The sequence below is a fragment of the Micromonospora sagamiensis genome (assembly GCF_014680085.1).
Classification (GTDB): Bacteria; Actinomycetota; Actinomycetes; order Mycobacteriales; family Micromonosporaceae; genus Micromonospora; species Micromonospora inyonensis.
Genome location: NZ_AP023438.1, coordinates 2,348,969 through 3,269,761, shown reverse-complemented (window position 1 = coordinate 3,269,761; position 920,793 = coordinate 2,348,969). Strand labels below are relative to the sequence as shown.

General features: G+C 71.6%; 832 protein-coding genes, 32 tRNA genes, 3 rRNA genes, 1 other RNA gene, 17 pseudogenes and 3 riboswitches (2 of these 888 only partly in view). Of the genes and pseudogenes, 438 read left to right on the top strand and 447 right to left on the bottom strand.

The annotated features are described in order from the left end of the window. Positions 1–218: the 3' end of a hypothetical protein gene (locus IGA62_RS14345; RefSeq protein WP_145820889.1), read on the top strand. 817 nt of this gene lie to the left of the window's left edge; only the last 218 of its 1,035 coding nucleotides appear in the window; the start codon falls outside the window, past its left edge; it ends in the stop codon at positions 216–218. 121 nt (positions 219–339) lie between these two features. On the opposite strand, the gene IGA62_RS14340 is transcribed toward IGA62_RS14345, so the two are convergent. Further along, positions 340–2,775 (bottom strand): glycoside hydrolase family 65 protein, encoded by a 2,436-nt coding sequence (locus IGA62_RS14340; RefSeq protein ID WP_232625076.1) that lies wholly within the window; start codon positions 2,773–2,775, stop codon positions 340–342. A gap of 243 nt (positions 2,776–3,018) precedes the next feature. Here IGA62_RS14340 and IGA62_RS14335 point away from each other — a divergent pair, with 243 nt between their 5' ends. After that, positions 3,019–3,654 carry a phosphatase PAP2 family protein gene (locus IGA62_RS14335; RefSeq protein ID WP_145820893.1) on the top strand — a complete coding sequence of 212 codons (636 nt, stop codon included), beginning with the start codon at positions 3,019–3,021 and terminating at the stop codon, positions 3,652–3,654. A 31-nt stretch (positions 3,655–3,685) separates the two neighbouring features. On the opposite strand, the gene IGA62_RS14330 is transcribed toward IGA62_RS14335, so the two are convergent. Continuing rightward, positions 3,686–4,462 (bottom strand): prepilin peptidase, encoded by a 777-nt coding sequence (locus IGA62_RS14330; protein ID WP_377465491.1) that lies wholly within the window; start codon positions 4,460–4,462, stop codon positions 3,686–3,688. A gap of 549 nt (positions 4,463–5,011) precedes the next feature. Here IGA62_RS14330 and IGA62_RS14325 point away from each other — a divergent pair. The 12 genes from IGA62_RS14325 (at position 5,012) to IGA62_RS14270 (ending at position 14,218) form a co-directional block, all read left to right on the top strand. Beyond that, on the top strand, positions 5,012–5,578 hold the full coding sequence (locus IGA62_RS14325; RefSeq protein ID WP_145822229.1) for a hypothetical protein: 567 nt from the start codon (positions 5,012–5,014) through the stop codon (positions 5,576–5,578). Positions 5,579–5,640: 62 nt separating this feature from the next. Continuing rightward, positions 5,641–6,561 (top strand): hypothetical protein, encoded by a 921-nt coding sequence (locus tag IGA62_RS14320; protein WP_145822230.1) that lies wholly within the window; start codon positions 5,641–5,643, stop codon positions 6,559–6,561. Continuing rightward, entirely contained in the window at positions 6,558–7,217 is a 660-nt protein-coding gene (locus tag IGA62_RS14315) for an SAF domain-containing protein (RefSeq protein ID WP_377465471.1), read from the top strand. Before IGA62_RS14320 ends, IGA62_RS14315 begins: the two co-directional genes overlap by 4 nt. 2 nt (positions 7,218–7,219) lie before the next feature. After that, positions 7,220–8,020, top strand: a complete 801-nt coding sequence (locus IGA62_RS14310; RefSeq protein WP_145820897.1) for a P-loop NTPase family protein — start codon at positions 7,220–7,222, stop codon at positions 8,018–8,020. Continuing rightward, the gene (locus IGA62_RS14305) at positions 8,010–9,608 is read left to right on the top strand and encodes a CpaF/VirB11 family protein (RefSeq protein WP_145820900.1); all 1,599 of its coding nucleotides are present in this window, start codon (positions 8,010–8,012) and stop codon (positions 9,606–9,608) included. The genes IGA62_RS14310 and IGA62_RS14305 overlap by 11 nt, the downstream gene beginning before the upstream one ends. A 76-nt stretch (positions 9,609–9,684) precedes the next feature. Further along, positions 9,685–10,560: a type II secretion system F family protein gene (locus IGA62_RS14300; protein ID WP_145822232.1), complete on the top strand. Its 876-nt coding sequence runs from the start codon at positions 9,685–9,687 to the stop codon at positions 10,558–10,560. Further along, positions 10,560–11,432: a type II secretion system F family protein gene (locus tag IGA62_RS14295; RefSeq protein WP_145822233.1), complete on the top strand. Its 873-nt coding sequence runs from the start codon at positions 10,560–10,562 to the stop codon at positions 11,430–11,432. Before IGA62_RS14300 ends, IGA62_RS14295 begins: the two co-directional genes overlap by 1 nt. A 26-nt stretch (positions 11,433–11,458) precedes the next feature. Beyond that, on the top strand, positions 11,459–11,659 hold the full coding sequence (locus tag IGA62_RS14290; protein ID WP_145820902.1) for a hypothetical protein: 201 nt from the start codon (positions 11,459–11,461) through the stop codon (positions 11,657–11,659). Positions 11,660–11,682: 23 nt separating this feature from the next. Beyond that, the gene (locus IGA62_RS14285) at positions 11,683–12,105 is read left to right on the top strand and encodes a TadE family protein (RefSeq protein WP_377465474.1); all 423 of its coding nucleotides are present in this window, start codon (positions 11,683–11,685) and stop codon (positions 12,103–12,105) included. Continuing rightward, on the top strand, positions 12,102–12,614 hold the full coding sequence (locus tag IGA62_RS14280; RefSeq protein ID WP_145820907.1) for a TadE/TadG family type IV pilus assembly protein: 513 nt from the start codon (positions 12,102–12,104) through the stop codon (positions 12,612–12,614). The genes IGA62_RS14285 and IGA62_RS14280 overlap by 4 nt, the downstream gene beginning before the upstream one ends. A gap of 143 nt (positions 12,615–12,757) precedes the next feature. Continuing rightward, positions 12,758–13,126, top strand: a complete 369-nt coding sequence (locus tag IGA62_RS14275) for a translin family protein (RefSeq protein ID WP_145822234.1) — start codon at positions 12,758–12,760, stop codon at positions 13,124–13,126. Positions 13,127–13,141: 15 nt separating this feature from the next. Next, positions 13,142–14,218 carry a LysM peptidoglycan-binding domain-containing protein gene (locus IGA62_RS14270; protein WP_145820910.1) on the top strand — a complete coding sequence of 359 codons (1,077 nt, stop codon included), beginning with the start codon at positions 13,142–13,144 and terminating at the stop codon, positions 14,216–14,218. Positions 14,219–14,265: 47 nt separating this feature from the next. Here the strand turns inward: IGA62_RS14270 and IGA62_RS14265 are convergent, their stop codons facing one another. Both IGA62_RS14265 and bluB read right to left on the bottom strand, forming a co-directional pair. After that, positions 14,266–15,120 (bottom strand): Rieske 2Fe-2S domain-containing protein, encoded by an 855-nt coding sequence (locus tag IGA62_RS14265; RefSeq protein ID WP_145820912.1) that lies wholly within the window; start codon positions 15,118–15,120, stop codon positions 14,266–14,268. A 123-nt stretch (positions 15,121–15,243) separates the two neighbouring features. After that, positions 15,244–15,870 carry a 5,6-dimethylbenzimidazole synthase gene (bluB, locus tag IGA62_RS14260; RefSeq protein WP_145820915.1) on the bottom strand — a complete coding sequence of 209 codons (627 nt, stop codon included), beginning with the start codon at positions 15,868–15,870 and terminating at the stop codon, positions 15,244–15,246. Positions 15,871–15,921: 51 nt separating this feature from the next. Next, a riboswitch (cobalamin riboswitch) is annotated at positions 15,922–16,091 on the bottom strand. Between the two features lie 82 nt (positions 16,092–16,173). Between bluB and IGA62_RS14255 the strand changes: the two genes are divergently transcribed. From IGA62_RS14255 to IGA62_RS14245, 3 genes are all read left to right on the top strand, one after another. Further along, the gene (locus tag IGA62_RS14255; RefSeq protein WP_145820917.1) at positions 16,174–17,085 is read left to right on the top strand and encodes an EamA family transporter; all 912 of its coding nucleotides are present in this window, start codon (positions 16,174–16,176) and stop codon (positions 17,083–17,085) included. Between the two features lie 107 nt (positions 17,086–17,192). Then, on the top strand, positions 17,193–17,969 hold the full coding sequence (locus tag IGA62_RS14250) for a crotonase/enoyl-CoA hydratase family protein (protein WP_145820919.1): 777 nt from the start codon (positions 17,193–17,195) through the stop codon (positions 17,967–17,969). A 10-nt stretch (positions 17,970–17,979) separates the two neighbouring features. Continuing rightward, a complete protein-coding gene (locus IGA62_RS14245) occupies positions 17,980–18,921 on the top strand; it encodes a hypothetical protein (protein ID WP_232625011.1) in 942 nt (313 codons plus the stop codon). A gap of 34 nt (positions 18,922–18,955) precedes the next feature. On the opposite strand, the gene IGA62_RS14240 is transcribed toward IGA62_RS14245, so the two are convergent. From IGA62_RS14240 to IGA62_RS14215, 6 genes are all read right to left on the bottom strand, one after another. Then, positions 18,956–20,002: a C40 family peptidase gene (locus tag IGA62_RS14240; protein ID WP_145820921.1), complete on the bottom strand. Its 1,047-nt coding sequence runs from the start codon at positions 20,000–20,002 to the stop codon at positions 18,956–18,958. A 22-nt stretch (positions 20,003–20,024) separates the two neighbouring features. After that, complete coding sequence (locus IGA62_RS14235; RefSeq protein WP_145820923.1) at positions 20,025–20,510, bottom strand: poly-gamma-glutamate biosynthesis protein PgsC/CapC; 486 nt, start codon at positions 20,508–20,510, stop codon at positions 20,025–20,027. Continuing rightward, complete coding sequence (gene pgsB / locus IGA62_RS14230; protein WP_145820925.1) at positions 20,507–21,784, bottom strand: poly-gamma-glutamate synthase PgsB; 1,278 nt, start codon at positions 21,782–21,784, stop codon at positions 20,507–20,509. Before pgsB ends, IGA62_RS14235 begins: the two co-directional genes overlap by 4 nt. A gap of 1 nt (position 21,785) precedes the next feature. Continuing rightward, entirely contained in the window at positions 21,786–23,921 is a 2,136-nt protein-coding gene (locus IGA62_RS14225; protein ID WP_232625010.1) for a HAMP domain-containing protein, read from the bottom strand. 217 nt (positions 23,922–24,138) lie between these two features. Continuing rightward, positions 24,139–25,176, bottom strand: coding sequence for a CapA family protein (locus tag IGA62_RS14220; protein ID WP_232625009.1), 1,038 nt, complete (start codon positions 25,174–25,176; stop codon positions 24,139–24,141). A gap of 224 nt (positions 25,177–25,400) precedes the next feature. Next, positions 25,401–26,876, bottom strand: coding sequence for a dihydrolipoyl dehydrogenase family protein (locus IGA62_RS14215; RefSeq protein ID WP_145820929.1), 1,476 nt, complete (start codon positions 26,874–26,876; stop codon positions 25,401–25,403). Positions 26,877–27,002: 126 nt separating this feature from the next. Here IGA62_RS14215 and IGA62_RS14210 point away from each other — a divergent pair, with 126 nt between their 5' ends. Both IGA62_RS14210 and IGA62_RS14205 read left to right on the top strand, forming a co-directional pair. Further along, a complete protein-coding gene (locus IGA62_RS14210) occupies positions 27,003–27,497 on the top strand; it encodes a GNAT family N-acetyltransferase (protein ID WP_145820931.1) in 495 nt (164 codons plus the stop codon). A gap of 57 nt (positions 27,498–27,554) precedes the next feature. Next, positions 27,555–28,667, top strand: a complete 1,113-nt coding sequence (locus IGA62_RS14205) for a serine hydrolase domain-containing protein (protein ID WP_145820933.1) — start codon at positions 27,555–27,557, stop codon at positions 28,665–28,667. Positions 28,668–28,802: 135 nt separating this feature from the next. Here the strand turns inward: IGA62_RS14205 and IGA62_RS14200 are convergent, their stop codons facing one another. After that, positions 28,803–29,726, bottom strand: coding sequence for a phytoene/squalene synthase family protein (locus tag IGA62_RS14200; RefSeq protein ID WP_145820935.1), 924 nt, complete (start codon positions 29,724–29,726; stop codon positions 28,803–28,805). Between the two features lie 65 nt (positions 29,727–29,791). Here IGA62_RS14200 and IGA62_RS14195 point away from each other — a divergent pair, with 65 nt between their 5' ends. The 8 genes from IGA62_RS14195 (at position 29,792) to IGA62_RS14160 (ending at position 35,363) form a co-directional block, all read left to right on the top strand. Further along, positions 29,792–30,946 (top strand): polyprenyl synthetase family protein, encoded by a 1,155-nt coding sequence (locus tag IGA62_RS14195; protein WP_145820938.1) that lies wholly within the window; start codon positions 29,792–29,794, stop codon positions 30,944–30,946. 33 nt (positions 30,947–30,979) lie between these two features. Next, complete coding sequence (crtI, locus tag IGA62_RS14190; RefSeq protein ID WP_145820940.1) at positions 30,980–32,473, top strand: phytoene desaturase family protein; 1,494 nt, start codon at positions 30,980–30,982, stop codon at positions 32,471–32,473. Then, positions 32,460–33,071 (top strand): isopentenyl-diphosphate Delta-isomerase, encoded by a 612-nt coding sequence (idi, locus tag IGA62_RS14185; RefSeq protein ID WP_145820942.1) that lies wholly within the window; start codon positions 32,460–32,462, stop codon positions 33,069–33,071. Before crtI ends, idi begins: the two co-directional genes overlap by 14 nt. After that, positions 33,061–33,996 carry a MerR family transcriptional regulator gene (locus IGA62_RS14180; RefSeq protein ID WP_145820944.1) on the top strand — a complete coding sequence of 312 codons (936 nt, stop codon included), beginning with the start codon at positions 33,061–33,063 and terminating at the stop codon, positions 33,994–33,996. Before idi ends, IGA62_RS14180 begins: the two co-directional genes overlap by 11 nt. Positions 33,997–34,075: 79 nt before the next feature. Then, positions 34,076–34,891, top strand: coding sequence for a polysaccharide deacetylase family protein (locus IGA62_RS14175; RefSeq protein ID WP_145820946.1), 816 nt, complete (start codon positions 34,076–34,078; stop codon positions 34,889–34,891). 153 nt (positions 34,892–35,044) lie between these two features. Next, a tRNA-Glu gene (locus tag IGA62_RS14170) sits at positions 35,045–35,117 on the top strand. 32 nt (positions 35,118–35,149) lie between these two features. After that, positions 35,150–35,226 (top strand) — tRNA-Asp (locus IGA62_RS14165). 63 nt (positions 35,227–35,289) lie between these two features. Next, positions 35,290–35,363: transfer RNA gene (locus IGA62_RS14160), tRNA-Phe, on the top strand. Positions 35,364–35,580: 217 nt separating this feature from the next. Here the strand turns inward: IGA62_RS14160 and IGA62_RS14155 are convergent. After that, the gene (locus IGA62_RS14155) at positions 35,581–35,907 is read right to left on the bottom strand and encodes a hypothetical protein (protein WP_145820948.1); all 327 of its coding nucleotides are present in this window, start codon (positions 35,905–35,907) and stop codon (positions 35,581–35,583) included. Positions 35,908–35,989: 82 nt separating this feature from the next. Here IGA62_RS14155 and IGA62_RS14150 point away from each other — a divergent pair, with 82 nt between their 5' ends. Both IGA62_RS14150 and IGA62_RS14145 read left to right on the top strand, forming a co-directional pair. After that, positions 35,990–36,349 carry an ArsR/SmtB family transcription factor gene (locus tag IGA62_RS14150; protein WP_145820950.1) on the top strand — a complete coding sequence of 120 codons (360 nt, stop codon included), beginning with the start codon at positions 35,990–35,992 and terminating at the stop codon, positions 36,347–36,349. Beyond that, positions 36,346–37,044: a cation diffusion facilitator family transporter gene (locus tag IGA62_RS14145; RefSeq protein WP_145820952.1), complete on the top strand. Its 699-nt coding sequence runs from the start codon at positions 36,346–36,348 to the stop codon at positions 37,042–37,044. The genes IGA62_RS14150 and IGA62_RS14145 overlap by 4 nt, the downstream gene beginning before the upstream one ends. A gap of 137 nt (positions 37,045–37,181) precedes the next feature. On the opposite strand, the gene IGA62_RS14140 is transcribed toward IGA62_RS14145, so the two are convergent. Further along, a complete protein-coding gene (locus tag IGA62_RS14140) occupies positions 37,182–37,640 on the bottom strand; it encodes an ArsI/CadI family heavy metal resistance metalloenzyme (protein ID WP_145820954.1) in 459 nt (152 codons plus the stop codon). A gap of 181 nt (positions 37,641–37,821) precedes the next feature. Here IGA62_RS14140 and IGA62_RS14135 point away from each other — a divergent pair, with 181 nt between their 5' ends. The 3 genes from IGA62_RS14135 to IGA62_RS14125 all read left to right on the top strand — a co-directional run bounded on the left by IGA62_RS14135 (position 37,822) and on the right by IGA62_RS14125 (position 39,406). Further along, positions 37,822–38,193, top strand: a complete 372-nt coding sequence (locus tag IGA62_RS14135; protein WP_145820956.1) for an ArsR/SmtB family transcription factor — start codon at positions 37,822–37,824, stop codon at positions 38,191–38,193. Between the two features lie 44 nt (positions 38,194–38,237). Next, entirely contained in the window at positions 38,238–38,711 is a 474-nt protein-coding gene (locus IGA62_RS14130; RefSeq protein WP_145822237.1) for a GNAT family N-acetyltransferase, read from the top strand. Positions 38,712–38,887: 176 nt separating this feature from the next. Further along, entirely contained in the window at positions 38,888–39,406 is a 519-nt protein-coding gene (locus IGA62_RS14125) for an SRPBCC family protein (RefSeq protein ID WP_145820959.1), read from the top strand. 14 nt (positions 39,407–39,420) lie between these two features. Here the strand turns inward: IGA62_RS14125 and IGA62_RS14120 are convergent, their stop codons facing one another. Next, positions 39,421–40,131, bottom strand: coding sequence for a DUF2786 domain-containing protein (locus IGA62_RS14120; protein ID WP_145820961.1), 711 nt, complete (start codon positions 40,129–40,131; stop codon positions 39,421–39,423). 200 nt (positions 40,132–40,331) lie between these two features. Here IGA62_RS14120 and IGA62_RS14115 point away from each other — a divergent pair, with 200 nt between their 5' ends. After that, complete coding sequence (locus IGA62_RS14115; RefSeq protein WP_145820964.1) at positions 40,332–40,763, top strand: hypothetical protein; 432 nt, start codon at positions 40,332–40,334, stop codon at positions 40,761–40,763. On the opposite strand, the gene IGA62_RS14110 is transcribed toward IGA62_RS14115, so the two are convergent. Then, a complete protein-coding gene (locus tag IGA62_RS14110; RefSeq protein ID WP_145820966.1) occupies positions 40,757–41,161 on the bottom strand; it encodes a hypothetical protein in 405 nt (134 codons plus the stop codon). The two genes, IGA62_RS14115 and IGA62_RS14110, sit on opposite strands and share 7 nt — an antisense overlap. A gap of 171 nt (positions 41,162–41,332) precedes the next feature. On the opposite strand from IGA62_RS14110, the gene IGA62_RS14105 reads away from it, so the two are divergent. Then, entirely contained in the window at positions 41,333–42,673 is a 1,341-nt protein-coding gene (locus IGA62_RS14105; RefSeq protein ID WP_145820968.1) for an ABC transporter substrate-binding protein, read from the top strand. A gap of 33 nt (positions 42,674–42,706) precedes the next feature. Here IGA62_RS14105 and IGA62_RS14100 read toward each other — a convergent pair whose 3' ends face one another. Then, positions 42,707–43,447 (bottom strand): enoyl-CoA hydratase/isomerase family protein, encoded by a 741-nt coding sequence (locus IGA62_RS14100; protein WP_145820971.1) that lies wholly within the window; start codon positions 43,445–43,447, stop codon positions 42,707–42,709. Then, on the bottom strand, positions 43,444–44,301 hold the full coding sequence (locus IGA62_RS14095) for a 3-hydroxyacyl-CoA dehydrogenase family protein (protein ID WP_145820973.1): 858 nt from the start codon (positions 44,299–44,301) through the stop codon (positions 43,444–43,446). The genes IGA62_RS14100 and IGA62_RS14095 overlap by 4 nt, the downstream gene beginning before the upstream one ends. 91 nt (positions 44,302–44,392) lie before the next feature. On the opposite strand from IGA62_RS14095, the gene IGA62_RS14090 reads away from it, so the two are divergent. Next, the gene (locus IGA62_RS14090) at positions 44,393–44,674 is read left to right on the top strand and encodes a hypothetical protein (RefSeq protein ID WP_145820975.1); all 282 of its coding nucleotides are present in this window, start codon (positions 44,393–44,395) and stop codon (positions 44,672–44,674) included. Between the two features lie 73 nt (positions 44,675–44,747). On the opposite strand, the gene IGA62_RS14085 is transcribed toward IGA62_RS14090, so the two are convergent. Then, entirely contained in the window at positions 44,748–45,527 is a 780-nt protein-coding gene (locus IGA62_RS14085; RefSeq protein ID WP_145820977.1) for a class I SAM-dependent methyltransferase, read from the bottom strand. A gap of 54 nt (positions 45,528–45,581) precedes the next feature. Between IGA62_RS14085 and IGA62_RS14080 the strand changes: the two genes are divergently transcribed. Continuing rightward, positions 45,582–45,959 carry a PPOX class F420-dependent oxidoreductase gene (locus IGA62_RS14080; protein WP_145820979.1) on the top strand — a complete coding sequence of 126 codons (378 nt, stop codon included), beginning with the start codon at positions 45,582–45,584 and terminating at the stop codon, positions 45,957–45,959. 130 nt (positions 45,960–46,089) lie between these two features. Here IGA62_RS14080 and IGA62_RS14075 read toward each other — a convergent pair whose 3' ends face one another. Together IGA62_RS14075 and IGA62_RS14070 are read right to left on the bottom strand one after the other, a co-directional pair. Further along, the gene (locus IGA62_RS14075) at positions 46,090–46,299 is read right to left on the bottom strand and encodes a BldC family transcriptional regulator (protein WP_007073996.1); all 210 of its coding nucleotides are present in this window, start codon (positions 46,297–46,299) and stop codon (positions 46,090–46,092) included. A gap of 251 nt (positions 46,300–46,550) precedes the next feature. Then, entirely contained in the window at positions 46,551–47,390 is an 840-nt protein-coding gene (locus IGA62_RS14070) for a hypothetical protein (RefSeq protein ID WP_145820981.1), read from the bottom strand. Between the two features lie 175 nt (positions 47,391–47,565). Between IGA62_RS14070 and IGA62_RS14065 the strand changes: the two genes are divergently transcribed. Next, positions 47,566–48,645: a Glu/Leu/Phe/Val family dehydrogenase gene (locus tag IGA62_RS14065; RefSeq protein ID WP_145820983.1), complete on the top strand. Its 1,080-nt coding sequence runs from the start codon at positions 47,566–47,568 to the stop codon at positions 48,643–48,645. 359 nt (positions 48,646–49,004) lie between these two features. Then, a complete protein-coding gene (locus tag IGA62_RS14060; protein WP_091454623.1) occupies positions 49,005–49,220 on the top strand; it encodes a DUF3073 domain-containing protein in 216 nt (71 codons plus the stop codon). Between the two features lie 144 nt (positions 49,221–49,364). Here IGA62_RS14060 and amcA read toward each other — a convergent pair whose 3' ends face one another. From amcA to IGA62_RS14035, 5 genes are all read right to left on the bottom strand, one after another. Continuing rightward, on the bottom strand, positions 49,365–49,601 hold the full coding sequence (amcA, locus tag IGA62_RS14055) for a multiple cyclophane-containing RiPP AmcA (protein ID WP_186500070.1): 237 nt from the start codon (positions 49,599–49,601) through the stop codon (positions 49,365–49,367). After that, positions 49,570–50,673, bottom strand: coding sequence for a cyclophane-forming radical SAM peptide maturase AmcB (gene amcB / locus IGA62_RS14050; RefSeq protein ID WP_332838470.1), 1,104 nt, complete (start codon positions 50,671–50,673; stop codon positions 49,570–49,572). Before amcB ends, amcA begins: the two co-directional genes overlap by 32 nt. Before the next feature lie 133 nt (positions 50,674–50,806). Beyond that, positions 50,807–51,964, bottom strand: a complete 1,158-nt coding sequence (purM, locus tag IGA62_RS14045; protein ID WP_145820988.1) for a phosphoribosylformylglycinamidine cyclo-ligase — start codon at positions 51,962–51,964, stop codon at positions 50,807–50,809. A 92-nt stretch (positions 51,965–52,056) separates the two neighbouring features. Further along, on the bottom strand, positions 52,057–53,622 hold the full coding sequence (gene purF / locus IGA62_RS14040; RefSeq protein WP_145820991.1) for an amidophosphoribosyltransferase: 1,566 nt from the start codon (positions 53,620–53,622) through the stop codon (positions 52,057–52,059). 153 nt (positions 53,623–53,775) lie between these two features. Then, positions 53,776–54,138, bottom strand: a complete 363-nt coding sequence (locus IGA62_RS14035; protein WP_145820993.1) for a sterol carrier family protein — start codon at positions 54,136–54,138, stop codon at positions 53,776–53,778. A 201-nt stretch (positions 54,139–54,339) separates the two neighbouring features. On the opposite strand from IGA62_RS14035, the gene IGA62_RS14030 reads away from it, so the two are divergent. Then, a complete protein-coding gene (locus IGA62_RS14030; protein ID WP_232625008.1) occupies positions 54,340–56,307 on the top strand; it encodes a carboxypeptidase regulatory-like domain-containing protein in 1,968 nt (655 codons plus the stop codon). A gap of 262 nt (positions 56,308–56,569) precedes the next feature. Here IGA62_RS14030 and IGA62_RS14025 read toward each other — a convergent pair whose 3' ends face one another. The 4 genes from IGA62_RS14025 to purS all read right to left on the bottom strand — a co-directional run bounded on the left by IGA62_RS14025 (position 56,570) and on the right by purS (position 61,061). After that, positions 56,570–57,325: a 2-phosphosulfolactate phosphatase gene (locus tag IGA62_RS14025; protein ID WP_145820997.1), complete on the bottom strand. Its 756-nt coding sequence runs from the start codon at positions 57,323–57,325 to the stop codon at positions 56,570–56,572. Positions 57,326–57,329: 4 nt separating this feature from the next. Further along, a complete protein-coding gene (purL, locus tag IGA62_RS14020) occupies positions 57,330–60,044 on the bottom strand; it encodes a phosphoribosylformylglycinamidine synthase subunit PurL (RefSeq protein ID WP_145820999.1) in 2,715 nt (904 codons plus the stop codon). A 73-nt stretch (positions 60,045–60,117) separates the two neighbouring features. Continuing rightward, on the bottom strand, positions 60,118–60,801 hold the full coding sequence (purQ, locus tag IGA62_RS14015) for a phosphoribosylformylglycinamidine synthase subunit PurQ (protein ID WP_145821001.1): 684 nt from the start codon (positions 60,799–60,801) through the stop codon (positions 60,118–60,120). Then, the gene (gene purS, locus IGA62_RS14010) at positions 60,798–61,061 is read right to left on the bottom strand and encodes a phosphoribosylformylglycinamidine synthase subunit PurS (protein WP_088981227.1); all 264 of its coding nucleotides are present in this window, start codon (positions 61,059–61,061) and stop codon (positions 60,798–60,800) included. Before purS ends, purQ begins: the two co-directional genes overlap by 4 nt. 378 nt (positions 61,062–61,439) lie before the next feature. Between purS and IGA62_RS14005 the strand changes: the two genes are divergently transcribed. Both IGA62_RS14005 and IGA62_RS14000 read left to right on the top strand, forming a co-directional pair. Next, positions 61,440–62,126, top strand: coding sequence for a S1 family peptidase (locus tag IGA62_RS14005; RefSeq protein ID WP_145821003.1), 687 nt, complete (start codon positions 61,440–61,442; stop codon positions 62,124–62,126). A gap of 149 nt (positions 62,127–62,275) precedes the next feature. Then, positions 62,276–62,737, top strand: a complete 462-nt coding sequence (locus tag IGA62_RS14000) for a YbjQ family protein (RefSeq protein WP_190289285.1) — start codon at positions 62,276–62,278, stop codon at positions 62,735–62,737. A gap of 32 nt (positions 62,738–62,769) precedes the next feature. On the opposite strand, the gene purB is transcribed toward IGA62_RS14000, so the two are convergent. Further along, positions 62,770–64,194: an adenylosuccinate lyase gene (gene purB, locus IGA62_RS13995; protein WP_145821007.1), complete on the bottom strand. Its 1,425-nt coding sequence runs from the start codon at positions 64,192–64,194 to the stop codon at positions 62,770–62,772. 349 nt (positions 64,195–64,543) lie between these two features. Here purB and IGA62_RS13990 point away from each other — a divergent pair, with 349 nt between their 5' ends. From IGA62_RS13990 to IGA62_RS13980, 3 genes are read left to right on the top strand one after another with little or no spacing between them, the layout of a single operon-like run. Beyond that, positions 64,544–65,008 (top strand): helix-turn-helix domain-containing protein, encoded by a 465-nt coding sequence (locus IGA62_RS13990; RefSeq protein WP_145821009.1) that lies wholly within the window; start codon positions 64,544–64,546, stop codon positions 65,006–65,008. Further along, complete coding sequence (locus IGA62_RS13985; RefSeq protein WP_145821010.1) at positions 65,005–65,520, top strand: ImmA/IrrE family metallo-endopeptidase; 516 nt, start codon at positions 65,005–65,007, stop codon at positions 65,518–65,520. Before IGA62_RS13990 ends, IGA62_RS13985 begins: the two co-directional genes overlap by 4 nt. Positions 65,521–65,523: 3 nt before the next feature. Continuing rightward, positions 65,524–66,708 carry an MAB_1171c family putative transporter gene (locus IGA62_RS13980; RefSeq protein ID WP_145821011.1) on the top strand — a complete coding sequence of 395 codons (1,185 nt, stop codon included), beginning with the start codon at positions 65,524–65,526 and terminating at the stop codon, positions 66,706–66,708. Positions 66,709–66,882: 174 nt separating this feature from the next. Here the strand turns inward: IGA62_RS13980 and IGA62_RS13975 are convergent, their stop codons facing one another. After that, positions 66,883–67,347, bottom strand: coding sequence for a GNAT family N-acetyltransferase (locus IGA62_RS13975; RefSeq protein WP_145821013.1), 465 nt, complete (start codon positions 67,345–67,347; stop codon positions 66,883–66,885). A gap of 284 nt (positions 67,348–67,631) precedes the next feature. On the opposite strand from IGA62_RS13975, the gene IGA62_RS13970 reads away from it, so the two are divergent. Next, the gene (locus IGA62_RS13970) at positions 67,632–68,501 is read left to right on the top strand and encodes an AraC family transcriptional regulator (RefSeq protein WP_145821015.1); all 870 of its coding nucleotides are present in this window, start codon (positions 67,632–67,634) and stop codon (positions 68,499–68,501) included. A gap of 131 nt (positions 68,502–68,632) precedes the next feature. Here the strand turns inward: IGA62_RS13970 and IGA62_RS13965 are convergent, their stop codons facing one another. After that, complete coding sequence (locus tag IGA62_RS13965) at positions 68,633–69,526, bottom strand: NAD(P)H-binding protein (protein ID WP_145821017.1); 894 nt, start codon at positions 69,524–69,526, stop codon at positions 68,633–68,635. A 144-nt stretch (positions 69,527–69,670) separates the two neighbouring features. Here IGA62_RS13965 and IGA62_RS13960 point away from each other — a divergent pair, with 144 nt between their 5' ends. Next, the gene (locus tag IGA62_RS13960) at positions 69,671–70,627 is read left to right on the top strand and encodes an AraC family transcriptional regulator (RefSeq protein WP_145821019.1); all 957 of its coding nucleotides are present in this window, start codon (positions 69,671–69,673) and stop codon (positions 70,625–70,627) included. Positions 70,628–70,799: 172 nt separating this feature from the next. Here the strand turns inward: IGA62_RS13960 and IGA62_RS13955 are convergent, their stop codons facing one another. The 3 genes from IGA62_RS13955 to IGA62_RS13945 form a co-directional block, all read right to left on the bottom strand. Next, a complete protein-coding gene (locus IGA62_RS13955; RefSeq protein ID WP_186500075.1) occupies positions 70,800–70,949 on the bottom strand; it encodes a hypothetical protein in 150 nt (49 codons plus the stop codon). Positions 70,950–71,022: 73 nt separating this feature from the next. Continuing rightward, on the bottom strand, positions 71,023–71,703 hold the full coding sequence (locus IGA62_RS13950; RefSeq protein ID WP_377464709.1) for a GntR family transcriptional regulator: 681 nt from the start codon (positions 71,701–71,703) through the stop codon (positions 71,023–71,025). 50 nt (positions 71,704–71,753) lie between these two features. Continuing rightward, positions 71,754–72,287, bottom strand: a complete 534-nt coding sequence (locus IGA62_RS13945; RefSeq protein ID WP_145821023.1) for a UTRA domain-containing protein — start codon at positions 72,285–72,287, stop codon at positions 71,754–71,756. Between the two features lie 425 nt (positions 72,288–72,712). On the opposite strand from IGA62_RS13945, the gene IGA62_RS30955 reads away from it, so the two are divergent. Continuing rightward, positions 72,713–73,195, top strand: coding sequence for a hypothetical protein (locus IGA62_RS30955; protein WP_377464580.1), 483 nt, complete (start codon positions 72,713–72,715; stop codon positions 73,193–73,195). 50 nt (positions 73,196–73,245) lie between these two features. Here the strand turns inward: IGA62_RS30955 and IGA62_RS13935 are convergent, their stop codons facing one another. The 5 genes from IGA62_RS13935 to IGA62_RS13915 all read right to left on the bottom strand — a co-directional run bounded on the left by IGA62_RS13935 (position 73,246) and on the right by IGA62_RS13915 (position 77,769). After that, positions 73,246–74,463: a hypothetical protein gene (locus IGA62_RS13935; RefSeq protein WP_145821025.1), complete on the bottom strand. Its 1,218-nt coding sequence runs from the start codon at positions 74,461–74,463 to the stop codon at positions 73,246–73,248. Further along, complete coding sequence (locus IGA62_RS13930; protein ID WP_145821027.1) at positions 74,460–74,978, bottom strand: SigE family RNA polymerase sigma factor; 519 nt, start codon at positions 74,976–74,978, stop codon at positions 74,460–74,462. Before IGA62_RS13930 ends, IGA62_RS13935 begins: the two co-directional genes overlap by 4 nt. A gap of 129 nt (positions 74,979–75,107) precedes the next feature. Then, a complete protein-coding gene (locus IGA62_RS13925; protein ID WP_145821030.1) occupies positions 75,108–75,359 on the bottom strand; it encodes a hypothetical protein in 252 nt (83 codons plus the stop codon). Between the two features lie 62 nt (positions 75,360–75,421). After that, a complete protein-coding gene (locus tag IGA62_RS13920; RefSeq protein ID WP_145821032.1) occupies positions 75,422–76,267 on the bottom strand; it encodes a TNT domain-containing protein in 846 nt (281 codons plus the stop codon). Positions 76,268–76,476: 209 nt separating this feature from the next. After that, the gene (locus IGA62_RS13915) at positions 76,477–77,769 is read right to left on the bottom strand and encodes an acetyl-CoA C-acetyltransferase (RefSeq protein WP_145821034.1); all 1,293 of its coding nucleotides are present in this window, start codon (positions 77,767–77,769) and stop codon (positions 76,477–76,479) included. A 55-nt stretch (positions 77,770–77,824) separates the two neighbouring features. On the opposite strand from IGA62_RS13915, the gene IGA62_RS13910 reads away from it, so the two are divergent. The 6 genes from IGA62_RS13910 to IGA62_RS13885 all read left to right on the top strand — a co-directional run bounded on the left by IGA62_RS13910 (position 77,825) and on the right by IGA62_RS13885 (position 84,424). Beyond that, positions 77,825–79,204, top strand: coding sequence for a 3-oxoacyl-ACP reductase (locus IGA62_RS13910; protein ID WP_145821036.1), 1,380 nt, complete (start codon positions 77,825–77,827; stop codon positions 79,202–79,204). After that, positions 79,204–80,274, top strand: coding sequence for a MaoC/PaaZ C-terminal domain-containing protein (locus tag IGA62_RS13905; protein WP_145822239.1), 1,071 nt, complete (start codon positions 79,204–79,206; stop codon positions 80,272–80,274). The genes IGA62_RS13910 and IGA62_RS13905 overlap by 1 nt, the downstream gene beginning before the upstream one ends. Positions 80,275–80,411: 137 nt before the next feature. Beyond that, positions 80,412–81,164, top strand: coding sequence for an NUDIX hydrolase (locus tag IGA62_RS13900; RefSeq protein ID WP_145821038.1), 753 nt, complete (start codon positions 80,412–80,414; stop codon positions 81,162–81,164). After that, on the top strand, positions 81,161–82,144 hold the full coding sequence (locus IGA62_RS13895; protein ID WP_145821040.1) for a serine/threonine-protein kinase: 984 nt from the start codon (positions 81,161–81,163) through the stop codon (positions 82,142–82,144). The genes IGA62_RS13900 and IGA62_RS13895 overlap by 4 nt, the downstream gene beginning before the upstream one ends. Before the next feature lie 10 nt (positions 82,145–82,154). Then, positions 82,155–83,162, top strand: coding sequence for a hypothetical protein (locus IGA62_RS13890; protein WP_145821041.1), 1,008 nt, complete (start codon positions 82,155–82,157; stop codon positions 83,160–83,162). Continuing rightward, entirely contained in the window at positions 83,159–84,424 is a 1,266-nt protein-coding gene (locus tag IGA62_RS13885) for an adenylosuccinate synthetase (protein WP_145821042.1), read from the top strand. Before IGA62_RS13890 ends, IGA62_RS13885 begins: the two co-directional genes overlap by 4 nt. Before the next feature lie 40 nt (positions 84,425–84,464). On the opposite strand, the gene IGA62_RS13880 is transcribed toward IGA62_RS13885, so the two are convergent. Beyond that, positions 84,465–85,103: a TetR/AcrR family transcriptional regulator gene (locus IGA62_RS13880; protein ID WP_145821043.1), complete on the bottom strand. Its 639-nt coding sequence runs from the start codon at positions 85,101–85,103 to the stop codon at positions 84,465–84,467. A 121-nt stretch (positions 85,104–85,224) separates the two neighbouring features. Between IGA62_RS13880 and IGA62_RS13875 the strand changes: the two genes are divergently transcribed. The 4 genes from IGA62_RS13875 (at position 85,225) to IGA62_RS13860 (ending at position 90,286) form a co-directional block, all read left to right on the top strand. Further along, a complete protein-coding gene (locus IGA62_RS13875; protein WP_145821044.1) occupies positions 85,225–85,677 on the top strand; it encodes an SCP2 sterol-binding domain-containing protein in 453 nt (150 codons plus the stop codon). A gap of 1 nt (position 85,678) precedes the next feature. Further along, positions 85,679–86,893, top strand: coding sequence for an acyl-CoA dehydrogenase family protein (locus IGA62_RS13870; RefSeq protein WP_145821046.1), 1,215 nt, complete (start codon positions 85,679–85,681; stop codon positions 86,891–86,893). A gap of 217 nt (positions 86,894–87,110) precedes the next feature. Then, the gene (locus IGA62_RS13865) at positions 87,111–88,673 is read left to right on the top strand and encodes an AMP-binding protein (RefSeq protein WP_145821048.1); all 1,563 of its coding nucleotides are present in this window, start codon (positions 87,111–87,113) and stop codon (positions 88,671–88,673) included. A 74-nt stretch (positions 88,674–88,747) separates the two neighbouring features. Next, positions 88,748–90,286, top strand: a complete 1,539-nt coding sequence (locus IGA62_RS13860; RefSeq protein WP_145821050.1) for a N,N-dimethylformamidase beta subunit family domain-containing protein — start codon at positions 88,748–88,750, stop codon at positions 90,284–90,286. 52 nt (positions 90,287–90,338) lie between these two features. On the opposite strand, the gene purD is transcribed toward IGA62_RS13860, so the two are convergent. Next, the gene (gene purD, locus IGA62_RS13855) at positions 90,339–91,589 is read right to left on the bottom strand and encodes a phosphoribosylamine--glycine ligase (protein WP_145821052.1); all 1,251 of its coding nucleotides are present in this window, start codon (positions 91,587–91,589) and stop codon (positions 90,339–90,341) included. Between the two features lie 212 nt (positions 91,590–91,801). Continuing rightward, entirely contained in the window at positions 91,802–93,091 is a 1,290-nt protein-coding gene (locus IGA62_RS13850) for an adenylosuccinate synthase (protein WP_091458801.1), read from the bottom strand. A gap of 125 nt (positions 93,092–93,216) precedes the next feature. Between IGA62_RS13850 and IGA62_RS13845 the strand changes: the two genes are divergently transcribed. Continuing rightward, positions 93,217–94,233, top strand: a complete 1,017-nt coding sequence (locus IGA62_RS13845; protein WP_145821054.1) for a diacylglycerol kinase family protein — start codon at positions 93,217–93,219, stop codon at positions 94,231–94,233. A 54-nt stretch (positions 94,234–94,287) separates the two neighbouring features. Then, on the top strand, positions 94,288–96,555 hold the full coding sequence (locus IGA62_RS13840; protein ID WP_232625004.1) for a MinD/ParA family ATP-binding protein: 2,268 nt from the start codon (positions 94,288–94,290) through the stop codon (positions 96,553–96,555). Positions 96,556–96,638: 83 nt separating this feature from the next. Here the strand turns inward: IGA62_RS13840 and IGA62_RS13835 are convergent, their stop codons facing one another. Further along, entirely contained in the window at positions 96,639–97,067 is a 429-nt protein-coding gene (locus IGA62_RS13835; RefSeq protein WP_145821056.1) for a DUF3151 domain-containing protein, read from the bottom strand. 250 nt (positions 97,068–97,317) lie between these two features. On the opposite strand from IGA62_RS13835, the gene IGA62_RS13830 reads away from it, so the two are divergent. Further along, positions 97,318–98,535: an LOG family protein gene (locus tag IGA62_RS13830; RefSeq protein WP_186500076.1), complete on the top strand. Its 1,218-nt coding sequence runs from the start codon at positions 97,318–97,320 to the stop codon at positions 98,533–98,535. Between the two features lie 73 nt (positions 98,536–98,608). Here the strand turns inward: IGA62_RS13830 and fbaA are convergent, their stop codons facing one another. After that, positions 98,609–99,634, bottom strand: a complete 1,026-nt coding sequence (gene fbaA, locus IGA62_RS13825; RefSeq protein ID WP_145821058.1) for a class II fructose-bisphosphate aldolase — start codon at positions 99,632–99,634, stop codon at positions 98,609–98,611. A 636-nt stretch (positions 99,635–100,270) separates the two neighbouring features. On the opposite strand from fbaA, the gene IGA62_RS13820 reads away from it, so the two are divergent. The 3 genes and pseudogenes from IGA62_RS13820 to IGA62_RS13810 form a co-directional block, all read left to right on the top strand. Continuing rightward, positions 100,271–100,483: a hypothetical protein gene (locus tag IGA62_RS13820; RefSeq protein WP_091454499.1), complete on the top strand. Its 213-nt coding sequence runs from the start codon at positions 100,271–100,273 to the stop codon at positions 100,481–100,483. A 227-nt stretch (positions 100,484–100,710) separates the two neighbouring features. After that, positions 100,711–102,267, top strand: a complete 1,557-nt coding sequence (locus tag IGA62_RS13815; protein WP_145821060.1) for an LPXTG cell wall anchor domain-containing protein — start codon at positions 100,711–100,713, stop codon at positions 102,265–102,267. Between the two features lie 201 nt (positions 102,268–102,468). Beyond that, positions 102,469–103,170 (top strand): annotated as a pseudogene (locus IGA62_RS13810) (DedA family protein); the annotation flags it as partial. 812 nt (positions 103,171–103,982) lie between these two features. Here the strand turns inward: IGA62_RS13810 and IGA62_RS13805 are convergent. The 15 genes from IGA62_RS13805 to IGA62_RS13735 all read right to left on the bottom strand — a co-directional run bounded on the left by IGA62_RS13805 (position 103,983) and on the right by IGA62_RS13735 (position 117,268). Next, positions 103,983–104,360, bottom strand: coding sequence for an ArsR/SmtB family transcription factor (locus tag IGA62_RS13805; RefSeq protein ID WP_076468717.1), 378 nt, complete (start codon positions 104,358–104,360; stop codon positions 103,983–103,985). Between the two features lie 56 nt (positions 104,361–104,416). Next, complete coding sequence (pyrE, locus tag IGA62_RS13800; protein WP_145821062.1) at positions 104,417–104,956, bottom strand: orotate phosphoribosyltransferase; 540 nt, start codon at positions 104,954–104,956, stop codon at positions 104,417–104,419. A gap of 166 nt (positions 104,957–105,122) precedes the next feature. Continuing rightward, the gene (locus tag IGA62_RS13795) at positions 105,123–105,947 is read right to left on the bottom strand and encodes an SDR family NAD(P)-dependent oxidoreductase (protein WP_232625003.1); all 825 of its coding nucleotides are present in this window, start codon (positions 105,945–105,947) and stop codon (positions 105,123–105,125) included. A gap of 10 nt (positions 105,948–105,957) precedes the next feature. Continuing rightward, positions 105,958–106,569, bottom strand: coding sequence for a hypothetical protein (locus IGA62_RS13790; protein ID WP_145821066.1), 612 nt, complete (start codon positions 106,567–106,569; stop codon positions 105,958–105,960). A 74-nt stretch (positions 106,570–106,643) separates the two neighbouring features. Next, positions 106,644–107,501, bottom strand: coding sequence for a hypothetical protein (locus IGA62_RS13785; RefSeq protein ID WP_145821068.1), 858 nt, complete (start codon positions 107,499–107,501; stop codon positions 106,644–106,646). A gap of 130 nt (positions 107,502–107,631) precedes the next feature. Further along, a complete protein-coding gene (locus tag IGA62_RS13780; protein WP_145821070.1) occupies positions 107,632–109,200 on the bottom strand; it encodes a polyamine aminopropyltransferase in 1,569 nt (522 codons plus the stop codon). Then, entirely contained in the window at positions 109,197–109,961 is a 765-nt protein-coding gene (locus IGA62_RS13775; RefSeq protein WP_145821072.1) for a hypothetical protein, read from the bottom strand. Before IGA62_RS13775 ends, IGA62_RS13780 begins: the two co-directional genes overlap by 4 nt. Beyond that, positions 109,961–110,383 (bottom strand): DUF350 domain-containing protein, encoded by a 423-nt coding sequence (locus tag IGA62_RS13770; protein WP_145821074.1) that lies wholly within the window; start codon positions 110,381–110,383, stop codon positions 109,961–109,963. Before IGA62_RS13770 ends, IGA62_RS13775 begins: the two co-directional genes overlap by 1 nt. 50 nt (positions 110,384–110,433) lie before the next feature. Then, positions 110,434–110,859 carry a DUF4247 domain-containing protein gene (locus IGA62_RS13765; protein WP_145821076.1) on the bottom strand — a complete coding sequence of 142 codons (426 nt, stop codon included), beginning with the start codon at positions 110,857–110,859 and terminating at the stop codon, positions 110,434–110,436. Next, positions 110,856–111,380 (bottom strand): DUF2617 family protein, encoded by a 525-nt coding sequence (locus IGA62_RS13760; RefSeq protein ID WP_145821078.1) that lies wholly within the window; start codon positions 111,378–111,380, stop codon positions 110,856–110,858. Before IGA62_RS13760 ends, IGA62_RS13765 begins: the two co-directional genes overlap by 4 nt. A 1-nt stretch (position 111,381) precedes the next feature. Continuing rightward, on the bottom strand, positions 111,382–112,020 hold the full coding sequence (locus IGA62_RS13755) for a DUF4178 domain-containing protein (RefSeq protein ID WP_145821080.1): 639 nt from the start codon (positions 112,018–112,020) through the stop codon (positions 111,382–111,384). Between the two features lie 83 nt (positions 112,021–112,103). After that, entirely contained in the window at positions 112,104–112,931 is an 828-nt protein-coding gene (locus IGA62_RS13750; RefSeq protein WP_145821082.1) for a hypothetical protein, read from the bottom strand. Between the two features lie 70 nt (positions 112,932–113,001). Continuing rightward, positions 113,002–113,373: a hypothetical protein gene (locus IGA62_RS13745; protein WP_145821084.1), complete on the bottom strand. Its 372-nt coding sequence runs from the start codon at positions 113,371–113,373 to the stop codon at positions 113,002–113,004. A gap of 106 nt (positions 113,374–113,479) precedes the next feature. Then, positions 113,480–116,071, bottom strand: coding sequence for an ATP-dependent chaperone ClpB (gene clpB, locus IGA62_RS13740; RefSeq protein ID WP_145821086.1), 2,592 nt, complete (start codon positions 116,069–116,071; stop codon positions 113,480–113,482). A 99-nt stretch (positions 116,072–116,170) separates the two neighbouring features. After that, positions 116,171–117,268, bottom strand: a complete 1,098-nt coding sequence (locus IGA62_RS13735; RefSeq protein WP_145821088.1) for a beta propeller repeat protein — start codon at positions 117,266–117,268, stop codon at positions 116,171–116,173. A 36-nt stretch (positions 117,269–117,304) separates the two neighbouring features. Between IGA62_RS13735 and IGA62_RS13730 the strand changes: the two genes are divergently transcribed. From IGA62_RS13730 to IGA62_RS13720, 3 genes are all read left to right on the top strand, one after another. Then, positions 117,305–117,805: a cation:proton antiporter regulatory subunit gene (locus tag IGA62_RS13730; RefSeq protein ID WP_091458796.1), complete on the top strand. Its 501-nt coding sequence runs from the start codon at positions 117,305–117,307 to the stop codon at positions 117,803–117,805. Between the two features lie 7 nt (positions 117,806–117,812). Beyond that, entirely contained in the window at positions 117,813–119,018 is a 1,206-nt protein-coding gene (locus IGA62_RS13725; protein WP_145821089.1) for a cation:proton antiporter, read from the top strand. Positions 119,019–119,198: 180 nt separating this feature from the next. Further along, entirely contained in the window at positions 119,199–119,624 is a 426-nt protein-coding gene (locus tag IGA62_RS13720) for a hypothetical protein (protein ID WP_145821092.1), read from the top strand. 41 nt (positions 119,625–119,665) lie between these two features. On the opposite strand, the gene IGA62_RS13715 is transcribed toward IGA62_RS13720, so the two are convergent. From IGA62_RS13715 to dnaK, 5 genes are all read right to left on the bottom strand, one after another. Then, positions 119,666–119,896, bottom strand: a complete 231-nt coding sequence (locus IGA62_RS13715) for a hypothetical protein (RefSeq protein WP_145821094.1) — start codon at positions 119,894–119,896, stop codon at positions 119,666–119,668. A gap of 214 nt (positions 119,897–120,110) precedes the next feature. Next, positions 120,111–120,551 carry a heat shock protein transcriptional repressor HspR gene (locus IGA62_RS13710; RefSeq protein ID WP_190289284.1) on the bottom strand — a complete coding sequence of 147 codons (441 nt, stop codon included), beginning with the start codon at positions 120,549–120,551 and terminating at the stop codon, positions 120,111–120,113. 50 nt (positions 120,552–120,601) lie between these two features. Further along, positions 120,602–121,774 (bottom strand): molecular chaperone DnaJ, encoded by a 1,173-nt coding sequence (gene dnaJ, locus IGA62_RS13705; protein ID WP_145821096.1) that lies wholly within the window; start codon positions 121,772–121,774, stop codon positions 120,602–120,604. 86 nt (positions 121,775–121,860) lie between these two features. After that, on the bottom strand, positions 121,861–122,532 hold the full coding sequence (gene grpE, locus IGA62_RS13700) for a nucleotide exchange factor GrpE (RefSeq protein WP_145821098.1): 672 nt from the start codon (positions 122,530–122,532) through the stop codon (positions 121,861–121,863). 47 nt (positions 122,533–122,579) lie between these two features. Beyond that, the gene (gene dnaK / locus IGA62_RS13695) at positions 122,580–124,436 is read right to left on the bottom strand and encodes a molecular chaperone DnaK (protein WP_145821100.1); all 1,857 of its coding nucleotides are present in this window, start codon (positions 124,434–124,436) and stop codon (positions 122,580–122,582) included. Between the two features lie 196 nt (positions 124,437–124,632). On the opposite strand from dnaK, the gene IGA62_RS13690 reads away from it, so the two are divergent. From IGA62_RS13690 to IGA62_RS13680, 3 genes are read left to right on the top strand one after another with little or no spacing between them, the layout of a single operon-like run. Further along, positions 124,633–126,435, top strand: coding sequence for a GTPase domain-containing protein (locus IGA62_RS13690; RefSeq protein WP_145821102.1), 1,803 nt, complete (start codon positions 124,633–124,635; stop codon positions 126,433–126,435). A gap of 17 nt (positions 126,436–126,452) precedes the next feature. Continuing rightward, positions 126,453–128,120, top strand: a complete 1,668-nt coding sequence (locus IGA62_RS13685; RefSeq protein WP_145822241.1) for a GTPase — start codon at positions 126,453–126,455, stop codon at positions 128,118–128,120. A gap of 46 nt (positions 128,121–128,166) precedes the next feature. Continuing rightward, positions 128,167–129,378 carry a hypothetical protein gene (locus tag IGA62_RS13680; RefSeq protein WP_145821104.1) on the top strand — a complete coding sequence of 404 codons (1,212 nt, stop codon included), beginning with the start codon at positions 128,167–128,169 and terminating at the stop codon, positions 129,376–129,378. Between the two features lie 18 nt (positions 129,379–129,396). Here IGA62_RS13680 and IGA62_RS13675 read toward each other — a convergent pair whose 3' ends face one another. Then, on the bottom strand, positions 129,397–130,314 hold the full coding sequence (locus IGA62_RS13675; protein ID WP_145821106.1) for an NAD(+)/NADH kinase: 918 nt from the start codon (positions 130,312–130,314) through the stop codon (positions 129,397–129,399). Continuing rightward, positions 130,311–131,372, bottom strand: coding sequence for an SPFH domain-containing protein (locus IGA62_RS13670; protein ID WP_145821108.1), 1,062 nt, complete (start codon positions 131,370–131,372; stop codon positions 130,311–130,313). The genes IGA62_RS13675 and IGA62_RS13670 overlap by 4 nt, the downstream gene beginning before the upstream one ends. A gap of 73 nt (positions 131,373–131,445) precedes the next feature. Here IGA62_RS13670 and IGA62_RS13665 point away from each other — a divergent pair, with 73 nt between their 5' ends. After that, complete coding sequence (locus tag IGA62_RS13665; protein ID WP_186500077.1) at positions 131,446–132,138, top strand: NUDIX hydrolase; 693 nt, start codon at positions 131,446–131,448, stop codon at positions 132,136–132,138. Positions 132,139–132,141: 3 nt separating this feature from the next. Here IGA62_RS13665 and IGA62_RS13660 read toward each other — a convergent pair whose 3' ends face one another. Then, complete coding sequence (locus IGA62_RS13660; RefSeq protein ID WP_232625002.1) at positions 132,142–132,705, bottom strand: phosphatase PAP2 family protein; 564 nt, start codon at positions 132,703–132,705, stop codon at positions 132,142–132,144. Between IGA62_RS13660 and IGA62_RS13655 the strand changes: the two genes are divergently transcribed. The 6 genes from IGA62_RS13655 to IGA62_RS13630 all read left to right on the top strand — a co-directional run bounded on the left by IGA62_RS13655 (position 132,698) and on the right by IGA62_RS13630 (position 140,934). Continuing rightward, positions 132,698–133,330, top strand: coding sequence for a hypothetical protein (locus IGA62_RS13655; protein WP_145821114.1), 633 nt, complete (start codon positions 132,698–132,700; stop codon positions 133,328–133,330). The two genes, IGA62_RS13660 and IGA62_RS13655, sit on opposite strands and share 8 nt — an antisense overlap. 600 nt (positions 133,331–133,930) lie before the next feature. Next, complete coding sequence (gene pdhA / locus IGA62_RS13650) at positions 133,931–135,112, top strand: pyruvate dehydrogenase (acetyl-transferring) E1 component subunit alpha (RefSeq protein ID WP_145821116.1); 1,182 nt, start codon at positions 133,931–133,933, stop codon at positions 135,110–135,112. Continuing rightward, the gene (locus IGA62_RS13645) at positions 135,112–136,101 is read left to right on the top strand and encodes an alpha-ketoacid dehydrogenase subunit beta (RefSeq protein WP_145821118.1); all 990 of its coding nucleotides are present in this window, start codon (positions 135,112–135,114) and stop codon (positions 136,099–136,101) included. The genes pdhA and IGA62_RS13645 overlap by 1 nt, the downstream gene beginning before the upstream one ends. A gap of 5 nt (positions 136,102–136,106) precedes the next feature. After that, positions 136,107–137,555 (top strand): dihydrolipoamide acetyltransferase family protein, encoded by a 1,449-nt coding sequence (locus IGA62_RS13640; protein WP_145822242.1) that lies wholly within the window; start codon positions 136,107–136,109, stop codon positions 137,553–137,555. Between the two features lie 215 nt (positions 137,556–137,770). Continuing rightward, positions 137,771–137,914, top strand: coding sequence for a hypothetical protein (locus IGA62_RS13635; RefSeq protein ID WP_186500078.1), 144 nt, complete (start codon positions 137,771–137,773; stop codon positions 137,912–137,914). A 344-nt stretch (positions 137,915–138,258) separates the two neighbouring features. After that, positions 138,259–140,934 (top strand): LppU/SCO3897 family protein, encoded by a 2,676-nt coding sequence (locus IGA62_RS13630; RefSeq protein ID WP_145821120.1) that lies wholly within the window; start codon positions 138,259–138,261, stop codon positions 140,932–140,934. Between the two features lie 447 nt (positions 140,935–141,381). Here IGA62_RS13630 and IGA62_RS13625 read toward each other — a convergent pair whose 3' ends face one another. The 3 genes from IGA62_RS13625 to IGA62_RS13615 all read right to left on the bottom strand — a co-directional run bounded on the left by IGA62_RS13625 (position 141,382) and on the right by IGA62_RS13615 (position 142,940). Continuing rightward, positions 141,382–141,552, bottom strand: a complete 171-nt coding sequence (locus IGA62_RS13625; protein WP_145821122.1) for a tetratricopeptide repeat protein — start codon at positions 141,550–141,552, stop codon at positions 141,382–141,384. Between the two features lie 138 nt (positions 141,553–141,690). After that, positions 141,691–141,921, bottom strand: coding sequence for a hypothetical protein (locus tag IGA62_RS13620; RefSeq protein ID WP_145821124.1), 231 nt, complete (start codon positions 141,919–141,921; stop codon positions 141,691–141,693). A gap of 596 nt (positions 141,922–142,517) precedes the next feature. Beyond that, positions 142,518–142,940 carry a hypothetical protein gene (locus IGA62_RS13615; protein WP_145821126.1) on the bottom strand — a complete coding sequence of 141 codons (423 nt, stop codon included), beginning with the start codon at positions 142,938–142,940 and terminating at the stop codon, positions 142,518–142,520. Between the two features lie 922 nt (positions 142,941–143,862). Here IGA62_RS13615 and IGA62_RS13610 point away from each other — a divergent pair. Continuing rightward, the gene (locus tag IGA62_RS13610; protein ID WP_186500079.1) at positions 143,863–144,678 is read left to right on the top strand and encodes a pentapeptide repeat-containing protein; all 816 of its coding nucleotides are present in this window, start codon (positions 143,863–143,865) and stop codon (positions 144,676–144,678) included. 175 nt (positions 144,679–144,853) lie between these two features. Here IGA62_RS13610 and IGA62_RS13605 read toward each other — a convergent pair whose 3' ends face one another. The 3 genes from IGA62_RS13605 to IGA62_RS13595 all read right to left on the bottom strand — a co-directional run bounded on the left by IGA62_RS13605 (position 144,854) and on the right by IGA62_RS13595 (position 146,316). Then, on the bottom strand, positions 144,854–145,045 hold the full coding sequence (locus IGA62_RS13605; RefSeq protein WP_145821130.1) for a DUF397 domain-containing protein: 192 nt from the start codon (positions 145,043–145,045) through the stop codon (positions 144,854–144,856). Further along, positions 145,032–145,838, bottom strand: coding sequence for a helix-turn-helix domain-containing protein (locus IGA62_RS13600; protein WP_145821132.1), 807 nt, complete (start codon positions 145,836–145,838; stop codon positions 145,032–145,034). Before IGA62_RS13600 ends, IGA62_RS13605 begins: the two co-directional genes overlap by 14 nt. 295 nt (positions 145,839–146,133) lie before the next feature. After that, on the bottom strand, positions 146,134–146,316 hold the full coding sequence (locus IGA62_RS13595; protein ID WP_186500080.1) for a hypothetical protein: 183 nt from the start codon (positions 146,314–146,316) through the stop codon (positions 146,134–146,136). Between the two features lie 39 nt (positions 146,317–146,355). Here IGA62_RS13595 and IGA62_RS13590 point away from each other — a divergent pair, with 39 nt between their 5' ends. The 3 genes from IGA62_RS13590 (at position 146,356) to IGA62_RS13580 (ending at position 149,119) form a co-directional block, all read left to right on the top strand. Next, positions 146,356–146,679 carry a hypothetical protein gene (locus tag IGA62_RS13590; RefSeq protein WP_186500081.1) on the top strand — a complete coding sequence of 108 codons (324 nt, stop codon included), beginning with the start codon at positions 146,356–146,358 and terminating at the stop codon, positions 146,677–146,679. Next, positions 146,654–146,908, top strand: coding sequence for a flavin reductase (locus tag IGA62_RS13585; protein WP_145821136.1), 255 nt, complete (start codon positions 146,654–146,656; stop codon positions 146,906–146,908). Before IGA62_RS13590 ends, IGA62_RS13585 begins: the two co-directional genes overlap by 26 nt. A gap of 372 nt (positions 146,909–147,280) precedes the next feature. Then, positions 147,281–149,119 (top strand): NHL domain-containing thioredoxin family protein, encoded by a 1,839-nt coding sequence (locus IGA62_RS13580; protein WP_145821138.1) that lies wholly within the window; start codon positions 147,281–147,283, stop codon positions 149,117–149,119. A gap of 28 nt (positions 149,120–149,147) precedes the next feature. Here IGA62_RS13580 and IGA62_RS13575 read toward each other — a convergent pair whose 3' ends face one another. Further along, complete coding sequence (locus IGA62_RS13575; protein WP_145821139.1) at positions 149,148–150,107, bottom strand: helix-turn-helix transcriptional regulator; 960 nt, start codon at positions 150,105–150,107, stop codon at positions 149,148–149,150. Positions 150,108–150,168: 61 nt separating this feature from the next. On the opposite strand from IGA62_RS13575, the gene IGA62_RS13570 reads away from it, so the two are divergent. Then, a complete protein-coding gene (locus tag IGA62_RS13570; RefSeq protein ID WP_145821141.1) occupies positions 150,169–150,753 on the top strand; it encodes a DinB family protein in 585 nt (194 codons plus the stop codon). A gap of 1 nt (position 150,754) precedes the next feature. Next, positions 150,755–151,192, top strand: coding sequence for a VOC family protein (locus tag IGA62_RS13565; RefSeq protein ID WP_145821143.1), 438 nt, complete (start codon positions 150,755–150,757; stop codon positions 151,190–151,192). A 58-nt stretch (positions 151,193–151,250) separates the two neighbouring features. Here IGA62_RS13565 and IGA62_RS13560 read toward each other — a convergent pair whose 3' ends face one another. From IGA62_RS13560 to IGA62_RS13550, 3 genes are read right to left on the bottom strand one after another with little or no spacing between them, the layout of a single operon-like run. Next, positions 151,251–152,006, bottom strand: a complete 756-nt coding sequence (locus IGA62_RS13560) for a LamB/YcsF family protein (protein WP_145821145.1) — start codon at positions 152,004–152,006, stop codon at positions 151,251–151,253. After that, a complete protein-coding gene (locus IGA62_RS13555) occupies positions 151,990–152,838 on the bottom strand; it encodes a 5-oxoprolinase subunit C family protein (RefSeq protein ID WP_145821147.1) in 849 nt (282 codons plus the stop codon). Before IGA62_RS13555 ends, IGA62_RS13560 begins: the two co-directional genes overlap by 17 nt. After that, positions 152,835–153,551 (bottom strand): 5-oxoprolinase subunit B family protein, encoded by a 717-nt coding sequence (locus IGA62_RS13550; RefSeq protein WP_145821149.1) that lies wholly within the window; start codon positions 153,549–153,551, stop codon positions 152,835–152,837. The genes IGA62_RS13555 and IGA62_RS13550 overlap by 4 nt, the downstream gene beginning before the upstream one ends. A gap of 149 nt (positions 153,552–153,700) precedes the next feature. On the opposite strand from IGA62_RS13550, the gene trhA reads away from it, so the two are divergent. Further along, complete coding sequence (gene trhA, locus IGA62_RS13545; RefSeq protein ID WP_145822243.1) at positions 153,701–154,324, top strand: PAQR family membrane homeostasis protein TrhA; 624 nt, start codon at positions 153,701–153,703, stop codon at positions 154,322–154,324. An 85-nt stretch (positions 154,325–154,409) separates the two neighbouring features. Here the strand turns inward: trhA and IGA62_RS13540 are convergent, their stop codons facing one another. Beyond that, a complete protein-coding gene (locus IGA62_RS13540) occupies positions 154,410–154,691 on the bottom strand; it encodes a DUF6458 family protein (RefSeq protein WP_145822244.1) in 282 nt (93 codons plus the stop codon). A 118-nt stretch (positions 154,692–154,809) separates the two neighbouring features. Here IGA62_RS13540 and IGA62_RS13535 point away from each other — a divergent pair, with 118 nt between their 5' ends. Continuing rightward, positions 154,810–155,367, top strand: a complete 558-nt coding sequence (locus IGA62_RS13535) for a SixA phosphatase family protein (protein WP_145821151.1) — start codon at positions 154,810–154,812, stop codon at positions 155,365–155,367. 38 nt (positions 155,368–155,405) lie between these two features. Here the strand turns inward: IGA62_RS13535 and IGA62_RS13530 are convergent, their stop codons facing one another. The 4 genes from IGA62_RS13530 to IGA62_RS13515 form a co-directional block, all read right to left on the bottom strand. Next, positions 155,406–155,675: a DUF6458 family protein gene (locus tag IGA62_RS13530; protein ID WP_091454299.1), complete on the bottom strand. Its 270-nt coding sequence runs from the start codon at positions 155,673–155,675 to the stop codon at positions 155,406–155,408. Between the two features lie 185 nt (positions 155,676–155,860). Continuing rightward, positions 155,861–157,717 carry an acyl-CoA dehydrogenase gene (locus IGA62_RS13525; protein WP_145821153.1) on the bottom strand — a complete coding sequence of 619 codons (1,857 nt, stop codon included), beginning with the start codon at positions 157,715–157,717 and terminating at the stop codon, positions 155,861–155,863. A gap of 115 nt (positions 157,718–157,832) precedes the next feature. Continuing rightward, on the bottom strand, positions 157,833–158,960 hold the full coding sequence (locus tag IGA62_RS13520) for a PP2C family protein-serine/threonine phosphatase (protein ID WP_145821155.1): 1,128 nt from the start codon (positions 158,958–158,960) through the stop codon (positions 157,833–157,835). A gap of 95 nt (positions 158,961–159,055) precedes the next feature. Continuing rightward, a complete protein-coding gene (locus IGA62_RS13515) occupies positions 159,056–159,709 on the bottom strand; it encodes a septal ring lytic transglycosylase RlpA family protein (RefSeq protein WP_145821157.1) in 654 nt (217 codons plus the stop codon). A gap of 171 nt (positions 159,710–159,880) precedes the next feature. Here IGA62_RS13515 and IGA62_RS13510 point away from each other — a divergent pair, with 171 nt between their 5' ends. After that, positions 159,881–160,432 (top strand): phosphoribosyltransferase family protein, encoded by a 552-nt coding sequence (locus IGA62_RS13510; RefSeq protein ID WP_145821159.1) that lies wholly within the window; start codon positions 159,881–159,883, stop codon positions 160,430–160,432. Positions 160,433–160,540: 108 nt separating this feature from the next. Beyond that, positions 160,541–160,972: an ASCH domain-containing protein gene (locus IGA62_RS13505; protein WP_145821161.1), complete on the top strand. Its 432-nt coding sequence runs from the start codon at positions 160,541–160,543 to the stop codon at positions 160,970–160,972. Positions 160,973–160,984: 12 nt separating this feature from the next. On the opposite strand, the gene IGA62_RS13500 is transcribed toward IGA62_RS13505, so the two are convergent. Further along, entirely contained in the window at positions 160,985–161,869 is an 885-nt protein-coding gene (locus IGA62_RS13500; RefSeq protein WP_186500083.1) for an LLM class flavin-dependent oxidoreductase, read from the bottom strand. A 247-nt stretch (positions 161,870–162,116) separates the two neighbouring features. Beyond that, positions 162,117–162,470, bottom strand: coding sequence for a hypothetical protein (locus IGA62_RS13495; protein WP_145822245.1), 354 nt, complete (start codon positions 162,468–162,470; stop codon positions 162,117–162,119). A gap of 411 nt (positions 162,471–162,881) precedes the next feature. Between IGA62_RS13495 and IGA62_RS13490 the strand changes: the two genes are divergently transcribed. Continuing rightward, the gene (locus IGA62_RS13490; RefSeq protein WP_145821165.1) at positions 162,882–163,286 is read left to right on the top strand and encodes a hypothetical protein; all 405 of its coding nucleotides are present in this window, start codon (positions 162,882–162,884) and stop codon (positions 163,284–163,286) included. 147 nt (positions 163,287–163,433) lie between these two features. Here IGA62_RS13490 and IGA62_RS13485 read toward each other — a convergent pair. After that, a tRNA-Gly gene (locus tag IGA62_RS13485) sits at positions 163,434–163,507 on the bottom strand. A 289-nt stretch (positions 163,508–163,796) separates the two neighbouring features. On the opposite strand from IGA62_RS13485, the gene IGA62_RS13480 reads away from it, so the two are divergent. Beyond that, positions 163,797–164,780: a zinc metalloprotease gene (locus IGA62_RS13480; RefSeq protein WP_145821167.1), complete on the top strand. Its 984-nt coding sequence runs from the start codon at positions 163,797–163,799 to the stop codon at positions 164,778–164,780. 67 nt (positions 164,781–164,847) lie between these two features. Here IGA62_RS13480 and IGA62_RS13475 read toward each other — a convergent pair whose 3' ends face one another. Then, entirely contained in the window at positions 164,848–165,402 is a 555-nt protein-coding gene (locus IGA62_RS13475; RefSeq protein ID WP_145821170.1) for a pyridoxamine 5'-phosphate oxidase family protein, read from the bottom strand. A gap of 95 nt (positions 165,403–165,497) precedes the next feature. Here IGA62_RS13475 and dcd point away from each other — a divergent pair, with 95 nt between their 5' ends. Further along, on the top strand, positions 165,498–166,076 hold the full coding sequence (gene dcd, locus IGA62_RS13470) for a dCTP deaminase (protein ID WP_145821172.1): 579 nt from the start codon (positions 165,498–165,500) through the stop codon (positions 166,074–166,076). A gap of 122 nt (positions 166,077–166,198) precedes the next feature. Here the strand turns inward: dcd and IGA62_RS13465 are convergent, their stop codons facing one another. From IGA62_RS13465 to IGA62_RS13440, 6 genes are all read right to left on the bottom strand, one after another. Continuing rightward, positions 166,199–167,239 carry a C40 family peptidase gene (locus tag IGA62_RS13465; protein ID WP_145821175.1) on the bottom strand — a complete coding sequence of 347 codons (1,041 nt, stop codon included), beginning with the start codon at positions 167,237–167,239 and terminating at the stop codon, positions 166,199–166,201. 13 nt (positions 167,240–167,252) lie between these two features. Next, positions 167,253–167,384, bottom strand: a riboswitch (cyclic di-AMP (ydaO/yuaA leader). A gap of 241 nt (positions 167,385–167,625) precedes the next feature. Next, a complete protein-coding gene (locus IGA62_RS13460; RefSeq protein WP_145821177.1) occupies positions 167,626–168,642 on the bottom strand; it encodes a C40 family peptidase in 1,017 nt (338 codons plus the stop codon). A gap of 128 nt (positions 168,643–168,770) precedes the next feature. After that, positions 168,771–169,811 carry a hemolysin family protein gene (locus IGA62_RS13455; RefSeq protein WP_145821179.1) on the bottom strand — a complete coding sequence of 347 codons (1,041 nt, stop codon included), beginning with the start codon at positions 169,809–169,811 and terminating at the stop codon, positions 168,771–168,773. Further along, a complete protein-coding gene (locus tag IGA62_RS13450) occupies positions 169,796–171,175 on the bottom strand; it encodes a hemolysin family protein (protein WP_186500085.1) in 1,380 nt (459 codons plus the stop codon). The genes IGA62_RS13455 and IGA62_RS13450 overlap by 16 nt, the downstream gene beginning before the upstream one ends. A gap of 319 nt (positions 171,176–171,494) precedes the next feature. Then, positions 171,495–173,690, bottom strand: coding sequence for a (Fe-S)-binding protein (locus tag IGA62_RS13445; RefSeq protein WP_145822247.1), 2,196 nt, complete (start codon positions 173,688–173,690; stop codon positions 171,495–171,497). A 371-nt stretch (positions 173,691–174,061) separates the two neighbouring features. Further along, the gene (locus IGA62_RS13440) at positions 174,062–174,325 is read right to left on the bottom strand and encodes a cell division protein CrgA (protein ID WP_145821182.1); all 264 of its coding nucleotides are present in this window, start codon (positions 174,323–174,325) and stop codon (positions 174,062–174,064) included. A gap of 213 nt (positions 174,326–174,538) precedes the next feature. On the opposite strand from IGA62_RS13440, the gene IGA62_RS13435 reads away from it, so the two are divergent. From IGA62_RS13435 to IGA62_RS13420, 4 genes and pseudogenes are all read left to right on the top strand, one after another. Further along, positions 174,539–175,339, top strand: coding sequence for a DUF881 domain-containing protein (locus tag IGA62_RS13435; protein WP_091454270.1), 801 nt, complete (start codon positions 174,539–174,541; stop codon positions 175,337–175,339). Positions 175,340–175,443: 104 nt separating this feature from the next. Further along, positions 175,444–176,847, top strand: a pseudogene (locus IGA62_RS13430) (class E sortase); the annotation flags it as partial. Positions 176,848–176,851: 4 nt separating this feature from the next. After that, complete coding sequence (locus IGA62_RS13425; protein ID WP_091454268.1) at positions 176,852–177,139, top strand: hypothetical protein; 288 nt, start codon at positions 176,852–176,854, stop codon at positions 177,137–177,139. Positions 177,140–177,143: 4 nt separating this feature from the next. Then, positions 177,144–177,794: an aminodeoxychorismate/anthranilate synthase component II gene (locus tag IGA62_RS13420; RefSeq protein WP_145821187.1), complete on the top strand. Its 651-nt coding sequence runs from the start codon at positions 177,144–177,146 to the stop codon at positions 177,792–177,794. A 71-nt stretch (positions 177,795–177,865) separates the two neighbouring features. Here the strand turns inward: IGA62_RS13420 and pknB are convergent, their stop codons facing one another. Genes pknB through IGA62_RS13385 form a run of 7 tightly spaced genes read right to left on the bottom strand, consistent with a single transcriptional unit; the run spans position 177,866 to position 186,872 of the window. Continuing rightward, on the bottom strand, positions 177,866–179,686 hold the full coding sequence (gene pknB / locus IGA62_RS13415; protein ID WP_145821189.1) for a Stk1 family PASTA domain-containing Ser/Thr kinase: 1,821 nt from the start codon (positions 179,684–179,686) through the stop codon (positions 177,866–177,868). Beyond that, a complete protein-coding gene (locus tag IGA62_RS13410; RefSeq protein ID WP_145821191.1) occupies positions 179,683–181,158 on the bottom strand; it encodes a serine/threonine-protein kinase in 1,476 nt (491 codons plus the stop codon). Before IGA62_RS13410 ends, pknB begins: the two co-directional genes overlap by 4 nt. A gap of 3 nt (positions 181,159–181,161) precedes the next feature. Next, positions 181,162–182,673 carry a peptidoglycan D,D-transpeptidase FtsI family protein gene (locus IGA62_RS13405; RefSeq protein WP_145821193.1) on the bottom strand — a complete coding sequence of 504 codons (1,512 nt, stop codon included), beginning with the start codon at positions 182,671–182,673 and terminating at the stop codon, positions 181,162–181,164. Next, on the bottom strand, positions 182,670–184,157 hold the full coding sequence (locus tag IGA62_RS13400) for an FtsW/RodA/SpoVE family cell cycle protein (RefSeq protein WP_145821195.1): 1,488 nt from the start codon (positions 184,155–184,157) through the stop codon (positions 182,670–182,672). Before IGA62_RS13400 ends, IGA62_RS13405 begins: the two co-directional genes overlap by 4 nt. Before the next feature lie 28 nt (positions 184,158–184,185). After that, positions 184,186–185,592: a BofC C-terminal domain-containing protein gene (locus IGA62_RS13395; RefSeq protein ID WP_145821197.1), complete on the bottom strand. Its 1,407-nt coding sequence runs from the start codon at positions 185,590–185,592 to the stop codon at positions 184,186–184,188. Then, positions 185,589–186,077, bottom strand: coding sequence for an FHA domain-containing protein FhaB/FipA (locus tag IGA62_RS13390; RefSeq protein ID WP_091454250.1), 489 nt, complete (start codon positions 186,075–186,077; stop codon positions 185,589–185,591). The genes IGA62_RS13395 and IGA62_RS13390 overlap by 4 nt, the downstream gene beginning before the upstream one ends. A gap of 6 nt (positions 186,078–186,083) precedes the next feature. After that, entirely contained in the window at positions 186,084–186,872 is a 789-nt protein-coding gene (locus IGA62_RS13385) for an FhaA domain-containing protein (RefSeq protein WP_088981323.1), read from the bottom strand. A 211-nt stretch (positions 186,873–187,083) separates the two neighbouring features. On the opposite strand from IGA62_RS13385, the gene IGA62_RS13380 reads away from it, so the two are divergent. From IGA62_RS13380 to IGA62_RS13370, 3 genes are all read left to right on the top strand, one after another. Next, positions 187,084–187,169, top strand: a tRNA-Leu gene (locus IGA62_RS13380). Between the two features lie 113 nt (positions 187,170–187,282). Then, the gene (locus IGA62_RS13375) at positions 187,283–188,356 is read left to right on the top strand and encodes an NAD-dependent epimerase/dehydratase family protein (RefSeq protein ID WP_091454243.1); all 1,074 of its coding nucleotides are present in this window, start codon (positions 187,283–187,285) and stop codon (positions 188,354–188,356) included. After that, entirely contained in the window at positions 188,353–189,156 is an 804-nt protein-coding gene (locus IGA62_RS13370) for a WecB/TagA/CpsF family glycosyltransferase (protein ID WP_145821199.1), read from the top strand. Before IGA62_RS13375 ends, IGA62_RS13370 begins: the two co-directional genes overlap by 4 nt. Before the next feature lie 147 nt (positions 189,157–189,303). Here IGA62_RS13370 and IGA62_RS13365 read toward each other — a convergent pair whose 3' ends face one another. From IGA62_RS13365 to IGA62_RS13350, 4 genes are all read right to left on the bottom strand, one after another. Continuing rightward, on the bottom strand, positions 189,304–191,157 hold the full coding sequence (locus IGA62_RS13365) for a S8 family peptidase (protein WP_145821201.1): 1,854 nt from the start codon (positions 191,155–191,157) through the stop codon (positions 189,304–189,306). Positions 191,158–191,311: 154 nt separating this feature from the next. Next, positions 191,312–191,719, bottom strand: coding sequence for a hypothetical protein (locus IGA62_RS13360; RefSeq protein ID WP_145821203.1), 408 nt, complete (start codon positions 191,717–191,719; stop codon positions 191,312–191,314). Positions 191,720–191,991: 272 nt separating this feature from the next. Beyond that, complete coding sequence (locus IGA62_RS13355; protein ID WP_091454227.1) at positions 191,992–192,213, bottom strand: DUF397 domain-containing protein; 222 nt, start codon at positions 192,211–192,213, stop codon at positions 191,992–191,994. Further along, positions 192,183–193,064: a helix-turn-helix domain-containing protein gene (locus IGA62_RS13350; RefSeq protein ID WP_145821205.1), complete on the bottom strand. Its 882-nt coding sequence runs from the start codon at positions 193,062–193,064 to the stop codon at positions 192,183–192,185. Before IGA62_RS13350 ends, IGA62_RS13355 begins: the two co-directional genes overlap by 31 nt. A gap of 695 nt (positions 193,065–193,759) precedes the next feature. Here IGA62_RS13350 and IGA62_RS13345 point away from each other — a divergent pair. Continuing rightward, positions 193,760–194,047, top strand: a complete 288-nt coding sequence (locus IGA62_RS13345; RefSeq protein ID WP_145821207.1) for a hypothetical protein — start codon at positions 193,760–193,762, stop codon at positions 194,045–194,047. Between the two features lie 98 nt (positions 194,048–194,145). After that, the gene (locus tag IGA62_RS13340) at positions 194,146–194,574 is read left to right on the top strand and encodes a hypothetical protein (RefSeq protein WP_232625001.1); all 429 of its coding nucleotides are present in this window, start codon (positions 194,146–194,148) and stop codon (positions 194,572–194,574) included. A gap of 4 nt (positions 194,575–194,578) precedes the next feature. Here IGA62_RS13340 and IGA62_RS13335 read toward each other — a convergent pair whose 3' ends face one another. After that, on the bottom strand, positions 194,579–195,202 hold the full coding sequence (locus tag IGA62_RS13335; protein ID WP_186500087.1) for a Stk1 family PASTA domain-containing Ser/Thr kinase: 624 nt from the start codon (positions 195,200–195,202) through the stop codon (positions 194,579–194,581). A gap of 351 nt (positions 195,203–195,553) precedes the next feature. Between IGA62_RS13335 and IGA62_RS13330 the strand changes: the two genes are divergently transcribed. Then, complete coding sequence (locus IGA62_RS13330; RefSeq protein ID WP_186500088.1) at positions 195,554–196,957, top strand: hypothetical protein; 1,404 nt, start codon at positions 195,554–195,556, stop codon at positions 196,955–196,957. A 9-nt stretch (positions 196,958–196,966) separates the two neighbouring features. Here IGA62_RS13330 and IGA62_RS13325 read toward each other — a convergent pair whose 3' ends face one another. Next, positions 196,967–198,445, bottom strand: coding sequence for a glutamate--cysteine ligase family protein (locus IGA62_RS13325; protein ID WP_145821213.1), 1,479 nt, complete (start codon positions 198,443–198,445; stop codon positions 196,967–196,969). 521 nt (positions 198,446–198,966) lie between these two features. Here IGA62_RS13325 and IGA62_RS13320 point away from each other — a divergent pair. Beyond that, positions 198,967–199,506: a MarR family winged helix-turn-helix transcriptional regulator gene (locus tag IGA62_RS13320; RefSeq protein ID WP_145821215.1), complete on the top strand. Its 540-nt coding sequence runs from the start codon at positions 198,967–198,969 to the stop codon at positions 199,504–199,506. A gap of 341 nt (positions 199,507–199,847) precedes the next feature. On the opposite strand, the gene IGA62_RS13315 is transcribed toward IGA62_RS13320, so the two are convergent. From IGA62_RS13315 to IGA62_RS13295, 5 genes are all read right to left on the bottom strand, one after another. After that, on the bottom strand, positions 199,848–202,430 hold the full coding sequence (locus IGA62_RS13315) for an ATP-binding protein (RefSeq protein WP_145821217.1): 2,583 nt from the start codon (positions 202,428–202,430) through the stop codon (positions 199,848–199,850). Positions 202,431–202,774: 344 nt separating this feature from the next. Further along, a complete protein-coding gene (locus IGA62_RS13310; RefSeq protein WP_145821220.1) occupies positions 202,775–203,929 on the bottom strand; it encodes an acyl-CoA dehydrogenase family protein in 1,155 nt (384 codons plus the stop codon). Positions 203,930–204,005: 76 nt separating this feature from the next. Further along, complete coding sequence (locus IGA62_RS13305; protein ID WP_145821223.1) at positions 204,006–205,538, bottom strand: acyl-CoA carboxylase subunit beta; 1,533 nt, start codon at positions 205,536–205,538, stop codon at positions 204,006–204,008. A 161-nt stretch (positions 205,539–205,699) separates the two neighbouring features. Then, a complete protein-coding gene (locus IGA62_RS13300; RefSeq protein WP_145821225.1) occupies positions 205,700–206,614 on the bottom strand; it encodes a hydroxymethylglutaryl-CoA lyase in 915 nt (304 codons plus the stop codon). Positions 206,615–206,796: 182 nt separating this feature from the next. Beyond that, a complete protein-coding gene (locus tag IGA62_RS13295; protein WP_190289283.1) occupies positions 206,797–206,952 on the bottom strand; it encodes a hypothetical protein in 156 nt (51 codons plus the stop codon). 413 nt (positions 206,953–207,365) lie between these two features. On the opposite strand from IGA62_RS13295, the gene IGA62_RS13290 reads away from it, so the two are divergent. Further along, on the top strand, positions 207,366–208,286 hold the full coding sequence (locus IGA62_RS13290) for a hypothetical protein (RefSeq protein ID WP_145821227.1): 921 nt from the start codon (positions 207,366–207,368) through the stop codon (positions 208,284–208,286). 26 nt (positions 208,287–208,312) lie between these two features. Here IGA62_RS13290 and IGA62_RS13285 read toward each other — a convergent pair whose 3' ends face one another. The 5 genes from IGA62_RS13285 to IGA62_RS13265 form a co-directional block, all read right to left on the bottom strand. After that, positions 208,313–209,650: an acetyl-CoA carboxylase biotin carboxylase subunit gene (locus tag IGA62_RS13285; protein WP_145821229.1), complete on the bottom strand. Its 1,338-nt coding sequence runs from the start codon at positions 209,648–209,650 to the stop codon at positions 208,313–208,315. A 59-nt stretch (positions 209,651–209,709) separates the two neighbouring features. Next, positions 209,710–210,336, bottom strand: coding sequence for a TetR/AcrR family transcriptional regulator (locus tag IGA62_RS13280; RefSeq protein WP_186500090.1), 627 nt, complete (start codon positions 210,334–210,336; stop codon positions 209,710–209,712). A 97-nt stretch (positions 210,337–210,433) separates the two neighbouring features. Continuing rightward, positions 210,434–211,336 (bottom strand): sulfurtransferase, encoded by a 903-nt coding sequence (locus tag IGA62_RS13275; protein ID WP_145821231.1) that lies wholly within the window; start codon positions 211,334–211,336, stop codon positions 210,434–210,436. Positions 211,337–211,405: 69 nt separating this feature from the next. Beyond that, positions 211,406–211,855 carry an imidazolonepropionase-like domain-containing protein gene (locus tag IGA62_RS13270; protein WP_145821233.1) on the bottom strand — a complete coding sequence of 150 codons (450 nt, stop codon included), beginning with the start codon at positions 211,853–211,855 and terminating at the stop codon, positions 211,406–211,408. Between the two features lie 4 nt (positions 211,856–211,859). Beyond that, positions 211,860–212,627 (bottom strand): SGNH/GDSL hydrolase family protein, encoded by a 768-nt coding sequence (locus IGA62_RS13265; protein WP_145821235.1) that lies wholly within the window; start codon positions 212,625–212,627, stop codon positions 211,860–211,862. A gap of 149 nt (positions 212,628–212,776) precedes the next feature. On the opposite strand from IGA62_RS13265, the gene IGA62_RS13260 reads away from it, so the two are divergent. From IGA62_RS13260 to IGA62_RS13245, 4 genes are all read left to right on the top strand, one after another. Continuing rightward, positions 212,777–214,543, top strand: coding sequence for a proline--tRNA ligase (locus IGA62_RS13260; protein ID WP_145821237.1), 1,767 nt, complete (start codon positions 212,777–212,779; stop codon positions 214,541–214,543). A gap of 60 nt (positions 214,544–214,603) precedes the next feature. Beyond that, a complete protein-coding gene (locus IGA62_RS13255; RefSeq protein WP_145821239.1) occupies positions 214,604–215,029 on the top strand; it encodes a CBS domain-containing protein in 426 nt (141 codons plus the stop codon). Between the two features lie 76 nt (positions 215,030–215,105). Then, the gene (locus IGA62_RS13250) at positions 215,106–215,534 is read left to right on the top strand and encodes a SufE family protein (RefSeq protein ID WP_145821241.1); all 429 of its coding nucleotides are present in this window, start codon (positions 215,106–215,108) and stop codon (positions 215,532–215,534) included. A 75-nt stretch (positions 215,535–215,609) separates the two neighbouring features. Next, positions 215,610–216,245 (top strand): DsbA family oxidoreductase, encoded by a 636-nt coding sequence (locus IGA62_RS13245; protein WP_145821243.1) that lies wholly within the window; start codon positions 215,610–215,612, stop codon positions 216,243–216,245. A 135-nt stretch (positions 216,246–216,380) separates the two neighbouring features. Here IGA62_RS13245 and IGA62_RS13240 read toward each other — a convergent pair whose 3' ends face one another. Together IGA62_RS13240 and IGA62_RS13235 are read right to left on the bottom strand one after the other, a co-directional pair. Then, complete coding sequence (locus IGA62_RS13240) at positions 216,381–216,563, bottom strand: hypothetical protein (protein ID WP_145821245.1); 183 nt, start codon at positions 216,561–216,563, stop codon at positions 216,381–216,383. Between the two features lie 66 nt (positions 216,564–216,629). Further along, entirely contained in the window at positions 216,630–218,000 is a 1,371-nt protein-coding gene (locus IGA62_RS13235) for an MFS transporter (RefSeq protein ID WP_145821247.1), read from the bottom strand. Positions 218,001–218,312: 312 nt separating this feature from the next. On the opposite strand from IGA62_RS13235, the gene IGA62_RS13230 reads away from it, so the two are divergent. Beyond that, positions 218,313–222,728, top strand: a complete 4,416-nt coding sequence (locus IGA62_RS13230; protein ID WP_145821249.1) for a cation-translocating P-type ATPase — start codon at positions 218,313–218,315, stop codon at positions 222,726–222,728. 98 nt (positions 222,729–222,826) lie between these two features. On the opposite strand, the gene IGA62_RS13225 is transcribed toward IGA62_RS13230, so the two are convergent. Then, positions 222,827–223,246 carry a CBS domain-containing protein gene (locus IGA62_RS13225; RefSeq protein WP_145821251.1) on the bottom strand — a complete coding sequence of 140 codons (420 nt, stop codon included), beginning with the start codon at positions 223,244–223,246 and terminating at the stop codon, positions 222,827–222,829. A 135-nt stretch (positions 223,247–223,381) separates the two neighbouring features. On the opposite strand from IGA62_RS13225, the gene IGA62_RS13220 reads away from it, so the two are divergent. Further along, positions 223,382–224,443 carry a phosphotransferase gene (locus IGA62_RS13220; RefSeq protein ID WP_145821253.1) on the top strand — a complete coding sequence of 354 codons (1,062 nt, stop codon included), beginning with the start codon at positions 223,382–223,384 and terminating at the stop codon, positions 224,441–224,443. Between the two features lie 30 nt (positions 224,444–224,473). On the opposite strand, the gene IGA62_RS13215 is transcribed toward IGA62_RS13220, so the two are convergent. Continuing rightward, on the bottom strand, positions 224,474–224,809 hold the full coding sequence (locus tag IGA62_RS13215) for a hypothetical protein (RefSeq protein WP_186500091.1): 336 nt from the start codon (positions 224,807–224,809) through the stop codon (positions 224,474–224,476). Between the two features lie 182 nt (positions 224,810–224,991). Between IGA62_RS13215 and IGA62_RS30115 the strand changes: the two genes are divergently transcribed. Next, positions 224,992–225,450 (top strand): hypothetical protein, encoded by a 459-nt coding sequence (locus tag IGA62_RS30115; RefSeq protein ID WP_186500384.1) that lies wholly within the window; start codon positions 224,992–224,994, stop codon positions 225,448–225,450. 126 nt (positions 225,451–225,576) lie between these two features. On the opposite strand, the pseudogene IGA62_RS30110 reads toward IGA62_RS30115, so the two are convergent. Then, positions 225,577–225,861, bottom strand: a pseudogene (locus IGA62_RS30110) (GNAT family N-acetyltransferase); the annotation flags it as partial. Positions 225,862–226,020: 159 nt separating this feature from the next. On the opposite strand from IGA62_RS30110, the gene IGA62_RS30105 reads away from it, so the two are divergent. After that, positions 226,021–226,380, top strand: coding sequence for a hypothetical protein (locus tag IGA62_RS30105; RefSeq protein ID WP_232625169.1), 360 nt, complete (start codon positions 226,021–226,023; stop codon positions 226,378–226,380). Next, positions 226,313–226,726 carry a hypothetical protein gene (locus IGA62_RS13200; protein WP_145821255.1) on the top strand — a complete coding sequence of 138 codons (414 nt, stop codon included), beginning with the start codon at positions 226,313–226,315 and terminating at the stop codon, positions 226,724–226,726. Before IGA62_RS30105 ends, IGA62_RS13200 begins: the two co-directional genes overlap by 68 nt. Positions 226,727–226,820: 94 nt before the next feature. On the opposite strand, the gene IGA62_RS13195 is transcribed toward IGA62_RS13200, so the two are convergent. Both IGA62_RS13195 and IGA62_RS13190 read right to left on the bottom strand, forming a co-directional pair. Then, positions 226,821–227,246 (bottom strand): PPOX class F420-dependent oxidoreductase, encoded by a 426-nt coding sequence (locus IGA62_RS13195; RefSeq protein WP_198501232.1) that lies wholly within the window; start codon positions 227,244–227,246, stop codon positions 226,821–226,823. Between the two features lie 792 nt (positions 227,247–228,038). Further along, the gene (locus IGA62_RS13190; protein WP_145821258.1) at positions 228,039–228,482 is read right to left on the bottom strand and encodes a hypothetical protein; all 444 of its coding nucleotides are present in this window, start codon (positions 228,480–228,482) and stop codon (positions 228,039–228,041) included. A gap of 254 nt (positions 228,483–228,736) precedes the next feature. Here IGA62_RS13190 and IGA62_RS30100 point away from each other — a divergent pair. Beyond that, positions 228,737–228,876, top strand: a pseudogene (locus IGA62_RS30100) (IS481 family transposase); the annotation flags it as partial. Here the strand turns inward: IGA62_RS30100 and IGA62_RS30950 are convergent. Further along, positions 228,873–229,121: a hypothetical protein gene (locus IGA62_RS30950; protein ID WP_408632878.1), complete on the bottom strand. Its 249-nt coding sequence runs from the start codon at positions 229,119–229,121 to the stop codon at positions 228,873–228,875. The pseudogene IGA62_RS30100 and the gene IGA62_RS30950 overlap by 4 nt on opposite strands. 20 nt (positions 229,122–229,141) lie before the next feature. After that, positions 229,142–229,348 (bottom strand): hypothetical protein, encoded by a 207-nt coding sequence (locus tag IGA62_RS30945; RefSeq protein WP_198501231.1) that lies wholly within the window; start codon positions 229,346–229,348, stop codon positions 229,142–229,144. 581 nt (positions 229,349–229,929) lie between these two features. On the opposite strand from IGA62_RS30945, the gene IGA62_RS30090 reads away from it, so the two are divergent. Then, the gene (locus IGA62_RS30090; RefSeq protein ID WP_232625000.1) at positions 229,930–230,700 is read left to right on the top strand and encodes a site-specific integrase; all 771 of its coding nucleotides are present in this window, start codon (positions 229,930–229,932) and stop codon (positions 230,698–230,700) included. 17 nt (positions 230,701–230,717) lie between these two features. Here IGA62_RS30090 and IGA62_RS13175 read toward each other — a convergent pair. The 6 genes from IGA62_RS13175 to gyrB all read right to left on the bottom strand — a co-directional run bounded on the left by IGA62_RS13175 (position 230,718) and on the right by gyrB (position 237,955). Continuing rightward, positions 230,718–230,790 (bottom strand) — tRNA-Ala (locus IGA62_RS13175). Between the two features lie 34 nt (positions 230,791–230,824). Next, entirely contained in the window at positions 230,825–230,953 is a 129-nt protein-coding gene (locus tag IGA62_RS30085; protein WP_211296303.1) for a DLW-39 family protein, read from the bottom strand. Between the two features lie 40 nt (positions 230,954–230,993). Further along, positions 230,994–231,067, bottom strand: a tRNA-Ile gene (locus IGA62_RS13170). A 151-nt stretch (positions 231,068–231,218) separates the two neighbouring features. Next, entirely contained in the window at positions 231,219–232,097 is an 879-nt protein-coding gene (locus IGA62_RS13165; RefSeq protein WP_145821260.1) for a DUF3566 domain-containing protein, read from the bottom strand. Positions 232,098–232,100: 3 nt separating this feature from the next. Continuing rightward, on the bottom strand, positions 232,101–235,748 hold the full coding sequence (gyrA, locus tag IGA62_RS13160) for an intein-containing DNA gyrase subunit A (RefSeq protein ID WP_408632877.1): 3,648 nt from the start codon (positions 235,746–235,748) through the stop codon (positions 232,101–232,103). 260 nt (positions 235,749–236,008) lie between these two features. Next, on the bottom strand, positions 236,009–237,955 hold the full coding sequence (gene gyrB, locus IGA62_RS13155) for a DNA topoisomerase (ATP-hydrolyzing) subunit B (protein ID WP_145821265.1): 1,947 nt from the start codon (positions 237,953–237,955) through the stop codon (positions 236,009–236,011). 540 nt (positions 237,956–238,495) lie between these two features. Between gyrB and IGA62_RS13150 the strand changes: the two genes are divergently transcribed. Further along, entirely contained in the window at positions 238,496–239,050 is a 555-nt protein-coding gene (locus IGA62_RS13150; RefSeq protein ID WP_145821267.1) for a hypothetical protein, read from the top strand. An 88-nt stretch (positions 239,051–239,138) separates the two neighbouring features. Here the strand turns inward: IGA62_RS13150 and IGA62_RS13145 are convergent, their stop codons facing one another. The 5 genes from IGA62_RS13145 to dnaA form a co-directional block, all read right to left on the bottom strand. Then, positions 239,139–239,657 (bottom strand): DUF721 domain-containing protein, encoded by a 519-nt coding sequence (locus tag IGA62_RS13145; protein ID WP_145821269.1) that lies wholly within the window; start codon positions 239,655–239,657, stop codon positions 239,139–239,141. 196 nt (positions 239,658–239,853) lie between these two features. Continuing rightward, a complete protein-coding gene (gene recF / locus IGA62_RS13140) occupies positions 239,854–240,987 on the bottom strand; it encodes a DNA replication/repair protein RecF (protein ID WP_145821271.1) in 1,134 nt (377 codons plus the stop codon). A gap of 17 nt (positions 240,988–241,004) precedes the next feature. Continuing rightward, entirely contained in the window at positions 241,005–241,877 is an 873-nt protein-coding gene (gene gnd / locus IGA62_RS13135; RefSeq protein ID WP_145821273.1) for a phosphogluconate dehydrogenase (NAD(+)-dependent, decarboxylating), read from the bottom strand. Between the two features lie 43 nt (positions 241,878–241,920). Then, positions 241,921–243,054, bottom strand: a complete 1,134-nt coding sequence (dnaN, locus tag IGA62_RS13130) for a DNA polymerase III subunit beta (protein ID WP_145821275.1) — start codon at positions 243,052–243,054, stop codon at positions 241,921–241,923. Between the two features lie 851 nt (positions 243,055–243,905). After that, on the bottom strand, positions 243,906–245,678 hold the full coding sequence (dnaA, locus tag IGA62_RS13125; protein WP_232625073.1) for a chromosomal replication initiator protein DnaA: 1,773 nt from the start codon (positions 245,676–245,678) through the stop codon (positions 243,906–243,908). A 693-nt stretch (positions 245,679–246,371) separates the two neighbouring features. On the opposite strand from dnaA, the gene rpmH reads away from it, so the two are divergent. The 9 genes from rpmH (at position 246,372) to IGA62_RS13080 (ending at position 253,973) form a co-directional block, all read left to right on the top strand. Further along, the gene (rpmH, locus tag IGA62_RS13120; RefSeq protein ID WP_091454096.1) at positions 246,372–246,509 is read left to right on the top strand and encodes a 50S ribosomal protein L34; all 138 of its coding nucleotides are present in this window, start codon (positions 246,372–246,374) and stop codon (positions 246,507–246,509) included. 35 nt (positions 246,510–246,544) lie between these two features. Further along, positions 246,545–246,961: a ribonuclease P protein component gene (gene rnpA, locus IGA62_RS13115; protein ID WP_145821280.1), complete on the top strand. Its 417-nt coding sequence runs from the start codon at positions 246,545–246,547 to the stop codon at positions 246,959–246,961. 44 nt (positions 246,962–247,005) lie between these two features. After that, the gene (yidD, locus tag IGA62_RS13110; protein ID WP_218105646.1) at positions 247,006–247,242 is read left to right on the top strand and encodes a membrane protein insertion efficiency factor YidD; all 237 of its coding nucleotides are present in this window, start codon (positions 247,006–247,008) and stop codon (positions 247,240–247,242) included. A 3-nt stretch (positions 247,243–247,245) separates the two neighbouring features. Beyond that, complete coding sequence (yidC, locus tag IGA62_RS13105; RefSeq protein WP_145821284.1) at positions 247,246–248,232, top strand: membrane protein insertase YidC; 987 nt, start codon at positions 247,246–247,248, stop codon at positions 248,230–248,232. 212 nt (positions 248,233–248,444) lie between these two features. Then, positions 248,445–249,023 (top strand): Jag family protein, encoded by a 579-nt coding sequence (locus IGA62_RS13100; protein ID WP_145821286.1) that lies wholly within the window; start codon positions 248,445–248,447, stop codon positions 249,021–249,023. Positions 249,024–249,141: 118 nt separating this feature from the next. Further along, positions 249,142–249,840 (top strand): 16S rRNA (guanine(527)-N(7))-methyltransferase RsmG, encoded by a 699-nt coding sequence (gene rsmG, locus IGA62_RS13095; RefSeq protein ID WP_232624999.1) that lies wholly within the window; start codon positions 249,142–249,144, stop codon positions 249,838–249,840. Between the two features lie 319 nt (positions 249,841–250,159). Beyond that, positions 250,160–251,530, top strand: coding sequence for an AAA family ATPase (locus IGA62_RS13090; protein ID WP_269780483.1), 1,371 nt, complete (start codon positions 250,160–250,162; stop codon positions 251,528–251,530). 27 nt (positions 251,531–251,557) lie between these two features. Then, entirely contained in the window at positions 251,558–252,586 is a 1,029-nt protein-coding gene (locus tag IGA62_RS13085) for a ParB/RepB/Spo0J family partition protein (protein ID WP_145821290.1), read from the top strand. A 616-nt stretch (positions 252,587–253,202) separates the two neighbouring features. Then, positions 253,203–253,973: a hypothetical protein gene (locus IGA62_RS13080; protein ID WP_232624998.1), complete on the top strand. Its 771-nt coding sequence runs from the start codon at positions 253,203–253,205 to the stop codon at positions 253,971–253,973. A 78-nt stretch (positions 253,974–254,051) separates the two neighbouring features. Here IGA62_RS13080 and IGA62_RS13075 read toward each other — a convergent pair whose 3' ends face one another. Together IGA62_RS13075 and IGA62_RS13070 are read right to left on the bottom strand one after the other, a co-directional pair. Continuing rightward, a complete protein-coding gene (locus IGA62_RS13075) occupies positions 254,052–255,062 on the bottom strand; it encodes a D-alanine--D-alanine ligase family protein (protein ID WP_145821293.1) in 1,011 nt (336 codons plus the stop codon). Positions 255,063–255,069: 7 nt separating this feature from the next. Further along, complete coding sequence (locus IGA62_RS13070; protein ID WP_145821295.1) at positions 255,070–256,380, bottom strand: aminotransferase-like domain-containing protein; 1,311 nt, start codon at positions 256,378–256,380, stop codon at positions 255,070–255,072. A 318-nt stretch (positions 256,381–256,698) separates the two neighbouring features. Between IGA62_RS13070 and IGA62_RS13065 the strand changes: the two genes are divergently transcribed. Continuing rightward, positions 256,699–257,364: a GNAT family N-acetyltransferase gene (locus IGA62_RS13065; RefSeq protein ID WP_145821298.1), complete on the top strand. Its 666-nt coding sequence runs from the start codon at positions 256,699–256,701 to the stop codon at positions 257,362–257,364. Between the two features lie 78 nt (positions 257,365–257,442). Here the strand turns inward: IGA62_RS13065 and IGA62_RS13060 are convergent, their stop codons facing one another. From IGA62_RS13060 to murJ, 7 genes are all read right to left on the bottom strand, one after another. Then, positions 257,443–258,612: an N-acetylmuramoyl-L-alanine amidase gene (locus IGA62_RS13060; RefSeq protein WP_145821300.1), complete on the bottom strand. Its 1,170-nt coding sequence runs from the start codon at positions 258,610–258,612 to the stop codon at positions 257,443–257,445. Positions 258,613–258,832: 220 nt separating this feature from the next. Then, a complete protein-coding gene (trxA, locus tag IGA62_RS13055; protein WP_091454056.1) occupies positions 258,833–259,156 on the bottom strand; it encodes a thioredoxin in 324 nt (107 codons plus the stop codon). Positions 259,157–259,189: 33 nt separating this feature from the next. Beyond that, on the bottom strand, positions 259,190–260,140 hold the full coding sequence (gene trxB, locus IGA62_RS13050; protein WP_145821302.1) for a thioredoxin-disulfide reductase: 951 nt from the start codon (positions 260,138–260,140) through the stop codon (positions 259,190–259,192). 180 nt (positions 260,141–260,320) lie between these two features. Further along, positions 260,321–261,268 (bottom strand): hypothetical protein, encoded by a 948-nt coding sequence (locus IGA62_RS13045; protein WP_145821304.1) that lies wholly within the window; start codon positions 261,266–261,268, stop codon positions 260,321–260,323. Further along, the gene (sigM, locus tag IGA62_RS13040) at positions 261,265–262,038 is read right to left on the bottom strand and encodes an RNA polymerase sigma factor SigM (RefSeq protein ID WP_145821306.1); all 774 of its coding nucleotides are present in this window, start codon (positions 262,036–262,038) and stop codon (positions 261,265–261,267) included. Before sigM ends, IGA62_RS13045 begins: the two co-directional genes overlap by 4 nt. A 46-nt stretch (positions 262,039–262,084) precedes the next feature. Then, positions 262,085–263,692 (bottom strand): protein kinase family protein, encoded by a 1,608-nt coding sequence (locus IGA62_RS13035; protein ID WP_145821309.1) that lies wholly within the window; start codon positions 263,690–263,692, stop codon positions 262,085–262,087. Between the two features lie 428 nt (positions 263,693–264,120). Then, complete coding sequence (murJ, locus tag IGA62_RS13030) at positions 264,121–265,863, bottom strand: murein biosynthesis integral membrane protein MurJ (RefSeq protein WP_145821311.1); 1,743 nt, start codon at positions 265,861–265,863, stop codon at positions 264,121–264,123. A 126-nt stretch (positions 265,864–265,989) separates the two neighbouring features. Here murJ and IGA62_RS13025 point away from each other — a divergent pair, with 126 nt between their 5' ends. Further along, entirely contained in the window at positions 265,990–267,450 is a 1,461-nt protein-coding gene (locus IGA62_RS13025) for a CCA tRNA nucleotidyltransferase (RefSeq protein WP_145821313.1), read from the top strand. Further along, complete coding sequence (locus tag IGA62_RS13020) at positions 267,450–268,292, top strand: alpha/beta hydrolase (RefSeq protein ID WP_145821315.1); 843 nt, start codon at positions 267,450–267,452, stop codon at positions 268,290–268,292. Before IGA62_RS13025 ends, IGA62_RS13020 begins: the two co-directional genes overlap by 1 nt. A gap of 488 nt (positions 268,293–268,780) precedes the next feature. On the opposite strand, the gene IGA62_RS13015 is transcribed toward IGA62_RS13020, so the two are convergent. The 5 genes from IGA62_RS13015 to IGA62_RS12995 form a co-directional block, all read right to left on the bottom strand. Continuing rightward, entirely contained in the window at positions 268,781–269,203 is a 423-nt protein-coding gene (locus IGA62_RS13015; RefSeq protein ID WP_145821317.1) for a VOC family protein, read from the bottom strand. A 76-nt stretch (positions 269,204–269,279) separates the two neighbouring features. After that, entirely contained in the window at positions 269,280–270,791 is a 1,512-nt protein-coding gene (locus tag IGA62_RS13010; RefSeq protein ID WP_145821319.1) for a flotillin family protein, read from the bottom strand. A gap of 28 nt (positions 270,792–270,819) precedes the next feature. After that, the gene (locus tag IGA62_RS13005) at positions 270,820–271,341 is read right to left on the bottom strand and encodes a hypothetical protein (RefSeq protein WP_232625071.1); all 522 of its coding nucleotides are present in this window, start codon (positions 271,339–271,341) and stop codon (positions 270,820–270,822) included. A gap of 28 nt (positions 271,342–271,369) precedes the next feature. Then, positions 271,370–271,576 (bottom strand): hypothetical protein, encoded by a 207-nt coding sequence (locus IGA62_RS13000; protein ID WP_145821322.1) that lies wholly within the window; start codon positions 271,574–271,576, stop codon positions 271,370–271,372. 131 nt (positions 271,577–271,707) lie between these two features. After that, complete coding sequence (locus IGA62_RS12995) at positions 271,708–272,190, bottom strand: sigma factor (RefSeq protein ID WP_145821324.1); 483 nt, start codon at positions 272,188–272,190, stop codon at positions 271,708–271,710. A gap of 70 nt (positions 272,191–272,260) precedes the next feature. On the opposite strand from IGA62_RS12995, the gene IGA62_RS12990 reads away from it, so the two are divergent. The 5 genes from IGA62_RS12990 to IGA62_RS12970 all read left to right on the top strand — a co-directional run bounded on the left by IGA62_RS12990 (position 272,261) and on the right by IGA62_RS12970 (position 277,442). Beyond that, positions 272,261–272,737, top strand: coding sequence for a methylated-DNA--[protein]-cysteine S-methyltransferase (locus IGA62_RS12990; RefSeq protein ID WP_145821326.1), 477 nt, complete (start codon positions 272,261–272,263; stop codon positions 272,735–272,737). A 67-nt stretch (positions 272,738–272,804) separates the two neighbouring features. Further along, entirely contained in the window at positions 272,805–273,176 is a 372-nt protein-coding gene (locus IGA62_RS12985; RefSeq protein ID WP_145821328.1) for a VOC family protein, read from the top strand. Between the two features lie 36 nt (positions 273,177–273,212). Further along, positions 273,213–274,232, top strand: coding sequence for a helix-turn-helix transcriptional regulator (locus IGA62_RS12980; protein ID WP_145821330.1), 1,020 nt, complete (start codon positions 273,213–273,215; stop codon positions 274,230–274,232). A 135-nt stretch (positions 274,233–274,367) separates the two neighbouring features. Then, on the top strand, positions 274,368–276,767 hold the full coding sequence (locus IGA62_RS12975) for a PEP/pyruvate-binding domain-containing protein (protein ID WP_145821332.1): 2,400 nt from the start codon (positions 274,368–274,370) through the stop codon (positions 276,765–276,767). A 93-nt stretch (positions 276,768–276,860) separates the two neighbouring features. After that, positions 276,861–277,442 carry a TetR/AcrR family transcriptional regulator gene (locus tag IGA62_RS12970; protein ID WP_145821335.1) on the top strand — a complete coding sequence of 194 codons (582 nt, stop codon included), beginning with the start codon at positions 276,861–276,863 and terminating at the stop codon, positions 277,440–277,442. Between the two features lie 141 nt (positions 277,443–277,583). On the opposite strand, the gene IGA62_RS12965 is transcribed toward IGA62_RS12970, so the two are convergent. Together IGA62_RS12965 and IGA62_RS12960 are read right to left on the bottom strand one after the other, a co-directional pair. Further along, positions 277,584–278,663, bottom strand: a complete 1,080-nt coding sequence (locus tag IGA62_RS12965; RefSeq protein ID WP_091454004.1) for an inositol-3-phosphate synthase — start codon at positions 278,661–278,663, stop codon at positions 277,584–277,586. Between the two features lie 23 nt (positions 278,664–278,686). Then, positions 278,687–279,325 carry a PadR family transcriptional regulator gene (locus IGA62_RS12960; protein ID WP_091454001.1) on the bottom strand — a complete coding sequence of 213 codons (639 nt, stop codon included), beginning with the start codon at positions 279,323–279,325 and terminating at the stop codon, positions 278,687–278,689. A gap of 174 nt (positions 279,326–279,499) precedes the next feature. On the opposite strand from IGA62_RS12960, the gene IGA62_RS12955 reads away from it, so the two are divergent. Further along, positions 279,500–279,946, top strand: coding sequence for a DUF5318 domain-containing protein (locus IGA62_RS12955; RefSeq protein ID WP_145821338.1), 447 nt, complete (start codon positions 279,500–279,502; stop codon positions 279,944–279,946). Positions 279,947–280,082: 136 nt separating this feature from the next. On the opposite strand, the gene IGA62_RS30940 is transcribed toward IGA62_RS12955, so the two are convergent. Next, on the bottom strand, positions 280,083–280,835 hold the full coding sequence (locus IGA62_RS30940) for a hypothetical protein (protein ID WP_377464648.1): 753 nt from the start codon (positions 280,833–280,835) through the stop codon (positions 280,083–280,085). Here IGA62_RS30940 and IGA62_RS12950 point away from each other — a divergent pair. Both IGA62_RS12950 and IGA62_RS12945 read left to right on the top strand, forming a co-directional pair. Further along, positions 280,828–283,086, top strand: a complete 2,259-nt coding sequence (locus tag IGA62_RS12950) for a transglycosylase domain-containing protein (protein ID WP_377464650.1) — start codon at positions 280,828–280,830, stop codon at positions 283,084–283,086. The two genes, IGA62_RS30940 and IGA62_RS12950, sit on opposite strands and share 8 nt — an antisense overlap. A gap of 111 nt (positions 283,087–283,197) precedes the next feature. Beyond that, a complete protein-coding gene (locus IGA62_RS12945) occupies positions 283,198–284,709 on the top strand; it encodes a glycosyltransferase family 87 protein (RefSeq protein WP_145821340.1) in 1,512 nt (503 codons plus the stop codon). Between the two features lie 96 nt (positions 284,710–284,805). Here the strand turns inward: IGA62_RS12945 and IGA62_RS12940 are convergent, their stop codons facing one another. Continuing rightward, positions 284,806–286,992, bottom strand: coding sequence for a hypothetical protein (locus tag IGA62_RS12940; RefSeq protein ID WP_232624997.1), 2,187 nt, complete (start codon positions 286,990–286,992; stop codon positions 284,806–284,808). Further along, positions 286,989–287,774, bottom strand: coding sequence for a deoxyribonuclease IV (locus IGA62_RS12935; protein WP_145821342.1), 786 nt, complete (start codon positions 287,772–287,774; stop codon positions 286,989–286,991). Before IGA62_RS12935 ends, IGA62_RS12940 begins: the two co-directional genes overlap by 4 nt. Before the next feature lie 622 nt (positions 287,775–288,396). Between IGA62_RS12935 and rpsF the strand changes: the two genes are divergently transcribed. From rpsF to rplI, 4 genes are all read left to right on the top strand, one after another. Next, on the top strand, positions 288,397–288,687 hold the full coding sequence (gene rpsF, locus IGA62_RS12930; protein ID WP_091453967.1) for a 30S ribosomal protein S6: 291 nt from the start codon (positions 288,397–288,399) through the stop codon (positions 288,685–288,687). 79 nt (positions 288,688–288,766) lie between these two features. After that, complete coding sequence (locus tag IGA62_RS12925) at positions 288,767–289,297, top strand: single-stranded DNA-binding protein (protein WP_186500092.1); 531 nt, start codon at positions 288,767–288,769, stop codon at positions 289,295–289,297. A 41-nt stretch (positions 289,298–289,338) separates the two neighbouring features. Next, positions 289,339–289,578, top strand: a complete 240-nt coding sequence (gene rpsR / locus IGA62_RS12920; RefSeq protein ID WP_013289355.1) for a 30S ribosomal protein S18 — start codon at positions 289,339–289,341, stop codon at positions 289,576–289,578. A 14-nt stretch (positions 289,579–289,592) separates the two neighbouring features. After that, positions 289,593–290,042 (top strand): 50S ribosomal protein L9, encoded by a 450-nt coding sequence (gene rplI, locus IGA62_RS12915; RefSeq protein ID WP_091453959.1) that lies wholly within the window; start codon positions 289,593–289,595, stop codon positions 290,040–290,042. A gap of 114 nt (positions 290,043–290,156) precedes the next feature. On the opposite strand, the gene IGA62_RS12910 is transcribed toward rplI, so the two are convergent. Then, positions 290,157–290,549, bottom strand: a complete 393-nt coding sequence (locus IGA62_RS12910; protein ID WP_145821347.1) for a hypothetical protein — start codon at positions 290,547–290,549, stop codon at positions 290,157–290,159. A gap of 1,559 nt (positions 290,550–292,108) precedes the next feature. On the opposite strand from IGA62_RS12910, the gene IGA62_RS12905 reads away from it, so the two are divergent. After that, on the top strand, positions 292,109–294,775 hold the full coding sequence (locus tag IGA62_RS12905) for a replicative DNA helicase (protein ID WP_145822253.1): 2,667 nt from the start codon (positions 292,109–292,111) through the stop codon (positions 294,773–294,775). A gap of 27 nt (positions 294,776–294,802) precedes the next feature. Here IGA62_RS12905 and IGA62_RS12900 read toward each other — a convergent pair whose 3' ends face one another. The 5 genes from IGA62_RS12900 to IGA62_RS12880 form a co-directional block, all read right to left on the bottom strand. Then, positions 294,803–295,579: a bifunctional 5,10-methylenetetrahydrofolate dehydrogenase/5,10-methenyltetrahydrofolate cyclohydrolase gene (locus IGA62_RS12900; protein ID WP_145821349.1), complete on the bottom strand. Its 777-nt coding sequence runs from the start codon at positions 295,577–295,579 to the stop codon at positions 294,803–294,805. Positions 295,580–295,862: 283 nt separating this feature from the next. Further along, positions 295,863–296,291 carry a TFIIB-type zinc ribbon-containing protein gene (locus tag IGA62_RS12895; RefSeq protein WP_145821351.1) on the bottom strand — a complete coding sequence of 143 codons (429 nt, stop codon included), beginning with the start codon at positions 296,289–296,291 and terminating at the stop codon, positions 295,863–295,865. Positions 296,292–296,314: 23 nt separating this feature from the next. Further along, the gene (locus IGA62_RS12890; RefSeq protein WP_145821353.1) at positions 296,315–296,947 is read right to left on the bottom strand and encodes a phosphoribosyltransferase; all 633 of its coding nucleotides are present in this window, start codon (positions 296,945–296,947) and stop codon (positions 296,315–296,317) included. 9 nt (positions 296,948–296,956) lie between these two features. After that, positions 296,957–298,354, bottom strand: a complete 1,398-nt coding sequence (locus IGA62_RS12885; RefSeq protein WP_377464654.1) for a glycosyltransferase 87 family protein — start codon at positions 298,352–298,354, stop codon at positions 296,957–296,959. Next, complete coding sequence (locus IGA62_RS12880; RefSeq protein WP_145821355.1) at positions 298,351–300,855, bottom strand: putative bifunctional diguanylate cyclase/phosphodiesterase; 2,505 nt, start codon at positions 300,853–300,855, stop codon at positions 298,351–298,353. Before IGA62_RS12880 ends, IGA62_RS12885 begins: the two co-directional genes overlap by 4 nt. 681 nt (positions 300,856–301,536) lie before the next feature. Between IGA62_RS12880 and moaC the strand changes: the two genes are divergently transcribed. Genes moaC through IGA62_RS12860 form a run of 4 tightly spaced genes read left to right on the top strand, consistent with a single transcriptional unit; the run spans position 301,537 to position 304,261 of the window. Further along, positions 301,537–302,028, top strand: coding sequence for a cyclic pyranopterin monophosphate synthase MoaC (gene moaC, locus IGA62_RS12875; RefSeq protein ID WP_145821357.1), 492 nt, complete (start codon positions 301,537–301,539; stop codon positions 302,026–302,028). Next, positions 302,025–302,495 carry a MogA/MoaB family molybdenum cofactor biosynthesis protein gene (locus tag IGA62_RS12870; protein WP_145821359.1) on the top strand — a complete coding sequence of 157 codons (471 nt, stop codon included), beginning with the start codon at positions 302,025–302,027 and terminating at the stop codon, positions 302,493–302,495. The genes moaC and IGA62_RS12870 overlap by 4 nt, the downstream gene beginning before the upstream one ends. Before the next feature lie 60 nt (positions 302,496–302,555). Further along, the gene (locus tag IGA62_RS12865; RefSeq protein ID WP_145822255.1) at positions 302,556–303,824 is read left to right on the top strand and encodes a molybdopterin molybdotransferase MoeA; all 1,269 of its coding nucleotides are present in this window, start codon (positions 302,556–302,558) and stop codon (positions 303,822–303,824) included. Then, positions 303,821–304,261, top strand: coding sequence for a molybdenum cofactor biosynthesis protein MoaE (locus tag IGA62_RS12860; RefSeq protein WP_145821361.1), 441 nt, complete (start codon positions 303,821–303,823; stop codon positions 304,259–304,261). Before IGA62_RS12865 ends, IGA62_RS12860 begins: the two co-directional genes overlap by 4 nt. Before the next feature lie 37 nt (positions 304,262–304,298). Here IGA62_RS12860 and IGA62_RS12855 read toward each other — a convergent pair whose 3' ends face one another. Further along, a complete protein-coding gene (locus IGA62_RS12855) occupies positions 304,299–305,741 on the bottom strand; it encodes a glycosyltransferase 87 family protein (RefSeq protein ID WP_145821363.1) in 1,443 nt (480 codons plus the stop codon). 263 nt (positions 305,742–306,004) lie between these two features. Continuing rightward, positions 306,005–306,550, bottom strand: a complete 546-nt coding sequence (locus tag IGA62_RS12850; RefSeq protein ID WP_145821365.1) for a DoxX family protein — start codon at positions 306,548–306,550, stop codon at positions 306,005–306,007. Positions 306,551–306,721: 171 nt separating this feature from the next. Between IGA62_RS12850 and IGA62_RS12845 the strand changes: the two genes are divergently transcribed. Beyond that, positions 306,722–307,261, top strand: a complete 540-nt coding sequence (locus IGA62_RS12845) for a GNAT family N-acetyltransferase (RefSeq protein WP_145821367.1) — start codon at positions 306,722–306,724, stop codon at positions 307,259–307,261. Positions 307,262–307,274: 13 nt separating this feature from the next. Here the strand turns inward: IGA62_RS12845 and IGA62_RS12840 are convergent, their stop codons facing one another. From IGA62_RS12840 to IGA62_RS12810, 7 genes are all read right to left on the bottom strand, one after another. Then, complete coding sequence (locus tag IGA62_RS12840) at positions 307,275–308,522, bottom strand: ATP-binding protein (protein WP_145821369.1); 1,248 nt, start codon at positions 308,520–308,522, stop codon at positions 307,275–307,277. 190 nt (positions 308,523–308,712) lie between these two features. Then, entirely contained in the window at positions 308,713–309,531 is an 819-nt protein-coding gene (locus IGA62_RS30080) for an LppU/SCO3897 family protein (protein ID WP_232624995.1), read from the bottom strand. 176 nt (positions 309,532–309,707) lie between these two features. Further along, a complete protein-coding gene (locus tag IGA62_RS12830; protein WP_145821371.1) occupies positions 309,708–312,905 on the bottom strand; it encodes a UvrD-helicase domain-containing protein in 3,198 nt (1,065 codons plus the stop codon). Between the two features lie 108 nt (positions 312,906–313,013). Then, entirely contained in the window at positions 313,014–314,261 is a 1,248-nt protein-coding gene (locus IGA62_RS12825) for a metallophosphoesterase (RefSeq protein ID WP_145821374.1), read from the bottom strand. Between the two features lie 12 nt (positions 314,262–314,273). After that, on the bottom strand, positions 314,274–314,519 hold the full coding sequence (locus IGA62_RS12820; RefSeq protein WP_145821376.1) for a MoaD/ThiS family protein: 246 nt from the start codon (positions 314,517–314,519) through the stop codon (positions 314,274–314,276). Between the two features lies 1 nt (position 314,520). Continuing rightward, a complete protein-coding gene (moaA, locus tag IGA62_RS12815; protein ID WP_145821378.1) occupies positions 314,521–315,534 on the bottom strand; it encodes a GTP 3',8-cyclase MoaA in 1,014 nt (337 codons plus the stop codon). Then, entirely contained in the window at positions 315,531–316,448 is a 918-nt protein-coding gene (locus IGA62_RS12810; protein ID WP_145822256.1) for a fructosamine kinase family protein, read from the bottom strand. Before IGA62_RS12810 ends, moaA begins: the two co-directional genes overlap by 4 nt. Before the next feature lie 239 nt (positions 316,449–316,687). Here IGA62_RS12810 and IGA62_RS12805 point away from each other — a divergent pair, with 239 nt between their 5' ends. After that, positions 316,688–317,731 carry a DUF4192 domain-containing protein gene (locus IGA62_RS12805; protein ID WP_145821380.1) on the top strand — a complete coding sequence of 348 codons (1,044 nt, stop codon included), beginning with the start codon at positions 316,688–316,690 and terminating at the stop codon, positions 317,729–317,731. A 26-nt stretch (positions 317,732–317,757) separates the two neighbouring features. Here IGA62_RS12805 and fdhD read toward each other — a convergent pair whose 3' ends face one another. After that, on the bottom strand, positions 317,758–318,603 hold the full coding sequence (gene fdhD / locus IGA62_RS12800) for a formate dehydrogenase accessory sulfurtransferase FdhD (protein WP_145821382.1): 846 nt from the start codon (positions 318,601–318,603) through the stop codon (positions 317,758–317,760). A 151-nt stretch (positions 318,604–318,754) separates the two neighbouring features. On the opposite strand from fdhD, the gene mobA reads away from it, so the two are divergent. From mobA to IGA62_RS12790, 3 genes are read left to right on the top strand one after another with little or no spacing between them, the layout of a single operon-like run. Continuing rightward, a complete protein-coding gene (mobA, locus tag IGA62_RS12795) occupies positions 318,755–319,360 on the top strand; it encodes a molybdenum cofactor guanylyltransferase (protein WP_377464662.1) in 606 nt (201 codons plus the stop codon). Beyond that, the gene (locus tag IGA62_RS29625; protein ID WP_198501229.1) at positions 319,357–319,614 is read left to right on the top strand and encodes a DUF6457 domain-containing protein; all 258 of its coding nucleotides are present in this window, start codon (positions 319,357–319,359) and stop codon (positions 319,612–319,614) included. Before mobA ends, IGA62_RS29625 begins: the two co-directional genes overlap by 4 nt. Positions 319,615–319,665: 51 nt before the next feature. After that, positions 319,666–320,769: a T3SS (YopN, CesT) and YbjN peptide-binding chaperone 1 gene (locus tag IGA62_RS12790; RefSeq protein ID WP_145821384.1), complete on the top strand. Its 1,104-nt coding sequence runs from the start codon at positions 319,666–319,668 to the stop codon at positions 320,767–320,769. Positions 320,770–320,833: 64 nt separating this feature from the next. Here the strand turns inward: IGA62_RS12790 and IGA62_RS12785 are convergent, their stop codons facing one another. Continuing rightward, positions 320,834–322,729 (bottom strand): beta-propeller domain-containing protein, encoded by a 1,896-nt coding sequence (locus IGA62_RS12785; protein WP_145821386.1) that lies wholly within the window; start codon positions 322,727–322,729, stop codon positions 320,834–320,836. A gap of 128 nt (positions 322,730–322,857) precedes the next feature. Further along, positions 322,858–323,316 (bottom strand): Lrp/AsnC family transcriptional regulator, encoded by a 459-nt coding sequence (locus IGA62_RS12780; RefSeq protein WP_145821388.1) that lies wholly within the window; start codon positions 323,314–323,316, stop codon positions 322,858–322,860. Positions 323,317–323,375: 59 nt separating this feature from the next. On the opposite strand from IGA62_RS12780, the gene ddaH reads away from it, so the two are divergent. After that, positions 323,376–324,209 (top strand): dimethylargininase, encoded by an 834-nt coding sequence (ddaH, locus tag IGA62_RS12775; RefSeq protein ID WP_342353918.1) that lies wholly within the window; start codon positions 323,376–323,378, stop codon positions 324,207–324,209. A gap of 58 nt (positions 324,210–324,267) precedes the next feature. On the opposite strand, the gene IGA62_RS12770 is transcribed toward ddaH, so the two are convergent. Beyond that, entirely contained in the window at positions 324,268–325,455 is a 1,188-nt protein-coding gene (locus tag IGA62_RS12770) for an ABC transporter substrate-binding protein (protein ID WP_145821390.1), read from the bottom strand. A gap of 89 nt (positions 325,456–325,544) precedes the next feature. Further along, positions 325,545–326,342 (bottom strand): alpha/beta hydrolase family protein, encoded by a 798-nt coding sequence (locus IGA62_RS12765; protein ID WP_145821392.1) that lies wholly within the window; start codon positions 326,340–326,342, stop codon positions 325,545–325,547. Between the two features lie 77 nt (positions 326,343–326,419). Between IGA62_RS12765 and IGA62_RS12760 the strand changes: the two genes are divergently transcribed. Next, positions 326,420–327,382, top strand: a complete 963-nt coding sequence (locus tag IGA62_RS12760) for a GNAT family N-acetyltransferase (protein ID WP_232624993.1) — start codon at positions 326,420–326,422, stop codon at positions 327,380–327,382. A gap of 52 nt (positions 327,383–327,434) precedes the next feature. Beyond that, complete coding sequence (locus IGA62_RS12755; protein ID WP_145821394.1) at positions 327,435–328,040, top strand: bacterial proteasome activator family protein; 606 nt, start codon at positions 327,435–327,437, stop codon at positions 328,038–328,040. 15 nt (positions 328,041–328,055) lie between these two features. On the opposite strand, the gene IGA62_RS12750 is transcribed toward IGA62_RS12755, so the two are convergent. From IGA62_RS12750 to IGA62_RS12740, 3 genes are all read right to left on the bottom strand, one after another. After that, positions 328,056–328,895, bottom strand: coding sequence for an HAD family hydrolase (locus IGA62_RS12750; RefSeq protein ID WP_232624992.1), 840 nt, complete (start codon positions 328,893–328,895; stop codon positions 328,056–328,058). After that, positions 328,895–329,716: an HAD family hydrolase gene (locus tag IGA62_RS12745; protein WP_145821396.1), complete on the bottom strand. Its 822-nt coding sequence runs from the start codon at positions 329,714–329,716 to the stop codon at positions 328,895–328,897. Before IGA62_RS12745 ends, IGA62_RS12750 begins: the two co-directional genes overlap by 1 nt. Positions 329,717–329,891: 175 nt before the next feature. Beyond that, entirely contained in the window at positions 329,892–330,749 is an 858-nt protein-coding gene (locus IGA62_RS12740) for a hypothetical protein (RefSeq protein ID WP_145821398.1), read from the bottom strand. A gap of 222 nt (positions 330,750–330,971) precedes the next feature. On the opposite strand from IGA62_RS12740, the gene IGA62_RS12735 reads away from it, so the two are divergent. The 3 genes from IGA62_RS12735 (at position 330,972) to IGA62_RS12725 (ending at position 332,675) form a co-directional block, all read left to right on the top strand. Further along, on the top strand, positions 330,972–331,403 hold the full coding sequence (locus tag IGA62_RS12735; RefSeq protein WP_091453849.1) for an OsmC family protein: 432 nt from the start codon (positions 330,972–330,974) through the stop codon (positions 331,401–331,403). A gap of 94 nt (positions 331,404–331,497) precedes the next feature. Beyond that, positions 331,498–331,860 (top strand): metallopeptidase family protein, encoded by a 363-nt coding sequence (locus IGA62_RS12730; protein ID WP_176737798.1) that lies wholly within the window; start codon positions 331,498–331,500, stop codon positions 331,858–331,860. Positions 331,861–331,955: 95 nt separating this feature from the next. Then, positions 331,956–332,675 carry an AIM24 family protein gene (locus IGA62_RS12725; protein WP_145821401.1) on the top strand — a complete coding sequence of 240 codons (720 nt, stop codon included), beginning with the start codon at positions 331,956–331,958 and terminating at the stop codon, positions 332,673–332,675. 106 nt (positions 332,676–332,781) lie between these two features. On the opposite strand, the gene pheA is transcribed toward IGA62_RS12725, so the two are convergent. The 5 genes from pheA to IGA62_RS12700 form a co-directional block, all read right to left on the bottom strand. Then, complete coding sequence (gene pheA, locus IGA62_RS12720) at positions 332,782–333,738, bottom strand: prephenate dehydratase (protein WP_145821403.1); 957 nt, start codon at positions 333,736–333,738, stop codon at positions 332,782–332,784. Positions 333,739–333,748: 10 nt separating this feature from the next. Then, positions 333,749–334,255 carry a hypothetical protein gene (locus IGA62_RS12715; RefSeq protein WP_186500369.1) on the bottom strand — a complete coding sequence of 169 codons (507 nt, stop codon included), beginning with the start codon at positions 334,253–334,255 and terminating at the stop codon, positions 333,749–333,751. A 99-nt stretch (positions 334,256–334,354) separates the two neighbouring features. Then, positions 334,355–334,744 carry an ACT domain-containing protein gene (locus tag IGA62_RS12710; RefSeq protein WP_145821405.1) on the bottom strand — a complete coding sequence of 130 codons (390 nt, stop codon included), beginning with the start codon at positions 334,742–334,744 and terminating at the stop codon, positions 334,355–334,357. A 61-nt stretch (positions 334,745–334,805) separates the two neighbouring features. Further along, positions 334,806–335,264: a hypothetical protein gene (locus IGA62_RS12705; RefSeq protein ID WP_145821407.1), complete on the bottom strand. Its 459-nt coding sequence runs from the start codon at positions 335,262–335,264 to the stop codon at positions 334,806–334,808. A gap of 167 nt (positions 335,265–335,431) precedes the next feature. Further along, positions 335,432–336,172, bottom strand: coding sequence for a hypothetical protein (locus IGA62_RS12700; RefSeq protein WP_145821409.1), 741 nt, complete (start codon positions 336,170–336,172; stop codon positions 335,432–335,434). Between the two features lie 163 nt (positions 336,173–336,335). Here IGA62_RS12700 and IGA62_RS12695 point away from each other — a divergent pair, with 163 nt between their 5' ends. Further along, entirely contained in the window at positions 336,336–337,544 is a 1,209-nt protein-coding gene (locus IGA62_RS12695; protein WP_145821410.1) for an arginine deiminase, read from the top strand. Positions 337,545–337,672: 128 nt separating this feature from the next. Here IGA62_RS12695 and IGA62_RS12690 read toward each other — a convergent pair whose 3' ends face one another. From IGA62_RS12690 to IGA62_RS12630, 13 genes are all read right to left on the bottom strand, one after another. After that, complete coding sequence (locus IGA62_RS12690; protein WP_145821412.1) at positions 337,673–338,557, bottom strand: DUF5926 family protein; 885 nt, start codon at positions 338,555–338,557, stop codon at positions 337,673–337,675. Positions 338,558–338,645: 88 nt separating this feature from the next. Next, on the bottom strand, positions 338,646–339,062 hold the full coding sequence (locus tag IGA62_RS12685) for an ATP-binding protein (protein WP_186500370.1): 417 nt from the start codon (positions 339,060–339,062) through the stop codon (positions 338,646–338,648). Positions 339,063–339,135: 73 nt separating this feature from the next. Continuing rightward, positions 339,136–340,593: a sensor histidine kinase gene (locus IGA62_RS12680; protein ID WP_145821416.1), complete on the bottom strand. Its 1,458-nt coding sequence runs from the start codon at positions 340,591–340,593 to the stop codon at positions 339,136–339,138. Between the two features lie 121 nt (positions 340,594–340,714). Continuing rightward, positions 340,715–341,500, bottom strand: a complete 786-nt coding sequence (locus IGA62_RS12675; RefSeq protein ID WP_145821418.1) for a glycerophosphodiester phosphodiesterase — start codon at positions 341,498–341,500, stop codon at positions 340,715–340,717. A gap of 10 nt (positions 341,501–341,510) precedes the next feature. After that, positions 341,511–341,846 carry a rhodanese-like domain-containing protein gene (locus IGA62_RS12670; protein WP_145821420.1) on the bottom strand — a complete coding sequence of 112 codons (336 nt, stop codon included), beginning with the start codon at positions 341,844–341,846 and terminating at the stop codon, positions 341,511–341,513. A gap of 29 nt (positions 341,847–341,875) precedes the next feature. After that, positions 341,876–342,874 (bottom strand): LCP family protein, encoded by a 999-nt coding sequence (locus IGA62_RS12665; protein ID WP_377464671.1) that lies wholly within the window; start codon positions 342,872–342,874, stop codon positions 341,876–341,878. Positions 342,875–343,029: 155 nt separating this feature from the next. Then, positions 343,030–344,082 carry an LCP family protein gene (locus tag IGA62_RS12660; protein ID WP_456299364.1) on the bottom strand — a complete coding sequence of 351 codons (1,053 nt, stop codon included), beginning with the start codon at positions 344,080–344,082 and terminating at the stop codon, positions 343,030–343,032. Positions 344,083–344,449: 367 nt separating this feature from the next. Beyond that, positions 344,450–345,706 carry an LCP family protein gene (locus IGA62_RS12655; protein WP_145821424.1) on the bottom strand — a complete coding sequence of 419 codons (1,257 nt, stop codon included), beginning with the start codon at positions 345,704–345,706 and terminating at the stop codon, positions 344,450–344,452. A 77-nt stretch (positions 345,707–345,783) separates the two neighbouring features. Continuing rightward, positions 345,784–346,761, bottom strand: coding sequence for an NAD-dependent epimerase/dehydratase family protein (locus tag IGA62_RS12650; protein ID WP_091453815.1), 978 nt, complete (start codon positions 346,759–346,761; stop codon positions 345,784–345,786). Positions 346,762–346,903: 142 nt separating this feature from the next. Then, positions 346,904–348,577 (bottom strand): solute symporter family protein, encoded by a 1,674-nt coding sequence (locus IGA62_RS12645; protein ID WP_145821426.1) that lies wholly within the window; start codon positions 348,575–348,577, stop codon positions 346,904–346,906. Continuing rightward, positions 348,555–348,923: a DUF485 domain-containing protein gene (locus tag IGA62_RS12640; RefSeq protein ID WP_145821428.1), complete on the bottom strand. Its 369-nt coding sequence runs from the start codon at positions 348,921–348,923 to the stop codon at positions 348,555–348,557. The genes IGA62_RS12645 and IGA62_RS12640 overlap by 23 nt, the downstream gene beginning before the upstream one ends. 165 nt (positions 348,924–349,088) lie before the next feature. Next, positions 349,089–349,664 carry a flavin reductase family protein gene (locus IGA62_RS12635; RefSeq protein ID WP_377464674.1) on the bottom strand — a complete coding sequence of 192 codons (576 nt, stop codon included), beginning with the start codon at positions 349,662–349,664 and terminating at the stop codon, positions 349,089–349,091. Then, the gene (locus tag IGA62_RS12630) at positions 349,651–350,142 is read right to left on the bottom strand and encodes a type II toxin-antitoxin system RatA family toxin (protein ID WP_145821432.1); all 492 of its coding nucleotides are present in this window, start codon (positions 350,140–350,142) and stop codon (positions 349,651–349,653) included. The genes IGA62_RS12635 and IGA62_RS12630 overlap by 14 nt, the downstream gene beginning before the upstream one ends. A gap of 92 nt (positions 350,143–350,234) precedes the next feature. On the opposite strand from IGA62_RS12630, the gene IGA62_RS12625 reads away from it, so the two are divergent. After that, on the top strand, positions 350,235–350,489 hold the full coding sequence (locus IGA62_RS12625; protein WP_145821434.1) for a hypothetical protein: 255 nt from the start codon (positions 350,235–350,237) through the stop codon (positions 350,487–350,489). Between the two features lie 26 nt (positions 350,490–350,515). Here the strand turns inward: IGA62_RS12625 and IGA62_RS12620 are convergent, their stop codons facing one another. The 9 genes from IGA62_RS12620 to IGA62_RS12580 all read right to left on the bottom strand — a co-directional run bounded on the left by IGA62_RS12620 (position 350,516) and on the right by IGA62_RS12580 (position 362,281). Continuing rightward, positions 350,516–352,204 (bottom strand): ABC transporter permease, encoded by a 1,689-nt coding sequence (locus tag IGA62_RS12620; protein ID WP_145821436.1) that lies wholly within the window; start codon positions 352,202–352,204, stop codon positions 350,516–350,518. Further along, complete coding sequence (locus IGA62_RS12615; protein ID WP_145821438.1) at positions 352,189–352,953, bottom strand: ABC transporter ATP-binding protein; 765 nt, start codon at positions 352,951–352,953, stop codon at positions 352,189–352,191. Before IGA62_RS12615 ends, IGA62_RS12620 begins: the two co-directional genes overlap by 16 nt. Before the next feature lie 158 nt (positions 352,954–353,111). Then, on the bottom strand, positions 353,112–354,752 hold the full coding sequence (locus IGA62_RS12610) for a sodium/solute symporter (protein WP_145821440.1): 1,641 nt from the start codon (positions 354,750–354,752) through the stop codon (positions 353,112–353,114). Position 354,753: 1 nt separating this feature from the next. Next, positions 354,754–355,161, bottom strand: a complete 408-nt coding sequence (locus IGA62_RS12605) for a hypothetical protein (RefSeq protein ID WP_091453781.1) — start codon at positions 355,159–355,161, stop codon at positions 354,754–354,756. A 105-nt stretch (positions 355,162–355,266) separates the two neighbouring features. Continuing rightward, positions 355,267–357,354, bottom strand: a complete 2,088-nt coding sequence (locus IGA62_RS12600; protein ID WP_145821442.1) for a carboxypeptidase-like regulatory domain-containing protein — start codon at positions 357,352–357,354, stop codon at positions 355,267–355,269. Between the two features lie 176 nt (positions 357,355–357,530). Further along, positions 357,531–358,289, bottom strand: a complete 759-nt coding sequence (locus IGA62_RS12595; protein WP_145821444.1) for a LytR/AlgR family response regulator transcription factor — start codon at positions 358,287–358,289, stop codon at positions 357,531–357,533. Further along, complete coding sequence (locus tag IGA62_RS12590; protein ID WP_145821446.1) at positions 358,286–359,530, bottom strand: sensor histidine kinase; 1,245 nt, start codon at positions 359,528–359,530, stop codon at positions 358,286–358,288. The genes IGA62_RS12595 and IGA62_RS12590 overlap by 4 nt, the downstream gene beginning before the upstream one ends. A gap of 57 nt (positions 359,531–359,587) precedes the next feature. Then, positions 359,588–361,099 (bottom strand): sugar transferase, encoded by a 1,512-nt coding sequence (locus IGA62_RS12585; protein WP_232624991.1) that lies wholly within the window; start codon positions 361,097–361,099, stop codon positions 359,588–359,590. A 321-nt stretch (positions 361,100–361,420) separates the two neighbouring features. Next, on the bottom strand, positions 361,421–362,281 hold the full coding sequence (locus tag IGA62_RS12580; RefSeq protein WP_145821450.1) for an Fpg/Nei family DNA glycosylase: 861 nt from the start codon (positions 362,279–362,281) through the stop codon (positions 361,421–361,423). A gap of 24 nt (positions 362,282–362,305) precedes the next feature. Between IGA62_RS12580 and IGA62_RS12575 the strand changes: the two genes are divergently transcribed. After that, entirely contained in the window at positions 362,306–363,487 is a 1,182-nt protein-coding gene (locus IGA62_RS12575; RefSeq protein ID WP_145821452.1) for a glycosyltransferase family 4 protein, read from the top strand. Positions 363,488–363,544: 57 nt separating this feature from the next. On the opposite strand, the gene IGA62_RS12570 is transcribed toward IGA62_RS12575, so the two are convergent. The 4 genes from IGA62_RS12570 to IGA62_RS12555 form a co-directional block, all read right to left on the bottom strand. Next, on the bottom strand, positions 363,545–364,195 hold the full coding sequence (locus IGA62_RS12570) for a nucleotidyl transferase AbiEii/AbiGii toxin family protein (protein ID WP_145821454.1): 651 nt from the start codon (positions 364,193–364,195) through the stop codon (positions 363,545–363,547). A gap of 5 nt (positions 364,196–364,200) precedes the next feature. Then, the gene (locus IGA62_RS12565; RefSeq protein WP_145821456.1) at positions 364,201–364,767 is read right to left on the bottom strand and encodes a hypothetical protein; all 567 of its coding nucleotides are present in this window, start codon (positions 364,765–364,767) and stop codon (positions 364,201–364,203) included. A 131-nt stretch (positions 364,768–364,898) separates the two neighbouring features. Next, positions 364,899–365,885, bottom strand: coding sequence for a type I restriction-modification enzyme R subunit C-terminal domain-containing protein (locus IGA62_RS12560; protein ID WP_145821458.1), 987 nt, complete (start codon positions 365,883–365,885; stop codon positions 364,899–364,901). 300 nt (positions 365,886–366,185) lie between these two features. Beyond that, positions 366,186–366,431: a hypothetical protein gene (locus tag IGA62_RS12555; protein WP_145821460.1), complete on the bottom strand. Its 246-nt coding sequence runs from the start codon at positions 366,429–366,431 to the stop codon at positions 366,186–366,188. Positions 366,432–366,842: 411 nt separating this feature from the next. Between IGA62_RS12555 and IGA62_RS12550 the strand changes: the two genes are divergently transcribed. Further along, positions 366,843–367,730 (top strand): helix-turn-helix domain-containing protein, encoded by an 888-nt coding sequence (locus IGA62_RS12550; RefSeq protein ID WP_145821462.1) that lies wholly within the window; start codon positions 366,843–366,845, stop codon positions 367,728–367,730. Next, positions 367,727–367,918, top strand: coding sequence for a DUF397 domain-containing protein (locus tag IGA62_RS12545; protein WP_145821464.1), 192 nt, complete (start codon positions 367,727–367,729; stop codon positions 367,916–367,918). Before IGA62_RS12550 ends, IGA62_RS12545 begins: the two co-directional genes overlap by 4 nt. Positions 367,919–368,214: 296 nt before the next feature. On the opposite strand, the gene IGA62_RS12540 is transcribed toward IGA62_RS12545, so the two are convergent. From IGA62_RS12540 to IGA62_RS12520, 5 genes are read right to left on the bottom strand one after another with little or no spacing between them, the layout of a single operon-like run. Then, on the bottom strand, positions 368,215–368,937 hold the full coding sequence (locus IGA62_RS12540; RefSeq protein WP_145821465.1) for a CDP-alcohol phosphatidyltransferase family protein: 723 nt from the start codon (positions 368,935–368,937) through the stop codon (positions 368,215–368,217). Further along, positions 368,912–369,979, bottom strand: a complete 1,068-nt coding sequence (locus tag IGA62_RS12535; RefSeq protein ID WP_145821467.1) for an iron-containing alcohol dehydrogenase family protein — start codon at positions 369,977–369,979, stop codon at positions 368,912–368,914. Before IGA62_RS12535 ends, IGA62_RS12540 begins: the two co-directional genes overlap by 26 nt. Further along, the gene (locus tag IGA62_RS12530) at positions 369,967–370,698 is read right to left on the bottom strand and encodes a phosphocholine cytidylyltransferase family protein (RefSeq protein ID WP_145821470.1); all 732 of its coding nucleotides are present in this window, start codon (positions 370,696–370,698) and stop codon (positions 369,967–369,969) included. Before IGA62_RS12530 ends, IGA62_RS12535 begins: the two co-directional genes overlap by 13 nt. A gap of 59 nt (positions 370,699–370,757) precedes the next feature. After that, complete coding sequence (locus tag IGA62_RS12525) at positions 370,758–371,531, bottom strand: helix-turn-helix domain-containing protein (RefSeq protein ID WP_145821472.1); 774 nt, start codon at positions 371,529–371,531, stop codon at positions 370,758–370,760. Beyond that, complete coding sequence (locus tag IGA62_RS12520) at positions 371,528–371,977, bottom strand: NUDIX domain-containing protein (RefSeq protein WP_145821474.1); 450 nt, start codon at positions 371,975–371,977, stop codon at positions 371,528–371,530. Before IGA62_RS12520 ends, IGA62_RS12525 begins: the two co-directional genes overlap by 4 nt. A 141-nt stretch (positions 371,978–372,118) precedes the next feature. Between IGA62_RS12520 and IGA62_RS12515 the strand changes: the two genes are divergently transcribed. The 3 genes from IGA62_RS12515 to corA all read left to right on the top strand — a co-directional run bounded on the left by IGA62_RS12515 (position 372,119) and on the right by corA (position 375,265). Then, entirely contained in the window at positions 372,119–372,559 is a 441-nt protein-coding gene (locus IGA62_RS12515; protein WP_145821476.1) for an ester cyclase, read from the top strand. A gap of 97 nt (positions 372,560–372,656) precedes the next feature. Next, positions 372,657–373,751, top strand: a complete 1,095-nt coding sequence (locus tag IGA62_RS12510) for an aminotransferase-like domain-containing protein (protein WP_145821478.1) — start codon at positions 372,657–372,659, stop codon at positions 373,749–373,751. Positions 373,752–374,116: 365 nt separating this feature from the next. After that, the gene (gene corA / locus IGA62_RS12505; RefSeq protein WP_145821480.1) at positions 374,117–375,265 is read left to right on the top strand and encodes a magnesium/cobalt transporter CorA; all 1,149 of its coding nucleotides are present in this window, start codon (positions 374,117–374,119) and stop codon (positions 375,263–375,265) included. 96 nt (positions 375,266–375,361) lie between these two features. On the opposite strand, the gene IGA62_RS12500 is transcribed toward corA, so the two are convergent. Continuing rightward, positions 375,362–376,114, bottom strand: coding sequence for a hypothetical protein (locus IGA62_RS12500; RefSeq protein ID WP_145821482.1), 753 nt, complete (start codon positions 376,112–376,114; stop codon positions 375,362–375,364). 84 nt (positions 376,115–376,198) lie between these two features. Here IGA62_RS12500 and IGA62_RS12495 point away from each other — a divergent pair, with 84 nt between their 5' ends. Together IGA62_RS12495 and IGA62_RS12490 are read left to right on the top strand one after the other, a co-directional pair. Next, positions 376,199–376,729 (top strand): peptidylprolyl isomerase, encoded by a 531-nt coding sequence (locus IGA62_RS12495; RefSeq protein ID WP_145821484.1) that lies wholly within the window; start codon positions 376,199–376,201, stop codon positions 376,727–376,729. Between the two features lie 68 nt (positions 376,730–376,797). After that, the gene (locus tag IGA62_RS12490) at positions 376,798–377,709 is read left to right on the top strand and encodes a rhomboid family intramembrane serine protease (RefSeq protein WP_145821486.1); all 912 of its coding nucleotides are present in this window, start codon (positions 376,798–376,800) and stop codon (positions 377,707–377,709) included. Here the strand turns inward: IGA62_RS12490 and IGA62_RS12485 are convergent. Continuing rightward, a complete protein-coding gene (locus IGA62_RS12485; protein WP_145821488.1) occupies positions 377,706–378,158 on the bottom strand; it encodes a PH domain-containing protein in 453 nt (150 codons plus the stop codon). The genes IGA62_RS12490 and IGA62_RS12485 overlap by 4 nt on opposite strands. 171 nt (positions 378,159–378,329) lie before the next feature. Here IGA62_RS12485 and IGA62_RS12480 point away from each other — a divergent pair, with 171 nt between their 5' ends. From IGA62_RS12480 to IGA62_RS12460, 5 genes are all read left to right on the top strand, one after another. Further along, positions 378,330–379,502 carry a thiolase family protein gene (locus tag IGA62_RS12480; RefSeq protein ID WP_145821490.1) on the top strand — a complete coding sequence of 391 codons (1,173 nt, stop codon included), beginning with the start codon at positions 378,330–378,332 and terminating at the stop codon, positions 379,500–379,502. A 113-nt stretch (positions 379,503–379,615) separates the two neighbouring features. After that, positions 379,616–380,155 (top strand): hypothetical protein, encoded by a 540-nt coding sequence (locus IGA62_RS12475; protein ID WP_145821492.1) that lies wholly within the window; start codon positions 379,616–379,618, stop codon positions 380,153–380,155. 81 nt (positions 380,156–380,236) lie between these two features. Next, on the top strand, positions 380,237–380,932 hold the full coding sequence (locus tag IGA62_RS12470; protein WP_145821494.1) for a response regulator transcription factor: 696 nt from the start codon (positions 380,237–380,239) through the stop codon (positions 380,930–380,932). Further along, positions 380,925–382,391, top strand: a complete 1,467-nt coding sequence (locus tag IGA62_RS12465) for a sensor histidine kinase (RefSeq protein ID WP_145821496.1) — start codon at positions 380,925–380,927, stop codon at positions 382,389–382,391. The genes IGA62_RS12470 and IGA62_RS12465 overlap by 8 nt, the downstream gene beginning before the upstream one ends. A gap of 114 nt (positions 382,392–382,505) precedes the next feature. Further along, a complete protein-coding gene (locus tag IGA62_RS12460; protein WP_145822261.1) occupies positions 382,506–383,201 on the top strand; it encodes a glycosyltransferase family 2 protein in 696 nt (231 codons plus the stop codon). 22 nt (positions 383,202–383,223) lie between these two features. Here the strand turns inward: IGA62_RS12460 and IGA62_RS12455 are convergent, their stop codons facing one another. Together IGA62_RS12455 and IGA62_RS12450 are read right to left on the bottom strand one after the other, a co-directional pair. Beyond that, positions 383,224–384,102 carry a transketolase family protein gene (locus tag IGA62_RS12455; protein WP_145822262.1) on the bottom strand — a complete coding sequence of 293 codons (879 nt, stop codon included), beginning with the start codon at positions 384,100–384,102 and terminating at the stop codon, positions 383,224–383,226. A 64-nt stretch (positions 384,103–384,166) separates the two neighbouring features. Then, entirely contained in the window at positions 384,167–384,874 is a 708-nt protein-coding gene (locus tag IGA62_RS12450) for a transketolase (protein WP_145821498.1), read from the bottom strand. A gap of 47 nt (positions 384,875–384,921) precedes the next feature. Between IGA62_RS12450 and soxR the strand changes: the two genes are divergently transcribed. Continuing rightward, the gene (gene soxR, locus IGA62_RS12445; RefSeq protein WP_145821500.1) at positions 384,922–385,362 is read left to right on the top strand and encodes a redox-sensitive transcriptional activator SoxR; all 441 of its coding nucleotides are present in this window, start codon (positions 384,922–384,924) and stop codon (positions 385,360–385,362) included. Between the two features lie 114 nt (positions 385,363–385,476). Here soxR and IGA62_RS12440 read toward each other — a convergent pair whose 3' ends face one another. Further along, on the bottom strand, positions 385,477–386,454 hold the full coding sequence (locus IGA62_RS12440) for an NAD(P)H-quinone oxidoreductase (protein WP_145821502.1): 978 nt from the start codon (positions 386,452–386,454) through the stop codon (positions 385,477–385,479). A 9-nt stretch (positions 386,455–386,463) separates the two neighbouring features. Then, entirely contained in the window at positions 386,464–387,003 is a 540-nt protein-coding gene (locus IGA62_RS12435; protein ID WP_145821504.1) for an AAA family ATPase, read from the bottom strand. Positions 387,004–387,098: 95 nt separating this feature from the next. On the opposite strand from IGA62_RS12435, the gene IGA62_RS12430 reads away from it, so the two are divergent. The 10 genes from IGA62_RS12430 to IGA62_RS12385 all read left to right on the top strand — a co-directional run bounded on the left by IGA62_RS12430 (position 387,099) and on the right by IGA62_RS12385 (position 399,274). After that, positions 387,099–387,185 (top strand) — tRNA-Ser (locus IGA62_RS12430). Between the two features lie 654 nt (positions 387,186–387,839). Next, complete coding sequence (locus IGA62_RS12425; RefSeq protein WP_186500094.1) at positions 387,840–387,992, top strand: hypothetical protein; 153 nt, start codon at positions 387,840–387,842, stop codon at positions 387,990–387,992. Between the two features lie 102 nt (positions 387,993–388,094). Next, entirely contained in the window at positions 388,095–390,005 is a 1,911-nt protein-coding gene (locus IGA62_RS12420; RefSeq protein ID WP_186500100.1) for a B12-binding domain-containing radical SAM protein, read from the top strand. After that, the gene (locus IGA62_RS12415) at positions 390,002–391,186 is read left to right on the top strand and encodes a radical SAM protein (protein WP_145821508.1); all 1,185 of its coding nucleotides are present in this window, start codon (positions 390,002–390,004) and stop codon (positions 391,184–391,186) included. The genes IGA62_RS12420 and IGA62_RS12415 overlap by 4 nt, the downstream gene beginning before the upstream one ends. Then, entirely contained in the window at positions 391,183–393,021 is a 1,839-nt protein-coding gene (locus IGA62_RS12410; RefSeq protein ID WP_186500101.1) for a YcaO-like family protein, read from the top strand. The genes IGA62_RS12415 and IGA62_RS12410 overlap by 4 nt, the downstream gene beginning before the upstream one ends. A 15-nt stretch (positions 393,022–393,036) precedes the next feature. Continuing rightward, positions 393,037–393,705: a nitroreductase family protein gene (locus tag IGA62_RS12405; protein ID WP_145821513.1), complete on the top strand. Its 669-nt coding sequence runs from the start codon at positions 393,037–393,039 to the stop codon at positions 393,703–393,705. A gap of 31 nt (positions 393,706–393,736) precedes the next feature. Next, complete coding sequence (locus tag IGA62_RS12400) at positions 393,737–394,897, top strand: peptidase M16 family protein (protein ID WP_190289281.1); 1,161 nt, start codon at positions 393,737–393,739, stop codon at positions 394,895–394,897. After that, complete coding sequence (locus IGA62_RS12395; RefSeq protein ID WP_145821517.1) at positions 394,894–396,231, top strand: MFS transporter; 1,338 nt, start codon at positions 394,894–394,896, stop codon at positions 396,229–396,231. Before IGA62_RS12400 ends, IGA62_RS12395 begins: the two co-directional genes overlap by 4 nt. 147 nt (positions 396,232–396,378) lie before the next feature. After that, the gene (locus IGA62_RS12390) at positions 396,379–398,640 is read left to right on the top strand and encodes a catalase (RefSeq protein ID WP_145821519.1); all 2,262 of its coding nucleotides are present in this window, start codon (positions 396,379–396,381) and stop codon (positions 398,638–398,640) included. A gap of 100 nt (positions 398,641–398,740) precedes the next feature. After that, complete coding sequence (locus IGA62_RS12385; RefSeq protein WP_145821520.1) at positions 398,741–399,274, top strand: YbhB/YbcL family Raf kinase inhibitor-like protein; 534 nt, start codon at positions 398,741–398,743, stop codon at positions 399,272–399,274. A 90-nt stretch (positions 399,275–399,364) separates the two neighbouring features. Here the strand turns inward: IGA62_RS12385 and IGA62_RS12380 are convergent, their stop codons facing one another. Further along, positions 399,365–400,078: a class I SAM-dependent methyltransferase gene (locus IGA62_RS12380; protein WP_145821522.1), complete on the bottom strand. Its 714-nt coding sequence runs from the start codon at positions 400,076–400,078 to the stop codon at positions 399,365–399,367. A gap of 214 nt (positions 400,079–400,292) precedes the next feature. Here IGA62_RS12380 and IGA62_RS12375 point away from each other — a divergent pair, with 214 nt between their 5' ends. Further along, positions 400,293–402,143 carry a hypothetical protein gene (locus tag IGA62_RS12375; RefSeq protein ID WP_377464694.1) on the top strand — a complete coding sequence of 617 codons (1,851 nt, stop codon included), beginning with the start codon at positions 400,293–400,295 and terminating at the stop codon, positions 402,141–402,143. Between the two features lie 55 nt (positions 402,144–402,198). On the opposite strand, the gene IGA62_RS12370 is transcribed toward IGA62_RS12375, so the two are convergent. Next, positions 402,199–402,918 (bottom strand): IucA/IucC family C-terminal-domain containing protein, encoded by a 720-nt coding sequence (locus IGA62_RS12370; protein ID WP_145822263.1) that lies wholly within the window; start codon positions 402,916–402,918, stop codon positions 402,199–402,201. Between the two features lie 344 nt (positions 402,919–403,262). On the opposite strand from IGA62_RS12370, the gene IGA62_RS12365 reads away from it, so the two are divergent. Then, on the top strand, positions 403,263–404,795 hold the full coding sequence (locus tag IGA62_RS12365; protein ID WP_145822265.1) for a peptide deformylase: 1,533 nt from the start codon (positions 403,263–403,265) through the stop codon (positions 404,793–404,795). 77 nt (positions 404,796–404,872) lie between these two features. Here IGA62_RS12365 and IGA62_RS12360 read toward each other — a convergent pair whose 3' ends face one another. Further along, a complete protein-coding gene (locus tag IGA62_RS12360; RefSeq protein ID WP_145821524.1) occupies positions 404,873–405,988 on the bottom strand; it encodes a globin domain-containing protein in 1,116 nt (371 codons plus the stop codon). A gap of 155 nt (positions 405,989–406,143) precedes the next feature. On the opposite strand from IGA62_RS12360, the gene IGA62_RS12355 reads away from it, so the two are divergent. After that, a complete protein-coding gene (locus tag IGA62_RS12355) occupies positions 406,144–406,914 on the top strand; it encodes a CPBP family intramembrane glutamic endopeptidase (RefSeq protein WP_145821526.1) in 771 nt (256 codons plus the stop codon). On the opposite strand, the gene IGA62_RS12350 is transcribed toward IGA62_RS12355, so the two are convergent. Continuing rightward, on the bottom strand, positions 406,875–407,789 hold the full coding sequence (locus IGA62_RS12350; RefSeq protein ID WP_145821528.1) for a hypothetical protein: 915 nt from the start codon (positions 407,787–407,789) through the stop codon (positions 406,875–406,877). The two genes, IGA62_RS12355 and IGA62_RS12350, sit on opposite strands and share 40 nt — an antisense overlap. Positions 407,790–408,292: 503 nt before the next feature. On the opposite strand from IGA62_RS12350, the gene IGA62_RS12345 reads away from it, so the two are divergent. The 3 genes from IGA62_RS12345 to fxlM (IGA62_RS12335) all read left to right on the top strand — a co-directional run bounded on the left by IGA62_RS12345 (position 408,293) and on the right by fxlM (IGA62_RS12335) (position 410,352). Continuing rightward, positions 408,293–408,383: transfer RNA gene (locus IGA62_RS12345), tRNA-Ser, on the top strand. Positions 408,384–408,418: 35 nt separating this feature from the next. After that, positions 408,419–408,491: transfer RNA gene (locus tag IGA62_RS12340), tRNA-Arg, on the top strand. Between the two features lie 685 nt (positions 408,492–409,176). After that, entirely contained in the window at positions 409,177–410,352 is a 1,176-nt protein-coding gene (fxlM, locus tag IGA62_RS12335; protein ID WP_198501228.1) for a methyltransferase, FxLD system, read from the top strand. 103 nt (positions 410,353–410,455) lie between these two features. Here fxlM (IGA62_RS12335) and IGA62_RS12330 read toward each other — a convergent pair whose 3' ends face one another. The 10 genes from IGA62_RS12330 to IGA62_RS30070 form a co-directional block, all read right to left on the bottom strand. After that, complete coding sequence (locus IGA62_RS12330; protein WP_145821532.1) at positions 410,456–410,914, bottom strand: PPC domain-containing DNA-binding protein; 459 nt, start codon at positions 410,912–410,914, stop codon at positions 410,456–410,458. Beyond that, a complete protein-coding gene (locus tag IGA62_RS12325) occupies positions 410,907–411,998 on the bottom strand; it encodes an asparaginase (protein ID WP_280526192.1) in 1,092 nt (363 codons plus the stop codon). The genes IGA62_RS12330 and IGA62_RS12325 overlap by 8 nt, the downstream gene beginning before the upstream one ends. Positions 411,999–412,040: 42 nt before the next feature. Continuing rightward, positions 412,041–413,597, bottom strand: a complete 1,557-nt coding sequence (locus IGA62_RS30075; protein ID WP_232624989.1) for a helix-turn-helix domain-containing protein — start codon at positions 413,595–413,597, stop codon at positions 412,041–412,043. Further along, entirely contained in the window at positions 413,594–414,367 is a 774-nt protein-coding gene (locus IGA62_RS12315; RefSeq protein WP_145822267.1) for a thiopeptide-type bacteriocin biosynthesis protein, read from the bottom strand. Before IGA62_RS12315 ends, IGA62_RS30075 begins: the two co-directional genes overlap by 4 nt. A 14-nt stretch (positions 414,368–414,381) precedes the next feature. Next, on the bottom strand, positions 414,382–415,458 hold the full coding sequence (locus IGA62_RS12310) for a lanthionine synthetase C family protein (RefSeq protein ID WP_145821534.1): 1,077 nt from the start codon (positions 415,456–415,458) through the stop codon (positions 414,382–414,384). Continuing rightward, positions 415,455–418,193: a lantibiotic dehydratase gene (locus IGA62_RS12305; RefSeq protein ID WP_145821536.1), complete on the bottom strand. Its 2,739-nt coding sequence runs from the start codon at positions 418,191–418,193 to the stop codon at positions 415,455–415,457. The genes IGA62_RS12310 and IGA62_RS12305 overlap by 4 nt, the downstream gene beginning before the upstream one ends. 64 nt (positions 418,194–418,257) lie before the next feature. Further along, positions 418,258–418,398 (bottom strand): FxLD family lanthipeptide, encoded by a 141-nt coding sequence (locus tag IGA62_RS12300; RefSeq protein WP_145821538.1) that lies wholly within the window; start codon positions 418,396–418,398, stop codon positions 418,258–418,260. A gap of 14 nt (positions 418,399–418,412) precedes the next feature. Next, the gene (gene fxlM, locus IGA62_RS12295) at positions 418,413–419,648 is read right to left on the bottom strand and encodes a methyltransferase, FxLD system (RefSeq protein ID WP_145821540.1); all 1,236 of its coding nucleotides are present in this window, start codon (positions 419,646–419,648) and stop codon (positions 418,413–418,415) included. Between the two features lie 397 nt (positions 419,649–420,045). Next, positions 420,046–420,969, bottom strand: coding sequence for a phosphotransferase enzyme family protein (locus tag IGA62_RS12290; protein WP_232624988.1), 924 nt, complete (start codon positions 420,967–420,969; stop codon positions 420,046–420,048). Further along, on the bottom strand, positions 420,966–422,417 hold the full coding sequence (locus IGA62_RS30070) for a helix-turn-helix transcriptional regulator (protein WP_232625069.1): 1,452 nt from the start codon (positions 422,415–422,417) through the stop codon (positions 420,966–420,968). The genes IGA62_RS12290 and IGA62_RS30070 overlap by 4 nt, the downstream gene beginning before the upstream one ends. A 410-nt stretch (positions 422,418–422,827) precedes the next feature. Between IGA62_RS30070 and fxlM (IGA62_RS12280) the strand changes: the two genes are divergently transcribed. The 7 genes and pseudogenes from fxlM (IGA62_RS12280) (at position 422,828) to IGA62_RS12250 (ending at position 433,697) form a co-directional block, all read left to right on the top strand. After that, positions 422,828–424,078: a methyltransferase, FxLD system gene (gene fxlM, locus IGA62_RS12280; protein ID WP_232624987.1), complete on the top strand. Its 1,251-nt coding sequence runs from the start codon at positions 422,828–422,830 to the stop codon at positions 424,076–424,078. Further along, positions 424,075–424,611 (top strand): annotated as a pseudogene (locus tag IGA62_RS30935) (AAA family ATPase); the annotation flags it as partial. The gene fxlM (IGA62_RS12280) and the pseudogene IGA62_RS30935, both read left to right, overlap by 4 nt. A 78-nt stretch (positions 424,612–424,689) precedes the next feature. After that, positions 424,690–425,115: a GFA family protein gene (locus tag IGA62_RS30930; RefSeq protein WP_145822270.1), complete on the top strand. Its 426-nt coding sequence runs from the start codon at positions 424,690–424,692 to the stop codon at positions 425,113–425,115. Between the two features lie 189 nt (positions 425,116–425,304). After that, the gene (locus tag IGA62_RS12265; protein WP_145821542.1) at positions 425,305–427,176 is read left to right on the top strand and encodes an Hsp70 family protein; all 1,872 of its coding nucleotides are present in this window, start codon (positions 425,305–425,307) and stop codon (positions 427,174–427,176) included. A 38-nt stretch (positions 427,177–427,214) separates the two neighbouring features. Beyond that, a complete protein-coding gene (locus IGA62_RS12260; RefSeq protein ID WP_145821544.1) occupies positions 427,215–429,266 on the top strand; it encodes a hypothetical protein in 2,052 nt (683 codons plus the stop codon). Between the two features lie 262 nt (positions 429,267–429,528). Continuing rightward, the gene (locus IGA62_RS30575) at positions 429,529–432,288 is read left to right on the top strand and encodes a BTAD domain-containing putative transcriptional regulator (protein WP_269780482.1); all 2,760 of its coding nucleotides are present in this window, start codon (positions 429,529–429,531) and stop codon (positions 432,286–432,288) included. Between the two features lie 149 nt (positions 432,289–432,437). Beyond that, complete coding sequence (locus IGA62_RS12250) at positions 432,438–433,697, top strand: hypothetical protein (RefSeq protein WP_145821546.1); 1,260 nt, start codon at positions 432,438–432,440, stop codon at positions 433,695–433,697. Positions 433,698–433,737: 40 nt separating this feature from the next. On the opposite strand, the gene IGA62_RS12245 is transcribed toward IGA62_RS12250, so the two are convergent. The 3 genes and pseudogenes from IGA62_RS12245 to IGA62_RS30925 form a co-directional block, all read right to left on the bottom strand. Beyond that, positions 433,738–434,175, bottom strand: a complete 438-nt coding sequence (locus IGA62_RS12245) for a hypothetical protein (RefSeq protein ID WP_145821548.1) — start codon at positions 434,173–434,175, stop codon at positions 433,738–433,740. Positions 434,176–434,335: 160 nt separating this feature from the next. Then, positions 434,336–434,680, bottom strand: a complete 345-nt coding sequence (locus tag IGA62_RS30570; protein WP_280526211.1) for a hypothetical protein — start codon at positions 434,678–434,680, stop codon at positions 434,336–434,338. Between the two features lie 83 nt (positions 434,681–434,763). Continuing rightward, positions 434,764–434,970: pseudogene (locus tag IGA62_RS30925) on the bottom strand (AbiV family abortive infection protein); the annotation flags it as partial. On the opposite strand from IGA62_RS30925, the gene IGA62_RS29610 reads away from it, so the two are divergent. Continuing rightward, positions 434,879–435,103: a hypothetical protein gene (locus IGA62_RS29610; RefSeq protein ID WP_198501303.1), complete on the top strand. Its 225-nt coding sequence runs from the start codon at positions 434,879–434,881 to the stop codon at positions 435,101–435,103. The pseudogene IGA62_RS30925 and the gene IGA62_RS29610 sit on opposite strands and share 92 nt — an antisense overlap. A 35-nt stretch (positions 435,104–435,138) precedes the next feature. On the opposite strand, the gene IGA62_RS12235 is transcribed toward IGA62_RS29610, so the two are convergent. Further along, positions 435,139–435,516 carry a MerR family transcriptional regulator gene (locus tag IGA62_RS12235; RefSeq protein ID WP_232624985.1) on the bottom strand — a complete coding sequence of 126 codons (378 nt, stop codon included), beginning with the start codon at positions 435,514–435,516 and terminating at the stop codon, positions 435,139–435,141. A gap of 26 nt (positions 435,517–435,542) precedes the next feature. On the opposite strand from IGA62_RS12235, the gene IGA62_RS12230 reads away from it, so the two are divergent. Next, complete coding sequence (locus IGA62_RS12230; protein ID WP_145821550.1) at positions 435,543–436,346, top strand: aminotransferase class IV family protein; 804 nt, start codon at positions 435,543–435,545, stop codon at positions 436,344–436,346. Positions 436,347–436,410: 64 nt separating this feature from the next. On the opposite strand, the gene IGA62_RS12225 is transcribed toward IGA62_RS12230, so the two are convergent. Then, the gene (locus IGA62_RS12225) at positions 436,411–437,238 is read right to left on the bottom strand and encodes a pentapeptide repeat-containing protein (protein WP_186500102.1); all 828 of its coding nucleotides are present in this window, start codon (positions 437,236–437,238) and stop codon (positions 436,411–436,413) included. A gap of 129 nt (positions 437,239–437,367) precedes the next feature. Between IGA62_RS12225 and IGA62_RS12220 the strand changes: the two genes are divergently transcribed. Further along, on the top strand, positions 437,368–437,598 hold the full coding sequence (locus IGA62_RS12220) for a hypothetical protein (RefSeq protein ID WP_145821554.1): 231 nt from the start codon (positions 437,368–437,370) through the stop codon (positions 437,596–437,598). 1,928 nt (positions 437,599–439,526) lie between these two features. Here IGA62_RS12220 and IGA62_RS12215 read toward each other — a convergent pair. The 8 genes from IGA62_RS12215 to IGA62_RS30040 all read right to left on the bottom strand — a co-directional run bounded on the left by IGA62_RS12215 (position 439,527) and on the right by IGA62_RS30040 (position 446,518). Then, complete coding sequence (locus IGA62_RS12215) at positions 439,527–440,192, bottom strand: DUF7779 domain-containing protein (RefSeq protein ID WP_145821556.1); 666 nt, start codon at positions 440,190–440,192, stop codon at positions 439,527–439,529. Positions 440,193–440,210: 18 nt separating this feature from the next. Then, entirely contained in the window at positions 440,211–440,810 is a 600-nt protein-coding gene (locus tag IGA62_RS12210; RefSeq protein WP_145821558.1) for a hypothetical protein, read from the bottom strand. A 134-nt stretch (positions 440,811–440,944) separates the two neighbouring features. Further along, positions 440,945–441,481, bottom strand: coding sequence for a hypothetical protein (locus IGA62_RS12205; protein ID WP_232624984.1), 537 nt, complete (start codon positions 441,479–441,481; stop codon positions 440,945–440,947). Between the two features lie 174 nt (positions 441,482–441,655). Next, on the bottom strand, positions 441,656–443,377 hold the full coding sequence (locus tag IGA62_RS12200) for a VWA domain-containing protein (RefSeq protein ID WP_232624983.1): 1,722 nt from the start codon (positions 443,375–443,377) through the stop codon (positions 441,656–441,658). A gap of 100 nt (positions 443,378–443,477) precedes the next feature. Then, positions 443,478–444,755, bottom strand: a complete 1,278-nt coding sequence (locus IGA62_RS30045; protein WP_232624982.1) for an AAA family ATPase — start codon at positions 444,753–444,755, stop codon at positions 443,478–443,480. A 377-nt stretch (positions 444,756–445,132) separates the two neighbouring features. Further along, positions 445,133–445,399, bottom strand: a complete 267-nt coding sequence (locus tag IGA62_RS12190) for a hypothetical protein (RefSeq protein WP_145821562.1) — start codon at positions 445,397–445,399, stop codon at positions 445,133–445,135. Between the two features lie 102 nt (positions 445,400–445,501). After that, complete coding sequence (locus IGA62_RS12185) at positions 445,502–446,164, bottom strand: hypothetical protein (protein ID WP_186500386.1); 663 nt, start codon at positions 446,162–446,164, stop codon at positions 445,502–445,504. A gap of 216 nt (positions 446,165–446,380) precedes the next feature. Continuing rightward, positions 446,381–446,518 carry a hypothetical protein gene (locus IGA62_RS30040; protein ID WP_232624981.1) on the bottom strand — a complete coding sequence of 46 codons (138 nt, stop codon included), beginning with the start codon at positions 446,516–446,518 and terminating at the stop codon, positions 446,381–446,383. A 100-nt stretch (positions 446,519–446,618) separates the two neighbouring features. Here IGA62_RS30040 and IGA62_RS30035 point away from each other — a divergent pair, with 100 nt between their 5' ends. Further along, positions 446,619–446,855: a hypothetical protein gene (locus tag IGA62_RS30035; protein ID WP_232624980.1), complete on the top strand. Its 237-nt coding sequence runs from the start codon at positions 446,619–446,621 to the stop codon at positions 446,853–446,855. Between the two features lie 154 nt (positions 446,856–447,009). Here IGA62_RS30035 and IGA62_RS12175 read toward each other — a convergent pair whose 3' ends face one another. The 11 genes from IGA62_RS12175 to IGA62_RS12120 all read right to left on the bottom strand — a co-directional run bounded on the left by IGA62_RS12175 (position 447,010) and on the right by IGA62_RS12120 (position 454,663). Continuing rightward, a complete protein-coding gene (locus tag IGA62_RS12175; protein ID WP_145821564.1) occupies positions 447,010–447,465 on the bottom strand; it encodes a DUF4262 domain-containing protein in 456 nt (151 codons plus the stop codon). 22 nt (positions 447,466–447,487) lie between these two features. After that, the gene (locus tag IGA62_RS30030) at positions 447,488–448,516 is read right to left on the bottom strand and encodes a hypothetical protein (RefSeq protein ID WP_145821566.1); all 1,029 of its coding nucleotides are present in this window, start codon (positions 448,514–448,516) and stop codon (positions 447,488–447,490) included. A gap of 79 nt (positions 448,517–448,595) precedes the next feature. Beyond that, positions 448,596–448,961 (bottom strand): hypothetical protein, encoded by a 366-nt coding sequence (locus IGA62_RS12160; RefSeq protein ID WP_145821568.1) that lies wholly within the window; start codon positions 448,959–448,961, stop codon positions 448,596–448,598. A 382-nt stretch (positions 448,962–449,343) separates the two neighbouring features. Beyond that, entirely contained in the window at positions 449,344–449,733 is a 390-nt protein-coding gene (locus IGA62_RS12155) for a hypothetical protein (protein WP_145821569.1), read from the bottom strand. Between the two features lie 110 nt (positions 449,734–449,843). Then, complete coding sequence (locus IGA62_RS12150) at positions 449,844–450,446, bottom strand: DUF262 domain-containing protein (RefSeq protein WP_145821570.1); 603 nt, start codon at positions 450,444–450,446, stop codon at positions 449,844–449,846. 171 nt (positions 450,447–450,617) lie between these two features. Then, positions 450,618–450,833 (bottom strand): hypothetical protein, encoded by a 216-nt coding sequence (locus IGA62_RS12145; RefSeq protein ID WP_145821571.1) that lies wholly within the window; start codon positions 450,831–450,833, stop codon positions 450,618–450,620. 50 nt (positions 450,834–450,883) lie between these two features. Continuing rightward, positions 450,884–451,972, bottom strand: coding sequence for a M23 family metallopeptidase (locus IGA62_RS12140; protein ID WP_145821572.1), 1,089 nt, complete (start codon positions 451,970–451,972; stop codon positions 450,884–450,886). 115 nt (positions 451,973–452,087) lie between these two features. Further along, complete coding sequence (locus tag IGA62_RS12135; RefSeq protein WP_145821573.1) at positions 452,088–452,327, bottom strand: hypothetical protein; 240 nt, start codon at positions 452,325–452,327, stop codon at positions 452,088–452,090. Continuing rightward, complete coding sequence (locus IGA62_RS12130; RefSeq protein WP_145821574.1) at positions 452,327–452,719, bottom strand: hypothetical protein; 393 nt, start codon at positions 452,717–452,719, stop codon at positions 452,327–452,329. The genes IGA62_RS12135 and IGA62_RS12130 overlap by 1 nt, the downstream gene beginning before the upstream one ends. A gap of 154 nt (positions 452,720–452,873) precedes the next feature. Beyond that, positions 452,874–453,608, bottom strand: a complete 735-nt coding sequence (locus IGA62_RS12125; RefSeq protein ID WP_145821575.1) for a GGDEF domain-containing protein — start codon at positions 453,606–453,608, stop codon at positions 452,874–452,876. 98 nt (positions 453,609–453,706) lie between these two features. Continuing rightward, the gene (locus IGA62_RS12120) at positions 453,707–454,663 is read right to left on the bottom strand and encodes a MarR family winged helix-turn-helix transcriptional regulator (RefSeq protein WP_145821576.1); all 957 of its coding nucleotides are present in this window, start codon (positions 454,661–454,663) and stop codon (positions 453,707–453,709) included. Between the two features lie 235 nt (positions 454,664–454,898). Here IGA62_RS12120 and IGA62_RS12115 point away from each other — a divergent pair, with 235 nt between their 5' ends. Further along, on the top strand, positions 454,899–456,137 hold the full coding sequence (locus tag IGA62_RS12115) for an IS701 family transposase (protein WP_186500375.1): 1,239 nt from the start codon (positions 454,899–454,901) through the stop codon (positions 456,135–456,137). A gap of 128 nt (positions 456,138–456,265) precedes the next feature. On the opposite strand, the gene IGA62_RS12110 is transcribed toward IGA62_RS12115, so the two are convergent. The 8 genes from IGA62_RS12110 to IGA62_RS12075 all read right to left on the bottom strand — a co-directional run bounded on the left by IGA62_RS12110 (position 456,266) and on the right by IGA62_RS12075 (position 464,611). Next, positions 456,266–456,616, bottom strand: coding sequence for a histone-like nucleoid-structuring protein Lsr2 (locus IGA62_RS12110; protein ID WP_145821578.1), 351 nt, complete (start codon positions 456,614–456,616; stop codon positions 456,266–456,268). 133 nt (positions 456,617–456,749) lie between these two features. After that, positions 456,750–457,907 (bottom strand): FAD-dependent monooxygenase, encoded by a 1,158-nt coding sequence (locus tag IGA62_RS12105; RefSeq protein ID WP_145821579.1) that lies wholly within the window; start codon positions 457,905–457,907, stop codon positions 456,750–456,752. Positions 457,908–458,149: 242 nt separating this feature from the next. Beyond that, positions 458,150–458,383: a hypothetical protein gene (locus IGA62_RS12100; RefSeq protein ID WP_232624979.1), complete on the bottom strand. Its 234-nt coding sequence runs from the start codon at positions 458,381–458,383 to the stop codon at positions 458,150–458,152. Positions 458,384–458,508: 125 nt separating this feature from the next. Then, the gene (locus IGA62_RS12095) at positions 458,509–458,892 is read right to left on the bottom strand and encodes a hypothetical protein (protein ID WP_145821580.1); all 384 of its coding nucleotides are present in this window, start codon (positions 458,890–458,892) and stop codon (positions 458,509–458,511) included. A gap of 128 nt (positions 458,893–459,020) precedes the next feature. Next, positions 459,021–459,746 carry a hypothetical protein gene (locus IGA62_RS12090; RefSeq protein WP_145821581.1) on the bottom strand — a complete coding sequence of 242 codons (726 nt, stop codon included), beginning with the start codon at positions 459,744–459,746 and terminating at the stop codon, positions 459,021–459,023. A gap of 419 nt (positions 459,747–460,165) precedes the next feature. Beyond that, complete coding sequence (locus tag IGA62_RS12085; RefSeq protein WP_145821582.1) at positions 460,166–461,080, bottom strand: replication-relaxation family protein; 915 nt, start codon at positions 461,078–461,080, stop codon at positions 460,166–460,168. A gap of 211 nt (positions 461,081–461,291) precedes the next feature. Continuing rightward, positions 461,292–463,781, bottom strand: coding sequence for a type IV secretion system DNA-binding domain-containing protein (locus IGA62_RS12080; RefSeq protein WP_145821583.1), 2,490 nt, complete (start codon positions 463,779–463,781; stop codon positions 461,292–461,294). A 47-nt stretch (positions 463,782–463,828) separates the two neighbouring features. After that, positions 463,829–464,611 carry a transposase family protein gene (locus IGA62_RS12075; RefSeq protein ID WP_145821584.1) on the bottom strand — a complete coding sequence of 261 codons (783 nt, stop codon included), beginning with the start codon at positions 464,609–464,611 and terminating at the stop codon, positions 463,829–463,831. 324 nt (positions 464,612–464,935) lie between these two features. On the opposite strand from IGA62_RS12075, the gene IGA62_RS12070 reads away from it, so the two are divergent. Further along, entirely contained in the window at positions 464,936–465,796 is an 861-nt protein-coding gene (locus IGA62_RS12070) for a hypothetical protein (RefSeq protein WP_145821585.1), read from the top strand. On the opposite strand, the gene IGA62_RS12065 is transcribed toward IGA62_RS12070, so the two are convergent. The 5 genes from IGA62_RS12065 to IGA62_RS12045 form a co-directional block, all read right to left on the bottom strand. Beyond that, positions 465,793–467,592: a VirB4 family type IV secretion system protein gene (locus IGA62_RS12065; protein ID WP_232624978.1), complete on the bottom strand. Its 1,800-nt coding sequence runs from the start codon at positions 467,590–467,592 to the stop codon at positions 465,793–465,795. The two genes, IGA62_RS12070 and IGA62_RS12065, sit on opposite strands and share 4 nt — an antisense overlap. Positions 467,593–467,608: 16 nt before the next feature. Then, the gene (locus IGA62_RS12060) at positions 467,609–468,562 is read right to left on the bottom strand and encodes a PrgI family protein (RefSeq protein WP_232624977.1); all 954 of its coding nucleotides are present in this window, start codon (positions 468,560–468,562) and stop codon (positions 467,609–467,611) included. After that, positions 468,559–469,473, bottom strand: coding sequence for a conjugal transfer protein TrbL family protein (locus tag IGA62_RS12055; RefSeq protein WP_145822276.1), 915 nt, complete (start codon positions 469,471–469,473; stop codon positions 468,559–468,561). The genes IGA62_RS12060 and IGA62_RS12055 overlap by 4 nt, the downstream gene beginning before the upstream one ends. A gap of 14 nt (positions 469,474–469,487) precedes the next feature. Then, entirely contained in the window at positions 469,488–469,868 is a 381-nt protein-coding gene (locus tag IGA62_RS12050; RefSeq protein ID WP_145821586.1) for a pilin, read from the bottom strand. Positions 469,869–470,361: 493 nt separating this feature from the next. Beyond that, a complete protein-coding gene (locus IGA62_RS12045) occupies positions 470,362–471,249 on the bottom strand; it encodes a hypothetical protein (RefSeq protein WP_145821587.1) in 888 nt (295 codons plus the stop codon). Positions 471,250–472,166: 917 nt separating this feature from the next. Between IGA62_RS12045 and IGA62_RS12040 the strand changes: the two genes are divergently transcribed. The 8 genes from IGA62_RS12040 (at position 472,167) to IGA62_RS12010 (ending at position 478,543) form a co-directional block, all read left to right on the top strand. After that, positions 472,167–473,030: a hypothetical protein gene (locus IGA62_RS12040; protein ID WP_145821588.1), complete on the top strand. Its 864-nt coding sequence runs from the start codon at positions 472,167–472,169 to the stop codon at positions 473,028–473,030. Beyond that, a complete protein-coding gene (locus IGA62_RS12035; RefSeq protein WP_145821589.1) occupies positions 473,014–473,949 on the top strand; it encodes a TRM11 family SAM-dependent methyltransferase in 936 nt (311 codons plus the stop codon). Before IGA62_RS12040 ends, IGA62_RS12035 begins: the two co-directional genes overlap by 17 nt. Continuing rightward, entirely contained in the window at positions 473,946–474,071 is a 126-nt protein-coding gene (locus IGA62_RS30565; RefSeq protein WP_269780481.1) for a hypothetical protein, read from the top strand. Before IGA62_RS12035 ends, IGA62_RS30565 begins: the two co-directional genes overlap by 4 nt. Beyond that, a complete protein-coding gene (locus IGA62_RS12030) occupies positions 474,068–474,619 on the top strand; it encodes a DNA cytosine methyltransferase (RefSeq protein ID WP_145821590.1) in 552 nt (183 codons plus the stop codon). The genes IGA62_RS30565 and IGA62_RS12030 overlap by 4 nt, the downstream gene beginning before the upstream one ends. Then, positions 474,588–475,469 carry a hypothetical protein gene (locus IGA62_RS12025; RefSeq protein WP_145821591.1) on the top strand — a complete coding sequence of 294 codons (882 nt, stop codon included), beginning with the start codon at positions 474,588–474,590 and terminating at the stop codon, positions 475,467–475,469. Before IGA62_RS12030 ends, IGA62_RS12025 begins: the two co-directional genes overlap by 32 nt. Positions 475,470–475,744: 275 nt before the next feature. Beyond that, positions 475,745–476,020 (top strand): MerR family transcriptional regulator, encoded by a 276-nt coding sequence (locus tag IGA62_RS12020; protein WP_145821592.1) that lies wholly within the window; start codon positions 475,745–475,747, stop codon positions 476,018–476,020. Positions 476,021–476,115: 95 nt separating this feature from the next. Next, positions 476,116–477,585, top strand: coding sequence for a tyrosine-type recombinase/integrase (locus IGA62_RS12015; RefSeq protein WP_145821593.1), 1,470 nt, complete (start codon positions 476,116–476,118; stop codon positions 477,583–477,585). Positions 477,586–477,847: 262 nt separating this feature from the next. Next, a complete protein-coding gene (locus tag IGA62_RS12010) occupies positions 477,848–478,543 on the top strand; it encodes a hypothetical protein (protein WP_145821594.1) in 696 nt (231 codons plus the stop codon). A 210-nt stretch (positions 478,544–478,753) separates the two neighbouring features. Here IGA62_RS12010 and IGA62_RS12005 read toward each other — a convergent pair whose 3' ends face one another. The 8 genes from IGA62_RS12005 to IGA62_RS11970 all read right to left on the bottom strand — a co-directional run bounded on the left by IGA62_RS12005 (position 478,754) and on the right by IGA62_RS11970 (position 484,355). After that, positions 478,754–479,737: a methyltransferase domain-containing protein gene (locus IGA62_RS12005; protein ID WP_186500105.1), complete on the bottom strand. Its 984-nt coding sequence runs from the start codon at positions 479,735–479,737 to the stop codon at positions 478,754–478,756. Between the two features lie 259 nt (positions 479,738–479,996). Beyond that, positions 479,997–480,497 carry a hypothetical protein gene (locus IGA62_RS12000; RefSeq protein ID WP_145821596.1) on the bottom strand — a complete coding sequence of 167 codons (501 nt, stop codon included), beginning with the start codon at positions 480,495–480,497 and terminating at the stop codon, positions 479,997–479,999. Between the two features lie 206 nt (positions 480,498–480,703). Then, positions 480,704–480,913: an acyl-CoA dehydrogenase family protein gene (locus IGA62_RS11995; protein WP_232624975.1), complete on the bottom strand. Its 210-nt coding sequence runs from the start codon at positions 480,911–480,913 to the stop codon at positions 480,704–480,706. 205 nt (positions 480,914–481,118) lie between these two features. Then, positions 481,119–481,679, bottom strand: coding sequence for a GAF domain-containing protein (locus IGA62_RS11990; RefSeq protein WP_145821597.1), 561 nt, complete (start codon positions 481,677–481,679; stop codon positions 481,119–481,121). Then, positions 481,676–482,293, bottom strand: coding sequence for a GTP-binding protein (locus tag IGA62_RS11985; RefSeq protein WP_145821598.1), 618 nt, complete (start codon positions 482,291–482,293; stop codon positions 481,676–481,678). The genes IGA62_RS11990 and IGA62_RS11985 overlap by 4 nt, the downstream gene beginning before the upstream one ends. Beyond that, positions 482,268–482,645, bottom strand: coding sequence for a DUF742 domain-containing protein (locus IGA62_RS11980; protein ID WP_145821599.1), 378 nt, complete (start codon positions 482,643–482,645; stop codon positions 482,268–482,270). The genes IGA62_RS11985 and IGA62_RS11980 overlap by 26 nt, the downstream gene beginning before the upstream one ends. After that, the gene (locus IGA62_RS11975) at positions 482,642–483,061 is read right to left on the bottom strand and encodes a roadblock/LC7 domain-containing protein (protein ID WP_145821600.1); all 420 of its coding nucleotides are present in this window, start codon (positions 483,059–483,061) and stop codon (positions 482,642–482,644) included. Before IGA62_RS11975 ends, IGA62_RS11980 begins: the two co-directional genes overlap by 4 nt. A 37-nt stretch (positions 483,062–483,098) precedes the next feature. Then, positions 483,099–484,355, bottom strand: coding sequence for a sensor histidine kinase (locus tag IGA62_RS11970; RefSeq protein ID WP_232625067.1), 1,257 nt, complete (start codon positions 484,353–484,355; stop codon positions 483,099–483,101). 552 nt (positions 484,356–484,907) lie between these two features. Between IGA62_RS11970 and IGA62_RS30025 the strand changes: the two genes are divergently transcribed. From IGA62_RS30025 to IGA62_RS11955, 3 genes are read left to right on the top strand one after another with little or no spacing between them, the layout of a single operon-like run. Beyond that, positions 484,908–486,011 carry a radical SAM protein gene (locus tag IGA62_RS30025; RefSeq protein ID WP_145821601.1) on the top strand — a complete coding sequence of 368 codons (1,104 nt, stop codon included), beginning with the start codon at positions 484,908–484,910 and terminating at the stop codon, positions 486,009–486,011. Between the two features lie 6 nt (positions 486,012–486,017). Then, the gene (gene tmk, locus IGA62_RS11960) at positions 486,018–486,626 is read left to right on the top strand and encodes a dTMP kinase (protein WP_145821602.1); all 609 of its coding nucleotides are present in this window, start codon (positions 486,018–486,020) and stop codon (positions 486,624–486,626) included. A gap of 12 nt (positions 486,627–486,638) precedes the next feature. Further along, on the top strand, positions 486,639–487,442 hold the full coding sequence (locus IGA62_RS11955; protein ID WP_145821603.1) for an exodeoxyribonuclease III: 804 nt from the start codon (positions 486,639–486,641) through the stop codon (positions 487,440–487,442). Here IGA62_RS11955 and cyaB read toward each other — a convergent pair. Continuing rightward, positions 487,439–488,032, bottom strand: coding sequence for a class IV adenylate cyclase (gene cyaB / locus IGA62_RS11950; RefSeq protein ID WP_232624974.1), 594 nt, complete (start codon positions 488,030–488,032; stop codon positions 487,439–487,441). The genes IGA62_RS11955 and cyaB overlap by 4 nt on opposite strands. Positions 488,033–488,587: 555 nt before the next feature. On the opposite strand from cyaB, the gene IGA62_RS11945 reads away from it, so the two are divergent. The 3 genes from IGA62_RS11945 (at position 488,588) to IGA62_RS11935 (ending at position 492,026) form a co-directional block, all read left to right on the top strand. Beyond that, complete coding sequence (locus IGA62_RS11945; protein WP_145821604.1) at positions 488,588–488,776, top strand: hypothetical protein; 189 nt, start codon at positions 488,588–488,590, stop codon at positions 488,774–488,776. Beyond that, entirely contained in the window at positions 488,773–489,366 is a 594-nt protein-coding gene (locus IGA62_RS11940; protein WP_232624973.1) for a GTP-binding protein, read from the top strand. The genes IGA62_RS11945 and IGA62_RS11940 overlap by 4 nt, the downstream gene beginning before the upstream one ends. A gap of 161 nt (positions 489,367–489,527) precedes the next feature. Continuing rightward, positions 489,528–492,026: a DEAD/DEAH box helicase gene (locus IGA62_RS11935; protein WP_190289279.1), complete on the top strand. Its 2,499-nt coding sequence runs from the start codon at positions 489,528–489,530 to the stop codon at positions 492,024–492,026. Between the two features lie 59 nt (positions 492,027–492,085). Here IGA62_RS11935 and IGA62_RS11930 read toward each other — a convergent pair whose 3' ends face one another. Beyond that, on the bottom strand, positions 492,086–492,250 hold the full coding sequence (locus IGA62_RS11930; RefSeq protein ID WP_186500117.1) for a hypothetical protein: 165 nt from the start codon (positions 492,248–492,250) through the stop codon (positions 492,086–492,088). 19 nt (positions 492,251–492,269) lie between these two features. On the opposite strand from IGA62_RS11930, the pseudogene IGA62_RS30920 reads away from it, so the two are divergent. The 7 genes and pseudogenes from IGA62_RS30920 to IGA62_RS11900 all read left to right on the top strand — a co-directional run. After that, positions 492,270–492,434 (top strand): annotated as a pseudogene (locus tag IGA62_RS30920) (acyl-CoA dehydrogenase family protein); the annotation flags it as partial. Beyond that, positions 492,426–493,307, top strand: coding sequence for an acyl-CoA dehydrogenase family protein (locus tag IGA62_RS11925; protein ID WP_408632876.1), 882 nt, complete (start codon positions 492,426–492,428; stop codon positions 493,305–493,307). The pseudogene IGA62_RS30920 and the gene IGA62_RS11925, both read left to right, overlap by 9 nt. Next, on the top strand, positions 493,304–494,191 hold the full coding sequence (locus IGA62_RS11920; RefSeq protein ID WP_232624972.1) for an HAD family hydrolase: 888 nt from the start codon (positions 493,304–493,306) through the stop codon (positions 494,189–494,191). Before IGA62_RS11925 ends, IGA62_RS11920 begins: the two co-directional genes overlap by 4 nt. A gap of 72 nt (positions 494,192–494,263) precedes the next feature. Then, positions 494,264–495,184: a hypothetical protein gene (locus tag IGA62_RS11915; protein ID WP_186500119.1), complete on the top strand. Its 921-nt coding sequence runs from the start codon at positions 494,264–494,266 to the stop codon at positions 495,182–495,184. Next, positions 495,181–496,077, top strand: a complete 897-nt coding sequence (locus IGA62_RS11910) for a hypothetical protein (protein ID WP_145821608.1) — start codon at positions 495,181–495,183, stop codon at positions 496,075–496,077. The genes IGA62_RS11915 and IGA62_RS11910 overlap by 4 nt, the downstream gene beginning before the upstream one ends. A 131-nt stretch (positions 496,078–496,208) precedes the next feature. Further along, on the top strand, positions 496,209–497,027 hold the full coding sequence (locus IGA62_RS11905; RefSeq protein WP_145821609.1) for a hypothetical protein: 819 nt from the start codon (positions 496,209–496,211) through the stop codon (positions 497,025–497,027). Beyond that, complete coding sequence (locus tag IGA62_RS11900) at positions 497,024–498,235, top strand: helix-turn-helix domain-containing protein (RefSeq protein WP_145821610.1); 1,212 nt, start codon at positions 497,024–497,026, stop codon at positions 498,233–498,235. Before IGA62_RS11905 ends, IGA62_RS11900 begins: the two co-directional genes overlap by 4 nt. A 497-nt stretch (positions 498,236–498,732) precedes the next feature. Here IGA62_RS11900 and IGA62_RS30020 read toward each other — a convergent pair. Then, positions 498,733–498,914, bottom strand: a pseudogene (locus tag IGA62_RS30020) (LexA family protein); the annotation flags it as partial. A gap of 260 nt (positions 498,915–499,174) precedes the next feature. Between IGA62_RS30020 and IGA62_RS11895 the strand changes: the two are divergent. Both IGA62_RS11895 and IGA62_RS11890 read left to right on the top strand, forming a co-directional pair. Beyond that, positions 499,175–501,439 carry a DUF4365 domain-containing protein gene (locus IGA62_RS11895; protein ID WP_186500120.1) on the top strand — a complete coding sequence of 755 codons (2,265 nt, stop codon included), beginning with the start codon at positions 499,175–499,177 and terminating at the stop codon, positions 501,437–501,439. A gap of 270 nt (positions 501,440–501,709) precedes the next feature. Continuing rightward, positions 501,710–502,343, top strand: a pseudogene (locus IGA62_RS11890) (IS6 family transposase). Between the two features lie 195 nt (positions 502,344–502,538). Here IGA62_RS11890 and IGA62_RS11885 read toward each other — a convergent pair. Further along, the gene (locus IGA62_RS11885) at positions 502,539–503,780 is read right to left on the bottom strand and encodes an IS701 family transposase (protein ID WP_186500122.1); all 1,242 of its coding nucleotides are present in this window, start codon (positions 503,778–503,780) and stop codon (positions 502,539–502,541) included. 328 nt (positions 503,781–504,108) lie between these two features. On the opposite strand from IGA62_RS11885, the gene IGA62_RS11880 reads away from it, so the two are divergent. From IGA62_RS11880 to IGA62_RS11845, 8 genes are all read left to right on the top strand, one after another. Then, positions 504,109–505,482 carry a DNA cytosine methyltransferase gene (locus tag IGA62_RS11880; protein WP_145821613.1) on the top strand — a complete coding sequence of 458 codons (1,374 nt, stop codon included), beginning with the start codon at positions 504,109–504,111 and terminating at the stop codon, positions 505,480–505,482. After that, on the top strand, positions 505,442–506,587 hold the full coding sequence (locus IGA62_RS11875; RefSeq protein WP_198501226.1) for a hypothetical protein: 1,146 nt from the start codon (positions 505,442–505,444) through the stop codon (positions 506,585–506,587). Before IGA62_RS11880 ends, IGA62_RS11875 begins: the two co-directional genes overlap by 41 nt. Before the next feature lie 552 nt (positions 506,588–507,139). Continuing rightward, positions 507,140–507,331 (top strand): hypothetical protein, encoded by a 192-nt coding sequence (locus IGA62_RS11870; RefSeq protein ID WP_145821614.1) that lies wholly within the window; start codon positions 507,140–507,142, stop codon positions 507,329–507,331. A gap of 281 nt (positions 507,332–507,612) precedes the next feature. Beyond that, positions 507,613–509,547: an ATP-dependent nuclease gene (locus IGA62_RS11865; RefSeq protein ID WP_145821615.1), complete on the top strand. Its 1,935-nt coding sequence runs from the start codon at positions 507,613–507,615 to the stop codon at positions 509,545–509,547. A 6-nt stretch (positions 509,548–509,553) separates the two neighbouring features. After that, positions 509,554–511,314, top strand: coding sequence for an ATP-dependent helicase (locus IGA62_RS11860; protein ID WP_145821616.1), 1,761 nt, complete (start codon positions 509,554–509,556; stop codon positions 511,312–511,314). 700 nt (positions 511,315–512,014) lie between these two features. Then, on the top strand, positions 512,015–512,116 hold the full coding sequence (locus IGA62_RS30915; protein WP_198501268.1) for a TIGR02391 family protein: 102 nt from the start codon (positions 512,015–512,017) through the stop codon (positions 512,114–512,116). Positions 512,117–512,209: 93 nt separating this feature from the next. Beyond that, positions 512,210–512,842, top strand: a complete 633-nt coding sequence (locus IGA62_RS11850) for a TIGR02391 family protein (RefSeq protein WP_186500124.1) — start codon at positions 512,210–512,212, stop codon at positions 512,840–512,842. Positions 512,843–512,914: 72 nt separating this feature from the next. Further along, entirely contained in the window at positions 512,915–514,465 is a 1,551-nt protein-coding gene (locus tag IGA62_RS11845) for a serine/threonine-protein kinase (RefSeq protein ID WP_145821618.1), read from the top strand. 387 nt (positions 514,466–514,852) lie between these two features. On the opposite strand, the gene IGA62_RS11840 is transcribed toward IGA62_RS11845, so the two are convergent. Next, a complete protein-coding gene (locus IGA62_RS11840; RefSeq protein WP_145822283.1) occupies positions 514,853–516,319 on the bottom strand; it encodes a tyrosine-type recombinase/integrase in 1,467 nt (488 codons plus the stop codon). A 543-nt stretch (positions 516,320–516,862) separates the two neighbouring features. Between IGA62_RS11840 and IGA62_RS11835 the strand changes: the two genes are divergently transcribed. From IGA62_RS11835 to IGA62_RS11820, 4 genes are all read left to right on the top strand, one after another. After that, a complete protein-coding gene (locus IGA62_RS11835) occupies positions 516,863–519,934 on the top strand; it encodes a DNRLRE domain-containing protein (protein WP_377465285.1) in 3,072 nt (1,023 codons plus the stop codon). A gap of 44 nt (positions 519,935–519,978) precedes the next feature. After that, entirely contained in the window at positions 519,979–523,488 is a 3,510-nt protein-coding gene (locus IGA62_RS11830) for a LamG-like jellyroll fold domain-containing protein (RefSeq protein ID WP_145821620.1), read from the top strand. Positions 523,489–523,570: 82 nt separating this feature from the next. Then, on the top strand, positions 523,571–530,359 hold the full coding sequence (locus IGA62_RS11825; protein WP_145822284.1) for a polymorphic toxin-type HINT domain-containing protein: 6,789 nt from the start codon (positions 523,571–523,573) through the stop codon (positions 530,357–530,359). Between the two features lie 2 nt (positions 530,360–530,361). Next, positions 530,362–530,904 carry a hypothetical protein gene (locus IGA62_RS11820; protein WP_145821621.1) on the top strand — a complete coding sequence of 181 codons (543 nt, stop codon included), beginning with the start codon at positions 530,362–530,364 and terminating at the stop codon, positions 530,902–530,904. A gap of 78 nt (positions 530,905–530,982) precedes the next feature. Here the strand turns inward: IGA62_RS11820 and IGA62_RS11815 are convergent, their stop codons facing one another. From IGA62_RS11815 to IGA62_RS11800, 4 genes are all read right to left on the bottom strand, one after another. Continuing rightward, entirely contained in the window at positions 530,983–532,059 is a 1,077-nt protein-coding gene (locus IGA62_RS11815) for an integrase core domain-containing protein (protein WP_145821622.1), read from the bottom strand. Positions 532,060–532,142: 83 nt separating this feature from the next. Then, on the bottom strand, positions 532,143–536,561 hold the full coding sequence (locus tag IGA62_RS11810; protein ID WP_145821623.1) for an nSTAND1 domain-containing NTPase: 4,419 nt from the start codon (positions 536,559–536,561) through the stop codon (positions 532,143–532,145). Beyond that, positions 536,561–537,013 carry a CU044_2847 family protein gene (locus IGA62_RS11805; protein ID WP_145821624.1) on the bottom strand — a complete coding sequence of 151 codons (453 nt, stop codon included), beginning with the start codon at positions 537,011–537,013 and terminating at the stop codon, positions 536,561–536,563. Before IGA62_RS11805 ends, IGA62_RS11810 begins: the two co-directional genes overlap by 1 nt. 455 nt (positions 537,014–537,468) lie before the next feature. Next, positions 537,469–538,380, bottom strand: a complete 912-nt coding sequence (locus IGA62_RS11800) for a hypothetical protein (RefSeq protein ID WP_145821625.1) — start codon at positions 538,378–538,380, stop codon at positions 537,469–537,471. Positions 538,381–539,140: 760 nt separating this feature from the next. Here IGA62_RS11800 and IGA62_RS11795 point away from each other — a divergent pair. The 6 genes and pseudogenes from IGA62_RS11795 (at position 539,141) to IGA62_RS11770 (ending at position 546,409) form a co-directional block, all read left to right on the top strand. Next, a complete protein-coding gene (locus tag IGA62_RS11795; protein ID WP_145821626.1) occupies positions 539,141–540,196 on the top strand; it encodes a hypothetical protein in 1,056 nt (351 codons plus the stop codon). 363 nt (positions 540,197–540,559) lie between these two features. Then, a pseudogene (locus IGA62_RS11790) lies at positions 540,560–540,796 on the top strand (hypothetical protein); the annotation flags it as partial. A 189-nt stretch (positions 540,797–540,985) separates the two neighbouring features. Beyond that, a complete protein-coding gene (locus IGA62_RS11785; protein ID WP_232624968.1) occupies positions 540,986–543,529 on the top strand; it encodes a sensor histidine kinase in 2,544 nt (847 codons plus the stop codon). After that, on the top strand, positions 543,526–544,209 hold the full coding sequence (locus tag IGA62_RS11780) for a response regulator (RefSeq protein ID WP_145821628.1): 684 nt from the start codon (positions 543,526–543,528) through the stop codon (positions 544,207–544,209). The genes IGA62_RS11785 and IGA62_RS11780 overlap by 4 nt, the downstream gene beginning before the upstream one ends. Further along, the gene (locus tag IGA62_RS11775) at positions 544,206–544,355 is read left to right on the top strand and encodes a hypothetical protein (protein WP_186500133.1); all 150 of its coding nucleotides are present in this window, start codon (positions 544,206–544,208) and stop codon (positions 544,353–544,355) included. The genes IGA62_RS11780 and IGA62_RS11775 overlap by 4 nt, the downstream gene beginning before the upstream one ends. Next, the gene (locus tag IGA62_RS11770) at positions 544,352–546,409 is read left to right on the top strand and encodes an APC family permease (RefSeq protein WP_232624967.1); all 2,058 of its coding nucleotides are present in this window, start codon (positions 544,352–544,354) and stop codon (positions 546,407–546,409) included. The genes IGA62_RS11775 and IGA62_RS11770 overlap by 4 nt, the downstream gene beginning before the upstream one ends. Positions 546,410–546,596: 187 nt before the next feature. On the opposite strand, the gene IGA62_RS11765 is transcribed toward IGA62_RS11770, so the two are convergent. Next, entirely contained in the window at positions 546,597–547,772 is a 1,176-nt protein-coding gene (locus IGA62_RS11765; RefSeq protein WP_145821629.1) for a serine hydrolase domain-containing protein, read from the bottom strand. Between the two features lie 109 nt (positions 547,773–547,881). Here IGA62_RS11765 and IGA62_RS11760 point away from each other — a divergent pair, with 109 nt between their 5' ends. After that, positions 547,882–548,358, top strand: coding sequence for a hypothetical protein (locus tag IGA62_RS11760; protein WP_145821630.1), 477 nt, complete (start codon positions 547,882–547,884; stop codon positions 548,356–548,358). Between the two features lie 398 nt (positions 548,359–548,756). Here IGA62_RS11760 and IGA62_RS11755 read toward each other — a convergent pair whose 3' ends face one another. The 4 genes from IGA62_RS11755 to IGA62_RS11740 form a co-directional block, all read right to left on the bottom strand. Next, positions 548,757–549,320, bottom strand: a complete 564-nt coding sequence (locus IGA62_RS11755; RefSeq protein ID WP_145822286.1) for a DoxX family membrane protein — start codon at positions 549,318–549,320, stop codon at positions 548,757–548,759. Positions 549,321–549,564: 244 nt separating this feature from the next. Then, complete coding sequence (locus tag IGA62_RS11750) at positions 549,565–549,975, bottom strand: hypothetical protein (protein WP_145821631.1); 411 nt, start codon at positions 549,973–549,975, stop codon at positions 549,565–549,567. Positions 549,976–549,986: 11 nt separating this feature from the next. Beyond that, positions 549,987–552,656 carry a pyruvate, phosphate dikinase gene (gene ppdK, locus IGA62_RS11745; RefSeq protein ID WP_145821632.1) on the bottom strand — a complete coding sequence of 890 codons (2,670 nt, stop codon included), beginning with the start codon at positions 552,654–552,656 and terminating at the stop codon, positions 549,987–549,989. 166 nt (positions 552,657–552,822) lie between these two features. Continuing rightward, entirely contained in the window at positions 552,823–552,963 is a 141-nt protein-coding gene (locus tag IGA62_RS11740) for a YciI family protein (protein ID WP_377465257.1), read from the bottom strand. A gap of 270 nt (positions 552,964–553,233) precedes the next feature. Here IGA62_RS11740 and IGA62_RS11735 point away from each other — a divergent pair, with 270 nt between their 5' ends. Then, positions 553,234–554,082: a formate/nitrite transporter family protein gene (locus tag IGA62_RS11735; protein ID WP_145821633.1), complete on the top strand. Its 849-nt coding sequence runs from the start codon at positions 553,234–553,236 to the stop codon at positions 554,080–554,082. A 109-nt stretch (positions 554,083–554,191) separates the two neighbouring features. Here the strand turns inward: IGA62_RS11735 and IGA62_RS11730 are convergent, their stop codons facing one another. From IGA62_RS11730 to IGA62_RS11720, 3 genes are all read right to left on the bottom strand, one after another. Then, complete coding sequence (locus IGA62_RS11730; protein WP_145821634.1) at positions 554,192–557,674, bottom strand: AAA family ATPase; 3,483 nt, start codon at positions 557,672–557,674, stop codon at positions 554,192–554,194. A gap of 127 nt (positions 557,675–557,801) precedes the next feature. Further along, positions 557,802–558,485, bottom strand: coding sequence for an ABC transporter ATP-binding protein (locus IGA62_RS11725; protein WP_145821635.1), 684 nt, complete (start codon positions 558,483–558,485; stop codon positions 557,802–557,804). After that, positions 558,482–559,519 (bottom strand): ABC transporter permease, encoded by a 1,038-nt coding sequence (locus IGA62_RS11720; protein WP_232624966.1) that lies wholly within the window; start codon positions 559,517–559,519, stop codon positions 558,482–558,484. The genes IGA62_RS11725 and IGA62_RS11720 overlap by 4 nt, the downstream gene beginning before the upstream one ends. Positions 559,520–559,740: 221 nt before the next feature. Between IGA62_RS11720 and IGA62_RS11715 the strand changes: the two genes are divergently transcribed. Further along, positions 559,741–560,961: a sensor histidine kinase gene (locus tag IGA62_RS11715; RefSeq protein ID WP_145821637.1), complete on the top strand. Its 1,221-nt coding sequence runs from the start codon at positions 559,741–559,743 to the stop codon at positions 560,959–560,961. Further along, entirely contained in the window at positions 560,958–561,593 is a 636-nt protein-coding gene (locus IGA62_RS11710; RefSeq protein WP_145821638.1) for a response regulator, read from the top strand. Before IGA62_RS11715 ends, IGA62_RS11710 begins: the two co-directional genes overlap by 4 nt. 95 nt (positions 561,594–561,688) lie before the next feature. On the opposite strand, the gene IGA62_RS11705 is transcribed toward IGA62_RS11710, so the two are convergent. Continuing rightward, positions 561,689–561,943, bottom strand: a complete 255-nt coding sequence (locus IGA62_RS11705; RefSeq protein ID WP_145821639.1) for a hypothetical protein — start codon at positions 561,941–561,943, stop codon at positions 561,689–561,691. Between the two features lie 164 nt (positions 561,944–562,107). On the opposite strand from IGA62_RS11705, the gene rph reads away from it, so the two are divergent. Next, positions 562,108–564,705 carry a rifamycin-inactivating phosphotransferase gene (gene rph, locus IGA62_RS11700; RefSeq protein ID WP_145821640.1) on the top strand — a complete coding sequence of 866 codons (2,598 nt, stop codon included), beginning with the start codon at positions 562,108–562,110 and terminating at the stop codon, positions 564,703–564,705. Between the two features lie 8 nt (positions 564,706–564,713). Here rph and IGA62_RS11695 read toward each other — a convergent pair whose 3' ends face one another. Together IGA62_RS11695 and IGA62_RS11690 are read right to left on the bottom strand one after the other, a co-directional pair. Further along, positions 564,714–565,457, bottom strand: a complete 744-nt coding sequence (locus IGA62_RS11695; RefSeq protein ID WP_232624965.1) for a YwiC-like family protein — start codon at positions 565,455–565,457, stop codon at positions 564,714–564,716. A gap of 77 nt (positions 565,458–565,534) precedes the next feature. Next, positions 565,535–566,236 carry a helix-turn-helix transcriptional regulator gene (locus IGA62_RS11690; protein ID WP_145821641.1) on the bottom strand — a complete coding sequence of 234 codons (702 nt, stop codon included), beginning with the start codon at positions 566,234–566,236 and terminating at the stop codon, positions 565,535–565,537. Between the two features lie 49 nt (positions 566,237–566,285). Between IGA62_RS11690 and IGA62_RS11685 the strand changes: the two genes are divergently transcribed. The 10 genes and pseudogenes from IGA62_RS11685 (at position 566,286) to IGA62_RS11640 (ending at position 578,688) form a co-directional block, all read left to right on the top strand. Beyond that, positions 566,286–566,774, top strand: coding sequence for a hemerythrin domain-containing protein (locus IGA62_RS11685; RefSeq protein ID WP_145821642.1), 489 nt, complete (start codon positions 566,286–566,288; stop codon positions 566,772–566,774). Positions 566,775–566,962: 188 nt separating this feature from the next. Further along, the gene (locus IGA62_RS11680; RefSeq protein ID WP_145821643.1) at positions 566,963–570,631 is read left to right on the top strand and encodes a nitrate reductase subunit alpha; all 3,669 of its coding nucleotides are present in this window, start codon (positions 566,963–566,965) and stop codon (positions 570,629–570,631) included. After that, complete coding sequence (gene narH, locus IGA62_RS11675) at positions 570,631–572,313, top strand: nitrate reductase subunit beta (protein WP_145821644.1); 1,683 nt, start codon at positions 570,631–570,633, stop codon at positions 572,311–572,313. Before IGA62_RS11680 ends, narH begins: the two co-directional genes overlap by 1 nt. Then, on the top strand, positions 572,310–572,972 hold the full coding sequence (narJ, locus tag IGA62_RS11670) for a nitrate reductase molybdenum cofactor assembly chaperone (RefSeq protein WP_145821645.1): 663 nt from the start codon (positions 572,310–572,312) through the stop codon (positions 572,970–572,972). The genes narH and narJ overlap by 4 nt, the downstream gene beginning before the upstream one ends. Next, positions 572,969–573,730 (top strand): respiratory nitrate reductase subunit gamma, encoded by a 762-nt coding sequence (gene narI, locus IGA62_RS11665; RefSeq protein WP_145821646.1) that lies wholly within the window; start codon positions 572,969–572,971, stop codon positions 573,728–573,730. The genes narJ and narI overlap by 4 nt, the downstream gene beginning before the upstream one ends. Positions 573,731–573,773: 43 nt before the next feature. After that, a pseudogene (locus tag IGA62_RS11660) lies at positions 573,774–574,979 on the top strand (MFS transporter); the annotation flags it as partial. 492 nt (positions 574,980–575,471) lie between these two features. Then, entirely contained in the window at positions 575,472–575,993 is a 522-nt protein-coding gene (locus IGA62_RS11655; RefSeq protein WP_145821647.1) for a toxin-antitoxin system HicB family antitoxin, read from the top strand. A 23-nt stretch (positions 575,994–576,016) separates the two neighbouring features. Next, positions 576,017–576,862 (top strand): DUF4097 family beta strand repeat-containing protein, encoded by an 846-nt coding sequence (locus IGA62_RS11650; protein ID WP_145821648.1) that lies wholly within the window; start codon positions 576,017–576,019, stop codon positions 576,860–576,862. Positions 576,863–576,940: 78 nt separating this feature from the next. Beyond that, positions 576,941–577,909 (top strand): ATP-binding cassette domain-containing protein, encoded by a 969-nt coding sequence (locus IGA62_RS11645; protein ID WP_145821649.1) that lies wholly within the window; start codon positions 576,941–576,943, stop codon positions 577,907–577,909. Continuing rightward, positions 577,906–578,688 (top strand): ABC transporter permease, encoded by a 783-nt coding sequence (locus tag IGA62_RS11640; protein ID WP_145821650.1) that lies wholly within the window; start codon positions 577,906–577,908, stop codon positions 578,686–578,688. The genes IGA62_RS11645 and IGA62_RS11640 overlap by 4 nt, the downstream gene beginning before the upstream one ends. Before the next feature lie 261 nt (positions 578,689–578,949). On the opposite strand, the gene IGA62_RS11635 is transcribed toward IGA62_RS11640, so the two are convergent. From IGA62_RS11635 to IGA62_RS11625, 3 genes are all read right to left on the bottom strand, one after another. Beyond that, a complete protein-coding gene (locus IGA62_RS11635) occupies positions 578,950–579,099 on the bottom strand; it encodes a hypothetical protein (RefSeq protein WP_186499685.1) in 150 nt (49 codons plus the stop codon). A 73-nt stretch (positions 579,100–579,172) separates the two neighbouring features. Next, a complete protein-coding gene (locus IGA62_RS11630) occupies positions 579,173–579,355 on the bottom strand; it encodes a DUF397 domain-containing protein (protein ID WP_145821651.1) in 183 nt (60 codons plus the stop codon). A 21-nt stretch (positions 579,356–579,376) separates the two neighbouring features. Then, positions 579,377–580,255, bottom strand: a complete 879-nt coding sequence (locus IGA62_RS11625; RefSeq protein WP_232624964.1) for a helix-turn-helix domain-containing protein — start codon at positions 580,253–580,255, stop codon at positions 579,377–579,379. Between the two features lie 144 nt (positions 580,256–580,399). On the opposite strand from IGA62_RS11625, the gene IGA62_RS11620 reads away from it, so the two are divergent. Both IGA62_RS11620 and IGA62_RS11615 read left to right on the top strand, forming a co-directional pair. Further along, positions 580,400–580,627, top strand: a complete 228-nt coding sequence (locus IGA62_RS11620) for a hypothetical protein (RefSeq protein ID WP_145821652.1) — start codon at positions 580,400–580,402, stop codon at positions 580,625–580,627. Beyond that, on the top strand, positions 580,624–580,791 hold the full coding sequence (locus tag IGA62_RS11615) for a hypothetical protein (RefSeq protein WP_186500135.1): 168 nt from the start codon (positions 580,624–580,626) through the stop codon (positions 580,789–580,791). The genes IGA62_RS11620 and IGA62_RS11615 overlap by 4 nt, the downstream gene beginning before the upstream one ends. Positions 580,792–580,921: 130 nt before the next feature. Here IGA62_RS11615 and IGA62_RS11610 read toward each other — a convergent pair whose 3' ends face one another. Next, entirely contained in the window at positions 580,922–581,569 is a 648-nt protein-coding gene (locus IGA62_RS11610) for a dihydrofolate reductase family protein (protein ID WP_145821653.1), read from the bottom strand. Between the two features lie 74 nt (positions 581,570–581,643). On the opposite strand from IGA62_RS11610, the gene IGA62_RS11605 reads away from it, so the two are divergent. Then, complete coding sequence (locus IGA62_RS11605) at positions 581,644–582,165, top strand: winged helix-turn-helix transcriptional regulator (protein ID WP_145821654.1); 522 nt, start codon at positions 581,644–581,646, stop codon at positions 582,163–582,165. Between the two features lie 497 nt (positions 582,166–582,662). On the opposite strand, the gene IGA62_RS11600 is transcribed toward IGA62_RS11605, so the two are convergent. From IGA62_RS11600 to IGA62_RS30910, 3 genes are read right to left on the bottom strand one after another with little or no spacing between them, the layout of a single operon-like run. Further along, positions 582,663–583,895, bottom strand: a complete 1,233-nt coding sequence (locus tag IGA62_RS11600) for an NAD(P)/FAD-dependent oxidoreductase (protein WP_145821655.1) — start codon at positions 583,893–583,895, stop codon at positions 582,663–582,665. Then, on the bottom strand, positions 583,892–585,331 hold the full coding sequence (locus tag IGA62_RS11595; RefSeq protein WP_186500137.1) for an FAD/NAD(P)-dependent oxidoreductase: 1,440 nt from the start codon (positions 585,329–585,331) through the stop codon (positions 583,892–583,894). The genes IGA62_RS11600 and IGA62_RS11595 overlap by 4 nt, the downstream gene beginning before the upstream one ends. Beyond that, a complete protein-coding gene (locus IGA62_RS30910; RefSeq protein WP_145815062.1) occupies positions 585,328–585,600 on the bottom strand; it encodes a (2Fe-2S)-binding protein in 273 nt (90 codons plus the stop codon). Before IGA62_RS30910 ends, IGA62_RS11595 begins: the two co-directional genes overlap by 4 nt. A 585-nt stretch (positions 585,601–586,185) precedes the next feature. On the opposite strand from IGA62_RS30910, the gene IGA62_RS11585 reads away from it, so the two are divergent. From IGA62_RS11585 to IGA62_RS11575, 3 genes are all read left to right on the top strand, one after another. Beyond that, positions 586,186–587,424 (top strand): IS701 family transposase, encoded by a 1,239-nt coding sequence (locus tag IGA62_RS11585; protein ID WP_186500139.1) that lies wholly within the window; start codon positions 586,186–586,188, stop codon positions 587,422–587,424. 34 nt (positions 587,425–587,458) lie between these two features. Beyond that, on the top strand, positions 587,459–587,695 hold the full coding sequence (locus IGA62_RS11580; protein ID WP_145815064.1) for a helix-hairpin-helix domain-containing protein: 237 nt from the start codon (positions 587,459–587,461) through the stop codon (positions 587,693–587,695). A gap of 181 nt (positions 587,696–587,876) precedes the next feature. After that, positions 587,877–588,614, top strand: a complete 738-nt coding sequence (locus tag IGA62_RS11575; protein ID WP_145815065.1) for an SDR family oxidoreductase — start codon at positions 587,877–587,879, stop codon at positions 588,612–588,614. 150 nt (positions 588,615–588,764) lie between these two features. Here IGA62_RS11575 and IGA62_RS11570 read toward each other — a convergent pair whose 3' ends face one another. The 3 genes from IGA62_RS11570 to IGA62_RS11560 form a co-directional block, all read right to left on the bottom strand. Beyond that, positions 588,765–590,615, bottom strand: a complete 1,851-nt coding sequence (locus IGA62_RS11570) for a hypothetical protein (protein WP_145815066.1) — start codon at positions 590,613–590,615, stop codon at positions 588,765–588,767. Between the two features lie 250 nt (positions 590,616–590,865). Beyond that, positions 590,866–591,219 (bottom strand): glycosyltransferase, encoded by a 354-nt coding sequence (locus IGA62_RS11565; RefSeq protein ID WP_145815067.1) that lies wholly within the window; start codon positions 591,217–591,219, stop codon positions 590,866–590,868. A 132-nt stretch (positions 591,220–591,351) separates the two neighbouring features. Next, complete coding sequence (locus IGA62_RS11560) at positions 591,352–592,470, bottom strand: DUF4185 domain-containing protein (protein WP_145815068.1); 1,119 nt, start codon at positions 592,468–592,470, stop codon at positions 591,352–591,354. A 281-nt stretch (positions 592,471–592,751) separates the two neighbouring features. Here IGA62_RS11560 and IGA62_RS11555 point away from each other — a divergent pair, with 281 nt between their 5' ends. Next, positions 592,752–593,255, top strand: coding sequence for a hypothetical protein (locus tag IGA62_RS11555; RefSeq protein ID WP_145815069.1), 504 nt, complete (start codon positions 592,752–592,754; stop codon positions 593,253–593,255). A 93-nt stretch (positions 593,256–593,348) separates the two neighbouring features. On the opposite strand, the gene IGA62_RS11550 is transcribed toward IGA62_RS11555, so the two are convergent. Beyond that, positions 593,349–595,964 (bottom strand): CHAT domain-containing protein, encoded by a 2,616-nt coding sequence (locus IGA62_RS11550; RefSeq protein ID WP_145815070.1) that lies wholly within the window; start codon positions 595,962–595,964, stop codon positions 593,349–593,351. A 228-nt stretch (positions 595,965–596,192) separates the two neighbouring features. Between IGA62_RS11550 and IGA62_RS11545 the strand changes: the two genes are divergently transcribed. Genes IGA62_RS11545 through IGA62_RS11535 form a run of 3 tightly spaced genes read left to right on the top strand, consistent with a single transcriptional unit; the run spans position 596,193 to position 598,559 of the window. Further along, positions 596,193–597,449 (top strand): S8/S53 family peptidase, encoded by a 1,257-nt coding sequence (locus IGA62_RS11545; protein ID WP_232624963.1) that lies wholly within the window; start codon positions 596,193–596,195, stop codon positions 597,447–597,449. Then, complete coding sequence (locus tag IGA62_RS11540; protein WP_145815071.1) at positions 597,446–598,120, top strand: RNA polymerase sigma factor; 675 nt, start codon at positions 597,446–597,448, stop codon at positions 598,118–598,120. The genes IGA62_RS11545 and IGA62_RS11540 overlap by 4 nt, the downstream gene beginning before the upstream one ends. Continuing rightward, positions 598,095–598,559: a hypothetical protein gene (locus tag IGA62_RS11535; RefSeq protein WP_145815072.1), complete on the top strand. Its 465-nt coding sequence runs from the start codon at positions 598,095–598,097 to the stop codon at positions 598,557–598,559. Before IGA62_RS11540 ends, IGA62_RS11535 begins: the two co-directional genes overlap by 26 nt. A 50-nt stretch (positions 598,560–598,609) precedes the next feature. Here IGA62_RS11535 and IGA62_RS11530 read toward each other — a convergent pair whose 3' ends face one another. Further along, complete coding sequence (locus tag IGA62_RS11530) at positions 598,610–599,074, bottom strand: septum formation initiator (RefSeq protein ID WP_145815073.1); 465 nt, start codon at positions 599,072–599,074, stop codon at positions 598,610–598,612. A gap of 103 nt (positions 599,075–599,177) precedes the next feature. On the opposite strand from IGA62_RS11530, the gene IGA62_RS11525 reads away from it, so the two are divergent. From IGA62_RS11525 to IGA62_RS11515, 3 genes are all read left to right on the top strand, one after another. Beyond that, complete coding sequence (locus tag IGA62_RS11525) at positions 599,178–599,873, top strand: response regulator transcription factor (protein ID WP_091453487.1); 696 nt, start codon at positions 599,178–599,180, stop codon at positions 599,871–599,873. Then, the gene (locus tag IGA62_RS11520) at positions 599,870–601,237 is read left to right on the top strand and encodes a sensor histidine kinase (RefSeq protein WP_145815074.1); all 1,368 of its coding nucleotides are present in this window, start codon (positions 599,870–599,872) and stop codon (positions 601,235–601,237) included. Before IGA62_RS11525 ends, IGA62_RS11520 begins: the two co-directional genes overlap by 4 nt. 115 nt (positions 601,238–601,352) lie before the next feature. Further along, a complete protein-coding gene (locus IGA62_RS11515) occupies positions 601,353–601,904 on the top strand; it encodes a PepSY domain-containing protein (RefSeq protein WP_145815075.1) in 552 nt (183 codons plus the stop codon). A gap of 159 nt (positions 601,905–602,063) precedes the next feature. Here IGA62_RS11515 and IGA62_RS11510 read toward each other — a convergent pair whose 3' ends face one another. Together IGA62_RS11510 and IGA62_RS11505 are read right to left on the bottom strand one after the other, a co-directional pair. After that, positions 602,064–603,029 (bottom strand): methyltransferase, encoded by a 966-nt coding sequence (locus IGA62_RS11510; RefSeq protein WP_145815076.1) that lies wholly within the window; start codon positions 603,027–603,029, stop codon positions 602,064–602,066. Continuing rightward, entirely contained in the window at positions 603,026–603,787 is a 762-nt protein-coding gene (locus tag IGA62_RS11505; RefSeq protein ID WP_145815077.1) for a PIG-L deacetylase family protein, read from the bottom strand. Before IGA62_RS11505 ends, IGA62_RS11510 begins: the two co-directional genes overlap by 4 nt. 340 nt (positions 603,788–604,127) lie before the next feature. Between IGA62_RS11505 and rsmI the strand changes: the two genes are divergently transcribed. The 5 genes from rsmI (at position 604,128) to IGA62_RS11480 (ending at position 610,475) form a co-directional block, all read left to right on the top strand. Beyond that, complete coding sequence (rsmI, locus tag IGA62_RS11500) at positions 604,128–605,087, top strand: 16S rRNA (cytidine(1402)-2'-O)-methyltransferase (RefSeq protein WP_186499679.1); 960 nt, start codon at positions 604,128–604,130, stop codon at positions 605,085–605,087. Positions 605,088–605,587: 500 nt separating this feature from the next. Further along, positions 605,588–607,525 (top strand): FHA domain-containing protein, encoded by a 1,938-nt coding sequence (locus IGA62_RS11495; RefSeq protein WP_145815079.1) that lies wholly within the window; start codon positions 605,588–605,590, stop codon positions 607,523–607,525. Further along, on the top strand, positions 607,522–609,117 hold the full coding sequence (locus tag IGA62_RS11490; protein WP_232624962.1) for an MFS transporter: 1,596 nt from the start codon (positions 607,522–607,524) through the stop codon (positions 609,115–609,117). Before IGA62_RS11495 ends, IGA62_RS11490 begins: the two co-directional genes overlap by 4 nt. A gap of 2 nt (positions 609,118–609,119) precedes the next feature. Beyond that, entirely contained in the window at positions 609,120–610,091 is a 972-nt protein-coding gene (locus IGA62_RS11485; RefSeq protein WP_145815080.1) for a hypothetical protein, read from the top strand. A gap of 84 nt (positions 610,092–610,175) precedes the next feature. After that, positions 610,176–610,475 carry a hypothetical protein gene (locus tag IGA62_RS11480; RefSeq protein ID WP_145815081.1) on the top strand — a complete coding sequence of 100 codons (300 nt, stop codon included), beginning with the start codon at positions 610,176–610,178 and terminating at the stop codon, positions 610,473–610,475. Between the two features lie 74 nt (positions 610,476–610,549). Here IGA62_RS11480 and queD read toward each other — a convergent pair whose 3' ends face one another. From queD to IGA62_RS11460, 4 genes are all read right to left on the bottom strand, one after another. Then, positions 610,550–610,903 (bottom strand): 6-carboxytetrahydropterin synthase QueD, encoded by a 354-nt coding sequence (queD, locus tag IGA62_RS11475; protein ID WP_145815082.1) that lies wholly within the window; start codon positions 610,901–610,903, stop codon positions 610,550–610,552. Next, complete coding sequence (gene queE, locus IGA62_RS11470) at positions 610,903–611,541, bottom strand: 7-carboxy-7-deazaguanine synthase (RefSeq protein WP_145815083.1); 639 nt, start codon at positions 611,539–611,541, stop codon at positions 610,903–610,905. Before queE ends, queD begins: the two co-directional genes overlap by 1 nt. 6 nt (positions 611,542–611,547) lie before the next feature. Continuing rightward, entirely contained in the window at positions 611,548–612,261 is a 714-nt protein-coding gene (gene queC, locus IGA62_RS11465) for a 7-cyano-7-deazaguanine synthase QueC (protein ID WP_232624961.1), read from the bottom strand. Between the two features lie 145 nt (positions 612,262–612,406). Beyond that, positions 612,407–613,750, bottom strand: coding sequence for a cation:proton antiporter domain-containing protein (locus IGA62_RS11460; RefSeq protein ID WP_145815084.1), 1,344 nt, complete (start codon positions 613,748–613,750; stop codon positions 612,407–612,409). 622 nt (positions 613,751–614,372) lie between these two features. Here IGA62_RS11460 and IGA62_RS11455 point away from each other — a divergent pair. The 4 genes from IGA62_RS11455 to IGA62_RS11440 all read left to right on the top strand — a co-directional run bounded on the left by IGA62_RS11455 (position 614,373) and on the right by IGA62_RS11440 (position 618,761). Further along, positions 614,373–615,383, top strand: coding sequence for a zinc-dependent alcohol dehydrogenase (locus tag IGA62_RS11455; RefSeq protein WP_145815085.1), 1,011 nt, complete (start codon positions 614,373–614,375; stop codon positions 615,381–615,383). Between the two features lie 271 nt (positions 615,384–615,654). After that, entirely contained in the window at positions 615,655–617,061 is a 1,407-nt protein-coding gene (locus IGA62_RS11450) for an MFS transporter (RefSeq protein WP_145815086.1), read from the top strand. Positions 617,062–617,258: 197 nt separating this feature from the next. Then, positions 617,259–618,194, top strand: a complete 936-nt coding sequence (locus IGA62_RS11445) for a WD40 repeat domain-containing protein (RefSeq protein WP_190289278.1) — start codon at positions 617,259–617,261, stop codon at positions 618,192–618,194. A gap of 54 nt (positions 618,195–618,248) precedes the next feature. Next, positions 618,249–618,761 (top strand): DinB family protein, encoded by a 513-nt coding sequence (locus IGA62_RS11440; RefSeq protein ID WP_145815088.1) that lies wholly within the window; start codon positions 618,249–618,251, stop codon positions 618,759–618,761. A 147-nt stretch (positions 618,762–618,908) separates the two neighbouring features. Here the strand turns inward: IGA62_RS11440 and IGA62_RS11435 are convergent, their stop codons facing one another. Further along, entirely contained in the window at positions 618,909–620,153 is a 1,245-nt protein-coding gene (locus tag IGA62_RS11435; protein ID WP_145815089.1) for an aminotransferase class III-fold pyridoxal phosphate-dependent enzyme, read from the bottom strand. A gap of 291 nt (positions 620,154–620,444) precedes the next feature. Here IGA62_RS11435 and IGA62_RS11430 point away from each other — a divergent pair, with 291 nt between their 5' ends. The 4 genes from IGA62_RS11430 (at position 620,445) to IGA62_RS11415 (ending at position 626,485) form a co-directional block, all read left to right on the top strand. Beyond that, a complete protein-coding gene (locus tag IGA62_RS11430; protein WP_145815090.1) occupies positions 620,445–622,316 on the top strand; it encodes a B12-binding domain-containing radical SAM protein in 1,872 nt (623 codons plus the stop codon). A 572-nt stretch (positions 622,317–622,888) separates the two neighbouring features. Then, positions 622,889–624,241, top strand: a complete 1,353-nt coding sequence (locus tag IGA62_RS11425; RefSeq protein WP_145815091.1) for an aminotransferase class III-fold pyridoxal phosphate-dependent enzyme — start codon at positions 622,889–622,891, stop codon at positions 624,239–624,241. 33 nt (positions 624,242–624,274) lie between these two features. Then, on the top strand, positions 624,275–625,081 hold the full coding sequence (locus IGA62_RS11420) for an APH(3') family aminoglycoside O-phosphotransferase (RefSeq protein ID WP_145815092.1): 807 nt from the start codon (positions 624,275–624,277) through the stop codon (positions 625,079–625,081). Between the two features lie 66 nt (positions 625,082–625,147). Continuing rightward, positions 625,148–626,485, top strand: coding sequence for an aminotransferase class III-fold pyridoxal phosphate-dependent enzyme (locus IGA62_RS11415; RefSeq protein WP_145815093.1), 1,338 nt, complete (start codon positions 625,148–625,150; stop codon positions 626,483–626,485). 84 nt (positions 626,486–626,569) lie between these two features. On the opposite strand, the gene queF is transcribed toward IGA62_RS11415, so the two are convergent. From queF to IGA62_RS11380, 7 genes are all read right to left on the bottom strand, one after another. Next, positions 626,570–626,941, bottom strand: coding sequence for a preQ(1) synthase (gene queF / locus IGA62_RS11410; RefSeq protein ID WP_091453433.1), 372 nt, complete (start codon positions 626,939–626,941; stop codon positions 626,570–626,572). 7 nt (positions 626,942–626,948) lie between these two features. Beyond that, positions 626,949–628,205, bottom strand: coding sequence for a DegT/DnrJ/EryC1/StrS family aminotransferase (locus tag IGA62_RS11405; RefSeq protein ID WP_145815094.1), 1,257 nt, complete (start codon positions 628,203–628,205; stop codon positions 626,949–626,951). After that, the gene (locus tag IGA62_RS11400) at positions 628,205–630,184 is read right to left on the bottom strand and encodes a B12-binding domain-containing radical SAM protein (protein WP_145815095.1); all 1,980 of its coding nucleotides are present in this window, start codon (positions 630,182–630,184) and stop codon (positions 628,205–628,207) included. The genes IGA62_RS11405 and IGA62_RS11400 overlap by 1 nt, the downstream gene beginning before the upstream one ends. 1 nt (position 630,185) lies before the next feature. After that, a complete protein-coding gene (locus tag IGA62_RS11395) occupies positions 630,186–631,454 on the bottom strand; it encodes a glycosyltransferase family 4 protein (protein WP_145815096.1) in 1,269 nt (422 codons plus the stop codon). After that, complete coding sequence (locus tag IGA62_RS11390; protein WP_145815097.1) at positions 631,447–632,472, bottom strand: Gfo/Idh/MocA family protein; 1,026 nt, start codon at positions 632,470–632,472, stop codon at positions 631,447–631,449. The genes IGA62_RS11395 and IGA62_RS11390 overlap by 8 nt, the downstream gene beginning before the upstream one ends. Then, positions 632,465–633,649 (bottom strand): 2-deoxy-scyllo-inosose synthase, encoded by a 1,185-nt coding sequence (locus tag IGA62_RS11385; protein ID WP_145815098.1) that lies wholly within the window; start codon positions 633,647–633,649, stop codon positions 632,465–632,467. Before IGA62_RS11385 ends, IGA62_RS11390 begins: the two co-directional genes overlap by 8 nt. Positions 633,650–633,783: 134 nt before the next feature. Then, positions 633,784–635,046 (bottom strand): DegT/DnrJ/EryC1/StrS aminotransferase family protein, encoded by a 1,263-nt coding sequence (locus IGA62_RS11380; protein ID WP_232624960.1) that lies wholly within the window; start codon positions 635,044–635,046, stop codon positions 633,784–633,786. 293 nt (positions 635,047–635,339) lie between these two features. On the opposite strand from IGA62_RS11380, the gene IGA62_RS11375 reads away from it, so the two are divergent. The 6 genes and pseudogenes from IGA62_RS11375 to IGA62_RS11355 all read left to right on the top strand — a co-directional run bounded on the left by IGA62_RS11375 (position 635,340) and on the right by IGA62_RS11355 (position 641,236). Beyond that, positions 635,340–636,161: an Rmt family 16S rRNA (guanine(1405)-N(7))-methyltransferase gene (locus IGA62_RS11375; protein ID WP_145815100.1), complete on the top strand. Its 822-nt coding sequence runs from the start codon at positions 635,340–635,342 to the stop codon at positions 636,159–636,161. A gap of 36 nt (positions 636,162–636,197) precedes the next feature. Next, on the top strand, positions 636,198–637,445 hold the full coding sequence (locus IGA62_RS11370; RefSeq protein WP_186499683.1) for a glycosyltransferase family 4 protein: 1,248 nt from the start codon (positions 636,198–636,200) through the stop codon (positions 637,443–637,445). After that, positions 637,442–638,254, top strand: a complete 813-nt coding sequence (locus IGA62_RS11365; RefSeq protein WP_145815102.1) for an SDR family NAD(P)-dependent oxidoreductase — start codon at positions 637,442–637,444, stop codon at positions 638,252–638,254. The genes IGA62_RS11370 and IGA62_RS11365 overlap by 4 nt, the downstream gene beginning before the upstream one ends. Before the next feature lie 172 nt (positions 638,255–638,426). Next, a pseudogene (locus tag IGA62_RS30905) lies at positions 638,427–638,504 on the top strand (NAD(P)-binding protein); the annotation flags it as partial. Positions 638,505–638,528: 24 nt separating this feature from the next. After that, a complete protein-coding gene (locus tag IGA62_RS11360) occupies positions 638,529–639,968 on the top strand; it encodes a GMC oxidoreductase (protein WP_232624959.1) in 1,440 nt (479 codons plus the stop codon). A gap of 14 nt (positions 639,969–639,982) precedes the next feature. Next, positions 639,983–641,236, top strand: coding sequence for an aminotransferase class III-fold pyridoxal phosphate-dependent enzyme (locus tag IGA62_RS11355; RefSeq protein WP_145815104.1), 1,254 nt, complete (start codon positions 639,983–639,985; stop codon positions 641,234–641,236). Positions 641,237–641,251: 15 nt separating this feature from the next. Here the strand turns inward: IGA62_RS11355 and IGA62_RS11350 are convergent, their stop codons facing one another. From IGA62_RS11350 to trpS, 3 genes are all read right to left on the bottom strand, one after another. Then, complete coding sequence (locus IGA62_RS11350) at positions 641,252–642,058, bottom strand: class I SAM-dependent methyltransferase (RefSeq protein ID WP_145815105.1); 807 nt, start codon at positions 642,056–642,058, stop codon at positions 641,252–641,254. A gap of 7 nt (positions 642,059–642,065) precedes the next feature. Beyond that, positions 642,066–643,223 (bottom strand): tRNA-ribosyltransferase family protein, encoded by a 1,158-nt coding sequence (locus IGA62_RS11345; protein ID WP_091453379.1) that lies wholly within the window; start codon positions 643,221–643,223, stop codon positions 642,066–642,068. Between the two features lie 67 nt (positions 643,224–643,290). Next, complete coding sequence (gene trpS / locus IGA62_RS11340; RefSeq protein WP_145815106.1) at positions 643,291–644,370, bottom strand: tryptophan--tRNA ligase; 1,080 nt, start codon at positions 644,368–644,370, stop codon at positions 643,291–643,293. A gap of 366 nt (positions 644,371–644,736) precedes the next feature. Here trpS and IGA62_RS11335 point away from each other — a divergent pair, with 366 nt between their 5' ends. The 5 genes from IGA62_RS11335 to IGA62_RS11315 all read left to right on the top strand — a co-directional run bounded on the left by IGA62_RS11335 (position 644,737) and on the right by IGA62_RS11315 (position 651,594). Next, positions 644,737–645,018 carry an SCO4848 family membrane protein gene (locus IGA62_RS11335; RefSeq protein ID WP_145815108.1) on the top strand — a complete coding sequence of 94 codons (282 nt, stop codon included), beginning with the start codon at positions 644,737–644,739 and terminating at the stop codon, positions 645,016–645,018. A 644-nt stretch (positions 645,019–645,662) separates the two neighbouring features. Continuing rightward, a 16S ribosomal RNA gene (locus tag IGA62_RS11330) occupies positions 645,663–647,177 on the top strand. A 352-nt stretch (positions 647,178–647,529) separates the two neighbouring features. Next, positions 647,530–650,638, top strand: a 23S ribosomal RNA gene (locus tag IGA62_RS11325). A 78-nt stretch (positions 650,639–650,716) separates the two neighbouring features. Continuing rightward, positions 650,717–650,833 (top strand): 5S ribosomal RNA (gene rrf, locus IGA62_RS11320). The 16S, 23S and 5S rRNA genes sit together here, the layout of an rRNA operon. Before the next feature lie 44 nt (positions 650,834–650,877). Continuing rightward, positions 650,878–651,594: an NADPH-dependent F420 reductase gene (locus IGA62_RS11315; RefSeq protein ID WP_377465836.1), complete on the top strand. Its 717-nt coding sequence runs from the start codon at positions 650,878–650,880 to the stop codon at positions 651,592–651,594. A gap of 156 nt (positions 651,595–651,750) precedes the next feature. Here IGA62_RS11315 and IGA62_RS11310 read toward each other — a convergent pair whose 3' ends face one another. Then, positions 651,751–653,586, bottom strand: a complete 1,836-nt coding sequence (locus IGA62_RS11310; RefSeq protein WP_145821662.1) for a VanW family protein — start codon at positions 653,584–653,586, stop codon at positions 651,751–651,753. A gap of 160 nt (positions 653,587–653,746) precedes the next feature. Between IGA62_RS11310 and nudC the strand changes: the two genes are divergently transcribed. The 3 genes from nudC to IGA62_RS11295 all read left to right on the top strand — a co-directional run bounded on the left by nudC (position 653,747) and on the right by IGA62_RS11295 (position 657,333). Further along, positions 653,747–654,736 (top strand): NAD(+) diphosphatase, encoded by a 990-nt coding sequence (gene nudC / locus IGA62_RS11305; RefSeq protein WP_145815110.1) that lies wholly within the window; start codon positions 653,747–653,749, stop codon positions 654,734–654,736. A gap of 323 nt (positions 654,737–655,059) precedes the next feature. After that, positions 655,060–655,722, top strand: a complete 663-nt coding sequence (locus tag IGA62_RS11300) for a DUF6230 family protein (protein ID WP_222433293.1) — start codon at positions 655,060–655,062, stop codon at positions 655,720–655,722. Positions 655,723–655,809: 87 nt separating this feature from the next. Continuing rightward, a complete protein-coding gene (locus IGA62_RS11295; protein ID WP_145815112.1) occupies positions 655,810–657,333 on the top strand; it encodes a DUF6114 domain-containing protein in 1,524 nt (507 codons plus the stop codon). 54 nt (positions 657,334–657,387) lie between these two features. Here the strand turns inward: IGA62_RS11295 and IGA62_RS11290 are convergent, their stop codons facing one another. Beyond that, positions 657,388–659,058 carry a DUF885 domain-containing protein gene (locus tag IGA62_RS11290; RefSeq protein WP_145815113.1) on the bottom strand — a complete coding sequence of 557 codons (1,671 nt, stop codon included), beginning with the start codon at positions 659,056–659,058 and terminating at the stop codon, positions 657,388–657,390. Positions 659,059–659,143: 85 nt separating this feature from the next. Beyond that, positions 659,144–659,743 (bottom strand): Uma2 family endonuclease, encoded by a 600-nt coding sequence (locus IGA62_RS11285; RefSeq protein WP_145815114.1) that lies wholly within the window; start codon positions 659,741–659,743, stop codon positions 659,144–659,146. Between the two features lie 115 nt (positions 659,744–659,858). Between IGA62_RS11285 and IGA62_RS11280 the strand changes: the two genes are divergently transcribed. Beyond that, a complete protein-coding gene (locus IGA62_RS11280; protein WP_232624958.1) occupies positions 659,859–660,830 on the top strand; it encodes a DMT family transporter in 972 nt (323 codons plus the stop codon). 72 nt (positions 660,831–660,902) lie between these two features. Here IGA62_RS11280 and IGA62_RS11275 read toward each other — a convergent pair whose 3' ends face one another. The 3 genes from IGA62_RS11275 to IGA62_RS11265 form a co-directional block, all read right to left on the bottom strand. Continuing rightward, the gene (locus tag IGA62_RS11275) at positions 660,903–661,976 is read right to left on the bottom strand and encodes a PHP domain-containing protein (RefSeq protein ID WP_145815116.1); all 1,074 of its coding nucleotides are present in this window, start codon (positions 661,974–661,976) and stop codon (positions 660,903–660,905) included. Positions 661,977–662,110: 134 nt separating this feature from the next. Then, a complete protein-coding gene (locus IGA62_RS11270) occupies positions 662,111–665,011 on the bottom strand; it encodes a glycosyl hydrolase (RefSeq protein WP_145815117.1) in 2,901 nt (966 codons plus the stop codon). Positions 665,012–665,170: 159 nt separating this feature from the next. After that, complete coding sequence (locus tag IGA62_RS11265) at positions 665,171–665,908, bottom strand: M23 family metallopeptidase (protein ID WP_145815118.1); 738 nt, start codon at positions 665,906–665,908, stop codon at positions 665,171–665,173. 66 nt (positions 665,909–665,974) lie between these two features. On the opposite strand from IGA62_RS11265, the gene IGA62_RS11260 reads away from it, so the two are divergent. The 4 genes from IGA62_RS11260 to IGA62_RS11245 all read left to right on the top strand — a co-directional run bounded on the left by IGA62_RS11260 (position 665,975) and on the right by IGA62_RS11245 (position 668,088). Further along, positions 665,975–666,361, top strand: a complete 387-nt coding sequence (locus IGA62_RS11260) for a hypothetical protein (RefSeq protein ID WP_145815119.1) — start codon at positions 665,975–665,977, stop codon at positions 666,359–666,361. A gap of 92 nt (positions 666,362–666,453) precedes the next feature. After that, on the top strand, positions 666,454–666,621 hold the full coding sequence (locus IGA62_RS11255; protein ID WP_186499684.1) for a hypothetical protein: 168 nt from the start codon (positions 666,454–666,456) through the stop codon (positions 666,619–666,621). A 250-nt stretch (positions 666,622–666,871) separates the two neighbouring features. After that, entirely contained in the window at positions 666,872–667,393 is a 522-nt protein-coding gene (locus IGA62_RS11250; protein ID WP_145815120.1) for a tRNA adenosine deaminase-associated protein, read from the top strand. A 227-nt stretch (positions 667,394–667,620) separates the two neighbouring features. After that, entirely contained in the window at positions 667,621–668,088 is a 468-nt protein-coding gene (locus IGA62_RS11245) for a nucleoside deaminase (protein WP_186500142.1), read from the top strand. Positions 668,089–668,170: 82 nt separating this feature from the next. Here the strand turns inward: IGA62_RS11245 and deoD are convergent, their stop codons facing one another. Then, positions 668,171–668,878 carry a purine-nucleoside phosphorylase gene (gene deoD / locus IGA62_RS11240; RefSeq protein ID WP_145815121.1) on the bottom strand — a complete coding sequence of 236 codons (708 nt, stop codon included), beginning with the start codon at positions 668,876–668,878 and terminating at the stop codon, positions 668,171–668,173. A 75-nt stretch (positions 668,879–668,953) separates the two neighbouring features. Between deoD and IGA62_RS11235 the strand changes: the two genes are divergently transcribed. Further along, positions 668,954–669,040: transfer RNA gene (locus IGA62_RS11235), tRNA-Ser, on the top strand. Positions 669,041–669,221: 181 nt separating this feature from the next. Here IGA62_RS11235 and IGA62_RS11230 read toward each other — a convergent pair. The 3 genes from IGA62_RS11230 to IGA62_RS11220 all read right to left on the bottom strand — a co-directional run bounded on the left by IGA62_RS11230 (position 669,222) and on the right by IGA62_RS11220 (position 672,995). Then, the gene (locus tag IGA62_RS11230; RefSeq protein WP_232624957.1) at positions 669,222–669,578 is read right to left on the bottom strand and encodes a transcriptional regulator; all 357 of its coding nucleotides are present in this window, start codon (positions 669,576–669,578) and stop codon (positions 669,222–669,224) included. Then, a complete protein-coding gene (locus IGA62_RS11225; RefSeq protein WP_145815122.1) occupies positions 669,575–670,282 on the bottom strand; it encodes a hypothetical protein in 708 nt (235 codons plus the stop codon). The genes IGA62_RS11230 and IGA62_RS11225 overlap by 4 nt, the downstream gene beginning before the upstream one ends. Positions 670,283–670,457: 175 nt before the next feature. Then, positions 670,458–672,995, bottom strand: coding sequence for a hypothetical protein (locus tag IGA62_RS11220; RefSeq protein WP_145815123.1), 2,538 nt, complete (start codon positions 672,993–672,995; stop codon positions 670,458–670,460). 227 nt (positions 672,996–673,222) lie between these two features. Between IGA62_RS11220 and IGA62_RS11215 the strand changes: the two genes are divergently transcribed. Next, a complete protein-coding gene (locus IGA62_RS11215; protein ID WP_145815124.1) occupies positions 673,223–674,461 on the top strand; it encodes a cytochrome P450 in 1,239 nt (412 codons plus the stop codon). 13 nt (positions 674,462–674,474) lie between these two features. On the opposite strand, the gene IGA62_RS11210 is transcribed toward IGA62_RS11215, so the two are convergent. From IGA62_RS11210 to IGA62_RS11195, 4 genes are all read right to left on the bottom strand, one after another. Beyond that, positions 674,475–674,975, bottom strand: a complete 501-nt coding sequence (locus tag IGA62_RS11210; protein ID WP_377465834.1) for a hypothetical protein — start codon at positions 674,973–674,975, stop codon at positions 674,475–674,477. A 32-nt stretch (positions 674,976–675,007) separates the two neighbouring features. Further along, positions 675,008–675,622, bottom strand: coding sequence for a hypothetical protein (locus tag IGA62_RS11205; protein WP_145815126.1), 615 nt, complete (start codon positions 675,620–675,622; stop codon positions 675,008–675,010). Between the two features lie 190 nt (positions 675,623–675,812). Continuing rightward, positions 675,813–676,781, bottom strand: coding sequence for an NAD-dependent epimerase/dehydratase family protein (locus tag IGA62_RS11200; RefSeq protein ID WP_145815127.1), 969 nt, complete (start codon positions 676,779–676,781; stop codon positions 675,813–675,815). A 398-nt stretch (positions 676,782–677,179) separates the two neighbouring features. Next, positions 677,180–677,329, bottom strand: a complete 150-nt coding sequence (locus IGA62_RS11195) for a hypothetical protein (RefSeq protein WP_186499685.1) — start codon at positions 677,327–677,329, stop codon at positions 677,180–677,182. A 535-nt stretch (positions 677,330–677,864) separates the two neighbouring features. Between IGA62_RS11195 and IGA62_RS11190 the strand changes: the two genes are divergently transcribed. After that, positions 677,865–678,392 (top strand): GNAT family N-acetyltransferase, encoded by a 528-nt coding sequence (locus tag IGA62_RS11190; protein ID WP_145815128.1) that lies wholly within the window; start codon positions 677,865–677,867, stop codon positions 678,390–678,392. 422 nt (positions 678,393–678,814) lie between these two features. Here IGA62_RS11190 and IGA62_RS11185 read toward each other — a convergent pair whose 3' ends face one another. Together IGA62_RS11185 and IGA62_RS11180 are read right to left on the bottom strand one after the other, a co-directional pair. Beyond that, the gene (locus tag IGA62_RS11185; protein WP_232624956.1) at positions 678,815–679,048 is read right to left on the bottom strand and encodes a helix-turn-helix transcriptional regulator; all 234 of its coding nucleotides are present in this window, start codon (positions 679,046–679,048) and stop codon (positions 678,815–678,817) included. After that, the gene (locus tag IGA62_RS11180) at positions 679,029–679,247 is read right to left on the bottom strand and encodes a helix-turn-helix transcriptional regulator (protein ID WP_145815129.1); all 219 of its coding nucleotides are present in this window, start codon (positions 679,245–679,247) and stop codon (positions 679,029–679,031) included. The genes IGA62_RS11185 and IGA62_RS11180 overlap by 20 nt, the downstream gene beginning before the upstream one ends. A gap of 243 nt (positions 679,248–679,490) precedes the next feature. On the opposite strand from IGA62_RS11180, the gene IGA62_RS30010 reads away from it, so the two are divergent. The 3 genes from IGA62_RS30010 to IGA62_RS11165 all read left to right on the top strand — a co-directional run bounded on the left by IGA62_RS30010 (position 679,491) and on the right by IGA62_RS11165 (position 681,478). Next, positions 679,491–679,814: a DivIVA domain-containing protein gene (locus IGA62_RS30010; protein ID WP_232624955.1), complete on the top strand. Its 324-nt coding sequence runs from the start codon at positions 679,491–679,493 to the stop codon at positions 679,812–679,814. Between the two features lie 228 nt (positions 679,815–680,042). Beyond that, on the top strand, positions 680,043–681,227 hold the full coding sequence (locus IGA62_RS11170; protein WP_145815132.1) for a helix-turn-helix domain-containing protein: 1,185 nt from the start codon (positions 680,043–680,045) through the stop codon (positions 681,225–681,227). Next, entirely contained in the window at positions 681,227–681,478 is a 252-nt protein-coding gene (locus IGA62_RS11165) for a hypothetical protein (RefSeq protein ID WP_145815133.1), read from the top strand. The genes IGA62_RS11170 and IGA62_RS11165 overlap by 1 nt, the downstream gene beginning before the upstream one ends. An 86-nt stretch (positions 681,479–681,564) precedes the next feature. Here IGA62_RS11165 and IGA62_RS11160 read toward each other — a convergent pair whose 3' ends face one another. Beyond that, a complete protein-coding gene (locus IGA62_RS11160; RefSeq protein ID WP_198501225.1) occupies positions 681,565–682,308 on the bottom strand; it encodes a TetR/AcrR family transcriptional regulator in 744 nt (247 codons plus the stop codon). 108 nt (positions 682,309–682,416) lie between these two features. Between IGA62_RS11160 and IGA62_RS11155 the strand changes: the two genes are divergently transcribed. Continuing rightward, entirely contained in the window at positions 682,417–683,658 is a 1,242-nt protein-coding gene (locus tag IGA62_RS11155; protein ID WP_232624954.1) for a DUF418 domain-containing protein, read from the top strand. 115 nt (positions 683,659–683,773) lie between these two features. Here IGA62_RS11155 and IGA62_RS11150 read toward each other — a convergent pair. Further along, a tRNA-Ser gene (locus IGA62_RS11150) sits at positions 683,774–683,858 on the bottom strand. 81 nt (positions 683,859–683,939) lie between these two features. On the opposite strand from IGA62_RS11150, the gene ffs reads away from it, so the two are divergent. Both ffs and IGA62_RS11140 read left to right on the top strand, forming a co-directional pair. Beyond that, positions 683,940–684,030, top strand: an RNA gene (gene ffs / locus IGA62_RS11145) — signal recognition particle sRNA small type. Between the two features lie 112 nt (positions 684,031–684,142). Then, positions 684,143–686,674, top strand: coding sequence for a DNA polymerase III subunit gamma and tau (locus tag IGA62_RS11140; protein ID WP_145815134.1), 2,532 nt, complete (start codon positions 684,143–684,145; stop codon positions 686,672–686,674). Between the two features lie 10 nt (positions 686,675–686,684). On the opposite strand, the gene IGA62_RS11135 is transcribed toward IGA62_RS11140, so the two are convergent. After that, positions 686,685–687,746: a DUF2332 domain-containing protein gene (locus IGA62_RS11135; protein WP_145815135.1), complete on the bottom strand. Its 1,062-nt coding sequence runs from the start codon at positions 687,744–687,746 to the stop codon at positions 686,685–686,687. 162 nt (positions 687,747–687,908) lie between these two features. On the opposite strand from IGA62_RS11135, the gene IGA62_RS11130 reads away from it, so the two are divergent. The 7 genes from IGA62_RS11130 to IGA62_RS11100 all read left to right on the top strand — a co-directional run bounded on the left by IGA62_RS11130 (position 687,909) and on the right by IGA62_RS11100 (position 695,041). Then, positions 687,909–688,217: a YbaB/EbfC family nucleoid-associated protein gene (locus IGA62_RS11130; protein ID WP_218105696.1), complete on the top strand. Its 309-nt coding sequence runs from the start codon at positions 687,909–687,911 to the stop codon at positions 688,215–688,217. A 10-nt stretch (positions 688,218–688,227) separates the two neighbouring features. Next, a complete protein-coding gene (recR, locus tag IGA62_RS11125; protein ID WP_088981675.1) occupies positions 688,228–688,821 on the top strand; it encodes a recombination mediator RecR in 594 nt (197 codons plus the stop codon). A 319-nt stretch (positions 688,822–689,140) separates the two neighbouring features. After that, positions 689,141–690,805 (top strand): ABC transporter substrate-binding protein, encoded by a 1,665-nt coding sequence (locus tag IGA62_RS11120; protein ID WP_145815136.1) that lies wholly within the window; start codon positions 689,141–689,143, stop codon positions 690,803–690,805. Between the two features lie 74 nt (positions 690,806–690,879). Continuing rightward, positions 690,880–691,884 carry an ABC transporter permease gene (locus tag IGA62_RS11115; protein WP_145815137.1) on the top strand — a complete coding sequence of 335 codons (1,005 nt, stop codon included), beginning with the start codon at positions 690,880–690,882 and terminating at the stop codon, positions 691,882–691,884. After that, the gene (locus IGA62_RS11110; protein ID WP_145815138.1) at positions 691,881–692,852 is read left to right on the top strand and encodes an ABC transporter permease; all 972 of its coding nucleotides are present in this window, start codon (positions 691,881–691,883) and stop codon (positions 692,850–692,852) included. Before IGA62_RS11115 ends, IGA62_RS11110 begins: the two co-directional genes overlap by 4 nt. A 60-nt stretch (positions 692,853–692,912) precedes the next feature. Beyond that, entirely contained in the window at positions 692,913–693,941 is a 1,029-nt protein-coding gene (locus IGA62_RS11105; RefSeq protein ID WP_145815139.1) for an ABC transporter ATP-binding protein, read from the top strand. Next, complete coding sequence (locus tag IGA62_RS11100; protein ID WP_145815140.1) at positions 693,938–695,041, top strand: ABC transporter ATP-binding protein; 1,104 nt, start codon at positions 693,938–693,940, stop codon at positions 695,039–695,041. Before IGA62_RS11105 ends, IGA62_RS11100 begins: the two co-directional genes overlap by 4 nt. Before the next feature lie 129 nt (positions 695,042–695,170). Here IGA62_RS11100 and IGA62_RS30765 read toward each other — a convergent pair whose 3' ends face one another. Together IGA62_RS30765 and IGA62_RS11090 are read right to left on the bottom strand one after the other, a co-directional pair. After that, on the bottom strand, positions 695,171–695,596 hold the full coding sequence (locus tag IGA62_RS30765; RefSeq protein ID WP_332838463.1) for a hypothetical protein: 426 nt from the start codon (positions 695,594–695,596) through the stop codon (positions 695,171–695,173). Then, a complete protein-coding gene (locus IGA62_RS11090) occupies positions 695,593–696,246 on the bottom strand; it encodes an HNH endonuclease family protein (RefSeq protein WP_091453073.1) in 654 nt (217 codons plus the stop codon). Before IGA62_RS11090 ends, IGA62_RS30765 begins: the two co-directional genes overlap by 4 nt. A gap of 100 nt (positions 696,247–696,346) precedes the next feature. Here IGA62_RS11090 and IGA62_RS11085 point away from each other — a divergent pair, with 100 nt between their 5' ends. Next, positions 696,347–697,813, top strand: coding sequence for an MFS transporter (locus IGA62_RS11085; RefSeq protein WP_145815141.1), 1,467 nt, complete (start codon positions 696,347–696,349; stop codon positions 697,811–697,813). A gap of 121 nt (positions 697,814–697,934) precedes the next feature. Here the strand turns inward: IGA62_RS11085 and leuA are convergent, their stop codons facing one another. From leuA to IGA62_RS11070, 3 genes are all read right to left on the bottom strand, one after another. Further along, positions 697,935–699,626 (bottom strand): 2-isopropylmalate synthase, encoded by a 1,692-nt coding sequence (leuA, locus tag IGA62_RS11080; RefSeq protein ID WP_232625065.1) that lies wholly within the window; start codon positions 699,624–699,626, stop codon positions 697,935–697,937. A 383-nt stretch (positions 699,627–700,009) separates the two neighbouring features. Continuing rightward, positions 700,010–700,594, bottom strand: a complete 585-nt coding sequence (locus IGA62_RS11075) for a nitroreductase family protein (RefSeq protein WP_145815143.1) — start codon at positions 700,592–700,594, stop codon at positions 700,010–700,012. An 85-nt stretch (positions 700,595–700,679) separates the two neighbouring features. After that, on the bottom strand, positions 700,680–701,501 hold the full coding sequence (locus IGA62_RS11070) for a hypothetical protein (protein ID WP_186499686.1): 822 nt from the start codon (positions 701,499–701,501) through the stop codon (positions 700,680–700,682). Between the two features lie 230 nt (positions 701,502–701,731). On the opposite strand from IGA62_RS11070, the gene IGA62_RS11065 reads away from it, so the two are divergent. Beyond that, complete coding sequence (locus IGA62_RS11065; protein WP_145815144.1) at positions 701,732–702,997, top strand: aspartate kinase; 1,266 nt, start codon at positions 701,732–701,734, stop codon at positions 702,995–702,997. A 5-nt stretch (positions 702,998–703,002) separates the two neighbouring features. Beyond that, positions 703,003–704,064 (top strand): aspartate-semialdehyde dehydrogenase, encoded by a 1,062-nt coding sequence (locus tag IGA62_RS11060; RefSeq protein ID WP_145815145.1) that lies wholly within the window; start codon positions 703,003–703,005, stop codon positions 704,062–704,064. A gap of 131 nt (positions 704,065–704,195) precedes the next feature. Here IGA62_RS11060 and IGA62_RS11055 read toward each other — a convergent pair whose 3' ends face one another. Continuing rightward, on the bottom strand, positions 704,196–705,662 hold the full coding sequence (locus IGA62_RS11055) for a sensor domain-containing diguanylate cyclase (protein WP_145815146.1): 1,467 nt from the start codon (positions 705,660–705,662) through the stop codon (positions 704,196–704,198). 169 nt (positions 705,663–705,831) lie between these two features. On the opposite strand from IGA62_RS11055, the gene IGA62_RS11050 reads away from it, so the two are divergent. Next, positions 705,832–706,512 carry a histone deacetylase gene (locus tag IGA62_RS11050; protein WP_232624953.1) on the top strand — a complete coding sequence of 227 codons (681 nt, stop codon included), beginning with the start codon at positions 705,832–705,834 and terminating at the stop codon, positions 706,510–706,512. Positions 706,513–707,010: 498 nt separating this feature from the next. Beyond that, the gene (locus tag IGA62_RS11045) at positions 707,011–707,211 is read left to right on the top strand and encodes a hypothetical protein (RefSeq protein ID WP_145815147.1); all 201 of its coding nucleotides are present in this window, start codon (positions 707,011–707,013) and stop codon (positions 707,209–707,211) included. 93 nt (positions 707,212–707,304) lie between these two features. On the opposite strand, the gene IGA62_RS11040 is transcribed toward IGA62_RS11045, so the two are convergent. Then, positions 707,305–708,102 carry an alpha/beta fold hydrolase gene (locus tag IGA62_RS11040; RefSeq protein WP_198501224.1) on the bottom strand — a complete coding sequence of 266 codons (798 nt, stop codon included), beginning with the start codon at positions 708,100–708,102 and terminating at the stop codon, positions 707,305–707,307. A 334-nt stretch (positions 708,103–708,436) separates the two neighbouring features. Between IGA62_RS11040 and IGA62_RS11035 the strand changes: the two genes are divergently transcribed. Further along, the gene (locus IGA62_RS11035; protein WP_145815148.1) at positions 708,437–710,134 is read left to right on the top strand and encodes a bifunctional metallophosphatase/5'-nucleotidase; all 1,698 of its coding nucleotides are present in this window, start codon (positions 708,437–708,439) and stop codon (positions 710,132–710,134) included. 73 nt (positions 710,135–710,207) lie between these two features. Here IGA62_RS11035 and IGA62_RS11030 read toward each other — a convergent pair whose 3' ends face one another. Further along, positions 710,208–712,784, bottom strand: coding sequence for a PASTA domain-containing protein (locus IGA62_RS11030; protein ID WP_190289277.1), 2,577 nt, complete (start codon positions 712,782–712,784; stop codon positions 710,208–710,210). A 202-nt stretch (positions 712,785–712,986) separates the two neighbouring features. Here IGA62_RS11030 and IGA62_RS11025 point away from each other — a divergent pair, with 202 nt between their 5' ends. The 5 genes from IGA62_RS11025 (at position 712,987) to IGA62_RS11005 (ending at position 720,084) form a co-directional block, all read left to right on the top strand. Continuing rightward, positions 712,987–713,562 (top strand): hypothetical protein, encoded by a 576-nt coding sequence (locus tag IGA62_RS11025; protein ID WP_198501223.1) that lies wholly within the window; start codon positions 712,987–712,989, stop codon positions 713,560–713,562. 63 nt (positions 713,563–713,625) lie between these two features. After that, a complete protein-coding gene (locus tag IGA62_RS11020; RefSeq protein ID WP_145815151.1) occupies positions 713,626–715,851 on the top strand; it encodes a serine/threonine-protein kinase in 2,226 nt (741 codons plus the stop codon). A 35-nt stretch (positions 715,852–715,886) separates the two neighbouring features. After that, positions 715,887–716,867 carry an AAA family ATPase gene (locus tag IGA62_RS11015; RefSeq protein ID WP_232624952.1) on the top strand — a complete coding sequence of 327 codons (981 nt, stop codon included), beginning with the start codon at positions 715,887–715,889 and terminating at the stop codon, positions 716,865–716,867. After that, positions 716,864–718,018: a DUF58 domain-containing protein gene (locus IGA62_RS11010; RefSeq protein WP_198501221.1), complete on the top strand. Its 1,155-nt coding sequence runs from the start codon at positions 716,864–716,866 to the stop codon at positions 718,016–718,018. Before IGA62_RS11015 ends, IGA62_RS11010 begins: the two co-directional genes overlap by 4 nt. After that, the gene (locus tag IGA62_RS11005) at positions 718,015–720,084 is read left to right on the top strand and encodes a transglutaminase-like domain-containing protein (RefSeq protein WP_145815152.1); all 2,070 of its coding nucleotides are present in this window, start codon (positions 718,015–718,017) and stop codon (positions 720,082–720,084) included. The genes IGA62_RS11010 and IGA62_RS11005 overlap by 4 nt, the downstream gene beginning before the upstream one ends. A gap of 47 nt (positions 720,085–720,131) precedes the next feature. On the opposite strand, the gene IGA62_RS11000 is transcribed toward IGA62_RS11005, so the two are convergent. Genes IGA62_RS11000 through IGA62_RS10990 form a run of 3 tightly spaced genes read right to left on the bottom strand, consistent with a single transcriptional unit; the run spans position 720,132 to position 722,058 of the window. After that, entirely contained in the window at positions 720,132–720,875 is a 744-nt protein-coding gene (locus tag IGA62_RS11000) for a hypothetical protein (protein ID WP_145815153.1), read from the bottom strand. Then, positions 720,872–721,687 (bottom strand): hypothetical protein, encoded by an 816-nt coding sequence (locus IGA62_RS10995; protein ID WP_145815154.1) that lies wholly within the window; start codon positions 721,685–721,687, stop codon positions 720,872–720,874. The genes IGA62_RS11000 and IGA62_RS10995 overlap by 4 nt, the downstream gene beginning before the upstream one ends. A gap of 5 nt (positions 721,688–721,692) precedes the next feature. Next, on the bottom strand, positions 721,693–722,058 hold the full coding sequence (locus tag IGA62_RS10990) for a hypothetical protein (protein ID WP_145815155.1): 366 nt from the start codon (positions 722,056–722,058) through the stop codon (positions 721,693–721,695). Positions 722,059–722,227: 169 nt separating this feature from the next. On the opposite strand from IGA62_RS10990, the gene IGA62_RS10985 reads away from it, so the two are divergent. The 4 genes from IGA62_RS10985 to IGA62_RS10970 all read left to right on the top strand — a co-directional run bounded on the left by IGA62_RS10985 (position 722,228) and on the right by IGA62_RS10970 (position 728,252). Further along, on the top strand, positions 722,228–722,578 hold the full coding sequence (locus IGA62_RS10985) for a WXG100 family type VII secretion target (protein WP_145815156.1): 351 nt from the start codon (positions 722,228–722,230) through the stop codon (positions 722,576–722,578). 48 nt (positions 722,579–722,626) lie between these two features. Then, positions 722,627–726,982, top strand: coding sequence for an FtsK/SpoIIIE domain-containing protein (locus IGA62_RS10980; protein WP_145815157.1), 4,356 nt, complete (start codon positions 722,627–722,629; stop codon positions 726,980–726,982). Between the two features lie 128 nt (positions 726,983–727,110). Further along, positions 727,111–727,551, top strand: a complete 441-nt coding sequence (locus IGA62_RS10975; protein WP_145815158.1) for a hypothetical protein — start codon at positions 727,111–727,113, stop codon at positions 727,549–727,551. A gap of 254 nt (positions 727,552–727,805) precedes the next feature. After that, positions 727,806–728,252 carry a hypothetical protein gene (locus IGA62_RS10970; protein ID WP_232624951.1) on the top strand — a complete coding sequence of 149 codons (447 nt, stop codon included), beginning with the start codon at positions 727,806–727,808 and terminating at the stop codon, positions 728,250–728,252. 257 nt (positions 728,253–728,509) lie between these two features. On the opposite strand, the gene IGA62_RS10965 is transcribed toward IGA62_RS10970, so the two are convergent. Together IGA62_RS10965 and IGA62_RS10960 are read right to left on the bottom strand one after the other, a co-directional pair. Further along, the gene (locus IGA62_RS10965) at positions 728,510–728,749 is read right to left on the bottom strand and encodes a hypothetical protein (RefSeq protein ID WP_145815159.1); all 240 of its coding nucleotides are present in this window, start codon (positions 728,747–728,749) and stop codon (positions 728,510–728,512) included. A gap of 3 nt (positions 728,750–728,752) precedes the next feature. Beyond that, positions 728,753–729,955 (bottom strand): helix-turn-helix domain-containing protein, encoded by a 1,203-nt coding sequence (locus IGA62_RS10960; RefSeq protein ID WP_232624950.1) that lies wholly within the window; start codon positions 729,953–729,955, stop codon positions 728,753–728,755. On the opposite strand from IGA62_RS10960, the gene IGA62_RS10955 reads away from it, so the two are divergent. Beyond that, entirely contained in the window at positions 729,945–730,124 is a 180-nt protein-coding gene (locus IGA62_RS10955; RefSeq protein ID WP_186499689.1) for a hypothetical protein, read from the top strand. The two genes, IGA62_RS10960 and IGA62_RS10955, sit on opposite strands and share 11 nt — an antisense overlap. Before the next feature lie 175 nt (positions 730,125–730,299). On the opposite strand, the gene IGA62_RS10950 is transcribed toward IGA62_RS10955, so the two are convergent. The 3 genes from IGA62_RS10950 to IGA62_RS10940 all read right to left on the bottom strand — a co-directional run bounded on the left by IGA62_RS10950 (position 730,300) and on the right by IGA62_RS10940 (position 734,883). After that, positions 730,300–731,505 (bottom strand): helix-turn-helix domain-containing protein, encoded by a 1,206-nt coding sequence (locus IGA62_RS10950; RefSeq protein ID WP_145821673.1) that lies wholly within the window; start codon positions 731,503–731,505, stop codon positions 730,300–730,302. Between the two features lie 323 nt (positions 731,506–731,828). Next, positions 731,829–732,902 carry a restriction endonuclease subunit S gene (locus IGA62_RS10945; protein WP_190289276.1) on the bottom strand — a complete coding sequence of 358 codons (1,074 nt, stop codon included), beginning with the start codon at positions 732,900–732,902 and terminating at the stop codon, positions 731,829–731,831. Positions 732,903–733,020: 118 nt separating this feature from the next. Continuing rightward, positions 733,021–734,883, bottom strand: coding sequence for an HsdM family class I SAM-dependent methyltransferase (locus IGA62_RS10940; protein ID WP_145815161.1), 1,863 nt, complete (start codon positions 734,881–734,883; stop codon positions 733,021–733,023). Between the two features lie 850 nt (positions 734,884–735,733). Between IGA62_RS10940 and IGA62_RS10935 the strand changes: the two are divergent. Together IGA62_RS10935 and IGA62_RS30560 are read left to right on the top strand one after the other, a co-directional pair. Then, a pseudogene (locus IGA62_RS10935) lies at positions 735,734–737,336 on the top strand (IS481 family transposase); the annotation flags it as partial. A gap of 444 nt (positions 737,337–737,780) precedes the next feature. Then, positions 737,781–738,843: pseudogene (locus IGA62_RS30560) on the top strand (tyrosine-type recombinase/integrase); the annotation flags it as partial. 71 nt (positions 738,844–738,914) lie between these two features. Here IGA62_RS30560 and IGA62_RS10925 read toward each other — a convergent pair. Both IGA62_RS10925 and IGA62_RS10920 read right to left on the bottom strand, forming a co-directional pair. Then, positions 738,915–738,991: transfer RNA gene (locus tag IGA62_RS10925), tRNA-Pro, on the bottom strand. A 99-nt stretch (positions 738,992–739,090) separates the two neighbouring features. Then, complete coding sequence (locus tag IGA62_RS10920; protein ID WP_145815162.1) at positions 739,091–739,984, bottom strand: metallophosphoesterase; 894 nt, start codon at positions 739,982–739,984, stop codon at positions 739,091–739,093. A 25-nt stretch (positions 739,985–740,009) separates the two neighbouring features. Between IGA62_RS10920 and IGA62_RS10915 the strand changes: the two genes are divergently transcribed. Further along, on the top strand, positions 740,010–740,465 hold the full coding sequence (locus tag IGA62_RS10915; RefSeq protein WP_145815163.1) for a GatB/YqeY domain-containing protein: 456 nt from the start codon (positions 740,010–740,012) through the stop codon (positions 740,463–740,465). Positions 740,466–740,582: 117 nt separating this feature from the next. Here the strand turns inward: IGA62_RS10915 and IGA62_RS10910 are convergent, their stop codons facing one another. After that, on the bottom strand, positions 740,583–743,039 hold the full coding sequence (locus tag IGA62_RS10910; protein ID WP_145815164.1) for a penicillin-binding protein: 2,457 nt from the start codon (positions 743,037–743,039) through the stop codon (positions 740,583–740,585). A gap of 402 nt (positions 743,040–743,441) precedes the next feature. Between IGA62_RS10910 and IGA62_RS10905 the strand changes: the two genes are divergently transcribed. Further along, positions 743,442–743,759, top strand: a complete 318-nt coding sequence (locus IGA62_RS10905; protein ID WP_091453004.1) for a WhiB family transcriptional regulator — start codon at positions 743,442–743,444, stop codon at positions 743,757–743,759. A gap of 87 nt (positions 743,760–743,846) precedes the next feature. On the opposite strand, the gene IGA62_RS10900 is transcribed toward IGA62_RS10905, so the two are convergent. The 3 genes from IGA62_RS10900 to IGA62_RS10890 are packed head-to-tail and all read right to left on the bottom strand — an operon-like array spanning position 743,847 to position 746,698. Continuing rightward, positions 743,847–744,995, bottom strand: coding sequence for an ArsA family ATPase (locus tag IGA62_RS10900; protein WP_186499691.1), 1,149 nt, complete (start codon positions 744,993–744,995; stop codon positions 743,847–743,849). A 54-nt stretch (positions 744,996–745,049) separates the two neighbouring features. Then, the gene (locus IGA62_RS10895; RefSeq protein ID WP_145815166.1) at positions 745,050–746,027 is read right to left on the bottom strand and encodes an ArsA family ATPase; all 978 of its coding nucleotides are present in this window, start codon (positions 746,025–746,027) and stop codon (positions 745,050–745,052) included. Positions 746,028–746,053: 26 nt separating this feature from the next. Next, positions 746,054–746,698, bottom strand: a complete 645-nt coding sequence (locus tag IGA62_RS10890) for an Rv0361 family membrane protein (RefSeq protein ID WP_232625064.1) — start codon at positions 746,696–746,698, stop codon at positions 746,054–746,056. Between the two features lie 595 nt (positions 746,699–747,293). Between IGA62_RS10890 and IGA62_RS10885 the strand changes: the two genes are divergently transcribed. From IGA62_RS10885 to IGA62_RS10855, 7 genes and pseudogenes are all read left to right on the top strand, one after another. Further along, positions 747,294–747,770 carry a hypothetical protein gene (locus IGA62_RS10885; protein ID WP_145815167.1) on the top strand — a complete coding sequence of 159 codons (477 nt, stop codon included), beginning with the start codon at positions 747,294–747,296 and terminating at the stop codon, positions 747,768–747,770. A gap of 46 nt (positions 747,771–747,816) precedes the next feature. Further along, entirely contained in the window at positions 747,817–747,972 is a 156-nt protein-coding gene (locus IGA62_RS10880; RefSeq protein WP_091452994.1) for a DUF4177 domain-containing protein, read from the top strand. Then, positions 747,969–748,430 (top strand): RidA family protein, encoded by a 462-nt coding sequence (locus IGA62_RS10875; protein ID WP_145815168.1) that lies wholly within the window; start codon positions 747,969–747,971, stop codon positions 748,428–748,430. The genes IGA62_RS10880 and IGA62_RS10875 overlap by 4 nt, the downstream gene beginning before the upstream one ends. Before the next feature lie 125 nt (positions 748,431–748,555). Next, positions 748,556–749,392 (top strand): MBL fold metallo-hydrolase, encoded by an 837-nt coding sequence (locus tag IGA62_RS10870; protein WP_145815169.1) that lies wholly within the window; start codon positions 748,556–748,558, stop codon positions 749,390–749,392. Next, positions 749,389–752,973 (top strand): annotated as a pseudogene (locus tag IGA62_RS10865) (adenylate/guanylate cyclase domain-containing protein); the annotation flags it as partial. The gene IGA62_RS10870 and the pseudogene IGA62_RS10865, both read left to right, overlap by 4 nt. A 182-nt stretch (positions 752,974–753,155) precedes the next feature. Further along, positions 753,156–753,608 carry a hypothetical protein gene (locus tag IGA62_RS10860; protein ID WP_145815171.1) on the top strand — a complete coding sequence of 151 codons (453 nt, stop codon included), beginning with the start codon at positions 753,156–753,158 and terminating at the stop codon, positions 753,606–753,608. A gap of 30 nt (positions 753,609–753,638) precedes the next feature. Beyond that, on the top strand, positions 753,639–755,147 hold the full coding sequence (locus tag IGA62_RS10855) for a serine/threonine-protein kinase (RefSeq protein WP_145815172.1): 1,509 nt from the start codon (positions 753,639–753,641) through the stop codon (positions 755,145–755,147). A 24-nt stretch (positions 755,148–755,171) separates the two neighbouring features. On the opposite strand, the gene IGA62_RS10850 is transcribed toward IGA62_RS10855, so the two are convergent. Continuing rightward, the gene (locus tag IGA62_RS10850) at positions 755,172–755,495 is read right to left on the bottom strand and encodes a hypothetical protein (protein ID WP_145815173.1); all 324 of its coding nucleotides are present in this window, start codon (positions 755,493–755,495) and stop codon (positions 755,172–755,174) included. A 212-nt stretch (positions 755,496–755,707) separates the two neighbouring features. Between IGA62_RS10850 and IGA62_RS10845 the strand changes: the two genes are divergently transcribed. After that, a complete protein-coding gene (locus tag IGA62_RS10845) occupies positions 755,708–756,643 on the top strand; it encodes a transporter substrate-binding domain-containing protein (RefSeq protein WP_091452968.1) in 936 nt (311 codons plus the stop codon). Then, on the top strand, positions 756,640–757,743 hold the full coding sequence (locus tag IGA62_RS10840; protein ID WP_145815174.1) for a hypothetical protein: 1,104 nt from the start codon (positions 756,640–756,642) through the stop codon (positions 757,741–757,743). The genes IGA62_RS10845 and IGA62_RS10840 overlap by 4 nt, the downstream gene beginning before the upstream one ends. A 13-nt stretch (positions 757,744–757,756) precedes the next feature. Here the strand turns inward: IGA62_RS10840 and IGA62_RS10835 are convergent, their stop codons facing one another. The 7 genes from IGA62_RS10835 to IGA62_RS10805 all read right to left on the bottom strand — a co-directional run bounded on the left by IGA62_RS10835 (position 757,757) and on the right by IGA62_RS10805 (position 766,840). Beyond that, positions 757,757–758,920 (bottom strand): acyl-CoA dehydrogenase family protein, encoded by a 1,164-nt coding sequence (locus tag IGA62_RS10835; RefSeq protein WP_145815175.1) that lies wholly within the window; start codon positions 758,918–758,920, stop codon positions 757,757–757,759. Then, the gene (locus IGA62_RS10830) at positions 758,920–760,896 is read right to left on the bottom strand and encodes an acetyl/propionyl/methylcrotonyl-CoA carboxylase subunit alpha (protein WP_145815176.1); all 1,977 of its coding nucleotides are present in this window, start codon (positions 760,894–760,896) and stop codon (positions 758,920–758,922) included. The genes IGA62_RS10835 and IGA62_RS10830 overlap by 1 nt, the downstream gene beginning before the upstream one ends. A 71-nt stretch (positions 760,897–760,967) precedes the next feature. Next, positions 760,968–762,569 (bottom strand): acyl-CoA carboxylase subunit beta, encoded by a 1,602-nt coding sequence (locus IGA62_RS10825; RefSeq protein WP_145815177.1) that lies wholly within the window; start codon positions 762,567–762,569, stop codon positions 760,968–760,970. Further along, positions 762,566–764,290, bottom strand: a complete 1,725-nt coding sequence (locus IGA62_RS10820; RefSeq protein WP_145815178.1) for an acyclic terpene utilization AtuA family protein — start codon at positions 764,288–764,290, stop codon at positions 762,566–762,568. Before IGA62_RS10820 ends, IGA62_RS10825 begins: the two co-directional genes overlap by 4 nt. A gap of 59 nt (positions 764,291–764,349) precedes the next feature. Next, on the bottom strand, positions 764,350–764,973 hold the full coding sequence (locus IGA62_RS10815) for a TetR/AcrR family transcriptional regulator (RefSeq protein WP_145815179.1): 624 nt from the start codon (positions 764,971–764,973) through the stop codon (positions 764,350–764,352). 337 nt (positions 764,974–765,310) lie between these two features. Beyond that, positions 765,311–766,060, bottom strand: a complete 750-nt coding sequence (locus tag IGA62_RS10810) for a metallophosphoesterase family protein (protein ID WP_145815180.1) — start codon at positions 766,058–766,060, stop codon at positions 765,311–765,313. A gap of 102 nt (positions 766,061–766,162) precedes the next feature. Continuing rightward, complete coding sequence (locus IGA62_RS10805; protein WP_007073398.1) at positions 766,163–766,840, bottom strand: Crp/Fnr family transcriptional regulator; 678 nt, start codon at positions 766,838–766,840, stop codon at positions 766,163–766,165. A 216-nt stretch (positions 766,841–767,056) separates the two neighbouring features. Here IGA62_RS10805 and IGA62_RS10800 point away from each other — a divergent pair, with 216 nt between their 5' ends. The 6 genes from IGA62_RS10800 (at position 767,057) to IGA62_RS10775 (ending at position 772,392) form a co-directional block, all read left to right on the top strand. Continuing rightward, positions 767,057–767,782, top strand: a complete 726-nt coding sequence (locus IGA62_RS10800; protein ID WP_145815181.1) for an adenosylcobinamide amidohydrolase — start codon at positions 767,057–767,059, stop codon at positions 767,780–767,782. Positions 767,783–767,793: 11 nt separating this feature from the next. Next, positions 767,794–768,951: a CapA family protein gene (locus IGA62_RS10795; protein ID WP_145815182.1), complete on the top strand. Its 1,158-nt coding sequence runs from the start codon at positions 767,794–767,796 to the stop codon at positions 768,949–768,951. 41 nt (positions 768,952–768,992) lie between these two features. Further along, entirely contained in the window at positions 768,993–769,781 is a 789-nt protein-coding gene (nth, locus tag IGA62_RS10790; protein WP_145815183.1) for an endonuclease III, read from the top strand. Next, positions 769,778–770,461, top strand: coding sequence for a TlpA family protein disulfide reductase (locus IGA62_RS10785; protein WP_145815184.1), 684 nt, complete (start codon positions 769,778–769,780; stop codon positions 770,459–770,461). The genes nth and IGA62_RS10785 overlap by 4 nt, the downstream gene beginning before the upstream one ends. Continuing rightward, the gene (locus IGA62_RS10780) at positions 770,458–771,150 is read left to right on the top strand and encodes an NUDIX hydrolase (protein WP_145815185.1); all 693 of its coding nucleotides are present in this window, start codon (positions 770,458–770,460) and stop codon (positions 771,148–771,150) included. The genes IGA62_RS10785 and IGA62_RS10780 overlap by 4 nt, the downstream gene beginning before the upstream one ends. Positions 771,151–771,213: 63 nt before the next feature. After that, positions 771,214–772,392 carry a MarP family serine protease gene (locus tag IGA62_RS10775; protein ID WP_145815186.1) on the top strand — a complete coding sequence of 393 codons (1,179 nt, stop codon included), beginning with the start codon at positions 771,214–771,216 and terminating at the stop codon, positions 772,390–772,392. A 79-nt stretch (positions 772,393–772,471) separates the two neighbouring features. Here the strand turns inward: IGA62_RS10775 and IGA62_RS10770 are convergent, their stop codons facing one another. The 3 genes from IGA62_RS10770 to eccCa all read right to left on the bottom strand — a co-directional run bounded on the left by IGA62_RS10770 (position 772,472) and on the right by eccCa (position 779,065). Next, the gene (locus IGA62_RS10770) at positions 772,472–773,401 is read right to left on the bottom strand and encodes a hypothetical protein (RefSeq protein WP_145815187.1); all 930 of its coding nucleotides are present in this window, start codon (positions 773,399–773,401) and stop codon (positions 772,472–772,474) included. Between the two features lie 183 nt (positions 773,402–773,584). Next, positions 773,585–774,994, bottom strand: coding sequence for a type VII secretion-associated serine protease mycosin (gene mycP, locus IGA62_RS10765; RefSeq protein ID WP_145815188.1), 1,410 nt, complete (start codon positions 774,992–774,994; stop codon positions 773,585–773,587). Between the two features lie 99 nt (positions 774,995–775,093). Next, entirely contained in the window at positions 775,094–779,065 is a 3,972-nt protein-coding gene (gene eccCa / locus IGA62_RS10760) for a type VII secretion protein EccCa (RefSeq protein WP_145815189.1), read from the bottom strand. 94 nt (positions 779,066–779,159) lie between these two features. Between eccCa and eccD the strand changes: the two genes are divergently transcribed. Beyond that, positions 779,160–780,563 carry a type VII secretion integral membrane protein EccD gene (gene eccD, locus IGA62_RS10755; protein WP_145815190.1) on the top strand — a complete coding sequence of 468 codons (1,404 nt, stop codon included), beginning with the start codon at positions 779,160–779,162 and terminating at the stop codon, positions 780,561–780,563. A 42-nt stretch (positions 780,564–780,605) separates the two neighbouring features. Here the strand turns inward: eccD and IGA62_RS10750 are convergent, their stop codons facing one another. Then, positions 780,606–781,112: an inorganic diphosphatase gene (locus IGA62_RS10750; RefSeq protein WP_088981731.1), complete on the bottom strand. Its 507-nt coding sequence runs from the start codon at positions 781,110–781,112 to the stop codon at positions 780,606–780,608. A gap of 498 nt (positions 781,113–781,610) precedes the next feature. Here IGA62_RS10750 and dacB point away from each other — a divergent pair, with 498 nt between their 5' ends. From dacB to tilS, 3 genes are all read left to right on the top strand, one after another. Further along, complete coding sequence (dacB, locus tag IGA62_RS10745; protein ID WP_232625061.1) at positions 781,611–783,065, top strand: D-alanyl-D-alanine carboxypeptidase/D-alanyl-D-alanine endopeptidase; 1,455 nt, start codon at positions 781,611–781,613, stop codon at positions 783,063–783,065. Between the two features lie 126 nt (positions 783,066–783,191). Beyond that, positions 783,192–784,256: a zinc-dependent metalloprotease gene (locus IGA62_RS10740; protein ID WP_145815191.1), complete on the top strand. Its 1,065-nt coding sequence runs from the start codon at positions 783,192–783,194 to the stop codon at positions 784,254–784,256. Positions 784,257–784,267: 11 nt separating this feature from the next. Continuing rightward, the gene (gene tilS / locus IGA62_RS10735) at positions 784,268–785,332 is read left to right on the top strand and encodes a tRNA lysidine(34) synthetase TilS (protein ID WP_145815192.1); all 1,065 of its coding nucleotides are present in this window, start codon (positions 784,268–784,270) and stop codon (positions 785,330–785,332) included. 48 nt (positions 785,333–785,380) lie between these two features. Here tilS and IGA62_RS10730 read toward each other — a convergent pair. After that, a pseudogene (locus IGA62_RS10730) lies at positions 785,381–785,969 on the bottom strand (helix-turn-helix domain-containing protein); the annotation flags it as partial. Positions 785,970–786,123: 154 nt separating this feature from the next. On the opposite strand from IGA62_RS10730, the gene hpt reads away from it, so the two are divergent. The 3 genes from hpt (at position 786,124) to folE (ending at position 789,969) form a co-directional block, all read left to right on the top strand. After that, the gene (gene hpt, locus IGA62_RS10725) at positions 786,124–786,699 is read left to right on the top strand and encodes a hypoxanthine phosphoribosyltransferase (protein WP_088981737.1); all 576 of its coding nucleotides are present in this window, start codon (positions 786,124–786,126) and stop codon (positions 786,697–786,699) included. A 484-nt stretch (positions 786,700–787,183) separates the two neighbouring features. Then, the gene (ftsH, locus tag IGA62_RS10720; protein ID WP_232624946.1) at positions 787,184–789,265 is read left to right on the top strand and encodes an ATP-dependent zinc metalloprotease FtsH; all 2,082 of its coding nucleotides are present in this window, start codon (positions 787,184–787,186) and stop codon (positions 789,263–789,265) included. A 38-nt stretch (positions 789,266–789,303) separates the two neighbouring features. Beyond that, positions 789,304–789,969 (top strand): GTP cyclohydrolase I FolE, encoded by a 666-nt coding sequence (gene folE, locus IGA62_RS10715; RefSeq protein WP_091452896.1) that lies wholly within the window; start codon positions 789,304–789,306, stop codon positions 789,967–789,969. Between the two features lie 19 nt (positions 789,970–789,988). Here folE and IGA62_RS10710 read toward each other — a convergent pair whose 3' ends face one another. Further along, on the bottom strand, positions 789,989–790,714 hold the full coding sequence (locus IGA62_RS10710) for a hypothetical protein (RefSeq protein ID WP_145815193.1): 726 nt from the start codon (positions 790,712–790,714) through the stop codon (positions 789,989–789,991). Then, positions 790,711–793,791, bottom strand: coding sequence for an FtsK/SpoIIIE domain-containing protein (locus IGA62_RS10705; RefSeq protein WP_232624945.1), 3,081 nt, complete (start codon positions 793,789–793,791; stop codon positions 790,711–790,713). Before IGA62_RS10705 ends, IGA62_RS10710 begins: the two co-directional genes overlap by 4 nt. Before the next feature lie 213 nt (positions 793,792–794,004). Between IGA62_RS10705 and IGA62_RS10695 the strand changes: the two genes are divergently transcribed. Continuing rightward, on the top strand, positions 794,005–794,565 hold the full coding sequence (locus IGA62_RS10695; RefSeq protein WP_145821675.1) for a hypothetical protein: 561 nt from the start codon (positions 794,005–794,007) through the stop codon (positions 794,563–794,565). A gap of 5 nt (positions 794,566–794,570) precedes the next feature. On the opposite strand, the gene IGA62_RS10690 is transcribed toward IGA62_RS10695, so the two are convergent. Genes IGA62_RS10690 through IGA62_RS10660 form a run of 7 tightly spaced genes read right to left on the bottom strand, consistent with a single transcriptional unit; the run spans position 794,571 to position 802,920 of the window. Beyond that, a complete protein-coding gene (locus IGA62_RS10690; protein ID WP_145815195.1) occupies positions 794,571–795,170 on the bottom strand; it encodes a hypothetical protein in 600 nt (199 codons plus the stop codon). Positions 795,171–795,183: 13 nt separating this feature from the next. Then, complete coding sequence (locus IGA62_RS10685) at positions 795,184–796,359, bottom strand: M23 family metallopeptidase (RefSeq protein WP_145815196.1); 1,176 nt, start codon at positions 796,357–796,359, stop codon at positions 795,184–795,186. Next, complete coding sequence (locus IGA62_RS10680; RefSeq protein WP_145815197.1) at positions 796,356–796,904, bottom strand: hypothetical protein; 549 nt, start codon at positions 796,902–796,904, stop codon at positions 796,356–796,358. The genes IGA62_RS10685 and IGA62_RS10680 overlap by 4 nt, the downstream gene beginning before the upstream one ends. A gap of 4 nt (positions 796,905–796,908) precedes the next feature. After that, positions 796,909–798,879, bottom strand: coding sequence for an MFS transporter (locus IGA62_RS10675; RefSeq protein ID WP_145821676.1), 1,971 nt, complete (start codon positions 798,877–798,879; stop codon positions 796,909–796,911). Between the two features lie 4 nt (positions 798,880–798,883). Then, the gene (locus tag IGA62_RS10670) at positions 798,884–802,228 is read right to left on the bottom strand and encodes an ATP-binding protein (RefSeq protein ID WP_145815198.1); all 3,345 of its coding nucleotides are present in this window, start codon (positions 802,226–802,228) and stop codon (positions 798,884–798,886) included. A 49-nt stretch (positions 802,229–802,277) separates the two neighbouring features. Continuing rightward, a complete protein-coding gene (locus tag IGA62_RS10665) occupies positions 802,278–802,640 on the bottom strand; it encodes a hypothetical protein (protein ID WP_091452869.1) in 363 nt (120 codons plus the stop codon). A 13-nt stretch (positions 802,641–802,653) separates the two neighbouring features. Beyond that, positions 802,654–802,920, bottom strand: coding sequence for a hypothetical protein (locus IGA62_RS10660; protein ID WP_377464929.1), 267 nt, complete (start codon positions 802,918–802,920; stop codon positions 802,654–802,656). A 400-nt stretch (positions 802,921–803,320) separates the two neighbouring features. Here IGA62_RS10660 and folP point away from each other — a divergent pair, with 400 nt between their 5' ends. The 7 genes from folP to IGA62_RS10625 all read left to right on the top strand — a co-directional run bounded on the left by folP (position 803,321) and on the right by IGA62_RS10625 (position 807,933). Next, on the top strand, positions 803,321–804,223 hold the full coding sequence (gene folP, locus IGA62_RS10655; protein WP_145815199.1) for a dihydropteroate synthase: 903 nt from the start codon (positions 803,321–803,323) through the stop codon (positions 804,221–804,223). Further along, on the top strand, positions 804,220–804,585 hold the full coding sequence (gene folB, locus IGA62_RS10650) for a dihydroneopterin aldolase (RefSeq protein ID WP_145815200.1): 366 nt from the start codon (positions 804,220–804,222) through the stop codon (positions 804,583–804,585). Before folP ends, folB begins: the two co-directional genes overlap by 4 nt. Then, positions 804,582–805,109 carry a 2-amino-4-hydroxy-6-hydroxymethyldihydropteridine diphosphokinase gene (gene folK / locus IGA62_RS10645; RefSeq protein ID WP_091452857.1) on the top strand — a complete coding sequence of 176 codons (528 nt, stop codon included), beginning with the start codon at positions 804,582–804,584 and terminating at the stop codon, positions 805,107–805,109. Before folB ends, folK begins: the two co-directional genes overlap by 4 nt. A gap of 19 nt (positions 805,110–805,128) precedes the next feature. Continuing rightward, positions 805,129–805,662 (top strand): DUF3180 domain-containing protein, encoded by a 534-nt coding sequence (locus tag IGA62_RS10640; protein WP_145815201.1) that lies wholly within the window; start codon positions 805,129–805,131, stop codon positions 805,660–805,662. 130 nt (positions 805,663–805,792) lie between these two features. After that, positions 805,793–807,010 (top strand): ABC transporter permease, encoded by a 1,218-nt coding sequence (locus tag IGA62_RS10635; protein WP_145815202.1) that lies wholly within the window; start codon positions 805,793–805,795, stop codon positions 807,008–807,010. A gap of 46 nt (positions 807,011–807,056) precedes the next feature. Then, positions 807,057–807,362, top strand: coding sequence for a hypothetical protein (locus tag IGA62_RS10630; protein ID WP_091452847.1), 306 nt, complete (start codon positions 807,057–807,059; stop codon positions 807,360–807,362). 70 nt (positions 807,363–807,432) lie between these two features. Beyond that, positions 807,433–807,933, top strand: a complete 501-nt coding sequence (locus IGA62_RS10625; protein WP_145815203.1) for a hypothetical protein — start codon at positions 807,433–807,435, stop codon at positions 807,931–807,933. Between the two features lie 102 nt (positions 807,934–808,035). On the opposite strand, the gene IGA62_RS10620 is transcribed toward IGA62_RS10625, so the two are convergent. Continuing rightward, entirely contained in the window at positions 808,036–809,055 is a 1,020-nt protein-coding gene (locus IGA62_RS10620) for an ABC transporter ATP-binding protein (RefSeq protein ID WP_145815204.1), read from the bottom strand. 2 nt (positions 809,056–809,057) lie between these two features. On the opposite strand from IGA62_RS10620, the gene IGA62_RS10615 reads away from it, so the two are divergent. The 4 genes from IGA62_RS10615 (at position 809,058) to IGA62_RS10600 (ending at position 813,462) form a co-directional block, all read left to right on the top strand. Continuing rightward, positions 809,058–809,744 (top strand): ABC transporter permease, encoded by a 687-nt coding sequence (locus IGA62_RS10615; protein ID WP_145815205.1) that lies wholly within the window; start codon positions 809,058–809,060, stop codon positions 809,742–809,744. Next, positions 809,741–810,463, top strand: a complete 723-nt coding sequence (locus IGA62_RS10610) for an ABC transporter permease (RefSeq protein ID WP_145815206.1) — start codon at positions 809,741–809,743, stop codon at positions 810,461–810,463. Before IGA62_RS10615 ends, IGA62_RS10610 begins: the two co-directional genes overlap by 4 nt. A gap of 253 nt (positions 810,464–810,716) precedes the next feature. After that, the gene (locus IGA62_RS10605; RefSeq protein ID WP_232624944.1) at positions 810,717–811,724 is read left to right on the top strand and encodes a glycine betaine ABC transporter substrate-binding protein; all 1,008 of its coding nucleotides are present in this window, start codon (positions 810,717–810,719) and stop codon (positions 811,722–811,724) included. 115 nt (positions 811,725–811,839) lie between these two features. Further along, positions 811,840–813,462 carry a hypothetical protein gene (locus IGA62_RS10600; protein WP_145815207.1) on the top strand — a complete coding sequence of 541 codons (1,623 nt, stop codon included), beginning with the start codon at positions 811,840–811,842 and terminating at the stop codon, positions 813,460–813,462. A 92-nt stretch (positions 813,463–813,554) separates the two neighbouring features. On the opposite strand, the gene IGA62_RS10595 is transcribed toward IGA62_RS10600, so the two are convergent. Together IGA62_RS10595 and IGA62_RS10590 are read right to left on the bottom strand one after the other, a co-directional pair. Further along, positions 813,555–814,718, bottom strand: coding sequence for an NADH-quinone oxidoreductase subunit D (locus IGA62_RS10595; protein ID WP_186499692.1), 1,164 nt, complete (start codon positions 814,716–814,718; stop codon positions 813,555–813,557). 17 nt (positions 814,719–814,735) lie between these two features. Then, positions 814,736–815,842, bottom strand: coding sequence for an SAM-dependent methyltransferase (locus IGA62_RS10590; RefSeq protein ID WP_145815209.1), 1,107 nt, complete (start codon positions 815,840–815,842; stop codon positions 814,736–814,738). Positions 815,843–816,028: 186 nt separating this feature from the next. Between IGA62_RS10590 and IGA62_RS10585 the strand changes: the two genes are divergently transcribed. The 7 genes from IGA62_RS10585 (at position 816,029) to IGA62_RS10555 (ending at position 823,110) form a co-directional block, all read left to right on the top strand. After that, on the top strand, positions 816,029–816,988 hold the full coding sequence (locus tag IGA62_RS10585; RefSeq protein WP_145815210.1) for a Rossmann-like and DUF2520 domain-containing protein: 960 nt from the start codon (positions 816,029–816,031) through the stop codon (positions 816,986–816,988). Next, complete coding sequence (panC, locus tag IGA62_RS10580) at positions 816,985–817,827, top strand: pantoate--beta-alanine ligase (protein ID WP_145815211.1); 843 nt, start codon at positions 816,985–816,987, stop codon at positions 817,825–817,827. The genes IGA62_RS10585 and panC overlap by 4 nt, the downstream gene beginning before the upstream one ends. A 106-nt stretch (positions 817,828–817,933) precedes the next feature. Then, positions 817,934–818,359 (top strand): aspartate 1-decarboxylase, encoded by a 426-nt coding sequence (gene panD, locus IGA62_RS10575; protein WP_145821678.1) that lies wholly within the window; start codon positions 817,934–817,936, stop codon positions 818,357–818,359. Between the two features lie 135 nt (positions 818,360–818,494). After that, entirely contained in the window at positions 818,495–819,391 is an 897-nt protein-coding gene (locus IGA62_RS10570; protein WP_145815212.1) for a septum formation family protein, read from the top strand. A gap of 230 nt (positions 819,392–819,621) precedes the next feature. After that, complete coding sequence (locus IGA62_RS10565) at positions 819,622–821,316, top strand: L-aspartate oxidase (protein WP_145815213.1); 1,695 nt, start codon at positions 819,622–819,624, stop codon at positions 821,314–821,316. Between the two features lie 109 nt (positions 821,317–821,425). Further along, complete coding sequence (gene nadC, locus IGA62_RS10560; protein ID WP_145815214.1) at positions 821,426–822,322, top strand: carboxylating nicotinate-nucleotide diphosphorylase; 897 nt, start codon at positions 821,426–821,428, stop codon at positions 822,320–822,322. A 29-nt stretch (positions 822,323–822,351) separates the two neighbouring features. After that, positions 822,352–823,110: a type III pantothenate kinase gene (locus IGA62_RS10555; RefSeq protein WP_145815215.1), complete on the top strand. Its 759-nt coding sequence runs from the start codon at positions 822,352–822,354 to the stop codon at positions 823,108–823,110. 58 nt (positions 823,111–823,168) lie between these two features. Here IGA62_RS10555 and IGA62_RS10550 read toward each other — a convergent pair whose 3' ends face one another. Then, positions 823,169–823,909, bottom strand: a complete 741-nt coding sequence (locus IGA62_RS10550) for a class I SAM-dependent methyltransferase (RefSeq protein ID WP_145815216.1) — start codon at positions 823,907–823,909, stop codon at positions 823,169–823,171. A gap of 91 nt (positions 823,910–824,000) precedes the next feature. On the opposite strand from IGA62_RS10550, the gene lysS reads away from it, so the two are divergent. The 3 genes from lysS (at position 824,001) to IGA62_RS10535 (ending at position 828,971) form a co-directional block, all read left to right on the top strand. Further along, positions 824,001–825,509, top strand: a complete 1,509-nt coding sequence (lysS, locus tag IGA62_RS10545; RefSeq protein ID WP_145815217.1) for a lysine--tRNA ligase — start codon at positions 824,001–824,003, stop codon at positions 825,507–825,509. A 102-nt stretch (positions 825,510–825,611) separates the two neighbouring features. Continuing rightward, positions 825,612–825,962 carry a histone-like nucleoid-structuring protein Lsr2 gene (locus tag IGA62_RS10540; RefSeq protein ID WP_145815218.1) on the top strand — a complete coding sequence of 117 codons (351 nt, stop codon included), beginning with the start codon at positions 825,612–825,614 and terminating at the stop codon, positions 825,960–825,962. A 471-nt stretch (positions 825,963–826,433) separates the two neighbouring features. Beyond that, positions 826,434–828,971: an ATP-dependent Clp protease ATP-binding subunit gene (locus tag IGA62_RS10535; RefSeq protein ID WP_145821679.1), complete on the top strand. Its 2,538-nt coding sequence runs from the start codon at positions 826,434–826,436 to the stop codon at positions 828,969–828,971. Positions 828,972–829,209: 238 nt separating this feature from the next. Here the strand turns inward: IGA62_RS10535 and IGA62_RS10530 are convergent, their stop codons facing one another. Beyond that, complete coding sequence (locus IGA62_RS10530) at positions 829,210–830,118, bottom strand: HhH-GPD family protein (protein ID WP_145815219.1); 909 nt, start codon at positions 830,116–830,118, stop codon at positions 829,210–829,212. 96 nt (positions 830,119–830,214) lie between these two features. Here IGA62_RS10530 and IGA62_RS10525 point away from each other — a divergent pair, with 96 nt between their 5' ends. The 3 genes from IGA62_RS10525 to IGA62_RS10515 all read left to right on the top strand — a co-directional run bounded on the left by IGA62_RS10525 (position 830,215) and on the right by IGA62_RS10515 (position 832,112). Further along, complete coding sequence (locus tag IGA62_RS10525; protein WP_145815220.1) at positions 830,215–830,727, top strand: glycine cleavage system protein R; 513 nt, start codon at positions 830,215–830,217, stop codon at positions 830,725–830,727. Continuing rightward, entirely contained in the window at positions 830,724–831,284 is a 561-nt protein-coding gene (locus IGA62_RS10520) for a peptide deformylase (RefSeq protein ID WP_145815221.1), read from the top strand. Before IGA62_RS10525 ends, IGA62_RS10520 begins: the two co-directional genes overlap by 4 nt. A gap of 87 nt (positions 831,285–831,371) precedes the next feature. Continuing rightward, entirely contained in the window at positions 831,372–832,112 is a 741-nt protein-coding gene (locus IGA62_RS10515) for a hypothetical protein (protein ID WP_145815222.1), read from the top strand. Between the two features lie 120 nt (positions 832,113–832,232). Here the strand turns inward: IGA62_RS10515 and disA are convergent, their stop codons facing one another. The 4 genes from disA to IGA62_RS10495 form a co-directional block, all read right to left on the bottom strand. Continuing rightward, positions 832,233–833,423: a DNA integrity scanning diadenylate cyclase DisA gene (disA, locus tag IGA62_RS10510; protein WP_091452778.1), complete on the bottom strand. Its 1,191-nt coding sequence runs from the start codon at positions 833,421–833,423 to the stop codon at positions 832,233–832,235. A gap of 114 nt (positions 833,424–833,537) precedes the next feature. Next, the gene (gene radA / locus IGA62_RS10505) at positions 833,538–834,989 is read right to left on the bottom strand and encodes a DNA repair protein RadA (protein ID WP_145815223.1); all 1,452 of its coding nucleotides are present in this window, start codon (positions 834,987–834,989) and stop codon (positions 833,538–833,540) included. A gap of 89 nt (positions 834,990–835,078) precedes the next feature. Further along, positions 835,079–835,792, bottom strand: coding sequence for a hypothetical protein (locus tag IGA62_RS10500; RefSeq protein ID WP_145815224.1), 714 nt, complete (start codon positions 835,790–835,792; stop codon positions 835,079–835,081). Between the two features lie 139 nt (positions 835,793–835,931). Next, positions 835,932–836,771: a UbiA family prenyltransferase gene (locus IGA62_RS10495; RefSeq protein WP_145815225.1), complete on the bottom strand. Its 840-nt coding sequence runs from the start codon at positions 836,769–836,771 to the stop codon at positions 835,932–835,934. Between the two features lie 45 nt (positions 836,772–836,816). On the opposite strand from IGA62_RS10495, the gene IGA62_RS10490 reads away from it, so the two are divergent. The 3 genes from IGA62_RS10490 to IGA62_RS10480 all read left to right on the top strand — a co-directional run bounded on the left by IGA62_RS10490 (position 836,817) and on the right by IGA62_RS10480 (position 839,509). Continuing rightward, positions 836,817–837,587 carry a methyltransferase domain-containing protein gene (locus IGA62_RS10490; protein WP_145815226.1) on the top strand — a complete coding sequence of 257 codons (771 nt, stop codon included), beginning with the start codon at positions 836,817–836,819 and terminating at the stop codon, positions 837,585–837,587. A gap of 91 nt (positions 837,588–837,678) precedes the next feature. Beyond that, entirely contained in the window at positions 837,679–838,737 is a 1,059-nt protein-coding gene (locus IGA62_RS10485; protein ID WP_145815227.1) for a type III polyketide synthase, read from the top strand. A gap of 112 nt (positions 838,738–838,849) precedes the next feature. Beyond that, positions 838,850–839,509: a hypothetical protein gene (locus IGA62_RS10480; protein WP_145815228.1), complete on the top strand. Its 660-nt coding sequence runs from the start codon at positions 838,850–838,852 to the stop codon at positions 839,507–839,509. Positions 839,510–839,532: 23 nt separating this feature from the next. On the opposite strand, the gene IGA62_RS10475 is transcribed toward IGA62_RS10480, so the two are convergent. After that, the gene (locus IGA62_RS10475; RefSeq protein WP_145815229.1) at positions 839,533–840,234 is read right to left on the bottom strand and encodes a hypothetical protein; all 702 of its coding nucleotides are present in this window, start codon (positions 840,232–840,234) and stop codon (positions 839,533–839,535) included. Positions 840,235–840,588: 354 nt separating this feature from the next. Between IGA62_RS10475 and IGA62_RS10470 the strand changes: the two genes are divergently transcribed. The 4 genes from IGA62_RS10470 to IGA62_RS10455 are packed head-to-tail and all read left to right on the top strand — an operon-like array spanning position 840,589 to position 843,356. Further along, on the top strand, positions 840,589–841,074 hold the full coding sequence (locus IGA62_RS10470) for a CarD family transcriptional regulator (RefSeq protein ID WP_007073334.1): 486 nt from the start codon (positions 840,589–840,591) through the stop codon (positions 841,072–841,074). A 53-nt stretch (positions 841,075–841,127) separates the two neighbouring features. Then, on the top strand, positions 841,128–841,823 hold the full coding sequence (gene ispD, locus IGA62_RS10465; RefSeq protein WP_145815230.1) for a 2-C-methyl-D-erythritol 4-phosphate cytidylyltransferase: 696 nt from the start codon (positions 841,128–841,130) through the stop codon (positions 841,821–841,823). 16 nt (positions 841,824–841,839) lie between these two features. Next, entirely contained in the window at positions 841,840–842,346 is a 507-nt protein-coding gene (ispF, locus tag IGA62_RS10460; RefSeq protein ID WP_145815231.1) for a 2-C-methyl-D-erythritol 2,4-cyclodiphosphate synthase, read from the top strand. Then, positions 842,343–843,356, top strand: coding sequence for a tetratricopeptide repeat protein (locus IGA62_RS10455; RefSeq protein WP_145815232.1), 1,014 nt, complete (start codon positions 842,343–842,345; stop codon positions 843,354–843,356). The genes ispF and IGA62_RS10455 overlap by 4 nt, the downstream gene beginning before the upstream one ends. Positions 843,357–843,425: 69 nt before the next feature. On the opposite strand, the gene IGA62_RS10450 is transcribed toward IGA62_RS10455, so the two are convergent. After that, complete coding sequence (locus IGA62_RS10450; protein ID WP_145815233.1) at positions 843,426–844,592, bottom strand: homogentisate 1,2-dioxygenase; 1,167 nt, start codon at positions 844,590–844,592, stop codon at positions 843,426–843,428. Between the two features lie 94 nt (positions 844,593–844,686). Between IGA62_RS10450 and IGA62_RS10445 the strand changes: the two genes are divergently transcribed. The 7 genes from IGA62_RS10445 (at position 844,687) to IGA62_RS10415 (ending at position 850,818) form a co-directional block, all read left to right on the top strand. Next, on the top strand, positions 844,687–845,556 hold the full coding sequence (locus IGA62_RS10445) for a hypothetical protein (RefSeq protein ID WP_145815234.1): 870 nt from the start codon (positions 844,687–844,689) through the stop codon (positions 845,554–845,556). Next, the gene (fahA, locus tag IGA62_RS10440) at positions 845,556–846,752 is read left to right on the top strand and encodes a fumarylacetoacetase (protein WP_145815235.1); all 1,197 of its coding nucleotides are present in this window, start codon (positions 845,556–845,558) and stop codon (positions 846,750–846,752) included. Before IGA62_RS10445 ends, fahA begins: the two co-directional genes overlap by 1 nt. 128 nt (positions 846,753–846,880) lie before the next feature. Beyond that, positions 846,881–847,090 (top strand): DUF397 domain-containing protein, encoded by a 210-nt coding sequence (locus IGA62_RS10435; protein ID WP_145815236.1) that lies wholly within the window; start codon positions 846,881–846,883, stop codon positions 847,088–847,090. A gap of 220 nt (positions 847,091–847,310) precedes the next feature. After that, positions 847,311–848,618, top strand: a complete 1,308-nt coding sequence (locus IGA62_RS10430; protein WP_145815237.1) for an outer membrane protein assembly factor BamB family protein — start codon at positions 847,311–847,313, stop codon at positions 848,616–848,618. A gap of 31 nt (positions 848,619–848,649) precedes the next feature. Next, entirely contained in the window at positions 848,650–849,195 is a 546-nt protein-coding gene (locus IGA62_RS10425) for a hypothetical protein (RefSeq protein WP_145815238.1), read from the top strand. Between the two features lie 56 nt (positions 849,196–849,251). Next, positions 849,252–849,791 carry a hypothetical protein gene (locus tag IGA62_RS10420; protein ID WP_145815239.1) on the top strand — a complete coding sequence of 180 codons (540 nt, stop codon included), beginning with the start codon at positions 849,252–849,254 and terminating at the stop codon, positions 849,789–849,791. A 34-nt stretch (positions 849,792–849,825) separates the two neighbouring features. Further along, positions 849,826–850,818: a hypothetical protein gene (locus tag IGA62_RS10415; protein WP_145815240.1), complete on the top strand. Its 993-nt coding sequence runs from the start codon at positions 849,826–849,828 to the stop codon at positions 850,816–850,818. A gap of 40 nt (positions 850,819–850,858) precedes the next feature. On the opposite strand, the gene hisC is transcribed toward IGA62_RS10415, so the two are convergent. The 3 genes from hisC to hppD form a co-directional block, all read right to left on the bottom strand. Further along, positions 850,859–851,962 carry a histidinol-phosphate transaminase gene (gene hisC, locus IGA62_RS10410; protein WP_145815241.1) on the bottom strand — a complete coding sequence of 368 codons (1,104 nt, stop codon included), beginning with the start codon at positions 851,960–851,962 and terminating at the stop codon, positions 850,859–850,861. Continuing rightward, positions 851,959–852,963: an RDD family protein gene (locus tag IGA62_RS10405; RefSeq protein ID WP_145815242.1), complete on the bottom strand. Its 1,005-nt coding sequence runs from the start codon at positions 852,961–852,963 to the stop codon at positions 851,959–851,961. The genes hisC and IGA62_RS10405 overlap by 4 nt, the downstream gene beginning before the upstream one ends. 95 nt (positions 852,964–853,058) lie before the next feature. Continuing rightward, the gene (gene hppD / locus IGA62_RS10400) at positions 853,059–854,264 is read right to left on the bottom strand and encodes a 4-hydroxyphenylpyruvate dioxygenase (protein ID WP_145815243.1); all 1,206 of its coding nucleotides are present in this window, start codon (positions 854,262–854,264) and stop codon (positions 853,059–853,061) included. Positions 854,265–854,423: 159 nt separating this feature from the next. Here hppD and IGA62_RS10395 point away from each other — a divergent pair, with 159 nt between their 5' ends. Next, positions 854,424–854,918 (top strand): Lrp/AsnC family transcriptional regulator, encoded by a 495-nt coding sequence (locus IGA62_RS10395; RefSeq protein ID WP_091452706.1) that lies wholly within the window; start codon positions 854,424–854,426, stop codon positions 854,916–854,918. Here IGA62_RS10395 and IGA62_RS10390 read toward each other — a convergent pair. After that, positions 854,905–855,900, bottom strand: coding sequence for an ArsR/SmtB family transcription factor (locus IGA62_RS10390; protein ID WP_145815244.1), 996 nt, complete (start codon positions 855,898–855,900; stop codon positions 854,905–854,907). The genes IGA62_RS10395 and IGA62_RS10390 overlap by 14 nt on opposite strands. 70 nt (positions 855,901–855,970) lie before the next feature. On the opposite strand from IGA62_RS10390, the gene IGA62_RS10385 reads away from it, so the two are divergent. From IGA62_RS10385 to IGA62_RS10375, 3 genes are all read left to right on the top strand, one after another. Continuing rightward, positions 855,971–857,266 carry an MFS transporter gene (locus tag IGA62_RS10385; RefSeq protein ID WP_145815245.1) on the top strand — a complete coding sequence of 432 codons (1,296 nt, stop codon included), beginning with the start codon at positions 855,971–855,973 and terminating at the stop codon, positions 857,264–857,266. A gap of 97 nt (positions 857,267–857,363) precedes the next feature. Continuing rightward, positions 857,364–858,776 (top strand): outer membrane protein assembly factor BamB family protein, encoded by a 1,413-nt coding sequence (locus tag IGA62_RS10380; RefSeq protein ID WP_232624943.1) that lies wholly within the window; start codon positions 857,364–857,366, stop codon positions 858,774–858,776. Positions 858,777–858,866: 90 nt separating this feature from the next. Continuing rightward, the gene (locus IGA62_RS10375) at positions 858,867–860,534 is read left to right on the top strand and encodes a fumarate hydratase (protein ID WP_145815246.1); all 1,668 of its coding nucleotides are present in this window, start codon (positions 858,867–858,869) and stop codon (positions 860,532–860,534) included. 69 nt (positions 860,535–860,603) lie between these two features. On the opposite strand, the gene IGA62_RS10370 is transcribed toward IGA62_RS10375, so the two are convergent. The 20 genes from IGA62_RS10370 to IGA62_RS10275 form a co-directional block, all read right to left on the bottom strand. Beyond that, the gene (locus IGA62_RS10370; RefSeq protein ID WP_145815247.1) at positions 860,604–863,024 is read right to left on the bottom strand and encodes a hypothetical protein; all 2,421 of its coding nucleotides are present in this window, start codon (positions 863,022–863,024) and stop codon (positions 860,604–860,606) included. A 165-nt stretch (positions 863,025–863,189) separates the two neighbouring features. Beyond that, a tRNA-Asn gene (locus IGA62_RS10365) sits at positions 863,190–863,262 on the bottom strand. 5 nt (positions 863,263–863,267) lie between these two features. Beyond that, a tRNA-Glu gene (locus IGA62_RS10360) sits at positions 863,268–863,342 on the bottom strand. A 134-nt stretch (positions 863,343–863,476) separates the two neighbouring features. After that, a tRNA-Pro gene (locus IGA62_RS10355) sits at positions 863,477–863,550 on the bottom strand. Positions 863,551–863,555: 5 nt separating this feature from the next. Next, positions 863,556–863,629 (bottom strand) — tRNA-Pro (locus tag IGA62_RS10350). Positions 863,630–863,634: 5 nt separating this feature from the next. Next, positions 863,635–863,708 (bottom strand) — tRNA-Arg (locus IGA62_RS10345). Positions 863,709–863,723: 15 nt separating this feature from the next. After that, positions 863,724–863,793: transfer RNA gene (locus tag IGA62_RS10340), tRNA-Ile, on the bottom strand. Between the two features lie 7 nt (positions 863,794–863,800). Next, positions 863,801–863,887, bottom strand: a tRNA-Ser gene (locus IGA62_RS10335). A 5-nt stretch (positions 863,888–863,892) separates the two neighbouring features. Further along, positions 863,893–863,964, bottom strand: a tRNA-Asp gene (locus IGA62_RS10330). Positions 863,965–863,990: 26 nt separating this feature from the next. Then, a tRNA-Ala gene (locus IGA62_RS10325) sits at positions 863,991–864,063 on the bottom strand. A gap of 105 nt (positions 864,064–864,168) precedes the next feature. Then, positions 864,169–864,249 (bottom strand) — tRNA-Leu (locus IGA62_RS10320). A 1-nt stretch (position 864,250) separates the two neighbouring features. Next, a tRNA-Met gene (locus IGA62_RS10315) sits at positions 864,251–864,325 on the bottom strand. 5 nt (positions 864,326–864,330) lie between these two features. Continuing rightward, positions 864,331–864,407: transfer RNA gene (locus IGA62_RS10310), tRNA-Thr, on the bottom strand. Between the two features lies 1 nt (position 864,408). Then, positions 864,409–864,487 (bottom strand) — tRNA-Leu (locus tag IGA62_RS10305). 5 nt (positions 864,488–864,492) lie between these two features. Further along, positions 864,493–864,564, bottom strand: a tRNA-Gln gene (locus IGA62_RS10300). Between the two features lie 35 nt (positions 864,565–864,599). Next, positions 864,600–865,043: an HNH endonuclease gene (locus IGA62_RS10295; RefSeq protein WP_145815248.1), complete on the bottom strand. Its 444-nt coding sequence runs from the start codon at positions 865,041–865,043 to the stop codon at positions 864,600–864,602. 35 nt (positions 865,044–865,078) lie between these two features. Further along, positions 865,079–865,151: transfer RNA gene (locus IGA62_RS10290), tRNA-Gly, on the bottom strand. Positions 865,152–865,161: 10 nt separating this feature from the next. Beyond that, a tRNA-Glu gene (locus IGA62_RS10285) sits at positions 865,162–865,236 on the bottom strand. 1 nt (position 865,237) lies between these two features. Continuing rightward, positions 865,238–865,312 (bottom strand) — tRNA-Pro (locus IGA62_RS10280). A gap of 113 nt (positions 865,313–865,425) precedes the next feature. Further along, positions 865,426–865,498: transfer RNA gene (locus IGA62_RS10275), tRNA-Trp, on the bottom strand. 439 nt (positions 865,499–865,937) lie between these two features. Between IGA62_RS10275 and IGA62_RS10270 the strand changes: the two genes are divergently transcribed. The 4 genes from IGA62_RS10270 (at position 865,938) to IGA62_RS10255 (ending at position 870,575) form a co-directional block, all read left to right on the top strand. After that, positions 865,938–867,338 (top strand): class II fumarate hydratase, encoded by a 1,401-nt coding sequence (locus tag IGA62_RS10270; RefSeq protein ID WP_145815250.1) that lies wholly within the window; start codon positions 865,938–865,940, stop codon positions 867,336–867,338. A gap of 140 nt (positions 867,339–867,478) precedes the next feature. Continuing rightward, the gene (locus tag IGA62_RS10265) at positions 867,479–868,051 is read left to right on the top strand and encodes a GNAT family N-acetyltransferase (protein ID WP_145815251.1); all 573 of its coding nucleotides are present in this window, start codon (positions 867,479–867,481) and stop codon (positions 868,049–868,051) included. Between the two features lie 42 nt (positions 868,052–868,093). Beyond that, positions 868,094–868,810, top strand: coding sequence for an HAD family hydrolase (locus IGA62_RS10260; protein ID WP_145815252.1), 717 nt, complete (start codon positions 868,094–868,096; stop codon positions 868,808–868,810). Positions 868,811–868,895: 85 nt separating this feature from the next. Beyond that, on the top strand, positions 868,896–870,575 hold the full coding sequence (locus IGA62_RS10255) for a vanadium-dependent haloperoxidase (protein ID WP_198501220.1): 1,680 nt from the start codon (positions 868,896–868,898) through the stop codon (positions 870,573–870,575). Here the strand turns inward: IGA62_RS10255 and IGA62_RS30555 are convergent. Continuing rightward, on the bottom strand, positions 870,537–871,511 hold the full coding sequence (locus tag IGA62_RS30555) for an AfsR/SARP family transcriptional regulator (RefSeq protein WP_190289274.1): 975 nt from the start codon (positions 871,509–871,511) through the stop codon (positions 870,537–870,539). The genes IGA62_RS10255 and IGA62_RS30555 overlap by 39 nt on opposite strands. A 178-nt stretch (positions 871,512–871,689) precedes the next feature. Next, the gene (locus tag IGA62_RS10245; RefSeq protein ID WP_145815254.1) at positions 871,690–872,385 is read right to left on the bottom strand and encodes an IclR family transcriptional regulator; all 696 of its coding nucleotides are present in this window, start codon (positions 872,383–872,385) and stop codon (positions 871,690–871,692) included. Positions 872,386–872,448: 63 nt separating this feature from the next. Between IGA62_RS10245 and cysS the strand changes: the two genes are divergently transcribed. Together cysS and rlmB are read left to right on the top strand one after the other, a co-directional pair. Then, positions 872,449–873,864 (top strand): cysteine--tRNA ligase, encoded by a 1,416-nt coding sequence (cysS, locus tag IGA62_RS10240; RefSeq protein ID WP_145815255.1) that lies wholly within the window; start codon positions 872,449–872,451, stop codon positions 873,862–873,864. Then, the gene (gene rlmB, locus IGA62_RS10235; RefSeq protein WP_145815256.1) at positions 873,864–874,979 is read left to right on the top strand and encodes a 23S rRNA (guanosine(2251)-2'-O)-methyltransferase RlmB; all 1,116 of its coding nucleotides are present in this window, start codon (positions 873,864–873,866) and stop codon (positions 874,977–874,979) included. The genes cysS and rlmB overlap by 1 nt, the downstream gene beginning before the upstream one ends. A 61-nt stretch (positions 874,980–875,040) precedes the next feature. On the opposite strand, the gene IGA62_RS10230 is transcribed toward rlmB, so the two are convergent. After that, the gene (locus IGA62_RS10230) at positions 875,041–876,132 is read right to left on the bottom strand and encodes an ABC transporter ATP-binding protein (protein WP_145815257.1); all 1,092 of its coding nucleotides are present in this window, start codon (positions 876,130–876,132) and stop codon (positions 875,041–875,043) included. 375 nt (positions 876,133–876,507) lie between these two features. Between IGA62_RS10230 and IGA62_RS10225 the strand changes: the two genes are divergently transcribed. Beyond that, a tRNA-Thr gene (locus tag IGA62_RS10225) sits at positions 876,508–876,584 on the top strand. 86 nt (positions 876,585–876,670) lie between these two features. Here the strand turns inward: IGA62_RS10225 and IGA62_RS10220 are convergent. Next, positions 876,671–877,543: an alpha/beta fold hydrolase gene (locus IGA62_RS10220; RefSeq protein WP_145815258.1), complete on the bottom strand. Its 873-nt coding sequence runs from the start codon at positions 877,541–877,543 to the stop codon at positions 876,671–876,673. Positions 877,544–877,628: 85 nt separating this feature from the next. Between IGA62_RS10220 and IGA62_RS10215 the strand changes: the two genes are divergently transcribed. From IGA62_RS10215 to IGA62_RS10195, 5 genes are all read left to right on the top strand, one after another. After that, positions 877,629–878,030, top strand: a complete 402-nt coding sequence (locus IGA62_RS10215) for a helix-turn-helix domain-containing protein (RefSeq protein WP_145815259.1) — start codon at positions 877,629–877,631, stop codon at positions 878,028–878,030. Positions 878,031–878,064: 34 nt separating this feature from the next. After that, on the top strand, positions 878,065–878,475 hold the full coding sequence (locus IGA62_RS10210; RefSeq protein WP_091452676.1) for a VOC family protein: 411 nt from the start codon (positions 878,065–878,067) through the stop codon (positions 878,473–878,475). A gap of 106 nt (positions 878,476–878,581) precedes the next feature. Then, positions 878,582–879,349, top strand: coding sequence for an enoyl-CoA hydratase/isomerase family protein (locus IGA62_RS10205; RefSeq protein WP_145815260.1), 768 nt, complete (start codon positions 878,582–878,584; stop codon positions 879,347–879,349). A gap of 94 nt (positions 879,350–879,443) precedes the next feature. After that, entirely contained in the window at positions 879,444–879,794 is a 351-nt protein-coding gene (locus tag IGA62_RS10200) for a YciI family protein (protein WP_145815261.1), read from the top strand. Beyond that, the gene (locus IGA62_RS10195; protein ID WP_145815262.1) at positions 879,791–881,014 is read left to right on the top strand and encodes an RNA polymerase sigma factor; all 1,224 of its coding nucleotides are present in this window, start codon (positions 879,791–879,793) and stop codon (positions 881,012–881,014) included. The genes IGA62_RS10200 and IGA62_RS10195 overlap by 4 nt, the downstream gene beginning before the upstream one ends. Before the next feature lie 25 nt (positions 881,015–881,039). Here IGA62_RS10195 and IGA62_RS10190 read toward each other — a convergent pair whose 3' ends face one another. The 5 genes from IGA62_RS10190 to IGA62_RS10170 form a co-directional block, all read right to left on the bottom strand. After that, positions 881,040–882,317: an RNA polymerase sigma factor gene (locus IGA62_RS10190; RefSeq protein ID WP_145815263.1), complete on the bottom strand. Its 1,278-nt coding sequence runs from the start codon at positions 882,315–882,317 to the stop codon at positions 881,040–881,042. Next, the gene (locus tag IGA62_RS10185) at positions 882,314–882,718 is read right to left on the bottom strand and encodes a YciI family protein (RefSeq protein ID WP_145815264.1); all 405 of its coding nucleotides are present in this window, start codon (positions 882,716–882,718) and stop codon (positions 882,314–882,316) included. Before IGA62_RS10185 ends, IGA62_RS10190 begins: the two co-directional genes overlap by 4 nt. Beyond that, a complete protein-coding gene (locus IGA62_RS10180; protein WP_186499696.1) occupies positions 882,715–883,977 on the bottom strand; it encodes a hypothetical protein in 1,263 nt (420 codons plus the stop codon). The genes IGA62_RS10185 and IGA62_RS10180 overlap by 4 nt, the downstream gene beginning before the upstream one ends. A 69-nt stretch (positions 883,978–884,046) precedes the next feature. Further along, positions 884,047–885,612 (bottom strand): FAD-dependent oxidoreductase, encoded by a 1,566-nt coding sequence (locus IGA62_RS10175; protein ID WP_145815265.1) that lies wholly within the window; start codon positions 885,610–885,612, stop codon positions 884,047–884,049. Positions 885,613–885,776: 164 nt separating this feature from the next. Next, positions 885,777–886,262, bottom strand: coding sequence for an MSMEG_6728 family protein (locus tag IGA62_RS10170; protein ID WP_145815266.1), 486 nt, complete (start codon positions 886,260–886,262; stop codon positions 885,777–885,779). A 210-nt stretch (positions 886,263–886,472) separates the two neighbouring features. Here IGA62_RS10170 and IGA62_RS10165 point away from each other — a divergent pair. After that, positions 886,473–888,396: pseudogene (locus IGA62_RS10165) on the top strand (NAD-binding protein). 188 nt (positions 888,397–888,584) lie between these two features. Here IGA62_RS10165 and IGA62_RS10160 read toward each other — a convergent pair. From IGA62_RS10160 to IGA62_RS10150, 3 genes are all read right to left on the bottom strand, one after another. Beyond that, positions 888,585–889,832 (bottom strand): APC family permease, encoded by a 1,248-nt coding sequence (locus IGA62_RS10160; RefSeq protein WP_145815267.1) that lies wholly within the window; start codon positions 889,830–889,832, stop codon positions 888,585–888,587. 290 nt (positions 889,833–890,122) lie between these two features. Beyond that, positions 890,123–890,473 (bottom strand): hypothetical protein, encoded by a 351-nt coding sequence (locus tag IGA62_RS10155; protein ID WP_145815268.1) that lies wholly within the window; start codon positions 890,471–890,473, stop codon positions 890,123–890,125. A gap of 189 nt (positions 890,474–890,662) precedes the next feature. Then, on the bottom strand, positions 890,663–891,442 hold the full coding sequence (locus IGA62_RS10150) for a phosphatase PAP2 family protein (protein ID WP_186499697.1): 780 nt from the start codon (positions 891,440–891,442) through the stop codon (positions 890,663–890,665). 223 nt (positions 891,443–891,665) lie between these two features. On the opposite strand from IGA62_RS10150, the gene IGA62_RS10145 reads away from it, so the two are divergent. Then, positions 891,666–892,874, top strand: a complete 1,209-nt coding sequence (locus IGA62_RS10145) for a DUF4032 domain-containing protein (RefSeq protein ID WP_145815270.1) — start codon at positions 891,666–891,668, stop codon at positions 892,872–892,874. Positions 892,875–892,896: 22 nt separating this feature from the next. Here the strand turns inward: IGA62_RS10145 and nagA are convergent, their stop codons facing one another. From nagA to IGA62_RS10130, 3 genes are read right to left on the bottom strand one after another with little or no spacing between them, the layout of a single operon-like run. Further along, positions 892,897–894,006, bottom strand: coding sequence for an N-acetylglucosamine-6-phosphate deacetylase (gene nagA / locus IGA62_RS10140; protein ID WP_145815271.1), 1,110 nt, complete (start codon positions 894,004–894,006; stop codon positions 892,897–892,899). Beyond that, complete coding sequence (locus IGA62_RS10135; protein ID WP_280526133.1) at positions 894,006–894,956, bottom strand: ROK family protein; 951 nt, start codon at positions 894,954–894,956, stop codon at positions 894,006–894,008. Before IGA62_RS10135 ends, nagA begins: the two co-directional genes overlap by 1 nt. Next, the gene (locus tag IGA62_RS10130) at positions 894,953–895,882 is read right to left on the bottom strand and encodes an SIS domain-containing protein (RefSeq protein WP_145815272.1); all 930 of its coding nucleotides are present in this window, start codon (positions 895,880–895,882) and stop codon (positions 894,953–894,955) included. The genes IGA62_RS10135 and IGA62_RS10130 overlap by 4 nt, the downstream gene beginning before the upstream one ends. Before the next feature lie 195 nt (positions 895,883–896,077). On the opposite strand from IGA62_RS10130, the gene IGA62_RS10125 reads away from it, so the two are divergent. From IGA62_RS10125 to IGA62_RS10045, 17 genes are all read left to right on the top strand, one after another. Next, positions 896,078–896,863: a DeoR/GlpR family DNA-binding transcription regulator gene (locus IGA62_RS10125; protein ID WP_145821683.1), complete on the top strand. Its 786-nt coding sequence runs from the start codon at positions 896,078–896,080 to the stop codon at positions 896,861–896,863. A 191-nt stretch (positions 896,864–897,054) separates the two neighbouring features. After that, positions 897,055–897,963, top strand: a complete 909-nt coding sequence (locus IGA62_RS10120; RefSeq protein WP_186500154.1) for an ATP-binding cassette domain-containing protein — start codon at positions 897,055–897,057, stop codon at positions 897,961–897,963. Then, the gene (locus tag IGA62_RS10115; protein WP_145815274.1) at positions 897,960–898,976 is read left to right on the top strand and encodes an ABC transporter permease subunit; all 1,017 of its coding nucleotides are present in this window, start codon (positions 897,960–897,962) and stop codon (positions 898,974–898,976) included. Before IGA62_RS10120 ends, IGA62_RS10115 begins: the two co-directional genes overlap by 4 nt. Positions 898,977–899,202: 226 nt before the next feature. Next, positions 899,203–899,682 carry a DUF3263 domain-containing protein gene (locus IGA62_RS10110; RefSeq protein WP_145815275.1) on the top strand — a complete coding sequence of 160 codons (480 nt, stop codon included), beginning with the start codon at positions 899,203–899,205 and terminating at the stop codon, positions 899,680–899,682. A 140-nt stretch (positions 899,683–899,822) separates the two neighbouring features. After that, positions 899,823–900,260, top strand: coding sequence for a hypothetical protein (locus IGA62_RS10105; protein WP_145815276.1), 438 nt, complete (start codon positions 899,823–899,825; stop codon positions 900,258–900,260). A gap of 38 nt (positions 900,261–900,298) precedes the next feature. Next, positions 900,299–901,144: a hypothetical protein gene (locus IGA62_RS10100; RefSeq protein ID WP_145815277.1), complete on the top strand. Its 846-nt coding sequence runs from the start codon at positions 900,299–900,301 to the stop codon at positions 901,142–901,144. A gap of 105 nt (positions 901,145–901,249) precedes the next feature. Then, positions 901,250–901,759, top strand: coding sequence for a GNAT family N-acetyltransferase (locus IGA62_RS10095; RefSeq protein WP_145815278.1), 510 nt, complete (start codon positions 901,250–901,252; stop codon positions 901,757–901,759). A gap of 274 nt (positions 901,760–902,033) precedes the next feature. Then, the gene (locus IGA62_RS10090) at positions 902,034–902,540 is read left to right on the top strand and encodes a hypothetical protein (protein WP_186499698.1); all 507 of its coding nucleotides are present in this window, start codon (positions 902,034–902,036) and stop codon (positions 902,538–902,540) included. A gap of 2 nt (positions 902,541–902,542) precedes the next feature. Continuing rightward, positions 902,543–903,718 (top strand): SRPBCC family protein, encoded by a 1,176-nt coding sequence (locus IGA62_RS10085; RefSeq protein ID WP_145815279.1) that lies wholly within the window; start codon positions 902,543–902,545, stop codon positions 903,716–903,718. Further along, positions 903,715–904,128: a gas vesicle protein GvpJ gene (gvpJ, locus tag IGA62_RS31030; protein ID WP_186499699.1), complete on the top strand. Its 414-nt coding sequence runs from the start codon at positions 903,715–903,717 to the stop codon at positions 904,126–904,128. Before IGA62_RS10085 ends, gvpJ (IGA62_RS31030) begins: the two co-directional genes overlap by 4 nt. 1 nt (position 904,129) lies before the next feature. Continuing rightward, positions 904,130–904,885 carry a GvpL/GvpF family gas vesicle protein gene (locus IGA62_RS10075; protein ID WP_145815280.1) on the top strand — a complete coding sequence of 252 codons (756 nt, stop codon included), beginning with the start codon at positions 904,130–904,132 and terminating at the stop codon, positions 904,883–904,885. A 3-nt stretch (positions 904,886–904,888) separates the two neighbouring features. Continuing rightward, positions 904,889–905,149: a gas vesicle protein GvpG gene (locus tag IGA62_RS10070; protein ID WP_198501219.1), complete on the top strand. Its 261-nt coding sequence runs from the start codon at positions 904,889–904,891 to the stop codon at positions 905,147–905,149. Then, complete coding sequence (locus IGA62_RS10065; RefSeq protein ID WP_145815281.1) at positions 905,146–905,532, top strand: gas vesicle protein GvpO; 387 nt, start codon at positions 905,146–905,148, stop codon at positions 905,530–905,532. Before IGA62_RS10070 ends, IGA62_RS10065 begins: the two co-directional genes overlap by 4 nt. Position 905,533: 1 nt before the next feature. After that, on the top strand, positions 905,534–905,899 hold the full coding sequence (gene gvpJ / locus IGA62_RS31025) for a gas vesicle protein GvpJ (protein ID WP_145815282.1): 366 nt from the start codon (positions 905,534–905,536) through the stop codon (positions 905,897–905,899). Next, on the top strand, positions 905,889–906,725 hold the full coding sequence (locus tag IGA62_RS10055; RefSeq protein ID WP_145815283.1) for a GvpL/GvpF family gas vesicle protein: 837 nt from the start codon (positions 905,889–905,891) through the stop codon (positions 906,723–906,725). Before gvpJ (IGA62_RS31025) ends, IGA62_RS10055 begins: the two co-directional genes overlap by 11 nt. 1 nt (position 906,726) lies before the next feature. Next, entirely contained in the window at positions 906,727–906,951 is a 225-nt protein-coding gene (locus IGA62_RS10050; protein ID WP_145815284.1) for a gas vesicle protein, read from the top strand. Further along, positions 906,948–907,340 carry a gas vesicle protein K gene (locus IGA62_RS10045; RefSeq protein ID WP_222433295.1) on the top strand — a complete coding sequence of 131 codons (393 nt, stop codon included), beginning with the start codon at positions 906,948–906,950 and terminating at the stop codon, positions 907,338–907,340. The genes IGA62_RS10050 and IGA62_RS10045 overlap by 4 nt, the downstream gene beginning before the upstream one ends. 12 nt (positions 907,341–907,352) lie before the next feature. On the opposite strand, the gene IGA62_RS10040 is transcribed toward IGA62_RS10045, so the two are convergent. Further along, on the bottom strand, positions 907,353–909,641 hold the full coding sequence (locus tag IGA62_RS10040; RefSeq protein WP_145815285.1) for an AAA family ATPase: 2,289 nt from the start codon (positions 909,639–909,641) through the stop codon (positions 907,353–907,355). A 491-nt stretch (positions 909,642–910,132) separates the two neighbouring features. On the opposite strand from IGA62_RS10040, the gene IGA62_RS10035 reads away from it, so the two are divergent. Beyond that, positions 910,133–912,994, top strand: coding sequence for an alpha/beta fold hydrolase (locus IGA62_RS10035; protein ID WP_145815286.1), 2,862 nt, complete (start codon positions 910,133–910,135; stop codon positions 912,992–912,994). Further along, the gene (locus IGA62_RS10030) at positions 912,994–913,896 is read left to right on the top strand and encodes an ABC transporter permease (protein WP_145815287.1); all 903 of its coding nucleotides are present in this window, start codon (positions 912,994–912,996) and stop codon (positions 913,894–913,896) included. Before IGA62_RS10035 ends, IGA62_RS10030 begins: the two co-directional genes overlap by 1 nt. Positions 913,897–913,947: 51 nt before the next feature. Here IGA62_RS10030 and IGA62_RS10025 read toward each other — a convergent pair whose 3' ends face one another. Both IGA62_RS10025 and IGA62_RS10020 read right to left on the bottom strand, forming a co-directional pair. Beyond that, positions 913,948–914,217, bottom strand: coding sequence for a hypothetical protein (locus tag IGA62_RS10025; RefSeq protein ID WP_145815288.1), 270 nt, complete (start codon positions 914,215–914,217; stop codon positions 913,948–913,950). 5 nt (positions 914,218–914,222) lie between these two features. Continuing rightward, complete coding sequence (locus tag IGA62_RS10020) at positions 914,223–914,531, bottom strand: cell division protein DivIVA (RefSeq protein WP_232624941.1); 309 nt, start codon at positions 914,529–914,531, stop codon at positions 914,223–914,225. Between IGA62_RS10020 and IGA62_RS30890 the strand changes: the two genes are divergently transcribed. Then, complete coding sequence (locus IGA62_RS30890; protein WP_222433296.1) at positions 914,421–914,666, top strand: Scr1 family TA system antitoxin-like transcriptional regulator; 246 nt, start codon at positions 914,421–914,423, stop codon at positions 914,664–914,666. The two genes, IGA62_RS10020 and IGA62_RS30890, sit on opposite strands and share 111 nt — an antisense overlap. Beyond that, the gene (locus IGA62_RS10015) at positions 914,657–914,848 is read left to right on the top strand and encodes a DUF397 domain-containing protein (RefSeq protein ID WP_145815289.1); all 192 of its coding nucleotides are present in this window, start codon (positions 914,657–914,659) and stop codon (positions 914,846–914,848) included. Before IGA62_RS30890 ends, IGA62_RS10015 begins: the two co-directional genes overlap by 10 nt. A gap of 83 nt (positions 914,849–914,931) precedes the next feature. Here the strand turns inward: IGA62_RS10015 and IGA62_RS10010 are convergent, their stop codons facing one another. Continuing rightward, on the bottom strand, positions 914,932–916,299 hold the full coding sequence (locus IGA62_RS10010) for a CBM96 family carbohydrate-binding protein (RefSeq protein WP_145815290.1): 1,368 nt from the start codon (positions 916,297–916,299) through the stop codon (positions 914,932–914,934). A 142-nt stretch (positions 916,300–916,441) separates the two neighbouring features. Here IGA62_RS10010 and IGA62_RS10005 point away from each other — a divergent pair, with 142 nt between their 5' ends. Beyond that, positions 916,442–917,272 (top strand): peptidoglycan recognition protein family protein, encoded by an 831-nt coding sequence (locus IGA62_RS10005; RefSeq protein WP_145815291.1) that lies wholly within the window; start codon positions 916,442–916,444, stop codon positions 917,270–917,272. Between the two features lie 6 nt (positions 917,273–917,278). Here IGA62_RS10005 and IGA62_RS10000 read toward each other — a convergent pair whose 3' ends face one another. Continuing rightward, positions 917,279–917,956 carry a hypothetical protein gene (locus tag IGA62_RS10000; protein WP_145815292.1) on the bottom strand — a complete coding sequence of 226 codons (678 nt, stop codon included), beginning with the start codon at positions 917,954–917,956 and terminating at the stop codon, positions 917,279–917,281. A gap of 96 nt (positions 917,957–918,052) precedes the next feature. Then, positions 918,053–918,784, bottom strand: a complete 732-nt coding sequence (locus IGA62_RS09995; RefSeq protein WP_145815293.1) for an A24 family peptidase — start codon at positions 918,782–918,784, stop codon at positions 918,053–918,055. 133 nt (positions 918,785–918,917) lie between these two features. After that, positions 918,918–919,053: riboswitch (SAM riboswitch) on the top strand. A 10-nt stretch (positions 919,054–919,063) separates the two neighbouring features. On the opposite strand from IGA62_RS09995, the gene thrC reads away from it, so the two are divergent. Together thrC and IGA62_RS09985 are read left to right on the top strand one after the other, a co-directional pair. Further along, the gene (thrC, locus tag IGA62_RS09990) at positions 919,064–920,350 is read left to right on the top strand and encodes a threonine synthase (RefSeq protein ID WP_145815294.1); all 1,287 of its coding nucleotides are present in this window, start codon (positions 919,064–919,066) and stop codon (positions 920,348–920,350) included. Positions 920,351–920,639: 289 nt separating this feature from the next. Next, positions 920,640–920,793: the 5' portion of a GNAT family N-acetyltransferase gene (locus IGA62_RS09985; RefSeq protein WP_145815295.1), read on the top strand. The gene runs 866 nt beyond the window's last position; 154 of the gene's 1,020 nt are visible here — the first part of the coding sequence; it begins with the start codon at positions 920,640–920,642; the stop codon falls past the right edge of the window.

The following is a 920,793-nucleotide window of genomic DNA, read 5'->3' as shown; positions in this document are numbered from 1 at the left end:
CGGTGCTGATCGCCGAGTGGGGCGTCCGGAAGGCGGAGTTCCCGAACCAGGCGACGTGGATCGCCACCGTGCCGGACGCGATCCGGCGCCTCAACCGGGAGGGCGGTCCCCGGATCGCGCGGACGAACTACTTCAACTCGGGCTGGGGCACGCTGATCCCGAAGGACACCGGGCTGGCCGCCCTGCGAGCCGCCTACGCGACCAGCCCGTACGCCTGACCGCTGCGGTGCCTGCGGGCACGGGTGGGGTGGTTGCAGGGGTTTCGGTGGTTGCAGGGGTCCCCTGCTCGACAAAATGCGGTAGCAAGGGCCCCCTGCAACCACAAGAGCCGGGGCGAGCTCAGTCCGCCGATCGGCGGGCTGGGCGGCGGCCCGGGGGCGTTGGCGGCTCCGGGCCCGGGTCGGGTGCGGCGGGCAGGGGGCGGACGCAGGGCGCGTCGCCGGTCACCCGGACGCGTTCGCCGTCGTGCCAGAGGTCGATCCCGGTCCCCGGTCCGGCCTCGGGCAGGTCGTACCGGACCTCCTCGGGGGCGATGGCCACCCGCAGCCGTTGCCCGTGCCAGAGCAGGCTGAACGCCAGCCGGGTGAGCCGCCGGGGCAGCCGGGGCGAGAAGGAGAGTTCGCCCCGGTCGTCGCGTAGCCCACCGAACCCCTGCACCAGGGCGACCCAGGCTCCGGCGAGCGCCGCGAGGTGCAGCCCGTCGGCGGTCTTGTCGCCGAGGTCCTCCAGGTCCTGGAGGACCGACTCGGCGAAGTGGTCGTACGCCAGGTCGAGGTGCCCGACCTCGGCGGCGAGCACCGCCTGGCCGGGTGAGGAGAGCGACGAGTCGCGGACGGTGCGGGCCTCGTAGTACGCGAAGTTGCGGGCCTTCTCCTCGGCGGTGAAGTCCCCCGGGCTGCGCAGCATGGCGAGCACCACGTCGGCCTGCTTGACCACCTGCTTGCGGTACAGCTCGAGGTACGGGAAGTGCAGCAGCAACGGGTAGTCGTCCTCGCCGGTGCTCTCGAAGTCCCACTCGGGGAGTTCGGTGAAGCCGGCCGACTGCTGGTGCACCCCGCGCTTCGGGTCGTACGGCAGGTGCACGGCGTCGGCGGCGGCCCGCCAGGCGGCCACCTCGGCGGCGTCCACCCCGAACCGGGCGGCCACCTCCGGGTGGGCCTCGGCGGCGTCGGCGGCACCGCGCAGGTTCCGCCGGGCCATCAGGTTGGTGAAGACGTTGTCGTCGACCAGGGCGGTGTACTCGTCCGGGCCGGTCACCCCGCGCAGGTGGAACGAGCCGGTGTCCGACCAGTGCCCGAAGCCGTGCCAGAGCCGGGCGGTCTCCACCAGCATCTCCAGGCCGGCGTCGACCAGGAACTCCTCGTCGCCGGTGGCCGCGACGTAGCGCAGCACCGCGTCGGCGACGTCGGCGTTGACGTGCAGCCCGGCCGTGCCCGCCGGCCAGTAGCCGGAGCACTCCCGGCCGCCGATGGTCCGCCACGGGAAGCTCGCGCCGGGCAGCCGTAGCTCCGCCGCGCGTTCCCGTGCCTCGGGCAGGTGGGCGTACCGCCAGCGCAGCGCCGACCGGGCCATCGCCGGGGCGACGTAGGTGAGCACCGGCAGCACGTACCCCTCGGTGTCCCAGAGCACGTGGCCGTCGTAGCCGTTGCCGGTGAGACCCTTGGCGGGGATGGTCCGGTCGCCCTCGGCCCGTCCCGCCTGGATCAGGTGGAACAGGGCGAACCGGGTGGCCTGCTGGAGTTCCGGGTCGCCGTCGAGCACCACGTCGGCGGTGGTCCAGGCCGCGTCGAGCCAGGTCCGCTGCTCGGCGACGAGGGCGTCCCAGCCGACCGACCGGGCCTCGGTGGCGGCGCGCACCGCCCGGGTGGCCAGCTCAATCGGGCTCTCCGCCCCGGTTCCCCCCGGGTCGTCCGCCGGGCGCCCGGCCGTCCCCGCCGGCTCGTGGCCCGTTCGCGCGGCCAGCTCGCCGTCCGCCCGCGCCGGGTCGCCGACGACGTCGGCGCGGGTGCACTCGTACGCCGCGAACTTGGTCAGCCGGAGCCGCTGCCGGGGGCGGAGCGGGCCGCTGAGAGTGAGCCGGAACCGGTCGGCCTCGCACCCGGTGTCGGTGGCGGTGGTGCCGGGGGCCTCGACGAGGTGCGCCACGGCGACGGCGACCCGCTGCCCGCTCCGGCCGGTGCGGTGCACCAGCACCCCGTCCAGTTCCTCGGACCGGCGGTACTCGGCGACCAGGGGATCGTCCAGGACGGTGGCGGCGCGGGGGTCGTCGGAGCGCTCTGGGACTCGCTGGTTGGCGAGCAGGTCGGAGCAGACCCGGACCTCGACCGGCCCGTCCAGTGCCTCCACCTCCCAGCGGACGGCGGCCACCGGGCGGTGCGCGAGCGAGACCAGCCGGGTGCTGCGGACGCGTACCCCGCGCCCGCCCAGGGAGATCCACTCGGTGTGCCGCTCCACCAGACCGGCCCGCAGGTCCAGCACCCGCTCGTGCCGGCGCAGCGTGCCGGTCCGTACGTCGAACGGCTCGCCGTCGACCCAGAGGCGGATCAGCGCGGCGTTCGGCGCGCTGACCACGGTGTCGCTGAGCTGGGGGAAGGCGTACCCGTCCTCGGGGTAGGCGAGTTCCCGCCGCTCGTGGAAGCCGTTGAGGTAGCTGCCCGGCATGCCGTACGGCTCGCCCTCGTCGAGGTTGCCGCGCCAGCCCAGCCAACCGTTGCTCAGCGCGAAGATCGACTCGGTCTCGGCGAGGCGGTCGGCGTCCTTCTCGGTTCGCCGGATCCGCCAGCCGTCGTCCCCGGCCCGGCGGTCGCCCGGCTGGTGGCCGCTGCCGGGCTGGTGGCCGCTGACGGTCGTGTCGGGCACACGGCCTCCTGGTGCAGAGATGCGCGAGACCCCATTCCAGCACCTCCGTCTGTGCGGTGGCTGAGACGAAAGTCAGGGATGGATTCCCACCTTCGCACACTGTGCCGGACTCAGCCCATTTCTACCGTCCGAGGCGACTGGAGGAGGTATGAGCAGTTGATGACGTCACAGTTGGTCGACACCCCGGGGGACGTGCCCCGGTTCAGCACGGAGTGGTACCGGGACATCGTCGAGTTCGCCGACCGCACGCCGGAACCGGTGCAGTGGTTCGCCGCGCACTTCACCGAGGGCTCGGTCGTCCTGTTGGGCCTGCTGTTCCTGCTGGCAGCCGGGCGACGGTTCGGCGGGACGTCCCGCGACCGGGCGGCGGCGCTGGTCGCCCCGGTGCCGGTGGTCCTCGCCTACGGCCTCAGCGAATGGATCAAGACCCTCGTCGACCAGGAACGGCCCTGCCGGGCTCTGACCGACCTGACCATCGTGGCCGGGCACTGCCCACCGACAGGAGACTGGTCCTTCCCGAGCAACCACTCCACGATCGCCGGGGCGCTGGCCGCGACCATCCTCCTCCTCAGGCCCCGGCTGGGGCTGCTGGCCGTCCCGCTGGCCCTGCTGGCCGCGTTCTCCCGCACCTTCGTCGGGGTGCACTACCCGCACGACGTGGTCGGTGGGGTGCTGCTCGGCGGACTGGTCGGCGCGGCGCTGCTGGTGATGCTGACCGGCCCGCTCGCCCACCTGCTGGACCGCCGCCGCACCGGCCCGCCGACGGAGACCCGCACCCCCACCAGGGCCCGGTAGACGCGGCGGCCCACCCGGGGTCGGTCCCGGTTCAGCCGAACAGCGCCAGGGTGAGGGCGGTGCCGAGGATCAGGAACGGCCCGAACGGGAGGTGGCTGGTCCAGCGGACCCGCCGGGTGGCCAGCAGGATCCCGCCGACCAGAGCGGAGAGCAGAAAGGTCAGCATCAGCCCGAGCACCGGCGCGGTCCAGCCGTACCAGCCGAGCAGCGCGCCCGTGCCGAGTGCCAGCTTGGCGTCCCCCAGGCCGAAGCCGCGCCGGCCGAGCAGCAGCGTGGTGGTGGCGAAGCCGGCGGCCAGCGCCAGGCCGGAGAGGGTGGCCCGGACCCAGGGACCCGGCCCCGCGCCGGTCAGCGCGGCGGCTCCGAGCAGCAGCCAGGTGCCGGCGGCCGCCGGGTAGGTGAGCCGGTCGGGCAACCGGTGCACCGCTGCGTCCACCAGGGCCAACGGCACCGCCCAACCCAGCCACCAGCCGGCCGCGAGCAGGGCGAACGGGGGCAGGTCCAGCGTCACGAGCAGCGCCAGCGCGGCGAGCGCGGCCAGTTCGACGCTGCCGGGCGGCGGCCCGACCCGGGCCCGGCAGCGCAGGCACCGGGCCACCGGGGTGAGCGCCGGCACCGGCCGGTCCAGGCTGATCGGCACGGCGCAGGCGACGCAGCCGCTCCGGGGCGGCACCCCCGGCGGTACGGCGTGCCGCAGCGCGGCCAGCCGTAGGGGCGGGGTGAGGGCGAGGACGGTGGCGAGGCGTACCCAGGGCCGGGTGGCCCGGTGGGCGGCCGACGGCCGGGTCAGGGTCATGTCGATCTCCAGGCGCGGGCCGGGGCAGCCGGAACCGCGAATACGCAAAGTAGTTTCATCATCGCCGGAACGGCACCTCCGATGAGCTTCGTCACCCGGCACACCACCTGACAGCCGAGCCGGCCCGCCGACCGGCACCACCTGCCGCGAGGGCGTCCGGCGGGTGCCCCGGCGAGTGGATGCGTTGTCGCGTACCGGAATCCGTGGTGGCGCGGTCCGGCGACCGGTCTCCGCCTGGCCGGAGGGGCCGGCGCCGGGAACGCCCGGCCCGGTGACGGCGGCACCGCTGCGGCATCCCTACCACCCCTCGTCACGGAGAGTACTCACGTGAATTGCCTCTGTTGCATCGGCTGTCGTCAGCCTATGCTCGCCCCTTGGGTGGGACGCAACAGTCGACGGGGAACGCCGACTGACGGCCGGGCAAAGACCCGGCAGGAAATCGACATATATCCGCAACAGCAAATACAGATCAAAGATCGAATGATCCGGACCGGGGCATCCGGACGCGCTGCCGCATACCCGGAAACCGGCCGGACGGGCTCCGCATCGAGGAGGGTGGCGTTGCGAGCACGGCATCCCCGGCGCTGGACGGCCTGCCTCGTCGCGCTCGCGCTACTCGGCACCGGCACCGCCTGCGGGGCGGATCCCGAACGGCCCGGCCGGGCCACGGCGGAACGCGACCCCGTTGATCCGGAAGCCCGGAAAGCGGATGAGGCGGCGGCCGGAAAGGCGGCCCTGGCGGCGTACGCCGGCTACCTGAACGCTTCCCGGGCGGCCAGTGCACGCAGTGATCCACATCATCCCGACCTGGCCAAATACCTGGCAGATCCACTTCTGACCAGGGTACGGCTGGCAATTCGTGAGGCGAAGGAGCACGGTGCCATGCGTACCGGAAAGCTCGTTTCCGACCCGACCGTCACCGTGGTCAGCCTGGACACCGTCCCGGCCGCCGTGGAGATCCAGGACTGTCTCGACGCGACCGGCTACAAGCTGGTCTACGCGAAGACCCGCAAGGTCGTCCCCGGCACCGGGGCGGGACGCCACCTCGCCACGGCCACCGCGACCCGCTACCCGGACGGACGCTGGCTGATCAGCGCCGGGGTCGCCCACGAGGACCAGCCGTGCTGACCCGGGAGGTCACCGCACCCCGGGGCACCACCGGGGCAGGCCCCGCACCGACCCGGTCCCGCCTGTCCGGGGCACCGCACCGGCTGGTCGCCGCCCTGCTCGCCGCCCTCACCGGGCTGGCGCTGACGATCACCGCGCCCGCGCCCGCCGTCGCCGACCCGGGGGCCGAGTGCCCGGTGGGGCAGACCGACTGCAGCGTCTGGGACGACGAACCGGGCATCCCGGGTGGCGGTGGGGGCGACGGCGGAGGGGGTGACGGCGGCGGGGGCGACGGTGGCGGCGGCCCGGCCAAGTGCCAGTGGAACGGCCGGACGATTCCCTGCTACGACGACGTCCTCGGCTGGTTCAACAACAGCGACGGCTGCTACTACAAGCTCGCCGAGCCCCAGCCGGCGGACACGCCCGAGGGCAAGCAGGCGTACGTCCGCACCTGCAACGGCGGTGACCTGGGCTCGCAGGACACCGTCTTCCTGGACGCCCCGCCGCCCGGTTTCGGCGCACCGCCGGACCCGGAGGAGCTGGCGTTCCGGGCGCTCGCCTCGATCGACCTGCTCCCGCCGCGCATCTCGGTGGCCCCGCGCAAGAGCCAGGGTCCCGGCCTGGTCGGGCTCCCGGTCTGGCTGTGGGCCAGCCCCGGCCCGGCCTACTTCGGCCAGCTGACCGCCTCCGCCTCGGAGCGCGGCGTGACGGTGAGCATCACGGCCCGGGTGACCGAGGTCGTCTGGAACCTGGGCAACGGCGAGACGGTCACCTGCGACGGTCCGGGCACCCCCTACTCGACCTCCGGTCCGTTCGCCGGGCAGCCCTCCCCCGACTGCGGTTACGACACGGGTTACCAGAAGGCCGGCACGTACCGGATCAACGCCACCACCCACTGGACCGTCCAGTGGTCCGGCGGCGGGCAGAGCGGCACCATCCCGGTCACCCGGGCCAGCAACGGCGTACAGATCCAGATCAACGAACTTCAGGTGGTGACCGAGTGAGTCTGGTGACGCACAAAGGCCCGGGACCGGTGGACGCCCCGGTCGCCCCGCCCAAGGTGGTCCGGCAACGACGGATGCGGCCCGGCCTGCTCGGCCTGGCGGTGCTCCTGATCGCGCTGGGCGGCCTCGGCGCGGCCTTCGCGGTCACCTCGGTCCGCGCCACCGGCACGTACCTCGCCGTCGCCCGCCCGGTCGGGGTGGGCACGGTGCTCAGCGCGGACGACCTGATGTCCGTCCAGGTGGCCGGCGGCCAGGGCCTCAAACCGGTGCCGGCCGGCGACATCGACGACGTGATCGGCAAGCGGGCTGCGGTCACCCTCACCCCGGGCACCCTGGTCACCCAGGCACAGCTCACCGACAAGCCGCTGCTCGGCCCCGACCAGCAGCAGCTCGCGCTCGGCCTCAAGCCGAGCGAGGTGCCCGCCCGCGCCCTCCGCCCCGGCGACCGGGTGCTGCTGGTCAGCACCCCGGTGAAGAGCAGCGACGGCCGGACGACCACCTCGGCCACCCGGTTCACCGCGACCGTCATCGACAGCGACACCCCGGAGACCGGCACCGTCGTGGTCTACCTGGCGGTGTCCGTCCGGGACGTGCCGGCGGTGGTGGCGCTCAACGCCGAACGACGGATCGCGCTCGTGCTGACCGGGTCGGTCTGAGCATGGCGATCATCGCGCTGGTCTCGGCGAAGGGCTCGCCCGGGGTGACCACCTCGGCGCTGGCCTGCACGCTGAGCTGGCACCGCCGGCTGGTGCTGGCCGAGTGCGACCCGGCCGGCGGCTCGGTGCTCGCCGGCTACCTCGGCGGAGTGCTCGACGGCCCCCGGGGCCTCGGCGAACTGGCCGTCGGGGAACTGCGCGACGGCAACCTGGAGACGATGTTCTGGTCGCAGCTGGTCGACCTGGACGCGCCGAAGCGGGAACGCCTGCTCCTGCCCGGCGTGGTCGACCCCGTCCAGGCCGGTAGCGTCGCCCCGCTCTGGCAGCGCTTCGCGGACTTCTTCGGCACGCTGGAGAACGGCGTGCCCCCGTACGACGTGCTGGTCGACTGCGGCCGGTTGGCCGCCGTCGGCCCGCCCTGGCCGGTGCTGCGCGCTGCCGCGGTGGTCCTGGTGGTGACCCGGGCCACCCTGCCCGGCATCTCCGCGACCCGGTCGCTGGTCCGGACCATCGGGCGGGACTTCACCGAGCACCGGGTGGCCCCCGGCTCGCTGCGCCTGCTGGTGGTCGGCGACGGCCACGGCAACAGTGAGATCAGCAAGGCGCTCGGGCTGCCGGTGATCGCCCGGCTGCCGGACGACCCGCGTACCGCCGAGGTGCTCAGCCTCGGCGGAACGGTCCGGGCCGGACGGTCGCTGATGCGCGCGGCCGGCGCGCTGGAGGTGCCGGTCGGCGCGCTGCTGGACCGGCGGCGGGCCCGCCTGGGCTGGCCCACCGGCCAGGAGGTCCCGCATGCGGTTTGAACCGGTCCAGCACGACCCCCGGTCGGCCACTTCGGTCACCCCGCCGCTGGCCCCCGCCAACGGACACCGCCACCCGGCCGTGCCCAACGGGCACCCGCACCCACCCACGCCGAACGGATATCCGGCCGCGCCGAACGGCCGGCACCACGCCGCCGGTGCCGGAGTGGCCCTCGCGCCGCCGCCCGGACCGACCCCGTCGTCGCGCCCCCGGGTCGACTTCACCGTCGTCCGGGAGCTGCGCCGGGAGCTGAGCGAGCGGCTGACCGTCTGGCAGCGCGGCCGGGACTTCACCGTCGACGAGGAGGACGTCGAGCGGGCCCGGATCGCCGTCGACGTGGTCGCCGAGTACGCCGACGCGGTGCGCCGGGCCGGCACGCCGATGCCGGCCGACGAGGAACGGCACCTGCTCCACCAGGTGACCGCCGAACTGGTCGGGCTCGGCCGGCTCCAGACCCTGCTGATCGACCAGACGATCGAGGAGGTGCACATCCTCGGCTGCGACCAGGTGCGGATCACCCGGCACGGCGGCGGGGTGGACTGGGCCGACCCGATCGCCGACAGCGACGAGGAACTGGTGGAGATCCTCCAGGCCGCCGCCCGGCGGGCCGGCGCGACCGAGCGGTCGCTCTCCACCGCCAAGCCGACCCTGGACCTGCAACTGCCCGACGGGAGCCGGCTCGCCGCCGTCTACCTGGTCAGCAGCCGCCCGTACGCGGTGATCCGGAAGCACAACACGCTCGACGTGAGCCTGGACGACATCGCCGGGTTCCGTGCCGACCTGGACGAGATGGTCGACGTCCTGCTGCGGGACTTCCTCCGCGCGGCCATGCGCGCCGGGCTGAACATCATGGTCGCCGGGCTGGCCGGGGCGGGTAAGACCACGGTGGTCCGGGCGCTGATGGACGAGATCCCGCCGGACGAGCCCTTCGTGCTGCTGGAGGAGAGCCGGGAGCTGCTGCCGGCCCGCCGTCAGCTCCGGCACCGGGCGGTGATGAGCTTCGAGGCCCGGGAGGGGCACGGCGAGCGCGGCCTGGACGGCCGACCCGCCGGTGAGGTGACCATCGCCGACCTGATCCCGGTCTCGCTGCGGATGGGCGTGCTGCGGATCGTCGTCGGCGAGGTGCGGTCCCGGGAGATCGTGCCGATGCTCCAGGCGATGACCACCAGCCGGGGGTCGATGTGCACCATCCACGCCCGGACGCCCGCCGGGGTGACCGAACGGATCATCGAGCTGGCGCTCTCGCACGGGCGGGAGATGACCGTCGACCAGGCTCGCCGGATGGCCGGCAACGCGCTGGACCTGATCGTCTACGTCAACGTCGACGACGAGACCGCGATCGGTGGCCGCAAGCACCGCTTCGTCTCGCACGTGGAGGAGGTGATCGGGGCCGGCGAGGGTAGCCGGATCACCACCACCGAGGTCTTCGGCCCCGGACCGGACGGCCGGGCGGTGCCGAAGCACCTGCCCGAGCGGGTCCGTCAGCAGCTCCTCCGGGTCGGTTACGACGCCCGGTTGCTCAGCCCGTACATCGAGGCGGGCACCGGTGCGTGGCGGCGGCCCCTGCAGACCCGGCTGGGTCGGCGGTGATCCCGGTGGCCGGACCGGTCGGGCACCGGACGTGGACGGGAGCGAACCCGTGATCGCCGACGTCGAGCTGATCGCCATGGTCTCCGGGGCGGCCTGTGTGGCCGGGCTGGTGCTGGCGGTGGTCGCCCTGGTCGGCACCACCCGCCCGCCGGGCCCCGGACCGGGCGGCGGGACGGGGCTGCGCCGGCTCTGGCTCGGATCCGGCACCAGCCGCCGGGAACAGCAGCGCCACCAGGCCCTGCTGGTGGGGGCGGCGGTGGCCGGTGCGCTGGCGTTCCTGCTCACCGGACTGCCGGTGGTCGGGCTGCTGGTCGCCGTCGCGGTGCCCGGTACGCCGTGGCTCTTCTCGGTCGGCGGGGCCGAACAGCGGGCCATCGCCCGCATCGAGGCGGTGGGCGAGTGGACCCGCCGGCTCAAGGACATCTCCGCCACCGGCCAGGGGCTCCAGCAGGCCATCGTCGGCACCATCGCCACCGCGCCGCCGGAGATCGAGGAGGAGGTACGCCTGCTCGCGGCCCGGCTCCAGGCCGGCTGGCTGGCCCGTCCCGCCCTGCTCGCCTTCGCCGACGACATCGGCGACCCGGTCGCCGACCAGGTGGTGGCGGCGCTGATCCTGCACCTCACCGACCGGGGCGAGCGCCTCGGCGACGTGCTCGGGGCCATCGCCGGGGCGGCGGCTGCCGAGGTGGCGACCCGCCGGGAGATCGAGGCGAAACGCACCCAGCCCCGGTTCGCGGTCCGCTTCCTCACCGGGATGACCCTCGCCACCCTCGCGTACGGGCTGCTGAACACCGACTACATCCGCCCGTACGGCACCCCGACCGGGCAGGTGGTGATGGCGGTGCTCGGTGGCCTCTTCGTCGCCCTGCTGGCCTGGGTGCGCTCGATGAGCCAGCCTCCGCGTCCGGCGCGCTTCCTGCCCGCCCCCGACCCGGAGGACGCGCTCGCATGATCCTCAACTGGCATCTCACCCTCGCCGTCGTGGGCGGCGCGGCGGTCGGGCTCGGGGTGTTCCTGGTGGTCCGGGAGATGCTGCCGGCCACCCCGGCGCTGGGGCCGGCGTTGCGCCGGCTGCACCAGCCGCCGACCGCCGCCCGGACGATGACCGCGTCTGCCGACCGGAACCTGGAGTGGCTGACCGGGACGGCCCGCTGGCTGCGCCCCCCGCACCGGCAGCTCGCGCTGATCGGCCAGACCCCCGAGCAGTACGCCCTCTCGGTGCTCCTCTCCGCGCTGATCGGGCTCGCCACGCCGACCATGCTGACCATCGGGCTGTCGGGGTTCGGGCTGCGGCTGCCGTTCGTCGTACCGGTGCTGGGCAGCCTGGGGATGGCGTTCCTCGCCGCGCTGCTCGCCCACCGGGCGGTGCTGGAGAAGGCGGAGAAGGCGCGGGCGGAGTTCCGCCAGGCGGTCTGCACCTACCTGGACCTGGTCGCCCTGCAACTCTCCGCCGCGCACGGGCCGGTGCAGTCCCTGGAACGGGCGGCGGAGGTCTGCGACGGGTGGGTCTTCGACCGGATCCGCGAGGCGCTGCGGATCGCCCAGATGCAGATGCACTCCCCCTGGGACGAACTGCGCGATCTCGCCGACAGGATCGGCATCCCGGAGCTGGGGGACGTCGGCGCGATCATGCGCTCCTCGGGCAGTGAGGGCGCGCAGGTGCACGAGACCCTGCGCAGCCGCGCCGACGCCCTGCGCGACCAGATCCGCACCGACAACCTGGCCCACGCCGAGGGCATCACCAGTCGGCTCGACATCCCCGGCTCGCTGCTGGTGTTCGTGCTGCTCGGCTTCGTCGCCTACCCGTTCATCGCCCGGCTCTGATCCACCCCGACGACAAGGAGAACGTCATGGCCTTCTTCACCTACCTGCACGTCGCCGTCAGCACACGCCTGGCCGAGCTGCGCCGCGACGGCGAGCGCGGGGACAGCCCGGTTCCGACGGCGGTGATCATCTTCGGCCTGGTGGCCGCTGCGGCGGCCGTCACCGCGCTCGTCGCCAGCAAGGCCAGCGCCTGGATGAACGCCATCCCGGGCCCTTCGCAGCCCTGACGGACGTGCGTCGACGACTCCACGTGACCGCTCGCCGGGTAGCCGCTGCCGCCCGGCGTCGGGTCATGTCCGACGGAGGCGACCGGGGGGCCAGCCCGGTCGAGCTGGCCGTGGTCATGCCGGCGGTGCTGCTGCTCCTCTTCGGCTCGATCCAGGTCGCCGCCTGGTTCCTGGCCCGGAGCACGGCGATGCACGCCGCGCAGAGCGGGGTGAACGCGCAACGCGTCCACCAGGCACCCGCCGGGGCGGGCGTGGAGCGGGCCACCGCCTTCCTCGCCGCCGCCGGGGACTGGCTGGCCGACCCGAAGCTGACCTGCGCCACCACCGCCACCGAGGTCACCTGCACGGTGACCGGGACGTCGATCTCCGTGGTGCCCGGAGTGCACCTGACGGTGTCGCAGACCGCCCACGGCACGGTGGAACGGTGGACGGAGCCGGCCCGGTGAGCCGGCCGTCGGTCGGTCGCCGCCTCCTCGGCCGCCTTCGCAGCGGACGGGACGCCGAGCGCGGATCGGTCTCGGTGGAGGTGGCCGTCCTCGCCCCGGCCTTCGTGGCGCTGATGGTGCTGGCCGGGGTCGCCGGGCGTACCGCCGTGGGAGCGGAGGCCATCCAGGCCGCCGCGCACGACGCGGCCCGCGCCGCGTCGATCTCCCGGGACGCCGGCACGGGGCAGGACGCGGCCGTCGCGGCGGCCCGGAAACAGCTCGACTGGCAGGGGCTCAGCTGCGTCGGCCCACCGTCGTTCACCTTCACCGGATCGGTGGACGGCGCCCCCACCTCCTTCGCGGCGGCGTACGCGGCCGCGCCGGGGCAACCGGCCGCCGTCTCGGTGCAGGTCAGCTGCACGGTCTCGTTCGCCGACATCCACCTGTCGAGCCTGCCCGGAATGCCGGCCGGTCGGCTGGTGTCGGCGCGTTTCACCTCACCCCTGGACAGCTACCGGAGCCGGGCGTGAACGGGCAGCGGCTCTCGGCACCCGGGGCGAGCGCGCCACGGCTCCCGGCACCCGGGGCGAGCGGTCGACGGTGGTCGTGGTCCGGCCGTGGCCGGGGCCTGCGCAGGGACGAGGGCCGGGTGAGCCTGTTCCTGGCGGTGAGCATGACCGGCGTCCTCATGGTCATCGGGCTCGCCTTCGACGGCGCCGGGCAGCTACGCACCATGCACCGGGCCGACAACCTCGCCGCCGAGGCGGCCCGGACCGGTGGGCAGGCCATCGACCGGGCGCAGGCGATCAACGGCGGCAAGAAGGAGATCGACGAGGCCGCCGCCACCGCCGCGGTCCGGAGCTACCTCACCGCCGCCGGCGTCACCGACCACACGGTCAGCTTCCCGGTCGTCGACGGCGAGAAGCGCATCACCGTCCGGCTCACCATCACCTACGACAGGTACCTGCTCGGCTTGTTCGACCTCACCGACTCCGTGACCGTCTCCGGCGAGGCCACCGCACGCGCCATCACCGGACCGTAGAGAGGAAGGCAGCCCATGGCCGTATCCCGTTCCGCCCGGCGGACCGGCCAGGTCCTGACCGGCTTCGGCGCACTCGTCGTGCTCGGCGCGGTACTCGTCGGGGGTCCCGTCGCCCTCGTCGCCCTCGCCGGCAACCCGCTGCCCTCGGAGGTGCCCACACTGGAGGCCATCGGCACGGCGTTGACCAGCCGGGACAACGGGCAGCTCTTCCTCCGGGCGCTGGCGGTGCTCGGCTGGTTCGGGTGGGCGACCTTCGCCTTCTCCGTCCTGGTGGAGCTGGTCGCGCACGTGCTGCGCCGACCCGCGCCGAAGCTGCCCGGCATGCGCAGCCAGCAGCGCGCGGCTGCGGCGCTGGTCGGCTCGGTCGCCCTGATCATCGCGGCCAGCCCGGCGGCGACCGCGGCGACCGCCACGTACGGCACCACGTACGCGCTGTCGGCCCCGGTGACGGCGGCCGGACCGGCCACGGCGTCGATGCCGACCACCGTCGCCCCGGTGGCCCGGGGCGTGGCCACTCCGGTGACCGGCACGATGGAACAACCGCCGTCCGACCAGACCCAGGTGTACCGGGTGGCCAAGGGCGACTATCTGGGCGAGGTCGCCGAGCGCTACCTGGAGGACTTCCAGAGCTATCGGGTGCTGGTCAAGCTGAACAAGCTCGGCGACCCGGACCGGATCCACCCGGGGCAGCTGCTCAGGCTGCCCGACCAGGCCACCGACGACGGTGTCCGGCCGCACGCCACCGGCCGGCTGGTCAACAAGCCGTCCCCGCGTCCGGCCCCGCCGCCGGCGGCGCCCGCCCCCGACCAGGTGCCCGACGAGACCCCGCAGCAGGTGCCCGACCAGACTCCGCAGCAGGTCACGCCGCCGCCGACCACCGACTGGCCCCAGGAGGAGGCACCGCCGATGACCGTCGGGGCGGCCCGGCCGGGTCAGGAGGACCGGGTCAACCGACCGCTGGCGGTCTCCGCCGTGCTGGCCGTGGCGAGCATCGTCGGCGCGCAGATCGGGGCGGTGTTCGGCCTGCGCCGCCGGCCGGCGTCGTCGACGGCCAGCCGCGTCCTCGGCAGCGGTCGGCACCGCCGGGGCTGACGGTCGACGGGCGCATTCGTCGAGCCCTCACCGGGACCCCGGGCGGCTCAGGGCAGGCGGGTCTGGAGAACGCCGTCGACGACCCGGGTGGCGAGCACCTGCTGGTCGTTGGCGGCCGGTCCGTGCACGACCTTGCCTCCGCTGTTGAGCTGGAAGGTGCTGCCGTGCCACGGACAGACGACGCACGGGTGACCGTCGATCTCCGTCACCTCGCCCTGGCCGAGCGGCCCGCTCTGGTGCGGGCAGCGCTCCAGCATGACGGTGACGTCGTCGCCGTGCCGGTAGAGGATCACCGACACGTCGTCGATCTCGCGGGTGACCAGTTCCCGGTCGGGCAGGGTGGACACGTCGGCGAGCGGGTGCCAGCCGTCACTGATCAGGTTCGCCTCGGAGACGCTCTGGTTGACCTGTGCCCCCTGCTTGTACGCCAGGTGCCCGCCGAGGTACGCCCCGGCGCTCGCCGCGGAGAGCCCGAGGTACGCCAGCGTCCGCCCGAGGTTGTGTCGACCGTTGAGGCGGGCGGCCAGCGAGCCGGCGTAGCAGGCCAGCCCGATGGTGTTCGAGGCGGCGTGCACCAGCCCCACCCGCCGCTGCTCCCGGTTCAGGGCCGCCCAGTCGTTGAGCCCGGCGACGGCGGCCGGCACGGCGCTGGCCGTACCGACCGCCACCAGCGTGGTCGCCGCGCGCCGCTGGCCGGGCATCGCGTCGAGGACGGCGGCGCTGATCCATGCGCCGACCGGCACCTGCACCATCGCCGGGTGCAGCGGATGCCCCAGCCACACGCCGTGCAGCAGGTCACGGACGCGCTGCGGCCGGAGGGTGGCCTGCACCGCCCGCTGGAGGCGGTCGCCGACCCGGTCCAGGCCGGTCGCCTGCTCGATCTTCGTCAGTAGTGCTCGCACCCGTACCGACTTCCCGGTCCGGGAGCTCGCAAACCGGGCGACGGGGACGAACTCCCCGCCCCCGACCGGCGGGGCCTGGACCGGCGGCGACCAGCCTGCTCGGGCGGTCCGTCGCGCCTCCGGTCAGGCGTCCGGCGTCCACCGGTCGTGATGGATGGCGGCGGTGAGCGGACGGGCCTGCCGCCAGCCGTGCCGGGCCAGGTCGGGTACGGCCTCGAAGTGGGTGACCGGCCCGAGGCAGAGCCACGCGACCGGGCGGATGCCGGCGGGAATGCCGAGCAGGTCGGCCAGCCAGGGTTCCCGGTAGAAGGAGACCCAGCCGACGCCGAGCCCTTCGGCCGTGGCGGCGAGCCAGAGGTTCTGGATGGCCAGGCAGGTCGAATAGAGGCCGGTGTCGGCGATGGCGTGCCGGCCGAGCACCGCCGGCCCGCCCCGCGACTGGTCGTGGGTGACCACGATCGACAGGGTCGACTCCCGCACTCCGTCGATCTTGATACGGGCGAACCGTTCGGCCGCCTCCCCCTCCAGAGTGGCGGCGAAGACGTCCCGCTCGGTCCGGACGTGCTCGTGGAAGCGGTGTCGGGTGTCGGCGTCCCGCACCACGACGAAGTCCCAGGGCTGGGAGTAGCCGACGCTCGGTGCGGCGTGCGCCGCGGCCAGCACCCGGTGCAGGGTGTCGTCGGGCACCGGCTCCCCGGTGAACTGGGCGCGTACGTCCCGACGGCGGTGGATGACGTCGTACAGGTCCATGGCAGGCTCCCGCTGCGCTCGGCCCACCCGGGCAGGGGTGGGCGCGTGACGCGAGGCCGGTCTTCGGACTCCCGGATCGACGCCGTGCCGTCCGCCTTCCCAGCCCTCCCGGACCAGTGGCTGCGCTGTGCGCGTGGACGGTGGCTCCCCGGTCACCGCGGCGGGCCCGTGCCGGATTCGCACCGGCTTCCCGATTCTCCCCGCTCGCGCGGGGCACCTCACTGTGTCGTGCCGTCGAGCATCGTAGCCGGAAGGACGGGATTCCGGTCGCCCTCCGGCGGACGGGACGGCATGGTGGTGCGCATGTACGCGCACGCCCTCCGTCCACAGCCGGTTCCCACCACCACCGTCGCCCGGATCGTCAACGCGGTCGGTCACCCCGACGCCGTTCCGCCGTCGCTGCTGATGCTGCTCGGGATGCTCTCCACCCAGCTCGGCGCGGCGGTGGCCAAGCAACTGTTCGGCAGCACCAGCCCCGGTGGCACGACCACGCTACGGCTCGGCTTCGCCGCGCTGATCCTGGTCGCGCTCGCCCGTCCCGGGCTGCGCCTGGGCTGGCGTACCGGCGGTCTGGTGGTGGGCTTCGGCCTGATGCTCGCGCTGATGAACCTCAGCTTCTACGCCGCCCTGCACCGGGTGCCGCTGGGTGTGGCGGTGACCATCGGCTTCGCCGGGCCGCTGCTGGTGGGGCTGGCCGGCAGCCGCCGGCTGCTCGACGTGCTCTGGGCGGTCCTGGCCGGTGGCGGCGTCCTGCTGATCAGTGGCCTGGGCGGGACGGCGGTCGACGGGCTCGGGCTGCTCTTCTGCGTCGGCACCGCGGTCGGCTGGGCCGGTTACGTGGTGTTCGGCGGCGCGGTCAGCAAGCGGGTGCCCGGCACCCGGGGGCTGGCCCTGGGCATGGCCGTCGGCGCGCTCGCCGTGCTGCCGTTCGGTGTCGCGGGCAGCGGCACCACGCTGCTCGACCCGTGGATCCTGCTGCTCGGCGTCGGCGTGGCGCTGCTGTCGTCGGTGCTGCCGTACTCGGCGGAGATGTCCGCGCTCCGCCGGATGCCGGCCCGGGTCTTCGCGGTGCTGTTGAGCCTCGAACCGGCGATCGGTGCGCTGGTCGGCCTGGTCCTGCTCGGTGAGCTGCTGACCTGGCCGCAGTTCCTCGGAGTGACCTGCGTGGTCGGTGCCGCGCTCGGTGCCACCCTGGTCCGCCGCGACCGGACCTGACCAGGCACGCCGCCGGACGCCACACCCCCGCGCCCGACCGCGTCCGGGTCGCGACGGCGACGACGGGTGCCTGGCGCGGCGCGGCACGGACCGGGCATCCTGGTCCGATGGGCGTGCGGGTCGAGCGTGACGGACCGGTGACCACGGTGATCCTGGATCGGCCGGTGGCCCGCAACGCCGTCGACGGCCCGACCGCACGGGCGCTCGCCGACGCGTTCCGCGCCTTCGACGCCGACCCGGCCGCCGCCGTGGCCGTGCTCTGGGGAGCCGGCGGCAGCTTCTGCGCCGGTGCCGACCTCAAGGCCATCGGTACGCCGAGCGGCAACCGGGTGGAGCCCGAGGGGGACGGCCCGATGGGTCCGACCCGGATGTCGCTGACCAAGCCGGTGATCGCCGCGGTCTCCGGGTACGCCGTGGCCGGCGGGCTGGAGCTGGCGCTCTGGTGCGACCTGCGGGTCGCCGAGTCCGACGCGGTGTTCGGGGTCTTCTGTCGGCGGTGGGGCGTGCCGCTGGTCGACGGCGGGACGGTGCGCCTGCCCCGGCTGATCGGCGAGAGCCGGGCGATGGACCTGATCCTCACCGGCCGACCGGTCCCGGCCGACGAGGCGTACGCGATGGGCCTGGTGAACCGGCTGGTCGCGCCCGGCACGGCCCGCGCTGAGGCCGAGCGGCTGGCCGCCGAGATCGCCCGCGCCCCCCAGCGCTGCCTGCGCAACGACCGGGCCGCCGTACGGGCCGGAGCCGGCCGCCCGGAGGCGGAGGCGATGGCCGTCGAGCTGGCCTACGGCCTCGACTCGCTGACCGAGGCGGCAGCCGGTGTCGCTGCCTTCACCGCCGGTGCCGGCCGTCACGCCCGCCCCGTCGACCAGGCCCGGTTCGGTTAGCCTGCACATCGTGCCAAGATCCGCCTCCGTCGTCGGTTCGACCAGACGAACGGTCATCCTCGCCGCCGCCGCGGCAGTGACCGCCGCCACCGCCGCCGCCACCGCCACCGGGTGGGGTCGGGACGAGCCGAAGACGCAGCCAGCCCGCGCGGACCTCGACCCGGCGCAGGTCGTCGACGAGTTGACCGCCGGCCTGTCCCGGACGGGCCCGTACCGGGATCCGGACGCGGACGAGCGGTCCCGGGCCCGTCGGGCGGCCCGGCTGCTGATCGACCACCCCGACGACCGTGCCCGCCAGGAGGAACTCTTCGCTGGTCTCGGCTTCGGGGCGTGGCATGGCACCGATCCGGCCACCGGACGCCCGTTCACCATCTTCCTGGCCGACGGCTCCGACGAGCGGACCTGGGGGGCGCTCGTGCTCGACCGGTCGGCGGGGGCGCGACAGGTGGTCCAGGTTCCGCACCCCAGCTTCGACCTGGACACGGAGAAGGTCGGGCTCGCCCTGCACCGCCGGCTGCCGGGCAGCGTGCTGCTGGTGGCCGGCGCGCACCGGGAGGCGGCCGGTGGTGCCGCCGACGTGGCGCACAACGGCGACTCGCTCTTCCACACCCTGGCGGTCGAGTTCGCCCGGCGCGGACTGGACCAGGTCCAGCTGCACGGTTTCGCCGACCGGAACCTGGAAGGTGCCGACGCCGTCGTGTCGACCGGGTCGGCACCGCGGAGTCAGGTGGCCGGACGGATCGCCGAGGGACTGAGCCGCAGCGGGCTGAACACCTGCCGGGCCTGGTCGCGGAAGTGCGGGCAACTGGAGGGCACGCGGAACGCGCAGGGCAGGGCGAGCGCCGGGCTGGACAGCGCCTTCGTCCACCTGGAACTGAGCTGGTCGGTGCGACGGGACGCGGTCGGGCGGGACCTGGTCGCGCAGGTACTCGCGGAGCGGCTGCGGGGCTGAGCCCCGCCCCTTCTTCCCGGTAGGCCCGCGCCGGTCAGATCCGCCGGGCGGTGCGGAACCGGGTCGCCCAGTAACCGGTGCCGTCGAGCGTCGACTCGCCGCCGAGGTCACCCATGGTCGGCCCGTTCGCGGTGGTACGGCTCGAGATGAACCGGTGGTGCCCCCGGTCGTCCACACCGAGGTACATGCCGGAGTGCTCGATGTTCGCCCCCTGCACCGGCCCCGCGTTGAAGAACAAAAGGTCCCCGGGGAGCAACCGGTCCAGGTCCCGGGCCCGCTTGCCGGTGTTCGGCATCAGTTGGGCCCCGGGGCCGACCGAGGCCATGGCGTACGCCCGCCGGGGCAACCCCGGGCCCGCCTCGTTCGTCCCGCGCAGCGGGTACCCGAGCCGGTAGCCGTACACCATCCGCAGAAATCCCGAGCAGTCGAGGCTACGGATGTGCGCAGCGGCCGGCTTCTCCTTCTTGTCAGGGAAGGTCCATGAGACACCGAGATAATCGTAGAAGTCGGAGTTCTCCGCCCGACCGTCCGGATCACTGTCGGAGAGGGGCCCGAAGGCGGCGTCGCCCGAGTACTGCCGGCCCTGCGCGTCCTTCTTCGGCGACGAGACGTAGGTGTACTCCATGGCCACCCCGAGCACGTCCGGAGAGCGGTCCGTGCGGGCCTTGCTGAACCAGGTGGTGAACCAGGCGTCCTGCTCCGCGCCGGCGTACCACTCCTTCGGTGCGAGCCGTACCCACAGGTCGGTGTGCACCTTGGCCTTGGTGAACCGGGGTTCCGCGAAGATGCGCTCCGGTCCGTGCAGGTGCACCGTCCGGGCCCCGTCGGTCATCGTGGCGAGGACCTTCCCGGAGGCGTCGACGATCTGGGTCCGGTCGGGAGCGCTCAAGCGGCGGTAGCTGTACCCGGTGTCGGTCCGGACCACGCTCTGCGGCACGGCGGCGGCTCCGAGCGACAGCACGATCCGGTCGGTGGAGGGCCGGGCGACGAGGTAGGTGACGAAGCCGGCACCGGTCAGCAGCGCGAACGCGGCGAGGGTGACCAGTGCGGCCTGGGTCTGGGAGTAGGTCCGGTAGTTCATCGACTGTTCCTCCGTTGGCCGGTCAGGTGACCGGGACGAGGCCGGCGACGACACCGCTGAACGCGACGCCGTAGGTGATCGCGGTGACGATCGCGGTGGCCACGACGGTCGCCTTGGGTGGCTGTCGGACGAGCTGGTAGGCGATCAGCCCCGGCGCGACGAAGCCCAGGGTCTGGTGTGCGAAGAGGAGCGGCAGGTCCTTCTGCACGATCACGAAGAGCGTCAGCTGGAGGAATACGCTCAGCAGCACGATCGCGGCGAAGAGCCGCTTGCCGTAGAGGATCACCATCCGCTGCATCAGCAGCGTGAGCCCGTACGTGACCACGGTCATCACCACGATCACGCCCGCCTGGAGCGGGTCCTCGATCAATGCCAACGCGATCCAGCCCGGCGTGATCATGCCGCCCGGTGAGAGGTTGGTGGTCAGATAGCAGAGCAGCGCGAAGACCAGCCCGATGCCGAGGCAGGCGGTGGCGAGTTGCGCGCTGAGCTCTCCTCCGAAGGTCACCGACGGATCCTTTCCAACAGCACGGTCTGGGCATCGGTGTCGAACCCCGGCACGGTCGGCGTCCGCAGCATCGACTCGGACCCGGCCTGCCCCTGCGGACTCCAGCTGGGCAGCGCGGCCAGCTCGTGCAGCAGCACCTCGCCCTGACCGTGGATGTTGCCCACGGCGACGATCGACGCGTCCGCCGCGGTGGCGGTCATCACGTCGGCGAGCAACCGTTCCGGGGGCAGCTTCCCTCCGAGGTCGACCACCCGCTCCTGGAGTTCGGCGGGCACGGTCACCCGGGCGCTGCGGGTCATCTCGCCGATCAGCACGATGCGCTGCGGCTGGACTCGGCCGGAGAGCGCGCCCATCTGGCCGTTGCGCTCCACCCGGTCCGGGCGACAGTTGATCACCATAATCAGCGGACGCCCGATCAGCCGCTGCTTCTCGAGCTGCTCGATGTTCATGAAGGTGGACTCGGGATCGTTGGCGGCGAAGATGTTGGCGAAGCGGATCCGCTTGCCCTCGTACAGCACCCGGGCCACCGAGAGGACACCCGGGTCCGGTGGAGCCGCCCACATCCCGGCCAGCGCGCTGCGCCGGTCGACGCCGAGCTGCTCGGCCACGGCGAGCGCGATCGCCACGTTCTCCTTGAAGGTGATCCAACCGAAGCCGGCCATCTCCCGGTCGGTGACCGACTCCGGGTCCACCGCGATCAACCGGCAGTCACGCCGGGCGGCCTCCTGTTCGAGAATCGCCAGCCGGTCCTTCTCGGCGGTGATGCAGATCCCGCCCACCGGCATCGACCGGCTCAGCGACCGGGCCACGTCGTCCAGTGTCGGTCCCATCTCGGCGAGGTGGTCCTCCCGGACGTTGCAGAGCACCCCGATGTTCGACCGGATCAGCTTGCTCTGATTGATCTCCTGAAGCGCGGGCATCACCGCCATGCACTCGATGACCAGCGAGTCAGGATGGTAGACGGCGGCCCGGCGAACGATGCCGATCTGCTCGACCACGTTGGCGATGCCGAACTTCCGGTGCACCGGCTCCTCGCTGGCGTCCGGGAAGATGAACCGGGCAGCGGTGCCCGTCGTCTTGGCGACCACCACCTTGCCGCCGCCGCGCAGCGCGCCCGCGCAGAGCCGGGTGATCGAACTCTTGCCCCGGATACCGTTCACCAGTACCCGGTGCGGGATGCGGCCGAGGTTGCGGTAGTGGTTGCGCTGCTCGACGACACCGGCCACGAGCAGCGCCAGGCAGCAGAGTGCGTAGACGGTGTAGAGGTAGAACATCTCAGCCCTTCTCCCTCCGGGCGCCGACCGGCCGCCGGACCAGGGGCAGGACGGCCGTACGGTTCAGGTCCGAACCGCGCAACCGGATGGCGCCGCCGAACCGGGCGGAACCGGTGTGCCGGACCTGCCGGCAGATCTCCAGGCACATCGCCACCGCTCCGATGTCGTCGTGGCGCTGCGGCGGCACCGGCACGTCGATCTCGCCCCGGCTCATCCGGTCGGCGAAGGAGGCCAGCCGCTGTACCGGCCGAACGTAGATGTAGAGCTGCCACATGTGGGTGAGCAGGATGATCCCCACCATCGCACCCGCGACGAGCAGCGTCCACCGCCGTTCCACCATCTCCGGCAGGCGCAGTGCGGCGATGTCCTGCTCCACGACCACCGACCACTCCAGGTGGGCCACGGTGGCCGGTGCGGTCAGCCCTGACGCGGCGACCAGGGCGGGAGCCCCGTCGGCGGTCGTCGAGTGGCCGACGGTGGTGCCGGGCAGCGCCTCGACCGCCGCTGCGGCGACCAGGTCCTCCCCGACCGGCTGGTACGCCCGGAAGCCCTCCGAGTCGAGGATGGTCCGCAGTTCGGCGTCCACCACCCGGACCCGGCCGTCGACCCGCCGGACCAGCCCCACCAGGCGGTCCGGGTCGAACTCGCCCACCACGGCGAAGCCGTCGGAGCGCAGGTTGTAGGCGAACACGACGGGCAGGCGGGAGACGGCGTCGTCGAGCTGGATCCCGACCTCACCGGGAAGCGGCTCGGCGGTACGCAACGGCTCCCGCCCCGCCGAGGCCAGCACCTTCCCGTCCCGGTCCACCAGGTAGAGCGCCCGGAGTCGATGCTCCTCGGCGAGTTCCCGGCGTAGCACCCGAGCGGTCCTCTCCCGGTCGGCGGGATCGACCGACCGGGAGATCCGGGACACCGTCCCCAGTCCGGCGTCGAGAGCGCTGCCCAGCGCGAAACTCGCCTCCTCGGCCCGGTTCTCCTGGTCCCGGACGAGCTGCGTCGGAACGGTGGGGGCGGGAGTCTGGAGAGCCAGCACCACGGCCCCGGCCGGCCAGAGCAGCGCGACCACCGTCGCGGCGGTCAACCCCTGCAACACGGTGGGCCGCCACCGCCGCTCGGCGGGCGGCCGGTCCCCCGAGGTCAGCGCGAGAGCCCGGGCGATCCGTTGGGCCTCGGCGATCCGCGCCGGCCTGCGGTGCGGGGTCAGGCCGCCGCAGGCGTCCGCCTTGGCCTGCGCGAGCAGAACCCGGATCGGACGGACCAGCGACACCCGCATGAGCAGGAAGCTCGACACGGCGAACATCAGCAGGGTGAGCCCCAGCAGCAGTCCGGTGGGCAACGAGGCACCCCCGGTGACCTCTGCGGCCAGCAGGGAGACCACCACCAGACCGGTGTCGCCGACGGGCGCGGACGACACGACCAACCTCCGGTCCGGCCACTCCTCGATGACCACCTCCCGGCTCTGCCGCGAGGTGCTCCCGGCCAGACCCTGGAAGACGACGGGTAGGTGCTCCTGCCCCACCGCGTTGGCTCCCTGCATCAAGCTCGTCCCGCCGTCCGGGGTGAGCACGTAGACCCCGTGTCCCGCGTCGGGGTTCAATCGCAGGTTTCGCAGGGTGAGCGGATGCACCGCCACCAGCGTCCGTCTCTCGTCCAGCCGGTACGCGCGCAGCACCACGGGTCCGTCCGGCGTGGTCACCCCGAACGCCGAGTCGAGCGGGATCTCGGCGGGGAGCACACCGGCGGGTACGGCGGTGCCCTTGGTGGCAAGCGGCCGTCTGGACGCGGTCTCCACCACTGCGGCACCGCTGACCGAGGTACTGTCGCCGACCACCCGGCTCAGCAGTTGGGCGTCGGTGCCGGTTCCCCGGTCGGCCACCGTTCGGTCCAGCTCCTCCGACCACGCTCGGGTGGACACCGAGATGGTGGAGGCCAGCTTGGTGACCACGTCGTCCTGCGAGTCGATCACCGCGGGCAGGACGCCCCGCTGGGCGCTGAGCGCGAACCCGAGCACCACCGCGACGACGACAAACATCGAAGCCCACAGATAGACCAGCGACGGCGCACCGCTGCCGGCCGGGAAGGCCGCCGCCGGGAGCTGCTGTTCCAGAGCCCGACGCCGCCAGAGCAGTAGCTGCATCCGGTCGTCCGGTCCGGCGCCGCCGGGCGAGCGCGTGAAGTGCCCAGGATTTACTGACACGACCATTCGCCTTCCCCCGTGAACATCCACCCGTACCTGAGCCGTGGGCCACTGACCTGGGACAGCAGACGACGCGGCGAATGTTAGCAACTCTCGCAGAGGCGAGGCGCGGGCTCAGGCTCCGGCCGGGGCCTCGGAACGAGCGGGGTGAGGCGCTTCAACCCCCCGTTCCGCGCACCACCAGACCGGCCTCGCCGGCCGCTCTCGTCAGCAGATTCCCCTGGATACGCTCGACGGCAGCCTCGTAGATCCGTCGGCGACCGGGGGGCAGGGCGGGATCGGCCAACGCCCGTTCCAGGTCGATCAGGCGGATGTCGGGGTTCAGATCGACGAAGGTGGGAAGCGCCTCGACGGCCCTCACCTTCCACCGTTTCGCCACCCCGGCCGGTCCGAACGTCACCCGAACCATGGCTCCGTCGCGGTTGGCGTTGACCGGTTCCGCGTGCCGGGCGATCTGGTTGCCCATCCCGTAGACGATCCACTTGTCGCCGATCCGCTCGACCGGCTGGACGACGTGTGCGTGATGACCGAAGACGAGGTCGACGTTGCGCAGTTCCGCCACCTCACGGGCCCAGGTCTGCTGGTCGGCGTCGGGCTCGTGTTCGTACTCGGTGCCCCAGTGCAGGCTGACCACGACAATCTCCGCGCCGGCCGCGCGGGCCCGCGCGGCGTCTTTCTTGATCTTGTCGGTGTCGATCAGGTTGGCGATCCAGGCCTGCCCGGCCGCCGGACGCAGCCCGTTGAAACTCTTGGTGTAACTCAGGTGGGCGATCCGCACCCCGTCGACCGGATAGATCCGGGGGCGGGTGGCGTCACGGGCGGTGCGGTACGTGCCGGTGTGCCCGAGACCGGCGGCGTCCAGCGCGTCCAGGGTGCGCTTCACCCCGTCATAGCCCTGGTCGATGCTGTGGTTCGAGGCGGTCGAGCAGCCGTCGTACCCCACGCTCTTGATGCCCTGCACCACCTCCCGGGGCACGCTGAACCGCGGAAAGCCGATGTACGGGCCTCCGGGCGGCGCGACCGGGGTCTCCAGGTGGCACAGCGCCAGGTCCGCGCTCTCCACCGCGGAGCGGGCCGGTGCCAGCATCGGCGCGAAGTCCAACTGCCCACGGCCGTCCCGCCGGGCCTGGTCCCACAACTCGGGGTGGACGAGGATGTCGCCCGCACCCAGCACGGTGACGGTGCGTCCCGGCACTTCGACGGGTTTCCCGATTGGCCGGGGCCGGCCCGTCGACACGGGCGACCCGCTCGACCACGGACCCACCAGGTAGATCCCGGTCAGGGCCAACGCCACTGCGGTGAGGCAGCTCAGGAGCGTTCGCACCGGACCGGGGAACCGCCGGAGGGAGAGAGGGTTCTTCGGCACCGCGCAAGGCTAGCCGGCACCACGCCGACGTCCCGTTTCACCTCCGGACAGGGTCAGCTCAGGTCGTCCAGGGCCGTCCGGATGGCGCGGTGGAAGGTCGGGTACGCGTAGATCATGTGCCGGAGCCGGCCCACCGGAACCGCCGCGTGCACCGCCACCACCAGCGCGGACAGCACCTCGCCACCGGCCGGGCCGACCGACGTCGCGCCGACCAGCACGCCCCGGTCGGCGTCCGCGACGAGCTTGATGAACCCCTCGTCGCCGACCCGGTGGATCCAGCCCCGGGTGGAGGAGGAGAGCGGCGCGAAGCCGACCTGGACGTTGATCCCCCGTTCCCGGGCCTGACGTTCGGTCAACCCGACCGCCCCCACCTCCGGGTCGGTGAAGGTGACCCGGGGCAGCGCCCGGTAGTCGGCCCGGGGCACGCTGTCGGCCGGACCCGGGGTGGACCCGCCGCCCGCTCCGGCGGCACCGATCGCTCCGCCGATCGCACTGGCGGTGCCGCTGGCGTCCGGCCCGCCCCGCTGCCGAGCGACGTGGTCGAGCAGGTCACGCACGACGATCTCCGCCTGGTACATCGCGATGTGGGTGAACGCCCCCTCGCCGGTGACGTCACCGACCGCCCAGATCCCCTCGCCGGCCCGCATCCGGTCGTCGACCGGCAGGTACCGCTGCCCGGCGTCGAGGCCGACGGTGTCCAGCCCCAACTCGTCGAGATGGGCCCGGCGACCGGTGACCACCAGCAGCCGCTCGGCGGTGAACCCGGCACCTCCATCGGCCCGCAGGGTGAACCCGGCCACCTCGTCGTGGTCCACCCGCTTCGCCCGGACGCCGGTGTGGATCTCCACGCCGTCGGCGCGCAGGGCGGCGGCGGCCACCTCGGACGCCTCCGGCTCCTCGACGGCGAGCACCCGGTCGGACGCCTCGACCACCGTCACCCGCACCCCGAACCGGGCGAACACCTGGGCCAGCTCCAGCCCGATCGCGCCGCCGCCGAGCACCAGCAGCGACGCCGGCAGCTCGGCCACCTCGATCGCCGCCCGGTTGGTCCAGTACGGCGTCCCGGCCAACCCCTCGACCGGCGGCACCGACGGCCGGGTACCCACCCCCACGACGATCCCGTACCGGGCCTGGAAGACCTGGTCGTCGACGGCGACCCGACCCGGGCCGGCCAGCCGGCCGGTCCCCCGGACGAAGCGCCCGCCCTTGCCGGTGAAACGGTCCACGGCGGCGGTGTCGTCCCAGTTCGCGGTCGCCTCCTCGCGGATCCGGCGGGCCACCGGAGCCCAGTCCGGCCGGACCTCGGCCGACCCGGCCAGCCCGTCGACCCGCCGCGCCTCGGCCAGCGCGTTCGCCGCCCGGATCATCATCTTGCTCGGGATGCAGCCCCAGTACGGGCACTCGCCACCGACCAGCCCCCGCTCGACGCCGACGACGTCGAGGCCCGCCTCGGCGAGTCGCCCGGCCACCTCCTCGCCGCCGACGCCGAGCCCGACCACGACCACGTCCACCTGCTGCGGCTCCGTCATGCCGACAGCATGTCCCAGGGCTCCCGGCGGGCGCCAACGAGTCGGGTACGCCGACAAGGGCGGCCAGCGCCTTCGACCACCGAATCAGGTCGAGCCGGTGGTCGGGGGCCGGTAGGGTCCGGCCCCATGCCGCCCGCACCCGAGCCACACCTTGAGAAGATCACTCCCGGCAACGTCGAGGTGGCCTGCGACCTGCGCGTCCGCCCCGACCAGGAGCACCTGGTCGAGCCGGTCGCCCGGTCGCTGGCCGAGGCGTACGCGTGGCCCGACGTCGCCTGGCCCCGGCTGATCTACGACGGCGACGAACCGGTCGGCTTCCTGATGGGCTTCTTCCGGATCCCCTGGCGCGAGGACAGTCCGGGCGACCTGCGCTCCGGACTGTGGCGGCTGAACATCGCCGCCGGCCGGCAGGGGCGCGGATACGGCTGCTTCGCCGTCCGGGCGGTCGCCGAGGAGGCGGCACGGCGTGGTGAGCAGCGGATCTACACGACCTGGGAACCGGGCGACGACGGGCCGGAGCGGTTCTACCTGCGGCTCGGGTTCCAGCCGACCGGGGAACTCAGCGGCGGGCAGACCGTCGGCGCCCTCGACCTGTCCGCGCCGGACACCGGCAACCGCTGACGGCCGGGCCGACAGACCGTGCGACGCGGAACCGGGGCGGCGCCCTACCGTGGCCCGATGCGCGCACGCTTCGCGGCGGTCCACGACTGCTTCCACGACCTGTTCGACTCGGGCCGGGAGACCGGCGCGGCACTGGCCGTGCGGTACGACGGCCAGCCGGTGCTCGACCTGACCGGCGGCTCGACCCGACCGGCCGGCGCCGGCAGCACACCGCCCGCTGACGGACCGCACGGTGCCGGCGGAGGCGCGTGGCGACCGGACACCCTGGTCAACGTGTACTCGGTCGGCAAGCCGGTGGTCGCCCTCTGCCTACTGCTGCTGGTGGACCGGGGCCGGCTCGACCTGGACGATCCGGTGGCCCGGCACTGGCCGGGGTTCCGCACCCCGGCCACCGTCCGGCAGGTGCTCGCCCACACCGCCGGCCTGCCGGTCTTCCCGGTGCCCCGGCCGGCCGCCGCGCTGGGCGACTGGGCGCTGCTCGTCGGCGACCTCGCCGCCGCCGAGCCGGAGTGGGAGCCGGGCACCGTCGCGGGCGAGCACGCGCTGACGTACGGGCACCTGGTCGGCGAACTCGTCCGCCGGGTGGACGGACGCACGGTCGGCCGGTTCCTCGCCGAGGAGATCGCCGGCCCCTGGCGGCTGGATCTCGGCTTCGGACTGGACACCGTCGACCAGCGGCGCTGCGCCGACCTGTCGTACGGCGAAGCGGGCTGGCCGGTGACCACGCTGGGCGTGCCCGGATCGCTGCGGGAGCGGGCGCTCGCCAACCCCGCCGGTTGCCTCGACGCGGCGGTGCTGAACAGCCCGCTCTGGCGCGGCGCGGAGATCCCGGCGGTGAACCTGCACGCCACCGCGACCGGGCTGGCCCGGCTCTACGGCGGGCTGCTGGCCGGCGGCACCCTCGACGGGGTACGCCTGTTCAGCGCCGACCTGGTCGCCGAGGCGACCCGGGTGCAGTACGACGGCCCGGACCTGCTCCTGGAGAGCCGAACCCGGTGGACCCTCGGCATGCAGTACGAGGAGGACGGTAGCTGGGGCATGGGCGGGATCGGCGGCAGTTGCGCCTGGGCCGACCCGGTCCGGGGCTACACGCTGGCGTACACCACCGCGCGGCTGGCCGGTTTCGACCGGGTCGAGGCACTCGTCGACGCCCTGCACTCCTGCCTGTGAGACGGCCCCTCCGGCTCACCGGGGCGCACCTGCCGCCCCGGCCGAGGTGGTAGCAGGGGACCCCTGCTCATCAAAATGCGCCTGCAAGGTGCCCCTGCAGGCACCTCAGCCCGCCGCGCCCGAGCCGGACGACCCCTACCGGCGGGGCGGCACGGTGCGGGGCCCGGGGACGGTGACCGGGGTGCCGGCCGGGGCGAGCAGCGCCCGCGTCGCCACCGCCACCCGCTGCCGACGCGGTACGCGCGCCCGCCGGGTGAACACGTCGTAGTCCTGGGCGGCCACCTCGTCGAGAATCCCGCCGTAGAGGGCGTACGCGGTCCGCATGCACGCCTGCGAACCGGGGTTGAGCAGGACGATCCCGGGTGCGGCGGCCTCGTAGTGGGCCTGGGCGCGGCTGATCTCGTACTCGACCAGGTCCCGGATCCTCGGGGTGCCCCGGCCCCGGGCCTTGGCGGCGAGCAGGTCCTCCCGGGTGACGTCGAACTTGGCCAGGTCCTCGTCGGGCAGGTAGGTGCGGCCCCGGTCGAGGTCCTCGGCGACGTCCCGGATGAAGTTGGTGAGCTGGAAGGCCAGGCCGAGCTGGCGGGCCGGTTCCCGGGCGGCGGCCGGCGCGGCGCTGCCGAGGATCGGCAGCATCATCGTGCCGATGACGGCGGCCGAGCCCTCCATGTAGTCGAGCAGGTCGTCGTAGGTGCGGTACGAGGTGACGGTCAGATCCATCGCCATGCTGCGCAGGAACGACGCGAAGTCGGCCCGGTCCAGGTCGAAGACGGCGATGGTGTGCAGGACGGCCGGCAGCAGCGGGTCGTCCACCGGTTCGCCGTGCAGGCCGGCGAGGAAGCGGGCGGACCACTCGTCGAGCCGGGCGGCGCGGTCGGCCGGGGACAGCTCCTCGGTGCGGTCGACGATCTCGTCGGCGTACCTGGTGAAGCCGTACAGGGCGTGCACATGCCGCCGTTTCCAAGCGGGGAGCAGGCGGGTGGCGAGATAGTAGGTGCGACCGTGACGTCTGTGCAGCTCGCGGCACCGGTCGTAGGCAGCGGTGAGGTTCGTGTCCACCGGCCCCTCCTTGAAATCGACGCACCAATCGACGCAACTCGTAACCCTAGGGTACGCTCGCCACCATGGCCAACGACGCAGTTGCCGGTAACGCGCCCCGTACGGCGACGATCCGGCCGGCGGGAGGCGACGACCCGGTCACCGGGGTTCTCGCCGCGTACACCAAGGACCTGGTCATGGCCGTGGAGGAGACCCTCTCCGCCTTCCTGGCCACCGAAGTCGACTCACTCGCCGAAATCGACGCAGCGATGGGCGCCTTCGCCGCGACCGCCCGTGACCTCGTGCTGGCCGGCGGGAAGCGGGTCCGTCCGACGTTCGCCTACTGGGGCTGGCGCGGCGTGGCCGGCGCCGAGGCCGAACTGCCACCGGTACTCCCCGCGCTCTCCGCGTTGGAACTTCTGCACACCTTCGCCCTGGTCCACGACGACGTGATGGACGCCTCCGACACCCGCCGGGGCCTGCCGACCGCGCACCGCGCGATGGCCGCCGAGCACCGGGCGGCCGGACGCCGGGGCGACCCCGACCGCTTCGGTGAGGCGGTGGCCGTCCTGATCGGCGACCTCTGCCTGGTCTGGGCGGACCGCCTGCTCTCCCGCACCGCGCTCCCGGCGGCCCGGTTGATGCAGACCCGGCGCTGCTACGACCAGATGCGGGTGGAGACGGTCGCCGGGCAGTATCTCGACGTGCTCGGCGAGAACGAGCCGGCGAACTGGTCGCTCGACCGGGCGCTGCGGGTCGCCCGCTACAAGACCGCCAGCTACACCGTGCAGCGCCCGTTGCTGTACGGGGCGGCCCTCGGCGGCGTCGGTGTGGACGCGCCGCTGGTCGAGGCGTACACCCGGTACGGGCTGGCGGTCGGCGAGGCGTTCCAGCTCCGTGACGACCTGCTCGGCGTCTACGGCGATCCCGCCCTCACCGGCAAGCCGGCCGGCGACGACCTGCGCAGCGGCAAGCCGACGGTGCTGCTCATGCTCGCCCGGCAGCTCGCCGGCCCGGTCCAGCGCGCCCGACTCGACCGGGCCGGCGCCGACCTCGACGAGGACGGGGTCGCCGAGCTGGCCGGGCTGGTCGCGGCGACCGGCGCGGTCGGGCGGGTCGAGCAGATGATCTCCGAGCGGGTGTCCGAGGCGCTGGCCGCTCTCGACGTCGCCGACCTGGACGAGACGGTGCGGTCCGCGCTGACCGGACTCGCCACCGCCAGCGCCCGACGGTGGGCATGATGGGCAGTCGTTTTCCCGAGGGAGGGGGTCCGCATGCGGACCGTTGACGGACGTACCGACCGGGTCGTGGTCGTCGGCGCGGGGCTGGGGGGCCTGGCCTGTGCCCTGCACCTGGCCGGCAGCGGCCGGCAGGTCACCGTGCTGGAACGCGAACCGGTGCCCGGTGGTCGCGCGGGCCGGCTCGGTGCCGACGGGTACGAGTTCGACACCGGCCCGACCGTGCTCACCATGCCCGACCTGATCGCCGAGGCGCTCGGCGCGGTCGGCGAGGAGCTGGCCGACTGGATGGAGCTGACCCCGCTCGATCCGGCGTACCGGGCGTACTACCCGGACGGCTCGACGCTGGACGTGATCACCGACACCACCCGGATGGCGGCGGAGATCTCCCGGGTCTGCGGCCCCCGGGAGGCCGACGGATACCTCCGCTTCGTCGACTACGCCCGCGAGCTGTGGCGGTTGGAACGGGCCGACTTCATCGAGCGCAACCTCGACGCGCCGACCGACCTGCTCACCGGCAACCTGCTGAAACTGCTGGCCAGCGGGGCGTTCCGCCGACTTCAGACCAAGATCAACCAGTTCTTCCGGGACCCGCGCACCCAGCGGATCTTCTCCTTCCAGGCGATGTACGCCGGCCTCGCCCCGCACGACGCGCTGGCCATCTACGCGGTCATCGCGTACCTCGACTCGGTGGCCGGCGTGTACTTCCCGCGCGGCGGCATCCACGCCGTCTCCCGGGGCCTGGCCGGGGCCGCCGAGAAGCACGGCGTCCGGATCCGGTACGGCACCACCGTCGAGCGGGTCGAGACCTCCGGCGGCCGGGCCACCGGTGTGCTCACCACCGACGGCGAGCGGATCCCGGCCGACGTGGTGGTGCTCAACCCGGACCTCCCCGTGGCGTACCGCGACCTGCTCCCCCCGGCCCGCCAGCGTCGGCTGACCTACTCACCGTCCTGCGTGGTGCTGCACGTCGGGTCGACCCAGGGGTACTCGAAGATCGCCCACCACAACATCCACTTCGGCCGGGCCTGGAAGGGCACCTTCGACGAGGTGATCCGGCGCGGCGAGCTGATGACCGACCCGTCCCTGCTGGTCACCAACCCGAGCCGCACCGACCCGTCGGTCGCCCCCGCCGGCCGGCACACCTACTACGTGCTCGCCCCGGTGCCGAACCTCGACCGGGCACCCTTCGACTGGCGGGGCGGTCTGGCCCGCCGCTACGCCGACGAGTTGATGGCGACCCTGGAGGAACGGGGCTACGTCGGCTTCGCCGACGGCGTCGAGGTCTGCGAGATCGTCACCCCGGCCGAGTGGGCCGACCAGGGCATGGCCGCCGGCACCCCGTTCGCCGCCGCGCACAGCCTGTTCCAGACCGGGCCGTTCCGCCCCTCGAACCTGCACCGCACACTGTCGAACGTGGTTTTTGTAGGATCAGGCACCCAGCCGGGCGTCGGGGTGCCGATGGTGCTGATCTCCGGCAAGCTCGCCGCCCGCCGTATCACCGGAGGTGCCGCCCGTGACCTCCCGTGAGACACACCTGGTCGAGCTGGTCCACGACGACGGCACCACGGACGGCGCGGCCACCGTGGCGGAGGCGCACCAGCCGCCGGGGCGGTTGCACCGGGCCTTCTCGGTGCTGCTGGTCGACCCGTCCGGCCGGGTACTGCTGCAACGGCGGGCCGCCGCCAAGACTCGGTTCCCGCTGCGCTGGGCGAACGCCTGCTGTGGCCACCCGGCCCCGGGCGAGTCGCTCGTCGAGGCCGCCAACAAGCGGCTCAGCGAGGAGCTCGGCACCGGCCCGGTCGAGCTGACCGAGGTCGGCGTGTACGTCTACTACGCCGAGGACCCGACCACCGGCCGCGTCGAGTTCGAGTACGACCACGTGCTGCGCGCCGACGTGCCGGCCGACCTCCCACTCCGGCCGGACCCGACCGAGGTCGCCGAGGTGCGCTGGATCGACCCGGTCCATCTGGAGACGGAACTCGACGTCGACCCCCGCGCGTACGCGCCGTGGCTCGGCGGGGTGGTGAACCGCCTGCTGCGCCCCAGCGGGCCCGGACCCGACGGGGCCGGACCTCCGTCCGGCACGCCGACGGACGACGCGTCGGAGCGGTCGGGTGGCCGATGAAGCGCTGAGCGCGGGAGCCGTGGCGCGGCGGCTCGGGGTCGCGGTGACCACGCTGCGGACCTGGCACCAGCGCTACGGACTCGGACCCAGCGAGCACATCCCCGGCCACCACCGCCGCTACACCCCGGCCGACCTGGCCCGGCTGGAGATCATGCGCCGGCTCACCGCCGAGGGGGTCACCCCGGCCGAGGCCGCCCGCTGGGCCCGGCAGTCCCCGGCCGGCACACCACCGGCGCGCCGGAGCACCTCCACCGTCCGGGACGGCGGCGGAGCGGCCATCCCGGTCGGCCGGGCCGGTCCGGCCGCCCGTGGGCTGGCCCGCGCCGCCATGCGGCTGGACTCGGTCACCGTCAGCCGGACGATCGACGAGTCGATCGCCACCGACGGCGTCGTCGCCACCTGGGAAGGGCTGCTGCGCCCGGTGCTCACCGGCATCGGTGAGCGGCACACCGCGACCGCCGCGCTGGTCGAGGTCGAGCACCTCTTCTCCCGGTGCGTGACGGAGGCGTTCGCCGTGGTCGCCCGGGCCAACCCGACCGGTGGCCTCCCCCGCATCCTGCTCTCCTGTACCGACGACGAGCAGCACACCCTGCCCCTGGAGGCGCTCGCCGCCGCGCTCGCCGAGGCGGGTGTCGGCTGCCGCATGCTCGGCGCGCGGGTACCCGTGGCGGCGCTGGTGGCCGCGGTCACCCGGACCGCCCCGGCCGCCGTGGTGCTCTGGTCGCACCTGCGCGCGACCGCCGACCCGACCCAGCTCACCGCGGTGCTTGCGGTGCCCCGTCGACCCCTGCTGGTGCTCGCCGCAGGTCCCGGCTGGTGGGACGACACCCTTCCGGCGGGAGTGGTCCGGCCGGTGTCGCTGGCCGAGGCGGTCTCGCTGGCCCTGGCGGTACGGGACTCGTTGGACCGGTCACCGCCCGGCTGACCGGGGGGTGTCACCTTCACCGGACGGGGCGTAACGTCGGGGCGCCCGTGACCCCGACCCCCTCTCGGGAGCAACGACGATGACCTCACGCGTCCTGGCTGCGGCCGGTGCCGCCCTGATGCTCCTGCTCGCCGGCTGCGGCGAGGCGACCCAGGTCCGCTCCGTCGGCCCGACCGCACCGGTCTTCTCGCCGCCCGCCGGAGCGACACCGTCCGCCGACCCGCCGGAGTCCCCGAGGCCGTCCGGCGTACCGCGGCCCTCGCCGTCGCCGTCGAAGACCGGCCCGAAGTCGACCCGCACCCCACTGCCACCGGGGCTGCGCCGGAGCACCGGCACCCGGGGAGTGGCGCTCACCTTCGACGACGGCCCCGACCCGGTCTGGACGCCGAAGGTCCTGGAGCAGTTGCGTCGGCACCGGGTCACCGCCACCTTCTGCGTGGTGGGTACCCGGGTCCGCAAGCACCCCGGCCTGGTGGCCCGGATCGTGCGCGAGGGGCACCAGCTCTGCAACCACAGCTGGCACCACGACGTGGACCTGGGCGGCCGACCCCGGGCCGAGATCCGCGCCGATCTGGACCGCACCACCCGGGCGATCCGGGCGGCGGTGCCCGGGGCGAAGGTGCCCTTCTACCGCCAGCCGGGCGGCCGGTGGACGCCGGAGGTGGTGGCGGTGGCCCGGGACCTCGGCATGACCCCGCTGCACTGGAACGTCGATCCGCAGGACTGGGCGAAGCCGACGGCCACGACGATCGTGGCGCGGGTGAAGGACGCGACCCGCCCCGGCTCGGTGGTGCTGCTGCACGACGGGGGCGGGAACCGGGCCGCCACGGTGGCCGCCTGTCCCGGCCTGATCGCCGACATCAAGCGCCGGTACGGCGTGACCAGACTGCGCTGAACCCCTCTGACCTGCCGTTTCGGGCGAAGCTACGGCCGGGGCGATACCGATTTTGTTGCCCGGCGGCTCATCACGTATGCTTTGCAAGCCTCCGGCGGGGCCGGATGGGAGCAAGTCCGCTTGAAGTTGCGAGTGTGCAATGATGGCGGGGCCGCCCTCATCGTCTAGCGGCCCAGGACGCCGCCCTTTCAAGGCGGTAGCACGGGTTCGAATCCCGTTGGGGGCACGATCCGGCCCAGCCGGAGGCAGTACGAGCTAGGTCCTGTGGAGCAGTTGGAGTGCTCGCCGCCCTGTCAAGGCGGAGGTCGCGGGTTCAAGTCCCGTCAGGACCGCCAACGCTGACGCCGCGTCTCACCGCGCGGCGTTCTGCGTCGGGGAGGGTAAACTCACCCGGGTACGGCCAGGTAGCTCAGTTGGTACGAGCGTCCGACTGAAAATCGGAAGGTCGGCGGTTCGACCCCGCCCCTGGCCACATAGCCTTTCGCCGGGCTACCACAGCGCCGACCAGCGGAAACGCCGGTCGGCGCTGTTGCGTTCAGGGTGAGTCCGTGAGGAATCGCACGGGTGATTGCGTTGCGTCTTCCAGGGGTGGCCGGAGTCCGGCGACCAGGACGAGGACGAGCCCCGGGAGGAGCGCTTCCGCCCGCGACTTCTTCGACGAGACGGACGGCGCTGACGGCAGTTGACGGCTAGTCCCGCCGGAGGACGAACCACCCCACCCCAGCCGCAGCAAGTAGCAGTGCCACCACGAACAGTGCGGCCCCGACCGGGTAGGGCATGGGAACGAGGAACGGTGCTTGCTGGAGCAGCAGGCTCGCGCCGATCAGCGCCTGACCGCCGCCAATACGGACCGGCTGGGACCGCTGGCTTGCCGGCAGGCGCGCAGCCCGCACCCAGGCCACGGGAAACCGTCGCGACACGGCGACGCGGACGCCGAACACCACCATGCCCAGACTGAGGACGACGACCACGAGGCGTACGGCGATCCACAACGGATCCGGGTCAGTCACGCTCACACGGCCCATCATTCAGCGGGATGTCAAGGATCAACGTGTCGCCGCGTACGATTCCATCGCCCAGTCCGGCTATCATCGCCTAGTGGCGATTGATTGTTCTCCGGGGCTCGCCCCTGCCGTGGCGTTGTTCCGGTCCCTCGGAGATCCGGCACGGTTGGCGATCGTGCGTCGCCTGGCCTCCGGTGAGGCGCGGGTCGTGGACCTGACCGACGAGTTGGGGTTGGCGCAGTCGACCGTCTCGAAGCATCTCGCGTGCCTCCGGGACTGCGGGCTGATCGACTATCGGGTCGAGGGTCGCCAGTCGTTCTACGCGCTGACCCGGCCGGAGCTGCTGGATCTGCTGCGTTCGGCGGAACAGCTCCTCGCCACTACCGGCGAGGCGGTCGCCCTGTGCCCGGTCTACGGCGTGCCGGACGGCTCCCCGGCGGCGGTCGGCGCATGAGCGTCTCCGCGCTGACCCCGGAGCGCCGGGCGGCACTGTCGCGACGCAGTCTCCGGCTCGCGTACGCCACGGCGGGCTACAACCTGGTGGAGGGCCTGGTGGCGATGGCCGCCGGCGCGGCGGCCTCCTCGGCGGCGCTGGTCGGCTTCGGTCTCGACTCGTTCGTCGAGGTGTCCAGCGCGGCCGTACTGATCTGGCAGTTCCGCTCCCGGGTACCCGAGGACCGGGAACGACTGGCGCTGCGGCTGATCGGGGTCTCCTTCTTCGCCCTGGCCGCGTGGGTGACGTTCGATGCCCTACGGTCGCTGCTGACCGCCGGGGACGCCGACGCCAGTCCGGTCGGCATCGGCCTGGCCGTGGCGTCGCTGATCGTGATGCCACTGCTCGTACGGGCGAAGCGGCGCACCGGTCGCGAACTCGGCTCGGCAACGGTCATGGCCGACTCCACGCAGACCATGCTGTGCACCTATCTGTCGGCGGTACTCCTCGTCGGTCTGCTCCTCAACGCCGTCCTCGGCTGGTCCTGGGCCGATCCGATCGCCGCGCTCGTCATCGCCGGGGTAGCGGTGAAGGAGGGCCTGGAAGCCTGGCGCGGCGAGCACTGTGACGACTGCGCCCCGCTGCCCGTCGACACCGCCGTCACCGGCCAACCCGCAGGCTGCACCGACGGCTGCTGCTCCGACCGGAAGGCGTAGTCGGGTCGGCCGCACCGCCACCGCGAGCGCCGGACGCCCCGTGAGGGCCGCACCGTTGCCGCGAGCGCCGCACGGCCCTCACGACGCCCGGGCGTGCGCGCCCGCTCGGGACCGGGACGGGCGCGCACGCGACCCGGTCAGCAGCAGTTCGCGGCGGCGCCGCTGGCTGCGGGCTCCTGCTCGGCGGCCGGGGTGCAGCAGGCGCTCGGGATGGCCTTCTCCGCCTGGGGGGAGTCTGCCTTGACGGTGTAGACCTCCCAGGGCTCGTTGCCGGGGCCACGCACCCAGACCTTGTCCTGGAGGGCATAGCAGCATTCGGTGCTGTTCTCCTCCAGGGTGACGAGGCCGGCGTCGGTGAGGCGCCGGGTGGCGGCGTTGACCTCGTCGGTGCTGAACACCTCGACGCCCAGGTGGTCCATGACGGTCGGCTGGTCGGGTTCGCCTTCGAGCAGGACGAGCTTCAGCGGTGGGTTCTCGATGGCGAAGTTGGCGTAGCCGGGGCGACGCTTGGCCGGCTCGGTGCCGAACAGCTTCGAGTAGAAGGCGACGGAGCCTTCGAGGTCGGACACGCGCAGGGCGAGCTGGACACGGGACATGGTTCTCCTCCTGGTTGGTCGACGGACGCGCGCTGGGGTCAGCGCGGCGTGCGGTTGCATCGGCATCGGCACGGCGGAGCGACGGCCGGCGCAGCAGCCGGGTCACCACCACCCTTGCCTAGATACTTTTCGAAGCAAGCCAACTGTTGCACCCTGTTTCGATATCTGTCAACCTAGGCGCATGTCGAAACAAGCGTTGCCGGTGGTGGACCTGCGGGCGGTGGCCTGCTGCCCGCCGATCGCCGTACGTCCACTGGACGCCGGCGAGGCGGAGACCGTGGCGCCGATGTTCAAGGCCCTGGGCGACCCGGTCCGGCTGCGACTGATGTCGATGATCGCCTCGGCGCCCGAGGTCTGCGTCTGCGATCTGACCCCCGCGTTCGAGCTGTCCGGGCCGACCATCTCCCACCACCTGAAGGTGCTCCGGGAAGCCGGCCTGGTCGACGCCGACCGACGCGGCACCTGGGTCTGGTACCGGGTGAAGCCGGAGGCGTTCCGCCAACTCGGCGTCCTGCTGCAACTGCCCGCCAGGGCCGACGAGACCGTCGCGTGAACGCCACCGGGACGACCGCCGCCGGGGGCATCACGATCACGGCCATGGGCGACGGGCACGCCCTCGCGGTCCTGGAGATATACCGTCTCGGCATCGCCACCGGAAACGCGACCTTCGAGACCGAGCCACCGACCTGGGAGAGCTTCACCGCCACCCGCATGCCGGGCCACCGCTGGGTGGCCGTCGACCAGAGCGGCGACGTCCTGGGGTGGACCGCCTGCTCGGCGGTGTCCGACCGGTGCGTCTACGCCGGCGTCGTCGAACACTCCGTCTACGTCCACCCCGACACCCGGGGCCGGGGAGTCGGTCAGGGCCTGCTCCAGGCCCTGATCACCTCGACCGAGCAGGCCGGGATCTGGACCATCCAGTCCGGCGTGTTCCCGGAGAACACCGCCAGCCTCGCCCTGCACGCCTCCTGCGGCTTCCGTACCGTCGGCACCCGCCAGCGCATCGGCCGCCACCACGGTGTCTGGCGGGACGTCACCCTCATCGAGCGTCGCAGTCCCACGATCACCTGACGGACCCGCCCGGACGGTGGTTTACGTACTTGTGATCGACGGAGGTGATCACCTACGGGACAGCGTGGGGCGACGATTCTTGTTGGTTTTTATCCGGATTTCGCGAGGCCATCCCGCGCCGCCCGACGAACTAAGGTCGCTGCACGTCGAGGCGGCAGCCGGTAGGGTCCGGGCCTATGGGGCAGGAGATCGCTGAGCCGGACGCCGTCCATCAGGACGTCGACCGTTTCTCCCTTCGCAGCACTCTTGTCGTCCCCGCCTCACCGGAGGAGGCGTTCGCCGCCTTCACCGACCTGACCAGTTGGTGGGTCGCCGAGTACACCTGGTCCGGGCCGGACTTCCTCACCGAGTTGGGCATCGAGCCCCGCCCCGGCGGCATGCTCTACGAGATCGGTCCGCACGGCTTCCGGGCCGACTGGGGCCGGGTCCTCACCTGGGATCCGCCCCGCCGGCTGGTCTTCGTCTGGCAGATCGGCCCGGACCGGGTTCCCGTGCCGGACCCGTCGAAGGCCAGCGAGGTCGAGGTGAACGTCGAGGCCGACGGCCCGGCACGGACCCGGGTCACCGTCGAGCACCGGAAGTTCGACCGGCACGGCACCGCCGCGGAGGGTTACCGGCAGGCGATGACCGAGGGATGGCAGGACATGCTCACCCGCTACCTGCACTCCGTCCGCCGCCGTCCGCACCCGGCCTGACCCGCCGGGCCGCCTCAACGGCCCCCGAGCGCGCGGCGGGGTGACCCGCCGACCGTCCGTCCGCCCAGCTCGGCCCGGCGCCCCGCGTCCGCTCCGGCGGAGTAGCCGGTGCCGGCCAGCCGCCGGGGCGCGGCGGTCCGCAGCCGGGGATACACCTCGTCGAGTCGCCGCCGCACCCGGTCCGACCGGTCCACCAGTACCAGCGCCACCGAGGGGCCGTCCGCCGCCGCGACCTCCACCGCCGCCGCCTCGGCCGCTCGCAACCGCTCCCCGACCACCTGCGCGAACCCGGCCAGCCAGGAACGGCGGAAGGCGGCCGGGTGGGCACCGGCCGGCACGGGCGTGCCGGCCAGGCCGTGCGCGGCCTGCACCAGCAGGGACGTGAAGAGCAGGTCGACCCGCTCCAGGTCGCTGGCGAACCCGAACAGGTGCATGGTGAATCCGCTGCCCTCGCGCCGCCGCACGCAGCGGCAGCGCAGCGGGTCGGCCACCGCCGCGAGCAGACCGGCCTTGTCCCGGGCGTACGGGGCGAGGACGTCCACCACCCGGTCGCCGACCGGGTCGGTGGCCGGGTCGCGGGCGGCGAGCAACGCCCGGTCGACCCCGTAGCGGGCGATCAACTCGGTCGCCTTGGCGGTCAGCGCGGCCGACTCGGCGGGGGTGCAGGCCGGGTCCTCCGCCTTGGCGAGCAGCTTGCGCACCTTGCTGAGCATGGCGTCGGACATGCCACCACAGCTACCACACCGTCCGGCGCGGAGCCGGGCCGCACCGGGTCGGTGGCCGGTTCCGGTATCCGGCGTCGACCGGAGCTGGACGTGGACGCGGTGCGGCTGGCGGGGACAGCGGAGCAGCGCATTGATCAGTACCATCGTCACGGTCCGCGAAGGATCGACCTCCAGCGGTCAGTACACGGTTGGAGAAGCCCATGAAACCACCGGTCGCTCCCCTGCTGGCCACCGCGACGACGGTCACGTTGCTGGCCATCGCCGCACCCGCCCAGGCCACCACCGCCGGCCCGCGCGACGCCTCCGCCACCAACCTCGGTAGCCAGGCGACCTGCTACGGCACCACGAGCCGGTCCTACTTCCAGACCGGCGGCTGGGGCGGGCAGGCCGGCCCGTACCGGACCAGCAGCCGGTGCGTCGACATCAACGTCCGCAACGCCAGCGCCTTCAGCACCCAGGCCTGCGTGATCTTCATCGACCGCACCAGCAACTGCAACTACTGGACGTACCTACCGGCCAACTCCGGCTGGACGACGATCGCCACCAACGTCCGGGACGGGGTGAACTTCAAGGTCCGCTTCTCGAACAGCTACTACCAGTACGAGCCGCTGGTGGCCTACCACGCCTACTGACCGGCGGGCGGGCGCTTCGGGCCGTAGAGGGTGGCCACCGCCGAACCGGCCAGCGTGAGCAGGCAGTCGGGGAGCAGCCCGTCGGCGATCGCGGCACCGAAGAGCGCCTCGCCGGTCTCCGGGTCGCGGTTGGCGTACGCGCTGAGGAAACGGGCCACCCAGCGGGTGTCGTAGTTGGCCTGGTCGATGCCGGGAAAGTCGAGGGCAGCGGTGCCGGCGGGCACGTCGTCCCCGACCATCGTCGCGGCGAGACACCAGGCCACCCCGTACGCCCCGGCCACACCGGACCGGTCGACCACGGCGTCGAAGGTTCCCACCACGGCGTCGCCATCGCCGGCGAGGGCAGAGTGCAGGACGGCTGCCGCGTCGTCACGCGTCTGTTGGGGCAAGTCGGTCACGCGGCGAACAGTACGGGACTGCGTCAAGTGATCGCCACCCAGTGTCGACCGAGGGACCACGGTACGTGGTCGCCCTCGCCGGCCCCGGCATCGATCCGGCCTCACGGTCCCACCGATCCGCAACGCACGCTAATGTGCGCAGCGGACCTTCGCCTGAGGGGGACGACGATCATGCTCGTATCACGTCGCTCGCGAGTCGCCACGTTGGCGGCATGCGTGGCGCTCCTGCTCTCCGCCGGCGCCTGCGGGACGGAGCAGTCCGGGGAGGCCGACACCCAGGGCCACCAGGTGCGCCTGTACGGCAACGACGGCAACATGCTGAACACGTTCCCCCGCGAGCTGAAGGACCGTGCCCATCTCGTGGACGGGATGAAGGGCACCACACCGATGACCCCGCTGCCGGAGGACTTCAAGGCACGGCTGCGCGCGGTCGACCCGGAACTGCGGGACTACCTCTACGCCGCCGAGGCGTACGACGCGGTGATGATCAGCGCCCTCGCCGCCCAGCTCGCCGGCACCACCGCCCCCGCCGCCATCGCCAAGCAGATCGTCGGCGTGACGAACGAAGGCCAGCGCTGCGAGGACGCGGTCGGCTGCCTGAAGCTCGCCCGGACCGGACAGGACATCGAGTACCGGGGCATCTCGCTCACCCGGGCGGGGTTCACCGACGCCGGGGAGCCGGCCACCGCCAGCTACGGCACCCTGCACTTCGACGACCAGAAGCTCAACGACGCCAAGACCGAGTTCGTCGGCGCCGGTGACGACTCCACAGCCAGCACCAAGGCCCCGCCGAAGGCGCGTAAGCCGCGCGGCAAGGCCGGCGCCCCGCTGACCCTGGGCGGTCTGATGCCGCGCACCGGGGCGCTTTCGCTGGCCTACCCGCCGCAGGCCGCCGCGGCTGCCCTGGCGGTGAAGGAGATCAACGCCGCCGGTGGCGTGCTCGGCGAGCCGGTGGTCTGGATCGAGGGCGACGACGGCACCAACCCCGACATCGCCCGGGCCACCCTGGCCTCCCACGTCAGGAAGAACGTCCACGTCATCATCGGCGCGGGCGCGTCCGGCGTGTCCAAGGCGATCCTGCCGGACGTGGTGGCCGCCGGTCTGGTGATGTTCTCCCCGGCGAACACCGACGCCAGCCTGACCACCATCGAGGACAACGGCCTCTACTTCCGCACCGCCCCGCCGGACAGCCTCCAGGGCCGGGCACTCGCCGACGTCATCCTCCGCGACGGGCCGCGCAAGGTCGCCCTGGTCGCCCGGAAGGACTCCTACGGCGAGGGCCTCCAGGGCTACGTCCGCACCGAACTGGAGCGGGCCGGTCTCGGCAGCGACAAGGTCAAGCTGCTCACCTACGAGCCCCCGGCGAACGCGGACTCCCCGCCGGTCGACTTCAGCCGGGGCGCTCGGGAGATCAAGGAGTTCGGCGCGGACGCCGTACTGCTCATCGGTTACGCCGAGTCGGCGGCGGTGATCGTCGCCCTCGACGAGGCGGGCGTACGGATCCAGCAGTGACGGTGGGGGCGGACATCGCCCCCACCCCCGCGTCTACCGTGGCCGCCGCCGTTCCAGGAAGTCGGTCATCCGCCGGTACTTCTCGTCGTCCTCGAAGAGCACCGCCTGGCTGACCAGGTCCAGGTGCGGGTGCGCCGCAGCCGGCGCGTCGACCGCCAGCTTGGTCAGCCGCAGTGCCAGCGCCGAGCCCTTCGCCATCTCGTCGAGCAGCTCGTGCGCGCAGTCCAGCAGCCCGTCCGGCTCCGGCACCACCCGGTTGACCAGTCCGATCCGCAGCGCCTCTTCCGCGTCCACCCGCCGGCCGGTGAAGAGCAGCTCCTTGGCCCGCGCCTCGCCGACCAGCGCCGGCAACCGGTGGGTCGCGCCCGCGCCGGCCAGGATCCCCAGCCGCACCTCCGGCTGGCCGAACACCGCACGCGCCGTGCACACCCGCAGGTCACAGGCGTACGCCAGCTCCGCGCCACCGCCGAGCGCCGGCCCGTCCACGGCCGCCACGGTCGGCATCGGCAGGGCCCGGATCCGGGCGAAGGCCGCCGAGTTGATCGCGGCGAGCGCGTCCAGCCGGCCCCGCTCCCGGAGCTGGCCGATGTCCGCGCCACCGGCGAAGATCCCGTCGACGCCGCCGGTCAGCAGCAGCAACCGGGGCCGCGCCTCCAACTCGGCGCAGACCTCGTGCAGCTGGCTGATCAGCTCGGCGTCGATGGCGTTTCGCTTCTCCGGCCGGTCCAGCGTCACCACCAGCCGGTCCGGCCGCTCCTCGATCCGCAGGCTCACGCGCGCTTCCCCTCCACCCAGCGGTAGAAGCCCTGACCGGACTTCTTGCCCAGGCGGCCCTGGGCGACCATCTCCGCCAGCAACGCGGGCGGCGCGAAGCGGTCCCCGTACGCGGCCTGGAGAGTGCGGGCGATGTCCAGCCGCACGTCGAGGCCGACGATGTCGGTCAGTTCCAGCGGCCCCACCGGGTGCCGGTAGCCGAGCACCATCGCCTTGTCGATGTCGGCCGGGCTGGCCACCCCGTCGGCCACCATCCGGATCGCCTCCAGCCCGAGGGCCACCCCGAGCCGGGAGGTGGCGAAGCCGGGCATGTCGCGTACCACGACGGGGTCCTTGCCCAGCCGGCGGGCGAGCGCGACGGCCGCTTCGGTGGTCTCCGGCGCGGTGGCCGGGCCGACCACGACCTCCAGCAGCGCCATCGCCCAGACCGGATTGAAGAAGTGCAGCCCCAGGAAGCGCTCCGGCTGCGCCAGGCCGGCGGCCAGCTCGCCGATCGAGATGCTGGAGGTGTTGCTGCCCAGCAGCACCGGTCGCAGCGCCTCCGCCTCGGCGAGCACCGCCCGCTTGAGCGCCAACCGCTCCGGTACGGCCTCCACGAGCACCCCGGGCTCGGGCGCCACCTCGGCGAGCGCGGTACGCACCACCAGCCGCTCCCGGTTCGCCGCCGCCTCGTCGGCACCGAGTTTCCCGCGCTGGACCGCCCGGTCCCAGAGCGACGCCAGCCGTGCCGGGGCGTCGGCGGCCCGGCCCGGATCCACCTCCACCAGTTCGACGGCGTGCCCCGCCCCGGCCGCCACGTACGCGATGCCGAGCCCCATGGTGCCGGCTCCGACGACGACGAAACGATCGTTCATGTGGCGACCCTATGCAGCCGCGATCCGCATCGCATGCGTGGGGGCGGCGGAAACCGGGTACTGCGGCCGGCAACCGACGGAGGGACGATCGATGAACGAGGCGACCGCAAACACGCCGGAGACGGTCGAGACCCGGGGTGACCAGCGGGTGGAACTGCTCCGCGCGGACACCAACAACGACGGGCGCACCGACGTCTGGGTGATCGACACCGACGGGGACGGCCGGGCCGACCTGTTCCAGTTCGACACCGACCACGACGGCAAGGTCGACATCACCATGGTCGACATCGACGAGGACGGCACCCCGGACGAGGTCGTGGACGGCGACGGCGGCCTGCCGCCCCGGCAGCTCCCCCCGACCGTCCAGGTCTGAGGTGCAAGCCTGAGGTGTAAGCAGGGGCCCCCTGTTACCGCTTTTTGATGAGGAGGGGACCCCTGCAACCACCTCAGCCGGCGAGCCGGAGGAAGGCCAGGTAGTACGGGGCGTCACGGTCGTCGACGTCGACCAGCCGCCAGGGCGTGCCCTCGACCAGGGTGGCCAGCTCCTCGATGGAGCAGACCAGGTAGTCGAACCATTCGGTGCCGAGTTCCCGGTAGCGCAGCCGCAGCCGTAGCTGGCCGCCGAGCCGCCCCTGCCGCCGGTTCCGCTCGTGGTAGCCGGTGTGCACCGGATCCCGGGTGCCGTACGGATCGGTGCCCTGGGCGATCACCTGGGCCCCCGGCCGGGCCATCGCGGCCAGCACGGCCAGGAAGGCGGGCGCCCGTTCCGCCCCCTCGATCAGCCCGAGGTTGTTGCCGAGCAGGAGGAACGTGTCGTACCGCCGCCCGTCGGCGACGTGCGCGTCGACCGTGGCGTGCACCAGGTCCCGCACGCCGCGTCGGCGGCACACCGCCAGGGCCCCGGCCGAGGTGTCCAGGCCGGTGACCGGGGTCCCCCGCTCCTGGAGGAACAGCGCGATCCGGCCCGCGCCGACCCCGACGTCCAGCGTCGCGCCCCGGACCCGGGCCACCGCCCGGTGGTCGTACGGCTCCCAGTCCTGCGGGCCGGCGAAGTAGTGCGCGGACGGCGCGCCGTTGATCAGCCCGTCGTCCCGCTCGATGATCTCGGTGACCGGGCGCGGCAACCGCCCACCGGCCAGCGGTCGGGTCCCGATGCCCGTCTGAACCGCGTACGCGTCCCTGATCATCGAGCCGAAGACGTCGCCGAGCCGTGGTTCGCCACCCATAGGCTGCACGCTATCCGGCGTACCGGGCGGGCCGACCGGCCGTATCGTGACGGCGTGACTGATCTCGACGACCTGGCGGCGGAGAAGTACGTCCTGCTCACCACGTACCGGCGGGACGGTCGCGCGGTGCCCACCCCGGTCTGGGCGGTACGCGACGGGGACGCCCTGGCCGTCTGGACGGTCGCCGATTCCGGCAAGGTCAAGCGGATCCGGCGGAACCCGACGGTGACGGTCGCGCCGTGCGACGTCCGGGGACGTCCGCACGGTCCGGCGGTCAAGGGGCAGGCGGCCCTCTGCGGCCCGACCGAGACCCGGCGGATCCGGAGCCTGCTCAAGCAGAAGTACCGGCTGTTGGGCCGGCTGACCCTGCTCGGCAGCCGGTTGCGCCGGGGTGACCAGGGCACGGTGGGCGTGCGGGTGACCCTGGGCTGAGCAGGGCATCGCGGGCGCACGGGTGCCGGTCGGCCGGACGCCGCTCCGGCCCGCCCGGGCCCGGACATGATGAGGGGCGGCGGACCCTTGTCCGCCGCCCCTCATCCGGAACGTCTCTGCGCCGCCCGGGTCAGTCCCCCTGGCGTTGCTGGGGAATCTGCCCCTGGAGCAGGGCGCGCACCTCTGACTCGCGGTAACGACGGTGCCCGCCCAAGGTGCGGATCGCACTGAGCTTGCCCGCCTTCGCCCACCGGGTCACGGTCTTCGGGTCGACACGGAACATCGACGCCACCTCGGCCGGTGTGAGCAGCGGCTCTGGTTCGTGCGTTCGCGATGCCATCGGTCACTCCTCCACGTGTATAGACATCGGCCGGGGTCCCGCCGGCCGACGCGTCTCCCATGGTCCGGCTAGTCCCCGATGTCCGACATGGGCCGAACGGCCGAAGGTCCCTAGACGGACGGATGAACCATGCCCGATTTATACGTCTTTTGCGGGGCAGAATCTACCTTATTCGGACTCATGATCACGGTTCGTGATGCGCCAACTACGAAGTACGCTCCCGTTACTGGCATGTCTTGCGATGTTTGGCGCTAATTGCACCTTTCCTGGAGCTGAACCGCCCGCCACCGGGCAACGAGCTTGTCGTACGCCGCCGAAGCCTCCTCGGCCTCGCCCCGGGCCAGCCCGGCGAGGCCGGTCGCGACCAGGGCCGGCGAGTCGTCCGCCCGGAGCGTGTCCTCCGGAAGCAGGTCCACCAGACCGCCGTAGTCCAGTTCCACCACCGACCGGGGGTGGAACTCCTCCAACCAGCGGGCGGCCTCCTCGACGGCCTGGGTGATCGGGACCTCCCCCACCGACTTGCGCAGCACCGACAGGGCCCGTGAGGACCGTCGGCGGGCCTTGGACATCTCCGTCCGATAGCGCAGCACCCGGCGCTCCGGCGCGACGTCCAGCTCCCGCTCCTCCGGATCGACGAGGACGAACCAGCGCAGCGGCACGCCCCAGGTGGAGATCTGCTCGTGCAGCCGGGGCACCCCGTGCTCCAGCACCCGGGCGCCGCTGCGCCAGTCCTCCACCACGGCCTTCGCCTGACCGGCCAGCACCGCCGGGACGAACGCGTCGGCGAGCACCGCCGGCACGCCCTCGCGCGCGCTCAGCGCCGCCTCGGCCACCCGGATCCGCAGGTTCCACGGGCAGACCAGCATCGTCTCACCGGTCTCCAGCACATACGCCTCGTCGGGCAGGTCGGGCAGGCGGGTCCAGCCCGCGCCGAGCGCCTCGATCACGGCCGTCCGCTGCCGGACCGGTCCCTCCTGCGGGGCCACCGCCCGGCCCTCCTGCACGTACCGGCGCCAGTACGCCTGGCGGTCCCGGTCGAACGCGGTCAGCGGCTCGTACACACGCAGATATGAAGCGAAGAGCGACGGCACGGCGCGATCCTCCCACGAAAGCCCGGCCGAACCCGCGCTGACGTCCCTGATCCGTGGCGTGCGCGGGAGGCGCTCCAGAGACGATCGAGTACTAGGCTCGGCAAGGTCGGCAGCATCCCGCCGGCCACCGCCAGGTTCCGTGTCCCACAAGGACACACCGACACCAGGAGCAGTCATGGGCGTATTCGCGAACGACGACCCGGGGTCCTCCGGCCACGAACAGGTCGTCTTCTGCCAGGACAAGCAGACCGGGCTCAGGGCGATCATCGCGATCTACTCCACGGCGCTGGGCCCCGCACTCGGCGGGACGCGCTTCTACCCGTACGCCAGTGAGGCCGAGGCCCTCGCCGACGTGCTCGACCTCTCGCGCGGCATGGCCTACAAGAACGCGCTGGCCGGGCTCGACCTGGGCGGAGGCAAGGCGGTCATCTGGGGCGATCCGGATCGACTCAAGAGCGAGGCGCTGCTGCGCGCCTACGGCCGTTTCGTCGAGTCGCTGCGCGGCCGCTACTACACCGCCTGTGACGTGGGCACCTACGTGGCGGACATGGACGTGATCGCGCGGGAGACCCGCTTCGTCACCGGCCGCAGCGTCGAGCACGGCGGGGCCGGCGACTCGTCCGTCCTCACCGCCTGGGGCGTGTTCCAGGGCATGCGGGCCGCCGCCGAGCACGTCTGGGGCAGCCCGACGCTCGCCGGGCGCACCGTCGGCGTGGCCGGGCTGGGCAAGGTCGGCCGCCACCTCACCGGGCACCTGATCGACGACGGCGCGCGGGTGGTGGCCACCGACGTCAACCCCCGGGCCTGCGAGTGGGCCCGGCAGACCTACCCGCAGGTCGAGCTGGTCCCGGACGCCTCCGCGCTGATCGCGGCCGACATCGACGTGTACGCCCCGTGCGCCCTGGGCGGCGCGCTGAACGACGACACGGTGCCGGCGTTGCGTGCGAAGGTCGTCGCCGGAGCGGCCAACAACCAGCTCGCCCACCCGGGTATCGAGAAGCTCCTCGCCGAGCGGGGCATCCTCTACGCGCCGGACTACGTGGTCAACGCCGGCGGGGTGATCCAGGTCGCCGACGAGATCGACGGCTTCAACTTCGAGCGGGCCAAACTGCGGGCCACCCGGATCTACGACACCACCCGGGAGATCCTCCAGCTCGCCGACGCCGAGGGGGTGCCGCCGGCCGTGGCCGCGGACCGGCTCGCCGAGCGGCGGATGGCCGACGTCGGCCGACTCCGGACCATCCTGCTGCCCTGATCCGTCCGGGTCCCCGGGGGCGGGCGGTACGACCGAACCGTCCCCCGGGCGCCCGTTCGGCCCGTTTGCGAGCTTCCGGGCGGATCCCGCCCCTGGCAGGACGCCGCAAACCCGGCTCCGGTGCCCCCTCCGGGGGCGACGCAGACCACGTCGGCGAGCGTCACGCCCTCGTCCGAGGGCGCTCCTTACCGGGTACACTTCGTAACGGCTGGTTGACGCGCGACGCGCAGGGCCGGTCGACGGTAACCCGAGGTGCCGAACGTGGGCATCCCCATGTACCGTAAGAGCCACGAGAGATGCCTGACGTCATCGGGGCCCGCCTTCGGGCTGCCCCGAATTCTGTGCGAGGGGGTCGAGCCATGGGGCGCGGCCGTGCTAAGGCCAAGCAGACAAAGGTGGCCCGGGAGTTGAAGTACCACTCCCCGAACACCGACCTCGCCGCCTTGCAGCGAGAACTCGGCGGCAGCCGCAAGTCGGACCACGACTTCGACGACGACTACAAAGAGTACGTCGACGACGATGACGAGGACCATCCGGAGGACGACCCGGATCCCTGGGTTCGTCCTACCCGCTGACCCGCGGTCGCATCTGAGCACGCGGTAAGGCCCGCGTGCTCACGCATGTGCCCTTCGGGCCCGGCGTACCAACTGACGATCGAGGACCTGCCGTGCCGGCTACCCGGCATGCCCCGGCAGGTCCTTGATCTCCCTTCCGTGCCCTCAACGAGGCCGGTTGTTCCAGTTGTAGAACGTCGGGATGTTCTCGAAGTGGTTCCATGCGCAGACCGCGCTGGCCCCGTCGCTGCCCGAGACCTCCGCCCGGAGCCGACGCGCCGCCTCGGCCTCGTGGAGCAACGCGGTAAGGCCCGCCTCGGCTTCGCGTACCCGCTCCGCGATCAGGTCGGCGGGCTTCCCTCCCACCGGCTCACTCGACCGGTGACTGGTGATCTCGGGCATGTTCCAACACTCCCTCCAGTAGGCGGATCTTGCTGTTGCGGCAGTGCTCGGTCTCCGTACCGTCGAAGCGCCCCTGCTCGAAGTAACGGTTGGCGGCGTGGCCGCCGCCGCAGAAGCCGAAATACGGGCACGAGGCGCGGCACGCCTCGACACCGCTGAGGAACTCGCCCACCCAGGACGTCCGCTCCGCGTCGGCCAGGATCTCGGCCAGCGGGGTGTCCAGCACGTTCCCACTGCTGAAGTTCCCGTAGCGGGGGTCGGAGAAGCCGGCCAGCTCCGGGGAGAGCAATGTCACCGAGCCGTCGTGGGCGACGGTCGGAATCGGGTCCAGCCGCCGGGGCAGCACGTCGTCGGCCGTCCCGTCCAGGATCGCCGAGGCGTACCGCAGGGACCATTCCACCTCGCGCAGGTGGATCCGGGGATCGCGTCGCCAGGCGGCGACCAGCTCGGCCCAGAAGGTGGTCACCGTCGCGGCGTCGTGCGCATTGCCCCGGGTGTTCACCCCCTCGGTCTCCTCGATGTTCACCCCGAGGACGTCACACCCCAGGTCGAGGAAGTAGTCGTACAGCTCGGCGGCGAGCCCCGGCTCGGGACGGCTGACCACGGCGAGCGCGGAGAACGGCAGCCCGTGCCGGCGCAGCGCGGCCACCCCGCGCACGATCCGGTCGTACGCGGGCCGGCCACCCCGGGTGACCCGCTCGGCGTTGCGGTCCCGCCCGCCGTCGACGCTGACGCTCACCCGCACCCGGTGCTCGGCGAAGAACGCGCACCAGTCGTCGTCGATCAGGGTGGCGTTGGTCTGCACGTGATGCTCGACGGCCGGACCGAAGGGTGCGATCAGCGCGGCCAAGTGCTCAGGGCCGGCCGCCAGGGGCTCCCCGCCGTGCCACACCACGGAGAACCGGCCCCGCTCGGCCCAGGGGTCGACCGCCTCGGCGACCGCCTCGGCGACCGCGACCGGCATCCGCCGGTCCATCGCACGCAGGGGGAGGTAACAGTAGTGGCAGTCCAGGTTGCAGAGCGTGGTCGGCTGCATCACGACGTACGTCGGGACGGCGGCGACACCGCGCATCCCGCTGAACGTCCGCTGCCGGACAGGCATCGCCCTCCTTCGCCGGTCACCTGAGGAACCTTCAGGCTAGGCGGCGATGACTGTCCGGGTGAACCCCTCATCGGGTGTACGACTGATCATCACGTGGTGACCGTCACCCCCGGGTGTGCTGGCCCACCATCCGCACGTTGCCGGTGCCCTCGATGATCTCGCCGGCCTGCCAGGCGTCGACCCCCCGGCCGGCCAGAGTGGCCAGCGCCCGGTCGGCGTCCTCGGCGGAGACGATGGCGAACATGCCGACGCCCATGTTGAAGGTGGACTCCATCTCCGGGTCCTCGATCCGGCCCTTGGCCTGGATCAGGTCGAAGATCGGCTGCGGCTTCCAGGTGGCCCGGTCGACCACCGCGTCGACGGTCTCCGGCAGGATCCGCACCAGGTTCCCGGGGATGCCGCCGCCGGTGACGTGGGCGATGGCCCGCACCTCGGCCTCGGCGATCAGCTTCAGGCAGTCCTGCGCGTAGATCTTGGTGGGGGTGAGGAGTTCCTCGCCGAGCGTGCGCTGCCGGCCGAAGTCCTCGATCACCACGTCCAGCCGCATCCGGCCCGCGCCGAGCAGCACGTGCCGGACCAGGGAGTACCCGTTGGAGTGCAGACCGGACGAGCGCATCGCGATCACCACGTCGCCGACCTCGACCCGCTCCGGGCTGAGGATCTCGCTCTCCTCGACCACGCCGACACCGGTGGCCGACACGTCGTACTCGTCGGGGCGGAGCACCCCCGGGTGCTCGGCGGTCTCCCCGCCGAGCAGCGCGCAGCCGGCGTACCGGCAGCCGTCCGCGATGCCGGCACCGATCTCGGCGACCCGGTCCGGCACGACCTCACCGCAGGCGATGTAGTCGAGCAGGAACAACGGCTCCGCCCCGCACGCCACCAGGTCGTCGACGACCATCGCGACCAGGTCGATGCCGATGGTGTCGTGGATGCCGAGCTGCTGGGCGATGACCAGCTTGGTGCCGACCCCGTCGGTCGACGAGGCCAGGATCGGGTTCGTGTACTTCTTCGTGTCCAGCCGGAACAGGCCGGCGAACCCTCCCAGGTCGCCCAGCACCTCGGGCCGCCGGGTCTGCCGCACCTTGGACTTGAGCAGCTCGACCGCGCGGTCACCCGCCTCGATCGACACCCCGGCGTCCGCGTACGACGTCGACCGCTTACGGGCCGGACGACCCGTTCCGGCCGTCCAGGGCTGGCGCTCGCCACCGGTGCCGGACGGGCTGCTGCTTGCTGCGCCGCTGCGCTCGGACACGTGCGTCACGGTTCTCCCCTTTGTGGTCCTCGCGGTGCCGACACCGCGGCATGTTCCTCGACCCGTCGATGGCTGCCGCCGGCGACCTGCGCCGGGTGGTGCTATGGGCGGTGTACGGTCGCGCCGCCCGGACTGGCGACGAGTGGTGGAGTGCCGCCGTGCTCCGCACCCCGGGGCGCGGAACGGGCGGCCTCCGGCGCGGCGCCGGTGACCCGGCGGCCCACACCCTCGAGCACGTGCTTGCCGATCAGGTTGCCGGCCGGGAGCTCGATCGGGTACTCCCCATCGAAGCACGCCCGGCAGAGTCGGGTCTTCGGCTGCTCGGTCGCGGCGATCAGCCCGGGCAGCGAAACGTACCCGAGGGTGTCTGCGCCGATCGAGCGGCGGATGCCCTCGTTGTCCAGCCCGTTGGCCAGCAGTTCGGCCCGGGTGGCGAAGTCGATGCCGTAGAAGCAGGGCCAGCTCACCGGCGGCGAGGAGATCCGGACGTGCACCTCCAGGGCACCCGCCTCGCGCAGCATCCGGACGATCGCCCGCTGGGTGTTGCCCCGCACGATCGAGTCGTCCACCACGACGAGCCGCTTGCCCCGCACGTTCTCCCGGAGCGGGTTCAGCTTGAGTCGGATGCCGAGCTGGCGCAGCGTCTGGGAGGGCTGGATGAAGGTGCGCCCGACGTACGGGTTCTTCATCAGTCCCGCGCCGTACGTGATGCCGGAGGCCTCGGCGTACCCGATCGCGGCCGGGGTGCCGGACTCCGGGACCCCGATGACGAGGTCCGCCTCGACCGGGTGCTCCTTGGCCAGCTGCCGGCCGATCTGCACCCGGGTGGCGTGCACGTTCCGCCCGGCGAGGGTGGCGTCGGGGCGGGCGATGTAGACGTACTCGAAGAGGCAGCCCTTGGGCTCGGGGGCGGCGAACCGGGTGGAGCGGAGCCCTTCGGCGTCGATCGCGATCAGCTCACCCGGCTCGATCTCGCGCACCACGCTCGCGCCGACGATGTCCAGGGCGGCGGTTTCGCTGGCCACCACCCAGCCCCGCTCCAGCCGGCCGAGCACCAGGGGACGCACGCCGTGCGGGTCGCGCGCGGCGTAGAGGGTGCTCTCGTCCATGAAGACGAAGCTGAACGCGCCGCGCAGCCGGGGGAGCACCTTCAGCGCCGCCGCCTCGACCGACAGGTCGGGGTAGCTGGCCAGCAGCATCGTCACCAGGGAGGTGTCGTTGGTCGAGCCGTCCGATCCGAGGCCCTGCTCGGCGACGTCGCGCTGGAGGTCGGCGGTGTTCACCAGGTTGCCGTTGTGGGCCAGCGCCACCGTCGTGCCGGCGGTGGTGGACCGGATGGTCGGCTGGGCGTTCTCCCAGGTCGAGCCACCGGTGGTCGAGTAGCGGGTGTGCCCGATCGCCAGGTGGCCACGCAGGCTCGCCAGGGTCGGCTCGTCGAAGACCTGGGCGACCAGGCCGAGGTCCTTGTAGACCACGACGCTCGACCCGTCGCTCACCGCGATGCCGGCCGCCTCCTGGCCACGGTGCTGCAACGCGTACAACCCGAAGTAGGTGAGATTGGCAACCTCTTCGCCCGGTGCCCAGACCCCGAAGACGCCGCAGGCGTCCTGGGGGCCGGGCCGTTGGGGGTCCAGGTCGTGGCTCAGCCGGCCGTCGCCTCGGGGCACCTGCCGCTCCCTCGTTGCTGTTCTGACTGCTGGGGTGGGTGTCGCGCACGTGGATCCGCGCGGTAAGCCGGGACGTCGACTCACAGTGTACGCGGTCCCATAGTGATACCGACAGTCACGAACCGGCTCCTATCGGTCATCGACGGATGGTGATCATCCCAGCTCCAGCGGGAGATGGGCCGAGAGATCCGCCCGGACCCCACTCACCCGAACGCGACCCTCCGTGACCACCTCGGCCCATCCCAGCCGCCCCGAGGCGAGGGCGAGCCACACCTCGGGTGACATCTCCACCACGTTCGGTGGCGTACCGCGGGTGTGTCGCGGACCGGGAACGCACTGGACCGCGCCGTAAGGTGGAACCCGCACCTCCACCGATCGGCCGGGGGCGCGCTCCGCGAGGACGGCCAGCAGCGTCCGGACCGCCTCCCGGAGGACCGGCCGTTCGGGCGTACGCCCCTCGTCGAGCGCCGTCAGCGCCGCCGCGACCGCGGCGGACTTTATGTGCGGAGAGGACACGACGGGACGATACGACTCGCCAGTAGGGTTACCGACGCTGGCCCTGGGTCGCGCTCATCCGGCCCGACAAGGCATAGTTGCCGACGGCGTTATTCAAACCGTGATGATCCCCGGGACCCGGCCCCCACCGGGCGGGGGAAGTCAGACCGGAAGGCGGTGGACGTGTCAACACACCGACGTGCCTGGAAACAACGGGCCGGTGTGGTCGTAGCGCTGGTTGCCGGCGCCCTGCTCGCCATCCCCGCCACACCCGCCCTGGCCGCCCCGGACGTCAACAACGTCTCGGCATCGCCGAGTACGGTCGAGGCGGGCAAGACCACCACCGTCAAGTTCTCGCTCGACTTCGATGACGGCGCTGGCCCGGCGAACATCCAGGTCTCCTCGAACAACGGCAAGTTGACCTGCGTCAACGGCTGTTCCTCCGTCCGGGTCACCGACGGTGGCCGCATGGAGGCCACGTTCCGGCTGGCCGACGACGCGAGCAGCGGTTCCGCCGTCATCACCGTCAAGGCGACCGACGCCACCGGGCAGGGCGAGAGCAAGGAGGCCAGCACCAACGTCACGCTGGTCGGCCGGGCCGTGCCCACCACGCCGGCGCAGGCGCAGACCGTCCGGCGGATCTCCGGCAAGGTGACCAACGCCGCCAACGGCGAGCCGGTCCCCAACGCCACGGTGGCGCTGATGGATCCCCAGCGCCACCAGTACACGACGACCACCGACGAGGACGGCGACTGGCGGTTCGACGGGTCCACCCAGAACCCGATCACCCCCGGCCAGATCGTCCTCGGCGCGAGCTTCAACGACGTCCGCAAGACCGTCACGATCAACGCCGGCGCCGGGCAGAGCGTGACCGGGCAACGGATCTCGCTCGCCCTGCAGGTCGAGGCGACCGCCTCCCCCACGCCGGGCACCACCGAGGACCCGGTACCGACCGAGGACCCCACCGAGGAGACCACCGAGGAGGCCGGCGCCACCCCCGGAGCGGCGAACAACGCCGCCGAGGAGGATTCCGGCGGGTTCGGCTCCTGGTTGCTGATCATCCTCGGCGGCCTCTTCGTGGCCATCGGCGTCGGCACCATCGTGCTGCTCTGGATGCGGCGCCGGGAGAATCCCGACGACGAGGACGCCGAGGCCGTCGCCGGCGCGGCGGGTACGACCCCGGCCGCGCGTGGTGCGTACCGGGGCGGCGCGGACGACGCGACCCGCGTGGTGAACCGGGTCGGCCCCGACGCGACCATGGTCGGCGGCGCGTCCCTCGCGGACGCACCCACGATGATGCACAACCGGCCGCTCGTCGACGACGTCCCGCCGGACCCGTACGGCGCGCCGCCGCCCCAGCCCGGGCAGGGCTACGGCGCGGCCGACCAGGGCGGTTGGGCCGGTGGCGGATACGGCGACTCGGCCCCGACCCAGGCCACCGGTGGCTACGGCACGGGCGGTTACGGCAACGCGCCCTCCTCCGGCAGCCCCTACGGGAACGCGCCGTCGTCGGGAAGCCCGTACGGCAGCGCGCCCGCCTCGGGCGGCGGATACGGCAGCGCCCCGTCCTCCGGCAGTCCGTACGGCAGCGCGCCGTCCTCCGGTGGCGGGTACGGCGGCCAGCCGGACTACGGCACCCCGGCCGGCGGCTACACCGCGCCGGGCCAGGGCGGTGGCTACGGCGCCCGGTACGACGAGCCGACCGGCCGCTACACCGAGGGCACCCAGTCGTACACGCCGCCTGCGGACCCGTACCCCACCTCGACCTACCAGCCGACCGACGGAGGCTACGGTCAGGATCCGGGCGCGGGCTACGGCCGGGGCCAGGAGCCGACCGGCGGCTACGGTGGCTACGGCGGGCAGAACAGCGGGTACGGGCAGGAGGCCACCCCGGGCGGCTACGGCCAGGACCCGCAGCAGGGCGGCTACGGTTACGGCCAGCAGGGCAGCGGCGGCTACGGCTCCGGTGGCGGCTACGACCAGCAGGGCGGATACGGCGGCCAGCAGGGCGGGCACGGCGGCGGCCAGCAGGGCGGCTACGGCCAGGAGCCGCAGCAGGGCGGCTACGGTTACGGCCAGCAGGGCAGCGGCTACGGCGACTACGACCAGCAGCAGGGTGGTCGGGGCCGGGACGGTCAGCCCCCGCAGCAGGACCGCGGCAACCGCCGCCTGGACTGGCTGGACGACTGACCAACCAACACCACGAGCGGCCGTTCCCACCCGGGGGCGGCCGTTAGTGGTTTCTGCACCCGCGGCTCCGACTCCGCTCCACGGCTCGACGGTTTCTCCCACCCCGCTGCGGTGGTAGCAGGGGTCCCCTGTTACCGCTTTTTGATGAGGAAGGGGCCCCTGCAACCACCCAGGCGAAAGCCGGTGCGCGGTGCGGGAGGTGCGGGAGGGGTGCGGGCGGCGCGGGAGGAGTGCGGGCGGTGCGGGCGGGGTGCGGGCGGGGTCAGGCGACGGAGAAGACGCCTTGGCGCAGGACCGGCACCACCCGGGAGACCCCCACCTCCACCGCGATGTCGACGTCCCCAGCGAAGCCCTGCTCGACGAGTTCCCGCCCGGAGACGCAGCCCCGCACGGCGGCCGGAACGTCGGGGGTGCTCGCCAACGCGGCGAGCGCCATCGCTGCCTCCACCGAAAGCCCGCCCGGGACCCCGGAGAGCGCGTCGAGGACGCACGCCGCGCCCAGCTGGTCCTCCACACAGGGGCGCAGCGAGCCGTCCGGCCAGCGCTCACCCGAGGCGACCACCCCGATCGGCGCGTCGACGGTGCCGTACTCCCGCTCACGCAGCCAGCGCCCGACGGCGTCGGCGTTGCGGAGGCAGGCCGCCACCACCGGCAGGCCGGTCGCGCTGGCCGCCGCACAGATCGCGGAGCCGTTCGGCGACGGCAGCACCAGGTCGGGCACGACCGGGGCGGCCCGCAGCGCCGCCGGTGAGAGCGACCACGGGTGGTCTCGGGTCACCTGTCGCCGCCCGACCGCAGCCACCGCGCCCACCCGGAGGGCGTAGTCGGCGGCCTGCTCGCCCCAGGGGAACGGGTGGACGCGGATCCCACGGGCGACCGCGACCTCCACCGAGGTGGTGAAGGAGAGCACGTCCACCACCACCAGGACGGCGCAGACGCGGCCGAGTTCCGCCGCACCGGCGAGCCCCCAGTCGAACCGGGCACCCGTACCGGGCTGGGTGAACACCGGCGCGGACACCGCCTCAGCGCCGGTCGGTGGCGGTGTTCTCCCCGGCTCCGTCGACGTTCTCCGCCGACGTACCGTCGACGTCCGCCACCGGCTGGTCGGCAGTCGCCACCGGGCCGGCGTCGACCGGCTCGGCTCCGGTCGCGGCGCGCTCCGTGGCCGGCGTGGTGCCACCGGCCGACGCGGCCTCGACGGCCACCACGGAACCGGCGACCGCCGCTGCGCCGGCGGTGTCGCCGGTCGCGTCGCCGATCGGTGCCACCCCGGCCACGGGCACTGCCTCGACCGCCCCGGCGACCCCGGTGGCCGGAGCCGGCACGTCGACCACCTCGGCGGGACCGAAGAGCCGGGGCAGGGTCGCGGTGTAGGCGTCCCGCAGCTCGTCCAGGCCGATCTGGAACTGTCCGCGCACGTCCAGCACGCCGCCCGTCGGGTCGGTGACCCCGATCGCCTCCACCGGCACGCCGCGCTCGGCGCACAGGGCGGTGAACGCCTTCTCGTGCCCGCGCGGCACCGAGACCACGGCCCGCGTGGCGGACTCGCTGAAGAGGTAGACGAACGGCAGCGAACCGGTGGCGAACCGGTCCGGCAGGGCGATCCGCGCGCCGACGCCCCGCCGCAGGCAGGACTCGACCAGGCTCTGTGCGAGACCGCCGTCGGAGAGGTCGTGCGCCGAGCTGAGGTGCCCGACCCGGGCGGCCTCGGCCAGCAGTTCCGCCAGCGCCTGCTCGCGGGCCAGGTCGACCCGGGGCGGTACGCCACCGAGGTGGCCGTGGATCACCCAGGCCCACTCCGAGCCGGACAGCTCGTTGCGGGTCTCGCCGAGCAGGAAGATCAGGTCGTGCTCACCGGCCGGCCGGGACGCGAAGCCCATCGGCACCCGCTCGGCCACGTCGTCCAGCACACCGAGCACGCCGACCACCGGGGTCGGGTGGATGGCCGCCGCGCCGGTCTGGTTGTAGAAGCTGACGTTGCCGCCGGTGACCGGGATGCCCAGTTCCTGGCAGCCGTCCGCGAGACCGCGCACCGCCTCGGCGAACTGCCACATCACGCCCGGGTCCTCCGGCGAACCGAAGTTCAGGCAGTTGGTGACGGCGATCGGCTTGGCCCCGGTGACCGCCACGTTGCGGTACGCCTCGGCCAGCGCCAGCTTCGTGCCCTGGTACGGGTCGAGGCGGGCGTACCGGCCGTTGCCGTCGACCGAGAGGGCGACGCCCAGCCCGGTGCGCTCGTCGATCCGGATCACGCCGGAGTCCTCCGGCTGGGCCAGCACGGTGTTGCCCAGCACGTACCGGTCGTACTGCTCGGTGACCCAGGTGCGGTCGCAGAGGTTCGGCGACGCGATCATCCGGAGCAGGGTCTCCCGCAGCGCGTCCGGCGTGGCCGGGCGGGGCAGGGTCTCGGCCCGGTCGGCCTGGAGCAGGATCAGGTCGGCCGGCTCCCGCATCGGACGGGCGTAAACGGGGCCGTCGTCGACCAGTGAGCCCGGCGGCACGTCCACCACGAGCTGGTCGCGCCAGGTGACGTAGAGCCGGCCGGGCTGCCCGTCCGCCGACGGCGGGGTGACCTCACCGATGGCGGTGGCGAGCACGCCCCACTTGTCGGCGACCTTGAGCACCGCCTCCAGCTTCTCCGGCTCGACCACCAGGAGCATCCGCTCCTGGGACTCGCTGGCGAGGATCTCGTGCGGCTCCATGGAGGGCTCGCGCAGCGGCACCCGCTCCAGCCAGACCCGCATGCCGGTGCCGGCCGCCGCGGCGGTCTCGGTGAGCGCGCAGGTGAGCCCGGCGCCGCCGAGGTCCTGGATGCCGACGACCAGTTCGGCGTCGTACAGCTCCAGGCAGGCCTCGATGAGCAGCTTCTCGATGAACGGGTCACCGACCTGCACCGACGGGCGGCGCTTCTCGCTGCCCTCGTCGAAGGTGGCACTGGCCAGCACCGACACACCGCCGATGCCGTCCCGGCCGGTCTTGGCGCCCATCAGCACCACGACGTTGCCGGGGCCGGCGGCCTCCTTCTTCTGGAGCCGGTCGACCGGCAGCACGCCGAGGCAGAGCGCGTTGACCAGGGGGTTGCCCTGGTAGCAGGGGTCGAAGACCACCTCGCCGCCGATGTTGGGCAGGCCGAGGCAGTTGCCGTAGCCGCCGACGCCGGCCACCACACCGGGCAGCACCCGGGCGGTGTCGGGGTGGTCGGCCGCGCCGAAGCGCAGCGGGTCCATCACCGCGACCGGACGCGCGCCCATGGCGAGGATGTCCCGGACGATGCCGCCGACGCCGGTCGCCGCGCCCTGGTACGGCTCGACGAAGCTCGGGTGGTTGTGCGACTCGACCTTGAAGGTCACCGCCAGCTCGTCGGAGATCTGGACCACGCCCGCGTTCTCGCCGATGCCGGCGAGCAGCCGGTCGCTCGGCGGGGCCTTCTCGCCGAACTGGCGCAGGTGCACCTTGCTCGACTTGTAGGAGCAGTGCTCGCTCCACATGATCGAGTACATCGCCAGTTCGGACTGCGTGGGCCGCCGGCCGAGGATCTGCCGGATCCGGTCGTACTCGTCGTCCCGGAGCCCCAGCTCGGCGTAGGGCTGCAACTCGCCCGGGGTGTCCCCGGCACGGGGCACGGTGTCGAGGCGGTCGAACGGGACGGCGGGGCTGGCCGGGGCGTCGGCCACCGGACGCGGCTCGGCCGGGGCGCCCGTGGTGGGGTGCGCCGCCGGGTCCGGGTGGGTGGTCATGACCTCTCCTCGTTGCGCTCGTGGCCACCGTGTCGCGGGTGACTGAGCCGACCGGTGATCCCGTGGGGCTGGCTCACGCCGGCGCTCCCACCAGGTGCTTGAGGACCGAGGTGAAGAAGCCGAGGCCGTCCAGGGACGGGCCGGTGAGCGCCTCCACCGCGTGCTCCGGGTGCGGCATGATGCCGACCACGTTGCCGGCGGAGTTGGTGATCGCGGCGATGTCCCGCTGCGAGCCGTTCGGGTTGCCGCCGACGTACCGGGCGACGACCTGGCCCTCGGCCTCGATCCGGTCCAGGGTCGCGGCGTCGGCGACGTAGCAGCCCTCGCCGTTCTTGACCGGGATCAGGATCTCCTGGCCGGCCTGGTACGTGTTCGTCCAGGCGGTGCCGGTCGCCTCGATCCGCAGGATCTGGTCCCGGTTACGGAAGTGCAGGTGCTGGTTGCGGGTGAGCGCGCCCGGAAGCAGGTGCGCCTCGCAGAGGATCTGGAAACCGTTGCAGATGCCGAGGACGGGCAGCCCGCCCCGGGCGGCGTCGACGATCGTCTCCATCACCGGGGCGAACCGGGCGATCGCCCCACAGCGCAGGTAGTCGCCGTAGGAGAAGCCGCCGGGCAGCACCACCGCGTCGACGCGGTGCAGGTCGGCGTCGCCGTGCCAGAGCCGGACCGGCTCACCCCCGGCGATCCGGACGGCCCGGGCGGCGTCCCCGTCGTCGAGCGAACCGGGAAAGGTCACCACGCCGATCCGGGCGGTCACGGCCGCGCTTCCACAGCGTCGTCGGCCTCGACCAGGCGGACGGTGAAGTCCTCGATGACCGGGTTCGCGAGCAGCTTGTCGGCGATCTCCCGAGCCCGGTCCAGGTCCGGTTCGCCGGTGAACTCGATCTCGACACGCCGACCGATCCGGACGGAGGCGACGTCACTGACGCCGAGCCGCGGCAGCGCGTTTGCGACGGCCTGGCCCTGCGGATCGAGAATCTCGGGCTTGAGCATGACGTCGACGACGACGCGAGGCACTGGGCACTCCTGACTGTGTACGCAGTTGGGTGCCGACCCACAACGGGCGAGCGCAGCCAGCCTACCTGGCAGATAGCGGTCCGGACGCACCGGCCGGCGACAGCACGCGCAGTGATCCACATTACCGAGCGCAACGAGTGTGGGCCAGTACCGCACCGGTCGTGTCGGCACCACCGCCGAGGGTGGGCGGAGAACACCCGACCCCGTTGATATGTAGCGATCAGTATCGATAGAAGCCTTGTCCGCGCCCGCCCTCAGCCCCTACTGTTCGTCGACAGGTATCGATGGCAAGCCGGCCTGCCGACGGGCCCACCGGCCCCGTCGACGGCTCTCCCGACCCGGTGTCCCCCTGCAACCTCCGTGAAGGAGTCCCCCGCCATGCGAATCCGCTCCCTCGTCGCGGCGCTCAGCGCCGCCTTCGTCGGCATGATCGGCCTCGGCTCGCCCGCCGCGGCCGCCGAGCCGGCCCCGGTCACCCCGTACATCATCGGTGGCAGCTACGTCTCCTCCGCCCCGTGGGCCGCCGCGGTGTTCAGCAACGGCTCGTTCACCTGCTCCGGCAGCGTCATCTCCGCCGACTGGGTGCTCACCGCCCGGCACTGCATCAGCGGCTCGATGTCGGTCCGCATCGGCAGCGTCTACTACGCCTCGGGCGGCACCACCCGCACCGTCAGCGCCACCTACAGCCGCTACGACCTCGCGCTGATGCGCCTGTCCAGCCCGGTGAGCACCTCGTACGTCTCGCTGGCCACCAGCAACCCGCCGACCGGCTCCACCAACACCATCTACGGCTGGGGCATGACCTGCTACAGCGGCTGCTCGGCCTCCAGCCAGCTGAAGACCGCCACCGTCCAGGTGACCGGCCTCACCACCGACGCGTACGGGGGCCAGGCGATCCGGAGCAGCCGGATCAACGGCAACGCGTGGCGGGGCGACTCGGGCGGCCCGCAGTTCTACAACGGCCGCCAGGTGGGTGTCGCCTCCACCGCCGACGGCCGCACCATCCAGAACTACGGCAGCGTCGCGTACAACCGGGCCTGGATCACCTCGGTGACCGGCATCTGACCCCGATGACCGCCTTCTGACCGGACGCACCGACTCGGCGCGGACGGCCCGGCTCGTGCCGGCCGTCCGCGCCGCGCTGTTTCGCAGCATCCGGCGAGGTGAACACGGCTCGCGAACCGCCCGCCCGGGCAGGTGCCAGCATCAGTGACGTGCTGGTCGTGACAACGGATAGCCTGCCCGGCTACGAGATCCGCCAGGTCCTCGGCGAAGTGGTGTCATCGATGGCCAGGACGCGGAACCCGTACCGCGAGGGCGTGAAGAACCTGCGTGGCGGCGCGTACGACCCGATGGCGCCGGACAACCTCACCCGCTGGCGTACGGACTCGGTGGCCCGACTCGGCGAGGAGGCCCGCCGCCTCGGCGCGAACGCCGTGGTGGGGATGCGGTTCGACAGCCGCGACTGCGGCGAGATGTGGATGGAGGTCTGCGCCTACGGGACGGCGGTCGTCGTGGTGGCCCGCGCGCCCGAGACCATGCCCTCCGACCAGCCGGTCGTCGCGGCGGACACCGCCCACCAACCGGGCATCGCCGAGGCCCCGGGGGGCGTCGCCGAACCCGCCAGCGCCCCCGACCTCTCCAGTGCCGCCGAGACCCCCACCCCCCGCCCCTGACCGGGTGGCCGGGGCGGGGCGGGAGAGGCGGGTCAGAGGATGGGGGGCGGGGAGTAGGTGGCCGCCTCGGGATGCTGGGTGACGATCTTCGTGATGCGGGCGGTGACCGAGGCGACCTGGGCGGCGGCGGCCCCGACGAACGCGGCCCGGTCGGCGACCAGGGCGTCGATCTCGGCCCGGGTGAGGCCGAGGCGGGGGTCGGCGGCCAGCCGGTCGAACAGGTCGTTGCCGGCGACGCCCCGCTCCCGCATGGCCAGGGCCACGGCGACCGCGTGTTCCTTGATCGCCTCGTGCGCCACCTCACGGCCCACACCCCGGCGCACCGCCGCCACCAGGATCTTCGTGGTCGCCAGGAACGGCAGGAAGCGCTCGAGCTCCCGCTCGATCACCGCCGGGTACGCCCCGAACTCGTCGAGCACGGTGAGGAAGGTCTGGAACAGCCCGTCGGCGGCGAAGAAGGCGTCCGGCAGGGCCACCCGGCGCACCACGGAGCAGGAGACGTCCCCCTCGTTCCACTGGTCACCGGCCAGCTCGCCGACCATCGACAGGTAACCCCGGATGATCACCGCGAAGCCGTTGACCCGCTCGCTGGAGCGGGTGTTCATCTTGTGCGGCATCGCGCTGGACCCGACCTGGCCCGGCTTGAAGCCCTCGGTGACCAGTTCCTGACCGACCATCAGCCGGATCGTGGTGGCCAGCGAGGACGGGGCGGCGGCCACCTGGGAGAGCGCGGCGAGCACCGCGACGTCGATCGAACGCGGGTAGACCTGCCCGACGCTGTCCAGCACCCGGCTGAACCCGAGGTGCTCGGCGACCCGCCGCTCCAGCTCGGCCACCTTCTCCGCGTCCCCGTCGAAGAGGTCGAGCTGGTCGGCGGCGGTGCCCACCGGCCCCTTCACGCCGCGCAGCGGGTACCAGTCGATCAGGTCCGCCAGCCGCTCGTACGCGATGATCAGTTCCTCGGCGGCGGAGGCGAAGCGCTTGCCCAGCGTGGTGGCCTGCGCGGCGACGTTGTGCGACCGGCCGGTCATCACCAGGCCGGAGTGCTCGTGGGCGAGCCAGGCCAGCCGGGCCAGCGCGGCCACCACCCGGTCCCGGATCAGCTCGAGCGAGCTGCGGACCTGGAGCTGCTCGACGTTCTCGGTGAGGTCCCGCGAGGTCATCCCCTTGTGCACGTGCTCGTGGCCGGCGAGCGCGTTGAACTCCTCGATCCGGGCCTTGACGTCGTGCCGGGTGACCCGCTCCCGGTCCGCGATCGAGGCCAGGTCGACGTCGTGGAGCACCCGCTCGTACGCCTCGACCACGCCGTCGGGCACCGCGACGCCGAGGTCGCGCTGCGCCCGGAGCACGGCGAGCCAGAGTCGCCGTTCCATGCGTACCTTCTCCTCCGGGGACCAGAGGGCGACCAGCTCGGGTGAGGCGTAACGGTTGGCGAGCACGTTCGGGATCGTCGTCACCCGACCATTCTCCGGTACGCGCGGCGCGGCGGCCCACGCAGGTCAGAGCCCTCGGCAGGGCCGGCGAGGCCAGCGACGGTCGCGGATCTCCCGGCCAACCGTTGCACCGACCGGGGCACGTCGCTAAGGTGCGTGGCAGAGGCCGGCATCTCCCCCCGTGGATGCCGGCCTCTGCGTTACCGGATCGACGCCCATCCCCCCAGACGCGATGCCGGATCGAGATGGCGACCAAGCCCCACCCACGCGCCAACATCGATGAGCCTACGATGGATGCGCGCAGGCCGTCAACTGACGTTAATGACACGGGAAACGCAATTAATCACAGCTATTGGACGACGGGGGTGACGCCGTGAGCAGCACAGCCGAAAGCGGCACATCGTTCGCAGACCGGCTCAACCTGCTCTTCGACACGATCCGTCCGGCCGGTCGGGAGACCCCGCACAGCAACAAGGACGTGGCGATCGCAATTCGGGCGGCGGGGGGCTCCATTTCCGACGTGTACATCTGGCAATTACGGACCGGCCGTCGGACGAATCCCACCAAAGAACACATAGAAGCGCTGGCTCAGTTCTTCGGGGTGAGTCCGGCGTACTTCTTCGACGACGAGCACGCCCGGCACACGATCGCCGACCTGCGCACGCTGGACGCGCTGCGCAAACTCCAGGTGCAGCACGTGTCCCTGCGTACGGTGCTCCAGCACAAGGGGCTCTCCCCGGCCAGCCAGCAGGTCATCCAGCAGATGGTCGACCGCTGCCTGGAGTTGGAAGGGCTCGCCGGGCGGGACACCGGGTCGACGGAGGACGGACGGTCATGACCGGGTGGCGTGCCAAACGACGGTTGACGCGCCTCACCAGCGGTATCCGGATCCCGGCGACGGCCGACAGCGCGGCACTCTGCGGCGCCGTGGCCGAACGCCTCGACCGGCCGATCCAGCTCCTGCCCCTGCCCCTGCCCACCGAGGCGCCCTGCGGCATCGTGATCTCCACCCCGCAGAGCCACTACGTGGCGTACGACAACCGGACCAGCCCGCTGCACCAGCGGCACATCGTCGCCCACGAGCTGGGCCACCTGCTCGCCGGGCACGCCGCCCGGCCGGTCGACGCCGGCGAACTGACCCGCCTGCTCATGCCCACCCTCGATCCGGACATGGTCACCTCGGTGCTCGGCCGGGTGCCCGGCTACGACGAGCGGGCCGAGTGGGAGGCCGAGGTCATCGCCGGTCTGCTCCGCAAGCACGCCGGCCGCCGCCCGCCCCCGGACACCGACGCGGACCCGTCGACCGCGGCCGTCGTCGACCGCATCCGGCAGTCCCTCGGCGGGCCGTGAGGGGTGCACGACCTCCTCTACCCCGGGCTCGCCGTCCTGGCCTGGACGGCAGCCGCCCTGCGACTGGGCACCACCCTGCACTCCGGCTCCGGCAACCCCGCCCGACACGCGGTCACCGGCGCGGTCGCCCTGCTCGCGCTGACCTTCACCGTGTCCACGCCAGCCGTCTGGGCGCTCGCCGACCGGGCCATCGGCGTCGAGAACGTGACCGCGCTCATCGCCCACCTCTGCGTGGTCGGCTTCTCCACCAGCATCCAGGTCCTGTTGCTGTGGTGGACCAAGCCGCCCGAGGAGGCCAGCCGGCACAGCCGATACCGGCTGGTCGCCCTGGCCGTGGTCGTGGTGCTGCTCTTCGTCCTGTTCTGCGGGATCGGCCCGACCGAGACCCACAACACCGACTTCGTGGTCACCTACGCCCACCGGCCGCAGCTCGCCGCGTACCTGCTGATGTACCTCGCCGCCTTCTCGGCGGGCCTGCTCGACATCATCCGCATCTGCTGGCCGTACGCCCGGCTCGTCGGTCCCGGCTGGCTACGCCGGGGGTTGCGCACCACTGCGGTCGGAGCCGCCGTCGGGTTGGTGTACACCCTGGTCCGCATCATCGACGTGATCACCGCCGTCTGCTGGGACCTGCCCCGCGTCGAGTGGATCGTCCCGATCGCGGCCAGTACCGGCGCGCTGCTGGTCATCAGCGGTCTGACCATGCCGGCGTGGGGCCCCCGGCTCGCCGCGTTGCCGGCCACGGCCCACCGGATCCGGCTGCTCCGGCAGTTGCGCCCACTCTGGGCCGCCCTCTGCGCCGCCGTACCGACCGTGCGCCTCGCCCACGACCGGCGCTGGTGGCGGCCGGCCGATCGGCTGCACCGCCGGGTCATCGAGATCTACGACGCCCGGCTGGTGCTGCGGCCGTACCTCAGCGAAGCCGTCGGGGACCGGGCCCGCCGCCACGCGGAGGCCGGCGGGCTCGGCGGCGACGACCTCGCCGCCGTGGTGGAGGCCGCGAAGCTGCGCGCCGCGCTGGCCGCGATGCGCGCCGACGTCCGCCCGCGCCGCCCGGAGCTGCCCGGCCCGCCCGATCCGGCCCTCGACGAGGTACGCGAGGTCGAACAGTTGGCCCGGGTCGCCCGCGCGTTCGCCAGCTCACCCCTGGTCGGTGCCGCCGTCCGCGAAACCGCCGACGACGCCTGACCCGTTCCGCGACCGCTGCCTGCGGTGGGGCACCGGGTTCGCCGTCACCCCGTGCTGTTTGGGCGGCGGCGGTCGGCGTTGGTCGGCCGGCGTCAGGTGGAAGCAGGGGACCCCTCCTACCGCATTTTGTCGAGCAGGGGACCCCTGCAAACACCGAACCTCCGGCGGTCACGATCAGGCTGCAGGCTCGTGACAGAGCCAGATGAACGCCTCCGGCTGGTCCCGGTTCCACTCGTCGGCCTGCTCCTGCGGCACAACGCGGAATCCGGCGGCGGCGTAGCAGCGCAGTGCACGGGTGTTGGCGGGGTTCACCCGCATGAACACCGCCGGCTGCCGGCGCAGCGCCTCCCCGGTCAGCAGGGCAACGAACCGACGCCCCACGCCCCGGCCCCGGTGCCCCGGCGCGACGATCAGCCGGGCCAACTCGGCCTCGTCCTCCTCCACCCACAGCTCACCGAAACCGACCAGCTCACCGGCCTCCATCAGCCCGTACGCCTCGGTGTCCGGCTGCGCCACCCAGCCGGCGACCGTCTCCGCAGTGACCTCGTCCCGGGAACACCACCACCGGGTCTCCTCGACCGACGCGGCCCACCCGGCCACCGTCCCGGCGTACGCTCCGTCGAACCGCACCAGCTCCATGCGCCGCCCCTTGTCTCGCAGCCGATGACGTCGCCAGCGGCGGTGGATCACGCGGGAGTCGTCCCGCCGGGGACATCGCGTCCGGCCACCGCCGGATAAGCGTGCGTCAGCGTAACGACGACGGACCTCGATGAGGACCGAATTGCCGGCGTCACGACGCCCGGTTGAGCGCGCGTCAACGCACGACACAGCCCGGGTGGTGATCGGATGATCGGATCGGACCGCAGCGATCGGGCACCGGGCAGGCACCAGAGCCCAGAGTGGATGCCAGAAGGGAGGTCCTCTTGATCTCGGCACTCAACCGGCTGGTCGACCACGTGGAGGAGCACCTCACCGAGGAGCTCGACCTCGACGGGTTGGCCAGGAAGCTCGGCACGACCGAGTACCACCTGCGCCGGATGTTCTCGTCGCTGGCCGGCATGCCGCTCTCGGAGTACGTGCGCCGGCGTCGGATGACCGTTGCCGCGGCCGACGTCGTCAGCGGCACCGACGACCTGCTGTCCATCGCGGTCCGGCACGGCTACGGCTCGACCGAGGCGTTCGGGCGGGCGTTCCGGGCGGTGCACGGTGCCGGCCCCAGCGAGGTACGCCACGACGGAGGCCCCCTTCGCACACAACCACAGCTCAGGTTCCGCCTGACCGTCGAAGGGAGCACTCCCATGGACACCCGCATCGTCGACCGCCCCGCGTTCCGGCTCGTCGGACACGCAACCCGGGTCCCGTTGATCTACGAGGGCGTCAACCCGCACATCCACCGGCATATCACCTCGTTCCCGCAGGAGGAGCACCTCCGGCTCAAGGCGCTGAGCAACACCGAGCCGGCCGGGATCCTCCAGGTCAGCGACGACCTCGACGCCGACGCTGCCGAAGGCAGCGAGCTGACCTACCTGCACGGGGTCGCGATCACCGGTGACACCCCGCCACCGGACGGGCTGGACGCCATCGAGGTCCCGGCCGGCACGTGGGCGGTCTTCCGTAGTTCAGGGCCGTATCCGAGCACCCTCCAGCAGACCTGGGCCGCGACCGCCACCGAGTGGTTTCCCTCGAACCGGTGGCGACTGCGGCCGGGCCCGTCGATCGTGACGGTGCTCGAACGCGCCGAGGACTTCAGTACCGCGACCTGTGAACTGTGGCTGCCCGTCGAGCCGACGTGACCGGCTCCACGGGCACCTGACCCGGATCGGACATCGGCAGTCGGCCCGGCCGCTCATCGGTTCCACACCGAGGCGGCCGGGCCGACACCCGGTCCGTGGACCGGGCGCCGACCTCCCGCCGGACCGTCACGTCACACTGCCGCCGGGTAGGCGTGTGCCAGCTCGACGGCGAACTCCTCGAACTCGGTCGGGGTCGTGTTGCTCGCGTTCCGCCCCTCCAGCGAGTGCAGCCGGCCGTCGCTCAGCGCCCGGTTGAACTCGACGAACAGCCCGGCGAAGTCGGGCGAGAACCCGGCGTGCCCGGTGAGGACCGCCACCAGGTCCTCGTCGGGCATCTGGACGTACCCGAGGTCCGGCCGGCCGATCGCCGCCCCGAGCGCCGCCGTCACCTCGGCGTACGTGCGGTCTCGCGGGCCGAGCAGTTCGCGGACGACGACGCCGCGCCAGTTCCGCTCGCGCAGCGCCCCGGCGGCGACCTTCGCGATGTCGGCGGTCGCGACCATCGGCACCTTCGCGTCGGGCGCAACCGAGTCGGCGACCACGCCCTCGTGACGGATCGTCTCGAGCGCCGCGTGGAAACCCTCGAAGAAGGCCCCGGGACGCAGCAGCATGACGTCGACACCATCGAGCGCCCGCAACCGCCGCTCCTGCCGGTGCAGGCTGGCGATGAAGCCGTTGCCGCCCGGCAACTCGGCGCCGATCGAGCTGAGTGCGACCACGTGGCGTACCCCGCTCTCCCGGACCGCCGCGACGATCGCCTCCCCACGCCGGTCCTGGTCGGCGTGGTAGTCGGGCAGGGTCGGGTCGAACGCGGTGAGCGTGTAGACCGCGTCGGCTCCGGCGAAGGCGCTCGTCAGATGGCGGGCGTCGCGGACGTCGCCGACGGCGGTCCTGGCCCCGAGTGCGGCCAGTCCGGCGAGCTTCTCCGGCGAGCGGCCGAGCGCGAGCACCTCCTCGCCGGCTGCGAGCAGCAGCTTGATGATCTTGCGACCGGTGTTCCCGGTGGCTCCCATCACGGTGATCATGTCAGGTCCCCCTGGCTGGATGCGATGTTCGTACGTCCAGCTTCGTCCCGCGAACTGGGACTGACTATGACTCACGGTCCGGCTTGCATGCTCATTCGTCCAGCAGCCCAGGACGACGAGTACCGCGCCTGCCATACTCGCCCTATGTCCACCGACCCCTGGCCGTCGACGAGCGATCCACTCGGCGAGGCGCTGCACCTCCTCGAGGTACGCGGTGCGTTCTACTGCCGGTCGGAGTTCACCACCCCGTTCGGGTTGGAACTGCCGCCGTACGAGGGTTACCTGTGGTTCCACGTCATCACGCGGGGCAGCTGCTGGCTCGAAGCGCCCGGGGCACAGCCGCGACGCCTCGCCGCGAGCGAGCTGGCGCTCGTCCCGCACGGCCAGGGCCACCGGCTGCGCAGCGAGCCCGACGCAGCCACGCCGAGCATCTTCGCCCTGGAGCGCGAACAGCTCGGCGAACGGTACGAGATCCTGCGCCACGGAGGCGGCGGCGAGCGCGTCGACATGGTCTGCGGCGCCGTACGCTTCGACCACCCGGCCGCCGGCCGGCTGCTCGCCCTGCTGCCGCAGATCCTCACCGTCGACCCGGCGTCCAGCCCGACCCGGCTCGAATGGCTGCGCTCCACCCTGCGGCTGATGGAGCTGGAAGCCGACGGCCTGCGCCCCGGCGGCGAAACCGTGATCACCCGCCTCTCCGACGTGCTCGTCGTACAGGCGCTGCGGGCCTGGCTGGAGAGCGACCCGGCGGCGCGGTCCGGCTGGCTCGGCGCGCTCCAGGATCCGCTGATCGGACGCGCGATCTCCCTCGTCCACCGCGAGCCCGGCCGGGAGTGGACGGTCGCCTCGCTCGCCGACCAGGTCCCGATGTCGCGCTCCGCCTTCGCCGCCCGCTTCACCGAGCTGGTCGGCGAGCCGGCGATGAGCTACGTGACCCGCTGGCGGATGCACCTGGCCGCCACGGCGCTCCGGGACGAGGGTGCCACCGTGGCCGAACTCGCGAGCCGCTTCGGCTACCGGTCCGAGGCGGCGTTCGCGCGGGCGTTCAAGCGCGTCGTGGGCTCACCACCCGGAGCGGTACGGCGAACGCGCCCGGTCTAGTGCCTCGTCTTGGAACGTCGACCGGGTTACCGGTCGGTTCTGAGAACTGCGCTCGGCCGGTGACTGCGGGTGTGCGTGTTGGAGGTCAACGCGTGACGGCGGGTGAGCGGACATCTGTTATCGCACACGGCTGTGGCAGCTCAGATCTACGACACGCCGAGCGGATTACACCTCAGGCAGCCACGAAGCCTCGGATACCCAGTCGGTGCCGGGTCGGGCGAGCCGCGCCGAGCACCTCGTGCACCTCGTCGGCGACCGGCGTGGCGTCCTCGACCTGCCGGCCGGGCGGCGGCACAACCTGCGGCAGTGGCAAATCGGCCAACCGAAATCCGGGTTCGCGATCAACTCCAAGATCCGCCGCCCGGATTACCCGTTCAAGGCTGCGCGACGAGGCACTAGTCGCTCACCTGCTGGCAGTAGTGCAGCTCGTGCAGGTGGCCGCCCTTGACCAGAACCGACGCCTCGACCGGGCGGTCGTCTCGGGAGGCCACCACACGGAACTGCCGAATGATCGGAACGTTGGGTGGGAGCGCCAGCAGCTCCGCTTCCTCGGGCGTGGGCATGCGCGCCGAGACACGGTCGGTGAACATGGCCATTGGCAGCCCCGCGTCAGACAGGACCCTCGGTGCCCCGCCGACGATCCGCCGTTGCTGCGTCAGCTCGGTGCCGGCCGCGATCGACATCGGGTAGTACGACCAGGACAGCTCGACGGGATCGGTGCCATACAGCGCCAACCGGTGTCGAACGAGGACCCGCTCCCCATCGGCGAGCTGAAGTGCCCGGCCGACCTCGGGCGGGGCAACCACCTCGGTCACGCCGAGCAGCCGGTAGGAGTACCGACTCCGCGTGGGGTTCAAGTAGGCGGCCGCCTCAACCACCAGCGGCTCGCGCTCACGCACGTAGACGCCCTTGCCGACTGCGCTGACCAGATAGCCCTCGTCCTTGAGTGCGGCGAGGGCACGCTGAACGGTTGCCGTGGCCGCCGAGTACCGGTTGACCAGGGTGGGAATGGACGGTAGTTGCGTACCCGGGGACAGGTCGCCGGCCATGATCGCCGCCCTGATCTCGGCCGCGATCTGCTCGTGCCGGGGACGACCGTCACCTCTGGTAGCCACTGTTCGTCCCCTCAGTCGATCGACATCTCGTACCGCAGCCGGCGGCCTTCAGCCACCATGGTCATGACGCTCAGCTCCACCGGCAGCCCGCCTCCGGAGGTGAGCAGGCGGGTGAGCCCCAACACCCAGCGATGGCCATCGAGGGCGAGCGCCTTCCGCTCCGCGTCCGTGGGTTCGCGAGCGTAGACGTCCTCGACGGTGTGGCACGGCCGGTAGCCCAGCTCCGCCAACAGGGTCACCGCCCCACCGCGGATCTTGCGCGGCTCGGCGAGTGCCGTGCCGCGGGCGATGGCAAGCGGGTAGTACGAGTCGGTCAACTCGACGGGCCGGTCGTCGAGCAGCATCAGCCTACGGCGCACCACGACCGTCCCGCCGGGCTCGATGTCGAGAGCGGCGGCCACCTCGGCGGGTGCCACCACCTCGGCGACCTCCACCAGCCGTTGGCTTCCCACGCCCCCGGCGGTTGCCGCCTCCGCTTTCCAGGAATCGGATCCCCCTGGCGTCACGTAGGGCACCGAGACACTCAGCCAACCCTTGTCGACCATCGCCAATCTCCCACTCGCGTCCGTCGCCCCGGATCAGAGTAGGTCGCCCAGCGGCAACACCAACGCCGATCCTTGATGCCTTATGCGATACGCAGTAAGGTTACCGCACGTAAGTGGGCCGGGACGGGTGCTGTGGTTTGGCGGCCTCGTACCCATCCCGGCCCGGCAAGTCGAAGGGAGCAGCCACGCTGGACCACGCCCGGGGATCGACTCCCCTCCTGTCTACCACCCGGTGGTGACAGCGACGCGTCCGGCGTGCCGCTCCCCGTCCCCGGCCGGCGCCCGCGCTGACCCCCGACAGCGCGCGCACCGGCCCCACCGGGGGCGGGCGTACGGCAGCGGCAGCGCACGCACCGACCGCACTTCCCCCGCGGTCGCCCGCGCCGGCCGTGCGCCCGCCCCTGTCCAAGGCAGGAGGGCTTCCCATGGGTGTCTACCGGTCGGTCCACCGACTGTCGGACCGCGACGAGACGGACGCGCAGGCCGCGCGCACGGTGCTCGCCAACCACGTACCCGATCCGGAGAACGGCCTCTGCGCGGCCTGCCTCGAACCCGCGCCCTGCCGGCCGGCGAACGCGGCGGCGAACCGCCTGGTCGACCTGGGTCGACCGGTGTTGCCGGACGATCCGCCACCGACCCGGCCGGCCGGCTGGCGCAGTCGGTGGTTTCCGCACCGCCGGGGCCGGTACCGGACGGCTCCGCTGCTCACCCACGCCTGGCTGCTCCGGCTCGGCGCAGCGGTGGCCCGGCCGCCGGCCTTCGCCTGGTTCGCCGCGTACGCCGGCAACCGGATCGCCCTGGCGGTGCTGCTCGCCTCGTACATGATGGACGCTCTCGCGGAACGCCCCGATCTGCCCGCGGCGGGCCTGCGGACCCGGTTCCTGAGCTGGCTTCCCCGCCGACTTTGATCCGGCCGACCGTGGTGGCGAGGACACCGCCACGGTCGGCCGCAGCGCGGCTACCTCGTGGTGAGGGTGAGCGCGGGGTCCAGGGCGATGGCCTTCTGCTGCTGCTCGGTCAGGGCGAACGTCCGGTCCGGCCGGCTGCTGGTGTGCGACACCTCGACCAAGATGCCGTCCTCGCGCAGCACCGAAACGTGCCGCTCGGCGGAGATGTCCGGGGCCTGCCGGGTGGGTTCGCTGATGACGCGGACCCGTTCACCGCCCGGTCCCTTGCTCTCCACGCAACGCTGGGACGTACTCGGCTTGCCGCAGCCCGGGAAGGAGACCACCCGGGCGATCCGGACGGCGAGGAGCCCCGGGACCCCGCCGACGGTGATCTGCGCTTGGCCACGGTACTGGTCGACGGTGTTCTCGGCGGTGTCACCGGTCCACTGCGACTCCAGGTCGGCGGCGCGTCCGTCGGCGCTCAGCGCCCCGACGCCGGGCACCTGCGCACGGAGCGTGGCGAGGACCGCCCTGTCGATCCGTTCCTGCTGGGCCGTGTCGGGGGAGGGGTTCGATGGCGGCGTCGATTCCGAGCCGCGCGGCAACAGGTCGGATTTCAGAGCGGGATCGTTCGCGACGGCGGTCAGTTGCTCTGCCGTCAACGGGAGCCGCCGCTGTGCGTCGTCGCCGGTCAGGTAGGCGGCGACCATGACCCCGTCGTTCCGCAGGACGCTCACGCTGCGGGACGGACGCGACTGGTTCCCGGTCGATCGGGCGTCTTCGCTGGCCACGATCATGGCACCGTCCGGAGCGGTCGTCCGCCGGCACTCGTGGGAGCCGAGCGGTGGCGATCCGCAGGTGAGCCGGCTCAGCACCCACCGGGCCACCTCGACGGTCAAGGTCCCGCGAACACCGTCGACCTCGATTTCGCGCTGGGTCGAGAAGTGGCTGGTCGGGTTGGGGCTCTGGTTGCCCGGCTGGCGCTTCGGAAGAAAGGTGATGTCGGGAGCCACACGCTTCAGGGCCGTGTCGACGGCATCCTCCAGGCGTTGCAGCTCCGCCGCGCTACCAGCCGTGGTGCTGGTCGCCGGACGGACGGTCGACGTCGTCGATCCCGGCACCAGCGCCACCGCGAGGGTCACCGCTAGGACGGCCGCCGCTCCGGCCCCGCTGGCCCCCCAGATCCGCAGTTTGCCGGCCCGCCGCTGCCGCACGATGATCCGATCCACGTCGATGGTGGAGACCGGCGAGTCGCCGATCGCCTCGTCGATTGCCTCTCGGTAGCTCATGCCCACTCCTCACTGGGTCGTCCCGACGAATTGGTGGCAAGGGCGCGCAGTGCGTCGAGGCCGCGCGCGGCCTGGCTCTTGACCGTGCCGGTGCTGATGCCGAGGATTCCGGCGGTCTCCTCCACCGACAGGTCGCAGTAGAAGCGCAGGACGATCACCGCCCGACGCCGCGCCGGCAGTTGCCCGAGCAGGTCGAGCAGCATCTCCCGGTCCGCGAGCGTGGGCTCGGACGAGTTCAGGTCCGCCCGGTCGGGGAGTTCGTCGACGCTCCGCTCGCGTCGCCACGGCCGCCGCCGCTCGTCCAGCCAGGCGTGGGTCAGCACGCCACGCACGTACGCGTCGACGTTCTCCGCCGCGCGAACCCGTCGCCAGTGCCGGTAGAGCTTGCCAATGGTGATCGACACCAGATCGTCTGCGGTGTGCCAGTCCCGGCAGAGCAGGTACGCCGTCCGGCGCAGCGGCTCCAATCGGGCGGCCACGAACTGCCGGTACTCCTCTTCGTCCGCGCGCTTCACCGCGCGGAGCCCGTATCAGCCGTCATGTCCAGGGGACGGACGCTCCGGTCCCCGGGGTTGCCTCGATCGTGGTGGCGAATGGCCCCCGGGAGGGCCGTTCGCCACCACGATCCGGAGGGCGGACCGGTCTCACGACGGGGCGGGGCGGCCGGTCAGGGCATGGTGGAGGGCGCGGCAGGCGGCATCCTCGGTGTCGTGGATCTCGCGGACGTCGTACACGCCGCGTTCGTAGAGGCCGATCTCCCACCGGCCGCCGGATGACCCGCGCAGGAACCAGAAGTCGGGCGGGAGCGGCACGTGTTCGTGGACGTCCTCCAGCTCGAAGGCCTCCGGGGAGAGCCCGGTGTGCAGCAGGATGTTGCGCAGCTCGCGCCGGTCCACCCGGTGCCTCCCGTCGTCAGGCGGGCGACCGCAGTCGCGCGCCAGGGTGACCGTACCGCCGGTCAGCAGGCGGAGGCGCCGGCGGCGCACTGGGCTCGCGGCGCGGCGGTCACGTTCTCCTCCACCAGGTACCCGTGCTCGATCAGCCAGGTGATGCTGAGCTGCGGACCGGCCTCGGGCAGGTGCCGGCGCTCCAGTTTGTACTGGGTGCCCATGCCCGGCTGGGCGAACCAGGGGGCGATCGGTCCGGAGTCGACGGTGAACGGCTTGAGCACGCAGTACACGTGGTAGTTGGCCAGCGGCGCGTTCGCCGGGGTGTTCAGGTTGGACGGTGGAATTGACCGGGAGCTGAACGGCGTGCCGAGGGGGGCGAGGTAGGCGCCGCCGGGAAAGCCGAACCGGTCCAGCCGGTATCCGGGGAGGAGGGTCTGCGCGGCCTTGATCGGACGGCCGTCCGGGGCGATGACGAAGCCGCCGGCCGGCGGGTAGACGTAGGCGTCCTGCGCCGCGTTGGCGTACTGGTCGAGGAACTCCTGCGCGGTGAGCGCGCCGAAACGCTGGTAACCCGCGAGCAGCGGCCCGACCGGGTGGGCCTTCGGTGGCCGGGCCGGGCCGAGGAGCTGGTTGTCCTCGTAGTGGGTGGTGGTGGGCGGCGCGTTCGGGGGCGTACCCGGTCGGCACGGTGAGCCGGACGGCACGGCCGGCGGCTGGCCGTCACGCCGCGCCGGCTGCGGGTCGTCGCGCTGGCCGGCCGGAGAATCCGGACGGCGGTCGTCGTCGGGGGCGGGCCGGGCGGCGAACGCGGGGGACGCCTGCTCGATGCCGGCAGCCGCCGGCTGGGCGGGCAGCGGTAGCAGGACGAGGGCGACGCCGGCCAGCAGCGCAAGGAGTCGACGGTCGACCGGCATGGGAACCTCCCGAGGACGACGGATCAGGTGATCTCATCGTCGGAAGGTTTGGTAATTCTTGCCGGGTTTTAGAGCTTTCATGCCCTAAAGGGGGGAATTCCTCCGCCCGGGTTGGTTGCAGGGGCACCTTGCAGTGCGGAAATGAGTAACAAGGGTCCCCTGCTACCAACCAGGAGCGGGTGCCGCACCCCGCGCTTCGAGAGCGCCGGTCAGCGCTCCAGGATCGCGGTGACGCCCTGGCCGCCGGCCGCGCAGATCGAGATCAGCCCGCGTCCGCTGCCCTTCTCGGCGAGCAGTTTCGCCAGCGTGGCGACGATCCGGCCGCCGGTCGCGGCGAACGGGTGCCCGGCCGCCAGCGACGAGCCGTTGACGTTGAGCTTCTCCCGGTCGATCGTGCCGAGCGGCGCGTCCAGACCGAGGCGTTCCTTGCAGAACTCCGGCGACTCCCAGGCGGCGAGCGTGGCCAGCACCTGCGAGGCGAAGGCCTCGTGGATCTCGTAGTAGTCGAAGTCCTGCAACGTCAGCCCGGCGCGGGCGAGCATCCGGGGCACCGCGTACGCGGGGGCCATCAGCAGCCCCTCGTCGCCGTGCACGAAGTCCACCGCCGCCGTCTGGGACCAGGTGAACCAGGCGAGCACCGGCAGGCTCCGCTCGCGCGCCCACTCCTCGCTGGCCAGCAGCACGGCGGACGCGCCGTCGGTGAGCGGGGAGGAGTTGCCGGCGGTCATGGTGGCCAGCCCGCCGTCCGGGCCCTTCGTGCCGAAGACCGGCTTCAGGCCGCCGAGTTTCTCCAGGGTGGTGTCCGGGCGGAGGTTCTGGTCGCGGGTCAGCCCCAGGTACGGCGTGACCAGGTCGTCGAAGAACCCCCGGTCGTACGCGGCGGCGAGCCGCTGGTGCGAGCGGAGCGCCAACTCGTCCTGGGACTGCCGGTCGACCGCCCAGCGCAGGGCCGTACGGGCGGCGTGCTCGCCCATCGACAGCCCGGTACGCGGTTCCGCGTTACGCGGGATCTCCGGCCTGAAGGGCTGGTGCGGGCGGAGCTTCGCGGCGATCCTCAGCCGCTGACCGAGGGTGCGGGCGGAGTTGAGCCGGAGCAGGGTGCGCCGCATCTCCTCGTTGACGGCGAGCGGGGCGTCGGAGGTGGTGTCCACGCCCCCGGCCACACCGACGTCGATCTGCCCGAGGGCGATCTTGTTGGCGACCAGGATGGCGGCCTCCAGCCCGGTGCCGCACGCCTGCTGGATGTCGTACGCGGGGGTGTGCGGGTCGAGCTTCGAGCCGAGCACCACCTCGCGGGTGAGGTTGAAGTCCCGGGAGTGCTTGAGCACCGCCCCGGCGACCACCTCGCCGAGCCGCTGCCCGGCCAGGCCGAACCGGGCGACCAGCCCGTCGAGCGCCGCGCCGAGCATGTCGGCGTTGGACGCGTCGGCGTACCGCGAGTTGGACCGGGCGAAGGGGATCCGGTTCCCGCCGATCACCGCGACCCGTCGGATGCTCTGCACGATCCCGCCTCCTCGAAACACTTGCCCCAACCCTACTCACCAGTAGGCTACGCCTATGACCGACAGGTACGCGAGCTTCGTCCAATCGGGGGCCGGTCGCGCGCTGGTCAAGCGCCTCGGGCTGCCCGATCCGCCCCGCCTGCGCCGACACCGCCCCGGCGACCCGCTGCTGCCCGGCCCCGCCCTGCTCGGTGCCGCGACCGGGGGCCGACTCGCCGAACCGGTCGGCCGGATCCTCCGCGCCGCCGGGGTCGAGCTGGCCACCGACGATCCGGCCGCCGGGGGCGACCCGGCCGCCGCGTCCGCCGACACCCGCTTCGGTGCCCTGGTGTACGACGCCACCGGCATCACCGACTCGACCGGCCTACGGCAGCTCTACGACTTCTTCCACCCGTACGCCCGGTCGCTGCACGCCAGCGGGCGGGTGGTGGTGCTCGGCACCCCACCCGAGCGGTGCGCCACCCCGCGCGAGGCGACCGCCCAGCGGGCGTGCGAGGGGCTGACCCGCAGCATCGGCAAGGAGTTCGGCCGGGGCGTCACCGCCCAACTGGTGTACGTCACCCCCGACGGGGACGCCGGCACGGAGACCAGCCTGGAGGCGACCCTGCGGTTCCTGCTTTCCGGCCGCTCGGCGTACGTCTCCGGGCAGGTCGTCCGGATCGGCACCGGCCCGGCCACCGTGCCGGCCGACTGGGCCCGCCCGCTGGACGGGCAAGTCGTCCTGGTCACCGGGGCGGCCCGGGGCATCGGCGCGGCGCTGGCCCGGGTGCTGGCCCGCGACGGCGCGCAGGTGGTCGTGCTGGACATCCCGGAGGCCGGGGACGAGCTGGCCGCGGTGGCCAACGAGATCGGCGGCAGTGCCGTGCAGCTCGACCTGACCGCGCCGAACGCCGCCACCCGGCTCGCCGACCACCTCGCCGCCCGCCACGGCCGGGTGGACGTGGTGGTGCACAACGCCGGCATCACCCGGGACAAGACCATCGCCCGGATGAACGCCGACCGGTGGGACCAGGTGATCGACGTGAACCTGTCCAGCCAGGAGCGCATCAACGACGTCCTGCTGGAGCGGGAGCTGATCCCGCGCGGCGGCCGGATCGTCTCGGTCTCCTCGATCGCCGGGATCGCCGGCAACCGGGGTCAGACCAACTACGCCACCAGCAAGGCCGGCGTGATCGGACTGGTCGACTCGCTCGCGCCGACGCTGGCCGATCGGGGGATCAGCGTCAACGCGGTGGCCCCCGGCTTCATCGAGACCCGGTTGACCGCCCGGATCCCGGTGGTGGTGCGGGAGGCGGGCCGCCGGATGAACAGCATGTCCCAGGGCGGCCTGCCGGTGGACGTGGCGGAGACCATCGGCTGGCTGGCCTGGCCCGCCTCCGGCGCGGTCACCGGCAACGTGGTCCGGGTCTGCGGCCAGAGCCTGCTGGGGGCGTGATGGCGCGGCGCGAGGAACCGGACGACCTCACCGTCCACGAGCTGATCGACGGGCCCACCGAGGCCATCTCCCCCCGTGACCTGGCCGCCGTCCGCGCCGCCAGGGACGGGGCCGCCGGGAACGAGGACGCCGGGGACGGGCACGACATCAGCGTCGCGGAGACCCACGACCTGTCCGCGTACGCCACCCAGGACCTGTCGGCACACGCCGCCCGGACGGCCGGACGGGCCCCGGTGGAGCTGCCCCGGATGCCGGCCTCCGGGCCGCTGTACCGGCGGGCGGTGCTCGGCGCGCTGCCCGGGATGGGCGGCCGGCGCTCCGGTGACCTGCCGGACACCGCGCTGGCCGTCCGGGGCGTCACCGTGGACCGGGCGCACCTGGCGGACTACGACCGGGTCTGCGGGTTCCGGCTGACCGACGAGTTGCCCGGCACGTACCCGCACATCATGGGGTTCCCGCTGGCGTTGCGCCTGATCAGCGATCCGGACTTCCCGATCCCGCTGGCCGGTGTGGTGCACGTGGGCAACCGGATCACCGTCCGCCGTCCGGTCGACGCAGGCGAGACCCTCGACTTCACCACGTACGCGGAGAACCTGCGTCCGCACCCGCGCGGCCGGCAGCTCGACGTGGTGCTGGTCGCCTCGGTCGACGGGGCGGAGGTCTGGCGGGGCGTGTCGACGTACCTCGGCCGGGAGCGGTCGGCGACCGGCGACCGGAAGAAGCAGGGCGAGTGGGCCCCGGCTCCGACCGGGCCGGCGCTGTGGCGGGTCGGTCCGCGGGTGGGCCGGGACTACGCCCGGGTCTCCGGCGACCACAACCCGATCCACACCTCGCGGATCGGCGCGCGGCTGCTCGGCTTTCCGCGCCCGATCGCGCACGGCATGTGGAGCAAGGCCCGCTGCCTGGCCGCGCTGGCGCCCCGCCTGCCGGGGGCGTACACCGTGGACGTGGCGTTCAAGCTGCCGATCCCGCTTCCCTCGACGGTCACCTTCAGCACCGGGTCCGACGGCGGTTTCGCCCTGCACGACGCCCGTACCGGCCGCCCGCACCTGACCGGCCGGATCACCTGATCTCCCTGGTGGTGGCGGGTCCGGGGATCGGAGTGGGCCGCGTCACCTGACGCCGGTCCACTCCGGGGGTGGACGAGGGCTTTCGGACGCGCTAGGTTGTTCTCAGATTGAGTTGTTCTCTTATTGAGAGGAACAGGGTGGACGAGCAGGAGTTCCTGGCCGGGTACGACCCGTCGGCGTACCCGTCGGTCGCGGTGACCGTGGACGTGGTCGCGCTGACCATCCGCGAGGGTGCACTGCACCTGCTGCTGGTCCGGCGCGGTCAGCCGCCGTTCGCGGGGCACTGGGCGCTGCCCGGCGGCTTCGTCCAGCCGGACGAGGACCTGGCCACCGGCGCGCGCCGGGAACTGGCCGAGGAGACCGGGCTCGGCGACGACCGCATGCACCGCGTGCACCTCGAACAGCTCGGCAGCTACGGCGACCCGGGCCGGGACCCCCGGATGCGGATCGTCTCCGTCGCCCACCTGGCCTTCGCCCCCGACCTGCCCGACCCGGTCGCCGCCAGCGACGCCGCGGACGCGGCCTGGCTGCCGGTGGACGCGCTCGGTAACCGGCAGCTCGCCTTCGACCACGCCCGGATCGTCGAGGAGGGGCTGGAGCGGGCCCGCGCCAAGCTGGAGTACACCCCACTGGCGACCCGCTTCCTCGAACCCGAGTTCACCATCAGCGAGCTGCGCGGCGTCTACGAGACGGTCTGGGGGCACCCGCTGCACGCCGGCAACTTCCACCGCAAGGTGCTCTCCGTGCCGGGCTTCGTGGAGAGCACCGGCGCCACCACCGAGCGGGGCGGGGCCCGGGGTGGCCCGCGCGCGAAGCTCTACCGGGCCGGCGACGCCCGGCTGCTCCACCCGGCGCTGCTGCGCCCCGACCGGGAGGAGGAGGTCCGGTGAGGACGGAGGAGGCCATCCGCCTGGTCGCGGCGGCGCGCACCGACACCGACCTGTTCGGCACCGACGCGCCGGCCCACCGGTACCGCGAGCTGGTCGCCGCCCTGCACCCCGACCGGCTCGGCCGGGCCGACGACCGGGTACGCACCGCCGCCACCGACGCCTTCGTCCGGGTCACCACCCGCTGGCGGGCGACCACCCACGGCTCGGGGATCCTGCTCGGCGACTACCGGCTCGGCCGACTGGCGTATCCCGGTGACCTGGCCGACCTGTACGACGTCGGGGCGGACCGGCTGCTCAAGCTGCCCCGCCAACCCGGCGACAACGACCTGATGGCCCGCGAGGCACACGCCCTGCGCACCATCGAGGAGCGGGGCGACCCGCGCCACCTGCCGTACGTGCCCCGGCTGGTCGACTCGTTCCGGCACCGGGACGCGGCCACCGGCGCGGAGCGGCGGGTCAACGTGCTGGCCACCGTACCCGGGCTGCACAGCCTGGACGAGGTGCGCCGGGCGTACCCGGACGGGCTGGACGGCCGGGACGCGGCCTGGATGTGGCGGCGGCTGCTGGTCGCCCTCGGCCTGGCCCACCGGGCCGGCGTGGTGCACGGCGCGGTGCTCCCCCGGCACGTGTTGATCGAGCCGGACGCGCACGGCGTGGTGCTGGTCGACTGGTGCTTCTCGGCGGAGCCGGACACCGCCGTCCCGGCGCTCGTGCCCGGCTACGAGGACTGGTACCCGCAGGAGGTCACCACGAGGCAGCCCGGTGGGCCGGGCACCGACATCGCCATGGCTGCCCGCTGCATGACCTGGCTGATGGGGGGCCGTGCCCCCCGTGAACTGCTCGCCTTCGCCGAGGGCTGCCGGCACCGGTTCCTGCGGGCCCGGCCCGACGACGCCTGGCGACTGCTCGGCGAACTCGACGAGGTGCTGGAACGGCTCTACGGGCCGCGCACCTTCCGACCCTTCACCCTCAACCCCTAGGGAGGCTGCCATGGGCAGCGGAATCTGGTCCACCGACGTGTACGACGCCGCCGACCGCTACCGGAAGGCCACCGGGAAGAGCGCCTTCTCCTACAGCGACAGCGGGGCCCGCACCGTGCACCCCGACCTCGACCCGCGCGGGGCGAGCCGGGAGAGCCGCGACTCCGTCGATCACCCGCAGTCGACCCCCATCACGGTGCTGTTCGACGTGACCGGCTCGATGGGGCACGTGCCGCGCACCCTCCAGGCCAAGCTGCCTCAGCTGCTCGGGCTGCTGCTGCGCCAGGGCTACGCCCGTGACCCGCAGATCATGTTCGGCGCGATCGGGGACGCCACCTGCGACCGGGTGCCGTTGCAGGTCGGGCAGTTCGAGTCGGACAACCGGATGGACGACGACCTCGGCAAGATCGTGCTGGAGGGCGGCGGTGGCGGCCAGATGATGGAGTCGTACGAGCTGGCCATGTACTTCATGGCCCGGCACACGGTCACCGACTCGTGGGAGAAGCGCGGCCGGCGCGGCTACCTCTTCATCATCGGCGACGAGCTGGCCTACGGAAAGGTCAAGAACCGCGAGGTGGCCCGGGTGATCGGTGACGGCCTGGGCGAGGACGTGCCGCTGCGGCAGGTGGTCGACGAGGTGACCCGGCGCTGGGACACCTACTACCTCCTCCCGGCCGGCAGCCACTACTCGGGCAACCGGAAGGTGCTCGACTTCTGGCGCGACCTGCTCGGGCAGAACGCCGTCGAGCTGGACGACCTGGACGCGGTCTGCGAGACCATCGCGCTCACCGTCGGCCTCGGCGAGGAGGCCATCGACCTCGACGAGGGCCTGCGCGACCTGGACCGGCACGGGTCGAAGGCCACCCGAACGGTGTCGAAGGCGCTGGCCCGGGTCGGCGGTGGGCGGCGCACCGTGGTGTCGGCGCTGCCGGTGGCCACCATGCCGGTCGACCCGACCAGCGACCCTGCGCTGCCCGCGCCGCGCGGCGGCTCGACCGGAGGAGTCACCCGGCTGTGAACCACGTGATGGTGGTCGACCTCGGCTACGGGGACGCCGGCAAGGGCACCGTCGTGGACTGGCTCTGCGCGACCCGGCCGGTGCACACGGTGGTCCGGTTCAACGGGGGCGCGCAGGCGGCGCACAACGTGGTGCTCGCCGACGGCCGGCAGCACACGTTCGCGCAGTTCGGGGCGGGTACGTTCCGCCCCGGCGTACGGACCCACCTGTCCCGGCACGTGGTGGTGGACCCGTTGGCGCTGGCCGCCGAGGCCGACCACCTCACCTCGGTGGGGGTGCCGGACGCCCTCGACCGGCTCACCGTCGACGGCGAGGCGCTGCTCGCCACGCCGTACCACCGGGCCGCCAACCGGGCTCGCGAACTGGCCCGGGGAGCCGACCGGCACGGCTCCTGCGGGCTGGGGGTGGGTGAGGCCGTCGCGTACGGTCTCGCCCACCCCGACGAGGCACCCCGGGTGGCCGACTGCCACGACCCGGAGCTGCTGCGGCACCGGCTCACCCGGCTGCGGGACCGGTTGGCCGCCGAACTCGGCCCGTTGGACGCGCCGCCGGTCTCCGACTGTCTGCCGGCGTTCACCGGGTTCGCCGATCGGGTGGCGGTGGTCGACCGGTCCCACCTGGCCGGGGTGCTCCGGGCGGGCACCTGCGTCTTCGAGGGGGCGCAGGGGGTGCTGCTGGACGAGTGGCACGGCTTCCACCCGTACACGACGTGGAGCACCACCACCTTCGCCAACGCCGAGGCGCTGCTCGCCGAGGCGGGCCTGGCCGGCACCGCCCGGCGGCTGGGCGTGCTGCGCACCGTCACCACCCGGCACGGGCCGGGTCCGCTGGTCACCGAGGACCGGACGCTGGCGCTGACCGACCCGCGCAACCCGACCAACGCGTGGCAGGGCCGCTTCCGCTTCGGCCACTTCGACGCGGTCGCCCACCGGTACGCGCTCGACGTGGCCGGCGGGGTGGACGGGCTGGTCCTCACCCATCTGGACCTGGCCGACCGGGGGCTGCGGTTCTGCCGCCGGTACGAGACCGTGGACCGGCTGCCGGCCGGTCCGCCCGGCGACCTCGACCGGCAGGCCGCGCTCACCGCCCGCCTGCTGGCCGCCCGCCCGGTGTACGACACCGCGCCGGTCGACTGGGCGGCGGCGGTCGGCGACGCACTCGGCGCCCCGGTGGTGCTCACCTCGCACGGCCCCACCGCCGAGGACAAGCGACCGGTCACGCCCGCCGGGACCGGGCGGCCGGCGGTCGCGGTCGGGCGGTAGCCGTGCTCGCCGGTACCCACGGCGGGTACGGCGCGCGTCGTCACTCCACGGGCGGGCGCCAGGTCTCGCCGCGCAGCAGCTGGTCCGCACCGAGCCAGGCGATGTTCATCATCCGGGTGGCGGTCTTCGCCGGGTCCGCCTCGGGGTGGTCGGCGAGCCAGTCGGCCAGCGACTCGCTCGCGCCGACCAGGGCGTACGCGATCACCTCCAGGTCGATCTCGCGGACCTCGCGGCCCCGGGCGCGCAGGGCGTGGTCGAGCATGCCGGCGACCACCTCGACCATCCGACTGCGCATCACGGCCAGTTCCCCGGCGAACGGCTGCTCGCCCCGCGCCTGCCGGTAGAGCACGACCCAGCCGTCCCGGTGTGCGCCGACGAATCCGAAGAACGCCCGCAGTCCCCGCCAGAGCCGCTCGTCGGCCGGCAGGTCGGGGGCGGCGGCCCCGGCGATGGCCTCCACCATGCGGGTGCCCTCCCGGTGCAGACACGCGATGAAGAGCGCCTCCTTCGTCCCGAGGTACGCGTAGACCATCGGTTTCGAGATGCCGGCGTCCTCGGCGATCTCGTCCATGCTGGCGGCGTGGAAGCCCCGGCGGGAGAAGGCGCGGACGGCCGCGTCGAGCATCTGCTGCTCACGGACGGCCCGGGGCAGACGACGGAACGAGGGAGGGCTGGACACCTTGCGAGCATACCTACTCGTGCGTAAGGTTACGCCAGAGTAGGCAAATCTACCCGTGCGCCCCGACCCGACGCGCAACCCGCGCGGTGCGACGGGTGTCACGACGTCCGGAAGGTAACTCATGACTGACTTCGATCCGGCCACCTTCTCCTCGTACGGCCCCAAGGAGTTCGCCAAGCTCGTCAAGTCCACCCCGGACAAGAAGATCGCCGAGGTGATGTCGGGCGAGCTGCGGGGCAAGGTCCTCGACGAGGTGTTCAGCCGGATGCCGTCGCTGTTCCGCGCCGAGAAGGCGGGCTCCACCAACGCGGTGCTGCACTGGAACATCACCGGGCGTCCGGACGGCGGCTCCGACACGTACGAGGTCGTCATCGAGAACGGCGCCTGCACGGTCAACTCCACGCCGGAGCGGGAGCCGAAGCTGACCCTGACCCTCGGTCCGGTCGAGTTCCTCAAGATCGTCGCGGGTGCGGCCAACCCGGCCATGATGTTCATGACCGGCAAGCTGAAGGCCAAGGGCGACCTGGGCCTGGCTGCCAACATCCCCAACCTGTTCGACATCCCCAAGGGCTGACATGTCCGAGTTCTCGCTCGACCTGAACGAGGAACAGCGGGATCTCCGCGACTGGGTGCACGGCTTCGCCGCCGAGGTCGTGCGCCCGGCCGCGGCCGAGTGGGACGAGCGGGAGGAAACCCCGTGGCCGGTGATCCAGGAGGCGGCGAAGGTCGGCCTCTACGGCTTCGAGTTCCTCGTCACCTGCTTCGGCGACCCCACCGGCCTCTCTCTCCCGATCGCCAGCGAGGAACTCTTCTGGGGTGACGCCGGCATCGGGCTGAGCATCTTCGGCACCTCCCTCGCCGTCGCCGCCATCTACGGCTCCGGCACCCCCGACCAGCTCGTCGAGTGGGTGCCCCAGTGCTTCGGCGACCCGGAGTCCCCGGCCGTCGCCGCGTTCTGCTCCACCGAACCCGAGGCCGGCTCCGACGTCGGCGCGATGCGCACCCGGGCCACCTACGACGAGGCACGCGACGAGTGGGTGCTGCGCGGGCAGAAGGCGTACGCCACCAACGGCGGGATCGCCGGGGTGCACGTGGTCACCGCGTCGGTCGCCCCCGAACTGGGCTCGCGCGGGCAGGCCGCGTTCGTCGTACCGCCGGGCACGAAAGGGCTGCACGCCACCCGCAAGCTGCGCAAGCTCGGCCTGCGCGCGTCGCACACCGCCGACGTCTTCCTCGACGAGGTACGCGTACCCGGCCGCTGCCTGCTCGGCGGACGGGAGGCACTGTCGACGCGCCTCGACCGCGCCCGTGCCGGCCAACGCGCCTCCGGCCAGGCGGCGATGCGTACCTTCGAGCTGTCCCGGCCGACGGTCGGCGCGCAGGCGATCGGGGTGGCCCGCGCCGCCTACGAGTACGCCCTGGACTACGCGAAGACCCGGGTCCAGTTCGGCCGGCCGATCATCGAGAACCAGGCGGTCGCGTTCGCGCTGGCCGACATGAAGATGGAGATCGACGCGGCCCGGCTGCTGGTGTGGCGGGCGTCCTGGATGGGACGCAACGAGAAACCGTTCGCCGCCGGGGAGGGCTCGATGTCCAAGCTGAAGGCGGGCGAGGTGGCCGTCGCGGTCACCGAGAAGGCGGTGCAGCTGCTCGGCGGGGCCGGGTTCCTCCGCGACCACCCGGTCGAACGCTGGTACCGGGACGCCAAGATCTACACCATCTTCGAGGGGACGTCGGAGATCCAGCGGCTGGTGATCGCCCGCGCCATCTCCGGTATGCAGGTGCGCTGACCAGCTGCGGGCGTGGGCGGGGCGGTCCGGTGTGGTGGTAGCAGGGGACCCCTCCTCATCACAATGCGGTAGCAGGGGACCCCTCCTACCACCCGGCCCGGGGCGGCAGCACCACGGCAGCGCACCGCACCACGGCAGCACCACGCACCACGCACCACGCAGCGCACGGCGGAAGGCAGCACAGCGCAGGGCGGAGCAGCGTCGGAAGGGAGCCGGGATGGGACTGCCGTTCGTCATCGCCACGCTGGCTCGGCGGGGGTTGCTCGCGCCCGGCGGCCCGGTCCGGGTCGCCGCCCAGCTCAACGCGCTACGCCGGTGGGGCTTCAGCCTCGCCGGCGAGCTGCGCCAGGCCGCCGCCCGGGACCCGGACCGAACCGCTGTCGTCGACGAGCACGGCACGTGCACCAGCTACGCGACCCTGCTCGACCGGTCCGAGCGACTGGCCCGGGGGCTGCGGTCGGGGCTCGGGGTGCGCGGCGGGGACCGGGTGGGAGTGCTCTGCCGCAACCATTCCGGCCTGATCGAGACCATGGTGGCGACCACCCTGCTCGGCGCGGACGCGGTCCTGGCCAACACCGGGCTCTCCGCCGGCCAGTTGGCCACCGTCGCCGAGGAGCAGCGGCTGCGGGTGCTGGTGCACGACACCGAGTTCGCCGACCGGGTCCTCGACCTCCCCGCCGGGGTGCGGCGGGTCGACGAACGGGGACACGCGGACCTGGTCACCGGGGCGATGCCGGGCACCCTCGTCCCGCCGGCCCGGGGCGGGCGGACCATCGTGTTGACCTCCGGCACCACCGGCACGCCGAAGGGGGCCCGGCGGCCCACCCCGAACGGCTTCGGGCCGCTGGTGTCGATCATCGACCGGATCCCGCTGCGGGTCCACGACCGCGTCATGATCGCCGCGCCGCTCTTCCACACCTGGGGGTACGCCGCCCTCCAGGTCTCCTTCGCGCTGCGCGCCACCATCGTGCTGCACCGCCGGTTCGACCCGGCCGCGGCGGTGACCGCCCTCACCCGGCAGCACTGCGACGCGCTGTTCGCCGTACCGGTGATGCTGCAACGGCTGCTGGAGGTCCCGCCGCCCCGGCCCCGCCCGCCGCTGCGGGTGGTGGCGGTGAGCGGCTCGGCGCTGCCCGGCGCGCTGTCCCACGCCTTCATGGACGTCTACGGCGACGTCCTCTACAACCTGTACGGCTCCACCGAGGTCTCCTGGGCCTCCATCGCCACCCCCGCCGACCTGCGCGCCCACCCGAATACGGCGGGTCGGCCGCCGCACGGCACCCGGGTGACGGTCGTCGACGCCGCCGGACGGCCGCTGCCACCGGGCCGGGTGGGGCGGATCCTCGTCGGCAACGAGATGCTCTTCGAGGGGTACACCTCCGGTGCCGGCCGCGAGCGCCACGACGGCCTGCTCGACACCGGCGACCTGGGACGGCTCGACACCGACGGGCGGCTCTTCGTCGACGGCCGCGCCGACGACATGATCGTCTCGGGTGGGGAGAACGTCTTCCCGTCCGAGGTGGAGGATCTGCTCGCCCGCCTCCCCCAGGTACGCGAGGTCGCGGTGATCGGTGTCCCCGACGACGAGTACGGGCAGCGCCTCGCCGCCTTCCTCAGCCTGCACCCCGGCGAGCACCTCGACCCGGAGGCGGTACGCGAGCACGTCCGGCAGCACCTCGCCCGGTTCTCCGTCCCCCGGGACGTGAGATTCGTCGCGGCGCTGCCCCGAAACGCCACCGGTAAGGTCGTGACCAGGGAACTTCGTCATCCTCTCGACTGATCGCCGGGCACTCCGTCCACAGTGGTATTTTCGGTCGCCTTCCTCCCCCCGTCCGGAAATGTCCAGGAGCTGCCATGGCAGGAGTTCGCCGCCGTCGTGCCCTCGGTCTGCTCGCGCTCGGCGCGTCCGCGGCGACCGCTGGCGCCCTCTGGCCCACGGCGGCGACCAGCGACCGGCGGGTCGTCCCGAGCCGGTTCGGCTCGGCTCCCACCGGTCCCGTCGCGTCCCCCACCGGTCCCGTCCCGATCGTCCGGGAGAACCAGGCCCCCGGCAGCACCTGGCCGCCCGGCGACAGCGGGCGACCGCCCGTCGACGACCGCCGTCGGCAGATCCAGGGGTACGCCTCGGCGACCAGCGTCGCCCACGGCGAGACCATCGATTTCCACGTCACGGTCGACCCGGCCGGGCCGTACAAGATCACGATCGTCCGACTCGGCTGGTACGGCGGGGCCAGCGCCCGGGAGCTGTTGACCAGCCCCGAGCTGACCGGCGGGCCGCAACCGGTGCCCACCCCCGACCCGCGGACCGGGGCGCTGGCCTGCCGCTGGCCGGTCTCCTGGACGCTGCGCGTCCCCGACGACTGGACCTCCGGGCTCTACCAGGCGATCTTCACCTCGGCCGAGGGCTGGCGCGGGTACGCGCCCTTCGTGGTACGCGACGACCGTCGGGCCGCCGCGCTCTGCGTGGTGGTGCCGTTCTCCACCTACCAGGCGTACAACCTGTGGCCGCTCGACGGGACGACCGGCCGGAGCCTCTACTACGGCTACCGCGACGGGGTGCTGGACTACGAACGGCGCGCCTTCGACGTCTCCTACGACCGTCCGTACGCGGGTGACGGCTGGCCGAAGCACCTCGACCGCGACCAGGACTTCATCCGGTGGGCGGAACGGCAGGGCTACGACCTGTCGTACGCCACCACCGAGGACCTGCACAGCGGGCGGCTCGACCCGACCCGGCACCGGGGCGTCGTGTTCTGCGGCCACGACGAGTACTGGTCGAGGCCGATGCGGGTCGCGGCGGAACGCGCGGTGGCGGCCGGCACCAGCCTGGCCTTCCTCGCCGCCAACAGCGTCTACTGGCACATCCGGCTGAAGCCGTCCACCGACGGGCGACCCGACCGGCTGGTCACCTGCTACAAGACGGACCCGGACCCGGAGGCGGACGCCGCCGGACCGACGACCCACTGGCGTAACGTCGCCCCGGACGGCAGCGACGCCGAGCAGGGCCTGCTCGGAATCCAGTACAACGGCATCGTCCCCACCCCGCAGCCGCTGGTGGTCGCCTCGGCCGGGCACTGGTTCTGGGCCGGCAGCGGGGTGACCGACGGCGACCGGATCCCCGGTCTGGTCGGCGGGGAGGCCGACGGTGTCGTCCCCGGGAACCCGAGGCCCACCGGGGTCACCGGGGTCACCCTCGGCACCGCCGGCTACCGGACGCGGTACAAGCAGCAGCGGGTGCAGAACACCCACCTCTACGAGACGCCGCAGGGTGGCGTGGTCTTCGCCGCCGGGACGCTGTTCTGGACGATGGCGCTGAACCGTGCCGGGCACCGCGACGAACGGGTCGAGCGGGCCACCGCCAACCTGCTGGAGCGGATGGCCCGCTCCCGGTGAACCGGTCGGGGTGGCCACGCGCCACCCCGCGTCCCGGTGCGGAATCGCCCGCTCAGGCCGGCAGGGTGACGGCTCCACGCACCGCCGCGTCGGCGATGTCCCGCCGGTGGTGCGAGCCGGGCAACTCCACGCCCGCGACCAGCGCGTACGCGGCGTCCCGCGCGGCGGCCAGGTCCGGGCCGGTGGCCGTGGCGCAGAGGACCCGGCCGCCGGCGGAGACCAACGCGCCGTCGGCGGCCCGGCGGGCGGTGCCGGCGTGGATGACGCCTGGACGCTCCGCGCCGGTGATCACGTCGCCGGTCCGGGGCGTGCCCGGGTAGTTCGCTGCGGCCAGCACCACGGTCACCGCGGCCCCGTCGCGCCAACGCAGCGGCGGGTGTGCCGCGAGCGAGCCGGTTGCCGCCGCGTGCAGCAGCCCGCCGAGCGGCGACTCCAGCAGGGCGAGCACCACCTGGGTCTCCGGGTCGCCGAACCGGGCGTTGAACTCGATCACCCGGGGGCCGGCGGCGGTGATCGCCAGGCCGACGTAGAGGAGACCGGCGAACGGGGTGCCCCGGCGGCGCATCTCCGCCAGCGTCGGGTGCACCACCTCCCGCATCACCTGGTCGACCAGGTCGGACGGGGTCCAGGGCAGTGGTGCGTAGGCACCCATGCCTCCGGTGTTGGGGCCGGAGTCGCCGTCGCCGACCCGCTTGAAGTCCTGTGCCGGCAGCAGCGGCACCGCCGCCTCGCCGTCGGTCACCACGAAGAGCGACACCTCGGGTCCGGCGAGGTACTCCTCGACCACCACCCGGCCGCACTCGGCGGCGTGGGCCAGCGCGGCGGTCCGGTCGTCGGTCACCACGACACCCTTGCCGGCGGCGAGCCCGTCGTTCTTCACCACGTACGGCGGCCCGAACTCGTCCAGCGCGCGGGCGGTGCCCGCCTCGTCGGTGCAGGTGTACGCGCGGGCGGTGGGCACCCCGGCGGCGGTCATCACGTCCTTGGCGAACGCCTTCGACCCCTCCAGACGGGCGGCCTCGGCGGACGGCCCGAAGCAGGCGACGCCCTTGGCGCGGACCGCGTCGGCGACCCCGGCGACCAGGGGCGCCTCCGGCCCGATCACCACCAGGTCGACGCCCTCGTCGACGGCCAGCCCGGCCACCGCCGCCGGATCCGCGGTGTCGACCTGCCGAAGCTCGGCCACACCCGCGATGCCCGGATTGCCCGGTGCCGCGATCAGTCGCTCGACGGACGGATCAGCCGCCAACCCGAGCGCCAACGCGTGTTCCCGCCCACCCGATCCCACAAGAAGTACCCGCACAGGCCCCGATCCTACCGACCCCCGCACCGACCTTCGTTGATCATGAAGTCGGCCGGGATGCGGATCTCAGTTCCGGCCGCTGCCCACACCCTGTGGACAACCCGCACCGCCCTGTGGACAACACCCCCGCCCCGCCCGGTCGGCAAGGACTGCGGCGGGGCGGTGGCCTCCCCGTCGCCCTCCCGATCCGGGCGGACGAGCGGGGCCGAAGGTCAGGGCAGGAGGGGGTGGCGGTGGACGTTCTCCTCGCGACCGGGGCCGACGCCGACCACGCTGACCCGGGTGCCGCAGAGTTCCTCGATCCGGGCGATGTACCGGCGGGCGTTCTCCGGCAGCTCGTCCTCGGTCCGGGCCTTGGTGATGTCCTCCCACCAGCCGTCGAGCTCCTCGTAGACGGGAGTCGCGTGGTGGAAGTCGGTCTGCGTCATCGGCATGTCGTCGTACCGCTTGCCGTTGATGTCGTACCCGACGCAGATCGGCACCTTCGGCAGGCCGGTGAGCACGTCCAGCTTGGTGACGACCAGGTCGGTGACCCCGTTGAGACGGCAGGCGTACCGGGCGACCACCGCGTCGAACCAGCCGCACCGGCGCTCCCGGCCGGTGGTGGTGCCGTACTCGTGGCCGACCTTGCGCAGGTGCTGGCCGTTGTCGTCGAAGAGTTCGGTCGGGAACGGCCCGGAGCCGACCCGGGTGGTGTACGCCTTGCTCACCGCGATCACCTTGGTGATGGCGGTCGGCGGGATGCCCGCGCCCACGCACGCCCCGCCGGCCGTCGGATTCGACGAGGTCACGAAGGGGTAGGTGCCGTGGTCCATGTCGAGCATGGTGGCCTGGGCACCCTCCAGCAGCACCGTCTCGCCCCGGTCCAGGGCGTCCCAGAGCATCACCCGGGTCTCGGCGATGTACGGGCGCAGCCGCTCGGCGTAGGCGAGGTACTCCTCGACGGTGGCCTCGACGTCGATCGCCTTGCGGTTGTAGACCTTGAACAGGATCTGGTTCTTCTCGCGCAGCGCCAGTTCGAGCTTCTTGTGCAGGATGCCCGGGTCCAGCAGGTCCTGGAGGCGGATGCCCATCCGGGCGACCTTGTCGCCGTACGCCGGGCCGATGCCCCGGCCGGTGGTGCCGATCCGGGACGAGCCGAGGTACCGCTCGACCACCCGGTCCAGCGCCCGGTGGTGCGGCATGATCAGGTGCGCGTCGCCGGAGATCCGCAGGCGGGAGACGTCGACGCCCCGCTCGGCCAGCCCGTCGATCTCGGCGAGCAGGACCTTCGGGTCGACCACCACGCCGTTGCCGATCACGATCATCGCGCTCGGGGAGAGCGCCCCGCTCGGCATCAGGTGCAGGGCGTACTTCTGGCCGTCGGGCGTGATCACCGTGTGCCCGGCGTTGTTGCCGCCGGAGTACCGCACGACGTAGTCGACCCGCTCACCCAGCAGGTCGGTAACCTTGCCCTTGCCCTCGTCGCCCCACTGAGCACCGAGGAGCACGATCGCTGGCATCTTCACCGCCTCCAGGGGGCTCGGGTGCCAGGTGGCGACCGCGTGGCGAGCCCGAGGTGTCAGGCTAACAAGTGGTGGAGGCGCAGCCGGCAGGGGCTGCGCGACGAGGCAGGAGGCCCTCTTCCGTGTACGACGTGGTGCTGCTCACCCTCGGCTCGGAGCGCGACGCCGCCGGTGCGTGCGGCAGCGGTGGCGGCTGCTGCGGAGCCGGCGGGAAGACCGCAACCGAACCGGCCGAGCACTGCGCGCCGGAGTCCGCCGAACGCTGCGAGACACCGCGCGTACCGGTGTTGGCCTGCGCGGACGCGCTGACCGAGCGGGGTGCGCGGGCGGAGGCGGTCACCGCCCGTTCGGACGCGGAGATCGACGAGGTGCTGGCCCGGCTCGACGCCCCGGCGCGGCCCGACGGCCTCACCTGGCCCGACCCGGACTCGAAGACCCGGCTGATCGTCGCCACGGCCAGCGACGCCCAGTTGCGCGCCGTCGTGCGCCGGCTCGTCCGGCGGTACGCCCCACCGCCCAGCCGCCGCCCAGTCGACCTGGCCGGCAACCGTACGGTGCCGGACCTGCCCCCGATCGGTGTCCTGCCGCTCGATCCGGCCCGGGCCACGGGGCAGCGTGACCTCGCGGCGCGGCTCGGGCTGCCCCGGGACCCGGCGGCGGTGGCGGTCGCGGTGCTGGACGGCACGGTGCGCCGCCTCGACCTGCTGCGCAACGACGGCGGTTCGGTGACCCTGGACGGGGCGCTGCTGGGCGCCTCGGACTTCTCCGGCCGACCGCTCTACTGGCGGGGGCGGGTGGAGGTGGACGACGCCGTCCTCACCTCGGGCGACGACCCCCTGCTGGCCTGCGCGATCGGCAACGCCGGCGGGTACGCCCGACTCGACGGTCTCCCCCTGCTCACCGATCCGGACCCGACCGACGGCGTGGTCGAGGTGGCGGTGGCCGTTCCCGTGGTGGCCCGCAGCCTGTTGGGCCGGAAGCGGGTCCGGTTCGAGGTACGCCGGGCCCGGGGCCGGGCGGTCGCCGTCGTGCCCCGCGACGAGCGGGTCCCGTACCTCGACGACGGCGTCGAGGGTGAGTTGAACCGGAAGCGGTCGTGGTGGACCGAGCCGGGAGCGTGGGCGGTCTACACGGCCTGATCGCCCGGTTCGGCACCGGATGGGCGACTTCCAGGGCCTATCCTCGGCAGGAGGATGGGGGGAGGAACCGTGGTGCACGAGAACGCCGACCGGGTCCGTCTGCCGGTTCAGCAGGGGGGACCGGTACCCGAACGGGACATCGAACCGCTGTGGCCGCCGGATGCGGTGCGGCCCGACGTCGACCCCGTGACCAGCACTCCCGACCGGCACTGGGCGCCGCCGGAGGTTCCGGCAACAGCGGTCCCGGCCCCGGTCTCCGGTGGACCGGTCCCCCGTCCGGAGTCCCGGCCGGCGAACGGCGACGCCGCCACGGTGGACGACCCGACGATCTGGGCACCGGACGGACATCCCGGCTGGCCGCCGGTCCAGGCGTCGACCGCCACCCCGCTCGGCCCAGCCCCGCCCGACGGCGCTCCGGTCAGCGCCGCTCCGGGCGACGACGCCCCGGGCGAGGCCGCTCCGGTCGAGGCCGCCCCGGTCGACGACGCTCCGCCCGACGCCGCTCCGGTCGAGGCCGCTCCGGTCGAGGCCGCTCCGGTCGGCCGAGCACTTGGTGGGGCCGACGGCGCTCCGATCAGTGGCGGTGACCAGGGGCCGGACGTTTTGGCTGCCGCTGACGGCGGCCCGGCGAACCCCGCTTCCCCGGGTATGGCCACCGACGACAACCACGTCGACACGCCCCGCCCGACGGGCGGGTCACGGCCGCAGGCGGACTCGCCGTGGGCCCACCCGCCACAGCGGACGCACGGCACACCGGTCGAATCCGTCCCGCCGCCGGTGCCCCGTCAACAGCCGGCCGGAAGCGGCGGTGTCCCGGGCTGGTACCCGTTGCCCGCGCCCCCGACGAGCGGCGACCCGCCCGTCGACGCCCCGGCCGAACCCGACGACGTCCCGTCGACGGCCGGCGAAGGTCCGGCAGCGGACAACGCTCCGCCGCCGACGGCCGAGGCGGTGGGGCCGGTGGACACCGGGCCGCCGGCCGGCGGTGTCGGGCCGGCTACCGGCCCGACCTGGGCCAACGTGCAGGCCAGCCCACCGGGCGGGGCATACCCGGGCCACGGTGGTTCCACCCTCACACCGGCCGGCGACGCGTCTCCGGCCGGTGGTACGCCTCCGGCCGGCTGGGCACCGCTGCCGGCCGCGCCGGCGCCCGGCTGGCCGACGAGCGGCGGTTGGGCCACGGCCTCCTCGCCCGAGCCGACGACACCGGGAACGCCGGGCCAGCAGTGGGATGCGGGGCAGCCTCGGACCGGCCTCCCGTACCCGGCCACCGGCCAGCCCGGCGCGACCGCGCAGTACCCGGCCTCCGCCGGAATCGCGGCGGAGACCGCTCCGCCCCGGGTGCCGACAGCACCCGCGAGCTACTCCGAACCGCTCTGGTCCGACGGCGCGACGCCGACCGCCGAGGACTTCGCCCGGCGACGACAGGCTCGGCCCGCCGACCCGGTGGCGACCATGGGCGTACGGGCCGTGCTGAACCGGACGACCCTGGGGCTGGTCAAGCTTCCGCCGGGCCGGCACGAGCAGGAGGTCAAGCACGACATCGAGATGGTCCGCCGCAACTTCGGCGGCCTCCGTCAGGTGACCGTCGTCAACCCGAAGGGCGGTGCCGGCAAGACCGTGGCGATCCTGCTGCTCGCGATGACCTTCGGTCAGAAGCGCGGCGGCTACGTCCTGGCCTGGGACAACAACGAGACCCAGGGCACGCTGGGCATGCGGGCCCAGCAGGACTTCCACGCCCGGACGGTCCGGGACATGCTGCGTGACCTCGCCCAGTTCCAGGGCGCGCACGGGCGGGTCGGCGACCTGTCGCAGTACGTCCGTTCCCAGGGCGAGGGAATGTTCGACGTGCTGGCCTCGGACGAGTCGGCGACCGGCGGTGAGATGCTGACCGCCTCGGCGTTCGCCGAGATCCGGGACGTGGTGAGCCGGTTCTACAAGCTGATCTTCGTGGACACCGGGAACAACGTCCGGGCGCAGAACTGGCAGGCCGCGATGGACGCGACCGACCAACTGGTGGTCACCATGTCCGCCCGGAACGACTCGGCGGAGACCGCCGCGCGGATGCTCGACCACCTGGAGCAGAGCGGGCGGCAGCGGCTGGTCCGGCAGGCGGTGACGGTGGTGTCGATGCCGCCGTCCCGGAAGGAGATCGACCTGCCGGCGATCCAGGAGCACTTCGCCGCCCGGACCAGGGCGGTGCTGCTCGCGCCGTACGAGCGGTTGATCGACACCGGCGAGCCGATCCGGTACGGGCAGCTCTCCTCGGCGACCCGGGACGCCTGGCTCAAGATCGCAGCCGCAGTCGCCGAAGGGCTCTGAGCATCAACGCTTCACCCGCGCCGGGTGCCTGCAGGGGTCCCCTGCTACTCAAAATGCGGTAGCAGGGGACCCCTGCTACCGCCTCAGTCGCTGGCCAGGGCGTCCCCGGCGGCCGGGTCGCAGTCGCGGAGGAACTGGGCGCAGCGGGCCGCCTCGTCCGCCTCGCCGATCTCGTCGGCCGCCCGGGAAAGCACGTACAGGCAGCGCAGGAAGCCACGGTTCGGCTCGTGCGACCACGGCACCGGACCGTGCCCCCGCCAGCCGTTACGACGGAGCTGGTCCAGCCCTCGGTGGTACCCGGTTCGGGCGAACGCGTACGCCGGGACGACCTGGCCCTGCGCGAACGCCCGGGTGGCCAGTGTGGCCCAGCCGGCGCTGAAGGTCGGGAAGCGGGCGGCCACCTCGGCGTACGCCTCGTCGGTGTCCGCCTCGGCAGCGGCGGCCAGTGCGGCCTCGGCCTCGTCGTGGACGGGCAGGAGCGTGGCCGGCGGCTCAGGCAAGAGGTTCTGCATCGCCCCATTCAACCCGCTTCGGCGATCGGCCCGCGAGGGGGTCCGCCCAGGTCGTCGGCTGAACGGCTGAGCCCTGGCCACGCCTGTGGCCAATGTCAACCAGTGTTCACCTCGACTACAAATGATGTTCCGGAGCCTCCCCAGGAACCGGTTTCACGAGAGCCCGGTGACCCTGGTCGCCGGGCTCTCGCCGGTGCGGGTGACGGCACCGGTGGTTTCGCCGGTTGACCGGGCTGGGCAGGATGATCGCGTGCCGACCCCACCCCCCGCGGACGTCATCGAGCCGCACACCGCCCCTGACGAGATCGAGACCCGCACCGCCTTCGACCAACGGCTCGCCACCGGCAGCCTGGCCGGGCTCACCGTGCAGGGACTTCGGCTCGACCTGTCCCCCGTCCCCGATCTGACCGGCACCGACGTAGCCGGAACGCTCTTCGTCGGCTGCCGGTTCGCCTCCCGCGAGGTCGGCGCGGACCTGGTCCGACGCGGCGCGAACGTGGTGCCGCCCTTCTCCGGGCTGCCCTACCCGACCCAGCCGTCGCATCTCTACATCCCTGAGGAGCTGGCCGCCGGCTTCGCCGAGGGTGGCTTCGCCGGCATGTACGACACCCGGGTGTACGAGCACTTCCGGGCGCACGGCGGCGCGCTGCCGGACGTGAAGGAGGCGCTCGGCCAGCGGCTGCACGACCACGGCGTGGACAACGCGCTGGCCGACGCGACCCGCGCCTGGCTCGCCACGCACGGGCCGCAGTCGGTGGTGGGCGTCATGGGCGGACACGCGGTGGCGCGCGGCAGCGTGCCGTACCGGATGGCGGCGATGCTCGGCTGGGAGCTGGCGCGGGCCGACCGGTTGATCGTCACCGGCGGCGGGCCGGGGGTGATGGAAGCGGCGAACCTCGGCGCGTTCCTCGCCTCCCACCCGGCGGAGGCGCTGGCGGCGGCGATCGACCTGCTCGCCACCGCACCGGACTTCACCGACCACGACCGGTACACGGCGGTGGCGCTCGAGGTGCGCCAGCGGTTCGCGCCGGCCGAGACGCTGCCCCGCTCACCCGGCGAACTCTCCAGCCTGGACTGGGCCCGCACCGGTGGGCTGGCCATCCCCACCTGGCTGTACGGGCACGAACCGGCGAACCTCTTCGCCGGGAAGATCGCCAAGTACTTCTCGAACGCGATCCGGGAGGACACCATCCTGCGGCTCGCGCGGGGCGGGATCGTCTTCGCGCCCGGCCGGGCCGGCACCGTGCAGGAGGTCTTCCAGGCGGCGACGAAGACGTTCTACGGCACCGACGGGGCCAGCGGCGCGTACGTCTTCCTGGACCGGGAGTACTGGACCCGGGAGCTGCCGGTGGAGTCGTTGCTGCGTCCGCTGCTGGCCGCGTCGCCGTTCGGGGACCTCTCCGGCACCATCCACCTCACCGACGACGTCGCCGAGGCGGCGCGCGCGCTGATCGGCGCTCCCGCCTGAGGTGTGAGCAGGGGCCCCTTGTTACTCAAAAATGAGTAACAAGGGGCCCCTGCTACCACCACAACCAGCTGGACTACTTGGCGAGCGTGGTGCCCGTCGAGCGGAGGTGCTCGCAGGCCTCGACCACCCGGGCGGCCATGCCGGCCTCGGCGGCCTTGCCCCAGACCCGCGGGTCGTAGAGCTTCTTGTTGCCGACCTCGCCGTCGACCTTCAGGACGCCGTCGTAGTTGCGGAACATGTGGTCCGCGACCGGGCGGGTGAAGGTGTACTGCGTGTCGGTGTCGATGTTCATCTTGACCACGCCGTAGTCGAGCGCCTCGCGGATCTCCGAGAGCAGCGAGCCGGAGCCACCGTGGAACACCAGGCTGAGCGGCTTCTCCTTGCCGTACTTGGCGCCGACCGCCTCCTGGATGTTCTTCAGCACCTCGGGACGGAGCTTCACGTTGCCCGGCTTGTAGACGCCGTGCACGTTGCCGAAGGTCAGGGCCGCCATGTAACGGCCCTTCTCGCCGAGGCCGAGCGCCTCGACCATGGCCAGGCCGTCCTCGACGGTAGTGTAGAGCTTGTCGTTGATCGCGTTCTCGACGCCGTCCTCCTCGCCGCCGACCACGCCGACCTCGATCTCCAGGACGATCTTGCCCTCGGCGGCCCGGTCGAGCAGCTCGGCAGCGATCTCCAGGTTCTCCGCGACGGGCACGGCCGAGCCGTCCCACATGTGCGACTGGAACAGCGGGTCCTCGCCCCGGGCGACCCGCTCCTTGGAGATGGCCATCAGCGGCCGGACGAACTTGTCCAGCTTCTCCTTGGGGCAGTGGTCGGTGTGCAGGGCGATGTTGACCGGGTAGTTCTTCGCCACCTCACGGGCGTACGCGGCGAACGCGGCGGCACCGGTGACCATGTCCTTGATCGTCGGGCCGGAGAGGTACTCGGCGCCACCGGTCGAGACCTGGATGATGCCGTCGCTCTCGGCGTCGGCGAAGCCCTTCAGGGCGGCGTTGAGGGTCTGCGAGGACGTGACGTTGATGGCGGGGTACGCGTACCGCCCGGCCTTGGCGCGGTCCAGCATCTCCGCGTAGACCTCAGGGGAAGCGATGGGCATGTCAAACGCTCCTTAACTACCGCTCTCGGCCGTGCCGGCCGACTGTCTTCCATGGCTGCGAGACCGCGCTGTCCTCCGCGGGCAGTATCCCGTAGAAGCGCCACGCGGACACAACCGACCCGGAACGCGCCCGGATGGTCGGACCCGTCACCGCCCCCGCCGGTCCGTCCACCGCGCCCGGACGACGATGCTGATCAGCCGGCTGACCACCGCCACGACAGATCGCTTTCAGAGGGTTGGTCAGAACCGTCCAACCGGAACGACCGGCCGGACCGGCTGGTGATCCCGTCGGCGGTTCACCCCGGCCGGCCACCCACCTCGACGCCGGACGCGGCCAGGGTGGTGGCCCGGAGCGCCGTGCTGGTGACCGGGCGGATCCGGGAGCCCACGGTCCCATCCTGGCACCGGGCGTCGGCCCCGGGTGGGCCAATCCGCCGACTCGCCCGCCGGGCCGGCGGCGGCCGGGACGCACGCGCTGGCCGCTCCCGGACGGTCACCGGATGTTCGCCGGACGGGAGTGGAGCGGCGGGGAGAGCGGTCGGGTGCCAGGGACGGGTCGTTTGGGGCCGCTCGCCGGTGGGCAGGAGTGACAAGCCGTACCGTGTGAGAGAGCCGGCACGACGCGAAGGAGGGACGATGGGTCAGCCCGACGAGGAGTTCGCCCCCGGCGACCACCTCACCCCCGACGAGCGGGATCCCGAGGCCACACCTGCCGACGCGGTGGAGCAGGCCACGGCGGTCACCCCGGACGACGGTGACACCGAACCGCACCGTGGCCTGGAGGTCGCCGACTGGGACGCGGTGGAGCAGTCCCGGGTCGTCGCGGTCGACGAGGACGACTACCGCTGAGCCACGCCGGGTCTCCGTCGCCCGGCGCGACGCCGGGCCAGCCGGAACCCGCCCGGCCACCGTCCCGCGTATCCCGAACAGGGCACCGTGCTCCCGGACCAGCCGGAACAAAGCGGTGATCTCGTTCATCCGATCGGTTCGATCCGCTCCCGCAGGACTGCGTGGCGCTCCCGTGGGCCCTTAGGCTCCACACGCTCCACCGGTACCCCACGGGCGGGAACCCTCACATGCTCAACCCGTACGCCCGGCGTCTGCTCGCCGGGCTCGGGGTGGTGGCTGCGCTCGTCGCGACCCCCGCCAACCCCGCGTCGGCCGACCTGTCCGACGTCAAGATCGACTTCTACTTTCCCGACGTGACCGTCGCCGCCGGCTCGCCGGGCAAGGTCGAGAGTGCCATCCTGTCCGCCTCCCGGCCGGTCGTGCTGCGGGACGTCACCATGCGGTTCGACTTCTCCGGTCTGTCCGGCAAGGTCATCGTCAGCGAGCCCGACGACTTCGGCTACTGCACGACGCCCGAACCCAGCGTGCTGCTCTGCACCGATCCGTTCGAGGTCAGTCTGGAGGAGTGGGGCCTCGCCGGGATCCTGCCGGTGACGATCGCCCCGACGGACGGGACCGACGAAGCCACCGGCAAGCTGAAGGTCACATTCTCCGCGGCCGGTGTGGACCCGCTGACCCGGGAGTCCTCGGTCCGCGTCGGCGAAGGGGTGGACCTGGCCGCCGGTCCGGAGACCGAGACCTCCGCGAAACCGGGCGAGGCGTTCGACGCGTCGCTGGCCGTCCGCAACGCCGGTACGACCACAGTGAAGGGCAGCAGCCTCGTCTTCTTCGGTGACCACGCCCTGCGCGCCGGTGAGAAGTACCGCAACTGCACCTACGACGGTGACCACCTGCGCACCTGCAACTTCGACGAGGAGCTGGCCCCCGGCACCGACTACCGGGCCTCGCTCGACCTCGTGCTCGGCAAGGACACCTACGCCCCGGGCCGGGCCTACGGCGAGGCCATCTGGATGACCCGCGCCGAATACGAGGACTTCGCCGCCTACCTGGCCGAGCAGGGTGTCTCCACCGGCGAGCCGGGTACCGGGGGCACGCTGACCCTGACGACCGGCCGCCGGCAGGCCCGTGCGGCCCAGGCCGACACCGACCCGATGAACAACCACGGCCTGATCACCGTGACGACCACCGGCAAGAACGGCAGCGACCTGGCCGCCATCGGTGACAAGCTGACCGGTGCGGCCGGCGCGAAGGTCACCGCGACCGTCGGTTTCCGCAACAACGGGCCGGCGACGCTGGACTACACCCGGGCCGGTTCCTCGGTCACCTACGTCCGGGTGGGCGTACCGGAGGGCACGACCGTGGTCGAGGCCCCGGAGTCCTGCGCGCCGGTGAAGGGCGAGGAGTGGGGCGAGCCCGGCGAGGCGGGCGGGCGCAGCTACTTCTGCTTTGCCGGTTCCCTCGCCATCGCGGGCGAGGACGAGACCTTCGACTTCACGCTCCGGGTGGACAAGGTGGTCCCGAACGCCAAGGGCACGGTCGAGGTGAACGTGTCGTGCCAGTGCGACGGTGGCTTCGACCACGACCTGAAGCCGGCCAACGACACCGCCGCCGTCCTGGTGAACGCGGCGGGCGGCGGAGGCGGCGGTACGGGTGACGGCGACGGCGGCCTGCCCGTCACCGGTGCCCAGACCGGCCTGATCGTCGGCGTCGGCGGGCTCCTGCTCGCGCTGGGCGTGGGCGGCTTCGTGCTGTCCCGTCGTCGGCGGACCCGCTTCGTCGCCTGATCTCCCGACGCACCACCGGTGCCCCGCCGACCCGGACCGGGTCGGCGGGGCACCGTCGTCGTACCGCCCCACGCGTCGGCACCACGACCGGCACGCTGCGACGTCCGGCACCGGGTGCCACGCGCGGCGACCTAGACTTACCGGAGCCGTCGCCGGTGGCGTACCCGCCACCCCCAACTGGCAGATCCCGGAGGTCACCTCGTGCCGACGCCCACCACCACCCTGGCCCTGGGCCCGGATTGGCTCGACCCGGAGTGGTTGATTTCGACGTTCGGGTTGCTCGGCATCCTGGCCATCGTCTTCGCCGAGTCCGGCCTGCTGATCGGGTTCTTCCTGCCGGGTGACTCGCTGCTGTTCACCGCCGGCCTGCTCACCGCCGACGGTAAGTACATCACCTATCCACTGTGGCTGGTCTGCCTGTTGATCACCCTCTCGGCCATCGCCGGGGACCAGGTCGGCTACGCCTTCGGGCGCAAGGTGGGGCCGGCGCTGTTCCGTCGCCCCAACTCGAAGCTGTTCAAGCAGGAGAACGTCCTCAAGGCACACGAGTTCTTCGAGAAGTACGGCGCCCGCTCGATCGTGCTGGCCCGGTTTGTGCCGATCGTGCGGACCTTCACCCCGATCGTGGCCGGGGTCAGCCGGATGGACTACCGCACCTTCGTGATCTACAACGTGATCGGGGGCGTCCTCTGGGGCACCGGGGTCACCGTGCTCGGCTACTTCCTCGGGCAGATCCCGTTCGTCAAGGCCAACATCGAGATGATCCTGATCGGCATCGTGGTGGTCTCGGTGGTCCCGATCGCGATCGAGCTGCTGCGGGCGAGGATGGCGGCGAAGCGGGGCACCACGCGGGAGGAGAAGGCCGCCGCCGAGGAGGCGATCCGGGAGACCCGCGAGCACTACGCGGACCAGCAGTCGCCGTACGGCGGACAGCCGTACCCGAACGACGGCGCACAGCCGTACGGTGGCCAGCCCCAGCCGGGTGGCGGTCAGGTCTACGGCGGCGGCGCACAGCAGCACCGGGGCGGTCAGGTCTACGGAAGCGGCCAGCAGTACGGCGGCCAGCCGTACCGGGAGGACCCGCAGCCCCACGGCGGTCAGCCGTACCCGGGGAGCAGCCAGCCGTACCCGGGCGACCAGCCCTACGGCGGCGGACAGCAGCCCCCCTACGGCGGCGGGCAGCAGCCCTACGGCAGTGGCCCGGCCCAGGGCCACGGGCAGGAGTACGAGGAGCGGCCGGCACCGCCGCCCTACGGCGGCCAGCCCCACCACGGCGGTCAGCAGTACGGCCACCACTGAGCGCCGTACCGGCCGGAGCGGGAGGTCGCCCGACGCGTTCATCCGCGCGTCGGGCACCAGCCCCTCGACGGCCGGGCAGGTCGGGCCACACGTGACACCGGTCGGGCTGGGAGGCGAACGCCCCGCACGCCCGGACGGAAACCCGCCGGGGCAGTGCCCCACCCGGGCGCACGCGACGTGCACGGCGCCGACGGGATGCGCCCGCACGGCACACGGGAGCCGGCCGCGGGCCGGCCGGGACATCGGTCCGGACGGCGCACCCGTGTGTCACGGGTGCGTCGGAGACCGTCCCGACCGGCAGCGGGCATTCCGAGGGCGGCCGCCAGGTTCGGCGGCCGGTCGGTACCGCACCGGTCGAACCCTCTCGGCTGCCTGGTGCCTCTCCTGGTGGAGCGGCACCAGACGACCGGGAAGGGTCAGCGAGCCTTCTTGGTGGCGCGCTTACGGGGCGGGGTCAGCAGGTCGGCGATCGTGGCGATCGCGGTCGGCACCAGCCGGTAGTACGCCCACACGCCGCGCTTCTCCCGCTCCAGCAAGCCGGCCTCGGTGAGGATACGCAGGTGGTGGCTGACCGTCGGCTGCGAGAGGCCGAGGGGCGCGGTCAGGTCGCAAACGCACGCCTCGCCCTCGGGAGCCGACTGGATCAGGCTGAGCAGCCGCAGCCGGGCGGGGTCGGCGAGGGCCTTGAGGACCCCCGCCAGCCGCTCGGCATCGGCACGTTCGATCGGCTCGCCGGCAAGCGGCGAGATCTGAGGCATAGTCATTTCAGCCAACGCAGTTCCCACGTTTTCCATCCTTCCACCAGCAGCATCGAAACGCCTGCATATCCGCAATCCGAATCGGCAGACTTTTAGGCCACAAGGCCGAGGTCAGCCAACGTATAGGCCGCCCGGTAGGGCAGTCCGGCGGCTTGCACGGCGTCACCGGCGCCTCGATCAACAATAACCGCTACGCCGACGACCTCAGCCCCTGCCTCATGTAACGCTTCAACTGCGGTGAGTACACTCCCACCGGTCGTTGAGGTATCTTCCACCGCCAATACCCGACGCCCGGATACTTCAGGCCCTTCGATGCGGCGTTGCAACCCGTGCGCCTTACCTTCCTTGCGCACGACGAAGGCGTCGAGCGGTCGTCCCGTACCCGCTGCGGCGTGCAGCATCGACAGCGCGACCGGGTCGGCACCGAGGGTCAGGCCACCGACTGCGTCGAATTCCCAGTCGGCGGTGAGATCCACCAGGACGCGCCCCACCAACGGAGCGGCCTGGTGATGGAGCGTGACGCGGCGCAGATCGACGTACCAATCTGCCTCGCGCCCCGAGGAGAGCACCACCCGCCCATGGACCACGGCCAGGTCGGCGATGAATTTACGCAGGTCGTCGCGGTCCCCCATGCCGCACAAGGGTACTGCTCAAGTCTGGGAGCCGTGGGTCGGGTCCACCCTTGGTCAGTCCTGTGGGCGACGACGGGTGGCGATGTACGCCTACTCTGCGCGACGGGCCGGCGAGGTTCGGGTGATCACACCCGGTGGGGTCCGGTGGACCGGGGGCCGGACGCGGTCAGCGTCCGTCGCGTCCCGCGAGAGTCTTGCCGCGCCGGGTGAGGCGGTGCAGCAGCCGCTGCGGGGTGTGCCGCAGCGCCACGACCGCGAGCTTGTACTTCCAGTCGGGAACGCTTACCAGGCGCCCTTTTCGCAGGTCGCGTAGGCCCTCATCGATGACCGCGTCGGCGTCGAGCCAGATCCAGCCAGGCATCGACGACGTGTCGATCCCGGCCCGCTGGTGGAACTCGGTACGGGTGAAACCCGGACAGAGAGCCATCACCCGTACGCCGTGGGGGCGTGCGGCCTGACCCACCGACTCGCTGAAGTTGGTCACCCAGGCCTTGGTGGCGGAGTACGTCGATCCGGCCTCGACCGCACCGAAACCTGCGACGGAAGAGACATTAATCACTGCGCCCTGCCGCCGGGCGGTCATCGTCGGCAGCACCGCATGGGTCAGTCGCATCACGGACACGACGTTCAGCCGCAGCAGCCGGGCCTCGTCGGCGACGGTGGTCCGCAGGAAGGACCGGGTGAGCGCGATGCCGGCGTTGTTGACCAGCAGGTCGACCGGACGTCCATCGGTGAGCCGCCGCTCCACGGCGACGCAGCCGTCCTCGGTGGAGAGATCGGCTGGCAGGGTCTCCACCGTGCGGCCGTGCCGTTCGGTCAGCTCCGCGGCGAACCCGCTGAGTCGGGCGGCGTCCCGGGCGACCAGCACGAGGTCGTACCCGTCGCGGGCCAGCCGCCGGGCGAACGCCGCACCGATGCCGGCTGTCGCTCCGGTGACCACCGCGAGCGGGTCGGTACGGCCGGGGGCAACCGGGTCGGGCGTCGCGGGCACGGGCGGATCCTCACCTGGACGGAACGGGACGGCCGGGGAACTCTCGTGGAGCGGGCCGCGACGCCGGACGTCGCCGGTGATGGGCATTGACCGACGGGAGGGCCAGCAGCACGGCTACCACAAGGTAACCGAGCACCTGACCGATCGAAAGCCCCGCGTTGAGCGGGATCCACCCGTCCGGATAGGCGTCGGTGAGGGCGGTCAGCAGTTGGGCGGTGGTGCCTTCGTCGGCGTCCAGCCGGAACGGGGCCAACCGCTGCCCGGCCAGGAGGGCCAGCGCCCCGCCGCCGGCGAGCAGGCCGAGCCCGCAGACGACCCAGGTCGCCATGCGTACCCCGGCGCGCCCGGCCAGCAGGCCGACGGCGAGCGCGACGAGCAGCGCCCCGACCGCCACCGCGAGCACCGCGGTCAGCACCGCCGTGGTCCGTACCAGCGTCACCACACCGTCCACCGCGCCCTGGTCGGGGACGTCCGTGGTGGCGGACCGGAGACGCGCGACCGTGCCGTCCAGCGTCACCAGGGCGGCGACCGCGTACGCGACCCCGGCGGTCGCCATGGTGACGAGCAGCCCGGCGGCGAACCCGACGACGGGTGGCCGTCGGGGCGGAAGCTGTTCCGACACGAGACGATCCCTCCGGGTAGGCGTCGCGTTGCAACCTACTCGGAGGGATCGTCGTACGTCCCGCTTATCGGTGGTCAGCCCGCCGAGGGCGGCCGGTCAGCCGGCGGGTTCTGGTCGCCGGAGGGGCCGTCGGAGCCACCGGCCGGAGGCTGCTCCGGCTGGCCGGTACCGGAGGGCGGCGGGTAGCCGGGGGCCGGCGGGTAGCCCGGCTGGCCCTGGGTCGGGTAGCCCGGCTGGCCCGACGGCGTCTGCCCCGGGTAGCCCGGGGCCGGCGGGTAGCCGGGCTGACCGTGCGTCGGGTAGCCCGGCGTCCCGGACGGGTAGCCGGGGTAGGCGCCCGGGACCGGGGGCTCCCAGGCCGGCTGCTGCTTACGGAAGAACTGGTTCGACGCGGGCAGGGCCAGCAGCACCAGCGCCGCGATCAGCGCGAGCACCGCGAGCACGTTGACCAGCGTGCTGACCGGGGTGTACCAGGACGGAAGGGCTTCCTCCAGCCGGCGCGCGATCTCCTCCTGGCTGGGCATGTCGGCGCTGGAACCACCGACCGGGCCGCTGAACGAGCCGGCCGCACCGCTGATCAGGCCGCCACCGCTGCAGCAGAGCAGGATCCCGCCGAGCACCCAGGTGGTGATCCGGGCACCGTTCTTCCCCCGGTTGTTGAGCACGGCCAGCACCACCAGCCCCACCGCCAGGAGCAGGGTGACGATGCCCGCCCCGACGGCGACGACGGTGGCGAAGTCGGCGACCGCGTCCATCCCGTTGACCGAGCTGTCGCGGTACGCCTCCTCCAGCACCCGACGGGTGTCGCCGATGGTGGCGAGGGTGAGCACCAGATTGATCACCTGGATGACAGCCACCAGGATCAGCAGATAGCTGGATATCGTCACGCTGCCCGGGCGCGCCCGGGCCGGGGTGCTGTGGGTTTCGGCCACGACTCTCCTTCCCTTGGATCGCCACCACACCGTAGCGGCATTCCGCCAGCCGTACGGGACGGACGGGACGGACCCGCCGGGCGACGCGGGTGCCCTACCCGCTCGCGTGCGGCGGCAACCCCGCAGCAGCTCAGTAGCCGCGCCACTCCGCGCGGGCGTACTCCAGCACCTTCGGTTCGAGCAGGGTGGAGGCGGGCACGTCGACCCGACGCCGGTCGGCGGGGAACGTCCCGGCCGCGGCCAGCGTGCCGGTGTCCAGGAACCGCAGTGACGGCGCGTCGGCGGGCAGTTCCAGCGGGGGCGGGGTGGGGCCGGGGGCGGCCAGTACGAACCCCCAGTCGCCGAACGACGGTACGTCCACGTGGTACGGCCGGGTGGCGAAGCCGGCCGCCCGTACCGATGCCTCGATCGACCAGTACGACCGGGGTGCGAAGTACGGCGAACCGGACTGCACCACCAACCGCCCCGAGTCGGCGAGCGCCGAGCGGACCAACGAGTAGAACTCGACGGTGTAGAGCTTCGCGGTGGCCGTCTCGTCCGGGTCGGGCAGGTCCGCCACCACCACGTCGAAGCGTTCCCCGACGGTGCGCAGCCAGCCGAACGCGTCGGCGTGCACCACGCGCACCCGGGGGTCGGCGAAGGCGTCTCCGTTGAGCCGGCGCAGCTGCGCCTCGCTCCGGGCCAGCGCCACCACGGCCGGGTCCAGGTCGACCACGGTCACCCGGCGCACGTCCGGGTAGCGCAGCAGTTCCCGGACGGCCAACCCGTCCCCGGCCCCGAGTACCAGCACCTCGCCGCGTGGGCCGCGCAGCGCCGGGTGCACCAGCGCCTCGTGGTAGCGGTACTCGTCGACCGAGCTGAACTGGAGGTCACCGTTGAGGTAGAGGCGCAGGTCGCTGGCCTGCCGGTCCACCTCGGTCACCGACCGGGTCAGCACGATCTCCTGGTAGCGGCTGCGCTCGGCGTGCACCACCGGATCCCGGTAGAGCTGCTGTCGGGCGGTCACCTCGAAGTCCCGGGCGGTGATCCAGGCGTACGAGAGGCAGAGCGCGACCACGACGGACCCGACGGTGATCGTGACGTGTGCCCGGCGGCTCAGCTCCCGCCGGAAGACCGTGACCACCAGGGCCACCCCGGCGACGGCGTTCACCGCGCCGACCACCAGCGCCCCCTTGAGCTGCCCGAAGACCGGGAGCAGCAGGAACGGGAAGGCGAGCCCGCCGAGCAGCGCGCCGACGTAGTCGGCGGCGAACAGGTCGGCCACCGCGCTGCCGGCGGACTGCTCCCGGATCCGTTGCAGCAGCACCATCAGCAGCGGGATCTCCGCGCCGATCAACAGCCCGAGCACGAACGCGGTGCCGACCAGGGCCGGCCCGTACAGGTCCAGCCAGGCGAAGGCCGCGTAGAGGCCGAGCACCGAGAGCCCGCCGAGCAGCGCCAGCAGCAGCTCGACCAGGGCGAACGCGGCGGCGGCCCGGGACTGGAGCGGCTTCGCGGCAAGCGCGCCGACACCCATCGCGAAGACCATCACACCGAGCACGATCGACGCCTGACCGACCGTGTCGCCGATCAGGTAGCTGCCCAGCGCGACCAGCGCCAGCTCGTAGACCAGTCCGCAGGCCGCGCAGACGAAGACCGCGACCAGGACCGCCGAGCGGGCCAGTCGCCAACGCGGACGTTCCGGTGCCCCGGTGCTCACGGCCTCTTCCGGTCGTGCCGGACGCCCCTGCCCGCCACGCCCTGCGCGGCCGTCCGCCGTTCCTTGCCGCGCCGCACGAAACCGACGGTGAACAGGATCGCGGTGACCAGCAGCAGGCCGGCGACGGCGACGAAGTAACCCCAGCGGTCCCGCCACATGTCGTTGGCCGTGTCCGGCAACGGCGGGGCGGCCGCGTCCGGGGCGGCGGTGGCGACCGGGGCCGGATCGGCCAGGCCCCGCTCGGCCAGCAGCAACGGCAGGACGACCGCGGCGCGGGTGGTGGCCCAGCCGGGCTCGTCGATGAAGACCTCGTCGTCCAGCCCGAACCGCTCCAGGCCCCGCTCGACCGCGAAGAGGTCGGTGAGGTCGAAGTCGCTGGAACCCTCGATGCTGACGAGGGCGTAGTCCTTGGCCTCGCTGCTCTGCGGCGTCCAGGTGACGTTCGCCACGACCTGGACCCAGCGGAGGCACCGGGAGTCGTCGACCGGAGTGCCGTCGCCGAGGTTCGATCCCACGCTGACCGTGTGGCTGCCCTCCGCCAGCTGCCAGCCGTAGCAGATGCCCTGCGCCTCGGTGGCGCGCTCCAGCACCGCCACGGTGTCGGTGCGCTCGGTCGCGGTGGGCGCCGGCACGAGGTCGCTGTTACCGCGGTTCAGGACGGCGGGCAGCACGCACGCGGCGATCACCACGAAGGTGATCACCACCGTCCAGACCGCCGCTGTGGTCGAGGACGCCTTCTTCGCGGGCGTCGGGCCGGCCATCAGCTGATCGCGGCGGCGATGATCGCGCCGGTGGCGAGGTGGACGACGGCGCTGACCCAGACCGCCGGATGCGGCTCCGGGTCGACCAGGAGTTCACCGAGCTTCCCGGGCGTCGCCACGTCCAACACCACGAACGCGGCGGCCATGATGACCAGTCCGAGGATTCCGTACGACGCGGCACCGACGATGCCGAGGACGAAGTCGTCCTCGCTGGCCACGATGGCGGCCACCACGGTGATGCCGACGCTGGCCAGGTTGGAGGCGAGCAGCAGCGCCGCGTTCCGGTTGCGCTGCGTCCAGATCAGTTCGTTGAGCCGGCCGGGGGTGGCCACGTCGACGAGGACGTAGCCGACGCCCATGAGGACGACGCCGACCACCCCGTAGGCGAGGGTGGCCAGCAGATCGTTGACGAGGGTCTGCACGGTGGGACTCCGAGGATGAGGGGTTTGGGTCGGGAATACCGACGGTCAGATCACTTGCCGCTGCCCGGGCCGCCGCCACGGACGGTGCTGCCGCGCCCCCAGCCCCAGCTGTTGCCCACCGTCTGGCGGTAGCGGGGGTAGGCGGTGGAGACGCGTTCGAGCAGGATCAGCGACCCGGCCGCCACCGGCAGGATGACTACCGAGTCGTCGTCGTAGCGCAGGTAGACCCCGCTGCCGTCGACGTACTGGTCGGCCGGCTTCCAGGCGTCGGTCACCTCGTCCGCCACCTCGCTCGGCCGCTTGGTGGAGGTGTACGCGAGCGCGTCCTTGCCGATGTCCTGGCTGACGGCCCGGCTGTACCGGTCCTCGACGTAGCCCCTGGGCGAGAAGTTGCCGTAGAAGATCGCGAAGGCGGCGACCAGTACGCCGATGACGGCGAAGACCGCGCCCACCACGAACCACCGTCGGTACGTCACAGTGTCACCACCGTTTCGGTCAGGACCAGCTCATTGGTCTGTGGGTACGCGTGCCAGGTGCGCCAGCGCACCGAGTCCGATCCGGAGTCCGGGACGACCGCCAGGGCGGTCACCGCATCCGGGTCACCGGGGAAGACGCCGACCAGGGCGTACGGGTCGTCGGCCAGCTCGGTGCGGAGGGCGGCGACCCGGCTGCTCAGGCCACCCGGCTCCGGCCGGAGCACGGTCGCGGAGAAGGAGTAGCCGTCCGCCGGCTCGTGCACCGTGCTCGGCAGGTCCGGTCGCCGCCCCGGCAGGCAGGCCACCGTCTCGGCCAGCACCACCGGATCGGGCGTGCCGGCCGGCGCGGGCCCGCGCAGGAGCACCTGGTGGGACGCGCCGAGCAGGCGCAGCCGGATCCGCCGCCCGCCGGGCAGGTCCAGGTCGAGCACGTACAGGGCGGGTAGCTCCGGGCCACCGAACGCCAGGCTGAGGTCGGCGGCGCTGGTGTCGACGTACGGCGCGTCCAGACTGACCAGCACGTCAGCCCACCTTCTCCGGGCCGGCCTGCGGGTAGACCATCACCTCGGGCCGGCGCAGCAGCTCGCCCCGGGCGACCTCCCAGTCGGCGTCGCCGTACTTCTCGAAGGAGAGCCGGGCGTCGCCGGAGGCCGTGTAGTCGTGGTACCGGACGCTGCCGGTGGGGGCGAGCCCGGTGGTGCCGGTCCCGGTCCAGGTGGCCTGGCCCGACTCATCGCTGCGGTACCGGCGGCCGTCGAAGTCGACGGTCTGCGGGCCGGGGGTGACCGTGGCATCCGGCTCGGCGGTCCAGAGCACCAGCTCCAGGTCCGGGTCCTCCTCCACGGAAAGCCAGCGCTTCGTGCCGTCGGCGGTGTCCAGCAGGTGCTCGTCCCAGCTCCAGCCACCCTCGGTGAGGTGCAGCGAGCCACGCACCGCGTAGGTCACCTGCCGGATCTCGACGAGGTCGCCGGGACGCAGCCGACGCGGGTCGCCCCGCAGGGCGTCGGCGTCGTGGTCGCGGAACGGGTCGGCGGCGGTCGGCGAGGTCGGGGCGGCCGGGCGCCGACGGGACTTCGACAGGGCGACGATGATGACGACCGCCCCGGCCACTCCGACCAGGCAGCCAACCGCCGTCACCAGGTACGCCAGTATCCCGCTCACCCTTGCCTGCCTCTCGTCGCGTCGGCGCCTGACGGTAACAACCGCGCGCACCTGCGCAAACACCAGCGCTTTTGAGCGATCGGTCAGCTACCGGGAGTTGCCGGGGCGGTGCCCGACGGCCCCTCGGGCTCGGCCGGCGGGGGCAGGTGCCGGGACGGGTCCGGGCAGATCATGTATCCCGGCGGGACGACGTACACCGGCGCGGCGGGGTAGCCGGGCGGGGGTGCGTGCGTCGGCAGCACGGCCGGCAGCACCGGGTGGGCGGCCCACGGGGCGGGCATGGCCCCGGGCGGCGTCTCGTCGCGGGGCACGAAGTACCGGTTGGCCGGCGGCAGGGCCAGCAGCAGCACCACCGCCACGGAGAGCAGGAAGACGACGAGCCCGCCGCCGGCGGCTCCCATGCCGAGGAGGTCCTCGGAGAGGTTGGAGTCGTAGAGGGTCTCCACGAACTCCGACTCCTCCCAGACCGGCTCGCCGTCCGCGGTCTCCGTCCACCCCTCGTCGGGGGCGCCGAGGGCGAGCGGGATGAAGAGCGCGCCCAGGCAGCACTGGCCGACGCCGAGCAGCAGTTGCAGGCCGCCGCCGACGAACACCAGGATCCGGGCGGTGTTGCCGCCCCGGCGTACCGGCCGGGCGGTGGCGGCGAACCAGACCGCCAGGAACAGTGCGGGCACGACGACCGCCACCATCGTCATCCAGTTGCCGAACCGCTCGCCGGACACCTCGTCGGGGTCGGCGTCGGGGACGAGCTGCGCCGCCCGGTCGATCCGGCCGTCGAACTGCACCGCGGCGGCGACGGTCAGGCCGACCATCACGAGCAGCACACCGACGGCGGCGAGCTGCAACCAGAAGGCGACGGTCACGGTGGTGGGCCGGGCCGGACGTACCGGCTCGTCGACGGTGGCGGTCATGGCCATCGACGGTACGGGGACCCGGCCACCCGGGGCAGGCCCGTTCAGCCGGTGCCGGCCGTACTGATGATCATTCCGCGGCGAGCTGCTCGGTGGCGTACTCGCGCAGTGTCCGGTGGCCCATGATGCAGCCGGCGAAGGTGACGAACTCCCCGTCGGAGTCGGCGAGCCGCCGCCAGGCGGTGCGGGCCGCCACCGGGTCGATCTCCTCCAGCAGCGTCGCCGCGTACGCCCGGCCGGCCGGCGAGCCGTGTTCCAGCAGCCAGTCGACCCGGGCGCGGACCTCGTCCGGGTGCTCCGGCAGGGCCGCCTCCAGCCGGCGGTACGCCTCGGTCTCGGGCAGGATGCGGGCCGCGAACCCCACCCCGGCGAAGGCCACCGTGTCCGTGCCGGCCAGCTGCTCGGCGTCCCGCTCGATCTGCGACCGTTTCCGTCTCCACATACCGTGTCCTTTCCCCGCCGGGCCGAGGCCGACCCGGACGACCGGGAGGTTCGCGTCACCGGACCGGTCGGGCCGGGACGCGAACCTCCGGTTCGACGCGGGTGGATCAGGCGGAGGTGACGGTGAGGGCTTCCTTGGTGTCGGCCAGGTCGACCCGGACCGTGTCCCCGTCACGGATCTGGCCGGCGAGCAGGGCCCTGGCGAGCTGGTCGCCGATGGCGGTCTGGACCAGGCGGCGCAACGGACGCGCCCCGTAGATCGGATCGTAGCCGTGCTCGGCGAGCCAGGCACGGGCCGGCTCGGTGATCTCCAGGCCGAGGCGACGGTCGGCGAGCCGCTTGCGCATCCGCCCCAGCTGGATGTCCACGATGGACCGGAGGTCGTCGCCGTGCAGGGCGGCGAAGACCACGATGTCGTCCAGCCGGTTGAGGAACTCCGGCTTGAAGTGCGACCGGACCACCGCGAGCACACCCTCCCGGCGCTGTTCCTCGGCGAGCGTCAGGTCGCTGATCACCGACGAGCCGAGGTTCGAGGTGAGGATCAGGATGGCGTTGCGGAAGTCGACGGTACGGCCCTGACCGTCGGTGAGCCGGCCGTCGTCGAGCACCTGGAGCAGGATGTCGAAGACGTCCGGGTGGGCCTTCTCCACCTCGTCCAGCAGGATCACCGAGTACGGCCGGCGACGCACCGCCTCGGTGAGCTGGCCGCCCTCCTCGTAGCCGACGTAGCCGGGCGGGGCACCGACGAGCCGGGCCACCGAGTGCTTCTCGCCGTACTCGCTCATGTCGATGCGGACCATGGCCCGCTCGTCGTCGAAGAGGAACTCGGCGAGCGCCTTGGCCAGCTCGGTCTTGCCGACCCCGGTCGGGCCGAGGAAGAGGAAGCTGCCGGTCGGGCGGTCCGGGTCGGCGACTCCGGCGCGGGCGCGACGGACCGCGTCGGAGACCGCGCCGACCGCCTCGGACTGGCCGACCACCCGGGCGCGCAGCGACTCCTCCATCCGGAGCAGCTTCGCCGTCTCGCCCTCCAGCAGCCGGCCGGCGGGGATGCCGGTCCAGGAGGCGACCACGGCGGCGATGTCGTCCGCGCCGACCTCCTCCTTGAGCATCGCCCCGTCGGCCTGGAGCCGGGCCAGTTCCTCCTCGGCCCTCGCCAGGTCGGCCTTGAGCGCGGGGATCCGGCCGTACCGCAGCTCGGCGGCGCGTTCCAGCTCACCGTCGCGCTCGGCCCGCTCGGCCTCGCCGCCGAGCCGTTCCAGCTCCTCCTTGGCGGTGGAGAGCTTGGTGATGTGGCCCTTCTCCAGCTTCCAACGGTCGGAGAGCGCGGTGAGCTGCTCCCGCTTGTCGGCCAGCTCCTTGCGCAACCGTTCCAGCCGCTCGGCGGAGGCCGCGTCCGGCTCCTTGGCCAGCGCCATCTCCTCGATCTCCAGCCGGCGGACCGCCCGCTCGATCTCGTCCACCTCGACCGGGCGGGAGTCGATCTCCATCCGGAGCCGGGACGCGGACTCGTCGACCAGGTCGATCGCCTTGTCCGGCAGGAACCGGTCGGTGATGTAGCGGTCCGACAGGGAGGCGGCGGCGACCAGGGCGGCGTCGGTGATCCGTACGCCGTGGTGCACCTCGTAGCGCTCCTTGAGGCCGCGCAGGATGCCGATGGTGTCCTCGATGGTCGGTTCGCCGACCAGCACCGGCTGGAAGCGACGCTCCAGGGCCGGGTCCTTCTCGATGTGCTCGCGGTACTCGTCCAGCGTGGTCGCGCCGACCATCCGCAGTTCGCCCCGGGCCAGCATCGGCTTGAGCATGTTTCCGGCGTCCATCGAGCCCTCGCCCTTGCCCGCGCCGACCACGGTGTGCAACTCGTCGAGGAAGGTGATGACCTGCCCGTTGGAGTTCTTGATCTCCTCCAGGACGGACTTCAGCCGCTCCTCGAACTGGCCCCGGTACTGCGCCCCGGCGACCATCGCGCCGAGGTCGAGCGAGACCAGCTTCTTGTCCCGCAGCGACTCGGGCACGTCCCCGGCGACGATCCGCTGGGCCAGGCCCTCGACGATGGCGGTCTTGCCGACGCCGGGCTCGCCGATCAGCACCGGGTTGTTCTTGGTACGCCGGGAGAGCACCTGGATCACGCGGCGGATCTCCGAGTCCCGGCCGATGACCGGGTCGATCTTGCCGTCGCGGGCGCTGGCGGTCAGGTCGACGCCGTACTTCGCCAGGGCCTGGTAGGTCTGCTCGGGGTCGGCGGTGGTGACCCGCCGGTCCCCGCCCCGGATCGTCGGGAAGGCGGCGACCAGGTTCTCCTCGGTGGCCCCGGCGGCCTTCAACGCGCCGGCCACCGCGCCGCCGACCCGGGCCAGCCCGGCGAGGAGGTGCTCGGTGGAGGTGTACTCGTCGCCGAGCGGCCGGGCGATCTGCTCGGCGGCCCCGATGGCGTTGACGAACTCCCGGGACAGGCTCGGCTCGGCGATGCTGGATCCGCGTACGGCGGGCAGCGCGTCGATCGCCCGTACGGTGACCCGGCGCAGCTCGACCGGGTCGGACCCGGCGGCGCGCAGCAGGCCGGCGGCGGTGGAGCCGGCGGTGTCCAGCAGTGCCAGCAGCAGGTGCCAGGGTTCCACGGTGGCGTGTCCGCGCTGGTTGGCGACGGCGACGGCACCGGTGATGACCTCGCGGCTCTTGGTGGTGAGGCGTTCCGTGTTCATGGGCTCCCCCGGAATCGGCGTGTCCACTGAGAGAGACACAACCAGAGTTGAGCCTATTCCACTCAACTTCGGTGGTGTGAGCCGAGTCACATGAGCGGGTCACCGATGGTCGAGGACGACCCTGATCCAGTGCGGCGGCCCGAGGAACAGGCCGCTGGCCAGGACGACGTCGTCCGGCCCACGGGCGTAGAACGTGCCGTCGGCGAGCGCCATGAGGTAGTGCTCGCCCGTGAGCGGCCACTTCATCCGGTGGTACCGGTCGCCTGCCACCATCCCGGCCCCGTCCGGCCCGGTCACCACGACCATGCCGCCACCGACCGGAACCATCGAGCTGATTTGCTCCGGCCGGTCCTCGGGGTGCACCAGCGTCCATCCCGGGCCGCCCTGCCGCCACAGCGCCGGGAAGGACGTCCGGTCCGGACGCTCCCCGATCAGCCACGCCGTGCCCGTCGGGTCGATCTTCGCGCGGAGCACGGCCACCTCACCGTCGGGCGGGGACACCGGCTGCCGGAACCAGCGCCGACCGCCGTCGGGCGAGATCGCGGCGAACGGCCGGCCGTCATGCAGCCCGGCCACGACGATCTGGTCGTCCCGCGAGGCGACGGTGTTGATCCCGGGTACGTCCGGCTGGACGGGCACGGGCCGCAACCGGCGGCCGTCCCACTCGGCGACCTTCCCGGTGGACTCGACGACCTGGAACCGCCCCTGCGCCCCCACCCAGACCGGGGGCGGACCGGAGCGGGAGTGGGTGAAGGTGGTGCCGCCGTCGGTCGAGGTGTACCAGCCGTGCGGTTCGCTGAGCAGCACGAGCAGGCCGGGGGCGGTGTAGAGCTGCTGGTTGGCGGCGCTCGGACGGGGGTGCCGCAGCTTCCGCCAGGACCGGCCGCCGTCAGCGGTGCCGTAGAGCAGGGCCGGGCAGGAGGGAGCGAGCGGCTTCCCGTCGCACGCGGCGAAGAGGGCGTAACCGTCCCGCGCGTCGGCGAACTCGACGTACGGCCGGTCGTACCGTTCGGGCACCTCCACCCGCACCTGGCGGACCTCGTCGAAGGAGGCCGGCAGCGGCCCCGGTGCGGTCGTCGTCGGGGCCGACGGGGTCGGCGCGACCGGTGGACGCCTTCGGACGTCACCGATCGAACACGCCCCCAGAGCGGGCACGACCAGCAGTGTGACCAGCAACCGAGAAGATCGTCCGAGCATGGCCCTCCTTGGCGTCGGTACCGTAGCGTGGCGCGCGTGCGAGTACGTGTCGAACAGACTGCCCTACCGGGGATCGGTGTACGTCACGACCTGTTGACGGAGTCCGGACGCCGGCTCGGCGTGGTGTCCCACCGCAACGGCCGACGCGACCTTGTCCTCTACGACCCGGACGATCCCGATTCCTGCCAGCACGACATACCGCTGACCGACGACGAGGCGGAGGCGCTGGCCGACATCCTCGGCGCGTCGCTGATGCTCGGGCAGCTCACCGGGCTGCGGGAGCAGGCCGCCGGGCTGCTCACCGAGCAGATCGCCATCCCGGCCGGCTCGAAGTACGTCAACCGACGACTCGGCGACACCAAGGCCCGGACCCGCACCAGCGCCTCCATCGTGGCCGTGCTGCGCGGTGGCGAGGTGATCGCCTCGCCCGGCCCCACCTTCCGCTTCTCCGCCGGCGACGTGGTGGTCGTGGTCGGCACCCGCAAGGGGCTCGACGGGGTCACAGCCATCCTGGCCGACAGCGACCCGGACGGCTGAGGCGCGGATGCACGACTCCACCACGCTGCTCGTCGAGGTCGGCGCGCTGCTGTTCCTGCTCGGCCTCCTCGGCCGGCTCAGCCGCCGCATCGGCCTCTCCCCCATTCCGTTGTACCTGCTCGCCGGGCTCGCCGTCGGGCACGGCGGCATCCTCAAGATGCACGCCAGCGAGGAGTTCTTCGCCGTCGGCGCGGAGATCGGCGTCATCCTCCTGCTGGTCATGCTCGGCCTGGAGTACTCGGCGAACGAGCTGGTCGGCAACCTGCGCTCGGCGGCCCCGGCGGGTCTGATCGACGCGGTCCTCAACGCCCTGCCCGGCGCGGCCTTCGCGCTGCTGCTCGGCTGGGACTGGATCGCCGCGGCGGTGCTCGCCGGCATCACCTGGGTCTCGTCGTCCGGGGTGATCGCCAAGGTCCTCGCCGACCTGGGCCGGGTCGGTAACCGGGAGACGCCGGTGATCCTCTCGGTGCTGGTCATCGAGGACCTGGCCATGGCGCTCTACCTGCCGCTGGTCACCGCGCTGCTGGCCGGGGTCGGGCTGCTCGGCGGCGGAATCGCCCTGACCATCGCGGTCGGAACGGTGCTGCTGGTGCTGGTCGTGGCGATCCGGTACGGCCACCTCATCTCCACCGCCATGTCCGCGAAGGACCCGGAAGCACTGCTGCTCGGGGTGCTCGGCATGACCCTGCTGGTCGCCGGGATCGCGGCGAAGCTCCAGGTGTCGGCGGCGGTCGGCGCGTTCCTGGTCGGCATCGCGCTCTCCGGCCCGGTGGCGCACCACGCCACCGAGCTGCTCACCCCGCTGCGGGACCTCTTCGCCGCGGTCTTCTTCGTCTTCTTCGGCCTGGTCACCGACCCCCGGGACATCCCGCCCGTCCTGCTGCCGGCGCTCGCCCTGGCCGTGGTGACGATGGCGACGAAGACGCTCACCGGCTACTTGGCCGCCCGACGGGCCGGCATCGCCGAACCCGGTCGCTGGCGGGCCGGGCTCGCGCTGGTGCCCCGGGGCGAGTTCTCCATCGTCATCGCCGGGCTGGCGGTGGCCAGCGGTGAGGTCCCACCGGGGCTGGCCGCGCTCGCCACCGCGTACGTGCTGATCACCGTGGTGACCGGCCCGATGCTGGCCCGCCTGCCGGATTTCGCCTGGTTCAAGCAGTGGTTGCGGCGTCGGGCGGCGGCCCGGCGGCTGGAACCGCTGCCCACCCCGGACTGAGTCGCGGTCGGCCGGGTCGGTCCGCCCGTACGGGGAACCGACCCGGCCGACGATCGCGGAATCCGTCCCGCCGAGGTCTTTCGCCGCCGCGCGGGACCGCGCTACCGTTTCGCCCCAGCACACCAGGTCCCCGCGGACACCCGGTTCGCCCCGCGGGCGCGAGCGGAAGGCTGCCGGTACGTGCCCGAGTCGACGTTTCCCGGCTTCGCCAACCCCGTCGACCCCTCCCCGGCGGAGCTACGGGCGTGGGCCTACCAGCCGGACTCGGTTCCGCTGACCGCGATGCCCCCGGACTGGGACCTGCTCGTCGCCGGCGACCACCTGGTCCCGACCCTGTTCGAGCTGGCCATGGACCCGGCGTGCCCGGCCCGGCGGTTCGCCCTGCACTGCCTCTACATCTACGCCGCCGACGGCATCCGCACCCAGTTCCGCGCCCACTCCAAGCGTCGCCTGCGCAAGCTGGTCGAGCAGGCCGAGCTGACCGGCGACCAACTGGTGCGCACCTGGGCCTACAACACCCGGGTGCTCATGGAGCGACCCCACCTCTTCGACTACCACGACTGGTGTGAGGGCGGGCTGGTCCGGGAGAACCGTCGGATCGGCTGAGCGGGACGGGCCGGAACCCCCCGTGGATTCCGGCCCGTGACTCAGGTGCGTCCCCCGCGCTTCCGGCCCTTCCGCCGCGGTCCCGGCGGTGGTGCTGTCCGCTCCGGGCCGGTCTCGTCACCCCCGTCGGCGTCCCGGCGTTCGACGGCCGGGCCGGGCCTGCCGGCGAACCGGCTTCCGGTGATCGCGTCGAACCGCTCCCGCACCATCTGGGCGACCCGGTCGAAGCGTTCCTCCGCCTGCCGGGCGACCTTCCTCGCCGGTTCCGCCATGACTCCCCCTCGCCGTCACCCGCCGGACCGGGCACGCTCGGCCGCGACGGTGGGCCCGGCTGGTGCGGACGGGACCTGGTTCCGAGGCTAGTCGGCGGGACCGGTCGGCGCGGCGGTTCCACGGAACGCGACTCCCGCCGTGGTTGCAGGGGACCCCTGCTCATCAAAAAGCGGTAACAGGGAACCCCTGCAACCACCACAGCCGGGTCCGAAGTCAGTGGCCGGTGGAGCGGCGGGGCCGCCAGACCACCAGCGCGGTGGAGGTGCGGGTGGTGGGGACGATCTCCCGGCCGGGGAACCGGGCCATCGCCTCCAGCTCGGCGATCCGCCGGTACGCGGCGTCCAGCTCCGCCTCCATCTCGGCGAGCCGGGCCTGAGCCTGTTCCAGGAGCTGTTCCAGGCCGATGATCCGCTTGATGCCGGCCAGGTTCACCCCGTCGTCCTGGCTGAGCCGCTGCACCTCACGCAGCAGCACCACGTCCCGGACGCTGTAGCGGCGACCGCCCCCGGCCGCCCGCCCCGCCTGCACCAGCCCGAGCCGGTCGTACTGCCGCAGCGTCTGCGGGTGCATCCCCGCCATCCGTGCCGCGACCGAGATCATCAGTACCTTGGCGTCGTAGGCAGGGTCACCCGAGCCGACGAACCCGTCCGCCATCCCGCTCACCTCCGCGTGTACTCCACCGTGCCAACCGAAGCGACGCACTGCTAACTGAAGCGACGCACCCGGGCGTCGAGATGTTCCCGAGCCGCCGGCGGGGTGTGCGCGGCGAACGTCTCCAACGCCGTACGGGCCTCGTCGGAGAGCCGGGCCGGGACCACCACGTCCAGGGTGACCAGCAGGTCACCGGCCTGCCCGTCGCGGCGGACCACGCCCTTGCCCCGGGCCCGCAGGACCCGGCCGCTCGGCGTGCCCGGCGGCACCCGCAGGGTCACCGCACCGTCCAGGGTGGGCACCCGGAGGTCGATACCGAGCGCCGCCTCCGCGAAGGTGATCGGCACGCTCAGGGTCAGGTCGTCCCCGGTCCGTCCGAACAGGTCGTCCGGGCGCACCTTCACGTGCACGAAGAGGTCACCCGCCGGGCCGCCGCGTTCCCCCGGCTCACCCCGGCCGGCCAGCCGGATCCGCTGGCCGTCGGCCACTCCGGCGGGAAAGCGGACGTTGAGGGTGCGGGTCTTGGTGACCCCGCCGGTGCCCCGGCACTCGGGGCACTTCTCCTCGACGATCGTGCCGACGCCCTGGCAGTTGCGACACGGCTCGGCGAAGCTGAACGACCCCTGGTTGCGGGTCACCGTCCCGGAGCCGTGGCACTGCGGGCAGGACACCGGCCGGGTTCCGGGCTTGGCCCCGTCCCCGTGGCAGGTGTCGCAGACCCCCGGGGCGCGCAGCGTCAGCGGGATGGTCACCCCACGGACCGCGTCGGAGAAGTCGAGCGCGACCTCCGCCTCGACGTCCCGCCCACGCGCCGGGCCCCGCCGCGCCGGGCCGGCCCCGCCGCCGCCGGAGAACACCGAACCGAACAGGTCGGAGAAGTTGGCACCGCCGAACCGGCGGTCACCGCCGCCCGCACCGCCGAACAGGTCGGAGACGTCGAACGGCACGCCGCCGCCCGCGCCCCGGGCGCTGCGCCGGAACGCGCCCGAGCCGAACAGCGTGCGCATCTCGTCGTACTCCCGGCGGCGCTTGTCGTCGGAGAGCACGTTGTACGCCTCGGAGGCGGCCTTGAACCGCTCCTCCGCGCCGGGGTCGTCCGGGTTGTGGTCCGGGTGGGACTCCCGGGCCAGTTTCCGGTACGCCTTCTTGATGTCGTCCGAGGAGGCGGACTTGTCCACGCCGAGTACGGCGTAGAAGTCCTTCTCCAGCCAGTCCTTGGAACTCACCGGTCCACCCCCTTCCACCCGACGCGCACCGGGCCCCCCGCCCACCCGGTGTCGGTGGACGGGAGGACCCGGTCACGGTCTCGTACTTACTCCGGATCGGCGACCGCGACCATCGCGGGCCGCAGCAGACGCTCGCCGAGCTGGTAACCCCGGCGCATCACCTGGACGCAGGTCGGCTCGCTGACCTCGGCCGAGGTCTGGTGCGCGACCGCCTCGTGCCGGGTCGGGTCGAAGGGGTCGCCCTGCTCGCCGAAGACGGTGAGCCCGAACTTGCCCAGTGCCGTGGTGAGCTGCTCGGCCACCGTGCCGAACGGGCCCACCAGATCGCCGTGCTCGCGTGCCCGGTCGAGGTCGTCGAGGATCGGCAGCAGCGCGGTGAGCACCGCGCCGGTCGCCTGCTCACCGACCAGGGCCCGGTCCCGCTCGACCCGCTTGCGGTAGTTGGCGTACTCGGCCGAGACCCGTTGCAGGTCCCGGGTGCGTTCCTCCAGCTCCGCCCGGAGCGCCTCCAGCTCGGCCCCGAGCGGGGCGGCCGGACCGCCGTCGGCCGGTCTGGCCGGGGCGTCCACCACCGGCGCGCCGTCCGACGGGGACTCGGTGACGGTCGAGGAGACCTCGTCGACCATCACCTCGGTCTCCTCCACCAGACCCGCCGCGGATTCGGCACCGTCCCCGGTGGAGTCGGCCGGCGTCCCGGATTCACCCGCCACCGAACCGGGGGTCTCCTCCGGGTCGACGGCTCGTGGCTTGTCCGTCATGCGGCTACCTCAATCCCTCTGCCGTGGGGTCGTGACGGGGCGGGACGTCACTTCTTCCCGTCCTCGTCGACGATCTCGGCGTCGACCACGTCGTCGGCACCGGCCTGGGCACCGCCCGGCGCGCCACCGGCGGCACCGGCCGCGCCCGGCTGCTCGCCCTGCTCACCCTGCTGCTGGGCGTAGAGCAGCGAACCGGCCTGCTGGGAGACCTGCGCAAGCCGCTCGTGGGCCGACTTGATCTTCTCGATGTCCTGGCCACCGAGCGCGCCGCGCAGCTCGCCGAGCGCCTCGTTGATCTGGTCGCGGGACTCGCCCGGCAGCTTGTCGCCGCTCTCGGCGAGGAACTTCTCGGTCTGCCACTGGAGCGCCTCGGCCAGGTTGCGGGTCTCGGCGTCCTCGCGGCGGCGCTTGTCCTCCTCGGCGTGCTCCTCGGCGTCCCGGCGCATCCGCTCGATGTCATCCTTCGGCAGCGACGAGCCGCCGGTGATGGTCATCTTCTGCTCCTTGCCGGTGCCCAGGTCCTTGGCGTGCACGTTCACGATGCCGTTGGCGTCGATGTCGAAGGTGACCTCGATCTGCGGCACGCCGCGCGGCGCCGGCGGGAGCCCGGTCAGCTCGAAGGTGCCGAGCTTCTTGTTGTAGGCCGCGATCTCCCGCTCGCCCTGGAAGACCTGGATCAGCACGGACGGCTGGTTGTCGTCGGCGGTGGTGAACACCTCGGACCGCTTGGTCGGGATGGTGGTGTTCCGCTCGATCAGCTTGGTGAAGATGCCGCCCTTGGTCTCGATGCCCAGGCTCAGCGGGGTCACGTCGAGCAGCAGGACGTCCTTGACCTCGCCCTTGAGCACACCGGCCTGGAGGGCCGCGCCGACGGCGACGACCTCGTCCGGGTTGACGCCCTTGTTGGGCTCCTTGCCGGTGAGCTGCTTGACCAGGTCCGTCACGGCCGGCATCCGGGTGGAGCCACCGACCAGGATCACGTGGTCGACGTCGGAGACCTTGATCCCCGCGTCCTTGACGGCCTGCTCGAACGGGCCCTTGCAGCGGTCCAGCAGGTCCTGCGTCATCCGCTGGAACTCGGCGCGGCTGAGCGTCACGTCCAGGTGCAGCGGGCCGGCCGAACCGGCGGTGATGTACGGCAGGTTGATGTTGGTGTTGGTGGCGGCGGACAGCTCGATCTTGGCCTTCTCGGCGGCCTCACGGAGCCGCTGGAGGGCCATCTTGTCCTGGGAGAGGTCGATGCCGTGCTCGCCCCGGAACGTCTTCACCAGGTGGTCGATGATCCGCTGGTCCCAGTCGTCGCCACCGAGCTGGTTGTCACCGCTGGTGGACTTGACCTCGACGACACCCTCGGCCAGCTCCAGCAGGGAGACGTCGAAGGTGCCACCGCCGAGGTCGAAGACCAGGACGGTCTGCTCCTTGGAGCCCTTGTCCAGCCCGTACGCCAGGGCGGCGGCGGTCGGCTCGTTCACGATCCGCAGCACGTTGAAGCCGGCGATCTCACCGGCCTCCTTGGTGGCCTGGCGCTGGCCGTCGTTGAAGTACGCCGGGACGGTGATCACCGCGTCGGTGATCTGCTCGCCCAGGTACGCCTCCGCGTCCCGCTTGAGCTTCATCAGCGTGCGAGCCGAGATCTCCTGCGGGGTGTACTTCTTGCCGTCGATGTCGACGGTCCAGTTGGTGCCGATCTCCCGCTTGACCGACCGGATGGTCCGGTCCGGGTTGGTCACCGCCTGACGCTTGGCGACCTCACCGACGAGCACCTCGCCGTTGCGGGCGAACGCGACGATCGACGGGGTCGTACGCGAGCCCTCAGCGTTGGCGATGACGGTGGGCTCACCGCCCTCGAGAACGCTGACGCAGGAGTTCGTCGTGCCGAGGTCGATACCGACCGCACGTGCCATCTTCGCTTCCTCGCTTCGTAACGTTGAGCAGGTGACGGGCACCGCCCGGAGAGCACCCACCGCAAGTTGAGTGGACTTGACTCAATAGTGCCATGCCCGTCGCGATCGTCAAGTCGAGGTTGAGTCGACCCGACGCAACCTTCAACACGGGGACCCGCTGTTGTCTTCCCTTGCCTCGGTCGGGCACGCTTTAGCGGTGACGACGCACGGGGAATCCGCCACCCACTCCGGCGCGCCCGCCGTCGCCGCCCGCACCGGACCAGCCACCGCCGCGGAGGACCCACCCGGGACACCCGGGGGCGACCTGCCGGCCGCCCTCGCCGGCCTGCGCGCCGCGACCGAGGCCGCCCGGTTCCCGCTCGCCCTGCCCTCGGCCGAGCCGGCCCGGCGCAACGCGGCCGCCCTCACCGACCAGCTCGACGACTACCTGCTGCCCCGGCTCGCCCGCCTCGACGCCCCGCTGCTGGTGGTGGTCGGCGGCTCCACCGGCGCGGGCAAGTCGACGCTGGTCAACAGCCTGGTCCAGGCGCGGGTGAGCGCCGCCGGGGTGCTCCGGCCCACCACCCGGTCCCCGGTGCTGGTCTGCAATCCGGCCGACTCGGTCTGGTTCCGCCAGGGAGAGCTGCTGCCCGGCCTGACCCGGACCAGCGAGCCCAGCGAGGACCCACGCGCCCTGCAACTGGTCACCGCGCCCGCCCTCCCACCCGGCCTGGCCTTCCTCGACGCGCCGGACATCGACTCGGTGGTCGACGCCAACCGGGCGCTGGCCGGGCAGCTCCTCGCCGCCGCAGACCTCTGGCTCTTCGTCACCACCGCCGCCCGGTACGCCGACGCGGTCCCCTGGGAACTGCTGCACAACGCCCGCGCCCGGGGCGCGGCCATCGCCCTCGTCCTGGACCGGGTGCCGCCGGAGGCCGTCGAGGAGGTCTCCGCCCACCTCGCGGAGATGCTCGCCAGTCACGATCTCGGCGCGGCCCCGCTCTTCGTCCTCCCGGAGACGCAGGTCGACGGGCATGGTCTGCTGCCGGAACGGGTGACCGCGCCGTTGGGCGAGTGGTTCGCCCGACTCGCCGCCGACGCCGAGGCCCGCGCCGCCGTGGTCCGGCAGACCCTCGACGGCGCGCTCGCCGCACTCGGCCCGATCACCGGGGCGCTCGCCGAGGCCGCCGACGAGCAGGCCACCGCCGCCGACGCGCTCGACGACCGGGTCCGCGCCGCGTACCGCGGTGCCCGGCGCACCGTCGAGCAGGGCCTCTCCGACGGCCGGCTGCTCCGGGGCGAGGTGCTCGCCCGCTGGCAGGAGTTCGTCGGCACCGGCGAGTTCTTCCGCACCCTGGAGGCGCGGATCGGCCGGCTCCGTGACCGGCTCGTGGCGACGGTCACCGGGCGACCGGCCCCCGCCAGCGAGCTGCGGGACGCCATCGAGAGTCAACTGGTCACCCTGCTGCGCGGGGTGGCGGCCGAGGCGGCCGAGAACGCGTACACCGGGTGGCGGGCCCACCCCGCCGGGGCGGCGCTGCTCGACCCGGAGCTGGCGCACGCCTCCGCCGACCTGCCCGAACGCGCCGAGCGGCTGATCCGTGACTGGCAGCGGGGCGTGCTGGAACTGGTCCGCACCGAGGGCGGGGACAAGCGGTTCGTGGCCCGGACGGCGGCGTACGCGGTGAACGCCACCGGCCTCGCCGTGATGATCGCGGTGTTCGCCTCGACCGCCTTCGTGCCGACCGGACTGGAGGTGGCCACCGGGGCGGGCACCACGGTCGCCGCACAGGCCGTCCTCCAGGCGATCTTCGGCGACCAGGCGGTCCGCAATCTCGCCCGGCAGGCCCGGGGCGACCTGCTGGACCGGGTCGACGCGCTGCTCGACGAGGAGGCCGGGCGGTTCCTCACCCGTACCGCGAACGCGAGGCCGGAGGCGGACACCGCCGCCGACCTGCGGGCCGCCGCCGCGCGGGTGGCCGAGGCCCGGGAGCACAGCGACCTGGACGTGACCCGGTGACCGGGATCGTCGGCCGGATGCGGGAGGCGCTCCGGGGCGGGCAGCGGGTCGACCCGGACGACCTGATCACCCGCCTCGACGCGGTCCGCCGGTTCCTCACCGCCGTCGACGGCCACCTCCCCGACGAGCGGCTCGTCCCCGCGCACACCCTGGTCGAGCGGGCCGGCACCCGGCTCGCCCTCTCCCGAGACCACACCGTGGTCGCCCTGGCCGGAGCGACCGGCAGCGGCAAGTCCAGCCTGTTCAACGCGCTCGCCCGGCTGGACCTCTCCCCGGTCGGGGTACGCCGCCCGACCACCGGCGTGGCGCACGCCTGCGTGTGGGGGCCGCTGGACGGCGCGAACCGGCTGCTCGACTGGATCGGCGTGCTGCCCCGGCACCGGTTCATCCGGGAGAGCGCCCTCGACGGCGACGACGAGTCCGCCCTGCACGGCCTCGTCCTGCTCGACCTGCCCGACTTCGACTCGGTGCAGCATGCCCACCGGCTGGAGGTGGACCGCCTGCTCGGCCTGGTCGACCTGGTCATCTGGGTGGTCGACCCGCAGAAGTACGCCGACCGGCTGGTGCACACCGGCTACCTGCGCGAGTTCCACCGGCACCGGGACGTCACGCTGGTCGTGCTCAACCAGGCCGACCGGCTGCCCCCGGCCGAGCTGCCCCGGGTCCTCGACGACCTGCGCCGCCTGCTCGACGCCGACGGCCTGCCCGGGGTGCCCCTGCTCGCCACCACCGCCGTGGACCGGTCCGGCACCACCGAACTACGGGCTGCCCTGGAGGAGACGGTCGCCGAGCGGCAGGCGTCCCTGCGGCGGCTGGCCGGCGACATCGACACGGTCGTGGAGCGCCTCGCCGACCTGGTCGAACCGGAACCGGCCGGCACCGGGCCGGACGCCGCGGGCACCCGTGCCCTGACCGGCGCACTGGCCGCGGCGGCCGGGGTGCCGGCGGTGACCACGGCGGTCGAGGCGGCGTACCGGCACCGGGCGGCGGGCGCCACCGGCTGGCCGGTGGTCCGGGGCTGGCGCCGGCTACGGCCGGACCCGCTGCGCCGGCTGCACCTGCCCGGCGGCGGCGAGCAGACCGACGGGGCGGTGGAGAAGCCGCTCGCCGCGACCTCCGTACCCGATCCCACCGCGGCCCAGCGCTCGGCGCTGGGGCTGGCCGTCCGGACGGTGGCCGACCGGGCCGGCGGCGATTTGCCGGCACCCTGGCCGGCGGCGGTCACCGGCGCGGCGCGGTCCCGCCTCGGCGACGTGCCGGACGCGCTGGACCGGGCGGTCGCCGGCACCGACCTCGGTGTGCCGGAGCGGCCCGTGTGGTGGCGGCTGGTCGGCGCGGTCCAGTGGCTGGTCACCCTCACCGCCCTCGCCGGGCTGGCCTGGCTGGTGCTCGGGTACGCGCTACGTGCCCTCGGCCTGCCCGACCCGGACGAGCCGATGGTCGGTGCGGTACCGCTGCCGACGCTGCTGCTGCTCGGCGGGCTGCTCGCCGGGCTGCTGGTCGCGGCGGTGACCCGGCCGGTCGTCCGCTGGGCGGCCCGGCGGGCCCGGCTCCGCGCGGAGCGACGGCTCGCCGCCGCGGTGGCGGCGGTCGGCGAGGAGCACGTGCTGACCCCGGTCCGCGCGGTGCTCACCTCGTACGCCGAGGCCCGGGACGCGCTGCGGGTGGCGGCCGGAAAGAAGTGATCCCGGCCTTCCTCCCGCCGGGGTTCCGGCGGCGTAGGGTCGATCCATGGCCACGACTCACACCCCCTACGACGCGGTACTGCACGCAGCCCGCGACGTGAGCCGGCTCGACTGCGCCCTCGACGCCGAGATGCTCGGCACGGCGCTGCTCGGCAGCGTCTACGCGGTCGCGGAGTCCGACCGCAGCACGGCCGTACGGGAGTTCGTCAGCGGTTTCCTCGCCGCCACGTCCCGTCGGCGGACCGCCTCGGCCACCACCATCCGGCAGGTGTTCGCCCGGCTCGTGCCGGACGCCGAGGGCGCCGACCGGGTCAAGCCCGGCGCGCAGGCCCCGGCCTGGTCCGACCAGCTCGGCCGGGTGCACCTCACCGGCTGCTGGGCCTACGGCGACGTGTACGGCGACCAGACCTCCTACCTCGCCACCTTCGCGTACGACGAGGCGGCCGGCGGGCCGGAGCACGCCATGGTCGCCCTGGTCGACCACAACATCGGCATCACCAAGGACATCTTCGTCGGCGGACCGGCCGAACGGATCCTGGAACAGGTCCGGCAGATGTGCGCCACCGACGAGCTGACCTGGTTCCGGACGGAGGACCCGGCCCGGCTGCACAGCGAGGTGTCCCGCCACCTGTCGATCACCGACGACCTCGGGGACCTGCCCGGCGAGGGGTCGCTCGCCACCGACCGGACGATCGCCGGGGCCCGACTGGCCCTGCTGCCCCGCCCCGTCCGGGCCCCGGTGGACCCGGAGCCGCTCACCCCGGCGGAGCGCACCGAGCTGGTACGCCAGTTCCTCGCCTCGCCGGAGGCCGCCCGGTTCGGCCTGGACGCCATGGACGGTCCGGAGCTGGCGTCCCTGCACTTCTGCCTGAGCCTGCTCCTGGACCACGCAGCGAGCTTCCCGGACGCCGACCCGCTGCGGTGGAGCCCGACGGTGGCCGAGCTGTTCCTGCTCGACTGGGTGCACCGGCGGGCCGTACTGGACATGGACGACGCCGCCCTGCTCCCGCGGGTGCTGCGCGGCTGGGCCGGGTACGCCGCCCGGCGACGCGGCCTGCCCGAACCGGCGGCCAGCCAGACGGACACCGCGATCGAGGAGATGGTGCCGGAGTTCGCCCGCCTCTACAGCACCGGCGAGCGGCGCAGTCCCGCCACGGCGGCGGTGGCCCAGCTCATGGCCGACGGCGTCGACCCGGACGACCCGGAGGCCCTGCACGCCTGGATCGAAGCCAACCGCCACCACCTCACCGACGACTGAGCCGCGCGGCGTCCACCACTAGTGCGCCCCGGTGACCAGTGTCAGGTGACGGGGGGCGACGGAGAGGGTGATCCGCTGCCCCCAGGCGAGGGTGAGCCGGTCGGCCTCCAGGCCGTCGGCGAAGGCGACCAGCCCCTCGGACTCGGCGGTCAGCTCCAGGCTGCCGTCGCCGCCCAGCCGTCCGGCGGTGAGGCCCGCCCCGGTGGCCGGGGACGGCCATGCCTCCCGGACGAACCAGCAGAGCGCCGGCTCGTCCGGGGCGGGCAGCCGGGGCGGCTCCGCGCGGTCCCGGGCGATCGACGCACACCAGCCGGTCGCGCCGGTGCCGCTGCCCACCACGAGCCCGGAGGAGGACTGCCGCTCCCGGCGGGTCCGCCCGTCGGCGGTCTCCGCGAGCAGGTAACGGGCGGACTGGTGGGAGACGTGCCCGACGTACACCTCGTTGAGACCGATCAGCTCCTGACCGTCGTCGAGGACGGCGCGCACCATGGTCCGCGTCTCGGTGCCGGCCCGCCCGGCGGCGACGGCCCGCAGCAGGCCGGCCACCTCGGCGGGCGCGGAGCGGACCAGCACTCCGGCGTTGCGGCCCGGATCCGGGTCGACGCCGATCACCGGCTGCCGGTCGAGGTACTTGGCGACGTTGGCGACCAGCCCGTCCGGGCCGACCGCGACCACGACGTCCTCCGGGGCGAAGAGGAAGCGGGGCAGGTCCTCCCGGTCGACCGCACCGCGTCGCCAGTCGACGGGGACGGCCGTGGCGACCGTGGTCAGCGCCGCCTGGAGCAGTTCGTGCCGGTGGACCACCTCGGCCAGGTCGCCGCCACGGGCCTTCAGGTACCAGGCCGCCGCCGCGCGGGTGCCGTGCCGGGCGAGCAGCTCGTCCAACTCGCTGCGGCGGCTCACCACCACGACGCGGGGTGCGAGGGTGGCGCTCACCGGTCACCGCCGAGCTTGCCCAGCAGGTCGGTGAGCAGGTCCGGGGTGACGGTGAGCTGGTTGATCTGCGGGAGCTGCCCGGCCAGGTCGCGCAGCGCGAGGGCGTGCAGCACCTCGACCGGGAGCTGGGCGTACGCGGCCAGCTTCGCCGTCTCCGCCTCGGCCTCGGCCTGACCGAGCACGCGTACCCCGTCGGCCTTCGCGGCGGAGAGGGTGCGCTCCTTCTCGGCCTCGGCGGCGGAGAGCACCCGGGCGCGTTCGGCGGCGGCCGCGTTGGCGACCTTCTCGCGTTCCGCCTTGCCCTGGGCGGTGGCGAGTTCGGCGGCGGCGTCCAGTTCGGCGCGGCGGCGGGTGTTCGCTCCGTGCTGCTCCACGAGCTGCTGCTCCCGGCGGGCCAGCTCGATCTTGTTCTGGAGTTCGTTCTCCGCGATCGAGCGCTCCTGTTCGACGGCCTGGGCCCTTCGGGCGTACGTGGCCCGGTCGGCGTCCACCTGCACCGCCTCGCGGGTGGGAGTCTGGAGTGCCCGTTCCAGTTCGGGTTCGGGGCGGATGGCGACCACCCGGGCGCTGACCACGGCGACCCCGATGTCGGCGAGTCGGGGTTCGGTGCCGAGGGCGGCCGAGACCGCCTCCCGGACTCCGGCGATGGTGGTGAGCGCCTCGGCCAGCGGAACCCGGGCGAGCAGGTCGAGGGCGGGTTGCTGGGCCAGCTCGGCGAGGAGCGTGGCGACCTGGTCGAGCGGTCGTGCCCGAGCAGCGCCGGTGCGCGGGTCGATCGAGAAGTCCAGCCGGGTCGCGGCGAGCGCCGGGTCGGCCACCCGGTAGGTCACGGTGGCCTGCACGGTGATGTCCGCGAAGTCGCTGGTACGGGCGTGGAAGAGCAGGGGCAGCTCCCGGTCGTCGACCGGTACCTCGCTGAGGACCGCGTGCAGCGGCCGGTACCAGAAGGACAGCCCGGTGCCCTCCCGGCGGACCCGGCCGCCGGTGGAGTGCCGCACCCAGCTCGTCGGGGTGCCGCGCAGATGGCGCAGGAAGAGCCGCCGCGAGACGTCAGCCATGATCGTCCTCCCCTTTTTCGTCTTCACGACGATAAAACGCCTGGTAGCTTATCGTCAAGGTGGTGATAAAGACATGGCCGAGTACCCGCCGTTCGCGGTGACCGCCGACCTGGTGGTGCTGACCGTCCGCGCCGACGAACTGCACGTCCTGCTGGTCCGGCGGGGCGTGCCGCCGTACGAGGGGCGCTGGGCGCTGCCCGGCGGATTCGTCGGCATCGACGAGGACCTGGTCGACGCGGCCGTCCGCGAGCTGACCGAGGAGACCGGGCTACCCGAACCCGCCGGGCACCTGGAGCAGCTGGGCACGTACGGCCGGCCGAGCCGGGATCCGCGCGGCCGGGTGGTCACCGTGGCCTGGCTCGCCCTCCTGCCCGACCTACCGACCCCGGTCGCCGGGTCGGACGCGGCCGCCGCCGACTGGGTGCCGGTCAACCGGCTCGACCGGGCACGGCTCGCCTTCGACCACGGGCGGATCCTGGCCGACGGGCTGGAACGCGCCCGGGCCAAGCTGGAATACACCCCGCTGGCGACCGCGTTCTGCCCGCCCGAGTTCACCGTCGCCCAGCTGCGCGCGGTCTACGAGACGGTCTGGGACACCGCACTCGACCCGCGCAACTTCCACCGCAAGGTCACCGGCACCCCGGGGTTCGTCGAGCCGGCGGGACGGAGCACCGAGGGCGGGCGGGGCCGACCGGCCCGAATCTTCCGGCGCGGTCCCGCCACCCTGTTGCACCCGCCGATGCTCCGTCCGTCGGCCCGGACCTAGGGATCAGGGCTCGTGCAGGGGCGTGAAGACGGTGACCGCGACAAGGGCACCGAGGCCGGCACCGGTCACCACCTGGCCGACGGTGTGGTCACCCAGGCGCACCCGCGACCAGCCCACCAGGACGAGCAGGGGCGAGCCGACCAGCAGCCGCGGACCGAAGGTCGACGCCAGGACGACCAGCGCGCCCGCAGCCACCGCCGAATGGATCGACATCTTCCACCAGTGGCTCACCGACGCCGCCACCACCAGCCCGATCACTCCGGCGGCGACCAGGGCGAGCACCGGTCGGGGCGCACCGAGGGCGGCGAGCAGGGCGAGTCCGCCGGCCGCTGACGCGAGCCCGACCAGCAGCGGGATCCGGCGCTGCTCACGGATCCGGACGTGATGGTCGGTCAGCCGACCCCGGCGTACCCCGCCGAGGATGTAGGCGATCGGGATGCCGCTGGCGAAGACGGTGGCGAGCAGCCCCCAGCCCAGCCCGCCCAGCCCTCTGGAGGCGCTGCGCCAGCCGACCGTGACGAGCAGGACGGTGACCAGCACCGCCGGGGCGGTGGCCTCGGTGACCACGCGCGCCAGCCGCCCGCCCGCGCCGGGGCGCGCCGTGCCGTCCGGGGTCGCGGTCCGGTCGTCCGGGGTGCTCAGGGCCGGTCCTCACGTCCGGGGGCGACGTCGACCCCACTCGATGTACGCCTCGCTGGTCGGCCACCCCGCCCGGAGCGTGGACGGCGGCGAGTTCGGGGACGGCGACGGGCCGCAGTTCGGATCGGGTGACTCGGCACAGGTGCCGCTGGGGGTCGGCATGGGCTTCGGTGTGGGCGTGGGTTCCGGCACCGGGGAGGCGGTCGGGGACGGTGTCGTCGGCGCGGGGCGGGGCGTCCGGGAGGGTGTGGGCTTCGGCGGCGACGGCCGGTCCGGGGGTGCGTCCGTCGGCCGGTACGCGGTCGGCGACGTGCCCCCGACCGGCGCGGCGGACGGGGCGCCACCGCCCGGCGAGCGGGTCGGGGCGGGCACGACGGTCGGGGACACCGGCCGGGGCGGCCCGACCACCACCGGCCCCCGGGAGGGCGTCGGGATGAACGGCGTGTCGGCGTTCGGCAACGCGGTGCCCCCCACGGTGGCCGATCCGGCGCTGATCGCGGCGAGGATCGGCATGGAGGCGGTGCCGGCGAGCAGGGCGACGGTGAACAGGTAGCCGCGCGGCGGGCCGGGTGAACCCGGGGCCCGGTGCGCCCCGATGACCCGGCGGTAGCCGGCCGCCCCGGCGGCGCGGTGCCGGCCGAGCAGCGGAGGACCGGGAGCGTCGCTCTCGGACACCGTGGCCCCTCCTCCCGGTCGGGTCGCAGGACGGAACGGGACGAGCCGCCCTCCGGCGGTCATCTCTTCCCCGAATCAGCCTGGACCAGTCACCCTCCGTCCGCCACCCTGCACAGCGTGTCGACACACCCTTTCGTCCGGCACCCGCGCTGCCCCGCGCCCGGAGCCCCTCGGAGCCGTGATTCCGACAGCGCGTTGTCGATCAGGGCGGGCGTAGTGTGGGCCCGCTCACCACTCTCTGCGAATATGGACCCACGACGGCGACGCAGCCGTGGCCCTCGCACACCCGCGGAGGCTCGGCCGGCTGCCGTCGCTCCCGAACCGGGTTCGGCCAGAATCCGGCTCACGCCGCACGGCAACCCCCACAAAGGGGCCAGGGGCGGCTGCCAGGAGACCCCCCGGCACCTGCCGGGCGGACGCACGAGTTGCGCGGTCGGGCAATCCCCGGTGCCGGCGCAGACACGACAGGGAGAGACGGATGGCAAAGGGCGACCCCGGGGTCACCACCCGCAGCAGACGGGCGGCACCCAGATCCAAGCGGGCCGCAGCGAAGGGCGCCGACCCCGAGCTGGTGCAGTTGCTCACCCCCGAGGGTGAGCGGATCGAGAGCGTCACCGGCCCGGACGGTGTCGAGTACCGCGTCGACTTCACCGACGAGGAGTACCGCGGGCTCTACCGGGACCTGGTGCTGGTGCGCAAGCTGGACGCCGAGGCGACCGCGTTGCAGCGGCAGGGCGAGCTGGGCCTCTGGGCCAGCCTGCTCGGCCAGGAGGCGGCCCAGGTCGGCTCCGGGCGGGCGCTGCGGCCGCAGGACATGGCCTTCCCGACCTACCGGGAGCACGGCGTCCTCTACTGCCGGGGCATCGACCCGATCATGCCGCTCGGCCTCTTCCGTGGTGTCGACCAGGGCGGTTGGGACCCGAACGAGTTCAAGTTCAACATGTACACGATCGTGATCGGGGCGCAGACCCTGCACGCGACCGGGTACGCCATGGGCGTCGCCATGGACGGCCGGACCGGCGGCGACGACGGCGAGGCGGTGATCGCCTACTTCGGTGACGGGGCGACCAGCCAGGGCGACGTCAACGAGGCGTTCGTCTGGTCCAGCGTGTTCAACGCGCCGCTGGTCTTCTTCTGCCAGAACAACCAGTACGCGATCTCCGAGCCGCTGGAGCGGCAGACCCGCGTGCCGCTCTACCGCCGCGCCGCCGGCTTCGGCTTCCCCGGCGTACGGGTGGACGGCAACGACGTGCTCGCCTCGTACGCGGTGACCCGGCACGCGCTGGACAACGCCCGGAACGGGCAGGGCCCGAGCCTGATCGAGGCGTACACCTACCGGATGGGGGCGCACACCACCTCCGACGACCCGACCCGGTACCGGATCGCCAGCGAGGTCGAGGCCTGGCAGGCCAAGGACCCGATCGCCCGGATGAAGGCGTTCCTGGAGAAGCAGCAGATCGTCGACGCCGACTTCTTCGCCGAGGTCGACGAGCAGGCCCGCCGCGAGGCGGTGCACCTGCGGGAACGGGTGCTGGCCATGCCGGACCCGGAACCGGTGACGATGTTCGACCACGTCTACCCGAACGGGTCCCCCGAGCTCGACGAGCAGCGGGCGCGGTTCACCAGCTACGAGGCCTCGTTCGAGGGGGGTGCCCACTGATGGCCACGGAGACGCTCTCCATCGGCAAGGCCCTCAACACCGGCCTGCGCAGGGCCCTGGAGCAGGACTCCAAGGTCGTCATCATGGGCGAGGACGTCGGCAAGCTCGGCGGCGTCTTCCGGATCACCGACGGGCTCCAGAAGGACTTCGGCGACCAGCGGGTGATCGACACCCCGCTGGCCGAGTCCGGGATCATCGGCACCGCGGTCGGCCTGGCCATCCGGGGCTACCGGCCGGTCTGCGAGATCCAGTTCGACGGCTTCGTCTACCCCGCGTACGACCAGATCGTGTCGCAGGTGGCGAAGATGCACTACCGCTCGCGCGGCAAGTTGAACATCCCGATGGTGATCCGCATCCCGTTCGGCGGGGGCATCGGCGCGGTGGAGCACCACTCCGAGTCGCCGGAGGCGTACTTCTCGCACACCGCCGGGCTCAAGGTGGTCTCCTGCGCCACCCCGCAGGACGCGTACGTGATGATCCAGCAGGCGATCGCCTCGGACGACCCGATCGTCTTCCTGGAGCCGAAGCGGCGCTACTGGGAGAAGGGTCCGGTGGAGCTGGACGCGCCGCTGTCGGAGGCGTACCCGCTGCACGCGGCCCGGGTGGTGCGGCCCGGCACGGATGCCACCGTGCTGGCGTACGGCCCGATGGTGCGGACCTGCCTGGACGCGGCGACCGCCGCCGCCGAGGACGGCCGGGAGCTGGAGGTCGTCGACCTGCGCACGCTCTCCCCGCTGGATCTCGCCCCGGTGTACGAGTCGGTGCGCCGCACCGGTCGCTGCGTGGTGGTGCACGAGGCCCCGGGCAACCTGGGCCTGGGCTCGGAGATCGCGGCCCGGATCACCGAGGAGTGCTTCTACTCCCTGGAGTCCCCGGTGCTGCGGGTGACCGGCTACGACATCCCCTACCCGGCGGCCCGGGTCGAGGAGGAGTACCTGCCCGACCTCGACCGGGTGCTCGACGCCGTCGACCGCACCTTCGGCTGGTGAGCGGCATGTCGCGGATCAAGGAGTTCAACCTGCCCGACCTGGGCGAGGGGCTGACCGAGGGCGAGATCCTGGCCTGGCTGGTCAAGGTCGGGGACGTCATCGAGCTGAACCAGCCGATCGTCGAGGTCGAGACGGCCAAGGCGGCGGTGGAGATCCCGGCGAAGTGGGCCGGACAGGTCCGGGCGATCTTCCACCCGGAGGGTTCCACGGTCGAGGTCGGTACGCCGATCATCGCGATCGACACCGACCCGGGCGCCGGGCCGGTGGAGGAGGAGACCACCCCCACGCCGTCGGCCGCCGCGCTGGCGGCGGTGGACGTGGCCCCGAGCGAGGGCGCGGTCGAGCCCGGCCTGATCGGCGGCCCCGCCCCGGGCGGCCGGACCGCCGTGCTGGTCGGCTACGGGCCGCGCAGCACGGCCGCCAAGCGCCGCCCGCGCAAGACGACCGCACAGGTACCGGCACAGGCCACGCCGCCGGCACCGGCACCGCCCGCACCCGTGGCCGCCGCGCCGGCGACGCCCCGTACCGCTCCGGCGGCCAACGGGCACGCGACGACCGGTGGGCTGGTGCTGGCCAAGCCGCCGGTGCGCAAGCTCGCCCGGGACCTCGGGGTCGACCTCGCCACGGTGACCGGCTCGGGTCCGCTCGGTTCGATCACCCGGGAGGACGTCCAGCGGGCGGCGGACGGGACCGCGCCGGCGGTCTCGACCGTGGTGGCCGCCGCCCCGGCGACCACGGCGGCGGCCTTCGGCGCGGACCGCGAGCGGCGGATCCCGGTCAAGGGAGTGCGCAAGCTCACCGCCGAGAACATGTCCGCGTCGGCGTTCACCGCCCCGCACGTCACGGAGTTCCTGACCGTGGACGTGACCCGGGCGATGAAGGCGCTGGACCGGCTCCGGGCCCGGCGGGAGTGGCGGGACGTCCGAGTCTCGCCGCTGCTGCTGGTCGCCAAGGCGGTGCTGCTGGCGGTGCAGCGGCACCCGATGGTCAACTCGACCTGGGCCGGCGACGAGATCGTGGTCAAGGAGTACGTCAACCTGGGCATCGCGGCGGCCACCGAGCGCGGCCTGATCGTGCCGAACATCAAGGACGCCGGCCGGCTCTCGCTGCGGGAACTGGCCGACGCGATGACCGCCCTGGTGCAGACGGCGAAGGCGGGGAAGACCTCCCCGGCCGACATGTCCGGTGGCACGCTGACCATCACCAACGTCGGCGTCTTCGGGGTGGACACCGGTACGCCGATCCTGCCTCCGGGCGAGTCGGCCATCCTGGCGTTCGGCGCGGTCCGCGAGATGCCCTGGGTGCACAAGGGCAAGGTCCGGCCGCGTCAGGTGACCACGCTGGGTCTCTCCTTCGACCATCGGATCATCGACGGCGAGCTGGGCTCGAAGTTCCTGCGGGACATCGGTGACTTCCTGACCGATCCGGAGGCGGCGCTGCTCGCCTGGACCTGACGGGTCCGTGCTCTCGACGGCCGGTGCGCCGGGGTTACTCCCGGCACACCGGCCGTCACCGTCCGACCACAGGAAACCTCAGCGCAACCGCCCGTCAACCTTCGATCGTTAGGTCGGTGGCTCAGCTCACCTTTGATTCGTTGGAATTTGGCGTCGATCTGCGCTTCAATGGAGACACGACGGGCTGACAACCGAATAGCCAGGAGGAGAGACCCATGAGCATGATCGAGCGAATCCGCAACCGCCGCGACGCCAACCGCCGCGCCCGTGCCATCGAGCACGCGCTGCGTTCCGCCAACTCGCCCGCGGTCCGCGACGAGATCCTCGCCATCGCGCAGCGTCACATCAGCATGGGCTGACGGCGACGCCACTCCTCATCTCCTCCAGACCGACGACCCGCCCGGACCCCCGGGCGGGTCGTCGGCTTTCAGACCCTTCGGCACCGGGATTCCGCCCTCGCACGGACGCCCGGTACGGTGGGGCACGGTCGTTCCCGCCCTGCCGGAGGACGTCAGGCGGATAGAAACCGCTCGACACCATACGGCGACGCGGAGTGACGGCCGGTGCTCCCCGAGTGCCACGGGCGGCCACCGGATACGGTGCGGGGGAGCGCGGCACAGCCGGCCAGCCGGCTATGCCGGCGACCAAGCCGACGGCACCCGATCGGCGTCGGCGGCCGACATGTGATGGAGGAGGCGCAGCCATGACGTCCGAGGGCCCGCACCACCCCGGCCAGGAGCCGGACGAGGTGTCGCCGGGCGCCGGTGGATCGGCGCCGTACGGCGACCGGTCAGCGCAGCAGGAGCACGGGTACGGCACAACCGCCCCCGACCTGGGCTGGGCACCGCCACCGCCGGCCGCACGACCGAATTCCCCCGCCCCAGCCTGGAGCGCGCCCGGTGAGGCGCCGCCGACCGTGGGCTGGAAGGCACCCGGCGAGCCCCAGCCCGGCCCGTGGGGGCCGCCGGCCGGTCAGGGCCAGCCGTGGGGTGGCCCGGCCGGGCCAGTGCAGCCGGGCACCTGGAACCCCCAGGCCGACCAGCAGCAGCCGACCACCGCATGGGCTGCCGCGTCGGTGCCGCAGCCGCCGCCCCGGGGCGAGGCCCCGCAGGGTGGCGGACAGCCCGGCTGGGGGACGCAGGGCGAGTCCGCCCCGCAGAACTGGCCGGGGCCGGGCACCACGCAGCAGCCGTGGCCCGCACCCGGCGAGCAGCCGCCGGCACGGAGCCCGCAGCAGCCCGCACCGTGGGGGTCTGCCGGCGACCAGCCGCCAGCCGCCGGTTGGAGCCCGCAGGGCACCCTGCCCCAGCCCGCGACCTGGGATCCGCCCAACGAGCAGCCGGCCGAGTGGGCTCCGCAGGGCGACCAGCCGCAGCCGGATGCCTGGGGTGCAGCCCCCGTCCCGCAGCCGGGCGAGCAGCCGCCGGTGGCCCGGGGTGCGGCGTCCGTCCGTCCCCATGGCGACCCGCAGCCGGCTGCCTGGGGCGCGGCCCCCGCCCCGCAGCCGATCAACCAGCAGCCCCAGCCGTGGACCCCCGCCGACGAGCAGCCGCCGACGGCCGCCTGGGGCGCCGCGTCCGTGCCGCAGCAGGCGGAACCGCAGCAGTCCGGCTGGGACACGCCGGGCGACCAGTCCCGTCCGACCGAGGCGTGGCCGCCGGCCGAGCCGCCCGCGCCGCCGGCCCGCGCCACCGCCTCGGTGGGCCGTGCCGACGTCCCGGCGTGGGGTCCCGGAGGCGCCCGCCCCGGTGACGACGCCGTCCCCGCCCGTCCGGTCGTCCCGGAGGGGGAGCCGTGGTCGGCCGACGAGGTGTGGGGCAAGGCCGGGGGTGCGGATCCGGCCCAGGCCGAACCCGCCGGGTCGAACTGGGACCCGTCCCGCGCCGAGAACCCGCCGATGTACCAGCCGGCACCGGGGCCGGGCATCTCGCCCGCCAACGCCGTACCGCTGCCTCCGCAGGAGGCGCGGGTGCCCGGTGCCAGCCTGGCCGCGTCGCCCCCCGCCGACTACGCGCCGCCGGCCCCGTTCGCCGCGCCCGCCGACCAGCCACCGTACGGCGAGCAGGCCGGGCGTGACGGCGGGTACGACGCCCCGCAGCCGGGTGACGGTTGGGGAGCCGAGGCCGCCCAGGCCAGCGCACCGGCCATCCCGCACCCGCGCACCTCACCCGAGCCGACCGGGGGCGACGCCGGTGGCAGTGTCTCGGCCAGCGCCTCCGTACCGGTCTCCAGCCGGGTGATGCCCCCGGCCGACCAGGCCCTGCACCAGCCCTCCATGCCGGCCCCGCAGCCCAGGGTCTACGGTCGACCGGCCCGTCCCGCCGACGGTCCGGACCAGATCAACCACGGTGGCCAGCCGGAGCCCCACCGCTTCGGCCCGGACGGCGAGGCCGGCGGCCGGTTCGACGGCGAGCCCGAGTCCCGGTTCGACAGCGGCCCCGGCCGTTTCGACGGCCCGGCCGACTCCCGGTTCGACGGCGGTCCCGGCCGTTTCGACGGCCCGGCCGACTCCCGCTTCGACGGTGGCCAGCCCTCCAGGTTCGACGGCGGGCCTGCCGACCGCTTCGACGCTGGCCCCGGCGAGCGTTTCGACGGTGGACCGGGTGACCGCTTCGACGGCCCCGGGCGGTTCGACAACGGACCGGGCCCCCGGTTCGACGAGCGCGACCAGCCGGGCTTCGGTGACGGGCATGCCGCTGCCGCCGCGCAGCCGGTCCCGCATCCGGCGTTGCAGCCCTTCCCGCCCGGTGTGCCCACGTTCAACGACCCGGTGACCAACCAGCGCCCGGTCAACGGCACCAAGCCGCACGGCGAGCCGGCCCCGTCCGGCGACCGGTACGGCGGCCCGACGGCACCGGTCAGCCCCGGTGCCATGGGCCACGACCCGGGCCACGGATCGCCGGACGCCACCCGGGGCTTCCCGGCAGCCTTCCCGACCCCGGGCGACCAGCCGGAGCGTCCCCTCTGGGACCTGGGCGACTCTCCCCAGGGCGACCAGGGCCGGTTCGACTCCTTCAAGCCGGAGGCGACCGAGAGCAAGCCGGCCGAGCAGCCGACCCCGAAGGTCCGCAACGGACGGGTGCTGATGGCGGTCCTCACCGCTGCCGTACTCATCCTGGTCGTGCCGCTCGGCGCGCTCTGGGCGCTCGGCAAGCTCGGCGGCTCGGACGCCCCCGCCTTCAACCCGGCCGTCGGGACCTGCGTCAAGCAGTCCGGCGAGGGCGCGGTGGCCGCCAACTGCGGCGACCAGGGCGCATACAAGATCATCTCGAAGGTCGACGACAAGGCCAAGTGCACCGACCAGACCCAGCCCCGCGTGGAGCTGCCCGGCAGCGCCGCCAACCGGGTGCTCTGCCTGGGACCGGCCAAGGCCGGCTGACCACCGGACGACGAACGACGTGCGGCGGACTTCCGGGTCCGCCGCACGCTCCTTTTCGGCCGGTGGAAGCCCGAAGGCACGGCTCTCTCCGTCAAGAGCAACTGACCGTGGCGGTCCGGTCGATGCCCAGCACCGGGTCGGTTGGGTCTTGGAACAGGTGAGCCAGCCCGCGTGCGTTGAACGCGCCGGGGGCTGCTCTCCCGAACGCAGGGTGGACGCGCTCTTGGTGTGGTAGGTCAGTCCGGAGAGGGCGGTGAAGTTTCACTGCTGTGCCGTTCGCAGTGTCCGACAAACCGGGGATCGACTTGTCGGACACGCCGGTTTTCTGGACGGGTTTGTTGGACAGGGCTGACCGGTCGATGTCCCGCTTTTTGATCTTGTCGGGAAACGATCGTTTCTTGAACACACCGCCCGCCGATGCCCGGAGCCGACCCACTCCTGTCGTCGCTACTCGGAACTGGAGCCCTCCATGGCAGCCCGCAAGTTGCCGTAGACGGTCCGGGTCCGTGGGTGATCGTCGCCGAGGACCCGCCGGCAGTCGTTTAGGGCCTGCTTGAACAGGGGGATCGCCTGCTGGAGGTCTCCGGCCGTACGGTAGGCACCGGTGAGGTTGTTCACTGAGGCATGGGTGCTGGGCTGATGTTCGACTGCGACTGACCCGGGTGGGGTCTATCGCAGACGTTCGTCTGCGATAGACCACGGGTTCTGTTCGGTAGCGCTTGCAAGGCGGCGAGCGGAGCTGGGCCTCAATGATGCCTAGTTCGTCGGCTGCCAGGGCAGAAGGTCGAGCTTCGGATAGCGCAGAGCCATACCGGCCAGCGTCTCGGTCGTCCAGTACCGATGTCCGGGCGGCGGGAAGCCGAGGGCTTGGAGTTGGCGCGGCGTGGCCCGGTTGACGAACTCGACCCACTCGGTCGTGAAGCTCTTCGCCGCCCAAGCAACCCGCTGGCCCCACTGCAGAGCAGGCGGCCGGAAGCCCAGATGCATGCTGTACCGGGCTCCCCGGGGTGCGGTCAGTTGCGTGCCGCGGTGGAAGGTCCCCGGCTCGAAAGCGATGACGGTTCCGGCTGGTCCTGCTCCGGAGACTTCGGCTTCGTAGAGTTCAGGACCGGCGTGGCCGGTGAAACGATCGGTAGTCTCCTGTCCTGGTCGTAGCAACCAGTTGGGAACGGAGCCGGCTGGAGTACTAGGTCAAGGGACGCGGCAAGCCGGACCGGCGGCACGCCACCCCGGCCCGGCCTTCGGCCAGCCGGGGCGGTCAGCCGCCCGGACGGGCCGGACACCGCGCCGTTGCCGAACGCGCGTCGACGAGCTGCCCGCCGCGCGGTTGCCGAACGGATCCGGTGCTCGACGTCGACCAGGGGCGACGAGCTGCCGAACGGTCGCCGCCCGAGGTTGCCGAACGCTCCACCGCCGGATCGGTCACACCTCTTGCACTACCCACGACCAGTCGGCGGGTAGCCCGCGATCCGGGTTGCCGAGCCGACGTCAACGGGCACCAGGACGACGCTCGGTCGGTGGTTGCCGAACGGGTTGCGGTGAGCAGTTCGTCGACGAGGACTATGCGTTCGGTTGCCCGGCGCTTAGTAGGCGAGCTGGGCGCTGACGCTGCTCGTGCTGTTCCTCTGGATGTAGAACTTTGTGTTGTCCAGCACCCCGGAGGCGATGACGGTCCACTGTCCCGCTGGGGCGGACTTGAACGCGTTACAACTCCCGGTCCTTTCGAAACAGACCTTGAAGGAGGAAGTAACTGCGGGCTTGATGTTGATGTCGGCGCAGGCCGACGTCGTGGTGGCGTACGTCCCCCAGGCGGGCCAGAAGGCGTTGCCGGACCCGGTGAAGAAGGTGACGGATTTGGCGGTGTCGTAGCAGGCAGCGATGCCGGGCCCCGTGCCTGAGACAGGCCCCGTGCCTGAGGCATGGGACGGCCCGGCCGCGCCTACGGTTACTGCGCTCGTGAGCAACGCGGTAGCCATCAACGCTCGGGCGATCTTCGGCTTCCTCACATTCCCTCCCTGGTGATGTAGCTCAAGCGGCACAGACGGATCGAGGTGCCTCTCTCTCCTGAGCAGCAGAGCATGGTGGGGGCTCACGGTCGATCGGATCGAGGACAGTTGGAACGGGAGCGCTGTCTGTTCGCAGCCGCAGACGAAGTGACACCCCCGGGACGCCGAGAATGGCAACACCACGCTGGCGCGGTTAGCCGGCCCGGCGGCAAGCCGTCCTGTCCCGGAAACAAACCCTCACCTTCGACGCGATGTGTCGCGCCGGCGAACTGCCCCGCGACCCCGGTTGCCGAACCGACGTCGATGAGCACCAGGACGACGCCGGCCGGAGTTGCCGAACGGGCGCGGCGGGCAGCTCGTCGACGTCGACCAGGCGGTGCCGGCCGCCGTCGTCGAGTCGGCCGCGACGAGTTGCCGAAACATCGCGGGCCCTTCCGGTGGTGCCGCGCCCGGCCTGCTGGCGGCCTCCGGCCGGCATCGGCCGGCGTGGCACCCGGCCGGCTGCCGAACGGGCACCGGGTCGACGACGAGCGGAACCCGCGAACCGGTAGGAACGTGCGAACCCCCCCGGTCACGCGCCCGGAATGAGGCTTTTGCCGCGCATCATAATGATCTATCTCTGATTCTCGTTGTGCATGACGGCGGCGGATCCAAGTCGGCGGCGCGCTGGGGCGTTCGGAGAAGTGTGCCCCGTTGGCGTTCGTTGCCTGGCTTCTGTCTAATGAGGACTATGCCGACGCTTCGTGATCGTGTCGTTGCTGCTCGTGTGGGATGGGGCTCTGGTAGGTCCTTCCGCGTACCGGGGGCGGCACCGCATTGGCGGGCCTCCAGCCCGCGACCGCGTGGCCCTCGCCCCGCTACGCAGGCACCGGCGATGCCGCCAGGACAACAGCAGTCCCGCGCCCAGGTCGTCTTCCAGGCCGTGACGGCACTGACTGCGGTGGCCGCGCTGCTGTTCACCGCCCGGTCCTTGGACTACACCGCCGACGCGACCCGTGCGACCCGAGACCAGATCGACCTCAGCGCACAGGGCCAGATCGCCGACCGATTCAACCGGGCCATCGACCAGCTCGGCCAGACCGGCCCGGACAAGCTCAGCATCCGGCTCGGGGGCATCTACTCCCTCGAACACATCATGCGTGACTCGCCTGGCGATGGACACACTGTCATCGAGGTTCTGTGCGCCTTCATCCGCACCAACGGCCTCGCACCAACCGAACCGGCCGATCCGTCGAAGATTCCGGCGGTGCCCGAGGACGTACTCGCCGCAGTCACCGTGCTTGGCCGGCGCCCCAACCCGGACAACAGCCGCCTCGACTTCACCGGCACCCAACTGTCCCTGCCCGGGATATCCCTCAACGACGCGAACCTGGCCTACGCGAACCTGGCCTACGCGAACCTGCGCTTCGCGGGCCTCGTTGGCGCGGATCTGCACGGCGTGGACCTGCGTGGCGCGCATCTGGGCGGCGCGCATCTGGGCGGCGCAGACCTACGGGGCGTGGACCTACGCGGCGCATATCTAGGCGGCGTAGACCTGCGCGACGCGGACTTGGGCGGTGCGGACCTGGGCGGCACGAACCTGGTCCGTGCGGACCTGCGTGCTGCGGACCTGGCCGACGTGAAGAATCTGACCAGTGCGGCGGTGCGATGTAGCTGGGTCGACGACCAGACCCGGCTACCGCCCGGAGTGACCCGGCCGGCAGGGGAGGCGGCGCCGGAAGACAGGGCTTCCTGCTGACAGCGTGACGGAGGTCTGTCAGGCACGGAATCTGTCGCCCGGATTGCGGCTTTCGCGGCGCACCATAAGTCACCACCTTTCGGTGTAAAGAACGAGCCTGACCCGACAAGACCGGGGCTCTAACCAGCGCCCGCTCGTTTGCAGCATGAGCACTCGGAAGATCGGCGAATCTGGTTCAGGCTCGCTCGGCGAGCTGGGCGATGAACGCGTGCCACGCTGCCGGGCTGAAAGTCAAAGCCGGGCCGGCTGGGTTCTTGGAGTCGCGGACAGCGACGACGTCCAGCAGGTTGTCCGCGACCTCGACACAGTTGCCGCCGCTTGAACCGCTGCGCCGGGACTTGCGCCAGACGGCGTTACTCAGGTCCATGGTGGCTGTACGCCTCCTTCATCAGTTCGATGGACTGCCGGCGCGGGAGCGCTTCGTTCCGAACATTCTCCCACCTTGCCTGAAGAGCGGCTATCTCCTGCTCGTCGTCAACAACGAGCCCGCCCAGCTGGTTTTCCAGGTGCCCGACCCAGCCGCCCTGGCTCAACCGCGCCAGCGCAAAGGGACCGGAGAGCCCGATGTGAAGGCCCGCGGCCGCTGGGATGACGTGAACATGGACATGCGGGAGTTCAGCCATGGCCGTCAGGTGGACGATCTGTTCGGCCATGATGCCCGGGAAGTCCTCGCCGCCTCGATGGAGTGCGGTTTCATCGAGTACGGCCACCAACTGCGGAGGCACGTCCTCCGTCAGAATTTTGTGTCGGGCGATGCGAGCACCGACCTGTCGGTCGACCTCAGCGGTGGACATGAGGTCGTTGAGACGCATCACGGCGCGGGCGTAGTTCTCGGTCTGAAGAATCCCCGGGATCAGGTTGGGCTCGAAGTAGCGGAGCTGAGTCGCGGCGCGCTCCGCGTCAAGCCACGGCAGGAACCACGACGGAGCACCGAGCTTCGACGCCATGCGTTCAAAGAGTCCGCCATTACTGAAGGCACGGTCCGCACCCCGGATGAAGTCCATGGTCAGGGCGCGTGTGCCGCTCTCAACCGCGCTCACATGCGAAGCGCTGAAGCCCGCCCCGCGCCCAAACGTTTCCTGTGTCATGCCGCCGGCACCTCTGGCTCGACGGATCTCGCTGACGATGAAGTCGGCGAGAGGACTGGGCACATCGGCCACTCAAGCCTCCTCAGATCGGAGATCGACTACTCATCACGCCACTCGTCGAGCGCCGATCCGGCCACCTCAGCCCAAACACCGACGCACCCTTTCAGTGGGTAGCCGCTCCACAGCAGATTGTCAGCATGTCACGATCGCCACGTCCGGTTCCGTTCGCCCCGCGTCACCGTCCGGTACTCCGCCGTTGGCGGCTCGCCTGCTCGTGTGGGCTGCCGTCGTGGCGGCGCTGCCCGGACCGCCGGCATCCGACCCCACCCGGTCCACTCGCCGCGCCGCCTGATCCCGACCGCCACCATCACGCCAGGGAGAAGCCGAAGCCCAAGCCGAAACCCGCGCCGGAGCCCAAGCCGGTCCCGCCGATGGTTCCCTGGCCGCCCCTTCGTCCGATCGGGCCCTTCTCGATGTCCGCCGCCCCACGTCGGGCAGCCGGGTCGGCGGAGGTCACGCAGATCATCTGGCCGAACGCCGCGACGTTCACGACGCTGGCCCAGGACCGGCGCGGAAACGGGGGCAGGCGGTGGTGACGGAGATCCGGCTGAAGCCGGTCGACCTGACCCTGGTCCACCGGCGCGGCTGGCTGACGCTGCACTGCGACGAGTGCGCGAGGCCCTGGCCGTGCACACCGTTCCGCGACGCTCTGGCGCTGACCACCCCCGCCGAGCGGGCCGTAGCGGTGCTGCGGATGACGGAGGAGGCCCGGCTGGTCCGGACGGAACTGATCCGGATCAGCGCGCCGGCGCTGATCGGTCGCTTCCTCTGGTGGTTGAGGCTGAACCGCGCCGACGCCCGGATACTCGCGGGGGAGGTGTGGCCGGATGACGCCGTACCGCCCGGGGCGTGACCACGTCGCCGCCCGCCCGTCCTGGCGGTGCCGGGCGTGCAGTGCGCCGTGGCCGTGCCAGCCCGCGAAACTGCACCTGTTGGACCTGTACGCGGACGATCGGCTCGGCCTGATGGTCGACCTCGGCGTGACCATGGCGGCGGCTCTACCCGACCTGCCCCGCGACGAGAACCTGCTGAATCGCTTCGTCCGCTGGGCTCGTCCGCCCCGCCGCCGGGTCGACAGCTGACCGGCCGCCGACACCTCGCGGTTGGCGGGTGGACACCACCCCACCACGGTCACCCTGCGTGCACATAGTCGGAGCATGGCAAGTTCTTACGCTCGGTGATCGCCACGCTGGCCGCCGGCTTTCCCTGGCGCTCCCTTTGCTCTGCACCCGGATACGCAACACCGGATTTGAGCAGGGAGAACAGAATGTCGTCGATTTTTGGCGCAAGAAGTCACTGGCAACCGAGAGTGCCCGGTGCGTGGAGGGGTGCAGAGCAAAGGGCGCATCGGGATACGAGCGCTTCCCGCCCGACATCACTCTGAGCTACCCCCGTCGCCGCTGCCAACCTTCCACCGGCGGTCGGCCCCGGCAATGCCGTGGCAGGGTGGCGGTATGGCTACTTCGCCCCGCGTCCGTGCGCCCCAGCTGAAGGGTCGCCAGTGGCTGAACACTGGTGGACGAAACCTGACATTGCAGGACCTCCGAGGTCGCATAACCGTTTTGGATTTTTGGACCTTCTGCTGCATCAACTGCCTGCACGTGCTGGACGAGCTGCGTCCGCTGGAGGAGAAGTACGGCGACGTGCTGGTCGTCGTCGGGGTGCACTCGCCGAAGTTCGAGCACGAGAAGGACCCGGACGCCCTGGCGGCGGCGGTCGAGCGGTACGGGGTGCACCATCCCGTCCTGGACGACCCCGAGCTGGACATGTGGCAGCAGTACGCGGCGAAGGCGTGGCCGACGCTGGCGGTGGTCGACCCCGAGGGGTACGTGGTCGCCACCATGGCCGGCGAGGGGCACGCCGAGGGGCTGTCCCGGCTGATCGACGAGCTGATCGCCGTACACGAGGCCAAGGGGACGCTGCACCGGGGCGACGGGCCGTACGTGCCGCCGGTGGAACCGGAGACCACCCTGCGCTTCCCCGGCAAGGCCGTGGTGCTCGACGGCGGAAGTCTGCTGGTCTCGGACTCGGCCCGGCACTCGCTGGTGGAGTTGGCCGCCGACGGCGAGACGGTCGTCCGCCGGATCGGCACCGGCGTGCGGGGCAGCGCCGACGGCCCGGCCGGCACCGCGACCTTCTCCGAGCCGCAGGGCCTCTGCCTGCTGCCCGCGCACGTCGCCGAGGTCGCCGGGTACGACCTGGTGGTCGCGGACACCGTCAACCACCTGCTGCGCGGCGTACGCCTCGACAGCGGCGAGGTGGTCACCGTCGCCGGCACCGGCCGGCAGTGGCGTTCCACGGTCGACGACCACGCACACGACGCCCGCTCGGTCGACCTCTCCTCCCCCTGGGACCTCGCCTGGTACGAGGACCGGATCGTGGTCGCGATGGCCGGCATCCACCAGCTCTGGTGGTTCGACCCGATCAAGCGGACCGCCGGCATGTACGCGGGGACCACCGTCGAGGCGCTGCGGGACGGCCCGGTGGCCGAGGCGTGGATGGCGCAGCCGTCCGGGCTCTCCGTCTCGGCCGACGGCCGACGTCTCTGGGTGGCCGACAGCGAGACCAGCGCCGTCCGGTACGTCGAGAACGGCGTCCTCGGCACGGCGGTCGGGCAGGGGCTCTTCGACTTCGGGCACGTCGACGGCCCGGCCGGGCAGGCGCTGCTCCAGCACCCGTTGGGCGTGTGCGCGCTGCCCGACGGCTCGGTGCTGGTCGCCGACACGTACAACGGGGCGGTCCGGCGCTTCGACCCGGCGACCCGGATGGTGTCGACGGTCGCCGACGGGCTCGCCGAGCCGAGCGACCTGGTGCTGACCCCGGATGGTGACGTCCTGGTGGTCGAGTCGGCCGCGCACCGGCTGACCCGGCTCGCGCCGGGCGCGCTCTCCGCGGTCGGGGCGAGCACGGTGGACGGCCCGCGGCACCGCACGGAACGTCCGCCCACCGAGATCGGCTCCGGCCAGGTCACCCTGGACGTGATCTTCACGCCCCCGCCCGGCCAGAAGATGGACGAGAGCTTCGGTCCGTCGACCCGGCTGGTGGTCTCGGCGTCTCCGCCGGAGCTGCTGGTGGAGGGGGCCGGCACCGGGACGGAACTGTCCCGTCGCCTGGTGGTGGACGGGTCCGTCAGCGCCGGTGTGCTCCAGGTGACCGCTCAGGCGGCCACCTGCGACGTGGACGACGAGCACGGCGCCTGCCACCTGACCCGGCAGGACTGGGGCGTGCCGGTACGGGTGGTCGACGATGCCCCCGCCCGCCTGCCACTGGTGCTGCGCGGTCTGGACGCCTAGCTGTCGCGGGGCCGGCTGACCAGGTCCGTCAGCCGGCCCCGGCCAGCGCCGCGAGGCGACGGGCGAGCAGGGCGGCGGCCTCCCGCAGCTCCGGCGGCTCCAGCACCTCGGCCTCGTAGCCCAGTCGGGCCACGTGCGCGGCGAGCCAGTCCAGGTGGTCCCCGCCGACGACGAGCACGCACCACCCCTCGCGGTCGTCCTCGACGCGCCCCACCTGGGGTGGCACCAGTTCCCGCACCTGGTCGGGCCGGGCGTGCACCCGCACCCGGGCGAGATACCGGTACGGTGCCTCGGTCACGGAGCGCTGCACGTAGGCGACCGGGTCCGGATGCTCGCTCGGCCGGAAGCGCCAGGTCGTCGCCGTCACCTCGCGCATCCGGTCCAGCCGGAAGGTGCGCCAGTCGTCGCGTTCGACGTCCCGGGCCATCAGGTACCACCGTCGGCCGGTGGTGACCATCCGCACCGGCTCGACCGTACGCTCGCGCTCCTCGCCGTCGCGGCCGGCGTACCGGAACCGCACCCGTACGGCGTCACGGCAGGCCCGCGCGAGCGTCACCAGCACCTCCGCGTCGATCTCGATTCCGGGGCCGACGAGTGTCTCGGTGGCGCCGTGCACCGCCCGCACCTCGGCACGCAGCCGGGACGGCATCACCTGGTCGAGCTTCGCGAGCGCCCGCAGTGCCGCCTCGCCCGCCCCGGCGACCGTGCCTCCCGCCGCCAGCCGCAGGGAGACCGCCGTGGCGATCGCCTCCTCGTCGTCGAGCAGCAGCGGCGGCAGCCGGGTGCCCGCGCCGAGTTGGTAGCCGCCGCCGACGCCGGCCGTCGCGTGCACCGGGTAGCCGAGCGCGCGCAGTCGCTCCACGTCGCGACGCACCGAACGGTCGGTGACCCGCAGCTCGGCGGCGAGTTCGGCGGCGGTCCAGGACGGTCGCCGTTGCAGCAGCCCCAGCAACCGCAGCACCCGTTCGGTCGTTGCCTCGACGGTCACATGCTGATCGTTCCACAGATCACGGAACGATCCTGTCCGCTATTCGCGGGAGGCTGGAACCATGAACGACCAGAACTGGAACTCTCTGCTCCGAGAACAGATCGCCTGGCACTGGACCAACCACCTGCGCCCCCGTCTCGACGGGCTCACCGACGACGAGTACTTCTGGGAGCCGACGCCCGGCTGCTGGAACGTGCGCCCGCGCGGCACCGGCACCGCACCGGTGCGGGCCGGGTCCGGTGCGATGACCATCGACTTCGCCTTCCCGGAGCCCGACCCGGCACCGGTCACGACGATCGCCTGGCGACTCGGGCACGTGATCGTCGGCGTGCTCGCGGTACGCAACGCCGCGCACTTCGGTCGCGCGCCCACCGACTACCAGTCGTTCGAGTACGCCGCCACGGCGGCCGGGGCGCTGGCCCAGCTCGACGCGGAGTACGCCACGTGGCTGGCCGGGGTCGAGTCGCTCGGCGGGTCCGGTCTCGCCCGCCCGTGCGGGGAGGCGGAGGGGCCGTACGCCGACCGTCCGCTGGCAGCGCTGGTGCTGCACATCAACCGCGAGCTGATCCACCACCTGTCCGAGGTGTGCCTGCTCCGCGACCTCTACCCGTACACCCACAGGTCGACCCGACAGGAGGCGAGCTGAGATGGCCCGCGACGTCCAGATCACTTTCGACTGCGCCGACCCGGCCGCCTTGGCGGCGTTCTGGGCCGAGGCCCTCGGCTACCGGTTGCAGGCCCCGCCAGGGGGATTCGAGTCGTGGGAGCAGGCACTGGAGGCGATGGGCGTGCCGCCCGAGAATCGCAACGACGCCTCGGCGGTGGCCGACCCCGAGGGCTCCGGGCCGCGCCTGTTCTTCCAGCGGGTGCCGGAGGGCAAGCAGGCCAAGAACCGCGTGCACCTCGACGTGCGGGCCGCCCCCGGGCTCCAGGGGGACGCGCGGATGGCGGCTCTGGAGGCGGAGGCCGAGCGGCTCGTCTCCCACGGCGCCACCCAGCTCCGGCGCTTCGAACCCGCTCCCCCGCTCGGCACCGGTCACATCGTGATGGCCGACCCCGAGGGCAACGAGTTCTGCCTCGACTGACCCGCCGCGCGCGGACGATCCGCCCGGCTCACCGGGATCCGCCCGGCTCACCGGTCGATCACGACGTGCTGAACGGGCGTAGTGGCACCCCGGCGTCGATGAGGGCGGCCCGCACCAGGGCTGCCGCCTGCACCGCGCCGGGGGTGTCGCCGTGCAGGCAGATCGACTCGACCGGGCAGGGGACGACGCTGCCGTCGACAGCGGTCACGGCCCGCTCGGTGGCCATCCGGACCGCCCGCTCGGCGATCTCCTGCGGGTCGGTGACCAGGGCACCGGGGGCGGAGCGGGGCACCAGGGCACCGTTGGCGAGGTAACCCCGGTCGGCGAAGCCCTCGGCGACCACCCGCAGCCCGGCCCCGGTGGCGAGCTGGGCGAGCACCGAACCGGGCGGGCAGAGCACCGGCAGGTCCGAGTCGTAGTCGCTGATCGCGGCGACCACTGCGGCGGCCTGCGACTCCTGGCAGGCGGCGGCGTGGTAGAGCGCGCCGTGCGGCTTGAGGTAGCGGACCCGGGTCCGGTACGGCCGGCAGAACGCCTCCAGCGCGCCGAGCTGGTACGTGATCTCGTCGCGCAGCTCCTCGAAGGCGTACGCGATGTGCCGGCGGCCGAAGCCGGCGAGGTCCCGGTAGCCGACCTGGGCCCCGATCGCGACTCCCCGCTCGGCGGCGGCGGAGCAGACGCGACGCATGGTGGACGGGTCACCGCCGTGGAAGCCACAGGCCACGTTGGCGGAGGTGACGAGTTCCAGCAGCGCCTCGTCGTCGCCGAGCCGCCAGATGCCGAAGCCCTCGCCGAGGTCAGCGTTGAGGTCCATGGAATCTGACGGTAGTACCCGGACTGGCCTGCGCGAGCGGGGTGACGTCGTCCACCACCCCGACGACGGGGTATCCGCCGGTGGTGGGGTGGTCGGCGAGGAAGATCAACGGTTGGCCGTCCGCCGGGACCTGCACCGCCCCGAGCACGACCGGTTCGCTGGGCAGTTCGCCGGCCACCGCGCGGGGCAGGGGCGCGCCGAGCAGGCGCGCACCGATCCGGTCGCTCATCGGACTGACCTGGTACGCCGTGTGCAGCAGCCGGTGCCAGGCGACGGGGGTGAACCAGTCGTCCCGGGGGCCGGGGCGCAGCGTCAGCCGCAGTTCGGCGGCGGGAGCCGGGGCGGCGGTAAAGTCCACCGGGGCGGGCGGGCCGGTGACCGGGCCGATGGGGAGCCGGTCACCGTCGCGTACCGGGGGCGGGCCGAGGCCGGAGAGGGTGTCCGTGGCGCGGCTGCCGAGCACCGGTTCGACCGCGATGCCGCCGGAGACGGCGAGGTAGCTGCGCAACCCGTGGCGGGCGGGGCCGATCCGCAGCACCGCCCCGGCGGGCAGCGACAGCGGGCGGCCGGGGTCCGCCGGCCGCCGGTCGACCCGGACGTCGGCCTCCGCGCCGGTGACCGCGACCGTGCCGGCGCAGTGCAGGCGCAGCTCGCAGCCGGTGAGCGTGATCTCCAGGCCGGCGGCGGCCTCCGGGTTGCCGACCAGCCGGTTGCCCAGCCGCAGCGCCGCCGGGTCGAGGGCTCCCGACCGGGGTACGCCGAGGTGCGCCCAGCCGGGTCGCCCCTGGTCCTGGACGGTGGTGAGCGCCCCGGCGCGGAGGATCTCGATCATGTCGTCACCAGCCGGACCCGGGTGCCGGGGGCGAGCGTGGCGGGCGGGTCGGCGCGCACGTCGAACAGGGGCAGGTCGGTCCGGCCGACCAGCAGCCAGCCGCCGGGCGAGGCGGTCGGATAGATCCCGGCGTACGGACCGGCGAGGGCGACCGAGCCGGCGGGCACCCGGGGACGGGGGGTGGCCAGGCGGGGCACGGTCCACTCCGCCGGGAGCCCGGTGAGGTACGCGAACCCGGGCGCGAAGCCACAGAAGGCGACCCGGAACTCGGTGCCGGTGAGCCGGCGGACCACCTCGGGCACGTCCACGCCCCAGTGGCCGGCGACGCGGGGCAGGTCCTCGCCGTCGTAGGTGACGGGCACCCCGACGGCGCGGGCGGTGTCCGCGCTGCCGTCGGCGGTGTCGGCGGTGTTGCCGCTGTCGACGGGTCGCGGGGTCCAGGTGGCGATCCGGGCGGCGGTGGCCGTCGGGTCCGGTACGCCGTCGAGCAGCACGGTGGTGGCGGCCGGGACGATCTCGACGGCGGTCAGCTCACCGGCCTCCCGGCGTCGCCAGAGTTCGGCCCGCCAGGCCTCGACCTGCCCGGCAGGGTCCACCACGGACCGGACCGCACCGCCGGAACCGGGCTCGGGCTCCGGGTCGGAACCGGGCTCGGGCTCGGGCTCGGCACAGTCGAGCAGCAGCGCGTGCGCACCGACGGGACGGATCCGCATGCCGTCATCCTGGCGGACGCGGGCTCGACCGCGTACGGGTGGACGTGACACATTCCACTACCTGGAAGTAACTTACGGTGCCGTAACCTGAGGAGGTGACCACCCCGACCAACGTACGGATCAGGCCGGTCGACATCGGCAAGCCGCGGATGCGCGGCTGGTTGCACACCTACGCGTTCTTCGTCGCACTGGTCTGCGGCATCGTCCTCTGCTCGGTCGCGGCGACCCGGCCGGGGTGGGCGCCGCTGGCGAGCTGCCTGATCTACAGCGTCACCGTGTGCGGGCTCTTCGGCACCAGCGCGCTCTACCACCGGCGGGTCTGGTCGGAGCGGGGCTTCCAGATCATGCGCCGGATGGACCATTCGATGATCTTCTTGTTCATCGCCGGCACGTACACGCCGTTCTGCCTGCTGCTGCTCGACGACCGTAAGGCGACGATCATGCTCGCCCTGGTCTGGGGCGGGGCGCTGGGCGGGGTGGCGTTGAAGGTGGTCTGGCCACACGCGCCGCGCTGGGTCTCCGCCCCGCTCTACCTGGCGCTCGGCTGGGTGTCGGTGGCCATCCTCCCGGACATCCTGCACCGGGGCGGGGTGACCGCCCTGGTCCTGCTGGCGGTCGGTGGCGCGGCCTACAGCGTCGGCGCGGTCTTCTACGCCCTACGCCGGCCCAACCCGTGGCCGACCGTCTTCGGGCACCACGAGTTCTTCCACGCCTGCACCCTGGTGGCGGCGATCTGTCACCACATCGCGATCTACTTCGCCCTCTTCGCCTGAGCCTCGCCACCACCACACCTCCGGTGCCCGGACGTGCTTCCGGGGGCTCCGCGGCGTGCGCGCAGCCCCCGGGTGAGCGACGGGGTCAGACCTGGTGGCCGGGGCGGCGCACCTCGCGGTACTCCTGGACCACGCGGTCGTCCTGCGCCGGCACCACGCGCTCCTCGACGACCCGCTCCCGCGGCGCGGCCACGACGGTCCGACGGCGGGTGTTCCAGAAGTAGGCGGTCATGATCAGGCCCACCACACCGGCGAGCATCAGCACCCAGCCGACGGTGTTCAGGCTGAGCCAACCCAGGTTGGCGTCGACCGCGAATGCGAGGATCGCGCCCAGCGCGATGAGGAAGATACTGCTGCCGATGCCCATCGTGTCGCCCTCCTTGGCGTTCTGCTGGCGTTTCGTTACCGCCGCGGCCACTGGATGAGGTTGCGGCACACACCGACTTACCCGAGCGCGGAGATCGCCAATCAGGCAAGCTGGGACCATGACGCAGGGTAGGGTCACCGAACACACACTCGTGCTGCTCCGGCACGGGAAGGCGGCGACCCCGGAGGGCGACGTCGCCGACCGGGACCGGGCGTTGACCGTACGCGGGCAGGCCGACGCCGCCGCGGCCGGCGCGTGGTTGGCCCGGCACGGCTTCCGGCCCGACGTGGTGGTCTGCTCGCCCGCGCGGCGCACCCGGCAGACCTGGCAGGCGGTGGAAAGCGGGATGGCCGGTGTGCCAGCCGAGGGCGGGATGACCGGTGCACCGGACGGAAGCGACCGGGCACCCCGGGTCCGTCACGAACCGACCGTGTACGCGGCGGATACCGCCGACCTGCTGGATCTGCTCCGGGCCGTCGAGCCGGACGCCGGCACGGTCCTGCTGGTCGGCCACAACCCGGGCATCTCGCTGCTGTCGATCGCCCTCGACCGGGCCGGCGCCGACCGGGAGGGCCTGCGGACCAGCGGTGTCGTGGTGCACCGGGTCACCGGGGCCTGGGCCGACCTCGGCACCGTGCCCGCACCGGTCATCGAACGACACACCGCCCGCGCCTGAGCGCGGGCGGTTCGATCGCGTTCCCCGGAGCCGGCGGCTCAGGAGGGCGGCGCCGTCGGCGGGGGCGGATCGGGCGGCGGGGGCATCATCGCGGTCGGGTGGGAGAGCCGGTTCTCCTCCACGATGAGGGTCCGGGCCCGCTTCCGCCGGTCCTGCCAGAACCAGAGGGTGGTGAGCAGGACGGCCAGGCCGGCGAGGATGAACACCCAGCCGACGGCACGCAGGTCGACCCACCAGACGTTGGCCCGTACGGCGAACGTCAGGATCGCCCCCAGGGCGATGAGAAAGATGCCGCTACCAATGCCCATGTGCGCTGCACTCCCCCGTGCGGTGGCTCTGGGCTTTCTCCGGACACCGTCGCGTACGCGGACGATGCTCCGGCCACGCATACCCGCGATGGCGGCCCCTACCCCACCCGGTGGGAACGGCGACGGCCGGCACGCAGGTGCGCGCCGGCCGTCGAGGGGGAATCAGGAGGGTCGGAACATCCGGCTCAGAAGGCCTCCTCCGGGAGGTCCATCAGGTCGAGGTCGGTGTTCTCGATGATGCGCCGGTCGGCGCCGATGCGGGGCAGCACCTCGCGGGCGAAGAACTTCGCCGCCGCCACCTTGCCGGTGTAGAACGCCCGGTCGGTGGCGGACACCTCGCCGCCCAGGGCGCGCAGGGCGACGTCCGCCTGCCGCTGGAGCAGCCAGCCGACCACCACGTCACCGAGCGCCAGCAGCAGGCGGCGGCTGCTCAGACCCACCTTGTACACGGCACGCGGCTCACCGGCCTGTGCCTCGCCCAGCCAGCCGGTCAGCACGCCGAGGATGGTCTGCACCTCGGCGAGCGCCTTGCCGAGCGCGGCCCGCTCCTCCTTGAGCTGTCCGTTGCCGCCCTCGCTGGCGATGAACTCCTGGATCTCGCCCGAGACGGTCATCAGCGCCTTGCCCTTGTCCCGGACGATCTTCCGGAAGAAGAGGTCGAGGCTCTGGATGGCGGTGGTGCCCTCGTACAGGGTGTCGATCTTGGAATCCCGGACGTACTGCTCGATCGGGTAGTCCTGGAGGAAGCCGGAGCCGCCGAACGTCTGCAGGGACTCGTGCCCGAGCAACTCGTACGCCCGCTCCGAGCCGACCCCCTTGACCAGCGGCAGGAGCAGGTCGTTGACCCGCTTCGCGGTCTTCGTCGCCGCCTCGTCCCCGGCCGCCTCGGCGATGGCGACCTGGTCCTGCCAGGAGGCGGTGTAGCAGACCAGGGCGCGCAGGCCCTCGGCGTACGCCTTCTGGAGCATCAGCGAGCGGCGGACGTCCGGGTGGCGGGTGATGGTGACCCGGGGTGCGGTCTTGTCGGCCATCTGGAGCAGGTCGGCACCCTGCACGCGGCTCTTGGCGTACTCGAGGGCGTTCAGGTAGCCGGTGGAGAGGGTGGCGATGGCCTTCGAGCCGACCATCATCCGGGCGTTCTCGATGATCATGAACATCTGCCGGATGCCGTCGTGCTTCTCGCCCAGCAGCCAGCCCTTGGCCGGTACGCCGTGCTCGCCGAAGGTCATCTCGCAGGTGTTGGAGACCTTCAGCCCCATCTTGTGCTCGACGTTGGTGGCGAAGACGCCGTTGCGCTCGCCCAGCTCACCGGTCTCCTCGTCGAAGTGGTACTTCGGCACCACGAAGAGCGAGAGGCCCTTGGTGCCCGGGCCGCCGACGCCCTCGACACCCACCGGGCGGGCCAGCACGTAGTGGACGATGTTCTCGCTCAGCTCGTGCTCACCGGAGGTGATGAAGCGCTTGACGCCCTCGATGTGCCAGGAGCCGTCCGGCTGCGGGATGGCCCGGGTCCGGCCGGCGCCGACGTCCGAGCCGGCGTCCGGCTCGGTGAGCACCATCGTGGAGCCCCACTGCTTGTCGACGAAGAGCTTCGCCCACCGCTTCTGCTGCTCGGTGCCCTCGACGAGCAGGACGTGCGCGAAGGACGGGCCGGAGGCGTACATCCAGACCGGGGCGTTGGCGCCGAGGATCAGCTCGGCCAGCGACCACCAGAGCGCCCGGGGCGCGTTGCCCCCGTCCAGCGCCGGGGGGAGGTCCAGCCGCCAGAACTCCGAGTCCATGAACGCCTGGTACGACTTCTTGAACGGCTCCGGCAGCGGCGCGGTGTGCGTGGCCGGGTCGAAGACCGGGGGATTGCGGTCACTGTCGGTGTAGCTGGCGGCCAGGTCCTCGCGGGCGAGTCGGTCCATCTCCGCGAGGAAGCTCCGTGCGGTGTCGACGTCGAGATCCGAGTACGGCTCCTGGCCGAACGCCCGGTCCACCCCGAAGACCTCGAACAGGTTGAACTCGAGATCCCGCAGGTTGCTCTTGTAGTGGGTCATGATCACTGGCCCCGCTTCCGGACAGGTGTTACCGATCAGTAACCCCGACTGTATTACTCGCGGGTAGGCAGCGACAAGCCGCTGATGAAAGTGACAGCGGACACACACCGGGCATTCAGCCCTCGGTGGCACCCACCTCCCAGCTCGGCACGGCCGCCGTCGCCTCGCTGCGCGGGCCCGCGTACTCCATCAGCACCAGGGCGATGTCGTCGTCGAGCCGGCCGTACACCCACTCGACCAGGGCGGTCTCCAGCGAGGCCAGCCCGTCCGCCACCGTTCCGTGCCCGAGCAGCCGCCAGGCCCGGTCGGCGGTGGGGAAGAACTCGCCGTCCCGGCGGGCCTCGCCGAGACCGTCGGTGAAGAGCAGCAGCCGGTCGCCCGGTTCCAGCCGCTCCACCCGGGGCTGCACCACGGGCATGAAGCCGAGCGGGGGTGCCGGGGCGGGCGGTTCGAGCGGGATCACGCATCCCCGGCGCAGCAGCAGCGGCGACGGGTGCCCGCAGTTGACGATGGTGAGCGTCCCGCCCCGTTCCTCGACCACCGCGGCGGTCACGAAGTCCTCGTCGCCGACGCTGCGCGCCACCGCGCGGTCCAGGTCGGACACGACCGCCCGCAGGTCGGCCCGCTCGTGCGCCACGTGCCGGTACGAGCCGAGCACGATGCTGGCCAGCCGGACCGCGTCCAGGCCCTTGCCCCGTACGTCGCCGATGATCATGCGCACGCCGTACGGGGTGTCGATCGCCTCGTACAGGTCGCCACCGATCTCGGCGGTGGCCGTGGAGGAGATATAGCGGGCCGCCACGGCCAGCGTCCCGACCTGCGGGCCGAGCGGACGCAGTACCGCCTGCTGGGCGACCGACGCCAGTTTGGACAACTCGGCGATCTGCCTGGCCTGCCGTTGCCGCACCCCGGCCACCACCGCCACCAGCGCGGTCACCAGCGCGATCGCGGCGACGTTGGTGGCGGTGTCCAGCGAGACGCGCGGCTCGGAGAACGCGAACGCCACCGCGCCGGCGGTGGCCGCCGCACCCACCCCGAGCACCACCCGCCAGGTGGCGAAGACCGCCGCGAGCACCGGCGCGGCGGCCATCAGCCCCAGGTAGTGGGCCCCGTTGCCGTCGGCCGCCTCGACCGCCCAGATGAACCCGAGCAGGACGAGAGCCGCGCCGAGACCGGCGCGGGATCCGGGGCTCAGCGGACTACGGAGCCGCTGGAAGGGATGCGTGAGTACGCAGCACAGCATGCCCTATGGAGGTTGATCAGCGCATGACCCTGGCCCGTCGTCCGAGCCGGTTCTGACCGCACGGACCGCTGTGACCAGCCGATACGCGACCCGACTCAGCCGAGCACCGCGTAGGAGACGGTGAGGTGGCCGAGGTCGAGGGAGGCGATCGCGCCGAACGCCGCCCGGGACAGGTCGATGCAACGACCGTCGATGTACGGCCCCCGGTCGTTGATGCGTACGGTCACCGAGGCCCCGGTGGCGGGGTTGGTCACCCGTACCCGGGTGCCGAACGGCAGCGTCTTGTGCGCGGCGGTCATCGCCGACGGGTCGAACGTCTCGCCGTTCGCGGTCATCTGCCCCTCGGCGTAGAAGGACGCACCGCAGGTCCCGCTCTCGACCACCGTCGGGGCGGTCCGCTTCGGCGCGGCCGGCTTCGTGGTGGCCCGCTTCGACGGCGTCGACGTCACCCGGGCCCGCGGCTTGCTCCGCGAGGCGGCGGTCGGGCGGGTGGGTGTGGGGCTGGCGGTCGGCGACGCGGCGCTCTCCGGAGACGGGCTGACCGACGACGAGGACGGGGCAGGGCTCTCCGGCGACGGCAGAGCCGGCGTCGCCACGACCGGCCCCGGCCGGGCGAGATCCGGTTCCGCCGAGGTCAGGTGTACCGCACCGACCGTGCCACCGACGGCCACCGCCACGGCGACGGCGGCGGAGGCCGCGATGCCGGCGGGCGAGGAGAACATCCGAATCCGAGGGTGCCTGCCAGCCATCGACCCGTCCTTCCGGTTACTAACAAATCGGCTCGGACCGTAGCGAGAGAAGCACTTCGGAAGTCAACCTGATCATGGGCATATGTCATAGTTCGCGGGGATACGTGTAGCCGATCATCCGAGGCAGGGTCGCACTGCCGGGCCCCGACAGCGGACGGGCAGGATGGGGCGATGTCCACCGAGCTGAGCCAGCGCCTCGTCCAGCTGTTCCGCTGGTCGGACCCCGGTCCGGAGAGCAGCCATCTGGTCAGCGACATCTCCGGCTGGTGGCGCGACCCGTACGTCCTCACCGAGATCGGCCCGGCGCTGGTGGCACCGTTCCGCGCCGCCGCGCCCACCGTCGTGGTCTCGCCCGCCGTCACCGGCCTGCTCCTCGGTCCGCTCGCCGCCACCGCACTCGGGGTGGGTTTCGTCCCGGCGCACAAGCCCGCGGACGGACGGCAGCCGCCCGGCCCGACCACCTGGGCGCAGAGCACACCCGACTTCCGGGGCCGTCGGATCACCCTCGGCGTCCGCGACCGCCACCTCGGGCCGGGCGACCGGGTGCTGGTGGTCGACGACTGGCTCGCCACCGGGGCGCAGGTCCGGGCGCTCTACCAGCTCTGCGCGGCCCGGGGCGCGGAGACGGTCGGCACCGCGGTGGTGGTCACCGACTGCCCGCCGCAGGTCAACGCCGAACTGCGCGTCCGGGCCCTGCTCGACGCCGACCGTCTCGGGAGCTGACCTCCTGTCCGGCCTCCACGTCCGCCTCCACGTCCGCCGGCACGGGCTGCCGGCACGCCGCCGCAATTCCGGCGGCGGTCGGGCGGTGGGTCGCGTAGCCTCGGCGGAATGTGGCCAAGGATCGGTGACCTGCGCACTCTCGCCCTCGGCACGCCCGGCCCCATGCGGAGCAACCTCAACAGCCTCGTGCTGGCCGGAGTGAAGACCGCCACGACCGGGCTGCTCAGCGAGTACGCCACGGAGGGCGAGGAACTGGAGTACGTCGGCGAACGGCTGGCCCTGGTCGACGACCACGACGCACTGGTCGGCGTCGTCGAGGTCACCGCTGTGGACGTGGTCCGCTTCGCGGACGTGACCTGGGACTTCGCCCGCTCGGAGGGCGAGGGGCACCGGGATCTCGACGAGTGGCGGGCCGGTCACCTCCGCTTCTGGGCCGGCGAGGGGAGCACGGTCACCGACGACACGCCCGTCGTCTGCGTCCGCCTACGGCTGGTGTCGGCCGGGGCGGGTGGCGTCGCCACCGGCGACCTGGGCACCTGACCGGTCCCCGGCTCAGATCCGGCGCAGCTCCGGCAGGCGTTCGGCGACCTCGGCGAGCACGTTCTCGTCCCCGGCGTACCAGCTGCTCAGCCGTGGCCAGTGGGTCACCACGTCGGTGAACCCGAGCCGGGCAGCCCGCTCGACCGCATCGGCGAAGAAGTCCGCGCTGGTCATCGAGAAGACCGGGGCGGCGTCCAGCGACAGGTAACGGTCGAGGGTGGCCGGGTCACGTCCGGCCCCGTCCAGGGTCACGTCCATCTGGGCGGCAAGCGCCGCCACCGACTCCCACCAGGTCTCCAGGTCGTCCCCGCCGGCGCCGGTGGTGACCCAGCCCTGACCGAACCGGGCGACCAGCCGCATCGAGCGCGGACCGTTGGCGGCGACCACGAACGGCACCCTCGGCATCTGCACGCAGCCGGGATTGTTCCGGGCGTCCACGGCCGAGAACCACTCGCCGCGCCAGGTCACGCCGTCCTGCCGGAGCACCAGGTCGAGCAGTTCGGTGAACTCGCCGAACCGGTCCACCCGACGCCGAGGCGGCAGGGTGTCCCCGCCGAGCACGGTGGCGTCGAACCCGATGCCACCCGCGCCGATGCCCAGCAGCAGCCGCCCGCCGGAGATGTCGTCCAGCGTGGTCACCTGCCGGGCGAAGGCGGCCGGGTGTCGGAAGTTGGGCGAGGCGACCAGCGTGCCCAGCCGGATCCGCGAGGTCACCAGGGCGGCGGCGGTCAGCGTCGACATCGAATCGAACCAGGGGCCGTCCACCAGGTCACGCCAGCCGAGGTGGTCGTAGGTCCAGGCGTGGTCGAAACCCCAGTCCTCGGCCTGCCGCCAGCGCCGCTGCGCCTCGGACCAACGCTGGTCGGGGAGGATCACGATGCCGATGCGCATGATCACACCCTACGGCCTGCGATTTTCGTCCGGTCTGCCGCCCGGCACCCCCGAAAGTACGACGCGGCGCCGTACCAGACGGCGCCGTCCAGCCGTCCTCGGCGATCGTGGTCGCCACAGTGCCGGCACCGGTGCCCGCTCCGGTCCCGGTGGCTGAGCCGGTGTCCTCGGTGGTCCTGCCGCCGCCGGTGGTTGGCACGGCTCGCCCGGCAGTCGTGGGGATCATCCGATGGCGGGGACGCCCTTGGCTTGGCTAGTGGAACTCATGGACGACTTCGATCAGACCCACGATGTGCGCGTTGAACCCGTCCAATTCCTCGGCCGGTACCCACAGTTCGAGGATGGTCTTCCCGCCAGCCTGCTGCACCGGGTAGCGACTCACGAACTGTGACTCCACCCGGAAGCGGGTGACGTAGCCGGCACCGGACGCCGGCACGTTCCAGTCCCGCGCGATCATGATCGCGTAGTCCTCGTTCAGGACTGGGTAGAAGATCGGCTGGTCCGGCAGGCGTGGAGGCCAGCGACGCCATCCCGACTCACGGACAAGGGCCAACTCCTCCGGGCCGGTCGGACGCCACAGCACCGTCGTACCGTCACCGCTGCTCATGTCGACCTCGCCACTCGGAATCAGGGTGAGGCCGAACGGTACCGACGGATCGGCCAGCGGCACCACCGCGTTCACCGCATAGGGGTAAGCCGATGCTGCTCCGACCCTGCCCGACCTCGAACCGGTCGCCCCGACCCCGGCGCTGTTCCTCGGCCGGGGTCGCGGTCGTCCCGTGTGGCCCTTCCCCCATTCTGTCGACGTGCTCGGCAATCTCCGCCGAGTACGGCGGCCACGTCCGCCCCCTCGCCATGCGCCGCACCGACCTGGGAACCGAGCTGACCGAGGGCATCCACCCGCCGTGCGGGCTGGTCCGGGGAAATTGCGTCCCGACGTGACATGTGGCGGCCAAACCGGATCAAGAAAGCGGCATCGGACACGCAGCGCGACGGGCTGGGGAGGACAATGTTCGGGATGTCGACCCGAGCGATCTTCGGCCTCGCGGCCCGAGGGGCAGGCGTTGGTGCTGCTGTTGTGGCGGCGGCATATCTGGCGTACCGGTTCGCCGAAGCGTACGCGCAGGCGGACAGCAACAACTACACCAACAGCGCTGACGCACTCGGCGTGGCGAGCATTGTGTTCCTTGGCTGTGGCCTGCCGCTCTGCTACCTGACTGGCGTCACCATCGCGCTTCTGAGCCGACTGCCGCGACCTTGGCTCGTCTCCGCCGGCGGCCTGGCTGCCGGTACGGTCTTGGGCTGCGGCGTCCGGCCCGCGGGGATCGGTTGGACGGTTCTGACGGTGCTGTCGGCGTATGCGTCGGCCGCGGTAGCCGCCGCCCTAATGGTTCGCTCTGCGCGGAGAACCGCGGGCACCTGACGTGCTCGGACGGGTCGGCACGGCTGCGAACAGGCTGCTCGGCCCCGAGTACGACCCAAACAAACCTTCGGTGTCGATCGGATCACGGGCACCGGAAACATCGAAGGCCCTAGCTCGAGACTTGCGTCCTGACCAGGGCCTTCGCGGTGGAGCGGGTGACGGGAATCGAACCCGCACTGTCAGCTTGGGAAGCTGATGTTCTGCCATTGAACTACACCCGCAGGCGGCACCACTGTACCTGAGCGGCTCGCCGCGTGCACCAAGGTACCCCTCCTTCGTCCACCCCCGCCATCGCGCCGAGCCGCAGAGACCCTGCATCACCGCCTCACCCGATCAGGACGGGCGGGCCGGAAGCCGACGGCGCGGGCTTCACCGACCGGACGCGCCAAACGTTACCGCGCGGCAACATATGGCCATTCTCAAATGTGTCGATCGGCTGTAACCTCTGCCACACGTTCTCAGCCGCGGTGTGACAGACCCCACGTCATGCCGGCAGAAAGAGGTGGACACATGGGACTTCGTCCCAACCTGCTGACCCGGCGCGTGGCCGGTGTCGCAACCACGACCCTCGCCCTGCTGCTCAGCACGGCAGCGGTTGGCGTCGCTCCTGCGGCGGCTCACGTGGGCCACGCGGACGAGGCCTGCGCCGAGCCGGCCGACACCCACTCCGATGCAAAGATCAAGGTCGGCGGCGTCGCCAAGCACGAGCCGAACGAGCTGACCGCGACGCAGGTCCGTGAGCGCGAGGCCGACCTGGCCGCCGTGCTGGCCGCACGGGCCAAGCGGACCGACCTGAAGCAGGGGCCGGCGGCGACGGCCTCGATCACGATCCCGGTCGTGGTGCACGTGATCCAGCGGGACAGCACCCGGGCCGGGGGCAACATCCCGGACTCGATGGTCAGCTCCCAGATCAGCGTGCTGAACCAGTCCTTCAGCGGCGCGACCGGCGGCACCGCCACCGCCTTCGCCTTCCAGCTTCAGAAGATCAACCGGGTGACCAACCCGTCGTGGTACCCGATCGTGCAGGGCTCGTCGGCCGAGCGCTCGATGAAGACCTCGCTGCGCGAGGGCGGCAAGGGCACCCTGAACATCTACCTCGGCGAGCTGAGCGACGACCTGCTCGGCTGGGCGACCTTCCCGACCCGGCGACTGAGCAGCATGGACGGCGTCGTCGTGCTGAGCGAGTCGCTGCCGGGCGGTACCGCCACCAACTACAACCAGGGCGACACCGGCACCCACGAGGTCGGCCACTGGCTGAACCTGTACCACACCTTCCAGGGCGGCTGCGCCAGCTCGGGCGACAGCGTCTCGGACACGCCGGCGGAGGCGTCGCCGGCGTTCGAGTGCCCGACCGGCCGGGACACCTGCTCCACCGCCGGCCTGGACCCGATCACCAACTTCATGGACTACACGTACGACTCGTGCATGTACCAGTTCACCCCGGGGCAGGCCAGCCGCATGCTGACCGCGTGGAACGCGTACCGCGCCGCCTGACGTACCCGACGCACCACCCACCCGATGCCGGCTCCGTCCCGCGGAGCCGGCATCGGCGTGTCCGGGCTCAGGCCGCGGCCCGGTGCGCGGCCCGTCGTCGCCTGGCCCGTCCCGGTACGGCCGGCTGACCGGCCGCCGGAGTGTCACTCGCCCGGGGATCCAACCAGACCTGCACCGCCGGGCCGCCCTGCCGCGCACCGGGGGCCTCCATCCCGACGTGATCGCGCCGGGCGAGCATGGCCACGTCGACGGTGAACTCGAACAACCGCCAGTCCGCCCGGGGCTCGGCCCGGAAGTTCTCCGCCAGCCGGGCCACCCGGGCGTGGTCGGTGACCGGGCGGGCGTGTCCGGCCACGTACGCCTCGTCGTCGCTCTCCTCCGGCGGGAACGAGTGCAGCGCGTACCGCCCGTCGCGCTCCAGGTCGCGGCGCTTGGGCGAGTCGATGACGAAGCAGAAGAGTCCCTCGTCGGTGATGACCGGGGAGACCGGATGGACCCGGGGGCCACCGTCGGCCCGGACCGTGGCCAGGTAGCCGAAGCCCGGGCCGTACTGCTGCATGAGAAGGCGGATCGCGTCGGCGAGGCGGGGCTCGTCGGCGGCGAACTCGGACCAGGAAGCCATACCGACATCCTATCGAACACGCGTACGAAAACGCAGCCCGACGCGCTGGTCACCCGCCGGATCGTGGGGCCGGTGGTCCTCGCTATGGTGGTGCGATGCTGCTCTCCGACCGGGACCTCGTCAGCGAGATCAAGGCTGGCACGCTGGCGCTGGAGCCGTTCGACGCGAGTCTGGTGCAGCCCTCCAGCATCGACGTACGCCTGGACCGGCTCTTCCGGGTCTTCAACAACCACCTCTACACCCACATCGACCCGGCGCGGCAGCAGGACGACCTCACCTCGCTGGTGGAGGTGCCCGAGGGAGAGCCCTTCGTGCTGCACCCCGGCGAGTTCGTGCTCGCCTCCACGCTGGAGGTCATCTCGCTCGGCGACCAGCTCGCGGGCCGGTTGGAGGGCAAGTCGAGCCTGGGCCGGCTCGGCCTGCTGACCCACTCCACCGCCGGTTTCATCGACCCGGGCTTCTCCGGCCACGTGACGTTGGAACTCTCCAACGTGGCCAATCTGCCGATCACGCTCTGGCCCGGCATGAAGATCGGTCAGCTCTGCATCTTCCGGCTCTCCTCGCCGGCCGAGCATCCGTACGGCTCCGCCGTCTACGGCTCGCGCTACCAGGGGCAGCGTGGGCCGACCCCGAGCCGGGCCTGGCGGAACTGGCGCACCTGGCCCACCCGCTGAACGTTGCCGCCCCCGCCACCCCTCGTTCCGGTGGTGGTGATGGTGTTCGCTCCGCTTCGTCAGGTGGCTGCAGGGGACCCCTGCTACACAAAATGCGGTAACAGGGGTCCCCTGCTACCACCTCAGCCCGGCCGACCGTAACTGTGCACCGGGCCGTCGTCGACGCGCTTCATCTTCACCGGCGCGCCGGCCCGGGAGGCGTGCACCAGCCAGCCGTTGCCGACGTACATGCCGACGTGGTGCAGGTCGGCGTAGTAGAAGACGAGGTCGCCGGGGCGTAGGTCGTTCCGGCTCACCGGTGCGGTCGCCCGTCGCTGCTGGGCGGCGTTGTGCGGCAGTGTGACCCCGGCCCGTGCCCAGGCGGCGAGGGTGAGCCCGGAGCAGTCGTACGCGTTCGGCCCCTCGGCCCCCCAGACGTAGGGCTTGCCGATCTGGGCGCAGGCGAAGCCGACGGCCCGGCCGGCGGCACCGCCCGGGTAGACGGCGGGGCAGGGGGCGGGGCGCAGGCTGGTGCCACCGCCGTCGCCGTACGCCTTCAGGCGCATCTTCTGCAGGCGGGCGATGTCGACGTCGATCTGCCGCCGCTTGGCGTCCAGTTGGCGTTCGGCCTGACCGAGCTGTGCGATCAGCCGGTCGAGCGGAGCCTTGCGGGCGCTGAGCTGGTCTCGCACCTCGACCACGTGCCGGATGTCGTCCTGCTGCCGGCGGGCGAACTGGTCGAGCAGTTCGAGCTGGTGGACGACGGTGGCTGGCGACGGGTTGGCCAGCATGGCGTTCAGGGCGGAGGCGTTCTCCCCCTTGTACGCCCGGATCGCGAGCCCGCCGACCTTGCTCATCGCCTGGTCGATCTGGCGTCGCAGCGGCTCGATCCGGGCGGTGAGGGCCGCCGCCTGCCGCCGCTTGGTGGCGAGCGCCTGCCGGGTGGCGTTGTGCTGTTCGATAACCGGTTCGAGGGCGTTCCACTCCCGGTCGATCTGACGTTCGATCTCGGCGACCGAGGGTTCGGCGTGGGCCGCGCCGGCACCGCCCGTCACGAGGACGGCGGCTCCGGCGAGGACGGTGATGACGGTGGTGAAGCGGGACCAGCATGGACGCGGCGCAGCCGTCGTCCGGGCAGCCGGGGCCGACCGGGCGGACGGTGGCCGCGGGGCATGGTGTGCCACCGGGCTCCGTACTCCTTCTTCCGTTGACCGCCTACCGGGTTAGCTGACGGGTTCGGGCGGGAAGGGAGCGCCCTACCTGGCGTACGGATTCACCCCGATGGTGCTGGTGGTTCCCCGGCTCGCTCTGCTGTGGCGACGTTTCTCGTTGTGGCGACGTGCGTCGTGCGACTCGGCGGTGTCGAGCCGTTGCCGCCTCCGAATGGCGGACCTGTCACCGGCTCGGCAAGTGCCGAGACTAGGGACGGCCGTCGTCGATCCGCAACACGCTTCGCGGGAGTGCCACCTGCCGATTTCCGACAGTAACCACTGTGGGCGCCGTTCGTTGGCCCATCGCGACGCGGGTCCCCGGCCAGTGGCCGGGGACCCGCGTCGTCAGGATGGATCGGTCAGTACGGGCGGCGGAAGCCCGCGACCGGCATGTGGTTGATGCTGGCCACCTGCACCGGCTTACCGGCCCGGGGGGCGTGCACCATGATGCCGTTGCCCAGGTAGAGCCCGACGTGGTGCAGGTCGCTGAAGAAGAAGACCAGGTCACCGGGGCGGGCCTCGGAGCGGCTGATCGACTTGGTCTCACGCCACTGCGCGCCGGTGAAGTGGGTCAGGTGGATACCCGCGGCCTTGTAGGCGTACTGGGTGAGCCCGGAGCAGTCGAACGAGTTGGGCCCGGTGGCACCCCAGACGTACGGGTCACCGACCTGGGCGCAGGCGGTCCTGATGGCGGTGTTGGCCTTGCTGCTGATCACGCCCTTGATCAGCGGGCAGCCGGGGGCGCTGACCGCGGTCTTCGGCATGGACGCCCGGAGCCGCTTGATCTCCGTATCGATCTTCGCCTTCTTCGCCGCCAGGTCCTTCTCCTGCTGGGTCTGGCTGGTGATGAGGGTGTCGAGCTTCTGCTTCTCGGCTTCGTACTTCGCCTGGATCGCCAGCACGCCCTGGAGTTCCTTGCGCTGGTGGGCGGCGAGCCGGTCGAGCAGGCCGATCTGCTCGGCCAGGGTGCCCGGCTTCGCGCTGACCAGCAGCGCGCCGATCTCCTGGGACGGGCCGGTCATGTAGTGCCGGGAGGCCAGGGCGCCGATCCGGTTCATGGCCATGTCGCTCTGCAGCGCGAGCGGCTGGATCTTCTTCGCCAGGTCGGCCGACTTCTTCTGGTTGACCTTGAGCTGGCTGCGGACCTCGTTGTACTTCTCGATGGTGGGCTCCAACTGCTCCCACTGCTTGTCGATCTGCGCCTCGATCTCCTCGGGAGTGGGCGCGACCTGCGCGGGAGCAGCGAGCAGTCCGGCACCGACCACGACGGCGGCGGACAGGGTGACCAGGGTACGAACGAACCGACGGAGCCCACCCGGACGAGTGGGGAGTCGATCCGGTGCGTGACGCTGAGGGGGCAGGGTTGCCACCGGCACGAACTCCTTTGGCGACCAGACCACCGGGCGCCCCGCGAGGGAGAGGATGGCGGGGCAGACGATCCACAGCGGCCGGTGCCCCACATTAGGGAAGCCACGGGGCGATATCAAGGTGAGGGGGTCTCGTTTCACGCTCCGGCGACCGCGCGGGCACCCACCGTACCGATTCCACCGACGATGGCGGTCAGGACATCGTCGAGGGTCACCACACCGAGCGGTCGCCGTCCGTCGCTGACCAGCACCATGTGCCGTCCCTCGCGGCGCATCGAGAGCAGCAGGTCGGCCAGGGTACGGTCCGGCGGCACCACGGCCAGCGGCCGGTACACCTCGGCGGGCACCGGAGCACGGCGGCTCGCGCCGACGTACCCGAGCACGTCCTTGACGTGCACGAAGCCGAGCACCCGCCGGGTGGAGCGCTGCACCACCGGGAAGCGCGACCGTCCGGTACGGGTGGCCAGCACCTCCAGAGAGGCCGGTGAGACGTCCTCGGTGACGGTGGTCACCGTGGACCACGGCTGCAACACGTCGGCGGCGGTACGGGTGTGCAGGGCGAGCGCCCCGGTGATCCGGGCGTGTGCCGTGGAGCCGAGCAACCCCTCGGTGCGCGCCTGCGACACCAGGCCGGCCAGTTCCTCGGCGGTGAAGACGGTCTTCACCGCGTCCGCCGCCTCGATCCGCCAGAGCCGCAGCACCCGTCGGGACGCCCACTTCATCGCCAGCAGCAGTGGTTTGGTGGCGAGACAGAAGGCCAGCATCGCCGGCCCGAGCCAGAGCGCGGACAGCTCCGGCCCGGCCAGGGTGATGTTCTTCGGCACCATCTCACCGACCACGGTGTGCAGGAACACCACCACGCCCAGGGCGATCACGAAAGCCACCGGGTGGACCGCCCGTGCGGACAGGCCGATGGCGTGGAAGAGCGGCTCCAGCAGGTGGGCCAGAGCCGGTTCGGCGATCGCGCCGAGCCCCAGCGAGCAGACCGTGATGCCGAGCTGGGCACCGGCGATCATCAACGGGATCTGGTTCATCGCCGACAGCGCCCACCGGGCGCGCGCCACGCTCCCGGCGAGCGGTTCGATCACCGTACGGCGGGATGCGATCAGGGCGAACTCACTGCCCACGAAGAACCCGTTGCCGAGCAGGAGGCCCAGGCCGATCAGCAGCTCGACCACGGTTGGCCGTCTCCTCGCCGACGGAGCACGCGCACCTGTTCGACCCGGTGCCGGTCGACCTCGACCACGGTGAACTCGTAGCCGGCCTCCCCGACCGCCTCGCCGGCCACCGGGATGCGCCCGAGCCGGGCCATCAGGAAGCCGCCCAGGGTCTCGTACGGCCCGTCAGGGAGCCGGAAGCCGGTCCGCTCGGCCAGCTCGTCGGCGCGGAGCACACCGTCCACCAGGAGGGCCCGTTCCCCACCCGGCGCGACGGGCTCCGCCGGTCCGGTCTCCGACGTGCCGGCCGGATCGAACTCGTCGGCGATCTCGCCGACCAGTTCCTCGACCAGATCCTCGACGGTCACCACCCCGTCGGTGCCGCCGTACTCGTCGACCACGATGGCCAGGTCCGCGCCGGCGGCCCTGAGGGCGGCCAGCACGCCGTCGAGGTCCAGGCTCTCCGGGACGCACACCGGTTCGTGGGCGATCTGCCCGACGCTGGTCACCGACCGGCGGATCGGTGGCACACCGAGCGCGTCGGGCACCGCGACCACCCCGGTCACCAGGTCCAGGGTCTCCTCGTACACCGGGAACCGGGTACGCCCGGTCCGCTGGGCCAGGTCGAGCAGCTCGGCGACGGTGGCCGTGGCTCGCAGCGCGACCACGTCGACCCGGGGCGTCATCGCCTCGGCGGCCCGCTTGTCGGCGAAGCGGATCGTGCGCCGCATCAGCATCGCCGTCTCCGGCGGCAGCGCGCCCGCCTGCGCCGAGATGGCCGCGAGCAGCCCGAGTTCGTCCGGGCTACGGGCGCTGACCAGCTCCTCCTGGGGCTCCACGCCCAATCGACGGACCAACCAGTTGGCCGAGCCGTTCAGCCCTCGGATGAGCCAGCCCAACGACCGGGAGAAGGCCCGCATCGGACCTGCGGTGGCCAGTGCGGCGGGCATCGGCCTGGCCAGGGCGACGTTCTTCGGGACCAGCTCGCCGACCAGCATGGAGACGAGGGTCGCCAGCACCAGCGCGAGCAACGGGGTGAACCGGTCGGTGGCGTCCCCGGCGACCGGACGCAACAGCGGGGCGAAGAGCCGGGCGAGCGCCGGTTCGGCGAGGTACCCGGTGAGCAGCGCGGTGATGGTGATGCCGAGCTGCGCCCCGGAGAGCTGGAAGGAGAGCTCCCGCAGCGCCCGTCGGACCGTCCCGGCCCGACCGTCACCGGCCTCGGCCCGCCGGTCGATCTCCGCCCGGTCGACGGTGACCAGGGCGAACTCGGCCGCGACGAAGAACGCGTTGCCCCCGGTCAGCAGGAGGAAGCCGAGCAGGGGCAGCAGCGTGGCCAGCACCAGACCGTCGATGACCGTCTCACCTCGGGCAGATTCTCCCATGACGGCCTGCTACCGGACGAGTACGCGGACCGTCCGGATCGCGGCTTCGAGTCACCGTCGAGCCATGTCCGGATGACCCGGCGGGCGTAGCCGTGGCCGACTCCGGCGGTGACCCTCGCGGAGGCCCAGGGCGGGGTACGGCAGCGGCCCGCGCCTCGGCCGGGTGACTCGCGGCCTGGGGGGACCCAGCACGGCGTACCTGTCGAGCTGCCCCGTCTGTGCTACCGACGGTCGCGGTAGCACAGACGGGGCAGCTCGACAGCGTCCGAAGGAGCAAGCCGCCATGGCGAGCCCGGACGGACCCGCGAACGGTCTCGGCTCAGCCGGCGACCGGCTCGGCCTGCTGGCCGTCGCGGTTCTGCTCCGGCCTCACCGAGCGGAGCAGCACGCTCGCCACGTCGACGACCTCGACCTGCTCCCCGGCCCCCTTGCCGTTGACCCCGTCGTTCAGCATCGTCGAGCAGAACGGGCAGCCGACCGCGATGGTCTTCGCGCCGGTGGACATCGCCTCCTCGACGCGGTCCACGTTGATCCGCTTGCCGATCTTCTCCTCCATCCACATCCGGGCCCCACCGGCACCGCAGCAGAAGGAGCGCTCGCTGTTGCGCGGCATCTCGGTGATGCCCTCCGAGGCGGCGGAGCCGAGCACCTCGCGCGGCGGGGCGAAGACCCGGTTGTGCCGGCCCAGGTAGCAGGGGTCGTGGTAGGTGACCCCGCCGTCGACAGGCTGGACCGGGGTGAGCTTGCCGGTGGCGACCAGGTGGGCCAGGAGCTGCGTGTGGTGCACCACCTCGAATTCGCCGCCGAGCTGCCCGTACTCGTTGCCGAGCGTGTTGAAGCAGTGCGGACAGGTCGCGACGATCTTGCGCTTGCTCTTCTCGCGGCCGTCGAACGCCTCGTTCAGGGTCTCCACGTTCTGCTGGGCGAGCATCTGGAAGACGAACTCGTTGCCGATCCGGCGGGCCGGGTCACCGGTGCAGGTCTCCCCCTCGCCGAGGATGGCGAAGGAGACGCCGGCCTCGTGCAGCAGCGTGGCGACGGCACGGGTCGTCTTCTTGGCCCGGTCCTCGAACGCGCCGGCACAGCCGACCCAGAACAGGTACTCGAAGTCCTCCGCCTCGCCGACCCGGGGCACCTCGAAGTCGAGGCCCTTGGTCCAGTCCTCCCGGGTGTTCTGCGGAGCGCCCCAGGGGTTGCCCTTGTTCTCCAGGTTGCGCAGCATCACGCCGGCCTCGGAGGGGAAGCTCGACTCGATCAGCACCTGGTAGCGCCGCATGTCGACGATGTGGTCGACGTGCTCGATGTCGACCGGGCACTGCTCGACGCAGGCCCCGCAGGTGGTGCAGGACCAGAGCACGTCCGGGTCGATGACCCCGCCCTCCTCGGCCCCGCCGATCAGCGGCTTCTCCGCCTCGGCGAGGGCGAGCACGTCGACGTGGGCGAGTTGGGCCGCGGTGGCCTTCTCCTCGCCGGTGAGGTCCTTGCCGCCCCCGGCCAGCAGGTACGGCGCCTTGGCGTACGCGTGGTCGCGCAGGCTGAGCACGAGCAGCTTCGGTGAGAGGGGCTTGCCGGTGTTCCACGCCGGGCACTGCGACTGGCATCGGCCGCACTCGGTGCAGGTGCTGAAGTCGAGCAGGCCCTTCCAGGTGAACTGCTCGACCTGGGCCACCCCGAACTGGTCGGACTCGGGGTCGGCCTCCTCGAAGTCCAGCGGCTTGCCGTTGCTCGTCATGGGCCGGAGCGCGCCGAGACCGGAGCCGGCCCGGCCCGGGTCACGCTTGAAGAAGATGTTGAAGAAGGCCAGGAAGCGGTGCCAGGCCACCCCCATGGTCACGTTCAGCGCGATCACGATGAGCCAGGTCATCGAAATCATGATCTTGATGAGCGCCGCGACGCTGACCCCGGCCTCCCAGTTCGGCAGCAGCGCGCCGACGGCGTGGCTGACCGGGGTGGCCCAGGTCGGGTACTCGAAGTGGTCGGTGGCGACCTTGAAGCCCCGGATCAGGAAACCCATGATCAGGACGGCGAGGACCACCGCCTCGACGAAGTAGCCCTGCCACATGGTCGAGCCGGTGAACCGGGAACGCCCGCCGGGCCGGCTGGGCCGGTTGCGGATCCGGATCGCGATCAGCACCACGATGCCGACCACACCGAAGATGGCGATCAGCTCGGTGACCAGCCCGTAGACCGTCCAGCCACCGATCAGCGGCAGGCCGCCGGTGGGCGAGACCACCTCGAAGTACGCCTCGAGGACCAGCAGCGACAGGACGACGAAGGCGACCATGACGAACCAGTGCGCGGCACCCACCACGCTCCAGCGCAACATGCGGGTGTGCCCAGCCGTCTCGGCCAGCATCGTCCTCGTCCGGGTGACCGGGTCACCGAACCGTCCGGGGTCTGGCTGCCCGAGCCGGACGACTGCCACGATCCGCAGCACCGCCTGTACGGCCAGCCACACCGCCAGAGCGGTGATGGCGGCGGCGAGGATCGTCGTGACGAGCTGGACGCTGCCCATAGCGTTGGCCTCCACGGTCTGCTGCCTGGCGAGCGGTTCGGCGACCGGCGTCGGGGTGTCGCGCCGCCGGCTGACCACCGCGACCCTGACCTGACCGGTCGATGACCTCGCTCCGCTCGGTCATGCAGTGCAGCCTACGCGCAAGGTTACCCGGTAGTAACGTGAGGAACCTCGCACCTGGCCGCGCCGCCCTGCGGACACCTTAGAAGGGGTGGCCGACCTGCGCAGATCAGGGGCTCCGCGTGGTGACATGTCGCGCCCGCGCACCACTGTCGGGCCACGGCGGAGACGCCACGGTCAGGCCACGGCGTGGTCCCGGCCACGCCGGAACCTTCGGAGGCGCGGGCCGGGACGTCGAGGACCGCTGGCGCTCAGCGCCAGCGGGAGAGCACGATCAGCGAGGCGACCATGGCGCCGAAGCCGACCGCGAGGTTCCAGTAGCCCCACGTGGCGACCGGGTAGGCCTGCTCGGAGAGGTAGTAGACCACCAGCCAGCCGATCCCGAAGACGATCAGCGCGATCGCCAGGATCGGCAGCCAGACCGGGCTGGGCTTGCGCGTCGCCGCGGTGGCCGTCGGACGCACGTCCGTCGGCGGGGTGTACACCTTCTTCTTGCGGACCTGTGACTTGGGCACGACGCTCTCCAGAGGGGATACGACCTCGTCCGGCCTGACAACCGGGCGCGGGGGCGACGGTCCATGGCCAATAATGTTTCGAAAGCTAGCGTAGTCCGGAAGACCCGTTGAGGCCATGAACGGGGTCAATCGAATGCAGGTAGTGACCGAAAAGAGCGGAACTGGTCGGGTGTCGAGCCAGTCCTGACGGGTGACCACGGGAAGGAGCGCGCGGTGGAGTACACATCCGGCGCGGCGTCCTGGCAGAAGGTGCTCCGGCGGGCCGTGGCCGGGCTGCTGCCCCGACGACCGCGCCAGCGACGTCCGGGGTGGTCGCTCGGCGTACCGCTGATCGCCGCCGCGGCCGGGCTGCTCTTCACCACCACCGCCACCACCGCCGGGGGCACCGCCCTGCGCGAGGACCGCCGGCCGCAGCTCACCCAGCTCATCGACGACACCCGGGAACGGGTGGCGGCGCGGGAGACGGAGGCGGCGCGACTCCGGGCGGACGTGGAACGGCAGACCGAGGCGCTCGCCGACACCGACCAGCCGATCGCCGCGGAACGTGGCCGGGCGGCGGCCGGCCGGCAGTCCGCCGGGTTCACCGCGCTCACCGGCCCGGGGGTCACCGTCGAACTCGACGACGCCCGGCGGCTCGAGAGCCTGCCCGAAGGGGCGAGCAACGACGACCTGGTCGTCCACCAGGGGGACGTCCAGGCAGTCGTGAACGCGCTCTGGGCCGGCGGTGCGGAGGCCATGTCAATCATGAACGTCCGCGTCCTGACCACCAGCGCGGTACGCTGCGTAGGTAACACCCTGCTCTTGCACGGCCGGGTGTACTCCCCTCCATTCAAGATCGTAGCAATCGGCGACCCCGCTGCGCTCCAGCAGGCCCTCGCCGCTTCTGAGGGAGTCCGGTTGTTCAAGGACGCGGTCGACCACTACCAGCTCGGCTACCGCGAGACCGTCTCCACGGTCAGCGTGCCGGCCTTCGAGGGTTCGACAACGCTCCGCTCGGCGAAGGTGCCCCGGTGACCGGGACGTCCGACGACCGGCGGGGGGAGCGCCCGGGTTGGTACCAGGCCGATCACCCGGAGGAGCCCACCGCCGTCCTCCCCCGGGTGGACCGCCCCAACGCCCCGCGAGAGCCCGCCGCCGGACGCTGGCCGGACCCGGTTCCGCCGCGTCCCAGCGCCCCGCCCGTGGCCACGGCTCCGCCCGCCGCTCCACCCCGGTCCGCCCGGCCGCCGGTGCCGCCGCCGTGGGCACCGCCGACCTCCCGGCCGTCGGCCTCCCCGCCGCCGGCCCACCCGTCCGCGCCGCCACGCTGGCCCGGTAACCCGTCCGCTCGCCCCGCCGCTCCCGGCCCCGCTCCCAGCCCCGCTTTCGGCCCCACTTCCGGCCCCACTTCCGGCCCCGGCCAGCGTCCGGACCCGGCCGGCACGACGGCCAACGACCGGCCGCCAGCCGGGACGGCCTCGCCGGCCAACGACCGGCCGCCAGCCGGCACGGCCTCGCCGGTCACCGACCGGTGGCCAGGCGGCACGACGGCGCCGGCCAACGACCGGCCGCCAGGCGGTACGGCCGGGCCGACCAGCCACCGGCCACCGGGCGGCGACATCGAGGGGCCGACCGTGGTCATCACGGCGCTCGGCCGGCGCGCACCAGCCCCGGGTCCCGACACGACAGCCCTGATGGGCGCCGTTCCGCGTCTCCCGGCCCGCGACGACGAGCCGGCCACCACCGCACCCGACACCGCCCCGCCGCAGCCCCGCCGGGGTGAGCGGGTGGTGCAGCTGCGCCCGGAGCAGACCGACAAGGGTTACCGCAGCGTCTACTCGGAGCTGACCCGTCCCACGGTCTGGTCCCGGCTGCGCGGCGGCATCCGGGTCAGTGGTGAGGTCCTCATCACCTTCGGCCTGGTGGTGCTCCTCTTCGCCGGGTACGAGGTGTGGGGCAAGTCCGCCATCGTCGACGCCCACCAGAACGACCTCAGCCAGCAGCTGGAACAGTCGTGGGGCCCGCAGGGCGACCCCACCGTGGCGCCGTCGGCGACTCCGAGTCCCCGTACGACGCCGGCAGCACCGGTGAACGGCAAGCCGATCGCCGGGCTCCACATCCCCAGCCTCGACAAGAACTGGATCGTGGTCGAGGGCGTCACCCAGAAGGACATCCGGTACGCGCCGGGGCACTACCCGAAGAGCGCCATGCCCGGTGAGCTGGGCAACTTCTCCGTCGCCGGCCACCGCAACCGGGCCACGTTCTGGCGGCTGGACGAGCTGGACAACGGTGACGCGATCGTGGTCGAGACCAAGGAGAAGTGGTACGTGTACCGCGTCTCCCAGACCCGGATCGTCAAGCCGTCGCAGGTCGAGGTGGTCGCACCGGTCCCCGGCAGGCCGGGGGCCAAGCCGACCAGGCGGATGCTCACCCTCACCACCTGCAACCCGAAGTTCGACAACTACGAGCGGCTGATCATCCACGCCGAGATGGAACGCTCACAGGACAAGTCGGCGGGTCGCCCGGCCGAGCTGGGGGGCTGAGGTCGTGTACGCGTGGATCTGGCGGAAACTCCCGTTCGGCCTCCCCGGCAAGCTGGTCGGCTCGGTGCTGCTCGCCTCGGCGACGGTCGCGCTGCTCTGGTACGTCGTCTTCCCCTGGGCCGAACCGCTGCTCCCCTTCGACGACGTGCAGGTCACCCAGGACGCCGAGGTGCCCGGTGGCCCGGCCGGGGGAGACCCCGGGGTACCCGGTGGCGAGCCGCCCGGTGACGAGCACGACCTGCCGTACGACACGGAGCAGAACAACACCCCACCCCCCTCTCCGGACAGGTGAGTCGATGCGCGTACTGGTGATCGACAACTACGACTCGTTCGTCTTCAACCTGGTGCAGTACCTCGGCCAGCTCGGCGTGGACTGCGAGGTGCGCCGCAACGACGAGATCGGTATCGACGAGGTGGGTCGGATCGGCGCGGCCGGCATCCTGCTCTCCCCCGGTCCGGGCAGCCCCGACCGGGCCGGCATCTGCCTCGACGTCGTCCACCGGTACGCCGGCGAGCTGCCGATCTTCGGTGTCTGCCTCGGTCATCAGGCCATCGGCGAGGCGTTCGGTGCCACCGTGGCCCGCGCCCCGGAGCTGCTGCACGGCAAGACCTCGCTGGTACGGCACTCCTCGACCGGTGTCCTGGCCGGGCTGCCCGACCCGTTCACCGCCACGCGTTACCACTCGCTGGCGGTGCTTCCCGAGACCCTGCCGGACGAGTTGGAGGTGACCGGCTGGACCGGCTCCGGCGTGGTGATGGCGATGCGCCACCGCAGCCTGCCCGTGGAGGGGGTCCAGTTCCACCCGGAGTCGGTGCTCACCGAGGGCGGCCATCTGATGCTGGCCAACTGGCTCGCCACCTGCGGCTTCACCGCAGCCCGGGAGCGTGCGCCGGAGCTGGCCGCCGAGGTCGACGCCCGTCGCCTGGCCGCCTTCGCCACCGTCTGACGGCTTCCCGGCGGCCCGAAGGGCCTACCCGGGTCCGTCCCGGGGAGGGTTCTCGTCTCCCCGGGCCGGTGTCAGCTCCAGGAGGAGTCGTCGCGGGGCGGCAGGGTCGGGAACGGCAGGCTGCCGCCGCGCCCGCCGTCGGTCGGCGTCGGGGTCGGGGTCGTCCCGTCCGTCGGCGGCGTGCCACTCGGGTCGGGTTCGGGCGCCGGCTGGCTGACCGTGATGGTCACCGTCTGCCCCCGGGCCAGCGACGACCCGCCCTTCGGGGTCTGGTAGGTCACCCGCCCCGCCTGGTCCTTCGGCACCTCGTCGCCCTTGCGCACCTTGACCTCGTAGCCGGCCTCGCGCAGCTCCTCCTTGGCGTCCTCCTCGCTCTCGCCGACCACGTCCGGCACCTGTCGGACGTTGCCCCGGGAGACCTCGACGACGACCTTGCTGCCCTCCGGGACGCTCTTCCCGGAGGCCGGGGTGAGGTTGACGACCAGCCCCTCGGGCTCGTCGCTGTTGACGTCCTTGCGCTCGGGAACGAGCTTCAGCGCCTTGAGCTGTGCCTCGACGTTCTCGTAGCGGGATCCCTCCAGGTTGCCCGGGATGGTGACGACCGGCTTGCCGCCGCACATGTGCAGCGTGACCGTCTCGTTCTCGTTGATTTTCTCGTCGGCCGGCGGATCCTGCCGGGCCACGGTGTCCTTCTTGCAGTCGCTGCTGAGCACCGGCGCGCCGACCTCGTGCCGCAGCTTCGCGGCGGTCAGGTCGGCGATCGCCGCCTCCTGGCTCTTGCCGACCAGGGTGGGCACCTGGACGGTGGTCTCCCGGTTCTGGAGCAGGAGCAGTCCGGCGACCAGGGCGATCACCGCGAGCACGCCCAGGCCGGCGAGGGTGGCGATCACCCAGGACGAGGCGCGGCGTCGACGCGGGTCGCCCACCCGGGCGGGAATCTGCCGGGTCTGCGGGGCGGTCGCCGCAGCCGGGAAGGCGGCCGCCGCAGGTGCCGGCCCCATCGCCGCCGTCTCGTCCTCGCGGAGCACCGGCGTGGCGGCCACCGGACGCCCGGCGGCGGCCCGGAGGAGGTCGGCCCGCATCTCCCCGGCGCTCTGGTACCGGTTGAGCGGGTTCTTCGACAGCGCCTTCAGCACGATCGCGTCGATCGGCGGGGTGACGTCCGGGTTGATGTCGCTCGGCGTCGGCGGAGCCTCCCGGACATGCTGGTAGGCGACGCTGACCGGGCTGTCCCCGACGAACGGCGGGTGGCCGCAGACGAGCTCGAACAGGACGCAGCCGGCGGCGTAGACGTCCGACCGGGCGTCCACCGCCTCGCCCCGGGCCTGCTCGGGGGAGAGGTACTGGGCGGTGCCGATCACGGCGCTGGTCTGGGTCATCGTGGTGGCACCGCTGGCCAGCGCCCGGGCGATGCCGAAGTCCATCACCTTGACCTGGCCGGTCAGGGTGAGCATCACGTTGCCCGGCTTGATGTCCCGGTGGATGATGCCGTGCCGGTGGCTGAACTCCAGCGCCGCGCACATGTCCGCGGTGATCTCCAACGCCCGGCGGGGCTGGAGGCGGCCCTCCGCGCCCAGCACCTCCTTGAGCGTCCGTCCGTTGACGAACTCCATGACGATGAACGGCAGGGTCTCGCCGGTGGGGGCGGTCTCCTCGCCGGTGTCGTAGACGGCGACGATCGCGGGGTGGTTGAGCGAGGCGGCGTTCTGTGCCTCCCGGCGGAACCGCATCTGGAAGGTCGCGTCGCGGGCCAGGTCCGCCCGGAGCATCTTGATCGCGACGTCCCGGCCGAGCCGCAGGTCGCGACCGCGGTGCACCTCGGCCATACCGCCGTAGCCGAGGAGCTCGCCGACCTGGTACCTGCCACCCAGCAGGCGGGCCTGCGCAGTCATCGCGTCTGTCGTCCTTCGCTCGTCGTCGTCCCGTCGCCAGCCGGCACGGGCAGTCCCACCCGACGGTACGACGACGGGGTGCCGTCGTCATCTCCGCTCCCCGTCGGTGCCGCAGACGTCACGTTCGGTAACCGGAGCAGGCCGGCCGAGCTGGCCGTCGAGTCGTCGCCGGCCTGCATGCTGTAGGAAATCACGCCGGAACAGATCAGGACCAGCACGGCGAGCGCGATGACGACCAGGACGGTCCGGGCGCGTGGCCCGCTGTCCGGCGGAAGCGGCGGACCGGGCTGGTGAGCGTAGCCGACCTGGCGCGGCGGAGCCGACGGGACGGGGGCCGCGCCCCGGGGGTAGCCGGGGTGCGCCACCGGCGGACGCGACGGGGTGACCGGATGCGCAGCGACCGGGCGGTGCGTGACCGGCGGCGCGGGGCGGGGCGGAGACACCGGGACCGAGGCGACCGGACGCGCCGCTGCCGGCGGCCGGGCCTGCGGCTGCGGCCGGGCCTGCGGCTGCGGTACGACCGGCGGACGGGGCTGCTGCTGCCGCTGCGGGGGCGGGACCTGCGCCCGCGCCTGCGAGGTAGCCGGCGGGGTGGCCGGCGACGAAGGAGCGACGGAGACCGGTCGGGCCCGACCACCCGGTCGGTTCTGGTGGGCGAGGGCGGCCTTGACCTGCCGGGCCGCACCGGCCAGGGCGGCGGCGCTCGGCCAGCGGGCCGTCGGGTCCTTGGCCATCGCCCGGTCGACGAGCGCGCGGACCGGGGGCGGGATGTCCCCCGGCAGCGGACGCGGGGTCTCCCGGACGTGCCGCATCGCGATCTCCAGGGGGTTGTCCCCCTCGAACGGCCGACGACCGGCGAGGCACTGGTAGGCGACCACCCCGAGGGCATAGACGTCGGAGGCCGCGGTGGCCACCGCGCCCGCCGCCTGCTCCGGGGAGATGTACGAGGCGGTGCCGAGCACCGATCCGGCGGCGGTGAGCTGGCCGACCAGCTCGGACCGGGCGATACCGAAGTCGGTCAGCACCAGCGTGCCGTTCGGGCGGACCAACAGGTTCCCGGGCTTCACGTCACGGTGCACGATGCCCTTGCCGTGGGCGGCATGCAGGGCGTCCGCGGCCTGGGCCACCAGCGCCATCGTGCGGGCGGGGGTGAGCCGCCCGACCCGGTTGAGGGTCGCCGAGAGGGCGTCCCCCTCGACGTACTCCATGATCAGGAAGGCGATCTGCTGGTCGCTGCCGAAGTCGTAGATGTCGACCACACCGGGGTGGTTGATGGTCGCCATGGTGCGTGCCTCACCACGGAACCGCTCGGCGAACCCCGGCTCGTCCAGCAACGCGGGAAGCAGACTCTTGACCGCGACGACCCGGCCGAGCACCTGGTCGGTGCCACGCCAGACGTCACCCATGCCACCACTGGCGATCCGCTCGTCGAGACGGTAGCGGTTGCCGAGCTGAACGCCGGGGCTGAGCATGTGTCACCGCCCCCCGGGATCCGCGATGGCCGCCCGCATGATCTGCCCGGCGATCCGGGCCGCCTCGGCGCTGCCGCCCTGGCCCGCCGACTCCAGCATGACGCAGACGGCGGAGACCGGCTTGCCGTCCTTGTCGAGGGCGAAGCCGATGAACCAGCCGTGGTCGTCGGTGTTCTCCCCGGCCTGCGCGGTGCCGGTCTTGCCCCCGACGGTGTACCCGTCGATCCGGGCGTTGCGGCCGGTGCCCTCGGTCACCACGTTGACCATCATGTCCCGCAGGTCGTTGGCGACCTGACCACTGATCGGCTGCCGGAGCTGCTTCGGGTCGGCGGTGTAGTAGTTGGTCGTCCGGTCCGGGCCGAGCAGCTGCTGGACCAGGTAGGGCCGCATCTGGGTGCCGTTGTTCGCCACCGCGGCGGCGATCAGGGCACCCTGCAACGGGGTCATCCGGACGTCGAACTGGCCGATCGACGACTGCGCCAGCCCGGCCGGGTCGTCCCCGCCGTCCGGGTTCTTCATGTCCCCGGTACGGCTGGCGGCCACCGGCAGACCGGCCTCGTCGAGGTGGCCGACGGTCAGGTCCTCCTGCTCGAAGCCGAACTGCCGGGCCTTCTCCTTGACCGTGTCGGCCCCGAGCCGGACGCCGAGCTGGGCGAAGCCGGTGTTGCACGACTCGGTGACCGCGTTCATCAGGGTCACCTCGTCCTCCGGGCAGATCGACGGGACGGCGTTGCGGATCGGCGTACCGGAGGTCGGGGCGGTGTAGCTGGGACCCGCCGGGATCATGGTCTGCTTGGTGACGCCGTTCTCCAGTGCGGCGGCGGCCACCACGATCTTGAAGGTCGATCCGGGTGGCAGTGTCTCGCCCAGCGCCCGGTTCCGCAGCGGACCAGCCGGGTCGCCCTCCAGCTTGTTGTACGCCCCCGACGCCGCGCTGGTGTCGTGGCTGGCCAGCGAGTTCGGGTCGAAGCTGGGCATGGAGACCAGGGCCTGCACCGCCCCGGTACGCGGGTCCAGCGCGATCGCCGCCCCCTTGGTCGCGCCCAGCTCGTTTTCGGCCAACTGCTTGTACGCCGTGTCCTGCGCCCGCTTCGAGATCGAGAGCAGCACATTCCCGCCACCGGACGGCTCGCCGGTGACCCGGAGCATGTCCCGGAACCGGTCAGCGAAGAGCTGGTCGCTGGTGCCGGCGAGGAAGTCGTCCTCGGCCCGCTCGATGCCGGCGTCCCCGAGGTTGACCGGCTTGAAGCCGAGCACGTGCGCGTACTTCGGCCCGGCCGGGTAGGTCCGCAGGTACCGGAGACTGCCGTTGGTCTCCTTGCTGGTGGCCACCGGAGTGCCGCCGGCCTCGATGTTGCCGCGTTTGCGGTCGTACTCGGCGACCTGGACCCGGCCGTTGTAGTCGCTGGTGCGGTACTCGTCGGCCTTGTATGCCTGAATCCAGTTCAGGTTCATGAAGAGCAGGCCGAACAGGACCAGGACGACCACGCCGACCCGACGGAGCGGTGCGTTCACGGGCGGATCACCTCCGTAGGGGCACCGTGGAGCTGCTCGGGTGGACCGGCACTGCCCGGTCGGGCGGCCGACCCACCGGAGACCGGACGCCGGCCGGCGTCCGAGATGCGCAGCAGGACGGCGACCAGCAGCCAGTTCGCCATCAGGGAGGAACCACCGGCGGAGAGGAACGGCGTGGTCTGGCCGGTGAGCGGGATGAGCCCGCTGATCCCGCCGACGATCACGAAGACCTGGAGGCCGAGGGTGAAGGCGAGACCGCCGGCGAGCAGCTTGCCGAACGAGTCCCGGACGGTGAGGGCGGCCCGCAGCCCGCGCTGGACGATCAACAGGTAGACCACCAGGAGGGCGGAGAGGCCGAAGAGGCCGATCTCCTCACCGATGCCGGCGAAGATGAAGTCGTTCTGCACCTCGGGCAGCACGTCCGGGGTACCGCCACCCGGACCGGCCCCGAACAGGCCGCCGGTGCCGAGCGCGAGCAACCCCTGCACCAGTTGGTAGCCGTCGTTGAGCGGGTCGGCGAACGGGTCCAGCCAGATCTCGGCCCGGAGGTAGAAGTTGGCGAACGGTCCGCCGACCGTGCTGCCCAGGAAGTAGGCGAGGTAGGCCCCGCCGAAGAAGAGCAGCAGACCGATCAGCAGCCAGCTCACCCGCTCGGTGGCGATGTAGAGCGTGACCACGAACATGCCGAAGTAGAGCAGCGAGGTGCCGAGGTCCTTCTCGAAGACCAGCACCATGAGACTGATCAGCCAGACCACGACCACCGGGCCGAGATCCCGTCCCCGGGGGAAGTCGATGCCGAGGAACCGGCGGCTGGCCAGCGACAGGACCTCGCGCTTGCGCACCAGGTAGTAGGCGAAGAAGACCAGCAGCGCGAGCTTGGCGAACTCGCCGGGCTGGATGGAGAAGCTGCCGATCCGGATCCAGAGCTTGGCACCGTTGATCTCGGAGAACCGGTTGGGCAGCACGGCGGGGATCATCACCAGCACGATGCCGGCGAGGCCCAGCGTGTACGCGTACCGGGAGACCGCGCGGTGGTCCCGCATGAGCACCAGCAAGCCCGCCGCGAGGATCACCGAGACCAGCGTCCAGGCCAGCTGCCGACCACCCGTGCCGGCGAAGATCGCCAGGTCGGCCCGCTCGGCGGCCGGCGCGTCGGCCAGGTCGAGCCGGCGCAGGAAGCCGACGCCGATGCCGTTGAGCAGGGCCACGGCGGGAAGCAGGGCCGGGTCGGCGAAGGGCGCGAGGTACCGGATCACCACGTGCAGGCCGAGGAAGACGGCGGAGAGCGCGACGGCCGGGATCCAGAAGTCGCCGGTGACCTTGTCGAGCACGTTCGCCTCGACCATGCCCCCGTACGCGGCGACCAGCACCATGGCCACCGCCAGCAGGGACAGCTCGGCGTTGCGCCGGGATCGGGCCAGGCGTACGCCGGGCTGCTCGCCCGTCGTGCCGGGCGAGGCTGCCGGGGTGGCCTGGGCGGTCACGGTCGGATCCTCGGGGTCGGGCCGGCGCTCACTCGGGCGACCGGCATCCCGCCGGTTCGACCGGCGGAACCGTATCGGTGGGCAGGGCGTCCGGGGTCGGGGTGACGCTCGGCGCGGCCGAGGGCTTCGGGGTCACCCGGCCACCGGCGGCCGGGGTCGCCGTGGGCACCGGTGTGGTCACGGTGGGGCTGGTGGTGGGGCTCGGCGGGCAGATCGGCTTCAGGTTCGGGTTGGCCGGGTCGTCGTCGGTCAGCTCGGCCAGCCGCCGGGTGGCGTCCGACTCGCTCTTGGCCTGGATACCCTGCTTCACCCGCTCCTGGGCGGCCGGGGTGAGGTCCTCCAGGTCGGCGGCGCTGGTGCGGTGGACGTTGGAGAGGTCGAGGCCGGCGATCTGCCCGGGGACGCCCTGGAAGACGGCGAGCTGGCCGTCGTCCGTGGCGCCGACGTAGTACTGCCGCTGGGTGTAGCTCCAGCCGGCGAAGAGACCGCCGCCGAGGAGGGCGAGCAGGACGACCAGCAGCAGGGCGGTACGCAGCGGTCGGTGCCGGCGGCGCTCCGGCTCGTCGTCGCGGTTCGCCGAGGGTTCCTCGGGAACCGGCGGACGGGGCGCGTTCAGGGCCGAGGCGCGGGCCGCCGGGGTGGAGACGTCCGCCGAGGTGGCCATGCCCCGGTCGCGGGCGGCCGCGCCGCCGACGATCGGGCTGGCCTCGACGATGTCGTGGTCGGTCGCGTCGGCGATGATCACGGTGATGTTGTCCGGCCCACCGCCACGGAGCGCCAGCTGCACCAGCCGCTCGACGCACTGCTGCGGGTCGGTGTACTCGCGCATCGTGTCCGCGATGGTCTCCGCGCTGACCACGCCGGAGAGGCCGTCGCTGCAGATGAGGTACCGGTCGCCGGGGAGGACCTGCCGGACGCTGTACTCCGGGTCGATGTCCCGGCCGTCCAGCGCGCGGGTGAGCAGCGAGCGCTGTGGGTGGCTGCTCGCCTCCTCGGCGCTGATGCGGCCCTCGTCGACGAGCATCTGGACGTAGGTGTCGTCTTTGGTGACCTGGGCGAACTCGCCGTTGCGGAGGAGATAGGCCCGCGAGTCTCCGATGTGCACCATGCCAAGCTTGGTGCCGGAGAAGAGGATCGCGGTGAGCGTTGTTCCCATCCCCTCCAGCTGGGGATTGGCGTCCACCGTGTCACGGAGCTGCTGGTTGGCGGTGTCCACGGCCTGTCGCAGCGCGTCGACGAGTGCGTCTCCCGGGACGTCCTCGTCGAGCGGCGCCATGGCACCGATGACGATGTTGCTGGCGACGTCACCGGCGGCCATGCCGCCCATGCCGTCGGCGACGGCGAGTAGCCGCGGTCCGGCGTAGACGGAGTCCTGGTTACCGTCTCGGATCAGACCGCGGTCGCTGTGGGCCGCATAGCGCAGGGTCAGAGTCATGGCCGTAATTCGAGAGAAGTGCGGCCGATACGGATCGGCACGCCGAGGGGGACGGGGGTTGGTCCGGTGACCTTAGCGCGATCCAGATAGGTGCCGTTAGTCGAGCCGAGGTCCTCGACGAACCACTGCCCGTCGCGGGGCAGCAGCCGGGCGTGGCGTGCGGAGGCGTAGTCATCGGTGATGACCAGGGTGGAGTCCTCCGCCCGGCCGATGGTTATCGGCGCTTCGCCCAGGGTGATCCGGGTGCCGGCGAGTTGCCCGGCGGTGACCACGAGCTGGTGGGCGGCCCGCCCCCGCTTGACCTTGGCGGGTTTCGCCGCCGCCTGGTTGGTGGCGGCGCCGACCGAACGGGGGGCGGCCACCAGCCGGCCGGAGCGGGCACCTGCGAAGAGGTCCCGCCGGATCACCCCCACCACCGTGAACACGAAGATCCACAGGAGGATGAGGAACCCGAACCGGGCGACGGTGATGACGAGTTCGGGCAAGGCGGGTCAGCCGTCCACGCGGAAGGTCAGGGTGGTGGTGCCGAGCTGGATCATGTCGCCCGGGTTCAGCGCGACGGCGGAGACCCGCTGGCCGTTGACCATCGTGCCGTTGGTGGAACCGAGGTCGGTGAGCACGACCTGACCACCGTCGAAGTCCAGCCGGGCGTGTCGGCGGGAGATGCCGACGTCGGGCAGGCGCAGGTTGGCCTGGTCGCCCCGGCCGATCACCGTCGAGCCCATCTGGAGCGGGTAGGTGCGACCGTCGCCGGAGACGAGCCGGACGTTGCGCGCGCCACCGTGGCCGGGGGGCGGGCCGTAGCCGCCGCCCTGGTCGTACGCCGGGTATCCGGGCGGGCCGGCGTCGTAGCCGGGAGCCGACACCGGGGCCACCTCGCCGCCGGTGTAGACCTCGGCCGTAACCCGGAACATGCCCGTGTCCAGCCCCTCGCCGCGCTCGATCTCGACGATCACGTCGCCGTAGACGGTCCACGCCTGCTCGCCGATGAACTCGGCCTGAGACTGGGCCAGCTCCTGGGCGAGCGCGGCGGCGTACGGCGCCAGCCGGCTGTGGTCGTACGGCGAGAGATCGATCACGTAGCGGTTGGGCACGAGAGTGCGCCCACCAGCCAGGATCGCCTTGTGCGCCTCAGCCTCCCGCTGCATGGCGTTCAGGATCTCCACGGGGTGGACAACACCCTTGAAGACCTTGGCGAAGGCTCCTTCGACCAGGCCTTCCAGACGCTTCTCGAAGCGTTGCAGCACGCTCACCGGCTCCTCCTCGGGTCCCGAGGACATGATGGTATCCGGCCGTCGCTCGCGCAGCTCACACGCCGCTCGGCCGCCTGCTCTCGACCCGTTCGGACGGGCCCTGATCGTCGTGCTACTCTTCTCCCCGCCACGAACGGTAACCGATCGCGGCAACGGCCGGGAGCACGTACGATGTTCGGGCCACCCCCACTGGCGACAGCGAGGGCGGCACGCATTAGGGTGATCCGGGTCATGCCACGGGGAAGTGGCGGAATGGCAGACGCGCACGGTTCAGGTCCGTGTGCCCGAAAGGGCGTGAGGGTTCAACTCCCTCCTTCCCCACCAGAAGTCAAGGGCTCCGCAGTTGCGGGGCCCTTGCCGCGTCTACGGGGCGGCACGGATCGTCACGTTATGCTCCGGTGGTTCCCTCTGCCCCCTAACGACCCGTGGAGTGGCGTGTGAGTGTCGCGGTGGTGACCGGTTCGGGCGGTCTGATCGGCTCGGAGGCGGTTCGGCACTTCGCCGGTCTCGGTCTCCAGGTGGTCGGCATCGACAACGACATGCGGCAGGAGTTCTTCGGCGCCGAGGCGTCCACCGCGTGGAACGTGCGTCGGCTCGCCGACGAGCTGGGCGCGGCGTACTCGCACCACGGCATCGACATCCGCGACCGGGACGCGCTGGCGGCGCTGTTCCGCCGCTACGGCCGGGACGTGGTCGTGGTGATCCACACCGCCGCGCAGCCCTCGCACGACTGGGCGGTACGCGACCCGTTCACCGACTTCGACGTGAACGCGGCGGGCACCCTCAACGTGCTGCAGAACGTCCGGGAGCACTGCATCGACGCCGCGGTGATCCACTGCTCGACCAACAAGGTCTACGGGGACCGGCCGAACAGCCTGCCTCTGGTCGAGTTGGAGACGCGCTGGGAGATCGAGCCTGGCCACCCGTACGAGCAGGGCATCCGGGAGGACATGTCGATCGACTCCTGCCTGCACTCGATCTTCGGGGCCTCCAAGGTCGCCGCCGACGTGATGGTCCAGGAGTACGGCCGCTACTTCGACATGAGGACCGCCTGCTTCCGGGGCGGCACGCTGACCGGCCCGGCGCACTCGGCCACCGAGCTGCACGGCTTCCTGGCGTACGTGATGCGTTGCAACATGGAGCGCCGGACGTACAAGATCTTCGGGTACCAGGGCAAGATGGTCCGGGACGCCATCCACAGCTCGGACGTGGTCTCGGCGTTCGAGGCGTTCTTCCGCAACCCGCGCTCGGCGGCGGTGTACAACCTCGGCGGCGGCCGGCACTCCAACACCTCCCACCGCGAGGCGTTCGCGCTGGCCGAGCAGATCACCGGCCAGGAGATGACCACCGAGTACGTCGAGGCGAACCGGGTCGGCGACCACAAGTGGTGGATCGGGTCGAACGAGGCGTTCCAGCGGGACTACCCGGACTGGAAGCAGGTCTACGACGTACCGATGATCCTGCGGGAGATCTACGAGGCCAACGTGGAGAAGTGGGTGCCCCAGTCATGACCTCGCGCAAGCGCAACGTGCTCGGCGTCCTGGTGGACGCCACCGACTACGCCGCCGCCACCGAGGAGGTGGTCCGGGCCGCCCGCGAGCGGCGGCCGATGGCGCTGACCGCGTTGGCCGTGCACGGCGTGATGACCGGTGTCCTCGACCCGGCGCACAACGCCCGGCTGAACTCCTTCGACGTGGTCACCCCGGACGGGCAGCCGGTGCGCTGGGCGCTCAACCTGCTGCACTCCGCCGGACTCGACGACCGGGTGTACGGCCCGGAGCTGACCCTGCGGGTGCTCGCCCGGTTCGCCGACGAAGGACTGCCGGTCTACCTCTACGGCTCCACGGAGGAGACGCTGAGCCGCCTGATCCCTGCGCTGGAGCGGATGTTCCCGGCCCTGAAGATCGCCGGGGTGGAGCCGTCGAAGTTCCGTCAGGTGCAGCCGGGCGAGGACGTCGAGATCGCCGACCGGATCCGGGCGAGCGGGGCGCGCCTCGTCCTGGTCGGGCTGGGCTGCCCGCGCCAGGAGGTCTTCACGTACGCCATGCGACCGCTGCTGGACATGCCGCTGATGGCGGTCGGGGCGGCCTTCGACTACCACGCCGGGCTGCTGCGCAACCCGCCGCCGTGGATGCAGCGGGCCGGACTGGAGTGGTTCTGGCGGCTCGGTCTGGAGCCGAAGCGGCTCTGGAAGCGGTACGTCATCCTCAACCCGGCCTACCTGGCCCGGCTCGGCGCGCAGAAGACCGGCCTGTGGAAGGCCCGGCCGCCGGCACCGGCCGCCGAGCGCCCGTCGACCTTCGCCGTCTGACCCTGACCTCTCCGCCCCTGCGCGTGGCGCCACCCCGCACGCCCACTCTGCGCGTCGGATCGGCGAGCGGAACGGGACCGGCGGGGAGGGGACGGGACACGCGAAGGGGCTCCTCCCGGAGGAGGAGCCCCTTGTGCTGTGGTTCTGTTACAGGTTCAGCGACCAGGTGTTGATGTTGCCGGTGTCGCCGCTGAAGACGTCCCGCACCTGGAGACGCCAGGTGCCGTCGGCCGCCTCACCGGCGAGGTTCGCCGTGTAGGTGGCGATGACGTTGTCCGCGCCGTCGAAGAGGGAGTAGTTCTTCAGGCGGTACGCGGTGCCGTCCGGGGCGATCAGGTCGATGACCAGGTCACCACGGTAGGTGTGCACGATGTTCACCGACACGGTCGAGGCGGCCGAGGCGGCCCGGCCGCAGCCGGAGATGGTGATCGAGCTGGTGGCGGTGCCCGGGTCCGGGATCGCCACGTCGGTGTCGTTGGTGCCGGAGCAGCTGCCGCCACCGTTGCCGGTCACCGTCAGCGAGTAGGTCGCGGTCCGGCTGCCCGAGGCCGCGGTGCCGGTCACGGTCACCGAGTAGGTGCCGGCCGGGGTGCTCTCCGAGGTCCTGATGGTCAGCGCCGAGGAGGCACCCGAGGTGACGGTGGCCGGGTTGAACGAGGCGGTAGCCCCGGACGGCAGCCCGCTGGCCGAGAGGCTCACCGACTGGGCGGAACCGTTGGTGGTGGCGGTGTTGACGGTGGCGGTCACCGCACCGCCCGGCGCGGTCGAGCCGGAGGTCGGCGAGACCGAGACGGAGAAGTCGTTCGTCGGCGGGGTGTCGCTGTTGGCGACGTAGAGCAGCTTGTTCGGCGAACCCGCACCGGGGTTGGTCACCACACCGCTGGTGGCGTCGTTGACCAGCTTGTCCCGGACCTGCTGCGGGGTCCAGGTCGGGTTGGCGCCGGCCACCAGGGCCGCCGCGCCGACCACGTGCGGCGTGGCCATCGAGGTGCCGCTGATGTTGTTGGTGGCGGTGTCGCTGGTGTTCCAGGCCGAGACGATCGACGAGCCCGGCGCGAAGATGTCCAGGCAGCTGCCGAAGCTCGAGAAGGACGACCGGGCGTCGGTGTTGGTCGTCGCGCCGACCGTGATGCCCTCGGGGGTACGACCCGGCGAGCCGGTGCAGGCGTCGTTGTTGCTGTTGCCGGCGGCCAGACCGTAGGTCACACCCGAGGCGATCGAGTTGCGGACCGCGGTGTCGAGCGTCGCGTTGGCGCCACCGCCGAGGCTCATGTTGGCCACGGCCGGCTTCTGCGCGTTCGCGGTCACCCAGTCCACGCCGCCGATGACGCCGGCGTTGGTGCCGCTGCCCTGGCAGTTGAGCACCTTGACGGCGACCAGCTTGACACCCTTGGCGATGCCGTACGCCGTACCGCCGACGGTGCCGGCGACGTGCGTGCCGTGCCCGTTGCAGTCGGTGTTGTTGGTGTCGGCCGTGTTGGTGCCCCAGACCGCCCGGCCACCGAAGTCGCTGTGGGTGGTCCGGATGCCGGTGTCGACGATGTAGGCGGTGACGTTGCTCGCCGTACCGGGGTACGTGTACGAGTTGTCCAGCGGCAGTGCCCGCTGGTCGGACCGGTCCAGACCCCACGAGGGCGTCGGGCTCTGGGTGGCGGCGATGCTGACCGTGTGGTTCTGCTCGACGTACGCGACGGCGGGGTCCGCCGCGATCCGGGCCGCGGTCTTCGCGTCGACCCGGACCTCGAAGCCGCGCAGCGCGGCGCTGTAGGTCCGGGCGACCTGGCCGCCGTGCTTGTCGACCAGCCGCTTGGCGTTGTCGCTCACCTTGGTCCGGGCGACCGTGGTGTCCTTGAACACGACGATGTAGCTGTCGGCGACGGCGGTGGCACCGCCGGCTCTCAGGATGCTGCCGACAGGCTCGGCGGCCAGCGCCGGCGTGGCGGTCGCCGCCATCGACACGGCAGCCACCCCAACCAGAATCGACCTGCGTGGGAGACGCATCTCCCTACCTCCCCTCCGACCGGCACACGGTCCCCCCACTCGGGAAGATCGAAGATCGCCGATCAAGCTGAGGCTAGGCCGCCATCTGTGTCCAACGAAACATATCGAAGTATCAATAACGCTGCGGGATGGCCCGCGCGGGACGGCGGTGGGATCAGCGCCCGCGACCGCCACCCTGCACGTACAGCAGCTCCAGGATGGCCCGGGTCGCCTCGAACCAGCGGTCCAGCCAGCCGGGCGGCGGCACGCTGCCCCGGGGCGGCAACTCCATCAGCAGGCCACGCAGGAGCGGATGGTCCGCCAACGCCTCGGTGGGCTCGACCGGCCACCCGGTCGGCGGGAACGACGGCTCGGTGAGCGGGTTGGTGTCCAGCGACGGCAGGGACAACGGCCCGGCCTGGTCGGGCGCGGTGGCGCTGCCGCTCTCCCGGCCCCCGAGGTCGGAGTCGGTGGAGACCACCTCGGTCAGGACGGTGTCCCGGCGGGCACCGCGGTACTTGCCGCCAAACCGCTCCGGCTTGCCCGGCCCGTTGGTGAGGTTCTCTGATCCGATCGTCGTCATCCGTCCACCTGCCTCGCTCGGTTGCGGATCCGCCCTGGCCGGCCGCTCGGCCGACCGATGACGAGAGGTACAACGAGGTGGGACGGAAGTGGCGACGGGTTCCGGGCCACCGTCACCAGACCCGCGTCGACGCCGGACACGACGAGGGCGCGGCCCCCGCCCCGGCCTCGCTGCCGGGACACGGGGACCGCGCCGCACCGTCACACCGGCGGTGGAGGATACCGGTACGGGACCGGCCTCCACCGCCGTCAGGCGTCCGGTCCGCCGGCGGCTCAGCCGCGGCCGAACGCCTCCCGCCTGGTGCCGCCGACGAAGGCGAGCCAGTCACCGGGGGCGAACACCAGGGCAGGCCCGGTCGGGTCCTTCGAGTCACGGACCCCGACCGCCCCGGTCACGAACGCCACCTCTACGCAGTTGTCGCAGTTCGGCCCGCTGCGCGAGCTCTTGAACCACGATGCGTGCGTCAGGTCCGCGAGGACCCTCTTGGTCGCCATTTCCACAACGGCTCCTCTGCCAGTTCTGCGATGTGTGCGATGGACGCCTCCGGTCGCATGGCCTGGGTTCGAATCTGGTCGAAGATGTAGTTGTAGCGCCGAAGCTCGTCGCTCTTCTCCAGGAAGAGCCCACCCGTGGCATTCTCCGCATACACGACATCCGGATCACCGGGCTCGGGAAAGTCGAGGATCGTGAACGAGCCGTCCATGGCCGCATGAGCCCCGACGTGGAAGGGCAGCACCTGGATGGTGACGTTCGGCAGCTCGGCCAGTTCCACCAGCCGGGCCATCTGCGCACGCATCACCTCGTCACTGCCCACCGGCCGGCTCACCACCGCCTCATCGAGCACCACCCAAAGATCGATCGGAACGTCCTGGGTCAGTAACGACTGGCGGTTGGAACGGACACGCACCCTCTGGTCCACCTCGTCGGCGGGCATGTCCGGGCGGGCGAGCTCGATCATCGCCCGGGCGTAGTCGGCGGTCTGGAGCAGTCCCGGCACCACCTGCTGTTCGTACGCCCGCATCGAACCGGCGGCGTCCTCCAGCCCGACGTACGCCCCGGAGAGCACCGAGTTGTACGGGTGCCACCACCCCCGCTGGCGCGCCTCCCGGGCGATCTGCACCAGCTCCTCGCTCTCGGCCTCCGGCACCCCGTAGATCGCGAGCATGTCCCGCACGTCGCGAGGGGTGACCGAGGTGTGGCCGGTCTCGATACGCGAGACCTTCGACGCCGAGCACTCCAACCGCTCGGCCACGGCCTCGATGGTGGTCCCGGCCGCCTCACGCAGCCGGCGCAGTTCCGCGCCGAGCCGGCGACGTCGGATCGTGGGGCTTCGGCGTTCACTCACCGGGTCGGCCCTTCCCCAGGGCCCTGCGGCCCGCCGGCTCACTCCTTCCGCGTGTTGTCCCGGGCTCTGTCGTACGGCGGCGGGACTCGCAAGCACTTCTCGGGCTCACCGGGGTACCTCCGGTCGATCGCGCCCGTACTGGCTCGTCCGCCGAGGGCGCGACCGTCGACCGGCGGGCGATCGTTCGCGGCGGGGATGGTTGCGGTCATCAGCCGGCCGCGGCGGCGAAAAACCGGCGTCCAGTGTGCCGGTTCCCTGACCACGGCATCAAGCGTCGACGATAGAGGCGGTCCGGAGGCGGACCGTTCAGGTATCGGCAAAAGTCGACGTGCAACTTGCATGTGTCCTGCCACTCGTGCAGTCTGTCCGCATGGCTCGGGTTACTCACCGTTTCGATCTGGCTCCGCAGCGCGGTCACCGCGTCGCGGAAGATCAGGACGGCTCCCGCCCGAACAGGACAAACAGACCCGCCTCCGGGGTAAGGACCTCGCCGCTGGACGCCTGTCGGCTTCGGCGGCGGGAGCGGTAACCGGAAGCACCGGGTGCTGGTCGGGCGCGTCCCGCCACCGCGGGCGCGTCCCGACCAACACCACCTCACCATGCCGGTTCGCCCCAGCGGCACCACCGCTCCGGGCCGGTCTCCCGTTCACGCCTCCCGCCGGCCCGTCGCCGGCCGATCCCTCACAGGAGCCGATGTGCTTCCCCGCTCTGGTGACGTACTGCACGTGACTCGTGCGGCAAGTGTCCAGTTCCGCCGGTCGATTCTGTTCCGTGTGATCCGCGTACTGGACTGGCCGGCCTTCGACGGCTGGCTCTGGATCGACGGCTACGAGCTGAACGCGGCAGGAGACGCGGTCAGCCGAAGATCGATCCTCGTGCAACGCGCCGGTCTGGTGCGGGTGCAGGCCGCGCCGGAACCCCGGCCGCACACCGTCCGAACCGCCCGACGACCGGCGGCCAGAACCCCGGTCCGCGTGGGCTGAGCTGGGCGTTCCCCGGGTACGGGGTGGGCGGTGCCGATAGGCTGGGTGTGCCCACCCCGGCAGGTGACACCCCGCACGTCCCGGACCCTGACCCTGGGATGACCATGCTCAACCGCACCGCCGTCCGTCGGCGTTCCCTGTCCCGTGTCAGCTACGCCGCCGGTCTGCTCGTCCTGATCGGCGCCGCGACCGCGCTCGTGGTCGTGGTCCGGGTACCGGCCCACTCCACCACCCAACTGACCGTCCCGACCCCACCGGGCCCGTCCGCGGACGGCCTCCCCGGCTCCACGCTTCCCGACGCCGGGGGCCACCGGCCCGGGACGGGTGCGGGGCAGCCGGAGGACGCGCTCCCGGAGCCGCCCGGTGGCACGCCCACCGGCGCCGGACGGCTCGCTCCGGCGTGGGGCGCCGGGCCGGACGACACGGCGGAGGATCTCCACCAGTCCCTGGTCCTCTCCGGTCTGCTCGGACTGGCCGTCTCCCTGACCGGTCTGGTCATCGTGGGGTCGCGCCGCCGGATGTGGTGACGGCTCATCCGGTCGCCCCGGTGGTCGGGGCGCGGGTGGCGGTCGGGGTGGGGGCCGACGTCCGATCCGGCGTCGGAGAGGCGGGCGGCCCGCTGCCCTCGGAGACGACCAGGGTGACGTCGGTGCCGAGCGGTACCCGCTCACCCGCCTGCGGCTCGGTCCCGATCACCGTCCCGGCCGGCCGTCCCGACCGGCGCAGTTCCGACCGGTACCCCAGTCCCAGCCGGTCCAACGCGGCCTCGGCCGCCGACCTGGGCAGCCCCACCAGGTCCGGCATGGGTACCCGGGCCGGTGTGGTCGCCGCCCCGGTGGTCGGCGGTCCGGTGGTCGGCGGTCCGGTGGTCGGCGGCGCGGGGCTGGGCGAGGGCTCCGGTGCTCGCGGAACACCGTCCGATCCGGTTCGGACGACCAACCACAGGCCCAGACCCAGCGTGGCGAGGACGGCCAGCGCCACCGAGGCCACCAGGATCGGCATCCACCACCGGCGGTCGCCCTGCTCCTCCACGTACCACTCGCCCGAGGCCTCCGGGTGCCGTACGGACCTCGGCGGCGGCACCTCCGCCCGGCCCGACCAGGAGGTGGTCGCGGGTCGCGCCCCCGGTCCGCCGGGCGACGCCGACGATCCCACGGTCGGTTCCCGACCTCCTGACGGTGCTCCCGGCGTGCCCTTCCGACGCTCCGGAGGAGGGCGACCGCCCGGCGGCGGGACGTGGTGGTTCTCGGGGACCCTTCCGGTCCTCGGCTCCTGGCGGTCGTCGCTCATGGCACGTCCTTCCCGACCGGGCGGACATCCGGCCCGCAACACTCCGAACTACCCAGATAACGGCTGTCCGTCGCGAAAGGTCGGCACTGGCCGTCCTGTCGTCCGGGTGACGTGCCGCCGACCGTGGGCCGATCGACGGTTCCACCGCCCCAACCTGCCCACCCGTCCCGGACCACCAGGTCGCCCGACGGGCCGCGGGGCGTTACGCTGCCCCGCATGGCCGTACGGGGCTGGGGAGGAACGCTGGCGACCGCGGTCGGCATCGCCGCCGGGGCGGGTGCCGCCCAACTCGGCTTCGGCTACGGGCTGGGCATCATCAGCTGGACACCCCCGGGACCGGGGGCCGGCGCGTCGTCCGACACGCTCTGGGCGACGAGCCTGGGCTGGGCCACCTGGATCGCGGCCACCTCGACCATCGCCGGGGCGGTGGGGGCGCAGCGCCTGACTCGACGGTCCACCGGGGCCCATGCCCGGACCCGTCCGGGCGGGATCCCGGCCGTCCTGGCGGCGGCGTTCGGCGCGCTGGTGGCCGTACTGCTCGTGGCGGTGCCGGCCCGCGTGGCCGCTCCCACCGACACCGTCGACCCGCAGAGCATGGCCGCCGCGTACGCCGGGGCGGGCCTGTTGGTCGGCGTCCTCGTCGCGATCTGGGCCCAACGCTCACCCCCGGCCGCAGCCAACATCGTCGCCAGCATCGGCTGGCTCTGGGCGCTCGCGGTGGCCGCGGTCGTCGACGGGGTACTCGCAGGTCGTGGCATGACCAGTGCCCAACTCGGGTTCTGGCAGCTCGCCGACCGTCCGGGGATCCGGCTCGGTGATCACCTCTCCTGGCTGGCGGCGGTGCTGTCGCTCGGCTCGGCCCTGGTCATCGGCGCGCTCACGGCACGCCGGGCCGCCCGGGCGACGTACCGACGGGTCGGGGCGGCGGCCTCCGGGGCGGCGGGGCCGCTCCTGGTCGCCGTCGCCTGTCTGCTGACCGTGCCCCGGCTGCCCGAGATCGGCGCCGAGCAACTCTCCGCGCAGCTCGTCGCCGCGTACGCGGTGGTCACCGGTGTCGCCGGTTCGGTCCTGGTCGCCGCCCTGGCCCAGCGACGGGACGAGGCGACCGCCGGTGCCGGTGCCGGCGTCACCGCGATCGGCCCCGAGGGCGACGCCGACGCGACCTCGGTCGAGGCCGGTACCACCGATGCCGCCGCGTCGTCTCCGGCCGGGACCACCGCCCCGGACCCGATCGGCGCCGATCCCGTCCTCCCTGGCACCGGCCCGGGTCCGGTCGCCGCCCCCGATCGGGATGCCGACGCCGGTGCTCCCGCCGGTCCGGCGGCCGACACCGACACCGGCACCGCCACCACCGCCGACACCGGCACGGCACGCCGTCGTGCCGCCAGGTCCACGTCCAGAGTGCCCCGACCGCGTCGGGAGGAGCCGCCCGCCGGCACGGCGTCGAGCCTCGGGGCGGCCGACGCCCCGGACGGTCCGGGTGACACCACCATCGAACGGTCCACCGCCGAACCGGGCGGGGTGGAGACGGACGACGTGCCCGGAACTCCGGCCGCCGCCGAACCGGCTCCGCAGCCTCGCCCGCGAGGTCGCGCCGCGACCCGACGGCCCCGCGACTGACCGACGACCTCAGTCGACCGGCCAGGTGTGCACCGGTTCGTTGGTGCGTTGCAGCTCGGCGTAGCGCCGCACCATGTGGTGCAGTGCCGCGTCGCGGTCCATGCCGCGGTGCCGCTCCGCCGCCCAGACCGTCTCGGTCTGCCAGACCGCACCGTTACGGCCGGTACGGCAGCGCTGCTCGATGATGCCGAGCAGACGGTCACGCTCCGCCGGGTCGACGCCGAACCGGTCCAGCCCGGTCGCCGCCTTCGGCAGCAGCACGTCGAGCACCAGCTGGTTCACCGGCACGTCGCCCAGTCGGGGCCAGTGCAGCACCGCATCCAGGCCGCGTCGGGCGGCGACGTGGAAGTTCTCCTCGGCGGAACTGAAGGTGAGCTGGCTCCAGATGGGCCGGTCGGATTCGGCGAGACCACGGGCGAGCCCGAAGTAGAAGGCGGCGTTGGCCAGCATGTCCACCACTGTGGGTCCGGCGGGCAGCACCCGGTTCTCGACCCGGAGATGGGGGCGGCCGTCCATGATGTCGTAGACCGGCCGGTTCCAGCGGTAGACCGTGCCGTTGTGCAGCCGCAGCTCGCTCAGCTCGGGGACCCCACCGGCGTGCAGCACGTCGACCGGGTCCTCGTCGTCGCAGATCGGCAGCAGCGGCGGGAAGTACCGGACGTTCTCCTCGAACAGGTCGAAGATCGAGGTCACCCACCGTTCGCCGAACCACACCCGGGGGCGTACCCCCTGGGCCTTCAGTTCGTCCGGCCGGGTGTCGGTGGCCTGCTCGAAGAGGGCGATCCGGGTCTCGGCCCAGAGCTGCCGGCCGTAGAGGTACGGCGAGTTGGCCCCGACCGCGACCTGCACCCCGGCGATGGCCTGGGAGGCGTTCCAGTAGTCGGCGAAGCTGTCCGGGGCGACCTGGAGGTGGAACTGGAGGCTGGTGCAGGCCGCCTCGGGGGCGATCGAGTCGGTGTGCGTCTGGAGCAGCTCCACGCCCCGGATGTCGAGTTCGATGTCCTCGCCCCGGGCCCCCACGATCTGCTCGTTGAGCACCCGGTAGCGCTCGTTCGTGGAGAGGTTGTCGGCCACCAGGTGCCGCTCGGTCAGGGTCGGCAGGATACCGACCATGACGATGGTGGCGTCGGACCGTGCGGCCCGCTCACCGGCCCGACTCAGGCTGCCGCGCAGGTCCTCCTCGTACTCGGTGAAGCCCCGGCCGCCGATCAGCCGGGGGTTGGCGTTGAGTTCCAGGTTGAACCGCCCCAGTTCGCTCTGGAACAGCGGGTCGGCGATGGCGGCGAGGATCTCGTCGTTCCGCATCGCCGGCTCGGCCGCCGGGTCGACCAGGTTGAGTTCGATCTCCAGTCCGGTCATCGGACGGTCCGCGTCGAAGCCGAAGTCGTCGAGCATCAGCGCGAACACGTCCAGACACCGTCGGACCTTCTGCCGGTAGCGGACCCGGTCCTCTCGGGAGAAGGCGCCCTGCGCGACGTCCCTGCCCATCTGTCCTCCCGGCGCGAGGCGCAGTCGACGCGACCCGAGGGGACGGCAACGACGGCGCGTTGTGAGCTTCCACGTTAGGAGCGCCGTCCCCGCCGGGACCAGCGGTCTGCGGCCCGTGGTCGACACGGGTCGCCTCCGTGGTCCGGCGGGGCGGCGTCCGCCGTATCCCTACCCGGTCGCGACCGGCACGGCACAGGACGTTCAACGAGCAACCCGTGACAAATCGCACCCGTCCCGCCGCACACGATCCATCCCTCCGGTACGGTCACCCTACCTTCTATCCACATTCGTTGATGGATGGGAGACGCCCAGGGCGTTCCGCCCGGCCACCTTCGGCAAGCGAGAACCGGCCCACTTGTGACCTTGGTCCAGCATGGGGGTGCCACGCGACGAATTGGCCGCCCTCGGGCGTCCAACGGGTGCCACAACCGGGCCGCCACCCCGGCCACCCCGCAGTTACTTGCATTAACAGATATCCCCCATACAGAATTTTCCTAATCAATGACTGATAGGATGCCCGAGTGACCAAGAACGTCTTCGACGACCCCCGGATCACCGCCGTCGGCCTGCTTGTCGAGGCGCATGCCGGCCTGTCGGCCCGATTCGCCTCGCAATACGAGGAAAACGGCCTTTCCGCTGTCGAATTCGAAGTGCTCACCCGACTCGCCCGTTCCCCCGGAAACCAACTGCGGATGACCGACCTCGCCGCACAGACCTCGCTCTCCACCAGCGGTGTGACCCGCGTGGTCGACCGGATGGAACGGGACGGGCTGCTCTGCCGCCGGGCCTGCCCCTCCGACCGTCGCAGCTCGTACGCCGTGGTGACCCGGTCGGGCCTGGACCGGCTCAACGAGACCCTGCCCGGGCACCTGACGATCATCGAACAGTGGTTCACCGGCCAGCTCGAACCGCAGGAGCTGGAGGCGCTGCTGCACGCACTCCGCAAGGTCCGCGACGCGGTGCACCCGGGCGCCACCGCGGGCAGCCAGGCCGTTGCCCCCCACGATGAAGAGTTGGCGGAATCGGTCCATTCCGTGGCCCGTTCCGGACGGCGGCGCTAGCGGAACCGCATCGGGTCGGACAGTCGGTGGCAGCGGGGGCGCGCACCGGCAGAACGACCGGCAGAATTGACCGACGCCCACCATCATCCCGGAGGAAATGGACAAGAACCTCCACGGGCCCCCGCTAATCTTCCCTCCAGCGGGGATACCGGGGGGTGACGGCGCGAGCGATGAGCGAGGGGTAGCACCACAAAGGGGGCTTCTTCGCTCGCGCCTTCCCGGAGCACGACCGTCCCGGCTGCCGGTCGAACAAACACCGGCTGCCGGCCGAAAAGACCACCGGCTGCCGGTGTTCCGCCGGTCCGCCCGCCCGACATCCGCCCGGTCTTGGGCGGCTCTGCTCAGGAGCGGGCCGCGGTCAGGGCGTAGAGCAGCGCCTCCTCCTGGGGCAGCAGCCGGATCCCGTTCTCCTGGCAGACCTTGTCCAACCGGTCGAGCAGCGTGACGTCCCCGGTGCTCGCGGCCAGTCCGACCAGCGCCTCCACCGCGCTGCGCTGGCCCGGACCGACCGCCTCCGACGCCGCCGCGAACCACTCCGCGGCCATTTCCCGGTCCCCCCGGTGCAGCGCGATGGTCGCCTCCAGCAGCGCGGACACGCCGTCCTCGACACGGTCGGCACCCCACTGCGCCGGTACGGTCGCCCGGAGTTCCGTCAGCACCTCACCCGCCTCGGCGAACCGGCCGTCCTGCGCGAGCGCAAGTCCGACCGTGCCCAGCGTCCGGCGGCGGTGCCCCGGCTCGCCGAGTTCGACGAGTGCCGCGAGAGCACGTCGCCCGTGCTCGACCGCGTCGGCGTACCGGCCCTCCAGGCGGGTCACCTCGGCCAGGTCGGCCCGGGCGAGCACCCGGATCCGCTGCTCCCCGCACTGACCCGCCAGCCGGTCGACGGCCGCCAGCCGCCGCCGTGCCGCGGTGAGGTCGCCGGCCCGGACGTCGTGCCAGGCCAGACCGCGCTGGGCCACCGCCATGTCGCGCGGCCGGTCGTGCCGCCGGGCCATCGCCAGCGTGGCCTCCGCCTGCCCGCGAGCCTCGTCGTGTGCGCCGGCCCAGATCAGGAGCGTGCAGAGGACGCCCCGCGCGTCGAGTTCCCCCGCCACGTCCCCGAGGCGGCGGAAGACCGCGAGCGCGTCCCGGGCCGCCGGGACGTCCACCGGGTCGACGCCGTACACCGCGGTGAGCCGGGCCAGCCCGAGCGCTGCCGAGGCGCGTACCGCCGGATCGGCGTCGGCGGTACGCGGATCGGCCAGCAGCCGGCGCAGCCACTGCCGCCCGGCGCCGTCCCGCCCGCGCAGCCGGAGCCAGCGGGACAGGCCCGCCGCCAGGCGCAGGGCGGTGTGCGGGTCGTCGCCGGAGGCGTGGGTGAGGGCGGCCACGATGTCACTGGTCAGCTCGTCGAGCCGGTGCAGGGCCCCGATCATCCTCGGGCCGGTCAGCTCCGGCTCGGTGCGGACCACCAGCCGCAGGACGATCTGCGCGTGCCGGCGTCGGACACGGGTCTCCTCACCGGCCGCCACCAGCTGCTCGGTGGCGAAGTCCCGCACCGCGTCGAGCAGCCGGAACCGGAACGACCCGGTGCCCCGGACGCTCAGCAGCCCCAGCTCCAGGAACCGGTCGAGCAACGGCACCGGGTCGACGGCCGCCTCCGTCCCGTCCCCGGCGAGCATCTCCTCGGCCATGCCGACGGACCACCGGTTGCGGAAGGCGGCCAGGCGGCGCAACGCCGCGCGCTCGTCCGACGCCAGCAGGCGGTAACTGGTGGCGACCGCCTCCCGCAGGGTCACCGCGACCGCCTCTCCGGGGTGCGGCGGTGGAGCCAGGTCGAGGACCCGGTCGCCGTACCGGTCGAGCAGCTCGTTGAGGTCGAGGATCCGGCCCCGGGCCGCCATCAGCTCGATGGCCAGCGGCAGCCCGCCCAGTCGACGGACCAGCGCGGCGAGAGCGGGCAGTTCCTCGGGAGCGGGCGGTTCCCGGCGTACCTGCGCCAGGCGGGTGGTGAAGAGCCGCACCGCCGGGTATCCGGCGAGGGCCTGTGGGGCCGGCCCGGTCTTGTCCTCCGGTGGCACGTCGAGCGGGGGTACCGGCCAGACCCGCTCACCGGGCAGGCCGACCGGGTGCCGGCCGGTGGTGAGCACCCGCAGCTCGGGCAGGACCCGGGTCAGCCGGTCCAGGGCCTCGGCCACCGCCTCCGGCGCCCGCTCCACCGCGTCGACGAGGAGCAGGGCCGGTACGCCGGTGAGCCGGGCGACGAGTTCGGCCGGACCGGTGACGCCGAAGACCGTCGCCGCCGCGGAGAGCACGCAGACGGCGTCGGACCCCTCACCCACCAGTACGCCGGCGATACCGCCGGGGTACCGGTCGGCCACCTGTCGGGTGACCGCCAGGGCGAGCGCGGACTTCCCGACCCCGGCCAGTCCGACCAGACTCACCACGGGCGTGCTCCGGTCGCGCCGCAGCAGCCGGGTCAACTCGCTGAGGTCGTGGTCCCGACCGATCAGGTCGACCGGGGGTGGCAGGTCCACGGAGAGTCCGCAGAGCGGATCGGTCTCCTCGGATCCGGACCGGGCGACCGGCACGGTGGCCGTCGCGGCGACCACGGCCGGAGCGACCCCGGCCGGCAGGAGTGCGGCGGCCGGCGGAGCCGCCTCCTCGGGCAGGTCGGTCGCCAACCGGCCACGGGCGGCTTCCCGGAAGGCGGCGCGGTCCGGGCCGCTCAGCCCCAGGGCGTCGGCGAGCAGACCGACGGTGGTCCGTTGTGGTCGCGACGAACGGCCCCGCTCCAGGTCACGGACGGTCCGTACGCCGATCCCGGCCCGGGTCGCCAACTCGGCCTGGGTGAGGCCGGCGGCGAGCCGGTGCCCGCGCAGCAGTGCCGGCAGGATGGCACCACCGGCCGAACTCCGCGAACGACCATGATCGGGAGTCATGGGCAGGAAGCGTACGGACAGGGTGCGACGTTCCGCAGCCGAACGTCGCACTGCCGACGGTGCGCTGCGGGATATCCGACAGTAGGCACCGCCCCGGTCGGCGGAGGTGCCCATCCGACCACTCGTTGATCAATGAGCCACGACCGCACAGAATCTTCCCGCAAGGTGATCGACGACCAGGCGGACCGAGGCAGCCTACCGGCCCGCCGTCCGACATGGACGGTGCCCGGTCGGCCCGTCGCCCCGTGACGACCGCCGGCCCCGATCGGCGTCGGCGGAACACGGACCCGGTCCGGGCCGCGCACCTTTCGAGCGGACGGTCAGCGAGCGCCGGGGGGTCGTCGTCACATGCCCAGGTCGCGGGCGATGATCATGCGCTGGACCTCGCTGGTGCCCTCACCGATCTCCAGGATCTTGCTGTCCCGCCAGAACCGGGCGACCGGGTACTCGTTCATGAAGCCGTAGCCGCCGTGGATCTGGGTCGCCTCCCGGGCGTTGTCCACCGCCACGGTGCTGGCGTGCAGCTTGGCGATCGCCGCGTGCCGCTTGAACGGCTCGCCGGCGAGCATCCGCGCCGCCGCGTCGTAGTACGCCAGCCGGGCGGTGTGCGCCTTCATCTCCATGTCGGCGATCTTGAACTGGATCGCCTGGTAGTTGCCGATCGGCTGGCCGAACGCCTGGCGCTCCTTCGCGTACTTGATCGACTCGTCGACGCAGCCCTGGGCGAGACCGACGGCGAGCGCGGCGATGGCGATCCGCCCCTCGTCGAGGATCCGCAGGAACTGGGCGAAGCCCCGGCCCCGCTCGCCGAGCAGGTTCTCCGCCGGCACCCGGCAGTCGTCGAAGGTCAACTCGTGGGTGTCCGAGGCGTTCCAACCGACCTTGGAGTACCCGGGCGCGACGGTGAACCCGGGCGTGCCCGACGGGACGATGATCGTCGACAGCTCCTTGGCGCCGTCCGGCCGGCTGCCCGTCACGGCGGTGACGGTGACCAGCGCGGTGATGTCGGTGCCCGAGTTGGTGATGAACGCCTTCGAGCCGTTGATCACCCACTCGTTGGTGCTCTCGTCCAGGACCGCCCGGGTCTGGGTGCCCCCGGCGTCCGAACCGGTGCCCGGCTCGGTCAGCCCGAAGCCGGCCAGCGCCTCGCCGCTGAGCAGCTTCGGCAACCACCTGCGCTTCTGCTCCTCGGTGCCGAACCGGTGGATCGGCATCGCGCCGAGCGAGACCGCCGCCTCCAGGGTGATCGCCACACTGGAGTCGACCCGGGCCAACTCCTCCAGGGCGAGGCAGAGCGCGAAGTAGTCACCGCCCATGCCGCCGTGCTCCTCGGGGAAGGGGAGCCCGAACAGCCCCATCTTGCCCATCTGGCGGATCACCTCGTACGGGAAGGTGTGCCGCTCGTAGTGCTCGGCGATGACCGGCGCGACCACGTCCCGGGCGAAGTCCCGGACGCTTTCCCGCAGCGCCTCTTGCTCCTCGGTGAGCCGGAAGTCCATGGGTTCCTCCTGGTGGACGGGCTGCCGCCGGACGCTCGTGACGCCGGGTGCAGCGAGGTCGTACCGACGTCGTGGCTCAGACCGGGGTGACGCCGTGCCGGCGACGGGAGAAGTGGCGGTCCTTGCTCCGCGCGGCGGTGAACCGGCGGATCAGCTCGGCCCGCAGTTCGTGCGGCTCGACGATCGCGTCGACGACCAGTTCGCTGGCGAGCCGGACGACGTCGATGTCCCGCTCGTACTCCTCGCGCTTCGCGGCGACGAAGGCGGCCCGCTCGGCCTCGTCCTCGATGGCGGCGATCTTGTTGGCGTAGACCGCGTTGACCGCTGCCTCCGCGCCCATCACCGCGATCTTCGCGGTGGGCAGGGCGATCGTCGCGTCCGGCTCGAACCCGGGGCCGGCCATCGCGTAGAGGCCCGCGCCGTACGCCTTGCGGACCACCACACAGATCTTCGGTACGGTCGCCTCGGAGATCGCGGTGATCATCTTCGCGCCGTGCCGGATGATGCCCTGCTTCTCCACCGCGCTGCCGACCATGAACCCGGGCACGTCGGAGAGGAAGAGCAGCGGCACGTTGAACGCGTCGCAGAGCTGCACGAAACGGGTCGCCTTGTCGGCCGAGTCGACGAAGAGCACGCCGCCCTTGAACATCGAGTTGTTGCCGACCACCCCGACGACCTCGCCGTTCAGCCGGCCGAAGCCGATGGTCAGCTCCTTGGCCCAGAGCGCCTGGATCTCGAAGAAGGAACCGTCGTCGAGCAGACCCTTGACGTACCGGCGCATGTCGAACGCCTGCCGCTCGCTCGCCGGCACCAGCGCGGCCAGGTCGGCCTTGGCCGGTGCCTCGACGGCGGGCGCGGCCGGCGGAGCCTGCGTCCAGTTCGCCGGCAGGTACGACAGGTAGCGCTTGACCACGTCGAACGCCTCGGCCTCGGACTTGCAGAGGAAGTGGCCGACACCGGACTCGGCGCAGTGCACCTTTGCCCCGCCCATCGCCTCCAGCGTGGTCTTCTCCCCGGTGACCATCTCGACCATCCGGTCGGAGCCGAGGTACATGCTGGCGTTGCCCTCGACCATCGCGACCACGTCGCAGAACGCCGGGATGTACGCCCCACCGGCGGCGCTCGGCCCGAACAGCGCGCAGACCTGCGGGATCGCCCCGGAGGCGCGGACCTGGTTCCAGAAGATCTTGCCGGCGCCCCGTCGGCCGGGGAAGAGGTCGACCTGGTCGGTGATCCGGGCACCGGCCGAGTCGACCAGGTAGACCATGGGGACACTGGTGTCGTACGCCCGCTCGATGATCCGGATGATCTTCTCGACGGTACGCGCGCCCCAACTCCCGGCCTTGACCGTGGAGTCGTTCGCCATCAGGCAGACCTGCCGCCCGTCGATCGTGGCGGTGCCGGTGACCACACCGTCCGCCGGCAGGCCGTCGGCCATCGCGTTGGCGTAGAGGCCGTCCTCGACGAAGGACCCCTCGTCCACCAGGAGCGCGACCCGCTCCCGGGCGAACAGCTTGCCCTTGGCCGCGTTGGCCGCGTGGTACTTGTCCGCGCCGCCGGCGCGGGCCCGCTTCCGGAGCTGCTCCAGTGCCTCACCGTCGAGCGTCACGCCGACCACCTCGCGCGTCTGCGGGCCTACGGGCCCCACCCACCTGAACGATCGTTAGGTTACCGCACACCCGCCCCTCCGGCGACCACACCCCCGCCCGGCCCTCTCGTCCCGGGCGGGGCGACCCGAGACGGAGGAGCGGACGGGGGTGGGAAACGGGATCAGGGGGTGGGGAGCGGAGTGAGGCGGCTGCGGGGGCCGGCGCGGAGGACCCCGGACGGAAGCTGCCGACCGACGAGTCGCTCGGCCAGCTCCGCCACCTCCAGCAGGGCGTCCAGGTCGATGCCGGTGTCGACGCCCATGTCGTGGAGCATGTGCACGGCCTCCTCGGTCGCCAGGTTGCCGCTCGCCCCCGGCGCGTACGGACACCCGCCCAGACCGCCGATGCTGGTGTCGAACTCGGTGACCCCGAGTTCCAGCGCGGTCAGCATGTTCGCCAGCGCGGTGCCCCGGGTGTTGTGGAAGTGCAGCAGCACCGGAATGTGCGCGTTGCGGTCGCGTACCTCGGTCAGCAACTCGCGGACCCGGCGGGGGGTCGCCATGCCGGTGGTGTCACCGAAGCCCACCCGGTCCGCACCGTCGCGGACCACCCGGTCGACGATGCCGGCGACCCGGCTCGGGTCGATGTCCCCCTCGTACGGGCAGCCGAAGCTGGTCGCGACGATCACCTCGGCCTGCGCGCCCGCACCGTGCAGCAGGTCGATCAGCTCGGCGATGTCGTCCAGCGACTCGTCGGTGGCGCGGTTGACGTTGCGCCGGTTGTGCGTGTCGCTCGCCGAGACCACCACCTCGATCTCGGTGAACCCGGCGGCGAGGGCACGCTGCGCTCCCCGGGTGTTCGGGACCAGGGCGGAGTAGCGCACCTGCGGTGCCCTCGTGATCCGTCGCCACACCTCGTCGGCGTCGGCCATCTGCGGAATCGCCCTCGGGCGCACGAACGACACCGCCTCGATGCGCCGTACGCCGGTGCCGGAGAGGGCGTCGAGCAGTCGCACCTTGGCGTCGGTCGGGATCGGCTCCTCGTTCTGGAGGCCGTCGCGCGGCCCGACCTCGCGGATCGACACGGAGTCTGGCATCTGGCTCAACGGTCACCTCACTGTGACATGGGTCGGTGGACCTGTTCCCGCCGACCGCTGCTCTGCTGCACCGGTGCTGCCGACGTCCGGTGGCCGGACGTCGGTGTCCTCTCCCAGAGAAGCAGAGCGGCAGGGTCGGATGCCAGCGGGGCACGGCCCGATCACGGGTGGTTCCGAACACGTCAACGACGGGCGGCTCCCTCCCGCCACTCCGCGACGGTCCTGAGCACGACCGAGAGGACACCGGCGCAGGTGGCCACGTCCTGCCGGCCCATGAGCACGGCCACCACCCCCGCGCCGTCGACGCAGAGCGACGCCCGGCGCAGCATCCCGACCACGCGCCGACCGTCGTCCGACCGACGCCTGCCACTGCCATCCATCAGCTTCCTCCCGGGACCGGTTCCGCCGCCACGGCGGGATCGACAGCCGCCGTCACGGCGACTGGGGTCCGCACGCATTCCTGCGGTGCGCGACCGGGACAACGAGCGGCCCGGAAGATCCGTCCGGGGTTCTGGCCGGGTCCCCACCCGCCGCGCCCGGCCAGCGGAACGCGCCCCGGCCCGGACACGACGGGCACCCGGTCCGGTAGCGGACCGCCGCGTTCCGCCGGCCGTCCTACCCGGACAGTCGCCCGGCCAGAAACTGACCGGTTACGCAGCACAACGCCCCCGACCGTCGATCGGAGAGGGTAGAAATACGGGTCCGGGCCACGAGTCCTGGGAAGGGGACCGATCGTGGGGAGAGGACCGACTTGACCATCGACAACGATGCGGCGTCGCGGTTCCGGGGGTGGCCCCGACGACGGCTCGTCCCACGGGGGGAACTCGCGGCGGACTACCTGGCCACGTACGGCTCCGCCACCGTCGCGGAGTACGCGCTGGCCGTACGGGACGTCGTCGAGAGCTGCCCGGGGATCGGGCCGGTCGACACCTGGCGCAGGCTGGCGGAGCGGATCTGCCGCGACCATCCGTACCGCGATCCGGGCAGGTGGCGGCGGGACCTCTCCCGACACTTCACCACCGAGTCGAAGGGACCGCCGTGGCGGACCGTGGTCCTGGTGGTGGAGCACACGCTTCCGCAACCGGAACGGGCAGCCGCCCTGCACCGGTTCGCGGAGCTCTACGAGGCCGCCCGGGGCGAGCGACCACCGACGGGCGACGGCCCCCACCCGTCCGGGGACGGGGCGACCACGCCGGGTTCCGGCATCCTGGACCAACGGGTGCTGGCCCGGCTGCGCCACGAGAACGCCCGGCTCCGACGGCAGCTCGCGATCGTCCAGGAGCGGCTGGCGGCGCGCGAGGCCGAGAACGGCCGACTTCGGACGGCCCTCGACCGCCGGGGACCCGGGCGCGGGCAGCCGCCGGACGGCCGCTCCGCCGAGCAGCAACGCGGGAGCCGCAACGACGGGCACTTCCCGACCGGGAGCGCCGAGTCCGGCCCGGCGGCCCGGACCGGCCGACGGCACATGCCCCGGCCGGACGCCGTGGCACCGGAGCGGCCGGACACCGCGGCGCTGGCCCGGCCGGGAACGGTCTCCGACGAGGCGACCTGGTGGATCGAGGGGGTCTGGCACCGGCCCGACGCGGATCCGGCGGTGGGCCGGCCAGGGCGTACGCCGGGCGGGCCGGAGCGGTTCCCCGCACCGGCTCCGCCCTGGCAGCCGTCGCCCTGACCGGCCCCGCGGTCGACGTCGGACGGTCAGCGCATGCGGCCGACGATGCCGGTGTCGTAGTCGCCGGAGACGAACTCGGCGTGCTCCAGCAGCTCGGCGAAGAAGGGCAGGTTGCACTTCGGGCCGACGACCTCGAAGCCCGCCACCGCGGTGCGTGCCCGCTCGATCGCCTCGGCCCGGTCCGCGCCGAAGACGATCAGCTTCGCCATCAGGGAGTCGTAGAACGGGGTGACCGTGTTGCCGGCGACGTAGCCGGAGTCGACCCGGACGCCCTCGCCGGCCGGCTCGGTCCAGGTGGCGATCACGCCCGGACCGGGCAGGAAGCGCTTCGGGTCCTCGGCGTTGATCCGCAACTCGATGGCGTGCCCGCGCGGGGCGAGCGCGTCCGGGTCGAAGGTCGGCGCGAGACCGGCGGCGACCCGGATCTGCTCCTCGACCAGGTCGACCCCGTAGACCAGCTCGGTCACCGGGTGCTCGACCTGGAGCCGGGTGTTCATCTCCAGGAAGAAGAACTCGTTCGTCGCGGGGTCGAGCAGGCACTCGACCGTGCCCGCGTTGCGGTAGCCGACCGCCTCACCGGCCCGGACGGCCGCAGCGAGGAAGCGCTCGCGCAGCTCGGGCGAGACCGCCGGGGAGGGGGACTCCTCGACCAGCTTCTGGTTGCGCCGCTGCACCGAGCACTCCCGCTCGCCGAGCGCCACCACCCGGCCGTCGGCCAGGCCGAGGATCTGCACCTCGACGTGGCGTACCCGGGGGAAGTACCGCTCGATGAGCACCGAGCCGTCGCCGAACATCCGCTCGGCGAAGCTCCGCACCTTGTCGTACTCGGTGCGCAGCGCGGCCTCGTCGGTCGCCACGCCCATGCCCATGCCGCCGCCACCGGCCGCGGCCTTGACCATCACCGGGTAGCCGATCTCCGCCGCCGCGACCACCGCCGCGTCGAGGTCGGCCGCCGGGTCGGTGGTGCCGGGCGCGACCGGAACCCCGGCCGCCGCCATCAGGTTCCGGGCGTTGATCTTGTCACCCATCGCGGTGATCGCGTCCGCGCCGGGTCCGACCCAGATCAGCCCGTTCTCCTCGACGGTACGGGCGAAGTCCGCGTTCTCCGACAGGAAGCCGTAACCGGGGTGGATCGCCTGGGCGCCGGTGGACTTCGCGGCGGCGATGATCGCCTCGGCGTTACGGTAGCTCTGGGCCGGGTTCGCCGGCCCCACGCATACCGCCTCGTCCGCCTCGGCGACGAACGGGAGTCCCGCGTCCGCCTCCGAGTGGACCGCCACCGTCCGGATCCCGAGCCGGTTCGCGGTACGGATGATCCGACGGGCGATCTCGCCGCGGTTGGCGACCAGCAGCGACTCGATCATGTTTCCTCCAACGTCCTGGGGTGGTGGACGATGTCAGGAAACCATGCGCCGACCGTCTCCTACGAGTCGGTCGGTGCGAGCAGGGCGGCGAGTGTCGCGCCGCGCAGCAGCTCGGCCCGGCGCTGCCGGTCCACCTCGCCGCCGAGGAAGGGCGTCGAGTTCATCAGACCGAACGCCGCGTGGGCGAGCACCCGCGCCTCGCCGTCCGGCAGCCCGGGGTGCAGGGCGGTCAGCATGGTCACCCACTCCTCGACGTAGAGGCGCTGCAACCGGCGGATCGTCCGGCGGGGCTCGTCGGGGAGCCGGTCCAGCTCGTGCAGATGCAGGGCGATCACCGCCGGGTGCGCCAACGCGAAGTCGACGTGGAAGTCGATCAGCGACTCCAACGCGCCGCGCGGGTCGTCGGGGTGCCCGGCGGCGCGTTCCCGGCCACCGGCGAGCAGCCCCTCGCTGACCGGGATCAACGCCGCCGCCAGCATCGCCTCCTTGCCGGCGAAGTGGTGGTAGAGGGCCGGGCCGGTCACTCCGGCCGCCGCGCCGATGTCGTCCATCGAGACGCCGTGGTACCCCCGGGCGGCGAAGAGGCCGACCGCGATGTCGAGGATCTCGTCCCGGCGGGACCGTCGCCGGCCCGTGCCCGTCGTACCGTTGGCCCCGCCCCGTGCCGCCTGTTGCTCCACCGTCACCCGGCAAGCGTAATCCGATGTCAACCGCCCCGCCCCGGCCGGTTTACCGGCGCGGGCCCAGCCCACCCGGCGGCGCGTCCGGGGCGGGCGGGCACGGTCACGGATTGAGGCCGCCGGGCTGGTCGCCCCGGACGACGGGAGCCCGGACCAGGTTGCCCCACTCGGTCCACGAGCCGTCGTAGTTGCGCACCTGCGGATAGCCGAGCAGGTGCCGCAGCACGAACCAGGTGTGGCTGGACCGCTCGCCGATCCGGCAGTACGCGATCACGTCGTCGTCCGGGCTCAGCCCCAGCTGGTCGGCGTAGATCGCGCGCAGCTCCGCCGCCGAGCGGAACGTCCCGTCCTCGTTCGCCGCCGACTTCCACGGCTTGTTCACCGCCCCGGGAACGTGCCCACCGCGCAGCGCGCCCTCCTGCGGGTAGTCCGGCATGTGCAGCATCTCGCCGGTGTACTCGCCGGGGGACCGGACGTCGACCAGCGGCCGGCCGGCCGCCACGTGCGCCATCACCTGCTCGCGGAACGCCCGGACCGGCGCGTCGTCGCGGGTGGGCACCGGGTACTCGGCGCGCGGCCGGGTCACCTTCTCCCGGGTCGTCTCCCGCCCCTCGGCGGTCCACTTCTGGCGTCCGCCGTCGAGCAGACGCAGGTCCCGGTGGCCGAAGAGGGAGAACACCCAGAGGGCGTACGCGGCCCACCAGTTGAAGTTGTCCCCGTAGAAGACCACGGTGTCGTCCCGGCCGATGCCCTTGGCGGCGCACAGCTCGGCGAAGCTCTTCGCGTCGAGGTAGTCCCGGGTGACCTGGTCGTTCAGCTCCAGGTGCCAGTCGATCTTGACCGCTCCGGGAATGTGGCCGGTGTCGTAGAGCAGCACGTCCTCGTCGGACTCCACCACCACCAGGCCCTCGGTGCCGAGGTGCTCGGCGAGCCACTCGGTGGTGACGAGACGTTGCGGGTCGGCGTACGACTGGAGACGGGGGTTCGGGTCGCTCGGCACAGCCATGAGCCCCAAGGTACGCCCGATCGACGCGCCCGGCGCGGGAACCGGATCCGCACGGACGGCGTACCCGGTTCAGGCGCGACGGTGCACCAGCCGCCCGGCCACCACGGTGGCGACGCAGCGTCCGTCGTCGGCCAGGACGGCCAGGTCGGCCCGCCCGCCGGGAGCCAGCGGCACCGGTCCGGGAGCGGCGAGCACGGCCACGTCGCTCCGCTCGACCACGGCCCGCAGGCCGGGCTCGTCGAGGTGGGCCGCCAGCACGGCGGTCGCACCGAGCCGGAACAACGCGTGCACCCGCTCCCGTGGGGTCGGGGCCGGCGGCAGCGGGCCGTCGTGCACCCGCCCCGGGCCGAGCGTGCCGGCCCACCGGCGTACCCGGGCTCCCGGGTACGCCCCGAGCAGGTCGTCGACCGGCCCGACGGCGGCGATCCGGTCCCCGCTCACCACGACGCCCCACCCGGGCACCGGTTCGCCGTCGTGTCTCTGTCGCAGCAGGGTGGCCGCGTGGACGGTGGTCGCCACGGCGTCAGTCCGAGACCGGGCCGAGCTGCGGCCGTTTCGGGGTGACGAGGTCACCGGAGGACCGGCCGGTCAGCCGCCGTTTGATCCAGGGGGCCAGGTGCCGCCCGGCCCACCGCAGGTCGGCCGCGCGGGCCGCCAGCCACGGCGTCGGCTCCGGGTGCGGGGGCACGAGCAGCCACTCCTCGTCGCAGCCCACCCCGAGCGCGGTCAGCACCTGCCCGGCCACCCGCCGGTGCCCGACCGCGGACAGGTGCAACCGGTCGGTGCTCCACAGCATCGGGTTGAGGTAGACGTCGTCCGCGTACAGGTCGACCAGGATCGCACCGTGCCGCTCGGCGGTCTCGCCGACCGCCCGGTTGAGCAGCTGCACGCGGGGCGCCACCATGCGCTGGCCGGGCAACCGGGCCATCACGTCGGCGAACCGGAACACCAGCACGTCCGCGCCGTCGGCCCGCAGCCGCCGGACCGTGTCGTCGAAGCGGCTGACCAGCGCCTCCGGGTCGAACCCGCGACGCAGCACGTCGTTGCCGCCGGCCGCGAAGCTGATCAGATCCGGGCGCATCGCCAGCGCGGCGGGCACCTGGTCGGTCACCACCTGCGGGAAGAGCCTGCCCCGGACGGCGAGATTCGCGTACCGGAAGTCGGGGCCGGCCTCGGCGGCGAGCCGGGTGGCCACCAGATCCGCCCAGCCCCGGTAGGTGCCGTCCGGGTACACGTCGTCCATGCCCTCGGTGAAGCTGTCCCCCACCGCCACGAAGCTGCGCCAGCGCACGCCGCCCCTCCCGTCGAGTTCCGGTGACCCAGCGGGCACCAGTCTCCCACCGGGCACCGCCGCGACGACGCGCACCGGGTCCGACGTGTGCCACCGCACCCCGCGACAAACCGGATGGACGGCCCGCGCTCCCGTCGTACGCTGCGCCCATGATGCTGAGGATGTCGACGCTGCTGCTGCGGACCCTGCGGGAGGACCCGGCGGACGCGGAGGTGCCGAGCCACCGGCTGCTGCTGCGCGCCGGATACGTCCGCCGGGCCGCTCCGGGCGGCTACACCTGGCTGCCGCTGGGCAAGCTCGTGCTGGACCGGGTCACCGAGGTCGTCCGGTCGGAGATGACGGCGATCGGTGGTCAGGAGGTGCACTTCCCGGCGCTGCTGCCGGCCGAGCCGTACCAGACCAGCGGGCGGTGGACGGAGTACGGCGACGACATCTTCACCCTGGCCGACCGGCGCGGCGCACCGCACCTGCTCGGCCCGACCCACGAGGAACTGGCCGCGCTGCTGGTCAAGGACCTGTTCACCTCGTACCGGGACTTTCCGGTGACGCTCTTCCAGATCCAGACCAAGTTCCGCGACGAGGCCCGCCCCCGGGCCGGCCTGCTGCGCGGGCGCGAGTTCCTGATGAAGGACGCCTACTCGTTCGACCTGGACGAGGCGGGACTGGCCGAGGCGTACGCCCGGCACCGCGCCGCGTACCAGCGGATCTTCGACCGCCTGGGGCTGGAGTACACGGTGGTCACCGCGACGTCCGGGGCGATGGGCGGCTCGGTCTCCGAGGAGTTCCTCGCCACCACCGAGGTCGGCGAGGACACCTACGTCGCCTGCACCGCCTGTGACTACGCCGCCAACACCGAGGCGGTGACCACCCCCGTCCCGCCGGCCGGCGACCCGGACGCGCACCCGGCCGCCACCGTGCACGACACCCCGGACACCCCCACCATCGCCTCGCTGGTCGAACTGGCCAACGCCCGTCGCCTCGGCGGCCGGGACGACTGGACCGCCGGCGACACGTTGAAGAACGTCGTGCTCGCCGTCCGGCGGCCCGGTGCGAAGGAGGCGGAACCGCTGGTGGTCGGGGTGCCCGGCGACCGGGAGGTGGACCTGAAGCGGGTCGGCGCGGCGCTGCACCCGGCTACGGTCACCGTCTTCGACGACTTCGCCGACCGGCCGGAGCTGGTCCGCGGCTACATCGGCCCGCAGGTCATGGCGAAGCTCGACATCCGTTACCTGGTCGACCCCCGGGTGGTGCCCGGCACCGCCTGGCTGACCGGGGCCAACGAGCCGGGCCGGCACGCGGTCGACGTCGTCTGTGGACGCGACTTCGTCCCCGACGGCACGATCGAGGCGGCCGACGTACGCCCGGGCGATCCCTGCCCGGCCTGCCCGGACGGGCAACTGACCATGCGCCGGGGCATCGAGATCGGGCACGTCTTCCAGCTCGGCCGCCGGTTCACCGACGCGTTCGCGGTGGACGTGCTCGGTCCGGCCGGCAAGTCGGTCCGGCCGCTGATGGGTTGCTACGGCATCGGCATCTCCCGGCTGGTCGCCACGATCGCCGAGCAGCACCACGACGATCGAGGGCTGTGCTGGCCGGCGGCGGTCGCGCCGTGCGACGTACACCTGGTGGCGGCGGGGAAGGGGCCGCAGCTCGACGCGGCGCTCGACCTCGGCGCACGCCTCGCCGCCGCCGGCCTGCGGGTGCTGGTCGACGACCGCACGCACGTCTCGGCCGGGGTGAAGTTCACCGACGCCGAGCTGATCGGCATCCCCCGCACCGTCGTGGTCGGTCGCCGTCTCGCCGACGGGTACGTGGAGTTGCGTGACCGCGCCCGTGGCGACCGTACGGAGCTGCCGGTCGTCGAGCTGACCAGTGCGCTCACCGGACTTTCGGCAGTGCCGTCCGACCTGGTGTAGCGATGCCGCCATTGGGTACCGCTGTCACATCTGCTGGGTCAACCCTCGGAGGCTCTCGAAATGTCCGGTTACCGGGTCAGTGACGTGATGACCCGACAGGTGGTCTACCTGTCGACGGAGACACCCCTGGACGAGGCCGCCAGGGTGATGAAGGAGGCGGACATCGGCGATGTCGTGGTCACCGACGGCGCCACCCTCGCCGGCATGCTCACCGACCGGGACATCGTGGTCCGGGCGGTGGCCGAACGCAGCGACCCGGCGACCACCACGATCGGCTCGATCGTCACCCGTGAGGTGGTGATGATCGACCAGCACTGTTCGACGGCCGAGGCGGCGGCCCTGATGCGCGAGCGTGGCGTCCGGCGGATCCTGGTCTGCGACGCCGACCGCAAACTGGTCGGGATCGTCTCCCTCGGAGATCTGGCGACGCAGTTGGATCCGAACTCGGCGCTCAGCGAGATCAGCGAGAAGGCACCGACGGTGTGAGGTGTTTGCAGGGGGCCCTTCCTACCGTTTTCTGTCGAGGAAGGGCCCCCTGCAAACACGCCGGTAGCCTGGCGGCATGCCCGAGATGCCGTCCAAGCTGGCCGAGATCGTCGATGAGTTCGCCACCGTCCCACGCGAGCTGGTGCTCGAGATGCTGTTGGAGTTCGCCGACGTCATCCCGTCGCTCCCGCCCGGGCAGGTCGACCGCGAGGGCATGGAACAGGTGCCGGAGTGCCAGACGGCATTCTTCCTCCGTGCCCGGGTCGCCCCGGACCGGACGGTGACCACCCTCTTCGACTGCCCTCCGGAGGCCCCGACCACCCGGGCCTTCGCCGGCATCCTGGCCGAGGGGCTGGCCGGCGCCAGCGCCGATCAGGTGCTCGCCGTCCCCGACGACCTGTACCAGCGGATGGGGCTCGCCCAGGCGATCAGCCCGTTGCGGGTACGCGGCGGCACGGCGATCCTGGCCCGACTCAAGCGGCAGGTACGCGAGCAGGTCTCCTGAGGTGACCCACCGCGCGGGGTGTGACCGCCGTCCACGCCGGGAACAGATCCACCGGACGGCGGGTTGATCCGGGGCATGGAGATCGAGGTCTACGCCGACGTGGTCTGTCCCTGGTGCTACGTCGGAAAGCACCGGTTGGAGCAGGCGCTGGCGGCGTACGACGGTGACGTGACCCTCCGCTACCGGCCGTTCCAGCTCGACCCGAGCCCGGTGCCCGAGCCCCGACCGCTGCTCGACGGGTTGGGCGCGAAGTTCGGCGGGGTGGAACAGGCCCGGCAGATGGCCGACCACGTCGCCGGGGTGGCCGCCGGTGTCGGACTGAAACTGGACTTCGACCGGGCGGTCACCGCGAACACGTTCGACGCGCACCGACTGATCCGGTTCGCCGACGCGCGGGGCCGGGCCGCCGAGACGATCGAGGGTCTCTTCAGGGCCCACTTCACCGACGGCGTCGACATCGGCTCACGCTCCGCTCTCGCCTCGGTCGCCGCCAGCGTCGGCCTGGACGCCACCGAGGTCCGCGCCTTCCTCGACTCGGACGCCGGGGTCGCCGAACTCCAGGCGGAACTGGCCGAGGCCCGGAGCATCGGGGTGACCAGCGTGCCGACCTTCGTCCTGGCCGGCAGGTACGCGGTCAGTGGTGCCCAGGAGCCGGAGACCCTTCTCGCCGCCCTGGCCGAAGTGGAGCGCCGTGAGTCGTCGGGCGACTGACGGGCCGCACCTGCCGACCGCCATTCGGGCAGCCCGATGTTTCACGTGCAACAACATCGATGCATGTCCATCATTCGACGGGCCTCGCAAGCCCCTCGGTCGGCCAGCGAAAACAAGACCCGGGGCCCCGCACCGTCAGTTGCCGGCGAGGAAGGTCTCCGGCACGAAGGGCCGCTCCTGCGGCGGGCCGGGGCGTAGCGCCTCCGCGCGGCGGACCTCCAGGTCCTCCAGGGCGTGCCGGACGGCCACCCGGATCACGCCGTAGAGGAAGATGAATCCGGCGACGTACAGAATCATGGTGACGACCAGTGTGAGCATGCGGCCACGGTAGGGCGAACGTGAGCCGCTGACGGGTTCATCCCGGCGGCTTCCCCCGGACGGGTGTCAGCCGGCGACCGGCACGACCCGTCCGGCGATCAGCGCGCCGAGCAGCGCCAACCCTGCGGAGACCGCCAGGGCGACCAGGTAGGTCGCCGGATCCGGCCCCGGGCCGGCGGCGAGCAGCGCACCGGTCAGCGCCAGCACGGCGGCGGCGCAGAGCGCGTCGCCGAGTTGCAGGGAGGAACTGTTGCGACCCTGCTCACCGGGATCGGACAACTCCAGGGTGAGCACCGACAACGACGGGTAGACCAACCCCATGCCGAGTCCGGCCAGACTCCAGCCGAGGAGAGCGACCGGCACCGGGACGGCCGGCCACACCGCGAGCGCGAATCCCGCGATGCCGGCGGCGATGCAGACGAGCCCGGCGCGCGGCAGGGTCGCCCGGGAACGCGGTTCGGGCAGCCGTCCCGGCAACCACGAGCCCACTGACCAGGAGACCGCCCCGACGGTCAGGGCGACCCCGGCGGCGGTCGGCGAGAGCCCACGCTCACGGGACAGCAACAGCGGCATCACCACCTCCGCACCGACGAACGCCGCCGAGGCCAGCCCGCGCAGCCCGACCACGGTGGGCAGCCCTCGACCGGCCCGCAGGACACCGGCCGGCAGCAGGCGTGGTGCGCAGCCGGCAAGCGCGACCAGCGCGGCGGCCACGAGACCGACGGCGAGCGGACCGCGCTGCTGCCCCCCGTAGTGCAGCAGTGCGGCGCTCGCCGCGGCCCCACAGGCCCAGCCGATCCGGGCCCCCGCGTCCCGGGGCGGCCGGGAACCGACCGGCACGCCCACCGCCCGCAACCCCGGGTGGACCAGCAGCACCGCCGGAACAGCCACGGCCGGGACCGCCAGGAAGACCCAGCGCCAGCCGAGGTGTTCCACCACCAGCCCGGCCAGGGCCGGTCCGACCAGCGACGGTACGACCCACGCGGCGGCGAACACAGCGAATATCCGCCGGTGCAACGACTCGGGGTACACCCGGCCGACGATCACGTAGAGCGCGACCGAGAGCAGCCCGGAGCCGAAGCCCTGCACCACCCGCCCGACGACCAGCACGCCCATCGCCGGCGCGGTGCCGGCGAGCAGCAACCCGGTGACGAACCAGACGAACCCGTGCCACATCGGCAGCCGCGGGCCCCGGACGTCGCACCAGATGCCGGAGAGCACCATGGCGAGCACCCCGGAGGCGAACGGTCCGCCGAAGGCCAGCGCGTAGAGGGCCAGGCCGTCGAGGCTGCGGGCGACCGTCGGCATGGCGGTCCCGACCGCCAACGCCTCGAAGGCGAGCAGCGAGATCAACGCCACGCTGCCCACCGTCATCGCCCGCAGGGGCGCGGAGAGCAGCCGATCCGGCACGGCGGGCGGCGCGGATTCGATGAGCATGCGCCCACCCTGCGTCCTCAACCCGACTTCAGGTCAACCGTCGGTGAGCCGGATCTCGTACCCGGCCCCCGCCGGGACCGTCGGCCCCTACCGGTACCGCCCCGCGCGAGGCGTCAGGCCGCCGCCAGCGCCTCGGCCCAGGGTCCCCGCCCCGGAACCCGGTCCACCGGAAGAATTTCCCGTCACCGGGCATGACCGGCCCGGGGTGGGGAAGCCACGCCGCGCGGAGCGAGGCGTGGGAGGCGAGATGGCGTACGACCTGCACGACGGCGACGGAGGACCGGACCGGCTCCTGGCCGGTCGTACCGTCGGATGACCCCGCTGGGCAGGATCGCCGGCCGGATCGTCCCGTCCGTCGTGCCACGGCTCGTGGGTGACGCCTCCCGTGGTGCGGGCGCAGCGGCCGTACACCTGGCCCGGAGCGCCGGGCTCACCCGTCGGCGGGTCTGGTCCCGGCCCGGACGGCACCACATCGAGGTGCACGGAGTCTGCCAGGACGGCGGCGACCGCCTGGCCCGCCAGGTCGAGAGGGCCCTGGAGAAGCTGCCCGGGGTGGGCTGGGCCCGGGTCAACGCCCCGTCCGGCCGGGTGGTGGTGTCCGTCGAGACGCCCGAGCCCCGCCTCCGTGACCTGGTCCGGGCGATCGAGCGGGTGGAACGCCGCTGCGACCACGAACCCGACCCGGACATCCCGCCGCCGCACCCGCCCGAGGAGGGCCCGCAGACCCCGCGCACGCTCGGCGCGCTCGCCTCCGACGTCCTCGGGTTGACCCTCTCCGCCGCCACCCGGATCCTGCCGTTCACCCCGCTGCCGGGAGAGGTCGCCGGGCTCCTCGGCGCGATCGACCTGCACCCCAAACTGCACGCGCTGGCCGACCGGGGACTGCGCGCGGACCCCCGGGCCGACCTGCTCTTCCCGCTGGCCGAGGCGGTGACGCAGGGACTCTCCGGCGGCTGGACCGGCCTGGTGCTCGACGGCACGCAGCGGATCGTGCAGTGGGGTGAGGCCCGCGCCCAGCAGAGCGCCTGGAAGCGTGCCGAGCCGCAGCTCACCGGCGACCCGGACCGCGCCGTGGCCCGCGCGCCCACGCACGGCCGGCCGCGCGCCAAGCCCGACGGGCCGGTCGAGCGGTACATCAACCGGATACTCCTCGCCGGTGCGGCAGCCGGCGCGGCGGCCCTGCCGGCGGTGGGGGCGAAGCGGGCCGCCGCGCTCGCCCTCGCCACGCTGCCGAAGGCCCCCGGGTCCGGCCGCGAGGGGTACGCCGCCCAACTGGGCCGGATCCTGGCCCGCCGGGGTGTCATCGCGATGGATCGCGGGGTGCTGCGGGAACTCGACCGGATCGACACGCTCGTCCTGGACGCGGCCGTGCTCAACTCCGACCGGGGGTCGCTGGTCGACCTGGCTCCGCTGGCCGACGCGGACGCGGAGGAGATCACCGCCCGCGCCTTCGCCCTCTTCGACCCCGACGCGCCGCGACGGCGACGGGAGGCCGAGGGCTGGCGAATCGCCCCGCTGGACCGGCTCGACGCACGCGATCCGGGGGACACCGGGGCCAGCCGACGGCTCCGGGACGGCGGTGGCCTGCTGCTCGGGCTGGCCGAGGGGGAGACCCTGGCGGCGGTGCTGCGGGTCGAGCCCGAGCCGGCGCCGGGCGCGGACGCGCTGTCGGTCGCCGCCCGGCAGGCCGGCCTGCGGCTGGTGGTGGCCGGCGACACCGACCAGCGGTACGGGTTCACCGACGCTGTCCTCCCCGGCGGCCCCCGGGTCGCCGAGACGGTACGGGCCCTCCAGCTCGACGGCGCGGTGGTGATGCTGGTCTCCGCCGACCGGGCGGCCCTCGGTGTCTCCGACTGTGGACTCGGTGTCGGCGGACCCGACGACCCGCCCCCGTGGGGCGCGCACCTGCTCGTCGGCACCGACCTGCGCACCTGTGCGCTGGTGGTCGAGGCGACCGGCGTGGCCCGCCGGATGAGCCGGCAGAACATCCGCCTCGCCGAGGCGGGTGCCGGGCTGGGAGCGCTGGCGGCGTTCACCGCCGATCGGGAGCGCCTTCCCGGCCAGGCCCTCTCCGCCGTGAACGGTGCTGCGGCGCTGGCCTTCGCGCACGGGGTCTGGCGGGCCCGTCGACTGCCCGACCGGACCGACACCCCGACCCCGCCCGTCACGGCCTGGCACCTGATGCCGGTCGACGTGGTCCTCGGCCGCCTCGGCACCACCCCGGACGGACTCGGCGCGACCGAGGTGGCCGAGCGGCGGCGCCGGGGCACCGGCGGCGGCGCCGACGACGGCAGCCTGCTCCGGGCCCTGCTCGACGAACTCGCCAACCCGCTCACCCCGGTCCTCGCCGCCGGGGCGGCCCTCTCCGCCGTGTTCGGCTCGGTCGTCGACGCCGCCCTGGTCGGCGGGGTGGTCGGCGGCTCGGCTCTGATCGGGGCGGTTCACCAACGCAACACCGAACGGTCCCTGGCGAAGCTACTCTCCCGCACGGCGGTGACCGCCCGGGTCCGGCGCGACGGCACCGAAGGGGTGGTGGCCGCCGACGACCTGGTGGTCGGCGACGTGGTCCTGCTCGAACCGGGGGACGCAATACCCGCCGACTGCCGGGTGCTGGAGTCGGTGGGGCTGGAGGCCGACGAGTCGTCGCTGACCGGTGAGTCGCTACCGGTGGCCAAGACCGACCGACCGGTGGTGGCCGCCGCCGTCGCCGACCGCCGCTCCATGGTCTACGAGGGCAGCACGGTCGCCGCCGGGTACGGCACCGCCGTGGTGGTCGCCACCGGGGCCGACACCGAGGCGGGACGGAGCCTGGCCCTGGCCCGCCAGGCACCACCGGCCGGCGGGGTGGAGGCCCGGCTCGGCAGGCTGACCCGGGCAGCGCTTCCGCTGGCCGCCGCCTCGGCGATCTCGGTGGCCGGGGCGGGGTTGCTGCGGGGCGTACCGCTGGCGGAGACGGCGGCGACCGCCGCGAACCTGGCCGTCGCCTCGGTGCCGGAGGGGCTGCCCTTCCTGGTCAGTGCCGCGCAGCTCGCGGCGGCCCGGCGGCTCGCCGAGCACGGCGCGCTGGTCCGCAACCCCCGCACCATCGAGGCGCTGGGCCGGGTGGACGTGCTCTGTTTCGACAAGACCGGCACGCTGACCGAGGGACACCTCCGCCTCGCCGGTATCGGCGACGGTGACCGGTACGCCCCCACGGACCGGCTGGACGGATCGCGGTCCCTCCGGACCACCCTCGCGGCGGCGCTGCGGGCCACCCCGGACGCGACCGACCCGGCGGAACTGCCGGAGCAGACCGACCGGGCGATCCGCACCGGCGCCCGGACCGTCGACGGGATCACCGAGCGGATCGGGGCCGGCGGCTGGCGATCCGTCGGTGGGCTGCCGTTCGAGCCGTCCCGGGGCTACCACGCCACGCTGGGCGAGACCGACGACGGGCTGCTGCTCAGCGTGAAGGGCGCTCCGGAGCGGGTGCTGCCCCGCTGCACCGGCCGCCGGGACGCCGACGGCGGCGAGCGGCCCCTGGACGACCGGGGCCGGGACCGGTTGCACGAGGTCCTGGCCGAGCGGGCCGGGGCCGGGCACCGGGTGCTGGCCGTCGCCGAGCGGCGGGTGACCGGCCGGAAGGTCACCGACGACGAGATACGCGACCTGGTGTTCGTGGGCTACCTGACGCTCGCCGACGGGGTGCGGGAAAGCGCCGCGCCGGCCGTCCGTCGGATCCGGCAGGCCGGCGTGCACACCATCATGATCACCGGCGACCACCCGGCGACCGCCGAGGCGATCGCCTCGATCATCAGCACCGACAGCGACCAGCGGGTGGTCACCGCCACCGAGTTGGACCAGCTCGACGACGAGGCGCTCGCCGACCGCCTCGCCCGCACCGACGTGGTCGCCCGCTGCACCCCGACCCACAAGGTACGGATCATCCAGGCGCTCCAGAAGTGCGGCCGGGTCGTCGCGATGACCGGGGACGGCGCCAACGACGCACCGGCGATCCGGCTGGCCGACGTCGGGATCGCCCTCGGCCAACGGGGCACCCCGGCCGCCAAGGCCGCCGCCGACCTGGTGGTCACCGACGACCGACTGGAGACCATCATCGCCACCCTGGTCGAGGGACGCGCCATGTGGTCCTCGGTCCGCCACGCGCTGAGCATCCTGGTCGGTGGCAACCTCGGGGAGATCGCGTTCAGCGTGCTCACCGCCGCCGCGACCGGCCGCTCCGCGCTCACCGGGCGGCAACTGCTCCTGGTCAACCTCCTCACCGACCTGGTGCCGGCGATGGCCATCGCGATCCGGCCGCCCGGGGCGCACCACGGCGACCACCTGCTGCGCGAGGGCCCGGACACGTCCCTCGGGGAGAGCCTGACCAGGGAGATCGGATTGCGGGCCGCCGCCACCACCCTCGGCGCGACTGCCGGATGGACGCTCGCCCGCTGGACGGGCAGCCAACGGCGGGCCGGCACCGTGGCCCTCGCCTCCCTGGTCGGCACGCAGCTCGGGCAGACCGTGCTCGCCGGAGGCACCAGCCCGGCGGTGCTCGCCTCCACCGTCGCCTCGGTCGGCGCGCTGGTCGCGGTGGTGCAGACCCCCGGGGTCAGCCAGTTCTTCGGCTGCACGCCGCTCGGACCGGTCGGCTGGACCATCGCCACCGGCTCCGCGCTCGGCGCCACCCTGGGCAACGGCGCGCTCAGCAGTCTGGTGGACCGGCTGCCCCGACCACCGTCCTGACGTCCTCGCCCGCACGGCGCGGGGCCTCCCGCCGAGCGGCTCTCACGCCGCAGGGCCTCCCGCCGAGCGGAAGGCCCCGATGGACGCGTCGAATACGGTCAGCCGCGCTCGGAGATGGCCTCGATCAGGTCACCCACCGGGCGCTCCGGCAGCGACCGCGCCACGTCGGCCACGGCGACGATCCCGACCAGGTCGTGCCCGTCGATGACCGGAAGGCGGCGTACCTTGTGCTTGCCCATGGTGCGGAGGATCTCGGCCGCGTCGTCGTCCGCGCCGATGGTCACCGCCTCGCCCTGGGCCAGCTCACCGGCGGTCACGCTGCTCGGGTCACGCCCCTCGGCGAGCACCTTCACCACGATGTCCCGGTCGGTCAGCATGCCCTTCAGGCGGTTGTCCGCGCCGCAGATCGGCAACGAGCCGACCCCCAGCTCGGCCATCTTGCGCGCGGCGAACTTGAGATCGTCCTGCTCACGGACGCAGCTGACGTCGCTGGTCATGAGATCACGTGCGGTCGGCATGGCAATCACACCTCACTTTCCGGGGGTTGGTATCTGTTCCGGTACCCCGCTCGCGGCGGGCCATGCACGACGTACCGGACCTGCTCCGTGCACAATTCGGTAGGCCGGGCCGGCCACCGCTCGTACCGTGACGGGATGCTCAGCGCGCCCGCCGGCCTGACCGAGGAAACCCTGACCGCCTCGCTGAGGCGCACCTGGCGGATCGACGTCGACACGGTCACGTACCGGCCGGTCGGGTTCGGCAGTCACCACTGGGAGGTCCGCACCGTCCACGGCGACCGGTGGTTCGCCACCGTCGACGAGCTGGAACGGCGGCGACACCGGCGGGACGAACCGCTGCACCGGGCGTACGACCGGCTCCGGGCCGCCCTCGGCGCGACCGTCGCGCTGCATGCCGCCCTTCGCGGCACCACCGCCGACCGGGACGCGCCCGCCGCGCGCCGGGGCCGGGGGCGCGGCTTCGTCGTGGCTCCGGTGCCCACCGTGGACGGTGAACCGCTGACCCGCGTCGGCGATCGGTTCGGCCTGGCGCTCTATCCGCACGTCGCCGGGGAGAGCTTCGCCTGGGGCGACTTCCCCACCGCCGAGCACCGCCGAGCCGTCCTGGACATGCTGGTCGCGGTGCACATGGCCCCGGCGGACGTACGCCGGCACGCCAACGTCGACGACCTCACCGTCGCGCACCGGGACGCGCTGGACGACGCGCTGCGGGCCGGCCCCGTTCCCGACTGCGGCCCGTACGCCCGTCCCGTCGCCGACCTGCTCGCCGCGCACGCCGCGCCGATCCGACGGCTCCTCGACCGGTACGACGCCCTGGTCGCCGGGGCGCGCGCGTACGACGACCGGGCGGTGCTCACCCACGGCGAACCTCACCCCGGCAACACCATGCGGGACGCGGACGGGTGGCTGCTGATCGACTGGGAGACCGTCCTGGTCTCACCCCCCGAGCGGGACCTGTGGAACCTCGACCCGGGCGACGGGTCCGTCCTCGACGCGTACGCCGACGCGACCGGCGTACGCCCCGAGCCCGCACTGTTGGAGCTGTACCGGATCCAGTGGGACCTCGAGGACCTCGCGGTGGACGTCGACCGGTTCCGCCGACCCCACACCGGCAGCGCCGACGACGACGCGTCCTGGGAGATCCTGCGGGGCCTGATCCGGCACCTGGGCAGCCGGGGCCAGGCCCCGCCACACTGACCGGCCGACCTACCGGTGCTCCGGTCCGACCTACCGGTGCTCCGGTCCGGCCTCCCCTGCTGCGGGCGGGGTCGACCGCCCTCCCGGGACCGGCTCGGCCCGGCACCGGCCGCTGCGGAACTCGACGCCCGGCAGGTCCTCGACCAGGCGGGGCAGGTCCAGCAGCCCGGCGAGGGCGAGCGGAAGATCGGCGCGCAGCTCCCGGGCCGCCGTGTCCGGGTCGTCCTCCTCCGCCGACCAGTCGATGTCCGCCGCCCTCAGCTCCGCCACGGCCAGGTCGGTGACCGCCTGCGGATCGGTCACCACCACGTCGATCCGGCAGTGGATCCGGACGGTACGCGGCACAGCGGGGTCGGTGGTCGTCACCGGACCAGCATCGCCGGTGGCTCCGGTCCGCGCCATCACGTCGAACCGGCGACGGGAGCGGCCCGGCCCGGGTCACCCGCCGTCGAAGATGCCGGGGCCGGACGTGAGCACGTTGTCGGGGTCGTACCGCCGCTTCGCCGCAGAGGGCCCGGTCACTTGACGTGTGCGGTGACACTCGACCGATGAACCACCCCGCGTATCCGGCCGGCCCACCGGCCGCAGCCGGCCGAGAACGGCGTCGCCGTCCCCTACGGGCGGCGATCATCGTGGCCCTCGTCTGCGGCGTCGTGGCCGCCGCCGTCCTCCTGTGGTGGCCCCGGACGACCGTCGTCCGGGTCGTCGACCAACCGTCGGGGATCGGGTACGCCGACGGTTCGGCACACTTCGCCGTGCTGACCCACGTCCGCGCGCCGATCGCGGCGATCCGGCTGTCCGAGGGAGGCTCCTCCGCCGTCGACCACCACGCGGTCGTCCTGGGCCGCGACCGGAGCGGCGGCTACGGACACCGCGTCCGTTTCGACGCGACCGGCATGGACCCGGCCGACCTGACCGTCGAGTGGACCGCCGAGGGCGTCTGGCTCTCCTATGGGTCCGGTCACCGCGTCTTCGTGCCCGCGAACCAGTTCACCGGCGGCCGGTGACCTCAGGCGAGCGGCAGCGCCGGACCCCGTGCTCTCACGACGACCGCCCGGCTGGGACGGACGCTCGCGGATCTGGAGCGCGGGCAGAAGCACCGAGAGCACCCGGGCGACCGGACGGAAATCCGCGTCGTCGTAGAGCCGACGTGCGCGGTTCCCGTCAGCCACCGACAGCCCGACGGCCGGCAGTCCCGCCTCGCGCGCTCCGCGCAACGCGTGCGAGAGCAGTGCCCGGCCACATCCGCGGCCCTGCGCGCGGGGCGCCACGGCGAGGTTGAGAATCCAGGCACAGACATCGTCGGTCCACGGCACCGGTCCGGCACACAGGACGTGGCCGGCGCTGCGCCCGTCGGGATCCACCAGGCGGGCGGAGGCCGGGAGCAACGGGGGTACCGGCTCACCGGCGTCGAACATCGCCCGGACCTGCTCGCTGTGGCTGGCCCGCCAGGGTCCGTCCGGATGCCCCGGCCCGTACGCCGCGGCCAGTTCCCCGGCCAGATCGTCGTCCCAACCCGGGCCGCTCAACGACCAGCCTGCGGGCAGCGCCACCCGCGCGGGCACAGCGTCCAGACGGTGACGCATCTCGGTCGCGGCCCGGTGCAGCACGAGACCGCCGGCCACCAACGCGGCCACCACGCCGTCGTCGGACGTTTCCAGCCGAAAGCCCGCGAGATCGCGGCGCGCCTGCTCGGCAAGCTGGCTCTGCGCCACCCCGGGCAGCGGCTCGACCGCAGCCGCGACGCGCTCCCCCTGCTCGTCACGGATGCGCATCCGGGCCAGCGCCGTGCCGTCGTCCGCGACGAGCAGCGAGTCGGCACCGTCTTCTGGATGTGGGCGTACGGGCACCGCGCGAGCTTAGTGCGCGGTGGCAGTGGCGCTGGTGGAGAAGGTGTCGACGCGACGACGGCAAGCGGGCCGGTCGGGCACCCATAGGATGGCCGCCGACGTCGTGCGGGAGCAGTTCGGTGCACTGCCGGCGCCGCAGCGCAAATGGGAACTCCCTTGTGACAGCGCGCGATGGTTCGACGTCGACCGCGCCTACGTCATGCAGGGCGTCTGGGACCTACCGCTGCTGCCGGAGGACCACGAGCAGACCATGCTCGCGCTGTACCGGGGCTCGGGACGGGTCGACAGCGACTTCACCGCACTCGGCGACGGCCGTTTCACGGTGCACGGGTACGACCCGGAGAAATCGATCGGGTACACCGTGACGAGCAGCGAGCCGCCGACCTCGGTGCAGCTGTGGGTCAGCTCGTCCCGCCTCCTGGCCCCGGAGTGACACACCACCGGTCGGGCGATACGGACACCACACAGTGGTGGGCACCGGGACCGGGACGGCAACCGTCGGTCTGCCGGTGCGTCCCGGACGCAGCTCAGTGCCGGCGATGCCGGGACGGGTACCAGGTCTCACCGACCGGCTCGCCCGCCATGTTCCAGCTCCACGATTCGGTCGGAACGATCCGCACGTACCAGCCGGGTCCGGTGATGCCGGTGCGCTCGATCGGGTCGTCGGCCGTGCCGTAAACACGCACACCGCGGGCAACGAACGGGGCGAACGACGGCATGTCGTCGAAGACGAGAGCGACCCGGCGCCGCCCGGCGACAATGTTGCGCACCTTGCGCGTCTGCAGGAACGTCTCGCCGCCGCCGACCCAGAACGCCGCGCCGTCGAATTCAAAGGCAAGCGGCACCACGTCCGGTTGTCCATCGTCGCCGAGTGTCGCCATCCGTACCAGCGGCTGGGAACGGACGAAATCGATCTCGTCGTCGGCAAAGCCCATGATCGACCCTTCTGTCATCGTGCCTCCGCAGCGCGCGCCAGCACCACCTGACGCTGGAAGGGCGCGAGCGGCCGGACCTCCGTCGTAACGAGCGACGGCGCTACTGCGGCACGTCTTCGCAACGTGTGGGCTGGGCGAGGAAGGGACCACGTGAGCCGCTTGGCTGCACAGATGACTGCACTCGGGCTGCGGTCAACCAGGTTCGTACTGGTGGAGCCCAGGGGACTCGAACCCCTAACCCCTGCCTTGCAAAGGCGGCACCATCCCGTTAACGCTTGCCTGTCAGTGCCGACGACTGGCGTCGGAGTCGAGGGGTGAACCGTCCTGTGGCAGCCCCTGTTGTTGGCTGTCGTACGTTTCGCTGACTTCTTGCTGACAGCCGGCACCCCCGCGCTCCAAACCCTCGCTTGCAAGTTCCTGGACGCTTCGACGGGCGCTGCCCGTCGGCGTCACTGGCGCCCGGGCTGCCGTTTGGCGTCGGCCCTACCGGGTCCCCGCTGGTTGATGTGAGGCGTGCTGGTCGTTGCTGGCCAGAAGGCCGGCCCGCGAGTTCGGCCTCCCATAAGGCCAGGTCCGTGGTGGTCAACGACAGGGGGGATCGGGGAAGATAACGGCACGAGCACGACTCCTAAATGACCTTCTGGCCTTAACACCCAAAGATCAGCAGAAGTCGTGCTCGCCTGCTATCCAGCCCTTTATGCGCGGCAACTCACCGCATAACCGGGAAATACGAAACAACGCCGGGGCGCAGGGTGCCTCCTGCGGACTCGGGCGAGGATAGCGACTGCTTCTCGTTACACCTAGTTCCCGTTACGAATTCTTCAACTCGTTGTAGTTGGGGCTGCAATCGAGCGGTCCATCGGGGTAGTTGAAGCAAACCGTGATCTTAATCCGGTCGATACCACCAACCAGGTCCGAATCACCGATCGTGAAATTGAAGCCACGGTAGGCTCCGAGACTGGTCTCATCATCGGCAGTCCTGGTCTGGCTTTCAATCTTGGTGGAGCCGGCGAATGCCTCAAAAATTGCCGTGGTGCTACCGGGGCCACTGTCCGATACGCCACCAGTGATCCCAGCGGTGCGGTTATACCAAACGATCGTACCTTCCGTGCTACCCCCGCCGCAGGTCTCGAACTGTCCGCCACAGACATAGAAATAGTCGTCGGCGGCAGCCGAGGCGGGAATTGCAGGGGAAACGGCGGCGGCAACCCCGAGAGCGATCCCCGACAGGACCGCGCCGATCTTTTTAGCCATCTACTTAGGCTTCCCTTCGAGACGAACGGGTGACACCCATAGCGTCATTGGGCCACCAGCATGAAGATCATGCAAACCCTTTGATGAGCGTCGCTTGAAGCAAGCATATAGGATCCCCTCTCTCTATACCGCCCCAGCTAAGGCCGCTCAGTCGATTGACAACCGTCATTGAGATGTGGTATTTCGGTCGCCCTGCGTATCCTTACATCTCTTGCCGAGGGCTGGACACCTGTGGCCGATACGGCTCAGAAGGCCGGTTCTACTCATCCGAATCCGCCCGCCGAAAGCCCTCCCCGCCCGGCTCCGTAACTACAATCACCACCGGCCCCACACCGCTACCGCCGGCAAACCGTCCTTCACAAGGTTGACCAGCGTTCCTGGGCACTACAACTAGACGACGACCTTCTCGATGAACTGCGGGTCGGTGGACAGCTTGAACGTGTCCGCCCGGTGTGGCTTGAGCCCGAAGTCCCGCCAGATCCGGCCGATTGTCGATTTCGACAGCCCCGACCGCTTGGCCATGGACGTGCGGGACCAGTGGGTGGCATTGCGCGGCGTCTGCTCCAGGGTCGTCACCACGACGTTCTCGACCTGGTCCAGGGTGATCGACGGTGGACGGCCCGGCCGTTGTTCATCGATCAGGCCATCCAGCCGCAGCTTCAGAAACCGCCGACGCCACTTGCCGACCGTGGACCCAGACCACTCGCCACGTCAGTGTTCGAAGCACCCTCGGCGCACGCCAGGATGATCTTCGCGCGCATCGCGAGGATCTGCGCGGACTTCGCCCGCCGCGACCAGCGCACCAGCGTCGCGCGTTCCTCGTCGGACAACACCAGCGGCGGGGTGGGACGCCCGGTCCTCGGCATCCCACCACCCTACACCGAATTATGAGGCGAATTTCTGGCGCGGAACACTAGCCAGGAGGAGATCCACAACCCGTGGGACACATCATCAAGACCCCCCGCCGGCACCTACCGCGCCAACTGGCGCGACCCGTCCGGCCGCCAGAAGGCGAAGACCTTCCGCACGCGAAAGGAAGCTGCCGCGTACCTCGCAACCACTGGGGCGACCGTAAGTCAGGGGACGTACGTCGACCCTGCCGCCGGCAAGACGCGGTTCGGTACGTACGCCGAACGGTGGCTGGCGTCCCGGTCGGTGGAGGCGACCACGCTTGCCGGGTGGACGTCGCGTCTCCGGGCGCGGCTTCTGCCGGAGTGGGGCACGTGGCCGGTCGCACGAATTGACCACCTGGCCGTACAGGAGTGGGTAACGCGCATGAGCCGCGAGCTGTCACCGGCCACCGGTGGCATCGTGTCACTCGCTGCTGTCGTCCATCCTCGCGTCGGCGGTCCGGAGTCGACTGATCGCGTTCAACCCGTGCAAGGCAGTGCGACTGCCCGCACAACGCAAGCGCGCGGACGGGCAGCTCCCGCTTCCGCTCGACCAGGTGCAAGAGCTGCTGCCGAACGTTCCGGAGTGGCACCGTGCCGTAGTGGCCGCAGCAGCAGGGGCCGGGCTGCGGTGGGGCGAGTGTCTCGGGCTGCGGTGGGATGACATCGAACTGCCGGACGACGACCAGGCCGCGACGCTGACCGTTCGGCGAGTCGTGATCGAGGTGAACGGGCACCCGGCCGACAAGCCGTACCCGAAGACGGCACAGAGCCGCCGCGCCGTTCCCGTGCCGTCGTTCCTTCGGGCCGAGTTGCAGCGCCACCACGGCTTGACGAACGCTGGCAACACTGACCGGGTCTTCACCAACCAGGCTGGTGACCCGATGCTGCGGAGCAACTTCCGACGTCAGGTGTGGCGCCCGTCGTTAGTCCGTGCCGGGCTGCTCGGCAGCGTGACGGAGATGGGGCCGCACCGGTTCCGTGCCGCCTGGCACGACCGGGAAGGCGTCGAGTGGTCCGCAGAGTTCACGACGCACCGCGACGCAGTGGCGCACGTGGCGGTCAAGGCTGCCGGTGGTCTGCGCTTCCACGACCTGCGGCACGGGTACGCCACGTGGCTGGTTTCGAGCGGCGTGCCGGTCAACGTCGTGCAGGCGGTTATGGGACACGAGCAGGCGTCCACAACTCTCAATCGCTACACGCACACCCCGGCTGACTTCCACCGGCTGATCCGAGACGCTTTCGCGGCACCTGCTGACGAACTGCTGACCAAAAACGATGACAGTCGATCAGGTGGAGCGGCCTCAGACGAGGGAGGTGTCCCGTGACCTGCACGGGAGCTAGGTGGAGCCCAGGGGACTCGAACCCCTAACCCCTGCCTTGCAAAGGCAGTGCTCTGCCAGTTGAGCTAGGGCCCCGAATGGGCGGAGAATGACCGCCCTGGGTCGAACCTTACCGAAGGTCGGGGGCGGTGGTCGCCTCGTGCCACAGGGCGCGCTCGTCGTTCGACGCCTTGATCCGCTGGGCAACGACAACCGCCACACCAACGACGCCGACCAGCAACAGAAGCTTCTTCACCATGGGGCGTCCCCTCGCTCGACTGCCGTCGGACGGTATGCGGTGGGGCTAGCTGGAATCGAACCAGCGACCTCAGAGTTATCAGCTCTGCGCTCTAACCGACTGAGCTATAGCCCCGTGTGCGACGAGCAACATTAACCCATCCGTGCGTCGGGCCCCAAATCGGGGTCGGACCTCGCGCACCGTCTGCTGACGAACCTACCTCCATGACCGACGCCGGGGCGACCGCTTTCGCGGCGCCCCGGCGTGACCAGCCCTTCGGGTCGACTCAGTCCCGCTCGGCGAGGGTGAGTTCGACCCCGCCGACCAGGTCGGCGCAGACGTTGTAGACGAACGCCCCCAGCGTGGCGAGCGCCGTGAACAGGACGACGTTGACCAGCCCGAGCAGCGCCGAGCTGAGGATCACGCCCTTGGCAGTGATCTGGAAACCGTCCGTGCCCTGTCCACCACCGGCGCTGACCAGGTCGGTCAGGCTCTCGTTGACACTCTGGAACACACCCATCGCGTCGAGGGCGAGGTAGAGCACCGACGTGGCGACCACCACGACGATGAAGAGCACGACGGAGACCGCGAAGGCGAACTTCATGACGGACCACGGGTCGATCCGCTTGAGGTTCAGCCGGGCCCGACGGGGGCCGCGCGAGGCCGCGGAGCTGACCGAGCTGCGCGCGGCGCGTACCGCGTCGTTGACCCGGGCTGCCCCGACCGCCGCGGCACCGCCGACCCCCGGCGGCAGCCCGCCGCCGTTGGGCCGGGCCACCCCCGGCCGTGCGGTGTCCGGCGGGGTGCCGGCCCCGACCCGCGGTTGGGTACCCGTGGCCGCGGTCTGAGCCGCCTTCGTGGGGATCGGCTGTGTCGTCGTGGCCGGACGGGCCGCACCGGCGGCCGGTGTCATCCCGGCCGATGTCGGCGCGTCGACGTCGATCGCCTCGGTCCGGTCGCCCTTGCCCGAGTCGGCGGCGGGCTTGTCCGGCGGTGGTGTCATGCCGGGAGCCCGGGTGAACTTCGGGGCAGGCGCGTCGGCGGGAACCGTCGCCCGACCTACGGCGGCGCGTCCGGACGCGGACGCACCGCCCTTCGCGGCATCCTCGTCGACCGGGTTGGCCGAGGTCCCCTTGTTCCCCGACTTCGCCTGTGTCTCCGTCATCAACTAGTCCTGTTCGTCAGGCTCGTCGGCATTGCGAGCAATCGCCACGATAGTTACGCCGTCCGGGAGGTCCATCAGCTTGACCCCCATTGTGTTCCGATCCCGCGTACGGCGTACAGGCTTCACCGGAGTCCGGATGACGCCACCGTTGCTGGTGATCGCGAAGAGCTCGTCGTCCGGGCTGATCACGACCGCGCCGACAAGACCCCCGCGGCGCTCTGTGATCTTCGCGGTCAACACGCCCTTACCTCCCCGGCCCTGCACCGGGTATTCCTCGATGGGGGTCCGTTTCGCATATCCCCCGTTGGTGGCCACCAGGACGTCCATGCCCTCCCGGACGACCTCCATGGCCAGCAGTTCGTCTTCGTCACTGAAACGCATGCCGATCACGCCCGTGGTCGCCCGCCCCATCGGTCGCAGCGTCTCGTCACCCGCGTTGAACCGGATGGCCTGGGCGTTCTTCGAGACCAGCAGCAGGTCGTCGTCCGGCGCGCACAGGGCAGCGCCGACCAGCTCGTCCTCGTCGCGCAGGTTGATCGCGATGATGCCGCCCGAGCGGTTGGAGTCGAACTCCTCGAGCTTCGTCTTCTTCACCAGGCCGTTCTTCGTGGCCAGTACCAGATAGGGGGCTACCTGGTAGTTCGGGATCTCGATGATCTGTGCGATCTGCTCCTCCGGCTGGAAGGCGAGCAGATTGGCCACGTGCTGGCCCTTGGCCACCCTACTGGCCTCCGGAAGCTCGTACGCCTTGGCCCGGTAGACCCGTCCCTTGTTGGTGAAGAACAGGATCCAGTCGTGGGTCGAGCAGACGAAGAAGTGGCTGACGATGTCGTCCTGCCGCAGCGTGGCGCCGCTGACGCCCTTGCCGCCCCGGCGCTGGGAGCGGTAGAGGTCGACCTTGGTCCGCTTGGCGTACCCGGTCCGGGTGATGGTGACCACGACGTCCTCGCGGGCGATCAGGTCCTCCATGGAGACCTCGCCGTCGAACGGCACGATCTTCGTACGCCGCTCGTCGCCCCACTTGGCGACGATCTCGCCCAGCTCCTCGGAGACGATCTTCCGCTGCCGCTCCGGCTTCGCCAGGATGTCCTTCAGGTCGGCGATCTCGATCTCAAGCTTCGCCAGGTCGTCCAGGATCCGCTGCCGCTCCAGAGCGGCGAGACGACGCAGCTGCATGTCCAGGATCGCGGTCGCCTGGATCTCGTCGATCGTCAGCAGCTGGATCAGGCCCTGCCGGGCGTCCTCGACGGTGGGCGAGCGCCGGATCAGGGCGATCACCTCGTCCAGCGCGTCCAGCGCCTTGGACAGACCGCGCAGGATGTGCGCCCGCTCCTCGGCCTTGCGCAGCCGGAACGCCGTCCGCCGCCGGATGACCTCGATCTGGTGCTCGACGTAGTAGCGGATGAACTGCGCGAGGTTGAGCGTGCGCGGCACGCCGTCGACCAGCGCCAGCATGTTGGCGCCGAAGGTCTCCTGGAGCTGGGTGTGCTTGTAGAGGTTGTTCAACACCACCTTGGCGACCGCGTCGCGCTTGAGCACCAGCACGATCCGCATGCCGGTACGCCCGGAGGACTCGTCCCGGATGTCGGCGATGCCGCCGAGCTTCCCCTCCTTGATCAGCTCGGCGATCCGCTCGGCGAGATTGTCCGGGTTGACCTGGTAGGGCAGCTCGCTGACGACCAGGCAGGGACGACCCCGCTTGTCCTCCTCGACCTCCACCACGGCGCGCATCCGGATCGAGCCGCGGCCGGTCCGGTACGCGTCCTGGATGGCGGTGGTGCCGACGATCAGGCCGTGGGTCGGGAAGTCCGGGCCCTTGACGATCTCCAGCAGCGCGTCGAGGGTGGTGGCCTCGTCCTCCTCCGGGTTCTCCAGGCACCACTGCACGGCCGCGCCGATCTCGCGCAGGTTGTGCGGCGGGATCTTGGTGGCCATGCCGACCGCGATGCCCTCGGACCCGTTGATCAGCAGGTTCGGGATCCGCGACGGCAGGATGGTGGGCTCCTTGGCCCGGCCGTCGTAGTTGTCCTGGAGGTCGACGGTGTCCTCGTCGATGTCCCGCAGCATCTCCATCGCCAGCGGGTCCAGCTTGCATTCGGTGTTGTGGCTGACGAAGCCGTCGGACACGAACGAGTGGTCGTCGGTGTCGACCCGGATGCTGTAGACCGCCTGGACGCCGGCGTCCTCGACCTCCGCCACCTCGGCGTAGTAGAAGCGCCCGTCCACCAGCGGCTCGACCACATCGAGCACGTCGGCCTCGGTGATCCGGGCGGCGATCTCCTCGCGGTCCCGTTCCCAGCGCTCGATCCGGTCGACGTTGTGCCGGCGCAGCCAGTCCCGCTCGGTCCAGCGGGTGGCACCGTGCGCCCGGACGAAGTCGGCCACGAAGGGCACGTGGTCGGCGGAGAGAGCGGTGCTGGTCTGCGGCACCGGGGCCAGCTCGGATTCCAGCTTGGCCTGCTTACGGCCGAGGAAACCGACCTGCTGGGCGAAGATCCGGGCGTCACGGCGGTTGGTCACCACGACCTTGGTCTCGCCGTTGTCGTACCGGCACTGCCTGCTCACCACGCCGAACTCCAGCAGCAGCTGCTGGACCTCGCGGGCCAGGCGGTCGCTGCGGGTGGAGTACGAGATCTGGATGCTGTTGCGCGGCAGCAGCGAGGAGGAACCGTCCCCCTCGAAGAGCGCCTGGAGGAACGCGCGCTTGATCGCCGCCGGCCCCTGCCAGACGAACTCCGGGACGAACTTCGCCGCGCTCCGTGCCCCGACCATCTCGCCGAGGATGCTCGCCCGCAGGGCGGTCAGGTCCTGGACGTCGAGCTCGTGCAGGACGCTGCCGGAGGCGCTGGTGCGCTGGGCGACGTACCGGGGGCCACCCACGGCGAGGTCGTAGGCGGCGAGCACCCGGACGAAGAACTCCCGGTCGGTGTTGTTGAAGCCGGCCCGCCCCTCGGAGACCCAGCCCTCGCTGACGAAGGCACCGGCGAGGACAGCGGCCTCGACGTGCTCCAGCATCGGGTAGCCGATCTCGTCCGGAACGGACCGCTGGAGCACCACCCGGTCACCGGGGGAGATCTCGGCGAGCAGCTTCCAGAGCAGGGTGGGCACGCCGGCCACGTCCACCAGGCAGAGCACCGGGTGGTTGTGGGTGCCGGTCAGCTCGTACCCCTCGTGGGTGCGCAGCCGCAGCGTGGGGTGCTCACCGGAGTGGAAGAACCGGGTGGCGCGGACCAGGTCGCCGTTGCGGTCGCGGACCTTCAGGTCGATCTCGGTCTCGCTGCTCGGTGCCGCGCCGGGCACGACCTGGTCGATCCGGACCGACCCGTCAGCGGTACGGATCCGGGCATCGCCTGCGAGGCAGTAACGCATCGCGGCGGCCGGATCGTTTCCGGGCGAGCCGAAGTTTCCGTTGCCGTCGACCAGCGGGTACCGCAGTGACCAGGGCTGCGCCATCCGGACCAGCGCGTCGTAGATCGCCGAGTCGCCGTGCGGGTGGAACTGCCCCATCACGTCGCCGACGACGCGGGAGCACTTCACGTAACCGCGGTCCGGCCGGTAGCCGGAGTCGAACATGGCGTAGAGGATCTTGCGGTGGACCGGCTTGAGCCCGTCCCGCACGTCCGGCAGCGCCCGCCCGACGATGACGCTCATCGCGTAGTCGAGGTAGGAGCGCTGCATCTCCACCTCGAGGCCGACCGGCTCGATCCGGTCGTGCGCCACTACCGTGGCGGCGGCCTCCGGGGTCTCCGGCTCGTTAGGGGTGGACTCGGGAGTATCGGTCACTGTTAACCCTTATCAGACTCAGAGTCGTTTTCGTGCTGTGGATAACGGCTGTGGATACCGTCGAAGCTGTGGATAACTCTGTGGACCAGTGAACCGCCGGGGGCTTCCCGGCGGTCCGCCGGCAACCGTCAGATGTCCAGGAAGCGCACGTCCTTGGCGTTACGTTGAATGAACGAGCGGCGCGCCTCGACGTCCTCACCCATCAGGACGCTGAACAACTCGTCCGCGACCGCGGCGTCGTCGAGGGTGACCTGACGCAGGGTCCGGGTCGCCGGGTTCATCGTGGTTTCCCACAGTTCGGGATAGTTCATCTCGCCGAGGCCCTTGAAGCGCTGGATGTCGTCCGGCCTGGCGTTCGGCTTCTTCTGCTGCCGCAGGGCGATCAGCCCGTCCCGCTCCCGGTCGGAGTAGGCGTACTGGGCGTCGTCGCCCCGCTTGTTCCACTTGATCTTGTAGAGCGGCGGGGCGGCCAGGTAGACGTGCCCCAGCTCGACCAGCGGACGCATGAAGCGGAACAGGAGGGTGAGCAGCAGGGTCTGGATGTGCTGGCCGTCCACGTCCGCGTCGGCCATCAGCACCACCTTGTGGTAGCGCAGCTTCTCCATGTCGAAGTCGTCGTGGATGCCGGTGCCGAGCGCGGTGATCAGCGCCTGGACCTCGTTGTTCTTCAGCACCCGGTCGATCCGGGCCTTCTCCACGTTCAGGATCTTGCCCCGGATCGGCAGGATCGCCTGGGTCCGCGGGTCCCGCCCCTGCTTGGCCGAGCCGCCGGCCGAGTCGCCCTCGACGATGAAGACCTCCGACTCGCGCGGGTCGGTGGACTGGCAGTCGGCCAGCTTGCCCGGCATCGAGCCGGACTCCAGCAGCGACTTGCGGCGGGCCAGCTTCCGGGCCTGCTGGGCGGCGATCCGGGCGCGGGCGGCCTGGGACGCCTTGGTGATGATGACCTTGGCCTCGGCCGGGTTCCGGTCGAACCAGTCGACCAGCCACTCGTTGCAGACCCGCTGCACGAAGCTCTTCACCGGGGTGTTGCCGAGCTTGGTCTTGGTCTGCCCCTCGAACTGCGGGTTGGCCAGCTTGACCGAGATGATCGCGGCGAGTCCTTCACGGATGTCCTCGCCGGAGAGCTTCTCGTCGGCCTTCAGCAGCTTCTTCTCCGCGCCGTACTTGTTGACGAGGCTGGTCAGCGCGGCCCGGAAGCCCTCCTCGTGGGTACCACCCTCGTGCGTGTTGATGGTGTTGGCGAAGGTGTAGACCGACTCGCCGTAGGACTCGTTCCACTGCATGGCGATCTCGACGGACATGCCCTCCTCCTCGCCGAAGAACTCGACCACCGTCTTGTGGATCGGGTTCTTCGAGGCGTTGAGGTGCCGGACGAAGTCGGCGATGCCGCCCTTGTAACAGAAGGTGACCTCGCGCTGGCGGCCGTCCTCGTCCTCGGGCACCCGCTCGTCGAGGAGGTGGATGGTGAGGCCCCGGTTGAGGAAGGCCATCTCCTGGAGCCGCCGGTAGATGGTCTGGAAGTCGAAGTCGACCGTCTCGAAGACGTCCGGGTCGGGCCAGAAGGCGACCGCCGAGCCGGTGCGGTCGGTGGTCTCGCCCTTGTCCAGCGGGCTCGGCTTGGAGGCGGTGTACTTCTGCCGCCAGACGAAGCCGTCCTTGTGGATCTCCACGGCCATCCGCGTGGAGAGCGCGTTCACGACGGACACGCCGACGCCGTGCAGACCGCCGGAGACCGCGTACGCCTTGCCGTCGAACTTGCCGCCGGCGTGCAGCACGGTCAGCGCGACCTCGACGCCGGGCTTCTTCAGCTTGGGGTGCAGGTCGACCGGGAAGCCACGACCGTTGTCGGTGACCTGTACGCCACCGTCGGCCAGCAGCACCACGTCGATGGTGTCGCAGTAACCCGCCAGCGCCTCGTCGACCGCGTTGTCGACGACCTCCCAGACGAGGTGGTGCAGACCACGTTCCCCGGTGGACCCGATGTACATGCCGGGCCGCTTCCGGACCGCCTCAAGCCCTTCGAGGACGGTGATCGACTCGGCGCCGTACTCCTGCTTGTTCTGCGCTGCCACCCTCGGCCACTTTCTCGCGCCGTCCGCCCCCTCACAGGGCGCGTCGGGCGCGGGTTCGGCGGACAGGACGCGACGTCGGGCGCATGGACCGGCACCGGGTATGTTCCGGGGTACGGGCCGAACGCGCCGGTCGCCGCGGTTGCCCGCGGATCGCGATCAACTCGATGCGACACGGGCGCGTCGGGGCCCGGCGGGGTCCGTGGCGTCGCTCCGCGTCAGATCTTCGTCTCGCCTCCAATCCTACTGTGCGCAGCCGACATAACCACCACTCGGCACCCCTTGAAGGCGGCTCAGACCTCCGCTGCGGCCCGAATCGCGCCACCCGCAACTCCCCCTACACGAGCGGCCCTGATCGTGGGCGCGGTTGCCGACGGTCGGCCCACCGACACCACCCGCGACGAGTACGCCGCGGGGTCGCGCCGAGTACGCACGGTGCCGTACCTTGGGGCGCCACCCGGGGTGCCGCACTTGATCTTTAGACGGCAGAATCGGACGATCGGACCGACTGGCTCGACACGTGCACTTAAGAGGTGACGCCCGATGGGGCTGGACAACGTCGCGGTGGTCTGGCCGCGGACCGGCCGGTTCTACGACCCGGTGGCACCGGCCGAGTTCGTGGATTTCGGCGAGATCGTGGAGATGCCCCGGATCTCCGCGCCGACCGCGGCTCTCGCCGAGCTGATCGCCAAGACCGGCACGGTCCGGGCGACGGCCTACACCGAACTCGTGGATCTCCTGCTCGGCCTGGAGAATGTGCTCTACGCCACCGAGAACGCCGCCGAGGACGAGGACCCGGTGATCGACCCGGACGGCTGCGCCTGGATCGCCGACGGGCTGGAGCGGTTCGTCGCCCGGCACCGCGAGCACGGGGAGGCGGTCACCTTCGAGTCGGTCAGCGCCGTGCTGCGCGAACTGCTGGGCGACGGTCGTCTCGCCGAGCAGCAGCTCCGCTGGCTCGACGCCCGGCTCGACGGCCTCCGCGACGAGGCCGGCGACCCGCCGCAGTGGAGCTTCACCTGCGCCGAGCTGGCCGTCCTGGCCGCCTTCTACCGCCGCTGCGCGGACCGCGGCTACGCCGTCTACGCCGCCACCTGACCGTTTCACTCCCACCCTTCGTACAACGTCCCGGGCCGGGGTCGGTTGCCCGGGGCGGCGGTGGCGCGCCCGGGACGCGGGCGCGCGGTCAGCCGTAGGTGTCGCGGGGTCCACGACCCCGTACGCGTCGGGGCCCCCGCGACCAGGACGGCGCGGCGGGGCCGTGGATGTGCAGCTTGCGGACGACGTTGTGACCGACCTCACGGGCGATCTTCTGGAGCAGTGAACCGGCCAACAGGCGGAGCTGGGTGGCCCACGCCGTCGATCTCGCCTCGACGGTGAGTTCGCCGTCCTCCAGCTTCACCGGCCGGCTGTGCTGGGCGATCTCCGGCCCGACCACCCGTTCCCACGCGCCGAAGACGGTGGCCTCCGCCGCCGGCTGCTCCCAGCCCCGGGCCTTCATCAGCCGGCTGAGCACCGCGCCGAGCAGCTGCGGATCCCGGGGGTCCGGTCCCGGCCCGGAGTAGCCGCGCAGTCGTCGCTGCCCGTCCCCGCCGCCACCCACCGCGCTGCGCCGTCGAGGAGCGGCCGCCTCGCGTCGGGCCTTCGCCGCGTCCAGCACCGCCCGGGCCAACTGCGGGCCGGACGTTTCGCCCGGCAGGTCCACGCCAGTGCTCCCGCCTGTTCCCGCAGGGCGTCCGCCGGAGTCGGTCCGGTCCCCGCCGGCCCGGTCGGGCGCGGGGGCTCGGGATCCGCCGGACCCGTCCCCGGAACCGTCGATCCGCCGGCCCCCGGTTCCGGCCGCCCGGGCACGACCGGCGGCACTCCGGGCCGCACCGGCGGCGGGACGGGGCAGGATCGGGTCATCCGACACGGCGTACCGTCCCCTCGCCGACGTGGTAGCGGGCACCCCGCAGGGCCACCGGCACGTCGTCGTCGACGGCACAGGTCACCAGGAGCTGGGCGGCCCCGCCGACCAGGCCCGCCAGCCGCTCCCGGCGGCCGGCGTCCAGTTCGGCGAAGACGTCGTCGAGCACCAGCACCGGCTCGATCCCGTCCGAGCGGAGCAGGTCGTACGCGGCCAGCCGCAGGGCGAGCGCGAACGACCACGACTCGCCGTGGCTGGCGTACCCCTTGGCGGGCAGCGGGCCGAGGGTGAGCGCGAGGTCGTCCCGGTGCGGACCCACCAGGGTGGTGCCGCGATCCACCTCGGCGGTACGTGCCTCGGCCAGCGCGACGGTCAACGCCTCGGTGAGGGTCGCCCGGTCCGGCACCGTCTCGCCCAGCTCGACCGACGGTCGGTACGCGATCCCCGCGGACGCCCGCCCGGCGGCGACCGCGTCGTACGCCTTGGTCACGTGTGGCGTGAGCGCGGCGACCAGCTCCAGCCGCCCGGCGAGGAGTTCCGCCCCGTGCCGGGCCAGGTGGGTGTCCCACACCGCCAGGGTGGAGAGGTCCCCACCCCGCGAGCCGCCGGTCTTGCGGGCCAGGTACGCGGTACGCAGCAGGGCGTTGCGCTGCTTGACCACCCGCTCGTAGTCGGCGCGCACCCCGGCGTACCGGGGTTGGCGGAGCACCAGCAGGTCGTCGAGGTAGCGGCGGCGTTCGGCCGGGTCGCCCCGGACGAGTTCCAGGTCCTCCGGGGCGAACAGCACCAGCCGCAGCGCGCCGAGCACGTCCCGCGCCCGGCGGGCCGGCGACCGCCCCAGCCGGGCCCGGTTGGCCTTGCCGGGGACGATCTCCAACTCGATCAGGAGTTCCCGGCCCTCGTGCACCACCGCGCAGCGGATCACCGCCGACTCGGCACCGAGCCGCACCAGCGGAGCGTCGGTGGCGACCCGGTGACTGTCCAGGGTCGCCACGTAGCCGAGCGCCTCGGCGAGGTTGGTCTTGCCGACCCCGTTCGCCCCGACCAGGACGTTCGCCCCCGGTTCGAGGTCGACGCCGACCCGCTCGTACGAGCGGAAGTCGACCAGTTCGAGCCGGCGGACGTACACGGCGGAGCGGATGCCGGTCAGCGCTTGCGGACGGCGTGCCCGCCGAACTGCTGGCGCAGCGCGGCGACGGCCTTCATGGCGGGCGAGTCGTCCTGCCGGGAGGCGAACCGGGCGAAGAGGGAGGCGGTGATGACGTTCAGCGGTACGGCGAGCCGGACCGCCTCGTCGACCGTCCAACGGCCCTCGCCGGTGTCCTCGGTGTAGCCGCTCAGCTCGGCCAGCTCCGGGTCCTCGTCGAGGGCCCGGTCGAGCAGGTCGAGCAGCCAGGAGCGGACCACGGTGCCCTCCCGCCAGGACTTGAAGACTCCCGGCACGTTGGTCACCAGCTCGGAGGCGGCGAGCAGCTCGTAGCCCTCGGCGTAGGCGTGCATCAGGCCGTACTCGATGCCGTTGTGCACCATCTTGGCGTAGTGCCCGGCACCGACCGGCCCGGCGTGCACGAAGCCGAACTCACCCTCCGGCTTGAGCGCCTCGAAGATCGGCATCAGCTGTCCGACGTGCTCCTCGGAGCCGCCGACCATCAGCGCGTAGCCGTTCTGCCGGCCCCACACCCCGCCGGAGACCCCGACGTCGAGGTAGCCGATGCCGCGCTCGTTCAGCCGCTCGGCGCGCGGGGCGTCGTCGCTGAAGCGGGAGTTGCCGCCGTCGATGATGATGTCGCCGGAGTCGAGCAGGGCGGCCAGCTCGTCAATGGTGGCGTCGGTGACCCCGGCGGGCACCATCACCCAGACCGCGCGCGGTGCCGCCAGCTTCTCGACCAGCTCCGGCAGGGAGGCGACGTCGCTCAGCTCCGCGTTGTGGTCGAAGCCGACCACCTCGTGCCCGGCGGCGCGCAGCCGCTCGCGCATGTTGCCGCCCATGCGGCCGAGTCCTACCAGGCCGAGCTGCATCTGTACCTACCTCCGGTGGTTCTGGGTCGGGGTGCGTGCGCGATCAGCGGGAGACCCGGATCGGCATGATCAGGTACCGGTACCCCGGAATGACCTCGCCATCCTCACCGGCCGGGGAAATCACGGCGGGCTTCAGCGCGTCGACGAAGGAGAGCATCGCGGTCTGCGCACCCAGGTTCGCCAGGCCGTCGATCAGGTACTGCGGGTTGAAGCCGACGGTCAGCGCGTCCCCGGTGAAGGTCGCGTCCATGGCCTCGCTGGCCCGCGCCTCCTCGGTGCCGCCGGCCTCGACGACCAGACCGTCGGAGCTGAAGCTGAGCAGCACCGGGGTGGTCCGCTCGGCGACCAGGGCGACCCGCTTGACCACCTCGATCAGGGTGCTGACCGACACCCGGGCCTCGGCGTTGTGGCTCGGCGGGAAGAGCGACCGGACCGGCGGGTAGTTCGCGCCGTCGAGCAGCCGGCTGGTGGTCCGGCGGGTGCCACCGGAGAAGCCGATCATGCCTTCGCCGGCCGCGCCCTGCGACAGGGCCAGGGTCACCTCGCCGCCGAGCGGGCCGAGCGCCTTGGCCGTGTCGTGCAGCGTCCGGGCGGGCACCAGGGCGTTGATGCTGACGCCGGCGTCGTCCGGTCGCCACTGCATCTCGCGCAGGGCGAGGCGGTAACGGTCGGTGGCGAGCATGGCGAGGGTGTCGCCGTTCAGCTCCAGCCGTACGCCGGTCATCATCGGCAGGGTCTCGTCCCGGCCGGCGGCCACCGCGACCTGGGCGACCGCGGCGGCGAAGGCGGCGGCGTCCACGGTGCCGGCGCTCGCCGGCATCTCCGGCAGGGTCGGGTAGTCCTCCACCGGCATGGTCGGCAGGGTGAACCGGGCACTGCCGCAGACCAGTTCGAGATGCGCGCCGACGGCGGCGATGTCGACGGGCTTGCCCGGCAGGGCCTTGGTGATCTCGGCGAGCAGGCGACCGGAGACCAGCGCGGCACCGTCGGCGTCACCCTGTACCTCGACGGTGACCTGGCTGGAAACCTCGTAGTCGAAGCCGGAGACCTGCAGGTTGCCGTCGGTCACCCGGAGCATCACCCCGGCGAGCACCGGTACGGACGGCCGGTTGGGGAGGCTCTTCGCGGTCCACGCCACAGCCTCGGCGAGCGCGTCGCGCTCCACTCGGAACTTCATCAATGCCTCCGCGTCGACGTCAGCGACAACTCTCTCATGCCGACCGCTGCCCACCGTCCCGCCCGACCGTGCGGGTACCCATCGCACCTTAGGGCGCGTGGGCATCGGCTGTGCGCCCGACCCCGTGGATCGGGTCGTGAGCCTGCTCCGGCCGGAGGCCGACGACCCCATCCACAGGAAGTCCAACGGTGATGATTGGTTTTTGTTCTCTTCTAAAGAGATAACCCATCGTCTTCATCGCACCTGTGCAAACTGTGGACAAGTCGCGTTTTCGCAGGTCAGACACGTTATCCACCGGTGGTTTACCTGTGGAGAACCATGGGTACAACTCACGTACTTGTCCACAGCCGCCGTGCCGGGCCGAGTTGTCCACCGTCGTCCACCGGTTATCCACCGGTTATCCACGGACTTTCTCCCCAGGCCTGTGGACAGGCGCACCACCCCTGACAGCGGTTTTCCCCAGAACCTTCAACAGGTCGTACACAGGCAGCCGGCGACCGGTGGATAACCGAGCGACTGTCCACAGCCATCCACAGTGTCGTCCCCAGGGTTTTTCCACAACCTGTGGGTAACCGGGTCGGGGCGGACCGTAGTTATCCACCGCCTGTGGATAACTTGTTGTGGACAAGTCCCTCCGGCTGTGGACAGCTGGGTGGGCTTGTGGGTACGCCGAACCGCCCCGAGCCGTGTTCCACAGCCCGTCGGCGGGTGTGGGGGACGACGTTCCGACGGCCGGCAGCACACGGAAACGCCCGGCCGTCGGGCCGGGCGCTGCCGTCGGTGTGGTTTCTCGCCGGGCGGGCGGGGGCCGCCGGGCGGCCCGCTTCAGCAGTCGGCCGCCCCGGCCCGGTTCAGGAGGTCTGCTTGATCCGGTTGGTCAGCTCGGCGATCTGGTTGTAGAGCGACCGGCGTTCGGCCATCTGCTGACGGATCTTGCGGTCCGCGTGCATGACCGTGGTGTGGTCCCGCCCGCCGAACGCCTGACCGATCCGGGGCAGCGAGAGGTCGGTCAGCTCACGGCAGAGGTACATGGCCACCTGCCGGGCGTTGACCAGCACCCGGGATCGGGAGTGCCCGCGCAGGTCCTCCAGGCTGACGCCGAAGTAGTCGGCGGTGGAGACCATGATCTGGTCGGCGGTGATCTCCGGACCGGCGCCGTCCGGGATGAAGTCCCGCAGCACCTCCTCGGCGAGCGAGAGCTCGACCGTGGAGCGGGTGAGACTGGCGAACGCAGTGACCCGGATCAGCGCGCCCTCCAACTCGCGGATCGAGTTCGACACCCGCGAGGCGATGAACTCCAGCACGTCCGGTGGCGCGTACAGGCGCTCCTGGGCGGCCTTCTTCTGGAGGATGGCGATCCGGGTTTCCAGGTCCGGCGGCTGGATGTCGGCCAGCAGCCCCCACTCGAACCGGGTCCGCAGCCGGTCCTCCAGGGTCGCGAGCTGCTTCGGCGACCGGTCCGAGGTGATCACGATCTGCTTGTTGGCGTTGTGCAGGGTGTTGAAGGTGTGGAAGAACTCCTCCTGGGTCCGCTCCCGGTTCTCCAGGAACTGGATGTCGTCGATCAGGAGGATGTCCACGTCCCGGTAGCGGCGCTGGAACGCGCTGGTCTTGTCGTCGCGCAGCGAGTTGATGAAGTCGTTGGTGAACTCCTCGGTCGAGACGTACCGGACCGAGCGGGCGTTGCCCAGCGTCGTGGCGTAGTGCCCGATCGCGTGCAGCAGGTGGGTCTTGCCCAGCCCCGAGCTGCCGTAGATGAACAGTGGGTTGTACGCCTTGGCCGGCGACTCGGCCACCGCCACACTGGCCGCGTGCGCGAACCGGTTGGACGAGCCGATGACGAACGTCTCGAACATGTACTTCGGGTTGAGCCGGTTCCCTCCGGTCTCCGCACCGCCGGGGAGCCGCCGGTCGTCCCGGCCGCCCGGCCGGTGATCCACGCCACCGCGTCCCGGTCCGCTGTCCGTCGCGCCGTCGCGGGGCAGCCGGTCCCGTACCGGACCGGCGTCGTCGCGGTAGCGCTGGTCGTACGGGCGGCCCTGGTCGGGCCTACTGTCGCGTCGGTCGTCGTAACCCCGCCGGTCCGCCCCGGGCGGCCCGCCCCCCAGGGGTTCGGTGAAGCTGGCGGTGAAGAGGGGTTCCTGACTGCCCCGGCTGGTGGGGATCAGCCGCCGGGGGTCGTCGCCGGCCGTTCCGCCCCGGGCCGGGTCCATCTGCGCGCCGGGGCCGCCCTCCTCGTCCGAATGGAACGCGGGCGGCGCGGCCTCCCGGAACGGGGCCGGCGCCTCGGTGTGGGCGGGGTTGGCGTCGTAGCCGGGGAAGGGCAGTTCGGGCGCGTCGGCCTCGGGCACGCTGCGGTACACCGTGCCCGCCGGACGGCCCGTGCCGTCCTCGGCGACCCGGACGGTGACCGCCACCTGGATCGGACGGCCCAGTCGGCGGGTGAGCGCCTCGGTGATCGCCGGGCGGAGCCGGGACTCGATCACGTCCCGGGTGAAGGCGTCGGGTACGGAGAGCAGCGCGGTGTCCTCGACGATCGCGCGCAACCGGGTCAGCCGCAGGTAGGCACGTTGCTGAGCCGAGATGATCTCGTCGGCGAGCTCGTCCGTCGTCGCGGTCCACACCGCGGCAAGGTCGGTCGTTCCGGCCACCGTCGTGCCACCCCCTCGCCTCTGCTCCCGGCCGCCGCTGTTCCCCAGTCGGCCGTCCCGGGCCCGCCACCACGTCTGAGCGGCTGGAACACCATCCGCCCGGACGGCTGACCGGTCGCCATCCACAAGTTATCCACAGGCTGTGTACCGACCGATTGTGGCTGCCCGCCGGATGCGGGTGGGACCTGCCCCCTGCCTGAACGGGTGCTGAAGCGGGTTCACCGTGCCGAACGATCCACCGCCCGGTCCGGTCTTGCCTGTCAGCGGCACCGGATCCCGACCCCGATCTCCGACGCTGACCGCAAGCGCGCACGCTAACAGCGTTGTCCGCGCCGCTTCAACCGGCCGGGCGGGTGCCCCTTGGCGGCATCAGCGAAAACCACCGCTTCGACCCGGGCGCGTCGCGACGCCCGACGCCCCCGGCCACGGGTGCTGTGTGGTGCAACGGGGTTGTTTGACGGTCATTGCCGCCCTGCGTAGGGTGGAATAGCTGCTCTGTCGCCCTCTGCTAGGGTGATGGGTGCCTGCTGTCCGCGGTCGTGGTGCCCGCATCGTCGAGGTCCCGGATCGTCGGGCAGCGCCGATCGTAGGCCACCAACCGGCCTGGACCACCACACACCCCGAGCGATCCCCCGCGCGGGGCGTACGGAAAACGGAGAGCCTGACGTGAGCAAGCGCACCTTCCAGCCGAACAACCGCCGGCGCGCGAAGACCCACGGCTTCCGGCTGCGCATGCGTACCCGCGCCGGCCGCGCCATCATCTCGACCCGTCGCGCCAAGGGCCGCGCCCGCCTGTCGGCCTGACGTCGGCCGGGCCCGTTCGGAGGACGTGGGCAGTCGTGCTGGCAGCCGCGCAGCGACTGCGGCGCAGCACCGATTTCGCCGCAGCGATCCGTGGTGGGCGTCGCGCCGGCCGTGGCGCCGTCGTCGTCCACCTGGCTCTGCCACCGACACCAGGGTCCGGGGCACCGTCTTCGCCGGAGCCGGCGCGGGCAGCGGGTGCGGAGGAATCCTCCGCACCGACCCGCGCCGGCTTCGTCGTGTCCAAGGCGGTCGGGCCGGCGGTGGTCCGCAACCGGGTCCGCCGCCAGTTGCGGCACCTGGTCCGGGAGCGGCTCGCCGTGCTGCCGGAGGGCAGCACACTCGTGGTACGCGCACTTCCCGCAGCGGCCGGGGCGAGTTACGCCCGGCTCGGTGCCGACCTGGACGCGGCCGTCGCCTCGGCGCGGATGCCCCGGAGCCGGCGGTCCCGATGAGCAGCGGATCCGCCACGCCCCGGCCCCCGACACTCGGTGCCCGGATGCTGGTCGGGCCCATCATCGCGTACCGTCGTTGGATAAGCCCGGCACTGCCGGCCCGCTGTCGGTTCCACCCGTCGTGCAGTGCGTACGGTCTGGAGGCCGTCACCCGGCACGGCGCGTTCCGGGGAACCGTCCTGACGATCCGGCGGCTTTCGCGCTGCCACCCCTTCCACCCCGGTGGATATGACCCGGTGCCGCCGCCGGGTGGCCGCCGCGCCGATGAGACTGGAGCCTGAGAATTGAGTCTCGACTGGGTCTACTACGCGATCTCGTGGATCCTGCTGGCCTGGCACTCGGCGTGGGACGCCATCGGGGTGCCGGACGGCGCGGTCGCGGGGACGAACTGGGCCTGGATCCTGGCCATCATCTTCCTGGTGGTCACCGTCCGGGTGATCCTCTTCCCGGTCTTCGTCAAGCAGATCAAGTCGCAGCGGGCCATGCAGGCGTTGCAGCCGCAGGTCAAGGCGCTCCAGGAGAAGCACAAGGGTGACCGGGAGACGCTCCAGAAGGAGATGATGGAGCTCTATCGGAAGGAAAAGGCCAACCCGCTCATGGGCTGCCTTCCGATGTTCCTCCAGATCCCCGTCTTCCTCGGCCTCTTCCACGTGCTCCGCCGCCTCGACCCGTTCAAGACCGAAGACAAGAAGACCCTGTACGGCTGGACGGTCGACCAGTTCGAGAGCGCCTCCGCAGCATCGATCTTCACCGCCCCGATCGCCGGCAAGTTCGGCTCGACCGCCGAGGAGTTGTCCCGGCTCGGCGCGAACGGCACCACCGTCAAGGTGATCGCCGGCGTCCTGGTCCTGGTGATGATGGGCACCACCTACCTGACCAGCCGTCAGATGATCCTCAAGACCGGCTGGGCGGAGGACCCGCAGCAGCGGATGATCCAGCGACTCATGCTCTACGGCATCCCGTTGTCGCTGCTGATCTCCGGCGCGATCTTCCCGATCGGTGTGATCATCTACTGGGTCACCAACAACCTCTTCACGCTCGGCCAGCAGCAGTGGGTGCTCCGCAAGTACCCGCCGCCGCCGAGCATGACCGCCAAGGCGGGCACCAGCGGTCGCACCACGGCGCAGCCGGCCAAGGCCGGAGGCCTCCTGGGCCGGGCCAAGCCCGCGCCGGCCCCGGTGAAGCCCGCCGCACCCAAGGTCGCCGGCCCGAAGCCGGGCGCCAAGCCGGCCAACCCGAAGAAGAACCGGCCCGCCAAGCGGCAGGGCTGACCGATCCACGCGCCGCCGCCGGGCCCGCCCGGCGGCGGCCGGATCCGTACCACCGGCCCACGGCCGATGCCGGGCGGATCCGCCGCGCGACCGCGCGGTCACGGGCGACACTGCCCGTACAGACGTGCCCGGTGGCACCGGCGAGACCTCCCGCCACCGCCGGGAAACCATCGGACCCGACGGTCCGGCCGAACGAAGTACGGAGATGAACCGTGACCGACACCAGCATCCCCCGCGCTGACCAGTCCCCGGACGAGGACGCTGCTCCGATCGCGAAGACCGGGACCGAGGAGACCGAGGCCGAGGAGCGCGGGAAGAAGGCCCCGGCGGAGAGCGACTTGTTCCGGCAGAGCGAGATCGCGGCGGACTACGTCGAGGGTCTGCTCGACATCCTCGACTACGACGGGGACATCGACGAGCTGGTGTCGGGTGGCCGGCCGGTCGTCGAGGTGGTCGGTGCCCGCCTGCAGAACCTGGTCGGCCAGCGAGGCGCGACCCTGGAGGCGCTCCAGGAGCTGGCCCGGCTGGCGGTGTTCCGGCAGACCGGTACGCCCAGCCGGCTGCTGCTGGACGTCGGCGGCTACCGGGCCAACCGCCGCAAGGAGCTGGCCGCAGTCGCCAAGAACGCGGTGGAGAAGGTCAAGGAGTACGGCGAGCCGGTCCGCCTGGAGCCGATGTCCGCGTTCGAGCGCAAGTGCGTGCACGACGTGGTGAACGCGATGGCCGGCGTGGAGAGCGAGTCGGAGGGCGTCGAGCCCAGCCGGCGTATCGTCGTCCGGCCGGCGGACTGAACGGGTGACCTACGACGCCACGGCTGGCGTTTCCGGCCCGGGTGGTACGCCACCCGGGCCGTCGCCTGCCGACCCATCCACCCTCCCCTCCGCCCAGGACGCGTTACTCCCTCCGGAGTTGGCGGAGGCGGCACGGACCCTCTTCGGCGATCGGCTCGACCTGGCCGCCGCGTACGCCGAACTGCTCGCCACCGACGGCGTGCTGCGCGGCCTGATCGGCCCTCGGGAGGCCCCCCGGATCTGGGACCGGCACCTGCTCAACTGTGCGGCGGTGGCGGAGCGGATTCCCGACGGCGCGACGGTCATCGACGTCGGCTCCGGCGCGGGGCTGCCCGGCCTGGTACTCGCCATCGCCCGTCCGGATCTGCACCTGACGCTGGTCGAACCACTCGCCCGCCGGACCGCCTTCCTGATCGAGGCGGTCGAGGGGCTCGGACTGACCCGAATGGTCCGGGTGTTCCGGGGCCGGGCCGAGGAGGCTGCCGCCGGCCCCGCTGGTGGCGAACCGCTCAGCGCCGACGTGGTCACCGCACGGGCGGTGGCTCCCCTTGACCGGTTGGCATCCTGGTGCCTGCCGTTGACCGTCCGAGGTGGACGGCTCGTCGCGTTGAAGGGTTCCTCCGTCGCCGACGAGATTGCCGAGCACGCGGCCACGGTGGAGCGGCTCGGCGGCGGTGAGCCGACCGTGTACCGGTGCGGTGTCGACGTGATCGACCCACCGGCGACCGTGGTGGAGATCGTGCGGGAACGTGTGGTCGGCCCGGCCCGCGGACCACGCCGGGCGAAACGCCGGGGCGGGCGGTCACGGGGACGTTGATCCCGGTGGCCCCTGCCGGCCTGAGAGTGCCGATGGGGCCGCCGGGTCTCGCCAGAGCGGCGGGAAGTCCTGGTCCGGCCGGAGTCCGGCCCCGTGTTGGGTCGTTGAACCTGTGCGAGACCCTCGACCGCTGAGATCCTCGGCATGGACCTTGTGCGCCTGTCCGCCGTAGGCTGGCCGCGCGTCGATAGTGTGGGGCGGACGACGGCGCCGGTGTCACGGGTCCCGGCCGCCCCGCCGGGCCGTACGCTTCGTGGAGCGGGCACGTGCGGCAGCGACGGTGTGCGGACCGACCATCCGAAGCGGGCAGGGATGACAGGTGCATGACGACGGCAGGTACGACGACCCCGGGGGAACCGGACGACGGGCGGATCCCGCCACGGCCGCCCCTGTTTCACGTGAAACCGAGCCAGTGACCTGGCCGGTCTCCGACCGGTACGCCGACGACCCGGTGGGCCGCTCGGCGGTTCCACCCCGGGACCGGACGGTCCACGGCGGACGGTCCGACTCCACCTACGGCGGTGGGCCGTCCACAGCCGATCACCAATCCGCGCCGCGCCGGCCGGAGGGCAGGCGTACCCGGGGGGACCGAACCGACGCCGCGACAGTCGACGAACCGGTTCGTCGGGTCGTGGAAGCCGTCATCCCTCCTGATCCCGCTCCCACACCTGTCGTACCGCAGCAACCCGCTCCGGCGGCGGTTTCCGGTCCGCCCTTTGGCACCATCGACACGCCCACGTCGTCGGCCCGTTCTCCGTACGGGGAAGCGGTCGGCGACGCGTACGTTTCACGTGAAACTCCGACGCGCGAAGAGGATGACCCACCGTTGGCTATGGAGGCTATGCGCGCCGTGCAGATCCTGAATCCCAGTGGCGAGGTCACCATGCCGCGCCCCGAGCGGACCCGGGTCATGTGCGTCGCGAACCAGAAGGGTGGCGTGGGGAAGACCACGACCACGGTGAACCTGGCGGTGGCACTCGCCCTGCACGGGAACCGGGTCCTCGTGGTCGACCTGGACCCGCAGGGCAACGCCTCGACCGGGCTGAACGTCCCGCACCACACCGGGGTGCCGGACGTATACGACTGCCTGATCGACAGCGTGCCCCTGGAAGAGGTCGCCCAGGAGGTGGAGGGCATCCCGAACCTGTGGTGCGTGCCGGCCACCATCGACCTCGCGGGTGCCGAGATCGAGCTGGTGTCGGTGGTGGCCCGGGAGTCGAGGCTGGCCCGTGCCATCGCCGCCTACCCGGGTCACTTCGACTACGTCTTCATCGACTGCCCGCCGTCGCTCGGCCTGCTCACGGTGAACGCGTTGGTCGCCGCGCAGGAGGTGCTCATCCCGATCCAGTGCGAGTACTACGCCCTGGAGGGGCTGAACCAGCTCATCAACAACATCAACCTGGTTCGTAAGCACCTGAACCCGATGCTGGAGGTCTCCACGATCCTGCTCACCATGTACGACCGGCGTACCCGGCTGGCGGACGCGGTCGAGCAGGATGTCCGGAACCACTTCGGCGACAAGGTGCTGCAAGCGGTCATTCCCCGGAACGTACGGGTCTCCGAGGCCCCGAGTTACGGCCAGTCGGTGATGACCTACGATCCCGGTTCACGAGGTGCCACCAGTTACTTCGCAGCCGCGCAGGAGATTGCCGAGCGTGGGGTCAAGGAGCCGGTGAGCCGGAATGGGTAGTGCGGGTAAGTCGCTGGGAGGCGTCGCATGAAGAACCGGCCGCGTGGCGGACTGGGTCGAGGGCTGGGGGCGCTCATCCCCACCGGTCCCGTGGAGACGCTGGAGACCACGACACCGCCGCCCTCCCCGGAGGTCGACCCTGCCATCGGCACGGCCGCGCCGACCGGGACCCCACCGGCCCCCGTCCCGGAACCGGAGGTGGCGCCGACGGCGCTGCCTCTCTCCCCGGTGCCCGGGGCACGGTTCGCGGAGATTCCGGTCGACGCCATCCTCCCCAACCCGAAGCAGCCCCGACAGGTCTTCGACGAGGAGGCGCTGGAGGAACTGAAGACCTCCATCGAGCAGGTCGGCTTCCTTCAGCCCATCGTGGTGCGCCAGCTCGACGGCGAGAAGTACGAGCTGGTGATGGGCGAGCGGCGCTGGCGGGCCGCCCAGGCGGTGGGCCGGGAGAACATCCCGGCGATCGTCCGGGACACCCGGGACGACGCGATGCTCCGGGACGCGCTGCTGGAGAACATCCACCGGGCCAACCTGAACCCGCTCGAAGAGGCGGCCGCGTACCAGCAGCTGCTGGAGGAGTTCGGGGCGACCCACGAGGAACTGGCCCGCCGCATCGGGCGGAGCCGTCCACAGATCTCGAACACCATCCGGCTGCTCAACCTGCCGCCCCAGGTGCAGCGTCGGGTCGCAGCCGGGGTGCTCTCCGCCGGGCATGCGCGCGCCCTCCTTAGCCTCGACGAGGCCGAGGCCCAGGAGCAGCTCGCGCTCCGTATCGTGGCCGAGGGCCTCTCGGTACGGGCGACCGAGGAAATCGTCTCCCTCGCACTGAGCGAGGAGGGTACGACGAGAACGCCGGCCGCCCGACGGCGGCCCAAGCCGCACGCACCCGCCCTCACCGACCTCGCCGACCGTCTCTCCGACCGGTTCGACACCCGGGTGAAGGTGGACATCGGCCGGAACAAGGGCAAGATCACGATTGAGTTCGCGACGGTGGACGACCTCGAGCGGATCGTCGGGCTCATCGGTGTCGGGCAGGAGGAGGAACCGGAGGCCTGATCCCTCGACGAACGACCCGGGAGGCGTAGCGCCTCCGCGCCAGGAAACGACCGCGACCCGGAACCCGATCCGGCTCGCGGTCGTTCTATATTTCGTCGCCGCCCGCCGCCCGCCGCCCGCCGCCCGCCGCCCGCCGCCCGCCGCCCGCCGCCCGCCGCCCGCCGCCCGCCGCCCGCCGCCCGCCGCCCGCCGCCCGCCGCCCGCCGCCCGCGTTTCACGTGAAACGCGGCGACAGCCGAGCACAGCGCCTGCCGGGGCCGGCCGTGGCGATTCCGGTAGGACGAGACGGAGCGGGCGGCGGTTGCCCGAAGCGGTCCGTGGTTGTCCACAACCCGTCCGACGCGTCGTAGTTATCCACAGAAGTTATCCACAGGTAGTCCCGTTTCACGTGAAACCGCGCGTGGAACGGCGTCCGAGCCTGTGGATGACGGGTGTGATGCGCGACTCAGTCGCCGGGAAGTTGACCGTCAGGTCGCGCCGGGAAGTCGCGTTCCGTGACCGGGCCGGCGGGCCCGAGGGAGCGGTGAGCGACGTACCCGATCCCTGACGACGAGTGCCGACAGGACCACGGATTCGGGTGGGGACAGGGGTCGTCGACTCGGTTAGGGTCAGCCTCGTGCCCCACACGCCTCCTGCGGTCCCGGACTTCACCCAATGGCCCTCCTTCCCCTTCGAGGGCGACCTCCGCGTCAAGCAGCTCGACGATCCGGTCCCGGTCGAGCCTCCCCGCAGGGGTGAGGGGGACCGGGAGTGCACGGCCTGCGGTGCGCCGGACGAGGCGTACATCTGGGTGGGGGAACGCTGGCGGGTCCGGGCGATGGACCGGCCGACGGGTCTGCCGATGGTGTTGATCCTGGAGTCCCGCTCCCACCTCGACCTGGGGGACCTGCCGAACCTGCTCGCCGCCGAACTGGGCGTGATGACGGTGCGTCTGGAGCGGGCGATCCGGTCGTTGGACGGGGTGGCCCGCGTGCACGTCAACCGGTGGGGTGACGGGTCGTCGCACTTTCATCTGTGGTTCCTGGCCCGCCCGTACGGCCGGCTGCAACTGCGCGGGACGTTCCTCTCCCTGTGGGACTCGATCCTTCCGCCGATCTCCGAGGAACAGTGGCGGGAGAACCTGGCCCTGGTAGCGGCCTGGCTCGGAGAGTTCGGTGGGCGACCGATGACCGAGCCGTCCCGGATCCAGTGGCAGGCTCCGGCGAGTTTCAGCGACTCCTTCCGCGTGGAGGAGGAACGGACGGAGACCGAGGGCGGTTCGGTGATCGAGGCAGCCGACGAGACCGACGACGCAGCCGCTCGGATTCCGGCACCCCGAACCGACCCGGACCAATCCGCTGCGGACCCGGCCCACGTCGACGAGGCGGACCGACCGGGGACGACCTGACCCGGCCGGAGACGAACATCAGGGCCGGACGGGAGACCGTCCGGCCCTGATGCCGTGGTACTGAAGCTGATGGGGCTGCTACGGGCGGCGGGCGGCGGCCTGCACCACCAGTGATTCGAGCACCCGCCCGAAGTCGAGCCCGGCGGCCTGGACCGCCAGCGGCAGCAGCGAGGTCTCGGTCATGCCCGGCGACACGTTCACCTCCAGGACGTGCGGGTGCCCCGGGTCGTCCACGATGAGGTCGACCCGGGAGATGTCCCGCAGCCCGAGGGCGGTGTGCGCGGCGACGGCCACCTCGGCCACCCGGGCGGCCACGTCGTCCGCCAGCCGTGCCGGGGCGTGCCAGGTCGTCCGGCCGGCGGTGTAGCGGGCGGCGTAGTCGTAGACGCCGTTGCGCGGCACGATCTCCACCGCCGGCAGTGCCCGGGGGCCCTCCCCGAGGTCGATCACGGTGACCGCCACGTCCCTCCCGGGGACGTACCGCTCGACCAGGGCGGTCGAGTCGTACGCGAAGCAGCCCACCATCGCGGCGGGCAGCGCGGCGGCGTCCCGGACGACGGCGGCACCCAGCCCGGAACCACCCTGTGCCGGCTTCACCATCACCGGCAGACCGATCCGGTCGACGATCCGGTCCAGTACCGCCACCGCGCCCAGCTCCGAGAAACGGTCGTGCGGCAGAGCCACCCAGTCGGGAGTCGGAATGCCCGCCTCGCGGAGCACCGTCTTGGCGGAGGGCTTGTCCCACGCCAGGCGGGCGGAGCGGGCGTCGCAGCCGACGTACGGGATCCCGCAGAGGTCCAGTACGCCCCGGAGCGAGCCGTCCTCACCGGTTGCGCCGTGCAGCGCGATCACCACCGCGTCCGGCGGGTCGGCCGCCAGCGCGGGCAGCAGGGCGACGTCGGCGTCCCGTAGCTCCGCCTCCACCCCGGCCGCGCGGAGCGCGTCGAGCACCCGACGGCCGGACTTCAGCGAGACCTCGCGTTCGTACGACAGGCCGCCGGCGAGGACGAGGACCCGCAGCTCCCCGACGGCCGGGTCGGGCGACCGGGAGCTGGTGGAGCCGGAGTGGTCGGTCAGGCTGGCAGACATGCCGAGATCATGCCAAGTCGGGGCCGGGTGTGTCCGCACCGGCCTGCCCGCGTCGTCCCGGCTGGCTGACCTGGCCGAAGACCCGCCGCATGGCGATGTCCTGCTCCATGACGCCGGCCAGCCGACGGACACCCTCCCGGATCCGCTCCGGGGCGGGGAACGAGAAGTTGAGCCGCATGTGGCTGCTGCCGGAGCCGTCGGCGTAGAAGCCGGTGCCGGGCACGTACGCCACCCGGGCGGCGATCGCCCGGGGCATCATCGCCTTGGAGTCGAGCCCTTCGGGCAGGGTCGCCCAGACGAAGAGACCGCCGGCCGGCCGGGTCCAGGTGGTGCCGGCCGGCATCAGGTCGGCCAGGGCGGTGAGCATGGCGTCCCGGCGCTCCCGGTAGACCTCCCGGTAGACCTTGAGCTGCTCCTGCCAGGGCATCGTGCGCAGGTAGGCGGAGACGGCGGCCTGGGCGTACCCGCTGGGACAGAGGATCTGCGCCTCGCTGGCGATGACCAGCTTGTCGCGGACCGCGTGCGGGGCGAGGATCCAGCCGACCCGCAGTCCGGGTGCGAAGGTCTTGGAGAACGTGCTGAGGTAGAAGACGCCGTCGCGGCGGCGGGCGCGCAGCGGCGCGGGGGCCTCCGACTCGAAGCCGAGCTGCCCGTACGGGTCGTCCTCGACCACCAGGAGACCGGCCCGCTCGCAGATGTCGAGCACCCGTTCCCGCCGCTCCTCGCTGAGCGTCACGCCGGCCGGGTTCTGGTAGGTGGGGATGGTGTAGAGGAACTTGACCCGCCGGCCGGCGCGGGCGCAGTCGGCGACCGCCGCCTCCAGCGCCTCCGGGATCAGCCCCTCGTCGTCCATCGGGACGTGCACGACCTGGGCCTGGGCGGCCTGGAAGACCCCGAGCGCGCCGACGTAGGTGGGCCCCTCGGCGAGCACCACGTCACCGGGGTCGAGGAAGAGCCGGGCGACCAGGTCGAGGGCCTGCTGCCCGCCGACGGTCACCACCACGTCCTCCGGTGACGCGCCGCACGAGGCGTCGATGCCGGAGAGGGCCATCACCTCGCAGATCCGCTCGCGCAGCTCCGGCAGGCCCTGCCCGATGCCGTACTGGAGGGTGGTGGTCCCGTGCTCGGCCCCGAGCCGGCCGAGCATCTCGCCCACCGCGTCGAGCGGCAGTGCGGCGATGTACGGTGCGCCCCCGGCGAGCGACACCACCTCCGGGCGGCTGGCGACGGCGAAGAGCGCGCGGATCTCCGACGCGGTCATGCCCCGCACGCGCCGCGCGTACCGGTCGGTGTAGTCGTCGAGCGTCGTGCCGGTCATGACATCACCCCATCGGCTCCTCGGGTGGATCCCGCCCCGGCTGCGGACCGCCGCGGCGACACCCTGTCCGGCGCCGGACGGACGGCCCGTGGCGACGCGGGACACCGGTTGGTCGATCGTAGTCCGTGCTGGTCGTGACGGGGATGGAACGTGAGCAAGCGTCCACATCCCGGACCGGGGTGCCGACCCTCCCCCGGGTGGTGTTCGCGCGTCCCCTCCCCACTGCGGCGGGTTGCGGCGTACGATCGCTCGTCGGGGACAAACGCGGCGGCGTGCTCGCGGTGTCGTCACCTCCAAGCCTATTCTGGGGATGCGCCAATGTCGCGACGTCTGGTCAGCCTGACCCTCGACACCCTGGAAGACCTGCCTCGCCCCTGCCGGCAGTGCGTCTTCTGGGAACTTGATCCGGTCTCTGCCGACCGTGCCTGTGCCGCCGGCGACCCGGGTCTGGAGAAGGAGGCATGGGTCTCGCAGACCCTGCTGGAGTGGGGCTCCTGCGGCAAGCTCGTCTACGTCGACGGCATGCCGGCCGGGTTCGTGATGTTCGCCCCGCCGGCGTACGTGCCCCGCTCGATGGCCTTCCCCACCTCTCCGGTCTCCGCCGACGCCGCGCTGCTGATGACCGCGCACGTGGTGCCGTCCTTCGCCGGGGGCGGGCTCGGCCGGATGCTGGTGCAGGGGGTCGCCCGGGACCTCACCAAGCGTGGGATCAAGGCGATCGAGGCGTTCGGGGACGCGAAGTTCGGCGACGTCGACGACCTGACCTCCGGCGGCTGCGTCGCCCCCGCCGACTACTTCCTCTCCGTCGGCTTCAAGACGGTACGGCCGCACCCCCGCTATCCGCGCCTGCGGCTGGAACTGCGCACCGCGCTGTCCTGGAAGTCCGACGTCGAGTACGCCCTGGAGAAGCTGCTCGGCTCGATGAGCCCGGAGACCCTGCTCCGGCCGGTGCGGCCAGCCACCGCCACCACCACCCCCGGCTGACGCCCCGGCGCGGGACGGGCGCGGCTGGCGTGGCGGACGCGCGGCAGGCGGGGCATCCGGCACGTCGGGTTCGGCGGGTCAGCTCTGCGGAGCGCGACCGGCGGCCACCACGGCGCGCAACTCGCTGACGTCGATCGAGCCGGTCGGCACGTCCCGCTCGATCGGGAAGTACATGCGCTGCACGGCGGCGACGATCGCCTCGACGACCCGGTCCCGGAACCGGGGGTCCACCAGCCGGCGGCGGTCCCCGGGCGAGGTGAGGTAGCCGACCTCGACGCGGACCGCCGGCATCCGGGTGAGCCGGAGCAGGTCCCAGGCCTTGGCGTGGGTACGGCAGTCCCGCAGCCCGGTCCGGGCGACGATCTCCCGCTGCACCAGTCCGGCCAGCCGTTCGCCGGTGGCCGAGGTGACGCCGTTGTCCGTCCCGTAGTGGTAGGTGGCCACCCCCTCGGCGTCCGGATTGCGGTGCTCGTCGAGGTGCAGGGAGATGAACACGTCCGCGCCGAGGGAGTTCGCCAGCTCGGCCCGGTCGGTGTCCGGCAGGTACCGCTGCGGCGACGGTCCCCGGGTGAGCTGCACCCGTACGCCCGCCGCAGCGAGCCGCCCCTCCAGCCGACTGGCCAGGTCGTGCATCAGGTCCGCCTCGTTCCAGCGCAGCGGCCCGTCCTGCACCACGACACCGGGGTCGGTGCCGCCGTGCCCGGGGTCGATGACCACCGTCCGGCCGACCAGCGTCGGCCCGGACTGGCGGATCGCGTCGGACTCCCGCAGCCACTGCGGACGACCACCCACCACCTTCCGGCCGAGCCGGCGCAGCGCGTCCAGCGTGTGCGGGCCGCAGGAACCGTCCGGGGTGAGCCCCACCTCCCGCTGGAACTGGGCCAGTGCGCGGGCCGTCCGCGCGCCGTAGATGGCGTCCGCGCGGCCGACGTCGTACCCCATCTCCAGCAGCCGTTCCTGCAACGACCGCACGTCCTCGCCAGTGATCGGCTCGGGCACGGCGTGGTAGAGCGTGCGGGCGCCGAGCCGCCAGCGGGCCGCGTCCAACGCCCGCCAGGTCTCCGCGCCGACGCGCCCGTCCACGCTCAACCCACGGGACTGCTGGAACGCCCGGACGGCCCGTTCGGTGGGCGGGTCGAACGCGTCGGCGGTCCGCCCGTCCGCCGGGACGAGCAGGTCGAGGTCGGCCAGGACCCGGCGGATCTCGCGTACGGCGGGTCCCCGGTCACCGGGGCGGATCGGACGCACGGACGACCCCCTTAGCGGCTGCTGACTTCTCGCCACCCACCGCGGTCGTACGCAGGGGCTCTCTTCGTCGAGGACGCTTACGGAGCGTACCGTGGCCGACGACGCCGCGTTCCCGGTTGCCGGAAGCGGTCCCGGCGTACGTCAGCCGGGCCCGGGGCGGCCGGGAAAGGCCGGAGCCCCGCACCCGGGACGGGTACGGGGCTCCGGACAGCAGCGTCGGTCAGAGCGCGGCCTGGATCAGCTTGACCAGCTCGCCCTTGGGCTTGGCACCGGCGATCGACTGCACCGGCTCGCCGTTCTTGAAGACGGTGAGGGTCGGCACGGACATCACCCGGTAGGCCCGGGCGGTCTCCGGGTTCTCGTCGATGTTGAGCTTGACGATCCGAACCTGGTCGCCCATCTCGTTGGCGATCTCCTCCAGCAGCGGTGCGACCTTGCGGCACGGCACGCACCACTCGGCCCAGAAATCCACCAGTACCGGCTTGTCGGACTTCAGTACGTCAGTGGCGAAGTTGGCGTCGGTGACCGCCGTCGTTGTACCCACTATGACCCTCCTCCGGGACTGTCTACAGGGTTGTCAGCTCAGGGTGGCGATGAACCGCTCGGCGTCGAGCGCGGCGGCACAGCCGGTGCCGGCGGCGGTGATCGCCTGCCGGTAGGTGTGGTCGACCAGGTCTCCGGCGGCGAACACACCGGGGATGTTGGTACGGGTGCTCGGCGCCTCGACCTTGACGTAGCCCTCGTCGTCCAGGTCGACCTGCCCCCGGAAGAGTTCACTGCGCGGGTCGTGGCCGATCGCGATGAACACGCCGGTGACGTCGAGCACCTTCGTCTCGCCGGTGTGCACGTTACGCAACCGGACGCCGGTCACCTTGTTGTCCGCGCCGAGGATCTCCTCGACGGTGGTGTTCCACTCGACCTTGATCTTCTCGTTGGTCAGCGCCCGCTCGGCCATGATCTTGCTGGCCCGGAACGAGTCGCGCCGGTGCACGATGGTGACCGACTCGGCGAACCGGGTGAGGAAGCTCGCCTCCTCCATCGCGGAGTCGCCGCCGCCGACCACCACGATGTGCTGGTTGCGGAAGAAGAAGCCGTCACAGGTGGCGCAGGACGACACGCCGTGGCCCAGGTACTCCTGCTCGCCGGGGACGCCCAGCGGCCGCCACGCCGAGCCGGTGGCCAGGATGACGGCGCGGGCCCGGTACGCGGTCTCGCCGACCCAGACGGTGCTCGTCGCACCGGAACCCGGCGTGCCGGTGTCCACCAGCTCCACCCGGGTCACGTCGTCGGTGAGGAACTCCGCGCCGAACCGCTCGGCCTGCTTGCGCATGTTGTCCATCAGCTCGGGGCCGAGGATGCCGTCGGCGAAGCCGGGGAAGTTCTCCACCTCGGTGGTCGTCATCAGTGCGCCACCGGACTGCACGCCCTCGATGACCAGTGGCTTGAGGTTGGCGCGCGCCGCGTAGACCGCGGCCGTGTAACCGGTGGGCCCTGAGCCGATGATGATCAGGTTGCGGACCTCGTCCACTGCCGTCTCCCGAGTGTGTGTGTTCGGCACCGGCGCGCGCACCGATGTCGATCCGAGTACCGACGCCTGGCATCGTCGGCAACTGCCATGCAGAACGTCATCGTACGAAGTGGGGATTCCCGGCCCGGTCGTCCGGTGGGTGACGTCACGTGGATGATCGGACGTCCGGTGACCGCGACCTCACCCTACCTGCGCGCGGTAGCGGGTGTCCGCGCCGGATCCCGGCACCCCGCACTCCGGCCCGGTCACCACGACCCAGCGATCGCCCTCGGCGTCGACGAGGCCGATCACCAGCGCCGGTGCGCCCTGGAACGCCGCGTACTCGACCCGGTCCACGGTGATCCGCCCCCGGCCGTGCGCCGCGCCGACCGCACCGAGGCAGGTGTCGAGCGCCGTCCGGTCGGTGAGCCGGTCCAGGTCGGCGACGGGTGCCTGGACGCGCGGTTCCGACTCGTCGTCGGGCTGCCGGGCGGGGCTGGCGCTGTTGTTGGAGAGCACGCCCGGCCCGCCGGACATCGTGCCGACGGTGTCCGGGGTGTAGCTGGTGCCGGTCCGGGTGGGGGCGGTGGTGAGCCGGAACGCGTCGCGCGGCGCGCTGCCCGCGACCGCGGTGTCCCGGGCCGATCCCGCCTCCGGCTGCCCGACCCTGGACCCGACGAACTGGGTGACGCCGAAGCCGGCCGCGACCATCGCCGCTGCGGCGACCAGCACCGGGGCCGTCCGGCGGGACCAGCGCCGCCGGCCACGCCCGGCCGGGCGTGGGGACGCGCCGACCACGGCCACCGTTCGGCTCGACTCGCCGCCGGAGGTGCTGCTGACGGCGACGGTCGGCGACGGCGACGCCTGGGCGGGCACGATGGCCGGTGCCGCCGGACCGGCCCCGGCGAGCGCGGCGGTGAGGCGGTCGGCCACCGTCTCCGGCATGGTGGGCGTCGACCCGCCCCAGGCGGCCAGTGCGGCGCCGACCCGGTTCATCGCGGCGGCCAGTTCGTCGTGCGCACGTGCCCAGGCCGGATCCTCCGCCACCAGCCGGGCGACCGTGGTCTCGTCGGTTGTGCCGTCCAGCGCGCCACCGACGTAGTCGGCGAGCAGGTCGTGGTCGACCTCCCCGAACCGCCCGGCCGTCACGTGTTCTCCCTCTGGTCGGTGGGTTTCCGGGACCGCCCCGGCCCTGATCCGACGTCCCCGGGTGCTCGGGGGTTCCCGCTGGTGACGCCGGGCACGTCCGGCTGGGCCGACCGGGAGGCACCGGCATGGTCCGACGGCCCGTCACCGCCGGTGCGGAGATGCCCGAGCAGGACGGCCAGCCGCGCTCGGCCCCGGGCGCACCGGCTCTTCACCGTGCCCTCGGCCACGTGGAGGATGCGGGCCACCTCGGCCACCGGGTAGCCCTGCACGTCGACCAGGACCAACGCGGCCCGCTGTTCGACGGGCAGTTGCGCGAGGGCCTGCCGGACCACCAGCGCGGTGTCGTGGTCCGGGGCGGGGGCGGCCGGCTCGACGCCGCCGGTGGCCGCCGGGTCGTCGGACCGGTTGCCGTCCGGCAGCGGGACGGTGGGGTGGGCCTGCCGGCGTCGCATCCGGTCCAGGCAGGCGTTGACCACGATCCGGTGCAGCCAGGTGGTGACCGCCGAGTCGCCCCGGAACCGGGCCGCCGCGCGGTGCGCGGAGAGCAGCGCGTCCTGGAGGGCGTCGGCCGCCTCCTCCCGGTCGCCGATGGTGCGGACCGCCACCGCCCAGAGCCGGTCGCGGTGTCGCCGGAACAGCTCGGTGAAGGCGTCGCGGTCCCCGGCGACGTGGGCGGCGAGCAGGTCGGCGTCGGTGGCGACGGTGTCGGCGGCGAGCAGGGGTGGCGGACCGACCGGCACACCACCCGCGCCCGTGCCACGCCCGGTCATCGCCACGTCCCGTGATCGGGGTGGTCGGATCGCCGTGCGCGCCGGTTCACTGCACCTGGACCGTGATCTCCTGGACGATGAGCTTGTACTTGCCCGCGTCGATCTCCGGCAGGTCGGTGACCCAGAAGAGGAGGTACTGGTACTTCTGGTCGGCCTCGAAGCCGTCGAAGACCATCTTCGCGCCGTGGTTCTCCAGCGTCGGGCCGATCTGCTTGCTCTTGAACGCCTCGACGAGGGCCTTGTCGCCGGCCGAGGTGGACGGGTGGTCGGCGGTGCCGACGTAGATCTGCCCGGTGGCACCCCGGTTGGACAGCAGCGCCTCCACCGACTTCACCGTCTGCGGCTGCTTGAGGTCGATCAGGATCCCCATGCCGCCCTTGAGGTTGCTGAACTTGGCGTTGTAGTAGCCGTCCGTCTGCCAGGCCTCGTCCTGGTCCCCGTCGACGACCTTCTCGATGCCGTCGAACTCGTCCCGGGCCTTGCTGTCCGGGTCGATCACGCGAACCTGGTCGGGGCCGAGTTTCAGGGCCCGGACGGCGGCCGGTGCCGGGGCGGGAGCGTCGTCGCTGGCCGCCGGGCTGGTCGGGTTCGCGGCCTGACCGCCGGGGTCGTCGTCGCCGCGCAGGGTGGTGACGCCGATGAGGAGGCCGACCAGGGCGACCACGAGCAGGCCGGCGATACCGAGGACCACCTTGCGGCCACCGGCCGGGGAGAGCGGGGTGCGCTCGTCCTCGTTGTCGGCGGTGAACCGGAGCGGGCCGGCCTGTTCGAGGTACTGCTCGTCGGCGGGCACCTCCAGCCGGCCCAGCTCGGCGGTGAGCACGTCCGACGAGGGCGGCGGAATCTGCCGGTCGAGCAGGTCCATGGTCAGGTCGTCCAGGTACGCGGGCACGCCCGCGCGGATCTGCCGGGGGGCGGCGAGGCCGCCGTTGGCGTCCCGGACCGCGTCCGGGATGACGGCCCGGCCGTGTCCGGCGGTGGCGCCGTGCAGCGGGGCCTCGCCGTGCGGCCAGTGCCCGGTGAGCGCGTAGTAGAGGACGCCACCGACCGCCCGGAGGTCGCTCTCCTGGCTGTCCGCGCCGTCGGTCCGCGCGTCGGCGAGGACCACGCGGCCGTCGTCGCTGATCATCACGGTGCCCGGGTGCACGTTGCCGTGCACCATGCCGGTGGCGTGCACCGCAGCCAGGGCGCTGGCCACGGAGTGCCCGATGCTGGTGGCCCGCGCCGGGTCCAACGGGCCCTCGGCGGTCAGTTCGCGCAGCGACCGGCCGTCCACCCACTCGCGGACCACGTACGCCCGCTCGGCCTCGTCGATGGCGTCGTAGACGCCGGCCAGGTTGGGGTGGATGACCCGGCTGGCGGCGACCGCGGCCTGGAGCATCTCGGTGGCCGAGTCGCCACCGGGGTGCCGCAGCACGACCGCGACCGGGCGGCGCAGGATGACGTCGACCCCGCGCCAGACCTGCCGGCCCGCACTGTCGTCGTTGATGTGCTCGACCAGTTCGTACCGCTCGGCAAGGATCTCACCGACCGTGGGAGCACCGAAGGTCATGACGGACGGAGCGCTTTCCTCCGCCTCCTGACCCTCGCCGACCTGGGTCACCCGTCCTCCCTTGGTGATCGTGTCGATCGATGGACCCGAACTGCTGGGCATGTGGCTTTCCGCTCTGCCTCGTCAAGGAACCGGCTCGTGTCGTCGACGCGGAGCGCCGCCGGCGGCCGTACCCGTCGAGAGCGACCTTACCTGGGTTGCGTGTCTCCCCGACATGTCATCTTGCCGCCGTACCCGCACAGGGTGCCGGTTACGGGTGGCGTGTCCGGTTACGACCGTTGTCAGCCACGTTGCTGGTACATGTACGTGCCAAATCTAGAGGCTGTCCGCAAGCGGTGACCGGAGGGGCCCGCCGACACCGACCGAGCAGGTCGACTGCCGCCGGGTTCCCCCCGATCGTCTGGCCATGCTCATCCGTACGGCTGGTTATCCACAGGCCGAACCGGTAGGTGAGCGGCGGCTCGCTGAGTTATCCACAGGTACATCCCCAGGTGGTGATCCACCGTCACGCACTGTCCACAGGCTGGGGATCAGCGGCCGAGTCGGCGGCGGACCATGCCGACCACCTCGGTGATCTCGCCGATCCGCAGCAGCATGGCGAGTCCGAGGTACGTGCCGGCGATGACCGCCCCGCCGATCACGAGCTGGACGATCGCCTCCAGCCGGCTCGGCGTGTCGTCGCCCGGCAGCAGCCAGACCACCAGCAGTCCGACCAGCGCGGCACCGGCCGCGGCGACCAGGACCTTGCCCAGGGTGCGGACGATCCCGCCGAGCCCGATCCGCCCCACCCGGGGGCGCAGCAGCCAGGCCGAGCCGATCGCGGCGGCCAGGTACGACACCGCGTTGCCGATCATCATGCCGGCGGCGGCGAAGCTCGCCGAGAACGCGGCGAACAGGACGATCTGCACCCCGATCCGGAGCGCCACCACCGGGATGTTGATCAGGGCCGGGGTGCGGGTGTCGGGCAGCGCGTAGAAGGCGAAGGTGAAGAGCTGACTCACCGCGAACGGGACCAGCGCGACGGCGGCGACCAGCAGCACCAGCGAGGTGGCGTCGGCGTTCTCCGCGCTGAACGCGCCGTACCGGAACAGGGTGTTCGCCAGCGGGGTGGCCAGCACCGCGTAGCAGACCGCGATCGGGGCGAGCACCGCCGAGACCGTCCGGGTGCCCCGGGACAGGTCGGCGGCGAGGTCGGCGTACCGGCCGTCGGCGGCGGCGGCGCTCATCCGGGGCATCAGCGCCGTGATGATCGACACCGCGATGATGCCGTGCGCCATCATCAGCAGCAGGAAGACGTTGTTGTAGATCAGCGGACCGGCGGCGTTCTCCCGGCCAGCCCGGTTGAGCAGGTTGAACAGCACGATCAGGCCGATCTGGCTGACCGCCACGTAGCAGAACATCCAGATGCCGAGGCGGCCCAGCTCGGCCAGGCCCAGGGCCCGGAAGTCGAAGCGGAGCTTCCACCGGAAGCCGACCTTGCGGAGCGCCGGGAGCAGCCCGAACGACTGGATCGCCACGCCGAGCAGGGTGCCCCCGCCGATCAGCAGGACCCGGCCGGTGGTCATCTCCTCCGGCTTGATGATCTCCGCGCCGAAGATGGCGATGTAGAGCCCGGCGGTGCCGATCACCACCAGGTTGTTCAGGATCGGTGCCCACATCGGGGCGGCGAAGTGCCCCCGGGTGTTGAGCACCGCGCTGATCAACGCGCTCAGGCCGGTGAAGAAGATCATCGGCAACATCAGGTACGACAGCGCGGTGACCAGTTTCCGATAGCCCTCGCTCGACTGGTCACCTCCGTAGAGCGCGGTGAGCAGCGGAGCGCCGAGCAGCGCCAGCAGTACGGCGACGCCGAGCGCGAGCACGGCCAGGGTGAGCAGCCGCTGGGCGTACGCCTGGCCGCCGTCGGCGTCGGACTTGCGGCGGCGGACCAGCACCGGGATCAGGACGCTGGTCAGGATGCCGCCGAGCAGGAACTCGTAGACCATCCCGGGGAGGATCTGCGCGGTGGTGTACGCGTCACCGACCAGCGCACCGCCGAGCGCGGCGGTCAGGGCGAGCGTGCGCAGGAAGCCCGTACCCCGGCTGACCAGGCTGCCGATCGCCATCACCGCGCTGTTCGTCGCGGCACTGGTCTCGCCGACCTGCTCGGCCGGCGGGGCGGTCGACTCCAGCGCGGGCTGGTTCAGCGGCTCGGCGGAGATGTACGTGGCACCGTCCGACCGGCGGTCGTCCCCCCAGCCGGCGTTCGCGCTGCGGTAGAGCCCGCCGCTCATCGAGCCTCCCAAGGGGTACGAGATGGCCGGGCACGGGCCCGCACACGACCAAGACCTTAGTCAACGTCTGCCCGAGCCGCGCCCGGCGGACCAGTTCGGACGCCGGACCGCTAGGCTGGCGCTCCGATGTCCGAAGCCTCCGTACCCCACGCCGCCGACCGCCGCCAGCTCACCGCCGCGCAGCGCAACGCCGTCGCCGAACTGCTCCGCGTCTCCCCGGTCGCCGACGAACTGGGCCGCCGGTTCGCCAGTGCCGGCCACGAGCTGCACCTGGTGGGTGGTTCGGTCCGGGACGCCCTGCTCGGCCGGCTCGGCGAGGATCTCGACTTCTGCACCGACGCCCACCCGGACCAGACGCTCAAGGTGCTCAAGGGCTGGGCCGAGTCGATCTGGGAGACCGGACGCGAGTTCGGCACCATCGGCGCGCAGCGCGGCGGCCTCCGGTTGGAGATCACCACCTTCCGCGCCGAGTCGTACGACCAGGTCAGCCGCAACCCGGTGGTGGCGTACGGGACGAACCTGACCGACGACCTGAAGCGGCGCGACTTCACCGTCAACGCGATGGCGGTGAGCCTGCCCGAGCACCGGTTCACCGATCCGTACGGCGGCCTGGACGACCTCGCCGCCCGGGTGATCCGTACCCCGGGGACGCCCCGGGAGTCCTTCGGCGACGACCCGCTGCGGATGCTGCGGGCGGCGCGGTTCGCCGCGCAGCTCCGTTTCGCCGTGCACCCGGACGTCCGCGTGGCGATGACCCGGATGGCCGCCGACCTGGACCGGATCACCGCCGAGCGGATCCGGGACGAGTTCACCAAGCTGCTCAGCGGCGCTGACCCGGTCACCGGGCTGCGGCTGCTGGTCGACACCGGGCTGGCCGAGCGGTTCCTCCCCGAACTGACCGGCCTCAAGCTGGAGATCGACGAGCACGCCCAGCACAAGGACGTCTACGAGCACACGCTCACCGTGGTCAGCAACGCGGTCGCGCTGGAGGAGGACGGCCCCGACTTCGTCCTCCGGATGGCCGCCCTCATGCACGACGTGGGCAAGCCGGCGACCAAGGCGATCGGCTCGGACGGCCGGGTCAGCTTCCACCACCACGAGGTGGTCGGCGCGCGGCTGACCAAGGCCCGGATGAAGGCCATGCGCTACCCGAAGGACGTCACCGCCCAGGTGACCAAGCTGGTCGGCCTGCACCTGCGCTTCTACGGGTACGGCCGGGGCGAGTGGACCGACTCGGCCGTCCGCCGGTACGTCACCGACGCCGGCGACCTGCTGTCCCGGCTGCACAAACTGACCCGTTCGGACTGCACCACCCGTAACCGGCGCAAGGCCGCCCAGCTCGCGTCGGACTACGACGCGCTGGAGGAGCGGATCGCCCGGATCGCGGCCGAGGAGGACCTGGCGCGGGTCCGCCCCGACCTGGACGGCAACGCGATCATGGAGCTGCTCGGCGTACCGCCGGGGCCGGTCGTCGGCCGGGCCTGGAAACACCTCAAGGACGTCCGCCTGGAGCACGGCCCACTCGACCGGGACGCCGCCGAGGCGGAGCTGCTGCGCTGGGCCCGCGCCGAGGGGATCGTCGACTGATGGCTCCGACCTTCGTCCTCGTCCACGGTGCCGGCTGCAACTCCTTCACCTGGGCACCCATGCAGCGCGAGCTGGCCCTGCACGGTCACCGTTCACTCGCCGTCGACCTGCCCGGGCACGGGTTCGGCGCGACGTTCCCCGCGGCGTACCAGGCACCACAGGATCTCGCCGCGCTGGCGACCACGCCGAGCGCGATGGCCGGCATCGGCCACGCGGACAACGTGGCGCACGTGCTGGACGTGCTGCGGCGGGTACGCGAACACGGGCCGGTGATCCTGGTCGGGCACAGCCGGGGCGGAATCACCCTGACCGGGGTCGGCAACGCCGCGCCGGAGCTGGTCGACCGGCTGGTCTACATCTCGGCGTGGTGCTGCGTGAACGACACCCCGGCCGGTTACCAGACCTCGGCCGAGAACGCGTCGAGCGTCCTGCACGGCGTCGGCGGCCTGCTCGCCGCGAATCCGATGGAACTCGGCGCGCTGCGCTTCAACTGGCGTACCGCCGATCCGGAGCTGCTCGCCCTGCTGCGGGAGGCATGCCTGGCCGACGGCACCGACGACGAGTTCTACGGCTACCTGAACACCCTCGAACCGGACGAGAGCCTGGACCCCGGCGAGGAGCGGGCCGACGCGGCGACGTGGGGCACCGTTCCCCGTACCTACGTGCGGCTCACCGCCGACCGTTCGATGCCGGTCGCCCTCCAGGACCGGTTCATCGCCGAGGCCGACGCGCTGACCCCCGCCAACCCGTTCGACGTCCGGTCGCTGGATGCCAGCCACGTCGGGGTGCTGGTCCGCCCGGCCGAGACCGCGGCTCTGCTCTCATCGCTCGTTCCGGCGTGACGAGGCGGTCCGGCTGTACGAAGATCGACCGTCGGGCCACGGCGTCGTGGCATGGTCCGGGCGGCTGTCCGCCTGCTTCGGGAGCGTGGACTGGTCGTGACATTCACTGGCCGGGTACGTACGTGGCCGAGCGTAAGTAGTTCACTGGCGCGGGCGGTGCTCCGGGAGGACTGCGGATGGTAGGCGCGGGATATCCCAGACGCAGACGCTGTAGAGCTGCCCGCACAGACGGGGCAAGAACCCCGAGGCAGACCCGGAGGCGTGGACGGTGACCGGGGGCGGTCCGGGTCTGGGCGCACAGACGGGGCAGCTCCAGAGGACGTCGGGTGGTTACCTCCGTCCCCTTCCCGTTCGGGACCAGAGCAACCGTCGCCGCAGCCCTGGACACAACGACGCGCCGGCAACGGCCGAGCCCGCTAACCGACCGAGCCCGCCACCGACCGCGCCGCCACGTCAAGCGACTGGCGGCGAGCGCGGTCGGGGTGGTGTCAGCTGGCGGCTGGGGCGGCCAGCTCCCAGAGGTGCCCGTCCGGGTCGGCGAAGAGGCCGGTGTACCCCCAGGGCTTCGCCGACGGCTCGGTGACCACCTCGGCCCCCGCGCCCCGGGCCCGCTCGAACCCCCGGTCGACCTCGTCGGGCGTGGCGAAGCCCAGGTTGAGGAGACATTCGCTCTGCCCGCGCGAAGCGACCTCGTTAGGGCCGATCACCCAGCCGAAGCCACCGCTGGGCACCAGCATGAGGTGCAGACCCTCGTTGACGACGAACCGCAGCGGCTCGGGCACCCCGTCGGAGGCCGGCTCGCCGACGGCGGTGAGACCCAGAGCCTCCCGATAGAAGCGGTACGACTCCCGGCGGTCGGCGATCGGCAGGGCGACCACCACGGGCGAGTGGAAAGGTACGGCAGCGTCCATACCGGGATACGTACCAGACGGTTGTGACAAGGCCCCGCCCACCGCGCGGGTGAGCGGGGCCTCGAAGCGGGCTGTGCTACTTGCCGGCCTCGACCGCCGTGGTCGTCACCGGGGCGGTGCCGTCGGTCCGGGCCGCGCCGAGCCGGGCGAGCAGGCCGGGCAGGTCGATACCGGTCAGGTCGGAGCCGAGCTGGAGGCCCTGGGCGACGTTGCCGGCCACCGACTTCGTCAGCGACGACGCGCCGTCGGTGGAGATGACGGTCATCTTGTCGATCGCGCCGATCGGGGCGCTGGCCGCCTCGACCACCTGCGGCAGCACCCGGACCAGCAGGTCCAGCACGGCGGCCTCGCCGTATGCGGCGAACGCCTCGGCCTTGCGGGCCATCGCCTCGGCCTCGGCCTGTCCCTTGGCCAGGATGGCCTCGGCCTCGGCGCGGCCCTCCCGCTCGACCGCCTCGGCGATCGCGCTCCGGCGGCGCTGCTCGGCCTCACCCTCCTTGGCACCCTCGATCGCGTTCGCCTCGGCCAGCGCGGCCCGGCGGGCCCGCTCACCCTCACCGGTCAACCGGGCCTGCTCGGCGGCGGCCTGGGCGGCGGCGATGGTGGCCTGCCGCTGCGCGTCGGCGTTGAGCACCGCCGCGTTGCGCGCCGCCTCGGCCTCCTGCTCGACCTTGTACCGGGCCGCGTCGGCCGGCTTGCGGACCTCGGTGTCGAGCTGACGCTGCTTCAGTTCGGCGTTGCGCTCGGCGACCTTCTGCTGCTCGGTGAGGATCGCCTGGTCCCGCTCGGCCTGGGCGAGCGGACCGGCCGCCGCCGACTTCGCCTTCGCCGCATCGATCTCGGCCTGGATCCCGGCCTGCTTCAACGCCAGGTTCCGGTTCGCCTCGGCGATGACCTCCTCGGCGAGCAACCGCTCCTGCTCGGCCTGCTGCCTGGCCCGCGCCTCGGCGATGGACGCGTCCTTGAGCACCCGCGCCGCCTCCGGCCGGCCCAGGTCCTGGAGGTACGACCCTTCGGCGAGGATGTCCTGGAGCTGGAAGGTGTCCAGCACCAGGCCCTGGTTGGTCATCGAGTGCTCGGCCTCCTCGGCGACCGCGCTGGCGAAGGCCGCCCGGTCCCGGATGACCTCCTCGACGGTGAGCCGGCCGACGATCGAGCGCAGCGCGCCGGCCAGCACCTCACGGGTGAAGTCCTCGATCTCGTCCTGCTGGTGCAGGAACCGCTGGGCGGCGGCCCGGATCGCGTCCTCGGTGCCGCCCACCTTGACGATGGCGACGCCGTGCAGGTCGGTGCGGATGCCCTGCTTGCTCACCGCACCCTTGATGCCGACGTCGATCCGCCGGCTGGACAGGTCGAGGGACTGGAGCTTCTGCACCACGGGCAGGACGAAGACCGACGCGCCGAGGACGACCTTCTGCCCGGAGTTGTCGGTCAGCCGGCCGCCGTCGGCGGTCTGGGTGGTGCGGCCCTTCCGGCCGGTGACGATGAACGCCTCGTTCGGTCCGGCCACCTTGATCCGGGACAGCACGAAGAGCACCAGGACGAGGAGGAGCAGTACCGCTCCGCCGATGGCGATGAGGAGGGGCATGTAGGGGTCCGTCTCTCTGCGAAAAGGTTCAGTACGGCTCGACGTGCACGCTGGTCTCGCTGAGGGTCTCCACGACGAAGACCTGGGTGCCGACCGGGAGCGACCGGTCGGCCCGGGCGTTGAGCTTCACCGGCTGCCCGGCGAGGCGTACCCGGACCTCGCCGTACCCGGTGGTGGGGATCGGGGTGACGACCACGCCGAGCGTGCCGACCAGGTGCTCGCGGGTGGGGGTCGGGTCGGTGCGCATGGTCCGGGCGGCGCGCCCGAGCCGGGCGGCGAACCATGCGGCGGGCACCGCCGCGAGGACGCCCACGCCGGCCGCACCGGCGATCAGGCCAGGGCTGCCGCCCCCGATCAGCTCGTTGGCGATGGCCCCGCCGAAGCCGAGGGCACCGGTGAAACCGGCCACCACCTCCAGGGAGACCGGCCCGTCGACGTCGGGATGGACGACGTGCAACAGTTCCCCGCCGAGCAGGGCGAACGCCAGCACCACGACGCTCACCGCGCCGATGACGAGGAAGATCAGCGTTCCGGTGGCCACGACCTGCAGGCTAGTTACCTCAGGCAACTACGGGGCGTCACCAACCGGACACGTGGATGATCGGCGGGTGGCGACGGTTGGGCGGTTCGCGCGTTCCGGGCGGCGGGACGGTCAGTCCTGGGGCGAGGGAGAGATCGAGGCCGTCCAGGTCGCGCGGCAGCGGCTGCCATTCCCGCTCTCCGCCGTCGAGGGCGGTGAGGATCATGTTGTCCCCGTGCCGGTGCATCAGCCGGTCGTTTCCCACCCAGACCGCGTCCGCGTCGGGGGGCGGGGCCCCGGATCCTCCCGGTGGCGACGTCGACGATCTGCGGGCCGGTCTGCCCCTTCACCACGACCAGCCGTCCGTCCGGCGACCAGGACCACGGCCCGGACGGGTCACCGGGCACCGGGACGAACCGGGTGGCCCGGCCGTCGTCGGCGGAGAAGAACTGGACACCGCGCCGGGCGTGCGGCGCCGACTCGGTGCGGGGCTTGCCGGAGTCGGTCTGCGGCAGCGTGACGTCCCGACCGTCCGGGCCCCAGGTGAAGAGGCAGTGGTCGGTGCAGAAACCGACCGCCGTCCGGTGACCACGAACCCTCGCCCATGCTCGCCGGCCCGGTCCGGATCCAGCGGACGTTCCCGGTGACCAGGTCGAGCAGGCCGGTGTCCTGCGGTCGGGCGGTGTAGAGGATCCGCCGGACGTACGGCTCCGCGTCGCCCCGGATCCGGGGCCACCGGGCGTACGCCTTGGACAACGCGTTCTGCAACAGGTCCTCCGCGCCGTGCTGGTTGCCGGCGAGGGCGTACGCGACGCGCAGCAGCGCGTCACCCCGTTCGTTGACGAACGCGGTGAATTCCCGGTCGGTCACCTCTGTCACCGCCCACCTCCGTCCTACAGACGCGTGACGGCGCGGAAAGTTTGCCTGGGGCCGGCGGGAGAATGGGGACATGCGCTGGACCGTGCTCGACTCCCCGATCGGGGAACTCTCCGTGGCCGTGGACGACACCGCCGTCTGTGGCGTGCACTTCGGGCGGGTGGAGTCGGCCGGCCCGGCCGCCGACGACCTGTCCCGGCAGGCGGTGGCCGAGTTGGACGCGTACTTCGCCGGGGAGATGGTCGAGTTCACCGTGCCGGTGGCCGTGCGCCGGGGCTCGGAGTTCGAGCGGGCGGTCTGGCGGGAGATGACCCGCATCCCGTACGGGGAGACGGCCACCTACGGCGAGGTGGCGAAGGCGGTCGGCGACCCGGGCGCGGCCCGGGCGGTCGGGGTGGCCTGCAACCGCAACCCGATCCCGGTGATCGTGCCCTGCCACCGGATCGTCGGGGCGGGCGGGAAGCTGGTCGGCTTCGGTGGCGGCCTGCCCCGCAAGGTGCACCTGCTGGAGTTGGAGGCCCGGGTGGCACTCCAACGCGCCTGGTCCTGACCCGCCCCGTCGGGACTGATCAGTACCTGCCAGGAGATGTCAGGTTCCTCGGGCAGGGTTCGGCGGCATGACGACAACGGCAGAACTCATCATGGTCAACCTCGACAGCTCGGATCCCGTCGCGCACGCCGCCTTCTACCACCGGGTTCTCGGCTGGGAGATCACCCACAGTCAGGCCGAGTACTCGATGATCAGCAGCAGCGGAGTGTCCGTCGGCTTCGGCCTGGTCGAGGGCTACCGTCCGCCACGGTGGCCGGACGCGAACAGCGACAAGCGTTATCACCTCGACCTCTACGTCGATGATCTCGCGATCGCCGAGAAGGAGTTCGTGGCGATGGGCGCGTCGAAGCCGGCGTTCCAGCCCGGCGGTGAGCGGTGGGTGGTGCTGATCGACCCCGTCGGGCAGCCGTTCTGTATCTGCCGGCGTCCGGCCAGCTGAGTCGACTGCGGCGGTGGCGGGTCTACTGTCGGTGACGTGCGCGCCAGCCGCCTCGTGTCGATGTTGCTCCTGCTCCAGAACCGGGGGCGGATGACAGCCCGGGAACTCGCCGACACCTTGGAGGTGTCGGTGCGTACCGTCTACCGCGACATCGAGTCGCTCGGGAGCGCGGGGATCCCGGTCTGCGCCGAACGGGGGCCGGCCGGCGGGTACCGGTTGGTGGCCGGGTACCGCACCAGGCTGACCGGGATGACCGCTGGCGAGGTGGAGGCCCTCTTCCTGGCCGGGTTGCCGGGGCCCGCCGCAGACCTCGGGCTCGGCCCGGCGCTGGCCGCCGCCGAGTTGAAGCTGGTCGCGGCGTTGCCGGGGGAGATCGCGGGGCGGGGTGAGCGGATCCGGCAACGGTTCCACCACGACGCGGGAGGGTGGTTCCGTGAATCGGAGCCCACCCCGCACCTCCCCGAGTTGGCCCGGGCGGTATGGGAGGACCGCCGGATCGACGTGCGTTACCGCCGCTGGCGGACACCGCGTGAGGTGACCAGGAACCTCGCCCCGCTGGGCGTGGTCGTCAAGGCCGGCCGGTGGTACCTGGTGGCGCTCGCCGGTGACCAGTTCCGTACCTACCGGGTCGGGGCGATTCTGGATCTGCTGGTGCTGGACGAGCGGTTCGAGCGACCGGCGGACTTCGACCTCACCCGGTGCTGGCAGGAGTGGACCGAGCGGTACGAGGCCGGCGTCTACGTTGACGAGGCCCGGGTACGGATGACCACGGCGGCGCTGGAGCGGGCGGCGCACATCCTCCCGCCTGCGATGAGCCGTGCCGCCCGGGCCGCGGCGGGGGAACCCGACGAACACGGCTGGCTGCAAACCCTGGTTCCGATCGAGTCGATACGGCACGGGCATGTCGAGCTGTTGAAGCTGGGGGCTGAGGTCGAGGTCCTGGCTCCGGCGGAGTTGCGGGAGCGGATGGCCGGGACCGCGTACGCCATGACCCGGCTCTACTCAGCGGGAGGGCCACGTCCCTCCAGACCCGGCCCTCCGCTGAGCTGCTGGTGATCAGCGCACCGCAGCGTTCGACCTCGGTGGCGGTGAACGCCTCGACGGCGGCGAGCGGTCTTCGCATTGCAGTCGTCTTGCCAAGCGGCTACGGTTGTTGCGATGCAGTCGTATTGCAAAGGCCGGAGGTCGCACATGCAGGTGATCGCGTTGTCCGAGGCGACCGCCGACCTCGTCGACCTCGTGGGCGGCAAGGCGGTCGGGCTGGGTGAGTTGATCCGGCAGGGCGAACGGGTGCCGGACGGCTTCTGCGTCACCACCGAGGCACACCGGCTCGGCGTCATCCCCGAAGCGGAGATCGTCGACGCGTACGAGCGGCTCGGTGCGGGGCCGGTGGCGGTACGGTCCAGCGCGACCGCCGAGGACCTGCCGGAGGCGAGCTTCGCCGGGCAGCACGACACCGTCCTCGACGTCACAGGCACCGCCGAGGTGATCGCCGCGATCGAACGGTGCTGGGGTTCGTTGCACGGCGACCGGGCGGTCGCCTACCGCGATGCCCGCGACCTCGACGGCGGGGCGGTACGGATGGCCGTCGTCGTGCAAAGGATGATCACCGCCGAGGTGGCGGGGGTGTTGTTCACCGCCAACCCGGTGACTGGCTGCCGCACCGAGATGGTGGTCGACGCCGCCCCCGGCCCCGGCACCGCCGTGGTGGACGGCACCGGCCCGGTGGACCACTACGTGCTCGACGGATCGGAGCCGCAGCAACCGGGGTGCCTGACGGCGGCGCGCCTGGCGGAGCTGCGGGCGACGGGTGAGCGGCTCCAGGAGCACTTCGGCTGCCCCCAGGACGTGGAGTGGGTGGTCGACCGGCAGGGCATCCGGTGGCTGCTCCAGTCCCGGCCGATCACCACGCTGTTTCTCCTGCCCCCGGCCACTGGCAAGCCCCTCCCCCGGGTCTACCTCGAGTTCGGCCACGTGCAGGGCATGCGGCAGCCGGTCACCCCGATGGGGATGTCCACCCTGAGAACGCTGGTGGCGGCGATGCTCGCCCCGCTCGGTGTCCGGGCCGACATCGTCGACATCGGCGGACGGCTCTACGGCGACCTGACGGACATGGCCCGCAGCAGATCCGGACGCAGGCAACTGGTCAGACTGCTGGCGGTGGACTTCGGGCCACGGGCCCAGGCGGTCATGCGCCACGTGCTTACCGATCCGCGGTTCGCCCCGCGCAGGGACGGCCCGGACCGGGTACGCGGAGCGAAGGGCACCTCGCTGCGCACGGCCCTACGGGCGGTCGCCGGGATCGTCCGGGCGCTGGCCCGACCCGACGCGGCGCGGACCAGGCTGTTCGACGCCGTCGAGCGACTGCGGCTCGGCTCGGTCGCGCCCGACGACCTGACGACCGCCGTCGAGCGGCTGCGCTTCGTGCAGGCGCAGGAAGCGGACGAGAGCCCGGACGACCTGGTCTGGCCGATCGTGGCCGGCATGCTCGCCGCCGCGCTGCCCGACCAACTCCTCAAGGGCGTCGTCGGCCCCGGCGAGATCCACACCGTGATGGGTGGCATGCCGCACAACGTCACCATCGAGATGAACCTGGCGCTGTGGCGGCTCGCCCAGAATGCCGGTGACCACCGCCGACTGTTGCTCGACACCGCACCCGACGATCTTGCCGCGCGGCATTTGCGGGGTACCCTCCCGGACATCGGGCTGGCGGCGTTCCTGGACGCCTACGGTCATCGCGGGGTGGCCGAGGTCGACCTCGGCGTGCCGCGCTGGGACGAGGATCCCGCACCGGTCTTCGCCATGATCGCCAACCTGTTGCGGGTCACCGACCCGGAGCAGGCACCCGACCGACGTTTCGCCCGCGCCGCCGCGACCGCCGAGGACACCCTGCGCGAACTCGTCGTACGGGCCCGTCGTCGCCGGCCGGTGCGCGGCCGGATCGCCGGCTTCCTGCTCCGCCGGGCGCGGTCGCTGGCCGGCCTGCGCGAGGCGGGCAAGTTCGCCGGCCTGTACCGGCTACGGGAGATGCGACGTCAACTGCTGCTCGTCGGCGTCGACCTGACCAGCGCAGGACTGCTGGAGCAGCCCGACGACATCATGTTCCTGACCCTCGACGAGGTGAACGGCGCCGTCCACCGGAACGACGACCACCGGGACACGGTCGTCGCCCGCCGGGCGGTGCACCGCAGGGAGATGGCCCGAGGGCACGTACCGGTGGCGCTGTTGTCCGACGGTACGGACGTCGAGGCCGTCCTGCCGGCACCCCCGGCGGTTGGCGCGCTCACGGGCGTGGGCGCGGCGGCGGGCCGGGCGACGGGCCCCGCCCGGATCGTCCAGGACCCGCGCACCGCACGCGTCGAACCCGGCGAGATCCTGGTCACCGCGACCACCGACCCCGGCTGGACCCCGCTCTTCCTCACCGCCGGCGCACTGGTCACCGAGACCGGCGCGGTGATGGCCCACGGTCCCACCGTGGCCCGTGAGTACGGCATTCCCGCCGTCATCTGCGTGCCCGACGCCACCCGGAGGATCTCCACCGGGCAGATCGTCACGGTGGACGGTGCGGCCGGAACGGTCATCGTCGGGTGACGGGAACACCGGAGGCGCTCCCCGTCACCCGGGGCCGGCCGTCGGGGCGATCCGCGCATGTCGGTGCGTCCGCGCTGTGGAACCATCGGTGGCGTGCCCAGGAAGGTCGACCACCAGGAGCGACGCTCGCTCATCGCGGACGCGTTGATGCGGGTCGCCGCGGATCGTGGTCTGGAGGCGGTCAGCCTGCGCCACGTGGCGGCCGAGGCCGGCGTCTCGGCGGGAATGGTGCAGCACTACTTCCGTACCAAGGACGAGATGATGGCGTTCGCCCTGGACGTCGTCCGCGAGCGTAACCAGATCCGGGTCAACGACGCGGTCGCCCGACTCGGCGACGATCCGTCCCCTCGGCTGCTGCTGCGGACGATGATCGCGGCGCTGCTGCCCCTCGACGAGCAGACGCGCGACGACGGACGGGTCGCCCTGGCGTTCCTCGCCTACACCGCGGTACGCCCGGCGGCCGCCGCCAGCCTGCGCGAGGACACCGCGCAGTTGATCGGCTTCCTGGCCGGTGTCCTCCCCGGCCCGAACGCCGACGAGGCCGCGGTCGGCCTGCTGGCGCTGATGGAGGGGCTGGGCATCTACCTGCTGGGCGGGCACTACACCAGTGAGCAGGCCATGCACGTGTTGGATGCCCACCTCGACCTGCTCTTCGGCCCGTCGACGCGGGCCTGAGACGCACGCCGGCCCCGCCCGTTCACCGCGACGTCCCGGGTTCGAGGTGGCCGGATCGCTCCGGGCGCTCGCGGGTGACGGCAGACCCGAGGGCCGGGTCCATGCGGACCCGGCCCTCGACGGTGTGCGGTGGTCAGCGCGTCAGCGCTCGACCTCGCCGGCGATGAATGCCTCGACGGCGGCGTGCGCGTCGTGGTCGGCGTACTGCACCGGCGGGGACTTCATGAAGTACGACGATGCCGACAGGATCGGGCCGCCGATCTTCCGGTCCAGCGCGATCTTCGCGGCCCGGACGGCGTCGATGATGACACCGGCCGAGTTCGGCGAGTCCCACACCTCGAGCTTCAGCTCGGCGTTCAGCGGGGTGTCACCGAAGGAGCGGCCCTCCAGGCGGATGTACGCCCACTTGCGGTCGTCGAGCCACGGCACGTGGTCGGACGGGCCGATGTGCACGTCGCTCTTGGCCATCTCGTGCGGCACCTGGGAGGTGACCGACTGGGTCTTCGAGATCTTCTTCGAGACCAGCCGGTTGCGCTCCAGCATGTTCATGAAGTCCATGTTGCCGCCGAAGTTGAGCTGGTACGTGCGCAGCAGCTCGACCCCGCGGTCCTCGAACAGCTTCGCGAGCGCCCGGTGCACGATGGTGGCACCGACCTGGCTCTTGATGTCGTCACCGACGATCGGCAGGCCCGCGTCCTCGAACTTCTTGGCCCACTCGGGGTCCGAGGCGATGAAGACCGGCAGGGCGTTCACGAACGCGCAGCCGGCGTCGATGGCCGCCTGGGCGTAGAACTTGTCGGCCTGCTCGGAACCGACCGGCAGGTAGGAGACCACCACGTCGACCTGCGCGTCACGCAGTGCCTGCACCACGTCGACCGGCTCGGCGTCCGACTCCTCGATGATCTCGCGGTAGTACTGGCCCAGGCCGTCGAAGGTCGGGCCGCGCTGCACGGTGATGCCGGTCGGCGGCACGTCGCACAGCTTGATCGTGTTGTTCTCGCTGGCCACGATCGCCTCGGCGAGGTCCATGCCCACCTTCTTGGCGTCCACGTCGAACGCCGCGACGAACTGCACGTCCGAGACGTGGTAGTCGCCGAAGGTGACGTGCATGAGACCCGGGACGCGATCGTTCGGGTCGGCGTTCCGGTAGTACTCCACGCCCTGTACGAGGGACGAGGCGCAGTTACCCACACCGACGATGGCGACGCGGACGGAGCCCATAGCGTCTGCCTCCTTCTTCTTCATCACGGCCGCTCATTCCTGGACTCTCCAGGCGGAGGCGGGCTGGTGTCTTCTCGTGGACCGTCGACCGTCCCGGTGCCCGGGGCGGTCGGGGCCCGGCCGGAGCGCTCGTTGGCGATGAGCTCCTCCAGCCAGCGGACCTCGCGCTCACAGGCGTCGAGGCCGTGGCGCTGGAGTTCCAGGGTGTACGCGTCGAGACGCTCGGCCGCCCGGGCCAGCACGTCGCGCAGACCCTCGCGGCGCTCCTCGATCTTGCGTCGCCGACCTTCCAGGATCCGCAGGCGGGTGGCCTGGTCGGTGCGGGCGAAGAACGCGAAGTGCACGCCGAAGCCGGTGTCGTCGTAGGTCTCCGGACCGGCCTGGGCGATCAGCTGGGCGAAGCGTTCCTTGCCCTCGGCGGTGATCTTGTAGACCACCCGACCGCGTCGGCTGGTCAGCGCGGGAACCTCCTCGGCGGTCGCCGGTGTCTCGTCGGCTTCGGTGATCCATCCCGCCGCCTGGAGCCGGCGCAGCGTGGGGTAGAGCGAGCCGTAGCTGATGGCCGCCCGGATCGCGCCCAGCTTGGCGGCGAGCTCCTTGCGGAGCTCGTAGCCGTGCATCGGGGACTCCTGGAGCAGGCCGAGGATGGCTAGCTCGAGCACGGGCCATCCTCTCTCTTCCCTGACCACGGACCGGGCGGTCGACGCGATGTATCGGACCGATACATCGCAACTTAGCGGCTCGCCCCCAGCGGGGCAAACCCCTTGGCGGATTCGTGTCGTGACCGAACGTGAGCGTTGTCGCCCGGTCCGGCCGGAGCGCGTACCCTTTGCCGCATGCGTACGCAGCGCCAGGTGGTCGACTACTCGCTCCAGAAGCGAGCGGTGCTGCGTGAGGTCCTGTCCGGCCGGGTCGGCACGTACGACGTCTGCGACGCGTCGCCGTACCTGAAGAACGCGGCCCGGTTCCATGGCGAACCGACCGACCAACGGTGCCCGATCTGCCGACGGGAGAACCTGACCCACGTCCACTACATTTACGGGGACGAACTGAAGCAGTCCGCCGGCCAGGCGCGCACCCGGGACGAACTCCCGGTCCTGGCGCTGACTCTGCGTGAGTTCCAGGTCTTCGTGGTGGAGGTGTGCCTCGGTTGTGACTGGAACCATCTCGTCGAGCAGTTCCAGCTCGGTCGGGACGGCCTGGTCGCGGGCATGGACGACGGGCAGGAACAGGACGCGGTCGGTGGTCCGGCCGCGCGACGGAGGCGAGAGGCGCAACGGTGAACCCCGCGCCTCGGCGGCCGCCGACAACGACGACGAGCGGGACGATCGGCAGCCATTCCGGCGGATCGCCCCGGTCGGCGCAGATACCGCGGCTCCCGTCCCGAGGTGTTCGGGCGGAGAGACCACGTGGCACAGCTCACGGCAAACCGGTGGTGGCGTGTTCGCGTCCCACCGCGACCGGCAGGGTGTGAAGAATGAACTCGTACGGCGATCCCAGTTCCCCGCATGGGCGGGCCCGGATTCCGGGCTCGGACGGTGACCCCGGTCCGGGGGCGGACGACGCGTACCGCCGCCCCGGCGCGGAGAGCCGGGGAACCGGATGGTCTTCCGGGCACGACGGCGCGACACCCAGCGGCCGGGCCACCCCGACACCCCGGGCGGCCGGGTCGAGTGGACGCGCCTCGGTGTCCGGCTCCGCCTCCGTGGCACGTGGGGGCGCCTCCGTGCCGCGTCCCGGCATGGCCCCCCCGATCAGCCCGCCCCCGTCCGGCTCGGCCTCGGTCGGTCGGGCCGGTTCGGGTCGGGCGTCGGTGCCGGTGCCGCCCGCAGCGGGTGGTGCCCCGGCCGGTCGGGCCTCGGTGGGGAACGGCTCCAGCGGCCGGGCCTCGGTCGGCTCGGCGCGTCCGGTGAGCCCCGCTTCGGCCGGTCGCGCCTCGGTGGGCGGCTCCAGCGGTCGCGCCTCGGTCGGCTCGGCCGCCGTGGGCGGCGCGGCGGTCGGCGGGATGGCGGGCCGGGCGACCGTCGCCCGGGCCAGTGTCTCCCCACCCGGCGGTCCCGGTCCGGACACCGGCGGCCCCGCCGGCCCGACCGGTCCCGGCCGGCGTAGCCGCAGTCGCAACGAGGACCCGGACGCCCGGCGGCGGGCGAAGAAGCGCAAGCGGGTGAACATCCTGATCGCCAGCTTCGCGGTCCTGGTCATGCTCGTCGGTGGCGGCGTGGTCGGTTTCACCTACTACTCGACCAAGGTCCCGGTGCCGGACCAGCTGCCGATGCCGCTGGCGACCACCGTCTACACCTACGACATGAAGACCGTGGTGGCCAAGCTCGGCAACGAGAACCGCGAGTTCGTCACCATCAAGGACATCCCGGAGTACGTCCAGAAGGCGGTCGCCGCCGCCGAGGACCGCAACTTCTACGAGCACTCCGGCGTCGACTACAAGGGCATCGCCCGGGCCGCGTGGAACAACTTCACCGGGGGCAGCAAGCAGGGCGCCTCGACGATCACCCAGCAGTACGCCCGCAACGCCTACGAGAGCCTGAAGGACGACACGTACGCCCGGAAGGTGAAGGAGGCGATCCTCGCCTCCAAGCTGAACGAGAAGTACGACAAGCCGACGATCATGCAGCACTACCTGAACACGATCTACTTCGGCCGGAACGCGTACGGCATCGAGGCGGCGTCGAAGGCGTACTTCGGCAAGTCGGTCAGCAAGCTGACCCCGGCGGAGGGGGCGGTGCTCGCCTCGGTGATCAAGCAGCCGGAGCCGAGCGCCACCCACAAGGGCTACGACCCGGCGATCAACCTCCAGGCCGCCCAGGAGCGCTGGACCTACGTGGTCAACGGGATGGTGGAGAAGGGGTGGCTGGACCCGGCCCAGAAGCCAACCGCCTACCCGACGATCCCCAAGATCAAGCAGCCGGACTTCAGCGTGAAGACGCCCAAGGGCAACGTGGTCAACTACGTCCGCCAGGAACTGGACAAGTGGGGCCTCTGCACGGACACCGAGCAGCAGGTGGGCGAGAAGCCCACCTGCTCGAACCTGCTCCGGTCCGAGGGCTACCGGATCAGGACCACCATCGACGCCAAGAAGCAGAACTCTCTGGAAGCGGTCATCCGGCAGAACGCCAAGGGTTCGGAACTCGCCGACCAGCCCAAGAACCTGATGGCCGCCGCGGTGTCGATCGACCCGAAGACCGGCCGGGTGCTCGCCTACTACGGCGGTGACGACGGCACCGGGTTCGACTACGCCGGCAAGAACATGATCGGCGGGCAGTTGACCGGTGGACACCCGCCGGGCTCGTCGTTCAAGGTCTACACCCTGGCCGCCGCGCTGGACGCCGGCATCTCGGTGAACTCGCACTGGGACGCCAAGCCGTTCAAGCCGAAGGGCTTCGCCAACGAGGTCCAGAACGCGGGCCGGGACGTCAGCGCCAACGGCCGCTGCAACCGGTGGTGCACGTTGCAGGAGTCGACCGTCCAGTCGTACAACGTGCCCTTCTACCACGTCAGCACCGAGATCGGCCCGGACAAGATCGTCGACATCGCGCGCCGGGCCGGCATCACCACGATGTGGACCACCTCCGACAACCCGCCGAAGCCGATCGACCTGACCAAGGAGAAGCCGGAGAAGGTCGCGCCGGACCCCTTCTACCACGTGGTCGGCTACGGCCAGTACCCGGTGACCGTGCTGGACCACGCCAACGGCCTCGCCACCCTCGCCAACCAGGGCAAGTACAACAAGGCGCACTTCGTGTACTCGGTCGAGAAGCAGAACGAGGAGACCGGCAAGTGGGAGAAGGTTCCCGGCACCGGTGAGAAGCTCAGCAAGACCGGCGGCCAGCAGGTGATCAAGGCGGAGGTGGCCCGGGAGGTCAGCGCGGTGCTCAAGGAGATCCCGGGCAAGAACAGCCGGGGGCTCGACGACGGCCGGCCGGCGGCCGGCAAGACCGGCACCTGGGAGTACGACAGCAAGGACAACGCGCACGCCTGGATGGTCGGCTACACGCCGCAACTCGCCACCGCCGTCTGGGTCGGCAGCAAGGACTCGAAGAAGCCGTGGATCCGCGACAAGAACGACAAGGACATCGGCGGTAGCGCACTTCCCGGCGCGATCTGGCAGCGGTACATGAACGCCGCCCTCAAGGGCGCTGACAAGAGTTCCCTGCCGGACATCACCAACATCGGTGACCAGAGCAAGGGCAACGGCATCGAGCCGCCGCCCCCGCCGCCGGTCACCCCGCCGCCCGGCCAGAACCCGAACCCGCCCTGCCTCGACCCGCTGAACATCCTCTGCCGCGACGGCGGGGGCACCCCCGGCGGTCCGGGCGGCCCGACCAACCCGGGCACCCCGCCCGGTCCGGGCGGCGGTGGCGGCGGTGACGAGGTGTCGCCACCACCCCGGTACAGCGACGACGACTGAGACAGCACACCGCGCACGGCGGTCGGACCCGGTCCGGCCGCCGTGCGCGTTTTCGCCCCTCGGCACGATGGGCGGGACGCGGGCCCCCCGGGTACGGCAGGATGCCTGGGTATGAGCACGCAGGCGACCGCTGGCATCGACGACGCTGAGCACAGCGACCATCCGTCCCGGTCCGACGGGTTCGTCCGGGGCGCATCCCAGCTCATCGGCGGCCCTCTCGGTGACCACGCGGTCGCCCGAAACCGGCCAGCCGGCTCGGAGCGTCGTTTCTGGACGGCGGTACGGATCGTGCTCGCCCTGACCTGCCTCACCCTGGCCCTGCACTGGGTGCAGAAGTCGCCCTGTCAGGACGGCGCCTGGCAGAACAACATCCAGTACACCCGGTTCTGCTACACCGACGTGCTCGCCCTCTACTACGCCGAGGGCCTCAACGAGGGCAAGGTCCCCTACCGGGACCACCCGGTCGAGTACCCGGTGCTGACCGGGTACTTCATGGGGGCGCTGGGCCTGCCGGTGCACGCCGTCGGGGTGGACGATCCCGGCATCAACCAGGGCATGTGGTTCTACAACCTGAACGCGCTGGTGCTCGGCGCGCTGGCCGTCGTCACGGTCGCCGTCATCCTCGCCCTGCGCCGTCGACGACCGTGGGACGCGGCGCTCTTCGCCCTCGCCCCGGCGTTGCTGCTCACCGCCACCGTCAACTGGGACCTGCTCGCCGTCGGCCTCGGTGCGCTGGGGCTGCTGGCCTGGGCCCGCAGGCGGCCAGCACTGGCCGGGGTGCTGCTCGGCCTGGCCGGCGCGGCCAAGATGTGGCCGCTGTTCGTCCTCGGCCCGATCCTGGTGCTCGCCCTCCGCGCCGGCCGGGTGCGCACCGCACTCACCGCCCTCGGTACGGCGGCCCTGACCGTGGTCGCGGTGAACCTGCCGGCGGCCGTGCCGTACCGGGAGAACTGGGACCGCTTCTTCGAGTTGAACAGCACCCGACCGATCGACTGGGGCACGCTCTGGTACATCGGGCGGTACCTCGACGGAAAGATCAACCCGGGCAGCCCCACCGAACAGGGGCCGTTCGAGTGGTTGAACGCCAACATTTCCACGCTCAACTACCTCTCGTACGCCCTCTTCGGCCTGGCCTGCCTCGGCGTGGCCGGGCTGGCGCTGCTGGCCCCGCGTCGTCCCCGCCTGGCCCAGCTCGCGTTCCTCGTGGTCGCCGCCTTCCTGATCTTCAGCAAGGTCTGGTCCCAGCAGTTCGTGCTCTGGCTGCTGCCCCTGGCGGTGCTGGCCCGACCGCGCTGGGGGGCGTTCCTGGCGTGGCAGGTCGCCGAGGTCTGCTACTTCGTCGCGTTCTACGGCGAACTGCTCGGCTCGGCGACCAGCCGGCCGGTCTTCCCGGAGGGCGTGTTCGTGCTGGCCTCGACGCTTCGGCTGGCCACGGTGGTGCTGCTCTGCGTGCTGATCGTGCGGGACGTCCTGCACCCGGAACGTGACCCGGTCCGTGCCACCTACCCGGACGATCCGGACGGGGGGATGCTCGACGGGGCACCGGACGCGCCCTGGTACACCCGTTGGCGGCAGCGCACGACGGCGCCGGCACCGGAACCGGTCGGTGCCGCCGCGACCTGACCGTCGGTCGCCCGGGACGACTCCGCAGCGCTGGCCCGGGGGTCGCTCCGCAGAGGTGGGTGGCCGACGCGCGCCCCCTCAGAGGTGCGCGCCCCCTCAGAGGTGGTAGACCACCGCGTCGCCGATCTCCTCCCGACGGATGCCGAGCCCGTCGACCGGCAGCTCGACGGCGGCCTCGAACGGGGTACCGGCGGCCTGCGCTCGGGGGACGACCACCGTCCGCACCCCGAGCCGCCGCAGGTGGTCGATGCTGACCGGGTCGGGGAAGGTCTGCGTCGCCTGCCGCGTCTCGGTCAGCTTCATCGGGGTGAAGCCGCTGCCGCCGTTGACCACGTCCGGGAACCGGCTGGTCGTCCAGAGCATCACCGGCTGGTCGAGGTTCTGCCCGCTGGGCAGCACCAGCACCGGTCCCTCCACGGTCCGCATCGCCGCTGGCTGGGGCGGCACCACCGGGTGCGGCGTCGCGTTCAGTCCCTCCACGACCACCAGCAGCAGCGGCAGCAGGGTCGCCGTCCGCAGCCACGGGCCGGGCCAGGGCGGGATCCGCTGGGCGGCGATCTCACGTACCCGCATGGCGAAGGCGGTGAGCGTGCCGGCGGCGAGCAGCCCGAGCAGCAGGGTGGTCCAGAGCATCAGCCGCCCCGGCGTCCGGATGCCGTCCCAGCCGGGCAGGTGCTCGACGAGCGGGACGTAGGTGAAGGTGCCGCCGAAGAACCGGGTGCCCATCGCCAGCACCATGCTGACCAGCACCCCGGCGAGCAGCAGCAGTCGGTGGCGCACCCGCCACACCGAGAAGAACAGCCCACCGAGGGCGAGCGCGTAGAGCACGAAGCCCGGCAGCAGGGTCATCTCCGGGTGCCAGGGCAGCGCGGCCCGCGCTCCTTCGTGCAGGCCGCCCCAGATCCGCGACTCGGCGGGCGCGGTCAGGAAACCGAAGGCCGGCGGCGAGTAGATGTCGATGTCGCCGATGCTGCGCCGGGCGTTCGGGTGCTGCTCCGCCACGGTGAAGTACGGGATGGCCAGCAGCGCGCCGGTCGCGGCGAAGACCAGACCGCCGACCACGTCGGTGATCAGCAGCCGGGCACCGAACGGGTGGCGGACCGGGCGGATCCAGTACCGGCGCAGGTACCAGGTGAGCGTGGCGACCAGCACGACCCCGGCCAGCACGTACGCGAACGGCAGGCCGATGCCGAAGCCGAGGCTGAGCTGCCAGGCGGCGACCAGCCAGCCGGCCAGCGCCCAGCCGGCGTGCCGCCGCTTCGGGCGGTAGCCGTACCGCAGCGACCAGCCGTGCCCCCGGGCCAGCATGGCCAGTGCCAGCGGGATGCCGCCGTTGGAGATGACGTGCAGGTGACCGGCCTGCGCCAGCAGCCAGGGCGCGTACGCGTAGCCCACCCCGGCCGCCGCCGCGCCGATCCGGCCCGCGCCGAGCTGCCGGGCCAGCGCGTACGCCCCCAGGGTGGCCAGCGCGTGCGCGAGCACGAAGAGGATGTTGTAGCGGAGCACGGCGGCCTCGGGGCCGGTGCCGATCATCCCGGCCGGGGCGTACCCGAGGAGGGTGTCGGAGAAGGCGAAGCTCCACGACTCCGGGTAGAAGGTGTTCGCCTGCCACAACTGGGCGGGGTCGGTCAGCAGGATGTGCCCGGACCAGGCGACCTGCCAGGCCTGGAGAGCCGGGTCGTAGTAGTCCTGCGGGAGCGTGTAGAGCGGGTAGCGCAGCGTCGGCCAGGTCAGCAGGACGGCCAGCACCAGTGAGCCGAGGGTCGCCAGCGTCCACTCGTGGACCAGGAAGCGGCCGACCGCGCGCGCCGCCCGCCGGAGCCGACCCGGCACGGTCTCCGGGGCCGGTCCGAACGCCTGCCAGGGGTCCGACGGCTCACCGCCGGCTGCGTCGGCGCGCTCCGTGGCGTCCTTACCGTCCGCGGCCTTTCCGGCGTCCTTGCCGTCCTCGACCTTCTTGCTGTCGTTGGCCTTGCTGTTCTTGGCCTGCCCGCCGTCCTCGACCTTGTTGCTGTTTTTCGCCTTCTCGCCGTCCTGGGGGTCCTCCCGCTTCCCGGTGACGTCCGGGTCCACGTCGTCGCTCGGTTTCCCGGCGTCCTCCGGGGGCGCGGCGACGGTCGTCGTGCCGGCGGCGTTCGCTGCCGTTCCGGCCGGTGCCGGGTCGGCGTCCGGCGTGCTCCCGGGACCCGACGGGTCCGGGGCGGTCACTCCCGTCGCGGTCCGGTCGTCGGCGGTTCCCGGCTCGGCGCCGGTCCGTGTCGTGTCGGACGTCCCGCTGCTCATGCCGGCGTCCCGCCCAGCTGTTGCCGGAGGAAGGCGATGTCGGCACCCTGCCCGTCGACCCCGCCCGGGGTCTCGACGATCACCGGTGCGCCGGCCGCCCGGATCACCGCCACCACCAGTTCCGGGTCGATCGTGCCGCCGGTCAGGTTGTCGTGCCGGTCCCGGCCGGAGTCGAAGGCGTCCTTGGAGTTGTTGGCGTGGATCAGATCGATCCGTCCGGTCACCGCCTTGACCCGGTCCACCAGGTCGAGCAGTTCCTCCCCACCGGCGTGGGCGTGGCAGGTGTCCAGACAGAATCCGACGTCGTAGGCGCCCACCGCGTCCCAGAGCCGGGCCAGCGCGTCCAGCCGGCGGGCGCAGGCGTTCTCCCCGCCGGCGGTGTTCTCGATCAGGACCGGTACGCCGAACCCGCCGTTGTCTGCGGCGTACGCGAAGGTCTTGCGCCAGTTGTCGAAGCCGGTCGCCAGGTCGTCGCCGGCGTTGACGTGACCGCCGTGCACGATCAGCCCCTTCGCGGCGATGGCGGCTGCGGCGGTCGCGTGCCCGAGCAGCAGCTTCCGGCTCGGGATCCGGATCCGGTTGTTGGTCGTGGCGACGTTGATGACGTACGGCGCGTGGACGTAGATGTCCACCTCCGCGGCGCGCAGGCGGTCGGCGTCCTCTCTCGGCTTCGGTGCCTTCCATCCCTGCGGGTCGGAGAGGAAGAACTGCACGGCGTCGGCGGCTCGGGACGCCGCCTCCGCGAGCGGGTCGGCCGAGTCGACGTGGGCTCCGATACGCATGCAGGCGAGCCTACGTGGCGGTCGTCGCCGTCGGGTGACGGCAAGGGGCGTCGTGCGGCCCGCGTCGCGTCGTCCGTGTGGCCCCGCCCCGGCCCGCGTCACCCCGCTCCGGAGTGGTCGTTGACCTGGTGGGAGCCCGATCACCCGCGTGGACCGGGCCACCCACCGTCCTGCGGCCCGGCGGACGACGGGATCACCCCCGGGAGACCGGAATCCCAGCAATTAGGGCATTTCGCTCAACAGGTGGCAACACATGTTGTAGCTTCAGATAACAACACGATATAGCTCCGCGGGGTGCTTCCGGTCCAACCTCATCGGTGTGGTCGTTCCTCCCCAGGTCCCACCCAAGGAATGCGGACCGGGCGCCCCGCGGCCCCAGTGGACCGGGGCCCTCTCCCGTCGTGTGCGACGAGCGGGAGAGGGCCCCGGTCCCCTTTCCGCCCCGGCCCCGCCGGTACGCCACGCGATGTGTCTGGCCGTCGCCGGCATGATCGTCGGGACCGGGTATCCTTGCCCGGTTGCCCGTCGCCGGCTGGGTTCCCCCAGACCGGGCCGGGCACGACGCACGACCTCCTGCCACGGAAGGACCGTGGCCGCCTAGCCCACAGGAGGTGAGCACGTCTTGCGTCATTACGAGATCATGGTGATCCTCGACTCCAGCCTCGAGGAGCGCACCGTCGCCCCGTCGCTCGACACGTACCTGAACGTGATTCGGACTGCGGGTGGCTCGGTGGAGAAGACCGACGTGTGGGGCCGCCGGCGCCTCGCGTACGAGATCAACAAGAAGACTGAGGGCATCTACGCCGTCATCGACCTGCAGGCGACGCCCGCAGCGGTGGCCGAGCTGGACCGTCAGTTGCGTCTCAACGAGTCCGTGCTGCGCACCAAGGTCATCCGGCCGGAGATGCGCTAAGCGTCCACCCCCCGGTTCGCCCGGATCGAACTCGTCGGCTCTGTCGTACGGCTCTGCGAGCCTGTGCAGCGTCTGACGAGTGTGCGAGGAGATGGTCATGGCAGGAGACACCACCATCACGGTCATCGGCAACCTGACCGATGACCCTGAGCTGCGTTTCACCCCCTCGGGTGCGGCGGTCGCCAAGTTCCGGGTCGCATCCACGCCCCGGTTCCTGGACAAGGCCTCCGGCGAGTGGAAGGACGGCGAGCCGTTGTTCCTCTCGTGCACCGTCTGGCGCCAGGTCGCCGAACACGTCGCCGAGTCGCTCCAGCGGGGCGCCCGGGTGATCGTGTCCGGCCGGCTTCGGCAGCGGTCGTACGAGACCCGCGAGGGCGAGAAGCGCACCGTCATCGAGCTTGAGGTCGACGAGATCGGCCCGTCGCTGCGGTACGCCACGGCGAAGGTGCAGAAGATGTCCCGCTCCGGCGGTGGCGGCGGCTTCGGCGGTGGCGGTGGTGGTGGCCAGGGCGGCGGAGGCAACTTCGACGACCCCTGGGCGTCGGCTGCACCGGCCCCCTCCCGCAGCGGTTCGGGCGGCGGAAACTTCGACGAGGAGCCCCCGTTCTAATGGCGCCGAGCGCCCGCGATCGCAAACCAGGAGCACGAGCAATGGCCAAGGCTGCGGCACTGCGCAAGCCGAAGAAGAAGGTGAACCCGCTCGACAAGGACGGGATCACCTACATCGACTACAAGGACACCGCGCTGCTGCGCAAGTTCATCTCCGACCGCGGCAAGATCCGCGCTCGGCGGGTGACCGGCGTCACGTCGCAGCAGCAGCGCCAGATCGCTCGTGCGGTCAAGAACGCCCGTGAGATGGCGCTCCTGCCGTACACGGCCACCACCCGCTGAGAGGAGGCACCGAAATGAAGATCATCCTGACGCAGGAGGTGTCCGGTCTCGGTGCCCCGGGCGACATCATCGAGGTCAAGGACGGCTACGGCCGGAACTACCTGCTTCCGCAGGGCTTCGCGATCGCCTGGACCAAGGGTGCGGAGAAGCAGGTCACGGTGATCAAGCGGGCCCGCTCGGCCCGTGAGATCCGCGACCTCGGCCACGCCAGCGAGGTCAAGACGCAGCTCGAGGGCCTGAAGGTCAACCTGACGGCCCGCGCCGGTGACGGCGGGCGGCTCTTCGGCTCGGTCACCCCGGCCGAGATCGTCGACGCCGTCAAGGCGGCCGGCGGCCCGACCCTCGACCGGCGTCGGCTGGAGCTGCCGGGTCACATCAAGTCGCTCGGCTCGTACCCGGTGCGGATCAAGCTGCACCCCGAGGTCACGGCCAAGTTCGACCTGAACGTGGTCCAGAGCAAGTAACCACGGCACCACCTCCGAGAGGCCCGCACCGACCCGGTGCGGGCCTCTCGGCGTACGGGGGGTGCCGCGGGTGGCGGTCCTCCTCCGGGCAGTCCACCCGGAGCGGTGGCCGGATCAGCCGATCGGCTCGCCGGTCACCGCGCTGATCAGCACCGTGGACAGCCCCCCGCCCACCACCGACGACGCCAACGCCAGCGTCGCCGTACGCCACGTCGTCCCGATTCGCCGCAGCAGCACCGCCACCAGCAGACTCGTCGCCAGCGCCAGCCCGAAGCGTGGCCCCCCGGAGACGAACGAGTCGATCGCGTGCGACCGCGGCGAGTCGCAACCGGCACCGGTGAGGCCCGAGACACAACCGGCCGGGGCCTGACCGCTCAGCGTGAGTAGCCACACGAAGACCGCCAAGGCCGGCAGCAGGTAGCAGCCGACCGTGTAGAGCAGCGATCGGATCCCGCCGAACGGATCCGGATCGAGCAGGTCCTCCTCGATCCGGCGGGCCTGCGGCACCGCCACCACCCGACCCGGACGCGGCCGTGCCCCGGTAGCTGGATGACCCGACAGCCCACCGGGCGACGGCACCGGGGCCGGGCCGCGCGACGACACCGGCGCACCCGACGACACCGGCGCGGGGGCGGGACGATGCTGCGGCACCGGACCCGACCCGGGCCACACGGGCACCGCCGGGGACCGGGGCGCGGACTGCGGCGTCCCCAGCCACCGGGGGTCGGCACCGGAGAGCCGGGTACCGGACCAGAAGCCCCCGGATGACTCCGCCGAGGACCAGGCCCCCGGCTCACGGTCCCGCCGCCGAGGCTGGCCACCCGCCCACTGCCCGGTGTCGGTGAACTCCGACCACCGGTGGCCGCCGTCCGACCACCCGCCACGCCCGGGAGCCAGCGGCCGGTCCCAGCCGTGGACACCCGAGGCGTCCCACGGATCCGGCGACACCGCCGGCTCCCGGTCCGGCCGGTGCCACGCTCCAGGCTCCCGGACCGCCCACTCCGGATCGGCCTCCCGTAACCGGGGCCTGTCCGCCGAGTGCCGGCTCTGTCGGGTCGGCTCTCCCGTGGCACCCTGCTGATGCAGCAACCGGGGCGGCTGCCAGGGCATTTCCTCGGGCCGTCCAGCCGGCCCGACCGGATCTGCCGCCCCCGCCGGCCACACCCCGGAACGGGGGACCGGCGGACCACTGTGCCGGCTCGGTGGTGGACCCGCAGGAGGATCGTCCCGCACAGGCTCCGCCCGGCGGCTTCCGACGTACCCGGGCGGGTCTTCCACCCGCCGCCCCCGAGACTGCTCCGACCAGCCGGCACCGGAGGTCGACACCTCACCGCCCGCCGGCTCCCGCCAGCCCGTCGGCCCGGCGCCCCACCGCCCGGTGCCCCGCCAGCCGAGATCGACCGGGACCCGCTCCTCGTCCGCCGCGTCGTGCCGGTGCCGGCCGCCACCACGCGGATCCGGGACGGACCCGTCCCGCGCCCACCGGGGCACGTGCTCGTCGATTACCCCCGCCCGCTCGTGCTCCCCAGTGGGGCGTCGGCTGCTCGTCCAGTGGCCGGCGGGGAAGGAGGGCTCCGGCTCGGCCGGATCACTCCACGGGAACATCGGCGCACGCTCACGCGAGCTGACCTCATGCGCCCAGTCCCGGTTGCTCACGGCCGGAGCGTGACCCTTCTCCACGAAGTGCGATCCGCTCCGCCAGGTGGAGCCGATGTCCGAGATAGTACGGGACGATGCCGGGCCCGATCGGCCGGGAAAATCTTCCTCCACAGGCTGTGTGGAGAGTTTCCGCAGCTCAAGGCGATTGTGGCCTGGATTACCCGCGAGTTATCCACAGGTTGTGCACAAGCTGCACACACCCAGAGGCGTCCTGTCCACAGGTTGTCCCGAGGCTCGTCCACCGGGTTGCTTGAGCCCTTCACCTCGGGTTCCGTATGGTTGGCCCCCGACCGGCCCCACGATGGCCCCCGATCGCCGGACCGGTCGGCGGCGAGCCGCCACGCCGGTGGCCGGCCGGACGCGATCCGACGCAGCGGAGGGGGGAGCCGGTGTCGGTCACCGACGACATGCGAACAGAGTCCCGGGCCAACGGGCAGTCACCCACCCCGGCCCAGCGGGACGGGCAGTTCGACAAGACCCCGCCCCAGGACGTCGCCGCCGAGCAGTGCGTACTCGGCGGAATGCTGCTGTCCAAGGACGCCATCGCCGACGTCGTCGAGATCCTCAAGACCCACGACTTCTACCGGCCGATCCACGCCACCATCTTCGACACCATCCTGGAGATCTACGGCCGCGGCGAGCCGGCCGACCCGATCACCGTCGCGGCCGCACTGGCCGACTCCGGCGACCTGGTCCGCATCGGCGGCGCCCCCTACCTGCACAGCGTGATCGCCAGCGTGCCGACCGCGGCCAACGCCGCCTACTACGCCCGGATCGTCGCCGAGCGGGCCGTGCTCCGCCGGCTGGTCGAGGCCGGCACCAGGATCGTCCAGCTGGGCTACGGCACCGCCGCCGGCGGCAGCCGCGATGTGGACGACGTGGTCGACCTCGCCCAGCAGGCCATCTACGACGTCACCGAGAAGCGGGTCAGCGAGGACTTCGCCGTCCTCGCCGACATGCTCCAGCCCACCCTCGACGAGATCGAGGCGGTGGGTGCGCAGGGCGGCGTGATGACCGGCGTGCCGACCGGCTTCAGTGACCTGGACCGCCTGCTCAACGGCCTGCATCCCGGCCAGTTGATCATCGTGGCAGGAAGGCCCGGTCTGGGCAAATCAACGGCAAGTATGGATTTTGCCCGAAATGCGGCGATTCGAGCCAACCAGGCTGCGGCCATCTTCTCGCTGGAGATGAGCAAGGTCGAGATCGTCATGCGACTGCTCTCGGCCGAGGCGCGGGTGCCCCTGCACGTGCTGCGGAGCGGGCAGCTCTCCGACGACGACTGGACCAAGCTGGCCCGCTGCATGGGCGAGATCAGCGAGGCGCCGCTCTTCGTCGACGACACCCCGAGCATGAACCTGATGGAGATCAGGTCCAAGGCGCGACGGCTCAAGCAGCGGCACGACCTCAAGATGATCGTGGTGGACTACCTCCAGCTCATGACCTCGCCGAAGCGTACGGAGAGCCGGCAGCAGGAGGTCGCGGACCTGTCCCGAGGGCTCAAGCTGCTCGCCAAGGAGGTCGAGTGCCCGGTCATCGCGGTGAGCCAGCTGAACCGTGGTCCCGAGCAGCGCACCGACAAGCGCCCCCAATTGTCTGATTTGCGGGAGTCCGGCTGCCTGACCGCAGAGAGCCGGGTGGTACGCGCCGACAACAACTCCGAGGTCACGCTTGGAGAGCTGCTCGCGAGCGGGGCACGGGACATCCCGGTGTGGGCCCTGGACGAGAAACTGCGGTACACACCCCGGACGATGACGCATGTGTTCCCGAGTGGGAACCGTGAGGTCTTCCGGATGACCCTCGCCTCCGGCAAGCTGATCGACGCGACGGCGAACCATCCTTTCCTCACCTTCGCCGGATGGGTTCCGCTGGGTGAGCTGGCTACTGGTGCGCGCGTTGCCGCTCCTCGGCACATTCCGCCACCACTAGCCACCCGGCCCTGGCCGGAAGCCGAGGTCGTCATGTTGGCGCATCTCCTCGGTGACGGGTCGTTCGTGCGTCGTCAGCCCATCCGGTACGCCAGTTGCGACGAGCTGAATCTCCAGGCGGTCTCCGAGGCTGCCAAGCACTTCGGGATATCGGCCGTTCGCGACGACTACGCGGCCGCTCGCGTGACGACTCTGCGACTGCCGGCGCCATACCGGTTGGCCAGAGGGCGGCGGAATCCCATTGCCGAGTGGCTTGACGCACTGGGCTTGTTCGGCCTGCGATCGCACGAGAAGTTCATCCCGCAACCGGTGTTCGGACTGCCCAAGGAACAGATCACCACCTTCCTCCGGCACCTCTGGGCGACCGACGGCTCGGTGTGTGTCAACAAGTCGGGCCGAGGTGGTCGGGTGTACTTCAGTTCTACCAGCCGGCGGATGCTGGAGGACATCTCACGTCTACTGCTCAGGTACGGCATCAGCGGGCGGCTCAAGACGGTGCCGGTGGTCCGCCACCGGCCCCAGTACACGCTCGACATCTCGGGTCGAGACGATCAGCTCCGGTTCCTACGGGAAATCGGGGTGCACGGGGCGCGGTCGGCGAACTGTGTGGATCTGCTTACATCGTTGGAAGAGATGGAGAGCAACACCAATGTCGACACGGTGCCGACGGAGGTGTGGACGCGAGTTCGGGAGCTACTGGGCGAGCGCGGAATGACCCATCGTCAGTTCGCGGCGGCAATCGGCACTCAGTTCTGCGGGAGCGCGCTCTGGAAGCGCTCGCCCAGCCGATCGCGACTAGCGAAGATCGCTGCGGTCCTGGACGCGGCCGATCTCGACCTGCACGCCACCAATGACATTTTCTGGGACGAGATCGTGTCGATCGAGTCGATCGGTCACCAGGACGTCTATGACGCCACGGTCATGGGAACCCACAACTTCATCGCGAACGGAATCGCCACGCACAACTCGATCGAGCAGGACGCCGACGTCGTCATCCTTCTGCACCGCGACGACTACTACGACAAGGAGTCGCCCCGGGCGGGGGAGGCGGATTTCATTGTTGCGAAGCATCGGAATGGACCGACCGACACCGTGACCGTGGCCGCGCAACTTCACCTGTCGCGGTTCGTCGACATGGCGATCGTCTGACGGTCGTTCCCATTCCGCGATTCCGGGTCAGCGCACACCGAGCTGACCTGTCGCCGCTTCCACCGTCTGGGCCAGCAGGACCGCGATGGTCATCGGCCCGACCCCGCCCGGGACCGGGGTGATCAGGCTGGCCCGCTCGCGGGCGGAGGCGAAGTCGACGTCACCGACGTTGCCCGGGTTGTGGCCGGCGTCGACCACCACCGCGCCGGGTTTGATGTCCGCCCCGCTGAGGAAGCGCGGGCGGCCGACGGCCGCGACCAGGATGTCGGCCTCGCGGGTGATCGCGGAGAGGTCGGTCGTACGGGAGTGGCAGTAGGTCACCGTGGCGTCCCGCCCGAGCAGGAGCAGTCCGGCCGGTCTGCCCAGGATGGGGCTGCGCCCCACCACCACCACGGCGTGCTTGCCGGCCAGGTCGACCCGGTACTCGTCGAGCAGCCGCAGGATGCCGCCGGGCGTGCAGGAGACGAAGCCGGGCAGCCCGAATCCCATCGCGGCGAAAGAGCGCATGGTGACGCCGTCCACATCCTTCTCCGGGGCGATGGCCTCGAAGGCGGCGCGTTCGTCGATGTGGGCCCCGACCGGGTGCTGGAGCAGGATGCCGTGCACCTCGGGGTCCCGGGACAGTGCGGTGATCGCCCCGACGAGATCGTCCGTGGTGGTCGAGGCGGGCAGGGCCACGTGCCGCGAGCGGATGCCGGCCTGCTCGCAGCGGTTGCGCTTCATCCGGACGTAGGTGACGGAGGCTGGGTCCTCGCCGACCAGCACGGTTGCCAGGCACGGGGCGGTGCCGGTGCGCCGCCGCAGGTCGGTGGCGGTGGCGTCCGCAGGTGAGCGCCTCGTGCTGCCGGAACTCGGTCATGGGGCCGAATGTCGCGCGCCGAACGCCGAACGCCGCACGGCTGGCGGAGCTCCGCCCGGCGACGGGGCGACCGGATCGGTGGGATCCGGTCGCCCCGGCACGGTTCGGCCCGCCGAGCACCGGGTGGGTCAGCCCGGGGGGACGGGCAGCCCGGCCAGCCGTCCGCCAGACCGTCGGGCGGGTCAGTTGCCGGCCGCAAAGCGGGTCGGCGGCGGAGCGCCGGGTGGATCAGCCGAAGAAGTCGCCGAGGAAGCCGTGCTGCTTCTTGCGGCGGTAGTGCCCGTGGTAGCCGTAGTGCTGGTGGCCCTGGCCGCCGTAGGCGGGTGCGGGCGCGGCCGGGTAGCCCGGCGGCGGGGGTGGGGGCGGGGGCACGGTGCCGTAACCGGGCTGGTGTGGCGCGGCACCGGGCGGCGGGGGTGGCGGAGGCGCGTACCCGCCGGGCTGGCCGGGGGTGTGCCCCGGTGCCTGGCCGGGGGGCGGCGGCGTGCCCGGGGTGGTGGCGTGCTGCTTGTTCCAGTTCGCCTCCGCCTCGAACAGCTTTTCGAGTTCGCCGCGATCGAGGAAGATTCCCCGGCAATCGCCGCACTGGTCGACGATGACTCCGCTGCGCTCGTACTGGCGCATGTCTCCTTGGCACTTGGGACAGGTGAGCTGCATTTCTCGACGGTACCCGCTGGGCGTCAGGATGCCGCGGCGAGCGCTCCGGTGACTTCCTGGTCGGAGACCTCGTGGAAGTCGTCGTAGTAGCGGCTGACCGCACCGAAGTCGGGGGGTGTCTGGACGGAGACCACCTGGTCGGCCTCGGTGGCGAGCATGTCGTACGCCTCCTGGGAGCCGACCGGGACGGCGACCACGACGCGGCGGGCACCGAGGTGGCGGGCCACCTGGACGGCGGCGCGGGCGGTGGCGCCGGTGGCGAGGCCGTCGTCGACGACGACGGCGGTCCGGCCGGTCAGGTCCAGAGGTGGCCGGTCGGCCCGGTAGAGCTGTTCCCGGCGTTCCAGTTCGGCCTGTTCGCGGCGGACGACCTGGTCGACCTCGTCGGGGTCGAGGCGGCCGGCCACCGCGTCGTTGAGGACCCGCACGTCGGCGGGGCCGAGTGCGCCGAACGCCACCTCGGGTGCCCAGGGCATGCCGAGCTTGCGGACCACCAGGACGTCCAGGGGCGCTTCCAGTCGGTCGGCGACCACCTGGGCGACCGGGACGCCGCCCCGGACGAGCCCGAGCACGATGACGTCCGGCTGGCCGGCGAGCCCGTTGAGCCGGTCGGCGATCGCCTCGCCGGCCTCGGCGCGGTTGCGGTACGTGGTCATGTCTCCGGTCTACGCCCTGTCGGCCGCTTCCGCAGGAGAGTCGGCCGAACCGGGACGATCGGATTCCGCTGAACCGGGACGATCGGATTCCGCGAGTCGGAGGGCGGGTGCCCAGATCAGGAAGGCGAGCGGGTAGAGCAGGTACCCGAAGCGGGTGGCCGGCATCAGGGCGATCGCGGCGAGCAGCCCGTACCCGCAGACGAGGGCGCCGGTGGCGGCGGTGCGGGGCGGGCGGCGCAGCAGGTGGACGGCGATCGCCAGTCCGGCCGCCACCAGGAGCCCGGCGGCGACGGCCCGGCCGGCGGGAAGGCCGGTGGCGATGAGGTGGCCGGGGAACGGGGACGCGGCCGGACTGGTGACGAGGCCCTGACCGAGGGGGAAGCGCAGCACGTTCTCGACCAGGGCGTCCCGGTCGACGAGGAGGGCGGGCAGGAGGGCGGCGGCGGGCAGGCCGAACGCGGCGGCGGCGAAGCGTCCGGCGGCGCGGCGGGTGACGGCCCAGAAGAGCAGGACGAGGGCGACCGGCCAGGCGAACAGCTTGAGTGCTCCGGCGAGGCCGACGGCGAGGCCGGCACGGCCGGGTTGGCCGGTGGCGGCGTGGGCGAGGGCGAGCAGGCAGAGCGCGAGGACGGGTAGGTCGTCGCCGCCGGTGGCGAGGGTGAGCGCACAGATCGGCAGGACGGTGGCGGCTTGGACGGCGCGCAGCAGGGCGGCGTCGCGGCGGGCGCGGTGCCGGGTGGCGCCGTCGGGAAGGGTGCCGTTGCGGAGCGTGCGGACGGCGAGGGCGAGGACGAGTGCGGTGGCCAGGGCGAACCAGATCCGCGCGTCGGTCCACCAGGTGTCGAGGGCGGCCCGGGGCAGGCCGAAGAGGGCCATGCCGGGTTGGTACGGGGTGTAGCCGAGCAGCTGTTCCCCCGGTGGCAGGGCGGCGATGGCGTCGTGGCCGAGGTAGGGGGTGCCGTCGTGGAGCAGCCGCGCGCCGGAGTGCTCGACGACGACGACCTCCTCCTGGGCCCGGTCGGTTCGTCCGGCCGACCGCTGCATGGCCTGCCAGCCGAGCGGGAGGAGTGCGGTGGTCGTCCAGGCCAGGGCGGTGACCGCCGAGCGGGCCGTGGTGCCGGCCAGTGGATTGTCGGGGTGGCGTCGGTGGGCGAGGAGTTGACCGGCCGCGAGGAGGGCCGCGACCAGGTAGCCGATGGCCGCGACCGCACCCCAGGCCCGGTGGGGCGGGAGGGTGGAGGTGACGGCGGTGATTCCGGCGAAGGCGGCCGAGACGGCGTAGAGGCCGAGGTCGAGGGAGAGCCCGCCGGCCGCGCCGTCGATCGCCTGCCAGGTCCGGCGGGCGCGTGGGGCGGCTGGCCCGACGGCGGGTGTGGAGCTGCTGCGGGGCGCGGGCCGACTGGTCACCCGGGAGAGTGTGGCAGACGGTCGGTCCGGTTCCGTCCGTTCGGTCGGCGGCCGGGGGCGAGGCGGATCACCGCACCGGCGTCGTGCAGGGGCGGGGCGAGGGTGCCGGGTCGGCCGCCGGCCCCGCGGTGCAGGGCGGCGAGGAAGCGGTTGGCGGGCATCGGGCGGGCGAAGAGGTGGCCCTGGCCGGCGAGGCAGCCGAGTTCCCAGAGCGCGCGGCGTTGCGGTTCGCTCTCCACACCCTCGGCGACGACGGTGAGGTCGAGGCTGCGCCCGAGGTCGAGGGTGGAGCGGATGACGGCGGTCGCCTCGGCGGAGCTCTCCATGTCGGTGACGAAGGTCCGGTCGATCTTGATCTCGTGCACCGGGATCCGGGACAGCAGGGAGAGCGAGGAGTAGCCGGTGCCGAAGTCGTCCAGGGCGAGGCGGACGCCCTCGTCGCGGAGCCGGCCGAGGACCCGGTCGACGATGTCGAGCTGGCTGAGTGTGAGGTTCTCGGTCAGCTCCAGCATCAGCCGGTCGGGGGGGAGGTCGTGGGCGCGCAGCCGGGCGAGCACCGAGCCGGCGAAGCGGGCGTCGAGCAGGCTGCGCGGGGAGACGTTGACCGCGACCGGGATGTCGAAGCCGGCTTCCCGCCAGCCGACCAGGGCGAGGAGGGCCTGGTCGAGGACGCTCTCGGCGAAGGCGGGGAGGAGACCGGAGCGTTCCACGGCCTCCAGGAAGCGGGCCGGGTCGACGGTGCCGTTGGTGGGGTGGTGCCAGCGGGCGAGTGCCTCGGCGCCGACCACCTCGCCGGTGGCGAGGTCGACGATGGGCTGGAAGTTGACCGCGAACTCGTGGTCGGCGACGGCCCGGGGCAGGTCGCCGCCGAGGGCGAGCCGGCCGAGGTCGGCGGTGTCCCGGGCGGGGGTGTAGCTGGCGATCCGCTGGCCGTTGCGTTTGGCCTGGTACATGGCGACGTCGGCGCGGCGGAGCAGTTCGGCCATGCCGCCGCTGCCCGGTGCGGTGGCGATGCCGCCGCTGGCCTCGACGCTGATCCGCATGCCGTCCAGGTCGAAGGGTTCGTGCAGGGCGGTGAGCAGGGCCTCGGTGCGGTGGGCGGCCATCGCCGGGGCGGGTAGTCCGCGCAGGAGGACGGCGAACTCGTCGCCGCCGAGCCGGGCGACCAGGTCGTCGTCGCGGGTCGCGTCACGTAGCCGGGCGGCCACCTGCACCAGGATCCGGTCCCCGGCGGCGTGGCCGAGGGTGTCGTTGATCTCCTTGAAGTGGTTCAGGTCGATCAGGGCGAGGGCGGTGACGCCGTCGGCGTGGCGGCCGTTGAGCTGTGCGCTGCCCTGGTCGAGCAGGTGCCGACGGTTGGCCAGGCCGGTGAGGGCGTCGTGGGTGGCGGCGTACGCGTGGTCGGCGGCGGCCCGGGCCAGTTCGGCGTACGCCTGGGCGTTGCGGACCGCCGTGCACAGGGCCGAGGCGAAGGTCCGCAGGGTGTACTGCTCGCGTTCGTTGAGGCGTACCGGGCCGCGGAAGCGCAGGCGTAGCAGCCCGACGTCGAGGGTGCGGTCGTGTCCCTCCAGCGGGATGGGGATGACCGAGCCGTCCACGGTGGTGGGCTCTCCGCCGGGGCCGTCGTAGGTGATCGTGTGGCTGTTGCCGCGGACGCTGCGCGGGCCGTCGTGCAGTTCGACCTCGACCTCGTCGGCGGAGAAGAGTTCGGCTGCCTGGGTGACCGCGGTGGTGAGGACGCGGTTGAGGTCCACCGAGTTGAGCGCGTCGGTGGTCCGGGCCAGTCGCTGCCAGGCCTGCTGCTCGGTGCGGGTCTGGATGCGGTGCGAGTAGGCCAGGTGCAGGCTGATCACGAGCGGCGGGACGGCCAGCAGCAGCCGGGTGTCGGCCTGGAGGATGACCAGTGTGCAGAGGGCGACCGCGAAGCGCACCGCGAAGCCGGTGAGGCGCAGGTCGAGGTTGCTGCGGAACTGGCGGGAGACGCGGGTGCGGGAGGCGAGCGCGATGACCGGGATGGCCAGCAGGTCGTCGACGAGGGCCGCGGCGAGGTAGGCGACGGCCACGGGTACGACGAGGTCGGCGAGGCCGGCCGGGGGCCACGACCAGTCCAGCGCGACCAGGACGAGGCCGGCGGTGCCGGCGACGAGCACGTTCTTGCCGATGCCGAAGGCCCGCTTGATGGCGGGCAGCTTGCGTGAGGCCAGGGCGACGGCGAGGCCGGTGCAGAAAATCACCCACGGCGTGGGGGCGATCGCCACACCGATGATGATTGCCGTTTCGTTCCAGCTGATCGAATGCGTGGTCGACCGGATACGAATTCGCGCCTTCGTCGATGCGCTGACGAAGATCATTAGGGTGAGCATGGCCAGCAGCGCGACGTCACCGGCGGTCGTCGGGACTCGGGTGAGCACGACGGCGCAGACCGCCGCCACCTCGACACCCAGGGCCACCACGACGACGAGACCGACAAGCAGTCGAAGCTGCCGATCGGTCTCATTCATGTGTCGCCTGAGAACAGCCACAGTTCGTCCCCGGGGTTCGCTGGCCTGTGCAGCGTACCGCAGGGAATCGTCGCTTCCCGGGTCTAATTCACTCCCACTCGCTGCCACGCATGGCCCGACCCTTTCTGCCCCTCCGCCCCCCGTACGGGGGGCGGCTCCTGCCTGCTCTAGCTGCAGCTTAGGCAAGGGTATGGCAGTTTAGGTACGATAAATGTCGCTATATGCAACATTAGTTAAGAGTCCGACCTTTTGTTACTTTCCGTCCATCCAGCCTGAGCGGAGCGGCGTGAACCGCTTTCGCTCCGCATTCAAACTGTCGCTTGTCGCTGCCGATTGCACACCGGCGGGTTGGCGGGGTGGACCCGCCCTTCCGGTGGGTCCGTCGGTGACCGGATGGTCACTCAGGGCGGAAGAAGTCGGTCGACGTGACTCGCCAATGACGGTCATTGTGGGCACTTCTGATCCTCCGGAATTGCCCGAGAAGCGGAGAGTAATCGTGGTGCGGTCATCGGGGAGTGGTCGGGTCCGTGGCACCACCGGTTCGTGGACGCCTTTGCTGTGCATCTTCGGGGATTCCCCGGGCATTTGGAAACCCCGCCGGGAGTGAGCAACTCCACCGTCGCCCTGTGCCCGGCCCCGGGTGACCGCGCCGGGCGTCGTGGCGGGGTTAGGCTCACCGGCGTGACCGATCCCGCGCAGTTGACGCATCTCGACCCGGCGGGCGCGGCCCGCATGGTCGACGTCTCCGCCAAGCCGGTCTCCGGCCGCCGGGCCGTCGCCGCCGGTCGGCTGCGGACCACGCCCGAGGTGATCGGGCTGCTCCGGCGGGACGGCCTGCCCAAGGGCGACGCGCTCGCCGTGGGTCGCCTCGCCGGCATCATGGGCGCCAAGCGGACGCCGGACCTGATCCCGCTCTGCCACCCGATCGCCCTGCACGGGGTGACCGTGGACTTCGAGTTGACCGAGGACACGGTGGAGATCACCGTCACCACGCGGACCGCGGACCGGACCGGCGTGGAGATGGAGGCGCTCACCGCGGTCGCCACCGCCGGGCTCGCCCTGGTCGACATGGTCAAGGCCGTCGACCCGGCGGCTTCCGTCGACGGGGTACGCGTACTCCGCAAGGAGGGCGGTAAGACCGGCGACTGGCGGCGGCCGGAGGACCGGCCGTGATCCGGGCCCGCGTGATCGTGGCGTCCAACCGTGCCGCCGCCGGGGTGTACGCCGACACCAGCGGCCCGATCCTCGTCGCCGGCCTGCGGGACCTCGGCTGCGCGGTCGACGACCCGGTGGTGGTGCCCGACGGGGAGCCGGTCGGGGAGGCGTTGCGGGCCGCCGTCGCCGACGACGTCGACGTCGTGCTGACCAGCGGCGGCACCGGAGTCACCCCCACGGACCGGACCCCGGACGTCACCCGGGCGGTCCTCGACCACGAGATCCCCGGCATCGCGGAGGCCATCCGCGCGCACAGCCGGGCCACCGTACCGACCGCGGTGCTCTCCCGGGGGCTCGCCGGGGTGGCCGGACGGACCCTGGTGGTGAACCTTCCCGGCTCCACCGGCGGGGCCCGGGACGGGCTGGCCGTGCTCGGTCCGATCCTCGCGCACACCGTCGACCAGCTGCGGGGCGGCGACCACTGACCGGCCCTACCGGGACGCGCGCCGGGCATCCCCCACCCCGATAGGGTGGTCGGCGTGAGCGTGCGCAGTGAGTCGACCGGGACGACCGCCGTCGGGGAGCCGACCGGCGCACCCCCACCGGCCCGCTGGGAGGAGGCCCGCGCCCGGGTCTACGCGGTCGGCCTGGCCGCCGCGCTCCCCGTGGTCACCCGGCCGCTCGCCGAGGCCGACGGGCACACCCTCGCCGAGCCGCTGACGCCCCGTACCGATCTGCCCGCCTTCCCCACCTCCAGCGTGGACGGCTGGGCGGTGCGCGGGCCGGGGCCATGGCGGGTCGTCGGCCGGGTCCTCGCCGGTAGCGCACCGGAGCCGTTGACCGGGGACGGTACGACGGTCGAGATCGCCACCGGCGCGATGGTGCCCGAGGGCACCTCCGCCATCCTGCGGATCGAGGAGTCCACGCGCACCGCCGACGGCCGGGTGGACGGCACGCCCCGACCGGCCCCCGAGTGGCGGCCGACCGGCGAGGAGGCCCGGGCCGGTGAGGAACTCCTGCCCGCCGGCACCCCGGTCGACCCGGGGCTGATCGGGCTGGCCGCCTCCTGCGGCCACGACTCGCTGGCGGTCCGCCGGCCACCCCGGGCCGCGCTGATCGTCTTCGGCGACGAACTGCTCACCACCGGTCCGCCTGCTGCCGGCCGGGTCCGCGACGCGCTCGGCCCGGCGGTGCCGGCCTGGCTGCGGCGGTACGGCTGCCAGGTGCGCCCCGCCGACGTCGTCGGCCCGGTCGCCGACACGCTCCCGGCCCACGTGGCCGCCCTGCGCGCCGCCCTGACCGGTGCGGACCTGGTCTGCACCACCGGCGGGACCATGCACGGGCCGGTCGACCACCTGCACCCCGCCCTCCAGGCACTCGGTGCCGACTACGTGGTCAACACCGTGGCGGTCCGGCCCGGCTTCCCGATGCTCCTGGCCCGGCTGGTCGGCGACGACGGCCGGGCCCGCTTCGTCGCCGGGCTGCCCGGCAACCCGCAGTCGGCGATCGTCGCGCTGGTCTCCCTGGTGGCACCGTTGCTCGCCGGTCTCCAGGGTCGACCGATGCCGGTGCTGCCGTCCGCCACCCTGGCCGAGCCGATCCGGGGCCGGGGCTCCTACACCCACCTGGCCCTGGTCCGGGTGGACGCCGCGACCGGCACCGCCCACCCGGTCCACCACGTCGGCTCCGCGATGCTGCGCGGGCTGGCCGGCGCGGACGGGTTCGCGGTGATCCGGCCGGACACCACCGGGGAGGCGGGGGCGCGCGTACCGGTCGTGCCGCTGCCGCTGCTGCCCGGGGAGCGTCCGTCATGACCGTCCACCCGGCCGCCGGTCGCACGGTGATCGCCGAGGTCACCACCGCGCCGCTGGACGTCGCCGCCCACGAGGCGGCGGTCGCCGACCGGCGGGCCGGTGCGGTGGTCACCTTCCTGGGCGTGGTCCGCGACCACGACCACGGCCGGTCGGTGGACGCGCTGGAGTACGAGGGGCACCCCAGCGCCGCCGAGGTGCTCCGTGCGGTGGCCGCCGAGGTGGCCGCCGACCCGGACGTGTACGCGGTCGCCGTGTCGCACCGCATCGGCCCCCTGGAGATCGGGGACGCCGCCCTGGTCGCGGCGGTGAGTACCGCCCACCGGGCGGCGGCCTTCGCCACCTGTGCCCGTCTGGTCGACGAGGTGAAGGCGCGACTGCCGATCTGGAAACGGCAGGTCTTCGCCGACGGCACCGAGGAGTGGGTCAACTGCCCGTGACCGGGCGGGACGCCGGTTCGGCGGAGGGGTGCGACGGTCAGCGGCGGGCGGCCAGGCCGGGTCGACCCAGCCGCTCGGCGTAGAAGGCCGGCTCGGCACCGGGCCGCCACGGCAGGGCCGCCACCAGCACGATCAGCGCCAGGGCCAGCGAGTTCTCCATCAGCGCGCCGAACAGACCGTCGGCGTAGTGCGACACCTCGGGGAGCTGGTGCTCGTACGGCCAGATCGGCGAGACCAGGAAGATCAGGTAGAGCAGGACGGCCGCGCCTCCGTGGCGGAACCCGGTCATGGTCGGATACCAGATCGGCGGCCGGAGGCCGTTCACCCCGGGTGGGCCGCCGTACGACGACGCCGGCCCGGACCGCTGCAACGGGCCCCGGCTCGCCTCACGCCGCCGCAGTGCGGCGTCGGCCAGCACCACGATCGCCGGGATCACCCAGACCAGGTGGTGCGTCCAGGAGATCGGGCTGATCACGTTGGTGGTGAGCCCGACCAGGGTGAACGCGGTCAGCTCGTCGCCGTCGGCACGGGCGTTGACCGCCCGGGAGAGACCGAGCGCGAGCACGAGCACCGCGAACGCCAGCCAGAGCAACCCGGGCGTCTCGATCGAGTCGTAGAGCCGGGCCAGCAGCCCGGCCAGCGACTGGTTGGGGGTCATGTCGGCCGCACCGACCCGCTCGGTCTGCCAGAGCACCCGGGTGAAGTACGCGCGGGACTCCGTCCCGGCCAGCGTGAACATGCCCAGTGTGACGCCGATCGCGGTACCGGTCGCGGTCGCCGCGGCCCGCCACTGCCGGGTGATCAGCAGGTAGACGATGAACAGCGCCGGGGTGAGCTTGATCGAGGTGGCCAGCCCGATGCCCGCGCCGGCCCAGACGCCGCTGAACACGAACCGGCGCAGCGGACCGTCGTCCCTGCTGTACCGGGTGCCCCGCCGGGACCGCCACCGCAGGCCGATCAGATCCGCCATGATCAGTGCGAAGAGCAGCAGGTTGACCTGGCCGTAGCCGAGCGTCTCGCGGACCGGCTCGATGGCGACGGCCAGCGGCACCGCGACCGCGACCACGAACCAGAGCGACTGCCCTATCCGGTCGACGATCGGCCGGAGCAGTCCGGCCAGGACGACCGCCAACGCGGCGGTGCTGCCGAGGGCGTTCAGCCAGCCGGCAACCCCGACCGGCAGGTGCGCCATGGGCAGCATGACCATCCCGCCGAAGGGCGGGTAGGTGAAACCCAGCGTGGTGTCGGGGGCGATGAAGTCGTAGAGCTCGTTGCCGTTGACCCACCAGACCATCGCGCCGTGGTAGATCTTCATGTCGAAGAAGTTGTACGGCCGGCCGAACGCGCCGACGGCGAGCCAGGCGGCGTACCAGGCGGCGGCCACGATCCCCAGGCGTGCGGCCGCCCGGCGGTCGAGCCCACGGGCTGCACGGCGCACAGGGGCGAGACGGTCCGCCCGTCTCCCGACGGTCGCCGGCATGGCGTGGCCACCCCCGTACCAACTTCGTCCTGCCCGTCCAGGTCCCGCACGGAGCCTAGAACGGTGCCTCACGTTGATGCCTCCCGCGTTATGCGACCGTGTCCGATCCCACACCAGTTTTTGACATTTCCACCGCGTTAACGCCTCGCGGGGGGTTCAGGTGATTGGCGGCCTTAGCGGGGGGTGAGGCCATGGAGGAGGGTGTGCCCGGCCAGGTCAGCCGGGCTGTCGACCCGTGGTGCGCCGGAGGTGAGGGTGACCCGTCAGCCGGGGAGCCGGCGGGCCGCCGCCGCCGACCGTACGGCCAGCCGCGTCTCCCGCCGGGCGGTCCGGACGGCGCGTTGCACCGAGCGTCGGGAGTGGCCGATCCGGTGCCCGGCGCGCCAGCGCAGGCTCGGCCGGCCCTGGGTGTCCGCCGCGGCGAGCAGCAGCCCGCCGAGCAACCCGAGGTTCTTCAGGAAGTGCACCTGGTGGTTGGTGCGCGTCGCCGGGTCGTCCTGGGTCCAGAAGGGATGGCCGGCGAGGGTGGTCGGCACCAGCGAGCCGGCCAGCAGCAGTGCCGCGGGTCGGGTGAAGTGGCCGGTGGCGAGCATCAGCCCGCCGGCCAGTTGCGCCGCGCCGTTGGCCCGGACCAGCGTCTCGGCGTCACTGGGCAGGCTTCCGCCGGACTGCTCCAGCAGGGGGGTGATCCGGTCGGTGACCGGCTTGGCCTGCGTGGTGAACTGCTCCGGGTTGCGCAGCTGCTGGACCCCACTGGCCACGAAGATGCCGCTCATCAGGACACGGGCGAGGGAACGTACGGGTTTCATGGGTCAGTCATACCCCGTGTCGGCCACGATCATGGCTGCAACCGTCGATCTGCCCGCAAGTCCCGTCCCGGGCGCGTCGGGGCGCGGCGTGCGCCGCCGGGACGGTACGCCGGCACGCCGATCGACGGGTCCGTCGCGGGTGGACCTGCTCGGCCGGGTAACGTCGCCGGGGTGACCACGTTGCGGCTGCGACCGGAGGGCCCCGCCGACGTCGACCCGATCCGGCGGGTGCTGGCCGGGGCCTTCGCCCGCCCCGACGTGTCGGTCCCGCCCGAGGTGCGGCTGGTCGACGAGCTGCGCGGCGGCGACGCCTGGCTCCCCGAACTGGCGATGGTCGCCGAGTACGGCGGCGAGGTGGTCGGCTACGCCCTGCTGACCCGGGTACGCGTCGACCCCGGCCAGTTCCCGGCGTTGGTGCTCGGGCCGGTGGCGGTGGCCCCGCACCGGCAGCGGATCGGCCTCGGCACCTCCGTCGTGCAGGCCGCCCTGGAGGCGGCCACGGAACTCGGCGAGCGACTGGTCGTGGTGCTCGGCGACCCGGCGTACTACCGGCGGTTCGGGTTCGAGCGGGCGGACCGGATGGGACTCTCCAGCCCCTGGTCCGGCCTGGGCGAGCCGTGGCAGTCCCTGGTGCTGCCGCCGACCGTCAGCGGGGAGGCCGCGGTGCCCCGGGGCGAGGTGGTCTTCCCACCCCCCTGGTCCCGGGTCTGAACCATGGTGGCCGTCAGCCCGGCTGGGTCCGCAGGTAGCGGCCGAAGTGGGGAACGGTGAACGCCACCGTGCCCCGCTCCCCGGAGTAGATCAGCCCCTTCTTGATCAGCGCGTCCCGGGCCGGGGAGAGGCTGGCCGGCTTCCGGTCCAGGGCCCGGGCGATCTCGGCGGTCGGCACCGCCGCGTCCATGTCGTCCCGGGCTTCGCCGACGTCCGCGTCGACCCGGGACAGGGTCGCCATCGCCCGCATGTACTCCCGCTCGGCCGGGGTCGCCCGCTCGAAGCGGGACCCGAAGAAACCGACCGCCAGCTCCGCCTCGGCCTCGGGAGCGGCCACCCGGACGTCGGCGGCGGTGATCGGCGAGCGGGGCGCATGGTCCCAGGTGGCCTTCCCGTACGCCTGGACGAAGTAGGGGTATCCGCCGGAGGACTCGTAGAGCAGGTCCAGCGCCTTCGGCTCGTACTCGACCTCCTCCCGCGCGGCCGGCGCGCAGAGCGCCTGGTCGGCGGCGATCCGGTCGAGCCGGTCGATGCGCTGGTAGCGGTAGAGCCGTTCCGAGTAGGACTTGGCGGCGCTGAGCACCGCCGGCAGGTGCGGCAGCCCGGCACCGACCACGATCAACGGCGCGCCGAGCTGGGACAACTCGTGGCAGGCGGCGCAGAGGGCGCTGACGTCCTCCGGGCCGACGTCCTGCATCTCGTCGATGAAGACCGCGATGCCGGTGCCGACGTCGGCGGCCACGCTCGCGGCGTCGGTGAGCAGTTCCACCAGGTCGATCTCGATGTCCCCGGAATCGGCCCGGCCGCTGGTGGCGGGCACGTCGATCCCCGGCTGCCAGCGGTCCCGCAGACGCGGCGCGCCGGCCGCCCGGCGTCCGGCCGGGACGGACACACCCCGTTGGGCGAACGCCTTGAGCACGCCGAGGAAGGCGTCGATCCGCTCCGGCGCGCGGTGCCGGGGGGCGAGTTCCCGGACCGCCATGTGCAGGGCCGCCGCCACCGGGCGGCGTAACGACTGGTCCGGCCGCGCCTCGATCTTGCCGGTGCCCCAGAGTCGTCCGATGGCCTGGGACCGCAGGGTGTTGAGCAGGACGGTCTTGCCCACCCCACGCAGCCCGGTGAGCATCAGGCTCCGCTCCGGGCGGCCCCGGGCGATCCGCTCCAGGACGATGTCGAAGACGTCCAGCTCCCGCCCCCGGCCAGCCAGCTCGGGGGGACGCTGCCCGGCGCCCGGGGCGTACGGGTTGCGGACCGGATCCACGTCTCGCACCGTATCGGGCCGTCTAGCGTCGCAGCTAGACATACGTAGAGGACGGCATCGGCGTGTCTCGCCGGGCGGCCGGATCGAGCGGAAACTAGGGCTGTCTAGCGTGGACGCTAGACAGCCCTAGTTTCGGTTATCGGTCACCGGCGGGCTGCCGCCCGGTGCGGCTCCGGCCATCCGGGCGGGATCAGCGCAGCTTCAGGCAGAGCACGAAGTCGAGGGTGTCCAGCTCGCTGTTGTAGAAGTACCAGTCGGTGTACCCGTCGACGGCGGCGCACTTCGCCTCGGCGTCCTTCTCGCCACTGGTCGCCCCGTCGAACCGGCGCAGCACCTCGTAGGTCTTCGGCGCGCACTCGGTGACCAGCAGCTTGGGCCGGCCGCCGGCCGGTCCGGCGTTGCGGACGCACTGTCCCGCCCTGGCGAAGCGCGGATCTGCCGACGACTCGGGCGCCAGGGCGCTCGGTGAGACGTCCGCCGAGCCGTCCGGCTGTCCCGAGGGCTGCCCGGTCGGGGCGGTCGTGGCCGAGGGCAGCGCGGAGACCGGCGGCGGGTCGGCCCGGTCGGTGCCCGCGAGATAGAACAGGGTGGCGCCGCCGCCGAGCACCAGCAGCGTCAGCACGGCGAGCACCGCGACCATCCGGCCCCGCCCACCGGAATGCCGGCGTGGGTCCGTCGACTGCGGGGGACGGCGGTCCGGCTCGTCGCCCAGGTACGCCGGCTCCCCGACCGGGTACCCCGAGCCCTGCGGGTGGTCGTAGGCCCACGGTTGGCCGCCGCCCTGCGGGTGGCCGTGATCCTGCCGGTGGTCGTAGGCCCACGGCTGGCCACCGCCCTGCGGGTGGCCGTCGCCCCACGGTTGGTGGCCGGCCCCGGGATAGCCGCCGGGCTGCGGTGGGTCGTCGCCGTAGCGGTGATCGTGATCGCCGCGCCACGGGTACGACTCGTCGGGCGGTCGCCCGTGCCACGGCTCCGGGCCGTTCGCACCCGGTGGTCCGTAGTTCGCCATGCTCGCCTCCTGGGCACGAATGGTGGGCGGCCGGACACCACGGAGGACGCCGCTGCCCAGGTCACGGTAGCGTGACCGGCCTTCTCGCTCACGCCCCACGCGCGCGCCGCCGGACGCGGCGGACGGCGTCCGGCGGGCCCCGGCCGTCCGGACGGGACGGCCAGCGGCCTGATCGTTCACATGAGCCGGAGCTGACGGTTCCTCGGCCGGGCCGGCTCCTCGCCGCCGAGCCGCTCGAACAGGCCGGGGTCGATCACGTCGAGGAAGGGCGACGGGCGGCAGTCGCGTTCCGACCCGTGCCGGGCCCGCCGGGCGGCGTGGCTGACGTAGAGCCGGTCCTGGGCGCGGGTCAGCCCGACGAAGAACAGCCGCCGCTCCTCCGCGATGTCGTCCTCGTCCGGGGTGGAGCCGGGCCAACGCAGCGGCAGCAGCCCGTCCTCGCAGCCGACCAGGAAGACCACCGGGAACTCCAGGCCCTTCGCGGCGTGCAGGGTGAGCAGGGTGACCGCCTCGGCGCGTGGGTCGAGCGCGTCGACCTCCGCGCCGGTGGCGAGCTGTGAGAGGAACAGCGGCAGGTCGTCACCGCAGCGCCGGGCCAGCGGGGTGAGCAGGTCCACCGCCGTCCGGACGTCCTCGGGGCGGACCGAGCCGGTGGAGTCCAGGGTGGGCGTGGCGAACCGGTCGGCGAGAACCTGCCCGACCAGGCGTACCCGGGCCGGCAGACCACCGTCGAGCCCGTCGGCGTGGCGCAGCTCGCGGGCGATGGCCGACACGCCGGGGCGGTCCCGCAGGCGGTCGTGCGAGCGCTTCTGCACCGGGATGTTCGCCCGGGCCAGGGCGTCCAGGATCGGGGCCGCCTGGGCGTCGGTGCGGTACAGCACGGCGATGTCGGAGAAGGACACCGTCGAGCTGCGCCCGTCGATCCGGCCCGAGTCCAGCGACCGGTGGGAGAGGCCGCCGACCAGTTCGTCGACGGTGCGTACCACGAAGTCGGCCTCGTCGGTGACGCTGGCCGCCGGGTAGCGGCCGACCAGCGGCGCCTCCGGGTCGAGCCGGGCCGGGTCCAGCCGCCGGCCCCGGACCAGCGAGGACGGCGCGATGGCCTGCACCGCCGCAGCCAGGATCGGGGCCGACGAACGGTAGTTGCGGTTCAGCCGGACCAGTCGGGCGTCGGTGAAGTCCTCCGAGAAGCGGAGGAAGTAGCCGACGTCCGCGCCCCGGAACGAGTAGATCGCCTGGTCCGGGTCACCGATCGCGCAGAGGTTGCCGTCCGCCGGGCTGAGCAGCCGCAGCAGGTCGTACTGGACCGCGTCGACGTCCTGGTACTCGTCCACGAAGATCCACTGCCACCGGTCCCGGTACCGCTGCACCAGCTTCCGGTCACCGCGCAGCAGCTCCACCGGCAGGGTGAGCAGCTCGTCCAGGTCGACGAGTTGCTGTTTGCGCAGCAGGGCGGTGTAGGCGGTCACATCCTCGCCGGCCTCGGCGCGGGCCGCCGTCCGGTCCGCGTCGTCGGCGATCCGGAAGTCCCTCGGCAGCCCCACCGCCTCGGCGTTCTCCCGCAGGATGGTCAGCCCGAGGGAGTGGAACGTGCCGACGGTGACGTCCTCGGCGACCGGGCCGAGCAGCCCGTCGAGGCGGTGCCGCAGCTCCTCGGCGGCCCGCCGGGTGAAGGTGATCGCCAGGCAGGTCTCCGGGAAGACGCCCAGCTCGGCGCAGAGGTAGGCGATCCGGTGGGTCAGCGTCCGGGTCTTCCCGGTGCCCGGCCCGGCCACGATCAGCAGCGGCCCGCCCGGCGCGGAGGCGGCCACCCGCTGCATGGCGTCCAGCCGGTCCAGCAGGCCGGTGCCGACCTCCTCCATCCCGGCGAGCATCGGCTCGAACGGCTCGTGTGGCGAGGGCGGTGGCGCGATCGGCGGGGCGGGCACGGCCGCCTCGCGCGCCGGCCGCCGTTTCGGTTCGGCCTTCGCCGGGCTCTTGGCGCGGGGCGTGGCCGCCGGCTCCTTCGGCGACCGCTGCTTCGGCACCGGTACGTCGAACAGCGTCTCCTGTCCGCCTGACCTGCCGGCCGCGCCCAGCTCGGCGGGGTCGAAGAGGGTGATCACCCCGTACTCGCCGTCGAAGCCCGGCACCCGGCGTACCTCGCCCCGCCGGAGCCGGCCGATCCCCTCGGCGAGCAGTTCCCCGCCGACCCGCTGGATCTCGTCCAGCGGGCTGGTGGTCAGGATCTCCAACTCCGGGCCGAGGCCGGCGACCAGGTCGTTGAGCTTCCCCTCCACCTTCTTCGAGCGGGGGCCCACCTTGTTGATCTCGCCGAGGATCTCGGCGAGCGGCACCAGGTGGGTGACGTCACGGACCTGCTCCGGGCGGTGTCCCTCGGGCCGGTCGGCCAACTCCTCGACCCGGCTGAGCACGCCGACGGTGAGCGGTCTGCCGCACTCCGGGCAGCGCCCGCCGGCCGCCCGGGTCTGCTCGGGAGACCAGTTCACCCCGCAGACCCGGTGCCCGTCGGCGTGGTACTTCCCCTCCTCCGGGAAGAACTCGATCGTCCCGGCCAGCCCGTCGCCGGTACGCAGCGCGTCCCGGATGGCGAAGTAGTCCCGCCCGGTGGCGAAGACCGTCGCCTCGCGGGCCAGCGCGGGCGGCGAGTGCGCGTCCGAGTTGGACACCAGCCGGTACGCGTCGAGGCTGGCCACCCGCCAGTTCATCGACGGGTCGGAGGAGAGCCCGGTCTCCACGGCGAAGATGTGCCCGGCCAGGTCGGCGTAGCAGTCGGCGATGGCGTCGAACCCGGACTTCGAGCCGAGCGCGGAGAACCACGGCGTCCAGATGTGCGCGGGGACGAGGTACCCGTCCGGGCTCGCCTCCAGGGTGATCTCCAGTAGGTCCCGGGAGTCCAGCCCGAGGATCGGGCGGCCGTCCGAGCCGAGGTTGCCGATCCGGCCGAGGGCGGCGTTGAACCGGGCCACCGCGTCCAGGTCGGGCAGGTAGATCAGGTGGTGCACCTTGCGGGTCCGGTCGCCCCGCTTGTAGATCGTGGAGATCTCCACGCTGAGCATGAACCGGACCGGGTCCGCCTCGGCCGCGTCGGCCAGCCGGGGCGGGAGCCGACGGGCGACGTCCCGTTCGGCCTCGGGACCGAGCCGGTACAGGCCGGGTTCCGCCGGGTGCAGGGTCTCCCGCAGGTGGTCGTACCAGGCGGGGTGGGTGAAGTCGCCGGTGCCGAGCACGCCGATGCCCTTGCGCCGGGCCCACCAGCCCAGGTTCGGCAACGTCAGGTCGCGGCTGCACGCCCGCGAGTACTTCGAGTGGATGTGCAGGTCCGCGACGAACGGCGAGGGGCCACCGGAGGGTGCGGCGCTGAACGGAGGCACGCCGCATCCTGTCACGCCCGGCTGGAGGCCCGCTCCCCGCCACGCGCGGCGGTGACGTGGGTAATCCTCGTGACGCCCGGGGCCGACGGGCGGTCCGCAGCCGGTAGGTCAGCGGGAGCGGAGTTCGACCAGGGTGATCTGGGGCTCCGCGCCGACGCGTACCGGCGGGCCCCAGAAGCCCGCGCCGTTGGTCACGTAGACCTTCGTGCCGTCCACCTCGCCGAGCCCGGAGACCACCGGCTGCTGGAGTCGGACGGCCAGGTTGAACGGCACGATCTGCCCACCGTGGGTGTGCCCGCTCAGTTGCAGGTCCACGCCGAACTTCGCGGCCTCCACCGCGGCCACCGGCTGGTGGGCCAGGAGCACCACCGGCCGGGAGGGGTCCCGGTCGCCGAGCGCGGCGGCGTAGTCCGGCCCGGCGGCCAGCCCGGTGCCACCCTCGCCGGACGGGTCGTTCACCCCGGCCAGGTCGAGCACCCCACCCCGGGCGGTGATCTCCAACCGCTCGTTCTGGAGCACCTGGAGGCCGATCCGGTCCAACTCCCGCACCCACTCCTCGACGCCGGAGTAGTACTCGTGGTTGCCGGTGACGAAGTAGCTGCCGTAGCGGGAGCGCAGGCCGCGCAGGGGCGCGGCGGCCTCGCCCAACTCGGCGACGCTGCCGTCGACCAGGTCGCCGACGACCGCGACCAGATCCGCGTCGAGCCGGTTGATGGCGGCCACGATCCGCTCGGTGTGCGCCCGGCCGCGCAGCGGACCGAGGTGGATGTCGGAGACGGTGGCGATCCGCAGGCCGTCCATGCTCCGGGGGAGCTTGGCCAGCGGGATCTGCACCCGGTCGAGCTGGGGCGGGCCGAGCGCGGTGCGGATGCCGTACCCGGTCACACCGGTCGCGGTGAGCCCGGCGAAGATCGCCGCGCTCCGGGCCAGCAGCAGCCGCCGGGCCGGGTCGTGGTCGGGCTGCCCCACCGCCTCGGCGGCCGGCGGGTCGGCGGTGCCGGTGGCCCCCACCAGGGCCGGCTCCGGCGCGGCGGTGGTCGGCTCGGCGGCGACGACCCGGCGGCGCAGCACCAGCCGGGTCACCAGCATCGGCACCTCCAGGGCGACCAGGACCACCAGCAGGTAGAACATCACCGCCAGCCAGAGGTATCCGGGCCAGGCGAGCCAGTAGAGGCCGGCCTGGGTGCCGGCCATGGTGACCGGTACGAGCAGCGCCAGCACCAGCGCGCTGACCGTGCCGATCCGCCGCCAGCGGCCGGGGTGGGTGGTGTCCCGGACGAGCCGCTTCCAGAGGTAGAGGTGGATCAGGCCGGTGACCAGGGCCAGGGTGCCCACGAAGCCCAGGACCGCCAACACGCCATGCCTCCCTCAGCCCCCGGCGAACGGGGGCAGGACGTCGATCGTGGCCCCGGCCGGGAGCGGGGTTCGACGATCATGACAGGTCACGCCGTCGACCAGGAAACTCGCGGCCCGGAGCACCCGGGCGAGCTGGTCGCCGTGCCGCGCGGTCAGCTCGTCGAGGACCTCGTCGAGCGTACGCCCGCCGGCCGTGTGCTCCTCGGCGCGCCCGGCGGCGGCCCGAGCCCCGGCGAAGTAGCGGATGGTCACCTGCACGTCAGCCTCCGATCGCCGACATGGGTCGGACCGGTTGCAGGAAGGTGGGGTCGTCGATGCCGTGTCCGGCGGCCTTGCCCCACATCGCCCGCCGCCAGCGGCGGGCCAGTTCGGCGTCGTCGGCCCCGGCGCGCAGCGCGCCGCGCAGGTCGGACTCGGAGGTGGCGAAGAGACAGGACCGGACCTGCCCGTCGGCGGTGAGCCGGGTTCGGTCGCAGTCGCCGCAGAACGGCCGGGTGACACTGGCGATCACCCCCACCCGGGCCGGACCGCCGTCGACCAGCCAGCTCTCGGCCGGGGCCGCCCCGCGTACGGCCGGGTCGGGGCTCAGGTCGAACTCCCCGGTCAGGGCGGTGAGGGTCTCGTCGGCGGTGACCATGGTGGACCGGTCCCAGCCGTGCTGGGCGTCCAGCGGCATCTGTTCGATGAACCGCAGTTGGTAACCGTGGGCCAGGGCGAAGCGGAGCAGCGCGGGCGCCTCGTCGTCGTTGATCCCCCGCATGAGCACCGTGTTGACCTTGACCGGCCGGAGCCCGGCCGCTGCCGCGCCGGCCAGGCCGGCGAGCACGTCCGCGAGGCGGGGACGCCGGGTCAACCGGACGAACCGGTCGGCGTCCAGGGTGTCCAGGGAGACGTTCACCCGGTCCAGCCCGGCGGCGGTCAGCGCGGGTGCGACCCGGTCCAGTCCGATCCCGTTCGTGGTCAGCGAGATCCGGGGCCGGGGTTCCAACGCCGCCACGGCGGCCACGATGCGGGGGAGCCCGGGGCGGATCAGCGGCTCCCCGCCGGTGAACCGCACCTCGGTCACGCCGAGCTGGCGTACCGCCACCCCGACCAGCCGGACGACCTCGTCGTCGGTGAGCAGATCGGGCCCGGCCAGCCAGGGCAGCCCCTCCGCCGGCATGCAGTACGTGCAGCGCAGGTTGCACTTGTCGGTCAACGAGACGCGCAGGTCCCGGGCGGTGCGACCGTGCCGGTCGACGAGCCCGCCCGCGCTCGGCTGGTCTGCGCTCATCGCTCGACGGTAGCGCGGCCGGAGGCTCCGTCGAGCACCTGCCGGGCGGCCCGGCCGACCGCCTCGCGCCAGCTCGCGCCGAACAGCGCGGTGTGCACCAGCAGCAGGTGGAGCTGGTGCAGGGGTACCCGCGCCCGCCACCCGTCGGCCAGCGGCCACGCCTCCCGGTAGGCGGCCAGGACCCGGTCCAGGTGAGGTGCGCCACCGAAGAGCGCCAGCTGGGCCAGGTCGGTCTCCCGGTGGCCGCCGTGCGCGGCCGGGTCCACCAGCCAGACCCGCCCGTCCAGCCCCCAGACGAGGTTGCCCGGCCCCAGGTCGCCGTGGATCCGGGCCGGCGGCTCGTCCCCGCCGTACTCCCCGATGGTGTCGACCACCCGCTCGACCAGCGCGGTCTCGGCGGCGGTGAGCGCGCCCCCGTCGACCGAGCGCCGCAGGTAGGGCAGGAGCCGGCGCTGCGCGAACCAGGCGGACCACGGTCCCGCCTGCGGGGTGTTGTCCTGGCCGAGCGCGCCGACGAAGCCGGGCCAGTCGGCCCCGAACGCCGGCGCGCCGCTGCGGTGCAGGGCGGCCAGCTCCCGCCCGAACCGCTCGGCGGCGGCGGGCGTCGGCTCGCCGGGCTCGACCCACTCGACCGCCAGCAGCTCCGGCAGCGCCACCAGCACCTCGGGTACGGCCACCGCGTCCGCCTCGCGCAGCCAGCGCAACCCGGCCGCCTCGGCCGCGAAGAACCCCGCCGGGACCGGCTGGGCGGCCTCCTCGGGCCAGCTCTTCGCGAAGACCGAGTGACCGTCGTCCAGGGTGAGCCGGGAGGCGGCGCAGATGCTGCCGCCGGAGACCGGCGTCTCCCGGATCCGCTGATGGGTCAGGAAGGTCGGCAGGTGCGCCGGGTGCGCCCGCAGGTAGGCCAGGTCCATGAGCGCAAGGTAGCCGGTCGGCGGCGGCACGGTGCCCGGCGGGACGCTGTCGAGCTGCCCCGTCTGTGCGCCCGCCGGCTGCGGAAGGTCGCCCCGGTGCCCCGTGCGCCGCCGCACGCACAACCTGCACTGACTGCACGTTCGTGCTGACCTGGGCCGGATGGTCCCCGGCCTGTGGACGGAACGCGTGTCGTCCACAGGGCCTGCCCGCCGACCCGTTCGCCACGCAGGCTGCCGGCATGAACTCCACCGACCGCCCCCGGCTCGCCGTCCGCTCCCCTGCCGATCTCATCGCCGCCGTGCCGTACCTGCTCGGCTTCCACCCGGCCGACAGCGTGGTGGTGGTCGCGCTCCGGGAGAAGCAGATCATCTTCGCCGCGCGCGCCGACCTGACACCGTCCGGCGCCGACCCCGGACCCGTCTCCCGGTATCTCGCCGCCGTGATCGGCCGGCAGGGTGCCGACTCGGCCACGGTCGTCGGGTACGGTCCGGCCGTCCGGGTCACCGTCACGCTGGACGCGGTTCGCCGGGAGCTGGACGAGGTCGGCCTCGCCGTGCTGGACGCCCTGCGGGTCGAGGACGACCGCTACTGGTCGTACCTCTGCGTCGACCCCGGATGCTGCCCGCCCGAGGGCACCCGCTACGACCCCCGGGCCAGCCAGGTCACCGCCGCCGCCGTCTTCGCCGGGCAGGTCGCCCTCCCCGACCGGGCGGCGCTGACCGCCCAGGTGGCCCCGGTGGAGGGGCCGGTCCGGGAAGCGGTGCGCGAGGCCACCGTCCGGGCCCGGGAACGGCTCGGTGACCTGCTCGGAGCGGTGAACCCGGAGGAACTGATCTCCGGACAGGCGATGATCGGGGCGGCCCGGCAGGCGCACCACGCGGCGGTGGAACGGACCCGGCGTGGGGAGCGGTCGACCGACGACGAGATCGCCTGGCTCGGCGTCCTCCTGACCTTCGTGCCCGCGCGGGACGTGGTGTGGGAACGCACCGATGGCGCGGACGAGCACATCGCGCTCTGGACCGACGTGTTCCGCCGGAGCGAGCCGGAGGTGACCGCCGCCCCGGGCTGCCTGCTGGCCTTCGCCGCGTTCCGGGCCGGTCAGGGTGCGCTGGCGGCGGTGGCCCTGGAGCGGGTGCTCGCCCGGAACCCCGACTACTCGATGGCGCTGCTCCTCGACGACCTGCTCCGCCGGGGCATGCCACCGGCACGACTGGCCAACTGGCCGGTGCTCAACGACAAGCGCACCAGCCGTCGCCGCCGACGCCGCCGCGGTGGCCGTTGACCTGCCGGGGTCTCGCCCGCAGCCGGTCAGCGGCTGATCCGATGGTCGCCGGTGTAGACATTCATGCTCTCGTCCCGCAGGAAGCCGACCAGGGTCATCCCCGCCTCGGCAGCCAGGTCGGCGGCTAGGGTGCTCGGCGCGGAGACCGCGGCCAGCAGCGGTATCCCGGCCATCCACGCCTTCTGGGTCAGCTCGAAGCTGGCCCGTCCGGAGACCAGGAGCAGGTGCCCGGCCAGCGGCAGCCGTCGTTCCCGGACGGCCCAGCCGACCACCTTGTCCACCGCGTTGTGTCGACCCACGTCCTCCCGCAGCACGACCAACTCCCCGGTGGCGGTGAACAGGCCGGCCGCGTGCAGTCCACCGGTGCGGTCGAAGCCACGCTGGGCGGAACGCAGCGTGTCCGGGAGCGCGGCCAGCACCCCGGCCGGCACGGTCGTCGGGTCGTCGGCGACCCGGAACACCGAGCGGGTGCGCACCGAGTCGATGCTCGCCTTGCCGCACACCCCGCAGGAACTGGTGGTGTAGAAGTTGCGGGCCGGGTCGGTCACCGGCTCGGGTACGCCGGGGGCCAGCACCACGTCGACCACGTTGTACGTGTTCGGGGTCTCCGCCCCGGCACAGAGCTGGGCGGTCTGTACGTCGTCGGTCGACCGGATCAGCCCCTCGGTCAGCAGGAAGCCGAGCGCCAGGTCGAGGTCGTCCCCGGGGGTGCGCATCGTCACCGCGAGGGGACGCCGACGGGACGGGCCAGCCGGGCCGACCCGGATCTCCAGCGGCTCCTCGGCGGCCAGGTTGTCCGGTCGGCGGACCACCCGCCCGTCCGGCCCGAAGTCGATGCGGAGCACGCTGCGTCGGTCAGTCGCCCGTCCCATCCGCCCATCCTGCCCCGACCGGGAGACGGCGGCGGCCCGCCCCCGCCGACGGACGGACGCAGCCTGTCGGCTTGGGCGACGTGCCCCTGGCGGGGCTGAGGTGCCCCCCCCGACGGGGCTGAGATGCCCCTGGCGGGGCTACCGTGGTCGGGTGTCCGGCTACGCGGCAGTGGTGCTGACCGGCGGCGCGGCGCGCCGGCTGGGCGGGATCGACAAGCCCGGCCTCGCGGTCGGCGGTCGCCCGATGCGGGACCGCGTCCTGGCGGCGGTCGCCGACGCGGCGCCCCGGATCGTGGTCGGCCCGGACACCATCCCCGTCCCCGGCGACGTCCGGCTGACCCGGGAGGAACCCGCCGGTGGCGGGCCGGTCGCGGCTGTCGCCGCCGGGCTGGCCCTGCTGCTGCCGGGTACGACCACCGTCGCGCTGCTCGCCGGTGACCTGCCGCTGCTCACCGCCACGGCAGTGGGCGAGCTGCGCCGGGCGCTCGCCGCCGACGCCACCGTCGACGGGATCTGCCACGTCGACGCCGACGGACGACGCCAGTTCCTCTGCGGCATCTGGCGGGCGGCTCCGCTGCGGGCCGCCGTCGACCGGCTCACCGCCGACCGGGGCGGGACGCTCACCGGGGCGTCGGTCCGGGCGCTCCTGACCGGGCTGACCGTGGCCGAGCTGCGCTGGTCCGGCGACGGCCCGCCGCCCTGGTTCGACTGCGACACTGACGACGACGTACGGCGGGCGGAGGAGTGGACGCGATGACGCGGATGGACGACTGGGTGACGGCGGCCTGCGCCGAACTGGACCTCGACCCGACCGGGGTACCGGTAGCGGAGGTGCTCGACCTCGCCCGGGACGTCGCCCACCACGTGGTGCGCCCGGGTGCCCCGGTCACCGCGTACCTGCTGGGGCTGGCGGTCGCCCGGGGCGCGGACCCGGCGGCCACCGCGGCCCGGCTCGGTGGGCTGGCCCGGTCCTGGCCGGTGGAGTTGGGCGGTGAGGACACGGCGGGTTGATTGGCCCGGTGGGGGCCGTGGGTAGGGTGGCCCTGACGGACGGAGACGATCATGACGGCAGACCACCCCCCGACGCCGGCCGATGACGCGGCCGGCACCATGCCGGATCACCATGAGTCGATCCTGCTCGACGAGCCGACCACCGCCGACCTGCGCGCCAAGGTCACCGAGGCGTGGCGGGAGTTCGCCCGGGCGCTCGCCGCACGGCTCGGCGACCTGCCGGTGGGCGCGCACCTCGCGGTCACCCTCGATCCCACTGCCTCCGGCACCGGCGACGCGGTCTACTCGATCAGCGTGGACGTCGACGACGACGGACGGCTCGTCGCCCGGGCGGTCGGCAACGCCACCCTGCCGGAGGGCTACCGGCTGGACCGCGCGGCGGTGGCCGACATGATCGCGCTCGGCTGGTCGCCGCCCGGGGTGGTGGAGGGCTCCGGCGAGTACTTCGGCCTGATCGGCTCGGCCGACGGGGCGACCCGCCTGGCGGCGGCCGTCTCCCGTACGCTCCGGGACGTCTACGGGGCGCCGCACCCGGCGTTCCTGGTCTACCTGGTGCACGACGCCGGGGGAGAGCCGCTCCCGACGGGTCCGCTCGGCACCGCCCGCAGCGAGTTCGGCCCGGACCGCGACGTCGAGGCGGATCTCGACGAGGCACTCGCCGCCGCAGCCACCCAGACCGGGACGAACGACGTCCTGGCACTTGCCGAGCAGGTGCGGACGGTCGTCTCCAGCATGCTCAAGTCCGACTCCGACAAGCTCCAGGTCGACTCGGACGGCGACATCAACATCCGGGCCGGCTCGGCGATGGTCTTCGTCCGGGTCCGCGACAATCCGCCCCTGGTCGACGTCTTCTCCCCGGTGCTCACCGAGGTGGAGCCGACCGAGCGTCTGTACGTCAAGCTCTCCGAGCTGACCAACCGCATGCCGATCGGGCGGCTCTACTGCGCCGAGGACACGGTGTGGGCCTCCATCCCGGTCTTCGGCCGGAACTTCCAGGCCACCCACCTGATGCTGGCCGTGCAGGTGATGACGGGTCTGGCGGACGAGCTGGACGACCGCCTGCACGGCGAGTTCGGCGGCAAGCGGTTCTTCGGGGAGGGCGACAAGCCCAGTCAGCGCGAGCAGGGCGACCACCGGACCGGGATGTATCTGTAGGGAGGGCGGGTGGGGCCCGGCAAACCCCGAGAGCCGGGCCCCACCCGCTTGAGGGGAGGAAGGATCAGGTGGCGGGGATCCACCCCCGCCTGGCGAGCCCGGCCAGGTCGGTGGCCTGAAGACCGGCGTCGGAGAGGGTCCAGAGGGTGTCGCCGACGACCAGGGAACGGAGGATCCCGCCCCGATGCCCAACGCCGGGGTGGGTGATCCATCCGAGTTGGGTGAGACTCGACCCGTCGATCCGCAGCATCAGGGCCCCCTGACCGCCGCTTCCGGGGCCGGACACCGGCAGCACCACCAGTCCGCTCGCCGGCCAGAACAGCAGGGCGTGCGGATCGTGCTCGGCCGGCGAGTACGATCCGGCCCGGTGGTAGCGGGCGATCCGCGTCGGCTTCGCCGGGTCGGTGACGTCGAAGAGGGAGACCAGCAGCCCCTGACGGGTGCCCCGCTCGTCGGCCTCCTGTCCGACTCCGAGCAGCCGACCCTCGCCCACCGGTTGCAGGTGCCCCGAGTAGCCGGTGATCTTCAGCTCGCCGGTCACCTTCGGCGCGGTCGGGTCGCGCAGGTCGAGCGTGTAGAGCGGGTCGGTCTGCCGGAAGGTGACCACGTGACCGGTGCCGCCGAGGTAGCGCACCGAGTAGATCCGCTCGCCCCGGCCCAGCCCGGTGACCGCGCCGACCTGGCGCAGCTCGTCCCCGTCGGTCCGTAGCACGTACACCGCCGAGCTGGACTCCGCGCCGCGGGAGCGGCCGTCCGGGTCGGTGGTGGTGGCGACCCGCAGGTGCCCCTCCCACTCGGAGAGCGCGTACTGGTTGAGCAGGTGGCCCGGGACGGACCCGGAGGCGACGTACCGGGGGCGGCCGGGCGAGGTCAGGTCGAACCGGTGGAGCCCGGTACTCACCTCGGACCGCGTGCCGGAGCCGCCCATCCGGGTGACCATTCGCCCGCCCTGGTTGTGGGCGACGTAGAGGCTGGCGGCGGTGCCGTAGACGGTGTCCCCCTCCGCCACCACCCCGATCGGGTCGCCGTCGCCCAGCCGTCCGGCGTCGAGATCGAAGCTGAGCAGGTTCAGCAGCGTGGCGCCGGTGTGCCCGGTCGGCCGGGACAGCCGGTCGCAGGGGAGCTGGCCGGTCCGTCGGCCACCGTCGTCGCTCCACTCGTACCGGGGCAGCCAGTTCTCCAGCGGAGCCCGGTCGATCGCCACCTGGTTCGCCGCGATCCGCTCCGTGTCGGTGGCGTCCTGGGCATGCTCCGGGAAGGCGATGTGGGGCCGGGACCGGACCACCACCCGGGCGGTGTCGCCGATCCTGCGGGCGTCGACCAGTTCCCCGTCGATCCGGTACGTGCCGAGCATCCGGGGGGTTCCGGCCAGGTCGACCAGGAGTACCCGGGTCTCCGTCGAGGGGCCGACGTCGGGCCGGGGGATGCCGCGTGCCGGGCGGAACGCGTCGGCGGCCAGGACGATCGCCCGGTCGCCGTGCAGCAGCAGCTGGCTGGCCCACCAGTGGCCGTCCCCGGCGACCCGGTTCAGGTCGAGCCGGCCGGCCGGCGCACGGCGGGCGGGGTCGACGACGCGCAGCACGCCCCCGGTGAGCGTGACGATCCGATTCCCGTCGGTCTTGACCACGTCGGGCTCGTCGGCGTCGGCCTCGTGGTTGTTGGTGGCCGAGTGTGGCTGTTGTTCCGGGGCGGCAGCGGCCGGACCGGCATCGGATCGTGCGCCACCTGCCTCGGCCGCGACGGACAGCGGCACCGGGCCGCCCGGCAGGCCCCACGGACCGACCGCGCTCCGGGCAGCGGCGCGCAGGTCGGTCAGGGCGTCCGCGCAGGAGTCGAAGGCGACCAGTCGCATGGCGACGGCGGTGCGGTCGGTGCGGTCGGTGCGGTCCCGCTGTGACGTGCCAGCCGTGCAACCGGTCACCAGGGTGAGCGCGGTGAGGGCGACGATTCCCCGTCTCATGGGGTGTTCCGACGCGCCCGGTGCCCGTTCGGTTCCGTCGCTCGGCACCTGTCCGGTTCGGTGTCCGCCGTGCCGCTCCCCGGTCGGCGTGCGTCGGGCTCATCCGCCGCCGGCGACCGACTGTGACCTCAGCGGGTGGAGGGGCCGACCCCGGGCGACTCGACCAGCCGGGACAGCACGATGGCGCTGCGGGTCGAGGTGACGAAGGGCTCCGCGCGGAGCCGTTCCAGCGCCTGTTCGAGGTGGCTCATGTCGGCGGCCCGCAGGTGCACCAGGGCGTCCGCCTCGCCGGAGACGGTGTACGCGCCGACCACCTCCGGGTTCCGGCGGGCGACCGCGCCGATCTGGGCCGGGGTGGTCCGGCCGGCGCAGAACAGCTCGACGAACGCCTCGGTGGTCCAGCCGACGGCGGCCGGGTCGACGACGGCGGTGAATCCCCGGATCACCCCGGTGGCCCGCAGGCGGTCGACCCGGCGCTTGACCGCCGGGGCGGAGAGCGAGACCCGACTGCCGATCTCCGCGTACGAGGCGCGGGCGTCCGCGACGAGCAACGCAATGATTCGCTGGTCTACGGCGTCGATCTGCAACGTTCCGCCCCTTGGAAGCAATGGTTGTGGCTGTTGACGACGGTCAACCGTACCTAATCTTGGTCATCGTGAACCAGCAGCGAGTGCCGCGAAAGCGGACATATCTCATGTGCTCGCCGGAGCGCTTCGCGGTCGAGTACGCGATCAACCCGTGGATGGACGTCACCACGCCGGTTGACACCGCACTGGCCGTCAAGCAGTGGGACCGGCTGCGGGAGACCCTGGTCAACCTCGGCCACACCGTGCACCTGCTGGAACCGCAGGCGGGCCTGCCGGACATGGTCTACGCCGCGAACGGCGCGTTCGTGGTGGACGGCATCGTCTACGGGGCGCGCTTCAAGCACGAGCAGCGCGCCGCCGAGGCCGCCGCGCACCGCGCCTTCTACGAGGAGCAGGGCTGGCGGTTCATCGCCCCGAACGAGACCAACGAGGGCGAGGGCGACTTCGCGTACGTGCCGGAGGCACACGGCGGGCTGGTCCTCGCCGGGTACGGCTTCCGCACCGACCCGGCCGCCCACGCCGAGGCGCAGGAGGCGCTCGGTCGTCCGGTGATCTCGCTGCACCTGGTCGATCCGCGCTTCTACCACCTGGACGTGGCGCTCGCCGCGATCGACGACACCAACATCGTCTACTTCCCGGGCGCGTTCTCCCACGCCAGCCAGCGGGTGCTGGCCCAGCTCTTCCCGGACGCGGTGGTCGCCGACGACACCGACGCCCTCGCCTTCGGGCTCAACCTGGTCAGCGACGGGGCGCACGTGGTGCTCAACAGCGAGGCCACCCGCCTGGCCGAGAAGCTGAAGGCCGCCGGGTACACCCCGGTCCCGGTCGAGCTGGCCGAACTGAAGAAGGGCGGCGGCAGCGTGAAGTGCTGCATCGCCGAGTTGCGGCACTGACCGCAGCCGTACGCGACGGGGTCGGCGACCGGGCACCGGTCGCCGACCCCGTGCCGTCTCAGCCCAGCGTGGCCAGCTCGGTGACCAGCATGTTCGCCAGCACCTGGCCGTCGAGCTGCACCCGGCGCAGGTACCACCGCTGCTGCGGGGTGCGCGGCTGGTTGAACTGCCAGGAACCGCGTGGGCTGTCGATCTGGCCGACCTTGCCGAGCGCCAGGTTCACCTGCTGCGAGTTGGCGTTCGGGCCGGCGAGCCGGATCGCCTTGTCCAGAACCTGCGCCGCGTCGTACGACGCCATCGCGTACGTGGTCGGCGAGGCGTTGTGCTTCTTCCGGTACGCGGCCGCGAACCGCCGGTTCGCCGCGTTGTTCAGGTCGGCGGAGTAGTTCAGCGAGGTCATGATGTTCGCCGCCTCGGCCGGCTTGATCTCGCTGAGCACCGAGCCCTCGGTGAGGAAGCCGGGGGCGTAGACCGGGCCCCGGTAGCCGGCGCCGCGCAACTGGCGGATGAACTGGACCGCCGCCGAGCCGGCGTAGAAGCAGAAGATCGCGTCCGGGTCGCGGGCCAGCGCCTGCTGGATGTCGGCGCGGAAGTAGTCGCCGCCCGGGTCGGTGGAGAAGCGGGTCCAGATCGGCTCGCCGACCAGCCGGGGGTCGGACGCCCCGAACTCCTGCCGGAACCCCTTGACGACGTCGAGGCTGCCGACGTTCTCCGGAGCGATGATCACCACCCGGCTACCCGCCGGCATCTGCTGCCTGAGGTAGCCGCCGAGGGCCCGGCCCGGCTCGTCGAGCACGTACGACGTCCGCCAGATGTAGACGACGCTCTGCAGGGTGGCGGGGGAGGCGTCGGAGCCCACCAGGGGCACCCGGGCCTGCTCCACCGTGTCCCGGATGCCGACCATGACGGAGGAGTTGACCACCCCGGTCAGGGCGAGCACGCCCTGCTGGAGCAGGTTGTCGACGGCAGCCTTGCCGCTGGCGGCGTTCTCCCCCTCGTCGGCGGTGAGCAGGGTGACCGGCCGGTTGCCGAGGTGCTGGTCGTTGAGGTCGAGGAAGAGCTGGAAACCGTTCAGAAGCTCGTCGCCGATCGGCTTGTAGCCGCCGGCCCGGGGTGCGATCAGCCCGATCTTGATGGGGCTGCCCGCCTCCGGTGTGTCGTCGCCCATGTCGGTGCCGCACGCAGCGGTCAGCCCTGTCGTCCCGACTGTCGCGGCCAACAGTTGGAGCACCCGCCTGCGGTTCATCTGCTACACCGAGTTCCTTCCGGGAGGTGTTGCCTGGACAGTCGCAGTCCCTCCGGCGTTCTACTCTCTCATCGACGCTGCGTCAATGGTCATTGATCTTGTTGTAATGATCGCAGCGCGCCGGTCACCTCCGGCCACGCCGGCGAGGTCGGGTCGATAAGCCCGAAATGCTCGCACCTGGGCAGCTCGACCAGGGACACGGGTGCTCCCATGTTCCGGGCTTTTGTGATGAATGCCCGACTCAGTGCGATCGGCACCTGCTCGTCCAGTGCGCCGTGAATGACTACCGTACGTGTTCGCGTCGGCACCGAGATCGACGGGTCGGCGTGCGCGTACCGGTCGGGCACCTCCGTCGGGCCGCCGCCGAGCAGCGCGGCCACCGCCCCGCCGTCCAGGTCCCGCCGGTACGCCTCGGCCAGGTCCGCCACCGGGGCCAGGGCCAGCACCCCGGCCACCGTCTCCGGGGCCGTGGCGGCCACGTACAGCGCGAGGTGGCCACCGGCGGAGTGCCCCACCAGGAGCGGCGGCCCGGGGGCCACCCGGTCGGGCAGCTCCCGCGCCGCCAGGTCGGGCAGCGTGGCCACCGCGTCGCGGACGTCGGTGAGCGTCGCCGGCCAGCCGCCCCCGGGCTGCCCGGTACGCCGGTACTCCACCTGGGCCACCGGGTACCCGAGCGCGGCCAGTCCGGCCGCCAGCGGACCGGTGTGCGCGCGGTCGTACTCCGCCCGCCAGAAGCCGCCGTGCACCACCACGACCAGCGGCCGGTTCGGCCCGGACCCCACCGGCCGACGCAGGTCTGCCACCTGGTCCGGCAGGTCGCCGTAGGCGACCGTGACGTCCGGGTCGGGGGCGGGGCGGGTCAGCACCTCACGGGGGTCGCTGGACATGCCGTGACCGTAGAGCGTGGCGCCCCACGGCGGAAAACGGGTGTCCGCCCGGACCGCCCGTCGGTACCGTGCCCGCCATGCCCCGACTGGAGATCCGGCCGTTCGGCACCGAGCATCTGGCGGCCTGCGGTGCGCTGCTGGCCGACCGGCACCGTCGCCACCGCGCCGCCCAACCGCTGCTGTCCCCCCGGTTCGCCGACGTCGGCGCGGCCGTCGCGGAACTGACCGCCGCGTTCGGGACGGCGGACGCGTCCGGCGCGGTCGCGTTCCGCGCGGGTGTCCCGGTCGGCTTCGTGCTCGGTGCCCCGAAGCCGTCACCGGTGTGGGGACCGAACGTCTGGGTCGAGGCGGCCGGCCAGGCGGTCACGGACGCCGAGGTGGCCCGGGACCTGTATGCGGCCGCCGCCGCCCGCTGGGTCGACGAGGGCCGCACGGCGCACTACGTCCTCGTGCCCTCGCACGACACGGAGCTGGCGCACGCCTGGTTCCGCCTGGGCTTCGGCCAGCAGCACGCGCACGCCATCCGGCCGGCGTCCGGCCCGACCCCGACCACCGGGCCGCCCGTGCGCCGGGCCACCCGGGCGGACGTCCCGGTGCTCGCCCGGCTCGACGTCGAACTGCCCCTGCACCAGGGGCGCTCCCCGACCTTCTCCGCCGGCCTGGTCGGCAGCGTCGAGGAGAGCCTCGCCGAGTGGGCGGACGACATCGACAACCCCGACTACGCCACCTTCGTGGTCGAACGCGACGGCGAGGTCGTCGGTTCGGCCATCGGTTGCGCCATCGAGAAGTCCGGGTCTCACCTCGGCCTGGCCCGACCGGAGAACGCCGGGTTCCTCGCGTTCGCCGCGGTCTTCCCGCCCGCCCGGGGAATCGGGGCCGGCCGGGCACTGGGCGCTGCGGTGGTCGACTGGGCCGCCGACAGCGGATTCGACAGCGTGGTCACCGACTGGCGGGTGACCAATCTGCTCTCCTCACGCGCCTGGCCGGCGCTCGGCTTCACCGAGACGTTCCTCCGGCTGCACCGCCTGGTCGGCTACTGAGCACCGGTCACCCGCCGTCCCGGCGAGCGGTGGCACCCCGGCCTGGGTAAAGATGGGTGCCATGACCGAAGGACGTTCCGCTGAACAGAACGAGGAGCCGGGCCGGGACGGCACCGGGCACTCCGGCACCGTGGTGGTGGTCGGCCCGGACGGCCGGCCGGTGGGCACGGTGCAGACCGACGAGGCGCACCAGGAGGACCCCACCCGTCTGGTGGAGCAGCCGGCCAAGGTGATGCGGATCGGCAGCATGATCAAGCAGCTTCTGGAGGAGGTCAAGGCCGCCCCGCTGGACGACGCCAGCCGGCACCGGATGCGGGAGATCCACGAGCGGTCGATCGTCGAGCTGAAGGAGGGTCTCGCCCCGGAACTCCGCGAGGAGCTGGAGCGGATCTCCCTACCCTTCACCGAGGAGAAGGCCCCCAGCGAGGGCGAGCTGCGGATCGCCCACGCCCAGCTCGTCGGCTGGCTGGAGGGTCTCTTCCACGGCATCCAGGCGGCGCTGGTCGCGCAGCAGATGGCCGCCCGGGTGCAGCTCGAACAGATGCGCTCCGGAGGCCGGCACGCGCTGCCCAGCGGCCCGGGCGCGGTGGTCCCCGGCATGCCGGGGATGCCCCCGTCGCCGACGGGAGAGGGGCCCAGCACCGGCCAGTACCTCTGACCCCGGGAGCGGGCGTCAGCTCGGGCTGAAGACCCGGTCCAGGTACGTCGCCACGCCGTCCTCGGTGTTCGCCGCCGTCACCTCGTCGGCGATCGCCAGGACGGCATGGTGCGCGTTGCCCACCGCCACCGCCCGTCCGGCCCAGGTCAGCATCGGTACGTCGTTCGGCATGTCACCGAAGGCCAGCACGTCCCGGGCGGACAGTCCCAGCCGGGAGCAGTACCAGGCCAGCCCGGCGGCCTTGGTCACCCCCGAGGCGGAGATCTCCACCAGCCCGGAGCGCGACGAGTGGGTGGCCTCGGCCAGCCCGGCCAGTGCCTCCGCCACCACGGAGGTGAACCGGTCCGGATCCTGTTCCCCGGCTCTGGCCAGCAGCTTCACCGCCGGGGCGGCGTGCAGTTCCTCCGGCGTCTCGACGGCCCGGATCACCGTCGGGTCGGCGTCCCAGTACAGCGGGAAGTGCGCCTCGTGCCGCATCTGACGGCTGTCCACCACCTCCACCGCGAGGCTCACCCCCGGCACCGCCGCCCGTAGCCGCCGGGCCACCTCGGCCAGCAGTTCCGGGGCGAGCGGGTCGGCGCGCAGCACCTCGTCGGCGGCCGGGTCGTAGACCACCGCCCCGTTCGCACAGATCGCCGGCAGCGGCGCGTGGAGCTGCTCGTACACCACCTGTAGCCAGCGGATCGGACGGCCGGTCACCAGCACGACCGGCGTGCCCTGGGTGCTGATCCGCTCCAGCACCCGCGCGGTGTACGGACTCAGCGTCCGGTCCGGGCCGAGCAGGGTGCCGTCGATGTCGGTGGCGACGAGCCGGGGGGTGGGCCGGATGGTGGCGAGGGGCGGGGTCGGGTCCATCACCCGGACAGTAGCCGGTCCAGGTACACCGCCACCCCGTCGTCGTCGTTGCGCAGGGTCACCTCGTCGGCGACGGCGCGCAGCGCCGGGTGGGCGTTGGCGACCGCCACCCGAGCCCAGCCGGCCCACTCGAACATCGGCAGGTCGTTGGGCATGTCCCCGAAGACCAGCACGTCGGCCGGGTCCACGCCGAGCGCCTCGGCCACCACGGTGAGGCCGGTCGACTTGTCCACTCCCGGCGGGCAGATCTCGACGAAGCCGAGCCCGGCCTGGGTGAGCGTGGCCACGTCGGCCGGCACGATGCCCCGCGCCACCTCCAGCAGCTCGTCCACGTGGTGGTCCTGCGTACGCGCGAACGCCTTGATCACGTCGTGGGTCAGGCACTCCGCACGGGTACGCGGCTCGAACAGGTCCTGGTAGGGCCAGCTGGGGTGGTAGTCGCCCCAGAGCGGCGCACTCGGGTCGTCCAGCGCCTCGACCATCACGGTCAGCGGGCCGACCGCCGCCTCCAGGTCGGCGACGATCTCGGCCAGCACCGGCCCGGAGAGCCGCTCGTCGCGGAGCACCACCGGTCCGTCCGGGTCGCTCTGGTCCACCACCCGGCCGCCGCCGGCCATCACCAGGTAGTCGGCGGCCCGGATGTCGTTGCGGGTCAGTTCGGTCAGTCTCGGCCCCCGACCGGTCGCGCCGACGACCGGAATGCCGGCGGCCCGGATCCGGTCGAGCACCCCGTGGGTGTACGCGGAGACCGTCTCGTCGCTGCGGACGAGCGTTCCGTCGAGGTCGGTGGCGATCATCTTCGGCAGTCCCGGGCGGGTCATCGCTCCTCCTTCGCCCGCCGCCGCCGCGCCACCCGAATGGTCGTCGGAGCCTCGCGGTGCGTGACGGCGGGCAGCCACCGTACCTCGCTGATCCGCTCGCGACCACGGCTTCCCGGCGAATCGACCACCAACCCCCGGTGTCGGTTCGGCCACCTGCGCCGAACGGGGACCGCCGTCAGCGGCCGGTGGGTGGCTCGGGACCGGCGAACGGGGCGGACGGCTCCACCGTCAGCCCCTCCGGCACGGGCGGGTGCTCCTCCACCGCCCGGCGTCGCCGCCTCGGCCACCACGGCCGGTCGGAACGCTCCGCCGTGGGCCCCGGCTCCGGCGTCGCCTGCTCCGGGGAACGGGCCGCCCCGTCCTGCGCCGCCGACCCGTGCTCCGGGGAGTCGGCCGCCTCGTCGCGCGCCGCCGACCCGTGCTCCGGGGACCGGGAGCCGTCCCCGGCCTCCTGGCCCGGCCCGCGGTCGGCCGATCCGCTCAGTCGTAGCGCCGAGCCGAGCAGCGCCACGGCCACGAACGCCATCACCAGTCCCCGCCCGTACTCGACCTGGAAGCCGCTGTCGGCGCTGTAGAAGAGGGACCGCCGGGTGGAGTCGTCGAGCGAGACGGCGGCGGCGACGAGGAGCGCGAGCAGCGCCACCGCGAGGCCCGAGCCGAGCACCCGGGCGTTGCGCCGGGCGTCGCGGGTGCCGCCGAGTGCGAGCGCCGCCGCGCCGGCCAGGCCGAGCAGCCCGACCAGGTAGGTGACCCCGAAGCCGCCCACCTCGGAGACCCCGCTGGGGACGCGGAGACGGCCACTGCCCTCCGGCCCGTTCTCCGGCAGCGTCATCACCAGCCACTCGCCCATCAGCGAGGCGAGCGCGGCGGCACCGCCCAACCCGACCAGGACGACGGGGAGCCGGGGGTCCCGGCCGAGCCCGGCCACCGTACGGGTGAGACGTTCCGGCGCGGGGTCGGGCGTGCCCCACTCCAGGACGGCCGGGCCGTCGGACCGGTTGCTCTGGCGGGGAATGGGGAGATCCTGGGACATCGGCCACCCTTCCGCGGTCGCGGGTCCGATCTGCACCGTTCGCGGGTCTGCGCCGAATCATGACACAACCGGCCCGGGACGGTCGGGAACACCGGGCCGCCGCCCGGCCGGCTGGACCGCCGGCGGTGACCTGCGCGCGGGCCGCGCGGTGGGAACGACCCGACCGGGTCACGGCGGACGCACCCGGTCGCCGGGCGGAGTCAGGTCGGATAGCGTCGGACCATGCCTATCCGAACCGCATCCGCACGCTGGCAGGGCAACCTGACCGAGGGCTCCGGCACGCTCCGCACCGGCCAGGGAGGGTACGAGGGGAACTACTCGTTCAAGTCCCGCTTCGAGGAGGGCGCGGGGACCAACCCGGAGGAGCTGGTCGGCGCGGCGCACGCCGCCTGCTTCTCGATGGCCCTCTCGAAGGCACTCGCCGACGCGGGTACTCCGGGCACCTCCGTGGAGACCACGGCCAAGGTGCACCTGGACAAGACCGACGCCGGCATGACGGTGACCCGGATCGACCTCGACACCACCGGGCAGGTGCCCGGCATCGACGAGGCGGGGTTCACCGCGCTGGCCGAGGAGGCCAAGCGGAACTGCCCGATCTCCCGGCTGCTCTCCCCGGGGGCCGAGATCAGCCTCACCGCCCGCCTGGCGTCCTGAGCCCCGGGTGTCGCCGCGGGACCGGGGCGGAGGCGTCGCCGCGTCCTGAGCCGCCGTCGAGCGGGGCGTCGCCGGGGCCGCCGACTACGGCAGAATGGGTGCCGTGCCGGTCGAGATGAGTCGCGAGCGCTTCGAGGAGCTGGTCGGCGACGCCCTCGACGAGGTGCCCGAGGAGCTGCTCAGCCTGATGAGCAACGTGGTGATCCTGGTCGAGGACGACCCACCCCCCGGTGACCCGGAGCTGCTCGGCCTCTACGAGGGGCACGCGTTGACCGAGCGCGGCTGGGACTACTCCGGGGTCCTGCCGGACCGGATCCTCATCTACCGACGGCCGATCCTGCGCATCTGCGACAGCGACGAGGACGTCGTCGACGAGGTCGCGGTGACCGTCGTGCACGAGATCGCCCACCACTTCGGCATCGACGACGACCGCCTGCACGAGCTGGGCTGGGGCTGACCGCCCACCGGCCGTCCGACCCGCCACCGCCGGCACGCCGGTTGCGGCGGTCACCTACCCTCCGAGCAGGCAACCCGGATTCAGGAGGAAGACCCATGCGCAGCGCGCTGTTCTCCGCGGAGAACCTCGAGAAGGAGTCCGCTCAGCCCGGCATGCGGCTGCAGAACTCCAAGATGTTGAAGATCGAGCTGAACGGCGAGGCGATGGCCCGCGTCGGCTCGATGGTCGCGTACCAGGGGCAGGTGCAGTTCCAGGCCCTCGGCTCCGGTGGCCTCGGCAAGTTCCTCAAGCAGAAGCTCACCGGTGAGGGCGTTCCGCTGATGAAGCTCACCGGCCGGGGTGACGTCTTCCTCGCCGACTTCGCCAAGGACGTACACATCATCGACCTCGAACCCGGCGACGCCCTGTCCATCAACGGTTCGAGCGTGCTGGCCTTCGACTCGTCCCTCCAGTACGACATCAAGATGGTCGGCGGCACCGGGATGGCCGCGTCCGGCCTGTTCAACTGCGTCTTCAGCGGCCACGGCCGGATCGCCATCACCACCAAGGGCACCCCGGTGGTGCTCAACGTCGACGCGCCGACCTACGTCGACCCGCAGGCCGCCGTCTGCTGGTCGGCGAGTCTCCAGACCGGCTACCACCGGGCGGAGCAGCTCGGCCTGGGCACCCTGCTCGGCCGGAGCACCGGCGAGGCGTTCACGATGAGCTTCGCCGGCCAGGGCTTCGTGGTGGTCCAGCCCTCCGAGGAGCCCCCTCTCCAGGGCAGCGGCACCCAGCAGCAGCAGGGCGGCCTTCTCGGCGGTCTGCTCAGCTGATCCACCTGCCCGCTGAGTGATCCACTGCCTGCAGGGGCCCCTTCCTCACGCATTTTGGTGAGCAGGGGGCCCCTGCAGGCATCTCAGCCGGGCAGCGGGCCGCGGATCAGGACTGGGTGCCGGCCCGGATGCGGGCCAGCCAGGCCGCCGCGTCGGCGTAGTCGCCGTCGGAGAGGCCGGCGGGGGCGGGGACCGGCCGGTCACCCGGCGCGTCGCTGAAGCGGTGCCGGGGGTACGACCCCAGGAAGCGGACGTCCGCGCAGACCCGGCGCAGCCCCTGCAACGCCTCCCCGAGCCGGACGTCGGCGACGTGGCCGGCGCAGTCCAGGAAGAAGACGTACCGCCCGAGCGCCTCACCGGTCGGGCGGGACTCGATCCGGGTCAGGTTCACCCCGCGTACCGCCAGCTCCATCAGCACCGACAGGAGTGCCCCGACCCGGTCGTGGGCGATGTAGACGGCCAGCGAGGTGAGGTCGTCGCCGGTCGGCGGGGGCGGCGGGCCCGGCCGGGAGACCAGCGCGAACCGGGTCACCGCGTCCGGGTGGTCGGCGATCTTGTCGGCGAGCACCGCCAGTCGGTGCCGGGCGGCGCCGATCGGGGCGCAGACCGCCGCGTCGTACTCGCCGGCGGCGGCCCCGCCGGCAGCGGCCCCGTTGGAGAGGACGTCCACCACCACCGCGTCCGGCAGGTGGCCCCGCAGCCAGTTCCGGCACTGCGTGGATGCCTGTGGATGGGCCGCCACGGTACGGACGTCGGCGAGGATGGTGCCGGGGCGGGCCCCGAGGACGAACTCCACCGGCAGGACCACCTCGCGGGTGATCACCAGCGGCTCCCCCTCGGCCATCTCGTCGAGCGTCACGCCGACCGCGCCGCCGATCGAGTTCTCCAGGGGCACCAGGGCGGCGTCCGCCTCCCCCGCCCGTACGCCGTCCAGCGCCTCGCCGACGCTGCGCGCGGGCGTACGGGTGCCGCGCTCGGCGGCGGGGACGGTGCGCAGCGCCTGCTCGGCGAAGGTGCCCTCGGGGCCGAGGTAGACGAAACGGGTCGGCGGTGTTCCCGGCATGCCGACCAGCCTACGCACCCGGTAGGCCGCCCGTGCCGTCACAGGCCAGCGTCCGGATGCCGGTCGGTGCGGCAGTCCGCACCTCGATCGTGCAGACGTCCGTGCCGGCGGTGACCAGCCGGAGCGCACCCGGTCGCCCCTGGCTGACCACGGTCAGATCCTCGTACCCGGAGACCGCGAGCACCGTGTACTGCCAGTCGTCCGCGCAGAGCGGTGCGCTGCGCACCCGGACCCCGGTGTCGCCGGGCAGCACCCCGGCCGAGCCGCGCACCAGCCGCAGGACCTGCTCACCGGAGGGGCCGTTGCGACAGGCGACGGCGACCGCGCCGGAGGAGCCGGGGGTGGACGGCAGGACCGTCGGCGGCGGGAGCGGAAGACCGGCGGGTGGGGTGGGGGAGGCGGTGGCGGGCGGGACAGCGGTGGCGGTGGGCGTCGGCCGCCCGGCCGACTGCTGCTCCAGCTCCGGTGGAGCCCCGCACCCGCCGAGGACGACGGTCAGCAGGCTGAACGCCAGCATCCGGGAGAAGGTGGTGGGCACGAACCGGTCCTTGACATAGGTGGATGTCGTTGCGACGGGGTCGTGCCCATGGTAGGGCGCGACGGGCCCGGGGTGAAGTCAGTCGGCGACCCGGTGCCCAGCCTCGCGCAGGGCGGCCGTCGCCTCGACCAGGCGTACCGCCGGCACCAGAAGGTGGTCGGTGTCGTAGGTGGAGAATGCCACCGCGTCGACTCTGGCCTCGGCGAGCGGACCGACCAGTGCGGCGAGCATCCCGGTCACCACCGAGCCCAGCGGGCCGACGACGCGCAGGCACCGCCAGGCCGTCTCCACGGGAAGGCCGCCGGGCAGCCGGTCCATCGGGCAGATCACGGAGACACCGTCGGCGGCCCAGCTCACCGAGACGACCTGCCCGGTGCCGAGGTCGCTCCAGAGCCCGGGTGAAAGGGCGGCACCGGCGGCCAGCCGGCACACAGCGTACTCGCCCGGCAGCAGAGCGATATCCAGCATGAGGGAACCTTACGGCGTCGAGGAGGCCCCGGTACACGCCTGTTGCCGCGTCGGGCGGAGTTCAGACCTCGGAGAAGAAGGTGAGCGAGCCGGCGACGACGCCGTCGGCGAGCACCGGCGTGGAGATGGCGTCGACGGTGGCGTCCGACGCGTCCGCGCAGGCGGCCTGCACCCGGAGCAGGCCACGGGCGAGTCGACCGGAGGAGAGGGCCAGCAGCGGGGGGATCTTGTCGACCTCCTGCTCGGTCAGCTCGCACCGGTTGGCGGTGAAGTCGAGCAGACGCAATCCGCCGTCGAGCAACGGCAGGCCGATCAGCTCGTCCGGCGTGCCCAGGCAGAGCAGTTCACAGCCGGACGCCGACACGGCGGCGACCTTGGTCTCCACGTCGATCAGCAGGCAGGGTTCCAGTGCGCGGGAGACCGTGGCGGACCATTGCTCGAAGTTGCCGAACCCGTGCTCTGTCGGGGTTCGCGCCGCCGGCACGAACACGTCCGAAAGCGAGAGTTCGACGTGGGCCACCGAGCCTCCTCTGTGCACCGCCGGGCTGTCCATGTTGGCTGGCCACCCGCTCACCGGCGACCCGCGGAAGCCACCGGACCGCAGGTGGGAAGGGGTGCCCGCCAGCGGATGACCGGCGACGGCGCGGACGGGTGGTGGACCCCGGCCGCGTAGCGTCGCCGGTGACGTTACCGGTGGTTCGCCCGCTTGTCAGCGGCCATTCGGCTCTCCTCGTACCACCGGTAGTCGGCAGTTGGACGGTACGTGCCGTTGGTCCAGGTCCCTGGATGCTGGGCGACCTGCGCGAGTTTCTCCGCGGTGGCCGGGCTGATCCGCGCGCCACCGGCGATGAGCAACCGGTCGAGTTCGCGGTGGGTGGCCATGAGGATGTCCTTCGGCAGGCCGTAGACGCTGATGTCACCGGACCCGACGAAGGCCAGCACCGGCGTCACCGGGATGGTCTTGCCGACGGCCTTGGTGAGCGCCTTGCTGGCCCGCTTGGCGTCCCGGCGGGCCTCCGCCACGTACGGCGGGCGCTTGCCGTTGATCTGGACGACGTCACCGGCGACGAGCACGCGGGTGCGGCCGTGGTCGACGATGCTGATCGCGAACAGCCCGCTGGGGCCGATGGCGAGGAACCCGGCACGGTCGTCCTGGACCGGGTCGAGCAGTGTGTCCGCCAGGTCCGCCCGCGGCCACTCGATCACGTGCCAGGCCGGCCCGAGGGTGTCGAGCTGGCCGAGCGCGCGGGCCCCGGCGGCCTCCAGCCGACGGGCACCCCGTTCCGCGCGGCGACGACGTGCCCACCCGAACGGCGACGGCCGAACCGGGGCGGGGAGGCCGGAAGCCTCGATGTGGGACGGTGGAGCCCCCATGGGCGGCAGTGCCCGGGTGGTGGGTACGGCTCGACGTGCGGGAAAGACAGACATCGCGACCTCCGGCAAAAGGTCCCTCGAAGTTATGTCCTCACTACCCTACGTGGCTAGACCGGTGTGTCGGCAAGTCGAAGCACCGGAGTGAGTGTGGATGAATGCCACATTCATGCCCATCTCTTTTCCCGGATGCCGTCAACCACTGGCCTAGGCTGCGTGGGTGACCCACTACGTGGACAGTGAGGTCGGCCGGCTCCGCACCGTGCTCCTGCACCGGCCCGGCCCCGAACTCGCGCGACTCACCCCCCGCAACAACGACTCACTTCTGTTCGACGCTATCCCATGGGTGGGTAGGGCACAGGAGGAGCATGACGCCTTCGCCGCCGCCCTGCGCGAGCGCGGGGTGGAGGTGCTGTACCTCGCCACCCTACTGGCCGAGACGCTGGCGGTCGCGGACGCCCGCGCGGAGCTGACCGACCAGGTACTGGGCGACCGGCGTCTCGGCGAGACGTTGCGTCGACGGGTCGCCGACCACCTCGCGTATCTCGACCCGGCCGCCCTCGCCGACGTGTTCGTCGCCGGCCTCGCCCACGAGGAACTGCGGACCAGTTGGGACCGTCCCGGCGGGCTGGTCTACACGCTGATGGACCGGCACGACTTCGTCATCGACCCGCTGCCGAACCTGCTCTTCAGCCGGGACTCGTCACTGTGGATCCGGGACCGGGTCGGGGTGACCAGTCTGGCCATGCCGGCCCGGCGCCGGGAGACCTCGCTCACCGCCGCGATCTACCGGCACCATCCCCGCTTCGCCGACTCCCGGTTCCTCTACGAACCGGGCCTGGAGCACCTCGAGGGCGGGGACGTGCTCCTGCTCGCGCCCGGCGTGCTGGCGGTGGGGGTGGGCGAGCGGACCACGCCCGCCGGCGCGGAGCGCCTCGCCCGGCGGGTCCTCGCCGCCGGACTGGCCCACACCATCCTGGTGGTGCCGATCGCGCAGGAGCGGGCCACCATGCACCTGGACACCGTCTGCACCATGGTCGACGTGGACGCCGTGCTGATGTACCCGAACGTCGCCCACACGCTGTCGGCGTACACGGTGGTGGCGGGCCCGGACGGCGAGCCGCAGGTCGACGGACCGGCCCCGTTCCTGCGCGCGGCGGCCGACGCGATGGACCTCGACGCGCTCCGGGTGATCGACACCGGGTTGGACCCGGTGACCGCCGAGCGCGAACAGTGGGACGACGGCAACAACACGCTCGCCCTGGCTCCCCGGCTCTGCGTCGGCTACGAACGCAACGTCGAGACCAACGCCCAGCTCGAACGGGCCGGCATCGAGGTGATCCCGATCGCCGGGTCCGAGTTGGGCTCCGGCCGGGGCGGCCCACGCTGCATGTCCTGCCCGCTGGTCCGCGACCCGCTGCTCGCCTGAGGTGCCTGCAGGGGCCCCCTGCTCACCAAAAAGCGCGAGGAGGGGTCCCCTGCAGACACCGGGGAGGGCTCAGCTCAGCCTGTGCACGCGGGAGGGCTCAGCTCGGCCCCGTGAACACCTGGGCCGGCTCAGCGGAGCGTCAGCTGCCTGCCGAGCAGGCCCTGCCGAGCCCGGCGGCCCGCCGCGTCGAGCGGCGTCCGGTCGGCGAGCGCCTCGGCGTACCGCTTGGCGAACTGCGCCAGCGGCTCCTCCCACTCGGCGGCGGGCGGTGCCGCGGGCAGGTCCCAGACCGGCACCAGCCGACCGTGGGCCCGGAACATGCCGGCGAAGCGGGTCTGCTCGCCCAGGGTCAACGTGCCGGCGGCGCCGAGGCGCGCCAGCGTGTCCAGCGCGGCGTCCTCGTCGTCCGGGAGGACCCAGCGCACGTGCGCCTTCTCCGGCACCTGGCACCAGTACGCGGCGCGGGCGGCGGAGAGCTTGACGGTCGGGTAGACCGCCGCGTTGGCGCGCTCCAACGACGCCTGCACGTTCGGGTCGTCGCTCGCGCCCGGGTCCAGCCAGAACTCGAACCCGTCGTGCATGGTGACCTCCAGCGGCCCGTCGACCAGCACGTCCTGGAGGCGGGGACCCGGACCGGGCAGCGGCGGCACCGGGACAGACCGGCCCGGCTCGGTACGCAGTGCGCAGAGCAGCGCCTCCGCCAGGTCGCGGGAGACGTCACCGGACTGGAGGTGCCGCTGGAGCCCGATGAAGATCCGCCCGTCCGGCTTGGTCATGGCCGGGGTGGCCATCGGCAGCACCGTCGCCAGGGTCACCGGGCGGTCGCCGTACTCCTCGACCAGCGCGGGCGTCAGACGCAGCGGCGCGGACGCGGCCGGCACCAGCTCGCGTAGGGCGATCCACTCCGCCTCGTCGGTGAGTCCCTCGAAGGGGCGGGGAACGAAGATGTCCCGCACCTTCTCCCGCTTCGGGGTGTCTTCGGCGGGCCGCTGGTTCTTTCGACGCTTGCTCACGGCGAGACAGCCTAAGGGCCGGGCGGTACGGATGTGGGGCGCGGTGCGTCGGACAGCCCGTCGGCGCGTCCCGGTCACCCGCCGGAGGTCAGCCGGCGGCCACCAGATCGGGCCGGTTCACCTCGGCCGGGTCGAAGTCGGCCCAGACGCTCTGCCCGAGACCGTCGCGGTCGACACCCCACCGGCTCGCCAGACCGGCGACGATGTGCAGTCCGCGCCCGTCGGCCGCGTCCAGTCCTGCGGTCCGCATCCGGGGCGGTGACGCCGCCCCGCCGTCGGTCACCCGGATCCGGACGTGCTGCCCGTCGCCCTCGGCGCGCAACCGCCAGGCCACCCGGACCACTCCGCCGGGGAGCGGTTCGGCGTGCCGGACCGCGTTGCCGACCAGTTCGGCGAGGACCGCGACCAGATCGGCCAGCAGGGGCGGTGGCACCTCGTCGGAGAGCACCGCAGCCAGCCGGTGCCGGGCCAGGCGCGCCCCACTCGCGTGGTGGGGCACCACCACGCACCAGGACCGCTCCGCCGACCTCGCCGACACGCCCGTGCCTCCTCGTCGCGTACCTCGCGCCGGTGGGATCTCACCCGCGCGGCAGCCGCACCTCTGCGACCGTACCTCCCTGTGTCCCTGGCCGTAGTGATACCCACCCGTTCCGACGTTCCACGAGCCGGCGGACGAGATAGAGGCCGAGCCCCGCGCCGGGATAGCGCCGCCGGTCCCCCGACTCGCCCTGCCAGAACCGCTCGAAGGCCCGTTCCACGTGCTCCGGCCGGATGCCGACGCCCCGGTCGCTGACCCGGAACGCGACGGTCTGTTCGTCGGCGTCGGCGCTGATCGCGATCGGGGAGCCGGGCGGGGAGTACTTGTCGGCGTTGGTGGTCAACTCGGTCAGGACAGTCGCCAGGTCGGCCCGGTCGCCGAGCGCCGGGGGCAGGCTGGCGGGCAGGTCGAGGACGATCCGTTGCCGCAGCTCGGCGGGGAGGTCGGTGACCGCCGAGCGGAGCGCCTCGACGAGGTCGATCGGGGTGGGCGGGGTGTCCGCGCCCGTCCCGAGGTCGGTGGCGGAGGAGAGCAGCCGGTCGAGCAGGCGGGCCAGCTCGTTGGCCCGCTGGCCGATCACCCGGGCCGCCTTGCGGCGGTCCGCGTCGGTCAGGGAGTCCCAGTGGTCGGTGAGGGTGTTCGCGTACCCCTTGATGACGGTGACCGGGGTGCGCAGCTCGTGGCTGGTCACCGCGACGAAGAGGTCCCGCTCCTGGTCGCGGCGTTGCTGGTCGGTGATGTCGCGGAAGGTCACCACCCGCAGGGAGCCCGGTCCGGGCAGCTCACCGGAGGCGACGCGCAGCCAGCGCCCGTCCGGCAGCCGGTGGTCGAGCACCTGCCCGGGCGGCGGCAACGGGAACGGCAACGGCTGGTCGAGTGCCTGCCCGGTGCTGCGGCCGGTCACCTCGGCGGCGGCCGGGTTCCACAGCCGGACGTAGCCTTCCCCGTCCACGACGGCCAGGCCGTCGGCGAGCGCCGCCACCACCGGCCCGTCGCCGTGCACCGGCAGCCCGGTCTGGTCGCCGTACATGTGCGCGATGCAGGAGGCGAGGTAGCCGACCACCGCGCTCTCGCCGGTGGCCTCCCCGTCCACGGTGGGGTGCAGGGCGTGCAGACTGCCGACCGGCCGGCCGCCGATCTCGGCCCGCGCCGCGACCAGCCAGCAGAGCCCCCGCCGGGTCAGCTCCTCGGCCAGGTTGCCGGTGAAGCGGTCGACCCGGACCCGCTGCACCCGGGGACCGTGCATCAGGCAGGCGGTGGCCGGATCGGAGGGGGGCAGCGGCCGACCGACCGCCCACTCGGCGGCGCCGGTCGCCGCGATCACCCGTCCGCCGTTCGGGGTGAACTCCACGAACGCCATCCCCGTCGCCCCGAGGGCGGGCTGGGCCACCCGGAGCAGCTGGGTGAGGACGGGCAGCCCGGTGTCACCCGAGTTGATCCTCTCGACCACGACGGTGTGGCCGGCGATGAGAGCGGCGTAGTCGGGTCGCTCCGGCATGCCCCAGAGTGTGCCTTCCCGATCGGGTTCCCGACACCCCAGACCTGATCCGGCCCCGCCCCCCGTCCCCGCCGGGCCGCGCGGCGTGGCCCTGCCCTGCGGGCCGATCCCGCCGTCCGGCTCAGCCACGCCGGGCCAGGGCCAGAGCCGGTCGATCGGTGATGATGCCGTCCACCCCGGCGGCGAGGACCAGGTCGACGTCGTCCGGCTCGTTGACCGTCCAGACGTACACCTGGTGACCGGCGGCCCGCAGCGTCGGGACGAGCCATGGCCGGGACCGGACCAGCGCGATGCCCGGCCCGGCGATCCGGGCCCCGAAGGGCAGCCGCCCCAGCCGTAGCCACCCGGGCAGCGTGTCCAGCAGCAGCACGGTCGGCAGCGTCGGGGCCAGTTCCCGGGTACGCCGCACGGCCAGCGGCGAGAACGACATCACGGTGACCCGTACGGGGTCGTCCGGTCCCGGCTCGGTGAGGCCGTACCGGCGCAGCAGCTCGACCAGCCGTCGTTCCACGTTCCCGCCGTACCGGGTGGGGTGCTTGGTCTCGATCAGCAACCGCACCGGTCGGCCGGCCCCGTGTACCGCGTCGAGCAACCGCTCCAGCGTGAGCAGCCGGGTACGCGCGGGGTCGACCGGCTCGTCGGCGTCGGGCCCGCAGCCCGGGTGCCACGAGCCGAAGTCCAGCGCCTCCAACTCGGCGAGGGTACGTGCACTGACCTTGCCCCGCCCGTTGCTCGTCCGGTCCAGCCGGCGGTCGTGCACGCAGACGAGGTGTCCGTCCCGGGTCAGCCGGACGTCGCACTCCAACCCGTCCGCGCCCTCCTCCAGCGCCCGCAGGTACGCCGCGAGCGTGTGCTCGGGCAGGGCGGCGGAGGAGCCGCGGTGGGCGAAGACCAGTGGCCCACTCATCGCCGTCGGCCTAGACGACCTGACCCGGTGCTCCGCTGTCGGTGGTGACCGGGCGCCCGGCGGCGGCCCACTGCTGCATCCCACCCTCGACGTTGCGGACCCGGTTCCACCCGTTCTGCACCAGGTGCGCGACGACGTGGCCCGAGCGACCGCCGGACCGGCAGATCACCGCGACGTCGACGTCGGTGGGCACCTCGGCGAGCCGGGCGGGCAGTTCCATCATGGGCAGGTGGTGCGCGCCGGGGGCGTGCCCCGCCGCCCACTCGCCGTCCTCCCGTACGTCCAGCAGGTAGGTGGAGTCGGTGATCTCGTTCACGGTCACGGTGGGAATCTCGGGTCCGAACACGGGTACCAAGGTTAGACCCCCGAACCGGTTCAGAGTGGGCTCACCCACCGTGGATTCGCGGCGGCCCAGCGCGGCATCCGCGCGCCACGCACGGCCTCGAAGAGTTCGTTGCCGCCGTCGTCCAGGACGACGTACGACACCTGGCCGATGAGCTGCGGCGACGAGGGCACCCGGATGCCGAGGAGCGCGTCGGCGGGGAGCGCGCGCAGCGCGAGGACCAGATCCTCCAGGGGTACGCCGTTGGTGTCCACGGTCAACGAGTCGCCCACCGCGCGGATCAGCTCGTCCAGCTTGAGCGGGTCGCCCAGCAGGTCGGTCTGGCCGGCGCGGTCGAGCATCGCCCGGAGTAGTTGCTGCTGGTGCCGCTGCCGGTCGTAGTCGCCGTCGGGCAGGTCGTACCGCTGCCGGACGTAGTCCAGCGCGGCGGCCCCGTCCATCTGCCGGCAGCCGGGGGCGAAGACGGTGCCGGTGTGCACCGACCGGACCTCGGTGTCGACACACATCCGGACGCCGCCGAGCAGGTCGACGACCCGACGGAGTCCGGTGAAGTCGACCACGGCGGCACCGTCGAACTCCAGCCCGGTCAGCCGGTGCAGGGTGGCCGAGAGCAGCTGGGCGCCGCCGTCACCCCCGCCGCCGAGGTCGTACGCCGCATTGATCTTGTCCTGGCCGCCGCCGTACCCGTTGGGGGCCGGCGGGATGGCGACCAGCAGGTCGCGGGGGACGGAGATCAGGTATGCCCGGCGCAGCCCGGCGGGCAGGTGCACGATCAGGATGGTGTCCGAGCGCTGGTCGGCGTCGGCGGTGCCCCGGAACCGGTCGGAGCCGACGAGCAGGTAGTTGAGCGGCCCCTCCGGATCGGTCCGGTTCCGGCGTGCGTCGTCGTCGAGCAGGTGTCCCCGGGCCACCGCGCGGTCGTACCGCTCGGTGAGGACCCGTACCCCCGCCACTGCGGCCACCGCCACCAGGGCGAGGGCGAGACCGACACCGACCAGGGCCCGGGCCCAGCGTGGCGTGCCGCTGCCCACCGGCCCCGACCCGGTCCGCGCTGACCTGGACGTGACGCCTCCCCCGTAGCCTGAGACGAGCCCTGCTCACCTCAGGTTACGAGTCCGTTTCGCGTTACGGGCGCCATTCGCCCGATCCGCCGGATCTGGCCCCGGCCGCCGGATCCCGGTCGGGCCTACTTCCGGGTGGAGAGGACGCTCGGGTTGGCGAAGACGAACTCGGCGAGTCGGTCCTCCTTGACCGCCTTGAACATGTCCATGGTCAGCGGGCTGAGCGCCTCGCGGCCGTGCTCGTTGACGTGGAAGGTGCCGTTGTTCGTCCGCAGCATGGTCAGCTCGTTGTCGGTGACCCCGCGCATGGTGAAGACCAGGTCCGCGACGTCGGCCCGGCCGGTGTCCAGGATCAGCGTGTCCCCGGCGGCGTCCATCAGCTTCTTCAGCTTGAGCGGGTTGGCCATCACCCCGTCGCTGACCGCCTTCTTCGCCATCGCCTTGATCAGCTGCTGCTGGTTCTGCTGGCGGTCGTAGTCGCCGTTCTTCAGGCTCTTCCGTTGGCGGGAGTAGTCCAGGGCCTCCCAGCCCTCCATCTCCCGGCAGCCCTTCTTGTGCACCACCGGGGTCCGCTCCTTGCCGGTCTTCTTGGCGTCGGCGTTCCACATCGGCTTGCCGTCGACGTACGACATGTGGATCGACTTGACCTCCTGGCTGACGCAGATGTGCACGCTGCCCAAGGCGTCGATCACCTTCTTGAACCCGCCGAAGTTGATGATCGCAGCGCCGTCGAAGCTCACCCCGGTCATCTCCTTGATCGTCTGCGCCATCAACTGGGCACCGCCGGCCCAGCCGCCGCCGTTGCGCGCCCCGTAATGGAACGCCGCGTTGATCAAGGTGGTTTCGCCGGGGAAGCCGGTCTTCTTGAAGGCCGGGATGTGCACCTCGGTGTCCCGGGGGATCGAGATCAGGTACGCCTGGTCGTGGGTCGCCGGGATGTGCAGGATGATGATGCTGTCCGCCCGGACGTCGTCGGCCGCCCAGCTTGCCCGGGCGTCCACGCCGAGCAGCAGCATGTCGATCGGGCCCTCGAGGGTGTCACCACCCTCGGCGTCGCTCTTGCCCGCATCACCGAGCAGGTTCTGCTGGGAGATGTTCCCGGTGGCCTGGCCGATGATCGCCTTGCTGCCCACGATCGCGGCACCACTGGTCATCATCAGCACCGCGCCGACGACCACGGTGATCCGGGCCCAGAGCGGGTCCTTGCGTCGCTTCCGCTTTGGGGGTGCGTCCGTACCACGACCGCCGCCCCGGCGGGGCGGCGGAACGACGGAGGCGGAAGCCCGGCCCGCGGGGAGGGGTTCCCGCGATGGAGGGCGACGGCGGGTCTGAACCGGCATGCGTGCTCCAGTCCGCGATATCGGGGGCGGGACCACTTTACGGATCCGCCCCCGATATGGCGAGTTCATCCCGCCGATATGTACGGTCCATCCGCCCGCACCGCGGATTGCTGTCCGAACGGCTGATCCATTGCAGCCGATCGGCGGTCGGAGCGCCGGTAACGGGCGCTCCGACCGCCGATCGGTGCTGACGTCTGTCGAAGCCTCAGCCGCCGTTGGATTTGGCGGGTTGGTTCGCCTTGACCCATTCGGTCATTCGGTCCCCGGCCATCGCCCGGTACATCGCCAGTGCCTTCTCCCGGTCGGAGACCACCACCGACTCGCCGTCGATGGTCTCGCTGCCCAGGTGCGGGCTGGTCACGAAGGTGAGGTTCTCGCCGCGCAGCTTCCGGAACTGCATCGCCATGTCGACCAGCGAGAAACCCTCGTCCACGGTCACCGCGTCGGTCACCGACTGGAGGAAGGCGTTCAGCTTGCGCGGATTGGTCAGCGTGCCGCTGCTGGCCGCCTTGTCCATCAGCGCCCGAAGGAACTCCTGCTGGTGCCGCATCCGGGCGAAGTCGCCGTCCGGGAACTGCTTGCGCTGGCGGATCCAGTCCAGCGCCTCGGCCCCGTTCATGTGGTTGACGCCCTTGGTGAAGGTCCGGTACGGCTTGTGAATCGAGGTGACGGTCCGCTCCACCGGCAGGTCCACCCCGCCGAGCGCGTCGGTGACCTGCTTGAATCCGGCGAAGTCGACCGCCATCACATGATCCAGGTGTACGTCGGTGAAGCACTCCACCGTTCGTACCGCCAGCGGTAGCCCACCGAAGGCGAACGCTGCGTTGATCTTGCCGCGCTGGCCGGACGCGCAATCCGCGTTCGCGCTCTCCGGGATCGGCACGTAGAGGTCGCGGGGGATGGAGACCAGGTAGGCCTCGGCGTGGCTCGACGGGATGTGCATCACGATGATGGTGTCCGCCCGCCACTTGCTGGACTTGTCGATCGGCGCGTCCGGATCCCGCGAGTCGCTGCCGACCACCAGGATGTTGACCGCGCCGTCGACCTCCTTGGCCGGCCGCCCCTCGGTGATCTGCTTGAACGGGTCGGTGCGGGCCAGGTCCTCGTCCAACCCCCGGGCGTAGACCCAGGCGCCCAGGCCCCCGAGGAGCGCGAGCACCAGCACGGCGACGCCGGCGACCAGCGCGATCCGGCCCCAGCGGGGACGGGGACCCGGCCGGCGCGAACCACCGGGCCCACCCGGTCCGCCAGGTCCGCCCGGTCCGCCAGGTCCGCCCGGTCCGCCGGGGCCGGTCGGACCGCCCGACCCCTCGTCGGCCCGTGCGGGCCCGGCATCGGCGCGGCTCCGCTCGGCACCCGGCCGGGATTGCCGGCCCGGGCCGGAGCCGGGGACCGAGGCGCGCCCGGTGGAGCCCCGGCGCAGGTACAGGAGCGGGAGACCGACTGACGAGGTCGCTGACATGTAACTCAGGGTACGGACCCTGAGCCACTCACGCCTTCAGGTGACGCCCAGCCGGCTGCCGAACACCGGCGGAGAAATCAGCCCAACCGCTTCCGGAAGTGGTCGATCGTGCGTCGGAGGCCGTCTTCCGGCGCGACCCGGGGCTCGTATCCGAGCAGTTCGCGGGCCAGGGTGAGGTCCGGTCGCCGCATCTCCGGGTCGTCGGCGGCCCGGGTGACGTAGGTCACCTCCGACGTGCTGTCGGAGAGCGACACGATCAGTTCGGCGAGCTGGCGCATCGACATCTCGTGCTCGGTGCCACAGTTGATCGGCCCGGTCTCGGTCGAGTCGAGCAGCAACAGGATGCCGCGCACCAGGTCGTCGACGTAGCAGATCGAGCGGGTCTGCGCCCCGGTGCCGTGCACGGTGATCGGTTCGCCGCGCAGGGCCTGGGCGATGAAGGTGGGGATGGCCCGACCGTCGTCCGGCCGCATCCGGGGGCCGTACGTGTTGAAGATCCGCACGATGGCGACGTCCAGGCCGTGACGCCGGTGGTAGGCCATGGTGGCCGCCTCCGCGAACCGCTTGGCCTCGTCGTAGACGCTGCGGACGCCGATCGGGTTCACGTTGCCCCAGTACGTCTCCCGCTGCGGGTGCTCCTTCGGGTCGCCGTACGCCTCCGAGGTGGAGGCCAGCAGGAACCGGGCCCCGTCGGCGACCGCCCGGTCGAGCAGGTGCAGCGTGGCGACCGAGCCGACCCGGAGGATCTCGACCGGGAGGGTGGCGAAGTCGGTCGGGCTGGCCGGGGAGGCCATGTGCAGGATCGCGTCGAAGCGCTCCGCCAGCGCCGGGTGGTGGGTCGGCAGGCCGTCCGAGACGTCCGCGTCGACCAACGTGAAGGTGGGGCGCTCGGCGAGGTGGGCGACGTTCTCCTTGGACCCGGTGACGAAGTTGTCCACCGCCACCACCGTGCAACCACGGTCCAGCAGTACGTCGACCAGGTGCGACGGGACGAAACCGGCGCCGCCGGTGACGAGAATGCGGTGACCGGCGCCGAAACGGGGAGCTACCTTCATGCCGGCCAGCCTACTCAGCGGTGCCGCCCGACGGGTGGTTGCATCAGCGGTGCCGCCCGACGGGTGGTTGCAGGGGCCCCCTCCTACCGCATTCTGATGAGGAGGGGGCCCCTGCAACCGCCGGAGCGGCGTGGATCACCTGTCAGTGGGCGCCGGCCCCGGTCAGGGCGCGGACCTCCAGTTCGGCGTACTTCTCCTCGTCGCTCTCCTTGGAGAGCACGGTGCCGAGCCAACCGCAGAGGAAGCCGAAGGGGATGGAGAGGATCCCGGGGTTGGACAGGGGGAACCACTGCCAGTCGTGGTCGGGGAACATCGACGTCGGTAGCCCCGACACCACCGGCGAGAAGAAGACCAGCCCGACCGCCGAGAGCAGGCCGCCGTAGATGGCCCAGACCGCCCCGGAGGTGTTGAACCGCTTCCAGAACAGGCTGTAGAGGATCGCCGGCAGGTTGCCCGAGGCGGCCACGGCGAAGGCGAGCGCGACCAGGAACGCCACGTTCAGGTTCTGCGCGAAGATCGACAGCAGGATGGAGACCGCACCGATGACCAGGGCGGAGATGCGGGCCACCCGGACCTCCTGCCGTTCGGAGGTCTGGCCGTTCTTGATGACGTTGGCGTAGAAGTCGTGCGCCAGGCTGGACGAGGACGCCAGGGTGAGCCCGGCCACCACCGCCAGGATGGTGGCGAAGGCCACCGCCGCGATGATCGCCAGCAGGGTCGCGCCGCCCAGGTCGCCGCCGAGGAAGTCCGCGCCGAGCACCTCGGCGAGTTGTGGCGCGGCCGTGTTGCCCGCCTTGTCCTGGGCGGTGATCGCCTTGCTGCCGACCAGTGCCGCCGCCCCGAACCCGAGGGCCAGGGTGAGCAGGTAGAAGGTGCCGATGATGCCGATCGCCCAGAGCACGCTCTTGCGGGCCGCCTTCGCGGTCGGCACCGTGTAGAAGCGGATCAGGATGTGCGGCAGGCCGGCCGTGCCGAGCACCAGGGCGATGCCGAGCGAGAGCAGGTCCATCTTGTTGTAGAAGGTCTGGGTGGCGTTACCGGCCACCTCGACGCCGTACCGGAGCCCCGGTTCGAGGAAGGCGCTGCCCTTGCCGGAGGAGGAGGCGGCGTCGCCGAGCAGCGACGACAGGTTGAACTTGTACTTCGCCAGCACCAGCAGGGTCATCACCAGCGCGCCGCCCATCAGCAGGAACGCCTTGACGATCTGCACGTACGTGGTGCCCTTCATCCCGCCGACCGTGACGTAGATGATCATGAGGGCGCCGACCATGATGATGGTGGCGACCTTGGCGGTGTCCGCGTCCATGCCGAGGAACGTCGTTCCCGGCCGGATGCCGAGCAGGAGCGCCACCAACGCGCCCGCGCCGACCATCTGGGCCAGCAGGTAGAAGATCGACACGGTGATGGTGGAGGCCGCGGCGGCGGTCCGGACCGGGCGCTGCCGCATCCGGAAGGCCAGCACGTCGGCCATCGTGTACCGGCCGGAGTTGCGCAGCAGTTCGGCGACGAGCAGCAGCGCCACCAGCCAGGCGACCAGGAAGCCGATCGAGTAGAGGAAGCCGTCGTAGCCGTACAGGGCGATGAGCCCGGCGATGCCCAGGAACGAGGCGGCCGACATGTAGTCGCCGCCGATCGCCATGCCGTTCTGGAAACCGGAGAAGGACCGGCCGCCGGCGTAGAAGTCGGTGGCCGTCTTGGTCTGCCGGCTCGCCCAGATGGTGATCGCGAGCGTGGCCGCCACGAAGACCAGGAACAGGGCGATGGTCAGGTTGCGGGCGGTGGTGCTGCCCGCCTCAGCCGCGAGGACCGTGTTCATGGTTCACCTCCCCGATCTCGGCACGGATCCGGTCGGCGACCGGATCGATCCTCCGGTCGGCGTACCGGGCGTAGAGCCAGGCGATCAGGAACGTCGAGACGAACTGGAGCAGCCCGAAGACGAGCGCGACGTTGACGTTGCTGCCGAAGAGCTTCGTGCCCATGAAACCCCGCGCGTACGCGGAGAGGATCACGTAGAGCGCGTACCACAGGAAGAAGGCCACGGTCATCGGGAAGACGAAGCCGCGCAGCGCGCGGCGCAGACCGGCGAACTCGTCCGACCGCTGCACGGCGAGATACCGTTCGCTGCTCGTCGGCGTGGCGGGCGTGGGTGTGTCCGTCGACATCTGTGGATCACCACCTTTCGCAGGCGTGGGGTGTTCCGCGCACCGTAGGGAGGGTGCGGCCCGCCGAGAAAGGGATAGATCGGTGCCGGTCGCTCACTGCGCCGAACGGCCGATTGGCTGCGCCGAGTGACCTAGGTCACTCAGTTGAGCGGTCGTCGGAGACGCTCAGTCCGCCAAGGTGCGGTACCGGCCCCGGTGGTGCAGCAGCGGCTCGGCCCGCTCGGCCAGTTCGACCACCTCGACGGTCGCCTCGACCAGCAGCGCCCAACCGCACTCGCGACTACCGTCCAGTCGGCAACCCACCCAGCCGCCGGCATCGGCCGGCACCGGACCGTACGGGGTGTCGACCCACTCGTCCAGGGCGAAGAGGCCACCGGGGGCCGGGAAGAGACCCGCGAACCGGTCCGCGAGCTGTCGATGCGCCGGGCCGAGTACCGCGACCGCGAACCGGCCCTCCTCCGCCACCGCCGCCCACAGGTCGGCCTCCGGATCCACCAGCCCGAGCAGCCGGTCCGGCTCCCCCTCGGCGACCAGGGTCGACGAGACGGTCAGCCCGGCCGGTCCGGGTGCGGTCCACAGGGTCACCGGGGAGGCCAGACGTCCTCGCAGTCGGCGGGCCGGTGACCGCGCAGCGGCCGGCGTGGCGAACGGATCGACGTGGTGGATCTCCGCGCCCGGCTGATGATTCACGTGAAACATTGTGACCCGGCTGGCGGGCCCGTGGGCCTCACCGCCCACCATCGGGCCGGGCGGCGGCGGCCACCACCACGGGGTCGGCGCAGCCGGCCGCGAAACCGGCGATGCGGCGGCGGATGTCCCGGCCGAGCAGCCACGTCCCGATCCGCTCCGCCACCGGGCGCAGGAGCGCCGGACGGCAGCGGAAGTTGTACCGCCAGGTGGCGACCGTGGTGCCCGGTTCGGGGCCGGCGGCGAACCGCCAGCCGCCCGCGAACATCTCGAAGAACCACGGACCACGGACCATCTTCATCCCCACGTGACTCGGCGGGGAGTACGAGACGTACTCGCTGACCATGAGCAGGCCGTGTCGGGAGCGGGTGACCGTCCGCACCCCCTTGCCGGGCCGGGTCGCCCCGTCGGCGAAGTGCTGTTCCCGGACGAACGGGTCCCACCGGTAGCGCACCGACCCGACGGTCTGCGACACGGCGAACGCCAGCTCGGGCGGTACGGGGACGGTGGCGACCGCCTCGACAACGGGCATCGGCCCATTGTGCCGCCGTCGCGCACGCCGGGCACGATTTCGGCGGCCCGCGCGGACCAGCGAAGTGTGCGAAGGGCCTCTATCGTGCGGGCATGGCCAACGTGACGCCGCAGCAGCTCGCCCAAACCCGGATCGTCGTCGCCGACGCCGTGCTCCGCAACGAGGTGGACTTCCGGGGCTACCCGCACCGCCACGTCGCGGTCGTCGGCCGTCCAAAGTTCATGAACAGCAACATCACCCAGCTGCTGGAGGCCGTCGAGTACCTGGGTCACTACGGGTGGGAGCTGGTCAACATCACCCCCGGCACCGGTAGCCACCTCTTCTACGCCTTCCTGCGCCGCCGCTGACCGGAGGCGACCCCGGTACGCGGCGGTCACCGGCGTGGGGTCACCGCGGACAGCAGCTCCGGCGTCCGGTGGTCGAGCACGTCACCGGCCAGGTACGCGCCGAGCAACGCCGCGCCCAGCCCGTACCCCAGGCCCAGCGGTGCGGCCAGCCAGAGCCAGGCGTCCCCGAGCAGCGCCGCCGCGACCACCATCGGCACCGCCGCCACCGTCGAGACGAGCATCGACAGCAGGGTGAGCAGTCCCTTGGCGATGCCGGCCCCGCTGTTCACCGCGAAGGGGTTGCTCGTCTCCGGCAGCGAGTACGCCCCCAGGATCGAGACGTACCCGTTGATCGCCAGGCCCACCCCGTACGCGGCGAAGAGGCTGCCGGCCATCAGGCCCAGCCACGCCGGCCGGTTCAACAGCACCGTCAGGACGACCGCGACGACGGCCAGCATCGGCAGCACGTACACCGAGAACGCGGTCATCCGGGCGCGCAGCTCCAGCCGACCGGGCACCCCGGCGACCACGTTGGCCGCGTACGCGCTGCCGTCGAAGCCGAACTGGTTGGCCAGGGTGACCGAGGCGAGCACCCCGACGAAGATCATCGAAATGCTGACCGTCACCGGTGAGGAGTCGGGGGTGGCCAGTTCCGCGCCCTCCCCGGCCGTGAAGGTGATCCCGCCGAGGTTGACCATCACCGGCACGAAGATGCCGACCACCGCGATCGTGATCAGATTTGCCCGCCGCCGGGCGTCCCGCCACCAGTAACGGCACTCCCGGGCGACCAGCGCGCCGAACCGGTCCCGCCGGGCCCAGCCCACCGCACGCGGGAAGAGCTGCGCGACCGCCCCGCCGACCGGGCCGCGGCGGGTCCTGGCCGGGCCGGAGCTGGCCGCCCCGACCATCGCCGACTCCAGCGACCGGGACCACCACACCAGCAGCGCACCGATGGCCGCCACGGTGATCAGCAGTTTCACCGGGACCGTCCACGCCCGCCCCTCGGCCACGTCGATGCCGAGCGTCCAGGGTGCGCCGAGCGGGGTCCAGCCGACCACCCGGGCCACCCCGGCCAGCCGGTCCCAGTCGGCGTCCTGCACGGCGGCCAGTACCACGAGCTGCAACGGGCCGAGCAGCGCGGCGAGCAACGCCAGCAGCACGGCCGCCAGGTCGCGTACCCGCCGGGAGCGCAACATGGTGGCGAAGGCGCTGGTGATCGCCCGACTGGCCGCCACGCAGAGCAGCAGCCCGGCGACCACCCCGACGGCGGCGGCCAGCGCCGCCGCTCCACCACCGAGCGCCCCGGAGGTGACCACCAGCCCGGTCGTGGCGAGCAGCGTCGCCACCGCCGGCACGCTGACCAGCGCGGCGGCGAACAGGCCGGTCACCAGGGTGCGCCGGTGCAGCGGCAGCAGCGCGAACCGGGCCGGGTCGAGGGTCTCGTCCACACCGAAGAAGACCAGCGGCAGCAGCAGCCAGCCGAGCACCAGCAGGCCCCCGCCGAACGCGGCGGTCATCAGCGCGTACCGGGACTCGCCGGCCAGCCCGGGGGCGGCCAGTAGGAAGAAGCCGGTCCCGCCGAACCAGAGCCCGGCGATCACGCCGCCGACGAAGAGGGCGATCCGCCAGCCCTGGCCGCGGAAGTTGTTGCCCATCACCCGCAGCTTGAGTCGGACGAAGTGGCGGGCCGAAACGGGACGGATCCGCTCGGCGGGTGCCGTCACCGGGACAGCCACGACAACTCCTCGCCCGTCGCGGTGCGCCCGCCGACCACCTCCACGAAGACCTGCTCCAGCGAACGCTCCCCGCGCACGTCGTCGAGGGTGCCGACCCGCTTGATCGTCCCCTCGGCCAGGATGGCGACGTGGGAGCAGAGCCGCTCCACGACCTCCATGACGTGGCTGGAGAAGACCACCGTCCCGCCGCCGACGACGTACCGGTGCAGGATGTCGCGGATCAACGCCGCCGAGACCGGGTCGACCGCCTCGAACGGCTCGTCCAGCACCAGCAGCCGGGGGCCGTGCAGCAGCGCGCAGGCCAGCCCGATCTTCTTCTTCATCCCGGCCGAGTAGTCGACCACCAGGGTGCGCCCGGCGTCGATCAGGGCCAGCACGTCGAGCAGCTCCGCCGCCCGCTGGTCGACCACCGCCGGGTCCATGCCACGCAACAGGCCGTGGTACGCCAGCAGCTCCGCGCCGCTGAGCCGGTCGAAGAGGCGTACGCCGTCCGGCATGACGCCGAGCAGTTGCTTGGCGCGGACCGGGTCACCCCAGACGTCGTGCCCGAGCACCCAGGCGCCACCGGCGTCCGGCCTCAGCAGGCCGACGGCCATCGACAGGGTGGTGGTCTTGCCGGCGCCGTTCGGGCCGAGCAGCCCGTAGAACGAGCCGGCCGGGACGTCGAGGTCGACGCCCGCCACCGCGACCTTGCTGTCGAACCGTTTGGCCAGCCCACGCAGTTGCAGGGCCGGGCGCGCAGAAGTCATGCCCCGAAACTAGCCGCCGAAGGCCACCGGTCTCTCCTGCTCAGGGACGATCTCGGCCTACGACTCCGGTGCCGCTGAGGTGGTTGCAGGGGCCCCTTCCTCGACAAAAAGCGGTAACAGGGGACCCCTGCTTCCACCCCACCCGAAGCCCGGCGGGGCTACAGGCGCAGGGACTCCGGGGTGTGCAGGCGGAGCATGGTGGTGGCGACGTCGGTGGGCTGGCGACGCCGGGAGGCGACCGAGACGGCCACCATGACGGTGAAGGCGAGCGGCACCGTCCAGGCGGCCGGCTGGGCGATCAGCGTGGCCGGCCAGCCGGTCAGCGGCGGGCCGAGCACGGTGAGCAGCACCGCGCCGATGGCCGCGCCGCCGCCGGCCAGGATGCCGGCGGCGGCACCCAGGTCGGTCAGCCCCCGCCACCAGATGCCCAGCACCAGCAGCGGGCAGAAGCTGGACGCGGCCACCGCGAAGGCCAGCCCGACCACCTGCGACACGTCCATCCCGGAGACGTTCAGCGCCAGCACCGCCGGTACCGCCCCGGCGATCACGGTGGCCAGGCGGAAACCCCGTACCGAGCCGCGCCCGAGCACGTCGGTGGAGATCACCCCGGCGACGCTGGTGAGCAGCCCGGACGAGGTGGACAGGAACGCCGCGAACGCCCCGGCGGCGACCAGCGCGGCGAGCAGCCGCCCGGTCGTCCCGTCGCCGAGCGCGGCACCGGGCAGCAGCACCACCACCGCGTCGGTCTGCCCGGTTACCAGCAGTTGCGGGGTGTAGACCCGGCCGAGCACCCCGTAGAGGGTGGGCAGCAGGTAGAAGGCCCCGACCAGGGCCAGCACCACCAGCGTGGTCCGCCGGGCCGCCGCGCCGTCCGGGTTGGTGTAGAAGCGGACCAGCACGTGCGGCAGCCCCATGGTGCCGAGGAAGGTGGCCAGGATCAGCGAGTACGTCCCGAACAGCCCCCGGTCGTCGTCCCCGGCGGTGCTCGGCAGCAGCCAGTCGGCGGCGTCGGTGACCACGCCGGAGACCTCCGGCACCGGGTCACCGGCGTCGAAGGTCAGCTCGTCGCCGGGGCGTACCTCGCGGGTGGTGCCGTCGGCGAGGGTGAGGGTCGCCGGATGGTCGACCACGACGGTGGTCGCGGTCCGGAACGCCGGCCCGTCGGGCGGGGTCACCGCGGGGCGGCCGTCGGCCTGCCACTGCAACACCAGGAAGATCACCGGTACGGCGAGCGCGGTCAGCTTCAGCCAGTACTGGAACGCCTGGACGAAGGTGATCGCGCGCATTCCGCCGAGTGCCACGTTCGCGATGACCACCACGGCGACGACCAGCGCCCCGACCGGGTACGGCGAGCCGGTCAGCGTGGTCAGCGTGAGCCCCGCCCCCTGGAGTTGCGGCACCAGGTAGAGCCAGCCGATGAAGATCACGAAGACGGTGGCGAGTGCCCGGAGCCGGCGCGAGTGCAGCCGTAGCTCGCAGAAGTCCGGCAGGGTGAACGCCCCGGAGCGGCGCAGCGGCGCGGCCACGAACAGCAGCAGCGCCAGGTAGCCGGCGGCGAAGCCGACCGGGTACCAGAGCACGTCGACGCCGTACTTGAGGATCAACCCGGCGATGCCGAGGAAGGAGGCCGCGGAGAGGTACTCGCCGCCGATCGCGGCGGCGTTCCAGGTCGGGCTGACCGCCCGCGAGGCGACCAGGAAGTCGGAGGTGGTCCGGGCCACCCGCAGCCCGTAGAAGCCGATTCCGAACGTGGCCAGGGTGACCGCCACGATCGCCGGCACCACGTACCCGTTGTCCACCTCAACGCTCCGGCCGCTGGACGAGGTCGCTGAAGTCCTGCTCGTTCCGTTCGGCCAACCGCACGTACGCCCAGCCGACCGCGACCAGGAACGGGAAGGCGGCCACCCCGAGCAGCAGCCACGGCAGGTTGACCCCGAAGAGGGTGACGCGGCCGACCGTGGGTGCGATGGCGAAGAGCCAGGGGAGCCCGCCGAGGCCGATCAGCACCACCACGGCCAGCCGCAGCGCCAGCGCGAGCTGGGCCCGGACCAGGCCCCGGACCAGCGCCTCGCCGACCCGGGTCTGCTCGGTCAGCTCGCTGCGGGTCCGGTCGGCACCCCGCCGGGACACCTCGGCGAGCACGATCCGCGTCCGAGGGCGCGGCTCCGGTCGCCGAGGTGCTGGTACGGGGTCGGTGGGGGCGGCCACTGACGCAGTCTCGCCGCCCCCACCCGAATGTCAAGCCCCGATCAGCATCCGGGCCGGCTGTGCACAACCTGTGGACAACCGGCCCGGAGCCTGTGGATAACTGGATCAGCCTGTGGACACGGACACCACCAGGTCGGCGGTGAGCGTGCCGGTGGTCGGCACGGTGTACCGCGCGACCCGGAGCACCCCGTCCGCGTCCGGCAGCCGGTACGTGCCGGAGACGGATTCCTCTCCGAGCGTCAACTCGTAGGTGAAGTAGATGCGCTGCTGGCCGAGGACCGGCACGTCGAACCGGCCGTTCTCGACCCAGTCGGCCGCCGCGATGTCACCGGTGTCGACGCTACGGGCGATCACGAAACCCCCGGTGAACGGGGTGCCGTCCGGGGTGGTGACCGCGCCGGTGGCCCGGCTGGCCGCCCGCATCGCCATGTCGTGGGTGGCGGTGCCACCGGCGGCGACCGTCACCGGAGTGGCGGTGAACCGGCTGACCGCGTTACCCGACCACTGGTAGCCGTACGGGTGGGAGCCGAAGACCACCGGCCAGGCGTACGGGCCGAGCTTCGTCAGCGTGTAGCGGCCGTCCGCGCCGGTGGTCGCGTCCTCCGCCCCGACGCCCGGGTGGCCGGTGAGCACCGAGACGAAGACGTCGCGCAGGGGAGCGCCGGTCGCCGCGTCGGTGACCGTACCGCTGATCGTGCCCGCCCGGTCCATTCGGACCTGCGGACCAGCCACCACCGTGCCGGCGGTCGCCTCGACCGCCGCGGCCTGCCGCTCGTCCCCGGTGCCGCCGGCCGGACCAACCCACTGCCGACCGTACGTGTCCCTGTTCGTCGTGGCGAAGAGCTTGTACGTGCCGGTGGCGAGCGGACCGACGCTGACGCGACCGAGCTGGTCGGAGCAGTTGCCGTACCCGTCCAGCAGGGCCGCCCGCTTGGGCAGGAAGGCAGCGAGGCAGACACCCGACAGCGCCGCACCGGTCTGCGCGTCGACGACGGTGGTGGTGATCACCGCGCCCGGGCGCATCGCCGGGGAGATCTGCGTGGTCTGGTTCGCCCGCACCTGGACGCCGAGCAGGTCCCGTGCGAAGTACCGACGGGAGTTGGTGTAGAGGTGGAGGTCGTGCCGGCCCTCGGGTAGCCCGGTGACGACGACCTTGCCGGTGCCGTTGCTGCACCCCCCTGGGGAGGCGCAGAAGTCGGCGATCGGGGCTCCGGTCACCGAGTCGACGGCGGAGACCTGCACCGAGCCGGTACCGAGGATGCTCTCGGTGACCGTGGTGTTCTGCCCGCCCTGCACGGTGATCACGTCGGCCTCCTCGTGGGTGAGCTTGCCGTCGTAGAACTGCTGCCGGCTGCCCGTGTCGAACATGATCTTGTAGGCCCCGGCGAGCAGCACCGGGACGGTGAAGGTGCCGTCGGAGGCGGTGCGGGTGTCCGCCCCGCCGCGCATGTTAACGGTGTTCACCCCGACGTACGCGTCGGCGATCGGCGTACCCGTGGCGCTGGTCAGCGTCCCGGAGAGGCTGCCGGCGGGGAGCACGGTGTCGTCGACGGCGGTCTCCGCACCGGCGGTGACGGTGTACTCGCCGGCCTCCTCCTCGTCGATCTCGCCGGGGACGTACTGGCGCTGCCACAGCCCCTCGATCGGTGCGAAGGAGATCCGGTGGGCGCCGACCCACGCCGACATCCGGTAGCGCCCGTCGGGTCCGGTCCGGGCGTACACCACCTCGTCGCTGTCGACCTTGCGCGCCTCGAGCAGAAGGTCCCCGACCGGGTTGCCGGCGGTGTCCCGGATCTGGCCGCTGATGGTGCCGGTGGCGAGGAGCTGCTCGTCGACCGTGGTGGTCTCGTCCGCGGTGACGGTGATCTGGTCGGCGTCCCACGGACTGGTCTGCTGCCGGTAGAACTGCTCCGGGCCGTCGGTGAGGCGGAAGCCCACCGCGTAGCTGCCGGTGGTCAGCCCGGTGACGGACCAGTTGCCGTCAGCGTCGGTGTCGGTCCGGCTGATGACGAAGAAGTTCCTCGGCTCGTAGACGTAGACCGTGACGTGGGCAGCCCCGACTCCGGTGCTGGTGGTCAGCCGTCCGCTGACCGTGCCGGTCTCCGCCGCCTGCGCCGGGACCGCCCCGGGCACGACGAGGGACGCGACGACGAGGCCGACCAGGCCGGTACGTCGCAGGAGGGACAGTCGCATGTGTCTCCCAACGCGAGGGTGGTGGGGCGTCCGCGCAGCACGACGCCGCACCGACCCCGCGCCCCGTACCGGATCGGCACCGGGAGCATAGGCGACCGACTATTTCTGCGACTCCGCTTTTCGGCTAGGCGGCGGTGGTTCCGGCCAGTGGGAGGTGGCCGGTGGGCCGACCCTGGTCAGCGGTTCCAGTCCTGCTTGGCGGCGCGGACCAGCCGGTCCTTCAGTTCCCGGGTGTGCCGGCGACTCACCGGCAGTTCGGTGGAGTCGACCACCACCACGTAGCCCGAGTTCACCAGCCGCAGTTCGGCGATCAGCCGCAACTGCACCAGGTAGGAGCGGTGGATCCGGACGAAACCGGCATCCGCCCAGCGCTCGGCGAGGGTGGAGAGGGACACCCGGACGAGGTGCGACCCGTCGGCGGTGTGCAGCCGCGCGTAGTCGCCCTGCGCCTCCACCCAGCGCACCGCCGAGCGGGGCAGCATCCGGGTCGTCCCGGCCAGCTCGACCGGGATGGTCGGGTCGTCCTCGGCCCGGGCCAGCGCGGCCGGGTGACTCGGCACCACCCGTGCCCCGATCACCCGGCGCAGGGACTCGGCCAGCCGTTCCGCCCGGACCGGCTTGCGCACGTAGTCGGTCGCGCCCAGGTCGAAGGCGTCCACCGCGCCGTCGTCGTACGCGGTGACGAAGACGATCGACGGCGGACGGGCGAAGCGGCGCAGCACCCGGGCCAGCTCCATGCCGTCCAGACCGGGCATCCGGATGTCCAGGAACACCACGTCCACGTCGTCGTCGCGGAGCACCCGCAGCGCCTCGGTGGCGTCCGAGGCGGTGTGCAGCCGGGCCACCCGGGGGTCGGCGCGCAGGTGGTACGCCAACTCGTCCAGCGCCGGGGGCTCGTCGTCGACCGCCAGCACCCGCAGGAATCCGCCGGTCACGAGCCGGCCCGGACGCCGGGGTGGAACTTCGGGATCCGCATGCTCACCTTCGTACCCGATCCGAGGCCGGTCTCCACGACCAGGCCGAACTGGTCGCCGAAGGCCGACCGGAGCCGCTCGTCGACGTTCGAGAGCCCGACGTGCTGGCCGGAGTCGTCCCCCGGACCACCCGGGGCACCCATCGCGCCCGACTCCCCGGCCAGCTCGGCGATGCCGGCGGTCAGCGTCGCCGGGTCCATCCCCACTCCGTCGTCCTCCACCGTGATGTGGCACTCCGCACCGGCGTCCCGGGCCTCGATGCTCACCATGCCCGTGCCGGGCTTGCGGGACAACCCGTGCCGGACGGCGTTCTCCACCAGCGGTTGCAGGCAGAGGAAGGGCAGGGTCACCGGCAGCACCTCCGGGGCGATCTGGAGCCGCACCTGGAGCCGGTCGCCGAACCGGGCGCGTTCGATGGTCAGGTAGCGGTCGATCGAGCGCAGCTCCTCGGCCAGCGTGGTGAACTCGCCGTGTGCCCGGAACGAGTACCGGGTGAACTCGGCGAACTCCAGGATCAGCTCCCGGGCCCGCTCGGGGTCGGTCCGGACGAACGAGGCGATGGCGGTCAGCGCGTTGTAGATGAAGTGCGGGCTGATCTGTGCCCGGAGCGCCCGGACCTCGGCCCGGGCCAGCCGTTCCCGGGAGGAGTCCAGCTCGGCCAGGGCGAGCTGGTCGCCGGCCCAGTCGGCGGTCTCCAGGGTGGCCTGCACCAGCCCCGGCGCGGGTGCCTCGTCGGCGACGGCCACCAGCGCCCCGACCACCCGCCCGTCCGGGCCGCGCAGCGGGGCGACGACCGCGCCGCGTACCGGGCAGTCGACCCGGTCGCAGCGCAGCTCCGCCTCGCCCAGCACGGTCGAGCGGCCGGCGGCCACCGCCTTGCGGGCCGCCGCGCGCAGCTGGTCCGCGTGGTGTGCGCCGCGCCCGTCGAGGGCGAGCAGGTCGTCCCGGTCGGTCAGTGCCAGCCCGGCCGCGCCCACCAGGGCCCGCAGGTGACGGACGGCCTTGGCCGCGCCGGTCTCGTCCAGCCCGGTACGCAGCGGTGCGGCGGCCAGCCCGGCGGTGTGCAGCACCTCGTAGGTGGCCCGCTGGGTGGCGGTGGCGATGCCCCGTCGGGCGCGCAGCCGACCCACCCCGAACAGGGCGGCCACCAGCGCGGTCACCAGTGCGACGACCGCGAGCCCTGCGGAGACGTTGCCGCTCACCCGACGATCCTGTCCGGTCGGGGCACCGCCCGCCAAGCCCTCACGGGCCGCCAGCGGTCAGTACGCGCCCTTGCGGGCGAGCACGACCCCGACAGTCCGCCAGAGAATGCTCAGGTCGTACGCGAGCGACCAGTTGTCGACGTAGTACAGGTCGAGCCGGACCGCCTCGTCCCAGGAGAGGTCGGAGCGACCGGAGACCTGCCACAGACCGGTCATTCCGGGACGGACCAGCAGTCGGCGGCGGACGTCGCCCAGGAAGTCACCGTCGTCGGCGGGGAGCGGACGGGGCCCGACCAGCGACATCTCGCCCCGGAGCACGTTGATCAGCTGGGGCAGCTCGTCCATCGAGGAGGCGCGTAGGAAGCGGCCGACCGGGAAGACCCGGGGATCCTCCTTGATCTTGAAGAGCATGCCGTCGGTCTCGTTCTGGTCCACCAGGGCGGCGAGCCGGTCCTCGGCGTCGACGTACATGGTGCGGAACTTCCAGACCCGGAAGGTCCGCCCCTCGTGGCCCACCCGGGGCTGCCGGAAGAAGACCGGCCCGGGATCGGAGACCCGGATCGCCACCGCGATGGCCAGGAACGCCGGGACCAGCACCAGCAGCCCCAGCCCGGCGGCCACCCGGTCCAGCAGGTTCTTCATCAGCAGCGCCGGGCCGGAGAGGGTGGGCTCCTCGACGTGCAGCAGCGGCAGGCCCTCGATCGGCCGGATGTGCACCCGGGGGCCGGCGATGTCGGTGAGCTGCGGCGCGACCACCAGGTCGACCCCGGAGCCCTCCAACTGCCAGGCCAGCCGGCGCAGCTCCCCCGGCTCGGCGCTGGCCGAACCGCAGACTGCGATCGTGTCCCCGCTGACCTCCCGGACCAGGGCGAGCACGTCCCGGCCGGCGTACACCGGCACCGGGGTCTCGATGCCCCGCGCGGCGGCGTACCCGTCGGTGATGTGGATGGCGACCGGCACCAGGCCGGCGGCCGGGTTACGGGTGACCGCCGCGTACACCTCAAGGCACTCCGGCAGCGTGCCCACCAGCACCATCCGGTGCCCGGCGTGCCCGGTCCGCCGCCGCACCCCGTGCAGCGTGAACCGGCCCACCATCCGACCGAACAGGATCAGGCATGCGGCGCCGAGCAGCGCGGTACCCACGGTGTACCGGGAGAGATCGGTCTTGGTGGCGAAGGCCAGGAACGACACGCTGGCCGCCACGGTGACGGCCGCCCGGATGACCCGCTTGAACTCGTCGGGGTCGAGACCCAGGTAGCGCCGGTCGTACGCCCGGTTGCTCCAGAGGGTGACCACCCAACCGAGCGGGAGCAGGACGTACGAGACGGTGTGGAACCAGGTGGGGTCCTCCTCGGAGCGGGTGAATCCGGAGGCCGCCTGGTCGAAGAGCTGGACCGCGATCCAACTGGCCAGCGCCGCCGCGCCGAAGTCGAGCAGCAGCAGCAGGAAGGTGTAGGGACGGTGCCACCGGGAGACCCGGCGGCTGGCCCGCGCCCACGCCGACCGGGGTACGCCGTTGTGCGACGACGGAGTCGGCGGCTGGATCTCGAAGCTGTCGACGTGCCGCACGATTCTGCTCCGGCCTTCGTTGGTCACCGGGCGCTGGAGGCTTGCCGTCACCTCAACTGTGTCCTCCCGCATGACACGCGCCGCCCACACAGTGAGGGGCCCGGTCGCCCACCGTTACCAGTCTCCCACGCGAGCCCCGACACCGTCGTCGACCCTGAGGAGATGACGTCGGTGCTGGGACCGGGATCCGGCCGGCTCCGATCAGCGGGGAGCCGGGGACCGAGCCACTATACCGATGGATCGGGGTAGGGGTAGAGCCACGCAGCCGACGGTGGGGAACCGGGTGGGTGATCTTGACGCCTCTGTCCGGTTCGACGTCACTCACCGTACGATGCGGGACAACCGTCGGTCAGCGAGAGGTTTGCCGCCGGTCTGGCACCGGGGGCAGTACTGGAGACTGGAGTCGGCGAAGGAGACCTCCCGGACGGTGTCCCCGCAGACCGGACAGGGCAGCCCGGTCCGGGCGTGCACGTTCAGCCCGGAGCGCTTCTCCGCCTTCAGCTCCGCCGCCCGTTGCCCGACCGAGCGGGTCACCGCGTCGCCGAGGATCCGCCGGGTCGCCTCGTGCAGCGTGGCGAGCTGCGCCTCGGTCAGCCGGCCGGTCAGCGCGAACGGCGACAGCTTCGCCGCGTGTAGGATCTCGTCGGAGTACGCGTTGCCGACCCCGGCCAACACCTGCTGGTCGGTCAGCACCCCCTTCACCTGGCCCCGCCGGCTGCGTAGCCGCTCGGTGAAGGTGGCCAGGTCGGCGTCGAGGGCGTCCGGGCCGAGCCGGGCCACCCCGGGGACCTGCGCCGGGTCGGTCACCAGGTACGCCGCGAGGCTCTTCTGGGTGCCCGCCTCGGTCAGGTCGAAGCCGGAGCCGTCGTCGAGGCGTACCCGCAGCGCGATCGGGCCCTTGCCCGGGCGCAGCGGTACGGCGGACGGGAACGACTCCCGGTAGTGCAGCCAGCCGGCGAGGGCCAGGTGGACCACCAGGTGCAGGTCGCCGTCGAACACCACGTCGAGGAACTTGCCGTGCCGACCGGCGTCGGTCACCGTGCGCCCGACCGCCGCGTCCGGCGCGGGGTCGTACGTCTTCAGCGCGTTGATCGCGGCGACCTCCACCCGCCCCACCTGGTGCCCGACCGCACGTCGGCGCAGGTGATCGGCGAGCGCTTCCACCTCGGGTAGCTCCGGCACTCCTCAACGGTAGCCTTGGCACCCGTGAAAATCGTCGTGGCGCACAACCGGTACCGCCAGGCCCAGCCGTCCGGCGAGAACACCATCGTCGACGCGGAGATCGCCCAGCTCAGGGCGGCCGGGGTCGAGGTGCTGCCGTTCATCCGCAGCTCCGACGAGATCCCCACCATGCCGAAGACCGCCAAGGCGCTGCTGCCGATCTCGCCGATCTACGCCCCCCGCGCCCAACAGGACCTGAGTCGGCTGCTCACCGAGCACAAGCCGGACGTGCTGCACCTGCACAACCCGTACCCGCTGCTCTCGCCCTGGGTGGTGCGGACCGCGCACCGGCACGGGGTGCCGGTGGTGCAGACGGTGCACAACTACCGGCAGGTCTGCTCCTCCGGCGTCTACTTCCGGGACGGCGCGATCTGCCAGGACTGCAAGGGCCGCACGCTCGGCGTGCCGGCTATCCGGAACCGCTGCTACCGGGGCTCGACGGTGCAGAGCGCCCTGATGGCGGCCACCCTGGCTGTGCACCGCCCCACCTGGCGCTCGGTGGACCGGTTCATCGCGCTCACCTCGCAGATCGCCGAGCACCTGCGCGAGTACGGCATTCCCGCCGACCGGATCGTGGTCAAACCGAACGGCATCCCCGACCCGGGGCGGCCCGCCCCGCTCGGCGAGGGCTTCTTCTACCTGGGCCGGCTCTCCCCGGAGAAGGGCCTCGGCCTGCTGCTCGACGCCTGGCGGCGGCACCCCGACGGCGCGCTCGGCCCGCTGCGCATCGCCGGGGACGGTGAACTGCGTCACCTGGCCGAGCAGGCCGCCGCCGAGCGCTCCGACGTGACCTACCTCGGCTCACTGGACCGGGACGGCGTGCGGGCGGTGATGGCGCAGAGCGCCGTGGTGATCGCCGCCTCGCTCTGGCACGACGTGCTGCCGACCGTGGTGATCGAGGCGATGGCGAGCGGACGACCGGTGCTCGGCACCGACCTGGGCGGCATCCCGTACCTGGTCGGGGCGGACGATCCGGCCGGCGCGGTCGGCTGGGTGGTGCCCGCCGACCCGGCTGCCATGGCCGCCGCCCTGCCGGTCGCGGCGGCCGGTGCCGCCGCACTCTCGGCTCCCGCCCGGCTGCGCTACGAGCGCACCTTCCACCCGGACGTGGTCACCAAGCGCCTCATCGACGTGTACGCCGGACTGCGAGGAGGAATTCGTTCCTGACAGCTGCGGACCGGGCACCATCGCGAGCGCGCACGAGCAGCCGACGGAGCCGTCAGGTCAGCCGGGACCTTCCTCGTCGAGCAGTTCGCGGCGCCACGCCGCGAACTGTCTGTGGAGATCGTCCAGCGCCTGGTCGGTGATGCCGTACTGGGCGAAGTCGTCAGGGTCGAGCACGCAGGCCTGCCCTAGAGCATCGGCGAAGACGCGCCGATCGAACCCGCGGTCGGCGCGTTGCGCGAGGCTGAGGAGCACTTCACGGGTGTACCGGCCGGATCGGAGCGTGGCGTCGATGTCGACAAAGTCTCGGGCGAACGCCCGCCCGTAGAGCGCGCTCATCTTGTTCGCAACAGCGTCGTCGGGATGTAGGACCGGTCCGATGGCCATGAGGATGGGTTCGTTGGCCCGCCAGTCCACGCCGAGTTCGACCTTGGAGACGCGCAGGCCATCGCTGACCGCCAGCCGGGCGAACGTGTCGTACTGCCGCTCGACGCCGACCTTCAGGCCGTCGTCGCGGTAGGCGTGGACCACGGCGGTGACCGCGTCGGCGAACTCCTCGCGGCGGTCCCAGGCGGTGAACAGGTCGACGTCTTCGCTGGGCCGTTCCAAAAGGCCGGCGGCTTGGACCGCGTAACCGCCGGCAAGGGCGAAGCCATACCGGTGGGTGGCTCCGAGCCCGGTGCGGGCGAGTCGTTCGTGAAAAGGATCCACTGCTGCTACGCGGCTTCAGTACGGGTTGCGGCGAGTTCGGGGAAGGCAACTTCCCAGGTTTTTCGTAACTGAGGTGGTAGCCAGAGGGTGGGCCAGAGCCGCCGGAGGAGGTCAGCGTTGAGCCAGGTGTTCAGGTCGTCGACGCTGCTGGCTTCGGTGAGCACCACCTTGTACATGCTGGCCAGGCGTGCGGGTCGGCTCAGGTCGTACTCGGGGTGACCGGACCAGTCGAGATGGTGCGGAAGCGCGACCAGGCCTTCGGTTGGGCCAGTCAGCGCGGCAAGAGTCTCGGCCACGAGGTAGGGCCTCCGGTCACCGTAGGGACGGTAGTCGGCCGGCGGTTGGGGTGGTGTCTTGCGTCGGCTGATGTTGGTTGCCCGTCGGGCCTCCGGTCGCAGTGCCTGGCGAATTGTCTCCCGGCTGTACCCGGTGACTCGTTGGAGATCCACCGGTCGCCAGCCGGCAGCGTGGAATGCCCGTAGTCGCTCGTCACGTTCGGTCAACGCGGCAGCTTTGGTTGCCTCGTACCTGGTGACGGCAGCGCGTACGTCATCCTCCGAGAACCGACTCATGAGCTTAGCCTAGCAGGATAGGCCAAGCATGCTAGGCGATTGAAGTTCTCCGAGCCCTTATATGCGAGGCACCAGCAGCTGTAATTGGGTCGCCTTGCTTCAGCGGCTGACCCAGAAATTCCTGGACTGCGCTAAGCCACCTCCCGAGCGGGGGCGGCGGTGGTCCGGACGGAGTCGATGATCGCGATCAGGCGGTCCACGTCGGCGGACGGGAAGATTGACTCCGGGTCGGGGGCGATGTCGCTGAACGGCGATTCGTAGATCCGGTGGGGCTCCATGACGCCGTTCTGGGTCAGGTGGACGATGATCAACTCGATGAAACGAAGCTGGTTCGCGGTAAGGGTGCGGCCGGTCAGGAACTCGCTGAACGCCTCGTTGGCCGCTTCCCGGTCGAGCCCCACCAGCGAGCGGATGAACAGCCCCAGCCCGTTGGCCGAGTCGCGGGCCTGTTCGATGTCCTCGGCGCGGCCACCGCTGTCCACCAGCATTCGTTCCAGCTCGTCCAGGTCGGTGGGGGAGAGCGGCCTGTTCCGGCGGAGCTTCTGCAACGCGAGGTGGTCCTCGTGGGCGCGCAGGTACATCCGCGCCTTGGCCTGGAACCGCTCGAAGTTCGTGCCGATGGTGATGTCGTCCAGCGAGACGACGGAGATCTCCCCCAGCTCGTCGCTGAAGTCGGTGTAGACGATGGCCCGCTTGGCCCGCTCGATCAGCCGGACCAGCCCGCGCAGGCGGCGGCGCATCAGTTCCAGCATCGGCAGGGTGACGTCCCGCCACCACTCGTCCCCGGCCACGTCGTCGAGGAGCTGCTGCTGCTCCCGGACGGCCGGAATGCTGGTCTGCTCCAGCAGGGTCGAGGCGATCAACTGCACCTGCTGGCGCAGCTTGTCGTAGTCGGCGACGACCTCGAACTGGCCGAGCTGGAGGCGCAGCACCAGCAGGTCGAACCGCTTGGCCGCCTCGTCCTCGTCCAGCTTGGCGGTGGGCAGGTTGGCGAGGTTGCCGCCGATCTCCTCCACCGCTTCAGGGGTGAGCCGGTGCCAGCGCGTGAAGTCGAGGTAGTGCTCCACCAGCTTCCGCCTGGGGCGTACGGCGAAGTTGTCGAGGTGGATGGTTTCCACCCGGCCGTGCAGGTCACGGGCCAGGTCCCAGCACAGGCCCGCCTCGCTCTGCGTGCCGTCGGCCTCGGTCTCCGGGCCGGCGTCGGCGGGGAGACGCTGGCGGCGCGGGTGAGGTGGAGCAGGTCACCGGCCTTGAGCTGGACTACGGCTGGCGGAACCGGTACCACGCTGTGATCCGCGTTCGGGCGATCTGGACGTCCTGGCACCAGCCGCTGGCCGTGCAGTGCGGGCAGCGATGATGCCGGTGGTATTCGAGCACGTACCAGGCGGTCTGGATCGCCTGCGGTGTTCGTCTCGCCGTCACGACCAGCATCCCGCCCGGTACTCCCCGGCGAGGGTCAACAACGGCCGTTCGGGCAGGTAAGCCACCGTCGCGACCCCGATCGCCCGGTACGCGCCTGCCCTCTTGGCGTGGATCGTCGTCGGGCCGAGGCGGTCGAGCAAGGCCCTACGGCGACGCTTGGGCGGCCAGAACTGTTGTACCAGCTTTCGCCGGGTCAGCCAGCTCGCGATCCGACGGCCGGTTGACGGGAAGCCGGCGTCCATGAAGCCACCGGCTTGGCCGCAGTTTGCCGCCCTCCAGCCGCACCCACTGCGAGGTGACCTGAAGCTGGCTCGTCGCCGACTCGCTCGACGACTGCTGCCCGGGTGCGGGTGTACCTCGCGACTACCGCAGGTCGGACAGCTCAGCACCGACCCACACTGCCGGCACCAGCGTGACTTGACCTTGAACAGAAACAGGCCAGCCGCGAAGCCGACCGCCCCGACTGCTACCAGCGCCATGGATGAGAACACGGGCTTCGCCTCCTGGTATGGGCTGATCGAACGCCTCACCCATCGTGCACCTGCATGGTTGAAAATGCAATCCTTGCATTTGCGCGTTGCTCACCTGGTCGACCTGGGCAGGGGTTGCATGCGCACGCCGGGCACACTCAGATCAGGCAGGGGTGAAAGGACATGGAGTTGTCAGCTCGACGGCAGCCACCCACGGTGCGTTTGCGCAGACTCGCGGCTGAGCTACGCGCGTTGCGGTCGACGGCCGGCCTCACCCGAGATGACGTAGGCGAGCAGACCGGGATCAATCCGGCGACCCTGTACCGCATCGAGAGCGCCAAGTCGCGACCGCAGCGCCGGACGTTGATGGCAATGCTCGACCTGTACGGCGTCTCCGACAGCGACCGGCGGACCGAGTTGATCGCCCTCTCGCGGCAGGCCGCGCAGCTTGGCTGGCTGCGCGCGTACGAGTCGGAGTTGCCGGAGCTCTACACGACCTACATCAGCTTCGAGGCCGAAGCACGATCGGTCCGGAACTACGAGTCGCTGATCGTTCCCGGGCTCCTGCAGACCGAGGAGTACGCCCGCGAAGTGATCAAGGCTGGACTTCCGCTGGCGGGAGAGGACGACGTCCGTACCCGGGTCGAGGCACGGATGCAGCGCCAGGAGGCGCTACGGAAGAAGGAGCCGCTCCGGCTCTGGGCAATCCTTGACGAGGCGGTACTACACCGGCAGGTGGGCGGCAGCAGCGTCATGCTCGGCCAGATGCAAGCCCTCGTGTCTGCCGTCGCGGAGCCCCACGTCACCCTCCAGGTCATTCCGTTCCAGGGTGGGGCCCATGCCGGCATGCCGGGGTCGTTCGTGGTGATGGATTTCCCCGACCCGGCGGATCCGGCGCTCGTCTACATCGACAGCATGGCCGGCGACCTCTTCCTGGAGAAGGGCGCCGACGTCCGCCGGTTTACTGGCACCTTCGAACACCTTCAAGCGGCAGCGCTCGACCCTGTCGGTTCCGTCAGGACGATCAAGGATCGGATCAACGAACTTCGAGAGGTAGGCAGGACGGGATGACTCGCGATCTGAGCCACGCAAAGTGGCGGAAGAGTAGCCGCTCCAGCGCCAACGGCCAGTGCGTCGAGGTCGCGGACAACATCCCCGGTGCGGTCGCCGTCCGAGACAGCAAGGACAGGAGCGGTCCCGTGCTGACTTTCGGCGCTCAGGACTGGCGCAGGTTCATCGACTTCCTGAAGAGCAACTGACGCGACGGAGGCAGTGGACTGCCCTGGCGGCTGCCTACGGGCGTGCCATGAGCGGGATGAGCGTCACTCGCGATTTAGTGGCTGCCTGAGGTGTATTCGGTTCGGCGTGTCGTGTAGCTGAAGTGTCATTGATCTTGGAGCGACCTTCTCGACGGACCGAACGCGTCGAGGTGACAGTGGATCGCGCTGTGCCTGGGAGCGCACCGTTCTTCGGAAGCTGGGTCGGCACACGGGCCAGGTGCCGGGGCTGGACAAGCTGATGGCTGCGGGGCGTGCCGTCGCCCCCGGAGGCACCGTCAGCGCAGGGAGGCGCGGGCCGAGAAGGCGATGCTGGCGAGGAGGAAGCCGCCGTTGACGACGGTGAACGCGACCACCACCCAGAAGGTCAGCGCCGGCACGAAGGTGAGCACCAGACCGGCCACGAAGATCACCGCGCCGTAGTCGCGGACCAGCTTCGCCAGGCGTACCGGCAGGGACGTCGAGGTGACCATGCTGGCGGCGTTCGGCCCGGCCTGCATCACCGAGGTGACCAGGTTGACCATCCAGGTGCCGGCGAAGGCGGCCACCAGCCAGACCGGCGTGCCGGGGCGCTGCGCCACCGCCACCGTCCCCAGGGCGGTGACCAGGGCGATCTGGGCGGCCACGTCGCAGAGCACGTCCACCCGTGCGCCGGCCGGGCTGCCCTGCCCGGTCACCCGGGCCAGCTGCCCGTCGGCGCAGTCCAGGGCGTACGCCACCTGCCAGCCGACCAGCGCGACCAGCCCGACCACCCAGGCCGGCACGTCTCCGTCGGCGACCCGGTCGGCGAGCGCCACCACGGTCACCGAGGCGGCCAGGCCGAGCACCAGGTTCATGATGGTCAGCGCGGTGGGTCGCAGGCCCAGCCGCTGGGCGACCAGCGCGAAGACCGCGCCCAGCCACTGGCTGACCGACTCGCTGAACAGGCCACCGCCCCGGTTCACCCGGTGGAAGTCGGCAATGGACGGACGGGGCTCAGCCAAGGTGGTCGCGGAGTGCACCGGCGTAGTCTGCCAGCCGCTCCCGCGTCTCGGTAGGCGACATCGCCAGGTGTTCGAGGATCGTGTAGCGGTCCGGACGGGTGCGGGGGGCGTACTGCACGGCCTCGACGAACTGCTCGTCGGTCAGCCTCAGCCCGGCCGGGTCGGTGGCCAGGCCGTGCCGGTGCAGGCAGCCGGCGAGCTGGGCGAAGCGCTCCGGCTCGTCGCGCAGGAAGGTGCAGAACAGCGCACCGAGGCCGACCTGCTCGCCGTGCGAGGCGGTGCCCGGAAAGAGCCGGTCGATGGCGTGCGAGATCTCGTGGTCACCGCCGCTGGCCGGGCGGGTCGACCCGGCCACCGAGCTGGCGATGCCGCCCAGGATCAGTGCCTCGGCGAGCGTGGTGAGGAAGCCGTCGTCGGTGATCGTGCCGGGGTGGTTGACAAGCGCCTCCGCCCCCGTTCGGGCCAGGGTCACCGCCAGCCCGTCGATCGGCTCGTCGCGTACCCGGTGGGCCAGTTCCCAGTCGGCGCAGGCGCTGATGTTGCTCACCGCGTCCCCGATGCCGGCCTGGGTCTGCCGGTCCGGCCCGTTCTCCACGAAGTCCAGGTCGACGATGACCGCGATCGGCATGTGCACGCCGTACGAGCCCTTGCCGCCCTCGTGGTCCAGGGAGGCGGTCGGCGAGGCGATGCCGTCGTTGGCGAGGCTGGTCGCCACCGTCACCATCGGCATGCCGTACCGGGTGGCGGCGTACTTGGCGGTGTCGATGGTCTTGCCGCCGCCGATGCCGACCACGGCGTCGTAGTGGCGCGAGCGGAGCCGGTCGCCCAGCTCGTTGGCCGCGTCGATGGTGCCGCCGGTGACCATGAACACGTCGGCGGAGCCCAGGCTGGGTTGGCACAGGTTGGCGATCTTCTCGCCCTGGCCGGGGCCGACCACCACTGCCACGTCACCCCCGGCGGAGATCCGCCGGTCGGCCAGGAGCGGGCCCAGGTCGGCCACCGCGCCCCGCCGGACCTCGATCACCAGGGGCGTGTTGACCGTACGGGCTAGTAGTGGCACGCGATCTCCCGCGCGCGGGCCAGGTCGTCGTGGTTGTCGACCTCCACCCAGGCGACGTCACCGATCGGCGCGGCCCGGACCTCGCCGCCACGCTCGGCGAACTCCTGGTAGCCGTCCTCGTAGTAGAGGTTCGGGTCGCGCCGCCAGGTCGTCTCCAGGGCGTCGGCGAGCGCGTCGGCCACCTGCGGCTCGATCAGGGTCGCGCCGATGTACTCCCCGTACGCCTCGGCCGGGTCCATCAACTTGGTGATCCGGGTGAGCTGGCCGGTGGCGTCGAAGGTGGTCTTCATCTCCTCGTCGGCGAGCTTCTTGACCGTGTCGACGGCGAGCAGGATGCCCGGACCACGCTGGGCGAGCAGGGTCCGTTCCACGTCGACCGGGTGGACGGTGTCCCCGTTCACCAGCAGGACGCCCCGGGCGAAGTGCTCCCGGGCCAGCCAGAGCGAGTACGCGTTGTTCCACTCCTCGGCCTTGTCGTTGTGCACGAGGGTGATCGTGACGCCGTACTTCTCCTCCAACGCCACTTTCCGGCTGACCACCGCGTCGGCGGCGTAGCCGACCACGATCACGATCTCGGTCAGCCCTACCTCGGCCAGGTTGCGCAGCGCGATGTCGAGGATGGTCGTCTCCCCGTCCACCGGCACCAACGCCTTCGGCAGGGTGTCGGTGTACGGGCGCAGCCGGCGCCCCGCTCCGGCCGCGAGCACCATCCCGATCATCGGCGACATCCTCCCTGTTACGACTGGCGTCCCCGCTGGAGGATAGTCGGGGCGGACGGTCAGCCGGGCAGCGCGGCCAGGTCGGCGAGCATGGCCAGCCGCTCGTCGGGGGCCAGCACGGTGTACGGGCCGGCGGCCCGGCGGTCGGTCTCCTGCTCGATCGCCAGCCGCTCCGGCCCGTCCGGCAGCGTGCTCACGCTGGCGGCGGTGTGCCCGGCCGCGGTCCACGCCGCGGCGTGCGCGTCGGACCGGTGGTAGCGCAACGTGCCCAGCCGGTTGAGCAGCAGCACGCCCGGCGGGGTGCCGTCCGGCTCGTACGGTGGGGCCATCGCGCGGAACGCCTCGCTGGGCGCGGTGTCGTCGTTCTCCTCGACCACCACCAGCGCGTACGCCAGCAGCCGGCCGAGCGTCTCCACCAGCCGGAGCACCCGCTCGTCGTGCCCGGCCCACAGCTCCTCGGTGACCTCGCCGTGCACCTGGTAGATCTCGGCGAGGAAGGCGCCACCCCGGTCGGTGGCCGAGAAGGCGCCGTCGGGCCGCCGGTGGATCATGCCGTGCGCCACCTGCTTGTCCAGGGCGCGCTGGCAGGTGGCCGGGTCCCGGTACCGGGTCACCGCGGTGAACCCGGCCGCCGTGACGGTGCCACCGGGTGCGGCGAGGCGGGTGCGGAACTCCACCAGGAAGCCGGTCGCCGCCGGCCCGCCGTACCGCTGGCTCAGCTCGGCGCCGCCGCCCTCGCGGCCGGCGAGCATGCCGGCGACGAAGACCCGGTCCATCGCCGGGGCGACCAGCCCCGCGAACCGGTGCGGCGGGAGCTCTACCCCGTCGCTCACAGCCCGATCGAACGTAGGGCGGCGAACGCGTTCTCCGCGATCTGCCGGATCAGCCCGTCGTTGACGTCACGGTGCTCGTCCAGCACCGCCATCTCCTGCTCGGTGATCCACCGGAACTCGGTGTGCTTTCCCGCCTCCAGTCGGGGGTGGTCGAGGTCACCGTCGACCCGGACCAGGAAGTCGGTCTCCACCCGCTCGATGCCGTCGTTGCCGGTGTAGCGGTACTCGCCGACGAGACCGAGCACGTGCGAGACGGTCCAGCCGGTCTCCTCGAAGACCTCCCGGCGTAGCGCGTCCTCGACCTCCTCGCCCGGCTCCAGATGACCGCCCGCAATGTCCCAGGTGTTCGGGAAAAGCCGTCGTTCCGGGGACCGGCGCTGGATGAAGAGGCGACCCTGGTCGTCGACGATCAGTGCGCCTGCGCAGCGTAGAGGCTCGGTGGACACGCCTTGACCCTAGCGAGGGATCAGCGTTCCGGCGACGCCCGGACGGCTCGGCCGGAGTCCGGGGTGTGGGCCGGAAATCGAGGGGTAGAGATAGCTGGTGGGTGCGGGGACAAACCGGTACCGCGCCGCCGGGAGGTCGCCATGCGCAGCGCCAGGGAACTCGTCGAGTCGCAGTACGCGATGCTCCGGCAGCGGGACCTCGCCCGGCTGCCCGAGCTGTACGCGGACGACGCCTTCTACTCGATGCCGGGGTTGACGGTGCGCCCGATCGAGCTTCCGGCGTTGCTGCGGGCCTGGTCGGGGGCCTTCCCCGACCTGCGTCCCGAGTTGACCGGGCTGGTCGAGACGGCCGGTGGGGTGGTGGTCGAACAGCGGATGACCGGTACCCACACCGGCGCGCTGCACACCGCTCTCGGCGCGGTCGCGCCGACCGGTCGCGCGGTGAGCTGGGACGTGGTCGACGTGGTCCGGGCCCGGCACGGCCTGATCGCCTCCTGGCGCTCCTACTTCGACCAGGGCCTGCTCCTGACCGACCTGGGCTGGCGGCCCGAACCGGCCGCCGACGCCACGCTCGCCGCCTGAGCTGGTCGGGGACGGATCACCCGTCCCGGTGGCTCAGGATGCGGACATCGTCGTGCCGTCCGCGATCGGCCACCGGCCGCCCGTACGCTCAGTAGCCATGACCGCCGAGCAGCTGATCTCCTTCGCCCGTGGCGCTCCCTCGCTGGACATCGTCGATGTCGAGGGGCTCAAGGCCGCCGCCGTCCGCGCCTTCGACGTCGACCCCGCCGGAGTGACGGCGTACGGCACCTCCGTCGGTTACCCGCCCCTGCGGAAGTGGATCGCCGACAAGCACGGGGTGGCGGCGGACCAGGTCCTGGTCACCAACGGCTCGCTCCAGGCCGACGCGTTCCTCTTCGACCACCTGGTCCGCCCCGGCGACGCCGTCGTGGTGGAGCGGCCGACGTACGACCGGACGCTGCTGAACCTTCAGCGTCAGGGCAGCGAGTTGCACGCGGTGACCATCCAGCCGGACGGCCTGGACACCGCCGAGCTGCGCAAGCTGCTGGAGTCCGGGGTGCGCCCCCGGCTGGCCCACGTCATCCCGAACTACCAGAACCCGGCCGGTGTCACGCTCTCCCTGGAGAAGCGTCGCGAGCTGCTCGACCTGGCCGCCGAGTACGGTTTCACGATCTTCGAGGACGACCCGTACGCCGACATCCGGTTCCGGGGCGAACCGCTGCCGTCGATGCTCTCGATGGACACCCGGGGTGTCGTGGTGCACGCCTCCAGCTTCACCAAGACGGTCTGCCCGGGGGTGCGGGTCGGTTACCTGGTGGGGCCGGCCGACCTGATCGCCGACATCGCGAGGAAGGCGACCAACCTCTACATCTCTCCCGGCATGGTCTCCGAGGCGATCGTGCACCAGTTCTGCGTCTCCGGTGACATCGAGCGTTCGATCCGGACGGTCAGCACCGCGCTCGGCGAGCGGGCCCGGGTGCTGGCCGAGTCGTTGCGCCGGCACATCCCCGAGGCGCGCTTCGTCGAGCCGGACGGGGGCTACTTCCTCTGGGTCGAGCTGCCGGAGGACGTCGAGGTGGACCGGCTCGCCCCGGCGGCGGCGGAGCGTGGCGTCGCGGTGGTGAAGGGAAGCGACTTCGTCCTCGGTGGCGGCCGGCACGCGCTCCGGCTGGCCTTCTCGGCGGTCACCGCGGACCGGATCGACGAGGGTGTCCGGCGGCTGGCGGAGGCCATGGCCGCCGTCCGGGGCTGACGGCTGCCTACTACGCCAGCCTTCTGTCAGATATCTGACAATAGCCAACTCGGGGCCGGCTCGGGTCTCCCCTCGGGCCGGCCCGCGGCCCACAATGCTGCGAGCGTCCTTCACGTCGAACGGCCTGGTAGGCCCCGGTGCGGTCGTCCGCACTCCCGGCGTGGCGGGCCTCGTGAGCACCCTCCCCCGCCCCCACAGGCGTCGGGTGGGCCGTGTCGCATCTCACCCCCTTCGACGCGACCGGCCCGCCCGACGCCGCCCCCGTACCCGGTCGGTGCCCGCCCCGGTTCCGCGCGACCGGCCCGGCATGTGCCGGCGGCGTACCCTCAAGCGCGCAGCAGCCGTGGGTGGGAGGAGGCGCCGTCATGTCTGACCGGACCGATCGGGCTCGGAACACACCACTCGGCGCCGGCCGGGTCCTCCGCCCCCGGGCATGGGCGGCCCCCGTCCGGGCGATGAGCCGCATCCTGAACACCGAGGACACTCCCCGTCCACCCCACGAGACCGGGCCGGACCGCAGCGCCGTGGTCGACTGCGCCCTCTACGTCGAGGGGATCCGGCAGCCGGGCGACTGGAACTACGCCGACGCGCTCGCCGCGGCCCGCCGCCAGCCGCACGCCTTCGTCTGGTTGGGACTGCACGAGCCGGGCCTGCGGGAGATGACCGGCATCGCGGCCACGTACGGGTTGCACGAACTCGCCGTCGAGGACGCGGTCAAGGCCCAGCAGCGGCCGAAGCTGGAGCAGTTCGGCGAGGTCAGCTTCCTGGTGCTGCGTACCGCCCGGTACTGCGAGCACACCGAACTGACCGAGACCTCCGAGGTGGTCGAGACCGGCCAGGTGATGCTCTTCATCGGGCCTGACTTCGTGATCAGCGTCCGGCACGGGGACGCCTGCCACCTCGCGCCCGTCCGGGCCGACCTGGAGAGCACCCGCGACCTGCTGCTGCACGGCCCGTGGGCGGTGGCGTACGCGGTCACCGACCGGGTGGTGGACCTCTACCTGGAGGTCGCCGACCAGGTCGAGGACGACCTGGACGTGCTGGAGGCGGAGGTCTTCGACCGGCAGAGCCACGGGCGGATCCAGCGGATCTACCAGATGAAGCGCGAACTGGTCGAGTTCAAGCGGGCGGTGGTGCCGTTGCAGCGCCCGCTGATGACGCTCACCGCCCAGGTCAACCGGGAGGTGCCGAAGGAGATCCGGCGCTACTTCCGGGACGTGCAGGACCATCTCAGCCGCACCGTCGAGCAGGTCAACTCCTACGACGACCTGCTGAACTCGATCCTCCAGGCGCGCCTGGCCCAGGTCACCGTCGACCAGAACAACGACATGCGCAAGATCGCGGCCTGGGCCGCGATCGCCGCCGTGTGGACCGCCATCGCCGGCATCTACGGCATGAACTTCGAGAACATGCCCGAGCTGAAGATGACGTACGGCTATCCGGTCGTCCTGGCCCTGATGCTGGCCATCTCGATGGCCCTCTACCGCTGGTTCCGCCGCAACGGCTGGCTCTGACCCGTACCGCGACGGGGAGCGCCGGCGGTGCGGGGTGCTACCCCCGCCTCGCCGGCGCCGCTCCCGACGGCCGTGGCGACGCCGTCCGTGCGGGCGTCAGTGACGACCGCCGCTGGAGCTGTTGGTGCCCCCCATCGCCGTGCTGATGTCGTCGGCCGGACGACCCGAGACGTCCCGGGCCCCCTCGGCGACCGACGGCACCTTGTTGTTCGGGGTGATCGGCTTCGTGGTGGCGGCGCTGCCCGCACCGGCCACCGCCGAGCTGCCGGCCCCGGTCGGTCCGCCGGCGGACGCCGGGCCGGTGGCCGTGCTCGGGGTCCGCACCTCGATGGTCTCCACCTCGTCGCGCATCGGCTCCAGCGTGCGGTTCGGGTCGTACTCGGACCACTCCTGCTGGTCCCGACGACGACGCATCGCCATCGCGCCGGCCACCCCGGCCACCGCCCCGGCCGCGAGCAGACCGGTCATCAGGCCGCCGCGCCGACGGGCCTTCTGCTTCTTCTGCAGCTTCATCATCCGCATGTTCTTCGCCTTAGCCTTCCGGGCCATCGTGCCGGCCTGCGACGCACCGCCACGGGCGGCCACGGCCAGCGGAGCGAGGGTGCCGACCGTCGAACCCCAGCCCCGGAGGGCGGAGTCGCGGACCACCACCACCCGAGGTGCCATCGCACCCCGGGCCGCCTGCACCCGGGGGCCGACGGAGTGGCCGACACCCCGGGACGCGTACGTGGCCGCCTGCATCAGGTGACCGACGCCCCGGTTGAGCTCGGCCCTGGCCAGCTGCCCCTGGGACTTACGCCGCCCGATTCCAAACACGGTCCCACCTCCTGGGAGTTGTTCCTTCGTCATCCTCCACCTTCGGATGCCTCCGCACTGCCAGATCGGGCACATGGGAGGATCCGCATGGAACTGACCGACGAGTGAGGAGTACCCGTGGCCGAGGCTGTCTACGCCACCTTGCACACCAACCATGGCCCGATCCGGCTGGAGCTCTTCTCCAACCACGCCCCGAAGACCGTCCGCAACTTCGTGGAGCTGGCCGAGGGCACCCGGGAGTACACCGACCCGCGCACCGGCCAGCCGGGCAGCGGGCCGTACTACGACGGCACCATCTCGCACCGCGTGATCAGCGGCTTCATGGTCCAGATGGGTGACCCGACCGGCACCGGTCGCGGCGGGCCGGGCTACAAGTTCGCCGACGAGTTCCACCCCGAGCTGCGCTTCGACCGCCCGTACCTGCTGGCGATGGCGAACGCCGGACCGGGCACCAACGGCTCGCAGTTCTTCATCACCGTGGGCCCGACGCCGCACCTGAACAACCGGCACACCATCTTCGGCCAGGTGGCGGACGAGGACTCCGCGAAGGTCGTCGACTCGATCGCCACCACCCCGACCGGCCCGAGCGACCGGCCCCTCTCCGACGTCGTGATCGAGCGGGTCCAGATCGAGCGCTCCCCTGCCTGATCTCCCGTACGAGGTACCTTTGCTCGCATGACTGAGCGCGGCAGGTGCGCGGACGGGAGGGCGAGACCGTGAGCGAGTCACCGCCGACCACCCCCGTCTGCTACCGGCACCCCGGTCGGGAGACGTACGTCCGGTGCACCCGCTGTGACCGTCCGATCTGTCCCGAGTGCATGCGGGACGCCTCCGTGGGCCACCAGTGCCCGGAGTGTGTGAGCGAGGGCCGACGTTCGGTGCGACCGGCGCGCACCGCCTTCGGCGGCGGTGCCGCCGGTCGCCAGGGCTACGTGACCAAGGCCCTGATCTCGCTGAACGTGCTGATGATGCTGCTCTCCATCGCCTCCGACCGGGGCGGTGACTCCGCTGCCGGCGGTTCCGGCTTCGGCGGGTTGATGGGCGGCAGCACCCCGCTGACCGAGTGGGGCGCGGTGCTCGGCCGGGCGCTCTTCCCCGACGGCACCATCCACGGGGTCGCCGAGGGCGAGTGGTACCGCCTGCTCACCGCGATGTTCCTGCACTACGGCGTGGTGCACCTGCTGCTCAACATGTGGGCCCTGTGGGTGCTCGGCCGCTCTCTGGAGGCGGCCCTCGGGCCGTTGCGCTTCCTGGCGCTCTACCTGATCGCCGGGTTGGGCGGCAACGTCGCGGCCTACTTCTTCAGCGCGCCCAACGCGGCCACGGCCGGTGCCTCCACCGCCGTCTTCGGCCTCTTCGCCGCGCTCTTCGTGATCATGCGCCGGCTCGGCCGGGACACCTCGGCCGTGGTGCCCATCCTGGTGGTCAACCTGGTGTTCACCTTCGCCGTGCCGGGCATCTCCATCGCCGGGCACCTGGGCGGCCTGGTCGCCGGGGCGCTGATGGCCCTGGTCCTGGCCTACGCCCCCCGGATGCGCCGCTCGACCTTCCAGGCCGCCGGTGGCGTGGTCATCATGGTGGCCCTGCTCGCCCTCGTCCTCGTCCGCACCTCGGCGTTGCTCGGCTAGGGCCGGGGGTCCGCCCCGGGGCGGTGCGCGTCCAGGAACGGGGCCAGGAGCGTGGCGACCTCGGCCGGGTCGGCGTCGAGGTCGTGCCGGCTGAGCAGGTGGAGCGACTCGCCGGTGTCGATCTCGAGGAACTGGTTGCGTCGACCGAGGCGGGGCCGGTCGTCCACCGACACGGACTCGATCGCCGACCAGTCGAGCGTCCGCCGGCCGGCGAAGCCGGTGACCACGGTCACTCCGGACGGATCCGCCGCGAGCCGTACCGGGGCCAGCAGGTCGCGCGCCGCCCAGACGGCCAACCCGGCCGCGCCCAGCCCGGCGAGGAACACCGGTACCGGGTCGCCCTCGGCGAGGAGCAGGCCGAGCGCCACCAGTGTCCCGGCCCCGGCCAGCTTGACCAGCGGTAGTTTCACCGGTACGCGCCACTGCCGGTGGAAGGACCCTGGGTGCATCCGTCCAGCATGCCCGAGCGGGGGTGGACGCCGTGACGCCACCGGACCCGTACGACGAACCGACCGCCCGGACCCGCACGACCAAGCCCGGAGACGACCGGTCACCCGGGGCGGACGGTGGGTCGCCGCGCGACGTAGGATCGAGGAATCTGAGGTTACCGGGGAGTAGACATGAGTGACGCGGTTATCGTCGGCGCGGTACGCACCCCCGTCGGGCGACGCAAGGGCAGCCTGGCCGGTGTCCACCCGGTGGACCTCTCGGCGCACGTGCTCCGTGCCCTGGCCGAGCGGACGGGCATCGCCCCGGCCGACGTCGACGACGTGGTCTGGGGGTGCGTGTCCCAGGTCGGCGAGCAGTCCTGGAACGTCGCCCGCAACGCCGTCCTCGCTGCCGGCTGGCCCGAGTCGGTCCCCGGCACCACCCTCGACCGGCAGTGCGGGTCGAGCCAGCAGGCGCTGCACTTCGCCGCCGCCACCGTTCTCTCCGGTCAGGCCGACCTGGTCGTCGCCGGGGGAGTCGAGTCGATGACCCGGGTGCCGATGGGGGCCAGTGTGGCCGGGGGGATGCCCTTCAGCGACCAGCTCCGTGAGCGCTACCGGGGTGTCGAGGGCTTCGCCGACGACGAGCCGCTGCCGTTCAACCAGGGCGTCGGCGCGGAGCTGATCGCCGCGCGCTGGCGCTTCTCCCGCAGCCAGCTCGACGAGTTCGCGCTGGCCAGCCACGAGAAGGCGGCCGCCGCCCAGGACGCCGGGGCGTTCGACGCGGAACTGGCCCCGGTGGCGCTGGCCGACGGGGGCAAGTTCACCGCCGACGAGGGCATCCGCCGGGACACGTCGCTGGAGAAGCTCGGCGAGCTGAAGACCCCGTTCCGCGCCGACGGCGTGGTCACCGCCGGGTCCGCCTCGCAGATCTCCGACGGTGCGGCGGCGCTCGCCGTCACCACCTCCGAGTGGGCCAGCCGGCACGGCCTGCGTCCGCTGGCCCGCGTCCACACCGCCGTCGTCGCCGCCGACGACCCGGTCACCATGCTCACCGCCCCCATCCCGGCCACCGCGAAGGCGCTGCGCCGCGCGGGGCTGGGCATCGAGGAGATCGGGGTGTACGAGGTGAACGAGGCGTTCGCCCCGGTGCCCCTGGCCTGGCTGGCGGAGACCGAGGCCGACCCGGAGCGGCTGAACCCGCGCGGCGGGGCGATCGCCCTCGGCCATCCGCTCGGCGCGTCCGGTGCCCGGATCATGACCACGATGCTCCAGCACATGCGGGACAACGGCATCCGCTACGGCCTGCAGACCATGTGCGAGGGCGGCGGCATGGCCAACGCCACGATCGTCGAACTGCTCTAGCCGGCACCGGGCGGCGTCGCACCGGCTGTCCGATCCCGCCCGGTGTCGGACAGCCGGTGTGCCGGACCGTCGCGTGGAATTTCCGGACCGCCCGGTGCGTCGTTGGTCAGGGCATGGACGTCTTCGATCGAACGTTCCTGCCCGCCGCCGCCGAGACCGGGCTCGCCGTGCAGACGGTCAGCCGGCACATGCCCGTCTTCCGTCGCTGCGTCCGGGCGGACGACGCGACGATCCTGGTCGCCCGCTGCACCCGTCCGGACCGTCCGGTGTCCGGGGAGTACCTGCTCCTGATGACCTACCAGCGACTGGTCGTCACCCGGCAGAGCCCGCTGCTGCACCGGCTCCACCTGCACCTGAACACCGAGCTGCGGCACCTGAGCAACGTCACCTGGAACCCGGATTCCCGGCTCCAGCGGGTGGAGCTCTCCGCCACCGCGATCGACGGGGCGCGGGAGCGGTTCCTGATCCGGACGGAACACCCGAAGCAGGTGTGGCAGATCGACACCCTGCTCGACCACGCCTTCCGGTCCCGGTTGCGGCTGCCCCGGGCGGTCACCACCGCCGGGGCACCCGTCGCCGGCCACCGGCCCGCCAACGGCAGACCCACCTCGGGCCGGCCCGTCACCGGCCGACGCCCCGCCGGGCGGGGCTGATCCACCGCCGGGCGCGGGTCCTTACCGAATCCGAACACAACCTGTGGTGATCCACGCCGGACGGTCAGGAATCATGATCCGGTGAGCGTCGACGCACCGCACCACCGTGGACTCGTCCTCGTGGTCGAGGACGAACCGGCCATCGCCGACCTGGTCCGGCTCTATCTGGCGCGGGACGGGTTCGGCGTCCACGTCGAACGGGACGGCCCGACCGGGCTGGCCGCCGCCCGCCGCCTCCGACCGGTCGCCTGCGTGCTGGACATCGCCCTGCCCGGCCTGGCCGGGACCGAGGTCTGCCGTCGGCTGCGGGAGGCCGGCGACTGGACACCGGTCATCTTCCTCACCGCCCGGGACGACGAGGTGGACCGGATTCTCGGCCTGGAACTCGGGGCCGACGACTATGTGACCAAGCCGTTCAGTCCGCGTGAGCTGGTCGCCCGGGTCCGGGCGGTGCTGCGGCGCGCGGCCGGGGTGCCGGACGGGGCGGAGCGGCCCCGGCAGGTCGGCACGGTCACCCTCGACCCGGCCCGGCGCACGGTCACCGTCTCCGGCACGCCCGTCCAGCTCACCTCGACCGAGTTCGACCTGCTCGCCCACCTGATGGCCCGCCCCGGACGGGTCTTCACCCGTGAGGAACTGCTCGCCGGGGTCTGGGGTTACGCGGCGCACGCCGGCACCCGGACCGTCGACGTGCACGTGGCGCAGGTCCGGGCCAAGCTCGGCGACGTCAACGTGATCCGCACCCACCGGGGCGTGGGATACGCCGCCGATGGCTGACCGCCCCGCCGGCCCGCCCGGCGTCGATCAGCCGACCGGGGCGCTGCCGACGGTGGCCGCGACCGGGCCGCGCCGATTCCGGCCCGGTCGTACCCTGACCGCCCGCGCGGTGCTGGTCACCTGCGCGGTGGCACTGGTGTCGGTGCTGGTCACCGCGGTCGTGGCGGTGCCGCTGGCGGTCCGCAACGCCCAGCGGCAGGCGCAGCACACGCTGGCCGCGCAGGCGCAGATGACCGTCGAGGTGCTCCGGTTCCGGCTGAACCGGGGCCGTCCGACCGACGACGAACGGCTGCTGCGCCTGCTGGCCAACCAGGACGTCGAGGCGTACCTGATCCGGGACGGGCGGGTCGACCGGCCCGGCCTGCCCCCGCAGGTGGTCGAGCGGGTCGCCGCCGGCCGGGACGTCTCCGTCCGGCGGCTGGTCGACGGCCGGCCGGCCCTGGTCGAGGGGCGCGCGCTCGGCGACGGCAACGGGGTGGTGCTCACCCGGTCCCGGGTCACCGGGCTCTGGCGGCAGGTGCTCCTGAGCATCTGGGTGCCGCTGCTCGCCGGGCTGGCCGCCGGGCTGGTCGCGGGCTGGCTGCTGGCCCGCCGCCTGGCCCGCCCGATCCGGCAGGCGGCCACCGCCGCCGCCCGGCTCAGCGCCGGGGACCGCGCGGTACGGGTACCGGTCGAACCGCCCGACGAGGTCGCCGAGTTGGCGCACGCGCTCAACGGGCTGGCCGAGGCGCTCACCACCAGCGAGGGACGGCAACGGGAGTTCCTCCTCTCCGTCTCGCACGAGCTGCGTACCCCGTTGACCGCCGTCCGGGGGTACGCCGAGGCGCTCGCCGACGGCGTGCTCGGCCCCGACCAGGCGGCGCAGACCGGGCGGACCATGCTGGCCGAGGCGGAGCACCTGGACCGCCTGGTCAGCGACCTGCTCGCGCTGGCCCGGCTGGAGGCGGCCGACTTCCCACTCGACCCGGTCCCGGTGGACCTCGTCCAGCTCGTCGCCGCGGCGGCGGACACCTGGTCGGCCCGGTGCGCGGCGGTCGGCCTGGCGTTCCGGGTCGAGGTGCCCGCCGGGCCGGTTCCGGTGTACACCGATCCGGGGCGGATCCGGCAGGTGGTCGACGGGTTGCTGGAGAACGCGCTGCGGGTCGTACCGCCGGGGGCGCCGGTCGTGCTCGCGGCCCGACCGGCGGGTGTGGACCCGGTGGCGGGCGGGGTGGTCGAGGTCCGGGACGGCGGGCCGGGCTTCACCGACGACGACCTGGCGGTGGTGTTCGAGCGGGGCGCCCTGCACCGGCGGTACCGGGGGATCCGGAAGGTCGGCAGCGGGCTGGGACTGGCGCTGGCCGCCGGGCTGGTCCGGCGGCTCGGCGGCACGGTCACCGCCGGGCACGCCCCGGAGGGCGGCGCGACGTTCACCGTCAGGCTGCCCGGAGTGCCGCACCGGACCCCGCCACCGGCCTGACCCGTCTGGTGGGGTGACAGAGGGTGCTGAGCGCTTGACGCCGCGCCGATGCTGGCAGGCCGGGTCGACACGCTACGCTGTCCCCGACGTACAGTCGCCCCCGTGGAGAAGCCCGTGAAGCTGTCGATCCTCATGCCGGTCTTCAACGAGGAGGAACGCATCGCGGACGCCCTCAAACAGGCGTTGGCGGTCGAGTACCCGTGCGACATCGAGCTGCTCGTGGTCGACGACGGCAGCCGGGACGGGACAGCCGAGGTCCTCAGCCGGGTCGACGACGCCCGGCTGCGGGTGATCACCCACCCCCGCAACGCGGGCAAGGGCGCGGCCATCCGGACGGCGGTGGCCCACGCCGAGGGCGACTACATGGTCATCCTCGACGCGGACCTGGAGTACGACCCGCAGGACATCCCGAGGCTGCTCGCCCCGGTGCTCGACGGTCGCGCCGAGGTGGTCTACGGCAATCGCACCTTCGGCAGCCACAGCGCCTACAGCTTCTGGTACGTGATGGGCAACAAGGGCGTCACCACGGCCGCGAACGTGCTCTTCAACTCGTACATCGGCGACCTGGAAACCTGCTTCAAGCTCATGCCCGTCGAGCTGTACCGCTCGCTCGACGTGCGGTCCCGGGGGTTCGGCATGGAGGCGGAGGTGACCGGCAAGCTGCTACGCCGCCGGATCCGCCCGTACGAGGTGCCGATCAGCTACCGGGCCCGGGGCCGCGAGGAGGGCAAGAAGATCACCTGGAAGGACGGCGTCGAGGCGCTCTGGATCCTGGGCCGGGAGCGGACCCGCCGCCGCCCCCAGCCCTGACCGCGACACCACACCGCCGGCCTCAGCCCAGGAACGCGTCGACCGAACGGCGCAGCCCGGCGGCGTCCAGTCCGTGCCAGCGGCTGTGGTCGTCCGCCGTGCCGTAGCGGCGCAGATCCTGCCGGCCGACCCCGAGCGCCAGCAGCCGGTGCGGCCGGTCGGCGAGGGCCTCGCTGACCACCCGGCTCGACGTGCCGGCCAGGTAGGGCTCCACCAGGATCACCTCGGTGCCGGCGAGTGCCCGCAACCCGGCGGTGTCGAAGGGGCGCGGCCGGTGGGTGTACGCCACCGTCACGTCCAGCCCGGCCACCGCTGCCAGGCTCTCGTCCAGCAACGGCCCGACGGCCACCAGCAGCGGCGCGCCCGGTCCCGCGTCCCGGAGCACCCGCAGCGAACCGTCGCCGCCGTACGGCCGGCTGTTCGCCATCGTCGACAAGCGCAGGTACACCGCCCCGTCCCCGGCCACTGCGGCGCGCAGCAGCGGCGGCACCTCGTCGGGGTGCCCCGGCACGTGCACGGTCCAGCCGTGCAGCGTGTCGATCAGCGCCACGTCCGCCGGGGAGAGGTGGGTCCGCCCGGCCTCCGGCCGGTCGTAGGAGGCCCCGACGCTGACCAGCACCGCGGTCACGTCCTGGTGGTCGAGGTCCAGCTTGATCTGCTCGTACGCCCGCTCGACCAGGAACGGGGCGTAGGTGTGCACCACCGGGCGGAGCCCGGCCAGGGCCAGCCCGCCGGCCACGCCCACCATCAACTGCTCCCGGATGCCCACGTTGACCACCCGGTCCGGGTGTCGTCGGGACGCCTCGGAGAAGCTGTCCGCCGAGATGTCGGCGAGCACCACGGCGGTCCGCGGATCCTCGGCCAGCAACTCGTGCGCGGTGTCGACGAAGCGGTCCCGCATCACGGTCTCCGCCTCAGTCGTGGTCGCCTCGACCACGGTCTGCTCGGCCACTGTCGTCACAGCTTCACTCCTTTTCGCCGACGACCGCGACGACGACGTGCGGCCGGTGGTGGTCGTGCCCGGTCAGAGCGGCGTACAGGGCGTCGTGGTCGTTTCCGTCGACGGTGGACGCCCGCCAGCCGTTGACGGTGAACCGGGCCGCGATCCCGCCGGGCCAGCCGTGCGTGGCGGACCGGTTGTCCACCACGATCGCGGTCAGCCCGGCCAGTCCGGTCGCGCCCGCGTACGCGATCGCTTCGTGGTTGGAGCCCTCGTCGAGTTCGGCGTCGCCGAGCAGGACGTACACCCTCGGGGTGAGCAGTCCCTGGGCCCGCAGGCCGAGCGCGGTGCCCACGCCCAGGCCGAGCCCGTGCCCGAGGGACCCGGACCCGATCTCGACGCCGGGCACCAGGACGCGGTCCGGGTGGCCGCCGAGACGGCTCGCCGGCCCGTAGGCGTCGTCCAGCCACTCCGGCGGGATGAACCCCTTCGCGGCCAGGACGGCGTAGTAGCCCGCGACGGCGTGCCCCTTCGACAGGAGGAACCGGTCCCGGTCCGGGTCGTCCGGCCGGTCCGGGGAGATTCGTAGGATCCGGTCGTAGAGCACCCAGAGGACATCGATGGTGGAATACACGTTCGGCCCGAAGTCGTCCTCCTGGGCTGCGGCGGCCCGACGCAGCAGCGGCGCGACCGGGCCCGGGACGACGGGGGCGCTGGCGATGGTGACGGTCATGCCGCTAGCCTGCAAGTTGAAGCTCACTTCAACTCAAGGGCGATGTGATGCAGGAGTCACTCACCATCGGTCAGCTCTCCGCCCGTAGCGGCGTCGCCCCCTCGGCGCTGCGCTACTACGAGCGGCTCGGCCTCATCCACGCCGAGCGCACCGGCGGAAACCAACGCCGGTACGCCCGCGCCGAACTGCGTCGGGTGGCGTTCATCCGGATCGCCCAGCAGGTCGGCGTGTCCCTGGACGAGATCCGGGACGCACTCGAGTCGCTGCCCGGCGGGCGTACCCCCAGCGCACAGGACTGGGCCCGGATCTCCGCCGCCTGGCGCAGCCGGTTGGACGAGAAGATCCGACTGATCAGCAAGCTGCGGGACGACCTCACCGGCTGCATCGGCTGTGGTTGCCTGTCGTTGCAGCGCTGCACCCTCAACAACCCGTCCGACAAGCTCGCCGGTGAGGGGCCGGGCGCACGCCTGCTCCAACCCCGCCCCTGAGGCGGTTGCCGTGTCGCTGAGGTGGTTGCCGTGTCGCTGAGGTGGTTGCAGGGGCCCCCTCCTCATCAAAATGCGGTAACAGGGGACCCCTGCAACCACCTCACCCCGGGACCGTCAGCCGGTGACCAGCAGCACCTTGCCCAGATGGTCGCTGGACTCCACCAGCCGGTGCGCCCCGGCCGCGTCGGACATCGGCATCCGCCGGTCCACCACCGGGCGGATCCGGCCCGACTCCACCAGCGGCCAGACCTGCTCCCGTACGCCCTGGACGATGGCCGCCTTCTCGGCGGGCGGACGGGACCGCAGTGCCGTCGCGGTCACCGACGCCCGCTTGGCCAGCAGCGTGCCGAGGTCGAGTTCGGCCTTCCGCCCGCCCTGCATGCCGATCACCACCAACCGGCCGCCGGTCGCCAGCGCCGCCACGTTCCGGCCGAGGTAGGCCGCGCCCATGATGTCGAGGATCACGTCCGCGCCCCGACCGTCGGTCACCCGGCGGACCTCCTCGACGAAGTCCTGCTCCCGGTAGTCGACGGTGTGCGCCGCACCCAGCTCGCGCAGCCGGCCGTGCTTGGCGGCACGGGCGGTCACCACCACGGTCGCGCCGAGCGCCGCGCCGAGCTGGATGGCGAACGTGCCGATGCCACTGCCACCGCCGTGCACCAGCAGCGTCTCGCCCGCCGCCAGCCGGGCGATCTGCACGACGTTCGACCACACCGTGCAGGCCACCTCGGGCAGCGCGGCGGCGTCGACCGGGTCGACCCCGGCCGGCACCGGGAGCAACTGCCCGGCCGGTACGGCGACCCGCTCGGCGTACCCGCCGCCGGCCAGCAGCGCGCAGACCTCCTGACCGACCCGCCAGCCGGTCACGTCGGGGGCGGTCGCGGCGACGACCCCGGCGCACTCCAGGCCCGGGTACGCCGACGCGCCCGGCGGGGGCGGGTAGTGCCCCTGCCGTTGCAGCAGGTCGGCCCGGTTGACCGCGCTGGCCCGCACGTCGACGATCACCTCACCGGGGCCGGGCTCCGGGTCGGGCACCTCGGTCCAGCGCAGGGCTTCGGGTCCACCGGGTTCCGGGATCGTGATCGCGTGCATGAACCTGTCTTACCCGATCCGTCCCTCGACCCACGCCCGGGTGAGGATCTCGGTCACGGCCTGTTCCGGGGTCTGGTCGGAGGTGTCCAGCCAGAGCCCGATCCGGGGCGTGTCGGCCCGGAACCCGGCGTCCAGGTCGGCGACCGGCCAGTCGCCGTACCCCTTCTTGGGCCGGTCCCGCTCGCGGACGGCGACCACCTCCGGGCGGGGTGCGAGCACCACGACCGCCAGCGGTCGGTGCCGGATCCGGTCGACCATCGCCGCCAGTTCCGGGCCGAGGATCACGTCCTGGCAGACCACGGTGAAGCCGGCGGCGGCGTACGTGTCGGCGGCCGACGCGGCGAGGTCGTACCGGAGCCGGAGCTGCCGCCACGCCTCCTCCGACGGTGTGGCGGTCATCTCCTCCCGGCCACTGACCACCATCCGGCGGAAGACGTCGCCGCGCAGGTGAACCGCGCGCGGCAGTCGGCGGGCCAGCAGCTCGGACACTGTGGACTTGCCGGCAGCCATGATCCCGGTGACCAGTACCACCGACGGGGTGTCCCACATGCCGCGATGATCCCACGTTCGGGCGGGACGCCGACTCGCGACGCCGCCCGGTCATGGCAGACTAGGCGGGTCGCGTACCCCTCGGGGACGCGTCGGGAGGGTTCGCCTAGTGGCCGATGGCGCTGGTCTTGAAAACCGGTAAGGCAGCGATGTCTTCGTGGGTTCGAATCCCACACCCTCCGCCTCCCGAGCAGCACAAACGCCCCCTTGGCCGGCACTGACACCGGTCACGGGGCGGGTCTGTCGCCAGCGAATCCGTCTCCCGTCATCTCACCCTCCTCCTGACCGGTGGGCAGGGCTGAGCCATTCCTGATCAGGCATTTCCTCCACGTCCGAGGCGGTGCGAGCGACTGCCGCCGCCGAATCGTGCGGATCGCCGCCCGGGGAGAAAAGCGACCGACAATTTGTTCCCGTCATTCGGTCGACTGCGTCGAGGCTGAGTTCCAGAGGGTCCTGCGCTTGTTTCGGATTTCTGGCGGTGTATCACCGACAATGGCCGGGCCTGGCGGTTGTCCACCTGGCCGGAACCTTTTTCGGGCCGATTCCGATGGCGGGGTGCGCGTGGGTGATCCGGGACCGGAGGGAAGCGTCCCGGCTGGCGGTGAACGAGGGTGGCGCACAGATGATCGTCGCTTTGAGTGACGGCCTCCCGGTGGTGGTTGCCCTCGCATCGCGGGCTCGACTGAGTCGGCAGTCAGTGTTCGAACGCCTAAGGGCGGCACCAGTCGGTACCACTTGGTAGGGGTTGACCTCGGGAGATGGTGGTCCTAGCGTGGCTCGTGCGGCCCGTGGCGAGGATCACGAGCCGTGCCCCTTGTAGGAAAGAGGTCATCGCGATGAACACTGCCGCCAGTGCTCTGATCACGGAGAGTGAGTCCTTCGAGTCTGCGGAGGCCGCCAGCGAGGTCGTCGAGGTCGTCGAGATCGAGTTCGACGAACTCGGTCGCTTCGAGTCTCTGTCGATGTGCTGCAACTTCACCATGATCTGATCCGGAGTACGCGGGCCGGCGGGATCGATGACCGGGGCCCACCCGATCGGCTTGATCCCGCCGGCCTGGCCATACGGAGTGGTGTCATCAATGCGAACGTCAATGATCTTCCCGCCGGCGACCTATTACCACATGCCGTATCTGGCCCCGTTCCTGTTGAAAGGGCATCTCCGGGCCGCTGTTTCGGTCGACTGCCGCACCGATGACGCGAACATCCGCTTCTTCCACGACATGTGGACGGGTGGCATCGACCCGGCGGGGTTGGACGCGACCGTCCCCGACCAGATCAGGCTCGGCCTGGAGTACCTCGACGCTCGTGGTTCGCAGGCATGGCAGCTGTTGCGCCTGACCTCGACCTACCAGAGCACCAAACTCGTCGCCCGCGCCTCGCGGACGCTGCGGTTCGCCGATCTCGTACTTGTCTACGACCTGCGCCGTAACGGTGTCTCCCGGCCGGTACCGCAACCCGGCGAGGGATGGCCCGAGCATGTGGACCGGTTGCGTGACACCCTGATCGGGCAGTGGATCCAGAAGGACGTGCGCGCGGGCCGCTACCGCGACGATGACGTCGTGTGTCTCAGCGTGGCCTACCTGGAACAGCTCGGCCCCGCCCTGCTCACCGCTCGCCTGATCAAGGAGCAGAAGCCAGAGACGACGGTGGTGGTCGGCGGGAACGCCGTCACCCACATCCGTCGTGAGGTGCTTGTCCACGACACCTCGTTCTGGCGGGACGTCGACTACGCCGTCGCGTTCCAGGGCGAGACGGTCCTGGCTGATCTGTTGAGCGCGCTGGTGCAGGGCAAGTCGGACATCGACCTCGATGGCGTCGGCCAACTGCGGGACGGGAAGATCACGTACCGCCGTGCCGCGCCGAGCACGGCGCCGCCGGCCGGCCCGCCGGACTTCCGTGACCTCGTTCCGCTCTACCCCACCCCGGAGCCGATCTACCCCCTGCTCACCAGCAAGGGATGCTATTGGGGCAAGTGCTCCTTCTGTACCCACCACGAGGGTTACGGCGACGGCTACTTCCGGCTCGGCGCGGACGCCCTGGACGGCGCGCTGAAGGCGATCGCCGCCGTGGACGGCTCCTACCTGTACTTCGTGGACGAGGCCATCCCGCCGCGGGAGATCAACGCTCTCTCCGGGCGCCTCGCCGCGATCGCCGCGAGCACGGCCAACGGAGCGCACGCCACAGGCGACTCCTCGCCTCCTGCCCACGAACAGGATCGGGGCGGGGACGGCGCCGACCGGGCCACGGCGGTGCGGCGGTTCCGATGGACCGCGGAAGCCCGGGTGGACAAACCCATGCTCACCGAGGCGGCGGTGCAGAGCCTTGTCGACTCGGGCTGTGTGCTGCTGGTCAACGGCATCGAGACCGGCTCGCAACGAGTCGCCGACCTGATGCGGAAGGGCATCCGTCTCACTGACGTCGAGCGCCATGCCGCGATGCTGCGGAAGGCCGGCATCCCGGTCGGCTGGATGTTCTTCATCGGTTTCCCGGGCGAGACGGAGGACGAGGCCCGCGCGACATTCGAGATGATCCGTCGGAACAGGCACAACATCTCCTATGCCTCGGTGGGCACGTTCGCCCTCGAACGGGATTCGCCGATCTGGAACGATCCCGCGCTCTACCAGATCGACCTGCTCGAGGCCGACGTCCCCTATGCCCTGGTGCAGAACTACACCCACCGGCTCGTGCCGGCCGACGCCGTTGCGGACGCCGGTGCCGACGGAGGGCCTGACGGCACCGACCCGGACCGGCAGCGGGTGGTGCTGGAGCAACGGTTGGCCGCCCTGCATGACGAGTTCGCGGACCTCGATCCCGTCTTCGAACGCGCGGTCGACCGGTCCTTCGCCCTGTTCATGGCCGTGGCGCAGCAGGATCCGAGCTGCTCCTCCGATGCCGAGAAAGCAACCGAGCCGCCCGACGACCTTGGGCAGTTCCGGTCCCCGTCCCTGGGCCGCCTGATCGCCGTCGACCTTGATTCCTGGAAGATGAGAGTGATTCCATGACCGACAAGACTTTCGGCGACCTTCCGGCCAGGTTGGTGTTGGCGCCATTCGTCATGCTCACCGGGACGCGTCGGTACGCCGAGGAGAACCCGCGGGTCTACCGCCGGCTCGACCTGTGGCGGGGCGTCAAGCACGGGGTGGCGGCGAACGAGGAGATCACCGAGCTACTGCACCGGTTCGAACACCCACAGTCGACCGCCGAGGTGGTCCTGTCTGCCGGATCGGGTGCCGACGAGATGGGGCGGACGCTCGCCACCCTCGTCCGGGTCGGCCTGCTCATCGACATATCGACCATCCGTACGCCCCGACCCTCCATCGAGCTGGAGATCACGAACCGCTGCAACGCGGACTGCATGATGTGTCCCCGCCAGGAACTCCGTCCGCTCGGGGACATGACCGAGCAGACCTTCGAACGGTTCCTGGAGTTGGCTGCCCTGGTGAAGGCGCCCGGGGTCATCCTCCAGGGCATCGGCGAGCCGTCGCTGCACCGGCAGATGGTGCCCTGGGTACGACGGATGCGAGAAGCCCTCGGCCCGGAGGACAAGTTCCCGATCGTGCTGGTGACGAACGGGTTCCGGATGGGCCCGGAACTGGTGAACGACCTGCGTGAGGCGGGACTCTCCCTGCTCAAGTGGTCGATCCACAGCCTGCGTCGCGACCGGTTCGCGAAGATCTACGGCAGGGACAAGCGGGACGCCTCGGTGGCGAACCTGGAGGCGGCCATCGAGGTCGCCCCCGATCTGGTGGCGCTGAACTTCGTCAAGATGGACATCAACCAGGACGAGGTCGAGGACTTCTACCAGTGGATCGCCGACCGGGGCCTGTCCCGGGGGCGGCTGCGCCAGATCCCCGTCCAGGGACGGGCCGGCACTCTGCCGATCATGCAGCTGACCTCCCGGCCGGGCGTCACCAGCCAGGCACACTGCCTGTTCCGCAAGCAGTCCCTCTTCGTGGCGTGGGACGGTGACCTTCTCCCGTGCAGCAACGACGTGGGAAGCAAGCACCGGTACGCGAACCTGAACACCCACGACGACCGCGCGATCCTGGACCTGTGGCGGACCGAGCTGCTCGGGCGGCCGGCCGAGTTCGGCATCTGCGAAGGCTGTGACCACGGAAGCCGGGGCAACCTGCCCACCGACTGGCACGCCCTGGCCAGTCAGGCCAGCCTGGAACCGGCGTGACCGTCACCGAGCCGCCGGGTTCGTTGAGCGACCAGGAGTGGGAGGACCTCGCTGCCGGGTGCGACATCGTCAGCCTCGACAGCGGACGGACCTCCGCTCTGATCCGACGGGGCGGCCGGGGCTGGCAGTTGCGATCCGCCGCGCCGCACCTGTTGCTGACGCGGGCCCGCCAACTCGCCGGTGCGAAGCCGTCGACTGTCCCGGACGGTCCGGCCGAGCCGCCGTCACGTCCGCAGATCGCTCGCCATCGCCTCGCCCCGGTGGACCTGTTCCTCGACGCCGCCGGCGACGGGTGGGGTCTGGGCCGGTGGGAGTCGACGGACGACCTGGTGGCGGCCTGCCGAACCGCTGCGTCCGCCGCCGTTCCGGTAGCCGCCTGCGCGGCACGGCTCGGGCAGTGGGCCGGCGCGCTCGTCGAGTTGTCCGGCGCGACCGTCCACCAGCCGGTTCTGGTGCTCGGCCGCTGGCTCGTCGTCGGACCGGTGGTCCGGACCCGTACGGACCACCGCTGGTTCTGGGCCGTGCTGGATCAGCTCGATCCGCACCTGACGGTCCGGGTGGCCCAGGACCATCGACTGGTGCAGCCACCTGACGGCGCGCCAGCCGCCGCCGTCGTGTCGGCGACGGTTGCCGCGCGGGAGATCGACCCGGATGGCGCCGACGTGCACCTGTGGGATCTGCGCACCGGCTCGCGGCAGCGGGTACGGGCGCCCCGGTCGGTTCTGCGGTGGCGGCAGTCCGGTGTCGCGGCGGACACCGAGGTCTTTCAGCCCTGGGTGGACCGGGAGGAGGTCGACGCGGCAGTTCCGCTCGCCATCGCGTTGGCCTCCGCGAGCGACCCGGTGCGACCGGTGCGTGCTGCTGCGGTCTCTCCGCTGGCGAGTCTCGCGACCGTCCGTGCCACGTTCGAGGCGGCCGAGCGGTTCGCGCTCAATCGCCGTCCCGCGCGGACCGTCACCTGCGCGCGTGACGAGCTGCCCACGGGCGAGCCGGTGGTGTTCCCGGATCCCTTCACCGACGAGCAGCTCGCGTCGCCCGGTTTCCCGTTCGAGGCTGTCGATCTTTCTCTACCCCGGCAGTGGACGCACGCGACGTCGCTCACGGACGGCCAGCTGTGCTGGGTACCGACCGATCTGGCCTGTCTGGCCCCGGCGGTCGGCGCCGGCCGACCGTGTACGGCCCGGACCAGCACGGGTACGGCGGCGCACACCAGCGGACTGCTCGCCGAGCAGAGCGGACTGCTGGAGGTCGTCGAGCGCGACCTGGTCGTCCGGCACTGGTTCACCGGCCGGGTCCGTCGCCTGGACGCCGCCGTCTGGGCTCGCGAACTCGACCAGGTCGCCCGTCAGTTCGGCCGTGAGCCGTACCTGTACATCTGTGACGATCCGCTGGTGCCGGTCTGCGTGGTGACGCTGCACGACCCGGACACCGGAGCCGCGCATGTCGCCGGCTGCGCCGCCGCACCGACGGTCGCCCAGGCCGCCACGCACGCGTTCGAGGAGGCTCTCATGCTGCACCAGCGGGGCCCGCAGGTGGATCGGCCGGCACCCCTGGCCGCGCCGCTGGCGGCAGACCCGCTGGACCAGGCGGGCGCTGCGGCGATCGAGGCCAACTTCTCCTTCGACCAGCTCCGGCGGCGGTACCGCGCGGTGAGTGTGGATCTTGATACGCCGGGTCTCCGCGCCGAGGGCATCGTGGTGCGTCGGGTGATCTCGCCGATCGCCGTCGACCTCCTCCCACCGAACGCCCCGCTGGCCGAGCGGCTGCTCGACGAGGAGCAGCGCACCGCGCTGGACGGGAGTCGACAGCTCGTCCGGCTCTTCCTGCCGGAGTGAGGAGGTCCAGGGACCATGGGTGAACCGCGCGACGCGCCTCCGCTCTCCGGCCGACCCTCACCGGCGTTGGTCTTCCACCAGCTCACGCAACTGCCCGCCACCGGGCCGCCCCTGGCCACCCTGCGGGTGCCGTGTCAGCAGCCGGGTCGTCGTGAACAGGTACGCCGTCCGGCCTCGTGCCGGTCGTTCGGCCCGGCCACCCCCGAAGTCGACGCTGCGGTCCGTGCGGTCGCCGACGTCGTCCTCAGCCGTGACCGTGACGGCCGGAAGGCGTACCCGTCCGCTGGCGGGCTCTACGCCGTCCGTGGCTACGTCGTGCAGTCGTACGCCCGGCTGGTGACCGCACCGGGCGGCAGTCACCAGCCGGTCCTCGGTGCGGTCGATCCGGAGGAGATCCGAACCGCCACCTTCGGGCAGGTCGCCGGCCAGCCCAACTGGCTGGTACTGACCGGCAGCCAGCCCGACTACCAGGAACGCTACGGGCTGCGGGGCTACCGCTACCTCCTCCTGGAAGCCGGGCACGTTGCCCAGTGCCTCATCGACGAGGCCGGTCACGCCGGACTTCGCGCGCTGCCGGTCGGAGCCTTCGACGACGAAGGGCTGGCCGCCGCCGTCGGACTGAGGGGGACCCGGCAGCTACCGCTCTACGTCGTCGCGATGGGCGCTGAAGCCGCCCGGGGATGACCCTGCTCCCGCACAACTCGGAAGGAAACTGATGCGGCCGACAATGACCCACCGATGGACCGAGCGTCCCCTGGCCAACACGTACCTCTGTCTGGCCACCGTGGGCGGGCCGGCTCTGGAACGGCTGGTCGGCGCGCCGACCGGAACCGGTCATCTGCTGGAGCATCTGCTCTTCCGACGGGTCGAGTCGGAACCGGCGGACTCGCCCCTGCGCGGCGCTCGCCTGGGCATGTTCACCTCACGGGAGACGATGCAGGTCGACGTGGTGTGCGCGCCGGAGGCGGCTGCGGGGATCGTCGCCCTGCTCGAACGCTGGTGGCTCGACTTCCAGATCACCGCCGCCCTGGTGCGTGAGGAGTTTCCGGTCATCCGTGAGGAACTCGCCGAGCGGCGCTTCGAGCTCATGCCCCAGCTGTGGCCGCTGGTGTTCGACCGTTACTCACCCGGCAGCTGGGCGGCCAACCCGATCTCGGGCCCGGTCGACGACCTCCTGGACATCAGCGTCGAGGAACTGCGGGACTGGCAGGGCGCAGCGGTCGGACTGGGTGCCCACCTGAGCGCGGTCGGCCCGCACAACCCGTGGGCCGGGGACAGCCGGTACACCGAGCCCGCGCCCACGGACGGTGTCCGGCTGCCCGACCTGCCCTGGACCTCGTACGACGCGTCCCCCGCCCCACGGAGTACGCCGGAAGCCGAGCGGGTGATCGTGTGTGCCGCCCGGGAGGTCCCGGGACGACGGTCGCCGCACGTCGCCGCCGGCTACTGCTTCAACGGTGCGCTCGATCGGGGGCTGAACGTCGAGATCCAGCAGGAACTCAAGCGCCGGCACGCCGTCCGGTCGATCGAATACCGGCAGGAGTTCCTGGCCGAACGCGGTGTGGTCGTCGCGGTCACCGAGTGCCGGGGTGACGTCGCCGCCGAGATCCTGCCGCTCCTGGAGCAGTCGTTCGACGTGCTGCGTCTGGAGACGGACGGCGTTCCGCTGGCCACCGCCGGGGCCGGCTACCTGGGGGCGTGCCTCGACGAGCCCAAGTCGTTCGCGCAGATCGATGCCCGGGCCAGCCTGCTCGCCGCCGATTCGGGAGCCGAGGCGCTGACCGCGATGCGTGATGCCCCGGCCGACGAGACCCGGGCGCTCGTGGAGAAGCACGTGGCCCCGACGGGACCGTCGATCATCGTGAAACGGCGATGACCGTATCGGAAGCTGTCAGCCGGCGCTCCGGCAGGCTGATCCTCACCTCCACCAGCTTCTCCGCACTCGGAGACGGCTTTCGGTACACTGCGCTACCGCTGATGCTGCTGGGAATCGGTGCCGGCACGGACACGCTGTCCACCGCGTACGTCGTCAACAGCATCCCCGGGGTCCTGTTCGTACTCTTCGGTGGCCTGCTCTCCGACCGTTACCCGTCGCGGCGGGTGGTCGTCGCGGTGGACGTGATTCGCGCTGCGGCGTCAGCGGCGTTCACCGTGGCGCTCGTCCTGGACGTGGTGTCCGTATGGATGGTCTACGCGCTGATCTTCGCGTTGGCCGCCGCCGAGGTCGTCTACTTCAGCGCGATGCAGGTGTTCATCGCCGACTCGCTCAACGCTGCCGACCTCGGCGTGGTCAACGGTCGACTCGCGTCGATCACGACGACCGCCAACAGCCTCGCGGGGCCCGGCGCCGGTGCCTTTCTCTACGGGGTGAGCCCGGCCCTGCCGTTCCTGGTGGACGCCGTCTCGTTCGTCGCATCGGGGCTGTGCAACGCGAGAGTGCCTCGTCGGCGGGAAGCGCCGCGCGCCTCGTCGACGGCACCGTCGGGACAGGGCCCGCCGGCCGTGACCTCCGCACCTCCCGGTGCGATGAAGAACCTTGCCGCCGGATTCGAGGTGACCTTCGCCGACGTCACGCTCCGCTGGTTGTTCGTCTGGGCTTTCGTCCGGGGAGTCGCGGCAGCGGCCGTTCTCGCGGTACTCGCTGTCTTCGTGGTCACCGTACGGGGGATGCCGGTCGCCTCGTACGGCTACGCGCTCGCCGTCGGCGCTGTCGGCGGTATCGCGGGTGGCTGGCTCGTCTCCCGGTACGGCGACCGGGTCGACGTCTGGACGAGCACCTGGGTGGCGAACATCGTCTTCGGCGCGAGCTTCATGGCCATGCCCCTCGCCCACGGGGTGCCGGCGATCGGCGCGTTGCTCGCGGTCAACCTCGCTGCGGCGGTCTGGACCGCCGTCGTGGCGGCGACCTATCGCCAACGCGTGGTCGAACGGTCCCATCTCGGCCGCGTGAGCAGCGTCCTGCGGCTCGGCGTGGGAATCGCCTCGATCATCGGCGCGGGTGCCGCAGGGCTGATCGGTGACGCGATACCGCTCGACGGTCTCTTCTTCGGGCTGGGCCTGCTGGTGGTTCTCGTGTGCGGGTCGGCGGTCCGAAGGCCCAGGCGCCACGATCTGCCACCAGGCGGCGTACCCGTCGACTCGGAGAGTTCCCCGGCCGGAGAGCGGCACACGTCAGAGGCTGATCCCGGGATGAAAGCCCTCGACAGGTAGCGGGGCCATCGGGAGCGGCCCAGGGCAGGACCGCGTGGTGTCCGCCAGGAGTCGTGCGTTGACCTGGACAAACCCGACTGTTTCGCCGGTTTCTCCGGGGGTAGGGCGAAGGGGCCTGCCCACCGCGCTCCACGGAGGAACTCGTAGATGGATCCCCGCAAGCCTGCCAAGGCCGTCAAGCATGCCGTCGAGACCGCCGCCGGGAAGGTGACCGACGCCCTCACTCCCGACGTTCCCGGCGCGCCGGGTAGCGCACCGCCGACCGTCGAAGAACCGACGACGCCCCGCGACCCGCTGCCGCCGAAATCGGAGCAGGGCACGCCGGACACCCGTACGCCGACCGGGGCGACGACCGGCGTGCCCCCGATCGCGAAGGGCCAACAGGGCGCCCACCTCACCACCGCTCAGGGCGCGCGGCTGCGTGACACGGACCATTCGCTCAAGGCCGGTCCGCGTGGTCCGGTCCTGCTCCAGGACCACCACCTGCGCGAGAAGATCACCCACTTCGACCACGAGCGCATCCCCGAGCGCGTCGTGCACGCGCGGGGGGCCGGGGCGCACGGCGTGTTCACCGGGTACGGCAGCGCCGAAGGAGTCACGAAGGCCGGCTTCCTCGCCAAGGGGAAGGAGACTTCCGTCTTCGTCCGGTTCTCCACCGTCCTCGGCTCGCGTGGATCGGCCGACACGGTCCGCGACACCCGGGGCTTCGCGACGAAGTTCTACACCGACGAGGGCACCTTCGACCTGGTCGCCAACAACATCCCGGTCTTCTTCATCCAGGACGCCATCAAGTTCCCCGACGTCATCCACGCCGGCAAGCCGCACCCGGACCGGGAGATCCCGCAGGCGCAGAGCGCGCACGACACCTTCTGGGACTTCGTCTCCCTGCACACCGAGGCGCAGCACCACACGATCTGGAACATGTCCGACCGGGGCATTCCGCGCTCGTACCGGATGATGGAGGGGTTCGGGGTCCACACGTTCCGCCTGGTCAATGCCGCCGGGGAGACCGCGCTGGTCAAGTTCCACTGGAAGCCCAAACTGGGCGTGCACTCCCTGACCTGGGAGGAGGCACAGCTGATCTCCGGGATCGACCCGGACTTCCACCGCCGGGACCTGTACGACGCGATCGAGGCCGGCGCGTTCCCCGAGTGGGAACTCGGCATCCAGGTCTTCCCGGACACCCCGGAGGAGATCTTCGCCGGCATCGACCTGCTCGACCCGACGAAGATCGTGCCGGAGGAACTCGCGCCGGTGCAGCCGATCGGCCGGCTGGTCCTCAACCGGACCCCGACCAACTTCTTCGCCGAGGTCGAGCAGGTCGCCTTCCACCCCGGACACCTGCCGCCGGGCATCGACGTGACCAACGACCCGCTGTTGCAGGGCCGGCTCTTCTCGTACATCGACACGCAGCTGACCCGGCTGGGCGGGCCGAACTTCCCGCAGATCCCGATCAACCGCCCGCACGCGCCGGTCAACGACATGCTACGCGACGGCTACCACCAGCAGGCCGTCCACGCCGGGGTGGCGCCGTACCGGCCGAACTCGCTCGACGGCGGCAACCCCTTCCCCGCGGGTGTCGAGCAGGGGGCGTTCGTGGACGTCCCGGTGACCGTCGCGGAGGCGCCCAAGGTACGCGCGAACCCGGTCTCCTTCGACGACCACTTCCGCCAGGCCCGGCTGTTCTGGCTGAGCATGTCGCCGGTGGAGAAGGAGCACATCATCCGCGCCTACACCTACGAGCTGGGCAAGTGCTACCACCAGGCGATCCGGGAACGCCAGCTGCAGAGCCTGGCCAACATCGACCCGGTGCTCTGCGCGGAGGTCGCCACCGGTCTCGGCCTTCCCGCGCCGCAGCCGGGCGTGCCGCTCGCCGACGTCGCGCCCAGCCCGGCGCTCTCCCAGGTCGGCCGGGAGTGGCCAGCCGACGGCCGGACGGTCGGCATCGTCGTCGACGCCACCAGCGACCTCGACGGTGTCAGCGAGGTACGCCGGGCGGTCCTCGGTGCCGGCATGGTGCCGCTGCTCATCGCCCCGCACGGCGGCACGGTGGGTTACCTGCCCGTGCAGCGGACCTTCGCCACCGGGCGTTCCGTCGAGTTCGACGTCCTCCTGCTGGCCGGGGCACCGACGCCGGCACCGGACGCGATCCCGGCGCGCGACGACAAGGCGGGCGCGGCCGACTCGGTGACCGTGGACCCACGGGTGCTCCTCCTGATCGAGGAGACCTGGCGGCACGCCAAGGCGATCGGCGCGTGGGGCGACGGGATCACCGTGCTGCGACAGGCGCGGGTCAGCGGCACCCCCGGCGTGGTGACCGGTGATTCCGGGCCCGAGGTCTTCGCCGCCGTCGGGCAGCTGATGGCCGGGCACCGGGTGTGGGACCGGTTCCCCGCGTCGGTGGCCTGAACCGGCCGTCCCTGGCGGAAGGGCGGGTCCAGCCGTCGGGGCGCGGGCCGCAGCGGGGTAGGAAGATGACGGAAAGCACCTTCAGTGAGAGGGATCACCGATGACCCTGGAACGACCGATCGCCCCGGACCCGTACGAGCTGCTGCCGACCGTGAGGTCGTTCACCCTGACCAGTGACGACGTGCCCAACGGCGAGCCGATGGACGTCGCGTACGCGCACGACAGCGTCGGTGGTGGCAACCTGTCGCCGCAGCTCGCCTGGGCCGACTTCCCGGCCGGGACGAAGAGCTTCGTGGTCACCTGCTTCGACCCGGACGCCCCCACCGGCAGCGGTTTCTGGCACTGGGTGCTGGTCAACCTGCCGGCCTCGGTGACCGAGCTGCCCCGGGGCGTGGTCGAGAGCGACCTCGGCGGGGCGTTCAGCGTCCGCAACGACTACGGCCAGCACGGGTACGGCGGGGCCGCTCCGCCCGCCGGGGACCGCCCGCACCGGTACGTCTTCGCGGTACACGCGCTGGACGTGGAGAACCTGGACGTCACGCCGGACGCCACGCCCGCCTACGTCGGGTTCAACCTGGCCTTCCACACCCTGGCCCGGGCGGTGATCCGCCCGACGTACCAGGTCAGGGTGTAGCCACCGGCGAGCGGAAGGGCCGCGTCCCCGACAACGGGCGCGGCCCTTCGTGGTGGAACCAGGTGGATCCGCCCCGGGCGGAACCGGCGGTCAGCCGGGGACGCGGGCGACGGCGAACACCGACTGGCCGAACGGCGGCCGGACGAGCTGCTCGGCGGCCTTGGTCACCGGCAGGACGGTGGTGTCGTAGACCTTGACCATCGGGCCCTCCTTCGGCATCAGCCGGAAGACCTTGGTGGCCATGAAGTAACCGATCAGGCCGAGCGCGTTGGCGTAGTGGATCCGCTCCACCCGCAGGCCGGCGCCGGTCATCGCCGCTCCGAGGGTCCGCTTGGTGTACCGGCGGACGTGGCCGGTGGCGATGTCGGCCGGGCTCATCGCGAACTGGAACGCCGGCACGATGATGATCACGGCACCACCGGGCCGGACCAGGTCCCGCATGCTGCGAAGCGCGTCGACGTCCTCCTCGATGTGCTCGAGGACGTTGTACGAGACCGCCGCGCTGTACTCGCCGCCGATCTCGTCGTGCGGCAGGAGCATCTGCCGTACCTCGATGGCGGGGTGGTCGGCCAGGCGCTCCTTCAGCGCGACGAGCCGGTCCGGATCCGCCTCGGTGGCGGTGAAGCGGGGCAGGTGTGGTGCCCACTCCAGCGCGTAGTCCCCGAGCCCGCTGCCGATCTCGATGGGGTTGTCGCCGAGGTACGGCAGGGCGAGCTCGACGAACCAGCGGCGGTGGTTGACGGCTGTGGCCAGGCCCTCCAGCACCTCGGACTGCACGCGCTGGTCCCCAAGGATTTCTGCCATGCGTCGATTCCCTCACCATATGACTCGACCCGCACCCGGACCCGACAGAGTCAACCACCTGCGTCGTCGGTGGGGAAATCAGGCCACCGGGGGTGACCGAATACGGTTCGATCGGGGGTGCGGGATCTTCTACCGGGCGAACCGGGCACATACTACGCCGGAACTCCGAAACGCACACCTTGCCGCCCCTGGGCTGACTACGCTCTGAATTGTCATGACTACTCCGGAGTCGGAGGTCGGTCGGGAGTGGTTCCTCCGCCCGGTGTCCTCCAGTGCGGCACGGCGGGACGATCCGGGTGGGCCGGCTGGGGGCGTGCGCCTGGCCGGGCGCCGGCTTCCGGACGCCGTGGCGGTGGCGAGCTTCGTGCTGCTGGCCTTCTGGGTGACCGTGCGATTCTGGACACACCCCGATCACGAGAGCCGGGTGAATCCCACCGACCAGGCCCAGTTCGAGTGGATGATGGCGCACGGCGCGCGAGTGGTGACCGATTTCGCCTATCCGTTCGGTTCGGACCGGATGAATGTGCCGGAGGGCGTCAACCTCATGGCAAATACGTCCGTATTGTCCGTTTCGCTACCAATGACCCCGGTCACCGTGCTGCTCGGGCCGCGAGCCGCCTTTCTGCTCTTTCTCACCGGCGCGATGATCGCCACCGGCACGGCCTGGTACCTCGTCATCTCCCGGGTGCTGATCCGGTCCCGCCTCGCGGCCTGGGTGGGGGCGACGTTCTGCGCCTTCTCCCCCGCGATGGTCTCGCACGCCAACGCCCACCCGAACATCGTCGCCCAGTACGTGGTCCCGCTGATCGTCTGGCGGACGCTGGCGCTGCGCGAACCGGGCCGGTGGACGCGCAACGGCCTGCTCCTCGGGCTCCTGATCGTCTGGCAGGCGTTCCTCAACCTGGAGATCCTGCTGATGACCGCGGTGGGGCTCGGGGTGGTGGTCGCCGTGCTGGTCGTCCGCCGGCCCGACCTGCGGCGGTACGCGCGGCCGTTCCTCGCCGGACTCGGTGTCGCCGCCGGGCTCGCGCTCGTCGTGCTGGCGTACCCGCTCTACGTCCAGCTCTTCGGCCCCGGCGCGTACGAGGGCCTCTCCCGGCTGATCCGCGGCTACCGCAGCGACGTCGCCTCCTTCTTCGCGTGGCCCGGCGAGTCGCTGGCCGGGGATCCCCGGGACACCGAGCGGCTGGCGAAGAACCCGACCGAGGAGAACGCCTTCTTCGGTTGGCCGTTGGCGGTGCTGGTGCCCGCCCTGGTCTGGTGGATGCGGGACCGCGCCGAGGTGCTCGGTCTCGCCGCCGTCGGGCTGCTGTTCGCGCTGCTCTCCCTCGGACGTGAGATCCGCTACAACGGTCGGGACACCGGTGTCCCCGCGCCCTGGGGGGCGCTGGAGAACCTGCCGATCCTGCACTCGGTGGTGCCCACCCGGTGGGCGCTCGGGCTGACCCCGGTCGTCGGCCTGCTCCTGGCGTACGGCGTCGCCCGTGTCGACGAGCTGGTCCGCCGTCATCCCACCGCCCGGCGGCAGATCCGGTTCGGCGCGGTCACCGTGCTGGCGATGGCGCTGCTGCCGTTGCTGCCCACCCCGCTGCCGACGGCCCGGCTGGATCCGGTGCCCGAGTTCGTCACCTCCGGCGCGTGGCGCCCGTACCTGACCGGCGGGCGGAGCCTGGTCGCCCTGCCGCTGCCCGACACCGACTACGCCGACCCGCTGCGCTGGTCCGCGGTGACCGGCCTGGAGATGCCGATCGCCCGGGGCTACTTCCTCGGCCCGGACCGGCGGCCGGACGCACCCGAGGGGCGGATCGCCCTGTTCGGGGCCACACCCCGCCCGACCAGCAGCTTCTTCGCCACCATCCGACGCACCGGTGCGGTGCCGCCGATCACCCCGCAGGACCGGGTGGCGGCCGTCGACGACCTGCGGTACTGGCGGGCCGGCGCGGTGGTGCTCGCCTCCCACCGGCACGAGGACGCACTCCGGCGCGGGATGACCGAACTCAGCGGCGTCGAGCCGGTCCGCGCCGGCGGGGTGTGGCTCTGGGACGTCCGCCCGCTGGTCGACTGACCGACCGGCGTCCCCCGGCGGACACCGGCCCGGTGGACCGGTCAGGGGCGGACGGTCAGGGGCGGACGCAGCAGCCCTGGCAGTACTTCGGCTTCGGCAGGGTGAACGCCAGGCAGCAGGTGCGGCGCTGGACGGTGGGCTGACCGGACGCTCCGGGCACCAGGTCGACCAGGTCCCGGACGCCGAGCGCGCCGAGCACGGTGTCGACCGACTCCACCGCCGAGCCGGGCAGCGCGTCGGCGGCGCGCAGGATCCCGTGGGCGACGCCGGAGGCGACCGAGCCGAGCAGCGTACGGGCACCGATGCGGACCTCGGCCTGGATCGCCCTGAGCAGCGGGTCGAGGTGGGCGTCGAGCAGCGACGCCCGGAGCAGCCCGAGCAGTTCGGCTTCGTCGGCGACCACCCGCACCTCGGGCGGAGCGGCCAGGGCCAGCGGATCGGTCGGCAGCACCGCGACGGTCGTCGACCGCCGCAGCCCGAGCGTGACCAGGGGGCGGTGGTCCTCGAAGTGGAGCAGCACGTCGGCCGGGTCGAGCAGGGGAACCCGGCGCGCGGACGCCCAGCCGAGCACCGCCGGCAGCGCCGCCCAGTAGCTGTACGACTTCCAAGCCAGGGCGGCGCAGGCGTGCGGCGTGCCGCCCCAGCGGTGGGCGGCGGCGGTCAGGAGCGCGGGCAGGTGGGTGCCGTCCACCAGGGTGGTGGCCGGGGACCAGCCGTACTCGTCGTCCACCAGCAGGCCGGGAGCGAGCCCGGGGAGGTCGTCGGTGCCGAACATCGCCCGCAGCGTCGTGGTGACCGGCGCGAGCGGCGCGACGATGGCACGGGGTGGGATCACCGCTGTCACTGTCGCGCCTCCCTCGTCCTGGCCTGCCGCATGAGCTAAGGCTAACCTAACTTTCGCCGCAGGGGGAGTGGTGGACGCACTGTCCGTGTGCAATCGGTGGTGCCCGGCTGATACCCGGGGGTGTCAGCCGGAAACCCGCGCGACAAGGAGGGCATACCGGGCACGCTGAGAACGGTTCGGCGGGTGTTGTCAAGGTGAGAGTCGGCAACGTGCCACTTCTGTGCGAAACCCGTCGGTCAAACGTGAAACTGATACTCCCGGCCATGAGGAAGCTGATGACGACCTCGCCCCTCGAACGGGCCGCCGACTCGTTCGCAGCCGAGCTCGGTCGGCACCGGAATGAGCGAGGGCTGTCCAAGAAGCAGCTCGCCACCCTGATGGGGTTCGATCCGTCGTACGTCAGCCACGTCGAGAGCCGCCGGCACCGCCCCACCGAGGACTTCGCCCGGCGCGCCGAGGCCGTCCTGGAGGCCGGCGGAGCGATCTGGCAGCGCTTCCGCGAGTACGACGACCTGCGGCACGCCCGCACCGCCCCACCGCACCGCGACCCGCCCGTCCCGGGCCAGTGGATGCCACCCGGCACGGGCCTGATCGTCGAGCACGAGTTCGCCAACCTGACCTACCGCGACGGCGTCTACCACTGCGTCGTCCGGCGCGCCCTCTACAACGCCGGCACCGAGCCGGTCACCCGCTACCTGGCCCGGGTGGCGGTCGACCGCTACCCGAACGATCCCGGCCGCTCCAACCGGCACCACCGGGACCACCCCCTCACCTTCGCCGAGCTGCAAATGCGGGCATATCGGGACGACGGGGGCGAACGGGAGCCGATGCACTGGCGGGCCAAGCACGACCGGGACGCGTTCAAGGAGTTCTGGCTCCTCTTCGAGAACGCCGACGGGCGCTTCCCGCTCTACCCCGGCGACCGGGCCACCATCGAGTACGAGTACTGCGTCGGGCAGGAGAAGTGGGGGCGCTGGTTCCAGCGCGCCGTCCGGGTGCCGACCCGGGCGCTCGACGTGCGGCTGGACCTGCCCGCCGCGCTCGAACCGCAGGTCTGGGGACTGGAGACCTCGCTCTCGGCGGAGGAGGGGCCGCTGCGCACCCCGGTGCAGCGCCACGACGAGGACGGCCGGGCGATCTTCGAGTGGGCGACGGAGAATCCGCCGCTCAACGCCCGTTACCGGCTCCAGTGGCGGTTCCGCAACCCGCCCGCCCCGGCCACGCCGAGCGGGGTGACCGCCGACCCGGCCAGCCCCCGGCCGAGCGATCGGATGCGGGCCGCCGGCATCGTCCAGCGCGGTGCCGACCTGCTCCGTCACCCCGTCCGGCAGTTCGACCTGCCCGAGGAGGGGCCGGTCGCCCGGGACGTGGTGGAACGGCTGCTCGCCGCCCTCACCGAACTCGACGAACTGCACCGGTTCAACCGGGGCATCGGACTGGCCGCGCCCCAGCTCGGGCTTAGCTGCGCGGCGGCCGTGGTACGCCCGCCGGACCGCAGCGCCGAGCCGGTGGTGCTGCTCAACCCCCGGGTGGTCGACTCCTCCCCGGACACCGACGAGCAGTACGAGGGCTGCCTCTCCTTCTTCGACCACCGGGGTCTCGTCCCCCGGTCGCTGCGGCTCGACGTGGAACACGCCCGCGTCGACGGGACCCGCCTGATCACGTCCTTCGAGTTCGGCATGGCCCGGCTGGTCGCGCACGAGATCGACCACCTGGAGGGGCGGCTCTACGTCGACCGGATGGCACCGGGCGTGCCGCTGGTGCCCGTCGAGGAGTACCGCGAGACCAGCCACGCCTGGCGCTACTGACCCGGCCGCCCGACAGGGTGCCGGGTCGCGTGCCCCAGGGGGCGGGGGCACGCGACCCGGCGTGGGGGGAGGAATGTCTAGAGGCTGCCGAAGGTGTCGTACCGGACGTGCTGCGGCGGCACCTGGTCGGCGGCGAGCGCCCGCAGGGTGGCCCGGACCATCCCGGCCGACCCGGAGACGAAGCAGTCGTGCGACGTCCACGGCCCGTAGCGGGTGACCACGTCGGAGATGTCGCCCTGCTCGCCGTCGAACTCCGGGTCCGCGCTGCACGCCGGTGTCACCGACAACCACGGGTGCACGGCGACCAGTTCCTGCAACCCGGCCAGGGCGTACAGGTCGTCGGCGTGCCGGGCGCCGTAGAAGACGTGCACCCAGCGGGTCCGGTTGTAGGTGGTCAACTCCTCGACCAGCGCTTTCACCGGGGCCAGTCCGACCCCGCCGGCCACGCAGAGGACGTCCCGCTCCGAGGAGCGGTCCAGGGTCATGCCGCCCATCGGCGCGGCGATGCGCAGCAGGTCGCCCGGCCTGACCCGGCGGACCAGGGCCCCGGAGACCCAGCCTGCGCCCGGCGTCCGGACGTGGAACTCCAGGATGTTGTCGTCGTTCGGGGCGTTCGCGACGGAGTACGTCCGCCACACCCGGGGGTGGTACCGGGGCACCTCGATGCTGACGTACTGACCCGCCCGGTACAGCAGCGGATGTTGCAGGGCCCGGACGGTCAGCACGGCGGTGTCCGGGCCGTACCGCTGGTGGGTCAGCACCTCGGCGTGCCAGAACGGAGGATTCTCGTCGGCCGCCGCGCCGGCCTGCATCTTCTCCGTGATCGCCGCGTACGCGTCCCGCCATGCCTGGTCGTACTCCAGGTTCCAGCCGTCCCCGCCGGCGGTGCGCAGCGCGTCCAGCAGGGCGACCCCCATGGTGGCGTAGTTGTCGGCGGTGACGTGGTACTTCCGGTGGTCCCGGCCGAGGGCACGCAGGTACTCGTCGAAGCTCTCCGGATCGCCGACGGCCTGGATGGCGGCGACGATCGCGTCGAGGATGCGGTCACCCTGGCCGCGCATCTGCACCGGGAAGAGCTTCCGCAGGTCGGGGTCGAGGAGGAACAGGCGGGCGTAGAAGTAGTCGCTGAGCCGCTCCCGGTCCCCCTCGACCAGGGCCCAGCTCTCCTTCAACAGCCGCGCGAAGTTCTCCATCGGCGCTCCCCTCGGCGAGACGGCGGATCGGGCAGGACCCAGCATGACCACGGAGCGTCGACGGTGGTCGCACAGAATGTGCGATCGATTCGCGCTGGTCGGTACGACCTGCGGCAGCGGTGCCGGCCGGGGCGGTGATCGGGCACAGTGGTGCGGTGACGGTTGAGCTCACCCGCCCGGTGTCCCACCGGGTCCTCGGCACCGAGACGCTGCTGGTGCTCGGGCTGTCGCTCGGGCAGTCCGCGGTCTACGCGATGGTCTCCCTGACCGCCAAGCTGACCGCCGAGGGGGGACTGTCCCGGCAGACCGCCGCGCTGAACACCTCCGCGTCACCCCGGCCGTACCTGGACCTGACGTACCAGGTGCTCGGCATCGTCTTCGCGCTGGTTCCGGTGCTGCTCGCCGTACACCTGCTCAACCGGGAGCCGGGCGACGCCGGACGGACCCTCGGTCTCGACGCCCGACAACCCGGCCTCGACGTGGCCCGAGGCGCCGGCCTGGCGGCGCTGATCGGCCTGCCCGGCCTGGCGCTGTTCTGGGCCGCCGCGCAGCTCGGGCTCAACGCCACGCTCGTGCCGGCGGCGCTGCCCGAGCTGTGGTGGACGGTGCCGGTGCTGATCCTCGCCGCCGTGCAGAACGCCGTGCTGGAGGAGGTGATCGTGGTCGGCTACCTGACCACCCGGTTACGGCAGCTCCAGTGGCGGCTCGGCGCGGTGATCGCCACCAGTGCGCTGATCCGCGGTTCCTACCACCTCTACCAGGGCTTCGGTGCGTTCGTCGGGAACGCGGTGATGGGCGTGATCTTCAGCCTCTTCTTCCTGCGGACCCGCCGCGTGATGCCGCTGGTCGTGGCGCACACGCTGCTCGACGTCGTGGCGTTCGTCGGCTACTCCCTGCTGCCCAGGGAGTGGTTCGACTGGCTCTGAGGCCAGCGGAACCCCGGCTGGCGGTAGGCCGTGACCGCCCGGGCGGCCAGCCGCTCGACGGCAGCCGAGTTCCCGGCCGCCGTGGCGAGCACCGCCGCGCCGGGCAGTAGCCGCGACGCCAGCCGCAGCGCCAACCAGCCGGCCGCCTGTGCGGTGAGCGGAGCGGCCAGCCGCCACGCGGCTTCGGCCACCCGACCCCACGGCGGCTCGCCGTCGCCGGTCTGCGCGCGAGCGGCGGCGAGAGCCGTCCGGGCGCTCTCCGCGTCCGGGTGGACCCGGGTCAGCACCAGCAGTTCGACCGCCCGCTCCGGGTCGACCGGATCGCGGCCGTGCGCCGCCGCCAGGTGCAGCACCAGGCCGGACTGCGTCCAGAGCACCGCCGCCAGCTCGGCCAGGGGAGCGAAGAGACCGGCCACCGCGGCGGTCGCCCCACCCCACCCCGCCGTGCGGACGAACCGCCGGGTGGCGAGCCGGGCCAGGCCCGCAGAACCGATCTTCGGGTACGCCTCACGCAGCGCGGCCGCCCAGGCGGCGGCCTGCGGCCCGATCCGCTCCACCGCCGCCAGGGCCAGCAGCTCCGGGGCGAAGGCCGGATGCGCCAGAATCCGCTCCAGATCGACGGTACGGCCGGTCGACGGTGTGCCGGACACGTCGGAAGCCGGTGGCTCCGGCTTCGCCTCTGCCGTGGCGGCCCGGTCCGCCGGCTCCGGTGCCGTCTCCTCGGCTGCCGTCTCCTCGGCGGCCTCCGCCTTTTTCGTGTTCCGCCGCGGGCTGGTGGTCTGCTTCGCGGGCGCCTTCCGGGCGGCGACCTTCTTCGGGGCGGTCTTTCGCGGAGTGCCAACGGCTTCCTCCGCAGCGCCTGCGGTGTGTTTCACGTCACCTTCAGTGGGCTCGGCCGGGGGAGCGGGTGCCGCCTGCTCCGGCACCGCGCCCGCGCGCCGGCCAGTCCCGACGACCTTCTGGCGTGGCGCCCGGCGGGGAGGCGTGGTCGTCTCCTGGTCGACGGCTGGACCGCCCGTGTCCGGAGGCTGGAACAGCACCGTGGGAGCTGCCGCCTTCCGCCGTGACCGCCCCCGGGGTGGCTCCTCCGGCTGGTCCGCCCCCGGGAGGGGCTCGGCCGGGCTGGGAGGCGCGGTGAAGGTCGGTTGGGGAGAACGGCCGCGACGTGTCGCTGCACGTGGCTCGCGGCGAGGCGGATCGCTCGGCGGCTGCTCCTGCATATCGACGAAGCGTAGTCCCGATGGCAGCGGCGCGCAGCGTGAAAACGCTGGTCAGCGGCGAGGGATGGAAGGTCGACGCGGCGGGAGGGGGAAGTCGCTTTGCTCCCTGCCGGGGCGGGGCTGTATTCTCGGGCGGCGGTGGTCTGCTGGGCCACCGGGGAGACTTCGCCTAGTCTGGTCTATGGCGCCGCACTGCTAATGCGGTTGGGGTCTTAAAGCCCCTCCCGGGTTCGAATCCCGGAGTCTCCGCGCGAAGGCCGGGTGTGTAGACTGGCCGAGCACCAGCGCCCGTAGCTCAACGGATAGAGCATCTGACTACGGATCAGAAGGTTAGGGGTTCGAGTCCCTTCGGGCGCGCAAGATCACAAGGGGCCTGACCTGCGGAAACGCGGATCAAGCCCCTTCGCTTTTCCGTCCCTTGTGGACGTTTGGGTGCTCGGTGGGTGCTCGTGCGACGAGCATCCCCTGCGTCCGTGCTGTCCGGTTCAGGTCCGGCCCTGTCCAGGTCTTGGATGGTCGTCTACCTCCTGATGCTCGATCATGACGCGTGCAGCCGTCCGATGGTCTGGACCTGCGACCAGGCGATCACTTGCCGTTCCGTTGCCTGACTTGCCGGTGTTTTCGGTGGCGGAAGCCGGAGTTGCCGTGGCGGCCAGTAGCCCTCCTCCGCACGGTCAGTCCCGTGGCGCCTCTCCTGGAAGGCGACGGTTGACGTGCGGCGACCCGACCTTAACCGATCGCAGCGATTCCAGTCAGCCAGCGCACCACCGTTCAGAGGCCTGTTGGTTGAGACCTTCGAGGGACCTGATGGGGTCATGTCGAAAATCGGTGTCGAGGGTGTTCGACATGCGTCTGGTTGCGTCTACTGGTTCCTGGCATCGCGGATGCCGGACCGGTTCGGGGCGGCGGAGGTTGATGGCCGGTGCGACGGCGGCCGCTCCGCAACCTCTCCCGAACCCGCCTGCAGGTCGACTTTGGCTGGCGGCGGCAACCAACCACATGGTCAGGATGTGATCACATGACTACCGTAAGTGGCAGCGCTGTGCGAGATCCCATGGCGCTGCGGACGGCGATGGTGGCGGAGCTGAGCGAGGACACGATCAGGTCGGAGGCGGTGGCTGCCGCGTTCTCGGTCGTACCGCGTCACCTGTTCGCCCCTGGCGAGTCTCTGGATGTGGTGTACGACTCGAACACCCCGTTGGTGACGAAGACCGGTCCGGACGGTACGGCGCTCAGCTCGGTGTCGGCGGCGCACATCCAGGCGGTGATGCTGGAGCAGGCCGAGATCGAGCCGGGGATGCGGGTTCTGGAGATCGGTTCGGGTGGGTACAACGCGGCGCTGATCGCGGAGCTGGTCGGTCCGCAGGGTGCGGTGACGTCGGTGGACATCGACCCGGAGATCGTCGCTCGGGCCCGCGCCTGCTTGCAGACCGCCGGCTACGACCGGGTGCGGGTCGTGCAGGCCGACGCCGAATACGGTGTACCGGAGCAGGCACCGTACGACCGGATCATCGTCACGGTCGGAGCGTGGGACATCCCACCGGCTTGGATCGCCCAGCTCTCCGAACACGGCCGGATCGTGGTGCCACTGCGGTTTGCCGGCCTGTCCCGCTGCGTCGCCTTCGACCTGGCCGGAGGGCGCCTCGTCAGTCACAGCTACTGCCTTGGCGGGTTCGTGCCGATGCAGGGCGCGGGCACGTACTCCGAGACGCTGGTGCCGGTCAACGGCGAGGCGACGCTGCGCATGGACGGGCCGGATCCGGGCTTCGACGTGCCGGCCCTGCGTAAGGCGGTCCATGCACCGAGGATCGAGCGGTGGTCCGGGGCGGCGTTCGACATGCCCGACGAGCTGGAGTTGTTCGTGGTGACCAGCGCGTCCCACGTTCCGTTCCTGTACGCGAGCCAGCAGTTGGTGGACCAGGGTGTGTTCAGCCCGGCGGTGACCCACGGCACGGCCGCCGTGGTCGAGGGCGGCAGTTTCGCCTATCGGACGAAACGCGAGAACGAGGGCCTCGGCGGATGGGAGAGCGGTGTCTACGCCTACGGCCCGCAGGCCGAGGCGGTCGCTGACAGGTATGTCGGGCTGTTGCGCCGCTGGGCGGCCGACTTCCGCCGTCGCGGGGCCGCGCGGATCGAGTACCTGCCCACCAGCGCAGGCGTGCCGGACGGCTGGTCCGTGCCAAAGCGCCACGGCGCCGTCGCGGTGTCCTGGCGCTGACAGCCACCGGCGTCCCAGCCGGGCCGCCGGATGCTCTCTGAACACCGCGACGGCAGGCCTCGTCGCGCGGCGTTCCAGCTTTCTGCCGGTGGAGAACCGTCCGCTAACCGAAGCGTAGTTGTGGCACGTCGTAGAGGTCGGGGTTCGGTAGCCGGTGCATATGCGGTGAGGTGATCTCGATGATGAGCATCTCGGTGAGGAACTGCACGGTGGCGTCGAGCAGGTGGCTGGTGTGTGCGGTGGCGCTGTGTTCCTTCAGGCCGACGGTGATGTGGATGTGGGGTTTGATCGTCTGGGTCGTTTCGTCCCAGGCGATGGTGCCGCCGCCGAGGGCTTCGATGTTGGTGAGGTCGACGTGTGACCAGACGGGGGCTTCGGGGTTGTCGAGGCGTTGGCAGGTGCCGACGATCTTCGCGGTGGACAGGCCGGCGATGAACATGGGGATGTAGCCCTGTTTGATGCCGTGAGTGCGGCAGGCGTCGGTGAGGGCGGTGTAGAAGTCGTCGCCGTGGTCGAAGACGACGCCGATCATGCGTCCGGGGGTGAGGTCGTGGCTACGCATCCGTCGTGCTCGTCTCTGACTGGTCGTTGCTGGTAGTGGGTGTGGGCCAGGGCCAGGCGGCGGGCTCGGTGGTCCCGCCTGCGGTGGTGACCGCCGCAGCGATGTCCTGGGGTTTCGCTTCGGCGGCGAGGAGGGTCCGTAGCAGGATGCGGGCTTTGTGGGGGTGGAGCCAGCCGGCGGGGATGAGGCCGCGGCTGATGAGGTCCTGCTCGGAGCCGGGGAAGCCGTAGGTGCGGGTGAGGGTTGGTCCGGCTGGGGTGCGGGAGGCGAGGACGACCGGGATCCGGCCAGCGAGGGTGGTGAGAGTGTCGGCGAGTGGTTCAGGGACGTGGCCGACGCCGAAGCCGGCGATCACGAGGCCGTCGACGCGGGCACCGATGGCATCGAGGAGGGCGAGGTCGTCGTCGAGGGTGACGGTGTAGAGGCCGACGGTGGTCTTGGCCTGCTCGGCTGAGCTTGGGACCGGGATGGTCAGCCGGTGCGGCAGCCGGGTCAGCATCCGCGCTGTGCCTTCGAGGACGTAGCCGAGTGGGCCGGTGTCGAGGGAGCGGAAGGTGGCGCCGCTGGTCGAGTGGGTCTTGGTTACCCAGCGGGCGGCGTGGATCTCGTCGGCGAGAACGACGAGGCAGCCTTGCCCGCGGGCGGCTGGGGCGGCGGCGGTGCGGATGGCGGCGAGGATGTTGGCGGGCCCGTCGGCGCCGGCGAGGGTGGGGTTGCGCATCGCGCCGGTGACGACGATCGGTTCGGGCCGGTGGTGGAGCAGGTCGAGCAGGTAGGCGGTCTCTTCGATCGTGTCGGTTCCCTGGGTGACCACGACGCCGGCCGCGCCGTCCGCCAGTACCTGGGTGGCGGCGGTGGCGAGTTCGGTGAGGTCGGCGAAGGTGAGCGACGCGCCGGGGCGGCGGCGGAAGTCCGTTACCTCGATCTCGATCCCGGTGGCGGCCAGCCCGGGTACGGCGTCGACGAGCTGCTGGGCGGACAGGGCCGGAGTAACGGCACCGCCGTCCGTGCTGCTCATGGCGATGGTGCCACCGAGGCCGAACACCACCACCCGTGGCGCGGACGTTGTCGAGGTCGAGGACACGGAGGATCCTTCCGGCGTTTCGCTGGTGGTGCGGGGAGCCTATTACGGCAGGGAGGCGACGAAGCGGCACGCGCGGTCGACGCCGTCGAGGGAGAGCAGGCGGCTACGGGGCTGGGCGATTCCGGCCAGGCCGTACTCTCCGAGCTCGGCGCAGCGGGTGCGAAGCCAGGCCCAGTCGAGGTGGAGGTAGTCGGCGAAGGCCTGCAGGCGGCGGCAGGCGGTGTCGGCGGCGATCACGGAGTGGGTCCGCACGTGCCCGACGGCGTCGCGGTACTCGGCCAGCGTGGAGCGCTGGTCGGTGACGTCGACGTGCCAGACGCCGTCCGCCCGGATCCAGCTCGCCACGATCGCGCGCCGCTGGGTCAGGACCAGGCCGGGAAGTGAGCTGTAATCCGGCTCGTCGGTGACCGCGACGTTGATGCCGAAGGACTCCATCAACGCGACCGCCAGCAGCAGGAGGATCCGTTCCGGCTCCGTCGATGTCGAGACGGCGGCCGGGGGGACGCAGAACATTCTCGTCGCGTGCTGGGCGCTGTTCGCGAGCCGTCCGGCGGTCTCCTCCAGGTAGCGCAGCTTGTGCCCGAACAGCAGCCAGGTGCTGGCCTCCTCGCCGTGCTGTTCGCGCGTCCAGTAGGTGGGTACCTCGGTGAGCTCGGCCGAGTGGCGGCTGATGTGGTCGGCGCAGAATGCGGAGCCGAGCCACATCCGCGACACGGTGTCCAGGTCCTGCGCGATGTCGCCGCTCACGGCGGACCGGGTCAGGCGACTGTACTGCGCGGCGGCGGCCCGCGACGCTTCCAGCTGGGCGTCGTCGAGCAGCAGTGACTGGTCGAGGTTCGCCACGGCCCACAGCACCGCCGCGGTGATCGCGTCGAGCCGGTAGACGCGGGGGATGAGCAGACGGGCGTCTTCGCCGATATCAACCAGGCGCCGCGATGCTTGCCGGGAGTCCAGCGCGAACAGGCCGTCGCCGGTGGGGCTGCTGACCCGCCCGCCGACGAGGCGACGCTGCAGGGAACGCTGCCACTGCCAGCCAGCATCGGCCCGGGGGATCGTGGCGAGGATCCTTCCGTCGTCTACGGCCGGATACACCTCCACATCGATGGCCGCCCCGGGAAAGTACTGCCCACCGGGCGCGGTCAGCGTCAGGCCCTGCCCAGCTCCGCCCGCAGCCTGCTCAAGGAGGGATACCGTCGCCAGCGAGGGATCCTGATCCGGTCGACCCTTCGACGAAAGCCGCTGGCGAAGCGCCACGAGGCCCGAGCCTGGGTCGTCGCGGGCAGGCGCGATTTCTGCGGCCGCGCCCCATCGGGCTCGCCGCGCGGCCTCGTCCCGCTCCGCGTGGTGCTGCTGCTCCAGCTGGCGGTAGGCGTCGTAACCGCTGGTCAGCTGGCCACCCGCCTTCAACAGAGCGTCGCACTGCTGCCAGAAGATTCGGTCGACCACCTGCCTGCCGGCCTCGACGTTCGCCACCGTGCTGCGGGTGCTGAAGACCTGCTCCGCAACGTCCTTCTGCCGAAGACCACGGGCTTTCCGCAGGTCGCGGAGTCGTTTGCCGAGCGCCTGCTTCGTCTCTTGGAGCTGTTGCGGATCGATCATGCTCGTGGCTCCTCCGCGCTGCCGAAGATGGCTTCGTTGGCCGCTTGAGCGAGTGTGGCTTGCGTGGTGGCGGGGATCCCGATCCGGTTCCAGTGGAAGATCACGTGTTCTGCGATGACGGCGCGTAGTCCACGTGTTAGCTTGCCGGTTTCGCGTAGGCCTTGGAGGGCTGTGCCGGCGTTCTCGAACGCGGTCTGCCAGTCGTCGGTGGTGCGGGCTGTGCCGAGTTGCAGGTGGCGGACCTTGCCGGTGAAAGCTGCCCACGTGCTGGGGTCGGGGGCAGGTGGCCAGGTGAGGTGCTCGGCGCGGTGTTTGGCGACTCGTGCCCATACGTCGCCTTGTTCGTTGCGGTCCAGTCCTGCGGCGCGCATGAGTGCGGTGCACAGGATGAGTGAGCGTTCTCGCCGGTCCGTCGGGTGGCCGTGGAGGTAGGTGAGCAGGTGGCGGCTGTCGTGGTGGAACAGGGTGTGTGCGGCGTCCATCGCGTCGGGGCCGCCGAAGGCGTGGATCTCTGGTTCGTAGATGTCGCTGGTCCAGGTGACCGTCTCGATAAGCAGGCGGCGAACCGGGTCGGGGCCGTCATGCGCCGTGGCGGGTAGGTAGCGGATGCGCCAGGGTCCTTTGCGCATGAACCACCAGGAGGTGATGAGGCCAGCGGTCTCGGCGGCGGGTAGAACCCGGCCGAGGTGGGGGATTGCTTGCTGTTCGCGTTCTTGGCGGGTCTGGCCGGGGTAGGCGATGGTGATCTGTTCCCAGGGGGTTTCTTTCAACGGGGTGCCTTTCGTCAGCTGAGCAGGAGGCAGGCGTCCCACGAGGTGGTTGTGGTCGCGGCTGCGACGAGGTCGCAGCCTGCGGTGCCGTCAAGAAGTCCGGTGGGTTCGTCGTCGGCGGGGGTGGTGTGTTGGTGGAGGCGTGTCAGTGGGGTGAGGGGTATCGGTGAGAGGGCGTCGGCGGCGATGCGGCGGCCGGTGGCGAGGAGCCCGGCGGTGCCGTGGCAGAGGCTGCGGTCGGTGAGGAGGCGAATCTGTGCTGGGCTGTTGACGCAGGTGGTGAACGCGGCTTCGACGAGGTGCTGGCGGGTGGTGTCGTGCAGGGCGAGGGCGGCGAGCTGCTGGGCGCGGGCGATTCCGGGGGTCCCGTAGCACCAGGAAGGGCGCAGCGGCTGCTGCTGTGCTGGTGTGCCGTGGTGCAGGTCGGCGAGGGTGAGGGTTTGCGGCCACCAAGTGGTGCCGGCGGTGTGTTGCTGCCAGGTGTCCAGCCATTGGCAGATGCGGGTCATCGCCTCGGTGTGGCCGGCGACGGTGATGCCGTCGCGCAGGGTGAGGGCGAGTAGTGCGAGTGGGCCGGTGATGCCGTGGGCGAGGCCGTGGTTGGCGTGGCCTCCGGGTGGTGGCGGCTGGTTGCGGTCGGGTCCGTTGGCGCACCACCAGCCGGGGAGGCCGTTGATGGGTTCGGTGAGCCGGACCAGGTAGTCCAGTACCTGGCGGAGCAGGTCGTGGTCGCCGAGGCGGCGCAGGGCGACACCGAGGCCGGTCAGGCCGCGGATGAGGTCGTACTCGGCGTAGTGCGGTTGTTGGCGGGAGTCGATGCGGCGATGAGCTGCGTGCAGCCGGCGGCGTGTCACGGTGGCGGTTCCGGACGCGGCGACCGCTCGTGCGCCGGCGAGGCCTGGTTGGTTGGTCGTGGCGAGGACGAAGGCGAGCGCGGGGGCGCCGTAGAAGAGGCTGGCGCCTGCGGCGATGCTGACGCCGTTGGCGGTGGCGTCCCGCAGCGCCGCGTACGCGGCGGGCCAGTTGCCGGTTTCCAGGTGCAGGAGGGCGACGCCGGCCGCCCCTTCGGCGAGGGACTGACCGGTGTTCATGTCGTTGCCTGGCTGGTGCGGGCGATGGCTCGGGCCAGGCGTAGGCAGTGCCGTTCGGAGGCGGTGTCGACGCCGATCATGCGGGCGTGGTGCAGGTGCAGCAGGTCGCCCAGCACCTGGTTGAGGTCGAGGCCGTCGGTGTGGGCCATAGTTCGGTAGGTGGCCAGCGCCGTAGCTAGACCGTCGTCGCGGTAGGGGGTGCGGGCGAGGTCGAGCTGGGCGGGGTTCAGGCGGGGACCGCTGCGGTGGGGGACCCGTTCGGCGAGCCAGCGCAGCCCGTCGCCGGTGAAAGCGTCGGCGATGGCGATCATTCCGGCGGCGGTGGCAGCTTGCCGGTCGCCGCTCAGCCGCTGCAGGGTGGCGCGGGAGTCAGCGGCGAACACTGCTTCGGCGGCGGCGAGGGCCAATCCGGTGCCGTGGCGGGTTTCGGGCCGGTAGGTGTGCAGGGTGTAGTCGTGCAGGACACCGCCGTGCTCCAGGTGCTGTGCCCACTGGGCGAGGTCCCTGGCGATGTCGGCGAACTGCCCTTCCTCCTGGAGGGGGATGCGGAGCCGCAGGTGGGATTCGGGTTCGGGGTATCGCAGGAACCACCAGCCCTCGGGTAGGACGTTGGTGGCTTGGCGGGCGAGGTTGGTGAGGATGTCGTCCTGCCGGCCGTACAGCCTGGTTTCCAACCACAGGGACTGTCCGGGCCGGTGCCGCTCCGTAGTCGCGGCACGGACTGGTCGGCACGTCCTGGCTGGTGAGCTGTGGGCGAGGGTGATCAGGAGTTCGGCGGGCCGGCCGCCGATCCAGCCGGCCGGTCCGGGGGCCTCGGTGACGACGGTGCGGGCGTGCCGACCGAGGTGGGTGCGCAGCACTGCCAGGTGGGTGTTGTCGTCCAGATCCAGACGCAACTGCACGTCGTCGTCTCCGACCAGGACCTCTCCCGGGAGTCGGTGGTGGTCACGGTAGCGCTGCCAGGCGTCGCGCCACTGGGGCCAGGGCGCCGTGGCCGGGAGGGCCGACCGGTCGATGATCCAGCGGGCGGGATGCAGGACGCTGCGTCCGCGCCGGACGCGTGGCAGGAACGGCAGACTACGGGCGTGCCCCCAGTCGAATCTGCTGCACGGAGCCGTAAACGCCGTCCAGATCTCGGTCAGGAATCGCATCAGCGGCTGCTGCAGGCCGGGTAGCAGCACGCTGTTGAACAGCAGCGGCTCGACCGGCCGTCCGGTGGTCCGCGATACCAACCGGAGCCGCTGGCCGTCGCCGGTCACCGCGAGGTCCGCGACCGTCCAGGGCGGGTCGGGGTGGAAGTCCCCGACAGGCAGGATGGGCAGCAGTTCAGGGGTGCGGGCGACTGAGGCCAGGCGAGCGTCCAGCGGTGGGCCGGACAGCTGCACCGTGTGTGCGTCGGGCAGGGCGGTCGGCAGGTTCTGGTAGACCCGCTGGAACGATGCCAGTTCCGTGCCAGTGAGCAGGTGGAGGAACCGGCCGGCGGCAACACCGGCGTGGCGGGATCCGCTGACCACCGTCAAGGTGAACGCGCCTCGGTCCAGGTCCTGCGGGGTCGCGGCGGCGAGGGTGAACCGCAGTTCGGTGTGCGGGATCGGCGGCCGGTCGTCGTCCTCCCGAAGGCGGCCGATCAGTTCGTCGTCGAGGATCACCTCCGCGCAGCCGTTCAACGCCGACTGCTGGGCAAGCTGCGAGAGCAGCCGGTCGCGAGCGGTGAACACCGCAGGCACGCGCCGGGTCGAACCCCGGTATCCGGCGGGGAAGCCCAGGACGTTCAGCACGTCGCGCAATGGCACTGCCGCACCCGGACCCCACCGCTCGATGAACGCGCTGTGGTATTCCGCCCATCCCGGCGGGGGTGGTGCCACCGCCACCAGCGTCGACGCGGCATGACCCGCCTCGCGGAGCACCGCCGGGGGCAGCGTCACCGAGGCGTCGACACGCAGATCGACCGCGACCTGATCACCAGGGTCGGGCAGCGCGACGTGACGGGCCAGGTACGTGGCCGGGTCGGTGACGGTCATCGCCGGCCGCAGCGCCGACAGCAGTACACCCGCCTGTACCAGCGAGGCCAGCAGCCGCTCGGCCGTGTCCGCGCCAGAGGGCACCAGCCGGCTGATTCTCGCGGCGAGATCGGCGAACCCGACCGGGGAGCTCGCTGCCCGTATCGCCGCCTGAACCGTCTTGGTCAGTCGGATCTCGACGTCCCACTGGCGGTCGTCGGCGGCGTGGGCGCAGGGCAGCACCCACACCTCGCCGCGTTGGTATCCCAGCGAGTTCGTCACCACGGCGACGTCACGGAGTAGGCCCAGGTCCTGCTCGGCTCGCGCGGTGTGCTCGGCGATGAACTGCCCGTCAGGCCGGGTCACCTCGTGGTGCGCCTCGCCCCATCGGACTGTCGCGCGAGCGCCGAACTCGACCGGCGCTACGCCGGCGAAGGTCCCGAACGGGGTCGCGCGTGTGGTCCACCGCAGCAGGTACCGGACCGCCGACTCGACCAGGCGTCGGAGCCGGTGCTGCGGGATCGACTCGCCGGTCACGGCTCGCGTGATCTGCTCGGCCAGCTGCGGTGTGGCGGAGGCGACGGCCGCCGCGAACCCCGGCAGCGCCCAGGCTTGGCTCAGCCACTCCTGCCACTGCTCGGGTCCAGCGGATGTCAGGTCGGGCCAGGGAGGAAGGGGCAGGCCGCTCGGGTAGGCGGCGACTCGGATCAGCGCCGCACCAGCCGTGGGGAACACGATGCACCACCTGGACTGCGGGCCCGGCGTTGCTAACGCCGGGCCCGGAAAGCGTGGGGGTCGGTTACTTGCCGGTGCAGGCGTTCGAGCCGGTGTTGCCCGAGCCGCAGCCGTCGTCGGTGTTGGTGGCGTACCCGCTCGCGGCGGGTCCGGCGTCCACCAGGGTGATGTCCAGGTCGAACTCCTCGAGTTCGGTGGTTTCCACTCGCGTTTCCCTTCTTATGCGGAGGTGAAGGTGAGGACGATGCGGCTGTGCCGCTTGTCCAGCACCGTCCCGGCCGGCAGGTCGCCGTCGGGGGTACGTGCGGGCAGGACGTGCAGCACCGGGGAGGGCTGACCAGCGTCCACCCATGCGCGCATGTGCTCGACGAGGCGCCCAGCCGCTGCGGTGGCGTGGGGGCCGTGAGCGCATGCGCCCAGGTCGAACATGTCGTCGGTCCAGCGCAGCGCCGACCGGTAGGAGAACATGCCTGCGTGCAGGGCTGCGGGCGTACCGAAGCGCCAGGCTGGGGCGACGATGTCGGCGTCGACGGCCTCCTGCTGCGCCGAGAGCACCACGAACTGGTCCGCCTCGGCGGTGAGGCGAACCGCCAGCCACAGGTCCAGGTCGGCCAGAACGGTACGAGGCGACAGACTCACCCCGGCCCACGTCTGCTCCCGCGGCTGTGACAGCAGCCCACTGACGGCCACCGGGTCGACCTGCTGGCCCTCGTCCAGCCGCAGGTGAACCCCGTCAACGATGTCGATATACCGCATCTCGTGTGCTCCGGCACCTTGCATCGCCACGAACCCACACAGCCGCTGACTGTGACTGACCAGCCGGTCACCCACGCGGCGTAGCGCCCACGACCGCGTCATCCCGAACGTCCGCAGCGGCACCACCAGCACGCCGTCCTCGGTGAGCTGGGACGTCCACGCCAGGGGAACGTCCCAAGCCCCAGCCGTCACGATGATCAGGTCGTAGCGGCGACCCGGGTCGATCGGCTGCTCGGCGTCAGCGCACACGACGGTGACATCGTCATAGCCCGCCGCCGCAAGGCACTTTACAGCCCGGTCGGTCACGTCCGGGTCGATGTCCACGGTCGTGACCGCACCCGATGGCCCCACCAGCTCACGCAGCAGCGACGCGTTGTAACCGCCCGACCCGATCTCCAGCACCTGCCGGCCTCGCATGCCGCCGTCGAGAGCGTCGGCTGCCTGACCGAGCATCTCCGCGATCAGCCACGGAGCCGACACCGAACTGACGGTCTCGTCACCGTGCCGCTTGGTGACGACAGGGGCGTCGCGGTACGCCTCCTGCGATGAGACACCTGGCGTGAAGAGATCCCGGGGAACAGTCCGCAGGGCGGCCTCCACCTCGGGCCGCATGATCAGCCCCTTCGCCGCATGATCAGCGACCAGCTGGTCGACCATCGCGTCACGAAGACCGTGACTGCTCATCGTGTCGACACTCATATAGACGCCACTCTCCTGTCCGCCAAGGCCGCCCCGTCCGAACGACCTGCTCTTTTCGTTGTCCTCTCAGGCTGGACGTCGCAGACGACGCACTTACACCAGCCCGCGAGCGGATCCACCATTGCGGGACCAGATGCCCAGGGCGAGGTCTGGACCGCCGAACCGGTGCCCCGCAGCAGCGTCGAGCGCCTGAGGTGGATGCGTCATGGCGATCAACTCCTTCGGAGTGGGGCCGTACCCGATCGTCTGGACGCCTGGCTCCGTGCCAGGCATGTCCACCACTCAACGCCTGCCGCGCCGATGTCGAACACCCTCGACACGGAATCTCGACACCGGGCAGCGCGTGGGCATCGATAGCGGCAGTCCCGATCGGGCTGCCGCCGACCGATGGCGGTCGTTACAGGTCGGCGAACGGGGTCCAGCGTGCGGTGTCGTCGCGTTGGTGGATCGATCGCAGCTGGACTGTGAACTCCCGTGCGACGTGCGGCCCCGAGGCGAGCAGCGGCACGGCGGCGGCGACCATCTTCAGCTCGCGGGCTTCTTTAAGAATCGGCCAGGCGGGGTCGGTGGTGACGTCGCAGCCGTAGGCTGCGGCGAGACGGGCGTGAGCGCCAGGTCGACCGAAGCGGACTTCCCCGACCGGGACGGCGACGAGATCGACCTGCCAGGGGCCGAGGCAGGTGGCGTCGAAGTCGCACAACACGACACGGCCGTCGGGGCGGCGCAGCAGGTTGCCCACGTGCGCATCACCGTGTACCAGCCCGGGGGGTGACTGCTGGTTGAGCGCGGCGATCCGGGGTTCCAGCCGGTCGCACCAATCGAGCAGGAACCGCCGGTCGGCATCGGGAAGGGCTTCGGCATCGGCGAGTCGGGCGCGGGCATCACCGACGGGATCCCACACCGGCAGCGGCACCTTGGGGGCGCCGAGGTTGTGGAAGGCGCGCAGGACCCGGCCGAGGTCCGTCACGTCCGGTGTTGGTGGCTGGGGCGGCAGGTAGGTCCAGATGGTGGCCTGCAGCCCATTGGCGTCGACCGGCTGCTCCCACCCAGGAGCGAGTCGGATCGTGGGCGCGTCGATCTGGGCGAACCACCGGCCGAGCGTGACTACCTTCGCGACCCGCTGCAGCTTGTGGGAGCGGGTGATCCGGATGACGACGCCAGCATCGGGGAAGGCGAACACGGCGTTGTTGGTCAGCCGCAGCAGCAGTGCGTGTTCGCCGTTGATACCCAGTCGCGCCGCCACTTGCTGCGCGGCCTGCCGCATCGAGGCCTCGCCGAACCGGCCACCAACCTCCTGGCGGCCTGTGCTGCTGTTCGTCATACGGCTGCCCCGAAGAGCCGTATGACGGTGTGCCGGAAGTCGGTCATACCGCTGTGGCGAATGTCCGGGCTGATGTCCCGGGCGAGGTTACGAACGCGGTCCCGAACTCGCCGCGACGTCAACCGCTGCGCCTGACTGATCACGGTGGAGCCGACGGCGATGGCGCGGTCTGGTTCGCCGGCCAGCGCAAGCGCACTGCACAGCCCGACCGTGTTGAGCACGGTGCTGCGCACATTCTGCGGGCCGAACGCAGCGATCGCGGCCTGGGTCCACTCCACGGCGCGGTCGGCGTGACGGCGGTCGTGGCGGGCCAGGTCGCGGTAGACGCGACCGTACTGGGCGAGCAGCTCGCCGCGGTCATAGAAGCGCATCCAGTCCGGTTCCTGGTCCGGATCGATGTCCTCGAAGTGCCCGCTGGCCTGCTCGAGTGCGGTGACTGCTGCGGCATGCTCGCCGAGCGCGGCCAGCGAGGCGGCTTCGGCGCCGCGCAGCATGGCCAGCAGCGCAGGGGTGGCCTCGCGGCCGAGCTGGTCGTGAGCGAGGCGCACAGTAGCGAGGGCGTCCTGGTTGTGGTGCAGATGTTGGAACTGGCGGGCCTGGCAGTAGCGGGTCCGGGCGGCGAGGAGTTGGTTTCCTGCAGCAACGGAAGTGCGTTCGGCGGCGAGCCAGTGACGGCCAGCGTCGCTGTGCCGTCCCGCGTCGAAGGCAGTCCAACCGGCCAGCTGGCGGGCTGCAGCAACTGCCGTGGCGAGGCTCGCGTTCCCTGGACCCGTATCGGCCGATGCGAGCAGGACAGAGGTGGCCTCGGCGAATCGGCCGACCTCCGCATAGAGCGCCCCGCCGCCGACCTCGTAGTCCACTGACCGGTACAGAGCGGTGATGGCTTCGATTCGGGCAACGTCGCCGACGCCGACACGTCGAGGTGTGGTGTTCGGCGTCAGGCCCAACAGGCCCGATCCGGCGGCGACCGCAGCGATCGACGTCAGTAATTTCCGCCGCTGCCTGTCGCCCTCCAAGCCGCTGGGACCGACCGTCTGACCATCGGCGCTGCTCGTTCCCACGCGGTGGTCCAGCGCGTTGCCGTCCTCAGGTGAAGCGGCGGCGGTAAGGCCGGAGTCAGGATCGCCGGCCCCATTGACGCTGTCGGCCAGTACCCCCCACCGGGCTCGGCGCGCGGCGTCGGCTTTCTCTACCCTGTGCTGGTCTTCAAGCTGCCGATAGGCCTGATAGGCGTCGATCAACTCGCCCTCGGCGTCCAGCACCGACTCGCACTGCAGCCAAAAGATCCGGTCCACGACTTGACGACCGCGTTCGACCATGGCGACAGTACTGCGGCTGCTGTGTACCTGCCGCGCCAAGTCGTCCTGAATGAGCTGCCGCGCTTTGCGCCATTCGGCGAGCTTGCGGCCGAGAGCCTGTCTCGCCTCTTGGAGCTGCTGTCGGTCGATCATGGCTCTGGCCCCTCCACCTATGCCAAGGCTGCCGACCAGGCCATGGACGGTGTGCGGCACACGGTGGGTCGACACTATCGGATCGCAGCGGCAATGGTTCGACTCGTCCAACAGGGACGTGGCTTAGCCAGTGGGCAACTCCGATCCGGATTGGCGGTGGCCTCGCGGCCGGGAGCGCGCATCGGCTGTTCCAACTGAGGTGAGCTGCTACTCAACGCCTGATGGGCCGATGTCGAACACCCTCGACACGAATTTTCGACACGGCTGACGAACGTAACGGACAGATCGCAACCAAGGGCTGGGGATGGCGCGAGGCGCGGAATCCTTCCGCCGGGAGAAGTTCGTTTTGTCGTATGCGCCCTATATCGTCGCCCCGCGCCCGCACCCGCACCGACGGAGGTCTGATTGTGGCTGGTTCCGCGCTCGACACCACCCCGGAAGTCGACAGTAGCCCGGAGGAGGCCCGGGCCCGGCTGGTCGACCGGTTGCTCGCTGACGGCCGGATCGCCTCACCGGAGGTGGAGGCGGCGTTTCGTCGGGTGCCGCGGCACCTGTTCGCCCCCGACGAGGTCAGCGTCGACGCCGCGTACGCCGACGACGTGGTCATCACGAAACGTGGCCCGGACGGGCGCGCGACGAGTTCCATCTCCGCGCCGTGGCTGCAGGCCATGATGCTGGAAGCCGCCCGCCTGCAGCCGGGTGGGAGGGTGTTGGAGATCGGGTCCGGCGGTTACAACGCCGCGCTCATCGCCGAGGTAGTCGGCCCGCGCGGCATGGTCACCAGTATCGACATCGACTCCGACATCGTCGCCAACGCCCGGGCCGCCCTCGACATCGCCGGGTACCCGAACGTCCAGGTGGTGCAGGTCGACTCGGCGACCGGTTGGCCGGCAGGGGCGCCGTACGAGGCGATCGTCGTCACCGTGGAGGCCAGCGACATTCCACCCGCCTGGGCCGATCAGCTTGCCCCCGATGGTGTCCTCGTCGTACCGCTGCGGATGCGCGGCAACACCCGATGTCTCACCCTCACCCGCGACGGCGACCACCTCACCGCCACCGATTCGGTCCTCTGCGGCTTCGTGCCCATGCAAGGCGCCGGTGCCAACCCCGTGACCCGGCGGGCGCTGCGCGGCGACGACGTGACCCTGCGCATCGACGACCCCGACACCCGGTCCCTCGACCTCGACGCCCTGACCCCCGTGCTGGACGGTCCCCGGGTCGATGCCTGGTCCGAGGTGACCGTCCCGCCCGCGACGTCGTTCGAGTCACTGCACCTCTGGCTGGCCAGCCAACCCCACCCGTACGGCCTCCTCGCCGTCGACCGGGACCGCGCTGTGGACCTGGACCCGCAGAACTGGGTTTCCTGCCCCGCCCTTCTCACCGGCGACAGCATCGCCTACCTCACCATCCGCCAACTCGACGACACCACCTGGGAGTTCGGCGCTCGTGGCTACGGCCCCCACGCCGCACCACTGACCCAGCACGTCGTCGACCTCATCACCGTCTGGGACCGTGACCACCGCCACCAGCCCGGCCCGGACATCAGGGTGTACCCCACCGGCGTCACCATCCCGCCCACCCGGCAGCCACAACTACTCGTTCCTCGCCACCACACCACCACCGCTATCACCTGGACCGCCGCCGGAGATCATCGGTGACCGCTACCGAGCCGACCCTCGTCGTCGTTCGCGGGAACTCCGGTAGCGGGAAGACGACCGCCGCCCGCGAGGCCCGCCGACGCTACGGCCGTGGCATCGCGCTCCTGGAGCAGGACCACCTGCGTCGGATCGTGCTCCGCGAACACGACAGCTCACACATCGACCCGGTCGCTCCGGCGTTCATCACCGCGACCGCCCGCACCGCCCTCGACCTCGGCTACCACGTCATCCTCGAAGGCATCCTGCACACCGAGCGGTACGCCCCCGTCCTGCATCAGCTCATCGAGAACCATCCCGGACCGGCCGCCGTGTTCTACCTGGATGTGTCCTTCGACGAGACCGTCCGTCGCCACCTCAGCCGCGCTGAGCCCATCCCCGTCACCCCCGACGAGATGCGTACCTGGTACGCCCACCGCGACCTGCTCGACGTCCCCGGTGAGATTGTCATCGCCGAGACCAGCACCTTCGAACAGACCGTCACCACGATCCTGCACACCAGCGGCCTCACCAGCGCGGCACCCCAGACGCCCTGTCCACGGCGCTGCCGGCACTGCGCCCGCGAATCCGACGAGTCTGCCGCCGCAGCGGCGGCCTCCGAGGGATCTCAGCTGATGCCCGAGTCGGTCGTCGCCAGCGAGGTCCGGACCGGCGGCTGCCTGTGTGGGAAGATCCGGTTCACCGTGAGCGGCGAGCCCGACTACCCCCACGTCTGCAGCTGCACCCACTGCCAGAAGCGGGCCGGCGGGCCGATCCAGTCGGGGGTCAGCTTCCCGCTGGAGGGACTGAGCTGGACCGGCGAAGGCGGCGAGCCGACGTGGTTCGACACGTTCCCGGGCGAGACTAAGCGAGGGTTCTGCGCCGTCTGTGGCAGCTCGGTGGCGGCGTTCGACTACGGCGACACGCTCATCGGCATCAACCTCAGCGCGCTGGACGACCAGGACGACCCCCGCCTCGTCCCGGTCAACCACTCCTTCCGCGACGCCGCAGTCTCCTGGATGCCTCAGGTCCCCGGCACCCAGCACAGCACCGTCAGCTGACGTCCGGGTGGTGGGCCGCTGTCAGACAGCGCCCACCACTCGGCTGCGACATGCTCACCGAGCGCAGCCAGCGAGGATTTCGACATGGTTGGGCAACCTCCACTCGACCGCTGAGGCGCAGCCGTTGATGTTGCGTTCAAGGTCAGAGCGGAGTGACATGAGTGAGAGATTCATGTTTGACTACCTCGCATGCGACCTGCGGAAGCACGTCTGACGATCGATGTCGGCCGGGCTGGGGTGGTGGCGGTCGTCGCGGGCCCGGACGGCGGGTGGACGCCGCTGACGTTCGACGGCGGGCCGGTGTTGTCGAGCGCGGTGGCAGTGGCCGAGGACGGCTCCTTCCTGACGGGGCAGGCGGCATGGCGGGCCGCATCGACGCTTTCCGACCGGTTCATCGCGTCGCCCCTCGCTTCTGGTGACCAGGTGACCGTGGGCGATGTTCAGGTGGAGTCGGTCGACGTGATGGCCGCGGTGCTGCGTCAGGTGGCTGATGAGGCGGCGCGGCTGGTCGGTGGGCCAGTGGGCGAGGTGCGGTTGGTGGTGCCGGCGGGGTGGGGGCCTCGGCGCCGGACGTGGATGCGTCACGCCGCGCACCGGGCGGGGTTAGGCCAACCCACTCTGGTGGAGGCTCCGGTCGCCGTCGCCGAGCACCTGGTGGCTGCTGGTATGCAGTTGCTGGTGGGCGCGTTCGTGGTGGTCTGTGACCTCGGCGCTGGCGCGGAGGTGACGGTGCTGCGGCGGGGCCCGGCCGGCTTCGAGGTCCTGGCCACCCTCGCCGATGAGGACGCCGGTGGCGATGCCGTGGACCGGGCCTTGGCCGACGTGCTGGCCGGAAGCAGCGGTGACAGCGGGCTTGGCGCGGCTGGTGACGGCCGGTGGGCGGTGCTGGCGAGCGTGCGTGCGGCGAAGGAGTCGTTGTCGTGGCATCCGGCGGTGACAGTTCCCCTGCCGTCGGGTGCCGGTGTGGTGGTGAACGGGGTGATGCTGGAGCAGGTGGCGCTGCCGGTGGTGGAGCGGGCGGGTCGCCTGACCGCGGAGGTGATCGCGGCGGCGGATCTGCTGCCCGAGGACATCTCAGGCGTCTACTGCGTGGGCGGCGCGTCCCTGCTGCCGATGACCGCCGCCGTGATCGGTGAGGCGGCGAAGGTGACACCGGTGGTCGTACACGACCCGGTGACCGCGGCCGTGCGGGGAGCCGCCGGTGTGGGCATGCCCGCACCGCCCACCGAGGTCGCGGATGCGGTGGCGGTGCCGTCGGTGCGGCGGGCGGCGGCGATGGTGGTGCCGGGGTTCGTGTCGCTGGGCTTGGTGGCGCAGTTTCTGTTCACGGCGGAGTGGAACGGCGCGCTCGTGTACAGGTGGGCGCTGTTGAACTGGGGTGAGCTCGCCCTGGCTGCCGTGTTCGCGGTCGTCGCGGCGCTGAACGCCGGCACCGTTCTGGGCGCGTTGTCCGCTGCCCGTACCCCGCCTGGCGGGGGCAGCCGGTCGCAGGGTGGGCAGGTCGGCACGGGGATCCTCGCGGCGGTGTCGCTCGGTGCCGCGGTCGCCGGCATGTACGCGATCGTCGGGAGCCTCTACCTCGGCCTCGATGTGGGCCCGTTCCTGCGGTGGACGTTGCTGCCGGTCACACCGATGTTGGTGTGTGCGCTGACGGCGGCGGTGGTCGCAGCTCGGGGATGGCGGACCCCGCCGGGTGGTTGGGCGGAGTTCCTGGCGTTCCCGAACAGCTCGGTGGTGACGGCGGCGGCCGGGATGGTGCTGGTGCAGTACTCGTTGACCGCCGACCGGTGGCCGGGCATGGTGCTGTGGATCGACCTGGCTGGCCGGGTCGGCGGCGCTTTGCTGGGTGTCGCGGTGGTGATGGCGGTGGTGGGGCCGCTGATGCTGCGGCTGGTTTTGGCCGCCCCGGTGGCGGTGATCAGTGCGGCGATCGTCAGCTGGCGGGCCTCGGGCATCCTCGGGGCCGTCTACGCCACCGCAGCGGCAGTGTGGTGGGTGCAGCGGCTGTGGACCCGCGTCGTGCGCGCCACCCCGCCAGCCTCGATGAGGGCGGCCGGGTGATTGCGGCCTTACCAACGGCCCGGGTGAGGTGATCAGCGGTGCGGTGGCCGCGGCAGGTCGCCTCCGTGATGGTGGTCGTGCTGCTGGTGGTGGTGCCTCCGGTGCTGCTGGTGCGCCTCGCCGGTTGGCCGCTGCCCTCCCGGCCCAGCCTGGCAGAGCTGCAGCAGTGGGTGGCGGAACCGATTACCGCCCAGACCGTGACGGCGGCACTCACGATCGGTGGATGGCTGTTGTGGCTGCTGGTGGTCGCGGCGGTTGTCCTGCGTGTGCTGGTCCGGGTGAAGGCTGTCGCCCGGTGGATGCGGCGGATACCGCTCCCGACGCCATTGCAGGCCACGGCCACCGGGCTCGCCGGGGTCGCGGTCCTCGGGACGAACACCGCAACCGCCGCCCCCGCAGCGGATCAACCTGTCGCCACCACCCCAGCAGCCGCTGGCGATTCCCGTGAGCCGCTGGACCAGCAGGCCCCGGACCGGCAGGCCGAGGTGGCGGGAGTGGTGGTGCCGGGTGGCTGGATGCCCCGGGAGACCGCCGAGCAGATAGCCGCCGCCGGGGCGTTGCTGTGGCTACGGCGCCGCCGCTCCTACCGGCCCGCCGCACCCGATCCGCAACCACGTGACCCCGACCTGGCACCACTTCCCGCCGTCGTCGCCGCCGCCCAGACGGCCGTCACCACCGAATCCGACCGGCAGGGTGACCACACCGGCCAGGACACCCCTGCAGTAGGTAGGCAGGACGGCGATGGGCCGGTCGTGGTGTTCCCTCCCGGCGGGGTGGGCCTGACCGGGCCGGGCGCGTCCGACGCTGCCCGAGGCATCCTGGTCACCGCCGCCCTCCAGGCGCTACGCGACCCGGCACCGGCGATGCGGCTCGTCACCACCCGCGTCGACATCGACGCGCTCCTCGGCCCACACCCGCCAGTGTCCGCCGTGGCGGGAATCCACGTAGCACCGACACTCGACGACGCCCTCGCTGTGGTGACATCGCAACCCACTCCTGCACCCCCACCTTCTGCCGAGGACCAGACGGCGAATCGCGGCAGGCTGCTGCTGCTCACCCACGCCCCAGCCAGCGGCTCTCTCGCAGCGGCCACCGCCGACAACGACGTCGCCTTGATCGTCGTCGGGGAGTATCCCGCCGGCGACGCCTGGAGTGTGGATCCGTCCGGGCGTATCCGCAGCCCTCACAGCCCCGATGCCCGTCGCCGAATGTGTGTACTGGACAGGGCGGCCGTCAGGGACATCCTCACGGTGATCAGCCCACCGGAGGCCATCACCATCGGAGGGTCGCTCACCCAGCCGTCTCCGCCGCCGTTGTTGCCACGTCCCCGAACCCCTGCCCGGAAGCCGAACGACCAGACCAGCAGCGACGCCCGACGATCGGATCCGTCGGCGGTGCGGCTGCGGGTCCTGGGCGGTGTCAGCGTGTCCTTCCAGGGCACGCCGGTGAGGATCCGCCGTAGCGCCGCTCTGCAGGCCCTCGTCTTCCTCGCGGTCCACCCGCACGGCGTCACCGGACGGGACCTGGTCGAAGCGATCTGGCCGGGCCTGCCCGCCCACCGGGTCACCGGCCGCCTCTACACGACGATAAGCGACCTCCGTAAGGCGATACGTGACACCTGCGGTGTGGCACTCATCGAGCATGCCGACGACCGCTACCGGCTCAGCCCCGACCTGGACGTGGACCTGTGGCGGCTGCACCAGGCGGTACAGCAGGCCACGACCACCGTCACCGACCGGCCGCGAGCCTGGCAGGCGGTGATCGACCAGTTCGGTGGTGCCCTCGCCGACGGGTACGCCTGGCCGTGGCTTGACGCGCATCGTGAAGTCGTCCGCCGGCACGTCATCGACGCCTACGTCGCCCTGGCGGACGCGCAGCCCGATCGCCGTCAGGCGCTGGCGCTGCTGCAGGACGCGATCCGTGTCGACCCCTACAACGAGCACCTGCACCAACGAGCGGCACAAATCCTGGCATCCCTCGGTGACCACGTCGCGGCGAGCGACCTTCTCGACGCCTACGACAAGCGGCTCGCCCACGCCGGGCTCACCGCCACCGACCTTCCTCGAGGGGCCGGGCGCGCAGTGCGGTGAACGGCCAGCGACGGCCATCCATCGCTGCCGAGAGGGCAGGTCCGCCGACGTTTCCTTGATGCCCGGACGCGTTGGTGCGACAGGCCGCTGAGCTGGGGTTGTAAGGCTGTGTAAGGCCGTGTGAGGTGCTGTAAGCCCGCCAACCGTGTCCCGGCGGCACCCTGCGGTCATACCGTCGACGGCACCGCGCATTCCCCTGTCACCGGCGGAGCGCACCCTCCCGCCGGACCGTTTCGCGCACCCCTGTCGAAGGAGGCACCCTGTGGCGCGTCCGTCCGCTCTGGCCCGGGCCACGGCAGTGGCCATCCTCGTGACCGTGGTGCCGGCCATCCTGGTACGCGTCGGCGGCGACGCTGTCCCGCGTCCCTCGATGGCCCTGCTGCGGGCGTGGATCCACCAGCCCCTGACTCCCGGCTTCCTGACCATGGTCGTCCTGGTCGCGGCGTGGCTGGTGTGGGCGCTGCTGGCCGCCGCCGTCGCGGTTCGCCTCTACGCCGCCGCCACCCGCCTGACGCGGTGGCTGCCGCCGATCCACCTGCCCCGGCCGCTTCAGGGTCTGACCGCGGCGATCCTCGGGGCCTCCGCCATCACCACCAGCGGTGTGGCCGCCCACGCCGCGCCCGCACCAGCCACCGCGACGCTCCACGATCCCGCACCCGATGCCGCACGCCTGGCCGCCGACAGCCGGGCGGGCGACCGTCCGGTCGCCGATGGCAGCCCCACCCACAAGGTGCGGCGCGGCGAGTCACTGTCCACGATCGCGGCGCACCGCCTCGGCGACCGCGACCGCTGGGACGACATCTTCGCCCTCAACCGCGGCACCCGCTTTGCCACCGGCGGCACCCTCACCGACCCGGACCTGATCCGTCCCGGCTGGGTCCTCGATCTACCCGCCAGCACCGCTACGCGGCCTGCGGCACCCCCAGCGAAGCCACCCACACCCGCAGCGCCAGCCGCCCCCCACGGCCCGACCCCCGCCACCCCGAGCAGCGGCAGCCCCGCTGGCGAGAACACGTCCGAGACACCCTCGACGGCACCAGCAACCTCCCCGACAACAGTGGTGACCAGCCCGACAGCCGCTTCACCGGCCGCCCAACCGACGCCCGATCTGCAGTCTGCTCCGGCCGCACCCTGCGGTGTTCAGATCGGTCGCGGCGGCTGGATCGACCTCGGCTTAGCGACCGCAGTGGTAGCGGCTGTCGCCCTGGTCTGGGCGCACCGCCGCCGCCGATACCACCCACGCCCGCCAACGCCACTGCTACGTCTGGACGATCCGAGCGTGGCACCGATGCCCCCGCTGGTCACCCGCATCCGCCGCGCGCTGCGCCACCTGGCCGCCGCAGCGACACCAACCACCCAGCCGGGCACGGACCCCAGCACACCCGGCAGCGAGCCCGACCGGACCGGCCTGCCCTCCGACCTGCTTCACCCCGAGCAGACTCCGAGCCCGCTCACGCCAGCGTCGACCGACCAACTGGGCGACATGTGGCCCCCGTCCGGACTGGGGATCATCGGACCCAACGCCGAGGCGGCAGCCCGAGGTTTCCTGGTCGCCGCGCTCGCCGCTGGCAGTGCCGACGAACCCTACGGACGCGCCCACGTCGTCATCTCCTCCACCACTCTGTCCACGCTGCTGGGATCGGCCGCGACCGTGCCCGACACACCACGGCTGACGGTCACCCACCGGCATTTCGACGCGGTGACGCTTCTGGAAGAGGAGATCCTGCACCGTGCCCGCTGGTGCGCCGACTACGACGTTGACACTGTCGCCGAGCTACGCGACGCCGACGCCCTCGCCGCACCGCTGCCGCCGATGCTGGTCATCGCCGATGCCGACGAGGTTCCTGACGAGCGCGCCGTCTCCACGTTGCTCACCCAGGGGCAGCGCCTCGACATCCACGGCGTCCTCCTCGGCGCCTGGCCGAACGGCGACACCGTCATCGTCGCCGACGACGGGACCACCCGCCCCGCTGACGGCGACGCCCACCGCGGTGGCAACCACCCGGCCAACGTCGGCCGGCTCAACGTCATCGATCCACACGACGCTGTCGACCTGCTCCGAGTCCTCGCCGAGTCCCACACCGGAGACTCCCAGCCGCCGCCACCCGCCGACCCCTCGCCACCTGACAGCGACGATCACCAGGACGACGACAGCGAGCCGGCACCCGCCGACGAGGCAAACCCCACCGACGACAAGCACCCCGCCCCCGCCGTGGACGACGCCATGTCGCACCCGCCGGCTGCCGGAGACGGGCCAGGACGCGTCGAGGTGCAGGTACTCGGGGACGCCCGGATCGTCGACATGGACACCACCCAGCCGCTGCGCGGCAAGTCCCTGGAATTGCTGGTCTACCTGGCCGCCCGAGGCGGCACCGCGAGCCAGGAAGCAATCCTGGAGGACCTGCTGCCCGACGCGGCCACGAGCAAGGCACCCCACCGGCTGCACACCTACGTCTACAACCTGCGCCGCGTCCTCAAACGCACCGGCGGCTCCACCACATATCTCTCCCACCCCGACCGGCGGTACATCCTGCACCAGGACACGGTCGACGTGGACTTGTGGCGCATGAGCGACGCCCTCGACCAGGCCAACCGCGCCACCACCGACGCCGACCGCATCGCCGCCCTACGTCGCGCCATCGACACCTACCAAGGGCCCCTCGCCGGCGACAAGGGCTACGAATGGATCGAACCCTACCGGGAGGCCGTCCAACGGCAGGCCGTCGACGCCACGCTCGCGCTGGCCGACGCCCTGCACGACCAACCCCGCGAGGCACTCGCCGCGCTCACCAACGCCATCAGGCACCACCCCTACGCCGAAGCGCTGTACCAGGCGGCGATGCGCGCCCACGCCACCCTCGGCGACGCCGCCGCGATCCGTGACCTGCGCCGCCAACTCGCCTGCGCCCTCGACGAGATCGACACCGACGTCAGCGACGACACGGCCACCCTCGCGACCACCCTGGTCAACCGACTACAGCGCGGCCCGCGCCTCGCCGAACAGGACGGGGCCGTCCAATGACCGGCACATACATGGGTCGGGCTCGCGCCAACGCCAGGCCTTGGCAACCGCCCGGACTCTTCGGCACGCCCCCAGCTCGGCTCACTAACCAGCCGGCCACGGGCCAGCTCGACGCCGAGTTGGAGCACGCCGTACGGCGAGCCGCCCGAATGCGGACCATCTTCTACGTCGTCGTACTGCTCGTCGCGCTCACCGGGCAGGTCACCGGCGCCACCCAGAAACTCGACATTCCGCTACTCATCGCGATCCCCGCAGTGGGCGCACTGGAACTGGGCGGCGTCGTGGTGATGGCCAACGCCGACGTGCGCCGCCGCCTCGGTGAACGCGCGATCGCCTCCCGGATGCTGTCCGCCGCCATCGCGGCCGGCGCGACAGCATTCAACTGGCTGGCCCACGACAACCACCTCCTCGGCGGGTTCTTCGCCGGCATGTCCGCCCTCGGATACCTGGTCTGGCTGACGCACGTCGAAAACGTCCGCCGCGATCGACTCCGGGCGATCGGAGCGCTACCGGCCACCACACCGTCCTACGAGCCGCTCGGCCACTGGCTACGCCACCCACTGATCACCCGACGAGCCCGGTCCATGGCCAAAGCCGACCCAGGGCTCGGCCTCTACGGGTCACTCGACGCCGCGTGCACGGCCCTGCGCCGCGAACACCGCAACGCCGCCATCGCCAAGATCCTCCGCCGCAAGATCAGAACAGCGGTCGACCCCACCACCGCCACCATCGCCGTGCACGTTTACGACCTCGACCAGATCGCCGCCCGGCTGGCCGACACCGCCGACTACGACGGCCTCACCAACCTCATCGCCGCCGACCTGACCCCCGCACGGATCGCCATCGAACCCGATCGGCGCCCCCGGAGACACCTCAGCCGGTGGCCTTCCCGGCTCGGGCGCACCGGTGCCAGGGCGGAACCACCCCCGCCCCACGACGAGCCAACCGCTGGCCGGCACATCGAGCCGGAGCCGCCTCCACCCGCCGCCGAAGCACGGCGGGAACCACAAGCCACCGGCGACCCCGAGGTCGGTCAACCCAAGCCGCCCGTCGGAACAGCAGACGAGCATGCCATCGAAGTCCCGACCCCAGGGCCGTCACTGCGGTGCGATCCGGATCCAGACTGCCCGACACGAACCGTGAATGACGCGCCACCAGCCGCTCCTGAACGGCCGAAAGCCCTCCAAGGCAGCACGGACCGTAGTAGTGACGAACCGCCGACGTCAGGCGATGACGAAGAGCGGTCCGAGATCCCGACCGAAACCGCCGCCGCCGTCGCCTACTGGCTCGGCATCGACCCGCACATGGGGTACGACGACATCGCCCGCCGGATCGGCCGAACGGAACGAACCGTGCGTCGTAACCTTCCCCCCGGCTTCCGCCGGTCGACTGCGCGCGGCCGGACTTAGGTTCGCGAGCCGGCGGGGACGCAGAGGCAGGCCGGCGTGCTCATGCCGTTGCCTGCCCGTCCTCGGGGTCGGGGGCTCGCCACTCTCGGGGCTTGGCGCCGGTGGCGTCGGCGACTTGGGCGACGTCGCGGTGGCTGTAGGCGGTGCGGGTGCCGGAGATGGACATGCCGGCGGCTGCGGCGAGGTCGCCCAGCGTGTAGGGGCGGGGTTGGACGAACTCACGCCCGTAGGCGATCAGCTCACGGATCCGCTGCTCGGCTTCCTCCTTCGCGCGACGGGCACCGGCCAGCGCGCCGATCAGCGGGTCCTGGTCGCCTCCGTCCCACGCGGCCCGCAGGTTCTCGGTGGCACGTTCTTGGTCTTCAGCGGCTTCGTCCCGCGCGGCGAGGAAGCCGTCGTCGTGTTCCTCGCCGGGGTCGGGCTGCGGGATCGGGTACAGGATCGCGGCCACGTCGGTGAAGATGTCTCGTCGAGTCATGTCCTACATTCTGCGCAACCTATTGCGATGATCGCAATAGGTTGCGGCGACCGCAATCAAAGTTGAGATCCCATATCCGATCTTGTCCAAGAAGCGAGAGGATCCCGCAAGCCCCTGCGGCCGGATGACTCGAGCAGGCCATCCGATCCGGCGCGTCGGCCTACTCGCCTCCGCTCGGTGGGTGCCTGGCGACGACGTCCGCGAACAGCTCGGGGTCCGAGTACGGCATGACCGCCCAGTGCAGGTCTTCGGCGGAGTCGATCAATGAAGCGTCGGGCGCATCCTGTTGACGGGTGTGGTCCTCGATCAGGTGCAACTGCACCACTTTGGCGGTGCGCCGGATGGCGTTCGCGATGTCGCCGGCGGTGATGGCGAGGGGGCTGGTGATGCTCTCGCCGTCCCGATCGACGTAGAAGCCTGCCTGCTTGTCGAGGTTGCGCTGCTTGGCCGTGGCCGTGAACGTCTCCAAGTCGGGACGCTCGTAGTACTCCATCCGCCGGTCCAGGCTCCAGAACCCGGCGAGCCCGAGGCGAACTGCTCAGCCACCTGCAGCTTCTCCGCGTGCGGCCGTCGGGTCGAGCTCAGGCCCTCCGGCACGATCACGTCGCCCGCGGGCCTCGGTTCGAGGCCGTAGAGGCCGAGCGGAGCCGTCCACTGGTGCTCGGCCGCCTCGTACAGCCAGCGCGCCTTGGCGAGTTCCTCCATGGCGAGCACGATCAGCGCCTGCGCCCGGCCGGGGCTGTCATGGGAGGCGAGGAGCGCCGCGTCCTCGACCAGCGCGACCGTGTTCGCCATCAGGGACTTCCACCACCGCCGCGCGAAGTCCGCGGTGATGGTCTCGGGTTCCTTCTCGCTCGTCTTCGCCATGATCCAAGTATCGGCGGAGGCTCGTGCGCTGATAGGTGAAACGACGTCGTGTCGGCGGTGATCCAAGCCGCCATCAGGGACGCAGATGGTCGATCATCACCCGTTCGACGCGTCGATGAGCCCCTGCAGCGCGTCCCTCGTCGTCGTGAGCTCGGCGATGCGGCCGTCGTACGCCTGGAGATGCTCCACGAGCAGCGGAACTGCGCACGGTTCGAGGCGGTCGGTGTCGTGGATGCAGTCGAGGAGCTCGCGGATAGCCTCCACGGGCAACCCTGCGCCGAGCAGCCACCGGATGGAGCGGACCTGCTCGACGACGGACGGGTCGAACAGGCGCTGGCCGGCGGACGAGCGCTCCGCGGCGATGAGGCCCTGGTTCTCGTAGTGACGCAGCATCCGCGGCGTGGCCGACGTGAGAGCCGCGACATCGCCGATCCGCAGCGCCGTTCCCTGGGTCGCGCCGCTTGCCCCTGCCACTGGTGTCAACTCCTACGGTCGCTTGCATGACCACATCGATCACTCTGTTCAATGGTAGGGCGGCCGAGGCGGCGGACCTCGCGCCACTGGCCTTCGCCGGGTTCGCCCACTTCACCGCGATGCAGGTCCGGGACCATCGTGTGCGGGGGCTGGACCTGCACCTGGCCCGTCTCCGGGACGCCAGCGACGAGCTCTTCGGCCGCCACCTGGCTGACGAGACGATCCTCGAGCAGATGTGCCGCGCTCTGGCGGCCGCTCCCCCGGACGCGTCGCTGACATGCTTCGTCTCCTCGCGGCCGGGAGAGTTCGCCCCCGCTGGGGACGACGTTGACCTCGACGTGCTGGTGAAGGTCACCGATCCCGCGACTGCGCCGTCCGGACCTCTCTCGCTCGACGTCGTCGAGCACGAGCGGCATCTCCCCCGCGTCAAGCACGTCGGCGAGGTGTCCAAGACGCTCCTGCTCAGGCGCGCGAGCGCCCCGGGCTTCGACGACGCCGCGTTCGCCGACCGATCGGGTCGGCTGAGCGAGGCCACCATCTGGAACCTCGCCTTCTGGGACGGAGAGGCCGTTATCTGGCCGTGCGCCGAGGTCCTCCCCGGCGTCACGATGCAGATCCTGACGCGCCGACTCGACGCACTAAGAGTCCCTCAACGGACGCAGGAGGTCAGGCGCGGCGAGCTCGGCGGGCGTCTCGCGGCCGCAGTGATGAACTCGTGGACGCCGGGCATCGCGGTCGCGCGACTCGGCGACGAGCCGCTCGTCCAGGACCAGGAATTCCTGCGCATTCTGAACGCTGCCTATGCCGAAGAGCCTGCGGTCGCCCTGTGATCGTCGAGAGCGATTTGGTGCGTAAGTGATCACGCTGGTGTGGACGGTTAGACCCGGAGCGCGATCAGTTACACGCTGTCGGTCGGGCCACCTTCCTGGGTAAGCGGGTGTCGCCGTCGGTCCGAGCGCACCTCAGGTCCGCCCTGCCCAGGTGTGCGCTGTCCAAGTTCGCGCCGGCCAGGTTCGCGCCGGCCAGGTCTGCGCCGTCCAGGTTTGTGTAGTGCAGGTCCGCGCGGGTCAGGTCCGCGCTTGCTAAGTTCGCGCCGTCTAGGTTCGAGTAGTCCAGGTCCGCGCCAGTTAGGTTCGCGCCGAACAGGTCCGCGTCAACCAAGACCGTGCCTGTGAGGTCTGCGTGGGCCAGGTCCGCGCCGATCAGGATCGCACCGGTCAGGTCGGTATTGGCGAGGTCGAGCGCGCGGCGGGGCCTGGCCGAATGCCCGCCGTTGGGGCTGGTGTCGCGATGGACCAGGACGGTTAGCGCCGCCTGGATGTCGACCGGTGCGCGAAGCCGGGTGCCTTCCAGACGTTCGATCGGCGGATCGGGGAAGAGCCGCTCGGGTGCGGGGGCGTGGACCCGGACGAAGGCGGCGAGGATGTTGACGACGGCAGGTTGGTCCTCGGCTGAGTCGCGCATGATGCGTTCCAGGGCGTAGATCGCCCCGAGCCGCACGTCCACCTTCTCCGGACCGGGCTGGCCGAGCTGCTCGACGGCCTTGGTGAATCGGTCGGTGATCTGGCCCTGCGCGGTGAGCCGCTGCTGCTCGCGGTTGGCCTCGTTGGTGACGTACAGGCCGATGGCCACGAACAGCACCGACAGGATGCTGCCGATGGCCACCAGACGCTGCCACGGGTCGGGCTTGACATCGATTGGCCCGGCTGGGACGAGTTCCACTCGAGCCGCCGTCGGCCGGGAAGGTCGGAGTGTCCGGGGCCTTGTCGCGGACTGCCCTGCGGCTCTCCAGTGCCGCCTCGGAGCGGGGACACCACCACGGTGACGGGTTCCAGCGTTGGGCTGATCACGATGCGTCGACACGGCGTCCATTGGAGCCGACCCGAGCCAACGAGCAACAGCCGCAGTCACACCCAGGCATCACGCACCCGAACCGCCGGACTCAAGGAACTCTGCGACCTCGGCCTCGCCAGCACCCGCAAGGCCGTGGTCAGCCACGACGGCAGCTTCATCAACTTCCACCGCCGTCGCAACGTCCACGTACTCCTCGACCAGACGGCTCCGACCGCCTCCAGCAAATGAGTGCTCAAGGCGGCGTTCCGCAGGCCGCCTGCGGAACACTCCCTCGCTTCGCGCGGAGCAAGCTGGAGAAGAAGTAATACTTGCGGCCCTGGCCGGGGACGCGCTGACACGGAGCAAGCTGAGTTGCCGAACGGGTGAGGCGTGCCGCGCTCGGCCTCCGGCCGGCGTCGGCCCAAGGGGTACGACACGCCCGCCGGAAGCCGGTCGCCGAAGGAAGTTGTGCTGGTGAGGGCTGTCGGTGGAGCAGCCGGAGACGCCCGAGGGCGGGCACCGTCCGGGTGCCCGCCCTCGGGTTGGATTGCCTCGTACGTCAGACCAGGAAGGGTGTGACGCCCAGGATGACCAGTACCACCACGACCACGTTGATCACGACGGCCTGGGGCGCGCGGAGGGAAAACCGCAGCTCAGTCACCGTTACCTCCTCTCCCAAAGGTTGTCTCGGGCGCGGGGATGGCCAATTCCGGCGGTTCGCCTGGGGCGGCTGCCAACCGTGATCCCAGGTTCAGTGAAACCACCGGAGCCGGGGCCCATGGTACGGCCCTCGGCGAATCGCGGTCAATTCAGTCGCCCTGACTGTCCCCGGTTCACGGCTGCGCAGCCGTGAGGCCCCACCTGTACTTCAGATAAAAACTTGCCAGGGCGACAAGGGGGGTCGTGAGGCTCGGGGTGCGTAAACGTAGTCCCCAAGGAAGGGACCAAGTTATCTGCGTCGGCCGAAACGATCTTCTTGGGTCTCAGCAGTAGTGTGACTGCACATCAAAGCGTTGTACGTGCGGCAGAAGTGCAGGTCAGCGAGGGGGTGGGAATGTCCCCCCTGTGTGATAAACTCCCCGGCCTTTCTGTCGTGGCAGAGGTGGGGATGGTTGAATGCAGTACCGTTTAAACGGCCTTGCCTCCCTCTCGGCCCGCGTGAATTGCCTGCGGAATTACTCTGTCGGAACCCGCCCTCGATCGGTGCCTGCCGATCACGGAAATAGGATGCGTAGCTTTGCTACATTTCCCCCATCCAGGAATCGCATCCCCGGCGCTTCTGTATGCGCTATCTCATGGCGGGCAATTGGGAATACGATTAAGTCCTACGTGGATTCATGTGGCATCACTGGCTGCGAAAGTGAATTGCGGCTTGCAAATCAAGGCCTTCTTGTGTCAGACTCGACGCGTCGGGAAGCGGCCTGCCATGGCCCGTGACCTGCGGCTCAAGCTCCCAACGGTCTGTCTCACGCGGGGATGGCCAATGGGTTGATGGCCCCTCTGCTGCCAACGGAGGGGCCATCTTCTTTCGGCTGGATCAAGCATGGCCGACCGGTTCGTCATCACTAACCGTATGCTCATCCGGCCTTGTATGCGTACCGCTACGCGATGTCTGGGGGAAGGTCTTTTCCGCTCGGGCCGGTAGTGCCCCACGGCACCCCGCAAAGCCTTGCCAACTCTCGTTTTCAGGGTGTCCCGGCCAAGGATTCTCCGCATCAACGTGCTACCTGCGGGTAGTCGTGCGCGTGAGCTCCGGGTGCCAGTGCTGCCCCTTGCGCGGGCGCGATCACCTGGTCCCTCATTACTCACCGTGACTTCTGTCGCGTGTGGAGGGACGTTGGCTCTTGCGGGTTCAACTGAACGTACTGCCGCAGTGGCCCGCACAAGATCAGATGACACCGCGCAGTCCCGAGGCCCCAGGTGGCCGCCACGCACGTCCCCCGGCCGACCGGCGTTGACCAAGACCACGCGCGGGGAGGGGACGCCGTGGCTTCGGGCTGGTGGGGAGTACGGCCTGCCCCGACCAGGCCGGTGTTGCCGAGGCTGTTGCCGGCGGTGAACAACACCTGGTGCCCGCCGGTGTCGGTGTCCCACAGCAGCGGCCCGGTGTGGGTGTGCAGGGCGGTGGTGTTGGCCCGGAGGATCTGCCCGATTCCCGGGTCGCGTTCGATGGTGGGTCAGATCTCGACGAGGCTGTCCGCAGCGGTGACGGCGAGCAGGCGTTGCTGTTCGTCGGGGGTGGTTTCCCGGGTCGCGCGTTGGACTAGGGCGTGCACCCGCAGGCTGGCGCTGCCGGGGGTGGTGTTCTGGGTGCTGCTGGTCAGGCTGAGGCGGTGCAGTGTGCGGATCGCGTCGTGGGTGTCGTCGGCATCGACGGGCTGGCCGAGACGCTGCTCGCAGTAGGCGGTGACCGCTTGGGCGGCGAACAGGTTGTGTGGCATGCCGTTGGGGTCGAGCAGGGCGGCGATCTGCAGCAGGATCCGGGCGATGCCTCCGGTGGCGGCGTCGGCCAGCTCGACCGACAGTGCCCACGTGTCGGCCACCGGTGTCGCCTGGTCGTCGGGAAGCAGGTGCGGCGACAGGGCGGTCAGCCGGCGGCGGGCCAGCCGTTTGCGGTAGCCGGCACAGGTCAGATCCTGATCCTGGATGTAGGTAGCGGCCTGCGCCAACGCCAGCGGCAAACACCCGAGATCGGCGGCCAACTGGGCGGCTTCGTCAAGCCGGTGCGCCTCCGGGTCGCTGCGCTCGTTGCCGATCGCAAGAACGACGGTGAAAGCAAAAAGGCCGCAGTTTCTCACTCGTTTGGTCGGGGCACCGCGCGGTGCCCCGACCAAACCTGTCATCCAGCGTTCCGTCTGTTGCTAATCGCCGTCCGACATCACTTGTTGAAGCGCAACCACGAACCGAGATGCCTCGTGGTCGGGTTGCGGCCTCCAGCCATCCGCCTCGCGTGGCGTGGTGAACGGGCCAACAGCCACCAGAGAGCCGTTGGCCCGGTCAAGCAGAATCAGACAGGTCACAGCAGTATCCGCAGGGCGGGCGGTGACCATGTCGGCCATGGTGTGAGGCGCGTCGATCCACGCCGTGCTGGGTATGTCCCGTTCGCTTGGGCAATGGAGGGGCACCGGACGGGTAGCCACGACGTCCGGCTGAGCGAGCGCCAGACGCGCGGCGTAGGCGCCGGCGGTGCTGCTGCCTGCGAAGGGACCGTACGCGCGTAGCTCGGTGTCGACGGTGACCGCGAGCAGCGCGTGCGGCACCGCTTCCTCGTGAGAGTCCATCACGGCGAGGGTGATGATGTCGCGGGAGGCGATGTCGGTCAGTGTGATCATGACAGGACGTCCGTCGCTGTCCCTCTTCCAGACGCCGACGTCGAGGTGCTCGGAAGCGATAGCTAACAGGCGTTGGTATGCCCGGTTGGCCATATTGAAGGGGTGCTCGGTCGTTGTCTCGGATGACATGCAGGATTCCTGACATAAGAACTCGATGACGGGAAATAGTCCCCGGTGGTTGATGTCGCCATGGCGTCAAGCAGCGGCGCGCCGTTCGGTTGCCAGAACGGTGCGGTGTTGACCACTGGCGCGGTGCAGCCCAGTCAGGGATTGGCGCCGCTGGGGTAGGTAAGGGTGACCAGCCGGCGGAGCAGGGCGATGGTCTCGCTGTCGTCGGGTTCGTCGACCGTGACGACGACTCCGTGGTCGGTGTCCGGCAGGCGGGTGAGCACGTAGACCGTGCCGTCGCTGTCGACCGCCTCGATGTATCGCGTCTCGACTGGTCCATTGGACTGCTCGACGATGGTTGGATACATGAACAGGTATGCGAGGGCGTTGACCTTGTAGGGGTGCCCGGCCTGGAGGGCGATGGTGGCCTGGTGGGAGGGGTGGTGCGCCTCTTCGGTGATCTGCCGGAGCGCGGCGACCGGCCCGTCCGGCTCGTTCTGCCACCGGGCTGGTTCAACGAGCAGTGGCACGACGGTGACGGCGCGGGCGGTCGGGCCGGGGTGGCTCTCTATTGGCGTTTCCCGGAGCCAGGCGAACAGCACAGGCCCTGGGCAGTTGTGCATCGCGGCTGCGTGGGCGTCGATACCGTGCAGGCAGTGCACGATGGCGTCGCGTTGATGTTGTGACAGCATCAGGATCCGCTCCTTCAAGGTGTGGCTGGACGGGTGCGGCCCAGGTAGGCGCGGCAACGATTCAGGCCTGATTCCGCGCACGGATCAAGTCGTTCGTCCAGCGGGACTCCACGGAGAGGTTCGGCACCGCTCTGCCCGTAAGGGCGGCATTGACGGTGCCGACCCTGCCGGCGGTCAGGTGTTGCGCAGCGCGGTAGCGGCGGCGCGGGCGATGAGCCGTCCTGCGTCGGCGGGTTTGCCGAGGACGGTGGCATGGGCGCCCTTGAGTGGACGGGAGTCGGGTGGGCCGAGCCAGAGCAGTCCACAGCCGGAACGGACGAGCCGGTCCAGACGTTTCTGGCCGTCGGTGATCTCGGCGGGGGTGAACTCGCCGTCGCTGACGACGACGAGCAGCCGCGCGCCACCGCGCGGATCGGCCAGGCTGAGGGCGGCGTCGAGGGCGTCCACCGCGAGGGGGAATCCCTGCGTGTTGTTCTCCCTGCCGAACAGGCGGACCTTCTCGGGTGGCTGGCCGGGGCGGGTCACGGCGGTGACGTACTGGCCGAAGGTGACGGTGGCGCTGGTGCCGCCGGCCCAGGCGGTGGCCTGCGCGGTGATCCACGCCGCCGAGGCGATCGGCCTGGCAAACGCTGCCACCGAGGGGGAGACGTCGGCGACGATCCCGACGTGGATCGGTGGCTGCGGCACGCGGCGGCGCTCGGTACGCCGCCACGGTTCGGAGGTGGGGACCTGCCCGGCGGCGCGCTGTGCGTCGACGGCGAGCGCGGCGCGGGTGACGAGCCGGCCGGGCGGTGTCACCGAGGTGATGACTGCGTCGGTCGGTTCCCGGTAGGCGGCTTCCCGCAGTGCGCGGGCGAGCTGCCGTGCGGCGGCACGCTCGTCGTCGTCGGGCTGCCGGCTCCGGTGCACGGGAGGTCGCTTGCGTACCAGCGGTGACCCGTTGGTGCTCGCACCCCCTCCTCCGCGGCCCGCGCCCGCGTCGGTCCCGAACACCGCGCTGGCCGCGTCCTGGGATCGTTTTTGCTGGTCGGCCTCGGCCTGGCGTTGCTGGGCGCGCTGTGCGGCGCGGGCGGCGGCAGCCGCAGCGGCCTGGGCGGCTTCGGCGTCGTGGGCTGCCACGGCACCGGCGACGGAGCCAGCCGCGTTGCGCAGCGCACCTCTGCCGGCGGGACTGCCGCCTGTGCCCTGCCCTGACTGTCCCGTGCTGCCCTGCCCGGCCTGGCCAGGCCCCGGTGCGGGCGGCGCGGCCTCGGGGTCCACGCCCAGCGCGTCGCACCAGCGTCGACCGAGGGTGAGCATGCCGTCGGTGTCGTCGTCGGGCACCTGATGCGCGTCGCGCCAGATCCCGGTGAGGGCGCCGAGCAGGGCGGGGCGCAGGATCCGGACGACGGCCCTGCGTAGCTGTTCGGCCTCGTCGGGGTCGATGACACCGGCGTCGACCCGGCCGAGGACGAGCGCGGCGCTGGCGGCGGCGGCCCACGCGTCATCGGTGGTCGGGATGTCGTCGAGCAGGATCCTGGTGACGGCGGCGCGCAGCCATCGGCGGTCGCCGGGCCTGCGGCGCAGCTGGGCGGCCTCGATGCGGGACTCCTCCAGCAGCGCGGCGGCCTCGGCCACCCGGGCGGGTCCGGCCCCGAACTCCCAGCGGGTGTGCTGGGAGTGCGCGGCCTCGTGGACCAGCAGCCCCCACGCCACGGGGTACTTCTCTCGGGCATCGGGGTCGTGCGGGTCGACCGTGCGGGGGTCGATGCCGAGGTACGTGCCGTCGATTTCGATGGTGGCACGTTCGCGGATGAAGCAGGCGGGTGCGCCGCCGCCGGCGCCGGGTTCGATGACGACGAGCAGGTCCTCACGGCCGGCGATCGGGGGGATGTGTGCGCTGAGCGCAGCCGACATGCGGAGCCATGCGTGGTCTGCCGGCAGTGGGGTGGATGCGGCGTCGGGGTCAGCGTTGAGGTGTTTCGACAGCGACATGGTGCTGTCCTCCTTTCCGGGGTTACAGCTGGTTGCCGAGGGCGAGCGGCAGGATCTTGGCCAGGCCGAAGGCTTGGCAGACGGCTTTGTGCACGACCTCGCGGTCCTCGACCGGGGCGAGGCCGATCAGGTTGGCCATGGCGGTGTCGACGCCGAGCACGTCGGCGATCCGCTTGAAGGCGAGCAGTTCCCGCAGTTGTGGCGCCCAGCCGATCTCGCCGCTGTCGTACTGGGTGGCGAGGTTGCGGGCAGCGCGGACCATCCGGGAGTCGACGCCGAGCGCGGCGGCCAGGTCGTAGTCGGAGGAGACCTTGACCTGGGTGGAAAACCGGGAGGCGAGAGCCTCGGTGAGTACGGCGCCGTGCACGCCGGGGTTGTGGCCGGCGACGACGTAGAAGCCGGGGGAGGCGGTGACGACCCGGCCAGCGGCGGCCTTGAGGATGATCTGCCGGCGGCCGTCCATGGCCGGGTAGACCACGGCGAGGACCTTCGGCTGGATCAGGGTGGCGTCGTCGATGAACAGCACCCCGCCGGCTTCCATCGCCCGCGGCAGCGGACCGGGCACGAACTCGTAGCCGCCGGCGTCGGTGGGCACGTAGTCCCCGACGATGTCCCCGACGGTGGTGTCGCCGTCGCCGGGCACCGTGTGCAGGTCGGTGCCGAATGCGGCCTCGATCAGGGAGGTCTTGCCGGTGCCGGGCGGCCCGTACAGCAGCACGGGAACGTCGGCGTCACGCAGGTCGCGCAGCACGTCGACGTCGGGGCGTTTGGCCAGCAGCCGCGGGTAGTACAGCTGCCCGTTTGGGCGCCGCACCGGCCCCGTGGTCGGCTTACGCGGCGCGGACGGCGTGGGGGTGGGGGTGCCCGGTCGCGGGGTCGACACAGCCGGGCGGGTGGCCGACGCCGTCGCCGGCCGTGGGGCGGGTGTTGCCGGCCGGGTGGCGGGCGCGGGTCGGGCGGCGGGCGATGGCGCGGGCGGTACCGGCGTCGGGTTGGCCCGGTGCTCGGCTGTTCCCGCCTGGGTGATGCGGTACTGCTTGGGCGAGCCGGGCAGGAGTTCGGCGTGGCCGCGCTCGGCGAGCCGGTCGCAGGCCTGACCGATCGCGCCGGAGGACCGACCGACCAGGATCGCGGCGATGTCGCCGACGTCCATGGCGACCCCGGCGCTGGACAGTACGGCGAGGACCTGGTTCTGCAGCTCGCCGGCGCGTAACCTCGGCAGCCCGCTGACCGCGTTGATCCCGCTGCTGGGCGCGGAGCCGCTGGGCGTGGCGGGCGTGCCCGCTGTCGGTGTCGTCATCGCCGGTCCCCTGACGCCGCCGGTTGGTGCGGCGGGGACACGACTACCGCCACCCGGTTGGGTGTTCAAGTCGCGACCGGGGCTGGTGCGCTCTGGTGCGGGTTGAGGTTGCACGCGTGGTTCCTCCTGACAATGGGCAGGAGGTGGCCACGCCTCCGGCGCGACCACCTCCCGATTGGGAATGGGTTGGCACCGCGCCGAACCGCCTCGGAGAGGGCGTGGCGGGCAACCGATGGCGGTCGCCGGAAACGGGCGTCGGTCAGCTACGGATGACGCCGCGTAAACAGGTGGAGCGAGTGCCGCTCGCGTCGAGGAGCCTGTGCGCGGAGCGGGTCAGGTGGTTGCGACTGGTGGGCGTGGTGGGGGCGATCGCGGCTTTACGCGGTCTGCCACACCCAGCGGCTGCCGGTGCCGTTGACGCCGTCACGCGTGCCGCGCGACACGACCTCACCGCGCTCGTCGATGACCTCGACGCGCCAGACCACCGACAGGCTGCGGTACTCGCGCTGCACGTGCTGCACCACCGCGGTGAGGCTGGGGAACCGGGTTCCGACACCGGACGGGACCTCGGTGATCGGGTGAGATGTCGGGTTGCCCTCCAGGTAGCGGTGCCCTCGTATCGACACCGCGAGGATCCGGAACATGTCATCTCTCCAGGACTTGAGACTTGCTTTCCAAAGGGGGTGTGCGCCGCGCGGCCCTCGACCTGCTGCAGGAGCGCGGCCGCGGGGGCGCCGGTCGGGGCGCTAATCCGGCCACTCCTCCCACATCCAGGTGCCGGCGCCGACCGCGAACATGTCGTCGTCGTCCGGTGCGATGACCTCCCGAACGCCCTCGCCATGCAGAAGGAGCACCTCGCCACTGACGAATAGCTGTCCCGGCATGGAGTCGGGCTGCGCGCCATCGCGGCGCCACTGCTCGTCCACGTCGGCCATCAACCGCGCGACCACATCGCGAGTGAAGCGGGGCCTGGCCCAACCGTTCCAGTGCTGCGGCCCGATCTGGCAGGGGTAGGGCCCGCCGCTGGCACCGGCGATCCGGACCACAGCGGGACGCCAGGATGAGGAGGCGGCGGCGCGCGTGCCGCCCGGGGTGAGCTGCCGCGCGGCACCGGTGGTGACCGCAGCGGCCAGGAGCGTGGCGATCGCCCGCCAGGCGCGCTCGATCGCCGTGACGGTGTCGGCGACGACGCCGCCGAGGTAGTCCGGGTCCTGGCTGATCGTGTACCGCAGGGCGGCGTCGGCGGTGCCGCTGACGTGCTCGATCAGGACCGCGCACAGCCGGGCGGACTGCGTGTCGGTCGCAGCGACGCGCGGATCGGCCAGGAGGGAGGTTTCGTCGAGGTCGTAGCCGAACTGTGTGGCGACCCGCACGAGCGGGCTTCGCGACGGAGGCATGGAGTTCTCCAACAGAGATCGGCGGCGCCCACGAGGACGGGCCCACGGCGCTGGAGACCGCAGGCAGCCCGTCCTCGGGGCGCCAGGTGGACGAGAGGGGCGAGCCAGGAGGCCTGGGGGCGTCGCGGTGCCGGCTTGCCAACGCGGCGCCACCGCCGTTGGCCGTGAGGGCGACCGACAGCGGTGGCGGGGACGCTCGTCATCCGGTTGACGCGCCGCACGGCGGGGTCAGCCGGAGACCGGGGTGTGGTTGATGCGGCTCGGGTCGACGACGGTGCAGAAGCTGCGGTGGACTCCCCGCCAGTAGCGGCCGTTGTCGCCGCCAAGCTGGACGAGGGAAACCTTGTCGCCCGTGACGCGCAGCACGACATGAAGCTGCCCGGCGGGCCTGTGCCAACCGGGCCCGGCGACCGTGACGACGCTGCCCGGCCAGAGGACGGTGGGGGTGGCCTCGGGGATGGGCGGCGTGCTGTTCCTGCTGGCCGGCCGCGGTGATGGCGTTGTCGGGTGCCGGCTGGAACATGTCCTTCGGGGCCCGGATGGGGCGCCCGCCGGTCACGGGCACGGCGATGAGGTTGACACGGTGCACTTCACGCACGCGATAGACGACGGTCTCCTCGCCCGGCCGCGCGAAGGCCGGGTCGATGACGACGAGATCGTCCGTGGTGAACGTGTGGCTGGGCATGGAGAACGACGCTCCTGACTGGCTCTTTGTCGGACATGACAAAGCCCCACGCGGGGCGCGTGGGGCGGATCGATGGCGAGTCGCATGCCGTGTCGACGGCGGCGTTTCTGTTCTGGTGTTGTCGGGCCGCAGGACGAATCGTGCGAGGTGGATGCCTGGCGCCGTGTGTCGGCTACGGGTGTGTGAGAAGCGGCTGGACGTGCGCGGGGTACGCGTACCCGTAGTCCCACGGGAACCGGCCATGCTTGTCCGGCCACACGATCTGCTGCAGGTACACACGATCGTTGCCGTACCGGGCGTAGGCCGCGCCGGGGTGCAGCGCCTCGGTGGCCGGCCCCTCGACGATCACCGCGTCGTAGCCGACGAGCAGGTCGTCGACGCGTTGACCGTGGGTGAGCGACTGCGCCCCGCTGTACACGCGGCGGGCCATGTCGTTGAGCAGTTCGTGCGCGATGAGGGGGTCCAGTCCGGCGATGACCAGCTCGGGGAGGTCACGCTCGGTCAGGCCGACGGTGTAGGCGAACGGGCTGTCGGTCTCACCGGGATCCGGCACGACGGCGGTCACCGCCCAGCCGATGGTGTCGATGTGCTCCTGCTGCCGTCGGAAGAACTCGTCGAGGGATGGCATGTCGGTCTCCTTCTGAGGGTGGTTAGCGGGCGAGGATGGACACGGCGTCGCCGAGGAGCAGCGGAGCGCCGTCTGGCCCTTTGATGTGTCGGTGGATCCAGATCCTGTAGGGCTGGCCGTCGGCGTTGACGAGGTGCCGCCAGTGGCCTTTCACGAAGAACCGGACCCGGTAGTGCCATCTGGCCTCGCCGTTGTCGCGGTCGGTGATGGCCTTGCGGCGGCGCAGCATGACGACGCGGGTCTCGTGGACGACGTTGTCCCGCTTGGCGCGACGGCGGGCGGCCCGGTCCAGCGGCGCAGCGGACACGGTGGTCAGGGGTTGGGCCTGGATGACCCAGAACGCGTAGGCGATGGCCGCCACCGCGTTGACCCGGACGGTCGACTCGTCGATGCAGAACCGCCCGTCCGGCGCGGGTTCCCACTCGATGTCGTCATCGTCGACCACCGGCGGGCCGGGGCGGTCCTGGACCGGCCTGCCGATGGGCAGCCGGGCGGACGAGGTCAGGACGTAGGGGCCCAACTCTGCCGCGAGCTGGGGTTGTTCGGCGTAGAGGGAGCGGCGGCGGGCGGCGGACGGCTCGAGGGGGTCGTCGCGGTCCGCCCAGCCGATGATCCACCAGTCGGTGCTGCCGGTGGCGCGGTTGCGCATCTTGGCCCAGGTGACCGCGCCGATCGAGGTGACCTGCCCGTGCAGTCCGCGGTGGTAGATCGGTTCGGGCAGGAACAGCACGCCGCCGTCGCTGGGAGCGACGTCGTCGGGCACGACGTCGCCGGTCAGGTCGAGTGCTTCGGCGGCGGCGGCCACGACCGCGCTCATCTCGGGAGCCAGAACGTAGGGCTCGCCGAGTTGCCAGGGCTGGTGAGTGAGCCTGTCGACGGCGTCGAGTACCTCTGGTGTCGCCGTCGCGTCCGATCCCTCGAACGCGGCGTCGAGATAGGCCCTCAGGTACTGGCGGGCGAAGCTGGTACGGCCGTAGTCGACCATCCGGCCCTTGAGATGGACGGCGGCCCGGGCGTAGCCGGCCAGGGTTGTTTCGGCGTGAAAGGTCACGGTGCCTCCTTCAAAGGGGTGGTGAACCGGCGGCAGGACGCGACACCGGCAGTGGGTGCGGCTCGAGGGTGGGTGGCCGTCAGGCCGCGAGGCGGAGAGCGGCCATGGGCTGCCGGCGGGGCAGCGGTATCGGCGCGGGCCGGGGCACCGCCGGCGCGGGGCGGGTCGGGCGGAACCAGCCGGCAAACCTCTGCGCGACAGCGGCGACGACGGGGACGCGGGCGCGTCCCGGCGCGAACCGTGGCGGCCGGGTGGCGGCGTGCTGTGCCCGCTGTGCGTCGCGCAGCGGCTGGCAGGGGTACGCCTCGTGGGCGCAGCGCAGGTTGGCGCACCGGCCGGGATGGTGCGGGTCGGGCTGGTGGTCGGCGGTGACGCGGACGGCCATGCGCCACAGCAGGACGTCTGTGACGTTCTCGGGCACACCGGCGGGAGTGGCGGGCAGCATCGGAGCGGGTCCTCTCGACAAGCGGATCGGGGTGGTCACCACCGACGTGGCCGTCTCGGCTCGTGGCCTGGGAGCCGTCCTACCGCCGTCCGGTCCGGGCGGTGGTGACCGCACCGATCAACGCTCGACTCTGCGGCGACATCAAGTCGTCCACAGGTCGCCGTCGGAGGACCACCCGCGCCGGTGGCACCAGGCGGCGGATGCCCGGTGGTGATCGTGGGTGCGGTGCTGGCGTGAAAGGATCGCCGGTCACCGTGCCCGAGGAGAACCGCACGCGGAACCGGTCGTCAACAGGACGCGGATGCTCGTCGGGCAGACGGTGGGCGGTGGTGATGAGCAGTGGCCTGCCCGTAGCCGGCCGCGCCAGGTGGGCCGCGCCGCCTCAGCGCGGCACCGGGGTGGTCGTGGCCGGATCGGGGTGCCGCGTCTCCCAGAGCCGGGTCATGGCCCGCAGGTGTTCGACCTGCGCGGCCCGCCTACCGATTAGCGCGTCGAGGCGAGGCCCCCGCGCCTGGAGCGCGCCAGTGGAGTCGACGACCGGGATCCGGTCGTCGGGTCCGGCGGCGAGGACCTGCTCGACGTCCCGCAGCGCGTCGCGGAGGGTTGGGACGAGCTGGGCGATCTGCGCTTCGGTGCTGGCGAGCGCGGTGAGCGCGTGCCACAGTTCCGAGGCCACGGTCGGCTGGTCGGTGCCGGCGGGGATGGCGTCCATGAGTGCCTGAGCGCTGATCCGTACGCCGCAGTACTTGAGGACGAGCTGAGTGTCGATCATGATCTTCTTCCTGTTCGAAGGTGCGGGTCAGAAAAGGGGTTCGGCGCTGTTTGCCTGATGTGCCGTCGGCTGGCGCCCGCGTCCGGACGAACGCTTCGCCGAGCAGCCGGCTACCCGGTGGTGCTGCTCGGCGGCGGGCCCGCCTGGGAGTTGGCGATCCGCGCGGCGCGGTCGAGGTCAGCGTCGGTGTGTGGCGTTCCGGCACCGTTGACGAGCAGGTAGATGGTGGCCTCGTCCGCGACGGTGCCGACCCGCGCCCGCACGCAGGGCAGGTCCATCAGCCGGGCGATGCGGCGGGGCGCGTGCAGTCCGGTCACGCGGACGTAGGGACCGTCGTCGGTGTCCTCGACAACGCGGATCCAGTCGGTGGGCAGCCACGAGGTAGGAATGGCCAGGTTGCCGGCCTGCCAGGCGAGGGCGGTTTCGAGCCGCTGCCGGCCGTCCACCACGGCGTAGGTGACGTGGGCACCGGGGTCGCTGTCGTGCCAGGCGGCCCCGGTGCGGTCGTTGAGGACGACGGCGGGGATGGGGACGCCCTGCAGCCAGGACCGCATGAGGGCGATGCGCTGGTCGTCGGTCCAGCGGCGGCCACGCTGGTACGGGGCGTCGAGGACCATCTCGCCGCGACGGATCCGCTCGGTGTACTCGTCGATGGACCAAACGCCGAAGCCGGTGGACAGCGGCGTCAGCGGCTTTACGGTTTGCCAGGTCATGCTGCGTGTTCCTCCAATACCGATGAAAGGGCTGGGCGGGCCGGGCTGTGACTTCGCGGCCGGTGCCGCTGGATGGCGTTCCGATTGAGTGGCGTCCGATGCCGGCGTGCCGCCGCTGCGCGTTTGCAGCCGGAGTTGTCTCGACGGAGCTGGCGGCGTGGGCTGCCGGGCCTACTTGACGTCTTCGATGCTGAGGATGTGTACGCCCTGATCGGCTGGCCAGAACGTGCCGCCGACCCGCGACCAGTCCCTTCCGCACGCCGTGCAGGTCCATGCCTGTCCGACGCCCGGTGCGCCGTAGGTGGCGACGAATTCGAGGGTTCCGGCTGCTTCGCAGTCGTGCTCGGGGCGGGAGACATGTGCACCGTCGTCGTCAATGTTGTCCATGACTTCCTCCTTATGAGGAGAGGAGAGTTGTTGGCGTTGTGCTGGTGTGGTCACCGCCCAGTTGTGCCGAGTGGGGCATCCTGCGCGGCCATGAAGGGCATCGGGTCGATCGCGCCGGCCTCGCTGGCGTCACCGCTTACGTGCACCTCGAAGTGCAGGTGGGGGCCGCTGGAGTGGCCGGTGGAGCCGACGACGCCGAGGGGTTGTCCGACGGCGACCTGCTGGCCGACCGTTACCAGCGGGGGTTGGTCCATGTGGCAGTAGCGCGTCAGGAGCCCGCCGGCGTGGTCGATGTCGACGTACCAGCCGCACCCGCGGGTGAGGACGGGGTCGCCGTCGCGGTCACAGCCCCACGGCGCGCCGGTGCTGGCGTGGGCGGCGTCGCAGCGGACGGTGCGGACGGTTCCGGCGGACGCGGCGCGGATGACCGTGCCGCGCGGGGCGCTGAGGTCGACGCCGTCGTGGCCGGGACGGTCGCTGCTGCGGAATCCGGATCCGACCGGGGCGAGCACGGGCTGGGTCCACGGGCCGACCGCCCCGCAGCCGGCCAGACCGCCCGTCGGTAGGCCAGCGGTTTCGGCGATGGCCGTGACGAGCTCTGTTGCCGGGCTTTCCCACTTGGCGTAGGCGTCGGGGTAGGCGCTGATCTGCACGGCCTGCGCGGCTTCGGCCAACGGCATGGTCTGCCAGCCTCTCAGCGTGAGCAGCTTGGCGTAGAACCTGCCGGCCGCGTAGACCGGATCCTGGAGCTGCGCCGGGGTGCCCCAGCCCTGGCTGGGGCGTTGCTGGAACAGACCGACAGAGTCCCGGTCGCCGCCGGGAAGGTTCCGCAGCGTGCTTTCCTGCATCGCGGTGGCGACCGCGATCACCCAGCCACGGGCCGGCACCCCGAGCTGGGCACCGGTGGTGACGATCGCCGCCGCGTTGGTGACCTGCTCGCCGTCCCACTCGCCGATCGCCGGCCAGACGCCGGGCATCCTCGGCGGGCTGGCGGTGGTAGAACTCGCTGACGGCACGTAGATCGGTAAGCAGGACCCGGCGGCGGTACCGCCGCCGAGCAGGCCACCCAGCCCACCCGCGCAGAGCACGAACACGGCGACGACGGCGATGATGAGCGACACCAGGGAGCGGATCTTCATGGATGCCTCCAGGGGCTTGCCGACGCGGCAGTGCCCGATGTCCGGGCGCAGGTGGGCGTGGGAGATAACGGTCCGCCGCGCGGACGGCGGCCGGATGGGCGGAGCGGACCTGCGGTCAGGCCTCGTCGGGCCCGGCACGGGTGACCCTGATGCCGTAGTGCTCCTTCGTCACCGACAGGCGGAGCCAGCGGTAGCCCCAGGCACGTCCTCGGCGCAGGGTGTCGATCAGGGGCGGACCACCGTTGACGAGGTGGATGAGCTCGACGAAGTCGTCGCCGAGGTGTACATGGTCGGCGTCGACGCTGCCGGCGGTCGCGGTGCCCGGCATGAGGACGGCGAGCAGCATGTGTCCCATCAGCGGACACCGCCCGGCGGGGCTACCGGCTTCGAAACCGCGTCGAAGAGCGCGCCATCGTGGCGAAGCAGGGAGCACGCCTCGCGAAACCGCACGAGTGCCCTTTCCCGCTCCTCCTGTGCCTGGGTAAGCGCGAGCCCGACAGCCCGCACACGCTCACCGGCGGTGACGAGTTCGGGGCCGCTGGCCCCGTCGTAGACGTTCCAGAGCACCTGCGTGGCCTCAACGAGCAGTCTCTCCTGAACGTTGGCGGCCACCAGAGCGCAACCTGCGGTGATGAAGTCACGGACCGCAGCCGTGTTGAGCGCGGTGGTGACGCAGATCTGCTCCATGTCGGGTGCGGCACCGTCGAGGCGGGCGAGATGCCGCAGGACGACAACGACGTCTTTCATGAATCGCTCCAAGAAGGGTGTGGGGTGGGTGGAATCCGCCGGGTGGGCGCAGGGCGGGAGGATTTGACGACGCCACCGAGCTGGCGGCGGTCAGGAAGGGGCCAGGCCCGGTCGAGGGGGTTGTCGCCTGCGAGCTGGGCCTGGCCCCGGTGGGTCAGCGGTTGTGCGGCGGCCAGTCGCGGGGGCGACCGCTGCTCGGGGTGTCACCCATGTGCTCGGCGTAGCCGTGCACCACGCCGCCGTTGGCCTTGGCCCAGTACATGGCGATGTCGGCCAGGTGCAGCAGGGACTCGGGATCGCGGCCGGCCTGGTCGGTGGTCGTGTAGCCGACGCTGGCGACGATGTCGATCTGCCTGCCGTGAAGGACGAACGGAACCTGGTTGATGTCCCCCCAGGCCCGGCCAGCCACCGAGATCGTTCTGTCGAGACCGCCCTGGACGATGAGGGTGAATTCGTCGCCGGAGAGCCGGGCGGCGAAGACGTCGGACTGCCCGAGGCGGCGGAGGCGTTCGGCGACCTGGGCCAGCAGGGTGTTGCCTGCCCGGTGCCCGAGACGGTCGTTGACCAGCTTGAACCCGACGAGGTCGAGAACGATGACCCCGACCTCGCTGTCGGTCGTTACCGCGTGCGTCAGCCGCTCGATCGCCGCGCGACGGTTGGGCAGGCGGGTGGTGTCGTCCTCGGTCGCCTGCCGGTGGTATCTGTCGCGCTCGGACCGCAGGGTCTCGACCAGGCCGTGCGCGTTCAGGACGACGCGGTCCAGCTTCCGCAGCCGGGTCCGAGCTCGGGTCAGCAGGGTCCACAGGCGCAGGGCCCACAGACCGGCGACGGCCAGCCCGGCGAGGAGGCCGCCAGCGGCGGTGAGAAGGGAGTTCGCTGTCTGAGACACTGGTTGTCGCTCCTTGTGGCTGAAGGAGCACCGGGGGCAGGCGTGAGCGCGCCAACGTCAAACGCCCGCTCCCGGGCTGCCAAAGGGTGAAGGCGCCGCTAAACGGCCTGGTAGGTCGCGACCTTGGTGTCGAGTCGCGTGACGTTGCCGGCGATGACGAGCTTGTCGAGGGCGTTCGCCACTGCTCCCGCGCTGGCCTTGTTGACCTGGGCGCCGTCGCGGGCCTGGTTGATCAGCTTGCAGATCTCCCCGACCTTGTAGGCGGTGTCCGGGTGGCGTCGCAGCAGCGTCAGCACCTCGTCGCGGAGTTCCCCCTTGCGGCGTCGAGGCTGGGCCGGCTTCCGACGGCCGTCGCGCTTCGGCGTGCCGGTTCCAGATTCCTCGGCCAGCGCCGCTGTCTGGCGTTCGGCTTCCGTCGTCGAGTCGGTCTCCAACTCGTTGGCACCGTGGTCGGGACGCGGTTCACCGGACGGCTGGTCATGCGTGACCTTGCTGCTTGGCGCCCCTGGATCGGTTCTCGGCGCCGCTTCGGTCTCCCGCTCGGGCATCGGTTCCGTGCCGGGCTCGTCCTGTGGCGCGAGGGCTCGCTCGGCTGGGCCTGTCGCTTCGGCTGGCGTGGGGCCGGCCTGGCCGGCTTCCGCCGTCGGGTCGCCGGTCTGCTGGGCTGGCAGTCCAACGGGTGCCTGGCCCTCGGCGGGTGTTCCGGTGCCGGGCTCCGGTTCCGACTCGGTGCGGAGTTCGGCTCGCTTCTGCGAATCGTCCGCAGCCCGGGCGTCGTCATTCCCTGAGGCAGCGGATGGCGCGGTGGTGCTGCTGTCCGCGACCGACGCGGCTGCCGCCCTGCCGGGTTCGGTCAGCTGCCACAGCGTCGTGCGTTGCTCGGTGCGGACCCGCTCGGCGTGGCCCGCGCTCTCCAGCTCTCGCAGCTTGGGGGTGGTCGTGGGGTAGGCGATGCCGATGGACTCGCCGATGCTTGCGGCGGTGGCCGGACCGAGCTCGGCGAGCGCGGTCAGCACCCGCTCCAGGGTGGATGGGTTCTTGGTGCTGTCGGTCATGCGTTGGGTTCCTTTCTCCCTGCTACCAGGGGGTGAGTACGAGGCGTGGACTCATGCACGCTTCGAATACTCCAGCCGGGGATGTTGACCTTGGCTGAGCTGCGGCTTGGTGTGGTGGGTGAACGAGTGCAGCCACCGTCGATCATGGGCGGTTGTGTGGACTGACCATGACGCGGCGGTGGCTGCGAGATACAGGGTAGACGCCCAACGGTGGCGGGTGTTGTTCGACGGCCTGATGCTGACGGTCGGGGGACGTTTCCGCAGGCCCGAGCCTCGCCGTCGGGTGCGTGACTTCGTCCGGGGCCTACTCGCGCCGTTACCGCGCAAGAACTGCTGGACGATCGCCGAGCATGCCGGGGACAGTGGCCCGGACGGGATGCAGGACCTGCTGACCCGGGTGCGTTGGGACGACGCCGCGGTCCGCGCTGATGTCCGCGCGTTCGTGGGCGAGCATCTCGGTGACCCCGAGGCGGTGCTGGTCATCGACGAGACGGGGGACCTGAAGAAGGGTCGGCACACCGTCGGTGTCCAACGGCAGTACTCAGGCACGGCCGGGAAGATCGAGAACTGTCAGCTCGCGGTGCACCTGGTCTATGCCACCGACACCGCTCACGCAATGGTCGACACGGCCCTCTACCTGCCGAAGTCCTGGTGCGACGACCCCGAACGCCGGACGCGGGCAGGTGTCCCCGAGCAGGTGCGGTTCGCCACGAAGCCGCAGCTGGCAGCCCGGATGATCACCGCCGCGGTCACCGCCGGGTTGCCGTGTCGCTGGGTGGCCGGCGACGAGGCCTACGGCAACGATCCACGCCTCGCCGCCCGGCTGCGTCAGCTGCGCCTGGGCTACGTTCTGGCCGTGGCCCGGTCCCATCAGGTCACCACCGGCCTCGGCGTCTACCGCGTCGACGCACTGGCCACCGGTCTTCCTACCATCGCCTGGCAGCGCATCTCCGCCGGCAGGGGCGCGAAAGGTCACCGCTGGTACGACTGGTCCTACACCGCCCTGCCCCACGCCACCGACGCACACGGCGGACACCACTGGCTCCTGATCCGCCGTAACCGCCGCACCGGTGAGCTGGCCTTCTACCGCTGCTGGTCACCCCAACCAGTCCCACTCAACCGCCTGGTCGCGGTAGCCGGCCGCCGCTGGAAGATCGAAGAAGCCTTCCAGGCCGCGAAGACCGGACTCGGCCTGGACCAGCACCAACACCGCCGCTGGCGGTCCTGGCACCGCTGGACCACCCTGGTGATCCTGGCCCACGCCTTCCTCGCCGCCGCGACCGCCAACCACCACCATCAACCAGTCGGGCTGATCCCACTGACCGTCAACGAACTACGCCACCTGTTCCACGTCCTGATCATCGAACCCACCCGCCGCCGAGCGGACCCACTGCTCTGGTCGATCCGCCGACGCCGTCACCAAGCCCAAGCCATGACCAGCCACTACGCCCGACAAGCCCTCACCGAACCGTGATCACGATCCCCGGCTGGAGTACGAAGCGGGACGCGATCAAGTCGTTGGGGTGGACTCCCGCGTAGCCGGGCCGCGACAGCCAGTGCGGTCGCGTTGGTGTCGCGGCCCCGCGTTCGCGTTGCGTCGGGCTAGTGGGCACCGTTGTAGGCGTCGCGGACGGCCGGAGGGATCGCCCCTCGGGTCCTGGGTTCGGGCAGGTTGTGTTCCTGCCAGTGCGTGGCCCACCACTGCCGGACGCGGGCGTTGAGGGCGCGGCGATCCGCGCTGGTCGCGTGCCCGGTCTGCCTTCCGGCCGTCGACTTCGGCAGGCGGCGGGCGGCGGCGAGGAAGGGCTGGAAGGCGGCGGCCATCCGGTCGAAGTTGGGGCGGGACAGGTCGATCTCGTACCGCACGCCGTTGAAGGCGAACCGGTAGGTGCCGACCTCGTCGGTGGATCCGTCGAGGTCGTCGTAGACGACGCTGGTCGTTCTGGTGGCCATTGGGTCGTGTCCTTTCGATGAGAGATGCAAGAAATGCCCCCGGCCGGTACAGCGGCGGGGACGGTGCGATGTGGGGGTTTCCGGCCAAGAAGTGGGCCGGTTTGGTGGGGCTCTGGCCATGGGAGACGGCGGCTTATCGGGCGCCGAGGCCGAGCTTGTCGCCGATGACGGGCCCCTGCCGTACGGCGGCGACCGCGGTGGGCAGGTGCCGGCGCTGCCAGCCGTGTAGCGCGGTGGGCAGGTCGGCGTTGTAGCGGCGGTGCTGGGTGAGCGCGACGGCCAGTCCGGCGGCCTGTTCGATGCCGTTGTTGGCGCCCCGGGCGGTGTGTGGGCGTACTGGGGCGAGGGCGTCGCCGAGCAGGACGGCGTGCCCGTCGCCGACCGGCCACACCATGCGGGTGGGCGGGTCGATGTCCAGCACCGGCACGGCCATGCGGGCGGTCGTGGCGTGCACGACCGCCGCGTGGTCGGACGGGAGTAGCTGGTCGGCGTGCTCGTCGACGTGGGTGCGGGCGGCCGGGGTGATGTGCTGCGGCAGGGCGAAGACCCGGCGGGTGGGGTTCGCGCCGAAGCGCTGCTCGTAGTCGGTAGCGGTACAGCCGAGGTAGAAGGTCCAGTCGCAGCCGCCGGGCACCGGCGCGATGTTGAACTGCGCTCCGGGGCAGGGCTCCATCCGGACGAAGTCCCGCAGGTCGGGTTGCGGAGTGTTGGTCGCGATGCCGCGGTGGGCGACGTAGCCGGCGTAGTGCAGCTTGCGTCCGGGGTCCAGCAGGCGGCGGCCGATCGAGGACCGGCCGTCGGCGAACACGACCAGGTCGGCCGTCTCGGTGTGCCCGTCGGTGAACTGCAGGATGGGCCGGCCGGCATGGTGGGTCAGGCCGGTGACCCGCATTCCCCTGCGCAGGACGCCTGCCGGGACCCGGGCCGCCAACGCGCGGTGCAGCAGGGTCCAGGTGGTGTTCCGTCCGGGGTAGGTGCGAAGGGCGGTCTGTTCTGGCTGGCGGTCGCGGATCGCGACCTGCCGGATCGTCTCCGAGTCGTAGGCGATGAACTCGCGCTGTGGGATGTCGAGGCGGTCGAGCACGTCGAGCGCGGTGTGTTCCAGGCCGATGAGCCCGCCGCCCAGCGGGGCGGACGCCGGCGTGGCTTCGTAGACGGTGACGTCGAATCCGGCCCGCAGCAACAGCAGGGCGGTGACTGGGCCGGTCAGGCTGCCGCCGATCACGGCGACGCTCAGCCGGCGGGTGCCACCATCCGTGGTGCGGGCGGCCGGAGCAGGGTTGGAGTCCATGGGGGTTCCCTTCTGGGGAGGCGGGAACCCGGGCACGGCCGTACGGCCGTGCCCGGGGGTGCGCGGTGTGCGCGTGTCGGCCGGGCAACGGCCAGGTCGTGCGAGTGCGGTGGTGCGAGAGTTCCGGCGGCCGGGTTCAGCCGACGCCGGAGGCGGTCAGCAGCCGGGGCTGAAGAACCCGGCAAGGATGGTGTGGGAGCGGCCGAGGAACCGGTCGGCCACGTCGAAGCCCTTGTCGGCGATCACCACTGATCCACTCCGCTGGAAGAGGTATAAGACGGCCCTTGCGCGGGCCGGGCTTGGTGGCATGCCCCAGCCTGGGGCGCCCGGCAAGACCGCCGTGCGCGGCACCGTTCGATGGCCGGCCGCAGGCCGGCGTCGGCGTCGATGGTGAACATGTCGAAGCCGGCGGCGTGGCCAGCGCGGAGCAGGTCGATCAGCCTGGTGTCGTCGAGGAGGGCGATCTGCGCCTGCATCGGGCGGTGGTGGCGGGGTGGGCGCTGGTGATTGGTGGGTGGAGCCGGTCGGGCAGCAACACAGGTCCCCTTGGGTACGAGGGATGTGTGGCTGGCCCGACCGGTCCGAGTGTGGCAGTCGACGCTCAGAAGCGGTGCGGACGCGCGAGCGCGCGGACGCCGATGATCGACCCGTCCAGGTCTCGGACGGTGTCATGGCAGACCAGCACGTCGTCGCGGCCGTACGCGGCGAGGCCGACGACCAGGGACACCAGGTAGTAGGTGCCCTCGACCGGAGGCGGTAGCGGCGGGACGCCGGCGTCGGCCGCACCGAAGGCGACTCGCTCGACGGGGACGCCGAGATCGAGGTCGTCGGGTCCGATGACCCGTTGGCCCAACCTCACCGGTCGGTGCTGCGTGGATGGGGTGATCACGCGCAGCGGCGTGACGCTGCCCGGTTCGATGCGATCCGGGGTGTCACTCGGGAAGATTCGGACAGGGTGCGGCGTCAGGTTGACGATCTCCGCCATCAAGGTCCTCCGATCATGGTTGGGGTTGGAGTTGCTGTCTGCTCCCGCCCTGGGCGGAACCGGTCGGGCCGCAGTGAGGTCCCTTTCGGGTTCAGGGGATGCCTCCTGCTGGCCCGACCGGCTTGCGGTCAGGAGTCGTGCAGGGTGACGGCGAACAGCCGCTGGGACTCGTCGAGCGAGTCCAGGTAGCGGGCCGCCTGCTCCAGGTAGGTGATCCGGTCGGCGAAGAACGCGCTGGCCGGTTGCATCCGGTCGCCGGCCTCGGTAAGGAAGGCGTCGGTGCACAGCGCCCAGAGGGCGTGGTAGTTGGCGTACGCGCTGGCGCCGGCCTGGAACATCTCCAGGTCGCCCAGGTCGAGGTGACCCGGACCGTACGTGGCAGCGTTGTGCATGCGCATGGCCTGCACCCGCGGCTGGCGGTTGAACTCTGCGGTCGCGGTGTCCATCGGGCACGCCGACGGGTCGGACAGGTGCTTCTGCAGGAACACCGGCCACGGGGTGGCGGCCTTCGTTCCCGCGACAACGCGGGCCCAGTGCGCGTGACGCACGCTGGCCCCGACGTAGGCGCCGTGACGCATGCCGGCCAGATCGAGCAGGCCGATGGGGCCTCCGGCGCAGTACCGGGGTCCGGTCTTGGCCTTGCGCAGGTCGATGAGCTGACGGCGCTGCCACGGGTAGATGGCCGGGGAGGCCCAGTACCGGGGGCAGCTCGTACCCGAGACGCCGAGGTGCCGTTCGAGGTTCCGGGTGCTGTCGAGCACCTGGGACAGCTCGTCGGAGACGCAGACGATCATGGTGCGAACGACTGCGTCCGGGATGACGGTGGTGGCCGCGGCGGCCGTCCTCTTGTTCATGCGGGTCTCCTTCGGGGTTGGGCGTGCTGTGGGCACGCGGAGATAGCCGGTCCACTGGGTGCGTGGGCGCCGGCTGGCGGGTGGGTTGGGGTTGGTGCGAGGTGGTGGGCGCGACCGTCGGGGTTCGTCGCGGGCTGCTGGGCCGACCGGCCGCGAGGGCGGGTGGGCGTCAGGTGCCGGAGTGCGGCGAAGGGTCCGAGGGTGGGACCTACCGGGTGGAGATATATGTGGGTGTTGTGGTGCCGAGAACCGTAGCGGCCTGATCTGTCAGCGCTCGTCGAGCCGCAGATCCCGTAAATGGCCGCTGAGCTGCACAGTCAGATAGGAGCGGTGGTCAAGGACGGCGACTTGCCGGCTCGTGACAGATCACCGTGATCGGACAGTGGGGTATGCGGTCTGACAGACGCGGTGCGTGTCGGTCAGAGAGGCGTGTGGGCGACCTGTTCGGTGGGCGGCTCGGGGTCGCGGCGGACGAACCGGTTCGGATTCGTGGCCGCGTACGGGCCGTGGTCGCTGGGGAGTTCATGCAGACGGCGAAGCCGGTCGGCGTCGCTGGTCAGGGTCCAGACGGGCCCTGCGGGGTCGGTGCCGTGCACGGCGGTGGCTATCGGCATCCGCGCGGACGTGCCCGCAAGTGCATCGAGGAGATTGCGTTCGCGGCCCCGGCTGGGCACCCAGAACAGGACCGGGTAGCGGGGGCCGAACTCGGTCACCCGCTCGTAGGCGCGCAGCTTGGCCAGCACTCTGCCGAGGGGTTCGGTGCCGTTGTCGTGCTCGAGGAAGAACCCGACCGTGGCATCGCCGACGGTCCACACACCGTGTCCATCAGGCCGGACCCCGGCACCGCCGTAGGCGTCGGTGGCGTGCTGTTCGGACCACCACCGCTCCAGTCGCGCCTGCGGATGGGTGCGGGCGTGGGCGAGCAGGTCGGTGAAGAAGTCGTTGACGCCGAGCAGGTGGCGCAGCTTGCGGCTGCCGACGATCCGGTCGGCCCGGTCGCGGCTGCTGCGCGGCGGCTTCGCGGCGGGGCTGTCGGGGTCGTGGTAGGCGTCCCGGTTGAGCCGCAGGCCGAGCGGCCCGAGCGCGTACAGGTACTGGGTGGAGCCTGCGGCGCTGGTGTCGACGAACCGGTCGACGGCGGCGATGCGGTGCAGCAGGGTCAGCCGCAGGCGGGCGCTGCGGTCGGAGGGGAACAGGGCCTTGGTGACCTGGCGGGTGGACAGCAGGTAGTGCTCGGCGAGCCAGGACAGCAGCAGCCGGTCACGTGAGGTGAGACGACGGGTGTGCAGGTACGGGTCGGACGAGGGCGAGCGAGGCGGAAGACGGCTGGACACGGCAGGTACTCCAAGGGGGAAGAGAGCCCTCCATACGGAGGGTGTCTGAGTGGGGTTCGACCACAGTGGCTGACTGACAGGCCACAGCGCGGCAGCAACAGACCGTCACCGGTGATCTGTCAGTCGGTGACGGAGATGAGGGTGGAAGGGGTGGCGGATCCCCACAGGGATCCCGCTACGGAAGCCGGTGCCTGTCGCGGTGACAGATCGGTCAGGACGAGGTCTTGCCACCTCTGCGACGCCGGTCGTCCGGCTTCTGGCTGTGCTGCCTGACCAGGGCGTCGATGGCCGACGGGTCCTGAACGGGAACCGCCTTGGCGACCTGCTGGCGGATCGCGGTGGCCTCACCGACCACCGGCAGCGGCGGCCGGGTCCGCATGGTGAACGCAGGTGTCTGCCGGCCGTCGACGACCAGGCGACCGACCGCCGTGTACGCGTCGAGGTGGGACAGGTCGTGCTCGTCGAGTTCCGGCAGGGTGTGCCGGGCCAGCACGCGGGCGTCCTCCGGCGCGACACTGAAGTAGATCTTGTTTCGGGCGTTCGCGGACACGGCGGCGAGGAGTTCCCGGGGGAACTGGGCGAGGTCCTGGTGCGCGAGGGTCATCGCGAGCCGGTACTTGCGGGCCTCGGCCAGCATCGTGTCCAGGCTCGCCGCCAGCGTGAGGAAGTTCTGGCACTCGTCGAGATAGATCGAGCAGTCCTTACGCCGGTCGGCGGGAATGCTGGCACGGGCCGTCGCGGCCTGCCAGACCCGTGCCAGGATCAGCGAGCCGAGCAGCCGGCTGGTGTCCTCACCCAGTTCCCCCTTCGGGATCCGCACCAGCAGCACCCCGCCGTCGAGGACCTTCGACATGTCGAAGCTGGACCTGGGGTAGCGCATCGTCTTGCGGACGAAATCCCTGAGGAGGAAGGCGCGCAGCCGGGCCAGGACGGGGCCGATGATCTGCGACCGCAGCGCGGGGGAGAGATCGTCGTACCACTGCCAGAAGCCGTGCAGCCCGTCCGGGTCGTTCAGGTCCACCGTCATCGCCGACCGGAACTGGGCGCTGTTGAGCAGCGGCGGGATGTGCTGGAGGGTGACGTTGGCGTGCCGCAGCAGCGTCAGGCACGACACGCGCATCACGTCATCCATCCGGGGCCCCCACGCCTTGGAGAAAATCGACCCGAAGATGCTGACGAGGTTGTCCACGACCAGGTCAGGATCGTCGCCTTCGAGGGGGTTCATCGCGGGCGGGTTGGGCTGGGCGGGGTCGAACAGCACCACCCGGTCGGCCATGGTCGTGGGGATCCGGTCGAGGACGTCGAGGACAAGGTCGCCATGCGGGTCGAGCACGATGGTGCCGCGGCCGGCCTTGATGTCGTCGATGATCAAGTTGGCGAGCAGGGTGGTCTTGCCGGAGCCTGTCTGGCCGACCATGTGGGTGTGGTAGCGGGCGTCCGCCACGGACAGGGCGACGGCATGGCCGCCGACCTCGGCGTCACCGAGGACCTTGCGTCCCCGTCCACCGGTCGGCACGGCGACCGGGACCGGCATCGACTTGGCGCGGGCACGGTCCAGGCCGGGCACGGCGAGGTCGAGGGGCAGCCCCGCCAACGCGGCGAGTTCGGGGGCCGAGGTGAGGAATCCGGCGCCGAGCCGCCGCGCGGCCAGGACAGCGACGGGTCGAGGCATCCGGGTTCGGTGGGCGAGACGGTTCCGCCCCGCGTAGACGGCGAACGAGGACGCGACCGCGTCAGCGACGCCCCGCAGCCGGTGGTAGGGCAGGGTGCCGTCCCGGTGGGCGCGGGACGCGATCGCGTACCGGATGCCGGTCTCCCACAACTGGTGGGAGGTCTTGTCGAGGACCGCCCGCACGTCCCGCTCGACGGTCGGGTCCCGACGGGTCGCCGGTGCCGCGCTGGCATGGCTGCGGGAGCGGCCGGGCAGGAAGATCTCGATCAGCTCGATCAACGGCCCAGCCAGATTGACCGACGGGACGCCGGTCTTGCCCTGCCGCAGGCGCCCGGCGGCGCGCCGGGCACGCCCCGCGCGGCGGGGCGCGGCAGGGCGGGCGAGGACCTGCACACAGGCGTACTCGCCGTCGTGCAACTGGGCGCCCGCCGCCATGAGGGCGCGCAGCGGGTCGGCATGGTGGTCGCTGGTGAGCGGGAGCCACTCGGCGACCACGGGCAGCAGGTGACCACCCACCGCAGCGACGGTGTCGGCGGGGATGGGGTCCGGGGCGGGTTCGCTGGTGGTGGTGGCCGCGCCGGGCCACGCCGCGCGAACGGCGGCCTCGACCGCCCCGTTCGGGACGGTGCCGGGCACCCACAGGGAAATGATCAGCTGCCGGCCGGTCCAGGCGTACTGCAGGACAACGTGCGGGGTGCCGTAGAGCAGCCGTCGACGGCGGGACGGGGTGAGGATGCCGGCCAGGTTCGCCCACAGGGCGGCGGCACCGTGCTCATCGACCTCGGGCGGCGGGGCGATGGTCACTAGCCGGGAACCGGTGGCTTGATACCGATGCCGCCAGCCGGCGACGAGGTTCCGGCCGGCGATCCAGACGCAGAACAGGCCGGCGGCGACGCCCAGCAGCCAGGGCCGGTCGATGGCCCAGTCCGCTGCCTGCACAATCCAGCGAGTCGCCAGTGACGGGGAGACGGGCGAGCCGGAGTCGACGCCGCCGGGGGCCGGCGACAGGGCAAGCAGGAGGGAAGCCATGATGGTGTCCTTTTCGGATACGAGACTTGGCCGACGGTGAGCCCTTTTCATCGTGGGTTTCGGCTGGTCTGGACGTGGTGTAGGACGAGGATGGCCTGGACGATGGCGGTGGCGCGTCCAGGGCAGCAACGGAGTTTGGCCAGGACTTTCCAGGTTTTGAGGGTGGCGACGGCGCGTTCGCCGATGGCCCGGATCTTGGCGTGGTGGTGGTTGACGGTCTTCTGGCGGCGGGACAGTCGGGGCCGGTACCGGTGGCGTTTGAACGGTGTGCGGACGCTGCCGCCGGCGCCCTGGTAGGCCTTGTCGGCGAAGGTCATGACGTTCGTGCTGGTCAGCGCGTCGATCAGGCCGTGTGTGCGGGCGGCGGTCAGGTCGTGCACGGCGCCGGGCAGGGCGGGTGAGGCCCAGATCAGGCGTCCGGCGCAGTCCGCGATGACCTGCACGTTCACGCCGTGGCGCTTGTGTTTCCCGGAGTAGTACGGCTTCTGGTCCGCGACCCGGTCGATCGGGATCAGGGTGCCGTCGAGAATCGCGTAGGCGAGTCGGCCGATGCGGCGTGTGGCTGCGTTCAGGTCGTCGGCGTGCGCGGCGAGCAGGTTGATGGCTTCCCGGACGTACCGCCAGGCGGTCGTGACGCTGACTGCGAAGCCGCAGGCCAGGCGGGTGATGGTGTCACCGTTGCGGAGGTGGGCCAGGGCGAGCAGGGCTTGGCGGCCGGCGTCGAGGCGCCGCCACCGGCCCCGGCGCCGGGCGCGTTCGGCGCGGATGAGGTCGGCGAGGTGGTTCAGGGTGCGGCTGGACAGCGCGACCGCGGACGGGTAAGACAGCACAGCGAGGCTCCCGGTTGGGGCATCGGGTTTTGGTCGACTGCTGTCTTACCGGGAGCCTCGCCCTACGCCGATCCCCGCCCCACCGTGCCACCCGTGACCAGCACCGTCACGATGAAAAGGCCTCGGTGTTGCTCTGTCGGGCTTCGGGGCGCGCCCATGCCCCGGGCATTGTCGAGGGTCGAACCAGGCACCTGATGTGGCCGAGCACGTTCCTAACCTGAGCCGCCAGCCACCGCCGTTGACTCGGAGTCCTAGAATCGATCCGGTCTGTGGCTGCTGCGGCGTTCACTGCTGTGGCATTGGCGATCTCGGAAAGAAGGTCGGGTGAGCGTGCGCCAATCCGGTGACAGCAGCGACTTCCAGGAGTTCGAGCGTCATGATGATGCCGCTCGGGAGGCCGGCAAGGAGATCGCGGTTCCCGGCTCTTCTCCCAACCAAGTCGATCACAGTCGCAGTGACACGACTGAGACGCCGCAGCGCAACCTGTGGCTGCGGCGGATCGGGTCGGCCGATACTCCGTCTGCCCCCATGATGATCGTGGCAGCGGAGGGCACCAGGCCGGTCGTGCTGTCGGAATCCTGGCTCCGGCGCGTGGTTGTGCTTCTCGTCGTTTTGATCGTGGCCGTCGTTGCCCTGATGGTCACGGTGCTTACCAGAGGGTCGGGTAACGGTCTGCCACAGGCTGTGGCGAGTGGACCGCCGTCAGCGTCGCCGACGCCCTCGCCGTCCCCGACCGTGGAGCGGCAGACGCCGGAGCCCGAGACCCCGCTACCCTCCGCGTCCTCGCTGCCGACGTCCGCCGCTGCGAGCATGCCCACGGTGACACCGGTGGCAGAGGGGCGTGTCCAGTACGAGGGTCCGTTTGTGCTCGACTCCTACATCAAGGACCTCGACCTGATGCCGCCTGCGAGAAGGAACGTCCGTGATGGCGGCGACCTTTCCTACAGCAACACGCACGGCTTCGACGCGTACGGGTCGGCGAGCATCGCGGTGTGGAACGAGCGGAGCGTGCCGACATACGCGGATTGCCGGCGCATCGCGACGGCCGCAGGAGTCGAATCGATCCTGCTCGACGAAGGCCAAACCATCTGTGTGCTTACCGACGAGGGTCGAGTTGCCCGTCTGAAACTGATCCGCGAGACTGTCAACGAGTACAGTTTTGATGCCACTGTTTGGGCCGACTAGGCAGTTTCGGTGTCGTCGATCAGATCGATCGGGTTGGTGGTTGCCAGGGCGTGCTCCGTGTCGCTGGAGATCGCCTCGAATGCGGTCCGGTTGGTGCCACTGACCAGCAGGCCGTGGCCACGGCGCGCCGCGAGCAGCAGTCGCCGTTCACCGGCGGTCAGGCCGAAGGCGTCCCCGACGGCGTCGATGGCCTGGGGGGCTTGGCGGAGCAGGATCTGCGTGGCGGCGTTGGCCACGACGGCTTGGCCGAGGTCGGTGCCGAGCACGTCGGCGGCGTCCTGGGTGACCACCGTCAGCCCGGTGTGCCGTTTACGGCCCGCCTTGGACAGCCGGAAGAGGAACTTCGCGCCCTCGCCGTCGCGCATGAGCAGCCACGCCTCGTCGACCACGACGATGCGTCGCGGCGGCGGGCCGCCGGCCGGTGGCGCGTCGACCTGCCGCCAGATCGAGTCGAGGGCGAGCAGGGTGCCGACGGTGCGCAACTCGTCCGGGAGCTGCCGCAGCGACCACACGACCAGGTGACCATCCGGCCGGGTGGTGGTCGGCCCGTCGAACAGATCCTTGAACGATCCGTCGACCCACGGTGAGAGCCGGGCGGCGAGCTGCGCGGCGGCCGGGTCGGCGTCCGCGGCCAGGGTCGCGGCCAGGTCCCGCAGCAGCGGAGCGGGTCGGCGGTGGGTGCGCGGGTCGGCGGTGATCCCTGCCTGCCGGTAGACGGTGAGGATGGCACGGTCCAGCGCTGCCCGCTCGGTCGGCGGCGGCAGGTGGCCGACCAGCACGGAGATGAGGGTGTGCAGGAACAGTCCGCGGCGCGTGAGCACGTCGGGGCGGGTGTCACCGGCGGGCAGCTCAAGCGGGTTGACCCGCACACCTGCCGCGCCGAGCCGCACGACCGTCCCGCCGACCGCGTCGGCCAGCCGCAGGTACTCGTCCTCCGGATCGATGATCGACACCTGGACGCCGGTGTAGAGGTGCCGCAGTGTTTCAAGCTTCACGAAGTAGCTCTTGCCGGCACCTGACCTGGCCAGCACCACCGAGTTGTAGTTGTCCTGGGCGAAGCGGTCCCACCAGACCACACCGTTGCCGGCCGGGTTCGTCCCATACAGCACGCCGCCGGTCGCCGCCGGCTCGCCCGGCAACGGTGCAGGCAGGTCGGGTGAGGCGAGGGGGAACGCGGCGGCCACAGCGGCGGTGTCCATGGTCCGCAGCATCCTCAGCCCATCGCTGGCGAGGGGCAGGGTGGTGGTCCAGCCGGCGAGCTGCCGCCACGTCGCCGGCTGCACCTCGAGCAGGGTGGAGGCGGCGGCGGCCTTGACCCGGGCGCACGCCTGCAGCAGTTCCTCTTCGGATCGGGCGTGCACGGTGACGTACAACCCGACGCGGAAGAGCTTGGCGGCGCCGCGGGCGAGCCGGTCGGCCAGGTCGGTGGCGTCCTGCGCGGCGGCTTCGGTGTAGGGGTCGACCAGCTTGCCCCGTTCGGCGTCGGCCCGCCGCGACGACTCCAGCCGGGCCCGCTGCTTGCGCAGCCGGGCGGCGGCGACCGGTGCGGGCAGCGGGTCGATGTGCAGGGTGACGTCGACCCGGCCGGGGTAGGACAGCAGCGGCTCCAGCCACGCCGGGCCGACCTCGGCCGGGTACCCGGTGACCACGAGGGTGGCGGTGTACCCGTCGCCGACGCGCAGCCAACGCGGGGTGACCTCGACCGAGGCCGGGGCGACCGTGCTGGCCAGCCCGGCCGCCGCGCCGCCGGAGGGAGCAGTCCCGTTCGGGTGAGCATGGGAACGTCGAATACCCATCGCAGCGTCTCTCCTCTCAGGGATTCCTGTTGTCGTTCGCGGTGATGGTGATGACCGCGTCCGGGGCGGCCAGGCCACCGGGGCGCGGCGGCCGGTAGGGGTCGGCGGCGGCGACGAGCGCCGCCGTGGCGGCCGCACCGTCGAGCGCGCGGGCGGTCACGCCGAGGCCGGACAGCGCTCGAACGCTGTCGTCGGCCCGCCGCCGCGCCACCTGGCTGCCCTGTTCACCGGGCGCGGTGCGGGTGACCACGAGGACCTGGCGGCGCAGCGGATCCCGGTGCTCCGCCAGGTCGGCCAGGAACGCCGCGTGGTCCGCGCACGCCGCCTCCAACGCGGGGTGCGGCAGGGTTCGGGCGGCGTCGGCGACCGCGCGGGCGTGGGAGGCGAGGTCGACCGGCTGGGCGGACACGAGAACCTGCGTCGGCGCCGACAAGCTGTTGAGCCAGCGGCTGAACCCCTCGATCAGGGCAGCCTGCTCGCTGGCGGTGCGCAGCGTCAGGTTGATGTTCGTGGCCGCGACGATCGCCGCCCGGTCACCGCCTACGGTGATCTCACCGTCGTCGCCGATCGCGTCGGCCGGTAGCCGCAGTGGAGCCGGCAGCGGAGTCCGTCCCTTCGGCCGCTGCACCCACTCGGGCACCCCGACGGCGGATTCCCCTGCCGACGACAGCCCCTTGGGGCTGCGGGAGTGGCGGATCGCGTGCCACAGCCACACGTCCATCGGCAGCCCGTCACGGCGTCCGACCACCAGCCCGAACACGACACCGCCGAAGACCACGCCGGCGAAGACGATGACCTGCGCCGGGACCACGGGGCGTAGGCCGTTCCAGGCGCCGTAGAAGAGCATTCCGGCGACCGCGAGGATGGCGAGCTGCCGCCAGGTCAGCCCGTAGGCGACCTTGTCCGGAGCGTCGACGTCGGCGGGCATCCGTGTCCGGTCGACCACGTCGACAGAATCGTTGTCGGTCATTTCATGACCCTCCTGAGGGTGTTGAGGCCGGGGACGCTGCGGGTGAGCTGCTGGACGACGACAACCCGCACGACAGCGCCGAGGGCGTTACTCCCGCCATGTCCGCCCTGACCGACCCATCGGCCGACCAGGCTGGGGATCTTCACGGTCGTCCAGAGCAGGACGATCACGATGAACAGGTTCAACACGCCGCCCGGCTCGACCGGCAGGCCCAGCACGGGCAGCAGGTGCGCCGAGTCGAGCAGCATCCACTGGCCGGCCGTCAGGGTGAACGCCTGGGCGGTCGGGATCACGAGGCAGCCGCCGTAGGCGCGCCACCACATCCGCGCGACGCCCTCGAGGGCGGGCACGGCGTGGCAGGCCAGGGGCAGCGGTGCGATCGCGGTCATCACCAGCAGGGCGACGAACCGGCCGATGAGCTGGAACGCCGTCATCACGATTAGCACCGTGATGGCCAGTACGAGGATGAGGAACAGCAGCGGAGCCGTCGGGTCTCGCCCGATCTCGATGTGGGTGCGCACGGCACCGAAAGCGCTATCCCCGTTGTAGTTGCCCTCGCTGATCGCCCCGGTCAGGGCGTTGGCGAGCGTGATGAGCTCGCCACAGAACAGCTGGGAGAAATGCGCGGCGACGAAACCGACGACCAGCCGCGGCGCGAGGTCCTTGACGGTGTACCGGGAACGCTCGTCGCCGCCGGAAACCATGATCATGACTCCAGCGGCGACGAACACCAGGACGAACGCGGTGTCGACGATCCAGATCGACCGGCCGGTCAGAGCCTGCACCTGGGGCAGCGCCGTGACCTGGGGAGTTGTGAGGAGGACATCGGTGATCAGACCGAAGACCACGTTGAGGCAGGCCAGGACCGCCTCGATCAGCCATTCGAGGACCTGGTCGAGAATCCCACCCATCCAGTTCATGGCGCTCAGCCCCCCACGATGCCCTGCACGAACTGCAGAAGAACCGGGGCGAGTACCGCCAGGCCGTAGCCGACCAACGCGTTACGCAGGGCGCTCTTGGCCTTGTCGACCTGGCCCGGGTCACCGCCCGCAGTGGCCCAGTAGACCCCCGCGAGAACCAGGAACAGGGTGGCGATCCCGGCCAGCAGCAGCATGATCTGGGTCTGCAGGTTGGCGATGACGACCGGCAGGGTGTTCGCCGCCAGGTAGGCGACGTCACCCGGAGCGGCCTGTGCGGCACTCGGCGCGGCGAGGACGACGACGGCGGCGCCCACTGCCGCGCCGACACGTGCGACGCGGCGGATCACGGGGAGACGGACAATCTTGTTGGTGCGGATGCGGAGCATGGGTGGTCACCTCCCACCCCGCCGCCGGCCACCGAACGGCGCCGGGCGGGGCGATTGCCAGCAACGGTCGAAGGAACGCCGCCGAGCGCGAGGCCGGCATGCCGCACCCGCCCCGGGAGGAGCTCGTCCTCCCTTTTCTGGGTGGTTGCGTAATCGATGAGGTGTCAGCGCATGCGATGGCGCGGCACCCGGGGCGACACGGCAGGCATCGCCCCGCGCTCGACGGCGGACGGGACCCGGACCAGCGCTCGTTGCCTGAGCTCGTCTTGTCCCGCACCTACCAATCGGCGTTTGTCAGCCGTGGCGAACACCTGCCGGTCTGACAGCGGTCTGACAGGGGAGTTCCGGGGTCCCTCGCAGGCGGGGCCCATCGGTTGGGCGCGCTGGAATCGTCCCAGCTGACGCGTAGAGCCGAGCGTGGAGAGAACAGAACGGTTGTGGGCCTGGGCGCATCATCGGCGCCAGGCCCACAACCGTCAGGGAGAAGAAGAAGTCAGGCGGCTACCGCGATCCCACGACTCCCGGTCGCGCCGCGCGTGCTGGCTCTGCCGGCGCGGATGCTGGTCCGACGCTTGGCCTGCGTCGCCGTCCGCTCGATGGCATCGGTCGAAGCGATCTCGGTGAGGCTGCCCTCGGCGATGGCCCGCGCGAGTCGAACATCGGCGCGTGCCAGCCGCATCCGCAGCGCGTCCACGGTGATGCCGAGCCGGGCAGCGATCGGCTCGGGGGCCCGCCGGCCCAGCCGGACCTCGATCCACGGTTGCACGTCCGCCCGGTCGATGATCCGCAGGGTGCCGGCGCGCCGGACCAGCAGGTCCGGGTGGCCGTAGGGAACCTTCGGAGCCCGGGACCCGGCCGCCGCATGCTCGATGTCCTCGACCGGCACCGCCTGCTCGTCGGCCAGCCGCACCCGCCGCCCGGCCCGAAAGGCGGCCATGGTCAGCGACGCGTACAGCGCCGGCCGGGTCAGGTCGAGGTGATCGCGCAGCGCCTCCAGGAAACCGGTCAGCACCTCGTTGCCGATGTCGGCCGGGTCGCCCCGGTAGCCGGCGGACAGTTGCCCGGCGATACGCACGAGCGCGGGCATCGCCATCCCGACCGCGGCGATCGTCCACTCCTTGCCCCGCAACCGGGCCCGCAGGACCAGCTCCCGCCATACAGCGTCACGACCCAGGTATTCGCCTGGGTGCTTGAGCAGCCAGTCCCGCAGCACCGGCAGGGGCACGACACCGGACGGCAGGACCATGTCCTTGCCGATGTCACGCGGCAGGCTGTCACAGTCGAGGGCCAACGGCGCCGGCTCGCGCGTCAGCGCCACGAACGCCGCGTCAGCGGCGAGCAGATGAGAGGTCGGCCAGTCCGGGGTGTCGGACACGGACATGTCAGAACTCCAATGACAGAAGGGACACGAGAGCGGGCGATGCCGCCGACGGACATCGGCGGATCCCGTGCCAGCAGTACGACACCGGTGTCTGACGCGGTCATGACAAACGCGGAACCAGCCCTCGCCGCCAGGCTCACCGTGATCTGACACGTACTCCGGGCACAGCCCCCCGAACGGCCTGTGAGGTTCGCCCGTGCACCGCCCCTGAGCTGCCCTGTCAGTTCGGCGGTCGGCAGTGACGGCCGGGTAGGGCAAGCGCTATCGCGCTCATCCAAGGACCGCAGCAGTCGATCCCAAGGCCCGACCGAGTGCCAGGCCAGGCACCTCCACCTCGCTGACAGAATCCGCCTGCCCGCTGGCTCGCGTCCGGCCAGGGATGTCAACACCAATCGATGACATGGACAGGCCGGCATCAGTCATGCCACCGCTGGACGTCAAAGCCGGGCGCTCGCCGGACATGTCGATGTCAGTGGCGAGAGTGGATGTCAGGGCTGCTGCCCGCGTGTCCATGTCAGCGATCTCCGTAGATGTTCGGCGCGAGTGTCCGAGTGGCGACCACTGATGTCACAAGAGCGAGAGCCGCCTGCCGGGCGGGCGCAGCCATCGCGGCGCGGGGCCGTCCGCCGGAGCCGTGACAGATGCGGAGAGTGTCTGACAGGCGTGACTGACCCTCGATGCCGGCCAAGCGGCGCACCGTGCCCCGCCTGACAGAGAGGTGCCGACAGGTGCGGGCCGCGTCCGTCACCGTATGCGAGGCGCACCCACATGGATGAGGTGGCATCGAGCAAATCGGGCGAAACGCGGACTGTCAGACCGGTTCAGGTCGCTGTCAGATCGCCAGGTGTTCGCCACGGCTGACAAACGCCGATTGGTAGACGTCAGCGCATCACGGCGCGGCGCGGAGCCGACACCACATGAACGAGCACTCCACGCCGCAGCCTGCCCACCAGGGCGGCACTCCCCACATCCCTTCAATGGATCTGGTCGCCGGCGAACCGCCGGTACCGATCACCGTCTGGCGCACCGCCCGCAGCGGCGACGACCAGCGCACGACCACCTCCCACCGGCTGGCGTACCGACTCGTCGCCGCGTACAGCCGGCCCGGCGAGGCGGTCGTCGACCTCACCGACACCCACGTCCTGGACGCCGCCTGCCTGCGCGGCGGGCGCCGCCACCACCCGGCCTGGTTCACCGGAGCCTCAGCGCTGTTCGTCGGGCCGCAGACGCCACAGCACCCGAGCGAGCCCGACGACGGCCCGGACTCCGACGGCCCGGACGATGCGCGGGCGTGGTTCGGCGACGACCTCACCGACCCCGACCCGGACTGGGAGGCGGGTGACGAACCGTGCGGTGTCCCGGGCGATGGTGACGACCTGCAGGGGCGGACCAGCCTCGTGGTGGCCACCTGGCCGCTGGACGCCAGCAGCGACGCGGCCAACCGGGCCCGCCTGGCGGGGCTGCTCGCCGCCTGCGGCCGGCTGCTGCGCCCCGGCGGGTGCCTGGTCCTCGTCGTCGGGGTCCCGGCCGGCGCGGTCGCGACCCCGGAGGACTTCACCCCCGTGGTCGACGCCGCCGCAGGTTCCGGACTCGGCTACCTGCAGCACATCGTCGCGGTCGCCGCCGACACCGACGGCGACCGGTTCACCTACCACGCCACCGACGAGGAACTGCTCTCCCTGGCCCGTACCACCAGCGCCGAGCAGTTCGTGCTCCACGTCAAGGTCCACGCCGACCTGCTCGTCTTCACGACCAGGCAGGGCGGTGACCGGCGTGCCTGAACCCTCGACCAACAACACCACCGCAACGCCAGGTCTCAACGAGACGACTGCGGCCTGGCCGCAGGGCCTGTCGGTCTGGGCGACCGCCCAGTCGACCGGCCCGGTCCAGCGCCGCGGCCGGTACGTGCCCCAGTCGGTCAAGCATCCGGCCCGGATGCTGCCGGCGATCGCCGGCCACGCGGTTCGCTCCTACACCCAGCCCGGCGACCTGGTGTTCGACCCGATGTGCGGGATCGGCACCACCATCGTGGAGGCCATCCACGCGGGCCGCGACGCCATCGGCGTGGAGTACGAGTCCCGCTGGTCCGACATCGCCGACCTCAACATCGCCCACGCGCACCGGCACGGCGCGAGCGGACGCGGCTCCGTGATCCGCGGCGACGCCACCCGCCTCACCGCCCTCCTGCCGGCGGCCCTGCAGGGGCAGGTGTCCCTGGTGGTGACCTCACCGCCGTACGGGCCGACCGTTCACGGCCTCGTCCGGCCCGGGGCCGACGGGGTCGCCAAGTTCGACAACCGCTACGGCGAGGACAAGGGCAACCTCGCCTACCGCTCCTCCCTGGCCGGGCTGGTCGACGGGTTCACCGACATCCTGCGCGGCTGCCACGCCCTGCTGCGCCCCGGCGGAGTGGTCGTCGTGACCGCCCGCCCGTGGCGCAAACGGGGCGAGCTGGTTGACCTGCCCTCGGCTGTCCTCGCGGCCGGCACCGCCGCCGGCTTCACACCGCTCGAGCGGTGCGTCGCCCTGCTCGCCGCCGTCCGCGACGGGCAGCTCGTCGCCCGACCGTCGTTCTTCCAACTCCAACAGGTCCGCAAGGCCAGGGCCGGCGGCGTACCGATGCACCTCATCGCGCACGAGGACGTCCTGGTCCTCGGCAAGCCCCAGCCGCCGGAGACGAGAACCGAGGTGGTGACGTGATCGCACCCACACACCGCTATCTCTCCCTCGGCACCGGGGTGGACGCGCCGGCCTACGGGCCGAGAACCTGCCCGCCCGAAGCGCCGGCCGCAGTCGACGCCGAGCACAAGGGGGTGGCGTGAGCGTTGCGCACACCACCGGCCCACGGATCGGATCCCTCTGCACTGGCTACGGGGGACTCGACCTGGCCGTCGAGCTGGTACTCGGCGGCCAGGTTGCCTGGTACGCCGAGACCGACCGGCACGCCACCACCATCCTCGCCCACCACTGGCCCGACATTCGGAACCTCGGTGACATCCGCGCCGCCGACTGGACCCAGGCCGAGCCGGTCGACATCCTCACCGCCGGGTTCCCCTGCCAGGACATCAGCAACGCCGGAAAACGCGCCGGCATCACCGGCGAGCACTCCAGCCTCTGGACACACGTCGCCAGAGCCGTTCGCGACCTTCGACCCCCGCTCGTGTTCGTGGAGAACGTCGCCGCCCTTCTCCGCCGGGGCTTCGACGTCGTCCACGCCGACCTGGCCGCGCTCGGGTACGACACGAGCTGGCTATGCCTACGCGCATCCGACATCGGCGCAGCTCACCGACGCGACCGGCTGTTCCTGCTGGCCACCCCCGCCCAGCGACTGGGAGGGAGTGAGGACGTTGCCAACGCCGTGCGCCCGTGACGGCAAGGGGCCGGGCCACCAGTACGGGCTGCCCGACCTCGTCGAGCCGTCCGGGTCGACCCACAACCTGCTGCCCACCCCCACTGCGGCGACGTACGGCTCCAACAGGTCCCCGTCCGCGAGAGCAGCCCGCCGGCCCAGCCTGGCCGGTGTCACCACACAGCTTCGACCGACTGCGGAGGTGACCGACGGCCGATCCTCGGCCAACACCACCGGCGGACGCACCACGCCCACCGGACATGCGGGGCGGACGCTCACCGACGGGGGTCGACTGCTGCCGACTCCGAGAGCCAGTGACACCGGCACCCCGGGACGGCGAGCCGGCGCCGGATTCCGGCCGCCGCTGTCACAGGTGCTGCTGCCCACCCCACGGGCCACCGACGGAACAAAGGGCTGCCCCGGGCAACGCGGGTCCCACGGGGACCTGACTCTGCCGTCGGCGGCGGTGCGGGTACCGGCCCGGACCCTGCCCACCCCGCGCGCCTCCGACGCACGCGGACCCGGCCAGCACGGCGACGGCGGAGCGGACCTGCGCACCACCATCGCCGGCCTCGGCCAGCCCGACACCAACCGGTGGGGCGTCTACGCCCCCGCCGTGGCCCGCTGGGAACTGCTGCTGGGGCGGCCTGTACCCGAGCCGACCCAACCCGGGCGGCACGGCAAGCCGGTCCTGGCACCGCCGTTTGTGGAATGGCTCATGGGCCTGACCAGCGGCCACGTGACCGACCCGACGCTCGCGCTGCCGCGGACCGCCGCCCTACGGGTCCTCGGTAACGGCGTCGTTCCCCAACAAGCAGCAGCCGCACTGCGGCTGCTGCTGTGCCCCCACCGGTGGGCAGTGCCTGACTAACCGATGCCGCCTCGCTGAGCGCCCACCGAGCACGGGAAGAGCGGGGCCAGATTGCGGGCGGTCGGGCGGCGGACCATCGCCTCTCGACCGCCGCAGCCCCGCTGGTCACGTCCGAGCCGCCCCCCGCGCGGACGACGGCACTGCCGGGATCGGGCGAGGCCGGTGGGAAGCACCCGCCTGAACACCCATCAACAAGCCCATCCATTCCGAGGGCCCGCCACCACCACACACCACGGTGGCGGGCCTTCCCTCCGTTTCCGGAAGGACGACCCGTCATGGACAGCACGGCCAGCACTCCCGCAGAAAGCGCAGCCACGTCTTCGCCTGTCTGGACCGTCGAGCGCATTCGGGCCCTCGGTGCGGTCACCGACATCGCCACCGTCGGCGAGATCTTCGGCATGTCCCGCAGCAGCGCCTACGACCTGGCACGCCGTGACCGGCTGCCGGTGCCGGTGCTGCGGGTCGGATCCCGCTACCGGGTCTCCGTCGCCGCGATCCTCACCGCCCTCGGCGTACCCAGCGAACCCCCGGCCCCGCCGCCCGCGACTTGATCACGTCGCCCACGCGAGCGGTGATCACCACCCAACGGACACCCGACAATCCGATGCTCGCCCGCTGTGGGCATCGGCGAGGAGAAAGACTCGTCATGGCAGACGGATCCATCACCAAACGCTGCAGCTGCCGCAAGGACGGCAAACGCCTCGGCAACCAATGCCCCAAGCTACGCCGCGGCAACGGGTGGAACCCCCACCACGGCGTATGGCGCTACCAGCTCGAACTCCCGCTCGACGACACCAATGGACGGCGGCAGCTACGCCGCAGCGGCTTCGACACCCGAGAGGAGGCCGCCGCCGAACGCGACCACGCCCGCGCGCTGCTCGACCTCGCCGGCCGCGACGAGATCCTGCGTCGGCATATCGCCGACCTGCTGCAGGCGTGCAAGCCCGGCCAGCCGCTGCCCGACCGCGACCACGTCGCACACCGCATCCGCCGCTCCGACGTGCCCGCCGGAACCCGGCTCACCCTCGGCGAGTACCTCGCCGAATGGATCACCAACCGCACCAAGCTGGCACCCGCGACCCGGCGCAGCTACCAGGACCACATCACCAAGTACTGGACACCCCATCTGGGCCAGGTGCCCTTGCAGGAACTCACCGCCGCGCACATCGAGTCGGTCTTCACCACGATCGAGGCCCACAACGCCGAGATCCTCGCGGCCAAGACCAGCCCGGTGCCGAAGGTCCGCGCCGCGGTCAAGGGCATCCGCACGGTCGGCGACGCCAGCCAGCAGCGAATCCTCGCGACCCTGCGCAAGGCCCTCAACGACGCCCGCCGCCTCTACCACCACCGGTTGGTCGACCACAATCCGGCCGAGTCGGTCGAGCTGAAGTCCGGCAAACCGCCCAGGCCCCGGCTTTGGACGGACGCGGCGGTCAACCGGTGGCGCCACACCCGACAGCGACCCAGCCCCGTCATGGTCTGGACACCCGCCCAGGTCGGAGAGTTCCTGGACTTCGCCGAAACCGAGGACCCCGAGCTGTACGCCCTGTTCGATCTGGCCATCCACCGGGGCCCACGACGAGGCGAACTGTGCGGCCTGCACGACTACGACGTCGACCTGGCAGCGGCCGCTGTCACCATCACCAGCCAACGCACCAGCGTCGGCTACCAGGTCATCGAGAAGCCGGTGAAGTCGGCGGCCGGAGACCGGGTGGTCGACCTCAGCAGCGAAACCGTCACCAATCTGCGGAGATACTTGACCCGGCGTGCGGCGTGGAGGATCGCCGCGGGCGACGCCTGGACCGACAGCGATATCTTCTTCGTCCGGCGGGCGGACGGCCAGCCCTGGCACCCGGAAACGGTCGCCGCCCGCTTCGACCGGCTCGTCGGACGCAGCGGCCTACCCCCCATCCGGTTCCACGACATGCGGCACGTCGCCGCGACCCTGATGCTCGCGGCCGGTGCCAGCATCAAGGAAATCCAGGACACCCTCGGCCACTCCTCCTACAAGATGACCGCCGACGTCTACACCTCCGTGCTGCAGGACATGAAGAAGACAACCGCCGAGGCCACGACCAAGATCATCCCTCGCCGGAACCGCCCGAAGGCGGCCTAGCGCCCCGTCGACGATGCCGTCGCGGGCCGGTGTCCAACTGATGCAGGACACCAGCCCGCGATGGCACCCAGTGGCCGTGACGGAGGAAATGGGCCCAAACGAGACGGCTATGACTGGCCCCACCAAGGGCTGGCTGTCGCTGCTCTCGGCTACGGAACGTGAGCCTGCGCTGGTGCGTACCGAGCGGCGATGGTGCCGCCCCGCGCGTTGTCTGCGGCAATAGCGGATGGGCGTTGTGCCCGCCTCACCCGGGTGACAGACGGTGGCCGAGACCATGGAAGCTCGCTTCATGGATTCGTTGCTCGCTGACCTCAACCACCCGGCGATCGAGGCGTTCCTCGACGCCGTGGACGAGGTCATGAACAGCAATACGCTTATGCTCAAGGTCCGCGCCGACGTCCCGGTACAACCGGGCAACCGGGCAGCGATCCTGTCCGACTTCCTTCGCGCCCCTTTGTTCCACGAGATGATGCTCACCGCGGACCGGGCGCGCGGCTGGTGGATGTTCCACGAAATGCCGTATGAGCCGACCGCAGCGGCGCCGATCCCGGCTGCGGGCGCCCCGGGGTCGCTGGTCCGCGACGGGTTCCGACTGACCCTCAGCCCACTCGACGGCATCGGCATGGCCGCCCGCCTGCGATGGATGCTCACCAGCGCCTGCAGCCCCTACCGCCGCCACCTCGACGAGAACCGCGCGCGAGACCTGGCCGGGGAGTTCCTCCGGCACGTGTTCGACTCCGGAGGCGGCCTCTGTCCCGTCGAGCCGGACCGGCGGTCGGGGACCGAAACACCGTGGGAGTTCTGCACCGTACGGCCGAACTTCCTGCGGGGCATGGACGAGCACGCCGACGAGCCGTACCAGCCCGCGTACTTCGAAGGCTGCGAGTCGGCCGACACCGCAACGTTCTTCCACCAAGGCGAGGTCTTCTACCTCCTGCTCACCAACGGCGCCCCATAGAGCCAACAGAGTTCGAATGGGCATACACATCTATGATCGTCGATTTTTGAACTTCCTGTCATCGGGAGATCCGCTCACTGTCGTGCGGCAGCACCGGTAGCCTTGGCCCTTACGCACCGTTACTTGGCTCTCGGTGAGATCGGCCCGTGTTGGGGCCAGTTATGGCCGTCCCGGTGGAGCCCGTTCCGTCCGTCATAGCCACACCCGGACTCAGTGATGGCGGGCGGACCTGGCTACCCGCTCGCCCCGGACGTACATGTCGCTGCTCTCATCGACCGGCATGCCGTGCTGGCCGGACCGGGCGTCATCCGGACGGCGTTCGCGGTGTGTGCGACGGGCATAGACGGCGCCAGGAAAAGAGTCCCCTGCTGGGGGATTCGGCCGTGGGCTGGGTGGCGCGATGACGGTGGTGCCGTGGTCGTGCGGGAGCCCGGACGGCTGTCCGGGGAGGGCCATCGCAGCAGGTTTACGGGCGGTGGTGGAGGCGAACTGGTAGCCGCGCACGAGGACGGCGGGGTCGGTCATGAGTACGGCGAAGTGGTCCAGGTCGGTGTGAGTGAGACCTTCGTGGAGAAGTTTGTGGTGCAGCTGGCGGGCGTTGTCGGCGAGGAGGCGGCAGCCGGGACTGCCGCCGGTCCAGGTCTCGGCGGTCCACCGGGTGCGTACCTGCTCCAGTCCGTTGGTGGTGAGGATGGCAGGGGTCTTGTCGCCCCAATGCAGGTCAACGCCGTTCGCGGACAGGACGTCGAGGATGCCGTGGACGACGTGGACGATGAGGTCGCTGTCGGCGGTGCGGGGAGCGTGGGCGATGACGGGGGCGTAGACGATCTCGCCGAGGATGAGCCAACCGCCGGGTCGCAGCGTGGTGATCATCTCTTGGAGCAGAGCGCGCCGGTTGGGTAGGTGCTCGAGAAGGCACCGAGCTACGGCCACGTCGACGCTGCCAGCGTCGACCGGGAGGGGCTGGGTGCGCAGGTCTCGCTGGTAGACGTCGAGGATGCCGCTGGGGTTGAGAAGGCTGGTGTCGATGTCGATGGCGGTGACCTTGCCGGCGGGACCGACGAGGTCACACAGAGACGCCGCGATGGATCCGGCACCGGCACCGACGTCCAGGGCGTGCTGTCCGGCGGTGATGCCGATGCGGCGGAGCTCTTCGCGGGTGATGGGGTCGAGGATGTCCTGCAGGGGGTGCAACTGGGTGATGTGGTTGCGGAACTGGTACCGCGATGCTCTGGTGGTCATCGGTGTGCTCCTCGACGTGGCAGGACTGGTCGGACAGCGTGAGCCAGTGCTGGCGGGGCAAGGTGTTCGCACACCTTGGTGGCGGGGCCGTCGGTGACGGGATAGCCGTGGTGCACGGTGGCCTGCCCGCATGATCCCGAGCCCAACACCACGGCGCCGGCTACGTGGATGCCAAGCCCGGGCGGCGGCGGACACCAGGAGCGAGGGCGGGTCACCGGCTGCTCCCTAGCGGAGAGGAATCCTGTCGCGGGGGCCGTGGCTCGGCAGTGGTGGTGGGGGTGTTGAAGGCCAGGGTGGCGGTGACGAGTCGGTGGTCGGAGGGGTAGGGGCGCTGTGCCGGCACGTGGACGCGGTAGCTGCCGGGGTCGACGTGGGTTCGCATGGCGGTGTTGGCGAGGAGCCAGTCGATGAGCAGGCTTCCGCCGGCGTTGATGCCGTCGTTGACGGTGGGTAGCAGGGCTGTGTGGGGGTTGGCGGCCCAGGCGAGCTCGGCGACGGCGTGGAAGCCGCATCCGTCGTCGCGGCGGTGGGTGTCGGGGTTCCAGCGGCCGATGAGGTGGTCGACGGCGTCGGTGTCGGCGGTCCAGGTGCCGTCGGGGTGTTGGCGGGCTTTCTGGGCGCGGGCGCGGTAGCCGGCGGCTGCCCAGTCGCGTTGGGGCAGGTGGGGTCCGGACGCGGTGGAGTTGAGGTCGCCTCCGACGATGACGGGCATGTCGGTGGTGCCGTAGCGGTCGAGTAGGGCGGCTTGTTGGCGGCGGCGGATGCCGCAGTGGGGGTCCCAGTGGGCGACGGCGGCGGCGAAGACGGTGCGGCTGTCGGGGTCGGCGGGGGTGCCGGTGTCGCGGATGGCGAAGACGGCGATGTTGCGTTTGTCGGTGAAGGCGTGGGGGTCGTCGGGGGTGTGCCAGGAGCGCAGGGTCAGCAGGGTCGGGTCGTAGAGGATGGCTGGGTGGGGTCGATCGTGACGCCGAGCCAGCCTTGGCGGGCGATGTGCCGGGACAGGTCGTGCGCCACGGCCCGGGACTCCTCCAACTCTGCGATGTGGGGTCGGACCTCGGCCTCGGCGAACGCGCGGACCGTGTCCCGCAGGCGTGTATGGCGGGGGGTGAGGTGGTAGCCGTCGGCCATCTGCCGATCTCCTCATGAGTCGTCCACGGTGCGTTCTGATGGCTGCGGGTCACGCCATCGGTCGGAACCGTGGTGGGGGTGCTGTCACCAGCAGTGCCTGGAAGGTGAGTTGCCGTCCTGGGCAGCGGGACGACCTGGTCGGGTCCCGTGCTGGATGGAGTGGAATCGGTGGCGCGGTCGGAGGTTGCCGGACGTGCCCCGGTTGTCACCTGGGGCGGTGTTCCCGCTGGTCGATGAGCGCTGACAGTTCGGCCGCCAGGGCCTTGATGGTGGTGAGCCCTTTCTGGCCCCAGGCGCGGGGCTCGGGGCCGACGACGCAGATCGTTCCGAGGGCGGTGCCGGTGTGGTCGATCAGCGGGGCGCCCATGTAGGTGCGGATGCCGAGTTGGTCAACGACGGCGTTGCCGGCGAACCGCGGCCAGGCGCAGACGTCTTCGAGGACCAGGGCGCGGCGGCGGGCGACGACGTGTGGGCAGAAGCCCTGGTCTCGTGACATGCGGCGGCCGGGTTCGAGTGGGGTGACCGGTGCGGACACCCCCGGCTGCGTGGTTCGGGCGGTGTAGAGGCCGGCGAAGAACTGGCCGTGCTCGTCGAGGAAGTTCACCATCGCCCAGGGCATGTCGGTGGTCTGGGCCAGCTTGCGGGCGAAGTCGTCGAACGCAGGCTCCGGCCGTCCGAGTCGGAGGGCCTGCAGGCGGTGTAGCCGCTGCGGTGCCTGTACGTCGGGCGGGGTCAGGAGTCGGGGTTCGTAGCTGTCGTTGATCATGCTGCGTTACCTGCCTCTATCGAGTTGACGCTGGCGAGTACGGAAGGGGGCGCGGTGAGCAGGTACTGCACGAGCGTCACCAGGACGGCGGTAGCGGATCGTTGGTGGCGGGCGTCGCACGTCACGACCGGCACCTCGGGCCGCAGGCTCAGGGCAGCGCGTATTTCCTCGGGGTCGTATCGGTAGGTGCCGTCGAACTCGTTGACGGCGACCAGGAATCGGATGTGGCGGGATTCGAAGAAGTCGACGGCGGCGAAGCAGGCCGGCAGGCGGCGGGTGTCGACCAGCACTACCGCGCCGAGTGCGCCGTGGCACAGTTCGTCCCACAGAAACCAGAACCGCTCTTGTCCTGGTGTGCCGAACAGGTACAGCACGTTCTCGGCGTCGATGGTGATGCGGCCGAAGTCCAGCGCCACGGTGGTGGTCGTCTTGGCTTGCACCCCGGTGAGGTCGTCGGTGCCGACGCTGGCCGCGGTGAGCAGTTCCTCGGTGCGCAGCGGTGGGATCTCGCTCGTCGCCGTGACAAAGGTGGTTTTCCCGACTCCGAACCCGCCGGCGATCAGCACCTTGAGCGCGTTCGGTGTGCGGTCAGAGTCGTTGTTGTAGGCCGACAAGGAGCCTCTCCAGGATCGAGCGGTCGGTCGGGTCGGCGACCGGGCTGGGTGGGCGGGTGCGTACCGCGCCGACCGCCACCAGGTCCGACAGCACGACCTTCGTGACTACGGCCGGGAGCCTCATCCGGGCGGCCACCTCGGCGACGGTGGTCGCCTCGCCGCACAGGCCCAGCGCCACGTCGTGGTCCGGTTCCAACCGGCCCTGCGGGCGTACGCCGGTGGCGACGACCCACGACAGCAGGTCCATCGCTGTCGTGGGCCGGGTCCGCCCGGCGCTGACCGTGTAAGGGCGTACCAGTCGTCCGGCCGCCTCGTCGACCCACGTCTCCTGATGCGCGCCGCCGAATCTCATCGCACGGCAGGGAACAGAGCAGCAGCGCCGCGGGCGGGTGTCGCCAGATAGGGCCGGACGCTCTTGACCATCTGTGACATCTCGTAGCCGAGGACGCTGACGTCAGCCTGGCGGCCCGCCAGTACCGCCAGCACCGCACCCTCGCCCGCGGCGGTGACGAACAGCAGCGTGTCGTCGAGCTCGGCGACCACCTGCCGCACGCCGGAGCCTCCATCGAACATCTCGCCGGCGCTGCGGGTCAGGGAGAACAGCCCGGAGGAGATCGCCGCCAGGTGGTCCGCGCCGTCGTCGGCCAGTCCGTGGGCGGCCCGAGGCAGGCCGTCGGAGGACAGCAGCAGCGCGCTATGGGTGTGCGGCACCCGCTCCACTAGGGCGGACAGCAGCCAGGCCAGTTCCTGGCCGGGCGTCGTGGTCATCACAGGACAACTCCTTCTCAACATCAGCGGTCAGTGGTCAAAGGGCAGGAGGTGCTGTGGGCGGGCCGCCGCTTCCGGAGTTGACGCCGCGCAGGAAATTGGCCATCAAAGTCGGGTCGTGGCCGCCGGTCGGCTGGTTCCCGGACGCTGGGCGGGGCTGCCGTAACGGGGCCGCCATGTGCGCCTGCCGTGTCCGGCGCGGCAGCACGGGACGCACGCCGTCGCCGTCCCCTTGGCCCCGGTGGGCGCTGTTGCGGGGCGCTGGAGCCTCGGGCGGCGCAGCCCGCGTCAGCTCCGCCAGGGGCGCAGTTGGGCGGTGACGAGGGTCGGCCGGCCGGGGCGCAACACCGATCAGCGGCGATGGCACGGGCGGCGCGCCGCGTGGCGGCGTTCGGGCCGCGTCAACGGCCGGCGGTTCCTGGGCCGGTTGGTCTCCGAGCAGCGTCGTCGGCAGGATCACCACCGCCTGCACACCGCCGTAGACGTTGCTCTGCAGTTTGACCGTGATGTCGTGCCGGCGGGCCAGTGCCGAGATCACCCACGCCCCGATACGGCCATCGCGCAGCAGGTTCCCGACATCCACGCGGCCCGGGTCCGCCAGCAGAGCGTTCAGTCGGTCCTGCTCCGGGTGCGGCATGCCCAGGCCGCGGTCGTCTACCTCGACTGCCACGCCGGCCGCGACCCGTCGGGCCCGCACCGTCACCTCCGTGTGCGGAGGTGCGAACGCGGTCGCGTTCTCGATCAGCTCGGCCAGCAGGTGCACCACGTCGGCTCCGGCGTGGCCGCGCACTGTTCCCTCGACCGGTGGCACCACCCGAACCCGCGGGTACTGCTCGACCTCGGCGATGGCCGAGCGCAGGACCTCGACCAGCGGCAGTGGTCTGCTCCACTGCCGCCGTGGCACGGCCCCTCCCACCACTGCGAGGTTTTCGGCGTAGCGGCGCATGCGGGTCGCGAGGTGGTCCACCTGGAACAGGCCCTTGAGTAGGTCGGGGTCTTCGACCTGCGCCTCCAGGACATCCAGCAGCTGGATCTCCCGGTGCACCAGTCCCTGCAGCCGGCGCGCGAGGCCGACATACACCGCCTGCTGCCCCACCACTGGCTGAACGGGCTCAGGTCGGGCGGCCACCGCGGCCCGGGCAACGGACCGGGCGAGTTCACGACCGCACACCGCAGCACCGGCGATAACCGCGGCGCAGGACACGACCGCGCACATCACTATCAGCCCGGCCTTCGCCGGAACGGGCCCCGGTGACACCGCCATCGCCCACATCGCCGCACCCAGGCCGATCATCGCCACCACAGCGGCCGGCGCTACACACACCCACAGCAAGCGGGCGCGTAGGCCGGTCGCAGGCGGATCTCCGGCCGGCGTGTCGAGTCGGACTCGCACCCTGCCTCCCCAAGTAGTTAGGTGGCGCGAGCAGTAGCTCCCGCCACCGGCTGCGACCCCGGCCGCATCCACAGGTGTCGGCCCTGTCCGGGTCCGGTTGGTCCTGGCGTCGCAGCAATCGCTGCCATTGACAATCAGTTATGCCGGGCGCGGGACGTGTCGAACACCGTCGACACGAAGAACCGACACGCAACCCGCACCACGTGGCTCTTATGGAAGGACCAAAGCGCCTCTCGGCTGGCCACCCTGAGCCTTCGGGGTCGGTCGATGTTGCTGGCCAGCGCAGATCGGGACCGCAGGCAACGCGGGCACGGCCGGGTCCGTCGCGGTGTCGGATTTCGGTGTCGAGGGTGTTCGACACGAGCAGACGCCCCGTTAGCTGGACGAGGAATCCCGCGACCCAGGCCAGGCGATGTCAACGCTGCTGGGAGCGGGCGGGCGCTGGGAGGGGTTATGAGCAAGCGTCTGGTCGTCGAGACACACGCCAGCTCCTGCTATTTCCGCACCTCGGTCGAGGGCGACGAGCGCAAGGCGCTGGTGCAGATCACGGAGCGGTGCAACCTGCACTGCGCCCACTGCTTCGTGTCATCCACCCGAATCGGGGCGGATATGCCGCTGGAGGAGATGGTCGAGACGGTGCTGCCCCGGCTGCAGCGGGCCCGGGTGACACGGTTGACGTTGACTGGCGGGGAGCCGTTCGTGCACCCGCACCTGCTGGAGATCTGCGCGGCGGCTGCGCGGATGGACCTGTCGGTCAAGATCTGCACGAATGCCACCCAGACCAGCGACGCGCAGATCGCCGCTCTCGCCGAGCTGGGCAATGTGCGGGTCAACGTCAGCTTCGACGGGTTCCGGCCCTCGTCGCACGGCCGGTTCCGGGGTGACCGCGACTCGTTCGTCATCACCCGGGAGACAACGCGACGGTTCGCCGACGCTGGTTTGCTGCACGGGATCTTGTCGACGCCCAACGTGCTCACCCGCTCTGAGGAGTTCGCCGAGCTGTGCGCGTTCGCCGCGGACCTGGGCGCGGAGTATGTGCTGATGAACCCGCTGTCGAGCTTCGGGCGGGGCGTGAAGTCCCACGGCCGGCTCGCCGCGCCGGAGCAGACGATGCGGGCGATCGCCGCCGCGACGGCACCCCTGGCCGGCCGTGTCGAGCTGGTGCCGATCCGGTTCCCGAACGACAACCGGCCGTTGTCCGGCTGCGACGCCGGCACCCTAATCTACGTGTTCGCCAACGGCGACACCGCCGTCTGCCCCTACCTGGTCTTCGCCGCCCGGACACCGCAGTCACGGCACACCGACCGTGAGTTCCTGGTCGGCAACATCCTCCACGGCGAGATCGCCGACGCCCTCGACCGCTACCGCTTCCACGGCCGCTACCAGGTCGGGGCCAACCCGACCTGTAGTGCGTGCGCGTTGAGCGACTCCTGCGGCAAGGGCTGCCCTGCGGCCGTGGTCGCCGCCGGCCAGCCCATCGGCGCCCCTGACGCCGAGCAATGCCCACCCGAGACCGTCCGGCGCCCGCTGATCCCGATCCAACCCGTCAGGGCCTGACCAGTCATGCTCATCGTCATCGAGGGACCCAACGGGGTCGGGAAGACAACCGTCGCGGGGCTGCTGGCCGAGCGGCTGCGCCACCGCACCGGCCAGCCGGTCCACCTGACAACCGAACCCACGAGGACCCGCCTCGGGGAACTGCTACGCGAGGCCGAGGCCGTCATTCACGGCCGGGCTCTCGCCCTCGCGATCGCCGCCGACCGCACCATGCACGTCGAGGACGAGATCATCCCCGCCCTCGACGCCGGCACCATCGTGATCAGCGACCGCTACGTGCAGTCCTCCCTGGTCCTGCAACGGGTCGACGCCGTCGACCTCCGCGAGATCTGGACCTACAACCGGTACGTCCTGCAACCCGCCATCTCCATCTACCTCGTCGACGACCCGCAGGTCATCGCCACCCGGCTCGCCGCACGCCGGCGCCTGACCCGGCTCGAGGCCACCAGCACCCCCGCACGCGAACTACGGCTCTACGACCAGGCATTCGACTTCCTCAACCGGCAGTCATGGCACCAGGTGAAGATCGACTGCAGGAACCGGGACCCCGACCAGGTCGTCTCCGCCATCCTCGACACGCTGACCCCCATGCTCGCCCGACGCCCAGCGGCCTGACAGTCTCGCCTCGTGTTATCGATCCTGACCCTGAACATCCAAGCCACCTCCCAGCGGCGCGCCGAACCACTGCTGCGATGGCTCACCGCCCGCCCCGAGCAGATCCTCCTGCTCACCGAAACCAGCGGCGGCGACGGCAGCGCCTACCTACTCGACCAGTTCCGCCGCGCCGGCTGCCACGTACTACACCCGCCCCTGCCCGGCGACCGCGGCGCGGCCATGATCAGCCGCGTACCGGTCACCGACCGCCCGGACATCACCGCCGGACTCAGCATCCCCGGCCGGGCCGTCGCCGCCACCGTCCACACCGACCCACCCGTCACCGTCCTCGGCATCTACGTGCCCTCCAGCGACCGCGCCCCCGCCAAGGTCGAACGAAAGAGGGCGTTCCTCGCCTCCCTCATCGACACCCTCGACCGCCTGACCGCCGACGAGCGGGCGCATCTGGTGCTCGGCGGGGACTACAACGTCATCCCCCGCGACCACCAACCGCCCTACCCCGGAGTGTGGCTGCCATTCGAGTACGCCCTGTTCGACGCCCTCGCCGACGCCGGCCTCACCGACGCCCACCACCACCTCACCCCCGGCACCCCACAGCACAGCTGGTTCGGCCGGGCCGGCAACGGCTACCGCTTCGACTACCTCCACGTCGGCGACGCCCTACGCGACCGGCTCCGGGACGGCGACTACCTGCAGGAACCCCGCGAACAGCGCCTCACCGACCACGCCGCGGTCACCCTGAACCTCGACCTGCCCGTCGGCACCCTCGACGTGCGCCCCCTGCCAGCGGTGGCCGAGCCGGCGACCCTTTTCTAGACCCCGACCATCCCCGCCGCCCGGACCAGCGAGTCATAGGTGTCATTCGTCCGTTGCAGCGGCGCGCCCAGCGCGACGGCGAACCGGTCAAGCTCGGCCTGGACCTGCTCACCGGACTCGCCGCCATCGACGATGCGCTCAATTTCCAGGAACGCGCCGATGCCGTCCACCTGATCGACGCACAACGACATCAACCCCAGCGTCGCGGTGCGGCGGGTCTTACGGATACGCACCGTCGGATAGAAACCCAACTGCTGAATCGCGGCGTGCATCTGCTCCCGATCAGCCACCTCGGTCTCATGCTCAACGCACGACTGCTCGTTGGCCACCGGCGTCTTGACCGTCAGCAGATGCCGCCCCCGCTCAGTCCGCAGCCGCGCGAACGGAACACCGATCTTGGACTGGCCGTAGTCCCAGCCGACCCGCGCGTACGCCTGATCATCCTGAAAGACCGGTGCCGACAGGACGACGCCACGGGCGGCCAGAGCCGCTTCCAGCGCCGCGAGGTCGCCGACCTGGTACTTGACCTCCACCTCGCACGCGACCACTGCGGTCGTCCCTGGCGTCTGGGCGATGTCGATGCTCGTCACGTCGTGGCAGCCTACGGCGCGACCGGCGAACCCGCGTCTCGCCCCGCCCGACCCCCGGCGGCAGTTCACAACTACTACCGCGCGACCGGTCCACCCTTCGACGGTCAACGCTGCACCACCTTGGGCGGGTGAAGCCGGCATAAACGGTCCGGACGCAGCCAGCAAAGCGACCTGCTCTTCCGTCCGGTGCGCTAGCGAACCCTGACCGCCCCGGAGACGGTGATGCGGCACCTCGGCCCCTGGCGGGCGATAGCCAGCGCGAAACCCGTGTCGAGCGCCCCCGACACGGACCTTCGACATGCGCAGCACCACGAATCCCACCGCTCCCGCAGGTCCGGAACGCTACGGGGCATCGGCTCGACGCGGTGGGCAGCGTATGGGCGAGCCTTTGCCGACAAGGTCGATACGAATCGGTGTCGAAAGTCTGTGTCGGAGGTAGTCGACAGGCACGCCCAAGCGGTTACGTGAATGTCGCGGCACGAGTCTCCGCAGCCGCCGGTGACCACGCAGTGCCCGAATCCAACGCTGCTCGCGAGCAACCTCCGGGAGGTATCGATGACTCCGCAGCCAGGACAGGCCGCCACCAACGGCCGACGTGGCAGCCAGCAGCGGGCGCCCGGTCGGGACGCTGGCCTGCCGGTCGGGACCGCCGAGCGTGGCCAGTTCGCCGAGCCGATAGGCGACCAGCGCACGCCAACGTCGTTCAACGCCAGCCGTCTCGTCGCCGCAGGAGCCAACCGGTGAGCACGCCAGTCGCACCAGCAGCAGCGGTGTCGGGGCAGGGCGGGTTGAAGATCGCATTGACGGGCCCGTTCGGGGTCGGAAAGACCACGCTGGTGCAAGCGGTTTCGGATATCGCCCCGTTGAGCACCGAGGTCGCTGTCGCCTCCGACGATGTCTCCCACGCGCCGGGCAAGACCACGACCACCGTGGCGATGGACTTCGGTCGGCTGGAGGTCAACGGCGTCACCCTGTTCGTGTTCGGCACGCCGGGGCAGAGGCGCTTCTGGTTCATGTGGGACGCGATCGTGCGCGGCGCGGTCGGGGCGGTGGTACTCGTCGACGTTCGTCGTCTGCAGGACTCGTTCGCGCACCTGGACTACATCGAGCATGTCCGCTTGCCGTTCGTCGTCGCGGTCAACACGTTCCCCGGTGCCCGCAGTTTCGCCGCGTCCGACATCCGCCAGGCCCTGGCCCTGTCGGGAGAAGTGCCGATCGTCGAGCTCGACGTGCGGAACCGCGACAGTGTCCGACGGCTGTTGATCGCCCTCGTCCAGCACCTGCTGACCCGCCGCCCCGGTGCGGTCCGTGCTGGCGGGTCCGTCTCTCCCTAAGCCACTCGGTCGGCGTCCGTGCGCCTGTTGGCGGGCGTCGTGGCCGTCATTGTCGGCGTACGAGCTTCAGCCCGCCGGGTTAGCGGCCACGCCCACCCGCGTCCGCCGAACAGCCGCCCAGGCCGAGGCTCCCACACCCACCCATCCACGAGGACCACCACGTGCACATTCATCACCACCTGCGCCCCACGCTCTCCGAGGAGGGAGCCCCGCACCACGACCCAGACCGGTTCGCCGACGGCACGACAGACGTAGTCGCGCGCGGGAGGCTGCCGGAGTTGCGTGGCTATCAGCGGGAGGCCGTTGACGCGGTGGTCGTGGCCCTGACCAATGGCGGTCGTGGTCAGGTGCGGGCGGCCTGCGGCAGCGGGAAGTCGATCGTCGGGGTGCACGCCGGGGTGCGGTTGTGTCCGTCCGGGCTGGTGGTGGTGGCGGTCCCGTCGCTGACGCTGTTGGCCCAGACCCTTGACGTGTGGGTCGGGGCGGGTGCGCCGACGCGGGTGTTGGCGGTGTGCAGTGACGGCAGCGTCGCCGATGACGCGGTGCGGGTGGTCGACCTGCCGTGCCCGGTGACCACGAATCCGGGTGCGATCGCCGAGTGGGTGCGGCAGCCGGCCCGGCCTGGGCTGGACCTTGTACTGGTCACCCACCGCTCGGCCGACATGGTAGGCAAGGGACTTGATGCCGCCGGCATCACCGCCGACCTGCTGATCGTGGACGAGGCCCACCACACCGCCGGCTGGGCGGGCAAGCACGGTGCGCTGGTGCACCAGGACGAGCATCTGCCCGCGCGGCGGCGGCTGTACATGTCCGCCACGCCCCGGCTACTACCAACCAGGAAACGCACCGCCGGCGACGGCGGTGGTGACGTGCTGTCAATGGATGAGGCGTCGGTGTTCGGGCCCGTCTGCTACACGTACCCGTTCTCCCGGGCCATCGACGACGGCTGGCTCGACGACTACCGGATCCTCGCTATCGGGGTCACCTCCGCGCAGGCGTTGGAGATGCTGCGGGGTCTGGATCATGCAGCGGTGGTCGATGCGCGTGCCGCGCCGTTGCGGACGGTGGTGGTGCAGACCGCCCTCGCCCGGGCAGCGGCGGAGTTCGGTCTGCGGCGGGTGCTGGTGTTCACGCCCCGGGTGCAGGCCAGCCGGGAGTTCGCCCGCACGTTGCCGACCGCCGTGGCGGCCCTGCCTGAGGAGGAACGCCCGAAGGGTCGACTGACGGTGGGACACGTCGACGGCACCCAGAGCACCGGCCAGCGACACCTGCATCTGCGGAGACTGGCAGACCCGCCCGAGGACGGGTGGACGGTGCTCTCCAACGCACGCTGCCTGGGCGAAGGGGTGGACGTGCCCGCCGTGGACGCGGTGGTGTTCACCGCCCCGAAGGAGTCCCAGGCCGATGTCATCCAGGCTGTCGGGCGGGCGTTGCGCCGCAACCCGGCCGGTTCCGGCATCGCCACCATCCTGTTGCCGGTGCTGCTGCCGGACGACCCCGCCGACACGGCCGCCGACCTGGCCGGGGACATGAACCGGTGGGCCACCCTGCTGCAGACGCTGCGGGCGTTGCGAGCGCACGACAGCGGCCTGGCCGCCGACCTCGACCTGCAACGCAGCCGAGCATCGACCGGGGCCGCGGAGTTGCCGCCGCGGCTGCTGGTCCGCCTGCCCGACGGATACGCCCCCGAGCAGTTGCTGCGGCAGCTGACGGTGCGGGTGCTGGAGGAGACCACCTCCGAATGGATGGTCGGCTACGGCGCCCTGCGCGACTTCCACACCGCGCACGGCCATACCAGGGTCCCGACCGGTCACCTTCGGCACGGCGTCCGCCTGGACCGGTGGGCCGCTCGGCAACGCGCCGACCACAAGGCCGCCCGCCTGGACCACGACCGGGTCGCCTACCTCAACGCGCTCGGCTTCGACTGGGCACCCCGGGAACGGATCTGGCCCCGGGGACTCGCCTGCGCGCAACGCTTCCACGCCGAGCACGGTCACCTACGCGTCCCCCACGGCCACCTCGTGGACGGTGTCGACCTCTACGGCTGGCTGTGGCAGCAACGCACCGCTCACCGCGCCGGCACGCTGCCCGCCGACCGGGTCGCCGCGCTCGACGCAGTCGGCATCGACTGGACCATCCGCCCCGCCCACCACGACGGGTACGCCGCCGCCCAACAGTTCCACGCCGAACACGGCCACCTGAACGTGCCCTACCACCTCATCGTCAACGGCGTCGACCTCTACAACTGGCTATCCACCCGACGCGTCGAGTACCGCAAAGGCCTCCTCAGCGCCGACCGCGTCCGCGCCCTGGAAGCACTCGGCATCCAATGGTCCATCCGCGAGGCCGCCTGGCAACGCAACCTCGCATCAGCCACCGCCTACCACCAGCGTGAGGGGCACCTGCACCCCCACAAAGGCCACCGGGAAGGCGAGGTCGACCTGCCCCGGTGGCTCAGCAACCAGCGCACCGCACGACGCAACGGCACCCTGACCGCCGACCAGATCGCCGCCCTCGACGCCATCGGCATGCAATGGGAAATCCCCCTCGGCTGGGCCGGCGTGCGGCAGGTCATCGCCCGACGCGACCACGCCACCCCCAACCCCGACCGCGAACGAGCTCCCACGCCCCGCCCCGCCGCCAAGGACGGACAGTCATGATCATTCCCGTCGCGTTGTTCAACTTCGAAGCCGGCGGACTCCGCCACGGCCACCGCGACCTACGCCCCCTCGTCGACGCCTTCCACACCGTCGACACCCCGCCCGCGCTGATCCTGCTCTGCGAGGCCAAAACCTGGCACGAACACGGCCAGCACCCCCTGCACCAGGCCGCGGAACTGCTCGCCGACCGGTTCGACCGCCCCTACGTCGGCATGCTCGGCCACGACCCACGCGGCCCCATCCACCCACGGCGGACTCGGACTGGGCCACCTCGCCAAGACCATCATCATCGAGGAACTGTCCCGAGTCTCGGCCGCCGTGGGCGCCATGATCCAGGCATCCCAACTCGGCGCCGCGAAGATCATCCACTTCGGCACCGACGAGCAGAAACAGACCTGGCTGCCCGCCATCGCCGCCGGCGCCTGCCTGCCCACCATCGCCGTCACCGAACCCGGATCCGGAAGCCACGTCCTCGGCATCACCACCACCGCCGTCCGCGACGGCGACGACTACCTCATCAACGGCACGAAGACCTTCGTCGGCAACAGCCACATCGCCGACCTGCACGGCGTCGTCGCACGCACCGGACCCGGCACCCGCGGACTATCCGCCTTCCTCGTCGAAGCCGACCGGCCCGGCGTACACGTTCGGCCGCACCAGCCGAGCATGGGCCTGCACGGTTTCAGCTTCGGCGAAATCGCCTTCGACAACTGCCGCATCCCCGCGACCAACCGGCTCGGCGCCGAAGGCGACGGCCTCGACGTCGCCTACTCCTCCAGCATCCTGTACGGCAGACCCAACCTCGCCGCCGTCGCCCTCGGCATCCACCAAGCGATCCTCGACACCACCATCGCCTACACGACCACCCAGCGCCGCTACGGCAAACCACTGGCCGACCTGCCGACGATCAAGCAACGGCTCGGCACCATGCAATCCCGGCTCATGACCGCCCGACTGGCCGCCTACGACGCCGCACACCTACTCGACCACGGCCAACCCTGCGACGCCGAACTCATCAACGCCAAACTGATCAACGCCGAATACGCGATCGACTCCGCCCGTACCGCGATGGAGATCCACGCCGCACACGGCCTCCACCCAGCGCAGTCACCCATCGAACGCCACTTCCGCGACGCCCTGCACATCTTCGCCCCCGCCGGCACCTCGGACATCCAGCTTCTCCGACTGGCCGAACACGCCCTCGGCAACGCGCAACAACCCTGGTCAATCCAGTTCAAAGCGTCCACCCCCAGCCGACTCGAAACGAACGTGGCGAGGTGAAGCCCACGCTCTGGGGCAGGAACGAGCAAAGCGGGTTCAGCATGCTGACCTCCAGCACCATCTCCAGCGAACAGCCCGCAGACACGTTGCCGTTACTGGCGGAGTACCTGCACACCCGGCTCGGCGCGCCACCGCTACGACCACCCGTCGCCGTCAGCTTCGACGTCGATGACACACTCATCGACACCAACACCAGCCTGGCTCACGGCGTGAGGGCGGGCAGCCAACTCGCGGCCACCCTCACCGCCCGCATCGACCCAGTCGAACTGATCGACGCCTACCACGCGGCATTCGGAATCCAGTGGGAGCATCCAGCCGCGACAGGTGCCCACAGCCTGCATGAACTGCGTCGAAGCGTCTGGCATACGGCTCTGCGGAGCGTAGGTGTCACGCTCGGCAACAGCGACCTGGACCGGCTGGTACACACCTGCGCCGCCGCCCAACTCGCCATGATCGAGCCGAACCCCGAACTACGCAGTCTCCTGCGGGCGCTGACCGACCTGATGCCAGCAGCGGTTTGCAGCAACGGGCCGCGCGCCTCGATTCAGCAGAAGCTGAACAAGGCGGCCCTTACCGAATTCGTCACGGCCATCATCTGTGGTCCGGACAGCGGACTCGCGAAGCCCGACCCCGGTCCCTTCCGCGCCTGCAGCCGAGCACTGAACGTCAACCCCACACGGTGTCTCCATATCGGCGACAGCTGGCAGGCCGACGTCCGGGGCGCCCAGGCAGCCGGCCTGGTCCCGATCTGGATCTCCCGGCAGCCGGCGCCCACCCCGCCGCAACCGTTGGCCGTGCCCCGGTATCCCACCGTCACCCACGCCATCCGCGACCTCCTGCAGCTTATGTCTCCGGCGACGACACCGAGAACCACGGCCAGCTGACCGCCCAGCCCGACAGCAGAGGTCGATCGCTCCTTCGTCACGCCCGGACAACCAACGATGAGGAATACCCCCATGACCCCACTCGACGCGTCAGCCCCGCAGAGGCGAAAGGGCAACCTGCGGCTTCCGCCACTGATGGTTGCCCTGCTCGCCGTCACCACCGCCCTGACGGCAGTCATCGCCTACTCGAACCACACCGTTGAGCACCACCCGCCCGCAGAACCGACGGCGATCCCCGCAGGCTGGAGTAAGGTCCCCGGCGACACGCCGACCCCGGCCATCATCACCGCACCATGCCTCGCGGAGCTGGCCGACGTGCTCTCCGCGGCGGCGGGCTCCAGTAGCTCGGCCAGCGCCACCCCGGCGCGCCCCGCCAGGTACGCCCGCACACACACTCGCGCCTGGGCCGCGCAGGACACCTTGAAGCCATCGGGGAACAGCAGCCGCACGATCGTCACCACCGAGACGTGGCAGTGGCGGGCCGCTGACGGGTCTGGTCGCACCGTCAGCACCACACCCGGCTCCGCCGGCCACGCCGTCACCGACCACCTCGCCGGGGGAATCCCCGCACCGCTACCCGAGCCAACACCCACCGACCCGTACACCCTCGCCACGCACCTCGCCGCGGTGCAGCCGCCCGAGATGGGCCCGCAGTGGATCATCCGCGCGGTCGCGGACGTGCATCTCACCCAACACCCTGCCCCGGCCACCAGGATCGCCCTGCTCCGCCTGCTCGCCACCGCCGAGGCCGTCGTCTGCCACGGCACGGCCGCAGACCGGGCAGGCCGGGCCGGTACCGCCGTCGCTGTCGAGCACCAGCAGGCCCGCGACACTTTGATCATCGACCGGACCGGCTGGGTCCTCGCCCACGAGAGCACCGACCTCGGCTCGCCGTCCGGCATGGACAAGAACGCACCACGCCTGCGCTCGTACACCCTCATCATCGACCGCTCCGCAGAAACCACGATCGACACGGCGGAGGCCACGCGGTGACCCGAACCCGAACCGGCGCGTTGCTGCTCACCGCGTCACTTCTTCTCACGGCCTGCGCCGGATCCGCCGACGGCGTGAATCCCGACCCGCTGCTTCCGACGACGCCCCGGAACAGCACACCACCGGTCGCGGCTGGCCCGGTCCTGACCCGCCTGGCCGACACCCTCACCGACGCACCCGCCGACACCACCAGCGGCGACTACCAGTACGTCGAGCGCCGCACCTGGTACCGCGACATCACCGGGCCACCCGGCCCCATGGGATGGCTCGAACGCGTCCGCATCGACCAGCTATGGCGCACCGGCGACGCCGCAAACGGCCGGCAGGTCAGCGTGCACATCGGTGCCAGCAGCTGCACCCCGGACGGTGGAGACAGCAGCTGGACAGGCCGGACCGGCGACCGGTTCGACCAACCGCCACCGAGGAAACCAGCCGACCTGCGCGCCCACCTGCTTACTGCCGCCGGTCTCGACGAGACCGGTCCCGAACACATCGTCGCCGGCGTCGCGATGCTCTACGAGCGCCACGCGCTTACCCGCCCGGTCCGGGCCGCGATCCTACGGCTCCTCGCGCAGCAGCCCGGCCTTCTTGTGCAGACCGGCGTCACCGACCGCGTTGAACGCCCCGGCGTGGACGTCATCCTGCCCTACACCGGCCGTTCCGGTGTGCCGAGGCGCGACATCCTCACCATCGACGCGACCAACGGCGTCCTCCTCGCCGCCCACACCGCCATCACCGGCCCCATCCCACCCCAGGACCCGAGCCTGGGACCCGACCCCAATGACATGATCATCGCCGAGGCCTACGGCTACCGGCTCTACGTCGACAGCCGCCGCACCCCGGACACCCGTACTCCAGCGGCTGGCTGTCAGCACCCGGCGGCCCGGCCATGACCCACCGGCGACGACGGTTCAGGCAACCACCCAACACTGCTAACCCGCTGAGGGCAGCCGGCCTCGAAACACGCTTTCCGGGCCGGTTCAGTTTTGTACATCAACTTCAATCAGATGGTAGAGTCCGCGCCGTGACCGAGGATGAGAAGCTCATCGCTGAGATGGCCGATGGCGGGATCGTCGACGGGCTGCGGTGGGCGGTGACATCCGCGCACGCGCGGGCCTGGGCTGACTTTGACCCGGAGACGGGTCATAACCAGACGGTGCTCGGTATCGCGGCTCATACCCTCCTGGTTGATCGGCAGGACCGAGTGTTCCGGCTGGAGAGGTACATCGCCACGAACGATGGCCGGGACCAGGATCTGCTGCTGGCGGGGCTGCTTCCCGCTGAGCGGGACACGCTGCCCGTCCTCACCGGCGTAGAGCGCGCCGACCTCAACAATTCGCCTGCATGGCGGTATGGGCGGTACCGGTGGTTCCTGAGCTCCTTCGAGCACGGCAAGGTCCACGACATCGCGTGGGGACGGAAGAGCCCTACGAAGCGCAAGATCGCCGCGCAGACCGGTACCGACAGCCCCGACCAGATCGTCATGCCTGGCACCTACGACGAGCCCGTCGGCCACGCGCTGGACACGATCACCCTGCGCGAGCTGCTAGAAGCGAACGCCCGTGACTCCGTCGTCAATATCGTCCTCGCGCATAGCATCGATCCCCACAGCGGAGCCACCGAGTTGTTCGTCGGCAAGCCGAGGCTGAACGTCGGAGGCGGCAGGCCGTGGGTATGGCTACGGTCCCTGCTCGCTGGCGACGGAGGCTCCGGCTCCGGGGCGAAGCCCCAATCGCCCGCGCCGACCGGGCCCGCCCGTGGTGCCGACGTGCCGGACGCGCCGGTGCGGCTGCGGCCCCGCGTTGCCGGGAGGGAAACCGCTGTGGAGTCACCAGGGCGATGAGAAGCCCGACTACCACGACCGCCGCCGCGCGGCTCGCCGACGCCGCCCGGCTGTTCAGCGGCCGACGGCTAACCCTGGCCCGGCAGGTCGCTGGGTTACGCAAAAACGGCCTTGCAGAGCGTATTGGCAAGACACCTACGGCGGTGGCTGGCTACGAGAACGGGACCAAGCGGCCCGCGCCCGCCACAGTGGCGCAACTCGCATTGACCCTCAAGGTCGAACCGTCGTTCTTCATGGCGGCCGACGCGCCAGACACCCCGATCCCTACGCCGCACTTCCGGTCCTTGAGGTCCACGACCCAGCTCGTCCGCGACCAGGCACACGCCTACGGGTGTCTGGTCGCGGACGTCGCCACCTCGTTGGAGAAATACGTCGAGCTGCCGCAGCGCGACGTGCCCCGACGGCCGGTGCCGCCGGATGTGGTGGCCACTGGAGAAGCGGAGGATGCTGCTGCGGATGTTCGTACCGAGTGGGGCATGGGGACAGGTCCCGCCGGCCACCTCGTTCGGCTGTTGGAGAACAAGGGTGTTCTCGTGGTCTTCTCGCTTCCGCAGACGGCCGCCGTGGACGCTTTCTCCATCGAGGCGGGTGACCGGCCGATTATCTTGCTCAATCCGGTGAAGGAGGATTACTACCGGCAGCGATTCGATGTGGCTCACGAGCTCGGCCACCTCGTCATGCACGCCGACTCGGAACCAGGCAGCAAGCTCGTCGAGGACCAAGCGCACCGCTTCGCCTCCGAGTTCCTGATGCCCGCGGCCGGCATCATCGACGAGTTGCCAGCGCGGGTGGACTGGCAGCGGCTGTTCGCCCTCAAGGAACGCTGGGGCGTTAGCCTGCAAGCTCTGCTCATGCGGTGCCGTCAACTGAGGGTCATGAGTGAGTCGACCTACCAGAAAGCCATGGTGACACTGTCGTCCCGCGGTTGGCGCCGACAGGAACCCGGTGAAGGAACGGCCCCCGAGATGCCGTCGCTGCTACCCAAAAGCGTCGACCTCCTCGAATCGGCAGGCTACCCCGCCCGCACGCTGGCCGCGCAAGCCCGCGTTCCCGCCTTCCTCTTCGAGATGGCAACCTCACGCCGCCCCACCGCCGCGTTCAGGCTGGCCGATGGACATGCATCGGGCAAAGAGGCACATGACAGTTTTGCAGGTGGGCTGGTAAGTCTGCCAATCCCAAACTTGCACAGAATAGATGGCGGTATCTGAGGCCAATCAGTCTCGGGATGTCCGAGTGAACAGCCCTCACGCCAGGCGGCCGGCCGGGCGAGCAATGCCTGGCAACAGTCCGGTTCGGCTGCGGCGGTAGGGGCTTGTGCGTTGCTGCAGGCGAGCCCTACACAGGTATCACCTCGCGCATACGTCCTTCGTGTCCTATTCCGAGCGTGATGTGACCGACTGGTCCGAGGCCGTGGCGAACCTGCACGGCAATACCGCGAAGGACGAGGGCGACGTGCGGCGGCCTACGAGGCGATGCCAAACGTGTGGTCGGCTTACGGCTACCAGGACACACCGACCGAGATCGTGAGAACGCTCATCGACGCCACCGAGGTCGGATACATGGCCGCCCTGAACGACATCCGCAGCGGCGACCTCGACGACGAGATCACGATGTGGCGCCCTGGGCCTAGCTGAGCAGTAAACCCAGGCGAGCCACCGTGCTGCCAGCGGTAGGTTGTGGGGGTGATCGTCGGGATCATGGGGGGCAGGACGCAGACGACCTTGCCGAGGATCGTCGCGTGATCGCCGGGCAGTACCGGGTAGTGGGGGTTGCGGGGGACGAGTCGCCGTCGACGATGGCCGCTTCGATTATGGAGTCGCCGCGTACCCGCAGCGCGAACAGCGTGCCCCGGCCGACCAGCTCGGCGGGTAGGGACTGAGTCACCTCACCGGGCACGCGAAACGCCGGCCCAGCGATGGTTCGGTTCGGGTGGAGGGCCAACCGGCACCTGAGCTGCGGAGCTTCCATCCCAGCCGCGTGGAAGTGGCATGTGCGGCTCCGAGAACGGGAGGCGATGGTGGCCTTGGCCTGGGAACCGAGACGGTGACGGGGGCGGCCCGCGTGAACGGGGTGGTGAAGTCGACGAGGCAAACGGTGACAGCCGGGCAGGCGCGCACGGCCGGCGACGAGGTGGATGGGGTTCAAGGGTGAAGACGTCGTCGTTCGGGATGGAGCGCCGCGGCGTTGCCGAGGTGCAACTCGCGTTCACCAACTTGAACTGGGCGTTCCGGGAGCAGCGCGAGGCGGATCAGGGTATCGACGCTCAAGTCGAGGTTGATGGTCTGACGACAAACCCCACCGGCCGTTACATCGCCGTTCAGATCAAATGCGGGCCAACGTTCTTCAAAAGGAGGACGCGGAACGGGTGGCGCTTTACCGGAGAGCCTCGGCACCTCACGTACTGGCTGGCCCACCTGATGCCCGTGGTGCTCGTCATCGTCGACCCGCAGACCCGAGTCGGATACTGGGTTCAGATCACCGCCGACGCGGTACGCGAGACCGACTGCGGATGGTCGATCGAGGTGCCGTCCGGGAACGTACTCGACGCGTCATCGCGTGACACCCTGCGTGACATCGCGTTCGCCGCTCCTTCGGCCAACCCGGATCCTGTCGCGGAGGTTCTGCCGCTGTTGCCACCTTCCACGGTGGAGATGCTGTCGGCTCTCAGCCGGGTCGACTCCGAGGGCGCGCGGCGTCTCGCGCGGATGCTCAGCGGGGGCCGCGACGACCCGAGGGCGGTCGTGGAGCCGCTCCTTGTCGCGAGCCGGGGCTGGGTTCACGCTACGGTGGAGCGGCTGGCGACCGTCGGGGCGTATGCCAACGACCACGGCCACCGGGACTTGGCGATGGAAGCGTTCGCGCTGGCGGCCGAACGGGACCCGGACAACCAAAAGCGGCTGCGTGGCATCGCGGCGATGATGGCCATCATTGTCGGGGACAGGAGCCGAGCCGCCGGCCTTCTCCGTCCGGTCCAGGGTCCGCAACGGGCAGGGACGAACCTGCTCATGGACGTCGCCGTCTGCGTCCTTGAAGCCGATGAATCAGGCAGAGATGACCTGCTGGAGAAACTCCTACGCGATCGGCCCGACGTCGAGCTTGACGCGGAGCCCACCTGCCTGTTGTTCCTCGCGGAGCGCGCTGCCGGCCAGGGTGACTTCGACCAGGCGCTGGCCTTGTATGACCGCGTTTGCAAACGGCAACCGACCAGCATCGGTGGAAGGCTCGGCCGGGCACGGGCGCTCATGGAGCGCCTGCTACGCGGCGCCACGGCCCTACCGTTCCGTGACCAGCAGGAGGTGATAGCGCTCGCCACGTCCGTCCGGGACGACCTACGGCGATGGGCTGGACCAAGCGAAGCCGTACATCGTCTTCTCGTGCAGGAGCGGATGCTCGTCGGCGCGTTCATGGAGGTCATCGAGCTGGCCACGCCCACCGCATTCGGCGGCCAAGCGAACGACCGCGAAGCGGGCGACCCCATCGTCGCGATCGTGGGCGCCCAAGCCAGCATCGCCCTGGACGACCGAATTCGTGCCGTCCGGTTCGGCGACGCCATGCGCGGCACACCCGTCGAGCCACTGATCCGCGCGCTCGCCGCTGATCCGCGCCAACCCGCCACGGCTACGGTCGCCATGTGGCGTGTCGCGCTCGACAACGCGGACACCGCGCTTGCGGCCAGGCTCTGCCTGAACCAGCTCGCCTCCAGGGGCGCACTCGACGCGACAGACCTCGACCGGGTGGCGGTGTTGGCGAATCTCGACGACACCGACCGCGTCGCTTTCACCGCCCGCAACGCCGCTGGTAGCGGTGACCTCGACGGAGCTGTCACACTGCTACGGTCTGCCTGGTCACCCGCTGCGGGAGAGTTGCTGGTCGAGATCCTTCGTGAGGCGGGACGCTACGACGAGGCCCTCGCCGTGTGCGACGAGACCTGGACGGGATACGGGGCGCTGAAGGCGCTCCAGGAGAAGGTGAACATCCTGGCTATCCGGGGCGACCTCGATGCCGCCGATGAGTGCGCCAAGGATTTATTCGCCACCGGCGAACTCGCGGCCGAGCACCGCAGAGCCTTGCATCGCCGGCTCATTGAGCGCAGAGCCAAGCGAAGCGACTGGGCTGGTGTAGAGGCATGCTGCCGGGCAGCACTCAAAGACGAACCGACGAATCATGATTATGCGTGGGGGTTGATCATCTCTCAACTCAACCAGAACCGGTGGGACGCGGCGTGGGCGTCATACCGCCATCTGAGACCCGAAGTTACCGATCCAGGCATTATCTCCGCCTGGGTCGGCCTGCACCTACGCTTCGACAACACGCCGCAAACCAGAGTCACCGCTGCGACGCTGGCCAGCCTTTTCGCGCACGAGCCGCACGCACTCGCCTGCCTCGAGAGGCTCAACAATTCGGCACCGTGACGACTCCGCGATGCCCCGCCGCTCTCCCATCGATGCAGCCGTGACCGGTGACCCTGGAGGATGGCCCACCACTCTGCCGCGGCGCTTCGTCGGGCCGGCCAACCATCGCGGCCGAAGCACCACGGCGATGAAGATCTACGATCCCACAGCGGTCTGTTGCGTTGGGGAGAAGCATGATCGACTTCACCTTGCCCGGTGAGGTCGTCGTCCTGCGTCCGGTCTTGGTCCTCGCCGTCGGCGGCGTTCGTCGGGTTCCGGTGCCCGCCTGAGGTGATCGTGCCGGCGGTCCGTTGGTACCTGCGGTTCAACCTCTCCTACCTGTGGAGGAGCTGCTGGTCGAGCGCGGTGTCGAGGTGGATCACGTCAGGGTCTACCGGTGGGTGCAGCGGTTTATCCCGCTGCTGGCCTGAGGCCGCCCGGTTCGCTCGTCACTCAACTGGTGACCCGCTGGTTCGTGGACGGCACCTACGTCAGGGTCAACGGTGTCTGGCGGTACGTGTGCCGGGCCGTCGACCAGCACGGGCAGGTCATCGACGTTTTCATCTCACCTCGTCGGGACGCCGACGCGGCCCGGCGGTTCTTCCACCGAGTGCTGACCACGTTGAAGATCACGCCTACCGAGGTGGTCACCGACCCGAACCCGGTCTATCCGAGGGTGCTCGACGACCTGGTCCCGTCGGCGTGGCACCTACGTCGAACGGCATGCCAATTAATCTGATCGAGGCTGATCAAGCACCGGCTCAGACCGATGCGCGGGCTACGCGCCGACCGCACCGTGCAGCCGATCGTCACCGGCCATGCCTTCATGCAGAACCTCCGACGCGGACACTACGAACTTGCCACCGGCGCCCCACCCGCGACCCGAGTAGCCGCCGCGTTCACCGAACTCGCACGAGCGATCTGACCAGTGCCCGCTGACACGGCTCGGCGTGCCCACCGATCCGCCAGCGCAACAGCGCCGGACAGGACCTAGTAGTGCTTTGTTAGGTTCGGTGGCGTTTGTTGCGGTGTAACGGTTTCACGGGTTGGTGGCAGGTGGTGCAGGCGCCGGTCCAGGTCGCGAGGAGTCGCTGCAACTCGCGGATGACCTTGTAGAGGGTCAGGCCGGCGCAGCCGCTTTTGGGTCCGAGCGGAGTTCGGTGATGAACAGGTGCGCGGCGGTGACGAGGGTGACGTGGCGGTGCCAGCCGATCCAGGAGCGGCCTTCGAAGTGGTCCAGCCCGAGGCCGGTCTTCAGTTCGCGGTAGTCGTGTTCGATGCGCCAGCGGATCTTGCCGTAGCAGACCAGGTCGGTGTGGCTGGTGGTGGCGGGAAGGCTGGACAGCCAGTACTTGACCGGCTCGGCCTCGTCGTCGGGCCACTGGGCGATCAGCCACCGCTCGGGCAGGAGACCGTCAGCGTCGCGGGCGACGCGGTGCCCGGCCGGGCGTACCCGCAGGAAGACGAACTGCGAGCTCATCAGGCCCTTCGAGCCCTCCCGCCAGGTGATCGTCTCTACAGCCTCGCGTCCGGCGGCGTGGACGTGTTCGACCAGGCTGATCGCGGTCTTCGGGTAGCGCGGCTCGGTGCGCGTCGGCGGACGGCCCCGACCTGACCAGACCCGCGGCACCGGCTGCACGCCCGGTTCGTGGGCGAGGGCGTCGCCCTTGACCTGCATGATGTAGCCGATCCCACGCTCGTCCAGCGCGCTGCGGAACTGGCTGTTGTCCCCGTAGCCGGCATCGGCTGCCAGCAGCGGTGGACGCAGCCCGTACCCGGCCAGGTCGTCGAGCATCTCCACCACCAGCGCCCACTTCGGCCGGTGACGCTCCTCGTCAGGGATGCCGCAGCGGGCCCGCGCAGTGGCCACCTCGGGTCGGGCGGCCTCGTCAACAGCATCGTCGTCCCAGACCGTCGGCAGATACAGCCGCCAGCCCAGAGGGCACGACGCGGTGTCGGTGACGGCGTGAACGCTCACCCCGATCTGGCAGTTCGCGACCTTACCGAGGGTGCCGGAGTACTGCCTGGCCACACCCGGTGAACTCTTGCCGTCCTTCGGGAAGCCGGTGTCGTCGACCACCCACGCCACCGGCTCGATCACGTCGACCGCCCGGCGGGCCAGCCGCATCCGCACCGCCGTGGTGTCCCATGTCGAGGTCGTCACGAACTGCTGCAACCCCTGATGATCCACCCCCAGCCGATCCGCCATCGGCTGCATCGACTTACGCCGCCCGTCCAACAACAGGCCTCGCAGATACGTCTCACCCTTGGCCCGCTGATCCGACCGGACCAGCGGGGTGAACACATCTGCGGCGAACGCCTCAAGCCGTTGCCGCACAACGGAAAGCTGATCAGGGGTCACGGCACCATCGAACTACCCCGGCCATGCAGAAGGTCTACGACACGCCGACCTAACAAAGCACTACTAGCCGTTGGGCGTCTGGCCGGATAGGGTCGGCAAGTAGTCCATGCAACGCGGCAGGCCAGTCCCTATGCAAGCAACTCGCGTCGGCATGGCGCCGTACGACGTAGCTGCGCCGGCACTAAGTGTGTCGTCCTCGGCACATCGCGGGCTCGTCTGGTAGGCGATCGGCGGGATGCAGATCCCGGTCGGCGTGGCATAACCGTGAACGGTATGGTCATCCGCCAGGATCGGGCCGGATGGTGCGTTGCACCTGGAGGGAGACGGGATGACCCGGCTACGGGCAGTGCAGCCGTCATTCTTCGACAATGATGCGGCAGGTACCGTTCCTCCTAATGTGCTAGCTGAGGACGCCGCGCCCTTGCGAGTCGTCGACCTATTTGCCGGCGCGGGCGGGTTATCCGAGGGCTTCAGGCAGGAAGGGTTCGTCGTTGTTGCGGGTTCTGACATAGACCCGGATGCGTGTGCCACGTACGCACTGAACTACCCCGCCGCAGAGACGATCTGCGGCGACATCAGGCAGCCGGACATTCGTGAGCGAATCATCGCTGCGGGTCGCGGTGCTGACGTGGTCGTTGGTGGTCCGCCCTGCCAGGCGTTCTCTCAGGTGCGCAACCATTCCCGAATCATCGATGACCCCCGCAACTCCCTCTACCGGGAGTTCGTGAAGGCGGTCGACGAGATAGCACCGACCGCCTTCGTTATGGAAAACGTGCCGGGCATGGCGCAAATGGGGGTGCTCCAGCAGGTAAAGGAAGACCTTGAACTCGGCGGGGCCTATACAGTGGATCCTCGTGTCGTCGATGCCGCCGACTTCGGGGTTCCCCAGGCACGAAAGCGGATTGTCTTTCTAGGCTGGCGCCGTGAGTTGAATCCCGCCCCAATACTACTGAAGGGCACGGCGGTGACCTCGTACCTTTCGCTAGCCCGGCTAGCGAAGGGGAACTACGCGATAGAGGGACGCGGGGACAAGGCTAGCAACCTGCTGCGAGTACTGGAGGATCCTGACGACATCGCCGTCGTCTCAACCGCCCAGGCGATTTCCGACCTGAGTGGATTGCAGACCGGCCGCCGGAACGACGAGACGGTCTTGCGCGACCTTCCGGAGCCTGAGTCCGCCTACCAGCGGCTCATGCGCAAGGAACTCGGCGAGGCACTGCACAACGTCAGCGTTCCCCGTATCAACGAGGACACGGTCACCCGGTTGCAGGGGATTCCCCCAGGCGGGAACCACCGCGATTTGGAGGAGGCCCTTACGGCCAGGTACATCAGCGGTCAGAAGTGGGGACCGAGTACCGACAGCGGCAAGCTGGGCCGCGCCCACTTCTACGCGTACCGGCGCCTCCATCCTGAAATTTGGGCATGGACGCTCAACACCAAGGCCGACTGCGCCTACCACTACCAGCACGAACGGGCGCTCAGCGTCCGGGAATTCGCCAGGCTCCAGTCGTTCCCCGACCACTTCGTCTTCACAGCCGACCCGCGCCGTGGCAAGATACCTGGACGCATCGACGGGGGTCCGGCGCACTCGCGCTACCGGCAAGTCGGCAACGCCGTCCCTCCGCTACTGGCAGCAGCCATCGCACGGGAGGTAGCGGTACTTGTCCGCAGCACGGCGAGCAAGGAACCCAGCACGCAGTAATCAACCCGCCGCAGCGACGCCCCTGTCCGATGATCTCCTCACAGAGAATGGACCTGCTGACGTCACCGAACGGGCCTTCGGTTCGGCCAACCGAAACAGGCTGCTCGACCAGTATTTCGCCACCAGGGGACCCATCAAGCCGGGCGAGGCCTGGGAACACGCCTACCGCCTGCTGCTCTGGATCGACCGGACCATCGGCCTTGCCCACTGCTACGAAAGCGACAAGTGCCAGCCGGGACGCCATTGGTACCCGCGGTCGCTCGCCTTCCATGGCTGGTTGGCCGAGCGGCTTGGGTCGACCCCGGCGACCTTGAAGGACGACGTTGATTGGCTATTCCGCAACGTCACCGCAGGCCTCGACGCCCTCGTCCTCGCGGCATCGAAGTCGACCATGGTGCAGAAACAGCGCGCACCCTACGCCGGGCAGGGGTTCCCCGAGCCCGGCGAGGATCCGAAGCTCCTCGCGATCGTCCACGACGCCCTACAGGAGTGGCTGCCCGCCAAGCTACCTGACAGCGTTGAACGCTCACTGGTCGAGCGCATCCAGACACACATCAACCAGGAGAACAAGCGCAAGAACCTGATTGGCGAGGGATTCGAGGACACCCTGGCCGCGATCCTCCGCAGAATCCCCGGGCTAGCCAAACGCTACGACATCCGCACGCGGCAGGTATTGCACGAGATCCCAGGGTTCAATCCCGTTCGAAAGGGACAAAAAGAACGCAAGGTAGATCTCGTGCTGATCCGGAAGCCAGACGGGCGCCGGACACTCGTCACCGCGAAGTGGAGCGTCCGCGCCGACCGAGAGGAACAGTTCACGGCTGACTTCCGCGACTACAGCAGGGCAGAGAACCGAAGCGAAGACTTCGACTACATCCTCGTCACCAACGAGTTCGACCCAGCACGGCTGAAGCGCGCCTGTGAGGTCCGGGTCGAGAACGCCCTCATGCTGACCAGCGTCGTCCACGTCCAGCCGCAAGGACCGCTCGTCGCCTACCAGGACGCGGTCCACCACAAGAACTGGAGCGCCCCGCACGTCTACAAACACATCCAGACTGGGCGACTGACTTCCCTAGAGGGATGGATTACGAACCTGACCGCGTAGGGGTCTGCTGCGTCGGCAGGTGACAATCACGCGGCCTGAGGCCCGAGACCAAGTTTGCCCCGCCTACCCGACCCCTGCGCCCCTCGGAAGTCGGTTACCTGACAGCGACGCACCCGATCGGCTGGTGTGCATGACAACCACCGCCGACCACACTCCACCGGGTGACTTACCAATCACCTGACAACAACGATGCGTGGCAGGGACCGCCACCGGCCACACAGCAGTTCACACACGGCCTGCCACCGGCAGCACCGCCTCGCCGGAGACTCGGCATCGGCGCAATCATCGGAATCGTCGCTGGGGTAATTTTTATCGCGTGCTGGCGTCACCGGGATCGTCGCGGTCGTGAGCGATGAGCCTCGACCAGAGGCGAAGTCCTCGCCGACAGCCGCAGCGGTCGCGGCGACTGTTCCCGCTGCTGCGGAACCCACACCAGCGCCGACGACGTCAGCACTTACCGCGACTGCTCCGGCTGCGAGAACCGCCCCCGCCCCGCCGGCACCTACCGCGCCGCCCACACCGACGAAGCTGGTCCTGCCGAACTTGAAGGGTATGAACGCTGCAGTCGCCGACGACACGCTCCGGAAGCTCGGGTTCACAAACATTCAGTACGGCAGCCAAGACGAGAACGACACACTGGTTCTGATGCTGGCAAACTGGACGGTGGCAAAGCAGTCAGCGAAGACCGGCAGCAAGATGCTTCCGGACGACCTGGTGGTAGTGACCTGTACCAAGCAAAGCTGAGTCCAACGGGTAGTAATTCTCGCTGTGGTCCTGCTCTACGACGAACAACACGCCGGCACTGTGCTACGCGACTATGAGGACTATTTCTACCGGCATCGATCACACCAGAGCCTGGGTCAGCATCTACGACTACGATCCCCGGGCGGTCGTCGCGATCGACAAGGCGATCCCTCGGCGCCACGTCCTTGGCGGCCTCATCAACGAACTGCTTGATCCGCTCACAAATCCGCAGCTCATAGCCTGAACCCAATTCTCACACGGTACAGGGAGTTCTCACCAGCATGTCCACAGCACCGACCACGCTCAGCGCGCCGACCACGGGGAGCGGCATGTACCTCGCCGGTCTGCGGCTCACGAACTTCCGTTCGTGTCGCGGCGTGGAGATCAAGCTTCAGCCCGGTCTGACGCTGCTCGTCGGCGACAACAATTCCGGCAAGTCCAACGTCATCGACGCAATGCGGCTGCTGACCACGCCGCTGAGCGGGCGACGGGTCCGCTACCTGGAGGTCGATGACATCTCCACCGGCGCGAATGGGCCGATCGAGATCGTCGGGGAGTTCGATGGTCTGACGCGGTTTCAGCAAGGCCAGTACATCGGCGCGCTCGATCTCGCCACCAACAAGGCGTACTACATGACCCGGTTCCGGCCGAACGTGGACGTACCGCGTCGGTCCAAGCTGGGAAATCTGGTCGGGCGAGCCGCCGGGCCCGACGCCGAACCTGAGAAGCGCGACCAGATCCGGCACGTCTACCTGGCGCCGCTGCGCGACGCAAAGCGTGAGCTGGACTCCGCCACCGGCAACCGTATGGCGCTCATCATTAAGTACCTGACGAGCGAGGCCGACCGAACGGACTTTCTCGACCAGGCGATCGACGGGCTGCGCAAGCTCGAGGAGCACGAAGTCATCACCGGCACCCAAAAGCGGCTGCAGGAGCACGTCAGCGACCTCACTGATCCGGTCCGTGGGCAGGTCATCAGTCTGAGCTTCCGCGACGTCCGGCTGCAGCGGCTCGCTCGTGGCCTGCGCCTAAAGATGGCCGAGCACGGCGTCGACCTCGCCGACATCGAGGACTCGGGCCTCGGCTACGCCAACCTGCTCTACATGGCGTCGGTCATCATCGAGTTGCGCAACGCCCAGGACGCCGAGCTCACGCTCTTCCTCGTAGAGGAGCCGGAGGCCCACCTTCACCCGCAGCTGCAGGCCGTGCTGCTGGACTACCTCCAGGAGCAGGCCGTCAAGTCGCTGCGCGACGACACGGACGGCCCGGCGGGTCGCATCCAGGTGGTCGCCACGACCCACTCGCCGAACCTGGCCAGCGCGGTGGGCATCCGCAGCATCGTGGTCCTGCGCACCCAGGAGACCCCGACACCGGCGATCACCGAGGATTCCTTGGCCACCGAGGTCGAGGTGGTGCCGACGGGCATCCAGCGCGGGACCGCCGCGATCGCCCTGTGCGACATCGACCTGACCGATGAGGAACGCCGCAAGATCGACCAGTATCTCGACGTGAGCCGCGCCGAGCTGCTGTTCACCCGGCGCGTGGTCCTTGTGGAGGGCGTCTCCGAGGCCGTCATCCTGCCGCCGCTCGCACGCCATTGCGTTCTCGATAAGACGGCACCCAGCTACGGGGCGAAGTGCCGCGAATTCCGGGCCGTGTCGATTATCAGCATCGGCAGCGTCGACTTCGGCCCGTACCTCAAGCTCCTCCTGCAGCAGGTCAACGGCGTTCGGCTCGTCGACCGGCTGGTGGTCATCACCGACGGCGACCCCGACGTCGCTGGCGAGGTCGACCAGGACGACGACCTCGACGATGAGCCCAAGGCCGGCGAGCCAAAGACGGAGGACGAGCCGGCCGTCACACTCAGCCGCAAGGACCGGCTGGAAGAGATCGGCACCCAGCTGAGCGCCGACTCGATCCTCGCCGTGTTCGCCGCCGAGTTCACGCTCGAGGCCGACCTGATGAACCCGTTCACGGTCAACGGCCCGCTGCTAGAGACCGCGTTCAAACGCCAGAAGCCCAGGTCGGGTAGATTCTGGAGTACGCTCACGATGAGCACAAACCCGGCGGAGGTCTTCTACCGCAAGCTACGCACCTCCAAGCGGTACATCGGCAAGGGCGAGTTCGCCCACGACGTCGCCGAGCTGATCCAGAGCGGCGGCACGTTCAAGTGCCCCGCCTACCTCACCCAGGCCGTCCAGTCGGCGATGCGGTAAGCGGGCATGGACGAGATCGACTTCTCGCCGGCTCAGCGTGCCCTCATCGACAAGCCGGGCAGCGTCTTCGTCCCGGCGTGCCCGGGCGCCGGGAAGACCCAGAGCATCGTCGAGCGCTTCACCCAGCGCCCCGGCGTCGCCGCTCGGCAGGGCGTCGCCCTTTTGTCGTTCACTAACGCCGCGATCAACGAGGCGCGTCAGCGGTGCGCTCAGCGGCCAGACCTCATCACGGCCCCGAACTACGTCGGAACGATCGACGGCTTCATCAACCGGTTCATCGTCACGCCCCTGTACAAGGCGCTGACGGGCCAGGTCCCCACGTTCAAGGACTCGTGGCACACCGTCCAGGGCACCGCGTTCGGGGTGGCGGGAGTGCCGCTGGAGTTTCAGCTCGGCTGGTTTGCCTTCGACCACGACGGCGGCAACGCCCGGCTGGTTAACCACCATGTCCCGTACGCCCAGCGAAGCACCGTGACCAACCTCCCGGACTGGCAGCGGAATAAGGCCAACACCAGTGCGTCGCGCTTGGCTCGCCGGTTCCTCGCGAATGGGGTGATGGACTGCGCGGCGACGCGGGTGTTGATGGAGCACTACCTCAGCGACCCAACCAACCGGGCCCGCCTGGGCCAGCTGATGAGCGCCCGGTTCGGGTCGGTCATCGTCGACGAGGTGCAGGACTGCGACAGCAGCGACATCTTCCTCATCAACTTTCTGCTGGACTGCGGCATTGAGACCGTCATGGTGGGCGACCTCGACCAGTCCATCTACGGCTTCCGCGGCTCCACCATCGAAGAGGTCAAAGACCTCGTCGGCCGGGTCCCCGAAGGAACCCGGTTCGACGGCAACTACCGAAGCTCCCCGGCGATCTGCGCCGTCGTTAACAGCTTGCGCGCCGACGCCGGCACCGATATTCCGCTCGGGAGATGGAAGGACGACCAGTATCCCGTCGTGGTCCTGCCCGTGGGCGGGTTCGGCCACGCTCGCTCGAAGATCATCGAGGTCGCCGAGTCGATGGGCTTCACTGACGACGAAATCAAGGTGCTCGCCTACGCCGAGAAGGACGCCCGCGAGTGCGCCGGCGCCTCACCGCCGGGCGACAGGAGCGGTGGCAAACTCGTGCAGCTCGCCCAGGCCGCAGCGACCCTTCAAGATCTCCGCGGCAGCGCCCGGGCCCGGACCCAGGCCATGCAGACGATCGAAGGCATCCTCCGCGGGCTCGGCCACAACGATGACCATGTGCTCGCCGACGCCGAGTTCCTCGACTCCGTCGGACTCACCCCACGCACATTCCGGAACGGTTGCCTACGGCTCGCTAGTAGGACCTCACCCTTCGGCGGCCCACCCAGCGCCTTCCGCGCCGAAATGCGCAACGGCATTAAGGCGTTGGGTTGGGACGACTGGATCAACGTCGGCGGCCTCCGCTCTCCGAACGGCGACACCTGGCCGGTCCTCATGGTTGACGAACCCGATGCGCTCGATTGGTCGACGATCCACGGCTTCAAGGGCCTCCAGGCAACGGTCACCGCGGTCGTGATCCCGCCGCTGCCGAGACGCGCCACCTCCCTCGACGGTGTCGGGCTCTGGGGTGAGGGCAATCCCGGCGAGAGCCGGCGGGTGCTTTACGTCGGGGCATCCCGCGCCCAGCGCCTGCTCATCCTGGTTACCGCCGACACGCAGGTGCCAGCTGTGACGTCCTGCCTTCAACGGGATGCAGTGCCATTCAGGGTCATCCACAACACCCGAGACACCGGGGGCAAGAGAGCCTGACACCCCAGCCGCTTCGGCGCGGCAGTTCCATGGCCTCTTGATCGGTATCAACCGCTACCGGTCCAAGTCGGTGCGTCGACTGGCGTCGGCCTCCCGCGATGCGAAGGCGCTGCGCGCGTCTTCTGCGGCAACCTTGGTGATGCGAACGGCACGTTGCTGGTGGACCGGGCAGCTACCCGCGACGCGGTCGTGGCGGGTCTCATCGATCTTCAGGTCCGCAGTGCACCGGAGGACGTCGTGGTCATCTCGATCCGGCGACGCCGGTGCTGTTGGCCGACGGGACGAAGCCGCGTCAACCGGGCACGGGCACTGGTCAGACCGCTCGCGTCAGTTCGGTGAACGCGGCGGCCACCCGGGTCGCAGGTGAAGTGTCGATGGTTATTTTTGTAGTCTCCGTGCTGGAGGCTCTGCACGAAGGCGTGGCCGGTGGTCAGCGCCCGTGTAAGAACCGCCGGGCCGTGGCGGTGTCAACGCGGTGACCCCTGGACGTTCAGATCCTCGCCGACGCCGGCTACCAGAGCCTTGGTCCCGACACCAACGGCGCGGTCATCACCCCCAGGCCCGGCAGGAATCCGGCGTCTCCCTGATGAACCACGCCTTCGGCACAAACCGAAGATCGACATCGCCCCGGCAATCCGGCCGCAACCCCGACGACGAACGCATGGACTGCCGCTTCCTGTTCCCCGGCGCCATGTAGGCCATCCGCAACCCCCGGGGCCACGGCCTCGACCTACCCGACACCGCGGAGGAAGCCCTCGAATACCTCGCCCTGGCCAGCCTCTTCATGCGCCGCCTCGACTAGGCCGGCGCCTAACTACCTCGACCTGACGGACGACATCATGCAGGACTGGACGCTCAAGGGCGACGAAGTCCGCGCCCTACCCTCGCCCTCCGAGTGCTGATCTCCGCCCAGCACTCCTGGAACTGGCACAGCTGGCTCCTCGAAGCCCAACAAGGGCCCCACCGCGGAGAGCCGGAAGTGATCCAGATCCTCGCGGAGGCGTGGGGCTGGCTGCAGGCCAAGTGCTTGATCGCCTGGAGCTTCGAAGATGACTCCGACCACGGATTCAAGATCACCCGTCGCGGCCACGAGTTCCTTCGCCAGGGCACCCGCTGGCTGCGCGCCGTCGCACGCCTCGATATAGACCTTGTCGCCGAGCTCGAGTTCACCGCCCGGCCGCAGTTCCTGCGCGGGGACTACGAGACCGCCGCGTTCACGGCGATGAAGGAGGTCGAGGTCCAGGTCCGCCGCCGCGCCGGGCTCTCCGACAGCCTCGTCGGCACCAGCTCGTTCAGGAAGCGTTCCGCCCGCCTAAGAACCCCGACGGGGACGCCGGGATGCTCTGGCGCGAAGAGCTTGACCCCGGCGAGTCGGTCGCCCAGATGGAGCTGTTCAAGGGTGCCACTCGGCCTGTTCAAGAACCCTTCCAGCCACCGCCGCGTCGACTTCACCGACGCCACCGAGGCCGTCGAAGTTGTCCTCCTTGCTGACCTCCTGCTCCGGCTCCTCAGGAAGATCCCCGAGTAACCATTGCCGTCATGACAACCATCAGTGTTATGGTTGTCGTGGCGACAACAGTTTAGGGGTGGGATGGTGCGGATGGGCGGGGCGACCGAGGTCGCGGAAATCTTGAACGTGTCGCGGCAGCGGCTACTGAAGTTGCGCGAGCGGCCGGATTTCCCGGATCCGATCGGCGAACTGGCGCAGGGCCCGATTTGGGATCTGGACGAGGTGAAAGCCTGGAACGGGTCAGGTCTTCGTCGCTCAAGTTCGGGCCGGCCCAGCGCTGACGCCGCGACGCAGACGCTCGGCGGCCGCTTCCTCATTGAAGACAAGATCGACAGCGGCGGGTTCGCGGACGTGTTCCGCGCGGTCGACAAGAAGAAGACCGGCCGTGTCGCGTCGATGGCCGCCGTCAAGATCGTCAAGGACGACTTGGTCACCAGCGACCCAGAAGCCGTCGCACGGTTCAACCGCGAGCTGCGCATGCTCGACGGGGAACTCGAGCACCCGCACATCATCCCGATCCTCGGCCACGGCGAAGTCAACGGCGGCAAGATTTGGTATGCGATGCCCCTGGCGCGCGGCAGTCTCCGCGCGAGCCTGAACGACCTGGTCGGCCAGCCTGTTCTCATCCTCGATCTGATGCGCCAGATCTGCAGCGGGCTGGAATACATCCACGGCAAGGGCATCTTCCACCGCGACCTCAAGCCCGAGAACATCCTGCGCCTCGACGCGAGCACCTGGGCGATCTCCGACTTCGGTCTCGCCGTCCAGGCCGAGCGCAAGAGCACAATCTTGACCTCTACCATGCGCTACGGGCTCGGGTCGCACTTCTACTCGGCCCCGGAACAGGTCAAATGCGCCCGCGACGCCGACCACCGCTCGGACATCTTCAGTCTCGGCAAGATCCTCCAGGAACTCGTCACCGGTGAGATCCCGATGAGCACCCTGATGCCGGCCAGCCTGTTCCGGCCCGTGGTCGAGAAAGCCACCGAGCATTCGCCCGGCAGGCGCTACCAATCCGTCAAGGACTTCCTCACTGCGGTCGAGCACGCCGTCGAAGCGCCCGCGACGAAATGGGAATCCCCCGAGGAGACAGCGGAAAGGCTCAGCGAGCTGGTCCGAAGCCCACACGGTTACGAGAGCCTGGCCACTTTCCTGACCTGGGCCGAGCGCCTCGACGAGAACTCCTCGGACGACATGGACGCTCTCGCCTCGGTGATGCCCTCCCTCAAGTCGTCCTCGATCGCCGCGCTGCTTGATAACGACGAAGACTCGTTTTTGCGCATCTACCGGCGCTTCACCGACCACGTTGCCGCATCAGGGTTCAACTTCGCCGCCTGCGACGGCCTCGCTGAAGTCTGCAAACGCGTTGTTCGGGAAACCGCTGGGCACGGCGTCTTGCGGCAGACGGTCACCGCCCTGGCCGAACTCGGCCAAAGCCACAACCGCTGGCACGTCCGTGACGTCCTCACGGAGATGCTTCAAGGGATCCGCGAGCCAGAACCCGCCCTCGCGGCGCTCGAAGGACTCCGCGACGCTGACCTCACGGCCGTCTACTGGTCGCTCGAAAACTTCACCGTCCGGTCACTCCATCCCAACCTCCGCGCGGGGATCGAGGCACTCCTGGAAGAGGATGAGCACTAGCAACTTCGTGCATGGTTGCGGATCCTTGAGTATTGATGATCGTTGTTTCCGGGCGCAGCGTCATGACCGGCTCGCCGCGCGTACCTGCCGCCGCCGGATCGGAGCAGGCGCCAAGCACCGGTTCGAGTTCGTTGATCGGCTGCTGGCCACGCTGGTCCATCTCAGCCACGGGCTGCCCCGCTCGAAATGTTCAGCGAGTCGATGGCGACTTCAGGAGCATCACTGGGTCCTGTTGTGCGAGGCCCCGAACCGCGAGCGGCGGTGCGGGTGGTGATCGTGGTTGCTCGGTGGGTGCTCGTACGTCGGGGAACTGGCAGGACGTACCGCTACGGACACGGACCCGACAGGAAACGCGACGTCCGCAAATCCATCGACGCATCCTACGGATCAGAAGGTTAGGGGTTCGAGTCCCTTCGGGCGCACAAGATCAAAAGGGGTCTGAACTGCCGTAATGGCAGTCAGGCCCCTTTGCTTGTCCGTCCTGCGTGGACGGTGGGTGTCACGTGGGTGCGATGTGGGTGCCAGCTCTGTTGGCGAGTTCTTCTCGCGCCCTACGGTCCTGACCTGCCGCTTCGGCGCTGCGCCCGGGCTAGTCGGGGTCGGGGCACCTGTTTTCGGCCGTGGGGTGGGCCGGTTCTTCCGGGCCTTGTTCTTGATCTTCTTCCGGGTGCGGCGGGCTGCGGCCAGGACGAGGTGGGCGGTGGCGTCGGCGCAGCGCTGCTGCACCTCGGGCAGGACGCTGGTGTAGGTGTCGGCGGTGGTCACGATGCTGGAGTGGCCGAGGAGATCTTGCAGGGTCTTCAGGTCGGCGCCGGCCTGGTGGGCGAGGGACGCCGCGCCGTGCCGCAGGTCGTGCAACCGCACCGGGGGTAGTCCAGCGCGTTGGACGAGTGTGCGGAACCGGGTCGTGGCGTAGTTCGGGTTGATTGGCAGGCCATCGGCGCGCACGAACACGTACCCGGTGTCGGTCCACGCCTTGCCATCCGCGGCGGCCTCGCTCCTCTGGTCGAGTTGGCGGCGGCGGTGCGCGCGCAGGACCTGGACGGTGCGTTTGTCCAGGGCGACCGCGCGGCGTCCGGCGGGGGTCTTCGGATCGCCTTCGACGATGGTGTAGCCGGCGGTGGTGCGGTTACGTTCGATCGTGAGGACGCCCTGGTCGAGGTCGACGTCGGTCCACCGGAGCCCGCACATCTCGCCTCGGCGTAGGCCGCGTAGGGCGGTGAGCCACCAGAACGCGAACAGTGAGTCGTCGGTCACGCCGCTCAGGAAGTCGGCGAGTTGGTCGGCGGTCCAGACCGCCACCGCCGGCCGGTCGCCGGTACGTTCCCACTGCGCGACGCGGGCCTCGGTCCACACCTTCGCGTGCGGCTGCTGGTAGCCGCTGACCTCGATGTGCCGGCCGGGGTTGCACTCGATCAGCCCTTCGCGGACGGCGAGGTTCAGCGCTGCCCGCAGGGTGGTACGCAGGTGCTGCATCGCCGACGGGGACTGCGGTCGGCTCTTGCTGTTGGTCGTGGCGGCGATCTGAGCGAACACGGTGCGTAGGAGTCGGGCGTCGAGGTCGGCGAGTCGGTAGTGCCCGAGGTGGGGGATGAGGACGTTGTCGACATCGCGGGTGTAGTGGAAGCGGGTGGTGGGCCGGATCTTGGTGCGGTTGTTGAGCCAGTACCGTAGCCACCGTTCCACGGTCCAGCCCTGCGCGGTGCGGTCCGCCTCAGTGGTGGTCAGCCATTCGTCGCGGGCGCGGCGGGCGGCGGCCTGCGACGGGTAGCCGCTGCGGCGGGCCCGTTCTGGCCGGCCGAGCAGATTCGTGGAGCAGTGGAAGTACCAGGTGCCGTGGCCACGTTCCCCCAGGCGGGGGCAGGACTGTTCCAATCGCCGCCTTTGGTCCTCTCGGCACCCGCACCGTTTGAAGATCACACCTGACGTCGCCATGACCGTGCCCTTCTTGTGGAGTCACCTGTTCCACCGAAGCCGGCTCACCCGCAGGTACGGGTCCGTCGACCGGCGCTTGCCACATGCGCCTTCCGACGGTCCACACACTGCCGGAGCCGGGTGAATCGGACTCGGCCGTCGACCGTGCTCAGGGAGCAAGTTCGCGTGTTGCGGTCTGTGTACGGATCTTGAGCGCCCTGGCCACCCTCGGCTGGGTCAATCGCCGCAGCTTCTGTTGCGGACTTTTGCACCCTTTTGCAGCGGTCCCAGAGTCCGATCGAGGTCACCGGAGGTGAGTTTCCTTGTGCGGAGAGTGGCCGGATTCCTACAGTCCCTGTTCAGTTACTGAGCGCGGGGGAGGGATTCGTGGCTCGTCGGAAGACTGCCACCGCCCGGTCACGTCTTACGGCAGCTGTTGCCGTGGTGACGGCGGTCGCATTACTGGGTATATCGGGTGAACCACTGGGGTTCCTTACCGGCCGTCCGGATGGTGTCGCTGATGCCGGACTCGGATCCGATGAGGCGATGTCCCAGCGGACCGCCCGCGAGACCGGCAGGTCGGTGCAGGTCAGGAGTCTCACGTCGGAGACGACCGAGGTGTATGCCCTGCCCGACGGGCAGTTCCGGGCTGACATCGCGGCGGGCGTGCAGCGGTTCCGCCGGGGCGGGGACTGGGTTCCGGTGGACCTGACGCTGCAGCTCCGGCGGGACGGCTCGGTCGCCCCGAAGGCGCACCCGAACGACCTGCGGATCTCCGGTCGGGCCAGCGCGGGCGTGCACGAGCTGGCCGCTGTCGGTCGTGGTGCCGGCCGGGTGGCGATGGGCTGGTCGGGGGTGCTGCCGACACCGGTGCTGGCAGGGAACCGGGCAACCTATGTGGACGTCCGCCCGGGTGTGGACCTGGTCGTTGCGGCGACCCGGACGGGTTTCGAGCAGTTCCTGGTGGTCAAGACCAGGAAGGCCGCCGCGCAGGTGGAGACCATCACCTTTCCCTTCACCGGTCCTGGGGTGGCCAGCGCGGCGCGCAGTGGGAACGGAGCGATCGTGATCTCCGACCGGGCCGGCGATCAGACCGCCCGGATTCCAGCGCCGCTGATGTGGGACGCGAAGCGAGCCGCCGCCGCCGGTGGCCCTGCCGCCGAGAAGCCGGTCCGCACCCAGGTGGTGAGCAATGGTGGCACTGTCGAACTGATCCTGACCCCGGACCGGAGTTGGCTGCTCAGCGCGTCGACCAGGTATCCGGTGACCATCGATCCGACCGTCGACCCGCTGACGACGACGTTCGACACCTACGTCCGGGAGTCGGTCACCACGGACAAGAACCAGGAACCGGATCTTCAGATCGGGCTGCTGGCGACCACGCCGGCGACTCTGGCCCGGTCGTTCCTGACCTGGGACACGACGCTGCTTGCCGGGAAGCAGATCAACGCGGCGACGGTCTCGTTTTGGAACTTCTGGTCGGACACCTGCACTCCGACATCGTGGGAGATCTGGACCGCCGGCACGTCGACCTACTCCACGACGTTCACCGACCAACCGTCGTGGGACCACATGGAGGCGAGGTCGACGGCCACGTTCGGCTCGACCAACTGCGCCGACGGCTGGGCGACCATCGACGGCAAGGGCTTCTTCCAGCGGGCTGCGACCGCGAACAAGACCAGGGCCGGGATGGGCGTGCGGGCCACCGACGAGACGGCGACCACGGGGTTCAAACAGTTCCGGTCCCGCGAGGGCACGAACGCCGCCGAGGACCCGAAGGCGTCGGTGACCTACAACTCCTGGCCGACCATCACCTCGCGGGCGACCGTCCCGGCCACCACCTGCGTGACCGGCTCCAGCCGTCCGCTGGTCAACACCCTCACCCCACAACTGAAGGCCACCGTCGCCGACGGGGACGAAACCGCGATGACGGTCACCTTCGAGTGGTGGGCGCTTGACGGTATCGCGGCCATCGGATCGGTCGCCTCGACGGGCGTCACCTCCGGTTCTACAGCTACGGTCACCGTGCCCGCCGGGGTGTTCGCCGAGGGCGGCAGTTACAAGTGGCGGGTGAAGGCAGCCGACGGCGTCACCGGCAGCGATGCCTGGTCGTCGTTCTGCGAGATGACCGTCTACGTCACCGTCCCGCCGGTCCCCGGCTGCACCGCAGGCGCGGACAGCGACTTCAACGGCGACGGCGTGACCGACATCGCGATCGCCGACCCGGAGGCCACGGTGAACGGGCAGGAGAAGGCCGGGCAGATCCACGTCAGTTACGGCGGCATCGGGACGGTGCAGACCGTGCACGAAGGCAACGCCCAGGTTCCCAGTGGGGCGGAGGCCGGCGACGGCTTCGGTACGTCGATGGCCAGCTACGACGCCAACAACGACGGTTGCACCGACCTCGCCGTCGGAGTGCCTTACGAGGACCTGAACGGGCTGGCCGATGTCGGGGTGGTGAACGTGCTGATCGGCACCCCCGCCGGCCTGGCGAAGGGGCCCGCCTCGGTGACCCATCACCAAAATGTCGGTGCCACGCCGGATGTGCTCGAGGCGGAGGACTGGTTCGGCTATGCGGTGCACGGCGGGCGGACCGCCTCGGGCGAGCCGTATCTACTGATCGGGGCACCGGGCGAGGACCTCGGCGCCGCCGTGGACGCGGGCCTGGTGCACTACCTGCGCGGCACGGTCAACGTCGTGCTCGACCAGGCGGTGACCGGCTCCACCGACAGCAACGAGACCGACGACCGGTTCGGCTACTCCGTCAGCGGATCGGCGCACCACCTCGCAGCCGGCCGGCCCGGCGAGACCACACCGAACGGAGCGGCCTTCGCCGGCGCGGTCACCATCTATACCCACGAGTTGGTCTCCGGCCTTCCCAGGCGGGTCAAGGACCAGACCGGTGGAGCCGGCTATGCCTACGCGAACTTCGGCAAGTCGATATCGATGGCCAGTTACCGCCCCAGCGGAGCACCAGTGAACCAACCCGACTCGTTCATGGTGGTCGGCGCTCCCGGCGACGGGATCGGTGGAAAGGCCGACGCGGGCAAGGTGCACCGGTACCACCTGACAACGAATGCGGCGACCGGTGTCAACGGCGTGGGTCAGGGTCTTGAAGGACTGGCCGGATCAGCCGAGGACGGAGACTACTTCGGCGAGCGGGTCTTGGTGGTCAACACCGCACCCGGCGAGGTGTCTACCCCGCAGACGTTGCTGGTTGCCGTCGCGGCACCGGGTCAAGATTTGGACGGAGCAGCGGATGCCGGCATCGTGCAGGTCTTCGGCGCCGCAGCCAATCCCGTCACCAGTTCAGTTCTGCTACGCCGGGGCGGCGGCGTCCTGCCGGGCAGCCCGGCCGGGCAGGAACTGCTCGGGTTGGGCCTCGGCGCCACACGGAACCACCTCTATCTAGGCAGCCCCTACGGTGACGACACGGTGTACGCACTGGCCTGGTCGGATCTCGCTGCCGGCACCACGACACCGGTCCGGCAGTGGCAGCCCGGCGTGGGCGGCATTCCGGCCGCGACGGCCGCCTTCGGGGCGGCGGTCAGCTGATGGAACGTACGCATTCGCACAGTTCATCGGGGGAGGTGCTGAGGATGGACCGCCGTCTGAGGAAGAGGGGTCGGCTCTTTACGCTCGGCCTCGCGGCCGGGGTCGCCGGGCTGCTGTACGGCGCGGTGTACCTGGCCCCGGCGGAGCCGGTGCCCGCACCGGCGGCCGTGGTGCAGGAGGGCCCGGTCCGGGACACCGAGGCGGAGGCGGTCGTCGCCGCAGCGGAACTTCGTCAGCCGGTGGAGGTGTTGTCGCAGCGGGGCGAGTATCGGGATGTTTTCGCCCAGCCTGACGGCACGCTGGTCGCCAACGAGTACAGCCAGGCCGTCCGGGTGTTACACGGCGATACCTGGGTTCCGGCCGATGCCACGCTCGTCGTCCGGCCGGATGGCACCAGCAGTCCCGCTGCCGCGCTGCTCGACATGCGTCTGTCCGGCGGCGGCGCGACGCCCCTGATGGTCGTCGAACGTGATGCCCGGGTCATGACACTCACCTGGCCGTATCCGCTCCCGGTGCCGACGGTCACCGGCGACCAGGCCACCTATCCCGAGGTCTTCCCGGACGTCGACCTGGTGGCCAACGTGACCGTCGAGGGTTTCTCCCACGTCCTGGTGCTCAAGACCCCTGAGGCGGCGAACCTGCCGGAGCTGCGGGATCTCAGGCTGGGGGTCACTGGTGAAGGGCTCGACATCGAAGAAACCGAGGACGGTGGCGTGCTCGCCCTCGATCCCACCACCGGCAACCCGGTGCTGGAGGCCGACGCCCCGACCATGTGGGACAGCGGTATCCCGCAGGGCAACACAGCCGCCGGGCACCCGTCCGGGACGGCGAAGAACCAGCACCCGAACGACGCCTCCGCCCGAGGCCCGGGTGAGGACTCCCGGGTCGCCCGGGTGGGCCTGGACTACGCCCAGGGCACCCTCAGGCTCACCCCGGACGCCGCGATGCTCGCCGACCCGGACACGACCTACCCGGTGTACGTGGACCCGGTGTGGCAGGGCAGCACCAACAGCGCATGGGCGATGGTCGACAGCGGCTATCCCAGCGAGGAGTACTGGAAGTTCGACGGCAAACGACACGAACGGATCGGTCTCTGCCCGAACAGCTGCAACAGCTCCAAGGTCAAGCGCCTGTTCTACCGCCTCGCCACCCCGTACGCAGGCAAGACGATCCTGGAAGCCAAGTTCCGGGTGACCATGCAGCATGCCTACAACTCCACCGCCCGTGCGGCGGCGCTCTACCTCATGCCGGCGGGGATCAGCTCTGCCACCAACTGGGGTAACCAGCCCGGAGGATCCGGCTGGTCAGGGGCCACCCATCTGGACACGAACTCCCCGACCAGCGTCCAGTCGACCTGCACCTCCACGAACCAGAACACCGAATGGGACGCGAAGGTCGCGGTGCAGCAGGCGGTCGCCAAGGGCCGCACCGACGTCACGCTGGGCCTGAGGTCGGTCAGCGAGAGCGACGCCACGCACAGCAAACGGTTCTGCGACAACGGGGTGCTCTCGGTTCGCTACAACCGGGCGCCGCTGATCGCCAACCAGTCCGAGCTGACGATGTCCCCTGGTGGTGGCTGCGTCTACGGCACGACCGCCCTGTACATCGACGTCCCGCCGCGACTGAGCGCCATCCTCCGCGATCCGGACCACTCCTCCGCTCACACCGAGCAGGTCAGAGCCGAGTTCAGGGTCACGTGGACACCACCGGGCGGCTCACTCCAGACGCGTACCTACACCACGCCCTACAAGGCAAGCGGATCGCGGTTCGACTACTCCGTTCCGACCGACATCGTGCAGAACGTGCCGATCTCCTGGGATGTGCGGGCCAGTGACGGCGTGAGTTGGGGCCCGTGGAGTTCCGATGGCACGCGCGACGTCTGCCAGTTCTACTACGACACGACCAGCCCGAGCGCGCCGGACGTCGACTCCCCGCAATACCTTCCGCTGGATGCCGCGGACGCCACCGCCGATTGTCTCGACGACGACCAGTGGCGCGGTTCCATCGGCGTCGAAGGCACCTTCACGTTCGACTCGGCTGCCACCGACGTCGTCGAGTACGAGTACTCCTTCAACGACAGCCCGAAGGTCGTGGTGAAGCCGGCCGCGCCCGGCGGCGCGGTGACGATCAGGTGGACGCCGGACAAGGAGGGCCCGCGACAGCTCTTTGTCAAGGCCTTCGACGCGGCGAAGCGGTCGAGCACCATCGCGACCTGCACCTTCCGGGTGGGCAAGCGGCCGCCGGTCTCGCAGTGGCCGCTGTCGGACATCGCCGGGGCACCCGTCGCCGACGACAAGCTCGGCCCGAACGACGCCCGGATCGGCAGCGGTGTGCGGTTCGACCAGCCCGGATCGCTCGGCAGTTGGGACACCGCCGCGACCTTCGACGGCACGTCGAACGCCTACCTCGCCACCGACAGGTCGGTGCTGACCGCCACCGACCAGAGCTTCGCGATCACCGGCTGGTTCCGGGTGGACGACGTCAACCGACGGCAGGTGGCGGTCAGCCAGGACGGAACCGGCGAGCCAGGGTTCAGTCTGGGAGTCAACCAGGGCTCCTGGTTCTTCCGCCTCCCCACCAACGACGTCATCAACCTCGGCGAGTGGAAGGCGACGGCACCCGGAGTGACGACCGACTGGACCTTCGTCACGGCGGTCTTCGACGGCCCGAACAAGAAAATCTCCCTGCAGGTGGGATCCGGTGCCCCCGTTGTCAAGGAACGACGCTCGCTGACCCGCGCCCGCGGCCCCCTGCAGCTCGGCCGGCGCATGGTCAAGGGGGGCTACACCGACTTCTGGAAGGGCGCCATGGCAGACGTGTCCATCTTCGACCGGCCCGTCGTCGGCGAGGACATCGCCGGGCTGGAGAAGCACAAGCTGGTCCGTCAGGCGTACTGGCAGCTGAACAACCAGAGCACCAGGCTCAGCCCCGACTACAACGGCGGCCCGTCGTTGGCCCTCGGGCGGGAGGACATCCTCATCCGGACCAGCAACCCGATCAGCGGGATGGTGGGGCCAGGCTACCTTCAGCTCAAAGGCCAGCCGGACCACTACGCCGAGGCTGCCCCAGCGCTCATCGACCCGGTGGGCAGCTTCACCATCACCGCCCGGGTCCGCTTCACCAGCAGCTCGCAGAACCACCCGATGACAGCGTTTTCCATCAAGGGAACCAACAACAGCGCCGTGGTCATCCGCGGCAACGCCGACGGCGTCTGGGAGATGGCCGCCACCACCGCCGACCAGACGGGTGCGGTCTTCTCGAAGACCGACCACGACAAGGCCCCCTCCCGGGTGGGCAAGGGCGACCACATCGCCCTCGTCTACAACGGGTACAGCCGTGAGCTGCTGTTCTACCTCAACGGCCAACCGCGTGCCATCACCATGGACAAGCCGTTCTCGGCAGTTGACAGCATCCAGTTCGGCCGAGCCTGGATCAACGGCGCCTACCAGGAGCACCTCTCCGGAGCCATCGACGACGTCCGGGTCTACGACGGCATGGCCGACAAGGTCAAGATCGACCGGACCAGCCTCGTCATCGAGCAGCCCAACCTCTGACCCGCCGGCATCATGGCCATCGCGCACGGCCGGCCTCGACATCTTCTGCTTTCCCCTTCGAATCAACCCTCGGGGAGGGTCGATGTTCTCCCGTCTCTTGGTCGCATCCGGCGTTCTGCACGACCGGGTGGTGCGGCCAGTGTCCTGGGCGATGGCCGCGGTGATGGGCCTGAGCCTCATCCAGGTCGCCAACGCCCCTGCCTCGGCCGCAGCGGATCGCCCACGCCCGTCGGCCACCAACACCGGCAAGACCGTGCCCGACCGTCCCCCGCTGGGCGTCAAGCCGCGCACGGACAACCCGGCGGCGAAGGCCGCGACCACCACTCCCACCAAGGCCGCCTGGCCAGCGGCAGGCGCCACCGAGATCGTCGTACCCGCCACGGCGTCGGCGACCGCCTCGACCGGCGCGACCACCGCTACCGGCAAGGCCGGTGGCCTCACCGTGACGGTGTCCGCCCCTGCCACCCATCCCGGTAGCCCCGCCGCGGCAACGACAACGCCGGGAAAAGTGCGCGTCGAGGTACTCGACCGTAAGGCCTCCGAACAGGCCAAGGTCGACGGCCCTCTGGTCCGGGTCACCCGCACCGACAATCAGGCGGCAACCGGTGAGATCCAACTCGGTGTCAGCTACGACGGCCTGGCCGGCGTGTACGGCGGCGACTTCGGCGCCCGCCTGCGGCTGGTGAAGCTGCCAGAGTGCGCGCTGAGCACCCCGGAGCATCCCTCCTGCACGTCTGAGCCTGTGCCGGCGGTCAACAACAGCGAACAGCGCACCCTGTCCGCCAAGGTGACGGTGGCGGCCACCGCGACATCGTTCGCGGTGACCGCGACCGAATCGTCCGCACAGGGCGATTACGGTGCCACGAAGTTGGCCCCGTCGTCGAAATGGTCGGTGGCTCCGTCCACCGGCGGATTCTCCTGGAGCTACCCCCTGCGCACGCCTCCCGTCCCGGGCGGCGGCGGACCCGGCATCACCCTGGCCTACTCGTCGCAGTCTGTCGACGGTCGCACCGCCGCCACCAACAACCAGGGATCCTGGATCGGCGAGGGCTTCAACTACGAGCCCGGCCACATCGAGCGACGCTACAAATCCTGCGCCGAGGACGGCCACGACCAGTACGTCGACCAGTGCTGGGCGTACGACAACGCCACCATCCTGCTCAACGGCAAGTCCACCGAACTGGTCAAGGACGGCTCCACCTGGCGGTTCGCCACCGACGACGGATCCAAGGTCGAGCGACTGACCGGGGCGAGCAACGGCGACGACAACGGTGAGCACTGGCGGGTCACCACCACCGACGGCACCGAACACTACTTCGGCCTCAACCGCCTACCCGGCTGGAGTTCCGGCATGGAGGAAACCGGCTCCACCTGGACCCTGCCGGTCTTCGGCGACGACGCGAACGAGCCGTGCAACAAGTCCACCTTCGTGGAGTCGTACTGCGACCAGGCATGGCGGTGGAGTCTCGACTACGTCAAGGACCGCTACGGCAACGTCCGCTCCTACTTCTACCAGCGAGAGACCAACCACTACGCCCGGGCCAAACGCACCGACCTCAACGGCGTGCCCTACCACCGCGGCGGGTGGCTCCGACGCATCGACTACGGACAGCGGCACAACGCGGTCTACACGACCAACGCGCCGGCCCGGGTCACCTTCGACGTCAAGGAACGGTGCCTGCCGACCGCCAGCATCGACTGCGACCCGCAGGACCTGAACAACACCACCGCCGCGTACTGGCCGGACGTGCCATTCGACCGCAACTGCGCCTCGGACACCAAATGCAAGCCTGACCAGATCGTCCCGACGTTCTGGACCCGCGCCCGACTGGCCGCCGTCACCACCGAGATCCGCGACGGCGCCAGCTGGACGCCCGTGGACCGGTGGAGCCTCGACCACCTGCTCACCGACAACAGCGACGGCTCCCGCACCCTGTGGCTCCACAAGATCACCCACACCGGCATGTACGGCCCCGGCGACGACCTCACGATGCCATCGGTGGACCTCGGCGGACGGCAACTACCGAACCGCGTCGACCGGGACAACGACAACTTCGGCCCCCTGATCCGGTTCCGCCTGGCCACGGTCTGGACCGACTCAGGCGCCCAGATCGACGTCAACTACGCCACCCCGGACTGCACCCAGGCAACCCTGCCGACCGAGGGAAACAGCACCAAACGCTGCTACCCGGTCAAGTGGAACCCGCTCGGCAGCGGCGACCCGACCACCGACTGGTTCTACAAATACGTCGTGAGCGCGGTCATCGAAACCGACCGGACCGGCGGCGCGCCGGACATGGTCACCCGGTACGACTACCTCGACGGCGCCGCCTGGCGCCACAGCGACCCCGACGGCATCTCCGACCCGAAAGACCTCACCTGGAGCGAGTGGCGCGGCTACGGCCGAGTGGCCGTCACCGTCGGAAACGGCCAAACCCAGACCACCAACACGGAGTACCGCTACCTACGCGGCATGCACGGCGACAAGAAACCCGGCGGCGGCACCCGCGACATCCGGGTAACCGACTCCAGCGGTATGCAGCACGTCGATTACGACCAGTTTTCCGGACACGAACTGGAGAGCACCGTCTTCGACGGCACCACCCCGGTCAGCCGGACCATCGCCACCCCATGGCGGCACAACACCGCCACCGAGTCGCACAGCTGGGGCGACAAGCAAGCCTGGCTCATCAACACCTCGACCACCCGCAGCCTGGTCGCCCTCGCCGACGGCTGGCGAGAAACCAGGAACGTCTCCACCTTCGACACGACCTTCGGCCGGGTCACCCAGACCGAGAATCTCGGCGACATCGCCGTCACCGGCGACGAGGCCTGCACCCGCACCACCTACGCCGACAACCCGGCCACCCACCTCTACAGCCTGGTGGCCCGGACCGAGTCGGTCTCCGTGGCATGCTCCGCCACCCCCGACCGCAAAACCCAGATCATCTCCGACACCCGGACGCTCTACGACGCCAAGGCGTTCGGTGTCGCCCCGACACTCGGCAACCCGACCCGATCCGAACGGCTCCAGAGCCACGACGGCTCCACCGCCACCTACATCCGGGCGGCCGAAGGGACCTTCGACGCCTACGGCCGGCCCCTGACCGCCACCGACGCGATGGGCAACGTCACGACCACCGCGTACAACGAAACCAACGGCCTGACCACCAGGGTGGTCGAGACGAACCCCCTCGGCCACGTCACCACCACCGACTACACCCCCGCCTGGGGCAGCCCCGTCACCCAGACCGACCCGAACAAGCTGGTCAGCCAACTCGAGTACGACGCCCTGGGCCGGTTGACCAAGGTGTGGATGCCCGACCGGACCGGCGCGACCGGCACCGACCCGAGCATCCGATACACCTACCTGATCCGGACCGACAAGCCCGTCGCGGTCAAGACCGAGAAGCGGCAGAACGACGGCAGCTACAGCGTCGAGTACAAACTGCACGACGGCCTGCTGCGCCCCCGACAGGCCCAGAGCGAAGGCCCGGGCGGCACCCGGATGATCGCCGACACCTTCTACACCCCGACCGGGAAACTGGACAAGACCTTCGCCACCTACAACGCCGCCGGCGCCCCGAGCGACCTGATCTTCCCCGCCCGCAACGGTGAAGTCGACGGCCAGACCCTCTACGTCTACGACGGGGCGGACCGGATCAAGGCGGAGATCTTCGCCGTGGCCGGCAACGAGAAGTGGCGCACCACGACGACCTACGGCGGCGACCGCGTCTCGATCGACCCACCGGACGGGGGAACCCCGACCACGACGATCACCAACGCGCTCGGTCAGACCACCCAGCTCCTGCAGTACAAGGGCGCCAGCCCGTCAGGCGCCTTCGACAAGACCGAGTACACCTACACCCCGTCAGGCCAGCTCGCCACCGTCAAGGACCCGGCCGGCAACCTCTGGAAGCACGAGTACGACCAACTCGGACGCAAGACCACGTCGACCGACCCGGACGCGGGCACCTCGACCATGACCTACGACAACCTCGACCGGGTCACCAGCACCACCAACGGTGTGAACCAGACGATCAGCACCACCTACGACGCCATCGGCCGCACGACCGCCACCTACCGAGGCACCGCCGACACGGGCGTGCTGCTCAGCAGCTGGACCTACGACCTGGAGATGCTCGGGCACCTCTCCTCGACCAGCCGCTGGATAGACGGAGCCGAGTACGCCACCTACTACACCGCCTACGACGAGTTCTACCGCCCACACGCCACCTACTACCAGGTGCCCGACCACGCCGGCGCCGAACTGGCAGGGCTGTACTCGTTCGCGACGCAGTACAACCCGGACGGCACCATCTCGGCCAGCGGCATGTCCGAGGGCGGCGGCCTGCCTTTCGAAAGCATCGCCTACACCTACGACAGCCTCGAACGACTGACCGCCACCACCAGCGACATCTCCTACCTCACCGACGTCGACTACGCCCTGACCGGCGAGGTGATCCAGACCGAAGCAGCGCTGGGCACCAACAAAATCTGGTCGACCTACGAATACGACCAGGGCTCCAAACGACTGACCCGCCAGCGCCTGGACGACAACCGGGCAATCATCGACACCCGCTACACCTACGACGACTCCGGCAACATCACCCGGATCGCCGACACACCCACCGGCACCCGAGACGTGCAGTGCTTCACCTACGACTACCTGCGCCGCATGGAACAAGCCTGGACATCGGCGAGCACCGCCACCGACCCCTGCGCCGGCGGCCCGGCGGCGACAGGAGTGGGTGGGGTGGCGCCCTACCACCACGCCTACACCTTCGACCTGGTCGGCAACCGCAAGACCGAGTCGCACTACGCCACCGACGGAACCTCCATCCTGGAACGCACCTACACCTACCCGGCCGCGACCCAACCCCAGCCCCACACGCTGCGCGAGATGACCGAAACCACCGCAGCCGGGCAAAAGCTCCACAGCTACGACTACGACGCAGCGGGAAACACCACCCGACGGACAAAGGTCGGCGAAGACCAGACCCTCGTCTGGGACGCCGAAGGCAACCTGGAATCGGTCACCGACGCGACCGGGAAGAAGACCAGCTTCCTGTATGACGTCGACGGCTCCCGGATGCTCCGCAAGGAGCCGGACACCACGACGCTCTACCTACCGGGCATGGAGATCCGGCTCAACCACGCCACCAGAGCCACCGACGGCACCCGCTACTACCCACTGCCGGGCGGCGGCACCATCGTCCGCAAGCTCAACGGCCTGCACTACGTCGCCTCCGACCACCACGGCACAGGCCACGCGACCATCAGCGAAACCGGCACGGTCACCCACCGGCGCAGCACCCCCTACGGCGAGCCACGCGGCACCCAGCCGCCACCAGGGCAGTGGCCAACCGAAAAGGGATTCGTCAACGGGAACCAGGACTCCACCACAGGCCTGGTCAACATCGGAGCCCGCGAGTACGACCCGACCACGGGCCGGTTCATCTCCATCGACCCGATCATCGACGTCAACGACCCCCAGCAGATGCACGGCTACGCCTACGCCAACAACAACCCGATCTCCTTCTCCGACCCCGACGGCCTCAAGTTCTGCTCCGACGACGCCTGCGGCCCCGGCGCGGACTACGTCGACCTCGCCGGCAAGTACCACCACGTCAAGGGACACAACGACGGCTGCGGCGGCTGCTCAGGCGCGTACGACCCGGACGAGCCAGGGAAAAACGTACACAACAACCCCCGCGCCAGCCAGGCCGACAAAGAGCGCGCCGCTGCGGCAGCGGCAGAGCGGGAACGGCAGGCACGCATCGCCCGCGCCAAGCAGAAGATCCTCGACTCGGCCAAGGCCCTCGCGAAGATCCTCATGGACGAGCTAGGAATCACCGACGCCCTCAACTGCTTGACCCAGGGCGACATGGGCGGTTGCCTCGCCACCGCCGCCAACATCGCCGGCGCCATGATCGGCGGCGTCCTCGGCAAACTCGCCGCACGTTACGGTGCCCCCTGGAAATGGAAAAAACTCGCCAACCTGACAAGCAGAGTCAAAGGACTCCTCGGCGACCTCGTGGACGGGGTGAAGGACTTCCTGAAATGCGGAAACAGCTTCGTGCCCGGCACCCTCGTGTTGATGGCCGATGGCTCACACAAGCCTATCGAAGAAATATCCACCGGCGATGCGGTGCTGGCAACCCATCCCGAGGCAGGACACACCACGGCCAAGACCGTGGTCGCGACAATCGTCGGCAACGGTGAGAAACACCTGATCAAGGTCACCATCGACGTCAACGGCGAGGCGGCACCGATCAAGGCGTCCGTGATCGCAACCGAGGGCCATCCGTTCTGGGTACCTGAGCTGAGAGAGTGGCTACCTGCGGGGGACCTGCAGGTCGGCCAACTCCTGCAGACAGCGGCCGGCACGCACGTCCAAATCAGTGCAGTAGCCCAGTGGACCGAGCCCCAGCAGGTCTACAACCTCACCGTCGACGACATCCACACGTACTATGTGCTTGCCGGCAAGATGCCCCTGCTGGTGCACAATTGCAATGGCGCAACGCTTGACCTTACGTACATGCCGAACTGGGATGCTTCGCAGATTGCTGCGGCGGACGCAAAGGTGGCTGCGTTGAACAACGCGGCTCCGCTCGTCGTAACAAAGCCCGTTCGTGGTACCTCGGCAGCGGATGTCTGGCGGCGCGGTGGAAACGCCAAGCCGAGCGGTAGCGACATTGACCACACGATCGAGCTTCAGTTGGGTGGTGCCGACGACATCTCCAACATGTTGCCACTCGATTCTTCGGTCAATAGAAGCATTGGAAGTCAAATCAACGCTCAAATCAAACGCCAAGGTCTGCAGCCAGGTGATGTAGTGTGCAAGATCACCATTGGGCCACGGTGTTAGGGATGCTGATGACTGGCAGATTTCATGAGGGTCGCTATCTTGTAAGCACCGATGCAGGTATGTGCGGGCTGTGGCAGCCCGAGCACTTCACCCATGTGGGCAGCTTGGAAGCCTGGGAAGACAACGTTTCAAACCCTGCGGCACTAGGAGGGCACATCAGGGCTGGAGCATTCGTTCCCCTTAATGTCGGCGGTGACGGCGCCTTCCAGGTGACAGTGCGGGTTGGCGAACGGACGGCTAGAGAGGAGCGCTACACCCTGGTCTCCTCCGAGCCCTATCTCCTCGTCTCAGCGAGCGTCCTCGCCCTCGGCGGTTTGGAGCAGGTGGGGACGTACGGGGGAGGAGCGGAGGAAATTTCCCTGCCGAGTGGGCGGTACGTCGCCAGGGTTCATCTCTTGGACTGGAAAGCCGAGCCGGGCTCAACGACGGAAGATGGCGCCCCTGCGGAATATGCCCTTCCTGACTTCATTGTCGAGATCCATCCAGAGGTACGTCAGGCGGACGCTTATCGAACAAACGTGGAAACGTTCGAACGGCCCCAGTAAAGCGCGAGGGGCCAATGAGTGGGTTGTGCCGTGCCAAAACTCGTTCAATGGCGGTGACCTGGTGTTTTGAAGATCAGTTCAGGCTGCTCGGTGGTACTCGTTGATCAGCCCGCTGAGGCGTCTTCGGCGGCGTATGGGCTTGTCTATGGGGATGATGACGGCTGGGTCGTGGTTGGGTGGCCGCTGCTGGCACCCTTGGTGCGGTCGGTGGTCGTTGAAATGGTTGACGTACTCGCCGACTAGGTTCAGAGCGTGCCGCTCGTTGTAGATCAACACGTGGTCGGTGCACTCGTCGCGGAGGGTGCGGCCCCAGCGTTCGATAAAGCAGTTGGCTTGTGGGGTCCGGGGTGGGGTCTTGACCACGGTGATGCCTTCGGCGGTGAAGACGTGATCGAAGGTGGTGGTGTACTTGGCGTCGCGGTCGCGGATCAGGAACCGGAACTGGTTGACGCGCTCGCTCAGGTCCATGGTGAGGTTGCGGGCCTGCTGGGTTACCCACTGCCCGGTGGGGTGCGCGGTGATCCCGAGGAGATGGACCCGTCGGGCGGACACCTCCATGACCACCAGCGCGTAGAGGCGTCGTAGCAGGATCGTGTCGAGGTGGAAGAAGTCGATGGCCAACAGGCCAGCGGCCTGGTTGCGCAGGAAGGTCCGCCAGTCGGTGTCCTGTTGGCGGGGCGGCGGGCCGACACGGCGGTCGGCCAGGATCCGCCGGATCGTGCCCGCCCCGACCTGATGGCCGAGTCGATGTAACTCGCCTTGGATTCGGCGGTGTCCCCATCGCGGGTTCTCTGGGGCCAGCCGAAGTATGACGTCGCGGATCTCGTCGCTGACGGGTGGCCGGCCAGGTCGGTTCGGGTAGGTCCAGTGGCGTCGCACCAACCGGCGGTGCCAGGCCAGCAACGTCGCCGGGGTAACGATCCGATGTTCCCGCATCCGACGCGGCAGCAGGCGGGCCAGGGCCGACAGGATCGCCCGGTCCGGCCAGGACAACTGCGGCCGGCCCCGAACCTGCCGGCGGAGTACCGCTACCTCGTGCCGCAGCACGAGGACCTCGATCAGCAACGCCCTGTCACGGCGGATCAACAACCCCAGGCCGTTGAACAGGCGGATCATCCCCAGGTACAGCAACCGCACGACCATACCAGCGATCATCAATCCGAGCCGACAACTCCCAGCTCACAGCATGTGCGACGAGTTTTGGCACGGTACAGGCTGACCGCGCTCATCTGCCCCGGCTATTCCGATGAGCAGCGTTCGGCCGGTAGCCGGTCGTCCAGCCAACTGACCTCGGCCGTGCTGGGTTCAGCGAGAACCCTGCAAAGATGCCGGTACCAGGTGTTCGGGTCCGTGGAAACACGGCGCAGCGGTACGCCGGGCCACCCGTTGATCAGCTCTTTGCCGTCTGGGCGCAGGTCGTGAACAGCCGCAGGGAGGAGTCGTGGCTCCGGCGTGCGGTCCCAGAACCGGGTGAAAGCGTTGGCTGGCTCGGGCCGCCACCAGCTGAGTCCCCCACCGCCCACTATGCCTAGGCGGAACGGGTCGTCGAGGTGGTAGCGGGGTTCGCTCGCCGCGTCCTTGTCGATTCGGGCGAGCTGCCGGCGATCCTCGGTGTCCCAGAGGATGACAGGCCCCTCGGAGTAGGCCAACGCCACTCGCCGGGCGTCCGGTGCCACCATTAGGTAATAGACCTGAAGTCCCGGGTCGCCGGGGTCCGGAATGCCGGCGTCGGTCACCGCGCCGGTCTCGGTGTCCCAGCGGAGGACCTGGGAGGTGTTGGGATCGACCGTGAAGAGCAGCCCATCGGGGTGGATCTTGACGGTGCGTGCGTATACCGGGTTTCGTTCACCCAATTCCCACGCCCGGCCACGTGGCTGCCCGGTGCGCCGGTCCCAGCGGGTGACCGTGCCGTCGCCGTACACGACGACCTCGTCCCCGCCGACGAAACCGACGGCGAGTTCGTCGGCCTGCGGGGTCTCCGGTCCCCCAAGCTCCGGTCGCTGCGGCACCGGACGGCGAGGTGGTCGGAGCGTCACGCCGTGGCTCAGGTCGGGCAGGTGCCAGACATCGAGCCGATCACCGGTGTCGGCGACGGTGATCACGTGGCCGCCGTCCGGTGCTATCCACATCAGACGTTCGTCCGCCGAACCCAGTCTCGTATCGGGCGGTGGTGCCTGGACCTCGCCGAGCTGGTGTCCGGTCCGGCCGTCCCAGCTGGCGAGCCGGCCCTCACTCGTCTGGGTGACCACGGTCCGGCCGTCCGGGGTGTACCGGGCCAGGTGGGCGATCGTGAGCGCGAAGTCCAACGTACCCATCGGTGGGATGCGCAGCAGGTCGAGCCGGCCGTCGAAGTCGGTGAGGAGGACCTCCCAGCGGTCGGAGTGCCGCACGAAATCGAGCAACAGGTCCGTCGGAGCCCGGAACCTGCCGAGCTTGGCGCCCTGCGGCACCGACCAGAACGACAGCTCGTACTGCCCGGTCAGGGTCTCCTGGCCGAGCGGTGGCTCCTCGACGAGCGCGAGGACGTTGCCAGACGGGTCGAGCAGCGCGCTGCCGCATCCCCGCCGGGGCAGATCGACAAGTGGGCGTACCGCCGACGAGGTGAGATCCCAGAGTTCGAACCTGGCCTGGACGGCCCGAGGCCCGGCATCCGGTGCCATGGACCCGTCGTCCTCCCGCTCGGACCCGGACCCACCGGCGACGTCCGAGTCCTCCGCTTCTCGGATCGTCTCTTGCCGGCTATGACAGACCACCAACTGGGAGCTGTCGGTGGTGATGCCAGTGATCGTCGTCCTCGTGGTGGTCTGGATGACCTGTCCGCCCTCCTTGCGGCTCGTCGTGTCGAGGTCAGGCAGCGTGCGTACGCTCCGATCGGCCCGCCCGACCAGCCAGGTCGAGCCGCTGTAACTGACAACTGTCGTCGCTGCGCCCCGCCCGGTCGTCAGCTGGGGGGCCATCCGGTCGTTGACGCCCCGGGGCGGCAGTTTCAACGGGCGGTTCACTTGTCGTCCGCTCTGGGCATCGATCCAGTGGACAGTGGTTTCGTCGATGTAGCTGAGAACTGTCGCTGTCGGGTCCAGGGCGATCGCCCAGGCCCTGCCAGTGGGTACGGAATAGCTGGTCCGGGCCCGTCCGGTCGTGCGGTCCCAGATGGTGATCCGGTCGCCGACGGAGGTGGCGATCGTGCTGCCGTCCGCCGTCACGGCGACCGAGGGCGGAGCCTCGTCGGGCGACCGGTCGACCGGCAGCTCGACCGGCTCGGGTGGCCTCCCGTCAGCGACTGCGGCGAGGTCGAGCCAATGCACCAGTCCGGTCCGGTAGCTTGCCGTCACCTGCACCCGCCGGTCGGCGCTGAGCACCGTGAGGTCCCGGTAGTCGGTGGTACGCCACGGCGGGAACGACCTCGTCACGAACTGGAAGTCGTGGTAGCTCTTCTCGAGCAGGCTGCGGGCGGCCGTGGTGTCGGCCGCATCGAAGGCACCGGTGGCGATCAGCGCCTGGTACCGCGTGTTGTCGAGCTCCCGGATCTGACCGGCTATCCGCTCGGAACGGGCGATCCCGTCCCGTTGCCGTTCGGCTTGGTCTCTCAACCACCAGAAACCGCCCATGCCGCCCAGCCCCACGACGAGGAACGTGATGACGGCCGTGACGAGGAGCGTCCGTACCAGCTCACGGCCCCTGGCCTGGACGCTCGTCTGGATGAAGGACCGCTCGACCTCGCTAAGGCTGGTGGGATGACCGGCCAGCCAATCCATGCCCTGCTTGAGCTCCGGCCCACCGAGCAGTGCGCTGCGGTGCTGACCCGATCGGTCCCACAGCAGCATCCGGCGCCGGAGCGCGTCTCGCCAGCGGAGCAGGTCGTCGTGATCGATCACCCACTCGCGCAGCCTCGGCCACTCCTCGATCAGCGCCTCGTGCGCCAACTCGATCATTGCCGCTTCGCCCGGCCCGCCCCCGGTGGTCAGCATCCGGGTGGTGGCCAGCGTGTCGGCGACCCGGCGCTGGGCTGGGTCGAGTTCTCCCACGGCCGCCGCTCGGCGGGCGTGCCGACCGCCCTCCAGCGGTACGACGAGGTGCAGTAGCAGACCCAGACCGGCCGTACGCTCATCCTCGCTCAGGTCCTCGTCCCAGACCCGATCGAGATGGGTCGCGATCGGGCCAGCGCCACCGCGCAGCCCTCGGTACACTTCGTGGCTCAGCAGGCCGTGCTCGGTCTGCCGCTCCCACAGATGGCTTAGCAGCACCTGCAGGACAGGCAGGCAGTAGGGCTTGTCGTGTAGGTCGTTGACGATCTCGTCAACCAGACCAGGTTCGTAGTGCGCGAAGCCGGACCTGCGGACCGGATTCTCGATCGCCTGTCGTAGCGCGGACGGCCCCGGCGGTTTCAGCTTCATTAAGGAACCGACCTCGTAACCGGTCAGCGTCTCGACCCGGTGCGCGGCGTCAATGCGGACCGTCAGCAACAGCCGGACCATCGGGCCGCCGCCCGGCCGCTGGGCCCGAGCCAGCCGACCCAGTGTCGCGCCGAACTGCTGTACCACCTCGTCCGGCAGGTGGAACAGTTCCTCAAGCTGATCCACCACCAGCAGCAGGCAGAGCCGGCTTACCTTTTGCAGGAGGGCAGCGACCAGGTCCTCCGGGGCGGCATGTTCGAGCTGGGCCGCAATCCGCTCCTCCTGAACGGCGATGTCGGCCGCGCCCGTCTCGGGCAGAATGGGGATTCCGAGCGGCAGCAACGCGGCGGCCAACGCCCGCCATGGGGTGGCTCGGGCCGCCGGCCGGAACACCACCGGAACGTTGTCAGCCTTCCGGAGCCTGGGCAACAGTCCGGCCCGGATCAGCGAGGACTTACCGACCCCCGATCCTCCGGTCAGCACGGTCAGCCGGGAGTTGGAAACCCGACCGGCGAGCTCCTGTGCCTCAGCCTCCCGGCCATGGAATAGCGCGACATCGGCCTCCTCGAACGGGGCGAACATCCGGAACGGTGAGACTGCCCGGATACGGTCCACAAGCCGGGGCCACCGCTCGAACACTGCCCCACCCGGCAGCGCGTACGCGAGCCAGGTGCCCCGACGCCGTTCCACCGCGCGGACCAAGCCCACAACCTGGCCCGTCCGGCGGTCCCAGACCGGCGAGCCGCTGAACCCCTCCTCGATCCGTAGGCCGTCGTGCCGCTCGTCCGGGCCGAGTTGAAGCCACCGGTGCCGGACGACGCCGCGGATCTCCCCGGAGACCCAGGTGCCAATCCCATCGGCGTCCCGGGGGCGAAAACCGTAGGTGAGGAACGGATGCCCGACAGCGTTCTCAGCCCGGCCCAGCCGGACCGGGTGTGCGCCGACTGGGGTGGGCGTAAGCAGCCGCAGGCCGGCTACGTCACCCTCCGCCTCCTCGCCGATGGGATGCCAGACCTCCACGGCAGCGGTCAGGACCCGGCCGGACGACAGCATCGGAAAGTCGAGCAACACCGGCTGCTCCGGCGGTGCAACGGGTGCGTCAGGAAGTTGCTCCGGCACCTCAAGGGCCCGAGCGACCACATGCGCGCAGGTGACCACCAGATCGTCGTCGACGTAGAGCCCAAGTCCCACCACACCCCCGTCGGGATGCCGGATCCGGACAACCGACGCACGCAGCGGATGGTTGAGCGCCTGATCCGCCATTACGACACCTCGGAGCCGCCGGTGTTCAACTGATCGATGTCTGTCGACGGGTTCAGGCCGTCCGGCTGGATCAGCTTCGAATCCTCAGGTTTGTCGGAGTTCGCTTCATGATCAGTGCTCTGCGTCTGGGGCGGATCGGCCGCGCGGTTCCACTCGAAGGTGACCTTCATGTGCGCCTCACCGGTAGTCTCGGCCACCACGAAGCCGCCCTTAGCCGCCACCTTGAGGCCGAACTCGATTGCCACCCGGTCGGCTCCGCCGGCATCGCGTGCCCGCGCCGCCGCACCATGGGCCAACCGCCGGAACCGGTCGAAAGCCTCGTTGAAAGTCTCCGTCAGGTGGGCGACCACCTCTTGACGCCGCCCAGCCGGCACGACGCCCTCGACCTGATTGGTCACCTCGACGAGCACCACGGTGCCGTCTTCCGCCGGAACTTCCACATAGTAGGTCACAGACGAGTCCTTACCTATCTCCATGGACGTCGGTGGCCCAGTGTAAAGGGGTAACTCAATGCGAAATCGAAACGGCCGATGAGATGACCCCCAGGCCTGGGCAGCGGCGGGGGGACTGTAAAACACGAACGTGTGTGTTTGACAGACCCACGCCCTGGCTCGACGACACGGCCACGGCCCGGGTGTGCGGGGCCTGCGCCCGGCCACCGCGCAGGGCGAGGATCGCAACATGCCCGACGGGCAGACCACCGTCGAAAAGGTCACCATGCTGCGTCCGGCCACCGCGCCGGGGCGAGGATCGCAACGCTGAGGTAGCCGATGAGGAAGGGGGCGAGATCCCGGGTGCTGCGTCCGGCCACCGTGCCGGGCGAGGATCGCAACGCCCTGACTCTCAACGGTCAGACGACCGCTGCAGACGTGGTACGCCGCGTGAGGCGGAACTTTCGCCCGGCTCCTCAGAAGGATGTGGTGTACGGGCGTTCGGGCATGTCGTCGAACGGGTGGAACAGGCTGGCGATCGTCTTGGCGTGTAGCTTGCCGGGGTTGGTCATCAGCATGGTGTAGTCGCTGTCCTGGAAGAGCGTGTCCAGGATGCCCTCCCAGTCGTAGTCGGCGGTGGTTTCGGGTAGCTGCTCCAGGTCCTTGTCGAAGGCGCCGAGTTCGAGTTCGGCGGTGGCGCGGTCGGTCATGAGGTGCAGGGCCATCTCCTCGGCGTTGGTGCGGGGGTGGGGTTCGGCGCCGTGGGTGAGGTCGGCGGCCAGGTCGAGGAACGCGGTGCGGAACCGCTCCACCGCGGCCGGGGGCAGATGCCGGAAGAACGGCGGGAACGCCTCCCAGCCGTCCGGGTTCTCCAACGCCGCCGTGACCTCGTCGCTGAGGATCTCCGCAGCGGTGTGCAGCAGCAGCGCGGTCCGCGGGGTGATCACCGGCGGCATGCAGGTGTCGCATTCGCCGCTGTCGCAGGCGGCGCAGTCGAGGCATCCGTCGGCGCAGGTCATGGAGGTGTCGCATCCGCCCGTCGGGCAGCCGGTGACCGGGAAGCTGGCGAATCCTGCGGTCGCTCGGCGTCGCAGGTGCACGGCCAGGGCATGAGGGTTGGTGTCGAGGGCATCGAGGATCGAGGTGACCGCGGCGCGGACCGGGCCCGGCTCGGCGTCGAGGGCGGCCAGCAACCGGTCCCGGGTCCGCTCGGGCGGGTGTCCGACGGTCAGCAGGTTCAACAGATCCGCGACGGTGTCGGCCCGCTCCGCGGTGGGGAACGTGGCCAGGGCCTCCATCGTTTCCCCGCCGCCGTGGTCGACGATGGCGAACACGCGGTGGGTGCTGGCGGTGTGCTGCGGCAGGAAGCCGTGGTAGATCGTCTTCATCTGGGAGTTCCGTTCGATGGGCGGGCGCACTCAACGTGCGGGCGCTCTGCGGGGAGAGGGAGCATGGCGGGGCTGCACGTCGCGGTACGTCCGCAACGCCGGCGCTCAGGAAGATTCGCGGCTGCCTGCCAGGGTTCGACCCTGGCCGCATAACCAGATACCTGACTATCAGAGTCAGACCTATCGGGCAAGTTTGCTCTCGTTAGACCGCCGCGCGGTCACTCGGTGGATCCGGCTTCCCAGCGCGGCGATGGGTGGCCGTCGCGCCCCGCCCTGATCGGGCCTGGTCGGGGTGATCGGGGGTGCTCCGTGGGTGCTCGGACGTCGGGGAACTGGCCCGGACGGACTGGACTGAGCCGGATTTTCGACTCTGCTTCTAAGTGGAAAACATATTGATAAATCTTGCTCAACTCCCGTACCTGACATAACGCATTCGGATCGGGTCGGACGGGGTTGGACTGGGTCAAATAATTTACTTTAAGCATTGAAGCTTCTGGCTACGGATCAGAAGGTTAGGGGTTCGAGTCCCTTCGGGCGCGCAAGATCACAAAAGGCCTGACCCGCGGAAACGCGGGTCAGGCCTTTTGTGTTGTCTGGCCTGGTTGGACGGTGGGTGCCACTCGGGCGTCATCACGTTCCGTGACTGTGCGGTCGGTAGCGGTCACCGTGCAGATGCCGTTGATCGAAGGAGGAGCATGGCAGCCGGGACGCTGACGCAGCTCGACGGATCTTGCCCTGGACCCGTGGCGGAGGTGGTCTGATGACATCGCGCTTCGATGACGTCGCGCTTCGCGTCCCCGTCGATCCTGCGCTTGCCCGTGCGGAGGGTCGCGTACTGATGCGTCACGAAGGCGGACGTTTCGGCGAGGCCGCAGCCGGAGGTCGGATCGTGTTCCAGGCCGCCGTCCTCGTGGTCGGTGCGGGGGTGTTGGCCGCCCTGTACGTGCTGATGGTGCAGCTCATGCTCGGGGCGCCCGGCGCCGATGCCACGACGGTGGTGATCGCGGGTCTCATGGTGGTTCCGCTCGCCGTGATGCAGATCCGGGGTGTCCTCCGGGGTCGTCAGGCCTCGGAGGTCGGCTGGTACCGGCTGAGGCGCTTCACCGAGGCGAATGGGATGTCCTATACAGCCGCCGAGAAGGATCCGGTTCGACCGGCGGCTTTGTTCCACGTCGGATCGTCGCGTGTCGCGGGCGACCTGGTGACCGCGACCGCGCATCGTCCGTTCGAGGTCGCGAACTACGCCTATGACACATGGACGGCGCGGACGCGCATGCCGCACACGGCCTGCTACGCCATGTTCACTGTTCGGACAGCGTTGCCGCCGATGACGCTGGTGACCGCCGCGCGAGATATCCCGTCGTGCGCATGGAGGGCAGCGCCATCGCAACGGCCACTGCTCATAGGCGGCTCGTTCGACGTGCATTTCCAGGTTCTCTGCGCACCGCAGGATGACGACGCCGTCCGGAGGCTGATCACCCCCGCGGTGCAGGAGACGCTCGTCGAGCTCGCGGGAAACTGCGACGTCGAGATCGTCGACGACCGCGTCTTCTTCATCGCGCGTCGGGCGCTGCCGAACACGGATCCTGCATTCTGGGAGTGGATCGAGGACCTCGCCGCGCTGGTGGACGAGCAACTGGACCGACAGGGCGGTTCTGCCGTGCCGGGGACGCGAGTCGCGGATGAATCGCGTCGATCGCGCAGAGCAACGCTGTTCGCGAGGACGAGGGTGCGTGGAACCGCGGTCGTCGGCTGTCTGATCCCGTTGCTGTTCGGAGTCGTCGCGGCGGCCGTTATCAGCGCGATCACGCGGTAGGCGCACGCTCGACCACGAAGGGGCTCGGCGTCGGGTTGCTGCTGTCCGCTCGTTGAACGTGGTCGCGGAGGCGGAAGCGCTGGGACCTGAGGTCGTGTTCACCGGTTGTCCGGGCTTCCGAACCCTCCCGGCCAGGACCAGGGCGCCCCAGCCGCCGCGATCCCCGCTACAAAGGTCGACGATGCGGCTGAAGCTCGTCGCCCAGGGAGGTCCGTGCACCGCCAGGTCGGGTTGCCGCCGGTCTGCCGTATCCAGCGGTGACCGGGGTCACGCGTCGACGAATGCGTGAAGAAGGCGTTAAGAATCGCCGGTTCGGCGTGATGGTCGCGTTATTGCCCCTGTCGTTCGTGGTCGGGTGGCGTTGTGATTGCTCGGCGCGGCCGACCGGCGGCTGCGGCGAGATGCTTCGCGAATCGAGGAGTCAGACGTGTCTGGCGTGGTGTTCGTGCTGTCCCCGGCAGCGATGCTCGCCGCCGTCTGCGAGCCGTTCGGCGACTACCTGCGCCGGGGTTCCGACATCCGCACATCTCCCCGGCACAGGTGCAGCGGGTGGCGCGCGAGCGCGGCGCGGGCCCAGCGACGCCCCGGCACCCGGTGCAAGAGCACATCACTGGCCGGTCGCTCGGCTTTATGAGCTCGCCGGGGGTGAACGTGCTGGAGTTCACCTCGCAGTGGATGAACAGTTCCAACACGCTGAACGCGACGGCGCCGGGCTGGGACGCTGGCAACGTCCCAGCCCGGTACCCCGTCCCCGGACCCGCCGGTCACGCTGTGGAGAGGACTTGTGCTGTGCCACGAGGGGAACTGCGCATCTACCTCGGTGCCGCCCCCGGCGTCGGCAAGACCTACGCCATGCTCGAGGAGGCCCAGCGCCGCGTCGAGCATGGCACGGACGTGGTGATCGGACTCGTCGAGACCCACGGCCGCAGGCACACGGCTGCCATGATCGGCGAATTGGAAATCGTGCCTCTCCGCACGATCACCTGTCGGGGCGCTGAGTTCACCGAGATGGATCTCGACGCGGTCCTGGCCCGTGCCCCCGAGGTGGCTGTGGTCGACGAGCTGGCGCACACCAACGTGCCCGGCTCCCGCAACGACAAGCGTTGGCAGGATATCCAGGAACTCCTCGACGCCGGGATCACCGTGCTCACCACGGTCAACATCCAGCACCTGGAGTCGCTCAACGACGTCGTCGCCCAGATCACCGGCACCACCCAACGCGAAACCGTGCCCGACCAGATCGTCCGCGCCGCCGAGCAGGTCGAGCTCGTCGACATGACCCCCGAGGCGCTACGCCGGCGGATGGCCCACGGCAACATCTACCGCCCCGACACGATCGACGCAGCGCTCGGTGACTACTTCCGCGTCGGTAACCTCACCGCCCTGCGTGAGCTGGCCCTGCTCTGGCTCGCCGACAAGGTCGACGAGCAGCTCGACGCGTACCGGGCCCAGCAGGGCATCACCGCCATCTGGGAGGCCCGCGAGCGGGTGGTCGTGGCGCTCACCGGCGGACCCGAGGGCGAAACCCTGATCCGGCGCGCGGCGCGGATCGCCGCCCGCAGCAAGGGCGCCGACCTCCTCGCGGTGCACGTCGCCCGCGCCGGTGCCGACCCGGCGCAGCTCGCCCGGCAGCGAGTTCTGGTGGAGAGCCTTGGTGGCACCTATCACCATGTCCTCGGCGCCGACGTCCCGGCCGCCCTGCTCGACTTCGCCCGCGGCGTCAACGCCACCCAGTTGGTGCTCGGCGCCAGCCGCCGCGGTCGTTTCGCGCAGATTCTCTCCCGCGGCGTCGGCGTCACCACCACCGCCCTGTCCGGTCCCATCGATGTCCACCTGGTCACCCACGCCGAGGCCGGGCGCGGTCGGCGTGCGGCGGGAGTGCCGGCCGCGCTGTCCCGCCGCCGGCGGCTGCTCGGATACGCGCTCGCGTTGCTCGGTATGCCGCTGCTCACCCTGCTGCTGGCGGCGCTGCCCGACCTCACGCTGGCCAACGACATCCCGATCTTCATCGCCGCCATCGTCGGCGTCGCGCTGGTCGGCGGGCTGTGGCCGGCGCTGCTCGCCGCGCTGGGCGGGTTCCTGCTGCTCAACTGGTTCTTCACCCCGCCCTTCCACACGCTGATCATCGCCGAGGGGGACAGCCTGCTTGCCCTGGGCGTCTTCGTCGGCGTCGCCGTCGCGGTCAGCTGGGTCGTCGACGTCGCCGCCCGGCGCACCCGAGAGGCGGCCCGCGCATCCGCCGACGCACAGACCCTCGCCACCGTCGCCGGCAACGTCCTGCGTGGACAGCGACCCCTGCCGGCGCTGCTGGAACGGCTCCGGGAGACCTTCGCGCTGCGCGCGGTCAGCGTCCTGGAACTGGCCGCCGAGGCTGCCGGACGCCCCGGCCGGGACCGGGAGGAAGACGCCTGGCGAGTCGTCGCCAGTGTCGGCGAGGCGCCAGCCGGCAGCCCGAGCGCAGGCGAAACGACGGTACCCGTCGACGAACGTCTCACCGTCGTGCTCTCCGGCCGGCGGCTGGAGGCCGCGGACCGGCGCATCGTCGAGGCCTTCGCCGCGCAGGCCGCCGTCGCGCTCCGCCAGGAACGCCTCGCCGAGGAGGCCGCCGCCGCCCGGCCCCTGGTGGAGGCCGACCGGATGCGTACCGCACTCCTCGCCGCCGTCAGCCATGACCTGCGCACCCCCCTCGCCTCGGCCAAAGCCGCCGTGTCCAGCCTGCGCAGCCGCGACGTCGACTTCGACGCCGAGGACCGGGACGAGCTGTTGGCCACCGCCGACGAGTCCCTCGACCGGCTCGGCCGGCTGGTGGCCAACCTGCTCGACATGAGCCGCCTTCAGGCCGGAGCCCTCGGCGTCCACACCATTCCCATCGGCCTGGAGGACGTCGTACCCCGGGCCCTGGACGAACTCGGCCCGCAGGCCGCCGACGTCACCACCGACATCCCCGCCGACCTGCCGGCCGCCACCGCCGACCCGGGACTGCTGGAGCGGGTCCTGGTCAACCTCGTCGCGAACGCCCTGCGTCACAGCCCACCCGGGCAACCGCCCACCATCACCGCCAGCGCCCACTCCGGCCACGTCGAACTACGCGTCATCGACACCGGCCCCGGCATCGCCGAGGACCAGTGGGAACACGTCTTCCTGCCGTTCCAGCGCCTCGGTGACCGCGACAACACCACCGGCGTCGGCCTCGGCCTCGCCCTGTCCCGCGGTCTCGCCGAAGCCATGGGCGGCAGCATCACCCCCGAGACCACCCCCGGCGGAGGACTCACCATGGTGCTGCGGCTGCCCGCCACCACAACGACCGACCCCATGGAGGGCCCGCAGGAATGAACCGGATCCTCGTCGTCGACGACGAACCCCAGATCCTGCGCGCCCTGCGCATCAACCTGCGCGCCCGCGGCTACGACGTCGTCGTGGCCGCCACCGGCGCCGCCGCGCTCAAGGCCGCCGCCAGCCAACCACCCGACCTCGTGGTGCTCGACCTCGGTCTACCCGACCTCGACGGCGTCGACGTCATCCAGGGTCTCCGCGGCTGGACCACCGTCCCCATCATCGTGCTCTCCGGCCGCGCCGGCAGCGACGACAAGGTCACCGCCCTCGATGCCGGCGCCGACGATTACGTCACCAAACCCTTCGGCGTCGACGAGCTCCTCGCCCGCATCCGCGCCGTCACCCGCCGACACGCGACCGGCGCCGACGCGGCCAGCCCCACCGCACGGCTCGGCCGGCACACCGTCAACCTCGCCGCCCACACCGTCACCCACGACGACGGCATCGAGATCAAACTGACCCCCACCCAGTGGGGCGTCCTCGAAACACTGCTCCGCAACCCCGGCAAGCTGATCAGCCAGCGCCAGCTCCTCCACGACGTCTGGGGCCCGGGATACGAAACCGAGACCAGCTACCTGCGCCAGTACATGGCCCAGCTACGCCGCAAGCTCGAATCCGACCCGGCCCGGCCCCGCCACCTCATCACCGAACCCGGCATGGGCTACCGCTACCAGCCATGAAACGACAGGACACCATGGCCATCCTCAAGCATCTGGTTCTGATCGGCCTCGCCGTAGGAGCGATCTTCCTCGCCGTCGCCGCCGGTGCGGGTCTGCTGAACCGGACCCCACTGCGCCGCCCAGTCCGACGGGAGCGCCAGGGATGAGCAGCGGACGGTCGCGTCGTGCCACCAGACGCGGTGCGGCGAGCGTGAACGACGGCGCGCGACTGCGGGGCGCGCCCCGACCGGAGGTACCGGAGTGCGTCGACACGCCGTCCGATGGCACGCCCGTGTCGAGCCCGCTGGCGCGGTGGCTGCTGCGGCACCGGGTGCAGGTGGCGGGACCGGAGACCGGCGAGTCGCACGCCGCCCCGCACGCATGGTGGAAGGTGATGTGCCTGACCGGCGTGGACTACTTCTCCACCCTGTCCTACCTACCGGGCATCGCCGCGCTGGCGGCAGGAGCGCTCTCCCCGTTGGCGACTCTGCTGATCGTGGCGCTGACCCTGTTCGGGGTACTGCCCATGTACCGGCGAGTAGCCCGAGAGAGCCCGAACGGGCAGGGCTCGGTGGCCATGCTGGAGCGGCTGCTGCCGTTCTGGAAAGGCAAGATCTTCGTCCTGGTGCTGCTCGGGTTCGTGGCCACCTCGTGGATCATCACGATCACCCTGTCCTCCGCCGACGCCACCGTGCACCTGCTGGAGAACCCGATCCTGCCCGACGGGTTCCCGCACGGCACCACCGCCGCAGTGGCGGTCACCGTCGTGTTGCTGCTCATCCTGGGCGGGGTGTTCCTGCTCGGCTTCAACGAGGCCGTCGGGGTGGCGATCCCCCTGGTCGCGGTATTCCTGGCGCTCAACGCGACGGTTGTGGCCGTCGGCCTGGTCGAGGTGATCCGAAACCCCGGCCTGCTCGCGGGATGGACCGACGCGTTGACCACCGGCACCGGCGGGATCGGCGACATCATCGGTCCCGCCGTGCTGGCCTTCCCACTGCTGGTGCTCGGCCTGTCCGGCTTCGAAACGGGGGTGAGCATGATGCCCCTGGTCCGGGGAGACGGGCCGGACGCCCAGGCCCGACTCGCCGCCCGGATCCGCAACACCCGCAAGCTGCTGACCGCCGCTGCGGTGATCATGTCGGCCTACCTGGTCTGTACCACCCTTGTCACCACGCTGCTGATCCCCGCCGACGAGTTCCAACCCGGCGGCGCGGCCAACGGCCGGGCACTGGCCTACATCGCCCACGAACACGTGGGAGAGGCATTCGGCACCGTCTACGACATCAGCAGCGTGCTGATCCTCTGGTTCGCCGGCGCCTCCGCGATGGCCGGACTGATCAACATTGTGCCCCGCTACCTGCCCTCCTACGGCATGGCACCGGAGTGGGGCCGGGCCGTACGCCCTGTCGTCATCGTCTACACCCTCATCAGCATCGCCATCACCATCGCGTTCCGCGCCGACGTCAACGCCCAAGCCGGCGCCTACGCCACCGGGATCCTCGCCATGATGGTCTCCGGGGCGGTCGCGGTGACCATCTCCGCGCTACGCCGACGGCAACGCGCCGCCACCGCCGGGCTCGCGCTGCTCACCGTGGTCCTGCTCTACGCCCTGGCGGAGAACATCATCGAGAAACCAGACGGTATCGCGATCTCCGGCCTGTTCATCGCCGGCATCATCGCCGTCTCCCTGGTGTCCCGCGTCTCCCGCACCACCGAACTACGCGCCGAACGCATCGAGTTCGACGAGCCGGCGCGGCGATTCGTCGCCGACTCGATCGAGTACGACGGACGGCTGGACATCATCGCCCACCGCCCCGACGTGTGCACCAGCGCCGAATACCGGGCCAAGGAACGCGCGCAACGCGGCATGAACCCGGTGCCCGGCGCGGCGGACGTGCTCTTCCTCGAGATCGAGGTCATCGACCCGTCGGAGTTCAGCGGCGTCCTACGGGTGCAGGGCGTCGACGTGGAGGGCCACCGGATTCTGCGAGCGCAGAGCCCCGCCGCACCGAACGCCATCGCCGCCATCCTGCTCGCCCTGCGCGACGCCACCGGCGTACGCCCACATGCGCACTTTGAGTGGTCCGAAGGCAACCCCATCGCCCACCTCATGCGCTATCTCATTCTCGGCCGCGGTGACACCCCACCGGTCGTACGCGAGATCCTCCGCAAGGCCGAACGAGACCCGGCCCGCCGACCCGGGATCCACGTCGGCGGCTGATTCACGGCGGCTGCCCCTGAATACGGCCTGGTCGGGCTGCTCGGGTTTGCTCCGTGGGTGCTCGGACGTCGGGGAACCAGCCGGGGGCGGACTGGTCGGGGCCTTGGGGTTGAGTTGGTGGGTGGAGGCAAACGGTCCCGGTGGCTCTCTGCCACGCCGGGTCCGTTCAGGGGGCCGCCGGCAGGGGTCAGGCCGGTTGGCGGGAAACGACCGTCCGGACTGCCTCGATCAGGCTGGTCGTGCGGGGGTCCGGGCCCATCGTGACGCGGAGTCCGTTCGTCACGTAACCGAAGGCGATGCCGCTGGTCGGATCGGCGTAGCCGAGCGAGCCGCCGTGGCCGGGGAAGCCGAAAGCGGTGGGCGACCACCAGGGCTGTTCCGGCAGTGGCAGGCCGAAGCCGAGCGCCGGCCGGGTCGGCACCCTCAGCACATGGTCGGTTCCGCTGGCCTGTTCGCGGGTGGCGGTGGTGAGGGTGGTCGCGTCGAGGATCCGGATGCCGTCGACCGCGCCGATGAGGCCCGCGTAGAAGCGGGCCAGTGATGAGGCGGTGCAGATGCCGTTGACCGAGGGGATTTCCGCCGACCAGGTACGTGGGTCGGTGAGGTCGAGCGGCGGGTCGGTCACCATCGTCGACCGGACCACCAACGAGGTTGGATCGGTGTACGCGGCGAGCGCCTCCCGCAGCGCCTCCGGCACCGCCCCGGTGGCGGCGGGTGGGTCGACCGGCTGCTCGACGGTCCGGGCGACCCGGTGTGCCTCGGTGGCGGGCAGGCCGATCCAGAAGTCCAGGCCGAGTGGTTTCGCGATCTCGTCGGCGAAGTACGTGCCGAGGCTGCGGCCGGAGACGCGGCGGACCACCTCGCCGACCAGCCAGCCGTAGGTGAGCGCGTGGTAGCCGTGTGCCGTGCCCGGCTGCCAGGCGGGTGCCTGGGCGGCTAGGGCGGCGACGACCGGTTCCCAGGCCAACGCCTCTGCGAGCGGGACCGGACGGTCGAGCACCGGCACTCCTGCCTGGTGGGACAGGAGCCAGCGGACCGGGATGCTGTCCTTGCCGGCCGCCGCGAACTCGGGCCAGTACTCGGCGACGGGTGCGTCCAGGTCGAGTTGCCCGCGCTGGGCCAGCAGGTGCGCACAGGCGGCGGGCACGCTCTTGGTGGTCGAGTAGACGACCTGGAGGGTGTTCTCCCGCCAGGCGTGGCCGGTGGTGGGATCGGCGGCCCCGCCCCAGAGTCGAACCACCTCCCGGCCGTGCCGGTAGATGCTGACGGCCGCGCCGAGCTCGGACCGCGTCTCGAAGTTCGCCCGGAACGCCTCCTGGATCGGCTCGTAACCCGGCGCGACGGTGCCGCTTACCACGGACATGCGCTTTCCTCTCGGAGTGTCGGGCCCAGGAAACGACGATCCCGGGCATTGGTGTCAGGGCATTCTGACACATGATGTCAGGAGATCCTGACGTGCCTATGCTTGTGGGATGGCGGAGGAAATGGTTCCGGGGCACGCGGACCTCATCGGGTTCCGGTTGCCGAACGGGACGTTGAGTACCGCCGCCGCAGCACCAGCCGGCACTGTCGGCTACCGGGCCCGGTGCAGTTGCGGTTGGGTCGGAACCAGGGACTATCCGGCCGCCGACGAGGGACGCTGGATGGCCACCTCCGAATGGGGCGGGCACATCGGGCCGATCCTGGCCGCCACTCCACCCGGCTGGCTGCTGGGCCGCTCCGACACCCTCCGGGACAACGTCGCCGAGCTGGCCACTACCTGGCCATTGCAGGCGCTCGGCATCCTCGCCGAGGTGGAACGCTGGCAACGGCCGCTGATCGAACGCGCCGTGATGGCGGCCCGGGAGGCCGGGCTCTCCTGGGCCGAGATCGGAAACGCGCTCGGTATCAGCCGGCAGTCGGCGCACGAGCGGTTCCGCAACGTCGCACCGTCCAAGCCACCCGCCTGACGCCCCCAGTGACGGCCGAGCACGATTGACGCCTACGGACGGGCTGTTGAGGACCACTTGCGGTACTGCCGCCGGCAGGGTCTCGACCCCCTGACGGCCAAAGCCGATGAGGTCGCGGGACGGATCGGCGACCTGAGGCAGCGGCCCGACCCTCGCTCGGCCAAGGTGGTGGTGCACCTCGACTCCGGCGCAGGACTGGCCAACGCCACCATCCCGCAGCGGGTCATCGCGGGCAAGCGGCTGTGGGAGGTCTCCTGGACGTTTGGGTGCTCGCGGTTGTCATGGCATGCCTGCGGAATCTCGTACGGGGCGAACCATGCCGTTGAACGGCTCGGTTCGCCCCGGTTGGTGAGTGCTCGGCGCTGGCTCCCGGTGGGGTGCCGGCCCGCGAACGGTGGTCACCTGAGCCAGGTGTTCCGTCGGACGATGGGCAGTCGGGCCCAGGCCTTGCCGAGGCCGAGGGTGTCGCCGGCGGCGGTCAGGGCGAGAAGGGCCAGGACGGCGGCGTTGATGAGGTGGTCGTCCATGAAGGGGTTGTTCTCCGGGGGCAGGACGGCGGTCCACATCATGACCAGCAGCAGCCCACCGGCGACGGCGGCGACGCGCATGCCGATGCCGAGGATGAGGGCGGTGCCGATCGCGGCGAGGCCGATCATGAAGAGCCAGTCGGCCCAGGCGGCGCCGGCGATGCTCTGGTAGAAGCCTTCGAACGGGCCGGTCGCGGCGTTGGCGAGGAACCCCTTGGTGGGGCTGCCGCCGTTGATCCAGGCGTTCTTCTCCGGGGTGGCGAAACCGAGGCCGAAGACCTTGTCGACGAACGCCCAGAGGAATGTCCAGCCCAGGGCGAGGCGCAGCCCGGCGAGGGTGTAGCGGGTGGCCTTGGCCGTGGTCGTCTCGTGGGTGGTGACCACGGGAGCGGTCACCCGGTGGTTGGTGGTGTGGCGCTCGGCGGTGGCGGTCATGATGTCCACGTCCCTTCTTGTCCTTCGGTCACCTCTATTCCAGCCGGTGGCGGGGGTATCGATCAGGGCCGCCGTACCGGACCTGCCGGGACCTTCGACCCCCAGCGACCACGGACACCTACCGAGCCCCGCCGGCGCGACACCCCACTTGGGCGCTCCTCCCCTCGTGTCGGCTCGCCGGGACCGGTGCGGCAGGGACGTAGGACGCTGCGGGGCGGGACACGGGTCCCGCCCCGCAGCGTGGTCAGCGCTCGGGTACCAGTCGGCGCGCTCGCAGCAGGTGCGCCCACCATGGTCGGCCGCGTGCGGCGGCGTGCAGCGCCGGGGCTGGCTGGTTCTTGAGGCTGACCCAGCCGCCGTGGCCCATGGTGACCGTCCCGATCGCCGACGGCCTGCGCCGGGTGATCGCCATCGCGACGGCGGCCGTGGTGACCGCGGTGGCGGCCAGGCTCCAGGCCACGATGCGGGTCACGTCGACGACGGGGTGGAAGCGCGCCGTTCCGTCCCGGACGATGTACGCCCCGACCGTGCGGTTGCGGTGGCTGACCGGCACCAGGGTGATCGATCGCCGGTCGTCGACCTCGATCGCCGGGGCGGTGGCCGAGGCTGTCGTTGCCGGTGCGGCTGTGGTGGGTGTGCGGATGGTGGTGGTCATGACTCCCCCTCCTATCGGCTGTCGGACGTCGCTGCCGTGCGGTGGGCCGCGGCGCGGCCGGCTTCCAGCCGGGCGATCGGGATGCGGTACGGCGAGCAGGAGACGTAGTCCAGGCCGGCGGTGTGGAAGAACCGCACCGATTCGGGGTCGCCGCCGTGTTCACCGCAGACCCCGACGGTGAGCTCGGGACGGGCGGCGCGGCCCTCCTCGACGGCGATGCGGACCAGGCGGCCGATGCCCTTGGCGTCGATGGTCTCGAACGGGGACACCGCGAAGATGCCCAGTTCGCGGTAGCGGCCGAAGAACGAGCCTTCGACGTCGTCGCGGGAGAACCCCCAGCCCATCTGGGTGAGGTCGTTGGTGCCGAAGGAGAAGAACTCCGCCGACTGCGCGATCTCCCCCGCGGTCAGCGCCGCCCTCGGTACTTCGATCATGGTGCCGATCCGGATCGGCGGCACACCGTCGATGGTCGCGAGCAGGGCTTCGGCTTCGTGGCGGACCGCCTCGAGTTCCTGCACGGCACCGACCAACGGAACCATGATCTCCGGCCTCGGGTCGGCACCGGCCCGGACGCGGATCGCGGCGGCCTCCGCTATGGCCCGGACCTGCATGGCGAACAGACCGGGGATCACCAGGCCGAGGCGGACGCCGCGCAGGCCGAGCATCGGATTGGACTCGTGGATGCGGCGTACCGCGTCGAGCAGCAACCGGTCGCGGCCCGGGTCGTCGCCCAGTGCTTCGGCGCGTGCCACCCGGGCAGTGAGGTCCTCCAGGGCGGGCAGGAATTCGTGCAGCGGCGGGTCGAGCAGCCGGATGGTGACCGGCAACCCGTCCATCGCTTCGAGGATCTCGACGAAGTCGGCGCGTTGCAGGGGCAGCAGCGCGTCCAGGGCGGCGGTGCGTTCGGCGTCGTCGGCGGCCAGGATGAGCCGTTCGACGAGCTCACGGCGATCGCCGAGGAACATGTGCTCGGTACGGCACAGACCGATCCCGGCGGCACCGAAACGGCGGGCGCGTTCGGCGTCGGGCGCGGTGTCGGCGTTGGCGTGCACACCCAGGCGGCGGATTCCGTCGGCGTGCGCCAGCAACCGGTCCACGGCCGCCACCAGGGCATCACCACTGACCTGCGGGTCGCCTTCGAAGTGCCGTACCACGGGCGAGGGGCGCACCGGCACGGCACCGAGGTAGACCCGTCCGGTGGTGCCGTCGATGGAGACCACGTCGCCGTCGCGGATGACGGTCCCGTCGACGGTCACGGTGCCGGCCCGGGCGTCGATGTCGAGAGTGTCGGCCCCGCAGACACACGGCTTGCCCATGCCTCGGGCGACCACGGCGGCATGCGAGGTCTTGCCGCCGTGGCTGGTCAGGATGCCCTGTGCGGCGATCATGCCGGGCAGGTCGTCCGGGTTGGTCTCCCGGCGGACCAGGATGACGTGGTCGTCGGCGGCCACGGCCTGCGCGGAGTCGAACACGACGCGTCCGACGGCCGCACCTGGCGAGGCCGCCACCCCGGTGATGAGCGGCTGCGGAGTCGCCGCCGGGTCGAACGCGGGGAACATGAGCTGGCCGAGCTGCGCGCCGGTGACCCGGTGCAGTGCCTCGTCCAGGGTGATGATGCCCTCGTCGACGAGCTGGGTGGCGATGACGAACGCGGCGGCGGCGGTGCGTTTGCCGACCCGGGTCTGCAACATCCACAGCTTGCCGCGTTCGATGGTGAACTCGATGTCGCACAGGTCCCGGTAATGGTGCTCCAGCCGGTCCATCGTCGACATCAGCTCGGCGAAGTTGGCCGGGTCGATGTCCTGCAGGTCCTGCAACGGCACCGCGTTGCGGATCCCGGCCACGACGTCCTCGCCCTGGGCGTTCTCCAGGTAGTCCCCGTAGACGCCGCGCTGGCCGGTGGCCGGGTCGCGGGTGAACGCCACCCCGGTGCCGGAGCCGGCGCCGAGGTTGCCGAACACCATCGCCATCACGTTCACGGCGGTGCCCAGCTCGTGCGGGATGCGTTCCTGCCGGCGGTAGAGCATCGCCCGTTCGGAGTTCCACGACCGGAACACCGATTCGATTGCCAGGTACAACTGCTCGTGTGGGGCCTGCGGGAAGTCGCGGCCGGTGTGGGCGTGGAAGACCTTCTTGTACTCCTCCACCAAGTGCTGGAGCTCGGCGGTGCCCAGCCCGGTGTCCGCGGCGACGCCCGCCGCGACCTTCGCCGCGTCGAGCGCGTGCTCGAACGCCTCACCCGGGACGTCACAGACCGTCTTGCCGAACATCTGGATCAGCCGCCGGTAGGAGTCCCAGGCGAAGCGTTCGTCACCGCTCTGCGCGGCCAGCCCGACGACGCTGGTGTCGGTCAGGCCGACGTCGAGGATCGTCTCCATCATCCCGGGCATGGAGAACTTGCCACCCGAACGCACCGACAACAGCAGCGGGTCTCGCGGGTCGCCGAGGCGTTTGTCCAGCTGCGCCTCCATCTCCCGCAGGTGCTCCTCCACCTGCGCGAACATGCCGGCTGGCGCGGTCCCGGTGGCCAGGTACGCCCGGCACGCGTCGGTGGTGATGGTGAACCCGGGTGGCACCGGCAGCCCGAGGCGGGTCATCTCGGCGAGGTTCGCGCCCTTACCGCCGAGCAGGTCCTTGAGGTCCTTGTTGCCCTCGATGAAGTCGTACACGAACTTCGACATGGCGGCCAGCCTCAATTCACGTCGATGCGGATGCGCTCCCTTCCGTCGTACCGGGTCAGCCGATGGCTGCCATAGGGCCGGCCGGGGCACCCTGTGGGACGAAGGTCCCGGTGCGCCGAGAACAGGACCAAGGGCCCGTCGGGACGGGTCGTCGTGTCCGACATCATCACCTGTCAGCCCGGCGAAGCATCGCGTCCGTCTCGGGATCGGGCATGAGTTCGCGAACCTCCTGCGCGCAGGGGCAGGCGCCGGCAATCCTGGCAGCCCACGTCAGCGCCTCCTCGCGTGAGGCCACGTCGACGACCACGAACCCGCCGATGACCTCCTTGGTCTCCGGGTAGGGGCCAACCGGTGACCATCCCGTCCGTGGCCAGGTACCGCGTCGGGAGCCTCCGACGCGCCAGGAGGGTGGGCGCCAGGTAGCCCCCACTCCGACGGAACGGGGGATCTCACGCACCTCGATGTCCGCCCAGTATTACGGGGAAGCACATCTATAGTGCCGAGACCGACCGGACAGCCCGGATCTCGGGGCACACCGGCAGGTCCGTGGTTGCCCACACCAGAAGGAGCGACGTCCATGTCCTACGTGACGCCAGCAGAGTTCGTCGCGAAGATGATCGACGCGGGCGAGGCCAAAGTGTTCATGTCCACCCGGGACACGGTGATCCGGGCGTACATGGCCGGCGCCATCCTCGCGCTCGCTGCGGCGTTCGCGGTCACCGTCACCGTGGAGACGGGTCAACCCCTCGTCGGGGCCCTTCTCTTCCCCATCGGGTTCTGCCTGCTGTACCTGCTCGGGTTCGACCTCCTGACCGGTGTCTTCACCCTTGTTCCCCTCGCGCTGATCGACCGGCGGCCGGGCGTCCGACTGGGTTCGGTCCTGCGCAACTGGGGTCTGGTCTTCGTCGGCAACTTCGCCGGCGCGCTCACCGTCGCGCTCATGATGGCCGTGATCCTGACCTTCGCCTTCAGCGTGGACCCGAACGAGGTGGGCCAGCGGCTCGGCGCGATCGGCGCGTCGCGGACGGTCGGGTACGCCGACCACGGTGCCGCCGGGATGCTGACCCTCTTCATCCGCGGCGTCCTGTGCAACTGGATGGTCTCCACGGGCGTCGTCGCCGCGATGATCTCGACGTCGGTGTCGGGGAAGGTGATCGGCATGTGGATGCCGATCCTGGTCTTCTTCTACATGGGCTTCGAGCACTCGGTGGTGAACATGTTCCTGTTTCCCGCCGGCCTGATGCTCGGCGGCGACTTCTCGATCGCCGACTACCTGCTGTGGAACGAGATCCCCACCGTGGTCGGCAACCTGGTCGGCGGCCTGGTCTTCGTCGGGCTCGCCCTGTACGCGACGCACGCCCGCACCGGGGCGACCCGGAACCGCCCGCATCCCGAGAAGTCGGCATCCCGGAAGGTGAACGCGTGACGGGATCGCCTGCCTCTCCGGAGGTCACCGATGCGAAGCGGACCCGTTGATCCGGGCGGCGGGGATGGTCGGGGTCCAACCGCGCGCCGCCGCACCGGGATCCTGACGATCACAGATACTGGCCGATCGCGTGCGGTTTGTCCTGGTCGCCGAACTCGGTCGGCAGATCCTCCACCAGCAGCTTCCGAATGACCTCCGCTGGCGCGTCGGTCAGCTCGATGATCCGTGCTGCCTGTTTCGCGATGGTCGCCTCCAGCAGGTTGCGCACGGTGCGGCCGTTGCCGAACGACGACCCTCGGCAGAGGCGGGCCAGCGCCGTCCGCGCCCGCTCTCGTACGTCGTCGGCGAGCTGGTAGCCGGCGTCGTCGGCGAGGACGGTGAAGATCTGCACCAGTTCGTCGAGGTCGTAGTCGGGGAACTCGAGGATCTTCGGGAAACGAGAGGCCAGGCCACTGTTCGCGTCGAGGAACTGCCGCATCTCACGGTCGTAGCCGGCCGCGATCACCACCAGGTCGTCGCGATGGTCCTCCATCAGCTTGAGCAGCGTGGCGATGGCCTCGTGACCGTAGTCCCTCGGCGAGTCGGACATCGACAACGAGTACGCCTCGTCGATGAAGAGCACGCCACCGAGTGCCCGCTCGAACGCCGCGCGGACGCGTGGACCGGTTTGCCCGATGTACTGGCCGATCAGGTCTGCCCTGGTCACCTCGACCAGATGGCCGGAATCCAGCAATCCGAGGTCGGCGTAGATCCGGGCGATCATCCGAGCCACTGTGGTCTTCGCGGTGCCCGGATTGCCGATGAACACCATGTGCCGGGATCCTCCGCCCACCGCGAGCCCGGCCCGGGTCCGCAGGCTCTCCGCCCGAGCCTCCGCGACCAGCAGCCGCACCTGCGCCTTGACGTCGCGTAGCCCGATGAGCGCGTCCAGCTCCGCCATCGGGTCGCCTTTGTGGGCGGGCGCGAGCACGATGGACGCCGGTGCCGTGATGTCCTCCACCAGCAGCTCGGCCAGCTGCTCGACCGTGGGTGTGGCCGACCGGCTGATCCGCAGCGCCTGGTGCGACGCGGACTCGTCGACGAGGTTGCGGACCACCCAGGCATTGTCGAAGCCGGCGGCGCGCGGCATTCGCGTGACCAGGTTCCGGACCCGGTCGAGTACGCCGTCGGCGGGCGTGAACCCGGACGCGTTGGCCTCCTTCTCGAAGAGCCGCACCAGCTCGTCATCGGTGAAGTCGACGAAATTGAAGGTGTTCGGAAACCGTGCCGCCAGGCCGGCCTCGCTGGACAGGAAGTCCGCGACGTCCTTGGGATGCCCGGCGATGATGACCACCAGATTCTCGCGGTGCTCCTCGATCATCCTGGTCAGCGTGGCGACAGCCTCGCGCGAGGCGGGGCTCTCCTGGATCGCCCGGCCGACGTTGACCATCAGGATGCCACCGAGCGCGTTGGTTACGGCAGCGGTCGCCTTGGCGCCGTTGAGCAGCTCTGCCCTGGCCACCTCGACCACGTGGCCGGAGGCCAGCACGCCGTACGCGGCATAGATCTGGCCGATGATCCTGGCGATGGTGGTCTTCCCGGTACCGGGATTTCCCGCGAACACCATGTGCCGCCGGTTGCGGGCCGGCGGCAGACCGGACTCGCGGCGCAACGCCTCGACTCTGGCCTCAGCATTCAGCCGGACGACGCGTTGCTTGACCGGGGACAACCCGACCATGTCGTCGAGGAGACTGACGGGAACCTGCTCCGCGTGATCGCTCGGGGCACCGCCGGGCCGGGCCGGCCGGGACAGGGCGGCGGGCCGCGCTGGTCTCGGAGCATCGGCGAGGGCGGATACGAGCGGGTTGATGACGGCGGGCCGTGGCTGGCCGAGCGTTCGCAGGCTACGCAGGTATCTCAGGCAGAAGAAGAGCCCGCTCGCCACGTCCTTGTGCGGGCCCGGCCAGCCGTTCAGTGCGGTGGCGCAGCTCCACTCCAGTCCCACCCAGATGCGCGCGGTCTCCGCCTCGCCCGCGATGATCGCGCGGTCCAGCCACGCGAACACCCCCTTGTACCAGGTCTCGTAGTCGAAGCGGGGCTTGAGCATGTCGAACGCGCGGAGGATGGCGTGGAAACCGTCCTGGCCCAGCCCGGTCGTGGCGATGACCGCAGGCACCGGCTTGCCGAGCTTCAGCAGCATGGTGGCGACCAACTCGTCGAAGCTGCCGGCCTCGGCGCCCACGGTGTCCACCAACCGCTGGTGGGTGGCGCGGAGGCCGGTCAGGGTCCAGGAGAGGTAGTCGGCTGGTCCGGCGTAGTCGGGAAGGATGGCGCGCTCCGCGTCACTGAGCAAGGCCGATCGCCACTGGGCGGCGAGTTGCTGCCTCGACCCCGTCCGGTGCTGTTCGAGCAGCGCTGGATCCTCAGCAATCCGGGAGTACAGCGCGGCCAGTGCGTGCCCGCGGTCCGCGAACGGTGGCGCCTCGACGAGTACCTGGAGGCAGTCGCGGTAGTAGCGGATGATGCGTTCCCGGCGCTCCGGGCTGTCGGAGTCCGCGAAGAGGCGTCCGGGCGGGGACGGAACGACCTGGGTCTGCCAGGTCGCCTCCGGGTCCGTCGTCGGAGTCAGTGGTGACTGTAGGTGGTCGGCAACCAGGAGGTCGCCGAGCCGCCACAGCGAGCCCGACGCACTCGTGGACGCGCCGAGCGCGCCCTGCGCCAACCACTTCACCTCTTCGACCGCCATCGACGTGCCGGGCCTGAGTCGTGGCGCCTTGGCGGGCAGGTCGGTGAGCCCTTCGCGCGAGGCGATGGCCATCAGTCGTGCACGGGCGTCCTCGAGCCATCCCTTCGGCGGCACCCATGGCCTGGTCGACCCGAACACGTTGAGGTGCGGCGATCCGGTCAGCAACGGCACCAGGTCGTCAGGCAGATCGATCCGGCCACTGGTCGGCCGCGGGGCGACCGGGGCGGGACCGGGCCTGCCCGGCGGCGGCGCCTGATCTTGAAGGCGTTCCCGGTTCTGCCGCCGGAGCGCGGTCAGCAGCATGTCGCCCTTGTCGATCTCCACCTCCCCGGAGTCGGAGATGCTGGCGCGGCCGGAGCGGATCAGCTGGGCGACGCGGGCGAAGAAGTCCGCCACCGATACCGCGACGACGGCACGGAAGTCGTCATCCGAACCCACGTTGATCACCTGGCCCACGGTGCCGCCGGGTTCGGGTGCCAGGTCCACCGCGAAGCCGTTACCGCCGCCGTCCGTGGTGAACTGGACCCAGCCGGATTTCCAGTAACGGGCCGATACCGCGTCCGGGTCCAGCGACGTGATGGCCTCGTGGTAGTCGTCGTCAGGGTCATCCGACGCGGCTATGATCCCGTCCCACGACCGGCGTGCCGAGATGACCTGTTCGATGCTGAGCAGGTCGTTGTCCAGCAACGGCCCGCTGCCGATGACGGCGTACACCTCAGCCAACTCGGCGGGAACGTCCTCGCCGAAAGCGGCGCGGTAGCTGGCGAGCTGCCGTGCGGTGGCGGGCGGAGCGAACGTGGCCTCCGATGCGTCCGCCTGGCCGTGGAAGGCAACGAGTACCGACAGATGCTGACGCACCTCTGACATCCACGTACCTCCACTTCCCCGGCGCAGCCTAGCGTGGGGCGTCCAGCCGGCCCGGTGTCCGGGAGGGCCGGGCGGGCTTCGCCGAACCGGGTCTGGCCGAACCGCGGCGGTGGGAATGGAACGGTGGCTACCGCATCAGGGCGGGCACGGTGAGCCGGCCGTCCTGCACCTCGGTGATCTGGTCGACCGCAGTGAGATGCGTCCGGTCGTGGGTCACGAGCACGGTGGCGGCGGCCTGTTGACGGGTGAGACCGGTGATCAAATCGATGATCGCGGCGCCTCGTTCGTGGTCGAGGGCGCTGGTGGGTTCGTCGACCAGGAGCACGGTGGGGTCGTTCATCAGTGCCCGGGCGATGTTGATGCGCTGGCGCTGGCCGCCGGACAGCTGGTGAGGGCGTCGTTTCGCCTGAGCGGCGAGGCCGACGGCGTCGAGCAGTTGCAGGGCCCGGCTGCGGGCCTTGGTCGCGGAGCGTCCGTCGAGCTGTGCCATGACCTGGAGCTGTTCGGCCGCAGTGAGCGACGGCAGCAGGTTGGGCTGCTGGAACACGATGCCGATCGTGTCGCGACGCAGAGTGGTGAGTTCACCGCGGGTCATGCCGGTGGTCGTGGTGCCGTCGATGGTGACGGTGCCGGCGTCCGGGGTGATGAGGGTAGCGGCAACGGCGAGGAGGCTCGACTTGCCCGAGCCGGAGGGGCCGACGACGGCGGTCAGGCTGCCCTTGGGCACGTGCAGCGTGACACGGTCGAGGGCGGTCAGGCGGGTGTCGCCGTCGGGGTAGGTGAGGGTGATGTCGTGCAGGTGCAGGCTCATCGGGCGCTCCCCAGGGCGGTCAGTGGGTCGACGGAGGTGACGCGACGGATGGACAGGGCGGCCCCGAGCGCGCCGAGCGCGATCATCACGGCGGCCGGGACGAGGACGGTGGCGGGAGTGAGAAGGAACGGCACGGCGGCGCCGGTGACGAGGGCACCGAGGCCGGCGGCAAGGCCGGTGCCGAGCAGGGTGCCGCCGGTCAGCAGGACGACGGCTTGACCGAGCGCGTCCTTGAGCAGGTTGGCGGTGGAGGCGCCCAGGGCCTTGAGCACGGCGACGTCACCGCTGCGCTGGATGGTCCAGACGGTGAAGAAGGCGCCGACGACGAGGGCGGAGATCGCGAACAGGAAGCCGCGCATGAGTTGCAGGGAGCCGTTTTCGGAGGCGTAGGAGCCGATCGCGGACAGCGAATCGTCCGTGGAAACCGTCCTGGTGTCCGCGACGTCGTCGGCGGCCAGGATGTCGGTGCCGGAACGGGTGTCCAGGGCGATGACGGTGGCGGTGGGACCGTCGGTGGTGCCGGTCGGAGGTGTCAGCTTCTGCCACAGGCTCAGGCTGGTCCAGATGACAGGGGTGTGGCTGAAGGAGGCGTCACCGCTGACGGCGGCGACCTCCACCTCCTGCCCGCCGAGGGTGAAGGTGTCACCTCCGGCCACACCGAGGTCCTTGGCGGCGGTGACAGACAGGACAGCCGCATGCTCGCCGATCTTGCTGCTGCCCGGGGCGAGCGTCGAGCCGGGCTCGACGCCGAAGGCGGACACCCCGGTGCTCCTGTTGCCGGCCGTGGCCCTGGTGGTGCTGATGCCCAGCGGCTCCGCCCGGTTCACGCCCGGCGTCGTGGCCCACTGCTGCCACTGCTTCTCGGTGACGGTGGAGTTGGAGAACGACAGCTTCTCACCCTCTCCGGGCGCGCCGAACGCGATCATGTTGGCCGGTAGGCCGGTGATCGCGGAGATGTTCTGCTGGCCGAGGCCGGCGGTCAGCCCGGACAGCAGCCCGACCAGCAGAGTGATCAGAACGATGACGGTTCCCATCAGGGCGAAGCGCCCTCTGGCGAACTTCAGGTCTCTCCAGGCGACGAACACGGCTTCTGCCTGCCTTCGTGAGGTGGACGTGGCGGGCCTCCACCGTCGCCCATGACCTCCCGGGCCCGCGTCTGGCCCAGGACAGCATGTGATGCGTCGAAAGGCTGCACGCCGGTTCCAACTTTTGATTGAGGCCGCACCAGGGAATGGCTGCCTAGGCTGGAAGAGCTGTGAAGACCACCGCTGCGGCCTCGACGCCCGCCACCCGAACACTGACCTGGTGTCTGCACCTGCTCACCGTCGGCCTGCTCACCCTGGCCGCGGGGCGGGCGGCCGCCGCCAGCCGCCCGCACGCCGGGATGGTCGTCGCTGCGGCCGTAACGTGCGGGCTGGTCTACGCGGCCGGACCGCTGCTGCCCGCCGTCAGCCGCTCCCGCCGCGCCGCCGCGGTGTGGCTGACCGTCGTGGGCGGGGTATGGCTGATCCTGCTGACCCTGTCGGCGGACGCGGTATGGGTGGCCTTCCCGTTGTACTTCCTGCAACTGCACCTGCTGCCACGTCGCGCCGGCCTGACCGCCGTAGTGATCACCGCAGTGGCGGCCGTCATCGGTCTCGCCGCCCACCAGGGCCCCTTCAGCCTGGCGATGGCGATCGGTCCAGCCCTCGGCGCCTCCGTGGCCGTCGCGGTGGTGTGGGGATACCAGGCCCTGTACCGCGAGAGTGAACACCGCCGGAAGCTGATCGAGGAACTCACCGCGACCCGTGCGGGCTTGGCCGTCGCACAGCACACCGCAGGCGTCCTCGCCGAACGCGAGCGCCTCGCCCGGGAAATCCATGACACCCTCGCTCAGGGCTTCACCAGCATCCAGCTGTTGTTACGCGCCGCCGAGCGGTCTCTTCCCGGCACACCGCACAAGGCCGCCCGCTACGTCGGCCAGGCCCGCCAGGCCGCCGTCGACAACCTCGCCGAGGCCCGCCGTTTCGTCGCCGCGCTCGCTCCACCTGCCCTCGAGGACACCACCTTGGCCAGCGCCCTGAAACAGCTGTGTGCCACCACCAGCGCCCGCCACCGGCTTACCGCGCGTTTCCACCTCACCGGCGTTCCCCGGCCGCTGCCGTCCGCGCACGAGACAGCCCTGTTGCGTATCGCCCAGTCCGCCCTCGCGAACACCGTGCGCCACGCCGGGGCCACCACCGCCGATGTCACCCTCAGCTACCTCGGCGACCACGTCGCCGTGGACATCGTCGACGACGGACGTGGCTTCGACCCCCACAGGCTTCCCGCACCCGAAGCGCACCGTGGCGGATTCGGCCTGGCCGCGATGCGCGCCCGCGTCCTGGCCCTCGGCGGCGACCTCACCGTCGAGTCCGCCCCGGGCCACGGCACCGCCCTGGCCGCCCAACTGCCCCTTGCCTCCGGCGCCGACCACACCGTCGGGACGCGTCCGTGACCGACGTCCCCATCCGGTTGCTTCTGGCCGACGACCACCCCGTCGTTCGAGCTGGTCTGCGCGCCGTACTGGAAACCGAACCCGGCATCGAAGTCGTGGCCGAGGCCGCCACCGCCGAGGAAGCCGTGACCCGCGCCAACCAGGGCGACATCGACGTCGTCCTCATGGACCTGCAGTTCGGCAAGGGAATGAACGGCGCCCAAGCCACCGCCGCCATCACCGCCCGCCCCGGCGCCCCCCGCGTACTGATCGTCACCACCTACGACACCGACGCCGACACCCTGCCCGCCATCGAAGCCGGCGCCACCGGCTACCTGCTCAAGGACGCCCCACCCGAAGACCTCGCCACCGCCGTACGCACCGCCGCCACCGGCGGCACGATCCTCGCCCCCACCGTCGCCGACCGGCTCATGAATCGGCTACGCGACCCCCGCGCCGCCCTGACCCGCCGCGAGACCGAAGTCCTCACCCTGGTCGCCGACGGCCTGTCCAACCACGCCATCGGCACCCGCCTCCACCTCACCGAGGGCACCGTCAAATCCCACCTCGCCCGCATCTACACCAAACTCGGCGTCGACTCACGCACCGCCGCCGTCGCCGCCTCAACCCAACTCGGCCTCATCCGGCGCTGACCTGAGCCGGTCGCAGTACGACCCGTCCCGATCGTGACCAGGCGGCCCGGCGTCCGGGCGTCGCCGCCCCGTGGTCGGCGTCGCCGGTCTGCGACCTACTCGGTGCGCAGCCCTTCGGCCCTGGTCAGTCGCCAGAGCAGCGGCAGGGCGGCGCCCGTGACGGCCAGCACCATCACCGCGGCCGTGCCGGAGACCCCGGCGATCGCCGCCCAGTCGAACGCGATGGGCTCGTCGATCACGGCGAGCAGGATCGCGGCCAGGGCGCTGCCGGTGGCGACGGCCAGGGAGAGCCCCGGCAGTAGGGATCGCGACCTGGAGGGCAAGCCGGCGTCGACGAGAAACCCATTCACGCCCCGGCCACCCCGCGCTTCCCGCGCGGCAAAAAGAAAAAGGCAAGGAGATCGCACCCCCTGCCACTTTTAACGTATATCGCACCGGGGGGCTTGTGGCAAGGCCCGGGTCGTGCCGCAGAATCGGCGGCCGGACCGAGCCCGGCGAAGAATTGGGGTCGCAAATGATCGAGCAGTACGTGGTGGGCCTGCACGAGGTCGACGAGACGCAGGTCGCGGTCGCTGGCGGCAAGGGCGCGCACCTGGGGGCGCTGTCGCGGATCGACGGCATCCGCGTGCCGGCCGGCTTCTGCGTGACGACGGACGCCTTCCGGCGGATCATGGCGGAAGCGCCGTCGGTCGACGATCGGCTCGACCAGATCTCGCGCCTGGACCCGGATGATCGGAAAGCGGTCCGTGCGATCAGCGCGGAGATCCGCCGGAGCATCGAAGGAACCGCTGTTCCGGGCGATCTCGCGGCGGCGATCACCCGCGCTCTTGCCAATTTCGGCGAGCAGGCTGCCTATGCCGTGCGATCCAGCGCGACGGCAGAGGACCTGCCGACGGCTTCTTTCGCGGGCCAGCAGGACACCTACCTGAACGTCGTGGGCCCGGCCGCGATCCTGGCGTACGTCAGCCGGTGCTGGGCCTCGCTGTTCACCGAGCGGGCCGTGACCTACCGCCAGCGCAACGGCATCGACCATCGTGCGGTCCACATGGCCGTGGTCGTGCAGCAGATGGTCCTCCCGGATGCGGCCGGCATCCTGTTCACGGCCGATCCCGTCACGGGCAACCGGAAGGTCGTCTCCGTGGAGGCCAGCTTCGGCCTCGGCGAGGCCCTGGTCTCCGGCCTGGTGAACGCGGACGTGTTCGAGGTGCGCGACGGCGAGGTCGTCGCCAGGACGGTCGCCACCAAGCAGCGGGCCGTCCACGCCCTGCCGACCGGCGGGACGCAGGAAGTGGCGGTCGACCCGCAGCGGCAGGAGCAGCCGGCGCTGACGGATGCGCAGGTCGTACGGCTCGCGCAACTCGGCCGGCGGATCGAAGCGCACTTCGGCCGCCCGCAGGACATCGAATGGTGCCTGGTCGACGATGACTTCCAGATCGTGCAGAGCCGGCCGATCACCACGCTGTTTCCGGTACCCGTGGCCCGCGACCGGGAGAACCACGTCTACCTCTCCGTCGGTCACCAGCAGATGATGACCGACCCGATGAAGCCGCTGGGGCTCTCCATGTGGCAGCTGACGGCCATGGCACCGATGCACGAGGCCGGCGGGCGCCTGTTCGTCGACGCCACCCGGCACCTGGCCTCGCCCGCGAGCCGGGCCGGCTTCCTGGAGATGGTGGGGAGGTCCGATCCGCTGATGAGGGACGCGCTGGAGACCGTCCTCGACCGCCCCGACTTCGTCCCGGCGCTCCCGGCCGGTGGTCCCGGCGGCCTACCGGCTCTGGGCGCACCCGCCACGATCGAGACCGATCCGGCCATCGTCACCGAGCTGATCGAGCGTACCCAGGCGTCCATCGCCGCCCTGCGGCGCGACATCCGGACGAAGACCGGACCGGCGCTGTTCGACTTCCTGCTGGAGGTATTCCAGGAGCACAAGCGGGCCCTCGGTGATCCACTGAGCGTGCAGGCGATCATGGCGGGTATGCAGGCCACCTGGTGGCTCAACGACAAGCTGGGGGAATGGCTGGGCGAGAGGAACGCGGCCGACACCCTCACGCTGTCCGCCCCCGGCAACGTCACGTCGGAGATGGGGCTGGCGCTCCTCGACGTCGCCGACGTGATCCGCCCGTATCCGGAGGTGGTGACGTTCCTCGAGGGCGTCGAGGACGACGGCTTCCTGGACGAGCTGCCGAAGCTCGCGGGCGGGGCGGAAGCCCGCGACGCCATCAGGGCCTACCTCGACCGCTACGGCATGCGCTGCGTCGGCGAGATCGACATCACGCGGCCGCGGTGGAGCGAGCGCCCCACCACGCTCGTGCCCGTGATCCTCGACAACGTCCGGCTCTTCGCACCGGGTGCCGCCAGGCGGCGCTTCGAGCAGGGACGGCAGGAGGCGGAGAAGAAGACGCAGGAGGTGCTCGGACGCCTGCGGGCCCTGCCCGACGGGGAGCGGAAGGCCACCGAGACCAAGCGGATGATCGACCGGGTCCGGACCTTCATCGGTTACCGGGAGTACCCGAAGTACGGCATCGTGAGCCGCTACTTCGTCTACAAGCAGGCCCTGCTGGAGGAAGCCGAGCGCCTCGTGCGGGCCCGCGTGCTGCGCGACAGGGAGGACGTCTTCTTCCTCACGTTCCAGGAGTTCCACGACGTCGTGCGTACGCACCAGGTGGACGACCGGCTCATCCGCCAGCGCAGGGACGCGTTCCGGTCGTACCAGGCGCTCACGCCGCCCCGGCTGCTCACGTCGGACGGCGAGGCGGTCGCCGGGTCGTACCGCCGCGACGACGTGCCGGCCGGTGCGCTGGTCGGCCTACCGGTCTCCGCCGGGACCGTCGAGGGGAGGGCCCGGGTCGTCCTGGACATGGCGGAGGCCGACCTCGAGGCGGGCGACATCCTGGTCACGGCCTACACGGATCCCAGCTGGACGCCCCTGTTCGTCGCCGTCGCGGGCCTGGTGACGGAGGTGGGTGGCCTGATGACCCATGGTGCGGTGATCGCCCGGGAGTACGGCCTGCCGGCCGTCGTGAGCGTGGAGCAGGCCACCCGGCTGATCCGGGACGGGCAGCGGATCCGCGTCCACGGAACCGACGGGTACGTCGAGATCCTGCCGTGACCGACCGCTCACGCGGTCACGGCGGCGAGGAGCACGAGAGCGGAGGTGCCGATCTCGATGATGCCGACGTGCTTCGGGGTCAGCCGGTACCGGGGAAGGGCGGCGGCGCGGGCGAGGAGGACGGCGAACACCACGGCGAGCGTGATGTCGAGGCAGGCCGCCACGGCGAACGCGAGTACGTGGTAGATCACCGAGATGCGGTGGTAGGCCGGATTGTCCCGCTCGCGGATCATCGTCTTGACGTACAGGACCGTGCCGGTGAAAAAGAGGAGAACGGCGACGAAGGCCAGTGCGGCCCGGCTGATTCCGGCACCGGCAACCGTGGCGGCGACGAGCACCATGAGGCAGCTCTGCACCACCGAGGCGAGGTCGTTGACCAGGGCCCGCTCCCGCCGTAGCCGGGCGTGGTACGCGTTGACCGCCAGCAGGAACGCGTAGGCGGGTGCGTACGCCAGTACCTCGGGACGCCCCAGGACGACGAGGCCGCCGACGACGGCGGTGATCGGCGCGTACAGCAGCAGTTGCGGCCGGAAGCGGGACGGGCGGCGGGTCTTGACGGCCTGGAGGGCGTAGTAGGAGAGCAGGTAGCCGGCAAGCCAGGCGACGAGCAGTGGGAGGTGCAGCCACCGGAACCCGGCGACGAGGACGCCGGCGAGCCAGGGGACGAGCAGCATGGCCCAGGCGCCGTGCTGCGGTGGGATGTACTGCCGTGCCGTCCGGCGACGCGCCGGACCGGACCCACCGTCGCGCACCCGCCGAAGCGGCGGACCGGCGGCCCCGGTGCCCCGCACGGGCAGCGGCCCCGGGACCGGTGCCGTCGCCGGGCGGCTCACGACCGCCGCCCGGCAGCCGGTGCCGACATCCGGACGACGCAGGCCGCCGGCGCGCCGAAGGGCTCCAGCACCACGGATTCGCCCGACACGTCGTGGCGTTCGAGCACTCCCCGGACGACCCCGAGGTGCAGTCCGCACATGGCGTCGGGATTGCGGCCCACCAGCTCCAGGAACGGGCAGGTGTACAGGTGCACGCGGGCGGTTTCCCCGTCGTCGGGCGGCTGACGGCGTGGGCTGAAACCGAGTCCGTCCAGCACGGTGATCACCGAGTCGACCGGGTCCTCGCGGTCGGGGCCCGTCGCGGCCAGACGCCGGCCCCACCCCTGACCCACCTGTGCTGCGGATTCGCGGACATCGCCACCGCCGCCGGACAGGTGATCGAGCAGTGCGGCCGCCAGCGCCCGGTACGGCGCCGGAGCCGGATCCGCGTCCACGGCCCGGTACCGCCACGCCGGACGGCCCGGTTGCCCGCCGCTGGCCCGCGCCTTCACCAGCAGTCCCGCCTCGGCCAGCCGGTCCAGGTGCGCACGGGTCGTGGACAGGTGCTGCCCGGTACGAGCCGCCACCTCGGCAGCCGTGATGCCGCCCTCCGCCGCCCGCACGAGCCGCAGGATCGTCACCCGGCTGTGCGAACCCAGCGCTCGGTGGCGCGGCGTGTCGATTGTCTCCCCGGAGGGGCCTACCCGTGGCGTTTCCATGGCACCTAACGTTATAACGGCTTACAGCATCAAAACCCGGGAGGGTCCCATGTGTGAGTACTGCGGCTGCCAGTCCGTCACGGCGATCGACGAACTCACCCGCGAACACGACATGGTCGTCAACATGATCGGGGACGTGCGTGGCGCCCACGCCGCCGGTGACGTCTCCCGGATGGCGGAACTCGCGCGCCGCATCGCCGCCGTGCTGAGCCCGCACACCGAGGTCGAGGAGCAGGGTCTCTTCCCGTTGCTGGCGGACGAGTTCCCCGACCACGTCGTCGCGTTGGAAGCCGAACACCGCCGCATCGAGTCGGTGCTGGCTGCCGCGAGCACGGGGACACCCACCGACCCGGGCTGGCCGCGCCAGCTCATGGAGACCCTCGACGTGCTCCGCGACCACATCCTCAAGGAGCAGGACGGCGTCTTCCCGGCCGCGCTGACCACCCTCGGCGCTGCCGACTGGGACAGCGTGGACGCCGTCCGGGCCCGAGCGGGCAGCCTGCTCCCCGCTGACCCGGCGAGCACGGCCCCGCGATAGCGACGCCGACGCCACGACGTGCGAAATCGTCGGGCGTCCGGCCCGGAGGGCCTGACGGATCGGGACCTTTGGCCCCGGCGGACCCGACAGGATCGTAGTGGGGTGTCCAGAGGACGTGTCCGAGTTGCGGGGATGTGCTGCGCGTACCAGCGTGGTCGTCAAGGTCACGAGCGAGGGAACGAGGACAGATGGCGGGCGCGACCGAGGGAGCGGGACGGGCGTTACTGGCGGCCGGCGGGTTGGTGCGACGCGCGGAGGTGTCCACCGACGGGCGGACGTTGCACCAGATCGGCGGCCGGGAGGCGGATTCCTTCTACCGCGATCGGTGGTCGTACGACAAGGTCGTGCGCTCCACGCACGGGGTGAACTGCACGGGGTCGTGCTCCTGGAAGGTGTACGTCAAGGACGGCATCATCACCTGGGAGCAGCAGCAGACCGACTACCCCAGCGTCGGCGCCGACCGGCCGGAGTACGAGCCGCGTGGGTGCCCGCGCGGTGCGGCGTTCTCCTGGTACACGTACTCGCCGACCCGGGTGCGGTACCCGTACGCCCGGGGCGTGCTGATCGAGATGTACCGGGAGGCGAAGGCCCGCCTCGGCGGTGACCCCGTCGCCGCGTGGGCCGACATCCAGGACGACCCGGTACGCCGCCGCCGGTACCAGCAGGCCCGCGGTAAGGGCGGCCTGGTCCGGGTGACCTGGGACGAGGCGCAGGAGATCGTCGCCGCGGCCCACGTGCACACGATCGGGCGGCACGGGCCGGACCGGGTGGCGGGATTCTCGCCGATCCCCGCGATGTCGATGGTGTCGCACGCCGTCGGTGCCCGCTTCCTGTCGTTGATCGGCGGGTCGATGCTGTCCTTCTACGACTGGTACGCCGACCTGCCCGTGGCGTCGCCGCAGATGTTCGGCGACCAGACCGACGTGCCCGAGTCGGGAGACTGGTGGGACGCGTCGTACCTGGTGATGTGGGGTTCCAACGTCCCGGTGACCCGGACCCCGGACGCACACTGGATGGCCGAGGCCCGCTATCGCGGCCAGAAGGTCGTGGTGGTGTCCCCCGACTACGCCGACAACGTGAAGTTCGCCGACGAGTGGCTGCCGGCCCAGCCGGGCACGGACGGCGCGCTGGCGATGGCGATGGGCCACGTCGTCCTGAAGGAGTTCTTCGTCGACCGGACCACCCCCCGGTTCGTCGACTACGTCTCGCGTTACACGGACCTGCCCTACCTGATCGCGCTGGAGCCGGTCGAGGGTGGCGGGTTCCGACCGGGCAAGTTCGTCACCGCCGCCGACCTGGGGGAGACCGACGCCGAGGCGGCGTTCCGGCCGGTGATGTGGGACGCCGCCACGGATGCCCCGGCGGTGCCGAACGGGTCGCTGGGGGACCGGTTCCGCGACGCCGGCGTCGGCAGGTGGAACCTCGACCTCGGTGCGATCGAGCCCCGCCTGAGCTGTGCCGGGGGTGACGGGGTCACGGTGGCGTTGCCGCGTTTCGACAACGACACGCCCGAGCTGATGCACCGTGGCGTGCCGACCGCGCGGGTGGCCGGGAAGCTGGTCACGACGGTCTACGACCTGATGCTCGCCCAGTACGGGGTGTCCCGGCCCGGCCTGCCGGGCGAGTGGCCGACCGGCTACGACGACGCCGACGTGCCGTACACGCCGGCGTGGCAGGAACCGATCACCGGCGTACCGGCCGCGGCGGTGGCCCGGATCGGACGGGAGTTCGCCGACAACGCCGAGCGTTCCGGCGGCCGGTCCATGATCCTCATGGGCGCCGGCACGAACCACTGGTTCCACTCCGACGCCACCTACCGGGCCATGCTGGCGCTCACCACGCTGACCGGGTGCCAGGGCGTCAACGGCGGGGGCTGGGCGCACTACGTCGGGCAGGAGAAGTGCCGTCCGGTGACCGGCTGGTCCCATCTGGCCTTCGGCCTGGACTGGATGCGTCCGCCGCGACAGATGATCGGGACGGCGTTCTGGTATCTGCACACCGACCAGTGGCGTTACGACCAGTACGGCGCCGACGTGCTCACCTCACCCCTCGCCAAGGGGGAGTTCGCCGGCCGGCACACCGCCGACCTGCTCGCGAAGTCGGCGCGGCTGGGGTGGATGCCGTCGATGCCGACGTTCGACCGCAACCCCCTGGACGTCGCCGACGAGGCCCTCGCGGCTGCTCCCGACGACCCGGCCGGTCACGTGGCGAAGGAACTGGTCGAAGGCCGTCTCGGGTTCGCCTGCACGGACCCGGACGCGGAACAGAACTGGCCACGGGTGCTGACCGTCTGGCGGGCGAACCTGCTCGGGTCCTCGGCGAAGGGCAACGAGTACTTCCTGCGTCACCTGCTCGGCACCGACGCCTCGCTGCGCGCCGCCGAGGCTCCGCCGGAGAAACGGCCGCAGGACGTCGTCTGGCACGACGAGGCACCCGAGGGCAAGCTGGACCTGCTGCTGTCGCTGGACTTCCGGATGACCTCCACCACGCTGTTCTCCGACATCGTGCTGCCCGCCGCCACCTGGTACGAGAAGCACGACCTGAACACCACGGACATGCATCCGTTCATCCACGCGTTCACCCCGGCGATCAACCCGCCGTGGCAGACCCGCACCGACTTCGACGCGTTCCACGGCATCGCCAAGGTCTTCTCCGAGCTCGCCGGGCCCCGCCTGGGTGTGCGCCGGGACCTGGTCGCGGCGCCGCTGCTGCACGACACGCCGGACGCGATGGCCACCCCCGGCGGGGTCGTGCGGGACTGGAAGACGGGCGAGGTGGACGCGGTCCCGGGCCGGACCATGCCGAAGTTCGTCGTGGTCGAGCGGGACTACGGCGCGACCGCCGCGAAGATGGGGTCCCTCGGGCCGCTGCTGGACCGGCTCGGCACCACCACCAAGGCGGTCACGGTCGACGTCAAGCCGGAGATCGAGTTCCTGAAGAAGGTCAACGGCACGGTTCGTGGCGGGGTCGCCGACGGACGACCACGGCTGGATACCGACATCCGCGCCTGCGAGGCCATCCTGGCGCTGGCCGGCACCACCAACGGCCGGGTCGCCACCGAGGGCTTCCACTTCCTGGAACGACGTACCGGTCAGAAGCTGGCGGACATGTCCGCCGAGCACGAGGGCAAGCAGATCCGCTTCGCCGACTGCCAGTCCCGGCCCGTCCCGGTGATCACCAGCCCGGAGTGGTCCGGCAGCGAGCACGGCGGACGCCGGTACTCGCCGTTCACCATCAACACCGAACGGCTCAAGCCCTGGCACACGCTCACCGGACGGCAGCACTTCTACCTCGACCACGACTGGATGCAGGAACTCGGCGAGGAGATGCCGGTGTTCCGGCCGCCGCTGGACATGCACAAGCTGTTCGGTGAACCCCGGCTGGGACGCAACGGCGAGCTGGAACTCACCGTGCGCTACCTGACGCCGCACTCGAAGTGGTCCATCCACTCCGAGTACCAGGACAACCTCATCATGCTGACCCTGTCCCGGGGTGGCCCGACGATGTGGATGAGCGAGATCGACGCCGCCAAGATCGGCGTACGGGACAACGAGTGGATCGAGGCGGTCAACCGTAACGGCGTCGTGGTCTGCCGGGCGGTGGTGACCCACAAGATGCCCGAGGGCACGGTCTACATGTACCACGCCCAGGAACGGGTGATCGACGTGCCGAAGGCGGAGACCAACGGCCGCCGGGGTGGCATCCACAACTCGCTGACCCGGCTGCTGATCAAGCCCAGCCACATCATCGGCGGTTACGCACAGCTGTCGTTCGCCTTCAACTACCTCGGTCCGACCGGCAACCAGCGCGACGAGGTCACCGTGATCCGCCGCCGTTCGCAGGAGGTGCAGTACTGATGCGCGTCATGGCCCAGATGTCGATGGTGATGAACCTCGACAAGTGCATCGGCTGCCACACCTGCTCGGTCACCTGCAAACAGGCGTGGACCAACCGCTCCGGCGTCGAGTACGTCTGGTTCAACAACGTCGAGTCCCGACCGGGGCAGGGGTATCCGCGCACCTACCAGAACCAGGACAGGTGGCAGGGCGGCTGGACGCGCACCCGTACCGGGCGGCTCAAGCCCCGGGCCGGTGGGCGGCTCAAGAAGCTGTTCAGCATCTTCGCCAACCCGAAGATGCCCGCCATGCAGGACTACTACGAACCCTGGACCTACGACTACGAACACCTGCTCACGGCTCCGGCGGGTGGCACCGACACGCCGGTGGCGCGGCCGAAGTCGCTGCTGACCGGCGAGGACACCAAGGTGACGTGGTCGGCCAACTGGGACGACTCCCTGGCCGGTGGTAACGAGATCGCCGCCGGTGACCCGGTGTTGCAGCAGTTGTCGGACCAGGTGCGTCAGGAGTACGAGAAGGCGTTCCTGTTCTTCCTGCCGCGCATCTGCGAGCACTGCCTCAACCCGTCCTGCGCCGCGTCCTGCCCGTCCGGCGCGATCTACAAGCGGGCCGAGGACGGCATCGTGCTGGTCGACCAAGACCGCTGCCGTGGCTGGCGGATGTGCGTGACCGGCTGCCCGTACAAGAAGGTCTACTTCAACCATCGCACCGGCAAGGCCGAGAAGTGCACCTTCTGCTTCCCGCGCATCGAGATCGGGCAGCCCACCATCTGCTCGGAGACCTGCGTCGGCCGGCTGCGCTACCTCGGCCTCATGCTGTACGACGCCGACGCCGTCGGGAAGGCCGCCGCCGTCAAGGACGAACACGCTCTGTACGAGGCGCAGAAGTCGGTGTTCCTCGACCCGAACGACCCGGAGGTGATCGCCGCGGCCCGGGCGGCGGACATCCCGGAGGACTGGATCGCCGCGGCGCAACGGTCCCCGATCTGGGATCTGATCATGAAGTACGAGGTGGCGCTGCCGCTGCACCCGGAGTACCGCACCATGCCGATGGTCTGGTACATCCCGCCGCTGTCACCGGTCGTCGACATCCTGCGCGACACCGGCCACGACGGCGAGGACCTGGACAACCTGTTCGGCGCCGTCGACGCCCTGCGCATCCCGGTCGACTACCTCGCCGGGCTGTTCACCGCCGGCGACCCCGCGCCGGTGACCGCCGTGCTGCAACGCCTCGCCGCGATGCGCGCCTACCAGCGCCGGATCAACCTCGGCGAGTCGCGCGACGAGTCGATCGCCGCCGCGGTCGGCATGACCGGCGAGGAGATGGACGACATGTACCGGCTGCTCGCCATCGCCAAGTACGAGGAGCGCTACGTCATACCCGCAGCGCACGCCGAGGATGCCCACCGTCTCGAGCAGCTCGGCACGGAGTGCAGCCTCGACTACGACGGCGGGCCCGGCATGGGCGGCGGCGGTCCGTACGGCCAGGGGCCGTTCGGCGAGTCCTCCGGCACCCCCGCGCCGATCCAGGTGGAGACGTTCCACATGCTGCGCGATCGGCAGACCGCCGATTCCATGGCCGCGCCCGACGACAAGGAAACCCGGGTCAACCTGCTCAACTGGGACGGCAAGGGTCGCCCCGCAGGGCTGTTCCCGCCCAAGAAGGACGGAGGTGAACCGTGAGCGCGAGCGAAGCCACCCGGTACGGCGGGACAGGTGACGAGGGCGAGCCGACGTGGCGGGCGGTCGCCGCCCGCGCGGCGTCGCTGTTGCTGCGTTACCCGGACCGTGACGTTCTCGACGTGCTGCCGACGCTGGTCGCCGCCCTCGACGCCCTGCCCGTCGCGGTGGCCGAACCGCTGCGGTCGCTCGCCGCGTACCGTGCCGACACCGATCCCGGCCGGCTGGTCACCGAGTACGTGGAGCTGTTCGACTTCCGCCGCCGTTGCTGCCTGCACCTGACGTACTACACGGCCGGTGACACCCGTAAGCGCGGTGAGGCGCTGGTGCTGTTCGCCGCCGCGTACAAGGCGGCCGGGCTGGAGGTCGTCGACGGTGAACTGCCGGACTACCTGCCGGCCGTGCTGGACCTGGCTGCGGTCGACGACGACGGGTGGCGACTGCTGCGGGAGAACCGCGTCGGTCTCGACCTGCTGACCAAGGCCCTCGACGCCGAGAAGTCCCCCTACCGGCACGCCATCGAGGCCGTCCGGGCGATGCTGCCCCCCGCCCAGCCGGGGGACATCGCCGCTGCGATCCGCCTCGCCCAGACCGGCCCGCCGGTCGAACAGGTCGGTCTGGAGCCGTTCGGGCTCGTCGACACCACCGGAGGACGCCGATGAACACCCTGCTGTGGGTTGTCTACCCCTATCTGGCCATCGCTGTCCTGGTCGGTGGGCTGATCTGGCGGTACCGCTACGACAAGTTCGGTTGGACCACCCGGTCCTCGCAGCTCCACGAATCGGCGGTGCTGCGCTGGGGCAGCCCGATGTTCCACTTCGGCGTGCTCATGGTCCTCGTCGGCCACGTCGGCGGGCTGCTCGTCCCCAAGGCGTGGACCGAGGCGGTCGGGATCACCGAGCACGCCTACCACCTGATGGCCGTGTTCATCGGCACCGTCGCCGGGTTCTGCACGCTGATCGGCATGGCCATCCTCATCGCCCGGCGGCGGCTCACCGGGCCGGTGTTCGCCGCCACCACCAAGAACGACAAGGCCATGTACGTGGTGCTCGCCGGGGTGATCGTGCTCGGCCTGTGGGCGACGGTGCGAGCCAACGTCGCCGGGGACGGCTACGACTACCGCGAGACCATCTCGCCCTGGTTCCGCTCGCTGTTCTACCTCAGCCCCGACCCGGAGATCATGGCCGGCGTCCCGGTCGGTTTCCAGATCCACATCATCGCCGCGTTCGCCCTCTTCGCGTTCTGGCCCTTCACCCGGCTGGTCCACGCGTTCAGCGCGCCCGTCGGTTATCTGACCCGCCCGTACGTCGTCTACCGCAGCCGCGACACCCGCCCGGGCCTGCGCCCGACGCGTCCGGGTTGGGAAGGTCCGCCCCGCGCGCCGACCGCTCGTTCCAAGGCCGGCCGCACCCGACGCTGAACCCGCCATGCCGGCGACGCCGGCTCGACTCCCGAGGTCCGAGATGACAACAACCGGTACGGCCGGGCCGGCGACCAGCACGGTCGGCCCGTCCGCCACGGCACGCCGCGGTGCCACGCTGAACCTTGCCCTGGCCACCGCCGGATTCATGGTCAACTTCTGGGCGTGGGCGCTGCTCGGCCCGCTCGGTCCCGGCGTCAAGGAACGCCTCGGCCTCAGTTTCGCCGCCCAGTCCCTGCTCGTCGCCGTGCCGGTGGTGGTGGGCTCGATCGGCCGCATCCCGGTCGGCGCCCTCACCGACCGGTACGGCGCCCGGATCATGTTCCCGGTGGTCAGCCTCGCCACCATCGTGCCGGTGCTGACGTTGACCGTCGTGTCGTCGTACCCGGCACTGATCATCACCGGGTTCTTCCTCGGCCTCGGCGGCACCACCTTCGCCGTCGGCGTGCCGCTGGTGTCGGGCTGGTATCCACCGGCGCGGAAGGGTTTCGCCCTCGGTGTCTTCGGCATCGGTATGGGCGGAACCGCCATCTCCAACTTCACCACGGTCAGACTCGCCGACGCCTACGGCACGAACACCCCGTTCCTGCTCGTGGCCGCGATCCTCGCCGCCTACGCCGTCGTGGCGTTCCTGTTCATCCGCGACGCGCCCGGCCGGCAGCGGCCGGCAGGCTCGGCGTGGGCACGCACCGCCGAGGTCAGCCGCCTCGCCGTGACGTGGCAGCTGTGCTTCCTGTACGCGGTCGGCTTCGGTGGCTTCGTGGCGTTCAGCGTCTACCTGCCCGCCTACCTGCGGGAGGCCTACGACCTGACCGCCAGCGACGCCGCGCTCCGTACTGCCGGGTTCGTGGTCCTCGCCGTCCTCGCCCGACCCACCGGCGGATGGCTGGCCGACCGGTTCCACCCGGTGTCCGTGCTCGTCTGGTGCTTCGTCGGCACCGCCGTGTTCGCGGTCGTCCAGGCGTTCCAGCCACCGCTGATGCCCGTCGCCACCATCGCCTTCCTCGGCATGGCCGCTCTGCTCGGCGCTGCCAGCGGCGCCGTGTTCGCCCTCGTCGGCAGGGTCGCCCCCGCCGACAAGGTCGGCACCGTCACCGGCGTCGTCGGCGCCGCTGGCGGCCTCGGCGGGTTCGTCCCCCCGCTGATCATGGGCTGGGTGTACGGCGTCGAGGGCTCGTACGCCATCGGGCTGATGCTGCTGTCCGACGTCGCGCTGGCCGCCGCCGTCTACACCGCCGTCAAGATGCGCGGGCTCACCGCTGCCGGCGCTTCCGCCCCTGCGGCGGCGGCCCCGGCCGCCACCGTCCCGCACGCCGTACCAGACAGGAGTGTCATGCAGAAGGTCTCCCTGACCGAACTGGTCGAACAGCACCTCACCGCCGCACGTGACGCGTCCAGCGGTCGCAGCGCCCACACCGTGCACGGCGGCCACGACAAGACCCTGCGCCAGACCGTCATCGCGCTGGCCGCAGGCCAACAACTGGACGAACACGAGAACCCGGGCGAGGCCACGCTGCACGTGCTGCACGGTCACGTCCGCCTGGTCGCCGGTGCCGACGCCAGCGACGTCCACGCCGGGGAACTGCTGGTCGTGCCCGATACCCGGCACCGCCTCGAAGCACTCCAGGACAGCGCCGTGCTCCTGACCGTCGCCAAGCTCGGATAGGTACCGCCAGCTTTCTGACATCACGGTGATGCCACGCGGTTGCGCGTGGCATCACCGTGATGTCATAGTGGCGTCATGGAACTGCGCCCCTACATCGACGCCTTGCGCCACGAGCTTGCGCTCGCCGCCGCAACCGGCGGCGATGACGCCCGCGAGCTGGCTGAACGGCTCACCGCGCCGCTTGAGTCCGCAGCCAGGCTCGCCCTGCTCGACGCCCTCTCCGAAGCGGCAGCCGAGATCACCCGCGACCTCGCGCCCGGCTCGGTGGACCTGCGGCTGCGCAACCGTGAGCCCAGCTTCGTCGTGACGCCGCCGCCCGCCGACCCGTGGACCGACCAGTCAGCCGCTTCGCCGCCGCCCGGTCCGGCACCGGCACCGGCACTGACCCCGGGCGAGGACGAGGCGACCGTGCGGATCAGCCTGCGCCTGCCGGAACACCTGAAGAACCGCGTCGAGCAGGCTGCCGCCCGCGCCGGCGTCTCGATCAACACCTGGCTGATCCGGGCCGCGGCCGCCGCGGCCGACAGCGACGCCGGGCGTCCCGCGACCGGGAGCGCGACCAGCGGCGGCCAGCGCTACACCGGCTGGGTCCGTTGACCCCCGACAGAACGGAGAAGCCCATGCCCACCTTCGACACTCCCGGACCCATTACCGCCTCCGTCGAACTCGTCGCCGGTGACCTGCGGGTGGTCGCGAGCGAACGGCCGGACACGGTCGTGCACGTACGCCCGGGGGACGACACCGAGAAGCGGGACGTACGGGCCGCCGAGCAGACCCGCGTGGAATTCGCGTCCGGCACCCTGACCGTGCGCGGGCCCCGCCAGCCCGGCCTCGGCATCTTCGGCAAGGTCGGTGCCGTCGACGTGCTCGTCGAGCTGCCGGCCGGCTCCGCCCTGGAGGTCGATCTCGGCGTCGGCGGGGTCCGCTGCACCGGGGCGCTGGGCGGCTGCCGGCTGCGCAGCGGCGCCGGTGACCTCCAGGTCGAGCAGGCCGAGAGCCTGTCGGGGACGACCGGAATGGGGCTGGTGGCCGCCGAGACCGTCACCGGCGACGCCAAGCTGACCACCGGCTCGGGCAAGCTCCAGGTGCACTCGGTCGCCGGGCCGGCCGTGCTCAAGAACGGCAACGGCGAGACCTGGGTCGGTCACGCCGGCAGTGACATGCAGATCCGCTCCGCCAACGGCGACATCGCGGCCGACCACGTCGCCGCCTCGATCACCGCGAACACCGCCAGCGGCGACATCCGCGTCCGCGAGCTGGTGCGCGGCTCGGCGACGCTGCGCAGCGCGGCCGGCCGCATCGAGGTCGGCATCCGGACGGGCACCGCGGCCCGGCTCGACGTGCACACCCAGTACGGCAAGGTCCGCAACGAGATGACGACCACCGACGGCCCCGCCGGGACCGACGAGCAGGCCGAGGTGCGCGCGCGTACCGCCTTCGGCGACATCCTGATCCACCGCTCCTGACCCACCCCGCCGTCCCGGCCGTGGCGCTCGTGCCCCGGCCGGCGATGGCCCCTGCCCGAAAACCGCCAGGAGGCGTTCGTGACTACGACAGTGACCACCCGGCCCGCCGTCTCGGTGGCCGGCCTGCGCAAGACGTTCGGCACGAAGGTGGTCCTCGACGGCATCGACCTGACCGTCACCGAAGGCACCGTCTTCGCCCTGCTCGGCCCGAACGGCGCTGGCAAGACGACCATGGTGCGGATCCTCGCCACCCTGCTGCCGCCCGACGGCGGCTCGATCCGCGTCGCCGGGCACGACCTGGCCCGGGAAGCCGACCGGGTGCGTGCGGCGATCGGCCTGACCGGCCAGTTCGCGGCCGTCGACCGCCTGCTCACCGTGCAGGAGAACCTGCGGCTGATGGCCGACCTGCACCGGCTCGGCCGGGCCGAGGGTGGCCGACGGGTGGCCCGGCTGATCGAGCGCTTCGACCTCGGCGAGTCGGCGCGAAAACCGGTGTCGCTGCTCTCCGGCGGTCAGCAGCGTCGCCTGGACCTGGCGATGACCCTGGTCGGCGATCCCCGGTTGATCTTCCTGGACGAGCCCACCACCGGCCTCGACCCGCGCAGCCGGCACGCGATGTGGCAGATCGTCCGGGAGCTGGTCGCCGAGGGCGTCACGGTTTTTCTCACCACCCAGTACCTGGAGGAGGCGGATCAGCTCGCCGATCGGATCGCGGTGCTGGACCAGGGCCGCATCGTGGTCGAGGGCGCACCGGACGAACTCAAACGCCGGATCCCCGGCGGGCACCTGCTGCTGCGCTTCACCGACCCGGACACGTTGCGCGCGGCGGCGGCCGTGCTGGACACGGCGCACCGCGACGACGACGCGCTGACCCTCCAGGTGCCCAGCGACGGCGACGTCGCCTCGTTGCGCGCCGTGCTGGGCACGCTCGACCGGGTCCGGGCCGAGCCCGATCACCTGACGATCCACACCCCGGACCTGGACGACGTGTTCTTCGCCTTCACCGGCGCGCCCGCCACCACCGCGACCTCCGAGGAAACCCGATGACCACCATGGCCCACGCGTTCGCCGACACCCGGACCATGCTCCGCCGGCAACTGCTGCACCTGCGGCGTTACCCGTCGCTGACCGGGCTGCTGATCGGTATGCCAGTGGTCTTCCTGCTGCTCTTCGCCTACGTCTTCGGCGGCACGCTCGGCACCGGCATCGGCGGCGACCGCTCCGCGTACGTGAACTACCTGGCCCCGGGCATCCTGCTGTTCACCATGGCCGGGGCCGCCGCCGGCACCGCCATCTCGGTGGCGATGGACATGACCGAGGGCATCGTCGACCGGTTCCGCAGCATGGCCATCGCCCGGGGCTCGCTGCTGACCGGACACGTGCTCGGCAGCCTGGTGCAGGACTTCCTGGCGGTGGTCGCCGTCCTCGGCGTCGCCCTCCTCATCGGCTTCCGCCCGAACGCCACCGCGGTCGAGTGGCTCGCCGTGATCGGCGTGCTGACCGCGACCGCGTTCGCGCTGACCTGGTTCGCCGTCGCACTCGGGATGGTCGCCGACAGCGTCGAGACGGCCAGCAACACGCCCATGTTCCTGAGCCTGCTGCCGTTCCTGGGCAGCGGGTTCGTGCCCACCGAGACGATGCCGGCCGGGTTGCGCACCTTCGCGGAGTACCAGCCGTTCACACCGATCATCGAGACGCTGCGCGGGCTGCTGCTCGGCTCCGGGATCGGCAACAGCGCGATCGTCGCGCTCGCCTGGTGCGCCGGGATCTCGCTGGTGTCGTACCTGTGGGCCAAGCGCAAGTACAACCAGCGGGCGGCCCGTTAGGACGGGACGCCCCGGCCCGACCGTCCGGGACGGCAGGTGCCCCCGGCTCCCGAGAGGGGAGCCGGGGGCACTGCGATGTCGCCGGCTAGTGCCTCGTCTTGGAGCGTCGACCGGGTTACCGGTCGGTTCTGAGAACTGCGCTCGGCCGGTGACTGCGGGTGTGCGTGTTGGAGGTCAACGCGTGACGGCGGGTGAGCGGACATCTGTTATCGCACGCGGCTGTGGCAGCTCAGATCTACGACACGCCGAGCGGATTACACCTCAGGCAGCCACGAAGCCTCGGATACCCAGTCGGTGCCGGGTCGGGCGAGCCGCGCCGAGCACCTCGTGCACCTCGTCGGCGACCGGCGTGGCGTCCTCGACCTGCCGGCCGGGCGGTGGCACAACGTGCGGCAGTGGCAAATCGGCCAACCGAAATCCGGGTTCGCGATCAACCCCAAGATCCGCCGCCCGGATTACCCGTTCAAGGCTGCGCGACGAGGCACTAGTTGGTCTTGAGGGAGTTGACGAAGTTGCGCCAGTCCGGCGCGGCGAAGGCGAGGATCGGGCCGGTCTTGTCCTTGCTGTCCCGGACGGCGACGGTGCCTTGAAGAGCCGCCACTTCGACACACTGGCCGTTGGCATCGCTTCGGCTGCTCTTGCGCCACACGGCGCGTGACCGGTCCATTGCCGCACCCTCTCTTTCGCTCTACGTCATGTCCTTGGCGATGGCGGCGATCAGGTCGCGGGACTTGTTGACGCTGAGCGCTGCCGCGTGCAGGTGGGTGTAGGTAAGCGTAACGCGCCGCAAGTCGTCCTCCCGTTCGAGATAGGCGTCCCCCGCCTGGCTGACCACGTATACGACCGGGCTGTGGATGTCCTCGGGAAACTCCAGGATCGAGAAGGAGCCCACCGTGCCGGGGTGCCATCCCTCGCTGAACGGCAAGACCTGAAGCTCGATGTTCGGCCGTTCACTCATCTCGATCAGGTGGTGAAGCTGACGTCGCATGACGTCTGGGCCACCGGTCTGACGACGCAGTACGCCCTCGTCCACGATTCCCCAGAACTTCAGTGCTGGCTCTTCGGTCAGGCATGCCTGCCTGGTCATCCGCACTTCAACTCGGCGGCGCGCCTCCTCGCTCTGACCCGGCCATGCGGCACTGGTGATCGCGTAGGCGTATGCCTCCGTCTGGAGCAGGCCCGGTACGACGGCCAGCTCGAAATTCCGTACCGCCGTCGCTGCGGACTCCAGCCCGATGTACATGCTGTACGGGTTCGGAAGCTGCCCGAACTTCGCCCACCAACCGCGCTCCTTGCCCTGGCGCTGGAGTTCAAGAGCGGTGTGCCGGGCTCGCTCGTCCTCGACGCCGTACCGCGTCAGCATCACGATCACGTCAGCGCGGCTGACGCCTACCGCCCCTGATTCGATCTTGTAGATCTTCGACTCCGAGCAGCCCAGCTCTGCCGCGATCTCCTTGTGCGAGACCTTCGCCGCCTCGCGGAGCCGGTGGAGCTCCCGGCCGAGTTGCCAGCGCGCGATCGTCGGGCCGCTTGCCCTCGCCACGTCTACCTCCAGGGTCGTGAACACCGTCAGTGTTCTCCTCTCCACTTTCGAGATCAAGGCACGAAGAGCGAGTCGTCAACGTCCACGGAAATCTTCCATGGAACTCTAGACTTCCCAGATTGATTTCGTCACTCTGGGTTTGGAAGTCGCTACGTTCTGGGAGGCCCGATGGCTCGGCATGCGAAGAACCCGACGTACCCCGGTCTGTTGTGGAGGCTCTGGCCGTTCAGGAGCCGCCGCCGTCGTACGCCCCCGCTCGATCGGGTGGGGCCGGCTACCGCCTACCCGGAGCGGGCCGGGGCGTACCGGGCGGTGGGGGTCGCTCGGGTGGTCTATCCGCCGGAACGGCCACTCCTGACCCTCGCCGGGGAGTGCCGGGCGGGGCTGTGGGCGTGAACGAGTGGCGTGACGTGTCGTTCCTTGTGCAGATGTCCTGGGCGGTGCTCGACTACCACCGCGTCCAGCGGTGCCGGCGGTGCCATCCGGACGGCTGGTGTCCTCGGGTCGCGGTGGCACGTGCCCGGATCCTGGCGTGGCGACGGGTGAAGGACCGGTGGTGAGCGCGTTCCGGGCCGGTGAGCTGCTCCACGTCACCCGTACGGCCAGCGTTCAGTTCGTCAGGCCGATCATGTTCCGCCTCATCCCGGTGCACGCATCGCGGTATGTGCGTGCGATCGCGCGGGTCGGTGGTCATCGTCTCCAGAACAGGAGGTGAGTGACTCCGCTACTAGGGCTCGGCACTGACTCGAGGTGGAAGCGGTCGAGCAGGTCGGTGTGGCTCTCCCACAGCCGTTCGCCTCGGCCGAGGTCGACGGGCGCGACGGCGATGTGCATCGTGTCGACCAGGTCGGCCTCGATGAACTCGCGGATAGTGGCAACTCCACCACCGAGGCGCACGTCCCGACCAGCGGCGGCCTGCTTCGCGCGTGCCAGCGCCTCGGCCGGGCTCGCGTTGAGGAAATGGAAGGTGGTGTCAGCCAGGCTGAACGACGGGCGTTCGTGATGGGTGAGCACGAAGACCGGCGTGTGGAACGGTGGGTTGTCCCCCCACCATCCCTGCCACTCGTGGTTCTCCCATGGGCCACGCTGGGGGCCGAACTTGTTGCGACCCATGATCTCCGCCCCGATGTTGCAGTCGTAGTCGCGGGTCATGTAGTCGTCCAGGCCGCGAGTGCCGCCAGGTTCGGTGCGGTACACAAAGCTGGCGGTGGCGGCGCGCCAAGAGAACAGGGGGGTGGGGTCTGCGTGACCGAAGGGCCGGTCCAAGCTTTGCCCCTCACCGGTACCGAACCCGTCACGCGACACGTTGAAGCACTGCACCCGCAACAACTGCGGCATGTCTCCTCCTCGGGAGCTGAAGAGCAACTTCTGATTGCAACTCGCAACCGGTGGTACCGTACTACCCTGGTGGCATGCCGCAACCAGTAGGGGCCGGTCGCCTGCCCGTGTCAGAGGGAAAATCGGGGTGCCCGATCAATCTGACCGTCGAGCTGCTGGGCGACCGATGGAGCCTGGTTGTGCTGCGGGACGTCATGTTCGGCGGCCACAGGCACTTCCGCGAACTGCTCACGAACTCGATCGAAGGCATCGCGTCGAACATCCTCGCCAGCCGCCTCTCGAAGCTCGTGGACGCGGGTCTGCTCAGTCGGCATGATGACCCGAGCCACCGACAGAAGATCGACTACCGACTCACCGAGGCAGCGATCGAACTCGTTCCGCTCATGGCGCATCTCGGCGCCTGGGGCTCCCGGTGGCTCCCAACAACACCCGAGCTGTCGATTCGCGCCCAGCTTCTCGCTCGCGGCGGTCCTGAGATGTGGGAGAGGTTCATGGACGAACTCCGCGCCGCGCACCTCGAAGGCCGTTCGCAACCTGCCGACGGCGTCCTCGCCGAACTCACCCTGGCCTACGAACGCGCCGCTTCCACAACCTAGTGCCTCGTCGCGCAACCTTGAACGGGTAATCCGGGCGGCGGATCTTGGAGTTGATCGCGAACCGTGCTCGGCGCGGCTCGCCCGACCCGGCACCAACTGGGTATCCGAGGCTTCGTGGCTGCCTGAGGTGTAATCCGCTCGGCGTGTCGTAGATCTGAGCTGCCACAGCCGCGTGCGATAACAGATGTCCGCTCACCCGCCGTCACGCGTTGACCTCCAACACGCACACCCGCAGTCACCGGCCGAGCGCAGTTCTCAGAACCGACCGGTAACCCGGTCGACGCTCCAAGACGAGGCACTAGGTGTCCAGGGTCGATGATGTCGGAGGTGGCCGTTGGTCTTCGTGGAACCTACGGCCGCCGCAGCTAGGCGGTGGTGCGGAGCGGAGCGGGTCAGCGCCCATCGCAGGTGGGCTGGACGGACGGACCGGCTGGGTCTGACCGGCGTCTCACCGATCGGACCCGGCCGGCAGGATTCGTACTACCGCTACGACGTGGTCAGGCCGTCGCGGCGACGTGCGGGACCCCGGGTGCGGAGTCCCCCTCGGAGGTGTGGAACCGGTCCATCAGGAACGGTTCGATGGGATGCGACGGTTGCTCGCCGATGGCGAGTTCGGCGAGGATGCGGCCGGTGAGGGGAGCGTTCAGTACCCCGGTGCGGAAGTGGCCGCAGGCATTCAGATAACCGGACAGGCCCTCGACCGGGCCGAGGATCGGCAACTCGTCCGAGGTTCCCGGACGTAGTCCCGCCCAGACCCGTTTGACGTTGGCGCGGGCGAGTGCCGGGACGGCCCTGACCGCACCGGCGGAGAGGTTGCGGATGGCCGTCTCGCTGGTACCGGTGTCGAAGCCGACCATCTCCGTGGTGCTGCCGATGATGATCTCGCCATGCTGCTTCTGTGCGAGGTAGCAGTCGGTGGTGGAGATGCAGGCGTTGAGCAGTTCCGGAAGGGTTTCCGTGCAGACGATCTGACCCCGCACCGGGTGGACCGGTACGTCGATGCCGGCCATCTCCCCGATCTGCCCCGCCCAGGCGCCGGCCGCGTTGACCAGTGTGTCGCACCCGATGGTCCGGTCGGCGGTGCGGATGCCGACCACGCGGTCTCCGATGCGCAGCACACCGGTCACCTCGGTGTGCGTCAGGACGGTCGCGCCGTGCACCCGGGCCCCGGCCCGAAGGGCGTCCGCCAGTTTGTACGGGTTGAGTTGGTCGTCACCGTGGAAGCGGAGCGCGCCGTGGACGTCGCGGGTCAACGCCGGCTCGGCGGTGGCGACCTCCTCCGGGGTCAACCACTCGAAACGGGAGCGTTGCTGCGGATAGTCGTCCCAGAGCGCCCGGGCGAAGACCTTGTCGTGTTCGTCGTACATCAGGAAGAGGAGCGAGGTGCGTTCCAGCTCGACGTCCATGCCCGTCTCGTCGTGCAGGTTCGCCGCCAGGTCGGGGAACATGGCGTTCGACTCGAGCGCGAAGTCGAGGAAACTGCGGGGCAGACGGCCGGGGTGTTGCACGTCGGCGTCGGCGGCGGACTGGGCCCGGGCGAAGATGACGCCGCAGCCCAGGCCCACCGACTCTCCCATCGGCCAGAGCCCACCGGCGGACGCGGACGTCGCCCGTCCGCGCTTGGGCGTGTCGACGAGCGCGACCTCCAGTCCGTTCAGCGCCGCGTAGTACGCGACCGCGCAGCCGATGACGCCACCGCCGACCACCACCACCGAGTAGTGAGTCTTCACCGTCGTCCTCCCTGCTGTCCGGCGAGCGTGCCCAACGTGACCGGTTTGACCGGCGGCCGGGGATTGATCCGTCCCGCGTCCACCGGGGTGCAGCCGGTGGCTCCGCAGAGCAGCCCCGTCGTCGACGGTGCGCAGTTGCGCCCCTGGCAGGCACCCATACCGAGCCGGGTGCGGAGCTTCACCGCCTGGAGGTTCCGTGCCCCCTCGTCGATCGCGTCCCGCACCTCGGCCCGGGTCACCTCCTCGCAGCGGCAGAGGAGCGTGGCGTCGGTGGCGAGTTCCGACAGTCCGGGCCGGATGTACGAGATCTCGTCGAGTGCCTCGCGTACCGGTGTCAGGGAGCGGAGCCGGCGCTCGGCGGGGCGGCGTCGTCGTCGGGCCTCGGTTTCGGTGAGCCTTCCGGCCTGTTCGGCGGCGGTGATGCCGGCGATCCGCCCCTCCTCGACGGCGACCAGCACACCGGCGACACCGGCTCCGTCCCCCACGGCGAAGACTCCGGGTACCGACGTCTGCATCGTGGTGTCGCGTACCGGAACCCAGCCGCCGACCCGGTCGAGGTGCACCATCCGGCAGCCGACCAGCTCGCAGAGTTCGGTGCCGGGGACGAAGCCGAAACCGGAGACCAGGAGGTCGACCTCGACCCGGCTGGCCTGTTCCCGGATCGGCCGCCAGTCCGCCGGGGCCACCGGGCCGTACGTCACGCTGTCCAGCATGCCGTCGCCGTGCGCCTGGAAGACGGTGTGGTTGTACCGGATGGGAATGCCAGCCCGTAGCAGGTCGAACCGGTACCGGGCACCGTCGGTCAACATTCCCCACTGGCGTCGGGCACGGACCAGGGTGCCGGCGGTGAACGCGGACCGACCGGCCTCCAGCAGAGCCACCACCCGTACGCCCGCCCGGTGGAGTTGGCCGGCCACCACGAGGAGCAGTGGACCGGTACCGGCCACGAGTGCGCGTTCGCCGGGGCGGACCCGCATCGCCTTCAGGAGGGCCTGGGTGCCTCCGGCGGTGATGACACCGGGCAGGGTCCAGCCGGGGAAGGGCACCGGGCGGTCGTAGGCGCCGGTGGCCAGGACGAGTCGTTCGGCGATGACCTCGGTGGGGCCGGTCTCCGCGGACGAGCAGACCAGCCGCCGACCGTCGACGATGTCCAGCACGGTGGTTCCGGACCGTACCTCGACCAGGTCGCCCACCTCGGCCAACCCGGCCCGGAGCCGGTCACCTCGGCGGTGGTCCCGCCCGAGGCGCCGCCGGTCGTGGACGGTGAACTCGCGGGGAAGGTCCCGGTAGATCTGGCCGCCGATCCTGGGGGCCTCGTCGATCAGCAGGCACCGTAGACCTGTCCGGGCCGCCTCGGTGGCGGCGGCGATGCCGGCCGGGCCGCCTCCGACGACGACGAGCGGCCACACCTCGGAGGCTCCGGTCGGGGCGCTCATCGCGTACCGTCCCGGTCGACGCTCTCGACCTGCATGCCGTCCTTTACCGGGGTGACACAGGTGCGTACCCGGCGTCCGTCGATGCTCATCACGCATTCGAAACAGACCCCGATTCCGCAGTAGACCCCACGTGGTTCGCCCCGCCGTGGGGCTTTCCGTAGCTCGCGTCGGCCAGCTGCGAGAAGCGTGGCGGCCACGCTCTCGCCTTCGAATGCCGACACGGTGGTGCCGTCAGCAGTGATGTGTACCTGGCGTCCTCGCTCGACCATTCCTCTGAGTCTGCGATCACGTGCCGCCAAGGCTCTGCGCCTCCTCACCAATCCGACCGGTGGCCGGAACGGCCACCGGAGCCGAAACGTTACGATGCGGCAAACAGTTTGACGCTCATCAATGGAATAATGTCGATCCGGCCTCGCTTTTTCAGATACTGAAAGGTAAGTGTCCGGCGGTGCTGGGTCCGGTTCGCCCGTCAGGGTTCGGCGGGAATCCCATCGGTGGACAATGGGCGGATGCTGCCATCGCGAGCAGGGTCAATCGGCAGAATCGTCGCGTTGCTGTTCGGCTTTCGCATCTGCGACAACCCGCACAACTCCGTATCGGCGAAGATCCCGTCGTGCCCAACAGCGCTGACGCATCCAAGAACGTCACTGGGCGGGTGAGTGGTTTCCGACACACCGCCGGGCTAGTACTCCAGCCGGGGATGTTGACCTTGGCTGAGCTGCGGGTTGGTGTGGTGGGAGAACGAGTACAGCCACCGTCGATCATGGGCGGTTGTGTGGACTGACCATGACGCGGCGGTGGCTGCGAGATACAGGGTAGACGCCCAACGGTGGCGGGTGTTGTTCGACGGCCTGATGTTGACGGTCGGGCATCGTTTCCGCAGGCCCGAGCCTCGCCGTCGGGTGTGTGACTTCGTTCGGGGCCTACTGGCGCCGTTACCGTCGAAGAACTGCTGGACGATCGCCGAGCATGCCGGAGACACCAGCCCGGACGGGATGCAGGACCTGTTGATCCGGGTGAAGTGGGACGACGCCGCCGTTCGCGCTGATGTCCGCGAGTTCGTCGACCAGCACCTCGGTGATACCGAGGCGGTGCTGGTCATCGACGAGACGGGGGACCTGAAGAAGGGCCGGCACACCGTCGGTGTCCAGCGGCAGTACTCAGGCACGGCCGGCAAGATCGAGAACTGTCAGCTCGCCGTGCACCTCGTCTACGCCACCGACACCGCTCACGCAATGGTCGACACGGCCCTCTACCTGCCGAAGTCTTGGTGCGACGACCCCGAACGCCGGACGCGGGCAGGTGTCCCCGAGCAGGTGCGGTTCGCCACGAAGCCGCAGCTGGCAGCCCGGATGATCACCGCCGCGGTCACCGCCGGGTTGCCGTGTCGCTGGGTGGCCGGCGACGAGGCCTACGGCAACGATCCACGCCTCGCCGCCCGGCTGCGTCAGCTGCGCCTGGGCTACGTTCTGGCCGTGGCCCGGTCCCATCAGGTCACCACCGGCCTCGGCGTCTACCGCGTCGACGCACTGGCCACCGGTCTTCCTCCCACCGTCTGGCAGCGCATCTCCGCCGGCAGGGGCGCGAAAGGTCACCGCTGGTACGACTGGTCCTACACCGCCCTACCGGCCGCCACCGACACGCACGGCGGACACCACTGGCTCCTGATCCGCCGTAACCGCCGCACCGGTGAGCTGGCCTTCTACCGCTGCTGGTCACCGGAACCCGTCCCACTGCACCGCCTGGTCGCGGTAGCCGGCCGCCGCTGGAAGATCGAAGAAGCCTTCCAGGCCGCGAAGACCGGACTCGGCCTGGACCAGCACCAACACCGCCGCTGGCGGTCCTGGCACCGCTGGACCACCCTGGTGATCCTGGCCCACGCCTTCCTCGCCGCCGCGACCGCCAACCACCACCATCAACCAGTCGGGCTGATCCCACTGACCGTCAACGAACTACGCCACCTGTTCCACGTCCTGATCATCGAACCCACCCGCCGCCGAGCGGACCCACTGCTCTGGTCGATCCGCCGACGCCGTCACCAAGCCCAAGCCATGACCAGCCACTACGCCCGACAAGCCCTCACTGAACCGTGATCACGATCCCCGGCTGGAGTACTAGGGTGATCGCGTGAGTACCCGCCACTTGCCGGCGCAGATTGGCGATCTGCCCCCGATCGGACGGCCCGCCAACGGCGCCCTGCTCGCGGCCGGCGTCACGACGCTCGCCCAGGTGGCCACCTGGTGCCGCCGCGACCTGCTGGCCCTGCACGGGGTCGGGCCGAAGGCGGTCGCCATCCTGGACGCCGCGCTGGCCGAGCAGGGCCTCGCCTTCGCCGACAGCCCCGCTGGCTCCGCCCACCCCTGACCGAGGGAGGGGACTGGTGGAACCGACTCCGTCCCTGGTGGCCGGTGACCACCGCGTCGGGCTTCGGCAGGAGTCGAAGAGGCAGCCAGGGACGGCTACCCGCCGACGTCTCTGTTTGATCTAATCCGGTGTCCGGAGCGCCTTAAGCGCGACGGGCCCCTCAGGATCAGGAGAGTCAGTCATGACCGTCCCGCAGCGTGTCGCGATCGTCACCGGTGGATCCCAGGGCATCGGCCGCCAGATCGTGAAGCGGTTGGCCGCGGACGGCTACGCGGTGGTGCTGAACTTCGCCACCAGCAAGGTCGAGGCGGAGCGGACCGTGGCCGAGATCGTCGCCGCCGGTGGAAGCGCCGTCGCGGTGCAGGCCGACGTCGCCGACGAGTTCGCCGTGGCCAGGCTCTTCGACACCGCCGAGCAGACCTACGGCGGAATCGACGTCGTCGTGAACTCGGCCGGGATCGTGGTCCACGCCCCTATCGCCGAGCTGGACCTCGCGGATCTGGACCGGGTGCACCGGACGAACGTCCGCGGCACCTTCGTGGTCGACCAGCAGGCGGCCCGCCGGGTCCGGCCCGGAGGCGCGATCGTCAACATCTCCAGCACGACGCCCAAACTGTCCCTGCCCACCTACTCCGCCTATGCCGCCAGCAAGGCCGCGGTGGACGCGATCACCCTGATCCTGGCCCGGGAGCTGGGGGAACGCGACATCACCGTGAACGCTGTCGCGCCCGGGGCCACCGCTACCGCCCTCTTCCTCGACGGCAAGGACGAGCAGGCCATCGCCCGGATGGCGGCGATGTCGCCGATGAACCGGCTCGGCGAACCAGCCGACACGGCCGACGTGGTGGCCTTCCTCGTCAGTCCGGCCGGGCGGTGGATCAACGGCCAGGTGCTGTACGTCAACGGCGGTGCCGCCTGACACTCCGCGTGCCCTGCGCGGGTCGTCGCGGGATGTGCTCTCAGCCGTACGGCAGCCGGATGGCGTTGTCCGCCATCCGGCTGCCGTGTCCCTCGTGGGGCCTACTCGGCGGGCCGGCCCTGCGCCGACGACCCCCTCGGGTGCGCTCGCTCAGCCGGTGACCGGCACCAGCCTGATCAACTCCCAGCCGCCTTCCGGAACGTCGTCGGTCGGGTCGGTACGCAGGTTCATCGGATTACCCGTGCCGAGGTACAGGGTCGACCCGACCGGGACCATCGTGCGGAAGCCGTAGTTGAGGTGGTTGCCCAGTCCCCTGGTGTCCACCGCCGTGGCGGGCTTCAGGCTCGACTCGTACATCCACAGGTCACCGCCGTAGAGCTGCGGGTCGATCACGATCGGGTCCAACTCGCTGCTGAGCCCGGTGGCCGCGCCCCGGAAGCCCATCTGGGCGGCAGTCTCGGGTATCAGGTCCTTCGCGAGGTAACTCCAGTCCATGGTGCCGATGAACAGTCGTCCGCCGGCCACCTCCATGGTCCAGGTGTAGTTGGTGTAGATGTTGCCGAAGCCGATGCGGCCGTGCAGCGGGTGGTGCCCGGTGGAGACGTTCGTCCAGGCACCCGCGCCGTTGTTCGCGGTCGCGTCGTACGCCGGCAGCTTCTCCTCGCCGTAGAGCAGATCCACGTCCTCGAAGAGGGTGCCGAACCGCTTGCCCCGGAAGATGCTCACCGCGCGCTGGGATTTCTCCAGCACCGCCCGAGCCTCGACCTCGTCCCCCGGCGGGTACGCCTCGGCGATCTTGCTCGTCGACTTCATCGGAACGTGCATCGTGCCCCAGTAGAGGTAACCGTCGTACGACATCAGGGCACCGAGGCCGTACGTGCCGGCGATGATCGGATCCGGCTCGTAGGAGGACGCGCTCCACACCAGCTTCCAGCGTCCGGTGTCGTTCGCCGTCAGCCCGGGGTCCCCGTCCGTCAGCGGCGGGCTCATCCACACCCCGGCGACTCCGGGGTCCGCCTCCTCGACCGGCTTGATGCCGATGAGGCCGAGCAGCGATCCGGTGAGGTTTCCGATCAGGCCGGATCCGCTGGTCGTCGAACCTGCGGCGAGCGTGCCACCGCCCGCCGCCGACCAGGTGCTGACGAAGATCCGGCCCTCGTGCACCGCCAGGTCGGCGACCTGGGCCGCCAGTTGCCCGACCTCGACGAAGGCGAACGGGTTCGTGCGGTCCCCGGCCCATCGCAGGACGTACCCGCCCTCACGGCCGTTCGCGCCGACCCCCACGCCGGCATAGAGCACGTTGTCGGCGATCACGAAGTTGCGGATGTTGCCGTACTTGGCGAAGTTCGCCGAGCCGAGGTACTGCCCGGTCACCGTGTCGAACGCGAACATGTTGACCGACTGCCCGAGGGCGGGCCCGGCCAGCAGGACGACTCCCTGGTGCGTCGCACCGGCCCGCAGCCCCAGCGTCCGGCGCAGCCGGGAGGCGTCGTCGGTGGAGGCGTTCTTGACGTCGTCGGTCTTCTCGGTCAGCACACGGGAGGACTCGTCGTAGACGTAGGCCCGGGGATGGCGGTGGTCGCCGACGTTGGTCGGCATGGTCGGGTTCTGTTTGACGATCTGACTCTCCGCGAACTCGCACACGTAGTCGTCGTTGAGTCGGGGATTCGGCCGGGAGAGGGTCGTGCCGCCGACGATGCAGTTGACGTTCGCCCCGGTGCCGAACCACAGGCGATTGTTGGCCCGGGCGAGTGACCACACGTAGGCCTGGTTGACCTTGGCTTGTCCCTGCGCGCACGGGGGGCCGGCCGGATAGGGCATGCCGATCCCGTCGAAGCACTCGTCGGGCGCGGCCTTGGCGAGCAGTTCGTGCTGGAACGTCGGTGGTGGGGACGGCAACAGCCCCGCCGCCGCCGACGGGGTGGCGGCAAGAGCCGGCAGGACCCCGAGAACGACGACAGCGGACAGGAGCCGCCAGCGAATCTTTTTGCTCCGGTGCACCCTTTTCCCTCTCTTTCGACGCGAAACGCCCGCGCCGACGTACCGACGTTCACCGTTTGCGACGAAACCACAGGATTTGATAGCTCGATATCGATATCGAGCGTCGACAGCGTACCGGCTGTCAGCATCCACTGTGGACGTAGAACCCGCGACCGCGGCGACGCGTACGGGTTTCGTCCGTCGCCGGTCCCGGACATGGCGCGGCCCGGCCCCACCGTCAGGGACGCGTGGGGCCGGCCCGCGTGCGGGGTCAGGCCGCGCGGAGCGCGTTGCGGCGCATCCAGCCGATCCCGTCACTGGCGCAGCTGCACGACACCGAGACGTACCACTCCAGCTCGCTGGTGTTGTAGTGCTCCATGCAGTAGCCACCACCGACCCGGTCACCGGCGTTCTTGACCTTCAGTGGCTCGTACATCCGGGTCGGCTGCTCGTACACGCCCGCCGACGGCCAGGTCACCACCCACTCGCACGTGGCCGCGACGACCGGGGCCCCACTCGGCTGCCCGGCGGTCGTGTCGCCCGGAGCGGCACTGGCCGGGCTGGCGAGGGCCAGCAGGCCGGTCAGTGCCGAGGCGAGCCCGATGGCGGCGAGGTGCTTGCGCATCTGTCGTCCTTCCGTCGTCGATGACATCCGCTCCAGTCAATACCAGGAAAGCGAATCGCGACGCACGGAAATGTCATGACTTTGGCGCGGGCCGGGCCCGGGGACCGTTCCCGGCCCTGCGCCTGCCGGTCGTCAGACCGTGCCGACGAACTGGCTGACGTGGTACGCGGTGCTGCGCCCGTCCGGCGTCCGGGTCCACTTGGAGACCAGCAGGTGCAGGTCGTTGGCGTTGCGGCTGGACCACGGGTGGATGAAGCCGCCGTACAGCCCGGGTTCCTGCCAGCTGGTGACCTGGATCTTCTCGGCCGTCCACACCCGGTCCGGGCCGGAGGCGGTCCGGGTGACGATGCAGCCCGTGGCGCAGTTGAGGTACGCCATCACCCAGGTCCCGTCGGCCAGCCGGCGCACCGACGGCTCACCGAACCGGCCGGTGAGGATCGGGGTGCACGGCCGACCCCAGCCCCAGTTCGAGCCGTTCCAGCCCCACCCCTCGTACGACTCGGGGTAGAACAGCCGGTCCCACCGCACCCGGCGCAGCATCATCGGGCCGTCCTGCCGGCCGGACCGTACCGAGAAGACGTAGACCCAGTCGCCGTCGCGTTGCATGGTCCACATCTGGAACGGGTCCTTGTTGTCCGGGCTGTTCCACCACTTCAGCGGCGTACGGACGAAGTCGTTGCCGTTGTCGGAGTACGCCAGGCCCGCGTAGCGCGACTTCCAGTGCGGCCCGGCCGGCCCGGCGGAGTTCCAGTTCTCGATGCTCATGTACGAGATGAGCTGCCGGCCGGTCTCCGGGAAGCTGATGCCGTCGTTGGGGATGACGGTGACCTCCCACAGCCCGTCGATGCCGATGCCGTTGTGGCCGTTGTGCATCACCTCCGGGGCCCGGCCGTTGCCGGCCACCCGGGCCGCGCTGTCGAAGACGACGCCACCCGGCGCACCGGGGTGGACGTTGGAGCGCAGCATCACCGGCGAACGCCAGTCGTTCGGCAGCGGCGGGCCCTCCGGCCAGGGGGTGTTGAAGGTGTCGCCGAAGAGGTAGCCGATCGAGCCGTTCTCCAGCACGTACGGGATGCCCAGGTCGGTGCCGGCCACCTGCCAGCGGCTGTTGGTGTCCAGGTCCGCGCCGGTCAGCCGCTTCTTCCAGGTGGCGGCCTGGGCCGTCCCGGGCAGCGTCAGGGCGCTTCCGGCGACCCCGGCCGCGCCGACCGCGGCGATCCGGCCGAGCAGTGAGCGGCGGTTCATGCCCATGACTGGTCCTTTCCGACCCGCCACCGTCTCGTCGACCGACGGTCTTCCGGGTCCGGGAGTGTGGTCTCGCCAACCGTGTGCTCGTGCGAACGCCGACTGCGGACGAGTGTCGAACCAGAGTGTGACGAGTGTCAATACGTGTGCCGGGTCCACCGGGGTGGACGGAGGAATCCCGCGCCATGTGGGTTCGCCATATAGTTATGTCCGTCGATATCTGGTAGGAATCCTACAAGCCGGCTTGCTCACTCGCAGAATTCCGTCCCCTCGTGAACGGGAGAGCCATGTCCCCCACCCGACCCGGTCGGCGTCGCCGCCTGCTCACCCTGCTGGTCGCCACCGTCGCCGCCGTGACCACCGCCCTCGGCCTGGCCAGTCCGGCCTTCGCCATCAGCCACTCCAGCGCCACCTCGCAGCTGCGGGCCGCCGGGATCTCCTGGACGTCCAGCGGCGGGTGCAGCGACCGGTACAACCCGACCTGCACGTCCTTCGAGGGCATCCGTCAGGCGACCATCGACGGGATCATCACCTTCAAGCGGGTCAGCGGCTGTGCCATCACCATCACCGCCGGCACCGAGGTCGGCCACTCCGACGGCACCTACAGCCACTGGAACGGCTACAAGGTCGACATCGCCCTGAGCACCTGCATCCAGAACTACATCTCGTCGCACTTCGCCTACGTCGGGTACATCTCCGGCTTCGGCTACCAGTACCGGTCAGCGTCCGGAAACCTCTACACCAAGGAAGGCAGCCACTGGGACATCCTGTACTACACCTGCGGCTGCTGATCCGCCACACGTCGGCCGGCACCGGTCTACCGGTGCCGGCCCGCCGGTCGTCGCCCACCCCGGTCACCCGCGCGGGGGGCCGACCCGCGTCGGTCACCCCGCGCCGAAGCAGACGAAGGCGGCGGCGGTGGCGTGTGCCGCCCCCGTCCCGCCCTCGCCGCCCCCGAACGCCTGCTGGGCCCCGGCCAGCGCCACCGCCGGGCCGGCACCGGCCCGCATCCGCCGGTGCAGGTCGAGCATCAGCGCGGTGGTGAGGTCGGCGGGCACCGGTAGGACGGCTGCCACGAGGCTGCGGGTGCCGAGCGCCAGCAGCACCGCGGTGAAGCCCATCACCTCGTCACCCGGCCGGACACCGGCCCGACCGGAGTCGCACGCGGAGAGCACCACGCACCCGGGCGGGCTGGTCAGCCGCTCCAACTCGTACGCGGTCAACGGTCCGTCGGCCAGTTCGAGGGTGGAGAAGAGCGGGTTGTCCGCCCGGAACCGGCCGTGCGCGGCGATGTGCGCCAGCCCCGTGCCGTTCAGCGCGCCGGTCACCGCGTCGGCGGTGGCGGCGCTCCCGGTGAGCGGACGGGAACCGGGCAGCACCGCGCCGAGCTGGCGTACCTCGTCCTCGGCGGCGGGCAGCCGGGGCCCGGCCACCAGCACCGGCGGCCCGGCCGGACCGACCCGTCCGGCGGCCCGCAACCAGGCCGTCGCCGACGGCACCACGGTCACCGCACGGCCCGCGCAGGTCGGCAGCCCCGACCACGGTACGGCGTGCAGCGCGCCGACCGGCACGATCACCAGTGGACGGTCACCGAGCCGGCGACGTACCGGGCCGAAGAGCTGTCCGTCCAGCATGGCGGCGGTGTGCGCCACCCCGGCCCGGGCGTCCGCGCCGTCGCCGGTGGTGACCAGCCGGCGCAGCCCGAAGCGGTGCAGCCGGGCGACCCGTACCGCCTCGGCGAGCGGGCCCAGGTCGTGCAGGGTCGCCCGGCCGTCCCGGAGCAGCACCGCACGCAGCCGGTCCCCGTGCGTGACCAGTTCCAGCAGGACGGCGTCACCGAGTGCCGGGGCGAGCGCCCGTACGCCGGGCGGACGGAGCAGCTCGCCTCCGCCGTCCACGCCCCGGGCCAGTTCCCGGATGCGCTGTTCCAACCGGGCCTGGCTGCGCCGCAGCGCCTGCGCCGGATGGCCGGTGAGCAGGGCGTCCTCCAGCGCGGCGCTGACCATTCGCAGCTCGGTCAGGGCGGTGGCCAGGTCCGGGTCCTGGGGCGGGGAGACCGGCCGCATCCGCAGCGCGTTGGCCCGCCACCGTTCCGCCCAGGCCAGCACCTGGACCGGAGCGCCCCGCCGGACGGCGATGTCCAGCCCCTCGGCGGCCAGCTCGTGTCCGTACGTCCCGCTGTGCGCGCGCAGTTCCGTCGCGCCGAGCGACGTGCGGTGCCCGTCCAGCACCGCCAGGCCCCGGCGCAGCGCGCGGGCCGCGCCGGACTCGTCGCCGTCGAGCCGCCGGTGCAGGGCGAGGGCGTACCACCCCTGGGCCCGGCGCGGCGCGGTGCCCCGGCGGCGGGAGCCGGCCGCCACCGCCAACAGCCCGCCCGCCCGACCGGTAAGCCCCAGCGCGACGGCGAGCTGGGCGGCCTCGATCCGGGTGGTCAACGCCGGTCCGGGCCAGCCGGTCGCGTCGAGCTGGTCGGCGGTCCGCACCATCGCGGCGAGCAGGGCCGGTGACCGGACGCCCTGGGCGTACCCGGCCCGCAGCTCGACGTGCCGGGCGAAGGTGGCCCAGGTGCGGCGACCCTGCCGACGGAACCGGCTGCGGGCTGCCACCGCAGCGCCGGTGGCGGTCACCAGGTCCCCGGCGAGCAGCGCCGCGCGGGCCCGGGCCAGCAGCGCCTCGGCCAGGTCCGAGGCCATCCCCCGGCGGCGCAGCTCGGTCACGGCGGTGGCGGCCACCTCGACCGCCTCGTCGATCAGCGGTACGGACAGCAGCAGTTCGAACCGGTCCAGCAGCAGTGCCGGGCGGGGTACCGCGAGCCTGCGGTACTCGGCGTCGACCGTCGCGAAGCAGCGCAGCGCGCCGGCCACGTCGCCGCGCTGCCCGGTGGCGATGCCGCTGTTCCAGCGGGCGTCGGCGGCGGCCAGGTCCAGTCCGAGGCGACCGAACGCGGCGGCGGCACGGTGCAGGTCGTCGTCGCGACCCCGACCGGAGCCCCGGTGGGCGTTGAGCAGCCCCCGGTTGTTGCGGGCCCGCGCCTCCAGCAGCAGGTCGCCCTCGCGCTGGGCGATCTCCACGGCCACGCCGTAGTCCCGTACCGCCTCGTCGAACCGGCCCCGGTAGTGCAGCACGACGCCCCGCTGCATCCGGGCCCGTCCGGCGTCGGCCCCGGTGAGCAGGGGGAGGGCGAGGGTCACCGCGCGCAGAGCGGCGGTGGTCCGCCCGGCGTTGGCCAGCACGTAGCCGAGGCTCATCCGGGCCAGCGCGCGGAGGCGGGGGTCGTCGGTGGCCCGGACCGCGCGGCGCAGGTGGCGCAGCGCGCCGGGCAGGTCGTTGAGTTCCCGCAGGGCGAGACCGATGGCCCGCTCGGCGGTGGAGCGCTCACCGGCGTCCGCCGGGCCGGCGAGCACCCCCCGGGCGATCGTGATCGCCTCGTGCGGGTAACGCTGGACCGCGTCCAGGGCGGCCTGTGCCGCGCCGGCACCGGAAACGGCGCGGTCCGCCATGCGGAGAAGAATCCCCGAACGACGCGCTCCGGTCAATGACGAGGACCGGACAGATGGTGATCAACAATTGACAGAGGGCAATACTCTGAAATAATTGTGCGGCTCGGAGAGCGCTTCCGTGGCCACCCCGCCCGTCCCCGGCCACGCATCTTCCACCCGCCTGGAGGCCCGGTGTCGCCCGACCACCGAATCGTGCCGTGTCCGCCCGGTCGGGTCTCCCGTCGACGGTTGGTCGGCTGGACCGCGCTGGTCGCTGCGGCGGTGCCGCTCGGTGCGGTCGGCCGGTCGGGTCCGGGTCGGGCCGGAGACTCCCTCGACCAGGCGTACCAGCGGGCCTTCCTGGAGGACGTGGCCGCCGACCAGGCCGTTCGCCGGCACACGACCCCCGGCCGTGAGTTCCTCTACCGGCCCCGGCAGCTGCTGGTCGCCCCACCGGACCTCCTGCGGGTGCTGAGCCGGCTCCGTGGCTGGGGTCACCAGGTCACCGAGGGGGTCGCCTTCGGCGGGGTACGCCGGCTGCTCTTCGCGCAGGAGACCGATATCCCCGGCGTGGTGACGAAGCTGCGTGATCCCCGACAGTGGCCCGGACAGCCGGTTCCGCTGGTGCAGCCGCACCACGTGCTGCTCGGCTTCGGCAACATCATGGGCAATCCCGGCGGACCGCCCCGGGTCGCCGCCGCCCTGCCGGCCCCCGACCCGGCCCGGCTCGGCGAGGGTGCCGGGGTGACCGTGGGGATCTGCGACACGGGCATCTGGCGGCGGGCCGGCACCGTCCACCCGCAGTGGCTCGGCGGCAGCTACCTCCCGGAGACCGACGACGAGGACCCGCTCTACCTCGGCGGCTCCCAGCTCGCCCTCCAGGGCGGCCACGGCACCTTCGTCGCCGGGGTGGTCCGGCAGGCCGCCCCGGGCGTCCGGCTGGACCCGGAGGCCGCGCTCGCCCCGACCGGGATCGGGGACGAGGAGAGCCTGGTCGCCGCGATCCGCCGGCTCCGCCCGGAGGTGGCCGTCGTCAACCTGTCCCTCGGCTACTTCACCCAGGACGACCAGCCACCCCTGCCGGTGGCGGACACTCTCGCCGGACTGCCGGCGTCGGTGGCCGTGGTCGCCGCCGCCGGCAACGCCGGCGTACCCCGGAAATCCTGGCCGGCCGCGCTGGACCCGGTGGTGGCCGTGGCGGCGGCGAGCGCGGGCCCGACCGGCCCGGTGCCGGCCGACTACAGCGGTCACGGCCCCTGGGTGGACGCCTGCGCCCGGGGGGACCGGAGCAGCACCTACGTGGACGGGGAACTGCACCTGCCCGGCCAGCCGACCCTGGTGTTCCAGAGCTTCGCCTCCTGGGCCGGCACCTCCTTCGCCACCGCCCACGTCTCCGGGCGGATCGCCGCCCTGATGACGGCCACCGGGCTGGACGCGGCGGGTGCCGCCGCGCTCCTCCTCGCCGGCCCGACCTGGCAGCCCGACTACGGCGTGCTGGTCGGATGAGCGCCGCCGACCCGTCCGGACGCGGTCCGGCGTCGCCACGCGGGACCGCCGTCCTGGTCTCCGCCGCCGCCTCCGGGGACGAGTCGGCCTGGGCGGAACTGGTCCGCCGGTACGCACCCCTGGTGGCGACGGTGATCCGCAGCCACGGACTGGACCGGGCCGACTCCGCCGACGTGAACCAGACGGTCTGGCTGCGCCTGGTGGAACAGTTGGGCCGGCTGCGTGACGCGCACGCGTTGCCGGCCTGGTTGGTCACCACCACCCGGCGGGAGTGCCATCGGCTGCTGCGGCTCGGCCGGCGTACCCAACCCTTCGACCCGTACGACGACTCGGTCGACGGGCACGTCGGGGTGTTCCTGCTGGTCGACCCGACCACCCCCGACGAGGACCTGCTGCGGGCCGAGCGCCGGCAGGCGCTGCGGGACGCGTTCGCGCAGCTCCCGCCGCGCTGTCGGGACCTGCTCGCGCTGCTCGCCGGCGATCCGCCGGCCAGTTACCGGGAGGTCGGGGAGCGGCTCGGCATGCCGCTGGGCAGTGTCGGCCCGACGCAGGCCCGTTGTCTGGCGAGGCTGCGCGGCTGCCCGGCACTCGCCCCGTACGTCCGACTGGCCCCGGGCGGGGCGGAGGAGACCGGAGGTGAACGCGATGGAGCAGTGGCCGCCCGCCGGTGACGACGCGCTGCTGGTCGAGCTGGGCGCCGCCCTGCACGACCCGGGGCCGGTCTCCGAGGAGTTCCTGGTCGCCGCGCTGGCGGCCTTCAGTTGGCGTACGGCCGACGCCGAGCTGGCGCTGGCCGAGCTGACCTTCGACTCGGCCTGCGACCGGGAGCCGGCCGGCCTGACCCGCTCCACCGGCGCGGAACGGACGTTGACCTTCCGTAGCGGAACGGTGGCCGTCGAGCTGGAGGTGACCGCCACCGGTGTCGTCGGGCAGCTCTCCCCGGCCCGCCCCGGCCGCGTCAGCGCCCGGACCGCTGCCGGTGAGTACGAGGAAGCGCCGGTGGACGCGCTCGGTTTCTTCTCGATGGGGGTGCCCCCGGCGGGCCCGGTGCAGCTGCGCGCCAGCACCACCGGGTACGCCGTCCGGACCGCGTGGGTCAGCCTGCGCTGAGACCACCCGGACCCGCGACAGGGACGGCAGATGCCGCGCGGGCGGAACCCTCAGTCGTCGGTCTCGGCCACCGGCTCGCCGCCGACGCAACGCAGCTTCAGTTCGTGCTCACCGGACGGCCCGACGAAGCTCACCTCGACGTCGTCGTCCGGGCCCCGGTCGGCCTCGCCCACCCGGTAGTCCTGCGCCGGTGCCCAGGAGACCAGCCGTACCCCGTCCGGCCCGCACTCGGCCACCGCGCTGCCCCCGGTGGTCGCGAAGACCCGCTGTACGCCCGACCGCGCGGGCATGGTCGGCGGCGGCGTGCCGGGGGAGGCGGAAGCTGCCGACGGCACCGGCGCGGACCGGGGCGGCTCCGGCGCGGCCAGTGCCCGCTCGACCTCCTCCTGGCTGCGCACGCCGCCCGGGGTGCCGGTGATGCTCTCCCCGACCAGGCGGATCGCGGCCACCCCGACCAGGGTGAGCAGCACGGCGGTGACCAACCAGCCGGCGACGGCGAGGAGCGGACGGCGCATGCCCCGACTATCCCCGATCGAAGGTTGGCGGAAGCACCGGACGACGATAAGGGAGGGTTAACGACCGGGCCGGCGCCGGTAGGAGGGGATTAGCCTGCCAGGTGTGCCCCGCCTGCTGCTGATCGAGGACGATCTGACCATCCGGACCCCGCTGGTCCGGGCACTGCGGGACCGGGGGCACGCGGTGGCGGCCGCGTCGACGGCGATGGACGGGCTGCGCGACGCGCTGGAGAACCGGCCCGACCTGGTCGTGCTCGACCTCGGCCTGCCCGACCTCGACGGCCGGGAACTGCTGCGGATGCTGCGCGCGGTCAGCCCGGTGCCGGTGATCGTGGCCACCGCCCGCGACGACGAGACCGAGATCGTCCGGGTCCTCGACGCGGGCGCGGACGACTACGTGGTGAAGCCGTTCACCGCCGCCCAGCTCGACGCTCGGGTCCGGGCGGTGCTGCGGCGCGGCGGCTCGGCCGCTGGGGCGGACGACCCGACGCTGGTCGTGGGCGGACTGCGGGTCGACCCGCGTGCCCGCCAGGTGACCCTGGACGGCCAGCCGGTCGAGCTGACCCCGCGCGAGTTCGACCTGCTGCACCATCTGGCCGCCCGCCCCGGCGAGGTGGTCACCAAGCGCGAGCTGATGACCGAGGTCTGGCAGATCCCGTACGGCGGTGCGGACAAGACCGTCGACGTGCACCTGTCGTGGCTGCGCCGGAAGCTGGGGGAGAACGCCCAGCAGCCCCGCTACCTGCACACCGTCAGAGGGGTCGGGGTACGGCTGGCACCGCCGGAGGAGGCCGGGTGAGGGCGCGCCTGGCCCTGCTGGCCGCCGCGGTCAGCGTACTCACCCTGGTCGCCTTCCTGGTGCCGCTCGCGCTGCTGGTCCGAACCGTCGCCGAGGACCGGGCCACCGTCCGGGCGACCGCCGACGCACAGAGCCTGGTGCCGGTGGTGGGCGCCGCCGATCCGGCGACGATCCGGCTGACCGTCGAGCGGCTCGCCGTCGAGTCCGGCCGGCCGGTCAGCGTCTTCCTGCCCGACGGCACGGTGCTCGGCACGCCCGCACCCCGTACCCCGGCGGTGGCCCTGGCGGCGCGCGGCCAGAGCCTCACCGCGGAGTCGGCGGACGGACGCGAGGTGGTGATCGCGGTGCAGGGCCGGCCGGACGGCACCGGCGTGATCCGGACGGTGGTGCCGGGCGCGGAGCTGACCGCCGGGGTGGGCCGTGCCTGGCTGGTGCTGGCCCTGCTCGGCGGGTTGCTGGTGGTGATCAGTCTGGTGGTGGCCGACCGGCTGGCCCACACCCTGGTCCGACCGATCAGCGAACTCTCCGCCGTGTCGCACCGGCTCGCCAACGCCGATCTGGACGCCCGGGTGACCCCCGCCGGTCCGACCGAGCTGCGCGAGGTGGCCGGCGCCCTCAACCACCTGGCCGGCCGCATCCAGGAGCTGCTGGGCCAGGAACGCGAGCAGGTGGCCGACCTGTCGCACCGGCTCCGGACCCCGCTGACCGCGTTGCGACTGGAGGCCGAGTCGCTGGGCGACCCGCAGGACGCGGCCCGGATCACCAGCGCCGTCGACGGGCTGGAGCGGGCGGTGACCGGCCTGATCCGCCAGGCCCGGCGGCAGCGGCCGGCGGTCGGCCCGGTGGGGTGCGACGCGGCGGCGGTGGTCGCCGACCGGGTGCAGTTCTGGTCGGTGCTGGCCGAGGACACCGGGCGGACGGTCCACCGCGAGCTGGCGTCCGGGCCGTTGCCGGTCGCGGTGCCCGCCGAGGACCTGGCCGCGGCGGTCGACGCGCTGCTCGGCAACGTGTTCGCGCACACCCCGGACGGCACCCCGTTCACCGTGCGGCTCGCCGTCACGGGCAACGTGGCGGCCGGGGCGCGCGGAGCGCCCGCCGGGTCGCGTGGGGAGACCGCCGGGGCGCGCGGAGCGGCCGGCGGGTCGCGTGGGGAGGTGCTGCTCAGCGTGGCCGACGAGGGCCCGGGTATGCCGCCGGACACGGTCCGGCGGGGTGCCAGCACGGCCGGATCGACCGGGCTCGGGCTGGACATCGCCCGCCGGGCGGCGGAGGCCGGCGGCGGACGGCTGGAGCTGCGGACCGGTCCGGCGGGTGGCGCCGAGGTGGTGCTCCGGCTCGCACCACCGGCGGCCACGGCCTCGTGAGCACCGGACCGGCGGGCCGGAGCAGGTCTTAACCGGGCCTTAGCATCGGTGCAGCGCGCCGCTATCCCGCTCCGGCCGATCCTCGTAGGCAGAACCCGAGGAAAGGTACGTCGAGATGAAGCGCAAGTCCCTGATCATGGCATCCGTCGGTGGTGCGGCGGTGCTGGCGGTGACCGGAGCGGCGATCGGTACCACTGCCGCCGCCGAGGAGCGGACCGGTCGTACCACCCTGACCGCCGCGACCACCGCCCCGACGTCCCCTGCCGGCCCGACGTCCCCCGCCACCCCGGGCGGCGGCACCGCCACCCCCACGTCCCCGTCGGCGACCAGCGTCCCCGCCTCGCCGTCCGGCACGACGTCCCCGGCCACCGGCGACGCGGTGGACCGGAAGCGTGCCGAGGAGATCGCGTTGGCCAGGGCCGGCGGCGGCCGGGTGGTCGAGGTCGAGGCCGAGGAGGAGCACGGCCGCAAGGTGTGGAGCGTGGAGGTCGTCAACGGCTCGACCGAGCACGAGATCGACGTGGACCGGGCCGACGGCAGCGTGGTCAAGGCCGAGCAGGAGCCGGTCGACGACGACGGTGCGGACGACGACGGGGACGACACCGACGACGACCAGGACGACCAGGACGACGATGACGACGATGACGACGACCGGGACGACGACTGACCCTGGTCCGACCAGCTCGGATCCGGCGGTGACGCCTCCCTGCCGGGCCTCCGCCGGTTTCCGCGCCGACCGGCATCGGCCCCGCTCCTTGAGAGGAGGAGCGGGGCCGACGCGCGTGCACGGTCTCCGGGACCGGCCGGGTGGAGCGAGGGCTGGGCCTCAGCCCTCCAGGAGCCGGTCGGTCGCGTTGAGCAGGGCGTCCGGGTCCTCCTCGTAGAGGTCGTGGTACGGCCACTCGGTCTCGGTGAGTCCCACCGGGCCGGGCGCGACCACCAGCCAGCCCCGCTTCCACTCGCCGCCGCTCTCGGTCGTCCGTCGCTGCGAGGTGAAGATGTGCACCCGCAGCCCGTTCTCGGTCAGCCCGAGCCAGTTGGCGAGCCGCTCACGGAAAAGGTCGCCGGGATAGTCGTTCATGGCGAGGTTGACCTCGACCACGCCACCGGACTCCAGCTTCCGGGGCACGTTGCGGAAGAACGTCTCCAGGATCGGCTCACCGGCTTCGAGCAGGTCGACGAACTCGCTGCCCTCCTCGTTCGTCGGCGAGTTGAAGACGACCCGGGAGAACCGCCCCTCGGCCGGCTCGAACATGTCGCCCTCGCGGAAGGTGACGTTCGTCAGGCCGTTGAGGGCGGCGTTGAGGCGGGACAGCGCCACCGCGCGCGGGTTGACGTCCACCCCGAGGACCGACTCGTACCGGTCGGCGAGCACCAGGGAGAGCACCCCGGAGCCGCACCCCATGTCCAGGGCACGCGCGCCGCCACGCCGGAGCATCAGCCGGATCAGCAGGTCCGCCTCCCAGAGCGGGTCGACGTACCACCGGTGCTGCACCTCCTCCTCGACGTCCGGGTCGCTGAGCACCACCACGCCGTGCATCTGGTGGCCGCGCAGCGGCGAGGAGAAGGTGGTGCCGTCGTCGACGGCCATGCCGCTGTCGAGCAGCGCCCGCCGGCCCTCCACGCCGATCTCCCCGGTCAGCGCGTCCGGGTCGACCGGGGTGCCGGAGAGCAGGTCGGCGAGGGGGGTCGGCTCGGCTCGGCCGACCACCTTCCGCAGGGCGTCGCCGAGCTGTCGAAGTGCCGCCGCGTCGACGCGCTCCGGCTGGATGGTCGAGCCTCCGACGATCATGCGCTACTCCCGAGAGTTGGTTCCAGGCCGGGGATCAGGGCGGACGCCGGCCAGAAGACCTCCTGGCGCAACGGTCCCTCCCAGGCCATGAAGTGGGGATGGTCCACGGAGAGACCGGCCAGTTGCGAGGCGTGACAGCGAAGCATAGCGATCTTCAACCGCATGGTGGGGTCGTCCAGACGGGTGATCCGTGGGCTGGCCACGTCCACCAGGTGAGCCAGGGCGGCGAGGTGCGGTTCCCACCGGTCGGCGGGGGGTCGCTCCCGGTCCGGGGCGTCCCAGCCGGAACCGAAGGCGTACGGGCAGTCGGCGTAGAAGACCAGGTGGCAGCCGGTTCCGGCGGCTGCGGTCAGCACCGCGTCCCGGGTGCCGACGTGGTCCGGGTGGCTGCCGATGCCGACCGGGGCCCAGACCCGTACGTCGGGCCGGAGCAGGGGGGCCAGCGCCGCCACCACCGCATCGAACGGGAAGTCGGTCCGGTACGGCGCGTCCGGCACGGGAAGGTGGGTCACCCGGTTCCCGGCGAGGGCCGCGGCGGCCCGGTCCTCGGCGGCGCGCCCCTCGGCGGCGGCCGGGCCCGACTCGAAACCGCACAGGCGGTCCCACTCGTCGTCACCCTCGGTCGGTATTCCACCGCACACCGTGACCAGATGAACGGACCGCCCCTCCCGGAGCACCGACGCGACCGAAAGGGCGCCATCGTCGAAATGTGGCGAAACGACGACGTCCGTTATCGCCGGGTGATCCTGGTCAGGCATTCGACGCCCTTTCGAGCGATTACTGCGGAAGCACGACGGGATCTGTTTCGGACAATTGCGGTTACGGTTTCGCCGAGAATGTTCGGATGTCCCGACGAAGTTCGATCTTAAGTAGGCCCCGATAGGGTGTCAAGTATTCCATTGGTGACATTGGGTAGTCGTAATGCGTCGGCCGGCGGTGTCGCCGATTTCGTGTCCGTACCGTCCGGTGTCGATTACCCGCCGTGGCGCGACGCGCGGAAATGCTCGGTCGGCCCGGAGCGCCCCACGTGGTCGGCGGGCCGACCGTCGGCAACGGGTGGCTCCTATACAGTTGGCTCGACGACACGGGGGGCGACGGGTGGCAGAGGCGGACGGAACGCGACGGTCGGGTGCTGCCGACTCCGGCACGCTCTACCTGGTGCCCACCCCGATCGGCCACCCCGGCGACATCACCCTGCGGGCGATCGAGGTCCTGGGCCGGGTCGGCGTCGTCGCCTCGGAGGACACCCGGCACACCCGCCGCCTGCTCCAGTCTCTGGAGATCGACACTCGCCTGCTGAGCTACCACGACCACAACGAGGAGTCCCGCAGTCAGCAGTTGCTCGGGCTGCTCCGGGAGGGCACGGACGTCGCCCTGGTCTCCGACGCGGGGACGCCGCTGGTCAACGATCCGGGCTACCGGTTGGTGGCGGCGGCGGTCGAGGCGGACGTACCGGTCCGTCCGCTGCCCGGCGCGACCGCCTCGGTGACCGCGCTGATCGGTTCCGGTCTGCCGAACCACCAGTTCCACTACGTCGGGTTCCTGCCCCGGCGCGAGGCGGCGCGGCGGGCGGCGCTGACCGCCCTCCGGGCGAGCGTGGCGACCCTGGTCTTCTTCGAGGCTCCGCACCGGATCGTGGCGATGCTGGAGGACGTCCGGGCGGTGCTCGGCGACCGTCCGGCGGCGCTGGCCCGCAACCTGACCAAGGAGGACGAGGAGTTCGTCCGTGGCCCGCTCTCCGAGCTGATCGCCGTGCTCGCCGCAGAGCAGGTGGTCCGGGGGCAGTTCACCGTGGTCGTCGCCGGTGCCGGCGAGGAGCCCGCGGACGAGGACCGGGCACTGGCCCACCGGCTCACCGAGACGCTGGTGCGCCACGGGGCCGACTCCCGGCTCGTCCGGGAGGTGGTCCAGGAGGTGACCGGACTGCCCCGCAACTGGGTGTACGAGCAGGTGCGCCTGGCGGCGCAGCGGTCGGGGACAGGCGCGTCCGCCGGTGTCGACGACGCGGACGCCAGGGCCCGGACCAGCGGACAACCTGACCACCCACCACTGCGGTAACGTGTCGACTGCGTATCGTCACATCGGGTCGACGCAATCTGGTGCAATGCCGGCGGGGTCGGGAATACGCGAAGTGTCCGACGCGCCCACGTGACCTGACCGGGCAGATCGCCAATTCCGGTCCGACTCGGTCGCCTTCAGTCGCCCATGTGGACGGTCTCCGATCCCGCTGTTAAAGTCGTAGGTCGGTGTTGCCTCGAATGTTGGGTGGCGATGCGATAGACCGGCAGCGATGCGACCGGCCAGCGGCGAGCAAGCTGGCCGTTGACGTGCACGCGGCCGGGGTCGGCCACGTCAATCGCACCTACCGCACCAGACCGTGCGTAGATCCGCGACTGATGGTTCAGGCCTCCGTGAATGCACCCGATCTGGGGCTGATCAGCGGCAACCCGCTTGACAGTTTAACTAGCATTGATCTAGCCGAATGGCGGCCATTCTCGCCACGTTCGGCGGTCGACTGCTTGGTACTTATCCGTCACCTCAAGAGTCGAGGAAAGGTCATGAAGAATCTGCGATTAGCTTCCCTGGTCGAACGTCTGTCGCGCGGGAGCGCGCCGACCGCGCTCGACCCGACGGAGCGGTCCCGCGCGCCGCGTGGCACGAAGACCGAGATCGACTGGACCGGGATCCACAATCCCGACTTCGTCGCACTCGGGCTGGGCGGGACCAGCATGATGGCGATGCTGTGGTCGGTGGCCAACGGCCGTCGCTGCGTCGGCGTCGAACTGCGCGGTGACCCCTCGCTCGGTGTCCACTGGAACATCCGCGAGGACTTCTGGCACCACCTCGGTCTGATCGACCAGCTCATGCTCGAGCGGTACGGCGAGGAGGGCATCCCCCGCAAGGGCGACGGCCGGCTCTTCAAGCTCCGGGAGACCTTCTACAGCGCCGTCACCGAGCCGGGCGACGTGTACGCCGACGAGATCATCGCCGGTGTGGAGGAGTCGCACGTCTCGGGTCTGATCCACCACACCGAGTTCATCGACGACCGGTGGTCGGACGGCACGCCGAAGCGGGTGCTCACCATCCTCCAGCCGGCGAAGCCGCCGGCGGAGCACGACCCCGAGAAGGTCGGCCGGGACATGGTCACGGTCCTCGACGGCCCGTCCACGTTCCAGGCCGGTGCCTCCGAGGTGCTGATCATGCTGCGCCGCTACCTCGAGCTGATCGAGGAGATGGACATCGCCGCCGGCGTGACGCCGCGGGTCCGTCTCTTCCTGTCGCACCGGGTCGCCGTCGGCGACGAGGGTGACGGCGACGGCTTCCTCAAGTGGATGCGGCAGGAGGACGGCTTCGTCAGCCTCCCCGACGGGCGCAAGCGCCTGATCATCGAGGAGGTCCAGGAGCTCGACTACCGGGGCCGGTACCGCCGGATCCGTAAGCCGGGCACCCCGCTGATCGACCTCGGCGTCCCCGAGCTGTTCATGATCGCGCAGGGCTTCGACAGCAGCGACGCGGACCGCCTCGGCTTCCGGCAGGAGGACGTCGCGGTCGACCACCACGACGGCCGTGGTGCGGTCGTGGCGCAGGCCGACTACCTCGCCGGCTACCTGGAGCTGCACGTCGGTGCCCGGCTGCGTCGCCGCATCGCCTCCGAGTTCGACCGGGAGGGGAACGAGTACTGGGTCCGGCAGATCGCGGTGGGCCACGAGGACGACCCCGAGGTGGGGTGGATCCTGGTCCAGGTGCCGGACTTCAAGACCTTCGACCCGATCCTGGCCGGGCTGGTCCCGCCGGGCACGCCGAAGCGGGCCAAGGAGTACCTCAACGCGTACCAGCAGCTGCTGCGCGAGTTCTACCTGGAGCAGGTCTCGCTGATCACCGAGATCCCCGTGGCCGACCTGGAGAAGGTGCAGGCGCCGTACGGTCCGAAGCTGTTCAGCCTGATCGAGCGGATCGGCGCGGACGCGCTGGTCGCCGCGAACGGTGTGGTGGCCGGGGACTCCTTCGGCAACGGCCACTTCATGACCAGCGGCGGTGCGATCACCGGCATGGTGGGCCACAGCTCCCGGGTGCTCCGGTACTGGCAGGCCCGCGACGCGGGGGTCAGCCAGCCGGAGGCGATCCGTGAGCTGGCCGACCAGATCAAGGTGGACACCCTCGGCTGGCTCCAGGTCAGCGCGCAGGAGTTCAGCCAGGCCGTGCCGATCAACTTCGGTGAGGAGCGGATCCGGGAGATCGAGAAGCAGACCGGACGTACGTCCGGCGAGCGAGCGAACACGATCGACGCCACCCGGCGGCACCGGCACTCGCTCGTGCCGCTGGACCCGTCGGACTGGCGACGGCTCTCGGTGCGCAGTGGCCGGCTGCACAGCAGCGAGCTACCGCCGCTCATGACGACCCACCCGGCCGAGCGGCAGATGATGGCCGACGACGCCGGCTCGATGGGTGGCGACATGCGGGAGACCGTCGCTGTCGGGGCCGGTTCGGCATCGTGACCAAGCTCAGCCAACCCCGGGGCGACTCCTACGGCGGCGGCGGAGAGACGGTCGTCCTGCGCGACACCGCGCGCCCGTTGCGGAACCTGCGGGAGCGTCAGCTCGCGCTGGTCGTGCTCTGCGTGGGCGTCCTGATCTCCGTCGTCGACGGCTCCGCCGTCTACGTCGCCCTACCGTCCATCCAGGAAGGCCTGGGGTTCTCCCAGGCCGACCTGGCCTGGGTGGTGAACGCCTACCTCATCCCGTTCGGCGGGCTGCTGCTCTTCGCCGGCCGGCTCGGCGACCTGATCGGCACCAAGCGCGTCTTCCTCAGCGGGCTCGGTCTGTTCACGGCCGCCTCGATCGTCTGCGGCCTGGCGACCGACCAGGCGGTACTGGTCGGGGCCCGGTTCGTGCAGGGTGTGGGTGGAGCGTTCACCACCGCGGTCGTACTCAGCATGATCGTGACCATGTTCCCGAAGCCTCGGGAGCAGGCCCGGGCGCTCGGCTTCTACGCCTTCGTGGCGGCGTCCGGGGCCGCGCTCGGCCAGCTTGCCGGCGCGGCGCTGACCGCGTCGCTCAGCTGGCACTGGATCTTCTTCGTCAACGTGCCGATCGGGCTGGTCACCATCGTGGCGGCCACCCGGCTGCTGGACAACGTCCGGGACGCCTCGGCCGGTGCGGGCATCGACTGGATCGGGGCACTGGCCCTGGTCGGTTCGCTGATGCTGACGGTCTACGCCATCGTGCAGGCCGACGCCGGCGGTACCCGGGTGGCGCTGCTCGGTGGTCTGGCGCTGCTGCTGATGGCCGGCTTCGTCCTCTGGCAGCGGCGGGCGCGTAACCCGCTGGTGCCGGGTGAGGTGCTCCGGTCCCGGAACGTCGCCTGGTCGAACGTCGTCCTGGCGCTGATGGTCGCCGGCCCGACCGCGATGTTCTTCCTCTGCGCGCTCTACCTGCAGAACGTCCTCGGCTTCACGGTGATGGAGCTGGGCTTCGCGTTCGTGCCGGCCGCTGCCGCCATCGGGGTCGGCTCGCTGAAGGTCGCTCCCCGGCTGGCCCGGAAGCGTGACGCCAAGACCCTGCTCCTGCCCGCGATGGGGCTGATGGCGATCGGCCTGCTGTTGCTCGCCCGGATCCCGGCCGACGGCAGCTACTGGGTCGACGTGCTGCCGGCCGTCCTGCTGATCGGCACCGGCTCCGGCCTCGCGACGCCTCCGGTGCTGCGGATCGCCCTGGCCGAGGCCACGCTGAAGGACAGCGGCATCCGGTCCGGCCTGCTCAACACCACCCAGCAGCTCGGCTCGGCGATCGGACTGGCGGTGCTGGCCCCGGTGGCGGCGAACGTCACCGAGTCCGCGGTCGCCCGGGGCGAGACGACGGCGGTCGCCCTGACCGACGGCTTCCAGATGGCGTTCCTCGTCGGTTTCGGCACCATGGTGGCCGCCATGCTGCTCGCCATCTTCGCGGTGGAGAGCGAGGTGCCCAAGACCGCGCCCGACCTGCTGGACGAGACGTCCTCGACGGCACCGAACCGGCAGGTCGACCCGACCGGCGCGGCCGACCCGGACTTCCTCGCGGTGGGCCTCGGCGGCACCAACAGGATCTACTGATCATGCTCCGCCGGTACCTGGAGGAGATCGAGCGGATGGATCTCGCCGCCGGTCGGGAGCCGCGGTGCCGGCTCTTCACGTACCACCGGGTGGCGGAGCCCAGCCGGCCGACCGGCTGGCAGCGCTGGCTGCGTCGGGAGGCGGCGCAGGAGTACGGTCTCGTCCGGGGCGCGGACGGCCGCCTGCGGGTCCGGATCGAGGCGATCCGGGAGCTCGACGAGAAGGGCACCTACCGGCGTATCCGGGCCCGGGGCACCGAGCTCCTCGACCTGGGCACCCCCGGGCTGATCATGGTCGCGGAGGGGGTGGAGAGCACCGACGCCAAGCGGCTCGGGTTCACCCAGGAACGTGTGACGATCGACCATCAGGACGGTCGTGGCCCGATCCTGGCGCAGGCCGACTACATCGTCGGACTGATCGCCGTCAACGTTGCGGCGAACTCCCGCCAGCGCATCGCCTCCGCCTTCGACAAGCAGGGCAACGAGTACTGGGTCCGGCAGATGACGCTCGGGCACGACGGGTTCAGTGAGACCGGCTGGACGATCCTGGAGGTGCCGGACTACCGGACCTTCGACCCGATCCAGGCCGGCATGGTGCCGGCGGGCACCCGGCGGGACTCCGTCGAGTACTTCGGCGCGCACCGGTACCTGATCCGGGACTACTTCCTCGACCAGGTGTCCCTGCTCACCGAGATCCCGCGCCGGGAACTGGTCCGTACCCTCAGCCTCGCCACCCCGAAGCTGGTCAGCAACGTGGAACGGATCGGGCGCGACGCGCTGGTGGCGTCGAACTGCGTGATCGCCGGCGACTCCTTCGGCAACGGCAGCTTCCTGCTCAGCCGGGGCTCCACGACCGGCATGATCGGGCACGCCGCCCGGGTCTACCGGTACTGGCAGGCCCGGGACGAGGGGACCGGCCACGAGACGGCCGTCCGCCAGCTCGCCGACGGCATCCGGGAGGACACCGCCGCCTGACTGCGCGCCAGCGAGCCGGACTTCGCCCAACCGGGGCACGCCAAGGCGGGCAGCGATCCGCAGACCGGGGAGCAGCTCGACCCGGTGGCCCGGGAGAAGGTCCTGGAGGAGACCCGGCAGCACCGTCGGTCGATCGTCAAGACCAGCAACCGGTTGGACGACTTCGGTCGGCTGAACGTGTTCCCGGGACGTCTCCAGATCGTCGGCCTGCACCCGTTGCAGCCGACGCCGCCCGAGCTGCGCACGGAGCAGATGGACGAGCCGATGATGATGGCGGACGCGTCGACGGCCCGGATGACGGGTCAGGACGCCCCGATGACGACGGCCGAGGGGGAGACCCCGATGGCCGGTCAGGGGGACCGGGTCGGCGAGTCCCGGATGTGACAGCAGGCACGAGGGGCCGGATCACCACGGTGGTCCGGCCCCTCGGCGTACGGACGGCGGCGGGCCGTCGTGGGTCAGTCGCCCCGGTACACGCAACCGGAGGTGCACGTCTCGCGTACCGACACCGCCGACAGCGGCAGCCGGTCGGCCAGGCGGTTCCAGATCCAGCGGGCCAGCACCTCGCTGGTCGGGTTCGAAAGCCCCGGCACCTCGTTGAGGTAGTGGTGGTCGAGCTGGTCCCGTACCGGTTCGAACGCCGCCTTGAGGTCGCCGAAGTCCATCACCCAGCCGGCCTGCGGGTCGACGTCACCGCTGACGTGCACGGCCACCCGGTACGAGTGACCGTGCAGGCGGGCGCACTTGTGCCCCTCGGGCACGTTCGGCAGCCGGTGCGCGGCTTCGAAGGTGAACTCCCGGAAGATCTCCATCAGGCGATTCCAATGTACTTGTGGGTCTGCAGGCTGAACCGCCACTGCGGGTGCTCCAGGCAGTACCGCACCGTGGCCTCGGTGTTGGCGACCCGGTCCGGGCCGTCCATGGGCTGGAGCATGAAGTGCGTGAAGTCGAGGTGCTCGAACCGGGCCGGCTCCGCCCCCGGTTGCGGGTAGACGAGCTTCAGGTCGTCGCCCCGGGTGAGCACCAGGTCCGTGCCGGCCTTGGGGCTGACGCAGACCCAGTCGATGCCCGCCGGCGCAGGTCGGGTGCCGTTGGTCTCCACCGCGACCTCGAAGCCGGCGTCGTGCAGGGCCGCCACGGCCGCCTCGTCGAGTTGCAGCAGCGGCTCGCCGCCGGTGCACACCACGTACGGGCGGCTGCGTGGGTGGGCCTGGCCCCGCCAGGCGGCGGCGACAGCGGCGGCCAGTTCGGTGGCGGTGGCGAAGCGTCCCCCGCCGGGGCCGTCGGTGCCGACGAAGTCGGTGTCGCAGAACTGGCAGATCGCCCGGTGCCGGTCCTCCTCCCGCCCGGTCCAGAGGTTGCAGCTGGTGAAGCGGCAGAAGACCGCCGGCCGGCCGGCGTGGGTGCCCTCACCCTGGAGGGTGTAGAAGATCTCCTTGATCCGGTACACGCCGCCTCACCCGGTGGTGGACAGGGCGGGGTCGGTCAGCCCGAGTTCGGCGAACCCGCGCCCGCGCAGCAGGCAGGAGTCGCAGGTGCCGCAGGCCCGGCCGTCGACCGGGTCGTAGCAGCTGTGCGTCCACGCGTAGTCGACGCCCAGTTCCAGGCCCCGGCGGATGGTCTCGGCCTTGGTGAGCTGGATCAGCGGGGTGTGGATCCGCAGCCGCTGCCGCCCCTCGACGCCGGCCTTGGTGGCCAGGTTGGCCATCGTCTCGTACGCGGCGACGTACTCCGGGCGGCAGTCCGGGTAGCCGCTGTAGTCCAGCGCGCTCACCCCGATGAAGATGTCCGAGGCGTCCAGGGTCTCCGCCCACGCCAGGGCGAACGAAAGAAAGATCGTGTTGCGGGCCGGCACGTACGTGACCGGGATCTCGTCGCCCAGCTCGTCGGCGCTGGCGTGGTGCGGGACGGCGAGCGTGTCGTCGGTCAGCGCCGAGCCACCGAAGACCCGCAGGTCGATGTCGGCGACCACGTGCCGGGTCGCGCCGAGCGCCTTGGCCACCCGGGCGGCGGCCTCCAGCTCGATGGTGTGCCGCTGGCCGTAGCGGAAGCTGAGCGCGTGCGCGTCGTATCCCTCGTGCACCGCCATGGCGAGCACCGTGGCGGAGTCGAGCCCACCGCTGAGCAGCACCACGGCCTTGCGCTTCCCGGTCGGCACGCGCCACACCACCCTTCCACCTCGTCGACGGGCACGGACGTACCCGGCGGTAAGCCTACTCAGCGTTCAGGCGTACACCCGGCTCAGGGCGTGGTCCTGCGGCACGCGACACACCGGCGGCGGGGCATCCCCGTCGCCGGTGTGTCGCGGCCGTCGGTCAGGACGTGCCGGAGGTGACCTCCTGCTCGGCCGGCCTGGGTCGGGCGGCCGAACCGGACGGCGCGGTGACCGGCGGGATGCTGAACAGGTTCCCCGGCACCCGCGGCAGCCCCCGGGGCAGCAGCGGCACCGCCATGGCCGTGGTGATGAGGGCCATCAGCACCATCATGGTGAACATCTCGCCGTCCAGGACGCCGAGGGAGACGCCGATGTTGAGGATCACCAGCTCGGTCAGGCCCCGGGTGTTCATGAGCAGCCCGACGGAGTAGGAGTCCCGCCAGCTCATGCCGGAGAGCCTGGCGGGTACGGACGCGCCGAGCAGCTTTCCGACGCAGGCGGCGGCCATGATGACGGCCAGTTCGCCAAGGCCGGTCCAGCCGAGTGCGCTGATGTCGACGTTGAGCCCGGTGACGATGAAGAAGATCGGCAACAGCAGGCGGATACCGCTCTCCAGCGGGATGTGCAGGGCCTGGGCGAGCAGCGCCTGGGGCTGGCGGGGCATCACCAGTCCGAAGGCGAACGCGCCGAAGATCGCGTGCACCCCGATCCAGGAGGTGGCGTAGGCGGAGAGGAAAGCCCCGGCGGCGATCAACGGCACCAGGTAGGGCGACGCCTGGCCACCCCGGGTGAGCCGGCTGACGAGTCGGTGCAGCAGCGGCCGGACCACGAGGACCATGACCACCACGTAGAGCAGGAACAGCCCCAGGACGGTGACCAGGGTGGCGACACCGCCGCTGGCCGTGAAGCCGACGACCATGACCGCGAGCAGGATCCAGGCCATCACGTCCTCCAGCGCGGCGGAGGCCAGGGTCAGGGCCCCGATCCGGGTACCCGCCAGGCCGGTGTCGTGGAGGATCCGGGCCAGCACCGGGAAGGCGGTGATCGACATCGCGATACCCAGGAAGGCGGCGAAGTACCAGAAGGGGACGTGCTTGCCGTCGACCACGTCGTGCCGCTGGTAGAGGAGGGCGGCGGTGCCGAGGCCCAGCGCGAGAGGCAGCACGAACGCCCAGAACGAGACCGACGCGATCGCCCCGGACCCGCGCTTGATCAGGCCGCCGTTGAACTCCCAGCCCACCATGAACATGAAGAGCAGCAGTCCCACCTGGGAAATCATCGAGAGGTGGGGGCGAAGTTCGACGGGGAACAGCAGGCCGGTGATGTCCCAGGGAAGCAGGCCGAGGATGCTGGGCCCGAGCACGATACCGGCGGTGATCTCGCCGATGACCGGCGGTTGTTTCAGCCGGCGGAGCAGCATCACGAGCAGTGAGCCGACGATCAGCACGATGGCGATGTCGGCGACGACGATGGCGACCCTGAGGTCGGAGTGCACGGAGTTCATCTGGATCCTTGAGCTGGTCAGCACGGACGCCGGTCGTGGTGGTGGGCTCCGGACACAGACCATCGCCGCATCTGCCGGGAGAACGCGGAGAGCGGTCCGGGAGACGGTTCGTCGTCCCGCCGGGGGCACACGAGCACGGGCGTCGTGAAGCAGTGAAGGGTTCGCTCAGGTGTCGACGTCCCGGTGGTGGTTCTCCGGTCACCGGTCGCGACGACTCACCCGGTCGGTACCGGGCCCCGCTCCCGCCCCTGGGCATGGACCATCACCAGATGACCGAAAGGTGGTGCGGAGATGGACGGGCCGGAAATGCGACGCGACGGCGGCAGTGGAGAACGGCGTTTTCGAGACGCGGCACGACGACAGTTCTCGTGATGTCTACCGCCACACCCCCAAACGTGTCCGACGACCGCGGGCGCGACCTCGACACAGCCAAGCCCCGATGCTGGAGGACGTCACCGGGGAACCGGCCGTCAAATCTCCCAGAGGTTGGAGGATCCTTTCGGGACGATAGTCGGCTATGGATGCTCTGTCAAGATGGAAATTCCAGAGCGGAACTGTTGAGCCCTGATCAACCGGCCTCTAAGGTGTCCGGAGAACAACTCACAGTCGCGTGGGGGGACGAATGCGGGCTCTACAGTTCCATGGCGGACACAAGGCTCAGATCATCGACACTCCCCGCCCGGAGGCACCTCCCGGATGGGGCGTCGTCAAGGTGCACTACTGCTGCCTCTGCGGCAGCGACCTCTGGCTGTACCGAGGCAAGTGGCACGGCAACCGGTACCCCATCGTGCCGGGCCACGAGTGGGCCGGCGTGGTGGACTCCGCCCCGAAGGGGTACGAGTCCTGGGTCGGGCGGCCGGTCACCGGCGACCTGATCGTCGGCTGCCAGACCTGCGGGCCCTGCCGGGACGGGCTGCCGGTGATGTGCGAGAACCTGATCGAGATCGGCTTCACGGTCGACGGCGGCTGCGCCTCCTACGTGGCCGTGCCGATGACCAACCTCTACCCGCTCCCCGAGGGGATGGACCTCGCCGCGGCGAGCCAGACCGAGCCGCTCGCCGTGGCACTGCACGCCGTGGACCGGATCAACCTGCGGCCCGCCGAGCGGGTCGCGGTGCTCGGTGCGGGTGGCATCGGCCAGCTCATCCTCCAGTCCGCCAAGGCGACCGGGGCCACGGTCACGCTCGCCACGGATCTGGTCGCCGAGCGGCGCAAGATCGCTGAGGAGAGCGGTGCCGCGGCTGCGGTGCACCCCAGCGAGCTGCCCGAGCTCACCAGCTACGCGGACAAGGTGGACGTCGTGTTCGAGGCGTCCGGCGACCCGGAGTCCGTGGTCCGCGCGCTCGACCTGGTCCGCCCCGGCGGTCGGGTCTGCCTGGTCGGTTACCAGGTGGGCGCCGAGCACGCGCTGGAGACCGCCCGCCTGCCGCTGTCGTACGCCAGCCTGGTCGGCGTGATGGGGCCCGGCGGCAAGTACCGGGAGGCCGTCGACCTGCTCGCGAACGGCGCGATCGACACCCGGCCGATCCTCACCGACATCGTCACCCTGGACGACTACGGCCCGGCCATCGACCGCGCGATCAACCGGACCGACGGCACCGTCCGGGTCGTCTTCGACCTGCGCGGGGAGTAACCACCGTACGAGTCGGAGCGCGGTGCCGCCGTCCGAGCGGCGGCACCGCGTCGCCGGCCACCCACCGACCGGGGGCGTCCGTCACCGGCCGTTCGCCGGTCGACCTCGGGCGATCGCCGGGACGAACCACGGTGGCCCGACAGGAAACGCCGTACCGGCCGGAACAATCGTCGACAGTGGACGGACGGGCCGATGTTCGGCCTTCAGACGGACACGCCGAAACGCATATATTGGCCGATCCTGATTCCGACCATGATGAGTGAGGCTGTCCATGTCTGACACGGCCAAACAGGCGACCGGCGCGGCGCGCCAGCAGCCCGACGCGGCGGGCCCCCGTAAGCCCGGACTCGTGCTGGCACTTCTGGCCGCCTGCGCGTTGATGATCGTCCTCGACTCGACGGTGGTGTACGTCGCGCTGCCGAAGATCCAGCAGAGTCTCGAGATGAGCGCGACCGGACTGGTCTGGGTGGTCAACGCGTACGCGCTGGCCTTCGGCGGCCTGATGCTGCTCGGCGGTCGGGCCGGTGACATCGTCGGCCAGCGGCGGGTGCTCCTCGTCGGGCTGGTGATCTTCGGTGTCGCCTCGCTGCTGTGCGGCCTGGCCCCCTCCCCGGAGGTGCTGATCGCCGCGCGGGCCCTGCAGGGCGTCGGGGCGGCGCTGGTCGCACCGACGTCGCTCTCGCTGATTCCGATCAACTTCACCGACGACGCGGCCCGGAACAAGGCGATCGGTGTCTACACCGGCATCGCCGCGGCCGGCGGTACGCTCGGCCTGATCATCGGCGGGGTGCTCAGCGACGCCGCCTCCTGGCGCTGGGTCTTCTTCATCAACGTGCCGGTGGTCGCGCTGGTGCTCCTGCTCGCCCCGGGTGCCCTGAAGGAGAGCCAGCCGCAGCGTGGCTCGCTCGACGTCGTCGGGGCGGTGACCTCCACCGGCGCGATGGTCGCCCTGGTGTACGCGCTGGTCCGTACCTCCACCAAGGGCTGGGACGACGCGATCGTCCTGGCCTGCCTCGCGACGGCGGCCGTCCTGTTCACCGTCCTGGTCCTGGCCGAGCGGCGGGCCCGGCAGCCGCTGCTGCCGCTGCGGCTCTTCACCGACCGGGTCCGGGCCAGCGGCTTCGTCACCCTGCTGTTCTTCCCGGCGGCCTTCGCCGGCATGTTCTTCTTCCTGACCCAGTACTTCCAGGGAGTGTGGAACTACTCCGCGCTGCGCACCGGCCTCGCCTTCATCCCGGCGGCGGTCCTGGTCCTGGTCGCCGCAGTGCTGAGCGGGCAGCTGGTGCCGAAGCTCGGCCCGAGCGTCGTGGCCGGGATCGGCGCGGTGCTCACCACCCTCGGGATGATCTGGCTCACCCAGATCTCCGCCGACGGCGGGTACGTCACCTCGCTGCTCGGCCCGCTGGTGATCGCCGGTTTCGGCGCCGGGCTGATCTACGCGTCGGTGACCGCCTCGATCATGTCCAACGTGGCACCCGAGGTGACCGGCGCGGCCTCCAGCGTGTTGCAGGCGGTCCAGCAGATCGGTCCGGCGCTGGGTCTGGCCGTGCTGGTCACCGCAGCGGGCACGCCCACCGACCCGGTCGAGGGAATGCGCCGGGCGTTCTGGGTGGCCGCCCTCATCGCCGCGCTGCCGGCCGTCCTCGCGCTGTTCGGCCGTCGGTCGCGTACCAACTGACGATCCGACGCGGGTCGCCGTCCGTCGGGCCCGGCGGACGGCGACCCCGCATCGGGCCGGTCACCCGACCGCCCTTCCCCGCCGGGACGGGACCCGTCCCGACCCTGGTCCACAACCATCCAGGGCACGGCGGCCCGCGATCACGCGCGCCCCGGCCACCCCCACCCCACACCCCACGTGGAGAACGGAGCAGACAGGTGGAGTCGGCAGCAGTGCCCCCCACTCAGCCGTCGTTGGTGCTGACCGGGCACCGGGAGGGCGTCATCGGCGCGGTCTTCCACCCCGACGATCACCTCGTCGCCACCAGCGGCGAGGACGGCACCATCCGTCTCTGGGACGCGACCACCGGCGAGCAGGTCGGCCGGACGCTCACGGGACACACCGGCACGATCTGGCTCGTGGCGTTCCACCCGGAGGGTCGGCTGCTGGCCAGCGCCAGCGAGGACCGGACCGCCCGGATCTGGGACGTCACCACCGGTGAACAGGTCGGCGAGCCCCTGACCGGGCACACCGCCGGTGTCTACGGGGTGGCCTTCCACCCCGACGGCGGCCTGCTGGCCACCGGTAGCGCCGACCACACCGTACGGCTGTGGAAGGTGCCCGGCGGCGAGCCGGTGGGTGAGCCGCTCACCGAGAGCACCGACGAGATCGACGGGGTGGCCTTCCACCCGGACGGTCACCTGGTCGCCTCGACCGGCGACGCGGTACGCCTCTACGACACCGCGACCGGCCGGTCGGTCGGCACCCCGCTGGTCGGGCACACGAAGGGCGCGGTCAGCGTCGCCTTCAGCCCCGACGGGCGGTTGCTGGCCAGCGGGTCCGACGACCTGACCGTCCGGATCTGGGACCACGCGGCGGGCGGGGCGGCGGTCGAGCCCCTGGTCGGGCACACCGACGCGGTCGACGGGGTGGTCTTCCACCCGAGCGGTCGGCTGCTGGTCAGCGCCGCCGAGGACTGCACCGTACGGGTCTGGGACGTCGCCACCGGACAGCAGGTCGGTCAGGTGGAGACCGGACACACCGCGCCGGTGTGGAACATCGCCTTCGACCGGTCCGGCGAACGCATCGTCACCGCCAGCCAGGACGGGACCGCCCGGATCCTGCCGTTCCCGACGTACCCTGCTGCCGGGTGACCGTCGGGACCGCCGTACCTCTCACCTGACTCAGCTATCGAAAGGGACCACCCCATGACCTGGACCGCCCCCGCCGTCGACCGGAAACCAGATCCGATGCTGGGCGACGAGACCGCCGTGCTGGCGGGCTGGCTCGACTACCACCGGGACACCCTGCTGCTGAAGTGCTCGGGTCTGACCGAGGAGCAGCTGAAGACCAACAGCGTTCCGGTGACCAACCTGACCCTGCTCGGGCTGGTGCGCCACATGACCGAGCTGGAGCGCTGGCTGCGCACCCTCTTCACCGGCGAGGCGGCCGACGACCCGTACTCCAGCGAGGAGCGGCCGGACGCCGCCTTCGACGACGTCGCCACCGCCGACGTGGTGGCCAACTTCGACCTCTACCGCCAGGAGGTGGAGCTGACCCGCAAGGCGTTCTCGCTGCGCGACCTCGGCGACACCTACGAGGACGAGGGCGAGGTGCGCAACCTCCGGACCACGGTGGTGCACATCCTCGAGGAGTACGCCCGCCACAACGGTCACGCCGACCTGATCCGGCAGAGCATCGACGGCGCGACGGGCGACTGAGCCGGGTCGCCCGGTCCGTGCCGTCCCGGGACGGCACGGCGGGAACCGGAACGGGGGACCGTCCCCGGCAGGCACTGCCGGTGGTCGGTCCCCCGTCGTCGTCCGGTCCCGTTCTTCTCGGGGACGCGGTCGTCGTCCGGGACGCGGTCAGAGCTGACCGGTCACGTACTCCACGCACCGGTCGAGGCTCCAGCCGTCCGGCCGGCCCGGCAGGCCGTCCATCTGGCAGAAGGCCGAGTTCACCCGGTCGAGCTGGGTGACCTCACGCCCGACCAGGTCGGGCCGGGCGGCGGCCATCGTGGTGAGCGCGCGCTCCAGCCGCTCCAGCGCGTCGTCGACCACCTCGCCCCGGAAGCACGCCGACGGGTACTGCTGGTCGGACGGCTCGAGGATGAGCCCCTCGGCCACGGCGTGCGGCAGGAGGACCTCCTCCACCTCCGGGGCGCAGACGAACTGGAACGCCGCCCCGGTGCCGGCCATCTCGATCGGCAGGTCGCGGACGCTGATCATCTTCGCCGCCTCGGATACGAAGCGGGCACCGTCGATCCGCAGCTGCGCCTGGACGTCCAGCTCGGCCAGCCGGTCGAGGGTGGCCGAGGCGGCGGCGAAGCTGGGGGCCTCGAAGGTGAGGGTCGAGACGAACTCGGCCAGCGGCTCCATGAACCGCTCCTCACCCGCCACACACGACAGCGGCCAACCGTTGCTGATCCCCTTGGCGTACGTGTAGATGTCGGCCTGGACACCGGCCCCGTTGACCGAGGCGCCGCGCCGCATGCGGTAGCCGTGCTTCACCTCGTCGGCGATGGTCACCACCCCGGCCCGCTGGCACCGGTCGAACAGGTCGGCGATGTACTCCGGCGAGACGTGGATGTAGTCCGGCGCGATGATCACGGCGGCCAGCTCGTCGGCGTGCTCGGCGAGAACCTGGTCGAGCAACTCGGGCAGGTGGTAGCAGTGCAGCACGCCCTCCGAGTTGGGCTGGCCGGGCGGGGTGAACTCCCACATCAGGTCGTACCCGTGGTAGCCGCAGCTGGCGATCAGCCGCCGGCCGGTGACCCGACGCGCGGCCGAGGCGGCGGCCCGGGTGGCCGCCGTACCCGTCTTGAAGAACGCCACCCGCTGCTCGCCGGGGAGGTCCCCGGCGATCTGCTCGGCCAGGCGGTTCTGCAGGTCGAGCGAGGCCGCCGCCGGGATGCCCGAGCGCACCGTCTCCAGCACGGCCGAGGTGACCACCGGGTCGTTGTGCCCGAGCATCACGCTGCCGAAGGAGTTGGAGAGGTCGATCAGTCCTCGACCCTCCGTGTCGTATACGTAGGCTCCCTCTCCACGGACGAGGGTGACGCCCCGCGCCACCTCGTACGGCGTGCAACCGTCAGCGTTGGCAATAATCATCAGCGAAACCTCCGCCTGTCCTGCGCCCCTCGACCAGTCGTGGGCGACACGCGGCAAATCATAGGGGGCGACAAAGCCGAATCGCGAGTGGCGACCACCGAGTGATATCGACGAGCAACACCGCGTGAGCGTGGCGTCAATTATCTGGGGAAATAGTCCAGTATGGAGCTGCTTTGGGATCGAGTGCTTTCAGCTATTTGTCTCGGTCGCCGCGTCGATTACCGTGGAGAGGCACGGGGTCCGCGGGCGAACGCGCTGGTGGCAGCGCCTTCTGTTACGGAAGGTAATTAAGTGAAGGTTTTCCTCGTCAAGCCGCCGATCCGCGGATGCATGGTGGAAATCGGACGTCACGTCCCGATCGGACTCGCCTACGTCTCGGCGGCGCTGCGCGCCGCGGGTCACGAGACGGAAATCTTCGACTCGCTCGCCTACACCGAGGACAACCACGTCGTCCCGGACGCGGAGCTGACCGCGATCGAGCGGGCCAAGCTGGAGCGCCACCCGCGCTGGCGGCACATCATGCACTGGGGTGCCCGGACGGAGCGCATCGAGGCGGCCCTCGCCGCCAGCGGAGCGGACGTCGTCGGGATCTCCTGCATGTTCACTCCCTACTACGAGAGCGCCTACGAGCTGGCCCGGATGGCGAAGCGGATCCTGCCGAACGCGAAGGTGATCCTTGGCGGTCAGCACGGCACTGTCGCCTTCCCGCACGTCCTCGACGTCCCCGAGATCGACGCGGTCATGCTCGGTGAGGCCGAGGTGACGACGGTGGCGCTGCTGGACGCGTTCGGCACCGGACGACCCCTGACCGAGCTGCTCGGTGTGGCCTTCCGCTGCGGCGAAGGGCTCTGCGAGTGCGCCACCCCCGGCGCGCCGCACATCCGTCCCCGCGCGCCCTTCGTCGCCGACCTCGACTCCCTGGCCCCGCCGGCCGCCGACCAGCTGGACTTCGAGCGGTACGGCAACGCGGTCACCCTGATCACCAGCCGGGGCTGCCCCTTCTCCTGCTCGTTCTGCACCGTGCACGCCACGGTCGGCAAGCAGTTCCGGGCCCGTGACCCGCAGCGCGTGGTCGACGAGATCGAGCACTACGTCAACGTGTACGGCGTCCGCCGCTTCCTGGTCGAGGACGACAACTTCACCTTCGACATCGAGCGGGTGCACGCCATCTGCCAGGAGATCGTCCGTCGTCAGCTCGACGTCCGGCTCAGCCTGCCCAACGGGATGACGGTCGTGAAGCTCACCGAGGACCTGGTGGAGAGCATGGTGTCGGCCGGCTTCGACGACCTCTTCCTCGGGCTGGAGACCACCGACGCGGCCCGGCTGCGCAAGATGCGCAAGGGGTTCACCTCGCTGGACAAGGTCTCCGCCGGGGTGGCCCTGTTCGAGAAGTTCGGTCTGACGGCGAGCGCCGTGATCATCGTCGGGCTGCCCGACCAGGACCTCGACGCGATCGTGCAGGACGCGGTGAACCTGGTGCTGGCCGGGGTCGAGTTCTGGACCAACCCGTTCTACCCGATCTACGGTTCCCCGGACTACCAGACCTGCCTGGCGCGGGGCATCGTCGACCCGCTGACCGACCCGGCGCTGTTCGACCAGTTCAACTTTGCCTTCGCCAACGGGGTACTGGCGGCGGACGAGCTCTACACGGCCTGGGTGGGCACCCTCGCCATGGCGCTCTGGCCGAAGTACGTCCTGGAGGGGGCGGAGCGCCGCGAGCAGGGGCCGGTCTCCGCGGCCGAGGCCGGCGCGCGCCTGGTCGAGCACAGCATGGCGCAGCTCGATCCGGAGAGCCCCGAGGAACTCCCGGCCACCGTGCGGGCGATCCGGGAGACCGCCGACGGGCTGCTGGCGCTCGGTCACCCCCTGGGCTGCGTCTGCGTGATGCAGCACGTCGCGGACGCCGACAAGGGGGCCGGCGCCGACCAGTTCTGCCGCTTCGCCGGTGACATGATCGCTGCGGCCATCGCGCTCTACAGCGGTCAGCCCCAGGTCAGCGCACAGGTCGGAGCGCAGACGGCCGGGGACACCGAAGGATGCTCGTTCGTCGTCCGGCCCACCCCCGACGAGCGGATCGGCCGGATCCAGCGCCGCTTCGTCGAGCTGCTCGACCAGAACCGCCGGGAGGCCGAACTCGTCACCGCCGAACCCGCCACGATCTGATCCCGCGACTTCCTGGCCCACCGTCAGGAGTTGCGGGCACCGTTCCGAAGAGAGCAATCCGTCACCGTACGTGACCGGAGGTGGCGGGTCGGATCGGCTCGGTCGGTGCGGAATGGTGCCCTCGGGTTCACGTCCCGGACAATTCGGCCGAGCCGTGCCCGACTGTTCGGACAGTATTCGGTTTCGCTGGGCAGCCGCCGCCGCCGGATTATCCCGGAGGCTGCCCGGAGAGCCACGGTAAGTGAGCCGGGGGTGGGGTCGGCGGTGCGGTCCGCCCGCCCGTCGGCCCCCCGATCCGACCGATTGACAACGGATTGACCGGCCAATACTCCACCCTGCTTCCGTCGGGTGACGGAAAGTGAAGCAACTAACCGTCAGTAGCCGTTTCGGCCATTCCGCACATAGTTACAGTGCTATATGCTGGCGGCCACGGTGTCCCTTGGGGATAGCTGACGGCAGTCGCCGACGACAGGTCGAGCGGGCCCAGCTGGCGCGCCGGCCGGACAATCCGGCGCCGATCCTGGTGGCACTCCTGGGCAAGGGTCAAATCGGCGAGAGAAGGTAGCCAGGACATGGATTCTGCCAACTTGACGAACCGGGGGCTGGTCGAGCGGGCCCGGCGGGTGACCGCCGCGGAGAAGTACGACATCGAGACCCGCTTTTCGGCGATGATCCAGTCGGGTGAGGGTGCCTGGCTGACCGACGTCGAGGGCAACCGGATGGTCGACCTCACGGCCGCCAGCGGGACGATCATCCTGGGGCACCGTCACCCCGCGGTGATCGAGGCGATTACGCGGCAGATTCGGGATTACGGTACGGCGTTTGCGTCGACGTTGTCGGTGCCGCGGGTGGAGTTGGCGGAGCGGTTGTGTGAGCGGTATGCCTGTGCGGAGAAGGTCGTGTTTCACAAGACCGGTTCCGAGGGTACGGCGATGGCGGCTCGGTTGGCGCGGGCGGCGACGGGTCGGGAGTTGATTCTGTCGTGTGGGTATCACGGGTGGCATGAGTGGCAGTTGGCGGGGGAGTCGTTCGGGTATCAGCAGACGACGGGTGTGGTGGGGTTCGGGTATAACGAGAAGGCTTTGGCGAAGATGTTGGAGGCGTTCGGCAACGAGGTTGCCGGGGTGCTGATCTCGCCGGAGTTGTTGTATTTCGATGTTGAGTTCTATCAGCGTATGTATGCGTTGTGTGCGCGGTATGATGTGCCGTTCATGATGGATGAGGTGTACACGGGGTTCCGGGCGGGGCCGAAGGGTGTGCACGGGTTGGGTGTGCCTGCTGACGTGGTGGTGGTCAGTAAGGGTCTGGCGAATGGTCATTCGTTGGCTGCGGTGATGGGTCGTCGGGACATCATCGATGCGTATGACGTGTCGGGGATTCAGGGGACGTACACGCGTGAGGTGCCGCCGATGGCGGCGGCGATGGCGGTGTTGGATGTTTTGGACACGCCGGGTGTGTATGAGAACGCTGAGGCGATGGGTCGTCGGTTGGCGGATGGGATGCGGGAGATCCTGACCAGTGAGGGGATTCCGAACTGGGTGGGTGGTCCGGCGTTGATGTTCGACACGGTGTTGCCGAATGATGATCTGGGTTGGGAGATCTACAAGACGGCGCACGATTTCGGGGTGTATTTCGAGGATTCTGGTACGCAGTTGGTGACGACGGCGTTCGACGAGGCTGCGGTGGATCATGCGTTGTCGGCGTTCCGGAAGGCGACGCGTCAGGTGATCGCGGATCGGCCGGATATCGCGCCGACGTCGGGTGGTGAGTTGACCGAGGAGCGGAAGCTGGACTTCGCGGAGGAGGCCTTTGGTGGTCTGTTGCGTGATGACGAGCGGACGAATGCGTTGATCGACGCGACGATCGAGCAGGTCGTGAGTCGGGACCGTAGCGTCAAGCCGGTCCTCATCCCCGCACAGAACTGACCGGACCCGGGGAAGAAAACAGGGCCGGTGAAGATGGCTGCAGCACCGATACCGGTGGCTGGCTGGGGCGACCCGGATGCCCCGTGGGAATGCCTGGGCGAGCGTTCGTCGGGCGCGACGGTGTACCGCGTGGGGGAGGAGCCGCTCTTCTACGTCAAGACCACCCCGCCCAGGCACCCCGACGACCACCGGTTCAACCCGGTCAAGGAGGCCGAACGGCTCCGCTGGCTGGCCGACCGGGGACTGCCTGTCCCGGAGGTGGTGGCGCTCGACGCCAACGACGAACTGGCGTGGGTGGTCACCAGGACGCTGCCCGGGCGGCCCGCCGCCCGGCACTGGAAGCCCGAGGAGCGGTGGCGGGTGATCGACGTCGTCGCCGACGTCGCCCGCACGCTGCACGAGCTTCCGGTGGCGGAGTGCCCGTTCGAGCGGCGGCTGGCCGACCTGATCCACCAGGCCAGCTGCTCGATGGCGCTGGGTGCGCTCGACCTGGACGACGTGGACTCCTCGCACGAGGGCTGGACGGCTCAGCAGCTCTGGGAGGAGCTGAGCCGGATGACGCCTCCGCCCGAGGACGACCTCGTCGTCTGCCACGGTGATCTCTGCCTCGACAACGTGCTGATCGATCCGGAGACGCTGACCCTGGCCGGCATCCTCGACGTCGACCGGGCCGGAGTGTCGGACCGGTGGATGGACCTCTCCCTGGCGCTGTACAACATCGGCCAGGACGACGTCTGGGGTTACGGGCCGCCGCACGCCGAGCACTTCCTCCGGCGGTACGGCACCACCGTCGACCAGCACAAGCTGACCTACATCCAACTGCTGGACGAATTTCTCTGAGCTGAGCCGGGCGGGCCGGCGTCGGAAGACGCCGGCCCGCCCCGACGTGAATGGCGTGGTGGGTAGATGAACTACCGTGAGTTGATCGAGCGGGCCCGGCGGGCGACCGCGGCGGAGGAGTACGACATCTCGGGGCGCTACCCGTCGGTCATCGCGCACGCCGAGGGCGCCTGGATGACGGACGTGTCGGGCAACCGTTACGTCGACCTGACCGGCGCCGACGCCGCGGTGATCGTCGGCTACCGGCATCCCGCGGTGATCGAGGCGATTACGCGGCAGATTCGGGATTACGGTACGGCGTTTGCGTCGACGTTGTCGGTGCCGCGGGTGGAGTTGGCGGAGCGGTTGTGTGAGCGGTATGCCTGTGCGGAGAAGGTCGTGTTTCACAAGACCGGTTCCGAGGGTACGGCGATGGCGGCTCGGTTGGCGCGGGCGGCGACGGGTCGGGAGTTGATTCTGTCGTGTGGGTATCACGGGTGGCATGAGTGGCAGTTGGCGGGGGAGTCGTTCGGGTATCAGCAGACGACGGGTGTGGTGGGGTTCGGGTATAACGAGAAGGCTTTGGCGAAGATGTTGGAGGCGTTCGGCAACGAGGTTGCCGGGGTGCTGATCTCGCCGGAGTTGTTGTATTTCGATGTTGAGTTCTATCAGCGTATGTATGCGTTGTGTGCGCGGTATGATGTGCCGTTCATGATGGATGAGGTGTACACGGGGTTCCGGGCGGGGCCGAAGGGTGTGCACGGGTTGGGTGTGCCTGCTGACGTGGTGGTGGTCAGTAAGGGTCTGGCGAATGGTCATTCGTTGGCTGCGGTGATGGGTCGTCGGGACATCATCGATGCGTATGACGTGTCGGGGATTCAGGGGACGTACACGCGTGAGGTGCCGCCGATGGCGGCGGCGATGGCGGTGTTGGATGTTTTGGACACGCCGGGTGTGTATGAGAACGCTGAGGCGATGGGTCGTCGGTTGGCGGATGGGATGCGGGAGATCCTGACCAGTGAGGGGATTCCGAACTGGGTGGGTGGTCCGGCGTTGATGTTCGACACGGTGTTGCCGAATGATGATCTGGGTTGGGAGATCTACAAGACGGCGCACGATTTCGGGGTGTATTTCGAGGATTCTGGTACGCAGTTGGTGACGACGGCGTTCGACGAGGCTGCGGTGGATCATGCGTTGTCGGCGTTCCGGAAGGCGACGCGTCAGGTGATCGCGGATCGGCCGGATATCGCGCCGACGTCGGGTGGTGAGTTGACCGAGGAGCGGAAGCTGGACTTCGCGGAGGAGGCCTTTGGTGGTCTGTTGCGTGATGACGAGCGGACGAATGCGTTGATCGACGCGACGATCGAGCAGGTCGTGAGTCGGGACCGTAGCGTCAAGCCGGTCCTCATCCCCGCACAGAACTGACCCGGCAGTCAGGACACGAACGGCGGCGGCCGGTGGTTCCTCCGAGGAACCACCGGCCGCCGCCGTTTCGTCGTGGGGTGGGGGTCAGCGCTGGTACGTGCTCGACGCCGCCAGTGCGATGCCGCCCCGGACGTTGAAGTCGACCGTGACCTTGAGGAAGACCGGCTCGAGGGCCGCCACCAGGTCGTCGCGCATCTTCGTCGCCAGGTGCTCGTGGAAGATCCCCTCGTCCCGGAAGGTCTCCAGGTAGAGCTTGAGACTCTTGGTCTCCACTCCCCGGTCACCCGGCCGGTAGTCGATCCGGATGGTCGCCCAGTCCGGCTGCCCCGTGATGGGGCAGCGGCAGGTGAACTCCCGGCAGTCGATGGTGATCTCCTGCGAGCTGTCGGTGATCGGGAATGTTTCGAGGGATCGGTCGGGCGGGGTGTCCGCCCGACCGAGCTTCGTCAGAGCCATGAACCGATCATAGGCTCTTCTTCAGCGCCCCCAGATTTTCCCGGACCTTGACCACGGCATCCAGCATGTCCTGGACGTCCTCCGGCTCCACCGAGAGCAGGGAGTGGTGGATCCAGACCGCCTCGTCGAAGGCCACCCGCTCCGCCACCGGCAGGTGGAACGCGTCCGGGGAGATCTTCTCGCCGTACCGCTCCCGGATCGCCGGCCAGTCGTCGGCGGTGATGTGGAACAGCTCGTCGCGGTGTAGCGGCGGGTAGAAGGTGTTCCCCTCGAACTCCACCCCCTCGGCGAGGATCGCCTCCAGCACCTTGTCCCGGTGCAGCCCCTCCCAGGCGTTCGTGTCGAACCGGAAGAGCAGCTCGTAGCGCTGCCGCCGGGTGACCCGCGGGTCCTCGGGCAGCGGGATGAACCCGCCGATCTCGGTGAGTCCCTTGGTCAGCAGCTCCGCCATCGCGGTTCGCTGCCGGTCGAGGGCGTCGTACTGGTCGAGCTGACCGAGCAGGACGGCCGCCTGCATCTCGGTGGCCCGGTGGTTCCAGCCGAAGACCCGGCCCGGGAACTTGTCGTACGGGGCCTCCTTGCGGCCGACGTGCGCCAGGGACATGGCCCGGTGGAACGTCTCCTCGGTGGCGGTGACCAGGAAGCCACCCTCGCCGGAGGTCATGATCTTGCTGGTCTCGAAGCTGTAGCTGCCGGCGTCGCCGATGGTGCCGACGCACTGGCCGCGCCACTCCGCGAAGTGGGCGTGCGCGCAGTCCTCGATCAGCAGCAGGTTGTGCCGGCGGCAGATGTCCAGCAGCGCGTCCATGTCGGCGACCTGGTTGCCCAGGTGCACCACCATGATCGCCTTGGTCCGCTCGGTGATCGCCTCCTCGACCTTCACCGGGTCGATGCACCAGTTGTCGTCGGAGATGTCCGCCAGCACCGGCACGGCGTTGACGTGCACGATGCCGGCGACCGTCCCGATCCAGGTGAAGGCGGTGGTGATCACCTCGTCGCCGGCGTGGATCCCGAGCGCGCGCAGCGCCATCGAGAGGGTCACCGTGCCGTTGGCCGCCAGGAGGCCGTACTTCGCCCCGAGCTTGCCGGTGAACCGCTCGGCGAACTGCTGGTGCAGGGTGTTCGGGAAGGGGATGCCGCCGAGGTTGCGGGACTCGATGACGCCGCGGAGCCGTTCCACGTCCGCCGGGCCGACGTGCGGCCACTCCGGCCAGGGCCGCTGCCGGACCGGGTCGCCACCGAGAATGGCCAGTTTCTCCGTCATCAGCGGCTACCTGCCCCGGCGAGGGCCCCGAGGGCGATGTCGGGGTCGATCTCGAAGACCGTGCCCTTGTTGGACATGTCGGTCCACTGCTGCTGGACCTTGTAGCCGATGGGCACCAGACCCTCGAACGGCAGGTTGTTGTGCTTCACCCAGTAGTTCTCCAATGCGAAGGACCCGGCCCGAAGGCTCAGTCGGTACACCGAGTCGGACGGGTCGACCCGACTCCGCTCCTGCTCCACGTCCACCTCGTGGGCGCCCTTGAACCGCTGCATGGTGCGGACCAGGATGTCCCGGTAGACCTCCTGCGCCTCGTCGTCGGTGTAGCCGGCGCGCCGGGTGAAGTGCAGGTTGTGGTGGAAGCTCTCCTGCTCGTCGTCCTCGATGTGGATGCCGTACTCGTCCGGCCGGAGCTGGATCGGCGAGTTCCGCTCGACGATGAAGTCGGCGATCTGGTACGTCACCGTGTCGTGGTACTCGCTGAGGAACTCGTAGAGCTCCTCGGCCTCGTTCCGCTCCTCGGTGGGCAGGCCGACGATGGTCATCAGGAACGGCTTGTAGCCCAGTTCGCGGCTGTCCTGGAGCAGCCGGTGGACGACGTCCATCCGGTTGCCCTTCCGGACCAGCTCGAGCAGGCGCTCGTTCGCCGTCTCCAGGCCGAAGCGCAGCGTGCCCTGCGAGTCGCGCATCTTGGTCAGGACGGCCTTGTCGATGTTGCCCTCGAACCGGACGTCCACCTCCCAGAACAGCTCCGGGCGCTTCTTCTCGATGAAGAAGTCGGCGAGCTCGACCAGCCGCTTCGCCGGGAATACCGCGTCGGCGAAGTCGAAGTGCACGACCCCCGGGTACAGCTCCAGGAAGGTGTCGATGTCCTTCTGGATGTTCTCGGTGCTGCGCTCCCGGTAACTCCACGGCGCGAAGTTCGTGATCGCGTTGCAGAACGAGCACTTCATGTAGTAGCAGGAGCGCGAGCCCTGGAGGACGAGGCTGCCCTGCCCCTCCCGGAAGGTGGTGTACAGCGACAGGTCGAAGTCGCTGTAGTCCGGGGTCGGGATCTGGTTCATGTCGGCGACCCAGGAGATGTCACCGCTGCGCTCGTAGGTGCCGTCCTCGGTCCGCCAGTGGGTGTTGGGCATGTTCTCCCGCGGCTTGGACATCTCCAGCAGCAGCTTGCGGCCGACCGGCTTGGTGTCGAGCACGCTCTGCTCCGACATCGGCTTGCAGCCGCCGGGGATGCCCACCGGACGCTCGCCGCGGGACAGCGCCTCGGCCATCTTCAGCAGCGGCTCCTCGCCCTCCCGGACGACCAGCGCGTCGATCAGGTCGCCCAGCTCGGGGCAGGCCTCCAGACGCGGGATGAGCATGTCCGCGAAGGAGGTCACCCAGGGGCCGCCCCAGCAGATGTAGAGGTCCGGGTTCTCCTGCTTCATCAGGTAGCCCAGGGTCAGCGCGGGGATGACCTGGTTGTACCCCATGATCGAGAAGCCCATCATGCCCAGCTCGGAGGCCTGGCCGGCGACCTTCTCGTGGTAGAAGGCGTGGTAGATGTTCGCGTCCGGGTCCCGGACCAGCTTCGCGACGCGTTCCGGCTCGTCCCGCAGGATCGAGAGGAACTCGCAGTACGAGAACGGGAACGGCGGGTCCCAGATGGAGAGGCTCTCCGGGGCCACCTGGCACTGCTGCTGCAGTTCCCACTGCTCGAAGTTCGTCTCGGCGAAGTAGTTGCCGGTGATGTGGTTCAGGAAGAACTGCTTGATGAAGGGCTGGGTGAACTCGTGGCTGTTCTCCGGGCCCTGCACCTGCTCGATCTCGACCCGGTTGAGCAGGTACTCGTTGAAGTCCGCGTTCAGGTCCAGGCCACGGGCCGGCATGCCCTTGTCGCGAAGATAGGCCGTGAGCGTCGCCACCGAGATCGGCGGGGTCTCCGCCAACAGCGACGGTGGAAAGGCGACACCGGTGACGATCTTGTTAGTGACGGTCATCTCAGGACTCCTCCATGAGGGATAGGTAGATCGCCTCCAGACGTTCACCGGCCGAGGCCAGCGAGTACTCCCGCTGGGGAATCGGCTCGGCGGCGTCCGCCAGGCGACGGGCCAGGTCCGGATCGTCGAGAACCATCTCGATGGCGTCGGCGAGCTTCGGAGGGTCGAAGGGCGGCACCAGCACGCCGGTCTTCATGTGCTCGACCAGCTTGTGTACGCCGCTGACATCGTGCGCCACGACCGGGCGCTTCATCATCATGTACTCGAGCACGACGACGCCCAGCTCCTCGTACTGCGAGGGCAGGACGGCGAGCGTCGAGAGCGAAATGATCGACGGGATGTACTCGGGGAGCAGGAAGCCGGTGATGACGAGCTTGTCGGCGACGCCGAGCTGCCGCGCCAGCGCCTCGATGTCACCGCGCTGCGGTCCGTCACCGGCGATCAGGAACCGGCAGTCCCGCCGCTTGGCAACCTCGGCGGCGGCCTTGACGAACCAGTCGACGCCCTTCTCCGAGGAGATCCGGCCCACGTAGAGGACGGTCGGCTTGTCGTCGGTCAGCCCGAACCGCTGCCGCAGTTCCTCCCGGCGCTCCGGCGTGTCGTGCCCGACGAAGTTGTCGGTGACCAGGTGTGCCAACCGGTGCACCCGGTCGTCCGGCACGTGCAGCTCGTCCCGGATGCGTTCGCGGACCTTGTCGCTGAGGGTCAGCACCGCACCGGAGTGCTGGATGACGTACTTCTCCGCCGACTTGGCCACCGGGTCGGCCACCCGCTCGAACACCGTGGTCGGGTGCTGGGTGAGTGACCGGCAGGAGTAGATGTGCGACACGATCGGCACGTCGAGGACCTGCGCCGCGGCGTACGCGTACGCCGGCGCCGAGCCGGAACCGTCGCAGTGCGCGTGCACGATCCCGATCTCCCGCTTGAGCTGCTCCCTGTTACGCATCACGTAGAGCAGGCTGGCCTTCGCCCAGGCCCCGACCAGGCCGAAGTATCCCTCCAGCTTGGACGGGATCGGCAGCACCGGCAGGCGCCGGGCGTGCACGGTGACGTTCGGCGCGATCTGGAGGTCCTTCGGGACGCCGGGTGGGGCCATGGTGAGGACCCGTTGCGGGAAGCCCCGCCGGCCCATCTCCGTCACGATCGCGTGGCCCAACACGTGCATGCCGCCCATCGGGTCGAACCGCGGCTTCCACAGCTTCTGGTGGTCGGCGTAGAGGAAGAACGGTGTCATCGAGAGGACGCCCCGGGGGGCACGGTTGTCAGGCATTCGTCTCCACTTTCCGTCCGTCCGCCGCGCTGCGGTAGGCCGCCTCGAGCGCCTCGACGATCGCGACCGCGTCGTCCGGGGTGTGCTCCATCGGCCGGCCCTCGAGCACCGCGTCCACGACCTGACGGTCCTGGTGCACGTATCCGCTGTTGCGGATCCACTCCCACTCGGGACGCAGCCACCCCTGGTTGGGTTCCCACACCGCGCCGAACTTGGTGTTGGTGTACACCTCGACGCCCATGCCCTGCCAGAGGTCGGCGGTGACCAGACCCTCCGTGCCGATCACCTCGACCGTGAGCTGCTCGCCACCGGGGCAGACCCAGGAGACGTCGCACTGACCGATCGCGCCGTCGGCGAACTCGATCAGGACGACACCCTGGTCCTCGACGTCCCCGGCGGCGCTGAGCTGACGGGTGCAGGCGGTGACGGACCGGATGGCCGGCTTGCCGAGCATCCAGCGGCACAGCTCCACCGCGTGCCAACCGAGGTCGGTGAGGGCACCGCCACCGGCGGTCGCCTTCGACCGGAACCAGTCGGTGTCCGGGCCGGACGTCCGGAACGCTACCCGGACCGAATGGACGGTGCCCAGCGCGTCCCGGTCCGCAGCCAGTTCGCGGGCCCGGACGAACTTCGGCGCGTAGACGAAGTTGCCCCCGTGCGCGAGCGTCACCCCCCGTTCGCGGGCTGCGGCGGCCAACTGCCGGGCGTGCCCGGTGGAGAGCACGAGCGGCTTCTCCACCAGGACGTGCCGGCCTGCGGCGATCACCTGTGCCGCGATCGGTTCGTGGGTGGCGGCCGGGGTGGCAACCACCACGAGGCGGACCGCGTCGTCAGCCAGCGCCTCGTCGAGGGTCGCGGTGGCACGTGCGCCGAAGCGGGTGGCGAGTTCCGTAGCGACGCGCTCGTCGCGGTCCACGACCCAGCGCAGATCCACCCGGGGATCGGCGGTGAGGACCTCGGCGTGCACGCCACCCATGAACCCGCCCCCGACGACGGCGACACCCAGACGCTCAACCATCAGCAGCACCCACCGTGTCCGGCACCCGCTCGTCCTGCGCCGGCGCCACCAGCTCGAAGTTCGGCATCTCCGGGCAGGCGATCTCGTTGATGACCTCGCCGACCAGGGCCATCGGGACGGAGACCAGCGGACGGCCGTCGTGCCACAGTGGCTGGCCCAGTCCACCGAGGAGGACCATCGCGCTGCTCTCGGCCGGGTCGCTGAGATAGCCGCGCTTGTTGTCGAACCGCAGCCGGTGCATCACCTCGTCGAGGTCGACCTCCTCGGGGATGGTCACCATCGCGCCCGCCCGGGTCAGCAGCTCCCGGTGCAGTGCGACGGCCCGGTCGTCGAGGTGACCCAGCCGGCGGGACACCTCGGCGGCCACCACCATGCCGAGGCCGATCGCCTGGCCGTGGGAGAGCCCACCGGAGGCGGTGTACTCGATGGCGTGCCCGACCGTGTGGCCGTACTCCAGCACGAGGCCGGCGCGGCACTCGTGCATGTCGTCCTCGGTCACCGAGGCCTTCGCCAGGATGCTCTCCGAGATGATCTGGTACATGGCCTCGTCGTCGTAGCAGCCGTCCTGCCGCAGCGACGTCCGGAGCATCTCGACCATGCTGGGCCGGATGGCCAGCGAGTTCTTGACGACCTCGCAGAGACCGGAGACCGTCTCCCGGAACGGCAGGCTCCGCAGCATGGCGGTGTCGGCCAGGACGGACTCCGGCGCGTAGAACGTACCGACCAGGTTCTTGCCCACACTGGCGTTGACCGCCTGCTTGAGGGAGAGGACCGAGTCGGACATCGCGATGAGCGACGTCGGGACATGGACGAGGCGGATCCCGCGGAAGAGCAGTGCGGCCATCAACCCCGCGATGTTGCCGATCACGCCGCCACCGACGGCGACCACCACCGAGGCGCGGTCCGCGCCGAGCTGGAGCGCCGACTCGGCCAGCGTGCTGACGGCCTGGAGATCCTTGTACGGCTCACCGGCACGGTGGATGAGCAGGTTCGCCGGAACCCGTGGGGAGAGACGTTCGACCAGTTCCGCGCCGAACAGTGGACCGGTGTTGCTGTCGCAGACGATCAGGAGTCGACTGGCCGACATCGCGACCAGGTCCTCCACGATGGCACCGAGACAGTCGGTGCCGAGCCGGAACGGATACCGAACCGCGCCCAGGCGTATCTCGACCTCCATACGCTTACCCTTCGTCACGGGTCCAAACAACCCTTGGATGGGGCCCTTCCCAACGGGAGCCCCGGGGTCGGGGCTCCCGATCGCAGCTACCGGGGCCGGGGTCGATGGGGAGCCTCCCCGTCCGGCCCTGGTGGTCAGCCGCGTAGTTCTCGGTGATTCGCGAACACCTTCTCGAAGGCGCGAACGATGTCCTTCATGTCCGACTCGTCGCCCAGCAGCGCCGAGTGGTGGATCGTGACCACCCGTTGGCCGGCGTCCTCGGCGACCGGCAGGGAGTAGCCGGTCAGGTCGAGTCCCGGGACGCCCTCGAACCGCGACCGGGTGGCGGGCCGGTAGAGCCGGTTGTGGTTCATCGGGGGGTAGCTGGCGTAGATGGCCGCGCCGGACAGCTCGGCGGCGACCGCCGGGGCGATCCGCTCGACGCCGATCTGCCCGATCCCGTCGTCGGAGATCCGACCGGCCCACTCGTAGTAGGTGCGCTCGGTGGTGCCGGGCGAGGAGACCTGGGGCTGGATGCCGAGCGCGCCGAGACCCTCGTCGAGCAGGGCCGCGTTGGCCCGCCGCCGCTCGTTCTGCTCGTCGAGCAGTTCGAGCTGGCCGAGCAGGAGCGCCGCCTGGAACTCCGACAGGCACCGGTTGCTGCCCATCAGCTCCGCGGTCTGGGCCAGCTCCATCTCCCCGACGGCGGGCTCGTCCGGCGTGTAGGTGCGGCCGTCCGCCCGCAGGTGCTCGGCCCGGCGGGAGAGTGCGGGGTCCCCGGTGATGACGGCACCGCCCTCGCCGCTGGTGAGCACCTTGCTGTGCTGCATGCTGAAGGTGCCGAAGGCGCCGAAGGTGCCCACCCGGCGGTCGCGGTAGCGCGCGCCGTGCGCCTGCGCGCAGTCCTCGATCAGCGGGATGCCGTGCCGCTCGGCGATCGCGGTCAACGCGTCCAGGTCCGCCACGGCGGAGTAGAGGTGGACCACGACGATGGCTGCGGTCCGCGAAGTGATCGCCCGCTCGACGGCCGCCGGGTCGAGGCAGAGGGTCTGCGGGTCCACGTCGACCGGGACGGGGACCGCGTTGACCCCGGCGACGGTGGATGCGTTGGCGACCCAGGTCAGGCCCGGGATGATAACCTCGTCACCGGCACCGACCCCGCACGCCTCGAGCGCGACCATGAGGCTGGCCGTCCCGCTGGAGGTCGGCACGCAGTGCCCGATCCCGTGGAACTCGGCGAATGCCGCCGCGAATCGTCGCTCGAAGCTCTGCTTCCCCTGGTATGGCCCGCTGATGGCCCAGCGACCGGAATGGAGAACCTCATTCAGTGCGTCGAGGGCGCCGGGCGCAGGAGCGGGCCACAACGGCCACTGCTGCGAACGTATCGGGGAACCACCATTGACGGCAAGAAGGGTCACTTTCACGTCCTTCCCAGGCCAGACTGCGGCAACCGGTAGATCGCGGGCTCGGCCAAGTGTGCCAGACACAATCACCAGTGTCGACGTGCAAAAACCGGCCAAGCCGGGCTTGCGGGACACGGCGACCAATATGGACGCTGGCCGGTGTCGGGCGGGGGCGCTCCCGCGTTTGCCCCGTAATACTCCGGCAACAACTTTCAGTAGACGAGCAATAACGCTTGGTATGCGAACCGATGTGTCGGTGGGGGAATTTTTCCGCTTCGCTGCCGGTTCAGGATCTTTCGGAGGACTCGATGACGACATCTACGGGCGACGACCGTATCGACCAGATCCAGCAGGCCATCACCAAGAGCAGGCGCTACCAGTCGGTGGCCCCGGCCACCGTGCGTCGCCTGGCCCGCGCCGCCCTGGTCGCCTCGCGGGGCGACGTGCCGGACGCGGTGAAGCGCACGAAGCGGGGGCTGCACGAGATCTACGGCGCCTTCCTGCCGCCCAGCGCGCCTAACTACACAGCGTTGCTGCGGCAGCTCGACACCGCAGTCGAGGCCGGGGACGAAGCGGTCCGTTCGGCCCTGTCTCGTGCGATGTCGGTGCACATGTCCACCCGGGAGCGGCTGCCGCACCTCGACGAGTTCTACCGGGAGATCTTCCGCCACGTACCCCGGCCGAACACGCTGCGTGACCTGGCGTGTGGCCTCAACCCGCTGGCCGCGCCCTGGATGGGCCTGTCCGACGAGACCGTCTACGTCGCCTCCGACATCGACGCCCGTCTGATGGACTTCGTGGGCGCCGCCCTGACGAGGTTGGGGGTGGCCCACCGTACGAGCGTGGTCGACCTCCTCGAGGCCCGCCTTGACGAGCCTGCCGACGTCACGCTATTGCTGAAGACGCTCCCCTGTCTGGAGACTCAGCAACGAGGCTCCGGCTGGGAAGTGATTGACATTGTCAACTCGCCGATTATCGTGGTAACCTTCCCGACCAAGTCTCTCGGTCAGCGATCGAAGGGGATGTTTCAGAACTATTCACAGAGTTTTGAGTCCCAGGCCAGCGAACGATCGTGCCGCATTCAGCGACTGGAGATCGGCAACGAGCTGATTTACGTTATTCAGAAATAGCTTTTCGCCACTCTTTCGGGAGAATCGGATGGCGTCGTGCGTGTACTTCGGTTGACTCCCTTTTTCCACCACGACTACGTCGACCACTGGCCGGCCGAGTTCGATCCGGTGGGCGGTATGCAGGTGCAGATCCTGGCGTTGTCCCGCAGCCTGGCCAGGGCGGGCGTCGACCAGCTCGTGCTGACCCTGGGCTTTCCCGGGCTGCCGCCGACGAAGCAGATCGAGCCGGGGTTGACCGTCCGCATCGCCCGGATGTCCCTGCCCCAGATCCGCTCCGAGATCACCGGCCTGGTCGGGTTGGGTCAGGCGTGGCTGATCGGAACCATCCGGGAATGTCTCCGGCTGCGTCGCGGCGACTGGCGGCCCGACCTCGTCCACGTGCACGCCGACGGTCAGATCTGGCCGCTGGTCGCGGGTCGGATCGCCGCCCGGATCCTGGGCGTGCCGTACGTGCTCACCCTGCACTGTTCCCGGCTCTCCGTCTACCAGCCGATGTCGGCGGTGGACGCCATGGCACACCGCCTCGTCACGCAGGCGGAACGGCAGGCGCTGCGCTCCGCGGCCCGGGTCACCACCCTGACCGCGCGGACCGCCGACGTGGTGAGCGCCGCGACCGGCCTGGACCGGTCGGCCATCGTGGTCAACCCGGACGCGGTCGACATCACCCCGGCGACGGAGGCCGAGGCGACGGCGTTCGCCCAGCGGTACGGCCTGACCGGCCGCCGCCCCCTGATCGGGTACATCGGCCGGGTCGCCCACGAGAAGGGCTGGCCGGACCTGCTCCGACTGGCCGAACTCCTGGACGACCTCTCCCCGACCTTCCTCGTCGTCGGGGACGGCCCGCAGCGGGAACGGATGGAGAAGGAGATCGCCGAGGCCGGCCGCGCGCACCAGTTCGTGGTCACCGGGTTCCTGCCGCACGACCAGGTGCCGGCCGCGCTCGCCCTGGTGGACACCCTGGTGATGCCCTCGATCCACGAGGAACTCGGCGGCAGCGCGATCGAAGCGATCATGGCGGGCACCCCGGTTGCCGCCTACGCGGTCGGAGGCCTGCGCAGCACCATCGGCTCGGCCTGCCCCGACCTGCTCACCGAGCCCGGCGACGTACGCGGACTCGCCGAGGTTGTCCGGCGTGTGCTGGCCGACCGGGACGCGGTGGTCGCCCAGATCCACGCCGCGCAGACCACCACCGCCAGCACCTTCGACGTCGCCGCCACCCGGGACCGGATGCTGGACTGCTACCGCGCCGCCCTCGCCGGGGCCGGGGCGGCGAGCGGGAAGTGACCGGGCAGCGGAGCATGGACACCGCCCCGGCCAGCCCGGACACCACGCCGGCCGGGGGCCACGTCCTGGTGACCGGTGGAAACCGGGGCCTCGGCCTGGCCACCGCGACCCTCCTGGTCGACGACGGCTGGTCCGTCCTGCTCGGGTGCCGCGACGACCGGCGGGGTGCGGCGGCAGCCACGGCACTGCGTCGCCGGGGCGGCCGGGCCGTCCACGTACCCCTGGACGTGACCTCTCCGGCGAGCATCGCGGCCGCGGCCGACCTGGTCGCCGACCACACCGGCGGACGCCTCGCCGGTCTGGTCAACAACGCCGGGGTCTTCCTCGACGAACGCGACGCCGACCTGGAGAGCGTGACCGCCGAGGCCGTCCACGAGCTGCTCACCGTCAACGCCGTCGGCCCCCTGCTGGTGACCCGGGCCATGCTCCCCCTGCTGCGGGCGGCGGGCGGGGCCGCCGTGGTCAACGTGACCGCGGACGACGCCGACCCGACCACCGCAGACGGGGAGGCCACCGGCTACCGGATGTCCAAGGCCGCGCTGAACATCATGACCGTCAACCTGGCCGTCGCCCTGCGCGAGCAGGACGTCGTCGTCAACGCGGTCGACCCCGGCTGGATCCCCACCGACATGGGCGGCCCGGAGGCACCCGACGACACCTCGGCCGCCGCCCGGCTGGTGGCCTGGGCCGTCACGGCCGCCCGCCGGCACGGGACCACCGGCCAGGTGCTCACCGTCCGGCAACCCCCCGACGCGCTGCGGGCCGAGCCCGTGACCGTCGGCGCACCCCCGCACGGCCAACCCCAGTGACCGGTCGGTCCCGTCGGGACCCCAAGCGGCCGGCCGGCACGCAGACCCAACCCGGGAGGTTCTCATCAGCGTTTCCGCCGACCTCAGTACCGGTCACGAGGACGTCACGGCCCGGCTGCGGTACGGCCCGGAGCCGACCGCCGACGACACCGCCCGTGTCGCCGACGTCTGTGTGATCGGCAGCGGCGCCTCCGGTGCGATCACCGCGTGGGCCCTGCAACGTGCCGGTCTCGACGTCGTGGTCGTCGAACAGGGACCCTTCGTGGATCCCTGGGTGAGCTACGACGACGTCGAGACGATCGCCGAGACCGCCTGGATCCGTCAGGACAGCGGCGTCTGGGAGAAGAGCGGCAACCCCTGGTCCACCTGCAACGTCGGTGGCGGAACCGTCTTCTTCGGCGGCGCGGCCTTCCGCTACCGCCCGGTCGACTTCGACGTCGAGGCCCGGCTGGGCCGCTCCGACCTGCCGCTGCGCTGGCCGTGGACGGTGGAGGAGATCGACCCCTACTACGCGCTGGTGGAGTCGGCGCTCGGCATCGCCGGTGGCGGGCACGACCCGAGCCTGCCGAGCGACCCCGCGTACCCGATGCCACCGGTCGAGACCACCGCGGAGGGCGCGGTGATCACGGCCGCGGCCCGGTCCCTCGGCCTGAATCCCTTCCCGACCCCGCTGGCCATCGCCTCCGAGCCCTACCAGGGGCGGCTGGCGTGCGCCGGGAAGCGCCCGTGCATCTCCAACCGGTGCGACCGGGGAGCCAAGGGGGACGCGGTCACCGTCTTCCTCGACCCGGCGCGCAAGGCCGGACTGCGCCTCTTCGCCGGCCTGAAGGCCGTACGGCTGCTGCGCCGGGACGCCACCAGCGTCGACGGGGTCGAGTGCGTCCGGGTGGACAACGGCAACCGGCACGTCATCCGGGCCCGCCACGTGATCGTCGCCGGCAACGCCATCCAGAGCGCCGCCCTGCTGCTGCGCTCCACCGACGACCTGAGCCCCCAGGGCCTGGGCAACGACCACGACATGGTCGGCCGGGGCCTGTGCTTCAAGATGAGCGGGTACGTCCAGGGCTACCGGCGGACCGACGTGCCGATGACCTTGCGCGAGGACCGGGTCGCCGGTCCCGGCCCCTTCTCCACCGCCGCGATCACCGACTACTACACCGCCGACGACGCGCCCGGCGGCCTCGGTGGGCTGATCATCGAGTCCCAACCGGAGGAGTCCCTCCGGCTGCGCCCCGACGAGCAGATCATCCGGCTCGAGTGCCTGGTGCCCGACCAGCCCCGGGCCGACAACCGGGTGACCCTCGGCCGGGGCGTCGACCGGTTCGGCCTGCCGGACGTGGTCATGGACTACTCGCCCCACCCCCGGGACCGGGCCCGCCTGGAGTACCTCCAGCGGCGGGCCGAGGAGATCCTGCGGGCCGCCGGCTGTGAGCTGACCTGGCGCGAATCGTCGTACTTCTGGATGGGCAGCACCCACCTGCACGGCACCTGCCGCGCCGGCACCAACCCCCGGACCTCGGTCACCGACCCGGACGGGCGGGTGCACGGCCTGACGAACCTGATGGTGGTCGACGGCGGCGTCATGCCCTACCCGGGCGGCGTCAACCCCACCCTCACCATCCAGTCCCTCGCCCTGCGGATGGCCCACCAGCTGCTGCGCCGGGAGTTCGGTATCGAACCCGACCTCTCCTCCCCATCTGTCGGAACAGAGTGAATCGAGCGGAGTGCATGACCATCGACATCGGCGCCGGCAAGCTGCTGGCCCAGGAACCCACCTGTCCCCGGGACGCCGACGGACGTCCCCGGGTCTTCATCGAGGGCTCGGGCGCGTACCTGACCGACCCGGACGGCCGGCGGTGGATCGACTTCGACAACGCCCGTGGCTCGGTCATCCTCGGCCACGGTGACGAGGAGGTCGCCGAGGCGATCGCCCGCGCCGCCCGGGGCCGCTCCGGGGTGGGCACCGCCTGGAGCCCGGTGCTCGACTCCCTGCTCGGCCAGTTGCAGGAGGTGTGCGGCGGCGACGTGGTCGGTCTCTACCGCACCGGCACCGCCGCCCTCCGCTCGGTGACCTGCGCCGTCCGGGACGCCCGGGAACGGTCGATCATCCTCAGCTCCGGCTACCACGGGTACGACCCGATGTGGCACTGCGACGAGCCCTTCGCCCCCAACCAGCACGGGGTCGTCGAGTTCCTCTTCGACCTCGACGTGCTCGCCGAGTGGCTCAGCCGCCCGGAGCAGGTGGCCGCGGTGGTCATCTCCCCGGACCACATGCACCTCGGCGAGCGCTGGTACACCGAGTTCACCCGGCTGACGAAGGAGGCGGACGTCCCGGTCATCGCCGACGAGGTCAAGGTCGGCCTCCGCTACCGGGCCGGGCTCTCCACCCACCTGCTCGACCCGGCCGTCTGGATCGTGGCGAAGTGCCTGGCCAACGGCTCCCCGGTCGCGGCGGTGGGCGGGGACGCCCACCTGCTCGCCGCGCTGGAGGACGTCTCGTTCACCTCGTACTTCGAGCCGACCGCGCTGGCCGCCGCGACCACCACCCTGCGGCGGATGGCGACCGGACAGCCGCAGCAGGCCATCCGGGCCGCGGGTGACCGGTTCATCGCCCACACCCGGGCGGCGTTCGCCGGTGCCGGCGTCCCGATCGACCTCGCCGGCAACGGCAACCTCTTCCAGTTCGTCTGCGCCGACGACGAGGTGCAGGACGCCTTCCACGCCGCCTCGGCGGACGAGGGGCTGCTCTTCTTCGAGGGCGACAACCAGACCCCCTCGACGGCGTTCACCGACGAGGTGGTCGAGGACGCGTGCGGACGGATCGACCGGGTCTGCGCCGCGCTCGCCGGCCGCTTCACCGACCGCGAACTCACCGAGGAGTCCTGGTACGCCAGCGCCTGGGGCGCGATGGACGGTCTGGCCGACCGGCCGCGCACCCGGGAGGAGACCACCGCGATCGTCGAGCGCCTCTGGGAGGACTGAGGCGGCCCCCGGCGGTCACCCCTTGTCGATCGCCACCAGGTCCTCCGACGGCAGAGTGGCCCGCGACCAGCGCCAACCCCGGTCGCGGGCCAATTCGGCCAGTTCCTCGACGTGGCGTGGCACGAAGACCGCCGCCCGGCCGTTCATGGCCCGGGTGGGGAACGACACCACCACGTGCCGGCACGCCAGCCGGTCGACCAGCGCCAGCCCCGCGCCGGGCCGGCGTCCCTCCATGCAGTGGTACGTCTTGAGCAGTAGCGCCAGGTCCGCGCTCACCTGGTGACCGTCGGTGAGCACCTCCTCGTGCCGGATCTCGCTCTCCGGGTAGGTCCGGGCCAGGAACGCGTTGCCCAGCGCCACGAACGTCGCGTTGAAGTCGTAGCCCACGTAGCGGGCGTCGCTCACCTCCCGCAGCCAGGGCAGGGTGAACGGGTTCAGCGCGCACGCGATGTCGGCCACCGTCTCCGGTGGCGGCACCAGCCCGAACAGGGTCGGGTAGAAGACGTCCAGGTCGGGCAGACGCTCGGCGGTGGAGAAGTGCCCGGCCAGCACCTGCCGGCACCAGTCCCGCCGGGCCTGCGGGTCGTCGAGGTCGGCCCGGTCCAGCGCCCGGCGCAACGCCGCCGGCCGGGCGGTGAGCAGGTGCAGGGCGGCGACCTTGTGCAGCCGGGCCCGGACCAGCCGTTCCAGCTCGGCGGCGTCGCCGGTGGCCCGCCCCTCCCGCCGGACCAGGTCGGCGATGGTCTCCGGGTGGACGTCCCGGTACTTGGCCGCCGAGGTGAGCCGGACGATCACCTTCTCGACGGCCGGCGACACCGTCACCGCTCGCTCACCCCACCCGGGCCGGCTCGCCGAGACCGGGCCGGGCCATCCGTCCGGCCCGGATCATCTCCAGCAGGCGGGTGTAGAAGCGCAGGTTGTGCAGGGTGGCGAGCCGGTCCGCCAGGCCGTCCTTGACCCGGAAGAGGTGGTGCAGGTAACTACGGCTGTACCGCCGGCAGGTCGGACAGTCGCAGGTGGCGCAGATCGGCTCGTCCTTGCGGGAGTTCTCCTCGTCCAGGATGTAGACGTTCTGGTAGAAGCTCCGGTCCGGGGTCAGCAGCCGGTCGGCGATCTCCGGCACGAACGAGTAGAGCCGGCCGTGCCGCGCGTCCCGGGTCGGGATGGTGCAGTCGAAGACCCAGCGCATGTCCAGCTCGCAGAGGGAGACCAGGTGCTCGGGCCGGCCCACCCCGAGGGCGAACAGCGGCGCGTCCGGCGGGGTGATCCGGGAGAGCAGGGCGAACATCTCCCGCTCCAGCTCACCCTCGGCGCTCAGTGGCCAACCCCCGAACCCGAACCCCTGCGCCCCGGACTCGACCAGGGCGTCCACACAACGCTGCCGCAGCTCCGGGTCGGTGCCGCCCTGCACCACCCCGACCAGCAGCGGCGGCTCGCCCGACCGCCGCTGTCGGCACTGGAGGTCGTACGCCTTCCGGGCCTGCCGGAACCAGCGGATCGTGCGCTCGGTGGAGGCGAGCTGCTCGGCGGGGGAGTCCTCCGGGCCGGTGCAGTCGTCGAGGGCGACCACCACGTCCGAGCGGAGCCCGAACTGCCATTCGATGACCTTCTCCGGGGTCAGCACGATCTTCTTGGCGGTCGGTGACTCCTGGAAGGTCACCCCGTTGGACCGGATCGCACCCGTCTTGCCCTGCTTACGGATCAGGGAGAGGACCTGGAACCCGCCGGAGTCCGAGACGATCACGCCGTCCCAGGCCATGAAGCGGTGCAGACCGCCGGCCCGCCGGATGGTCTGGAGCCCGGGACGCTGCGCCAGGTGCATCGCGTTGACCATCACCGCCTGGATCCCCACCGTCGTCAGGTCCTGGGTGTCGACCGCCCGGACCGAGGCCCGGGTCCCGTCGGGCAGGAAGGTGGGCAGGACGACCGAACCGTGCGCGGTGTCCAGGGAGGGGCCCGCCGGGGCGGTAGAATCCGCGGAGGTCATCAGGTACGCAGCTCCTCGGCAGCGGGCAGACGGATTCTCCAGGATACGTGCCCCGACGGGCCGGGCCTCACGCGCCGCCCGTGCCGGCGGTGGCCGGTGCGTCGGCGTTCCGCCGGGACCGCTCGGCCCGTCGGCGGATCTGCTGGTAAGCGGCGGTCAGCCCCATCGCCCGGCGTACCTCGGCGAGGGTCTGCCGGACCTCCTGACGGGTCCGTTCGGTGCCGTCGGCGATCAGCTGGTCGACCAGCCCGCGCTCGGCCGCGAAGCGGGCCCGGCGTTCCCGCATCGGGTCGAGGAACCGGTTGAGCGCCACCGCGAGCCGCTCCTTGACCTCGACGTCACCCACCCGGCCGGCCCGGTAGCGCTCCTTCAGCTCGTCGACCTCGGCCCGGTCCGGGTTGAACACGTCGTGGTAGGCGAAGACCGGGTTCCCCTCCACGGTCCCCGGCACGTCGGCCCGTACCCGCTTCGGATCGGTGTACATCCCCAGCACCTTGCGCCGCACCACGGCCGGTTCGTCGGAGAGTGCGATGGCGTTGCCGAGACTCTTGCTCATCTTGGCGCGGCCGTCCGTGCCGACCAGCACCGGCGTCTCGGCGTGGATCATCTCCGGCACGGGGAGCACCTCGCCGTAGAGGTGGTTGAACCGGCGGGCCACCTCCCGGGTCACCTCGACGTGCGGGGCGTTGTCCCGGCCCACCGGCACGACACCGGCCCGGACGCAGAGGATGTCCGCCGCCTGGAGGACGGGATAGCCGAGCAGTCCGTACGGCATCTCCTCCTTGCCGGCGTCCCGGGCCATCTCCTTCAGCGACGGCACCCGCTCCAACCTCGGCACCGTCACCAGGTTCTGGAAGAGCGTGTTCAGGTCCCCGACCTCGGGGACCGCGGACTGGAGGTAGAACGTGGCCCGGTCCGGCTCGACCCCGGCGGCGAGGATGTCGAGCACCATCTCCCGGGCGTTGCCGGCCACCCGGGAGATGTCCTCGCGGGTGTTCCTGGTGGTGAGCATGTGCAGGTCGGCGATGATGAAGAAGCTCTCGTAGCGCTGGTGCAACCGGACCCGGTTGGCGATGCTGCCCACGTAGTGGCCGAGGTGCAGTCGCCCCGTCGGGCGGTCACCGGTGAGCATCCGTGCAGCGGACATGGTGGTACGCCTCTCGTGTCGTACGGATGGAGGGTTCGCGTGTGCGCGCGTCGACGCGGGGCGGAACGCCCCGGTCGGTGTTCAGCAGGGTCGGCTCAGAGAGCCGATTGCCATCGCGCGCCGTCGCGGAACCGCAGCCCGCGGGCACGGAGGACGTCCAGGAGGCGTTCACGCCCATCCCCGGACCTGGTCGCCGGCGTGTGCGGCACGGCATCGCCCGGCAGGTCGACGCTCACGTCGACGCCAACCGGCGGGAAGCTGCTCGCCCGGACCACGGATCCACGGTAACCCGGTGCGCGGGGAGGCGGGGGCCGGGCCGGCGTGATCAGGGCCGGTGTGGCTGCGGCGCTGGCATACTCGTCGGCCATGGTGCTGTCCCGTGGATGGTCGTTCTTCCTCGTCGGAGTCGGTTTCTGGACCTGGGCGATCTGGCCGAGGTTCGCGGTGGCCATCTGGAACGACCCCCGGGCGTGGTCGACCGGGACGGTCGGCGAGGGCGACGGCACCGGGTTCCTCTGGATCCATGCGCTACTCATCGCCGCGTCCCTGACCATCGGTACGACGGTCGGTGCGCTGGGTGTCCGGGGCCTGCTCGCCCAGCGGCGTGCCCGAAACCGCGGTGTCAGCGCTTCCGACCAGGCGGTATAGCCAGACATCGACGATGTGACGCGGGCCGCTACCCCCCCGATTTGACGTTCAAACCCTCGGACGCGTAACTTTCTCTCTGCCAGCGCGGAACGGGCGAAACAGGGCAAAGCACCTGGGAGTCCGAGCCGGGCGGTACGAGGCGGGAGGGGTTCACTCCTCCGGCATCGGGATCCGGGTGGTGCTCCACCGGTCGACCGAGGGGTCGATTTGGCGGGGCGGAACCGGCCGGGTAAGGTTCACGACCGGCAGGGCACCGGGCGAGCGAGCGGGAGACCGCAGCGGCCGGCCTGCCGAATCCGATGATCAAAGCGCAGCGGTTCTCCGCTGCCTGCGGTCAGCGGAGCCAAACCGTACCAAGCACGACAGACCGGGACACACGGTTTGACACGGCGGAAACGGTGAGGTAACGTAGTAGAAGTGCCCGGCGCGAGAGCGGCGGGAGTGGGAACGGATTGCCCCGGATGGCGCCTGGTGAGGGTTCCGGATGGTGTGTGGTTGTTCTTTGAGAACTCAACAGGGTGCTTGATAAGCCAGTGCCAATTATGATTTATACCCCGGACTGGCTGGGCATGCTTCGGTGTGTCTGGTTGGTTGGGATTCCTTTGGCAACACTTTTGTTGCCGGGACGATTGTTCAACAAGTTTTTGTTGGAGAGTTTGATCCTGGCTCAGGACGAACGCTGGCGGCGTGCTTAACACATGCAAGTCGAGCGGAAAGGCCCTTCGGGGTACTCGAGCGGCGAACGGGTGAGTAACACGTGAGCAACCTGCCCTAGGCTTTGGGATAACCCCGGGAAACCGGGGCTAATACCGAATAGGACCGTCGATCGCATGATCGTTGGTGGAAAGTTTTTCGGCCTGGGATGGGCTCGCGGCCTATCAGCTTGTTGGTGGGGTGATGGCCTACCAAGGCGACGACGGGTAGCCGGCCTGAGAGGGCGACCGGCCACACTGGGACTGAGACACGGCCCAGACTCCTACGGGAGGCAGCAGTGGGGAATATTGCACAATGGGCGGAAGCCTGATGCAGCGACGCCGCGTGAGGGATGACGGCCTTCGGGTTGTAAACCTCTTTCAGCAGGGACGAAGCGTAAGTGACGGTACCTGCAGAAGAAGCGCCGGCCAACTACGTGCCAGCAGCCGCGGTAAGACGTAGGGCGCGAGCGTTGTCCGGATTTATTGGGCGTAAAGAGCTCGTAGGCGGCTTGTCGCGTCGACTGTGAAAACCCGCAGCTCAACTGCGGGCCTGCAGTCGATACGGGCAGGCTAGAGTTCGGTAGGGGAGACTGGAATTCCTGGTGTAGCGGTGAAATGCGCAGATATCAGGAGGAACACCGGTGGCGAAGGCGGGTCTCTGGGCCGATACTGACGCTGAGGAGCGAAAGCGTGGGGAGCGAACAGGATTAGATACCCTGGTAGTCCACGCTGTAAACGTTGGGCGCTAGGTGTGGGGGGCCTCTCCGGTTCTCTGTGCCGCAGCTAACGCATTAAGCGCCCCGCCTGGGGAGTACGGCCGCAAGGCTAAAACTCAAAGGAATTGACGGGGGCCCGCACAAGCGGCGGAGCATGCGGATTAATTCGATGCAACGCGAAGAACCTTACCTGGGTTTGACATGGCCGCAAAACCGGCAGAGATGTCGGGTCCTTCGGGGGCGGTCACAGGTGGTGCATGGCTGTCGTCAGCTCGTGTCGTGAGATGTTGGGTTAAGTCCCGCAACGAGCGCAACCCTCGTTCGATGTTGCCAGCGCGTTATGGCGGGGACTCATCGAAGACTGCCGGGGTCAACTCGGAGGAAGGTGGGGATGACGTCAAGTCATCATGCCCCTTATGTCCAGGGCTTCACGCATGCTACAATGGCCGGTACAATGGGCTGCGATACCGTGAGGTGGAGCGAATCCCAAAAAGCCGGTCTCAGTTCGGATCGGGGTCTGCAACTCGACCCCGTGAAGTCGGAGTCGCTAGTAATCGCAGATCAGCAACGCTGCGGTGAATACGTTCCCGGGCCTTGTACACACCGCCCGTCACGTCACGAAAGTCGGCAACACCCGAAGCCGGTGGCCCAACCCTTGTGGAGGGAGCCGTCGAAGGTGGGGCTGGCGATTGGGACGAAGTCGTAACAAGGTAGCCGTACCGGAAGGTGCGGCTGGATCACCTCCTTTCTAAGGAGCACCTTCCACCGAAGGGTGGTAAGGAGCCCGCGACCTGCGAATGTCGGGTCGGGGTGCTCGATGGCGGAGACACTGGTGAGTTTTTTCCTGGCAACGGCCGGAATCTTCTAGTACGCATCTCTTCGGGGGTGGTGGAACGGGGGTTGTGGTGCGGCTGGGGAGGGGCGGATGGCACCCTGTTGGGTCCTGAAGGAACAACCCGTGGTGGTTGGTTCTTCTAGGCGTAACTGCCAGGCATGACCTGGTCTCGCAAACCGGATCCGTGTGGGTTTAGGTGTGGGATGTGGTGGGTTGTGGGTTGGTCGTTGGTTGAGAATTGCACAGTGGACGCGAGCATCTTTGTGGTCAAGTTGTCAAGGGCGAACGGTGGATGCCTTGGCACCAGGAGCCGATGAAGGACGTGGGAGGCCGCGATAGGCCTGGGGGAGCTGTCAACCAAGCTGTGATCCCAGGGTGTCCGAATGGGGAAACCTGGCATCAGTCATGTGATGTCACCTGCACCTGAACACATAGGGTGTATGGGGGGAACGCGGGGAAGTGAAACATCTCAGTACCCGTAGGAAGAGAAAACAATTTAGTGATTCCGTGAGTAGTGGCGAGCGAAAGCGGATTGAGGCTAAACCGGCTGCGTGTGATACCTGTCAGGGGTTGCGTGGTCGGGGTTGTGGGACCCTGCTGAACATGCTGACACGTGTTCAAGGAGTTATAAAGTCAGTGGCTAGCCGAACAGTCTGGAAAGGCTGACCGTAGGCGGTGAGAGTCCGGTAGGTGAAAGTTGCTGACCTTCTGTGGGTGTTCCCGAGTAGCGGCGGACCCCTGAAATCTGCCGTGAATCTGCCAGGACCACCTGGTAAGCCTAAATACTTCCTGGTGACCGATAGCGGACAAGTACCGTGAGGGAATGGTGAAAAGTACCCCGGGAGGGGAGTGAAATAGTACCTGAAACCGTTCGCCTACAATCCGTCGGAGCCTTGCGGGGTGACGGCGTGCCTTTTGAAGAATGAGCCTGCGAGTTAGTGGCATGTGGCGAGGTTAACCCGTGTGGGGGAGCCGTAGCGAAAGCGAGTCTGAATAGGGCGTTTTTAGTCGCATGCTCTAGACCCGAAGCGGAGTGATCTAGCCATGGGCAGGCTGAAGCGCGGGTAAGACCGCGTGGAGGGCCGAACCCACCAACGTTGAAAAGTTGGGGGATGACCTGTGGTTAGGGGTGAAAGGCCAATCAAACTCCGTGATAGCTGGTTCTCCCCGAAATGCATTTAGGTGCAGCGTCGCGTGTTTCTTGCCGGAGGTAGAGCACTGGATGGTCTAGGGGGCCCACAAGCTTACCGAAATCAGCCAAACTCCGAATGCCGGTAAGTGAGAGCGCGGCAGTGAGACTGCGGGGGATAAGCTTCGTAGTCGAGAGGGAAACAGCCCAGATCACCAGCTAAGGCCCCTAAGCGTGTGCTAAGTGGAAAAGGATGTGGGGTCGCATAGACAACCAGGAGGTTGGCTTAGAAGCAGCCACCCTTTAAAGAGTGCGTAATAGCTCACTGGTCAAGTGGTTCCGCGCCGACAATGTAGCGGGGCTCAAGCACACCGCCGAAGCTGTGGCATTCACATTTTACTTCGCCAGGCCTTGATGTCTGGTGCAGGTGTGTGGATGGGTAGGGGAGCGTCGTGCCGGGGGTGAAGCATCCGAGTGATCGAGGTGTGGACGCGGCACGAGTGAGAATGCAGGCATGAGTAGCGAAAGAAGGGTGAGAAACCCTTCCGCCGGATGACCAAGGGTTCCAGGGCCAGGCTAATCCGCCCTGGGTGAGTCGGGACCTAAGGCGAGGCCGAGAGGCGTAGTCGATGGACAACGGGTTGATATTCCCGTACCCGCGAAAGAGCGTCCCTGATGAACCTCGTTGTGCTAACCACCCGAACTGGCGGCGGTCTTCGGACCAATGTTGGGGAGCGTGGGAACCTGGCGGGTAGTAGTCAAGCGATGGGGTGACGCAGGAAGGTAGCTGAGCCCGGCCGGTGGTTGTGCCGGGGTAAGCGTGTAGGCCGTACCATAGGCAAATCCGTGGTGCACAGGGCTGAGACGTGATGCCGAGCCGATTCAGGTGAAGTCAGTGATCCTATGCTGCCGAGAAAAGCCTCTAGCGAGTTCTTAGCGGCCCGTACCCCAAACCGACACAGGTGGTCAGGTAGAGAATACCGAGGCGATCGGGCGAACTGTGGTTAAGGAACTCGGCAAATTGCCCCCGTAACTTAGGGAGAAGGGGGGCCGGAGACGTGAAGCCCCGCGCGGGTGGAGCGTTGTATGGCCGCAGAGAGCAGGGGGAAGCGACTGTTTACTAAAAACACAGGTCCATGCGAAGAAGTAATTCGATGTATATGGACTGACGCCTGCCCGGTGCTGGAACGTTAAGGGGACTTGTTAGCTCTTCGGGGCGAAGCGGAGAACTTAAGCGCCAGTAAACGGCGGTGGTAACTATAACCATCCTAAGGTAGCGAAATTCCTTGTCGGGTAAGTTCCGACCTGCACGAATGGCGTAACGACTTCCCCACTGTCTCAACCACAGGCCCGGCGAAATTGCAGTACGAGTAAAGATGCTCGTTACGCGCGGCAGGACGGAAAGACCCCGGGACCTTTACTATAGCTTGACATTGGTATCCGAATTAGCTTGTGTAGGATAGGTGGGAGCCGGTGAAGTCCGTACGCCAGTACGGGTGGAGGCAATCTTGAAATACCACTCTGGTTGATTTGGGTATCTAACTTCGGACCGTTATCCGGTTCAGGGACAGTGTCTGGTGGGTAGTTTAACTGGGGCGGTTGCCTCCTAAAAGGTAACGGAGGCGCCCAAAGGTTCCCTCAGCCTGGTTGGCAATCAGGTGTTGAGTGCAAGTACACAAGGGAGCTTGACTGTGAGACTGACAGGTCGAGCAGGGACGAAAGTCGGGACTAGTGATCCGGCACTTGCGAGTGGAAGCGGTGTCGCTCAACGGATAAAAGGTACCCCGGGGATAACAGGCTGATCTTCCCCAAGAGTCCATATCGACGGGATGGTTTGGCACCTCGATGTCGGCTCGTCGCATCCTGGGGCTGTAGCAGGTCCCAAGGGTTGGGCTGTTCGCCCATTAAAGCGGTACGCGAGCTGGGTTTAGAACGTCGTGAGACAGTTCGGTCCCTATCCGCCGTGCGCGTAGGATACTTGAGAAGGGCTGTCCCTAGTACGAGAGGACCGGGACGGACGAACCTCTGGTGTGCCAGTTGTCCCGCCAGGGGCACGGCTGGTTAGCTACGTTCGGAAGGGATAACCGCTGAAAGCATCTAAGCGGGAAGCTCGCTTCAAGATGAGGTATCCCACCATCTTCGGATGGGTAAGGCCCCCAGCTAGACGACTGGGTTGATAGGCCGGAAATGTAAGCCCGGTAACGGGTTCAGTTGACCGGTACTAATAGGCCGAGGACTTGACTACATACTTTTTGCTTCGCGTCCACTGTGTGATTCACGGCTAACGAACAACCCGGCCGGTTGTTTGATATGTCGATAGTGTTACGGCGGTCATGGCGGAGGGGAAACGCCCGGTTACATTCCGAACCCGGAAGCTAAGCCCTCCAGCGCCGATGGTACTGCACTCGGGAGGGTGTGGGAGAGTAGGACACCGCCGGACTTCTTTCACGAGGGCCACCCCGTTGCCGGGGTGGCCCTCGTTGTATTTCCGGGGGAATCAGCCCGATCCTGCGGGGTACCTGCTCTCTGTCCCGACCCGGACCGCCTGATTGGCGGAGGCAGGAGAGAGCGCTCATGAGGATCGGCATCATCGGCTCGGGCCAGATCGGTGGCACCCTGACCCGACGGCTGCAAGAGCTGGGCCACGACGTGACGGTGGCGAACTCCCGTGGACCCGATTCGCTGCGGGACCTGGCCGCCGAGACCGGGGCGACGCCGGGCACCGTGGAACAGGCGGCGCGGAGCGCGGACCTCGTGGTGGTGGCCGTACCGCTGAAGGCCGTACCGCAGCTGCCCGCCGCGGCGTTCGAGGGCCGGGTGGTCGTTGACGCCAACAACTACTACCCCCAGCGGGACGGGGACGTCCCGGAGATCGCGGACCTGAGCCTCACGTCGAGCCGGTGGACGGCCGACCGCCTCACGGGCGCCCGGGTGGTCAAGGCCTTCAACAACATCCAGGCGCGGCACCTGTTGGAGAAGGGCCGCCCGGCCGGCACCCCGGACCGGATCGCCCTGCCGGTCGCCGGGGACGACCCGGAGGCCAAGCGGATCGTGATGGAGGTCGTCGACGCGCTGGGGTTCGACCCGGTGGACGCCGGAACCCTGGACGAGAGCTGGCGGCAGCAGCCGGACACGCCCGTCTACGGCACCGACCGGGATGCCGAGGGCGTACGGCAGGGGCTGGCCGAAGTGCGGCCCTGAGGCGTACCCGTCGCACCTGGGCCCGAGGCGCCGAGACGCGGGTGCGCCGAGACGCGGGCGGAACGACGTGGCGACGTACCCGGAAAGGAAAGCGCCCCGCTGGCCATCTGGCCAGCGGGGCGTCTTGGTGCGGGCGCCCGGTGGACGCCGGGGGCGCTACGGCCCGCAGACGAAGCGCGGCTCGGCCTGGTAGGTCCAGGTGAACTTCTCCCGCTTCACGACCTTGCCGTCCTTACGGAAGATCCGGTAGGCGTCCTGGGTGAAGCCGTCGATGCCGTTGGTGGCGATGCAGGAGGGGCCGGGCTCCAGGCGGATGATCTTCGGCCTGGTGATGTTCCGCCGAGGGCTGTACTCGGTCTTCACGCTGTCGTAGATCTTGGTGCCCCAGATCGCCACGGTCACCGACCCCGAGGTGTACGAGGTGTCGATCATGACCCCGTGCGGGGTGTTGTTGCGGAACTTGAAGTCGAGGTCCGGGTAGAAGATCGTCGACTCGATCACCGCAGGGTACCGGCTGAACCAGTACGAGTGCGGCTTGTGCTCCACGTCCTCCAGGCCGGCGTAGTAGATGGCGTTGAACAGGGTGGTGGTGAACTGGGACGTCCCGCCGCCGACGCCGGGCACGAGCTTTCCGTCGAGGATGACCGGCGCGTCGTGATAGCCCTGCTTGTAGCTGCGCTCGCCGGTGTGGCCGTTGAGGGAGAAGGTCTCGCCCGGCTTCACCACCGTCCCGTCGACGTCCTTGGCGATCTGGACGATGTTCTTGCTGCGCGGCGAGGAGAGGCCACCGGTGAAGTAGGTGGTGAAGCTGGACACCTTCTCCTTGATGCCGAGCTGCGTGACCTCCTCGGTGGTCAGGTCGGCGTCGACCGGCTTGAGCACGCCGTTGATCGTGCGCCCGTCGGCCTTCGGCAGGACGGCGAGCAGGTCGCGGCTCAGGGCGGCGTCGTCGAGACGTTGGCCCGGACGGCTCGGCACGGCCGTCGGCTTCCCGCCGGTCAGCGTCATCGCGGCGTTCCTGGGTTCCACCTCGATGGCGGCCAGCTTGTCGCCCAGGGCGGTCCGGAGCTTCTTGACGTCGAGCTTCGGGGTGAGCTTGCCGGCCTTGTCGGCGGGGAAGCTCAGGCTCCGCGCGATCGCGTTCGCCGGGATGGTCACCGACCCCTTCTCGGTGGTCAGCGTCACCGGTGCGGCGACCGCGGGCGCGGCCAGCTCGGTCACCAGGCGGTCGACCTCCTCGGCGGTGGTCGCCGGGTGCTTCTCGACCAGCGGCACGGTCACCGGCTCACCGCTCAGCCAGCCCTCACGCAGCGCCTCGGCGGAGTTCTGCGCGTCGACGGTGAGGGCGGGCTTCGGGTGGACCTTCTTCGGGGTGGTGCCGCTGTAGGTGATCTTCGGCATGGTCATCTTGCGCCCCTGGGGGCCGACCGCCGTCTCCAGCGTGGTCTCCAACCGGACCGCGTCGACCGTCACCACCGGCTCGACCGTACGGGAGCCGAAGAGGCGGCTGAGCGGGGCGGCCTGGGCCCCGACGGCCGCCTCGACGGTCGCGTCCACGTCCACCGTCAGCCCGACGTCGGCCGGCTTGATCTCGGTGGTCCGGTCGCCGATGCGTACCGGCACCGGGGCGGCGAGTGTCACGGCCCGGCGGTCCAGTTCGGCCCGGAGCGCCCGGGCCGCGTCGGCCCGGCTCTTGCCGCCCAGCTCGGTGCCGAGGACCGTGGTCCCGCGCGGGACCTCACCGGCGTACGCGTAACCGCCCGCGCCGGCACCGACCGCGAGCAGCACGGTCGCCACCCCGGCGGCGAGCACGGCTCGACGCCGGCGTCCTCTCCGGGGTGCCGCCGGGTCCGGTGCGGAACCGGCGGAGTCCGGCCCGGCGGCCGCCCGGGGCGGCTCGGCTTCGGTGGCGGGCCAGGTGACCGCGGTGACCTGGACGGTCGGCCGGTCGTCGGCGGGAGGCAGCTTGTCGCCGTACAGAGTCACAGGCAGAACCTCGATCGGACGTACCACGGGGGGAGCGGGGAACTCCCCGGTGAACAACTACGGTAACCAACGCGGAGGGACCGCCGGCAGTGCACGTCACCACGCAGGTCGGTGCGCGTGTCGCCCCGGATCGTGCCGGTGCGGTCGGTCGTGGCACGGTGACGGGGTGCGGAGCGACGGCGGGTTGGCGTACGGCGGCGGATGGTGGGACCGGGCCGGGGCGCGGCGTGACGACCCGGAGTGGCTGGGGTCGCTGCTGACCGCGCCGGACACCGGGCTGGTGGCGCTCTGGCGGGACCGCTGTCTGGTGACGGACGGGGGTACCCGGCCGGTACGGATCCCGGCCGTGGACGCCGCCGCGCTGCTGGCCGAAGCCGGAGAGGTCGTCTTCCTCGGTCTCGACGACCCGGTCGACGGTGTACCCGGCGTCACTCCGGTCGACGGCGTAGTCGACGTCACTCCGGCCAGCGGTGGGCGAGCGGTCTTCGCGGTGGACCTCTCCCCGCTGCCCGAGGAGCGCGCGTTGGCCCTGGCGGGCGCGGACGCCTCGGTGGACGTACGGGCGATCGTGGGGACGCTGGACGCGGCGGAGGCGGCTCTCCAGGCGTACGCGAGGGGCCTGCTGTACTGGCACCGGCACCAGCGGTTCTGCGGCGGCTGCGGGGCGGCGACGGTCCCGGTGGCGGGTGGGCACGTGCGGCGCTGTGCCGGTACGGACTGCGGTCGACTGCTCTTTCCCCGGATCGAGCCGGCGGTCATCGTGCTGGTCGAGGCACCCGGCCCGCCCGCCCGTTGCCTGCTCGCCCGGCACACCGGCGCGGGGCCGGAGGGCTGGTCGACGCTGGCCGGGTTCGTCGAGGTGGGCGAGAGCCTGGAGGACGCGGTGCGTCGGGAGCTGGTCGAGGAGGCGGGGGTCCCGGTGGCGGAGATGTCGTACCAGGGTTCCCAGGCCTGGCCCTTCCCGGCTGGGCTGATGGTGGGATTCCGGGCGGTCGCGGCGTCGGACCGGGTTCGGGTGGACGGGGTGGAGTTGCTGGAGGCCCGCTGGTTCTCCCGGGCCGAGCTGCGGGAGCGGCTGGCCGCCGGGCGGGCGTTGGGCCGGCCCGACTCGATCGACCATCGGTTGCTGACCGACTGGCTGACGGCTGGCGACTGATCACTACCGGACGGCTGCCGTCCATCCCCCGGACGGCTGGTCACCGATCATCCTCAGCGGTTTGTCAGGTCGGCGTTTCCAAAATGTGACCTGTCGATGGATCGGCTACCACCGGTGAGGCTGGCGGGGCGCCTTGCGGTAATCGGGGTGGTTTGCACGCTGTGTGGCGCGGCGCGTACTCACCGCCAGTGAGGTAGTTGCGATCTTCGATCGACTGGTGGAGTTACCGGCGGGTAGCAAGGGTCTTGTGACGTACGTCGCCACGCGCGACCATCCAATCCGCACGCTGCGCACGCCTGCAGCACCGGGTCCGCAGCGACGCTATGTGCTCCCCCGTAGTCCCGGGTGCCGTCCCGCGCCCGGTGGCCCCTCTAGGAGGACCCGTGCAGGATTCGACCGATTCCCCGACCCAGGGCGGCGTGCGCTGGCGTCGGTTCGCCGCCATGCTGGTGCCCACCACCGTCGTCGCCGGTGCCATCGTCGTCGGCATGGCGAACGGCGCCATCGCGGCGTCCTTCGCCGTTTCCGGACAGACGTTCAAGGTCAGCGCCTCGAAGCTGGAGGGCGACGGCTTCAAGCAGTACGGCGGGATGGTCGAGGAGAAGGACGGCACCACTCATCCGGTCGCCGTCTCGGAGATCTCCAGCGCCAAGCTCCACGACCTGTGCCAGTCGGTGAAGATCCCGAACATGCCGATCGTGCTCACCATCAACGCGGGCGGCGGCGGCAAGCCGGCCACCGCCAGCGGCCTGCTGATCGACATGGACTCGTTGCAGGGCGACGCCACCTTCTCGAACATCAAGATCGGACGGGACGCCACCGACCTGAACGGGAAGGCCACGCCGAAGTCGTTCGGGCAGAGCGCGGACAGCGTCGTCATCAACGACCTGAAGCAGGTGGCCCGCTCGACCAGCGCCGGCACCTTCACGCTCAACGGGCTCAATCTCAAGGTCAACGTCGGCGCCGAGGCCAAGGAGTGCTTCTGAGGTGACCGGCGGGCCCACGCGGACACGTCGTGGGCCCGCCGGCCCGTCCCCTCCCGCCCCACCACCCCGAGCCGCCAGGAGGCGTACGTGACAAGCGCGGACCCGCAGCATGCCCGTCCGGGCGGGTTCAGCCAGACGAGGCGGAGGTTCCGTCGGTGGCGGCGGAGCCGTCCGTTCTGGGGCGGGCTGTTGACCGCCCTGGCCGGTGTGCAGATCTTCGGCACCACCCAGATGAGCCTCGGCGGCCTGACGTTCCAGATGGGACCGACCGGGTTCCTCTCCTGGGTGATCCCCACCATCCTGGTGGCCTGTGGGATGTTCATGTGGTTCACCCCGCAGCACCGGATGTTCTACGCCGTCGTCGCGGCGGTCACCGCCCTGTTCTCGCTGATCGGGGTCAACCTCGGCGGCTTCTTCGTCGGCCTGGTGCTGGGCATGGTCGGCAGCGCGCTCGGCTTCGCCTGGGCACCCGCCCGGGTGCCGACGTCGGCCGCGGACGGGGAGACGGCGACAGCCGGTGAGCCGACCGCCGTCGCGCAGCCCGTCGGTGCGTCGTCGGCGACGGGGCCGGAGCCGGCGGATGCGCCGGAGACGGACGACGACCGGAACCGCACCCTGGTCGACGAGATCATGCCGGTCCAGCGGGAGGCCGGGTCGTCGCCCCGCGATCCCCGGTTCCTCGCCGGGGCGGTGGCCCTGCTCGGCCTCGGTGCGGCCGGCCTGCTCGCGCTGAACGGCCCGATGCCGGTGCGGGCCGCACCGGCCGGCCCCGGCTGCCCGACCCCGACCGCGTCGACCACGTCCGGCCCGTCCACGACGCCCGGCCCGTCCGCCACCCCGACTCCCGGTGACGACGTCCCCACACCTGATCCCGGTACGGCCCGCCCCACCGCTTCCGACGCGTCGGACGGCAACCTGGTCAGCGACATCGTCGGGGGGATCGGGGACCTCACCGGAGACGACGACCGGGAACAGCCGACCCCGACGCCGATCCCGACCCCGGCCACGGCGACGCCGGGTGCCACCCCCGACCGGTCGCCCACGGCGTCACCCGCCCCGGCCACGACGTCCGCCGCCCCGCCGGCCTGCGTGACTCCCACGCCCGACGAGCCCGAGCAGCCCGGGCCGGTCGAGCCGGGCAAGCCGCTGCCCCGGATCGGCGCCGAGCCGGGACAACCCACGGTGGGCACGCCGTCGAAGCTCACCGGCTCGAAGGTGGTGATGACCGGGATCCGGTTCGAGGGGGTCGTCGACCTGAAGACCGTCGACGGCACCCTGCGTGCGTTGAAGTTCAGCATGCGTCGGGCGGTCACCGACGACTTCGCGCTCCAGTCCACCGGTGCCGGCGGACGTCCGCTGCGGTACGTCACCGACCAGCTCACCGTCGACGGCGACGTGGCCTTCTACGCCACCCGGTTCACCGGCCGGATCTCCCTGCTCGGCGGCCCCGGCCTGGTCACCGTCACGCTCACCCCGGACCTGCCCTTTCCGGACGGCATCCCGATCACCGCGCCACAGTTGATCTTCCAGGACCCGGTGATGGACCTGGCCTTCGTCGACTGCGACGTCCTCACCACCGGCGACAATCCGCTCCGGCTGACCCTGCCCTGAGTCGAGGGGCGACCGGGCCGGACGGCTCCGCCCGGTCCGGTCGCCCCTCGCCGGTCAGAGCCGGGCGAGCGCCCGGCGCAGCGGGTCGAGCCCGAGCGCGCCCAGGTCCAGCGCCTGCCGGTGGAACTCCTTGAGGTCGAAGTCGGCACCCTTGCGGCTCTTCGCCTCGTCCCGGGCCTGGAGCCAGATCCGCTCGCCGACCTTGTACGACGGGGCCTGCCCCGGCCAGCCCAGGTAGCGGTTCAGCTCGAAGCGCAGGTTCTCATCCGGCACCCGGCAGTGCGCGCGCATGAACTCCCAGCCCAACTCGGGCGTCCAGCGCTCGCCCGGGTGGAAGCCGAACGGATTGTCCCGGGGGATCTCCAGCTCCAGGTGCATGCCGATGTCGACGATGACCCGGGCCGCCCGGAACGCCTGCGCGTCGAGCATGCCGAGCCGGTCACCCGGATCCTCCAGGTAGCCCAGATCCTCCATCAGGCGCTCGGCGTAGAGGGCCCAGCCCTCGCCGTGCCCGGAGACCCAGCAGAGCAGCCGCTGCCAGCGGTTGAGCAGCTCGGCCCGGACGGCGGTCTGCCCGACCTGGAGGTGGTGACCCGGCACGCCCTCGTGGTAGACGGTGGTCACCTCGCGCCAGGTGGAGAAGTCGGTGACGCCCTGCGGCACGGCCCACCACATCCGGCCCGGTCGGGAGAAGTCCTCGCTGGGGCCGGTGTAGTAGATGCCGCCGTCGCTGGTCGGGGCGAGGCAGCACTCGATACGGCGTACCTGCTCGGGAATGTCGAAGTGGGTGCCGTGCAGCTCGCCGACGGCCTTGTCGGCGAGCGCCTGCATCCAGTCCCGGAACGCCTCCTTGCCCTGGATCGTGCGGGCCGGGTCGGCGTCCAGGAGGGCCACCGCCTCGTCGACGGTCGCCCCGGGGCCGACGATCCGGGCGGCCGCCGCCCGCATGTCGGCCTCGAGGCGGGCCAGCTCCTCGAAACCCCAGGCGTACGTCTCGTCCAGGTCGATCTTCGCGCCGAGGAAGTACTGCGAGGCCAGTTCGTAGCGTTCCCGGCCGGCCGCCTGCTTCTCCCGCCCCCGGGGCGCGAGTTCGGTGCGGAGGAACTGACCGAACTCGGCGGTCGCCGCGGTGGCCGCCGCCGCGCCCCGGCGCAGGTCCGCGCCGAGCGTGCCGTCGGCACCGAGCCGCTCGACCAGGCCGTGGAAGAAGTTGTCGCCGCCCGGGTCGGTCCAGACGTCGCACTGCTTGGCGACCTCGATCATCTGCGCCCGGGAGGAGACGTGGCCGGCGTCGGCCGCCTCGCGCAGCGTGGTCTTGTAACCCTCCAGCGCGCCGGCGAACTGGTGGAGCCGGGTGGCGACGTTCGCCACCGCCTGCTCGCCCTCGGTCGGCATCAGGTCGAAGACCGCGCGGATGTCGTGCAGCCCGCTGGCGATCACGTTGATCGCGCTGGTCTCCTCGCCCGCGTCGTAGCGGGCCAGGGTCAGGCCCAGCCGCTCCTGCATGGCCTCCTTGGCGGTCCGCTCCGCCAGGGTGTCCGGCTCGATGACGTCCAGCTCGGCCAGGGTGCGCCGGTCCAGCTCGGCGCGGGCGGCGTAGCCGTCCGGCGACAGGTCGTCGAGCCGGTCGTCGTGGCCGGCGATGCCGGTGTACGTGGCGCCGGCCGGGTTGAGTTCGGCCCACTCCACCACGTACCGGTTTGCGAGGTCGTCGATTCGTCCCACGGGGGAACCCTACGTGACCCGCTCCCTGAGCTGTCGACCTTCTTTCCGGCGCGCCCGCACAGCGGTTCGGCCGCTTTTCGGGCACTCAGGGCAGCAGCTCGGCCGGATCCAGGTCGATCGGGAACGGCGCGTCGACCGTCAGCCGTTCGCCGCCGACCGCCTTGGCGACCGGGGCGTACCCGCCGGCCGTGTCGAGGGCGAAGAACTCGACCGAGGCACTGCGCAACCGCCGGACGATCTCCACCCGCATGAAGTACGGCACGCCACCCTCGGCGCACCGGCGCGGCTTGTCGACGAAGTCCTGCCGGCGGCTGCCCGGCGAGACGAACTCCACCGCCATCGTGCAGAGTCGGGCCGGGACCCAGCGGTCCTCCTCGTCGGTGGCCGGCAGGGTGTGCAGGACGGTGACGTCGGGCTGGATCCACCGTTGCGGGCCGAAGGTGAGGTTCACCTGCCCGTACACGTAGAAGCCGGCGGCCTCGGCGGCGGGCGCCAGGAGCCGGGCGAACCTGATCTCGCCGAAACTGTTGCTGCCTACTTCCGCCGGGGTTATGACCAGCCTTCCGTCGATGCACTCGTAGCGCGCCTGGGGCAGCTCCGGGAGCGGGAGGTAACGGTCGGCGAGCGTGGTCGTCCACATTCCGTCGAGATCGACGAGTGGGTCGAACTGCATCGGCATGGCCATCGTCGCCACCTCCTCGGCTGGTCAACGCCACCACTGTAGGCAGGTCGCGGTGACGCGCGACACGGCGACCGAATATTGCCGGACAATGTCGGGGGGCTGCGGCAGAGTGTCAGGAGTGACACCGGATACCACCCCTGACCGGGCACCCCTGCGCAGCTGGCTGCCCGGTTTCGTGCTGCTCGCCGCGATCTGGGGCTCCAGCTTTCTGTTCATCAAGATCGGGATCCGGGAGCTGCATCCGCTCTACCTCACCCTGGGGCGGGTCGGCACCGGGGCGCTGACCCTCCTCGTGGTGCTCGCCGTGCTCCGTGACCGGCTTCCCCGCGACCGTCGGCTCTGGCTGCACCTCACGGTGGTGGCCGCGTTCGGTGTGGCGCTCCCGTTCACCCTCTTCGGCTACGGCGAGCAGCGGATCCCGTCGATGCTGGCCGGCATCTGGAACGCCACCACGCCGCTGGTCGTCCTGCCGATGGCGGTGCTGGTGTTCCGGACCGAGCGGTTGACCGCGCGCCGGGCCGTCGGCCTCGGGCTGGGCTTCGCCGGGGTGCTGGTGGTGCTCGGCGTCTGGCAGGGCGTCGGCGGTGCCACCTTCACCGGGCAGCTGATGTGCTTCGGCGCGGCCGCCTGCTACGGCCTGGCCATCCCGTACCAGAAGCGGTTCGTCGCCGGCCGCGCGGTGTCCGGGCTGGCCCTGTCGGCGGCGCAGCTGCTGCTCGCCACCGTCCAGTTGGCGGTGGTGGCACCGCTGGTGGCCGGGGCGCCGCCGGTTCCCACCGCGCTCTCCTGGGACGTGGTGGCCAGCGTGTTGGCGCTGGGAGCCTTCGGCACCGGGCTGGCCTTCGTGATCAACATGCACAACATCCGGGTGATCGGCGCGAGCGCGGCGTCCACGGTGACCTACCTGATCCCGGTCTTCGCGGTGCTCATCGGCGCGCTGGTCCTCGACGAGACGCCCACCTGGCACCAGCCGGTCGGGGCGCTGGTCGTGCTGCTCGGGGTGGCGGTGTCGCAGGGGTTCCTCCGCTGGCCGGGGCGGCCGGAGACCACCACGGCGCCCGCCGTCCCCACCGTGGCCGCCCGGAACTGATCCCGGCCGCCCCGGCGCGTCCGTCGCCGGTCCGGTGCGCCGGCTGGTCGGTGCGGGGCCGGCGCGAACCTCCTAGGTGTCGCCGTGGCTCCGTGCCCAGGCGATCAGCTCGTCGGCCGACCGGGTGTTCACCACCCGGTCGGCGGTCACCCCGCACCGGGCGGCCCGTTCGCAGCCGAACCGCTGCCAGTCGAGCTGGCCCGGGGCGTGCGCGTCGGTGTTCACCGCGAAGACGCAGCCGGCCTCCAGGGCGCGCCGGATCAGGCGTTTCGGCGGGTCCTGCCGTTCCGGCCGTGAGTTGATCTCGACGGCCTTGCCGTGTTCGGCGCAGGCGGCGAAGACGGCGTCGGCGTCGAAGTCGCTCTCCGCCCGGGTACGCGGCCGGTGCGCCCGGTCGCCCGGACCCTTCACCCCGGCCGGTCGGGACGACACCATCCGCCCGGTGCAGTGACCGAGGATGTCCAGGTGCGGGTTGGCGACGGCGGTGAGCATCCGCCGGGTCATCCTCGCCCGGTCGTCGTTCAGGCCGCTGTGCACCGAGCCGACCACGACGTCCAGCCGGGCCAGCAGTTCCTCGGACTGGTCGAGCGAGCCGTCGGCGAGGATGTCCACCTCGATCCCGGTGAGGACGCGGAACCCCTCTGGCAGCGCGTCGTTGAGTTGCGCCACGTGGTCGAGTTGCCGGCGCAGCCGGTCGGCGGTCAGCCCCCGTGCCACCTTCAGCCGGGGCGAGTGGTCGGTCAGCACCAGGTACTCGTGGCCCAGCTCGACCGCGGCGAGGGCCATCTCCTCGATCGGCGACCCGCCGTCGGACCAGTCGGAGTGGGTGTGGCAGTCCCCGCGCAACGCCGTACGCAGGTCGGTGGCGGCCGCGTCCAGGTCGGTGCCCTCGGTGGCGGCCAGCCGGCGCAGGTAGACCGGCTCCTCGCCGGCCAGCGACTCGACCACGCAGCGGGCCGTGACGTCACCGACCCCGGTCAGCTCGGTGAGCGTCCCGGTACGGGCCCGCTCGGTCAGCTCTGCGGTCGGCAGCGCGGCGAGGGTGGTGGCCGCGGAACGGAACGCGCGTACCCGGTAGGTGGCCTCGTTCGCCCGTTCCAGCAGGAACGCGATGCGGCGCAGGTCGGCGACGGGATCCCGGCTCACGTGGTCGAACCTACGCCCCCGTCCCGCGTTCCGCCCGCCTTCCCGGGCCGACCCGCGATCAAGATCTTCCGTACGACGGGGCGGGGGCCGTCGTGGGTTGCGGACCACGACGGCCCCCGCTCGGTGGATGCGGGTCAGGCGTGGGGCAGCCGGAGGACCGACTGGTTGCCCACACCGAGGGTGGTCGGGTTGTTGCCGATGGCCGACCAGACCTCCAGCTTGACGGTGCCGTTGCGCAGGTTGCCGTGCGCGCCGGTGGCCGTCAGGAGGCCCTGGTTCTGGGTGTAGTGCTCGTACCCGGGGACCGGGTCGGTGGCGAAGTAGCGGTAGGTCTCCACCCGGTCCCAGGTGCCGTCACCGGTCAGGTCGTACGAGGCGCGCAGCTGCACGCCGTTGCCGACCGCCGAGCCGGCGTCGAGGAAGAGGTCGAAGCTGCCGTTGCCGCTCTGGTAGGTGAGGTCGAGGCCGGTCGCGGTGAAGACCAGGGCGTTGTTCGGACGACCGTCGTAGTTGCCGTTGGCGGCGGCGACCGTGGCGGTGGCCGAGGTGCCGGCACCCGCGAGACCGCCCCCGGCGAGCAGGTAGCGGATCGGGGAGTCGGGCGTGCCGGTCGGGGTCGGGGTGGGGGTCGGGGTGGCCGTGGGCGTCGCGGTGGGCGTCGTGGTGGGCGTGGGGCTCGGGTCCGCCCCGCCGCCCGCGTTGCCGCCGCTCCAGGTGTACGCCCCGGTGGTGGCCGTCTTGCCCGCCGGCACCGCGAGGCTGGTCCCGTTCGAGAACCGGACGGTGATCGGCGACGACGTGATGTTGCTCGCCACGTAGGTGCGGGCACCGTTGCGGACGAACACCGCCGCCAGCGGGTGGTCCGCCGTCACCGCCCGGTCGACGTTGCCCAGTGCGGCGAGGTTGCGTACCCAGTGGAAGGTGTGCGCCCGGCTCTCGCCCTCCTCGGGGGTGTAGCCGGGGTTGGCGCGGAGCTTGGCCAGGGCCGCGTCCGGGTCGCCGAGGGCGAGGAACTGCCACAGGATGTCCTGCCACACCGTCGGCTCGCCGCCGTTGTTGCGGACCAGTTCTGCGTAGTTCGTCGAGTTGTACGCGGGCCGGTAACCCATGTACAGGTGGCCACCGGTGACCGGCAGCATGTTGATGCCCTGGATCATCTCCGGCTCGGCGCTGAACCAGGTGGCGTACGCACCGCCGTCGCCCCAGACCATGCCGACCGTGGAGTGGCCGAACGCCGCGGGGAAGTTCTCGTTGTCCACGTCGAACCAGTACTCGTTGATCGCCGCCGCCTGGGTGGTGTACATCCAGATGCCGGCGTCCCGGACGGCCGTGTCGCCGGTGGCCTGACCCCACTGGATCAGCGCGTTGGCGAAGTTCATCCCCTCCGACGAGGACTCCTGGTTGTTGCCGGAGGCGAACGAGCCGTGCCCGGAGGCCCAGTCGTGGCCGGCGTAGATGTCGAAGTCACGCAGGTACGGGAAGCGGGTGTCGCTGCGGACGTAGTTGTTGGCGTCCCGGATCAGCAGGTCGACCATGCCGCCGTACTGGTCGTCGCGGGCCCAGGTCGGGTCGAACTTGGCCAGCGTCGCGGCGGCGGCGATGTAGTACCCGTAGTGGAAGTGGTGGTCGTTGAGTTCCTGGTCGGACCCGTACGACGCCGGGTAGCCGATCAGCGTGCCCCAGTTCCGGTCGTAGTAGAACACCCGCTCGGTCTTGCCCGTCGAGGCGGTGAACCAGTCGGTGAGGGTGGAGCGGATGGCGTTCAGCGCGGCGGTGCGCGTCTCCGTGTCGCCGACCAGGTCGGCGATCTCGGCGATCCGGGCGGCCCGGCCGAGGCCCTTGCCGGTCCAGTAGGTGTCGTTGCCGCGCCGGTCCATCGGATTCGCCCGGACGGCGGCCAGGTGGTTGCGCAGGGTGGTCAGGTCCGTGCCGCTGCCGGTGGCGACGGCGGGCAACTCGGGCAGCACCCCCTGGAACTTCATCGAGGTCTGGAACTGGGTGACGCCGGTGAGCACCTTCATCCGGCCCCGCGCCGACGGGTAGGTCTGGGCGATCGGGGTGGACCCGGTCAGCGACTTCCAGTGGTGCGGGTAGAGGCTGACCACGGTCCGGTTGGCGGTGCCCTCGCGGGCGGTGGTGGTGAAGGCGTACGTCGTCCGGACCGTGCTGGTGGCCTGGTCGTACGTGTAGGAGACATGGGTGCCGGTGACGTGGGCGTGCGCGACCTGGCCGTAGGTGGCGGCCAGCGAGGCACGGGCCGTCGAGTCGGAGGTCTGCGGCAGCAGGGCGACCGAGAAGTACCCCCGGCCGGCCAGGTTGGACGAGATGCGGGTGCCGCTGACCGTCCAGGTCGCACCGGTCGGGGCGTACGCGACGTAGTCGTGGCCGCGGACGGTGAAGCCGATGGTGCCGCCGCTGTTCGACCAGACGGTGGGGCTGCCGCCGGTCACGTTGACCACCGCGTCACCGCCGCCGGTCTGGAGGTAGGCGAAGGGCAGGCCGTGGCCGATGGTGGCCCGCAGGGTGCGCGCGCCGTCGGTCCAGTACGGGCTGACCGTCCAGTCGGTCCAGCCGTCGACCTTGACGTTCGGTGCGGCGAGCCCGGCGACCCCGACCCGGATGTCCTCCTGGTACGGGTACTTGAACTCGCCGACGCCGGTCGCGGTGCCGGTGATGGTGGGGGTGGAGGTGGCCGAGAAGCCGAGGCCGTCGGTGAGCGTGTTGAACGAGATCGGGTGTGCGTGCAGCGGCTCGCTGAACGCGCAGTTGGTCTTCTTCCACAGCAGCGACGACCACCAGTCGTTGGTGGGCACCGGGCCGGTGGGGGCGTTGCTGGTGACGAACTGGCGGGGGTTGGTGGACATCTGCCCACAGCCGGCGGGCAGGGGCCCGACCGGATCGGTGGTGTAGCTGCCCCGGCCGACGGTTGCGGCCTCGGCGGGGGTGGTGACGCTGACAGCCAGGCCGCCGACGAGGACGGCCAGGGCTGTCGCGGCGGCCAGCACCAGTGGGCGGTGGGGGACGGGAGGTTTCATCGGGCCTCCATCGCACGCCCGACGCCGGTTTGACCGGCTTGGGGCGTGCTTGCCAGAAACGGGGGGAAAGTGTGCCGTGAGAGCGCTCTCTCGCTCGGACGGTAGCCGACAAGGCAACGGTCGTCAATGTGTCCGTCCGGTTAAACCCTGAGTGGAGGGTCAGTTCGCCGAGGTGGGGGCGGGTGGGCACCCGTGCTTGCGGTGCCAGGCGCGTACCTCGGCGGCGGGCTCCCGGTCCACCCCACGCCGCCAGGCGTCGAGGTAGCGCGCCGGCCAGACCACGCCCCGCCGGATCCACCAGCCGTCCCGGCCCGGGCAGGGCGGCGAGATGCCGAAGTGCAGGTGACAGACGTTGTTCGCGTTACCCGTCCGTCCCACCAGACCGAGCTGCTGCCCGGCCCGGACGCGGACCCCCGCGTCCACCCCGTCGGCCACCACGCTCAGGTGGGAGCCGTAGTACCGCACGCCGTCGTCGCCGAGCAGCGAGACGGAGAGGCCGCCGTTGTACGGCCCCCTCGGCCCCTTCGGGTCGAAGCGGTCCACCCGGCTCACCTCGAGGATCTCGCCGTCGGTCACCGCGACCACCGGCTCGCCGCAGTCGGCGAAGATGTCCGTGCCCGGGTACGCCGAGTGGGTCGGGTGGTAGCCGACCTTGCGCGACCGTACCGGGAAGACGTACCGCAGGCCGGTGCGCGACGGCGCGGGACGGGCGGTCGGCGACCCGGTCGCCTCCGGCTGCGCCGGCGTGGCGGACCCGGTCGGCGACCACGACCCCGCCGGCGCCGACGTCGGCGGAGCCGCCCCCGGCCGGGTGGTCGCACACCCGGCCACCAGCAGCGGTACGAGCAGCAGCAGAACCGGCCGCGTGGGCCCACACCCGATCAGTCGCGGCAGCACCCGACCATCCTGACAGACCACTACGGTGGGAGAGGGTCCGCCGGGCCCGGGGAGGAGGAGACGGTGATGACCTGGCAACCCGGACCGCCGCCCCCACCGGGCGTGGGGTACCCGGTGGGGCGTACCCCGTCGGGCCTCTTTCCCTCCGGACGGCCCGTACGTCCGACCTACCGCGAGCCGCACCCGATCACCGCGGGCGGCGTCGCCACCGGCGGCGCGGTCACCGCGGCCTGGCTGCTCATCTTCGGCCTGCTCGGCGGGGACCTGCGCGGCTACGCCTGGTGGACGGTGGCCGCCGGCCTGGCGGCCTGGGCCGTCGCCCTGGTGCTGGTCCGCTTCGGTGACCGGGGCGTCGGCACCGGCGTGGCGATCGTCACCGCCGGTGGCTGGAGCATCGCCGCGGCCATGGTGGTGGCGCGCTGGGCCGGCAGCGGGAACTGGCCGCTCTGGTGAGGGGTCGTTCTGGTTGTGCAGTGCGTGGCCGCGTCGCTGCGGACCGAAGCGCGCCTTGACGTATGCGACAGGGCTGGTCCACCCTCGGCGGTATGGCCTGGACCACTCCGCGGCTCGACCCCGACCGCAGCCGCCGTCGCCTGCAGCTCCTCGCGGAACTCGCCGGGGCCAGAGCGGTCCGCCAGCAGGAGCGACCGCAGCGGGTACGCAGGGAGCAGCTGCGCCAGCTCATCGCCACCCGCCGTCGGGTCACCGGCTGACCGGTCACCCGCTGTCAGGCCGTCGGCTGAACTTCAGCCGCTGTCGGGTCGTCGGCTGACCCTCACCCGCTGTCAGGCCGTCGGCGGACAACCGCCGCCCGCCGTCGGGTCGCCGGCTGGACCGGCCCGACTCGACTTTCCCGAGGGATTGACCGCCTCATCGGGGCGTTGACCGGCCGCCCGCCGACGCGACCGGCTACCGTGCACGCGTAACAGGTCGGCACCCGGTGCCGGGTAGTCAGGGGGGACAGTGTCGTACTTCGCCGCGGCCGCGGTACGGGACTCGGACGGCTGGACCGCCGCCGAGGTGAACCTTCGGGGCGTCACGGATCTCGACGAGGTAGCCGAGCGCCTGCGGGACGTCGAGCCCGACGCCGGCCTGTCCCTGCTCTTCGTCGAGGCCGACGACGCGTACCTGGTGTTGCTGCGCCTGGACGAGGGGGAGGACCTGCGGGTCTTCGGCTCCGACTCGGCGTACGCCGAGGAGTCCCGGCTCGGGTCGGTGCTGGTCGGCGACCTCAAGGCACCCGACCTGGACGACGTCGGCGACGCACGGCGGACGGCCGGCGGTGGCGCGGAGACCGACCAGCCGGCGGTCGACCCCGAGGCCGATCCGGTCGGGGACGCCGACCTCCTTGCCGACCTGGGCATCCCCGCGCAGCGGTTGATCGCCCTCTGTACCCGGGAGGGCATGCTCCCCGCCGACGTCACCGCCGAGGTGTGCCAGGTGCTCGGCTGCTTCGACGAGGTCGAGGAGCTGCGCGAGGTGTGAACGGGCCGCCTCTCCCCGCCGACTCCCCGAGTCCCGCCGACTCCCTGCGTGCGGGCGACCCCCTGCGTGCGGCGGCCGGTGAGCCGGCGGACGTCACCGATCCCGCGCTGGAGACCGTCCGGCCGGGCCAGCCCACTCCCGGGTACGTCGGTCGGGTCGGACCGGGGCCGGAGGAGGGGCTGGCCGACCCGGGCGGGGTCGGCCGGCGGCAGCGGCACGAGCTGTGGATGCGCCGGGCGCTGACGATCGCCGTCACCGGCCCGGACACCCCGACCGCGACTCCCGCCGGCCCGGACGACGTCCCGGTCGGCCCGGACGATGTCCCGGTCGGTGCGGTGCTCTACGGGCCGGACGGGGCCGAGGTGGCCGTCGGGCGCAACGAGCGGGAACTGACCGGCGACCCGACCGCGCACGCCGAGGTGCTGGCCCTGCGCCGGGGGGCGCAGCGGCTCGGGCGCTGGCGACTGGACGGCTGCACGCTGGTGGTGACCCTGGAACCCTGCACGATGTGCGCGGGCGCGCTGGTGCTGGCCCGGGTGTCGACGGTGGTGTTCGGGGCCTGGGAGCCGAAGACCGGGGCGGCCGGTTCGCTCTGGGACGTGCTGCGCGACCGCCGGCTCAACCACCGGCCCGAGGTGTACGGCGGCGTCCTCGAAACCGAGTCCGCCGCCCTGCTGCGCGCCTTCTTCCGCTGAGGGGGCGCTGCGTCGCGTGGTAGCAGGGGACCCCTGTTACCGCATTTTGCGGAGGAAGGGCCCCCTGCAACCAGCGCAGGAGTCAGGCGACGATCGTGTCCAGGGCGATCTCGACCATTTGGGAGAAGGTCTGCTCCCGCTCGGCGGAGCTGGTCTTCTCGCCGGTCTTGATGTGGTCGCTGACGGTCAGCACGGTGAGGGCACGGGCCTTGAACCGGGCGGCGATGGTGTAGAGCGCCGCCGACTCCATCTCCACCGCGAGTACGCCGTAGTCGGCGAGCCGGTCGTAGAGGTCCGGCCGGTCGGTGTAGAAGGCGTCCGCCGCCAGCACCGGCCCGACCCGCATCTGCACGCCACGCCGCTCGGCGTTCTCGACCGAGGCACGCAGCAGCCCGAAGTCGGCGACCGGGGCGTAGTCGATCAGCCCGTCGAAGCGCACCCGGTTCATGTTCGAGTCGGTGGCCGACCCGTTCGCGGCGATCACGTCCCGCAGCTTCAGGTCCTCGCTGAGCGCGCCGCAGGAGCCGACCCGGATCAGTGACCGGACGCCGTACTCGTTGATCAGCTCGTGGGCGTAGATCGAGGCCGACGGCATGCCCATGCCGGAGCCCTGGACGGACACCTCGACGCCGTTCCAGCGGCCGGTGAAGCCCAGCATGCCCCGGACCGTCGAGTAGCACGTGGCGTCCTCGAGGTAGGTCTCCGCGATCCACTTGGCCCGCAGCGGGTCGCCCGGCAGCAGGACCCGTTCGGCGATCTCTCCCGGCTTCGCGCCGATGTGCACACTCATGACAGGGATCCTGCCAGGCCGTCCGGGGGCATACCGGTTCGGCGTCCGGGCCGCTGGTCCTGTACCCTTCTCGGCGGTGGCGTGTCCGAGTGGCCTAAGGAGCACGCCTCGAAAGCGTGTGAGGGTTTACGCCCTCCGCGGGTTCAAATCCCGCCGCCACCGCTCGTGAACAGCGAGAATGCCCGGTCGATCCGCGAGGATCGCACCGGGCTTTCCGCTTTTCGTCTCAGTTCCGGTCTCGGCCGGCGGCCGTCCCGTGCCCCAGCGAGTTTGCGCGGGCTTGGTCGGTGCGCAGGTCGCCGTGCGCCGGGTGACGGGCTGGCTGCTCGGTCGGCTGCGGCCGCTACTGCCCGTTCGTCGTGTCGATGCGGGCGATGAGTTGCTTCAGCCGCGCGACTTCCTCGGCGAGCGCGGCGTGACCTGCGGTGGTGAGGGTGATCCAGGTCCGGCCGCGCCGGCCGGCGTAGCCCTTCTCGATCTGGATCAGACCGGCCGTCTCCAGCACGCTCAGATGCTTGGAGAGGTTCCCGGCGGTGAGCTCCAGGTGGGTGCGCAGGTAGCCGAACTCCACCCGGCGGGCCTCGTGCGCGATGGTGAGGATGCCGAGGCGGATCCGCTGGTGCACCACGTCGTCGAGCCCGGTGGCCGGGTGCGGGGTCTCGATCTCGTCCCGCTCCGGGGTGTCGACGGGGTCGGTCACCGGGGCCGCCGCAGCCGTTGGGCCAGCGCGAAGCCGACGCTGCCCAGCAACAGCACGCCGCCGCTGATGACCAGCATCGGCGCGTCCTCCCACTGGCCACCCCAGTGGACTCCCCAGCCAAGGTTGATCGGCACCAGCACCACCGCAAGGTACCCGAGGGCGAACAGCAGCAGCGCGACGTGTCGCTCCAGCCAGGCCAGCACCAGCAGGGCCAGCCCGATCCCACCGGTCGGTGTGAGCAGCCGGAACAGGACCTGGACGGCGGCGGACGGGTCGAGGAGCGCCTGCGGGTCGGGGACGATCCAGGCCCCGGCGCCGGCGGCGATGGCGGCGAACAGCACCACCGAGAGCGCGACACCGGTGAGCACGTACGGCAGCACCCGGACGCCCACTCCCCGGGCGCGGGCCACCCGCAGGTAACCGCCGGCGATCACCACGTACGCCAGGACCGCCGCTGTCAGCCAGTAGAACTGCGCGGCCGGCTCCCAGAACTTGCACACCTCACCGCCGTCGACCGCCTGGCAGTCGCTGACGACCGGGTTGCCGTACCGGTATGCCGGGATCGCCCCGAACGTCACCACGGCCAGCACCAGCAGCGGCAGCCACGTCACCCGCTGGGCAAGACGAACCCGGTGCGCGAGGTCGCGTGCGTCAGCCAACAGCCGGCGGGGGTCGCCGCCGACAGAAACCGTATCGGAAGTCATGCCAACAGGTTTCCACAGCAAACCAATTGGCGCTAGTGGCTAGAGCGGTCGGATCCCGCCCGCACCGCTCGCGAGACGCGAGAACGCCCGGTCGGTCCGTCAGGACCAACCGGGCGTTCCTCGTGACGTGGCCGCGCGGCGGGCCGGCCCTGTGTCCAGGGCCGGCCCCCGTAACTCACGCGGCCGGCAGGCTCGCGTCCCGGTGGGTGAGCTGGTACGTCGCGTCGACCGCGTCGGTCTCCAGGATCACCGTCACCGCACCCGCCGGCAGGGAGCAGGAGATCGTCCGCTCGACCGCGTACCCCGTCGGCCCGCAGTAGCGGTGACCGGACTGGTCGAAGACGGAGAGCCGGGCGTCACCGGTCCCGCTGGTCCTCTTCCAGGTGAACGACTCGCTGGCCGCGCGCTGCTCGGCGGGGATCGAGAAGCAGACCGCGAAGCGGCCCGCGCCCGTGGTCACCGTGGCACCCGTCGTGTCCCCCGGCAGCACCGGGCAGGCCGGCGGGCCGTCGGTCCGGGCGAAGGCCAGCGAGTACGCCCCGGGCGGGACGCCGTCGCGGGTGTTGAGGATCGCGAAGAACGGCCCCTGGCCGGTGAGGTCGCAGCGGTACTGGCGCAGCCCCCAGGACGAGTCGCACAGGTACTCGCCCGTCGAGTTCATCACCGTCACCTCGGGCGAGCCGGCACCCGTGGCGTCGCCCGGCAGCAGCTCCACGATCCGGGAGCCGGACGGGCTGGCGAGCTGGAGGCAGTCGTACTGGCCCGGGGTGGTGAAGGCACCCTGGACCGGCGCGTCCGCCCAGCCGGTGTCGGACACCGGCCGGCAGGCCGACGGCATCCACGGCAGCAGGGCCAGGGTGTACCGCAGATCCCCGCCGATCACCTCGTCGGGGGCGCCACCGCCGAGCACCAGGGTGTACGTCCCGGCGGCCGGAACCTGGCACCACACCTCCATGCAGACCTTGTGCCCGGTGGCGTCGTAGACCGAGGCGTACTGCCGGTAGTTGTCCGTCCCGACCGCCTTCACCCGGTACGTGCCGGCGGACGGCAGGTCGAGGACGCGGCAGCGGACGCCCGCGAGCGCCCCCGCCGGTGCGGCGTTGTAGGTGCCGGGCGTGACCGTGGGGCAGCCGGTCGGGTCGGTGAGCGAGCGCACCTGCATCCGGTACGTCAGGTCGGTGGTGCCCGCCTCCCAGTACGACAGGTAGGAAACCACCCGGAAGGTGCCGGTCGAGGGCAGCGCACAGCCGTCCTCCTCGGACGACTCGGTGCAGAGGACCGCCCCCTGTCCGTCGACGATCCAGGAAAAAATCTGGTTGTAGGCGTTCGGTGCCCGGTACACCATGACCCGCTCGCCGGCCTCGCCCTGGAAGGGCTGGCAGTTGGTCTGCACGGGCGAGGTCTGGTGTACCTCCAGGGTCGGCTGGTCCCAGGCGAGGCCGGTGGCGGTCGCGCAGCCGTCGGCGCGGTCGAGCGAGGTCACCGCCACCTGGTAGGTCACCGGCTGCCACTCCCAGTTCTGCGCCAGGAGCGTGTAGGAGCCCGCCGTCGGTAGGGCGCAGGAGCGCCAGGAGTCGTACTCCGTGCAGATCTGCCGGCCGGCGGCGTCGTACACGTTCCAGCCGAGGTACTGCTCTGCGAACTGATTGAAGCGGACCACGACGGCACCGGCGGCGGCGCTGGTCAGGGCGTGGCAGGTCACGCCGTCGTTGGCCGGCACGCTGCCGCTGCCGACGGCGGCGCCGGGGTCGCCGAAGGACGCGAGCGGCAGGGCGGGGCACCCGACGGCGTTCGAGATGCGGGGCATCCGGAGGGTGTACGTGGACTCGTTGCCGTAGGTCTCGTGGAGGAAGAGCCGGTACGGCCCGGGGCCGGTGAGGGTGCACTCGGTGGTGTCCCTGACCGGGCAGCCCATTGGCTGGTACTGCGCGTCCAGGATGTGGCCCTGCACGTCGCCGGCGCCGCCGGGGTCGGCCAGGTGCAGCACGGTGCCGGTGGGCTGGCTGAACTTGAAGCAGCGGGCGGCCAGGCCGGCGGGCAGCGTGCCGCTGCGGCCCGCCGAGGCGAAGGAGAAGAAGTTCTCCGGCAGGGTGTCGCACTCCGACGGGGCGTTCCGGGACTCGACGGAGAGGGTGTAGGCGCCCTCACCGGAGCCGTAGTAGAGCGAGACAGTGATCGTGTAGGTGCCCGCTGCCCCCAGTTGGCATTCGTTCAGGTACGGCCCGATGTGGCACGTGTGGTCGCCGTCGGGGCCGGTGACCCGCGCGCTGACGCCCTCACCCGACACGCCCCTCAGCCGGGCGAGCAGGGTGTCCTGGGCAACGGTCGTGGTGACCGTCCAGGCGTCCTGCTCCTCGCCGCTGATCGAGGCGCAGCTTGCGGTCGCGCCGAGGGCGAGCGTGCCGCCGCAACCACCGGAGTTCGTGTTCCCGGGGCTGCTGGTGGGCTTTCCGCCGCCGTTGCTCTTCGTGGGCTCGCCGGCGGCAGCGCCGGTGGGTGCCTTCGCCGGAGCGGCCGTCGTGGTGGGCGGCGTGGATGGAGCTGGCGGCGGCGCGGCCGTCGTGGTGGGCGGCGTGGACGGAGCCGGCGACGGTGCCGCGGTCGCGGGAACCGGTCCGATCAGGACGCTCGCCGCGGCGGCGGCTACGGCAGCGGCCACCGACAGCCGCGCCAGCCTCTCGCGCCGAAGGTTGGGCAGGGTGGATCTCACCATCAAACTCCCCCGTGGATGTGCCGCGCTATCTGCGCAGGCGGAGAGATGATTCCACGGTGGTCGATCGGTGACAACAGCGTTGTCCGGGGACATCCGACTCGGCCGGGGCCGTGGCGATCATCATGATGATCGATTGCCAGGCGTGGAAATAGATGCCATCTTGAGTCGATCGCCCGGTGCTACCGGCTGTCACTGCCGGGGCACGCTCCGAGAGGGGTTCGACACCGATGACCGTCGCCGACCCGGAGGCCCGCACCCGCCTCCGTCACCCGTTCCATGTCGACGCCGACGGGGTGAACCGGCCGCCCGGCCCGGACAAGCACCCCAACTACGGGCGGTTCGCGGCCACCGGCTCCGGGGTGGTGCCGGTGGTCCGCCAGGTCAACGGCGAGTCCGTCCCGGCCCTGCTGATCTGCCGGTACGCGGACGTGCGGGAGGTGCTGCGGCGGCAGGACGTCTTCTCCCGGTCCGCTGCCAGGGCGGCCGATCCGGTCGACGTGACCGGGACGATGCTCGGAATGGACGGGGCCGAGCACGCCCGGGTCCGGGGCACGGTCAAGGACCTCTTCACCCGCCCGGCGGTGGCCGGGCTGCGCGACCGGATCGAGGCCGAGGCGGCTGCCCAGCTCGCCACCCTGCGGGGCCGGGACGGGCGGGCCGACCTGCTCCGGGATTTCGCCATCCCGTTCACCCTGCACGTCGTCTGTGATCTGCTCGGCCTCCCGCAGCAGGACCGGGCGCAGTTCCGCCGCTGGGGTGACATGTTCCTGGCCGACAGCGACATGACCCGCGACGAGGCCACCCGCGCCGCCGAGGAGATGGGCGGTTACCTGTGGGGGCAGATCGAGCGACGCCGGGGCTGCCCGGCCGGCGACCTGCTGACGCGGATCGCCGAGACCGCCGCCGACCAGCCGATGGACGTCCAGATCAAGCTGCCGATCTCGCTGGTGGTGGGGGGCTGGGAGACCGCCGCCAGCTCCATCGCCACCTTCCTGTTCGTGCTCCGGACGCGTCCGTACCAGGGGTACGCCTCCGGCTGGGAGTACCTGCTCGACCATCCCGGGAAGCTGGACTCCGCGATCACCGAGCTGGAACGGCTGCACTCCACCGCGAACGCCGACGACATGCCGCGCCGGGTGCTGGCCGACGTGGAACTGCCCAGCGGTGCGCGGCTCACCGCCGGGGACGTCGTGATCCCCTCGCACGACGCCGCCAACCGGGATCCACGGGTCTTCCCCGACCCGGAGCGGGCGGACTTCGACCGCGACCCCAATCCGCACCTCTCCTTCGGGTACGGCCCGCACTACTGCGTGGGAGCACACCTGGGCGCGTTGGAGGTGCGGACCGCGATCGGGTTGCTCCTGCGCGAACTGCCCGGTCTGCGGCTCGCCGTACCCGCCGACGAGGTGCGCTGGAAGGCGGGGCACGCGATCCTCGGGCCGGAGGAGCTGCCGATCGAGTGGTGACCTGAGGCGGGGTTCAGCAGGGGCCGTGCCCCTCGTCGAAGAGACGCTGCGCGTAGTCGGCGTAACCGGCGATCGTCTTGCGGACCGTCCGTCCGTCGTGGAGGAAGAGGTACGCGCGGTCGCCCCGCTGGGCGAGCAGTCCGTCGAAGCGGTACGTCCCCTCTGGAGCGTCGAGTCGGGTCAACGACGGGAAGCGGGAGCGCAGGTCGCCGACCGGCGTCCCGACGGTGACCCCCTCCGGAGTCCGGACGGGCGCGCTGACCCAGAGCAGCACCAGCCGGTCGTCGCGGAAGACCGGGCTGGCCGTCTCCTGTCCGACCAGCGCCGGGCCGCAGGATTCGGGCGTCTGGTGGAGCATGCCCCGCTCCACCAGCTCCCGCTGGCTGTCGCCGAACTCGACTCCGGCGAGCCCGTGCAGGTCGATCACCTCGTCGGTGACCGGCTCGACCGGTTCCGTCGGTGCGACCGGCGCTTGTGGATGGACGCCGCTCCCGGCGACCGAGGCCGCGGCCAGCAACGCCGCGATGAACAAGAATTGCCGAAAAGTCATAAAATCCCCCAGTCCCCAACGGCCTCGGGCCGCCAAGGTTGCTGGTCTGTGGCGTTTTGCCGGTATTCCCACTCTTCGGCCAGGTCATCCCAGTAGTCGGCGGACAGGCGGCGCCGCCCGTGTGCCAGCCAGCCCTCGGTGCTCCCCTCCAGATGGAGGCCCAGCTCGGCGAAGGGGTCGATCCAACGTCCGGGCTCCGCGCCGATCCGGACCAGCGCGGTGTTGATCGGCCACTCGGCGCGGGGGCGGTCGAGGGCGGCGTCGAAACACGGCCCCCAGGTCCCGGCTCCGTCCAGCCACACCACCGCCGCCTGGTGCCCGGCCCCGCCGGAGAACTCCGCCTCCAGGTACGCGATCGGGCCCTGCCGTGACCAGCGGGCGAACACCTCGATGAGCGCGGCCGAGAGGACCAGGTGGAACGGCCGCTGCGGGCCCGGCTCCTCGACGGCGAAGTCGGGCAGCGCCCCGGTCAGCTCCTCCACCAGTTGCGGGGTGACCGGCAGCAGGGCGAAGTCCTGCCGCAGCGCGGCCAGGACGGCGTGGTCGAGTTCGGCGGTCTGCTCCGCGAGCAGCTCGGCGTCGGCCACGACCGCGCTGAGCTGGTAGCTCATTCGGTGCGGCGGACGGCCGGCCCGGAGGCGTCGATGATCACGTCGTCAGTAAACCGCATTCGGGCGTACCCGGTGACCCAGCGTGAGGTCGGCGGAGCGGGAGGGTTGCTGCGGAGTCCCTGTCGAGCTGCCCCGTTCGTGCTACCGGCCGGCGGACCGGACGCCAGGCCCGCCGGGCCGGGAGCCGTGATCAGCCGGCGAGGGCGCGGTCGTCGGCGTCGAAGTCTGCCGCAACGTCCGTCGGCGGATGGTCCAGGTGCCAGCGCACCGAGCGGGCCACCGCCGCCACCGGATCCGTCGGCCGCCAGCCCAGCAGCCGGCCGGCCTTGCCGCTGTCGACCAGCACGTGCTGGGCCAGCCGCCGGGTCAACCACAGGTCGTCCGGCAGCCGCTCGTCGGGCACCCGGACCAGCTCGGCCTCGTGCCCGGCCGCGTCCAGGATCAGCCGCAACCAGCCCCGCACCGGGTACGTCACCGACTCGCCCAGGTTGAACAGCTCGCCCCGGGTGGCCTCCGGCCGGTCGAGAGCGGCGAGCACCGCGTCGGCCGCGTCGTCGACGTGCAGGCGGGTGAGCAGGGCGTCACCCGCGCCGACCGGTATCCGGGTACGCCCCGCCCGGACCCGCCGCAACACGAACTCCTCCCGCCGCTGCTGGTCGTGCCGGCCGTAGACCATGCCGAGGCGGAGCACGGTGCCACCCCGGGCCAGGTACGCCGGCTCGACGTCCAGCTTGTCGTAGTCGTCCAGCCCCGCACCCTGCCCCCGGTACGGGAAGCGCCCCCGGCGCAGCGGCGCGTCCTCGGTGACCGGCGTCGGCAGTGGGGTGTCGTCGTCGGCGAGGAGCAGCTCCCAGGCCCGGTAGACGTCGACGCTGGAGAGCAGCACCAGCGGCACGTCGGGCAGGTGCGGCAGGACCGACTCGGCGTCCGCCCGGGTCAGCGCGTACGAGTCGACCACGGCGTCCGGCGCGAACCGGCGTACCCGGTCGGCGACCTCGGCGAAGTCGCGCCGGTCGACGTGCAGGTGCCCGCAGGCGGGGAGGTCGTCGGGTTCGGTGCGGCCCCGGTGGACCACCACGACCTCGTCGCGCCGCCCGACCAGCCGCTCGACCACCCGCCGCCCGATGAACTCCGTACCGCCCAGGACCACGACCCGCATACGGCCAGCCGACCACGCGGCCCGGGGCTACGTCCGGCGTTCGGCGCTGGGCAGAATCGGCCAGCTACGTTCATCAGTCCTCTTCTCCGTTCACCCGGGCGACGGCATCCAGGACGTACTCCTGGACGCGCCGCAACCAACACGCCCGACCGAAGTCCGGGTTCGCGAACAACTCCAAGATCCGACACCTGGATCACCCGTCGAAGGCTGCGTGACGAGGCACTAGTGCCTCGTCTTGGAGCGTCGACCGGGTTACCGGTCGGTTCTGAGAACTGCGCTCGGCCGGTGACTGCGGGTGTGCGTGTTGGAGGTCAACGCGTGACGGCGGGTGAGCGGACATTTGTTATCGCACGCGGCTGTGGCAGCTCAGATCTACGACACGCCGAGCGGATTACACCTCAGGCAGCCACGAAGCCTCGGATACCCAGTCGGTGCCGGGTCGGGCGAGCCGCGCCGAGCACCTCGTGCACCTCGTCGGCGACCGGCGTGGCGTCCTCGACCTGCCGGCCGGGCGGCGGCACAACGTGCGGCAGTGGCAAATCGGCCAACCGAAATCCGGGTTCGCGATCAACTCCAAGATCCGCCGCCCGGATTACCCGTTCAAGGCTGCGCGACGAGGCACTAGCCGATCATGTAACGCAGGCAGATCAGTGCGTCATCTGCGTTGGTGGCCGGTCGCGTCCATGACCGAAAGAGGAGCGCTCGGATCGCGTAATCGCGCTGACTCGTCCTCGGTCTCCTGAAGGATGGCGACGAAGCCGAACGCGCCTTGCGCGCCGGCCGCAGCTTTACAGACCACACCCGGATCGGGGGCCGGGCAGCGATCGCATAAGGACGACCAGCAAGGAAAGGCGGGTGACGCGGATCACAAGAGTTCACGCTCGGGCGGCGTGGTGACCCCCTGTTCCTTCTCGAAAGATTCCCCTTTTGACGCCTGTAGGAACGCTGTGGAGCGCCCAGCCGAGCGTCCTCGTATTCCCCCACAGGGATGGGGATAGTCTCGGGCACACTCACGTTTTCCGCGTAGTTGATGGTGAGGATCGGCGGCTCGTTCTGCGGACGCGCCCCAGCTACCGTCGCCGCATGGCTGAATTAATCCTGCCGACCACCCTCCTGCACGCCGCCTTCCTCAAGTGTCGTGACGACTGGGGCCCCGGCCTCCACGAGGACGGCTTCGGCCTCGACGCCGCCGACGATGTGGACTCACCCGACGGCTTTGCCACCTGGGTGCACCAGCGGATCCGAGTGGCCCACCCGGCGGGGACGCCCTGCCCGGACGAGAAGCATGGCTCACCCCGGTGGATCGTCGAGGACGGTCAGGTTCTCGGGGGAATCGTCCTGCGGCACACGTTCGACGACAGTATCGGCCACATCGGCTACGGCGTACGCCCGTCCGCGCGCCGCCGTGGGCTGGCGAGTTGGGCGCTCAATGAGATGCTCGGCGAGGCTCGTGCGGCCCTGGGCCTGGACCGCGTCCTCATCCCGTGCCTCGCGGACAACGTCGCCTCGGCCCGCACGATCGAACGCAACGGCGGCGTTCTCGAAGGCATTCGCGACACCGAGCATGGCCGGGTCAGGCGCTACTGGATCACCCTGAACCGGCGACCCTGACCCGCCGCGCAGTCAACCCCGTCGCGCCGGCTTTCGACTCCGCATGCGTGTTCCAGTGACAGCAGACTCTCGGGCTGAGAATCCAATAGCGTCTCTCGTCGGCCCGACCGGACGTTTCGTCGGCGGCCGACCTGCCGCCCTGGTAGAGCTTTGTTGGGTCGCCGGGTCGCCGGGTCGCCGGGTCGTTGGGTGCTCGGGTGGTTCGGGTAGCTCGGTGGTGGCGTGACTCCTGACGCGCTTTCCGTCGATGGCGGATCGGCTGGGAGTGGATCATCAGGGGTTGCGCCCCGGCCAGGTCACCCCGGCGGCCTGACCGCCTTCAACCTGAAGTGCCCAGAAACGGGGCCGACGGGCAGAGGCTGCGGAGGGCCGGTTCCCAGTGGGGCTGGCCCTTACTTCGTGCTGCTCAGTGCAAAATCGGGTCACGCTGGCTCGTCGAGATCGGGTTTAGGGCGGTGCTCGGCTGCCCACTGCTCGATGTCCTCGCTCCGCCAGATGCGGCCAGCCTTCAGGACTGCTGCCGGCTCGGGGAAGTCTCGGCGCTTGCTCAGGACCTCTACCCACTGCCGGGACACGCCGAGGTACTCCGCAATCTCAGCGGTTCCCATCACCCGCAGCGGCTGACGTGGCGTCTGGTCAACCCTCTTCGTCAGCACGGTCGTCCAGCTTCCAGGGCTGGTGTTCCGCGATCCAGCGTTCCACGTCCTCTGCCAGCCAGATGGCCCCGCCGGCCAGCCGTTCGTAGGGCTCTGGGAAGTCAGGCCGCGCGACGAGCTGAAGCACGCGCGTGCGAGACACGCCCAAGCGGTCTCGAAGCTCCTGCGCGCCGTACAGCCTCTTCTTCCTGACCCCCATGGATCGGACGCTAGGCGGTCTAGCCAGGGCTGATGTGTCACTTGTCTTATGCGTCAGTCGGCTAACTTGCCAGTTAGCATATGTGTCAGGGAGGATGGTGAGGTGGGTGTCCGTGAGCAGGGCTCTCCGCTGCCGACCGCCACTTCCCCTGCGCGGTTCGGCGTCGCCGGTCCGTCCTCGGAACCCGAACCGGGGACGGACCCGCCCTCTCCTGACACATATCGAGTCGAAAGGCAGGTTTTCGTGAGACATCTCGTCGAGCGGCTGTTCGGCCGCCGTCCCGCCCGGCATCGGCGGGCCGACGGAGCGCCGTACCGGTCCCGGTTCTGCGTGCCGCTGCTCCCGGCCCAGATACGTGACCGCCGGTTCCGGCGTGCCCGCCTCGGCCGGCGCGGCCTGGACCCGGACGACGTGCAGCGCTTCCTCGACCGGGTCGCCCTCGAACTGGCCGACGCCCAGCAGGCTGCCGAACGGGCCCGGCAGGAGACCACGCGGATCAAGGACGCGCTGCGGCGGTGGCAGTCCGAGCAGGCGCGGACCCGCGACCGCTACGCCCTCTACCGATGACCAGCGGCGACCCGACGGGACGCGACCCGTCCGGTGGGTTCGTCCTGGCCGCCGCGATGCTGCTCGCTCGTCGGCATCGGCCGGTGTGGTCGTGGCGCAGGTGGCGGCGGGTGTGCCGGTGTGGTGCCGACCTGCCGTGCCGGGCCTGGTGTCGTGTGCCGGTCAACCGTGGCCACTGGCCGGAGCGACCGGCTCGGAAGACGGCCGTACCCGAGCGGTGGTGGCGTCGTGAGCGTCGATGAGCTGCCGATCGGGCGTCGGGTCGCGCAGTGGCGGATCCGGCGACGGATGACCCAGCAGATGCTCGCCGACCGGCTCGGCAGGTCCAAGAGTTGGGTGGACAAGGTCGAACGGGGCGTGCGGGCCCTCGACCGGTTCTCCGTCATCCGGGACCTCGCCGAGGTGCTCCGCGTCGACCCGGTCGTACTGCTCGGCCGCACCACACCACCCTCGATCGCCGCCGGCACCGACGGCGTCGACGCGGTGCGGGCCGCCCTCGCCCGCTACGACTTCACCCCGCACGACCCCGACCGCCGGCCGGCACCACCGGTCGCGGAGCTGAGCCGGCGGGCGGCGCACGCCTGGTTGACCTACCAGCACGCCCACTACTCCCACCTGCTGCGGATGCTGCCGGGCCTCCTCGCCGACGCCCAGCATGCCCACGCCGCTCAGCCGGAGTGCGCTACTAGCCTGTTGGTGCAGGTGTACCGGGTCACCTCGTCGGTGCTGGTGAAACTCGGGGAGGCAGACCTCGCCTGGCTGGCCGCCGACCGGGCGGTGACGGCTGCCGGGGGTGACCGACAGTTCGCCGCCGTCGCGGCGATCCCGCTCGCCCAGGCGCTACGAGCCCTCGGCCGGGACCGGCTCGCGATGGCGGCGGCACTCGCCGCCGCACCCCCGATCTCGTGCGACCAGGGGACGCCGGACGAGTCGTCGGTGCTCGGGACGCTGCTACTCCAGGCGGCGTTGGCCGCCGCCGGCTGCGGCGACACGCGTACCGCCCACGAACTCACCGACCGGGCTGCTGAGATCGCCGACCTGGTCGGCGAGGGTGACGACGACCAGTGGACGTGTTTCGGACCGACCGCCGTCGAGTTGGCTCGGGTCGTGGCGGCGGTCGACCTGGGCGACGCCGCAGACGCGATCACCCGACACGGGATCGCCGTCCGCCGGGCCGGGTGGCGATGCCTCCCGGCCGAACACCGCGCCGCGTACCTGATCGACGTCGCCCGTGCGTACCTCCAGGTCGGTGACCTGGCCGCCGCCGGCCGCGCCCTGGTCGACGCCGACCGCACCGCACCGGCCGAGACCCGGTCACGACCGGCAGCCCGTACGGTCATCGCCGCCGTCGCACGCGGCGGACCCGCCACTGCCGGTGTCGCGCACCTGGCCAGCACCCTCGGGGTGGCCTGATGGACCGCAGGTTCCTGATCCAGTTGCCGGTGACGGCCGACGACCTGGCCACCGCAGTGCGCGTCGCCCGGGTCATCGCCCGTTCGCTCAGTTTCCGCCAGCTGGTCGAGTGCGACGAGGCCACCGTCGCGGCCGTCGACCACCCGGCGGTACGGCATCCGGTGTTCTGCCCGGGGCAACTCCCCACCGGCCGTCGCTGCCTGCTCCGCCCCGACCACGACGGAGAGTGCACCCGAGGGCTGCCGCGATGATGCGACTCGGCCCGGTCGGCTGGCTGGTCGGCCGCGGGGCCGCTGGCCTGATCGACTCGGATTGCGGAATGCCCAGGACCAGCAGTTCAGCCGTTCCCGCGGGCAATGAGCGCCTGGATGCCATCGAGGAGTAGGTCGAGCCCGAAGGTGAAGTCGGCGTTGTCGATCCACTCCTCGGCGACGCCGAACGCGTTCGCGCGTACAGCGGCGGTCAGCTCCGGGTAACCGCCCGGGTCGAGGACTTGGCCGAGGATGTCGCCGTACCCGGCCAGCCCTGCGATCGAGTCGTCGGTGGCGTCAACGGCCGTGCGGTTCAAGGCGTGGGCCAGGGCTGCCTGCCGGGTGGCGTAGCCGGTGAGGGTGGTCGCGATGCTGATCCGCTCGCCGTAGCCGAGTCCGGTGTCGGCGAGCGCGGCGAGTGCGCGGTCGAGCCAGCGCAGCGACCGAGGCCCGGCGGGCGGGGTGTGCTGGCCGAGCGCCAGCAACCAGGGCCGGCCGAGCAGAAAGTCCCGGTTGGCCCGGGTCCAGTCGGTCAGATAGACGCGCCAGCTCCGCCCGTCGAGCGCCGGTGGTTCGGGCGCGGCGGCATCCGCCATCACGATCAACAGCTCGTCCTTGCTGCCGACGTAGCGGTACAGAGACATGGTCGCCATCCCGACTTCGGCGGCGACGCTGCTCATCTTCACCCCCTCCAGGCCGTCGCGGTCGGCGATCCGGATCGCGGCGTCGACGATCCTGCCAAGGTCAAGGCTGGGCCGGGGGCCGTGCCTTGGGCTGGTCTCGCGGCCCCACATCCGGGCCACCACGGGGGGGAGCCTGTGTTCCGCCACGTTGAACTCCTCGTTTCCGCCCGCGGGGGTCTTGTGCTCACTCTAGGCTTCGGGGACCCTGTACCTCGTACACTGTATGAAGTACATAGATCACCTGAAGGGTGGGTCGTGACTACACAAAATCCGGTCAGGCGTCTTCTCGACGTCGACGCGGTCCGAGGCTTCGCACTGCTCGGGATCTTCGTCGTCAATGTCACGTTCATGGCCTCCGGCTATCCGGGAAACCTGGTGACCGACCCCGGCTTCGGCTCGGGACTGGACAACGCCGTCCGCACGTTCTCCTCCGTCTTCGTCGACATGAAGTTCTACGTGCTCTTCTCGTTCCTCTTCGGGTACAGCTTCACCCTCCAGATGGAGGCGGCGAGCCGGGCCGGCGCAGCCATCTCGGCACGGATGCTCCGCCGGATCGGTGGCCTCCTCGTCCTCGGCGCCCTGCACACCGTCTTCCTCTACGGCGGCGACGTCCTCACCACGTACGCCGTGGCATGTCTCACGCTGCTCCTACTGCGCAATGTGAAGGACCGTACGGCGATCTGGATCGCGGTGGCCCTCTACGCCCTCGTGCTGGTCAGCCTGGTCGCAAGTGCGCTCCTCGTGGACCGCTCGGCGTTCCTGCCCGGCGAGGCCGAGGCGCTGGCCAACGGCCAGGACGCGACGCGGGTGCTGCTCGGCGGCTGGGGAGCGAACATCGGGGGGCACATCGCCGGTCTGCCGCTGCTGCTCCTCCAGGCGGTGACCCTGCAAGGCCCGACCGCACTGGGCCTGTTCCTGCTCGGCATGGTCGCCGGACGCCGGCAGTGGCTGGCCCGGGTCTCCGGCAGCGAGCCGGTGCTGCGCCGGATCCAGTGGATCGGATTCCCGGTCGGGCTGCTCGGGTCGATCGTCTACGCCGCCAGCGGCGGCAACGGCAACACCCTCGGGGTCGCGGCGAGCGTCGCGACAGCTCCGCTGCTGGCCGCCGCGTACGTGGCGACGCTGCTGCGGGTCATGCACGATGCGCGCACGGCGGCGGTCCAGGCCGCGCTCGCCCCGGCCGGCCGGATGGCCCTCACCAACTACCTGGGTCAGTCGGTAGCCGGCCTGATCACCTTCACCGGCATCGGGTTCGGGCTCGCCGGCACGTTCTCCCCGCTGGCACTCTTCGCCTTCGCCCTGGCCGTGTTCGTTGCCCAGTTGGTGGTGAGCGCGCTCTGGCTGCGCCGGTTCCGCTACGGCCCGGTCGAGTGGGCGCTGCGCTGGCTCACCAACGCCCGCCGCCCGGCCTTCGTCGCCCCGCCCGCCGATCCGGGAGGGAAGACGGTGCCGCCGCACGTCGATCCTGTTCCCGCAGTCCGGAGCGGTTCGCTGTAGCGGGGGCGGGACTTGCGGGAGGGCCACTGAGGTGGCGATTGAGATGGACACAGCCTGAAGACGGTCGAAGGCCGGTCCCCGGTGGGGCCGGCCTTCGCGTTCGTGCTGCTCAGAGCGGAGGATACGAGATTCGAACTCGTGAGGGTGTTAACCCAACACGCTTTCCAAGCGTGCGCCCTAGGCCTCTAGGCGAATCCTCCGTCGAACAGGATACAGGTCCCGTCCGGCTCGTTCACCCCACCACCCCCTGAAGATCGTCCGGGGGTCGGGTACGCTTGGTGCACCCCCCGTGCGGCGTGCATCTCGTGAACCTCCCCAGGGCCGGAAGGCAGCAAGGATAAGCGGGCTCTGACGGGTGCACGGGGGGCCTTTCTGTCTCCGGTGCCCGATAACGTCTCCCTCCGATCGGCGTCCGGCCGGCGGGGTGGGTGGTCACCCGTGGCAGGCCGGCGCAGAATGGCTCGGTCGAGAGGAGGCGGGACGGGTGGCACTGGCGCTCTACCGCAAGTACCGGCCGCGCACGTTCGCGGAGGTCATCGGGCAGGAGCACGTGACCGAGCCGCTGTCGCAGGCGTTGCGCAGCGGGCGACTCAACCACGCGTACCTCTTCTCCGGCCCCCGGGGCTGCGGCAAGACCTCCAGCGCCCGGATCCTGGCCCGCTCGCTCAACTGCGAGCAGGGTCCCACCCCGGAGCCGTGTGGGCAGTGCGCCTCCTGCCGGTCGCTGACCAGCGACGGCGCCGGGTCGATCGACGTCATCGAGATCGACGCGGCCAGCCACGGCGGCGTGGACGACGCCCGCGAACTGCGCGAGAAGGCCTTCTTCGCCCCGGCCAACAGCCGCTTCAAGATCTACGTCATCGACGAGGCGCACATGGTCTCGTCGGCCGGCTTCAACGCCCTGCTCAAGCTGGTCGAGGAGCCCCCGGAATACGTCAAGTTCATCTTCGCGACCACCGAGCCGGAGAAGGTCCTCGGCACGATCAAGTCGCGGACCCACCACTACCCGTTCCGGCTGATCCCGCCGAAGACGCTCCGGCCGTACCTGGAGCAGTTGTGCGAGTCGGAGGGCGTCACGGTCGACCCGGCGGTCTTCCCGCTGGTGGTGCGGGCCGGCGGCGGCAGTGCCCGGGACAGCCTCTCCGTGCTCGACCAGCTCATCGCCGGGGCGGGGCCGGAGGGCGTCAGCTATGCCCGGGCCGCCGCCCTGCTCGGCGTCACCGACGCCGCGCTGATCGACGAGATGTGCGACGCCCTGGCGGCCGGGGACGGCGCGGCGGCGTACGCCACCGTCGACCGGGTGGCCGAGGCCGGGCACGATCCCCGCCGGTTCGCCTCCGACCTGCTCGAACGGCTCCGCGACCTGATCGTGCTCCAGCAGGTGCCGGACGCCGCCGACAAGGGCCTGATCGACGGCCCGACCGACCAGATCGAGCGGATGACCGCCCAGGCCCAACGGCTCGGCCCGGCGACGCTGTCCCGCTGTGCCGACATCGTGCACAACGGTCTGGTCGAGATGCGTGGTGCCACCGCCCCCCGGCTGCTGCTGGAGCTGATCTGCGCCCGGATGCTCCTGCCCGGTGTCGACGACTCCGCCGGTGGCCTGCTGCAACGCCTGGAGCGGATGGAACGCCGGCTCACCCTGGGCGTCCCCGCCCCCGCTCCGGCCGTCGACGGCGCGCCGGCCCATGCCGAGCCCGCGCCGACCCGCTCGGAGCCCGCACCACCGTCGGCATCCACCCCGGCGGCTCCGGTGGCCGATCGGGGCGTACCTGCGGCAGGGCGGGACGCCACCACGGAACGCGCTCCGGCGGCCGGTGCCGAGCGGGTGCCGACCACCGCTGCTGCTCCCGAGCCGGCCGCTGTGCGCCGGGCGGTGCCGCCGGAGGCGGTGATGCCGGATCCGGTCACCCCGGCTCCGCCCCGCCCCGACGCCCCGCCCTCCGGGACCATCGACGCGGTCTCGGTCCGCCGGGTCTGGGGCGACGTCGTCGGCAAGGTCAACCGGAGCCACAAGAAGATCGCCGCGCTGATGCGCGACGCGGTCGTCCGTGACCTGGACGGTGACACCCTGGTGCTGACCGTGAAGTCGGCGGTCCTGGCCAGGATGTTGACCGACCACGCCCAGGTGCTCACCGACGCGCTCTACGAGGAGTTGGGCGGACGCTGGCAGATCCGGTGCGAGGTGGCCGGTGAGCGGGGCGGTTCCCGGGCACCCGCCGCGCCGTCCCGGACGGCTGCCGCGCCGCCACCCGCCCGGCCCGCCGCGCCGCCACCGGCGGCCCGACCGGCTGCTCCGGAGCGGTCCGACGCGGCGTCACCCGCCCACTCTGCGGGGGGCGGCGGGTCGGCGGCTGCTGCGGGACCTGGTGGCGACGACCGGGCCGAGGAGGACTGGCCGGAGCCGGCCCGCCCGGGTGGTGCCGCGCCCGGTGGGGCCGAGGACTGGCCGGAGCCCGCGCGTCCCGGCGGGACCGCCACGTCGCCGGCCACCCCGACCGGCCACCTCGAACCGGCCACCCCGGGTGGAACCAGTACGCCGCCGGCACCGTCCCGGACGACCGACGGCACCGCACCGGCGGCCCGGTCCGCCGAGCCCGCGCCGATGCCCGCCGCACCGTCGGCCGGCGGCGCTCCGGTGAGCAGTGCGCTCGCCGCCGCGCGGGCCGCCGCTGCCGGACGGGGTACGCGTACCGAGGCACCGTCACGGAAGACCGCGGACAGCGAGTTCGCCGGGGAGCCGCCCTACGATCCGGACTTCGACGGCCCGTTGCGCGGTGGCGGCCGGGGGAACGCGACGGCGGGCCGGGCGAACGGAACCGTCGGCCGGGGGCCGTCGGGGAGCGCCGTCCCGCAGCCGGCCGCTCCGAGCTTCGAGGGCTTCGACCCGGGGGACGAGCCGCTCGACGACGTGATCGACGAGAAGACCGCCCGGCAGTCCAGCGAGGAGCAGGCGGTGCAGCTGCTCCGCGAGGTGTTCGGCGCGGAGAAGATCGACGAGGTCGACGCCCGGTAGGCGCGGCCCGCTAGGGCAGCCAGGCGGGCAGGCCGTGCGGGTGGGCGTCGGCGAGCAGCCGTTCCGGCCGGGCGTCGAGCCGTACCCGCAGCTGGAAGCGGGAAGGGTCCGCGAGACCCGGCTCGAACGACACGTGCGCGACCGGCGCGCCGCTGCCGGCCAGCCGGTCGATCTCGGCGGTGACCCGCCGCCACTCGTCGGCCGGCACGTACTGCCGCATCACCGAGTGCCAGATCACGGTGAGCGTGCCCGGACGGGGATCGACCCCGGCGAGGAAGTCGGCGGCCCCGGTGGCGTGCACCCGCGCCGGTAGGCGTCCGGCCAGTTCCAGCGCGCCGGCCAGCCGCGCCGCGCGGGCGGTGTGCTCCGGCCAGAGGTACGCCCGCAGCGCGAGCGCGTCCGCCGGGTCGGTCGGGTCGAGCGGGCTGGGGTCGCAGCCCAGCCGTTCCACCACGGTCACCTCCGGGTACGCCCCGGCGGCGTCGCGGAGCCAGCCGGGCACCGGGCCCCGCCAGGCGTCCGGTAGCCGGACCGGGGAGTCGGCCGGCCCCCAGGCGAAGCCCTCCGCCTCCACCCGGAACCGGTCGGCGCGCAGGTTCAGCCCGCCGCTCGCGCCCAGCTCGACCAGGCGCACCGGCAGGGCGCCCAGCTCGCCGAGGGCGTACAGGATTCCGGTGAGCAACAGGTGCGCCCGGCCGACCTCGTTGGTCTGCGGCGGGCGGCGCAGCCACTGCCGCAGCGGGTCCGGCGATCCGGCGACGACGTCCCGGAACGTCGCCCAGCAGGCGTCCGCGTCCTCCGGTCGGTACGTCCCACCGGCGCTCGGGTAGTAACGGGCCAGCTCCGGGGCGGCTCCGGTGAGCACCAGGGCGTGCACCCCGCCGAGCAGGCGCAGCGACACGGCCGCGGCGGCGGGCGCGTCCTCGTACCCCTGGAGGACGGTGGCGCACGGCCCGCCGGCCCGGACGTCGGCGGCGGCCCGGACGAGCAGGTCGGCGTAGAGCCCGGCGGCCATCCGCGCGCACGCGCGGGCCTGCTGTTCCATCGCCTCGGCGGCCTGCTCCCGGGACATGGCGGATCTTCCTCTCCTCGACGTGGCGTGATGGTCCTCCGGAACGCGCCGGAGGGGGAAGCACCGCGCGGGGCGACGCTGCTCACAGCGGTTAGGCTGGCGGCGGCCGAGTGGGACGAGTGCGAGAAGGAGCCATCCGTGCGCCCAGGTGGACAGCCGAACATGCAGCAGATGCTGAAGCAGGCGCAGAAGATGCAGCAGCAGATCGCCCAGGCCCAAGCCGAGCTGGCCGAGGCGGAGCTGACCGGCACTGCCGGCGGTGGCCTGGTCACCGCGACCGTCTCCGGCTCCGGTGAGCTCAAGGCGATCCGGATCGATCCGAAGGCGGTCGACCCGGAGGACGTGGAGACCCTGGAGGACCTCGTCGTCGCGGCCGTGCACAACGCCACCGAGGCCGCCCGGGAGCTGACCGAGCAGAAGATGGGCCCGGTCACCGGCGGCATGGGTGGCCTCGGCCTGCCCGGGTTCTGAGTCGCCGCTCATGTACGAGGGTGCCATCCAGGATCTGATCGACGAGCTGGGACGGCTGCCGGGCGTCGGCCCGAAGAGCGCCCAGCGGATCGCCTTCCATGTCCTCTCCGCGGACCCGGCCGACGTCAACCGGTTGGCCGGGGCGTTGCGCAAGGTCAAGGAGCTGGTGCGGTTCTGCACGAGCTGCTACAACGTCGCCGAGTCCGAGCAGTGCCGGATCTGCCGCGACCCGCGCCGTACCGACGAGGTGCTCTGCGTGGTCGAGGAGCCCAAGGACGTGGTGGCGATCGAGCGGACCGGTGAGTTCCGGGGCCGCTACCACGTGCTCGGCGGGGCGATCAACCCGCTGGAGGGGATCGGTCCCGACAACCTGCGTATCCGGGAGCTGCTGGCCCGGCTCGGCACCGGCACCGTCCGGGAGCTGATCCTCGCCACCGACCCGAACACGGAGGGTGAGGCGACCGCGACCTACCTCGCGCTGATGGTCAAGCCGATGGGCATTGCGGTGACCCGGTTGGCCAGCGGCCTCCCCGTCGGCGGCGACCTGGAGTACGCCGACGAGATCACCCTGGGGCGCGCGTTCGAGGGACGGCGGGCCGTCTGACCCCGGCTGCGGTGGACCGGCGCCGCCCGTCGTGCCGGTGTCGGTCCACTGTGGTGGGACCGGTCCGTCCGGGTCTGACATGACCGGGACGGGCTCGACGTTCGATGTAACAAATTCGTATAGGTGAAGCGGGACGAACTGCCCCATTCCAGGGCGGAAAACCGGAGTATCCGGCGCAGGTCGCAGCGGTAAAGACACGATCCGGTACCAACAGCTTCGTCAATAGTTCCGGGGAAGTCCGAACGGCGGCTAAGGTCACCGCCATCGGTGACCCCTGTCACCAGGTTGTCCGTACCCCCTAGGACGAGGTGAAGCACCCATGCGTGCACCCAGGTCGAAGGCCGCGCTGGCGGCCGTCGCGGCCGCGGCCCTCGCGGTAGCAGGCTGCGCCGAGAGTGACCGCGGCGACGATTCCGGCGGTAGCAAGAAGGACACTCTCGTCTTCGGCGTCGCCGGAGACCCGAAGGTGCTCGACCCCAGCTTTGCCAGCGACGGTGAGTCGCTGCGCATGGCGCGTCAGGTCTTCGAGACCCTGGTCCGCCCGGAGGAGGGCGGCACCAAGGTGACCCCCGGCCTGGCCGAGTCCTGGACCCCGGACGCGGCTGGCACGACCTGGACCTTCAAGCTCCGCTCTGGAGTGAAGTTCCACGACGGCACCGACTTCAACGCCGAGGCCGTCTGCGTCAACTTCAACCGCTGGTACAACTCCAAGGGCCTGATGCAGAGCCCGGACGTGACGCCGTACTGGCAGGACGTCATGGGCGGCTTCGCCAAGAACGAGGACCCGGAACTGCCGCCGAGCCTCTTCAAGTCCTGCACCGCCAAGGACGCCACCACGGTCGACCTGGCCTTCACCCGGGTCTCCAGCAAGATCCCGGCCGCCCTGATGCTGCCGTCGTTCTCCATGCACAGCCCCAAGGCTCTGGAGCAGTACGACGCGAGCAACGTCGCTGGCACCGCCGAGGACATCAAGTACCCCTCGTACGCGATGGAGCACCCGACCGGCACCGGTCCGTTCAAGTTCAAGTCCTGGGACGTCGCCAACAAGACGCTGACCCTGGAGCGCAACGAGGACTACTCCGGCACCAAGGCCAAGCTGAAGACCCTGATCTTCAAGACCATCTCCGACGAGAACGCGCGCAAGCAGGCGCTGCGCTCCGGTGACATCCAGGGCTACGACCTGGTCGGCCCGGCCGACGTCGAGCCGCTGAAGGGCGAGGGCTTCAACGTCCTGACCCGCCCGGCCTTCAACATCCTCTACCTGGCGATCAACCAGAAGGGGAACCCGAAGCTGGCCGACGTGAAGGTCCGGCAGGCCATCGCGCACGCCCTGAACCGGCAGGCGCTGGTCGACTCGAAGCTGCCCCCGGGCGCGAAGGTCGCGGAGAACTTCCTCCCGGACACCGTCGAGGGCTGGAACGGCAACGTCACCAAGTACGACTACAACCCGGAGAAGGCCAAGGCGCTGCTGGCCGAGGCGGGCGCGACGAACCTGACCCTGCGCTTCCACTACCCGACCGAGGTCACCCGGCCGTACATGCCGAACCCGAAGGACATCTTCGAGCTGCTCTCGGCGGACCTCCAGGCGGTCGGCATCAAGGTCCAGCCGATTCCGCTGAAGTGGAGCCCGGACTACCTCAACGCCACCACCTCGGGCAGCGCGCACGACATCCACTTCCTCGGGTGGACCGGTGACTACGGCGACGCCTACAACTTCATCGGCACCATGTTCGACCGGCCGAAGGACGAGTGGGGCTTCAGCAACAAGCCGCTGTTCGACAAGTTCCAGAAGGCCGACACCACCGCCGACATGGGCGCCCGGGTCGAGCTCTACAAGGAGCTGAACGCGGACGTCATGACCTTCCTGCCGGGTGTGCCGATCTCGCACTCCCCGCCGGCGATCGTCTTCGGCAAGGACGTGACGGGCGTCAAGGCGAGCCCGCTCACCGACGAGCGGTACTCCACCGCCGAGTTCAAGTCCTGACCTGACGCAAGGAACGCGGGCGGGCGCTGGTCACAGCGCCCGCCCGCATCCCTCCGCACCCCTTCGAGGCCGCCGTGTTCCGGTTCATCGTCAGACGCCTGCTCCAGTTGATACCCACGCTGTTCGGGCTCTCCATCCTGCTCTTCATCTGGTTGCGCCGACTCCCCGGCGGTCCGGAGACCGCGATCCTCGGTGAGCGGGGCACACCCGAGATGCGCGCCGCGATCCGCCGCAACCTCGGTCTCGACGAGCCGATCCTGGTGCAGTACGGCCGGTTCATCCGCCGGATGATCCGGCTCGACCTGGGCACCTCGACCTCCACCAAGCGGGAGGTCACCACCGAGTTCCTCCAGCGCTTCCCCGGCACCGTCGAGCTGACCGTGATGGCCATGATCATCGCGATCGGCGTCGGTATCCCGCTGGGCTACCTGGCCGCCCGCCGTCGCGGCCGGCTCCTCGACCACCTGTCGGTCGGCGGCTCGCTGATCGGCATCTGCATCCCGGTCTTCTTCCTGGCCTACATGCTCAAGGCGATCTTCGCGGAGAACCTGGGCTGGTTCCCCTCCAGCGGCCGGCAGGACCCGACCATCGAGGCGACCCGGATCACCAACTTTTTCGTCCTCGACGGACTGATGACCCGCGAGTGGGACGCCGCCGCGGACGCGCTCTGGCACCTGGTGCTCCCCGGTCTCGCGCTGGCGAGCATCCCGCTGGCCATCATCGTCCGGATCACCCGGGCCAGCGTCCTGGAGGTGCTCGGCGAGGACTTCGTCCGGACCGCCGAGGCCAAGGGCCTGACCGAGAACGTGGTCCGGCGGCGGCACGTGCTGCGCAACGCCATGCTCCCGGTGGCCACCTCGATCGGCCTGCTCGCCGGCGGTCTGCTCTCCGGTGCGGTGCTCACCGAGACCGTCTTCGCCTTCAGCGGCATCGGGGCGTTCGTCGCCGAGTCGATCAGCCAGCGCGACTACCCCGTACTCATGGGCTTCATCCTGATCATCGCGGTGGTGTACGTGCTGGTGAACCTGATAGTCGACCTCTCCTACAGCCTGATCGACCCGAGGGTGAGGGTGCGATGACCGTCACCACGGGCAAGAAGCGCGACAAGATCGACCGGCTCGCCGAACTCGCCGCCGTCCGCGACGACGAGCGTGGTGTCAGCCTCTGGCAGGAGGCGTTCCGGCGGCTGCGCCGCAACCCCGCTGCCATCGTCGGCGCGGTGATCCTGGCCCTCTTCGTCCTGGTCGCGGTCGTCGGGCCGTTCTTCGTGCCGTACGGGGCGACCGACTCGATCGGCATCCGGGAGGGTGTGGTCAAGTCCGGGCAGGGCATCATTCCCGGCCCCTCCGGCGAGCACTGGCTCGGCTACGACCACCAGGGCCGGGACGTGTTCAGCCGGATGGTCGTCGGAGCCCGGCAGACGTTGCTGGTCGGCGTGGTCTCCACCCTGATCGGTCTCGCGGTCGGCGCGCTGATCGGCGGCATCGCCGGGGCCTCCGCCGGCCTCGGCGGGCGCTGGGGCCGCTGGGTGGACAGCACCCTGATGCGCTTCGTCGACATGCTGCTGGCCCTGCCCAGCCTGCTGCTGGCGGTGAGCGTCGCCGCGCTGCTCGGGGCGAGCCTCACCACCGTGATGATCGCGGTCGGCGTGGTCTCGGTGCCGGTCTTCGCCCGGCTGCTGCGTGGCTCGATGATCTCCCAGTCCAACAGTGACTACGTGCTGGCGGCGACCTCCCTCGGGGTGAAGCGGTCGCGGATCGCGCTGACCCACGTGGTGCCGAACTCGCTCGCCCCGGTGATCGTCCAGGCCACGCTGACCCTGGCCACCGCGATCATCGAGGCCGCCGCGCTGTCGTTCCTCGGCCTGGGTAACCCCGACTCGACGATCCCCGAGTGGGGAGTGATGCTCGCCGACGCGCAGCCGTACCTGGGCATCCGGCCGGCGCTGGCGATCTACCCGGCGGTCGCCATCATCGTCACCGCGCTCGGCTTCACCCTCCTCGGTGAGGCGATGCGCGAGGCACTCGACCCGAAGCTGCGGAAGTAGCGAGGTGGCTGACATGTGTGAAGCGCCGCGAGTCCCGCAGTCGCGAACGGGAGATCAATAATGGCACTGCTCGACGTGGACGACCTCAGCGTCACGTTCTCCCGGCGCGGCCAACGCACCGTGCACGCCGTCGACGGGGTCTCCTTCTCGGTCGACGCCGGCGAGGTGGTCGGCCTGGTCGGCGAGTCCGGCTGCGGCAAGAGCGTCACCTCGCTGGCGATCATGGGTCTGCTGCCGAAGCAGCGTGGCACCCGGATCGGTGGCAAGGCCGTCTTCGACGGCACCGACCTGATCCAGCTCGACGACCGGTCCCGGCGCGACATCCGGGGCCGGGACGTGGCGATGATCTTCCAGGACCCGCTCTCCTCGCTGAACCCGGTGATCCCGATCGGGCTCCAGGTGACCGAGGTGCTCACCCGGCACCGGGGCATGAAGGGGGACGCGGCGGCGAAGGAGGCCGCCGATCTGCTCGACCGGGTCGGCATCCCCGACCCGCGACGGCGGCTCAAGGAGTACCCGCACCAGCTCTCCGGCGGGATGCGCCAGCGCGCCCTGATCGCCATGGCGGTGGCCTGCAAGCCCCGGCTGCTGATCGCCGACGAGCCGACCACCGCCCTCGACGTGACGATCCAGGCGCAGATCCTGGAGTTGCTCAAGGAACTGGTCCGCGACTCGGGCACCGCACTGGTGATGATCACCCACGACCTCGGCGTGGTCGCCGGCATGTGCGACACGATCAACGTGCTCTACGGCGGTCGGGTGGTGGAGACCGCCCGCCGCCGGCCGCTGTTCGCCCAGCCTCGGCACCCGTACACGGTGGGTCTGCTCGGTTCGGTCCCGCGCCTGGACGCCGGGCGCGGCGAGCGCCTCACCCCCATCCCCGGCTCGGTCCGCGACCTGCTGCCCTGGCCGGAGGGTTGCGCGTTCGCCCCACGCTGCACCCGGCGGATCGACGCCTGCGTCGGGGAGCCGCCCGAGATGGTGCCGACCCACGACGGCCGCAGTTACCGTTGCGTCAACCCGGCCCCGCTGCCGGGCAGCGAACCGGTGGTGCCCGCCGACACCCGCCGCGAGGAGGACAAGGCGTGACCGAGAACGAGATCCTCGTCGAGGTACGCGACCTGAAGGTGCACTTCCCGATCACCCGGGGCGTGCTCTTCGACCGGGTGGTCGGCCACGTCAAGGCGGTCGACGGGGTCGACCTGGACATCCCCCGGGGCCGGACGTACGGGCTGGTGGGGGAGTCCGGCTGCGGCAAGTCCACGCTCGGCCGGGCGCTGCTCCAGCTCACCCCGCCCACCGGCGGCAAGGTGACCTTCGACGGCATCGACCTGACCCGGATGGCCCCGAACAAGCTGCGGGGCATGCGTCGCCGGATGCAGATGATCTTCCAGGACCCGATGTCGAGCCTGGATCCCCGGCAGAACGTCGAGTCGATCCTCACCGAGGGGCTGCACGCCCACGGCATCGGCGAGAGCCGGGACGAGCGCCGGCGGATCATCAGCGAGACGCTGGACGCGGTGGGGCTGCCCCGGTGGGCGCTCTCCCGCTACCCGCACGAGTTCTCCGGCGGCCAGCGGCAGCGCATCGGCATCGCCCGGGCACTGGTGCTCGGTCCCGAGCTGATCGTCGCCGACGAGCCGGTCTCCGCCCTGGACGTCTCGATCCAGGCGCAGGTGGTGAACCTCCTCGACGAACTCCAGGACAACCTCGGCCTCACCTACCTGGTGATCGCGCACGACCTCGCGGTGGTGCGGCACATCTCCGACGTGGTGGGCGTGATGTACCTGGGCGCGCTGGTCGAGGAGGCGCCGAGCGACCGGCTCTACAGTGAGCCGCTGCACCCGTACACCCGGGCGCTGATGTCGGCGGTACCGGTGCCCGACCCGGACGTGGAGGACCGGCGGGAGCGGATCCTGCTCGCCGGTGACCTGCCCTCGCCGGCCAACCCGCCGTCCGGCTGCCGGTTCCACACCCGCTGCCCGTGGGCGCAGCCGACGCGTTGTGCCGAGGAACGTCCGGTGCTGCGGCAGATCGGCCGGAGCCGGGTCGCCTGCCACTGGGCGGAGCGGATCGCCAGTGGCGAGCTGCGCCCGCACCGGGTGGACGCCGAACTCGTCCGCCCGGCCGACGAGGGCGAGGCACCCGGAGTGGTCTCCGCTCCCACCGAGCCCGGCTCGTACGTGTGAGGTGGTGCTCGTACGTGTGAGGTGGTAGCAGGGGACCCTTGTTACCGTTTTCTGGGGAGGAAGGGTCCCCTGCAACCACCCAGCCGGCAAGCCGGCGGTGCGACCGCGCAACGGAGTGGGGGCGAGTACTCAGCCCTCGGGTCGGTGGAGCAGCCCCACGGCGACACCGTGCACGGCATCCAGCCCCGACACGTCCGGCAGCGCCACCCGGCCGCCGGTCACCGTGTACCACTCGTCGGCCTCCCGGTACTGCACCCGGAGGGTGACCTGGCCGGCGGCGAACTCGGTGCGCAGGGTCAGCTCCCCGGTCACCACGCCCACCTCGTCGGTCATCACCCCGCCGGGGCCGGGCACGATGTCGGCGCTCCGGCTCTCCGGCGCACCACCCGCAGCCGGCGTGGCGGCGCCTGCCGCCTGAGCCGCCGTGGGGGCCTCTGCCGCCTGACCCGGCGTGGCGGTGTCTCCCGCCGGAGCTGGGGTCGTCCCGTTCTCCGCCGGAACTGGTGGAGTCCCGTTCTCCGTCGTCCCGGCCTCGGTACCGGACCGCTCGCTCACACGCACTCCTCCAACATGTCCGCCAGGGCGGCCTTCTCGGCGCTGGTCACCGAGAGCTGCCAGTGGTGCTTGACCGTCACCCAGCTCTCGGCGTACTGGCACCAGTACGAACGGTTCGCCGGCTTCCACTGCGACGGGTCCTGGTCACCCTTTGCCCGGTTGGAGGAGGCCGAAACCGCGATGAGCTGCGGCCGGGTCAGGTCGTTGGCGAACTCGCCCCGCTGCGTGTCGTCCCATTCGGCCGCGCCCGAACGCCACGCGTTCGCCAACGGCACCATGTGATCGACGTCCACGTCGGACGGGTCGGTGAAGGCGCGGTTGTCGTACACGCTCTCCCAGCGGCCGGCCACCACGTTGCAGCCGGAGCGTTTGATGTCGCTGCCGTCCCGCTCGAGGACGCTGTCCCGGACGTCGCAGTTCTTGCCGGTGTCCCGCCAGTGCGGGAACCGTTCCCGGCTGTAGCCCCGCATCGAACCGGCCTTCGCCACGGTCAGGGTCTCCAGCTTCTCGCTGGCGTTGCCGCCACTGCCGGGGGGCGGGGCGTCCGGTTCCGCCACGGTGCCGCAGCCGGCGGCACCGAGAGCGAGCACCGCGACGAACGCGGTCGCCGCGAGGGCACGGGGTCCTGTTCTGGTACGTGGAGACGACACCCTTTTAGCTTGCGGGGTTCCCGGGGATCCGCACGGCAACGACGGTGCGGTTTCGGCGTTTCGTGGCAACTCTCATATCCGAGAGGGCAGATTGGGGACCATGACCGCCGACACCGCCACCCTGCGTACCGGCACCGCCGCCGGGCGGGGAACGCTGCTCGCCGCGATCCTCGCCTCCGGCATGGTCTTTCTGGACGCGACCGTGGTGAACGTGGCCCTGCCCCGGCTCGGTGAGGATCTCGGGGCGACCGTCGCCGATCTCCAGTGGACGATAAACGGCTATGCGTTGATGCTGGCCGCGTTCGTCCTGCTCGGCGGGGCACTCGGCGATCGCTTCGGTCGCCGCAGGCTCTTCCTGTACGGCGTGGTCTGGTTCGCCGTCGCCTCGGCGCTCTGCGGCCTGGCCCAGGGCACCGGCTGGCTGGTCGTGGCCCGGATCCTCCAGGGGGCGGGTGGCGCGTTGCTCACCCCCGGCTCGCTCTCGGTGCTCCAGGCGAGCTTCCATCCGGACGACCGGGGCCGGGCGATCGGCACCTGGGCCGGCCTCTCCGGCTTCTCCACCGCGCTAGGGCCGCTCGTCGGCGGATGGTTGATCGACACCCTCTCCTGGCGGTGGATCTTCCTGGTCAACGTGGTGCTCGCCGTGCCCCTGGTGCTGGTCGCGCTGCGGTGGATGCCGGAGAGCCGGGACGAGGACGTCTCCCGGCGCGGCGCGCCCGGGAAGCGCCACCGGTTCGACGTGCTCGGGGCGCTGCTCGGCGCGCTCGGCCTGGCCGGTGTCACGTACGCCCTGATCGACGCCCCCGGGCGTGGCCCGACCGCCGCGCCGGTACTGGGCGCGGCACTGGTCGGGGTGGTTGCCGCAGCGGCCTTCGTCCTTGTCGAGCGGCGACGCGGGGACGGGGCGATGCTCCCACCCACCCTGTTCCGCAGCCGGCGCTTCACCGTGCTGAACGTGTTCACCGTGGCGGTGTACGCGGCGCTCGGTGGCTTCAGCTTCTTCCTCGCCGTCCACCTCCAGAACGTGGTCGGCTGGTCGGCGCTGCGGACCGGGTTGGCCACCCTGCCGCTGACCCTGCTGCTCCTGGTCGGCTCGGCGCGGGCCGGGGCGCTCGCCGGCCGGATCGGCCCCCGGCTGCCGTTGGCCGTCGGGCCGGTGCTCGCCGCCCTCGGTCTGCTGGTGCTGCGCGGGGTCGGGCCGGGTGCCTCGTACTGGACGGACGTGCTGCCCGGGGTGACCCTGTTCGGCCTGGGACTCACCCTGGTCGTGGCGCCGTTGACCGCCTCGGTGCTGGCCGCGGTCGCCGACCGCTTCGCCGGGGTGGCCAGCGGCTTCAACAACGCCGCCTCCCGGGTCGGCGGGCTGCTGGCGGTGGCCGCGCTGCCGCTGCTGGTCGGCCTCTCCGGCACCGGCTACGAGCAGGCCGCCGAGCTGACCCACGCGTACCGGGGTGCACTGCTCTGGAGTGCGGGGCTGCTGCTGGCCGCCGCCCTGCTGGCCGGGCTCCTGCTGACCGGTGCCCCGGCCGCCGGACCCGCCGCCGCCCCGGACGAGAGGCGGGACTAGAGGTTCCGTCCCGCGGATCCCGGCCGTCGGGGACGGGTGATGCCGATCCCGACGACCGTGATACCGATCCCGACGACCGTGCTGGCGGGCCCCCGCGTGGTGGCGGGAGCCCGCCGGCAGCTCAGTGGCGGGCGCGGTTGACCGCGCCGGTCACCGCCTTCACCGAAGCGGTGACGATGTTCGCGTCCATGCCGACGCCCCAGACGGTCCGGCCGTCGACCTCGCACTCGACGTACGCGGCGGCCTGGGCGTCGCCACCGGAGGAGAGCGCGTGCTCGTGGTAGTCGAGCACACGCACCGCCACGCCGAGGGACTGCAACGCGTTGACGTACGCGTCGATCGGGCCGTTGCCGACCGCGGTCAGGGCCCGGCGCTCCCCGCCGAAGTCGACCTGGGCGGAGATCTCGACCTTGCCCTCGGTGGTGCCGATCGTGTAGTCGGCCAGAGCCACCGCCGGCGCGGTCTGGTGGTCGACGAGGTAGTGGCCAGCGAAGATGTCCCACATTGTGGCGGGGTCGACTTCGCCACCGTCATGGTCGGTGACCTGCTGGACCACCCCGGAGAACTCGATCTGGAGCCGACGGGGCAGGTCGAGCTGGTGCTCGCTCTTCATGATGTACGCGACGCCGCCCTTGCCGGACTGCGAGTTGACCCGGATCACCGCCTCGTAGGTGCGGCCCAGGTCCTTCGGGTCGATCGGCAGGTACGGCACCGCCCAGGCGAACTCGTCGACCGGCACCCCGGCCGCCGCCGCGTCCGCGTGCAGCGCGTCGAAGCCCTTCTTGATCGCGTCCTGGTGGGAGCCGGAGAAGGCGGTGTAGACCAGGTCCCCGGCGTACGGGTGGCGCTCGTGCACCGGCAGCTGGTTGCAGTACTCGACAGCCCGCTTGATCTCGTCGATCCCGGAGAAGTCGATCTGCGGGTCGACGCCCTGCGAGAAGAGGTTCAGCCCCAGCGTCACCAGGTCGACGTTGCCGGTGCGCTCGCCGTTGCCGAAGAGACAGCCCTCGACCCGGTCCGCGCCGGCCAGCAGGCCCAGTTCGGCGGCGGCCACGCCGGTGCCCCGGTCGTTGTGCGGGTGCAGGCTGAGCACCAGGCTGTCCCGCCGGGGCAGTCGGCGGTGCATCCACTCGATCGAGTCGGCGTACAGGTTCGGGGTGGCCATCTCGACGGTGGCCGGCAGGTTGATGATCAGCGGCCGGGTCGGCGTCGGGTCGACCACCTCGATCACCGCCGCGCACACCTCCAGCGCGTAGTCCAGTTCGGTGCCGGTGTACGACTCGGGGGAGTACTCGTAGAAGACGTCGGTGTCCGGGGTGTGGATCTCGGCGTACTTCCGGCAGAGCCGGGCGCCCTGCGTGGCGATGTCGGTTATGCCCGCCCGGTCCAGGCCGAACACCACCCGGCGCTGGAGCGTGGAGGTGGAGTTGTAGAAGTGCACGATCGCCCGCTTCGCGCCGCGCAGCGACTCGAAGGTCCGGTCGATCAGGTGTTCCCGGCACTGGGTGAGCACCTGGATGGTGACGTCGTCGGGAATCAGGTCCTGCTCGATGAGCTGCCGGACGAAGTCGTAGTCGGTCTGGCTCGCCGACGGGAAGCCGACCTCGATCTCCTTGTAGCCCATCTGGACCAGGAGCTGGAACATCCGACGCTTGCGCTCCGGGGACATCGGGTCGATCAGGGCCTGGTTGCCGTCGCGCAGGTCGACCGCGCACCAGCGCGGGGCGGCCTCGATGTGCCGACTCGGCCACTGCCGGTCCGGCAGGTCGATCCGGAACTGCTGGTGGTACGGCTGGTAGCGGTGGTACGGCATGCGGCTGGGCTGCTGCCGGGCGATCGGGTCGGCGACGGTCGGGGCGGGGCCGGTCGGGTCGACCGTCACCTGGTGATCGGATTCGACGTCGTTGGTGCCTGCGGACTGGGCCATGGCGGAATGCTCCCGTTGATCATGTGACGTCAGCGTCGAAAAGGTCGGCGACAGTGCCGACGAGCGGTGTCGGACCTAGATCGGTCCGGACGAATTTCGGTGTGCTGGACGGCGCGCGTCAGACCCGCGACGAGGTGCCGGCCGGATGGGCCTCGTCGCGGCAAGGAAGGAGGAGGCTCGCCTGCCACATGATATTGGTGACCCTACGTGATCAGGTCGGCTCACGGAAATGACCTTCCGGACTTTGAGACGCAGCTGACAGCGCCAGCTCAGCCTGTCGTCGGCCGGCCCAGCCCCAGCAGCAGGTCGGTCGCGGGGCGTCGGCGGCGCAGTTCGGTCTCCCGGCGGCGCAGGTCCTCGGGGAGGGAGAGCGGGTCGCCGAGCCGGCCGACCGCCACCACGACGTGCGGGTGGACGTCGTCGGAGAGCCCCAGGTCGAGTGCGATGCCGTCCCGGTCGAAGCCGGTCATCTGGTGCACGTGCAGGCCGAGCGTGCCGGCCTGCACGGTCAGGTGGGCCACCGCCTGCCCCAGGTCGTACGCGGCCTGCTCCGGGTCGTGGCCGGCCCGCCCCGGGGCGTGGGCGACCGCCGGCACCAGGTACGCGCCGAGGAGGAGGGCCGAGGCATGCCCCGCCCAGCGCTGGTTCTCGGCGGCCAGGTGCACGAAGATCCGCTTGTACGCCTCGTCGGCGCGCCGGCCCAGGAGGAACCGCCACGGCTGACGGTTCCCCGCCGAGGGTGCCCAGCGGGCCGCCTCCAGCAGGGAGGTGACCTCGCCGTCGGTCAGCTCCACCGACGGGTCGAAGGCGTGCGGGCTCCAGCGTGCGGCGAGCAGCGGGGAGAGTTCGGCCATGCCGCCGAGCCTTCCCTACCGTGTCACCCGCCCGAACGGAAGGGTGACAAGCTGTGAGCAACCACACCCGTACCGTGATGGCGGTTCACGGTGTCGTGGTGGGCTCCGTGCCCGGCTCGCCCGGGGTGGAGGCGGCGGCCCCGACCGGTTCGCCCTCGGTCACCGGGCCGGCCAACTGCACGGTCGCCGGGGCGGGACCGGGCGGCCCGGCCAGCCGGAGCGTCCCGAGGGCCGTCCGGACGGCGGTCGGCGTGCCGTCCGTGTCGTAGCAGTAGATCCCCACGTCCAGCGGTGGATTCAGCGACGCCGAGGTGGACTCCACCGAGAAGCAGGTGCCGGTGGCACCGGGCAACGGCCGGCTGACCGAGACCGCGAGCGGAGCCTGGCGGTCGGTGAGGACGTCGAGCCAGTCGGTGAAGGGGTGCTGCACCCGGGGATCCAGACGCCGGGGGATGGTGTCGTCCGGGTCGCCGAGGCGCACGCAGCCGGCCGGCTCGGGGCGGGTCGCCGAGGGCAACGCGCACTGGAAGATCCCCTCGGCGGTGCTGACCAGCGCGACGTCCACCGTGCCGCCGAGCGCCCAGCCCGGGACGTCGACCCGCCAACTACCGTCGTTGGCGCTGGTCACGATGATCGTCCGGGTGGACCCGTCCTCGGCGGTGAGGGTGTACCGGGCGGTGAGGTGGCGGTCCTGCGCCGCTGCCGCGAGGGCGGCCAGGTCGTCGCGCGCGCCGTCCGCGCGGGCAGGTGTCGGGCTGCCCCCGGCGGGCTCGGGTGGTTCGGTCGGGGGCTCCTCCGAGGTGCAGCCCGCCAGGGAGACGCTGGTGGCGAGCAGGAGGGGGACGGCGAGCGCGAGCAGGACGGTCGGTCGGCGGCGCGCGGCGTGGAGGTGGACACCGGTAGGCACCCGCCCATTGTCCGGTCCGGCCCCGTCGTAGGGGACCCCGCAGGGCCGTGGGCCCGACGGCGTGTCGCGCGTGCGGCCGATGTGGCGTGGGCCGCTCCCGGCCGGATCGTGGGATCACCTGACCTGCCGGAGAGGGCCGCCCGATACCCTGGGGAGGTCTGACCCGCGCCGCCGGCCACTCACCCGGCGGCGTCGGCACGCTCAGGGCTGCTGGGAGGGAGTGCGCCGTCGTGGCACTCGTGGTGCAGAAGTACGGCGGGTCCTCCGTCGCCAACGCGGAGCGGATCAAGCGGGTGGCCGAACGGATCGTCGCCGCGCGCAAGGCCGGCGACGACGTGGTCGTCGTGGTCTCCGCGATGGGGGACACCACCGATGAGCTGCTCGACCTGGCCAACCAGGTCAGCCCGCTCCCGCCGGGGCGGGAGCTGGACATGCTGCTCACCGCCGGGGAGCGGATCTCCATGGCACTGCTCGCCATGGCCATCCACAACCTCGGGTACGAAGCCCGCTCGTTCACCGGTTCGCAGGCCGGAGTGATCACCACCTCGGTGCACGGCAAGGCGCGGATCATCGACGTCACCCCGGGCCGGCTCAAGGGCGCGCTCGACGAGGGCGCGGTGGTGATCGTGGCCGGTTTCCAGGGCGTCTCCCAGGACACCAAGGACGTCACCACGCTCGGCCGGGGCGGCTCGGACACGACCGCCGTGGCGCTCGCCGCCGCGCTCACCGCCGACGTCTGCGAGATCTACACCGACGTCGACGGGGTCTTCACCGCCGACCCGCGGATCGTGCCCAACGCCCGGCACATCACGCAGATCACGTACGAGGAGATGCTGGAACTGGCGGCCTGTGGGGCGAAGGTGCTCCACCTGCGCAGCGTGGAGTACGCCCGCCGGGCGGGGTTGCCGATCCATGTCCGTTCGTCATACTCGACCAACACCGGCACCATGGTCACCGGATCGATGGAGGACCTCTCTGTGGAGCAAGCACTGATCACCGGGGTCGCCCACGACCGCAGCGAGGCGAAGATCACCATCGTCGGGGTGTCGGACGAGCCGGGTGCGGCCGGCCGGATCTTCGACACCGTGGCCGGTGCCGAGATCAACATCGACATGATCGTGCAGAACGTCTCGACCGAGGGCACCGGGCGGACGGACATCTCGTTCACCCTGCCCAAGACGGACGGCCCGACCGCGATGGCCGCACTCAACAAGATCCAGGAGTCGGTCAAGTTCAAGGGCCTGCTCTACGACGACCACGTGGGCAAGGTGTCGCTGATCGGTGCGGGCATGCGCTCCCACCCGGGCGTCGCCGCCGGGTTCTTCGCCGCCCTCGGCGCGGCCGGGGTCAACATCGAGATGATCTCCACCTCCGAGATCCGGGTCTCCGTGGTCTGCCGGGACACCGACCTCGACGTGGCCGTCCGGGCCATCCACGACACCTTCGAACTCGGTGGCGAGGAAGAAGCCGTCGTCTACGCGGGAACGGGCCGGTAACGCCGATGGCGTCGCTGCCCACCCTCGCCGTGGTCGGGGCGACCGGTGCGGTCGGCACCGTGATGTGTGAACTGCTCTCGGCCCGCAAGAACGTCTGGGGCGAGATCCGCCTGATCGCCTCGGCGCGGTCCGCCGGGCGGCGGTTGCGCTGCCGGGGCGAGGAACTGGTCGTCCAGTCGTTGACGCCGGAGGCGTTCGACGGCGTCGACGTCGCCATGTTCGACGTGCCGGACGAGGTCTCCGCCGAGTGGGCGCCGGTCGCGGTCAGCCGGGGCGCGGTCGCGGTCGACAACTCCGGGGCGTTCCGGATGGACCGCGACGTTCCGCTGGTGGTTCCTGAGATCAACCCGGAGCAGGTGCGGAACCGCCCCAAGGGGATCATCGCCAACGCGAACTGCACCACCCTCGCGATGATCGTCGCCATCGCGCCGCTGCACCGCGAGTACGGCCTGCGCGAGCTGGTGCTCTCCTCGTACCAGGCGGTGTCGGGGGCGGGTCAGGCCGGCGTGGACACCCTGCACACGCAGCTCGGCAAGATCGCCGGGGACCGTTCGCTCGGCTCCCGTCCGGGCAACGTCCGCCAGGCGATCGGGGACGAGCTGGGCCCGTTCCCCGCGCCGCTGGCGCTGAACGTGGTCCCCTGGGCCGGCTCGCTCGCCGACGGCGGCTGGTCGTCCGAGGAGATGAAGATGCGCAACGAGTCGCGCAAGATCCTCGGCCTGCCCGACCTCAAGGTCTCCGCCACCTGCGTACGGGTCCCGGTGGTGACCGGGCACTCGGTGGCCGTACACGCCGTCTTCGCCGCCGAGGTGGACGCCGAGGGCGCCCGCGAGGCGCTGCGCAACGCGCCCGGCGTGATCCTGGTCGACGACCCGGCCTCGGGCGAGTTCCCGATGCCGATCGACGCGGTCGGTACCGACCCCTCCTGGGTCGGCCGGATCCGTCGCGCCCTCGACGACCCCCGGGCCCTGGATCTCTTCGTCACCGGCGACAACCTGCGCAAGGGGGCCGCCCTGAACACCGCGCAGATCGCCGAGCTGCTCGCCGCTGAGTTCCGCACCCGCTGAACGGCGGCCACCGCTCTGTCGGGTGGTAGCAGGGGACCCTTGTTACCGCTTTTTGATGAGCAGGGGTCCCCTGCTACCACCTCAGGCGCTGAGGCGCTGAGGCGTTCAGGTGCTCAGGTGCTGAGGGTGTTTCAGGCGGCGGCGAGTTGGACGCCGTCCCGCCCCCGGCGCTTGACCGCGTAGAGGGCCTGGTCGGCGCGGCGCAGCGTCGACTCGGGAGACTCTCCGCGCCGGGGCAGGGCGACCCCGACGCTGATCGTCCGGCCGATGCTCCGGGCCGCCTGGGCGAGCCGTTCGGCGATCCGGACCGCCTCGTCCGGACGGCTGACCTCGATCACCGCCACGAACTCGTCCCCGCCGACCCGGTACAGCTCGTCCCCCTGGCGCAGCGCGGCCTCCATGGCCCGGGCGAGCCTGATCAGCACCCGGTCGCCCGCCTGGTGGCCGTACGTGTCGTTGACGCTCTTGAAACCGTCCACGTCGATCGCCAGCAGGGCGGTACGCCCCGGTGTGGCGGTGGCGATCCGCTCGCCGAACGGCCCCGTGTGCCGCAGCCCGGTGAGCGGGTCGGAGCTGGCCCGCTCGCGTAGCCGGGCCAGGGTGCGCAGCCGGTCCAGGCAGGTCCATGCCTGGCCGGCCAGCAACTCGATCAGGTTGACCGTGGTCGGGTCCGGCCGGAGCAGCCGTTCGTCGGCGACGAGCAGGACACCACCGTCGTCGGGCGGCCCGACCGGCACGGTGATCAGCGTGCGGACGCCGGCCCGGGCCAGCGGCTGGTGGTCCTCGACCGGCGGATGTCCGGCCTCGCCCAGGGTGTAGCCGGCACCGTACCGGTGCGCCCGGATCATCATGCGGCCCAGCGGCCCCGGACCCGCCTCGACCAGTTCGGCCCGTACCCGGTCCTCCAGGTCGCCCGCCGCGCGGGGTGGGGCACCTGCTCCTGGGAGAGCGGCATGCTCGTCCTGGCGAGGGTCACGCCCGAGCCGGGGTCCGTCCGGGCCGGGCAGGACCAGCACGGCCGCGGAGAGTGTGGAGACGTCCCGGGCCGCGCAGATCGCCGCGGTCATCAGCTCCCACTCGGTGGGGGCGGCGGTCAGCGCGGCGGCGTGCCGGAGCATCTTCTCGCTGCGCGTCTCGGCCGGTGGGCCGCCCAGGGCCACGATCCGCGCGCCGAGCCGGTTGGCGATCCGCTCGGCGGTCTCCCGCCACGGGCCCAGCTCCACCGGCTCGCACCACTGGAGGTCCAGCACGCCGAGCGGCCGGCCCGCCGGGTCGACCACCGGTACGCAGACCTCGGCGGTCACGTCCGGCCGGATGGGCAGGTAGTCCGGGTCGTCGGCGACCCGGGCCACGGTGACCCCGGTGCCCGAGGCGTAGACCCGGCCGACGATTCCGGCCTTCGGTGGCACGGTGGCGTAGACCTGCCAGGAGCCGGTCGCCGCGACGCAGCGCAGCCGGTCGTGGACCTGGAGCAGGACGGAGATGGTCGCCGGGGCGTACCGGGAGAGGGTGCTGACGGTCCACTGGCACGCCTCGACCGCGGTGGACGCCATCGGGAGGCGCACCGTGACGTCACGGATGACTCGGTCCAGGTCCACGCGGGCGTCGTTCCAGGTCGGGGGCGGGTGAGCGGCCACGGGCCGCGCGACCAAGGGTACCCAGGCGACGATGACCGCCCGGCTTCTCGTACACACGTTCTATCCACAGGCTGTGGACGCAGCCTGTGGACGCCGACGGTGGTTACCGTGGGCGGCCAGGGAGGTGCCGATGTCGTCGGACCTGGTGTGGTACGTCGCGTACGGCTCGAATCTGCACGCCGCCCGGCTCGGCTGCTACCTCGGCGGCGGGCGGCCGCCCGGCGGGCTGCGGACGTACCCGGGATGCCGGGACCGGCGTCCGCCGCGCCGCAGCGTTCCGGTCCTCCTTCCCGGCGGGATCTACTTCACGGGCGAGTCGCGGGCCTGGACCGGTGGGATGGCCTTCTACGACCCGGAGCTGCCGGGCACGGTCGCGGCCCGGGCGTACCTCCTCACCGCCGGGCAGTTCGCCGACGTCGCCGCGCAGGAGATGTACCGCCCACCGGGCGCGGACCTGGCGTTGCTCGCCGCCGCCGTGGAGCGGGGCGCGGTGACGCTCGGTCCCGGCCGGTACGAGACCCTGGTCTGCGCCGGGGACCGGGAGGGGTACCCGCTGCTGACGTTCACCGCACCCTGGCGGGCCGGCGACGTCCCGTGGAATCCGCCCGCCGCGGCCTACCTCGGTGTGCTCGCCGCCGGACTCGCCGAGTCGCACGGCTGGACCGCCGACCGGATCGTCGAGTACCTCGCGGCGCGACCCGGGGTGGCCGGCCGCTGGGATCCGGCTGCCCTGACCGAGACGGTCCGGTGCGCGACGGCCCGGCCCGACGTCGACCCGGCTCCACCGGCGGGCCCGCCATGGCCCGGCTGACCGTCGATGCCGTATCGTCGTTTCCTCGTGTGTCCACAGTCGACACACGTCGTCGACGTGGGCGTCATCACACAGTCCGATGGCGGGAACATGTTACGCGCGAGTACCGGTGGCAGCCGTGTTCCTGCCGGAATCACGACGAGGGTGCGCCTGCCTGCGTATTTCCTGGGAATCGCGTACCCAAAACCGGTTCCGAAGGTTGTTGGCGTGGTCACACCCGTAGGCCGGTCGCCCCTTTCCTGGCCGTCGCCAGGTGCTCTGGCGAGGGCTCACCGGTGCCGACCTGCGCGATCACCCTCAGTGCATAGGTGTGCGCCGATCGCCTGAGTCGTATGGGCCGTTCGGTTGCGGTTGATCAACCGCCTAGTTGTTAGTTGCCCTCGCAGCTTTCTTACTGTCCACGACTGGTATCACCATCGATAGCCTCAGGCATTCTCGCGGAAACGCGGGATCCCGTGCCGGCGGGAGCGTCGCCGGCTTTCGGAATGTGGGGGAATCGTGAACACCAGCCTGAACGACGAGAACCTTCCCATCAACAGGCGCATGCCTTCTGCGGGGCGTTGGGCGCTGCGTGACCTGGCAGCCCGCGACCAGCGGGACGCCGGCCGCTTCGGCCCGTTCGACGATGGCGGTGATCCCGTCATCGAGAACCCGGCCCGGCCGTACCGCGGCTCGGGCGGCAGCTACGCCTGCCGCTGACCCGGCGGAAGCCACCGCCGCGCCGGCTCTGACGGGAGGCCGGCGCGGCGGTCCTCACCCGAACCGGCGGTCACCGGAGGAGGAACCGCCCGGTCACCGGAGGAGGAACCGGCGCAGTTCGACGGCGAGGTCGGCCGGGGGCACCTCGTGGTACCCGCCGGTCATGCTGAGCCGCCGGGCGCCGGGAACCGCCTCGGCCGTGCGGTGGGCCGCCTGTCGTAGCCAGTCCGGGCTCGCCGTGCTGTCCACCACCAGGGTGCGCACCGTGACGGCGGCCAGCTCGTCCCGGGGAAGGGCGCCGTCGGCGGTGATCGTGAGGTCGTACACCAGGGTGTGTGCCATCCGCTCCAGGAACGGCCAGCTCGGGTCGTTCCGCATGCCGGCCGCCTGTTCGGCCGACAACCCCACCGCCGAGGTCATGAAGAGTTCCACGGCCTCCGCGCGGCGGTCCGCCGCGATCAGCTCGGCCAGGGTGGTGGAGATGTCCGGTCGGGATCCGGCGGTCCCGTCCACCGCGAACGGCGGCTCGAAGAGGGCGAGGCCGGTGACCGGCAGCCCCCGGGCGGTGGCCCGGGCGGCGAGGATCGCCCCCGACGAGAGCCCGTAGACGTACGCCGCGCCGCCGGCCGCCCCGATCAGTGCCGCGAGGTCGTCGACCTCCCGGTCGACCGCGTACGGCAGGGTGTCCCCGCTGTCGCCGCGCCCCCGACGGTCGTAGGCGTACGCGGTGAAGTGCGGTGCCAGGGCGGCGGCCAACGGCTGCACGGTCGTCCGCTCGTTGAAGGCACCACCGACCAGGACGATCGGCGGCCCCTCCCCGGAGGTCTCGTAGGCGATCGTGGTGCCGTCGGCGGAGCGCACCGTCCGCACGTGCCGGTTCGTGGTGGTCACCCGCCCTTCCTACCGCGCCGGTACGACAACCGCCCGCGCCCGCCCCGCCGGCACCGCTCCCGGCGGCGTGCGGCAGCCCGCCGGTCGAGGGGGACAAGCCGGGTTCACCCGCCCGTCATGCCGGGACCGTCCGTCCGACCGCCGGAGGTGGCCGAACGTATCCGAAGCTCCGCTGTACTCGACCGGTCGACCGATCGCGGCGCGGATGAGAGGCTGTCCCGGCAGGACGGCGACCCCCAGTGCCGCAACCTGCGAGCGACTACTGCAACGGTACGGATCAGGGCAGCCGGACAGCACCGCGACCGGCCCCACGCACCGATTCACGAGGAGTTCCATGTCCGTCTCCGGGATGCGTCGCCGGACCGCCCTCGGTCTGGCCGCGCTCACCGCGGCAGCGCTGAGCGCGGTCGCCGCGACCCCCACCCAGGCCCAACCGGCCGGCCCGAAGCCGGTCGACGTCAAGCTGCTCGCCCTCAACGACTTCCACGGCAACCTGGAGCCGCCGAGCGGGTCCAGCGGCACCATCGCCGGGCAGACCGCGGGCGGTGCCGAATACCTGGCCACCTACCTGAAGCAGCTCAGCCAGGAGAGCAGGAAGCAGAAGAACACCATCACCGTCGCCGCCGGTGACCTGATCGGCGCGTCGCCGCTGCTCTCTGCCGCGTTCCACGACGAGCCGACCATCGAGGCGCTGTCCCTGGCCGGGCTCGACTACGCCAGCGTCGGCAACCACGAGTTCGACGAGGGCGCGGACGAGCTGCTCCGGATCCAGAACGGTGGCTGCCACCCGGTCGACGGCTGCGCCGACGGCACCCCGTACGAGGGAGCCGGCTTCCAGTACCTGTCGGCCAACGCCTTCAAGACCGCCACCGGACAGCCGCTGCTGGCGCCGTACGCCATCCACAAGGTCGACGGCGTCAAGATCGGCTTCATCGGCATGACGCTGGAGGGCACTCCGCAGATCGTCAGCCAGGAGGGCGTCGCCGGCCTGGAGTTCACCGACGAGGCCGTCACCGCCAACCGGTACGCCGCCGAGCTGCGCCGCAAGGGCGTGGAGACCATCGTCGTGCTGCTGCACGAGGGCGGCAACCAGGCCGGTGCCGGCGGGATCAACGACTGCGTCGGCTTCACCGGCCCGGTGGTGGACATCGCCCAGCGGATGGACCCGTCGATCGACGTGATCGTCAGCGGCCACACCCACCAGGCGTACAACTGCCAGATCGGCGGCAAGCTGGTCACCAGCGCCAGCTCGTTCGGCCGGCTGGTCACCGACATCGACCTGAAGATCGACCGGCGGACCGGCGACGTGCTCACCATGCAGGCGGAGAACGTCGTGGTCACCCGCGACGTCGCGAAGGACCCGGCGCAGACCGCGCTGATCACCCGGTACAAGGACGTCCTCGGCCCGATCGCCGGCCAGGTCGTCGGCAGCACCAGCGGTCCGCTGACCCGCGCCCAGGAGACCCTGTACGGGACGACGCTGGGCGAGTCCGCCATGGGCAACGTGATCGCCGACGCGCAGCTCGCCGCCACCGACAGCGAACAGAACGCGGTCGCCGCGTTCATGAACCCGGGCGGCGTCCGGGCCGACCTCGACGCCGGGCAGGTGACGTACGAGGAGGCGTTCACGGTCCAGCCGTTCGCCAACAACCTGACCACGCTCGACCTGACCGGCGCGCAGCTCTACTGCCTGCTCGAGCAGCAGTTCACGGTCGGCCGCACGCTCTACCCGTCCGCGTCCGTCCGCTACGTCGTCGACCCGAACGGCGCCACCGCGCCGACCGCCGACCCGTGCGCCGGCAGCCGGGTCGTCCGGGGCAGCCTCACCATCGGCGGTACGGCGGTCGACACCTCCGCCACCTACCGGATCACGGTGAACAGCTTCCTGGCCGGCGGCGGCGACGGGTTCAGCGTCCTGCCGCAGGGCACCAACCGGGTCACCGGCATGATCGACCTGGACGCGCTGATCGCGTACCTGAAGTCGAACTCGCCGATCGCCGCCCCGGCGCTGGACCGGATCTCGGTCGCCTGACGGTTCGTTCCACGACGGGCCCCGGAGCACCTGCTCCGGGGCCCGTCGCCCGTTCGGGTACGGTCCGGCGTCCTCACCAGACGCAGCCGAGTTCCTCACTGTCGTCGGCCGCCGGCCTGGCCTCGGAGAGGACGTGCTGGTAATAGCGCGGTGAGCCGCCGTTCCAGGTCCGCCAGACCCGCTTCTGCCCCGGCGCGGTGCCGCACGTCATCAGCACCGCGTACGGGGTGCCCGTGAAGTCGCTGTCGACGGTGGGGGAGCCGGGCGGCACGGCCGAGTAGAACTCGTTACGCGGTAGCCCTCGACACTGGTTGCCCCCCTTGGCGCAGGTGTAGTGGTAGACGAGGCGCGGGCTGGGGATCGCGGTGTTGACCGGGTATGCGGAGCCGTGCAGGACCGTGGCGACCGGGGCCCAGGGCGCGTGCTGGACGGTGACCTGGGTGCCGATCCGGGGCGTGCCGCCCGGCGGGTCCTGCGCGAGGACCACCCCGGGTGTGGGGTGCAGCACGGCGACCGGGTTGCACGCGAACCCGCTGGCGTTGATGGCGTTGCAGGCGGCGTCGGGGCCCTGCCCACGGTAGTCCCCGAGGGGGCACTGGTCGCTGTAGTACGTCAACGTGATGCGGGTGCCCACCGGCAGCGGGTTGCCGGGAGCCGGGGTCTGGCCGGACACCTCGCCGACGGCGTGGCCGGTCCCCCAGGCGCACTGCCCCTCGGCCCGTACGCAGACGTGCCCCTGGGCCTCGATCGCCGCGCAGGCGGCATCGATGTTGGTGCCGACGACGTTGGCCGGCGCGGTCTCGCCCACGTAGTACCGGACCGTGATCGTCGCGTTCATCTTCACCACCGTGCCGGCCGGTGGGTCCTGGGCCTGCACCTGGCCGCCCTGCCGGCCACCCGTCGCCGGGTCGCCCGCGACCGCCTGGCACCTCATTTCGTAGAGCCGCTCCAACCGGGTGCACACCTCGCCGAACGCCTGGTCGACGAAGCTCGGCAGCGCGATCGAGTCGCGGTAGGTGACCGTGACCGTGGCACCGCGGCGGATCTCGGTGTTCGCCTGGGGAGCCTGCTCCGACACGAGACCGAGCTGTTCGGGCGTCAGGGCAGGGTCGGCCGCCGTCGTCCGGGTGCACGTGAGCTTGACGGACGTGATCTGCCGGCAGGCCTCCTGGTGGGAGGAGCCGATGACGCTCGGCGTCCGGAGCGGACCGACGTACCGGACCACGACCCGGCTCGGCACCGGGACCCGCCGTCCCGCCGCCGGGCTCGTCTCCAGCACGTCGCCGGCGTCGAGCCCCGGCTCGTCCTCGCCCACCGCCACCGGCCGGCAGCGCAGTCCCAGCTCCGTGAGCCGGTCGCACGCCTCCTGGTACGACGTTCCCCGCGCGAACGAGGGGACGGACACCGTCTTACCGCCCGTACTCTTCGGTGGCCCCTGTGGTGGTCCCTGCGGTGCCGGGGGCCGGTCCGGTGGCGGGTTCTTCGTGCCGGTGCCGGGGCCCTCCTTCGGCGGTCCGGTCGGCCCCTCGGTGTCGGTGAGTTCCGGTCCGGCGCCCTTGTCGGCGTAGTCCTTCCGGCCGTCGGCGGTGACGACGAGCACGCGCCGGTCGTACTGGTTGTTGGCCCAGACCCGCTTGCCGGTGACCTTGAGCTCGAAGTAGCCACGCTGGCCCGGCACGTCCATCGGCTCGCCGGCCACCCTGCCGCGGGTGAGGTCGATCTTCCACAGCCGGGGACCGGAATAGTCGGGTACGTACGCGAACCTGCCGAGCATCACCGGCGCGGCGAGTTCGGCGTGCTCGCCCGCCTCCAGCGCCACGGTGAAGCCGCGACCGTTGCGCGGGTCGAGCACCGCCAGCCGGTGGCTCTTCGGGTCGACCGCGAGGATCTGCCGGCCCGCACCGGTCCACGCGCCGAGACGTACGGCCGGCCCGGAGACGCCCAGCCTGCCGACGGACCGGGGCTCCTCGCCGTCGACCAGGTAAGCGGTGCCGTCCTCGGTGACCGCGACCGGATGGGAGTCGGCCACCGTGATGCCGAGCAGCGGGGCGCCGAGCCGGACGCGGCGCACCTCCCGGCCGTCGACCACCTCGATGACCTCGTGCTTCTCGGTGACCACCCAGACCGAGTCGGCGCAGGGCACCGCCGCCTTGATGCCACCTTCGACGCGTACCGGCTCGGGCGCCGGCTTGCCCGGCACGGTGATCTTCCCGACCGTGTCCTGCTCCCGGTCGACCAGGTAACCGTCCGAGTCGGTGGGCACCGGCTCGATCTTTCCCCGCGAGTCGGGCCGGTCGTCCGGCTCCGCGTCCGGAGTCAGCGTGGCGGCATCCAGGTAGGACACCTTGCCGGTGGCCTTGTTGACGGTCACGATCCGGCCGTCCGGCAGGCGGACCGTCTGGAGCTGTTCCTTGCCGGTGGCCAGCCGCATCGCCGTTTCGGCGTCGGCCTTGCGGGTCTCGCCGTTCACGTGGGCGACCTCGTGCCCCTTGCCCAGGTACGCCGATCCGTCGTCGAGCAGCGGACGCGAGGCGGTGTATCCGATCCCGGTGGCCGCGGCGAGCGCGCCGGCGAGGGAGACGACGGTGAGCAGTGCGGCTCCGGCCCGGCTGGCGGGGCGCGTCGGGCCGCGCAACCACGTCAATCTCACTGGAGATCTCCTTCAGCCGATTTGCCCGCGTGCGCGGCCAGGCTACAAAGTGGAGGCGGCCTCCTGAATGGGTAGGGGTCCCCAAGACCGGTGAGGAGTGCACCCCATGGGCGACCGCGACCTGCGAGTTGTCGCAGGTGACACGCAATACGACATCGCGCCCGAGGAATCGTTCACATTCGGCCGGGGAAAATCCTGCACCGTGCAGATCGATCCGGACGACGCGGCGATCTCACGACTGGCCGGTGCGGTGGAGTGCGTGGGCTCGGTCTGGTTCCTGACCAACCACAGCAGCAGCCGTCCGCTCGCCACGGTCGACCGCTTCGGCCTGCGCAACGTGCTGGCCCCGGGGAACCGGGCGGTGGTCGAGGGCCGGTTACGCGTCATCGTCGAGGGTGCGCGCAGCCACGAGCTGGTGCTGCACGCCCCGGAGCCGGTGAGCCCGCCGATCGTCGCGGTCGCGACCGGCCAGGCGACCTCGGCCGGCGCGGGCGTGCTGGTCAACGACCAGGACCGGCTGGCCCTGGTCGCGCTCTTCGCCGGCTACCTCCAGGAGGGCGACCGGTACGACCCCAACCCCAAGTCGTACGCCGCCGCGGCGGCGCGGCTCGGCTGGCCCCGCACCACACTGGTCAAGCGGATCGAGTACCTGCGGCTGCGGCTGGACCGGGCGGGCGTGCCGAACCTCCAGGGCTGGAACGCGTTGCACGCGCTCGCCGAATACGCGTTGACCACCGAGCTGATCACAAAAGACGACCTGCCCCTGATCCACCGGTAGGACCGGTGCTGGGGAGCCGTTCCCATATCCGCGGCGGTCGTCGGCTCCTAATCTCGCGTACCTATGGACACCAGCAGCTGCGGTACGGTGATGCGCGAGCAGCACCCCCGTTTCCGTCATCCGGCGGATGCCGATCGCCACGAGGTAAGCACCCTGGTCATGTCGCTGCCCACCATTCCTGACGTGGGCCTGCTGGAACCCCTGTCCGGAACCCCCGTCGCCACCGCGCCAGCGGTCAGCAGGGTCGACGGGCGGCCCCTGCGGCTCCTGGTGGTCACCGCCGACCTCGATTCCGTCCTGTCCCGCCGTATCCGGGGCGAGTGCGGCGAGCTGGAGGCGATCCTGGCCGGCATCGACCCGTCGGTGGTGCTGCCGATCGTGGATCACGGCGTGGACGACGCCGGCCGGCCGTACCTCCTCCTGCCCCGGCCCGGTCCCGAGTTGGCCGGTCCACTGTCGCTGACCGAGGTGGTGGCGGCGGCGGAGTCGGCTGCGGCCGGGCTGGCGGCGTTGGCCGAGCGAGGTGTCCTCGGGCCGCCGTACGGACTGCATCCCGCCGGAAGCGGCGGGATCGTGCTGGGCACACCACTGCCGCCGGCACTTGTCGAACTGGAGGCGTCGCTCGGGACCGGCACCGGGCTGGAGCCGCCGGAGGTGCTCCGCGGCGAGGAGTGGACGCCCGCCGCCCAGGTGTACGCCTGCGGCTGCCTGCTGTGGACGTTGCTGGACGGCCGGCCGCCGTACGGCGGGGGGCCCGCCACGTTGGCTCGCCTGCTCGCCGCCCCGCCGCGGATGCGCGCGGACGTGCCGGAGCCGGTCGTCGACGTGCTGCGTACCGCGCTCGCCGGCGATCCCGCCGACCGGCCCGCCACCCCCGCCGCCCTCGCCCGGGCGCTCCGTGCCGCCGCCCCGCCCGCCGTCGCCCCACCCGCCGCCTCTGCCGGCCCGCCGGTGACGCGGCAGTTGGGCAGCCGCTACCTGCTGGAGAACCGGATCGGTTCGGGTGCCAGCGGGGAGGTGTGGGCCGGCCGCCGGATCGCCGACGGCGACCGGGTCGCGGTGAAGGTGTTGCGCGAGCGGCTGAGCGAGGACGAGCGGGCCGTGGCCCGGTTCCTCCGGGAGTACCGGGTCCTGCTGCGGTTGCGCCATCCCCACCTGGTGCGGGTGCACGACCTGGTGGTCGAGGACGGCGTACCGGCGATCGTCATGGACCTCGTCGACGGCGAGGACCTGCACCGGGTCGCCCAGCGTGGTCCGATGCCCCTCGCCGACGCGGCCGAACTGCTGGCCCAGACGGCCGGCGGGCTTGCCGCCGTACACGCCGCCGACCTTGTGCACCGGGACGTCAAGCCGGCCAACGTGCTCGTCACCCGGCGCGACGGGCGACAGGTCGCGCTGCTGTCCGACTTCGGGATAGCCCGGGCGGTCGCGGGCGCGGCGCACACGCAGCCGATCGGCACGCCGGCGTACCTGGCCCCCGAACTCGTGGCCGGCCGTCCACCCACGCCGGCGGCCGACGTCTACTCGCTCGGCGTGACCGCCTACGAACTGCTCGTCGGGCGGCCACCGTTCCGCGCGGACAGCGTCGACGCGCTCGTCCGCGCCCACCTCGACGGTTCGCCACCCCGCCCGGACGGACTGGACGACAGCGTGTGGGAGCTGCTGGCGGCGTGCCTGGCCAAGGCGCCGGAGCAGCGCCCGCCCGCCGCCGACGTCGCCGCCCGGTGGGCCGCGTTCGCCCAGGCAGGGCCGGTGGGCGAGACGGCTGCGCCACCGCCCGCGCCGTCGTCGCGCGAGTCGACACCGGTCGAGGCCCCGATGACGGTCACCTCGGCCCGCCCGTTGCGCGAGCCGGAGGCGAAGCCCCCGCCCCGCCGTTCCCGGCGCCCCGTCGTCGTCCTGGCGGCGACCGTGGTGGTGGGGCTCGCCGCCGGCGTCGGGCTGGCCGTCCGGGACGCGTCGCCCGACCCGCCACCGAAACCACCGCCGGTGGCCCAGCCGTATCCGGTGCCCGCCGTGATGACCCTCGACGCAGCCGGCGGTGGCACGATCACCTGGGGTGCCCAGGCGGACCGGCTGCCCGGCTTCGAGGGCTATCTCGTGCTCGACGTGAGCGGCGACCGCGCCCGTCCGGTGTCGTCCAAGCTGTCCGGCGGCGAGACGTCGTACCGGGTCACGGGCCTGCGACCGGGTCGCCAGTCGTGCTTCGTCGTCGTCGCGGTCGGTGTCACCGCGACGCCCCCGCCGGACGTGCCGCCCGCCACGTGCACGCCCCCAAAGAGCAAGTGAGGACGGCAGACCGAATGACCATGCACCCTGCGCCCATGTCCGACTTCCGGATGCCGGAGGACGCCGCCGCCGCGCGCGCGGTCGCCGACGCCGTGACCGCCAACGTCGAGCAGGTGCTGCGCGGCAAGACGGAAGCGGTCCGGCTGGCGCTCTCGTGCCTGCTCGCCGGTGGCCACCTGCTGATCGAGGATCTTCCCGGTACTGGCAAGACCTCACTGGCCAAGGCGCTGGCCACGAGCATCGGCGGGATCTCGCAGCGCATCCAGTTCACGCCGGACCTGTTGCCGACCGACATCACCGGGGTCTCCGTGTGGGATCCGGAGCGCCGGGTCTTCGACTTCCGCCCCGGGCCGGTGTTCGCCAACGTGGTGGTCGCCGACGAGATCAACAGGGCCTCCCCGAAGACCCAGTCGGCGCTGCTCGAGGTGATGGAGGAGGACCAGGTCACCATCGACGGCCAAGCGCACCGGGTACCGTCGCCGTTCCTCGTGGTGGCCACCCAGAACCCGATCGACCTGGAGGGCACCTACCGGCTCCCCGAGGCCCAGCTCGACCGGTTCCTCATGCGGATCTCGCTGGGGCATCCCGACCTGGCGGTGGAGGAGGAGATCCTCACCGGGCGGGCGAGCGCCGCCGTACCCGTGCTGCGGGCGGTGACCTCGCCGGAGCAGATCGACCGGGTACGCCGTACCGTCGCCACGATCCACACCGCACCGGAGATCGCCCGGTACATCGCGACGATCGCCGACGGTACCCGCCGCCACGACGCGCTCCGCCTCGGCGTGAGCACCCGGGGAAGTCTGGCGCTGCTGCGGGCGGCCCAGGCCCACGCGGTGTGCGCGGGCCGGCACTACGTCGTACCCGACGACGTGAAGGCCACGGCGGCGGCCGTGCTGACCCACCGGCTCGTGGTGGCCGCGCAGGCCGAGGTCCGTGGCGTGACCGCAGCGGCCGTGCTGGCCGAGGTCCTCGAGACGGTACGGGTGCCGACCCCGGTCGCGGCGGGCCGGACGTGAGGCGGCTGACGGTCACCGGCACCGGGATCGGGGTCGCGGCCGGCGCGGTGGTGGCGTACGCGACGGGCGTGGCCCTCGGCTACCAGCTGCTCGTCGTCCTGGCCGTCGGAGGGCTGGCGATGCTCGCCGCGGCGACCGTGGCGGTGGCGATCCGCCCCTCGGTCACGCTGGCCCGAGCGGTGCGGCCGGACCGGGTGACGGTCGGCGAAACCGTCGAGGGCCGGCTCGACGTGTACAACACGTCCCGCTGGCCGGCGCCCGGGTTCACCGCGCTCGACCTGGTCGGTGACGAGAAGGTGCCGCTCACCGTACGCGCGCTGGCCGGGCGGGGGCGGCGTACCGTCCACTTCACGGTGCGCGCCGACCGGCGCGGGCGGCTGCGGCTCGGCCCGCTGACCGTGGAGCGGCGGGACCCGCTCGGACTCCTCGCCTGGCGGCAGCGGCAGACCGCCGACGGCGTGCTGTGGGTGCATCCGCGACTGCACCAGATGCGGCCGCTCCCGGTCGGTGTCGTGCTCGACTACGAGGGGCGTACCACCGACAACGCCCGGCTGGGCACGGTGACCTTCTCGTCACTGCGGGAGTACGTCCCCGGCGACGACCCCCGCCAGATCCACTGGCGCTCCACCGCCCGCACCGGCGTACTGACCGTCCGGGAGCACATCGACACGACCGAGCCCACCACGACCGTCGTACTCGACACGCATCCCTCGTCGTTCGACGCCGGTGCGTTCGAGGAGGCAGTGGAGTTCGCCGCCTCCGTGGTGCGCGCGGTGGAGCACATCGGCCGCCCGGTGGTGCTGCACATCCTCGGCGAACGGCCGGCAGACGTCGCCGCAGCCGGCGCCACGGGCTCGCTCGACCGGCTCGCGCTGGCCACCCGGGACGACTCGGCGGCCCTGGTCGAGACGCTCAACCGGATGGCCGCCGGCGGCGCGCTGGTCGCGGTGACCGGGGCGCTCGGGCCCGCCGCGATGGCCCGGCTGACCGAGCAGCGCCGCCGCTTCTCGCCCGTCGTGGTGACCGTGATCGACCCGGCGGCCGACACCAGCGGGATCCGTCGCTGGCCGGGCATGGCCATGCTGACCGCCCGTTCGGCGGCTGAGGCCACCGCCGCGTGGCATCGCATGATCAACGGAGACGTGGGATGAGGCTCTTCCGGGTGCTCGTCGCGGTGTCGCTCGGCGCGCTGGGCGGGTTCGCGTTCGGGCCGGCGTTCGGGGGCATGTCCGGTGCCTTCGCGGTGGCGGTGGCGGTGGCGTGGGGTGCGGCGGCTCTCGCCGGTGTCGCAGCGGTGGCCCTCCCGCGCACACCGCCGACCGTGGTCGCGGTGGTGGGCGCGGTCGCGGTGGCGAGCGCCGCGACGGTCGCCACCGGCAGCGGCGTCGGCCTGGTGCACGGGCCGTGGCAACTGCTCACCGGCGCGGTACCCGCCGAGCCGACCGGCCCTCCGCTCGCGGCTGCGGCGGTGGTGGCCGGCTGGTCGGCGCTGGCCGCGGGGCTGCTCGCCGCGTACGCCGCCCGCCCCCTGTCCGCCGCCCTACCACCGCTCGCCTGCCTCGTGCTCGCCCTGGCACTGGGCGCCGCCGGCCCACCCCTGCCCGCCTGGTACGCCCTCCCGCTCGTCGCCCTGCTGGTGACCCTGCTGGTCGCCGGGCGGGCCGAGCCCCCACCACCGGGGGTGCTCGCCGGTGGGGCGCTGACTGCGGTCGTGGCGGTCGCGGCCGCCGCGCTCCTCGGCCCGGGAGCGCCGAGCCTCGGTCGCCCTCCCGCCGACGTCCGTGGCCTGGTGGCCGCCCCGGTGCTGCCCCGCAGCGGGGTGAGCCCGCTCCAGCAGTACCTGGCACTGCGCGACGGCTCCCGGGTGCTCCGTCTCACCGGCACCAGCTCCCGTCCCGGCACGCTCCTCCGGATGGCCACGTTGACCCGGTTCGACGGCGTCTACTGGACCGTCGGCGGGGACTTCCGCCGGGCCGGCAAGAAGCTGCCCGCCGCGCGTGAGCCGTACGGACGTCGGGTCACCGTCGCCCAGCAGGTGCGGGTCGACGCCGGTGAACTCGACTGGCTGGTCACGGCCGGGCGTCCCACCGAGGTCTCCCGGCCCGGCCTCGGCGTCGACGAGGCCACCGGCGACGTGGCGGTGCCGGACGACACCGCGCCGCCGGCCGCCTACTCGGCCTCCTCCACGATCACCGAAGCCACCCTGGACGAGATCCTGGTGGCCGACCCGGTCCCCGTGGCCGGCTCACCGCTCCCGGCGCTCCCGCCACAGGTGCGTGCCTTCCTCGACCGTGCCGTGGCGGGCCAGCCGGCCGCGTCCGACCAGATCCTCGCGCTCTACCGGGCGTTCACCGGAAAAGCCGGCGGATTCCGGTACGACCAGTCGGCCGAGGCCGCCGGCGGGCACGGGTACTTCCGCATCCAACGGCTGCTCACCGACAAGCGCGGCACCAGCGAGCAGTACGCTAGCGCGTTCGCCGCACTGGTCCGGCACCTGGGCTACGACGCCCGGGTGGTGATGGGGCTGCGCCCCCGCTACGACGGCGATGCCTTCGTCGCCGAGGGCAGGGACGTGGACGCGTGGGTCGAGGTGCACTTCGCCGACCTCGGCTGGATCGGCGTCGACCCGAGTCCACGGGCCAACCCGATCGGCACCCGCCCCGACGCGCCACGGACCATCAGCCGTTCCGCGCCGCTGGACGACCCGCTCCAGGAGGCCGAGCAGCCCCCACCGCCGGGCGAACCGGAGGTCGCGGTCGACGACCGCGAGGAGTCGAGTGCCAACCGACGGGCCGGCCGCACGGGAACGGCCACGCCGCTGGTGCTCGGGCTGGTCGCGGCCCTCGTGGTGCTGCTCGTCGCCGCTGCGCCCACCGCCAAGGCGGTCCGCCGGCTCCGTCGCCGGCATGCGCCCTCCGACCGGCTCGCCGTCATCGGGGCGTGGCGGGAGACGCTCGACCGGCTCCAGGAGGCCGGTGTGCGGGTCGGGCCGGCGCAGACCACCGGTGAGGTCGTGCGGATCGCCGGCTCGCTGGGCGGGCTGCCGGCGCTGGCGGCGACCGTCGACCGGGCCGCGTACGCACCCGAGGAACCCGGGCCCGCGATGCGTGCGGACGCCTGGGCAGCTGCGGCGCGGGTGCACGGCCAGGTGCGGTCGAGTATGCCGCTCACCCGGCGGCTACGCGCGCTCCTCGACCCCCGGCCGCTGCGGAGATGACGGAACGCCCCCGGCGGCGATCACCGCCGGGGGCGTCCCGCAGGGCTTCAGCGCACGGGTACGGCGACCAGCGCGCGCAGCGCGGCGTCCACCTCGGCACTCGACGCCGGCACGGCGACCACTGCCTCGTCGTCGTCGCTTCCGGTCTCGTCGTGCACGAGCCACAGCTGGCCCGGGCCGCCGTCGAGGACGCCCAGGAGGCCCTCGACCCGGCTGCGCTCGTCCCCGTCGGCCCGCGCCAGCAGGGTCACCCGCCGCCAGCCCTCCCCGGGCGCCGGCACGACGTCGGCGAGGCGCGACCGCCGGCCCCACCGCTGCCGGCGGCCGGGCGTGCCGACACCGGCCGACCGGTCGACCAGCTCCGCCACCGTCGCCTCGGCGCGGGCGGCGAGGTCGCCGTCTGCCGGGTCGATCTCGAAGTGGTGGATCGGGTCGTCGACGAGGTGCCGTACGACCCCCGCCCCGCCGGCCATGACCTCCCACCGCAGCACCGTGTCCGGATGGGTCGCGGGCATGGTCTGCTCGACGGTCAGGTGCACCCGGTGGTTCGCCACGGTGGCGACCAGGGCGGCCAGCTCGTCCGCCGGCCACAGCACGCCGTCGGCGTCCGGTGCGAGCAGGCCACGGGCGACGAGCGACATGAGAAAGCCGTCGGCCAGCAACGGGTGCTGCTCCGGGGCGACGGCGTCGAAGCAGCTCGCCCGTACCCCGGGGAACAGCGTGGCACCGAGGCCGTGCGCGATCGCGGTGAGTTCGTCGCTGGTCAGCCGGACGATGTTCGGCGGCTTCACGGCAGGATCTTCCCGACGAAGCCGGCGACCTTGCTCGCGCCGCCGCTGACCTTGTCGCCCACCCACTTGCCGGGGCCGGAACACGCGGCCCCGCCGACGACTCCGCCGCCGACCGCCAGCGCTCCCTTGGCCAGCGGATGAGGTACCGGCGCGGCGGCACCGAGTTTGGCACCGGCGGTCGCGCACCCGAAGACGGTGGCGGACTCGCCCACCGCCCCGGCGCTCGCCTTCGGCAGGCTCGCTCCGTCCCGTAGCCGGTTGTTCAGCGAGTTGGCGGCGATGGCGGCCGGACCGGCCACCTTGCCCGCCTTCGAGGCCCGGTCCGCCCAGGTCCGCAGGCGCGGATGGAGCCTCGGCCCGGAGCCGTTGACCCGCCAGTGGTCGCCGTCCTTGACCCAGGGATAGCCGTAGCGGTGGCGCAGCATCGTGCCGGCGGCACTGTTGAGAGACGTCAGCCGACCGAACACCCACGGGTACGGGCCGAGCGGACCGTGCGCGCCGGGCGGTAGCACGTTGCTCCGCAGCGACGCGCCGAAGCCGGCCAGCCAGCCGGCCGAGTCGGCGCGCTGGGCCGCGGCGCCGATCTGCCCCAGCGTGGTCGCCGCCTCGGTCAGGGCGTCGGCCGCCCGCTCCAGCCGGCCGCGCAGCGCGCCCAGTCCGCTGAGGACGGAGCGCGCCTCCGGGGGCAGGTCACCGGCCGGCACCGTCAGGTCACCGGCGGCCTCGCGTACCGCGCGGGCCTGGCCGCGCAGCGTCTGGTCGGCGGTGAAGAGCTCGTCGAAGACGAAGATCCGTGGACCGAAGACACCCATGCCGATCACCCCGCCCCGTTCTGCACGGCCGCCGCGAGCTGGGCCTGGGCGACCCGCAGATCGGCCCGGGCGGCGTCGGCCCTGCGCTCGTACCTGCGGGCGATCCCGTGCAGGTCGTCGCACGCGCCGTCCAGCGCGGACCGGACCGAGCGGATCGCGTCCGCGGCGCTCTCGACCCGGCCCGTGGCGCGTTCGACCCGAGCGGACCGGGAGCGCATCGATCCGGTGTGGACGGCGGTGCCGGAGAGCGCGGCGACTGTCCCGTCGAGCCGGCTGGCCGTGGTCCGGCACGCCTGGGCGTAGCCGTCGGCCTCGGCGACGTCTTTGCGCAGGGCATCCACCCGCGCGCTGAGGGCGGCAACATTGCTCACGCCCTCAGCATGGCCGCGTACAACCGCCGCGACTATCGGAAGCCCTCCCCAGCCGGGAGCGGGGCCGGTGGGGAACCCTTCCGATTCCGCCGGGGCACCGGTGCCTCCTAACGTCGGATCCGGCTCTGGCCGGTGTCCACGGCCTCCCTCGACGGACAGGAGACAACGGATGTACCAGCTTGACCCGGCGCAGGCACACGAGCTGGGCCGGAAGTTCGGCCACCAGGCGGACGTGGAGACGACCGCGCTGATCCGCGACATGAACGCCAGCATCCACCGGATGCAGGGGATGATCAGCACGCTCACCGCAGGCGTGAAGGGCATGGACTGGAAGGGGCGACGCGCGACGTCGTTCGACAACCTGTGGGAGGGCGAGTTCCGTCCGGGCATGCAGCGGATGCAGCACTCGATGCAGGAGTTCACGCCGGTGCTGGAGCGGATGAAGCTCGCGCTCAAGGACGCCGAGACCGCGATGCACGCGCACGCTCGCGACACCGAGGCGATCGACTTCGCTCACTGATTCCCGGTCACCGGCTCAGCTCGTCCCGCCCAGAGGGGTCACGGTCGCATGGAGTACGAGGTCACGGTCGTCGACGCCCAGGGCACCGCGACGCCGCTGCTGATCCGGGCGGGCGGTGCAGCCACCGTCGGTGCGCTGGTCGAGGCGCTCGCCCGGAGCTCCGTCGAGGTGCCGCCCGGCACGATGCCCTTCCTGGGGGCGGAGCGCCTGGCACCGGAGCGGCTGCTGGCCGACACGCCACTGGGCACCGGAGCGCGGCTGACGTTCGTGCCGCAGCGGGCCCGGGTACCGGAGGTGTCGTCCCGCTGGGAGGCGGCGGTGGTGGGCGGCCCCGCGTCCGGCACCACCGTGCCGATGCCGGACGGTCGTCGGCCCCTGGTGGTGGGCCGGGCGCCCGGCGTCGACCTGGTGCTCGACGATCCGGAGGTCAGCCGCCGCCACGCCGAGATCCGCCTGGAGAAGGCGGAGATGGTCGCCATCACGGACGCGGGCTCGCGCAACGGCACCGGGTGGCGGGGGCACCGGATCGGCCCGGACACCTCCGTGCCCGCCGGTGACCTCGTCCGGGTCGGCGAGTCCATGGTGGCCATCCGGCGTGCCCCGGCCACCACCGAGCTGGAACTCGACCCCACGAGCGGCGTACGCCGATTCAACCGCCCGCCCCGGATCCCGCCCGCGCGGCGGCGTCCCGAGGTGGCCGTACCGGGCCAGCCGGAGAAGCCGAAGGGAGTCCGGTTTCCGCTGGTCACCGTGCTGCTGCCGCTCCTGCTGGCCGGTGTCGTCTTCGCCCTGCTGCCCGGCTCCGCGTACTACCTGGTCTTCCTGGCGCTCTCGCCGCTGATGGCCATCGGGCACGTCGTCACCGAACGGCGCGGTGGCCGCCGGGAGTACCGGGAGAAGCTGCACGAGTACGAGACCGCGCTCGCCGCCGCCCACTCGCGGCTCCGGGAGATCGCGGTGGTCGAGGAGCGGGCCGGTCGTGAGACGCTGCCCGACCCGGCGGCGGTGGTACGGATCGCGACCGGTCCGACCGCCCGACTCTTCGAACGGCGCCCGGACGACGCCGACTTCGGGCGCATGCGGGTGGGTCTGACCGACCGGCCGGCGGACGTCCACCTCACCGGTGCGGGCGCGGATGCCGGCGAGGTGCCGACGGTGTACGCGGTGCCGGTCGCCGTGGACCTCGGCCTGGCCGGTGTCGTCGGGCTGGCCGGGCCGCGAGCGGCGACCCTGCCGGTCGCGCGGGCGCTCCTCGCGCAGGCGGCGACCCTCCACGCGCCGAACGACCTGGGCATCGTGCTCTTCACCGGGCGGGACGAGGCAGCGGCATGGGAGTGGACCAGCTGGTTGCCGCACACGCTGCCGCACCGCCCGGACCTGGCGTGCCACCGGATGGTCGCCACGGACCGGGAGCAGGCCGAGGCGCGCATCGCCGAGCTGCACCGGATCGTGGCGGAACGGCGTGCCGAGATGCGGGCGGGCCTGCGCGGGGGCCCGCCGGCCGGCCGGCGGATGCTGGTCGTGCTCGACGGGGCCCGCCGGCTGCGGGGCCTGTCCGGGCTGCCCGAGCTGCTCGCCGACGGGCCGGCCGCCGGCATCTACGCGCTCTGCCTGGACGAGGCGGAGACGACCCTGCCGGACGAGTGCCGCGCCACGATGGTCGTCGGCGCGTCCGGCACCCGCGTACGGGTCTCCGGTCCGGACCTGCCCGACCAGGACGTGCTCGCCGACAGCCTGTCGCAGGCCCTCGCCGAGCGGATCGCCCACGCGCTGGCGCCGATCCGCGTGCTGGGTGCGCGGTTCGGTGACGACGGCGACCTGCCCGAGCAGGTGCGCTACCTGGAACTCGCCGGCCTCGGCACCGAGCCGCGCCCGGAGGACGTGATGGCGCGGTGGGCGGCACTACCGGACGGGCGGAGCACCGTGGCGTTGATCGGGGCGGACGCTGCCGGACCGGTGGCGGTGGACCTGCGCCGGGACGGCCCACACGCCCTGGTCGCCGGCACGAGCGGCGCCGGCAAGTCCGAGTTCCTCCAGACCCTCGTGGCGTCGCTCGCGCTCGGCAACACACCGGACGCGCTCAACCTGGTGCTGGTCGACTACAAGGGCGGCAGCGCGTTCGCCGACTGCCGCGAGCTGCCACACTGCGTCGGGATGGTCACCGACCTCGACGGCCAGCTGGCAGACCGGGCGCTCGCCTCCCTCTCGGCCGAGCTACGTCGGCGGGAGACCGTCCTCGCCGAGGCCGAGGCGAAGGACATCGAGGACTTCTGGGCCCGCACCGGCGGGCGGCTGCCCCGGCTGGTCATCGTGATCGACGAGTTCGCCACGCTGGTGGAGGAGATTCCCGACTTCGTCACCGGAGTGGTCGGCATCGGCATGCGCGGTCGCAGCCTCGGCGTGCACGTCGTGCTGGCGACGCAGCGCCCGGGCGGTGTGGTGAACGCGGACATCCGGGCCAACGTCAACCTCCGCCTCTGTCTGCGGGTGACCCGGCAGGACGAGAGCACCGACGTGATCGACGTACCGGACGCCGCACGCATCTCCCGCCGGCACCCCGGCCGGGCGTACCTGCGTACCGGGCACAGTGACCTGACGACGTTGCAGTGCGCCCGGGTCGGCTGGCCCCGGGAGGACGCGGCGCGCGCCCGTACCGCCGCGGCACAGGTCAGCGTGAGCCGGCGCCGGGTCACCGAGCTGGGGCGTCCCCGCCCGGAGGCCGACGCCTCGGCCAGCGGGGACGCCGCCACCGCCACCGACCTGGCGGCTCTCGTGTCGGCGGTACGGGTGGCCGCCGAGCGCACGGGGATCACGGCACCGCCGAGCCCGTGGCTGCCACCCCTGCCCGAGCAGGTCACCGTCGCGCTCGACGCGGACAACGCCGCTCCGGCGACCGCTCACCTCGGGCTCGCGGACCTTCCCACGAGCCAGGCGCAGCCGCCGTTCCTGCTGGACCTGGAGCAGGCCGCGCCGGTGGTGGTCGCGGGCATGGCGCGCAGTGGGCGGTCCACGGCGCTGCGCACCCTCGCCGCCTCGCTCGCCGCCGGCAGCAGCCCGGCAGACCTCCACCTGTACGTCCTCGACTACGGCAGCCGCGCGCTCGCCTCCCTCGAAAGCCTGCCGCACTGCGGTGCCTACGTCGACGGCACCGAAACCGACCGGGCCGTACGACTGCTCGACGTGCTCACCTCCGAGGTGACCCGTCGCGCTCAGCTGCTGGCCGCTGGCGGCCACGCGGCACTGCACGAGCAACGTGCCGCAGCCGTGCCGACCGACCGGTTGCCCTACCTGGTACTCCTGATCGACCAGTACGAGGCCTTCCACGCCCGGCACGCCGAGACCGACGGGGGCCAGCTGGTGGAGACGCTCGACGGCCTGCTCCGGCGCGGCGCGGCCGCCGGCATCCTGGTCGCGCTCACCACCGACCGGTCCGGCTTCACGCACCGCCTCGGCAGCGCGGCGGCCACCCGGCTCGTCCTGCGTCAGGCCGATCCCGACGACGTGGCGGTCTTCGGGGCCGACCCGCGCGCGATGCCGGGCACCATGCCGCCGGGGCGGGCGATGGCCGTACCGTCCGGGACGGAGGTGCAGCTCGCGCTCCTCGCCCCCGACCCGAGCGGCGCGGCCCAGTCGGCGGCGGTGGAGGAGCTGGCCGACCGGCTCGACGCCCGCTGGGGGCGGCTCGACCCGGAGGTCCGCCCCCGACGCGTCGACCGGCTCCCCACGTCGATCACCTCGGCCGAACTGGCCGGGTTGCGCGCCGTGGCGGTCCCTCGTACGCCCGCCACGTGCACCGTCGGCGCGGGCGGCAACGACCTGGGGCCGGTCGACGTCGACCTCGCGGACGCCGGTGCCGCGTTCCTGGTCGCCGGCCCACCGCGGTCCGGGCGCAGCACCGCGCTGGCGGCGATCGTGTCGTCGCTGGCCGGGCGCGGGACCGGCGGGTTCGGGGTGCTGCTCTGCTGCCCACGCCCGTCGCCCCTCATGGACCTGGTCGGCTTGCCCGGCGTCGTCGGGGCGCTCTGCGGATCGCTGGACATGCAGATCGACGAGGCGCTCGCCAGTGCGCGTGGTCCCCTCGCGGTGGTGGTCGACGACGCCGAACGGCTCGGTGACGGCATCGCCGCCGACGTGCTCGACCGGTTCACCCGCACGGCCCGGGACGACGGCAACCTCGTCGTCGCCGCCGGTACCACCCACGAGTTGGCACTGCACAACTACCGAGGCTGGCTCGCCGCCGTGCGTCAGGCACGCACGGGCCTCCTGCTGAACCCGGCATCGTACGTGGACGGCGAGGTGCTGAGCGTGAAGCTCCCGCGCTCCACCAGCGGTGGCTGGCCACCCGGACGCGCCCTCCTGGTGCAGCGGGGGCAGGCCGTCGCCGTGCAGGTGCCACACGGGTAGCCACCCGGTCGGTGCCCAGGGAGCACTGGCCAAACGCGCGCGAGGTTGGCGTCTCCCGGCTCCCGCGAGCCATACCCTGACCCTGGGCGCGGACGCACCGGGTAGCGCCGGACCGATCGGAGGCAACGATGCGCAACACCGAGATGGCGAGGCTCAGCGGCCTCGTCGGCGAGTGGACGACGACGATTTCGGACGCCTGGTTCCTCGAACCGCCCGGCACCGAGGTGCCGGGCAACACCACCGTCACGTGGCTCGGGGAGTCGTTACTGGTCGTGCGGTCGGAGTTCGGCGGGAACGGGCAAGCGCAATCCGACATGAGTCTCGTCCTCGGACGCAGCGATGCGAACGATCGGTTCGTCGCGCTCTACCAGGACAACCGCGGCGTCTGCCGCGAGTTCGCGATGACCTTCGACGGCGGGCACTGGACGATGACCCGTCGGGATCCGGACTTCCACCAGCGTTTCATCGCCGACGTCGAGCAGGACCGGATCCTCGGCCGTTGGGAGGCGTCCGAGGACGGGGGCGAGTCCTGGCGGAAGGACTTCGACCTCACGTTCACGCGCGCCTGACCTGAAGCGCCTCCGATCGGCGAGCATCGCGCTCGCCGTCGACGGGCTGACGGGCATCCTGACCGAAGCCGCTCGCCAACCTGGACGTGCATCCGCACGTCGTCAGGCGCATCCGTCGGTTGGATGTGCCCTCTCACCTGACGACTGCAAAGGGGGTTTCAGTGAGTTACGACCTTGAGTGGGCTGATCTACCCGAACCTGCTGCGACTGCTCGCTTGCGGTTCGAGACGTGCTGCGACTTGAGGGATCTGTGCGTGCACGCTCCTCCATGCTTCGGGGAGTACGAGTCGCTTGCGGCTGCCTATCAGTTCCGCCTGAACATCGCCGGCATGGCTGTCTGCCGTGACGGTATGCGCCGGACGGGCATGACCTACCAGGCAACCCCGCAGCCCTTTCCCGCTTGGCCGTTCGATGGCATCGAGGACTGGCATTCTGCCGATCAGAGCCGGCGTGACGAGTACAACGAGGCCGAACGGGCGGCCTCGGCCCAAACGATCGCTGGAAGGACAGGTATCCCGGAGTTCAAGCTGATGAGCAACGGCCCGTGGCTGGTAGGGGCAAGAGAGGTTGATGAAGCGCTGAGCTACTACCAGGCGTCGTCACTGAGGCTGAGGGTAGATCTGGAGCGGGATGAGCTGTGGTTGGCCTGGCTTGACTGGCTGAGACAGGCCGTCAGTCACGGCGGCTTCACCGTACGATGACCTGCCCGCCTTGGCCTAGATCATTCAGCCGGCCTGTCACGCACGTCCCTGGGGACTGATCTGTGACGCAAGTTCCGAGCCCGACAAACCGGCAGCCGACCAGATCGACTTGTCATGGTCGGTCCGTTGCAAAGCACTGAGAGGGTGCCTCCGTCGATATGATGTGCCCTCTCACATGGTCGGGTGGCCGGATTCGAACTGACGATCTCTTCGTCCCGAACTGGCGGCGGGACGGTCGGAACGGGTGTCATGCGAGGTCATCCGGCGTGCTGGGGCTCGTCCGGGTCGGGTGCGGTCGGCTTGGTTGCTGTACTCCGCTGCTGTACTTCCTCGGCGGTGCGGAGGACGTTGCGGGCGGCGGTCGCCACCGGGCAGCCTGTGGTCCGGCAGATCGGGCAGCGTCCGTCGGGTCCGGGTTGGTGGTCGCGGAGGATCGCTCGGGTGGTGAGGATCAGCCGGTTGCGGATCTGGGCCAGGGACAGGAATGGCGCGGTCACCGCTCAGCCCACCCCGAGGGTGGCGGCGAGGTGGGTGAGCGTCGTCGGGGCGGTGGGCTCTCGGGCGACCTGGGCGAGCACGTTCCGGCCGGCTGGCCGGTGGCGGATCTCGGCTGGCGCGATCCGGTCGGCCTCCATCAGGACCCGGCCGGCGTTGACCGGATCGTCGGCTTGGAGGTAAGCGCGGGCGGCGTCGATGAGGTGGGCTGCTCGGTGCTCGGCAGGCAGCCATCGCCAGCCGTCCCGTGTGGTTGCCTTCTCGTGCCGGGCCGTGGCCTCGCGGGCGTCGCCCAATTCCACCGCTGTGGCGACCCGAGCCAGTTCCACGGCCGTTGGCCCGAACGCGGTGCGGTGGTGGTCATGCCCGTCACCTACCCGGGCGGCCATGTCGGCGGCTTCGTCGATCAGGTCGGTGGCGGTGCGGTCGTCTCCGATGCGGGCGGCGGCCAGGGCGGCCTGGACCAGCAGGCTTCCGCAGAGGGACAGCTCGGGTGGGGCGCCGTACTCGATCACGCGCGGCGCGATGCGGTACGCAGCGGCGAGCATCACCGTCTTTGCCATCCTGTTTCGCCCTGACTCGCGCAGCACCTGGCCGAGCTGCACGGCAGCGGCAGCCACCAGCACCCGGTCACCGGTAGCGGCAATCATCGCCCGGTCGACCGCCAACCACGCCACGTCGGGAGCACCGAGCTTCACCAGCAGCGACGCCGTCACCCGGTACGCCTCCACCAGCGGCACCCGACCCGCCTCGGGATCGCGGGCGTGGGTGCGCTGCGCGTCGGCCACCAACTCCGGCACCAAGTCGACGACCTGCGGGTAGCGGGCGTGTTGGAAGGTGGTCCACGCATGGGCGGCATCCCGTGCCAGCTCGTCGGCCGGCAAGACGGGACGGCGGGCCGCTGGCCGTTCCAAGGCGATCTCGTACGTTGACAGAGCCGCCCGGATCCGTTCCACACCCTCGACGCGCTGTGCCACCGCGACCGGCTGGGCGTCCCGGCCGAGCAGCACCGCCGTGTCGATCCGCAGGACGGCGGCAATGTCCTGGAGCGTCGACACCTTGTCCAGCGACCGGACACCCCGCTCGACCTTATCGACCCAACTCTTCGACTTACCCAACCGATCGGCCAACACCTGCTGCGACAGCTTCCGCCGCGCCCGCCAGTACGCCACCCGTCGCCCGACCGGCAACAGCTCAGTGCTGTCCACGACGCCACCGCCGATCCGGTACGGCCCGAGTAGCTTCCTCGGCTGGTATTCGATCCGCTTCGGCCTGCGCGAGAATCCGTTGCCGGGCGGCCTCGCGTTCCGCTGCCTGAATCTGCTCGCCTCGGCTCTCGGCTGGAGCGTCCTCGCTCATCCCTACCTCCGCTGGTAGGGGCGCGGCGGCGTGCTCTGGAAGGACCGACACCGCCGCACCCGGCTCCAAGCGGGTCGCACTCGTCCCCGTTGCCGGTCTGTACGCGTCGATCCCGCCCTCGGTCACAGCATCGAGTGATCGGGCGACTACTTGAAGGTGCCGCGTGTCCGCTGGGCGGACCGGCTGTCCGCTGTCAGGCGGCGGGCCGGTACGTCTCGTAGACCTCGCGCAGCGCCGATGCCTCTGCCGCACCGGTCTGCTCGATCCGCCGGAGCACCTCTCGTGCCCGCCACCAGTTCGACGACGCCACCCGCCCAGAACGGATCGCCTCGGCAGCTACCGCACTGGCTTCGTCGGGCTGGTCAGCTGCGACCAACGCCAAGGCCAGGTCGAGGCGCGCCGAAGCGGACCTTCGGGGCCGGTCGCCCCCGTCCCCGTGCGGATCCAGTTCCGCCAAGGCGACCCGGGCGACCTGTGCCGCAGCCGGGTCGCCCGCCCAGGACAACGTCGTCGCGGTGTACGCCAACGCCTTCGTCGGGTCGTACCGGTAGTGATGTTCGGCCCGCTCCGGCACGGGCAGGTTCGCGGTCAACCGCTCCAACCGGTCCAGCGCATCGCGGGTCCGCCGGACATCACCCACGCGCGCCCACACTCGCGCCTCCTGCGCCGTGGCCTGGATGTGCGCCGAGCTTCCCTGAGGTGCCACCCGCTGGGCCTGCTGAGCCAGTTCGATCGATTGCCGGTGCTCGCCCCGGGTGAGCCGGTCCCACGCCTGGGTTTCCAGGCACCACGCCTGGATCTCCGCATGCTCGCCGTGCTCGGCGAGCTTGGCAGCGGCGGCCAGGTGCGCGCCGGCTGCGGAACGCTGCTGAAGATCGATGTGCACCGTTGCCCGTAGCACGGTCAGCCAACCGCCAGCAACGATCAGACGCCGCCGCTGCGCAAGGGTGCCCCGACCGTCGAGGAGCCGGCCCACGTACGCCAGATGTCGCCGCACCATCGGAAGTAGGTCCATCGGCCGCGTTGTGGCGTACGCACTCGCCAGATCGTCGACGCCCGCCTCGATTCGGCTCAGCGTCTCGGCGCTCACATCACTGGCACGCACCCGGGCCAGCAGTTCATCGGCCTCCGCGTCGTGGTCGACAGGCTGACCAACGAGCCCCACAAGCGCGCCACCAGCCTGAAGAACCTCATCCAAATGCCGAGCCGTCTCGGGCGTCGGAGCTTTGGCCCCGGTCTCCAGGTCGTGAAGGTGACTTTTACCCCGATGCGCGAGCTGCCCGAGCGCCCGCAGGGACAGACCCCGTTCCGCACGCAGGGCCCGCAGCCGGACTCCAAAACGCGGATCGACGTGCGACACAACGACGCTCCCGGCGTAGGAAGGAGGAACGCGCTCCAGCTCTCGTCGGCGGACAACCACTACGGACGGTACAACGCGCCACCCTGTCCACGTAACGACCCACGATGCCGACACCGCACGGGGCACCCGCGCAGGACTGGAACCCAGTCGGGGGGATGCGGACTCAGGTTGTCGGCTACTGACACCTGTTGGCGGACCGCGTTAACGAGCAGGTGCCGGACGTCGTCGTTAACGTTCCGGACCGACCCGCATCGAAGCTCGCGCTGCCTCCTCGCTGCCTCGCTGCCTGACGTCTCGCTAACAAGCTCTGACCTCGGCGTTTGTCCTCACTCATCCGCCAGTGGGCGCCTGGGCTCCGCATGTCATGCCAGGTCGGTAGGCCGGTCGGACGGCGTGACGTCGATTTTGTGGGTCAGCAGGGCGTCCAGCAGCGCCGCGCGCGCGGTCTGGGCTCGAGCCACCTCGTCCGAGATCGCTCGCACCTGCCGGTCGATGGTATCCATCGTGTCGGCGATCTCCTTCTGCGTGTCAGGGAGCGGCACCGGAACGGTCAACCGTTCGAGCGCGTCCTTGGAGACCCGAACGACCTTGGTATTCGAGATAACGGCCGGCAGCTGCGCACGGAACCCAGGAGACGTGAACACGTAGGACGCAAACCGAGGCTCCAGCTCGTGCTCGAAGATGTACGCGTCGTCATGTACCGCCACGTCTTCCTCGCCGAGCCAGGCAACGGCCTTCAGCACCCCGTCGAAGTTCTCGCTGGTGCCGGCGATCACGAGGTCGCCCGGCTTGGCAAACCGCAGCTTGGGGCGCATCCCCTCCGGTAGCCAGGAGTGGACCTCGTTGGTGTGCGCGCCGAAGTCCGTGTGGATCTGCGAGTAGTGGATGCAGCCGATGCCGCTGTCGACATAGTCCGACTTGATGAATCGTTTGCCGCGAGTTACGGTGCCGAGTTTGCCTATCGGCTTGTCGGTCCACGAGTCATCCCGTCGCCGTAGCAGCTCGTCGAGCAGGGCCGTCCGGGCTGCCGCCGCAGCTTCCGCCTCGGCCAGCAATGCTTCGATGAAGGTGTCGACAGCGGTGATGACCTCGAGGATGCGTTCCTGCACCTTCAGCGGTGGACACGCGACCTCCAGCCGGAGGAAGTCGGCTTCCTTCAGCCGGTTCCGGCTCACGGCAGCTGATCCTGACGACAGGCTTAGTGCCTTGGCGGCGAAGACAGGCGACGAGCAGTAGAGGGCGAGGAACTCGGGCGTCGCCTGCGCGGTGTCCACCTCGAATTGGGGGAACTCATTCGAGACCACGACTCCGTCGTAGTCGTCCGTGACGACCGCGAACGACTGCTTCCAGGCGAACAGCCGGTTGTAGACCAGCAGTCCCGGCTTCAGCGCGTAGCACTTTCCCTTGACTGCGGAGCCCTTGCGCTCCTCGCGCACGAATAGACCGTCGCCGTACCAGCGCACTCCCGCGAATCGAACAGTGTCGTCGGCGTTAGGGGCGACCAACTCCGGAACGTGCTGGGTTACCAGCCGCTCAAGAGGAACAGAGTGCCACTCAGTCATCGAAGCCGCCGATGCCTGCGGCCGATAGCACCGCCGCCATCGCCGCTTGGGCTTCCTCGCGGACAGCACGGGCTTCCTGCCAGTCGGCGATCGCCGTGTCCAGGTCGTGCGACTGCGTCTGTGGCCAAGGGTTGTGCCGGACGCCGCGCGGCATGAACCGGCCGGCATCGTCGAAGACCGGTGTGCGCCAGGACCGGGCCTCTCGGTCTTCTAGACCGTCACGGATGGCGCGCTGGACGTTCGCGGCGATGCCGCCCCATCGGCCGGTGTCGCGGCGTCCGTGCGCGAGCTGCACCTCGTGCCCATCGTCCTCCATATCGGAGAAGGTCACGAGGGCGTCGTGGTCGTGACCGTTGCTCGTCTTGGTGAAGCCGAAGATCGACGTCTTCACGCCGCGCTTCTGCTCGAAGAAGAGCTGCTGGGGCATATCGATGATGAAGTCGAGGCGAGCACGCTCGAGGATCGCGAGAGCTGCCTTCTGGTTCGAGTTCTTCGACAGCGTGTTGTTCGGCATGATGATGACTAGCCGACCACCCTCTTCGAGGTACTCGATTGCTGACATCGTGAAGTTAATCGGGTTATCGTTCTCGTACGGCGGATTGATCACGCACTTGGTCGGTTTCAGACCCTTGATGTAATCGCGGAACTTCTCATCTCGCTTGGCTACCGCGAACGACTTGCCTCGCGTGATGAGCGAATCGCGGTAGAGCAGGTTCGACCGGCCATCGCCGTGGAGAAACATGTTCGAGCAGGCGAGAGCGAACAGGATCGGGTCCAACTCCAGCCCGATTAGCTGGTGCTCGTGTATGTGCTCGATCCTCTTCCCGTCGCCGTGGGCCTTGTCGACGAGTTGCTCCATAGCGTCCATAAGGAACCCGCCGGAGCCCATGCAGGTGTCGAGAACAACGTCGTCGCGCTCCAGCCGGGCCAGATCGACCATAAAAGTCTTGATGTGGTCGGGCGTCAGGATGATGTTCTTATTGTCCATCTTGCCGGCGCGCGACAGAAAGATTTTGTAGGCGCGGCCAAGGATGTCCCGCTTCACCGAGCGTTTGGACGGCTGGTGTACCCTCTCGTCAATCTCGCCGATGATCTCCTTATACTCGTCGAGCGGGATGTCAACGGTCTTCACGAACGCGAAGCGGTCGCGCCAGTCGATCTGCTTCGACTCAGAGTTGATCTTTTTCTCCAGCTGACGCGTGACAGCGTCGACGATCTGATCGTTGAGATACCTGGCCCCGACCAGCCGGTCGTCCTCGGGCTTGCTGATCGATCTGTAGACCTTGCGGAACGGCTCGTCGTCGAGCGCGATCATCAGCGCCGAGAAGAACAGCGAGCGCTCAGTGTCCCGCACCCGCGAGTCCCTGTGGAACCGCTCGTTGAGGCGCCGCAGGAAGCGTCGCAGCTCGGTATCGGAGAGCGGATCGCCGATGGCTGCAGCCGTGTAGTGGTTGGTGAGCGCTTTCAGGCTTACCAGGCTCTGCATGCCTTCGAGCTCTTCAATCTCGTCGCTGTCGCCTTTGCGCAGCAGATGCGTGACGCGCAGGCTCTCGAGGGTCTGGCCGGAGACGGCGATGCCGACGATGTCGGTGTGAGGCACGGCGTTGTTGGTCATGTAGCTGCTTACGTCAGTCAGGGCGGCGGCGTGATCCGACCGCGGCCCGGGCTCGCCGGACTTGGCCTCCACGACGATGAGCCACGAGCCCATGTCTTTGAAGAAGTCCGGGAAGCCATCGTCGGTCGACCCCTTGCGTTTGGACCGGAAGCCGAACTTCTTCGGAATGTCACGCTTCTCGACGAACGTCGAGGCCCCGTAGAACTCGCGGAACAGGTTCTCCGTGGTGCTCTCTGCCATGGCCAGCTCCTACTTCTTCCCCTCACGCGTTAAAGCGGAACATAGAGCCGCTGCCCTGTCACTAGCTGCAACGGCACCGCGCTCCTGCTCACACGGCGTCCGAGCTTCGCACGACTGATCACTAGTCGACAACGTTGGAGAGTGTGTTGTGCTCCCTGCGCGCCCCGCAGACGCGTGCCTGACCCCCCTAGCCGATAATCACCGAAACTTATCGCACATGGTTCGCACGGCGGCTCCCTACCCCAGGGAGGCGAACTCTTCCTGGAGTGATAGTCCTCCGCGCAAACTGTCAGCAGCCGCTCACGCAGGTGATCGGGGAGGGGAAGCCGCTGCGGGTTCCTGAGCGCTCAGCCGGCCCCACGGGGAAGCTGCCCGTGCCGCATCGCTCGGCGACTACCTGCTCCCACCGCAACCACCCACGGACCGCGACGCGCCGACGGAGCCCCAGCCATCCTGGAGCCGGAGCGCCCCCGCCGGAGGCGCAGTAACCGCCACCCCGCCACCCACCCGCCAGCCGCCGACGGACCCGGCGTCCGCTCCCCTACGCCGCGCGGTGCTCGCCGCGCGGCCCGGCCGGCTGCCGGCCCACCACCCCACCGGAAAACGGCCTGTCGTCACGCGGCGGCCCACCGGGCTACCCGCCTCCGCGCCAGCCGCCGGGCGTCCTGCGTGACAGGAGTGAAGCGCCAGCGGAGCGACGGGCACGCGCCCTGGCGGCGGCGCGTGCGGCCCGTTCAGGGCCGCCTTGATAGATGTACAGAAAGTCCTCCCACACAGGCCGGTAGCCGCCTGTCCGGTCTCGGGACCTGCGTGACAGATCGGTATCGGGACCTGGGTGACACTCCGCCGAGTGTTGGTGGAGATAAGCGTGATGGAACAGCGGTACCGGGCCGTCCAGGACGTGCTTGCCGGGTCGACGGTCACGGACGTCGCCGAACGGTTTGGAGTCTCCCGCCAGGCCGTGCATCGGTGGCTGGCCTGGTATGAGCAGGAAGGGCTGGAGGGTCTGGCCGACCGGTCCAGCCGGCCGCGTTCCTCGCCAGGGCAGACTCCGCCTGAGGTGGAGGCGCTGATCTGTGAGCTGCGCCGGAATCAATCCTCGCTGGGGTGCCCGTCGTCTGGTCTTCGAACTCGGCCGCCAGGACTGCCCTGGCCCCATCCCGTCGCGGATCACCCTGCATCGGGTGCTGATCCGGCACGGACTGGTCAACCCGACGCCCCGCCGCCGTCGTCGGGAGGATTACAAGCGGTGGGAACGGGGCCGGCCGATGGAGCTGTGGCAGCTGGACATCGTCGGGGGCATCCGCCTCGCCGATGGCGGTGAGGCGAAGGTCGTCACCGGCGTTGATGACCACTCGCGGTTCTGCGTCATCGCCCAGGTCGTCCGCCGGGCCACCGGCCGTGCGGTATGCCTCGCGTTCGCCGGTGCTTTGCAGCGGTTCGGGATCCCCGAGGAAGTCCTGACGGACAACGGCAAGCAGTTCACCGGCCGGTTCAACCAGCCCCGCCCGGCCGAGGTGATGTTCGAACGCATCTGTCGCGAGAACGGCATCGTGGCCCGCAACACCAAACCCCGCACCCCCACCACCACCGGCAAGGTCGAACGGTTCCACCAGACCCTGCAACGCGAACTCCTCGACGATGTCGAAGTCTGGGCCAGCCCAGAGGAGGCCCAAGCCGCCATCGACGCGTTCCGGCACGAATACAACACCCAACGGCCGCACCAGTCCCTGAACATGGCATTCCCCGCCGACCGGTTCACCTCCCCACCAACCGACGAGCAGCTGCCGCTGCGGCTGCCCCCGACGCTGGCCGCCACCATCCCGGCACCCCGCCGCCCGCTGCCGGCACCACCACCCTCACCATCCGCGGAGCAGACCTCCGCCCCCGCTGCGCCAGCGGCCGTCGCCGATGACGTCGGCCTGGCCGTGGAGGTCACCCGGACCGTCCCCGCCTCGGGCAACCTCACCGTCTGCGGGCAACAGTTCTGGCTCAGCCCCACCCGCGCCGGACTCCCGGTCACCCTCTGGGCCGACACCACCGTCGTTCACCTGCTCATCGACGGCGTCCGACTCAAGACCGTGCCGTCCCGGCTCACTCCCACCCACCTGCGCCAGGTCCTCGCCGACGACGGCCAACCGGCCGGCCCACCACCGATCACCACCGGAGTCGTCCAAGCCGGCGCCCCTGTCGAGGTCGAACGGCTGGTCAACGCCACCGGCCTGATCGGTCTCGCCGGCCGGCAACACCCCGTCGGCTACCACTCCGCCGGCAGACGGGTCACCGTCCGACTCGACCGTGGCCTCATGCAGATCAGCGCCGACGGTGTCCTGCTGCGCAGCCTGCCCAACCCGCTGACCCCGGCCGAGATCGCCGGCATCCGTGACGCACGCCCCGCCGGACCCCCACCCACCCCAGCAGCCGAACCGACCCGGGTCGAACGCCGCGTCAGCTGCCTAGCTTTGTCGCTCATGAGTTGGAGCAAGGAAACTGGCAGATCAGACCATGGATAGCACCAGGTTGACGAAGGCGCTCGGCTACACCGTCGGCGACCTGCTCCTGATCTCAGCCGAGGCGTTCGTCGCGCGGGTCGTCAGGACCACGCCCCAGCGACTGCTCATCGACTGGCCATGGTGGGAGGCCGACCCCGAGTCAACCAACTCATGGGACGGCACCGTGGGCTTCCCTCGTGACCCTGACGCGCACGGCTGGCTCAACACACCCTGGCGCCTGGAGCCCGACGCCTCAGAACTCCAAACCGGTGACCCTTGCTTCGTCGGCATCCCACCGACGGAGGTGCGGGGTTACCTCCATCGAGAGGTTCGATCCTCCCGCCGACTTCGGATTCCTACCCCGGCCGGACTACGCGCTTGAGGTGGTTCCTGTCGACGCGATCGAGGACCAAGAAGCGGGCTAAGGCCGGTCCGGTCGCCACCCGCGTACCCACCCTCGGCGACTACCTGACGTACTGGCACCGGGAGGTGGTGCGGCCCAACCTTGCGCCGCTGACCTGCGCCACGTACGAGACGATCCTCCGGTTGTACGTGATCCCCGGCCTCGGTGGGAAGCGGCTCGACCGGCTCCAGGTGCGCGACGCGCAGACCTGGATCAACGAGGTGGCCCGCACCTGCCAGTGCTGCGCCCAGGGCAAGGATGCCCGCCGCCCTGAGCCGAGACGGCGATGCTGTGCACTCGGCCGGTGCTGCGGCGACACGCCGTCTGCCCGCACAGTGAAGGACATCCGGGGTGTGCTGCGCTCGGCGCTCAACCACGCCGCCACCGAGGAACTGGTCACCCGCAACGCCGCCGCGCTGGTCAAGCTCCCACCGGTCCGCCGTCGCAAGGGCAAGGCGTGGAGCAGTGACGAGGCGCGTCGCTTCCTGGAGTCCGCGGGCCGACCGGGATCCGCTCTACGCCGCGTACGTGCTGATCCTGGTCCTCGGCCTGCGCAAGGGCGAGGTGCTCGGCCTCACCGAGGATGCCGTGGACCTGGCGGCGGGGGAGTTGTCGATCGGCTGGCAGTTGCAGCGGGTCGGCGGCCAACTGCTGCACCGCGAGACCAAGACGCAGAGCTCGGACGCCACGCTCCCACTGCCGGACATCTGCGCAGCGGCGCTCGACCTCCGTCAGCAGGCGAGGAAGAACGACCGCGACCAGGCGGGGATCGCCTGGCAGGGCTCCCGGCTGCTGTTCACCACCCGCTACGGGACCCCGGTCGAGCCGCGCAACGTCAACCGTTCCTGGGACGCCCGCTGCGCCCGTGCAGGCGTCCGGAAGATCACGGTGCACGATGCTCGGCGTACCTGCGCGACCCTGCTCGTCGACCTGGACGTGCACCCGCGCGTCATCATGCAGGTGCTCCGGCACGCGGAGGTCTCGGTGACGATGGAGATCTACTCGCAGGCGTCCTCGGACGCCACCCGCGACGCCCTCAAGCGCCTCGGCGAGAGCCTGCGCTGACCCGTTGCTGTACTCGACTGCTGTACCAATGCACTGAGGGCACATCCATCGATCGGATGTGCCCTCTTACCTGGTCGGGGTGGCCGGATTCGAACCGACGACCTCTTCGTCCCGAACGAAGCGCGCTACCAAGCTGCGCCACACCCCGAGGCGTGCGGACAAATACTAGCCCACCCGCCCCGGGGATCAAACTCGGTACCCCCGCGCCGGCTTCGGCCTCCGACCGACGGCGACAGCGCGGACCGGATCAGCGCGGGATCAGCGTGAGGATGCTCGCCTCCGGCGGGCAGGCGAACCGGATCGGGGCGGTCGGGTGGGTGCCCAGGCCGGCCGAGACGTGCAGCCACGAGTCGGAGCCGGGCCAGCGGTGCAGGCCCTTCGCCATCGTGCGGGGCAGCCCGCAGTTGGTCACCAGCGCCCCGACCCCCGGTACGCAGACCTGACCACCGTGGGTGTGCCCGGCCAGCAGCAGGTCGAAGCCGTCGGCGGCCATCTCGTCCAGCACCCGGGGCTCGGGGGAGTGGGTCAGGCCGAGGGAGAGGCCGGCCTCCTCGGAGACCGCCCCGGCCACCAACGAGTAGTCGTCCCGCTCGATGTGCGGGTCGTCGACCCCGACCAGTTCGACGAGCCGGCCACCGGCCTTGACCGTGGTACGGGCGTTGTTCAGGTCGGCCCAGCCGGCCCCGGTGAACACCGAGCGCAGGTCTTCGTAGGGGAGTGCGACCCCGTCGACGTACCCACGGTCGGGCAGGAAGTAGGTGAACGGGTTCTTCCAGACCGGTCCGGTGTAGTCGTTGGAGCCGAAGACGAAGGCACCGGGCAGGTCGAGCAGCGGCTGGAGGGCCCGCAGCACCCCGGGCACCGCTTCGGGGTGGGCCATGTTGTCCCCGGTCACCACCACCAGGTCCGGGTCCAGGGCGGCCAGGGACGCCACCCAGCGCTGCTTGCGTTCCTGGTCCGGGGTCATGTGCAGGTCGGAGATGTGCAGGATGCGCAGCGGTTCGGCGTCGGCCGGCAGCACCGGCACGTCGTACCGGCGGAGGGTGAACATGTTGCGCTCGACGAGCGAGGCGTACGCCAGGGTGGCCGCGCCGAGGGCGGCGGTGGCGGTCGCGAGCCGGAATAAGGTGCGCTTTCGCATGGCGTTCAGGGTAGTTTGACCGACCATGAGCACGCTTAAGGACCGCCTGACCGCCGACATGCGGGCCGCCCTGAAGGCCCGGGACGAGCTGACCACCTCCACCCTGCGGATGGCCCTGGCGGCCGTCGGCAACGCCGAGGTCGCGGGTAAGGCCAAGCGGGAGCTCTCCGACGACGAGGTGCTCGCCGTGCTGACCAAGGAGGCCAAGAAGCGCCGCGAGGCGGCGACCGCCTTCGCCGAGGCGGGTCGCACCGAGCAGGCCGGCAAGGAGACCGCCGAGGGTGAGGTGCTGGAGCGGTACCTGCCGAAGCAGCTCTCCGACGAGGAGTTGGCCGAGCTGGTCGCGGGGGCGCTCGCGGCGGGTGGGTTCGACGGCAAGGCCCAGATGGGCCCGGCCATGAAGGCGGCCCAGGCCGCGGTGGCCGGCCGCGCCGAGGGTGGCCGGGTGGCCGCCGAGGTACGCCGCCAGCTCGCCGTCTGACCTGTCGGTCGACGCCGGTCGGCCGTGACCGGCTCCCGAGCGGGTGGACCGGAACGACGAGGGGCCCCTGCTGTCGCTGGTGTGCGACGGCAGGGGCCCCTCGTCAGGTCCGACCGGTCAGCGGTTGGGACGGTCTGGGCCACCTCGGGGCGTGCCGCCGGGCGGGGTGCCGCCGGGCGGCGTACCGCCGCCGTTGTCGCCCGGCGTGCCACCACCGTTGCCGTCGCTGAGCTGGATGGTGACCACGCCGCCCTTGATGGTGCGTCCCTCGGGGCTGGTGCCGGCGACGCTCCCCGCCGGGCAGCTCGACGAGATCTTGATGTCGCTGACCACGACCTCGAAGCCGGCACCCTTCAGCCGGTTGCGCGCGGTGTCGACCGACTCGCACCGGACGCGGGGGATGGAGCGCTGGTCACCCGTGATGATCTTGCCGCTCGGCGGGGTGAAGTTGATCCGCTCCTTGCCCTTCATCGCGTCGCGCAGCGTCTCGTACACCGGCGGGTTGATGCCGTCCTTCTGGTTGTGCTTCATCTTGACGTTGGTCTGCGGCCAGTCCGGGTCGGCCATGATGCCGGCCACCGCGTACTGCTTGGTCATCGCGACCAGCGAGGCGGTCTTCTCGGAGTCGGTGGTGCCGGACTTGCCGGCCACCGGCGCGTCGACGATGCCCTTGACGTTGCCTGCGGTGGCACCGCTACAGCGGGAGGTCGACGAGCGGTCACCGAGCGGGCAGCGGGCGGCGTCCACGGCGGCGCGGGCCACCTCGGTGCTGATCCGCTGCTCACAGCGCGGGTTGGCGATGTCCAGGGTCTTGCCGTCCGGGCCGGTGATCTTCTGCACCGGGATCGGCTCGCAGTACTTGCCGTCCGCAGCGAGGGTGGCGTACGCGTTCGCCAGCTCCAGCGGGGTGGTCTGCGAGACACCCAGGGTGAACGCGCCCCACTGGTTCGCGGCCTGGTCGGTGGCGGCGAACGTGGCGTCGTTGCTGGCCCGGAAGGTGATGCCGAGCTTCTGTGCCGCCTTGACCACGTTCTTCGCGCCGACCTGCTGCTGGAGCGGGACGAAGTAGGTGTTCACCGAGCGGCCGAAGGCGCTCCACATGTTGTGCGGGCCGGCCATGCTCTCGACCGAGTTGGTCGGGCAGTAGTTGCTCGTCCCCGGGCAGGCGGCCTTCGAGCCCCGCTCCACGATGTACTCGGACTTGAACTGCTTCGGCGCGTTGATCGTGTACTGGAGCGGGATGCCCTTCTCCAGCGCGGCCACGATGGTGAACATCTTGAACGTCGAGCCGGCCTGGTAACCGGTGATGCCGTCACCACCGCTGAGCAGCGGGTTCACCGTGTTCGGGTAGTTGCCACGCTTCTTGTTCTTGTTCCGCTGCACCGGGTCGCTGTGCGGCTTGTTCTGCGGCTTGTTCGGGTCGTCCAGCTTGTAGTTCCGGTTCACCGACAGCGCCCGGACCCGGCCGCTGCCCGGCTCGACCACGGCCACCATCGCGGCTTCCTTGCTGTTCACCGACTTGGCCTTGCGGACCGCGTTGTCCGCGCCCCGCTGGGCCTGGACGTCGAGGGTGGTGACGATGTTGTAGCCGCCGCTCTTGAGCCGCCGCTCCCGGTCGTACGTGGTGGAGCCGAACTCCTCCTGCTGGAGCCACCAGCGGTAGAAGTAGTCGCAGAAGAAGCCCCACTTGTTGTCCCGGGTCTGCACGCAGCCGTTCGGCGCCCGCTTCCCCTTGACGACCAGCTTGACCGCCTTGGCCTTCTCGCCCTCCTCCTTGGAGATGGCGCCGATCTCCACCATGTTGTTGATCACATAGTTACGGCGCTCGACGGCGAGCGGGTAGCCGCTCTTGGTGGTCGGGTCGAAGCTGGTCGGCGCCTTCACCATGCCGGCGAGCATCGCGGCCTCGTCGATGGTGAGCTTGGCCGGCGTCTTGTTGAAGTAGACCTGGCTGGCGGCGAAGACGCCGTACGCGCCGTTGCCGAAGGCCGCGATGTTGAGGTAGCGCTCCATGATCTCGTCCTTGGAGAACTTCTTCTCCACCTGGACGGCGTACTGCATCTCGCGGACCTTGCGGGCGGTGGTGTCCTCGGTCGCGGCCACCACGTCGGCCGGGTGGCTCGCCGAGTACGCGATCGCCAGCCGGACGTACTGCATGGTCAGCGTCGAGGCGCCCTGCTGGGAGGCCGCGCCGGAGCTGTTGTTGACGAACGCCCGGGCGACACCCTTGAAGTCGACGCCGTTGTGCTTGTAGAAGTCGTGGTCCTCGGCGGCGACGATGGCCTCCCGCATGACCTCCGCGACGTCCTTGAGCTTGACGTCGCGGCGGTTCTCGTCGTACATGGTCGCCAGCGGGGTCTTGTTGTCCGAGGCGAGCAGGTAGCTGATCTGCGGGGCCCGTTTGACGGTCAGGTCCGGCGGCAGCTTCCCGAGTGTCTCGGCGCCCGCCTTGGCGGCCAGCCCGGACATCGCCACGGCCGGGAACGCCGCAGCCGCCACCACCACCCCGGCCAGCAGGCCGCAGATCAGTAGCGATGCGGCGTTGGTCAGCAGATTGTGGTCACGTTTCCGCATCCAGGTCACCTCGACAGAGTACGTGAGTGGGGAGTGGGCGGCTCCGGGGCAGGTTTCCCCATTTCCTGCGTGCGCCGCCCTCGTTGTGCTAAACGCACGACCCCCGGTGCGGGGTTGCGCGGCGCGGCGGACGAGTGTCCCCGGAAAGCGGGGACACCGCAGGGTTTTCACGCGGTCGGCCGGGGTATGCGGCGGGCCGTAGCCCGAGACGCGCGAAGTGTCCGAAATGATGGATTTAGCCGACAACGTTGCGTAATCGGACGACTACAGAGCATGATGGGGGCGGCGACAGCGCCAGATGTCGTCCGTGCCGCCTTGGGGAAGGTCGGGCGCGGATGACCGGGGGGAAATCCGGCTGACCCGCACGGAGTCGGTAGGTACTGCAAGGGGGGACGAGTACAGATGGGCATGATCACTGACTGGCCGTCGCTGGCGGCGTGTCAGAACGGAGACCCGGACGCACTGTTCGTACAGGGCGCTGAACAGAACGTGGCGAAGCGGATCTGCCGGAGCTGCCCAGTTCGGTACGAGTGCCTGGCCGACGCGCTCGACAACCGGATCGAATTCGGCGTGTGGGGCGGCATGACGGAGCGGGAACGCCGCGCGCTGCTGCGCCGGCACCCCCAGGTGACGAGCTGGCGCAAGATGTTCGAGGCCGCCATGCGCAAGAACGCCAGGGAGAAGACGGGCAAGGACAAGATCCTGGTCAACGCGGGCTGACCCGCCGTCCGGTGCCGGCCGGCCGACCGGCGGCACCCGGCCCCGGCCCCGCTCAAGGCCACGGTCACGGTCCGCTGACCGCGCCGGTCACGGACGGCTGATCGCCGCACCGATCGTCCGCAGCCCGTCGACGTCGTGCACGTCGGCGGGCTGCGCCGCGACCGCGACCGTCGGGACCGCCGGGAACGCCTCGGTGAAGGACGTCGCCACCTGCTGCTCGCGGGCCGACTGCTCGCACAGGGCGGCGTGGGCCCGCAGCACGTCCACGGTGGCGTCGTGGCCACCCAGCTCCGCCAGCCGTTCCGCCGCAGCGAGGCTCTCCGTCGCGTCCGGAGTGGTCACCGCCGGCCGGTGCACCCGGTTGAGGACCAGCCCGGCCAGGGGCATCCGTTCCTCCCGCAGCCGCCCGGCGAAGTAGGCGGCCTCCCGGACCGCGTCCGGTTCCGGCGCCGCGACCAGCAGGAACGCCGTCTCCCGGGCCTGGAGGATCCGGTACGTCTGCTCCGCGCGCTGCCGGAAGCCCCCGAACATCGAGTCCAGTGCCGCGACGAACCCGGAGAGGTCGGTCAGCAGCTGCGCGCCGAGCACCTTCTGCACCACCTTCGAGAACATCCCGAACGAGGCGGTGACCAGGCTGAACATGCTCCGCCCCCCGGTGCGCGCCGGGGCGAGCAGCAGGCGCAGCATCCGGCCGTCGAGGAAGCGGGAGAGCCGGGCCGGCGCGTCGAGGAAGTCCAGCGCCGAGCGGGACGGCGGGGTGTCCACCACGATCAGGTCCCACTCGCCCCGGGCGTGGAGCTGCCCGAGCTTCTCCATCGCCATGTACTCCTGCGTGCCGGCGAAGGTCGAACTCATCGCCTGGTAGAAGGGGTTGGCGAAGATCTCCGCCGCCTTCGCCGGGTCGGTGTGCTGGAGCACCACGTCGTCGAAGGTCCGCTTCATGTCCAGCATCATGGCGTGCAGCTCGCCGCCGCCGTCGGTGTCGATCCCCTTGACCTGGCGCGGAGTGTTGTCCAGCTCGGTCAGGCCGAGGGACTGGGCGAGCCGGCGGGCCGGGTCGATGGTGAGCACCACCGTACGACGGCGGTGTCGTTCCGCCGCCCGCAACGCGAGCGCCGCCGCGGTGGTCGTCTTCCCCACCCCGCCCGCGCCACAGCACACGACGATCCGCACGCCGGGGTCGGCGAGGATGTGGTCGACGTCCAGCAGCGGCGCCGCGTCTTCGGAAGGCACCAATCGAGCGTATCGGGCTCGTGCGGCTCTCCGCGCCGTGCCGGCGTCAGGTGTGAGTCAATCCGCCCTGACGAGCGCGGCGGCCAGCGTCTCCAGGCCGTCCCGGTCCACCCCCGCCGGGAGCAGCGGAAGCTCGACCAGTGGTCGGCCGATGTCGGTCAGCTCCGCGCGGAGCGTCTCCTCCAGCTCCCGCCGGACGGCCTGGTCGACCGCCTCGGTGTGCAGCCCGGCCACGGTGGCCCGGTCGGCCGGGAGCCCTGCGGCGAGCAGTCCCCGGCGTAGTTCGGCCTGGCTGGTCGCCCGACCGGCGGGCAGCGGGGGACGGGTCGCGTTGACGATGATCCGCCCCACCGGGAAACCGAACGAGGTCAGCTCGGCGACCGCGTCCAGCGTCTCCTGGACCGGCATCTCCTCCAGGAGCGTCACCACGTGCACCGCGGTCATCGGGGAGCGCAGCAGGGCGGCCACCCCCTCGCTCTGGGTCTTGATCGGCCCGACCTTGGCCAGCCGGGCGGTCTCCGCGGTGACGTTCAGGAACCGGCCGATCCGCCCGGTCGGTGGGGCGTCCAGCACCACCGCGTCGTACGCCCGGCGGTGTCCGGTGGTACGGGTGGTCGCCTCCTTGACCTTGCCGGTGAGCAGCACGTCCCGCAGGCCGGGGGCGATGGTGGTGGCGAAGTCGATCGCGCCGAGCTTGCGCAGGGCACGTCCGGCGGCCCCGAGCTTGTAGAACATGTCGAGGTACTCCAGCAACGCCTCCTCGGCATCCACCGCGAGTGCCCGGACCTCCCCGCCGCCCGGCGCGTCGGTCAGGTGCCGCTCCTCGTACGGGAGCGGATCGGTGCCGAAGAGCTGCGCGATCCCCTGTCGCCCCTCCACCTCGACCAGCAGCGTGCGCCGGCCGTTCGCGGCCAGCCCCAGGGCCAGCGCCGCCGCCACGCTGGTCTTGCCCGTGCCGCCCTTGCCGGTCACCACGTGGAGGCGGGCCGGCCACCCGGGGCCGGCCGGATCGACCGCCTGCTCAGCTGCTCGCACCAGTCGAGCCTAACCACTGGTCGGGATCAGCCGACCTCGCAGACCCACCAGCCGGTCTCGCGGATCACGGTGAAGCGCAGATCCTGCTCGGCGACCTTCTCGTCGGCGGTGGTCATGGTCACCTTGGTGGAGACGGTCGCCCGCTCCTCGGTCTGCTCGTCGACCTTCGGAGCGGTCCACCGGAACCGGGGCGTCTCGTGCTCGTCGACGTACTTCTTCACCTCGGCCACCTTGGCCTCGATCTTCTCCCGGTCACGGGAGGAGGAGCAGACCAGCTCGGTCGCGCGAGTGGCGTTGCGGTCCTGGTAGACGGCGGTGAGGAACTCCTGTACCGCGGTCGTCGGCGCGTCCGCGCCCTCGCCGGAGTCGGCCCCGCGCAGCATGAAGAAGGCGGCGGCGCCACCGCCGCCGCAGAGCAGCAGGGCGACCACCACGACGATCGAGGCGATCAGCAGCCCGCGCTTCTTCCGGGGCGCGACCGGTGCCGGGTAGCCGGGCGGGTAGGGCCCGCCGGCCGGGTAGGGGCCGCCAGCCGGTGCCGGGTAGCCGGGGGGCGGCGCCGGGAAGGACCCGTCCGCCGGGGGCACCGGTGCGCCGTACCCGTCCGCCGGCGGCACGGGTGCGCCGTATCCGGGCGGGGGCACGGGTGCGCCGTACCCGGGCGGGGGCATCGGTGCGCCGGACACCGGCGGGGCCCCGTATCCGGGCGGCGGGGCCGGCGTGCCGGGCTGAGGCGGGTATCCCGGTGCGCCGCCGGGATACGGGGCCGGGCCGGGCGTGCCGTACGGGGCGTCGGGCTGGGGCTGGCCGGCACCGAACGGCGGACCGCTCGGCGGCGGGAACGGGCCACCCTGCGGCGGTTGGGTCATCGTCTCCCCCGGGAGTGCGCTACACGGTCACCGGCGGCGGTGACGCTTCTGGCGGCGGGTCGGGAGCGCCGACCCGCCCGTGAGGGTAGCGGTCGCCGGGGCGGACCGGGGTCCCGGTGCGGTCGTCGCCCGGGTGCCGACACGGCCCGGCGTGGTCCGACCCGCCCGGTGCCGGACGGCAGGCGCGGTCGCCTACCGGTGGGTAGGCCGGCGGCGGTATCCACAACCGGACCGTCGGGCTGTCGCATATATGACTGTCCGTGATGATCTGTGCGCGTCCGGTTGCCGACGGCGGATCTCGGACCTACGTTCGGGCCGACGCGGGGGAACGGGCCGGGCGGCGACGCCCGCCACGCAGACGGCATATCGGACAGGTACGACGCCCGGAGGCGGTTGCATGCGCGACGCGGAGAACACTCCCCGCACCCAGTTTCCCGACGGCGACTCCAGGCCCGCGCGCCGGGGGGAGGCCGGGGATCCGGCGGTGGCGTCCCCGTGCAACGAGCGGCCGTACCGTCGGTCGCCCGACCAGCTCGAACCGCTGCGCCTGCGGGCCCGGCCGGTCGACCGTGCCCGGGACGACGACGAACCGGGGTACGTGATCCACTTGCCGGTCCGGGTGCTGGACCTGGCGACGGCCACCGCGCTGGCCGGTCGGGTCGCGGACTCCCTCGGCTTCGTGCCCGAGCTGGACGCCGGGGAGACCACCGTCTCCACGGCCGACGACCAGAACAACCGACGCCGGGTCTTCTGTGACCTGCTCCTGCCCGACCGGTCCCGCTGCCCCCAGCGCTACGGGCACCCGGGTCCCTGCGGGGAGGCGCCGCTGACCCCGGAGCCGCGTCCCGTGCCCCGGCCGTCGACCGGGCCGTAGGCTGTCGGCGGAACATCCACCCCACGACAACGGGAGCCCGGCAACGATGCAGAAGTGGGAGTACGCCACCGTTCCGCTGCTGGTCCACGCGACCAAGCAGATCCTCGACAACTGGGGCGAGGACGGTTGGGAGCTCGTCTCGGTGATCCCGGGGCCGAACCCGGAGCAGCTCGTCGCCTACCTGAAGCGGCCCAAGGCATGACCGCCACCCCGTACGCCAAGCTCGCCGAGCTGGGGCTGGAGCTGCCCGAGGTGGCTGCTCCGGTGGCCAGCTACGTGCCGGCGGTGCAGTCCGGGCGGACCGTCTACGTCTCCGGGCAGCTGCCGATGGCCCAGGGGAAGCTCCTCGCCACCGGCAAGGTCGGTGCCGGGGTCTCCGCCGAGCAGGCGAAGGACCTCGCCCAGCGCTGCGCGCTGAACGCGCTCGCCGCGATCGAGGCGCTGGTCGGTCTGGAGAACGTGGTCAAGGTGGTGAAGCTGACCGGCTTCGTCGCCTCGGCCCCCGGCTTCACCGGCCAGCCCGGCGTGATCAACGGTGCCTCCGACCTGTTCGGCACGGTCTTCGGGGAGGCCGGTCGGCACGCCCGTAGCGCGGTCGGCGTGTCGGAGCTGCCGCTGGACGCTCCGGTCGAGGTCGAGGTCATCGTCGAGGTCGCCTGACCGGTCCCGTTCGACGTGACTCCGCCCGGCGGGCTCCGGCCCGGCCGGGCGGGGTACGCGTCCCGCCGGCCGGTACGGCTTTCAAGATCGCGAGGAGTGGCCGGCCGGGTCGTACGATCGCAGCCATGACGGGGCACTTGACGACGCCGGCGGCCGCGCTGGCTGATGCGCTGCCGGACTGGGTGACGCTGCTACGCGCGCCGAACCCCGGTCCGATGACCCTCGACGGCACCAACACCTGGCTGCTGCGCGCCCCGGGGCGGGACGAGACGGTCGTGGTCGACCCCGGCCCCGCCGACGAGGAGCACCTGGCCCGGATCGCCGCCCACGCGCCGATCGGGTTCGTGTTGATCACCCACGGCCACCCGGACCACACCGACGGGTCCCGCCGCCTGGCCGAACTGCTCGGCGGGGTCCCGGTCCTCGCCGCCGACCCGGCGCACACCATCGACGCCGAACCGCTCGTCGAGCCGTGGGAGTCCTTCGGTGGCTTCGGTTTCCTGATCGACCTGGTCCCCACCCCCGGACACACCGCCGACTCGGTCTGCTTCCTCGTCGAGCACGAGGACGAGCGGGTCGTCCTCACCGGTGACACCATCCTCGGCCGGGGCACCACCGTGGTCGCCCACCCCGACGGTGATCTCGGCGAGTACCTGGTCAGCCTGGGTCGGCTGTCGGCGTACCGGGGGGTCACCGCGCTGCCGGGACACGGCCCGGCGCTGGCCGACTGCGGCGCCGCCGCCGACTACTACCTCGCCCACCGGCGGGCCCGGCTCGACCAGGTCCGGGCCGCGGTCGCCGCCGGGGACACCACCGCCGCCGAGGTGGTCGCCCGGGTGTACGCGGACGTGGACCGCTCCCTGTGGTGGGCGGCCGAGTGGTCGGTCCGCGCCCAACTGGAGTACCTGGGGGTGACGCCCCGGGAATCCGGTGGCGCAGAAGCGCGGTTGGACCAACCGTGACGTGCCCGGTGTGTGGAACCGTCGCCGTACCCGGTGCCCGGTTCTGCCACAACTGCGGGGCCGCGCTGCCGGCCGCCGCGACCCTGCCGGCGGCCGAGCGCCGGGTCGTCACCGTGCTCTTCGGTGACCTGTCCGACTTCACCTCCTGGTCGGAGGACCTCGACCCGGAGCGGGTCGGCGCGGTCACCGACCGGGTGCTCGCCGCGCTCGCCGGGGCGGTGAAGACGTTCGGCGGGCACGTCGACAAGCTGACCGGCGACGGCATCATGGCGGTCTTCGGCGCGCCGGTCGCCCACGAGGACGACGCCGAGCGGGCCGTGCGGGCCGCGCTCTCCATGCAACGGGCGGTCCGCCGGGTGCTCGACGACGAACGCGGCGGCGGTGCCCCGCTCGGCCTGCGGGTCGGGCTGAACACCGGGGACGTGATCGCCGGCATCCAGGCCGCCATCGAGTACACGGTCATCGGCGACACGGTGAACACGGCCGCCCGGTTGGCCGACGCCGCCGCCGTCGGCGCGGTGTACGCCGGAGGTCGCACCGCCGCCGCCACCCGGCACGTCGCCTCCTGGCGGGCGCTGCGCCCGCTGCGGTTGAAGGGCAAACGAGAGCCGGTCGAGGCGTACGAACTGCTCGGGCTCCTGGACGCCCCGGGCACCCGTTCCGGGCTCGGGGACGAGGCCCCGTTCGTCGGCCGGGAGGCCGAGGTCGGTCGGGTCGCCGGCCGGCTCGCCGAGGTGATCGACCGGGGCGAGCCGAGGGTGCTGCTGATGACCGCCGAGGCGGGGATCGGCAAGTCCCGGTTCGCCGCCGAGACCGAACGCCTCGCCGCCGGGTACGACGTCGGTGCCGGCCGGTACGCCGCGCACACCGGCGCACGGGTGCTCTCGGTACGCTGCGCGGCCTTCGGCGAGCGCCGCCGGCTCGCCCCCCTCGCCGACCTCGTGCGGGCCGCGGTGGGCCTGCCCGGCGACACCGCGACCGCGGTCACCCGGGCCGCCGTGGAGGAGCGGCTGCGCCGCCTCGAACAGCGGCTCGCCCGGGTGCAGCCGGTGCCGCCGCCGCTCGCCACCGACCAGTTGCTGGCCCTGCTCGGTTACGTCGACCTGCCCGGTACGCACGGCGGGCCGACCGACGACGCCGAGTGGAACGCGAACAGCCCGCCGCCGGACGCCGAGGCGGTGCCGACCGCCGTGGCGGGACTGCTCAGCGGCCTGGCCGCCGAGGCGCCCCTGGTGGTGGTCGTCGACGACCTGCACGACGCCACGCCGGAGACCATCCGGGCGCTCGGGGTCACCCTGTCCCGGCTGGCCGGACCGGTGCTGGTGCTGCTGCTCGGCCGCCCCGAACTGGTCCGGACGGCCGGCACGTTGACCCGGCTCTCCGAGGCCGAGGTGCACGTGCTGCCTCCGCTGCGCGGCGCGGACGCCTCCCGGCTGCTCACCACCTACCTCGGCGGCGGGAAGCTGCCCCAGGCCGACGCCGACCGGTTGCTCGCCACCGCCCAGGGCAATCCGTTCTACCTGGCCGAGCTGGTGACCCTGCTGATGGAGCGGGGGGCGCTGACCGCCGGGGCGGAGCGGGACGGCACCGGCGCGGCGACCTGGCGACTGGCCCCGGGCTCCCTCGGCAGCCGTCTGCTCTCCCGTGACCTCGCCGCCGTGCTGGCGGCCCGGATCGACGCGCTTCCGGCCGAGGCCCGCTCGGTGCTGCGGGACGCGGCCGTGGTCGGCGACACCGTGCCCACGGGCACCCTGGAGGCGCTGCGCGAGCGGCGCACCGGGCGGGACGGCCGGCCGGCCGCCGTGGTCGCGGTCGAGCTGGACCGGGCCGTGGAGGAACTGCTGCAACGCCGGATGCTGCACCGCACCCGGACCGGCTACTCCTTCGCCACCCCGTTGATGCGGGAGGCCGCCTACGCCGGGGTCAGCAAGGCCGACCTGGCCGACCGGCACGCCGCCCTGGCCCGCTGGGCCGCCCCGGCCGACAGCGCTGGCGCGCCGGTGCCGCCGGGCGGGTTCACCGACGCCGCCCGGGACGAGTTCGTCGCCGAGCACGCCGAGCGGGCCAACGCACTCGCCGACGCGGTCGGGCTCCGTCCCGACGCGCCGGCCCGTACGGTGGCCCCGCTGGGCGTGGCCGCGCTGGACCGGGCCGCCCGTCGCTCGCTCGCCGCCGGGGAGCCGGCGCTCGCCGTCGAGTACGCCGAACGCGCCGCCGAGCTGGCCCGGGACGGGCTGCCGGTGGCGGCCCGGGTGGTGCACGCCCGGGCGTTGCTCCAGGTCGGCCGGGCCCCCGACGCGCTCGCCTTCGCCGAGAAGATCGCGGCCAACGCCACCGACGACGGGGCGACCCGGGCCAACGCCCTGCTGCTGGCCGGGCAGGCGTACCAGAACCTCGGTGACCTGGGGCGGGCGGTGGCGAGCTGGCAGGAGGCGTTGCAGGTGGCCGCCGCCGCCGAGCTGCCCACGCTGCGCGCCTCGGCGATGCGCCGGCTCGGCATGGCCGACTTCGTCACCGGGCGGCTCGGGCAGGCCAGCAGCCGGCTCGCCGCCGCGTACCAGGTCAGCCTGGCCGCCCAGGACCCGCGCGGGCAGGCGTGGTCGTTGCAGAACCTCGCCTGGGTGACCACCACCCGGGGCGACTTCGCCGGCACCGACGCGGTGCTCGGCCGGGCCGCCCGCCTCTTCGCCGAGCTGAAGGACCCGTACGGGCGGGCCTGGCTGCGCGGCACGACGGCGTTCGCCCGGCTGCTCGCCGGCCGGCTGAACGAGGCGTACCGGCTGGCGCGAATCTTCCTGCCCTTCGGCGAGCGGATCGGCGAGGCGTGGGCGGTCGGCACGCTGCGGGCGGTCGAGGCGTACGCCGCCGCCGAACTGGGCGAGCTGGCCGAGGCGGACCGCTCGGCCCGGCGCGCGTACCGGGACTTCGTCGCCGCCTCCGACGACTGGGGGCGCGGCTTCGCCCTGGTGGTGCGGGGTGCGATCGCCCGAGGGCTGGGCGAGCCGGAGCACGCGGCGGACCTGCTCTCCGACGCCCTCGACCACGCCGGGCGCACCACCCACCCGCTGCTCACCGGCATGGCCGGCACCCTGCGCGGCTTCGTCGCGCTGGACCTGGGCGACGGGGCGGCGGCCGAGCGGTACGCCCGCGCGGTGCTCACCGCCGTGGAGCCGCACAACCCGCAGGCTCCGGCCCAGGTGGCGCCCCGGGTGCTGTTGGCGATGGCCCGGCTGGCGGCCGGTGACCCGACCACTGCGGTGGGGCTGCTCGCCCCGGTGGCGACCGCCGGCAACACCCCGGCGCTGCTCATCTCCCGCCGGCAGACCCTGGCCCGGTACGCCTCGGCGCTGCTCGCCCTCGGCCAGCACGAGCAGGCGCTGGACTGGGCCCGTCGGGCGGTCGCCGCCCCGGCCGAGGACGTCCGCAGCCAGGTGGTCGCGGCGATGGTGCTCGCCGAGACGTCGAGCGCGTGCGGCCGTCCGGTGGAGGCGCTGGCCGCCGCCGAGGAGGCGGTCCGGCTGGCGTACGCCACGGAGCAGCGCAGTGAGCGGGCCGGTGCGGAGGCACTGCGGGTCCGGTTGCTCGTCCCGGCCACGCCGGGCCTGGCCACCGGGACGCCGATTCCGGGTGCGCCGCCGACACCGGGCTCGGCCGGTTCGGCGGGATCTGCCGGTTCCGCCGATGCCCGGACGCGCCGCAGCGGCTAGCGTGGAGGGGCACAGCGGTGGTCCACAGCGACGGCCGTACCCACAGGAGGACCGTCATGAGGCTGCCGCGCTCCGCCGCCGGCTGGACCGTCGCGGTCTTCGGCGGGATGGCGCTGCTGAGCGGTGTGCTCGGGCTGCTCTGGCCGGCGGCCCTGCTCGGCCTGCTCGGTCTCGCCGTGCCGCCGATCCGCGCCTCCGGTGACCACACCGGCACCTTCCTGGTCGCGTCCTCCATGGCGGCGTTCAACATGGGGGTCTACTACCTCCTCGCCGCGGTCAGCGAGTGGCGCTCGTTCTTCCGGTTCACTGTGGTGTTCCGGCTGGTCACCGTCACCGTGTTCGCCCTCGTGGTGGCGGCGGACATCGCCCCGGTCGGGTTCCTCGGGGTGGCCGCGTGGGAGGGACTGGGAGCCCTGGCGACCGCGCTCGGGCTCCGCGCGGACGCCCGTCGGGGTGCCGCCGGCCGTCCCGGGTTGCCGTCCACGCTGGTCACCGGTGCGGGACTCTGAGCCGCCGGACGAGTTGGGTATTTTCGAGCTGTGACCGCCACCCCGCCCGGCGCCCTGCCGAAGCCAATCGTGCCCGGTCTGACTGATTTGCAGGTATTTGCCCGAGGTGGCTACGCCACCGTCTACCGGGCCGTCCAGATCTCCGTCGGGCGTGAGGTCGCGGTCAAGGTGGAGAACCGCACCCTGGACAGCGAGCGGGACCAGGCCCGCTTTCTGCGTGAGGCGCGGGCCGCCGGTCGGATGTCGTCCCACCCGCACGTGGTGGACCTCTTCGACGTCGGCGTCACCATCGACCAGCACCCGTACCTCATCATGGAGCTCTGCGACGGGTCGTACGCCGAGCGCATGCGGACCTCGCCCCTCGGCCCGGTCGAGGCGCGCGACCTCGGCGTCAAGATCGCGGACGCCCTGGCGCACTCGCACGCGGCCGGCGTGCTGCACCGCGACGTGAAGCCGGCCAACATCCTCCACTCGCACTTCAACTCGGCGGTGCTCGCCGACTTCGGGCTGGCCGTGCTGGCCGAGGTGCGCGATCCGACGGTCACCATGGAGGTGCTCACCCCGGCGTACGCGCCGCCGGAGATGTTCAACCACAGCCCGCCCTCGCCGGCCGTGGACGTCTACTCCCTCTGCGCCACCCTGTACGCGGTGATGCACGGCCGGCCGCCGCGCTGGCAGTCGGAGCGCAACCCGAGCCTGGTCACCGTACTGGAGATGTTCCACCACCCGATCCCGGGACTGCCCGGGGTGCCGGACGAGCTGGTCGAGGTGCTCCGGCTGGGCATGTCGAACGATCCGGGTGCCCGGCCCTCCGCGGTCGAGCTGCGTGGCCTGCTGGCCGGGCTGCCGCTGGGCACGACGGACCACCCGCACCACGGGGGGACCACCTTCGTCGGGCCCTGGCGGCCCCCCGGCCCGGCCGAGCGCACCGGCGACGACCCGGCACACGGGCACACCCAGCCCACACCGCGTACCCCGATGGAGGAGAGCCACCCCACCGTGCCGGCACCGGTGCGCCGCCGTCGGCGCTGGTTCCTCGGTGGGGCGGGCGTGCTCGCCCTGGTCGCGTCCGCGGGTGCCGGGGCCTGGGTGGCGGGCAGCGCCCGGACGCCGGACCCGTTGCCGTCCACGACCGCCGTCGCGGGCGTGCTCCCCGGCTGTGTGGACGGGGTGACCAAGCTACCCACGGGTGGCCGCTGCGCCGACGAGTTGCAGTGCTTCGGCCCGGTCCGGATCCGCGGCACCCGGGCCCAGGCCGTCCGGGTCCGGTGTGATCGACGGCACACCTGGGAGAGCTACGCCGAGGGTGATCTCCCCGCCGAGCTGGTCGGCGCCGATCACGACGTGGTCAGGGCGGCCCCGTCGGTCCGGCAGGTCTGCAACCCCACGACCTTCCGGCTGACCAGCGGGCTTACCCAGGCGGACGGGTGGAAGCTGGAGGTGCTGCCGCCGGACGACACCGACGCCGACCAGACGTACCGCTGTCTGGCCGGCCGTGGGGTCGACGGCCTGGCGATGCCGACCCTCAGCCTGCGCTGACCCCTCCGGTCGGTGCCGGCGCGGTCAGCGGTCGCGGAGTCGGGTCCGTAGCGCCGCCACCATCATCGGATTGTCGAGGGTCTCCAGGGTGGGCGCGTCGATCCCGTGGAGGCCACCCGTGGCCTGCTGCGGGGGCGCGGCCACGGTCGCCGGCCCGGCCGGCGGCTGGTGGCGCGCCGCGTCGACGGCGACCCCCGCGATCATCGCGAGCAGGACGACGAGGATGGCCAGCACCACGCCCAGGAAGTCGTCCCGGCGCAGGACGACCAGGGTGACCATGGCGGAGACCGCCGCGAGCACGGCGACCGCCGCCAGGATCCGGGCACGGGATCGGGATAGACGCGTCACCCGTCCAGCATCACCCGCCCGCCCGCGCTGTCAACCTCGGAGCCGTCCCCGGCCGGGTCGGACGCTCCCCGGATCCGCGCCGGTCGACTGCCGGTCACCCGGGGTGTCTGATTCGCGACTGGCGTCCATCGGGCCCGTCCGGAGCGGGTGCGGATTGGAGTTGTCCGCTTACCCTGGGTGCCCTGCTGGTTCGATCCTCCGGGAGGCCGTCCATGAACATGCCGTCCCGACAGCAGCTCCGGGCGATCGCCACCGCGCTGGCGGTCACCCTGACGCTCTCCCTCGCGGCGGTCGCCGGTTGCGACAGCAGTCAGGAGCCGGAGTTCCCCTCCGTGCAGGAGAAACTGCGCGAGACGCAGGTCCACGGCCAGCCGAAGCTGCGGATCGGGGTGGCGATCCTGGACCCGCTGCTGGACGAGGAGAAGAACGCCTTCGTCAACTTCGAGGCCAAGATCGCCCGGTACGTCGCCGCGTCGCTCGGCTACGAGGGGGACCAGCGGATCGACCTGGTGCCGCTGGCCACCGAGGACCGTATCCCCGCCCTCCAGAGCGGCCAGGTCGACCTGGTCGTCAGCAGCTTCTCGATGACCAGGGACCGGGAGAGTCAGGTCCTCTTCGCCGGTCCGTACTTCGTCACCACACAGGAGGTCCTGGTCCCGCTCCGGCTCAAGGACCGGGTCCGGACCATCGAGGACCTGCGTGACCCCGCGCTGCGGGTCTGCGCCAGCGGTGGATCGACCAGTGAGGCGGAACTGGAGGAACACGGCATCCGCCCCCGGGTGGTCAAGAACGTCTCCGACTGCGTCCGGGGCATCCGCGAGGGCCGGTACGACGTGGTCAGCTCCGACGAGGCCATCCTGGCCGGGTTCCGCTCCCAGTTCCCCACCGAGTTCCAGATCGTCGACATGCCCTTCGGCACCAGCGAGCGGATCGGTGTGGGAGTGCCGATCGGTGACCCGGCACTGCGCGACCTGGTCGCCTACTTTCTGGACAAGAGCTACCGACAGGGGCGCCGGGACGGCAGCAGTCCCTGGCTGACGGCGTACCACACGACGCTCGGCCCGTGGCTGAAGGCGGACCTGCCCCAGCCGCAGCCGTTGGACGTGCCGGACCTGGTGGACTTCGACGACAAGGCGCCGACGCGATGAGTGCCCCCGTCGACGACCACCCGACCGTCTCCCCCGGTCCGGAGCCCGCCCCGGTCCGGCCCGGCGACGAGGGCGCGGAGAGCGGGACCGGGCGGGACCGGGACGCCGGCCAGGCCGAGCGGCGGGACCGGGCGAGCCAGTCATTCTGGACGCTCGTCGTCGGCGTACCGGCGGTCTTCTCGGTGCTGCGGCTCGCGGTGGAGGCCGGGGGAGAACTCCAGACCACGCTGCTGCTGGTGGCGAACGTCGGGCCGGTGAACCTGATCGCCGGCTTCCTCACCACCGCGGCCCAGCTGGTCTCCACCGTCCTGGTCGCCATCTTCGCCCTCGGTGCGGTCTTCGCCGTCAGCGCCGATGGGCCGGCCCCCGACGCCGACGGCCCCGTCCCGGCGGCCCGCCGGCCCCTCTTCGCCCGGTGGGCCGACATCACCCCGGCCTGGCTGGTGCTGACGAGCTTCCTGTTCGCCCTGGTCACCTGGGAGCTGCTCTACCTGCCCCTGCTGCTGCCCGCGGTCGCCGCCGCGTTCCAGATCACCCCGGAGCGGTTGCACGAGCGGCTGCTGCCCCGACTGCTGCTCCTGACCGCCCTGCTGGCGGGGTACGGCTGGCTGGCCCTGCCCACCATGGCCGACGCCTGGGACCAGCGGGACCTGGTGGCCCTGCTGCTGCTCGGTGGGCCGCCGCTGCTCGCCTGCGGCGTCGCCGGACCGCTGCCCCGCGCGGTGCTCCGCCCGCTCGCCCCGGTCACCCAGGCCGCCGTGCTGGTCATCCTGGCCTGGGCCGCGCTGCCGGTGATCACCACTCCGGTGCTGCCGCTGACCGTCGTCACGGTGAGTGCGACCGGGGGTAGCGAGGACGTGCGGGGGCACGTGGTGGCCGTCGACGACGTGCACATGACGATCCTGGAGGCCCGGGGCGGGGTGCGGTTCGTCCCGGTGGACCGGGTCGAGGCGCAGGTGCTCTGCCCGAACGAGGACGAGCTGCCCCGGCACCGGCTGCGGGCCCACGACTTCCACGTCGAGGACTCGCTGCTGGAGGGGCTGGGCCGGCGGGTACGGCCGGTGCACCGCATCGACGCCGCCTGCCGTACCCCGGGCTGACCGGTCGCGCCGCTCAGTACGACCGGTCCTGGCCGAGCACGTGCTGGGCCACGAAGTTGAGGATCATCTCCCGGCTGACCGGCGCGATCCGGCCGGCGCGGACCGCCCCGAGCAGGGTGGCGACGCCGTACTCGGTGGTCATGCCCGCCCCGCCGTGCACCTGGACGGCGGTGTCCACGGCGAGCGCGGCGGCCTCGCCGGCCGCGTACTTGGCCATGTTGGCGGAGATGCCGGCCTCCAGGTCCCGGCCGGCGTCGTAGAGGGCCGCCGCCTTGTAGATCATCAGTCGGGCCAGTTCGACCTGGATCGCCGCGTGCGCCAGCGGATGGGACACCCCCTGGTGCGCGCCGATGCTCCGGCCACCCCAGACCGCGCGGGTGGCGGTGTACTCCGAGGCGCGCTCGATCGCGTACCGGCCGGTGCCGGCCCCCATCGCGGCGACGGTGATCCGCTCCGGATTGAGGCCGGCGAAGAGCGCCGGCAGGCCGGCGTCGAGCGACCCACCGACCAGCGCGTCGGCGGGCAACCGCACGTCGTCGAGGTAGAGCAGGAACTGGTTCTCCGGAGAGACGATCTCCATGTCCAGCTTCGAGCGGGTCAGCCCGGCCGCGTCCGTCGGCACGACGAAGAGCGCCGGTTCGAGCCTCCCGGAGCTGGCGTTCTCGGTCCGCGCCACCACCAGCACGTAGCCTGCCTCGTCGACGCCGGAGATGTAGCACTTGCGGCCGGAGAGCAGCCAGTCGTCGCCGTCGCGGCGGGCCACCGTACCGAGCCGGTGGAAGTTCGACCCGGCCTCCGGCTCGGTGATCGCGAAGACCACCTTCAGCGAACCGTCGGCCAGTCCGGGCAGGAAACGCTCGCGTTGCCCGTCGGTGCCGTGCCGGGCGATGACCGTGGCGGCGATGGCGGGGGAGACCACCAGCAGCAGCAGCGGGCAGCCGGCGGCGGCCAGTTCCTCGCAGACGATCGCCAGCTCGGTGATGCCGCCGCCCCCGCCGCCGTACTCGGTGGGGATGTTGACCCCCAGGTAGCCGAGCCGGCCGGCCTCCTCCCACAGTTCGGTGGTGTGCTCGCCGGCCTTCGCCTTCGCCACGAAGTACCGGTGGCCGTACCGCCGGCCCAGCGCCCGGACGGCGTCGCGGAGCTGTTCCTGCTCGTCGGTGAGGTCGAAGTTCATCAGGCGTCCTCCTCGGTCGGGTCGACCACGGCCAGCACGGCACCCGTCTCGACCTGCCCGCCGGTGGGCACCGGCAGGTCGGTGACGACGCCGTCGACCGGGGCGAGCACGGGGTGTTCGAGCTTCATCGCCTCCAGCGTCAGCAGCGGGTCACCGGCGGCGACCCGCGCACCGACCTCGACGTGCCGACGGGTGACCGTGCCGGGCAGCGGTGCCAGCAACGAGCCGGCCGCCAGCTCGGCGGTGGGCAGCGGGAGACGCGGCAGCTCGGCGAGGCTCGTCGCACCGTCCGGGCCGTCCACGAAGACCTCCGACCCCACCCGGTGTACGCGGTACGTCCGCCGCTCCCCGTCGACGTCCAGCACGACCCGGTCGCCGGTGGCCCCGACGAGGGTGACGGACCGGTCGTCGGACGGGTCGGTGGACCACTCGGCGAGCCCGCCGGTGCGGTCCAGCCGGTACCGGACCTCGATCTCGCCGTCCGGCCCGGCGAAGCGGGTGACCTGGGGAAACGCCGGAACGTTCCGCCAACCGGACGGGAGGGAACCGAGCACCGGTGCCTCGGCGCGGCGGGCGGCGGCCGAGGCGAGCGCGGCGGCGAGGGCGGTCAGCGGCAGCTCGGCGGCGGGCAGCAGCGGCGCGAAGACCTCCGGATGCCGGTCGAGGAAACCGGTGTCGACCTCGGCGGCGAGGAACTCCGGGCTGCGCAGCACCCGGATCAGCAGGTCGCGGTTGGTGGCCACCCCGTGCAGTTCGGCCCGGGCCAGTGCGCCGGCCAGCAGCCGGGCCGCCTGTGCGCGGGTCGGCCCCCGGGCGACGAGCTTCGCCAGCATCGAGTCGTAGTGCACGCCCACGGTGGAGCCGTCCGCCACGCCGGAGTCCAGCCGCAGACCCGGGCGCGCGAGATGACCGAACTCGACGGCCACCCCGGGCACGGCGAACCGGTGCAGGGTGCCGGTCGCCGGACGCCAGTCGCGCGGCGGGTCCTCGGCGCAGAGCCGTACCTCGATCGCGTGGCCGTCGACCGGTGGGGCCTGCGTGAACGGCAGCGGCTCGCCCTCGGCGACCAGCAGTTGCAGCCGGACGAGGTCCAGGCCGGTGGTGAGTTCGGTGACCGGGTGCTCGACCTGGAGACGGGTGTTCATCTCCAGGAAGAAGAACTCGCCGGTGGGGGCGAGCAGGAACTCCACCGTGCCCGCACCGACGTAGCCGACCGCCCGCCCGGCGGCCACCGCGGCCTCGTGCAGCTTCTGCCGCAGTTCCGGCGGAAGGACTCCCGGGGCCTCCTCGACGAGCTTCTGGTGTCGACGCTGGATCGAGCACTCGCGGACGCCCTGCGCGGCGACCGTGCCGTGGGTGTCCCCGAAGATCTGCACCTCGACGTGGCGGCCACGTTCGACGTACCGCTCGACGAAGACCGTGCCGTCGCCGAACGCGCTGGCCGCCTCACGGCTCGCGGAGGCGACCGCCCCGGCGAGGCCGTCGGCGTCCCGGACGACACGCATGCCCCGCCCACCGCCGCCCGCGGACGCCTTGACCAGCACCGGGAAGTCGGTGACCTGGCCGGGGTCGGTCCAGGTCGGCAGCATCGGCACGCCGGCCGCCGCGAGCAGCGTCTTGGCCGCCACCTTGTCGCCCATCGCCGCGATGGCGGCGGCCGGTGGGCCGACCCAGGTCAGCCCGGCGTCGGCCACCGCCGCCGCGAAGTCGGCGTTCTCCGCGAGAAAGCCGTAGCCGGGGTGGACGGCGTCCGCGCCGCTGCGCCGGGCCGCGTCCAGGATCAGGTCGACCCGCAGGTACGTCTCGGCGGGTGTGTTGCCGGGCAGGCGTACCGCCCGGTCGGCCTCGCCCACGAAGGGCGCGTCGGCGTCCGCGTCGGAGTGCACGGCGACCGTCTCCACGCCGAGCGTCCGGCAGGTGGCGAAGATCCGGCGGGCGATCTCACCCCGGTTGGCCACGAGAAGTCTGGTGATCATCGGCAGCTGACCATGCCCTTCGTTCGCGACTGCGGGACTCCGCTTCGCTGCGTTCCTCGCGCTCACCGGAGTCACAACCGGAAGACGCCGAAGCCGTCGGCGCCCCGAACCGGTGCGCCGTGCACCGCCGACAGGCAGAGACCGAGGACGGTACGGGTGTCCCGGGGGTCGATGACCCCGTCGTCGTAGAGCCGGCCGGAGAGGAACAGCGCCCCGGACTGCGACTCGATCTGCTGCTCGACCATCATCCGCATCGCGGTGTCGGAGTCCTCGTCGTACTCGCGTCCCCGGGCCTCGGCGGCCTGCCGGGCCACGATGGACAGCACCCCGGCCAGCTGGGCCGGTCCCATCACCGCCGAGCGCGCGTTCGGCCAGGTGAACAGGAAGCGCGGGTCGTACGCCCGCCCGCACATGCCGTAGTTCCCCGCGCCGTAGGACGCGCCCAGGTTGACCGTCAGGTGCGGCACGGTCGAGTTCGACACCGCGTTGATCATCAGCGCGCCGTGCTTGATGATGCCGCGCTGCTCGTACTCGGTGCCGACCATGTAGCCGGTGGTGTTCTGGAGGAAGACCAGCGGGGTGTCGGTGGCGTTGGCGAGCTGGATGAACTGGGCCGCCTTCTGCGCCTCCTCGCTGAACAGCACGCCCCGGGCGTTGGCCAGCACGCCGACCGGGTACCCGTGCAGCTCGCCCCAGCCGGTGACCAGCGCGGTGCCGTACGCCGGCTTGAACTCGTCGAACTCACTGCCGTCCAGCACCCGGGCGAGGACCTCACGCGGGTCGAACGGCACCTTCAGGTCGGCGCTGACGATGCCGAGCAGCTCCTCCGGGTCGTACCGGGGTGGTGCCGGGTGCGGGGTGCGGGGCGGCGGGCCCTGCTTGCGCCAGTTGAGCCGGCGTACGCACCGCCGGGCCAGCCGGATGGCGTCCCGCTCGTCGGTGGCGAGGAAGTCGGCCAGTCCGGAGCGGGTGGCGTGCATCGCCGCCCCGCCCAGCGACTCGTCGTCGGCGTCCTCACCGGTCGCCATCTTCACCAGCGGCGGCCCGGCCAGGTAGACCTGCGACCGGTCCCGGATCATAATCGTCTGGTCGGACATCCCCGGGATGTACGCCCCACCGGCGGTGGCGTTGCCGAAGACCACGCTGACCGTGGGGATCTTCGCCGCGCTGAGCCGGGTCAGGTCCCGGAACACCCGACCGCCCGGAATGAAGATCTCCGCCTGGGTGGGCAGGTCGGCCCCGGCCGACTCGACCAGGTTCACCATCGGCAGCCGGTTGGCCAGCGCGATCTCCCCGGCCCGCCGGGTCTTCCGCAACGACCACGGGTTGACCGCGCCACCGCGTACCGTCGGGTCGTTGGCGAGGATCAGGCACTCCACCCCCTCGACCACCCCGATGCCGGTCACCACGCTCGCCCCGACCGGGAAGTCCGTGCCGTACGCGGCCACCGGCGACAGCTCCAGGAACGGGCTGTCCGGGTCGAGCAGCAGTTCGATCCGCTCCCGGGGCAGGAGCTTGCCGCGCCGGTGGTGCCGGGCGACGTACTTCTCACCGCCGCCGGCCCGGGCGGCGTCCAGCGCCTCGTCCAGCTCGGCCAGCCGGGACAGCAGGGCCTTCCGGTTGGCCCGGTGGGCTGCCGAGGTGGGATCGACGGTGCTGTGCAACGTGGTCACGGCCGGTCCTCCGCCCCGCCGCGGACACCCGGCGGTGCCGATCGCGTCGTCCCCTCGGCCGGCAGCAGCTCCGCCGGCAGGTCCACGATCCGGGCCCGGAGCAGCTCACCGAGCGCCTTGGCCTGGGGGTCGAACCGGGTGGAGGCGGCCACCCCCTGGCCGAGCAGGCCCCGGATCACGAAGTTCACCGCGCGCAGGTTGGGCAGCTCGTACCGCTCGACGGTCAGCCCGGCGGTCTCCGGCAGCAGCTCGCCGAGGCGTTCGACGGTCAGCCAGCCGCGCAGCCAGGCGTACGCCGGCTCGGAGCGCGCCCAGACCCCGAGGTTCGCGTCACCGCCCTTGTCGCCCGAACGTGCCCCCACCAGCTTTCCGAGCGGCTCCCGCCTGAGGTGGTAGGAAGGGCCCCCTACAGGTGATTTCTGCTCTGCAGGGGGCCCCTGCTCACACGTCAGCGGTGGGGGCGGGATCGACACGCGTTCACTGGTGGGGAGCACGGCGACGTGGGCGACCGCGTCCTGCGGCACCGTGTCGGAGGTGAACACCCCGTACGGCGTCGCGTCGCCGGGCAGGGTGGTCAGCGTGCAGCCCGGGTAGGAGGCCAGGGCCAGCTCCACCGCGGCGGCCGAGAAGGCCCGCCCGGCCCGCGCCCGGTCGCCGTCCCGCAGGTGTACGTGCAACAGCGCGCTCGCCGTCTCCGTGTCGTCCGCGTCGACGTGGTCCGTGCGGGCGAGCCGGAACTCCAGCCCCGCCGGCCCGACCGCCGCCTCGATCTGCTCGCGGACCAGCGCCGCCTTGGCCGGGACGTCCAGTCCGCAGAGGACGAAGGTCATCGAGTTGCGGAATCCGCCGAGGTTGTTGACGCCCACCTTCAGGGTGGCCGGCGGCGGGGTGCCCCGGGTGCCGCTGACGCGTACCCGGTCGGGACCCTCCTGGTGCAGGGTCACCGTGTCGAGCCGGGTCACCACGTCCGGCCCGAGGTAGTCCGGCCCACCGATCTCGTAGAGGAGTTGCGCGGTTACCGTCTCCACGGTGACCGCCCCGCCGGTGCCCGGGTGCTTGGTGATCACCGACGAGCCGTCCGGGTGCAGCTCGGCGACGGGGAAGCCGGGACGCCGTCCGCCGTCCGGCAGTTCGGTGAAGAAGCTGAAGTTCCCGCCGGTCACCTGCGCCCCGCACTCGACCAGGTGCCCGGCGACGGTGGCCCCGGCGAGGGCGTCGAGGTCGTCCCGCCGCCACCCGAACCGGGCGATGCCCGGACCGACCACCAGGGAGGCGTCGGTGACCCGCCCGGTGACCACCACGTCCGCGCCCGCCTCCAGGCAGGCCGCGATGCCGAACGCGCCCAGGTACGCGTTCGCGGTGAGCGCGTCCGGCCGTGCCAGGGCGTCGCCCTCGACGTGTCCGACCCGGACGGTGAGACCGAGGCGGTCGGCGAGCGTCCCGATCGCGGCGGCCAGCCCGGCGGGATTGACGCCCCCGGCGTTGGTCACGATCCGTACGCCCCGCTCCAGCGCGGTGCCGAGGATGCCCTCCAACTGCCTCAGGAACGTCTTCGCGTAGCCGAGGGAGGAGTCGCGGAGCCGGTCCCGGCCGAGGATCAGCATGGTCAGCTCGGCGAGGTAGTCGCCGGTGAGCACGTCGAGTTCGCCGCCGTCGAGCATCTCCCGCCAGGCGGTGGACCGATCACCGTAGAAGCCCGAGGCGTTGCCGATCCGGATCACGCGACCACCGTCGCGGGACGAGCGGGCAGGTCCGACAGGACGACCATGGGTGCCTCCGGTCACGGGGTGAGCAGGGTGGCGAGTTGGCGTTTCCAGGTGTTCAGCAGGGCGGTGCGGCGGGCCGAGTCGTCGGTGAGCAGGTTGGCCACCCCGAGTCCCCGGAGCAGGTCGAGAGTGGCCTGCACCGCCTCGCGGACCCCGGGACGCCGTTCGTCGGCGTCGAGCAGCGCGACGGTGAGCCGGTGCATCTCCCGCCCGACCCGGGCCTCCAACGGCACCAGGGCCGCGCGTAGCTCCGGGTCGGTGCGGGCGGCCACCCAGAGTTCGAGGGCGGCGACGAAGAGCGGACCGGTGAAGGCGGCGGCGAGCATGTCGATCACCCGGTCGAACCGCCGGGGACCGGCCGGCAGCGCCTCGGCCTCGGCGCGCAGTTCCGCCGCGCGACGCTCGGCCAGGTGGACCACGGCTGCGGTGACCAGGGCCGCCCGGGTGGGGTAGTGGTGCAGCTGGGCCCCCCGGGAGACCCCGGCGCGGGCGGCGACCACCGTGGTCGTGGTGCCGGACCAGCCGTACTCCACCAGGCAGTCGACGGTCGCCTCCAGCAGCCGCGCGCGGGTGGCACGGCTGCGCTCCTGCTGCGGGACGCGGCCCGGCTGAGGGGCGCGGCTCGGTGGGGCGGGCACGTCGCCAGCCTGCCGTCGGAAAAACAAACAGTCAAGCCTGACTTTTTTGGCACCCGTCGGGAGGCGGGCGGGACAGGATGCCGTGCGGACGCCTTGGAGCTGCCCGCACAGACGGGGCGACCTGGCCGGCTCCGGTGAGGTGAAGCTGACGGTTGCCGACCTGCGGCGGGACCGGGCGCATGAACGGGGCAGCTCCAAAGGAAGTGCCCAGCGACCCTGCCGGCCAGATCAGGGCGACCGTACGACCCCTGGGCGGGGCGGATCGGTGCTACGTCGGCCGACGGGCGTGCGGCCCGCACGGAGGCCCGGCGGGTGGCGGCAGGGAGGGCAGTTGCTGTCAGCGACCGTCACGTGGGCCGAAGACGGTCAGCGCCTCGGCGTCGTCGTGCCGGGATCGGACGTACTCGTCGGCCCAGGCGGCGGCCTCCGGATAGCCGGACTCGGCGGCCACCCGGGCGCAGGCGGCGTCCAGGTCGAACGCGCTCCGGCGCAGCTGCACGCCCGGCCCGAGCAGCGCCCAGTGCGCCCCCGCCCCGCCGTACGGCATCCCCACGCTGCCCGGGTTCACCACCAGGCGACGGTGGGCGAGCCGGACGAACGGCATGTGGGTGTGACCGCAGACGACCGTGCCCACCTCCGCCGGCAGCGTCGCGAACACCTCGGCCCAGCGGTCCAGCCGGGAGTCCACCAGCACGACCTCCTCGTCGTCGCGCGGGGTGGCGTGGCAGAACAGCACCTCGCCCAGCCCGGCGACCGGCAGCGTCACGCTGAGCGGCAACGCGGCCAGTCGGGTCACCTGGTCGTCCCGAAGCTGGCCCGCCGCCCACGGGGTCACCTGGTCGGGGACCGGGAACTCCTGGCCGCCGCGCAGCCCGATCAGCTCGCGGTCGGCGTTGCCGCCCACCCAGACGGCCCGGTCGCCGAGGGAGGCCAGCAGGTCCAGCACCTCGACCGGCTGAGGGCCGGCGGCGATGTCGCCGGTGAGCACGACCAGGTCGGCCGTGACGACGTCCGGCTCGGTCAGCACGGCCTCCAGCGCGGGCAGGACACCGTGGATGTCGGAGAGGACGGCGACGCGTTCCAGCATCGAACCACGATGGCAGCCCCGGACCGACGCGGTCGAGGGATTCTGCGCCGGGCAGAAATCGGGAGGGCCCACCCCGGGGGCGGCCCTCCCGGAAGACCTGGGTCAGACGCGTGCCCGGCGGGCGAGCCGCTCCGGGTCGAGGATGATGATGCTCTTGCCGTCCAGGCGCAGCCAGCCCCGGGACGCGAAGTCGGCCAGTGCCTTGTTGACCGTCTCCCGGGATGCGCCGACGAGCTGCGCGATCTCCTCCTGGGTGAGGTCGTGCGTCACCCGCAGCACGCCGCCGTCGCGGGTGCCGAACCGGCCGGCCATCTGGAGCAGGTTCTTGGCGACCCGGCCGGGCACGTCGGTGAAGATCAGGTCGGCCAGCGAGTCGTTCGTCCGCCGGAGCCGGCGGGCCAGCACCCGGAGGAGCTGTTCGGCGATCTCGGGCCGGTTGTTCAGCCACGGCCGCAGCGCCTGCTTGCGCAGCCGGACCAGTCGGGTGTCGGTGACCGCGGTGGCCGTGGCCGTACGCGGGCCCGGGTCGAAGAGCGACAGCTCGCCGACCATGTCCGACGGACCCATCACCGCGATGAGGTTCTGCCGGCCGTCCGCGGCCCGCCGCCCCACCTTGATCTTGCCGGAAAGCAGGATGTAAAGGCTGTCGCCGGGCTCGCCCTCGTTGAAGACCACCTCGCCCTTGCGGACCTCGATCGTCTCCATCTCCTTGGCGAGCGCCTCGGCCGCCTCCGGGTCGACGCCCTGGAAGATCCCACTACGGGCCAGTACCTCGTCCATCGCGCACCTCCGCCTGCGCGTGCCGTCCGTCGGCTGGGTCCGCCGTCCGCTGATCCCGCGCGCGACGCCAGTCTAGGCGCACGTGAGCGGTTATCAGAGGCGCACCCCTGGAAGTTGATCGTTGGACGTAACGAGATGGACCTGATCAAAGCCTATGATCCACCGTTCCGACCCGGGGGGAGCGCTCCGCCGGGTGCCGGTCGTAGGGTCACCGGCGTGTTGAGCGAGCCCTTCCTGACCACCCGGCCCGAGGACGGCCGGGACGTGCCACTGCTGTGCTGGCGCGCCGACCGGCCGTTGTACGCGATCACTTCCGCCCCGCTCGGCGGAGGGATCGGGGTACGGCACTGGGTGGTCAACGCGACCGTGCCGATGACGTACCACCGGGACGACCCGGCCGACCACCTTGCCGGGCTGGCCCGCCAACTCGACCTCGACGGACCCGGCGTCGGCCTGCTGACCGGCGTCGACGTCGCCGAGGTGGTGGCCCGCGCCGACGGTGGGGTCCGGGTCTGGGCGACGGTCGGACTGGGCACCCCGGTCCAGGCCGCCGCCCCGGCGACCCCGGCCGCCGTGGAACCGGTCGGCACGGTCAACATCGTGGCCCTGGTGCCCGTCCGGCTCGGCGACGCCGCGCTGGTCAACGCCGTGGCCACCGCGACCGAGGCGAAGACCCAGGCGATCGTCGAACTGGGACTGCCGGCCACCGGCACCCCGACCGACGCGGTGACGGTGCTCTGTCCGACGGACGGCCCGGTCGATTCCTACGGCGGACCCCGCTCCCGTTGGGGTGCCCCGCTCGCCCGCGCGGTGCACGCGGCAGTCCTGGCCGGTGGCGCCCACGAGGTGGTGCCGTGGTCGGACCGGCTACGCCTGGAGGAGTCCCCCGGATCGGTGCTTTTCACCCGATCGGCCATCCCCGGCAGCGCTGCCGACCGGTAGGGTCCCGGACGATGTACGCCGCCGCCTCCTTAGACGCCCGCCGCCCCCGCCGCCGCGCGGCCGCGCTGGGTGCACTCCTCGTCCTGCTGGTCGCCGCCGGATGCGATTCGTCCACGGAGAGCCCCGCCTGGCAGTCCCCGGAGGGGCGCACCGCCGCCCCCGCCTCGGCGAGCCCGAGCGCGCCCCCGGCGGAGGCGGAGAACGTCATCTCGCTCTCCGCCACCGGCGACATCATCATGGGCAACGCGCCGAACCGGCTGCCCCCCAACGGTGGCAAGGGCTTCTTCGACGGCGTCAAGACCGCGCTCGAGGCGGACCTGGTGATGGGCAACCTGGAGGAGCCGCTGACCGTCGACACCGGGACCGGCAAGTGCGGGGCGAACTCCACCCGCTGCTTCCAGTTCCGGGCCCCGCCGGAGTACGCCGTGCACCTCAAGGATGCCGGGTTCCACCTGCTCAACCAGGCCAACAACCACGGGTACGACTACGGCCCGGCCGGCTACGAGAACACCCAGAAGGCGCTGGAGAAGTACGACCTGAAGCACACCGGCGCGCCCGACCAGATCACCGTGGTCGACGTCAAGGGCGTCAAGGTCGCCGTCGCCGGCTTCTCGTCGTACGTCTGGTCGAACAGCCTGGTCGACATCGACGCCGCGGAGAAGGTGGTCGAGAAGGCGGCGACCATGGCCGACCTGGTCGTCGTGCAGGTGCACATGGGTGGCGAGGGCTCGGACAAGACCCGGGTGAAGCCGGGCACGGAGATGTTCCTCGGCGAGAACCGGGGCGACCCGGTCAAGTTCTCCCGCGCGATGATCGACGCCGGGGCGGACCTGATCGTCGGGCACGGCCCGCACGTGCTCCGGGCCATGGAGTTCTACCAGGGCCGGCTGATCGCCTACAGCCTCGGCAACTTCGCTGGGGGCGGCAAGTCGCTGAGCAACAACGGTCGACTCGGCTGGGGTGGCGTGCTCAAGGTGTCGCTCAAGGCGGACGGCACGTTCGTGGCGGGGTCGCTCGCCTCGACGTACATGAACGGGCTCGGCAAGCCGGTCGCGGACCCGGACGACCGGGGCCTCGGACTGGTCCGGACGCTCACCGGCCAGGACTTCCCGAAGACCGGAGCCCGGTTCGCCGCGGACGGAACGATCTCCGCCCCGGACGCCGGGTAGGCGGGGCCGGGTGGTCCGCCCGGCGACGTAGGCTGGCCGGCGTGACCACCAGCTCTCCCAGCGTGTCCGAGACCGACCTGGGCCGGAAGCGGCGGGCCCGACGGATCGGCCGGGCGCTCACCGACGCCCACCCGGACGCGCACTGCGAACTCGACCACTCCACCGCGCTCGAACTCGCCGTCGCGACGATCCTCTCCGCCCAGTGCACGGACAAGCGGGTCAACGAGGTCACCCCGAAGCTCTTCGCCCGGTATCCCGGCGCAGCGGACTACGCCGGCGCCGACCGGACTGAGCTGGAGGAGCTGATCCGGCCGACCGGCTTCTTCCGGAACAAGACCGACTCCTTGATCAAGCTGGGTCAGGCCCTCGTCGAACGGTACGACGGGCAGGTCCCCGGGAAGTTGGCCGACCTGGTGACCCTGCCCGGGATCGGCCGCAAGACCGCCAACGTCATCCTCGGCAACGCCTTCGGGGTTCCCGGGATCACCGTCGACACGCACTTCCAGCGGCTGGTGCACCGTTGGCGGCTCACCACCGAGACCGACCCGGTCAAGATCGAGCACGCCGTCGGTGCGCTCTTCGAGAAGCGCGACTGGACCATGCTGTCGCACCGGGTGATCTTCCACGGGCGGCGGGTCTGCCATGCCCGCAAGCCCGCCTGCGGTGCCTGCACGCTGACGAAGCTCTGCCCGTCGTACGGGACCGGACCGACCGAGCCGGCCGCGGCGGCCAAGCTGCTCAAGGGCCCCCGGGCACGGGACCTGGCGGTCGCCGCCGGGGTCGACCCCGAGCTGGTTCCCGCCCAGGCGGTCGTGGCGGAGGTGCCGTGAACCGCCGCGTCGCCGCTGCTCTCCTGGCCCCGCTGCTGGCGGTCACCGGCTGCACCGCCGGGGAGACCGGCCGGAGCGCCGCGCCGGCCGCGACCGGGGGCTCGCCCTTCGCCGACTGCGCCGCGCTGACCGCACCCCCCTCGGCTCCACCCGCCGCGTCAGCCGGGCCGTCGGCGGCACCGTCCAGCCCGGCCGTCGGGTCCGACGGTCCGGCGGACGCGACCAGCGGGCCGTCCGGCGGCGTGCCGGGGGCGGGCCGGGACCTGCCCGACCTCAGCTTCGCCTGCTTCACCGGCGGCACCGAGGTCTCCCTGCGGGCGGTACGCGGACCAGCGGTGATCAACCTGTGGGCGTCCTGGTGCGGGCCCTGCCGCAAGGAACTACCCGCGTTCCAGCGCCTGCACGAGCGGGCGGCCGGGCAGGTGCACGTGATCGGGGTGAACACCGCCGATCGCCGGCCTGCGGCGGTCTCGATCGGTGCGGACTTCGGCGTCACCTTCCCCCAACTGGTCGACACCGACGAGCGGTTGCAGCGGGAACTGCCGCCGGCCGCCGTGCCGAAGACCATCCTGGTGGACGCGCAGGGCCGGATCCGGCACCAGGACGTCTCCGGCGCGCTCGACGACGCCCGCCTCGCCGACCTGGTCCGCCGCCACCTCGACCTGGACGTACCCGCATGACCCGTCCCCTTCCCCCGTGGATGGATCCGCTGCTCGCCCGGCTGGGCACGGCCCGCTCCGAGGACTTCACCCCGCTGCACACCCCGACCAGCGGCGGGCGGCAGAGCGCGGTGCTGGTGCTGCTCGCCGAGGAACCGGACGTCGGGCCGGACGTCCTCGTCCTGCAACGGGCCGCCACCCTGCGCAACCACGCCGGTCAGCCGGCCTTCCCCGGCGGGGCCGCCGACCCGGACGACGCCGACGCCACCGCGACCGCGCTGCGCGAGGCGAACGAGGAGGTCGGCCTCGACCCGGCCACCGTCACCGTCCTGGCCGAGCTGCCGAAACTCTGGATCCCGGTCAGTGACTTCGTGGTCACCCCGGTCCTCGGCTGGTGGCACCGGCCGCACCCGGTGCACCCCCGGGAGCCGGCCGAGGTCGCGCACGTCGCCCGACTCCCCGTCGCCGAGCTGGTCGACCCGGAGAACCGGATGCGGGTACGCCATCCGAGCGGCTGGACGGGGCCGGCCTTCTCCGCCCGGGGCATGCTGGTCTGGGGGTTCACCGCGGGCGTGCTCGCCACCCTCCTGGAGATGGGCGGCTGGGCCCGGCCCTGGCCCCGGAACCGGGTGCTCGACCTCCCGCCCACCTCCGCCTCCCCGGCACCCTCCGCCGGCACCGACTCCGCGGACGAACTGGCCGGTCGCTGACCACGGCGGTCCGCTTCCACGACGAGCGTCGTCGCCGCTGTCCGGTGCCCGTACGCTGGACGGGTGTCGGCCGTTGATCTCTTCTTGCTGCTGCTCATGCTCTTGTTCGCGATCAGCGGATACCGCCAGGGGTTCGTCATCGGGGCGCTCTCCTTCGCCGGCTTCTTCCTCGGGGCCCTGCTCGGTCTCCAGGTGGGTCCCCTGCTGGCGCAGCGGTTCGCCGACAGCGCCGTCCGGGTGATCGTCGCGCTGGTCGCGGTGCTCGGACTGGCGGTGCTGGGTCAGACCCTCGCCGGCTGGCTCGGCTCGCACCTGCGAACCGCGATCACCAGCCGCGTCGGCCGCCGTGCCGACGACATCGGGGGCGCACTCGTCTCGCTCTTCGCGGTGATCATGGTGGCCTGGCTCGTCGCCGTTCCGCTCGGGTCGTCGTCGTTCCCCTGGCTGGCCTCCTCGGTCCGCAACAGCGCCCTGCTCACCGTGGCCGACCGGGTGATGCCGGACCAGGCCCAACGCTTCTCCGCCGCGCTGCGCGACACCGTGGACACCAACGGCTTCCCGGACGTCTTCGGTGACCTGGCACCCACCCGGGCCCGGCAGGTCGCACCCCCGGACCCGGCGCTCGCCGGTTCCCAGGTGGTCGCCAACGGCCAGCGTTCGGTGGTCAAGGTGCGGGGTTCCGCGCCGAGTTGCGGTCGCCGGATCGAGGGCTCCGGCTTCATCTACGCCGAGGATCGGGTGATGACCAACGCACACGTGGTCGCCGGCACCCGTGACGTCTCGGTGGAACGCAACGGCAAGCGGTACGACGGTCGCGTGGTGGTCTACGACCCGGATCGGGACCTGGCGGTGATCCACGTACCGGACCTGTCCGGTCCGGTCATGCGGTTCGCCACCGGCCGGGCAGCCAGCGGGGCGGACGCGATCGTCCTCGGATTCCCGCTGGACGGGCCGTACGACGCGCAGTCGGCCCGGGTGCGGGACGTCGACCGGATCACCGGCCCGGACATCTACTCCTCGGGGGACGTCACCCGGGAGGTCTACACGATCCGCGCGCTGGTGCGCAGCGGGAACTCCGGCGGTCCGCTGGTCGCGCCGAACGGCCTGGTGCTCGGGGTGATCTTCGCGGCGGCGGCGGACGACCCGAACACCGGGTTCGCCGTCACCGCCGAGGAGGCCCGTCCGGTGGCGCTGGCCGGTGCGGAGCGGACCCGCGCGGTCGACACCGGCGACTGCACCTGAACACGCGACCCACCTCGTCACCCGAACCGGGGGAGGGGCGGTTGTCCACCCCTCCCCGGCTCCGGGTCGCGCGGGTCGCTCAGCCCAGGAACTTGTCCAGGGCGGCCTCGATGGCGCCGGTGTCCGGCGAGGCGTACGCCTTCATCGTGCTCTTGCTGTAGGTCACGAACGACGGGCAACGGACGGCCGGCGCGTTGATGGTGCCGCCGTCGCCGACCTTCTGCGCGGTCTTCGCCGCGTAGAAGGTGAGGGTGTACCGGGACGACACGTAGTCGATCGTGATGATCTTGTCCGAGCTGTCCTTGAGCTGGCACTTGCGGCCGGCGCCCTCGCTGCCCTCCTGGTACTTCAGGCAGCCCACGACGCTGACCTCGTCGAACTCGTCGCTCTTGGCGTAGTACGACTTGCCGTAGCCGGCGGAGCGGAGCATCCAGTTGCTCGGCCGGTCCACCGAGTTGTAGAAGGTGTACGCCTTGGAACCGGACGGGGTCGAGTACGCCTTGGCGTTGAGGATCGGGCTGCCCTCGCAGACCGCCTCGAAGTCGCTGGAGTACCGGGCGGTCACCGCGTTGTTGTTGTTCGGCGTGTCGTCGCCGGGCGTCTGCTCGGTCGACGGGGAGGCGCTCGGGTCGGTGTTGCCGCCGGGGTCCGAGGTGGTGGCCACCGGTGGAGTGGGGTCGTCGTCGTCACCGTTGGCGACGATGACGCCGACGCCGACACCGCAGAGCGCCAGCAGCGCCACCGTGGCGGCACCGACTCCGAGGCCGATCATCAGGCCCCGGTTCTTCTTCGGCGGCTGCACGGGGGCGGCGAACTGCGGCGCGGGATATCCGGGCTGCTGCTGGTAGCCGGGCTGGCCGTACCCGTACGGGTCCGGCTGACCCGAGATCGGCTGACCGGGTGGCTGCCCCCACGGCTGCCCGGAGACCGGCTGGCCCGGAGGCGGTCCCCACGGCTGCCCGGCGTTCGGATCGGACGGTCCTCCGTACGGAGGGTGACTGTCGCTCATCTTTGGCCCTTATCGCTGTCGGCGGTGCGCTGGCACCCGGATCACTGATCACGATAAACAGCGATGCAAATAGCCTGCTCACCGGCATCTCCTCTGATCGGAGACCCGAAACGGCGAACTTAGCGACCGTTCAGTAAAAAGCCGATTTGGCCGCCTCGACAGTTGCTCAGCGTCATGATCACATCACGGCGACCGGTCGGGCGGGCCACCGCGACGCTCCGGGCGACGGAACCGACGGGCCACCAGGGCGGTGCCGGTGACCAGGATGACACCGAGGGCCACGCCACTCCACAGCCGCCCCGGGGCCGCCTCCTCGGTGTCACCGGCCGCGCGGACCGTCCACCCGTCCCGCCGGGTGCCGGCGAGACCGAGCTGGTCGGCGTCGGTGCCGGACGTCTCGGCAGCGCCCGGTGCCCGACCGAAGCCCACCTCGCCCGGAGAGGAGTGGTCGTCGAGCGGGTTGCGCGGCACCATGGGGACGTCCCGGGTGAGCGCGGCGACCGGGTCGATCCGGCCGAAACCGAACCGGTCGTCCCGGCCGGCGGGGCCGAGGTCCCGAGCGGTGGTGATCAACCGGTTGACCACGTCACCGGCGGACATCTGCGGCCACCGGGCGCGTAGCAGCGCGGCGGAGGCGGTCACCAGCGGAGCGGCGAAGCTGGTCCCCTGCACCCGCCAGTAGCCGCCGGGCCGGGCACCCACCAGCCCGGTCGCCGGGGCGGTCAGCACGGTCTCCGGGCCCGTGATCGAGCCGGACCAGAGGTCGCCGCCGCTCCTTTCCAGACCAGCCACCGCGATCACTCCGGGCTCCCGGGCCGGGTACCAGATCCGGGTGCCGGAGGAGACCGCCAGGTTGCCGGTGCAGGCGATCACCACCACGTCGCGCGCGAAGGCGTAGTCCAGCGCCGCCGCCAGGGCCGCGCTGTCGCCGCCCCCACCCAGCGACAGGTTGATCACCCGTGCACCGTTGTCGACCGCCCACCGGACGCCCTTGGCCACGACCAGCGCGTCGTCGTAGCGGTTCTCCTCGTCGAGCACCCGGATCGGCAGGACCTTCGCGTCCGGCGCGAGGCCGACCACTCCACGGTGGTCGTCCCGTCGGCCGGCGATCAGGGCCGCGACCGTGGTCCCGTGCCCGACCGGGTCCGGCTCGGCCGTCCCGTCCGGAGCAACCAGGTCGAGCCCGGGGAGCACCTGGCCCACGAGGTCCGGATGCGTGGCGTCCACGCCGGAATCGATCACCGCGACGGTCACCCCACGCCCGGTGGACGTCCGCCAGGCGCTCTCCGCGTCGAGCACGTCGAGTTGCCACTGGTCGTCGCGCACCTGGTCGGTGCGGGCGGGGGCGCGGACCGGGTCGACGACGACGGGCCGGGGGCGCAGCGGCGTCCCGACCGCCGTGATCTCCCGGCCCGGCGGCAGCGCGGCGGCGTACCCGGCCGACGCGGTGTGCGCGGTGCGCGGAGACGGAGCGGCGTGCGTGGGTGCCACGGCGACCACGGTGAGCGGGACGGTCGTCGCGGCCACGGCGAGCAGCGCACGACCGGCGAGCCGCCGGGCCCCGGTAGCGCATCGCCGCCGCACCGCAGTCACACCCTCAGCCCATTCGTCGCGCCGGACACGTGATGGTCGGAGGTTACCCGTTCCCCGGTCTACTCCGGTTCCTCTTCGCCGTAATCAGCCGCCCCGTGGTCACATCGGAGGGAGGTACGCGAGTTGCACCAGCCGTACGCCCTCCCGACGGGTCACCAGCCGACCCCGTCCGGGTGGCAGCGGGCCGGGGCGGACCGGGCCGACCAGCGCGCCCTCCTCCGGGCTGCCGGCCATCACCAGGCCGGCGGTGGACAGTTCCCGCAGCCGCTGGACGATCGGCTCGTACTGGGCCCGGGCCGCGCCGCCCGAGCGTCGCACCAGCACCAGGTGCAGCCCCACGTCCCGGGCCTGCGGGAGGTACTCCTCCAGTGCGCGCAACGGGTTCGCCGGACCGGTGGCGACCAGGTCGTAGTCGTCGACCAGCACGAACAGTTCCGGCCCGGACCACCAGGACCGGTCCCGCAGCTGCCCGGCGGTGACCTCCGGACCGGGTATCCGGCGCTGCATGTAGCCGGCGACCGACTCGATCAGGTCGGCCGTGCCGGCCGCCGCGGTGCCGTAGCCGATCAGGTGGTCGGTTCCGATCGCGCCGAGCAGGCTGCGCCGGTAGTCGACCAGGATCACCCGGGCCTGCTCCGGGGTGAACCGGCGGGTGATCGACGTGGCCAGCGCGCGCAGGAACGACGACTTGCCGCACTCGGCGTCCCCGAAGACGACGAAGTGCGGCTCGGCGGCGAAGTCGAGCAGCACCGGGCGTAGGTCCGCCTCGGCGATGCCGACCGGCAGGCGCAGCCCGGTCGACCCGGACAGGTCCAGCTCCGCATAGGACAGCACCGGCGGGAGCAGCCGTACCGCGGGGGCGGCCGGACCGGCCCACGCTGCGGCGACCGCCTTGACCAGGTCGCCGGTGTCCCCGCCCGGGGCGGCCAGTCGCGGTACCGCGCCGAGGAAGTGCAGCCGTTCCGCGGTGATGCCCCGCCCCGGGGTGTTCTCCGGTACGTTCATCGCCGCCTGCCGGGCCACGCCCGAGTCCGACGGGTCGCCGAGGCGCAGTTCCAGCCGGGAACCGAACAGGTCCCGGATCGCCGGCCGGAAGTCCAGCCAGCGCAGCGCGGTCGCCACCACGTGCACGCCGTACGCCAGGCCCCGGCCGGCCAGGTCGGTGACCGGTCCCTCCAGGTCGTCGTACTCGCCGCGCAGGGTGGCCCAGCCGTCCACCACGAGGAAGACGTCGCCGAACGGGTCGGTCACCGGCTGCCCGGCGGCGGTCAGCGCCGCCCGCCGCTGCCGGTACGCGGCCATCGACTCCACGCCCAGCTCGGCGAAGCGCTGCTCCCGTTCGGCCAGCAGGGCGGCGACCTCCCCGACGGTACGGCGCACCGCGGTCGCCTCGGCGCGCCCGGCGACCCCGCCGACGTGCGGCAGGTCGCGCAGCGGGCCCAGCCCGCCGCCCCCGAAGTCCAGGCAGTACACCTGCACCTCCTGCGGGGTGTGGGTGAGCGCGAGCGTGCAGATCAGGGTGCGCAGCAGGCCGGACTTGCCACTGCGCGGCGCGCCGACCACCGCGACGTGCCCGGCCGCGCCGTCCAGCGCCAGCCAGAGCAGGTCACGACGCTGGTCGTACGGCTTGTCGACCAGGGCCACCGGCACCTGGAGCGCGCCGTGCAGCTCCGGGTTGCCGAAGGTCAGGCCACGCGCCGGGTCGACGCCGACCGGGCCGAGCAGGTCGTCCAGGGCCGGCGAGGCGTCCAGCGGGGGCAGCCACACCTGGTGGGCCGGGGGCCCCTGGCCGGTGATCCGGCCGACCAGCACGTCCAGCAGGCTCTCGCCGCCGTCCCGCTCCTCCTCGGCCGGTCCGGGGGATCCGACGGCCGGCTCCGGCACCGGGACGAGGTGGGTGGAGAAGGTGAGCAGCCGGGGCGTGCCGGCGGTGCCGCCACCCGCGCCGCCACCGCGCCGACGGACCGCCCCGGAGACGTACGCGGCCCGGAACCGCACCAGCGGTTCGGTGCCGAAGCGGAGGAAACCGTGACCGGGGGAGCGGGGCAGCTCGTACGCGTCCGGCACGCCGAGCACCGTCCGGGACTCCAACGCGGAGAAGGTCCGCAACCCGATCCGGTACGACAGGTGGGTGTCCAGCCCGCGCAGCCGGCCCTCCTCCAGCCGCTGCGAGGCGAGCAGCAGGTGCACGCCGAGGGAGCGACCCAGCCGGCCGATCTGCACGAACAGGTCGATGAAGTCCGGCTTGTGGAACAGCAGCTCGGAGAACTCGTCGCAGATCACCAGCAGGGACGGCAGCGGGGCGAGCGGCGTCCCCGCCGCGCGGGCCCGGTCGTAGTCCCGCAGGCTGGCGAAGTTCCCGGCCCGGCGCAGCAGTTCCTGGCGGCGGGTCAGCTCCCCGTTGAGCGCGTCGGCCATCCGGTCCACCAACGGGAGCGCGTCCTCCAGGTTGGTGATCACGGCGGCGGTGTGCGGCAGCCGGTCGAACGAGGCGAAGGTGGCCCCGCCCTTGAAGTCGATCAGGACGAAGTTGAGCACCTCCGAGCTGTGCGTCGCGGCCAGCCCCAGCACCAGCGTGCGCAGCAGTTCCGACTTGCCGGAGCCGGTGGCGCCGATGAGCAGGCCGTGCGGGCCCATGCCGTCCTGTGCGGACTCCTTCAGGTCCAGCTCGATCGACCCGCCGTCGGTGCCGACGCCGATCGGCACCCGTAGCCGGTCACGCGTGGCGCGGGGCGTCCAGCCCTGCTCGACCGAGAAGTTCTCCGGGTCACCCAGCCCGAGCAGCTCGGGCAGGCCCAGCTCGACCCGGGCCGGCGCGTCCGACCCCTTGACCGTGGCCGCCAGCCGCAGCGGGGCGAGCCGGCGGGCCACCGCCTCGGCGTCGGTCGCCGGAAGCTGGTCGGCGGTGCCCACCTCGGCGTGCGTGTCGGCCGCGTACGAGTGCAGCCGCCCGTCACGTACCTCCAGCGCCAGGGTGCTCCGGTCGAGCAGGCGCGGTGGCGGGGTGTCCAGGTCGACCATGGTGACCGCGTCGATGCCGCCGTCCGAGGTGAGGTGGGTGGCGCCGGTCAGGTCGGCGCCGTCGAGCACCACCACCACGTGCGGCCCGTCGGTGGCCGGTCCGGCCGGGCTGAACCGGGACCGGCTGCCGAGCACCTCGCCGAGGAGGTGTTCCAGGTCGGCTGCCGCGCTGGTGACCAGGCGCACCGGGCCGAGCGCGTCGGTCCGGGTGGGGTGGTGGGCGTGCGGCAGCCACTTGACCCACTCCCAGACGGCCCGCCGCTCCGGACCGGCGCAGACCGCGACGAGCAGCTCGTCCGGGGCGTGGAAGACCGCGAGCTGGGCCAGCATCGCCCGGGCCAGCGCCTGCGCCGACGGCGAGCCGGTCGCCCGGACTGCCGGGTCACCGACGTCCCCGCGCAGGTGGACCCGGGCGAAGCTGCGCAGCGAGAGGGCCACCGGCAGGTCCGGCACCACCGAGTACGCGTCGAGGAACCGGCGCAGCGCGCCCGCGGTCATCGGTTCCAGCTCCTCCAACGGCCGGGTGGTGGGCGGCAGCAGCGGGGTGGCCAGCGTCTGCGGCCCGACCGCGACCCGGACGACCGCGAAGTCCGGGTCGGTGGGACGGCGTTCCCAGACCCGGTGGCTGTCGACGGTGGACCAGAGCCGGGTCGGGTCGGGGTGCCGGTAGTACAGGCCCGCGCGCTGCCGACCGGCGGTGCGCCGGACCTGGCGGCGCAGCACGGAGAGGTGGCGCAGGTACTCCCGCCGGGCGGCCATCATCTCGGACCTCTTCGGGGTGCCGGCGGCGCTGCCCCAGGAGGTGACCAGCATGGCCAGCGAGGAGAGGCCGAACATGCCGCCGACCACGTACGAGTACGCCCCGCCGCCCCGGCCGAACATCATCGCCATGGCCACCGTCCCGCCGAGCATCGGCAGGAGCATCAGCAGCTGCTGCCACCGGCCGCCGGTGACCTCGGGGATCTCCGGGGGCGCCTCGACCGGGAGCTCGCCGACCGGGATCTCCGGGGCCGGGCGTCGCGGCGGTCGCTTGATGACGACAGTGGACACTCACCCTCCCCATGCGCTCGGTAACCCGAGCCTGGCTCATGGTAGGTAAAGTGCTGCCGTCCGCGTGCGCCGGCTGACAGGGAGTGAGACGTCGATGACAACCGGGCTCGCCCGCGTCACGATCAGCGCGCCGCAGCGACGGTTGGACGTGGCGCTGCCGGAGCAGCTGCCGCTCGCCGAACTCCTTCCCGAGGTGCTCCGGCACGCCGGTGAAGGGCTCGCCGACGACGGTGAACGGCACGGCGGCTGGGTGCTGCGCCGCACCGACGGGGCCGTCCTGGCGACCGGTCAGGCCCTGCACGCCCAGGGCGTCCGCGACGGCGAGGTGCTGCACCTCGTCCCGGCCCACGCACACTGGCCGGAACTGGAGTACGACGACGTGGTGGAGGTGATCGCCGAGGGGGCGCGACGTCGGGGTGCCGCCTGGTCGCCGGCCGCCACCCGGGTCGCCGCACTGTCCGGGGCCGGCGTGCCGCTCGCTGTCGGGCTGGTCGCGCTCACCTCCGGCGGTCCGCACCACCCGGCGAACTGGCTGGTCGCGGCGGTGGTGGCCGTCCTGCTCGCGGTGGCCGGCGGCGTCGCCTCCCGGGCGTACGGGGACGGCACGGCCGGTGCCACCCTGGGCGGGTACGCCCTGCCGTACGCCTTCGCCGCCGGTGCGCTGATGGTCAGCTCCGGTGACCCGGTGTCCCCGTTCGGCCCGCTGCGCTGGCTCGGCACGCCCGAACTGCTGACCGGCTCGGTCGCGCTGCTCCTCGCCGCGGTGCTCGGCCTGTTCGGTGTCGCGGCCCGGCTGCGGGTCTTCGCCGCGGGCGCGACGGTCGGGCTGGCCGGCGCGGCCACCGCCCTGCTCGGCCTCGTCGTCGCCCCCGCCGGGGCCGCCGCCGTCCTGCTCAGCGTCCTGGTCCTCGCCGTCGGCGTGCTGCCCCTGCTCGCCATCCGCCTCGGCAAGGTGCCGCTCCCGCCGATCACCCTCCCGGTCGGGGCGGACACCGGTTCCCGTCCCGGCGTCCGCGACCTGCCGGACGCCGACCGGGTGCACGCGGCGGTGGCCCGCACCGAGGAGACGCTGACCGGCATGCTGCTCGGGCACGCGGTGCTGACGGTCGCCGCCGCGCTCGTGCTCACCGTGACCGGAGGGCTCGCCGGCCGGATCCTGGTCGCCGTCGCCGGGGCGGTGCTGCTGCTGCGGGCACGCCTCTTCGTGGCGCTGCGGCAGCGGGTGCCCACCGTGGCCGCCGGACTGGCCGCCCTCGCGGTGCTGGGCGTCGCCCTGGTGGGCCGGGCCGCCCCGGTGACCCTGCTCGCGCTGGTCGCCGCCGGGGTGGTACTCGCGCTGCTCACCGTGGCGGCCGGCACCACCTACGCGCAGCGTCCGGTCTCGCCGTACCTGGGTCGGGCGGCCGACCTGACCGACACGCTGCTGGTGGTCGCGGTGGTGCCGGTGGCCTGCGCGGTGCTCGACCTGTACGACCGGGCCCGGGGGCTGCTCGGCTGAGCGGCCCCCGGGCCCGGTGCGGTCGGAACTGTCCGATTACCGTCAGTGCGTGGCCTCGCCGCGCGCCACGGCCTCCTGGTGCCGCCGGTACGACGCCCGGATCTCCGCCTCGGCCTCGGTACGTCCCACCCAGGTCGCGCCCTCGACCGACTTGCCCGGCTCCAGGTCCTTGTAGACCTCGAAGAAGTGCTGGATCTCCAGCCGGTCGAACTCGCCCAGGTGGTGGATGTCGCGCAGGTGCTCCTGACGCGGGTCCTCGTAGGGCACGCAGAGGACCTTGTCGTCCCCGCCCTTCTCGTCGGTCATCCGGAACATACCGATGGTGCGGCAGCGGATCAGGCAGCCCGGGAAGGTCGGCTCGGGCACCAGCACCAGGGCGTCCAGCGGGTCGCCGTCCTCACCCAGGGTGCCCTCGATGAAGCCGTAGTCGGCCGGGTACTGCGTGGACGTGAAGAGCGTGCGGTCCAGCCGGATCCGGCCGGTCGCGTGGTCCACCTCGTATTTGTTGCGGTGACCCTTGGGGATCTCAACCGTGACGTCGAAATCCATCTCACGCTCCCTACGTTTGCCGACGCTGGCTAACGAACAGTGACACCCCCGGACGGGGCGATGCGCACCCGCCGGCGTCGGGCGCCGCATAGTCTTCGGACCGAAGTAGTGTCGCCCAAGCCGTTTTTCGTGGGGGAGGAGGGGGCTGTGGGGAGGGAAGACTCACACTACCGCCCGGGAGGCGACCGTGCTTCGGGTCGTCCGGACCGGGTCACCGGTCGGGTGGTGGTACCCGGAGCGCACGGTCCCGCGCAGGTGTCGCCCACGCCGGTCGACGATCGTCCCCGGTCGGACGCCCCCGGCACCGGGCGGCCGCCGCCCCCGGTCTACCGGCCGCCGGCCCGTCCCGCCGACCCGGCCCCTGTCGTGCACCCGGCCCGTCCCGCCGACCCGGCCCCTGTCGTGCACCCGGCCTTCCCGGTGTCCCCCGGTGTGCCGGCCGCGGCGGGATCCCCGCCGCCCGGCCCGCCTGTCCCACCACCGACGGCTCCGGAGAGCCTGCCGCCGGACGGCGCAACCACTCCGCGGCGACGACGCACGCTGCTGACGGTGCTGGCGGCCGTCCTGCTGCTGGTCGTCGTCGGCACCGGGCTGGTCGTGGTCCGGCCCGGCCCGGTGGCCGGCTGGCTCGGCGCGGACGCCGGGCCGACGGCGGGCGCCCGCGAACCCGAGGCCGCTCCCGTGCCCGTGCTGGGGCTGCCGGCCGGCACCGCTCCCGTCCCGACCCCGGAGGGGGTCCGGGCCGCGCTCGACCCGCTGGTCGGCGCAGCCGGGCTGGGCAGCCGGGTCAACGTCTCGGTCACCGACGTCACCACCGGCCAGGAGCTGTACGGCCGGGGCGCGGACGACGGCACCGTGCCCGCCTCGGTCACCAAGCTGGTCACCGGGGTGACCGTGCTGGCCGCGCGCGGCCCCGCGTACCGGATCGGCACCCGGGCCGTGGCCGGCGCGACGCCGGGTGAGGTCGTGCTCGTCGGTGGGGGCGACCCGACGCTCGCCATCGACGCCAACGGCTTCTACCCCGGGGCGGCGCGCCTGGACGTCCTCGCCGAACAGGTGAAACAGGCCCTGGGCGGGACACCTCCGACCAAGGTGACGGTGGACTCGACGCTCTTCCCCGGCCCGGTCTACGAGCCGGGGTGGGACGCCGACATCCCCACCGGCGGGTACGGCGCGGCGATCACCGCCCTGATGACCGACGGGGCGCGCGTCGACCCGGACGCCGGCTCCAAGGGCGCCGAGCGGTACCGCACCCCCGACCTCACCGCCGGGCGGGCGTTCGCCCGGCTGCTCGGCCTGCCGGCCGGGACGAAGGTCGAGCGGGGCGGGGCCCCGGCCGCTGGGGGCAGCGCCGGCCCCGCCGGGGCGCCCGCCCCCGGCACCGAGTTGGGCCGGGTCGAGTCGCCTCCGCTGATCCGGCTGGTCGACATCATGATCACCGACAGCGACAACGTGGTCGCCGAGGCGCTGGCCCGCCAGGTCGCCCTCGCCCGTAACCAGCCGGCGTCGTTCGTCGGAGCGGGTGCCGCGATGGACCAGGTGGCGGCCGAACTGGGGTTGCCCGCCGACGAACTCGCCCTGGCCGACGGGAGCGGGTTGTCGCGCACCAACCGGATCAGCCCGTCCCTGCTCACCGACCTGATCGCGCTCGCGGGCAACGGCACCCGACCCGAGCTGGCCGGCATCTTCGGCGGCCTGCCCGTGGGCGGCTGGTCGGGCACCCTCGACGACCGGTACGCCACGTCGGCCACCCGGGCCGGCGCGGGCGTCGTACGGGCCAAGACCGGGACGTTGACCGGGGTGCACGCGATCGCCGGACTGGTCACCACCACCGATGGCCGCCTGCTCAGCTTCGCGGTCCTCACCGACCGCACGCCGCCGGCCACCCCGGACGCCACCCGGCTGGCCCTCGACCGGATCGGGGCGGCGCTGGCCGGTTGCGGCTGCCGCTGACCCCGCCCGTACCCACCACCGTCCCCGCCGTGGCACCCGCCCGGCGGGGACATTCCCGTCGCCCGGCCCGGCCGGCGGCGACGCGAGCCGGGGTGGGGGTGTACCGACGCGGGTACGGTGGGGTGCATGGCGCAGTTCGTGGACTGGGATCTGGCCGCCGCCACCGCGGGGGCACTGGGCAAGTCGGGGCCCCGGGTCTCGTACGCCGAGGCGACCGAGGTGGTGGGGGAGCTGCGGCGGCTGACCGACGAGGCGGCCGAACACGTGGCCGAGTACACCGGCCTGCGTGCGCAGGTCACGCACCCACCGGTGCGGGTGGTGGACCGCCGGGACTGGGCGGCCACCAACATCGCCGGACTGCGTGAGGTGATCACCCCGCTGGTCAGCCGGCTCTCCGGCGACAAACAGCCGGGCGCGCTCACCGAGGCGATCGGCTCGCGGCTGACCGGGGTGCAGGCCGGCAGTGTGCTGGCCTACCTCTCCGGCCGGGTGCTCGGCCAGTACGAGGTCTTCTCCGCCGACCCGGGCCAGCTGCTCCTGGTCGCCCCGAACATCGTCGAGGTCGAGCGGAAACTGGAGGCCGATCCGCGCGACTTCCGCCTCTGGGTCTGCCTGCACGAGGTGACCCACCGCACCCAGTTCACCGCCGTGCCGTGGATGCGGGCGTACTTCCTCGGCGAGGTGCAGGCCTTCGTCGACGCCTCCCAGGGCGGCGAGCACCTGCTGGAGCGGTTGCGGCGGGGGGTCGCCACCCTCTCCGACGCGATCAAGGACCCGGAGAGCCGGGCCAGCGTGCTGGACATCGTCCAGACGCCGGCCCAGCGTGCGGTGCTCGACCGGTTGACGGCGCTGATGACCCTGCTGGAGGGGCACGCCGAATTCGTGATGGACGGCGTCGGCCCGGAGGTCATCCCGAGCGTGGAGCGGATCCGGGCCGGGTTCAACCGGCGCCGGGAGGCGGGCAACCCGCTGGAGAAGGCGATCCGCCGGCTGCTCGGGGTGGAGGTCAAGATGCGCCAGTACGCCGAGGGCCGCAAGTTCGTACACGGCGTGGTCGAACGGGTCGGCATGGCCGGCTTCAACCGGATCTTCAGCTCCCCGTTGACCCTGCCCCGTCTGGAGGAACTGGGCGACCCCGACGCCTGGGTGGCCCGGGTGCACGGTCCGGCCGGGCCGCTGCCGACGGTCTGATCCCGTCGGCCGTGGCCGTGCTCGCGCCGGCGGTAGCCGCGGTCCGGGTCGCCGTCCGTCGGGCACTCGTGGGCCTGCCGGGTTCCGGTCCGGTCCTGGTGGCCTGTTCGGGGGGTGCCGACTCGCTCGCCCTCGCCGCGGCCACCGCCTTCGTCGCACCCCGCCTGGGGCGCGCGGCCGGGCTGGTCACCGTCGACCACGGGCTCCAGACCGGCTCCGCCGAACGGGCCGCCGCCGTGGCCCGGTGGGCGGAACGGACCGGGCTCGCCCCGGTGGAGTCCGTCCGGGTGCACGTCGCGGGCCGTCCCGGCGGTCCGGAAGGCGCCGCCCGGGAGGCCCGCTACCAGGCGTTGGCCGAGGCTGGTCGACGGTACGGCGCAAGCGCCCTGCTCACCGGTCACACCAGGGACGACCAGGCGGAGACGGTGCTGCTCGCCCTGGCCCGGGGCTCCGGGCCACGCGGCCTGGCCGGGATGCCGCCCCGCCGGGACCTGTCCGGGGTGCCACTGCTGCGCCCGTTGCTGGACGTCAGCCGGGAGCAGACCCGCCGGGCGTGTGCGGTGCTCGGGCTCACGCCGTGGGAGGACCCGCACAACGTCGACCCGTCGTACGCCCGGGCCCGGGTCCGCAGTGACGTGCTGCCGGTGCTGGTCGCGGCGCTCGGCCCGGGGGTGCTGGAGAACCTCGCCCGGACGGCCCGGCTGGTGGCCGCCGACACGGCCGTCCTCGACGACCTCGCCGCCGCCGCGCTGGCCGCCGCCCGGGTGCCGACCGGCGGACCCGCCGGGGACCGCGCGGAGGCGGACGGGGACGGTCCGGGAGCGGGCGGGGCGGCCGGGGGCCGCCCGGACGGTGGTGGGCTGGTCGTGGCGGTGCTGGCCGGGCTCGCGCCCGCGGTGCGTACCCGGGTGCTGCACGCCTGGGCTCGCGAGTTGGGTGCCCCGGCGGCGGCGCTGTCGTACCGGCACGTCGCCGCGCTCGACGCGCTCGTCACCGACTGGCGTGGCCAGGGGGCCGTGCACCTGCCCGGCGCGCTGCGGGTCACCCGCCGCGACGGGTGCCTCGTATTGGCCTGACCTGCCCCTGCCCGACGTAGCCGGCCACCGGACCGGCGCCGACGGCTCTCAGTTGGTGGGAACGCGGTCCCGGAAGGTCGCCCGGTAGACCGCCGGGGTGGCCCCGACCCGGCGGGTGAAGTGGTGTCGCAGGGTGGCGGCGTCGCCGAAGCTGGCCTGCCCGGCCACCGCCTCCACACTGAGCCGGGTCTCCTCCAGCAGCCGGCGGGCCAGCAGCACCCGCTGGTTGGTCAGCCAGTCGTGCGGGGTGGTGCCGGTCCGGCGCCCTGGGGATCGGCGTCTCGACGTACTGCGCCTGCCCGCTGTCACGGTGCGGCGGGACGACCATCCGGCGGGCGAGCCGGGTGGCCACGGCGGAACCGTGCTCCTGCCGGATCAGGTGCAGGCAGGCGTCGATGCGGGCGGCGGTGCCCGCGCTGGTCAGCAGTGGACCGTCCTGGACGTAGAGCGCGTTGCACCGGACCCGGGCCAGGGGGTGGCGTTCCTGGCGGTCGTCGACGTGCCGCCAGTGGGTCGTGCAGTCGCGGCCGTCGAGCAGCCCGGCCTGGCCGAGCACGAAGGCACCGGAGCAGACGCTGAACACGTACGCGCCACGGTCGGCGGCCCGGCGCGGCGCGGCGAGCACCGTCGCAGGGACCTAGCGTTCGGCCTGGGCTGCGGGGTCGGGGTGAGGGTCGGACCGGCCCCGGCGGACGGGTCGGACGGCACCGCTGCCGGGGCGTCGGCGGGGACACGCGAAAAGGGGCGGCCCCGCCGACGGCGACCGGGCGGCGTACGGCAGGCTAGGGGGCATGGCTGACGGCTCCTGGTACGACGCCGACATCGACCACGTGATCATTTCCGAGGCGCAGATCCGCGAGAAGACCGCTGAGCTGGCCAAGCAGGTCTCGGCGGACTACGCCGACGTCGAGGACGGGCTGCTGCTGGTCTGCGTGCTCAAGGGCGCGGTCATGTTCATGGCCGACTTCGCCCGGGCGCTCGGGCGGCACGGTCCCCCCGCCGAGCTGGAGTTCATGGCCGTCTCCTCGTACGGCCAGGGCACCACCTCGTCCGGTGTGGTCCGGATCCTCAAGGACCTCGACCGCGACATCGCCGGCCGGCACGTGGTGGTGGTCGAGGACATCGTCGACTCCGGCCTGACCCTCTCCTGGCTGCTGCGCTACCTGGAGTCGCGTTCGGCCGCGAGCGTCGAGGTGGTGGCGCTGTTCCGTAAGCCCGACGCGGTCAAGGTCGAGGTCCCGGTGAAGTACGTCGGCTTCGACATCCCGACCGAGTTCGTCGTCGGCTACGGCCTCGACTTCGGCGAGCGTTACCGCGAGCTGCCCTACGTGGGTGTACTCAAGCCCCAGGTCTACGCCCGCTCCTGACCGCCCCGGGTCGACCCGCCCCGGTGGTCGACCCGTCGTCGGTGGCCGCCGCCGCTGCCCGCAGCGCAGGCGATATCGGTGGACATCGAGTGGACGTACAGCGCACTCCCAGGTATCGGGACTACCGTGGTGGTCCGGTGGCGTGGGAGCAGTCCCGCGACCGGGCCGTCGACCACCGGTCGGCGACCGGGAGCGGTGCCGACGTCACGCCGGCTCTCGCCCGGGACCCGGGTGGATGGTGAGGAGCTGACGGAGCCGTCGGTCACGCCGAGTCATGCCGGCGGTGCGCGACTGCGGCCCTCGCGAGCTCGCTCGTCGTCCGCACGGTGTACCGTCGAATGACCGCGACGCGGCGATTACGCGTCTCGGGGCCGAGGCCAGCCCGAAGAACGGCGGCTCCGGCCGCCGCCTCGGCGGCGAACAGCCATCAGACGGTCAGGACGTCGATCAGGAGGGTCCGGGCGCCTCGGCGCTCGACAACAGTATGGAACGTACGCGTTTCTTCCGCCGCCCGGTGGTCTGGATCATCCTGGTGATCGCCGGCGCGATTCTGCTCAGTCAGTTGTTCACGGGTGGCCCGAGCTACCACAAGGTCGACACGTCGGTCGCACTCGACCGGCTCAACACCGCGCAGATCGACAAGGTCGTCTTCCAGGACAAGGAGCAGACGCTCCAGATCGACCTGAAGGACAAGGCCAAGTTCGGTGACACCACCACCGACAAGATCGAGGCGCAGTTCCCGTACGAGGTCGGCGACCGAGTCTGGGAGCAGGTCCTCGCGGCCAAGGCGGCCAACCGGGTCACCGGTCCGGCCGACACCGAGGTGTCGTCGGACAGCGTCCTGGTCACCCTGCTGGTGAACCTGCTTCCGATCGCCCTGCTCGTGCTCCTGCTGCTGTTCTTCATGTCGCAGATGCAGGGTGGCGGCTCCCGGGTGCTCAACTTCGGCAAGTCCAAGGCGAAGATGATCACCAAGGACACCCCGAAGACCACGTTCGCGGACGTGGCCGGGGCCGAGGAGGCCGTCGAGGAGCTGCACGAGATCAAGGACTTCCTGCAGAACCCGACGAAGTACCAGGCCCTCGGTGCCAAGATCCCCAAGGGCGTGCTCCTGTTCGGGCCTCCCGGTACGGGTAAGACGCTGCTCGCCCGCGCCGTCGCCGGCGAGGCCGGAGTGCCGTTCTACTCGATCTCCGGTTCCGACTTCGTCGAGATGTTCGTCGGTGTCGGTGCCAGCCGCGTCCGTGACCTCTTCGAGCAGGCCAAGGCGAACGCCCCGGCGATCGTCTTCGTCGACGAGATCGACGCGGTCGGTCGGCACCGTGGTGCCGGTATGGGTGGCGGCCACGACGAGCGCGAGCAGACGCTCAACCAGCTCCTCGTCGAGATGGACGGCTTCGACACCAAGGGCGGCGTCATCCTGATCGCCGCCACCAACCGGCCGGACATCCTCGACCCGGCGCTGCTGCGTCCGGGCCGGTTCGACCGGCAGATCCCGGTGGACGCGCCCGACATGGAGGGACGCAAGGCGATCCTCCGGGTGCACGCCAAGGGCAAGCCCTTCACGCCCGACGTCGACCTCGACTCGGTCGCCCGCCGGACCCCCGGCTTCAGCGGCGCCGACCTGGCCAACGTCATCAACGAGGCCGCCCTGCTCACCGCGCGCAAGGAGGAGCGGGCGATCACCAACGACTCGCTCGAGGAGTCGATCGACCGGGTCATCGCCGGTCCGCAGCGGCGGACGCGGGTGATGGGCGACCAGGAGAAGAAGATCACCGCGTACCACGAGGGTGGGCACGCGCTGGTCGCCTGGGCGCTGCCGCACGCCGCGCCGGTGCACAAGGTGACGATCCTGTCCCGCGGCCGGACGCTGGGGCACACCCTGGTGCTGCCCACCGAGGACAAGTACACCCAGACCCGGGCCGAGATGATCGACACGCTCGCCTACGCACTCGGCGGCCGGGCTGCCGAGGAGCTGGTCTTCCACGAGCCGACCACCGGCGCCGGCAACGACATCGAGAAGGCCACCCAGCTCGCCCGCGCGATGATCACGCAGTACGGCATGAGTTCGAAGCTCGGTGCCATCAAGTACGGCACCAGTGGTGACGAGCCGTTCCTCGGGCGCAACATGGGCCACGAGCGGGACTACTCGGACGCGGTGGCCGCCGAGATCGACAGCGAGATGCGGGCACTGATCGAGCTGGCGCACGACGAGGCCTGGGAGATCCTGGTCGAGTACCGGGACGTCCTGGACGCCATGGTCCTCGAGCTGATCGAGAAGGAGACCCTCTCCACCGCCGACATGGCCCGGATCTGTCACCGGGTGGTGAAGCGTCCGCCGATGGCGCCGTACAACGGCTTCGGCAAGCGGCAGCCCTCCACCGAGCCGCCCGTGCTCACCCCCGCCGAGCAGGACGCGCTGAAGGCGCAGGCCGAGGCGGACGGTGTCCGGGCCGCGGTCGGCGGCGGCACCTCGCCGAACAACCTGGGCGCCTCCCCGAACAACCTCGGCACCGCCCCGCACAACCTCGGCGGCTCCGCGAACAGCTCGGACGGTACCCACTGAACCCGCGCGAACAGGCGGCCAGCCAGGACGATCCTGCGCTGGCCGCCTCGTCCACCGAGCCCGACGGCGACGAGGCCCTGGACTACCTCGCCGCCCGCCTGATCAACGGCAAGCTCACCGGCCTCCCGGTGGAGAACGCCGTCGACCTCGGCCGGATCGAGAAGGCGGTACGCGAGATCCTGATCGCGGTCGGGGAGGACCCCGACCGCGACGGACTGCTCCAGACCCCCGCCCGGGTCGCCCGCGCGTACGCCGAACTCTTCGCCGGCCTCCGGGTCGACCCGAAGAAGGTGCTCACCACCACCTTCGAGGCCAACCACGAGGAGTTGGTGCTCGTCCGGGACATCGACGTGATGAGCCTCTGCGAGCACCACCTGCTCCCCTTCCGGGGCAGCGCACACATCGGCTACATTCCCGGCCCGGACGGGCGGATCACCGGATTGTCGAAGCTGGCCCGGCTGGTCGAGGTCTTCGCCCGCAGGCCGCAGGTGCAGGAACGGCTCACCTCGCAGATCGCCGACCTGCTGATGGAGCGGCTCGCTCCGCGTGGCGTCATCGTGGTGCTCGAGTGCGAGCACATGTGCATGGCGATGCGGGGCATCCAGAAGTCCGGCGCAGAGACGATCACCTCTGCGGTGCGCGGCACCCTCCAGCGCGACGCGAAGTCCCGCGCCGAGGCGATGGCCCTGATCATCCGCCGCTGACCGAGGGTCGCGCCACGACTCAACCGGTCAGCACGGCGACCAGGATCCCGGCGGTGCACAGCGCCGCCGGGACCCCGCACACCAGTACGCCGAAGCGGGGGGTGCGGTCCAGCCGTCCGTCCGGACCCGGACGGAAGAAACGGCCCACGCCCACCCAGCCCACCGCGAACGCCACCGCCGGCAGCACCAGGCCGAGCAGCACCGCCAGCGCGATCCGCGCCCCGGAACCGGTCAGCACGAGGACGACCTGGAGCACCGGCCCCAGCACCGCCAGCGGCCCGTAGACCAGAAGGTTCCGCAGCCGGTCCGGCCAGCCCTCCGGCCGGGACGCGCGCCAGACCCCGACCACCGCCACCCACCCACGCGCGTCGAGCACGCCGTCGGCGGCGTCCGCACACTCCCGGGCGGTCCGCAGCGCCGTCAGCACCGCCGCCGGCCCGGCCGCCATCGACCGGGCCGCCACCGTGACCTCGGGCGGGGACGGCACCAGCGCCATCGCCGGTACGCCCCGTTCGCGGAGGCGGGACTGCTGGGCCGCCAGGCGGGCCCGTACCACGGTCAGCTCCTCCCGGGCGGCCTGGACCGACCGGGCCTGCTCGCCCGCGGCGGTGGCCGCGCCACGGCGTACCCCGTCGAGCTGCCGCGCGGCGGCGAGGTAGTCGGTCCACGCGGCGGCGACCGGATCGGAGGGGGGCGGCTCCTCCGGCGCGACCCGCTGCGTCGGCGTGCTCCTGACCTCGGTCATCCCGCCTCCCCGTCCCCGTCGGTGGCGAACGGGACCAGGACCGTGCCCGACCCGTCCGACCCGTCCCAGAGCAGCGCCCGTCCGGGCCGGGGTGACCACTGCACCGGGCGCCCGACGATCGGTGTCAGCTGGTTGGCGGGCACGTCGACCACCACCACCGACGCCACCTTGCCGACCCCGTCATCCGGATCGAGCAGCGCGCCGAAGGCCGATGCCGAACGCCACCAGCCCAGCACGTGCCGTCCGGTTGGTGGGCCGTCCCGCAGCAGGGCACGCAGCGGCCCGTCCGGCACTCCGCCCGGACCGTCCGCCCCGAACAGCACCAGGTAGCCGGGTCGCTCGTCGTCCAGGACGGCGAGCAGGCCGGACAGGTCGACCGCCTCGACGGTGTGCCGGGCGGCCAGCTCGGCGGCGAGAGCGGTGGCGACGTCCCCCGCGTTCCTGGTCAACGCGGCGACGACGAACCGGGCGCTGCCCGACCGGTGGTGCGCGGCGACACTCCGGACAACGCTCGCCAGCAACGACGCGGACTCCGGGCCGGTGCCGAGTACCACCAGGTTGCGACCGGCCACCGGAACGAGCGGCACCGACACCGTCGTCCGGGACACGTCCACCGCCCGACCGAGCAGCGCGGCCGGCGTGCGGGCCCGCCCGGCCTCGGCGGCCCGGTAGCAGGGGTCGTTACGCAGCACCGGTCGGGCGTAACCGGCGAAGACCACGGGTGGGGACGACCCGGCGGGCCGGGCCGCCCAGAGGTCGCGCCGCAGCGCGGCGAGCGAGGCCGGATCGTCGAGCGGATCCGGGAAACGCACCATCCGCTCGTGCCCCCGGGTTGCCCCGCGCGGGCCGCCGAGCCCGCCCGCGGTGTTGACCACCGCGCTGCCCACCGCCAGACCGGCGGCGGCGTCGTTGGTCGGCTCCAGCACCGCGCCGCCGCCCGGTAACGCCACCCGTACCGGGAACTGGCCGAGCACGGAGTCCCGGGAGGCGGCTCCGGCGGCGAGACCGAGGTCACCCTCCCCGGCCAGGACCAGGTGGATCCCGAACGCCCGACCGGCGCGGGCCAGGGTTTCCAACCGTCCGGCCAGGTCGACGCCGAGCCGGTCACGCTGACCCGGGCGGTGTCCGGGGCGGCCGTCCCGGAACAGCAGCGACACGTTGTCGATCACGCAGACGATCCGGGGCAGGGCTTGGTGCTGGCGCAGTTCGACGAAGCGCTGCCCACCGGCGCGGTGTCCGGCCTCCTCGCGCCGACGCAGTTCCGCTTCGAGGTGGCCGAAGAGTGACTGCACGTACTCCCGGTCGGCCGCGAGCGCGGCCGTCGCGACCTGCGGCACCCACGACCGGTCCCGCCGGGTCTGGAGGAACTCGGTGAACGACTCGCCGTCGGCCAGGTCCACCAGGTGCAGGATCAGCTCGTCCGGTCCGTACCGGGCGGCGAGGCCGAACAGCACGTTGGTCAGGAAGTCCGCCCGTCCGCTGCCCGCCCGCCCGCTGATCAGCCAGTGCGGGGTCAGCTCGGTGAGGCCGAGGGTCACCGTCCGTCCGTCCGCGTCGCCGACCACCGTGGCGAGGCCGGTCGCGGAACTAGTCCCCCAGCGGGGCGCGTCGGCGGGGGGCAGGAGGGTGGCGAGTGTGAGCTGTGCACCGGCGGCCACCCGTCGGGCCAGCCGACGGCAGACCGCCTCGACCAACCCGGCCGGCGGGTCGTCCTCGACGAGGACCGGAGAGTTCAGACCCGTCGGCGGATCCGCGCCGGGGCCGGCGAACGAGGTGCCGGGCGGGTCGCCCAGCAGGGCGTACGCGTTGCGGATCGCGATCTTCGTCGCGTACGGCAGCGTCGGCACGCCGGTGCGGGTCGCGTCCGGTGCGGTGGGGACGATGGCCGGGTCGGGTGCGCGGGACCGGGTCGTACCGTCCCCGCTGGTGCTGGTGCTGGTGGCGCTCGCCGGCGGTGGGTGACTGGCCGCCGAGGGGGGCCAACCGGCGACGACCAGGTGCAGGCCGGCACGGTGCCCGCACCGCGCCAGTGCCTCGATCCGTGCCAGGTCGTGCGACTCGACTCCCGGTGGCAGTGCGGCGATCACCAGCAGCATGGTGCGGTCGTGCCGGCGTTGCCGGGCAGTGCCAGAGGCCACCCACTGCTCGGCCTCGCTGAGCACCGCCCGCAGGCCGGCGGGATCCGTGGCGGGTGGCGGCAGCAGACCGGCGTCGGCGAGCGGGGCGAACCCGGCGAAGGTCTGGCTGGTCCGCTCCGCGACCGTTCCCGTGCCGCCGGAGCCGACTGGCGTCGGGAGGCCACCGGAGCCACTCGGTGCTCGGGTACTGCCACCGGCCGGGCCGGCAGGCTCCGGGGCGCTGTCTCCTTCGGGCCCCGTTGACGCCCGGGCACTGCCGTCGGCGGACTCGGTGGGTGCCGGGGGGCCGTCGTCGGCGGCTCCGTCGGCCGTCGGTCCGGGCCCCCCGGTGACGCGCGGATCGGCCGTCGGCCCGGGTCGCCCCTCGGCGGGCGGGTCTGACGTCACTCCAGGCGTTCCGGTGGCCGGCGTGTCCGCCGTGGCTGCGGTGGATGCCGTAGCCGATACGCGGGGCGGTGTTCCGGTAGGTGCCGTAGCCGACACGTGGGGCGGTGTGCCGGTGGCGCCGTCGACCGCGCGAACCAGCAGGGAACCGGCAGGCGAGGCAGCCAGCAGCCGGAGCAGAACGGCGCGGAGGAGACCCGCGACGCGCGGGTCACTGACGTCGGTGTCGATGACCAGGTGGCCGGTGCCCGGCAGGGGCACCAGGGCGGGAAAACGCGCGTCGTCGAGCGGGGCGGCGGTACCGACCCGGACGAAAGGGGGCACCTCGTCACACGGCGGTACGTCCGGGGTGAGCGAGTCCAGTGCGGCACCCGCCCAGCCTGGTGCCAACGCCTCCGCCGCCCGGCGGAGCCGGTCGGCCAGTTCGTACTGTCGACGTTGGTCGGCGGGGACCGGACGGGTGTCGTCCAGGATGGTGGCGGCGGCGGCCGTGGTTGCGGCGGCCCGTCGGTGCAGGGCGGCGGCACGGCTGGCGGGCCCCTTGATGTTGGCCACCCGTCCACCTCTCTTCCCGAGGCCGGTAGAACCTCCCCGAGCAGAGACGGTATCCCAGGTCGGGGTGGCGGTCCGGGATGTGCGACGGCGGTGCGCGCAGGGAGATCGCGAACCGTGTCGATCCGGCGAAGCGGGACGAGTCAGGTGAAGATCGGCGGCTTCCGGGGCATTGGGTACGAGGCGTCCAGCCGATAGCCTCAGGGGGTGGAATCAGTGCAGCCCCCCGCCGGTTCCCAGGTGTCCCGCGTACCGGCGCAGCGGGCCCCGCAGGAGGATCTGGCGCCGCCCCCGGCCCAGCCGGTTCCGGTGCCGCCGCGCCGTCGACTGCGGACGGCCCTGACGGTGGCGGGTGTCGTACTTGCCGTGGTCTGTCTGAGCGCAGCCGCCACCGTCTACATCCTCTACAGCCGCGCCAGCGCCCCCGACCGAAGTGCTCCCGACGTCGTGGTGGACAACTACCTGCGTGCCTTTCTCGTGGACCGCAACGACGCACGAGCCGACCTCTTCATCTGTGGACAGGGGCCGGACGGGGTAGCTGAGTTGCGCGCACTCCGGACCGACCTGGAAGCCCGTGAGAAGCGCTTTGGGACCACCTTCTCCGTGAAGTGGGGTGGGCTTACGGTCCAGGAGAGGGAAGAGCAGGCTGAAGTTGTCGTTGACCTGACCATCTCCGCGTTCGTGGACGGGATTAGCCAGAGCGATCGGCAGTCCTGGCAGTTCATCACCCGTGAGGAGAGCGACTGGCGGGTGTGCGGCGCTGCCAAGGTTGGCTGATCGGGTTACTCGATCCAGAGCAGGTGGACGGGCACCTCGAGGGTGGTCGGGGGCTGGCCGCGCCAAGCCCAGCGGTACCAGTCCAGTTCGGCGGTCACCCGTACACAGATGTCCCCGTCAGGGCCGGAGTAAGGCTCGGTGACGGCGCGTAGATCACGGCGTTCGGCCGGACCGACCACGTGGACGACCCGTCGGCCCGTCACCGCATCGGCCTCGAAGACCGGAGTCGGCGGCCGGCGCGACGGCGCATCCAGCGAGACCATGCGCGGTGTCGGGTCGTGTGGGGCATCGGCTGTGGGGCGGATTCCCAGGGTCTCCACCCAGACCCGTTCCACCGGAACCAGCGGCGCGAACACCTCCACCTGCTCGGACTCAGCCCGGTACCACTCGTTCTCGGGAATCACCGGAACGTACGTCCGACTGTTCTGCACCACCCGCTGATCGGCGCGGAGGTCCCCGCGCCAACCCGTGCCGGGCAGCCCGATCACGACCCGCCGCCCGCGTAGATCGACCAGCCCGGTAGCGGGCGCCAACCGAATCGGCCGGGGCGGAAGCGGGGCCCAGTCGGGTTGACCGGCGAAGGGGTCTGGAAGTGGACCGGTCATGGGATTCGACGCCTCACGCCGCGCCTTTCAGCGGGGCACCCCGCTCCTTCATGAACGGCACCGGGTTGATGGCGCCGCGACTGCTCCGGTCCTCGTTGACGTGCACCTCGTAGTGCAGGTGCGGGCCGGAGGAGTTGCCGCTGCTGCCCACCTCCCCGATGACCTCGCCCGCCTCGACCATCTGCCCGGGAACGACGAGCGGCTTGTGGAGCATGTGGCAGTAACGGGTGATGTAGCCGCCGGCGTGCAGCATGTCGACGAACCAACCGCAGCCGCCCTTGTTCGGCCAGCCGTCCTCGTCGCAGCTGAGCCGCTCCCGGTTGTCGGGGTCGCACCTGGCGACCAGCACCCGTCCGCTGGCGGCAGCGCGGATCTTGGTCTCCTTGGGAGCGGCGATGTCCACGCCGTTGTGCTTGGGCCGCTCCGCGGTGCGGAATCCCGAGCCGACCCCGCCGGGGATGGGCGCCGTCCAACCGGACGCGGCGATCTCGCCGCCCGCCGCCGCATCGCAGACCTTCCTTCCGGAGATCTGGACCGTCCGGGCAGCTCCGCCGGCCAGCGCGTCCACGATCCTGCTGGCCAGTTCCTCGTGCTTGGCGTACGCGTCCGGAAAGGCGCTGATCTGTACCTTCTGGGCTGCCACCGTCAGCGGGAGCTGTTGCCAGTTGTCGACCTTGACCAGCTTCTCGTAGAACTTCCGGGCGGCGTAGGCGGGATCCATCCGCTGACGGACCGTGCCCCATCCGGCACGTTGCTGGAACAGGCCCAGCGAGTCGTGGTCCCAGCCGACCCCCTCGTTGGGGATGTCGTTGGAACCCGCCACCGTACTGTTGGCCAGGTTCCGGAGCCCGGACTCCTGCATGGCGGTGGCGACGGCGATCACCCAGGCCCGTGGGGGTAGCTCCATGTCCTGTCCGACCTTGATGATGATGGCCGCGTTACGGAGCTGACGCTCGCCGTACTCGCTGAACCGGGGCATGTCCCCGGTCACGTCGACGGTGTTCTCGGTACCACAGTTCAACGCCCCCGCATTGATCATCTGATCGGTCTCGCCACCGAGTTCGGTGAGGAAGAACGCGCCGGCTCCGCCCGTGCAGCAGAGCAACGCCATCGATGCGGTCAACGCTGCTGCCAGTGCCCCGACGCGCACCTGCCGTCGGGGCGAGGCCTTCCGGGTGGTGTCGCTCATGCCCGCTCCCAGTCCACGACGTCAACCAGCCAGCGTCCCTCCGGTGCCACGAGTTCCAGCCGCAGCTGTCCGGTGTCCAGGGGAACCAGTGCCTCGACGAACGACTCGGTCCGTGGCCGGAGGGTGGTCGGACCGGTGGTCCGTTCCGCCGGTACTCCGGCCGGGTCCGCTCCGGTCAACTTCTGAACCAGAACGGGTGTGGCGAGCGGGCGGATCGTCGCCAGCCACTCCTCGCTGGTCATGTCGCGACCGCCGAGCCACGCTCTGACGAAACGGTCGGCGACTTCCTCCGGTTTCGGGGCACCAGGGCGGGTGACCGGGGAGGGCGGTGCGGCCGTGGCGATCGCACCGTCGTCTCCCGCATTCGGGTCGACCGTGGTGATCGGCCGGTCCGGTCGGTTGCTGAGCCCGGTGGACGGGTCGACCGGGCCGGACACCAGCCGAGCCGCTCCGATTACCCCGAGGACCAGGATGCCGATGCCCAGCGCCACGCCGATTCGGGACCGGAGCACCCGGGTGAAAAGGAACTCGATCGCCCGTCGCACGTCCTCACCTCGCCTCGGTACGTACCCGAGGAGCCTGCGGGGTGGGAGCGGGGGTGCGCTCCGTCGAGCCGGGCCGGTAGATCACGAAGGAGGGGCTCTCCTCCGGCACGTCCGGCTCCGTCCAGGTGGTCTGTGCCCGGCGGGGACGCGGCGGCGTGGTGGTCCGCTCGGTACGACGCGGCTCGTCCCGGGCCACCGTCTCGTCCGCGCGTTCGCGACCGTCCGGGCGTTCCCGTGGTTCCGTTCCGGCGACCGCGAGGGTCTCGGTGCGCGTCGGGCCGTGCGCGGGGTCCTCCCGGCGTGACTCCGGCCGGAGCCGGGTCTGCTCGACCACTGCTCCCCGTTTCCGGCCCGGTGCCGAGTCCGCACGGTGGCCGGCCTCGGCCTCCTCCAGCCGTGCGGCCGTACGCATGTCCCGGAAGAACCGGCGGTGCCAGGAACCACCGGGGCCGGACGCCTCGCCGCTCTCCCGCCCGCCGCCGAGTTGGGTGATCCGCCGGTACGGCCGCAGCAGCAGCCAGCCCACCACACCGCAGAGCCAGACCAGAACCACCTGGAGCCAGCCGGGCAGGGTGGGCGTGCTCATGATCAGGTCGACCGCGAAGAGGTAGATGGCCGCGCCGGTGCCGAAGATGGCGATGTTGAACACCGCTGCGACGACCGCGTTGCCGAGGCGTCGGAGACCCGCGCTCGCCGGACGCATCAGACCGATGGTGCCGAGGATCGGTGCCGCGATCACCGCCCACCGGAAGAGCAGGAAACCGAGGAGGACCAGCAGGGAGGCGATCAGGTCGAACATGGCGAAGAGGACAGCGGCGAGCACCGCGATGAAGCCCGCGCCCACCCGGTCCATGTCGCGGACCCCTTGGAGGTACTCGTACGCCTCCGGGTCCTCCTTCTTGATCTGCTCAGCGACCCGGGCCCACTGCTGTTGCTTGGCGTCGATGGTGGCGCCCCGCGTCGCCGGGTTCTGCCGGAGCTTCTCGGCCTCGTCCCAGGAGAGCGACTTCGCGTCGTAGAGCGCCTGTCCGTACTTCTTGGCGGTCTCGCTGTCGGCCGACCCGAGCACCCCCCGCAACCAGTTGCGGTAGAGGAGCGACTCGGTGGCCGTGTCACTGCCGCGCACCGCGGGCGGACGGTTGTCCTTGCACGCCTCTGGGTTGGGCAGGACGCACTTGTCGGGAGGAATATCCTTCGCAGCGGGACCGACCGCGTCGTGGACCACCCCGAGGGTGGTGACCAGGGTGCCGTCGGCGATGTTGGCCGATTTCACCGGCCAAGCGGCCAGCGCGGTCACCGTCACCATCACCAGCAGTGCCCAACCGGCCGTGGTCATCGCGTTGCTCATGTCCGACTGTCGGGACCGCCAGAGCAGGTAGAGCCCGACCACGCAGAGGGTGACGATCCCGAAGACGCTGAACACCTTCTGGTAGACGGCCTTGGTGGCCTGTTCCACCAACGGGTCGGCCCAGCCCCACATCGACCGGGGCTCCCAGGCTCGTTCGCGTAGCGCGTTCGAGGCGCCGATGATCGCGTTGGCCAGCATGAACTCACCGTTCGCCACCATTGTGGTGAACCGGTAGTCCGGGTGCAGCACGGACGACGCGCAGCCCGTGTCGATGTCGTACGTGTTGAAGCTGTAACCGGCGTAGCCGTAGTCGCTGTAGAGCCCCTTGGGCCCGGGTTTCGTGGAGGACTCCGGCCGGGCGGCGAACCAACCGGCCAGTCCCGAGTCCGGTGTGCCGGGAGTCGGCGCGTTGCGGCACTTGACCGTGTCCTCGCTGACGTTCTCCAGCTTCGCTACGCAGGCGCGGAAGTCGGCCTGCCACTCCTGCGTGGTGCAGAGGTCGGCCCGGGCCTGGGCCGCCGGGGGTGGGGCCGCCGTCGCGCCGACCGCGGGCCAGACGATCGTGGCCATCGCGAGTACGCCGACGGCGAGGAGGAGTGCCGCGATCCGTGCCGGGGCCCTCGCCACCATGTCACGCCTCCAGGTCCGAGAGGATGCTCGGTAGGTTCGCGGCGTTCGTGGCGACCGCCGCAGGGGTGGTGTCGAGGTGCTCGAGCAGCCCGTCGACGTACGAGACGTCCACCCGGACCTTCTGCACCCGGCCGTCGACGTCGCGCATGACGAACTCCCGGAACCCGAGTCGACTGGCCGACGACGCGTCGGCGGCCGACAGGGAGGCCAGGGTCGCCTCGTAGCCGTCGTTGACCGGCACCCGCAGCAGCCGGAGCGCCTCGGAGGCGATCTCGGCGTCCTCGGCGATCCGGCCCACGAAGACCGTGGAGACGAGGTTCTGTACGTCGAGTCCGAGGATGTCGCGCGGGTTCTGCGAGGCGACCAGCGCGGCGAGGTTCCACTTCCGGGAGTCGCGGGCGAGCCGGACCAGGAACGACCGGCCGGAGCGCCAGCCCTCCATGAAGTGGGCCTCGTCCAGGCCGACCAGCTTGCGGGAGGACATCGAGCCGCCGTAGCAGCGGCGCACCGCCAGCCGGTGCGCGGTGTGCAGCATCGGCAGGGCCAACGACTCCTCGGCCGACCAGTACTCCCGCTCGATCTTGAGGTCGGGCAGGCGCAGCCCGGCCATGGTGATCACGGTGAGGGCGGCGTCCGCGCCGAGCAGCCCCTCCGGCGGCCGGCCGAAGAAGAGCAGCGCCAGCGGCATCTCGGCGGTGTCCAACAGGAGGTTGGCGAGTTCCTTGCCGGCGTCGTCGTCGAGCTGCCCGAGGCAGGCGACCACGTCGTCCAGGGTGGACGTCTCCTCGGCCGGCACCTGGCGTACCGCGTGCCGGAACAGGGTGGCGGTGGAGGCCTCCCGGGCCACCTGGGGCGGCACCAGCATCATGCAGATGTCCTGCACCAGCATGCGCCGCTCGGCTCGGGCGTTGGAGACCGCGATCTCGAACTCCCGGTCACCCGCCGGTCCGCTGACGAACTCCGTCCGCAGTGGGGTCGGGATGAGCGAGTACGGCGCGAGCGTGCCGTGCTCGGATCCGGTCAGGTTGAGCACCCGGGAGTACGGCCGCAGCTCGGGCATGTTGCACAACCGGGCCAGCGGGCCGGACGGGTCGAGCAGGGTCACCTGGACGCCCCGGCGGGCGGCCAGGTAGCCGAGCGCGCCCAGCAGGGTCGACTTGCCACCACCCGGCTCGGCGACGAACACGGCCAGCCCGGAGCGTTCCCGTACCTCCATCGGGAAGTGCAGGTCGAGGAAGACCGGCCGGCGGCAGGTGCCGGCGGTCCGGCCGATCAGGTCGCCCCGCCGGTCGCCGACCGTGGAGGCGGCCTGCGGCAGAGCGGCGGCGAGCAGGTTGACCGGCATCCGGCGGACGTATCCGGTGTTGGCGATCGGCTCGCCCGGGATGAACTCCCGGGCCAGCCAGTCCTGGTTCTTCGGGTGCTGGAGCGAGATGCGCAGCTCGCGCGAGTAGAGCTGGACCAGCCGGCGGGCCCGTTCCAGGCACTCCTCCCGGGTCCGGCCGCCGACGGCGATCCGGTGCCAGCCGTGAGCACGGGCCGAGTCGACCGGCAGGCCGGTGGTCATCTCGTCGCCGATCACCAGGGCCCGCTTGGCGAGTCGTTCCAGCTCGGGCGGGGCGTCGATGCCGTGCTCGGCGTAGTCGAGCTGCTGGGAGCGGATCATCCGCAGCCGGTGCTCCAGGTTACGGAAGGAGTCGCCGGAGCCGAGGATGTCGACCCGGGTGGAGATCTCCATCGGCCAGGGCAGCCGCTCGTGGAAATGCAGCCACGGCTCGTGCTTCTCCGGGATCTCCAGCGGTTCCATCCGGCCGACCGCGAGCACGGCGACGTGCCGTTCCTCGCCGGTCATCCGGTTGACCAGCTTGACCGTGGAGCCGTACGGGGTGCGGTACCGCTCCACCTGCTCGGTCAGGGCGAGCAGGTCACCGCGTTCCCAGTGTCCGTTGGTGACCGGGGAGAGGGCCCCGGGCGGTGCCATGCAGAGCGCCACGGAGCGGTAGAGCAGCCACTCCAGTTCCTGGGCGGTGACGCGCCGGCCGCGCATGCCGAACGCGGCGAGTACCTCGTCGAACTGCTCGACCGTCCGGCCCAACTTGCGTCGCTCACCGTCGGCGGTGCCGCGGCCGAAGGCGCGCAGCAGGCGTTCGGTCAGCGAGTCGCCCAACGACCGGCGGGCGAAGGTCACCCCGAGGTACGTCTGCCCCTCGGCGTGGTTGACCGAGAGCAGGTGCCGTTGCGCGGCGACCAGGTGGTCGGCCCAGCCCGGAGTGCCGGGCACGTCCGGCAGGGGCTTGGCCGTGTACGAGTCGATGGTGCGGGCCCACTCGTCGGCCGGGAACGGCCGGGTGGTGCGGCGCAGGTGGATCCGGAACCCGGCGAGACCCGCGTACTGCTCGGAGATCGCCGAGAGCAGGGCCTCCCGTTCGGCGTCGGGACGGAACGCCCAGCGCACCTCGGGCAGCCAGTACCACGCGGTGACCGTGTTCGGGGTGAAGGTCAGGTGTCCGGCGATCTCGGTGATGGCCAGCTCGACGGAGGGGTCCCGGTCACCGAACTTGATCTTTGGCGGCCGGATCCGGGTCGGCCGGGTGGGCTTGGCCGACTTCTCGTGCTTCTCCCGCCGACCCTCGACGGAACGCTGTCGGGGCGGGACCCGACGGTGGCTCGACGGTGTCTCCCCGTCGGTGGCGTCCACCGGAGCGGCGGCCGGGGCCGGTTCTGCCGGTGGCCGGGCGACGGGCAGGCGTTCGGCCGGCTGTTCCGGTACGCGCGGCAGCACCGCGGGCGGCTCGGGCTCGGTGAGCGCCGCCACCGGGGCGGTTGGGCCGGGCTCAGGAACCGGCACGGCCGGCGGAGCCGGTACGGGCGTCTCGTCGACGGGTACGGCCCGGGTGCGGGGCGGCACCGGGACAGCTCGGGGCGGCTCCACGGCTGCCGGGGGCGTCCGGGGTGCCACCGGCTCCACGGGCGGGGCGGCGGGCTGGTGCGGGATCGGCAGCGGATCGCGCCCGGGACGCCGCAGCGGTGTCAGGGGCTGCCGGGTGCCGCCCGGCCGGGTACCGCCGAAGAGATCGAGGAACGGGGAGTCGATGTCCGGACTCTCCGGGGCGGGACCCGCCGGGGCGCTCTCCGGAGCCGGTGGCGTCGGACGGCCCCGGACCGGCCGGGGGGCCTGGAAGACCCCGACCCCGCCGTGCCCGGGGGTGGTGGCGAGTGCCGGATCGATGCTCACCTCGCCCGACGGGTCGTCCTGCGGGTAGTCGAACGAGCGCGCACGGTGACTGTGCGGGGCAGTCTGATGTCCAGCCGGGGACTGCTGCCCCGGCGTCGACGAGCGGTTCATTCGATCGCCTCACCCGGATCACTCGACCGTCTGTTCGGCGTACGCCCGGTCATGCCAGCTCCTCCCGGATCCTGATCCGGCTGCCGACCAGGCGCGGGTCGCGCAGTTCGGCCGCCGGCTCCCGGGTGCGCCGCCAGTCGGTCAGCGCGGTGCGGATCACCATCCGCGCCGGCCGGTCCGGATCGACGTGCCGGAAGATGAAAGAGGTCGTCACGATGGCGAGCGCGATCTCCCAGGCCGGGAAGAGCTCGACCTTCAGCGTGAACAACCAGTGGATGAACATGTAGAGGGGGACGAGCAGCATGAACAGGCCGTACTGCGCGTACGGCAGGTGAACGGGAAGGGTGTACCCGGGCGGGCCGAGGTAGACCAGGCGGGCCCGGTAGATGTCGTCGTCGGTGCGCAGCCGCATCTCGTGCCCGCGCCTATTCGAAGATCAGTTCGATCAGGTAGTCACCGACGAAGAAGAGCGTGGCGGCGCCGGCGATGAAGGCGAGCCCGACGATCGCGATGGCCGAGCTGGTCAGCACCTTCGAGACCTCGCCCCGACTGGCCCGGCCGATGAAGATGACGCCCAGGACGGCGAGGAGGATGGGCGCGATCTTGCTGGCGAAGAAGGTGACGACACCGTCGGTGTCGATTCCCTTGGGGGCCGGCTCGGCGAGCGGGGTCGACGCCAGGGCGTGGACCATCGGGGCGACAGCTGTCGACACCGTGTCCACGAGCTCTGTGGCGATCACTGGAAACCTCCCCATGGCGCGGCCGGCGTAGCCGCTGCGGTACTCGGGTGAACCTGATGGGACTGTGTGGTCCGGGCCGCGTCGTCGCTGACGCTGCGTCCGTGCTCCACCACGCTAGGTGGCAGGCTTTGGGCGGATTTCCCCGCTTTGGTCCTCCCTCCGGGCTTCGGTCGCCTCGGTGCCGAAGCAATTCCAAAGCGTACGGGCCGCCCCTCTTTGGAACAAGCGGCGAAGAGTATGCCCGCTTCGTACCTGTCGACCGATCGTACACCTGTTCCAATTCCCTCGTCGTGGCCGTGCGGCCCGGGCCCGGCCCGCGCCCGGCTCACGGCGTGGCGGGTACGGTGCAGCGGTGACCGATCTGGTAGGGGCGGACGGCCCGGTGGTGGTGGGCGTCCTGAACGTCACGCCCGACTCCTTCTCCGACGGCGGCCGGTACGCCGACGTCGACGCCGCCGTCCGGCACGGCGTGCGGCTGCACGCCACCGGCGCGCACCTGGTCGACGTGGGCGGCGAGTCGACCCGTCCCGGCGCGGACCGGGTCGACGCGGCGACCGAGACGGCCCGGGTGCTGCCGGTCGTCCGGGAACTCGCCGCCGCCGGGGTGCCGGTCAGCATCGACACCACCCGGGCCCGGGTCGCCGAGGCGGTGCTGGCCGCCGGTGCCGCCGTGGTCAACGACGTCTCCGGCGGCCTGGCCGACCCGGACATGGCACGCGTGGTCCGGGACGCCGGCTGCCCCTGGGTGCTGATGCACTGGCGCGGCCACTCCCGGGGCATGGGCGACCTGGCCACCTACACCGACGTGGTGGCCGACGTCCGGGCCGAACTGGCCGGGCGGGTCGAGGACGCGCTGCGGGCCGGGGTGGCGGCGGACCGGATCATCGTCGACCCCGGCCTCGGGTTCGCCAAGACGGCCGCCCACAACTGGGAACTCACCGCCCGCCTGTCCGAGCTGCTGAGCCTGGGTTTCCCACTGCTGTTCGGCGCGAGCCGGAAGTCGTACCTCGGTCGGCTGCTCGCCGGGCCGGACGGCGAACCCCGGCCGACCGGCGGCCGGGAGGCGGCGACCATCGCCACCAGTGTGCTCGCGGTGGCGGCCGGCGCCTGGGGGGTACGCGTGCACGACGTACGCGGCACGGTCGACGCGCTGGCCGTGTGGCGGGCCAGCGGTCGGCCCCGACTGGTCCCACCGGTGGGGCGTGGGTCGGACGGCACAAGCGCTCCGGAGCGCGGGGGAGAGGGAACGGCATGAGCGACCGGATCACGCTGACCGGGCTGCGGGCCCGGGGCCGGCACGGCGTCTACGACTTCGAGCGGGAGCAGGGGCAGGAGTTCGTGGTCGACGCCGTCCTCGAACTCGACCTCGCCCCGGCGGCCCGCTCCGACGCGGTGACCGACACCGTCCACTACGGCGAACTGGCCGGTCGGCTGGTCGCCGTGGTCACCGGCGAGCCGGTCAACCTGATCGAGACCCTCGCCGCCCGGCTGCTCGACGTCTGCCTGGCCGACCCCCGGGTCACCGCCGCCACGGTGACCGTCCACAAGCCCGAGGCGCCGGTGCCGCACACCTTCACCGACGTGGCGGTGACCATGACCCGGGCGCGTCCCCGGTGACCCGGGCCGTGCTCTCCCTGGGCAGCAACCTCGGTGACCGGCTGGCCCACCTGCGGGCCGCGGTGGCCCACCTCGGCGAGGCCGTCCGGGTGGTCTCCGGGGTCTACGAGACCCCGCCCTGGGGCGACACCGACCAGCCGGCGTACCTGAACGCGGTGCTGCTGGCGGAGGCCCCGACCGCCTCCGCCCGTGACTGGCTGGACCGGGCCCGGGATGCCGAGCGGGCGGCCGGGCGCCGTCGTGACCCGCAGCGCCGGTTCGGACCCCGCACGCTGGACGTGGACGTGGTGGCCGTCTGGGACGACGCGGGCGAGCCGGTGCTCAGCGACGACCCCGAGCTGACCCTGCCCCACCCCCGCGCCCACCTGCGCGCGTTCGTGCTGCGCCCGTGGATCGACATCCAGCCCTACGGGCGGCTGCCGGGGCACGGCTGGCTCACCGACCTGCTCACCGCCGAGCCGGTCGCCGGGGACGCCCTGGAACTGCGTGCCCGACCGGAACTGACGTTAGAGTCGACGGCATGACCCAGCGGAGCCGGGCGGCATGACCGTGCCACAGTCCCCACCCCCGCGCGGGCCGGCACCCGATCGGGACCGGATGGGCCCGACCCGACCCGCCACCCTGCTGGTGGCCGGGCTCGCCGCCGCCGCGCTGGCCTGGCTGCTGATCAGCTTCTTCTACGGCTCCCTGCCGGAGCTTCCCTGGCTGCCGGTGGTCACCCTGGCCGGGCTCGCCGTACTGGAGGGCTACGCGGCGGTCAACACCAGGGGACGGATCGAGCGCAGGCCCGGCCGGGACCCGGTCAACCCGCTCATGGTGGCCCGGTTCGTGGTGCTGGCGAAGGCGTCCGCGCTGGCCGGCGCGATCTTCGCCGGCTTCTACGCCGGACTGGCCGGTTGGCTCTTCGTGGAGAGCACCCGCGCGGCGACCGAGGACCGGCCGGCTGCCCTGGCCGGGATGGCGGCCTCGTTGGCGCTGGTCGCGGCGGCTCTCTGGCTGGAACGCTCCTGCCGCGTGCCCGAGCGGCCGGACGACGAACGCGAGCCGGACGACCGGGAGAACCGGCACATCCATTGATCACGGGGTTACGTCTTCGCCCGGGCGCGGGTACGGTGCCTGCGACCGGGTAGTCAAGGCCGACGCCGGTCCACGCGTTCCGGTACGCCCTGCGGCCGGGCCGGTCGGCCACCGTGGGAGGCGTGCGTCAATGGGGTACGACGAGCCGGGCCGGGGTGAGTCCGTCGATCGGGACCAGTCCGGGCCGGCCCCGACCGTCGTCCCCGAACCGCCGTGCGCGGCCGAGCCCGGCCCCGACCGGATCGCCGTGCACGTGGCCTGGGAGGTCGTCCTCGCCGGCGCGGTGGGCGTCCTCGGCCTGCTGCTCTGGCTCCAGGATCCGCAGGCCCTGCGCGGCGAGGGACTCCGCGAACTCCTCGTCGGCGTGGTCGGGCTCGGCCTGATCGCGCTCGCGGCCGGGCTGAGCCTGCGCACCGCCGCCCCGAACCTGGCGATCGGTCCGGTCGCGGTGGCCGCCGCCCTGCACTTCGCCGAGCAGGGCGACCGGGGGGTGACCGAGGCGGTCGTGCCGGCCGTGGTGACCGCCGCCCTCGGCGGGCTGGTCCTGGCGATGTTCGTGGCGCTGCTGCACGTGCCCGCCTGGGCGGCCAGCCTGGCCGCCGCGGCCGGGCTGGTGGTGTACATCGAGCGCCGGCAGGTTCCGGTGCTGGTCCAGGCCCACTACGACCCCCGGCACAGTGCCTACCAACTCTTCGCCGGCTTCCTGGCGGTCGCCGTCCTCGGTGGCCTGTTCGGCGCGATCCGGTCGGTGCGCGGGCTGGTGGGCCGGTTCCGGCCGGTCGAGGATCCGGCGCGGCGACGGGGAGTGGTCGCCGCGCTGGTCACCGGTGGCGCGCTGATCGGGTCCACGGTGCTGGCGATGCTGGCCGGTGTGCTGCTCGCGGCGAACGGCGCCGACCGGGTCGTACCCGAACCCGGTCTGGACTGGACGGCACTCGGCGTCGGCATGGCCCTGCTCGGCGGGACGAGCGCCTTCGGCCGGCGCGGCGGGGTGAGCGGAACGATGCTGGTCGTCGTCCTGGCCGGCCTCTTCTTCGCGTACGTCGACGCGGTCGGCCACGAGATCAGCCGCTGGGCCGTGGCCGGGCCGGCGCTCGCGGTCGGCCTGGTCGTCACCCGCATGGTCGAGACGTACGGGCGAACACGGGCGGTGACCGAGGAGAGGGTCGAACCAGGCCCGGGTGGGGACCCCACGACCAGTTCGGGCTGGACCCTGCCGGGCACGGGCACGGGTACGTACGGCGGTGCCTGGCCTCCGGTGCTGCCGGCCCGCTCCACCGACGACCCGGTCGACCCGTGGGGGCGCTGGGACGGCGGGCGGGACCGGTGGCGCGGTGACCGTCGGTGACCCGACTCGATGCGCCGATGCTGATCTCGCCGGTTAGGCTCGCCGCATGACCGAATCATCGTCGCCGGCTGCGGGCCGTTCCTTCGCCGAGTTGGACGCGCTCTCCACCGAGGAACTGCGTGAGCAGGCGTTCGCCCGGGCCAGGGAGCGTCGGGACGTCGCCTTCTTCTGGTCCGTCCTGCGGCACCTGCCCGATGCCGACGAGGCGGCGGTGCTCGACGGCGCGCCCAACTCGGTCGGGCCGACGATCGAGGAGGCGGCGGCACTGTGGCGGGAGTTGACCGGCCACGGTTACGAGGAGTCCGCGCCGCTGCTGCGGGCCGCCTTCATCGACTACCTGATGAAGCACTGAACCCACCCGCCCGGTGAAGCGACCTGCCCTCAGGTTTGCCTTTCCCGGTCGACCGGGAACTGGTCGCGGCATGTCGTTGACCAGCCGATCCGGCTTCGACCGTCGCCGGAGCACCGCGACGGGCACCGGCACCCTCGCCGCGCTCGTCCTCGTCGCCGTCTGCGGCAGTCCCGCCTACGGGCGGTGGGCCGGGGAGAACACGGATCCGAACTCGGCCTCCGGCTGGTTCCTGCGCCTGCTCGCCTGGCCGAGCTGGCGATTCGACTCGGGCCGTCCGGTCGAGACGCTCTTCACCGACGGGCTGCGGGCGCTGCTGCTGGTCGTGCTGGCCGCGACCCTGCTCTACCTGCTGCCGGGACCGCAGACCGCGCCGGCGGCGGGACTGGTCAGTCAGCTTTTCTCCGGCTGGGGCGCGTACGTCTTCGCGGCCGGCTTCGCCGCACTGTTCAGTTCCCTGTTCGGGGCCGACTCGTCGCTGTTCACGGCGGTGCAGGCCGCCGGCACGGGGGCTGCGTACGGCTTCTTCGCCGGCTGGATCGTCGGCGTCGCCAGCCTCGGCGGCCGGGCCTGACCACGGTGCCTGCGGCCGGGCCTGACCACGGTGCCTGCGGCCGGGCCTGACCACGGTGCCTGCGGCCGGGCCTGACCACGGTGCCTGCGGCCGTGCGGCCGGTCAGTGCTCCGGTCCGCCCAGGTCGAGCAGCCGCTGACGGCTCAGCACGCCGACCGGCCCCTCGTCGTCGACCACGACCACCCGGTCGGCGGCCGAGGTCAGCAGGACGGCCAGCGCGTCGTACGCCGAGCCACCCAACCGGACCCGGGGCAGGTCCGCGCCGTCCGCGCCGGCCAGCGGGCGCAGCGTGCCGCGGGTGACCGGGGTGACCGCCAGCCGGCGGATGCCCCGGTCGGCCCCGACGAAGTCACGGACGAAGTCCGACGCCGGCCCGCCCAGCACGGCGGCCGGGGTGTCGTACTGCTCCAGCCGGCCGCCCTCGGAGAGCACCGCGATCCGGTCGCCGAGCCGGACGGCCTCGTCCAGGTCGTGGGTGACCAGCACGATGGTCTTGCGCACCTCGGCCTGCAACCGGAGGAACTCCTCCTGCAACCGGGTCCGCACGATCGGGTCCACGGCGGAGAACGGCTCGTCCATGAGCAGCACCACCGGGTCGGCGGCCAGCGCGCGGGCCACCCCGACCCGCTGCCGCTGCCCGCCGGAGAGTTCGTGCGGGTAGCGGTGGCCGAACTGCGCCGGGTCGAGCCCGACCAGCTCCAGCAACTCGTCGGTGCGGCGCCGGCTGCGCTCCTTGGACCAGCCGAGCAGCCGGGGCACGGTGCCGACGTTGGCGCGTACGGTCTGGTGCGGGAAGAGGCCGACGTTCTGGATCACGTAACCGATCCGGCGGCGCAGTGCCACCGGGTCGACCCGGGTCACGTCGTCGTCGCCGAGGAGGACCCGACCGGAGGTCGGCTCGACCAGCCTGTTGATCATCCGGAGCACGGTCGACTTCCCGCAGCCCGAGGGGCCGATCAGCACCACGAGTTCGCCGGCCCTCACCTCCAGGCTCAGGTCGCGAACCGCCTCGGTGCCGTCCGGGTAGCGCTTGCCGATCCCGTCCAGGGTGATCGACGCGGCGCCGCCGGCCGGGTCGGTCGCGCGGTCGGCGACGGGCTCGGGGTCCGGGGTAACGTCCACGCATGTCCTTCCGCCTGAGCTACCGGGCCGATCCGGGTAACCCGTGGTTCTCCTGGCAGTACGTGCGGGACAACTCCGACACCATCGCCGCCGCGCTGGGGGAGCACGCCTCGCTGACCGCCCGCGCGGTGGTGATCGCCGCGCTGGTGGCCCTGCCACTGGCGGTGGCGGCGTACTGGTTCCGGCCGCTCACCGGCCCGATTCTCGCACTCACCGGCGTGCTCTACACGATCCCGTCCCTGGCGCTGTTCGCCTTTCTCGCGCCGTACCTCGGGATCGGGGCGGTGACCGTACTCAGCGTGGTGGTGCTCTACGCGCTGCTGGTCATCGTGCGTAACGCGGTGGCCGGGCTCAACCAGGTGCCGCCGGAGGTCCGGGAGGCCGCCCAGGGCATGGGGTACGGCCGCTGGGGGCGACTGTTCCGGGTGGAGCTGCCACTCGCGCTGCCCGGCATCCTCACCGGACTGCGACTCGCCACCGTCTCCACGGTCGCCCTGGTGACGGTGGGCGTGGTGGTCGGCCGGGGCGGGCTGGGCCAGCTGATCTTCGCCGGCTTCCAGAACAACTTCTACAAGGCACAGATCATGACCGGCACCCTGCTCTGCGTGCTGCTGGCGCTGGTGCTCGACCTGATGCTGGCCGGGGTCGGCCGGCTGCTCACCCCCTGGCTGCGGAGGACCACCCCATGAGCGCGATCGAGCAGGCGGTGCGCTGGCTCAACGACCCGCTCAACTGGACCAACCCGGGTGGTGTCCTGGACCGCCTCGGGGAGCATCTGTCCATGTCGGCGGCGGCGGTCGTCCTCGGCTGCCTGGTGGCCTGGCCGATCGGCTTCTGGCTCGGGCACACCGGTCGGGGCGGTGGTGTGGTGGTGCTCGTCTCCAACGTGACGCTCGCCGTGCCGACGCTCGCCCTGCTGACCATCCTGCCGCTGACCTTCCTCGGCTTCGGACAGCCGGCGGTGGTGGTCGCGCTGGCCGTCTTCGCCGTGCCGCCGCTGCTGGCGAACGCGTACACCGGGATCCGGCAGGCCGATCCGGAGGCCCGCGACGCGGCCCGGGGCATGGGCTTCTCCGGCTGGCAGGTGCTGCGTCGGGTGGAACTGCCGCTGGCGGTGCCGTACCTCGCGGCCGGGTTCCGCACCGCCGCCGTCCAGGTGGTGGCCACCGCCGCCCTGGCCTCCTTCGTCAACGGCGGCGGGCTGGGCCAGATCATCCGGGCCGGCTTCGGGCTGGACATCGCGGCCGGTGGCGGGCAGATCGTCGCCGGCGGCGTGCTGGTGGCCGGACTGGCGATCCTGGTCGAGCTGCTCCTGGCCCTGGTCGAACGGCTGGTCACCCCGCGCCCGCTGCGCCGGGCCCGTCGCCGGGCCGGCGGCCGTGCGGCGAGCGCCGTGGCCGGGGGCTGACCCCGCCTCGACGACGTCGGATCGGTCGATGGGTGACGATCCGGCGACAAAATCCGCCGCGCGGGTTGTCCCTCCGCCTCCGAAAGTGTTTCGTGGGACTTCTGCGAGTGCGCCTCGCGTGAATCCGCGAGGATGTCTCGTGGGGTTCCCGCGAGTGGGTGACTCGGGGGGAAGACACACGGGCGGCAGGAGATCGCCCGTCGGACACGCGGCCGGCCCGGACGGGTCGCGCCGGGACACAGGAGGCGGGCTGATGATGCGCGCACGTACTCGATTGGCGATCGGCGCGGTGGGTGTGTTCGCCGCGGCCGGGTTCCTCACCGGTTGCGGTGACGCCGGTTCCTCCGGCACCGAAGCCCCGGAGGCGGGGGCCTCCGGCGCGGGCTGCGCCCCGGTCGCCGGTGACCAGTTGGTCGTCCTCGACGACGACAAGTTGCTCCAGAACACCGACAACGTCCTCCCGGCGATCAACGCGAAGGCGGCGAACCCGCAGCTCGTCGCCGCGCTCGACAAGGTCTCGGCGGCGCTGGACACGCCGAAGCTGATCGCCTTGAACAAGGCCGTCGACGTGGACCGCAAGACCCCCAAGGCGGCTGCCGAGGAGTTCGCCACGGCGAACAACCTCACCGAGGGCATCGCCAAGGGGCCCGGCGGCTCGATCGTGGTCGGGGCGGCCAACTTCAGCGAGAACCAGACCCTCGGCGAGTTGTACCGGATCGTGCTGACCGCTGCCGGGTACCAGGTGAAGGTGCAGCAGATCGGCAGCCGGGAGCTGTACGAGCCGGCCCTGGAGAAGGGCGAGATCCAGGTCGTCCCGGAGTACGCGGCGACCCTGGCGGAGTTCCTCAACACCAAGGCCAACGGCAAGGACGCCCAGCCGATCTCCTCGCCGGACCTGGCGAAGACCGTCGCGGCGCTCAAGGCCGTCGGGGAGAAGGCCGGCCTGACCTTCGGGACGCCCTCGGCCGCCCAGGACCAGAACGCCTTCGCCGTCACCAAGGCCTTCTCCGACAAGTACGGCGTGACCACCCTCACCCAGCTCGCCGAGAAGTGCTCGGGTGCCGACACGGTGCTCGCCGGTCCGCCGGAGTGCCCGCAGCGGCCGAAGTGCCAGGTCGGCCTGGTCGAGGTCTACAACTTCAAAGCCGGCTCGTTCAGCTCTCTGGACGCCGCCGGCCCGCAGACCAAGAACGCCCTGAAGACCGGCGCCGCCAGCGTGGGCCTGGTCCTCTCCTCCGACGGGGCGCTCGCGGGAAGCTGAGTCCATCCGCGCGCCGGCCGCCCGGCGCGCGGATCCGTGTCATCAGCCGACGGTGCCCGGTTTCGGGTGCCGTCGGCCTTTTTCGTCCCGGCAACGCTCGGTAGGCTGCACACCCATGCCTGCTCCGGTCTCCCTGGACGACAAGCGCGCCGCGTCGCGGCTGACCCTCCTGTTCCGGGCCGGCCTGGCGGTCGCCGCGCTCGCGGCGTTGCTGTTGCTGGTCGCCGACGGCAACGGCCTGCTGCGCGTCGCCGCCGTGCTGGCGATCACCGCAGTGGTGATGATCAATATTTCGGTCGCGCTCCGCCCGGACACCGCCGCCGAGGTGCGGCAGCTCGCCGACGAGATCGACGAGTTGCGGGCCGAACTCGCCGCCGTCGCCCACTCCGCCCGTCCGGCCGCCGACCCGGCCCGTTGGTCCGCCGAGCCGGTGGGGGCCCGGAACGACGAGGTGCCGGCCGCCGAGCAGCCCCGGGCCGGGCGGGCGAGGGTGACGGTGGCCGGGACCGTCCCGGTCCGGCCCGCCGCCGACGAGCCGGAGCCGGAGGGCGGACGTCGCCGCGCGGACGACCCGGAGGACGGTCGCCGCCGGACCTCGGAGCCGGCAGCGGGACGTCGCCGGGCGGCCGAGCCGGACGGGGAGCCGTTCCCCGACCACCGGACGGGCGGGGACTGGTACGCCGACCAGGAGCCGGTCGCCCGGCCCCGGGCCACCTCCCGGTACGCCTCCGAACGCGCGGCGGGCGGGGTGTACGGCGGGTCGGCCCGCTCCGACGGACCCGACGTCCGGCCCGGAGCCGCGCCCGGTCCGGAGGCACCGGCCCGTCCGGTCGGCGTGGTACGGCACACCGAGACCGTCCACGTGACCACCCGGCACACCGTCGTGGACGGCACCCCGGACCCGGGGCCGGGCGGTTACGGCCGGTGGACGCCACGGGAGGAGCAGCCCTGGTCGGGGCATGACCCGGAGCGGGCCGACCGGTGGGACGGCTACCCGTCACGGGAGGACCATCCCCGGCCGGACCCGGACTGGCGCACCTCGGCCGGTGGCCGGTACGGCGGGGCCGACGAGCGGTACGGACACCCAGGCGGGGAACGGTCCGGGCCGACCGGCGGCGACAGCCGGTCCCGACGGGGTGCCCCGGACCGGCCGGACCCGGGGCCGGCGTACCCGTCGGGGGACGCCGGTGCCGACGACTGGTCCGAGGTCCGGGCCGGAGGCCGGTGGGCGACCGTCCGAGACGACGAGCACGGCCGGGAACTGCGGATGAGCGAGCGGCGGGCGGCGCTGCACGCCGACGGCGACGGCACCGAACTGCGGGTGGAGGACCACTGGGCGGCCGTCCGGCGCCCCCGGCGCGGGCACCCGGACGACGGCTACGACCGGGACGAGCCACGCGGGGCCGGTCCGGAGTACCCGCGCCGGGACGGCCACCGGCCCGACCCGGACCGGGCCCTGCCGCCGGGCGGTGTTCCCGTGCCGGAGCAGTGGCGGCCCGCGCGGGGCGACCGTGCGGCGGACGGGCGGTCGACGCCGCACCGGTCCGGGGAGGGGACCGGGTGGCCGACGTCCCCCGCCGAGCCCGGGTGGTCGCCGCCGCGTGGCCGGCGGCAGGACGACGACTGGCCGGAGCCCTCGGCCCGGGGCCGGCGGACGGAACCCGAGCCGGGCCGGTACGGTCGGCCCTCCCGCGAGCACGAGAGGCGCGCCGACGACGCTCCGGATCGCTGGCGCTGACCGGGCTCCCCGCCGGCTGCCCGCTCCCCGCCAGCTGCCCGCTCCCCGCCGGCTGCCTGCTCCCCGCCGGGCCGGCAACCCGCTCCCGCCGGCTACTTGTCGATGTCGCCGACCACGAAGAACATCGAGCCGAGGATCGCCACCAGGTCGGGGACCAGGCAGCCGGGGAGCAGGGTGGCCAGCGCCTGCACGTTGGCGTACGACGCGGTGCGCAGCTTCAACCGCCATGGCGTCTTCTCGCCCCGCGAGACCAGGTAGTAGCCGTTGATGCCGAGCGGGTTCTCGGTCCAGGCGTAGGTGTGCCCCTCGGGGGCCTTGACCACCTTCGGCAGCCGGGTGTTGACCGGCCCGGTGAGCCGGTCCACCCGGTCCAGGCACTGCTGGGCGAGGTCGAGTGAGACGTACACCTGGTCGAGCAGCACCTCGAAGCGGGCGTGGCAGTCCCCGGTGGTGCGGGTGACCACCGGCACGTCCAGCTCGCCGTAGGCCAGGTAGGGCTCGTCCCGGCGCAGGTCGAGGTCGAGCCCGGAGGCGCGGGCCACCGGTCCGGACGCGCCGAACGCGGCGGCGTCGGCGGCGGAGAGCACCCCGACCCCGACGGTACGGGCCAGGAAGATCTCGTTGCGCCGGATCAGGTGGTCCAGGTCGGGCAGGCGACGGCGTACCTCGTCGATGGCGGCCCGGGCGCGGCCGGTCCAGCCCGCCGGCACCTCCTCCTTGAGCCCGCCGACCCGGTTGAACATGTAGTGGATCCGGCCGCCGGAGACCTCCTCCAGCACCGTCTGGAGCGTCTCCCGTTCCCGGAAGGCGTAGAACATCGGGGTGATCGCGCCGATCTCCAGCGGGTACGAGCCCAGGAACATCAGGTGGTTGAGCACCCGGTTCAACTCGGCGAGCGCGGTACGCAGCCAGACGGCCCGTTCCGGCACCTCCAGCCCCATCAGTCGTTCGACGGCGAGCACCACGCCCAGCTCGTTGGCGAAGGCCGACAGCCAGTCGTGCCGGTTCGCCAGCACGATGATCTGCCGGTAGTCGCGGACCTCGAAGAGCTTCTCGGCCCCCCGGTGCATGTAACCGACGATCGGCTCGCAGGCCACAACCCGTTCGCCGTCGAGCACCAGCTTCAACCGGAGCACCCCGTGGGTGGACGGGTGCTGCGGGCCGATGTTGAGCACCATGTCGGCGGTGTCCAGACCGGTCCCGGTGCCGACGGTCAATTCACGCAGGCTCCCGGCGTCGGTGGTCATGCCGGACATCGTGCCACGGACGCGGGTCAGGGGGCCGGCGACGGGGCGGAGACGGCGGGTGCCAACGGCGGCGCGGGGATGCCCACCGGTTGCAGCAGCCACCAGTGTCCGCCCAGCCCGGCCGGGTCGGTCAGCTCGGTGACCGCGGAGGCGGCGGCGAGGGCGCGGACGTACCCGGCCGGGTCGGTGGTGGCCAGGGCCAGCGGCGGTCGACCGCCGTCGGCCCCGAGCGCCCGCAGCGCCTCCCGCTGACGGAGCAGCGTGTACGGCGTACCGGCCACCGCCGAGCCGGCGACGCCGACCGCGTCCACGGCGACGTGCGCGGTGAGGTCGCAGGACCCGTCCGGCACCGGTGGCACCTGCCGCCCGGCCCGGTAACCGGTCAGCGTCCCGTCGAACGGGCGCCCGGAGCGCAGGTGACCGTAGTCGACGGCCAGGGCGAGTCCCCGGTCGACGGCGCGTACGGCCGTCGCCCAGGCCACGTCCCGGGTCCGCCCGATCTCGGCCCGCCCGCCGGGGGACGCCGGCCACCAGGTCGCCAGCCAGTCGGCGTCGGCGGGGTCGACCGGCCCGCCGACCGACTCGACGCCGGCCGGGTCGACCAGCACCGTACGCCAGCCGTCGTCGGTGGCCACCGCGACGTCCAGCGGCACGTTGTCCAGCCACTCGGTGGCCAGCAGCAGTCCGGTGATCCCGTCCGGTACCCGGTCCCGCCAGTCGACGGCGGGCGACAGCCCGACGGGCCGGGGGGCCACCTCGACCGCGGTCAGCCGGAGCCGGTCGACCAGCGGCGGCACGCGACCGCCACCTCCGGTGGAGTGGTCGTCCGTCGCCGTGTTCCGGGGGGCAACCGCCCGGCGCGCGGGTCCGCCGCGGTCCGCTGCCCGGACGGCGAGCTGGGCGAGGGTGGTGAGCAGTTCGCCCCGGCCCGCGCCGACGTCGACCACGTCCAGCCGGCCGGGATGGCCGAGCGCGGCGTCGACTCGTTCGACCAGGCGCAGCAGCGCCCCGCCGAACACCGGGGACGCGTGCACACTGGTCCGGAAGTGCGCCGCCGGGCCGGTGCCGGCCACGAAGAAGCCGGTGGGGCCGTAGAGCGCCGTGGTCGTCGCCGCCCGCCAACCGGTGCCCATCAGTCCGTCCCGGGTTCAGGTGGGGTCACCGGGCCGACCCTACGGGTCCGTCGGCCCGTCCGTTCCGCCCCCGGGACGGGCCGGACCGTGCCGGTGAACGTTTTCACACCTGTCTGTGCCGTCCGCTGACCACGGCGCATACTTGCGCTTGACCGGTACCCCACCTTCGAGGACTGGATCATCGCCATGAGCGCATCCCTGCGCCCGCGCCCCGGCGCGCCCACCGGCGCTGCCCCGTCGGGCTCCGTTCCCGTCTTTCCCCGCCACCTCACCGTCGGCGTGATCGGTGCCGGTCGGGTCGGTGCCGTCCTGGGCGCGGCACTCACCGCCGCGGGTCACCGGGTGGTCGCCGCCGCCGGTGTCTCCACCGTCTCCACCGCCCGGATCGCCCGGCTGCTGCCCGACGTCCCGCGCCGCCCGGTGCTGGCGGTCGCCCGGGCCGCCTCCGACCTGCTGCTCGTCGCGGTCCCGGACGACGCGCTCACCGCCGTGGTGACCGGCCTCGCCGAGAGCGGCGTCCTCCGCCCCGGGCAGGTGGTCGTGCACACCTCCGGCGCGCACGGGCTCGACGCGCTCGCCCCGGCGGCCGAGGTGGGTGCCCGGCCGCTGGCGCTGCACCCCGCGATGACCTTCACCGGTACGCCCGACGACCTCGACCGTCTGCCCGGCGTCTCGTACGGGGTGACCGCCCCGCCGGAGCTGCGGGTGCTCGCCGCCCGGCTGGTCGCCGACCTCGGTGGTGTGCCGGAGTGGATCGCCGAGCCCGACCGGCCGCTCTACCACGCCTCCCTGGCCCACGGCGCGAACCATCTGGTCACCCTGGTCAACGAGGCGGCCGACCGGCTGCGCGACGCCGGGGTGGAGGAGCCGGCACGGGTGCTGGCCCCGCTGCTGCGGGCCGCCCTGGAGAACGCCCTGCGGCTCGGGGACGACGCGTTGACCGGCCCGGTGTCGCGCGGTGACGCGGGCACCGTCGCGCGGCATCTCGACCGGTTGACGGCGACCGCCCCGGACTCGGTCGAGGCGTACCTGGCCCTGGCCCGGCGCACCGCCGACCGGGCGATCGCCGCCGGGCGGCTCCGCCCGGTCGACGCGGAGTCGCTGCTCGGGGTGCTGGGCGGCATGCGACAGGAGGCGGTGGCGTGACCACGGTGGTGCACACCCGCGCGGAACTCGCCACGGCGCGGGCCGCCCTGACCGGCACGGTCGGGGTGGTGATGACCATGGGTGCGCTGCACCCGGGGCACGAGTCGCTGCTGCGGGCCGCCCGTGAGCAGGTCGACCACGTGCTGGTGACGGTCTTCGTCAACCCGTTGCAGTTCGGCCCGAACGAGGACTTCGACCGGTACCCGCGCACCCTCGACGAAGATCTCGAAGTGTGCCGGCGGGCCGGAGCGGACCTGGTCTTCGCCCCCTCGGTGGCGGACATGTACCCGGACGGGGCACCCGGGGTGCGTCTCGACCCGGGCCGGCTCGGCGGCGAACTGGAGGGGGAGAGCCGTCCCGGCTTCTTCCACGGGGTGCTCACCGTGGTCCTGAAGCTGCTCCAGCTCACCCGGGCCGACCTCGCCTTCTTCGGCGAGAAGGACTACCAGCAGCTCACCCTGGTCCGGCGGATGGTCCGCGACCTCGACGTGCCGGTCCGGGTGGTCGGCGTGCCGACGGTCCGCGAGCCGGACGGGCTGGCCCTGTCCAGCCGTAACCGTTACCTTTCCCCGGCCGAGCGGGTCACCGCGCGGAGCCTGTCGGCGGCGCTGCACGCGGGCTCGCTGGCCGCCTCCGACGGCGCGACCGCCACCGACGTGCTGGTCGCGGCCAACGCCGTCTTCGACGACCGGTCGGACGTGGAACTGGACTACCTGGTCCTCACCGACCCGGATCTGGAACCCGGTCCGGTCGCCGGCCCGGCCCGGCTGCTGGTCGCGGCCCGGGTCGGCGCGACGCGGCTCATCGACAACATGGCGATCCGGCTCGCCCCCCGATGACCACCCCTCCCGGGCCGGTCCGGTCCGGCGACGAGACGCGGGCCGGTACGGCCCCGAACCCCCACCCGGGCTGGTTCGCCCGGATCCGACCGTGAGAGGCAACCCGATGTACCGCACCATGCTGAAGTCGAAGATCCACCGGGCCACGGTGACCCAGGCCGATCTCCACTACGTCGGCTCGGTGACCGTGGACCAGGACCTCCTCGATGCCGCCGACCTGCTCCCCGGCGAGCAGGTGGCGATCGTGGACATCACCAACGGCGCGCGGCTGGAGACCTACGTCATCCCGGGCGAGCGGGGCAGCGGCGTGATCGGCATCAACGGGGCCGCAGCGCACCTGGTGCACCCGGGCGACCTGGTCATCCTCATCTCGTACGGGCAGATGGACGACGCCGAGGCGCGGACGTACCAGCCCCGGGTGGTGCACGTCGACGCCGACAACCGGGTCATCGAGTTGGGTGCCGACCCGGCCGGGGTGGCCCCGGGGATGGTCGGCGACCCGGTGCGCGGGGACCTGGTGGCGGTCCGCTGACCACGTCGGCCGTCCGGGCCGCACCGGGGCGGGTGTCCGGTTACGGCCCGCGCATCCGCTCTGTTACCGGAGGGTCATTTCTGGTTACCCTTACCGCGCGCCGTCGGGCGACGGCGGCTGGCTGGGGAGGCCGCGATGCGCCGTGCGAGGAGGAGCCTGGCCGCGTTGTTGCTGACGGCCACCCTGCTGGCCGGCTGTGGCGACGCGGGCGGGCTGGACGGCGACCTGGTCGACGACTGGGCGGCGCTGGCCGCGCCGGGGCCGTTCGTGCCGCCGGCCGGGGTCTGCCAGGTGGCCGACTTCGCCGACGTGGTCCCGCTCGCCACCTTCGAGCCGGTGGACTGCGGCGTGCCGCACCGGGTCGAGACCGCGCACGTGGGCACCTTCCCACCGGCGGTCACCTCGGCTCCGGCCGTCGACTCACCGGCGATGCGGGCCGCGTTCGCCGACTGTGACACCCGCACCTCGGCGTACGTCGGTGACGAGTGGCGGGTGGGTCGGCTGCGGCTCGGGGTGGCGCTGCCGTCCACGGTCGGCTGGGCGGCCGGTGCCCGCTGGTACCGGTGCGACGTCACCGAGGTCGACACCGTCGAACGGGCCGGCCGGACGGTGCAACGCACCGGCAGCCTGCGCGACGCCCTCAAAGGGGCTTCCCCACTCCGGCTGGGCTGCCAGAACGCGCGTACCGGCGCGCAGTTGGGCGTGCAGACGGTCACCCCCGCCGACTGCGCCAAGGCGCACAACGCGGAGTTCGTCGGGGTGTGGAAGGCCCCGGACACCCGGTACCCGGCGAAGCCCGCCGACTGGGCCCCGGTCTACACCGGCTGCCGGTCGGTCCTCGCCGGCTACGCCGGCCTGCCGGTCGACGACGACCTGCGGTTCCGCACCGACGTGGTGGTACGCCCACCCGGTGCGGCCCGCTGGAAGGCCGGCGACCGGGGCGTGCGCTGCTATCTCTGGCTCAGCGACCGCACGGTGACCCGCTCGCTGCGGGGGGCCGGTCCGGCCGTCCTGCCCGTCCGCACCCGCTGACCGTCCCGGTCCGCCCTCCCCGACGGAGCTCTCAGCTGCCCGCTCCGGGTGGTTGCAGGGGTCCCCTGCTCGCGCTTTCTGTGTAGGAAGGGCCCCCTGCAAACCACCGCGACCCCGCGCGCAACCACCACACCCGCCGGCGAGCGCGCCAGTCAGGTGGAGGGTCGGGCGCGCCACTCGCGTCGGCCCCCGCCGCTGCGCGACCCGGGCCGACGCGGTTGACTGTGCCCATGGAGCTGTCGACCGTCGCGCTGCCCAGCGTCCCCGAGCTGCTGGCCGCGCCCGCGCCCGGCTGGGTCGAGACCACCGACGTGATCGTGGTCGGGTCCGGGGTCGCCGGCCTGACCGCCGCGCTGCACCTGCGGGAGGCGGGGCTGCACGTCACCGTCGTCACCAAGGTGAACATCGACGAGGGCTCGACCCGCTGGGCGCAGGGCGGCATCGCCGCGGTGCTCGACCCGGCCGACACCCCGGGCGCGCACGCGCACGACACCGAGGTCGCCGGGGTGGGGCTCTGCGACCCGGCGGCGGTGCGGGTGCTGGTGGAGGAGGGGCCCACGCGGCTGCGGGAGCTGATGCGGATCGGGGCCGAGTTCGACCGGCATCCGGACGGCTCGCTGATGCTGACCCGCGAGGGCGGGCACCGGGCCGACCGGATCGTGCACGCCGGCGGGGACGCCACCGGCGCGGAGGTGCAGCGGGCGCTGCACGCCGCAGTCCGCCGCGACCCGTGGATCCGCCTGGTGGAGCACGCCCTGGTGCTGGATCTGCTCCGGGCCCCCGGTGACGGCCCCGGCGGGCTCGGCCGGGCCTGCGGGATCACCCTGCACGTGCTGGGCGAGGGGAGCGAGGACGGCGTCGGTGCGATCCTGGCCCGCGCGGTCGTCCTGGCCACCGGCGGCATGGGGCAGATCTTCGCGGCGACCACCAACCCGGCCGTGTCGACCGGGGACGGTGTCGCGCTGGCCCTGCGGGCCGGGGCAGCCGTGACGGACGTGGAGTTCGTCCAGTTCCACCCGACCGCGTTGATCGTCCCGGAGCAGGCCCGGGTGCCCGGGGCCGGGCACGCCCAGCAGCCGCTGGTCTCCGAGGCGCTGCGCGGCGAGGGCGCGTACCTGGTCGACGCCGACGGCAAGCGGTTCATGGTGGGGCAGCACGAGCTGGCCGAGCTGGCTCCCCGTGACGTGGTGGCCAAGGGCATCCACCGGGTGCTGCTGGCGACCGGCGCGGACCACGTCTACCTCGACGCCCGGCACCTGGGCGGCGCGCACCTGGCCCGCCGCTTCCCGACCATCGTGGCCTCCTGCCTGGCCATCGGCGTGGACCCGGCGACCGACCTGATCCCGGTCGCCCCGGCAGCCCACTACGCGTCCGGCGGCGTCCGTACGGATCTGCGCGGCCAGACCTCCATCCCCGGCCTGTACGCCTGCGGCGAGGTGGCCTGCACCGGAGTCCACGGGGCCAACCGGTTGGCCAGCAACTCGCTGCTGGAGGGGCTGGTCTTCTCCCGACGGATCGCCGAGGACATCGCCCGGGGCCTGCCCGAGCAGGCGCAGCCCGCACCGACCGGCGCGTGGCGGGGCGGGGGCGGCTGGGTGGTGCCGCCGGAGGTGACGCCGGTGCTGCAACGGGCGATGACCCGGGGGGCCGGGGTGCTCCGCTCGGCGGGGACCCTGGCCGCGACGGCGGGAACGCTGACCGAACTCGGCGCGGGCCGGGGCGAGCCCCGCACCGCGAGCTGGGAGGCGACGAACCTGGTCACGGTGGCGTCGACCCTGGTCGCCGCCGCGTACGCCCGCCGGGAGACGCGGGGTTGCCACTGGCGGGAGGACTTCCCGACGGCCGACCAGACGTGGCGCGGCCACCTGGTCGGCTCGATCGGCGCGGGCGGTCGGCTGGCCCACCGGTGGGAGGAGTCCGGGTGAACACGCGGAGCGAGCCGGTCCGGCGGACCCCACGGCCCGCGAACCGAGGAGTCCCCGTACGGAGTGAGCCCATCCTGCGAACCCCGCAGTCGCGAACCGAGGAGGCCCGATGAGGGAGTGGACGGAGCAGGCGCTGCGGGAGGCCGGGCTCAGCCCGGCGGAGGTCCGGCGGATCGTCGAGTCCGCCCTGCGTGAGGATCTCGGCCCCCAGTTCCGGGATGTCACGAGTCTGGCCACCATCCCGGCCGAGCAGGTCGACACGGCCGACCTGGTGGCCCGGGCGGACGGGGTGGTCGCCGGGCTGGCCGTCGCCGCGGCCGTGTTCGAGCTGGTCGGTTCGGTGACCGGCGACCGCCGTACGGTCGAGGTGTCCCTGGTGTCCGCCGACGGCGCGCGGGTGGCACGCGGTGACGTGCTGGCCACGGTCACCGGCCCGACCCGCTCGCTGCTCACCGCCGAGCGGACGGCGCTCAACCTGCTCTGCCGGATGTCCGGGGTGGCCACCCACACCCGGGCCTGGGCGGACGCGCTGGCCGGCACGAAGGCGATGGTGCTGGACACCCGGAAGACCACCCCGGGGCTGCGGTCCCTGGAGAAGTACGCGGTGCGGGCCGGCGGTGGCACCAACAAGCGGATGGGCCTGCACGACGTCGCCATGATCAAGGACAACCACAAGTTCGCGGCCGGCGGGATCGCCGCCGCCTACCGTCGGGTCCGGGAGGCCTTCCCCGAGGTGCCGGTGCAGGTGGAGGTGGACACGCTGGCCGAGGCGGTGGAGGCGGTCGAGGCCGGCGCGGACTTCCTGCTGCTGGACAACATGACCCCGGCGACGCTGACCGAGGTGGTGGCCGCGGTGGGGGACCGGGCCGAACTGGAGGCGACCGGTGGCCTGACGCTGGACGTCGCCGCCGAGTACGCCGCCACCGGCGTCGACTATCTCTCGGTGGGCGCGTTGACGCACTCCTCGCCGATCCTGGACATCGCTCTGGACCTGCGGGCGGCGTGACCGCTTCCGGCGTTGTCTAGGCTGCGTGCGTGCTGCTCTGCATCGACATCGGAAACACCAACACCGTGCTGGCCACGTTCGACGGCGACCGGCTGGTGCACTCCTGGCGGATCAAGACCGACGCCCGGTCGACCGCCGACGAGCTGGGCCTGATGTTCCGGGGCCTGCTCGCCGGGGACGCGGTGGAGATCACCGGGGTCGCCGCCTGCTCCACGGTGCCGGCCGCGCTCCGCTCGCTGCGGACCATGCTGGCCCGCTACTACGGGGACCTGCCCAGTGTCGTCGTCGAGCCGGGAGTACGCACCGGGGTGCAGCTGGCCATCGACAACCCCAAGGAGGTCGGGTCGGACCGGGTGGTCAACACGCTCGCCGCGTACACCCTCTACGGCGGGCCGTCGATCGTGGTGGACTTCGGCACCACCACCAACTTCGACGTGATCAGCGGCCGGGGCGAGTTCCTGGGCGGGGCGTTCGCCCCGGGCATCGAGATCTCCTTCGACGCCCTCGCCGCCCGGGCGGCCCAGCTGCGCAAGGTCGAGGCGACGAAGCCCCGGTCGGTGATCGGCAAGAACACCGTGGAGTGCCTCCAGTCCGGCCTCTACTTCGGCTTCGCCGGCCAGGTGGACCGGATCGTCGAGCGGATGACCGAGGAGTTGGGCGAGGTCAAGGCGGTGATCGCTACCGGCGGGCTGGCCTCGCTGGTGATCAACGAGTGCCGCTCCATCACCCACCACGAACCGATGATCACCCTGATCGGTCTCCGGATGGTCTACGAGCGCAACGTCTGAGGTCGTCGAAGGCCGTCCGGCGGCACCGCAGGGCCACCCGTCGCGGGGCCCGCCGACCTCAGTCCCGGCGGGCGCGGAGCACCAACGTCCGGTACGGCAGGACGAGGGTCTCCCGACCGGACAGGTCGGGGTGGGAGCGGAGCAGGTCGCGCAGTTCCCGGTCGACCCGTCGCCGGTGCTCCGGCCCTGCGGTCAGGTAGTGCGAGCGGGTACGCACCATGCCGAGCAGCTCGTCCGGGGTCAGCACGGTGGTGTGCGGGAACTCGGCCCACTCCGGGGCGGCGAACTCAGGGCCGAGGTCGGTGACGCTCGCGAGCAGATGGTCGACGGTGTCGCCGATCTCGGCGATCCGGTTCAGCTCGGTCACCCACGGCGTCCGGTCGTCGCGCAGGTTCCAGACCAGGGCGAGGGTGCCGCCGGGCCGCAGCACCCGGGCGATCTCCGGGTGCGCGCGCTCGCGGTCGAACCAGTGGTACGCCTGGCCGGCCAGCACCGCGTCGGCGTACCCGTCGGGCAGCGGCGCCGATTCGGCGGTGCCGGCCAGAGCGACGACGCCGGGCGTGGCATCGGCGAACCGGGCCCGCATCCCGGGGTCGGGTTCCACGGCGGTCACCGGGTGCCCGAGCGCGAGCAGGCTCCGGGTCAGGATGCCGGTGCCCGCACCCAGGTCGACGATCCGGGCGGCCGGGGCGAGCCCGTCGAGCGCCCAGCGCAGGGCGGCTTCCGGATAGCGGGGCCGGAACCGGTCGTACTCGGCGGCGGCCGTACCGAACGACAGGGCGTGGGTGGGATCGGCCATGGCGGCAGGTTATCGAGTGCCGGCCCCCGGAGGGGCTTGAGTAGGCTCGTGCCTTGGACCCACCCGATTTCTCCCGCTGAGGAAGCATGCCGTGAGCGAGCAGAACCCCGTGCCGATCGATCCCGCCGACGACCTTCCCGAGCAGATGAAGGTCCGCCGGGAGAAGCGTGACCGGATGCTCGCCGACGGCGTCGAGCCCTACCCGATCGGCTACCCCCGGACCAGCACCCTGGCCGCCGTTCGGGAGAAGTACGCCGACCTGCCCACCGACACCGCCACCGGCGACCGGGTCGGGGTCACCGGCCGGGTGATCTTCGTACGGAACACCGGCAAGCTCTGCTTCGCCACCCTGCGCGACGGGGACGGTACGGAGTTGCAGGCGATGCTCTCGCTCGACCGGGTCGGTGCCGAGCGGTTGGACGACTGGAAGCGCCAGGTCGACCTGGGTGACCTGGTCGGGGTCACCGGCGAGGTGATCACCAGCCGGCGGGGCGAGCTGTCCGTGCTGGTCGAGCAGTGGGCGGTGACCGCCAAGGCGCTGCGTCCGCTGCCGGTGGCGCACAAGCCGCTCAGTGAGGAGGCCCGGGTCCGGCAGCGGTACGTCGACCTGATCGTCCGACCGCAGGCCCGCCAGATGGTACGAACCCGGGCGGCGACGGTGCGCAGCCTGCGTGACTCGCTGCACGGCAAGGGATTCATCGAGGTCGAGACCCCGATGCTCCAGCTCCTCCACGGTGGGGCCGCCGCGCGCCCATTCGTGACGCACAGCAATGCGTTGGGTACGGATCTCTATCTGCGAATCGCCCCGGAACTGTTTCTCAAGCGGGCGGTGGTCGGCGGCGTCGACCGGGTCTTCGAGATCAACCGTAACTTCCGTAATGAGGGCATCGACTCTTCGCACTCGCCCGAGTTCGCGATGCTCGAGGCGTACGAGGCGTACGGCGACTACGACACGATGGCCGCGCTCACCCGGAATCTGGTGCAGCAGGCGGCGATCGCGGTCGCCGGGTCGACCACGGTGGCCCACGCCGACGGCCGGGAGTTCGACCTCGGTGGCGAGTGGCGCTCGGTGACGCTCTTCGGTGTTCTTTCCGAAGCGCTCGGTGAGGAGGTCACCGTCCGCACCGAACACGCCCGTCTGGTGCAGTACGCGGAGAAGGTCGGTCTCTCCGTCGACCCGAAGTGGGGTCCGGGCAAGCTCGCCGAGGAACTCTTCGAGGAACTGGTGGTGCCGGGCCTCCAGGAACCGACCTTCGTGCGGGACTACCCGGAGGAGACCAGCCCGCTCACCCGGGGCCACCGGGACGAGCCCGGCCTGGCCGAGAAGTGGGATCTCTACGTGCTCGGTTTCGAGCTGGCCACCGCCTACTCCGAGCTGGTGGACCCGGTTGTGCAGCGGGAACGGCTGGTCGCCCAGGCGACGCTGGCGGCCCGGGGGGACGACGAGGCCATGCGGCTCGACGAGGACTTCCTGCGGGCCATGGAGTACGGAATGCCGCCGGCCGGGGGTATGGGAATGGGAATCGACCGGCTGTTGATGGCCCTGACGGGCCTGGGAATTCGGGAAACGATCCTCTTCCCCTTGGTGCGCCCGGAGTAGCGAGGCTACCCGTGGCGAATCCCCCGTCCTATTGACGGGGTGAGCATCGTGCCCGCTATTGTGCTCTTGTTAGCAGGAGAACCTGCTCGAAAGGAATGGCACGTGGCCAAGCAGATCATTCACAAGCTGGTCGATGACCTGGACGGCGGAGACGCCGACGAGACCGTCAAGTTCGCGCTCGACGGCGTTCAGTACGAGATCGACCTCTCCGACAAGAACGCCGAGAAATTGCGGGAGCTATTCGCCCCCTACGTCGCGGCCGGCTCGAAGGTCGGTCGAGGGGGCGTGGTGGTGGGCGGCCGGGCCGCGCGCGGCCGGGGTGGCGCCACCGCGGACCGGGCGCAGAACAAGGCGATCCGGGACTGGGCGAAGCGGGAGGGGCGGGAGATCTCCGACCGGGGGCGTATCCCACAGGAGATCGTCGACGAGTTCCACGCGAAGGCCGGCCACTGACGCCGACCTCGACTCCAGCGACACCGACGCCGGCCCGGAGCACCCGCTCCGGGCCGGCGTCGGTTCGTCGTCCAACCTGCCCGTGGTGGGTCGGGGACCGCCGGGGACGGGCGGCCCGCGCCGTGGGAAGGAATCCGGCGGAACGGACGTTGTCCACAACCGGTGGAGGAGTTTTCCACAGCCTGTGGAGAGCCGTCCGGGGCCCGGAGGGCCTCTCCAACCCCTCCGCCGGCCCACAGAATTTCGCTCTGCGCGTACAGGGCAGGTGCCCGGAACACCTCCTGAGCGTGGACGGTTGGGTAAAACGACGCGTAACCGGCACCCAGCGGAGACACACGACCTCAGCGGAGTCGGCTCGCGGCGATAGAGTAAGGAGGCACGGACGCCCACCCCGGTCGTCCGCGCACCGGCCCCGCCAAGAATCTTGACCACCAAGATCGAGTGCGCACGGCACGTGAGGAGCACGAGGGCATGTTCGAGCGGTTCACCGACCGAGCGCGACGGGTTGTCGTCCTGGCCCAAGAAGAGGCCCGGATGCTCAACCACAACTACATCGGTACGGAGCACATCCTGCTGGGCCTGATCCACGAGGGTGAGGGTGTCGCGGCAAAGGCCCTGGAGAGCCTCGGCATCTCCCTGGAGGGCGTCCGTCAGCAGGTCGAGGAGATCATCGGCCAGGGCCAGCAGGCGCCGAGCGGGCACATCCCGTTCACGCCGCGGGCCAAGAAGGTGCTGGAGCTGTCGCTGCGCGAAGCGCTCCAGCTCGGCCACAACTACATCGGCACCGAGCACATCCTGCTCGGCCTGATCCGGGAGGGCGAGGGCGTCGCCGCCCAGGTGCTGGTCAAGCTCGGCGCCGACCTCAACCGGGTCCGCCAGCAGGTGATCCAGCTCCTCTCCGGCTACCAGGGCAAGGAACCCGCCGCCGCGGGCACCGCCACCGGCGAGGCCGCGCCGTCGACCAGTCTCGTGCTGGACCAGTTCGGCCGTAACCTCACCCAGGCCGCCCGCGAGGGCAAGCTCGACCCGGTGATCGGGCGCGAGAAGGAAATCGAGCGGGTCATGCAGGTGCTGTCCCGCCGTACCAAGAACAACCCGGTCCTGATCGGTGAGCCCGGCGTCGGCAAGACCGCCGTGGTGGAGGGGCTGTCCCAGAAGATCATCAAGGGCGAGGTGCCCGAGACGCTGAAGGACAAGCAGCTCTACACCCTCGACCTCGGTGCCCTGGTGGCCGGCTCCCGCTACCGCGGTGACTTCGAGGAGCGCCTCAAGAAGGTGCTCAAGGAGATCCGCACCCGCGGCGACATCATCCTCTTCATCGACGAGATCCACACCCTGGTGGGTGCGGGTGCCGCCGAGGGGGCGATCGACGCCGCCAGCATCCTCAAGCCGATGCTGGCCCGGGGTGAGCTCCAGACCATCGGTGCCACCACCCTCGACGAGTACCGCAAGCACCTGGAGAAGGACGCCGCGCTCGAGCGGCGGTTCCAGCCGATCCAGGTGGGTGAGCCCTCGCTGGCCCACACCATCGAGATCCTCAAGGGCCTGCGCGACCGGTACGAGGCGCACCACCGGGTGAGCATCACCGACGCCGCCCTGGTGGCCGCCGCGACCCTGGCCGACCGCTACATCTCCGACCGCTTCCTGCCGGACAAGGCGATCGACCTGATCGACGAGGCCGGTGCCCGGATGCGGATCCGCCGGATGACCGCGCCGCCGGACCTGCGCGACTTCGACGAGCGGATCGCCCAGGTCCGCCGGGACAAGGAGTCCGCGATCGACGCGCAGGACTTCGAGCGCGCCGCCCAGCTCCGCGACAAGGAGAAGCAGCTCCTCGGCCAGAAGGCCCAGCGGGAGAAGGAGTGGAAGGCGGGCGACCTGGACGTCGTCAGCGAGGTCGACGACGAGCAGATCGCCGAGGTTCTCGGCAACTGGACCGGCATTCCGGTCTACAAGCTGACCGAGGAGGAGACCTCCCGCCTGCTGCGCATGGAGGACGAGCTGCACAAGCGCGTCATCGGCCAGGAGGACGCGGTCAAGGCGGTCTCGAAGGCGATCCGGCGTACCCGGGCCGGCCTGAAGGACCCGAAGCGGCCGTCCGGCTCGTTCATCTTCGCCGGTCCGTCCGGTGTCGGTAAGACCGAGCTCTCCAAGGCGCTCGCCGAGTTCCTGTTCGGCAGCGAGGACGCGCTGATCCAGCTCGACATGTCCGAGTTCCACGACCGGTACACCGTCTCCCGGCTCGTCGGTGCGCCTCCCGGCTACGTCGGCTACGACGAGGGTGGGCAGCTGACCGAGAAGGTGCGGCGTCGGCCGTTCTCGGTGGTCCTCTTCGACGAGATCGAGAAGGCCCACCCGGACGTGTTCAACACGCTGCTCCAGATCCTGGAGGACGGTCGGCTCACCGACGGTCAGGGCCGGATCGTGGACTTCAAGAACACGGTCATCATCCTGACCACGAACCTCGGTACCCGGGACGTGGCCAAGGCGGTGTCGCTCGGCTTCCAGGCGTCGGAGGACTCCGAGTCCAACTACGACCGGATGAAGCAGAAGGTCAACGACGAGCTGAAGCAGCACTTCCGGCCCGAGTTCCTCAACCGGATCGACGACACCATCGTCTTCCACCAGCTGCGCCAGCAGGAGATCCTCTCGATCGTGGACATCATGATCGCCCGGATCGAGACCCAGCTGCGCAACAAGGACATGGGCCTGGAGCTGACCGACAACGCCAAGAAGTACCTGGCCACCAAGGGCTTCGACCCGGTGCTCGGTGCCCGTCCGCTGCGTCGCACGATCCAGCGCGACATCGAGGACAACCTCTCCGAGCGGATCCTCTTCAACGAGCTGATCCCCGGTCAGATCGTGGTGGTGGACTGCGAGGGCGACCCGAACAACGTCGACAAGTCCAAGCTCGTCTTCCGTGGCGCGGACCGGCCGGTCGACGTGCCGGACGCTGTCCCGGCCGACCTCGGCGGCACTGCCGCCACGGGCGCGGACGAGGCGGCGTAACGGTCGGATTCCCCGACAGGTCTCACCACCTGCGGAACCGGCGAACAACCGAAGCGAGGGCCCGGCGGCTTTGCCGCCGGGCCCTCGCCTCTTTCGCCCCAGGTGGTTGCAGGGGCCCCCTGCTACCGCTTTTTGATGAGCAGGGGTCCCCTGCTACCGCATTCTGCGGAGCAAGGGCCCCCTGCAACCACGCCCGTCCGGCAGGACGTCGCCTGGCGGCCGCTCTCCGGCAACCGCCTCAGGTGAGCGGCTGGCCGGCCGGTGCGGGAGCGTCGCCGACGAGTCGGTAGGCCGCTTCGCCGGCCGGTTCCACCAGCCCGTCGGTGACCAGCCCGGCCAGTGCCCGCGACCGTTGCACGTCGTCGGCCCAGACCTGGTCCAGCCGGGGCCGGGGCACCGGGCCGGTGGCCTCCCGCAGCACCGCGAGCAGCAGCCCGCGTACCTGCCGGTCGGTGCCGGCGTACCGCTGCGGGCGGCGCGTCGGCCCGGTCGGTGCCTCCTGCCCCGAGGCGCGCCAGGCGCAGACCGGCTCCACCGGGCAGACCGCGCAGCGTGGTGACCGGGCGGTGCAGACCACCGCCCCCAGTTCCATGAAGGCCGCGCTCGCCAGGGCGGCGGCGGCCGGCTCGACCGGCAGCAGTTCCTCCGTCGCCACCAGGTCGGCGGGGCGGGTGGTCGGGCCGGCGTCCGGCTCCCCGGCCACCGCCCGGGCCACCACCCGCCGGACGTTGGTGTCCACCACCGGGTGCCGCTGTCCGAACGCGAAGGCCGCCACCGCCCGCGCGGTGTACGTCCCGACCCCGGGCAGGGCGAGCAACTGGTCCAGCCGGTCCGGCACCTCGCCACCGTGCCGGTCCACCAGGGCCACCGCGCACTCGTGCAGGCGTACCGCCCGGCGGGGGTAGCCGAGCCGTCCCCACATCCGGATCGCGTCCGCAGGGCTCTCGGCGGCCAGGGCGGCCGGCACCGGCCACCGGGCCAGCCATGCCTCCCAGGCCGGCAGCACCCGTACCACCGGGGTCTGTTGCAACATCACCTCGCTGACCAGGATCGCCCAGGGGCTCACGTCGGGGCCGCGCCACGGCAGGTCGCGGGCGTTCTGCTCGTACCACCGGCTGACCCGGTCGGCGAAACTCTGCTCTGTCATCGCGTCGCCGATGATGTCATGTCCGGCATGTCCCGCAGCGTGGGCGGTCCGGCGGTTGTCGTCCGGCCGTTTCCGCTGGTCGGCGAGAATGCCGGAATGAACGAGCTCGCGATCACCGTCATCGGCCGGGACCGGCCCGGCATCGTGGCCGACGTCGCGGAGGTGCTCTCCGGGCTCGGCGCGAACCTCACCGACTCGACGATGACCCGGCTGCGCGGTCACTTCGCGATGACCCTGGTCTGCGTCGGCCCGGCCGCCGCCGAGGTCGAGGCCGCGCTCGGCCCGCTCGCCGCCGACGGTCAACTCCTGGCGAGCGTACGGACGGTCACCCCGGACGGTGTCACGGCACCTCCCGGCGAGCCGTACGTGATGGCGGTGCACGGGGCGGACCGGCTCGGCATCGTCGCGGCGACGACCCGGGCGTTGGCCGACGTCGGCGGCAACGTCACCGATCTGACCACCCGGTTGACCGGGGCGCTCTACGTGGTGGTCGCCGAGGTCGACCTGCCCCCCGGCGCCGTGGACCAGTTGCGGGAGCGGCTCTCCCGTACGGCCGCCGACCTGGGCGTCGAGGTGACACTCCGCCCGGCCGACCCGGATCTGCTGTGACCGCGCAGGTCACCGGCCTGGACGGCTGGACACCGGAGGCGCTCGGGGTGCCGGGTGAGGTACGGCCGGTGGTGGCCGCGCCGCACACGGTGCTCAGCCGGACGGGTGCCGAGGTCGACGCCACCTCCGACGAGGTGGTACGCCTCGCCGCCGACCTGGTCGCGACGATGCGGGTCTCTCCGGGCTGTGTCGGGCTGGCCGCGCCGCAGATCGGGGTCGGGGCCCAGGTCTTCGCCGTCGACGTGACCGGCCACCCGAAGTCGGTGACCGTGCACGGCACGTTCGTGCTCTGCAACGCCCGGGTGGTGGAGGCGAGCCGGTGGAAGGCCGGGCGGGAGGGGTGCATGTCGGTGCCCGACCTCACCGGTGACGTGAAGCGGGCCAGCCGGCTGGTGGTGGAGGGCACCCTGCCCGGCACGGGCCGTCCGGTGCGGATCGCCACCGACGGCTTCGAGGCCCGCGCCCTGCAACACGAGATCGACCACTGTGCCGGCCTGCTCTTCCTCGACCGGGTTGCCGGCGCGCACGCGATCTACCAACGCAAGGTCTACCTCTGACGGGCGAGGAGTTGGCACGGTGAGCCGTTGCCGTCCCGGCGCGTCGCGCCCGGTCGGGGAGCGCTGCGCCGCTACGGTGGGGGCATCATGCGTCTGACGGTTGGCCCCCTGCCGCCCGCCGTGTACTGGCGGCGTCGTGCCGTCGTACTTGGAGCGGGGATCCTGTTCCTGATTGTCGTGCTCTACTCGTGCTCCGGGTCGAGCGACAAGACCGCGAGTCCGGAGCGGTCGCCCACCCCGACACCGTCGGCGGGTGACCCGACCGGTTCCGTACTGACTCCTCAGTCAGGCGAGCCGCCAGCGTCCGCCGGGCCCGGCGCGCCGGGCGGCGGAGGCCCGGCCGGTGGCGGTCCGGATGGCGGTGGTGGTCCGGCGGCGACCAGTGGCGCGCCGGTGGGACCCGGGGACCCCATCGTGCCGGCGGGCGGTGCCGGTGCGTGCACCGACGCCGAGATCTCGGTGACCCCGGTGGTGGCACCCGCCTCGGTCCGCTCCGGCGGTACGGTCGACCTGCAACTCAGGATCAAGAACACCTCGGACCGGACGTGCACCCGGGACGTCGGCGCCGACCTCCAGGAACTCTTCGTCAAGTCGGGCGCGGAGAAGGTGTGGTCCTCCGACACCTGCGGCACCGCCAAGGGCTCGGACGTGCAGTCCTTCACCCCTGACTTCGAGCGGTCGTACCAGGTGACCTGGAACGGGCTGGACGCCACGAAGTGCGCCAACGGCCTGGCCAACGGAAAGCCGGCACCGGCCGGGACGTACCAGGTCTTCGGACGGCTCGACACCAAGCTCAGCGCCCCGGTGAAGCTCACCGTCGTCGACTGATCCGGCCGAACGTCCTTTGCGGGGGATCCCCCACCGTCAGGTGGTAGCAGGGGTCCCCTGCACACCGAAAATGGGTAACAGGGGTCCCCTGCTACCACCAGGCGGGGACGGGAGCGCAGGTCAGACGTAGCGCTCCAGGATCGACGCCTCGGCGAGCCGGGAGAGCCCCTCCCGCACGCCCCGGGCCCGGGCGTCGCCGACCCCCTCGACGGCCTGGAGGTCCTCCACCGTCGCGCCGAGCAGGCGCTGGAGGCTGCCGAAGTGCAGCACCAGCCGGTCGACGATGGAGACCGGCAGGCGGGGCACCTTGGCCAGCAGCCGGAAGCCGCGCGGGCTGACCGCCGCGTCCAGCGCGTCGGACGCACCCGGGTAGCCGATGGCCTTCGCCACCGCGACCAGGTCGATCAGTTCGGTCGCCCCCAGCAGGTCCAGCTCGACCAGGGCTTCGTCCAGGGTGCGTGACTTGCGCCCGCTGGGGAGGTAGTCCCGGATGACCAGGGTGCGGTCGGCGTCCACTCCGGCCATCAGCTCGTCGAGCTGGAGGGCGAGCAGCCGGCCGTCGGTGCCCAGCTCGACCACGTAGCCGGCGATCTCGTCGGCGATCCGGCGGACCATCTCCAGCCGCTGCACCACCGCCACCGCGTCCCGGACGGTGACCAGATCCTCGATCTCCAGTGCCGAGAGGGTGCCGGAGACCTCGTCCAGCCGCAGCTTGTAGCGCTCCAGGGTGGCCAGCGCCTGGTTGGCCCGGGAGAGGATGGCGGCCGAGTCGTCCAGTACGTGCCGCTGGCCGTTGACGTAGAGGCTGATGATCCGCATCGACTGGCTGACCGAGATGACCGGGTAACCGGTCTGCCGGGCCACCCGCTCGGCGGTGCGGTGCCGGGTGCCCGACTCCTCCGTCGGGATGGACGGGTCGGGCATCAGGTGCACCGCCGCCCGGACGATCCGGGTGCCGTCGCTGGACAGCACCACGGCGCCGTCCATCTTGCAGAGTTCGCGGATGCGGGTGGCGGAGAACTCCACGTCGAGCGGGAAACCGCCGGTGCAGAGCGTCTCGACGACCTTGTCGTAACCCAGGACGATCAGCGCGCCGGTGCGGCCCCGCAGGATGCGCTCCAGGCCGTCGCGGAGCGCGGTGCCGGGCGCCATGAGGGCGAGGTTCGCCCGGAGCGGGTCACCCCCGGCCCCGACGGTGCTGGCGACGCCGGTCACGTTGACACTGATCGGTCGTGCCGGCGAGCCCAGGGGGCCGCTGCGGGCATGGGGCGTCGCGCCGGCTGGCTTGCTGGCATCGCGGTCGATCGGCACGCGGACAGTCTACGGACTGACGTGCGTTGGGTGCTCCCGTGGTTACTGTGATGTGTCACGGTGTCCGACTCCCCCACCTGCGGAAGCGCTGCCCACCACCGGCCCGGCCGGTGGTCACTCGGCCGAGGCGCGGGCGGCGCACTGCAACGCCGCCCGGACGTCGGCGACCTCGATCACCTGCATGTTCTCCGGGGCGCTGACCCCCGAGGCACCGGGCCCGCAGCCGGTGGGCACCAGGGCCAGCCGGAACCCGAGCCGGGCCGCCTCGGCCAGCCGGCGGGGGACCGCGCCGACCCGGCGTACCTCGCCGGTCAGCCCGACCTCGCCGATCGCCACCAGGTGCGGGGCGATGGCCAGGTTGAGCCCACCGGAGGCGACCGCGAGCGCCACCGCCAGGTCGGCGGCCGGCTCGACCACCCGGATGCCCCCCACGGTCGCCGCGAAGACCTCGCGGTCGTGCAGGGTCAGCCGTTCGGTGCGGCGTTGGAGCACGGCGAGCACCATCGCCAGCCGGGCACCGTCCAACCCGGAGACCGTACGCCTCGGCGAGCCGGCCACCGTCGCCCCGATCAGCGCCTGGACCTCGGTGACCAGTGCGCGCCGCCCCTCCATCGCCACGGTCACGCAGGTGCCCGGCACGGGTTCGGCGTAGCGGGTCAGGAACAGCCCGGACGGGTCGGCGAGGCTGCTGATGCCCCGCTCGTGCATCTCGAAACAGCCCACCTCGTCGGCCGCGCCGAAGCGGTTCTTCACGCCCCGGACCAGCCGCAGCGAGGAGTGCTTGTCGCCCTCGAAGTGCAGCACCACGTCGACCAGGTGCTCCAGCACGCGGGGGCCGGCGACCTGACCGTCCTTGGTGACGTGACCGACCAGGACGGTGGCGATGCCCCGCTCCTTGGCCACCGCGACCAGTGCGGCGGTGACCGCGCGCACCTGGGTCACCCCGCCGGGCACCCCGTCGGTGCCCGGGGTGGAGATGGTCTGCACGGAGTCGAGCACCAGCAGGCCGGGCTTGACCGCGTCGAGGTGTCCGAGCACCGCACCGAGGTCGTTTTCGGCGGCCAGGTAGAGCTGGTCGTGCAGGGCGTCCATCCGCTCGGCCCGGAGCCGGACCTGGCTCACCGACTCCTCGCCGCTGACCACCAGGGAGGGGCTGCCCGCACCGGCGGCCCACTGCTGGGCCACGTCGAGCAGCAGGGTGGACTTGCCGACTCCGGGCTCACCGGCGAGCAGCACCACCGCGCCCGGCACCAGCCCGCCACCGAGCACCCGGTCCAGCTCGGCCACCCCGGTCGGGCGGGCCTTCGCGGGAGCGGCGCTGATGGTGGCGATCGGCCGGGCCGGCTCGGCGGGCATCCGGGAGCTGACCACCCGGCCGGAGACCGTCGGCCCGGTGAGCGTGCACTCGACCACCGAGCCCCACTCGCCGCACTCCGGGCAGCGCCCCACCCATTTCGGCGGCTGGTGGCCGCAGGCGTCGCACTCGTACGCCGGGCGGGGCTCACGGGCCGCCCGGGAGCGGGCGGAACCGGCCGCGCCGCGCGGGGTTGCTCGGGAGGTCGTCACACCAGGACGTTAACCAACCCGTACGACGAGAACACCGCCGGCATGGTCTGCACCACGCCGACGGTGTCGTCGGTGATTACCGGAGGGGCTCAGTGGCCGCCCTCTTCGCCACCCTCGCCGCCATGCCGCTCGATGATCGGCGACGGCGGAGCCTGGGGCGACAGCGGCACACCGACCGGGGCCGGGGTGGTGACCCGCTTGCCGTTGCCGAAGTCGAAGACGAGGTTGACCTGCTGGCCGGGGCGCAGCTCCTCGTTCAGGCCGACGAGCTGGAGGAACCGGCCGCCCTGCTGGTTGAGCTGGGCGTAGCCGAACGGCGGGATCTCGACGGTGGCCGGCGCGCCGGCCGGGGTCGTCTCGGTCGGCGACGGGCTCGCCGGGTCGGGCGAGGCCGGGCTGGCCGGGGCCGACCCGGAAGGGCTGGCCGGGGCCGAGGGGCTGGGCGTGACCGACTCGCTCGGGCTGGCGGACGGGGAGGCGCCGGCGCCGGCCAGCACGATCTGCCGCGCGCTGTCGGTGCTGACGGTGACCGTGACCGGATCCCGCGTGTCGTTGTAGAGCACCACGCTCAGCGGAGCGTTGCCACCGGCCGGGTAACCCTCGCCGCCCGGGAAGTCGACCACCAGGCCGCGGACGAGGTAGCTGCCGTCCGGGGTGCCGGTGTTGATGCCCTGGACCGACGGCTCCTTGGCGGCGGTCTCGGCGAGCTGCCCGGTCCCACAGCCGGACACCAGCAGGCCCGTCGCCACCGCACCGGCCAGCAGCACGGCCGCCCGTCGGGAGCCCCTGATCGAGCGCGTCACGTCGCGTCCTCCTCGTTGCGATCCCCACCGGGACGTACGCCCGGTGCGGTGGCCATACCCGCGCAGACCGCGCTCCAGCGTAGTTGGACCTGATCGAGCCGTGCACGGCGACCCGGCAATGCCGGCCCGCCGACCGCTCTCAGAGCACCCGGCCGTTCGCCACCAGCAGCGCCACGTCGATCACCGCGACCAGGATCACCGCCCGGAACGCGCCGACCGGACGGGCTCCGGCGCGGGCCGCGCGGCGGCTGCCGTACCAGCTCAGCGGCGGGACCACGGCGGCGGCGGCGACCGCCGACAGGCCTGGCCAGGACGGTGGCCCGGCCGGCCCCAGGACCAGGACGACGGTGGCGGCGAGCAGCAGCCCGGCGGCGGTCGCCCCGCTGCCGGTGGCCCCGAGCCGGTGCGGTAGGCCGTGCACCCCGGTGCGGGCGTCGTCGGCCAGGTCCGGCAGGACGTTGGCGAAGTGCGCGCCCGCGCCGAGCAGCGCCCCCGCGGCGACCGGCCAGACCGGCGGGGTCGGCGCGCCCGGCAGGGCCAGCACCACGAACGCCGGCAGCGAACCGAAGGAGACCGCGTACGGCAGCACGGAGACCGGAGTGGACTTCAGCGGCCAGTTGTAGAGCAGGGCGGCGACCAGGCCGACCGCCGCGCAGAGCGCCGCCGTCGGGTTGGTGGTCAGCGCCGCCAGCGGGGCCGCCAGCGCGGCCAGGACCGTGCCCCGGGCGAGCGTCCGGCGACTGACCGTCCCGGCCACCACCGGCTTGTCGGCCCGGCCGACCAGTTCGTCCCGGTCGGCGTCGAGCCGGTCGTTGGACCAGCCGACCGCGAGTTGGCTGGCGAGCACGGTGGCCACCACCGAGGCGATTCCGGCCGGGGCGTGCCCGACGCCCCAGGCGAGCAGCCCGGCCACCACGGTCACCGCGGCGGCCGGTTCCGGATGACATGCTCTGACCAGCCCTAACACCGTTCGCCACATAAGAGAAGTCTGGTCGTTACCGGCCGGTCGTGCCACGCTCGAACCATGCGAGATGGTTCGGCGTCGGTGTCCTCCCGCGAGCGTGCGCTTTCCCCCAACGACCCCCGGCAGTACGACGACCTGGCCGGCGAGTGGTGGCGTCCGGACGGAGTGTTCGCGATGCTGCACTGGCTCGCCGAGGCGCGCGCCGCACTGGTGCCGCCCGCCCGCCGGCCCGGCGCGCTCCTGGTCGACCTGGGCTGCGGGGCCGGACTGCTCGCGCCGCACCTGGCCGGCAAGGGTTACCGGCACGTGGGGGTGGACCTGACCCGCTCCGCGCTGGAGCAGGCCGCCGCGCACGGCGTCACGGTGGTCAACGCCGACGCCACGGCGGTGCCGCTGGCGGACGGCTGCGCGGACGTGGTGGCCGCCGGCGAGATCCTGGAGCACGTACCCGACTGGCGGCGGGCGGTGGCCGAGGCGTGCCGCCTGCTGCGCCCCGGCGGGCTGCTCGTGCTGGACACGCTCAACGACACGGCGCTCAGCCGTCTGGTCGCGGTCCGGATCGGTGAGCGGCTGCCGGCCGTGCCGCGCGGCATCCACGACCCCCGTCTCTTCGTCGACGACCGCGAACTGGTGCGCGAGTGCGCGCGGCACGGCGTCGCGCTGCGGGTACGCGGCGTCCGTCCACAGACCGTCGGGATGGCCGCCTGGCTGCTCCGCCAGGCCGTGCCGGGGTTGGCCTCCCGCGCCCTGCGCGCCGCCCGTGCGCCCCGGATCGTGCCGACCCGGTCCGCCGCCGTGCTCTACCAGGGGCGGGGGATCCGCCAGGGGTAGCCGGCGCGGCGCAGGGGTAGAGGGGAAGCCGGGCGGACCGGGACGGCCGGGTTCCTCGTTGGTCCTCCAGGCAGTCGATGCGTGACGAGAGGTGGGGAACATGGCCGTGCCGGTGATCGCGGGTCTCGGTACGGCGCAACCGTCGTCCGCCGCCCAGGACGAACTCTGGAACGGCTTCTTCGCGGGCCACTACTCCGGTGTCACCCGCGCGCTGGCCCGGCGGATCTTCGCGAACTCCGGCGTGAGCCGGCGGCAGGCGGCGGTCAGCCCGCTGCTGGAGGACGTCTCGGAGTGGCCGACCGAGCGGCGGATGCGCCGTTACCAGATCGAGGCGCTGCCGCTCGGCAAGGAGGCGGTCGGCCGGGCGCTCACCTCGGCCGGGCTCTCCGCGGGTGACATCGGGCTCTTCGTGGTCTGCTCCTGCACCGGGTACGCCACCCCGGGGCTGGACATCATGCTCGCCCGCGACCTCGGCATGGCACCGGACACCCAGCGCATGTTCGTCGGGCACATGGGCTGCTACGCGGCGCTGCCCGGGCTGGGCGCGGCCGGTGACTTCGTCGCCGCCCGTGGCCGGCCGGCGCTGCTGCTCTGCGCCGAACTGACCAGCCTGCACATCCAGCCCGCCACGTCCCGGTCGGACACCCAGCAGATCGTCTCCCACGCGCTCTTTTCGGACGCCGCGGTCGCCGCCGTGCTCGTGCCGGGCGGCCCGGGGTACGCGCTGCGCGAGGTGGCCGCCGTGACCGACACCTCCACCGCCGACCACATGACCTGGGAGGTCACCGACACCGGGTTCCGGATGGGACTCTCCCCGAAGGTCCCGCAGGTGCTCTCGACGCACGTCCGCGGGCTGGCCGACGGCCTGCTGGCCCGGCACGGGGCCGACCGGTCCGGGGTGGACGGCTGGGCGGTGCACCCCGGCGGCCCGCGCATCCTCAACGTGGTGGAGCGGGAACTGGCGCTGCCGGAGCAGGCCCTGGCCGCGTCCCGGGAGACGCTGGCCGAGCACGGCAACTGTTCCTCGCCGACGGTGCTGCTGATCCTCGACCGGCTGTTCCGGCGGCCCGCCCCGCCGCAGCGGGTCGTCATGCTCGCGTTCGGCCCCGGCCTGACGCTCTACGCCGCCCTGCTGGAACACCGGCGCTGAGCGCCGGTCGCGCTGTCGTGGACCGGCGCCCACGCCGGGCCGTCCGGACAACGACCGGCCGTGACCCCGGACGGGTGCGGTGCGCGGTACCGCCGACGGTTAGGCTCGATCGATGGACTCCCACGTCGAGGGGCGGTCCGGATGGTTGGTCGGGCTGACCGTGGTCGCGCTGCTCGCCGGCGCCGGCTGGTGGACCGCCGCCGATCCCCGGGCCACGCCGGGTGCCGCCCTGGCGCCGCGCGCCGACGTCGTCATGCGGGCGGCAGCCGCCTCCGGTGCCTCGGCGACCCCACCCGCACCGCCCCTGATCGGCGACGGCCGGACGCTGCTGGTCGAACCGTCGACCGGCCGGACGGTCGACCTGTCCGGCGGCCGGACCGGCCCGGCGTCGGGCAGCCGGGTCGCGATCGACCCCTCGTCAGGCCGGGTGCTCGGCGTGACCCCGGGTGATCCCGGGGCCGGTGCGTCCCGGCTGGGCACCGTCCTCTGGCGGGAGACCCGGCTGCTGACCGACAACGTCCGGGAACTGCGCCGGCAGGCCCACGGTGCGCCGGGCACCCGGTACCAACTGCTGGTGATCTGCGACGGCGAGGGCGACCTGCTGGTCCGGCTGGGCAGCGGGCGGCTCTGGAACGGCCGGCGGGTCAGCGGGTGCGACGGGACGCTGCACTCGATCGGTGTCACCGGGACCGACGCCCCGCTCTCGGTGCGGATCACCCACCCGCAGGAGGGCGCGGTGGAACTCACCACCATGCTGGTCGCCCTCGACTGACGGTGAGCCCCGCAGGCGGCGGCTCAGCCGGCCAGGCGGGTGAGCTCCCCCCGGTAGTCCTCCACCGAGCCGACCACCGGTACGACCCGGACGACGGTGCCGGTGCGGTCCACCAGGAGAGCGCCGACCGCACCGGGGACGGGGGCGGTGTGCGTCAGGGCGCGCATCCCGCCGGCCGGGTCGGCGAGCCGGCGTACGCCGGGGACGGGGTCGGTGGAAGCGGGGACGGTGCCCCCGCCGACCACGGTGACCACCCGTACCCCCGGCGGGGCCGCGCCCGCCGCCTCGATCACCCGTTCCGGGCACGGGCAGGCGTCCACCAGCAGGATCACCGCCGGCAGGAGGCTGCGCACCGGCACCGGCGCCTCGGTCTCGTCGACCAGGTCCAGGGCCGGCAGCGGACGCCCGACCGGGTCGGCGGCCGGTTCGGCGGCCGGGGCGGACGGCCGGGCCGCCGGCCGCTCGGCCCGGGGCCAGGTGACGGCGACCAGCCCGGCCAGGGTGGTGAGGACCGCCACGACCAGGATCAGCAGGGGCAGGGTCAGGGTGCGCCGGAACGACCGCAGTCGGGCGGCCCGACGCGCCTCGTGCAGCTCACGGCGGACCTGTGCGGCCTCCTGGGCGAGCGCGGAGGCGTCGTCCGGGACGACCACCCGTCCCCACTCGGGAGGCAGGTCGGGCAGGCCGTCGGTGGACCAGGGGCCGTTGGGTTCGGGCATGCCCATGAGACCTCCGGGAGCCATGGTGGTGGTGGGGACGGCGGGGTGCCTCCAATGTCCTCCACCCGGCCGGCCTGGCGCTACACCTGGGCCCGCCCTTGTCCTGGCCGGTACCATCGAACGAGTGCATCCCCTGGACCCCGCCGCTCGCGGGACAACCCCGTGGCGGATGACCCGGACACCCGCACCGGGACGTGTTCCAGTTGTTACGGAGCGTGTTCAAATCATCGGTTTGACTGGATGTCAAGCTGAAGAAATGCCTCTCACATGGCCCCTGAGCTGCGCTTACGGTCAGGACTGCGGTGAGACATCGGTGCCTGAGCGTGTTACCCTAGACACAGCGAAAGGGGTTTCGAACCTATGGTTTTCAGTGTCGGCGAGACCGTTGTTTACCCCCACCACGGGGCCGCACTCATCGAGGCAATCGAGACCCGGGTCATCAAGGGTGAGCCTAAGCAGTACCTCGTCCTGAGGGTTGCGCAGGGTGACCTCACGGTCCGGGTGCCCGCTGAGAACGCCGAGATCGTGGGTGTGCGCGAGGTGGTCGGCGAAGAGGGCCTGGGCAAGGTCTTCGACGTCCTCCGCGCTCCGCACACCGAGGAGCCGACCAACTGGTCGCGGCGTTACAAGGCGAATCTGGAGAAGCTGGCCTCCGGTAACCCGCTGAAGGTGGCCGAGGTCGTCCGCGACCTGTGGCGGCGGGAGCGCGAGCGGGGTCTCTCCGCTGGCGAGAAGCGGATGCTGGCCAAGGCCCGGGACATTCTGGTCGGCGAGGTCGCGCTGGCCGAGAAGAGCACCAAGGACGAGGCCGAGACGCTGCTCGACAAGGTTCTGACCGAGGCCTAGTTCCACGGCATCGTCGTACCCACGCCGTAGCAGAGAAAAACGAGGACCGCGACGTGACCGCGCAGCTCAATCCGTGCGGTGACGTCGCGGTCCTCGTGCCTGCGGCCGGTGCCGGCATCCGGCTCGGCCCCGGCGCTCCCAAGGCGCTCCGGCCGCTCGCCGGTGAACCGCTGCTCGTGCACGCGGTGCGCCGGATCGCCGCCGCCGGATCGGTCCACACGATCGTGGTGGCCGCCCCGGCCGCCGACGTCGCGGCCGTCGCGCAACTGCTCGCCCCGGTCGCCCCGGTCACCGTCGTCCCCGGCGGGGCGCAGCGGCAGGATTCGGTCGCCGCCGCGCTGGCCGCCGTACCGGACGGTCCGGAGATCGTCCTGGTGCACGACGCGGCCCGTGCCCTCGTCCCCGCCGATCTCGTCGAGTCGGTCGCCGCGGCGGTCCGCTCCGGGCACGACGCGGTCATCCCGGTCCTGCCGGTGGTGGACACCATCAAGGAGGTCTCCGCCGACGAGGTGGTCCAGGGCACGGTGGACCGCTCCGTCCTGCGGGCCGTGCAGACGCCGCAGGGCTTCCGCCGTGCGGTGCTGGCCGCCGCGCACGCCGCCGCCGTCGACCCGCTGACCGACGACGCCGGCCTGGTGGAGAAGCGGGGCGTCCCGGTGGTCTGCGTGCCCGGCTCCGAGTACGCCATGAAGATCACCCGCCCGTTCGACCTGGCGCTGGCCGAGCAGCTGCTGACCGTACGACCCTGACGCGTACCCTGGCTCCATGATCGTTCCCCGGGTGGCCGTCGGTACCGACATCCACGCCTTCGATCCCGGTCGCCCCTGCTGGCTGGCCGGGCTGCACTGGCCCGGCGAGGTCGGGCTGGCCGGTCACTCCGACGCCGACGTGGTCGCCCACGCAGCCTGCAACGCGCTCCTCTCCGCCGCCGGCCTCGGCGACCTGGGCGCCAACTACGGCGTCGCCGAACCGGAGTGGGCGGGCGCCTCCGGGATCGCGCTGCTCAGCGAGAGTGCCCGCCGGGTGCGCGCCGCCGGGTTCGGGATCGGCAACGTCTCGGTGCAGGTGATCGGCAACCGCCCGAAGATCGGGCCCCGGCGGGACGAGGCACAGCGGGTGCTCTCCGACGCGGTCGGCGCCCCGGTCTCGCTGACCGCCGCCACCACCGACGGGCTCGGCTTCACCGGTCGGGGTGAGGGGCTGGCCGGCGTCGCGGTGGCCCTGGTGTTCCCCCTCGACCCTGGCCACGGAGGCGAGGAGGACCCGGCGTGACCGAGGAACCGGAGTCCCCGGACAGCTACCTCCAGCGCGCCCAGCTCCTCGCCGAACTGGGCCGCTACGACGAGGCGGCCGGTGAACTCGCCCACGTCCTCGCCCGGCATCCGATGCACGCTCCGGCCCTGACCATGCTGGCCCGGGTGCACCTGGCGGGCGGCCGGGCCGCCGAGGCGCTCACCGCGGCCGAGTCGGCCGCAGCCGCCGCGCCCGGCATGGTCGAACCCCTGGTCGCGCGGGGCCTGGCCCTGACCGACCTGGAGCGGTACGCCGAGGCCGCCCGTACCGCCGACGAGATCCTGGCGCTCGGGCCGGACGACGCGTACGCCCAGCGCAGCGCGGCGGCGATCCTGGCCGGCGCGCGCAACGGACAGCCGGCGCTCAACGCGGCCTGGCGCGGGGTGGAACTGGCCCCGGAGGACCCGCAGGCCCACCTCGTGCTCGGTCTGGTGTCGGCCCGGTTGGAGCTGTTCGACCTGGCCGAGCGGGCGTACTCCGAGGCGCTGCGGCTCGACCCGGAACTGGGTGAGGCGCAGCACGACATCGGCGTCATCCGGCTGGAGCAGCGGCGCTACGCCGAGGCGTTGGCGCACCTGGCCGACGCGGCGGCGATCAGTCCCGGCCGGGTCGACTCGGGGCGGACCATCTCCGACGGGGTGCGCCGGCTGGTGCTCTACGGTGCCGGCTGGTCGCTGGTGGCCACCGTGCTGGTCGCCTGCCTGGCGGCCGGCAGCGGCGGATTGTCCCGGATGTTCGCGGCGGTCGCCGCGCTGGGCGGGGCGCTGGTGGTCTGGTGGTACGCCGCCAAGGTCCCCAACCTGACCAGCACCATCCTCCCCGGCCTGCTGCGCACCGACCGGACGCTGGCCGTGGCCGTGTACGCGGTGGTCGCCGCGCCCGCCCTGATCCTGCTCTACGCCCTGGTCGGCACCCCCTGGCCGCTGGTGCTGGCGATCGTGGCGACGGCGGTCGCCGAACTCGCCGCGTTCGTCCGGCCGGTGCGCTGAGGTGGTTGCAGGGGACCCTTCCTCGACAAAAAGTAGTAACAGGGGTCCCCTGCTACCACCTCAGCCGGGTCAGGGCCGCCGGGCCCAGGTCCAGGCGTAGCCCGGATCCTCGCACTCGGCTGCCGCGTCGCAGAGATCCAGCGGGCGGAAGGTGTCGACCATGACGGCGAGTTCGTCGAAGAAGTCGACGCCGAGCGACCGTTCCGCCGCGCCCGGCTGGGGGCCGTGCGTGAAGCCGGACGGGTGCAGCGAGATCGACCCCTGCTCGATGCCGGAGCCGCGGCGGGCCTCGTAGTTGCCGCCGGTGTAGAAGAGCATCTCGTCGGAGTCGACGTTGTGGTGGTTGTACGGCACCGGGATCGCGTCCGGGTGGTAGTCCACCTTTCGGGGCACGAACGAGCAGATCACGAAGTTCGGCCCCTGGAACGTCTGGTGCACCGGTGGCGGCTGGTGGATCCGGCCGGTGATCGGCTCGAAGTCGTGGATGGAGAACGCCCACGGGTAGAGGTGCCCGTCCCAGCCGACCACGTCGAACGGGTGGTGGGCGTAGACGTACCGGGTCCAGCCGCGCCGGTGCCGGACCAGCACCTCCACCTCCTCGCCGTCGACCAGCAGCGGCGCGTCCGGTCCCCGGACGTCGCGCTCGCAGTACGGCGCGTGCTCCAGGAACTGCCCGCGGACCGAGAGGTAGCGCTTGGGCGGGCCGACGTGCCCGGCCGCCTCGACCGCCAGCAACCGGGCCGGCTCGTCACCGGTGGGCACCAGGCGGTGGATGGTGGAGGTGGGGATGACGACGTAGTCGCCGGCGGCCGCGTCGAGCACGCCGAACGTCGACTCCACGCGCAGCGAGCCGGACTCGACGTACAGGCAGTGGTCGCCGGTGGCGTCCCGGAACAGCGGGGACGGCCGGTCCGCGACCACGTACGCGATCCGCACGTCGTCGTTGGCGAGCAGGTACCGCCGGCCCAGCACCGGGTCGGCGGGGCCGCCGTCGAGCTTGTGGGTGCGCAGGTGACGGGGCTTGAGCGGCAGGTTCGGCACCCGGTTCACCGTGGCCGGGGTGAACTCCTCGGCGGCGACGATCGCGGTGGGCGCGTACCGGTGGTAGAGCAGGGACGAGTCGGAGGAGAAGCCCTCCTGGCCCATCAGCTCCTCGGCGTACAGGCTGCCGTCGGGCTGGCGGAACTGGGTGTGGCGCTTGCGCGGCACCTCTCCGACGCTGCGGTAGTACGGCATCTCGCCTCCTGATCAGTCCCAGGCACCGGCCGAGTGTGTCCGATAGTCGGACGCTGTTGTCCGTTACTCGTAGCGTCCCGTAGATTCTTGTCTCGTGTCAACGCAGGTGCCCCGGTTCCTCACCGGACTCGTCGACGACGCCGCGGTCTTCCCGCCGGGCAGCGCGTCCCTGCCCGACGCCCTCGCCGCCCACGTGGGGCACCGTGCCTCCTGGTACGCCGACCTGGTCGGCCCGCTGCTCGTACCGGCGTCGGCCCTGCCCGACCTGGCCCGGCTCCTCGACGCGTCGGAGGGGACCTCCGCCACACGGTTGGACGTCGGTGTGATCGGAGACGTCCCGCTCGACCGGCTCGGCGAAGCCCACGCGGCAGCCGACCCCCGGCTCCGGGTGCGGCAGGTGGAGGCGGCGGTCGCCCGGCGCGGCGAGGACCCGCTGCCCGGCCTCGCCGAACTGACCGCCCTCGCCGCCGGTCACCCCGACCTCGACGTGTACGCCGAGATCCCGCTGGCCTGGGGCCTGCTGAACGCCCTCGACCAACTCGCCGAGCAGCGCCGTGCCGGCACCCGGATCGCGGCGAAGTTCCGCACCGGTGGACTGGCCGCCGAACTTTTCCCGACGCCCGGTGAACTGGCCACGGTGGTCTGTGCCTGCCGCGACCGGGAGCTGCCCTTCAAGCTCACCGCCGGGCTGCACCACGCCACCCGCCACCTCGACCCGGAGACCGGCTTCACCCACCACGGTTTCGTCAACGTGCTGGCCGCCGTGCGCGCCGCGGCCGAGGGCGCCGGGGTGAAGGAGGTCGCCGAGGTGCTGACCAGGACCGATCCGCGTCCGCTGCTCCAGCAGGTGGAGCCCGGACGCGACGAGACACGCCCACTCTGGGTGGGCTTCGGCTCGTGCAGCGTGCAGGAACCATTGACCGACCTGATCCGGCTGGGGCTGGTGGACGGAGGCTGGACTTGATGAGCTGGGTGACGGGTGCCGCAGGGTCGCCGTACGACGTGACGAACCTGCCGTACGGGGTGTTCCGGCACGGCGGGCGGGAGCCCCGGATCGGCGTGCGCGTCGCCGACCTCGTGTTCGACCTGGCCGGCGCGGAGGAGGCCGGGCTGGTGCTGGCCGCCGGGGCGTTCGGCAGCCCGACGCTCAACGACTTCATGGCGCTCGGCCGCCCGCAGTGGACGGCGGTCCGGCAGCGCCTGGTCGAGCTGCTCACCGACCCGGAGCACCGGTCCGCGGTGGAGCCGCTGCTGGTGCCGCTGGCCGAGGTGGCGATGGCGCTGCCGTTCGAGGTCGCCGACTACGTCGACTTCTACTCGTCCGAGCACCACGCGTCGAACGTCGGGCAGATCTTCCGCCCCGGCCAGCCGCCGTTGCTGCCGAACTGGAAGCACCTGCCGGTCGGGTACCACGGCCGGGCCGGCACCGTGGTGGTCTCCGGTACGCCGGTGGTCCGTCCGTGCGGGCAGCGCGCGACCGCCGACGGCCCGGTCTTCGGTCCCTCGGTACGCCTCGACATCGAGGCCGAGGTGGGCTTCGTGGTGGGCGTCGGGTCACCGTTGGGCCAGCGGGTCTCCGTCGACGACCTCGCCGACCACGTGTTCGGCGTGGTGCTGGTCAACGACTGGTCGGCGCGGGACATCCAGGCGTGGGAGTACCAACCCCTCGGCCCGTTCCTCGGCAAGTCCTTCGCCACCTCGATCTCGGCCTGGGTCACCCCGCTGGACGCGCTCGCCGACGCCTTCGTGCCGGCCCCGGACCAGGACCCGGCCGTGCTCGACTACCTGCGGGCCGTCCCGCACCGGGGGCTGGACCTGCGGCTGACCGTGGAGTGGAACGGCGAGCGGGTCAGCGAGCCGCCCTTCGCCGGCATGTACTGGACCCCGGCCCAGCAGCTCGCCCACCTGACCGTCAACGGGGCGTCGCTGCGGACCGGCGACCTGTACGCCTCGGGCACGGTCTCCGGCCCGGAGCGCGGCCAGGCCGGTTCGTTCCTGGAGCTGACCTGGGGTGGCGCCGAGCCGGTCCGCGTCGGCGAGGGCACCCGCACCTTCCTGGAGGACGGGGACACCGTCACCATGACGGCCACCGCGCCCGGCCCGGACGGCAGCGTCATCGCCCTCGGCGAGGTGACCGGCACCATCCTCCCCGCCAACTGACCTTCAGCGCCGGTCGCACACCGCGTCCGACCGGCGTCTCCACCTCCTCCGTTGATCGTCCCGGATCCCGCCGCCCGTCGGGCGGCGGCAGTCGTGGGACGTCCCCACCGGACAGGGAGGTAAGCGAGATGAATGGTCTCGTCGGCGCCGTCTGGCGCAAGAGCAGCCGCTCCAACGACCAGGGGCTCTGCGTGGAGGTGGCGGACAACCTGGTCGGCGCGCTCGGTGTGGTCGGCGTACGCGACTCCAAGGACCTCACCGGCCCGACGCTGGCGGTCAGCCCGCCGGGGTGGTCGGCGTTCGTCGCCGCGCTGCGGGAGGACCGGCTGCGGCCCTGAGCCGCGTCCAACCGGTGGGTGGAGACGGCGGCGCCACCTCTCGTCCGAGGGCGGACGGAGGTGGCGCCGCCGTGACGCTGTCGAGTTGCCCCGTCTGTGCGGGCAGCTCCAAAGGCGTGGGAGGTCAGTGCCTCCACCGACCGTCGGCTCGACCGGCCGGGCACCACCTGCGCCGGAGCGGGACTCCTCCGGTGGGTAGGGTGCCGGGCGGAGGTGCGGCATGGGGATCCCGAAGGACCGGCGGCGGATCGTCGTCGCGGTCGCGGCGCTGCTCGTCGCCGGGTTGGCCGCCGCCACGGTGTACCGGGTGCTCGCCCCGGCCGAGGTGGTCACCGTCGCCCGCGGGGAACGCCCACCGGCCGTCGACCCGGAGGTCGGCCCGGTCGGGCGGTTCTCCACCGCCCCGCTCATCGTCGACGGCCGGCTGCGGGTGTATGCGACGACCCGGCAGGTCTGGGCCGACGAACCGGTCGACGACCGCCAGCGCAACACCCCGTACTGGTCGTACCGGCGGTGGCCGGCCCAGCTCAGCGGGGTGCTGGCGGCCGGGACGACGGTGGTGAGCCGCTGGTCGGACGGGCGGCTCGTGGCCATCGACGCCGTCACCGGTCGGGTCGCCTGGCGGACGGACGCCCCGGCTCCCCAGGAGGGCTACACCGGTCGGCGTACCGGGGCGGAGACCGTCTGGCATCCGCGCGGCCTGCACACCGCCACCGGCCGGGGCGGTGGGACCGTCGTGGTGGTCGTCGGGGACCGGCAGGTGCAGGGGACCGACCTGACCACCGGGCGACGGCTCTGGCGGATCGACGTCGACCCCGGTTGCCGTACCGACGTCGGCACCACCGTCGCGGGTCGGCTCGCCACACTGGACCGGTGCGCGGGGGGCCCGGTCGTCGAGTTCCGCGACGTCGCCACCGGCACGGTCACCGAACGCTGGAGCCCGCCGGGGGCCGGCGCGGAGGTGACCGTCACCCCGACCGGGTGCGCGACCGCCCGCTCGGACTGCGGCGGCCTGTATGTCGCCGAGAGCGGAATCGGCGGCCAGGGAACCGGCGGCGCGGCCAACGAGGACGGCGGCCGGGGCTGGCTGGTCGACGCCGGGGCGCCCGTGGCCGCCCTGGGGCTGGACCGCGCCGGCACGGTGCTCGCCGGAAAGGTCGGCGTCTCGGTCGAGGGCGGTGTGGTGATCGCCCGGTCGGCGCTCACCGGCGACGAGGTGTGGCGTCGTACCGACCTCGGCCCGCAGACCACGGTGGTTGCCGCGCAGCCTGGTGGCGTGCACCTGCTGACCGGGGAGAAGGACCTGGTCACCCTGGATCCGGCGGACGGTGTCGAGCGGTCCCGGTTCCGGCTCACGGTCGGCCGCGACGGGACCGGTTGGACGCCGGGGCTCGGCTACGCGGCCGACGGGTACGTGGGACTCGAACGTCTCCGCACCCCGGTCGACGCGGCCGGGAACGACCAGCGCTACTTCGCGATGGCCGAGCCGGTCGTCCTGGCGGCCGTGGATCGGGGAGCCGAAGGGTGAAAAGGGCAAATCACCCTTTATAGTTAATTGCGTGCGTATTTCAGCGCTTCTCGTGGGACTGCTCCTCGGCGTCGGCCCCGTACCGGCCGTCGACGGGCAGGCATGGGGCCGGGCCACGCTGGCGACGGCACCGACCGTGCAGGCCGACGGTCTGAGCATCACGGTTCCGGCCTCGATCAGCCTCGGCGCCGGCACGCCCGGAGGCACGGTCACCGGATCGCTCCCGAGGGTGACGGTCGAGGACTTCCGGAGTGCGGTCAACCCGAACGCCTGGACGGCCACCGCCTCCGCGACGGCCTTCGTCACCGGGCCGGGCGGACCCGACCGGACCGTCGCCCCCTCCCAGGTGGCGTACTGGTCCGGTCCGGTCGTCCGGAGCACCGGCGGCGGCACCCTGCTGCCCGGCCAGCCCACCGCAGCCCAGGCGGTGACCCTCGGCGCCCCCCGGGTCGCCTTCCGCAAGACCACCGGCAACGCCAACAACACCGTGCGCTGGTCGCCGACGCTGCGGGTCACGATCCCGTCGGGAGCGGTGGCCGGCACCTACGTCGCCACCATCACCCACTCCGTAGCCTGAGTGATTTGTCCAGTTTCACCCTCGAATAGGGTTTTTGTCGTGATGTACTTCCGGGCATGAGGAAGCCACTTCTTGCCCTGACCGTGCTGGCCGGCGTCGTCACCGCCGCCACGCCGGCCGCTGCCGCGCCCACCGACGACACCATCGTGACCTTCAGCGTGGGCACCGCAAATCTGGAGATCTTCGCGCCGACGTCGGTGAACCTCGGCTCGACCTTCGCCGGCTCCATCATCCAGGGGCAGCTCGGCTCGGTCCAGGTGGTGGACCAGCGGGCCGCCCTGAACGCGACCTGGGTCGCGACGGTGAGCAGCACCGAGTTCACCACCGGCAGCGGCTCGCCCGAGGAGACCGTCCCGCCCGGCCTGATCGAGTACTGGTCGGGGCCGCCGCTCTCCAGCACCGGGACCGGCACCTTCGTGCCGGGACAGCCGACCCAGGCCGAAGCAGTCACCCTCAGCGTCCCCCGCACCGCCTTCTCGAAGACCTCCGGCAGCGGCAACAACTCGGTCACCTGGAACCCGACGCTCCGGGTCAACGTGCCGGGGACCGTGGTGGCCGGAACCTACACGGCGACGGTGACCCATTCGGTGGCGTGACCCGGCCCGCGTGGTCGCCCTGACCCTTGCGCTCGTGGCCGTCGCCGGTACGCCGGCGGCGGCCGACCCGCCCGCCCCCAGCCACCACCCCGGCCCTCGGCCCACTCCCGGCGGTGTGGAGACCGGGGCCGGGATCCGGCTGCTGGACGCGCCGGTCAACCGCCGCGAGGACAGCCGGGCGCACCGGTACATCGTCGACCACGTGGCACCCGGGACGACGATCAAGCGCCGCATCGTGGTGGAGAACAAGGCCGAGATCCGCCGGCCGGTGGCGGTCTACCCGGCTGCCGCCGAGGTCGGGCCGGACGAGTTCGTCTTCGCCCCCGGCCGGACGCCGAACGAGTTGACCAGTTGGATCTCCGTCGAACGCACCGAGGTCCCCCTGGACCCGGACGAGGAGGAGACCCTCTGGGTCACCATCGACGTGCCCCGCGAGGCGTCCGCCGGGGAGCGGTACGGCGTCGTCTGGGCCGAGGTCTCCGGCACCGGCCAGCAGATGATCCGCAACGTCGGCCGGGCCGGGATCCGGATCTACCTCTCCGTGGGGCCGGGCGGGGAACCTCCCTCGGCCTTCGAGGTCGGTCCCCTGGTCGGCGGGCGGGACGCCGACGGCCGGGCGACCGTCACCGCAGAGGTGCGCAACACCGGGCAGCGGGCCCTCGACCTGACCGGCGAACTCGCCCTCGCCGACGGGCCCGGCGGCCTCTCGGCCGGTCCGGTCCGGACGGAGACCGTCACCCTCGGCCTGGGCGGGACCGCCACCGTGCGGATCCCGCTGGACGGTCGCCTGCCGGACGGCCCCTGGTCGGCCACGCTGGCGCTGGCCAGCGGCTGGACCAAGCGCACGGTCTCCGGCACGGTGACCTTCTCCGGGAAGGCCGTCGCCGCGTCCGCCGGCCGGGACCCGGACCGGACGACCGCCGTGCTCGCCGGTGGACTGGTCGTCTCCGCGCTGGTGCTGGCCTCCTTCCTCGGCCTCGTGCACCGCCGCCGCAACCGGCTCACGCCACCGCTGCGCGCCCGTTGAGACGACGGGCGGCGCCGCCACCGCCCGTCGTCCGGCATTCTCAGGCCAGCTCGGCCTCGGCGATCGCCAGGAAGGCGTCGTTCTCCGCCGGCGTACCGATGGTCATCCGGACACCCTCACCGGGGAACGGACGGATGATCACGCCGCGCGCCTCGCACGCCTTGGCGAACGCGACCGCCCGGTCGCCCAGTGGCAGCCAGACGAAGTTGCCCTGGCTGGTCGGGATGTCGGGGAGGAACGCGCGCAGCGCCTCGGTGACCCGGTCCCGCTCGGCGACGATCAGGGCGCACCGGCGCTCGACCTCGTCGGCCTGGTCCAGCGCGGCCCGCGCGGCGGCCTGGGCGAGCAGGTTGATCGAGAACGGGGTGACCACCTTGCGCACGGCGGCGGCCACCGCCGGCTGGGCGACCATGACGCCGACCCGCAGCCCGGCCAGGCCCCACGCCTTGGAGAGGGTGCGCAGCACCGCCACGTTGGGTCGGTCGGCGTAGCCGAGCCCGTCCGGCACCTCCGGGTCGGTGACGAACTCGCGGTACGCCTCGTCGAGCACCACCAGCACGTCGTCGGGGACGGCGTCGAGGAAGCGCTCCAACTCGGGCCGGCGCAGGAAGGTGCCGGTGGGGTTGTTCGGGTTGCAGACCACCACCATCCTGGTCCGGTCGGTCACCGCCGCCGCCATCGCCGCCAGGTCGTGCCCGTGGTCCGGCAGGTTGGGCACCGGCACGCTGGTCGCCCCGCTGGTCGCCACGACGATCGGGTACGCCTCGAAGGAGCGCCACGAGTAGACCACCTCGTCACCGGGGAGGCAGGTGGCCCGGACCAGGTGCTCGGCGAGCGCCACCGAACCGCAGCCGGTGACGATCCGGTCCGGCGTGACGCCGTACCGCTCGGCGAGAGCGGAGTGCAGCGCCACCACGCCCATGTCCGGGTACCGGTGCGCCCCGGCCGCGGCCTCGGCGATCGCCTCCACCACACCGGGCAGCGGGCCGTACGGCACCTCGTTGCTCGCCAGCTTGATGGCCTCCGGGATGCCCAGCTCCCGGGCCAGGTCGGCCGGGCTGCGGCCGGGTACGTAGTTGGGCAGCGCGTCGAGGTCGGCGCGGGTGAGCCGGATCGGGGGCTCGTGGCGGCCGGTGTCGGTCATTCGGCATCTCCCTCTGGGCGGTCGTGCGCTTCGGCACGGGTGGGGGTGGGACGAGGCACCTGGACGACCACCGTCTGCGCGCGCTTGTCGTGCAGCGCCTGGCGCAGCGGATGGTCGAAGAGAGGGGACAGGGCGTCGAGAAGCTGGAGCAGCAGGCCCAGGCCGCAGCAGTACCAGAGCAGGGTGGGCAGGCCGAGGGTGTTCCAGCGCCGGAACGACCGGCCGAAGCCGAGCGGCTGGTCACCGGCGAGCGGCACCGCGCGGATGCCCATCACCCGCTTGCCGAAGGTCTGCCCCCCGCTGGCCATCGACGGGACCTCGTAGGCGAACCAGAGGGCGGTCGCGATCAGCAGGATCGCCACCTGGAGACCACCGGCCTGCTCGCCCGGCTGGGGCAGTGGTTCGGTGGACGTGGACCCGCTCGACACCCGGGCCCAGAACTCCCGCCAGACCGGCGACATCTCCTGCATGAACCGCCAGACGAACCAGCCGTTCACCACCGCGTTGAGGAGGAACACGATGCCGAAGTCGATCAGGCGGGCGAGGAAGCGGGGGCCGTAGCCGGCCAGGGCGAGGCCGTGCGGGCGCGGCTCGGGCGGTCGTACCGGCCAGCCGGGGTGCGGCCAGCCGGGCGGCGGGGCGTAACCGGGCGGGAAGCCGTACGGCGGCGGGGGACGGTGGCCGGGCGGGGGAGCGTACCCGTGTGGCGGCCACGGCCCCGCAGGGTACGGGCCGGGGGGCGGGGGCATGGTCGGCGGTCCGGCGGGACCGGGCCCGGGGACGCCGGTGGCCGGGGGCGGAACGGAGGTCGGCGCGGTCGGGCCCGGAGCCGCGGCCGGGGTGACCGGGGTCGGGGCGGGTGCCGGCGGCTCGGCCGGCGGCGGTCCCTCGGGTGGGGTGGCGTCGGCGGGTATCGGCGCGCCGATCCACCCCTCGCCATCCCAGTAGCGCTGGGTCTCGGGGTCGGCAGGGTCGACGTACCAGCCGGGTTGCACACTCACGCAGCTACCTTAACGACGCCTTCGTCAGCGGCCAGCCCACCTGTGGCGCGCGGTTCCGGCCGGTCGCCGTCGGTGGACGGCGACCGGCCCCGGACTCAGAGATTGCCGCGCTTCTCCTGCTCACGTTCGATGGCCTCGAAGAGGGCCTTGAAGTTGCCCTTGCCGAAGCCGAGCGAGCCGTGCCGCTCGATCAGCTCGAAGAAGACCGTCGGCCGGTCCTGCACCGGCTTGGTGAAGATCTGGAGCAGGTAGCCGTCCTCGTCCCGGTCGACGAGGATCTTGCGGGCCTTCAGCTCCTCGATCGGCACCCGGACGTTGCCGATCCGGGCGCGCAGCTCCGGGTCGTCGTAGTACGAGTCCGGAGTGTCCAGGAACTCGACGCCCGCGGCCCGCATCGCGTCGACGCTGGCCAGGATGTCGTTGGTGGCCACCGCGATGTGCTGCGCGCCCGGCCCCTGGTAGAACTCCAGGTACTCGTCGATCTGCGACTTCTTCCGGGCGATGGCCGGCTCGTTGAGCGGGAACTTGACCTTCCGGGTGCCGTTGGCGACCACCTTGCTCATCAGCGCCGAGTAGTCGGTGGCGATGTCGTCGCCGATGAACTCCGCCATGTTGGTGAAGCCCATCACCCGCCGGTAGAACTCGACCCACTCGTCCATCCGGCCCAGCTCGACGTTGCCGACCACGTGGTCGACGGCCTGGAAGAAGCGCTTCGGCTGGACCCCGGCGTCGATCATGGGCCGCCGGTCGACGATCGGGGCACGGGCGACGAAGCCGGGCAGGAACGGGCCGGTGTAGCGGGACCGGTCGACCAGGGTGTGCCGGGTGTCGCCGTAGGTGGCGATCGCGGCGATCCGGACGGTGCCGTGCTCGTCGGTGACCTCGTGCGGCTCCAGCAGGCCGGTCGCGCCCTGGGCGATGGCGTGCGCGTACGCCGCGTCGACGTCCGGGACCTCCAGGGCGATGTCGGAGACGCCGTCGCTGTGCCGGGCGACCAGCGCGGCGTCCGGCGCGTCGGGGCGTACCGCGCCCCGCAGGACGAACCGGGCCGAGCCGCTGGTGAGCACGTACTCGGCGTAGTCCCGGTAGCCCTGCTCCGGCCCCCGGTAGGCGACGCAGGTCATCCCGAACGCGGTGGAGTAGTAGTGCGCGGCCTGCTTGGCGTTGCCCACCAGGAAGCTGATGTGGTCGAGCCCGCGGACCGGGAACGGGTCGTGGGTGATGTCGTGGTCGACGGCGCCGACGAGCGCGTCGACGTCGACCTCTTCGGTCGACGTGGGTCGGTCGATCGCCTGGGTCATCGTGGACTCCCTCCGTACGGTGCCGCTCGTGTGGTCGCCGGCGGCGGTGTGACGTCGCACCGCGCGGTGCCCCTGTGGCGAGGATCGCGGCCGGCGCACCGGTGGGCAACAGTCAGACGATCGGCTGGTCAGGTTGCGCATTCGGTATGGTCTCCACCTGTGACCAGTGGTCAGGTTGTCCAGCTCGATCAGCTCGACGCGCGCCTCATCGAGTTGCTCGCCGCCGAGCCGCGGATCGGGGTGCTGGAGTGCTCCCGCCGGCTGGGCGTGGCCCGGGGGACCGTCCAGGCCCGCCTCGACAAGCTGGTCGACCGGGGGGTGGTCGCCGGGTTCGGGCCGGACGTCTCCCCGGCGGCCATCGGGTTCGGGGTGACCTCCTTCGTCACCCTGGAGATCAGCCAGCGGCAGGGGCACGACCCGGTCACCGCCCACCTCGCCGCGATCCCCGAGGTGCTGGAGGCGCACACCATCACCGGCTCCAGCGACGTGCTCTGCCGGATCGTGGCCCGGTCGAACGCCGACCTCCAGCGGGTCATCGACCAGATCGTCTCCTGCGCGGGGATCACCCGGGCGTCGACCATCATCGCGTTGGCCGAGCAGATCCCGTACCGGGTGCTGCCGCTGGTGCGCTCGGCCGCCGTCAACCGTCCCTGACCCGGGCCAGGGCGTCGCCGAGCGGGGTACGCGTGTAGCGGACCGCCCGCCCGGTGCGGGTACGGGTGACCAGCCCGGCGTCGCGCAGCACCGCCAGGTGCCCGCCGACCCCGCCCAGCGTCAGGCCGAACTGCCGGACGAGCTGACTGGTGGTGGCGGGTACGGCCAGCGCCCGCAGCACCGCCGCCCGGGTCCGCCCGAGCAGCCGGTCCAGCGCGTCCGGCGGCCGGTCCGGGGCGGGCGGGCCGAGCAGGTCCACCACGCCGGCGGCCCGGTAGACGAGCGCGAACGGCCACGGCGGCTCCACATAGTTGATCATCGTGCCGAAGACGGTCGGCACGAAGAGCAGCCCCTTCCCGCCGAGCGAGTAGGTCGCCGGCTCCCGGTCGGCCACCACGATGGCGCCGAGGTGGCCGCCGGGCTCCCAGCTCAGCCGGGGGTCGAGACCGGCCACGGCGGCACCCCAGCCGTAGGTGACCAGCCGCCCGGCGCGCTGCACGACGTCGCGTTCCAGGATGGTCCGCAGCCGGGGCCAGTCCGGCTCGACCAGGGCCGTCCAGACCGCCTCGACCGCGTCCGCCAACCGGTCCACCACGTCCGGCGACCGGTAGATCCGCTCCGCGTAGGCCGGTGGGGTGCGGAGCCCGACGAGGTTGCGGGCCAGTTCCTCGCGGGCCTGCGCCAGCGGGGTGGCGCGGACCACGGTGATCTCGTCGATGAAACTCCGCCCGGTGCCGGCCGGCGGCGGCTGGATGAAGTCGGCGTTGTAGCCGCCCCGGCGCAGCAGCGCCAGCAGCGCGCCCACCGCCGGCAGGTCGCGCCGCAGCCGTTCGTACACCGGCCGGACCCGGGCCACCCACGGGGCGAGGCCGGGCGCGCTGTGCTGGCCGGCGCAGAGCCGCAGCGCCGACACCGTCTCGCCCAGCGGCGAGATGGCGTACCGGCTCGCCGCGATGTCGGCCGGGGTCACCTGGATCCGCACGTCCCGGCCCACCTTTCGTCCTCGGGCGAAAGGATAGAGCGCCCGGCGCGGCCCGGACAGGATCCGCCCTGTGAAGTCCACCCGCACCACCGTCGCGCCGCCGGCCGCGCCGGACCGCCCGGCCACCTTCCGGGACGTCTTCGCCGTCGCCGAGTTCCGTGTGCTCTTCGCCAGCTTCGGGGTCTTCCTGATCGGCGAGACGGTCAAGATGCTCGCCCTCTCCGTGCTGGTGTACGAACGCACCGGCTCCGGCCTGATCGCCGCCCTCGCGTACGTCACCGGGTTCCTGCCGCACGCGTTCGGCGGGGTGTTCCTGCTCGCCCTCGCCGACCGGTGGCCGCCGCGCGCCGTGATCGTCGGCTACGAACTGGTCCGGCTGGCTCTCGTCGCGGTGCTCGCCGTCGGGGTGCTCCCCCCGGCCGGCATGCTCGGGCTGGTCTTCGTCGTCGGCCTGTTCGGCCCGGTCAGCAGCGCCGCCCGCACCGCGCTGCTGCCGGAGATCCTGCACGGCGACGCGTACGTGCTGGGTCGCTCCCTGCTCACCATGGCGTCCGGCGGCACCCAGGTCGTCGGGTTCGCCGTGGGTGGTCTCCTGCTCGGTGCGGTCGGGCCGTACGGGGCGCTCTGGCTGACCGCCGCCACCTGCGCGCTCTCGGCCCTGCTGGCCCGGGTCGGGCTGCGGGCCCGGCCCGGCCGGAACCGCGGCGGTGCGACCGGCCCGGCCCAGCCCGGCGGGACCGGCCCGACCGGTCCGGCCCGGACCGGCGCGGTGCGGGAGACCTGGCGGGGCAACCGCGAACTCCTCGCCGACCGGCGGATCCGGGGCCTGCTGCTGGCCCAGTGGCTGCCCGGTTCGATGCTGGTCGGGGCCGAGGCGGTCGCGGTGCCGTACGCCGCCGGACTCGGCCCGGGGGCGAGCGCGGGCGTGCTGCTGATGGCCGGCGCGTTCGGGATGCTCGTCGGAGACCTGGTGGTGGGGCGGTTCGTGCCACCGGCCGCCCGGGAGCGGCTCAGCCCCTGGCTCGCGCTGCTGCTCGGCGTACCGGTGCTGGGGTTCCTGCTCCGGCCCGGCCTGGTCCTCGCGGCGCTGCTGTTCGCGGTGGCCGCCGCCGGCTTCGCCTACCAGCTCGGGCTGGCCCGCCGGTTCCTCGACGCGGTGCCCGAGGCCCGGCGCGGCCAGGCGTTCGGACTGACCAGCACCGGGATGATGGCCGCCCAGGGGCTCGCCGCGGCCGGTGGCGGAGCGTTGAGCGAGGTGACCGGACCGGCGGTCGCGATGGCCCTCGCCGGGGTGGCCTCGCTCGCCGCCACCGGGGCGCTGTGGCGGGTCCTCACCCCGGAACCGCTGTCCGCCCGTCCGGAATAGTTCACCGACACGGCCGTACGGAGGGCATCAGGGCCGCGCCGACCTGGCTACCGTGTCCGTTGTGGCTCAGCAGGGCGGCCGGTGCGTCATTTGTTACGTGATCCTCGCGTTGATCGCGGTCGTGGTGCTGACCTTGACCGGCGTGTGGAACCCGTGGCCGGGGGTGTGGGACGCGGTGAACCGCAGTCGCCCCATCTCCGAACCCGACGTGACCTGGCAGCGCCGCATCGGCGGCACCCCGCAGAGCGTCACCGTCGCGGGGGAGACCGTGGTGGTGGAGCAGCGGACCCGGGTGGAGGGGCTCAGCCTCGCCACCGGCGCGCCGCTCTGGGAGCGCAAGGCGGACTGGGCGGCGGTCGCCGGGGACGGCCGCGACGCGGTCGTCGCGGTCGGCAAGCTCCTGGTCAAGGGGTACGAGCTGCTCGACCCGGCGACCGGCGCGGTCCGCCGCCGGGACAACGAGGCGGTGGCCGTCTGGACGTACCGCAACATGGTGCTGGACGCCCGCTGCGCCCAGGCCACCGACTGCACGGTCAGCGCGTGGGACGTGCGCGGCAGCCGTCCGCTCTGGACGGCCTTCCTGCCCGGTGTGGAGAGCGGATTCTTCGCCGACAACCCGGAACTGCTCGGCACCCGGCGGCTGACCGGGCTCCGGATCGACTCCGGCGTGGCCGGTCCGGAGGCGGTGCCCGCCCTGCTCGGCTTCCCGGTCGACGGTCGGGTGCACGTCCTGGACACCGCGACCGGCCGGGTGGTGCGCGACGTCGAGCCCGGCCGGGAGGAACGGCTGGTCACCGTCGGCGGCCGGCTGCTGCGGATCGAGGCACGGTCGGAGGACGGCACCTGCTACTTCACCCTCTCCGGTCGGGAGGCGACCACCGGGCGGGAGGTGTGGCGGCGGGCCGGGATCAACCTGCGCACCGCCGACAACGCCGGGTGTGTGCAGCGGGAGGATCCGCAGGGCGCGCGGAACGTGGTGGTCGGGGTCGCCCCCGACGCCCGGGAGACGGTGGTTGACGCGTACGACGGGCGGCTGCTCTGGGTCGGCGCGGCCGGGGAGAAGCTGCTCGCCGTCGACGACCGCCACCTGCTGGCCCGTTCTGCGGACAAGCGCTCGATCGTCGGGCGGGAACTCGGGGTCGACCGTCCGCGCTGGACCCGGCGGTCGGCCGAGAAGGCGGGCGGGGCGCTCACCCCGTACGCGGCGGTGCTCAGTGAGGACGGTCCCTCCCGGGTGGTCGCCCTCGACCCGCGTACCGGGCGGGAGCTGGCGAACCTGCGGACCTCGGCGAACGTGCTGGCGGTCGGACCCGCCGGCATGGTGATCGGCGAGGGACGGGAGATCGGATACGTCCGGTTCGCCGGTACGGCCGGCGGCGCGCCACCGGCCGGCGAGGACGGCTCCGGCCGGAATCCCGGCGACACTCCGGGAAAGGGCCCGGACCCGGCCGCGAGCTGCGGTCCGAAAGGTGAGAGCTGCCCGGAACCGGACGGCGGCAAGGACGGCTGAGCGGCGGCGACCGGGACGGATGAGAGCGGTGTCGCACGACTCACCCGGCGGGTACGACGTCACGGCCCGACTGCCCTAGGCTTTCCGCTCATGAGCAGTGCCGCCGCGTTCACCTACGCCCCCTTGCTCCCGGTCGGTGCCGACCAGACCGAGTACCGGCTGGTCACCGACGAGGGCGTCGACGTCGTCAACGGTCCGGGTGGCCGTCGGTTCCTCACCGTGGACCCGGCCGCGCTCACCGCCCTGACCGCCGAGGCGATGCACGACATCGCGCACTACCTGCGCCCGGCCCACCTGGCCCAGCTCCGGTCGATCATCGACGACCCGGCGGCCTCGCCGAACGACCGCTTCGTCGCGCTGGACCTGCTGCGCAACGCGAACATCGCGGCCGGCGGGGTGCTGCCGATGTGCCAGGACACCGGTACCGCGATCGTGATGGGCAAGCGGGGCCGGCACGTGCTCACCGACGGCACCGACGTGGAGGCCATCTCCCGGGGCGTCTACCAGGCGTACACCAGACTGAACCTGCGCTACTCGCAGCTCGCCCCCCTGACCATGTGGGAGGAGCGGAACACCGGCAGCAACCTGCCGGCCCAGGTGGAGATCTACGCCGAGGACCCGGACGGCCACCCCGACGCGTACAAGTTCCTCTTCATGGCCAAGGGCGGCGGCTCGGCCAACAAGTCGTACCTCTACCAGGAGACCAAGGCGCTGCTGAACCCGACGCGGATGATGCAGTTCCTGGAGGAGAAGCTGCGGCTGATCGGCACCGCGGCGTGCCCGCCGTACCACCTGGCCATCGTGATCGGCGGTACCTCGGCCGAGTACGCGCTGAAGACCGCCAAGTACGCGTCCGCCAAGTACCTCGACGCGCTGCCCACCGAGGGTTCGATGAGCGCGCACGGCTTCCGTGACCTGGAATTGGAAGCCGAGGTGCTGGAGCTGACCCGTAACTTCGGCATCGGCGCGCAGTTCGGCGGCCGGTACTTCTGCCACGACGTGCGGGTGGTCCGGCTGCCCCGGCACGGCGCGTCCTGCCCGGTGGCGATCGCGGTCTCCTGCTCGGCGGACCGGCAGGCGGTCGCCAAGATCACCCCGTCGGGCGTGTGGCTGGAGCGCCTCGAAACCGACCCGGCCCGCTTCCTGCCCGACGTCACCGACGAGACCCTGGAGACCGAGGAGGTCGTCCGCGTCGACCTGAACCGGCCGATGGACGAGATCCGCGCCGAGCTGTCCCGGTACCCGGTGAAGACCCGGCTCTCGCTGACCGGCCCGCTGGTCGTCGCCCGGGACATCGCCCACGCCAAGATCGCCGAGCGGCTGGACGCGGGCGAGCCGATGCCGCAGTACCTGCGCGACCACGCCGTCTACTACGCCGGCCCGGCCAAGACCCCCGAGGGGTACGCTTCCGGCTCCTTCGGCCCGACCACCGCCGGCCGGATGGACGCCTACGTGGAGAAGTTCCAGGCGGCCGGCGGCTCGATGGTGATGCTCGCCAAGGGCAACCGCTCCGCCCAGGTCACCCGCTCCTGCCACCAGCACGGCGGCTTCTACCTCGGCTCGATCGGCGGCCCCGCCGCCCGGCTCGCCCAGGACTGCATCAAGCACGTCGAGGTCCTGGAGTACCAGGAACTGGGCATGGAGGCGGTCTGGAAGATCGAGGTGGAGGACTTCCCGGCCTTCATCGTGGTCGACGACAAGGGCAACGACTTCTTCGCCGAGGTCACCAAGCCGGTCCTCACCGTCGGCCGTCGCTGAACACCGGATTCCGCTGACCGAAACGCCGACGGGGCGCCCGGCCGCAGCCGGACGCCCCGTCGTCCGTCGTTACCCGTCGATCCAGAAGCTGTAGTAGTTCGAACCGGAGAGAACACCGGTCGCCGTCCGGGCGCGGACGGTCAACTCGTGGACGTACGCCGACTCGGCCGTCCAGGTCAGCGTCGCCGTGCCGTCCGCACCGACGGCTACGGTCTGCTCGGTCCCGCCGTCGAAGACGTAGACGAACTCCGTGGCCCCGGGCAGGCCGGTGGTGAACACGAAGGTGCCGGTGGTACCCACCGGACCGCCCTGCCAGCCGAAGACCTCGGAGGTGATCGTGGGGCTGTGCGGCTCGACCCGGAACGAGTAGAACGCCGCGTCGGTGGTCGTGCCGCTGGCCGTGCGGGCCCGGACCCGCAACTCCACCCAGCCGTAGTTCGCCTCGTCGTACGCCTGCGGCGTCCACTCGATGGTGGCGCTGCCGTCGGCGTTCGCGACGACCGTCTTCTCTGCTTCGCCCCGGAACGTGTAGACGTACGAGGTCACCCCGCTGACCTGGGCGTGCGGCCGGAACGTGAACGATCCGGTCACCCCCGGCCCGCCCCCGCCCAGGTTCTGCGGGTACACCTCGGAGGCCACACTCGGAGCCACCGACGCCGGGTGGAACGACAGGACGGTGGTCTGCGACGTGACGCCGGTACCGGTCCGACTGAACACCTGGAGGGTGCGTCGCCCGGCGTCGGCCGGGGTGTGCGTCACGGTGGCGGTCCCGTCCGCCCCGGCGGCTACCGTCCGCCGGGTTCCGGTGTCGACCCAGTAGACGTACTCGGTGACGCCCTCCATCGCCGGGCTGAAGACGAAGGTCCCTTCGGTGCCGGCTGGTGCTCCGGTGGTGCCGTCGAACGGCCACTGCGGCGAGGAGACGAACGGCCCGGTCCGCACCGTGAAGCGGTACGCCGTCTCGCCGGAGGGCAGACCGTCGCGGGTGCGGCTCGTGACGTAGAGCGTGTTCTGCGCGACCGTCGGGGTCACCGTCACCGAGGCCGTCCCGTCGGCGTTCGCCGCCACGGTCTGCGGGGCACCGCTGTTGAGGCGGTAGGTGTAGGTGACCACGTCGGCCATCTTCGGGGCGAAGCTGAACTGGCGCGGCCGGCCGAGCCAGGCGTCGGGGTTGCCGTCGGTCACCGTCGGGGCGGTGTCCCGGACGAAGAACTCGTACTGGACCTGCGGTGAGCGGTGACCGGCACGGTCGACGGTCTGCACGTAGATCCGGGCCGGCCCGGACCGCTCGGGGGCGTGACTGACCGTCGCCGTGCCGGTCTGGTCCGCGGCGACGTAGGTGGTCGGGCTGGCGGTGCCCCAGTAGTAGCCCACGACGTCGTCCGAGCCGTTCGGGCCGAAGGTGAAGGTGCCCGGGACACCGGGACCGCCCTGGCCCGGGAAGCCTCCGGCCGGGTAGTCGGTGGAGGCGACGACAGGTGTCGACGGCCGGACCGTGTCCACGGTAAACCGGCACTCCGCCGACCAGTCCGAGGTGGCGTGCTCGTCGCTGGCCCGCACCGCGAACGCATAGGTTCCGCCGTGCGTCATCAGCCCGCTGGGGACGGTGTGGAAGAAGGTGGCCGGCGCATACAGCCGATGGGAGGACGTCCACTCGGTGCGCTCGGTCGGCCGGTCGACCGGCCACCAGGCGAAGACGGCGGTGACCAGGTCACCGATATGGGGGGTGTTGTCGTCCGGGTCGGTCACCTCGGCGGCGAGGATCGGCGTCGAGGTGCGCGACCACAGGCCCGGTGCGCAGGCCCGGCCCTCGACGGTGAGTTTGCCGGGCGCGTTCGGTGCGGCGTTCGCCTGCACCGAGATGCCGAGAGTCTTGATCCGACGGCCATGGTGCTTGTTCTCTTCCAGGTCACCGGCGATCCGGACCAGGTAGGTGACCGACTCCAGCCCGGCGTCGACCGCCTGCTGGAGTGCGGGGGTGAGCAGTATCTCCAGATAGCTCACGCCGCAGGGCGCGGTCGGGGCGACATCTCCGACCTTCTCCCGGACGGTGGGTGCGTCCCGCCAGGTCGGTGCCGTGGCCGGGGTGTCGGTCCGCCACAGCTCCAGCGCCCGGGGCACGTCGCAGTCGTTGACCGACGTCTCCCCGGTGAGACCGGTGGCCTTGATGATCTGCTTGCCCCGGTACGGGGTGAGGTCGAAGGTGAAGTAGGCCCGGGAGGTGTGCTTGCCGTCGGCGTCCTCCCAGGTGCCGATCGGTGCGCTGCCGTCCGTCACCGGGAAAGCGGTGGTGGGCCGGGCGGAGTCGGTGAAGCTGGCGTTGGTCGGCTGGACGTAGCGGAACGCCCCGGCCGCGGCGGGCTGACCGGTGCCGAGCAGTACGCCGCTGGCGGCAAGGAGGGTGACGAGCCCGCCACCCAGGACGCGACGCCATGTCGATCGAGTGGAATCGGTCGCTATGACCGTGGTGCCCCCGTGGGAATTCAGCAAGACAAGAGCCTCCGAGCTGAGGGTGAGAGTTCCATGATCATAACTGTCTTCCGGTAGGCGTACCCCCGGTTTTCGGCTGATGTCCGCAGCCCAGGCGGTCGAGATGGACCTCATCCCACAGTGGATGGCATGGAGGCCGTGCGGGGGCGGTGCCCCGAGGGAACGCTCCGGTGGCAGGACTCGAACCTGCACCTTACGGATTAACAGTCCGCTGCCCTGCCGGTTGGGCGACACCGGAATGAGTAGAGCCGACGGGACTCGAACCCGCATGTGTCCGGATTGAAAGTCCGGCGACTTTGCCACTTCGTCTACGGCTCCACGGTGCCCGGAAGCGGAATCGAACCGCTGCTCTCCGCCGTGTCATAGCAACCCCGGACGGAGCGGCACGGGCTCTCACCCGGTACCGGTTTTCGAGACCGGCTGCGGACCTGTTCCGCACTACCTTCCGCGAGTCGGGTAGACAGGATTTGAACCTGCGTCCTTCCGGTCCCGAACCGGACGCGCTACCAAGCTGCGCCACTACCCGTGGAGTCGGGACGGCCGGATTCGAACCGACGGCCCTCCGGCCCCCAGCCGGATGCGCTACCAAACTGCGCCACGTCCCGATAGGTGCCCCCGGCAGGATTCGAACCTGCGACCTCGACATTCGTAGTGTCGCGCGCTGTCCAGCTGCGCCACGGGGGCAAGAAAGGTGCTGCGTGCCGACGGAGGGAATCGAACCTCCGGCTTCCGCCTAATCAGGGCGGTGCTCTGACCACTGAGCTACGGCGGTTCGGCGAAGGGTGAGGGATTCGAACCCCCGGCGGGCGGACCCGCTCCGCGCTAGCAACGCGGTGCCATCGACCAGACTCGGCCAACCCTTCATGCGCGCCCCGTACCGGGATCGAACCGGCGGCCCTCCGCTCGACGGACGGATGCTCTTCCGCTGAGCGGACAGGGCATGAACCGGCCGGGTGGCCGGTTGAGTGGACCCGGGGAGATTCGAACTCCCTGCCTCCGCTTTGCAAGAGCGGCGCTCTGCCAAGTGAGCTACGAGCCCAATACCGGGCGGACCCACGTCTGCAGGCCGATGCCCGGGAGCCGTGTTCGCCCTCGACACCGACCCCGTGGGGGTCCACGTCTGGCCGGGCCACAGCTGCCCTCGTGCGCTCGGAGGGACTCGAACCCCCATGCCTCTCGGCACACGGACCTGAACCGTGCGTGTCTACCGTTCCACCACGAGCGCGTGGTGCCGACGCCCGGTGTCGATCCGGGTGCCTTCCGGTTATGAGCCGGATGCTCTGCCGTTGAGCTACGTCGGCGCGGTTGGAGCCGGTGACAGGAATCGAACCTGCGTCCGCCGCATTACAGGTGCGGTGCTCGACCATCGTGAGCTCCACCGGCTTGGTGCCCTCGGCACGACTCGAACGTGCACGTTGACCAGGATCTCGGCCTGGCGCCTCTCCCAATTGGGCCACGAGGGCGTGCGCTGCGGGCGGAGGACTCGAACCTCAACCTTCCAGTCCAGAGCCGGACGTGCTGCCAGTTGCACCAGCCCGCATCGCGGCCGGCGGGCAGCGGCCCGCCGGCCGGTGATCAGCGGTGCACCATGCTCGACCAGGTGGGCACCGACGGCGGGAACCGCAGTTCCATCCCCGCCTCGGCGGGGGTCAGGTCACCCTTGCGCTGGTTGCAGGCGTAGCACGCACCGATCGTGTTCTTCCAGCTGTTCCGGCCACCGCGCGAGCGGGGCAGGATGTGGTCGACGGTGGTGGCCGTCGACGGGCAGTACGCGCACCGGTAGCCGTCGCGGCGCAGCACGCCGGACTTGGACCAGCCGGGACCGCTGCGGTACCGCCACCTGGTGACGACGTACCGGACCAGGCGCAGGACGCGCGGCATCGGGAAGATACCGAGGTGCCGGTCCGGTTCGGCTTCGTGAATCTCGGCGACCCGGCGCATCAGCATCCGGATCGCGTGTTTGACCGGGACCCGGTGCAGCGGTCCCAGGTCGGCGTTGAGGATGAGAACGGCGTCCACCGGGCCCTCCCTTCTTGTCGGTTGTCGGTGGTGAGAGCGGACGACGGGGTTCGAACCCGTGACCTCGACGTTGGCAACGTCGCGCGCTACCGGCTGCGCCACGTCCGCAGGTGTTGCGTAGGCCGTACGGGGCTCGAACCCGTAAACCTCCTGGCTGAGAACCAGGCGAGCTGCCAGCTTGCTCCAACGGCCCATGGTCCGGGACCGGGGTGTCGAACCCCGTGTCTCCTGCTCCCAAAGCAGGCGGGTCACCGTCTCCCTCGCCCCGGAAGGTATTGCCCCCGGCCGGTCCGTGGTGGCGCCGGCCGGGGTATTGCTTGATTTGCCATCCACTGTGGAATTGAGAATGTGCGACGTCGCCGGCCGCAGCCGTGACGAAAAGCAGGGGCGACAGGACTCGAACCTGCAACCTTCGGTTTTGGAGACCGGTGCTCCACCAGTTGAGCTACGCCCCTGTGAGGTTGTTGTCGGGTAATGAGAAGAGGTTGTTGTCGGTAACGAAAAAGCCGCCCGGTCCCTGGCGGGGTGGGCGGCTTAGCAGCTTGCGCTGGCGCTACTCGCGCCGCCACCCCGGCTTCCAGTTCTGCTCGCTGACCCGCAGGCCGTGGGCTCGCCCGATCGAAGGCAGCACGGCACCGCCGCGCGGCATGCACCGCGTGGTTGTGGTGGGGGCGTACTGCGACACGGGGAACTCCTTGGGTCGGTCGGTCTTGCCTTGCCCATTAAAGGTAAGGGCGGCGGTCGTCATCGGCAATGGATATTTCCAAGGCGCATTCATGTGTGTCGCGTCCGGGTCGGTCGACCGCCGGAGTGCTGGCCAGGTTGGCCGGGAACGCCCCCACGATGACCCGGGATCATCTGCGGGCCGGCGGCGGGCGCGGCAGGATGGAACGCGTGACGCATCCAGAGACAGTGGGCTACCGGATCGAACGCGACTCGATGGGCGAGGTGGAGGTGCCCGCCGACGCGCTGTGGCGGGCACAGACCCAGCGTGCGGTGCAGAACTTCCCGATCTCCGGTCGGGGGATCGAGTCGGCCCAGATCCGGGCGCTGGCCCAGATCAAGGGTGCGGCAGCCCAGGTCAACGCCGAGTTGGGCGTGCTCGACGCCGAGGTGGCCGCCGCGATCGCCACCGCCGCCGCGCACGTGGCCGACGGCGGGTACGACGACCAGTTCCCGATCGACGTCTTCCAGACCGGCTCGGGCACCTCGTCCAACATGAACACCAACGAGGTGATCGCCACCCTGGCCAGCCGGGAGCTGGGCCGGGACGTGCACCCGAACGACCACGTCAACGCCTCGCAGTCGAGCAACGACGTCTTCCCGTCCTCGATCCACCTGGCCGCGACGCAGGCGGTCGCGCGCGACCTGCTGCCCGCGCTGGCCCACCTGGCCGAGGCGCTGGAGGCCAAGGCGGCCGAGTTCGAGACCGTGGTCAAGGCCGGGCGGACCCACCTGATGGACGCCACCCCGGTCACCCTGGGCCAGGAGTTCGGCGGGTACGCCGCGCAGATCCGCTACGGCATCGAACGGCTCGACTCGGCGCTGCCCCGCCTGGCCGAACTACCGCTCGGTGGCACGGCGGTGGGCACCGGCATCAACACCCCGCTCGGCTTCGCGGGCCGGGTGGTCGAGAAGCTGCGCGAGTCGACCGGGCTGCCGGTGACCGAGGCGCGCAACCACTTCGAGGCGCAGGGCGCACGGGACGCCCTGGTGGAGACCTCGGGCCAGCTCCGTACCATCGCGGTCGGTTTCTACAAGATCGCCAACGACGTCCGGTGGATGGGGTCGGGGCCCCGCGCCGGCCTGCGTGAGCTGCGCATCCCCGACCTCCAGCCCGGCTCGTCGATCATGCCGGGCAAGGTCAACCCGGTGGTCGCCGAGGCGGTCCGGCAGGTCTGCGCCCAGGTGATCGGCAACGACGCCACGGTCGCCTTCGCCGGTTCCCAGGGCGACTTCGAGCTGAACGTGATGCTCCCGGTGATGGCCCGCAACCTGCTGGAGTCGATCCGCCTGCTCGCCGCGTCGAGCCGGCTCTTCGCCGACCGTTGCGTGGCCGGCCTCGGCGCGAACGCCGACGTCTGCCTGGCGTACGCGGAGGGCTCGCCGTCGATCGTCACCCCACTGAACCGCTACCTCGGGTACGACGAGGCCGCCTCGATCGCCAAGGAGGCGCTGGCGAAGGAGATCTCGATCCGGGAGGTGGTGCTCGCCCGGGGCCACGTGGACAGCGGCAGGCTCACCGAGGACCAGCTCGACGAGGCACTGGACGTGCTCCGGATGACCCACCCCTGAGCCGTGCGGCGCGGCCACGGCGCGGCGCAGATCCGTGGAACTGCCCGGACAGGGGGCTCGTCGCGGCTTCCGGCGCTGCCCCCGCTGACAGCGGGAAAACGGGTCGCCGGTCGGTGGGTCGGTGGCGCATCCTGCCCGGCATGGTCGACGTACCCGGCCCCGACGGCGTCCTCCTGGAGACGGCGCGGCTGCGGCTGCGCCGGTTCACCAGGGCGGATCTCGACGACCTCGTCGCGCTGGACGGTGACCCGGAGGTCATGCGCTATCTGACCAACGGTCGGCCGACCCCGCTCCCGGTGGTCCGGGGCGAGTTGCTGCCCCGGCTGCTCCGCCAGTACGACGAGACGCCCGGTCTCGGCCGCTGGGCGGCGATCGACCGGGTCGGCGGTGACTTCCTGGGCTGGTTCGCCCTCGACCCGCCCGGCGACGGCGTGGCCGGGAACGAGGCGGAACTGGGCTACCGGCTGCGGCGGGCGGCGTGGGGGCGCGGGCTGGCCACCGAGGGCTCCCGGGCCCTCGTCCGGTACGCGTTCGACACCCTCGGGCTGCACCGGGTCCGGGCGGAGACGATGGCGGTCAACACCCGCTCCCGGCGGGTGCTGGCGAAGAGTGGTCTCCGGTACGTCCGCACGTTCCATCTCACCTGGGACGACCCGATCCCGGGCAGCGAGCACGGCGAGGTGGAGTACGAGGTCCGTCGTCCGGCATGCTAGGAAGGGCTATTCCACAGTGGATAGTCGGAGGCCCTTCCCATCATGATCAGAGCAGTGGTGTTCGACGCGGACGAGACGCTGCTGGATTTGCGGCCGGCGGTGACCGGCGGGCTGCTGGCCGTACTGGAGGAGATGCGGCGGTTGACCCCGGCGGCGGGCGGGGTCTCCCTCGCCGACCTGGAGTCGGACTGGGGTGCGGTCTTCCGTGCGCAAGCCGCCGACCCGGTGCAGGAGATCCGCCGGGTGGCGCTGGCCCGGTCGCTGGGCCGTGCCGGGCTCGCGGAGCACCTGGAGAGCTTCGCCACCCTCTTCTACACCCGCCGGTTCGCGCTCACCCGGCCCTACCCGGACGTGTTGCCGGCCCTCGCCGAGCTGCGGCCCCGGTTCACCCTCGGGTACGCCACCAACGGCAACAGCCGGGCCGGGCAGTGCGGACTGGCCGGTGAGTTCGCCTTCGAGCGGTACGCGCACGAGAACGGCCTGCCGAAGAAGCCCGCGCCGGAGTTCTTCGCGGAGGTGGCGGCGGCGGCCGGGTCGCATCCGACGGAGGTGCTCTACGTCGGTGACTCGCTCGCCCTCGACGTGGTCGCACCCCAGGCGGTCGGGATGCGTGCGGTCTGGCTCAACCGGGCCGGTACGCCCCGGCCCGACGGCGTACGACCGGATGCCGAGATCACCACGCTGGCCGACCTGCCGGCCGTGGTACGGCTGCTCGACGTGCCGGTCACCGCCGGTAGCCGTCCGGTAGCGGATACGTAGTGCCCACATAGCCGGTCAGCCCACGCTCTCGGTGGCCGCGGTCGATCAAGCGCGGTCGATCAAGGTCTCTCACCGAGGAGTCCCATTGGGCTGGCTCAGCAACTCGTCCCGCCGGTGGAGCGCGGTCGCGCTCGCCGCCGTCAGTCTCGGCACCGTCGCCGCCGTCGTACCCACCGTCCCGGCGTCCGCCGTCGGACCCACGGACCACGTCCTCTACTGGAACGACGTCCTGCTCCGGACGTACCGCCAGGTCGGCGGCGCGCCAGGGCCGCTCGCCCGGGCCGGGGGGATGATGCACGGCGCGATCTACGACGCCGCGAACTCGGCGCTCTGCGCCACCGGGGCCGACCGCTGCATCGGCCAGCAGTACCGGACCACGGTCGCCCCGACCGCGGGCGTCACCCCGGACCTCGCCACGGCCATCGACTACGCCGCGTACGACACGCTGCGCAGCATCTTCCCGACGATCAGCTTCTCCACCGACCTGACCACCGCCCAGCAGGACATTCCCGCCTCGGCGGGGCGTACCGACGGGCAGCGCATCGGCTCCGCCGCCGCGCAGGTGATGATCAGTTTCCGGACCAGCGACGGCGCGCCGGACGCCTCCACGTACGCCGACGGCACCGTGCCCGGCCAGTGGCGGCGGACCGGCTCCGGTGAGCCGGCCACCCCGAGCTGGGGCCTGGTCAAGCCGTTCGCGATGACCTCGACCACCCAGTTCCGCCCCGGGCTGCCGGCCGGCCACTCCAGCTACCCCAGCCTGCTTGCCAGCCAGACGTACGCCGACCAGGTCAACGAGGTCAAGTCGCTCGGCCGGTACGACAGCACCACCCGGACCGCCGACCAGACCCAGGCGGCCTGGTTCTGGGCCAACGACCTGGACGGGACGTACAAGCCGCCGGGGCAGCTCTTCACGCACACGCAGATCGTGGCGAAGGCCGCCAAGCTCACCCAGGCGGGCAACGCCCGGCTCTTCGCCCTGGTCGGCCTCGCCATGGCCGACGCGGCGATCGTCTCCTGGGATGCCAAGTACCAGACCGCGATCGACCTGTGGCGGCCGGAGACCGCGATCCAGCGGGCCAACGAGGACGGACGGACCGACACCGTCGCCGACACCGCCTGGAAGCCGCTCTCCGCCGACGTGAACAACGTCCGCTTCTCGCCGCCGTTCCCCGCGTACACCTCCGGGCACGCCACCTTCGGTGCCGCCTGGGCCGGGGCGATGAGGGGCTTCTTCGGCTCGGACACCTTCGCCTTCACCGCCACCACGGAGGACCCGCACGCGGTCGGGGTCACCCGGGCGTTCACCAGCTTCAGCGCCGCCGCCACCGAGAACGCGCGCAGCCGGGTCTGGCTCGGCGTGCACTACCAGTTCGACGCGGACGCCGGGGCGTCGTCCGGCACCGCCCTGGCCAACCACGTCACCGCCAACCACCTCCGGCCCACCGCCTCGTACGCCTTCGACGGCTTCTACGAGGGCAGCCTGAACGTCGGCGGGCTGATCCCCGACGCCGCCGCGCCGTCCACCTTCACGGTCGGGTTCAGGCTGACCGCCGGCGGCACCCCGGTCACCGACCCGGGGGCCGTCGTCGGCACCTCCTGGAACGGCAACCCGGCGACCGCCGGCACGCCCACCCTCGTCAACGGCCGGTACGAGATCGCGCTCTCCGTGCCACGGTCCTGCGCTGGTCGTACCTGGACCTTCTCGGTGCTGCTGCGGGACGGTTCACGCCGCGACCTCGGGGTGCGGTGCAGCACCGTCTGAGTTGAGCCGGTCCGCCGGCGGCGTGGTCGCGGATCCGAGCCGCGCCGCCGGCTCTCCGCCGTCGATCAGGTGCCGGCGGATGTCCCGCAGCATCCGCTCGATCTCGTCCAGTCGCAGCAGCGTCTCGGCGAGGCCGGCCCCGGCCCGGCCCGCGTCGATCGGGGCCGGGCCGGCGGGCACGGGTGGTGCGGCGGGCACGGGTGGTTCGGCGCGGAGCAACGCCTGGTACGCCAGGGACAGCTCCGGGCCCGGGTCGAGTCCCAGTTCGTCGCGGAGCAGCATCCGGGCCCGCCGGTAGCAGCTCACCGCCTCGCTGCGGCGACCCGCCCGGTGCAGGGCGACCACCAGGTGCCGCCACAGTGGCTCGTGCAGCGGGTGCCGCTCGACCATCGCGGTCAGTTTCGGGATCAGCTCGTGGTGCCGGCCATCGGCCAGGTCCAGCCCGATCAGCTCGGACTTCACCCCGATTCGCTCCTCGGCCAGCCGCGCCGCCTCGGTCACCGCGAACGGGGCGTCGACGTCGCCGAGCGGCGGCCCGATGTGCAGCCGCAGCGCGCTGCGGTACGCCTCGGCGGCGGCATCCCGCCGTCCGGTGGCGGCGAGTGCCCGGCCCTGGCGGGCCAGGTGCCGGAACACCGCCACGTCGATCCCGCCCGGGTCGGCCCGGAGCAGGTAACCGGTGGAGTGGGTCCGCACCTCGACCCCCGGCAGCCCGCGCAGGCAGCGCCGGATCACCGAGATCTGCCCCTGCACCTGCGTCCGTACGGTACGCGGCGGCCGATCCCCCCAGACGGCGTCGATGATCTGGTCCACCGGTACCAACGAATTGGCGTTGAGCAGCAGCAACGCCAGCACCGCCCGGGGTCGGTTGCCGTCCAGCCGGACCCGGCGTCCCTCGTCGGTGATGGTGAGTGGACCGAGCAGCCGGAACCTCACGACGGTCGCGGGTCGCCGCAGCACGGCGTCCGCCCGTCGTCGGTACGCGTGGCACAACCAGAGCCCATCAGTCCTCCGCCCCCGTAGCCCAAGGAGAACGCCAAGCTGCTGCAACCATAGAAGTTGAATGATGCGATGACAATGACACGGACCGCCGGACACGGCCGGTGGGGCCAGCTCAGGACAGGGCGCGGGCGATCGCGGCGGCGGCGGTGAGGACCTGCCCGCCGACGCTTCCGGCGTCCAGCGGGGCCAGCGCCACCACGCCGACGCTCGCCTCCAGCCCGGGTACGCCGAGCACCGGAGCGGCCACCCCGTACGCACCGGGTTGCAGCTCCCCCTCGGTGGTCACCGGGCCGGCGGAGCCGGTCCGACCGGCGAGGATGGCCCGGCCCGCCGCCCCGCGCTCCAGCGGGTGCCGGGAGCCCGTCCGGTACGCCACGTGGAACGCCGTCCAGCTCGGCTCGACCACGGCCAGGGCGACGCCCTCGTCCCCCTCCACCACGGTCAGGTGCGCGGTCGCCCCGGCCTGCTCGGCCAGCCGGCGCAGCGCGGGCATCGCCCCCTCGGCGAGCAGCGGTTGGGCACGTCGGGCCAGGTGCAGCACCCCGGCACCGAGGCGCAGTCGGCCCGCCCGGTCGCGGCGCAGCATGCCGTGCCCGGTCAGTGCGCTGACCAGCCGGTAGACGGCCGCCCGGCCGATGCCGAGCCGGTGTGCGGCCTCGGTGACGGTCAGCCCGCCCTGCGCGTCCGCGACCAGGTGCAGCAGGCGCAGTCCCCGGTCCAGGGTCTGCGAGGTCTCCCCGGGTCGACCGGGTGTCGTGCCCCCGACCGGCTCCGCGAACCCGTCACCGGGTCGTCCCGCCGTCTCCACAGCAGGCAGCGTACGGCCCGCGCCGGGCAGCTTCGAGGACGTGGGGACCGTTACCCTTGTACGGTGACGCTACGCCTGTATGACACCGCCACCCGTTCGGTCCGGGACTTCGTCCCGCGGGAAGCCGGCAAGGTGGGGGTCTACCTGTGTGGTCTCACCCTCCAGGCACCCCCGCACATCGGTCATCTTCGCTCCGGCGTCAACTACGACGTGTTGCGCCGGTGGCTGCTGGCGAAGGGCTTCGAGGTCACCTTCATCCGCAACCTGACCGACATCGACGACAAGCTGCTGGTCAAGTCGTGCGAGCAGGACCGCCCGTTCTGGGCGATCGCGTACGCCAACGAGCAGATCCTGGCCGCCGCGTACCGGACGCTGAACGTGCTGTCGCCGACGTACGAACCCCGGGCCACCGGGCACGTCCCGGAGATGCACGAGCTGATCGCCACGCTGATCGAGCGGGGACACGCCTACCCGGCCACCGACGGCTCCGGCGACGTCTACTTCGACGTCGGCTCCTGGCCGGCGTACGGCACGCTCTCCGGCCAGTCGCCGGACGACATGCAGTCCGCCGGGGACGCCCCCGACCGGGGCAAGCGTGACCCGCGTGACTTCGCGCTCTGGAAGGGCGCCAAGCCGGACGAGCCGGCCGACGCCTACTGGCCGTCGCCCTGGGGGCGGGGCCGCCCCGGCTGGCACATCGAGTGCTCGGCGATGTGCTGGCGTTACCTCGGTGCCGAGTTCGACATCCACGGCGGTGGGCTCGACCTGACCTTCCCGCACCACGAGAACGAGATCGCCCAGTCGACCGCCGCCGGCCTGCCGTTCGCCCGCTACTGGGTGCACCACGGCCTGCTCAGCCTCGACGGGGCGAAGATGGGCAAGTCGGCCGGCAACGCCCTCGACCTGGCCTATGTCGCCTCGCTCGGGGTACGGCCGGTCGAGTTGCGCTACTACTTCGCCTCGGCGCACTACCGGTCCCGCATCGACTACACCGAGGACGCGCTGCGCGAGTCGGCGACCGCGTACCGGCGGATCGAGGGCTTCGTGCAGCGGGCCGTCGAGCGGGCCGGCGCGGGGCACCCCGGCGAGCTGCCGGCGGCGTTCACCGCCGCGATGGACGACGACCTGAACACCTCCGCCGCGCTGGCCGTCCTGCACGACGCCCTCCGCGACGGGAACACCGCGCTGGCCGGCGGGGACGATGTGACGGTCCGCACCGCGCTCGCCGCCGTCCGCGCGATGCTGGATATCCTCGGCGTCGACCCTCTGGACGCCGCCTGGACCGGCGGCGGTCGCGGCGACGACCTGCGCGGCGTGGTGGACTCCCTGGTCGCGCTGGCCCTGGAGCAGCGTGCCCAGGCGCGCGGTCGCAAGGACTGGGCCGCCGCCGACGCGGTACGCGACCAGCTCAAGCAGGCCGGCGTGATGGTCGAGGACACCCCCCAGGGACCCCGTTGGACTATTGGAGAGCAGGACTGATGCCCGGCAACTCACAGCGCCGAGGCCGGCGACTGGCCCCGAAGGCGGGAGCCCCGAAGGGCTCCGGAGGCAAGAACCGGGACGCCCTCGCCGGGCGGGGGAAGACCCTCCCTGCCGACGAGCGTCCCTGGCACAAGGCGTACTCGGGCACCGAGAAGCTGCCCCAGCGCACCGCCTGGAAGCAGGACAAGGAACGGCGTGCCGCCGCCGAGGAGGGGCGTGCCCCCAAGATCGGCCAGCCCGGCAGCAAGGACACCACCTGGGGCAAGGGCGGGGGCCGGGGCGTCCCCGCCGCCAAGGGGCGCGGCGGCAAGCCGGCCGCCCGCAGTGGCCCCCGGGTCGCCCCGGGCCGCCGGTCGAACCCGGCAAAGGACAGCCCCGAGCTGCTGGTCGGCCGGAACCCGGTGCTGGAGTCGCTGCGTACGCACGTCCCGGCGACCGCGCTCTACACCGCCCAGGGCATCGACGCCGACGACCGGGTCAAGGAGATCATCCGGACGGCCGCGGACCGGGGCATCGCCATCCTGGAGGTCAGCCGGGCCGAACTGGACCGGATGACCGGGGGCGTGCTGCACCAGGGCGTCGGTCTCCAGGTGCCGTCGTTCGCGTACGAGCCGTTCGAGGACCTGGTGGCGGCGGCGCTGGAGCAGACCGCCCCGCTGCTGGTGGCGCTGGACGGGGTCACCGACCCGCGCAACCTCGGCGCGGTGATCCGGTCGGCTGCCGCGTTCGGCGCGCAGGGTGTCTTCGTACCGGAACGGCGGGCTGCGGGGATCACCGCGACCGCCTGGCGGACCAGTGCCGGCGCGGCGGCGCGGGTGCCGGTGGCGCAGGTGACGAACCTGACCCGCTCCCTGAAGGCCTGCCAGGACGCCGGGTTCATGGTGGTCGGGCTGGACGCCGACGGCGAGACCGACCTCTACGACCTGGAGGCCGCGGTCGGCCCGCTGGTCGTGGTGGTCGGCTCGGAGGGGCGCGGTCTGTCCCGGCTGGTCGGCGAGACCTGCGACCTGACCGTGCGCATCCCGATGGTCTCCGATGTGGAGTCGCTGAACGCCAGCGTCGCGGCGGCGGTCACCCTCGCCGAGGTGTCCCGGCGGCGTAGCGCCGGCTGAGGCCCGTATCGACGCCGAAAGGGGCGGTCCGCCGAAGCGGGCCGCCCCTTTCGCGGGTACGTCAGATCCGGTTGCCGCTGGCGGCGTTGAAGACGTGGATCCGGCCGGTGCGCGGCTTGACGAACACGGTGTCACCCATGTTCGGCATGGCCCGACGGTCGGTACGGACGACGAACCGCTCGTTCGCGCCCTCCAGCGCGGCGTGGCCGTAGATGTTGGCGTCCGAGCCGAGGTCCTCGACCAGCTCGACGACGACCGGCATGCCGCCCTCGGTCGGGCTGACCAGCTCGCAGTCCTCCGGACGGAAGCCCACGGTGACCTTGCCGTTGCCGCCCTCGGCGCGGGCCGCCTCGACCTGCTCGCGGGTGAGCGGGATGCTCATCTCGGCGAAGGTCGCGCCGTGCTCGCCCAGCGGAACGGTCTTGATGTTCATGGCCGGGGAGCCCATGAAGCCGGCGACGAAGACGTTCGCCGGGGTGTCGTAGAGCGCCCGGGGGGTGTCCACCTGCTGGAGGACACCGTCGAGCATGACGGCCACCCGGTGACCCATGGTCATCGCCTCGACCTGGTCGTGGGTGACGTAGACGGTGGTGACACCGAGCTTCGCCTGGAGCGACGCGATCTGGGTACGGGTCTGCACCCGGAGCTTGGCGTCGAGGTTCGACAGCGGCTCGTCCATGAGGAAGACCTGGGGCTCGCGGACGATGGCCCGGCCCATCGCGACCCGCTGGCGCTGGCCACCGGAGAGCGCCTTCGGCTTGCGGCTGAGGTACTCCTCCAGCTGGAGCAGCGCGGCCGCCTCCTTGACCCGCCGGTCGATCTCCGACTTGGGGGTCTTGCGGAGCTTGAGCGCGAACGCCATGTTCTCGTACACCGACATGTGCGGGTAGAGGGCGTAGTTCTGGAAGACCATCGCGATGTCGCGGGCCTTCGGGGGCAGGTGGGTGACGTCGCGCTGGTCGATGTAGATCGAGCCCTCGTCGACGTCCTCCAGGCCGGCGAGCATCCGCAGGCTGGTGGACTTGCCGCAACCGGAGGGGCCGACCAGGACGAGGAACTCGCCGTCGCCGATCTCCAGGTCCAGCTTGTTGACGGCGGGCCGCTCGGTGCCCGCGTAGATGCGGGACGCCTTGGCGTAGGTGACCGTGGCCATGGTGAAGCGCTTCCTTTCACCGGCAGGAACGTGCCGGACGATCCGAGTGAAGGAGCAACCGGCGCGTGGCCGCGCCGGCCCGTCGGCCGAATTCCCGTCACCCGGGGGTCACCGGAATGTCGTCCGCGTCACTGCACCGTAAACGGGATTTCCCCGGCTGCCAAGACGGTGAGCACCGGATGGGACCGACGACATTCGCATACCGGTCAGTAGGGCACGCACAACCATCAATCGCCGGGACATTGACTGCGTTGCGTGCACCGTAGGATCACAACCCGACCAGAAGGACACCGCCGGATCACGTTTCCGGTGCTGAGGGGCCTGGTGAGGGAGGAAATCCGGACGTCAGTCGCTATGCTGACCACGGACGCCCGCGCCCCTGTAGCTCAGCTGGCCAGAGCACTCGCCTTGTAAGCGAGATGTCGCCGGTTCGATCCCGGCCGGGGGCTCCAATTCCCGTCGGTTCCGGGTCCGTTCCGCCACGGAACGGGCCCGGACGACGGGCGTCCGGATCCGACCGTCCTGTCCGTCAGGTGGCTCACCGCGCGGCCGGCGGGACCGCGGTGGTGTGGGCCAGCAGCGCGTCGGCGAGCGGATCCAGCACCGCGGGTGCCAGTGCGTGCCCCATGCCGGGGATGCGGACCAGCGTGGCCGACGGAATCAGTCCGGCCAGGTGGGACGCGTGCGGCGGCGGGTTGATCGGATCCTCCGGTGCCTCGACGACCAGGAACGGCACGCGTACGCCGGCCAGCTCCGCGCCCCGGTCCAGTCCGTCCTGACCGGCGCGGGCGTGCGCGGCGGGGTTGCGGTGGGTGCCGGTGTGGTCGATACAGGTCACCTCGATCTCCCGGAAGGCGGTCTCGTCGAAGGGGAGCACGTCGCCGTTGAGGAGCCGCCAGTGCGCCACCCGCCAGTCGAGTTCCGCCTCCCGGTCCCGCTCGTCGGTGAAGTGTTCCCACAGGCGCAGCAGTCGCGGGTCCGGGTCCGGCAGGGGCGGTGCGTCGTCGCCGCCGGCCAGCCCGGCACCGAGCGCGGTGGTGCAGAACGCGGTGGCCGACAGCAGCCGTCCGGGGTGGTCGAGGGCGAGGAGCTGCACCAGTACGCCGCCCATCGACATGCCCACGACGTGCGCCCGCTCCACGCCGGCCGCGTCGAGTACGGCGACGGCGTCGTCGGCCAGGTCGGCCACCTGGTACGGGTGCTCGTCGAACGCCCGGGTGGAGCGGCCGGTGTCGCGGTGGTCGTAGACGATCACCCGGTGCCGGGTGGCGAGCCGGTCGACAAGCGCGGGCGGCCAGGTGAGTCCGCTGGCGTTGGCGCCCATGACCAGGAGCAGGGGCGGTGCGTCGACCGGGCCGACCGCCCTGGCCCAGAGCCGGTACGGGGGTGTGACGTCGACCTGGAAGTCCATGGTCGACATTCTTCCGCAGTCCGGTCCGCCGAAACCTCCCGGCCGGCGGGCTGCCGGCCGGGGGTGCCCTCGTAGGCTGGCGGGCGTGAGCCGTGCGGTCGAGCAGTCCAACCGGGCGATGCTGCGCGCCCGGGACGCCATGGACCGTTCGTACGCCGAGCCGCTGGACATCCCGTCCCTGGCCCGGATCGCCCACGTCTCCGAGGCGCACTTCATCCGTACCTTCCGGGCGACCTTCGGCGAGACCCCGCACCGCTATCTCCAGCGTCGGCGGGTCGAACGGGCGATGTCCCTGCTGCTGGAGTCGGACCGCGACGTCACCGAGATCTGCGTCGCGGTCGGCTTCGGCAGTCTCGGCACGTTCAGCCGGACCTTCTCGGAGATCGTCGGCGAGTCGCCGACCGCGTTCCGGAAGCGGCGGAGCCCGGCCGGCACCGTGCCGAGCTGCTTCACCAAGGCCTGGACCAGACCCAGCAGTTTCGGATAAGCAGCAGGTCAGGGGCGGGTCGTAGCGTGGTGGCATGACGATGAACGCGATCACCCGCTCCCAGGTCTACGTCCTCGACCAGGACGAGGCCCTCGACTTCTACGTCGGCAAGCTCGGCCTGGAGGTCAGCACCGACCAGGATCTCGGCTTCATGCGTTGGCTGACGGTCCGGGTCCCGGGCGACCCGGGCCGGGAGATCCTGCTGGAGAAGCCCGGCCCGCCGGCCCTGGACCCGGCCACCGCCGAGCAGGTGCGGGAGCTGCTGACCAAGGGCGCGCTGGGTGGTTACCTCTTCATGACCACCGACGACGCACACCGGACGTACGCGGACCTGGTGGCCAAGGGCGTGGACGTCACCGACGAGCCGACCGACCGCCCGTACGGCATCGACTTCGGCATCCGTGACCCCTTCGGCAACCGCATCCGCGTGGGCCAGATGCACTGAAACCGCCCGGCCCGCGTGGGGCGGAGCGCCTGGATCGCCCCGACCTCGGGACCGGCCCGACGGGTTAGGGTCGGCGGGCCGGAAGGGCCGGGCGGGAGGGGGAGCGGTGGGGGATGGCGGGCTGACCGTCCGGGTGACCGGGGCGGTGGCGACGGTGGAGATCAGTAATCCGCGCCGCCGGAACGCGATGACCCCGGACATGTGGCGGCAGCTGCCACCGCTGCTCGACCGGCTGGAGGTGGACCCGGCCGTCCGCGTCCTGGTGCTCACCGGGGCGGGGGAGACCTTCTGCGCCGGGGCCGACCTGGGTGACCTGGACGAGCTGCTGGCAGCCGGCGACCAGAGCGTGGCGGTGGCCGCCGAGGAACGGCTGGCCGCGTTCGCCAAGCCGACCGTCGCCGCGGTACGCGGTGCCTGCGTCGGCGGCGGCTGTCAGCTCGCCGTCGCCTGTGACCTGCGGATCGCCGCCGCCGACGCCCGGTTCGGCGTCCCGCCGGCCAAGCTCGGGGTGGTCTACCCGACGCCGACCACCCGCCGTCTGGCGGCGCTGGTCGGGCCGGCCACGGCGAAATACCTGATCTTCACCGGCGAGCTGGTGGACGCCGACCGGGCCGCGCGGGTCGGCCTGGTCGACGAGGTGGTGCCCGTCGACCGGTTCACCGGCCGGATCGCCGAGCTGACCGGCACCGTCGCCGTCCGCTCCCAGCTCAGCGTCGTCGCCGCCAAGGAGATCGTGGACGGTCGGGCCGACGCCGGGCGGGCGGCCTGGTGGCACCGGCAGGTCCGGGCCAGCGGTGAGGCGCGGGAGGGGGTGGCGGCGTTCCACGAGCGCCGTCCGGCCCGGTTCACCTGGACGATCCCGCCGACCGGTTGATTCTCCCGCCAGGCGGTGTCGATTCCGCTCGCGCTCGTTCGTGTAGTGGGTGAGCGTCGGCACCGGCCGGCGACGGTAGGCGAGGAGACACCTCATGAAGCAGTACCTGCTCAGCGTGGTCCAGCCGGACGGCCCCGCACCGGAGGCCGAGGTACTGGAGAAGATCATGCGGGACGTGGGCGTGGTCGACGCGGAGATGCGGGCGGCCGGAGTCTGGGTCTTCGCCGGCGGGCTGCACCCGCCGAGCACGGCGACCGTGGTCCGGGTCACCGACGGGGAACTGCTGACGACCGACGGCCCGTACGCCGAGGGCAAGGAACACCTCGGCGGCTTCACCATCATCAAGGCCCCCGACCTGGACACCGCGCTCGACTGGGGTGGTCGGCTGGCCCGGGCCACCACCCTTGCGGTGGAGGTGCGGCCCTTCGTGAACGAGCCCGCGTGACCCGACCCGCCCTGGAGCGGGTGTTCCGCGCCGAGTACGGCCGGGCGGTCGCCGTCCTGGCCCGTGTCTTCGGTGACCTCGACGTCGCCGAGGAGGCGGTCCAGGACGCCTTCGTCGAGGCGGCGCGGCGCTGGCCGGACGACGGCCCGCCGCCCAGCCCGGCTGGCTGGATCATCACCACCGCCCGGAACCGGGCGATCGACCGGCTCCGGCGGGAGGCGACCCGGGCCGACCGGTACGCGCAGGCGGCCCTGCTGCACGCCGCCGGAGAGCCAGCCGAGGAGGGGCCCGTGCACGACGACCGGCTCCGGCTGATCTTCACCTGCTGCCATCCGGCGCTCGCCCCCGGCGCGCGGGTCGCGCTGACCCTGCGGCTGTTGGGCGGGCTCACCACCGCCGAGATCGCCCGCGCCTTCCTGGTGCCCGAGTCGACCATGGCCCAACGGCTGGTCCGGGCCAAGGCCAAGATCCGGGACGCGGGGATCCCGTACCGGGTGCCGGCGGACGCCGACCTGCCGGAACGGCTCCGGACCGTGCTGGCCGTGCTGTACCTGATCTTCAACGAGGGGTACACGGCCAGTTCCGGGGACCGGCTGGTCCGCGCGGAACTCTGCGCCGAGGCGATCCGGCTGGGGCGGCTGCTCGCCGAGCTGATGCCGGACGAGCCGGAGGTGATCGGCCTGCTCGCCCTGATGCTGCTGGTCGAGGCACGCCGGCCGGCGCGCACCGGCCCGGGCGGGGAACTGGTCCGCCTCGCCGAGCAGGACCGCGACCGGTGGGACGCCGACCTGGTCCGCGAGGGGCAGGACCTGGTCCGGCGTTGCCTGCGGCGCAACCAGCCCGGGCCGTACCAGATCCAGGCGGCGGTCAACGCCGTGCACAGCGACGCGCGGACGGCGGCCGACACCGACTGGTGGCAGATCCTGGCGCTGTACGACCAGCTGATGGCGGTCGCCCCCAGCCCGGTCGCGGCGCTGCACCGGGCGGTCGTGGTGGCCGAGGTCGACGGGCCGGGGCCGGCGCTGGCCCTGGTCGACGCCCTCGATCTCGGCCAGCACCACCTGTTCCACGCGATCCGCGCCGACCTGCTCCGCCGGCTCGGCCGCGACGCCGACGCGGTGTTCGCCTACCAGTCGGCGATCGCCCGGACGGAGAACACCGTCGAGCGGGAACTGCTGCGCCGCCGCCGGCAGGAACTGCTCGGCCGGGCGGGCGGGTGAACCGGCCCCGGCGATCGGGCCGGGTTCACCGGTCGGTCAGGCGGTCGGCGCGGCCGTGCAGGTACCGCTGGTGCGGCAGGCTGGTCGGGTGGCGGGCCGCCGTCAGGTACGCCTCGCGCGCCGCCGCCCGTTCGCCGGCCTGCTCCAGCAGGTGCGCCCGGACGGCGTGGAACCGGTGGCCGCTGGTGATCCGCTCGTCGGTGGCGAGTGCGGCCAGCAGCGCCAGTCCGGCGTGCGGGCCGTCGGCCATGGCCACCGCGACCGCGTGGTTCAGCCGTACCACCGGGTTGTCGGCCAGCCGGAGCAGCAGCTCGTAGAGGGCGACGATCTGCGGCCAGTCGGTCGCCCCGGCGCTCGGTGCCTCGTCGTGCAGGGCGGCGATCGCGGCCTGGAGCTGGTACGGGCCGGCCGGTTCCCGGCCCAGCGTGCCGTCCACCAGGGCCACGCCCTCGGCGACGAGAGCGGTGTTCCACCGGCTGCGGTCCTGCTCGGCCATCGGGACGAGTTCGCCGTCCGGGCCGGTGCGCGCCGGCCGCCGGGCGTCGGTGAGCAGCATCAGCGCGAGCAGGCCGGCCACCTCGCCGGAGTCGGGGAGGGCCCGGTGCAGCATCCGGGTCAGCCGGATCGCCTCGGCGGACAACTCGACCCGGTGCGGGCGCGGGCCGGACGTGCTCGCGTACCCCTCGGTGAAGATCAGGTAGAGCACGTGCAGGACGGCGTCGAGACGGGCCTCCCGTTCCCCCGGCGGGGGCAGGGCGAAGGGCATCCCGCTGGCCCGGACGCGCTGCTTGGCCCGGCTGATCCGCCGGGTCATGGTCGCCTCCGGCACCAGGAACGCGCGGGCGATCTCGGCGGTGGTCAGCCCGCCGACGGCCCGCAGGGTGAGCGCGATCTGCGCGGCCGGGGCGAGCGCGGGGTGGCAACAGAGGAAGAGCAGCACGAGCGTGTCGTCCGCCTCCGCCGCCACCCGGTCGGCGGACGGGGCGAGCCACCCCTCGGGCAGTACCCACCGGGCCACCGTGGCCTCCCGCTGCCGGCGTGCCTGCTCGCTGCGGAGCAGGTCGGTCAGGCGACGGGCGGCGACGGTGACCAACCAGCCACGGGGGTGCTCCGGCAGGCCGTCGACCGGCCAGCGCAGCGCCGCCGCGAGCAGCGCCTCCTGCACCGCGTCCTCGGCGGCGTCGAAGTGGCCGTACCGGCGGACGACCGCGCCGAGGACCTGCGGCGCCAGCCGGCGCAGCAGGCCCTCGACCTCGTCGTGCGGGCCGGGTGGACGCTCCGCCCGGCCCGAGGTGGTGGTCACAGCTCCAGGTCGTCCACGTTCTCCAGGACGGGCCGGACGTCCACGTACTCGCCGGGCACGTCCGGGTTCACGAACCGGGCGGCGATCTCGGTCGCCCGGTCGAAGCTCGCGCAGTCCACGATCGTGTACCCGGCGAAGACCTCCTCCGACTCCGCGTACGGCCCGTCGGTCACCACCGGCGCACCGCCCCGCAGCTGCACCCGGCGCGCGTGCACCGGGGCGGTGAGCCCCAGCCCGCCGACCAGCTCACCGGAGTCGGCCAGGTCCCGGTGGATCTTCTCCATGTGGGCGTGCAGGGCCGCGACCTCCTCGTGCGACATCGGTGGCTTGTCGCCCCCCGGCCGCCCGGCCATGGCGTCGTAGTCCTGCTGCGTGCCGTACAGCATGATCATGTACTTCATCGGGTGCTCCTCCTACGGTGCGGGCACCATCCGGTGCCGTCACCGGATACGTCGGAGCCGTCGGCCCCCGCCGGACATCCTGGCACCGGGATGGTCGGGACCGGTGGGCCGTCCGTGCTCACGGTGGGCCCGTCGCGGCGGGCGCGGCTGGCGGCGCGGGCCGCGTCGAGCGGCCGGTCGACGCACCCGGCCATCTGCACCACCAGTTCACCGTGCAGCAGCGGCCGGTTGACCTCACCGGCGACCTGGAGCGCCGGACCGGAGAGCGCACGCCAGATGGCGGCCAGCCCCGCGCCGAGGCCGAGCACTGCGACCGCCGTCCGGGTGACCGGGGAGCCGGCGGCGGCGGTGGCGCTCACCCCGACCACCGCCAGCAGGATCACCAGCAGCGGTACGAGCACCGGGTAGCAGATTCCGCGCGCCGCCTGCACCACCAACCGCCGGTCCCGGATGATCAGGTTGCGCGCGACGATCGCGTAGTGCTCCTCGTCGAGCAGGTCCCGGGGGTGCAGCCCGCCGGTGAGCACGCTGCGCCACAGTTCGCCCTGGTTGCGCAGCTCGTCGGCGAGGTCGCGCAGCTCCGCCTCGTGCGGGTCGCCCGCCGCCGCCGCGCGGACCGCGGTCGTCCAGCTCTCCAGGGAGTGGCGCACCACCGGGGCCGAGTACGGCGGCAGCACACTGGCCAGCTCGTCCAGCCAGCGGCGCAGCTGGTCCTGCCGGCCGCCGAACCGTTGGGGCAGCTCCTCGGTGTCGCACCGGCGGACGGTGTCGGCGAGGGAGCGGCCGAGGCGGTACCCGATCCCGACCCGGTGGTTGCGGGCCATCGCCCAGCGCAGCACGTCCACGTTCAGCTCGTCCAGAGCGACCAGCATCGCGTCGACGTCACCGGGGCGGTCGTGGCCGGCGTCGCGGATGTGCGCCTGGGCGGCGGCGGTCGACGGGCCGTCCCCGTCGTGCCGGGTCAGCGCGGCGATCTGGCGGAGTGCGACCTCCACCGCGTCGAGGTACATCCGCATCCGCTGCCGCCCCGACATCTCCGTCAGGTTGGACAGCTTGGCGCGGGGTGCGGCCGGCCGGCCGGGAGGGCCGTCGTCCAGGCTCGCGGTCCGCGCGTGGTGGTACGCGTCCGCCATCCACCAGCCGAGCCGCAGCGCGGTCACCACGCACGCCCGTTCGTCGGCGTCCGGGCCGTCCTCGCGTCCGGGCTCGTCGGGACGGGTGCCCGGCTCCGCCTGGAGCTGCTGGTGGCGTGAATGCACGGTGTCCCCCGCTGGCTTCCGATCCGCCGCCCAGTCTATTCGTATACCAGTGCTAATTTCGTGAAACGGTCATTTCCGCCGGTGTGGCCCGGCCCTGCCCGGCCTCGCTGTCCGTGCCAGCAGGCCTCGCAGGCGGACCGACCGGACCGGTTCGGCGGCCCCGCCCTCGGCACGCAGGACGTGGTTCGCGGCGATGATCCCGGTCGCCGCCGCCCGCTCCATCAACGCGCTCGGGAAATCCGTACGGATCCCGTCGCCGGCCAGGAGGAGCCCGGCCGCGTCGGTGCGTACCCCGGGCCGGGTCGCGTGGCCGCCCGGCGCGAACGCCGGGGCCCGCGCCTCCACCCGGGCCCGCAGCTCGCGCACCCGCAGCCCGGCGACCTCCGGCCAGAGTGTGGCCAGCTCGCCGCGCATCCGCTCGGCCAGCACCCCGGCGGCCACCCCGGGCTCGCAGGCGTACGCGTGCAGCTCCACCACCGAGCCCCCGGTGCGCTCCGCCCAGCGGCGGGAACCGTGCTCCAGCCGGTGGTAGAGGGTCACCGAGTCCAGGGTGGGTTGCCGGGACACCCCGCTGAACACCGCCCGTCCGGCGGCCACGTCCCCGTCCAGCCAGTACCGCGCGACCGCGTACGGCGGACCGGGCCGACCGAACGCGGGCACGCGCGCCACCAGGCCCGGGGCGACCGCCGCGAGCCCGGGTGAGTTCCCGACCAGCGCGGCGAGTGCCGGCGGGTCGACGGCCAGCACCACGTGTCCACCCCGGTACGCCGTCCCGCCGCCGGTCTCCACCCACCAGCCGGTTGCGTCACGACCCAACGCGGTGGCCGTCACGCCGGTCAGCACCCGGCCGCCGTGCCGCCGTAGGTGGTCGGCCAACGGCGCCCAGACCGCCGTCGCGTAGTCCTCGTCCGGGGCGTCGAACGCCAACCCCTCGCCGTTGCCGAGCAGGTAGAAGTGGAACTGCGCGACCATCTCGGCGGCGGACATCTCCGCCTCGTGGTTGAAGAACGAGTGCGAGAAGACCTCGAAGAGCATGGCCCGCGCCCGGTCCGGCAGCCGCAGCGAGTCGAGCAGCTCCTCGGCGCTCCGGCCGTCCAGTTCGGCGTAGGTGCGCTCCGGGTCGTACGTCAGCAGCGGGAGGGCCGCCTCCCGGTCCATTCCGTGCAGGTCACGCAGGCGCAGGCTCGGGCTGCGCAGCAGCAGCGCGAGCAGGTTCGCCGGCGGGGCGGGCGGCAGCCTGCCGAACTCCTCGGTCGGCCACCGGGCACTGAGGATCGGATAGCCCGGGACCGCTGTGAGGAAGCCGAGTGCCGGGTCGACCCGACGCAGGATCGACCGCCAGTTGTAGTACTGCCGGAAGAACGCGTGGAAGCCGTGCTCGACGACCTGTCGGCTGCCGTCGGCGAGGGTCTCCGGCCACGCGCCGAGCCGCCCGCCCAGGGTGGATGCGGCCTCCAGCACGGTCACCCGTACGCCCCGCTCGGCGAGCACCACCGCCGCCGACATGCCGGCGATGCCGCCGCCGACGACCACCACGTCGACCGGGTGCGGCACACGGGCCGCGCCACCCCCGCCCGGATCGACCAGGTGTTCGCGTACGCCGATCAACCGGCCGACTCGCTGCGACAGCATCATATGTCCGAGTTTGCCGCAGATTGTCGCCTGCGGTGCCCTGGTGGGTGCGGGGCGCGCTGGCCGAGGTGGTTGCAGGGGCACCCTGCACGCATGGCATGTGCCGAGGTGGTTGCAGGGGCACCCTGCACGACAAAAAGCGGTAGCAGGGGACCCCTGCTACCACCTCACACGGCGGGCAGGCACCGGCGCGGCCGATCCGAGTCGGGCCAGACGTACTCCAGGTCGGGCGGAACGTCCCCGAAGACCGGGCGGTAGTGGCCGGGATCCTTGCGCAGCAGGGACGACTGGTGGCTCCGGTGCAGGTCCGGCCGGCCGAGCCAGGGTGGCAGTTCACCGGCTGCGGCCAGTTCGGCCTGACCGCGTACCCCGGTGATGCCGCAGGCGGCGGCGAGGTCGGCGGTGAGCGTGGTCGCGCAGGTGTCCGCCCGTCCCGGCGCGCACCACACCGCGCAGACGTCCAGCCCGTACCGGACCAGCGCCTCCTCGTAGCCGGCCCACATCTTCACCGCCGGGTGGTTGCGCCAGCCGTAACCGGGCCAGGTCAGCCCGCGCAGCACCTGGATCGCCTCCACCCGCTGCTTGCCCAGCCGCCGCTGGTCCAGCGCCCGTGCGCTGGCCGCGAAGTCCGGGTACGGCAGGAAGGTCTGCACGATCCCGCTCTACCCGCCCCGCGTCGGCGCATGCCTGCCCGCGATCATGCGCCGCCCCGGCCGGGCGTGTCTGCCCGCGATCATGCGCCGCCCCGGGCCGGCGCGTGCCTGCCCGCGATCATGTGGGCCGTGCCACCGGCCGGCGCAGGGAAGCATGTGGGCCGGCATGAGGATCATGCGGACACCAACGGTTCGCCGGGACTGGCTACCATGCCGCACATGGCGGAGCCCCTGCTCGACCGTGCGTGGCGGGCCAGCCGGCGGTTACGGGCCAACGCGGGCTCCCGCCCCCACTACGTGGTCTGCGGGCACGACCCGCTCGCCTACTGGGTGGTGCGGGCGCTGCTCGCCGGCGAGGTGTCCACCGGCCGGATCCGGGTCACCCTGATCGTGCCCGAGCGGCGCCGCTCCGACGGGCCCGACGGCCGGGACATCCACGGCATCGACGTGGTGCTGGCCGACCGGCTCGACGAGGCGACGTTCCGCCGGGCCGGGCTGGCCGGCGCGGACGGGCTGGCCCTGCTGCACCAGGACGACGTGGGCAACATGCACGCCGCGCTCTGTGCCCAGGAGGTCGAGCCGAGGCTGCGCCTGGTGGTCCGGATGTTCAACACCGGCCTGGCCAACGGCGTACGGCAGATCTTCCCCGACTCGGCGGTCCTCTCCGACGCCACCATGGCCGCCCCGGCGTTCGTGGCCGCCGCGCTGGGCGAGGTCGCCCCCACCCACTTCCGGCATGCCGGCCGCACCCTGTACGTCGCCCGCCGTGACGACGTCCGCCCGGAGGACGTCGTCTGCGCGGTGGCCGACACCCGCGATCCGCGCGAGGTGCGGGTGCTCCCCGCCGACGAGTCCGGCGCGGACGTGGTGCTCGCCGAGGCGACCGGCCGGTTGCCGGGCACCGAACTGGCCGCGCGGCGACTGGCGCGGGCCCGACGTGACCGGCGTCGCCGTCGGCCGGTGACGGTGGCGCTCCGCGCGGTGCGCAGCTTCGCCAGCCGGAAGATCGGCATCGCCGTGCTGGCGGTGCTCGCGCTGATCGGGGTGCTCGGCTGGCTCAACGGCCGGGCTGCCCACCTCGACGGGATCGACGCGCTCTACCTCACCCTGGTCACCACGCTCAGCGGGCAGGATCCGGACGTCAACAAGCCCTTCGCCGAGCAGGTCATGCAGGTGGTGCTCAGCGTCGCCGGGCTGGCGCTGATCCCGCTGATCACCGCCGTGGTGGTCGACGGCGTCGTCCGGGCCCGGCTGGCCCTGCACTCCGGGCGGATCCAGCCGGACCGCTCCGGGCACGTGGTCGTCGTCGGCCTCGGCAACGTCGGGACGAGGGTGATGGCCCAGTTGCACGACTTCGGCGTCGAGGTCGTGGTGATCGACAAGCACCCCGAGCCGCGTGGCGCGTCCCTGGCCCGCCGGCTCGGGGTCTCGCTGATCGTCGGCGACGCGGCCCTGGAGGAAACCCTCCGCGCGGCGTCGGTGGGCACCTGCCAGGCGCTGGTGGTGGTCTCCACCGACGACGGCACCAACCTCCAGGCCGCGCTGAACGCGCGCGCGCTCAACGACGACCTGCGCGTGGTGCTGCGCCTCTTCGACGGGGACTTCGCCGAACGCGTCCAACGGGCCTTCGGCATCGGCATCTCGCGCAGCGTGTCGTACCTGGCCGCACCGGCCTTCACCGCCGCGTTGCTGGAGCGCGCGATGATCGCCACCATTCCGGTCGGCCGGCACGCGCTGCTGGTCACCGAGGTCTCCGTGGCCGCCGGATCGCCGTTGGACGGTCGCGCTCTCGAGGCGGTCGGCCGCCCCGGCGGCGTACGGCTGCTCGCGCACGCCCGCGCTGGCCAGCCGCGCCGGACTGAACGCCCTGCTCCGCGAGGTGGCCGCCCCCGGCGCCCCGCCCCCGGCTCGCGGTGCCGTCCCGGCAGGCCGGGGCGCCGTCCCGCCCGCTGCCCGTGGCGCCCCGGATGGTGCCCCGGCACCCGGCGACGCCTCGCCCCCGCCTGCCGGGCCGCCCCCGTCCGATGGGTCGTCGCCGCCGTCCGGCCCGTCGCCGGAGCCGGCCGCCCAAGCCGGTCCACCGGCTCTGGGCGAGTCGCCGTTGGCCACGCCGGACGAACCCGTCGCGCGCTGACGACCGCCGGGTCGGCCGGCTACGGACCCACCTCCTCGGAAGCGGGCGTCAGCCGGCGACCCGGTCGGGGGCGTCCCAGGTGGGGTCGGCTGCTCGGGCTCTGGCCTTGACGTCGCGCCAATCCGATCCGGCGGTCATCACTGGTCCTCCTTTGGCCCGTTTCGCGGGAACGGAGTCGATCAAGGGGGTCAGGTCGGGCGACGTGCGCCGAGGTGGTGGCGGGCGGCGTACCAGATCGTGCCGAGGGCGAGGACGCCGAAGCCGGCGAGCACGCTCGACAGTGGCAGGTTGACCGCGAGCAGCAGACAGCCGACCAGTCCCGCCACCGCCAGCGCCCGCACCGGCAACCACCGGCCCGGCTCCCGCTCCAACGTCAGCGCCGACGCGTTGGTGATCGCGTAGTAGACCAGCACCGTGCAGGACGAGAAGCCGATCGCCCCGCGTACGTCACCGAGCAGCACCACGACGATCACCACGGCGGCGACGGCCAGCTCGGCGCGGTGCGGCACCTGGTACCGGGGGTGCACGGCGGCGAGCGCGCCGGGCAGGTCGCGGCGGCGGGCCATCGCCAGCGTCGTCCGGCCGACCCCGGCGACCAGGGAGAGCAACACCCCGGTCACCGCGACGGTCGCCCCGGCGCGGACCACCCAGGCCAGGCCGGGCAGCCCGGCGGCGGTGACCACGTCGGCCAGGGGCGCGACGGACGAGGCCAGCGCGTCGGCCCCGAGCACGCCGACCGCGACCACGCCCAGGGTCAGGTAGATCGCCAGCACGATGCCGAGCGCCAGCGGCACCGCCCGGGGGATGGTCCGTTCCGGGTCGCGGACCTCCTCGCCGAGGGTGGCGATCCGGGCGTACCCGGCGAAGGCGAAGAAGAGCAGCCCGGCGGCGGTGAGCACGCCCCGGCCGGTGCCGTCGAGGTCACCGAGCCGGTCGACCGAGACCGTGCCGACGCCGGTCACCGCGACCAGGGCCAGCACCGCCAGCACCACGCCTACCAGGACCTTCGTCGCGGTCGCGGTCTTGCCGATGCCGCGCAGGTTCACGCCGGTCACCGCCACGACCGCGGCGACCGCGACGAGCCGCGCCTGCCCCGGCCAGAGGTACGCCCCGATGGTCAGTGCCATCGCCGCGCAGCTCGCCGTCTTGCCGACGACGAATCCCCAGCCGGCGAGGAAACCGGCGTACGGGCCGAGCCGTTCCCGTCCGTACACATAGGTGCCGCCGGACTCGGGGTAGCGGGCGGCCAGCCGGGCCGAGCTGGTCGCGTTGCAGAACGCGATGAACCCGGCCAGGGCCAGGGCCAGCAGCAGACCCGCGCCGCCAGCCGCCGACGCGGCCGGCGCGAAGACCACGAAGACACCCGCGCCGAGCATCGAACCCAGTCCGATGACCACCGCATCGGGTACGCCCAAGCGCCGCGCCAGCCGTTCCACGAGGGCGACTCTAATACCGCGACGGCCCCGGGGTCGGCCGCGTGCGGCCGGCGTTCGTCAGGAGTGCAGGGGCGAAGCGAACCGGACCGGCCCGTTCGGCGTGCCGCCTGTCAGGGGCGTTGCCCGTTCGGCGTGCCGCCTGTCAGGGGCGTTGCCCGTTCGGCGTGCCGCGTGTCGGGCCGTCGTCCGGTGGGCCGTCGTCCGGTCGGCCGTCGTCCGGTGGGCCGTCGTCCGGTCGGCCGTCGCCCCGCCGAACGGACTTCGGCGGGGCGACCGATCTGATCGGCTGGTCAGAAGGCGCGGGTGTTGTACTCCTTGCCGCTGGTGAGCCGCGTCCAGCCCTGCATCCGCACCTGGTCGCTGCTGCTCGTCGGCAGGGCGTCGGTGTAGTTGCGGCCCCCCGCCTGGATCTTGCGTCGGCCGAGGTTCGACTGCCAGGTCTTGCCGCCGTCGGTGGTCTGGTTGATCCACATCTCGTCACCGCTCTGGGCGTTGATCAGGCGTGTCCAGGCGTGCTGTACGCCGTTGATGTCACCGACCCGGAACTCGAGCGTACGGCCCTCCACCACGGCCGACTCGACAGTCCGCTTGTCGGTGGCGTTGGTGGGGTCCACCAGCTTCTGGGACATCGAGACAGACATACGTTTCTCCTCCCGTAGCTGTGACTGAACACCGTTCCCCCGAGGGCTTGCCCACCCGTGAACCCGTGACGTGGCACCGGGCGACCTCGAAGGTGGCGCTCCAGCCGGTCGGCACACGTCTTCCCGGCGGGGGCGGGGTTCATTCGTCGGACTCGAGGGTGCCGGTACCCGATACCCGACGACAGGCGCCTACCCGACGTGCGGGACGAACGGTCCGTCCCACTTGCGCAGCCGCCCCGGCAGCGGCAGGTCGTTCCAGGGCATCCGGTGCAGGATGCGGTCCAGCAGCAGCCCGAGCAGCAGACCGGCCACCGAGTCGGTCAGCCAGTGCCAGCCCAGGTAGGTCGTGGTGAACATGACCACCACCGGCGGAACCACCCGGACCACGGTCACCAGCCGGGGTGACATGCTCCGGCCGTAGCTGCGCAGCAGCGGGGCGAGCAGCAGCGCCAGGACGCCGTACCAGAGGATCGCGTTGGCCACGTGCCCCGACGGGTACGACTGGGCGTACTTCAGTGGCAGGTCGTCCTGGAAGAGGGGGAGCGTCTGCTCGGGTGGCAGGTACGGCTCCTTGACGCTGGCACTCGGCGCGGGTCGTGCGGTCCACACCTTCGCCGGGCCGATGGTGACGTACGTCAGCGCGAACGCCACCACGGTGGGCAGGAGCGGACGGACCGAGTGGAGCCGGACCGCCAGCAGCAGCCCGAGTCCTGCCGTGAGCAGGGTCAGCGGAAGGCCCTGCCCGAGGTAGTTGAAGACCACCGCGACGCCGTACGCCACCGGGGGCCGGTGCGCCTCGGCCCAGTCGGCCACCGCCCGGTCGACGCCGAAGAGGTGGCGGTTGGCGAGCGCCACGGTGATCGCCACCAGCCCGGCCAGCAGCAGCGCGTCGAACCACCAGCCGGCGGGGCGGACCGGCCGCAGCCGCGCGTCCCGTCGCACCGTCGTGGGCTCCCGCACGGCGACCACGCTACCGGCCGCCGCCGACGCCGCTCGGGTGCGGCCCGGGTGCGCGTCGGTGCCCGGTGGGTGGTTGCAGGGGACCCCTGCTCGTCAAAAAGCGGTAGGAAGGGTCCCCTGCAACCACCCGACCACGGTGCGCACCGGGACCAACGGCGCGGCGGGACGTCGATGGCTGTGTGCCCAGCCACGAAGGGAAGCGCCGTACGGGCGGAGGCGGCATGCTTGTCCCGTGCGGATCACTTCGGCTCTCGTCGACCCGGCGCTGCTCGACCTGCCCTGGTCGACCCCGTTGGAGGAGTGGCCTGCCGAGCACCTGGTGGCCCTCCCCCAGGGCATCTCCCGGCACATCGTCCGGTTCGTCCGACTCGGCGGTTACGTCTACGCGGTCAAGGAGACCGGTGAGCGGGTCGCCGAGCGGGAGTACGACCTGCTCCGGGCGCTGGAACGGATCGACTTCCCGGCCGTGGAGGCGGTGGCGATCGTCGCCGACCGGCACGCCCCGGACGGGCAGCCGCTGGACCCGGTGCTGATCACCCGGCACCTCCAGTTCTCCCTGCCGTACCGGGCGCTCTTCTCGTACACCCTGCGCCCGGAGACCCTGGAACGGCTCCTCGACGCGCTCGCCGCGCTGATCGTCCGGATGCACCTGACCGGGTTCTTCTGGGGCGACTGCTCGCTGTCGAACACCCTGTTCCGCCGGGACGCCGGTGCGTTCGCCGCGTACCTGGTGGACGCCGAGACCGGGGCCCTGCACAGCTCCCTCTCCAACGGCCAGCGGGGCGAGGACCTGGAGATCGCCCGGGTGAACATCTTCGGGGAGGCGCTGGACCTCCAGGCGGCCGGCCTGCTGCACGAGTCGGTCGACCCGGAGATGGTCTGCGAGGAGGTCGTGCAGCGGTACGAGCGGCTCTGGCACGAGATCACCTACGAGCAGCAGGTCGAGCGGGACGCCCGCCACGACATCGAGCAGCGGATCCGGCGTCTCAACGATATGGGCTTCGACGTGGCCGAGGTGGCGCTCTCCACGATCGACAACGGGCGTTACCTGGTCCGCCCGAAGGTCGTCGACGCCGGCTACCACACCCGGCGGCTGCTCCGGCTGACCGGCCTGGACGCGGAGGAGAACCAGGCCCGCAAGCTCCTCAACGACCTGGACGCGTACCGGGCGGAGAGCGATCTGACCGACGAGCAGCAGGCCGCGCACCGCTGGCTGACCGAGGTGTTCGAGCCGGTGGTCCGGGCGGTCCCCGCCCACCTGCGGCGCAAGCTGGAACCGCAGGAGCTGTTCACCCAGATCGTCGAGCACAAGTGGCTGCTCTCCGAGCGGGCCGGCCGGGACGTCGGCATGGGACCGGCGGTCCAGTCCTTCCTCAGCGACGTGCTGGTGCACCGCCCGGACGAGCAGGCCGTCCTCGGCGTCGACGTGGACGCCGTCTGACCTCCGGCCCGCCAACCGCCGCTCAGTCCAGCCACTCACCGCCGCGCATCACCCGGATCACGGTGAGGTCGTCGTCGAGGACCACCAGGTCGGCGCGGAGGCCGACCTGCAACGCACCGAGACGGTCGCCGAGACCGAGCGCACGGGCCGGGGTGGTGGCGATCATCCGGCAGGCGTCGGACATCTCGATCCCGGCGGCCACCGCGTGCCGCAGTGCGGCGTCCATGGTGAGGGTGCTTCCGGCGATCGCGCCGTCCCGGGTCAGCCGGGCCACCCCGTCGGCCACGGTGACGGACTGGCCACCCAGCTCGTACTCGCCGTCGGCCATGCCGGCGGCGGCCATCGCGTCGGTGATCAGGGCGGTCCGCTCGGGGCCGGCGACCGTGGTGGCGAAGGCGAGCATCCCGTCGTGCAGGTGCACCCCGTCGGCGACCAGCTCGCAGACCACGTTCGGCGCGGAGAGCAGGGCCACCGCCGGTCCCGGCTCGCGGTGGTGCACCGGACGCATCCCGTTGAACAGGTGGGTGCCGACGCTGGCTCCGGCGGTGACCGCCGCCCGGGTCTGGTCGTAGCTGGCGTCGGTGTGTCCGATCGCCGCGACCACCCGGCTGCCGGTGAGCAGCCTGATCGCCTCCAGCGCGCCGGTCCGCTCCGGGGCCAGGGTGACCATCCGGACCGTGCCCTCGCCGAGGCGGATCAACTCGGTGAGTTCCTCGATGGACGGGTCCCGCAGGAACTCCGGGTTCTGCGCCCCGCACCGGGCCGTCGACAGGTACGGACCCTCGAAGTGGATGCCGGCGAGCACCCCTTCCCGCACCAGCGGCGCGAACGCCGTGGTGGCCTCCCGCATCAGCGCGAACGGGGAGCTGACCAGGCTGGCCAGCAGGGTGGTGGTGCCGTGCCGCAGGTGGAACGCGGCGGCCTGCCGGGCGGCTTCCGGGTCGCCGGTGGTGAAGGTGTGACCGCCGCCGCCGTGGGTGTGCATGTCCACGAAGCCGGGGACGATCCAGTGCCCGTCGCGCACCGACGGGTACTCGGCGACCGCCCGGATCCGGCCGTCACCGACCTCCACGCACCCCTGGCGGATCACACCGGTCGGGGTCACCACCTTGCCGGTCACCCGTTGGGTCATCAGGTCTCCAGAGAGTCGAGGGCGAGCAGGGCCGCACCGAGACAGCCGGCCTCGTCGCCGAGTGTGGCGGCGACCAGACGCGGCTCCCGGTGGAAGGTCATCCGTTCCCGCACTGCGGTACGCAGCGGGTCGAGCAGATGCCGACCGGCCCGGACCAGGCCGCCGCCGAGCACGATGGTCTGCACGTCGAAGAGCGCCTGACCGGTGGCGAGGCCGTCGGCGAGCGCCTCGACGGCACTGCTCCACACCTCCCGGGCCAGTTCCTCGCCGGCCACCGCCCGCTCGACCACCTCGGCGGCGGTGCTCCCCGGCTCACCGGACAGCTCGGCGTAACGGCGGCCGATCGCGGCGGCCGAGGCCACCGCCTCCAGGCAGCCGATCCCTCCGCAGCCGCAGCGCGGACCGTTGGGGCGTACCAGGATGTGGCCGATCTCCCCGGCGGCGCCGTGCGCGCCGACGGCGGCCGAGCCGTCGACCACGTGGGCGGCGGCGATGCCGGTGCCGACCGCGACGAAGAGGACGTGCCGCGTGCCGCGCCCGGCACCCAGCCGGGCCTCGGCCAGGCCCCCGGCGCGCACGTCGTGGCCGAGCGCCGTGGGCAGCCCGAGCCGTTCGGCCGCCAGCTTCCGCAGCGGTACGTCCCGGAAGCCCAGGTTCGCCGACCAGACCGCCACCCCGGTGGCCTCGTCGATCACGCCGGGTACGGCGACGCCGAGCGCCTGCGGGGTGAACCCACCGGCGCGGGCGGTGTCGGCGAGTCCTTCGGCGACGTCCAGGATGGTCCCCACCACCGCGTCCGGACCCCGGTCGGCCCCGGTCGGATGCCGTTCGGCGTGCACGACGGAGCCGTCCGGGCGGACCAGGGCGCACTTCATCCCGGTTCCGCCGACGTCGAGTGCGACGACCACCGGGTCGCCGGCCCGGCCGGCGACGGGCGGTTCTGCGGTCACGCGAGGACCACGGAACGGGACAGGTGCCGGGGAGCGTCGGGGTCGAGGCCACGGCAGGTGGCGAGCGCGACCGCGAAGCGCTGCGCCAGGATCAGGTCGGCCATCGGGTCCACCGGGTTGCGCCCGGCGGCCCACCGTCCGAGCACGGTGCGGCAACCGTTGGTACGGCTGTGCACGAAGGCCGCGCCGGTGGCGGCGACGTCCTCGGCGAGCCCGTCCGGGATGTCGCCGAAGGCCCAGACCAGCCGCCCGGGGGCGGCGATCGAGATCGGCCCGTGCCGGTAGTCCATCGCCGGGTATGCCTCGGCCCAGAAGGTGGCCGCCTCCCGGCACTTGAGCGCGGCCTCCTGGGCCAGGCCGACGGTCCAGCCCCGACCGAGGAAGGTGGCCTGCTCCACCCGGGCCGGGTCGAGCGGCAGCGGCGCGCGGACGGCCACCTCGGCGTCGGCGGCCAGCGCGGGGACGTTGTCGCCGAGGTGGGCGCGGAGCAGGGCCAGGGCGGTGGTGGCGAAGCGGGTCTGCACCACCGAGCGCTCGTCGGCGAAGGGCAGCGTGACGGCGGCGTCGGCGAGGCGGGCCGCGGGGGAGTCCGGGTCGCCGACGATCACCGTGGTCGGCAGTTGGCCGCGCAGGGCGGCGAGCAGGTCGGTGACCTCGGTGGTGGTGCCGGAGCGGGTGATCGCGACGAGCCGGTCGTAACGGCGACCGAGGGGGAACTCGGAAGCCTGGAAGGCGTCGGTCTCGCCGAGCCCGGCGGCTTCGCGGCGGGCCGCGTACGCGCTGCTCATGAACCAGGAGGTCCCGCAGCCGACGACGGCCACCCGCTCGCCGGGGTGAGGGAGCCGATCGGTGACGGTCGGGGCCAGGTTCGCCGCCTCCCGCCAGCAGTCGGGCTGGCTGGCGATCTCCGCGTCCACGTACGCCATGAGAACTCCTCGCAGGGGAGACTGTGCGCAATACGGCTCGTTACGGGCATGTTTCGAGCGCCATTCTGCGCGAAGCCGGGGGGTCGTGGCAACCACTTGCGCGATCGAGCAACGCATTGCTTTGCGTACCCGCGTTTCGCGCACTACTGTGCACGCAATCAATCACGTTGCGTGCAGTCAGTGGAGGCTCCCGCGGTGGACCGGTACGCCCGATGGAACGCTCTGCTGGAGATGCTGACCGACGACGGTCGAGTCAGCGTCGAGGAGGCCGCCGCGCGGCTGGACGTCTCCCAGGCCACCATCCGTCGCGACTTCGACCAGCTCGCCCAGCAGCAGATGATCACCCGTACCCGGGGTGGGGCGGTGGCCAACGGGGTCTCGTACGACCTGCCGCTGCGGTACAAGACCGCCAAGCACTCGGCCGAGAAGCAGCGGATCGGGGCGGCCGCCGCCGCGCTGGTCTCGCCCGGCACCGTGGTCGGCCTCAACGGCGGCACCACCAGCACCGAGGTCGCCCGGGCCCTCGCCGTCCGGCCCGACCTCAACACCAGTGCCGAGGGCGCCCAGCTCACCGTGGTCACCAACGCCCTGAACATCGCCAACGAACTGCTGGTCCGGTCCCGGATGAAGATCGTGGTGGCCGGCGGGGTGGTGCGGCCGAAGTCGTTCGAACTGGTCGGCCCGCTGGGCGGGGCGCTGCTGCGCGAGGTCACCCTGGACGTCGCCCTGCTCGGGGTGGACGCGATCGATCCGCATCTCGGGGCCGCCGCCCACCACGAGGGGGAGGCGGCGATGAACAACCTGATGGTGGCCCGTGCCCGGCGTGTGGTGATCATCGCCGACTCGTCCAAGCTGGGCGGTCACGCCTTCGCCCGGATCTGCCCGGTGGACCGGGTGGAGACCCTGGTCACCGACTCCGGGGCCGACCCGGTCGTGGTCGAGGAGTTCCGGGCCGCCGGGGTCACCGTCATCTGCGCCTGATCGGCCGGGCGAAATCCGGCTGATCGGTCGGCGTTTCCGCCCCCACTACTTCGGATAACACAGTATTGTCGCTCCCGTCATAAACCCGAGCGGGGGAGGTCAACGTGCCCGCCGTGCTGGAGATAGAAGGTCTACGCAAGACGTACAAGAGCCGGAGGCGCGGCGATCGGCACGCGCTGGACGGCTTCGACATGCGGGTCGACGCCGGGCAGGTCCACGGCTTCCTCGGTCCGAACGGTTCCGGCAAGACCACCACCCTGCGCACCCTGCTCGGTCTGATCCGGCCGAACGACGGTCGGATGGCGCTGCTGGGTCGCGAGGTCCCGGCCGCGCTGCCCGAGGTGGCCGGCCAGGTCGGTGCGATCGTGGAAAGCCCGCAGTTCTTCCCGCACTTCTCCGCGCGGGACACCCTCTCGCTGCTCGCCGGGGCCGGGGACGTCCCGCCTCAACGGGTCGACGAGGTGCTGGAACTGGTCGGGCTCCGCGACCGCGCCGGGGAACGGGTCAAGACGTACTCGCTGGGCATGAAGCAGCGCCTCGCGGTCGCCTCGGCGCTGCTCAAGAACCCCAGGCTGCTGATCCTCGACGAGCCCGCCAACGGTCTCGACCCGGGCGGCATCCGGGAGATGCGCACCCTCATGCGCGACCTGGCCGCCTCCGGGATGACCGTGGTGCTCTCCAGTCACATCCTCGGCGAGATCCAGCTCATCTGCGACTCGGTCACCATCATCTCGCTGGGCCGCCGGGTCGCCTTCGGACCGGTCGACGAGGTGCTCGCCCGCTACTCCGGCGGCGCGGTGCGGGTCCGCCTCGACGCGGTCACCGACCTGCCGCTCGCCGCCGAGACGCTGCGCCGGGCCAACGTGCAGGTCACCGGCTACGACGACCACCTGATGCTGGCCGGCGTCGACAAGCCGGCGACGGTCACCCGGCTGCTCGCCGAGAACGGCCTCTACGTCAGTGAACTCGCCCCGGTCACCGCCGACCTGGAGAGCGTCTTCCTGGAACTGACCGCCACCGCGCCGGTTCCCGGCCAGCACCGCCAGGTCGACCAGTCCCGCAAGGTCGGCGGCAACACCCAGGGAGGACGGAGCGCATGAGCCTGTACGTCACCGAGCTGCGTCGTCTCGGCAAGCGCCGCTTCACCCGGTACATGGCCCTGATCGGCCTGCTGGTCCTCGTCGCCGTGGCGGTCGGCACGTTCTTCACCAACGAGCAGATCGGCCCGGAGCAGCGCGCCGCCGCCGAGCGCGAGGCCCAGACGCAGTACGAGGAGCAGGTCCGGTATGCGGAGCGGGAACGCAACGCGTGCGAGCGGGCGGAGGCGACCGGGGAACAGAGCGAGGGCCGCTTCCCCGACGACTGTTCGGTCATCACCCCGCCGCCGCGCGAAGCGTTCGAGGCGCGGTGGTTCCTGCCGTCGACCTTCGACTTCCGGACCAGCTTCGGGGCCACCCTGGTCACGTACGCGGCCATCCTGGGGTTGATCACCTTCGTGGTCGGCGCCTCCTTCGTCGGGGCCGAGTGGAGCACCGGCGGAATGATGAACCTGCTGCTCTGGCGGCCGAAACGGCTCACCGTCCTGCTGACCAAACTGGCCGCCCTGCTCACCGGCGTGGCTACGGTGACCGTGCTCGGTCTGCTCGCCTGGACGGCGGCGTTCTGGGCGATCGGCAGCTTCCGTGGCACCACGGAAAAGATGACCTCGGGCGTGTGGCAGTCCTTCGCCCTCACCGGCCTGCGCGCGTTCGCGTTGGTGGTGGTCGCGGCCGTGATCGGGTTCGCGCTGGCCTCGCTGGGGCGGCACACCGCCTTCGCCCTGGGCGGCGTGCTCGCGGTGGGCGTCGTCGGGCAGTTCGGTCTCGGCGTGGTGCTGGCCTTGGCCGACGTGAAGTTCCCCGAGGCCTGGCTGATCCCCACCTACGGCCTGGCCTGGATGGGGAAGGAGGTCAAGTTGGAGAACTACGACGCCTGCAACTTCTCGACGTCCGGCGACTGCAAGCCCGACATCCTGACCATCACCTGGCAGCACTCGTCGGTGCTGCTCGTCACCGGGCTGGTGCTCGCCCTCGGCGCGGCCCTCTGGGCGATGCGCCGCCGCGACATCGCCTGACACCGCCGGCCGCCGCCTTTCGTGCCGGCCGCCGTCCTTCGTTGCCTGTCGCCCTCCTTCGTTGCCTGCAGGGGCCCCCTGCTCATCACTTTTGGTGAGGAGGGGGCCCCTGCAGGCACCTGGGGCGGTCGGACGCACCGGACGTGCGATGCGAGGCTGGCCCGGCCTGGTTACCCTGGGGTTCCCGGTTGGCGTCGCCCGGCCGGCCGTCTGCCCGAGGAGCGCCATGCAGCCGTCCGCCGACGCGTTCCCCGGCCGTGCCGACCGCGCGGAACCAGCGTCGTCGCCGTCCTCGCGTGGAGTGCCCCCGCCCCGGTCCGCCCCGGAGGTGGAGTCCAACGCGCCTGGCTCGGAGCGCACGCCCGGGACGCCCTCGGCACGGCCCGCTCCGGCCGACGCGGAGGCGTTGCCCCGGGAGTCCGGTGGCAGGGATGCCACTGGCCCGGAGGCGCCGCCCGGGGACGCCGGTGCCGCGGACGGGCTGACCGAGCGTGAGCGGGGGATGCTCGCCTTCGAACGGCACTGGTGGCGGCACGCCGGGGCCAAGGAACAGGCCATCCGGGACACCTTCGGTCTCTCCGCCACCCGGTACTACCAGCTCCTCAACGCGCTGCTGGACAATCCGGCCGCCCTCGCCGCCGAGCCGTTGCTGGTGGGTCGGCTCCGCCGGCTGCGCTCGTCCCGGGCCCGGAACCGCCGCCGCTGACCGGCTGGCGGTCCGCGTACGGCCAGCGGAACGTGACCGCCGGGTGCCGGCGTGATCCGGGGCATGTCGGCGGGCGGGACGGGTAGGCGGGTCCTGGGCCGGTTCGAGCGGGAACCGGGGGCGAGGAGGGGGAAGCGGGCATGGCGGCAGGCTGGTACGCCCACCGTCCGGCGCTGGTGCTGACCGCCACCGCGCTGGCCGGGGCACTGGCGGGCTGGCTGGCCCGGTCCCGCGTGGCGCACCGGGGCACGGGCGCACCGACCGTAGCGCCGCCGCCCGGGTCGACCGGGACGCGGCCGACCGTGGCGCGACCCACCGAATCGGAGCCGGGTGCGCCGGAGCCGACCGTGGCGCGACCCACCGGGTCGGAGTCGGGTGCGCCGGAGCCGAGCGGGGCGCGACCGGCCCGGACCGGGCCGACGCGGGGGCCGTCCCCGATGACGGAACCCGTGCCGTTTCCGGAGGGGGCGGCGGTCGACGCGCCGTACACCGCCGAGGAGCCCTACAGCGGGCGGCCCCGGTACTCCCCGGCGGCGCGTCCACGGCGAACCGACGTTCCCGGCGGCACGCCGCCGTGACGGACCACGCCCGGCCACCGACGGGGGGAGCACGATCGATGATGCAGGTCAGATCCGCTTCCACGGCCTCGCCCGGCCGGCTGGAGAACGAGGACCTGGTCTTCCGCTTCGGGCCCCTGGTCGGGGTGCTCGACGGCGCGACCGTGCCCGACGGCTTCGACACCGGCTGTGTCCACGGTCCGGCCTGGTACGTCCGACATCTCGCCGCCCGGATCGGGTTCGCCGAGGCGACGCGCCCGGCCGCCACCCTGATGAGCAACCTCGCGGCGGCGATCCTGGCGGTCCGGGCCGACCACGGCGGCGTCTGCGACCTGGACCACCCCGGTACGCCGTCGGCGACCGTCTGCCTGCTCCGCGACGGTGGGGACCGGGCCGACTACCTGGTGCTCTGCGACAGTCCCCTGGTGCTGGACACCGGCCGGGTGGCGGTGGTTTCCGATGACCGGCTGGCTACCGCCCTGTCCGAGCTGCGCGCGGTGGCGCACACCGTGCCGGCCGGGGCCGACGACCCGGCCACCCGGTTCCGCCGGGCGGTCGCCGTGCAGCGGGAACGGATGAACCGTACGCACGGCTACTGGGTGGCGGCCAGCGACCCGGATGCGGCGTACCACGCCGTGACCGGGTCGGTGCCGCTGCGCGGGCCGGACGCGCTGCGCCGGGCGGTGCTGCTCAGCGACGGTGCCTCCTGCGCGGTCGAGCAGTTCGGCCTGTTCGGCTGGGACGGTCTGCTGGACCTGGTCACCACCGAGGGGCCGGGCGCGCTGATCGAACGGGTCCGGACCGCCGAGCGGGAACAGCCGGACCGGCTGCGGCGGACCAAACGTGCCGACGACGCGTCGGTCGTCCTGTGTGAGTTCCCGGGGCCGGCCGACGCCGGAGCGTGACCAGGAACACTCACCCCGGCCGACCGGCCGGTACCGGCCCGCCGGACCGGTGGTGCGCGGCGGAAGGGTGGACGCCGGTCGGGTGGGGCCGGCAGACTGCGGCACGTGGCAGGTGGGGTCCGGCTGGAGCCGGTGGACGAGCGGAACCTGGAGCCGCTGCTCTCGGTGGCCGCCGCCGAGGCGGAGCCGAGTGACGTGATGCCGCCGGTGGAGGCACCGGCCGGTTGGTCGGCGGCCCGTCGGGAGGCGTTCCGCGAGTTCCACCGTGCGCACTTCGGCGGCTTCGACGGTCCCACCGGCACGGTCATGTTCGCGATCCTGCTCGGTGGTGAGGTCGTCGGCATGATCCGGATGGCCCGCCGGGCGGAGCCCGGCACCGTGGAGACCGGCATGTGGCTGGGGCTCTCGGCCCGGGGCCAGGGAATCGGCGCGGCGGCCCTGCGGGAACTGCTCAACGTCGCCGCCGCGCACGGCATGCGCACCGTGGTGGCCGAGACGACCGTCGACAACACCGGGGCGCTCGGTGTGCTCTCCCGGTGCGGCGCGAAGCTACGCGAGGACGGGCGAAACGTACACGCGGAAATCTGCCTGGATTCCGCCCCGCCGGCGCCGTAACTCATTTTCTTCGCCTTTTTCGAACGCTGCGGAGTATCCGTATCCCGGATACCCGTCTGTCCGCTTTGACCTGGCTGTTCGGCGAACATGCGCCTTTCCGGGGCTCCGGTGATGGCGTTCCGAGGTTTTGCTGTCAGGGGCCCGGGTACTGCCGACCCAGTCCGTTGAAACGGGACTGCCCGAATGGGCGCACTTGTCGTTTTCAGGCCCCGGAATTGTCAGGACCTCGCGTATCGGGGCTATTGCGCCGCACCGGGGAGGTAAGGAGTGGACCATGAAGAGCGGGACACGAATCGGGCTCGCCGTCGGTCTCGGCTACGTCCTCGGCCGGCGTCGCCGGCTGCGTACCGCCCTGACCCTGGCCGCCGCCGTGGCGGCCGGACGGATGAGTCGGGACCCGGCCGGACTGCGCAGGCTCGGTGACGTGGTGCAGGCGTCCCCCCAACTGCACAACCTGAGCCGCCTCGGTGGACCGCTGGTGGGTGCCGGCCGCGCGGCGGCGACCGCCGCCGTGGGCAGTGGCATCGACACGGTCAGCGGCAGGCTCCGGGGTCGGGCCGACGCGCTGCGCCGAAAGGCTGGCGGTGCCGGTGCCGGTGGCGACGGCGACGGGGGTGCCGGTGGCGACGGCGACGATCGTGCCGGCGGTGGCGACGATCGTGCCGGCGGTGCGACCGGCGGGCAGCGGGACGCCAGTGGGCGGACCGGCGGGAACGCTGGCCGGGGAGCCGGGGACGACAACGACCCGACCGGGGACGCCGCCGGGCAGCGGGGGTGGTGACCATGTCGGCACCCGCGAATCCGGGCCTGAACCTGCGCGGCAAGCTGCGCGACCAGTTGCTCCGCGACGTCCGGGACCTGGCCGCTGCGATCGGTGAGCGGGCCGTCGCCGCGGTGACCGAGCGGGTCACCGGCGCGACCGGCCGGCTCGGTGAGTACGCGAAACAGGGCGGCGGACCGGGCCTGGTCGCGGCGGCGACGGGCACGCAGGCGCTCGCCGAGGGTAAGTCACCGGTACGGGCGATGGTCAGCGCCGGTCTGGCCGGCGGTAAGGAGAAGTTGATGGCGGCGGTCGGTGCCCGGGGCGGGAAGAACCGGGGCGGGAAGAACAAGCTCAAGGTCACCAACATCGTCGAGACGATCGAGGTGGGTGTCCCGGTGCGGGTCGCCTACAACCAGTGGACGCAGTTCGCCGACTTCCCGAGCTTCATGAAGAAGGTCGAGAACGTCGACCAGGAGTCCGACGAGAAGCTGACCTGGAAGGCGCAGGTCTTCTGGTCGCACCGGACCTGGGAGTCGACCATCGTCCAGCAGGTGCCGGACCGGCACATCCACTGGCGTTCCAAGGGGGAGAAGGGTTCGGTCGACGGGACGGTCAGCTTCCACGCGGTGGCGCCGGACCTCACCCGGATCCTGGTCGTGCTGGAGTACCACCCGCAGGGCCTCTTCGAGCACACCGGCAACCTCTGGCGGGCCCAGGGCCGACGGGTACGCCTCGAACTCAAGCACTTCGTCCGGCACGTGATGACCCAGGCCGTGCTGGAGCCGGACGAGGTCGAGGGCTGGCGTGGCGAGATCCGCGACTCCCAGGTGGTCAGGGACCACGAGACCGCGCTGCGGGAGGAACGGGAGCGCGCCGGGGCGGAACCGGAGGAGGGCGGGGAGCCGGCGGAGGGTGGCCGGGAACGGGCCGGTCGCGAACGGCCCGCCGAGCGGGCCCGCCGCCGTCCGGCACCGCGTCGCCGTCCCGCCGAGGAGGAGTACGAGGACGAGTACGACGAGTACGACGAGGAGCCGGAGTACGAGGAGCCGGAGGAGGAGCCGCGCCGCCGACGTCCGGAGCGGGCCGCCCGTCCGCAGCCCCGCGAGGAGCCGCGTCCCCGTCCGGTCGTCCGGCGTACCACGGACGGCCCCCGCCGGCCGATGGTCCGGCGTCGACGTGAGGACCGCGACGAGTGAGCAGCGAACCGGCCGGGAACGGGGTGCTGGACCGGGGTACCACGTCGAGCCTGGCGGACGTCGTCGAGACCGTCCTCGACAAGGGTGTGGTGATCGACGCCCAGGTCACCGTGGGAGTGGTCGGGATCCCGCTGCTGGAGATCAACGCCCGCGTGACGGTGGCGAGCATCGAGACGTACCTGCGTTTCGCCGAGGCGGTCGACCGGCTGGACGTCACGCCACGGGAGGGGCCGGGCCTGGGCGGGCTGGTGGAGGGCGTCACCGACGCCGCCCAGGGCCTGACCTCCGGGCTCGGCGGCACCGCCCGGGACTTGGGCGGCACCGCCCGGGACTTGGGCGGCACCGCCCGGGACTTGGGTGGCACGGCCGGGGACGTCGGCCGGTCCGCCCGGCGGAACGGGGGACGCTGAGATGGCCGGGCGGACCGGGACGTTCGTCTACGGCATCGTCCCCGCCGACGTGGAGCCGACCGAGGACGCCGTCGGGGTGGGCGATCCGCCGGGCGAGGTGACCGCCGTGGTCCACGGTGAGCTGGCCGCCCTGGTCAGCGAGGTGGAGCTGGAACAGCCGTTGGGTCGGCCCGTGGACCTGACCGTCTACCAGGAACTGCTCGACGCGACGGCGGCGGTGGCCCCGGTCGTACCGGTGCGGTTCGGCACGGTGGTCACCGGGCCGGACGCGGTGCACGACCTGCTGGACGCCCACCGGGACCGCTTCCGGACCGCCCTGGAGGAGTTCGAGGGACGGACCCAGTACACCGTGCGGGGCCGGTTCCAGGAGGCGGAGCTGATCGGCGCGGTGCTCGCCGAGAACCCGGCCGCGGCGCAGCTCGCCGAGCAGGTGCGCGGGCGGCCCGAGGCGGCCAGCCGGGAGCAGCGCATCCGGCTCGGCGAGATCATCAGCCAGGCCGTGGAACTGCGCCGGGAGGCGGAGACCCGGGAACTGGTCGACGTGCTCGGCCCGGTCACGGTGACCAGCACGGTCCGCCCACCCGGGCACGAACTGGACGCGCTGCACGTGGCGTTCCTGGTCGACGCCGACCGGGTGGACGAGTTCGTGTCGGTGGCGGAGGAGTTCGCCGGCCAGCGGCGGGAGCTGGTCCGGATGCGCCTGCTCGGCCCGCTCGCCCCGTACGACTTCGTCGACGCACACCACCTGGCGGGGTGAGCGGTGGACATCCTGTGGGCGCTGCTGACCCTGCCGTACGCGCCGGTGCGCGGGCTGACCGCGGTGCTGAAGGTGGTGGCCCGGGAGGCGGAGTCCCGGCAGCACGATCCGGTCCACGTCCGCCGTGAGCTGGAGGAGATCGACGCGGCGGTGGCGGCGGGCGAGCTGACCACCGAGCAACGGAACCGGGCGCAGCAGCAGGTCCTGGACCGGCTCGTCGGCGGATCCGGTCCCGGCCGGCGCGAGGGGGGCGAGCGAGGGTGAGACCGCACCGGAGCGGGCCGGAGTCCCGGTACGCGGGCCCGGGTCGGCGTGAGCCGGCCGACGACCCGTACGCCGCCGACGACGACGAGTACACCGACGACGACGAGTACGAGGAGGAGGCCGAGCCGATCACGGCCGGCGAGGCGGCCCGGGTGGGACTGCGGCAGGTCAGCCAGCTCACCGGCCGGGACCCGTCCGGGGTGATCTCGGTGCAGCCCACCGGGGACGGCTGGCGGGTCGGGGTGGAACTGGTGGAGGACCACCGCATCCCGGCGTCGACCGACCTGCTCGGCCTCTACGAGGTCGACCTGGACGCCGACGGTGAGGTGCTCTCCTTCCGGCGGGTACGCCGCTACCAGCGGGGCAAGGGCGAGGTGGCCTGAGATGACCACGGGACAGGTTCCCTCGGTGGTGCAGAACTCGGGGCAGGTGCTGCCGGCCGGACACGAACCGGCGAACCTCGGCGACATCCTCGAACGGGTGCTCGACCGGGGCATCGTCATCGCCGGTGACATCCGGGTCAGCCTGCTCGACATCGAGCTGCTGACGTTGAAGCTGCGGCTGGTGATCGCCTCGGTCGACACCGCGCGGCAGATCGGCATCGACTGGTGGGAGCACGATCCGTGGCTCAGCTCCCGTGCCCGTCCGCCGATCGAGCCGGGACCGCGTGACCCGGAGGAGGTCGAGGCCGAGCGGCGGGCGCGGATCGCCGCGCGCAGCGAGCGTCTGGAGGACCGGGATGAGGCCTGATCCGGTCGTCACGACGGCACCCGCCGGCACCTGGCTGCACGGCATCGTCCCGGCGTCCGTCGCCGGGGCGCTGGCCCCGGTGGCCGGTCTGGCCGACAGGCCGGTCCGAACGGTCCGCGGGGCCGGCCTGGCCGCCGTGTTCAGCGCCGTCCCGCTCGACGAGTACGGCGAGCAGCCACTGCGCCGCAACCTGGAGGACCTGGGGTGGTTGGAGCGCACCGCCCGCACACACCACCGGGTGGTGGACGCGCTGGCCCGCACCGGTCCGGTGGTGCCCGCCCGGCTGGCCACCGTGCACACCGACGAACGCCGACTGGCGGCGCTGCTGCGCGACCGTGGGGCCGACCTGAGCGCCACCCTGGCCCGGCTCGCCGGCCACCAGGAGTGGGGCGTCAAGGGCTACCTGCTGCCCGGCGGCCCGGCCCCCGGTGACACCGGTCCGGCCGTACCGGGGACGACCGTCGGCGGTGCGGAGGCACCGGTGGCCGGCGGGACCGGGGCGGGAGCGGCCTACCTGCGACGGCGTCGGGCCCAGTTGCAGGCCCGGGAGGACGGTCAGCAGGTCGCGGCGCGCAGCGCGGCGGCGGTGCACGCGGAACTGGCCGGCCATGCGACCGAGTCCTGCCGGCACACGCCGCAGGACCGCCGACTCTCCGGTGCGGCCCACCCGATGGCGCTCAACGGTGCGTACCTGGTGCCGGTCGAGGGGCTCGCCGGGTTCCGCGCGGCCGTCGCGGCGCTCGCCGCGCGCCACCCGGCGCTTCGGCTGGAGCTGACCGGCCCCTGGCCGCCGTACTCCTTCATCGTCGGGCAGCCCGGGAGCTGACATGGGTATCACCCCGCTCGTGCCGAGCAGCGCCGACGACCCGCTGGCCTACCGTCCGGTGGCCCTGGTGGACCTGCTCGACCGGGTCCTGGCGACCGGGGTGGTGGTCAGCGGCGACATCACCATCTCCATCGCCGACGTCGACCTGGTGTACGTCTCGCTGCGCGCGCTGATCTCCTCGGTGGGCGCGCTCACCCCGCCGGAACCACCCGGTGGTGCCGGGTGACCTCCCGGGACGAGGCCGCCGGTCCGGTCGCCCGCGACGAGGCCGCCGCGCTGGCTGCCGCGCTCGGTGAATCGCCGTGGCAGCCGCCCCGGGTGACGCCCCTGGACCGGCGGCTCGCGGTGGACCGGGACTCGGTGGAGAAGGGCCTCGCCAGCCTGGTGCTGACCGTGGTCGAACTGCTGCGCCAGCTGATGGAACGGCAGGCGTTGCGCCGGGTCGAACTGGGTGACCTGACCGACGAGCAGGTCGAGCGGATCGGGGTGACCTTGATGGCGCTGGAGGAGCAGATGGGCGGGCTGCGTGAGTACTTCGGCCTGGCTCCCGAGGACCTGAATCTGGACCTCGGTCCGCTCGGTCCGCTGTTGCCCACCGACAACCCGCTCCGCTGACCCGACCGCCGGTCAGCCCTGGCGTTCGGCGGCGTACGCGGCGAGCCAGGCGACCTGTGCCGGGTCCAGGGAGGGGCGGACCCGGGTCCGGGCCTGCTCGACGTGCGCGGCGGTGACCGTGGAGGCGGTCAGCGACTCCCGCATCGCGGCGAGCGCCGCCTCCCGGACGAGCGCGGCACAGTCCGCCGCCGAGAAGCCGTCCAGCGACCCGGCCAGCCCGGCGAGGTCCACGTCGTCGGCTAGGGGCACGTTGCGGGCGGTGGCCCGCAGGATCTCCACGCGCGCCTCGGCGTCCGGCGGCGGGACGTAGACCAGCCGCTCCAGCCGTCCGGGCCGCAGCAGTGCCGGGTCGATCAGGTCGGGGCGGTTCGTCGCGCCCACCACGACCACGTTGCGCAGCGTCTCCACCCCGTCCAGTTCGGTCAGCAGCGCGGCGACCACCCGGTCGGTGGTGCCCCCGTCGGTGGCCTGGCCGCGTACCGGCGCGAGCGCGTCCACCTCGTCCAGGAAGATCAGCGTGGGGGCGGCCTCGCGGGCCCGGCGGAACAGCTCCCGGACGGCGCGCTCGCTCTCGCCGACCCACTTGGAGAGCAGCTCCGCGCCCTTGACCGAGAGCACGTTCGCCCGGCCCGAGCCGGCCAGCGCGGTGACCAGGTACGTCTTGCCGCAGCCCGGCGGGCCGTAGAGCAGCACGCCGCGCGGCGGCTGCACGCCGAGCCGGGCGAAGGTGTCCGGGTAGGTCAGCGGCCAGAGCACCGACTCGGTCAGCGTCTCCTTCACCTCGACCAGGTCGCCGACGTCCTCCAGGGTGACGGTGGCCAGCTCCAGCGTCGCGGAGGCCATCGAGGTGGGGCGGACCACCTCCAGGGCGGCGGTGAAGTCGGCCATCGCCACGGTCGGCGTGTCCGTCGACTTCTGCCGCAGCGCCGCCCGTACCCCCGCCTCCCGGACCAGTCCGGCCAGGTCGGCGGCGACGAAACCCGGCGTACGACCGGCGACCTCGTCCAGCCGTACGTCCCCGGCGAGTGGCATCCGCCGGGTCAGCGCGGTCAGCTGCTCCCGGCGCAGCGCCGCGTCGGGCAGCGGCACGGTGATCGGCAGGGAGAGCAGGTCGGGGGAGCGCAGTGCCGGGTCGACCGCCTCCGGGCGGCTGGTCGTGCAGACCACCGCCGCCCCGGCCCGTACGGTCTCCGCGACCACCTGCCGGAAGACGGTGGCCAACGGTCCGGGCTGGTCCGCCGGGGCGAGCGCCTCCACGTCGGTGACCAGGAGCACCGCCGGTCCGTCCGCGCGGGCGGCGGCCGCCGCGGCGCGCAGTCGTTCGGCGGCGGCCTGGTTGGTCAGCGCTGCCAGCTCCGGTGCCCAGACCGGGTGGAGCCGGGCCCGCACGGCGGCGGCGACCGCCCGGACCAGCGCCGACTTCCCCGATCCGGCCGGCCCGCTGAGCAGCACGCCGAGCGACACCGTGGTGTTCAGCCGGCCGAGCACCTCCCGGTGGTGGAACCCGAGGTCGAGCAACTCGGTCAGCTCCTCGGCCTGGGTGCGCAGGCCGGGCAGTTCGTCGACGCCCGGCGCCTGGGCCGGGTCCGCCTCCCCGACGGTTCCGACCGCGTCGTCGCGGTGGCCGCCCGTCCACCCGCCCGACGGACGGGAGTCGGGAGCGCGCGTCGCGAGGGAGCCGGGGGCGCTGGTGCGGGATCCGCTCGGGGCGGGACCGCCGTGGGTGACCGGACCGTGCTCCCAGCCGACGACGGTGTCCATGGTGACCAGCGATCCGGCCCCCGGCTCGACGGCGACCACGGTGAGCAGGGCGCTGGTCCAGGCGTATCCGACGGTGTTGGCGAGGCTGCGCCGCGCGGCCTCGACCAGCGGGCGGACCGGGGCGTCCGGGCTGACGTCCTGGGGCAGCAGCGAGACGTCGTCCCCGGCGGTGACCACCTTGCCCAGCAGGGCGAGCCGGAGCATCTCCGGCGAGACGACGGCGACGATCTCCACCGGGCCGCGCAACGTCACCCGGACGGCCGCGGTGAGCGACATCGGGCTGAGCGTGACCTGCCCGCCGTCCCGGACGCCCAGGTTGCCGAGGATGAGGTCGTCGGCGTGGAGCAGACCGGTGCCGGCACCCGGTTCGGCCAGCGCCACGATCCCGGCGGTCTGCCGCCGCCCGGTCAGCCGGACCGGGTCGCCGGGACGCAGGGCCAGTGCGGTGAGCACCTCCGGGTGCAGCCGGACGACGCCCCGACGGGCGTCCAGGGCTGCCGGCCGCAGGCTGGCGATCAGGGTGAGTTCGGGTTGGGCCACCCGCCCGAGGTTAGCCGCCGCCGCCCAGGTCGACCCCGGGTCGAGGCGGGGGACACGCGGCACTGCCGCCGGGACGAGGGGGTCGGAAGGTCGCCGGGTCGGTGGTGGTGCGGACCACCGATCCGGCGACCGGTCCGTGAGGCGCGGCGGATGGGGTCGGGCACACGCCCGATCCGGTCCGGTGCACCGGACCGGAAATGTACCCGGAAGGCTGGGCGCGCTTCGCCCTCCGACCGGGCCGTTCCGCCCGGACCTGCCCCGGCCGGTCGGAGAGTGACGGCGTGAAAGCGCTCGGTGAGAAACGCGTGGTGGCATGGCGGTGTCTCACGGTATTCCGGGGGAAGGTTCCGAATTCACGAGATGCGAATTCAATACGCCGGATTGCGCCGAGGGGTACGCGGTCGACCAGGTCGGTTCGCCGATCGGCCGAGGCGGACGGCCGTACGGGGGATCCCAGCCAACGCTCAGGATCGACGCCGTACCGTGATCCCATGCCAACCCTGTCGGTCGCGCGGCTCCGGCGTGCCCTCCCCACCGGTCGCCGGCTCGTCGCCGCCTCGGTGGCGACCGCGCTGGTCGCCGCCGCCGTCGGATGGGCGGTGTGGCCGGAGCGGCCCGCCTACACGACGGAGTCCGCGTTGCTGACCGTCCGCTCCGGACCGTCCGGCGACGAGCCGGTCGACCTCGACACCACCCTCTACCTGCCCGAGGGTGCCTCGGCCGACAGCCGGGTGCCGGCGGTGCTGCTGGCACACGGCTTCGGCGGCACGAAGGAGACGGTCCGCACCGACGCCGAGGAGATCGCCACCCGGGGCTACGCGGTGCTGACCTGGACAGCGCGCGGCTTCGGCCGCAGCGGCGGGCAGATCCACCTGAACAGCCCCGACCACGAGGTACGCGACGCGCAGCGGCTGCTGGACTGGCTGGCCGCCCGGCCGCAGGTGCGCACCGACGCCGCCGGTGACCCGAGGGTCGGCGTGGTCGGCGGCTCGTACGGCGGCGGGCTGGCGCTGCTCCTGGCCGCCCAGGACCGGCGGGTCGACGCGATCGTGCCCATGATCACCTGGAACGACCTGCCCCGGGCGTTCCTGCCGGAGAGCACCGGCCGCCCGGCGACCGAGGGGGTCTTCAAGAAGGGCTGGGCCGGGATCTTCTTCGGCGGGGCGGGCGCCGCCCCCGCCGGCCTGACCGGCCCGCCCGGCGGCGACGCCGAGGAGGAGAGCGGGGACGACGGCACCGGCGAGGGCGAGCCGGCCGGGGACACTCCGGGCGGACCGACCGTGTCCGGCTCCCCGCCGGGCGGCGGTGACCCCGCCTGCGGCCGGTTCGCCGCCGACGTCTGCGCCGCGTACCTGCGTATCGCCGCGACCGGCCGGGGCGACCAGGCCGCCGTCGACCTGCTCCGCCGGTCCAGCCCGGCCACCGTGCTGGACCGGATCAAGTCCCCGACCCTGCTGGTGCAGGGCACCGCGGACAGCCTCTTCCCGATCGCCGAGGCCGACGCCAACGCGCGCGGCATCGCGGCCAACGGCACCCCGGTCCGGGTCGCCTGGTTCACCGGCGGGCACGACGGCGGCGACGGCCCGGAGACCGACTCGGACCGGGTGAAGTTCCTGACCGTGCAGTGGCTCGACCACTACGTCGCCGGCAACGGTTCCGCCCCGGGCGACGACTTCACCTGGTCGCGGATCGCCGGGTTCGACGCCCTCGACCGAGGGCTGGTGGCCACCGGCTACCGCACCGGCGACTACCCGGGCGTCGGCGGCGACGAGCGGCGCGAGGTGACCGTGACCGGCCCGACGCAGCCGATCGCCAACCCGCCCGGCGGCAACCCGGCGGCGATCTCCTCGTTGCCGCTCGCCGGGTCCTTCTCGTCCCTGCTCGACGGGGTCGCCGGTGATCTGCCCGGCCAGCACGCCCGCTTCGAGTCCGCGCCGCTGGGCCGGGCCGTCGACGTGGTCGGCGCACCCACCGTGAGCATCCGGGCCGCCGCCCCGACCGGGGAGGCCGTCCTCTTCGTCAAGCTCTACGACGTCGCCCCGGACGGCACCGCCACCCTCCCCAGCGGCCTGGTCGCCCCGGTCCGGCTGAGCGGGCTGCCGGCGACCATCGAACAGGCCCGGCCGGTCACCGTCACGCTGCCGGCGATCGTCCGCCGGATCGAGGCCGGCCACCGGCTGCGGGTCGTCGTCGCCACCAGCGACCAGGCGTACGCCACCCCGGCCGAACCGACCGTCCACACCGTCGCCATGGGAGACGGGCCGGTCGTGCTGCCCTCGGTGACCGGCGAGCCGATCCCCACCACGGCCACCGTCTGGCGCTGGGTGCTCGCCGGACTGCTCGCCACCATCGTGGTCGGGCTCGTCGTGCTCATCGCCGTGCTCCGTCGCCGGCACCGCCGTCAGGACAGCTCCGTGCACCCGGCGTACGCGGGCACGCCGCTGGCCGTCCGGCAGCTCCGCAAGGAGTACGCCGACGGTTTCGTCGCCGTGTCGAACGTCGACTTCGAGGTGCACCCCGGTCAGGTGGTCGGGCTGCTCGGGCCGAACGGGGCGGGCAAGACCACCACCCTGCGGGTGCTGATGGGGCTGACCCAGCCCACCGCCGGGGAGATCTACGTCTTCGGGCACCGGCTGGTGCCCGGCTCACCGGTGCTCTCCCGGATCGGCGCGCTGGTCGAGGGGCCGGGCTTCCTGCCGCACCTCAGCGGCCTGGAGAACCTGAAGGCGTACTGGCGGGCCACCGGCCGACCGGAGGCCGAGGCGCACTTCGACGAGGCGCTGGAGATCGCCGGCCTCGGCGCGTCGGTGCACCGCCGGACCAACAACTACAGCCACGGCATGCGGCAGCGGCTCGCCATCGCCCAGGCCATGCTCGGCCTGCCCGAGCTGCTGGTGCTCGACGAGCCGACCGACGGCCTGGACCCGCCGCAGATCGCCGAGATGCGCCGGGTGCTCCAGCGGTACGCCACCGACGGCCGGGCGGTGCTGGTCTCCAGCCACCTCCTCGCCGAGGTGGAGCAGACCTGCACCCACGCCGTGGTGGTCAACAAGGGGCGGATCGTCGCCTCCGGCCCGGTCGAGGAGATCGTCGGCGAGTCGCCGAGCGTGCTGTTCGACGTCACCGACCCGGACGCCGCGCGCGAGGTGCTGGCCCGGCTGGACGGCGTACGGGTGCTGCCCGACTCCGACGGTCAGCTCGTGGTGGACACCAACGGCACCGCGCGCAGCGAGGTGGTGGCCGAGCTGGTCCGGGCCGGGGTCGGGGTGGACCGGGTGGTGCCCCGGCGTCGTCTGGAGGATGCCTTCCTCGCCCTGGTCGGCGAGAACTCCCGGGGAAGCGGGGACCGGTGATGGAGTCTCGGGAAAGCGGGGGACCGGTGATGACGACGTCGTCCGCCACGGTGGGCGCGGCCCCCGGTTACCGCCCGTCGGCGACCCTGCCGTTCTGGGCGGAGTTCCGCCGACAGGCGTCGCGCCGGCGTACCCAGCTCGCGCTCGGGTTCATGGTGCTGCTGCCGCTGATCATCCTGATCGCGTTCCAGTTCGACTCGGGTGACGACGACGACAACGGTGGCGGCGAGTACGCCAGCCTGGTCGAGTTCGCCACCACCGGTGGACTGAACTTCACCCTCTTCACCATCTTCGTGTCGGCGTCGTTCCTGCTGGTCGTGGTGGTGGCGCTGTTCTGCGGGGACACCGTGGCCAGCGAGGCGAGCTGGGGGAGCCTGCGCTACCTGCTGGCCATCCCGGTGCCCCGGGCCCGGTTGCTGGCGGTGAAGCTGCTGGTCGCGCTCACCTACTCGGCGCTGGCGCTGCTGACGCTCGCCGGCACCGCCCTGCTGGTCGGCACCCTCCGGTACGGCTGGTCGCCGCTGCGCAGCCTGGTCGCCGCCGAACTGGCCCCGGGGGAGGGGCTGCTGCGGCTGCTGGCCGTCCTCGGCTACCTGGCGGTGGTGATGCTGGTCGTCGCCGGCCTGGCCTTCCTGCTGTCGGTGACCACGGACGCGGCGCTCGGCGCGGTCGGCGGCGCGGTACTGCTCTGGATCCTGTCCAGCATCCTCGACCAGATCACCGCCCTGGGCGTGCTGCGCGAGTTCCTGCCCACCCACTACAGCAACGCCTGGCTGGGCCTGCTCTCCACACCCGTGCAGACCGACGACGTGGTCCGTGGCTGCGTCTCGGCGATCTGCTACGCCACCCTCTTCTGGGGGCTCGCCTTCTGGCGTTTCACCCGCAAGGACGTCACGAGCTGACCGCCGGCCCCGCCACCACCCGGATCGGCCCTCCGTAGGACGCCGCGATGGTCAGCGCCGTCGTGGGACGGCACCTCCCGGTGGCCGGCAGGGGCCGGCGTGCGCGGCAGGCAGGGGGCACCGGCCGCCGCCGGGCAGCCGTGCGTCGCACCAGACCCGGGTACGCCTGCCCTGGTCGTCCTCCGCGCTGACCGTCACCTCGCCGAAGTCGAGGACGTCGACGTGCCCGAGGGAGTCGCGCAGCGCGGCGGCGAGCGCGACCACGGTGGCGAGGCTGGTCAGCGTGGTCGGCAGGTGGATCACCCAACGGGGATCGTCCATCGTGGTCACCGGCGCGGCGCCTGGTCGACCCGGCATCCGGCGTGTCGGGTCTGCCACTGCCGAAGCCCGTCCCGGATCCGGTCGGCCTGTTCGGTGGTGGCGACCACCTCCCGGTGGAGCCGGTCCAGCTCGGCGGCGACCCGGTTGAGGTAGGCATGGACCTGCTCGGGCGCGAAACCACCCCACCGCCGGTCGGAGACGGCGTGGCGGATCTGGTACGGCCGCAGTCCGGTCCGCGCCAGGTAGACGCCGGACCGGCCTTCATCACCGCCGATCTCGCTGAGGGCAGCAGGGTCGCCTACCTCGACAACCAACTGTCCGGTCAGATCGTGGACCAGCCGGAGGAGGTTGCCAGGCTGGGTGTGGCTTGGGATGCTCTGCGCGGCGAGGCACTTCCGGGTCGACAGAGCCTGAACCTTCTCAAGGAGGTGGCACAGACGTGGACATGACTGGTGCGGAGTGGCGGAAGGCGACCCGCTCATCCTCGAACGGGGGGGCCTGCGTCGAGGTGGCCGACAACCTGTCAAGTGTCGTTCTCGTACGCGATTCCAAGGACCGCGACGGCGGTGTCCTGGCCTTCGCCCCCGGGTCGTGGCGGACGTTCATCAGCGAGCTCCCCGCGCGTCCCTGATTCCGCTCGCGTGATCGTGGTGGGAAGTGGCCCCTCCCAGGGCCACTTCCCACCACGATCAACTGTGCTGGTGTCCCGGATGGTCAGTGGCAGGTGCCAGCGCCGCTGTCGGTGAAGGTCTGGTTCGCCACCGGCAGGAAACGCCACTGGTAGATCCCGGGGACCAGGGTCAGCTTGAGCACCCCGTAGGTGGTGCCGTTGCGGATCTCGCTGTTCGGCACGATGGTCCCGAAGTCCGGCTGGAGGGAACGACCGCCCGTACCGACCACGAACTGGCGGATGCCCTGCACGGGATCGTCCACCCGGGTCGGGGTCTGCGGGGCGAACCGCTCGTACTGGTGGGCGTGGCCGGTGAGGAGGATCTCGACGTCCGCGTCGTAGAGCGCCTGGAAGAGCGGGAGCAGCTCCGCTCGTTCCCGGTCGCCGGAACTGAAGATCGGGTGGTGCCAGTACGCCAGGGTGCACCGCGCGGGGTTGGCGGCCAGGTCGGCCTGGAGCCAGCGTTCCTGGGGCGAACCGACGTGACACCCACCGACCTTGCTGCAGTTGGAGTTCAGCACGATGATGTGCCAGCCGCCGGCCGGCATGTCGTACGAGTACCAGCCCTCGTCGGGCCGGCCGGCCGCGGCACCGAAGTATCCGAAGTAGCCGGCCGCGTCGGCGGTCAGGTACTCGTGGTTGCCGACGGCGGGTTTGGTGCGGGCCTTGTGTCGCCCCCAGGTCGGCCCGTAGCAGTTGGCGAACTCGGCGGGAGTGCCCTGTTCGTACACCAGGTCGCCGAGGGCCGCCACCGTGCCCGGTTCCCGGTCGAGGATCCGCGCGGTCTGCTCGTCGGTGTCCCGGTCGCAGGAGGCGATGTCACCGGCGGCCAGGAGGACGTTCTCGCCGGTGCCGGGGATACCGGTCTCCACGAGGAGTTGCGGTGCGGTCGAACCGCTCTCCCGGTTGTCGTAGTAGGCGCCGTTCGCGTCGGCGGAGCTGATCCCGAAGCTGACGATCCCGTTGTTGATCACCGCTGCGGTGACCTCGACGTCGTACCAGGTGTTGGCGGTCACCTGACCGTAGGCGCCGAGCGGTGAACCGATGAGGGCGGGACGGTTGGTGTAGGTCAGGCTCGTCTCCAGCCAGCCGGTTTCGCTCCGCTGCACGGTGCCGCCGGTGCGGCTGCCGGCGTCGGGGATGGTCGACACGTGGATGCGCAGCCGGGCGTGGATCACGGGGTCCAGGAGACCGGTGACCGAGAACTTCAGGTAGGAGATCCGCGTCGGGCTCCCGGCCACTGCCAGCACCGGTTGGCTGTCGAAGTTGCTGTTCGGCGCGCTCGCACTCACATAACTGTCGTTGGTGGGGTAGAAGACGAAGTTTCCGTTGGCCCGTACCGGAGGGGCGAAGGTGAGGGTTCCGGCCAGGATCGCCAGGACGAGCGCTGCGGCGTATCGGGATCTGTGCACCTGTCGCCATCCCTTCGTGGGCTTGGGATGCCAGTCCACTCCCGACCCGTCACGGACCAGGCACCAGGTGACGCCTCCCGGTTGATGGGGCATTGACGACCGCTGTGGTGCGCTCGGTGCCCCGACCGAAGGCAGAACCACCATGAAGGTCCCCGGAATTCCCTTCGTCCAGGGCCGCAACGCCTACCGCGACCAGGACGGTCTGAAGTACGGCATCGCGATCCACTCCACGGCCAACGACGCCACCGCCGAGCAGGAGGCGGACTACGCCACCCGGCGCACCGACGGGGTCAGCTCGCACTTCTACGTCGACTCGAACTCCATCGTCCAGTCCCTGGACACCGACGCCCGCGCCGGTCACGCCGGCTCAGGCACCGGCAACGAGAACGCCATCGCCGTGGAGATCACCGGCACCAACGCCAGATCCCGACAGTGGTGGCTCGACAACGTGGCCTGGGACCGGCTCGCCGCCGTGCTGGCCGTGGTCTGTCGCCGGCACGGCGTCGTGCCCCGCCGCGCCACTGTGGCCGAGATGAGTTCGAACCCACGGGTCCGGGCCTTCTACGGCCACGACGACATGCGGCTGGCCTGGGGTGGCACCACCCACACCGATCCCGGCGCGAACTTCCCCTGGGACCACCTGCTGACCACGGTCGAGCAGGCCATCGATGACAGTGAGGACGACATGACCCCCACCCAGTTCCTGGCCATCCTCCAGGACCCCGCCGTCGCCCGGACCATGCGCGCCCTGCCCTGGCAGTACGTCGGCGGAGGCATCCCGACCGACTACTCCACCCTCCGGGTGCTCAACGAGACCTTCGAGAACGTCCGGGACCTGCTGATCCGCAACCCCAGCGAGGAGATCGTCCGTGGGGTGCTGGCCACGCTGACTCCGGAGGCCATCGCCGCCGCGATCCCGCCCGACCTGGCGCAGAAGGTCGCCGCCGAACTCGCCCGGCGGCTCGCCGACTGACAGGCGTCAGGCGGCGGCGTCGGTGTGGCTCACCTCCGGGAAACGGGAACCGGAGAGACGGTGGACGGCGGTGCGGCGGATATTCAGCTCCGCCATGGCCGCGTCCGCCGCCCGGGTGAGGTACACGACGGTGGCCTTCCGGTCGGTGATCCGGATCGACTGGACCGGGGTACGGTCGCCCAGGTCGGTGACGGTGACGTAGCGCGGCTCGCCGCCGACGTTGCGCCACACCACCAGGCTCCAGAAGCGTCCCGTGCCGCCCGTCTCCAGCATGACGGCGCCGACCGCGTCGGCCGCCCCGTCGCCGTCGAGGTCACCGATCGCGCAGGGCTCCTGGAGCAGGACGGTCGCGCCGTCCTCGCCGCTCCAGCGGCCCTCGTGCAGCGGCAGGTGATCCGGGTATCCCTGGTACCGCACCGTGCTGCTGCCCACCTGCGCGTCGCGGAGGTCCCCGCAGGTCAGCGCGCGTACCTTGCGTCGTGGCGTCTTGGTGGGGCTCGGGGTGGGGTCGGCCCGTGCCTCGTCGTCCCGGTCGGTCGACGGGGTGACGACCTTCTTCGCGGAGGAACCGGCCGCCGGCCGGCTGTCCCGGGACCGCTTCTTCTTGCCGCTGCCACTGCCACCACAGGCGGTCAGTACGCAGACCAGCACCAGTGCCACCACTGGCACGATCCTCCGACGCATCGTCCGCCACCTTTCCCTCGAACCGGTGAGCGGGACAGTACTGAATGGATGCCAGTGCCGGTCGAGGGCTGATCCGCGGATCGCGGGACGGCGGGCTCAGGAGGCCGTGACCGCCGGCCACCAGGTGACCGCCGGCACCGCCAGCAGCGCGCCGACCAGGAGCGCCGGACCGAAGGGCATCGCCGTCCGCCAACCGACCCGGCGGGTGGCGAGGAGCACCAGCAGCACGGGGACGTTCACCACCCAGGGCAGCACCACGCCCAGGACCACCGCCTCCCATCCCAGCCAGCCCAGGTACCAGCCGAGCAGCGCGCCCACCTTCGCGTCACCGACGCCGAGGCCACCGCCGGGCAGCAGCACCATCCCGGTGAGGACCAGGCCGACCACCAGGCAGGCGAGCAACCCTCGCCACCAGTCGTCCCACGCACCGCTCCGCAGGGCGACGGCACCGAGCAGCACCGGAGTGGCCGCCAGTGCCGGCAGCACCACCTGGTCGGGCAGCCGCTGGCAGGCGACGTCGATGACGCCGAGCAGCACGCCGAGCACCGTGAGGGCGAGGAAGAGCGGCAGTACGGCCACCGGTCCCAGCGCCGCCCCGAGCAGCCCACCGGCCAACCCGGCGATCGAAGCGGTCAGCCAGCGTGGCACCCCCAGCCGGTGTCCGCACCCGCACCGGGCCGCCACCCACCCGCGTGCCCCGGCCGCCAGCGGGGCACCGCACGCGGCACAGTCCCGCCGGACGGGCTGCCCGTACGGCACGGCGAGGCGGTACGCCACCGCCGGGACGAGCGCCCCCGCCACCCCGCACCCCAGCGCAGCCGCCAACACCGCCGCACCCTATCCCTCCTGCCCCGGGGCCCACCCTCCCGCCGGGGACCGGCGAGGGCGAGGTGGCTCACAGCGTGGGAAGGAGGGTCGGCAAAAGCGCAGGCCGCTCGTAGAATCTGCTGCACAACTGAATACCTCATCCAGAGGGGCTGAGGGATACGGCCCGACGACGCCCCGGCAACCACCCCGTGCGCTCAGAGCTGAGCGTCCGACGGGGCAGGTGCCAAATCCGTCCCCGCCGCAGGGTGCGACGCGGGGAAAGATGAGAGGACCCTCGACATGACGTCGACGATCGTCGCCCCCGGTATCGACACCACCGCCAGCCCCGCCCGCGCCCTCGTCTGTCGCGCCTGTTCGGCCCGGTACCCGCTCGCCGCCCAGCACGCCTGCTACGAGTGCTTCGGCCCGCTGGAGGTCGACTACGACACCGCCGCGCTGGCGCGGGTCACCCGGGAGCAGATCGAGGCCGGCCCGCAGAACCTCTGGCGGTACGCCGCCCTCCTGCCCGCCGGCCAGGACCCGGCCACCCGGGTCACCCTCGACCCCGGGCTGACCCCGCTGGTCGCCGCCGGCAACCTCGCCGCCGAGCTGGGCATCACCGCCCCGCTCTGGATCAAGGACGACAGCGCCAACCCGACCCACTCGTTCAAGGACCGGGTGGTCTCGGTGGCGCTGACCGCCGCCCGCGCGCTCGGCTTCACCCGCTTCGCCTGTGCCTCGACGGGCAACCTGGCGAACTCCGTGGCCGCGCACGCCGCCCGGTCCGGCGTGCCCTCGGTGGTCTTCATCCCGGGTGACCTGGAACAGGGCAAGGTGATCACCACCGCCGTGTACGGCGGCGACCTGGTCGCCATCGACGGCTCGTACGACGACGTGAACCGCCTCTGCGGCGAACTGGTCGAGACCGACGAGTTCGAGGACACCGCGTTCGTCAATGTGAACGTCCGTCCCTACTACGCCGAGGGGTCGAAGACCCTCGGGTACGAGGTGGCCGAACAGCTCGGCTGGCGGATCCCGGCGCAGGTGGTCATCCCGATGGCCAGCGGCGAACTGCTCACCAAGATCGACAAGGCGTTCAGCGAGCTGGTCGAGATCGGGCTGGTCGAGGCCCCGGCCGGCGGCTGGAAGGTGTTCGGCGCACAGTCGACCGGCTGCAACCCGATCGCCACCGCCCTGCACGCCGACACCGACACCATCACCCCGGTCAAGCCGACCGGTATCGCCAAGTCGTTGAACATCGGCGACCCGGCGGCCGGCCTCTACGCCCTGGAGGCGGTGCGGCGTACCGGTGGGTGGATGGACCACGCCGACGACGAGGAGATCCGCGCGGGGATCCGGCTGCTCGCCCGGACCACCGGGGTCTTCGCCGAGACGGCCGGCGGGGTGACCGTCGCGGTGCTGCGCAAGCTGGTCGCCTCCGGCCGGCTGGACCCGACCGCCGAGACGGTGGTCTTCAACACCGGCGAGGGACTGAAGACCATCGACGCGGTCGCCGGCCAGGTCGGCCCGACGCACCGGATCAAGCCGTCGCTGCGTGCCGCCCGCGACGCCGGGCTGCTCGGCTGACCTGCGTCTCGTCCCGACGGATCGGCCGAACCGCCCGAACGGGGGATCGGGTCGATCCGTCGGGTAACCGACCGTTCGCCCAGGGTACGAAAAACCACCCTCCAGGGACTTGACGTCAGTAACCGGTCAGGCGCAGGATGCTTCCTGCGGGAGGGCGTTCGCCGAAGACTTTTCAAGCCTTACGACCCAACGCCGGCGGCGTTGTGCGATCGTCCCTCCCGACCAGAGCTTCCGGGCCAGCGATTAAATCGCTGGCCCGTTTCCGTTCCGGTCGCGCACGCTCGTCGGCATGAGCATCGTCATCGCGTCCTTCGACGAGTCCGACCAGGCCGCGATCGACGCGGCGTTCCAGGTGGCCGCCGCCGCGCAGGCCGTCGACCTGCCGGACGTTCCGAGCCCGTCCCATCAGGTCTTCGAGAGCGCACTCCGGCACCCGATGCCCG

Coding starts and splice junctions, on each gene's coding strand:
- IGA62_RS14335 (WP_145820893.1), top strand. CDS start 3,019: ATGACGTCACAGTTGGTCGACACCCCGGGGGACGTGCCCCGGTTCAGC.
- IGA62_RS14310 (WP_145820897.1), top strand. CDS start 7,220: ATGGCGATCATCGCGCTGGTCTCGGCGAAGGGCTCGCCCGGGGTGACC.
- IGA62_RS14305 (WP_145820900.1), top strand. CDS start 8,010: ATGCGGTTTGAACCGGTCCAGCACGACCCCCGGTCGGCCACTTCGGTC.
- IGA62_RS14300 (WP_145822232.1), top strand. CDS start 9,685: ATGGTCTCCGGGGCGGCCTGTGTGGCCGGGCTGGTGCTGGCGGTGGTC.
- IGA62_RS14290 (WP_145820902.1), top strand. CDS start 11,459: ATGGCCTTCTTCACCTACCTGCACGTCGCCGTCAGCACACGCCTGGCC.
- IGA62_RS14275 (WP_145822234.1), top strand. CDS start 12,758: ATGACCGGCGTCCTCATGGTCATCGGGCTCGCCTTCGACGGCGCCGGG.
- IGA62_RS14270 (WP_145820910.1), top strand. CDS start 13,142: ATGGCCGTATCCCGTTCCGCCCGGCGGACCGGCCAGGTCCTGACCGGC.
- bluB (WP_145820915.1), bottom strand. CDS start 15,870: ATGGACCTGTACGACGTCATCCACCGCCGTCGGGACGTACGCGCCCAG.
- IGA62_RS14255 (WP_145820917.1), top strand. CDS start 16,174: ATGTACGCGCACGCCCTCCGTCCACAGCCGGTTCCCACCACCACCGTC.
- IGA62_RS14250 (WP_145820919.1), top strand. CDS start 17,193: ATGGGCGTGCGGGTCGAGCGTGACGGACCGGTGACCACGGTGATCCTG.
- IGA62_RS14240 (WP_145820921.1), bottom strand. CDS start 20,002: ATGAACTACCGGACCTACTCCCAGACCCAGGCCGCACTGGTCACCCTC.
- pgsB (WP_145820925.1), bottom strand. CDS start 21,784: ATGTTCTACCTCTACACCGTCTACGCACTCTGCTGCCTGGCGCTGCTC.
- IGA62_RS14225 (WP_232625010.1), bottom strand. CDS start 23,921: ATGCAGCTACTGCTCTGGCGGCGTCGGGCTCTGGAACAGCAGCTCCCG.
- IGA62_RS14215 (WP_145820929.1), bottom strand. CDS start 26,876: ATGACGGAGCCGCAGCAGGTGGACGTGGTCGTGGTCGGGCTCGGCGTC.
- IGA62_RS14210 (WP_145820931.1), top strand. CDS start 27,003: ATGCCGCCCGCACCCGAGCCACACCTTGAGAAGATCACTCCCGGCAAC.
- IGA62_RS14205 (WP_145820933.1), top strand. CDS start 27,555: ATGCGCGCACGCTTCGCGGCGGTCCACGACTGCTTCCACGACCTGTTC.
- IGA62_RS14195 (WP_145820938.1), top strand. CDS start 29,792: ATGGCCAACGACGCAGTTGCCGGTAACGCGCCCCGTACGGCGACGATC.
- crtI (WP_145820940.1), top strand. CDS start 30,980: ATGCGGACCGTTGACGGACGTACCGACCGGGTCGTGGTCGTCGGCGCG.
- IGA62_RS14175 (WP_145820946.1), top strand. CDS start 34,076: ATGACCTCACGCGTCCTGGCTGCGGCCGGTGCCGCCCTGATGCTCCTG.
- IGA62_RS14145 (WP_145820952.1), top strand. CDS start 36,346: ATGAGCGTCTCCGCGCTGACCCCGGAGCGCCGGGCGGCACTGTCGCGA.
- IGA62_RS14140 (WP_145820954.1), bottom strand. CDS start 37,640: ATGTCCCGTGTCCAGCTCGCCCTGCGCGTGTCCGACCTCGAAGGCTCC.
- IGA62_RS14135 (WP_145820956.1), top strand. CDS start 37,822: ATGTCGAAACAAGCGTTGCCGGTGGTGGACCTGCGGGCGGTGGCCTGC.
- IGA62_RS14130 (WP_145822237.1), top strand. CDS start 38,238: ATGGGCGACGGGCACGCCCTCGCGGTCCTGGAGATATACCGTCTCGGC.
- IGA62_RS14125 (WP_145820959.1), top strand. CDS start 38,888: ATGGGGCAGGAGATCGCTGAGCCGGACGCCGTCCATCAGGACGTCGAC.
- IGA62_RS14120 (WP_145820961.1), bottom strand. CDS start 40,131: ATGTCCGACGCCATGCTCAGCAAGGTGCGCAAGCTGCTCGCCAAGGCG.
- IGA62_RS14115 (WP_145820964.1), top strand. CDS start 40,332: ATGAAACCACCGGTCGCTCCCCTGCTGGCCACCGCGACGACGGTCACG.
- IGA62_RS14105 (WP_145820968.1), top strand. CDS start 41,333: ATGCTCGTATCACGTCGCTCGCGAGTCGCCACGTTGGCGGCATGCGTG.
- IGA62_RS14095 (WP_145820973.1), bottom strand. CDS start 44,301: ATGAACGATCGTTTCGTCGTCGTCGGAGCCGGCACCATGGGGCTCGGC.
- IGA62_RS14090 (WP_145820975.1), top strand. CDS start 44,393: ATGAACGAGGCGACCGCAAACACGCCGGAGACGGTCGAGACCCGGGGT.
- IGA62_RS14085 (WP_145820977.1), bottom strand. CDS start 45,527: ATGGGTGGCGAACCACGGCTCGGCGACGTCTTCGGCTCGATGATCAGG.
- IGA62_RS14075 (WP_007073996.1), bottom strand. CDS start 46,299: ATGGCATCGCGAACGCACGAACCAGAGCCGCTGCTCACACCGGCCGAG.
- IGA62_RS14065 (WP_145820983.1), top strand. CDS start 47,566: ATGGGCGTATTCGCGAACGACGACCCGGGGTCCTCCGGCCACGAACAG.
- IGA62_RS14060 (WP_091454623.1), top strand. CDS start 49,005: ATGGGGCGCGGCCGTGCTAAGGCCAAGCAGACAAAGGTGGCCCGGGAG.
- amcA (WP_186500070.1), bottom strand. CDS start 49,601: ATGCCCGAGATCACCAGTCACCGGTCGAGTGAGCCGGTGGGAGGGAAG.
- amcB (WP_332838470.1), bottom strand. CDS start 50,673: ATGCGCGGTGTCGCCGCCGTCCCGACGTACGTCGTGATGCAGCCGACC.
- purL (WP_145820999.1), bottom strand. CDS start 60,044: ATGACCACCCACCCGGACCCGGCGGCGCACCCCACCACGGGCGCCCCG.
- IGA62_RS14005 (WP_145821003.1), top strand. CDS start 61,440: ATGCGAATCCGCTCCCTCGTCGCGGCGCTCAGCGCCGCCTTCGTCGGC.
- IGA62_RS13985 (WP_145821010.1), top strand. CDS start 65,005: ATGACCGGGTGGCGTGCCAAACGACGGTTGACGCGCCTCACCAGCGGT.
- IGA62_RS13975 (WP_145821013.1), bottom strand. CDS start 67,347: ATGGAGCTGGTGCGGTTCGACGGAGCGTACGCCGGGACGGTGGCCGGG.
- IGA62_RS13965 (WP_145821017.1), bottom strand. CDS start 69,526: ATGATCACCGTGATGGGAGCCACCGGGAACACCGGTCGCAAGATCATC.
- IGA62_RS13960 (WP_145821019.1), top strand. CDS start 69,671: ATGTCCACCGACCCCTGGCCGTCGACGAGCGATCCACTCGGCGAGGCG.
- IGA62_RS13945 (WP_145821023.1), bottom strand. CDS start 72,287: ATGGTCGACAAGGGTTGGCTGAGTGTCTCGGTGCCCTACGTGACGCCA.
- IGA62_RS30955 (WP_377464580.1), top strand. CDS start 72,713: ATGGGTGTCTACCGGTCGGTCCACCGACTGTCGGACCGCGACGAGACG.
- IGA62_RS13935 (WP_145821025.1), bottom strand. CDS start 74,463: ATGAGCTACCGAGAGGCAATCGACGAGGCGATCGGCGACTCGCCGGTC.
- IGA62_RS13920 (WP_145821032.1), bottom strand. CDS start 76,267: ATGCCGGTCGACCGTCGACTCCTTGCGCTGCTGGCCGGCGTCGCCCTC.
- IGA62_RS13910 (WP_145821036.1), top strand. CDS start 77,825: ATGACCGACAGGTACGCGAGCTTCGTCCAATCGGGGGCCGGTCGCGCG.
- IGA62_RS13905 (WP_145822239.1), top strand. CDS start 79,204: ATGGCGCGGCGCGAGGAACCGGACGACCTCACCGTCCACGAGCTGATC.
- IGA62_RS13890 (WP_145821041.1), top strand. CDS start 82,155: ATGGGCAGCGGAATCTGGTCCACCGACGTGTACGACGCCGCCGACCGC.
- IGA62_RS13875 (WP_145821044.1), top strand. CDS start 85,225: ATGACTGACTTCGATCCGGCCACCTTCTCCTCGTACGGCCCCAAGGAG.
- IGA62_RS13870 (WP_145821046.1), top strand. CDS start 85,679: ATGTCCGAGTTCTCGCTCGACCTGAACGAGGAACAGCGGGATCTCCGC.
- IGA62_RS13865 (WP_145821048.1), top strand. CDS start 87,111: ATGGGACTGCCGTTCGTCATCGCCACGCTGGCTCGGCGGGGGTTGCTC.
- IGA62_RS13860 (WP_145821050.1), top strand. CDS start 88,748: ATGGCAGGAGTTCGCCGCCGTCGTGCCCTCGGTCTGCTCGCGCTCGGC.
- IGA62_RS13850 (WP_091458801.1), bottom strand. CDS start 93,091: ATGCCAGCGATCGTGCTCCTCGGTGCTCAGTGGGGCGACGAGGGCAAG.
- IGA62_RS13840 (WP_232625004.1), top strand. CDS start 94,288: ATGGGGGGAGGAACCGTGGTGCACGAGAACGCCGACCGGGTCCGTCTG.
- IGA62_RS13835 (WP_145821056.1), bottom strand. CDS start 97,067: ATGCAGAACCTCTTGCCTGAGCCGCCGGCCACGCTCCTGCCCGTCCAC.
- fbaA (WP_145821058.1), bottom strand. CDS start 99,634: ATGCCCATCGCTTCCCCTGAGGTCTACGCGGAGATGCTGGACCGCGCC.
- IGA62_RS13820 (WP_091454499.1), top strand. CDS start 100,271: ATGGGTCAGCCCGACGAGGAGTTCGCCCCCGGCGACCACCTCACCCCC.
- IGA62_RS13815 (WP_145821060.1), top strand. CDS start 100,711: ATGCTCAACCCGTACGCCCGGCGTCTGCTCGCCGGGCTCGGGGTGGTG.
- IGA62_RS13805 (WP_076468717.1), bottom strand. CDS start 104,360: ATGGAAAACGTGGGAACTGCGTTGGCTGAAATGACTATGCCTCAGATC.
- pyrE (WP_145821062.1), bottom strand. CDS start 104,956: ATGGGGGACCGCGACGACCTGCGTAAATTCATCGCCGACCTGGCCGTG.
- IGA62_RS13775 (WP_145821072.1), bottom strand. CDS start 109,961: ATGGCCGGCCCGACGCCCGCGAAGAAGGCGTCCTCGACCACAGCGGCG.
- IGA62_RS13750 (WP_145821082.1), bottom strand. CDS start 112,931: ATGACCGCCACCGTCGACGAGCCGGTACGTCCGGCCCGGCCCACCACC.
- IGA62_RS13745 (WP_145821084.1), bottom strand. CDS start 113,373: ATGTGGAGACGGAAACGGTCGCAGATCGAGCGGGACGCCGAGCAGCTG.
- clpB (WP_145821086.1), bottom strand. CDS start 116,071: ATGAACACGGAACGCCTCACCACCAAGAGCCGCGAGGTCATCACCGGT.
- IGA62_RS13735 (WP_145821088.1), bottom strand. CDS start 117,268: ATGCTCGGACGATCTTCTCGGTTGCTGGTCACACTGCTGGTCGTGCCC.
- IGA62_RS13725 (WP_145821089.1), top strand. CDS start 117,813: ATGCACGACTCCACCACGCTGCTCGTCGAGGTCGGCGCGCTGCTGTTC.
- IGA62_RS13715 (WP_145821094.1), bottom strand. CDS start 119,896: ATGGCGGAACCGGCGAGGAAGGTCGCCCGGCAGGCGGAGGAACGCTTC.
- IGA62_RS13710 (WP_190289284.1), bottom strand. CDS start 120,551: ATGGCGGACGGGTTCGTCGGCTCGGGTGACCCTGCCTACGACGCCAAG.
- grpE (WP_145821098.1), bottom strand. CDS start 122,532: ATGACGGACAAGCCACGAGCCGTCGACCCGGAGGAGACCCCCGGTTCG.
- dnaK (WP_145821100.1), bottom strand. CDS start 124,436: ATGGCACGTGCGGTCGGTATCGACCTCGGCACGACGAACTCCTGCGTC.
- IGA62_RS13685 (WP_145822241.1), top strand. CDS start 126,453: ATGCGGGAGGCGCTCCGGGGCGGGCAGCGGGTCGACCCGGACGACCTG.
- IGA62_RS13680 (WP_145821104.1), top strand. CDS start 128,167: ATGGCCACGACTCACACCCCCTACGACGCGGTACTGCACGCAGCCCGC.
- IGA62_RS13670 (WP_145821108.1), bottom strand. CDS start 131,372: ATGGCTGACGTCTCGCGGCGGCTCTTCCTGCGCCATCTGCGCGGCACC.
- IGA62_RS13665 (WP_186500077.1), top strand. CDS start 131,446: ATGGCCGAGTACCCGCCGTTCGCGGTGACCGCCGACCTGGTGGTGCTG.
- pdhA (WP_145821116.1), top strand. CDS start 133,931: ATGGCAAAGGGCGACCCCGGGGTCACCACCCGCAGCAGACGGGCGGCA.
- IGA62_RS13645 (WP_145821118.1), top strand. CDS start 135,112: ATGGCCACGGAGACGCTCTCCATCGGCAAGGCCCTCAACACCGGCCTG.
- IGA62_RS13640 (WP_145822242.1), top strand. CDS start 136,107: ATGTCGCGGATCAAGGAGTTCAACCTGCCCGACCTGGGCGAGGGGCTG.
- IGA62_RS13635 (WP_186500078.1), top strand. CDS start 137,771: ATGAGCATGATCGAGCGAATCCGCAACCGCCGCGACGCCAACCGCCGC.
- IGA62_RS13630 (WP_145821120.1), top strand. CDS start 138,259: ATGACGTCCGAGGGCCCGCACCACCCCGGCCAGGAGCCGGACGAGGTG.
- IGA62_RS13620 (WP_145821124.1), bottom strand. CDS start 141,921: ATGCATCTGGGCTTCCGGCCGCCTGCTCTGCAGTGGGGCCAGCGGGTT.
- IGA62_RS13605 (WP_145821130.1), bottom strand. CDS start 145,045: ATGGACCTGAGTAACGCCGTCTGGCGCAAGTCCCGGCGCAGCGGTTCA.
- IGA62_RS13585 (WP_145821136.1), top strand. CDS start 146,654: ATGACGCCGTACCGCCCGGGGCGTGACCACGTCGCCGCCCGCCCGTCC.
- IGA62_RS13580 (WP_145821138.1), top strand. CDS start 147,281: ATGGCTACTTCGCCCCGCGTCCGTGCGCCCCAGCTGAAGGGTCGCCAG.
- IGA62_RS13570 (WP_145821141.1), top strand. CDS start 150,169: ATGAACGACCAGAACTGGAACTCTCTGCTCCGAGAACAGATCGCCTGG.
- IGA62_RS13565 (WP_145821143.1), top strand. CDS start 150,755: ATGGCCCGCGACGTCCAGATCACTTTCGACTGCGCCGACCCGGCCGCC.
- IGA62_RS13560 (WP_145821145.1), bottom strand. CDS start 152,006: ATGGACCTCAACGCTGACCTCGGCGAGGGCTTCGGCATCTGGCGGCTC.
- IGA62_RS13555 (WP_145821147.1), bottom strand. CDS start 152,838: ATGATCGAGATCCTCCGCGCCGGGGCGCTCACCACCGTCCAGGACCAG.
- IGA62_RS13550 (WP_145821149.1), bottom strand. CDS start 153,551: ATGCGGATCCGTCCCGTCGGTGCGCACGCGCTGCTGCTCGACTGTGCC.
- trhA (WP_145822243.1), top strand. CDS start 153,701: ATGCGCGGCTGGTTGCACACCTACGCGTTCTTCGTCGCACTGGTCTGC.
- IGA62_RS13540 (WP_145822244.1), bottom strand. CDS start 154,691: ATGGGCATCGGCAGCAGTATCTTCCTCATCGCGCTGGGCGCGATCCTC.
- IGA62_RS13535 (WP_145821151.1), top strand. CDS start 154,810: ATGACGCAGGGTAGGGTCACCGAACACACACTCGTGCTGCTCCGGCAC.
- IGA62_RS13530 (WP_091454299.1), bottom strand. CDS start 155,675: ATGGGCATTGGTAGCGGCATCTTTCTCATCGCCCTGGGGGCGATCCTG.
- IGA62_RS13525 (WP_145821153.1), bottom strand. CDS start 157,717: ATGACCCACTACAAGAGCAACCTGCGGGATCTCGAGTTCAACCTGTTC.
- IGA62_RS13520 (WP_145821155.1), bottom strand. CDS start 158,960: ATGCTGTGCTGCGTACTCACGCATCCCTTCCAGCGGCTCCGTAGTCCG.
- IGA62_RS13515 (WP_145821157.1), bottom strand. CDS start 159,709: ATGGCTGGCAGGCACCCTCGGATTCGGATGTTCTCCTCGCCCGCCGGC.
- IGA62_RS13510 (WP_145821159.1), top strand. CDS start 159,881: ATGTCCACCGAGCTGAGCCAGCGCCTCGTCCAGCTGTTCCGCTGGTCG.
- IGA62_RS13505 (WP_145821161.1), top strand. CDS start 160,541: ATGTGGCCAAGGATCGGTGACCTGCGCACTCTCGCCCTCGGCACGCCC.
- IGA62_RS13495 (WP_145822245.1), bottom strand. CDS start 162,470: ATGAGCAGCGGTGACGGTACGACGGTGCTGTGGCGTCCGACCGGCCCG.
- IGA62_RS13490 (WP_145821165.1), top strand. CDS start 162,882: ATGTCGACCCGAGCGATCTTCGGCCTCGCGGCCCGAGGGGCAGGCGTT.
- IGA62_RS13480 (WP_145821167.1), top strand. CDS start 163,797: ATGGGACTTCGTCCCAACCTGCTGACCCGGCGCGTGGCCGGTGTCGCA.
- IGA62_RS13475 (WP_145821170.1), bottom strand. CDS start 165,402: ATGGCTTCCTGGTCCGAGTTCGCCGCCGACGAGCCCCGCCTCGCCGAC.
- dcd (WP_145821172.1), top strand. CDS start 165,498: ATGCTGCTCTCCGACCGGGACCTCGTCAGCGAGATCAAGGCTGGCACG.
- IGA62_RS13450 (WP_186500085.1), bottom strand. CDS start 171,175: ATGGGAGAATCTGCCCGAGGTGAGACGGTCATCGACGGTCTGGTGCTG.
- IGA62_RS13445 (WP_145822247.1), bottom strand. CDS start 173,690: ATGGGCAGCGTCCAGCTCGTCACGACGATCCTCGCCGCCGCCATCACC.
- IGA62_RS13420 (WP_145821187.1), top strand. CDS start 177,144: ATGCGCGTACTGGTGATCGACAACTACGACTCGTTCGTCTTCAACCTG.
- pknB (WP_145821189.1), bottom strand. CDS start 179,686: ATGACTGCGCAGGCCCGCCTGCTGGGTGGCAGGTACCAGGTCGGCGAG.
- IGA62_RS13410 (WP_145821191.1), bottom strand. CDS start 181,158: ATGCTCAGCCCCGGCGTTCAGCTCGGCAACCGCTACCGTCTCGACGAG.
- IGA62_RS13395 (WP_145821197.1), bottom strand. CDS start 185,592: ATGACTCTGACCCTGCGCTATGCGGCCCACAGCGACCGCGGTCTGATC.
- IGA62_RS13385 (WP_088981323.1), bottom strand. CDS start 186,872: ATGTCCTCGGGACCCGAGGAGGAGCCGGTGAGCGTGCTGCAACGCTTC.
- IGA62_RS13370 (WP_145821199.1), top strand. CDS start 188,353: ATGACCTCGCGCAAGCGCAACGTGCTCGGCGTCCTGGTGGACGCCACC.
- IGA62_RS13365 (WP_145821201.1), bottom strand. CDS start 191,157: ATGCGTCTCCCACGCAGGTCGATTCTGGTTGGGGTGGCTGCCGTGTCG.
- IGA62_RS13360 (WP_145821203.1), bottom strand. CDS start 191,719: ATGACGACGATCGGATCAGAGAACCTCACCAACGGGCCGGGCAAGCCG.
- IGA62_RS13355 (WP_091454227.1), bottom strand. CDS start 192,213: ATGGCGACCAAGAGGGTCCTCGCGGACCTGACGCACGCATCGTGGTTC.
- IGA62_RS13340 (WP_232625001.1), top strand. CDS start 194,146: ATGACCATGCTCAACCGCACCGCCGTCCGTCGGCGTTCCCTGTCCCGT.
- IGA62_RS13330 (WP_186500088.1), top strand. CDS start 195,554: ATGGCCGTACGGGGCTGGGGAGGAACGCTGGCGACCGCGGTCGGCATC.
- IGA62_RS13325 (WP_145821213.1), bottom strand. CDS start 198,445: ATGGGCAGGGACGTCGCGCAGGGCGCCTTCTCCCGAGAGGACCGGGTC.
- IGA62_RS13315 (WP_145821217.1), bottom strand. CDS start 202,430: ATGACTCCCGATCATGGTCGTTCGCGGAGTTCGGCCGGTGGTGCCATC.
- IGA62_RS13310 (WP_145821220.1), bottom strand. CDS start 203,929: ATGGACTTCCGGCTCACCGAGGAGCAAGAGGCGCTGCGGGAAAGCGTC.
- IGA62_RS13300 (WP_145821225.1), bottom strand. CDS start 206,614: ATGCCAGACTCCGTGTCGATCCGCGAGGTCGGGCCGCGCGACGGCCTC.
- IGA62_RS13285 (WP_145821229.1), bottom strand. CDS start 209,650: ATGATCGAGTCGCTGCTGGTCGCCAACCGCGGCGAGATCGCCCGTCGG.
- IGA62_RS13275 (WP_145821231.1), bottom strand. CDS start 211,336: ATGGCTGTGCCGAGCGACCCGAACCCCCGTCTCCAGTCGTACGCCGAC.
- IGA62_RS13260 (WP_145821237.1), top strand. CDS start 212,777: ATGATGCTGAGGATGTCGACGCTGCTGCTGCGGACCCTGCGGGAGGAC.
- IGA62_RS13255 (WP_145821239.1), top strand. CDS start 214,604: ATGTCCGGTTACCGGGTCAGTGACGTGATGACCCGACAGGTGGTCTAC.
- IGA62_RS13250 (WP_145821241.1), top strand. CDS start 215,106: ATGCCCGAGATGCCGTCCAAGCTGGCCGAGATCGTCGATGAGTTCGCC.
- IGA62_RS13245 (WP_145821243.1), top strand. CDS start 215,610: ATGGAGATCGAGGTCTACGCCGACGTGGTCTGTCCCTGGTGCTACGTC.
- IGA62_RS13240 (WP_145821245.1), bottom strand. CDS start 216,563: ATGCTCACACTGGTCGTCACCATGATTCTGTACGTCGCCGGATTCATC.
- IGA62_RS13235 (WP_145821247.1), bottom strand. CDS start 218,000: ATGCTCATCGAATCCGCGCCGCCCGCCGTGCCGGATCGGCTGCTCTCC.
- IGA62_RS13230 (WP_145821249.1), top strand. CDS start 218,313: ATGACCCCGCTGGGCAGGATCGCCGGCCGGATCGTCCCGTCCGTCGTG.
- IGA62_RS13225 (WP_145821251.1), bottom strand. CDS start 223,246: ATGCCGACCGCACGTGATCTCATGACCAGCGACGTCAGCTGCGTCCGT.
- IGA62_RS13220 (WP_145821253.1), top strand. CDS start 223,382: ATGCTCAGCGCGCCCGCCGGCCTGACCGAGGAAACCCTGACCGCCTCG.
- IGA62_RS30115 (WP_186500384.1), top strand. CDS start 224,992: ATGAACCACCCCGCGTATCCGGCCGGCCCACCGGCCGCAGCCGGCCGA.
- IGA62_RS13195 (WP_198501232.1), bottom strand. CDS start 227,246: ATGACAGAAGGGTCGATCATGGGCTTTGCCGACGACGAGATCGATTTC.
- IGA62_RS13190 (WP_145821258.1), bottom strand. CDS start 228,482: ATGGCTAAAAAGATCGGCGCGGTCCTGTCGGGGATCGCTCTCGGGGTT.
- IGA62_RS30945 (WP_198501231.1), bottom strand. CDS start 229,348: ATGCCGAGGACCGGGCGTCCCACCCCGCCGCTGGTGTTGTCCGACGAG.
- IGA62_RS30085 (WP_211296303.1), bottom strand. CDS start 230,953: ATGGTGAAGAAGCTTCTGTTGCTGGTCGGCGTCGTTGGTGTGGCGGTT.
- IGA62_RS13165 (WP_145821260.1), bottom strand. CDS start 232,097: ATGACGGAGACACAGGCGAAGTCGGGGAACAAGGGGACCTCGGCCAAC.
- gyrA (WP_408632877.1), bottom strand. CDS start 235,748: ATGAGCGTCATCGTCGGGCGGGCGCTGCCGGACGTGCGGGACGGGCTC.
- IGA62_RS13150 (WP_145821267.1), top strand. CDS start 238,496: ATGGGGCTGGACAACGTCGCGGTGGTCTGGCCGCGGACCGGCCGGTTC.
- gnd (WP_145821273.1), bottom strand. CDS start 241,877: ATGCAGCTCGGCCTGGTAGGACTCGGCCGCATGGGCGGCAACATGCGC.
- dnaN (WP_145821275.1), bottom strand. CDS start 243,054: ATGAAGTTCCGAGTGGAGCGCGACGCGCTCGCCGAGGCTGTGGCGTGG.
- yidD (WP_218105646.1), top strand. CDS start 247,006: ATGCTGGTCGGGCCCATCATCGCGTACCGTCGTTGGATAAGCCCGGCA.
- IGA62_RS13085 (WP_145821290.1), top strand. CDS start 251,558: ATGAAGAACCGGCCGCGTGGCGGACTGGGTCGAGGGCTGGGGGCGCTC.
- IGA62_RS13075 (WP_145821293.1), bottom strand. CDS start 255,062: ATGTCTGCCAGCCTGACCGACCACTCCGGCTCCACCAGCTCCCGGTCG.
- IGA62_RS13070 (WP_145821295.1), bottom strand. CDS start 256,380: ATGACCGGCACGACGCTCGACGACTACACCGACCGGTACGCGCGGCGC.
- IGA62_RS13065 (WP_145821298.1), top strand. CDS start 256,699: ATGTCGCGACGTCTGGTCAGCCTGACCCTCGACACCCTGGAAGACCTG.
- sigM (WP_145821306.1), bottom strand. CDS start 262,038: ATGACCGGGCGTGGCACGGGCGCGGGTGGTGTGCCGGTCGGTCCGCCA.
- IGA62_RS13035 (WP_145821309.1), bottom strand. CDS start 263,692: ATGCCCAGCAGTTCGGGTCCATCGATCGACACGATCACCAAGGGAGGA.
- murJ (WP_145821311.1), bottom strand. CDS start 265,863: ATGAGCGGCGGGCTCTACCGCAGCGCGAACGCCGGCTGGGGGGACGAC.
- IGA62_RS13025 (WP_145821313.1), top strand. CDS start 265,990: ATGTCCGAAGCCTCCGTACCCCACGCCGCCGACCGCCGCCAGCTCACC.
- IGA62_RS13020 (WP_145821315.1), top strand. CDS start 267,450: ATGGCTCCGACCTTCGTCCTCGTCCACGGTGCCGGCTGCAACTCCTTC.
- IGA62_RS13015 (WP_145821317.1), bottom strand. CDS start 269,203: ATGGACGCTGCCGTACCTTTCCACTCGCCCGTGGTGGTCGCCCTGCCG.
- IGA62_RS13010 (WP_145821319.1), bottom strand. CDS start 270,791: ATGCCCCTCCTCATCGCCATCGGCGGAGCGGTACTGCTCCTCCTCGTC.
- IGA62_RS12990 (WP_145821326.1), top strand. CDS start 272,261: ATGCGCTGGACCGTGCTCGACTCCCCGATCGGGGAACTCTCCGTGGCC.
- IGA62_RS12985 (WP_145821328.1), top strand. CDS start 272,805: ATGACGACAACGGCAGAACTCATCATGGTCAACCTCGACAGCTCGGAT.
- IGA62_RS12975 (WP_145821332.1), top strand. CDS start 274,368: ATGCAGGTGATCGCGTTGTCCGAGGCGACCGCCGACCTCGTCGACCTC.
- IGA62_RS12965 (WP_091454004.1), bottom strand. CDS start 278,663: ATGGGCTCCGTCCGCGTCGCCATCGTCGGTGTGGGTAACTGCGCCTCG.
- IGA62_RS12955 (WP_145821338.1), top strand. CDS start 279,500: ATGCGTACGCAGCGCCAGGTGGTCGACTACTCGCTCCAGAAGCGAGCG.
- IGA62_RS30940 (WP_377464648.1), bottom strand. CDS start 280,835: ATGTTCACCCGCTTGCGCTTCTTCGCCCGCCGCCGGGCGTCCGGGTCC.
- IGA62_RS12945 (WP_145821340.1), top strand. CDS start 283,198: ATGAGCACGCAGGCGACCGCTGGCATCGACGACGCTGAGCACAGCGAC.
- IGA62_RS12940 (WP_232624997.1), bottom strand. CDS start 286,992: ATGAGCAGCGGGACGTCCGACACGACACGGACCGGCGCCGAGCCGGGA.
- IGA62_RS12935 (WP_145821342.1), bottom strand. CDS start 287,774: ATGCGTATCGGAGCCCACGTCGACTCGGCCGACCCGCTCGCGGAGGCG.
- rpsR (WP_013289355.1), top strand. CDS start 289,339: ATGGCCAAGGCTGCGGCACTGCGCAAGCCGAAGAAGAAGGTGAACCCG.
- rplI (WP_091453959.1), top strand. CDS start 289,593: ATGAAGATCATCCTGACGCAGGAGGTGTCCGGTCTCGGTGCCCCGGGC.
- IGA62_RS12905 (WP_145822253.1), top strand. CDS start 292,109: ATGCGAACAGAGTCCCGGGCCAACGGGCAGTCACCCACCCCGGCCCAG.
- IGA62_RS12895 (WP_145821351.1), bottom strand. CDS start 296,291: ATGCAGCTCACCTGTCCCAAGTGCCAAGGAGACATGCGCCAGTACGAG.
- IGA62_RS12890 (WP_145821353.1), bottom strand. CDS start 296,947: ATGACCACGTACCGCAACCGCGCCGAGGCCGGCGAGGCGATCGCCGAC.
- IGA62_RS12880 (WP_145821355.1), bottom strand. CDS start 300,855: ATGAATGAGACCGATCGGCAGCTTCGACTGCTTGTCGGTCTCGTCGTC.
- IGA62_RS12860 (WP_145821361.1), top strand. CDS start 303,821: ATGACCGTCCACCCGGCCGCCGGTCGCACGGTGATCGCCGAGGTCACC.
- IGA62_RS12855 (WP_145821363.1), bottom strand. CDS start 305,741: ATGCCGGCGACCGTCGGGAGACGGGCGGACCGTCTCGCCCCTGTGCGC.
- IGA62_RS12850 (WP_145821365.1), bottom strand. CDS start 306,550: ATGAAACCCGTACGTTCCCTCGCCCGTGTCCTGATGAGCGGCATCTTC.
- IGA62_RS30080 (WP_232624995.1), bottom strand. CDS start 309,531: ATGGCGAACTACGGACCACCGGGTGCGAACGGCCCGGAGCCGTGGCAC.
- moaA (WP_145821378.1), bottom strand. CDS start 315,534: ATGAGCGCAGACCAGCCGAGCGCGGGCGGGCTCGTCGACCGGCACGGT.
- IGA62_RS12810 (WP_145822256.1), bottom strand. CDS start 316,448: ATGGACCTGGCCTACCTGCGGGCGCACCCGGCGCACCTGCCGACCTTC.
- IGA62_RS12805 (WP_145821380.1), top strand. CDS start 316,688: ATGAACTCCACCGACCGCCCCCGGCTCGCCGTCCGCTCCCCTGCCGAT.
- fdhD (WP_145821382.1), bottom strand. CDS start 318,603: ATGGGACGGGCGACTGACCGACGCAGCGTGCTCCGCATCGACTTCGGG.
- IGA62_RS29625 (WP_198501229.1), top strand. CDS start 319,357: ATGACGCGGATGGACGACTGGGTGACGGCGGCCTGCGCCGAACTGGAC.
- IGA62_RS12790 (WP_145821384.1), top strand. CDS start 319,666: ATGACGGCAGACCACCCCCCGACGCCGGCCGATGACGCGGCCGGCACC.
- IGA62_RS12785 (WP_145821386.1), bottom strand. CDS start 322,729: ATGAGACGGGGAATCGTCGCCCTCACCGCGCTCACCCTGGTGACCGGT.
- IGA62_RS12770 (WP_145821390.1), bottom strand. CDS start 325,455: ATGAACCGCAGGCGGGTGCTCCAACTGTTGGCCGCGACAGTCGGGACG.
- IGA62_RS12765 (WP_145821392.1), bottom strand. CDS start 326,342: ATGTCCAGCGACCCCCGTGAGGTGCTGACCCGCCCCGCCCCCGACCCG.
- IGA62_RS12760 (WP_232624993.1), top strand. CDS start 326,420: ATGCCCCGACTGGAGATCCGGCCGTTCGGCACCGAGCATCTGGCGGCC.
- IGA62_RS12755 (WP_145821394.1), top strand. CDS start 327,435: ATGGGTGCCATGACCGAAGGACGTTCCGCTGAACAGAACGAGGAGCCG.
- IGA62_RS12750 (WP_232624992.1), bottom strand. CDS start 328,895: ATGGACCCGACCCCGCCCCTCGCCACCATCCGGCCCACCCCCCGGCTC.
- IGA62_RS12745 (WP_145821396.1), bottom strand. CDS start 329,716: ATGACCCGCCCGGGACTGCCGAAGATGATCGCCACCGACCTCGACGGA.
- IGA62_RS12740 (WP_145821398.1), bottom strand. CDS start 330,749: ATGTCCCAGGATCTCCCCATTCCCCGCCAGAGCAACCGGTCCGACGGC.
- IGA62_RS12735 (WP_091453849.1), top strand. CDS start 330,972: ATGCCTATCCGAACCGCATCCGCACGCTGGCAGGGCAACCTGACCGAG.
- IGA62_RS12730 (WP_176737798.1), top strand. CDS start 331,498: ATGGGTGCCGTGCCGGTCGAGATGAGTCGCGAGCGCTTCGAGGAGCTG.
- IGA62_RS12725 (WP_145821401.1), top strand. CDS start 331,956: ATGCGCAGCGCGCTGTTCTCCGCGGAGAACCTCGAGAAGGAGTCCGCT.
- pheA (WP_145821403.1), bottom strand. CDS start 333,738: ATGCCGGGAACACCGCCGACCCGTTTCGTCTACCTCGGCCCCGAGGGC.
- IGA62_RS12715 (WP_186500369.1), bottom strand. CDS start 334,255: ATGCTGGCGTTCAGCCTGCTGACCGTCGTCCTCGGCGGGTGCGGGGCT.
- IGA62_RS12710 (WP_145821405.1), bottom strand. CDS start 334,744: ATGCTGGATATCGCTCTGCTGCCGGGCGAGTACGCTGTGTGCCGGCTG.
- IGA62_RS12700 (WP_145821409.1), bottom strand. CDS start 336,172: ATGTCTGTCTTTCCCGCACGTCGAGCCGTACCCACCACCCGGGCACTG.
- IGA62_RS12680 (WP_145821416.1), bottom strand. CDS start 340,593: ATGCCGGAGCGACCCGACTACGCCGCTCTCATCGCCGGCCACACCGTC.
- IGA62_RS12675 (WP_145821418.1), bottom strand. CDS start 341,500: ATGAGTGGGCCACTGGTCTTCGCCCACCGCGGCTCCTCCGCCGCCCTG.
- IGA62_RS12655 (WP_145821424.1), bottom strand. CDS start 345,706: ATGTCAGCGACCTCGTCAGTCGGTCTCCCGCTCCTGTACCTGCGCCGG.
- IGA62_RS12650 (WP_091453815.1), bottom strand. CDS start 346,761: ATGAAGGTAGCTCCCCGTTTCGGCGCCGGTCACCGCATTCTCGTCACC.
- IGA62_RS12645 (WP_145821426.1), bottom strand. CDS start 348,577: ATGAACACGGTCCTCGCGGCTGAGGCGGGCAGCACCACCGCCCGCAAC.
- IGA62_RS12640 (WP_145821428.1), bottom strand. CDS start 348,923: ATGTCGACGGACACACCCACGCCCGCCACGCCGACGAGCAGCGAACGG.
- IGA62_RS12635 (WP_377464674.1), bottom strand. CDS start 349,664: ATGGTGGGCGGTGAGGCCCACGGGCCCGCCAGCCGGGTCACAATGTTT.
- IGA62_RS12630 (WP_145821432.1), bottom strand. CDS start 350,142: ATGCCCGTTGTCGAGGCGGTCGCCACCGTCCCCGTACCGCCCGAGCTG.
- IGA62_RS12625 (WP_145821434.1), top strand. CDS start 350,235: ATGGCCAACGTGACGCCGCAGCAGCTCGCCCAAACCCGGATCGTCGTC.
- IGA62_RS12615 (WP_145821438.1), bottom strand. CDS start 352,953: ATGACTTCTGCGCGCCCGGCCCTGCAACTGCGTGGGCTGGCCAAACGG.
- IGA62_RS12600 (WP_145821442.1), bottom strand. CDS start 357,354: ATGCGACTGTCCCTCCTGCGACGTACCGGCCTGGTCGGCCTCGTCGTC.
- IGA62_RS12565 (WP_145821456.1), bottom strand. CDS start 364,767: ATGAGTCGGTTCTCGGAGGATGACGTACGCGCTGCCGTCACCAGGTAC.
- IGA62_RS12555 (WP_145821460.1), bottom strand. CDS start 366,431: ATGGACGCCGGCTTCCCGTCAACCGGCCGTCGGATCGCGAGCTGGCTG.
- IGA62_RS12550 (WP_145821462.1), top strand. CDS start 366,843: ATGGAGTTGTCAGCTCGACGGCAGCCACCCACGGTGCGTTTGCGCAGA.
- IGA62_RS12545 (WP_145821464.1), top strand. CDS start 367,727: ATGACTCGCGATCTGAGCCACGCAAAGTGGCGGAAGAGTAGCCGCTCC.
- IGA62_RS12530 (WP_145821470.1), bottom strand. CDS start 370,698: ATGATCGGGATGGTGCTCGCGGCCGGAGCGGGGCGCCGGCTGCGCCCG.
- IGA62_RS12515 (WP_145821476.1), top strand. CDS start 372,119: ATGCGCAGCGCCAGGGAACTCGTCGAGTCGCAGTACGCGATGCTCCGG.
- IGA62_RS12510 (WP_145821478.1), top strand. CDS start 372,657: ATGACCGCCGAGCAGCTGATCTCCTTCGCCCGTGGCGCTCCCTCGCTG.
- corA (WP_145821480.1), top strand. CDS start 374,117: ATGTCTGACCGGACCGATCGGGCTCGGAACACACCACTCGGCGCCGGC.
- IGA62_RS12500 (WP_145821482.1), bottom strand. CDS start 376,114: ATGACGAAGGAACAACTCCCAGGAGGTGGGACCGTGTTTGGAATCGGG.
- IGA62_RS12485 (WP_145821488.1), bottom strand. CDS start 378,158: ATGCACCCAGGGTCCTTCCACCGGCAGTGGCGCGTACCGGTGAAACTA.
- IGA62_RS12480 (WP_145821490.1), top strand. CDS start 378,330: ATGAGTGACGCGGTTATCGTCGGCGCGGTACGCACCCCCGTCGGGCGA.
- IGA62_RS12475 (WP_145821492.1), top strand. CDS start 379,616: ATGGACGTCTTCGATCGAACGTTCCTGCCCGCCGCCGCCGAGACCGGG.
- IGA62_RS12465 (WP_145821496.1), top strand. CDS start 380,925: ATGGCTGACCGCCCCGCCGGCCCGCCCGGCGTCGATCAGCCGACCGGG.
- IGA62_RS12455 (WP_145822262.1), bottom strand. CDS start 384,102: ATGCGGGACCGCTTCGTCGACACCGCGCACGAGTTGCTGGCCGAGGAT.
- IGA62_RS12450 (WP_145821498.1), bottom strand. CDS start 384,874: ATGACCGTCACCATCGCCAGCGCCCCCGTCGTCCCGGGCCCGGTCGCG.
- soxR (WP_145821500.1), top strand. CDS start 384,922: ATGCAGGAGTCACTCACCATCGGTCAGCTCTCCGCCCGTAGCGGCGTC.
- IGA62_RS12440 (WP_145821502.1), bottom strand. CDS start 386,454: ATGCACGCGATCACGATCCCGGAACCCGGTGGACCCGAAGCCCTGCGC.
- IGA62_RS12435 (WP_145821504.1), bottom strand. CDS start 387,003: ATGTGGGACACCCCGTCGGTGGTACTGGTCACCGGGATCATGGCTGCC.
- IGA62_RS12425 (WP_186500094.1), top strand. CDS start 387,840: ATGAACACTGCCGCCAGTGCTCTGATCACGGAGAGTGAGTCCTTCGAG.
- IGA62_RS12420 (WP_186500100.1), top strand. CDS start 388,095: ATGATCTTCCCGCCGGCGACCTATTACCACATGCCGTATCTGGCCCCG.
- IGA62_RS12415 (WP_145821508.1), top strand. CDS start 390,002: ATGACCGACAAGACTTTCGGCGACCTTCCGGCCAGGTTGGTGTTGGCG.
- IGA62_RS12405 (WP_145821513.1), top strand. CDS start 393,037: ATGGGTGAACCGCGCGACGCGCCTCCGCTCTCCGGCCGACCCTCACCG.
- IGA62_RS12400 (WP_190289281.1), top strand. CDS start 393,737: ATGCGGCCGACAATGACCCACCGATGGACCGAGCGTCCCCTGGCCAAC.
- IGA62_RS12395 (WP_145821517.1), top strand. CDS start 394,894: ATGACCGTATCGGAAGCTGTCAGCCGGCGCTCCGGCAGGCTGATCCTC.
- IGA62_RS12390 (WP_145821519.1), top strand. CDS start 396,379: ATGGATCCCCGCAAGCCTGCCAAGGCCGTCAAGCATGCCGTCGAGACC.
- IGA62_RS12385 (WP_145821520.1), top strand. CDS start 398,741: ATGACCCTGGAACGACCGATCGCCCCGGACCCGTACGAGCTGCTGCCG.
- IGA62_RS12380 (WP_145821522.1), bottom strand. CDS start 400,078: ATGGCAGAAATCCTTGGGGACCAGCGCGTGCAGTCCGAGGTGCTGGAG.
- IGA62_RS12375 (WP_377464694.1), top strand. CDS start 400,293: ATGACTACTCCGGAGTCGGAGGTCGGTCGGGAGTGGTTCCTCCGCCCG.
- IGA62_RS12370 (WP_145822263.1), bottom strand. CDS start 402,918: ATGTTCGGCACCGACGACCTCCCCGGGCTCGCTCCCGGCCTGCTGGTG.
- IGA62_RS12365 (WP_145822265.1), top strand. CDS start 403,263: ATGACGACCTCGCCCCTCGAACGGGCCGCCGACTCGTTCGCAGCCGAG.
- IGA62_RS12360 (WP_145821524.1), bottom strand. CDS start 405,988: ATGGAGAACTTCGCGCGGCTGTTGAAGGAGAGCTGGGCCCTGGTCGAG.
- IGA62_RS12330 (WP_145821532.1), bottom strand. CDS start 410,914: ATGCGTAGCCACGACCTCACCCCCGGACGCATGATCGGCGTCGTCTTC.
- IGA62_RS30075 (WP_232624989.1), bottom strand. CDS start 413,597: ATGATCGATCCGCAACAGCTCCAAGAGACGAAGCAGGCGCTCGGCAAA.
- IGA62_RS12310 (WP_145821534.1), bottom strand. CDS start 415,458: ATGAACACCGGTCAGTCCCTCGCCGAAGGGGCGGCCGGCGTCGCCCTC.
- fxlM (WP_145821540.1), bottom strand. CDS start 419,648: ATGAGTGTCGACACGATGAGCAGTCACGGTCTTCGTGACGCGATGGTC.
- IGA62_RS12290 (WP_232624988.1), bottom strand. CDS start 420,969: ATGACGAACAGCAGCACAGGCCGCCAGGAGGTTGGTGGCCGGTTCGGC.
- IGA62_RS30930 (WP_145822270.1), top strand. CDS start 424,690: ATGCCCGAGTCGGTCGTCGCCAGCGAGGTCCGGACCGGCGGCTGCCTG.
- IGA62_RS12265 (WP_145821542.1), top strand. CDS start 425,305: ATGCGACCTGCGGAAGCACGTCTGACGATCGATGTCGGCCGGGCTGGG.
- IGA62_RS12250 (WP_145821546.1), top strand. CDS start 432,438: ATGCGGACCATCTTCTACGTCGTCGTACTGCTCGTCGCGCTCACCGGG.
- IGA62_RS12245 (WP_145821548.1), bottom strand. CDS start 434,175: ATGACTCGACGAGACATCTTCACCGACGTGGCCGCGATCCTGTACCCG.
- IGA62_RS29610 (WP_198501303.1), top strand. CDS start 434,879: ATGGCGAGCACGATCAGCGCCTGCGCCCGGCCGGGGCTGTCATGGGAG.
- IGA62_RS12230 (WP_145821550.1), top strand. CDS start 435,543: ATGACCACATCGATCACTCTGTTCAATGGTAGGGCGGCCGAGGCGGCG.
- IGA62_RS12220 (WP_145821554.1), top strand. CDS start 437,368: ATGCGTCGACACGGCGTCCATTGGAGCCGACCCGAGCCAACGAGCAAC.
- IGA62_RS12215 (WP_145821556.1), bottom strand. CDS start 440,192: ATGACAGGTTTGGTCGGGGCACCGCGCGGTGCCCCGACCAAACGAGTG.
- IGA62_RS12210 (WP_145821558.1), bottom strand. CDS start 440,810: ATGTCATCCGAGACAACGACCGAGCACCCCTTCAATATGGCCAACCGG.
- IGA62_RS12205 (WP_232624984.1), bottom strand. CDS start 441,481: ATGCTGTCACAACATCAACGCGACGCCATCGTGCACTGCCTGCACGGT.
- IGA62_RS12200 (WP_232624983.1), bottom strand. CDS start 443,377: ATGTCGGCTGCGCTCAGCGCACACATCCCCCCGATCGCCGGCCGTGAG.
- IGA62_RS30045 (WP_232624982.1), bottom strand. CDS start 444,755: ATGACGACACCGACAGCGGGCACGCCCGCCACGCCCAGCGGCTCCGCG.
- IGA62_RS12190 (WP_145821562.1), bottom strand. CDS start 445,399: ATGTTCCGGATCCTCGCGGTGTCGATACGAGGGCACCGCTACCTGGAG.
- IGA62_RS12175 (WP_145821564.1), bottom strand. CDS start 447,465: ATGCCATCCCTCGACGAGTTCTTCCGACGGCAGCAGGAGCACATCGAC.
- IGA62_RS12160 (WP_145821568.1), bottom strand. CDS start 448,961: ATGCTGCCCGCCACTCCCGCCGGTGTGCCCGAGAACGTCACAGACGTC.
- IGA62_RS12155 (WP_145821569.1), bottom strand. CDS start 449,733: ATGATCGACACTCAGCTCGTCCTCAAGTACTGCGGCGTACGGATCAGC.
- IGA62_RS12150 (WP_145821570.1), bottom strand. CDS start 450,446: ATGACCTGGCAAACCGTAAAGCCGCTGACGCCGCTGTCCACCGGCTTC.
- IGA62_RS12145 (WP_145821571.1), bottom strand. CDS start 450,833: ATGGACAACATTGACGACGACGGTGCACATGTCTCCCGCCCCGAGCAC.
- IGA62_RS12140 (WP_145821572.1), bottom strand. CDS start 451,972: ATGAAGATCCGCTCCCTGGTGTCGCTCATCATCGCCGTCGTCGCCGTG.
- IGA62_RS12135 (WP_145821573.1), bottom strand. CDS start 452,327: ATGGGACACATGCTGCTCGCCGTCCTCATGCCGGGCACCGCGACCGCC.
- IGA62_RS12130 (WP_145821574.1), bottom strand. CDS start 452,719: ATGAAAGACGTCGTTGTCGTCCTGCGGCATCTCGCCCGCCTCGACGGT.
- IGA62_RS12120 (WP_145821576.1), bottom strand. CDS start 454,663: ATGACCGACAGCACCAAGAACCCATCCACCCTGGAGCGGGTGCTGACC.
- IGA62_RS12115 (WP_186500375.1), top strand. CDS start 454,899: ATGCTGACGGTCGGGGGACGTTTCCGCAGGCCCGAGCCTCGCCGTCGG.
- IGA62_RS12110 (WP_145821578.1), bottom strand. CDS start 456,616: ATGGCCACCAGAACGACCAGCGTCGTCTACGACGACCTCGACGGATCC.
- IGA62_RS12105 (WP_145821579.1), bottom strand. CDS start 457,907: ATGGACTCCAACCCTGCTCCGGCCGCCCGCACCACGGATGGTGGCACC.
- IGA62_RS12100 (WP_232624979.1), bottom strand. CDS start 458,383: ATGCAGGCGCAGATCGCCCTCCTCGACGACACCAGGCTGATCGACCTG.
- IGA62_RS12095 (WP_145821580.1), bottom strand. CDS start 458,892: ATGGCGGAGATCGTCAACCTGACGCCGCACCCTGTCCGAATCTTCCCG.
- IGA62_RS12090 (WP_145821581.1), bottom strand. CDS start 459,746: ATGAACAAGAGGACGGCCGCCGCGGCCACCACCGTCATCCCGGACGCA.
- IGA62_RS12080 (WP_145821583.1), bottom strand. CDS start 463,781: ATGGCTTCCCTCCTGCTTGCCCTGTCGCCGGCCCCCGGCGGCGTCGAC.
- IGA62_RS12065 (WP_232624978.1), bottom strand. CDS start 467,592: ATGGGTATTCGACGTTCCCATGCTCACCCGAACGGGACTGCTCCCTCC.
- IGA62_RS12060 (WP_232624977.1), bottom strand. CDS start 468,562: ATGACCGACAACGATTCTGTCGACGTGGTCGACCGGACACGGATGCCC.
- IGA62_RS12055 (WP_145822276.1), bottom strand. CDS start 469,473: ATGGGTGGGATTCTCGACCAGGTCCTCGAATGGCTGATCGAGGCGGTC.
- IGA62_RS12050 (WP_145821586.1), bottom strand. CDS start 469,868: ATGCTCCGCATCCGCACCAACAAGATTGTCCGTCTCCCCGTGATCCGC.
- IGA62_RS12045 (WP_145821587.1), bottom strand. CDS start 471,249: ATGTCCGTGTCCGACACCCCGGACTGGCCGACCTCTCATCTGCTCGCC.
- IGA62_RS12040 (WP_145821588.1), top strand. CDS start 472,167: ATGAACGAGCACTCCACGCCGCAGCCTGCCCACCAGGGCGGCACTCCC.
- IGA62_RS12020 (WP_145821592.1), top strand. CDS start 475,745: ATGGACAGCACGGCCAGCACTCCCGCAGAAAGCGCAGCCACGTCTTCG.
- IGA62_RS12015 (WP_145821593.1), top strand. CDS start 476,116: ATGGCAGACGGATCCATCACCAAACGCTGCAGCTGCCGCAAGGACGGC.
- IGA62_RS12000 (WP_145821596.1), bottom strand. CDS start 480,497: ATGCCCGTCATCGTCGGAGGCGACCTCAACTCCACCGCGTCCGGACCC.
- IGA62_RS11995 (WP_232624975.1), bottom strand. CDS start 480,913: ATGGCCGACGGCTACCACCTCACCCCCCGCCATACACGCCTGCGGGAC.
- IGA62_RS11990 (WP_145821597.1), bottom strand. CDS start 481,679: ATGATCAACGACAGCTACGAACCCCGACTCCTGACCCCGCCCGACGTA.
- IGA62_RS11980 (WP_145821599.1), bottom strand. CDS start 482,645: ATGAGATTCGGCGGCGCGCATCAGGAGACGTGGGTCGACGAGGCGGCC.
- IGA62_RS11975 (WP_145821600.1), bottom strand. CDS start 483,061: ATGACCACGACGCCCGGCCAGGAACTGGCCTGGCTGCTGTCCGCCCTA.
- IGA62_RS11970 (WP_232625067.1), bottom strand. CDS start 484,355: ATGATCGGCCTGGGTGCGGCGATGTGGGCGATGGCGGTGTCACCGGGG.
- IGA62_RS30025 (WP_145821601.1), top strand. CDS start 484,908: ATGAGCAAGCGTCTGGTCGTCGAGACACACGCCAGCTCCTGCTATTTC.
- tmk (WP_145821602.1), top strand. CDS start 486,018: ATGCTCATCGTCATCGAGGGACCCAACGGGGTCGGGAAGACAACCGTC.
- IGA62_RS11945 (WP_145821604.1), top strand. CDS start 488,588: ATGACTCCGCAGCCAGGACAGGCCGCCACCAACGGCCGACGTGGCAGC.
- IGA62_RS11915 (WP_186500119.1), top strand. CDS start 494,264: ATGACCCCACTCGACGCGTCAGCCCCGCAGAGGCGAAAGGGCAACCTG.
- IGA62_RS11900 (WP_145821610.1), top strand. CDS start 497,024: ATGAGAAGCCCGACTACCACGACCGCCGCCGCGCGGCTCGCCGACGCC.
- IGA62_RS11880 (WP_145821613.1), top strand. CDS start 504,109: ATGACCCGGCTACGGGCAGTGCAGCCGTCATTCTTCGACAATGATGCG.
- IGA62_RS11870 (WP_145821614.1), top strand. CDS start 507,140: ATGAACGCTGCAGTCGCCGACGACACGCTCCGGAAGCTCGGGTTCACA.
- IGA62_RS11865 (WP_145821615.1), top strand. CDS start 507,613: ATGTCCACAGCACCGACCACGCTCAGCGCGCCGACCACGGGGAGCGGC.
- IGA62_RS11860 (WP_145821616.1), top strand. CDS start 509,554: ATGGACGAGATCGACTTCTCGCCGGCTCAGCGTGCCCTCATCGACAAG.
- IGA62_RS11845 (WP_145821618.1), top strand. CDS start 512,915: ATGGGCGGGGCGACCGAGGTCGCGGAAATCTTGAACGTGTCGCGGCAG.
- IGA62_RS11830 (WP_145821620.1), top strand. CDS start 519,979: ATGGACCGCCGTCTGAGGAAGAGGGGTCGGCTCTTTACGCTCGGCCTC.
- IGA62_RS11825 (WP_145822284.1), top strand. CDS start 523,571: ATGTTCTCCCGTCTCTTGGTCGCATCCGGCGTTCTGCACGACCGGGTG.
- IGA62_RS11820 (WP_145821621.1), top strand. CDS start 530,362: ATGCTGATGACTGGCAGATTTCATGAGGGTCGCTATCTTGTAAGCACC.
- IGA62_RS11815 (WP_145821622.1), bottom strand. CDS start 532,059: ATGATCGCTGGTATGGTCGTGCGGTTGCTGTACCTGGGGATGATCCGC.
- IGA62_RS11810 (WP_145821623.1), bottom strand. CDS start 536,561: ATGGCGGATCAGGCGCTCAACCATCCGCTGCGTGCGTCGGTTGTCCGG.
- IGA62_RS11800 (WP_145821625.1), bottom strand. CDS start 538,380: ATGAAGACGATCTACCACGGCTTCCTGCCGCAGCACACCGCCAGCACC.
- IGA62_RS11795 (WP_145821626.1), top strand. CDS start 539,141: ATGACATCGCGCTTCGATGACGTCGCGCTTCGCGTCCCCGTCGATCCT.
- IGA62_RS11780 (WP_145821628.1), top strand. CDS start 543,526: ATGAACCGGATCCTCGTCGTCGACGACGAACCCCAGATCCTGCGCGCC.
- IGA62_RS11775 (WP_186500133.1), top strand. CDS start 544,206: ATGAAACGACAGGACACCATGGCCATCCTCAAGCATCTGGTTCTGATC.
- IGA62_RS11770 (WP_232624967.1), top strand. CDS start 544,352: ATGAGCAGCGGACGGTCGCGTCGTGCCACCAGACGCGGTGCGGCGAGC.
- IGA62_RS11765 (WP_145821629.1), bottom strand. CDS start 547,772: ATGTCCGTGGTAAGCGGCACCGTCGCGCCGGGTTACGAGCCGATCCAG.
- IGA62_RS11760 (WP_145821630.1), top strand. CDS start 547,882: ATGGCGGAGGAAATGGTTCCGGGGCACGCGGACCTCATCGGGTTCCGG.
- IGA62_RS11755 (WP_145822286.1), bottom strand. CDS start 549,320: ATGACCGCCACCGCCGAGCGCCACACCACCAACCACCGGGTGACCGCT.
- IGA62_RS11750 (WP_145821631.1), bottom strand. CDS start 549,975: ATGACCACCACCATCCGCACACCCACCACAGCCGCACCGGCAACGACA.
- ppdK (WP_145821632.1), bottom strand. CDS start 552,656: ATGTCGAAGTTCGTGTACGACTTCATCGAGGGCAACAAGGACCTCAAG.
- IGA62_RS11735 (WP_145821633.1), top strand. CDS start 553,234: ATGTCCTACGTGACGCCAGCAGAGTTCGTCGCGAAGATGATCGACGCG.
- IGA62_RS11730 (WP_145821634.1), bottom strand. CDS start 557,674: ATGTCAGAGGTGCGTCAGCATCTGTCGGTACTCGTTGCCTTCCACGGC.
- IGA62_RS11725 (WP_145821635.1), bottom strand. CDS start 558,485: ATGAGCCTGCACCTGCACGACATCACCCTCACCTACCCCGACGGCGAC.
- IGA62_RS11720 (WP_232624966.1), bottom strand. CDS start 559,519: ATGGGAACCGTCATCGTTCTGATCACTCTGCTGGTCGGGCTGCTGTCC.
- rph (WP_145821640.1), top strand. CDS start 562,108: ATGATCGAGCAGTACGTGGTGGGCCTGCACGAGGTCGACGAGACGCAG.
- IGA62_RS11690 (WP_145821641.1), bottom strand. CDS start 566,236: ATGGAAACGCCACGGGTAGGCCCCTCCGGGGAGACAATCGACACGCCG.
- IGA62_RS11685 (WP_145821642.1), top strand. CDS start 566,286: ATGTGTGAGTACTGCGGCTGCCAGTCCGTCACGGCGATCGACGAACTC.
- IGA62_RS11680 (WP_145821643.1), top strand. CDS start 566,963: ATGGCGGGCGCGACCGAGGGAGCGGGACGGGCGTTACTGGCGGCCGGC.
- narH (WP_145821644.1), top strand. CDS start 570,631: ATGCGCGTCATGGCCCAGATGTCGATGGTGATGAACCTCGACAAGTGC.
- narI (WP_145821646.1), top strand. CDS start 572,969: ATGAACACCCTGCTGTGGGTTGTCTACCCCTATCTGGCCATCGCTGTC.
- IGA62_RS11655 (WP_145821647.1), top strand. CDS start 575,472: ATGGAACTGCGCCCCTACATCGACGCCTTGCGCCACGAGCTTGCGCTC.
- IGA62_RS11650 (WP_145821648.1), top strand. CDS start 576,017: ATGCCCACCTTCGACACTCCCGGACCCATTACCGCCTCCGTCGAACTC.
- IGA62_RS11640 (WP_145821650.1), top strand. CDS start 577,906: ATGACCACCATGGCCCACGCGTTCGCCGACACCCGGACCATGCTCCGC.
- IGA62_RS11630 (WP_145821651.1), bottom strand. CDS start 579,355: ATGGACCGGTCACGCGCCGTGTGGCGCAAGAGCAGCCGAAGCGATGCC.
- IGA62_RS11620 (WP_145821652.1), top strand. CDS start 580,400: ATGGCTCGGCATGCGAAGAACCCGACGTACCCCGGTCTGTTGTGGAGG.
- IGA62_RS11610 (WP_145821653.1), bottom strand. CDS start 581,569: ATGCCGCAGTTGTTGCGGGTGCAGTGCTTCAACGTGTCGCGTGACGGG.
- IGA62_RS11605 (WP_145821654.1), top strand. CDS start 581,644: ATGCCGCAACCAGTAGGGGCCGGTCGCCTGCCCGTGTCAGAGGGAAAA.
- IGA62_RS11595 (WP_186500137.1), bottom strand. CDS start 585,331: ATGAGCGCCCCGACCGGAGCCTCCGAGGTGTGGCCGCTCGTCGTCGTC.
- IGA62_RS30910 (WP_145815062.1), bottom strand. CDS start 585,600: ATGGTCGAGCGAGGACGCCAGGTACACATCACTGCTGACGGCACCACC.
- IGA62_RS11585 (WP_186500139.1), top strand. CDS start 586,186: ATGTTGACGGTCGGGCATCGTTTCCGCAGGCCCGAGCCTCGCCGTCGG.
- IGA62_RS11575 (WP_145815065.1), top strand. CDS start 587,877: ATGACCGTCCCGCAGCGTGTCGCGATCGTCACCGGTGGATCCCAGGGC.
- IGA62_RS11565 (WP_145815067.1), bottom strand. CDS start 591,219: ATGCGCAAGCACCTCGCCGCCATCGGGCTCGCCTCGGCACTGACCGGC.
- IGA62_RS11560 (WP_145815068.1), bottom strand. CDS start 592,470: ATGGGCATGAACCGCCGCTCACTGCTCGGCCGGATCGCCGCGGTCGGC.
- IGA62_RS11555 (WP_145815069.1), top strand. CDS start 592,752: ATGTCCCCCACCCGACCCGGTCGGCGTCGCCGCCTGCTCACCCTGCTG.
- IGA62_RS11550 (WP_145815070.1), bottom strand. CDS start 595,964: ATGGCGGACCGCGCCGTTTCCGGTGCCGGCGCGGCACAGGCCGCCCTG.
- IGA62_RS11540 (WP_145815071.1), top strand. CDS start 597,446: ATGAGCGCCGCCGACCCGTCCGGACGCGGTCCGGCGTCGCCACGCGGG.
- IGA62_RS11535 (WP_145815072.1), top strand. CDS start 598,095: ATGGAGCAGTGGCCGCCCGCCGGTGACGACGCGCTGCTGGTCGAGCTG.
- IGA62_RS11530 (WP_145815073.1), bottom strand. CDS start 599,074: ATGCGCCGTCCGCTCCTCGCCGTCGCCGGCTGGTTGGTCACCGCCGTG.
- IGA62_RS11515 (WP_145815075.1), top strand. CDS start 601,353: ATGAAGCGCAAGTCCCTGATCATGGCATCCGTCGGTGGTGCGGCGGTG.
- IGA62_RS11510 (WP_145815076.1), bottom strand. CDS start 603,029: ATGATCGTCGGAGGCTCGACCATCCAGCCGGAGCGCGTCGACGCGGCG.
- IGA62_RS11505 (WP_145815077.1), bottom strand. CDS start 603,787: ATGCCTGACCAGGATCACCCGGCGATAACGGACGTCGTCGTTTCGCCA.
- IGA62_RS11495 (WP_145815079.1), top strand. CDS start 605,588: ATGAAGAATCTGCGATTAGCTTCCCTGGTCGAACGTCTGTCGCGCGGG.
- IGA62_RS11485 (WP_145815080.1), top strand. CDS start 609,120: ATGCTCCGCCGGTACCTGGAGGAGATCGAGCGGATGGATCTCGCCGCC.
- queD (WP_145815082.1), bottom strand. CDS start 610,903: ATGGAGATCTTCCGGGAGTTCACCTTCGAAGCCGCGCACCGGCTGCCG.
- IGA62_RS11460 (WP_145815084.1), bottom strand. CDS start 613,750: ATGAACTCCGTGCACTCCGACCTCAGGGTCGCCATCGTCGTCGCCGAC.
- IGA62_RS11455 (WP_145815085.1), top strand. CDS start 614,373: ATGCGGGCTCTACAGTTCCATGGCGGACACAAGGCTCAGATCATCGAC.
- IGA62_RS11450 (WP_145815086.1), top strand. CDS start 615,655: ATGTCTGACACGGCCAAACAGGCGACCGGCGCGGCGCGCCAGCAGCCC.
- IGA62_RS11440 (WP_145815088.1), top strand. CDS start 618,249: ATGACCTGGACCGCCCCCGCCGTCGACCGGAAACCAGATCCGATGCTG.
- IGA62_RS11435 (WP_145815089.1), bottom strand. CDS start 620,153: ATGATTATTGCCAACGCTGACGGTTGCACGCCGTACGAGGTGGCGCGG.
- IGA62_RS11425 (WP_145815091.1), top strand. CDS start 622,889: ATGGATTCTGCCAACTTGACGAACCGGGGGCTGGTCGAGCGGGCCCGG.
- IGA62_RS11420 (WP_145815092.1), top strand. CDS start 624,275: ATGGCTGCAGCACCGATACCGGTGGCTGGCTGGGGCGACCCGGATGCC.
- IGA62_RS11415 (WP_145815093.1), top strand. CDS start 625,148: ATGAACTACCGTGAGTTGATCGAGCGGGCCCGGCGGGCGACCGCGGCG.
- queF (WP_091453433.1), bottom strand. CDS start 626,941: ATGGCTCTGACGAAGCTCGGTCGGGCGGACACCCCGCCCGACCGATCC.
- IGA62_RS11405 (WP_145815094.1), bottom strand. CDS start 628,205: ATGACGGAGAAACTGGCCATTCTCGGTGGCGACCCGGTCCGGCAGCGG.
- IGA62_RS11400 (WP_145815095.1), bottom strand. CDS start 630,184: ATGACCGTCACTAACAAGATCGTCACCGGTGTCGCCTTTCCACCGTCG.
- IGA62_RS11395 (WP_145815096.1), bottom strand. CDS start 631,454: ATGCCTGACAACCGTGCCCCCCGGGGCGTCCTCTCGATGACACCGTTC.
- IGA62_RS11390 (WP_145815097.1), bottom strand. CDS start 632,472: ATGGTTGAGCGTCTGGGTGTCGCCGTCGTCGGGGGCGGGTTCATGGGT.
- IGA62_RS11385 (WP_145815098.1), bottom strand. CDS start 633,649: ATGGAGGTCGAGATACGCCTGGGCGCGGTTCGGTATCCGTTCCGGCTC.
- IGA62_RS11375 (WP_145815100.1), top strand. CDS start 635,340: ATGACGACATCTACGGGCGACGACCGTATCGACCAGATCCAGCAGGCC.
- IGA62_RS11355 (WP_145815104.1), top strand. CDS start 639,983: ATGACCATCGACATCGGCGCCGGCAAGCTGCTGGCCCAGGAACCCACC.
- IGA62_RS11345 (WP_091453379.1), bottom strand. CDS start 643,223: ATGACCTCCGCGGATTCTACCGCCCCGGCGGGCCCCTCCCTGGACACC.
- trpS (WP_145815106.1), bottom strand. CDS start 644,370: ATGTCCGCTGCACGGATGCTCACCGGTGACCGCCCGACGGGGCGACTG.
- IGA62_RS11335 (WP_145815108.1), top strand. CDS start 644,737: ATGGTGCTGTCCCGTGGATGGTCGTTCTTCCTCGTCGGAGTCGGTTTC.
- IGA62_RS11300 (WP_222433293.1), top strand. CDS start 655,060: ATGTGCTCCCCCGTAGTCCCGGGTGCCGTCCCGCGCCCGGTGGCCCCT.
- IGA62_RS11285 (WP_145815114.1), bottom strand. CDS start 659,743: ATGGCCATGCCGATGCAGTTCGACCCACTCGTCGATCTCGACGGAATG.
- IGA62_RS11270 (WP_145815117.1), bottom strand. CDS start 665,011: ATGAAACCTCCCGTCCCCCACCGCCCACTGGTGCTGGCCGCCGCGACA.
- IGA62_RS11260 (WP_145815119.1), top strand. CDS start 665,975: ATGACCTGGCAACCCGGACCGCCGCCCCCACCGGGCGTGGGGTACCCG.
- IGA62_RS11255 (WP_186499684.1), top strand. CDS start 666,454: ATGGCCTGGACCACTCCGCGGCTCGACCCCGACCGCAGCCGCCGTCGC.
- IGA62_RS11245 (WP_186500142.1), top strand. CDS start 667,621: ATGCGCCGGGCGCTGACGATCGCCGTCACCGGCCCGGACACCCCGACC.
- deoD (WP_145815121.1), bottom strand. CDS start 668,878: ATGAGTGTGCACATCGGCGCGAAGCCGGGAGAGATCGCCGAACGGGTC.
- IGA62_RS11225 (WP_145815122.1), bottom strand. CDS start 670,282: ATGACTTCCGATACGGTTTCTGTCGGCGGCGACCCCCGCCGGCTGTTG.
- IGA62_RS11220 (WP_145815123.1), bottom strand. CDS start 672,995: ATGGTGAGATCCACCCTGCCCAACCTTCGGCGCGAGAGGCTGGCGCGG.
- IGA62_RS11215 (WP_145815124.1), top strand. CDS start 673,223: ATGACCGTCGCCGACCCGGAGGCCCGCACCCGCCTCCGTCACCCGTTC.
- IGA62_RS11205 (WP_145815126.1), bottom strand. CDS start 675,622: ATGAGCTACCAGCTCAGCGCGGTCGTGGCCGACGCCGAGCTGCTCGCG.
- IGA62_RS11200 (WP_145815127.1), bottom strand. CDS start 676,781: ATGCGGGTCGTGGTCCTGGGCGGTACGGAGTTCATCGGGCGGCGGGTG.
- IGA62_RS11190 (WP_145815128.1), top strand. CDS start 677,865: ATGGCTGAATTAATCCTGCCGACCACCCTCCTGCACGCCGCCTTCCTC.
- IGA62_RS11180 (WP_145815129.1), bottom strand. CDS start 679,247: ATGGGGGTCAGGAAGAAGAGGCTGTACGGCGCGCAGGAGCTTCGAGAC.
- IGA62_RS11165 (WP_145815133.1), top strand. CDS start 681,227: ATGGACCGCAGGTTCCTGATCCAGTTGCCGGTGACGGCCGACGACCTG.
- IGA62_RS11135 (WP_145815135.1), bottom strand. CDS start 687,746: ATGTCCCGGGAGCAGGCCGCCGAGGCGATGGAACAGCAGGCCCGCGCG.
- IGA62_RS11130 (WP_218105696.1), top strand. CDS start 687,909: ATGCAGCAGATGCTGAAGCAGGCGCAGAAGATGCAGCAGCAGATCGCC.
- recR (WP_088981675.1), top strand. CDS start 688,228: ATGTACGAGGGTGCCATCCAGGATCTGATCGACGAGCTGGGACGGCTG.
- IGA62_RS11120 (WP_145815136.1), top strand. CDS start 689,141: ATGCGTGCACCCAGGTCGAAGGCCGCGCTGGCGGCCGTCGCGGCCGCG.
- IGA62_RS11110 (WP_145815138.1), top strand. CDS start 691,881: ATGACCGTCACCACGGGCAAGAAGCGCGACAAGATCGACCGGCTCGCC.
- IGA62_RS11105 (WP_145815139.1), top strand. CDS start 692,913: ATGGCACTGCTCGACGTGGACGACCTCAGCGTCACGTTCTCCCGGCGC.
- IGA62_RS11085 (WP_145815141.1), top strand. CDS start 696,347: ATGACCGCCGACACCGCCACCCTGCGTACCGGCACCGCCGCCGGGCGG.
- leuA (WP_232625065.1), bottom strand. CDS start 699,626: ATGCCGTACCACCGCTACCAGCCGTACCACCAGCAGTTCCGGATCGAC.
- IGA62_RS11075 (WP_145815143.1), bottom strand. CDS start 700,594: ATGGCCGAACTCTCCCCGCTGCTCGCCGCACGCTGGAGCCCGCACGCC.
- IGA62_RS11060 (WP_145815145.1), top strand. CDS start 703,003: ATGGCGTCGCTGCCCACCCTCGCCGTGGTCGGGGCGACCGGTGCGGTC.
- IGA62_RS11050 (WP_232624953.1), top strand. CDS start 705,832: ATGTCGTCGGACCTGGTGTGGTACGTCGCGTACGGCTCGAATCTGCAC.
- IGA62_RS11035 (WP_145815148.1), top strand. CDS start 708,437: ATGTCCGTCTCCGGGATGCGTCGCCGGACCGCCCTCGGTCTGGCCGCG.
- IGA62_RS11020 (WP_145815151.1), top strand. CDS start 713,626: ATGGACACCAGCAGCTGCGGTACGGTGATGCGCGAGCAGCACCCCCGT.
- IGA62_RS11015 (WP_232624952.1), top strand. CDS start 715,887: ATGTCCGACTTCCGGATGCCGGAGGACGCCGCCGCCGCGCGCGCGGTC.
- IGA62_RS11005 (WP_145815152.1), top strand. CDS start 718,015: ATGAGGCTCTTCCGGGTGCTCGTCGCGGTGTCGCTCGGCGCGCTGGGC.
- IGA62_RS10995 (WP_145815154.1), bottom strand. CDS start 721,687: ATGGGTGTCTTCGGTCCACGGATCTTCGTCTTCGACGAGCTCTTCACC.
- IGA62_RS10985 (WP_145815156.1), top strand. CDS start 722,228: ATGTACCAGCTTGACCCGGCGCAGGCACACGAGCTGGGCCGGAAGTTC.
- IGA62_RS10980 (WP_145815157.1), top strand. CDS start 722,627: ATGGAGTACGAGGTCACGGTCGTCGACGCCCAGGGCACCGCGACGCCG.
- IGA62_RS10975 (WP_145815158.1), top strand. CDS start 727,111: ATGCGCAACACCGAGATGGCGAGGCTCAGCGGCCTCGTCGGCGAGTGG.
- IGA62_RS10940 (WP_145815161.1), bottom strand. CDS start 734,883: ATGGCAGAGAGCACCACGGAGAACCTGTTCCGCGAGTTCTACGGGGCC.
- IGA62_RS10920 (WP_145815162.1), bottom strand. CDS start 739,984: ATGCGAAAGCGCACCTTATTCCGGCTCGCGACCGCCACCGCCGCCCTC.
- IGA62_RS10915 (WP_145815163.1), top strand. CDS start 740,010: ATGAGCACGCTTAAGGACCGCCTGACCGCCGACATGCGGGCCGCCCTG.
- IGA62_RS10910 (WP_145815164.1), bottom strand. CDS start 743,039: ATGCGGAAACGTGACCACAATCTGCTGACCAACGCCGCATCGCTACTG.
- IGA62_RS10905 (WP_091453004.1), top strand. CDS start 743,442: ATGGGCATGATCACTGACTGGCCGTCGCTGGCGGCGTGTCAGAACGGA.
- IGA62_RS10890 (WP_232625064.1), bottom strand. CDS start 746,698: ATGCCCCCGCCCGGGTACGGCGCACCCGTGCCCCCGCCCGGATACGGC.
- IGA62_RS10885 (WP_145815167.1), top strand. CDS start 747,294: ATGCGCGACGCGGAGAACACTCCCCGCACCCAGTTTCCCGACGGCGAC.
- IGA62_RS10880 (WP_091452994.1), top strand. CDS start 747,817: ATGCAGAAGTGGGAGTACGCCACCGTTCCGCTGCTGGTCCACGCGACC.
- IGA62_RS10875 (WP_145815168.1), top strand. CDS start 747,969: ATGACCGCCACCCCGTACGCCAAGCTCGCCGAGCTGGGGCTGGAGCTG.
- IGA62_RS10870 (WP_145815169.1), top strand. CDS start 748,556: ATGACGGGGCACTTGACGACGCCGGCGGCCGCGCTGGCTGATGCGCTG.
- IGA62_RS10860 (WP_145815171.1), top strand. CDS start 753,156: ATGAGGCTGCCGCGCTCCGCCGCCGGCTGGACCGTCGCGGTCTTCGGC.
- IGA62_RS10845 (WP_091452968.1), top strand. CDS start 755,708: ATGAACATGCCGTCCCGACAGCAGCTCCGGGCGATCGCCACCGCGCTG.
- IGA62_RS10840 (WP_145815174.1), top strand. CDS start 756,640: ATGAGTGCCCCCGTCGACGACCACCCGACCGTCTCCCCCGGTCCGGAG.
- IGA62_RS10835 (WP_145815175.1), bottom strand. CDS start 758,920: ATGAACTTCGACCTCACCGACGAGCAGGAACAGCTCCGCGACGCCGTC.
- IGA62_RS10830 (WP_145815176.1), bottom strand. CDS start 760,896: ATGATCACCAGACTTCTCGTGGCCAACCGGGGTGAGATCGCCCGCCGG.
- IGA62_RS10810 (WP_145815180.1), bottom strand. CDS start 766,060: ATGCTGGAACGCGTCGCCGTCCTCTCCGACATCCACGGTGTCCTGCCC.
- IGA62_RS10805 (WP_007073398.1), bottom strand. CDS start 766,840: ATGGACGAGGTACTGGCCCGTAGTGGGATCTTCCAGGGCGTCGACCCG.
- IGA62_RS10795 (WP_145815182.1), top strand. CDS start 767,794: ATGTACGCCGCCGCCTCCTTAGACGCCCGCCGCCCCCGCCGCCGCGCG.
- IGA62_RS10780 (WP_145815185.1), top strand. CDS start 770,458: ATGACCCGTCCCCTTCCCCCGTGGATGGATCCGCTGCTCGCCCGGCTG.
- IGA62_RS10770 (WP_145815187.1), bottom strand. CDS start 773,401: ATGAGCGACAGTCACCCTCCGTACGGAGGACCGTCCGATCCGAACGCC.
- eccD (WP_145815190.1), top strand. CDS start 779,160: ATGACAACCGGGCTCGCCCGCGTCACGATCAGCGCGCCGCAGCGACGG.
- IGA62_RS10750 (WP_088981731.1), bottom strand. CDS start 781,112: ATGGATTTCGACGTCACGGTTGAGATCCCCAAGGGTCACCGCAACAAA.
- IGA62_RS10740 (WP_145815191.1), top strand. CDS start 783,192: ATGGCGCAGTTCGTGGACTGGGATCTGGCCGCCGCCACCGCGGGGGCA.
- hpt (WP_088981737.1), top strand. CDS start 786,124: ATGGCTGACGGCTCCTGGTACGACGCCGACATCGACCACGTGATCATT.
- ftsH (WP_232624946.1), top strand. CDS start 787,184: ATGGAACGTACGCGTTTCTTCCGCCGCCCGGTGGTCTGGATCATCCTG.
- IGA62_RS10710 (WP_145815193.1), bottom strand. CDS start 790,714: ATGACCGAGGTCAGGAGCACGCCGACGCAGCGGGTCGCGCCGGAGGAG.
- IGA62_RS10690 (WP_145815195.1), bottom strand. CDS start 795,170: ATGACCGGTCCACTTCCAGACCCCTTCGCCGGTCAACCCGACTGGGCC.
- IGA62_RS10685 (WP_145815196.1), bottom strand. CDS start 796,359: ATGAGCGACACCACCCGGAAGGCCTCGCCCCGACGGCAGGTGCGCGTC.
- IGA62_RS10670 (WP_145815198.1), bottom strand. CDS start 802,228: ATGAACCGCTCGTCGACGCCGGGGCAGCAGTCCCCGGCTGGACATCAG.
- IGA62_RS10665 (WP_091452869.1), bottom strand. CDS start 802,640: ATGCGGCTGCGCACCGACGACGACATCTACCGGGCCCGCCTGGTCTAC.
- IGA62_RS10660 (WP_377464929.1), bottom strand. CDS start 802,920: ATGGTCCACGCCCTGGCGTCGACCCCGCTCGCCGAGCCGGCCCCCAAG.
- folB (WP_145815200.1), top strand. CDS start 804,220: ATGAGCGACCGGATCACGCTGACCGGGCTGCGGGCCCGGGGCCGGCAC.
- IGA62_RS10640 (WP_145815201.1), top strand. CDS start 805,129: ATGACCGTGCCACAGTCCCCACCCCCGCGCGGGCCGGCACCCGATCGG.
- IGA62_RS10635 (WP_145815202.1), top strand. CDS start 805,793: ATGGGGTACGACGAGCCGGGCCGGGGTGAGTCCGTCGATCGGGACCAG.
- IGA62_RS10630 (WP_091452847.1), top strand. CDS start 807,057: ATGACCGAATCATCGTCGCCGGCTGCGGGCCGTTCCTTCGCCGAGTTG.
- IGA62_RS10625 (WP_145815203.1), top strand. CDS start 807,433: ATGTCGTTGACCAGCCGATCCGGCTTCGACCGTCGCCGGAGCACCGCG.
- IGA62_RS10615 (WP_145815205.1), top strand. CDS start 809,058: ATGTCCTTCCGCCTGAGCTACCGGGCCGATCCGGGTAACCCGTGGTTC.
- IGA62_RS10610 (WP_145815206.1), top strand. CDS start 809,741: ATGAGCGCGATCGAGCAGGCGGTGCGCTGGCTCAACGACCCGCTCAAC.
- IGA62_RS10605 (WP_232624944.1), top strand. CDS start 810,717: ATGATGCGCGCACGTACTCGATTGGCGATCGGCGCGGTGGGTGTGTTC.
- IGA62_RS10600 (WP_145815207.1), top strand. CDS start 811,840: ATGCCTGCTCCGGTCTCCCTGGACGACAAGCGCGCCGCGTCGCGGCTG.
- IGA62_RS10595 (WP_186499692.1), bottom strand. CDS start 814,718: ATGTCCGGCATGACCACCGACGCCGGGAGCCTGCGTGAATTGACCGTC.
- IGA62_RS10590 (WP_145815209.1), bottom strand. CDS start 815,842: ATGGGCACCGGTTGGCGGGCGGCGACGACCACGGCGCTCTACGGCCCC.
- IGA62_RS10585 (WP_145815210.1), top strand. CDS start 816,029: ATGAGCGCATCCCTGCGCCCGCGCCCCGGCGCGCCCACCGGCGCTGCC.
- panD (WP_145821678.1), top strand. CDS start 817,934: ATGTACCGCACCATGCTGAAGTCGAAGATCCACCGGGCCACGGTGACC.
- IGA62_RS10570 (WP_145815212.1), top strand. CDS start 818,495: ATGCGCCGTGCGAGGAGGAGCCTGGCCGCGTTGTTGCTGACGGCCACC.
- IGA62_RS10565 (WP_145815213.1), top strand. CDS start 819,622: ATGGAGCTGTCGACCGTCGCGCTGCCCAGCGTCCCCGAGCTGCTGGCC.
- nadC (WP_145815214.1), top strand. CDS start 821,426: ATGAGGGAGTGGACGGAGCAGGCGCTGCGGGAGGCCGGGCTCAGCCCG.
- IGA62_RS10550 (WP_145815216.1), bottom strand. CDS start 823,909: ATGGCCGATCCCACCCACGCCCTGTCGTTCGGTACGGCCGCCGCCGAG.
- IGA62_RS10535 (WP_145821679.1), top strand. CDS start 826,434: ATGTTCGAGCGGTTCACCGACCGAGCGCGACGGGTTGTCGTCCTGGCC.
- IGA62_RS10530 (WP_145815219.1), bottom strand. CDS start 830,118: ATGACAGAGCAGAGTTTCGCCGACCGGGTCAGCCGGTGGTACGAGCAG.
- IGA62_RS10525 (WP_145815220.1), top strand. CDS start 830,215: ATGAACGAGCTCGCGATCACCGTCATCGGCCGGGACCGGCCCGGCATC.
- IGA62_RS10515 (WP_145815222.1), top strand. CDS start 831,372: ATGCGTCTGACGGTTGGCCCCCTGCCGCCCGCCGTGTACTGGCGGCGT.
- IGA62_RS10495 (WP_145815225.1), bottom strand. CDS start 836,771: ATGTGGCGAACGGTGTTAGGGCTGGTCAGAGCATGTCATCCGGAACCG.
- IGA62_RS10490 (WP_145815226.1), top strand. CDS start 836,817: ATGCGAGATGGTTCGGCGTCGGTGTCCTCCCGCGAGCGTGCGCTTTCC.
- IGA62_RS10480 (WP_145815228.1), top strand. CDS start 838,850: ATGGACTCCCACGTCGAGGGGCGGTCCGGATGGTTGGTCGGGCTGACC.
- IGA62_RS10475 (WP_145815229.1), bottom strand. CDS start 840,234: ATGGGCATGCCCGAACCCAACGGCCCCTGGTCCACCGACGGCCTGCCC.
- IGA62_RS10470 (WP_007073334.1), top strand. CDS start 840,589: ATGGTTTTCAGTGTCGGCGAGACCGTTGTTTACCCCCACCACGGGGCC.
- ispF (WP_145815231.1), top strand. CDS start 841,840: ATGATCGTTCCCCGGGTGGCCGTCGGTACCGACATCCACGCCTTCGAT.
- IGA62_RS10450 (WP_145815233.1), bottom strand. CDS start 844,592: ATGCCGTACTACCGCAGCGTCGGAGAGGTGCCGCGCAAGCGCCACACC.
- fahA (WP_145815235.1), top strand. CDS start 845,556: ATGAGCTGGGTGACGGGTGCCGCAGGGTCGCCGTACGACGTGACGAAC.
- IGA62_RS10435 (WP_145815236.1), top strand. CDS start 846,881: ATGAATGGTCTCGTCGGCGCCGTCTGGCGCAAGAGCAGCCGCTCCAAC.
- IGA62_RS10430 (WP_145815237.1), top strand. CDS start 847,311: ATGGGGATCCCGAAGGACCGGCGGCGGATCGTCGTCGCGGTCGCGGCG.
- IGA62_RS10420 (WP_145815239.1), top strand. CDS start 849,252: ATGAGGAAGCCACTTCTTGCCCTGACCGTGCTGGCCGGCGTCGTCACC.
- hisC (WP_145815241.1), bottom strand. CDS start 851,962: ATGACCGACACCGGCCGCCACGAGCCCCCGATCCGGCTCACCCGCGCC.
- hppD (WP_145815243.1), bottom strand. CDS start 854,264: ATGACCCAGGCGATCGACCGACCCACGTCGACCGAAGAGGTCGACGTC.
- IGA62_RS10375 (WP_145815246.1), top strand. CDS start 858,867: ATGAGCAGTGCCGCCGCGTTCACCTACGCCCCCTTGCTCCCGGTCGGT.
- IGA62_RS10265 (WP_145815251.1), top strand. CDS start 867,479: ATGGTCGACGTACCCGGCCCCGACGGCGTCCTCCTGGAGACGGCGCGG.
- IGA62_RS10260 (WP_145815252.1), top strand. CDS start 868,094: ATGATCAGAGCAGTGGTGTTCGACGCGGACGAGACGCTGCTGGATTTG.
- rlmB (WP_145815256.1), top strand. CDS start 873,864: ATGCCCGGCAACTCACAGCGCCGAGGCCGGCGACTGGCCCCGAAGGCG.
- IGA62_RS10230 (WP_145815257.1), bottom strand. CDS start 876,132: ATGGCCACGGTCACCTACGCCAAGGCGTCCCGCATCTACGCGGGCACC.
- IGA62_RS10220 (WP_145815258.1), bottom strand. CDS start 877,543: ATGGACTTCCAGGTCGACGTCACACCCCCGTACCGGCTCTGGGCCAGG.
- IGA62_RS10210 (WP_091452676.1), top strand. CDS start 878,065: ATGACGATGAACGCGATCACCCGCTCCCAGGTCTACGTCCTCGACCAG.
- IGA62_RS10200 (WP_145815261.1), top strand. CDS start 879,444: ATGAAGCAGTACCTGCTCAGCGTGGTCCAGCCGGACGGCCCCGCACCG.
- IGA62_RS10185 (WP_145815264.1), bottom strand. CDS start 882,718: ATGAAGTACATGATCATGCTGTACGGCACGCAGCAGGACTACGACGCC.
- IGA62_RS10175 (WP_145815265.1), bottom strand. CDS start 885,612: ATGATGCTGTCGCAGCGAGTCGGCCGGTTGATCGGCGTACGCGAACAC.
- IGA62_RS10155 (WP_145815268.1), bottom strand. CDS start 890,473: ATGTCTGTCTCGATGTCCCAGAAGCTGGTGGACCCCACCAACGCCACC.
- nagA (WP_145815271.1), bottom strand. CDS start 894,006: ATGACCCAACGGGTGACCGGCAAGGTGGTGACCCCGACCGGTGTGATC.
- IGA62_RS10130 (WP_145815272.1), bottom strand. CDS start 895,882: ATGGCGTACGTGGACGCGGAGATCGCCAGCCAGCCCGACTGCTGGCGG.
- IGA62_RS10120 (WP_186500154.1), top strand. CDS start 897,055: ATGCGGGTCGACGCCGGGCAGGTCCACGGCTTCCTCGGTCCGAACGGT.
- IGA62_RS10115 (WP_145815274.1), top strand. CDS start 897,960: ATGAGCCTGTACGTCACCGAGCTGCGTCGTCTCGGCAAGCGCCGCTTC.
- IGA62_RS10110 (WP_145815275.1), top strand. CDS start 899,203: ATGCAGCCGTCCGCCGACGCGTTCCCCGGCCGTGCCGACCGCGCGGAA.
- IGA62_RS10105 (WP_145815276.1), top strand. CDS start 899,823: ATGGCGGCAGGCTGGTACGCCCACCGTCCGGCGCTGGTGCTGACCGCC.
- IGA62_RS10100 (WP_145815277.1), top strand. CDS start 900,299: ATGATGCAGGTCAGATCCGCTTCCACGGCCTCGCCCGGCCGGCTGGAG.
- IGA62_RS10090 (WP_186499698.1), top strand. CDS start 902,034: ATGAAGAGCGGGACACGAATCGGGCTCGCCGTCGGTCTCGGCTACGTC.
- IGA62_RS10085 (WP_145815279.1), top strand. CDS start 902,543: ATGTCGGCACCCGCGAATCCGGGCCTGAACCTGCGCGGCAAGCTGCGC.
- IGA62_RS10075 (WP_145815280.1), top strand. CDS start 904,130: ATGGCCGGGCGGACCGGGACGTTCGTCTACGGCATCGTCCCCGCCGAC.
- gvpJ (WP_145815282.1), top strand. CDS start 905,534: ATGACCACGGGACAGGTTCCCTCGGTGGTGCAGAACTCGGGGCAGGTG.
- IGA62_RS10055 (WP_145815283.1), top strand. CDS start 905,889: ATGAGGCCTGATCCGGTCGTCACGACGGCACCCGCCGGCACCTGGCTG.
- IGA62_RS10050 (WP_145815284.1), top strand. CDS start 906,727: ATGGGTATCACCCCGCTCGTGCCGAGCAGCGCCGACGACCCGCTGGCC.
- IGA62_RS10035 (WP_145815286.1), top strand. CDS start 910,133: ATGCCAACCCTGTCGGTCGCGCGGCTCCGGCGTGCCCTCCCCACCGGT.
- IGA62_RS10030 (WP_145815287.1), top strand. CDS start 912,994: ATGGAGTCTCGGGAAAGCGGGGGACCGGTGATGACGACGTCGTCCGCC.
- IGA62_RS10025 (WP_145815288.1), bottom strand. CDS start 914,217: ATGGACGATCCCCGTTGGGTGATCCACCTGCCGACCACGCTGACCAGC.
- IGA62_RS10005 (WP_145815291.1), top strand. CDS start 916,442: ATGAAGGTCCCCGGAATTCCCTTCGTCCAGGGCCGCAACGCCTACCGC.
- IGA62_RS10000 (WP_145815292.1), bottom strand. CDS start 917,956: ATGCGTCGGAGGATCGTGCCAGTGGTGGCACTGGTGCTGGTCTGCGTA.
- thrC (WP_145815294.1), top strand. CDS start 919,064: ATGACGTCGACGATCGTCGCCCCCGGTATCGACACCACCGCCAGCCCC.